The sequence below is a fragment of the Pseudomonas sp. S5D5 genome (assembly GCF_003013355.1).
Classification (GTDB): Bacteria; Pseudomonadota; Gammaproteobacteria; order Pseudomonadales; family Pseudomonadaceae; genus Aquipseudomonas; species Aquipseudomonas aylmerensis.
In genome coordinates, this window is record NZ_PTEO01000001.1 from 5,343,867 (window position 1) to 6,266,612 (window position 922,746).

Annotated in this window: 829 protein-coding genes, 11 tRNA genes, 3 rRNA genes, 1 other RNA gene, 4 pseudogenes and 1 riboswitch (1 of these 849 cut by a window edge); of the genes and pseudogenes, 392 read left to right on the forward strand and 456 right to left on the reverse strand. The window is 61.6% G+C overall.

Annotation, left to right across the window (positions count from 1 at the left end; genetic code table 11):
- Positions 1-73 precede the first annotated feature (73 nt).
- A complete protein-coding gene (locus C9990_RS24400) occupies positions 74-1,549 on the forward strand; it encodes an inorganic phosphate transporter (RefSeq protein ID WP_065902928.1) in 1,476 nt (491 codons plus the stop codon).
- An 856-nt stretch (positions 1,550-2,405) separates the two neighbouring features.
- Here the strand turns inward: C9990_RS24400 and ccoM are convergent.
- A complete protein-coding gene (gene ccoM / locus C9990_RS32940) occupies positions 2,406-2,522 on the reverse strand; it encodes a cytochrome c oxidase subunit CcoM (protein WP_276145525.1) in 117 nt (38 codons plus the stop codon).
- Between the two features lie 143 nt (positions 2,523-2,665).
- On the reverse strand, positions 2,666-2,860 hold the full coding sequence (locus tag C9990_RS24410; RefSeq protein ID WP_106804916.1) for a hypothetical protein: 195 nt from the start codon (positions 2,858-2,860) through the stop codon (positions 2,666-2,668).
- Between the two features lie 100 nt (positions 2,861-2,960).
- Between C9990_RS24410 and C9990_RS24415 the strand changes: the two genes are divergently transcribed.
- The 3 genes from C9990_RS24415 to C9990_RS24425 all read left to right on the forward strand — a co-directional run bounded on the left by C9990_RS24415 (position 2,961) and on the right by C9990_RS24425 (position 5,566).
- Positions 2,961-3,827, forward strand: coding sequence for a LysR substrate-binding domain-containing protein (locus C9990_RS24415; RefSeq protein WP_106804917.1), 867 nt, complete (start codon positions 2,961-2,963; stop codon positions 3,825-3,827).
- A gap of 90 nt (positions 3,828-3,917) precedes the next feature.
- A complete protein-coding gene (locus C9990_RS24420; protein ID WP_106804918.1) occupies positions 3,918-4,388 on the forward strand; it encodes a RidA family protein in 471 nt (156 codons plus the stop codon).
- Positions 4,385-5,566: an aminotransferase class V-fold PLP-dependent enzyme gene (locus C9990_RS24425; protein ID WP_106804919.1), complete on the forward strand. Its 1,182-nt coding sequence runs from the start codon at positions 4,385-4,387 to the stop codon at positions 5,564-5,566. The genes C9990_RS24420 and C9990_RS24425 overlap by 4 nt, the downstream gene beginning before the upstream one ends.
- On the opposite strand, the gene C9990_RS24430 is transcribed toward C9990_RS24425, so the two are convergent.
- Entirely contained in the window at positions 5,563-5,904 is a 342-nt protein-coding gene (locus C9990_RS24430) for an aspartate-semialdehyde dehydrogenase (protein ID WP_065902935.1), read from the reverse strand. The genes C9990_RS24425 and C9990_RS24430 overlap by 4 nt on opposite strands.
- A gap of 219 nt (positions 5,905-6,123) precedes the next feature.
- Here C9990_RS24430 and rapA point away from each other — a divergent pair, with 219 nt between their 5' ends.
- Positions 6,124-8,970, forward strand: a complete 2,847-nt coding sequence (gene rapA, locus C9990_RS24435) for an RNA polymerase-associated protein RapA (protein WP_065902937.1) — start codon at positions 6,124-6,126, stop codon at positions 8,968-8,970.
- Positions 8,971-9,135: 165 nt separating this feature from the next.
- Here the strand turns inward: rapA and C9990_RS24440 are convergent, their stop codons facing one another.
- Positions 9,136-10,482, reverse strand: a complete 1,347-nt coding sequence (locus tag C9990_RS24440) for an MFS transporter (RefSeq protein WP_065902939.1) — start codon at positions 10,480-10,482, stop codon at positions 9,136-9,138.
- 250 nt (positions 10,483-10,732) lie between these two features.
- On the opposite strand from C9990_RS24440, the gene C9990_RS24450 reads away from it, so the two are divergent.
- The 3 genes from C9990_RS24450 (at position 10,733) to C9990_RS24460 (ending at position 15,882) form a co-directional block, all read left to right on the forward strand.
- A complete protein-coding gene (locus C9990_RS24450) occupies positions 10,733-11,098 on the forward strand; it encodes a YkgJ family cysteine cluster protein (protein ID WP_065902941.1) in 366 nt (121 codons plus the stop codon).
- Between the two features lie 138 nt (positions 11,099-11,236).
- Positions 11,237-13,501 carry a bifunctional diguanylate cyclase/phosphodiesterase gene (locus tag C9990_RS24455; protein ID WP_106804921.1) on the forward strand — a complete coding sequence of 755 codons (2,265 nt, stop codon included), beginning with the start codon at positions 11,237-11,239 and terminating at the stop codon, positions 13,499-13,501.
- Between the two features lie 203 nt (positions 13,502-13,704).
- The gene (locus C9990_RS24460; RefSeq protein ID WP_106804922.1) at positions 13,705-15,882 is read left to right on the forward strand and encodes a hypothetical protein; all 2,178 of its coding nucleotides are present in this window, start codon (positions 13,705-13,707) and stop codon (positions 15,880-15,882) included.
- 36 nt (positions 15,883-15,918) lie between these two features.
- Here C9990_RS24460 and C9990_RS24465 read toward each other — a convergent pair whose 3' ends face one another.
- Both C9990_RS24465 and C9990_RS24470 read right to left on the reverse strand, forming a co-directional pair.
- Positions 15,919-17,010, reverse strand: coding sequence for a hypothetical protein (locus C9990_RS24465; protein WP_106804923.1), 1,092 nt, complete (start codon positions 17,008-17,010; stop codon positions 15,919-15,921).
- Between the two features lie 242 nt (positions 17,011-17,252).
- Positions 17,253-17,573, reverse strand: coding sequence for a DUF2288 domain-containing protein (locus C9990_RS24470; RefSeq protein ID WP_106804924.1), 321 nt, complete (start codon positions 17,571-17,573; stop codon positions 17,253-17,255).
- A 341-nt stretch (positions 17,574-17,914) separates the two neighbouring features.
- On the opposite strand from C9990_RS24470, the gene C9990_RS24475 reads away from it, so the two are divergent.
- The 9 genes from C9990_RS24475 to C9990_RS24515 all read left to right on the forward strand — a co-directional run bounded on the left by C9990_RS24475 (position 17,915) and on the right by C9990_RS24515 (position 25,632).
- Positions 17,915-19,042: a branched-chain amino acid ABC transporter substrate-binding protein gene (locus C9990_RS24475; protein WP_106804925.1), complete on the forward strand. Its 1,128-nt coding sequence runs from the start codon at positions 17,915-17,917 to the stop codon at positions 19,040-19,042.
- Positions 19,043-19,270: 228 nt separating this feature from the next.
- Positions 19,271-20,194 carry a high-affinity branched-chain amino acid ABC transporter permease LivH gene (gene livH, locus C9990_RS24480; RefSeq protein ID WP_017735932.1) on the forward strand — a complete coding sequence of 308 codons (924 nt, stop codon included), beginning with the start codon at positions 19,271-19,273 and terminating at the stop codon, positions 20,192-20,194.
- The gene (locus C9990_RS24485) at positions 20,191-21,444 is read left to right on the forward strand and encodes a high-affinity branched-chain amino acid ABC transporter permease LivM (protein WP_065902953.1); all 1,254 of its coding nucleotides are present in this window, start codon (positions 20,191-20,193) and stop codon (positions 21,442-21,444) included. Before livH ends, C9990_RS24485 begins: the two co-directional genes overlap by 4 nt.
- On the forward strand, positions 21,441-22,208 hold the full coding sequence (gene livG, locus C9990_RS24490; protein ID WP_012722652.1) for a high-affinity branched-chain amino acid ABC transporter ATP-binding protein LivG: 768 nt from the start codon (positions 21,441-21,443) through the stop codon (positions 22,206-22,208). Before C9990_RS24485 ends, livG begins: the two co-directional genes overlap by 4 nt.
- Position 22,209: 1 nt before the next feature.
- Positions 22,210-22,911: an ABC transporter ATP-binding protein gene (locus tag C9990_RS24495; RefSeq protein WP_010212366.1), complete on the forward strand. Its 702-nt coding sequence runs from the start codon at positions 22,210-22,212 to the stop codon at positions 22,909-22,911.
- A 258-nt stretch (positions 22,912-23,169) separates the two neighbouring features.
- A complete protein-coding gene (locus C9990_RS24500; RefSeq protein ID WP_065902955.1) occupies positions 23,170-23,475 on the forward strand; it encodes a DUF2282 domain-containing protein in 306 nt (101 codons plus the stop codon).
- Between the two features lie 23 nt (positions 23,476-23,498).
- Complete coding sequence (locus C9990_RS24505) at positions 23,499-24,377, forward strand: DUF692 domain-containing protein (RefSeq protein WP_106804926.1); 879 nt, start codon at positions 23,499-23,501, stop codon at positions 24,375-24,377.
- Positions 24,374-25,150 (forward strand): DNA-binding domain-containing protein, encoded by a 777-nt coding sequence (locus C9990_RS24510; RefSeq protein ID WP_106804927.1) that lies wholly within the window; start codon positions 24,374-24,376, stop codon positions 25,148-25,150. Before C9990_RS24505 ends, C9990_RS24510 begins: the two co-directional genes overlap by 4 nt.
- Positions 25,147-25,632, forward strand: a complete 486-nt coding sequence (locus C9990_RS24515) for a DoxX family protein (protein WP_106804928.1) — start codon at positions 25,147-25,149, stop codon at positions 25,630-25,632. Before C9990_RS24510 ends, C9990_RS24515 begins: the two co-directional genes overlap by 4 nt.
- Here C9990_RS24515 and C9990_RS24520 read toward each other — a convergent pair.
- On the reverse strand, positions 25,629-26,537 hold the full coding sequence (locus C9990_RS24520; RefSeq protein ID WP_065902966.1) for a LysR family transcriptional regulator: 909 nt from the start codon (positions 26,535-26,537) through the stop codon (positions 25,629-25,631). The two genes, C9990_RS24515 and C9990_RS24520, sit on opposite strands and share 4 nt — an antisense overlap.
- Before the next feature lie 103 nt (positions 26,538-26,640).
- On the opposite strand from C9990_RS24520, the gene C9990_RS24525 reads away from it, so the two are divergent.
- On the forward strand, positions 26,641-27,240 hold the full coding sequence (locus tag C9990_RS24525; RefSeq protein ID WP_065902968.1) for a short chain dehydrogenase: 600 nt from the start codon (positions 26,641-26,643) through the stop codon (positions 27,238-27,240).
- On the opposite strand, the gene C9990_RS24530 is transcribed toward C9990_RS24525, so the two are convergent.
- Entirely contained in the window at positions 27,225-27,605 is a 381-nt protein-coding gene (locus C9990_RS24530) for a hypothetical protein (protein ID WP_177410352.1), read from the reverse strand. The genes C9990_RS24525 and C9990_RS24530 overlap by 16 nt on opposite strands.
- Before the next feature lie 181 nt (positions 27,606-27,786).
- Between C9990_RS24530 and C9990_RS24535 the strand changes: the two genes are divergently transcribed.
- Both C9990_RS24535 and C9990_RS24540 read left to right on the forward strand, forming a co-directional pair.
- Positions 27,787-28,458, forward strand: a complete 672-nt coding sequence (locus C9990_RS24535; protein ID WP_065902972.1) for a COG3650 family protein — start codon at positions 27,787-27,789, stop codon at positions 28,456-28,458.
- Between the two features lie 106 nt (positions 28,459-28,564).
- Entirely contained in the window at positions 28,565-30,178 is a 1,614-nt protein-coding gene (locus tag C9990_RS24540) for an NAD(P)/FAD-dependent oxidoreductase (RefSeq protein ID WP_106804930.1), read from the forward strand.
- Positions 30,179-30,252: 74 nt separating this feature from the next.
- On the opposite strand, the gene C9990_RS24545 is transcribed toward C9990_RS24540, so the two are convergent.
- Positions 30,253-31,347: a PLP-dependent cysteine synthase family protein gene (locus C9990_RS24545; RefSeq protein ID WP_106804931.1), complete on the reverse strand. Its 1,095-nt coding sequence runs from the start codon at positions 31,345-31,347 to the stop codon at positions 30,253-30,255.
- A gap of 215 nt (positions 31,348-31,562) precedes the next feature.
- Between C9990_RS24545 and nhaA the strand changes: the two genes are divergently transcribed.
- Positions 31,563-32,738 (forward strand): Na+/H+ antiporter NhaA, encoded by a 1,176-nt coding sequence (nhaA, locus tag C9990_RS24550; RefSeq protein ID WP_065902978.1) that lies wholly within the window; start codon positions 31,563-31,565, stop codon positions 32,736-32,738.
- Positions 32,739-32,815: 77 nt separating this feature from the next.
- Here the strand turns inward: nhaA and C9990_RS24555 are convergent, their stop codons facing one another.
- From C9990_RS24555 to dinG, 6 genes are all read right to left on the reverse strand, one after another.
- Entirely contained in the window at positions 32,816-33,280 is a 465-nt protein-coding gene (locus C9990_RS24555) for a glycine zipper 2TM domain-containing protein (RefSeq protein ID WP_003189251.1), read from the reverse strand.
- A 265-nt stretch (positions 33,281-33,545) separates the two neighbouring features.
- On the reverse strand, positions 33,546-34,193 hold the full coding sequence (gene pdxH / locus C9990_RS24560; protein WP_106804932.1) for a pyridoxamine 5'-phosphate oxidase: 648 nt from the start codon (positions 34,191-34,193) through the stop codon (positions 33,546-33,548).
- 27 nt (positions 34,194-34,220) lie between these two features.
- The gene (locus C9990_RS24565; RefSeq protein WP_106804933.1) at positions 34,221-35,375 is read right to left on the reverse strand and encodes an OmpA family protein; all 1,155 of its coding nucleotides are present in this window, start codon (positions 35,373-35,375) and stop codon (positions 34,221-34,223) included.
- A gap of 144 nt (positions 35,376-35,519) precedes the next feature.
- Complete coding sequence (locus C9990_RS24570; RefSeq protein ID WP_106805713.1) at positions 35,520-36,665, reverse strand: serine hydrolase domain-containing protein; 1,146 nt, start codon at positions 36,663-36,665, stop codon at positions 35,520-35,522.
- A gap of 82 nt (positions 36,666-36,747) precedes the next feature.
- Positions 36,748-39,045, reverse strand: coding sequence for a beta-galactosidase (locus tag C9990_RS24575; RefSeq protein WP_106804934.1), 2,298 nt, complete (start codon positions 39,043-39,045; stop codon positions 36,748-36,750).
- A gap of 98 nt (positions 39,046-39,143) precedes the next feature.
- The gene (gene dinG / locus C9990_RS24580) at positions 39,144-41,288 is read right to left on the reverse strand and encodes an ATP-dependent DNA helicase DinG (RefSeq protein ID WP_065902986.1); all 2,145 of its coding nucleotides are present in this window, start codon (positions 41,286-41,288) and stop codon (positions 39,144-39,146) included.
- Between the two features lie 99 nt (positions 41,289-41,387).
- On the opposite strand from dinG, the gene C9990_RS24585 reads away from it, so the two are divergent.
- Positions 41,388-41,852 (forward strand): CopD family protein, encoded by a 465-nt coding sequence (locus C9990_RS24585; protein WP_106804935.1) that lies wholly within the window; start codon positions 41,388-41,390, stop codon positions 41,850-41,852.
- 160 nt (positions 41,853-42,012) lie between these two features.
- On the opposite strand, the gene C9990_RS24590 is transcribed toward C9990_RS24585, so the two are convergent.
- On the reverse strand, positions 42,013-42,771 hold the full coding sequence (locus C9990_RS24590) for a collagen-like triple helix repeat-containing protein (protein ID WP_065902993.1): 759 nt from the start codon (positions 42,769-42,771) through the stop codon (positions 42,013-42,015).
- A gap of 155 nt (positions 42,772-42,926) precedes the next feature.
- Entirely contained in the window at positions 42,927-43,622 is a 696-nt protein-coding gene (locus tag C9990_RS24595; RefSeq protein ID WP_065902995.1) for an OmpA family protein, read from the reverse strand.
- 191 nt (positions 43,623-43,813) lie between these two features.
- On the opposite strand from C9990_RS24595, the gene C9990_RS24600 reads away from it, so the two are divergent.
- From C9990_RS24600 to C9990_RS24615, 4 genes are all read left to right on the forward strand, one after another.
- Complete coding sequence (locus C9990_RS24600) at positions 43,814-44,311, forward strand: DUF6231 family protein (RefSeq protein ID WP_065902997.1); 498 nt, start codon at positions 43,814-43,816, stop codon at positions 44,309-44,311.
- Between the two features lie 4 nt (positions 44,312-44,315).
- Positions 44,316-44,786 carry a YchJ family protein gene (locus C9990_RS24605; RefSeq protein WP_065902999.1) on the forward strand — a complete coding sequence of 157 codons (471 nt, stop codon included), beginning with the start codon at positions 44,316-44,318 and terminating at the stop codon, positions 44,784-44,786.
- A 118-nt stretch (positions 44,787-44,904) separates the two neighbouring features.
- Positions 44,905-45,387 carry an LEA type 2 family protein gene (locus tag C9990_RS24610; protein WP_065903001.1) on the forward strand — a complete coding sequence of 161 codons (483 nt, stop codon included), beginning with the start codon at positions 44,905-44,907 and terminating at the stop codon, positions 45,385-45,387.
- Positions 45,384-45,593 carry an SEC-C metal-binding domain-containing protein gene (locus C9990_RS24615; protein ID WP_065890089.1) on the forward strand — a complete coding sequence of 70 codons (210 nt, stop codon included), beginning with the start codon at positions 45,384-45,386 and terminating at the stop codon, positions 45,591-45,593. The genes C9990_RS24610 and C9990_RS24615 overlap by 4 nt, the downstream gene beginning before the upstream one ends.
- Positions 45,594-45,685: 92 nt before the next feature.
- Here the strand turns inward: C9990_RS24615 and C9990_RS24620 are convergent, their stop codons facing one another.
- Both C9990_RS24620 and C9990_RS24625 read right to left on the reverse strand, forming a co-directional pair.
- Positions 45,686-47,071, reverse strand: a complete 1,386-nt coding sequence (locus C9990_RS24620; RefSeq protein ID WP_106804936.1) for an ATP-binding protein — start codon at positions 47,069-47,071, stop codon at positions 45,686-45,688.
- Complete coding sequence (locus C9990_RS24625; RefSeq protein ID WP_106804937.1) at positions 47,068-47,778, reverse strand: response regulator; 711 nt, start codon at positions 47,776-47,778, stop codon at positions 47,068-47,070. The genes C9990_RS24620 and C9990_RS24625 overlap by 4 nt, the downstream gene beginning before the upstream one ends.
- A gap of 197 nt (positions 47,779-47,975) precedes the next feature.
- Here C9990_RS24625 and C9990_RS24630 point away from each other — a divergent pair, with 197 nt between their 5' ends.
- The 15 genes from C9990_RS24630 to pdeM all read left to right on the forward strand — a co-directional run bounded on the left by C9990_RS24630 (position 47,976) and on the right by pdeM (position 67,489).
- Positions 47,976-50,357: a TonB-dependent siderophore receptor gene (locus C9990_RS24630; RefSeq protein WP_106804938.1), complete on the forward strand. Its 2,382-nt coding sequence runs from the start codon at positions 47,976-47,978 to the stop codon at positions 50,355-50,357.
- A 25-nt stretch (positions 50,358-50,382) separates the two neighbouring features.
- Positions 50,383-51,510 carry an ABC transporter substrate-binding protein gene (locus C9990_RS24635; RefSeq protein WP_106804939.1) on the forward strand — a complete coding sequence of 376 codons (1,128 nt, stop codon included), beginning with the start codon at positions 50,383-50,385 and terminating at the stop codon, positions 51,508-51,510.
- Between the two features lie 131 nt (positions 51,511-51,641).
- Complete coding sequence (locus tag C9990_RS24640) at positions 51,642-52,700, forward strand: iron ABC transporter permease (RefSeq protein WP_106804940.1); 1,059 nt, start codon at positions 51,642-51,644, stop codon at positions 52,698-52,700.
- Complete coding sequence (locus C9990_RS24645) at positions 52,697-53,482, forward strand: ABC transporter ATP-binding protein (protein WP_106804941.1); 786 nt, start codon at positions 52,697-52,699, stop codon at positions 53,480-53,482. The genes C9990_RS24640 and C9990_RS24645 overlap by 4 nt, the downstream gene beginning before the upstream one ends.
- A gap of 93 nt (positions 53,483-53,575) precedes the next feature.
- A complete protein-coding gene (locus C9990_RS24650) occupies positions 53,576-54,220 on the forward strand; it encodes a glutathione S-transferase N-terminal domain-containing protein (protein ID WP_106804942.1) in 645 nt (214 codons plus the stop codon).
- 224 nt (positions 54,221-54,444) lie between these two features.
- Positions 54,445-56,886 carry a penicillin acylase family protein gene (locus C9990_RS24655; RefSeq protein ID WP_106804943.1) on the forward strand — a complete coding sequence of 814 codons (2,442 nt, stop codon included), beginning with the start codon at positions 54,445-54,447 and terminating at the stop codon, positions 56,884-56,886.
- A 180-nt stretch (positions 56,887-57,066) separates the two neighbouring features.
- Positions 57,067-58,071 (forward strand): ligase-associated DNA damage response exonuclease, encoded by a 1,005-nt coding sequence (locus C9990_RS24660; protein WP_106804944.1) that lies wholly within the window; start codon positions 57,067-57,069, stop codon positions 58,069-58,071.
- Positions 58,068-59,708 carry an ATP-dependent DNA ligase gene (locus C9990_RS24665; RefSeq protein ID WP_106804945.1) on the forward strand — a complete coding sequence of 547 codons (1,641 nt, stop codon included), beginning with the start codon at positions 58,068-58,070 and terminating at the stop codon, positions 59,706-59,708. Before C9990_RS24660 ends, C9990_RS24665 begins: the two co-directional genes overlap by 4 nt.
- A 315-nt stretch (positions 59,709-60,023) precedes the next feature.
- Positions 60,024-60,803, forward strand: coding sequence for a transporter substrate-binding domain-containing protein (locus C9990_RS24670; RefSeq protein ID WP_065903021.1), 780 nt, complete (start codon positions 60,024-60,026; stop codon positions 60,801-60,803).
- Positions 60,804-60,863: 60 nt separating this feature from the next.
- Positions 60,864-61,592, forward strand: coding sequence for an ABC transporter permease (locus C9990_RS24675; RefSeq protein ID WP_065903023.1), 729 nt, complete (start codon positions 60,864-60,866; stop codon positions 61,590-61,592).
- Complete coding sequence (locus tag C9990_RS24680) at positions 61,589-62,299, forward strand: ABC transporter permease (RefSeq protein WP_065903025.1); 711 nt, start codon at positions 61,589-61,591, stop codon at positions 62,297-62,299. The genes C9990_RS24675 and C9990_RS24680 overlap by 4 nt, the downstream gene beginning before the upstream one ends.
- Positions 62,300-62,308: 9 nt before the next feature.
- Positions 62,309-63,427 carry a succinylglutamate desuccinylase/aspartoacylase family protein gene (locus C9990_RS24685; RefSeq protein ID WP_106804946.1) on the forward strand — a complete coding sequence of 373 codons (1,119 nt, stop codon included), beginning with the start codon at positions 62,309-62,311 and terminating at the stop codon, positions 63,425-63,427.
- A 13-nt stretch (positions 63,428-63,440) separates the two neighbouring features.
- Positions 63,441-64,205, forward strand: coding sequence for an ABC transporter ATP-binding protein (locus tag C9990_RS24690; protein WP_065903037.1), 765 nt, complete (start codon positions 63,441-63,443; stop codon positions 64,203-64,205).
- Between the two features lie 153 nt (positions 64,206-64,358).
- Positions 64,359-66,839: a ligase-associated DNA damage response DEXH box helicase gene (locus tag C9990_RS24695; protein WP_106804947.1), complete on the forward strand. Its 2,481-nt coding sequence runs from the start codon at positions 64,359-64,361 to the stop codon at positions 66,837-66,839.
- Positions 66,839-67,489 carry a ligase-associated DNA damage response endonuclease PdeM gene (gene pdeM / locus C9990_RS24700; RefSeq protein WP_106804948.1) on the forward strand — a complete coding sequence of 217 codons (651 nt, stop codon included), beginning with the start codon at positions 66,839-66,841 and terminating at the stop codon, positions 67,487-67,489. The genes C9990_RS24695 and pdeM overlap by 1 nt, the downstream gene beginning before the upstream one ends.
- A 15-nt stretch (positions 67,490-67,504) precedes the next feature.
- Here pdeM and C9990_RS24705 read toward each other — a convergent pair whose 3' ends face one another.
- Positions 67,505-67,702, reverse strand: a complete 198-nt coding sequence (locus tag C9990_RS24705; RefSeq protein ID WP_010212420.1) for a hypothetical protein — start codon at positions 67,700-67,702, stop codon at positions 67,505-67,507.
- A gap of 108 nt (positions 67,703-67,810) precedes the next feature.
- Entirely contained in the window at positions 67,811-68,377 is a 567-nt protein-coding gene (dcd, locus tag C9990_RS24710) for a dCTP deaminase (RefSeq protein WP_065903042.1), read from the reverse strand.
- A 389-nt stretch (positions 68,378-68,766) separates the two neighbouring features.
- Between dcd and C9990_RS24715 the strand changes: the two genes are divergently transcribed.
- Positions 68,767-68,976 carry a cold-shock protein gene (locus tag C9990_RS24715; RefSeq protein ID WP_002554837.1) on the forward strand — a complete coding sequence of 70 codons (210 nt, stop codon included), beginning with the start codon at positions 68,767-68,769 and terminating at the stop codon, positions 68,974-68,976.
- 197 nt (positions 68,977-69,173) lie between these two features.
- Here C9990_RS24715 and rpoS read toward each other — a convergent pair whose 3' ends face one another.
- The 8 genes from rpoS to C9990_RS24755 all read right to left on the reverse strand — a co-directional run bounded on the left by rpoS (position 69,174) and on the right by C9990_RS24755 (position 76,373).
- Positions 69,174-70,178: an RNA polymerase sigma factor RpoS gene (gene rpoS / locus C9990_RS24720; protein ID WP_025855149.1), complete on the reverse strand. Its 1,005-nt coding sequence runs from the start codon at positions 70,176-70,178 to the stop codon at positions 69,174-69,176.
- A 106-nt stretch (positions 70,179-70,284) separates the two neighbouring features.
- Complete coding sequence (locus C9990_RS24725; protein ID WP_106804949.1) at positions 70,285-71,121, reverse strand: peptidoglycan DD-metalloendopeptidase family protein; 837 nt, start codon at positions 71,119-71,121, stop codon at positions 70,285-70,287.
- A 208-nt stretch (positions 71,122-71,329) separates the two neighbouring features.
- Positions 71,330-71,965, reverse strand: coding sequence for a protein-L-isoaspartate(D-aspartate) O-methyltransferase (locus C9990_RS24730; protein WP_177343936.1), 636 nt, complete (start codon positions 71,963-71,965; stop codon positions 71,330-71,332).
- 41 nt (positions 71,966-72,006) lie between these two features.
- Complete coding sequence (surE, locus tag C9990_RS24735; protein WP_065903045.1) at positions 72,007-72,756, reverse strand: 5'/3'-nucleotidase SurE; 750 nt, start codon at positions 72,754-72,756, stop codon at positions 72,007-72,009.
- On the reverse strand, positions 72,744-73,802 hold the full coding sequence (truD, locus tag C9990_RS24740; protein WP_106804950.1) for a tRNA pseudouridine(13) synthase TruD: 1,059 nt from the start codon (positions 73,800-73,802) through the stop codon (positions 72,744-72,746). Before truD ends, surE begins: the two co-directional genes overlap by 13 nt.
- A complete protein-coding gene (gene ispF / locus C9990_RS24745; RefSeq protein WP_012722614.1) occupies positions 73,799-74,272 on the reverse strand; it encodes a 2-C-methyl-D-erythritol 2,4-cyclodiphosphate synthase in 474 nt (157 codons plus the stop codon). The genes truD and ispF overlap by 4 nt, the downstream gene beginning before the upstream one ends.
- A 54-nt stretch (positions 74,273-74,326) precedes the next feature.
- Positions 74,327-75,172 carry an S-formylglutathione hydrolase gene (fghA, locus tag C9990_RS24750; protein WP_106804951.1) on the reverse strand — a complete coding sequence of 282 codons (846 nt, stop codon included), beginning with the start codon at positions 75,170-75,172 and terminating at the stop codon, positions 74,327-74,329.
- Positions 75,173-75,260: 88 nt separating this feature from the next.
- Complete coding sequence (locus C9990_RS24755) at positions 75,261-76,373, reverse strand: S-(hydroxymethyl)glutathione dehydrogenase/class III alcohol dehydrogenase (RefSeq protein ID WP_010212435.1); 1,113 nt, start codon at positions 76,371-76,373, stop codon at positions 75,261-75,263.
- Positions 76,374-76,482: 109 nt separating this feature from the next.
- Here C9990_RS24755 and C9990_RS24760 point away from each other — a divergent pair, with 109 nt between their 5' ends.
- A complete protein-coding gene (locus C9990_RS24760) occupies positions 76,483-77,379 on the forward strand; it encodes a LysR substrate-binding domain-containing protein (RefSeq protein WP_106804952.1) in 897 nt (298 codons plus the stop codon).
- Between the two features lie 57 nt (positions 77,380-77,436).
- On the opposite strand, the gene ispD is transcribed toward C9990_RS24760, so the two are convergent.
- The 23 genes from ispD to rpsB form a co-directional block, all read right to left on the reverse strand.
- Positions 77,437-78,144: a 2-C-methyl-D-erythritol 4-phosphate cytidylyltransferase gene (gene ispD, locus C9990_RS24765; protein WP_106804953.1), complete on the reverse strand. Its 708-nt coding sequence runs from the start codon at positions 78,142-78,144 to the stop codon at positions 77,437-77,439.
- Positions 78,141-78,419, reverse strand: coding sequence for a cell division protein FtsB (ftsB, locus tag C9990_RS24770; RefSeq protein ID WP_003172294.1), 279 nt, complete (start codon positions 78,417-78,419; stop codon positions 78,141-78,143). The genes ispD and ftsB overlap by 4 nt, the downstream gene beginning before the upstream one ends.
- Before the next feature lie 171 nt (positions 78,420-78,590).
- Positions 78,591-79,880: a phosphopyruvate hydratase gene (eno, locus tag C9990_RS24775; RefSeq protein WP_065903054.1), complete on the reverse strand. Its 1,290-nt coding sequence runs from the start codon at positions 79,878-79,880 to the stop codon at positions 78,591-78,593.
- A gap of 163 nt (positions 79,881-80,043) precedes the next feature.
- Positions 80,044-80,889, reverse strand: coding sequence for a 3-deoxy-8-phosphooctulonate synthase (kdsA, locus tag C9990_RS24780; protein WP_106804954.1), 846 nt, complete (start codon positions 80,887-80,889; stop codon positions 80,044-80,046).
- Positions 80,890-80,894: 5 nt separating this feature from the next.
- Positions 80,895-82,526, reverse strand: coding sequence for a CTP synthase (locus tag C9990_RS24785; RefSeq protein ID WP_065903062.1), 1,632 nt, complete (start codon positions 82,524-82,526; stop codon positions 80,895-80,897).
- Positions 82,527-82,799: 273 nt separating this feature from the next.
- Positions 82,800-84,119 (reverse strand): tRNA lysidine(34) synthetase TilS, encoded by a 1,320-nt coding sequence (gene tilS, locus C9990_RS24790; RefSeq protein ID WP_106804955.1) that lies wholly within the window; start codon positions 84,117-84,119, stop codon positions 82,800-82,802.
- Positions 84,120-84,311: 192 nt separating this feature from the next.
- On the reverse strand, positions 84,312-85,259 hold the full coding sequence (locus tag C9990_RS24795) for an acetyl-CoA carboxylase carboxyltransferase subunit alpha (protein ID WP_003172288.1): 948 nt from the start codon (positions 85,257-85,259) through the stop codon (positions 84,312-84,314).
- Positions 85,260-85,388: 129 nt separating this feature from the next.
- Complete coding sequence (gene dnaE / locus C9990_RS24800; RefSeq protein ID WP_065903070.1) at positions 85,389-88,910, reverse strand: DNA polymerase III subunit alpha; 3,522 nt, start codon at positions 88,908-88,910, stop codon at positions 85,389-85,391.
- A 76-nt stretch (positions 88,911-88,986) separates the two neighbouring features.
- Positions 88,987-89,619: a ribonuclease HII gene (rnhB, locus tag C9990_RS24805; protein ID WP_065903072.1), complete on the reverse strand. Its 633-nt coding sequence runs from the start codon at positions 89,617-89,619 to the stop codon at positions 88,987-88,989.
- On the reverse strand, positions 89,616-90,755 hold the full coding sequence (gene lpxB, locus C9990_RS24810; protein WP_065903073.1) for a lipid-A-disaccharide synthase: 1,140 nt from the start codon (positions 90,753-90,755) through the stop codon (positions 89,616-89,618). Before lpxB ends, rnhB begins: the two co-directional genes overlap by 4 nt.
- 2 nt (positions 90,756-90,757) lie before the next feature.
- Positions 90,758-91,534: an acyl-ACP--UDP-N-acetylglucosamine O-acyltransferase gene (gene lpxA, locus C9990_RS24815; RefSeq protein ID WP_065903075.1), complete on the reverse strand. Its 777-nt coding sequence runs from the start codon at positions 91,532-91,534 to the stop codon at positions 90,758-90,760.
- Entirely contained in the window at positions 91,531-91,971 is a 441-nt protein-coding gene (fabZ, locus tag C9990_RS24820) for a 3-hydroxyacyl-ACP dehydratase FabZ (protein ID WP_003172281.1), read from the reverse strand. The genes lpxA and fabZ overlap by 4 nt, the downstream gene beginning before the upstream one ends.
- A 111-nt stretch (positions 91,972-92,082) precedes the next feature.
- Positions 92,083-93,138 (reverse strand): UDP-3-O-(3-hydroxymyristoyl)glucosamine N-acyltransferase, encoded by a 1,056-nt coding sequence (gene lpxD, locus C9990_RS24825; protein ID WP_106804956.1) that lies wholly within the window; start codon positions 93,136-93,138, stop codon positions 92,083-92,085.
- A 3-nt stretch (positions 93,139-93,141) separates the two neighbouring features.
- The gene (locus tag C9990_RS24830; RefSeq protein WP_003172279.1) at positions 93,142-93,645 is read right to left on the reverse strand and encodes an OmpH family outer membrane protein; all 504 of its coding nucleotides are present in this window, start codon (positions 93,643-93,645) and stop codon (positions 93,142-93,144) included.
- A 45-nt stretch (positions 93,646-93,690) separates the two neighbouring features.
- The gene (bamA, locus tag C9990_RS24835) at positions 93,691-96,078 is read right to left on the reverse strand and encodes an outer membrane protein assembly factor BamA (RefSeq protein ID WP_065903080.1); all 2,388 of its coding nucleotides are present in this window, start codon (positions 96,076-96,078) and stop codon (positions 93,691-93,693) included.
- Positions 96,079-96,152: 74 nt separating this feature from the next.
- Positions 96,153-97,505: a sigma E protease regulator RseP gene (gene rseP / locus C9990_RS24840; RefSeq protein WP_106804957.1), complete on the reverse strand. Its 1,353-nt coding sequence runs from the start codon at positions 97,503-97,505 to the stop codon at positions 96,153-96,155.
- Positions 97,506-97,558: 53 nt separating this feature from the next.
- Positions 97,559-98,749, reverse strand: a complete 1,191-nt coding sequence (gene ispC, locus C9990_RS24845; RefSeq protein ID WP_106804958.1) for a 1-deoxy-D-xylulose-5-phosphate reductoisomerase — start codon at positions 98,747-98,749, stop codon at positions 97,559-97,561.
- Positions 98,746-99,552 carry a phosphatidate cytidylyltransferase gene (locus tag C9990_RS24850; protein ID WP_065903083.1) on the reverse strand — a complete coding sequence of 269 codons (807 nt, stop codon included), beginning with the start codon at positions 99,550-99,552 and terminating at the stop codon, positions 98,746-98,748. Before C9990_RS24850 ends, ispC begins: the two co-directional genes overlap by 4 nt.
- Positions 99,552-100,307 carry a polyprenyl diphosphate synthase gene (gene uppS / locus C9990_RS24855; protein WP_016974405.1) on the reverse strand — a complete coding sequence of 252 codons (756 nt, stop codon included), beginning with the start codon at positions 100,305-100,307 and terminating at the stop codon, positions 99,552-99,554. Before uppS ends, C9990_RS24850 begins: the two co-directional genes overlap by 1 nt.
- A 17-nt stretch (positions 100,308-100,324) precedes the next feature.
- Entirely contained in the window at positions 100,325-100,882 is a 558-nt protein-coding gene (frr, locus tag C9990_RS24860) for a ribosome recycling factor (RefSeq protein ID WP_016974404.1), read from the reverse strand.
- On the reverse strand, positions 100,879-101,622 hold the full coding sequence (pyrH, locus tag C9990_RS24865; RefSeq protein WP_003189161.1) for a UMP kinase: 744 nt from the start codon (positions 101,620-101,622) through the stop codon (positions 100,879-100,881). Before pyrH ends, frr begins: the two co-directional genes overlap by 4 nt.
- A 212-nt stretch (positions 101,623-101,834) precedes the next feature.
- Positions 101,835-102,698 (reverse strand): translation elongation factor Ts, encoded by an 864-nt coding sequence (gene tsf / locus C9990_RS24870; RefSeq protein WP_025855127.1) that lies wholly within the window; start codon positions 102,696-102,698, stop codon positions 101,835-101,837.
- 203 nt (positions 102,699-102,901) lie between these two features.
- Positions 102,902-103,639 carry a 30S ribosomal protein S2 gene (rpsB, locus tag C9990_RS24875; RefSeq protein WP_003189158.1) on the reverse strand — a complete coding sequence of 246 codons (738 nt, stop codon included), beginning with the start codon at positions 103,637-103,639 and terminating at the stop codon, positions 102,902-102,904.
- Between the two features lie 387 nt (positions 103,640-104,026).
- Between rpsB and map the strand changes: the two genes are divergently transcribed.
- The 4 genes from map to C9990_RS24895 all read left to right on the forward strand — a co-directional run bounded on the left by map (position 104,027) and on the right by C9990_RS24895 (position 109,813).
- Positions 104,027-104,809, forward strand: coding sequence for a type I methionyl aminopeptidase (gene map / locus C9990_RS24880; protein ID WP_065903086.1), 783 nt, complete (start codon positions 104,027-104,029; stop codon positions 104,807-104,809).
- Positions 104,810-104,875: 66 nt separating this feature from the next.
- On the forward strand, positions 104,876-107,578 hold the full coding sequence (locus C9990_RS24885) for a [protein-PII] uridylyltransferase (RefSeq protein WP_106804959.1): 2,703 nt from the start codon (positions 104,876-104,878) through the stop codon (positions 107,576-107,578).
- 143 nt (positions 107,579-107,721) lie between these two features.
- A complete protein-coding gene (gene dapC / locus C9990_RS24890; protein WP_106804960.1) occupies positions 107,722-108,921 on the forward strand; it encodes a succinyldiaminopimelate transaminase in 1,200 nt (399 codons plus the stop codon).
- A 127-nt stretch (positions 108,922-109,048) separates the two neighbouring features.
- A complete protein-coding gene (locus tag C9990_RS24895; protein ID WP_157955099.1) occupies positions 109,049-109,813 on the forward strand; it encodes a M12 family metallopeptidase in 765 nt (254 codons plus the stop codon).
- Positions 109,814-109,857: 44 nt separating this feature from the next.
- On the opposite strand, the gene C9990_RS24900 is transcribed toward C9990_RS24895, so the two are convergent.
- Positions 109,858-111,501 carry a Na+/H+ antiporter gene (locus C9990_RS24900; protein ID WP_106804962.1) on the reverse strand — a complete coding sequence of 548 codons (1,644 nt, stop codon included), beginning with the start codon at positions 111,499-111,501 and terminating at the stop codon, positions 109,858-109,860.
- A 267-nt stretch (positions 111,502-111,768) separates the two neighbouring features.
- Here C9990_RS24900 and C9990_RS24905 point away from each other — a divergent pair, with 267 nt between their 5' ends.
- From C9990_RS24905 to C9990_RS24920, 4 genes are all read left to right on the forward strand, one after another.
- Complete coding sequence (locus C9990_RS24905) at positions 111,769-112,077, forward strand: arsenate reductase (protein ID WP_229999207.1); 309 nt, start codon at positions 111,769-111,771, stop codon at positions 112,075-112,077.
- Between the two features lie 32 nt (positions 112,078-112,109).
- Entirely contained in the window at positions 112,110-113,144 is a 1,035-nt protein-coding gene (gene dapD / locus C9990_RS24910) for a 2,3,4,5-tetrahydropyridine-2,6-dicarboxylate N-succinyltransferase (RefSeq protein WP_106804963.1), read from the forward strand.
- A gap of 69 nt (positions 113,145-113,213) precedes the next feature.
- Positions 113,214-114,419, forward strand: a complete 1,206-nt coding sequence (locus C9990_RS24915) for an aminotransferase class V-fold PLP-dependent enzyme (RefSeq protein ID WP_106804964.1) — start codon at positions 113,214-113,216, stop codon at positions 114,417-114,419.
- Positions 114,416-114,829, forward strand: coding sequence for a SufE family protein (locus C9990_RS24920; protein WP_106804965.1), 414 nt, complete (start codon positions 114,416-114,418; stop codon positions 114,827-114,829). The genes C9990_RS24915 and C9990_RS24920 overlap by 4 nt, the downstream gene beginning before the upstream one ends.
- 247 nt (positions 114,830-115,076) lie before the next feature.
- Here the strand turns inward: C9990_RS24920 and tcdA are convergent, their stop codons facing one another.
- Positions 115,077-115,892, reverse strand: coding sequence for a tRNA cyclic N6-threonylcarbamoyladenosine(37) synthase TcdA (gene tcdA, locus C9990_RS24925; RefSeq protein ID WP_106804966.1), 816 nt, complete (start codon positions 115,890-115,892; stop codon positions 115,077-115,079).
- 211 nt (positions 115,893-116,103) lie between these two features.
- On the opposite strand from tcdA, the gene C9990_RS24930 reads away from it, so the two are divergent.
- The 4 genes from C9990_RS24930 (at position 116,104) to C9990_RS24945 (ending at position 121,335) form a co-directional block, all read left to right on the forward strand.
- A complete protein-coding gene (locus C9990_RS24930; protein ID WP_106804967.1) occupies positions 116,104-118,695 on the forward strand; it encodes a glycosyltransferase in 2,592 nt (863 codons plus the stop codon).
- A 253-nt stretch (positions 118,696-118,948) separates the two neighbouring features.
- A complete protein-coding gene (gene dapE, locus C9990_RS24935; RefSeq protein ID WP_106804968.1) occupies positions 118,949-120,100 on the forward strand; it encodes a succinyl-diaminopimelate desuccinylase in 1,152 nt (383 codons plus the stop codon).
- Positions 120,100-120,909 (forward strand): putative RNA methyltransferase, encoded by an 810-nt coding sequence (locus tag C9990_RS24940; RefSeq protein WP_065903114.1) that lies wholly within the window; start codon positions 120,100-120,102, stop codon positions 120,907-120,909. The genes dapE and C9990_RS24940 overlap by 1 nt, the downstream gene beginning before the upstream one ends.
- Before the next feature lie 48 nt (positions 120,910-120,957).
- Complete coding sequence (locus C9990_RS24945) at positions 120,958-121,335, forward strand: hypothetical protein (protein WP_106804969.1); 378 nt, start codon at positions 120,958-120,960, stop codon at positions 121,333-121,335.
- Positions 121,336-121,507: 172 nt separating this feature from the next.
- On the opposite strand, the gene C9990_RS24955 is transcribed toward C9990_RS24945, so the two are convergent.
- Positions 121,508-121,717, reverse strand: a complete 210-nt coding sequence (locus C9990_RS24955) for a cold-shock protein (RefSeq protein WP_003219353.1) — start codon at positions 121,715-121,717, stop codon at positions 121,508-121,510.
- 181 nt (positions 121,718-121,898) lie between these two features.
- On the opposite strand from C9990_RS24955, the gene plsB reads away from it, so the two are divergent.
- From plsB to C9990_RS24970, 3 genes are read left to right on the forward strand one after another with little or no spacing between them, the layout of a single operon-like run.
- Positions 121,899-124,403 (forward strand): glycerol-3-phosphate 1-O-acyltransferase PlsB, encoded by a 2,505-nt coding sequence (plsB, locus tag C9990_RS24960; RefSeq protein ID WP_065903120.1) that lies wholly within the window; start codon positions 121,899-121,901, stop codon positions 124,401-124,403.
- Positions 124,404-124,454: 51 nt separating this feature from the next.
- The gene (locus C9990_RS24965) at positions 124,455-124,856 is read left to right on the forward strand and encodes a YbaY family lipoprotein (protein WP_106804971.1); all 402 of its coding nucleotides are present in this window, start codon (positions 124,455-124,457) and stop codon (positions 124,854-124,856) included.
- A 40-nt stretch (positions 124,857-124,896) separates the two neighbouring features.
- Complete coding sequence (locus C9990_RS24970) at positions 124,897-125,586, forward strand: DUF4197 domain-containing protein (protein WP_065903339.1); 690 nt, start codon at positions 124,897-124,899, stop codon at positions 125,584-125,586.
- 79 nt (positions 125,587-125,665) lie between these two features.
- Here C9990_RS24970 and C9990_RS24975 read toward each other — a convergent pair whose 3' ends face one another.
- From C9990_RS24975 to C9990_RS24985, 3 genes are all read right to left on the reverse strand, one after another.
- On the reverse strand, positions 125,666-126,259 hold the full coding sequence (locus C9990_RS24975; protein WP_065903126.1) for a LysE family translocator: 594 nt from the start codon (positions 126,257-126,259) through the stop codon (positions 125,666-125,668).
- Between the two features lie 549 nt (positions 126,260-126,808).
- Positions 126,809-129,874, reverse strand: a complete 3,066-nt coding sequence (locus tag C9990_RS24980; RefSeq protein WP_065903128.1) for an efflux RND transporter permease subunit — start codon at positions 129,872-129,874, stop codon at positions 126,809-126,811.
- A gap of 6 nt (positions 129,875-129,880) precedes the next feature.
- Complete coding sequence (locus C9990_RS24985; protein WP_065903129.1) at positions 129,881-130,981, reverse strand: efflux RND transporter periplasmic adaptor subunit; 1,101 nt, start codon at positions 130,979-130,981, stop codon at positions 129,881-129,883.
- 93 nt (positions 130,982-131,074) lie between these two features.
- On the opposite strand from C9990_RS24985, the gene C9990_RS24990 reads away from it, so the two are divergent.
- The gene (locus tag C9990_RS24990) at positions 131,075-131,710 is read left to right on the forward strand and encodes a TetR/AcrR family transcriptional regulator (protein ID WP_106804972.1); all 636 of its coding nucleotides are present in this window, start codon (positions 131,075-131,077) and stop codon (positions 131,708-131,710) included.
- A 70-nt stretch (positions 131,711-131,780) separates the two neighbouring features.
- Here the strand turns inward: C9990_RS24990 and C9990_RS24995 are convergent, their stop codons facing one another.
- Positions 131,781-132,563 carry a class I SAM-dependent methyltransferase gene (locus C9990_RS24995; RefSeq protein ID WP_065903133.1) on the reverse strand — a complete coding sequence of 261 codons (783 nt, stop codon included), beginning with the start codon at positions 132,561-132,563 and terminating at the stop codon, positions 131,781-131,783.
- Between the two features lie 96 nt (positions 132,564-132,659).
- Between C9990_RS24995 and C9990_RS25000 the strand changes: the two genes are divergently transcribed.
- A complete protein-coding gene (locus C9990_RS25000; RefSeq protein ID WP_106804973.1) occupies positions 132,660-133,280 on the forward strand; it encodes an energy transducer TonB in 621 nt (206 codons plus the stop codon).
- 2 nt (positions 133,281-133,282) lie between these two features.
- On the opposite strand, the gene C9990_RS25005 is transcribed toward C9990_RS25000, so the two are convergent.
- The 7 genes from C9990_RS25005 to ppc form a co-directional block, all read right to left on the reverse strand.
- On the reverse strand, positions 133,283-133,957 hold the full coding sequence (locus tag C9990_RS25005; protein WP_371920709.1) for an extensin family protein: 675 nt from the start codon (positions 133,955-133,957) through the stop codon (positions 133,283-133,285).
- A 27-nt stretch (positions 133,958-133,984) separates the two neighbouring features.
- Positions 133,985-134,812 (reverse strand): isocitrate lyase/phosphoenolpyruvate mutase family protein, encoded by an 828-nt coding sequence (locus tag C9990_RS25010; protein WP_065903145.1) that lies wholly within the window; start codon positions 134,810-134,812, stop codon positions 133,985-133,987.
- 27 nt (positions 134,813-134,839) lie between these two features.
- Positions 134,840-135,700 (reverse strand): DUF72 domain-containing protein, encoded by an 861-nt coding sequence (locus C9990_RS25015; protein ID WP_065903147.1) that lies wholly within the window; start codon positions 135,698-135,700, stop codon positions 134,840-134,842.
- Positions 135,700-136,002, reverse strand: coding sequence for a hypothetical protein (locus C9990_RS25020; RefSeq protein ID WP_065903149.1), 303 nt, complete (start codon positions 136,000-136,002; stop codon positions 135,700-135,702). The genes C9990_RS25015 and C9990_RS25020 overlap by 1 nt, the downstream gene beginning before the upstream one ends.
- Before the next feature lie 160 nt (positions 136,003-136,162).
- Positions 136,163-136,849, reverse strand: coding sequence for a tRNA (adenosine(37)-N6)-threonylcarbamoyltransferase complex dimerization subunit type 1 TsaB (gene tsaB, locus C9990_RS25025; RefSeq protein ID WP_106804975.1), 687 nt, complete (start codon positions 136,847-136,849; stop codon positions 136,163-136,165).
- 89 nt (positions 136,850-136,938) lie between these two features.
- Positions 136,939-137,586 (reverse strand): adenylate kinase, encoded by a 648-nt coding sequence (adk, locus tag C9990_RS25030; protein WP_065903153.1) that lies wholly within the window; start codon positions 137,584-137,586, stop codon positions 136,939-136,941.
- A gap of 279 nt (positions 137,587-137,865) precedes the next feature.
- The gene (gene ppc / locus C9990_RS25035) at positions 137,866-140,511 is read right to left on the reverse strand and encodes a phosphoenolpyruvate carboxylase (protein ID WP_106804976.1); all 2,646 of its coding nucleotides are present in this window, start codon (positions 140,509-140,511) and stop codon (positions 137,866-137,868) included.
- Between the two features lie 185 nt (positions 140,512-140,696).
- On the opposite strand from ppc, the gene C9990_RS25040 reads away from it, so the two are divergent.
- The 3 genes from C9990_RS25040 to C9990_RS25050 all read left to right on the forward strand — a co-directional run bounded on the left by C9990_RS25040 (position 140,697) and on the right by C9990_RS25050 (position 142,582).
- Positions 140,697-141,041, forward strand: coding sequence for a pilin assembly protein (locus C9990_RS25040; RefSeq protein WP_065903159.1), 345 nt, complete (start codon positions 140,697-140,699; stop codon positions 141,039-141,041).
- A gap of 289 nt (positions 141,042-141,330) precedes the next feature.
- Positions 141,331-141,741 carry a DUF4398 domain-containing protein gene (locus tag C9990_RS25045; RefSeq protein ID WP_177343934.1) on the forward strand — a complete coding sequence of 137 codons (411 nt, stop codon included), beginning with the start codon at positions 141,331-141,333 and terminating at the stop codon, positions 141,739-141,741.
- Positions 141,742-141,796: 55 nt separating this feature from the next.
- Complete coding sequence (locus C9990_RS25050) at positions 141,797-142,582, forward strand: OmpA family protein (protein ID WP_065903166.1); 786 nt, start codon at positions 141,797-141,799, stop codon at positions 142,580-142,582.
- Positions 142,583-142,963: 381 nt separating this feature from the next.
- On the opposite strand, the gene C9990_RS25055 is transcribed toward C9990_RS25050, so the two are convergent.
- The 16 genes from C9990_RS25055 to C9990_RS25130 form a co-directional block, all read right to left on the reverse strand.
- A complete protein-coding gene (locus C9990_RS25055; RefSeq protein ID WP_065903169.1) occupies positions 142,964-143,311 on the reverse strand; it encodes a hypothetical protein in 348 nt (115 codons plus the stop codon).
- A 170-nt stretch (positions 143,312-143,481) separates the two neighbouring features.
- Positions 143,482-143,808, reverse strand: a complete 327-nt coding sequence (locus tag C9990_RS25060; RefSeq protein WP_064054946.1) for a hypothetical protein — start codon at positions 143,806-143,808, stop codon at positions 143,482-143,484.
- Positions 143,805-144,710: an alpha/beta hydrolase gene (locus tag C9990_RS25065; RefSeq protein ID WP_106804977.1), complete on the reverse strand. Its 906-nt coding sequence runs from the start codon at positions 144,708-144,710 to the stop codon at positions 143,805-143,807. The genes C9990_RS25060 and C9990_RS25065 overlap by 4 nt, the downstream gene beginning before the upstream one ends.
- A 138-nt stretch (positions 144,711-144,848) precedes the next feature.
- Positions 144,849-146,126, reverse strand: coding sequence for a flavohemoglobin expression-modulating QEGLA motif protein (locus C9990_RS25070; protein ID WP_065903174.1), 1,278 nt, complete (start codon positions 146,124-146,126; stop codon positions 144,849-144,851).
- A gap of 20 nt (positions 146,127-146,146) precedes the next feature.
- On the reverse strand, positions 146,147-146,695 hold the full coding sequence (locus tag C9990_RS25075; protein WP_106804978.1) for a hypothetical protein: 549 nt from the start codon (positions 146,693-146,695) through the stop codon (positions 146,147-146,149).
- 123 nt (positions 146,696-146,818) lie between these two features.
- Positions 146,819-147,535, reverse strand: coding sequence for a TetR/AcrR family transcriptional regulator (locus tag C9990_RS25080; RefSeq protein ID WP_065903180.1), 717 nt, complete (start codon positions 147,533-147,535; stop codon positions 146,819-146,821).
- A gap of 152 nt (positions 147,536-147,687) precedes the next feature.
- Entirely contained in the window at positions 147,688-149,187 is a 1,500-nt protein-coding gene (gene lysS, locus C9990_RS25085) for a lysine--tRNA ligase (RefSeq protein ID WP_106804979.1), read from the reverse strand.
- Positions 149,188-149,280: 93 nt separating this feature from the next.
- A protein-coding gene (gene prfB, locus C9990_RS25090; protein WP_098465888.1) for a peptide chain release factor 2 occupies positions 149,281-150,376 on the reverse strand; the annotation gives its coding sequence in 2 pieces (ribosomal slippage) (positions 149,281-150,303 and positions 150,305-150,376; 1,095 coding nt in all).
- A gap of 264 nt (positions 150,377-150,640) precedes the next feature.
- A complete protein-coding gene (locus C9990_RS25095) occupies positions 150,641-151,642 on the reverse strand; it encodes a PleD family two-component system response regulator (protein ID WP_065903189.1) in 1,002 nt (333 codons plus the stop codon).
- A gap of 51 nt (positions 151,643-151,693) precedes the next feature.
- A complete protein-coding gene (locus tag C9990_RS25100; protein WP_106804980.1) occupies positions 151,694-152,704 on the reverse strand; it encodes a chemotaxis response regulator protein-glutamate methylesterase in 1,011 nt (336 codons plus the stop codon).
- A complete protein-coding gene (locus tag C9990_RS25105) occupies positions 152,701-154,986 on the reverse strand; it encodes a hybrid sensor histidine kinase/response regulator (RefSeq protein WP_106804981.1) in 2,286 nt (761 codons plus the stop codon). Before C9990_RS25105 ends, C9990_RS25100 begins: the two co-directional genes overlap by 4 nt.
- On the reverse strand, positions 154,983-155,684 hold the full coding sequence (locus tag C9990_RS25110; RefSeq protein WP_106804982.1) for a chemotaxis protein CheW: 702 nt from the start codon (positions 155,682-155,684) through the stop codon (positions 154,983-154,985). The genes C9990_RS25105 and C9990_RS25110 overlap by 4 nt, the downstream gene beginning before the upstream one ends.
- Entirely contained in the window at positions 155,681-156,943 is a 1,263-nt protein-coding gene (locus C9990_RS25115; RefSeq protein ID WP_065903205.1) for a protein-glutamate O-methyltransferase CheR, read from the reverse strand. Before C9990_RS25115 ends, C9990_RS25110 begins: the two co-directional genes overlap by 4 nt.
- A complete protein-coding gene (locus C9990_RS25120) occupies positions 156,940-157,452 on the reverse strand; it encodes a chemotaxis protein CheW (RefSeq protein WP_065903208.1) in 513 nt (170 codons plus the stop codon). Before C9990_RS25120 ends, C9990_RS25115 begins: the two co-directional genes overlap by 4 nt.
- Positions 157,452-159,074: a methyl-accepting chemotaxis protein gene (locus C9990_RS25125; RefSeq protein WP_065903210.1), complete on the reverse strand. Its 1,623-nt coding sequence runs from the start codon at positions 159,072-159,074 to the stop codon at positions 157,452-157,454. The genes C9990_RS25120 and C9990_RS25125 overlap by 1 nt, the downstream gene beginning before the upstream one ends.
- A gap of 211 nt (positions 159,075-159,285) precedes the next feature.
- Entirely contained in the window at positions 159,286-159,993 is a 708-nt protein-coding gene (locus C9990_RS25130) for a tellurite resistance TerB family protein (protein WP_106804983.1), read from the reverse strand.
- A 168-nt stretch (positions 159,994-160,161) separates the two neighbouring features.
- On the opposite strand from C9990_RS25130, the gene C9990_RS25135 reads away from it, so the two are divergent.
- The 9 genes from C9990_RS25135 (at position 160,162) to C9990_RS25175 (ending at position 172,553) form a co-directional block, all read left to right on the forward strand.
- Complete coding sequence (locus C9990_RS25135; protein ID WP_065903213.1) at positions 160,162-161,073, forward strand: LysR family transcriptional regulator; 912 nt, start codon at positions 160,162-160,164, stop codon at positions 161,071-161,073.
- Between the two features lie 132 nt (positions 161,074-161,205).
- Positions 161,206-162,663, forward strand: coding sequence for a gamma-aminobutyraldehyde dehydrogenase (locus C9990_RS25140; RefSeq protein WP_177410353.1), 1,458 nt, complete (start codon positions 161,206-161,208; stop codon positions 162,661-162,663).
- A 206-nt stretch (positions 162,664-162,869) separates the two neighbouring features.
- Positions 162,870-164,021, forward strand: a complete 1,152-nt coding sequence (gene ydcS, locus C9990_RS25145; RefSeq protein WP_065903220.1) for a putative ABC transporter substrate-binding protein YdcS — start codon at positions 162,870-162,872, stop codon at positions 164,019-164,021.
- A gap of 207 nt (positions 164,022-164,228) precedes the next feature.
- Positions 164,229-165,263: an ABC transporter ATP-binding protein gene (locus C9990_RS25150; RefSeq protein WP_106804985.1), complete on the forward strand. Its 1,035-nt coding sequence runs from the start codon at positions 164,229-164,231 to the stop codon at positions 165,261-165,263.
- A 1-nt stretch (position 165,264) separates the two neighbouring features.
- The gene (locus C9990_RS25155) at positions 165,265-166,194 is read left to right on the forward strand and encodes an ABC transporter permease (RefSeq protein WP_106804986.1); all 930 of its coding nucleotides are present in this window, start codon (positions 165,265-165,267) and stop codon (positions 166,192-166,194) included.
- Entirely contained in the window at positions 166,184-166,993 is an 810-nt protein-coding gene (locus C9990_RS25160; protein WP_065903232.1) for an ABC transporter permease, read from the forward strand. The genes C9990_RS25155 and C9990_RS25160 overlap by 11 nt, the downstream gene beginning before the upstream one ends.
- Positions 166,994-167,152: 159 nt before the next feature.
- Positions 167,153-168,577 carry a gamma-aminobutyraldehyde dehydrogenase gene (locus tag C9990_RS25165; RefSeq protein ID WP_065903235.1) on the forward strand — a complete coding sequence of 475 codons (1,425 nt, stop codon included), beginning with the start codon at positions 167,153-167,155 and terminating at the stop codon, positions 168,575-168,577.
- Positions 168,578-168,696: 119 nt separating this feature from the next.
- Positions 168,697-170,559, forward strand: coding sequence for an FAD/NAD(P)-binding protein (locus tag C9990_RS25170; protein ID WP_106804987.1), 1,863 nt, complete (start codon positions 168,697-168,699; stop codon positions 170,557-170,559).
- A gap of 368 nt (positions 170,560-170,927) precedes the next feature.
- On the forward strand, positions 170,928-172,553 hold the full coding sequence (locus tag C9990_RS25175; protein WP_106804988.1) for a glucan biosynthesis protein D: 1,626 nt from the start codon (positions 170,928-170,930) through the stop codon (positions 172,551-172,553).
- A 52-nt stretch (positions 172,554-172,605) separates the two neighbouring features.
- On the opposite strand, the gene C9990_RS25180 is transcribed toward C9990_RS25175, so the two are convergent.
- The 3 genes from C9990_RS25180 to C9990_RS25190 form a co-directional block, all read right to left on the reverse strand.
- The gene (locus C9990_RS25180; RefSeq protein ID WP_106804989.1) at positions 172,606-172,791 is read right to left on the reverse strand and encodes a hypothetical protein; all 186 of its coding nucleotides are present in this window, start codon (positions 172,789-172,791) and stop codon (positions 172,606-172,608) included.
- A 272-nt stretch (positions 172,792-173,063) separates the two neighbouring features.
- Positions 173,064-174,170 (reverse strand): NADH:flavin oxidoreductase/NADH oxidase, encoded by a 1,107-nt coding sequence (locus tag C9990_RS25185; RefSeq protein WP_106804990.1) that lies wholly within the window; start codon positions 174,168-174,170, stop codon positions 173,064-173,066.
- Between the two features lie 210 nt (positions 174,171-174,380).
- The gene (locus C9990_RS25190) at positions 174,381-176,282 is read right to left on the reverse strand and encodes a potassium transporter Kup (RefSeq protein ID WP_065903251.1); all 1,902 of its coding nucleotides are present in this window, start codon (positions 176,280-176,282) and stop codon (positions 174,381-174,383) included.
- Between the two features lie 409 nt (positions 176,283-176,691).
- Here C9990_RS25190 and C9990_RS25195 point away from each other — a divergent pair, with 409 nt between their 5' ends.
- The 7 genes from C9990_RS25195 (at position 176,692) to tsaA (ending at position 181,619) form a co-directional block, all read left to right on the forward strand.
- Positions 176,692-177,015 carry a type II toxin-antitoxin system RelE/ParE family toxin gene (locus C9990_RS25195; RefSeq protein WP_106804991.1) on the forward strand — a complete coding sequence of 108 codons (324 nt, stop codon included), beginning with the start codon at positions 176,692-176,694 and terminating at the stop codon, positions 177,013-177,015.
- Positions 177,012-177,347 carry an addiction module antidote protein gene (locus C9990_RS25200; protein ID WP_106804992.1) on the forward strand — a complete coding sequence of 112 codons (336 nt, stop codon included), beginning with the start codon at positions 177,012-177,014 and terminating at the stop codon, positions 177,345-177,347. The genes C9990_RS25195 and C9990_RS25200 overlap by 4 nt, the downstream gene beginning before the upstream one ends.
- A gap of 180 nt (positions 177,348-177,527) precedes the next feature.
- Positions 177,528-178,868: a 30S ribosomal protein S12 methylthiotransferase RimO gene (rimO, locus tag C9990_RS25205; protein ID WP_003231334.1), complete on the forward strand. Its 1,341-nt coding sequence runs from the start codon at positions 177,528-177,530 to the stop codon at positions 178,866-178,868.
- A gap of 103 nt (positions 178,869-178,971) precedes the next feature.
- Complete coding sequence (locus C9990_RS25210) at positions 178,972-179,442, forward strand: GNAT family N-acetyltransferase (RefSeq protein ID WP_106804993.1); 471 nt, start codon at positions 178,972-178,974, stop codon at positions 179,440-179,442.
- A 183-nt stretch (positions 179,443-179,625) separates the two neighbouring features.
- Complete coding sequence (locus tag C9990_RS25215) at positions 179,626-180,336, forward strand: rRNA pseudouridine synthase (protein ID WP_106804994.1); 711 nt, start codon at positions 179,626-179,628, stop codon at positions 180,334-180,336.
- Between the two features lie 68 nt (positions 180,337-180,404).
- Positions 180,405-180,866, forward strand: a complete 462-nt coding sequence (locus tag C9990_RS25220) for a DUF1456 family protein (protein ID WP_043048901.1) — start codon at positions 180,405-180,407, stop codon at positions 180,864-180,866.
- A gap of 57 nt (positions 180,867-180,923) precedes the next feature.
- Positions 180,924-181,619: a tRNA (N6-threonylcarbamoyladenosine(37)-N6)-methyltransferase TrmO gene (tsaA, locus tag C9990_RS25225; protein WP_106804995.1), complete on the forward strand. Its 696-nt coding sequence runs from the start codon at positions 180,924-180,926 to the stop codon at positions 181,617-181,619.
- Between the two features lie 81 nt (positions 181,620-181,700).
- Here tsaA and fpr read toward each other — a convergent pair whose 3' ends face one another.
- Positions 181,701-182,480: a ferredoxin-NADP reductase gene (gene fpr, locus C9990_RS25230; protein ID WP_003189055.1), complete on the reverse strand. Its 780-nt coding sequence runs from the start codon at positions 182,478-182,480 to the stop codon at positions 181,701-181,703.
- 124 nt (positions 182,481-182,604) lie between these two features.
- On the opposite strand from fpr, the gene C9990_RS25235 reads away from it, so the two are divergent.
- Positions 182,605-183,531 carry a LysR family transcriptional regulator gene (locus C9990_RS25235; RefSeq protein ID WP_177410354.1) on the forward strand — a complete coding sequence of 309 codons (927 nt, stop codon included), beginning with the start codon at positions 182,605-182,607 and terminating at the stop codon, positions 183,529-183,531.
- A gap of 3 nt (positions 183,532-183,534) precedes the next feature.
- On the opposite strand, the gene C9990_RS25240 is transcribed toward C9990_RS25235, so the two are convergent.
- The 3 genes from C9990_RS25240 to C9990_RS25250 form a co-directional block, all read right to left on the reverse strand.
- Entirely contained in the window at positions 183,535-183,897 is a 363-nt protein-coding gene (locus tag C9990_RS25240; protein ID WP_017137081.1) for a diacylglycerol kinase, read from the reverse strand.
- A 75-nt stretch (positions 183,898-183,972) separates the two neighbouring features.
- A complete protein-coding gene (gene erdR, locus C9990_RS25245) occupies positions 183,973-184,623 on the reverse strand; it encodes a response regulator transcription factor ErdR (protein WP_065903269.1) in 651 nt (216 codons plus the stop codon).
- 252 nt (positions 184,624-184,875) lie between these two features.
- Positions 184,876-185,595, reverse strand: coding sequence for a tRNA-uridine aminocarboxypropyltransferase (locus C9990_RS25250; RefSeq protein ID WP_106804997.1), 720 nt, complete (start codon positions 185,593-185,595; stop codon positions 184,876-184,878).
- 178 nt (positions 185,596-185,773) lie between these two features.
- Between C9990_RS25250 and C9990_RS25255 the strand changes: the two genes are divergently transcribed.
- Together C9990_RS25255 and C9990_RS25260 are read left to right on the forward strand one after the other, a co-directional pair.
- Complete coding sequence (locus tag C9990_RS25255; protein WP_065903274.1) at positions 185,774-186,214, forward strand: PA3611 family quorum-sensing-regulated virulence factor; 441 nt, start codon at positions 185,774-185,776, stop codon at positions 186,212-186,214.
- A 377-nt stretch (positions 186,215-186,591) separates the two neighbouring features.
- A complete protein-coding gene (locus tag C9990_RS25260) occupies positions 186,592-187,704 on the forward strand; it encodes a TIGR00730 family Rossman fold protein (RefSeq protein WP_106804998.1) in 1,113 nt (370 codons plus the stop codon).
- Positions 187,705-187,969: 265 nt separating this feature from the next.
- Here C9990_RS25260 and recX read toward each other — a convergent pair whose 3' ends face one another.
- From recX to C9990_RS25375, 24 genes are all read right to left on the reverse strand, one after another.
- A complete protein-coding gene (gene recX / locus C9990_RS25265) occupies positions 187,970-188,437 on the reverse strand; it encodes a recombination regulator RecX (RefSeq protein ID WP_065903279.1) in 468 nt (155 codons plus the stop codon).
- Positions 188,438-188,445: 8 nt separating this feature from the next.
- Positions 188,446-189,504 (reverse strand): recombinase RecA, encoded by a 1,059-nt coding sequence (gene recA, locus C9990_RS25270; protein WP_010170065.1) that lies wholly within the window; start codon positions 189,502-189,504, stop codon positions 188,446-188,448.
- A gap of 83 nt (positions 189,505-189,587) precedes the next feature.
- Positions 189,588-190,088 (reverse strand): CinA family protein, encoded by a 501-nt coding sequence (locus C9990_RS25275; RefSeq protein WP_065903282.1) that lies wholly within the window; start codon positions 190,086-190,088, stop codon positions 189,588-189,590.
- 81 nt (positions 190,089-190,169) lie between these two features.
- The gene (locus C9990_RS25280; RefSeq protein WP_106804999.1) at positions 190,170-190,640 is read right to left on the reverse strand and encodes a lysis system i-spanin subunit Rz; all 471 of its coding nucleotides are present in this window, start codon (positions 190,638-190,640) and stop codon (positions 190,170-190,172) included.
- Complete coding sequence (locus C9990_RS25285) at positions 190,628-191,185, reverse strand: glycoside hydrolase family 19 protein (RefSeq protein WP_106805714.1); 558 nt, start codon at positions 191,183-191,185, stop codon at positions 190,628-190,630. Before C9990_RS25285 ends, C9990_RS25280 begins: the two co-directional genes overlap by 13 nt.
- Before the next feature lie 21 nt (positions 191,186-191,206).
- The gene (locus tag C9990_RS25290; protein ID WP_065903292.1) at positions 191,207-192,217 is read right to left on the reverse strand and encodes a contractile injection system protein, VgrG/Pvc8 family; all 1,011 of its coding nucleotides are present in this window, start codon (positions 192,215-192,217) and stop codon (positions 191,207-191,209) included.
- A gap of 9 nt (positions 192,218-192,226) precedes the next feature.
- The gene (locus C9990_RS25295; RefSeq protein WP_065903295.1) at positions 192,227-192,439 is read right to left on the reverse strand and encodes a tail protein X; all 213 of its coding nucleotides are present in this window, start codon (positions 192,437-192,439) and stop codon (positions 192,227-192,229) included.
- On the reverse strand, positions 192,432-192,815 hold the full coding sequence (locus C9990_RS25300) for a phage tail protein (RefSeq protein WP_106805000.1): 384 nt from the start codon (positions 192,813-192,815) through the stop codon (positions 192,432-192,434). The genes C9990_RS25295 and C9990_RS25300 overlap by 8 nt, the downstream gene beginning before the upstream one ends.
- Positions 192,815-193,966 (reverse strand): hypothetical protein, encoded by a 1,152-nt coding sequence (locus C9990_RS25305; protein ID WP_106805001.1) that lies wholly within the window; start codon positions 193,964-193,966, stop codon positions 192,815-192,817. The genes C9990_RS25300 and C9990_RS25305 overlap by 1 nt, the downstream gene beginning before the upstream one ends.
- Before the next feature lie 6 nt (positions 193,967-193,972).
- Entirely contained in the window at positions 193,973-194,098 is a 126-nt protein-coding gene (locus tag C9990_RS32860; RefSeq protein ID WP_034102430.1) for a hypothetical protein, read from the reverse strand.
- Entirely contained in the window at positions 194,095-194,667 is a 573-nt protein-coding gene (locus C9990_RS25310; RefSeq protein ID WP_106805002.1) for a phage tail assembly protein, read from the reverse strand. The genes C9990_RS32860 and C9990_RS25310 overlap by 4 nt, the downstream gene beginning before the upstream one ends.
- 182 nt (positions 194,668-194,849) lie before the next feature.
- Positions 194,850-195,356: a phage major tail tube protein gene (locus tag C9990_RS25315; RefSeq protein WP_106805003.1), complete on the reverse strand. Its 507-nt coding sequence runs from the start codon at positions 195,354-195,356 to the stop codon at positions 194,850-194,852.
- Positions 195,356-196,522 carry a phage tail protein gene (locus C9990_RS25320; protein ID WP_065903306.1) on the reverse strand — a complete coding sequence of 389 codons (1,167 nt, stop codon included), beginning with the start codon at positions 196,520-196,522 and terminating at the stop codon, positions 195,356-195,358. The genes C9990_RS25315 and C9990_RS25320 overlap by 1 nt, the downstream gene beginning before the upstream one ends.
- Positions 196,523-196,524: 2 nt before the next feature.
- Positions 196,525-196,725, reverse strand: a complete 201-nt coding sequence (locus tag C9990_RS25325) for a hypothetical protein (RefSeq protein WP_106805004.1) — start codon at positions 196,723-196,725, stop codon at positions 196,525-196,527.
- A gap of 59 nt (positions 196,726-196,784) precedes the next feature.
- On the reverse strand, positions 196,785-197,213 hold the full coding sequence (locus tag C9990_RS25330; protein WP_106805005.1) for a phage tail assembly chaperone: 429 nt from the start codon (positions 197,211-197,213) through the stop codon (positions 196,785-196,787).
- A gap of 2 nt (positions 197,214-197,215) precedes the next feature.
- A complete protein-coding gene (locus C9990_RS25335; RefSeq protein WP_177410355.1) occupies positions 197,216-199,228 on the reverse strand; it encodes a phage tail protein in 2,013 nt (670 codons plus the stop codon).
- Positions 199,229-199,858 carry a phage tail protein I gene (locus tag C9990_RS25340; RefSeq protein WP_106805006.1) on the reverse strand — a complete coding sequence of 210 codons (630 nt, stop codon included), beginning with the start codon at positions 199,856-199,858 and terminating at the stop codon, positions 199,229-199,231.
- Positions 199,855-200,850: a baseplate J/gp47 family protein gene (locus tag C9990_RS25345; protein ID WP_106805007.1), complete on the reverse strand. Its 996-nt coding sequence runs from the start codon at positions 200,848-200,850 to the stop codon at positions 199,855-199,857. Before C9990_RS25345 ends, C9990_RS25340 begins: the two co-directional genes overlap by 4 nt.
- Entirely contained in the window at positions 200,847-201,179 is a 333-nt protein-coding gene (locus tag C9990_RS25350; RefSeq protein ID WP_106805008.1) for a phage baseplate protein, read from the reverse strand. The genes C9990_RS25345 and C9990_RS25350 overlap by 4 nt, the downstream gene beginning before the upstream one ends.
- A gap of 9 nt (positions 201,180-201,188) precedes the next feature.
- Complete coding sequence (locus C9990_RS25355) at positions 201,189-201,800, reverse strand: phage baseplate assembly protein V (protein ID WP_106805009.1); 612 nt, start codon at positions 201,798-201,800, stop codon at positions 201,189-201,191.
- A gap of 3 nt (positions 201,801-201,803) precedes the next feature.
- Positions 201,804-202,319, reverse strand: coding sequence for a hypothetical protein (locus tag C9990_RS25360; protein WP_065903322.1), 516 nt, complete (start codon positions 202,317-202,319; stop codon positions 201,804-201,806).
- A gap of 21 nt (positions 202,320-202,340) precedes the next feature.
- Positions 202,341-202,685: a phage holin family protein gene (locus tag C9990_RS25365; RefSeq protein WP_021492472.1), complete on the reverse strand. Its 345-nt coding sequence runs from the start codon at positions 202,683-202,685 to the stop codon at positions 202,341-202,343.
- Between the two features lie 601 nt (positions 202,686-203,286).
- Complete coding sequence (locus tag C9990_RS25370; protein ID WP_177343939.1) at positions 203,287-204,030, reverse strand: XRE family transcriptional regulator; 744 nt, start codon at positions 204,028-204,030, stop codon at positions 203,287-203,289.
- Between the two features lie 150 nt (positions 204,031-204,180).
- Positions 204,181-204,741: a recombinase family protein gene (locus tag C9990_RS25375; protein ID WP_106805010.1), complete on the reverse strand. Its 561-nt coding sequence runs from the start codon at positions 204,739-204,741 to the stop codon at positions 204,181-204,183.
- 311 nt (positions 204,742-205,052) lie between these two features.
- On the opposite strand from C9990_RS25375, the gene C9990_RS25380 reads away from it, so the two are divergent.
- From C9990_RS25380 to fdxA, 4 genes are all read left to right on the forward strand, one after another.
- Positions 205,053-206,120, forward strand: a complete 1,068-nt coding sequence (locus C9990_RS25380) for a fatty acid desaturase (RefSeq protein ID WP_106805716.1) — start codon at positions 205,053-205,055, stop codon at positions 206,118-206,120.
- 57 nt (positions 206,121-206,177) lie between these two features.
- Positions 206,178-207,323, forward strand: a complete 1,146-nt coding sequence (locus C9990_RS25385; protein ID WP_106805011.1) for a serine hydrolase domain-containing protein — start codon at positions 206,178-206,180, stop codon at positions 207,321-207,323.
- A gap of 211 nt (positions 207,324-207,534) precedes the next feature.
- Positions 207,535-210,126 (forward strand): DNA mismatch repair protein MutS, encoded by a 2,592-nt coding sequence (gene mutS, locus C9990_RS25390; RefSeq protein ID WP_065906753.1) that lies wholly within the window; start codon positions 207,535-207,537, stop codon positions 210,124-210,126.
- A gap of 142 nt (positions 210,127-210,268) precedes the next feature.
- On the forward strand, positions 210,269-210,592 hold the full coding sequence (fdxA, locus tag C9990_RS25395; RefSeq protein ID WP_003208688.1) for a ferredoxin FdxA: 324 nt from the start codon (positions 210,269-210,271) through the stop codon (positions 210,590-210,592).
- Between the two features lie 498 nt (positions 210,593-211,090).
- On the opposite strand, the gene apbC is transcribed toward fdxA, so the two are convergent.
- The gene (apbC, locus tag C9990_RS25405) at positions 211,091-212,185 is read right to left on the reverse strand and encodes an iron-sulfur cluster carrier protein ApbC (RefSeq protein ID WP_065906755.1); all 1,095 of its coding nucleotides are present in this window, start codon (positions 212,183-212,185) and stop codon (positions 211,091-211,093) included.
- Positions 212,186-212,357: 172 nt separating this feature from the next.
- Between apbC and metG the strand changes: the two genes are divergently transcribed.
- From metG to C9990_RS25425, 4 genes are all read left to right on the forward strand, one after another.
- Positions 212,358-214,409: a methionine--tRNA ligase gene (gene metG / locus C9990_RS25410; protein WP_106805013.1), complete on the forward strand. Its 2,052-nt coding sequence runs from the start codon at positions 212,358-212,360 to the stop codon at positions 214,407-214,409.
- Between the two features lie 440 nt (positions 214,410-214,849).
- Positions 214,850-216,013 (forward strand): electron transport complex subunit RsxB, encoded by a 1,164-nt coding sequence (gene rsxB, locus C9990_RS25415; RefSeq protein WP_106805014.1) that lies wholly within the window; start codon positions 214,850-214,852, stop codon positions 216,011-216,013.
- 128 nt (positions 216,014-216,141) lie between these two features.
- A complete protein-coding gene (gene nth / locus C9990_RS25420) occupies positions 216,142-216,780 on the forward strand; it encodes an endonuclease III (RefSeq protein ID WP_065906761.1) in 639 nt (212 codons plus the stop codon).
- Positions 216,781-216,887: 107 nt separating this feature from the next.
- Positions 216,888-217,070: a PA3496 family putative envelope integrity protein gene (locus tag C9990_RS25425; protein WP_028619066.1), complete on the forward strand. Its 183-nt coding sequence runs from the start codon at positions 216,888-216,890 to the stop codon at positions 217,068-217,070.
- A gap of 73 nt (positions 217,071-217,143) precedes the next feature.
- On the opposite strand, the gene C9990_RS25430 is transcribed toward C9990_RS25425, so the two are convergent.
- The 3 genes from C9990_RS25430 to C9990_RS25440 all read right to left on the reverse strand — a co-directional run bounded on the left by C9990_RS25430 (position 217,144) and on the right by C9990_RS25440 (position 220,658).
- Positions 217,144-217,776 carry a response regulator transcription factor gene (locus C9990_RS25430; protein WP_017844627.1) on the reverse strand — a complete coding sequence of 211 codons (633 nt, stop codon included), beginning with the start codon at positions 217,774-217,776 and terminating at the stop codon, positions 217,144-217,146.
- 614 nt (positions 217,777-218,390) lie between these two features.
- On the reverse strand, positions 218,391-219,608 hold the full coding sequence (locus C9990_RS25435) for an argininosuccinate synthase (protein WP_007938916.1): 1,218 nt from the start codon (positions 219,606-219,608) through the stop codon (positions 218,391-218,393).
- 141 nt (positions 219,609-219,749) lie between these two features.
- Positions 219,750-220,658 carry an OmpA family protein gene (locus C9990_RS25440; protein ID WP_065906763.1) on the reverse strand — a complete coding sequence of 303 codons (909 nt, stop codon included), beginning with the start codon at positions 220,656-220,658 and terminating at the stop codon, positions 219,750-219,752.
- Between the two features lie 156 nt (positions 220,659-220,814).
- Between C9990_RS25440 and pyrC the strand changes: the two genes are divergently transcribed.
- Positions 220,815-221,861 carry a dihydroorotase gene (pyrC, locus tag C9990_RS25445; RefSeq protein ID WP_106805015.1) on the forward strand — a complete coding sequence of 349 codons (1,047 nt, stop codon included), beginning with the start codon at positions 220,815-220,817 and terminating at the stop codon, positions 221,859-221,861.
- Positions 221,858-222,529, forward strand: coding sequence for a ribonuclease T (gene rnt, locus C9990_RS25450; protein ID WP_010564138.1), 672 nt, complete (start codon positions 221,858-221,860; stop codon positions 222,527-222,529). Before pyrC ends, rnt begins: the two co-directional genes overlap by 4 nt.
- A 1,483-nt stretch (positions 222,530-224,012) precedes the next feature.
- Here the strand turns inward: rnt and C9990_RS25455 are convergent.
- Positions 224,013-224,615: a peroxiredoxin gene (locus C9990_RS25455; protein WP_003172097.1), complete on the reverse strand. Its 603-nt coding sequence runs from the start codon at positions 224,613-224,615 to the stop codon at positions 224,013-224,015.
- 244 nt (positions 224,616-224,859) lie between these two features.
- Here C9990_RS25455 and C9990_RS25460 point away from each other — a divergent pair, with 244 nt between their 5' ends.
- Entirely contained in the window at positions 224,860-225,078 is a 219-nt protein-coding gene (locus tag C9990_RS25460) for a bacterioferritin-associated ferredoxin (protein WP_106805016.1), read from the forward strand.
- Positions 225,079-225,279: 201 nt separating this feature from the next.
- Positions 225,280-225,750 (forward strand): bacterioferritin, encoded by a 471-nt coding sequence (gene bfr, locus C9990_RS25465; protein ID WP_012722487.1) that lies wholly within the window; start codon positions 225,280-225,282, stop codon positions 225,748-225,750.
- Positions 225,751-225,827: 77 nt separating this feature from the next.
- Here the strand turns inward: bfr and grxD are convergent, their stop codons facing one another.
- Together grxD and C9990_RS25475 are read right to left on the reverse strand one after the other, a co-directional pair.
- Positions 225,828-226,166: a Grx4 family monothiol glutaredoxin gene (gene grxD / locus C9990_RS25470; RefSeq protein ID WP_065906770.1), complete on the reverse strand. Its 339-nt coding sequence runs from the start codon at positions 226,164-226,166 to the stop codon at positions 225,828-225,830.
- Between the two features lie 86 nt (positions 226,167-226,252).
- Positions 226,253-228,361, reverse strand: a complete 2,109-nt coding sequence (locus C9990_RS25475) for a molybdopterin oxidoreductase family protein (RefSeq protein WP_106805017.1) — start codon at positions 228,359-228,361, stop codon at positions 226,253-226,255.
- 433 nt (positions 228,362-228,794) lie between these two features.
- Between C9990_RS25475 and argF the strand changes: the two genes are divergently transcribed.
- A complete protein-coding gene (gene argF, locus C9990_RS25480) occupies positions 228,795-229,715 on the forward strand; it encodes an ornithine carbamoyltransferase (protein ID WP_065906772.1) in 921 nt (306 codons plus the stop codon).
- The gene (locus C9990_RS25485) at positions 229,712-230,821 is read left to right on the forward strand and encodes an ABC transporter ATP-binding protein (RefSeq protein WP_106805018.1); all 1,110 of its coding nucleotides are present in this window, start codon (positions 229,712-229,714) and stop codon (positions 230,819-230,821) included. The genes argF and C9990_RS25485 overlap by 4 nt, the downstream gene beginning before the upstream one ends.
- Before the next feature lie 563 nt (positions 230,822-231,384).
- Here C9990_RS25485 and ybaK read toward each other — a convergent pair.
- Entirely contained in the window at positions 231,385-231,855 is a 471-nt protein-coding gene (ybaK, locus tag C9990_RS25490; RefSeq protein ID WP_065906777.1) for a Cys-tRNA(Pro) deacylase, read from the reverse strand.
- A gap of 326 nt (positions 231,856-232,181) precedes the next feature.
- On the opposite strand from ybaK, the gene C9990_RS25495 reads away from it, so the two are divergent.
- From C9990_RS25495 to glpD, 4 genes are all read left to right on the forward strand, one after another.
- Positions 232,182-233,036 carry an MIP/aquaporin family protein gene (locus tag C9990_RS25495; protein ID WP_106805019.1) on the forward strand — a complete coding sequence of 285 codons (855 nt, stop codon included), beginning with the start codon at positions 232,182-232,184 and terminating at the stop codon, positions 233,034-233,036.
- A gap of 76 nt (positions 233,037-233,112) precedes the next feature.
- Positions 233,113-234,618, forward strand: a complete 1,506-nt coding sequence (gene glpK, locus C9990_RS25500; RefSeq protein WP_065906783.1) for a glycerol kinase GlpK — start codon at positions 233,113-233,115, stop codon at positions 234,616-234,618.
- Between the two features lie 95 nt (positions 234,619-234,713).
- Positions 234,714-235,469 (forward strand): DeoR/GlpR family transcriptional regulator, encoded by a 756-nt coding sequence (locus C9990_RS25505; RefSeq protein ID WP_010212755.1) that lies wholly within the window; start codon positions 234,714-234,716, stop codon positions 235,467-235,469.
- A 412-nt stretch (positions 235,470-235,881) separates the two neighbouring features.
- The gene (gene glpD / locus C9990_RS25510; protein WP_106805020.1) at positions 235,882-237,417 is read left to right on the forward strand and encodes a glycerol-3-phosphate dehydrogenase; all 1,536 of its coding nucleotides are present in this window, start codon (positions 235,882-235,884) and stop codon (positions 237,415-237,417) included.
- 48 nt (positions 237,418-237,465) lie between these two features.
- Here glpD and C9990_RS25515 read toward each other — a convergent pair whose 3' ends face one another.
- Positions 237,466-238,179: a tetratricopeptide repeat protein gene (locus C9990_RS25515; RefSeq protein WP_106805021.1), complete on the reverse strand. Its 714-nt coding sequence runs from the start codon at positions 238,177-238,179 to the stop codon at positions 237,466-237,468.
- A gap of 125 nt (positions 238,180-238,304) precedes the next feature.
- On the opposite strand from C9990_RS25515, the gene C9990_RS25520 reads away from it, so the two are divergent.
- The 8 genes from C9990_RS25520 to C9990_RS25555 all read left to right on the forward strand — a co-directional run bounded on the left by C9990_RS25520 (position 238,305) and on the right by C9990_RS25555 (position 248,029).
- Positions 238,305-240,623 (forward strand): TonB-dependent siderophore receptor, encoded by a 2,319-nt coding sequence (locus C9990_RS25520; RefSeq protein ID WP_106805022.1) that lies wholly within the window; start codon positions 238,305-238,307, stop codon positions 240,621-240,623.
- A 380-nt stretch (positions 240,624-241,003) separates the two neighbouring features.
- Positions 241,004-241,930: a glutamate/aspartate ABC transporter substrate-binding protein gene (locus C9990_RS25525; RefSeq protein ID WP_065906791.1), complete on the forward strand. Its 927-nt coding sequence runs from the start codon at positions 241,004-241,006 to the stop codon at positions 241,928-241,930.
- Between the two features lie 193 nt (positions 241,931-242,123).
- The gene (locus tag C9990_RS25530) at positions 242,124-242,870 is read left to right on the forward strand and encodes an amino acid ABC transporter permease (RefSeq protein ID WP_106805023.1); all 747 of its coding nucleotides are present in this window, start codon (positions 242,124-242,126) and stop codon (positions 242,868-242,870) included.
- On the forward strand, positions 242,870-243,541 hold the full coding sequence (locus C9990_RS25535) for an amino acid ABC transporter permease (RefSeq protein ID WP_065906795.1): 672 nt from the start codon (positions 242,870-242,872) through the stop codon (positions 243,539-243,541). Before C9990_RS25530 ends, C9990_RS25535 begins: the two co-directional genes overlap by 1 nt.
- On the forward strand, positions 243,538-244,272 hold the full coding sequence (locus C9990_RS25540; RefSeq protein WP_007916729.1) for an amino acid ABC transporter ATP-binding protein: 735 nt from the start codon (positions 243,538-243,540) through the stop codon (positions 244,270-244,272). The genes C9990_RS25535 and C9990_RS25540 overlap by 4 nt, the downstream gene beginning before the upstream one ends.
- A gap of 172 nt (positions 244,273-244,444) precedes the next feature.
- Positions 244,445-246,346 (forward strand): sensor histidine kinase, encoded by a 1,902-nt coding sequence (locus C9990_RS25545; protein WP_065906797.1) that lies wholly within the window; start codon positions 244,445-244,447, stop codon positions 246,344-246,346.
- On the forward strand, positions 246,343-247,680 hold the full coding sequence (locus C9990_RS25550) for a sigma-54 dependent transcriptional regulator (RefSeq protein WP_106805024.1): 1,338 nt from the start codon (positions 246,343-246,345) through the stop codon (positions 247,678-247,680). Before C9990_RS25545 ends, C9990_RS25550 begins: the two co-directional genes overlap by 4 nt.
- Positions 247,681-247,690: 10 nt before the next feature.
- Positions 247,691-248,029: a GlpM family protein gene (locus tag C9990_RS25555; protein WP_065906802.1), complete on the forward strand. Its 339-nt coding sequence runs from the start codon at positions 247,691-247,693 to the stop codon at positions 248,027-248,029.
- Between the two features lie 588 nt (positions 248,030-248,617).
- Here the strand turns inward: C9990_RS25555 and C9990_RS25560 are convergent.
- The 6 genes and pseudogenes from C9990_RS25560 to C9990_RS25585 form a co-directional block, all read right to left on the reverse strand.
- Complete coding sequence (locus tag C9990_RS25560) at positions 248,618-250,015, reverse strand: sigma-54 dependent transcriptional regulator (RefSeq protein WP_065906804.1); 1,398 nt, start codon at positions 250,013-250,015, stop codon at positions 248,618-248,620.
- Positions 250,005-251,774 (reverse strand): HAMP domain-containing sensor histidine kinase, encoded by a 1,770-nt coding sequence (locus C9990_RS25565; protein WP_106805025.1) that lies wholly within the window; start codon positions 251,772-251,774, stop codon positions 250,005-250,007. The genes C9990_RS25560 and C9990_RS25565 overlap by 11 nt, the downstream gene beginning before the upstream one ends.
- The gene (locus C9990_RS25570; RefSeq protein ID WP_106805026.1) at positions 251,774-252,898 is read right to left on the reverse strand and encodes a GNAT family N-acetyltransferase; all 1,125 of its coding nucleotides are present in this window, start codon (positions 252,896-252,898) and stop codon (positions 251,774-251,776) included. Before C9990_RS25570 ends, C9990_RS25565 begins: the two co-directional genes overlap by 1 nt.
- 418 nt (positions 252,899-253,316) lie before the next feature.
- A pseudogene (locus tag C9990_RS25575) lies at positions 253,317-254,171 on the reverse strand (alpha/beta hydrolase); the annotation flags it as partial.
- Positions 254,168-255,562 carry an aspartate aminotransferase family protein gene (locus C9990_RS25580; RefSeq protein ID WP_106805027.1) on the reverse strand — a complete coding sequence of 465 codons (1,395 nt, stop codon included), beginning with the start codon at positions 255,560-255,562 and terminating at the stop codon, positions 254,168-254,170. The gene C9990_RS25580 and the pseudogene C9990_RS25575, both read right to left, overlap by 4 nt.
- Positions 255,555-256,265 (reverse strand): MtnX-like HAD-IB family phosphatase, encoded by a 711-nt coding sequence (locus C9990_RS25585; RefSeq protein WP_065906809.1) that lies wholly within the window; start codon positions 256,263-256,265, stop codon positions 255,555-255,557. Before C9990_RS25585 ends, C9990_RS25580 begins: the two co-directional genes overlap by 8 nt.
- A 239-nt stretch (positions 256,266-256,504) precedes the next feature.
- Between C9990_RS25585 and C9990_RS25590 the strand changes: the two genes are divergently transcribed.
- Positions 256,505-257,275, forward strand: coding sequence for a MipA/OmpV family protein (locus C9990_RS25590; RefSeq protein WP_106805028.1), 771 nt, complete (start codon positions 256,505-256,507; stop codon positions 257,273-257,275).
- Between the two features lie 107 nt (positions 257,276-257,382).
- On the opposite strand, the gene C9990_RS25595 is transcribed toward C9990_RS25590, so the two are convergent.
- Both C9990_RS25595 and C9990_RS25600 read right to left on the reverse strand, forming a co-directional pair.
- Entirely contained in the window at positions 257,383-258,036 is a 654-nt protein-coding gene (locus tag C9990_RS25595) for a DsbA family oxidoreductase (RefSeq protein ID WP_065906813.1), read from the reverse strand.
- 52 nt (positions 258,037-258,088) lie between these two features.
- Entirely contained in the window at positions 258,089-259,108 is a 1,020-nt protein-coding gene (locus C9990_RS25600) for an alpha/beta fold hydrolase (RefSeq protein WP_065906816.1), read from the reverse strand.
- A 182-nt stretch (positions 259,109-259,290) separates the two neighbouring features.
- On the opposite strand from C9990_RS25600, the gene metR reads away from it, so the two are divergent.
- Entirely contained in the window at positions 259,291-260,208 is a 918-nt protein-coding gene (gene metR, locus C9990_RS25605; RefSeq protein WP_065906818.1) for a transcriptional regulator MetR, read from the forward strand.
- A gap of 14 nt (positions 260,209-260,222) precedes the next feature.
- Here the strand turns inward: metR and C9990_RS25610 are convergent, their stop codons facing one another.
- The 5 genes from C9990_RS25610 to C9990_RS25630 form a co-directional block, all read right to left on the reverse strand.
- Positions 260,223-260,636, reverse strand: coding sequence for an NUDIX domain-containing protein (locus C9990_RS25610; protein ID WP_065906820.1), 414 nt, complete (start codon positions 260,634-260,636; stop codon positions 260,223-260,225).
- A gap of 96 nt (positions 260,637-260,732) precedes the next feature.
- Positions 260,733-262,082 (reverse strand): HD domain-containing phosphohydrolase, encoded by a 1,350-nt coding sequence (locus C9990_RS25615; protein ID WP_106805029.1) that lies wholly within the window; start codon positions 262,080-262,082, stop codon positions 260,733-260,735.
- A gap of 172 nt (positions 262,083-262,254) precedes the next feature.
- Positions 262,255-262,527 (reverse strand): type B 50S ribosomal protein L31, encoded by a 273-nt coding sequence (locus tag C9990_RS25620; protein WP_025858669.1) that lies wholly within the window; start codon positions 262,525-262,527, stop codon positions 262,255-262,257.
- Between the two features lie 100 nt (positions 262,528-262,627).
- Positions 262,628-263,953: an APC family permease gene (locus C9990_RS25625; protein WP_065906826.1), complete on the reverse strand. Its 1,326-nt coding sequence runs from the start codon at positions 263,951-263,953 to the stop codon at positions 262,628-262,630.
- A gap of 267 nt (positions 263,954-264,220) precedes the next feature.
- On the reverse strand, positions 264,221-265,042 hold the full coding sequence (locus tag C9990_RS25630) for a carbon-nitrogen hydrolase family protein (protein WP_106805030.1): 822 nt from the start codon (positions 265,040-265,042) through the stop codon (positions 264,221-264,223).
- A 93-nt stretch (positions 265,043-265,135) separates the two neighbouring features.
- On the opposite strand from C9990_RS25630, the gene C9990_RS25635 reads away from it, so the two are divergent.
- Entirely contained in the window at positions 265,136-265,900 is a 765-nt protein-coding gene (locus C9990_RS25635) for a LuxR C-terminal-related transcriptional regulator (RefSeq protein WP_106805031.1), read from the forward strand.
- Here C9990_RS25635 and C9990_RS25640 read toward each other — a convergent pair.
- Positions 265,872-266,453: a hypothetical protein gene (locus tag C9990_RS25640; protein WP_106805032.1), complete on the reverse strand. Its 582-nt coding sequence runs from the start codon at positions 266,451-266,453 to the stop codon at positions 265,872-265,874. The genes C9990_RS25635 and C9990_RS25640 overlap by 29 nt on opposite strands.
- A gap of 178 nt (positions 266,454-266,631) precedes the next feature.
- Between C9990_RS25640 and C9990_RS25645 the strand changes: the two genes are divergently transcribed.
- From C9990_RS25645 to C9990_RS25655, 3 genes are all read left to right on the forward strand, one after another.
- Complete coding sequence (locus C9990_RS25645; protein WP_106805033.1) at positions 266,632-268,251, forward strand: FMN-binding glutamate synthase family protein; 1,620 nt, start codon at positions 266,632-266,634, stop codon at positions 268,249-268,251.
- A gap of 67 nt (positions 268,252-268,318) precedes the next feature.
- Positions 268,319-268,615, forward strand: coding sequence for a cupin domain-containing protein (locus C9990_RS25650; RefSeq protein WP_106805034.1), 297 nt, complete (start codon positions 268,319-268,321; stop codon positions 268,613-268,615).
- Between the two features lie 132 nt (positions 268,616-268,747).
- Complete coding sequence (locus C9990_RS25655) at positions 268,748-269,887, forward strand: OpgC family protein (RefSeq protein WP_106805035.1); 1,140 nt, start codon at positions 268,748-268,750, stop codon at positions 269,885-269,887.
- Between the two features lie 81 nt (positions 269,888-269,968).
- On the opposite strand, the gene C9990_RS25660 is transcribed toward C9990_RS25655, so the two are convergent.
- Both C9990_RS25660 and C9990_RS25665 read right to left on the reverse strand, forming a co-directional pair.
- Positions 269,969-271,387, reverse strand: a complete 1,419-nt coding sequence (locus C9990_RS25660) for an amino acid permease (protein WP_106805036.1) — start codon at positions 271,385-271,387, stop codon at positions 269,969-269,971.
- Positions 271,388-271,645: 258 nt separating this feature from the next.
- Complete coding sequence (locus C9990_RS25665; protein ID WP_106805037.1) at positions 271,646-276,217, reverse strand: hypothetical protein; 4,572 nt, start codon at positions 276,215-276,217, stop codon at positions 271,646-271,648.
- A gap of 180 nt (positions 276,218-276,397) precedes the next feature.
- Here C9990_RS25665 and C9990_RS25670 point away from each other — a divergent pair, with 180 nt between their 5' ends.
- Both C9990_RS25670 and C9990_RS25675 read left to right on the forward strand, forming a co-directional pair.
- Positions 276,398-279,529, forward strand: a complete 3,132-nt coding sequence (locus tag C9990_RS25670) for a transglycosylase domain-containing protein (RefSeq protein ID WP_106805038.1) — start codon at positions 276,398-276,400, stop codon at positions 279,527-279,529.
- Between the two features lie 118 nt (positions 279,530-279,647).
- Positions 279,648-284,672, forward strand: a complete 5,025-nt coding sequence (locus C9990_RS25675; RefSeq protein WP_106805039.1) for an NEL-type E3 ubiquitin ligase domain-containing protein — start codon at positions 279,648-279,650, stop codon at positions 284,670-284,672.
- Here C9990_RS25675 and C9990_RS25680 read toward each other — a convergent pair.
- The 6 genes from C9990_RS25680 to C9990_RS25705 all read right to left on the reverse strand — a co-directional run bounded on the left by C9990_RS25680 (position 284,662) and on the right by C9990_RS25705 (position 291,083).
- The gene (locus C9990_RS25680; RefSeq protein ID WP_106805040.1) at positions 284,662-285,402 is read right to left on the reverse strand and encodes a pilus assembly protein; all 741 of its coding nucleotides are present in this window, start codon (positions 285,400-285,402) and stop codon (positions 284,662-284,664) included. The genes C9990_RS25675 and C9990_RS25680 overlap by 11 nt on opposite strands.
- A 20-nt stretch (positions 285,403-285,422) precedes the next feature.
- The gene (locus C9990_RS25685) at positions 285,423-285,896 is read right to left on the reverse strand and encodes a CS1 type fimbrial major subunit (RefSeq protein ID WP_106805041.1); all 474 of its coding nucleotides are present in this window, start codon (positions 285,894-285,896) and stop codon (positions 285,423-285,425) included.
- A 56-nt stretch (positions 285,897-285,952) separates the two neighbouring features.
- Positions 285,953-286,693: a pilus assembly protein gene (locus tag C9990_RS25690; protein ID WP_106805042.1), complete on the reverse strand. Its 741-nt coding sequence runs from the start codon at positions 286,691-286,693 to the stop codon at positions 285,953-285,955.
- Between the two features lie 15 nt (positions 286,694-286,708).
- The gene (locus tag C9990_RS25695) at positions 286,709-287,932 is read right to left on the reverse strand and encodes a hypothetical protein (RefSeq protein WP_106805043.1); all 1,224 of its coding nucleotides are present in this window, start codon (positions 287,930-287,932) and stop codon (positions 286,709-286,711) included.
- A gap of 26 nt (positions 287,933-287,958) precedes the next feature.
- Positions 287,959-290,484, reverse strand: a complete 2,526-nt coding sequence (locus C9990_RS25700) for a CS1-pili formation C-terminal domain-containing protein (RefSeq protein ID WP_106805044.1) — start codon at positions 290,482-290,484, stop codon at positions 287,959-287,961.
- A 107-nt stretch (positions 290,485-290,591) separates the two neighbouring features.
- Positions 290,592-291,083, reverse strand: coding sequence for a CS1 type fimbrial major subunit (locus C9990_RS25705; RefSeq protein ID WP_106805045.1), 492 nt, complete (start codon positions 291,081-291,083; stop codon positions 290,592-290,594).
- Between the two features lie 521 nt (positions 291,084-291,604).
- On the opposite strand from C9990_RS25705, the gene C9990_RS25710 reads away from it, so the two are divergent.
- Together C9990_RS25710 and C9990_RS25715 are read left to right on the forward strand one after the other, a co-directional pair.
- The gene (locus C9990_RS25710) at positions 291,605-292,153 is read left to right on the forward strand and encodes a PadR family transcriptional regulator (protein WP_106805046.1); all 549 of its coding nucleotides are present in this window, start codon (positions 291,605-291,607) and stop codon (positions 292,151-292,153) included.
- Positions 292,150-292,917, forward strand: a complete 768-nt coding sequence (locus tag C9990_RS25715; protein WP_106805047.1) for a siderophore-interacting protein — start codon at positions 292,150-292,152, stop codon at positions 292,915-292,917. Before C9990_RS25710 ends, C9990_RS25715 begins: the two co-directional genes overlap by 4 nt.
- Positions 292,918-292,936: 19 nt before the next feature.
- Here C9990_RS25715 and C9990_RS25720 read toward each other — a convergent pair whose 3' ends face one another.
- From C9990_RS25720 to C9990_RS25770, 11 genes are all read right to left on the reverse strand, one after another.
- On the reverse strand, positions 292,937-293,893 hold the full coding sequence (locus C9990_RS25720) for a fimbrial protein (protein WP_106805048.1): 957 nt from the start codon (positions 293,891-293,893) through the stop codon (positions 292,937-292,939).
- A gap of 128 nt (positions 293,894-294,021) precedes the next feature.
- Positions 294,022-294,570: a fimbrial protein gene (locus C9990_RS25725; protein WP_106805049.1), complete on the reverse strand. Its 549-nt coding sequence runs from the start codon at positions 294,568-294,570 to the stop codon at positions 294,022-294,024.
- An 11-nt stretch (positions 294,571-294,581) separates the two neighbouring features.
- Positions 294,582-295,061, reverse strand: a complete 480-nt coding sequence (locus C9990_RS25730) for a fimbrial protein (protein WP_106805050.1) — start codon at positions 295,059-295,061, stop codon at positions 294,582-294,584.
- A 13-nt stretch (positions 295,062-295,074) separates the two neighbouring features.
- A complete protein-coding gene (locus C9990_RS25735; protein ID WP_106805717.1) occupies positions 295,075-295,569 on the reverse strand; it encodes a fimbrial protein in 495 nt (164 codons plus the stop codon).
- Between the two features lie 10 nt (positions 295,570-295,579).
- Complete coding sequence (locus C9990_RS25740; protein WP_106805051.1) at positions 295,580-296,161, reverse strand: fimbrial protein; 582 nt, start codon at positions 296,159-296,161, stop codon at positions 295,580-295,582.
- A 21-nt stretch (positions 296,162-296,182) separates the two neighbouring features.
- Positions 296,183-296,944: a fimbria/pilus periplasmic chaperone gene (locus tag C9990_RS25745; protein WP_065906875.1), complete on the reverse strand. Its 762-nt coding sequence runs from the start codon at positions 296,942-296,944 to the stop codon at positions 296,183-296,185.
- Positions 296,941-299,544, reverse strand: coding sequence for an outer membrane usher protein (locus tag C9990_RS25750; protein WP_157955100.1), 2,604 nt, complete (start codon positions 299,542-299,544; stop codon positions 296,941-296,943). Before C9990_RS25750 ends, C9990_RS25745 begins: the two co-directional genes overlap by 4 nt.
- Before the next feature lie 19 nt (positions 299,545-299,563).
- On the reverse strand, positions 299,564-300,124 hold the full coding sequence (locus tag C9990_RS25755) for a fimbrial protein (protein ID WP_065906878.1): 561 nt from the start codon (positions 300,122-300,124) through the stop codon (positions 299,564-299,566).
- A gap of 50 nt (positions 300,125-300,174) precedes the next feature.
- Positions 300,175-300,684 (reverse strand): fimbrial protein, encoded by a 510-nt coding sequence (locus tag C9990_RS25760; RefSeq protein ID WP_065906879.1) that lies wholly within the window; start codon positions 300,682-300,684, stop codon positions 300,175-300,177.
- Positions 300,685-301,122: 438 nt separating this feature from the next.
- Positions 301,123-301,746: a Pr6Pr family membrane protein gene (locus C9990_RS25765; RefSeq protein ID WP_106805053.1), complete on the reverse strand. Its 624-nt coding sequence runs from the start codon at positions 301,744-301,746 to the stop codon at positions 301,123-301,125.
- 4 nt (positions 301,747-301,750) lie between these two features.
- The gene (locus C9990_RS25770; RefSeq protein ID WP_012722427.1) at positions 301,751-301,984 is read right to left on the reverse strand and encodes a VF530 family DNA-binding protein; all 234 of its coding nucleotides are present in this window, start codon (positions 301,982-301,984) and stop codon (positions 301,751-301,753) included.
- Between the two features lie 212 nt (positions 301,985-302,196).
- On the opposite strand from C9990_RS25770, the gene C9990_RS25775 reads away from it, so the two are divergent.
- The 3 genes from C9990_RS25775 (at position 302,197) to C9990_RS25785 (ending at position 307,844) form a co-directional block, all read left to right on the forward strand.
- On the forward strand, positions 302,197-304,215 hold the full coding sequence (locus C9990_RS25775; RefSeq protein ID WP_106805054.1) for a TonB-dependent receptor: 2,019 nt from the start codon (positions 302,197-302,199) through the stop codon (positions 304,213-304,215).
- A gap of 400 nt (positions 304,216-304,615) precedes the next feature.
- Entirely contained in the window at positions 304,616-307,033 is a 2,418-nt protein-coding gene (locus C9990_RS25780; protein WP_065906886.1) for a glucose/quinate/shikimate family membrane-bound PQQ-dependent dehydrogenase, read from the forward strand.
- 166 nt (positions 307,034-307,199) lie between these two features.
- On the forward strand, positions 307,200-307,844 hold the full coding sequence (locus tag C9990_RS25785; RefSeq protein ID WP_106805055.1) for a hypothetical protein: 645 nt from the start codon (positions 307,200-307,202) through the stop codon (positions 307,842-307,844).
- Here C9990_RS25785 and C9990_RS25790 read toward each other — a convergent pair.
- From C9990_RS25790 to C9990_RS25830, 9 genes are all read right to left on the reverse strand, one after another.
- Entirely contained in the window at positions 307,841-310,183 is a 2,343-nt protein-coding gene (locus C9990_RS25790) for a bifunctional diguanylate cyclase/phosphodiesterase (RefSeq protein WP_106805056.1), read from the reverse strand. The genes C9990_RS25785 and C9990_RS25790 overlap by 4 nt on opposite strands.
- A gap of 208 nt (positions 310,184-310,391) precedes the next feature.
- Entirely contained in the window at positions 310,392-311,564 is a 1,173-nt protein-coding gene (locus C9990_RS25795; RefSeq protein WP_106805057.1) for a PotD/PotF family extracellular solute-binding protein, read from the reverse strand.
- Positions 311,561-312,535, reverse strand: coding sequence for a GTP-binding protein (locus tag C9990_RS25800; RefSeq protein WP_106805058.1), 975 nt, complete (start codon positions 312,533-312,535; stop codon positions 311,561-311,563). The genes C9990_RS25795 and C9990_RS25800 overlap by 4 nt, the downstream gene beginning before the upstream one ends.
- Before the next feature lie 12 nt (positions 312,536-312,547).
- Positions 312,548-312,850 carry a hypothetical protein gene (locus C9990_RS25805; protein ID WP_106805059.1) on the reverse strand — a complete coding sequence of 101 codons (303 nt, stop codon included), beginning with the start codon at positions 312,848-312,850 and terminating at the stop codon, positions 312,548-312,550.
- A gap of 13 nt (positions 312,851-312,863) precedes the next feature.
- Positions 312,864-313,613, reverse strand: a complete 750-nt coding sequence (locus C9990_RS25810; RefSeq protein WP_106805060.1) for an SDR family NAD(P)-dependent oxidoreductase — start codon at positions 313,611-313,613, stop codon at positions 312,864-312,866.
- A 156-nt stretch (positions 313,614-313,769) separates the two neighbouring features.
- Positions 313,770-314,531, reverse strand: coding sequence for an SDR family NAD(P)-dependent oxidoreductase (locus tag C9990_RS25815; RefSeq protein WP_106805061.1), 762 nt, complete (start codon positions 314,529-314,531; stop codon positions 313,770-313,772).
- 10 nt (positions 314,532-314,541) lie between these two features.
- On the reverse strand, positions 314,542-315,882 hold the full coding sequence (locus C9990_RS25820) for an MFS transporter (RefSeq protein ID WP_065906903.1): 1,341 nt from the start codon (positions 315,880-315,882) through the stop codon (positions 314,542-314,544).
- 61 nt (positions 315,883-315,943) lie between these two features.
- Entirely contained in the window at positions 315,944-316,822 is an 879-nt protein-coding gene (locus tag C9990_RS25825) for a polysaccharide deacetylase (RefSeq protein WP_065906905.1), read from the reverse strand.
- 11 nt (positions 316,823-316,833) lie between these two features.
- On the reverse strand, positions 316,834-318,165 hold the full coding sequence (locus C9990_RS25830) for an amidase (RefSeq protein WP_106805062.1): 1,332 nt from the start codon (positions 318,163-318,165) through the stop codon (positions 316,834-316,836).
- A 336-nt stretch (positions 318,166-318,501) separates the two neighbouring features.
- Between C9990_RS25830 and C9990_RS25835 the strand changes: the two genes are divergently transcribed.
- From C9990_RS25835 to cmoB, 6 genes are all read left to right on the forward strand, one after another.
- On the forward strand, positions 318,502-319,491 hold the full coding sequence (locus C9990_RS25835) for a GntR family transcriptional regulator (RefSeq protein ID WP_065906913.1): 990 nt from the start codon (positions 318,502-318,504) through the stop codon (positions 319,489-319,491).
- Positions 319,492-319,626: 135 nt separating this feature from the next.
- Positions 319,627-322,050, forward strand: coding sequence for an endopeptidase La (gene lon, locus C9990_RS25840; protein WP_065906917.1), 2,424 nt, complete (start codon positions 319,627-319,629; stop codon positions 322,048-322,050).
- Positions 322,051-322,303: 253 nt separating this feature from the next.
- The gene (locus tag C9990_RS25845; RefSeq protein WP_106805063.1) at positions 322,304-322,693 is read left to right on the forward strand and encodes a protease inhibitor I42 family protein; all 390 of its coding nucleotides are present in this window, start codon (positions 322,304-322,306) and stop codon (positions 322,691-322,693) included.
- 1 nt (position 322,694) lies between these two features.
- Positions 322,695-323,351: a lysoplasmalogenase gene (locus tag C9990_RS25850; RefSeq protein ID WP_106805064.1), complete on the forward strand. Its 657-nt coding sequence runs from the start codon at positions 322,695-322,697 to the stop codon at positions 323,349-323,351.
- Between the two features lie 36 nt (positions 323,352-323,387).
- Positions 323,388-324,131: a carboxy-S-adenosyl-L-methionine synthase CmoA gene (gene cmoA, locus C9990_RS25855; protein ID WP_065906921.1), complete on the forward strand. Its 744-nt coding sequence runs from the start codon at positions 323,388-323,390 to the stop codon at positions 324,129-324,131.
- Positions 324,128-325,084 carry a tRNA 5-methoxyuridine(34)/uridine 5-oxyacetic acid(34) synthase CmoB gene (gene cmoB, locus C9990_RS25860; protein WP_065906922.1) on the forward strand — a complete coding sequence of 319 codons (957 nt, stop codon included), beginning with the start codon at positions 324,128-324,130 and terminating at the stop codon, positions 325,082-325,084. Before cmoA ends, cmoB begins: the two co-directional genes overlap by 4 nt.
- Positions 325,085-325,222: 138 nt before the next feature.
- On the opposite strand, the gene tadA is transcribed toward cmoB, so the two are convergent.
- The 10 genes from tadA to lptF form a co-directional block, all read right to left on the reverse strand.
- Positions 325,223-325,720, reverse strand: coding sequence for a tRNA adenosine(34) deaminase TadA (gene tadA, locus C9990_RS25865; RefSeq protein WP_106805065.1), 498 nt, complete (start codon positions 325,718-325,720; stop codon positions 325,223-325,225).
- Positions 325,720-327,102, reverse strand: a complete 1,383-nt coding sequence (locus C9990_RS25870) for a multicopper oxidase family protein (protein WP_106805718.1) — start codon at positions 327,100-327,102, stop codon at positions 325,720-325,722. The genes tadA and C9990_RS25870 overlap by 1 nt, the downstream gene beginning before the upstream one ends.
- A 539-nt stretch (positions 327,103-327,641) precedes the next feature.
- Entirely contained in the window at positions 327,642-328,385 is a 744-nt protein-coding gene (gene pdxJ, locus C9990_RS25880; RefSeq protein ID WP_065906925.1) for a pyridoxine 5'-phosphate synthase, read from the reverse strand.
- A gap of 51 nt (positions 328,386-328,436) precedes the next feature.
- Positions 328,437-329,126: a DNA repair protein RecO gene (gene recO / locus C9990_RS25885; protein WP_106805066.1), complete on the reverse strand. Its 690-nt coding sequence runs from the start codon at positions 329,124-329,126 to the stop codon at positions 328,437-328,439.
- A gap of 164 nt (positions 329,127-329,290) precedes the next feature.
- A complete protein-coding gene (gene era / locus C9990_RS25890; RefSeq protein WP_016978271.1) occupies positions 329,291-330,193 on the reverse strand; it encodes a GTPase Era in 903 nt (300 codons plus the stop codon).
- Complete coding sequence (rnc, locus tag C9990_RS25895; RefSeq protein ID WP_016978270.1) at positions 330,186-330,875, reverse strand: ribonuclease III; 690 nt, start codon at positions 330,873-330,875, stop codon at positions 330,186-330,188. Before rnc ends, era begins: the two co-directional genes overlap by 8 nt.
- A 150-nt stretch (positions 330,876-331,025) precedes the next feature.
- A complete protein-coding gene (lepB, locus tag C9990_RS25900) occupies positions 331,026-331,880 on the reverse strand; it encodes a signal peptidase I (protein ID WP_065906928.1) in 855 nt (284 codons plus the stop codon).
- Between the two features lie 5 nt (positions 331,881-331,885).
- Positions 331,886-333,685, reverse strand: coding sequence for a translation elongation factor 4 (lepA, locus tag C9990_RS25905; protein ID WP_028618986.1), 1,800 nt, complete (start codon positions 333,683-333,685; stop codon positions 331,886-331,888).
- A 151-nt stretch (positions 333,686-333,836) separates the two neighbouring features.
- A complete protein-coding gene (gene lptG, locus C9990_RS25910) occupies positions 333,837-334,916 on the reverse strand; it encodes an LPS export ABC transporter permease LptG (RefSeq protein WP_065906929.1) in 1,080 nt (359 codons plus the stop codon).
- Complete coding sequence (gene lptF, locus C9990_RS25915; protein WP_016978267.1) at positions 334,909-336,027, reverse strand: LPS export ABC transporter permease LptF; 1,119 nt, start codon at positions 336,025-336,027, stop codon at positions 334,909-334,911. The genes lptG and lptF overlap by 8 nt, the downstream gene beginning before the upstream one ends.
- Before the next feature lie 283 nt (positions 336,028-336,310).
- Between lptF and C9990_RS25920 the strand changes: the two genes are divergently transcribed.
- The 5 genes from C9990_RS25920 (at position 336,311) to rlmF (ending at position 342,972) form a co-directional block, all read left to right on the forward strand.
- On the forward strand, positions 336,311-337,801 hold the full coding sequence (locus C9990_RS25920) for a leucyl aminopeptidase (RefSeq protein WP_106805067.1): 1,491 nt from the start codon (positions 336,311-336,313) through the stop codon (positions 337,799-337,801).
- Between the two features lie 124 nt (positions 337,802-337,925).
- On the forward strand, positions 337,926-338,354 hold the full coding sequence (locus C9990_RS25925) for a DNA polymerase III subunit chi (RefSeq protein ID WP_106805068.1): 429 nt from the start codon (positions 337,926-337,928) through the stop codon (positions 338,352-338,354).
- A gap of 7 nt (positions 338,355-338,361) precedes the next feature.
- Complete coding sequence (locus C9990_RS25930) at positions 338,362-338,760, forward strand: DNA polymerase III subunit chi (protein ID WP_065906933.1); 399 nt, start codon at positions 338,362-338,364, stop codon at positions 338,758-338,760.
- A gap of 130 nt (positions 338,761-338,890) precedes the next feature.
- Positions 338,891-341,737, forward strand: coding sequence for a valine--tRNA ligase (locus C9990_RS25935; protein ID WP_106805069.1), 2,847 nt, complete (start codon positions 338,891-338,893; stop codon positions 341,735-341,737).
- Between the two features lie 218 nt (positions 341,738-341,955).
- Complete coding sequence (gene rlmF / locus C9990_RS25940; RefSeq protein ID WP_065906937.1) at positions 341,956-342,972, forward strand: 23S rRNA (adenine(1618)-N(6))-methyltransferase RlmF; 1,017 nt, start codon at positions 341,956-341,958, stop codon at positions 342,970-342,972.
- A gap of 73 nt (positions 342,973-343,045) precedes the next feature.
- Here the strand turns inward: rlmF and C9990_RS25945 are convergent, their stop codons facing one another.
- On the reverse strand, positions 343,046-343,327 hold the full coding sequence (locus tag C9990_RS25945; protein WP_003188840.1) for an HU family DNA-binding protein: 282 nt from the start codon (positions 343,325-343,327) through the stop codon (positions 343,046-343,048).
- A gap of 397 nt (positions 343,328-343,724) precedes the next feature.
- Between C9990_RS25945 and yejK the strand changes: the two genes are divergently transcribed.
- Both yejK and C9990_RS25955 read left to right on the forward strand, forming a co-directional pair.
- Positions 343,725-344,729 carry a nucleoid-associated protein YejK gene (gene yejK, locus C9990_RS25950; protein WP_010212893.1) on the forward strand — a complete coding sequence of 335 codons (1,005 nt, stop codon included), beginning with the start codon at positions 343,725-343,727 and terminating at the stop codon, positions 344,727-344,729.
- Positions 344,729-345,082, forward strand: a complete 354-nt coding sequence (locus C9990_RS25955; protein WP_106805070.1) for a glutaredoxin family protein — start codon at positions 344,729-344,731, stop codon at positions 345,080-345,082. Before yejK ends, C9990_RS25955 begins: the two co-directional genes overlap by 1 nt.
- Here the strand turns inward: C9990_RS25955 and C9990_RS25960 are convergent, their stop codons facing one another.
- The 5 genes from C9990_RS25960 to C9990_RS25980 are packed head-to-tail and all read right to left on the reverse strand — an operon-like array spanning position 345,083 to position 348,844.
- Positions 345,083-346,060: a FecR family protein gene (locus tag C9990_RS25960; protein ID WP_106805071.1), complete on the reverse strand. Its 978-nt coding sequence runs from the start codon at positions 346,058-346,060 to the stop codon at positions 345,083-345,085.
- Entirely contained in the window at positions 346,057-346,635 is a 579-nt protein-coding gene (locus tag C9990_RS25965) for an RNA polymerase sigma factor (RefSeq protein ID WP_106805072.1), read from the reverse strand. The genes C9990_RS25960 and C9990_RS25965 overlap by 4 nt, the downstream gene beginning before the upstream one ends.
- A gap of 9 nt (positions 346,636-346,644) precedes the next feature.
- Positions 346,645-346,971: a DUF3325 domain-containing protein gene (locus C9990_RS25970; RefSeq protein ID WP_065906947.1), complete on the reverse strand. Its 327-nt coding sequence runs from the start codon at positions 346,969-346,971 to the stop codon at positions 346,645-346,647.
- On the reverse strand, positions 346,971-348,545 hold the full coding sequence (locus C9990_RS25975) for a PepSY domain-containing protein (RefSeq protein ID WP_106805073.1): 1,575 nt from the start codon (positions 348,543-348,545) through the stop codon (positions 346,971-346,973). The genes C9990_RS25970 and C9990_RS25975 overlap by 1 nt, the downstream gene beginning before the upstream one ends.
- On the reverse strand, positions 348,542-348,844 hold the full coding sequence (locus C9990_RS25980) for a DUF3649 domain-containing protein (RefSeq protein WP_065906949.1): 303 nt from the start codon (positions 348,842-348,844) through the stop codon (positions 348,542-348,544). Before C9990_RS25980 ends, C9990_RS25975 begins: the two co-directional genes overlap by 4 nt.
- Positions 348,845-349,014: 170 nt before the next feature.
- On the opposite strand from C9990_RS25980, the gene C9990_RS25985 reads away from it, so the two are divergent.
- The 3 genes from C9990_RS25985 to fecA all read left to right on the forward strand — a co-directional run bounded on the left by C9990_RS25985 (position 349,015) and on the right by fecA (position 352,869).
- Positions 349,015-349,503 carry a sigma-70 family RNA polymerase sigma factor gene (locus tag C9990_RS25985; RefSeq protein WP_065906950.1) on the forward strand — a complete coding sequence of 163 codons (489 nt, stop codon included), beginning with the start codon at positions 349,015-349,017 and terminating at the stop codon, positions 349,501-349,503.
- Complete coding sequence (locus C9990_RS25990; RefSeq protein WP_106805074.1) at positions 349,500-350,441, forward strand: FecR domain-containing protein; 942 nt, start codon at positions 349,500-349,502, stop codon at positions 350,439-350,441. The genes C9990_RS25985 and C9990_RS25990 overlap by 4 nt, the downstream gene beginning before the upstream one ends.
- 91 nt (positions 350,442-350,532) lie before the next feature.
- On the forward strand, positions 350,533-352,869 hold the full coding sequence (fecA, locus tag C9990_RS25995) for a TonB-dependent Fe(3+) dicitrate receptor FecA (RefSeq protein WP_106805075.1): 2,337 nt from the start codon (positions 350,533-350,535) through the stop codon (positions 352,867-352,869).
- A 148-nt stretch (positions 352,870-353,017) separates the two neighbouring features.
- On the opposite strand, the gene C9990_RS26000 is transcribed toward fecA, so the two are convergent.
- Positions 353,018-353,929 carry a LysR family transcriptional regulator gene (locus C9990_RS26000; protein WP_106805076.1) on the reverse strand — a complete coding sequence of 304 codons (912 nt, stop codon included), beginning with the start codon at positions 353,927-353,929 and terminating at the stop codon, positions 353,018-353,020.
- A 104-nt stretch (positions 353,930-354,033) separates the two neighbouring features.
- Between C9990_RS26000 and C9990_RS26005 the strand changes: the two genes are divergently transcribed.
- The gene (locus C9990_RS26005; RefSeq protein ID WP_106805077.1) at positions 354,034-355,545 is read left to right on the forward strand and encodes an MFS transporter; all 1,512 of its coding nucleotides are present in this window, start codon (positions 354,034-354,036) and stop codon (positions 355,543-355,545) included.
- Positions 355,546-355,604: 59 nt separating this feature from the next.
- Here the strand turns inward: C9990_RS26005 and C9990_RS26010 are convergent, their stop codons facing one another.
- Complete coding sequence (locus tag C9990_RS26010) at positions 355,605-356,015, reverse strand: HPF/RaiA family ribosome-associated protein (RefSeq protein ID WP_065906958.1); 411 nt, start codon at positions 356,013-356,015, stop codon at positions 355,605-355,607.
- 212 nt (positions 356,016-356,227) lie between these two features.
- The gene (locus tag C9990_RS26015) at positions 356,228-357,175 is read right to left on the reverse strand and encodes a LysR substrate-binding domain-containing protein (protein ID WP_065906960.1); all 948 of its coding nucleotides are present in this window, start codon (positions 357,173-357,175) and stop codon (positions 356,228-356,230) included.
- Between the two features lie 137 nt (positions 357,176-357,312).
- Between C9990_RS26015 and C9990_RS26020 the strand changes: the two genes are divergently transcribed.
- The 3 genes from C9990_RS26020 to C9990_RS26030 all read left to right on the forward strand — a co-directional run bounded on the left by C9990_RS26020 (position 357,313) and on the right by C9990_RS26030 (position 360,659).
- The gene (locus C9990_RS26020) at positions 357,313-358,689 is read left to right on the forward strand and encodes an L-serine ammonia-lyase (RefSeq protein ID WP_106805078.1); all 1,377 of its coding nucleotides are present in this window, start codon (positions 357,313-357,315) and stop codon (positions 358,687-358,689) included.
- Between the two features lie 60 nt (positions 358,690-358,749).
- Positions 358,750-360,042: a serine/threonine transporter gene (locus tag C9990_RS26025; protein ID WP_106805079.1), complete on the forward strand. Its 1,293-nt coding sequence runs from the start codon at positions 358,750-358,752 to the stop codon at positions 360,040-360,042.
- 299 nt (positions 360,043-360,341) lie between these two features.
- Positions 360,342-360,659, forward strand: coding sequence for a DUF3509 domain-containing protein (locus tag C9990_RS26030; RefSeq protein WP_065906965.1), 318 nt, complete (start codon positions 360,342-360,344; stop codon positions 360,657-360,659).
- On the opposite strand, the gene C9990_RS26035 is transcribed toward C9990_RS26030, so the two are convergent.
- On the reverse strand, positions 360,656-361,144 hold the full coding sequence (locus C9990_RS26035) for a phosphate-starvation-inducible protein PsiE (protein WP_065906966.1): 489 nt from the start codon (positions 361,142-361,144) through the stop codon (positions 360,656-360,658). The genes C9990_RS26030 and C9990_RS26035 overlap by 4 nt on opposite strands.
- A gap of 248 nt (positions 361,145-361,392) precedes the next feature.
- Here C9990_RS26035 and C9990_RS26040 point away from each other — a divergent pair, with 248 nt between their 5' ends.
- A complete protein-coding gene (locus tag C9990_RS26040; RefSeq protein WP_012722374.1) occupies positions 361,393-361,653 on the forward strand; it encodes a YebG family protein in 261 nt (86 codons plus the stop codon).
- A gap of 55 nt (positions 361,654-361,708) precedes the next feature.
- Here C9990_RS26040 and C9990_RS26045 read toward each other — a convergent pair whose 3' ends face one another.
- On the reverse strand, positions 361,709-362,728 hold the full coding sequence (locus C9990_RS26045; protein WP_065906967.1) for a Glu/Leu/Phe/Val dehydrogenase dimerization domain-containing protein: 1,020 nt from the start codon (positions 362,726-362,728) through the stop codon (positions 361,709-361,711).
- Positions 362,729-362,916: 188 nt separating this feature from the next.
- On the opposite strand from C9990_RS26045, the gene C9990_RS26050 reads away from it, so the two are divergent.
- Positions 362,917-363,720, forward strand: coding sequence for a SirB1 family protein (locus C9990_RS26050; protein ID WP_106805080.1), 804 nt, complete (start codon positions 362,917-362,919; stop codon positions 363,718-363,720).
- Positions 363,721-364,263: 543 nt separating this feature from the next.
- Here the strand turns inward: C9990_RS26050 and C9990_RS26055 are convergent.
- The 4 genes from C9990_RS26055 to hmgA all read right to left on the reverse strand — a co-directional run bounded on the left by C9990_RS26055 (position 364,264) and on the right by hmgA (position 369,018).
- A complete protein-coding gene (locus tag C9990_RS26055; RefSeq protein WP_106805081.1) occupies positions 364,264-365,625 on the reverse strand; it encodes an aromatic acid/H+ symport family MFS transporter in 1,362 nt (453 codons plus the stop codon).
- Positions 365,626-365,787: 162 nt separating this feature from the next.
- Positions 365,788-366,432 (reverse strand): maleylacetoacetate isomerase, encoded by a 645-nt coding sequence (gene maiA / locus C9990_RS26060; RefSeq protein WP_106805082.1) that lies wholly within the window; start codon positions 366,430-366,432, stop codon positions 365,788-365,790.
- A 12-nt stretch (positions 366,433-366,444) separates the two neighbouring features.
- Positions 366,445-367,731, reverse strand: a complete 1,287-nt coding sequence (fahA, locus tag C9990_RS26065) for a fumarylacetoacetase (RefSeq protein WP_106805083.1) — start codon at positions 367,729-367,731, stop codon at positions 366,445-366,447.
- Positions 367,732-367,734: 3 nt separating this feature from the next.
- Complete coding sequence (gene hmgA / locus C9990_RS26070; protein WP_106805084.1) at positions 367,735-369,018, reverse strand: homogentisate 1,2-dioxygenase; 1,284 nt, start codon at positions 369,016-369,018, stop codon at positions 367,735-367,737.
- A 119-nt stretch (positions 369,019-369,137) separates the two neighbouring features.
- On the opposite strand from hmgA, the gene C9990_RS26075 reads away from it, so the two are divergent.
- A complete protein-coding gene (locus tag C9990_RS26075; protein ID WP_106805085.1) occupies positions 369,138-369,917 on the forward strand; it encodes an IclR family transcriptional regulator in 780 nt (259 codons plus the stop codon).
- Between the two features lie 6 nt (positions 369,918-369,923).
- Here C9990_RS26075 and dacB read toward each other — a convergent pair whose 3' ends face one another.
- From dacB to C9990_RS26110, 7 genes are all read right to left on the reverse strand, one after another.
- Positions 369,924-371,381, reverse strand: a complete 1,458-nt coding sequence (dacB, locus tag C9990_RS26080) for a D-alanyl-D-alanine carboxypeptidase/D-alanyl-D-alanine-endopeptidase (protein ID WP_106805086.1) — start codon at positions 371,379-371,381, stop codon at positions 369,924-369,926.
- Positions 371,382-372,042: 661 nt separating this feature from the next.
- Complete coding sequence (locus C9990_RS26085; protein WP_106805087.1) at positions 372,043-374,469, reverse strand: TonB-dependent receptor; 2,427 nt, start codon at positions 374,467-374,469, stop codon at positions 372,043-372,045.
- A gap of 139 nt (positions 374,470-374,608) precedes the next feature.
- The gene (locus tag C9990_RS26090; protein WP_065906986.1) at positions 374,609-375,544 is read right to left on the reverse strand and encodes a glutathione S-transferase family protein; all 936 of its coding nucleotides are present in this window, start codon (positions 375,542-375,544) and stop codon (positions 374,609-374,611) included.
- A gap of 75 nt (positions 375,545-375,619) precedes the next feature.
- The gene (locus tag C9990_RS26095) at positions 375,620-375,895 is read right to left on the reverse strand and encodes a GIY-YIG nuclease family protein (RefSeq protein WP_065906988.1); all 276 of its coding nucleotides are present in this window, start codon (positions 375,893-375,895) and stop codon (positions 375,620-375,622) included.
- A gap of 36 nt (positions 375,896-375,931) precedes the next feature.
- On the reverse strand, positions 375,932-376,402 hold the full coding sequence (locus tag C9990_RS26100; RefSeq protein ID WP_065906989.1) for a nuclear transport factor 2 family protein: 471 nt from the start codon (positions 376,400-376,402) through the stop codon (positions 375,932-375,934).
- Positions 376,403-376,497: 95 nt separating this feature from the next.
- The gene (locus tag C9990_RS26105; protein WP_065906994.1) at positions 376,498-377,133 is read right to left on the reverse strand and encodes a response regulator transcription factor; all 636 of its coding nucleotides are present in this window, start codon (positions 377,131-377,133) and stop codon (positions 376,498-376,500) included.
- 206 nt (positions 377,134-377,339) lie between these two features.
- Positions 377,340-377,723 carry a hypothetical protein gene (locus tag C9990_RS26110; protein ID WP_177410356.1) on the reverse strand — a complete coding sequence of 128 codons (384 nt, stop codon included), beginning with the start codon at positions 377,721-377,723 and terminating at the stop codon, positions 377,340-377,342.
- A gap of 439 nt (positions 377,724-378,162) precedes the next feature.
- Between C9990_RS26110 and C9990_RS26115 the strand changes: the two genes are divergently transcribed.
- From C9990_RS26115 to C9990_RS26150, 8 genes are all read left to right on the forward strand, one after another.
- On the forward strand, positions 378,163-378,783 hold the full coding sequence (locus tag C9990_RS26115; protein ID WP_065906998.1) for a DUF1120 domain-containing protein: 621 nt from the start codon (positions 378,163-378,165) through the stop codon (positions 378,781-378,783).
- A 32-nt stretch (positions 378,784-378,815) separates the two neighbouring features.
- Positions 378,816-379,436, forward strand: coding sequence for a DUF1120 domain-containing protein (locus C9990_RS26120; protein ID WP_065907000.1), 621 nt, complete (start codon positions 378,816-378,818; stop codon positions 379,434-379,436).
- A gap of 38 nt (positions 379,437-379,474) precedes the next feature.
- A complete protein-coding gene (locus tag C9990_RS26125) occupies positions 379,475-380,095 on the forward strand; it encodes a DUF1120 domain-containing protein (RefSeq protein ID WP_106805088.1) in 621 nt (206 codons plus the stop codon).
- An 89-nt stretch (positions 380,096-380,184) separates the two neighbouring features.
- Complete coding sequence (locus C9990_RS26130) at positions 380,185-380,811, forward strand: DUF1120 domain-containing protein (protein WP_106805089.1); 627 nt, start codon at positions 380,185-380,187, stop codon at positions 380,809-380,811.
- Between the two features lie 33 nt (positions 380,812-380,844).
- On the forward strand, positions 380,845-381,546 hold the full coding sequence (locus C9990_RS26135; RefSeq protein ID WP_106805090.1) for a fimbria/pilus chaperone family protein: 702 nt from the start codon (positions 380,845-380,847) through the stop codon (positions 381,544-381,546).
- Positions 381,547-381,651: 105 nt separating this feature from the next.
- Positions 381,652-384,072, forward strand: a complete 2,421-nt coding sequence (locus tag C9990_RS26140) for a fimbria/pilus outer membrane usher protein (protein ID WP_106805091.1) — start codon at positions 381,652-381,654, stop codon at positions 384,070-384,072.
- Between the two features lie 11 nt (positions 384,073-384,083).
- Complete coding sequence (locus C9990_RS26145) at positions 384,084-385,226, forward strand: DUF1120 domain-containing protein (protein WP_106805092.1); 1,143 nt, start codon at positions 384,084-384,086, stop codon at positions 385,224-385,226.
- Between the two features lie 17 nt (positions 385,227-385,243).
- A complete protein-coding gene (locus C9990_RS26150; RefSeq protein ID WP_106805093.1) occupies positions 385,244-385,894 on the forward strand; it encodes a DUF1120 domain-containing protein in 651 nt (216 codons plus the stop codon).
- On the opposite strand, the gene C9990_RS26155 is transcribed toward C9990_RS26150, so the two are convergent.
- Both C9990_RS26155 and C9990_RS26160 read right to left on the reverse strand, forming a co-directional pair.
- Positions 385,891-387,156 (reverse strand): CynX/NimT family MFS transporter, encoded by a 1,266-nt coding sequence (locus C9990_RS26155; RefSeq protein ID WP_106805094.1) that lies wholly within the window; start codon positions 387,154-387,156, stop codon positions 385,891-385,893. The genes C9990_RS26150 and C9990_RS26155 overlap by 4 nt on opposite strands.
- Positions 387,146-387,805: a FadR/GntR family transcriptional regulator gene (locus tag C9990_RS26160; RefSeq protein WP_106805095.1), complete on the reverse strand. Its 660-nt coding sequence runs from the start codon at positions 387,803-387,805 to the stop codon at positions 387,146-387,148. The genes C9990_RS26155 and C9990_RS26160 overlap by 11 nt, the downstream gene beginning before the upstream one ends.
- A gap of 159 nt (positions 387,806-387,964) precedes the next feature.
- On the opposite strand from C9990_RS26160, the gene C9990_RS26165 reads away from it, so the two are divergent.
- Both C9990_RS26165 and C9990_RS26170 read left to right on the forward strand, forming a co-directional pair.
- A complete protein-coding gene (locus C9990_RS26165) occupies positions 387,965-388,276 on the forward strand; it encodes a type II toxin-antitoxin system MqsR family toxin (RefSeq protein ID WP_106805096.1) in 312 nt (103 codons plus the stop codon).
- Positions 388,273-388,764, forward strand: a complete 492-nt coding sequence (locus tag C9990_RS26170; protein ID WP_106805097.1) for a type II toxin-antitoxin system MqsA family antitoxin — start codon at positions 388,273-388,275, stop codon at positions 388,762-388,764. The genes C9990_RS26165 and C9990_RS26170 overlap by 4 nt, the downstream gene beginning before the upstream one ends.
- A gap of 57 nt (positions 388,765-388,821) precedes the next feature.
- On the opposite strand, the gene C9990_RS26175 is transcribed toward C9990_RS26170, so the two are convergent.
- The 4 genes from C9990_RS26175 to C9990_RS26190 all read right to left on the reverse strand — a co-directional run bounded on the left by C9990_RS26175 (position 388,822) and on the right by C9990_RS26190 (position 392,991).
- A complete protein-coding gene (locus C9990_RS26175) occupies positions 388,822-389,586 on the reverse strand; it encodes an amino acid ABC transporter ATP-binding protein (RefSeq protein WP_003171943.1) in 765 nt (254 codons plus the stop codon).
- Between the two features lie 11 nt (positions 389,587-389,597).
- Positions 389,598-390,695, reverse strand: coding sequence for an amino acid ABC transporter permease (locus tag C9990_RS26180; RefSeq protein ID WP_065907019.1), 1,098 nt, complete (start codon positions 390,693-390,695; stop codon positions 389,598-389,600).
- A gap of 10 nt (positions 390,696-390,705) precedes the next feature.
- Positions 390,706-391,887, reverse strand: a complete 1,182-nt coding sequence (locus tag C9990_RS26185) for an amino acid ABC transporter permease (protein WP_065907020.1) — start codon at positions 391,885-391,887, stop codon at positions 390,706-390,708.
- Between the two features lie 72 nt (positions 391,888-391,959).
- Positions 391,960-392,991: an amino acid ABC transporter substrate-binding protein gene (locus C9990_RS26190; protein WP_016974565.1), complete on the reverse strand. Its 1,032-nt coding sequence runs from the start codon at positions 392,989-392,991 to the stop codon at positions 391,960-391,962.
- Between the two features lie 345 nt (positions 392,992-393,336).
- Here C9990_RS26190 and C9990_RS26195 point away from each other — a divergent pair, with 345 nt between their 5' ends.
- Positions 393,337-393,993: an alpha/beta hydrolase gene (locus tag C9990_RS26195; RefSeq protein WP_106805098.1), complete on the forward strand. Its 657-nt coding sequence runs from the start codon at positions 393,337-393,339 to the stop codon at positions 393,991-393,993.
- 95 nt (positions 393,994-394,088) lie between these two features.
- Positions 394,089-395,558 (forward strand): ATP-dependent RNA helicase RhlB, encoded by a 1,470-nt coding sequence (gene rhlB / locus C9990_RS26200; protein ID WP_083221457.1) that lies wholly within the window; start codon positions 394,089-394,091, stop codon positions 395,556-395,558.
- Positions 395,559-395,827: 269 nt separating this feature from the next.
- On the opposite strand, the gene moaE is transcribed toward rhlB, so the two are convergent.
- From moaE to C9990_RS26225, 5 genes are all read right to left on the reverse strand, one after another.
- Positions 395,828-396,280, reverse strand: a complete 453-nt coding sequence (gene moaE / locus C9990_RS26205; protein ID WP_106805099.1) for a molybdopterin synthase catalytic subunit MoaE — start codon at positions 396,278-396,280, stop codon at positions 395,828-395,830.
- 2 nt (positions 396,281-396,282) lie between these two features.
- Complete coding sequence (gene moaD, locus C9990_RS26210; protein WP_106805100.1) at positions 396,283-396,525, reverse strand: molybdopterin converting factor subunit 1; 243 nt, start codon at positions 396,523-396,525, stop codon at positions 396,283-396,285.
- Positions 396,522-396,995, reverse strand: coding sequence for a cyclic pyranopterin monophosphate synthase MoaC (gene moaC / locus C9990_RS26215; protein ID WP_065907039.1), 474 nt, complete (start codon positions 396,993-396,995; stop codon positions 396,522-396,524). Before moaC ends, moaD begins: the two co-directional genes overlap by 4 nt.
- Positions 396,996-397,160: 165 nt before the next feature.
- Positions 397,161-398,555, reverse strand: coding sequence for a PhoH family protein (locus C9990_RS26220; RefSeq protein ID WP_017135209.1), 1,395 nt, complete (start codon positions 398,553-398,555; stop codon positions 397,161-397,163).
- A gap of 348 nt (positions 398,556-398,903) precedes the next feature.
- Positions 398,904-400,028, reverse strand: a complete 1,125-nt coding sequence (locus C9990_RS26225; RefSeq protein ID WP_106805101.1) for a polysaccharide deacetylase family protein — start codon at positions 400,026-400,028, stop codon at positions 398,904-398,906.
- A 152-nt stretch (positions 400,029-400,180) separates the two neighbouring features.
- On the opposite strand from C9990_RS26225, the gene yaaA reads away from it, so the two are divergent.
- The 15 genes from yaaA to C9990_RS26310 all read left to right on the forward strand — a co-directional run bounded on the left by yaaA (position 400,181) and on the right by C9990_RS26310 (position 419,900).
- Positions 400,181-400,960 (forward strand): peroxide stress protein YaaA, encoded by a 780-nt coding sequence (yaaA, locus tag C9990_RS26230; RefSeq protein ID WP_106805102.1) that lies wholly within the window; start codon positions 400,181-400,183, stop codon positions 400,958-400,960.
- A gap of 890 nt (positions 400,961-401,850) precedes the next feature.
- Positions 401,851-403,167, forward strand: coding sequence for a nucleotide sugar dehydrogenase (locus C9990_RS26235; protein ID WP_065907093.1), 1,317 nt, complete (start codon positions 401,851-401,853; stop codon positions 403,165-403,167).
- A 105-nt stretch (positions 403,168-403,272) separates the two neighbouring features.
- Entirely contained in the window at positions 403,273-404,754 is a 1,482-nt protein-coding gene (alg8, locus tag C9990_RS26240; RefSeq protein ID WP_162946061.1) for a mannuronan synthase, read from the forward strand.
- A 38-nt stretch (positions 404,755-404,792) separates the two neighbouring features.
- Entirely contained in the window at positions 404,793-405,959 is a 1,167-nt protein-coding gene (locus tag C9990_RS26250) for an alginate biosynthesis protein Alg44 (protein WP_065907047.1), read from the forward strand.
- Positions 405,960-406,049: 90 nt separating this feature from the next.
- Positions 406,050-407,474: an alginate biosynthesis TPR repeat lipoprotein AlgK gene (algK, locus tag C9990_RS26255; protein WP_371920687.1), complete on the forward strand. Its 1,425-nt coding sequence runs from the start codon at positions 406,050-406,052 to the stop codon at positions 407,472-407,474.
- Entirely contained in the window at positions 407,471-408,958 is a 1,488-nt protein-coding gene (locus C9990_RS26260; protein ID WP_065907050.1) for an alginate export family protein, read from the forward strand. The genes algK and C9990_RS26260 overlap by 4 nt, the downstream gene beginning before the upstream one ends.
- The gene (gene algG, locus C9990_RS26265; RefSeq protein WP_106805103.1) at positions 408,958-410,532 is read left to right on the forward strand and encodes a mannuronan 5-epimerase AlgG; all 1,575 of its coding nucleotides are present in this window, start codon (positions 408,958-408,960) and stop codon (positions 410,530-410,532) included. Before C9990_RS26260 ends, algG begins: the two co-directional genes overlap by 1 nt.
- A gap of 11 nt (positions 410,533-410,543) precedes the next feature.
- Positions 410,544-411,992: an alginate O-acetyltransferase gene (locus C9990_RS26270; protein ID WP_065907096.1), complete on the forward strand. Its 1,449-nt coding sequence runs from the start codon at positions 410,544-410,546 to the stop codon at positions 411,990-411,992.
- 8 nt (positions 411,993-412,000) lie between these two features.
- Entirely contained in the window at positions 412,001-413,110 is a 1,110-nt protein-coding gene (locus tag C9990_RS26275) for a mannuronate-specific alginate lyase (protein WP_083221459.1), read from the forward strand.
- Positions 413,111-413,301: 191 nt separating this feature from the next.
- Positions 413,302-414,834 carry an MBOAT family protein gene (locus tag C9990_RS26280; protein ID WP_065907070.1) on the forward strand — a complete coding sequence of 511 codons (1,533 nt, stop codon included), beginning with the start codon at positions 413,302-413,304 and terminating at the stop codon, positions 414,832-414,834.
- A gap of 11 nt (positions 414,835-414,845) precedes the next feature.
- The gene (locus C9990_RS26285) at positions 414,846-416,030 is read left to right on the forward strand and encodes an alginate O-acetyltransferase (protein ID WP_106805104.1); all 1,185 of its coding nucleotides are present in this window, start codon (positions 414,846-414,848) and stop codon (positions 416,028-416,030) included.
- 16 nt (positions 416,031-416,046) lie between these two features.
- Positions 416,047-416,703, forward strand: coding sequence for an alginate O-acetyltransferase AlgF (locus C9990_RS26290; RefSeq protein ID WP_065907075.1), 657 nt, complete (start codon positions 416,047-416,049; stop codon positions 416,701-416,703).
- A gap of 209 nt (positions 416,704-416,912) precedes the next feature.
- Positions 416,913-418,364, forward strand: coding sequence for a mannose-1-phosphate guanylyltransferase/mannose-6-phosphate isomerase (locus C9990_RS26300; RefSeq protein WP_065907077.1), 1,452 nt, complete (start codon positions 416,913-416,915; stop codon positions 418,362-418,364).
- A gap of 244 nt (positions 418,365-418,608) precedes the next feature.
- Positions 418,609-419,073, forward strand: coding sequence for a multidrug transporter (locus C9990_RS26305; protein ID WP_106805106.1), 465 nt, complete (start codon positions 418,609-418,611; stop codon positions 419,071-419,073).
- Positions 419,074-419,087: 14 nt separating this feature from the next.
- Complete coding sequence (locus tag C9990_RS26310; RefSeq protein ID WP_106805107.1) at positions 419,088-419,900, forward strand: SDR family oxidoreductase; 813 nt, start codon at positions 419,088-419,090, stop codon at positions 419,898-419,900.
- Here the strand turns inward: C9990_RS26310 and C9990_RS26315 are convergent.
- Complete coding sequence (locus C9990_RS26315) at positions 419,897-420,754, reverse strand: LysR family transcriptional regulator (protein ID WP_106805108.1); 858 nt, start codon at positions 420,752-420,754, stop codon at positions 419,897-419,899. The genes C9990_RS26310 and C9990_RS26315 overlap by 4 nt on opposite strands.
- Before the next feature lie 111 nt (positions 420,755-420,865).
- Here C9990_RS26315 and C9990_RS26320 point away from each other — a divergent pair, with 111 nt between their 5' ends.
- Both C9990_RS26320 and C9990_RS26325 read left to right on the forward strand, forming a co-directional pair.
- Positions 420,866-422,053 carry an MFS transporter gene (locus C9990_RS26320; RefSeq protein ID WP_106805109.1) on the forward strand — a complete coding sequence of 396 codons (1,188 nt, stop codon included), beginning with the start codon at positions 420,866-420,868 and terminating at the stop codon, positions 422,051-422,053.
- Positions 422,046-422,453 carry a DUF4440 domain-containing protein gene (locus C9990_RS26325; protein ID WP_106805110.1) on the forward strand — a complete coding sequence of 136 codons (408 nt, stop codon included), beginning with the start codon at positions 422,046-422,048 and terminating at the stop codon, positions 422,451-422,453. Before C9990_RS26320 ends, C9990_RS26325 begins: the two co-directional genes overlap by 8 nt.
- A gap of 626 nt (positions 422,454-423,079) precedes the next feature.
- Here the strand turns inward: C9990_RS26325 and C9990_RS26335 are convergent.
- Genes C9990_RS26335 through C9990_RS26350 form a run of 4 tightly spaced genes read right to left on the reverse strand, consistent with a single transcriptional unit; the run spans position 423,080 to position 427,840 of the window.
- Entirely contained in the window at positions 423,080-423,940 is an 861-nt protein-coding gene (locus tag C9990_RS26335; protein WP_106805111.1) for an HlyD family secretion protein, read from the reverse strand.
- A 10-nt stretch (positions 423,941-423,950) separates the two neighbouring features.
- Positions 423,951-424,151, reverse strand: coding sequence for a DUF1656 domain-containing protein (locus C9990_RS26340; RefSeq protein ID WP_106805112.1), 201 nt, complete (start codon positions 424,149-424,151; stop codon positions 423,951-423,953).
- Positions 424,141-426,318 (reverse strand): FUSC family protein, encoded by a 2,178-nt coding sequence (locus C9990_RS26345; RefSeq protein WP_106805113.1) that lies wholly within the window; start codon positions 426,316-426,318, stop codon positions 424,141-424,143. The genes C9990_RS26340 and C9990_RS26345 overlap by 11 nt, the downstream gene beginning before the upstream one ends.
- Before the next feature lie 10 nt (positions 426,319-426,328).
- On the reverse strand, positions 426,329-427,840 hold the full coding sequence (locus tag C9990_RS26350; RefSeq protein ID WP_106805114.1) for an efflux transporter outer membrane subunit: 1,512 nt from the start codon (positions 427,838-427,840) through the stop codon (positions 426,329-426,331).
- A gap of 230 nt (positions 427,841-428,070) precedes the next feature.
- On the opposite strand from C9990_RS26350, the gene C9990_RS26355 reads away from it, so the two are divergent.
- The 6 genes from C9990_RS26355 (at position 428,071) to C9990_RS26385 (ending at position 434,984) form a co-directional block, all read left to right on the forward strand.
- Positions 428,071-430,266: a hypothetical protein gene (locus C9990_RS26355; RefSeq protein WP_157955101.1), complete on the forward strand. Its 2,196-nt coding sequence runs from the start codon at positions 428,071-428,073 to the stop codon at positions 430,264-430,266.
- 97 nt (positions 430,267-430,363) lie between these two features.
- Positions 430,364-431,332 (forward strand): LysR family transcriptional regulator, encoded by a 969-nt coding sequence (locus tag C9990_RS26360; protein ID WP_065900869.1) that lies wholly within the window; start codon positions 430,364-430,366, stop codon positions 431,330-431,332.
- Between the two features lie 196 nt (positions 431,333-431,528).
- Positions 431,529-432,503 carry a D-glycerate dehydrogenase gene (locus tag C9990_RS26365; RefSeq protein ID WP_106805116.1) on the forward strand — a complete coding sequence of 325 codons (975 nt, stop codon included), beginning with the start codon at positions 431,529-431,531 and terminating at the stop codon, positions 432,501-432,503.
- A gap of 239 nt (positions 432,504-432,742) precedes the next feature.
- On the forward strand, positions 432,743-433,645 hold the full coding sequence (locus C9990_RS26375) for a chemotaxis protein CheV (protein WP_106805117.1): 903 nt from the start codon (positions 432,743-432,745) through the stop codon (positions 433,643-433,645).
- 3 nt (positions 433,646-433,648) lie between these two features.
- Positions 433,649-434,131: an N-acetyltransferase gene (locus C9990_RS26380; protein WP_106805118.1), complete on the forward strand. Its 483-nt coding sequence runs from the start codon at positions 433,649-433,651 to the stop codon at positions 434,129-434,131.
- A gap of 109 nt (positions 434,132-434,240) precedes the next feature.
- On the forward strand, positions 434,241-434,984 hold the full coding sequence (locus C9990_RS26385; protein WP_106805119.1) for a YkgJ family cysteine cluster protein: 744 nt from the start codon (positions 434,241-434,243) through the stop codon (positions 434,982-434,984).
- 67 nt (positions 434,985-435,051) lie between these two features.
- Here C9990_RS26385 and C9990_RS26390 read toward each other — a convergent pair whose 3' ends face one another.
- From C9990_RS26390 to C9990_RS26400, 4 genes and pseudogenes are all read right to left on the reverse strand, one after another.
- Positions 435,052-436,098: a methyl-accepting chemotaxis protein gene (locus C9990_RS26390; RefSeq protein WP_371920710.1), complete on the reverse strand. Its 1,047-nt coding sequence runs from the start codon at positions 436,096-436,098 to the stop codon at positions 435,052-435,054.
- A 246-nt stretch (positions 436,099-436,344) separates the two neighbouring features.
- Positions 436,345-436,626, reverse strand: a pseudogene (locus C9990_RS33175) (PAS domain-containing protein); the annotation flags it as partial.
- A 107-nt stretch (positions 436,627-436,733) separates the two neighbouring features.
- Positions 436,734-437,504: a transporter substrate-binding domain-containing protein gene (locus tag C9990_RS26395; RefSeq protein ID WP_106805121.1), complete on the reverse strand. Its 771-nt coding sequence runs from the start codon at positions 437,502-437,504 to the stop codon at positions 436,734-436,736.
- Between the two features lie 170 nt (positions 437,505-437,674).
- Positions 437,675-437,908 (reverse strand): hypothetical protein, encoded by a 234-nt coding sequence (locus C9990_RS26400; RefSeq protein WP_065900852.1) that lies wholly within the window; start codon positions 437,906-437,908, stop codon positions 437,675-437,677.
- Positions 437,909-438,122: 214 nt separating this feature from the next.
- Here C9990_RS26400 and C9990_RS26405 point away from each other — a divergent pair, with 214 nt between their 5' ends.
- The 6 genes from C9990_RS26405 (at position 438,123) to C9990_RS26430 (ending at position 447,714) form a co-directional block, all read left to right on the forward strand.
- Entirely contained in the window at positions 438,123-439,289 is a 1,167-nt protein-coding gene (locus tag C9990_RS26405) for an efflux RND transporter periplasmic adaptor subunit (RefSeq protein WP_065900850.1), read from the forward strand.
- On the forward strand, positions 439,286-442,381 hold the full coding sequence (locus tag C9990_RS26410; RefSeq protein WP_106805122.1) for a multidrug efflux RND transporter permease subunit: 3,096 nt from the start codon (positions 439,286-439,288) through the stop codon (positions 442,379-442,381). The genes C9990_RS26405 and C9990_RS26410 overlap by 4 nt, the downstream gene beginning before the upstream one ends.
- A 31-nt stretch (positions 442,382-442,412) precedes the next feature.
- On the forward strand, positions 442,413-443,090 hold the full coding sequence (locus C9990_RS26415; RefSeq protein ID WP_106805123.1) for a heavy metal response regulator transcription factor: 678 nt from the start codon (positions 442,413-442,415) through the stop codon (positions 443,088-443,090).
- Positions 443,080-444,444 (forward strand): heavy metal sensor histidine kinase, encoded by a 1,365-nt coding sequence (locus C9990_RS26420; RefSeq protein WP_106805124.1) that lies wholly within the window; start codon positions 443,080-443,082, stop codon positions 444,442-444,444. Before C9990_RS26415 ends, C9990_RS26420 begins: the two co-directional genes overlap by 11 nt.
- A 269-nt stretch (positions 444,445-444,713) precedes the next feature.
- On the forward strand, positions 444,714-446,036 hold the full coding sequence (locus C9990_RS26425) for an OprD family porin (protein WP_065900840.1): 1,323 nt from the start codon (positions 444,714-444,716) through the stop codon (positions 446,034-446,036).
- A 187-nt stretch (positions 446,037-446,223) separates the two neighbouring features.
- A complete protein-coding gene (locus C9990_RS26430) occupies positions 446,224-447,714 on the forward strand; it encodes a diguanylate cyclase (protein WP_106805125.1) in 1,491 nt (496 codons plus the stop codon).
- 116 nt (positions 447,715-447,830) lie between these two features.
- On the opposite strand, the gene lpxC is transcribed toward C9990_RS26430, so the two are convergent.
- The 18 genes from lpxC to rsmI form a co-directional block, all read right to left on the reverse strand.
- Positions 447,831-448,742 (reverse strand): UDP-3-O-acyl-N-acetylglucosamine deacetylase, encoded by a 912-nt coding sequence (gene lpxC / locus C9990_RS26435; RefSeq protein ID WP_065900836.1) that lies wholly within the window; start codon positions 448,740-448,742, stop codon positions 447,831-447,833.
- A gap of 112 nt (positions 448,743-448,854) precedes the next feature.
- The gene (gene ftsZ / locus C9990_RS26440) at positions 448,855-450,051 is read right to left on the reverse strand and encodes a cell division protein FtsZ (protein ID WP_065900833.1); all 1,197 of its coding nucleotides are present in this window, start codon (positions 450,049-450,051) and stop codon (positions 448,855-448,857) included.
- A 135-nt stretch (positions 450,052-450,186) separates the two neighbouring features.
- Positions 450,187-451,449: a cell division protein FtsA gene (gene ftsA, locus C9990_RS26445; protein WP_025855584.1), complete on the reverse strand. Its 1,263-nt coding sequence runs from the start codon at positions 451,447-451,449 to the stop codon at positions 450,187-450,189.
- Positions 451,450-451,464: 15 nt separating this feature from the next.
- Positions 451,465-452,334: a cell division protein FtsQ/DivIB gene (locus tag C9990_RS26450; RefSeq protein ID WP_003171882.1), complete on the reverse strand. Its 870-nt coding sequence runs from the start codon at positions 452,332-452,334 to the stop codon at positions 451,465-451,467.
- A gap of 4 nt (positions 452,335-452,338) precedes the next feature.
- On the reverse strand, positions 452,339-453,295 hold the full coding sequence (locus tag C9990_RS26455) for a D-alanine--D-alanine ligase (RefSeq protein WP_106805126.1): 957 nt from the start codon (positions 453,293-453,295) through the stop codon (positions 452,339-452,341).
- Complete coding sequence (gene murC, locus C9990_RS26460; protein ID WP_106805127.1) at positions 453,292-454,737, reverse strand: UDP-N-acetylmuramate--L-alanine ligase; 1,446 nt, start codon at positions 454,735-454,737, stop codon at positions 453,292-453,294. The genes C9990_RS26455 and murC overlap by 4 nt, the downstream gene beginning before the upstream one ends.
- On the reverse strand, positions 454,730-455,800 hold the full coding sequence (gene murG, locus C9990_RS26465) for an undecaprenyldiphospho-muramoylpentapeptide beta-N-acetylglucosaminyltransferase (protein ID WP_106805128.1): 1,071 nt from the start codon (positions 455,798-455,800) through the stop codon (positions 454,730-454,732). Before murG ends, murC begins: the two co-directional genes overlap by 8 nt.
- Positions 455,790-457,007, reverse strand: coding sequence for a putative lipid II flippase FtsW (ftsW, locus tag C9990_RS26470; protein ID WP_065900821.1), 1,218 nt, complete (start codon positions 457,005-457,007; stop codon positions 455,790-455,792). The genes murG and ftsW overlap by 11 nt, the downstream gene beginning before the upstream one ends.
- Positions 457,004-458,350, reverse strand: a complete 1,347-nt coding sequence (murD, locus tag C9990_RS26475) for a UDP-N-acetylmuramoyl-L-alanine--D-glutamate ligase (RefSeq protein ID WP_106805129.1) — start codon at positions 458,348-458,350, stop codon at positions 457,004-457,006. The genes ftsW and murD overlap by 4 nt, the downstream gene beginning before the upstream one ends.
- A gap of 6 nt (positions 458,351-458,356) precedes the next feature.
- Positions 458,357-459,439: a phospho-N-acetylmuramoyl-pentapeptide-transferase gene (gene mraY / locus C9990_RS26480; protein WP_003171875.1), complete on the reverse strand. Its 1,083-nt coding sequence runs from the start codon at positions 459,437-459,439 to the stop codon at positions 458,357-458,359.
- Positions 459,439-460,809 (reverse strand): UDP-N-acetylmuramoyl-tripeptide--D-alanyl-D-alanine ligase, encoded by a 1,371-nt coding sequence (murF, locus tag C9990_RS26485; RefSeq protein WP_106805130.1) that lies wholly within the window; start codon positions 460,807-460,809, stop codon positions 459,439-459,441. Before murF ends, mraY begins: the two co-directional genes overlap by 1 nt.
- Entirely contained in the window at positions 460,802-462,265 is a 1,464-nt protein-coding gene (locus C9990_RS26490; protein ID WP_106805131.1) for a UDP-N-acetylmuramoyl-L-alanyl-D-glutamate--2,6-diaminopimelate ligase, read from the reverse strand. Before C9990_RS26490 ends, murF begins: the two co-directional genes overlap by 8 nt.
- Positions 462,265-464,007: a penicillin-binding protein 2 gene (locus tag C9990_RS26495; RefSeq protein ID WP_162946142.1), complete on the reverse strand. Its 1,743-nt coding sequence runs from the start codon at positions 464,005-464,007 to the stop codon at positions 462,265-462,267. Before C9990_RS26495 ends, C9990_RS26490 begins: the two co-directional genes overlap by 1 nt.
- Positions 464,007-464,300, reverse strand: a complete 294-nt coding sequence (gene ftsL / locus C9990_RS26500) for a cell division protein FtsL (RefSeq protein WP_003188663.1) — start codon at positions 464,298-464,300, stop codon at positions 464,007-464,009. Before ftsL ends, C9990_RS26495 begins: the two co-directional genes overlap by 1 nt.
- Positions 464,297-465,244 carry a 16S rRNA (cytosine(1402)-N(4))-methyltransferase RsmH gene (rsmH, locus tag C9990_RS26505; protein WP_065900808.1) on the reverse strand — a complete coding sequence of 316 codons (948 nt, stop codon included), beginning with the start codon at positions 465,242-465,244 and terminating at the stop codon, positions 464,297-464,299. Before rsmH ends, ftsL begins: the two co-directional genes overlap by 4 nt.
- Positions 465,241-465,696, reverse strand: a complete 456-nt coding sequence (gene mraZ / locus C9990_RS26510; RefSeq protein ID WP_003171868.1) for a division/cell wall cluster transcriptional repressor MraZ — start codon at positions 465,694-465,696, stop codon at positions 465,241-465,243. The genes rsmH and mraZ overlap by 4 nt, the downstream gene beginning before the upstream one ends.
- A 354-nt stretch (positions 465,697-466,050) precedes the next feature.
- An RNA gene (gene rnpB / locus C9990_RS26515) (RNase P RNA component class A) lies at positions 466,051-466,404 on the reverse strand.
- Positions 466,405-466,499: 95 nt separating this feature from the next.
- Complete coding sequence (rsmI, locus tag C9990_RS26520) at positions 466,500-467,372, reverse strand: 16S rRNA (cytidine(1402)-2'-O)-methyltransferase (RefSeq protein ID WP_106805133.1); 873 nt, start codon at positions 467,370-467,372, stop codon at positions 466,500-466,502.
- A 209-nt stretch (positions 467,373-467,581) separates the two neighbouring features.
- Between rsmI and C9990_RS26525 the strand changes: the two genes are divergently transcribed.
- From C9990_RS26525 to C9990_RS26540, 4 genes are all read left to right on the forward strand, one after another.
- Positions 467,582-469,393 (forward strand): penicillin-binding protein activator, encoded by a 1,812-nt coding sequence (locus C9990_RS26525; RefSeq protein ID WP_065900804.1) that lies wholly within the window; start codon positions 467,582-467,584, stop codon positions 469,391-469,393.
- On the forward strand, positions 469,393-469,764 hold the full coding sequence (locus C9990_RS26530; RefSeq protein WP_065900802.1) for a YraN family protein: 372 nt from the start codon (positions 469,393-469,395) through the stop codon (positions 469,762-469,764). Before C9990_RS26525 ends, C9990_RS26530 begins: the two co-directional genes overlap by 1 nt.
- Before the next feature lie 92 nt (positions 469,765-469,856).
- Entirely contained in the window at positions 469,857-470,450 is a 594-nt protein-coding gene (locus tag C9990_RS26535) for a phosphoheptose isomerase (RefSeq protein ID WP_007972584.1), read from the forward strand.
- Complete coding sequence (locus C9990_RS26540; RefSeq protein ID WP_065900799.1) at positions 470,447-471,028, forward strand: BON domain-containing protein; 582 nt, start codon at positions 470,447-470,449, stop codon at positions 471,026-471,028. Before C9990_RS26535 ends, C9990_RS26540 begins: the two co-directional genes overlap by 4 nt.
- Positions 471,029-471,096: 68 nt before the next feature.
- Here the strand turns inward: C9990_RS26540 and C9990_RS26545 are convergent, their stop codons facing one another.
- The 7 genes from C9990_RS26545 to C9990_RS26575 all read right to left on the reverse strand — a co-directional run bounded on the left by C9990_RS26545 (position 471,097) and on the right by C9990_RS26575 (position 481,914).
- The gene (locus C9990_RS26545; protein ID WP_065900796.1) at positions 471,097-471,870 is read right to left on the reverse strand and encodes an OmpA family protein; all 774 of its coding nucleotides are present in this window, start codon (positions 471,868-471,870) and stop codon (positions 471,097-471,099) included.
- Between the two features lie 234 nt (positions 471,871-472,104).
- Positions 472,105-472,749, reverse strand: a complete 645-nt coding sequence (locus C9990_RS26550) for an MBL fold metallo-hydrolase (protein WP_065900793.1) — start codon at positions 472,747-472,749, stop codon at positions 472,105-472,107.
- Positions 472,750-472,898: 149 nt separating this feature from the next.
- Positions 472,899-475,628: a LuxR C-terminal-related transcriptional regulator gene (locus C9990_RS26555; protein ID WP_106805134.1), complete on the reverse strand. Its 2,730-nt coding sequence runs from the start codon at positions 475,626-475,628 to the stop codon at positions 472,899-472,901.
- Positions 475,629-475,880: 252 nt separating this feature from the next.
- Positions 475,881-477,245, reverse strand: coding sequence for a DUF1329 domain-containing protein (locus C9990_RS26560; protein WP_106805135.1), 1,365 nt, complete (start codon positions 477,243-477,245; stop codon positions 475,881-475,883).
- Between the two features lie 29 nt (positions 477,246-477,274).
- Complete coding sequence (locus C9990_RS26565) at positions 477,275-479,137, reverse strand: DUF1302 domain-containing protein (protein ID WP_106805136.1); 1,863 nt, start codon at positions 479,135-479,137, stop codon at positions 477,275-477,277.
- 330 nt (positions 479,138-479,467) lie between these two features.
- Positions 479,468-481,150, reverse strand: a complete 1,683-nt coding sequence (locus tag C9990_RS26570; RefSeq protein WP_065900780.1) for a fatty acid--CoA ligase — start codon at positions 481,148-481,150, stop codon at positions 479,468-479,470.
- Positions 481,151-481,281: 131 nt separating this feature from the next.
- Positions 481,282-481,914: a LysE family translocator gene (locus tag C9990_RS26575; protein ID WP_025855566.1), complete on the reverse strand. Its 633-nt coding sequence runs from the start codon at positions 481,912-481,914 to the stop codon at positions 481,282-481,284.
- Between the two features lie 84 nt (positions 481,915-481,998).
- Here C9990_RS26575 and C9990_RS26580 point away from each other — a divergent pair, with 84 nt between their 5' ends.
- The 3 genes from C9990_RS26580 to C9990_RS26590 all read left to right on the forward strand — a co-directional run bounded on the left by C9990_RS26580 (position 481,999) and on the right by C9990_RS26590 (position 484,838).
- Positions 481,999-482,964 carry a 2-hydroxyacid dehydrogenase gene (locus tag C9990_RS26580; RefSeq protein WP_065900777.1) on the forward strand — a complete coding sequence of 322 codons (966 nt, stop codon included), beginning with the start codon at positions 481,999-482,001 and terminating at the stop codon, positions 482,962-482,964.
- Between the two features lie 30 nt (positions 482,965-482,994).
- Positions 482,995-483,993: a class I SAM-dependent methyltransferase gene (locus tag C9990_RS26585; protein WP_106805137.1), complete on the forward strand. Its 999-nt coding sequence runs from the start codon at positions 482,995-482,997 to the stop codon at positions 483,991-483,993.
- Between the two features lie 51 nt (positions 483,994-484,044).
- Positions 484,045-484,164: riboswitch (yybP-ykoY riboswitch) on the forward strand.
- A gap of 89 nt (positions 484,165-484,253) precedes the next feature.
- On the forward strand, positions 484,254-484,838 hold the full coding sequence (locus C9990_RS26590) for a TMEM165/GDT1 family protein (RefSeq protein ID WP_004372026.1): 585 nt from the start codon (positions 484,254-484,256) through the stop codon (positions 484,836-484,838).
- A gap of 57 nt (positions 484,839-484,895) precedes the next feature.
- Here the strand turns inward: C9990_RS26590 and C9990_RS26595 are convergent, their stop codons facing one another.
- The 4 genes from C9990_RS26595 to C9990_RS26610 form a co-directional block, all read right to left on the reverse strand.
- The gene (locus C9990_RS26595) at positions 484,896-485,714 is read right to left on the reverse strand and encodes a M48 family metallopeptidase (RefSeq protein ID WP_106805138.1); all 819 of its coding nucleotides are present in this window, start codon (positions 485,712-485,714) and stop codon (positions 484,896-484,898) included.
- A 276-nt stretch (positions 485,715-485,990) separates the two neighbouring features.
- On the reverse strand, positions 485,991-486,611 hold the full coding sequence (locus tag C9990_RS26600) for an SOS response-associated peptidase (protein WP_065900768.1): 621 nt from the start codon (positions 486,609-486,611) through the stop codon (positions 485,991-485,993).
- A gap of 36 nt (positions 486,612-486,647) precedes the next feature.
- The gene (locus tag C9990_RS26605; RefSeq protein ID WP_064450739.1) at positions 486,648-486,908 is read right to left on the reverse strand and encodes a putative signal transducing protein; all 261 of its coding nucleotides are present in this window, start codon (positions 486,906-486,908) and stop codon (positions 486,648-486,650) included.
- Positions 486,909-486,919: 11 nt separating this feature from the next.
- On the reverse strand, positions 486,920-487,102 hold the full coding sequence (locus tag C9990_RS26610; RefSeq protein WP_106805139.1) for a CPXCG motif-containing cysteine-rich protein: 183 nt from the start codon (positions 487,100-487,102) through the stop codon (positions 486,920-486,922).
- A 133-nt stretch (positions 487,103-487,235) separates the two neighbouring features.
- Between C9990_RS26610 and C9990_RS26615 the strand changes: the two genes are divergently transcribed.
- On the forward strand, positions 487,236-488,399 hold the full coding sequence (locus C9990_RS26615; RefSeq protein ID WP_177343919.1) for a 1-acyl-sn-glycerol-3-phosphate acyltransferase: 1,164 nt from the start codon (positions 487,236-487,238) through the stop codon (positions 488,397-488,399).
- A gap of 157 nt (positions 488,400-488,556) precedes the next feature.
- On the opposite strand, the gene C9990_RS26620 is transcribed toward C9990_RS26615, so the two are convergent.
- Entirely contained in the window at positions 488,557-488,814 is a 258-nt protein-coding gene (locus C9990_RS26620; protein WP_065900763.1) for a hypothetical protein, read from the reverse strand.
- Between the two features lie 184 nt (positions 488,815-488,998).
- Here C9990_RS26620 and C9990_RS26625 point away from each other — a divergent pair, with 184 nt between their 5' ends.
- Entirely contained in the window at positions 488,999-489,208 is a 210-nt protein-coding gene (locus tag C9990_RS26625) for a hypothetical protein (RefSeq protein WP_065900761.1), read from the forward strand.
- Positions 489,209-489,265: 57 nt separating this feature from the next.
- On the opposite strand, the gene C9990_RS26630 is transcribed toward C9990_RS26625, so the two are convergent.
- Positions 489,266-489,850 carry a YajG family lipoprotein gene (locus C9990_RS26630; protein WP_065900759.1) on the reverse strand — a complete coding sequence of 195 codons (585 nt, stop codon included), beginning with the start codon at positions 489,848-489,850 and terminating at the stop codon, positions 489,266-489,268.
- Between the two features lie 194 nt (positions 489,851-490,044).
- On the opposite strand from C9990_RS26630, the gene C9990_RS26635 reads away from it, so the two are divergent.
- Positions 490,045-490,278, forward strand: a complete 234-nt coding sequence (locus C9990_RS26635; RefSeq protein ID WP_065900757.1) for a hypothetical protein — start codon at positions 490,045-490,047, stop codon at positions 490,276-490,278.
- 8 nt (positions 490,279-490,286) lie between these two features.
- Here C9990_RS26635 and C9990_RS32360 read toward each other — a convergent pair whose 3' ends face one another.
- A complete protein-coding gene (locus C9990_RS32360; RefSeq protein WP_157955102.1) occupies positions 490,287-490,610 on the reverse strand; it encodes a hypothetical protein in 324 nt (107 codons plus the stop codon).
- A 395-nt stretch (positions 490,611-491,005) separates the two neighbouring features.
- On the opposite strand from C9990_RS32360, the gene mqo reads away from it, so the two are divergent.
- Positions 491,006-492,514, forward strand: a complete 1,509-nt coding sequence (gene mqo, locus C9990_RS26645) for a malate dehydrogenase (quinone) (protein WP_065900751.1) — start codon at positions 491,006-491,008, stop codon at positions 492,512-492,514.
- A 69-nt stretch (positions 492,515-492,583) separates the two neighbouring features.
- Here mqo and C9990_RS26650 read toward each other — a convergent pair whose 3' ends face one another.
- The 4 genes from C9990_RS26650 to C9990_RS26665 form a co-directional block, all read right to left on the reverse strand.
- Positions 492,584-492,871: a PA4642 family protein gene (locus C9990_RS26650; RefSeq protein WP_065900748.1), complete on the reverse strand. Its 288-nt coding sequence runs from the start codon at positions 492,869-492,871 to the stop codon at positions 492,584-492,586.
- Between the two features lie 186 nt (positions 492,872-493,057).
- A complete protein-coding gene (locus C9990_RS26655; RefSeq protein ID WP_065900746.1) occupies positions 493,058-493,546 on the reverse strand; it encodes a hypothetical protein in 489 nt (162 codons plus the stop codon).
- A gap of 35 nt (positions 493,547-493,581) precedes the next feature.
- Complete coding sequence (locus tag C9990_RS26660) at positions 493,582-494,049, reverse strand: WbuC family cupin fold metalloprotein (protein WP_106805141.1); 468 nt, start codon at positions 494,047-494,049, stop codon at positions 493,582-493,584.
- 3 nt (positions 494,050-494,052) lie between these two features.
- The gene (locus tag C9990_RS26665; RefSeq protein ID WP_025856323.1) at positions 494,053-494,610 is read right to left on the reverse strand and encodes a hypoxanthine-guanine phosphoribosyltransferase; all 558 of its coding nucleotides are present in this window, start codon (positions 494,608-494,610) and stop codon (positions 494,053-494,055) included.
- Between the two features lie 164 nt (positions 494,611-494,774).
- Between C9990_RS26665 and upp the strand changes: the two genes are divergently transcribed.
- Both upp and C9990_RS26675 read left to right on the forward strand, forming a co-directional pair.
- Positions 494,775-495,413, forward strand: a complete 639-nt coding sequence (gene upp, locus C9990_RS26670) for a uracil phosphoribosyltransferase (RefSeq protein WP_024073483.1) — start codon at positions 494,775-494,777, stop codon at positions 495,411-495,413.
- Between the two features lie 2 nt (positions 495,414-495,415).
- Positions 495,416-496,690: a uracil-xanthine permease family protein gene (locus C9990_RS26675; protein WP_106805142.1), complete on the forward strand. Its 1,275-nt coding sequence runs from the start codon at positions 495,416-495,418 to the stop codon at positions 496,688-496,690.
- 129 nt (positions 496,691-496,819) lie between these two features.
- On the opposite strand, the gene hisC is transcribed toward C9990_RS26675, so the two are convergent.
- The 10 genes from hisC to C9990_RS26725 all read right to left on the reverse strand — a co-directional run bounded on the left by hisC (position 496,820) and on the right by C9990_RS26725 (position 504,875).
- On the reverse strand, positions 496,820-497,872 hold the full coding sequence (gene hisC, locus C9990_RS26680; protein WP_065900742.1) for a histidinol-phosphate transaminase: 1,053 nt from the start codon (positions 497,870-497,872) through the stop codon (positions 496,820-496,822).
- Between the two features lie 3 nt (positions 497,873-497,875).
- The gene (hisD, locus tag C9990_RS26685) at positions 497,876-499,201 is read right to left on the reverse strand and encodes a histidinol dehydrogenase (RefSeq protein WP_065900740.1); all 1,326 of its coding nucleotides are present in this window, start codon (positions 499,199-499,201) and stop codon (positions 497,876-497,878) included.
- Between the two features lie 128 nt (positions 499,202-499,329).
- A complete protein-coding gene (gene hisG, locus C9990_RS26690) occupies positions 499,330-499,965 on the reverse strand; it encodes an ATP phosphoribosyltransferase (RefSeq protein ID WP_003188599.1) in 636 nt (211 codons plus the stop codon).
- Between the two features lie 232 nt (positions 499,966-500,197).
- The gene (gene murA, locus C9990_RS26695; RefSeq protein ID WP_065900737.1) at positions 500,198-501,463 is read right to left on the reverse strand and encodes a UDP-N-acetylglucosamine 1-carboxyvinyltransferase; all 1,266 of its coding nucleotides are present in this window, start codon (positions 501,461-501,463) and stop codon (positions 500,198-500,200) included.
- Between the two features lie 23 nt (positions 501,464-501,486).
- The gene (locus tag C9990_RS26700) at positions 501,487-501,726 is read right to left on the reverse strand and encodes a BolA family protein (RefSeq protein ID WP_017845972.1); all 240 of its coding nucleotides are present in this window, start codon (positions 501,724-501,726) and stop codon (positions 501,487-501,489) included.
- A 114-nt stretch (positions 501,727-501,840) separates the two neighbouring features.
- Entirely contained in the window at positions 501,841-502,146 is a 306-nt protein-coding gene (locus C9990_RS26705; protein WP_106805143.1) for a lipid asymmetry maintenance protein MlaB, read from the reverse strand.
- Positions 502,143-502,790 carry a phospholipid-binding protein MlaC gene (locus tag C9990_RS26710; protein WP_065900730.1) on the reverse strand — a complete coding sequence of 216 codons (648 nt, stop codon included), beginning with the start codon at positions 502,788-502,790 and terminating at the stop codon, positions 502,143-502,145. Before C9990_RS26710 ends, C9990_RS26705 begins: the two co-directional genes overlap by 4 nt.
- An 11-nt stretch (positions 502,791-502,801) precedes the next feature.
- Entirely contained in the window at positions 502,802-503,269 is a 468-nt protein-coding gene (gene mlaD / locus C9990_RS26715; protein ID WP_003171814.1) for an outer membrane lipid asymmetry maintenance protein MlaD, read from the reverse strand.
- Complete coding sequence (mlaE, locus tag C9990_RS26720) at positions 503,269-504,066, reverse strand: lipid asymmetry maintenance ABC transporter permease subunit MlaE (RefSeq protein ID WP_060754952.1); 798 nt, start codon at positions 504,064-504,066, stop codon at positions 503,269-503,271. Before mlaE ends, mlaD begins: the two co-directional genes overlap by 1 nt.
- On the reverse strand, positions 504,066-504,875 hold the full coding sequence (locus C9990_RS26725) for an ATP-binding cassette domain-containing protein (RefSeq protein WP_065900728.1): 810 nt from the start codon (positions 504,873-504,875) through the stop codon (positions 504,066-504,068). Before C9990_RS26725 ends, mlaE begins: the two co-directional genes overlap by 1 nt.
- A gap of 311 nt (positions 504,876-505,186) precedes the next feature.
- On the opposite strand from C9990_RS26725, the gene C9990_RS26730 reads away from it, so the two are divergent.
- The 10 genes from C9990_RS26730 (at position 505,187) to C9990_RS26775 (ending at position 512,251) form a co-directional block, all read left to right on the forward strand.
- Positions 505,187-506,161 (forward strand): KpsF/GutQ family sugar-phosphate isomerase, encoded by a 975-nt coding sequence (locus tag C9990_RS26730; protein WP_065900727.1) that lies wholly within the window; start codon positions 505,187-505,189, stop codon positions 506,159-506,161.
- Entirely contained in the window at positions 506,162-506,686 is a 525-nt protein-coding gene (locus tag C9990_RS26735) for an HAD family hydrolase (protein WP_034118123.1), read from the forward strand.
- An 8-nt stretch (positions 506,687-506,694) separates the two neighbouring features.
- Positions 506,695-507,267, forward strand: coding sequence for an LPS export ABC transporter periplasmic protein LptC (lptC, locus tag C9990_RS26740; protein WP_065900725.1), 573 nt, complete (start codon positions 506,695-506,697; stop codon positions 507,265-507,267).
- The gene (lptA, locus tag C9990_RS26745; RefSeq protein WP_106805144.1) at positions 507,254-507,829 is read left to right on the forward strand and encodes a lipopolysaccharide transport periplasmic protein LptA; all 576 of its coding nucleotides are present in this window, start codon (positions 507,254-507,256) and stop codon (positions 507,827-507,829) included. Before lptC ends, lptA begins: the two co-directional genes overlap by 14 nt.
- Positions 507,829-508,554: an LPS export ABC transporter ATP-binding protein gene (gene lptB, locus C9990_RS26750; protein WP_016974288.1), complete on the forward strand. Its 726-nt coding sequence runs from the start codon at positions 507,829-507,831 to the stop codon at positions 508,552-508,554. The genes lptA and lptB overlap by 1 nt, the downstream gene beginning before the upstream one ends.
- Positions 508,555-508,752: 198 nt before the next feature.
- Positions 508,753-510,246 (forward strand): RNA polymerase factor sigma-54, encoded by a 1,494-nt coding sequence (locus C9990_RS26755; protein ID WP_065900722.1) that lies wholly within the window; start codon positions 508,753-508,755, stop codon positions 510,244-510,246.
- A gap of 75 nt (positions 510,247-510,321) precedes the next feature.
- Positions 510,322-510,627, forward strand: a complete 306-nt coding sequence (gene hpf, locus C9990_RS26760) for a ribosome hibernation-promoting factor, HPF/YfiA family (protein WP_003171804.1) — start codon at positions 510,322-510,324, stop codon at positions 510,625-510,627.
- A 10-nt stretch (positions 510,628-510,637) separates the two neighbouring features.
- On the forward strand, positions 510,638-511,102 hold the full coding sequence (ptsN, locus tag C9990_RS26765) for a PTS IIA-like nitrogen regulatory protein PtsN (RefSeq protein WP_106805145.1): 465 nt from the start codon (positions 510,638-510,640) through the stop codon (positions 511,100-511,102).
- 2 nt (positions 511,103-511,104) lie between these two features.
- A complete protein-coding gene (gene rapZ, locus C9990_RS26770) occupies positions 511,105-511,962 on the forward strand; it encodes an RNase adapter RapZ (RefSeq protein ID WP_025856309.1) in 858 nt (285 codons plus the stop codon).
- Positions 511,963-511,978: 16 nt separating this feature from the next.
- The gene (locus tag C9990_RS26775) at positions 511,979-512,251 is read left to right on the forward strand and encodes an HPr family phosphocarrier protein (RefSeq protein ID WP_016974292.1); all 273 of its coding nucleotides are present in this window, start codon (positions 511,979-511,981) and stop codon (positions 512,249-512,251) included.
- 87 nt (positions 512,252-512,338) lie between these two features.
- Here the strand turns inward: C9990_RS26775 and C9990_RS26780 are convergent, their stop codons facing one another.
- From C9990_RS26780 to pmbA, 6 genes are all read right to left on the reverse strand, one after another.
- On the reverse strand, positions 512,339-513,232 hold the full coding sequence (locus C9990_RS26780; RefSeq protein ID WP_065900716.1) for a ZIP family metal transporter: 894 nt from the start codon (positions 513,230-513,232) through the stop codon (positions 512,339-512,341).
- A gap of 34 nt (positions 513,233-513,266) precedes the next feature.
- Positions 513,267-513,878: a superoxide dismutase gene (locus C9990_RS26785; RefSeq protein WP_065900714.1), complete on the reverse strand. Its 612-nt coding sequence runs from the start codon at positions 513,876-513,878 to the stop codon at positions 513,267-513,269.
- A 1-nt stretch (position 513,879) separates the two neighbouring features.
- The gene (locus C9990_RS26790; protein WP_065900711.1) at positions 513,880-514,323 is read right to left on the reverse strand and encodes a hypothetical protein; all 444 of its coding nucleotides are present in this window, start codon (positions 514,321-514,323) and stop codon (positions 513,880-513,882) included.
- 27 nt (positions 514,324-514,350) lie between these two features.
- Positions 514,351-515,727 carry a lyase family protein gene (locus C9990_RS26795; RefSeq protein ID WP_106805146.1) on the reverse strand — a complete coding sequence of 459 codons (1,377 nt, stop codon included), beginning with the start codon at positions 515,725-515,727 and terminating at the stop codon, positions 514,351-514,353.
- Entirely contained in the window at positions 515,720-516,115 is a 396-nt protein-coding gene (locus C9990_RS26800) for a FagA protein (protein WP_065900706.1), read from the reverse strand. The genes C9990_RS26795 and C9990_RS26800 overlap by 8 nt, the downstream gene beginning before the upstream one ends.
- A gap of 145 nt (positions 516,116-516,260) precedes the next feature.
- On the reverse strand, positions 516,261-517,607 hold the full coding sequence (gene pmbA / locus C9990_RS26805; protein ID WP_065900704.1) for a metalloprotease PmbA: 1,347 nt from the start codon (positions 517,605-517,607) through the stop codon (positions 516,261-516,263).
- 108 nt (positions 517,608-517,715) lie between these two features.
- On the opposite strand from pmbA, the gene yjgA reads away from it, so the two are divergent.
- On the forward strand, positions 517,716-518,237 hold the full coding sequence (gene yjgA, locus C9990_RS26810; RefSeq protein ID WP_065900703.1) for a ribosome biogenesis factor YjgA: 522 nt from the start codon (positions 517,716-517,718) through the stop codon (positions 518,235-518,237).
- A gap of 45 nt (positions 518,238-518,282) precedes the next feature.
- Here yjgA and tldD read toward each other — a convergent pair whose 3' ends face one another.
- From tldD to mreB, 8 genes are all read right to left on the reverse strand, one after another.
- Complete coding sequence (gene tldD, locus C9990_RS26815) at positions 518,283-519,725, reverse strand: metalloprotease TldD (RefSeq protein ID WP_065900701.1); 1,443 nt, start codon at positions 519,723-519,725, stop codon at positions 518,283-518,285.
- A 16-nt stretch (positions 519,726-519,741) separates the two neighbouring features.
- Complete coding sequence (locus C9990_RS26820) at positions 519,742-520,590, reverse strand: carbon-nitrogen hydrolase family protein (protein WP_106805147.1); 849 nt, start codon at positions 520,588-520,590, stop codon at positions 519,742-519,744.
- Positions 520,591-520,638: 48 nt separating this feature from the next.
- Positions 520,639-524,454 carry a YhdP family protein gene (locus C9990_RS26825; RefSeq protein WP_106805148.1) on the reverse strand — a complete coding sequence of 1,272 codons (3,816 nt, stop codon included), beginning with the start codon at positions 524,452-524,454 and terminating at the stop codon, positions 520,639-520,641.
- A gap of 76 nt (positions 524,455-524,530) precedes the next feature.
- Positions 524,531-525,988, reverse strand: coding sequence for a ribonuclease G (rng, locus tag C9990_RS26830; RefSeq protein WP_010213134.1), 1,458 nt, complete (start codon positions 525,986-525,988; stop codon positions 524,531-524,533).
- A 71-nt stretch (positions 525,989-526,059) separates the two neighbouring features.
- Positions 526,060-526,656 carry a nucleoside triphosphate pyrophosphatase gene (locus tag C9990_RS26835; RefSeq protein ID WP_106805149.1) on the reverse strand — a complete coding sequence of 199 codons (597 nt, stop codon included), beginning with the start codon at positions 526,654-526,656 and terminating at the stop codon, positions 526,060-526,062.
- A 51-nt stretch (positions 526,657-526,707) separates the two neighbouring features.
- On the reverse strand, positions 526,708-527,196 hold the full coding sequence (gene mreD / locus C9990_RS26840) for a rod shape-determining protein MreD (RefSeq protein ID WP_003171788.1): 489 nt from the start codon (positions 527,194-527,196) through the stop codon (positions 526,708-526,710).
- Complete coding sequence (gene mreC / locus C9990_RS26845) at positions 527,197-528,339, reverse strand: rod shape-determining protein MreC (RefSeq protein WP_106805150.1); 1,143 nt, start codon at positions 528,337-528,339, stop codon at positions 527,197-527,199.
- A 140-nt stretch (positions 528,340-528,479) separates the two neighbouring features.
- Complete coding sequence (mreB, locus tag C9990_RS26850) at positions 528,480-529,517, reverse strand: rod shape-determining protein MreB (RefSeq protein WP_002555108.1); 1,038 nt, start codon at positions 529,515-529,517, stop codon at positions 528,480-528,482.
- Between the two features lie 210 nt (positions 529,518-529,727).
- Between mreB and gatC the strand changes: the two genes are divergently transcribed.
- From gatC to C9990_RS26880, 6 genes are all read left to right on the forward strand, one after another.
- Entirely contained in the window at positions 529,728-530,015 is a 288-nt protein-coding gene (gene gatC / locus C9990_RS26855; RefSeq protein ID WP_065900690.1) for an Asp-tRNA(Asn)/Glu-tRNA(Gln) amidotransferase subunit GatC, read from the forward strand.
- 16 nt (positions 530,016-530,031) lie between these two features.
- Positions 530,032-531,483 carry an Asp-tRNA(Asn)/Glu-tRNA(Gln) amidotransferase subunit GatA gene (gatA, locus tag C9990_RS26860; protein ID WP_065900689.1) on the forward strand — a complete coding sequence of 484 codons (1,452 nt, stop codon included), beginning with the start codon at positions 530,032-530,034 and terminating at the stop codon, positions 531,481-531,483.
- 10 nt (positions 531,484-531,493) lie between these two features.
- Complete coding sequence (gatB, locus tag C9990_RS26865) at positions 531,494-532,939, forward strand: Asp-tRNA(Asn)/Glu-tRNA(Gln) amidotransferase subunit GatB (RefSeq protein WP_106805151.1); 1,446 nt, start codon at positions 531,494-531,496, stop codon at positions 532,937-532,939.
- A gap of 144 nt (positions 532,940-533,083) precedes the next feature.
- A complete protein-coding gene (locus tag C9990_RS26870; protein WP_106805152.1) occupies positions 533,084-533,455 on the forward strand; it encodes a septal ring lytic transglycosylase RlpA family protein in 372 nt (123 codons plus the stop codon).
- A gap of 58 nt (positions 533,456-533,513) precedes the next feature.
- On the forward strand, positions 533,514-534,560 hold the full coding sequence (locus C9990_RS26875) for a calcium/sodium antiporter (protein ID WP_177343924.1): 1,047 nt from the start codon (positions 533,514-533,516) through the stop codon (positions 534,558-534,560).
- Complete coding sequence (locus C9990_RS26880) at positions 534,557-534,940, forward strand: carboxymuconolactone decarboxylase family protein (protein WP_065900684.1); 384 nt, start codon at positions 534,557-534,559, stop codon at positions 534,938-534,940. Before C9990_RS26875 ends, C9990_RS26880 begins: the two co-directional genes overlap by 4 nt.
- Before the next feature lie 797 nt (positions 534,941-535,737).
- Here the strand turns inward: C9990_RS26880 and C9990_RS26890 are convergent.
- From C9990_RS26890 to kdgD, 5 genes are all read right to left on the reverse strand, one after another.
- The gene (locus C9990_RS26890; protein WP_021491890.1) at positions 535,738-536,679 is read right to left on the reverse strand and encodes an AEC family transporter; all 942 of its coding nucleotides are present in this window, start codon (positions 536,677-536,679) and stop codon (positions 535,738-535,740) included.
- Positions 536,680-536,866: 187 nt separating this feature from the next.
- The gene (gene garD / locus C9990_RS26895) at positions 536,867-538,420 is read right to left on the reverse strand and encodes a galactarate dehydratase (protein ID WP_106805154.1); all 1,554 of its coding nucleotides are present in this window, start codon (positions 538,418-538,420) and stop codon (positions 536,867-536,869) included.
- 11 nt (positions 538,421-538,431) lie between these two features.
- Positions 538,432-539,796, reverse strand: coding sequence for an MFS transporter (locus C9990_RS26900; RefSeq protein WP_065900680.1), 1,365 nt, complete (start codon positions 539,794-539,796; stop codon positions 538,432-538,434).
- 183 nt (positions 539,797-539,979) lie between these two features.
- Complete coding sequence (locus C9990_RS26905; protein WP_065900678.1) at positions 539,980-541,425, reverse strand: aldehyde dehydrogenase family protein; 1,446 nt, start codon at positions 541,423-541,425, stop codon at positions 539,980-539,982.
- Between the two features lie 54 nt (positions 541,426-541,479).
- Positions 541,480-542,391, reverse strand: a complete 912-nt coding sequence (gene kdgD / locus C9990_RS26910; protein ID WP_034102171.1) for a 5-dehydro-4-deoxyglucarate dehydratase — start codon at positions 542,389-542,391, stop codon at positions 541,480-541,482.
- Between the two features lie 245 nt (positions 542,392-542,636).
- Here kdgD and C9990_RS26915 point away from each other — a divergent pair, with 245 nt between their 5' ends.
- Complete coding sequence (locus tag C9990_RS26915) at positions 542,637-543,794, forward strand: phospholipase (RefSeq protein WP_106805155.1); 1,158 nt, start codon at positions 542,637-542,639, stop codon at positions 543,792-543,794.
- 128 nt (positions 543,795-543,922) lie between these two features.
- Here the strand turns inward: C9990_RS26915 and C9990_RS26920 are convergent, their stop codons facing one another.
- The 8 genes from C9990_RS26920 to rplM form a co-directional block, all read right to left on the reverse strand.
- The gene (locus C9990_RS26920; RefSeq protein WP_025856285.1) at positions 543,923-544,672 is read right to left on the reverse strand and encodes a FadR/GntR family transcriptional regulator; all 750 of its coding nucleotides are present in this window, start codon (positions 544,670-544,672) and stop codon (positions 543,923-543,925) included.
- Positions 544,673-544,830: 158 nt separating this feature from the next.
- Complete coding sequence (locus C9990_RS26925; RefSeq protein ID WP_065900671.1) at positions 544,831-545,250, reverse strand: ClpXP protease specificity-enhancing factor; 420 nt, start codon at positions 545,248-545,250, stop codon at positions 544,831-544,833.
- Positions 545,251-545,267: 17 nt separating this feature from the next.
- Positions 545,268-545,885 (reverse strand): glutathione S-transferase N-terminal domain-containing protein, encoded by a 618-nt coding sequence (locus tag C9990_RS26930; RefSeq protein ID WP_010213164.1) that lies wholly within the window; start codon positions 545,883-545,885, stop codon positions 545,268-545,270.
- 146 nt (positions 545,886-546,031) lie between these two features.
- A complete protein-coding gene (locus tag C9990_RS26935) occupies positions 546,032-546,811 on the reverse strand; it encodes a cytochrome c1 (protein ID WP_065900669.1) in 780 nt (259 codons plus the stop codon).
- Positions 546,811-548,022, reverse strand: coding sequence for a cytochrome bc complex cytochrome b subunit (locus C9990_RS26940; protein ID WP_065900667.1), 1,212 nt, complete (start codon positions 548,020-548,022; stop codon positions 546,811-546,813). Before C9990_RS26940 ends, C9990_RS26935 begins: the two co-directional genes overlap by 1 nt.
- On the reverse strand, positions 548,022-548,618 hold the full coding sequence (gene petA / locus C9990_RS26945; protein WP_065900662.1) for a ubiquinol-cytochrome c reductase iron-sulfur subunit: 597 nt from the start codon (positions 548,616-548,618) through the stop codon (positions 548,022-548,024). Before petA ends, C9990_RS26940 begins: the two co-directional genes overlap by 1 nt.
- A 266-nt stretch (positions 548,619-548,884) precedes the next feature.
- Positions 548,885-549,277, reverse strand: coding sequence for a 30S ribosomal protein S9 (gene rpsI, locus C9990_RS26950; RefSeq protein WP_002555064.1), 393 nt, complete (start codon positions 549,275-549,277; stop codon positions 548,885-548,887).
- Positions 549,278-549,291: 14 nt separating this feature from the next.
- The gene (gene rplM, locus C9990_RS26955; protein WP_003171742.1) at positions 549,292-549,720 is read right to left on the reverse strand and encodes a 50S ribosomal protein L13; all 429 of its coding nucleotides are present in this window, start codon (positions 549,718-549,720) and stop codon (positions 549,292-549,294) included.
- A gap of 248 nt (positions 549,721-549,968) precedes the next feature.
- Here rplM and C9990_RS26960 point away from each other — a divergent pair, with 248 nt between their 5' ends.
- Positions 549,969-551,009 (forward strand): NADP(H)-dependent aldo-keto reductase, encoded by a 1,041-nt coding sequence (locus C9990_RS26960; RefSeq protein ID WP_106805156.1) that lies wholly within the window; start codon positions 549,969-549,971, stop codon positions 551,007-551,009.
- Between the two features lie 183 nt (positions 551,010-551,192).
- Here C9990_RS26960 and C9990_RS26970 read toward each other — a convergent pair whose 3' ends face one another.
- Positions 551,193-552,329 carry an acyl-CoA dehydrogenase family protein gene (locus tag C9990_RS26970; RefSeq protein WP_106805158.1) on the reverse strand — a complete coding sequence of 379 codons (1,137 nt, stop codon included), beginning with the start codon at positions 552,327-552,329 and terminating at the stop codon, positions 551,193-551,195.
- Between the two features lie 220 nt (positions 552,330-552,549).
- Here C9990_RS26970 and C9990_RS26975 point away from each other — a divergent pair, with 220 nt between their 5' ends.
- Positions 552,550-553,470: a GlxA family transcriptional regulator gene (locus C9990_RS26975; RefSeq protein ID WP_177343923.1), complete on the forward strand. Its 921-nt coding sequence runs from the start codon at positions 552,550-552,552 to the stop codon at positions 553,468-553,470.
- Positions 553,471-553,846: 376 nt separating this feature from the next.
- Here the strand turns inward: C9990_RS26975 and zapE are convergent, their stop codons facing one another.
- From zapE to C9990_RS26995, 3 genes are all read right to left on the reverse strand, one after another.
- Entirely contained in the window at positions 553,847-554,941 is a 1,095-nt protein-coding gene (gene zapE / locus C9990_RS26985; RefSeq protein ID WP_065900657.1) for a cell division protein ZapE, read from the reverse strand.
- Positions 554,942-555,020: 79 nt separating this feature from the next.
- Entirely contained in the window at positions 555,021-556,376 is a 1,356-nt protein-coding gene (locus C9990_RS26990; RefSeq protein ID WP_065900653.1) for a tryptophan--tRNA ligase, read from the reverse strand.
- A gap of 24 nt (positions 556,377-556,400) precedes the next feature.
- The gene (locus C9990_RS26995) at positions 556,401-557,030 is read right to left on the reverse strand and encodes an alpha/beta hydrolase (RefSeq protein WP_065900651.1); all 630 of its coding nucleotides are present in this window, start codon (positions 557,028-557,030) and stop codon (positions 556,401-556,403) included.
- 147 nt (positions 557,031-557,177) lie between these two features.
- Between C9990_RS26995 and C9990_RS27000 the strand changes: the two genes are divergently transcribed.
- On the forward strand, positions 557,178-557,615 hold the full coding sequence (locus C9990_RS27000; RefSeq protein WP_017138275.1) for a YhcB family protein: 438 nt from the start codon (positions 557,178-557,180) through the stop codon (positions 557,613-557,615).
- A gap of 784 nt (positions 557,616-558,399) precedes the next feature.
- Here the strand turns inward: C9990_RS27000 and C9990_RS27005 are convergent.
- From C9990_RS27005 to C9990_RS27015, 3 genes are all read right to left on the reverse strand, one after another.
- Positions 558,400-560,124 carry an ABC transporter ATP-binding protein/permease gene (locus tag C9990_RS27005; protein WP_106805160.1) on the reverse strand — a complete coding sequence of 575 codons (1,725 nt, stop codon included), beginning with the start codon at positions 560,122-560,124 and terminating at the stop codon, positions 558,400-558,402.
- Between the two features lie 101 nt (positions 560,125-560,225).
- Complete coding sequence (locus tag C9990_RS27010; RefSeq protein ID WP_003171731.1) at positions 560,226-560,786, reverse strand: response regulator transcription factor; 561 nt, start codon at positions 560,784-560,786, stop codon at positions 560,226-560,228.
- On the reverse strand, positions 560,779-562,041 hold the full coding sequence (locus C9990_RS27015) for an ATP-binding protein (RefSeq protein ID WP_065900649.1): 1,263 nt from the start codon (positions 562,039-562,041) through the stop codon (positions 560,779-560,781). The genes C9990_RS27010 and C9990_RS27015 overlap by 8 nt, the downstream gene beginning before the upstream one ends.
- 249 nt (positions 562,042-562,290) lie before the next feature.
- Between C9990_RS27015 and C9990_RS27020 the strand changes: the two genes are divergently transcribed.
- The 10 genes from C9990_RS27020 to C9990_RS27065 all read left to right on the forward strand — a co-directional run bounded on the left by C9990_RS27020 (position 562,291) and on the right by C9990_RS27065 (position 575,718).
- Positions 562,291-563,004 (forward strand): SIMPL domain-containing protein, encoded by a 714-nt coding sequence (locus tag C9990_RS27020; RefSeq protein ID WP_106805161.1) that lies wholly within the window; start codon positions 562,291-562,293, stop codon positions 563,002-563,004.
- Between the two features lie 90 nt (positions 563,005-563,094).
- Positions 563,095-564,696, forward strand: a complete 1,602-nt coding sequence (locus C9990_RS27025) for an ABC transporter substrate-binding protein (protein ID WP_106805162.1) — start codon at positions 563,095-563,097, stop codon at positions 564,694-564,696.
- A gap of 258 nt (positions 564,697-564,954) precedes the next feature.
- Positions 564,955-566,583 carry an ABC transporter substrate-binding protein gene (locus C9990_RS27030; RefSeq protein WP_065900641.1) on the forward strand — a complete coding sequence of 543 codons (1,629 nt, stop codon included), beginning with the start codon at positions 564,955-564,957 and terminating at the stop codon, positions 566,581-566,583.
- Positions 566,584-566,888: 305 nt separating this feature from the next.
- Entirely contained in the window at positions 566,889-568,493 is a 1,605-nt protein-coding gene (locus tag C9990_RS27035; protein ID WP_065900636.1) for an ABC transporter substrate-binding protein, read from the forward strand.
- Positions 568,494-568,664: 171 nt separating this feature from the next.
- The gene (locus C9990_RS27040; RefSeq protein WP_106805163.1) at positions 568,665-570,080 is read left to right on the forward strand and encodes an OprD family outer membrane porin; all 1,416 of its coding nucleotides are present in this window, start codon (positions 568,665-568,667) and stop codon (positions 570,078-570,080) included.
- An 80-nt stretch (positions 570,081-570,160) separates the two neighbouring features.
- A complete protein-coding gene (locus tag C9990_RS27045; protein ID WP_106805164.1) occupies positions 570,161-571,759 on the forward strand; it encodes an ABC transporter substrate-binding protein in 1,599 nt (532 codons plus the stop codon).
- Between the two features lie 76 nt (positions 571,760-571,835).
- Positions 571,836-572,846 carry an ABC transporter permease subunit gene (locus tag C9990_RS27050; protein WP_017739471.1) on the forward strand — a complete coding sequence of 337 codons (1,011 nt, stop codon included), beginning with the start codon at positions 571,836-571,838 and terminating at the stop codon, positions 572,844-572,846.
- Between the two features lie 10 nt (positions 572,847-572,856).
- Positions 572,857-573,768, forward strand: a complete 912-nt coding sequence (locus C9990_RS27055) for an ABC transporter permease subunit (protein ID WP_027604858.1) — start codon at positions 572,857-572,859, stop codon at positions 573,766-573,768.
- A 10-nt stretch (positions 573,769-573,778) separates the two neighbouring features.
- The gene (locus C9990_RS27060) at positions 573,779-574,747 is read left to right on the forward strand and encodes an ABC transporter ATP-binding protein (RefSeq protein WP_106805165.1); all 969 of its coding nucleotides are present in this window, start codon (positions 573,779-573,781) and stop codon (positions 574,745-574,747) included.
- On the forward strand, positions 574,747-575,718 hold the full coding sequence (locus tag C9990_RS27065) for a peptide ABC transporter ATP-binding protein (protein WP_106805166.1): 972 nt from the start codon (positions 574,747-574,749) through the stop codon (positions 575,716-575,718). Before C9990_RS27060 ends, C9990_RS27065 begins: the two co-directional genes overlap by 1 nt.
- 129 nt (positions 575,719-575,847) lie before the next feature.
- Here C9990_RS27065 and C9990_RS27070 read toward each other — a convergent pair whose 3' ends face one another.
- From C9990_RS27070 to C9990_RS27080, 3 genes are all read right to left on the reverse strand, one after another.
- Positions 575,848-576,114, reverse strand: a complete 267-nt coding sequence (locus C9990_RS27070) for a hypothetical protein (protein ID WP_065900632.1) — start codon at positions 576,112-576,114, stop codon at positions 575,848-575,850.
- A gap of 97 nt (positions 576,115-576,211) precedes the next feature.
- Entirely contained in the window at positions 576,212-576,469 is a 258-nt protein-coding gene (locus tag C9990_RS27075; RefSeq protein ID WP_065900630.1) for a hypothetical protein, read from the reverse strand.
- 677 nt (positions 576,470-577,146) lie between these two features.
- Positions 577,147-578,730, reverse strand: a complete 1,584-nt coding sequence (locus tag C9990_RS27080; RefSeq protein WP_065900628.1) for a peptide chain release factor 3 — start codon at positions 578,728-578,730, stop codon at positions 577,147-577,149.
- A gap of 295 nt (positions 578,731-579,025) precedes the next feature.
- On the opposite strand from C9990_RS27080, the gene C9990_RS27085 reads away from it, so the two are divergent.
- From C9990_RS27085 to C9990_RS27105, 5 genes are all read left to right on the forward strand, one after another.
- Positions 579,026-579,778 (forward strand): ABC transporter permease, encoded by a 753-nt coding sequence (locus tag C9990_RS27085; RefSeq protein WP_257235904.1) that lies wholly within the window; start codon positions 579,026-579,028, stop codon positions 579,776-579,778.
- 20 nt (positions 579,779-579,798) lie between these two features.
- A complete protein-coding gene (locus tag C9990_RS27090; protein WP_065900624.1) occupies positions 579,799-580,692 on the forward strand; it encodes a glycine betaine ABC transporter substrate-binding protein in 894 nt (297 codons plus the stop codon).
- Positions 580,693-580,703: 11 nt separating this feature from the next.
- Positions 580,704-581,357, forward strand: a complete 654-nt coding sequence (locus C9990_RS27095; RefSeq protein ID WP_065900622.1) for an ABC transporter permease — start codon at positions 580,704-580,706, stop codon at positions 581,355-581,357.
- A complete protein-coding gene (locus C9990_RS27100; protein ID WP_106805168.1) occupies positions 581,354-582,511 on the forward strand; it encodes a betaine/proline/choline family ABC transporter ATP-binding protein in 1,158 nt (385 codons plus the stop codon). Before C9990_RS27095 ends, C9990_RS27100 begins: the two co-directional genes overlap by 4 nt.
- Before the next feature lie 511 nt (positions 582,512-583,022).
- Positions 583,023-584,186: a type III PLP-dependent enzyme gene (locus tag C9990_RS27105; RefSeq protein WP_025856258.1), complete on the forward strand. Its 1,164-nt coding sequence runs from the start codon at positions 583,023-583,025 to the stop codon at positions 584,184-584,186.
- Between the two features lie 88 nt (positions 584,187-584,274).
- Here the strand turns inward: C9990_RS27105 and C9990_RS27110 are convergent, their stop codons facing one another.
- Positions 584,275-585,027, reverse strand: coding sequence for a tetratricopeptide repeat protein (locus C9990_RS27110; protein ID WP_106805169.1), 753 nt, complete (start codon positions 585,025-585,027; stop codon positions 584,275-584,277).
- 1 nt (position 585,028) lies between these two features.
- Complete coding sequence (locus C9990_RS27115; RefSeq protein ID WP_106805170.1) at positions 585,029-585,709, reverse strand: Fe2+-dependent dioxygenase; 681 nt, start codon at positions 585,707-585,709, stop codon at positions 585,029-585,031.
- 205 nt (positions 585,710-585,914) lie between these two features.
- On the opposite strand from C9990_RS27115, the gene C9990_RS27120 reads away from it, so the two are divergent.
- Positions 585,915-588,224, forward strand: a complete 2,310-nt coding sequence (locus tag C9990_RS27120; RefSeq protein ID WP_106805171.1) for a TonB-dependent siderophore receptor — start codon at positions 585,915-585,917, stop codon at positions 588,222-588,224.
- A 136-nt stretch (positions 588,225-588,360) separates the two neighbouring features.
- Positions 588,361-590,886, forward strand: coding sequence for a sulfite reductase flavoprotein subunit alpha (locus tag C9990_RS27125; protein ID WP_106805172.1), 2,526 nt, complete (start codon positions 588,361-588,363; stop codon positions 590,884-590,886).
- A 54-nt stretch (positions 590,887-590,940) separates the two neighbouring features.
- Here C9990_RS27125 and C9990_RS27130 read toward each other — a convergent pair whose 3' ends face one another.
- From C9990_RS27130 to ptsP, 4 genes are all read right to left on the reverse strand, one after another.
- Positions 590,941-592,482 (reverse strand): alkaline phosphatase, encoded by a 1,542-nt coding sequence (locus C9990_RS27130; protein ID WP_106805173.1) that lies wholly within the window; start codon positions 592,480-592,482, stop codon positions 590,941-590,943.
- A 100-nt stretch (positions 592,483-592,582) separates the two neighbouring features.
- Positions 592,583-594,295 (reverse strand): PTS fructose-like transporter subunit IIB, encoded by a 1,713-nt coding sequence (locus C9990_RS27135; RefSeq protein WP_106805174.1) that lies wholly within the window; start codon positions 594,293-594,295, stop codon positions 592,583-592,585.
- A gap of 11 nt (positions 594,296-594,306) precedes the next feature.
- Positions 594,307-595,227, reverse strand: a complete 921-nt coding sequence (gene pfkB / locus C9990_RS27140; RefSeq protein WP_106805175.1) for a 1-phosphofructokinase — start codon at positions 595,225-595,227, stop codon at positions 594,307-594,309.
- Complete coding sequence (gene ptsP, locus C9990_RS27145; protein WP_106805176.1) at positions 595,228-598,086, reverse strand: phosphoenolpyruvate--protein phosphotransferase; 2,859 nt, start codon at positions 598,084-598,086, stop codon at positions 595,228-595,230.
- A gap of 294 nt (positions 598,087-598,380) precedes the next feature.
- Here ptsP and cra point away from each other — a divergent pair, with 294 nt between their 5' ends.
- Positions 598,381-599,376: a catabolite repressor/activator gene (gene cra / locus C9990_RS27150; protein ID WP_065900599.1), complete on the forward strand. Its 996-nt coding sequence runs from the start codon at positions 598,381-598,383 to the stop codon at positions 599,374-599,376.
- A gap of 2 nt (positions 599,377-599,378) precedes the next feature.
- Positions 599,379-600,155: a TatD family hydrolase gene (locus C9990_RS27155; protein ID WP_106805177.1), complete on the forward strand. Its 777-nt coding sequence runs from the start codon at positions 599,379-599,381 to the stop codon at positions 600,153-600,155.
- On the opposite strand, the gene C9990_RS27160 is transcribed toward C9990_RS27155, so the two are convergent.
- The 6 genes and pseudogenes from C9990_RS27160 to C9990_RS27180 all read right to left on the reverse strand — a co-directional run bounded on the left by C9990_RS27160 (position 600,102) and on the right by C9990_RS27180 (position 606,509).
- A complete protein-coding gene (locus tag C9990_RS27160) occupies positions 600,102-600,533 on the reverse strand; it encodes a hypothetical protein (RefSeq protein ID WP_065900596.1) in 432 nt (143 codons plus the stop codon). The two genes, C9990_RS27155 and C9990_RS27160, sit on opposite strands and share 54 nt — an antisense overlap.
- Positions 600,534-600,658: 125 nt before the next feature.
- Positions 600,659-601,372, reverse strand: a complete 714-nt coding sequence (locus tag C9990_RS33180; protein ID WP_371920711.1) for a methyl-accepting chemotaxis protein — start codon at positions 601,370-601,372, stop codon at positions 600,659-600,661.
- A gap of 144 nt (positions 601,373-601,516) precedes the next feature.
- A pseudogene (locus C9990_RS33185) lies at positions 601,517-602,656 on the reverse strand (HAMP domain-containing protein); the annotation flags it as partial.
- 244 nt (positions 602,657-602,900) lie between these two features.
- Complete coding sequence (gene ampE / locus C9990_RS27170; protein WP_106805179.1) at positions 602,901-603,737, reverse strand: regulatory signaling modulator protein AmpE; 837 nt, start codon at positions 603,735-603,737, stop codon at positions 602,901-602,903.
- On the reverse strand, positions 603,734-604,297 hold the full coding sequence (gene ampD / locus C9990_RS27175) for a 1,6-anhydro-N-acetylmuramyl-L-alanine amidase AmpD (protein ID WP_106805180.1): 564 nt from the start codon (positions 604,295-604,297) through the stop codon (positions 603,734-603,736). Before ampD ends, ampE begins: the two co-directional genes overlap by 4 nt.
- Before the next feature lie 61 nt (positions 604,298-604,358).
- Positions 604,359-606,509: a DUF1631 domain-containing protein gene (locus tag C9990_RS27180; protein ID WP_106805181.1), complete on the reverse strand. Its 2,151-nt coding sequence runs from the start codon at positions 606,507-606,509 to the stop codon at positions 604,359-604,361.
- A gap of 246 nt (positions 606,510-606,755) precedes the next feature.
- Between C9990_RS27180 and nadC the strand changes: the two genes are divergently transcribed.
- Positions 606,756-607,604, forward strand: a complete 849-nt coding sequence (nadC, locus tag C9990_RS27185; RefSeq protein ID WP_065900584.1) for a carboxylating nicotinate-nucleotide diphosphorylase — start codon at positions 606,756-606,758, stop codon at positions 607,602-607,604.
- Positions 607,605-607,647: 43 nt separating this feature from the next.
- Here nadC and C9990_RS27190 read toward each other — a convergent pair whose 3' ends face one another.
- The 4 genes from C9990_RS27190 to C9990_RS27205 form a co-directional block, all read right to left on the reverse strand.
- Positions 607,648-607,953 carry a DUF6388 family protein gene (locus tag C9990_RS27190; RefSeq protein WP_065900582.1) on the reverse strand — a complete coding sequence of 102 codons (306 nt, stop codon included), beginning with the start codon at positions 607,951-607,953 and terminating at the stop codon, positions 607,648-607,650.
- A gap of 170 nt (positions 607,954-608,123) precedes the next feature.
- Positions 608,124-608,196, reverse strand: a tRNA-Thr gene (locus C9990_RS27195).
- A 48-nt stretch (positions 608,197-608,244) separates the two neighbouring features.
- Positions 608,245-609,645, reverse strand: a complete 1,401-nt coding sequence (locus C9990_RS27200; protein WP_106805182.1) for an O-antigen ligase — start codon at positions 609,643-609,645, stop codon at positions 608,245-608,247.
- A 35-nt stretch (positions 609,646-609,680) separates the two neighbouring features.
- Positions 609,681-610,094 carry a pilin gene (locus C9990_RS27205; RefSeq protein ID WP_106805183.1) on the reverse strand — a complete coding sequence of 138 codons (414 nt, stop codon included), beginning with the start codon at positions 610,092-610,094 and terminating at the stop codon, positions 609,681-609,683.
- 202 nt (positions 610,095-610,296) lie between these two features.
- Between C9990_RS27205 and C9990_RS27210 the strand changes: the two genes are divergently transcribed.
- From C9990_RS27210 to yacG, 4 genes are read left to right on the forward strand one after another with little or no spacing between them, the layout of a single operon-like run.
- A complete protein-coding gene (locus C9990_RS27210; protein ID WP_106805184.1) occupies positions 610,297-611,505 on the forward strand; it encodes a type II secretion system F family protein in 1,209 nt (402 codons plus the stop codon).
- On the forward strand, positions 611,502-612,368 hold the full coding sequence (locus C9990_RS27215) for an A24 family peptidase (RefSeq protein WP_106805185.1): 867 nt from the start codon (positions 611,502-611,504) through the stop codon (positions 612,366-612,368). Before C9990_RS27210 ends, C9990_RS27215 begins: the two co-directional genes overlap by 4 nt.
- On the forward strand, positions 612,365-612,988 hold the full coding sequence (gene coaE, locus C9990_RS27220) for a dephospho-CoA kinase (protein WP_106805186.1): 624 nt from the start codon (positions 612,365-612,367) through the stop codon (positions 612,986-612,988). Before C9990_RS27215 ends, coaE begins: the two co-directional genes overlap by 4 nt.
- Positions 612,985-613,185: a DNA gyrase inhibitor YacG gene (yacG, locus tag C9990_RS27225; protein WP_003188437.1), complete on the forward strand. Its 201-nt coding sequence runs from the start codon at positions 612,985-612,987 to the stop codon at positions 613,183-613,185. The genes coaE and yacG overlap by 4 nt, the downstream gene beginning before the upstream one ends.
- On the opposite strand, the gene C9990_RS27230 is transcribed toward yacG, so the two are convergent.
- From C9990_RS27230 to C9990_RS27240, 3 genes are all read right to left on the reverse strand, one after another.
- Positions 613,182-613,397, reverse strand: coding sequence for a hypothetical protein (locus C9990_RS27230; protein WP_003171680.1), 216 nt, complete (start codon positions 613,395-613,397; stop codon positions 613,182-613,184). The two genes, yacG and C9990_RS27230, sit on opposite strands and share 4 nt — an antisense overlap.
- A 64-nt stretch (positions 613,398-613,461) precedes the next feature.
- Complete coding sequence (locus tag C9990_RS27235; RefSeq protein ID WP_106805187.1) at positions 613,462-614,151, reverse strand: energy-coupling factor ABC transporter permease; 690 nt, start codon at positions 614,149-614,151, stop codon at positions 613,462-613,464.
- Positions 614,148-614,615 (reverse strand): FAD/FMN-containing dehydrogenase, encoded by a 468-nt coding sequence (locus C9990_RS27240; protein ID WP_106805188.1) that lies wholly within the window; start codon positions 614,613-614,615, stop codon positions 614,148-614,150. Before C9990_RS27240 ends, C9990_RS27235 begins: the two co-directional genes overlap by 4 nt.
- 102 nt (positions 614,616-614,717) lie before the next feature.
- Here C9990_RS27240 and C9990_RS27245 point away from each other — a divergent pair, with 102 nt between their 5' ends.
- From C9990_RS27245 to C9990_RS27255, 3 genes are all read left to right on the forward strand, one after another.
- Positions 614,718-615,347: a DUF1780 domain-containing protein gene (locus C9990_RS27245; RefSeq protein ID WP_010213242.1), complete on the forward strand. Its 630-nt coding sequence runs from the start codon at positions 614,718-614,720 to the stop codon at positions 615,345-615,347.
- An 89-nt stretch (positions 615,348-615,436) separates the two neighbouring features.
- Positions 615,437-615,610 (forward strand): DUF3094 family protein, encoded by a 174-nt coding sequence (locus C9990_RS27250; RefSeq protein WP_016976295.1) that lies wholly within the window; start codon positions 615,437-615,439, stop codon positions 615,608-615,610.
- Positions 615,611-615,670: 60 nt separating this feature from the next.
- On the forward strand, positions 615,671-616,969 hold the full coding sequence (locus C9990_RS27255) for an NAD(P)/FAD-dependent oxidoreductase (protein WP_065900570.1): 1,299 nt from the start codon (positions 615,671-615,673) through the stop codon (positions 616,967-616,969).
- A 552-nt stretch (positions 616,970-617,521) separates the two neighbouring features.
- Here C9990_RS27255 and C9990_RS27260 read toward each other — a convergent pair.
- The 7 genes from C9990_RS27260 to rluD form a co-directional block, all read right to left on the reverse strand.
- A tRNA-Pro gene (locus C9990_RS27260) sits at positions 617,522-617,598 on the reverse strand.
- A gap of 94 nt (positions 617,599-617,692) precedes the next feature.
- Positions 617,693-617,768 (reverse strand) — tRNA-Lys (locus tag C9990_RS27265).
- 5 nt (positions 617,769-617,773) lie between these two features.
- A tRNA-Pro gene (locus C9990_RS27270) sits at positions 617,774-617,850 on the reverse strand.
- 9 nt (positions 617,851-617,859) lie between these two features.
- Positions 617,860-617,935: transfer RNA gene (locus tag C9990_RS27275), tRNA-Asn, on the reverse strand.
- Positions 617,936-618,237: 302 nt separating this feature from the next.
- Positions 618,238-620,802 (reverse strand): ATP-dependent chaperone ClpB, encoded by a 2,565-nt coding sequence (clpB, locus tag C9990_RS27280; protein ID WP_065900568.1) that lies wholly within the window; start codon positions 620,800-620,802, stop codon positions 618,238-618,240.
- Between the two features lie 170 nt (positions 620,803-620,972).
- Positions 620,973-621,698 (reverse strand): peptidoglycan editing factor PgeF, encoded by a 726-nt coding sequence (pgeF, locus tag C9990_RS27285; RefSeq protein WP_065900566.1) that lies wholly within the window; start codon positions 621,696-621,698, stop codon positions 620,973-620,975.
- Positions 621,695-622,657, reverse strand: a complete 963-nt coding sequence (gene rluD, locus C9990_RS27290) for a 23S rRNA pseudouridine(1911/1915/1917) synthase RluD (protein WP_010213248.1) — start codon at positions 622,655-622,657, stop codon at positions 621,695-621,697. Before rluD ends, pgeF (C9990_RS27285) begins: the two co-directional genes overlap by 4 nt.
- Before the next feature lie 149 nt (positions 622,658-622,806).
- Here rluD and C9990_RS27295 point away from each other — a divergent pair, with 149 nt between their 5' ends.
- Together C9990_RS27295 and C9990_RS27300 are read left to right on the forward strand one after the other, a co-directional pair.
- On the forward strand, positions 622,807-623,832 hold the full coding sequence (locus tag C9990_RS27295; protein ID WP_065900564.1) for an outer membrane protein assembly factor BamD: 1,026 nt from the start codon (positions 622,807-622,809) through the stop codon (positions 623,830-623,832).
- Between the two features lie 126 nt (positions 623,833-623,958).
- On the forward strand, positions 623,959-624,192 hold the full coding sequence (locus C9990_RS27300; protein ID WP_065900562.1) for a PP0621 family protein: 234 nt from the start codon (positions 623,959-623,961) through the stop codon (positions 624,190-624,192).
- Here the strand turns inward: C9990_RS27300 and thiO are convergent.
- From thiO to pilV, 5 genes are all read right to left on the reverse strand, one after another.
- Positions 624,179-625,288 carry a glycine oxidase ThiO gene (gene thiO / locus C9990_RS27305; RefSeq protein ID WP_106805189.1) on the reverse strand — a complete coding sequence of 370 codons (1,110 nt, stop codon included), beginning with the start codon at positions 625,286-625,288 and terminating at the stop codon, positions 624,179-624,181. The genes C9990_RS27300 and thiO overlap by 14 nt on opposite strands.
- 62 nt (positions 625,289-625,350) lie before the next feature.
- Positions 625,351-625,752, reverse strand: a complete 402-nt coding sequence (locus C9990_RS27310) for a type IV pilin protein (RefSeq protein ID WP_106805190.1) — start codon at positions 625,750-625,752, stop codon at positions 625,351-625,353.
- An 11-nt stretch (positions 625,753-625,763) separates the two neighbouring features.
- The gene (locus C9990_RS27315; RefSeq protein ID WP_256595138.1) at positions 625,764-626,279 is read right to left on the reverse strand and encodes a PilX N-terminal domain-containing pilus assembly protein; all 516 of its coding nucleotides are present in this window, start codon (positions 626,277-626,279) and stop codon (positions 625,764-625,766) included.
- 7 nt (positions 626,280-626,286) lie between these two features.
- Positions 626,287-626,988: a PilW family protein gene (locus C9990_RS27320; protein ID WP_065900556.1), complete on the reverse strand. Its 702-nt coding sequence runs from the start codon at positions 626,986-626,988 to the stop codon at positions 626,287-626,289.
- Positions 626,985-627,458 (reverse strand): type IV pilus modification protein PilV, encoded by a 474-nt coding sequence (gene pilV, locus C9990_RS27325; RefSeq protein WP_106805191.1) that lies wholly within the window; start codon positions 627,456-627,458, stop codon positions 626,985-626,987. Before pilV ends, C9990_RS27320 begins: the two co-directional genes overlap by 4 nt.
- A gap of 204 nt (positions 627,459-627,662) precedes the next feature.
- Between pilV and C9990_RS27330 the strand changes: the two genes are divergently transcribed.
- A complete protein-coding gene (locus tag C9990_RS27330; RefSeq protein ID WP_106805192.1) occupies positions 627,663-628,244 on the forward strand; it encodes a GspH/FimT family pseudopilin in 582 nt (193 codons plus the stop codon).
- On the opposite strand, the gene ispH is transcribed toward C9990_RS27330, so the two are convergent.
- The 6 genes from ispH to murJ all read right to left on the reverse strand — a co-directional run bounded on the left by ispH (position 628,198) and on the right by murJ (position 635,656).
- The gene (ispH, locus tag C9990_RS27335) at positions 628,198-629,145 is read right to left on the reverse strand and encodes a 4-hydroxy-3-methylbut-2-enyl diphosphate reductase (protein ID WP_065900550.1); all 948 of its coding nucleotides are present in this window, start codon (positions 629,143-629,145) and stop codon (positions 628,198-628,200) included. The two genes, C9990_RS27330 and ispH, sit on opposite strands and share 47 nt — an antisense overlap.
- 121 nt (positions 629,146-629,266) lie before the next feature.
- Positions 629,267-629,704 (reverse strand): FKBP-type peptidyl-prolyl cis-trans isomerase, encoded by a 438-nt coding sequence (gene fkpB / locus C9990_RS27340; protein WP_173390393.1) that lies wholly within the window; start codon positions 629,702-629,704, stop codon positions 629,267-629,269.
- Positions 629,705-629,711: 7 nt separating this feature from the next.
- Positions 629,712-630,221: a signal peptidase II gene (lspA, locus tag C9990_RS27345; protein ID WP_065900545.1), complete on the reverse strand. Its 510-nt coding sequence runs from the start codon at positions 630,219-630,221 to the stop codon at positions 629,712-629,714.
- On the reverse strand, positions 630,214-633,045 hold the full coding sequence (gene ileS / locus C9990_RS27350; protein WP_065900543.1) for an isoleucine--tRNA ligase: 2,832 nt from the start codon (positions 633,043-633,045) through the stop codon (positions 630,214-630,216). The genes lspA and ileS overlap by 8 nt, the downstream gene beginning before the upstream one ends.
- 14 nt (positions 633,046-633,059) lie before the next feature.
- Positions 633,060-633,998, reverse strand: a complete 939-nt coding sequence (gene ribF / locus C9990_RS27355) for a bifunctional riboflavin kinase/FAD synthetase (RefSeq protein ID WP_065900541.1) — start codon at positions 633,996-633,998, stop codon at positions 633,060-633,062.
- A gap of 119 nt (positions 633,999-634,117) precedes the next feature.
- The gene (gene murJ / locus C9990_RS27360; RefSeq protein ID WP_065900539.1) at positions 634,118-635,656 is read right to left on the reverse strand and encodes a murein biosynthesis integral membrane protein MurJ; all 1,539 of its coding nucleotides are present in this window, start codon (positions 635,654-635,656) and stop codon (positions 634,118-634,120) included.
- A 253-nt stretch (positions 635,657-635,909) separates the two neighbouring features.
- On the opposite strand from murJ, the gene rpsT reads away from it, so the two are divergent.
- Entirely contained in the window at positions 635,910-636,188 is a 279-nt protein-coding gene (rpsT, locus tag C9990_RS27365) for a 30S ribosomal protein S20 (RefSeq protein WP_016976313.1), read from the forward strand.
- A gap of 346 nt (positions 636,189-636,534) precedes the next feature.
- On the opposite strand, the gene C9990_RS27370 is transcribed toward rpsT, so the two are convergent.
- Complete coding sequence (locus tag C9990_RS27370) at positions 636,535-637,020, reverse strand: peptidylprolyl isomerase (protein ID WP_027606858.1); 486 nt, start codon at positions 637,018-637,020, stop codon at positions 636,535-636,537.
- On the opposite strand from C9990_RS27370, the gene C9990_RS27375 reads away from it, so the two are divergent.
- The 3 genes from C9990_RS27375 to C9990_RS27385 all read left to right on the forward strand — a co-directional run bounded on the left by C9990_RS27375 (position 637,019) and on the right by C9990_RS27385 (position 640,388).
- Positions 637,019-637,309 (forward strand): DUF3565 domain-containing protein, encoded by a 291-nt coding sequence (locus C9990_RS27375; RefSeq protein WP_106805194.1) that lies wholly within the window; start codon positions 637,019-637,021, stop codon positions 637,307-637,309. The two genes, C9990_RS27370 and C9990_RS27375, sit on opposite strands and share 2 nt — an antisense overlap.
- Before the next feature lie 79 nt (positions 637,310-637,388).
- Positions 637,389-639,488, forward strand: coding sequence for a phosphate acetyltransferase (gene pta / locus C9990_RS27380; protein WP_065900536.1), 2,100 nt, complete (start codon positions 637,389-637,391; stop codon positions 639,486-639,488).
- Positions 639,489-640,388, forward strand: coding sequence for an acyltransferase (locus tag C9990_RS27385; protein ID WP_065900534.1), 900 nt, complete (start codon positions 639,489-639,491; stop codon positions 640,386-640,388).
- A gap of 174 nt (positions 640,389-640,562) precedes the next feature.
- Here the strand turns inward: C9990_RS27385 and cysN are convergent, their stop codons facing one another.
- The 4 genes from cysN to C9990_RS27405 form a co-directional block, all read right to left on the reverse strand.
- Positions 640,563-642,461 carry a sulfate adenylyltransferase subunit CysN gene (gene cysN, locus C9990_RS27390; RefSeq protein WP_065900532.1) on the reverse strand — a complete coding sequence of 633 codons (1,899 nt, stop codon included), beginning with the start codon at positions 642,459-642,461 and terminating at the stop codon, positions 640,563-640,565.
- Positions 642,462-642,514: 53 nt separating this feature from the next.
- A complete protein-coding gene (locus tag C9990_RS27395) occupies positions 642,515-642,856 on the reverse strand; it encodes a four helix bundle protein (RefSeq protein WP_065900530.1) in 342 nt (113 codons plus the stop codon).
- Between the two features lie 104 nt (positions 642,857-642,960).
- Positions 642,961-643,878 (reverse strand): sulfate adenylyltransferase subunit CysD, encoded by a 918-nt coding sequence (gene cysD / locus C9990_RS27400; protein ID WP_005784641.1) that lies wholly within the window; start codon positions 643,876-643,878, stop codon positions 642,961-642,963.
- Positions 643,879-644,133: 255 nt separating this feature from the next.
- Entirely contained in the window at positions 644,134-644,892 is a 759-nt protein-coding gene (locus C9990_RS27405) for a Nif3-like dinuclear metal center hexameric protein (RefSeq protein WP_065900529.1), read from the reverse strand.
- A 102-nt stretch (positions 644,893-644,994) separates the two neighbouring features.
- On the opposite strand from C9990_RS27405, the gene algW reads away from it, so the two are divergent.
- The gene (gene algW / locus C9990_RS27410; protein WP_065900528.1) at positions 644,995-646,149 is read left to right on the forward strand and encodes a Do family serine endopeptidase AlgW; all 1,155 of its coding nucleotides are present in this window, start codon (positions 644,995-644,997) and stop codon (positions 646,147-646,149) included.
- A 112-nt stretch (positions 646,150-646,261) separates the two neighbouring features.
- On the forward strand, positions 646,262-648,358 hold the full coding sequence (locus tag C9990_RS27415; RefSeq protein ID WP_106805195.1) for a TonB-dependent siderophore receptor: 2,097 nt from the start codon (positions 646,262-646,264) through the stop codon (positions 648,356-648,358).
- Positions 648,359-648,419: 61 nt separating this feature from the next.
- Here C9990_RS27415 and hemH read toward each other — a convergent pair whose 3' ends face one another.
- Together hemH and C9990_RS27425 are read right to left on the reverse strand one after the other, a co-directional pair.
- Positions 648,420-649,445 (reverse strand): ferrochelatase, encoded by a 1,026-nt coding sequence (gene hemH / locus C9990_RS27420; RefSeq protein WP_065900526.1) that lies wholly within the window; start codon positions 649,443-649,445, stop codon positions 648,420-648,422.
- Between the two features lie 14 nt (positions 649,446-649,459).
- The gene (locus tag C9990_RS27425) at positions 649,460-650,359 is read right to left on the reverse strand and encodes a TIGR01777 family oxidoreductase (protein WP_106805196.1); all 900 of its coding nucleotides are present in this window, start codon (positions 650,357-650,359) and stop codon (positions 649,460-649,462) included.
- Between the two features lie 211 nt (positions 650,360-650,570).
- On the opposite strand from C9990_RS27425, the gene C9990_RS27430 reads away from it, so the two are divergent.
- The 12 genes from C9990_RS27430 to C9990_RS27485 all read left to right on the forward strand — a co-directional run bounded on the left by C9990_RS27430 (position 650,571) and on the right by C9990_RS27485 (position 660,564).
- On the forward strand, positions 650,571-651,557 hold the full coding sequence (locus C9990_RS27430) for an NAD(P)/FAD-dependent oxidoreductase (protein ID WP_106805197.1): 987 nt from the start codon (positions 650,571-650,573) through the stop codon (positions 651,555-651,557).
- Positions 651,554-651,769, forward strand: a complete 216-nt coding sequence (locus C9990_RS27435; protein ID WP_065900523.1) for a TIGR02450 family Trp-rich protein — start codon at positions 651,554-651,556, stop codon at positions 651,767-651,769. Before C9990_RS27430 ends, C9990_RS27435 begins: the two co-directional genes overlap by 4 nt.
- Positions 651,770-651,882: 113 nt before the next feature.
- Entirely contained in the window at positions 651,883-652,842 is a 960-nt protein-coding gene (locus tag C9990_RS27440; protein ID WP_106805198.1) for a DUF523 and DUF1722 domain-containing protein, read from the forward strand.
- Positions 652,843-652,845: 3 nt separating this feature from the next.
- A complete protein-coding gene (locus tag C9990_RS27445) occupies positions 652,846-653,775 on the forward strand; it encodes a MerR family transcriptional regulator (protein ID WP_065900520.1) in 930 nt (309 codons plus the stop codon).
- Positions 653,776-655,218 carry a deoxyribodipyrimidine photo-lyase gene (gene phrB, locus C9990_RS27450; protein WP_106805199.1) on the forward strand — a complete coding sequence of 481 codons (1,443 nt, stop codon included), beginning with the start codon at positions 653,776-653,778 and terminating at the stop codon, positions 655,216-655,218.
- The gene (locus C9990_RS27455; RefSeq protein ID WP_065900516.1) at positions 655,211-655,633 is read left to right on the forward strand and encodes a nuclear transport factor 2 family protein; all 423 of its coding nucleotides are present in this window, start codon (positions 655,211-655,213) and stop codon (positions 655,631-655,633) included. The genes phrB and C9990_RS27455 overlap by 8 nt, the downstream gene beginning before the upstream one ends.
- Positions 655,630-656,412 (forward strand): SDR family oxidoreductase, encoded by a 783-nt coding sequence (locus C9990_RS27460; RefSeq protein WP_065900514.1) that lies wholly within the window; start codon positions 655,630-655,632, stop codon positions 656,410-656,412. The genes C9990_RS27455 and C9990_RS27460 overlap by 4 nt, the downstream gene beginning before the upstream one ends.
- Complete coding sequence (locus tag C9990_RS27465) at positions 656,409-657,656, forward strand: NAD(P)/FAD-dependent oxidoreductase (protein ID WP_106805200.1); 1,248 nt, start codon at positions 656,409-656,411, stop codon at positions 657,654-657,656. The genes C9990_RS27460 and C9990_RS27465 overlap by 4 nt, the downstream gene beginning before the upstream one ends.
- Entirely contained in the window at positions 657,653-658,462 is an 810-nt protein-coding gene (locus tag C9990_RS27470) for a DUF1365 domain-containing protein (protein WP_065900510.1), read from the forward strand. The genes C9990_RS27465 and C9990_RS27470 overlap by 4 nt, the downstream gene beginning before the upstream one ends.
- A complete protein-coding gene (locus C9990_RS27475; RefSeq protein ID WP_065900509.1) occupies positions 658,449-659,720 on the forward strand; it encodes a cyclopropane-fatty-acyl-phospholipid synthase family protein in 1,272 nt (423 codons plus the stop codon). The genes C9990_RS27470 and C9990_RS27475 overlap by 14 nt, the downstream gene beginning before the upstream one ends.
- Positions 659,713-660,204, forward strand: a complete 492-nt coding sequence (locus C9990_RS27480; protein ID WP_106805201.1) for a DUF2878 domain-containing protein — start codon at positions 659,713-659,715, stop codon at positions 660,202-660,204. Before C9990_RS27475 ends, C9990_RS27480 begins: the two co-directional genes overlap by 8 nt.
- Positions 660,205-660,258: 54 nt before the next feature.
- Positions 660,259-660,564 (forward strand): YkgJ family cysteine cluster protein, encoded by a 306-nt coding sequence (locus C9990_RS27485; protein ID WP_065900507.1) that lies wholly within the window; start codon positions 660,259-660,261, stop codon positions 660,562-660,564.
- 52 nt (positions 660,565-660,616) lie between these two features.
- Here C9990_RS27485 and C9990_RS27490 read toward each other — a convergent pair whose 3' ends face one another.
- The 6 genes from C9990_RS27490 to hemA all read right to left on the reverse strand — a co-directional run bounded on the left by C9990_RS27490 (position 660,617) and on the right by hemA (position 665,982).
- Positions 660,617-661,135: an acyloxyacyl hydrolase gene (locus tag C9990_RS27490; protein ID WP_065900506.1), complete on the reverse strand. Its 519-nt coding sequence runs from the start codon at positions 661,133-661,135 to the stop codon at positions 660,617-660,619.
- A 111-nt stretch (positions 661,136-661,246) separates the two neighbouring features.
- Positions 661,247-662,041, reverse strand: a complete 795-nt coding sequence (gene murI, locus C9990_RS27495; RefSeq protein ID WP_065900504.1) for a glutamate racemase — start codon at positions 662,039-662,041, stop codon at positions 661,247-661,249.
- Positions 662,034-662,789, reverse strand: coding sequence for a molybdopterin-synthase adenylyltransferase MoeB (moeB, locus tag C9990_RS27500; protein WP_065900502.1), 756 nt, complete (start codon positions 662,787-662,789; stop codon positions 662,034-662,036). The genes murI and moeB overlap by 8 nt, the downstream gene beginning before the upstream one ends.
- Positions 662,783-663,613: a peptide chain release factor N(5)-glutamine methyltransferase gene (gene prmC, locus C9990_RS27505; RefSeq protein WP_106805202.1), complete on the reverse strand. Its 831-nt coding sequence runs from the start codon at positions 663,611-663,613 to the stop codon at positions 662,783-662,785. Before prmC ends, moeB begins: the two co-directional genes overlap by 7 nt.
- Complete coding sequence (gene prfA / locus C9990_RS27510; RefSeq protein WP_106805203.1) at positions 663,614-664,696, reverse strand: peptide chain release factor 1; 1,083 nt, start codon at positions 664,694-664,696, stop codon at positions 663,614-663,616. It abuts the gene before it with no gap.
- A complete protein-coding gene (hemA, locus tag C9990_RS27515) occupies positions 664,693-665,982 on the reverse strand; it encodes a glutamyl-tRNA reductase (RefSeq protein WP_065900498.1) in 1,290 nt (429 codons plus the stop codon). Before hemA ends, prfA begins: the two co-directional genes overlap by 4 nt.
- A 182-nt stretch (positions 665,983-666,164) precedes the next feature.
- Between hemA and C9990_RS27520 the strand changes: the two genes are divergently transcribed.
- The 18 genes from C9990_RS27520 (at position 666,165) to C9990_RS27605 (ending at position 680,627) form a co-directional block, all read left to right on the forward strand.
- Positions 666,165-667,889, forward strand: coding sequence for a tetratricopeptide repeat protein (locus tag C9990_RS27520; protein ID WP_065900496.1), 1,725 nt, complete (start codon positions 666,165-666,167; stop codon positions 667,887-667,889).
- A 4-nt stretch (positions 667,890-667,893) separates the two neighbouring features.
- Positions 667,894-668,511 (forward strand): lipoprotein insertase outer membrane protein LolB, encoded by a 618-nt coding sequence (gene lolB / locus C9990_RS27525; protein ID WP_065900494.1) that lies wholly within the window; start codon positions 667,894-667,896, stop codon positions 668,509-668,511.
- 1 nt (position 668,512) lies between these two features.
- Positions 668,513-669,361, forward strand: coding sequence for a 4-(cytidine 5'-diphospho)-2-C-methyl-D-erythritol kinase (ispE, locus tag C9990_RS27530; RefSeq protein WP_106805204.1), 849 nt, complete (start codon positions 668,513-668,515; stop codon positions 669,359-669,361).
- A gap of 37 nt (positions 669,362-669,398) precedes the next feature.
- A tRNA-Gln gene (locus C9990_RS27535) sits at positions 669,399-669,473 on the forward strand.
- Between the two features lie 46 nt (positions 669,474-669,519).
- Entirely contained in the window at positions 669,520-670,461 is a 942-nt protein-coding gene (locus C9990_RS27540; protein ID WP_003208392.1) for a ribose-phosphate pyrophosphokinase, read from the forward strand.
- 139 nt (positions 670,462-670,600) lie between these two features.
- Positions 670,601-671,200 (forward strand): 50S ribosomal protein L25/general stress protein Ctc, encoded by a 600-nt coding sequence (locus tag C9990_RS27545; RefSeq protein WP_065900493.1) that lies wholly within the window; start codon positions 670,601-670,603, stop codon positions 671,198-671,200.
- A 167-nt stretch (positions 671,201-671,367) separates the two neighbouring features.
- A complete protein-coding gene (gene pth / locus C9990_RS27550; protein WP_010213318.1) occupies positions 671,368-671,952 on the forward strand; it encodes an aminoacyl-tRNA hydrolase in 585 nt (194 codons plus the stop codon).
- 21 nt (positions 671,953-671,973) lie between these two features.
- Positions 671,974-673,074, forward strand: a complete 1,101-nt coding sequence (ychF, locus tag C9990_RS27555) for a redox-regulated ATPase YchF (RefSeq protein ID WP_106805205.1) — start codon at positions 671,974-671,976, stop codon at positions 673,072-673,074.
- Between the two features lie 307 nt (positions 673,075-673,381).
- The gene (locus C9990_RS27560; RefSeq protein WP_106805206.1) at positions 673,382-674,305 is read left to right on the forward strand and encodes a sigma 54-interacting transcriptional regulator; all 924 of its coding nucleotides are present in this window, start codon (positions 673,382-673,384) and stop codon (positions 674,303-674,305) included.
- A 234-nt stretch (positions 674,306-674,539) separates the two neighbouring features.
- A complete protein-coding gene (locus C9990_RS32365) occupies positions 674,540-674,740 on the forward strand; it encodes a hypothetical protein (protein WP_157955103.1) in 201 nt (66 codons plus the stop codon).
- Between the two features lie 108 nt (positions 674,741-674,848).
- Complete coding sequence (locus C9990_RS27565) at positions 674,849-675,232, forward strand: type III secretion protein (protein WP_120447587.1); 384 nt, start codon at positions 674,849-674,851, stop codon at positions 675,230-675,232.
- A gap of 5 nt (positions 675,233-675,237) precedes the next feature.
- Complete coding sequence (gene sctJ / locus C9990_RS27570) at positions 675,238-676,038, forward strand: type III secretion system inner membrane ring lipoprotein SctJ (RefSeq protein WP_106805721.1); 801 nt, start codon at positions 675,238-675,240, stop codon at positions 676,036-676,038.
- Positions 676,028-676,633 carry a type III secretion protein gene (locus tag C9990_RS27575; protein ID WP_106805208.1) on the forward strand — a complete coding sequence of 202 codons (606 nt, stop codon included), beginning with the start codon at positions 676,028-676,030 and terminating at the stop codon, positions 676,631-676,633. Before sctJ ends, C9990_RS27575 begins: the two co-directional genes overlap by 11 nt.
- On the forward strand, positions 676,572-677,204 hold the full coding sequence (gene sctL / locus C9990_RS27580; protein ID WP_207200620.1) for a type III secretion system stator protein SctL: 633 nt from the start codon (positions 676,572-676,574) through the stop codon (positions 677,202-677,204). The genes C9990_RS27575 and sctL overlap by 62 nt, the downstream gene beginning before the upstream one ends.
- Positions 677,205-677,510: 306 nt before the next feature.
- Complete coding sequence (locus tag C9990_RS27590; protein WP_106805211.1) at positions 677,511-677,906, forward strand: type III secretion protein; 396 nt, start codon at positions 677,511-677,513, stop codon at positions 677,904-677,906.
- Positions 677,907-677,920: 14 nt separating this feature from the next.
- Positions 677,921-680,065, forward strand: a complete 2,145-nt coding sequence (gene sctC / locus C9990_RS27595) for a type III secretion system outer membrane ring subunit SctC (protein ID WP_106805212.1) — start codon at positions 677,921-677,923, stop codon at positions 680,063-680,065.
- On the forward strand, positions 680,062-680,265 hold the full coding sequence (hrpT, locus tag C9990_RS32865) for an HrpT family type III secretion system protein (protein ID WP_106805213.1): 204 nt from the start codon (positions 680,062-680,064) through the stop codon (positions 680,263-680,265). The genes sctC and hrpT overlap by 4 nt, the downstream gene beginning before the upstream one ends.
- Before the next feature lie 11 nt (positions 680,266-680,276).
- Complete coding sequence (locus C9990_RS27605; RefSeq protein WP_065900478.1) at positions 680,277-680,627, forward strand: transcriptional regulator; 351 nt, start codon at positions 680,277-680,279, stop codon at positions 680,625-680,627.
- On the opposite strand, the gene sctU is transcribed toward C9990_RS27605, so the two are convergent.
- From sctU to C9990_RS27660, 11 genes are read right to left on the reverse strand one after another with little or no spacing between them, the layout of a single operon-like run.
- Positions 680,628-681,725, reverse strand: coding sequence for a type III secretion system export apparatus subunit SctU (gene sctU, locus C9990_RS27610; protein ID WP_106805214.1), 1,098 nt, complete (start codon positions 681,723-681,725; stop codon positions 680,628-680,630).
- The gene (gene sctT, locus C9990_RS27615) at positions 681,722-682,510 is read right to left on the reverse strand and encodes a type III secretion system export apparatus subunit SctT (RefSeq protein WP_106805215.1); all 789 of its coding nucleotides are present in this window, start codon (positions 682,508-682,510) and stop codon (positions 681,722-681,724) included. The genes sctU and sctT overlap by 4 nt, the downstream gene beginning before the upstream one ends.
- Positions 682,511-682,520: 10 nt before the next feature.
- Positions 682,521-682,784, reverse strand: a complete 264-nt coding sequence (sctS, locus tag C9990_RS27620) for a type III secretion system export apparatus subunit SctS (RefSeq protein WP_065900472.1) — start codon at positions 682,782-682,784, stop codon at positions 682,521-682,523.
- Positions 682,785-682,791: 7 nt separating this feature from the next.
- Positions 682,792-683,445 (reverse strand): type III secretion system export apparatus subunit SctR, encoded by a 654-nt coding sequence (sctR, locus tag C9990_RS27625; RefSeq protein ID WP_106805216.1) that lies wholly within the window; start codon positions 683,443-683,445, stop codon positions 682,792-682,794.
- The gene (locus C9990_RS27630) at positions 683,442-684,455 is read right to left on the reverse strand and encodes a FliM/FliN family flagellar motor switch protein (protein ID WP_106805217.1); all 1,014 of its coding nucleotides are present in this window, start codon (positions 684,453-684,455) and stop codon (positions 683,442-683,444) included. Before C9990_RS27630 ends, sctR begins: the two co-directional genes overlap by 4 nt.
- Positions 684,449-684,910, reverse strand: a complete 462-nt coding sequence (locus C9990_RS27635) for a type III secretion system HrpP C-terminal domain-containing protein (RefSeq protein ID WP_106805218.1) — start codon at positions 684,908-684,910, stop codon at positions 684,449-684,451. Before C9990_RS27635 ends, C9990_RS27630 begins: the two co-directional genes overlap by 7 nt.
- Positions 684,907-685,335 carry a YscO family type III secretion system apparatus protein gene (locus C9990_RS27640; RefSeq protein ID WP_065900464.1) on the reverse strand — a complete coding sequence of 143 codons (429 nt, stop codon included), beginning with the start codon at positions 685,333-685,335 and terminating at the stop codon, positions 684,907-684,909. Before C9990_RS27640 ends, C9990_RS27635 begins: the two co-directional genes overlap by 4 nt.
- Positions 685,322-686,680, reverse strand: coding sequence for a FliI/YscN family ATPase (locus tag C9990_RS27645; protein WP_106805219.1), 1,359 nt, complete (start codon positions 686,678-686,680; stop codon positions 685,322-685,324). The genes C9990_RS27640 and C9990_RS27645 overlap by 14 nt, the downstream gene beginning before the upstream one ends.
- Positions 686,677-687,576 carry an FHA domain-containing protein gene (locus tag C9990_RS27650; RefSeq protein ID WP_106805722.1) on the reverse strand — a complete coding sequence of 300 codons (900 nt, stop codon included), beginning with the start codon at positions 687,574-687,576 and terminating at the stop codon, positions 686,677-686,679. The genes C9990_RS27645 and C9990_RS27650 overlap by 4 nt, the downstream gene beginning before the upstream one ends.
- A 34-nt stretch (positions 687,577-687,610) precedes the next feature.
- On the reverse strand, positions 687,611-689,704 hold the full coding sequence (gene sctV, locus C9990_RS27655; RefSeq protein WP_106805220.1) for a type III secretion system export apparatus subunit SctV: 2,094 nt from the start codon (positions 689,702-689,704) through the stop codon (positions 687,611-687,613).
- Complete coding sequence (locus C9990_RS27660; protein WP_177410383.1) at positions 689,701-690,765, reverse strand: TyeA family type III secretion system gatekeeper subunit; 1,065 nt, start codon at positions 690,763-690,765, stop codon at positions 689,701-689,703. Before C9990_RS27660 ends, sctV begins: the two co-directional genes overlap by 4 nt.
- Positions 690,766-691,036: 271 nt before the next feature.
- On the opposite strand from C9990_RS27660, the gene C9990_RS27665 reads away from it, so the two are divergent.
- Positions 691,037-691,588, forward strand: coding sequence for an RNA polymerase sigma factor (locus C9990_RS27665; protein WP_065900458.1), 552 nt, complete (start codon positions 691,037-691,039; stop codon positions 691,586-691,588).
- A 43-nt stretch (positions 691,589-691,631) separates the two neighbouring features.
- Here the strand turns inward: C9990_RS27665 and C9990_RS27670 are convergent, their stop codons facing one another.
- Positions 691,632-692,828 carry an MFS transporter gene (locus tag C9990_RS27670; protein ID WP_065900456.1) on the reverse strand — a complete coding sequence of 399 codons (1,197 nt, stop codon included), beginning with the start codon at positions 692,826-692,828 and terminating at the stop codon, positions 691,632-691,634.
- A gap of 271 nt (positions 692,829-693,099) precedes the next feature.
- Here C9990_RS27670 and C9990_RS27675 point away from each other — a divergent pair.
- The 3 genes from C9990_RS27675 (at position 693,100) to C9990_RS27685 (ending at position 696,215) form a co-directional block, all read left to right on the forward strand.
- A tRNA-Met gene (locus tag C9990_RS27675) sits at positions 693,100-693,176 on the forward strand.
- Positions 693,177-693,393: 217 nt separating this feature from the next.
- A complete protein-coding gene (locus C9990_RS27680) occupies positions 693,394-694,746 on the forward strand; it encodes a PBS lyase (protein ID WP_177410358.1) in 1,353 nt (450 codons plus the stop codon).
- Positions 694,747-695,162: 416 nt separating this feature from the next.
- Entirely contained in the window at positions 695,163-696,215 is a 1,053-nt protein-coding gene (locus tag C9990_RS27685; RefSeq protein WP_106805222.1) for a DUF1176 domain-containing protein, read from the forward strand.
- A 75-nt stretch (positions 696,216-696,290) separates the two neighbouring features.
- Here C9990_RS27685 and C9990_RS27690 read toward each other — a convergent pair whose 3' ends face one another.
- The 3 genes from C9990_RS27690 to C9990_RS27700 are packed head-to-tail and all read right to left on the reverse strand — an operon-like array spanning position 696,291 to position 698,848.
- A complete protein-coding gene (locus C9990_RS27690) occupies positions 696,291-696,947 on the reverse strand; it encodes a hypothetical protein (protein ID WP_106805223.1) in 657 nt (218 codons plus the stop codon).
- Positions 696,944-698,416 (reverse strand): M48 family metallopeptidase, encoded by a 1,473-nt coding sequence (locus tag C9990_RS27695; protein WP_256595139.1) that lies wholly within the window; start codon positions 698,414-698,416, stop codon positions 696,944-696,946. Before C9990_RS27695 ends, C9990_RS27690 begins: the two co-directional genes overlap by 4 nt.
- Before the next feature lie 3 nt (positions 698,417-698,419).
- The gene (locus C9990_RS27700; RefSeq protein ID WP_106805225.1) at positions 698,420-698,848 is read right to left on the reverse strand and encodes a hypothetical protein; all 429 of its coding nucleotides are present in this window, start codon (positions 698,846-698,848) and stop codon (positions 698,420-698,422) included.
- A 160-nt stretch (positions 698,849-699,008) separates the two neighbouring features.
- Here C9990_RS27700 and C9990_RS27705 point away from each other — a divergent pair, with 160 nt between their 5' ends.
- The 3 genes from C9990_RS27705 to C9990_RS27715 all read left to right on the forward strand — a co-directional run bounded on the left by C9990_RS27705 (position 699,009) and on the right by C9990_RS27715 (position 701,923).
- The gene (locus C9990_RS27705) at positions 699,009-699,956 is read left to right on the forward strand and encodes a helix-turn-helix transcriptional regulator (protein WP_106805226.1); all 948 of its coding nucleotides are present in this window, start codon (positions 699,009-699,011) and stop codon (positions 699,954-699,956) included.
- A gap of 257 nt (positions 699,957-700,213) precedes the next feature.
- Complete coding sequence (locus C9990_RS27710; RefSeq protein WP_106805227.1) at positions 700,214-701,047, forward strand: EamA family transporter; 834 nt, start codon at positions 700,214-700,216, stop codon at positions 701,045-701,047.
- 96 nt (positions 701,048-701,143) lie between these two features.
- Positions 701,144-701,923 carry a PhzF family phenazine biosynthesis protein gene (locus tag C9990_RS27715; protein WP_106805228.1) on the forward strand — a complete coding sequence of 260 codons (780 nt, stop codon included), beginning with the start codon at positions 701,144-701,146 and terminating at the stop codon, positions 701,921-701,923.
- Positions 701,924-701,975: 52 nt separating this feature from the next.
- Here C9990_RS27715 and C9990_RS27720 read toward each other — a convergent pair whose 3' ends face one another.
- On the reverse strand, positions 701,976-706,313 hold the full coding sequence (locus tag C9990_RS27720; protein WP_106805229.1) for an AvrE-family type 3 secretion system effector: 4,338 nt from the start codon (positions 706,311-706,313) through the stop codon (positions 701,976-701,978).
- Between the two features lie 236 nt (positions 706,314-706,549).
- Between C9990_RS27720 and ggt the strand changes: the two genes are divergently transcribed.
- Entirely contained in the window at positions 706,550-708,379 is a 1,830-nt protein-coding gene (ggt, locus tag C9990_RS27725; RefSeq protein WP_106805230.1) for a gamma-glutamyltransferase, read from the forward strand.
- A gap of 22 nt (positions 708,380-708,401) precedes the next feature.
- Positions 708,402-709,124, forward strand: coding sequence for a peptidoglycan editing factor PgeF (gene pgeF / locus C9990_RS27730; protein ID WP_106805231.1), 723 nt, complete (start codon positions 708,402-708,404; stop codon positions 709,122-709,124).
- A 21-nt stretch (positions 709,125-709,145) separates the two neighbouring features.
- Here the strand turns inward: pgeF (C9990_RS27730) and ddlA are convergent, their stop codons facing one another.
- Positions 709,146-710,240, reverse strand: a complete 1,095-nt coding sequence (gene ddlA, locus C9990_RS27735) for a D-alanine--D-alanine ligase (RefSeq protein ID WP_106805232.1) — start codon at positions 710,238-710,240, stop codon at positions 709,146-709,148.
- Between the two features lie 44 nt (positions 710,241-710,284).
- Entirely contained in the window at positions 710,285-710,923 is a 639-nt protein-coding gene (locus tag C9990_RS27740; protein ID WP_106805233.1) for a LysE family transporter, read from the reverse strand.
- A 139-nt stretch (positions 710,924-711,062) separates the two neighbouring features.
- Between C9990_RS27740 and C9990_RS27745 the strand changes: the two genes are divergently transcribed.
- Entirely contained in the window at positions 711,063-711,872 is an 810-nt protein-coding gene (locus C9990_RS27745) for an AraC family transcriptional regulator (RefSeq protein ID WP_106805234.1), read from the forward strand.
- A 37-nt stretch (positions 711,873-711,909) separates the two neighbouring features.
- Here C9990_RS27745 and C9990_RS27750 read toward each other — a convergent pair whose 3' ends face one another.
- Positions 711,910-713,268, reverse strand: coding sequence for an MFS transporter (locus C9990_RS27750; protein ID WP_106805235.1), 1,359 nt, complete (start codon positions 713,266-713,268; stop codon positions 711,910-711,912).
- Between the two features lie 122 nt (positions 713,269-713,390).
- Here C9990_RS27750 and C9990_RS27755 point away from each other — a divergent pair, with 122 nt between their 5' ends.
- Positions 713,391-714,275 carry a LysR family transcriptional regulator gene (locus C9990_RS27755; RefSeq protein WP_106805236.1) on the forward strand — a complete coding sequence of 295 codons (885 nt, stop codon included), beginning with the start codon at positions 713,391-713,393 and terminating at the stop codon, positions 714,273-714,275.
- Between the two features lie 40 nt (positions 714,276-714,315).
- Here the strand turns inward: C9990_RS27755 and C9990_RS27760 are convergent, their stop codons facing one another.
- The 4 genes and pseudogenes from C9990_RS27760 to C9990_RS27770 all read right to left on the reverse strand — a co-directional run bounded on the left by C9990_RS27760 (position 714,316) and on the right by C9990_RS27770 (position 716,707).
- Complete coding sequence (locus C9990_RS27760; RefSeq protein WP_106805237.1) at positions 714,316-714,894, reverse strand: flavin reductase family protein; 579 nt, start codon at positions 714,892-714,894, stop codon at positions 714,316-714,318.
- Positions 714,895-714,953: 59 nt separating this feature from the next.
- Positions 714,954-715,385 carry a methyl-accepting chemotaxis protein gene (locus C9990_RS33190; RefSeq protein WP_371920712.1) on the reverse strand — a complete coding sequence of 144 codons (432 nt, stop codon included), beginning with the start codon at positions 715,383-715,385 and terminating at the stop codon, positions 714,954-714,956.
- A 108-nt stretch (positions 715,386-715,493) separates the two neighbouring features.
- Positions 715,494-716,375 (reverse strand): annotated as a pseudogene (locus C9990_RS33195) (PAS domain-containing protein); the annotation flags it as partial.
- Complete coding sequence (locus C9990_RS27770) at positions 716,375-716,707, reverse strand: DUF2790 domain-containing protein (RefSeq protein WP_065900430.1); 333 nt, start codon at positions 716,705-716,707, stop codon at positions 716,375-716,377. The gene C9990_RS27770 and the pseudogene C9990_RS33195, both read right to left, overlap by 1 nt.
- Before the next feature lie 225 nt (positions 716,708-716,932).
- Here C9990_RS27770 and C9990_RS27775 point away from each other — a divergent pair, with 225 nt between their 5' ends.
- The 3 genes from C9990_RS27775 (at position 716,933) to C9990_RS27785 (ending at position 720,701) form a co-directional block, all read left to right on the forward strand.
- On the forward strand, positions 716,933-718,252 hold the full coding sequence (locus C9990_RS27775; protein WP_106805724.1) for an OprD family porin: 1,320 nt from the start codon (positions 716,933-716,935) through the stop codon (positions 718,250-718,252).
- 341 nt (positions 718,253-718,593) lie between these two features.
- Entirely contained in the window at positions 718,594-719,268 is a 675-nt protein-coding gene (locus tag C9990_RS27780; RefSeq protein WP_065900428.1) for a heavy metal response regulator transcription factor, read from the forward strand.
- Positions 719,265-720,701, forward strand: a complete 1,437-nt coding sequence (locus C9990_RS27785) for a heavy metal sensor histidine kinase (protein ID WP_106805238.1) — start codon at positions 719,265-719,267, stop codon at positions 720,699-720,701. Before C9990_RS27780 ends, C9990_RS27785 begins: the two co-directional genes overlap by 4 nt.
- On the opposite strand, the gene C9990_RS27790 is transcribed toward C9990_RS27785, so the two are convergent.
- From C9990_RS27790 to C9990_RS27805, 4 genes are all read right to left on the reverse strand, one after another.
- Positions 720,616-723,771, reverse strand: a complete 3,156-nt coding sequence (locus C9990_RS27790; protein ID WP_106805239.1) for a CusA/CzcA family heavy metal efflux RND transporter — start codon at positions 723,769-723,771, stop codon at positions 720,616-720,618. The genes C9990_RS27785 and C9990_RS27790 overlap by 86 nt on opposite strands.
- An 18-nt stretch (positions 723,772-723,789) precedes the next feature.
- Positions 723,790-724,896 carry an efflux RND transporter periplasmic adaptor subunit gene (locus tag C9990_RS27795; RefSeq protein WP_106805240.1) on the reverse strand — a complete coding sequence of 369 codons (1,107 nt, stop codon included), beginning with the start codon at positions 724,894-724,896 and terminating at the stop codon, positions 723,790-723,792.
- Positions 724,897-724,914: 18 nt separating this feature from the next.
- Entirely contained in the window at positions 724,915-726,135 is a 1,221-nt protein-coding gene (locus C9990_RS27800) for a TolC family protein (protein WP_106805241.1), read from the reverse strand.
- 110 nt (positions 726,136-726,245) lie between these two features.
- Positions 726,246-727,151 (reverse strand): cation diffusion facilitator family transporter, encoded by a 906-nt coding sequence (locus C9990_RS27805; RefSeq protein ID WP_106805242.1) that lies wholly within the window; start codon positions 727,149-727,151, stop codon positions 726,246-726,248.
- A 253-nt stretch (positions 727,152-727,404) separates the two neighbouring features.
- Between C9990_RS27805 and C9990_RS27810 the strand changes: the two genes are divergently transcribed.
- A complete protein-coding gene (locus C9990_RS27810) occupies positions 727,405-728,775 on the forward strand; it encodes a gluconate:H+ symporter (RefSeq protein ID WP_106805243.1) in 1,371 nt (456 codons plus the stop codon).
- A 3-nt stretch (positions 728,776-728,778) separates the two neighbouring features.
- Here C9990_RS27810 and C9990_RS27815 read toward each other — a convergent pair whose 3' ends face one another.
- Positions 728,779-730,068, reverse strand: a complete 1,290-nt coding sequence (locus tag C9990_RS27815) for an MFS transporter (RefSeq protein WP_065900419.1) — start codon at positions 730,066-730,068, stop codon at positions 728,779-728,781.
- A gap of 185 nt (positions 730,069-730,253) precedes the next feature.
- Between C9990_RS27815 and C9990_RS27820 the strand changes: the two genes are divergently transcribed.
- The 4 genes from C9990_RS27820 (at position 730,254) to C9990_RS27835 (ending at position 735,561) form a co-directional block, all read left to right on the forward strand.
- Positions 730,254-731,672: a short-chain fatty acid transporter gene (locus C9990_RS27820; protein ID WP_065900417.1), complete on the forward strand. Its 1,419-nt coding sequence runs from the start codon at positions 730,254-730,256 to the stop codon at positions 731,670-731,672.
- A 225-nt stretch (positions 731,673-731,897) separates the two neighbouring features.
- Positions 731,898-733,598, forward strand: a complete 1,701-nt coding sequence (gene acpA / locus C9990_RS27825; protein ID WP_106805244.1) for an acid phosphatase — start codon at positions 731,898-731,900, stop codon at positions 733,596-733,598.
- 122 nt (positions 733,599-733,720) lie between these two features.
- Positions 733,721-734,890 (forward strand): hypothetical protein, encoded by a 1,170-nt coding sequence (locus C9990_RS27830; RefSeq protein WP_106805245.1) that lies wholly within the window; start codon positions 733,721-733,723, stop codon positions 734,888-734,890.
- Positions 734,891-735,036: 146 nt separating this feature from the next.
- The gene (locus tag C9990_RS27835; RefSeq protein ID WP_065900411.1) at positions 735,037-735,561 is read left to right on the forward strand and encodes an SET domain-containing protein-lysine N-methyltransferase; all 525 of its coding nucleotides are present in this window, start codon (positions 735,037-735,039) and stop codon (positions 735,559-735,561) included.
- On the opposite strand, the gene can is transcribed toward C9990_RS27835, so the two are convergent.
- Positions 735,558-736,202: a carbonate dehydratase gene (can, locus tag C9990_RS27840; RefSeq protein WP_025856499.1), complete on the reverse strand. Its 645-nt coding sequence runs from the start codon at positions 736,200-736,202 to the stop codon at positions 735,558-735,560. The two genes, C9990_RS27835 and can, sit on opposite strands and share 4 nt — an antisense overlap.
- 153 nt (positions 736,203-736,355) lie before the next feature.
- Between can and C9990_RS27845 the strand changes: the two genes are divergently transcribed.
- Positions 736,356-736,760 carry a serine kinase/phosphatase gene (locus C9990_RS27845; protein WP_106805246.1) on the forward strand — a complete coding sequence of 135 codons (405 nt, stop codon included), beginning with the start codon at positions 736,356-736,358 and terminating at the stop codon, positions 736,758-736,760.
- Positions 736,761-736,841: 81 nt separating this feature from the next.
- Here C9990_RS27845 and rimI read toward each other — a convergent pair whose 3' ends face one another.
- Positions 736,842-737,294, reverse strand: a complete 453-nt coding sequence (rimI, locus tag C9990_RS27850; RefSeq protein ID WP_003188286.1) for a ribosomal protein S18-alanine N-acetyltransferase — start codon at positions 737,292-737,294, stop codon at positions 736,842-736,844.
- On the reverse strand, positions 737,287-738,030 hold the full coding sequence (locus C9990_RS27855) for an energy transducer TonB (RefSeq protein ID WP_106805247.1): 744 nt from the start codon (positions 738,028-738,030) through the stop codon (positions 737,287-737,289). The genes rimI and C9990_RS27855 overlap by 8 nt, the downstream gene beginning before the upstream one ends.
- Positions 738,031-738,217: 187 nt before the next feature.
- On the opposite strand from C9990_RS27855, the gene mksB reads away from it, so the two are divergent.
- The 3 genes from mksB to mksF are packed head-to-tail and all read left to right on the forward strand — an operon-like array spanning position 738,218 to position 743,044.
- Positions 738,218-739,510, forward strand: coding sequence for an Mks condensin complex protein MksB (gene mksB, locus C9990_RS27860; RefSeq protein WP_065900405.1), 1,293 nt, complete (start codon positions 738,218-738,220; stop codon positions 739,508-739,510).
- Positions 739,500-740,207 (forward strand): Mks condensin complex protein MksE, encoded by a 708-nt coding sequence (gene mksE / locus C9990_RS27865; RefSeq protein WP_012722059.1) that lies wholly within the window; start codon positions 739,500-739,502, stop codon positions 740,205-740,207. Before mksB ends, mksE begins: the two co-directional genes overlap by 11 nt.
- Entirely contained in the window at positions 740,204-743,044 is a 2,841-nt protein-coding gene (gene mksF / locus C9990_RS27870) for an Mks condensin complex protein MksF (RefSeq protein ID WP_106805248.1), read from the forward strand. The genes mksE and mksF overlap by 4 nt, the downstream gene beginning before the upstream one ends.
- Positions 743,045-743,215: 171 nt before the next feature.
- Here the strand turns inward: mksF and C9990_RS27875 are convergent, their stop codons facing one another.
- The 10 genes from C9990_RS27875 to C9990_RS27925 form a co-directional block, all read right to left on the reverse strand.
- Positions 743,216-745,519 (reverse strand): PqiB family protein, encoded by a 2,304-nt coding sequence (locus tag C9990_RS27875; RefSeq protein ID WP_106805249.1) that lies wholly within the window; start codon positions 745,517-745,519, stop codon positions 743,216-743,218.
- Entirely contained in the window at positions 745,512-746,135 is a 624-nt protein-coding gene (locus tag C9990_RS27880) for a paraquat-inducible protein A (RefSeq protein ID WP_065900398.1), read from the reverse strand. Before C9990_RS27880 ends, C9990_RS27875 begins: the two co-directional genes overlap by 8 nt.
- Positions 746,122-746,781 carry a paraquat-inducible protein A gene (locus tag C9990_RS27885; RefSeq protein ID WP_065900397.1) on the reverse strand — a complete coding sequence of 220 codons (660 nt, stop codon included), beginning with the start codon at positions 746,779-746,781 and terminating at the stop codon, positions 746,122-746,124. The genes C9990_RS27880 and C9990_RS27885 overlap by 14 nt, the downstream gene beginning before the upstream one ends.
- Positions 746,782-747,017: 236 nt before the next feature.
- Positions 747,018-747,133 (reverse strand): 5S ribosomal RNA (gene rrf / locus C9990_RS27890).
- Positions 747,134-747,304: 171 nt separating this feature from the next.
- Positions 747,305-750,196: ribosomal RNA gene (locus tag C9990_RS27895) — 23S ribosomal RNA — on the reverse strand.
- Between the two features lie 249 nt (positions 750,197-750,445).
- Positions 750,446-750,521 (reverse strand) — tRNA-Ala (locus C9990_RS27900).
- Positions 750,522-750,551: 30 nt separating this feature from the next.
- Positions 750,552-750,628: transfer RNA gene (locus C9990_RS27905), tRNA-Ile, on the reverse strand.
- Between the two features lie 82 nt (positions 750,629-750,710).
- Positions 750,711-752,247 (reverse strand): 16S ribosomal RNA (locus tag C9990_RS27910).
- Together the 16S, 23S and 5S rRNA genes with 2 tRNA genes alongside form the textbook arrangement of a ribosomal RNA operon.
- Before the next feature lie 629 nt (positions 752,248-752,876).
- Complete coding sequence (locus C9990_RS27920) at positions 752,877-754,370, reverse strand: CoA-acylating methylmalonate-semialdehyde dehydrogenase (protein WP_106805250.1); 1,494 nt, start codon at positions 754,368-754,370, stop codon at positions 752,877-752,879.
- A gap of 39 nt (positions 754,371-754,409) precedes the next feature.
- Positions 754,410-755,759 (reverse strand): aspartate aminotransferase family protein, encoded by a 1,350-nt coding sequence (locus tag C9990_RS27925; RefSeq protein ID WP_065900385.1) that lies wholly within the window; start codon positions 755,757-755,759, stop codon positions 754,410-754,412.
- 125 nt (positions 755,760-755,884) lie between these two features.
- Between C9990_RS27925 and C9990_RS27930 the strand changes: the two genes are divergently transcribed.
- The 6 genes from C9990_RS27930 (at position 755,885) to C9990_RS27955 (ending at position 761,910) form a co-directional block, all read left to right on the forward strand.
- Positions 755,885-756,805: a LysR family transcriptional regulator gene (locus C9990_RS27930; RefSeq protein WP_065900383.1), complete on the forward strand. Its 921-nt coding sequence runs from the start codon at positions 755,885-755,887 to the stop codon at positions 756,803-756,805.
- Positions 756,806-756,892: 87 nt separating this feature from the next.
- A complete protein-coding gene (locus tag C9990_RS27935; protein ID WP_065900381.1) occupies positions 756,893-758,287 on the forward strand; it encodes a uracil-xanthine permease family protein in 1,395 nt (464 codons plus the stop codon).
- An 87-nt stretch (positions 758,288-758,374) separates the two neighbouring features.
- Positions 758,375-759,034, forward strand: coding sequence for a TetR/AcrR family transcriptional regulator (locus C9990_RS27940; protein ID WP_065900379.1), 660 nt, complete (start codon positions 758,375-758,377; stop codon positions 759,032-759,034).
- Between the two features lie 11 nt (positions 759,035-759,045).
- Complete coding sequence (locus C9990_RS27945; protein ID WP_106805251.1) at positions 759,046-759,627, forward strand: YigZ family protein; 582 nt, start codon at positions 759,046-759,048, stop codon at positions 759,625-759,627.
- A gap of 56 nt (positions 759,628-759,683) precedes the next feature.
- Positions 759,684-760,370 carry an SDR family oxidoreductase gene (locus C9990_RS27950; RefSeq protein WP_106805252.1) on the forward strand — a complete coding sequence of 229 codons (687 nt, stop codon included), beginning with the start codon at positions 759,684-759,686 and terminating at the stop codon, positions 760,368-760,370.
- Between the two features lie 181 nt (positions 760,371-760,551).
- The gene (locus C9990_RS27955) at positions 760,552-761,910 is read left to right on the forward strand and encodes an 8-oxoguanine deaminase (protein WP_065900375.1); all 1,359 of its coding nucleotides are present in this window, start codon (positions 760,552-760,554) and stop codon (positions 761,908-761,910) included.
- Positions 761,911-762,049: 139 nt separating this feature from the next.
- Here the strand turns inward: C9990_RS27955 and C9990_RS27960 are convergent, their stop codons facing one another.
- Positions 762,050-763,141, reverse strand: a complete 1,092-nt coding sequence (locus tag C9990_RS27960) for a calcium:proton antiporter (protein WP_106805253.1) — start codon at positions 763,139-763,141, stop codon at positions 762,050-762,052.
- Positions 763,142-763,334: 193 nt separating this feature from the next.
- Between C9990_RS27960 and C9990_RS27965 the strand changes: the two genes are divergently transcribed.
- On the forward strand, positions 763,335-764,288 hold the full coding sequence (locus C9990_RS27965) for an adenosine deaminase (RefSeq protein WP_106805254.1): 954 nt from the start codon (positions 763,335-763,337) through the stop codon (positions 764,286-764,288).
- 107 nt (positions 764,289-764,395) lie between these two features.
- On the opposite strand, the gene C9990_RS27970 is transcribed toward C9990_RS27965, so the two are convergent.
- Together C9990_RS27970 and C9990_RS27975 are read right to left on the reverse strand one after the other, a co-directional pair.
- Positions 764,396-765,091 (reverse strand): helix-turn-helix transcriptional regulator, encoded by a 696-nt coding sequence (locus C9990_RS27970; protein WP_106805255.1) that lies wholly within the window; start codon positions 765,089-765,091, stop codon positions 764,396-764,398.
- 134 nt (positions 765,092-765,225) lie between these two features.
- On the reverse strand, positions 765,226-766,155 hold the full coding sequence (locus C9990_RS27975; RefSeq protein WP_065900369.1) for a LysR family transcriptional regulator: 930 nt from the start codon (positions 766,153-766,155) through the stop codon (positions 765,226-765,228).
- Between the two features lie 116 nt (positions 766,156-766,271).
- On the opposite strand from C9990_RS27975, the gene C9990_RS27980 reads away from it, so the two are divergent.
- From C9990_RS27980 to C9990_RS27990, 3 genes are all read left to right on the forward strand, one after another.
- Positions 766,272-766,565 (forward strand): putative quinol monooxygenase, encoded by a 294-nt coding sequence (locus tag C9990_RS27980; RefSeq protein WP_065900367.1) that lies wholly within the window; start codon positions 766,272-766,274, stop codon positions 766,563-766,565.
- 25 nt (positions 766,566-766,590) lie between these two features.
- On the forward strand, positions 766,591-767,604 hold the full coding sequence (locus C9990_RS27985; RefSeq protein ID WP_065900365.1) for a zinc-binding alcohol dehydrogenase family protein: 1,014 nt from the start codon (positions 766,591-766,593) through the stop codon (positions 767,602-767,604).
- Positions 767,605-767,749: 145 nt separating this feature from the next.
- Positions 767,750-767,932, forward strand: coding sequence for a hypothetical protein (locus C9990_RS27990; protein WP_027607955.1), 183 nt, complete (start codon positions 767,750-767,752; stop codon positions 767,930-767,932).
- Between the two features lie 8 nt (positions 767,933-767,940).
- On the opposite strand, the gene C9990_RS27995 is transcribed toward C9990_RS27990, so the two are convergent.
- Together C9990_RS27995 and C9990_RS28000 are read right to left on the reverse strand one after the other, a co-directional pair.
- Entirely contained in the window at positions 767,941-769,134 is a 1,194-nt protein-coding gene (locus C9990_RS27995) for a multidrug effflux MFS transporter (RefSeq protein ID WP_065900361.1), read from the reverse strand.
- A gap of 85 nt (positions 769,135-769,219) precedes the next feature.
- Positions 769,220-769,417, reverse strand: coding sequence for a heavy-metal-associated domain-containing protein (locus C9990_RS28000; protein WP_106805256.1), 198 nt, complete (start codon positions 769,415-769,417; stop codon positions 769,220-769,222).
- 147 nt (positions 769,418-769,564) lie between these two features.
- On the opposite strand from C9990_RS28000, the gene C9990_RS28005 reads away from it, so the two are divergent.
- The 3 genes from C9990_RS28005 to cueR all read left to right on the forward strand — a co-directional run bounded on the left by C9990_RS28005 (position 769,565) and on the right by cueR (position 772,611).
- Complete coding sequence (locus C9990_RS28005; RefSeq protein WP_106805257.1) at positions 769,565-769,945, forward strand: hypothetical protein; 381 nt, start codon at positions 769,565-769,567, stop codon at positions 769,943-769,945.
- A 66-nt stretch (positions 769,946-770,011) separates the two neighbouring features.
- Positions 770,012-772,213: a cation-translocating P-type ATPase gene (locus C9990_RS28010; RefSeq protein ID WP_106805258.1), complete on the forward strand. Its 2,202-nt coding sequence runs from the start codon at positions 770,012-770,014 to the stop codon at positions 772,211-772,213.
- Positions 772,210-772,611: a Cu(I)-responsive transcriptional regulator gene (cueR, locus tag C9990_RS28015; RefSeq protein WP_065900353.1), complete on the forward strand. Its 402-nt coding sequence runs from the start codon at positions 772,210-772,212 to the stop codon at positions 772,609-772,611. The genes C9990_RS28010 and cueR overlap by 4 nt, the downstream gene beginning before the upstream one ends.
- A gap of 150 nt (positions 772,612-772,761) precedes the next feature.
- Here cueR and C9990_RS28020 read toward each other — a convergent pair whose 3' ends face one another.
- A complete protein-coding gene (locus C9990_RS28020; protein ID WP_065900351.1) occupies positions 772,762-773,661 on the reverse strand; it encodes a PA4780 family RIO1-like protein kinase in 900 nt (299 codons plus the stop codon).
- Between the two features lie 134 nt (positions 773,662-773,795).
- On the reverse strand, positions 773,796-775,073 hold the full coding sequence (locus tag C9990_RS28025; RefSeq protein WP_106805259.1) for an acetyl-CoA C-acetyltransferase: 1,278 nt from the start codon (positions 775,071-775,073) through the stop codon (positions 773,796-773,798).
- 119 nt (positions 775,074-775,192) lie between these two features.
- On the opposite strand from C9990_RS28025, the gene C9990_RS28030 reads away from it, so the two are divergent.
- From C9990_RS28030 to C9990_RS28045, 4 genes are all read left to right on the forward strand, one after another.
- Entirely contained in the window at positions 775,193-776,545 is a 1,353-nt protein-coding gene (locus C9990_RS28030) for a 3-oxoacyl-ACP reductase (protein ID WP_106805260.1), read from the forward strand.
- Positions 776,546-776,547: 2 nt separating this feature from the next.
- Positions 776,548-777,396: a MaoC family dehydratase gene (locus C9990_RS28035; RefSeq protein ID WP_106805261.1), complete on the forward strand. Its 849-nt coding sequence runs from the start codon at positions 776,548-776,550 to the stop codon at positions 777,394-777,396.
- 301 nt (positions 777,397-777,697) lie between these two features.
- A complete protein-coding gene (locus tag C9990_RS28040; protein ID WP_106805262.1) occupies positions 777,698-779,233 on the forward strand; it encodes a collagen-like triple helix repeat-containing protein in 1,536 nt (511 codons plus the stop codon).
- A gap of 187 nt (positions 779,234-779,420) precedes the next feature.
- Positions 779,421-781,103, forward strand: coding sequence for a ShlB/FhaC/HecB family hemolysin secretion/activation protein (locus C9990_RS28045; RefSeq protein ID WP_106805263.1), 1,683 nt, complete (start codon positions 779,421-779,423; stop codon positions 781,101-781,103).
- 83 nt (positions 781,104-781,186) lie between these two features.
- On the opposite strand, the gene C9990_RS28050 is transcribed toward C9990_RS28045, so the two are convergent.
- Positions 781,187-781,594, reverse strand: a complete 408-nt coding sequence (locus C9990_RS28050; RefSeq protein ID WP_106805264.1) for a response regulator — start codon at positions 781,592-781,594, stop codon at positions 781,187-781,189.
- A 45-nt stretch (positions 781,595-781,639) separates the two neighbouring features.
- The gene (locus C9990_RS28055) at positions 781,640-781,837 is read right to left on the reverse strand and encodes a Flp family type IVb pilin (protein WP_065900340.1); all 198 of its coding nucleotides are present in this window, start codon (positions 781,835-781,837) and stop codon (positions 781,640-781,642) included.
- A gap of 331 nt (positions 781,838-782,168) precedes the next feature.
- Here C9990_RS28055 and cpaB point away from each other — a divergent pair, with 331 nt between their 5' ends.
- The 8 genes from cpaB to C9990_RS28095 are packed head-to-tail and all read left to right on the forward strand — an operon-like array spanning position 782,169 to position 789,587.
- On the forward strand, positions 782,169-783,110 hold the full coding sequence (cpaB, locus tag C9990_RS28060; protein ID WP_106805265.1) for a Flp pilus assembly protein CpaB: 942 nt from the start codon (positions 782,169-782,171) through the stop codon (positions 783,108-783,110).
- A 19-nt stretch (positions 783,111-783,129) separates the two neighbouring features.
- The gene (locus C9990_RS28065; protein ID WP_106805266.1) at positions 783,130-784,359 is read left to right on the forward strand and encodes a type II and III secretion system protein family protein; all 1,230 of its coding nucleotides are present in this window, start codon (positions 783,130-783,132) and stop codon (positions 784,357-784,359) included.
- Positions 784,356-785,549 carry a pilus assembly protein gene (locus tag C9990_RS28070; RefSeq protein ID WP_065900335.1) on the forward strand — a complete coding sequence of 398 codons (1,194 nt, stop codon included), beginning with the start codon at positions 784,356-784,358 and terminating at the stop codon, positions 785,547-785,549. Before C9990_RS28065 ends, C9990_RS28070 begins: the two co-directional genes overlap by 4 nt.
- Positions 785,546-786,817, forward strand: coding sequence for a CpaF family protein (locus C9990_RS28075; protein ID WP_065900334.1), 1,272 nt, complete (start codon positions 785,546-785,548; stop codon positions 786,815-786,817). Before C9990_RS28070 ends, C9990_RS28075 begins: the two co-directional genes overlap by 4 nt.
- Positions 786,818-786,827: 10 nt before the next feature.
- Positions 786,828-787,709, forward strand: coding sequence for a type II secretion system F family protein (locus C9990_RS28080; protein ID WP_106805267.1), 882 nt, complete (start codon positions 786,828-786,830; stop codon positions 787,707-787,709).
- Between the two features lies 1 nt (position 787,710).
- Positions 787,711-788,598: a type II secretion system F family protein gene (locus C9990_RS28085; protein WP_065900332.1), complete on the forward strand. Its 888-nt coding sequence runs from the start codon at positions 787,711-787,713 to the stop codon at positions 788,596-788,598.
- Between the two features lie 10 nt (positions 788,599-788,608).
- Positions 788,609-789,319, forward strand: a complete 711-nt coding sequence (locus C9990_RS28090) for a tetratricopeptide repeat protein (RefSeq protein WP_106805268.1) — start codon at positions 788,609-788,611, stop codon at positions 789,317-789,319.
- A gap of 10 nt (positions 789,320-789,329) precedes the next feature.
- The gene (locus C9990_RS28095; RefSeq protein ID WP_065900329.1) at positions 789,330-789,587 is read left to right on the forward strand and encodes a DUF3613 domain-containing protein; all 258 of its coding nucleotides are present in this window, start codon (positions 789,330-789,332) and stop codon (positions 789,585-789,587) included.
- Between the two features lie 11 nt (positions 789,588-789,598).
- Here C9990_RS28095 and C9990_RS28100 read toward each other — a convergent pair whose 3' ends face one another.
- Together C9990_RS28100 and C9990_RS28105 are read right to left on the reverse strand one after the other, a co-directional pair.
- Positions 789,599-790,384: a response regulator transcription factor gene (locus C9990_RS28100; RefSeq protein ID WP_106805269.1), complete on the reverse strand. Its 786-nt coding sequence runs from the start codon at positions 790,382-790,384 to the stop codon at positions 789,599-789,601.
- A gap of 126 nt (positions 790,385-790,510) precedes the next feature.
- Entirely contained in the window at positions 790,511-790,960 is a 450-nt protein-coding gene (locus tag C9990_RS28105) for a prepilin peptidase (RefSeq protein WP_065900324.1), read from the reverse strand.
- Positions 790,961-791,032: 72 nt separating this feature from the next.
- On the opposite strand from C9990_RS28105, the gene C9990_RS28110 reads away from it, so the two are divergent.
- Together C9990_RS28110 and C9990_RS28115 are read left to right on the forward strand one after the other, a co-directional pair.
- Entirely contained in the window at positions 791,033-791,476 is a 444-nt protein-coding gene (locus C9990_RS28110) for a TadE/TadG family type IV pilus assembly protein (RefSeq protein ID WP_065900321.1), read from the forward strand.
- Positions 791,473-794,202, forward strand: a complete 2,730-nt coding sequence (locus C9990_RS28115; protein WP_106805270.1) for a PAS domain-containing sensor histidine kinase — start codon at positions 791,473-791,475, stop codon at positions 794,200-794,202. Before C9990_RS28110 ends, C9990_RS28115 begins: the two co-directional genes overlap by 4 nt.
- Here the strand turns inward: C9990_RS28115 and C9990_RS28120 are convergent.
- The 6 genes from C9990_RS28120 to pbpC all read right to left on the reverse strand — a co-directional run bounded on the left by C9990_RS28120 (position 794,199) and on the right by pbpC (position 801,049).
- Positions 794,199-796,148, reverse strand: a complete 1,950-nt coding sequence (locus C9990_RS28120) for a pilus assembly protein TadG-related protein (RefSeq protein WP_106805271.1) — start codon at positions 796,146-796,148, stop codon at positions 794,199-794,201. The two genes, C9990_RS28115 and C9990_RS28120, sit on opposite strands and share 4 nt — an antisense overlap.
- Positions 796,149-796,311: 163 nt before the next feature.
- A complete protein-coding gene (locus C9990_RS28125; protein ID WP_065900307.1) occupies positions 796,312-796,869 on the reverse strand; it encodes a DUF4136 domain-containing protein in 558 nt (185 codons plus the stop codon).
- Positions 796,870-796,914: 45 nt separating this feature from the next.
- A complete protein-coding gene (locus tag C9990_RS28130) occupies positions 796,915-797,517 on the reverse strand; it encodes a DUF4136 domain-containing protein (protein ID WP_065900305.1) in 603 nt (200 codons plus the stop codon).
- Positions 797,518-797,541: 24 nt separating this feature from the next.
- Positions 797,542-798,291, reverse strand: coding sequence for a methyltransferase domain-containing protein (locus C9990_RS28135; RefSeq protein ID WP_106805272.1), 750 nt, complete (start codon positions 798,289-798,291; stop codon positions 797,542-797,544).
- Entirely contained in the window at positions 798,284-798,592 is a 309-nt protein-coding gene (locus C9990_RS28140; protein ID WP_016972502.1) for a MazG-like family protein, read from the reverse strand. The genes C9990_RS28135 and C9990_RS28140 overlap by 8 nt, the downstream gene beginning before the upstream one ends.
- Before the next feature lie 141 nt (positions 798,593-798,733).
- Positions 798,734-801,049 carry a peptidoglycan glycosyltransferase PbpC gene (gene pbpC / locus C9990_RS28145; protein ID WP_106805273.1) on the reverse strand — a complete coding sequence of 772 codons (2,316 nt, stop codon included), beginning with the start codon at positions 801,047-801,049 and terminating at the stop codon, positions 798,734-798,736.
- 234 nt (positions 801,050-801,283) lie between these two features.
- Here pbpC and C9990_RS28150 point away from each other — a divergent pair, with 234 nt between their 5' ends.
- The gene (locus tag C9990_RS28150; protein WP_065900299.1) at positions 801,284-801,577 is read left to right on the forward strand and encodes a hypothetical protein; all 294 of its coding nucleotides are present in this window, start codon (positions 801,284-801,286) and stop codon (positions 801,575-801,577) included.
- A gap of 137 nt (positions 801,578-801,714) precedes the next feature.
- Here C9990_RS28150 and C9990_RS28155 read toward each other — a convergent pair whose 3' ends face one another.
- Positions 801,715-806,616: an alpha-2-macroglobulin gene (locus tag C9990_RS28155; protein ID WP_106805274.1), complete on the reverse strand. Its 4,902-nt coding sequence runs from the start codon at positions 806,614-806,616 to the stop codon at positions 801,715-801,717.
- A 225-nt stretch (positions 806,617-806,841) separates the two neighbouring features.
- On the opposite strand from C9990_RS28155, the gene C9990_RS28160 reads away from it, so the two are divergent.
- Entirely contained in the window at positions 806,842-808,179 is a 1,338-nt protein-coding gene (locus tag C9990_RS28160) for an MATE family efflux transporter (RefSeq protein WP_065900295.1), read from the forward strand.
- Here C9990_RS28160 and C9990_RS28165 read toward each other — a convergent pair.
- From C9990_RS28165 to C9990_RS28185, 5 genes are all read right to left on the reverse strand, one after another.
- Positions 808,124-809,017, reverse strand: a complete 894-nt coding sequence (locus C9990_RS28165; RefSeq protein WP_106805275.1) for an alpha/beta hydrolase — start codon at positions 809,015-809,017, stop codon at positions 808,124-808,126. The two genes, C9990_RS28160 and C9990_RS28165, sit on opposite strands and share 56 nt — an antisense overlap.
- A gap of 154 nt (positions 809,018-809,171) precedes the next feature.
- A complete protein-coding gene (gene speA, locus C9990_RS28170) occupies positions 809,172-811,085 on the reverse strand; it encodes an arginine decarboxylase (RefSeq protein ID WP_065900291.1) in 1,914 nt (637 codons plus the stop codon).
- 211 nt (positions 811,086-811,296) lie between these two features.
- A complete protein-coding gene (locus tag C9990_RS28175; RefSeq protein ID WP_005784408.1) occupies positions 811,297-811,668 on the reverse strand; it encodes a translation initiation factor Sui1 in 372 nt (123 codons plus the stop codon).
- Positions 811,669-811,943: 275 nt separating this feature from the next.
- Positions 811,944-812,480: an NUDIX hydrolase gene (locus tag C9990_RS28180; protein ID WP_106805276.1), complete on the reverse strand. Its 537-nt coding sequence runs from the start codon at positions 812,478-812,480 to the stop codon at positions 811,944-811,946.
- A 2-nt stretch (positions 812,481-812,482) separates the two neighbouring features.
- Positions 812,483-813,460: a DUF2333 family protein gene (locus C9990_RS28185; RefSeq protein ID WP_371322043.1), complete on the reverse strand. Its 978-nt coding sequence runs from the start codon at positions 813,458-813,460 to the stop codon at positions 812,483-812,485.
- A gap of 387 nt (positions 813,461-813,847) precedes the next feature.
- On the opposite strand from C9990_RS28185, the gene C9990_RS28190 reads away from it, so the two are divergent.
- The 13 genes from C9990_RS28190 to C9990_RS28250 all read left to right on the forward strand — a co-directional run bounded on the left by C9990_RS28190 (position 813,848) and on the right by C9990_RS28250 (position 830,888).
- Entirely contained in the window at positions 813,848-815,518 is a 1,671-nt protein-coding gene (locus C9990_RS28190; protein WP_065900285.1) for a PleD family two-component system response regulator, read from the forward strand.
- Between the two features lie 971 nt (positions 815,519-816,489).
- Positions 816,490-817,533 (forward strand): methyl-accepting chemotaxis protein, encoded by a 1,044-nt coding sequence (locus C9990_RS33200; protein WP_371920713.1) that lies wholly within the window; start codon positions 816,490-816,492, stop codon positions 817,531-817,533.
- A gap of 262 nt (positions 817,534-817,795) precedes the next feature.
- Positions 817,796-818,251, forward strand: a complete 456-nt coding sequence (aroQ, locus tag C9990_RS28200) for a type II 3-dehydroquinate dehydratase (RefSeq protein ID WP_012721999.1) — start codon at positions 817,796-817,798, stop codon at positions 818,249-818,251.
- A 24-nt stretch (positions 818,252-818,275) separates the two neighbouring features.
- Positions 818,276-818,740, forward strand: coding sequence for an acetyl-CoA carboxylase biotin carboxyl carrier protein (gene accB / locus C9990_RS28205; RefSeq protein ID WP_065900279.1), 465 nt, complete (start codon positions 818,276-818,278; stop codon positions 818,738-818,740).
- 17 nt (positions 818,741-818,757) lie between these two features.
- Positions 818,758-820,119: an acetyl-CoA carboxylase biotin carboxylase subunit gene (gene accC, locus C9990_RS28210; RefSeq protein ID WP_065900276.1), complete on the forward strand. Its 1,362-nt coding sequence runs from the start codon at positions 818,758-818,760 to the stop codon at positions 820,117-820,119.
- 293 nt (positions 820,120-820,412) lie between these two features.
- Positions 820,413-821,291, forward strand: coding sequence for a 50S ribosomal protein L11 methyltransferase (gene prmA, locus C9990_RS28215; protein WP_106805278.1), 879 nt, complete (start codon positions 820,413-820,415; stop codon positions 821,289-821,291).
- 30 nt (positions 821,292-821,321) lie between these two features.
- On the forward strand, positions 821,322-822,548 hold the full coding sequence (locus tag C9990_RS28220; RefSeq protein WP_065900273.1) for a DUF3426 domain-containing protein: 1,227 nt from the start codon (positions 821,322-821,324) through the stop codon (positions 822,546-822,548).
- A 185-nt stretch (positions 822,549-822,733) separates the two neighbouring features.
- Positions 822,734-823,747: a tRNA dihydrouridine synthase DusB gene (dusB, locus tag C9990_RS28225; RefSeq protein ID WP_016976994.1), complete on the forward strand. Its 1,014-nt coding sequence runs from the start codon at positions 822,734-822,736 to the stop codon at positions 823,745-823,747.
- Positions 823,744-824,064 carry a DNA-binding transcriptional regulator Fis gene (gene fis, locus C9990_RS28230; RefSeq protein WP_002555375.1) on the forward strand — a complete coding sequence of 107 codons (321 nt, stop codon included), beginning with the start codon at positions 823,744-823,746 and terminating at the stop codon, positions 824,062-824,064. Before dusB ends, fis begins: the two co-directional genes overlap by 4 nt.
- 82 nt (positions 824,065-824,146) lie before the next feature.
- Positions 824,147-825,754, forward strand: a complete 1,608-nt coding sequence (purH, locus tag C9990_RS28235) for a bifunctional phosphoribosylaminoimidazolecarboxamide formyltransferase/IMP cyclohydrolase (protein ID WP_065900272.1) — start codon at positions 824,147-824,149, stop codon at positions 825,752-825,754.
- Positions 825,755-825,931: 177 nt separating this feature from the next.
- A complete protein-coding gene (gene purD / locus C9990_RS28240; protein ID WP_065900269.1) occupies positions 825,932-827,224 on the forward strand; it encodes a phosphoribosylamine--glycine ligase in 1,293 nt (430 codons plus the stop codon).
- Positions 827,225-827,325: 101 nt separating this feature from the next.
- Complete coding sequence (locus C9990_RS28245; RefSeq protein ID WP_065900267.1) at positions 827,326-830,097, forward strand: hybrid sensor histidine kinase/response regulator; 2,772 nt, start codon at positions 827,326-827,328, stop codon at positions 830,095-830,097.
- A 194-nt stretch (positions 830,098-830,291) separates the two neighbouring features.
- Positions 830,292-830,888, forward strand: coding sequence for a MarC family protein (locus tag C9990_RS28250; RefSeq protein ID WP_003217330.1), 597 nt, complete (start codon positions 830,292-830,294; stop codon positions 830,886-830,888).
- On the opposite strand, the gene C9990_RS28255 is transcribed toward C9990_RS28250, so the two are convergent.
- The 5 genes from C9990_RS28255 to cobG all read right to left on the reverse strand — a co-directional run bounded on the left by C9990_RS28255 (position 830,885) and on the right by cobG (position 836,233).
- Positions 830,885-831,664 (reverse strand): hypothetical protein, encoded by a 780-nt coding sequence (locus tag C9990_RS28255; protein WP_065900265.1) that lies wholly within the window; start codon positions 831,662-831,664, stop codon positions 830,885-830,887. The genes C9990_RS28250 and C9990_RS28255 overlap by 4 nt on opposite strands.
- Before the next feature lie 235 nt (positions 831,665-831,899).
- Entirely contained in the window at positions 831,900-833,537 is a 1,638-nt protein-coding gene (gene cobJ, locus C9990_RS28260) for a precorrin-3B C(17)-methyltransferase (protein WP_106805279.1), read from the reverse strand.
- Complete coding sequence (locus tag C9990_RS28265; protein ID WP_065900262.1) at positions 833,537-834,268, reverse strand: precorrin-2 C(20)-methyltransferase; 732 nt, start codon at positions 834,266-834,268, stop codon at positions 833,537-833,539. The genes cobJ and C9990_RS28265 overlap by 1 nt, the downstream gene beginning before the upstream one ends.
- Positions 834,268-834,894: a precorrin-8X methylmutase gene (locus tag C9990_RS28270; RefSeq protein WP_016972527.1), complete on the reverse strand. Its 627-nt coding sequence runs from the start codon at positions 834,892-834,894 to the stop codon at positions 834,268-834,270. The genes C9990_RS28265 and C9990_RS28270 overlap by 1 nt, the downstream gene beginning before the upstream one ends.
- On the reverse strand, positions 834,887-836,233 hold the full coding sequence (gene cobG / locus C9990_RS28275) for a precorrin-3B synthase (RefSeq protein WP_106805280.1): 1,347 nt from the start codon (positions 836,231-836,233) through the stop codon (positions 834,887-834,889). Before cobG ends, C9990_RS28270 begins: the two co-directional genes overlap by 8 nt.
- Positions 836,234-836,271: 38 nt before the next feature.
- Here cobG and cbiE point away from each other — a divergent pair, with 38 nt between their 5' ends.
- Entirely contained in the window at positions 836,272-837,477 is a 1,206-nt protein-coding gene (gene cbiE / locus C9990_RS28280; RefSeq protein ID WP_106805281.1) for a precorrin-6y C5,15-methyltransferase (decarboxylating) subunit CbiE, read from the forward strand.
- Positions 837,474-838,193 (forward strand): cobalt-precorrin-6A reductase, encoded by a 720-nt coding sequence (locus tag C9990_RS28285; RefSeq protein WP_106805282.1) that lies wholly within the window; start codon positions 837,474-837,476, stop codon positions 838,191-838,193. Before cbiE ends, C9990_RS28285 begins: the two co-directional genes overlap by 4 nt.
- Positions 838,194-838,287: 94 nt before the next feature.
- Here C9990_RS28285 and C9990_RS28290 read toward each other — a convergent pair whose 3' ends face one another.
- Entirely contained in the window at positions 838,288-838,539 is a 252-nt protein-coding gene (locus tag C9990_RS28290) for a DUF6124 family protein (RefSeq protein WP_065900255.1), read from the reverse strand.
- A gap of 448 nt (positions 838,540-838,987) precedes the next feature.
- Between C9990_RS28290 and C9990_RS32370 the strand changes: the two genes are divergently transcribed.
- The 21 genes from C9990_RS32370 (at position 838,988) to ureC (ending at position 861,091) form a co-directional block, all read left to right on the forward strand.
- Entirely contained in the window at positions 838,988-839,344 is a 357-nt protein-coding gene (locus C9990_RS32370) for a DNA-binding protein (protein ID WP_157955104.1), read from the forward strand.
- A 276-nt stretch (positions 839,345-839,620) separates the two neighbouring features.
- Positions 839,621-840,016, forward strand: coding sequence for a DUF2946 domain-containing protein (locus C9990_RS28310; protein WP_065900253.1), 396 nt, complete (start codon positions 839,621-839,623; stop codon positions 840,014-840,016).
- A gap of 47 nt (positions 840,017-840,063) precedes the next feature.
- Complete coding sequence (locus tag C9990_RS28315) at positions 840,064-840,546, forward strand: copper chaperone PCu(A)C (protein ID WP_106805286.1); 483 nt, start codon at positions 840,064-840,066, stop codon at positions 840,544-840,546.
- Between the two features lie 11 nt (positions 840,547-840,557).
- Complete coding sequence (locus C9990_RS28320; RefSeq protein ID WP_106805287.1) at positions 840,558-840,947, forward strand: DUF2946 domain-containing protein; 390 nt, start codon at positions 840,558-840,560, stop codon at positions 840,945-840,947.
- A gap of 93 nt (positions 840,948-841,040) precedes the next feature.
- Positions 841,041-843,101 (forward strand): TonB-dependent copper receptor, encoded by a 2,061-nt coding sequence (locus C9990_RS28325; protein WP_106805288.1) that lies wholly within the window; start codon positions 841,041-841,043, stop codon positions 843,099-843,101.
- An 85-nt stretch (positions 843,102-843,186) separates the two neighbouring features.
- Positions 843,187-844,569, forward strand: a complete 1,383-nt coding sequence (locus tag C9990_RS28330; RefSeq protein WP_106805289.1) for a PepSY domain-containing protein — start codon at positions 843,187-843,189, stop codon at positions 844,567-844,569.
- A gap of 152 nt (positions 844,570-844,721) precedes the next feature.
- On the forward strand, positions 844,722-846,830 hold the full coding sequence (locus tag C9990_RS28335) for a TonB-dependent siderophore receptor (protein ID WP_106805290.1): 2,109 nt from the start codon (positions 844,722-844,724) through the stop codon (positions 846,828-846,830).
- 128 nt (positions 846,831-846,958) lie between these two features.
- Positions 846,959-847,747, forward strand: coding sequence for an ABC transporter ATP-binding protein (locus C9990_RS28340; RefSeq protein ID WP_065900242.1), 789 nt, complete (start codon positions 846,959-846,961; stop codon positions 847,745-847,747).
- Entirely contained in the window at positions 847,744-848,691 is a 948-nt protein-coding gene (locus tag C9990_RS28345; RefSeq protein WP_106805291.1) for an ABC transporter substrate-binding protein, read from the forward strand. The genes C9990_RS28340 and C9990_RS28345 overlap by 4 nt, the downstream gene beginning before the upstream one ends.
- A complete protein-coding gene (locus C9990_RS28350) occupies positions 848,688-849,698 on the forward strand; it encodes an iron ABC transporter permease (protein ID WP_106805292.1) in 1,011 nt (336 codons plus the stop codon). Before C9990_RS28345 ends, C9990_RS28350 begins: the two co-directional genes overlap by 4 nt.
- Before the next feature lie 286 nt (positions 849,699-849,984).
- Positions 849,985-851,250, forward strand: coding sequence for an urea ABC transporter substrate-binding protein (gene urtA / locus C9990_RS28355; RefSeq protein ID WP_065900237.1), 1,266 nt, complete (start codon positions 849,985-849,987; stop codon positions 851,248-851,250).
- A 135-nt stretch (positions 851,251-851,385) separates the two neighbouring features.
- Complete coding sequence (urtB, locus tag C9990_RS28360; RefSeq protein WP_065900236.1) at positions 851,386-852,888, forward strand: urea ABC transporter permease subunit UrtB; 1,503 nt, start codon at positions 851,386-851,388, stop codon at positions 852,886-852,888.
- Positions 852,888-853,955: an urea ABC transporter permease subunit UrtC gene (gene urtC, locus C9990_RS28365; protein ID WP_106805293.1), complete on the forward strand. Its 1,068-nt coding sequence runs from the start codon at positions 852,888-852,890 to the stop codon at positions 853,953-853,955. The genes urtB and urtC overlap by 1 nt, the downstream gene beginning before the upstream one ends.
- Positions 853,952-854,785: an urea ABC transporter ATP-binding protein UrtD gene (gene urtD / locus C9990_RS28370; RefSeq protein ID WP_177410359.1), complete on the forward strand. Its 834-nt coding sequence runs from the start codon at positions 853,952-853,954 to the stop codon at positions 854,783-854,785. The genes urtC and urtD overlap by 4 nt, the downstream gene beginning before the upstream one ends.
- 1,143 nt (positions 854,786-855,928) lie before the next feature.
- Entirely contained in the window at positions 855,929-856,627 is a 699-nt protein-coding gene (gene urtE, locus C9990_RS28375; protein WP_106805295.1) for an urea ABC transporter ATP-binding subunit UrtE, read from the forward strand.
- Positions 856,628-856,658: 31 nt separating this feature from the next.
- Positions 856,659-857,498, forward strand: a complete 840-nt coding sequence (locus C9990_RS28380; protein ID WP_106805296.1) for an urease accessory protein UreD — start codon at positions 856,659-856,661, stop codon at positions 857,496-857,498.
- Between the two features lie 146 nt (positions 857,499-857,644).
- Positions 857,645-857,947, forward strand: a complete 303-nt coding sequence (gene ureA / locus C9990_RS28385; protein WP_003171437.1) for an urease subunit gamma — start codon at positions 857,645-857,647, stop codon at positions 857,945-857,947.
- A gap of 10 nt (positions 857,948-857,957) precedes the next feature.
- The gene (locus C9990_RS28390) at positions 857,958-858,479 is read left to right on the forward strand and encodes a GNAT family N-acetyltransferase (RefSeq protein ID WP_065900222.1); all 522 of its coding nucleotides are present in this window, start codon (positions 857,958-857,960) and stop codon (positions 858,477-858,479) included.
- Between the two features lie 5 nt (positions 858,480-858,484).
- Positions 858,485-859,018, forward strand: coding sequence for a GNAT family N-acetyltransferase (locus C9990_RS28395; protein ID WP_106805297.1), 534 nt, complete (start codon positions 858,485-858,487; stop codon positions 859,016-859,018).
- A complete protein-coding gene (locus C9990_RS28400) occupies positions 859,015-859,320 on the forward strand; it encodes an urease subunit beta (RefSeq protein ID WP_065900216.1) in 306 nt (101 codons plus the stop codon). The genes C9990_RS28395 and C9990_RS28400 overlap by 4 nt, the downstream gene beginning before the upstream one ends.
- A 70-nt stretch (positions 859,321-859,390) precedes the next feature.
- Positions 859,391-861,091: an urease subunit alpha gene (gene ureC, locus C9990_RS28405; protein ID WP_106805298.1), complete on the forward strand. Its 1,701-nt coding sequence runs from the start codon at positions 859,391-859,393 to the stop codon at positions 861,089-861,091.
- 87 nt (positions 861,092-861,178) lie between these two features.
- Here ureC and C9990_RS28410 read toward each other — a convergent pair whose 3' ends face one another.
- Complete coding sequence (locus C9990_RS28410; protein ID WP_106805299.1) at positions 861,179-862,117, reverse strand: DnaJ C-terminal domain-containing protein; 939 nt, start codon at positions 862,115-862,117, stop codon at positions 861,179-861,181.
- A gap of 238 nt (positions 862,118-862,355) precedes the next feature.
- On the opposite strand from C9990_RS28410, the gene C9990_RS28415 reads away from it, so the two are divergent.
- A complete protein-coding gene (locus tag C9990_RS28415) occupies positions 862,356-863,624 on the forward strand; it encodes an Hsp70 family protein (RefSeq protein ID WP_106805300.1) in 1,269 nt (422 codons plus the stop codon).
- A gap of 101 nt (positions 863,625-863,725) precedes the next feature.
- Complete coding sequence (locus tag C9990_RS32375) at positions 863,726-863,923, forward strand: hypothetical protein (protein ID WP_120447513.1); 198 nt, start codon at positions 863,726-863,728, stop codon at positions 863,921-863,923.
- 116 nt (positions 863,924-864,039) lie between these two features.
- On the opposite strand, the gene C9990_RS28425 is transcribed toward C9990_RS32375, so the two are convergent.
- From C9990_RS28425 to C9990_RS28440, 4 genes are all read right to left on the reverse strand, one after another.
- Positions 864,040-864,618 (reverse strand): hypothetical protein, encoded by a 579-nt coding sequence (locus C9990_RS28425; RefSeq protein WP_065900197.1) that lies wholly within the window; start codon positions 864,616-864,618, stop codon positions 864,040-864,042.
- A 43-nt stretch (positions 864,619-864,661) separates the two neighbouring features.
- Positions 864,662-865,675, reverse strand: a complete 1,014-nt coding sequence (locus C9990_RS28430) for an AI-2E family transporter (RefSeq protein ID WP_065900195.1) — start codon at positions 865,673-865,675, stop codon at positions 864,662-864,664.
- Between the two features lie 177 nt (positions 865,676-865,852).
- Positions 865,853-866,155, reverse strand: coding sequence for a PsiF family protein (locus C9990_RS28435; RefSeq protein WP_065900193.1), 303 nt, complete (start codon positions 866,153-866,155; stop codon positions 865,853-865,855).
- Between the two features lie 71 nt (positions 866,156-866,226).
- The gene (locus C9990_RS28440; protein ID WP_106805302.1) at positions 866,227-867,015 is read right to left on the reverse strand and encodes a helix-turn-helix transcriptional regulator; all 789 of its coding nucleotides are present in this window, start codon (positions 867,013-867,015) and stop codon (positions 866,227-866,229) included.
- 98 nt (positions 867,016-867,113) lie between these two features.
- On the opposite strand from C9990_RS28440, the gene C9990_RS28445 reads away from it, so the two are divergent.
- Positions 867,114-868,001, forward strand: coding sequence for a DMT family transporter (locus tag C9990_RS28445; protein WP_106805303.1), 888 nt, complete (start codon positions 867,114-867,116; stop codon positions 867,999-868,001).
- Between the two features lie 96 nt (positions 868,002-868,097).
- Here C9990_RS28445 and C9990_RS28450 read toward each other — a convergent pair whose 3' ends face one another.
- The gene (locus C9990_RS28450) at positions 868,098-868,988 is read right to left on the reverse strand and encodes a triacylglycerol lipase (RefSeq protein ID WP_106805304.1); all 891 of its coding nucleotides are present in this window, start codon (positions 868,986-868,988) and stop codon (positions 868,098-868,100) included.
- 200 nt (positions 868,989-869,188) lie between these two features.
- Here C9990_RS28450 and C9990_RS28455 point away from each other — a divergent pair, with 200 nt between their 5' ends.
- Positions 869,189-869,719: a bacterioferritin gene (locus C9990_RS28455; RefSeq protein ID WP_034105637.1), complete on the forward strand. Its 531-nt coding sequence runs from the start codon at positions 869,189-869,191 to the stop codon at positions 869,717-869,719.
- A gap of 111 nt (positions 869,720-869,830) precedes the next feature.
- Here C9990_RS28455 and C9990_RS28460 read toward each other — a convergent pair whose 3' ends face one another.
- Positions 869,831-871,900 carry an AsmA family protein gene (locus C9990_RS28460; RefSeq protein ID WP_065900188.1) on the reverse strand — a complete coding sequence of 690 codons (2,070 nt, stop codon included), beginning with the start codon at positions 871,898-871,900 and terminating at the stop codon, positions 869,831-869,833.
- 347 nt (positions 871,901-872,247) lie between these two features.
- On the opposite strand from C9990_RS28460, the gene C9990_RS28465 reads away from it, so the two are divergent.
- On the forward strand, positions 872,248-872,619 hold the full coding sequence (locus C9990_RS28465; protein WP_065900187.1) for a hypothetical protein: 372 nt from the start codon (positions 872,248-872,250) through the stop codon (positions 872,617-872,619).
- Positions 872,620-872,772: 153 nt separating this feature from the next.
- A complete protein-coding gene (locus C9990_RS28470; RefSeq protein WP_065900186.1) occupies positions 872,773-873,405 on the forward strand; it encodes a TetR family transcriptional regulator in 633 nt (210 codons plus the stop codon).
- A gap of 5 nt (positions 873,406-873,410) precedes the next feature.
- Here the strand turns inward: C9990_RS28470 and C9990_RS28475 are convergent, their stop codons facing one another.
- Positions 873,411-873,908 carry a C40 family peptidase gene (locus tag C9990_RS28475; protein WP_065900184.1) on the reverse strand — a complete coding sequence of 166 codons (498 nt, stop codon included), beginning with the start codon at positions 873,906-873,908 and terminating at the stop codon, positions 873,411-873,413.
- Between the two features lie 276 nt (positions 873,909-874,184).
- Between C9990_RS28475 and ureE the strand changes: the two genes are divergently transcribed.
- The 5 genes from ureE (at position 874,185) to C9990_RS28500 (ending at position 877,874) form a co-directional block, all read left to right on the forward strand.
- The gene (gene ureE / locus C9990_RS28480; protein WP_106805305.1) at positions 874,185-874,685 is read left to right on the forward strand and encodes an urease accessory protein UreE; all 501 of its coding nucleotides are present in this window, start codon (positions 874,185-874,187) and stop codon (positions 874,683-874,685) included.
- On the forward strand, positions 874,682-875,356 hold the full coding sequence (locus tag C9990_RS28485) for an urease accessory protein UreF (protein WP_106805306.1): 675 nt from the start codon (positions 874,682-874,684) through the stop codon (positions 875,354-875,356). The genes ureE and C9990_RS28485 overlap by 4 nt, the downstream gene beginning before the upstream one ends.
- A gap of 23 nt (positions 875,357-875,379) precedes the next feature.
- Positions 875,380-875,994 (forward strand): urease accessory protein UreG, encoded by a 615-nt coding sequence (gene ureG / locus C9990_RS28490; protein WP_065900180.1) that lies wholly within the window; start codon positions 875,380-875,382, stop codon positions 875,992-875,994.
- A gap of 22 nt (positions 875,995-876,016) precedes the next feature.
- Complete coding sequence (locus C9990_RS28495; RefSeq protein ID WP_106805307.1) at positions 876,017-876,589, forward strand: HupE/UreJ family protein; 573 nt, start codon at positions 876,017-876,019, stop codon at positions 876,587-876,589.
- Between the two features lie 175 nt (positions 876,590-876,764).
- On the forward strand, positions 876,765-877,874 hold the full coding sequence (locus tag C9990_RS28500; RefSeq protein WP_106805308.1) for an AGE family epimerase/isomerase: 1,110 nt from the start codon (positions 876,765-876,767) through the stop codon (positions 877,872-877,874).
- 120 nt (positions 877,875-877,994) lie between these two features.
- Here C9990_RS28500 and C9990_RS28505 read toward each other — a convergent pair whose 3' ends face one another.
- The 9 genes from C9990_RS28505 to C9990_RS28555 all read right to left on the reverse strand — a co-directional run bounded on the left by C9990_RS28505 (position 877,995) and on the right by C9990_RS28555 (position 889,112).
- Complete coding sequence (locus C9990_RS28505) at positions 877,995-878,900, reverse strand: cation diffusion facilitator family transporter (RefSeq protein ID WP_065900175.1); 906 nt, start codon at positions 878,898-878,900, stop codon at positions 877,995-877,997.
- A gap of 173 nt (positions 878,901-879,073) precedes the next feature.
- Positions 879,074-879,838 carry an SDR family oxidoreductase gene (locus C9990_RS28510; protein WP_065900173.1) on the reverse strand — a complete coding sequence of 255 codons (765 nt, stop codon included), beginning with the start codon at positions 879,836-879,838 and terminating at the stop codon, positions 879,074-879,076.
- Positions 879,839-880,661: 823 nt separating this feature from the next.
- A complete protein-coding gene (locus C9990_RS28525; protein ID WP_065900171.1) occupies positions 880,662-881,378 on the reverse strand; it encodes an ABC transporter ATP-binding protein in 717 nt (238 codons plus the stop codon).
- Positions 881,375-882,250, reverse strand: coding sequence for an ABC transporter ATP-binding protein (locus C9990_RS28530; protein ID WP_065900169.1), 876 nt, complete (start codon positions 882,248-882,250; stop codon positions 881,375-881,377). Before C9990_RS28530 ends, C9990_RS28525 begins: the two co-directional genes overlap by 4 nt.
- On the reverse strand, positions 882,247-883,524 hold the full coding sequence (livM, locus tag C9990_RS28535) for a high-affinity branched-chain amino acid ABC transporter permease LivM (protein ID WP_065900168.1): 1,278 nt from the start codon (positions 883,522-883,524) through the stop codon (positions 882,247-882,249). Before livM ends, C9990_RS28530 begins: the two co-directional genes overlap by 4 nt.
- Before the next feature lie 2 nt (positions 883,525-883,526).
- Complete coding sequence (locus tag C9990_RS28540) at positions 883,527-884,441, reverse strand: branched-chain amino acid ABC transporter permease (RefSeq protein ID WP_003236186.1); 915 nt, start codon at positions 884,439-884,441, stop codon at positions 883,527-883,529.
- Between the two features lie 208 nt (positions 884,442-884,649).
- Positions 884,650-885,786 (reverse strand): branched-chain amino acid ABC transporter substrate-binding protein, encoded by a 1,137-nt coding sequence (locus tag C9990_RS28545; RefSeq protein ID WP_065900167.1) that lies wholly within the window; start codon positions 885,784-885,786, stop codon positions 884,650-884,652.
- A gap of 374 nt (positions 885,787-886,160) precedes the next feature.
- Positions 886,161-887,444: an FAD-binding oxidoreductase gene (locus tag C9990_RS28550; RefSeq protein ID WP_106805310.1), complete on the reverse strand. Its 1,284-nt coding sequence runs from the start codon at positions 887,442-887,444 to the stop codon at positions 886,161-886,163.
- 177 nt (positions 887,445-887,621) lie between these two features.
- Positions 887,622-889,112: an aldehyde dehydrogenase family protein gene (locus C9990_RS28555; RefSeq protein ID WP_106805311.1), complete on the reverse strand. Its 1,491-nt coding sequence runs from the start codon at positions 889,110-889,112 to the stop codon at positions 887,622-887,624.
- A 154-nt stretch (positions 889,113-889,266) separates the two neighbouring features.
- Between C9990_RS28555 and C9990_RS28560 the strand changes: the two genes are divergently transcribed.
- The 3 genes from C9990_RS28560 to nadE all read left to right on the forward strand — a co-directional run bounded on the left by C9990_RS28560 (position 889,267) and on the right by nadE (position 892,435).
- Complete coding sequence (locus C9990_RS28560) at positions 889,267-890,163, forward strand: LysR family transcriptional regulator (protein ID WP_065900161.1); 897 nt, start codon at positions 889,267-889,269, stop codon at positions 890,161-890,163.
- A 226-nt stretch (positions 890,164-890,389) separates the two neighbouring features.
- Positions 890,390-891,604, forward strand: coding sequence for a nicotinate phosphoribosyltransferase (gene pncB / locus C9990_RS28565; RefSeq protein ID WP_065900159.1), 1,215 nt, complete (start codon positions 890,390-890,392; stop codon positions 891,602-891,604).
- A 3-nt stretch (positions 891,605-891,607) separates the two neighbouring features.
- Positions 891,608-892,435, forward strand: coding sequence for an ammonia-dependent NAD(+) synthetase (gene nadE / locus C9990_RS28570; RefSeq protein WP_065900157.1), 828 nt, complete (start codon positions 891,608-891,610; stop codon positions 892,433-892,435).
- Positions 892,436-892,650: 215 nt separating this feature from the next.
- On the opposite strand, the gene azu is transcribed toward nadE, so the two are convergent.
- On the reverse strand, positions 892,651-893,097 hold the full coding sequence (azu, locus tag C9990_RS28575; protein ID WP_106805725.1) for an azurin: 447 nt from the start codon (positions 893,095-893,097) through the stop codon (positions 892,651-892,653).
- Between the two features lie 332 nt (positions 893,098-893,429).
- On the opposite strand from azu, the gene C9990_RS28580 reads away from it, so the two are divergent.
- A complete protein-coding gene (locus tag C9990_RS28580) occupies positions 893,430-893,612 on the forward strand; it encodes a hypothetical protein (protein ID WP_065900153.1) in 183 nt (60 codons plus the stop codon).
- Between the two features lie 219 nt (positions 893,613-893,831).
- Here C9990_RS28580 and C9990_RS28590 read toward each other — a convergent pair whose 3' ends face one another.
- The 13 genes from C9990_RS28590 to rnr all read right to left on the reverse strand — a co-directional run bounded on the left by C9990_RS28590 (position 893,832) and on the right by rnr (position 912,204).
- Positions 893,832-894,722, reverse strand: coding sequence for a transglutaminase family protein (locus tag C9990_RS28590; RefSeq protein ID WP_065900151.1), 891 nt, complete (start codon positions 894,720-894,722; stop codon positions 893,832-893,834).
- Positions 894,722-897,208, reverse strand: a complete 2,487-nt coding sequence (locus C9990_RS28595; RefSeq protein WP_106805312.1) for a circularly permuted type 2 ATP-grasp protein — start codon at positions 897,206-897,208, stop codon at positions 894,722-894,724. Before C9990_RS28595 ends, C9990_RS28590 begins: the two co-directional genes overlap by 1 nt.
- A 161-nt stretch (positions 897,209-897,369) precedes the next feature.
- A complete protein-coding gene (locus C9990_RS28600; RefSeq protein ID WP_106805313.1) occupies positions 897,370-900,660 on the reverse strand; it encodes a DUF2126 domain-containing protein in 3,291 nt (1,096 codons plus the stop codon).
- A 187-nt stretch (positions 900,661-900,847) separates the two neighbouring features.
- Positions 900,848-901,297 carry a hypothetical protein gene (locus tag C9990_RS28605; protein WP_065900143.1) on the reverse strand — a complete coding sequence of 150 codons (450 nt, stop codon included), beginning with the start codon at positions 901,295-901,297 and terminating at the stop codon, positions 900,848-900,850.
- Positions 901,294-902,214 (reverse strand): NAD synthetase, encoded by a 921-nt coding sequence (locus tag C9990_RS28610; RefSeq protein WP_065900142.1) that lies wholly within the window; start codon positions 902,212-902,214, stop codon positions 901,294-901,296. Before C9990_RS28610 ends, C9990_RS28605 begins: the two co-directional genes overlap by 4 nt.
- 220 nt (positions 902,215-902,434) lie before the next feature.
- A complete protein-coding gene (locus C9990_RS28615; RefSeq protein WP_065900141.1) occupies positions 902,435-904,738 on the reverse strand; it encodes a YgiQ family radical SAM protein in 2,304 nt (767 codons plus the stop codon).
- Positions 904,739-904,926: 188 nt separating this feature from the next.
- Positions 904,927-906,324, reverse strand: a complete 1,398-nt coding sequence (dnaB, locus tag C9990_RS28620) for a replicative DNA helicase (protein ID WP_065900140.1) — start codon at positions 906,322-906,324, stop codon at positions 904,927-904,929.
- A gap of 110 nt (positions 906,325-906,434) precedes the next feature.
- A complete protein-coding gene (gene rplI / locus C9990_RS28625; protein ID WP_003171376.1) occupies positions 906,435-906,881 on the reverse strand; it encodes a 50S ribosomal protein L9 in 447 nt (148 codons plus the stop codon).
- Positions 906,882-906,899: 18 nt separating this feature from the next.
- Entirely contained in the window at positions 906,900-907,793 is an 894-nt protein-coding gene (locus C9990_RS28630; protein ID WP_065900138.1) for a hypothetical protein, read from the reverse strand.
- A gap of 36 nt (positions 907,794-907,829) precedes the next feature.
- On the reverse strand, positions 907,830-908,060 hold the full coding sequence (gene rpsR / locus C9990_RS28635) for a 30S ribosomal protein S18 (RefSeq protein WP_002551829.1): 231 nt from the start codon (positions 908,058-908,060) through the stop codon (positions 907,830-907,832).
- 28 nt (positions 908,061-908,088) lie between these two features.
- Complete coding sequence (gene rpsF, locus C9990_RS28640) at positions 908,089-908,511, reverse strand: 30S ribosomal protein S6 (protein ID WP_003236224.1); 423 nt, start codon at positions 908,509-908,511, stop codon at positions 908,089-908,091.
- 307 nt (positions 908,512-908,818) lie between these two features.
- Positions 908,819-909,574 (reverse strand): 23S rRNA (guanosine(2251)-2'-O)-methyltransferase RlmB, encoded by a 756-nt coding sequence (gene rlmB / locus C9990_RS28645; RefSeq protein ID WP_065900136.1) that lies wholly within the window; start codon positions 909,572-909,574, stop codon positions 908,819-908,821.
- On the reverse strand, positions 909,571-912,204 hold the full coding sequence (gene rnr, locus C9990_RS28650; protein ID WP_065900134.1) for a ribonuclease R: 2,634 nt from the start codon (positions 912,202-912,204) through the stop codon (positions 909,571-909,573). The genes rlmB and rnr overlap by 4 nt, the downstream gene beginning before the upstream one ends.
- Positions 912,205-912,429: 225 nt before the next feature.
- Between rnr and C9990_RS28655 the strand changes: the two genes are divergently transcribed.
- The 4 genes from C9990_RS28655 to C9990_RS28670 all read left to right on the forward strand — a co-directional run bounded on the left by C9990_RS28655 (position 912,430) and on the right by C9990_RS28670 (position 915,507).
- Positions 912,430-912,516 (forward strand) — tRNA-Leu (locus C9990_RS28655).
- Positions 912,517-912,669: 153 nt separating this feature from the next.
- Positions 912,670-912,756: transfer RNA gene (locus C9990_RS28660), tRNA-Leu, on the forward strand.
- 160 nt (positions 912,757-912,916) lie between these two features.
- A complete protein-coding gene (locus tag C9990_RS28665) occupies positions 912,917-913,942 on the forward strand; it encodes an iron ABC transporter substrate-binding protein (RefSeq protein WP_106805314.1) in 1,026 nt (341 codons plus the stop codon).
- Positions 913,942-915,507, forward strand: coding sequence for an iron ABC transporter permease (locus tag C9990_RS28670; RefSeq protein WP_106805315.1), 1,566 nt, complete (start codon positions 913,942-913,944; stop codon positions 915,505-915,507). The genes C9990_RS28665 and C9990_RS28670 overlap by 1 nt, the downstream gene beginning before the upstream one ends.
- 108 nt (positions 915,508-915,615) lie before the next feature.
- Here C9990_RS28670 and C9990_RS28675 read toward each other — a convergent pair whose 3' ends face one another.
- From C9990_RS28675 to hflX, 6 genes are all read right to left on the reverse strand, one after another.
- Entirely contained in the window at positions 915,616-917,550 is a 1,935-nt protein-coding gene (locus tag C9990_RS28675) for a methyl-accepting chemotaxis protein (protein ID WP_106805316.1), read from the reverse strand.
- 140 nt (positions 917,551-917,690) lie between these two features.
- A complete protein-coding gene (locus C9990_RS28680) occupies positions 917,691-918,980 on the reverse strand; it encodes an adenylosuccinate synthase (RefSeq protein WP_106805317.1) in 1,290 nt (429 codons plus the stop codon).
- A 54-nt stretch (positions 918,981-919,034) separates the two neighbouring features.
- Positions 919,035-920,222: an ATP phosphoribosyltransferase regulatory subunit gene (locus C9990_RS28685; protein WP_106805318.1), complete on the reverse strand. Its 1,188-nt coding sequence runs from the start codon at positions 920,220-920,222 to the stop codon at positions 919,035-919,037.
- Between the two features lie 303 nt (positions 920,223-920,525).
- Entirely contained in the window at positions 920,526-921,392 is an 867-nt protein-coding gene (hflC, locus tag C9990_RS28690) for a protease modulator HflC (protein ID WP_065900122.1), read from the reverse strand.
- A complete protein-coding gene (gene hflK, locus C9990_RS28695) occupies positions 921,392-922,567 on the reverse strand; it encodes an FtsH protease activity modulator HflK (RefSeq protein WP_028615515.1) in 1,176 nt (391 codons plus the stop codon). The genes hflC and hflK overlap by 1 nt, the downstream gene beginning before the upstream one ends.
- Positions 922,568-922,663: 96 nt before the next feature.
- Positions 922,664-922,746, reverse strand: the 3' end of a protein-coding gene (gene hflX / locus C9990_RS28700; protein ID WP_065900120.1) for a ribosome rescue GTPase HflX. The gene runs 1,219 nt beyond the window's last position; only the last 83 of its 1,302 coding nucleotides appear in the window; its start codon lies off the right edge, out of view — the gene reads right to left on this strand; it ends in the stop codon at positions 922,664-922,666.

Consider the following 922,746-nt stretch of genomic DNA (forward strand, 5'->3'; position numbering starts at 1 on the left):
AGCAGCTAGTGCATCGATTACTGAGGTTTTCTGGCATAATCGCGCCCCCTTACGACCGGGTCAGAAAACCTTCATGATCGATTTATTCAGCGGACTGGATGCTTGGGTTCTAGTGAGCCTGTTGCTCGCCCTGGCCTTTGTCCTCGCCTTCGAGTTCATCAATGGCTTTCATGACACCGCTAACGCGGTGGCCACAGTCATCTATACCAAAGCCATGCCGCCGCACCTGGCCGTGTTCTTCTCCGGGGTGTTCAACTTCCTCGGCGTGTTGCTCGGTGGTGTCGGTGTCGCCTACGCCATCGTGCACTTGCTGCCGGTGGAGTTGCTGATCAATGTGAACACCGGCCACGGCCTGGCAATGGTCTTCTCTTTATTGGCGGCGGCGATCACCTGGAACCTGGGCACCTGGTACTTCGGGATCCCCGCTTCCAGCTCCCACACCCTGATCGGCTCGATCCTCGGTGTCGGCCTGGCCAACGCGCTGATCAACGACATCCCCTTGGCTGACGGTGTGAACTGGCAGAAAGCGATCGATATCGGCGCATCCCTGGTGTTCTCGCCGATGGCCGGTTTCCTCGTTGCCGCCCTGGTGCTGATCGCGCTGAAGTGGTGGCGCCCGCTGTCGAAGATGCACAAGACCCCGGACCAGCGTCGCAAGCTCGACGACAAGAAACACCCGCCGTTCTGGAACCGCCTGGTGCTGGTGATTTCCGCCATGGCCGTAAGCTTCGTGCACGGTTCCAACGATGGCCAGAAAGGCATCGGCCTGATCATGCTGGTGCTGATCGGCATCGTGCCGGCGCAATTCGTTCTCGACCTCGGTAGCACCACTTACCAGATCGAACGTACCCGCGACGCGACGGTGCATTTGAGTCAGTTCTACCAGCGCAATCAAGACACCCTCGGCGAGTTCCTGGCCCTGGGCAAAAGCGTGCAGAACGACCTGCCTGGCAAGTTCCAGTGCAATCCGCAGCAGACCGAGCCGACCATCAACGCGCTGGTCAACACCTTGAAAGGTGTCTCCGATTACCATTCGTTGACTGCCGATCACCGCATTGAAGTACGCCGGTATTTGCTCTGCCTGGACGACACCGCGAAGAAAGTCGGCAAGCTGCCGAATCTGTCGGCACGTGACAAGGCCGACCTCGACAAGCTGCGCAAAGACCTGACCGCTACCACCGAATACGCACCCTTCTGGGTGATCCTCGCAGTCGCACTGGCCCTGGGCCTGGGCACCATGGTGGGTTGGAAGCGTGTGGTACTGACCATCGGCGAGAAGATCGGCAAGCAGGGCATGACCTATGCCCAGGGCATGTCGGCGCAGATCACCACCGCCAGCATGATTGGCCTGGCCAACATCTTCAGCCTGCCGGTATCGACCACCCACGTGCTGTCGTCGGGCGTGGCCGGGACCATGGTCGCGAACAAGAGCGGCCTGCAAGGCGGCACCGTGAAGACCATCCTGATGGCTTGGGTGTTGACCTTGCCGGCGACCGTGGGCCTGTCGGCCGGGTTGTTCTGGTTGGCTTCCAAGGCGCTGGGTAGCTGATAGGCTGCCCTCGGGAAAAAAGGCGCGATCCTTGATTGGGATCGCGCCTTTTTTTTCTTGTGATAAAGCGCCTTGGATCAAGATCTACAACACGGTGCCCCAACCGCCGACCCGAATAGTGCGGAGGAACACGCTCAACTGTGGGAGCTGGCTTGCCTGCGAAGGCATCGGCTGGGTCTCACGGGAAGACCGAGTTGCCTGCATCGCAGGCAAGCCAGCTCCCACACAAAAGCGCGCACGCTTTGAGCCTACTCACACAGCAACCAAAAAAGCCGACCCAAGTGGTGCAGGGGAACACGCTCAACTGTGGGAGCTGGCTTGCCTGCGAAGGCATCGGCTGAGGCTCACTGGAAGACCGAGTTGTTTGCATCGCAGGCAAGCCAGCTCCCACACAAAAGCGCGCACGCTTTGGGCCTACTCACACAGCAACCCAAAAGCCGACCGCAGTGGTGCGAGAGAACACGTTCAACTGTGGGAGCTGGCTTGCCTGCGAAGGCATCGGCTGGGTCTCACGGGAAGACCGAGTTGTCTGCATCGCAGGCAAGCCAGCTCCCACACAAAAGCGCGCACGCTTTGGGCCTACTCACGCAGCAACCCAAAAGCCGACCGCAGTGGTGCAGGGGAACACGCTCAACTGTGGGAGCTGGCTTGCCTGCGAAGGCATCGACTGGGTCTCACTGGAAGACCGAGTTGCCTGCATCGCAGGCAAGCCAGCCCCCACACAAAAGCAAATCTGCAATAAGCGCGGGGTCCATTTCAGCCATTCCCGCAATAGTGGACATGCCAAAAAACAAACAAAAAAAGGGCGACCGAAGTCGCCCAAAATGCCTTGCGTGCTCATGTAATCCAGAAAGACTTACGGTTCTTTACGCTTATTAGCGTCCTTCCAGATAAAAATCCCGAACCCTACAAAAAACAGCACCATGAGGCTGACAGTCAGCACCCCGGCAAATACTACATTATCGATAAACATGACCGGCCTCCTGCACTTGCCCTGTTGCGATAGGGCTAAGTTAATGGAGAAGGCGGATTGGAAAATTGACGAGGATCAATGTCGCCCGCGACGGGGCGTAAAGAAGGGCAATAACTGACCTGCATCAACGGATGCAGGTTGTTTCAACGCTTTTTCGGTTTGTTCTTCGGTTTTTTCTTGGCTTTTCCCAGCGGCATGGCCTGCTCAAACGCTTGGCGCACTTCATTCAGGCGCTTGTCATTGAGGTCATGCACACGCTTGGCACGTTCGGCGTTCAGGTCGATCAGCTTGTCGTCTTCACTCATGGCTTGGCTTACGTCGTGGCGGGAATCGCTCAATAATGCGGGCTCCAGCGCCTCACGGCAATTGAGCGGGCGACAAAATGCAGGCCTTCGCCCAAAATCGGCACTTCCCATCCACCCCAGGAGATGCGCTCACGTGGCACTGCACAAGGACCTTCCCCCGCTGCTGGCCCTGCGCGCCTTTGAAGCCGTGGCGCGGCACTTGAGTTTTATCAAGGCGGCAAGCGAGTTGTCGGTGACCCAGAGTGCACTCAGCCATCAGGTGCAAAAGTTGGAACAGCACTTGGGCAAACCGTTGTTTATCCGTCGCACCCGCGCGATCGATCTGACCACTGACGGCCAACAGTACTACGACGAAATCCGCCCGGCCCTCGACGCCATCGCCGCCGCGACCCGCACCCAAAAAACAGCGCCCAGCACCACCGTGCTGCGTGTCGGCCTGCTCGCCTCCTTTGCCACGCTGTGGCTGGCACCGCGCCTGGCCGGGTTTCTCAACCGCTACCCGCATATCCAGGTGGAGCTGTTACCGGCGATTCAACTGGCGGACGTGGCCGGCGCCGAGGTCGACCTGGCGATTCGCTATGGCAAAGGCGACTGGCCCGACGTGCAGGCGACGCGGCTGATGCCGGAAGTCATCTCCCCGGTGTGCAGCCCGACATTCAAAGCGATGCATGACAGTCCACTGCTGATGGCCACCTCGCACCGCCCCTTCGAATGGACAGATTGGTCAGCGCACTACCACGTCGACCTCGACCGCCACCCGCGCGTGATGCTGCATGACTACAACATCGTGGTCGAAGCAGCAGTGGCCGGCCAAGGCATCGCCATGGGCCGTCATCGCCTGATCCAGCGCAGGCTCCAGGACGGCAGCCTGGTCGAAGCCTTCGACTGGCCGCCGTATCACAGCGACATCGGCTACTGGCTGATCGCGCCGCCCGGCCCGGCCGGTGACGCCGCCGCATGCTTCAGCGAATGGCTGCTGGAAACCTGCCGCGACGCGTGAGTTTTTTCGATACGTCGGGTGAGATCTATCCGTTTGTCGCCGCCCTCCTCGGCCAACATGCTGGCACCTCTTAACCCAGGAGGATGGATCATGAGCGACTCCCTGCGCCAACGCGTGCAAGCCCTCGGCCTGACGCTGCCGACCCCGAGCCAACCGGCGGCCAACTACATCAACTATGTGATCAGCCAGAACCAACTGTTCGTCTCCGGGCAAATCCCGATGGTCGATGGCAAGCCCGCCTACGTCGGCCGCCTGGGCGAATCCCTCAGCGATGAAGAAGGCGCCCAGGCAGCCGAGCTGGCAGCGCTGGGCCTGCTGGGACAATTGAGCCATGCGCTGGATGATGACCTGTCGCGCCTGGTGCGCATTTTGCGCTTGGGTGTATTCATTGCCAGCAGCGGCGATTTCCAGCGCCAGAGCGGGGTTGCCAACGGCGCCTCGAACCTGCTGGTCAATGCCCTCGGCGAAAAAGGTCGGCATGTGCGCACCGCCGTTGGCGTTTCCAGCCTGCCGGCCGGCGTGGCCGTGGAGGTTGACGCGATTTTCGAGCTGCAACCGTGAGCCCGCTCGACGTCCAGCAATTGCGCGACAGCACGCCCGGCTGCCAGTCGGGCATCGTGCATTTCAATCACGCCGGTGCCTCGCTGCCAAGCCAGGCGACCCTCGACGCGATTATCGATCAACTGCACCGCGAAGCCCGTGATGGCCCCATGGAAGCCGGCGAGCATGGCGCCGTGCTGGTGGAAAAAGCCCGCCGCGCCGCCGCGCAATTGCTCAACGCACCCGCCGCGTCGATCGCCTTCGCCAGCAGCGGCTCGGCCGCCTGGAGCCTGGCGTTCCAGGCACTGGGCCCGTGGCAACCGGGTGATCGCATCCTGGTCGGCCGCCATGAATGGGGGGGCAACCTCGCCAGCATGGACCTGGCGGTGCAGGCCGGCGCGCGCGTGGAAGTCATCCCTTGCGATGCCTCCGGCGCGGTCTGCCCGCTGGCGCTGGAGTCGATGATCGACGCGCACGTCAAGCTGATCGACCTGACCTGGCTGCCGGCCAACGGTGGCCTGATCAACCCCGCCGAGGCCATCGGCGCCGTGGCCCGACGTCATGGCATTGCCTATTTCATCGACGCCGGCCAAGCCGTCGGCCAGGTGCCGGTGGATGTACAGGCGCTGCAGTGCGATGTGCTCAAGTCCGCCGGGCGCAAGCACCTGCGCGGGCCGCGTGGCACCGCGCTGCTGTATGTGCGCCCGGACTTTTTGCCGCACCTGAATCCGGCCCAGCGCGATGTGTTTTCGGCGCCATGGAGCGCAGACGGTTTCGACCTGCGCAACGACGCCCGGCGCTTTGAAACCAGCGAAGTGTCGTTTGCCTTGTTGGCGGGGCTGGGCAACGCGTTGCAGGAGATGAATCGATTGGGGCTTGAGCAAGTGTGGGAACGGATCGCACACACCAGTGAGCGAATCCGCCAGGCCTTGCGTCAGATGCCGGGTATTACCCTGCATGACCTGGGCACTGCGCAATCAGGGCTGATCGCCTTTAACCTGGACGGCTGGGACGCTTTCGAACTCAAGCGCCGCCTGGCCTTGAAGCGCATCAATATCGGTGCCAATGGCGTGGCCTACACGCCGTTGGACATGCAGGCGCGCGGTCTGGCCAGCGTCGCGCGGATCTCCGTCAGCCCGCTCAACAACGACGATGACATCGCGCAGTTGATGGCGGCATTGCAGGCATTGCGCGACTAGACCTCGACGTCCACCCACAAGCCCTGGCGCGGCGCATCTTCGATCAGCGGCGCCACCGGCACGGTGTTGTCGGCATTGAGCAGGTCGCCGGGAATCGCCAGGTGCTGCTCCGGGTCTTCGTCGGCTTCGCGCCGGCGTTTTTGCTGCTCCTGCTGGCGGCGTTGCTCTTCACGCAGCAGAAAGGTCGACTGCTCGGCATCGCCCTTTTTCAGGTCGATCGTGCTTTCGTTGGAGCCCGCTTGTACTGGCACCACGGGCGGGATATCCGGCTTCTGGCGTACCGGGTCGAGTTGCGAAGTGACCGGCACAACGCTGACGGGCAGCATGGGTGGCAGCATAATAGTTATTCTCCTGATCAACAGGCTGTCGGCGGGCCGCGTGGCGACTTGAGAACGCACTCGCCAAGCTGTGACCCAGTCGACACTCGCAAGTGCCTGCCACCCGTCGATTCGGCTTCCGGACGCTGCCGCAAACGGAGTAGTTTTTGTCAGAGTCCTTGGGCGTGGGGCCTTGTTCCGTTAAGATAGTCGGCTTTTTCACGGCGGGAGTCAGGCAGCATGGCGCAGCAGTATCAACCGGGGCAACGCTGGATTAGTGACAGCGAAGCAGAGCTGGGGTTAGGCACCGTTCTGGCACAGGACGGCCGCTTGTTGACCGTGCTCTATCCGGCCACTGGCGACACCCGCCAGTATGCGCTACGGAATGCGCCCCTCACTCGCGTGAGGTTCTCGCCGGGGGACTCCATCACCCATTTCGAAGGCTGGAAAATGACCGTGCAGGAAGTCGACGACGTCGATGGCCTGCTGGTGTATCACGGCCTCAATGGGCAGAACGAGCAGGTCACCCTGCCGGAAACCCAACTCTCCAACTTCATCCAGTTCCGCCTGGCCAGCGACCGTCTGTTCGCCGGGCAGATCGACCCGCTGGCCTGGTTCTCGCTGCGTTACCACACCCTGGAACACACCAGCCGCCAACTGCAGTCTTCGCTGTGGGGCCTGGGCGGCGTGCGTGCGCAACCAATTGCGCACCAACTGCACATCGCCCGTGAAGTCGCTGACCGTATCGCGCCACGGGTATTGCTGGCGGACGAAGTGGGCCTGGGCAAGACCATCGAAGCCGGCCTGGTGATCCATCGCCAATTGCTCTCGGGTCGCGCCAACCGTGTGTTGATCCTGGTGCCGGAAAACCTCCAGCACCAGTGGCTGGTGGAGATGCGCCGCCGCTTCAACCTGCAGGTTGCGCTGTTCGACGAAGAACGTTTCATCGAGAGCGATGCCACCAACCCGTTTGAAGACACCCAGTTGGCGCTGGTCGCCCTGGAGTGGCTGGTGGACGACGAGAAGGCCCAGGACGCGCTGTTCGCAGCCGGTTGGGACCTGCTGGTCGTCGACGAAGCCCACCATCTGGTGTGGCATGAAGACAAGGCCAGCGCCGAGTACGCGCTGGTCGAGCAACTGGCCGAGGTCATCCCGGGCGTGCTGTTGCTCACCGCGACCCCGGAACAGCTGGGCCAGGACAGCCACTTCGCGCGTCTGCGCCTGCTCGACCCGAACCGCTTCCACGACCTGCAGGCCTTCCGCGCCGAAAGCGAGAACTATCGCCCGGTGGCCGAAGCCGTGCAGGAGCTGCTGGATAAAGGCCGCCTGTCGCCTGCCGCGCACCAGACCATCCAGGGTTTCCTCGGTAACGAAGGTGAAGCGCTGCTGACCGCCGTCAACGATGGCGACACCGAAGCCAGCGCGCGCCTGGTGCGCGAGCTGCTCGACCGCCATGGCACCGGCCGCGTGCTGTTTCGCAACACCCGCGCCGCCGTGCAAGGCTTCCCGGAGCGCAAGCTGCACGCCTACCCGCTGCCGAACCCGGACGAATACCTCGAATTGCCGCTGGGCGAGCACGCCGAGCTGTACCCGGAAGTCAGCTTCCAGTCGCAGCCGGACATCGAAGAAGAAAACCGCTGGTGGCGCTTCGACCCACGGGTCGAGTGGCTGATCGACCAGCTGAAAATGCTCAAGCGCACCAAGGTCCTGGTGATCTGCGCCCACGCCGAAACCGCGATGGACCTGGAAGACGCGCTGCGCGTGCGCTCCGGCATCCCGGCCACGGTGTTCCACGAGGGCATGAACATCCTCGAGCGTGACCGTGCCGCCGCCTACTTCGCTGATGAAGAGTTCGGTGCACAAGTGCTGATCTGCTCGGAAATCGGCAGTGAAGGTCGCAACTTCCAGTTCTCCCACCACCTGGTGCTGTTCGACCTGCCTTCGCACCCCGACCTGCTGGAACAGCGGATCGGCCGTCTGGACCGGATCGGCCAGAAACATGTGATCGAACTGCACGTGCCCTACCTGGAAACCAGCCCGCAAGAGCGCCTGTTCCAGTGGTACAACGAAGCGCTGAACGCCTTCCTCAACACCTGCCCGACCGGCAACGCCTTGCAGCACCAGTTTGGCCCGCGCCTGCTGCCGCTGCTGGAAAACGCCGACGATGGCGAATGGCAGGCCCTGATCGACGAGGCCCGTGCCGAGCGCGAGCGCCTGGAGCAGGAACTGCACACCGGTCGCGACCGTTTGCTGGAGCTCAACTCCGGCGGTGCGGGTGAAGGCGATGCGCTGGTCGAGGCCATCCTCGAACAAGACGACCAGTTCGCCCTGCCGATCTACATGGAAACCCTGTTCGACGCGTTCGGCATCGACAGCGAAGACCATTCGGAAAACGCGCTGATCCTCAAGCCCAGCGAAAAAATGCTCGACGCCAGCTTCCCCCTGGGCGACGACGAAGGCGTGACCATCACCTACGACCGCAACCAGGCGCTGTCGCGCGAAGACATGCAGTTCATCACCTGGGAACACCCGATGGTGCAGGGCGGCATGGACCTGGTGCTGTCCGGCTCGATGGGCAACACCGCCGTGGCGCTGATCAAGAACAAGGCGCTCAAGCCTGGCACCGTATTGCTGGAGCTGCTCTACGTCAGCGAAGTGGTTGCCCCGCGCTCGCTGCAACTGGGCCGCTACCTGCCGCCGGCCGCCCTGCGCTGCCTGCTGGATGCCAACGGCAACGACCTGTCCAGCCGCGTGTCGTTTGAAACCCTGAACGACCAGCTGGAGAGCGTGCCACGGGCCAGCGCCAACAAGTTTATCCAGGCCCAGCGCGACCAGCTGACGCCACGGATCAACGCCGGTGAAGAGAAGATCACCCCACGCCACGCCGAACGTGTGGCCGAAGCCAAGCGCCGCCTGGCTGCAGACACTGACGAAGAGCTGTCGCGCCTGACGGCGCTGCAAGCGGTCAACCCGACCGTACGCGACAGCGAACTGGTGGCCCTGCGCCAACAACGCGAGCAAGGCCTGGCCATGCTCGACAAGGCGGCGCTGCGACTGGAAGCGATCCGGGTGTTGGTGGCGGGTTGATGACCGCCCTGCTCCGCTGAAAAAAGGCCCGCGCAATGCGGGCCTTTTTTATTCACTTGGAGCAAATCGGAGCCTGTAATTGCCTCTTCGCGAGCAAGCCGGCTCCCACAGTTGGAATGTTTCAACTGGGGGAGCGGGCTTGCTCGCGAAGGGGTCACCTCGGTCTCAAGCCGTCGCCGCCGAAGCCGGCACCTCCACCGCCCCCAACCCATCTTTCATCCGCTGGGCATCACGCACAAAACTGCGCGAGGCCTGGAACAGAAACAGCATGGTCAGGAACAGCGCCACCGGGATCAGGTACATGGCGTCATGCAAGCCCACGGCTTTATACGCTTCGGTCATCTGCGCAGCCCCATCGGCATACATCGCCGAATGGGCAAAGTGATCGGACAGACCGCCCACCACAATTGGCCCCATGCCACCGCCCAGCAGGTACAACCCGGCAAAGAACAACGCCATCGCCGTCGCCCGCAGGCGCGGCTCGACCACGTCCTGGATCGCCGTGTACACGCAGGTGTAGAAGTTATAGGCAAACAACCAGCCGACACTGAACAGCGCCACGAACACGCCGATCTCGATCCGCCCCGCGTGCAAGGCCCAGGCAGTGGTGACGGTGGAGATGATCAGGCTGAACGCGGCAAACAACAGACGGCCATTGGCGACGCGCTGATGAATCTTGTCGGCAATCCAGCCACCCAGGGTCAGGCCGATCAAACCGGTGATACCGACGATCACCCCGGTGGCGACCGCCGCTTCCTGCAACGGCATCAGGAAATAGCGTTGCAGCATCGGCACCAGAAACGAGTTGCAGGCATAGGTGGCGAAGTTGAAGCACAGCCCGGCCAGCACCAGCCAGAGGAAAGTCGGTACCGCCAGCACGCGGCGAATCGGGCGGTCGACGCGCTCTTGGGAGACCTGCACGGTTTCGGCCGCGCCGCGCTTGGGCTCCTTGATATAGAACATGAACACCGCAAGGATCAGACCCGGCACCGCGGCAATAAAGAACGGCGCGCGCCAGCTGTCGAACGCCTTGACCATCGCGCCAATGGTGAAGAACGCCAGCAACAGCCCCAACGGCAGGCCGAGCATGAAAATCCCCATGGCCCGCGCGCGGCGGTGTGCCGGGAACAGGTCGCCAATCAACGAGTTGGCCGCTGGCGCATAGCTGGCTTCGCCGATACCAATGCCCATGCGCACCAGCAGGAACGTCCAGAAGCTGCCAACCATGCCGTTGACCGCCGTCAGCCCGCTCCAGGCGAACAGGCCCCAGCCCATCAGTTTGCTGCGCGAGCCGGTGTCGGCGAGTCGCCCGAGCGGCAGGCCGGCAATGGCGTAGACGATGGTGAAGGCGGTGCCGATGATGCCGAGCTGGAAGTCGCTCAGGTGCCATTCCATACGGATCGGCTCGATGATGATCGCCGGAATGGTACGGTCGAAGAAATTGAACAGGTTGGCCAGGAACAGCAGGAACAGAATGCGCCAGGCATTCGCCGCTTGGGTCGAGTTCTGCATGGGTCCGTCTCTTTTATTGTTATGAGAGCTGCGATGCCCGATGCATCCTGCCCGGTACCTGCAACATAGTCAGACGGACAAGGCTTGTCTGTAATGATTCGTAAAGCTGATAGGGCATGATTTCACCCGGCGCCACGGGACTTGGCCTACAAAAATATAAGTGATTACCCCCCTTCCCAACGGCCTTGGCACGGATAGAATGGCGAGCCTTCCGTAGCATCCCCCTTACTCTCTTTTATCGAAGACGCCCATGTCCGAAGCCAGTCCGTGTCTGAATTGCGGTGCCTGCTGTTCACACTTCCGCGTGTCTTTCTTTTGGGGAGAGTGCGCCTCGTCGGGGGGCACCGTACCCGATGAGCTGGTGGTGCAAATCAACCCCACCCGCGTGGCGATGATCGGTACCGACCAGAAGCCCGCGCGCTGCTGCAGCCTGGAAGGAGAAGTGGGCAAAGGCACCAGCTGCTCAATTTATGCACAGCGCTCGAGTGTGTGCCGCGAGTTCGATTCCTCCTGGAGCCAGGGCGTGCAGAACGTCGATTGCGACGCCGCCCGCGCCGCGTTCGGCCTGGCGCCGCTGCCAGCCCCGTTCGAGCTGGACCTGCCCATCAGCGCTTAGCATTAAACGCTATGGAGAGCATGCCAAAATGGTTGAGAGCAAAGTGCCATTAGCGCTGACGAATCCCGCGAGGCTTCTATACTCGACCTCATAGGTCATCGCCTCAGGCAGTGACGTGACTCTATGACGGGACATGCTATGGAATGGCTGGGTCTGCATTTTTTTACCGACCTCCCAGAAAGCGGGCACTTATTACTCAATTGCAGTCATAACCCGTTTCTGGTGCTGCTGGCCTATCTGGTCGCTTGTGCGGCCGGGTTCGGCACGCTGGACATGGCTGAGCGTGTCGGCCATGTCGAGGACCCCACCGCAAGGCGCCATTGGCGCTGGCTCGGCGCCGGTTGCCTGGCCGGCGGGATCTGGTCGACCCACTTCATCAGCATGCTGGCCTTCCAGGCGCCCATCGCCATCCATTACGAATTGATCATGACGTTCGCCTCGCTGCTGATCGCCCTGGTTGCCTCGTTGTTCGCCATGCAGACCCTCAGTCATGCCCATCTGCGCCTGCATCAGTACCTGCTGGCATCGGTGTGGATGGGCCTGGGTATCGCGCTGATGCACTACGTCGGCATGTCAGCCATGCGCTCCCAGGCCCAGGCGTATTTCGAGTCGGGGTTGTTCCTGGCCTCGATCGCGATTGCCATCGGCGCCAGCTTCGCCGCGCTGTTGCTGTCGAGCTACCTGCGCAACGGCGCCGGCGTGTTTCACCAATTGCTCAAATATGCCGCCAGCCTGGTGCTGGGCGCCGGGATCATCAGCATGCACTTTACCGGCATGGCCGCCTTGCGCTTGATGGTGCCTGCCGGGGCGGACCTGTCGTTGCCGCTGGACAACAACCCGATCCAGCTCGGTTTGTCGGTGGCCGTGATCACCCTGCTGGTGATCGGCAGCAGCATCAGCGCCGCCCTCGCCGACAAGAAGCTGCAGCACAAGGAACGTGACCTGCGCCGGGTCAACGCGCTGCTCAGCGAACTCGACCAGGCCCGCGCCTCGCTGCAGCAAGTGGCCCACTACGATGCACTCACCAGCCTGCTGAATCGCCGTGGCTTCAACCAGATTTTTGCGGAGAAACTCGCGGAAAAAACCGCTTCCCAGGGGATGATGGCGGTGATCTTCCTCGATATCGACCATTTCAAGCGCATCAATGACAGCCTCGGGCATGACGCCGGCGACCAGCTGCTCACGGTGCTCGCCGGGCACATCAAGGGCTCGGTGCGCAGCCACGCCGACGTGGTCGCGCGTTTTGGCGGCGATGAGTTCTGCATCCTCATCAGCATCCACAACCGCGACGAGGCACGGCACCTGGCCCAGCGCATCATGCAGAAGATGAAAGAACCCATCGAACTGGCCGGACGGCGCATGGTGATGACCACCAGCATCGGCATCAGCCTGTTTCCCGATGACGGCCTGACCTGCGAAGAGTTGCTGAAGACCGCAGACCTGGCGCTGTACCAGTCCAAGGACACCGGGCGTAACAGCCTGAACTTCTTCAGCTCCAACCTGAAAACCCGCGCCTTCCTCGAATTGCAACTGGAGGAAGAACTGCGCGGCGCCCTGCGCACCCGCAACCAATTGGTGTTGTTCTACCAACCGATCTTCGACATGAAGCTGGGCAAAGTCACGCGCCTCGAGGCCCTGGTACGCTGGCAACACCCGCAGCACGGCTTGCTGGCCCCGGATCGGTTTATCGGCATCGCCGAGAACAACGGGCTGATTGCCGAATTGGACCACTGGGTACTGCGCCAGGCCTGTCATGACCTGAGCCTGTTGTCCGACAGGGGATACACCGAGCTGACCATGTCCGTGAACTGTTCCGCGTTGAACCTGGCCCGCGACGAACTGGCGGACGAGATCGAAGACGCGCTGCGTTTCAGCGGCATCGCCGCCAATCGCCTGGAACTGGAAGTCACCGAAAACGCGTTGATGGGCAACATCAGCAGCACCCTGGCACTGCTGCGGCAGATCCGCGCGCTGGGGGTGTCGCTGGCCATCGACGACTTCGGCACCGGCTACTCATCGCTTGCCTACCTCAAGCGCCTGCCGCTCAACACCTTGAAGATCGACCGCTCGTTCATCCAGGACATTCCCAAGTCCACCGCCGATATCGAGATCGTCCAGGCGATTGTCGGCATGGCCCACACCCTGCACCTGCAGGTGGTGACCGAAGGTGTGGAAACCCAGGCCCAGTTCGAGCTGTTGCTAAAGCATGGCTGTGATTTCGTCCAGGGCTACCTGTTGAGCCCGGCGGTGCCTGCCAGCGACATCATCGGCGTGATCCAGGGCATCGACATCCGTAACCCGCTCTACCCTTACAGCGTGGCAGGCACCCAGGAAAAACCGTCAGCGAAAGAGCCTTCCACCGGGCGCCCAGGGTCGACTTCCATCGTCAGGCCAATTCGCTGACGCCTAAACTTTGGCATTTCGCCATCATTTGCCTAAAGAACGCCGACAAACGGCCGATTCATCAGAGTCCGGCCAGGTTTTGCCTGAGTATACAGAGTCAAACCCGATCGTTCCGGACAAGGACGCACTGTAAAGTCGCGAACTCCCATTCCGTGATGGCCCTTTGATTCTTTCCAGCCATCCGCCCAGGCACTTGGCGCACAATGACTTCTAAAAATAACTCTGCCACCGTGGTATCCGACGTGTTGCTCCCAGCTCCTGCGGACAAGCCCTCAGGTTCAAAGTCATTGAGCACCGCGCGCCCGCTGGCCACTCAGCAATACCTGTACTTCACCGAGACCAATACCGACCGCATCCTCGATAACCTCGACGGCCTGCGCGATATGGTGTTCCCACGCCCGCCCCACCTGGAAGGCGACGGCGAACAGCGCAGCGAGCAGGAATTCCCCTCGGTGTGCCTGATCGGCCTGGGCCGTTGCGGTTCGAACATCGCGCTCGACGTGGCGGAGTTGGTGTACAACGCCCGCAAGTTCTACCTCAACGAATTCAGTACCGAAGACAAGACGCTGGACAAGGGCTACAGCCCGGCCCAGTGGATCCGCAACAACCTGCGCCTGGGCAGCGGCAAGGCCAGCAAGCCGGTGTTCCTGGTCGAGCCGCTGGTGATGCTGGGCGATCTGGACAAGGACATCGCCGGGCGCATCCGCTTCTCTCGCAAAGGCGAAAAAAGCGGCTTTTTGCGCGACTACAGCAAGATGAAAATCATGGACCTGTCGGAAGTCCATGCCGGTGGCGCCGGTAACGCGCCGATCCTCGGCCAGTACCTGGCCAAGATCATCCTCAACAAGGATACCCAGCGTTTTTCCAGCCCCGACTGGAAGATGATCCACTCGTATTTGATCGACTCCTGCGGCATCAAGGCCAACCAGTCGCGCCTGTACTTCTCGATCTTCAGTGCCGGCGGCGGTACGGGTTCGGGCATGGCCTCGGAATTCGGCCTGGCCCAGCAGCACTCGTACATGAACAAGACGTTCGACACCAAGCCCGCCGACGAGCACGACAGCAAGAGCGGCCACGCCTTTGTGTTCGAGCCGATCTTCACCAGCGGCATCTGCGTACTGCCGAATATTTCCGATCACCGCAGCGAAATGTCCGAGGCGCTGCACATCAACGCCGGGCGCCTGCTGTGCAAGTACCTGTCGGAAGAATGGGATTTCTCATACAACTTCGCCAATGAAGACAGCAGCGAAGCCAGCGTGAAGGGCCGCATCCGCCCCTGGAACGCAATGATGCTGATCTCCAACGACATCATGCGTTACGCCGAAGAAAGCGATGACGGCAATATCCAGAACATTGACGTCAATGCCATGGAAAAACACGCCAACCAATACATCTCGCAGCAGATCTTCAACATTCTGACGGCCCAGGCGGTCACCACTGACTACGATCAGAACTACTTCCGTCGCGCCGGCATCGACATCGGCGAAACCATTCGCCTGGATGCCAACGACCTGTTCATGAGCCTGGCCGGCCCGGTGGCGATTGCCTACGCAGAGTCCGTGGTCCCGGAAACCCCGGCGCCGAGCAACGACAAATTCAAGGTGTTCGAAAAAGAGCCCCAGCGCCTGAACATCGACGACCTGTTCTTCCGCTCCATCGACCTGCCGCATTTCAACAAGGTCACCCAGGCCATCGAAGGCATCAGCCTGCTGCCGATCGAGTCCAAACGCTACAAAGCGTCCCTGGAGCAATACAAGAACTCCGGCTACGACGCGGCCGCGCTGCATGACCTGCACTTCTTCAAGAACTGCTCGTCGGTGGTCTCGATCGTGTCCCTGCCCAAGGACTACAAACTGTCCTACATGGACCTGAACCGGCTCAAGACTCACCTCAACAGCCTGTTCCCCAACACCACGCTCAAGCGCTACGCCCTGGTGATCGGTGCATCGGCGAACCTGTCGCTGACCACCCTGATCGCGAAAAGCCCGTGCCTGTCGGATGACTTCCTCACGCTGATCGTGGCCTTTATCAAACGCTGCTTTGCGCGCAACCCGTACCGTTTCGACGACACACTGGACAACTCGATCCTGGACTTCATCATCCACGAGGACTTCGACGAAGACCGTATCGACGAGTTGCTCAACGAGTTCGAAAACCCGGCGAAGATCCTCGATACCAACTGGTACGCGATCAAGCCGATGTATGAGAAGAAGTACCGCGAGTTGATCAACGACAAAGACAAGTTTGTGTCGATCAATGACATTCGCCTGTCGCGCGATTGCGTGAAGAAGGCAATCAAATACCTGCGCGAGATCTACCGTCACCGCATCGGCAAGACCAAGGTTATTTCGCTGAACAACCACACCGGCAAGACTGCCTGAACCGCTGCGACGGTGCCGCAGGGCGCCGTCGCGACATCAGCCGGCCGCGCGCTGGCGCAGGAAGGTGAGGATGACTTGCTCGTCTGCGCGCTTCAGCGGCCGGGGCAACTGCTTGGGCCAGCCGGCACCGTCGGTGCCGAAGACCTTCTGCTGTTCTTCCACGTCCCAGCCACGAATTTCCTTGAAGGCCGACTCCCACCAGCCGTGTCGACACACGTCGTAGTACGGGTGCTTGGGCGCCGAGCTGCCGTAGAGCAAGTCGCGACCGACCCGCTTCAGGTGTTTGCGCTGATTGCGCAGTTTCCATTTGATCCGCAGCCGCTGCCAAGGGGATGGCACGGGCTTGACCTGCGGCACATCCAGGCAACGCGCTACCAGCTCAGGGCCGAACGCTTCGCCATAGAGACTGAAAAAGTGCGCCTGCATGGCGTGGAAGAAGCGCTTGTCGGCGAAGTAGTGATGGACGAACTTGTTCGCCTCGCGCACCGTCTTGTCGCGCATCGCGAAGGAAATCGCGATCTGCTCGATGGTGTGGATATCGAACGAGCCCTGGGTCCACTCATCGATCCAGCGAATCGCGGCCTCGAGCAGCGGCGTGTCACTGGCGCGTACGCCGCACAGGCCACTGTTATAGAGCTTGAAACTATTGCCGGCGCAAATGCCATGCGCCTGCAGGTGCTCACCCAACTTGAGGTAGTCGGGGCGCTGGCACACGTAGCTCCAGTCGTATTCGAAGCCATCCATCACATACTGGTCGGGCGCGATGAGTTCGAAGACGCGATGGGGGGATTTGAGGAACAGCGTGTCGGTGTCGACGAACAGGGTCTTGTCCGCCAGCTTCAATCCCTGGGCAATCGCACAGGCCTTGCGGCGGTGGATGTAACCGTTGCTTCCCTGCCATTGGGCGAGGGTCTGCTCATCGAGGTGAACGGTTTCGACCGGCCAGCCGGCGAAATCCTGCGGGCGATCGGTCATGACCCGGATGCACAGCGACTCGCCCTGCTTGAGCTGCGCCAGCGCGGTGAGGATGCTGAATTTCGCTTCGCGCCGGTAAACATCCTGATTACCGTAAATGAGGTAAAGCAGTTGCTGCGACGTTTTCTCTAGAGGGGGCAGCGCTGAAGGCATAACGGGCTCCGGATGACAGGCGGCGAACTTTACCGGAATTCGTTGCTTCCTACGCTACGATCTGACAGCCACCCGCTTTATATACACACCGAGAAACAATTCCCGGAGCCATCCAGTGCCTGGAGAACTGTTCCCATGACGTGCGCGTCACCTTGGGCTGTGACCTTTCTTCACGGCAAGATGCCATCACCGCCCTGGCGGTTACTCCGCTACACACTTTTGCAGCGAAACAACACGCACCATTAAGGTGCTGACTTCGCCTGCAATGCCCTTTCCTGGATCAGTATCCAAGGCGAAACCACCACCGCCCACAAGCCTGGATCGCGCTCCACCAGGTCCAATGCCCGCGTCGCAGACACTTCGCCCAAGCTGCCCGAGGCCAGCCAGGCAGCGACTTTGTCACGGTTATCTTCGGCCATGCCCTCGGCGGCCTCGATCAAATCCAGGCCGGCGTCGACCCACAATAGGGCACCCTTGGCAAAGAACGGTTCAAGCTCCTTCCAGGAAATTTCGGCGGTTTCACCGAGCAGCTTGGCATAGAGGGTGCTAGGTTCTTGCGTCATGGGAATTCACCTGAATAAAAAATCGGCGCAATCATAACGTCGCAGGTCAGGCAGAAAAACCCAGTTGCAAATGAGGCATCGATTGAAAGTGTCAGGAAAGCCAAGGATTGCCCGAGACTCTGGCATCACCCCGCCGCAATTCTGTCTTTTTCTTTCATTTAAGCGACATACCCGGGTTTTGCCCCCAGCAGCCAGCTTTTCAAGCGATCAACCGGCGCTCTACACTGTACCGGTACAGTTGCCAGGGCACTGCCGGGGGGATATCCGAGATATCTGATCCGGTTCTACAGCTCACAAGGCCGCTAGAACTATAAAAAATACAACAGTAAGAGTGGAGCACTATGATTAAGGCTACTAAGCAGATTTCCAAACTGTTTGCCGCTATGGTCCTGGCTGGGGTTGCCGGCCATTCGTTCGCAGCTGACACCATCAAGATTGGTATCGCCGGCCCTAAAACCGGTCCTGTGACGCAATACGGTGACATGCAATTCATGGGTGCCAAGCAAGCCATCGCCGACATCAACGCCAAGGGCGGCGTCGACGGCAAGTTGCTCGAAGCCAAGGAATACGACGACGCTTGCGATCCTAAACAAGCCGTTGCCGTCGCCAACAAAGTGGTCAACGACGGCGTCAAGTTCGTAGTCGGTCACCTCTGCTCCAGCTCCACTCAGCCAGCGTCCGATATTTATGAAGACGAAGGCGTGATCATGATTACCCCGGCGGCCACCAGCCCGGAAATCACCGCCCGTGGCTACAAGCTGATCTTCCGCACCATCGGCCTGGACAGCGCCCAGGGCCCTGCAGCCGGTAACTACATCGCCGATCACGTGAAGCCAAAAATCGTGGCTGTCCTGCACGACAAACAGCAATACGGTGAAGGCATCGCCACCGCCGTCAAGCAGACTCTCGAGAAGAAAGGCACCAAGGTTGCCGTCTTCGAAGGCCTGAACGCCGGTGACAAAGACTTCTCCTCGATCATCCAGAAGCTCAAGCAAGCCAACGTCGACTTCGTCTACTACGGCGGCTACCACCCAGAGCTGGGCCTGATCCTGCGCCAAGCCAAGGAAAAAGGCCTGAACGCCAAGTTCATGGGCCCAGAAGGCGTCGGCAACGACTCCATCTCGCAGATCGCCCAAGGCGCTTCGGAAGGCCTGCTGGTGACCCTGCCGAAATCCTTCGACACCGATCCGGCCAACAAGGCCATTGTTGAAGAGTTCGCCAAGAACAAACAGGACCCAACCGGTCCATTCGTATTCCCGGCCTACTCGGCCGTTGAAGTGATCGCCGGCGGTATTGCCGCTGCGAAGAGCGAAGACACCGCCAAAGTGGCAGCCGCCATCCACGCGGGTACCTTCAAGACACCTACTGGCGAGCTGAGCTTCGACGCCAAGGGCGACCTGAAGGACTTCAAGTTCGTGGTCTACGAATGGCACTTCGGCAAACCAAAAACCGAAGTTTCCCCTCAGTAAGCCAGGCGTTACTGGTCAACAAGCCCACTGTGAGAGCAGTGGGCTTTGTTTTACGAGGTTTATGGGCCTGTCACCCGCGATCCGGGCGCTGGCTCACCTGAAAATCTTAAAACCGTCACCAGCGGTTCGCTGGCAAACGCTTTGTGCAAATGTGCTCATAGAACACAGCACAGGGCCGGAACATGACTCCACCAGTGAAATGCGTATCGGGTTTTTAGGAGCGCTGTAATGCCTGAGATCTATCATTTTTTCCAACAGCTGGTTAATGGCCTGACCATTGGCAGCACCTATGCCTTGATAGCCATTGGCTACACAATGGTTTACGGCATCATTGGAATGATCAACTTCGCCCATGGCGAGGTGTACATGATTGGTTCCTACGTGGCCTTCATCGCCCTTGCCGGGCTGGCCATGATGGGTATCCACTCACTGCCGCTGTTGATGACCGCCGCGTTCATCGCGTCGATCGTCGTGACCAGTGCCTATGGCTACAGTATCGAGCGGGTTGCCTACCGTCCCTTGCGTGGCAGCAACCGTCTGATCCCGCTGATTTCCGCTATCGGCATGTCGATTTTCCTGCAGAACACCGTATTGCTGTCCCAGGACTCCAAGGATAAATCCATCCCTAACCTGATCCCGGGGAGCATCTCCTTCGGTCCGGGTGGCGCGGAAGAAGTCCTGATTTCCTACATGCAGATCCTGGTCTTCGTCGTCACCCTGGTGGCCATGCTGGGCCTGACCCTGTTCATCTCCCGCTCCCGTCTGGGGCGCGCCTGCCGGGCCTGCGCCGAAGACATCAAGATGGCCAACCTGCTGGGCATCAACACCAACAACATCATTGCCCTGACCTTCGTCATCGGTGCCGCACTCGCGGCAGTGGCTGCCGTGCTGCTGAGCATGCAGTACGGCGTGATCAACCCCAACGCCGGTTTCCTGGTAGGCCTCAAGGCCTTTACCGCGGCGGTATTGGGCGGCATCGGCAGCATTCCGGGCGCCATGCTCGGCGGGCTGGTGCTGGGTGTGGCCGAGGCCTTTGGCGCCGATATCTTCGGCGACCAGTACAAGGACGTCGTGGCGTTCGGCCTGTTGGTTCTGGTGCTGTTGTTCCGTCCGACCGGCATCCTGGGCCGTCCGGAGGTTGAGAAAGTATGAGCAGATATCTTAAATCGGCGTTTTTCAGCGCCTTGCTGGTGTGGGCCGTGGCCTTCCCGGTACTCGGCCTCAAGCTGAGCATTGTCGGCATCAACCTCGAAGTGCATGGCACCGGCCCCGTGACCCTGACCATCATTGCCCTGTGCTCGGTGCTGATGTTCCTGCGCGTGCTGTTCACCCAGCAGGTCGGCGCCCTGTTCAAGCGCGACCGTGGCCCACTGGTTTCGCCCAAGGTCAGTCAATTCCTGACCCTGCCGCGCACCCAGCGCTACATCATCATTGCCTTGATCATCGCTGCGCTGATCTGGCCGTTCTTCGGCTCGCGCGGTGCGGTCGACATCGCGACCCTGATCCTGATCTACGTGTTGCTGGGCCTGGGCCTGAACATCGTGGTGGGCCTCGCCGGCCTGCTCGACCTGGGTTATGTGGGCTTCTACGCCGTGGGTGCCTACACCTACGCGCTGCTCTCGCATTACCTGGGGTGGAGTTTCTGGATCTGCCTGCCCCTGGCGGGTATGGCCGCGGCCACGTTCGGCTTCCTGCTGGGCTTCCCGGTCCTGCGCCTGCGCGGTGACTACCTGGCCATCGTGACCCTGGGCTTCGGTGAAATCATCCGTCTGTTCCTGCGTAACCTGACCGATATCACGGGCGGCCCCAACGGCATCAGCAGCATCCCCAAGCCAACGTTCTTCGGGCTGTCGTTCGACCGCACCGCAGCCGAAGGCATGCAGACCTTCCACGAGTACTTCGGGATCGACTACAACCCGGTGAGCAAAGTGGTGTTCCTGTACCTGGTGGCGCTGTTGCTGGCATTGGCCGCCCTGTTCGTGATCAACCGCCTGCTGCGCATGCCGATCGGTCGCGCGTGGGAAGCGCTGCGCGAAGATGAAATCGCCTGCCGGGCCCTGGGCCTGAACCCGACCATCATCAAGCTTTCCGCGTTCACCCTGGGCGCCGCGTTCGCCGGTTTTGCCGGCAGCTTCTTTGCCGCGCGCCAAGGCCTGGTGACCCCGGAGTCGTTCACCTTCATCGAGTCGGCGATCATCCTCGCCATCGTGGTGCTGGGTGGCATGGGCTCGCAACTGGGCGTGATTCTGGCGGCGATCGTGATGATCCTGCTGCCGGAAATGATGCGTGAGTTCAGCGAATACCGCATGTTGATGTTCGGCGCCATGATGGTGCTGATGATGATCTGGCGACCTCAAGGCCTGCTGCCCATGCAACGTCCACACATGGAGCTGCGCAAATGAGCCGCGAGATCCTGAAAGTCGAAAACTTGAGCATGCGCTTCGGCGGCTTGCTGGCGGTCAACGGCGTGGCCCTGACCGTGAAAGAGAAACAAGTGGTGGCGCTGATCGGCCCGAACGGCGCCGGCAAGACCACGGTGTTCAACTGCCTCACCGGTTTCTACAAGCCGAGCGGCGGCAGCATCCTGCTGGACGGCCAGCCGATCCAGGGCCTGGCCGGTCACGAGATCGCCCGCAAGGGCGTGGTGCGGACCTTCCAGAACGTGCGGCTGTTCAAGGACATGACGGCGGTCGAGAACCTGCTGATCGCCCAGCACCGTCACCTGAACACCAACTTCTTCGCCGGCCTGTTCAAGACCCCGGCGTTTCGCAAGAGCGAGCGCGAGGCCATGGAGTACGCCGAGTACTGGCTGGACAAGGTCAACCTGACCGAGTTCGCCAACCGCCCGGCGGGCACCCTCGCCTACGGTCAGCAACGTCGCCTGGAAATCGCCCGCTGCATGATGACCCGCCCGCGGATCCTGATGCTCGACGAACCGGCGGCCGGCCTCAACCCCAAGGAAACCGAAGACCTCAAGGCGCTGATCGGCGTGTTGCGTGAGGAAAACAACGCCACGGTGCTGTTGATCGAACACGACATGAAACTGGTCATGAGCATTTCCGACCACATCGTGGTGATCAACCAGGGCACGCCGCTGGCCGACGGGACGCCGGAGCAGATCCGCGACAATCCTGAAGTGATCAAAGCCTATCTGGGGGAAGCGTAAAATGCTGCAATTCGAAAACGTTTCCACTTTCTACGGCAAGATCCAGGCCCTGCACAGCGTCAACGTGGAAGTGCGCCAAGGGGAAATCGTCACGCTGATCGGCGCCAACGGCGCCGGCAAATCGACCTTGCTGATGACCCTGTGCGGTTCGCCGCAGGCCCACAGCGGCAGCATCCGCTACATGGGTGAAGAGCTGGTGGGCCAGCAGTCGTCGCAGATCATGCGCAAGAGCATTGCGGTCGTGCCGGAAGGCCGCCGTGTGTTCTCGCGCCTGACCGTCGAGGAGAACCTGGCCATGGGCGGGTTCTTCACCGACAAGGGCGATTACCAGGAGCAGATGGACAAGGTGCTGCACCTGTTTCCACGGCTCAAGGAGCGCTTCAGCCAGCGCGGCGGCACCATGTCCGGCGGCGAGCAGCAAATGCTCGCCATCGGCCGTGCGCTGATGAGCAAACCCAAGCTGCTGCTGCTCGACGAGCCTTCCCTGGGCCTGGCGCCGATCATCATCCAGCAGATCTTCGACATCATCGAACAGCTGCGCAAGGACGGTGTGACGGTGTTCCTGGTGGAGCAGAACGCCAACCAGGCGCTGAAGATCGCCGACCGTGCCTACGTGCTGGAGAACGGCCGGGTGGTGATGCAAGGCACCGGCGAGCAACTGCTCACCGATCCAAAGGTGCGTGAGGCGTACCTAGGCGGTTAAGAGAAGGTTGCGGTAGCAACCGGATCAAAAATGTGGGAGCGGGCTTGCCCGCGAATACGCTGGACCAGCCAAGTATCTAATGGCTGACACAGCGCATTCGTGGACAAGCCCGCTCCCACATTTGCTTTGTGTGGTGCCTGAATGTTGCCAAGCCTGAAATTATTTTTGCTGGGTTTGTAACGAATTCCCCCCCAACATCTCTAGTGGTACAAGCAGGCACTCAAGCCCGCCAACTCAACCCACTGCTGGAGATTCAACATGACCACCACTACCCGCTCGCTGTCCGCCGCTACCCTCGTCCTGGCCCTGGGTTCTGCCTTGAGCCTGTCCGCCCTGAGCACCACTGCCCACGCCGCCGACGACATGCAGAAATGCTTCGGTGTCGCCGAAGCCGGCAAGAACGATTGCGCCGCAGGCGCTGGCACATCCTGCGCCGGCACCTCGAAAGTCAAAGACCAGGCCAACGCCTGGAAACTGGTACCGGCCGGCACCTGCGCCAAAACCCCAAGCTCCACCTCGCCGACCGGTTTCGGCCAGGAAGCTGCCTTCACCGCCAAGTCCTGAAACCCTGGTCAGCCTGAGTACTGATGATGACGCTTTCATCCCTGCAAACGCCCTCGCCGGCTCAGGCGCCCGGCCTCCCCTGTCGGGCCGGGCTGGGGCTGAAGACCGAGCACTTCGCGCACGTGCTCGAGACTTCGCCCGACCTCGGTTTTTTTGAAGTACACGCCGAAAACTACATGGTGGCCGGCGGCCCGTTTCACCACTACCTGGGGTTGATCCGCGCGCAGTACCCGCTGTCGCTGCACGGCGTGGGCCTGTCCATCGGCGGTGAAAGCCCGCTCAACCGGGACCACCTGGCACGCTTGGCGGCCCTGATCGAACGCTATCAACCCCACTCATTTTCCGAACACCTGGCCTGGTCGAGCCACGGCCCGGTGTTTCTCAACGACCTGCTGCCGCTGGCCTACGATGCCGCCACCCTGAACCGGGTGTGCGCACACGTCGGCCAGGTCCAGGACACGCTCAAGCGGCCGATGCTGCTGGAGAACCCGTCGACGTACCTGCAGTTCGAGCGTTCCACCCTGGACGAGACCGACTTCATCAGCGAGGTCATCCGGCGCACCGGTTGTGGCCTGCTGCTCGACGTGAACAACGTCTACGTGTCGTGCATCAACCATCAACGTGACCCGCAGGCCTATCTCGACGCCCTGCCGCTGCACGCGGTGGGTGAGATTCATCTAGCCGGCTTTGCCGAAGACACTGACAGCCTGGGCGACCGCCTGCTGATTGATGACCACGGCGCGCCCATCGACAACGCCGTGTGGCAGTTGTACGAACAGGTACTGGCACGCATCGGCCCGGTGGCGACGCTGATCGAGCGAGACAACCAGGTACCGGCCTTCAGCGTGCTCTTGGCCGAAGCCGAGCACGCCGAACGGCACTTGTCGCAGGTACGCCCATGAGCCTTCACGACGCATTTGCCAGGGCCCTGCTGGCGCCCGACCAGGCTTGCCCCGACGGACTCTTCAGCAGCAATGGCGCCGACCCGGCCAGCCGCTTTGCGGTGTATCGCAACAATGTACACAGCGCGTTGATCAACGCCTTGGCGACAGCCTACCCGGTGACCTTGCAGCTGGTGGGAGATGAGTTCTTTCGCGCCATGGCCGGGCTCTACGTGCAAGCGTCGCCCCCCACCAGCCCATTGATCAGTGAGTACGGCAGCACGCTGGCCGAGTTCATCCAGGCGTTGGAACCCGCCGCCAGCGTGCCGTACCTCGCTGACGTGGCACGCCTTGAGCGTCTGCGCGTGTGCGCCTATCACGCTGCGGATACACCTGTGCTGGAGCAGCCGGCCATTCTCCATGCGCTGCAAGGCCAGACAGACCTGGGGCAACTGCGCCTGCAATTGCACCCGTCCCTCGCCACCCTGAATTCCGCCTATGCGGTGGTGGCAGTGTGGGCCGCGCACCAGACCGAGGACGCCATGGCCACCCTGAACCCCTGGCACGCCCAAGGCGCGCTGGTGTTGCGCCAGGGCCTGGCGGTCAAGGTGTTCGCCATCGACAGCGGCTCAGTCGCCTTTATCGACAGCCTCAAGCACGGCGCAGCGCTGGAAATGGCCGTGACCGACGCCCTCGAAGCCTCGGCCGAATTCGACCTGCACCACTGCCTGACCCTGCTGATCAGCCACGACGTCATCACTCATTTGCACCTGGAACCGAAGGTATCGCCATGAACACATCCCCATCGTGCCTGGTAAAGCGGGCCATCGTGCTTTTCGAAAAAATCCCCTACAGCCTGATCGCCTTTCTCGCACGCTTCTCGATTGCCGCGGTGTTCTGGAAGTCCGGGCAGACCAAGGTCGAAGGCTTTGCGATTGACCTGGTCAGCGGCACCTTCCAGCTGGGCGCACCGAAACTGGCGGCCTCGACCTTGCCGCTGTTTCGCAGCGAATACCACGTGCCGCTGCTGTCACCGGAAGTGGCGGCGCACCTGGCAGCGTTTGCCGAGCATTTTTTCCCGGTGTTGATCCTGGTCGGGTTCGCCACGCGCTTCTCGGCCCTGGCCCTGATCGGCATGACCCTGGTGATTCAGCTGTTTGTATACCCCGATGCCTACCCGACCCACGGCACCTGGATTGCCTTATTGCTGCTGTTGGTCGCCAAGGGACCGGGTTGCCTGTCCATCGATCACCTGATTGCACGCCGCTACCGTTAAAGCCGGTCCAGGGCCTCGCCGCTGCGCTTGAACCAGTCCACCAGGTAGTCGGCCAGTACCTGGGTGCGGCGCGGCAGCCCGCCCTGGTAAGGATGGACCAGGTACATCGGCAGGCTCCGCGTCTGATAATCGCGCAGCAGCCAGCGTAACCGGCCGTCAGCCAGTTCCGCCGGCAAGACGTAGGACGGCAGGCGAGCGATACCGGCCCCCACCAGGGCGGCCTTTTTCAGCAGGTTGTAATGGTTGGAGGCGAAGGTGCCACTGACCCGCACCCGCAGCAATTCGTGTTGCTGGTGGTACAGCCATTCCTCCCGCCCGCTGTAGTGGCTGTTGAGCAGGCAGCGGTGTGCGGCCAGGTCTGCCGGGGTCTGGGGTTCGCCATATTGCTCAAGGTAAGCCGGGCTGGCACACGTCATCTCGTGCCAGGCCAGCAACGGCTTGGCCACCAGGCGCTCGTGTTCAATCGCCCCCGAGCGCACCCCCAGGTCAAAGCCGTCCCGCGCCAGGTCCCGGTAGCTGTTATTGAGCTCCAGCTCGATCTGCACCTGCGGATATTGCTTGGAAAACTCCAGCAACAAGCCATCGAAGAAGGTTTCGCCCAGCGACACCGGCACCGTCATGCGCACCGGCCCGGCCAGGTCGTCCTTGAGCCGTGCCAACGCCTGACGAGCGCGATCCACTTGCACCACCAACGCCTGGGCCTGGGGTAACAAGGCCGCACCGGCAGCGGTCAGGCTGAGCTTGCGCGTGGTGCGGTGCAGCAGCACCACGGCGTACTGCGCCTCCAACTGGCTGATGCGCTTGGACAATTGCCCCTTGCTGCAGCCCAACTGCTCGGCCGCCACGGTAAAACTGCCCGCCTCGATCAGTACGGCGAAGGCCGCCAGGTCATCCATCTCGCTCATGGATTGTTTCCATTTGAAAACCAAAGGTTGCCTATTAGCGCGTTTATCCAGCAGAAAAGCCACACTAGACTGAACCTTCACTTACCCCTGGAGGAACAGCACCATGAAAATCCTTTTGATTGGCGCCAGCGGCACCGTCGGCTCTGCGGTCAAGGCAGAACTGGCCCAGCGTCACGACGTGATCAGCATCGGTCGCAGCAGCGGCGACTTCCAGGTGGACATCAGCGACAGCGCCTCGATCCGCCGGCTGTTCGAACAAACCGGCAAGTTCGATGCACTGGTCTGCGCGGCAGGCAGCGTGAACTTCGTGCCGCTGGGTGACATGCACGACAGCGACTTCGAACTCGGCCTGCGGGACAAGCTGATGGGCCAGGTCAACCTGCTGCTGATCGGGCGTGAGTACGCCAACGATGGCGCCTCGTTCACCTTCACCAGCGGCATTCTGAACCGCGACCCGATCCGTACCGGTGCCTCGGCGGCACTGGTCAACGGCGCGCTGGATGCGTTCGTCAAAGCCGCCGCAATCGAATTGCCACGTGGCCTGCGCATCAACTCCGTCAGCCCGACGGTCCTGCTGGAAGCCATGGACAGCTACGCACCGTACTTCCGTGGCTACAAGCCGGCGGCCGGCGCCGACGTGGCATTGGCCTACGCCAAAAGCGTGGAAGGCTTGCAGACCGGTCAGACCTACATCGTCGGTTGAGACGCGACAGCCTCACGGGAGAATTGAGAGATCCATTCATTCACCAGCGCGCGCGGGGCAAACATCACGAACTCCCCGCCCAGTTGGCCTTGAACCCTGGACGTATTCAGCCGGTAGCCGTCCACATAGAGTGTCAGGTACCGCTGATACGTCAGCAGCGTAATGGACTGGGTCCTCGCCCTGGCCTCTGGACTCAACGTGACACTGACTTCAGCGCGAGACGGGTCTGGGTCTTCAGATCTTTTCAGCGTCACCGAGATCTTCGTGAAGTCGATGGCCGACCAGTAGACGAGCCGGGCGGGCTCGTCTGCACAGGCCGCACTCGCCCAGAGCAGGAGAACGCACAGGCTCCATTTGATGTTCATGGCAATCTCCGACCCAAAGATCTCGACTTTCTCACGACGTATCTGCCCTAACTATAGGAAACATCCCCCTTTGCACCGCCTGATTTCCCAACGCGTGGAGAACAGGTATTCAAACTGTGTCCCGTACTTGTGATGCAGCGCCAGCCTGCGTAACGTGACGGCACTTGTCTGGAGACCCGATATGCGCGCCGCCCGTACCCTCGCCCTGTTTGCCTTGCTCCCCCTGTTCGCCGCCTGCCAGATGTTCGAAAGCGAGCCGGCCAAGCCGTCTCTCGCCGGGATGACCCGCATGCAGGGTGAACTCACCGCAGTGGGTGGCAAGCTGCTGTTCCAGCCGTGCAACGATAAACGCAACTACGTGGTCAACGACACCGGCGGCACCAGCATCCTGCAGGAGGCCGCCTCCCTGGCCGGCCAGCAGGGCGCGTTGTTTGCCGACCTGCGCGGCAAGTTTTCCGGGGTCGCCAGCGGCACCCAGGGTTCGGTAGACCTGCAACAGCTCTACCGTGTGGAACGCTCGACCTCGGCCTGCGACGATCCGGACTTCAAGCGCATGATCCTGCGGGCCAACGGCCACAAACCGGCCTGGGCGATGAATGTCACGGCCAAGGGCATGGTGCTGGAACGCGAAGGCCAGCCACCACTGGCGGTGCCATACGTCGAAGAGCAGATGGGCGACGGCCGTTTCAACCTGATGACCGAAGCCAATAACCAGCACATCGAACTGTGGGTGGCCCCGCAGCGTTGCATCGACAGCGTCAGCGGCAGCTTGCAGCACATGACTGCCGAGTTACGTGTCAACGGCCAGGTACAGCGTGGTTGCGCGTCGTTCGGCGGCTCGCGGGACGACTGATTCGGCCCTGCGCTGTTTTAACATGTCGGAAAACCGCCATTGGGGCTTATAATCGCCGGTTTGCAAAACAGCCGGCCTCTCTGCCCGCCGCCTACCGGATCCCGTCATGTTACGAATCACCGAACTCAAGCTGCCCATCGACCATCCCGAAGAAGACCTGCGGCCTGCCATCGTGCAGCGCCTGGGCATCGCCAGTGATGACCTGCTCGATTTCACCCTGTTCAAGCGCAGCTACGACGCCCGCAAGAAGTCGTCGGAGCTGTGCTTCATCTACACCATCGACCTGAACGTGAAAGGCGAAGCCGCGCTGCTGCTCAAGTTCGCCGACGACCGCAACGTCAACCCCGCGCCGGACGTGAGCTATAAAGTCGTCGGCCAGGCGCCGGAAGGCCTGGTCGAGCGCCCAATCGTGGTCGGTTTCGGCCCGTGCGGGATCTTCGCCGGGCTGTTGCTCGCGCAGATGGGCTTCAAGCCGATCATCCTCGAACGCGGCAAGGAAGTGCGCCAGCGCACCAAGGACACCTGGGGCCTGTGGCGTAAAAGCGTGCTCAACCCCGAGTCCAATGTGCAATTCGGCGAGGGCGGCGCCGGGACCTTTTCCGACGGCAAGCTCTACAGCCAGATCAAGGACCCGAAATTCCACGGCCGCAAAGTCCTGCACGAGTTCGTCAAGGCCGGCGCGCCGGAAGAAATCCTCTACGTCAGCAAGCCGCACATCGGTACATTCCGCCTGACCGGCGTGGTGGAAAACATGCGCGAGCAGATCATCGCCCTCGGCGGTGAAGTGCGCTTCGAGCAGCGCGTCACCGACGTGCTGATCGAGGACGGCCAACTGAACGGCGTGGTCATCGACGGTGGCGAGCAGATCCTTTCCAGGCACGTGATCCTGGCCTTGGGCCATAGCGCCCGCGACACCTTCCGCATGCTGCATGGCCGTGGCGTATACATGGAAGCCAAGCCGTTCTCGGTGGGTTTCCGTATCGAACACCCGCAGTCGCTGATCGATGCCGCGCGCCTGGGCAAATACGCCGGGCACCCGAAACTCGGCGCCGCCGACTACAAACTGGTGCACCACGCCAAGAACGGGCGCTCGGTCTACAGCTTCTGCATGTGCCCGGGCGGCACCGTGGTGGCAGCAACCTCCGAGCCGAACCGCGTGGTCACCAACGGCATGAGCCAGTACTCGCGTAACGAGCGCAACGCCAACTCCGGCATCGTGGTCGGCATCACCCCTGAGGTGGACTACCCCGGCGGCCCGTTGGCCGGTATCGAGCTGCAGGAACGCCTGGAATCTCACGCCTACATCCTCGGCGGCAGCAACTACGAAGCACCGGCGCAGTTGGTAGGTGATTTCATTGCCGGCAAGCCGTCGACCGCCCTTGGCAGTGTGGAACCGTCCTACAAACCGGGCGTGGCCCTCGGGGACCTGGCCCTGGCCTTGCCGGACTTTGCCATCGAGGCGATCCGCGAAGCGCTGCCGGCGTTCGAGAAGCAGATCAAGGGCTACTCGCTGCACGATGCGGTGTTGACGGGTATCGAGACTCGCACCTCGTCGCCGCTGCGGATTACCCGTGATGAATCGATGCAGAGCCTGAACGTGAAAGGCCTGTTCCCGGCGGGTGAAGGCGCGGGCTATGCCGGCGGGATTCTATCGGCCGGTGTTGACGGGATTCGGATTGCCGAGGCATTGGCGCGGGATATGTTGGGCCTCGAAGCCTGACACATTCCCCTGTAGGAGCCCGGCTGGTCGATTCGGCGCAGCGCCTCGAATCGGCAAGCCGGGCTCCTGCAAGGTTAAATGTTGGCGCGCTGGATGCTGTCCGGCAACGCCTCGCCGCGCTCCACGCTGGCCGCCACGGCCGCGATCAAACCGTCCAGGGCATAGTCCTGCCCCGCCAGCCACGCCTGATCGTAATAGGTGGTTGCATACCGCTCGCCGCCATCGCACAAAATCGCCACGATCGACCCCGACTCCCCCGCAGCCTTCATCTGCTGCGCCGCCACCAGCGCGCCAATCAGGTTGGTCCCGCTGGAACCCCCGACCCGCCGCCCCAACCGCTCGGCCAGGTAATGCATGGCCGCCAGTGACAGCGCATCCGGGACCTTGACCATCGCATCAATGACCTTGGGCAAAAACGACGCCTCGACGCGTGGCCGGCCAATGCCTTCGATGCGCGAACCGCAGTCCAGGCGCAGGCTGGCGTCGCCGCTCTGGTAGAAATCGAAAAACACCGAGCGCTCGGCATCCGCACACAACACGCGGGTGCAGTGCTGGCGGTAGCGCACATACCGTCCGAGGGTGGCAGTGGTGCCGCCAGTGCCGGGGCTGGAGATCAACCAGCTTGGCTCAGGATGCTGCTCGAAGCGCATCTGCTGGAAAATCGACTCGGCGATGTTGTTGTTCGCGCGCCAATCGGTGGCGCGTTCGGCGTAAGTGAACTGGTCCATGAAGTGCCCGCCGCTTTCCTGCGCCAGGCGCTCGGATTCGGCGTAGATCTGCGTCGGATCCTGGACCAGATGGCTCTTGCCGCCATAGAAGGCAATCTGCGCGATCTTTTCCTGGGAGGTGGTGGCCGGCATCACCGCAATGAACGGCAAGCCGAGCAGGCGCGCGAAGTAGGCCTCGGAGATCGCCGTCGAACCGCTGGACGCCTCGATCACCGGCGCGCCGGGCTTGAGCCAGCCATTGCACAGTGCGTACAGGAACAGCGAACGCGCGAGGCGATGTTTCAGGCTGCCGGTGGGATGGCTGGACTCATCCTTGAAGTACAACTCGATACCCGGCAAGCCTGGCAGCGGCAAAGGAATCAGGTGCGTGTCGGCGCTGCGCTGGAAGTCTGCTTCAATGATACGAATGGCTTCGCGGGCCCAAGGACGGTGGTCGCTCATGGCGGGGCTCTCTAAGGGTTTCAGCGCTAACTTTAAGGGTTTTCCTACACTGCACACAGATACAGTGAAGACTCAATTGGACACACAATTGCTAGGCTCAGGCGCAATGCCGCTCGAGTCCGCCCCTTATAACAAATAAGAATATAACTTTTGTTTTAACAACTAACGGTACGGGTTAGGGTACCCACCTATTGAACCTCATTGGAGAGCATCCCTTGCCTCTGCGTAGCACTTTCACGCGTTTCTTCCAGCTGGAAGCCGCCAGCGGTCTGTTATTGATCGCCGCTGCGGCCCTGGCCCTGATTATCAACAATTCGCCCTTGTCACACCTGTACGCGGCGTTTCTCGACGTGCCGGTGGTGGCGCAGATCGGCGCGCTGAAAATCGCCAAGCCAGCCCTGCTGTGGATCAACGATGGCCTGATGGCCTTGTTCTTCCTGCTGATCGGCCTGGAGGTCAAGCGCGAGCTGCTTGATGGTCACCTGTCCAAGCCATCGCAAGTGGTACTGCCCGGTGCAGCCGCCATCGGCGGCATGGTCGTGCCAGCGCTGATCTACTGGGCGATCAACAAGGACTACCCCGCCGCACTCTCCGGCTGGGCGATTCCGATGGCCACCGACATCGCCTTCGCCCTGGGCGTCCTGGCGCTGCTGGGCAAACGCGTGCCAGTGTCGTTGAAGCTGTTCCTGATGACCCTGGCGATCATCGATGACCTGGGCGCGATCATTGTCATTGCCGTGTTCTACTCTGCCGACCTGTCGGGTGCCGCCCTGGCAGGTGCGGGCGCCTGCCTGATCGCCCTGATCGCGATGAACCGCCTGGGCGTGATCAAGCTCGGGCCGTACCTGATCATTGGCCTGATCCTGTGGGTCTGCGTTCTCAAGAGCGGTGTACATGCGACCCTGGCCGGCGTGACCCTGGCGTTCTGCATCCCGATGCGCACCAAGAACGCCGAAGCCTCGCCACTGATGACCCTGGAACACGCCCTGCACCCCTGGGTGGCCTACGGCATCCTGCCGCTGTTCGCCTTCGCCAATGCGGGTGTTTCGCTGACCGGCGTCAGCCTCGAAAGCTTCACCCACCATGTGCCGATGGGCATCGCCGCCGGCCTGTTGATCGGCAAAACCGTCGGGGTGTTCGGCCTCACCTGGCTGGCCATCAAGACCGGCCTCGCCGCCCTGCCCAGCGGCGCGAATTGGGGCCAGGTGTTCGGCGTGGCAATCCTGTGCGGCATCGGCTTCACCATGAGCCTGTTCGTCGGTTCCCTGGCGTTTGTACCGGGGGCCAGCGAGTTCGCCGGCGAGGACCGCATGGGGATTCTGACCGGGTCGATCCTGGCGGCATGCATCGGCTACGCGGTAACGGCGATGGCGAGCCGCAAGAAAGCCTGAGCTGGCTGAACCCTCACCCATGAAAAAACCCCAACCGGTTACCCGGTTGGGGTTTTTCTTTGCCTGCCGATTACCGCTTAGCGGGTAACGCGGCTGGTGCCATCAACGGTCATGATGCGCACGCGGTCGCCGATGCGGAAGATTTCATTCTCCTGCACGGCCTGCACGTAGGCGCGCATGCTGCCATCGTCTTCACGAACAGTGATTTCCACACCTTGGGTGCGGGTCAGGCCTTCTTCGGTAGCCGAGCCCAGCAGGCCACCGGCAACGGCGCCGATCACGGCAGTCACGATGCTGCCACGGCCGCCACCGATGGCGCTGCCGCCTACGCCGCCGATGACTGCGCCAGCAGCGCCGCCGATTGGGGTCTTGGTACCTTCGATTTTCACCGGACGCAGGGATTCGATGGTGCCCATGCGCACGGTCTGCACACGACGTGCTTCGTCACGGGAGTACGAGTCGCCGGTCAGACTCGAGGCGCAGCCACCCAACAGCAACGACAGGGTGGTAAAGCAGGCAACCAGTAAAACGGACTTACGCATAGCATCAACTCCAAAGGACAGGTATTCATTAGACGCTGCGGCTTGGCGCCTGTCACGGCAAGCCCCGCAGAAAATTGCTTTCATTCAGCCTGAGTACAGACAGCCAGTAACAGAAAACTCGACGAACGGTAGCTTGGCCTTTGTGCCAAGAGATGTATCGACTGTTCCATCATTGTAGCCGCGCAGCCGCACGCAACCCAAACCTCCTGATATAGAGACGTGAGCGCGGCGGACAACATTCAGGCGAAGTGACGAAAGGTGAGGTTCAGGGCGCGAGGCGCTCGCGGACCCAGTCGGCCCCTTGCAGGCGGTAGTTCAGGCGATCATGCAGGCGGCTCGCGCGGCCTTGCCAGAACTCGATGCGCTCGGGCAGCAGGCGGTAACCGCCCCAATGCTCGGGACAGTCGGGCTGGGTGTCACTGAAGCGCTGCTCGGTGGCCTTCAGCAGGTCCTGCAGTTCTTCGCGATCACGGATGACCTGGCTCTGTGGAGACGCCCAGGCTCCCAGGCGGCTGCCCAATGGGCGCACCTGGTAGTAAGCGTCCGATTCCTCAGGCGTGACCTTGACCACCCGCCCTTCGATGCGCACCTGGCGCTCGAGGGTCGGCCAGAAGAAGGTCATGGCCGCGAAGGGCCGCGCCGCGAGCTGTTCACCCTTGGCGCTCTGATAGTTGGTGAAGAAGGTAAAGCCCTGCGCATCCAGGCCCTTGAGCAACAGGATGCGGCAATGTGGGCGACCGTCCTGATCAACCGTGGCCAACGTCATGGCATTGGCCTCCACCGGCGGTTGCTCGGTGTTTACCGCATCGCCAAACCACTGGTGGAACAACGCAAACGGTTCGCTCGGGGCCTGGGCCTCGCTCAAACCGTCCCGTGTGTAGTCACGGCGCATATCGGCCAGTGCCTGGGTCATGCAGCTTTATCCTTCTGGTTCAACGGATCAGTTTTTCGCCTGGTCGTTCGCGGCCGGAGTAGCGGCCTTGGCCTTGGCTGGCGCCGGCTTCTTGGCAGCGGGCTTGGCCGGGGCCTTTTTGGCGGCGGGCTTGGCAGCGGCTTTCTTGGCGACAGGCGCTTTTTTCGCCGCAGCCTTGGCGGCCGGAGCCGGTGCTGGAACATCCTGCACGGCGACCATCTCAGCGACAGGCGGCGTTTTGCCCGACTGGTATTTGCTCAGCAAGGCCAACATCGTTGTACGCTGAGTGAACATGATTTCCATGCGACGGTTCAGCGCACGCCCCTGGGTGCTGTCGTTGGCGGCACGCGGCATAAGGTCGCCCATGCCACGCAGCATCAGGCGGTCCTGCTTGAGGCCACTGAGGCTGAAGATCGAGGCGATCGATTGCGCGCGTTCCTTGGTCAACGCCTGGCTGGCCGGAGCAGTGCCGGTGGCATCCACATGGCCGAGTACCAGTACGGCGGTTTTCGGATCCGCTTCAACTGCCTTGGCGACGCGCGTGAACGGGCCCAGGGTGACCGGCAGCAACATGGCCGGGCGCTTAGGGTTGTAGGAGCCGTCTACCGGGGCGATCACCACCAGTACATTGTCACGACGTTCCAATTGCAGGTTGCTGTCCTTGATGGCCGCGCGCAGGCGTGGCTCATAGTCGTCCAGCCAGGCCTGGGTGATTTTCGGGTCAGGCATCGGCACGTTGGTCACGTCGACCTTGGCCAATGGCTTGGGTTTGCTTTCGAACGGCCACCACCAGTGGGTCTCGGTGTCGGTCTTGGCAACGGTCGGTGCAGGTTCTGCAGCCTTAAGATCGGCTTTCAGGTCAGCCTTGGCATCAGCGGCTTTCTCATCGGCGCTCTTGGAAGAGAACGGCCACCAGCTGGAACCGGTGTCAGCCTTGACAACCGGCGCAGGTGCAGCGGCTGGCGCCGGGGCAGCAGCGGCGGCTACCGGTGCGGCAGGCTTGGCGCCGGCAGCAGGCTTGGCATCCGGCTTGGCGTCGGTTTGGGCGACTGCATCCTTGGTAGCGGCTTTATCCGATCCAAATGACCACCAATGCCCGCCTTCGGCATCATTTTGTGGAGTTTGTGCGCAACCGGTAATGGTGAGGCAAAGCGCCAGTGCCAAGGACTTGTTCGATAACATGAGATATCCACAAAATGAGAAAAGAAACGGGGGTCTGGATGACCCGTTAAACAGACGCTTACAGAACATTAAAGTTACAACATTTCGTTCAGCGTCTTTCTTATAGTTGCCTTTGTAACAAAAAAACGTGAAACAGCAAGGGGTTTACAGACAACCGGCCAATATTCCGACCAACTTCTGTGCCCGTGGGTCCATTAGTACGTAAGGCCCCAGTGTATTAGTCACGAAACCGAACGCTACATCATGTTCCGGATCGGCAAAACCCACCGAACCACCGGCGCCAGGGTGCCCGAAAGCACGCGGGCCAAGGCCGAAGGTGGCATTGGGCAGCTGCGGTTGATCCAACATACAACCCAGGCCAAAACGGGTTTGTGTCAATAATGTTTTATCCGGCCCGATACTGTGTTCGCGGGTCAATTGTTCGAGCATGTCGGCTTCGAGCAAACTACCGTCCAACAAACCGCTATAGAAACCCGCCAGGCTGCGTGCATTACCGTGGCCATTTGCCGCCGGCTGCTGCATGCGTCGCCATTCCGGTTTATTAGTACTGGTCAGAATAGACGGTGGGTTGGCAAATGCCCGCGTAGTCATGGCGGTCGGTTCCCGCATCATTACTTGCAATAAGCGTTGTGCAGCTTCATCACCCATATTGCCTTTGCTGCGCGCTATATGGGCGACGCGATAAAACTCTTCATCGGCCAGGCCGACATGAAAGTCCAGTCCCAGCGGCCGCGCCACCCGGGCCACGATGGACTCACCGGGCCCACGCCCGTCGGCGCGGCGCAGCAGTTCACCCACCAGCCAACCATAGGTGATCGCCTCGTAGCCATGGCCTTGGCCTGGGGTCCACCACGGCGCTTCGGCCGCCAGGGTGTCGACCATCAGTTGCCAGTCGTACAGGGCTTCGGTGGGCAGCATCTCGCGGATCGCCGGCAAGCCCGCCTGGTGGCAGAGCAGTTGGCGCAGGGTGATGGCTTCCTTGCCAGCAGCGGCAAATTCCGGCCAGTAGTTGGCGACGGGCGCATCCAGTTGCAGTTTGCCTTCGGCGACCAATTGCAGGGCCGTGACGGCGGTGAAGGTCTTGGTGCAGGAGAACAGGTTGACGATAGTGTCGCTGTGCCAGGCCTCGGCTCCATCCTTGTCGGCGGTACCGGCCCACAGGTCGACGACGGTTTCGCCGCCGATCTGGATGCACAGCCCGGCACCACGCTCCTGCGGGTCATCGAACAAGGCGGCGAACGCTTCACGTACCGCTTCAAACTGGAGTTCGTAATGACCCTGAATCTGCACCTGAGCGCCCTCGAAAAACACCGTGGAAAGTGGCCGACATTGTTCCAGCCCTTGTGGCTTTTGTGAACCCGTCAGCCCTCAATCAATGCCCATTTCCAGAGTGCCCGCCCGCATGCCCGGCGCCCTGCCCCGCGCCTTTGCCTTCATGCCCACCGCGCCCGCCTTCGCTCTCACGCACGGCGTTGGCGGCCTTGGCTTTTTCCGCTTCCTTGCCCAGTTGGTCGATCGCCGCGAGGTTGCTTTTGCGCACACTGTCGACGAAGCCCTGGAACGGGACATCGGTGATGCCGACCAGGCCGAAGTGACCGTTTTCACCGTCCAGCAAGCGACCGGTCACCGGTTGGTCCAGGTACTGGAACCAGTGCACACCGACAATCGATGGCTCAGCCATGGCCTGCTTGAGGAAGGTGCTATACGCCGCGCCGCGATCTTCTTCGCGGGCCAATTGCGTCACGCCACCCCAGAACGGGCCGCGGTCGGCCGAGCCGAAGTTGAATTCGGTGATCAGCACCGGCTTGTCCAGGGCACGCAGGGCGGCAAAGTCATAACCGTCCTGGGGCTTGAGGGTATACATGTTGAAGCTCAGCACGTCGCAATACTGCGCGCAGGACGCCACGGCCTCCGGCGTGCTCACCGCAAAACGGCCGCCCAGTAACAGCTGGTTGGGCGCGTGCCACTTCAGCGAATCGGAGATGGTCTTGAAGTAGGCATCGGCGAAGGTTTTTTGGAAGTACTTGAAGTCAGCTTCGATTTCCGGGTGCTCGGGGCTCGGCATCGGCGGTTCGAAGCCCGGGTCTTCCATCAGCTCCCAGCCCGCCAGGTGGATGCCCCAGGCTTTCGACAGGCCTTCTTCATTCCGGTACTTGTCGCGCAGTTGCTTGAGGAACGCGCGCTTGGCCGGTACGTCGGTGGTCATGCGCAGCGTGCCGTAGGCCAGGGCGTAGCGCGATTTCGGGTCATCACCGGGGCCTGCCCAGGCCAGTTCGTTGTCGGCAAAGAAGCCAATGAGCCAAGGGTCATCGCGGTGGTCGCGGGCCGCGATGGCCACGGCGCGCTCGGTGGCCATGGCGAAACGCGGGTCGAACGGGTCAGGCATGCCGCCCCACCAGTCAGTACCGGTGCTGATGCTGGCGTAATCGCCGACGATCGACAGTGGCAAGGTGTACGGCACGCGGTCGGCAGTGGCCAGGTCCGGCTCGCTCCAGTTGCCCACGGTATTGAAACCCCAGGCTTGCAGGCGGTCGAGGGTGTGGCTGACCCAGCGTTTCTGGTCGAAGCCATCGGTGTCATAGGTGCGCTGCAGGTTCGCGCCATAGAAGTCGTACCAGCGCCCGACGTTGAAGCCCCGGCCCTGATCGGCGCCGTTGCCGCCACGGTTGTCACCACGGCCGTAGTACTTGTCGAAGGGCTCGCCGGCCTTGGGCAGCGCGGCAAACATCCATTCACGCCCGGCCACGTAGGTCTGGTTGTTGTCCGCCGCCACGGTATTCACGCCCAGGGAGTAGAACGGGTGGCCTTCCGGCGTCACCAGGTACCAGCGACCGTCGCGTTTTTCGGTGCGGAAGAAGCCGCTGGCGTCGAACGCCGGGCCTTTGTTCCAGCCGCCATACTGATCCAGCGAGGATTTATCCCGCTCGGCCAGCCAGCCCTTGAGCTGTTGCTGCTCCTTGGCGGCGGCCGCCTTGAGTTGCTCGTCGCTGCTGACTTTTTCCGGCCAACGCGCACGGGTGGACTGGCCATAGGCATCGACGAGTTCGCTGTAGGCTGCTTTCAACACCGGCTCGCTGTCCTGCACGCCGAAGCGCTCCAGCAGGATGCTCTGCGCGGCGACAGGCTTGATCATCGACAGGGTCACCGAGACCACCTGGCTACGGTCGATTGCCCCAGCGCTGGCGGCGAGCAGCACGCGCTGGCCGTCCACGGTGATCGGCATCGGCGGGCCGGCCTTCATGCCCTGGCTCAGCGGGGAATTGGCTTGCAGCGGCACCAGCAGGGTCTGCACCGGGCCGGCCGGCAGGTCGATGCGGCTGACCAGGGTCTTGCCGTCGGCGCTCTGCACCTTGACGTAGAGCGTCAGCGCCCAGTCCATCGCGCTCTGGATGCGCAGGCTCATGGCGCCGGACTGTGACCAGTCCCACACACCGGTCTGCGGGCTGAGCACCAGGCTCGGCTCGGCAGCCGGGTTGAAGGTGATGCGGCGCAGCACCTCGCCTTCGGGGGTTTGTTCGGCATTGTATTGCGGCAGGCTGGCGTCCTGAGTCGCCACCTTGACCACATCGGCAGGCCGGACGAAGTTGAACAATGTCTGTTGCCCGGCAGGCGCGGCCATCAAGGGCGCGGCGAACAGCAGGGCAAAAAGGGCGGGCAGCGTGCGAATCATACGAACAAGGTTCTCCCAAACGGCCGATGAATGGCCTGATGACGTAAAGCGTTGGCAGTGAGATAGACCACGAAGTGGGCGAATTCGCCCACAGTGGCTTAAGAAATTTCGCGCCTGAACGGCGGCAAGGCATTCAGGATAGCCTTGCCATAGCGCTGGGTAACCAGGCGGCGGTCAAGCAAGGTGATGGTGCCCCGGTCTTCTTCGGTGCGCAGCAAGCGACCGCAGGCCTGCACCAGTTTCAGGGACGCATCCGGCACCGAGATTTCCATGAACGGGTTACCGCCGCGCGCCTCGATCCATTCGGCCAATGCCGCCTCGACCGGATCATCCGGCACCGAGAACGGGATCTTGGCGATCACCACGTGTTCGCAGTAGGCACCGGGCAAGTCCACGCCTTCGGCGAAGCTTGCCAGGCCGAACAGCACGCTGGAATCGCCGCCATCGACGCGCGCCTTGTGCTTGTTGAGGGTTTCCTGCTTGGACAGGTTGCCCTGGATAAACACCTGCTTGCGCCAGTCGCGGTCGAGGCCGTCGAACACGTCCTGCATCTGTTTACGTGACGAAAACAGCACCAGCGTGCCGCGCGAGCCTTCCACCAGTTCCGGCAGGTCGCGGATGATCGCAGCCGTGTGCGCCGCCGCATCCCGAGGGTCGGCCTTGAGGTCGGGCACGCGCAACACGCCGGCGTCGGCGTGATGGAACGGGCTCGGCACCACGGCCGTGACGGCTTTTTTCGGCAGGCCGGCACGCATGCGGAAGCGGTCGAAAGTGCCCAGGGCGGTCAGCGTCGCCGACGTCACCAGGCAGCCGTAGGCCACGTTCCAGAGGTTGCGGCGCAGCATTTCGGCCGCGAGGATCGGGCTCGCGTTGACCTCGATGTCGAACAGCGCGCCGCTTTCCGACAGGGTCAGCCAGCGGGCCATCGGCGGGTTGTCTTCCGGGTCTTCGACGGTAAACGCGGTCCACAACTCCCAGTTGCCCTGGGAGCGCGACAACAGGCTGCCGAACAGCGGGTACCACTCCTCGGCCTGGTTGCTGGCGATGCCGATGTTGACCTCGCCATCCATGCCCTCCTTGAGCAGGTCGGTCAGGCGAGTAAACAGGTCGGTCAGGCGCGAGAAGCCTTTTTTCAGCTCGATGCCCATTTCGCGCATGTGCTCGGGGATCAGCCCGCCGACAAAACGGTGGCGTGGACGCTCGCGCCCCTCCACGTCTTCACCGGGCTTGAAGTCAGCGACCTGCTCGCAGGCGCTGAACATGAATTGCTGCTGGGTCTTGATCTCGCGCGCCAGCTCCGGCACTTGTTCGATCAACTTGCCCAGGTCGCCGGGCAGCGGGTGCTGGGCGAGCAATTTGGTCAGGTTCTTGGCGGTGGTTTCCAGCCAGTCGGCGGTGGAGCGCAGGCGCGTGTAATGGGCGAAGTGGCCGATGGCCTTGTCCGGCAGGTGATGGCCTTCGTCGAATACATAGAGGGTATCGCGCGGGTCCGGCAGCACGGCGCCGCCGCCCAGGGCCAGGTCGGCCAGGACCATGTCGTGGTTGGTGACGATCACGTCGACCTTGCCCATGCCTTCGCGGGCCTTATAGAAGGCGCATTGGCCGAAGTTGGGGCAATGGCGGTTGGTGCACTGGCTGTGGTCGGTGGTCAGGCGCGCCCAGTCGGAGTCTTCCAGGGCGGTGGGCCAGCTGTCGCGGTCGCCGTCCCATTTATTCCCGGCCAGTTTCTCGATCATGCTGGTGAACAGCTTCTGGCTGGCTTCATCGACTTCGATCTTGAAGCCTTCTTCTTCGAACAGCTGCGCCGTGGCGGTTTGCGCATGGCCTTCCTGCAGCAGCACATCGAGTTTGGACAGGCACATGTAGCGCCCACGGCCCTTGGCCAGGGCGAACGTAAAGTTCAGGCCGCTGTTGCGCATCAGGTCGGGCAGGTCTTTGTAGACGATCTGCTCCTGCAGGGCGACAGTCGCAGTGGCGATCACCAGGCGCTTGCCGGCGGCCTTGGCGGTGGGGATCGCGGCCAGGCTGTAGGCTACGGTCTTGCCGGTACCGGTGCCGGCCTCGACGGCCACGACGGCGGGCTCACCTTCGCGGCGGCCTTCGTCGTCGACGTCGATATCCCCGAGGACCTTGGCCACTTCGGCGATCATCAGGCGTTGGCCGTAGCGCGGTTTCAAGCTCTTGGCTTCGAGAAAACGCGAATAGGCGCCCTGGATCGTGGTTTTGAGTTCAGTGCTGATCATGGATAGTCGGGCGCAAAAAACGCTGGATAAATTTTCAGTGGTTCGGATCGGCCGCTATCATACCCCGCTAATTAATCCCGCGCAGAACGGAGTACCACAATGACCGCGTTTAGCCTCGCTTACACCCTGCATGTATTGGCCGCCCTGGTATGGGTCGGCGGTATGTTTTTCGCCTGGATGATCCTGCGCCCCGCCGCCGTGGCGGCACTTGAGGGCCCCGCACGGCTCAAGTTGTGGGCAAATGTGTTTCAACGTTTTTTCGTGTGGGTGTGGGTGGCGGTGCTGGTTTTGCCGATCAGCGGCATCGGCCTGTTGCAACTGCGCTTCAGTGGCTTTGAAACCGCGCCGCGCTACGTGCAGGTGATGATGGGGTTGTACCTGGTGATGACGGCGCTGTTTATCCGTATCCAGGCGTTGAAATTCCCGGAATTGCGCAAGGCAGTGGCGGCTGAAGACTGGCCGGCAGGCGCGGCCGCGCTGGGGCAGATCCGCAAATTGGTCGGGATCAACTTGATCGTGGGGCTGGTAGTGGTGGCAATCGCGTCGGCCCGGCCGATGTTCTGAGGCCGGCCAAGCCCCCTGTGGCGAGCGGGCTTGTCCCGCGTTGGGCTGCGAAGCGGCCCCTCCAGGAATCGGTGCGTTGTTTCAGGCAAACCGAGGTGTTTGGGTTTGGGGCCGCTGCGCAGCCCAACGCGGGACAAGCCCGCTCGCCACATTAGAGGTATTACAGACGCTGTACGGTCACAGTGCCCGCAGGCCCTGCTGGCCCCGGTTGCCCTTCCAGCCCTGGGCGGCCCTTCTCGCCGCCGTCGGCGCGGTACACCAGGCAGCCCTTGGACTCGCCACCTTTGCCAGGCTTGCCCGCCGTGCCAGCCAGACCGCCGGCACCGCCGTCGACCCAGACCTTGATCTGTTGGGCCGGGAAGTCCTGCGGCAACTCGACCCGCACCTGCGCGCCCGCAGCGCCCGGCAAACCGTCGCCGCCATTGTCACCGTTGGCGCCACGCCCGGCCGAACCCCAGGTGCAACCCGGGTCCACGCCGTTGGCACCATCAAGCCCGGCATACCCTTGGGCGCCCGCGCCGCCACGGGCATCCACCGACAGCTCTTCAGCCACCAGTGAATTGATCCGCAAGGTCAGGTCACGCCCGGCCTTGGCCGGTTTTTCATGGGTGCCTGGCGCGCCCCGCGAAGTGATCTGGCTGCCGTGGTCCAACTGCGCATGGCGCACCTGCAGTTGCAGCACGGTGCCGCCGGGGACAATCGCAATCCGCGCATCGCGGCCCAGGTGCAGCTCATCCACCGTGACCTGGCTGATGGTGGCCGGGATCAGCAAGGTGCCGTAGTCCGCTACCTCCAGACGCTCCAGTTGCAACACGCTGGTGCTGTTGGGCAGGCGCATCAACGAATTGGTCTCAACACTGACGCTCTGGGCCAGGGCGACGGGGCTGACCAACGCGGCCAACAGTAAAACCTTACGCATCATGGGGCTCCTGACTGATTTCGAATTTTTCTTTGGACGCACAGTAACGACTTCTACAGGCGATTTGCCAGTGAAGCATCAAAAAACTTGTGCAGGGATAGGTGCAGGCGAGGCGCGCGGCAATGCCCCTGTGGATCCCACAGGGGCAAGGTTTGTCAGCGGTTGATCTGGATTTCCGTACGACGGTTCAAGGCACGACCTTCAGCGGTTTTGTTGTCGGCAACCGGATGGCTTTCGCCCGCCCCCGTCACAGACACAAAGGCACTGCGCGGCACGCCGGCGCCGATCAGGTAATCGGTGACCGAGTGAGCACGTTTTTCCGAGAGTTTCTGGTTGTAGGCATCCTTGCCGACGCTGTCGGTATGCCCGCTGACCCGCAGTTGAGCACTCGGGGCTTCCTGTTTCAGGCGCGTGGCAATGGTGTCGAGCTTGGTTTTATCGGCAGCGGTCAGCCTGGCCGAGTCGAACTCGAAGTGCACATCGCGAATCACGATAGTTTCTTCCTTGACCACCACCACTTCCTCAACCACCGCAGCCGGCGGCACCGGTGGGCAGCCATTGGCATCGACCTGCACGCCTTTTGGCGTGTGCGGGCACTTGTCACGGCTGTCCGGCACACCATCGCCGTCCTCGTCGCCATCACCGTGCACCCAGCAATAGGCGCCGGCCATGCCGCCGACCAGCAAGGCGCCATAGCCTGCATAGGCCGAGCTTTCCGTCGCGCCGATCGCCGCGCCGGTCACACCGCCAACGGCAGCGCAGGTCGGCCAATCGGTTTTTTGCAAGCCTGCGCAACCTGTCAATAACCCGGTGAGCAGAACCAAGGGTAGAGCTGTCCGCATGATGCTCATCTGACTTTCTCCTGAGGGGATCGGCGGGGGCCGATGGGTGGAGTAAAGACCGCTCTTTTCAACTGCGCCACTACGCCACGCCCCCGTATTTGTTAGGGATCGTCGTTCTCGCCGGACTTTTCGCAGCCGCCCGCTCTAGGCCCGCACGCTCAGCCGCGCTAGTCTCTAGCGTCTTGATGTGAGGATCTCTGATGACCGCTGGCATTTCTTCCCGTACGCCCCAGCAAGCCTTGGCTGCCTTGCTGGATCTGCACCAGCCCAAACGCCTGCTGTTATTGGGCGCCAGTCAGTTTCCGGCGCTGGACGCGTTTCAGGCCGCGCACCCGGATACCCAGGTGTCCGTGGCAGCCCCCGGCGCCCTGCCGGCGGAACTTGCGGCGCAGCGTTTTGACCTGGCGCTGGTGGTCGACTGCCTGGAGCACCTGTCAAAACCGCAAGGCCTGACCCTGCTCGGTGGCATTCGCAACCTCAACGCCAGCCGCATTGCCGTGCTGGTGGACCTGGGCGCATGCGACTGGAAAGACACCGACTTCTTCTCCCTGGCCCTGCAGGCGGGCGAGCGTTTCCAGCGCGATGAACAGGTTCTGACGCTGTTTACCTACGATCTGCTTGACTATAAACAGGTGCCGGACTGGCTCAACGCCCGCTTCTGGGCCAACCCGGAAAACTTCGGAAAGTATTGGTGGTAACCCGATGAGTACATCCATTTGCCCCTGCGGCAGTGGCAACCTGCTGGATGCCTGCTGCGGCCATTATCACGCCGGGCACCCGGCCCCGTGCGCCAGCGCCCTGATGCGTTCGCGCTACAGCGCCTATGTGCTGGGCCTGGTGGACTACCTGGTGGCCACCACCCTGCCCGCGCAACAGGCCGGCCTCGACCGCGACGCGATCGCCGCCTGGAGCGCCCAGAGCACCTGGCTCGGCCTGGAAGTCGAAAACTCGGAGGTATTCGGCGGCCAGCCTGAACATGCCTTTGTGACCTTTACCGCGCGTTGGCACGACAGCACCGGCGAACATAGCCACCGCGAGCAGTCTTCTTTCGTACAGAATGAGGGGCGCTGGTACTTCATCGACCCGACAGTGGAAGTGAAGGCCGGACGCAACGATGCCTGCCTGTGCGGCAGTGGACAGAAATTCAAGAAGTGTTGTTCCAGCTACCTTTGACCTGCAAGCGCGAGCTTGCTCGCGAAAACCCCGGGGGCACCTTTGTGTGTCAGGCTTAGCGCGTCATCGTTGACAACCTTCGCGAGCAAGCTCGCTCCTACACAGGATGGATAACGCCATGCTTCGGATGTACAGCTTGATGCTGGCGTTGACCCTCGGCCTCACCGGCTGCGCGTCCTGGTTCGAAGACGATGCGCCGCCGCCCCACGTCTCGCTGGTGAAAGTCGAAGTGGTGCGGGCCAAGTTGCTCGAGCAGAAATTCAAGCTGTACTTTCGCGTGGACAACCGCGACGACGCCGACCTGACGGTGCGCGGCCTGATCTACAAGGTCAGCCTCGGCGATTTTGTGCTGACCGAAGGTGAGTCCAACGAATGGCTGACCGTGCCGCCCCGGGGCCACGCGTTTTTCAAGGTGTCGGTGCGCACCAACCTCTGGCCGCAGATCCGCGATGTCGTGCAGATGCTGAAAAATCCCGACAAACCCGTGCCTTATCGCCTGGAGGGTGAGCTGAAAACCGGATTATTCATCGGTTATGACGTGCAGGTGAACCACAATGGCGAGATAATCCCCGGCGATTTTATTCCGGAGCGACATCGATGACTCAGCAACCCCATGTCCATGGTCCTGACTGCAACCACGATCATGATCATCACGATCACCACGATCACGACCACGGTCATGTCCACGGCCCGAACTGCGGCCACGCTCACCAGGAGCCGGTGCGCAACGCGTTGAAGGACGTCGGCCGCAACGATCCTTGCCCGTGCGGCAGCGAGAAAAAATTCAAGAAGTGCCACGGGGCTTGATGCCCTGACCCTGCAGGAACCGACTTGCCGGCGATGGCGTCCCCAACATCGCTGTCGCCGACAAGCCGGCTCCTTCAGGTTGAGTTAGCACGTCAGGGTTTGTGTTGAAACTGCAACACCACCTCAAGCCCCCCGCCGTCCCGATTGCTCAAGCTCAACCGTCCCTCGTGCGCCCGGGCAATGGTGTGCGCAATGCTCAACCCCAGCCCATACCCGCCCGTCTCGGCATTGCGTGAACCCTCCACGCGGTAGAACGGCTCCATCACCTGCTCCAATTGTTCCTGGGGAATCCCCGGCCCTCGGTCGCTGATGATGATCTTCAAACTGTCCGCCTGGTCCTCGACCCGCACCACCACGTCGCGACCATAACGCACCGCGTTTTCCAGCAGGTTCTGCACGCAGCGCTTGAGGCTGCGCGCGTACCCCGGCAACGGTTGCCTGGCACGGCCTTCGATGCGCACGCTTTCGCCCACATCCTGCAAGTCCGCCTGCAAGCTTTGCAGCAAGGCATTGATGTCGATGTTCTGCCGTGTCTCGTTGATTTCACCGCTGCTGACAAAATCCAGGGTGCTGGAGACCATGTGCTCCATTTCTTCCAGGTCGCTGCGAAAACGCTCCTGGGTGCGAGGGTCGTCGAGCATCTCGGTACGCAGGCGCAGGCGTGTGATCGGTGAACGCAAGTCGTGGGAAATCGCCGCAAGAAAACGCGTGCGCTCGGCGATGTTGGCAATCAGCCGTTGCTGCATCGCGTTGAAGGCCTGGGCGGCGCGGCGCACTTCGGTGGGGCCATCCTCCGACAGCGGCGGACGCTGGATATCACGGCCCAGGGCTTCGGCGGCCTTGGCCAGCGCATTGAGCGGACGGATGGCCAGGCGCACCGCCACCAGGGCAATCACCACCAGCACCAACACGCGCAACAAATAGATGCGCATCACGTAGTCGAACAGCAGGTCCAGCGGCGAGGTACTGGTCCAGCCCTGCTCTTCACTGGCATCCACCTGCAACCAGCGCCCATCGGGCAGACGCAGATCGATCAAGAATTGCCCCACCACCGGTTGGGAGCTGAGCAGTGTCGAGAGCCCGGCGCTTTGCCCTTCGCCATCCACCAGGGAAAGGCGCAACAGCACCAGGGTCTGGGCGTAGCCGGTCTTCTGCGACAACACCTTTTTGATCAAGCGCTCGGTGGGCCGGTCGGCATCGTTGAGGGTGCTGGGGGTGCTGCTGGCCTGATCGCTCAGGGTCAGGCGGAAGTTCGGCGTATCGAGCATTTTGATCAGCAGGTCCGCCTGCTGCGGATCGCTGTGCACCAGCCGCACCACATCCGCCAGTCGAGTGGCGATCAGCCGCGCAGGGATTTCCAGCACCTGGCCATGCCGCCGGTCGTACCAGATGCTGCTGGTCAGGGCCTGGGCCGCGAGCATGCCGCTGACCAGGATCAGCACCAGCCGCCCGAACAGCGAGCGCGGCAGCAGTCTCACGATTCCAGCACCACGTCATCGGCGGTGAGCATGTAACCCTCGTTGCGCACGGTCTTGATCAGCCCCGCCGGCAGTTGCGAGCGCAGGCGGCTGACGCACACGTCGATGGAGCGGTCGAACGGCGTGCTGTCCTTGTCGAACACGTGGTTGAGCAAAAAGTCGCGGCTCAACGGACGGTTGGGGTGCTGCAGCAGCAGGCGCAACACGCGGTAATCCGAGTTGCCCAGGCTCACCACCACGCCTTGCGGCGACAGCAACTGTCGCGCCCGCGTGTCGAGCTGCCAGCCGGCGAAGCGAATGCTCGGCGCCTCGTCCAGGCGCGCGCGATCCGGAAAACTCTGCACGCGTCGCAGCACGACCTTGATCCGTACCAGCAACTCACGCGGGTCGAACGGCTTGGGCAGGTAGTCATCGGCGCCGATCTCCAGGCCGACGATGCGGTCGATCAACGAGCCCTTGGCCGTGAGCATCACCACCGGCGTGTTGGAGCTGACCCGCAGTTCGCGGCACAGGCTCAGGCCGTCTTCACCCGGCAGCATCAGGTCGAGCACGATCAGGTCAATCACGTTCAGCGCCAGGCGGCGGCGCATTTCCTTGCCGTCGGCGGCGGTGGATACCTGGAAACCGGCATCGCTCAGGTAGTCGCAGAGTAGTTGGCGGATTTGCGGGTCGTCATCAACGATCAGCAGGTGGTCTTGCTTGGCCATGGGCAGTCGATCCGAAAACTCAAAACGCAGGAGATAGCCGAAAGTTCAGCCAGCAGTGCAGGCAAATGTAATGGAATGTTGTAGGAAACCATAATCACGCATCAGCGATACAAAGCCCCGGTATGGCAGGCGGAATCGCTCTTTAGACTACCGAACCTAAATGAGAGTAATTGTAATTTAGACTCGGATCACTGCCTATGTCATTGCCCACCCCTCACCGTCACACGTTGCACAGTACCCTGGCGCCGATGTTCGGTTTCCTCGCGGCTGGCGGCGTCGCCCCGACCGCCTTGGCCGATACGACAGCCGCCACGACCAATGGCTCGGTGCTGAGCCTGCCGGAAATCAAGGTCGACGGTGAAGCCACCTCCACCTTCAAAGTGGACCGGGTGACCTCGGCAAAAATCAGCCAGCCGCTGCTGGACGCGCCGCAAAGCGTGACCATCGTGCCGCAGCAGGTGCTCAAGGAGCAGAACGCGCAGACCCTGCAGGAAGTGTTGCGCAACGTACCGGGCATTACCTTCATGTCTGGCGAGGGCAACCTGGGCTGGGGCGATCTGTTCTCGATCCGGGGCTTTTCTTCGGAGCAGAGCCTGACCGTCGACGGCGTGCGCGATGCCGGCATGTCGACCCGTACCGACACCTTCAACCTGCAACAGGCCGAAGTGTTCAAGGGCACCGGCTCCATCGAGTCCGGGGTTTCTGCGGTGGGCGGCAGTGTCAACCTGGTCAGCAAGGAAGCGCACCTGGGCGATGCCAACAAGGTCTCGGCCGGGATTGGCACCGACAGCTATCGCCGGCTCACGGCCGACCTGAACAAGCAACTGAACGACACCACCGCCGTACGCATCAACCTGATGAAACACTACAACCAGGTGGCCGAGCGCGACGACGTGGACTACGACCGATGGGGCATCGCCACCTCGTTCGGCTTCGGCCTGGGCACCGACACGCGCCTGTTCATCGACACCTTCTACCAGAAAGACACCAACACCCCGGACGGCGGCGTGCCGATCCAGCGGGGCACCGACGGCGACCGCATGCCCGGCGTGAAACGCTCGAACTGGTACGGCGACTCCAGCCTCTACACCCAGCAAAACAAAACCACCTCGCTGACTGCCCGCCTGGAGCACGACTTCGACTGGAATGAAGCCAACCTGCGCAACCAGACTCGCTGGGAACGCAGCGACAACTTCGCCGTGCTTTCCCCGGCGCGCTTTTTTGCCGCCGACGCGAATGGCAACAAAACCTGCACCGGCGCCCGTTGTGCGACTTTGGGCTACACCGGTGTAGGCCCGATCAGCCAAGTGCCAGGTAGCACGGTGAATGCCTACACCGACTACGTGAACAACAGCAACACCGCCTACGGCATCCTGCGCGGCAGCGACTTTGGCTTGTCCAAGCGCTACACCATCCTGGATAACCAGACCGACTTCAGCTTCAAGTTCAACACAGCAAGCCTGCAACACGCGGTGGTCTCGGGCCTCGAGTTCTACCACGAGACCTACGGCGGGCTGAAGCGCAACGCCGAAGTGCCGGCAGGCAACCTGTTCTTCGACATGAGCGAGCCCAGCCACAGCTTCGCCAGCACCTACGTGACCAAGGGTGAAGGCGACCCGCGCTCGGTGATCGACAACGCCGGTATTTACCTGGGTGACACCGTCACCCTCAACGAGCAGTGGCAGGTACTGGGCTCGCTGCGCTACGACAACTGGCGGGCGCAAACCAGCCAACGCGGCCAATCGACCATCAGCAGCACCGACGGTGCGGTGAGCGGCCGGGTCGGCGCGGTGTACAAGCCGTTGCCCAACGGCAGCGTCTATGTGTCCTACAGCGAAGCAGCGCAACCCTCGGCGTTGGGCGCATCCACCAACAACCAGATCTACGGCGCGGCCAGCACCAGCAACTACAGCCCGGCCAAGTCCAAGACCTACGAGTTGGGCACCAAGTGGGACATTGCCCACGACATGCTGAACGTCACCGCCGCGATTTTCCGCACCGAACTCGACAACGCCTGGGAATACCAGGACGGCGAATCCGCCCCGGTACGCGCCCTGCCCGCCAAGCGCGTGGACGGCGTGGAACTCGGCCTGCAAGGCAATATCACCTCGCGCTGGACCGCCTACACCGGTTTCTCGGCGCTCAAGAGTACCCAGACCAAAGGCATCAACAAGGGCGCCGAAGCCAAGAACGTCCCTGACCTGACCGCCAACCTGTGGACCACCTATGCCGTCACCGACGCCCTGAGCCTGAGCTACGGCGAGCAATACGTCGGTCGGCGCCGCTACACCGACAACAAATACGTCGGCGGCTTGAACAACAACAGCAGCTACGCCAATGGCCCCTCCGGCGTAAATGCGATCTACACCCGCGACCATGAAAAAGCCCCTGGCTACTGGCTCAGCAGCCTGGCCGCGCAATACAAGGTGAACAGGGACACCACGGTCAACCTCAACCTCAACAACGTGTTCAACACGTTCTATTACAGCCAGGTCGGCGCCTCCCTCGATGGCTTCCAGCTTTACGGCATCCCAGGTGCCGGGCGCACCCTCACCGCCAGCGTCGATTATGAATTCTGATCCTCTCTCACCAGGAGCCTCTGCCATGCGCAAACCCCTTCACTTGCTCAAGCTCGGCGTGCTGTTCGGCGCCTTGGTCCTCGGCCATGCCGAAACCGCCGCCGCCCACGAAGTCACCGACGTGCTCGGTCGCAAGGTCGAGGTAAAAGACGACGTCAAACGCGTGGTACTGGGTGAAGGCCGCCTGATTTCGGCGTTTGCCCTGCTCGACAAGGACGCGCCGTTCCAGCGCATCGTCGGCTGGCAGAACGATCTGAAGCTGCTGGACCAACACACCTATAACGCCTACGTGGCGAAATTTCCGACGGTCAAAGACATTCCGTTGATCGGGCAGGCGTCGGAACAAAGTGTCAGCGCTGAAGAAATTCTCTCGCTGAAACCGGACCTGGCGGTGTTCAGCATCTCCGGGCACGGCCCGACCGAACACAGCCCGGTCGCCGATGTATTGGCCAAGGCCGGAATCCCGGTGCTGTTCGTCGACTTTCGCATCAACCCGGTGCAAGGCACCCATACCAGCATGAGCGCGCTGGGCCAGGCGTTGGGGCGTGAAGCCCAGGCCAAGGCATTCCTCGCGTTCTATGACCAGCACATCAAGGTGATCAGCGACGCCGTCGCCACCTTGCCGGCCGGCCCGCGCCCGAGCGTGTTCCTCGAACTGCTGGCCGGCGCCTGGCAGGCACCGGGGCACACCACCGGCAAAAGCGGCATGGGTGAAGTGATCAAGCTGGTCGGCGGACGCAACATCGCTGCCGATGTCGTGCCCGGCGCGCTGGGTGATATCAGCGTTGAATATGCGCTGAAGGCTGATCCGGATGTGTACGTGGCCACCGGCAACCACAAACCCGGCCTGATCCTGGGCGCAGGCGTTACCCAGGACGAGGCGCGTGAAGCGTTTGAGCGCGTGTTGGCGCGGCCGGAATTCGCCAATCTTCGCGCGATCCGCGAAGGCAATTCCCACGGCCTGTGGCATGACTTCTACAACTCGCCCTACAACCTGCTGGCGATTGAAGCGCTGGCCAAGTGGGTACACCCGCAACTGTTCGCCACGCTGGACCCGCAGGCGACGATGGCGCAGATCAACCAGCAGTTCCTGGGGATGCCGCTGCAGGGTGCCTATTGGATCAACAGCAAGCCTGCTGTCGAAACGCGGTAAAAACTGTGGGAGCGGGCTTGCTCGCGAAGGCGGTGTATCAGTCGACCTATTCAGTGACTGACACCGCGCATTCGCGAGCAAGCCCGCTCCCACATTTGGATTTTCATCGTCTTCAAAATTGTGTGAACGCCATGACCACTCAAACCCTCGACCTCGCCAGCGCCACCCACGGCTACCGTCGCCTGCTGGCGCGGCGTGCCTGGCTGCTGGCCTTGCTCGGCACCGCGCTGGCCTGCGCGATTCTGGTCGACCTGGCCAGCGGCCCGTCGGGCATGGGCCTGCTGGCGTTACTCGACGGCATCCTGCATCCCTCGCACCTGAGCGCCACCGACCAGGTGATCATCTGGAACGTGCGCCTGCCCTACGCGCTGATGGCGGTGCTGGTGGGCTGCGCGTTGTCGCTGGCCGGGGCCGAGATGCAGGCGATCCTCAACAACCCGCTGGCCAGCCCGTTTACCTTGGGCGTGTCGTCGGCGGCGGCGTTGGGCGCATCGCTGGTGATTGTGTTCCCGGTGACCACGCTGTGGGTCTCGGCCAACACCGCGATTTCGATCTCGGCGTTTATCTTCGCCGCCGCCTCGGTGTTTTTGCTGCAGGCCATGTCACGCCTGCGCGGCGCCGGCGTGGAAAGCCTGGTGTTGTTCGGCATCGCGCTGGTGTTCAGTTGCAACGCGGTGGTGGCCTTGCTGCAACTGGTGGCCACCGAAGACGTGCTGCAACAGCTGGTGTTCTGGACCCTCGGCAGCGTGACCCGGGCCAATTGGGACAAGCTTGGCATCCTGGCGCTGGTGGTCGCGGTGGTGCTGCCGTTTTCCTTCACCGCCGCACCGCGCCTGACCCTATTGCGCATGGGCGAGGACCGCGCGCAGAGCTTTGGCGTGGACGTGAAGCGCCTGCGGTTTTTCTCGTTGCTGCGCATCAGCCTGTTGTCGGCCACCGCCGTGGCCTTTGTAGGCACCATCGGATTTATCGGCCTGGTAGGTCCGCATATCGCGCGGATCCTGGTGGGTGAGGATCAACGCTTCCTGTTGCCGGCCAGTGCCCTGACCGGTGCGTTGCTGCTGTCGCTGTCGTCGATTGCCAGCAAGCTGATCATGCCCGGGGTGATTGTGCCGGTGGGCATTGTCACCGCCTTGGTCGGCGTGCCGATTTTCGTGGTGCTGGTGTTCAAGCGGGGGAGGCAGTTATGAGTGCGGGCTTATCGGTACACAACGCCAATGTGAGCTACGGGCGCCGGCAGATCGTGCACGACCTGAGCTTGCCGACCTTGCCCCACGGCAGCCTGACCGCCTTGATCGGTCCCAACGGCGCGGGTAAATCCACCTTGCTGCGTGCCGTGGCCGGGCTGGAAAAGATGCAAGGCGTTGTGCGATTGGGCGACCTCGACCTGTCGGCCATGTCCGTTGCCGAACGCGCGCGACGGGTGACCTACATGCCGCAGAACCTGCCGCCCGGCCTGAGCCTCAGCGTGATGGAAAGCGTGATCGCCGCGCTGCGCGTGGCCCATGTGGAGGGTGTTCCACTCTCCAGCGAGGCCTGCCTGCGCGAAGCCTTCGAGGCGCTGCAGCGCATTGGCATCGCGCACTTGGCCGACCAGTTACTCAGCACGTTGTCGGGTGGCCAGCGCCAATTGGTCAGTCTTGCCCAACTGATCGCGCGTCGCCCCCAGGTGATGCTGCTGGACGAACCCACCAGCGCCCTCGACCTCAACTACCAGTTGAAAGTCATGGAGTGCGTGCGCGGGCTGGTGCGCGAGCACCAACTGATCGCCGTGGTGGTGCTGCACGACATCAACCTTGCCGCACGCTTTGCCGACCATATCGCCGTGCTGCGCCAGGGCCGGCTGTATGCCAGCGGCACGGCAGATGAGGTGCTCGACCCGGCGCTGTTTGCCAAGGTGTATGGCGTGCAGGTGCGCATCGAACGCTGCTCGCAGCAGTCGCTGCAAGTGTTGGTGGACGGCGCTGTGTAAAACGCTTCTAAGGTTAGACGCAAATGTTTGATTGAATTATTGCCCTTTGGTCTTCACCTATAGCTGCAGGCATTCGCTCATTTGGAGAGCTTCATGATCGACCTGTACTACTGGACTACCCCCAACGGTCACAAAGTATCGCTGTTCCTGGAAGAAGCCGGCCTGCCCTATAAGGTGCACCCGATCAATATCGGCCAGGGCGACCAGTTCAAGCCGGACTTCCTGAAGATCGCTCCCAACAACCGCATCCCGGCCATCGTCGATCAGAATCCGACCGACGGCGGTGCGCCGATTTCGCTGTTTGAATCCGGCGCAATCCTGTTGTACCTCGCGGAAAAAACCGGCCAGTTCATTCCACAAGACCTGCGTGGTCGCCAGGAAGCGCTGCAATGGTTGTTCTGGCAAATGGGTGGATTGGGGCCGATGGCGGGCCAGAACCACCATTTCAGCCAGTTCGCCCCAGAGAAGATTCCCTACGCGATCAAGCGCTATGTGGACGAAACCGCGCGCCTGTACGGTGTGCTCGACCGGCGCCTGGCCGACCGCGCGTTCGTGGCCGGTGAGGACTACAGCATTGCCGACATGGCGATCTATCCATGGATCGTTTCCCACAAGTGGCAGAGCCAACGCCTGGAAGACTTCCCACATGTGCTGCGCTGGTTCAACAGCATCAAGGAGCGGCCAGCGACCGTGCGCGCGTATGAACTGGTACAGAAAGTGAACCCGCCCAAGGCCTGACCTGAAGCAGCACGCGATCAAATCCGGGCGCTGGACGGCCTGCGATAGCCTCACTTGGTGTGACTGACGCACCTGGGTGCTGGCATCGCAGGCAGGCCAACGCCCACATTGATCGCTGTCCGAATCAAGTTCTCACGCTTAACCCAAAACTCCCGCTTGCGTCGTTTCGCCGCGCTCACTAACGTAGCGCCTTTACTGACGCTACCCCCCGCAGGAGCTTTGCCATGGCCTCGCCAGCCCTCTCACATTTTCTTCCCCGGTTCGGCGTTGCCGCGGCAGTGGCCAGTGCATTAAGCCTGGCCGGTTGCCAGCTCCAGAGCACCCAGGACACCCTGCCGCCAGTTGCCGGCGTGCAGCCGATCAAAGGCCTGGCACAGAATGTATCGGTACGCCGCAATGCCCAGGGCATGCCGCTGATCGAAAGCAACACCTTCCACGACGCGCTGTTCAGCCTCGGTTATGTGCACGCCAGTGACCGCATCACCCAGATGGTCACCCTGCGCCTGCTGGCCCAGGGCCGCCTGGCAGAAATGTCCGGCCCTGAGGTGCTGGATGTCGACCGTTTCATGCGTGCGGTCAACCTCAAGAAAAGCGCCGGCGAGCTGTATAACGCCTCCTCGCCGCGCCTCAAGCGCTTCTTCGAAGTGTATGCGCGCGGCGTCAACGCCTACCTGTTCCGCTACCGCGACAAGCTGCCGCCGGACCTGGCCCAGACCGGCTACAAGCCCGAGTACTGGAAGCCGGAAGATTCGGCGCTGCTGTTCTGCCTGCTGAATTTCAGCGAGTCGGCCAACCTGCAGGAAGAACTTGCCTCCCTGGTGCTGGCGCAAAAAGTTGGCGTCGACAAGCTCGCCTGGCTGACGCCGAGCACGCCGGATGAGCCGATTCCGCTGGCCGAAGCCGAGAAACTCAAAGGCGTGAACCTTAGCCAGATCACTGGCCTGGCCGGGCTGGACACGGCCAGCCAGCAACTGAGCAGCCTCAACGCGCTGGCCGTCACTACCTCGAGCAACTGGGCGATTGGCCCGCAACGCAGCCGCAGCGGCAAAAGCCTGCTGGCCAGCGACCTCGCCGCCCAGCCCCAGGCTCCGTCGCCGTGGAGCTACGTGCAGATTCGTGCGCCCAAATACCAGGCGGTCGGTGCTTCGATTGCCGGCTTGCCGACCCTGTTGTCCGGCTTCAACGGCAAAGTCGCGTGGAGCATGAGCACGGTCAAGGGCGACACCCAGGACCTGTTCCTGGAGAAGGTCAAGCGCCAAGGCAACGCGTTGTACTACGAGAACAACGGAAAATGGCTACCGGCTGGCGTGCGCAACGAAACCTACTTCGCCAAAGGCCAGCGCCCACTGCGCGAAGTCGTGTACGAAACCCGTCACGGCGCCCTTCTTAACAGCAGCCAGGCCCTGACCAGCGGCTTGGGGCTGGCCCTGCAAACGGCCGACTTCAAGGATGACAAAAGCCTGGATGCGTTCTTCGATTTGTCCCGGGCGCAAAACGTCGCCAAGGCGTCGGACGCCACCCGCGAAATCCGCGCGATTGCCTTGAACATGATCTTCGCCGACGCCACCAATATCGGCTGGCAAGTCACCGGGCGTTTCCCCAACCGTCGCGAAGGCGAAGGCCTGCTGCCCTCGCCGGGCTGGGACACCCGCTTTGACTGGGACGGCTACGCCGATGCGATGCTGCACCCCTACGACCAGGACCCGGCCCAAGGCTGGATCGGCACCGCCAACCAGCGCACCGCGCCGCGCGGCTACGGCATGCAACTGTCCAACTCGTGGGACGCGCCGGAGCGCAGCGAGCGCCTGGCGCAATTGGCCAATGCCGGCAAGCACGACAGCCGCAGCATGATCGCCATGCAGTACGACCAGACCACCCTGTTCGCCGCCAAGCTCAAGACCATGTTCCAGGCACCGGGCATGGCCCAGCCGCTGAAACAGGCGATTGCAGCATTGCCGGCCGCCGAACAGGCCAAGGCGCGCGAGGCGCTGAGTCGCCTGATGGCGTTTGATGGCCGACTCGTGGCAACGTCCGCCGACGCCGCGCTCTACGAGCTGTTCCTGCAGGAAAGCACCAAGCAGATCTTCCTCGACGAACTGGGCCCGGAAAACAGCGCCAGCTGGAAGGCCTTCGTCAGCAACGCCAGCCTGTCCTATGCCGCCCAGGCCGACCATCTGCTGGGCCGTGAAGACAGCCCGTTCTGGGACGACGTGCGCACGCCGCAAAAAGAAGACAAACCCGCAATCCTTGCGCGCAGCCTGGCCGCCGCGATCACCGCCGGCGACAGCCAACTCGGTGCCGACCACAAGGCCTGGCAGTGGGGCAAGCTGCACAGCACCACCTGGAAAAACAGCACTGGCCAGGTGATTCGCGGCCCGCTGGCGTCCGGTGGCGACCACAACACCTTGAACCCGGCACCGTATGCCTGGGGCCAGGACTTCAACACCACCCAGGTGCCGGCGCTGCGCATGATCGTCGATTTCGGCCAGGTGGAACCGATGATGGGCCAGGGGGGCATCGGCCAGTCCGGCAACCCCGCCAGCCCGAACTACGCCAACGGCATTGACCCGGCGCTCAAGGCGCAATACCTGAGCTTCCCGATGCAGCCGCAGAACTTCGAGAAGGTGTATGGCAAGGCGCGGTTGACCCTGACGCCGGGCAAATAACCCACCTCTTTGTAGGCGCCGGCTTGCCGGCGATGGTGCACTGTCAGCCGGCGTTCCAGCCGTCTGACACAGCGCTATCGCCGGCAAGCTGGCGCCGACAATGGACCACCTGCATTCAGATAGAACTTCTCGCCCCGCCCCTGCCTCCTACCTGATAAGCCCATTGCCCCCGGCACGCCCATGGACCTTGTCATCGCCCGCCCCGAAGGCCTGTACTGCCCCGCCGGAGATTTCTACATCGACCCCTGGCGCCCGGTGGAACGTTCGGTCATCACCCACGCCCACGGCGACCACGCCCGCACCGGCAACCAGCACTACCTTGCCGCCGCCCCCGGTGAAGGCATCTTGCGCTCGCGCCTGGGCCAGGACATCAACCTGCAGACCCTCGCCTATGGCGAACAACTCGTCCACCACGGCGTGACCCTGAGCTTCCACCCTGCCGGGCATGTACTCGGTTCGGCCCAGGTGCGCCTGGAATACCAGGGTGAAGTCTGGGTTGCCTCCGGCGACTATAAAGTCGAACCTGACGGCACCTGCGCGCCGTTCGAGCCCGTGCGTTGCCATACCTTTATCACCGAGTCGACCTTCGGCCTGCCGATCTACCGCTGGCAACCCCAGGCGCAGATCTTTGCCGGGATCAACGCCTGGTGGCAGGCCAATATTGCCGTCGGCAAGGCCAGCGTGTTGTTCTGTTACTCGTTCGGCAAGGCCCAGCGCATCCTGCATGGCATCGACGCCAGCATCGGCCCGATCCTCAGCCATGGCGCGGTCGAACCGCTGAACCGGGTGTACCGCGAAGCGGGTATCTATATCCCGGAAACCCTTTACGCCGGCGACTTCAAAAAAACCGACCCGCTGCTGCGCCAGGCCCTGATCATCGCCCCGCCTTCCGCCGGCGGCAGCAGTTGGATCAAGCGCTTCGGCGACTACAGCGACGCCTTCGCCAGTGGCTGGATGCGCCTGCGCGGCACACGGCGGCGGCGCGGGGTCGACCGTGGCTTTGTGCTGTCCGACCACGCCGACTGGCCGGGGCTGTTATGGGCCATCGAACAGACCGGCGCCGAACGGGTGATGGTGACCCACGGTTCGGTCGGCGTACTGGTGCGCCACCTGCGGGAAAAAGGCCTGGATGCCCAAGGCTTCACCACCGAATACGGGGATGACGAAGAAGAGGCCACGGCATGAAAGCCTTCGCGCAGCTCTACGCTAACCTTGACGCCACCACATCCAGCAATGCCAAGCTCGCGGCATTGCAAGCCTACTTCCTGCAAGCCCCGGCAGAAGATGCGGCATGGGCGGTGTATTTTTTGTCCGGCGGGCGCCCTCGCCAGTTGGTGCCGACGCGCCTGCTGCGGGACATGGCCACCGAGGCGGCGGGCATCGAGCCGTGGCTGTTCGAGGAAAGCTACCAGTCGGTCGGCGACCTGGCCGAGACCATTTCCCTGCTATTACCGGAATCTACCTACACCTCGCAGGATGGCCTGGCGGTGTGGCTGGAAGAAAAGCTCCTGCCGCTGCGCGGCCTGGCACCTCAGGATCTGGCCGAGCGCATGCCGGCGTTATGGGCGCAACTGGATCAACCGAGCCTGATGGTGTGCATCAAGTTGATCACCGGCAGCTTTCGCGTCGGCGTGTCCAAATTGCTGGTCACCCGTGCACTCGCCGCAATGGCCGACCTCGACAGCAAGCGGGTCGCGCAGCGGTTGGTGGGTTATACCGACCTGTCCAACCGGCCGACGGCCGAAGGCTACCTCAAACTGATCGCCGCCGAATCAGACGACGAACATGCGCAACGCGGCGGACAGCCCTATCCGTTTTTTCTCGCCCATGGCTTGTCGCAACCGGTGGAGCAATTCGACGCATTGCTCGGTTCCCCCGCCGATTGGCAGGTGGAATGGAAGTGGGATGGCATTCGCGCGCAACTGGTCAAGCGCGACGGCCGCCTGTGGGTGTGGTCGCGTGGCGAAGAATTGGTCACCGAGCGTTTCCCCGAACTGCACAGCCTGACCAGTGGCCTGCCCGATGGTACGGTGATCGACGGCGAAATCGTGGTGTGGAAGGACGCAGTGCAGCCCTTCGCCCTGCTGCAACAGCGAATTGGCCGCAAGACCCTGAGCAAAAAGGTGCTCGACGATGCACCGGTCGCCGTTCTCGCCTATGACCTGCTGGAATACCAGGGCGCCGACTGGCGCAACCAGCCCCAGGCCGAACGTCGCGCTCAACTCGAGCGGGTAATCGCCCAGTGCAACCAACCCGTGCTGATTCCATCGCCCCTGCTCACGGGCGCGACCTGGCAGGATCTTGCACAACAACGCGAAGCCTCCCGTCAGCTGGGCGTGGAAGGCATGATGCTCAAGGAACGCAAAGGCCTTTACGGTGTGGGTCGCACCAAGGACATGGGCCTGTGGTGGAAGTGGAAAGTCGACCCGTTCAGCGTCGACGCCGTGTTGATCTACGCCCAGCGCGGCCATGGTCGGCGCGCCAGCCTCTATAGCGACTACACCTTCGCCGTGTGGGACGGCCCGCCCGGCAGCGAGCGCACGCTCGTGCCCTTCGCCAAGGCCTATTCAGGGCTGACCGACGAAGAGATGCGCAAGGTCGACGCGATTGTGCGCAAGACCACCGTAGAGAAATTCGGACCGGTCAGCAGTGTCACGCCGAGCATGGTGTTCGAGCTGGGGTTCGAGGGCATTGCCCTGTCCAAGCGGCACAAAAGTGGGATCGCAGTGCGGTTTCCGAGGATGTTGCGGTGGCGGCAGGACAAGGCGGTGGATGAGGCTGACAACCTGGCCACGCTGCAAGACCTGCTGACCGGATGCTAAAACCCCACAAATCCCTGTAGGAGCTGGCTTGCCTGCGATGGCGGCGGATCAGTGACAGATGAATAAGCTGATCCGCCGCCATCGCCGGCAAGCCAGCTCCCAGGTTTTCGATCTGCATCAGCCCCAAATGGGTGCACTGTTTTTTGCGTGCCCATTTTCGGGCATCTCCTACACTGAGATCTCCCTCTTCCCACCTTTTAAAACGACCATTCGGAACTATGGTGCAGAAATTGCTACTTGTGTTGCGTCTGACACCGTTCAGTAACAGTCCTAAACGCGCCACAAGCGCTTATCTTGGTTTCCAGGGATTACATAATGAAAAAAGCATTGCTGACCCTTTCTGCACTGGCTCTGTGCATGGCCGCTGGTACTGCGTTGGCCAAGGAATACAAGGAACTGCGTTTTGGTGTCGATCCGTCCTACGCGCCATTCGAATCCAAGGCCGCCGACGGCAGCCTGGTGGGCTTCGATATCGACCTGGGCAATGCGATCTGCGCCGAGCTGAAAGTGAAGTGCAAGTGGGTCGAAAGTGACTTCGACGGCATGATTCCAGGCCTGAACGCCAACAAATTCGACGGCGTGATTTCGTCGATGACCGTGACCGAAGCCCGTGAGAAGGCGATCGACTTCTCCAGCGAGCTGTTCTCCGGCCCGACCTCCCTGGTGTTCAAAAAAGGCGCGAACTACTCCACGCCTGAGTCCCTCAAGGGCAAATCGGTGGGCTACGAGCAAGGCACTATCCAGGAAGCCTACGCCAAGGCCGTGCTGGACAAAGCCGGTGTGACCACCAAGGCCTACGCCAACCAGGACCAGGTGTACGCCGACCTGACCTCCGGCCGTCTGGATGCGTCCGTGCAGGACATGCTGCAAGCCGAACTGGGCTTCTTGAAGTCGCCGGCCGGCGCTGACTACGAAGTCAGCAAGGCTATCGACGACCCTTTGCTGCCGTCGAAAACTGCGGTCGGTATCAAAAAAGGTAACAAAGACCTCAAGGCCTTGCTCGATAAAGGTATCAAAGCGTTACACGATGATGGCACCTACGCCACCATCCAGAAGAAACACTTCGGCGATCTGAACCTCTACAGCGGTAAATAACACCCTGGCGCCCACCGGTTTGCGGTGGGCGCTTTTTTATCGCCATTAGGTCCTGAATTCATGTTTGAAGATCTTTTGCAAACCCTGGGGCTGGGCGCCTTCAGTTTGAAGGGGTTCGGTCCGCTGTTGCTCCAAGGGACGTGGATGACCGTAAAACTCTCGGTCGCCTCCCTGGCTGTCAGTGTCCTGCTCGGCCTGATTGGGGCCAGCGCGAAACTGTCCAGCGTCAGCTTGATCCGTATTCCCGCCCAGCTCTACACCACCTTGATTCGCGGCGTACCTGACCTGGTACTGATGCTGCTGATTTTCTACAGCCTGCAAATCTGGCTGACCGGTTTGACCGACTTCATGGAATGGGACTACATCGAGATCGACCCATTCAGCGCCGGGGTGATCACCCTGGGCTTCATCTACGGTGCCTACTTCACCGAGACATTTCGCGGTGCGATCCTCGCGGTCCCGCGTGGCCAGTTGGAAGCTGCAACCGCCTACGGGCTGAGTCGCGGGCAGCGGTTTCGCTTCGTGACCTTTCCGCAGATGATGCGTTTTGCCCTGCCGGGCATCGGCAATAACTGGATGGTCATGCTCAAGGCCACGGCGCTGGTATCGATCATTGGTCTCGCGGACCTGGTCAAGGCCGCCCAGGATGCCGGCAAGAGCACCTATCAACTGTTTTACTTCCTGGTCATCGCGGCGTTTATCTACCTGCTGATCACCAGTGCATCCAATTTCGTCCTGCGTCGGCTTGAACGCCGCTACTCCGCTGGGTCCCGGGAGGCCGTGCGATGATCGAACTCCTGCAGCAATACTGGCGCCCCTTCCTGTACAGCGACGGCCAGCACATCACCGGGCTGGCAATGACCATGTGGCTGCTCAGCGCCTCGCTGGTGATTGGTTTCCTGGTCTCGATCCCGCTGTCCATCGCCCGCGTCTCGCGCAATCGCCTGGTGCGTTGGCCGGTGCAGTTCTACACCTACCTGTTTCGTGGCACGCCGCTCTATATCCAGTTGCTGATCTGCTACACCGGCATCTACAGCATCGCCGCGGTGCGCGCGCAGCCGGTGCTGGACGCATTTTTTCGCGATGCGATGAACTGCACGATCCTGGCCTTTGCCCTCAACACCTGCGCCTACACCACCGAGATTTTCGCCGGTTCGATCCGCAGCATGGCCCACGGCGAAGTCGAGGCCGCCAAGGCCTATGGCCTCAGCGGCTGGAAGTTGTATGCGTATGTGATCATGCCCTCGGCCCTGCGCCGCTCGTTGCCGTACTACAGCAATGAAGTGATCCTGATGCTGCACTCGACCACCGTGGCGTTTACCGCGACAGTGCCCGACATTCTCAAGGTCGCACGGGACGCCAACTCGGCGACCTACATGACCTTCCAATCCTTCGGCATCGCCGCGCTGATCTATCTGACAGTGACCTTTGCCCTGGTCGGCCTGTTTCGTCTGGCGGAGCGCCGCTGGCTGGCCTTCCTCGGGCCGAGTCATTAAGGAGCCTTCATGCGTCATCAGGTTCATGAACTGATCGCGCCGGTGCCTGGCACGGCGCGGCAGATTCACAGTTTCCACTTCGGCCCGGAACAGGCTGAAGGCAAGATCTACATCCAGTCGTCGCTGCATGCCGATGAAATGCCCGGCATGCTGGTGGCCTGGCACCTCAAGCTGCGCCTGGCGCAACTGGAGGCCGCCGGGCGCCTGCGCAGCGAAATCGTGCTGGTGCCGATCGCCAACCCGGTGGGCCTGGAACAGGTGTTGATGGATATTCCGCTGGGCCGCTACGAGCTCGAAAGCGGGCAGAACTTCAATCGCTTGTTTGTCGACCTCAGTGACGCGGTGGGTAACCAGGTCGAGGCATTGCTCGGGGATGATCCGCGACACAACGTCGAACTGATCCGTACCGCGCTGTCCAACGCCCTCGCCGCGCAAACCGCCGAGACCCAGCTGCACTCCCAGCGCCTGGTGCTGCAACGCCTGGCCTGCGACGCCGACATGGTGCTCGACCTGCATTGCGATTTCGAAGCCGTGGCGCACCTGTACACCACGCCCGAGGCGTGGCCGCAGGTCGAGCCGCTGGCGCGCTATCTCGGCTCGGAAGCCAACTTGCTCGCCACCGATTCCGGCGGCCAATCCTTCGATGAGTGTTTCACCCTGGTGTGGTGGCAATTGCAGCAGCGATTCGGCGAGCGCTTCCCGATCCCCATGGGCAGCTTTTCCGTCACCGTCGAGCTGCGTGGCCAGGGCGACGTCAACCATGGGCTGGCCAGCCTCGATTGCCAGGCGATCATCGATTACCTGATCCACTTCGGCGCGATCGAGGGCGAACCCGCCCCGCTGCCGGCGCTGCCCTACCCCGCCACGCCGCTGGCAGGCGTCGAACCGGTGGCGACACCGGTCGGCGGCCTGCTGGTGTTCAGCGCCCTGCCGGGGGAATACCTGGAGGCCGGGCAACTGATCGCCGACGTCATCGACCCCATTACCGACCGCGTAACGCCTGTGCACTGCCAGAAGGCCGGCCTGCTTTACGCCCGTTCGCTACGCCGCATGGCCACTGCCGGGATGGTCATCGGCCATGTCGCCGGCTCAGAGGCCTACCGTAGCGGCTATCTACTTTCGCCTTGAGGATGCACGCCCCATGTACAAATTGACCGTTGAAGGCCTGCATAAAAGCTATGGCGACAATGAAGTGCTCAAAGGTGTCTCGCTCAAGGCCAAGACCGGTGACGTGATCAGCCTGATCGGCGCCAGCGGCTCGGGCAAGAGCACCTTTTTGCGCTGCATCAACTTCCTGGAAACCCCCAACGACGGCGCCATGACCCTCGACGGCCAGCCGATCCGCATGGTCAGCGACCGCCATGGCATGCGCGTGGCTGACGATGCCGAACTGCAGCGCCTGCGCACACGCCTGGCGATGGTGTTCCAGCACTTCAACCTGTGGAGCCACATGAGCGTGCTGGAAAACATCACCATGGCCCCGCGCCGGGTGCTGGGTTGCAGCAAGAAGGACGCCGAAGACCGTGCCCGTCGCTACCTCGACAAGGTCGGCCTGCCGGCACGCGTGGCCGATCAATACCCGGCCTTTCTCTCCGGTGGGCAGCAGCAACGGGTGGCCATCGCCCGCGCCCTGGCCATGGAGCCGGAAGTGATGCTGTTTGACGAGCCTACTTCAGCCCTCGACCCGGAGCTGGTGGGCGAGGTATTGAAGGTGATCCAGGGCCTGGCCGAGGAAGGCCGCACCATGATCATGGTGACCCATGAGATGAGCTTCGCGCGCAAGGTGTCGAGCCAGGTGCTGTTCCTGCACAAGGGCCTGGTGGAAGAGCAAGGTGCGCCGGCGGATGTGCTGGGCAACCCGAAAAGCGAGCGGCTGCAGCAATTTCTCAGCGGCAACCTGAAGTAAACGTGTAGGAACCGCCTGGCGATAGCGCCTTGAGCCCTGCGGCGATCTTTGCGCCACCCTCGCCGCGGTGCGACGCGCCTGCAAGGATTGCGTTAAACCTTTGATGCTCGGTGAAGGTCTGTGGAATAGGCCTTCCAGAGTGTCAGCCGTCGCATGGCAAAACCCCACGACTTCGCCAAAACATGGTTCGCCGCCAAGGGCTGGAAACCGTTCGCCTTCCAGAAAGCGGTGTGGGCTGCCGTCAAGGCAGGCCAGTCCGGCTTGCTGCATGCCAGCACTGGTGCGGGCAAAACCTATGCGCTGTGGTTTGCCGCCCTCAATCGCTTCGCCATCACTCGCCCGCCGGCCAGCGGCAAACGCAAAGCGCCCGCAGAGCCACTGACGGTGCTGTGGATCACGCCAATGCGGGCGTTGGCCGCCGATACCGCCCGCGCACTCGAAGCACCGCTCGAGGCCTTGCAGATTCCCTGGAGCATCGGCCTGCGCACCGGCGACACCAGCAGCAGCGAGCGTGCACGCCAGACACGCCGACAGCCCACCGCACTGGTCACCACTCCAGAAAGCCTGACCCTGATGCTCGCCCGCGCGGACAGCGAAGTGAGCCTGGCGCACCTGCGCATGGTGGTGGTGGATGAATGGCATGAGCTGATCGGCAACAAGCGCGGCGTGCAACTGCAGCTGGCGTTGGCACGGCTGCGGCGTTGGCATCCCGAGCTGATGGTATGGGGGATTTCGGCAACGCTGGGTAATCAGGCTCACGCCTTGGAGGTATTGGTCCCACAAGGTGGCGGGATCAACGTGCAGGGGCAGACAGCCAAGCAGCTGTTGGTCGACACCTTATTGCCGCCCATCGCGGAACGCTTCCCCTGGGCCGGGCATATCGGCTTGAAAATGTTGCCGCAGGTAGTGGCCGAAGTGGAAACCAGCAGCAGTTGCCTGGTATTCACCAATACCCGCGCGCAATCGGAAATCTGGTACCAGGCGTTGCTCGAGGCGCGCCCGGACTGGGCGGGCTTGATTGCCCTTCACCATGGCTCACTGTCCCGGGAGACGCGTGACTGGGTCGAGCGCGCACTCAAGGACGGGCAGCTCAAGGCCGTAGTGTGCACCTCGAGCCTGGACCTGGGGGTGGATTTCCTGCCGGTGGAACGAGTCCTGCAAATTGGCTCGGCCAAAGGCGTGGCGCGGCTGATGCAACGCGCCGGGCGCTCGGGCCACGCGCCGGGGCGGCCATCGCGGGTGACGCTGGTGCCGACCCACAGCCTGGAACTGGTGGAAGCTGCCGCCGCCCAGGATGCCATTGCGCAGCGGCACATCGAAGCGCGGGAATCGCCGCACAAGCCGTTGGATGTACTCGTACAGCACTTGGTGAGCATGGCGCTGGGCGGTGGCTTCACCCCCGATGCACTGCTGGCGGAAGTGCGCGGTGCCTGGGCCTATCGCGACCTGACCGAGGCCGACTGGACCTGGGCCCTGGGCTTTGTGCGCCATGGCGGGCTGTCGCTGACCGCCTACCCGGACTACCGCCGCGTGGAGCCCGACGAACACGGCATCTGGCGCGTCCCCGACGCCAGGCTCGCGCGCCGGCATCGCATGAGCGTGGGCACCATTGTCAGCGACGCCAGCATCCAGCTGAAATTCTGGAGCAAGGGCGGCGGCGGCAAAAACCTCGGCAGTGTCGAAGAAGGCTTCATCGCGCGCCTCAAGCCGGGTGATGGGTTCCTGTTTGCCGGACGCTTGCTGGAGCTGGTCCGGGTGGAAAACATGACCGCCTATGTACGTCGCAGCAGCGCCAAAAAAGCCGCAGTGCCGCGCTGGAATGGCGGGCGCATGCCGCTTTCCAATGAGTTGGCGCAAGCCGTGGTGGAACGCTTCGACGCTGCGGCGCGCGGGCACTACGACGGGCCGGAAATGCGCGCGGTGCAACCCTTGTTGCAGACGCAGTTGCGCTGGTCCGGCCTGCCGACGCACGACGGGTTGTTGGCCGAAGCCCTGAAATCACGCGAGGGGTGGCACCTGTTTCTCTACCCGTTTGCCGGGCGCCAGGTGCACTTGGGCCTGGCGAGCCTGTTGGCATGGCGGGTCAGCCAACGCCAACCCGTGACCTTTTCGATTGCAGTGAATGATTACGGCTTGGAGCTGCTGAGCGCGACACCGGTGGAGTGGCCTGCCCTGCTGAATGAGGCATTGCTGAGCCCGGCAGACTTGCTGGCCGACGTCGTGGCCAGCCTGAACGCCGGCGAACTCGCCCTGCGCCGCTTTCGCGAGATTGCGCGGATCGCCGGACTGGTGTTTGCCGGATACCCCGGCGCGCCGAAAAGTACACGCCAGGTACAGGCGTCCAGCGGCCTGTTCTTCGAGGTATTCAAGCAATATGACCCGCAGAACCTGTTGCTGACCCAGGCCGGGGAAGAAGTCCTGCGTGATGAGTTGGATATTCGTCGGCTGGAACAGACACTGCGGCGTCTGTCGGCGCTGCAACTGGACTTGCACGTGATAGAACGGCCGACACCGCTGGCCTTTCCGCTGTTGGTGGAACGGATGCGTGAAAGCATGAGTTCGGAAAAACTCTCCGAGCGCATCGCGCGGATGGTCAAGGACCTGGAGAAAGTCGCGGATAATGGGAAGGCTTGATGTATTACACCGTGCAATTGGAAGGTGAAACGTTATGGCTGCTGGCGGACAAGGCCGTGTATTGGCCTGCGCATCAGTGTTTGCTGATCGCCGATGCGCATTTCGGCAAGGCCTCGGCCTACCGCAGCCTCGGGCAACCGGTGCCACAGGGGACTACCACCGAGAACCTGCAACGACTGGATCGGCTGTTATCGGCCTTCACCTGCGCGCGCGTGATCTTCCTGGGCGACTTCCTGCACGGCCCTGGCTCGCATGCCAGTGGCACGCTGGGCGCCTTGCGGGCGTGGCGTGAACGCCATACAGGGCTGCACCTGACCTTGATTCGCGGCAATCACGACAAGCGCGCAGGCGACCCGCCGGCGGACTTGGACATCGAGGTGGTCGCGGAGCCGCTGCTGATGGGGCCATTCGCGCTGCAACACGAACCGGATGCGCATGCCAGCCACCATGTACTCGCGGGCCATGTGCACCCGGTGTATCACTTGCGCGGCAAAGGCCGGCAACGCTTGCGCCTGCCGTGCTTCCAGCTGGGTAGCCGCGTCAGCCTGTTGCCGGCGTTCGGGGCGTTTACGGGGGGTTATGCGGTGGAGCAGGACAATGACCACCGGATCTTTGTGATCGGTGATCACGAGGTATGGCCAGTGCGTTGACCGGCCTCCCAGTTATCAGGCGACAGGCGCAGGCGGTGGCTCGTCCGGGAGGGTCGGTTCACCGGGCTCGGTCGGCTGGGGGTAATCCGGCTCGGGTTGGCCGGGGATGCCGCCTGCGTAGGCGGGATCGGCCATCAGGGACCAGGCCAAAACACCAATCTGGTTGGGTTCAAGCCGGGCAAGTTCGGCGCTGATTCGCGGGTCGATCTTCATAAAAGTACTCCTCAAGCGTGGCCCGGCGCGTCTTGCACGCGCCGAGGCAGTACACCCAATAGAGTCACTTTCCGCAGACTAATTCCCTTGGCGTGTAGGACCTTTCGATCAAGCGCGCGGCAAGGTCACGCCACGCTGGCCCTGGTACTTGCCGCCACGGTCCTTGTAGGACACTTCACAGGCCTCATCGGACTGCAGGAACAGCATCTGCGCCACGCCTTCGTTGGCGTAGATCTTCGCTGGCAGCGTGGTGGTGTTGGAGAACTCCAGGGTCACGTGACCTTCCCACTCAGGCTCGAGCGGCGTCACGTTGACGATAATGCCGCAGCGAGCGTAGGTGCTCTTGCCCAGGCAGATGGTCAGCACGTCGCGCGGAATGCGGAAAAACTCCACGGTACGCGCCAGGGCGAAGGAGTTTGGCGGGATGATGCACACGTCGCTCTTCACGTCGACGAAGCTTTTTTCGTCGAAGTTTTTCGGATCGACGGTCGCCGAATTGATATTGGTGAACACCTTGAATTCATCGGCGCAACGCACATCGTAGCCGTAGCTGGAAACCCCGTAGGAAATCAGGCGTTCAGCGCCTTCGCCACGCATCTGGCGCTCTACGAAGGGCTCGATCATGCCGTGCTCTTGCGCCATGCGGCGAATCCACTTGTCCGATTTGATGCTCATGGCGGGTGTCCTGAATAGCGAGGTGGAAAAATTCTGTGGGGCATCTTACCGGGGCCAGCGTTGGGGTTCAAAGGGCGTGGGGGATTTGTTGATGAATGCGCACGCTCCTGTAAGTCGCGGCCAGCGGGGCCGGGACCCGGGTTGCAGGCGCTGGTGGCGGTAAATACCACCGCCAGTCACGAAAATAGAGAAACCTTCGGAAATACCATTGGCACGTCCCGGAAAAAGGGTTAAGGTGGCGCCACTGTGCTGCTTGTGTCACTGAGAATCTCTACACGATATGTTGAATTTCGATCCAACCATCTCCAAGAATTTTTCCTGCTCTTTGCACTCAGTCTCGGCCAGGGCTTTTCCTGAGTCGCAGTTAACTTTGTCCAAGGAGATACACCATGTCTAATCGCCAAACTGGTACCGTTAAGTGGTTCAACGATGAAAAAGGCTTCGGCTTCATCACTCCACAATCCGGTGACGACCTGTTCGTTCACTTCAAAGCTATCCAATCCGACGGCTTCAAAAGCCTGAAAGAAGGCCAACAGGTTTCTTTCATCGCTACCCGCGGTCAGAAAGGCATGCAAGCTGAAGAAGTTCAAGTTATCTAACTTGTACTGACTTAGTCGAAAAAACCCCGCCCTCAAAAGCGGGGTTTTTTTATGCCTTCAATTTGGTGCTGTGATTCCGCGCACAAAGCAATGTGGGAGCGGGCTTGCTCGCGAAAGCGCTGGATCAGTCAGCACATCTACCTACTGATACTGCGCATTCGCGAGCAAGCCCGCTCCCACATTTCGTCCTGCGTCGCCTATTGGAACAACGACTCACTCGACAAGCCATTCTTCTCCAGGATCTCACGCAAGCGCTTGAGCCCTTCTACCTGGATCTGCCGCACCCGCTCACGGGTCAGGCCGATCTCCAGGCCTACATCCTCCAGGGTGCTGCTCTCGTGGCCACGCAGGCCGAAGCGGCGGATCACCACCTCACGCTGCTTGTCCGTGAGCTCCGACAACCACTGGTCAATGCTTTGGGACAGATCATCGTCCTGCAACAGCTCGCAAGGATCTGTAGGACGATCATCCGTCAGGGTGTCCAGCAGGGTTTTATCCGAATCCGGACCCAGCGAGACGTCGACCGAAGACACCCGCTCGTTAAGGCCCAGCATGCGCTTGACCTCCCCTACCGGTTTTTCCAGCAGGTTGGCGATTTCTTCGGGCGAGGGTTCATGATCGAGTTTTTGTGTCAGCTCACGCGCCGCCCGCAGGTAGACGTTGAGCTCCTTGACCACATGGATTGGCAGCCGGATCGTGCGGGTCTGATTCATGATCGCCCGTTCGATGGTCTGGCGAATCCACCAGGTGGCATAGGTTGAGAAGCGGAAGCCCCGCTCAGGGTCGAACTTCTCCACCGCCCGGATCAAGCCCAGGTTGCCTTCCTCGATCAGGTCCAACAGCGACAGCCCACGATTGACGTAGCGTCGAGCGATTTTCACCACCAGTCGCAGGTTGCTTTCAATCATGCGCTTGCGCCCAGCCGGATCGCCCTTTTGCGACAAGCGCGCAAAATGGACTTCTTCTTCGGGGGTCAGCAGGGGGGAAAAGCCGATTTCATTGAGGTACAGCTGGGTCGCGTCGAGCGCCCGGGTGTAGTCAATGTATTTGTGTTGCTTTAACGCGGTGGAGTTCTTGGATTTGGTACGAACTGAAGGTACAGCAGGTCCCTCATTCGACATCGATTCCGTAGCGATACCGGTCTCCATAAGGAGAACCTCATCGTCGATGTCAAACTCCGGCGCTTCTTTACTGAGAGCCATTGTTATAGTCCTTTGGTGAGTTCGACCTCAAGCTCAAGCGACGCCTTTATCCTTGGCAACGCTGGAGCCTGTTCCTTCTACGTGAGGGAACAGGCTGTGCAACACATCAACGACGGGGTAGGAATTGCAGCGGATCTACGGGCTTCCCCTGACGGCGAATCTCAAAGTGCAGTTTCACCCGGTCTGTACCAGTTGACCCCATTTCGGCAATTGTCTGTCCGACTTTGACCTGCTGCCCCTCCCGAACCAACAGCCTGCGGTTGTGACCGTAGGCACTGACGTAGGTATCGCTGTGTTTGATGATGACCAGCTCGCCGTAGCCCCGTAAACCACTCCCGGCGTACACCACTGTCCCATCAGACGCAGCTAAAACAGGCTGTCCCAAATCTCCGGCGATATCAATGCCTTTATTCAAACTACCGTTTGAAGAGAATTTTCCAATCAATACCCCGTTTGAAGGCCACCCCCAACCGGTCGGTGCAGGCCCTGCCGGCGGCAGCGGCGCGGGTGCCGGCTTGCTCGCAACCGTAGGCGCGACGGTGCCTGCAGGCCGGGTGATGATGGTGGTCTTGCTCGAAGACGACGGCGAAGATCCGCTGTTTGTCACCACTGCCGTAGGCGTTGAACCGGTGCGCCCATCGAAGCGAATGGTCTGACCCGGATGTATCGTATACGGCACAGGAATATTGTTGCGAGCTGCAAGAGCCTTGTAGTCCCAGCCATAACGGAAGGCAATCGAGAACAGTGTGTCGCCTTTGCGAACCACGTACTGGCCAGTGGTGACCGTCGGCTTTTGCGGCACTGCGCTATTACGGTCAACCACCCGCGCGCCGCTGCTTGGCGAGCTGGAGCACGCCGCCAACAGGGAACTCAAGACAAGGCCAAGCACCAGTCGCTGAAAGCTTGTTTTACTCATACGCTGCGCAAGACCTGTGAGACTCACCCGCCGCTCCCTTTGTGGTGGCTGAACATGAACGCCTGTATCAGGCTTGAAATATGACGCAAGTATAACTGGGCATTGGCTTTTTACCGGCACACGACTGAAACGAAAAATTCATCCTGTTGAATGCCGCCGCTCATCTTGTTGACTCGATGAACCCCGCCGTAAGACACATCCTCACCAGCAGAATTCACTGCCCATGAACAAATGATCAGGCCAGCGGGCCGTTCAGCAACGGTACGAATCGCACGGCCCCCAGCACATGCCGGGAAAAGCCGTCGTCCTCACGGATAATGAGCATCAATTGTTGCACTTCGCCGGAACCCACCGGGATCACCAGGCGGCCGCCCGGCGCGAGTTGGTCGAGCAACGCTTGCGGCACATCCGTGGCCACGGCGGTGACGATGATGCCGTTATACGGCGCCAGCGCCGGCCAGCCTTCCCAGCCATCACCCCAGCGGAACACCACGTTGCGCAGGTTCAGCTCCACCAGGCGTTCCTTGGCGCGGTCCTGCAGCACCTTGATGCGCTCCACCGAGAACACCCGCTCCACCAGTTGCGCCAGTACCGCGGTCTGGTAGCCGGAGCCGGTGCCGATTTCCAGCACCTTGTCCAACGGCCCGGCGGCCAGCAGCAGCTCGCTCATGCGAGCCACCATATAAGGCTGGGAGATGGTCTGGTTATGACCGATCGGCAATGCCGTGTCTTCATAGGCACGGTGGGCCAGGGCCTCGTCGACAAACAGATGCCGAGGCGTGCGCCGGATCACTTCCAGTACCTGGGCGTTGGACAAGCCTTCCTCGTACAGGCGCTGGATCAAACGCTCGCGGGTGCGCTGGGACGTCATCCCGATGCCACGGCGCAGCAGGTCGTCTTGTTCACGAGCCATCAGCGCAGGCCCTCCAGCCATCCATCGAGACCACTGAAGGCATCACTGAAGGTGCGATCAAGTTGCAACGGGGTAATCGAAACATAACCTTGCATCACCGCATGAAAGTCCGTGCCTGGGCCGCCATCTTCAGCGTCGCCCGCAGCGGCGATCCAGTAGCCTTCCTTGCCACGCGGGTCGACCACCTTCAATGGCGCTGCCGCACGGGCGCGATGGCCCAGGCGCGTCAGCTGGATGCCGCGAATATGGTCGAGGGGCAAGTTGGGAATATTGACGTTGAGCACCGTGCGTGGCGGCAGGTCGAGGGAACCATGGGCCTCCACCAGCTTGCGCGCGAAATAGGCGGCAGTGGGCAGGTTGTCCAATTGGCGCGAGGCAAACGAAAAAGCGAACGCGGTACGCCCCAGGAAACGCCCTTCAAGGGCCGCCGCCACGGTACCGGAATACAGCACGTCATCGCCCAGGTTCGCCCCGAGGTTGATGCCCGACACCACCAGGTCCGGTTCCTGGTCCAGCAGGCTGTTGATCGCCAGGTGCACGCAGTCGGTAGGGGTACCGTTGACGCTGATAAAGCCATTGGCCAGGACCTGCGGGTGCAGCGGACGGTCGAGCGTCAGCGAGCTGCTGGCGCCGCTTTTGTCCTGGTCGGGGGCGACCACCACACACTCGGCATAATCCTGCAGCGCAGCATAGAGCGCGGCAAGCCCGGGTGCGGTGGCACCGTCATCGTTTGATATCAGAATACGCATGGGTTGTCCGTCTGCCCCACCGGCACCAGATCAACAAGCTCGCGCACCAAGACAGTGGCGAAGCATCCGGCCGGCAGGACGAATTCCAATTGCAGAATGTCCAGCGAGGGATAATGCCACGTCAACCCGCCAATGGGCAGTCGCAGAATGCGACGTTCCTGGCTCATGCCGGCTTTCACCAGCCAATCGCGCAGGTCAGCTTCTTCGGCGGCAATCGCCTGTTCCAACGCGTGGGTGGCACCCGCCGCCGGTGAGTCGCCCTCGCCCCACTGTGGACCGGTGGGGTGCAGGTCCAGAATCGCCAGGCGCGGGTCGCTGCATTCCGCCTCCCCCGCCGGAAAAAAGCTGCGACTGTCGGTGAACGCCAGCAGGTCGCCGACCTGGGCCTTCTGCCACGAACCATCGGCCACACGGGCTGCCAGGACTTTGTTGAATAGGTAGCTGCGCGCGGTAGACAGCAAGCGCGAACGCACATTGCGCTGTTCCGGCAAGGCCTTGCGCGCCGCCCATTCGCGGGCGTCGGCGACGTTGCCGCCATTGTGGCCAAAGCGCTGCGCGCCGAAGTAGTTCGGAATGCCGTGTTGGGCAATCAGTTGCAACCGCGCGTCGATGGCGGCGGTGTCAGCGTCCAACTGGGTCAGGCGCAAGGTGAAACCGTTGGCCGAATGCGCGCCCCGCTGCAGCTTGCGTTTATGCCGACCGGTCTTGAGGATCTTGAGGGTGTCGTTTTCGGCGCCGCTCATGTCCGGGTCGGCCTTGCCCGGCAGTTGCACGCTGAACCATTGGCGGGTCAACGCCTGGCGGTCCTTGAGCCCGGCATAGCTGACGGTGCGCAACGGCACGCCAGCGGCCTTGGCAATCCGCCGCGCAGCTTCTTCGGTATTCAGACCGCGCTTTTCCACCCACAGCCACAGGTGCTCGCCCTCGCCGCTCAGCGGGATGTCCAGCACCTCGTCCACCTGGAAATCTTCCGCCGTGGCCTTGAGGACCGCGCTGCCCAAGGCCTCGCCGTAGGCCCGTGGGCCCAGCAGTTGCAGGTCATTCATGCGCGCAGCAACAAGGCGACGGAGTGCACCGCGATGCCCTCTTCACGACCGGTAAACCCGAGCTTTTCGGTGGTGGTGGCTTTCACGTTGACTTGATCCAATTCAATTTGCAGGTCTGCGGCAATCAGCGCGCGCATCGATTCGATATGCGGGGCCATTTTCGGCGCCTGGGCCACGATCGTGTTGTCGACGTTGCCGACCTTCCAGCCCTTGGCGTGGATCAGGCCGACCACATGGCGCAGCAACACGCGGCTGTCCGCCCCCTTGAAGGTGGGGTCGGTGTCCGGAAAGTGCTTGCCGATATCGCCCAACGCCGCTGCGCCGAGCAAGGCATCGCTCAAGGCATGCAGGACAACGTCGCCGTCGGAATGAGCCAGCAACCCATGGTGGTGTGCAATGCGCACGCCGCCCAGGGTGATGAAATCGCCTTCAGCGAAACGGTGCACATCGTAGCCGTGGCCAATACGCATAAAAAAACGCCCCGATTTAATTCAGGGCGTGATTCTACCTACTTTTGCCTCACATTAACCGAGCAAAGCACGACCATGATGTCGCAAATGGTCTTCGATGAAGCTGGCGATAAAGAAGTAGCTGTGGTCATAGCCGGGCTGCAGGCGCAGTTCCAGCGGATGGTTGGCGGCCTTGGCCGCTTGCTGCAAGGCTTCCGGCTTGAGTTGCACGGCAAGGAAGTCGTCGCGGTCGCCCTGGTCTACCAGCAGCGGCAGCTTCTGCGAGGCTTCGCTGATCAGCACGCAAGCATCCCATTCACGCCATTTCGAGCGCTCTTCGCCCAGGTAACGGGAGAAGGCTTTCTGGCCCCAGGGGCAATCCATCGGGTTGTTGATCGGCGAAAATGCCGACACCGACAGGTAACGCCCGGGGTTGCGCAAGGCACACACCAGCGCACCATGGCCGCCCATGGAGTGCCCGCTGATCCCGCGTTTATCCGATGCGGGGAAATGGGCCTCGACCAGTGCCGGCAATTCCTGCACCACGTAGTCATGCATCCGATAGTGCTTGGCCCAGGGTTGCTGGGTGGCATTCAGATAGAAACCCGCGCCCAGGCCAAAATCCCAGGCGTTATCCGGGTCACCTGGTACACCGGGGCCACGGGGACTGGTGTCCGGCGCCACGATGATCAACCCCAGCTCGGCGGCCATGCGCTGGGCGCCGGCCTTCTGCATGAAGTTTTCGTCGGTGCAGGTCAGCCCGGACAGCCAGTACAGCACCGGCAACTTGCCGCCCTGCTCCGCTTGCGGCGGCAGGTAGACGGCGAAAGTCATGTCGCAATCGAGCACATCGGAATGATGCTTGTAGCGTTTATGCCAGCCACCAAAACTCTTCTGGCATGAGATGTTTTCCAGGGTCATGAGAATGCTCCCAGCTGCAAGCGGCAAGCAATCAGCTGCAAGTAAGGCGTGCTCACTTTCAGCTTGTCGCTTGCAGCTTGCCGCTGCTTCAGAAATGGATGACGGTACGAATGCTCTTGCCTTCGTGCATCAGGTCAAACGCCTTGTTGATGTCTTCCAGGCCCATGGTGTGGGTGATGAAGGTATCCAGCGGGATTTCGCCGGTCTGGGCCATTTCCACATAGCTTGGCAATTCGCTGCGGCCGCGCACGCCACCGAAGGCCGAACCGCGCCAGACGCGCCCGGTCACCAGTTGGAAGGGGCGCGTGGCGATTTCCTGGCCAGCACCGGCAACGCCGATGATCACCGACTCGCCCCAGCCTTTGTGGCAGCACTCGAGGGCGGCGCGCATCAGTTGCACATTGCCGATGCACTCGAAGGAAAAGTCCACGCCGCCGTCAGTCAAATCGACAATCACGTCCTGGATCGGGCGATCGTAGTCTTTCGGGTTGATGCAGTCGGTGGCACCCAGTTGCTTGGCGATTTCGAACTTGGCCGGGTTGATATCGATGGCAATGATACGACCCGCCTTGGCCTTCACCGCGCCGATCACCGCCGACAGGCCGATCCCGCCGAGACCGAAGATGGCCACGGTGTCGCCCGGCTTGACCTTGGCGGTGTTGATCACTGCACCAATACCCGTGGTGACGCCACAGCCGAGCAGGCAGACTTTTTCCAATGGGGCTTCTTTAGGAATTTTTGCCACGGAAATTTCCGGCAGCACGGTGTACTCGGAGAATGTCGAGGTACCCATGTAGTGGAAAATCGGCTGGCCCTTGTAGGAAAAGCGCGTGGTGCCATCAGGCATCAAGCCTTTGCCCTGAGTGGAGCGAATGGCCTGGCACAGGTTGGTCTTGCCCGACAGGCAAAATTTGCACTTGCCGCATTCCGGGGTGTACAGCGGGATCACGTGATCGCCGACGGCCACCGAAGTCACGCCCTCGCCGATCGCTTCAACGACCGCACCGCCTTCATGGCCCAGAATCGACGGGAAGATACCTTCCGGGTCGGCGCCCGACAGGGTGTAGGCATCGGTATGGCACACACCGGACGCAACCACCCGCAACAGCACCTCGCCCGCCTTGGGCATGGCCACATCCACTTCAACGATCTCAAGGGGCTTCTTGGCTTCGAAGGCTACGGCGGCACGGGACTTGATCATCCGGGATTCTCCATCGGGTTAAAAACTGAGACGGTGAGTGTAAAACATGGCTCCCTGATTAATAATCCAGGCGAAAGCAAAACTTTATTGCTGTACAGGGATAATCGTCATGCTGGAAAACCGCTGGGAAGGCATCGATGAGTTCGTCGCCGTCGCCGAGTGCAGCCAATTCACTGCAGCAGCCGAGCGGCTGGGCGTGTCGTCGTCGCATATCAGCCGGCAAGTGGCACGCCTGGAAGAACGCCTGCAGACGCGTTTGCTCTATCGCAGCACGCGCAAAGTGACGCTGACCGAAGCCGGCCAGACTTTCCTGCAACATTGCCAACGCCTGCAGGATGGCCGCGAGGAAGCGCTGCGCGCCGTGGGCGACCTGACCAGCGAGCCCAAGGGCATGTTGCGCATGACCTGCGCCGTGGCCTACGGCGAGCGCTTTATCGTGCCGTTGGTGACGCGGTTCATGGCGCTGTATCCGCAGTTGCGGGTAGATATCGAATTGACCAATCGCCAGCTCGACCTGGTGCACGAGGGCCTGGACCTGGCGATTCGCCTGGGACGCTTGCAGGATTCACGCATGGTCGCCAGCCGCCTCGCTCCCCGGCGCATGTACCTGTGCGCGTCACCGTCCTACCTCGCCCGGTATGGTCGGCCACATAGTTTGTCGGAATTGAGCCGGCACAACTGCCTGATCGGCAGCTCGGATATCTGGCAACTGGCCCAGGACGGGCGCGAATTTTCCCAGCGGGTGCAGGGCAATTGGCGCTGCAACAGTGGGCAAGCGGTGTTGGACGCGGTCTTGCAAGGCGTCGGCTTGTGCCAGCTGCCGGACTATTACGTCCTGGAGCACTTGCACAGCGGCGCGCTAGTGTCACTGCTGGAGGCGCATCAGCCGCCGAATACGGCAGTGTGGGCGCTGTATCCGCAGCAACGGCACTTGTCGCCGAAGGTAAGGAAATTAGTGGATTTCTTGAAGGAAGGGTTGGCTGAGCGGCCGGAGTACAGCCGGTAATGCTGGGCTGTTGGTGCCGGCCTCTTCGCAGGCAAGCCAGCTCGCACATATCGCCGACTAGCGCCGATTCGCCCACTGCAAGCGCAACCACTCCAGATCTTCCGGCCGGGTCACTTTGATATTGTCCGAGCGTCCTTCGATCAGCCGGGGGGCCTGACCGGCCCACTCCATGGCCGACGCTTCGTCGGTGATCACCGCATCCGCCACCAGGCTGTCAGCCAGCGCACGGTGCAAAGCACCGAGGCGGAACATCTGCGGGGTGTACGCTTGCCAGATCAGGCTGCGATCCACGGTTTCCTGCACACGGCCGTGTTTGTCGACGCGCTTGAGGGTGTCGCGGGCCGGCACGGCGAGCAGGCCACCCACCGGGTCGTCCGCCAGTTCCGCCAGGAGTTTGTCGAGATCATCGCGGCTCAGGTTGGGTCGCGCCGCATCGTGCACCAATACCCAATCGTCGTCGCCGGCGCCCAGCGCATTCAGATGCAGCAGTGCATTGAGCACCGACCCCGAGCGCTCCGAACCGCCGTCCGCACGCTGGATGCGCGGGTCAGTGGCACACGCCAGGCTGGGCCAATAGGGATCATCAACAGCAAGACTGACCACCAGGCCCTTGAGCGTAGGGTGGTCAAGGAAACAGCCGAGGCTGTGTTCGAGAATAGTGCGCCCGCCCAGTTGCAGATATTGCTTGGGACGGTCCGCGGCCATACGGGCACCGATGCCCGCGGCAGGTATCACGGCCCAGAAGGCCGGCAAACGGTGACTCATTGGGCCAACTGGTAGAGGGTTTCGCCCTCCTTGACCATGCCCAGCTCATGACGCGCGCGCTCTTCCACGGTCTCGGTGCCTTTTTTCAACTCAAGCACTTCGGCATCGAGGACGCGGTTACGCTCCAGCAGACGCTCGTTCTCGGCATGCTGGTCGGCAATTTGCTGCGTCAGGTCTTTTACCTGCGCAAAGCTGCCATTACCCACCCATAGGCGGTACTGCAGGCCAGCCAGCAACAAGAGCAAGACGAGGAACAACCAATTGGGACTGCGCATCGAATATCGGGTATCCAGTGAAAAAAGACCGCCATGCAAAACTTTTGCAGCAACTGATAGCACGAAGCCTGGAAGAACCAGGCTTGTGCTAGATAGTCATCAGATTAGCGTCGAAATGCACACTGTCGTGATTTTTCCGACGCAATCCGCGGACTTTTTACCATTTAACAATCAGCCGCGAAACTCGCTGCGACCGTTGTATTTGGCTTTGCCGCCCAGTTGCTCTTCGATACGCAGCAATTGGTTGTACTTGGAAACGCGGTCGGAACGGCACAGGGAACCGGTCTTGATCTGGCCCGCCGAGGTGCCCACGGCCAGGTCGGCAATGGTCGAGTCTTCGGTTTCGCCGGAGCGGTGGGAGATCACGGCGGTGTAGCCCGCAGCCTTGGCCATCTGGATGGCTTCCAGGGTTTCGGTCAGGGTGCCGATCTGGTTGAACTTGATCAGGATCGAGTTGGCGATCTTTTTATCGATGCCTTCTTTCAGGATCTTGGTGTTGGTCACGAACAGGTCGTCGCCCACCAGTTGGATTTTCTCGCCGATCTTGTCGGTGAGGACTTTCCAGCCAGCCCAGTCGGACTCATCCAGGCCGTCTTCGATCGAGATGATCGGGTAGCGCTCGGTCAGGCCCTTGAGGTAGTCGGCAAAACCTTCGGAGGTGAACACGTGGCCTTCGCCGGACAGGTTGTATTTACCGTCCTCGTAGAACTCGCTGGCCGCGCAGTCCAGGGCCAGGGTCACGTCGGTGCCCAATGTGTAGCCAGCGTTGGCCACCGCTTCGGAGATCACTTTCAGTGCATCTTCGTTGGACGCCAGGTTCGGCGCGAAACCACCTTCGTCACCCACAGCAGTGCTGAGGCCACGGGCCTTCAGTACAGCCTTCAGGTGATGGAAAATCTCGGTGCCCATGCGCAGGCCTTCGGAGAACGACTTGGCGCCCACCGGCTGCACCATGAATTCCTGGATGTCGACGTTGTTATCGGCGTGTTCGCCGCCGTTGATGATGTTCATCATCGGGACCGGCATCGAGTAGACACCCGGCGTGCCGTTCAGGTTGGCGATGTGGGCGTACAGCGGCAGGTCCTGGTCCTGGGCCGCGGCCTTGGCAGCTGCCAGGGACACCGCGAGGATGGCGTTGGCGCCCAGGCTACCTTTGTTTTCAGTGCCGTCGAGCTTGATCATCGCGTGGTCCAGGGCTTTCTGGTCCAGCGGGTCCTTGCCCAGCAACAGGTCACGGATCGGGCCGTTGATGTTGGCTACGGCCTTGAGTACACCCTTGCCCAGGTAACGGCTCTTGTCGCCATCACGCAGTTCCAGCGCTTCGCGCGAACCGGTGGAAGCACCGGACGGCGCGCAGGCGCTGCCGATGATGCCGTTATCGAGAAGCACGTCGGCTTCGACGGTGGGGTTGCCACGGGAGTCGAGAACTTCACGACCTTTGATGTCGACGATTTTTGCCATTGTTGTAAACACTCCAAAGTTGACGAAAACGCTCTATACCGCTCGATTTAACTTGTGGTGCACATTGCAGGAGCCGGCTTGCCGGCGATGCGGTCCGTTGCATCGCCGCAAGGCTCGAGGGCGCCATCGCCGGCAAGCCGGCTCCTGCACAGGGATCGTGATCTTACGCGGTTTCGACGACAGGAAAACTCTTGACCAGTTCGTCCATCTGCTTGAGCTGGGCCAGGAACGGCTCCAGCTTGTCCAGGCGCAGGGCGCAGGGGCCGTCGCACTTGGCGTTGTCCGGGTCCGGGTGGGCTTCCAGGAACAGGCCCGCCAGGGACTGGCTGATGCCCGCCTTGGCCAGGTCCAATACCTGGGCACGACGCCCGCCAGCGGAATCGGCGCGGCCACCCGGCATCTGCAGCGCGTGGGTCACGTCGAAGAACACCGGGTATTCGAACTGTTTCATGATGCCGAAACCGAGCATGTCCACCACGAGGTTGTTGTAGCCGAAGCTCGAACCACGCTCGCAGAGGATCAACTGGTCGTTACCCGCTTCCACGCACTTGTTCAGGATGTGTTTCATCTCCTGGGGTGCGAGGAACTGGGCTTTCTTGATATTGATCACCGCGCCGGTCTTGGCCATGGCGACCACGAGGTCGGTCTGGCGCGACAGGAAGGCCGGCAACTGGATGATGTCGCACACCTCGGCGACCACGGCAGCCTGCTCAGGCTCGTGGACGTCGGTGATGATCGGCACGCCGAAGGCTTGCTTGATGTCCTGGAAGATCCGCATGCCTTCTTCAAGGCCCGGGCCGCGATAGGAGGTCACGGACGAACGGTTGGCCTTGTCGAAGCTGGCCTTGAACACATACGGGATCCCCAGTTTCTGGGTAACGCGTACGTACTCTTCACAGACCTGCATCGCCATGTCGCGGCTTTCCAGCACGTTCATGCCGCCGAACAGCACCATGGGCTTGTCGTTGGCAATCTCGATATCGCCTACGCGAATGATCTTCTGGGCCATCAGGGTTACGCCTTCTTCTGATGTTGCGTCAGTGCTGCTTTGACGAAACCGCTGAACAACGGGTGACCGTCGCGCGGCGTCGAGGTGAACTCAGGGTGGAACTGGCAAGCCACGAACCACGGATGATCCGGTGCCTCGACCACTTCAACCAGCGCGCCATCACCGGAGCGACCGGAGATCTTCAGGCCGGCTTCTTTGATTTGCGGCAGCAGGTTGTTGTTCACTTCGTAGCGGTGACGGTGACGCTCGACGATCACGTCCTTGCCGTAGCAATCGTGGACCAGCGAGCCCGGCTCCAGCAGGCAGTCTTGCGCGCCAAGGCGCATGGTGCCGCCCAGGTCGGAGGCTTCGGTGCGGGTCTCGACGGCACCGGTGGCATCTTCCCACTCGGTGATCAGGCCCACGACCGGGTGGCCGCTCTTGCTGTCGAACTCGGTGGAGTTGGCGTCTTTCCAGCCCAGCACGTTACGGGCGAACTCGATGACGGCCACTTGCATGCCGAGGCAGATACCCAGGTACGGCACTTTGTTCTCACGGGCGTACTGCACGGCGGTGATCTTGCCTTCCACGCCACGCAGGCCGAAACCGCCCGGTACGAGGATCGCGTCAACCCCTTCGAGCAGCGCGGTACCCTGGTTCTCGATGTCTTCGGAATCGATGTAGCGCAGGTTGACCTTGGTCCGGTTGCTGATACCGGCGTGGCTCATCGCTTCGATCAGCGACTTGTACGCGTCCAGCAGTTCCATGTACTTGCCGACCATGGCGATGGTGACTTCATGCTCAGGGTTGAGCTTGGCGTCGACCACAGCTTCCCACTCGGACAGGTCGGCACCGCCGCACTGCAGGCCGAAACGCTCGACCACAAAATCATCCAGGCCTTGCGAGTGCAGGATGCCCGGGATCTTGTAGATAGTGTCGGCGTCTTCCAGGGCAATTACCGCACGCTCTTCAACGTTGGTGAACTGCGCGATCTTGCGACGCGAGGAGATGTCGATCGGGTGATCGGAGCGGCACACCAGCACGTCCGGCTGCAGGCCGATGGAACGCAGTTCCTTGACCGAGTGCTGGGTGGGCTTGGTTTTGGTTTCGCCGGCGGTGGCGATGTACGGCACCAGTGTCAGGTGCATCAGCATCGCGCGCTTGGCGCCGACTTCGAAACGCAACTGGCGGATGGCTTCGAGGAACGGTTGGGACTCGATGTCACCCACGGTGCCACCGATCTCGACCATCGCCACGTCGGCATCGCCTGCACCCTTGATGATGCGGCGCTTGATTTCGTCGGTGATGTGCGGGATCACCTGGATGGTTGCACCCAGGTAGTCACCACGGCGCTCCTTGCGCAGCACGTGCTCGTAGACACGGCCGGTGGTGAAGTTGTTGTTCTGGGTCATGGTCGTGCGGATGAACCGCTCGTAGTGGCCCAGGTCCAGGTCAGTCTCGGCGCCGTCGTGGGTGACGAACACTTCACCGTGCTGGAACGGGCTCATGGTGCCCGGGTCGACGTTGATGTACGGGTCCAGCTTGAGCATGGTGACCTTAAGTCCCCGCGCCTCCAGGATGGCCGCCAATGAAGCGGAGGCAATGCCTTTCCCCAATGAAGAAACAACACCGCCCGTGACGAATATGTAGCGCGTCATGAAAAACCCTAGAAGTCTGCGTTAAAGCGGTCCGAGCCGCCGGGGAAAGCGAAGGAAGGCCGAAGCCCCCGATCACCTGCATTAATCACAGTGCACCTTTCAAAAAAACCGCCGCGTTGTGACAGACCAGCAATGAAACACCGGTACGTTGATCGCTACACATTTTTTGGAATCGCCCAGCAAAGACTGCTTGGTAATCGGCAACTGCTGCGATTCAGGCGAATCCACAGAAGTTGTATCAAGAAGGGAGCGTAGTCTACCGGAAAGGCTCTATCAGCTCAAACCTTGATCGCAAGTCTGTGGCACCCAATGCAATTGCCAGCGTTCGCGCGTTGCTGGCCAGAGTCCCGCAAGGCTGGGCACACCCAGCAATTGCTCGCCCTGATAGAGCAGCGGCAATCTGCCACGGACGAAACCCGGCAGCCCACTTTCATTAAGCAGGCGCTTCAAGTCACGCCGGCCTCGACCTGGCACTTCGACGATTTCACCGCCCTGGCGATAACGGACAACCAAAGGGCCTGCAGGCGCATTGCCGGTCACACTCAGCCGACCATTGCCGGGTAACTCTAGTGGGTATTGCGGATCAGGCCAGCTCACCGATGCGTCGGAAAACTCCGACCAAACGGCAGGCAGCCACCAGAGGCGCCCACGGCAACGGTGCAGCTCACCGTCAGCCAGGCACCACACAGGCTGTGCGTCGTCCTTGGCATCCCGCAGGGAAAGCCAGCTGGCCCAATGGTCGCTGTCGGGCAAGCGCGTAAGCGGAGTCAGCCAATGCCGCAGGGCGTTGCGCTGACGAGCGTCGGACAGTTCACACAGCGGCGCAAGCGCCAGCGACGGTAACGGCAGCCAGGCAAAGGGGGACGGCTGATCGGCGGTGTGCAGATCCATGTATGCCAGCTCATCGAGCAGGCCCTGGGCTTCACTCAGGTGCTCGGCCGTGCGCGCAAGGCTGGCTACGGCCTGAGGCCAGCGCTGCGCAAGCACCGGCAACACACGATGACGAAGGTAGTTGCGAGAGAAGCGTGGATCGGCGTTGGACGGGTCTTCGATCCACCTGAGCTGATGCACGCGGGCGTAGGCTTCCAGCTCTTCACGCGAAACATGCAGCAATGGCCGCACCAGATAGCCACCTGCCAATGGCCGCTGTACCGGCATTGCCGCCAACCCGCGCACCCCGGCGCCACGCAACAAGCGAAACAGCAGGGTTTCAGCCTGATCGTCACGATGCTGGCCGGTGAGCATCACCTGCCCTGCCCCCGTCACCTCGGTAAACGCCTGGTAACGCGCGTCTCGGGCGGCGCGCTCCAGGCTGGCACCGGGTTGCACCTGCACGCGCATCACACGCAGGGGCACGCCCAGGCTGTCGCATACTGACTGGCAGTGAACAGGCCACGCGTCGGCGGCAGCTTGCAGGCCATGGTGGACATGGATCGCGCTCAGTGGCGGGAGGTGGTCAGTGTTGGCCAGCGTGGCCAGGAGGTGCAGCAGGACGGTGGAATCAAGGCCACCCGAGAATGCGACGTGCCAGGCCGGGGCATTGCGCCACGGGGCAAGGGCTTGCAGGAGTTGGGCGGGTAGAGTTGGTTTCATCACACATTACCGCCGCCAATCTGGAATACGTCCGCCAAGCATACACAAAGCAAATGTGGGAGCGGGCTTGCGTGGGAACCGGGCTTGCCCGCGATGCAGGCAACTCGGGTCATCAGTGACACCGAGTTGATGCTATCGCAGGCAAGCCAGCTCCCACACAAGCCAGCCCCCACATTGAGTACCGTGTCGTGCTTAGAGGCCGTAGCTCATCAAGCGCTCGTAGCGACGGGCCAGCAGCGCTTCGTTATCCAGCTTCTTGAGCATCGCCAGTTGCGAGCCCAGTTCGGCACGGATGGTCGCGGCAGCCGCGGCCGGGTCACGGTGGGCACCGCCCAAAGGCTCGGCGATGACTTTGTCCACGATACCCAGGCCTTTGAGGCGATCGGCGGTGATGCCCATGGCTTCAGCAGCGTCCGGCGCCTTTTCGGCGGTTTTCCACAGGATCGAGGCGCAACCTTCCGGCGAGATCACCGCGTAGGTCGAGTATTGCAGCATGTTCAGCTGATCGCAGACGCCAATGGCCAGTGCACCGCCGGAACCACCTTCACCGATCACGGTGGCGATGATCGGGGTTTTCAGACGGGACATCACTCGCAGGTTCCAGGCGATCGCTTCGCTCTGGTTGCGCTCTTCAGCGTCGATACCTGGGTATGCACCCGGAGTGTCGATGAAGGTCAGGATCGGCATCTTGAAACGTTCGGCCATTTCCATCAGGCGGCACGCCTTGCGGTAGCCTTCCGGACGCGGCATGCCGAAGTTGCGACGGACTTTCTCGCGCACTTCACGGCCTTTCTGGTGACCGATCACCATCACCGGCTGGTCGTCCAGGCGGGCAATACCGCCAACGATGGCCGCGTCGTCGGAGAAGTGGCGGTCGCCGTGCAGCTCGTCGAACTCGGTGAAGATGTGCTGGATGTAGTCCAGGGTGTATGGACGGCGCGGGTGGCGAGCCAGGCGCGCGATCTGCCAGCTGGTCAACTTGCCGAAGATGTCTTCGGTGAGCGTGCTGCTCTTGTCTTGCAGGCGAGCGATCTCATCGCCGATGTTCAGCGAATTGTCATTGCCGACCAGGCGCAGTTCTTCAATCTTGGCTTGCAGGTCAGCGATCGGCTGTTCGAAATCAAGAAAATTCGGGTTCATAAGCGTCCGTCTTGGGTCGACGGCCAGGGAGTGCCTGGCCAGCCGGTTGTCTATTCGCGCCCTACCTTAAGGGAGAGGCGCGTTTAGGTCGAGATTAAATGTTTAGTCGTGATCAGACATATCTGACCGTCAACGGTATTGGAGGAAGACGTTGTCTCGCCCGAACTGGTCACGCAATGCTTGAATCAAGCCATCAGCGGGATCAATTCGCCAGGTCTCACCAAACTGCAGCATCGCCTTGGCGTCATTGCCGGTGTACTCCATGGTCACCGGGCACGCACCACGGTGGCGCTTGAGCAGGTCGCCCAACCAGCGTAGCTGATCGCCCTTGAGTGCCTCGGTTTTCACCTTCAGGCGCAGGCTTTCGGCCAGATTGGTACGCGCATCCTCCATGCTCATCACCCGCTTGATCCGCAGGCGCAGGCCGCCGGAGAAGTCGTCGTTGCTGACCTCCCCTTCCACGACCACCATGGCATCGGTCTGCAGCAGCGACTGCGCGGAATGGAAGGCGTCGGCAAACAGCGACGCCTCGATCCGGCCCGAGCGGTCGTCAAGGGTGATAAAGCCCATCTTGTCGCCCTTTTTGTTTTTCATCACGCGCAGGGCGATGATCATGCCGGCGACGGTCTGGGTGTCCCGCGCCGGCTTCAGGTCGATGATGCGTTGGCGGGCGAAACGGCGAATCTCGCCCTCGTACTCGTCAATCGGGTGACCGGTGAGGTACAGGCCCAAGGTGTCTTTCTCACCCTTGAGGCGCTCCTTGAGGGTCAGCTCCTTGGCCTTGCGATGGTTGCCGTAGACATCCGCATCTTCCTCGACGAACAGCCCGCCAAACAGGTCGGCGTGACCGCTGTCGTGGGTGCGAGCAGTCTGTTCGGCGGCCTTGATCGCTTCTTCCATGGCGGTGAGCAGCACGGCGCGGTTGCGGTCGATGTTCGCCTGGTAGGCCTTCGGCTCGTCATGGAAGTACGGGCCGAGGCGGTCCAGCGCACCGCTGCGGATCAAGCCGTCGAGGGTGCGCTTGTTGATGCGTTTGAGGTCCACCCGTGCGCAGAAGTCGAACAGGTCCTTGAACGGGCCGTCCTGGCGGGCTTCGGTGATGGCTTCCACCGGACCTTCGCCGACGCCCTTGATCGCGCCGAGACCATAGATGATGCGGCCTTCGTCGTTCACCGTGAACTTGAATTCCGAGGCATTCACGTCCGGCGCGTCGAGGCGCAGCTTCATGGTGCGCACTTCCTCGATCAAGGTCACGACCTTGTCGGTGTTGTGCATATCCGCCGAGAGTACCGCAGCCATGAACGGCGCCGGGTAGTGGGCTTTCAGCCAGGCGGTCTGGTACGAGACCAGGCCGTACGCGGCGGAGTGGGATTTGTTGAAACCGTAACCGGCGAATTTTTCCACCAGGTCGAAGATGTTACCGGCGAGGTCAGCGTCGATATTGTTGGTGGCGCAACCTTCAATGAAACCGCCGCGCTGCTTGGCCATTTCCTCGGGTTTTTTCTTACCCATGGCTCGACGCAGCATGTCCGCGCCACCGAGGGTGTAACCGGCCATGACCTGGGCAATCTGCATCACCTGTTCTTGATACAGGATGATGCCGTAGGTTGGTGCCAATACGGGCTTGAGGCCTTCGTACTGGTAGTCGGAGTGCGGGTACGCCAGCTCGGCACGCCCGTGCTTACGGTTGATGAAGTCATCCACCATGCCCGATTGCAACGGGCCCGGACGGAACAGGGCCACCAGTGCGATCAAGTCTTCCAGGCAGTCGGGCTTGAGCTTTTTGATCAGCTCTTTCATGCCGCGCGATTCAAGCTGGAACACCGCTGTGGTTTCAGCTTTTTGCAACAGCGTGTACGTCGGTTTGTCGTCCAGCGGGATAAAGGCAATATCCAGCGGTTCTTCACCGACCTTGGCGCGGTCGCGGTTGATGGTCTTGAGCGCCCAGTCGATGATCGTCAGGGTCCGCAGGCCGAGGAAGTCGAACTTCACCAGGCCGGCAGCCTCGACGTCATCCTTGTCGAACTGGGTCACCAGGCCATCGCCTTCTTCGTCGCAATAGATCGGCGAAAAGTCGGTCAGCTTGGTCGGCGCGATAACCACACCACCGGCGTGTTTACCGACGTTACGCACGACACCTTCAAGCTTGCGCGCCATGTCCCAGATTTCGGCGGCTTCTTCATCGACCTTGATGAAGTCGCGCAGGATTTCTTCCTGCTCGTAAGCCTTCTCCAGGGTCATGCCGACTTCGAACGGAATCATTTTCGACAGGCGGTCTGCCAGGCCGTAGGACTTGCCCTGCACCCGCGCCACGTCGCGGATTACCGCCTTGGCCGCCATCGAACCGAAGGTAATGATCTGGCTCACGGCGTTGCGGCCGTACTTCTCGGCCACGTATTCGATCACGCGGTCGCGACCGTCCATGCAGAAGTCGACGTCGAAGTCGGGCATGGAGACCCGTTCCGGGTTGAGGAAGCGCTCGAACAGCAGGTCATATTCCAGCGGGTCGAGGTCGGTGATCTTCTGCACATAGGCCACCAGCGAGCCAGCACCTGACCCCCGGCCCGGACCGACCGGTACGCCGTTGTTCTTGGCCCACTGGATGAAGTCCATCACGATCAGGAAGTAACCGGGGAACCCCATCTGGATGATGATATCCAGCTCGAAATTCAGCCGATCGACGTAGACCTGCCGCTTGGCCTCATAGTCTTCGGTGGTGTCCTTAGGCAGCAGGACGCTGAGGCGCTCCTCCAGGCCGTCAAACGACACCTTGCGAAAGTATTCATCGATGGTCATGCCATCGGGAATCGGGAAGTTGGGCAGGAAGTGCTTGCCCAGCTTCACTTCGATATTGCAGCGCTTGGCGATTTCGACGGAGTTTTCCAGGGCCTCGGGCAGGTCACTGAACAGCTCGGCCATTTCATCCGCGCTTTTGAGGTACTGCTCTTCGCTGTAGTTCTTGGAGCGGCGCGGGTCATCCAGGGCCCGGCCTTCGCCGATGCACACGCGGGTTTCGTGGGCCTCGAAATCTTCTTTCTTGATGAAGCGCACATCGTTGGTCGCCACCAGCGGCGCGCCCAGCTTGTCGGCGAGGGCCACGGCGGCGTGCAGATGCTCTTCATCGTTGGGGCGGTTGGTGCGCTGCACTTCCAGATAGAAGCGCCCCGGAAAGACCTGCATCCACTCACTCGCCAACACCTCGGCTTCGTGCGGGTTGCCGCCCAACAGTGCGATGCCGATCTCGCCTTCTTTGGCGGCCGACAGCATGATCAGGCCTTCGCTGGCCTCGGCGACCCACTCGCGTTCGATGATGATCGAGCCGTTGCGCTGGCCATCGATAAAACCACGGGAAATCAATTCGGTGAGGTTGCGATAACCGACGCCGTTCATCGCCAACAGGCTGATGCGGCTCAGGGGGTTATCGGGGTCCTTGTTGGACAGCCACAGGTCGGCGCCGCAGATCGGCTTGATCCCGGCGCCCATGGCGTTCTTGTAGAACTTGACCAGGGAACACATGTTGTTCTGATCGGTCACCGCGACCGCAGGCATATTCATGCCCACCAGGGTTTTGACCAGCGGTTTGATCCGTACCAGGCCGTCGACCAGGGAGTATTCAGTGTGCAGGCGTAGATGAACGAATGAAGCCGGCATAGTGATCCTGTCTTGATACATGAAAACAACAAGGCCCGGATTGTACCGGGCCTTGGCAAAAACATCAGCCTCGCGACTAAACCTCGCTGAGGCTCTCGCGCAGCTCGTAGGCCTGGCGCACCGGGGCGAACGAGCGGCGGTGGATCGGGGTAGGACCCAGGCGTGCCAGGGCTTCCAGATGAACGGGCGTCGGATAGCCCTTGTGCCCACCGATGCCGTAGCCGGGATAGATCAATTCAAACGCAGCCATTTCACGGTCGCGACTGACTTTGGCCAGGATCGAAGCGGCGGCAATGGCCGGCACCTTGCTATCGCCCTTGACCACCGCCTCGGACGGCATGGCCAGCTTGGGGCAACGGTTGCCGTCGATCATCGCCATTTTCGGCGTGATGTGCAGGCCTTCCACCGCCCGCTGCATGGCCAGCATGGTGGCGTGGAGGATATTCAGTTCGTCGATTTCTTCGACTTCGGCCCGGGCGATATGCCAGCTCAGGGCTTTTTCACAGATCTCGTCGTAGAGCTTTTCACGGCGTGCTTCGGTGAGTTTCTTCGAGTCGTTGAGGCCCAGGATCGGGCGGTTCGGGTCGAGGATCACCGCCGCCGTCACCACCGCGCCGCACAGCGGGCCGCGTCCTACTTCGTCAACGCCGGCCACGAGTGCGTGGGCTTCGGCAACCAGGCTGAAATCCAGGCCCATTTGCGTGCTCATAAAGCTTCCTGTTTGTGGCCGATCAAGCTCAACACGGCGTCAGCCGCCTGGTTCGAGGCATCCCGGCGCAGGGTGCGGTGGATGTCGTCGAAACCACGGGTCTGTTCTTCGCCGCCGTCGATCAAGGGTAGTAGAGTTTGCGCGAGGGCCTCGGGCGTTGCATCGTCCTGCAACAACTCCGGCACCAGCAGGCGCTGGGCCAGCAGGTTGGGCAAGGAGATGTAAGGGCTCTTGACCATGCGCTTGAGAATCCAGAACGTCAGCGGCGCAAGGCGGTAGGCCACAACCATCGGGCGCTTGTACAGCAAGGCTTCCAGTGTCGCGGTGCCCGAGGCGATCAACACCGCGTCGCAGGCCGCGAGAGCCAGGTGCGACTGACCGTCGAGCAAGGTCAATGGCAGGTTACGACCTTCCAGCAAGGTTTCGATCTGCGCGCGACGCTGCGGGCTGGCGCACGGCAGCACGAAACGCACGCCCGGCTTCAAGGCCTGCAGGCGCTCGGCGGCATCAAAAAACACCGAGGCCAAACGGCCGACTTCGCCGCCACGGCTGCCCGGCATCAGCGCCACCAGCGGGCCGTCGGGCAGGCCCAGCTCGGCACGCGCAGCCGCGCGGTCAGCCTGCAAGGGAATGGTGTCCGCCAGGGTATGCCCGACAAACCTCACCGGCACCCCCTTCTCTTCGTAGAACCTGGCCTCGAACGGCAGCAGGGTCAACATCAGGTCACAGCCTTCACGGATTTTCAGCACACGCTTCTGCCGCCACGCCCAAACGGATGGGCTGACGTAGTGCACGGTCTTGATCCCGGCCTGGCGCAACTTGAGTTCGATGTTGAGGGTGAAATCCGGTGCGTCGATGCCGATGAAGACGTCAGGCTTTTCTTCGATCAGCGTCTGGATCAGCAGCTTGCGGCGGGCCAACAGCTCGCGCAGGCGACCCAGCACCTCAACCAGCCCCATGACCGACAGACGCTCCATGGGGAAGTAGGACGTGAGCCCTTCAGCCTGCATCAGCGGGCCGCCGACGCCGATGAACTCCACCGCTGGATGCTGGGCCTTGAGCGCCCGCATCAGACCTGCGCCCAAAATGTCGCCGGAGGCTTCTCCGGCCACCAGCGCGATACGCAGAGTGGCCATGATCAGCGGGTGATGCCGCGAGTCGACGCCTGGATCGAGTCGCGAAACACCGCGACTTCCGGGAACAACGCTGCCGACTCGGCCAGTTGGATCAACGCCTGGTCCACCGTCAGCCCCTGACGATAAACCACCTTGTAGGCACGGCGCAGGGCGTGGATCGCCTCTTCGCTGAAACCCCGACGGCGCATGCCTTCGAAGTTCATGCTGCGGGCTTCGGCCGGGTTGCCGAATACCGTGACAAACGCCGGTACATCCTTGCCGATTGCGGTACCCATGCCGGAAAAGCTGTGGGCGCCGATATGGCAGTACTGATGCACCAGGGTAAAGCCGGACAGGATGGCCCAGTCGTCAACGTGCACATGGCCAGCCAAGGCGGTGTTGTTGACCAGGATGCAGTGGTTGCCGATCACGCTGTCATGGCCGATATGGGCATAGGCCATGACCAGGTTGTGATCACCCAGCGTGGTCTCGGCACGATCCTGCACAGTGCCACGGTGAATGGTCACGCCTTCACGGATGATGTTGTGATCACCGATTACCAGGCGTGTCTCTTCACCCTTGTACTTCATGTCCGGGGTGTCTTCGCCTACCGAGGAGAACTGGTAGATGCGGTTGTGTTTGCCAATGCGGGTCGGACCCTTGAGGATCACGTGCGGCCCGATGACAGTCCCCTCGCCGATTTCCACACCTGCGCCGATGATCGACCAGGGGCCGACCTCAACGTCGGCGGCCAGCACGGCCGACGGATCGATGATTGCGCGAGGGTCAATCAAACTCATAGTTTGCGTTCCGCACAGATGATCTCAGCGGAGCACACCGGCTTGCCATCCACCGAAGCCTGGCATTCGAACTTCCAGATCTGGCGCTTGCAGCTGATGAACTTGGCTTCCAGGATCAACTGGTCACCCGGGGTAACCGGGTTGCGGAAACGCAACTTGTCGGAGCCCACGAAATAGTAAAGCGTGCCATCGGCAGGCTTGAGGTCGAGCATTTTGAAACCAAGGATACCGGCAGCCTGGGCCATCGCTTCGATGATCAACACGCCCGGCATGATGGGATGCGCAGGAAAGTGACCATTGAAGAACGGTTCGTTGATGCTGACATTCTTGTAGGCACGAATGCGCTTTTCCTCAACATTGAGGTCCACTACGCGGTCCACCAGCAGGAACGGGTAACGGTGAGGCAGGTATTCGCGAATCTCGTTGATGTCCATCATTTCGGGGGGAAGCCTGTAATAAAGATTGGGGGCGGGCGAACTAAAAGCACGCCCCGCTAGCAAATCAAGGAGGCAGTCTAGCGGCTGTGCACACTTGATATGGAAATGGTATCAGCCTTCTGATGAAGCATTACCGCCAGGGGTCACGTCTCCAACACGCTTTTCCAGCTGTTTGAGGCGTCGAGCCATGTCGTCGAGCTGCCTCAACCGTGCTGCACTCTTGCGCCATTCAGCTGCAGGCTGCATGGCGGTACCGGAAGAATAGGCACCCGGCTCGGTAATCGAGTGGGTCACCATGGTCATGCCGGTGATGAATACGTTGTCGCAAACTTCAATATGCCCCACCAACCCTACGCCACCGGCGAGCATGCAATGCTTGCCGATTTTGGTGCTGCCGGAGATGCCTACACACGCCGCCATGGCGGTGTGATCGCCAATCTGGACGTTGTGGGCGATCTGGATCTGGTTATCGAGCTTCACGCCGTTACCGATCACGGTATCGGCCAGGGCCCCGCGATCAACAGCGGTGTTGACACCGATTTCCACGTCGTCGCCGATCAATACGCCGCCGACCTGGGCAATCTTGTTCCAGACACCTTTGGAATTGGCAAAGCCAAAACCTTCACCGCCGATCACGGCACCCGACTGGATGACCACACGCTCGCCGATACGCACATCGTGGTACAGGGTCACGCGGGGTGCCAGCCAGCCATCGGCACCGATTTCGCAGCGTGCGCCGATGAAGCAATGTGCACCGACAGTCACACCCGCCGCAATGCGTGCACCGCTCTCGATCACCGCAAACGCGCCGACGCTGGCCGCAGGGTCAACCTGCGCATCATCGGCGATGACCGCCGAAGGATGAATACCGGCGCCAGCCTTGGGTTTCGGGTCGAACAGGTGCGATACCCGTGCATAAGCCAGGTACGGGTCGGCCACCACCAGCGCATCCCCGGCAAACCCTTCGGCGTCAGCGGCTTTGAGCAACACGGCTGCAGCCTGGCTATCGACGAGGTATTTACGGTATTGGGGATTTGCGAGGAAGCTCAACTGAGCTGGGCCAGCCTCCTGCAAGGTGGCTAGCCCAGTGATTTCTTTCTCCTTGGAGCCACGCAAGGTGGCTCCCAGGAACTCGGCCAACTCGCCGAGCTTGATAGTCGCGGTCATGGCTTACTTCAGCTGGTTCATGCGCTCGATCACCTGACGGGTGATGTCGTATTGAGGCTTGACGTCGATGACAGCGCCACGCTCGAACACCAGGTCAAAGGCACCTTTCTTGATGACTTCTTCCACAGCGCTGTCCAGTTTCGGCTTCAGCTGCTTGAGCATTTCGCGGTCGGCAACTGCCTTGGCTTCGTTCAGCTCCTTGGACTGGAACTGGTAGTCACGGGCCTTTTGCTTGAATTCAAGCTCCAGGCGCTCGCGCTCGCCCTGCTGCATCTTGTCGCCACCGGCTACTAGGCGATCCTGGATGCCCTTGGCACTGCTTTCCAGAGTCTTGAGCTTGGTCAGTTGCGGACCGAATTTCTTCTCGGCATCCACGGCGTACTTCTTGGCCGCATCGGATTCCAACAGAGCCATCTGATAGTTCAGGACGGCGATTTTCATTTCGGCGAAGGCCGGGGTGGTTACCAGCACGGTGGCCAGCAGAACCAATTGAGTCAACTTACGCACGATGTACTCCTACAGAATCCGTTGTCGTTATCTTGGGTCAGACGCTTAGAACGTCTGGCCGAGGGAGAATTGGAAAATCTGGGTTTCAGCGTTATCCGGTTTCTTGATCGGCATGGCCAGAGCAAAGCTCAATGGGCCAAGCGCAGTCACCCAGGTCACACCCACACCCACGGAGCTTGCCAGGTTGCTGAGGCTCACGTCGTTGCATTGGGTTTCGGACTTCACGCCGCTCGGGTTACGGATCTGCTCGCACTTGGAGTCGAACACGTTACCCACGTCCCAGAAGACCGAAGTACGCAGCGAACGCTGATCCTTCACGAATGGCAGTGGGAACAGAATCTCCGCACCACCCTGAATCAAAACGTTACCACCGAACGGCAGCGGGTCGTTGTCCGAATCCGCCACAGTGCCTTGGTTACCGGTTACACCCACACCACGGCTTGGCGTACCACGAGGACCCAGGGTGCTGTCCTTGAAGCCACGTACCGAGTTGAAACCACCAGCATAGTAGTTCTCATAGAACGGCAAGCCATTGGTCGAACCATAACCATCGCCATAGCCCAGCTCAGTGTGCAGGCGCATGGTGTAGTTATCGCTCAACGGCTGGAACAATTGGCCGCGGTAGTCGAGTTTGAAGAACGACAGGTCGCTGCCCGGCGTCGTGGTTTCCAGGGTCAGGCTCTGGGAGTGACCACGGGTTGCCAGCACACCTTTGTTCAGGGTCGACTCGGACCAGCCGGCGGACGCCTTGAAGTTCAGGAACTTGTCACCTTCGCGACGGGTAAAGTCGAAGATCTCGTCCACGGTGTACACACCGGTCTTGATCTCATCCTGTTGCGCGGTCAGGCCAAAGGTCAGGCGCGACGTTTCGCTGATCGGGTAGCCAATGTTGGCGCCCACACCCAGGCTGTCGATCGCATAGCTTGCTACGTCAACGTCGAGGTCTTTGTAGTCGGTGGTGCGGTAGAAGGCGTTGTAGCCCAGGCTCACACCGTCGGCAGTCCAGTAGGGGTCGACATAACCGAAGTTATAGCGGCTCTGGTATTCGCTACGGGTCAGGCCGATGGAAACCTTGTTACCGGTACCGAGGAAGTTGTTCTGGGTGATCGAACCACCGAGGATCAGGCCGGCGCTCTGCGCGAAACCAACGCTGGCGGTGATGGAACCCGACGCCTGTTCTTCCACGGCGTAGTTCACGTCAACCTGGTCATCCACGCCCGGTACGGCCGGGGTCTCGACGTTGACTTCCTTGAAGAAGCCCAGGCGCTCAAGACGGGTCTTGGACTGGTCGATCAGGTAAGTCGACGCCCAGCCACCTTCCATCTGACGCATTTCACGACGCAGCACTTCGTCCGCAGACTTGGTGTTGCCACGGAAATTGATGCGGTTCACATAGGCACGCTTGCCCGGGTCGACAACGAAGGTGATATCCACGGTGTGGTCATCATCGTGCGGGGTCGGCACGCCGTTGACGTTGGCGAAGGTATAGCCTTCGTTACCGAGGCGGCGGGTGATCAGTTCGGAGGTGGTGGTCATCAGCTTGCGCGAGAACACCTGGTCCTTCTGCACCAGCAACAGCGCCTTGACCTGGTCTTCAGGGACTTTCAGGTCGCCGCTGAGCTTGACGTCACGAACCTTGTACTTCTCGCCTTCGTTGACGTTGACGGTGATGTAGACGTGCTTCTTGTCCGGGGTGATAGACACCTGGGTCGAAGCGATATCCATGTTGATATAGCCACGGTCCAGGTAGTAGGAGCGCAGACGCTCCAGGTCACCGGAGAGTTTTTCACGTGCGTACTTGTCATCGTTCTTGAAGAACGACAACCAGTTGGTGGTCTTGAGTTCGAACAGGTCGATCAGGTCGTCATCAGCGAACTTGGTATTGCCCACCACGTTGATGTGCTGAATCGCCGCCACGGTACCTTCGTTGATGTTGACCTTGAGGCCGACACGGTTACGAGGTTGCGGGACCACTTCGGTTTCCACGGTCGCGGAGTAGCGGCCCTGGGCAACGTACTGGCGTTGCAGCTCGTTACGCACACCCTCAAGGGTGGCGCGCTGGAAGATCTCGCCCTCGGCCAGGCCGGATTGCTTGAGGCCCTTCATCAGGTCTTCAGTGGAGATCGCTTTGTTGCCTTCGATCTCGATACTGGCGACGGAAGGTCGCTCGACGACAGTGATGACCAGGACGTTGCCTTCGCGACCCAGTTGGATGTCTTGAAAGAAACCGGTTTTGAACAGCGCACGAGTGGATTCCACCAGGCGACGGTCATCAGCCTGTTCCCCAACGTTCAACGGCAAGGCACCAAAGACGCTACCCGCGGAAACCCGCTGGAGGCCGTTGACGCGAATATCGGAGATGGTGAAGGACTCGGCGTGAACTTCGGCGATCATCAATACGGTGAGAACCGCAGTTAGCAGCAGACGTTTCATGAAGTCCTTTCTTATTCCAACTGGCAATAAACAAACTGCCGCAAAATGCGGCAGATTCGCAATTCAGCGAAGCGTTACAGACGACCCAGATCGTTGACCAAGGCTAACAACATCACCCCGACCACCAAACTGATACCGATCTGTATCCCCCAACCCTGCACCCGATCCGACAAGGGACGACCACGCGCCCACTCGACCAGATAAAACAACAGATGCCCCCCATCCAATACTGGAATGGGCAGCAAATTCAGAACACCCAAGCTAATACTCAGATAAGCCAGGAAATTCAGGAAATCCGCGACACCCGACTGGGCAGAAGCGCCCGCCACTTTAGCAATGGTTATCGGTCCACTCAAGTTTTTTACCGAGAGCTCGCCGAACAACATTTTCTTGAGGGATTCGAGGGTCAGCACACTCATGGTCCAGGTGCGTCGAGCGCCCTCGCCAATTGCTGCCAACGGCCCGAAACTGACCTCGCGCACCATCGATGGCGGCCACTCTACACCTTTCACCCCGGCACCCAGGTAACCCCCGGCCGCCTTGGCTTCCCCGCGCACCGCCAGGGTGACAGGGATGTCGATTTGAGCACCGTCGCGCTCAACTTTCAGCACAATTTTGGTATCAGGCCGTACACGAACCAGGTCGACCACTTGCTGCCAGTCGCCCAATGACTGGCCATCAAGGGCCAACAGGCGATCACCGGTTTTCAACCCGGCGGCCTGGGCCGGGCCTTTCGGGTCCAGCTCGGCGAGCACCGGCGGCAGCGCCGGGCGCCACGGACGGATACCCAGGGATTTGATCGGATCAGGCTCGTCAGCCCCCTTCAGCCAATGGTCAAGGGCCAGCGTACGCGGGGTTTCGGTAGTGGAATCCTGCTCGCGCACCACCACATTGACGGTACCGCTCTCACCCAGGCGACGAACCAATTGCAAATTGACCGCGCCCCACCCCGTGGTGGGCTCGCCATCAATGGATACAATTTCTTGCCCTGCGACCAGGCCGGCCTTGGCCGCCATGCTATCGGCCTCGACCGCGCCGATGACCGGGCGCACCTGCTGGCTGCCGAGCATGGCCAGCACCCAGAAGAACACCATCGCCAGCAGGAAGTTGGCGATCGGTCCCGCGGCAACAATTGCAATACGCTGACGAACGGTCTTGCGGTTAAAGGACTGGTCCAGTTGATCAGCCGGCACTTCACCTTCGCGCTCATCAAGCATCTTGACGTAGCCACCCAAGGGGATGGCCGCAATCACAAACTCGGTGCCGCGACGGTCATGCCAGCGCAACAGCGGCATGCCGAAACCGACGGAAAAGCGCAATACCTTGACGCCGCAACGACGTGCCACCCAGAAGTGGCCGAATTCGTGGAAGGTAACCAGCACACCCAGAGCAACCAGGGTGCCGACAATCATGTAAAGCGCACTCATCTAATTTCTCCGCATTCCAATCCAGTGCCTGAAGGCTCAAACACGCCCTCAAACTAACGCGCGTTGCGGTCCAGCCATTGTTGAGCCAGGGCACGAGCCTTGGCATCAGCCTCGAACACCGCTCCCAGATCATTCACTGCCACGACAGGCTCAAGCGCCAGGACGTCCTCGATGATACTCGCGATCTGCGGAAAGCGGATGCGCCGTTCGAGAAACGCCGCCACGGCCACTTCATTGGCAGCATTGAGCATCGCCGGTGCGCTGTTACCCGCTTGCGCCGCATGTCGCGCCAGGCGCAGGCAAGGAAAGCGTTGCTCGTCCGGCGCCTCGAAATCCAGCCGCGCAATTGCAAACAGGTCCAATGGCGCCACGCCGGAATCAATCCGCTCCGGCCAGGCCAGGGCGTTGGCGATGGGCGTGCGCATGTCGGGGTTACCCAACTGCGCCAACACCGAACCATCCACATAGTCGACCAGGGAATGAATCACACTTTGCGGGTGGATCACCACCTCGACTTGCTCGGGGCGTGCATCGAACAGCCAGCAGGCCTCGATCAACTCCAGCCCCTTGTTCATCATGCTTGCCGAATCCACGGAGATCTTGCGCCCCATGGACCAGTTCGGATGAGCGCAGGCCTGGTCCGGAGACACATGCTCCAGCTCAGCCAACGGAGTTTGACGGAAAGGACCACCAGAGGCCGTCAGCAGAATCCGACGCACGCCGACCTGGCTCAGGCCTCGGGCAAAGTCACCCGGCATGCACTGGAAGATGGCGTTGTGCTCACTGTCGAGGGGCAGCAACACCGCGCCGCTCTTGCGCACCGCTTGCATAAAGAGCGCACCGGACATCACCAGCGCTTCTTTATTGGCCAACAGGATCTTCTTGCCAGCATCGACCGCAGCGAGGGTTGGACGCAAGCCAGCTGCCCCGACGATGGCGGCGACAACGGTATCCACCTCGGCATCCGCCGACACCTGGCACAGCCCCTCCTCGCCCACCAACACCTGGGTAGCCAGCCCGGCAGCCCGCAGATCATCCTGCAGCCCGCGCGCCAACGCGGCCTCAGGCACGACGGCGAAACGCGGTGCGTGGCGCACACACAGGGCGAGCAATTCGCTCAAACGGGAGAACCCGGTCAGCGCGAAGACCTGATAGCGATCCGGGTGGCGGGCGATCACGTCCAGGGTGCTCAGCCCTACCGAGCCCGTAGCCCCCAGCACGGTTACCTGTTGCAGGCGGCTCACGAGGCAGTCATCCACAGCAGTACGGCGAAAATCGGGATGGCCGCCGTCAGGCTGTCGATACGATCCAGCACGCCGCCGTGACCCGGCAGCAGGTTGCTGCTGTCCTTGATCCCGGCCTGGCGCTTGAACATGCTTTCGGTCAGGTCACCGACCACCGAGATAAAGACGACGATGGCGGTGCCCAGCAGCGCCAGGAAGATCTCCTTCACCGACCAGTCACGCACCACACCCACCACCAGCGTGATCAGCAGGGTCAATGCCAGGCCGCCGTACACGCCCTCCCAGCTCTTGCCCGGGCTGACCGCCGGCGCCAGCTTGCGCTTGCCGAACGCACGACCCGAGAAGTAGGCGCCGATATCCGCGCCCCAGACAAGCACCATCACCGCCATGATCAGCCAGTTGCCCATCGGCGAATGCTTGATCAGTACCAGCCCTTGCCAGGCCGGTAGCAGGATCAACAGGCCAATGACCAGCTTGCAGGCCACACTGGACCAATGACTGCTGGTGCGCGGATAGGTCAGCACCAGGAACGTCGCCAGCGCCCACCACAAGACCGCCGCCCCCAGCACCCAGGGCGCGACGTCCGGCAGGATGTACATGAGAAACAGCAACAGCGCCACGATTGCGGCGTACACCACACGTGGCAACTGTGCACTGAAGCCCGCCAGGCGCGCCCATTCCCAGGCGCCCAGGGTTACGACCAAGCCAATAAACAGCGCAAAGCCGGAACCATCGAGCAGGAAAAACCCACACAAGGCGATCGGCAACAGGATCAGTGCTGTGATGATTCGTTGTTTAAGCATTAAACCCGGGCTCCAGCTTCGATCTGCTCGCTCGTTTTACCGAAGCGACGCTGACGGGAAGCGAAATCGGCCAGCGCATTACGCATGGCATCGTGTTTGAAGTCCGGCCAGAACAGGTCGGAGAAGTACAGCTCGGTATAGGCCAGCTGCCACAGCAGGAAGTTGCTGATGCGGTGCTCGCCACCGGTGCGGATGCACAAGTCCGGCAACGGCAGGTCGCCGGTCACCAGGCAGGTCTGCAGCAGTTCGGGCGTGATGTCGTCCGGACGCAGATGACCGGCTTGCACTTCGCGGGCCAGTCGCTGCGCGGCCTGGGCGATATCCCACTGGCCACCGTAGTTGGCTGCGATCTGCAGCACAAAACGGTTGGCCCCGGCGGTAATGGCCTCGGCTTCGCGCATGGCGGCCTGCAGTTCCGGGTGGAAACGCGAGCGATCGCCAATGATGCGCAGGCTGATGTTGTTGTCGTTGAGGCGCTTGGCCTCGCGACGCAGAGCCTTGAAGAACAGGTCCATCAAGGCACTGACTTCTTCGGCCGGGCGCTGCCAGTTCTCGCTGGAGAAGGCAAACAGGGTCAAGACTTCGACCTTGGCCTCGGCACACACCTCAATCACAGCCCGTACCGCATCGACACCCGCTTTATGCCCGGCAACACCCGGCATAAAGCGTTTCTTCGCCCAGCGATTATTCCCATCCATGATGATCGCGACATGGCGCGGCACCACAGAGGGTACAGTCTGCTTGGTCTTTTCCATGAAGGCGTCCTGACCCCTTATACGGCCATCAGGTCCTTTTCTTTCTCTTCCGTGGCCTTGGTGATCTGGGCCTCGGCGTCCTTGGTCAGCTTGTCGATATCGGCGACGGCGCGACGCTCTTCGTCTTCGCTGATTTCCTTGTCCTTGACCAGCTTCTTCAGGTCACCCAGGGCATCACGACGGATGTTGCGCACGGCAACACGAGCATCTTCCGCGGCGCTACGCGCCTGCTTGGTGAAGCCCTTGCGGGTTTCTTCGGTCAGGGCAGGCATGGAGATCAGCAGCAACTCGCCCAGGTTGGTCGGGTTGAGGTTCAGCCCAGCGCTCTGGATTGCCTTGTCGACGGCAGCGAGCATGTTGCGCTCGAACGCCACGACCTGCAGGGTGCGCGAGTCTTTCACAGTGACGTTGGCCACGCCGCTCAGCGGGGTGTCAGCGCCGTAGTAAGGCACCATCACGCTACCCAGGATGCTTGGGTGAGCCTTGCCGGTACGAATCTGGCCAAAAGCATGGCTCAGAGACTCCAGGGATTTCTGCATACGCGCTTGGGCGTCTTTCTTGATTTCGTTGATCATTGTTGGCCTTCCTCGATCAGAGTCCCTTCCGCGCCGCCGTGTACGATGTTCAGCAGGGCGCCGGGCTTGTTCATGTTAAATACGCGCAGCGGCATCTTGTGGTCGCGGCACAGGCAAATAGCCGTCAGGTCCATCACACCCAGCTTGCGATCCAGCACTTCATCGTAGGTCAGATGATCGAACTTCTCGGCATGCGGGTCTTTGAATGGGTCTGCGGTGTAGACGCCGTCCACCTTGGTGGCCTTGAGCACTACGTCGGCATCGATCTCGATGGCGCGCAGGCAGGCAGCCGAGTCCGTGGTGAAGAACGGGTTGCCTGTACCCGCAGCGAAGATCACCACTTCTTTGGAGTTCAGGTGGCGCATGGCTTTGCGGCGATCATAGTGATCGGTCACGCCAACCATGGAAATAGCCGACATCACGATAGCCGAGATATTGGCACGCTCCAGGGCGTCACGCATCGCCAGGGCGTTCATCACAGTGGCCAGCATGCCCATGTGGTCGCCGGTTACCCGATCCATGCCGGCCGCACTCAGTGCCGCGCCGCGGAACAGGTTGCCGCCGCCAATCACCAGGCCGACCTGCACGCCGATACCGACCAGTTGGCCGACTTCCAGCGCCATGCGATCGAGCACCTTGGGATCGATCCCGAACTCTTCCGAGCCCATCAGGGCCTCGCCGCTAAGCTTGAGTAGAATGCGTTTATAGCGAGCCTGATAACCACTGCCCTGCTGAGCCATTGCGAATCTCTCCTGCGGCGTATTTTTTAAAAAATTCTTGGCGAGCCGTTTACGGCTTGCGTTCACTCTAGCTGGACGCTGTCACAGCGCCATCGGAACACGGCTTTGTAAGCCAGTTCCGAGGGTAAGCCAAATAAAATCGGCCTGCCCATTTGAAAAGAGGCTGCGCGCGTGAGCGGGCAGCCTCTTTTGGGCGACAGTTGAAAACTGTCTTATTGCTTGGCGGCAGCCAGCTGGGCAGCAACTTCTTCAGCGAAGTTGTCGACCGGCTTCTCGATGCCTTCGCCTACTTTGAAGTAAGTGAAGGAAACGATTTCAGCACCGGCTTTCTTGGCCAGTTCGCCGACCTTGATTTCAGGGTTCTTGACGAACGCCTGCTCAACCAGGCTTGCTTCAGCCAGGAACTTGCTGATACGGCCCTTGACCATGTTCTCAACAATGTTTTCTGGCTTGCCTTTGATTTTTTCTTCGTTCAGCTGCAGGAACACAGCTTTTTCACGCTCGATCGCTTCGGCAGAAACTTCCGAAGGCAGCAGGAACTCAGGGTTGCTGGCAGCAACGTGCATAGCGATGTCTTTGGCCAGCTCAACGTCGCCGCCTTTCAGAACAACCGCTACACCGATTTTGTTGCCGTGCAGGTAACCACCGACAACATCACCTTCAACGCGAGCCAGGCGACGGATGTTGACGTTTTCGCCAACCTTGCCGACCAGTACCAGGCGAGCAGCTTCTTGAGCTTCGATCAGAGGCTCAACGGTAGTCAGCTTGTCAGCGAATGCTTTTTCAACGCTGGCAGCAACGAATGCCTTGAAGTCATCCTGCAGAGCCAGGAAGTCGGTCTGCGAGTTCACTTCCAGCAGGACTGCGGATTTACCGTCTTCCTTCAGGGCGATGGCGCCTTCAGCAGCAACGTTACCGGCTTTCTTGGCGGCCTTGATGGCGCCCGAAGCACGCATGTCGTCGATGGCTTTTTCGATGTCGCCGCCGGCCTTGGTCAAGGCCTTTTTGCAATCCATCATGCCTTCGCCGGTACGCTCACGCAGTTCTTTAACCAACGCTGCAGTAATCTCTGCCATTTCAAAATCCTCTTGGATAGGTTTTCAACCATTCCACCCGATCAAACGGGCGATCAATTCTTCCCGAATCTCCGTTGTAGGCCGCTGCACGTTACAGTCGCTAGGTTGCGCTGCCACAAGTGGGCGCCCACAAATGGTTTTCGAGGTGGCAAAAAGGGGGCCAAGCCCCCTTTTTGCTTACTGAGTCAACGCCAGGGCGTCAATTACTCAGCGGCTGCTACCGGAGCTTCTTCAACGAACTGCTCGGTACCGCCAGCAACGTGGTTGCGACCACGGATTACAGCATCAGCCATCGAACCCATGTACAGCTGGATAGCGCGGATTGCGTCATCGTTGCCTGGGATGATGTAGTCAACGCCTTCCGGGCTGCTGTTGGTATCGACTACGCCGATAACCGGGATGCCCAGCTTGTTGGCTTCGGTGATCGCGATGCGCTCGTGATCAACGTCGATAACGAACAGTGCGTCAGGCAGACCGCCCATGTCCTTGATACCACCCAGGGAACGATCGAGCTTTTCCAGGTCACGGGAGCGCATCAGCGCTTCTTTCTTGGTCAGCTTGGCGAAAGTACCGTCTTCGGCTTGCACTTCAAGGTCACGCAGACGCTTGATGGAAGCACGGATGGTTTTGAAGTTGGTCAGCATGCCGCCCAACCAGCGGTGATCGACGTACGGCGAACCGCAACGTGCTGCTTCTTCAGCAACGATCTTGCCAGCGGAACGCTTGGTGCCGACGAACAGAATCTTGTTTTTGCCCTGGGCCAGGCGCTCTACGAAAGTCAGAGCTTCGTTGAACATTGGCAGGGTTTTTTCAAGGTTGATAATGTGGATCTTGTTACGCGCGCCGAAAATGTACTTACCCATTTTCGGGTTCCAGTAACGGGTCTGGTGACCGAAGTGCACACCGGCCTTCAGCATATCGCGCATGTTGACTTGGGACATGATAGTTCCTTAATAAGTCGGGTTTGGCCTCCACGTATCCCAATGACCAACCAGCGGCAGCAAGGCCTCCGGCACCCAGGTCATCGTGTCGACACGTGTGTGGATTTAAGCTTTGCGGGGTATCCCCGGAAAGCGGCGCATTTTATACCACACGAAGGGCGAAAACGAAACCCGCAATCACATTTGCCGTGCGCGGCATTGGCGTAACCCTTTGAATAGAGCGAATTTAGCCCCATCTGATAGAGAGAAGCGATCATCAGAGGGTCATGATTTGACGCCATCGTCTGTTAGAATCGCGTTTTTTGGGGCTTGTGCGAGTTCTGCAACCTTTTGTCGCACACCCGTAAACCGTATTGATTTCAGCGCGTCGCGCTAGAGAGAGCCTGTATGACCGTTAGTTTGAAATCCGCCGAAGACATCGCCGGCATGCGCATCGCTGGCAAACTGGCTGCCGACGTGCTGGAAATGATTGCCGAGCACGTCAAGCCAGGCGTCACCACCGAAACGCTCAACCAGATCTGCCACGACTATATAGTCGACGTGCAAAAGGCCATCCCTGCGCCGCTGAACTACAAGGGCTTCCCCAAGTCGATCTGCACCTCGGTCAACCACGTGGTCTGCCACGGGATCCCGGGTGACAAGCCATTGAAGGAAGGCGACACCCTGAACATCGACGTCACCGTGATCAAGGATGGCTACTTCGGCGACACCAGCCGTATGTTCCACGTCGGCACCGTGCCGGTCTGGGCCGAGCGCCTGTCCCAGGTCACCCAGGAATGCATGTACAAGGCCATCGAAATCGTCAAGCCTGGCTGCCGCCTGGGCGACATCGGTGAAGTGATCCAGAAGCATGCTGAAAAGAACGGCTTCTCGGTGGTGCGCGAATTCTGCGGGCACGGCATCGGCACAGTGTTCCACGAGGAGCCGCAGATCCTGCACTACGGCCGTGCCGGCACCGGCATGGAACTCAAGGCGGGCATGACCTTCACTATCGAGCCGATGATCAACCAGGGTAAGGCCGACACCAAGGTGCTGGGCGACGGCTGGACCGCCATCACCAAGGACCGCAAGCTCTCGGCCCAGTGGGAACACACCCTGCTGGTCACCGAGACCGGCTACGAGATCTTCACCCTGCGCGCCGACGACACGATCCCTCGCGTTTCGGCGTAAGGCAGCAGCCTTGGTTTTCCCCCATTGTGTTGTGACTGACTGTTAGATAGAAAGGAAAGCCGATCGATGCCCCAGGTGGATCCCGAACTCTTCGACCGTGGCCAGTTCCAGGCCGAACTGGCCCTGAAGGCGAGCCCTATCGCCGCTTTCAAGAAAGCTATCCGCCAGGCCCGCGAGGTGCTCGACGAGCGCTTTCGCAGCGGCCGGGACATCCGTCGGCTGATCGAGGACCGCGCCTGGTTCGTCGATAACATCCTGCAAAAGGCCTGGGAACAGTTCAGCTGGAGCGAAGACGCCGACATCGCCCTGGTGGCGGTCGGCGGCTACGGTCGCGGCGAGTTGCACCCCTACTCCGACATCGACCTGCTGATCCTGCTGGACAGCGCCGATCATGAGATCTTTCGCGATTCCATCGAGCGATTTCTGACGCTGCTGTGGGACATCGGCCTGGAAGTCGGCCAGAGCGTGCGCTCGGTGGACGAGTGCGCCGAAGAGGCCCGCGCCGACCTGACGGTGATCACCAACCTGATGGAAAGCCGCACCATCGCCGGCCCCGAGCGCCTGCGCCAGCGCATGCTCGAAGTCACCAGTACCGCACACATGTGGCCGAGCAAGGACTTCTTCCTGGCCAAGCGTGCCGAGCAGAAGGCCCGCCACCACAAGTACAACGACACCGAATACAACCTGGAACCCAACGTCAAAGGCTCGCCGGGCGGACTGCGGGATATCCAGACGATTTTGTGGGTTGCCCGTCGCCAGTACGGCACCCTGAACCTGCGCGCCCTCGCGGGCGAAGGGTTCCTGGTCGAGAGCGAAAACGCCCTGTTGGCTTCGTCCCAGGAGTTTCTCTGGAAAGTGCGCTACGCCCTGCACATGCTCGCCGGGCGCGCCGAAGACCGCCTGCTGTTCGACCACCAGCGCTCCATCGCGACCCTGTTGGGGTTCGAAGGCGAGGACGCCAAGACCAGCATCGAAAGCTTCATGCAGCAGTATTACCGGGTGGTCATGAGCATTGCCCAACTCAGCGACCTGATCATCCAGCACTTCGAAGAAGTGATCCTGGCCCCTGAAGACGAAGCGCCGCCGCAGCCGATCAACTCGCGCTTCCAACTGCATGACGGCTATATCGAGGCGCGCAACGACAACGTGTTCCGCCGCACCCCGTTCGCCATGCTGGAAATCTTCGTGCTGATGGCCCAACAGCCGGAAATCAAAGGTGTGCGCGCCGACACCATTCGCCTGCTGCGAGAAAACCGTCACCTGATCGACGACGATTTTCGCCACGACATTCGCAACACCAGCCTGTTCATCGAGCTGTTCAAGTGCAAGATCGGCATCCACCGCAACCTGCGTCGGATGAACCGCTACGGCATTCTCGGGCGCTATCTGCCGGAATTCGGCTTTATCGTCGGGCAGATGCAGCACGACCTGTTCCACATCTATACGGTGGACGCCCACACCCTCAACCTGATCAAGCACCTGCGTAAGTTGCAGTACACCCAGGTGTCAGAGAAATTCCCGCTGGCCAGTAAGCTAATGGCCAAGCTGCCCAAGCCGGAGCTGATCTACCTGGCCGGCCTGTACCACGACATCGGCAAAGGCCGGCATGGCGACCACTCGGAAATCGGTGCAGTGGATGCCGAGGCCTTCTGCCAGCGCCACCAGTTGCCGCTGTGGGACAGCCGCCTGATCGTCTGGCTGGTGCAGAACCACCTGGTGATGTCGACCACCGCCCAGCGCAAGGACTTGTCCGACCCGCAGGTGATCCATGATTTCGCGCAGATCGTCGGTGATGAAACCCGCCTCGATTACCTGTATGTGCTGACCGTCTCCGACATCAACGCCACCAACCCGACGCTGTGGAACTCCTGGCGCGCCAGCCTGTTGCGCCAGCTGTACACCGAGACCAAGCGCGCCCTGCGTCGCGGCCTGGAAAACCCGGTTGACCGCGAGGAGCAGATCCGCCGCACGCAAAGCGCAGCCCTGGATATCCTGGTGCGCGGCGGCAACGACCCGGACGACGTCGAACAGCTGTGGTCGCAGCTGGGAGACGATTATTTCCTGCGCCATACCGCCGGCGATGTCGCCTGGCACACTGACGCGATCCTGCAGCAGCCTGCCGATGGCGGCCCGCTGGTGCTGATCAAGGAAACCACCCAGCGCGAATTCGAAGGCGGCACGCAGATTTTCATCTACGCCCCCGACCAGCACGATTTCTTCGCCGTGACCGTGGCGGCGATGGACCAGCTCAACCTGAACATCCATGACGCCCGGGTCATCACCTCCAGCAGCCAGTTCACCCTCGACACCTATATCGTGCTCGACACCGACGGCGACTCGATTGGCGACAACCCGGTGCGCGTGAAAAAGATCCGCGAAGGCCTGACCGAAGCGCTGCGCAACCCGGATGACTACCCGACCATCATCCAGCGCCGCGTACCGCGCCAGCTCAAGCACTTTGCGTTCGCGCCCCAGGTCACCATTTCCAACGACGCCCAGCGCCCGGTGACGGTGCTGGAACTCAGCGCCCCGGACCGGCCAGGCCTGCTGGCGCGTATCGGCGGGATTTTCCTGGAGTTCGACCTGTCGTTGCAGAACGCCAAGATTGCGACCCTCGGCGAGCGCGTGGAAGACGTGTTCTTTATTACCGATGCCGATAACCAGCCACTGTCCGACCCTGAACTGTGCCGCCGCTTGCAGGAGGCCATCGTCCAGCAGTTGAGCGTGACCCAGGAGCCCGGCGTCGAGCTGTCGCGCCTGACCATTTGATTATTTAACGTTGTAAACACGATCCCTGTGGGAGCTGGCTTGCCTGCGATACGGGCCTCTCGGTGTATCAGCTACACCGACGCGATGCCATCGCAGGCACGCCAGCTCCCACAGGGTCCGTGCCCACCGTGATTGAGGCCCTTATGAACAACGCCCTGAACCAGCTGCAGCCCTACCCGTTCGAGAAATTGCGCGCCCTGCTCGGCAGTGTCACGCCGAACCCGGACAAACGCCCGATCGCGCTGTCCATCGGCGAACCCAAGCACACGTCGCCGGCATTCGTCGCCGAAGCGCTGAGCAACAACCTCGACCAAATGGCGGTCTACCCCACCACCCTGGGCATCCCGGCCCTGCGCGAGGCCATCGGCGCCTGGTGCGAACGCCGCTTCAATGTGCCCAAGGGCTGGCTCGATCCGGCGCGTAACATCCTGCCGGTCAATGGCACCCGTGAGGCCTTGTTCGCTTTCACCCAGACCGTGGTCAACCGCGGCGACGACGCGCTGGTCGTCAGCCCGAACCCGTTCTACCAGATCTACGAAGGCGCCGCGTTCCTGGCAGGGGCCAAGCCGCACTACCTGCCGTGCCTGGACGAAAATGGCTTCAACCCGGATTTCGATGCGGTCTCGCCCGATATCTGGAAACGCTGCCAGATCCTCTTCCTGTGCTCCCCAGGCAACCCGACCGGCGCCCTGATCCCGGTCGACACACTGAAAAAACTGATCGCCCTGGCCGACGAATACGACTTCGTGATCGCCGCCGACGAGTGCTACAGCGAGCTGTACTTCGACGAACAGACCCCGCCGCCAGGCCTGCTCAGCGCCTGCGTGGCGCTGGGTCGCAAGGACTTCAAGCGTTGCGTGGTGTTCCACAGCCTCTCCAAGCGCTCCAACCTGCCAGGCCTGCGCTCGGGCTTCGTGGCCGGCGATGCCGAAATCCTCAAGGGTTTCCTGCTGTACCGCACTTACCACGGCTGCGCCATGCCCGTGCAAACCCAACTGGCGAGCATCGCCGCCTGGCAGGACGAAGCCCACGTGCAGGCCAACCGCGACCTGTATCGCGAGAAGTTCGACGCCGTGCTGGCAATCCTCAAGCCGGTGCTGGACGTACAGGCCCCGGACGGCGGGTTCTACCTGTGGCCGAATGTGAATGGCGACGATGCCGCCTTCTGCCGCGACCTGTTCGTGGAAGAACACGTGACCGTGGTGCCGGGTTCGTACCTGTCGCGGGAAGTCGACGGTTTCAACCCCGGCGCCGGGCGTGTGCGCCTGGCACTGGTCGCGCCATTGGCAGAGTGTGTGGAGGCGGCTGAGCGGATTCGCGACTTTATCCAGCGTCGCCGCTAACTCCTGGAGCCGCCCCTACACACTGGGGGCGGCCTCTGCAGATGCAATCTGCAACCGATCACATGGGAACTGCGCTCCATAAAGAATCCACCAAGGCCTACCTGACATCAGCTAAGCGGTGGACCTCATGACACTCAACATACTCCCCTCGCCTGCTTACACACACTCCGCGCACGCGCCTCTCGCCGCCCCAGTCGAAAGTCCACCCCTCCCATTGACCCGGAACAAACGTGGTGTAGCAAGCCCGAATAAAACATGGCCTCAGCATTCAGTCCTGAACATCTCATTATTGAACATGACGCAAGAACAAAAGAACTTAACAAAACAGAACATTAATAAATGGGCGCCTCACACCAATCTTTATTTCAAGTTCATTGATACGCCCAACGGGGACATACGAATTACTGCCAACAATGACACCAGCGCAGCGTGGTCAAATGTTGGCACCGACGCAAGAAATACACCACCCGTCGAACCCACCATGAGCATTGGCTTTGCGAATTCGCCAGTTGCTGTTGGAGTCAAGATTCAGCATGAGTTCGGCCACGTCCTGGGGTTGAGGCACGAACATAAGCATCCCGACCGAACGTTGGAGTTGAACAAAGAGAATATTTACAAAGACTACGAGTCGAGAAACAAGACCAGACGCCAAGCCAACCATGACATCGTTCATACATTCCAGCGTGAAGAAGTTAAAACCTCTGGCTATGACAGAAATTCCATCATGCACTACAGGTTTTCCGCCTCGACACTAAAAGATGGAAACCCCCTCGTCGGCAATACACAGCTGTCTGAAGGAGATAAGCATTTTATGCAGTCGCTTTATCCATTGAACAATTCACTGCTGGGCAAACTCCTTAACACGGCCATGAGGGTGATAATCAGGGCTTGAGTATCCTCGCGCTTCTTTATTCAAGCCCAGGTCCATCACAACGTTCATTTAACCTGACCCAGGTTCGCCTCGCTCATATCCAGATCCGCCAACACTTCGCGCAATACGTCATCACCAATCTGGTGATGACGGCTCAGGCTGTACAGCTCCAACCGCTGCGCACGCAGGGCTTTGAGGCGCAGTTTGCGCTCAAGCTGATCCATCTGCTGCGCCAGCGCCTGGGCTTCTGCCGAGTCGTTGAACACCTCCAGTTGATGACGATATTCCGACATCAGCCGCGCCTTCAGCTCGGTCGCCAGTGCGGCCTGGGCGGCGTCCGGGGTGCCGCTTTCGGCGGGTTCCTCTGTCTCCAGGGCATGAATTGCGGCCACCGCAGTCTTTTTCCAGGCCTCGCGTACCTCGTTGTGGCGCTTTTCATCCGGGCTTTTTTCGATGCCGCGCAGCAGCAGCGGCAAAGCGATACAGGCGGCAATCAGCGACAGCAGGATCACGCCGGCCGCGATGAAGATCAGCAGGTCGCGCTCGGGAAAATCCTGGCCCGGCGCCAGCAACAATGGCACCGACATGACGCCGGCCAGGGTCACCGCACCGCGCACACCGCCGACGGTCAACAGCCAGCAGGAGCGCGCAGTGGGCACCAGGGTCAACTCACTTTTCCCACGCAGGCGGCGGAGCAAGCCTGACAGGCGCCAGATGCTTTGCACCCAGATAAAGCGCAACACCACCAGCACCAGGAAAATCGCGATCACGTCCAGGCAGCGATACAACAAGGTCGGCCAGAGCGTCGGCTCATGGCTGACCACGGCCTTGATGATGTCCGGCAATTGCAGGCCCAACAGCAGGAAGATCAAGCCATTGAAGGCAAACTCCAGCAGCGACCAGACGCTGCGGTTGAGCAGGCGCGTGCTGGTTTGGCGCGGCAGCAGGTCGAGCCAGCTTTGCATCATGCCCGCGGCGACCGCCGACAGGATGCCCGAGGCGCCAAGGCGTTCAGCCAACACGTAGGCGGCAAACGGCAGCAGCAACATGAACACCACGTGGGTCGCCGGGTCGTCCCAGCCCCGCGCGATCATCCAGGCGCGCAGGCGGCCGACCAGCCAGCTCAGCGCCACCCCGACTGCAAGGCCACCCACCGCGACCAACACAAAGGTCAGGCTGGCATCGGCCAACGAGAACACGCCGGTCAACGCCGCTGCCAGGGCAAACTTGAAGGTCACCAGGCCCGAGGCATCATTCATCAACGCCTCGCCCTGGAGCATATGCATCAGGGGGGTCGGCAAACGGTTCTGGGCAATCGCCGACACCGCCACGGCATCCGTCGGCGACAGCACGGCGGACAGGGCGAAGGCCACCGGCAACGGGATCGTCGGCAATAGCCAATGGATGAAGTAGCCGGCACCGACCACAGTGAACAGCACCAGCCCCACGGCCAGCGTCAGGATCGGCCCGCGCAGGCGCCACAACTCGCGCTTGGGCATGCGCCAGCCATCGGAGAACAGCAGCGGCGGCAGGAACAGAAACAGGAACAGCTCCGGGTCCAGCGCCACATGCAACCCCAGCGTGGGCCATGCCAGCAAGGCGCCGGCGGCAATCTGTACGAGGGGCAATGGCAATGGAATGATGCGCCCGACCAGGCGCGAAACGCTGACCAGCATCAGCAGGATAAGAACGGTGTAGGCGGTTTGCATAACGCGGGTTTCCCGGACAATCGACTTGCAACGACACCTATCAGGCAACAACTGGCCGTTGAAGTGCCATATTACCGGGCTATGTTACTCGCCTATGCTGCGCGCTGGCCTTTGCACAAAAGTCGCACGGTGCTGACGAGAGGCACCCAAACCCGCTGGCCGTGGCATAATCCGTGACCTTTCAGTTTCATTTGTCCAAAGGGGGGCAATTCCTTGACCGTTTCAAGCAAAACGTTGCACCTTTTCGGCATCAAAGCCTGCGACACCATGAAAAAGGCGCGCACGTGGCTCGATGAGCACGGCGTCAGTTATGAGTTCCATGACTACAAAACGGCCGGTATTGACCGCGAACACTTGACCCAATGGTGCAACGAGCACGGTTGGCAGGTGGTTTTGAACCGTGCGGGCACCACCTTTCGCAAACTCGAAGACGAACGCAAAGCCGATCTCGATCAGTCGAAAGCTATTGAACTGATGCTCGCACAACCCTCGATGATCAAGCGCCCGGTGCTTGATCTCGGTGACAGAACCCTGATTGGCTTCAAGCCAGATAGTTATTCGGCGGCCCTCAAGTAGGCCAGCCCTTCCATTTTTGTAGAGGTAACAGCATGTCCAATTCCCTGTTCAGCCTGGGCTTCGGCGTCGGCACTCAGAACCGCCAAGGTGCTTGGCTGGAAGTGTTTTACGCACAACCCTTGCTCAACCCATCGGCTGAAATCGTTGCCGCCATCGCGCCAATCCTCGGCTACAGCGAAGGCAACCAGGCGATCACCTTCACCGTGACCCAAGCCCTGCAACTGGCTGACGCGCTGAAAAGCGTCGACGCTGCCCAGGCCGCGCTGCTGAGCCGCCTGGCAGAAAGCCACAACCCGCTGGTTGCCACCCTGCTGGCCGAAGACGCCGCACTGACCTCCACACCTGAGGCCTACCTCAAGCTGCACCTGCTCTCGCATCGCCTGGTCAAGCCGCATGGCCTGAGCCTGGCCGGTGTGTTCCCGCAGCTGCCAAACGTAGCGTGGACCAGCCAGGGCGCCATCGACATCAACGAACTGGCCGAACGCCAACTGGAAGCGCGCCTGCGTGGCGAACTGCTGGAAGTGTTCTCGGTGGACAAGTTCCCGAAAATGACCGACTACGTGGTACCGGCCGGCGTGCGTATCGCTGACGCCGCGCGTATCCGCCTGGGCGCCTACGTGGGCGAAGGCACCACGGTGATGCACGAAGGTTTCGTCAACTTCAACGCTGGCACCGAAGGCCCGGGCATGATCGAAGGCCGTGTTTCGGCGGGCGTGTTCGTCGGCAAGGGCTCGGACCTGGGCGGCGGTTGCTCCACCATGGGCACCCTGTCGGGCGGCGGCAACATTGTGATCAAGGTCGGCGAAGGCTGCCTGATCGGCGCCAACGCCGGTATCGGCATCCCGTTGGGTGACCGCAACACCGTGGAATCGGGCCTGTACGTCACCGCCGGGACCAAGGTCGCGCTGCTTGATGAGCAGAACCAACTGGTCAAGGTGGTCAAGGCTCGCGAGCTGGCCGGCCAGCCGGACCTGCTGTTCCGCCGCAACTCCGAGACCGGTGCCGTGGAGTGCAAAACCCACAAATCGGCCATCGAACTGAACGAAGCGCTGCACGCTCACAACTAAGCAGCCACTCGATGCCACTAGCGGGCCGCGCCTTCGGGTTGCGGCTCGCTTATACGAGTCTTGATCACCATGCTTGTGCCCTCCCCCTGGCGCGCCGATTTTCCGGCCATCGCCACCCTGCAACGGCAAGACCAGACCTACCTGGACAACGCCGCCACCACACAAAAGCCCCAAGCCCTGTTGGATGCCATCAGCCATTACTACGCCAATGGCGCAGCCAATGTGCACCGTGCCCAACATTTGCCGGGTGCCCATGCGACCCAGGCCTTCGAGGACAGTCGCAGCAAGGTTGCGCAGTGGTTGAACGCAGGTGACAGCGGGCAAATCGTGTTTACCCATGGCGCTACCTCAGCGCTGAACCTCTTGGCATATGGCCTCGAGCACTTATTCAATGCGGGCGATGAGCTGGTCATCAGCGCCCTGGAACATCACGCCAACCTGCTGCCCTGGCAGCAACTGGCCAAACGTCGCGCGCTCACGCTGGTGGTGTTGCCGCTGGGCGTTGACGGCGTAATCGACCTGCATGCCGCTGCCGAGTTGATCGGCCCACGTACACGCCTGCTGGCGGTGAGCCAGCTGTCCAACGTGCTCGGTACCTGGCAGCCGCTGGAGCCCTTGCTGGCCCTGGCCAAGGCCCATGGCGCGCTGACGGTGGTCGATGGCGCGCAAGGCATCGTCCACGGTCGCCACGATGTGCAGGCCCTGGGCTGCGACTTTTATGTATTTTCCAGCCACAAACTCTACGGCCCGGACGGCGTCGGTGTGCTGTTTGGCCGCAATGAAGCCCTGCATCACCTGCGCCACTGGCAGTTCGGCGGCGAGATGGTGCAGCAGGCCGATTATCACAGCGCCAGCTTTCGCCCCGCGCCGCTGGGCTTCGAGGCCGGAACGCCGCCGATTGCCAGTGTGATCGGCCTGGGTGCCAGCCTGGATTACCTGAGCTCACTGGACGAGCAGGCAGTGACCGCCCATGAAGCGGCACTGCATGACTACCTGCTGCGCGGGCTGCAGGCACGCAATGGCGTGCGTGTGCTGGGTGCGCCGCAGGTGGCGCTGGTGAGTTTCGTGGTCGAGGGCGTGCACAACGCCGACCTTGCGCACCTGCTGACCGAGCAAGGCATTGCCGTTCGCGCCGGCCATCATTGCGCGATGCCGCTGCTCAAGGCACTGCATTTGTCCGGGGCCATTCGCGTGTCCCTGGCGCTGTACAACGACTCCGATGACCTGGAACGCTTCTTTGAAGCGCTCGACCAGGCGTTGGACATGCTGCGATGAGCCTGCCGTTGGATGCGGTAGCCGCGCTGGAAGCGTTCCAGGCGGTCGGCAGTTGGGAGCAGCGCGCGCGGATGCTGATGCAATGGGGCGAGCGCCTGCCGCCATTGGCGGATGAGGACAAGGTCGACGCCAACCTGGTGCAGGGCTGTGAAAGCCTGGTGTGGTTGGTGGGACGTTTAGAGGATGGCCACTGGCAGTTTGCTGCCGGCAGCGATGCGCGGATGATTCGTGGGTTGGTGGCGTTGCTGCTGGCACGGGTCAATGGGTTGTCGGCCGCCGAATTGCAGGCCGTCGACTTGCCTGATTGGTTCGCACAGCTGGGCCTGTCACGGCAGCTGTCGCCGTCGCGCAGCAATGGCCTGAATGCCGTCTTGCAACGCATGCGCGAGTTAAGCAGTACACAAAACTAAACGTGGGCTGGCTTGCCTGCGAAAGCAGTGTGTCAGGCACCTGATGCATCAATTGACACACTGCCTTCGCGGGCAACCCAGCTCCCACAGGAATTGAGGTGTGGCTCAGGCAACCGGGCAGATGCAGATCAAATGTGGGAGCTGGCTTGCCGGCGATGCAGGCACCTCGGTCTATCAGTCAGACCGCGGTGAGGCTATCGCAGGCAAGCCAGCTCCTACCTTTTAAGCACGTACTGGGCAGTGAGATTCACTCAGGCTTGACCCGCTCCGACGGCCTGCGCACGCCGGCCACGATCTTGTCCACGGCCTTGGTCGCCGCCACCATGCCAAACGTGGCCGTGACCATCATCACCGCGCCAAACCCACCCGCGCAGTCCAGTTTCACCCCATCCCCGACAAAACTCTTCTGCAAGCAGATGCTGCCGTCCGGCTTGGGATAGCGCAGCTGCTCAGTGGAAAACACGCACGGCACGCTGTAATGGCGGGTCACGGTGCGGGAAAAGCCGTAATCGCGGCGCAAGGTGGAACGCACTTTCGAGGCCAGCGGGTCGTTGAAGGTACGGTTCAGGTCACAGACCTGGATCAACGTCGGGTCGATCTGCCCGCCCGCGCCGCCGGTGGTGATGATCTGGATCTTGCGGCGCTTGCACCAGGCGATCAGCGCGGCCTTGGCGTTGACGGCGTCGATGCAGTCGATCACGCAATCGATGGTCGGCGTGATGTATTCGGCCATGGTGTCGCGGGTCACGAAGTCGGCCACCGCGTGCACCGTGCAATCCGGATTGATGCCGCGCAGGCGCTCGGCCATCACTTCGACCTTGGGCTTGCCCACGGTGCTGTCCAGGGCGTGCAACTGGCGGTTGCTGTTGCTGACGCAGACATCGTCCAGGTCAAACAGCGAAATCTCGCCCACCCCGCAGCGGGCCATGGCTTCAGCCGCCCAGGAGCCCACGCCGCCAACGCCGACGATTGCCACATGGGCCGCTTTCAAGCGTTCCAGGCCTTCAATGCCATACAAGCGGGCGACGCCTGCAAACCGCGGATCTTCTGTACTCATGACCATTACCCCAAAAACCGGCGCGCATTATGGGCTACGCAGCGGCAAGTTTTAAGCTACAAGTTACAAGTAAAGAACTTAGGTGGTCTTTCGCTGACTAACGTCCGGCTTTTCTCTGTCTGCTATACGCTCAGGGAAGCGCCGGTGTAGGATGCGCGCCGTTCGGCGTAGGCCGACACCTCTTTTCGTTCCACACCCTTTGGAACCCGAAATAGCCATGTCATCGCGTAAATTTGGACTCAACCTGGTGGTGGTGCTGGCAATTGCCGCGCTGTTCACCGGCTTCTGGGCGCTGATCAACCGCCCGGTCACCACCCCTAACTGGCCCGAGCAGATCTCCGGTTTTTCCTACTCGCCGTTCCAGCAAGGCCAGTACCCGCAGAAAGACCAGTACCCGACCGACGACCAGATGCGCCAGGATCTGGCGATCATGAGCAAGCTGACGGACAACATCCGTACCTACTCGGTCGACGGTACGCTGGGGGATATCCCCAAGCTCGCCGAAGAGTTCGGCCTGCGCGTGACGCTGGGGATCTGGATCAGCCCGGACCTGGAGCGCAACGAGCGTGAAATCCAGCGCGCCATCGAGATCGCCAACAGCTCGCGCAGCGTTGTGCGGGTAGTCGTCGGTAACGAAGCGTTGTTCCGTGAAGAAATCACCCCCGAAGCGCTGATCGTGCTGCTGGACCGCGTGCGCGCCGCCGTGAAAGTGCCGGTGACCACCTCCGAGCAATGGCACATCTGGGAACATAACCCGCAACTGGCCAAGCACGTCGACTTGATCGCCGCGCACATCCTGCCGTACTGGGAACATATTCCGGTCGACCAGGCGGGCCAGTTCGTACTCGACCGTGCCAGGGACCTGAAGAAGACCTTCCCGAAAAAGCCGTTGCTGCTGTCGGAGGTTGGCTGGCCGAGCAACGGGCGCATGCGCGGTGGTGCTGACGCCTCGCCGGCGGACCAGGCAATTTACCTGCGCAAGCTGGTCAATACGCTGAACCGCCAGGGCTACAACTACTTCGTGATCGAGGCCTTCGACCAGCCGTGGAAAGCCAGCGATGAAGGTTCGGTAGGCGCCTACTGGGGCGTGTACAACGCCGCGCGCCAACAGAAATTCAACTTCGAAGGCCCGGTGGTCGCCATCCCGCAGTGGCGCGTGCTGGCCATCGGTTCGGTGGTGCTTGCGCTGCTGTCCCTGACCCTGCTGATGATCGACGGCTCGGCCTTGCGCCAGCGTGGCCGCACCTTCCTGACCTTTATCGCGTTCCTGTGCGGGTCGGTGCTGGTGTGGATCGGCTACGACTACAGCCAGCAATACAGCACTTGGTTCAGCCTGACGGTCGGATTCCTGTTGGCGCTCGGTGCGCTGGGCGTATTCATCGTGTTGCTGACCGAAGCCCACGAATTGGCCGAAGCGGTCTGGACTCACAAGCGCCGGCGTGAATTCCTGCCGGTTGAAGGGGATTCGGACTACCGCCCGAAAGTGTCGATCCACGTGCCGTGCTACAACGAGCCACCAGAGATGGTCAAACAGACCCTCGACGCCCTGGCCGCGCTCGATTACCCGGACTACGAAGTCCTGATCATCGACAACAACACCAAGGACCCGGCGGTGTGGGAGCCGGTGCGTGACTACTGCGCAACCCTGGGCCCGCGCTTCAAGTTCTTCCACGTCGCGCCCCTGGCCGGTTTCAAGGGCGGCGCGCTGAACTACCTGATCCCGCACACCGCTAAAGATGCCGAAGTGATCGCGGTGATCGACTCGGACTACTGCGTGTCGCAGAACTGGCTCAAGCACATGGTGCCGCACTTCGCCGACCCGAAAATCGCGGTCGTGCAATCGCCGCAGGACTACCGCGACCAGAACGAAAGCACCTTCAAGAAGCTCTGCTACGCCGAATACAAAGGCTTCTTCCATATCGGTATGGTCACCCGCAACGACCGTGACGCGATCATCCAGCACGGCACCATGACCATGACCCGCCGCTCGGTGCTCGAGGAACTCGGCTGGGCCGACTGGTGCATCTGTGAAGATGCCGAACTCGGTCTGCGCGTGTTCGAGAAAGGCCTGTCGGCGGCGTACTACCACGACAGCTACGGCAAGGGCCTGATGCCGGATACCTTTATCGACTTCAAGAAACAGCGTTTCCGCTGGGCCTACGGTGCGATTCAGATCATCAAGCGGCACACCGCCAGCCTGTTGCGCGGCAAGGACACCGAGCTGACCCGCGGCCAGCGCTATCACTTCCTCGCAGGCTGGCTGCCGTGGGTGGCGGATGGCATGAACATCTTCTTCACCGTCGGCGCGCTGTTGTGGTCGGCGGCGATGATCATCGTGCCAACCCGGGTCGACCCGCCGCTGCTGATTTTCGCGATCCCGCCGTTGGCGCTGTTCGTGTTCAAGGTCGGCAAGATCATCTTCCTCTACCGCCGTGCGGTGGGCGTGAACTTGAAAGATGCGTTCTGCGCGGCCCTCGCCGGGCTGGCGTTGTCCCATACCATCGCCAAAGCGGTGCTGTACGGCTTCTTCACCACCAGCATTCCGTTCTTTCGTACACCGAAAAACGCGGATAACCACGGCTTCTGGGTAGCGATTTCCGAAGCCCGCGAAGAAATGTTCATCATGCTGCTGTTGTGGGGCGCGGCGCTGGGGATCTACCTGGTGCAGGGCCTGCCGAGCAATGACATGCGCTTCTGGGTGGTCATGCTGCTGGTGCAGTCGCTGCCCTATGTAGCGGCGTTGATCATGGCGTTCCTCTCGTCGTTGCCCAAACCGGCACCGACGGTTGAGCCGGCAACGGCGGAGTAAAAACTCGCGCAATGCACTAAACGGCGGCCTCTGGCCGCCGTTTTGCTATAAGATAACGGCCGTTTTGTGAGACTTGGCCTGGCCCAATTCCCTGTGGGAGCTGGCTTGCCTGCGATGCAGACGCCGCGGTCTGCCAGGCACACCGCAGCGATGCTATCGCAGGCAAGCCAGCTCCCACATTGGAAGGGTGCCGATCCAGGCTCTGAATCCCACCTACGTCCTGCGCCCACGACACGCTTTCCGGAGTTTCCCCATGACGGCCCATGCCGACCTTTCGCCGACCCTTCAACTTGCCATCGACTTGATCCGTCGCCCCTCGGTGACGCCGATCGACGCCGACTGCCAGAAGCTGATGATGCAGCGCCTGGGCGACGCCGGTTTTGCATTGGAGCCGATGCGCATCGAGGACGTGGACAACTTTTGGGCCACCCATGGCAAGCATGATGGCCCGGTGCTGTGCTTCGCCGGCCACACCGACGTGGTGCCGACCGGCCCGGTACAGGCCTGGCAGAACGACCCGTTCGACGCGCTGATCGACGACAACGGCATGCTCTGCGGGCGTGGCGCGGCGGACATGAAAGGCAGCCTGGCCGCCATGCTGGTGGCCTCCGAGCGTTTTGTCGCTGACTACCCGGACCACAAGGGCTCGGTCGCCTTCCTGATCACCAGCGATGAAGAAGGCCCGGCGCACCACGGCACCAAGGCCGTGATCGAACGCCTGGCCGCGCGCAAGGAGCGCCTGGACTGGTGCATCGTCGGCGAACCGTCGAGCACCGCGCTGGTGGGCGACGTGGTCAAGAATGGCCGTCGTGGCTCTCTCGGTGCCACCCTCACCGTGCGTGGCGTGCAGGGCCACGTGGCCTATCCGCACCTGGCGAAGAACCCGATCCACCTGGCGGCCCCGGCGCTGGCGGAACTCGCCGCCGAGCATTGGGACGATGGCAACGCCTTCTTCCCGCCGACCAGCTTCCAGATTTCCAACCTCAATTCCGGCACCGGCGCGACCAACGTGATCCCTGGCGACCTGACGGCGGTGTTCAACTTCCGTTTCTCCACCGAATCCACGGTAGAAGGCCTGCAGCAACGCGTCGCGGCCATTCTCGACAAGCATGACCTGGACTGGCACGTGGAATGGGCGCTGTCGGGCCTGCCGTTCCTGACCGAACCGGGCGCGTTGCTGGATGCCGTATCGGCCAGCATCAAGGCGATCACCGGTCGTGAAACCAAGGCCTCCACCAGTGGCGGCACGTCCGATGGGCGCTTCATTGCGACCCTCGGCACCCAGGTGGTCGAGTTGGGCCCGGTGAACGCGACGATCCACCAGGTCAACGAACGCATCCTGGCCAGCGATCTCGATGTGCTGACCGAAATCTACTACCAGACCCTGATCAAGTTGCTCGCCTGATGCTTGCCTGCCCCATTTGCAGCGCACCGCTCAACGCGGTGGACAACGGCGTGGCGTGCCCGGCCGGGCACCGTTTCGACCGTGCCCGCCAGGGTTACCTGAACCTGTTGCCGGTGCAGCACAAGAACAGCCGCGACCCGGGCGATAACCTCGCGATGGTCGAGGCGCGCCGCGACTTCCTCAACGCCGGGCACTACGCCCCGGTGGCCAAGCGCCTGGCCGAACTGGCTCGCGAACGTGCACCGCAGCGCTGGGTGGACATCGGCTGCGGCGAGGGTTACTACACCGCGCAAATCGCCGATGCCCTGCCCCATGCCGACGGCTATGCCCTGGATATCTCCAAGGAAGCGGTCAAGCGCGCCTGCAAGCGCAACCCGGCACTGACCTGGTTGATTGCCAGCATGGCCCGCGTGCCCTTGGCCGATGCCAGTTGCCAGTTTATCGCCAGCGTATTCAGCCCTCTGGACTGGCAGGAGGCCAAACGCCTGCTCAGCCCAGGCGGCGGCTTGATGAAGGTCGGCCCTACCGCCGGCCACCTGATGGAGTTGCGCGAGCGTTTGTACGACGAAGTACGCGAGTACACCGACGACAAGCACCTGGCCCTGGTGCCGGAAGGCATGAGCCTGGCGCACACTGAAACGCTGTCGTTCACCCTGAGCCTGGCCGAGCCCAAGGACCGCGCCAACCTGCTGGCCATGACGCCCCACGGCTGGCGTGCGAGTGCCGAGCGCCGAGCCGAGGTGATCGAGGCGGTCGAGCCGCTGCAGGTCACGGTGTCGATGCGCTACGATTATTTCGTGCTTCAATAACCGACTTTTCCGCGAATGGATTTTCGAATCCCGCAACGAGGAACATCCATGCGCCAACCTGATATCGAGATTTACCTGAAGGACGCTGACGTCGACCACAAGGCCATCGCCGCCTGGCTGGGCGCCGCCCTGGGCCCTTGCACCGACTGGGTCCAGAAGGGCCAGACCTACAAGTGCACGGCCGGCAGCGTGCCGGTTACCTGGCTGCCGAAAGCCGTGGGCAAGTGGAACAGCCTGTACCTGGAAAGTGACCAGACCCCGTGGGAAGACGACATCGCCTGCGCCCGCGCCGCGTTTGCCGCGCTGAACGTCGAAGTGCGTTGCGCACCGGGTACATGGGTAGAAGAAGAAGGTGAGGAAAGTGCCGACACCTGGATTCGCATCAGCGCGGACGGTGAAGAGCAGATCACCTGGAAAACCGCATAAAGTCAGGCTAACAAGGCCTCAATGTGCAAACCCAATCAAATGTGGGAGCTGGCTTGCCTGCGATGGGCCCACCTCGGTCATTCAGCCAAACCGCGACGATGCTATCGCGGGCAAGCCCGGCTCCCACATTCGACCGGGTTCCCACATTTAAAGGTGTGTTGTGCCTATCGGGTTACAGCCCCACCACATCCTCCGCCTGCAACCCCTTCTCGCCGGTCACCACGGCGTACTCCACCTGCTGGCCCTCGGCCAACGAACGGTGGCCTTCACCGCGAATGGCGCGGTAGTGCACAAACACGTCCTTGCCGTCTTCACGCTGGATAAAGCCGTAGCCTTTTGCATCGTTGAACCACTTCACATTACCGGTTTCGCGCGTTGCCATCTGTTTTGCTCCCACATGCTTTTTTATTGTTGAGTCGCTCACTGGAACTGCCGAGTATATGACAGGCTCAAAAACGATCAACTCAAGTTTACATCGCTGCTTTTTTGCCGATTTTCGGCGAATACGGCACACTACTCGCCCGAGCGCCTGCTCGGTTTTTTCCACTTGAAGCAGCTCGCCTATGACCCGCTCCCCGTTCCGCCGTCTGGTGTTTGGCACCTTGCGCCGACTGTTGTACCTCTGGGTTCGCTCGGAGACGATCAACCAGTCGTCCCTTACCCTTAACCTGGACCGCAGCCGGCCGGTGTTCTACGTCCTGCAATCGCCCTCCCTCAGCGAACTGGCCGTGGTCGATGCCGAGTGCACCAAGGCCGGCCTGCCGCGCCCGGTGCTGCCGGTGTCAGTGGGGCCGCTGATGGAGCCCGCCGCATTCTTCTACCTCACGCCGGAACCAGACTGGCTCGGCCGCCAGGACAAGCGCGGTGCGCCGCCGACCCTGACCCGCCTGGTCAACACCCTGACCGAGCACGCCGAAGAGAATGCACAAATCATTCCGGTCAGCGTGTTCTGGGGGCAGTCCCCCGAGAGCGAGTCCAGCCCATGGAAGCTGCTGTTCGCCGACAGCTGGGCGGTCACCGGGCGTCTACGCCGGCTGTTGAGCATCCTGATCCTCGGTCGCAAGACCCGTGTGCAATTCTCTGCGCCTATCAACCTGCGTGAATTGATCGAGCACAATAAAGGGCACGAACGCACCGTGCGCATGGCCCAGCGCATCCTGCGTGTGCACTTTCGTAACCTGAAGACTGCGGTGATCGGCCCCGACCTGTCCCACCGCCGCAACCTGGTGAAGGGCCTGGTGAACATGCCGCTGGTACGCCAGGCCATTGCCGACGAGGCCGAGCGCGAAAAGATCAGCCCGGAAAAAGCCAAGGCCCAGGCCCTGCGCTACGGCAACGAGATCGCCTCGGACTACACCTACACCGCGATCCGCTTCCTCGAAGTGGTGCTGAGCTGGTTCTGGAACAAGATCTACGACGGCATCAAGGTCAATAACATCGAAGGTGTGCAAAAGGTTGCCCAGGGCTACGAGGTGATCTACGTGCCCTGCCACCGCAGCCATATCGACTACCTGCTGCTCTCGTACCTGCTGTTCAAGAACGGCCTGACGCCGCCGCATATCGCCGCCGGGATCAACCTCAACATGCCGGTGATCGGCAGCCTGTTGCGCCGTGGCGGTGCGTTTTTCATGCGCCGCACCTTCAAGGGCAACCCGCTGTACACCTCGGTGTTCAACGAATACCTGCACACCCTGTTCACCAAAGGCTTCCCGGTGGAGTACTTCGTCGAGGGCGGGCGCTCGCGCACCGGGCGCATGCTGCAGCCGAAGACCGGGATGCTGGCGATCACCCTGCGCAGCTTCCTGCGCTCTTCGCGCATGCCCATCGTGTTCGTGCCGGTGTACATCGGCTACGAGCGCGTGCTCGAAGGCCGCACCTACCTCGGCGAGCTGCGGGGCGCGAGCAAGAAGAAAGAGTCGATCTTCGATATTTTCAAAGTGGTCGGCGCACTCAAGCAGCGCTTCGGCCAGGTGGCGGTCAACTTTGGCGAGCCGATCAAGCTGGCGGAATTTCTCGACGCCGAACAACCGGATTGGCGCGCCCAGGAACTGGGACCGACCTACAAGCCGGCCTGGCTCAACGAAACCACCAACCGCCTCGGCGAGCAGGTGGCCCGCCATCTTAACGAAGCGGCAGCCGTGAACCCGGTGAACCTGGTAGCCCTGGCGCTGCTGTCCACCACGCGCCTGGCCCTGGATGAACAGGCCATGGCCCGCCAGCTCGACCTGTACCTGGCGCTGCTGCGCCGCGTGCCGTATTCGCCGCACACCACCCTGCCCGAAGGCGATGGCCTGGCGCTGATCAAGCACGTCAAGGACATGGACCTGCTGTCGGAACAGAGCGACGCCCTCGGCAAGATTCTGTACCTGGACGAGCAGAACGCCGTCCTGATGACCTACTACCGCAACAACGTGCTGCACATCTTCGCCCTGCCGGCGCTGCTGGCGAGCTTCTTCCAGAGCAGTTCGCGGATGAGCCGCGAGCAGATCCTGCGCTACACCCACGCACTCTACCCGTACCTGCAATCGGAACTGTTTATCCGCTGGTCGCTGGAAGAACTGGACAGTGTGATCGACCAATGGCTGGAGGCGTTTGTCGAACAGGGCCTGCTGCGTTTCGAGAACAACGTGTACCTGCGCCCGGCGCCAAGTTCGCGGCACTTCGTGCTGCTGACACTGCTGTCCAAGAGCATCGCCCAGACCCTGCAACGCTTCTACATGGCGATTTCGCTGTTGCTCAACAGCGGCCAGAACAGCATCAGCGCCGAAGAGCTGGAAGACCTCTGCACGATCATGGCCCAGCGCCTGTCGATCCTGCATGGCCTCAACGCCCCGGAATTCTTCGACAAGAGCCTTTTCCGACATTTCATCCAGACCTTGCTGGAGCAAGATGTGCTGCGCCGCGACGAGGCCGGCAAGTTGAGCTACCACGACCTGCTCGGTGAACTCGCCGAAGGCGCCGCCAAACGCGTGTTGCCGGCGGACATTCGCCTGTCGATCCGCCAGGTGGCCTTGCATCGTGTGGACGGTGCGGCTGAGGCGCCTGTCGAAACCGAAGAAAGCCGCTAGATTGAATAAGGCGTCGGTTAGATGCCGGCGCCGTTGAAAAGGAGCTGTACCATGAAAAAGATCATCCTCCTGGGCCTCACCGCCCTGCTCGGAGCCTGCCAATCCATGAGCCCGACCCCCAAGGCCAACCTCGATGGCGAAGTGTTCTACCTGCAGCGCATTGCCCTGCCGCCCGCCGCCACCTTGAGCGTCAGCCTGCAGGACGTGTCCCTGGCGGACGCGCCCGCGGTGGTCCTGGCCGAGCAGAAAGGCCCGGTCAAAGGCCAGGTGCCGCTGCCGTTTCACCTCAGCTACGACCCGGCCCAGGTCAAGCCGGGCCACAGTTATGCGGTGAGTGCTCGCATCGAACTGGATGGCAAGCTACTGTTTATCACCACCGAACGGCACGCTGTGCAGCTCAACGGCCAGGATCCACAGCCGCTGCGCCTGCGGGTTGATGCGGTCGCTCAGTGAATTCATCGAACACTTGATTTACGCACATAAGGAAGCGCCCATGCTCCGTAATTCCCTTCGCCTCACTGCCCTGTGCGCCGGCCTGCTGTTCGGCGCCAACGCCATGGCCTTGAACCTTGGCAGCCTGTCCCAGGGCGACGCCACCGGCGGTCTCAAGGACGCACTGACCCAGGGCGCACAGATCGCCGTGAAACAACTGGGCGTGCCCGGCGGTTTCAGCAACAACCCTGAAGTGAAGATCGGTCTGCCAGGCAAGCTCGGCAAAGTCGCCGACAAGTTGAAAATGTTCGGCATGGGCGACCAGGTCACCCAGCTGGAAACCAGCATGAACAAGGCCGCCGAAACCGCCGTGACCCAGGCCCAGCCGATCCTGGTCAATGCCGTGAAAAACATGAGCGTGACCGACGCCAAGGGCATTCTCACCGGCGGCCAGGACTCGGCCACTCAGTACCTGAACAAAAGCAGCCGCGAAGAAATCCGCGCCAAGTTCCTGCCGATCGTCAAGGCCGCCACCGACAAGGTCGGCGTGGCCCAGCAGTACAACGCCCTGGCCGGCAAGGCCGCAGCCTTTGGCGCTGTGGATGCCAAGAGCGCCAACGTCGAAAACTACGTGACCGAGCAGGCACTGGACGGTTTGTTCAAGATGATTGCGCAGCAGGAAGAGACGATTCGCAAGAACCCGGCCGCTGCGGCGACCAGCCTGGCGAAGAAGGTGTTTGGCGCGTTGTAATTCCAGATCGCCCGTTGGGTGCCCCCCTCACAACGCCAGGGTCGTTCATCACGATGCCTGGCGTTTTTATGTCACCGGCTCAATAAAAGAGCGAGTCAGCCAGTCGCCCTATCATGAGCGTGGCAAAACAGCAGATGGCCACAGAGGTCGCACGATTGATCTTCAAGGGCGTCAGCCAGGTCTTGCGGATACCCTCGAATTGACCGCCGAGCATGATCCAGGCCGACCCCACGGGTATCACTACCAGCGCCAGCGTAGTCATGAAGAGCGCGTAGTCCGCCAGCGCGGTAAAGGTGTGCGCTGGAGCGATGAAGGAAACGATCAACAGGCCCTTGGGATTCATCACTGTCAGCCAGAAGAAATAAAGCCCGGAGAATCGATCCTTGCCTGGGGTGATGGTTTCGCCCTTGCGTTGCCATAGCTGGTAGGAAACGTACAGCAAGTAACAGGCCGCGGCCATTTGCGTAGCCTTCAATGCCCAAGGCGAATACGCGGCCAGATAAACCAGTGCAACGCCCCACAGGGAGACTTGCAGCACGTAGGCCAAGCACTCGACGAAGGCCAGTTTCCACGACGTCCGAAAACCAAGCAGCATGCCCGCGCGCAGCAGCAGGGTGTTTGTCGGCCCGGGCACAGCCAGAAGCAGCACCAGCGCCGAAACGGTACCCAGCATGAAATTATCCTAAGTCGGTCATGATCGATGGTCTTTGCGCCGATGGCTGTTACGGCTGCCAACCTGGCGAACAAAGTGTTGGGGGCGTTGTATCACAGAGGCGGTTATTTATCGTGAAAAAAGCAAACGCCCCGTGGTGTTCGGGGCTCTTGCAATTGCAGAGTGCGAAAAGACGCACGCAGACAATCAAAGCATTCAGCGGCTGATGAGGGTGTTTGTGTTGTGGTTGTTATTCTGGATCGAGATACCGCTCATGGATTGCGCAGGCCAGTTAACCGATTTTTTTTCCATATTCGATACCCTTTCCTCCAGATCCCGCTTACTTCGATGTGAGTCACAACCGTGGCTCATTGGCGGTAGCTGGCCACCCAACATTTGACCCACCATCATATACAAATTGCCAATCATCTGATTTCCGCCTCTATGAATGTCATGGAAACTTTATCTTCGCGATCAAACCGACCGAATAAAGTACCTGCCTGACAGGTAACCTTGTGTGGCACGCGTGAGAAAAAGGTTCCGAATCAGCGCGCCAAGTCAGTCTCAGGCCTACACGACATCCTTCCTCACCCGGAACCACGCCGCATACAGCGCCGGCAAGAACAGCAACGTCAACGCCGTCGCCACAATCAGCCCGCCCATGATCGCCACGGCCATCGGCCCGAAGAACACACTGCGTGACAGCGGGATCATCGCCAGTACCGCCGCCAGGGCCGTGAGCACAATCGGGCGGAAACGTCGCACGGTGGCTTCGATGATCGCCTGCCACGGCGCCAGCCCGGCCTTGATGTCCTGTTCGATCTGGTCCACCAGGATCACCGAGTTACGCATGATCATCCCCGATAACGCGATGGTGCCCAGCATGGCCACGAACCCGAAGGGCTGGCGGAATACCAGCAGGAACAGCGTCACACCGATCAATCCCAGAGGCGCTGTAAGAAACACCATCGCCGTGCGTGAGAAACTGCGCAGCTGCAGCATCAGCAAGGTCAGCACCACCACGATGAACAGCGGCACGCCAGCCTTCACCGAGTTCTGCCCGCGAGTAGAGTCTTCAACGGTACCGCCGACTTCCAGCAAGTAGCCATCCGGCAGTTCGGCGCGCACCTCTTCAAGGGTCGGCAGGATCTGCTGGACCAGCGTCGCCGGCTGTTCCTTGCCGTAGATATCAGCGCGCACGGTCACCGTCGGCAGACGGTTGCGGTGCCAGATTATGCCCTCCTCAAAGCCGTACTCAAGGGTCGCAATCTGCGACAGCGCCACGCTTTTGCCGTTGTCGGTCGGCACGGCCAGGCTCGGCAGCAGCGACAACTCGGTGCGCTCATGCACGGTGCCGCGCAGGAGGATTTCGATCAACTCGTTGTCTTCGCGGAACTGGCTGACGCTGGAACCGGTGAGTGAACTCTGGAGGAATTTCGACAGGTTGGCGGTGCTCACCCCGAGGGCGCGGGCGCGGTCCTGGTCGATATTGAGGTAGACGATTTTGCTCGGTTCTTCCCAGTCCAGGTGCACATTGACCACGTGGGTATTTTCGCGCACCTTGGCCGCCACTTTGCGTGCGAGGGCGCGGACTTCTTCGATATGTTCACCGGTCACGCGAAACTGCACCGGGTAGCCCACAGGCGGGCCGTTTTCCAGGCGCGTGACACGTGAGCGCAGCTCGGGGAATTGTTCGTTGAGGGTTTCGATCAGCCAGGTGCGCAGGCTTTCGCGCTCCTCGATGGTCTTGGCCAGCACCACGAACTGCGCAAAGCTGGCCGCCGGCAGCTGCTGGTCCAACGGCAGATAGAAACGCGGCGAGCCGGTACCGACGTAGGCCACATAGTTATCGATGCCGGCATGTTCCTTGAGCAGGGCTTCCAGGCGCTTGACCTGATCGGCGGTGTTGCTCAGGGAGGTGCCTTCGGCCAGTTTCAAGTCGACCATCAGCTCCAGACGGCCCGAGGCCGGGAAGAACTGCTGCGGGACAAAACGGAACAGTGCCACCGAGCCGATAAACAGCAGCAGCGTCAGGACGATCACGGTTTTGCGCCGGCGCACGCACCACTCCACCAAACGTCTTACGCGCTGATAGAACGGCGTGCCGTAGGGATCAGGACCATCGGCGCCGTGTTTGGCTGCGTGAATTTTCGCCAGGTCCGGCAGGAGCTTTTCCCCCAGATACGGCACGAACACCACCGCAGCGACCCACGAGGCCAGCAACGCAATAGTCACCACCTGGAAGATCGAACGGGTGTATTCACCGGTACTCGACTGTGCGGTGGCGATGGGCAAAAAGCCCGCCGCCGTGATCAACGTGCCGGTGAGCATCGGGAACGCCGTGCTGGTCCAGGCGAAACTCGCGGCTTTAAGACGGTCGTAGCCCTGCTCCATCTTGATCGCCATCATCTCCACGGCGATGATCGCATCGTCCACCAGCAAACCCAGGGCCAATACCAGCGCACCGAGGGAGATCTTGTGCAGGCCGATGCCAAGGTAGTACATGCTGGCAAAGGTCATCGCCAGCACCAACGGAATCGCCAGCGCCACGACCATGCCGGTGCGAATGCCGAGGGAGAAGAAACTCACCAGCAAAACAATCGCCAGGGCCTCAGCCAGGACCTGGACGAATTCGCCGACACTGGTTTTCACCGCTGCCGGTTGGTCCGACACCTTGCGCAGTTGCATGCCGGCAGGAAGGTTCTTCTGCAAGCGTGCGAATTCGCCTTCCAGGGCCTTGCCCAACACCAGGATGTCGCCACCATCGCGCATGGCCACGGCCAGGCCAATGGCGTCTTCGCCCATGTAGCGCATGCGCGGTGCCGGTGGGTCGTTGAAGCCGCGGTGAATGTCGGCCACATCGCCGATGCGGAAGGTGCGATCACCCACCCGAATCGGGAAAGCGCGGATCTCGTCCACCGTCTTGAAGTTGCCCGACACCCGCAGTTGCACACGCTCGCTCGGTGTTTCAAAGAACCCGGCGGTGGACACCGCGTTCTGTTCCTGCAGCGCCTGCTGCACCGCCGCCAATGGCAGGCCGAGGGTGGCGAGCTTGAGGTTGGATAACTCGATCCAGATCTTTTCGTCCTGCAGGCCCAGCAGCTCGACCTTGCCCACATCCGGCACGCGCTGCAGCTGAATCTGGATACGGTCGGCGTAGTCCTTGAGCACGGCGTAGTCAAAACCATCGCCGGTCAGCGCGTAGATGTTGCCAAAGGTGGTGCCGAATTCATCATTGAAAAACGGTCCCTGGATATCCGGCGGCAGGGTCTGGCGAATATCGCTGATCTTCTTGCGTACCTGGTACCACAGCTCGGGAATCTGCGCCGAGTGCATGGAGTCGCGGGCCATGAAGGTGACCTGGGATTCGCCGGGACGCGAGAACGAGACAATGCGCTCGTAGTCGCCGGTCTCCATGAGTTTCTTCTCGATACGCTCGGTCACCTGGCGTGAAACTTCCTGGGCAGTGGCACCGGGCCAGTTGGTCTTGATCACCATGGCCTTGAAGGTAAACGGTGGGTCTTCGCTTTGTCCCAGCTTGGTGTAGGACAAGGTGCCGACCACCGCCAGCAAGATCATCAGGAACAGTACGATCTGGCGATTACGCAGCGCCCATTCGGAAAGATTGAAACCCATCGGGGACTACTCCTTGGCCGCCAGATTCACCACACGGTTGGAGCGATCCACCGGGCGCACTTGCTGGCCCTCGTGGAGCACATGCACACCGGCGGCTATCACCCAATCAGAAGGGCTCAAGCCTTCCAGCACCGGGACGGTCTTTTCACCGAAGGCGCCGATGCGCACGGGGGTGCGCTTGAGGGTATTGTCCGGCTGTACACGCCAGACGTAGGACTCACCGTTCTCCGCACTGAGGGCAGACAGCGGTACCGACAACGGAATTACGCCGTCGGCCTGTATGAAGACGCGGGCACTCTGACCCAACTCGGCCGGGACTTTGCCACCGGTAAAGGCGACGCGGGCAGCAAAGGTGCGCGACTTGGGATCGGCAGCCGGTGACAGCTCACGAATGCGCCCGGCGAAACGCTGGTCCGGCTGGCTCCACAGTTCGACCGACACCGGCTGGCCAATCTTGAAGCGGCCGAACCCTTGCTCCGGCAAGCTGATCAGCACTTCGCGCTCGCCATCGGTGGCCAGGGTGAACACCGTCTGCCCGGCGGACACCACCTGGCCGACTTCTACCGCACGCTTGGCGACCACACCATCCTGGGGCGCACGCAGCACGGCGTACCCGGCCTGGTTGCTGGACACGTCGAATTCGGCCTTGATTTGCTTGAGGCGCGCTTCACCGGATCGGTAAAGGTTTTCGGAATTATCGTACTGGGAGCGGCTGACCATCTGCCGGTCCATCAGGGTCTTGTAGCGATCCCGCTCGGCGCGCACCAGGCTCAGGTTGGCCTCGGCAGCGGCCACCTGGGCGCGGGTGGCCTCCAGTTGCAGGCGCACGTCCTGTGGGTCGAGTTCCGCCAGCGGCTGGTTGGCCTTGACGCGCTCGCCCTCCTCCACCAGTCGTTTGCTGACTTTGCCGCCGATGCGAAAGGCCAGGTCCGGCTCGTAGCGGGCACGCACTTCACCCGGGTAGCTGTCGGTCGCCTGCGCCGATGGCTGCGGCTGCACCACCATGGCTGGGCGGAGGGTGGTCTGGGCCGCTTCTTCATGGCCGCAGGCGGCCAACAGGAAGACCAGGCTGACAGGCAACGCAAGGGGCAGGAAAGTACTGCGCATGCTGAAGGACCTTTCGCAAATGGAGCTAGGAATAATTATACTGGCCGGTATGTTATTAATACCAAACTCACCAGTCCAGTATTAAAGGTGAAAATGTCCGACAATCGTGTAAACACCAATAGCCCCGGGCGTCCCAAGGACATGGCAAAACGCCAGGCTATCCTCTCGGCAGCGAAGACCCTGTTCTTGAGCAATGGCTACGCCAGCACCAGCATGGATGCCGTGGCGCTTGAAGCCGGCGTGTCGAAGCTGACCGTCTACAGCCACTTCACCGACAAGGAAACCTTGTTCACCGCTGCCGTGGTGGCCACGTGCGAAGAACAATTGCCGGTGATGTATTTCGAACTGCCTGAAGGGCTGCCGGTGGAGACGGTGTTGCTGAATATCGCGCGGGGGTTCCATCGGCTGATCAACAGCGAGGAATCGGTGAACCTGCATCGCCTGATGATGACCACCGGCAATCAGGACGTGAAACTCTCACAGATCTTCTTCGAGGCCGGGCCCATGCGCATGCTGCAAGGCATGGAGCGACTGCTGAGCAGGATCGACCAGAGCGGCGCCCTGGCCATCGACAAACCCTTCAGGGCAGCCGAACACTTCTTCTGCCTGCTCAAGGGCACGGCGAATTTCTGCCTGTTGTATGGCTGCGGCGGACACTTGAGCGAAGCAGACGCTGAAGCGCATGTGCAGGAGGTGGTGGGGTTGTTTATGCGCGCTTACCGGGCCTGAAGCGCTGTGCTGTCTTGACCGGCCCTATCGCTGGCCTGCCAGCGATAGGGCCCTCCAGATCAATGAAGGCTTAAGGCTTGAGCGCCTTCTTGGGGTAGATGTCATACCGGCTGGACTTGCCATCCAGCGCATGGCTCGGCTTGGGCCCGTCGATGCACGGCGCCTTGCGTGGACGCTTGACCACCACGCGGTGGCTGGCCAAGGCCAGGGCGGCAGCGAGCAACGCCGGGGCGTCCGGATCATCGCCGACCAGTGGACGGAACAAGCGCATTTCCTTCTTCACCAGGGCGGTTTTCTCACGATGGGGAAACATCGGGTCGAGGTAGATCACCTGGGGCGGCTCGCCTTGCCAGTTGAGCATCACGTCGATGGAATTACCCTTGAGCAAGGTCATGCGCGCCACGATTGGCGCCACGTCAAAATCCTGCGCAGCGCGCGCCAGGCCGTCTTCGAGCAAGGCGCCGATCAACGGCTGGCGCTCGATCAGGCTCATCTCGCAGCCGAGGCTGGCCAGCACGAACGCGTCCTTGCCCAGCCCGGCCGTGGCATCCAGCACGCGCGGACGCACGCCCTGGGCGATGCCCACCGCCTTGGCAATCATCTGGCCGCTGCCGCCGCCGTATAACCGGCGGTGAGCAGCACCGCCTTCCACGAAGTCCACGCGCACTGGCCCCGGTGCGTCAGGGCCTAGCTGTTGCAGCTGCAGGCCCTGCTCGCCAACCTGCAGGGAAAAGTCCGCCTCGTCCAGCTGCAACGGCAAGCCAAGCAGCGCAGCCCACTGCGCGGCGCGGTCCTTGAAACCTTCGGCCAAGGCCTCGACCTGGATGCGGCTGGCCGCGGGTTGTTCGCTCATCAATCACTACGCTCAAAAATATTAAGGATCGGCAAAAGTCGGCCGATAAAAACAACAGTCAGGTATTTTGCCAGAGCTGAGCGTCGACCGAGAAAAATGTCAGACATTCTTCCCCTAACCATCGGTGTACTGCCGACCCATAACCACTACGGCCTGCGCAATACTCAAGCGCTGGCCGGGGTGAGTCATGTGTGGCAGGACTTCTTCGCCCGCGCGCTGGCCGAGCAGCTCGGTGAGACGCCGGACGCGCTCGCCGCCAAGGCGCCTGAGCCGCTGGACCCGGCGGTCGAGCCCAGCGAAGGTGCCGACCTGTTGTCGCAGATTCTGACCCAGCGTGAATGCGAGGTGAAAGACACCGAAATCGCCCCGCCTGAGCCGCTGTTCCTGCCGATTGCCGAATTTGAAACCGAGTTGCTGCCACCGCCGGCAACCCCGTTCCCACCGGAGGAAATCGTCGCCCAGCAACGCCAGCAGAATTTCGAGAGCGGCTGGGTCCGCCCGATCGTGCTGACCGCCGGCCAGCCACTGCCCGAACCGGGCCCGGCGCCTGAGCCACGGCCACTGCACTTGCCGATTGCCGAGTTCGAACTGGACCTGTTGCCGCCGGCCGCCACGCCGTACCCCGAAGAGGAGTTGGTGGCGCAGCAAAAAGCCCTGGATTTCGATTACTACTGGGCTCGCCCACTGATCACCCACAACCTGCGCTTGGCCGCGTAAACCTAGCGACACACCCACCAGCGCCCCATGTCCAGATGGAAATGGTTGCGGTGCGCGGCGTTGTAGTCCGGGCTCAACACCACATTGAAATCGTTGCAGGCGCCCTCGCGCACCTGGCGCAAAAAGCGCGCAGCGTCGCCCTCTCCCGGCCAATCCTTGAGCACACTGATGCTGCGCCCGTCTGCCAGGCGAAAGCCGGCGATATCCACGGCATTCGCCGACGCATGCTGGCTGAGTCGCCCTTCGGCACGGTTATACATGTTGCGGCAAGCGAAGCTGCCCAAGTGATCGACCCGCGTCACCGCCTGGCCAAACACCGCCTGGGCCGCCGGTTGCAGGCTGTGGCGCTCGAACAGTGCAAACGCCACGGCCAACGGGCAACTGGCGAGAAAGCTGCTGCTCAGGCCCACGTCGGCACCTTGCACGCGCAGCACATTGCGCAGTGGGCACGCCGCATCGGCCGGTGTATCCGCTTGATGGCTGACGCGCAGGCCGGACGTTTTCAGTACCTGGTCGCACAGCGCGGGATCATCCTGCAACCGCCCGAGCTTGAACCGCGTCAGCAGGTTCGGGGCGGCACGCACATCCAACGGCGCCCAGGGGTTCCACTCCGCCGGTAAAGGCACCCAGCCGCGCCAGACACCCAGCACCGCTGCGCCGGCCAATAACAGCAGCATCCCCACCACGGTAAAAAAACGCACGGGTCAGTCCTTGAAGAATTGCGTCGCCTGGCTGTAGGGCATCGAGCGTTCAGTGAAGGTAAACGTGCCCGACGAATAGACTTCCTGCGCGGCCCGGTAGAACTCGCCATACGCCGCCAACGCCATGGCCGAGCCCACGCTGATGCGCTTGACGCCCATTTCGCTCAATTGCGCCACGCTCAGTTTCAACCCACCGGACATCAGCACATTCACAGGCTTGGGCGCGACGGCCTTGACCACCGCCAGCACGTCCTCGGCACTGCGCAGGCCGGGCGCATACAGCACATCGGCACCGGCTTCGGCGTAGGCCTGCAGCCGGCGGATGGTGTCAGGCAAATCCAGGCGACCATGCAGGAGGTTTTCCGCACGGGCGGTAAGCATGAACGGGAATGGCAGGCTGCGTGCAGCGGCGACTGCAGCTTCCACACGCTCTACGGACAGATCAAAGGGATAGATCGGGTCGACGGCAATGCCGGTGGCATCTTCGATGGAGCCACCGACGATCCCGCTGGCAGCCGCACGCAGAATGGTCTGGGCGCAGCCGTCGGGCGTGTCGCTGAAGCCGTTTTCCAGGTCGGCCGCCACCGGCAGCGTGGTCGCCCGGGCGATCACACCGGCATTGGCGAGTGTGTCTTCCAGCGACAGTGCCCCTTCGGCATCCGGCCGCCCCAGGCTGAAGGCATACCCTGCGCTGGTAGTGGCCAGGGCTTCAAAGCCGAGGCTGGCGAGCATGATCGCCGAGCCAGCATCCCACGGGTTGGGCATCACAAACGCGCGGTCGCGCTCATGCAAGGCCTTGAAAGTTTCGGCGCGAAGGGTTTGGGCATCCATGACTGACTCCTGGCGGAAAAAGGAGCCCTAGAGTAACCCCAGTTGCTCCGCTGCGGGTTCTCGATGCAAGGTCGGCAACGCCGGCAGGCCGGGCAAACGCGCCATCAGCTTGGCGTGAAAGCGCAGGGCCAATTGCGCGGCCAGGCGGTTGTCCGAGGTGTGCAGGAACACGTAGGGGGTGCGGCCTTCTTCAATCCAGCCGGCGATTTTTTCCACCCACGGGATCAGGAATGGGTCATTGGCCTCAAGCTCCGGATGACCAATAAAACGCACCTGGGGAAACTGGGTCAGTGCCGCAGGCCGTGTTGGCACCTTGGGCTTTTTCGATTGGGCATGCAGCACGGCGGCTGAGGTGGAGGTGCAACTGAATAATGCACGCGGGTCGAGACAGATGCGTTCGACCCCGCGGTCGCGCAGCAGACGGTTGAGCATGCGCTCGGCATCGCCCTTGGCGAAGAACTCCGGGTGCCGCACTTCGACCGCCAGCGGCCGCTCCAGCGCATCGATAAAACCCGCCAGCTCGCCCAGCCGTTGCGGCGAAAAGCTGGCCGAGAGTTGCAGCCACAGCGGCGAGACGCGCTCACCCAGCGGACTCATCAGCCCGACGAAGCTTTCCGCCGCCGGCAACTGCTCACGCAGGTCGCCGCCGTGGCTGATGTCACCGGGAAATTTAGCAGTGAAGCGAAAATCCTCCGGCATGATTTCAGCCCAGCGCTGCACAGTGGCGGCCGAGGGGCGGGCATAAAAGGTGGTATTGCCTTCAACGGCGTTGAAGACCTGGGAATATAGCGCGAGGTAGTCGCTGGAACGGGCATCGACGGGGTACAGGTACTCGCGCCAGGCGTTTTCGCTCCAGGACGGGCAACCGATGAAATAAGGCAGGCGCATCAGATGTGGATGTCGAGGCCCAGCACTTCCATATCCCATTCGACAAAACCGGCGGTGGTCAGGTAGCTGGCCAGGGCGGTGGCGACGCTTTTGCTCATGGAGCGAGGGAAGACCATGTCTTGCTGACGGGCCGGAAGGCCGCTGGTGCGGGCACCTGCAGGGCCTTGCTGGCTGGATGATGCTTCAGACTGGACTTCGATGAAGTCCGGCGAATCCTCGACGGACTCGTCTACCGTGACGTTCGCCTTACGTGGCTTGCGCTTGATGGGGTAGGACTGTGAGGAAAAGCCGTCTATACGCATCGATGCGAACTCGGTATCGGTGATGGCATTTTAGTGGCGCAATCCGTAGCGCGCAAATGCTCTGGTGATAACTAGAACACATAATTTGTAAAAGGTTTAAAAACGCCGGCAAATTCTGACGATTGGCGACTTTAGTCCCAAATTGCCAGCATTTTTGACGTCAAATTATCCCGCGCTCAGCCTTGGTTTGCGCGACCTTATCGCGCAGGTACACCGGGGCCGCCTGGTCGGCAGGAATCGCCTCGCCCCGCTCGAATGCAAAGCGTGCCAGCGTCAGCAGGTCTTCGGCATGGGGCAACAGTGTGGCGTCCTGGCCCACCAGCGGCACCGCGATACGCTCGCCATACCCCCAGCCGGTGCCAGCGCCGAACCAGTCGCCACTGGCGTCACTTGGCAATGCCGCTGACTCCGGCGGCTGCACGTCCTCCACGCCGACCAGGCGCATTTCGCCAGCGGTTTCGCGGTAGCAGCCCCAATAGACTTCATCCATGCGCGCATCAATCGCCGCCGCCACCTGCCGTGCGCCGTGCTCGCGCAAGGCACGCTGCGCCAGCACCGCCAGGTTGGAGACCGGCAACACCGGGCGCTCGAGCGCAAACGCCAGGCCCTGGACCACACCGATGGCGATCCGCACGCCTGTAAACGCACCCGGACCACGGCCGAAGGCGATGGCATCCACGGCAGCCAGGGTCGTGCCGGCGTCTTCGAGCAGTTGCTTGATCATCGGCAACAGCTTCTGCGCGTGCAGGCGTGGGATCACCTCGTAGTGGCTCGTTACTTTGCCATCGTGCAGCAAGGCAACGGAGCAAGCTTCAGTCGCGGTGTCCAGGGCCAGCAGGGTGCTCATCGGTGTAGGTGTCCAAGTCGAAAAAAAGTGCGCCAGTATAAACAACAACGGCCCGCAAGCGGGCCGTTACTGTGAAGCCGAGCGATTGATCAGCTCAGGGCTTGCAGCACCTTGGCGGTGATCGCTTCCACGGAGCCGACGCCAGGGATGTGGCTGTACTTCGGCTTGCCTTGGGCAGCAGACAGCTTCTGGTAGAAATCCACCAGCGGCTTGGTCTGGGAATGGTAGACCGACAGGCGATGACGCACGGTTTCTTCGGTGTCGTCCTTGCGCTGCACCAGGTCTTCGCCGGTGATATCGTCCTTGCCTTCAACCTTTGGCGGGTTGTAGACGGTGTGGTACACGCGGCCCGAGGCCTCGTGAACGCGACGACCGGCGATACGCTGGACGATTTCTTCGTCTTCAACGGCGATTTCGACCACGGCATCCAGCTCGACACCAGCCGTCACCAAGGCTTCAGCCTGGGGAATGGTGCGTGGGAAACCGTCGAACAGGAAACCCTTGGCGCAATCTGGTTGCGCGATACGGTCCTGGACCAGGGCGATGATCAGGTCATCGGACACCAGGCCGCCGGCATCCATGATGCCCTTGGCTTTGACGCCCAGCTCGGTGCCTGCTTTTACCGCAGCGCGCAGCATGTCACCGGTGGAGATTTGTGGAATGCCGAATTTTTCAGTGATGAACTTTGCCTGAGTACCTTTACCGGCCCCGGGAGCTCCCAGCAGAATGACGCGCATCGATGTGCTCCTCAATTTTTTATAGAGATGACGCTCGGATTCGCCGCGTGGGGCCAATCTCGTAAAAATAGGATTCGGGCCGCACAAACGGCCAAAGGCTGATCAAGATACACAGCAGACCCTAAGCACACAAGCCGCCGAAAGTCGCAAGAACCCGCGCCATACATGCACCATAGGTGGGGTGTGCCTGAGTGCAACCCGGCCGTGCAAACGCCAACCGCCCATTTTCTGGCGGCTGGCGTACTTCATCTGCAAGCCTTTGAGAACACGCGTAAAACCTCAACCGGTGTTGCGTAAACCGGCGGCGATACCGGCCACAGACACCAGCAGCGCCTGTTCCAGAGGGCTGTCCTGCGCCGCTTCCTGCTGGCGCGAGCGCGCCAGCAACTCAGCCTGCAGCAGGTGCAGGGGGTCAAGGTAGGTGTTGCGCAGGCGGATGAACTCCAGGGTGTCGGGGCTATGGGCCAACAGTTGCGACTGGCCGGTCAGGCCAAGCACCACCGTGCACGCCTGCGACAATAGGTCGCGTAAGTGCGCGCCCAATGGCAACAGGTCCGGCTGCACCAGGCGCTCGTCATACAGCCGCGCAATGTCGGCATCCGCCTTGGCCAGGACCATTTCGAGCATGTCGATGCGGGTCCGGAAGAACGGCCACTGCTCACGCATCTGCCCGAGCAGTTCGCCTTCGCCACGTTCCAGCGCCTTGCTCAACGCAGCTTCCCAGCCGAGCCATGCCGGCAGCATCAGGCGGGTCTGGGTCCAGCCGAAGATCCACGGGATGGCGCGCAGGCTTTCGATGCCACCGGCACGACGCTTGGCCGGACGACTGCCGAGGGGCAAGCGACCGAGCTCCTGCTCCGGTGTGGATTGGCGGAAATACTCGACGAATTGCGGATTTTCCCGCACCACCGCGCGGTAAGCGCTGACACCGTCCGCCGCCAATTCGTCCATCAAATGGCGCCAGGCCGGTTCCGGCGGAGGCGGCGGCAACAGCGTCGCTTCCAACACCGCTGCCAGGTAAAGATTGAGGTTCTGCTCGGCAATGTCCGGCAGGCCGAATTTGAAACGGATCATTTCGCCTTGTTCAGTGGTGCGGAAACGCCCCGCCACCGAACCCGGCGGCTGCGACAGGATCGCCGCGTGAGCCGGGCCGCCACCGCGCCCGACCGTGCCGCCACGGCCATGGAACAACAGCAGTTCCACCTGTTGCTCGCGGCAGATATCCACCAGGCGTTCCTGCGCCCGGTACTGCGCCCAGGCTGCGGCGGTGGTGCCGGCGTCCTTGGCCGAGTCCGAATAGCCGATCATCACTTCCTGCGGGCCCTGTAAACGGGCGCGGTAGCCCGGCAGTTGCAGCAGGCGTTCCATCACCGGCCCGGCGTTATCCAGGTCAGCCAGGGTTTCGAACAACGGCACCACGCGCATCGGCCGCTGCACGCCCGACTCTTTCAGCAACAGTTGCACCGCGAGTACGTCCGACGCGGCGCCGGCCATGGAGATGACGTAGGAACCCAGCGATGCTGCCGGCGCGGCGGCGATTTCCTTGCAGGTATTCAACACCTCGGCCGTGTCCGCCGACGGTTTGAAATACCCCGGCAGCAGCGGGCGGCGATTGCTTAGCTCCTTGGTCAGGAAACTGATGCGTGCCTCTTCGTCCCAGTCTTCATAACGACCGAGGCCGAGGTAATCGGTGATTTCCGTCATGGCCGCCGAATGCCGGCTGGAGTCCTGGCGCACGTCCAGGCGCACCAGGAACAGACCAAAAGTCACCGCGCGGCGCAGGCAGTCGAGCAGCGGACCATCGGCGATCACGCCCATGCCGCATTCGTGCAGCGACTCGTAGCACAGCTCCAGCGGGTCGAGCAGGTCACGGTTGTTTTGCAACACTTCGGCCGGCGCCGGGGTGCTGGTCGTCAATGAGGCATGCGCCCAACTGCGCGTGGCGCGCAGGCGTTCGCGCAATTGCTTGAGCAGCGCACGGTACGGTTCGACGCTGTCACCGACCTTGGCCTGCAACGCCGCGCTGGCGTGCTGCATCGACAATTCGGACGCCAGATGATCGATATCGCGCAGGTACAGATCGGCCGCCATCCAGCGCGCCAGCAGCAGTACTTCGCGGGTGACCGGCGCGGTGACATTCGGGTTGCCGTCGCGGTCGCCCCCCATCCACGATGCAAACCGAATCGGCGCCGCCTCCAGGGGCAAATGCAGGCCGGTAGCGGCATGCAAGGCCTGGTCAGCCTTGCGCAGATAATTCGGGATGGCATGCCACAGAGAATGCTCGATCACCGCAAAGCCCCACTTGGCCTCGTCCACCGGCGTGGGACGAGTGCGGCGGATTTCTTCGGTGTGCCAGGCTTCGGCGATCAAGCGCTGCAGGCGCTGGCGGATCTGCTCGCGCTCGGCGGTGGTGAGGTCGCGGTGATCCTGCAATGCCAGCTGCGCGGCAATCGCATCGTATTTCTGGATCAGGGTGCGGCGCGCCACTTCGGTCGGGTGGGCGGTAAGGACCAGCTCGATCTCCAGGCGCCCCAACTGGCGGGCCAGGGACTCGTTGCTGTGGCCTTCGCTTTGCAGGCGCGCCAGCAACTCCGGCAGCACCCGGGATTCGAACGGTGCTGGTTGCGATTCATCACGCCGGTGAATCAGCTGGTACTGCTCGGCAATATTGGCCAGGTTGAGAAACTGGTTGAAGGCCCGCGCCACGGGCAGCAGTTCGTCTTCCTTCAACTGATTGAGGCTGGCGCTCAGTTCATCGCCCGCGGCTTTCTCCGCGGCCGCGCCACGCCGGTCGGCCTTGGCGCCCTTGCGGATCTGCTCGATCTTGTCGAGAAAATCATCGCCGTACTGCTCTCGAATGGTGTTGCCCAACAGCTCACCCAAGAGGTGAACATCCTCACGCAAGCGTGCATCGATATCACTCATCAGCCAATCTCCAGCCAGAAATCCGGGACGCGCAGGTTTTCCAGAGTGCCGCCAGCATCGGTTTATGACAAGACTTTAAACCTTGTGACTTGCAGCTAGTCTCAACTGTGAGTCGCCTGTGTTTATCCACGCACGCGGCTGGACACTCATCACCGCCCGCCATCGCGGGCTTTATTGAGGTTGCCATGAAAATCCGAGAACTGGCCCAGCATTGGGAAGAGAACGCCAAGGGTCGCTTGACCAAGACCGAGTACGCCATCCATCTGGATGTGGAGTCCGCCGCAAGGCTGGCGGCCATCGCGGAAATGTACCCCAAGCGCCATACCGAAGAACTGCTCGGCGAGCTGATCGGCGCCGCCCTCGAAGAGCTGGAAGCCAGCTTTCCCTATATCAAGGGACAACAGGTGGTTGCCACCGATGAAGAGGGCGACCCGCTCTACGAAGACGTCGGCCCTACCCCACGTTTCCTGACGCTGTCGCGACGTTATCTGCACGATATGTCGAGCAGTTCGGACGAGCAGAAACACTGACCCCACCCCGTTCTTCCCCTTGTAATCCGGGCCCTTCACGGGCCCGACCTACCTCCGCGCGCGGCAAAAGTTCCAAGTTTTTCAGGCTGACCATTCAGTCAGTTATTTTTTTAGGCAAATCGCCATCTCTTCTGAACTTTTGAAAAAAGCCTCCGGTCACAGCCAGTAAGCCATCACTTGGAACGGCCGTTTGAAAGGGCTTTTCGTGCTTTACCGCCGGGCCCCGCACCGCTGACCAGTGACATGGATTTTGATGTTTTTCAGGAGTTACCCAATGGAGTTGAAGACGATGAAGACCAGCACTGCCAAATCCTCGTTTAACCATCTGCGCGGGCTCAAGTTGGCCGCGCTGGCAATCGGCACCAGCTTCGTTTTGGCTGGCTGCGCCGGCAACCCGCCGACCGAGCAGTACGCAGTTACCCAATCGGCGGTGAACAGCGCTGTCAGCGCCGGCGGCACCGAGTACGCAGCCGTAGAAATGAAGTCGGCCCAGGACAAGCTCAAGCAAGCCGAGATTGCCATGCACGACAAGAACTACGACGAAGCCCGTCGCCTGGCTGAACAAGCCGAGTGGGACGCTCGCGTCGCTGAGCGTAAAGCCCAGGCCGCCAAAGCCGAACAGGCTGTGAAGGACTCCCAGAAAGCTGTTCAGGAGCTGCGTCAGGAAGGCATGCGCCCGGCTGTTATCAAGCAGCAATAAGCCGCCGCCCCTGATTGCAATGCACCCGATATCGAATTGAAAGGACGACACGACTATGCGTAAACAATTGATGATCCCTGCCCTGCTGGCGATGAGCGTTGCCTTGGCGGCGTGCTCCACCCCGCCGAACGCGAACCTGGAAAATGCACGGACCAACTTCTCGGCCCTGCAAGCCAACCCGAATGCCACCAAGGTAGCGGCGCTGGAAACCAAGGACGCCCAGGACTGGCTGGACAAGGCTGACAAGGCCTACCGCGACAAGGAAGACCAGAAGAAAGTCGACCAGCTGGCCTACCTGACCAACCAGCGCGTTGAAGTGGCGAAAGACACCATCGTGCTGCGCGAATCCGAAGCCAAGCTGAAAAACGCCGGCGACGAACGTGCTCGCGCCCTGCTGCAAGCCCGTGACGCGCAGATCAAGCAACTGCAGGACAGCCTGAATGCCAAGCAGACCGATCGCGGTACGCTGGTCACTTTCGGTGACGTGCTGTTTGCCACCAACAAGTCCGACCTGAAATCCAGCGGCCTGGTGAACATCACCAAGCTGGCGCAGTTCCTGCGCGACAACCCGGACCGCAAAGTGATCGTCGAAGGCTACACCGACAGCACCGGTTCCGACTCGTACAACCAGAGCCTGTCCGAGCGTCGTGCAGCTTCCGTGCAGCGTGCACTGGCTCAGCAAGGCGTGGACATCTCGCGCATCGTGACCCAGGGCTATGGCAAGGAATACCCGGTTGCCGATAACAGCAGCGTATCGGGCCGTGCCATGAACCGCCGCGTCGAAGTGACCATCTCCAACGACAACCAGCCAGTCAAACCACGTTCGTCCGTAGCGAACTGATGGCCTGATGCTGGATAAAAAAACCCACCTTACGGTGGGTTTTTTTATGGATTGCCAAACTGGATAGGACGGTGTGTGTCCTCGTCCGGCATCTTCATCTTCTGGTCCTGTTTCTGGTCCTGCGCGGTCCGCCGCTCAAGATCTACATGGCACCGGCTCATATTCAGCAGGTTGCGAAATGCCTGACTTTCAGGATTTGCCGGATGTACGGGAGGTACAGGATTTGCAATTATCGCCACTTTCTCGGCCCTGATCTGAGTAAGTTACACCGCTTTGTGTGGCGCCTTACGCGATATGGTTCCAAAAAATCTTGGCTCAGCATTATCGTTCGGTCGTTGACCAAATCCCGCCCATGGCGGGCGGGCTTTGCAGAGATGGCAATCAGCCGCCGACTTTGCTGGAACCCTGGTAGTCGGGCGACTGGATTTGGCCGCCGCCCTGTGAGCCACCTTGACTGTCTTGTGAGCCCTGGCCATTTTGTGCACCTTCACCGCCCTGAGCACCTTGAGCCTTTTCTGCAAGCAGTTTCTTCAGTAGCTTCTCCAGCTCTTCAATGCTACCCCCGCCCCCAGCTCCACCGCTTCCCTGGCTGCCCTGGGAACCTTGTGACTGTTGCTTGATTTTGTTTTGTACGTCCTGAATCTGCTGATCAAGGCTTTGCTGGGGACCTTGGCCACCACCAATGCCTGACAAGCCCGTTGAACCCGATACACCGTTGATACCTGACATAAATGCAAACTCCAGACTCATTAATTAAAAAAGGACTGATCAGTCGCTCCGATCAGTCCTTAGTCTGTGGCGGGTAAATAAAGATGGTTCCGGTCAGCTACGGGTCGCACATGCAGCAAGGGACTAATCGCCAGGTTCAATGGCGTTTTCCCACGGGGCGATGTGCCAGCTCACTGCTGCAGTTGCGGGGTTTCCTGACCCAGGCAACGTACCGCCTGCTTCTTGTTATTAACCAGCACGCCACTCAAGCCTTTTTGCTCGGTGTCGAACATCACCAGCACGCCGTCGACGCACTGCGCCACCTGCGCGGCCGGGGTCAGCGAGATCTTGTAGTCTTCGCCGGGCACGGTCTTGAGCAGGGTGAAATCGCTGAGCAGCAGCGCATCTTCCGGCTTGGCGAAGTGCAGGTAGCCGTAGTACCACAGGCAGCCGACAGTACCGATGATGGTGCCGATGCCGGTGAGGATCAGCGGGATCATGTTGCGTTCTTCGCTCATTGCGGGCTCTCTGATGAATCAACTTTAGAATCGGGATAATTCGGGATTTCGCCCAGGCGACGCAGGCCGTTGAAGTGCTGCGGGTCATCCAGGTAACGCAGCATCACGGTTTGCCAGGTCTTGTCGGCAAAGGTCTGCACGTGGCCACCGCGCGTCAACTGCAACACCCGAGGCGGCGGCGCGGCCTGGTACAGGCGGATGCCGTTGGCCACCGGCACAATCGGGTCATCCAGGCTGTGGAACAGCAGCTTGGGCACACCGGTCAGTTGCGGCATGGCGCGGATCGCACTGTCGCCATCCGGCACCAGCCAGGACAACGGCACCTGAAACGGCCATGTTAACCAGGAGGTGCTCAGGGCGAATTGTCCTACGTCACGATAACTGGCGGGCACGCCGTCCAGCACCAGGGCCTTGAGCTGCGCCTGTCGCTCCGGGTGGGCTGCCAGGTAATGCACCGCCAGCGCGCCGCCGAGGCTTTGACCGAGGACGATCAGCGGCTGGCCCCGGGTCTCGGGGGCCTGGTCGAGCCAGCTGAAGGCAGCGTCCACGTCCTGATAGACCGCCGGCAATGACGGCTTGCCCTGCGACAGCCCATAACCGCGATAGTCCAGCAGCAGCACCTGGTAGCCCTGCTCCGGCAACCACCAACTGCCACCCAGGTGCCAGGCCAGGTTGCCGCCGTTACCGTGCAGGTGCAGCACTGTGCCCTTGAGCGGCACGCCGGGCTTGGCCGGCAGCCACCAGGCATGCAGCTTGACCCCGTCAGCGGTGGTGACTGTGACATCGCGGTAATCCAGGTGGGCTTTTTCCGGCGTGAACGGCAGGCCGGGCTCGGGATAGAACAGCAGTGAGCTGCAGCCGTTCAATGTGAGTAGCAGGCATAGAATGCCGAGGATTCTCATCCGTTGAAGCCTCGTGAGTAGTTAAACAACACATCTGAATAACGCCGAAACGCTGCAGGAGCCGGCTGGCCGGCGATGCAGGCAACGCGGTCTCCTGCAGCCATCGCCGGCAAGCCGCCAACTACAGCTAGATCGGTGTTAAAGGATATTCGAGTAATCCGCCTCGATCCGGTCCAGGCTCAAGTGGTTGAGGAAGTTGGAGAAGCACATCCACGCCGCCAGCGCATTCATGTCGCGAAACTGCTCGGGCAGGTACTTGGGCGGCACCACCAGGCCCTCGTCCACCAGCTGGCGCAGGGTGCGCATATCTTCCAGCGTGGTCTTGCCGCAGAACAGCAGCGGTACTTGTTCCAGCTTGCCCTTGCGCACGGCCAGCTGGATGTAGTTGTAGACCATGATAAAGCCTTTCAGGTAGGACAAGTCCTTGGTGAAAGGCAGACCGGTCGGAACCGAGCCACGGAATACGCGACTGGCGTTGCCGTAGCTTTCGGCCATCTCAAAACCCTGCTCGCGGAAGAACTCGAACACCTGCAGGAAGTCGGCGCCCTCTTCCACCATGTGGATGGCGCGGGTGCGATTGGTGAGCTTGCGCAGGCGGCTCGGGTAGGAGGCGAAGGTGATGATCTCCATCAATATCGCCAGGCCTTCCTGGGTCACGGTGGACGACGGCGGGCCCTTGGACAGAAAGGTGCAGATTGGCTGGTTCTGGCCATTGAGCGTGGTGCCGACGTGCACCAGGCCTTCATGCACTTCCAGCGCACGCACGTCGCGCTCGTTGAACATCGCGTCAGCGCGGATCTTGATGTAGTCGGCGCCCGCCGCTGCATCGGCGACGATACCGTCGGACTCGAACACGCGGATGGTCTCTTCGGCCTCGCCAAACACCCGGTTCAGGCGGGTTTGCAGCAGCGCCACGGCGTCCTTGGCGGTGAGGGTCTTGGCTTCGTCCTTGAGGTCGCCACGCCCGTCGATGTTGTTCAGGTAGTCGGAGAGCATCAGGCCCAGGTCCGCCAGGGTCGGGTCGCCGGCGTGAAAGGCATCGGAGGCGGCGCCGTACAGCTCCTGGGAGATCAGGCCGAAGTCCTCGGTGCCACGGGCCTCGAGCATGCGCACCACCATGCGGTACTCCTTGCACATGCGGCGCATGATCTGCCCCACCGGGCTGAACTGGCCGAGGCGGCGCGTGATGTCACGCTCAATGTTCTGGAACTCCAGCTTCACCGCGCTGGAATCGAATGACAGCGGCCGGTTGAGGTAATAGTCGCGGTCCACGGCGGGCAGTTCCTTGCCCTTGGCCTTGAGAAATCCCTGGCGAATGTTTTCGTCCCATTTCACCGCGTCGAGGACGCGAATCGGTGTTTGCGCCAGCACAATGCGATCAGACAAGGTGCGTATCGTCTGCTGGTAATCGTCCACCGCTACTTCCTCTTTAAACGTTATTTGCCCGCGCGCTGGTAGCGCACGGCTTCAACGAACACATCGGCATTGGCCGGGTCATCCAGGTAGGCAAACACCTGGTCCATGGGGCTGTCCACCCGCACGCCGGCGCCTTCGACGGTCTCCACGGTGCTGCCGTGCAAGGCGCGCTGGCCGATCGCCTGATGGATCTGCTCGAGGTCGAGGTTGTAGACCACCAATTCGTGTTTTTCATCGAACTCGAATCCCGCGAGGATGTAATTGCCACCCAGCTTGGCCGGCAACCGCGCCGACAGGTACCAGCGACTGCCATGCCGCGACACTGTAAACAGGTACTCATCGCGCTGGCCCGGCTTGGCTGTAGGGTAGCTCACGGCTTTATAACGGTGCTCGCCGGCGCGGGTGATGTGCAGGTTGAGCGGTTCGCCCCAGGCATTCTTGCTCGTCCATTGGCCGAGCAGTTCCTCCGGCGCGGCTTCCCGGGCCGGCAGCGGGTCCTTGAAGGTCACCAGGCAACCGCTGAGCAACAGGAACGACAGAGCGATGACCGCGACACGCCAGGCTTTCATTGCATACTCCATAAAGTGTGGGAGCTGGCTCGCCTGCGATACAGGCCCCGCGGTGCTTCAGATAAACCGCGGTGATGCTATCGCAGCGGTGCGACGATTCGACAAGCCAGCGCCCACATGAGGCTAGACCGAGGCCAGGACCAAATGCATGTAGCGCTTGAGAATCTCAAGCATCTCGTCAGCGGTCAGAGGCTCTGCGCCGCCCAGCAGGCCCTGATATTCCATCCGACTGATTATCGCCGTCAACACTTTGGCATCCTGTTGCGGCTCGCGGGAGCCCAATACCTGGAAAAACTGCCCCGTGCCCTGCAACAGGATCTGCTGGTGGGAGCGCACCAGCTCCGCCAGGCGCGGGTTGAGCAAGGCTTCCTGGCGAAAGGCCTGCTCGGCCATCAGGTGTTCACGGCGATTGCTGAGTTGGCGCATGACGTAGTCGGCAGTCAGTCGCGCAATGTCATCGGCCAGCTGTGAGCGCGACGCCGGGCTGCCATCGCCATAGGCGACCATCTCGCGCAGCAGGCCTTCGTTGCGCACCCACAACTTGCCCATGAAGGCAGCGCTGCGCTCCACGTATTGGGCGAAGGTATCGGTGAGCAGGTCATCGATATCCTTGAAGTAGTAGGTGGTTGCCGACAACGGCACCCCCGCCTCCGCCGCCACCGCCCGGTGGCGCACGGCCCGCACGCCGTCGCGCACCACAATGCGCATGGCCGCATCGAGAATGTCTTGCCTGCGTTGCTCGCTGCCCCGACGGCTGGCCTTGCGGCCCTGGTACTGGACGCTTTCAGCCACGGCAGCGGCAATGCCGGCGGCGCCTTCTTGAGCGGTTACGCGGTTCACGACTGATCTTCCTTATTAGAGTGACGCGGAGCGTCACGGTGTGCATTCCCACGCAGGGCACGGGAACGATCCCCTGGCGCTGTTTGCTTGACGCTTGTTAATGCCGCATAAAAAAGCCGCCTTATAAAAGGCGGCTTCGGATTTCGCTACGCTTACGCTTGTGGCCGCATGTGCGGGAACAAGATCACGTCGCGGATCGACGGCGAGTTGGTCAACAACATCACCAGGCGGTCGATGCCGATGCCTTCGCCCGCGGTCGGCGGCATGCCGTATTCCAGGGCGCGCACGAAGTCAGCGTCGTAGTGCATGGCTTCGTCATCGCCGGCGTCCTTGTCGGCCACCTGGGCCATGAAGCGCTCGGCCTGGTCTTCCGCGTCGTTAAGCTCGGAGTAGGCGTTGGCGATTTCGCGACCACCGATGAACAGCTCGAAACGGTCGGTGACGTTCGGGTTGTCGTCGTTGCGACGAGCCAGCGGCGACACTTCGAACGGGTACTGGGTAATGAAGTGCGGCTGTTCCAGCTTGTGCTCCACCAGTTCTTCGAAAATCATCACCTGCAGCTTGCCCAAGCCTTCGAAACCCAGCACCTTGGCGCCGGCTTTCTTGGCGATGGCACGGGCCTTGTCGATGTCGGTCAGGTCGTCAGCGGTCAGCTCCGGGTTGTACTTGAGGATCGAGTCGAACACCGACAGGCGCACGAACGGCTCGCCGAAGTGGAACACCTTGTCGCCATACGGCACGTCGGTGCTGCCCAGGACCAGCTGCGCCAGCTCGCGGAACAGTTCTTCGGTCAGGTCCATGTTGTCTTCGTAGTCGGCGTACGCCTGGTAGAACTCCAACATGGTGAATTCAGGGTTGTGACGCGTCGAAACACCTTCGTTACGGAAGTTGCGGTTGATCTCGAACACCTTTTCAAAGCCGCCAACCACCAGGCGCTTGAGGTACAGCTCCGGCGCGATACGCAGGAACATTTCCATGTCCAGCGCATTGTGGTGGGTTTCGAACGGCTTGGCTGCGGCACCACCCGGGATGGTTTGCAGCATCGGGGTTTCGACTTCGAGGAAGTCACGCTTCATCAGGAAGCTGCGGATGTGCGCAATGACTTGCGAACGCACGCGGAAAGTCTGGCGCACGTCTTCGTTGACGATCAGGTCGACGTAGCGCTGGCGGTAACGCTGTTCGGTGTCGGTCAGGCCGTGGTGCTTGTCCGGCAGCGGGCGCAGGGATTTGGTCAGCAGGCGCACGTTGGTCATTTCGACATACAGGTCGCCCTTGCCGGAACGCGCCAGGGTGCCTTCGGCGGCGATGATGTCGCCCATGTCCCAGGTCTTCACCGAGGCCAGGGTTTCTTCGGACAGGGTTTTACGGTTGACGTAGACCTGGATGCGACCGGTCATGTCCTGGATCACCATGAACGAGCCACGGTTGAGCATGATGCGACCTGCCACCTTGACCGGAATCGCAGCCTCAGCCAGCTCTTCCTTGGTCTTGTCCGCGTACTGTTTCTGCAAGGCATCGCAGTAGTTGTCGCGGCGGAAGTCGTTGGGGAAGGCATTGCCCTTGGCGCGCTCGGCAGCAAGCTTTTCCTTGCGCAGGGCGATCAGGGAGTTTTCTTCCTGTTGCAGGGCCTGGTCGAGTTGTTGGTCGCTCATGTCTTTAAATATTCCATCTGGTTCGTTGTCCCCGGCCTGCGGCCGGGGATCGCCGGCAAGCCGGCTCCTACAGGGATCGCGGTATGGAGCCTGTTACAGGCCTGATTTCAGGCTGGCTTCCAGGTATTCGTCGATATCGCCGTCGAGCACCTTGTCGCAGTCGCTGCGTTCGATGTTAGTGCGCAGATCCTTGATCCGCGAGGCATCGAGCACATACGAACGGATCTGGTGGCCCCAGCCGATATCCGACTTGGTGTCTTCCAGCGCCTGGGACGCGGCGTTGCGCTTCTGCATTTCCTGCTCGTACAACTTGGCCCGCAGCATTTTCATGGCGGTGTCCTTGTTCGCGTGCTGGGAACGTTCGTTCTGGCAGCTGACCACGGTGTTGGTCGGTACGTGGGTAATACGCACGGCCGAGTCGGTGGTGTTTACGTGCTGGCCACCGGCACCGGAGGAACGGTAGGTATCGATCCGCAGGTCGGCCGGGTTGATCTCGATTTCCACCTTGTCGTCGATCTCTGGCGAGACGAACACCGCAGAGAACGAGGTGTGGCGACGGTTGCCGGAGTCGAACGGGCTCTTGCGCACCAGGCGGTGCACGCCGATCTCGGTCCGCAACCAGCCAAAGGCGTATTCACCCTTGATGTGCACGGTCGCGCCTTTGATGCCGGCGACTTCACCGGCCGACAGCTCCATGATGGTGGCGTCGAAACCGCGTTTGTCAGCCCAGCGCAGGTACATGCGCAACAGGATGTTGGCCCAGTCCTGGGCTTCGGTGCCGCCGGAGCCGGCCTGGATGTCCAGGTAGGCGTTGTTCGGGTCCATTTCATGGCTGAACATGCGGCGGAATTCAAGCTTGGCGAGGTTTTCCTCGAGACGGGCCAGCTCGGCGACGACATCGCCCACTGCGCCTTCGTCGTTTTCTTCGACGGCCATGTCCAGCAGGTCACGGCAATCGGCCAGACCGGTGTTCAACTCGTCAAGGGTATCGACGATCTGCGCCAGCGCAGCGCGCTCGCGGCCCAGTTCCTGGGCGTATTCAGGTTTGTTCCAGACACTCGGATCTTCAAGCTCGCGATTGACTTCGGTCAGACGCTCATGCTTTTGATCGTAGTCAAAGATACCCCCGAATAGTTTCGGAGCGCTCGGACAGGTCCTTGATGGTGTTAAGGATCGGGTTGATTTCCATGGCGGGCAGCACTCGTTGGCGAACTTTTGAAAGCCGACGAGTATAACGATAAACGGGGGGGAGCGGCAGCCCGCTGGGCGAAAAGGGCTCTTGCCCCACCACTCGGCACCTCGCCTGGGCTCGGTGTGCCCGAAAGCCGACCTGAGGGGTTGGATCAAAAGCGGATACGTGTAGGCGCTGGCCGAACGCAGGCTTGAATCCGTGGCTAACCCGGCAGGACGCCGGGTTAGCCGTTACCGCAGCAACGCATATGTTCACACAACCCTACTCGATCCCCACCTGATTCCGCCCATTATGCTTGGCCGTGTACAACCCCTTGTCCGCCGCCAGGATCAGTTGCCGGCAATCGGTCCCCTGCGCCGGCGTAAGGGTCGACAGGCCGATACTGATGGTCAGGCTCGAACCTTCAGTCGGGGCAATGTGCGGGATTTTCAGCGCGGCCACCGCCATGCGCAGCTTTTCGGCCACCAGTCGCGCACCACCCGGCGAGGTATTGGGCAGCACCAGCGCAAACTCTTCACCGCCATAACGTGCCGGCAAGTCCGACGGCCGGCTGCTGGCTTCGCGGATCGACGCGGCGACTTTGCGCAAGGCCTCATCGCCCTCGACGTGACCGAAGCTGTCGTTGTAGGTCTTGAAGAAATCCACATCGATCATCAGCAACGACAACTGGGTCTGGTCGCGCATGGCACGGCGCCACTCCAGCTCCAGGTACTCGTCGAAGTGCCGGCGGTTGGACAGCCCGGTGAGGCCATCGGAGTTCATCAGCCGTTGCAGCACCAGGTTGGTGTCGAGCAATTGTTGCTGGCTGACCCGCAGCGCACGGTAGGCCGCATCCCGCTGCAACAGGGTCATGTAGGAGCGCGAGTGGTAGCGAATGCGCGCCACCAACTCGATATTGTCCGGGAGCTTGACCAGGTAATCGTTGGCGCCGGCCGAGAACGCCGCGCTCTTGATCAGCGGGTCTTCCTTGGTGGAAAGCACGATGATCGGAATGTTCTGCGTGGCCGGGTGGTTGCGGTATTCGCGCACCAGGGTCAGGCCGTCGAGGCCGGGCATCACCAGGTCCTGCAGGATCACCGTCGGCTTGATGCGGATCGCCTGGGCAATGGCCTGGTGCGGGTCGGCGCAGAAGTGGAAGTCGATGTTTTCTTCATGGGCCAGGCCACGCCGCACGGCTTCGCCGATCATGGCCTGGTCGTCGACCAGCAACACCATGGCGGCATTTTCGTCGGTCTTGATGTCGTCGATCTGTAAATCATTCATCTGCAGTCACCTGAATTACTACCTGCAAGCCAGCACCGCGGGAGGTAGGGCTCATTTCGAAAATACCTCCAGCAATCGGGGCGCAATTCTGTCCAGTGGGCGAATTTCAACAGCAGCGTCAATCGCCGCCGCCGCTTTGGGCATGCCATACACCGCCGAGCTCTGCTGATCCTGGGCGATGGTCAGATATCCTTGTTCTCGCAGTAACTTGAGGCCCTGGGCCCCGTCGCGGCCCATGCCTGTCAGCAGTACGCCGACGGCATCGCCATTCCAGTGGCTGGCCACGCTTTCGAAAAACACGTCGATCGAAGGCCGATAAATCTCGTTAACCGGGTCTGCGGTATAGGCTAGCGTGCCGTTGCGCAATAAACGAATGTGGTGGTTGGTCCCGGCCAGCAGCACCACGCCGGGTTGCGGCGGCTCCCCCTCACGAGCCAGGCGCACCGGCAGGCTGGAGGCGCTGCTCAGCCACTCGGCCATGCCGGCGGCGAAGACCTGGTCCACATGCTGCACCAGCACAATGGCGGCGGGAAAGTCGCGGGGCAAGCCCTTGAGCAGGATTTCCAGGGCAGCCGGGCCACCCGCCGACGAGCCGATGGCAACCAGGCTCTGGCGTTTGCCGGTGCTGCGCGCAGGTGTGGTTTCGGCGCGCACACGGCTGCCGCGCTGGCCAATCAACCAGCCGATATTGAGGATCTTGCGCAACAGCGGCGCCGCCGCATCCTTGGGGTTGCCGACGCCCAGGGGCGGCGTATCCACGACGTCCAGGGCGCCATGGCCCATGGCTTCGAACACCCGGCTGACGTTGGCCTGGCGGTCGACCGTGACGATCACGATGGCGCACGGGGTCTCGGCCATGATCTGCCGCGTCGCCTCGACACCGTCCATGACCGGCATGATCAGGTCCATCAGGATCAGGTCCGGGGTCAGTTCGGCGCAGCGCTGCACCGCTTCCAGGCCATTGCCGGCGACCCACACCACTTCGTGCGCGGGCTCGAAACTCAAGGCGCGGCGCAAGGCCTCCACCGCCAGGGGCATATCATTGACGATCGCAATCCTCATGCCCGCGCGCCTCCAATCAGCTCCACCACGGCGTCCAACAAGGCATCGTCATGGAAACTGGCTTTGGCTAAATAATAGTCGGCGCCGGCGTCCAGTCCACGACGCCGGTCTTCTTCACGGTCCTTGTAGGACACCACCATCACCGGCAACGATTGCAGGCGACTGTCACGGCGCAAGAGTGTGACCAATTCAATACCGTCCATGCGAGGCATATCAATATCAGTGATCAACAGGTCAAAGTCTTCGGAGCGCAACGCGTTCCAACCGTCCATGCCATCGACCGCCACGGCCACTTCATAACCACGATTAAGTAACAATTTGCGTTGCAGCTCACGCACGGTGAGCGAATCGTCCACCACCAGCACGCGTTTGCGCGGTGCTTCGGTGGCCTGCTGGCTGCGCCGGGCAATGCGTTCCAGGCGGCCAGTGTTGAGCAGCTTGTCGACCGAGCGCAGCATGTCTTCGACGTCGACGATCAATACCACCGAGCCGTCGTCCAGCAAGGCGCCGGCGGAAATATCCTGGACCTTGCCCAGGCGGTCATCGAGCGGTAACACCACCAGGGTGCGCTCGCCGATGAAGCGTTCCACGGCGATTCCGTACACGGCATCACGTTCGCGGATCACCACCACTTTCAAGGTTTCGTCATTATTCTGCCCCGCCGGGCGCTGCAACAACTGGCTGGCGGCCACCAGGCCGACATGCCGGCCCTCGTGCCAGAAATGCTGGCGGCCTTCCAGTTGCACGATGTCGTCGGGCGCCAGGTCGCACATGCGTTCTATATGGGCCAGCGGGAACGCGTAGGCTTCTTCGCCGACTTCCACCACCAGGCTGCGCACCACCGACAGGGTCAGCGGCACCTCCAGATGGAAACGACTGCCCTGCCCCGCCGTCTGCTCCAGCACCACCGCACCGCGCAATTGGCGGACCATATGCTGCACCGCATCCAGGCCGACACCCCGCCCGGACACTTCGGTGACCTTGTCGCGCAGGCTGAACCCCGGCAGGAACAGGAACGTCAGCAGCTCCTCTTCGCTCAGGCGCTGGGCAGTTTCCAGCGGCGACAGGTGCCGGTCGACGATGGTGCCGCGCAGGCGCTCCAGGTCAACGCCGTTACCGTCATCGCTCAACTCCAGCACCAGCAGGCCGGCCTGGTGAGACGCGCGCAAGCGGATCAGGCCCTCGGCCGGCTTGCCCGCCAGCAGGCGCTGCTCGGGCATTTCGATGCCGTGGTCGACGGCATTGCGCAGCAAATGGGTGAGCGGCGCTTCGAGCTTCTCCAGCACGTCGCGATCAACCTGGGTCTTTTCGCCCTCGATCTCCAGGCGCACCTGCTTGCCCAGGCTGCGGCCGAGGTCGCGGACCATGCGCACCTGCCCGGCCAATACGTCGGCAAACGGACGCATGCGGCACGCCAGCGCGGTGTCGTAGAGCACCTGGGCGCGCTGCCCGGCCTGCCAGCCGAACTCGTCCAGCTCGGCATGTTTTTCTGCCAGCAGCGCCTGGGCTTCGCTCAATAGCCGACGGGTATCGGCCAGGGCTTCCTGGGCTTCGAGGTTCAAGTCCACGGTCTTGAGCTGGCCGTCCAGCGTATCCAGGGCCCGCGCGCTCTGGCTTTGAATGCGTTTGAGGCGCTGCAGGCTGGCGAGGTATGGCTTGAGCCGCTGGGTTTCGACCAGGGACTTGCTCGACAGGTCGAGCAGGCTGTTCAAGCGCTCGGCGGTCACGCGCAACACGCGTTCGCCGCCTTCGGTCATGCGTTTGTTCTGGCGCGCAGGCTCGCTGGTGACGGGTGGCGCGGGCTCGGGCTCCGGCGGCAGCTCCTCGACGATGGGCGCCGGGGCCGACTCAGGCGGCGGCGGGGCTGACGGGGCGACCTTGGCGCTCAGTTGCGACGGATCGAGCAGGCGCTCCATCAGCGCCACATACGCCTCGATATCCGCCGGCCCGACGTCATTGCCCGGCGTGGCGATGCGCATCAACAGGTCGGTGCCTTGCAGCAACGCATCAATGTGCTCGGGTTGCAGATACAGGCGACCTTCCTGGGCGCTGACCAGGCAATCCTCCATGACATGCGACACGCTGACCCCGGCGTCCACCCCGACAATCCGCGCCGCGCCCTTGAGCGAGTGCGCGGCACGCATGCAGGCTTCGAGCTGGTCGGCCTGGGTCGGGTTGCGTTCCAGGGCCAGCAGGCCCGCGCTCAATACCTGGGTCTGCGCATCGGCTTCCAGGCTGAACAGCTCCAGCAGCGAGGCATCGCGCATCTGGTCGGGGGTCATGTGAGGCTCCGGGTCACGGCGGACAACAATTGCGCCTCGTCCAGCCAACGCAGGCTGCGGCCTTTCCACTGCAACACACCTTGGGTGAAGCGGCCACTGGCCTGGCTGCCGGGCGCTGACGCGGCCTTCAAGGTGCGCTCATCGATGGCATGGATGCCGTCGACTTCGTCCACCGGCACCACCACCGGGCCATCTTGCGCGGCAATGATCAGCATGCGCGGCATGATCCGGCCACCGCTGGCGCCACTGCCGGTGTTGTCCAGGCCCAGCAGTTCCACCAGCGACAGGCACGCCACCAGCGCGCCGCGTACGTTGGCCACGCCGAGCAAGGCACGGGAACGCTGGTGCGGCAGGGAGTGGATCGGTTGCAACGTGGCCACTTCCACCAGGCAACGGGTGGCGATGCCCAGCCACTCTTCGCCCAGGCGGAATATCAGCAGCGAGCGCGTGACCACCTCGGCGCCATGCTCGACCACTGCCTGTGGCCGACGGTCGTCCTGCTGCAAGGCATAGCGATCCAACAGGCGCGTGGCGGCTGCCGAGTACACCGAGCAATTGCGGCAATGGATGTGGTCCGCCAGCAGCGGGCAGGATTTGTCACCATGGATGCCGATGCGGTTCCAGCAATCGTCGATGGCTTGCGTGTCAGCCAGGGTCAGGTCCAGGCCGGTGGTGTCGAGCGCGTCGGGGCTACTCATGGTTTGTGCTCACTGTCAGCTCGCTCGCTACGCGCGGCCCGCGCCTGCAGGCGGCGGGCTCCCGCGCTGTCGCCCTGGGACTCCAGCAAGGCGGCCAGGTGCATCAAGGCCTGCGAATGCTGGGGCTCCAGGTACAAGGCTTTTCGATAATAGCCCTGGGCTTCCAGGGCACTGCCGGCCACATCGCTGAGCAGCCCCAGCCAGTAAAACACCTGGGCGGCCGGCGGGTGGTGATTCAAATACTCTTCACACGCGGCCCGCGCCTCCAGGCTCTTGCCTTCGTTGGCGAGGGTGGCGATGCGGCTGAGCAAGGCGGCGGCATCGGACGGCGCGGCCTTGATCGGTATGACCTGCGCAGTGGCGACAGTACTGAACGGGCGCGGCCTGACCGGAAGCGGCGCCGCGCTGCGCTGCGGGATGGGTGCTGGCAGCGGCACGAACACCGGCGCAGGCTGCTGCGGCTCAGCCTGCCGACTGAAGGCAAACGACTGCGCCGCACCGATCGAACGCATGCCATGGCGCCCCAGCAGGCTGCCCTCGGCGGGGCCGATAAACAGTACGCCGTCAACGTGGGTGAGGCCCTTGAGTACATCGAACACTTGTTTCTGGGTCGCCTGGTCGAAGTAGATCAGCAGGTTGCGGCAGAACACGAAGTCGTAGCTGGCCTCATTGGCGAGCAACGCCGGGTCGAGCAGGTTGCCGACTTGCAGGCGCACTTGCTCACGCACCCGCTCGGCGATGTGGAACCCGTCGCCGTGTTCCACGAAGTGGCGGTCGCGAAAGGCAATGTCGCCCCCGCGAAACGAGTTCTTGCCGTACACCCCGCGCCGGGCACGCTCCACCGACAGCGGGCTGACATCCATGCCCTGCACCTTGAACTGATGCGGTGCGAGGCCCGCGTCCAGCAGCGCCATGGCAATCGAATAGGGTTCTTCGCCAGTGGAACACGGCAGGCTGAGGATACGCAGCGCGCGCATCTGCTTGATCTCGACCAGGCGCGCCTTGGCCAGGCGGGCCAGGGTCACGAAGGATTCGGGGTAACGGAAAAACCAGGTTTCGGGGACGATCACCGCTTCGATCAGCGCCTGCTGCTCGTCATGGGAGCTTTGCAGGTGCTGCCAGTACTCGCCCGCCGTCTGCGCCTGCAAGGCCTGGCTGCGCTGGCGCACGGCACGCTCGATGATGGCTTCGCCCACGGAGGCGACATCGAGACCGATGCGCTCCTTGAGGAAGGCAAAGAAGCGCGGATCGTTGCTCATAGGCTCAGCTCGGCGGAGAACAGCAACGCACGCACCGGCTCGGTGAGCAATTCATTCACGCCGATCCACTGCATCAAGCCCGCGGCGTCTTCACGCACCAGTCCCAGGTACGGCGCCTCGCGGTTGTCCAGGCCATAGGGCTTGAACTCGCTGAGGTCACACCGCAGGGTGTCGGTGGCCTGTTCCAGGATCAACCCCAGCCAACGGGCTGCAACCCAGGGTTCGGGCTGGTAGTTGACGAGCACCAGCCGCGTGCTGGTCCGCGCCTGGGCCGGCTGACCAAACGTCAGCGCACTGAGGTCGATGACCGGCACCAACGCACCGCGATGGGCAAAGATGCCCGCCACCCACAGCGGCGCATGGGCGATGGGTTTGAGAGGCAGGCGCGGCAGCACCTCGGCCACTTCGGTGGCCCTTAATGCAAAGCGCTCGTCGCCGATGTGAAACACCAGGAACAAAGCCTTTTTCGCTGCCGGGACGGCGCCGCGTTTAGCCGCGAGGTCGCTCATCAGACTTTGAAACGCGACACGCCGCTGCGCAGGCCCACCGCCACCTGGCTCAGCTCATCAATGGCAAAGCTGGCCTGGCGCAGGGATTCCACAGTCTGGCTGCTGGCATCGCCCAGTTGCACCAGGGCGTGATTGATCTGCTCGGCACCGGTGGCCTGGGCCTGCATGCCTTCGTTGACCATCAATACCCGCGGCGCCAGCGCCTGCACCTGATGGATGATCTGCGACAGCTGCTCGCCCACTTGCTGTACTTCGAACATGCCCCGGCGCACTTCCTCGGAGAACTTGTCCATGCCCATCACCCCCGCCGACACCGCCGACTGGATCTCGCGCACCATCTGCTCGATGTCATAGGTGGCCACGGCCGTCTGGTCCGCCAGGCGGCGCACTTCGGTGGCCACCACGGCAAAACCGCGCCCGTACTCGCCAGCTTTCTCCGCCTCGATGGCGGCGTTGAGCGACAGCAGGTTGGTCTGGTCGGCAACCTTGACGATGGTGACCACCACCTGGTTGATGTTGCCGGCCTTCTCATTGAGGATCGCCAGCTTGGCGTTGACCAGGTCGGCGGCGCCCATTACCGAATGCATGGTTTCTTCCATGCGCGCCAGGCCCTGCTGGCCGGAGCCTGCGGCCACCGAGGCCTGGTCGGCGGCGGTGGAGACTTCAGTCATGGTGCGCACCAGGTCCTTGGACGTCGCGGCGATTTCCCGGGAAGTCGCGCCGATCTCGGTGGTGGTGGCCGCGGTTTCAGTCGCGGTCGCCTGCTGTTGCTTGGACGTCGCGGCAATCTCGGTCACCGAGGTGGTGACCTGCACCGACGAGCGCTGGGCCTGGGACACCAGGGCCGTCAGCTCGGTCATCATGTCGTTGAAGCCGGTTTCGACTGCGCCGAATTCATCCTTGCGCTCCAGGTTCAGGCGCTTGCTCAGGTCGCCGGTACGCATGGTTTCGAGGATGTCGACGATGCGCTGCATCGGCGCCATGATCGCGCGCATCAGCAGCAGGCCACACAGGCCGGCCGCGAGGATGGCGATGATCAGCGAAACGGCCATGCTGATCTTGGCCGACAGCACCGACTCGTCGATGGCCGCCGTGGCACGGTCGGACACGTTCTTGTTTTCCGTGATGATGTCATTGAGCTTCATGCGACCTTCGGTCCAGATCGGCGTCAATTGCTCCTCGAGCAATTGGTTGGCCCCCGGCAGGTCATTGGCTTGCACGCGCTCCAGCACCTGCGCCAGGACTTTGTTGTAGTTGATGTGCGCCGCCTTGAAGTTATCGAACTCCATGCGGTCAGCCTGGCCATGAATGGTTTTTTCGTAGTTGGCCATCTGCAGTTCAATACGCGTCTCGAAGGACTTGTAGTCGTTCTTGTCGGTATTGGTGAAGGTTTTATCCTCGCGCAGGCCAATGATGTCGATGGTCTGCAAATAGCTGTCGACCCAGGCGCTGCGGATCATCGAGCTGAGGTACACCCCGGGCACCGCGTCGTCGCGGACCGCTTCCTGGCTGGCTTCGATCTTCAGCAACCGTGAGTAGGACACCACGACCATCAGCAGCATGATCGCGATAATGACCGCAAAGCTCGCCAAAATCCGTTGGCGCAAGGTCCAGTTCTTCACAGTAATTCCTCGAAGGGCCATTCAAATGGAGGGGAGTATAGCTGAGCAGAAGCCCTCATTAATCAACGGGTTTTGCTGTAGTGATCACAGAATGCAAATGTGGGAGAGGGCCTGCTCGCGAAGGCGCAGGGTCAGTCAATAGATTCGATGACTGACCAGCGCATTCGCGAGCAGGCCCACTCCCACAGTTTGATCGCTTCAGGGCAGGGGTTTATTGCGCCAGCCGCACCTGTTTTTCCAGCTCGATCTTCAAGCCAGGCTCCAGCTTGAGTTGCCGCGCCAGCTCATCGAGGTAGGCCTTCTCCATGAAATTCTCCTCATCCACCAGCATCACGCTGGCGATGTACATCTCCGCGGCCATTTCCGGGGTGCTGGCGGCGCGGGCCACATCGGCCGGGTCCAGGGGTTTGTTCAGTTCGGCGTGCAGCCAGCTGTGCAACTCGCGGTCATCGTCCAGCTTGGTGAATTCACCTTCGATCAGCGCGCGCTCGCGCTCATCCACATGCCCGTCCGCCTTGGCGGCGGCTACCAGGGCCTTGAGGATGCCCTGGCTGTGTTGCTCGACTTGGGCCGGTGGCAAACGGTCGATGGTTTGCGGTTCGCCTTGAGGTGCGCTGGCCTGGTTTGCCTGCCAGTTGCCATAGGCTTTATAGGCAATGACGCCCAACGCGGCGAGCCCGCCGTAGGTCAGGGCCTTGCCGCCGAACTTGCGGGCTTTCTTGTTCCCCAGCAGCAGGCCCATGGCCCCGGCCGCCAGGGCGCCGCCACCGGCACCGCCGAGCAGACTGCCAAGGCCACCACCGCCCAGCAGTCCGCCAAGGGCGCCTTTGTCGTCCGGCTTGCGCTGGTCGCCGGCCTTGTTCTGCAACATGTCCTGGCCAGACTTGAGCAGTTGATCGAGCAATCCACGGGTATTCATTCGCAGCCTCCAGACACTTGGGTTCGTAGGACCAATAGGCTCCCAGCGTAAAACTAAGTGCCAAAAAGCCCCGATCTAGAGTGCTTCCAGATGTAACGCCACTGCCGTTCGCTTAAATCGATATACACTCGAATAAATCTATAAAAACACCCCACTGGTAATTCCAGCATGATGACCTTGCGTCAAATCCGGCATTTCATCGCCGTGGCCGAGACGGGCTCGATCTCCGCCGCCGCGCAAACCGCGTTCATTTCCCAGTCGACCCTGACCCTGGCCATCCAGCAACTGGAGCAGGAAATCGGCGTCAACCTGTTCAACCGCCACGCCAAGGGCATGACCCTGACCCACCAGGGCCATCAGTTCCTGCGCCAGGCGCACCTGATCCTTGCCACCGTCGACAACGCCAAGCGCAGTCTGCAGCAGAGCACCGACCAGGTTGCCGGCCAGTTGATCATCGGCGTGACCAGCCTGGTTGCCGGTTATTACCTTGCCGACCTGCTGACCCGTTTCCAGCGCGCCTATCCGAATGTGGAAATCCGCGTGATGGAGGATGAACGCCCGTACATCGAGCATTTGCTGGTCAGCGGCGAGATCGACGTGGGGGTGCTGATCCTGTCCAACCTCGAAGACCGCCACGCCCTGCAGACCGAAGTCCTCACCCACTCGCCTCATCGCCTGTGGCTGCCGGCGCAGCACCCGTTGCTGGAGCACGACAGCATCAACCTGGCCGATGTGGCGCGCGAGCCATTGATTCAGCTGAATGTCGACGAAATGGGCCACAACGCCCAACGCCTGTGGACTGCAGCCGCGCTGCAACCACGCGTGACCTTGCGCACCGCTTCCACCGAAGCAGTGCGCAGCCTGGTGGCTGCCGGCCTTGGGGTGTCGATCCAGCCGGACATGACCTACCGGCCCTGGTCCCTGGAAGGCGACATTATTGAAGCGCGGCCAATTGCAGACCTCAGCCAGACCCTCGACGTGGGCCTGGCCTGGCGCCGTGGCACCGCGCGCCCGGCGCTGGTGGACCCGTTCCTGACCGTGGCCCGCGAACAGCCGCATCCGCGCAAGCCATCTATTTAATCGAATGCTGCATTCAGTATTTAGTATTTGTTGACCTCGCGCCCGACCTCTACTCTCAGCTCATCCATAAGAGAAGGTCAGGCGCCTTGTAAGAGAACGCCCATGGCCACACAAGAAAAGAGATCGCGAAAAATGTCCGGCGCGCCCACCCCGCTGCTCACTGCGTTGCTGATCGACGGCGAACTGGTCCAGGGCCAGGGTTTTGTCGAGCCGATCCTCAACCCGGCCACCGGTGAAGTCCTCACCCAGATCGCCGAAGCCAGCACCGAACAGGTCGAAAGCGCCATCCTCGCCGCGCACCGCGCGTTTGCCGGCTGGTCGCGGACCACGCCGCAGCAACGCTCGATCATCCTGCTGGGCATTGCCGACGCCATCGAAAAACAAGCCGACTACCTCGCTCGCCTCGAATCACTCAATTGCGGCAAGCCCTTGCACCTGGCGCGCCAGGATGACTTGAGCGCCACCGTCGATGTGTTTCGCTTCTTCGCCGGGGCCGTGCGCTGCCAGACCGGCCAGCTCAGCGGCGAATACCTGCCGGGCTACACCAGCATGGTGCGCCGTGACCCAATTGGCGTGGTCGCCTCTATTGCACCGTGGAACTACCCGCTGATGATGGCCGCGTGGAAGATCGCCCCCGCCCTGGCCGCCGGTAATACGCTGGTGTTCAAGCCGTCGGAACATACGCCGCTGTCGATCCTGGCCCTCGCCCCCGTCCTTAAAGAACTGCTGCCGCGCGGGGTCATCAACATTCTGTGTGGCGGCGGCGAAGGCGTCGGCAGCCATTTGGTCAGCCACCCCAAGGTGCGCATGGTGTCGCTGACCGGCGATATCGTCACCGGGCAGAAAATTCTGCAAGCCGCGTCGAAAACCCTGAAACGCACGCACCTGGAACTGGGCGGCAAGGCCCCGGTGATCGTCTGCAACGACGCCGACCTGCAAGCCGTGGTCGAAGGCGTGCGTGCCTACGGCTATTACAACGCCGGGCAGGACTGCACCGCGGCCTGCCGCATCTACGCCCAGGCCGGTATCCACGACAAATTGGTCGCCGAGCTTGGCGCGGCCGTCAGCAGCCTGCTCTTTGCCGGCAAGCGTGATGCCGACAACGAACTCGGCCCGCTGATCAGCACGCGCCAGCGTGACCGCGTCGCCAGTTTTGTCGAGCGCGCCCTCGGCCAGCCGCATATCGAGCGGGTCACGGGTGCCGCCGTGCATTCCGGTGCCGGCTTCTATTACCAGCCGACACTCCTCGCCGGTTGCAAACAAAACGATGAGATCGTGCAGCGCGAAGTCTTCGGCCCGGTGGTCACCGTGACCCGCTTCGATGAGCTGGAACAGGCGGTGGACTGGGCCAACGACTCCGAATACGGCCTGGCCTCGTCGGTATGGACGCAGAACCTGGACAAAGCCATGCAGGTGGCGGCGCGCCTGCAATACGGCTGCACTTGGATCAACAGCCATTTCATGCTGGTCAGCGAAATGCCCCACGGCGGCTTGAAGCGCTCGGGGTATGGGAAAGATCTGTCCAGCGATTCGCTTCAGGACTACAGCGTGGTGCGGCACATCATGGCTAGACATGGACATCAGCTATAAGCGGCAAGCTGCAAGCTGCAAGCTGCAAGTAAAAGCGGATCTGCTTTTGCTTTTGCTTGCGGCTTGCAGCTTGCAGCTTGCAGCTTGCAGCTTGCGACTTGTGGCTTGTGGCTTGCGGCTCAGCCCCAAGAGCTACGCTAAAACAATAATCAACCCGTATACCTGTTTTTACTGCCCCGACCATAATTAAAGAAGAGGGAATCCCCATGTCCGCGCACAAGACCGCACTGCTCAGTGCCCTGACCACCGCGCTGCTGGCCAGCGCCAGCCTTCAGGCCGCCGAACCGCTGAAAGCGGTGGGGGCAGGTGAAGGCCAATTGGATATCGTCGCCTGGCCCGGCTATATCGAACGTGGCGAAAGCGACAAGGCCTACGACTGGGTCACCGGTTTCGAGAAGGAAACCGGTTGCAAGGTCAACGTGAAAACCGCCGCCACCTCTGACGAAATGGTCAGCCTGATGGCCAAGGGCGGTTATGACCTGGTCACCGCATCCGGCGATGCCTCGTTGCGGTTGATCGTCGGCAAGCGTGTGCAGCCGATCAACACGGCGTTGATCCCCAACTGGAAAAACCTCGACCCGCGCCTCAAGGATGCGCCGTGGTATGTGGTCGGCCAGCAAACCTACGGCACCCCGTACCAGTGGGGCCCGAACGTGCTGATGTACAACACCAACGTGTTCAAGACCGCGCCCACCAGCTGGAACGTGGTGTTCGATGCGCAGAACCTGCCTGACGGCAAGCCGAACAAAGGCCGCGTGCAAGCCTACGACGGTCCGATCTACATCGCCGATGCGGCGCTGTATCTCAAGTCGACCAAGCCGGAGCTGGGCATTCAGAGCCCTTACGAACTGACCGAAACCCAGTACAAGGCCGTGCTTGAACTGCTGCGCGCCCAGCAGCCGTTGATCCACCGCTACTGGCACGACACCACTGTGCAGATGAGCGACTTCAAGAACGAAGGCGTAGTGGCCTCCAGCGCCTGGCCGTATCAGGTCAACGGCCTGGTCAACGAGAAACAGCCGATCGCCTCGACCATTCCCAAGGAAGGCGCCACCGGCTGGGCCGACACCACCATGCTGCACACCGAGGCCAAGCACCCCAACTGCGCCTACAAATGGATGGACTGGTCGCTGCAGCCGAAGGTCCAGGGCGATGTCGCGGCCTGGTTCGGCTCGCTGCCGGCGGTGCCTGCGGCGTGTAAAGAGAGCGAGCTGCTCGGCGCCGAAGGCTGCAAGACCAACGGGTTCGACCAGTTCGAAAAGATCGCTTTCTGGAAAACCCCGCAGGCTGAAGGCGGCAAGTTCGTGCCGTACAGCCGCTGGACCCAGGATTACATCGCGATCATGGGTGGGCGCTAAGCACTCCCAGGCGACACCGGCCCCATGTGGGAGCGGGCTTGCTCGCGAAAGCGGACTTTCAGTTGATTCATCGGTGACTGACACACCGCATTCGCGAGCAAGCCCGCTCCCACATTTCGACCGAGTCGCCCTCAACACCGCGTTAATTTTTTCAGAAGTCCAGGCCGGGCCGCTGCGACGACCCGCGCCTTTTTGGAGCACCGCACCATGACGCTTGCAGTCCAATTCACCCACGTTTCCCGTCAGTTCGGCGAAGTGAAAGCCGTTGACCGGGTTTCCATCGATATCCAGGACGGCGAGTTCTTTTCCATGCTCGGCCCTTCCGGCTCAGGCAAGACCACGTGCCTGCGCCTGATCGCCGGGTTCGAGCAGCCGAGCGCAGGCTCGATCCGTATTCATGGCGAGGAAGCCGCCGGCTTGCCGCCGTATCAGCGTGACGTCAACACCGTGTTCCAGGATTACGCGCTGTTCCCGCATATGAATGTGCGCGACAACGTCGCCTACGGCCTCAAGGTCAAGGGCGTCGGCAAGGCCGAGCGCCTCAACCGCGCCGAAGAAGCCCTGGGCATGGTCGCCCTCGGCGGCTACGGCGACCGCAAGCCAGTGCAGCTCTCCGGCGGCCAGCGCCAACGGGTGGCACTGGCCCGCGCACTGGTCAATCGCCCGCGTGTGCTGCTGCTCGATGAGCCGCTCGGCGCCCTCGACCTCAAGCTGCGCGAGCAGATGCAAAGCGAGTTGAAGAAGCTGCAACGCCAACTCGGCATCACCTTTATCTTCGTGACGCACGATCAGACCGAAGCGCTGTCGATGTCCGACCGGGTGGCGGTGTTCAACAAGGGCCGCATCGAACAGGTCGACACCCCGCGCAACCTGTACATGAAGCCGGCCACGTCGTTCGTCGCCGAATTCGTTGGCACCTCCAATGTGCTTCGCGGCGAGCTGGCCCAACGCCTCAGCGGCACCCCGCAACCGTTCTCGATCCGCCCGGAACACGTGCGCTTTGCCGAAGGCCCGCTGGGTGCCGGTGAGGTCGAAATCAGCGGCCTGCTGCACGATATCCAGTACCAGGGCAGCGCCACCCGCTATGAACTGAAACTGGAAAACGGCCAGGCGCTGAACATCAGCCAGGCGAACAACCAATGGCTGGATACCAGCAGCGGCCACCAGGTCGGCCAGACCGTCACCGCGCGCTGGGCGCGGGAAGCCATGACCCCGCTGACCGACATCGCAGGCGAGGTGTGAGATGACTTCGGCCCTTTCCCAACCGCCGATGCGCAGGTTTTCCAACCTGCTGTACCGCAAGCCCAACCTGTACCTGGCAATGTTGCTGGTACCGCCGCTGATCTGGTTCGGCGCGATCTACCTGGGCTCACTGCTGACCCTGCTGTGGCAAGGTTTCTATACCTTCGACGACTTCACCATGGCGGTCACGCCGGACCTGACCCTGGCCAACTTCGCCGCCCTGTTCCAGCCGTCGAACTTCGACATCATCGTGCGCACCCTGAGCATGGCGATCGTGGTGTCGATCGCCAGCGCCATCGTCGCCTTCCCGATCGCCTACTACATGGCGCGCTACACCACGGGCAAGACCAAGGCGTTCTTCTATATCGCGGTGATGATGCCGATGTGGGCCAGCTATATCGTCAAGGCGTATGCCTGGACCTTGCTGCTGGCCAAGGGCGGCGTCGCACAGTGGTTCGTGCAGCACCTGGGGCTGGAACCGCTGCTGCAGTTCGTACTGGGCATTCCCGGCGTGGGCGGCAGCACCTTGAGCACCTCGCACCTGGGGCGCTTCATGGTGTTCGTGTACATCTGGCTGCCGTTCATGATCCTGCCGATCCAGGCCTCGCTGGAACGCTTGCCGCCGTCCCTGCTGCAAGCCTCGGCGGATCTCGGGGCCAAGCCGCGCCAAACCTTCATGCAGGTGATTTTGCCGCTGTCGGTGCCGGGCATTGCCGCCGGCTCGATCTTCACGTTCTCGCTGACCCTGGGCGATTTCATCGTGCCGCAACTGGTGGGCCCGCCGGGCTACTTCGTCGGCGGCATGGTGTACGCCCAGCAAGGTGCCATCGGCAACATGCCCATGGCCGCCGCGTTCACCCTGGTACCGATCGTGCTGATTGCGGTTTACCTGTCCATTGTCAAACGCCTGGGGGCCTTCGATGCACTCTGAAAAAGCTTCGTGGAGCCTGAAAATAGCGGCTTGGGGCGGGTTGGTTTTCCTGCACTTCCCGATCCTGATCATCTTCCTCTACGCCTTCAACACCGAAGAAGCCGCGTTCAGCTTTCCGCCCCAGGGCTTTACCCTGAAGTGGTTCAGCGTGGCCTTCGCCCGGCCCGACGTGCTCGAAGCGATCAAGCTGTCGCTGCAGATCGCGGCCATCGCCACGTTGATCGCCATGGTGCTCGGCACCCTGGCCTCGGCGGCGCTGTATCGCCGCGAATTCTTCGGCAAGCAAGGCGTGTCGCTGATGCTGATCCTGCCGATTGCGCTACCGGGGATCATCACCGGTATCGCACTGCTGGCGACGTTCAAGACGCTGGGCATCGAGCCCGGGATGTTCACCATCATCGTCGGCCACGCGACCTTCTGCGTGGTGATCGTCTACAACAACGTGATCGCGCGCCTGCGGCGTACTTCCCACAGCCTCATCGAAGCCTCGATGGACCTGGGTGCCGACGGCTGGCAGACCTTCCGCTACATCATCATGCCCAACCTCGGCTCGGCGCTGCTGGCCGGCGGCATGCTCGCGTTTGCGCTGTCGTTCGACGAAATCATCGTCACCACCTTCACCGCCGGCCACGAGCGCACCTTGCCGCTGTGGCTGCTCAACCAGCTCAGCCGGCCACGGGATGTGCCGGTGACCAACGTGGTCGCGATGCTGGTGATGCTGGTGACGATGTTCCCGATTCTCGGTGCCTACTACCTGACGCGCGGCGGTGAAAGCGTGGCCGGGAGTGGCGGTAAATAACTGACAACCCATTGCTACTGTTGAAACACGGTCAATGTGGCAGCTGGCTTGCCTGCGATAGCGGTATCAACTGAACCACCGCAATCGCAGGCAAGCCAGCTCCCACAGTCGCACCGGTTTCTCCAGAGATAGAACTGTCGCTTTGAGGAGGAATCAACCATGCAAACCAAACTGTTGATCAACGGCCACCTGGTCGAAGGCGAAGGCCCAGCCCAAGCCGTATTCAACCCGGCACTCGGCCGCGTGCTGGTGGAAATCAAGGAAGCCAGCGAAGCCCAGGTCGACGCCGCCGTGCGCGCCGCCGATGCCGCCTTCGAAGGCTGGTCGCAGACCGCACCCAAAGACCGCTCCTTGCTGCTGCTCAAACTGGCGGACGTGATCGAGGCCCACGGTGAAGAGCTGGCCAAGCTGGAATCGGACAACTGCGGCAAGCCCTACAGCGCAGCACTGAACGATGAGATCCCGGCGATTGCCGACGTGTTCCGCTTCTTTGCCGGTGCCAGCCGTTGCATGAGCGGGTCGGCTGGCGGCGAATACCTGCCCGGTCACACCTCGATGATCCGTCGCGACCCGGTGGGCGTCATCGCTTCCATCGCGCCGTGGAACTACCCGCTGATGATGGTCGCCTGGAAAATCGCCCCTGCCCTGGCTGCCGGTAATACCGTGGTGCTCAAGCCGTCGGAACAAACCCCGCTGACGGCGTTGCGCATGGTCGAACTGGCCGCCGATATTTTCCCGGCCGGTGTCCTCAACCTGGTGTTCGGGCGTGGTCCGACCGTGGGCAGCCCGTTGGTGAACCACCCGAAAGTGCGCATGGTGTCGCTGACCGGCTCCATCGCCACCGGCGCAAATATCATCTCCAGCACCGCCGACAGCGTGAAGCGCATGCACATGGAGCTGGGCGGCAAGGCCCCGGTGATCATCTTCAACGATGCCGATATCGACGCGGCCGTCGAAGGCATTCGCACCTTCGGCTTCTACAACGCCGGCCAGGACTGCACCGCGGCGTGCCGCATCTATGCCCAGGCGGATATCTACGATGCGTTTGTCGAGAAGCTCGGCGCGGCAGTCGCCAGCATCCAGTACGGCCTGCAGGATGACCCGGCCACCGAGCTCGGCCCGCTGATCACCGCGCAGCACCGCGACCGCGTCGCCGGCTTTGTCGAACGCGCCGTGGCCCAGCCGCACATCCGCCTGGTGACCGGCGGCAAGGCGGTGGAAGGCAATGGTTTCTTCTTTGAACCGACGGTGCTGGCCGATGCACAGCAGGACGACGAAATCGTGCGCCGCGAGGTGTTCGGGCCGGTGGTGTCGGTGACTAAATTCACCGATGAAGCGCAGGTGCTCGGCTGGGCCAACGATTCGGACTACGGCCTGGCGTCATCCGTATGGACCGCCGATGTCGGACGCGCCCATCGCCTGGCCGCGCGTTTGCAATATGGCTGCACCTGGGTCAACACCCACTTCATGCTCGTCAGTGAAATGCCCCACGGCGGTCAGAAACTGTCCGGGTATGGCAAGGACATGTCCATGTATGGGCTGGAGGACTACACCACCGTACGCCATGTGATGTTCAAGCACTGACGCTTTACCCCTGTGTGCGGGCTTGCCCGCGATGGCGGCGTACCTGTGCCGACGCTATCGCGGGCAAGCCCGCTCCCACAGGGGACCTCCTCATAACAATAAATAATTCGTAGGTTCCCATGGACATTACCCGCCGCGACTTCCTCAACGGCGTCGCCATCACTATTGCCGCCGGCATGACCCCGCTGCAAATCCTCCAGGCCGCGCCCGACGGCCGCTACTACCCGCCCGCCCTCACCGGCCTGCGCGGCAGTCATGTCGGCTCGTTCGAAGTGGCGCACCAGATGGGCTGGGAAAAGAAGGTCTTCGACACCGACAAACTGCCGATCACCGAGGACTATGACCTGGTGGTGGTCGGGGGCGGCCTGAGTGGTCTGTCGGCGGCGTGGTTCTACCGCGAGAAGCACCCCAAGGCGAAGATCCTGATCCTGGAAAACCACGACGACTTCGGCGGCCATGCCAAGCGCAATGAATTCCAGGCCGGTGGCCGCATGATCATCGGCTACGGCGGCAGCGAGGCGTTCCAGTCGCCCAACCACCTCTACAGCAAGCAAGTGAATGGCCTGCTGAAAAAACTCGGGGTGAACATCAAGCGCTTCGAGACCGCCTTCGACCGCCAGTTCTACCCGGGCCTGGGGTTGTCGCGCGGGGTGTTCTTCGACAAGGAGAACTTTGGCGAAGACAAACTGGTGACCGGCGACCCGACGCCGATGGTCGCCGACGACATCGCGCCCGACCAATTGCATGCGCGCTCCATCAGCGACTTCATCAATGACTTCCCGCTGCCGCCCGCCGACCGTCAGGCGTTGATCGAGCTGCACACGGCGCCCAAGGATTACCTGCCGGGCAAGACGGCCGAGCAAAAGGCCGACTACCTGGCGGTCACCAGTTACCGCGATTTCCTGCTGAAGAACGTCGGGTTATCGGAGGGCGCGGTGAAGTACTTCCAGAGCCGCACCAATGACTTCATGGCCTTGAGCATCGATGCCGTGGCATCGTCCGACGCCTATAACGTGGGATTCCCAGGTTTCGGCGGCATGAACCTGGCACCAATCAGCGAAGAAGCCGCCGCCGAAATGGAAGAGCCCTACATCTACCACTTCCCGGATGGCAACGCGTCACTCGCACGCCTGCTGGTGCGCAGCCTGGTCCCCGGCGTGGCACCCGGGCACACCATGGACGATATCGTGCTGGCAGCGTTTGACTACGCCAAGCTCGATCAACCCAAGGCGCCGGTACGGGTGCGCTTGAACAGCACGGCGGTCAGCGTGCGCAACGTGGGCGACAGCGTGCATATCGGCTACAGCCGTGGCGGACAACTCACACAGGTGCGTGGCAAACGCTGCATCCTGGCCTGCTACAACATGATGATCCCGTACCTGCTCAAGGACCTGCCGGCCCCCCAGGCCCACGCCTTGAGCCAGAACGTGAAATTCCCGCTGGTGTACACCAAGGTGGTGATCCGCAACTGGCAATCGTTCCAGAAACTTGGCGTGCATGAGATTTACGCGGCCACCCAACCGTACAGCCGCATCAAACTGGACTACCCGGTGAGCATGGGCGGCTACGACCACCCGCGCGACCCGACGCAGCCGATTGGCTTGCACATGGTCTACGTGCCCATCAACCCCAACAGCGGCATGAACGCCCGCGACCAGGCGCGCGCCGGGCGTGGCAAGTTGTATGCGCAGACCTTCGAGCAATTGGAAACGCAATTGCGTGACCAACTGCAACGCATGCTCGGCCCGGGTGGGTTCAACCACAAGACCGATATCCTCGGGATCACGGTGAATCGCTGGTCCCATGGCTATGCATACTTTTCCAACAGCTTGTTCGACAACGCCGGCGAGAGCGAAGCGCTGATGAACCTGGCGCGCAAGCCACTGGGGCACGTGAGCATCGCCAACTCGGATGCGGCGTGGAGTGCGTACGCCCATGCGGCGATTGATGAGGCGTACCGAGCGGTCGGCGAGGTGAGTTGAAGGCCACGTGTGGCGAAGGCTTCCTGTGGTAAGCGGGGCGTGGCCCGCGTTGGGCTGCGCAGCAGCCCCTTCGAGGCAGCGGTGCTCTTTGAGACACACCGGATGTCGGGTATTGGGGCTGCTTTGCAGCCCAACGCGGGGCAAGCCCGCTCGCCACAGGGGGACTGTCTGCTCCTGAGAAATACCTTGTTTCATATGCAACGCCATCACGCCGCTATCAATCATTTTTCCTACGTCATCGAACCGCTTAAGCTATCCGGCGTCTGTTTATTGTCCGTTGCGTTTGGCCGAAGGCATGTCCGAACCGTACTTTCTGATCCAGCACGTGCCAGGAACGGCGCGGGATTTGCTCACGACAGGTTGTCTCTATGCACCGCAGGAATTTGCTCAAAGCGTCCATGGCCATTGCGGCTTACACCGGTTTGTCGGCCAGCGGCCTGCTCGCCGCGCAGGCTTGGGCCGGGAATCGCGCCGCCGATGGCAAGGCCGTGGCGTTTGATTTTGAAACGCTCAAGGCCCAGGCCAAGCAGCTCGCCGGGACCGCGTATAAAGACACCAAACAGGTACTCCCGCCCACCCTGGCGACCATGACCCCGCAGAATTTCAACGCGATCGGGTACGACGGCAACCATTCGTTGTGGAAGGAATTGAACGGCCAACTGGACGTGCAGTTCTTCCACGTCGGCATGGGGTTCAAGACGCCGGTGCGCATGCACAGCGTCGACCCCAAGACCCGTGAAGCCCGCGAAGTGCATTTCCGCCCTTCATTGTTCAACTATGAAAAAACCACCGTCGACACCAAGCAGTTGACCGGCGACCTGGGCTTCTCCGGCTTCAAGCTGTTCAAGGCACCGGAACTGGATCGCCACGACGTGCTGTCGTTTCTCGGCGCCAGCTACTTCCGCGCGGTGGATTCCACCGGCCAGTACGGCCTTTCCGCACGGGGCCTGGCGATTGATACCTACGCGAAGAAGCGCGAAGAGTTCCCCGACTTCACGCAGTTCTGGTTCGAGACCCCGGACAAGAACGCCACCCGCTTTGTGGTCTACGCCCTGCTCGACTCGCCGAGCGCCACCGGAGCCTATCGCTTCGATATCGACTGCCAGGCCAACCAGGTGGTGATGGCGATCGACGCCAACATCAATGCGCGCACCGCCATCGAACAACTGGGCATCGCGCCGATGACCAGTATGTTCAGTTGCGGCACCCACGAACGCCGCATGTGCGACACCATCCACCCGCAAATCCACGACTCGGATCGCCTGGCGATGTGGCGTGGCAATGGCGAGTGGATTTGCCGCCCGCTGAACAACCCGGCCAAGCTGCAGTTCAACGCATTCGCCGACACCGACCCGAAAGGCTTCGGCCTGGTGCAGACCGACCATGAGTTCGCCAGCTACCAGGACACTGTGGACTGGTACAGCAAGCGCCCAAGCCTGTGGGTAGAACCGACTACCGCCTGGGGCGAAGGCTCGATCGACCTGCTGGAGATCCCTACCACCGGCGAGACCCTGGACAACATCGTGGCCTTCTGGACCCCGAAAAAACCGGTGGCGCCTGGCGATTCGCTCAACTATGGCTACAAGCTCTACTGGAGCGCGTTGCCACCGGTGAGCACGCCGCTGGCGCAGGTCGACGCGACCCGTTCGGGCATGGGCGGCTTCACTGAAGGTTGGGCACCGGGCGAGCATTACCCAGAGGTGTGGGCGCGTCGGTTTGCCGTGGACTTCAAGGGCGGCGGCCTCGATCGCCTGCCGGCCGGCACCGGGATCGAGCCGGTGGTGACCTGCTCCCACGGCGAAGTGAAAGACTTCAGCGTGCTGGTGCTCGACAACATCAAGGGCTATCGGATCCTGTTCGACTGGTACCCGACCAGCGACAGCGTCGAGCCGGTGGAACTGCGCCTGTTCATCCGCACCCAGGACCGCACCTTGAGTGAAACCTGGCTGTATCAGTACTTCCCGCCGGCACCCGAGGCGCGTAAATACACGTGATGCCACCTGTGGGAGCGAGGTTGCTCGCTCCCACAGGACTCAAATGCCCGCCTCAGAACCGCGACACACTCTTCATTGCCCCAATCAGATACCGCATCGCCACCTGGTCACTCTCGTTCAGGGCGCGATACTGCGCGAGTAATTCAGCCTCGTCCGAACTCAACCTGCAGCCACGCATGAACACCCTGCGGGCCAGAAAAGACACCACTGCACCCGCAACACCATAGGACTTGGCCATGGACTGTTTCTCCTGATATCGATCAAATACTCCTGGCGCCCATCACCTGCATCCCCTTAAGCACAAGGCCTGCGCGGACAAACGGACTGACTCCCTGGGCCAGAAATCAGACTTACCCTAAGCGTAGAAACAATCTGGTCACGTGTGGGATTTTTTTAGAGCTTTCACTTAAAAAATCTCTTGAGTAACAATCACCTACGGACTTTTCCCACAGCATCATGCAAAAAAAACCCACCGATTCAGGGTGGGTTTCGAGTGCGGCGCGAGGCGGATCAATCCCTCAAGTCAGACTCATGAATCGGCTGGTCTCGGTGGGTCGCCCGTTGATACTGCGCCGGCCAGATCGCCTTGCGCCCGCCGAGGTCATCATCGGCATGCAGCGGCCAGTACGGGTCCCGCAGCAGTTCACGGGCCAGGAAGATAATATCGGCCTGGCAGGTGCGCAGGATGTGCTCAGCCTGTGCCGGTTCGGTGATCATGCCCACCGTGCCGGTGGCGATGCCCGACTCTTTGCGTACCCGTTCGGCGAAGCGCGTCTGGTAGCCAGGCCCCGTCGGAATCTCGGCATTGGCGGCGGTGCCACCAGAGGACACGTCGATCAGGTCCACACCCAAATCCTTCAAGCGGCGCGCCAATTCCACGGTTTCATCAGGGTTCCAGCCATCTTCCACCCAGTCGGTGGCCGACACCCGCACAAACAGCGGCAGGTCCTGAGGCCAGGCCGCACGCACGGCTTCGGTGACTTGCAGCACCAGGCGGATGCGGTTTTCAAAAGAGCCGCCGTATTGGTCCTGGCGTTGATTGCTGATCGGCGAGAGAAATTGATGCAGCAGGTAACCGTGAGCCGCATGGATTTCCACCACTTCAAACCCGGCCGTGAGCGCGCGCTTGGCGGCGGCGACAAAGTCGGCGATCACCTGTTGGATCTGCCCTTCGTCCAACTGCCGGGGCTGCGTGTGATTGGGGTCAAAGGCAATCGGCGACGGCCCCACCGGCACCCACCCGCCGTCCTCCGGCTTGACGCTGCCATGCTTGCCGATCCATGGCCGATGAGTACTGGCCTTGCGCCCGGCATGGGCCAGCTGGATCCCAGCCACGGCGCCTTGGGCTGCGATAAACCGCGTGATGCGTTGCAGCGGTTCGATCTGTTCGTCGTTCCACAGGCCCAGGTCTTCGGCAGTGATACGGCCATCGGCGGTCACCGCGGTGGCCTCGGTGAAGATCAGCCCGGCGCCGCCGACTGCGCGACTGCCAAGGTGGACCAGGTGCCAGTCATTGGCCAGGCCATCGACGCTGGAGTATTGGCACATCGGCGACACGGCGATGCGGTTGAGCAGGGTCAATTGGCGCAGGGTATAGGGTTCGAGCAGCTGACTCATGGCGCACCTCTTCTGGGCTTTTTGGGCTCTTTTAACTGAGCAGGCTTGCTCGCGAAAGACTCACCGGCGCCGCGTGTATTCAGGATCAACGCGTTTTAATTGACGTTTTTCGCGAGCAAGCTTGCTCCTACAGCCTAGTCGACAACGTTGGATTGCACAGGGTTCAGAACGAAAGCGGGAGCCGATTGCCGGCTCCCGTCGTGCACAGGCTTACATCTCGACCTGGGTGCCCAGTTCGATCACGCGGTTGACCGGGAGCTTGAAGAACCGCAGGTTGCCGTTGGCATTCTTCAACATGAACGCGAACAGCGCTTCACGCCAACGGGCCATGCCCTTGATGCGCGAGGCGATCACCGTTTCACGGCTGAGGAAATAGGTGGTGCGCATCGGGCTGAAATCCAGCTCGTCGAGGTGGCACAGCTTCAGCGCTTCAGGCACGTCCGGCTCATCGGTAAAGCCAAAGTGCAGGATCACCCGGAAGAACCCCTCGCCGTAGGCATCCACCTCGAAGCGCCGGGCGGCCGGTACGCGTGGAATATCCTCGTAGACCACCGTCAGCAGCACCACTTGCTCGTGCAGCACCTGGTTGTGTAGCAGGTTGTGCAACAGCGCATGGGGCACGGCGTCCGGGCGCGCGGTGAGGAACACCGCCGTACCCTGCACGCGATGCGGCGGTTGCACACGGATGCTGCTGATAAAGATCGGCAACGGCAGGCCGCCTTCGTCGAGGCGCTCGACCAGCAACTGCTTGCCGCGCTTCCACGTGGTCATCAGCACAAAGAGCACGATCCCCGCCAAGACCGGGAAGGCGCCGCCCTGGATGATCTTCGGCACGTTGGCGGCGAAGTACAGCCCGTCGACCAGCAGGCAGCAGACCAATACCGGCACGGCCAGGATCGGTGGCCATTTCCACAGCAGCAGCATCACCGCCGACACCAGGATCGTGGTCATCAGCATGGTACCGGTCACGGCTACACCGTAGGCCGACGCCAGTGCGTTGGAGGACTCGAAGCCCAGCACCAGCAGGATCACGCCGACCATCAGCGACCAATTCACCGCGCCGATGTAGATCTGGCCCTGCTCGGCACTGGACGTGTGTTGGATGTGCATGCGCGGGATATAACCCAACTGGATCGCCTGGCGCGTCAACGAGAACGCACCGGAAATCACCGCCTGCGACGCAATCACCGTGGCCAGGGTCGACAGCACCACCAGCGGGATCAGCGCCCAACTCGGCGCCAGCAAGTAGAACGGGTTGCGCGCAGCTTCCGGATCGCCGAGCAGCATCGCGCCCTGGCCGAAATAATTGAGCACCAACGCCGGCAGCACCAGGATGAACCAGGCGCGGGCGATGGGCTTGCGGCCGAAGTGCCCCATGTCTGCGTACAGCGCCTCGGCACCGGTCAAAGCCAGCACCACCGCCCCCAGGATCGCCACGCCAATGCCGGGGTGAGCCTCGAAGAAACGCACGCCCCACATCGGGTTCAAGGCGTTGAGCACTTCAGGGTGCAGGGTGATGCCATACACACCAAGACCACCCAGCACCAGGAACCAGGTCACCATCACCGGTCCGAACAGCTTGCCGATGCGGTCGGTGCCGTGTTTCTGGATCAGAAACAACGCCACCAACACGACCAGCGCGATGGGCACGACCCATTTATCCAGGCCATCGAATGCCAGTTCCAGGCCTTCAATGGCCGACAAGACCGAAATCGCCGGGGTGATCATGCTGTCGCCGTAGAACAGCGCAGCCCCGCACAAGCCACAGACCACGAGGAAATTGCGCAGCTTCTTGCGCTCCCCCGCCGCCCGGCGCGCCAGCGCGGTCAGCGCCATGATGCCGCCCTCGCCCTGGTTGTCCGCACGCAGTACAAACAGCATGTACTTGATCGACACCACCCAGATCAGCGACCAGAAGATCAGCGCCAGGATCCCCAGCACCCCGTCATGGTTGACCTGAACCCCATACCCCCCATTGAACACCTCTTTAAGGGTGTAGAGCGGGCTGGTGCCGATATCGCCATAAACCACCCCGACCGCTGCCACCAGCATGCCAATCGGCTTGGCGTTTGAATGCTCGGCACCTGCTGCCTGACTACTCGCGTGACCCATCAACCACTCCTGCCCTTTGACCTGAGGTCTTTTATAAACAACGCGCCTAAGCTGACCCTAGCATGCGCTGTTTTACTTCTCGTAACAGACGTTTTATTGACCCAGGGGTTCTACCCATGTGCAACGGCGCGAAGCATAGCGCAGCACTCGTCGCATTTCCCTGCTCAAGTGATAGGGGTGGCGTTTTCTGCCGTCATTAAAAGAGATCAAGGCATTTTGGGGCCTATTTGCCTGCATTGAGCGCATCACGGCCGACCGTATATTTTGGGCCCGGCTTAGTAATGCTGCCTTTAGCGGTGCAAGCGGGGTTTCCTTGACCGGCTTACCTGATCCATCAATCGTGCCCCTGCGGCGCGCAGTCGATACAAAAACTCAATCATCGACCTGTCTCTTTTAAGGTACATTCCTTATGTACGAAGGGAAACACGTTCTGTCAGTCAACGGCGTAGACATCTACCAAGCTTGGCTGGACACCGTGCAAGACACCCGTTCAAAGGCAAGAATCACCACCAGAGTGGACCGAGCATCACTTGGTCACTTTGGCGTAGCGGAGCCGGTGGGTGATGGGGTCTTTGAGATGAAGCTCGACTTCGGACCTGGGTTTCGCGTGTATTACGCAATCGTGGATCGAAAAATTGTTTTCCTGTTGGGTGGTGGCTCAAAGGCCAGACAGCAGAACGACATCGATCAGGCCAAGGCTCTCTGGAAATCCTACAAGGAGCAGCAAAAATGACCATTCGTACTCGTTCTCATGAAGAGAGTGTTCTTGAAATGCTCCGAGACGACGAAGCATTTGCCCTGGAATATCTGTCCGTCGCACTTGAGGAAATCGATGAAGCGGGGGGTGAGGACGCGTTTCTTGTCGCTATTCGTCGAGTGGCGGAAGCTCGTGGCGGAATGCTCAGCTTGTCGCAGAACACCGGGCTCAATAGAGCTAATCTCTACAGATCCATCGCCGTCGGCGGCGACCCAAAACTTTCCACCCTGCTGAAAGTGCTCCAGGCGTTGGGGGTGGGCATGTCCAAAGTCGTCGCGCACCGCACGGAGCAGGACGTGCGGGCTTGAGAGCGTGGAAGGGCTCTGCGAATTACCCAACGCAGCACTCGTCGCATTTCCCTGCATAAAGCTGGTCAAGTGCGTTGCCCGTCGCTAGAATTGCGCACTTTTTGATCAGAGGCACACCAAGTGCCCGTCCGCAGCCCTGTCGTGCCCGACTGGCGGCGTCATTCAATACCGAGGTTAGACATGTCCACCACCATCGCAAAGGCCAACCCCAAGGTTGGCTTTGTTTCCCTGGGTTGCCCGAAGGCTCTGGTCGACTCCGAACGCATCCTGACCCAACTGCGCATGGAAGGTTATGACGTGGTGTCCACTTATCAGGACGCCGACGTGGTGGTGGTCAACACCTGCGGCTTCATCGACTCGGCCAAGGCGGAGTCGCTGGAAGTGATCGGCGAGGCCATCAAGGAAAACGGCAAGGTCATCGTGACCGGCTGCATGGGCGTGGAAGAAGGCAATATCCGCAACGTGCACCCAAGCGTGTTGGCCGTGACCGGCCCGCAGCAGTACGAGCAGGTGGTCAACGCCGTGCACGAAGTCGTGCCGCCGCGCCAGGACCACAACCCGCTGATCGACCTGGTGCCGCCGCAGGGCATCAAGCTGACCCCGCGCCACTATGCGTACCTGAAGATTTCCGAAGGCTGCAACCACAGCTGCAGCTTCTGCATTATCCCCTCGATGCGCGGCAAGCTGGTCAGCCGCCCGGTCGGTGATGTACTGGACGAGGCCCAGCGCCTGGTCAAATCCGGCGTGAAAGAGCTGCTGGTGATCTCCCAGGACACCAGCGCCTACGGCGTCGACGTGAAATACCGCACCGGCTTCTGGAACGGCGCGCCGGTGAAAACCCGCATGACCGAACTCTGCGAAGCCCTCAGCAGCCTCGGTGTGTGGGTGCGCCTGCACTACGTTTACCCGTATCCGCACGTGGACGAGCTGATCCCGTTGATGGCCGCCGGCAAGATCCTGCCGTACCTGGACATCCCGTTCCAGCACGCCAGCCCGAAAGTCCTGAAAGCCATGAAACGCCCGGCTTTCGAAGACAAGACCCTGGCGCGCATCAAGAACTGGCGCGAGATCTGCCCGGAGCTGATCATTCGCTCGACCTTTATCGTCGGCTTCCCCGGCGAAACCGAAGAAGACTTCCAGTACCTGCTGGACTGGCTGACCGAGGCCCAACTGGACCGCGTCGGCTGTTTCCAGTACTCGCCGGTGGAAGGCGCTCCGGCCAACCTGCTGGACCTGGCCGTGGTGCCGGACGACGTCAAGCAGGACCGTTGGGAGCGGTTCATGGCGCACCAGCAGGCCATCAGCTCGGCGCGCCTGCAACTGCGCATCGGCAAGGAAATCGAAGTGCTGATCGACGAAGTCGACGAGCAAGGCGCGGTCGGCCGCTGCTTCTTCGATGCCCCGGAGATCGACGGTAACGTGTTTATCGACGATGCCAGCGGTTTGAAGCCGGGTGACAAGGTCTGGTGCACCGTGACGGACGCCGACGAATACGACCTGTGGGCCGAGAAGCGTGACTGACGTGTAATATTTTGAAAAAGCCCTGCCTCTGGACAAGATGCGGGGCTTTTTTAGGTCTATCGTTTTGCCCATCAGCGCACATCAAGGCAAAGGGGCAGCGGGCATGCGTCAGCATTCGGTTATCCACACACCTAAAATCAGCGATTACGCCGAATTGGCACGCATCTGGGAGGCATCGGTGCGGGCCACCCACGATTTTCTGCCAGACAGTTACATCGAGTTGCTGAAAAACCTGGTGCTGACCCGCTACCTGGACGCGGTGATGCTGATTTGCACCAAGGACTCGCGCCAACGCATCACCGGGTTTGCCGGCGTCGCTGCGGGCAAGGTCGAGATGCTGTTCATCGACCCGCAACACCGGGGCCAGGGCCTCGGCCGCCAACTGCTGCGCTACGCGATCGAGCGCATGAATGCCGACGAACTGGACGTGAACGAGCAAAATCCGCAGGCCCTGGGGTTTTACTTCAAGCAGGGGTTCGAGGTGATCGGACGCACGGAGCATGATGGTCTTGGGCAGCCGTATCCGTTGCTGCACATGCGCTTGCGCCAGCAGCAACAGCTACGCAGTGGCTGACACAGCGCAGAACACCTGTGGGAGCTGGCTTGCCTGCGATGCAGACAACTCGGTTTATCGGGTGTACCGAGGCGACGCCATCGCAGGCAAGCTCCGACAAAAAGCAGCAGCACTGAAATGGGGCCGGGATTAACCGGCGCCAGGCAGGTACAATAACCGCCCCCTTTTGTTACGGCCCTTGTCATGACTGACCCCATACGCCTCTCCAAACGCCTCATCGAACTGGTCGGTTGCTCCCGTCGGGAGGCTGAGCTGTTTATCGAAGGCGGCTGGGTCTCGGTGGACGGCGAAGTGATCGACGAGCCGCAGTTCAAGGTCACCACGCAGAACGTCGAGCTGGACCCCGAAGCCAAGGCCACTGCGCCGGAGCCGGTGACCATCCTGCTGCACGCGCCTGCCGGCGTGGATGCCGAGACGGCATTGGCGTCTATCAGCGCCGAGACCTTGTCCGAAGAGCATCGCTTCGGCAAACGCCCGCTCAAGGGCCATTTCCTGCGCCTGAGCGCCAGCGCCGACCTGCAAGCCAAGGCCAGCGGGCTGCTGGTCTTCACCCAGGACTGGAAGATCCTGCGCAAGTTGACCGCCGATGCCGCCAAGATCGAGCAGGAATACGTGGTCGAGGTCGAAGGCGACATGGTTGCGCACGGCCTCAACCGCCTGAACCACGGCCTGACCTACAAAGGCAAAGAGCTGCCTGCCGTGAAAGCCAGCTGGCAGAACGAAAACCGCCTGCGCTTTGCCATGAAAAACCCGCAACCGGGCGTGATCGCCCTGTTCTGCGAAGCCGTTGGCCTGAAAGTCGTCGCCGTCCGCCGCATCCGCATCGGCGGCGTGTCCATCGGCAAAGTGCCGGTTGGCCAATGGCGTTATATGTCCGGCAAAGAGAAGTTCTAAGCCGCGCACCTTTTCTCGATACCGCCTCACCCGGCGGTGTCCACCGTTGAAAACCAGGATTGCCCACCATGATTCACAATGACGTACTGCGCAGCGTGCGCTACATGCTCGATATCAGCGATAACAAGATGGTCGAGATCATCAAACTCGGCGGCATGGACGTGACCAAGGAAGACCTGCTGACCTACCTCAAGAAAGATGAGGAAGAAGGCTTTGTGTTCTGCCCGGATGAAGTCATGGCCCATTTCCTCGACGGCCTGGTGATTTTCAAGCGCGGCAAGGACGAAAGCCGTCCGCCGCAGCCGATCGAGACCCCGGTGACCAACAACATCATCCTCAAGAAGCTGCGCGTGGCCTTCGAGCTGAAGGAAGACGACATGCACGCCATCCTCAAGGCCGCCGAGTTCCCGGTGTCCAAGCCGGAGCTGAGCGCGCTGTTTCGCAAGTTCGGCCACACCAACTACCGCCCGTGCGGCGACCAGTTGCTGCGCAACTTCCTCAAGGGGCTGACGCTGCGCGTCAGAGCTTAAATCAGCTACAAGCTTCAAGCTCCAAGAGCTTGAAGCTTGCCACTTGAGGCTTCAAAAATGAGTTACAGCGTCTCGCCCATCGGCTTTGTCCGCTCCTGTTTCAAGGAGAAGTTCGCCATCCCGCGCCAGCCGCAACTGGCGCCTGCCGCACGGGGCGTGCTGGAATTGGTCGCGCCATTCGACCAGGGTGAGGCGGTGCAGGGCCTGGAGCAGGTCAGCCATGTGTGGCTGTTGTTCCTGTTTCACCAGGCACTGGAAGACAAGCCGCGCCTCAAGGTGCGCCCGCCGCGCCTGGGCGGCAACACGTCCATGGGCGTATTTGCCACCCGCGCGACGCATCGGCCCAACGGCATTGGTCAATCGGTGGTCAAGCTGGACAGGGTCGAACCGGGCAAGCTGTGGATTTCCGGGCTCGATTTGCTCGATGGCACGCCGGTATTGGATATCAAGCCGTATGTACCCTATGCCGACATCGTCGACACGGCCACCAACCACATCGCCAGCAGCGCGCCGCAGCTGATTACGGTGCAGTGGCTGAAGACCGCTTTGCATCAGGCACAAGGCCACGCCCAGCGCCTTGACGAGCCGTTGGTGGCGCTGATCGAGCAGTGCCTGGCCCAGGATCCGCGGCCGGCGTATCAAACCCCGGGGCCGGAGCGTGAATATGGCGCGCAGTTCTGGGATGTGGATGTGCGCTGGCACTATCCCGAGGCCGGGATGATTTGCGTGCTGGAAGTGGTTGCGGCCCAATAAACCGCAGACATGAAAAAGCCCGCGCTGCCTTCAGGCAACGCGGGCTTTTCTTTTTACTGTAGGAGCCGGCTCCTGCAGGGGTTACTTCTCGACGAAGGCGCGTTCGATCAAGTAGTCGCCCGGCTCACGCATGCGTGGCGAAACCTTCAGGCCGAAGCTGTTCAGCACTTCGCTGGTCTCGTCCAACATGCTCGGGCTGCCGCACAGCATGGCGCGGTCGTCCTCGGGGTTGATCGGTGGCAGGCCGATGTCGCTGAACAGCTTGCCGCTGCGCATCAGGTCGGTCAGGCGGCCTTCGTTCTCGAACGGCTCGCGGGTAACGGTCGGGTAGTAGATCAGCTTGTCACGCAGCGCTTCGCCGAAGAATTCGTTCTGCGGCAGGTGTTCGGTGATGAACTCGCGGTAGGCGACTTCATTGACGTAACGCACGCCGTGGCACAGGATCACTTTTTCGAAACGCTCGTAGGTTTCCGGGTCCTGGATCACGCTCATAAACGGCGCCAGGCCAGTACCGGTGCTGAGCAGGTACAGGTGTTTGCCCGGCTTCAAATCGTCAAGCACCAGGGTGCCTGTCGGTTTTTTGCTGATGATGATCTCGTCGCCTTCCTTCAAGTGCTGCAATTGGGAAGTCAGCGGGCCATCGGGCACCTTGATGCTGAAGAACTCCAGATGCTCTTCCCAGTTCGGGCTGGCAATCGAGTAAGCGCGCATGAGCGGGCGGCCGTTGGGCTGTTGCAGGCCGATCATCACGAACTGACCGTTCTCGAAGCGCAGGCCCGGATCGCGGGTGCACTTGAAGCTGAACAGAGTGTCGTTCCAGTGATGAACACTGAGGACACGCTCGTGGTTCATGTTGCTCATGTACGGGGGACTCCTGGAAATGGGTCTGCGCCAAATGATAGGTGCGCAATTGCACAGCATTCTAATGGCGGCGACAATATCTGTTAACTGGATTATTAAGATAAGGGTTATCGGTTATATCGATATGCGATTTACTCTCCGTCAACTGCAAGTCTTCGTCGCCGTCGCCCAGCAGGAAAGCGTCTCGCGCGCTGCTGGCCTTCTGGCCTTATCGCAATCCGCCGCCAGCACCTCGATCACCGAGCTGGAGCGCCAATCCAGCTGCCAATTATTCGACCGCGCCGGTAAGCGCCTGAGTCTCAACGCCTTGGGTCACCAGCTGTTACCCCAGGCGGTGGCGCTGCTGGACCAGGCCAAGGAGATCGAGGACCTGCTCAACGGCAAGTCCGGCTTCGGCTCGCTGGCGGTGGGCGCCACCCTGACCATCGGCAATTACCTGGCCACGTTGCTGATCGGCAGCTTCATGCAACAGCACCCCGAGAGCCAGGTGAAGCTGCATGTGCAGAACACTGCACATATCGTGCACCAGGTGGCGCACTACGAAATTGACCTGGGTCTAATCGAAGGCGACTGCAGCCACCCGGACATCGAAGTACAAACCTGGGTAGAAGATGAGCTGGTGGTGTTTTGCGCGCCGCTGCATCACCTGGCCAAGCGCGGTGTGGCGAGCATGGACGAGCTGACCCACGAAGCCTGGATCCTGCGCGAACAAGGCTCAGGTACGCGCCTGACGTTCGACCAGGCCATGCGCCATCACCGCAGCGCGCTGAATATCCGCCTGGAGCTGGAGCATACCGAGGCGATCAAGCGGGCGGTGGAGTCGGGATTGGGGATTGGCTGCATCTCTCGCCTGGCGCTGCGCGATGCATTCCGCCGTGGCAGCCTGGTACCGGTGGAAACCCCGGACCTGGACCTGGCCCGGCAGTTCTACTTCATCTGGCATAAACAGAAGTACCAGACCTCGGCGATGCGCGAATTCCTCGAGCTTTGCCGCGCCTTCACCGCCGGGGTTCAGCGCAGCGACGAGATCGTGCTGCCGAGCATTGCCTGAGGGTTAGATCAGGATCACGGCCCACACCAGCGTGATCATGGTCAGCGCTACAAATTGCGCGGCGCTGCCCATGTCCTTGGCGTTTTTCGACAGCGGGTGGCGGTCCAGCGAAATACGGTCGATGGCCGCCTCGACCGCCGAATTGAGCAATTCGACGATCAGCGCCAGCAGGCACACCGCGATCAGCAACGCCCGCTCCACCCGGCTGACGTGCAGGAAAAAGCTCAGCGGGATCAGGATAACGTTGAGCAGCACCAACTGACGGAAGGCCGCCTCGCCAGTGAACGCCGCGCGCAGGCCATCCAGGGAGTAACCCCCTGCATTGAAGATACGTTTGATACCGGTTTGACCCTTGAAAGGCGACATAGACGTAGGCAACTGAACCAAAGAAGTGGGGAAACTAGATCACGCCAAGTCAAAAAAGCGTGAATCGCTGACAGCTTAGTGCTGCGAAATTGACTCAAGTTGTTGCAAGAGCAGCGCCGCCTGGGTGCGTGTACGCACTCCCAACTTGCGGAAGATCGCCGTCACATGGGCCTTGATCGTCGCTTCGGACACGCTCAGCTCGAAGGCAATCTGCTTGTTCAACAAGCCTTCGCAGACCATGGTCAGCACGCGGAACTGCTGGGGTGTGAGGCTGGCCAGGCCATCGCGGGCGGCCTTGGCTTCGTCGGACACGTTGATTTCTTCAAACGCCTGTGGCGGCCAGGACACATCGCCATCCAATACGGTGCGTACTGCTTTCTGGATATCTTCCATCGAGCTGGACTTGGGAATGAAACCGCTGGCGCCAAACTCCTTGGAGCGCACCACCACATCGGCTTCTTCCTGGGCCGAAACCATCACCACGGGAATCTGCGGGTATTGCCCGCGCAGCAGCACCAGCCCGGAGAAACCGTAGGCACCCGGCATGTTCAGGTCGAGCAGCACCAGGTCCCAGTCGGATTTTTCGGTGAGGCGGGCTTCCAGTTCGGCAATGCTGGCCACTTCGACCAAGCGTACGTCAGGGCCCAGGCCCAGGGTGACGGCTTGATGCAGCGCACTGCGAAACAGCGGGTGGTCATCGGCTATCAGGATTTCGTATGTGGCCATTGATTAAATGATCCTGTTTTTTATGGCAGCCCTGATGGGTTCAGGGTTCACCAAGACACAAGGCGACAGCCAGGCAGCCGACGCCACAGGGTACGTTCAACGTCAAAAGCACTTGGAACGACGTCGAAAATTCACGGTTGCACCCCAATCGGCGCCCAGCATGCCCAGCGCAGCCTGGGGGGTCAAGCACTACGCCCGCGGGCATTTTAGCGGGGCGCGGGTTTACGGTGCCATCATGCAAACGTCGTCTGGTTATACCGCAGGTATATAAGGTGCCAGACGAGTATGGACGATGTCGGTCGGGTCCAGGGGCAGCTGGAACTTGGCGGCCAGGTAATGGCTGCTGAAGACGTCGAGGTAGGCGTCCAGCACTTCGCTGGCGGCGCCATCGTCGGCCAACTCAAGGCACAAGGCCGCGACTTCGGCGGTGCAGAAATGGTCATCGCGCTTGGAGCGACGCAGTTTGTAGCGCGAGAGCTGCTCGGGCGCCAGGCTCAATACCGGCAAATGCTCCAGGTACGGGCTTTTGCGGAACATCTTGCGCGCTTCGCTCCACGTGCCATCCAGCAGGATGAACAACGGGCGCTTGCCCTCCTCCACCGCCACTGCGCTGACGACGCGCTCAGGCGCGACAAATTCGCCGGGGAATACGATATAGGGTTGCCACTGCGGGTCAGCCAGCAAGGTGAGCAACTCCGGGTCGACTTCAGTGCGCGACCAGGCAAACGCCGTGGTGTCGTCGATCACATCGGCAATCAGCCAGCCGGTGTTGCTGGGCTTCATCGGCTCGACATCATGCATCAACAGGCACATCGCCGACCTGGCCGCGACCTTGGGTCGCCAGGCGCACAGGCAATACTCGGGGATCACGCGGCAGCCGGGGCAGCGTTCGGCCCGCGAGCCACGGTTCAGAAACGGCCTGACGGCCCGCGCCAGGCGCTGGGTACGCAGGCGGGAAACGGCGTGGCTCATTGGGTGGGCCGTAAAGAGGGGTAGATCGACACGGAAAAACTCGTGGAAGACTGAAGTGGCGGCAGTTTACCAGCGATACGCCTGGCTGTAGTGGCAACGGCTCACCTATAATTGCGCGCCACTGAACGCACAGCGCAGTGGCTGGTCTATGCACCAGTAACCGAATCAGGAGAGTTTCATGCTGCGTTCCATGCTGCGTCTTGCCGCCCCTTCCATCGCCCTTGCGCTGGTATTGCCCGTCGGCGCCCAGGCGGCCTCGCTGCTGGAGGCCCAAATGAACCGGAAGCTGCAAAGCGTCGCGGCCGAAAGCAACAAGGACCTGCCCCGGGAAATCGACGAAAAAACCCTGGAAGTGGCCTACACCGTTGAAGGTATGCAGCTGATCGATCACTTGAGCGTGTTGCCCGACCGCGCCGAACAGATGCGTGCCAACCCCAAGGCGGTGTATTTCCAACTGGGCCAGAGCGTGTGCCTGAACAAAGGCTACCGCGAGCTGATGGCCAAGGGCGCGGTAATGCGCTACGAAATCACCGAGAACAAGACCAACCGTCCTGTGGCATCGGTGAAGTTCGTGGAAGCGGACTGCCCGGCACCGGCTGCCGCCAAGAAGAAAAAGTAACCCTTGCCTGCCCCCAGCGCGCTGCTTTTCGGTGGCGCGCACTCCCCCCGCGTCAACTCCCTTTACACGGCTAAACTTGCTGATGAGTGACCAATAAGCGGTTGCCAGCCAAGGGTTTTTCGGCCCATGATCAAGCTATCCCAACCGCCCGTCCACAACGGTTTCCACGCCGTTCTGTAACATTTTCAGGGCAAAAGAGGGTTGCCCTCCTGCGACTTGCAGTGCAAAGGTTTTTAAATCACAAGGAACATACAGAGCCCGTTTGCTGCCTAGCGAACACGTGCAATGCATTGGGTATGCAGCGACACATGCAGTGTCGTGGCCCCCGGACGAATATCTCGCCGATGGCCCGGTCTCTGTGAAGAAGGAGAAGTTGAATGCCTTACGAACCGAATGACCGCCTGCTCCGTCATTTTGAAGAAAACGGGACCGACCTTACACAACAGGTCGAAGCACAACTCCAACTGGTCGCTCCCAACAGCCCGAACATTCCCCTGTATCGCGACATGATCCTGACCGTGCTGCGCATGGCCCAGGATGACCGCAACCGCTGGAACGCCAAGATAACCTTGCAAGCCATCCGCGAGCTGGACCATGCCTTCCGTGTACTGGAACAGTTCAAGGGCCGGCGCAAGGTCACGGTGTTTGGCTCGGCCCGTACCCCGGTGGAAAGCCCGCTGTACGCGCTGGCCCGGGAAGTGGGCGCGGCCCTGGCACGCTCGGACCTGATGGTGATCACGGGCGGCGGCGGCGGCATCATGGCGGCAGCCCATGAAGGTGCCGGCCTGGAACACAGCTTGGGCTTCAATATCACCCTGCCGTTTGAACAGCATGCCAACCCGACTATCGATGGCACCGAGAACCTGCTGTCGTTCCACTTCTTCTTTACCCGCAAGCTGTTCTTCGTCAAGGAAGCCGATGCGTTGGTGTTGTGCCCGGGTGGTTTCGGCACCCTGGATGAAGCCCTGGAAGTACTGACCCTGATCCAGACCGGTAAGAGCCCACTGGTGCCCGTGGTATTGCTGGATGCACCCGGAGGCGGCTTTTGGCAGGGCGCCCTGGACTTCATCCGCAGCCAGCTGGAAGCCAATCGCTATATCCTGCCGACTGACCTCAAGCTGGTGCGGCTGGTCTACAGCGCCGAAGAGGCGGTGGAAGAGATCAATCAGTTTTATGCCAACTTCCACTCCACACGCTGGCTGAAACGCGAGTTTGTGGTGCGCATGAATCACCCGCTCAGTGATCGAGCGTTGGCCCATTTGCAAAGCGAGTTTGCCAGCCTGCGATTGAGTGGGGATTTCCAGCAACTTGCCTACACGGGCGAGGAGCATGACGAGCCAAGGTTCAGCCATCTGACGCGGTTGGTGTTCAACTTCAATGGCCGCGATCAGGGCCGCTTGAGAGAGTTGGTGGATTACATCAACTTGCCGGAGAACTGGGCACAGGCTCAGGGGAAGGCGCAGCAGCGGTTGGCGCCGGAGCCGGCTTGATTTTTTGAAGGAACGACAAAAGGCCCACTATTTTCATAGTGGGCCTTTTTGGAGGGATCATTTTGGGCGGGTGGAGGGGATTGGGGCTGCTTCGCAGCCCAACGCGGGGCAAGCCCGCTCGCCACAGAAGCCCGATTGCCATAGACGCCCTTTTGCCACAGACGCCCGTTTGCCATAGAAGTCGGTGTACCACAGAGGCCCGTTTGCTACAGAAACTCGTTTGCCACGGGAGACGGGGTATCAGAGCAGGCGAGGCACCAAGGTGTCAGTCGTCCATGGCCTTACCGCTGAGCAAGCGGCTGATCATGTCCATCGAAAACCCGCGATAACTGAGGAAGCGCCCTTGCTTCGCGCGCTCTTTGGCATCGATGGGAAGATGGCCCGAGAACTTGCGACGCCAAGTGTCTTCCAGTTGCGACTGCCAACTGATCCCGCACTCTCGCAGGGCCAGGTCAATATCCGCGCGTTGCAGGCCTCGCTGGCTCAGTTCCTCACGAATGCGCGCCGGGCCGTAGCCCGAGCGGGCTCGGTAGGATACAAAGCTTTCAAGGTAACGGGACTCGGAAAGCAGCCCCTCTTCCGTCAACCGGTCGAGGGCGGTTTCAATCATCTCAGGCTCCGCACCGCGCTGACGCAGCTTACGCGTCAGCTCGACTCGACCATGCTCGCGACGAGCGAGCAGGTCCATCGCAGTGCGCCGAACGGCGACGAGTGTATCCAGTACAACTGTCATCGTTTGCTTCAGATGTCAGTGTCGACTTCTTCTACTTCCTCAACCGGCTCACGGTTGGCGGCAGCTTTCACGTCTGGCGCTGCAGTCAGCAGCTTGTCGCGAATCTGCTTCTCAAGCGTGGCGGCGATATCCGGGTTGTCCGCCAGGAACTTGGCCGAGTTGGCCTTGCCTTGGCCGATCTTGCTGCCGTTATAGGCATACCAGGCACCGGACTTCTCGACGAAGCCGTGCAGCACGCCCAGGTCGATCATCTCGCCGTTCAGGTAGATACCCTTGCCGTAGAGAATCTGGAACTCGGCCTGACGGAAAGGCGGGGCCACTTTGTTCTTCACGACTTTAACGCGGGTTTCGCTACCCACCACCTCGTCACCTTCTTTCACCGCGCCAGTACGACGGATGTCCAGACGGACCGAAGCGTAGAACTTCAACGCGTTACCACCGGTGGTGGTTTCCGGGCTGCCGAACATCACGCCGATCTTCATACGGATCTGGTTGATGAAGATCACCAAGCAGTTGGCGTTCTTGATGTTACCGGTGATTTTACGCAGCGCCTGGGACATCAGGCGGGCTTGCAGGCCCACGTGCATGTCGCCCATTTCGCCTTCGATCTCAGCCTTCGGCACCAGGGCAGCCACGGAGTCGACCACGATCACGTCGATGGCGTTGGAGCGCACCAGCATGTCGGTGATTTCCAGGGCTTGCTCACCGGTGTCCGGCTGGGAAACCAACAGGTCGTCAACGTTGACGCCCAGCTTGCCGGCGTATTCAGGATCCAGGGCGTGCTCGGCGTCGACGAACGCGCAGGTCGCGCCCATTTTTTGCGCCTGGGCAATCACCGACAGGGTCAGGGTGGTTTTACCGGAAGATTCAGGACCGTAGATTTCAACGATACGGCCTTTTGGCAGGCCGCCAATGCCGAGCGCGATGTCCAGACCCAGAGAGCCAGTGGAAATAGCCGGGATCGCCTGACGGTCGTGATCGCCCATACGCATTACGGCACCCTTGCCGAATTGACGTTCGATCTGACCCAGGGCCGCAGCCAAGGCTTTCTTCTTGTTGTCGTCCATTAAAGTCCTCACGTAATCAATAAGGCCTGACGGCCAACACCTGTATAAGTAGACAGTATTGTTCCACAAAGATCAGAGATCGCCTACCCCTGATTGTCTATTTCTGCTGCAGCTCGTCGCATCAAGCCTTCAAGGGCGGCCTTTACCGTCTGTCGGCGGACTTCGTCGCGACTGCCAGGGAAGTGCGCAAGCTCGGCCGTAACCTCGTCACCCACGCCAAACGCGAGCCACACCGTGCCCACCGGTTTGTCCGGCGAACCGCCATCCGGCCCGGCCACTCCACTCACCGCCACGGCGAACCGCGCCAGGCTTTTTTCCTGAGCGCCGCGCACCATCGCTTCGACCACTTCCTGGCTGACCGCACCGACCTTGGGAAATAACGCCTCGGGCACATTCAACTGACGGGTTTTCTGACGGTTGGAATAGGTGACATACCCTGCCTCGAACCACGCCGAACTGCCGGGAATCCGCGTGATCGCCTCGGCGATACCGCCACCGGTGCAGGATTCGGCCGTGGTGACGTGCGCATTGAGTACCTGCAAGCGGCGACCCAGTTCAGCGGCAAGTTGAGTGATTTCCTTCACGGTCATCTCCAGAAGTGGGTGGGGGTTTGCCTACCCTACAGGAGCAAATCGCGCATGCAAGCGACAGACTGGATCAAGAGATTAGCGGGCGATGGCGCGCACATACGCCTGGCAGGCGCGCAAGGCAATCAGGGCGTTATCACCGTCGTCGGTGATGCCGATAATTCGCTGAGCATGCGCCGGGTCAAGTCGGGCTCGCGCGGCTGCATGAACCACGCCGCCGGCGGTGGCGGTGGCTGGCACTGGACAGCCACTGGAGGCGTCGAGAAGGACTGACAACCGCACATCAGCAGTGGCCAGGCGATCACGCAGAGCTGCCTGATGACGTTGGGCATCGCTCAATTCCCGGGCATGTTGTTGGTCACTGGCACTGAGCTGTTGCTCCAGGGCCAGCCGTTTGTCCTGTTCAGCCTGCTGTTGCTGCAAGATTGCCTGAACCTGCAGTGCCGACAAGCGTTCAATCTGCACCCCGTACCGCCACGCCTGCACCTGCCAGACAATAGCCACCAGCAGGCAGACACCGATCAGGCGGCACACGCCTAAGACACGCATAACACCGCCTTGGCGCGCGCCCACAGGCGCAAACGGTCCTCCAGCCCATTGAGCCCACCGTTGATACGCCGTGTGATGGTGGTGAACTGATCGTGATCCGCCAGCTCGTTCAGGCCGTTGCTCTGCCAGAACCAGGCGGCCGATTCGACCGCCCATTGCGGCTGCTCCAACAATGTCGGTTCCCGCAACAGACGATCGTCGCCGAACAGGGCCTGGCTACAGGCCAGGTAGTTGCGGCGGCCGGTGATCTGGATCAGCCCCCGCCCCCGGTACTGTTGGCCGTCACCATCCGCTTCGGGCGTGTTGCCCAGGCGCACGGCCAATGCACCGGTATCGTACTTGCTCAAATACGCGTCACTGCCCAGTTCGCGCATGTAGTGCAATTCGCCGGACTCGTGGCCGATCTGGGCTAGAAAGGCGGCAGCGCGCTGCACACTGTTGATCTGGTACCGGATAAAGGCGGCATTGAAATCCGCTAAAAAAATGCCCGCTACACGGCGGGCTCCAGGCATGATTTGGATCAATTGGGGCTGAGTTATCACCACCACGTTCACCTTCAAAGGTCCTTATGTAGACAAACCACCGGCCGTGATCGTGCTGCGATAGCCCTTTACCGGGTCCCCCGCATTGATCACCTTGGTTATCGACCACTGGCCTTGCATATACGCCGGCCAGGTTTCATCCAGGCGCAGCAGCCCTTCGGCAGCCACCAACGGGTTACCAGGGCAATCAATCACCATCTCCAGCCCCTCTCGCCCGACGCGACGCAGTTCACCTTCAGCGACCGCACGCGCTTCCTCTTCGTTCTGGCAACGTTGGCGCAGGGTCTTGAAAGGCGCGACCCCGACCTCGACCACGTGCTGTTTGCCACCGGCAACATCCCACCAGGTGACACGGCTGCCCATGTATTTGGAGCGGGTTTTATCGTTGAGCGTGGCGGTTATGAAGGCCTGGTCACCGGGACGGTTATCCTGGGTCACGGACAACTTCACCTCCGGCAATTGTTTAAGGGACACCGATTTGGCTTGCCCCGCTTCGGCCAGCACATACAACTCGTTGAACGGCTTCGTCACCGCGTGGTAGCGACTGGCCAGTCGCGTGATAAACGCCATGTCGCTTTCATTGGATTGGTCGATATGAGCAATCGCAATACCCTCAAGCGACGGCGCCACACGCGGCGAAAAACCATGCCGGCCGACCAATTGCCGAAACAGTGCCCCCAGGGTCGTAGGCCCGTAACTGGCGGAGCGCCGCTGACGGTAGCCGCGCGGGTCGCCCACGCTGAAAGGTGCGGCCGTCGCGACGATCATCAGGCGCATGGGAAACAGGACGGGGGTACGTTGGGTAATCACGAACTCGCCCTTCTCTACCAGTCCCGACTCTGAGTAACCGACGCGCATGCCGATCTTGCCGCTCAAGCTCGGCAGACCTTCAAGGTCTTCGATATTGAGCGTCAGCTCCAGCCGGTCAGACTCGATACCCGCCGCGTCGGTGTGACTCCAGCTCATGATCCGTTGATTAAGCAATGCCGCATTGGCGCCGTAAAACTCCACGATCGGCGTAAATCCCTGAGCCATAAAACCTCCTCAATCCCACGCCAGGACAGGCCGCAACGCAGCCGGCCGTGATTGCATCTCCGGCACGATTACCCACACGCCCGCCGGTAGCACCGGGCCGTACTCGGCAAGATCCGGGTTCAAGCGCCACAGGGTTTCTTCAGCCACATCGTCGCAACGCCCCAACTCACGATAGAGCAGCAGATTGACCGAATCACCGGCGATACTTCGCACTCTACGCATTGACGAATTCCTCCAGTTCAAGGGTCCAAGTCATGACCATGGCGGTGCCGTCATCAATCACATTGCTCTGGTTTTCCTGCACCGAATTGATACGCCACAGGCCCCAGTTGCGGCCGATCCCATCCACCAGAGGCAAAGGCGCCCGCTTGTTTTGCAGCGCGCGCAGTTCATCCAGTCGCTGCATGCCGATGCCGTACATGGCGGCGCCGGTAAACGTGAGTTTTTCCAGCTTCTGTCCGCTTTGCCGCGACTGCGGCTTGCTGGCGATAATCGCCAGGTCGCTCCAGCCGCCGTCGCTGCCACGGGACAACGTGGAGTAGGCAAACCCTCGGGAAAGACCAAAGATAAAGTCGCCCAGTACCATTTGCTGTCGCATCAATCACCTCCTGGGTCGGTCAGTGCCGCGTTGCGCCGGATCCCCAGCGAGTCGGTGAGCATTGGCACGCATTGAAATTGCAGGGCCTGGATCACTTGATTGGCCACTTGCTGGGCGTCTGCCGGGTTGACACCGGTGATCTGGATACTCGGGGCAATCGAAACTTGAACGTTGTCGGCGCGAGCGCTGTTGAGCTCCTTGCTGACCGCGTTCGGCGGCGGCAGGCGGTCACTCGAACCGAACAGTTTTTCACCCAGCCAGGCGCCTGCCTCACTGCCCAATAAGCCACCCAGGGCCCCGCCGACCACGGTGCCTGCGCCGGGGAAGACCAGAGTGCCAATTGCCGCGCCGGCAGAAGCGCCCGCCCAGGCACCGCCGGCCGTACTCAGGCCGGTGCCGATGGCTTTGGCGTCGCCGTTGCGTACGCCCTGAATCACGTCCAGGGTGGCTTCGGCGGTTCTCAATGGCGCCAGCCGTCGAATGCCGGTGGATCCAAGCGTGGCAAAGGCATCGTTCAGGGCACCCGAAGATAGGTTTAGCCGCGATAACGTTGGTGCTGCAACGCTTGACCCGGCAAAGGATTGAAAGCTTTGCGTGGTCGCACCCGGTTGAATGCCTGGTGGCGAAGCAACCAAGGCCTGGCGTTTTTTTCCGAACGGGTTCGTTAGGCCTGAACCACGCCAACCCCGATTTTTGATACTTTTGGCGCCCTTAGTGATTAGGTCAAAGGTCAAATCAATCGTTTTTTCAGCAGCTTTGCTTTTCAACGCGTCCCACAACTCGCCTCCAACCGCCTTGGCCGCGCTCGCAAGATCACCATCAGCGGGCTTCTTGGGCTCATCTTTCAATACGCTCGTGGCAACATCAGCCGCTTTGGGCACCAGAGAGTCGCCATTGATGGACAACGTGCTGTTGAGCATCTCCAGCGTCTCGCGCAGTCGCACTTGCTCCTGGGTCAAGGCGTTGATGTCCACGCTGAGGGTGACCAACGCGGAGCGCAGTTCGAACGGCAGCTGCGAGGCCGCCTCCAGGCTTACAGGTGCCGCAGCACTTGTGGAAAACGGTGCCAGCACATTGCCTAGATCGGCCTCGCCGAACATCCAGCGAAAGTCCTCCTGGGCTAGCCTGAGCCCATATTTAGTCTCTTGCATCCCGCTCTACTCCTGTTTAACGCCAAGGCGAGTCATCGCGATGTCGTAGCGGCGCAATGCTTTTGCGGCATCCCAATCCAGGATCTCCGCTTCATTTACCGAGTAAACCAGCGGCACCACATCGAGGATCACTTCGATGTCGCGTTGCGAAAGAAGGCCGCCGGTTGATTTAAAAAATGGTCGATGCGCTCCTGCAATTCGGTCCAGTCGGGCACGGTCAGGCAGGCGAGATCGGGGATCATCAAGCCGCTGCAATGCGCGGTGATGAATTCGGCGCGCTCCTTGTTGGTGGCGAGTTTCTTCATCACCTTGGTGGCGCGCAGGGCGGGCATTTCCAGGACCAGTTCAGTCAGGGTGCGGCCCGCTGCGTCGAGGGGCAGCAACAGCTGGACGGGCTGGTCGTGGGGCGATTCCGTTTGTTCGCCAAGGAAGAATGACGCCGGACGAGTCGACATCTCGTGTACGTATTGGGCGATGGTCACGTAGTCCGGTCGCTTGAGTTGGTCGAGCTCTTTTTCCGACAGGCCGGTGGCGAGTTTCGCCAGTTCGAAGAACTGGTCATCCTCGTCATCACCGGCCCGGGCCAGCGCGTCTTTTTGCGCGGCGTAGTACAGCGGTTTGAGTTGAACCTGCTGGATCGTCGCGCCGGTATCGGCGGTGATCGGGGACAGCAGGACATGCAGCGGTGGCATCCAGGCCATGGGGCAATTCCTTGTTTATGCGATGTTGAAAGCAGCGCAAATCTAAAGCTGCGCGCGGTCAATGTGGGAGCTGGCTTGCCTGCGATGGCAACAGCTCGGTGCACCAGGCACACCGAGCCGCCTGCATCGCGGGCAAGCCCGGCGCCCACATTGGCTGTGTCCACTTCAGGTCACGGTAGCCCTTACGGCATCAATACAGCGCGGCGCGCGTCGCCGAGGATGTCGACGCCGTTGAGCACGAACTTCTGGGTGCGCACGTCGATGTCGATCACCGAAATACCGTTTTCCAAGCGGTTGTAAGTGCGGCAGGACAGCTCCAGGGTGGTGGTGGCCTTTTCGCCCATTTTCAGCTTGGCCTCGGTCAGGGATTTCAGCTTGCCGCCGACTGTGTGGTAAGTGAAATAGGTCTTGCCGTCCTGGTCCTGGCCGGCTTCGCGCACGTTCAGCAGGATGTCATCACCCAGGCGCACGCCCAGCGCCAACATGACTTCCGGGCCGGCGCCTTGCAGCACCAGGGTTGCGCCGAGCACTTTGCCGCTCTTGGCCATTTCTTCGGCGATGAAGCGCCCGCCGGACATGGACTCCATTTCGAACTCGATCTTCGGCGGGGAGAACTCCTCCACCGTCGCGGACAACGGCAGGCCTTGAAGGGTGGCCGCAATGGCCTGTCTGACTCGATTGGTAAACATTAGAGAACGTCCTCCAGGAACTGCTCGATGATTTCATCGCGGGCATTGAGTTGATAAATCATGTGTTCGTTCGGCGCGTAGCGGCCGTAGTCGATGACGATGTACCAGGTGCCGTTCTTGTACTTTTCGACACTGTTCAATTCCGGGTGCAGGTACACGCTGCCGCCGGGGATGGTTTCGTCGGCGACCAGGGTTTGCAGCCAGTCGTTGATGCGCTTGACCTCCTGGTCCATGAAAGACTTGGTGAGGTTCTTGGCCATGGCTTTCTGGCCGGCCTTGACCAGCTTGCGGCTGATCGCATCTTCAAGGCCCACGTAGCTGATGAACTTGCCGGTGATCGAGCGGTTGCCCAGCAGCGAGAAGCCGCCAAGGATGGTGCGCGCGTAGTAGCTCACGCCGTAGCGGTTGAGCAGGTCGCCCTCGGTGGAGGTGTCGAGGATGTTGTACTCGACCACGCGGGACACGTCCTCGGCAAACGTCACCTGATTGCCCGGGCTTTCCCACTGCTTGACCTTCGCCAACGCGGCGATAGCCAGGGACGAGGGGGCGAGAAACACGTTTTTCTTCGCCGCCTTGGAGTACACCGACGGCATGTTGTGCACCAGCAGGCACCGGTCGAAACCGAGGTCGGCACCGCCCAGTTCGCCGCTGTAGGTCACCTGGTCAGCCACTGCTGCGTCCTTGCCATCCAGCACCACGCGGGCCTTGATGCGCTTGCCGAACGCGGCAAACTCGCCGGCCACGGCCTTGGTGCCAGTGAAGCCCGGGGCACCGATGATGGTCAGGTCTTCCGGCACATTCGCCAGTGCCGCCAGGCCCAACTTGCGACCGGTGATCGGCTCGTCACCGCCAATCACGTTGTTGAGGGTGTCGGCCGGTGTCGCGCCCTCCTCCACGATCACCACGTACACCGGTACCTTCACCACTTTGAGGATCTGGTAGACGGCGTGAAACAGCGTGCCCGACTCAGCACCGGTGGGGTCCAGCAGCGCCTGGGTGGTGAAGCTGTTGATGCGCAACGGCGCGTTCTTGGGGATCGACGCATGCGCATTCGGCGCAGTGCCGACCAGGCCGATCACGTTGTCGCCAAGGCCACCCATGGCCTCGGGGGATTCAGTGGCATTGACGGTGATGCCGTTGTGCTCGAAGTTCAAAACCTCAGCCATGATTAGTCAGCCTTCTTGGTGGTGGCCTTTTTGGCCGGGATGGTTTGCTGCGCAGCAAGGACGCTGGTGAGTTCCAGGCGGCCGGCGGTGCGCAGGGCGGATGCTTCGACGTCCAGCAGTTCCAGCTGCTCGCCGGCGGTGGACCAATGGCCGGCGCCGGTGGGGAAAGGGATGAGGACGGTGTAGGTTTGGCGGTTTGCCATGTGGGGTAATCTCCAGGCGAAAAAAAACCGCGGAGGGCGGTTTGGGGGGCAGTTGAGGTTTAATCGGTGTGTTCGGCGAGCCAGTCCGGGGGGGCCGGACGCTTTTGCAACGTGGGAAAATCCGCAGACTGCGGCCAGTCACGCAGCAACTGCAGGTAGTTCAGCAACGCCGTGAAAGGCTCTGCTTCCAGCGTCGTTGGGATGCCCAATTCCAGCTGATCGCGATGCCGATCGCGCAGACCGGTCGCGGTCACCAACTGCCGGTCTCGCCACGCACGCTCTTTAGCGGCCATTTGCTCGATGCTCAGCCCTGGTGGATCAATGGCGACCGGGGCACCCAGCTCATCTGCAGCAATGATTTTTCCGGCAGCGTTTTGAGCGCGAAGCTCAGCGTGGCGCGCATGGGTGATTTCCTGGCAGGCCCTATCAGATGGCTGCATGCCGGGCAGATAAAATCCGCCCGTTTCTGCGCAATAAAAAATGCTCATGGTTATTTTCCGATTCCGATAACGAACATGTCGCGGTTGTTGGCTACTGCCGTGCCGATGTCTTGCCGGTCCAGGATGACCGTGGTTTTAGTCAGACTTCGATACTGTGCGGAGATACCGTCGTCGACACGGGCAAGTGACGAGTGCACCGCGCCGGAAATGGCATAACACGCATCGGGCCAGGCAAGTGGCCAGGTCAGTGTGGTGAACTGGTCAGCCGCCAGGGAGGCGCGGCCGTATTGAATCAGCAAGCCGCCGAGCCACGTTGGAAACAGGACGTATCCACTGGCTGCGGTGAAGTTCATTGCAAAGCCGAAGCGCATTTTTTTCGGGGTGACGATTGTGGCGTCATCGACCCCAGCGTCGGCTTGGGGTTGGGTGGCTGTCTTTGCCGTGCCTTGATTGGTTTCGGTTGCCTGTGAAGCGAGTACCGAAACGTCGATGGTTCCTTGATTGACCGGTGCGTTCCAGGCCTTGATGCACCACATGACTGCCAGGTTGCGAGGGCGGGTGACGCCGAAATTATTACCCTCGGCAGCCATCGTGCCCCCACTACCCGCAACGCCTCCATATGCGGCACCTGGGTAGTCAGAAGGGTTGGCGATGTCCAACCCGAACGATGTTCGGGCATTCGATTCAGGCGTGACACTTGCGTTATATAGACCGGTAACAGTGACTGTTGTGATCGTCGAATCTACCGTTTGCAGGCTGCCTTTTTGTGCAGTCCCAATATCTCGACCTGCGTCGATCCCACGCCCATGATCCCAGCCACGCAGGAATTCCCCACGCGATTCAGGCAGCCGAAAGAAGCCTGCTGCTTCGCTACCGGTATTGAACGTGGTGCCAAGATACCTGGCCAGGTCCGGATAGGCGGCGATGCTTTGCACACTGCCGTCCAGTTCCAGATACCCCGGTGGTACAGCTGCTTTGGGGAAAGGAACAATCGAGCCGACTGGAACAGCAGACTTAAGTGCATCGAGTTCACTGACCAGCGCGGCAATGTCGATATTTCCCTGATTGATGGGGGCGTTCCAGGCTTTGATGCACCACATCACCGCGAGGTTGCGTGGGCGGGTTTCTGCACCTAACCGAGGTTCGCCGTTTACGCCATCGCTAACAGGAGAACCCGAAGCGTTAGGATTTATGATCCCGCTACCGGTCGCTAGAGCGGAACCGCCCGGGCCGAAAGCTGAATATGCTGTAGAACCCTTAGGCGGTGCATGAACGTGACCCTGCATCTGATCAAGCTGACTTACGCCAATTGCACGCCCAGCATCAACCCCCCGCCCATGATCCCAACCCCGCAAAAACTCCCCACGCGACTCTGGCAGTCGAAAATTCCCGGCGCCCTCATCCCCCTTATTGAACGCCGTACCCAGAAACTTCGCCAAATCGGGATAGGCCGAGGCACTCTTCACGCTGCCATCAATTTCCAGGAATCCCACCGGGACCTTGTCGACTGGAAACGCAACCATGGACCCCACCGGCAGCGCCGAGGACTGAGCAATCATCGCCTCAATCTCGGCCTTGGAATACGTCCCCTGCTTCAGATAATCCATCACCCAAGCCCGAGTCGCCTTCACCACCGTGTCATCAATCAACAACGTCACAATCGCCGCGTTACTCGTCTCGAAGATCGAGCGAATATAAAACTCCTTCCCCGAGCCCGAAGTCGCCAACACCGGCTTATACGACTCTGGATACTTGACGATGGCATACAAGATTCCGGTGTCCGTCCACAGCCCGGCTTCGCGCACATACCAGCCGCCGACATCCGATGGAATGGTGACTTCGGCCATCAGCCAGTTGGCGTTTTTCTCGTCCTGGAACAGCGCATTCAGCGGTCCGCGCCAGACTTCGCGTTTCAGCGCTTTTGCGCTGGCATCGGGGTTGTAGACGGCGCCGTTGCCGTCGCCGACGGAAATCTGCGCCAGTTTGATCGGCACGCCAGCCGCCTTGCAGGCGGTTTCGTAGGCGATCCCCGCATTCGTGAGCAGGGTGTAATAGTCAGCCATTTAGTGCTCCTGTGGATAAAGGGTGGTGGTTTCGACGCTGTACAGACCGGCCGCCATAAAGGCGCGGCCCGCGGCCTCGACGCCAGCCAGCACGCTTGGGTAGATCGTGGTGAGTTCGCCGCACAGCGTGGCGGCGCCAATGACATGGCGACCGAAAGCACTCAGGCCCACCGAGATCGACAGGATGTCGCGCTCGCTTTTGGCGTCGGCCAAGCGGCGGTCGAGTCGGGCATCGATGGTTTCGCTGTAGGGCAAATCGGTCCAGGCGCGTACGGCAAAGCTGTAGGGCACACCCGGTGGTTTCTGTTCGTACCAGGCGCGCACTTCGGGGCTCAGTTGCAAGCCCTTGGCCGCATTTTCCAGGGCCTGGCGGGTACCGGCCTGTCGCGCGGTGGGCCAGGCAAGTTTGACGGTCAGGCGCTTCTCCGCCTCGGGGGCCGTGGTGCTCCATTCGTTCACCGCGCGGTCCGCTGCCAGGTAGGGCAAGAACGCCGAAGGCGTGTGATCCGGGTCCATCAACTGTGGGAAAGGCGGCGTGACCCGCTCCAGCAAATAGCCGAACCCCAGGTCCAGAGCTTTCTCAAGCGGTGAGCTGTTGGCGGGCAACAAGCTCGCTTTGGGTTCAGTCATAGCGTGCGCACCTCCACCTCGACGCCCGTGCAGTACGGGGCCTGGAATGCCGTGCTGATAATCGGCTGCAGCGGTTCGAGGATTTGCAGCTGCGCGGCGCCGGCACTGTGGATGGCGTAGTCGATCCAACTTGGGTCGACGCGCCCTTCCAGGCGATGGCAGGAGTCGGCATAGGTTTGCAGCAGCTGTTGTGCAGCCACTTGGGTCAGGCCCGAATCCGGACCGGCATTGATCTTGGCCACCACGCGAATCTTGTAGTGTTGAATCTGTGCACCTTGGACCGTGACGAGGTCAGTTTCCGGCCGTACATCGGGCCGTGCGAAATGTCGACGCACACCGTCAAGCAAATCGGCAGAAGCACTGCCATCACCCTCCCTGGACAGCACAGTGACCATCACTTCACCGGGCGCGGTGCGTCGTGCGTTTCCGTCCTTGACCTGGGCCGCATAACCGTCCGGATCAAAGGTGTAGCTGACGGTCACCACGCCAGGGGTGGCGCTTTGCACCTTCACCGCCGGCCGCTCGCCGAGGGTAAACACCTCACGGCGATACTGCATGCGCGAGCCTGCTGCCGGCGCATGGGGCGCCAGGTAATAGCGCAGGCGGGCATCATCATCGCTTTCCAGGGTCGGCGGCACGGGCGGGAACGCGGCGGGATCGCCTGGATCGAGCACCTGGCGCTCAAGGCCCATGTCCGCCAGGCGTGCATCCAGGTTACTGCCGGTCGCCCACCACGCCAGCATCTGCTTGATGCGGGCGTTGTACTTGCGTTCGTGGGTTTGCAAGCGCACGCAAAACGCTTCCAGGGCCAGGGTCAGCAGTTCGCTTTCATTGTCGAGGCTGACCTTGAGCTTAGCCGCGCTTTGCGGTGCTCGGGTGGCGACATAGTCGACGACAAACGCCTTGAACTCGGCGAGCAACGGCTCGAACGCGTCGACCGTGATAATCGCCGGTTCCGCCAATTGGTTCTGGCCTGGGATCAACATGCTCATGTCACGACCTCAAAAGTCTGTTGGCGGTTTTTCCAGGTGCCGGCAAAACGCAGCAGCAGGCCGGCGCCCTGGCGAGTGGCGACGATGACCTGGGGTTGGAAGTCGGCGATGCCGTTCTGAGGGTTGAAAAAGGCTTGGGCGGCATGGCTTTGGGCGAGGAGCAAGAGGTCATCGCCGAGGTTCTGGCCGAGCAGTTGCGGGACCATCGAGCCGTACAACGGGCGCTTCTGGCGTGTCCCTACGGGGGTGGTCAGCGCTCGGGTGGCGCGCTGTACAAATTGCAGCCAGTCATCCACGGCTGCCCCGGTGTTCCTGTCGATTCCGATCATGGCAAATCCTTATGCGCTGCTGATCACGCGACCCTGGTGATCCACCACCGGGCCGCTCAAATGCACACCGGTGGCATCCAGCAATAAGCCGGTGGCGCCGAGTTGCAGGGTGATGCTCTGGGCATTCATGCTCAGGCTCGCGGCGCCGACCTTGAGGTCGACCTGCTCGCGGGAGCCGCTGAATGTGGTGGGGCCGTTGACCCAATTGAAAATGTGGCTGGCGTCGTCATAGTCGCTTTGGGTGCCGTCCTGATAACGACGGCGCGTCAGCGACGCCACAGCGGACACGGGCGGAAACAGACCACTGTTGAGGCCGAACAAAGCCACAGACTGCGTCCCCCCTTCCCCGCCGCCGTAGTTGAGCAGCAGGCACTGCTCGCCCACTGAAGGGATGCGGGTTTCGGTTTGCGCCCCAGCGCTCGGATTGAAAAACTGGATCGCCGGGCTGAGTAGGTCCCCGTGGCTGACCTTGCAGGTACCACTGGCGGCATCAACCTCCTGGCACACGCCAATCCGGCAGAAACTTTCTGCGCGTCGATACAGGTCTTCCAGCTGGGCTTCCATTTCCGCCAGGCGTTCGACGATCGGCCCCAGTTGCATGCGTAGCAATGCATCGAACATGGACTACTCCTGCAGGGGTCGATATTGATCTGGATCGTCGATGTCCGAAACTTCCCAGGTGCGGGCAAACAGCGGTTTGCCTGTGGGATCCTCGAGCAGTAACGGGCCGAGATAGAGGGTTTGGGTGAAGGAAACGATCCAGGTGTCGTAGTCCGTTTCGGTCCCGGTCAATCCGAAAGGCGCCGCGACGATAGCCGTCGGCAGGTCACACTGGTCGGGCGGCAGGCCCCAGCGGTTATCCAGGGCCAGGTCCATCAATTGGCTGGCCAGGTCGCAGGCTTCAAAGGCTGCCGCCCCGCTGGCGACCGTGGCCCTGAGTGAGACCGACAAGGCATGCGCCTTGCGCCCTTCAAGGGAGCGAACGGCGGGTCCGTTGCGCTCGACGCTGATCAGCACGCCGGTTTTATCCGCGACGCCGGTAAAGTCCTGATAATTGCCTACAGGCAAGTGTGGGAAGGCGCTCTTCAGCGCCGCTCCAATCGCCACGGGCAACTGGGAAGGTTTTTCGATAAGGCTCATGTGGTTGCATCCTTGCTGCGGTTACTGCTGGTCCGGGCGCGAGGTCGGGGTCTCGTCGACCCCGATGCGCTTGGCTGCCCAGCGTTCATAAAGGCCAATGGCGACATCCGCGCCGGCCATGGCGGTCAGGCAACCAATGGCGCCGGCAGTCCAGATCGACATGCCGGCGGCGTAGCAGAGCATCAGTGCCGAGACCCCGCAGACCATGCATGCACCGGACCGCAAGGCCAGGCGTCGTACCAGTGACCAACCGCGCGCGCCCTCCTTGTCGGCGCGCCACATTTCACCGGACACCCCGCCGATCAGGGCCAGTACGATCACCAGCCAGATAGGCATTTCCGCTAACGCTTGCTGCTCGTTTGTCATGTCACGCCTCCTGGCTGAGCACTACCGGCGCAGGGCCGGCTCTTGGGTAAATCCATTTATGGGTAGGCATTCCAAAAAGCCCGGTTGCCCAGGCTTTTCAGTAATGCGGTCCAACATCGATCTTTCGGCGCTACTGGCGCGGTACGGATCTTTCCTCAATGTTTTTCCGACCACGATCCCTGTCTGCCGGATAACTGCTTCTGGTGCTTTACGCTGCACACCCGGGTCAGTTGCCAACCCTCTGAACCGTTATCAGGCCGGTTCATCGCTGCCTTTTTTGTTGAAGCGGTATGACTAAAGAGCGTCGGCATCCTTGCCGGTGTTGCCTGGCCTCCCTGCCATCGCTCTGATGGCGTCCTTGCCGATGTTGCGTGCCTTCCTTGTCTTCCTTGGCAGCATCCTTGCCGCCTCCACCAGGCCTTGTTGGCTGGCTTGAGATGGAGAATATGCATGTATGCATATACAGTCAATGCACAAATGCATTTATTTTTAGCCGTGAAATGCACGAATGCATTTCAGGCCTTGCAACGCTAGGCTTTGCCGATTTTCTGCAGGCGAAAAAAAACCCGCTAATGAGCGGGCTTTGTCTTACGCAAGAAGGCTAACGGGCGTACATGCCCCACCAGAACACATGACCGAGGATGCTGATCTGCTCATCCTGGATATCCTGGAAGCTGTAGTCTTCATCCGGGTGTTCATCGCGATTAAAACTGCGCAGACGAATCCCGGAAGGCAGGCGGTAGAGCTGTTTCACCCGCAGTTGGCCATTGTGATTGATGGCATACAAGTCACCATCGACGATGTCACCAATGCCACTCTTGCCCGCATTCACCCCCACCGTGGCGCCATCACGCAGTACCGGCAGCATACTGTTGCCGCGCACCGTCACACACTTGGCCTGGTCGAACTGCACACCGTTGTGTCGCAGACTGCGTTTTCCAAAACGCAGGCTGGCCTTTTCGCTTTCCTCGATGACGAATCTTCCTGATCCAGCAGCCAATTCAACCTCGCGCAGAAAGGGGATCGACACCTCGTCGTCATTCACGGGGGTGTCGTCGTCCCACAGGCTTATGTCCTTGAGTTCCGAATGCATCGGGTCGCGCCCGTCCTCGCGCAAAGCGCCCACCGCCGCGCGCCCGCGCAACTGGTCGGTGCTCACGCGAAAGTACTCGGCGATGCGGGAGATGTGTTTATCCGACGGATCAACGATCTTGCCGCTGAGGATCCGGGACAGTGTGGATTGAGGCACGCCGGTACGCCGGTGAAGCTCCGTGGGGGAGATCCGGTCGCGATCCAGCAGTTCTCTTAAGACGATAGAAACGTTGCGTTTTTGCATAACGCGGATAGTGACGGGAGTTTTGAGGGTTGGCAAATGCTAATTTGCATAATATATGCAATCAGAAAATCCAGCCCACGCCTTGCATCGGCCCTGGAGCCTACGCAATCGGCGACTTCAAATCCGGGCAAGCCTTCGGCGATTCCTCCGCAGGCGCGCCTATGTCGATCTCAAGTATCGATAAAGCGTCTGGCGACTGATATCAAAATCACGCGCCAATTTGGATTTGCTTTCACCGGCGCCGGCTCGGTCAATTAAATTGACAACCTGATTGTCAGACAGTTTCTTCTTGCGACCTCTGTAGACTCCGCGACGCTTTGCACTGGCGATACCGGCGGCCTGTTTTTCCCTCATCGCCGTGCGCTCGAACTCTGCAACCAACTCCATTACCGCAATAATGGTCTCCACCACTTCAAGACAGTCATGCCGAAAGATCAGGCTTTCGTTGGAAAACTCCAGCGTTACCTGCTTATCAATCAGTCGCCGAATGATGACGCACAGCTGCTCGGTACTGGAAGTGAGCGTTGCCATGCTGTCCACTACCACAGTATCTCCGCACTGAAGGTAGCGAATCAGCCCTTCAAGGCCTGCACGATTCGCGGCATTGTCTTCAGGCTCATCGTAAAACACTGCGTCAAATACATCGTGGCTGTTTGTCTCTACGCTGCCGTCAGATTGTTGCAGAGAGTGCCGGAAATACTTGATGCGATGTAATCTCATGATGCCTCCTTGGCAGTACTTGTACAATGTCCTTTAATACTTGTACAAACTGTAACTAAATCCTTTAGTTTTAAAACTTTACACAAAGAACTGTATAGCTAACCCACCTAAAATACACAGTTGCAAAGACTTTAACTTACCTTATCATTTTGAGACCTGGAATAAGCCTAACAACTTTTCAACACACCGTCGATTTCGTTGCGCGTGAATTCGCCAGGGAATTTTAATGCCGACCGCTTTATTGCCCAGCGTATTGACTTGACCGGCTTGACAAGGCTGGTTACTCCCCGATGCAAGCAGAGGATGAATGGATGAAGATCTTGGAAGGAGCCATCGAAATTGATCGACCGAATACCGATCAGGAAAAGATCGAGACGGTAACCCGGAGCATTACCCAGCACGGAAACCACCTGCGCCAGCGTTACCCTATCCTGCAGTATCAAAATGCATTGGGGGCAAGCGTGATGGTGTTTTCCCTGGCAGGGATGGTCATCACGGGAGGTCTCTACATAAAGGGTTTTATTCCCGGATGGGCGTGCATTTTGATCAATGCGCTGCTGACGTCATTTATTCATGAAATCGAGCATGACTTGATTCATCGCCTCTATTTCAGAAAGCAACCCTTCGCTCACAACGCCATGATGTTTTTGTGCTGGCTGGCCCGGCCGGGCATGCCCAGTCCATGGCTAAGGCGCACACTGCACTTTCATCACCATAAAGAGTCCGGCACTGAGTCGGATGTCGAAGCATGGATTACGACCAGTGGCAGCCCGTGGGGAATACTGCGTTTATTGAAACTGGTCGATGGGTTTTTATTTGGTTTTCTAAATGCGGTGTTCGCGCCGGGATGGCGGCAAAAGGTAAAATTGTTAGGCAAGATTATTCGACTCAACACGCCGTTTGGGCTGTTGTATTGGGGTTGCTGGTATGTATTCCTGGGCTATCACCTCTACGCCGGGGTGGGGTCACTTATGGGTGAAGCGATTCACAGTTCTGCGGCGACCCTGGCGTTTATGGATATCGTCAACAGCATCGTCGTAATCCTTATTGCGCCCAACCTGCTACGGCAGTTCTGTTTGTTCTTTATAAGTTCAAACATGCACTATTATGGCGATGTAGCCCCGCGTAATCCATTACAACAAACCCAGGTAATGAACCCGTGGTGGTTGTGGCCGTTTCAACTGTTCTGCTTCAACTTCGGCAGCACGCACAGCATTCACCACTTCGTGGTGAGAGACCCGTTCTATCTTCGCCAGATGACAGCGCCTTATGCTCATAAAGTCATGGCGCAGGCAGGCGTCAGGTTCAATGACTTCGGCACATACAAACGGGCCAACCGTTTTTCCAAAGAGCACTCTCAAACTCGCTCGCGAGGGTGAGTTCGTCGCATTGCGCACGTTTCAAAGGCATCACTGCACCTACAAGGAGTCCGGGGTATGAAAGCGCAAGGGATATGTGCAAGGCAGTTTGAAGCGGTCAAGCAGGCCTTCGAGGAGATGTTTGATGATCCGCAGGAGCGTGGCGCCGGGCTGTGCGTACAGGTTGGTGCAGAAGTGGTGGTCGACCTGTGGGCCGGCATGGCGGACCAGGCGGGCGTGAAGCCTTGGGCGCGCGATACGCTGGCCAATACCTTTTGCGTTATCAAACCCTATGTCGCGGTGGCCGTTCTGATGTTGGTCGAGCGCGGCAAGTTGGAGCTGGACGCACCTGTGGCCCGTTACTGGCCTGAGTTCGCCCAGAACGGCAAAGCCGAAGTCACCTTGCGTCAAGTGATGAACCACACTGCGGGACTGCCGGCGCTGCGAGCCCCCGACCATAACGCCATGATGTACGACTGGGAGCATATGGTGCAGGTATTGGCGGCCGAACCGCTTTGGTGGGAGCCGGGAACAGACTTGGGCTACGGCACAACCACCTTTGGCTGGATTCTCGGTGAGTTGATTCGTCGGGTGGACGGACGAGATCCCTGTGTCTTTATCCACGAGGAGATTCTGGCCCCCCATGACCTCGATGTTCACCTTGGCGTGGACGAACAACACTTTCATCGTATCGCGCGATTCGACAGTGCCTCGGGGCGGGTCGGTGATCCTTACTCACAAGCGTTGCGCACGGTGCTGAAAAACCAACCTGCGCATATCGCAACATTGGCCTTCACCAATCCCGGCATGGTACCCAGGCGAACCAGTGACCCGCGCTGGTGGGCCTATCAGCAACCGGCTGTGTGCGCGCACGCTACGGCGCGGGGTTTATCCGGCTTCTACAGTGCATTGATGGCGGGCAACTATATCGGTCACGAACTGCTCAGTGAATTCACGCAAGAGCACAGTCATGGCATGGATCGGGTATGGATGCGCCCCATGCGTTATGGATTAGGCTGCATGCTGGAGCAACAACGCGACCCGACGGCTTCTCACGCCATGGGCCCGGGCACCTTTGGCCATATCGGGCTGGGCGGACCGATAAGTTTCGCCGATCCCGAAAAGCAAGTGAGCTTTGGTTTTGTCACCACTACCTCGGGCAGCCATTCGATGATTGATCCTCGGCCCAGGCGGTTGTCGTCTCTGGTGTATGCGGCGATTTGATGTGGCCGCTTGGAGCAAGCTCCCTCGCCACAGTGACGGTGTTCTTTATTAAGTGATGGGTATAGGGGGCCGCAGCGCCTTTGCGTTTTCCCTAGCCGTTTGCATCCTGCGAAGGGCCGACCTCGCGTGTTAACCTTGCGCCCATCGCAAAAAATGCTGGGCCAAGCGCCCCCTTTGCCCCATCACTTTCAACGAATTTGCCTACGACCCAATGAGTAAAAACACGTCCGATCTGTCCTCCCACACCCCAATGATGCAGCAGTACTGGCGCCTGAAAAACCAGCACCCTGATCAGTTGATGTTCTATCGCATGGGCGACTTCTACGAGATCTTCTACGAAGACGCGAAGAAGGCTGCCAAGTTGCTGGACATTACCCTGACCGCGCGTGGGCAGTCGGCGGGGCAGTCGATTCCGATGTGCGGGATTCCTTACCACTCGTTGGAAGGCTACCTGGTCAAGCTGGTGAAGCTGGGCGAGTCGGTGGTGATCTGTGAGCAGATCGGCGATCCCGCGACGAGTAAAGGCCCGGTCGAACGCCAGGTGGTGCGCATTATCACGCCGGGCACGGTGAGTGATGAGGCGCTGCTGGATGAGCGTCGCGACAACCTGATCGCGGCGGTATTGGGCGACGAGCGTCTGTTCGGCCTGTCGGTACTGGACATCACCAGCGGCAACTTCAGCGTGCTGGAGATCAAGGGTTGGGAGAACCTGCTGGCGGAGCTGGAACGCATCAATCCGGTGGAATTGTTGATCCCGGATGATTGGCCAAAGGACCTGCCGGCGGAAAAACGCCGTGGGACAAAACGCCGTGCGCCGTGGGATTTCGAGCGGGATTCTGCGCTGAAAAGTCTGTGCCAGCAGTTCTCGGTGCAGGACCTCAAGGGCTTCGGTTGCGAAACCTTGACCCTGGCCATCGGCGCTGCCGGTTGCCTGCTCAGTTATGCCAAGGAAACCCAGCGCACCGCCCTGCCGCACTTACGCAGCCTGCGTCATGAGCGTCTGGACGATACCGTGGTGCTCGATGGCGCGAGCCGTCGCAACCTGGAACTGGACACCAACCTGTCAGGCGGGCGTGATAACACCCTGCAGTCGGTAGTCGACCGTTGCCAGACCGCCATGGGCAGCCGCTTGCTGACCCGTTGGCTGAACCGTCCGCTGCGCGATTTGAGCGTGCTACAAGCTCGCCAGACCTCTATTACCTGCCTGCTCGACCGCTATCGCTTTGAAAAACTGCAGCCACAGCTGAAGGAAATTGGCGATATCGAACGCATCCTGGCACGGATCGGCCTGCGCAACGCGCGGCCGCGTGACCTGGCGCGCCTGCGCGATGCACTCGGCGCCCTGCCGCAGTTGCAAGCGGCGATGACCGAATTGGACACGCCGCACCTGCAGCAACTGGCCGTCACCGCCGGCACCTACCCGGAACTGGCGGCGTTGCTGGAAAAGGCGATCATCGACAACCCGCCGGCAATCATCCGTGACGGCGGCGTATTGAAGACCGGTTACGACAGCGAGCTGGACGAACTCCAGGCCCTGAGCGAAAACGCCGGGCAATTCCTGATCGACCTGGAAGCCCGCGAAAAGGCCCGCACTGGCCTGGCCAACCTTAAAGTCGGCTACAACCGCGTGCATGGCTACTTTATCGAGTTGCCAAGCAAGCAGGCCGAGTCGGCGCCGATCGACTACCAGCGCCGCCAGACCCTCAAAGGTGCCGAGCGCTTTATCACCCCTGAGCTGAAAGAATTCGAAGACAAGGCACTTTCGGCCAAGAGCCGCGCCCTGGCTCGGGAAAAGATGCTCTATGAAAACCTGCTTGAAGACCTGATCAGCCAACTGGCGCCGCTGCAGGACACGGCAGCCGCCCTGGCGGAACTGGACGTACTGAGCAACCTCGCCGAACGCGCGCTGAACCTCGACCTGAACTGCCCGCGTTTTGTCAGCGAGCCCTGCATGCGCATCGTGCAAGGTCGCCACCCGGTTGTAGAGCAGGTATTGACCACGCCATTCGTCGCCAACGACCTGTCGCTGGATGACGATACCCGCATGCTGGTGATCACGGGGCCGAACATGGGCGGTAAATCCACCTACATGCGTCAGACCGCTTTGATCGTGCTGCTCGCACACATCGGCAGCTTTGTGCCGGCGGCCAGTTGCGAATTGTCGCTGGTGGATCGCATCTTCACGCGGATTGGCTCCAGCGATGACCTGGCCGGTGGCCGTTCGACCTTTATGGTGGAAATGAGCGAGACCGCCAACATCCTGCACAACGCCACCGAACGCAGCCTGGTGCTGATGGACGAAGTGGGTCGCGGCACGAGCACCTTCGACGGCCTGTCCCTGGCCTGGGCTGCAGCCGAGCGTTTGGCGCATTTGCGCGCCTATACGCTGTTTGCCACGCACTATTTCGAGCTGACCGTGCTGCCGGAAAACGAGCCGCTGGTGGCCAACGTGCACCTCAATGCCACCGAGCACAACGAGCGCATCGTGTTCCTGCACCACGTGCTGCCTGGGCCGGCGAGCCAGAGTTACGGCCTGGCCGTGGCGCAACTGGCCGGTGTCCCCACGGAGGTGATCACCCGTGCCCGCGAGCACCTGAGCCGCCTGGAAGAAACCGCACTGCCCCACGAGCTTCCCGTGGCAAGCCCGGCCAAAGCCAGCAAAAAAGCCAGCGCGCCCCACCAGAGCGATCTGTTTGCCAGCCTGCCCCACCCAGTGCTGGACGAGTTGGCTAAACTTGACCTGGATGACTTGACGCCGCGAAAAGCGCTCGAAATGTTATATGCACTTAAGACTCGGATATAACGCAGACGCTTGCAAGCTGGTAGACTCTCGCGCGGTTTGGGATGCTGCGGGCTTTTAGCCTGGTCCGCAGACTATCGCTCCCGAACCTCGCGAGCCCTGCCACAAAGGGTTTCGCTGCCGCCGCCTGAGGAGAAAATTAGAAATGACCTTCGTCGTCACCGACAACTGCATCAAGTGCAAGTACACCGACTGCGTAGAAGTGTGTCCGGTGGACTGCTTCTACGAAGGCCCGAACTTCCTGGTCATCCACCCGGACGAGTGCATTGACTGCGCCCTGTGTGAACCTGAATGCCCGGCCGTCGCCATTTTCTCCGAGGACGAAGTCCCGGCAGAGATGCAGGAATTTATTCAGTTGAACGTCGAGCTGGCGGAAATCTGGCCGAATATCACCGAACGTAAAGACCCGATGCCGGATGCGGCAGAGTGGGATGGCAAGAAAGGTAAGATTGCAGACCTCGAACGCTGATAGCGTCGCCGCCCTCTAAAAAGGCCCCTTGCGGGCCTTTTTGCGTTTCTGGATGACGGGATTCACTTTCCTGCAGGCAAAAAAAAGGGGCGGTATGACCCGCCCACATTTTTTCCCTAGTCCCTGTATTCCTTTTCATCGTCCTGATGAATCGCATCCTGCGACGTTCCCTCAAACCATCGTTCCTTGATGGCTGTGTCAATCCGTGGACACAGGGCTGATGTTAGAGAGTTCCCTGGGAAGTTCAACGGGATGCAACGAGCCGACTGACAGATGCCAACGCTAATGCCCACATAAATAGTTGTTATATTTCAACAAGATAGAAAAGCCTTTCGAGCACTCGAGACCTCTACCCCCCAGGAAAAAACCCAAACACTTACGAAAAAGTAAGTGAATGCTTACAAGCGCAATTGCGAAAAAGTGTCATTGGAGACCTTGGGGTGATTTGCAGGCAAGAAAAAGCCCCGACACCGTCGAGGCTTTTTCCTTTCAATCCGCTCAGTCGTCGCTGACCGTTATCGTCGGCATTGCCGGCGCCGCCGCTTCCTGAAGGACGATCCGCGCGCCTACATGGCGGGCCAGTTCCTGGTAGATCATGGCGATCTGGCCGTCCGGCTCGGCGGCCACGGTCGGTTTGCCGCCGTCGGCCTGCTCACGAATGACCATCGACAGCGGCAACGAGGCCAGCAGCTCGACGCCGTACTGGGTGGCCAGTTTCTCGCCACCGCCCTCGCCGAACAAATGCTCGGCGTGCCCGCAGTTGGAACAGATATGTACCGCCATGTTTTCCACGACGCCCAGCACCGGGATGTTGACCTTGCGGAACATCTCCACGCCTTTTTTCGCGTCGAGCAACGCCAGGTCCTGAGGCGTGGTGACGATCACCGAGCCGGCCACCGGGACTTTCTGCGCCAGGGTCAGCTGGATATCACCGGTGCCTGGTGGCATATCGATCACCAGGTAATCCAGATCGCCCCAGGCGGTCTGCGTGACCAACTGCAGCAGCGCGCCGGAGACCATCGGCCCACGCCAGACCATCGGCGTGTTGTCATCGGTGAGGAAGGCCATGGACATCACTTCGACGCCCAGCGACTCGATCGGCACAAACCACTTTTGATCCTTGACCTTCGGCCGCGTGCCTTCGGCAATGCCGAACATCACGCCCTGGCTCGGGCCGTAGATATCCGCGTCGAGGATGCCCACGCGCGCGCCTTCGCGGGCCAGCGCCAGGGCCAGGTTGGCGGCGGTGGTGGATTTGCCCACGCCGCCCTTGCCGGATGCCACCGCCACCACGTTCTTGACGTTGGCCAGGCCCGGGATCTGTGCCTGGGCCTTGTGCGGGGCGATCACGCATTGGATGTCGACCTTGGCCGAACTCACGCCGTCGAGGCCTTCAATGGCCATTTGCAGCATCTGCGCCCAGCCGCTCTTGAACAGCCCGGCGGCATAGCCCAGCTCCATCTGGACGGACACCTGGCCCCCCTGGACCTCGATGGCGCGTACACAGCCGGCACTGACCGGGTCCTGGTTCAAATAGGGGTCGGTGTACTGGCGAAGAACGGCTTCCACCGCTGCGCGATTGACGGCGCTCATGGGCAACTCCCGAAAAAAGACTGACTGAAACAGGCGGCTATCCTAACCGTTCCAGCGTCGTTGCGGCATGCTTTCGCCGGCAAGGAAGATTCTGAAACAGCAGCACGGGGTGAAATAAATTTCCCGGCGCTTTATAGTGGCCGACCTCCGTTTCATCAAGTAGCCGAGCCCCATGTCCGAGCCACGCAAGATCCTCGTCACCAGCGCCCTGCCCTATGCCAATGGTTCAATCCATCTTGGCCATATGCTTGAGTACATCCAGACCGATATGTGGGTGCGCTTCCAGAAGCATCGCGGCAATCAATGCATTTATGTCTGCGCGGACGACGCCCACGGTTCGGCCATCATGCTGCGCGCCGAAAAGGAAGGGATCACCCCGGAACAACTGATCGCCAATGTGCAGGCTGAACACAGCGCCGACTTTGCCGAGTTCCTGGTTGATTTCGACAACTTTCACTCGACCCACTCCGAAGAAAACCGCGAGCTGTCGAGCCAGATCTACCTGCGCTTGAAAGATGCCGGGCACATTGCCACGCGCTCGATCACGCAGTATTTCGACCCGGAAAAGAAAATGTTCCTGGCTGACCGCTTCATCAAGGGCACTTGCCCGAAATGCGGCACTGAAGACCAGTACGGCGACAACTGCGAGAAATGCGGTGCCACCTACGCACCCACCGACTTGAAGGATCCGAAGTCGGCCATCTCCGGCGCCACCCCGGTGCTCAAGGACTCCCAGCACTTCTTCTTCAAGCTCCCGGATTTCCAGCAGATGCTGCAAACCTGGACCCGCAGCGGCACCCTGCAGGACGCCGTGGCGAACAAGATCGCCGAATGGCTGGATGCCGGCCTGCAACAGTGGGACATCTCCCGCGATGCGCCGTACTTCGGCTTCGAGATCCCCGGTGAGCCGGGTAAGTATTTCTACGTGTGGCTGGACGCGCCGATCGGCTACATGGCCAGCTTCAAGAATCTCTGCGACCGTACGCCGGAGCTGGACTTCGACGCGTTCTGGAAGAAGGATTCCAAGGCCGAGCTGTACCACTTCATCGGCAAGGACATCGTCAATTTCCATGCGCTGTTCTGGCCGGCGATGCTCGAAGGTTCGGGCTACCGCAAGCCAACCGGCATCGCCGTGCACGGCTACCTGACCGTCAACGGCCAGAAGATGTCCAAGTCCCGTGGCACCTTTATCAAGGCGCGCACCTACCTGGACCACCTGTCGCCGGAATACCTGCGTTACTACTACGCCTCCAAGCTGGGCCGTGGCGTCGACGACCTGGACCTGAACCTGGAAGACTTCGTACAGAAGGTCAACTCGGACCTCGTGGGCAAAGTCGTCAACATCGCCAGCCGTTGCGCCGGTTTTATCCACAAGGGCAACGCCGGTCTGCTGGTGGCCGAGAACGCCGCGCCGGAACTGACCGAAGCGTTCCTGGCGGCTGCGCCCAGCATCGCCGACGCCTACGAGGCGCGCGACTTTGCCCGCGCCATGCGCGAAATCATGGGCCTGGCCGACCGCGCCAACGCCTGGATTGCCGACAAGGCGCCGTGGTCGCTGAACAAGCAGGAAGGCAAGCAGGCTGAAGTCCAGGCGATCTGCGCCACAGGCGTCAACCTGTTCCGCCAGTTGGTGATCTTCCTCAAGCCGGTCCTGCCATTGCTGGCCGCCGACGCCGAGGCGTTCCTCAATGTCGCACCACTGACCTGGAACGACCACGCCACCTTGCTCAGCAACCATCAGTTGAACGAGTTCAAGCCGCTGATGACCCGTATCGACCCGGTCAAGGTGCAGGCCATGACCGACGCGTCCAAGGAAGACCTGGTCGCCAGCCAGACCGACACCGGCGAATCGGCTCCGGCCGGCAACGGCGAACTGGCCAAGGACCCGCTCTCCCCGGAGATCGATTTCGACGCCTTTGCCGCTGTGGACCTGCGTGTTGCCCTGATCGTCAAGGCCGAAGCCGTGGAAGGGGCCGACAAGCTGCTGCGCCTGACCCTGGATATCGGTGACGAGCGACGCAACGTGTTCTCCGGGATCAAGAGCGCTTATCCAGACCCGTCGAAGCTCGATGGTCGCCTGACCATGATGATCGCCAACCTCAAGCCACGGAAAATGAAGTTCGGCATCTCTGAAGGCATGGTGATGGCAGCCGGCCCTGGCGGCGAAGAGATCTACCTGCTGAGCCCTGACAGCGGCGCCAAGCCAGGCCAGCGTATCAAGTAAGCGTCTAGGTCTTTAGTGAGCGGGCCTGGTGTGGTTGGCCAGGCTTGTTGTAGTGAGCTGGGCTTGTTGTAGTGAGCGGGTCTTGTTATGGCGAGCTGGGCTTGTTGTGGCGAGCGGGCTTGCCCCGCGTTGGGGCGCGTAGCGGCCCTGAACCAGGCACCCGGTTCTGTCTGTAGGAATGCGGCGGCCCTGATGGGGCTGCTTCGCAGCCCAACGCGGGGCAAGCCCGCTCACCACAACAGCCCTCCATAAGCTTTAAGCCACAAGCTTCAAGCTTCAAGCTTCAAGCTTCAAGCTTCAAGCTTCAAGCTACGAGCCACGAGCCACGAGCCACGAGCCAGCTTGTAGCTTATAGCTTGTAGCTTGCGGCTTGCGGCTTGTAGCTTGTGGCTTGTATCTAAACGCTCTGTTTGTCCAACCGGCATGCCAATGATTACTCCATGAATCTGATTCAACGTATCGACGCGCTGCTGCCGCAGACCCAATGCGGCAAGTGCGGGCACCCGGGTTGCAAGCCTTACGCCGAGGGCATCGCGCGTGGTGAGGCGATCAACAAATGTCCGCCCGGTGGGCAAGAAACCATCGCCGGCCTGGCGCTCTTGCTGCGTGTGCCAGCGCTGGAGCTGGACACCAGCCGTGGCGAAGCCCCGGCCCAGGTTGCCTACATCCGCGAGGCCGAATGCATCGGCTGCACCAAATGCATCCAGGCCTGCCCGGTGGACGCGATTGTCGGCGCAGCCAAGTTGATGCACACCGTTATCGTCGATGAGTGCACCGGTTGCGACTTGTGTGTCGCGCCCTGCCCTGTCGATTGCATTGAGATGCGCCCAACGGCCAACGTGTTGCCGATTGTGGGCGGCTTGGCGACCAATGAGTCCCAGCGTCATGCACGCGGCCTGAAACGCGATCGCGCGCGGCGGCGCTTTGAACAGCGCAACGCACGCCTGCAACGGGAAGAAGCCTTCAAGCTCGCTGAACGCCTGGCACGGGCCAAGCGCGCCGCGCCAGAGGTCCCTGCACCGCCCGATGCCGCTCAGGCAGCACAAGACGCCGCGATCAAGAAGGCCAAGATCACGCTCGCCATGAGCCGCGCGCAACTGCACAAATCCTTGAAGGCATTCGGCCACCCGCCGACCTTTGAGCAGCAGTCGCAATTGATCGTCCTGCAGCAGCAGTTCGAAGCGGCGGAGCAGGCGCTGGCGGCCCTGGAGGTCACCGAGCGAGCGGCGCCGCCAGCGCAAAAAGACCCTGCGCTCAAACGCGCAAAAATCCAATTGGCGATGCGCCGCGCCGAATTGAAAAAAGCTCAGGACCTGAACGCTGACGAGCAGCAGCTGGCGACCTTGAGCGCTGCGCTGTCCAGCGCCGAGCAAGCTTTGCATGACGCCGAGAGTGACAGTGAGCAGCCCCGGCCCGATTTACAGCGCGTGGAAAAACGTCCGATCGACGCCCAACTGCGGCAGCTGAAAACGGCGTTGGCCTATGCTCGAGCCGATGTCGCCAAGCTACAACGCCAACCAGGCGTCAGTGCGGATCAACTCAAAGCCGCACAACACGCGCTGGAGCAAGCGCAGCAGCGGGTGGACACTCACGTCGGCGCTTGACCCACTGCAGGCGACGCTGCCGTGCGCCGTGGCGATGGTTTATCCTGCTCGGGTCATCGCCCGCGAGCCCCAAGCCTGGATCCACTTTTCATACTGATGTCGACCGTTTGCAAGGAACCCACCGCCCCATGAACGCCGCAAAACGCCTGGAAATTTTCCGCAGGCTTCACGAAGACAATCCGGAACCCAAGACCGAGCTGGCCTACACCACGCCGTTCGAGTTGCTGATTGCGGTGATCCTCTCGGCCCAATCCACGGACGTTGGCGTCAACAAGGCAACGGCGAAGCTGTATCCGGTGGCGAATACACCCGAGGCGATCTACGCCCTGGGAGTGGAAGGGTTATCGGAATACATCAAGACGATTGGCCTGTACAACAGCAAGGCCAAGAACGTGATCGAAACCTGCCGCCTGCTAGTCGAACTGCACGGCAGCGAAGTGCCGCAAACCCGCGAAGCCCTTGAAGCGCTGCCGGGAGTGGGCCGTAAGACCGCCAACGTGGTGCTCAACACCGCGTTCCGACAACTGACCATGGCCGTGGACACGCATATATTTCGGGTCAGCAATCGCACCGGAATTGCCCGTGGCAAGAATGTGGTGGAAGTCGAAAAGCAGTTGATGAAATTTGTTCCCAAGCCCTATCTGCTCGACTCCCATCACTGGCTGATCCTGCATGGGCGCTACGTTTGCCAAGCGCGCAAGCCTCGCTGCGGCAGCTGTCGGATCGAAGACCTGTGCGAATACAAGGAAAAAACCTCCGACGATTGAGCAATCATTGATTTTCTCGATCAGTCGATTGAAAAAATCTTTTTTACCCGCTCATGGAATATCGTTATAAGGAGCGCCAACGGCAGTCTTAGCCCGGAGTTAACCTTATGAGCACTGGCAAAGAACAACTGGAAGTGGAAGACGACCTCGTTGAGTCGGATGACGATGGGGCAGAAGCACCTGTGGCAGAGGTGGCCAAGACCAATCTGAGCAAACGCCGCACCATCGACAATCTTCTGGAAGAGCGACGCTTGCAAAAACAGTTGGCCGACTACGACTTCGACCTCTGATAGAGCCTGTAACGGCCGGAAGCCTCCTTTACGGAGGCTTTTTTGTGCCGGCACACCTGGATTGACAGCGGCCCTATACCAGACCGTTGCGTTGGGCCAACTCGATCAGGTCTACCAGCGACCGTGCATTGAGTTTGAGCAGCAAGCGTGTCTTGTAGGTGCTGACGGTCTTGTTGCTGAGGAACATGCCGTCGGCGATCTCCTTGTTGGTTTTGCCTCGGGCCAACTGTTGCAACACCATCATCTCGCGACCGGAAAGGCGCTCGACCATGTCAGCCTCGCTGGCGTTGCCCATGGTGGAGCGCACCGAGTTCAGCGCCTGGTTGGGGAAATAGCTGTAGCCCGAGAGCACCGCTTTTATGGCACTCAGCAACTCGGTCAGATCCTGCTGCTTGCACACATAGCCGGCAGCCCCCGCCTGCATGCAGCGCATCGAGAAATGGCCGGGGGCCTGCGACGTCAGCACCAGCACCTTGAACGGTGTGGCCTGCTTGGTGGACGACAGTCGGCAAATGACTTCCAGGCCGTCGAGCTTGGGAATTCCAATATCCAGTATGACAATGTCCGGCATATGCTCGCGCGCAAGTTGCAACGCATCGACACCGTTATCGGTCTCGGCAACGACCTCATAACCATGACGCTCCATTAGCATACGCACAGCAAGACGAATGACGGGATGATCATCCACGATCAGCACTTTATTCATGAGAAAGTCCAATTTCGCTGTTCGAATTATTCAGAGCAAACACAATAGCCTAGTCGTTTCCTAGTTGGCATAGCATTCACCCCCAAGTTAGAGCAACCAGAGACCCAACCCACAACCACTTCGGAATTAACCTACAAAAAAACGCCAACTCGGATGTGTCGAGATTTATGTGGCCTTTCAGACCTTTCCTGGGTCGCACATATTTTGAATGAAATATCCAACCAATAAGGGGGTTGGGGTAAACGCGGCGCACGCAACCTTCAGGAAATATCCCTTGCTTGGGGCGTAGGCATACGCGGGCCGGCGAAAAGCGGCCGACGCTCTCAGTTCCATTTGACATATCCATTTACACTCAAAATCTCCTACAGAACTTTCATAAACGCTTAGTCAAAACACACTTACATGTGTGAATTTTCTGTAAGACATAGTTCCTAGTCAGATGTAAATAATTCGTCCCCCAAGAAAATCGACAACAAATGTTCAGGATTGAAACTTTTAACCCTTATCAGCTCGGCAACTTTAAACATTTATAAACATGAGACTGTGTTGCTTAATCGACAGGCAAAAAAAATGGCCCCTTGATAAAGGGGCCATTCTCACAACGCGTCTGACACTCAGAACAACTTGCGACCCTTGTTGGCCGCAATGCGCATGCGCAGTGCGTTCAACTTGATGAAGCCCGCAGCGTCCGCCTGGTTGTAGGCGCCGCCATCTTCTTCGAAGGTGGCGATATTGGCATCGAACAGCGACTCATCGGACTTGCGCCCGGTGACGATCACGTTGCCTTTGTACAGCTTCAGGCGCACCACACCATTCACGTGGGCCTGGGAAGCGTCGATCATCTGCTGCAGCATCAGACGCTCTGGGCTCCACCAGTAGCCGGTGTAGATCAGGCTGGCGTACTTGGGCATCAGCTCGTCTTTGAGGTGAGCCACTTCGCGGTCCAGGGTGATCGACTCGATGGCGCGGTGGGCGCGCAGCATGATGGTGCCGCCTGGGGTTTCGTAGCAGCCACGGGACTTCATGCCCACGTAGCGGTTCTCGACGATGTCGAGACGGCCGATACCGTGTTCACCACCAATACGGTTCAAGGTCGCCAGCACGGTGGCCGGGGTCATTTCGACGCCGTCCAGTGCGACGATGTCGCCGTTGCGGTAGGTCAGTTCCAGGTATTGCGGCTTGTCGGGTGCGTTCTCCGGGGAGACGGTCCAACGCCACATGTCTTCTTCGTGCTCGGTCCAGGTGTCTTCCAGCACGCCGCCTTCATAGGAGATGTGCAGCAGGTTGGCATCCATCGAGTACGGGGACTTCTTCTTGCCGTGACGCTCGATCGGGATCGCATGCTTTTCAGCGTAATCCATCAGCTTTTCACGCGACAGCAGGTCCCACTCACGCCAAGGGGCAATCACTTTGACGCCTGGCTTGAGGGCGTAGGCGCCCAATTCGAAGCGCACCTGGTCGTTGCCCTTCCCGGTAGCACCATGGGAAATGGCGTCGGCGCCGGTTTCGTTGGCGATTTCAATCAGGCGCTTGGCGATCAGCGGACGTGCGATGGAAGTACCCAGCAGGTACTCGCCTTCGTAGACGGTGTTGGCGCGAAACATCGGGAAGACGAAATCGCGGACGAATTCTTCGCGCAGGTCGTCAATGTAGATCTCTTTCACGCCCATGGCTTGCGCCTTGGCACGTGCAGGTTCGACCTCTTCGCCCTGACCCAGGTCAGCGGTGAAGGTCACCACTTCACAGTTATAAGTATCCTGCAGCCACTTGAGGATCACCGAAGTGTCCAGGCCGCCGGAATACGCGAGAACGACCTTGTTTACGTCGGCCATGCCATCACTCCACGGGGTTGTACGGAAAGCCGTCGATTCTACCGACCAAAACCGTGAATTTACAGAGGCGCGACAGCAAATGAAGATAAAGCGACAGATTATGTCGAGTGAGCGACCGATGGTCGCATCACAGGGACGGGCTTATGACGTGTGTGCCGGGTTGCTCGGCGCAGTAGCCTGGGGCGCCGGTTTCTCGGGAGCGGCCACGCGCTCCAGCTGAATATTCACGCGGCGGTTGCGCGCCCGGTTGGCCGCATTGGTGTTGGGTGCCAAGGGATAGCTTTCGCCGTGGAAACGCATGGTGATCTGCGACTCCTGGATACCATTGGCCTTGAAGTAATCCATCACCGCCAACGCGCGGCGGCGCGAGACATCGCGGTTGGTGAGGCGATTGCCACTGTTGTCCGAATGCCCGTTCAACTCGATATGGTTGACGGTGGGGTCGGCCTTCATGAACGCAAGAATCACCGACAGTTTTTTCTTCGCGGCCGCATCCAGTTCGATGCCGCCACCGGGAAAACCGACCTCGGTCTGCTTGACCTGATCGTAATTCATCGGCAGCAACTTGGTGGTACACAACTGATAGTCGTTGTAGGCCTTGTTGAATTTCACCGGCAACAGGCGAATTTCCGAATAGCCGCCTTCGCGCCCGTAATGCCGCACGGTCGGGCTGCGTCCTTCCAGCAAACCGGTGAACAAGCGCCCGGCCTGCGCCTGAGAGCTGTTGAACAGTACATCGCCACTGCCTGCCCGCACCGCGCCGAGGTTGATATCGCCCCGGCCCGGTTGCCAAGGGGCAGCCGCCGCCAACAACGTGGCCGAGCCCGCGCCCAGCGCGCCGCTGTAGGCTTTCAGACGAAATGTTGCCTGCTCGCCGGCCCGGCGCACGAACTCACCCGAGCCAAAATCAGTGATTGGCTGGGTCAGGCGGCACTCGAACTGATCGCCTTCCACCTTCCACTCAATATTCTCCAGACGTGTCTGGAACGTGAGGGCCATCGCAGGCAGGCTGGCGAACACACTGAGCAGGGCTAGATAATGCTGGCGCACGGGAGGCTCCACTGGTTTCTACAACACTTCAAAGCGTCATACATCGTTAAGGCATACCTAGGGCTATCGGTTGCATCCGGCAAAACTTGATAGCGAGTGCCTGCAAGAGTCTTTTCCGGTAGCATTCCCACCAGATTGACCCGCCTGGAATCCCCAATGTCCGACCGCCTGACCCTGCTGCGTCCCGACGACTGGCATATTCATCTTCGCGATGGTGCTGCGTTGCCTCAAACCGTGGCCGATGTAGCGCGCACGTTTGGCCGCGCCATCATCATGCCCAACCTGGTACCTCCGGTGCGCAACGCCGCTGAAGCCGACGCCTATCGCCAGCGTATCCTCGCTGCGCGGCCGGCCGGCAGCCGCTTTGAACCGTTGATGGTGCTCTACCTCACCGACCGCACCCAGCCTGAAGAGATTCGCCAGGCCAAGGCCAGCGGTTTCGTGCACGCCGCCAAGCTGTATCCGGCGGGCGCGACCACCAACTCCGATTCCGGCGTGACCAGTATCGACAAGATCCTGCCGGCCATCGAAGCCATGGCGGAAGTCGGCATGCCGCTGCTGATCCACGGCGAAGTGACCCGTGGTGATGTCGACGTGTTCGATCGCGAGAAGATCTTCATCGACGAGCACATGCGCCGCGTGGTCGAGCTGTTCCCGACCCTGAAGGTGGTGTTCGAACACATCACCACGGCCGATGCGGTGCAGTTCGTCACCGAGGCTTCGGCCAACGTGGGTGCGACCATCACTGCGCACCACCTGCTCTACAACCGCAACCACATGCTGGTGGGCGGGATTCGGCCGCATTTCTATTGCCTGCCGATTCTCAAGCGCAACACCCATCAGGTCGCCCTGCTGGATGCCGCGACCAGCGGTAATCCGAAGTTCTTCCTCGGCACCGACTCCGCGCCCCATGCCCAACACGCCAAGGAAGCCGCGTGTGGCTGTGCCGGCTGCTACACCGCGTATGCCGCCATCGAGTTGTATGCCGAAGCGTTTGAACAACGCAACGCCCTGGACAAGCTCGAAGGTTTCGCCAGCCTCAACGGCCCGCGTTTCTACGGCCTGCCGGCGAACACCGACCGCATTACCCTGGTCCGTGAAGACTGGACCGCCCCTGCCAGCCTGCCGTTTGGCGAGCTGACTGTTATCCCGCTGCGCGCCGGTGAAACACTGCGCTGGCGCCTGCTGGAGGAAAGCAAGTGAGTGAAGACCATTACGATGACGAACACGAGCACAGTGGTGGCGGTTCCCGTCACCCGATGGCCGAGCGGTTTCGCGGCTATCTGCCGGTTGTCATCGACGTAGAGACCGGTGGTTTCAATTGCGCCACCGACGCCTTGCTGGAAATCGCCGCCACCACCATCGGCATGGATGAACAGGGTTTTGTGTTCCCGGAGCACACCCACTTCTTTCGCGTCGAGCCGTTCGAAGGCGCCAATATCGAAGCAGCAGCCCTGGAATTCACCGGGATCAAGCTCGATCACCCACTGCGTATGGCGGTGAGTGAAGAAGCGGCGCTGACCGATATTTTCCGCGGCGTGCGCAAGGCGTTGAAGGCTAATGGCTGCAAACGCGCAATCCTGGTAGGCCACAACAGCAGCTTCGACCTGGGTTTCCTGAATGCTGCCGTGGCGCGCCTCGATATGAAGCGCAACCCGTTCCACCCCTTCTCCAGCTTCGACACCGCCACCCTCGCAGGCCTGGCGTATGGCCAGACCGTACTGGCGAAAGCCTGCCAGGCAGCCGGTATCGACTTTGACGGACGCGAAGCCCACTCGGCGCGCTACGACACCGAGAAGACGGCCGAGCTTTTCTGCGGCATCGTCAACCGTTGGAAGCAGATGGGCGGTTGGGAAGACTTCAACGACTGACGGCGCGGTTGTGGCGCCCTGCTTGCCCTGATGTGGCAAGCCGGTTTGCCCTGATGTAGCAATGTGGCTGCGCTGTTGTGGTGAGCAGGCTTGCCCTGCGTTGGGCTGCGCAGCAGCCCCATTGGCACCCACAGGGTTTATCAGGTAAACCGCGGTGTCTGGTTTTGGGGCCGCTGCGCAGCCCAACGCAGGGCAAGCCTGCTCGCCACGAGAGGCCTGCTCACCACGAGAGGCTTGTTCCCCACACGAAGCCTATTCAATACAAGAAACTTGTTCCCCACGTGGCGCCTACTCACCACAGCCTGCTTGCCCTGATGCGGCAATGTGGCTGCGCTGTTGTGGTGAGCAGGCTTGCCCTGCGTTGGGCTGCGCAGCAGCCCCATTGGCACACACAGGGTTTGTCAGGTAAACCGCAGCGTCTGGTTTTGGGGCCGCTGCGCAGCCCAACGCAGGGCAAGCCTGCTCGCCACAAGAAGCATGCTCACCACGAGAGGCTTGTTTCCCACAAGAAGCCTATTCAATACAAGAAGCTTGTTCCGCACGGGGAGCCTACTCACTACAGCCTGCTTGCCTTGATGCGGCAATTTGGCTGCTCTGTTGTGGTGAGCAGGCTTGTCCTGCGTTGGGCTGCGTAGCAGACCCATTGGCACCCACAGGGTTTATCAGGTAAACCGCAGTGTCTGGTTTTGGGGCCGCTGCGCAGCCCAACGCAGGACAAGCCTGCTCGCCACAAGAGGCCTGCTCACCACGAGAGGCTTGTTCCCCACACGAAGCCTATTCACTAGAAGAAGCTTGTTCCCCACGGGGAGCCTACTCACCACAGCCTGCTTGCCTTGATGCGGCAATGTGGCTGCTGTGTTGTGGTGAGCAGGCTTGCCCTGCGTTGGGCTGCGTAGCAGACCCATTGGCACCCACAGGGTTTATCAGGTAACCCGCAGTGTCTGGTTTTGGGGCCGCTGCGCAGCCCAACGCAGGGCAAGCCTGCTCGCCACAAGAAGCCTGCTCACCACGAAAGGCTTGTTCCCCACAAGAAGCCTATTCAATACAAGAAGCTTGTTCCTCCACGTGGAGCCGCCTCACCACGGCCTGCTTACCCTACTGTGGCCATCGGGTTGCTGTGTTGTGGTGAGCAGGCTTGCCCTGCGTTGGGCTGCGCAGCAGCCCCATTGGCAACCACAGGGTTTATCAGGTAAACCGCAGTGTCTGGTTTTGGGGTCGCTGCGCGGCCCAACGCAGGGCAAGCCTGCTCACCACAAGAAGCCTGCTCACCACACGAGGCTTGTGCACCACATGAAGCCTACTCACCACAGCCTGCTTGCCTTGATGCGGTCATCTGGTTGCTGTGTTGTGGTGAGCACGCTTGCCACAAGAGGCCTCCTGACCACAAGCAGCGCACTCGCGACTCAAAGCCAGTCACACGGCTGAATCCCGCGCATAAAAAAACCGGCCTTCTCAGGCCGGTTTTTTTTACCGTAAAACTGGCTTACAGCTTGCCAGCGTTCTCGGTCAGGTAAGCCGCAACGCCTTCTGGCGAAGCGTTCATGCCTTTGTCGCCTTTTTTCCAGTTGGCAGGGCAGACTTCGCCGTGCTCTTCGTGGAATTGCAGAGCGTCGACCAGGCGGATCAGCTCTTCCATGTTACGACCCAGCGGCAGGTCGTTGATGATCTGGGAACGTACAACGCCCTTGTCGTCGATCAGGAACGCGCCACGGAAAGCCACGCCGCCTTCGGACTCGACGTCGTAGGCCTTGGCGATGTCGTGCTTCATGTCGGCAGCCATGGTGTATTTGACTTTGCCGATGCCGCCATCATTGATGGCAGTGTTGCGCCAGGCGTTGTGGGTGAAATGGGAGTCGATGGAAACGGCAACCACTTCTACGTTGCGCGCCTTGAAATCGTCCATGCGGTGGTCCAGAGCGATCAGCTCCGAAGGGCAGACGAAGGTGAAGTCCAGCGGGTAGAAGAATACCAGGCCGTATTTGCCTTTGATGGCTTCAGACAGTTTGAAGCTGTCAACGATTTCGCCATTGCCGAGGACGGCAGGTACGTCGAAATCCGGGGCTTGTTTGCCGACGAGTACGCTCATTGGTTATCTCCTGATAGTAGGGTGACGATTGAAGTAAAAGGACCGGCCTCAAGTCTGCCGCATTCAAGCGACAGGCCCGTGACACAGTCACGCTTCGTGAAGACCGAGCATCATACACTGAAAAAACCGTTCGTCAGTGCGTGCGCAATGCCTGCGAATACCCTACGAATCTACTTTGACAATCATTCTCGTTAACATTAAGATCCATCGCACTTAAGCCTTAAACCCGCGACGGTTCTCCCTTATGTATGTGTGCCTGTGTACTGGCGTCACCGACGGACAAATCCGCGAAGCAATCTACGAAGGTTGCTGCAGCTACAAGGAAGTACGTGAAACCACCGGCGTTGCCAGCCAGTGCGGAAAATGTGCTTGCCTCGCCAAGCAAGTGGTACGGGAAACCCTGACGCAGCTGCAGACAGCCCGGGCCGCGCTCCCCTACACAGCAGAATTTACACACGCCTGAATACGCGTGTTTTAAAGAACCGGACTTAGTGTCCGGTTTTTTTATGCCTGCAATTCAATTAGTTAGCGTCAAGACGCGGAACACAAACATTCTTATTCCGATTAATTTTCATTTATTATTCAATAACTTAGGTTTGACACTAGGGATTTCGCCGCTCAAACTCCGCCTTATACACAGCTATTACAGGGCAGGACCCCAGTCATGAAAGGCGACATCTCAGTCATCCAGCAACTCAACAAAATCCTTGCCAATGAACTGGTCGCGATCAATCAGTACTTTCTGCATGCGCGCATGTATGACGATTGGGGCCTGGAAAAGCTCGGCAAGCGTGAATACAAAGAATCCATCAAAGCCATGAAGGACGCTGATGCGCTGATCAAGCGCATCCTGTTCCTGGAAGGCCTGCCGAACGTGCAGGACCTGGGCAAGCTCAACATCGGCGAGCACACCCAGGAAATGATCAGCAGCGACCTGGGCTTTGAACGCAAGAGCCACAGCGACCTCAAGGCCGCCATTGCGCACTGTGAGACCAAGGGTGACTTCGGCAGCCGTGAACTGCTGGAAGATATCCTGGAAGACCAGGAAGAACATATCGACTGGCTGGAGACCCAACTGGGCCTGATCGACAAAGTCAGCCTGGAGAACTACCTGCAATCGCAGATGGGTGAATAAGCCCTAGGCGACAGGTACAAAAAAGCCCCGCTCTCTTATGAGAAGCGGGGCTTTTTATTGACCGATGATTTCCAGAATCAAGCGTCAGTCTTGGCTGCAGCGTTTGCAGCGGCTTCTTTGATCAGCGCCTGCAGCGAACCATCAGCGGCCATTTCGACGATAATGTCGCTACCGCCGACCAGCTCACCGGCAACCCACAGTTGTGGGAAAGTAGGCCAGTTGGCGTACTTCGGCAGGTTGGCGCGGATTTCAGGGTTTTGCAGGATATCCACGTAAGCGAACTTCTCGCCGCACGCCATGATGGCCTGGGAAGCCTTCGCGGAGAAACCGCACTGAGGAGCGTTCGGAGCGCCCTTCATGTAAAGCAGAATGGTGTTGTTGGCAATCTGCTCTTTGATCGTTTCGATGATATCCATGGAACACCTCGGTTGGAACTTTGCGACTCACAGGTCGGCACGGTGGCGCATTGTAACGCAAAATCCCAGCGTGGTGCTCGGGCTCCTTAAGCGGCTGCAACCTGCACCGGCACCCCGTTCAACGCGGCGTTGCCGGACAATTCGTCCAATTGCCGTTCGTCAGTCAAGTCGTTCGCGCTCGCACCCGGCTGGCTGCTGGCGATGGTCATATGCACGCCGGGGCGGCCATGGCCCCAGCCGTGAGGCAGGCTGACCACGCCGGGCATCATGTCCAGGCTGGCCACCACCTCGACCTCGATCATGCCGATGCGCGAACTCACACGCACCCGCTGGCCATCACTCAACTGCCGACGGCTCAGGTCGTCCGGATGCATCAGCAACTGGTGCCGAGGCTTGCCCTTCACCAGCCGGTGATAGTTGTGCATCCAGGAATTGTTGCTGCGCACATGGCGCCGACCGATCAGCAACAATTCGTCAGCCACCGGCACCGGCTGCGCGGCAAAACGCGCCAGGTCCGCGAGGATCACCGCCGGCGCCGCGCAGACCTTGCCATCAGCGGTTTTCAGACGCGCGGCGAGGTTGGGCTTGAGCGGGCCCAGGTCCAGGCCATGGGGATGCTCGGCGAGCATCGCCACCGACAACTTGTACCCGGACGCATCACCATAGGTCCCGGCCCGCAGCCCGAAATCGATCATCTGCGCTGGCGGCATGGTGGGCTTGAGCGCAGCGCCTGTGTGCGCCGCAAACGCTTGAGCCAGCCCGACAAAAATCTCCCAGTCATGCAGCGCGCCCGCAGGCTTGGGCAGGATTGCGCGGTTGAAGCGGGTGACGTTACGCACCGCAAACATGTTGAAGGTGGTGTCGTAATGATCGTTTTCCAGCGCCGAGGTGGACGGCAGGATCAGGTCGGCATAACGCGTGGTCTCGTTGATATACAGGTCGATACTGACCATGAACTCCAGGCCATCCAGGGCCTGTTCGAGCTGACGACCATTGGGCGTCGACAACACGGGGTTGCCGGCCACGGTCACCAGCGCGCGGATTTGTCCTTCACCTTCAGTGAGCATTTCCTCGGCGAGGGCCGACACCGGCAACTCGCCACCGTACTCCGGTCGTCCGGAGACCCGGCTCTGCCAGCGATTGAAATGCCCGCCGCCGGTGGACGCGACCAAGTCCACCGCCGGCGTGGTGCACAAGGCGCCGCCGACGCGGTCCAGGTTGCCGGTCACCAGGTTGATCAACTGCACCAGCCAATGGCACAGCGTGCCAAACGCCTGGGTCGAGACACCCATGCGCCCGTAGCACACCGCCGTGTCGGCGCCTGCAAAGTCCCGCGCCAACTTGCGAATCTGTTCGGCTGGCACCGCACACTGACCGCTCATGGCCTCAGCGGTAAAGCCGGCGATGGCCTGGCGCACCTCCTCCAGGCCTTCAACCGGCAGATGGCTGGCGCGGGTCAGGTTTTCGGTAAACAGCGTGTTGAGCACCCCGAACAACAACGCGGCATCCCCTCCCGGGCGCACGAACAGGTGCTGGTCAGCCATTGCCGCTGTCTCGCTGCGCCGAGGATCGACCACCACCACTTTGCCGCCCCGCGCCTGGATGGCCTTGAGGCGCTTCTCCACATCGGGGACGGTCATGATGCTGCCATTCGACGCCAGCGGGTTGCCGCCCAGGATCAGCATGAAGTCGGTGTGGTCGATGTCCGGGATCGGCAACAACAGCCCGTGTCCGTACATCAAGTGACTGGTGAGGTGATGGGGCAACTGGTCCACCGAGGTTGCGGAAAACCGGTTGCGTGTCTTCAGTTGGCCAAGGAAGTAGTTGCTGTGGGTCATCAGCCCGTAGTTATGCACGCTGGGGTTGCCCTGATACACCGCCACCGCGTTTTGCCCGTGACGCGTCTGAATGCCCGCCAGCCGTTCGGCTACAAGCGCAAAGGCTTCTTCCCACGAGATCGACTGCCATTCGCTGCCCACGCGCCGCATCGGCTGGTGCAGGCGGTCCGGATCATTCTGGATATCCTGCAGCGCAACGGCCTTGGGGCAGATATGCCCGCGGCTGAACGTATCCAGCGCGTCGCCCTTGATCGAGGTGATCGCCAGGCTGCCGTCGTCGGCCTGGGTGGTTTCCAGGGTCAGGCCGCAGATGGCTTCGCACAGGTGGCAGGCACGGTGATGGAGAGTCTTGGTCATGGCCAGTCTCTTTATTGGGGATGGCTGCACTATGGGCCGCGCCAGGCACAGGGACCAGTAACGTTCGCCCCGTGAATCGGCCGGCATCAGGCCCGGGCATGGGTATACGTGAGCAAATGTTTCAGAAACTTCCCACATAGCCGCCAAAACCGACGCAGCTTGGCCTGGGCGCGTCCCCGCGCATTGCAAAAGGCTGCGGCGCCAGTGTACAAATGGCCCGCTGCTGTCAGGAAATCGTCTTCAAACGCGCTCCGGCGCCCTGCTTGAACACCCTTAAAAACCGTAGCCCTATTGGTAAGACGCGACATTTAATTATAAGATCGCGCCTTCCCCTATTTCGTCGCCCCGTGCGGCTTTCGCCGCAGGTCTCGCCCGTTGTCACAATAAACAAGGCTTTGAGTATCTGCGGTCTGTTGCAAAAAGGTAGTTAATGATGAGCGCAAGGCACTTTCTCTCCCTGATGGATTGCACGCCCGAAGAGCTGGTCAGCGTGATCCGTCGAGGCATTGAGCTTAAAGACCTGCGTAACCGCGGCGTACTGTTCGAGCCTTTGAAAAACCGCGTGCTCGGAATGATTTTCGAGAAGTCGTCGACCCGCACCCGCTTGTCTTTCGAAGCCGGCATGATCCAGCTGGGTGGCCAGGCCATCTTCCTGTCGCCGCGCGACACCCAACTGGGCCGTGGCGAGCCGATCAGCGATTGCGCCATCGTCATGTCGCGCATGCTTGATGCGGTGATGATCCGTACCTTTGCCCACAGCACCTTGACCGAATTCGCTGCCAACTCGCGCGTGCCGGTGATCAATGGCCTGTCCGATGATCTGCACCCGTGCCAGTTACTGGCCGACATGCAAACCTTCCTCGAACATCGCGGCTCGATCCAGGGCAAGACCGTGGCCTGGATCGGCGACGGCAATAACATGTGCAACAGCTATATAGAAGCGGCGATCCAATTCGATTTCCAGCTGCGCATTGCCTGCCCGGAAGGCTACGAGCCTGACGCACGTTTCCTCGAACAGGCCGGCGACCGCGTGACCGTGGTGCGTGACCCGCGCGACGCGGTGATCGGCGCCCACCTGGTGAGCACCGACGTCTGGACCTCGATGGGTCAGGAAGACGAAACCGCCAAGCGCCTGGCGCTGTTTGCGCCCTTCCAGGTTACCCGTGCCCTGCTCGACCAGGCTGCGCCAGATGTGCTGTTCATGCACTGCCTGCCGGCCCACCGTGGCGAGGAAATCAGCCTCGACCTGCTCGACGACCCGCGCTCCGTGGCCTGGGACCAGGCAGAAAACCGCCTGCACGCACAGAAGGCCTTGCTCGAGTTCCTCGTCGAGCCGGCGTACCACCACGCATGAGCCAGCCATTACTGCTGAACCTGCGCAATCTGGCATGCGGCTATCAAGATCAACGTGTGGTGCAGAACCTCAACCTGCACCTCAACGCCGGCGACATCGGTTGCCTGCTCGGCTCCTCGGGCTGCGGCAAAACCACTACCCTGCGGGCGATCGCCGGGTTCGAGCCGGTGCATGAAGGTGAAATCAGCCTGGCCGGCGAAGTGATTTCCAGTGCCGGCTTCACCTTGGCCCCGGAGAAACGTCGCATCGGCATGGTGTTCCAGGACTACGCGCTGTTTCCGCACCTCAGCGTGGCGGACAACATCGCCTTCGGCATTCGCAAGCACCCGCAAAAAGACCGCGTGGTCGCCGAACTGCTGGAACTGGTGAACCTGAAGAACCTCGGCAAACGCTTCCCCCACGAGCTTTCCGGCGGCCAGCAACAACGGGTGGCCCTGGCCCGCGCCCTGGCGCCGGAACCGCAGCTGTTGTTGCTCGATGAACCCTTCTCCAACCTCGATGGCGAATTGCGGCGCAAGCTGAGCCACGAAGTTCGCGACATCCTCAAGGCACGCGGCACCAGTGCGATTCTGGTCACCCATGACCAGGAAGAAGCCTTCGCGGTGAGTGATCAGGTGGGCGTGTTCAAAGAGGGTCGGCTGGAGCAGTGGGACACGCCCTATAACCTCTACCACGAGCCGCAGACGCCGTATGTCGCCAGCTTTATTGGCCAGGGCTATTTCATCCGTGGCCAGCTCAGTTCGCCGGAATCGGTCAGCACCGAACTGGGCGACCTGCGGGGCAATCGTGCCTATACCTGGCCTACCGGTGGCGCAGTGGACGTGCTGCTGCGTCCGGACGACATCGTCTATGCGCCGGACAGCGCACTGAAAGCGCGGATCGTCGGCAAGACCTTCCTGGGCGCCTCAACCCTGTACCGCCTGCAATTGCCAACGGGCGCGCAGCTGGAGTCGATCTTCCCCAGCCATGCGGATCACCAGGTTGGCGCGGATGTGGGTATCCGTGTCGCGGCAGAACACCTGGTGTTGTTCCAGGCCTCGGGCAGCACTGCCGCGCAGATTCCGCATGCCGAATCCGGTGTACGGCGTTACAGCACGGCGAACTGACGCAATCCTATCGAAATGTGGGAGCGGGCTTGCTCGCGAATGCGCTACATCAGTCACTGCATCTTTGACTGTCACACCGCTTTCGCGGGCAAGCCCGCTCCCACATTGGATCTGCATTGGCCTGAGATCAGGCCCGGCCTATCGGCGCGAACTTGGCCTGGGGTGTGTTCGACAAATCACTCCGACCCAGCATGCGCCCTTCCAGCCCAACGAACTGACAAAACCCTATCGAAATGTGGGAGCGGGCTTGCTCGCGAACGCGCTACATCAGTCACTGCATCTTTGACTGTCACACCGCTTTCGTGGGCAAGCCCGCTCCCACATTGGATCTGCACCGGCCTGAGATCAGGCCCGGCCTATCGGCGCGAACTTGGCCTGGGGTGTGTTCGACAAATCACTCCGACCCAGCATGCGCCCTTCCAGCCCAACGAACTGACAAAACCCTATCGAAATGTGGGAGCGGGCTTGCTCGCGAATGCGCTACATCAGTCACTGCATCTTTGACTGTCACACCGCTTTCGTGGGCAAGCCCGCTCCCACATTGGATCTGCACCGGCCTGAGATCAGGCCCGGCCTATCGGCGCGAACTTGGCCTGGGTGTGTTCGGCCAGCACCGCTGCGGGCAGTTCGACCTCCAATCCCCTTCTCCCTGCACTCACATGAATCGTCGCAAATTGCTGCGCCGTCATATCGATAAAGGTGCGCAGGCGCTTTTTCTGGCCCAGCGGGCTGATACCTCCGAGCAAATAACCGGTGGAGCGTTGCGCCGCAGCCGGGTCGGCCATTTCGGCTTTCTTGACCCCCGCCGCCTGGGCGAGCGCTTTCAAATCCAGACTTCCGACGACCGGCACCACCGCGACCAACAGTTCGCCCTTCTCACTGCTGGCGAGCAAGGTCTTGAACACCTGCGCCGGGTCCAAGCCCAATTTTTCCGCGGCCTCCAGGCCATAGGAGGCGGACTTCGGATCGTGCTCATAACTGTGGATGCGATGTTCGGCACGAACTTTTTTCAACAAATCCAATGCAGGTGTCATGACCTCTCCGGGCGTGGCAGACAGAGCACCAATTCTAAGCCAAGCCCGTGCGAAACGCTCTAGTGCGCGCGCTCGTGACCTATCGCTTCAGAGGGCGCCTCATGATCATTCACCAGACCAATAGTTTGAAAGTGACCGACCGTTCACTTTCGACCTTTGACAGCCGTGATTCTTGTCTATATTTTTTCGTTTCCGAATACTGTAGGAATACACCTACGTGTTTCGAGCAGTAAGCCGTGGCGGAGATGGGGATCCCCACCACGGTGAAAATCGCGCATGACCCGTTGAGGTCAAACGCCAGACAAGAACAACAATTGAGGTTTTCCATGACAACTGCTCTTCAACAGCCTTCACTTTCGAGCCAATGCATGGCCGAGTTCCTGGGGACTGCGCTGCTGATCTTCTTCGGTACGGGATGTGTCGCTGCGCTCAAGGTCGCGGGTGCCAGCTTTGGCTTGTGGGAAATCAGCATCATCTGGGGGGTCGGCGTCAGCATGGCGATCTACCTGAGCGCCGGTATTTCCGGGGCCCACCTCAACCCGGCGGTCAGTATCGCCCTGTGCATCTTCGCCGATTTCGAAAAACGTAAACTGCCCTTCTACATCCTGGCCCAGATCGCCGGCGCCTTCTGCTCGGCAGCCCTGGTGTACACCCTCTACAGCAATCTGTTTTTCGATTACGAACAAACCCACCACATGGTGCGCGGCTCACAAGCCAGCCTGGAGTTGGCCTCGGTGTTCTCCACGTATCCCCATGCGCTGCTGAGCACTGCCCAAGCGTTCCTGGTGGAAGTGGTCATTACCGCGATCCTGATGGGCGTGATCATGGCCCTCACCGATGACAACAACGGTCTGCCACGCGGCCCGCTGGCACCGCTGCTCATCGGCTTGCTGATTGCCGTGATTGGCAGCGCCATGGGCCCGCTGACCGGCTTTGCGATGAACCCGGCGCGGGATTTCGGGCCCAAGCTGATGACCTTTTTCGCCGGCTGGGGTGAAATGGCCTTTACCGGTGGCCGTGATATTCCTTACTTCCTGGTTCCGATTTTCGCGCCGATTGTCGGCGCATGCCTCGGTGCTGCGGCCTATCGCGGGCTGATTGCCCGTCATCTGCCGAGCGCCGTACCTGCTATAGCTGAAACACCTGACACGGCTGTCAACGGCAAGACCCGTATTTCCTGAAAGCGCCAGCCTGGGCCCCTGCCCTTCGCGGTCCAGGCTGATTTCTGACTTCCTTATTTCGTCCAAGGCAATTGACATGACCGATATCGAGAATAAGAACTACATCATTGCCCTTGATCAGGGCACCACCAGTTCGCGCGCGATCATCTTCGACCGCGACGCCAACGTGGTCTGCACCGCCCAGCGTGAATTCACTCAGCATTACCCGCAAGCCGGCTGGGTCGAACACGACCCGATGGAAATTTTCGCCACCCAGAGCGCGGTGATGGTCGAGGCCCTGGCACAAGCCGGCCTGCACCATGACCAGGTCGCCGCCATCGGTATCACCAACCAGCGTGAAACCACCGTGGTGTGGGACAAGATCACCGGCCGACCGATCTACAACGCCATCGTCTGGCAGTGCCGCCGCAGCACCGAGATCTGCCAGCAGCTCAAGCGCGACGGCCACGAGCAATACATCAATGACACCACTGGCCTGGTGACCGACCCGTACTTCTCCGGCACCAAGCTCAAGTGGATCCTCGACAACGTCGAAGGCAGCCGCGAGCGGGCGCGCAACGGCGAACTGCTGTTCGGCACCATCGACAGCTGGCTGATCTGGAAATTTACCGGCGGCAAAACCCACGTCACCGACTACACCAACGCCTCGCGCACCATGCTCTTCAACATCCACACCCTGGAGTGGGATGCGAAGATGCTGGAGATTCTCGACGTGCCGCGCGAAATGCTGCCGGAAGTGAAATCCTCCTCGGAAATCTACGGCCGCACCAAAAGCGGCATCGCCATCGGCGGTATCGCCGGTGACCAGCAGGCTGCGCTGTTCGGCCAGATGTGCGTCGAAGCCGGACAGGCCAAGAATACCTATGGCACCGGCTGCTTCCTGCTGATGAACACCGGCGACAAGGCGGTGAAGTCCAAGCACGGCATGCTCACCACCATCGCCTGCGGCCCGCGTGGCGAAGTGGCTTACGCCCTCGAAGGCGCGGTGTTCAACGGCGGCTCCACCGTGCAATGGCTGCGTGATGAGCTGAAGATCATCGCCGACGCCACCGACACCGAATACTTCGCCGGCAAGGTCAAAGACAGCAACGGCGTGTACCTGGTCCCGGCGTTCACTGGTCTGGGCGCTCCGTACTGGGACCCGTATGCCCGTGGCGCGCTGTTCGGGCTGACCCGGGGCGTACGCGTGGATCACATTATTCGTGCAGCCCTGGAGTCGATTGCCTACCAGACCCGCGACGTACTGGACGCCATGCAGCAAGACTCCGGTGAACGCCTCAAGGCCCTGCGCGTGGACGGCGGCGCGGTCGCCAACAACTTCCTGATGCAATTCCAGGCCGACATCCTCGGTACTCAGGTCGAGCGCCCGCAAATGCGCGAGACCACGGCGCTTGGCGCGGCGTATCTGGCCGGCCTGGCCTGCGGGTTCTGGGGCAGCCTTGACGAACTGCGCGGCAAGGCAGTGATCGAGCGCGAATTCGAACCGCAATTGGACGAAGTCGCCAAAGAGAAGCTGTATGCCGGCTGGCAGAAAGCAGTCAGCCGCACCCGCGACTGGGAACCCCACGAAGGCGCTGAATAAGCCAAGCGCCGGACGGCGATAGGGTTGTAACTGGCAGGGAGCGGATTCCTGCGTCATCATGGGCCACTTTTGTATGGCAGCCCAAAGGACGCCCCATGAATCTGCCTCCCCGCCAGCAACAAATCCTCGAACTGGTCCGCGAACGCGGCTATGTCAGTATCGAGGAAATGGCGCAGCTGTTCGTTGTCACCCCGCAAACCATCCGCCGCGATATCAACCAGCTGGCGGACGCCAATCTGTTGCGCCGCTACCATGGCGGCGCAGCCTATGACTCCAGCGTCGAAAACACCGCGTACGCCATGCGGGCCGACCAGATGCGCGACGAGAAACAGCGCATCGGCGAAGCCATCGCGGCGCAAATCCCCGATCATGCCTCGCTGTTCATCAATATCGGCACCACCACCGAATCCATCGCCCGCGCGTTGCTCAACCACAATCACCTGAAAATCATCACCAACAACCTCAACGTCGCCACCATGCTCAGCGCCAAGGACGACTTCGACGTGCTGTTGACCGGCGGCAACGTGCGCCGTGACGGCGGTGTGGTAGGCCAGGCCAGTGTGGATTTCATCAACCAGTTCAAGGTCGACTTTGCCCTGGTGGGTATCAGCGGCATCGACGAAGACGGCAGCCTGCTCGACTTCGACTATCAGGAAGTACGGGTTTCCCAGGCGATCATCGCCAATGCGCGCCAAGTGATCCTGGCGGCGGACTCAAGCAAATTCGGGCGCAATGCCATGATTCGGCTGGGGCCGATCAGCCTGGTGGACTGCCTGGTAACCGACCAGCAGCCGGTGCCCGCGCTGGTGCAGCTGTTGAATCAGCATAAGGTTCGCCTCGAAGTCGTGTGACCCTTCGATCTCTGTGGCGCCTGCACCGACGCCTTCGCGGGCAAGCCCGCTCCCACATTTGACTGCGTAATTCCTGGCGAAATGCGATCAACCTGTGGGAGCCCGGCTTGCCGGCGATAGCGCCCTTGAGATCGTCTTCGCGGGCAAGCCCGCTCCCACATTTGACTGCGTAATTCCTGACGAAATGCGATCACCTGTGGGAGCCCGGCTTGCCGGCGATAGCGCCCTTGAGATCGCCATCGCCTGCAAACCGGGCTTCCACAGGTTTATGTTCACAAATTTTCCTTTTCCCGCCCTTCGATGAGTTTTTTCAATCGAAGTCGGGTGGCTGTGCGCGCGTTTATCAGCTACCATTTTCGCAAATGAACATTAATGTTCGAATTCCAATACGAAAAGATCGCGAGGCCAGCCGATGAACCCTTCTACCTTGCCTGCTGCACCGCTTGCCGAAGTCTATGACGTCGCCGTGATCGGCGGCGGGATCAATGGCGTCGGCATTGCAGCAGACGCAGCCGGGCGCGGTTTGTCGGTATTCCTTTGCGAAAAGGACGACCTCGCCAGCCACACCTCCTCCGCCAGCAGCAAGCTGATCCACGGCGGCCTGCGCTACCTCGAACATTACGAATTCCGCCTGGTGCGCGAAGCCCTGGCCGAACGTGAAGTGCTGCTGGCCAAGGCCCCGCACATCGTCAAGCAAATGCGCTTTGTCCTGCCGCATCGGCCGCACCTGCGTCCGGCGTGGATGATCCGCGCGGGCCTGTTCCTCTATGACCACCTGGGCAAGCGCGAGAAGCTGGCCGGCTCCAGAAGCCTCAAGTTCGGCGCCGACAGCCCGCTGAAAAGCGAAATCACCAAAGGCTTCGAATATTCCGACTGCTGGGTCGACGACGCCCGCCTGGTGGTGCTCAACGCCATGGCCGCCCGTGAAAAAGGCGCGCATATCCACACCCAGACGCGCTGCGTCAGCGCGCACCGCAGCAACGGCATGTGGGAAATGAACATGGAACGCGCCGACGGCAGCCTGTTCTCGATCCGCGCCCGCGCCCTGGTGAACGCGGCCGGCCCGTGGGTTGCCAAGTTCATCAAGGAAGACTTGAAGCTGGACTCGCCCTACGGCATCCGCCTGATCCAGGGCAGCCACTTGATCGTGCCGAAACTGTATGAAGGCGCCCACGCGCACATCCTGCAGAACGAAGACCAGCGCATTGTCTTCACCATTCCGTACCTGAATCACCTGACCATCATCGGCACCACCGACCGCGAATACACCGGCGACCCGGCGAAAGTGGCGATCACCGAAGGCGAAACCGACTACATGCTCAAGGTGGTCAACGCGCACTTCAAGAAGCAACTGAGCCGCGACGACATCGTCCACACCTACTCCGGTGTGCGCCCGCTGTGCAACGACGAGTCGGATAACCCCTCAGCGATCACCCGTGACTACACCCTGTCGCTGTCCGGCGGCACGGGCGAAGCACCGATCCTGTCGGTGTTCGGTGGCAAGCTGACCACCTACCGCAAACTTGCGGAGTCGGCGATGGCACAATTGGCGCCGTACTTCACGCAGATGCGCCCGAGCTGGACCGCCACCGCGAGCCTGCCCGGCGGCGAGCACATGACCACGCCGGAAGCTCTGGCCGAGGCCATTCGCGCGAAGTTCGACTGGGTGCCAAGCGAGATAGCGCGCCGCTGGTCCACCACTTATGGCAGCCGGACCTGGCGCTTGCTCGAAGGCGTGCAATCGCTGGCCGATCTTGGTGACCACCTGGGTGGCGGCCTGTACACCCGCGAAGTGGATTATCTGTGCGCTGAAGAATGGGTGACCCAACCTGAGGACGTGCTGTGGCGTCGCACCAAGCTGGGCCTGTTCACCACCGCGCAGGAACAGGACAACGTGCAACGTTACCTGTCCAAGGTCGAGCAGAACCGCAAGATCGAAGCGGCCTGATCAACCGCTGGTAAAAAAGCCCCTGTGCCGTAAGGTCCAGGGGCTTTTTCATGCCTGGAGGGCCTGGCGCTGGTAACGCAGCCCCATGTCCCGAATACCGGGCAAGGCCGACCCGAGCAGCACCGGGTAAGCCGCCAGCAGGAAGCCCGGCGTGGCGCCCGCCAGCGCGCGCTCAAGCCAGACACAGGCCTGCGCCTCGTCGCCGGCGTCTGCCAACTCCGCCGCGTGATTGTATTGCCCACGGAAATCGCCGGCCTCGGCCGCGCGCCGGTACCACTGGCGTGCCAGCGGCACATCCCTGGGCACCACGACGCCCTCATGGTGGAAACGCCCGAGCAGGTTCATCGACTTGGCGTGCCCTTGGGCAGCCGCCTGCTGGAACAATTGGAACGCCGCGCCGAGGTCTTGCTCGACACCGCGGCCACGGGTCAGCAGTTGGCCGTAGTTGTACAGCCCCCAATCCAGGCCCAGATCGGCCGCCTGCCGGTAATGCCGTGCGGCCTGTTCCAGGTTGATCGCGTCGCCCCAGCCATGCTCCAGGCAACGGCCGATCATATTGATTGCCATCGGATGCCCCTGGCGCGCAGCGATCCGAAACCAACTGAGCGCCAAGGCCTGGTCCAGCTGGATGCCACGCCCCTCCAGCAGCAACTGGCCCAAGGTGGCCTGCGCGTCGGCATCCCCCAATTGTGCGGCGTGCATCACCCACCGTGCGTAGGCCCGGGGGTTACCGGCCAAATCAGAAGGCTCGGTGCTGTGCATTTGCGTCTCCCCACGGTGGATAAAACTTACAAAACTTTCATGAAACATTACGTAACAATCTATTACATTTGAGATTGGTTATCAAACACGACCACCTCTCAATCCTACTAACAAGAGACCATTCAATGACGACCGGCACCCGTTCCGCCCCCCTCTCCACGCGGCATTTGCTCGCATCGGCAGTGGGTTTGGCAGTGGCTGCGCAGGGAGGCTTCAGTTATGCGGGGGATGCCGCACCAGACGACAACACCGGGCCGATCCAGCTCGGCGCGACCAGCATCGAAGGCCAGGCGCAAAGTGCCTACAACCCGGTAGCACCGTCTTCACCCAAGTACACCGAAGCGCTGCGCGACACGCCGCAGACCATCACGGTGGTGCCCAAGGAAGTCATTCACGATCAAAACCTGCTGACCCTGCGCGACGTGCTCAGCACCGTGCCGGGCATCACATTCGGTGCCGGTGAAGGCGGCAGCGGCTATGGCGACAGCATCAACCTGCGCGGTTTTTCCGCCAGCGGCGATATCTACGTGGACGGCGTGCGCGACAGTGCGCAATACAGCCGCACCGACCCGTTCAACCTGGAGCAAGTCGAAGTCGTCAGCGGCGCCAGCTCGGTGTACTCGGGTTCGGGCGCTGTCGGCGGCACCATCAACCTGGTCACCAAGGCCCCGGAACTGCGCGACAAAACCACGATCAGCGCCGGCATCGGCACAGACAGCTACAAGCGCCTCACCCTGGACAGCAACCAGACACTTAATGACACGACGGCATTCCGCTTGAACCTGATGGCCCATGGTAACGACGTGCCTGGCCGCGATTATGAAGATTACTCGCGTTGGGGCATTGCCCCCTCGATCGCCTTCGGCCTCGGTACGCCGACGCGCGTGACCGTCAGTTATGAACATCAGAAAGATGACAACACGCCGCAATACGGCATCCCCATCTACAACGGCAAGCCGATGCCGGGCGTGGGCTGGAGCGACTATTACGGTTACCACAACATCAACGACCAGAACATCACCTCGGACGCGTTCAGCCTCAAGCTCGAACATGACTTCAACGATGCCGTGTCGGTCCGCAACTTCACCCGCGTCGAGCGCGTACGCCAGGAGCTGCGCGCCTCCGGCCCCGAAGGTGCGCAGGCCGGTTGCCTGGCCAGCGGCACCCAGATTACCGGTGCCCCCTGCCCCGCAGGCCTGAGCCCGGGCTTTTTCCAGCCAGCCGGTGGCTCATTGGGTAACGAGCGCAACACCCAGAACAAAATGTTCACCAACCAGACTGACGTGACCAGCCACTTCAGCACCGGCTTCATCGACCACACGCTGGTGACCGGCATCGCCATCAGCCGCGAGGAATACCAGGCCGATACCGGCAAGTGGCTGACGAACAGCAACGGCAGCACGATCGTGCCGCCGCCGGTCAGCTACAGCGATCCGAACTCCGACTGGACCGGCCCGGTCAACTTCACCCGCGCGGCCCACGTCGACGGAGCACTGAACAACCGCGCCGCCTATGCCTTCGATACGCTCAAGCTCAACCCGCAATGGGAAATCAATGGCGGCCTGCGTTACGAGCACAACGCCGGCAGTTCGGTGAGCAACGCCTATTCCAGCACCGGCGTGGAAACGCCCGGCGTGCGCTACGGCCAGGCAGACGACCTGACGTCCTACCGCCTGGCGCTGGTCTACAAGCCGGTGGAAAACGGCAGCTTCTATGTCGCCTATGGCAACAGCAAGACGCCGTCGCAAGCCAGCGTCAACGGTGGCTGCTACACCCCGGCCAAGACTTCCAGCACGGCCACCAACAACTGCAACGTCGCCCCGGAAACCGCGGTCAGTTATGAGATCGGCACCAAGTGGGACTTCCTCGACAATGCCTTGTCGGTCACCGGCGCGATCTTTCGCAATGACCGCACCAACTACAAAGTCGCCGATAACGACCCGAGCAACCTGAGCGGCACGCAAACCCTCGACGGCAAGGCGCGTGCCGATGGCGTGGCACTCGGCCTGAGCGGCGCGCTGACGGATCGCTGGAAGGTCTTCGCCAACTACACCTACCTCAACACCCGTGTACTGCGCAGCGCCAGCGACTACACCCTGGCAACCACCGGTATCGATGTGCAGAAAGGTGAACCGCTGACCTTCACCCCCAAACATGCGGCCAGCCTCTGGACGGTGTACGACCTGCCATACGACTTCCAGGTGGGTTACGGCATCACGGCGCAGACCAAGCAGTACCTGGTCAGCGCGGCCGGGGCACCGACTGCGCCTGGCTATGCGGTGCAGCGTGCGATGCTGGGTTACAAGGTCAACAAGCAGCTCAACCTGCAGTTGAACGTCAACAACCTGTTCGACAAGGAGTACCTGACCCGCATCCGCAACAACGGTTGGGCGGTGCCTGGCGATGGGCGTGCGGCGGTGGTCTCGGCCGACTACACCTTCTGACAGCAGAACCTGCCGTCGATAGCCCTGTGAGGGCTGGCGCGCCTGCGATGCAGACACCGGGCAGATCAATAAGCCCGGTCGATGCCCTCGCAGGCGTGCTCGTTCCTACAGAAAATACCGACCCGCTGGCATTCGGTTTTCCGAACGGCATACCCCCAACCATTCGGTTTGCCGGACCCAAGCCTTGAAAATACATAGTCACACAAAGTTAATACGCTTATAAATCAGCCGCTTAGCCTTTTAATTCGGGTATGGCACGACTCATGCTCTACACTTCCTGACGATTACCTGGGACGCCTTAGGAGCCGTCACGGGCATTCGCTGTACAAGAGAGCCGTTTAGCCGGCTTCATAAAAAAAACAAATGTCGAGGAAGTATTGATGCGCATCGTTCCCCATATCTTGGGCGCAGCTATCGCTGCTGCTCTGATCAGCACTCCAGTTTTCGCCGCCGAACTCACCGGCACACTGAAGAAAATCAACGACTCCGGCACCATCACTCTCGCTCACCGCGACAGCTCCATTCCGTTTTCCTACATCGCGGATGGTTCGGGCAAACCAGTGGGCTACTCCCACGACATTCAGCTGGCCATCGTTGAAGCCCTGAAAAAAGACCTGAACAAACCCGACCTGAAGACCAAGTACAACCTGGTCACCTCGCAAACCCGTATCCCGCTGATCCAGAACGGCACCGCGGATATCGAGTGCGGCTCCACCACCAATAACGCCGAACGCGCCCAGCAAGTCGACTTCACCGTCAACATCTTCGAAATCGGCACCCGCCTGTTGGTCAAGAAAGACAAGGATGGCAAGCCGTCCTACAGCGACTTTGCCGACCTGAAAGGCAAAAACGTCGTGACCACCGCTGGCACCACGTCCGAGCGCATCATCAAGGCGATGAACGCCGACAAGCAGATGGGCATGAACGTCATCTCCGCCAAGGACCACGGCGAGTCCTTCCAGATGCTGGAAAGCGGCCGCGCCGTTGCCTTCATGATGGACGACGCCCTGCTGGCCGGCGAAGAAGCCAAGGCCAAGAAGCCGGATGACTGGGTCATCACCGGTACTCCACAGTCGTTTGAAGCCTACGCGTGCATGGTTCGTAAAGACGATCCAGCGTTCAAGAAGGCTGTCGATGACGCCATCACCGGCCTGTACAAATCCGGCGAAATCAACAAGATCTACAGCAAGTGGTTCGAGAGCCCGATTCCACCTAAAGGCCTGAACCTGAACTTCCCGATGAGCGACAAGGTTAAGGATCTGATCGCTAACCCAAGCGACAAGCCAGCGCCTGACGTAAAAATCTGATTTCTGACTAACCTTATCTCCTGAGGGAGCAAACCTCCCTCAGGCGTCTGTTACTACCTGCTGGCTTTATTTTGGAACACTCGACCTGGCGGTTTTCGAGCCGATCGTGTGTGCCTGGCGTTCAACGTCAGGTGGGAAAGGATCTTCCCCAAGCGGGTGCTTGTACATCGATCGATCTCGAGGGGAGACCCTAATGAATTACAACTGGGACTGGGGCGTGTTCTTCAAGTCCACTGGCGTTGGCAGCGAGACTTATCTCGACTGGTACATCGCCGGCCTGGGCTGGACCATCGCCATCGCTGTCGTGGCATGGATTATCGCCTTGTTGCTGGGCTCCGTTCTGGGGGTCATGCGCACCGTGCCAAACCGCATCGTATCGGGCATCGCGACCTGCTACGTGGAACTGTTTCGTAACGTACCGCTGCTGGTCCAGCTGTTCATCTGGTATTTCCTGATACCCGACCTGCTGCCGCAGAACCTGCAAGACTGGTACAAACAAGACCTGAACCCGACCACCTCGGCCTACCTGAGCGTTGTCGTATGCCTGGGCCTGTTCACCGCCGCCCGGGTGTGCGAGCAAGTGCGTACCGGCATCCAGGCGCTGCCACGTGGGCAGGAATCCGCCGCGCGCGCCATGGGCTTCAAGCTGCCGCAGATCTACTGGAACGTGCTGCTGCCCCAGGCCTACCGCATCATTATTCCGCCGCTTACCTCGGAATTCCTCAACGTGTTCAAGAACTCCTCCGTGGCGTCCTTGATCGGCTTGATGGAACTGCTGGCGCAAACCAAACAGACCGCCGAGTTCTCGGCCAACCTGTTTGAAGCCTTCACCCTGGCCACGCTGATCTACTTCACCCTGAACATGAGCCTGATGCTGCTCATGCGCCTGGTCGAGAAGAAAGTCGCGGTGCCCGGCCTGATCTCCGTGGGGGGTAAATAATGGACTTCGATTTCAGCGGCATCATCCCCGCCATCCCGGGCCTGTGGAACGGCATGGTCATGACCCTGCAGTTGATGGTCATGGGCGTGGTCGGCGGCATCGTCCTGGGTACGATCCTCGCGCTGATGCGCCTGTCGTCCAGCAAACTGCTGTCGCGCCTGGCCGGCGCCTATGTGAACTACTTCCGTTCGATCCCGCTGCTGCTGGTGATCACCTGGTTCTACCTGGCAGTGCCGTTCGTGCTGCGCTGGATCACCGGCGAAGACACCCCGATCGGCGCATTCACCTCCTGTGTCGTGGCCTTCATGATGTTCGAAGCCGCGTACTTCTGTGAGATCGTGCGGGCCGGCGTGCAGTCGATCCCCAAGGGCCAGATGGCGGCAGCACAGGCAATGGGCATGAGCTATGGCCAGACCATGCGCCTGATCATCCTGCCCCAGGCGTTCCGCAAGATGACCCCGCTGCTGCTGCAGCAGTCGATCATCCTGTTCCAGGACACCTCGCTGGTCTACACCGTGGGCCTGGTGGACTTCCTCAACTCCGCCCGTTCCAACGGCGACATCATTGGCCGCTCCAATGAGTTCCTGATCTTCGCCGGTGTCGTCTACTTCATCATCAGCTTTTCCGCCTCGCTGCTGGTCAAGCGTCTGCAAAAAAGGTTTGCCGTATGATCTCTATCAAGAACATCAACAAGTGGTATGGCGACTTCCAGGTGCTGACCGATTGCAGCACCGAGGTTAAAAAAGGCGAAGTGATCGTGGTGTGCGGGCCGTCGGGCTCGGGCAAATCCACCCTGATCAAGTGCGTCAACGCGCTGGAACCGTTCCAGAAGGGCGACATCGTGGTCGACGGCACCTCCATCGCCGACCCGAAGACCAACCTGCCAAAACTGCGTTCGCGCGTGGGCATGGTGTTCCAGCACTTCGAACTGTTCCCGCACCTGACCATCACCGAAAACCTGACCATCGCGCAGATCAAGGTGCTGGGCCGCAGCAAGGAAGAAGCCACCAAGAAAGGCCTGCAATTGCTCGAGCGCGTCGGCCTGTCGGCACACGCCCACAAGCACCCTGGCCAGCTTTCCGGCGGCCAGCAGCAACGTGTAGCGATTGCCCGCGCCCTGGCCATGGACCCGATCGTCATGCTGTTCGACGAACCGACCTCGGCACTGGACCCGGAAATGGTCAACGAAGTGCTCGACGTAATGGTGCAACTGGCCCACGAAGGCATGACCATGATGTGCGTGACCCACGAAATGGGCTTCGCCCGCAAAGTGGCCGACCGCGTGATCTTCATGGACGCCGGCAAGATCATCGAAGACTGCCCGAAAGAAGAGTTCTTCGGCGACATCAGCGCCCGCTCCGAACGCGCGCAGCACTTCCTTGAGAAAATCCTGCAGCACTAAGCATTACAGCGCTTCCACTGTAGAAACCGGATCTATTGTGGGAGCGGGCTTGCTCGCGAATGCGGTCTTTCAGTCACTGAAGCATCCACTGACAGATCGCATTCGCGAGCAAGCCCGCTCCCACATTGGCCCCCGCAGGCTGGCAAGCGCTGGTTGACCCAAGGCATCTGTGATGAAATGCGACCCCAACCAATTTCGCGCCGCACCGCCATCACTTGCCGTGAAACCTCGTCTGATTCGCCAACTGTTCCTGCCGCCGTTGATCATCGCCCTGATGATCGGCCTGGGTTATATCGGCTTCTGGGTCAGTGAGCACTACGGCATCCGCACCCTCAGCGACAACGGCGAACGCCAGTTGGAGCTGCATGCGCGCACCGTCGAAAGCGAACTCAGCAAATACACCTACCTGCCCAGCCTGCTGGAGCTGGAGTCCAGCGTCTCCAAGCTGCTCGCCGACCCCAACCAGGAGACCCGGCAGACAGTCAACGATTACCTCGAAGGCCTGAACCGACGCAGTCGCAGTCGGGCCATCTACGTGATGGACACCACCGGCCGCGTGCTGGCCACCAGTAACTGGCGCGATGCCGACAGTTACCAGGGTGAAGACCTGTCCTTCCGTGCCTATTTCCAGAATGCCGTGCGCGGTCAGCCCGGGCGCTTTTATGGCATCGGCAGCACCAACGGCGAACCCGGCTACTACCTGGCCCATGGCCTGGAAGAACACGGCAAGATCATCGGCGTCGCCGTGGTCAAGGTGCGCCTCGAAGCCTTGGAAGAGCGCTGGCAGCGCGCGCGCCTCGAAGCTTTCGTGAGCGACGAAAACGGCATCATCATCCTTTCCAGCGACCCGGCCCGCCGCCTCAAGGCCGTGCGCCCGCTCAGCGATGACACCAAGGAACGCCTGGCCCACAGCCTGCAATATTACTGGGCGACGCTGAACGAGCTGGAGCCGCTGGCCCGCGAGCGTATCAACGAAGGCACCGAGAAACTGACCTTCCCCGCCAACAGCGAAGTGGTGAACGACGAGCATGAGGTCAGCTACCTCGCGCAAACCCGTCCGCTCAACGACACGCCGTGGAATTTCACCCTGCTCACCCCGCTCAACGACCTGCGCCGCGCGGCGATCAACCAGGGCATCCTGGTGGCCGTGGCCTTTGGCCTGGTGGCCTTCCTGCTGATTGCCTGGAACGAGCGGCGCAAGGTCATCGCCACTCGCCTGGCCGCGCGCGAAGCGCTGCAGGAAGCCAACAGCCAGCTGGAACGCCGGATTGCCGAGCGCACCGCCGACTTGCGCGCCAGCAATGAACGGCTCAAGAGCCAGATCCGCGAACGCCGCCAGGCCGAAGAGACCCTGCGCCGCGCCCAGGATGAACTGGTGCAGGCCGGCAAGCTCGCCGCCATCGGCCAGATGTCCACCAGCATCGCCCACGAACTGAACCAGCCGCTGGCCGCGCTGCGCACATTGTCCGGCAACACCGTGCGCTTCCTCGAACGCGGCGCGCTGGACACCGCCAGCGCCAACCTCAAGACCATCAACGAACTGATCGACCGCATGGGCCGCATTACTGCCAGCCTGCGCTCCTTTGCACGGCGCGGCGACGACCAGGGCGAAGCCAGCCTGGGCAAGGCGGTCGACGCGGCGTTCCAGGTCATGGGCGCACGCCTGGACAACCTGTCGCTGACCCTGCACCGCGACTTCGCGCCGGCCCAGTTGCAGATCGACCAGACACGCCTGGAACAGATCCTGGTCAACCTGATCGGCAATGCCCTCGACGCCATGCAAGCGCAACCGGCCCCCGAACTGTGGCTGGAAGGCAGCGCCGCCGACGGTAAATACCGCCTGCTGGTACGTGACAACGGCCACGGCATCGACGCCGAGGCCCGCAAGCATTTATTCGAACCGTTCTTCACCACCAAGCCCGGCGAGCAAGGCCTGGGCCTGGGCCTGACCCTGTCCGCCAGCCTCGCGGCGGCCACCGGCGGCAACCTCGCCGTCGAACACCCGGCCAGTGGTGGTACTGCCTTTGTCCTGTGCCTGCCGCTGGTGGGCGCTCAACATGTTGAGTCGACATGAATACAGATCCGAAAGACCTCACCGTCCTGATCGTCGAAGACGACCCGCATGTGCTGCTCGGCTGCCAGCAGGCCCTGGCGCTGGAAGATATTCCCAGCGTCGGCGTGGGCAGCGCCGAAGAGGCGTTGAAGCGCATCGGCGAGAACTTCGCCGGCATTGTCATCAGCGATATTCGCCTGCCGGGCATCGACGGCCTGGAGCTGCTCACGCGCCTCAAGGCCCTGGATAAAAGCCTGCCGGTAGTGTTGATCACCGGGCATGGCGACATCTCCATGGCGGTGGGCGCGATGCGCAACGGCGCCTATGACTTCATGGAAAAACCCTTCTCCCCCGAGCGCCTGGTCGACGTCGCCCGCCGCGCCCTGGAGCAACGCGGGCTGGCACGCGAAGTCTGGTCGCTGCGCCGCCAGTTGGCCGAGCGCGACTCGCTGGAAGGCCGCATCATCGGCCGTTCACCGGCCATGCAGAACCTGCGCGAGCTGATCGCCAACGTCGCCGACACGTCGGCCAACGTGTTGATCGAAGGCGAGACCGGCACCGGCAAGGAGCTGGTGGCGCGCTGCCTGCATGATTTCAGCCGACGCCACGACCACCAGTTTGTCGCACTGAACTGCGGCGGCCTGCCGGAGAACCTCTTCGAAAGCGAGATCTTCGGCCACGAGGCCAACGCCTTCACCGGTGCCGGCAAGCGCCGTATCGGCAAGATCGAGCACGCCCATGAAGGCACGCTGTTCCTTGATGAAGTGGAAAGCATGCCGATCAACCTGCAGATCAAATTGCTGCGGGTCTTGCAGGAGCGCACCCTCGAACGCCTGGGCTCGAACCAGAGCGTGGCCGTGGATTGCCGCGTGATCGCCGCCACCAAGTCCGACCTGGATGAACTGAGCCGCGCCAATCAGTTCCGCAGCGACCTGTATTACCGCCTCAACGTGGTGACCCTGGAGTTGCCGCCCCTGCGCGAACGCCGTGAAGACATCCTGCAACTGTTCGAGCACTTCCTGCAGCAGTCGTCCCTGCGCTTTGATCGCGCGGCACCGGAGCTGGACAACCAGACCGTCTCGAGCCTGATGAGCCATGACTGGCCCGGCAACGTGCGCGAACTGCGCAACGTCGCCGAACGCTTCGCCCTCGGCCTGCCCGCCTTCAAGAAGAGCGGCGCGAGCAGCGGCAGCCATGGCCTGGCCTTCACCGAAGCAGTGGAAGCCTTTGAACGCAACCTGCTCAACGATGCCCTGCAACGCAGCGGCGGCAACCTGACCCAGGCCAGCCAGGAATTGGGGATGGCCAAGACCACCCTGTTCGACAAGGTCAAGAAATATGGCTTGAGCCACTAAGGAGCGCGTTGTGGATCTGGTATTGAAGGCCGCCCTCGGCGCGGCAGTGGTATTGATATTGGCTGCATTGGCCAAGACCAAAAACTATTACATCGCCGGGTTGGTGCCGCTGTTTCCGACCTTTGCGCTGATCGCCCACTACATCGTCGGCAAGGGCCGTTCGCTGGACGACTTGAAGACCACGATCCTGTTCGGGATGTGGTCGATCATTCCGTACTTTGTGTACCTGGCGACGTTGTATCTGATGGTCGATCGGATGCGCCTGGAAGCATCACTCGCCGTGGCGGCGGTGGCGTGGCTGATGGCGGCGACAATATTGGTCAGCATCTGGGTGCGCATTCACGCCTGACCCAACCCGATCCAAATGTGGGAGCTGGCTTGCCTGCGATAGCGGTGTACCCGCCAACTCAGCTGACACAGACATACCGCCATCGCAGGCAAGCCAGCTCCCACATCTGGATCGGTGGCTACAGAAAGATCAGCGCACGATCTTGTCGACCTGGATGCCCAGCTTTTTCAGGCGGTACCAGAAGCTGCGCTCGGATATCCCGATTCCGCCGCCGCGCTTTCACGCCTGACCCAACCCGCTCAAAACTGTAGGAGCCGGCTTGCCTGCGATAGCGGTCTACCCGCCAACTCAGCTGGCACAGACATACCGCCATCGCAGGCAAACCAGCTCCCACATCTGGATCGGTGGCTACAGAGAGATCAGCGCACGATCTTGTCGACCTGGATGCCCAGCTTTTTCAGGCGGTACCAGAAGCTGCGCTCGGATATCCCGATTCCGCCGCCGCGCATTCACGCCTGACTCAACCCGATCAAAATGTGGGAGCTGGCTTGCCTGCGATAGCGGTCTACCCGCCAACTCATCTGACACAGACATAACGCCATCGCAGGCATGCCAGCTCCAACATCTGGATCGGTGGCTACAGAGAGATCAGCGCACGATCTTGTCGACCTGGATGCCCAGCTTTTTCAGGCGGTACCAGAAGCTGCGCTCGGATATCCCGATCTTCGCCGCCGCTGCGGCCTGCACGCCGTTGCTTTCGTTCAGCGCCGCCAGAATGTAGGTTTTCTCGACTTCGGCCAGGGCCGCATCCAGGTCAGCAGGCACGCCTGGTGTGTCACCCAGCAGCGCGGTGACGCCGCCTTCGCCAGGCCGGGAAGCAAACAGGTACGCCGGCAGGTCGATATCCTCGATCACCGGCGAGGCCGCCACGATGGTCGCGCGCTCCACACAGTTTTGCAGTTCGCGAATATTCCCCGGCCAGTGATAGGCGGCCATGGCCTGCAGCGCCTCCGGGCTGAAGCCGGTGATGCGTTTACCCGCGGTGGCACTCAGGGTCTGGGCGAAGTGGCGGGCCAGCGGCACGATATCTTCGGCGCGCTCGCGCAGCGCCGGCAGCGGAATCGGGAAGACATTGAGGCGGTAATACAGGTCTTCGCGAAACTCTTTATTGGCCACCGCATCGAGGAGGTTCTTGTTGGTGGCGGCAATCACCCGCACGTCCACCTTGCGCTCGCGCGGGTCGCCCACCGGTTCGATCACCCGCTCCTGCAACGCCCGCAGAATCTTGGCCTGCAGCGCCAGCGGCATGTCGCCCACTTCATCGAGAAACAGCGTGCCCTTGTCGGCCTGCTGGAAGCGTCCGACCCGGTCAGTCACGGCGCCGGTAAAGGCGCCCTTGCGATGACCGAACATCTCGCTTTCCAGCAAGCCCTCGGGAATGGCGGCGCAGTTGACCGCCACGAACGGTTTATCGGCGCGGCTGCCGTGCTTGTGGATGGCGCGGGCGACCATTTCCTTGCCGGTGCCACTTTCACCGGTCAGCAGCACGGTGGCAGCGCTGTCGCGCACCGAATCCACCGCCTGCAGCACTTTGCGAAACGCCGGGCTGTCGCCGACCAGGCTGTCGAATTGCGCGTGCTCGTCCAGCTCGGCGCGCATGCGCGCGTTGTCGCGCATGATCTCGCGAAACTGCAGGGCCTTGGCCACGGTGATGTCCAGCTCGTCGATATCGAACGGCTTGGCGATGTAGTCATAGGCGCCGTTGCGCATCGACTGCACGGCGTTTTTCACCGTGCTGTAGGCGGTCATCACAATCACCGGCACCTGGGGGTAGCGCACCTTGATCTCCGCCAACAGGGCCGGCCCGTCCATGCCCGGCATGCGCCAGTCGCTGATCACCAGGTCGATGTCTTCCTGCTCCAGCACCTTGAGCGCGTGCAGGCCATTACCGGCAATGAACACCTGCACGTGGTTCTGGCCCAGGGCCGAGGCCAGCAGGTCGCAGAGCTTGGGTTCGTCGTCGACTACCAGAATGTTATGCGTCATGACTGTCCTCGTCGTCTTCGCCAATCGCCGGAATGTACAGGCTGAAGGTGGCGCCGGCATCTTTCTCACTGGCGCATTCGATGCTGCCGTCGTGACTTTCCATGATCGAATAGACTTTTGCCAGGCCCAGGCCAGTGCCCGAGGCCTTGGTGGTGACAAACGGCGTGAAGATGCGCTCGATCATCTCCGCCGGGATCCCCTGGCCGGTGTCGCCGATGCTGATCAGGGTATTGTCGCCCACGCTGCGAATGCCCAGGGTCAGGCGGCCGCCTTCGGGCATGGCATCGATGGCGTTGAGAATCAGGTTGAGGCAGGCCTGCTTGAGCTGCTTGGCGTCCGCGTAGATCGTCGCCCCCGGCGCCTGGTCGTCGATCTGTGCATCAATGTTATGCGTGGCCAGTTCCGGCGAGCAGAAGCCCAGGATCTCCTCCACCAGCGGCCGAGCCGGCTGCAGTACACGCAGTGGCGGGTTGGGCTTGGCGAAATCGAGGAACTCGGTGATCAGGTCATTGATGCGGCTGACTTCGCTGATCACGTACTCCAGGTGGCGCTTATCGGATTCGGCCAGGTCGGCGCGGCGGTGCAGCAACTGGGTGGCGGTCTTGATGATACCCAGCGGGTTGCGGATCTCGTGGGCCAGGCCCATGGCGACTTCGCCCAGGGCGTGCAGGCGATCACGGCGGCGCAACTGGGCCTCGAGGTGATGCAACTCGCCGAGGCGCTCGGTCATGTGGTTGAAGGTGCTGCTCAACTGCGCCAGTTCGTCGCCACCGCTGACCAGCACCCGGTGCTCGTAGTTGCCCGAAATCACCGCGTCCACGCCCTGGGACAAATCCCGCAGCGGCTTGGTCAGGCGCCGCGACACCAACACCCCGGCCGCCAGCGACAGCGCCGAGCTGAGCAGGAAAATCAGCACGAACAGGTTGCTCTGGTTCACCAGCCCGACCAGGCTGGTGTGGCGCAGCAGGCCGCTGAAGATCACGCCTTGCAGGTCGCCGGCATCGTTGAAGATCGGCCAGTACAGACCGCTGTAGTTATTGGTGAACTGCTCGCTGGGCTGCTTGGTGCTGCGCATCGCGGCTTCGACATTTTTCGGGATGCGCGAAGGGTGATCCTCGAAACGCTGGGTCGAGAAGATCTCCGAGAAACCGTCGGGGTTGGCCAGGTACAAGCGCAAATCCAGCGAATGCACATCGGCCACGCTGGTCAGGAAGCTGCTGTCCAGGTAAGTGGCCACGAGCAGCAGGTAGTCGACACCCTCCTGGGTGGTTTCGAAGGTCGACACCACCAGGCCGGTGCTCACCCCCGCCACCTTGACCGTCTGCAGCACCGCGTTGCTGGTCAGGTCGATCTGTTTGACGACGTCGTCGGCCGCCGTGCTGAACACCACTTTGTGGTCACTGACGCGAATCAGCGCGACCACGTCGATATCGGTGGCATCGGCGATGTCGGCGGTGAGCCGGTCGTGCTTGGCCGCCTGCTTGTTCGACGGCGGGCTGGTGTAGCGCAGGAACAGTTTGGCCATGCGCGCGTTGTCATGAAGGATGTCGCCGATTTCGTCCTTGACGATCTTGGTCGACTCCTGCAGCCAGATCCGCACGTTGCTGTCGAAAATCTGCGACAGCGTGGTCGCCGCCAGTTCGGCCGCGATCATGGTGGGAATGACGCTGACCAGCCAAAACGCCAGCACCAGCTTGCGCTGGACGCTCCAACGCGAAATGGCAAAGGGGCGGGCTTTCTGGCGGGTCTTGGTGATCATCAGGTTTCGCTTATCGCAGCAGCCATGGCAGGGTCGGAACGATCCGGTCGGAGGTACATCTTTACAAGTTTGAGCAGGCCGTTGACCAGCCGATTACGATGACGGAAAAACAGGTTGTTGCCGCGGAATTCGCACCCCAGGCGCAGCTTACTGGCATAGCCCTCCTGGCCGCATTCATACACGGGGATATTGTGCTGAATACAATAGTCGACATTGGTCAGCCAACACCTGAAGTACAGGTTGTACTCACGGCTGAACTCACGGTCATGCCCGAAAAACTTGTCGACCAAGCGATGCTGATCCACCAGCATCAGGTTGAACGCCACCAGGCGCTCGTCCACCCAATAAAGTGCACAGACCGCGCGTTTTTCAAGCCGTTCAAGGATACCGGTGAAGTAACTCGCCGGCAGGCGTTCGAACTGTAAATCCGCGCGGCTGAGCGTGTCTTCATACAGGCGCATCACCTGCGGCAACACGTCGTCTATGTTGTGCCGCCATTCCACCCGTGGCCCCGGCGCACGCAGTTTACGGCGCAGGTCCTTGCGGGTCGATTTGCACAGCGAGCCCAGGTAGGCGTCCACCGAACCGTAAGGCACCGTCAGCCAGCCGCTGGGCAGGCTCGGCATGCTCTGAAACCCGGCAACACGGCAACTGGCGGCCCACTGCGTATCGTGGGTGGGCACATCCTTGACCGCCACCAGACCGATGCCGAATGCGTTGGCGTCCTGGCGCGCGGCCTTGAGTACGTGCGTGATCATCAGCGGGCGCCGCGCCTCGGGCACACTACTGGCAATGCCCGCATCACAGCGCTCGGCCACCGGAGAGCCGATGGCATACAACGGCAACTGCAAAACACCCGGCCACAGTCGCTCCAGGCGCTCGGTAAAGCGCTTGCCGGTGCCCGACACCGTGGTGTCGAGTCGATACTGCGTGATGAACGCGGGCGCAACCGCCACCAGCGACCCGCTGTCGTAGACCGCCAGGTAACGCCATTTGAAATCATCAATGGCCGCGTTTTCCACGGCCACGTAAAAGTCCCAATCCTCCAGGGCACCGGGAAAACAGTCGTTCCAGGCACTGCGCTGGATGGCCCGGATGGTCGAGAAGGCTTGGGCGGTGATCACGGATTTCCCTTTTTCTATTTCTTGAGCGAGCCGGCCTGTGGTCATGATCGGGCGTGGTGTGGCAGCAATCCTCTTGTGGCAACCGCTCTATTGTGGCGAGCGGGCTTGCCCCGCGTTGGGCGGCGAAGCCGCCCCAAACCCAGCCACTCCAGTCCTAACGGGAAGCATGCAGTGTCAGCGAGGGGGCGGCTTCGCCGCCCAACGCGGGGCAAGCCCGCTCGCCACGAGAAGCAGGTTCACCGTGGAAAGCATGTTCAGCATGAGCAGCAGGTTCAGCCTGGAAAACAGGTTCAGCATGAGCAGCAGGTTCAGCCTGGAAAACAGGTTGAGCATAAGCAGCAGGTTCAGCCTGCAAACCAGCTCCAGCATGCGAAGCTGCCTCACCCTGGAACACAGCTTCAGCCGCAGAAGCTCGTTGCCCCTGTGAAACCCGCTCACCACTGATGCGCGCATGCTGCTCGACAAACTCGGCACTCAACTCGATCACCCGGCGGTATTGCAGGTCGACGGTGATCATGTGATAGCAGTTGTCCAGCAGGATCTTGGTCACCGGCCCGCCGAGGTGGCGTTCCACGTAATCGGCGTTCCAGCGACTGGTGATGTCGTCCTCGATGGAGTGCAGCACCAGCGCCGGTACCTTGACCTCGGGCATGCGTTTCTTGACCACGGCGTTCATCCGATGCAACTCGCGCACCGTGATGCCTTCCATGGTCAGCAGACCGGCTTCGCTGCTCTCCCCTTCCTTCATCTGGCGCTCGACGATCGCCCGCAGGCGTTCGTTCTTGATGCCATACGGCGGCTTCTCTTCGAAGCGGCAGATGTGCACGCCGAACGGAATCTTCATCAGCAATGGCGTCAGAAACGCCAGCTTGTGAATGCTCCAGCCGTCGTACTTCAAGGTGGTGGAATACATCAACAGCCCGGCGACTTGCCCAGGGTGCTCGGCAGCCACGTACATCGACATCACCGCGCCCATGGACAAGCCACCGACAAAGACTTGCGCGTGGCGTTGCCTGACCTGGACGAAGGTCTTGCGCACGCCTTCGTACCAGTCCAGCCAGCCGGTGGCCTGCAGGTCGCTGTTATCGCCGCAGTGCCCGGCCAGGGTGGGCACGTAGACCGTGCAGTTACCCGCCTTGGCCAGGCCCTTGGCGACCTGGCGCAATTCCGTCGGGGTGCCGGTCAGGCCGTGGATCAACAGGATCCCGACCGGACCTTCACCGAGAACGAAGCCGGCATCACCTTCACCGAGGTCGATCCCGAGGCTGTTCACCGTTTGGTCGCCCGCACCAGCAGTTGCTCGAGGAGCTTGAGGCCCAGGTCGATTTCCGAGTAGCTGATTTCCAGCGACGGTGCCAGGGTGATCACGTTTTTGTAGTAGCCGCCCACGTCGAGGATCAGGCCGAGTTTCTGGCCATCAACGACCATGTCGCCCTTCATGCCTTCTTCGACCATGTAGTCCAGGGTCGCCTTGTCCGGGGTGAAACCATCCGGGCCGCAGATTTCGCAGCGCAGGGCCAGGCCCAGGCCGTCGACGTCGCCGATGATCGGGAAACGTTTCTGCAGGTCCTGCAGGCCTTCCAGGAAGTATTTGCCCTTGGCCATGACCATCGCGCCGTAGTCGACTTCGTTGGTCATCTTGAACATTTCCAGGCCGACCGCCGTACCCAGTGGATTGGAGGCGAAGGTGGAGTGGGTCGAACCTGGCGGGAAGATCTTCGGGTTGATCAACTCTTCACGGGCCCAGATGCCGCCCAGTGGGTTGAGGCCGTTGGTCAGCGCCTTGCCGAACACGATCACGTCCGGTTGCACGTCGAAGTGCTCGATCGACCACAGCTTGCCGGTACGGTAGAAGCCCATCTGGATTTCGTCGGACACCATCAGGATGCCGTGCTGGTCGAGCACTTGCTTGAGTTCGCGGTAGAAGTTCATCGGCGGGATTACGTAACCGCCGGTGCCCTGGATCGGCTCGACGTAGAACGCGGCGTATTCACTCTGGCCGACTTTCGGGTCCCACACGCCGTTGTATTCGGTCTCGAACAGACGGGCGAATTGCTGCACACAGTGGCTGCCGTACTCTTCCTTGGTCATGCCTTTAGGGCCGCGGAAGTGGTACGGGAACGGGATGAACTGCGCACGCTCGCCGAAGTGCCCGTAGCGGCGACGGTAGCGGTAGCTGGAAGTGATCGACGACGCACCGAGGGTACGGCCGTGGTAGCCGCCTTCGAAGGCGAACATCAGGCTCTTGCCGTTGGTGGCGTTGCGCACCACTTTCAGCGAGTCTTCGATCGACTGCGAACCGCCGACGTTGAAGTGCACGCGACCGTCGAGGCCGAATTTTTTCTTGGCATCGACGGCGATCATTTCCGACAGCTCGATCTTGCCTTTGTGCAGGTACTGGCTGGCGATTTGCGGCAGGGTATCGATCTGCTGCTTCAACGCGTTGTTCAGGCGCGGGTTGGCGTAGCCGAAGTTGACGGCCGAGTACCACATTTGCAGGTCGAGGTAGGCCTGGTCTTCGGTGTCCCACACATAGGAGCCTTCGCAACGGCTGAAAATACGCGGCGGCTCGATGTAGTGGACGGTGTCACCGTAGGAGCAATACTTGGCTTCTTTATCCAGAAGGACCTGGTCTTCGGCGGTAGCGATACGGATATCAGACATGGTGGAAGAGTTCCTGATTTTCGGTAGACAGTTCGCCAGCAAAAGCGCTGGCGTTGGCGGCGATGCCCTGCGGCAGTTGCGCCAGCAATGCAGGCACTTCGGCAAAGGTGTCGAAGCGCGCGTGAGGAATGTTGTTGGCCACGCAGTAGTCGGCGAGGCTGCCTTTGGCGAACACGAAGTCGGCGGTGGAGGCCACGCACATGTCGGACTTGCCGTCGCCGATCACCAGCACGCGCTTGTTGCGCGGGGTGGACTTGCACTTGCAGTTGCCGGAAGCGGCACGGCAGGCATCGCTGGCATACGGGAAGTCGATGCGCCAGCTGTTCTGGTCGACCTGGCGCAGGCGGTTGGCGAGGATCGGCAGCAAGGTCACGTAGTTGCGCGACAGGATGCGCGCGATACCTTGTTCGATGCCGTCGCTGACCACTTCGATGGTCGCGCCCAGGCCCATGACGTGATCGACGAAATCCGGGAAGTCCGGATCGATCTCGACACTGTCGAAGTACGCCAGCAGTTCAGTCGGGGTCGCCTTGATCAGTGCCAGTTGGCGGCTCAGGCATTCGCGGGAACCGATATGCCCATCCAGCCATTCCTGTTCGATGGTTTCCCACTCGGGGCCGGCGAAGCGTTGGAGGACGTTGTCGATGACATCGGTGGGGGTGATGGTCCCGTCGAAGTCACACACGATATGCCAGTGGATCATTGCCTTTCCTTGAGTTGGAGGGCTTGAAGAAGAGCGCTCTGTGCGCTTGCCACTGGAGTAGAGCAGGGAGCGTGCCAACTGGCGAAAACCCAGCGGGGCTGGGCTTTGCGTGGATTTGTCGGGAGATATGTGTCGCGCAAGCTACAATTTTTGTAGCTCGCTACAAACAAGATGAGTGCTTGCGCCAGGGATGCCCTTCGCGCGTGAATGCGCGTATGTCCAGATAAGGAAACCGCTGCATGTTCAAGGTGACTTCTGCTGTATTTGCCGGCCTGTTGGGGCTGTGGGGCTTTTCCAGCACGGCATTGGCCCAAGGCATTACCGGCGAGATCGGCGCGGGCGTCAGCTATCAACCCCACGACCCGACGGGCAGTCGCTACGAAACCCGGCCCATTCCCTACTTCGACCTGGACTGGGGCCCGGTCAGCCTGGGCACCGACGATGGCCTGACCTGGAGCGCGCTGGACACCCACGGCTTCACCGCCGGCCCGTACATCAATTACCTGCCGGGGCGTACCGCCAACGGCTCACTGCGCGGTCTGCGCAATGTCTCGGACATGGCCGAGGTGGGCGGTTTCATCCAATACGCGCCGGCCGACTTCTGGCGCGTGTACGCCCAGATGGGCCAGGCCGTCGGCGGCGGACGTGATCAAAGCGGCGTGCTGGGCAAGATCGGCGGCGAACTCGGCTACCCGCTCGGCGGCGGGATCATTGGCAGCACCGGCTTGCTGGCGCACTTTGCCGACGCCCGCCAGACCCAGACCTTTTTCGGCGTCGACGACAAGGAATCCGCGGCCTCGGGCATTCGCGCCTACAACGCGAGTGCCGGCTTCCAGAACCTGACGCTGACCCAGAGTTTCGAATTCCCCCTGGCGGACAACTGGTCACTGCTGACCAGCGCCAGTTGGGTCCACCTGGTGGGTTCGGCGGCCAACAGCACCATCGTCAAGGACACCGGGGATGTGAACCAGGGCCAGGTGCAGACCGCGATCAGCTACAAGTTTGACTGAAGAACCCGCGCGCCCTGCAGGCGCTGGCTTGCCAGCGATGCCGGCACCTCGGTCTATCCGGTAGACCGCGCAGACCATCGCAGGCAAGCCAGCCCCCACCCACAGGCTTAGCCCTTCGCCTCGCGGATGATCTGGCGAATCGCGCCGACGAAGGCATCGGCCGGCTGGCCACCGCTGACCGCATACTGATCGTTGAACACGATGGTCGGCACCGAGGTCACGCCCCGGGATATCCACAACTGCTCTTGCTCGCGGACATCGGCGGCGTATTCGTCGGAGGCGAGAATCTCGGCCGCCCGCTTGATATCCAGCCCGACGCTTTCAGCAATGATTGCCAGCGTGGCGTGATCGGAGGGGTCCTGCTGGTCGGTGAAATACGCCTTGAACAGCGCTTCCTTGAGGTTGTACTGCAAGCCTTCCAGCCCGGCCCAGTGCAACAGGCGGTGCGCATCGAACGTGTTGTAGATGCGGCTCTGTCCATCGGTACGAAAGGCAAAGCCCAACGCCGCGCCCAAGTCGCGGATACGCGCACGGTTGGCCTGGGATTCTTCGGCAGTGGAGCCGTACTTTTCAGTGATGTGCTCGACGATGTTCTGACCGATGGCCGGCATGTTCGGGTTCAGTTCGAACGGCTGGAAATGAATCTCGGCCTGCACCTCGGCGCCAAGCTGGTCGAGGGCTTCGGTCAGGCCACGCAGGCCGATGATGCACCAGGGGCAGGACACGTCGCTGACGAAATCGATTTTCAGGGGAGTACTCATGGTAGGCAACCTCGCTGGCAATGCGCCGCAAAAATTGCACGATACACCAATGTCACAACACCTTCGAAGGCTCGCCCAGGTCAATCTGCGCCCAATGGGCGGCATCTTCGCGATGGGCTTGCAGGTACGGCAGCACTGCCGCCAGCAGCGGCGCCTTGAAGGCTTCCTGGAACCGATGGGCCAGGCCTGGAATCAGTTTCAGCTGGCTGCCCTGGATATGCGCCGCCAAATGCACGCCGTGCATCACCGGCAATAACGGGTCGGCCGTGCCGTGGACCACCAGGGTGGGCACGCGCAACTGGTTGAGCAACGGTACCCGGCTTGGCTCGGCGAGGATCGCCATGATCTGGCGCTTCACGCCGTCGGGGTTGAAGGCGCGGTCGTAGGACAGCGCCGCCTGCTGCAGCAACACCTGGCGATCATCTTTCACCGACGGGCTGCCCAGGGCTGCCAACAAATCCGCCTGCTGTTCCAGCGCGACTTCACGGTTTGGTGCGCTGCGCCGCGACAGCAATTGCACCAACGCCGCACTCGGCGCCGGCAGGCCTTCGGCGCCGGAGCTGGTCATGATCAGCGTGAGGCTTTCGACCCGCTGCGGCGCCATGGCCGCCAGGTGCTGGGCGATCATGCCGCCCATGCTCGCGCCCAGCACATGGAATTGGCGGACCTGCAACGCGTCCATCAGGCCCAGGGCGTCGTCGGCCATGTCAGTCAGCGTGTAGGGCGCCGCCACCGGGAGGCCGAGCTTGTAGCGCAGCACTTCGAAGGTCAGGTTGGCGCTGGCAGGTGCCTGTCGCCAAGTGGACAGGCCGACATCCCGGTTGTCGTAGCGGATCACCCGAAAGCCCTGTTCGCACAACGCCACGACCACTTCATCCGGCCAGTGGATCAACTGCCCGCCCAGGCCCATGACCAGCAGCAACGCGGGATCGGACGCCCGCCCGATGCTCTGGTAGGCGATGCTGACCGTTTCCAGGTCGACCGTTTGGGTCGGGACATTGACATCACATCGAGACGCCGCAAAAGACGGCAGGCCGAACATAAAAGCGGCCAATAAAAGCAACACGCGCATGGAAAACACCGAAACACAGAACCCCAGTAGAGCGCGAGTCTGATGAAGTTTGTTCGAGCGCGCTGCCACAGTTGCGTGACAGTTTGATGAAGAGTGCCCAGTGGTCATGGTCGACACGGCCCGCAACATGAGACAAACTCACGCCATTCCAATTCTTCACAAATTGTCTTCATGGAGAGCCCGTGCTCGAAATCCGCCACCTCAAGACCCTGCACGCCCTGCGCGAAGCCGACAGCCTGGTAGAAGCCGCCGAGCGCCTGCACCTGACGCAGTCGGCGCTGTCCCACCAGTTCAAGGAGTTGGAGGAACGCCTGGGCATGCCGTTGTTCGTGCGCAAGACCAAGCCGCTGCGCTTCACCAGCGCCGGCCTGCGTCTGCTGCAACTGGCCGATGCGACCCTGCCGCTGCTGCGCGGCGCCGAGCGTGACATCGCACGATTGGCCGGCGGTACCGCCGGGCGTTTGCACATGGCGATCGAGTGCCACAGCTGCTTCCAATGGCTGATGCCGACCATCGACCAGTTCCGCGATGCCTGGCCGGAAGTCGAGCTGGACCTGGCCTCGGGCTTCGCCTTTGCGCCGCTGCCAGCCCTGGCCCGTGGCGACCTGGACCTGGTGGTGACGTCCGATCCACTGGAATTGCCGGGCATCACCTACGTGCCGTTGTTCACCTACGAAGCCATGCTCGCGGTGGCCAATCAACACCCACTGGCGCACAAGTCCTACATCGTGCCCGAAGACCTGCTGACCGAAACCCTGATCACCTACCCGGTGGAGCGCGACCGCCTGGACATTTTCACGCGCTTCCTCGAGCCGGCCGATGTGGAGCCGGCCCAGGTGCGCACCTCGGAGCTGACGGTGATGATGATGCAACTGGTCGCCAGCGGTCGCGGCGTGTGCGGCATGCCCCATTGGGCGCTGCATGAATACAGCTCACGGGGTTACGTGAAGGCCAAGCGCCTGGGCGAGAAAGGCCTGTTTGCCACGCTGTATGCGGGCATCCGCGCGGACATGCTGGACGCGCCGTATATGCGCGACTTCCTGCTGACGGCCAAGGACACCTCGTTTTCCACCCTGGATGGCGTCAGCGCGGTGCGCTGACGCGCAAGGGGCGATCAGGCCGGGGTGGTCAGCGACGCGCGATAGAACGGCAGGATCAGATCACGGGTCAACGGCGCCAATAGCAAGCCACCATCGCCGGCGGGGTCGATCCAGCGCACCTCTTCAATCTCGGCGGCAGGGGTGACCGGGACGTCGATCTGCACCTGGAACAACTCGGCTTCCACGGTGAAACCCGGCTCGTTGACGGCAGGTGCCGAAAACTGGCCGAGGTAGGTCGCAGCGCCGGGCTCGATACGCAGGTTCAGCTCCTCAAACAGCTCACGCGCCAGCGCCTCGACAGGTTGCTCGCCGGCGTCGATCTTGCCGCCAGGTTGCATGAACGCCTGGGTGCCGCGCTTGCGCACCAGCAGGGTCTGGCCGTCACTGCCGATCAAAAGGGCGGCGGCGATGCGGATGGTCGAGGTCATGGATAAGTCGTCCTTGAAGGCAAAGGGCGCAAGGATCACATGATCGACACGAACGCCGCAATCAATCCGAAAGCTGGCTTGCCTGCGCCTATCCGCTCAAGGGTGTTGAGCCGCGATCTCGGTGTGCTCTTTGATAAACACGCTGTAGCGCGCACCCTCCATGGTTTCGAACGCGATCAACTTGTCCACCAGCGGCAGGTTCAGCACCTTGCCGGCATTGAGCAGCAGCATGCCGTTGTCGGCATTCAGATTGCGCGCCAGCACCATGCCCTCCTCCAGCTCGCGGGTGCCGAGCACTTTGACGTTGGGGTCGCCCAAGGTCACGTCATTCAAGTAGGTCGCGCAGACCTGCACAAAGTCTTCCACCAACAGCGGGTCATACAGCCGCCCGGCGTATTTGCGGATGTACAGCAGCGCTTCATCGCTGTTCATCTGCCGCTCGAGGATCAGACCCTTTTGCAGCTCGATAAAATCCACTGCCAACTTCAACAGCCGCGACCCGGCGGGAATCGCTTCGCCCTTGAGGTGATCGGGGAAGCCACTGCCGTCCCAGCGCTCCTGATGATGGCGGATCAGGCGTGCGGCATCTTTCATCGGCTCCAGGGTCATCAGCAGTGATTCGCTCTGGGCCGGGTAGGCGCGATACCGTTCGCGGTCGCTGCTGTGCAGCAAGTCCGAGGGCGAGGCCATCATGCTGTCGCTCCAGCTCAACTTGCCGATGTTGTAGAGCGCGGCGGCCATGGTCAGGTCGCGATTGCTGGCGCAGTCCTCGCCATGGGCCACGCACCAGGTGCGTACCAGTTCGATGATCTGCCGGTTGGTCTGCTTCGCGCGCGGCAGGCGCAGGTTGGCCAGCAGCGAGAACACCTCGGCGCCGGTGGCATAGCTGTGCTTGAGTTCTTCGTAGGCCAGGTCAAGCATGTCGGCGGTTTGCTGCAGCTCGCTGGTGCGCGAGGCCACGCGTTTTTCCAGGGTCGTGTTGAGCTGCTTGAGTGCGTCGTTCTGCTGCTGGATCAGTTGCTCCAGCCGCGCACGCTCGCGCTCCGAATGCTGATGCGCCAGGGATTGGCGCAGCGCCAGCAACAACTCTTCATCCTTCCAGGGTTTGCTCAGGTAGCGGTAGATCTCGCCTTCGTTGATGGCCTTGATGATCAGGGTCAGGTCGGTCTCGCTGGTCAGCAGGATGCGCACCGTATGGGGATAGTGCTGGTGGATATGTGCCAGCAATGACGCGCCGTCCATGTCGGGCAGGCGCGCAGCGCTCATCACCAGGTCGACGGGTTGGCTGGCGAGGATGGCCAGGGCATCGGCCGCGCAAGTGGCGCTGTGCAGTTCGAAGGGCTCCAGCCGCAGCAGGTGCGTCAGGCTGTACAGCACCTGCGGATGGGCATCGATCAGCAGCACGACGGCGCGTTCGGTATCGGTGAAAGCCACTGACTCTCCCATGGCACACCTCGGATCGTCGGTTGGGTTTCCTTGTTGTTGTGGTTCACGGCCTCCTTGGCGATTACTGAGGAGTTTAGTTGGTTTTCGCTAAAGTAATGGCCTTACGATATCAACCCACAAAAAAAAGCCGCTCCATTCTCTGGAGCGGCCTTCGAGGTGAAACGCGGATCCCTCACGCCTCGGTTTTTTTCGGGCTGGAGCCAAACGAAGCGAAACGCTTGTTGAACCCGGCAATACGGCCTTCGGCCTGGGTCTTGCGCTGTTGGCCGGTGTAGATCGGGTGCGAGGCGCTGGACACGTCCAGCGGGATGTAAGGGTAGGTGTTGCCGTCGCTGTGTTTATGCGTGCGGTCGCTGTCGGCGGTGGAGCCGATCAGGAAGAACACATCGGCGGCGGTGTCATGGAACAACACGGTACGGTAGTCGGGATGGATACCAGCTTTCATAAGGCCTCCGGGGCGTCTGGGTGCATTTGATGTGTTATACAGTAACACAAATCATGCACCCAAACGAGAACCGATTGCAATAAGAACAGGCCGTACGCTTCTATGCGGCCTCCTGGAAGTCCATTTCCGGCGGCTGTCGGGAGAAGCCGCGCGTGAGGAAACCCAGGTAAACCAGGCCGATCGCCAACCACACCAGGCCCAGGTAGATCGCCAGGTGGTCGAGGCTGATCATCAGCCACAGGTCCGCCAGCAAGCCAATGGTCGGGAACACCAGGAACAGGATCAACTCACGGACACCACGCTGCTGGGCGCCGATCCAGTAGTGAAAGATCACCGACAGGTTCACCAGGCTGAACGCCAGGAACGCGCCGAAGTTGATGAACGATGTGGAGGTGGTCACGTCCAGCTTCAACGCCAGCAGCGCCACCGCTGCACACAGCAGGATACTGTTGACCGGCGTGCCGAACCGCGCATGCAAGGTGCCGAAGAACGACTTGGGCAATACACCGTCGCGGCCCATCGCAAACAGCAGGCGCGAGCCACTGGCCTGGGCCGACAGCCCCGAGGCGAACTGGCCGACGATCAGGCCGATCAGGAAGATCGACACGAACAGGTCGCCGCCGATGTTGCGCGCGATTTCATACGCCGCCGAATCGACATTGGCGAATTCGAAGGACGGATGGGCGATCTGCACGAAATAGGACACCGCCACGAAAATCAGCCCGCCGATCAACGTGATCAACATGATCGCCCGCGGGATGGTGCGGCGAGGGTCGCGGGTTTCTTCGGTGAGGGTGCTGACCGCGTCAAAACCCAGGAACGAATAGCAGGCGATGGCGGCGCCGCTCATGATCAGCGGCATCTGCATCTGGCCGTTGAAGAACGGGGCGACGGTCCACAAGGGCTTGCTCGCATCACCGCCGATGTAGTGGATGCACAGCGCGACAAACGCGATCAGCACCAGAAACTGCACCAGCATCAGCAACGCGTTGATGCCATTCGCCAGCTTGAGGCCAATGATGTTGATGACGCTGGTGATGCCGATAAACGCCAGCACCCAGACCCATTGCGGCACCGCAGGGAACGCCGAGTTGAGGTACGCCGCGCCGATCAGCCAGATGGCCATGGGCAGGAACAGGTAGTCGAGCAGCACCGCCCAGCCGGCGATAAAGCCCAGCTTGGGGCTGATCGCCTTGCGCACGTAGCTGTAGGCGGAACCGGCCACCGGGAACGCCGAGGCCATGCGCCCGTAGCTCATGGCGGTAAAGAACATTGCCACCAGCGCTGCCAGGTAGGCGGCAGGGACCATGCCGGCGGTGGATTGCGCGAGGATGCCGAAGGTGCCGAGCACAATGATCGGCGTCATATAGGCGATGCCAAACAGCACCACCGACCCTAACGACAGGGTGCGTTGCAAACGAGCCATGAGCGATTCTCCGCTGATTTATTAGATTTATGGCAGAACTGAAGTCGGTGAAGCGGACGTCTTTTTTCTTATGGTCAAACCGATTTACAAGGCCAAGCCAATTGATAGGCCCAGCCGTTTTATTGTGGCGAGCGGGCTTGCCCCGCGTTGGGCTGCGCAGCAGCCCCCATTGCGCTCAGCGCATTTCTCCAGGCAACCCGCGGTGGCAGGTTTTGGGGACGCTCCGCATCCAGACGCAGGGCAAGCCCGCTCGCCACAGGAGCTCCATCAGTTTCCAGGGATCAGCAGCTCGCGCGTGCCGTCAGGGTGCTCAATCACCTCACCGGGCAATTTCAAGCGTTGGTCATCCAGGTAGCGGTAGTCCTTGCGCGCCGCCGCCAGCTGGTCGAGGTCCAGCTCGACGGTAAATTGCCCGGCCTCGCGCCCGGCTTCGAACAGCAAGGTGCCGAACGGGTCCACCAGGGCGCTGCCGCCGGCGAACAGCAGGCCGCCATCGCCCTCTTCCACGCGGTTGACCATCAGCGCAAACGCCTGGTTTTCCTGGGCCCGGGCCATGATCGCGGTGCGGTGCGTGGGGCCGTACGGGTCCATGTTGCCGTTGGTGACGATCAGCAATTCAGCACCCAGCTGCGCATTCGCGCGGGCGCTTTCCGGGAACTCGATGTCGTAGCAGATCAGCAGGCCCACGCGCACGCCGTTCCACAAGCAAGTGGCGTAGCGATCGCCCGGGGTGAACACGCCACGGTCGGAGGCCCACAGGTGGGTCTTGCGATAACGCAGCGCAATGCCTTCGGGGGTGATCAGCAAGGTGGTGTTATAGAATTGGCCGCCGTCGCTCTCGGCCATGCCGATCACCACCGCGATATTGCGCGCCTGGGCGGCCTGGATAATCGCCTGCACAGTAGGGCCATCCACCGGCTCGGCGATGGCGGCGACGGTCTCGGCTGTCGGGAAGCCCATGAGGTGGGTTTCCGGGAATACGATCAGCTGCGTGTCGCTTGCACTTGCAGCAATCGCCGCCACCGCGCGCTCAAGGTTGTAAGCTGTGCCGTTATCGCGGCCTGCCAACTGGGCAAATTCGACCTTCATGGGACATCCTGTGGTTTTATCTGTGGCGCAGTATGCGCAGCCGCACACGCCGGGGAAATCACGCCGCCGGGGTAACCCTATGGGGGTAGACGAATGACCGTTTCGCTGCAAGACATCGCCTGGCACCGTTCAGTCGGGCAAATGATAGACGCCCTCGACCAGGCCAACTTCTGGACCCAACTGGTGCGCCTGCTCGACCAGTACGTGCCGTTCGACAGTTGGGTGGTGTTGCTGTTCAGCAGCGAGCACCGCCCGCTGGTGTTCGCCGAATGCCCAGGCGCCGACGGCACCCCGGACCATTTGTTCCAGGATTATCTCAACGGCCTCTACCTGCTCGACCCTTTCTATATCGCCAGCCGCGAGCACTCGCACACCGGCCTGTTACGCCTGGCTGAAGTGGCGCCGGAGCATTTCGAACTCACCGAGTACTACCAGCGTTACTTCCGCCTCAATGTGGTGGCCGATGAAATTCAGTTCAATTGCCACCTGCCGGACGGGCGCACGCTGTGCCTCTCCCTGGGCTCGAAGCAGCGTTTCGACCCGCAGCAGATTGCCCTGCTGTCGCTGATCCAGCCCTGGGTGCTGAGCCTGCTGCGCCAGCGCCTGCCCTTTGAACTCAACCAGGTCAGCACCCCACAGCCGCCGATCCAGAATGACGACTGGGGCGCCCAACTCACCGCCCGCGAGCTGGACGTGGGCCGCCTGATGCTCAGCGGCTGCTCCAGCAAGGAGATCGCGCGCAAGCTGGAAATCTCGGTGGAAACCGTGAAAGTCCATAAGAAGCACATGTACAGCAAGCTGGGGATCAAATCCCAGTCGGAGCTGTTCTCTATTTTCCTGCAAGCGCAGCGGAACTAGCCGCGACGCCCCTCACGGAGTGGGACAGCGCCAGCGTCGACTTGACCGAGTCGGGCGTGGATTCGTTATGGGCCACCGCTTGCGAGTAGCCATCGGCAACCGCCATCCAATCGCCCCTCGCAGCCCCCAGAGCCGCCGTGGCCAGGCCCGTCTGCAGGGTTTTATCAACACCGTTTATCATCCCCGCCAACGCGCCGCTCAAGCTGCCGTCGGACTTTTCCACCCCATGGAGCATGTTGCTCAAGCCGGGAATAAACCAGGTGTTGCGAGCAACGTCGCCCGCCGCCTTTTGTAGCCCAGTGCGCTCGGCGCCTCCCGGCATTTGCGCTGATGCGGCCAGTGGATGGTGGCCCGATGAAGACGAGAATTGCTGGTCGAGCCTGGACCTGACCAAGGGGTTGTCATTGCGCAAGCCAGACGGAAATTGGCGATGGGTCGGTGTGATGAACGGCTCACGCCCGGAAGCCACTTGAGGCGCAGCAGGACGCGCCTCCGGCGCCTGGGTCAGGCGTGTCAGGAGATCCACCGCAGTCAGGGCAGTATTGATATTCATGGTCGGCTCACTTTGGGAGAGGTTGAGGAACGTGTGTTTAAGTGGCTCGGGGCAACCGATGAGTTCCGCGCGCCAACCCCTCTGAAATGGGCCTCTGCGCGCTCAAACCTTGTCCGCGGTTTCGCAACAGGCGCAGAATGGGTGATCGACCTTCAGAGTTGAACCAAGGAAAAACCGTATGAGCCTGTCCTTGTTAAGCCGTTACGCGTTCTTTGCTGCCTGTGTCATTTTCACCCTCGCCAGCCTCCCTTTTATCGAACATGAATGGCTGTGGCCCATCACCCTGGTCACCGGTGTACTGAGCCTGATCGGTCTGTTCGACCTGCTGCAAAGCCCCCACGCGGTACGCCGCAACTACCCGATCCTGGGCAATATCCGTTACCTGGTGGAAGCCATCCGCCCGGAAATCCGTCAGTACCTGCTCGAGTCCGACAGCGACGCCCTGCCCTTCTCGCGGGCCCAACGTTCGCTGGTGTATTCGCGCGCCAAGAACGAAACCGCCGACAAACCCTTCGGCACGCTGATCGACGTGTACCAATCGGGCTTCGAATTCATCGGCCACTCCATGCGCCCCGCGCCGCTGAGCGACCCCAGCGCATTTCGCGTGATGGTTGGCGGCCCGCAGTGCACGCAGCCGTACTCGGCCTCGGTGTTCAATATCTCGGCGATGAGCTTTGGCTCGTTGAGCGCCAACGCCATCCGCGCGCTGAACCAGGGCGCCAAGCTCGGCAACTTTGCCCACGACACCGGCGAAGGCAGCATCAGCCCTTATCACCGCGAAAACGGCGGCGACCTGACCTGGGAACTGGGCAGCGGCTATTTCGGCTGCCGCACCAGCGACGGGCGCTTCGACCCCGAGCGCTTCGCCGTGCAGGCACAGAACCCGCAAGTGCGCATGATCGAAATCAAGATGAGCCAGGGTGCCAAGCCGGGCCACGGCGGGATTCTGCCCAAGCACAAAGTCACCCAGGAAATCGCCGATACCCGCGGCATCCTGATGGGCGAAGACTGCATCTCGCCGTCACGTCACAGTGCCTTCTCCACCCCGGTCGAAATGATGCAGTTCATCGCGCAGTTGCGTGAACTGTCCGGCGGCAAACCGGTGGGCTTCAAATTCTGCCTGGGTCACCCGTGGGAGTTCATGGGCATCGCCAAGGCCATGCTCGAAACCGGCATCCTCCCGGACTTTATCGTGGTCGACGGCAAGGAAGGCGGCACCGGTGCCGCGCCGGTAGAGTTCACCGACCATATCGGCGTGCCGCTGCGTGAAGGCCTGCTGTTCGTGCACAACACCCTGGTGGGCCTGAACCTGCGTGACAAGATCAAGCTCGGCGCCAGCGGCAAGATCGTCAGCGCCTTCGATATCGCCAGCGTCCTGGCCATCGGTGCCGACTGGGCCAACTCGGCGCGTGGCTTCATGTTTGCCATAGGTTGCATCCAGTCGCAAAGCTGCCACACCAACAAATGCCCCACCGGCGTCGCGACCCAGGACCCGCTGCGCCAGCGCGCCCTGGTGGTACCGGACAAGGCCCAGCGCGTGTTCAACTTCCATCGCAACACGCTTAAAGCCTTGGCTGAAATGCTCGCGGCAGCCGGCCTGGATCATCCCTCGCAGCTCTCGGCCAAACACCTGGTGCGGCGCATGTCGGCCACCGAAATCAAGCTGTTCTCGCAGTTGCATGTGTTCCTCAAGCCTGGCGAATTGCTCACCGGCGAAGTCAACGGCGAGTTTTATTCGCGCATGTGGCAGATGGCGCGGGCGGACAGTTTCGAGCCCAACGAAGTGGCCGCCGCCTGACCGCTAGACACACCCCCTCCCCGCTGAACCGGACCACCGACGGCATCGTTGAAACAAGGAGATTCACATGCCGTTACTGGACTTTTCCGCCATCGCCGCACAGCTGCCCGATACCTGGAAATCCACGCGCCTGGGCCAGGTCGGCCCGGCGCGGATCAAGGTGTTGCGCATGGATGAGCGCGCGTACGAGGAGGAAACCCACGACTACAACGAAGGGCTGCTGGTGGTGAGCGGCCAGTTACGCCTGCGCATCGGCGCAGAAGAAATCCGTGTGCAAGCCGGCCAGATGTACCTCGTGCCCGCCGGCACCGCCCACGCTGTACTCGCCGGTAGCCAGGGCACGCTGGTGATCATTGATGTCTAGAGACATTCAGTAATACCCAACCTTTGCAATTGCGTATAAATACCGCCAACCTGCGCCCGCCCGACGTGCGGCGTACGACGATGTGCGCGTTCGCCTGTCATTACTAAACCTATTGTTCAAGAGCCCGCTGCCATGCTGAACGGACGCGACCCACGCATCGATTTTTTTCGGGGCCTGGCGTTGATCTTCATCTTCTGGGATCACGTCCCCCACAACCCCCTCGGCCAGATCACCCTGCGCAACGTCGGCTTCAGCGATGCCGCGGAAGTGTTCGTGTTCCTCGCCGGCTACGCCGCGGTGCTCGCCTACGGCAAGATCCTGCAACGCGACGGCTACTGGATGGCCTCGCTGAAAATCCTGCGCCGCACCTGGGTGTTGTATGTGGTGCATATCTTTTTGCTGGCGATGCTGATGGGCATCGTGTTCTTCGCCAACAGCCACGTGGAAACCCGTGACCTGGTCGAGGAGATGGGCCTGACGCACTTCATCACTCACCCGCAGCAGGCCCTTACCGATGAACTGCTGCTGCGTTTCAAACCCAACCTGATGGACCCGCTGCCGCTGTATATCGTGCTGCTCGCCGGATTGCCACTGGTGCTGCCTTTGCTGTTGCGCAAGACCTGGCTGGTGGTGGGCGCGTCGGCGACGGTCTACCTGCTGGCGCCATGGATGGGCTGGAACCTGCGGGCGATTGCCGACGGCGTGTGGTACTTCAACCCGGTGACCTGGCAGTTTCTGTTTATCCTGGGTGGCGCGGCCGCGCTCCATGCCGGACGGGCGCGTGCGCCTGAACCCCGTCTGCTGCTGCGCCAACCGCTGTTCGTCACGGCGGCGCTCTACACCGTGGCTGCCGCAGTGCTGACGCTATCCTGGCGCTGGCCCGAGGTGCACGACGCGCTGATGCCCGCGTGGCTCAGCGATGTGATCTACCCCATCAGCAAGACCGACCTGTCGCCGCTGCGCCTGCTGCACTTCCTGGCCCTGGCCTACGTCACCGCCAAGCTGCTGCCCGGTCGCGGCTGGACGCAGAATTGGTGGGCGCAGCAAAGCTGCCGCATGGGTCGCTATTCCCTGGAAGTCTTCTGCCTCGGCGTGTTGCTGGCGCCTCTGGCGGACATGCTCAACGCCATCGCTGACGACGCCTGGACCATGCAGATTTTCAGTGCGCTGCTGGGGCTGGCACTGATGGCGGGGCTGGCGGCATGGCTGGAGTTCAACAAGCGTTTGAACCTGGCCCAGGGCACTGCACTGCCAAGCACGTCAGTTGGCTGAGGGCACGTAGCTGACCTTGCCGCACACTTGAACCCTAGCTGGCCTGCCTGTGGTGACCACCGGCGGGCCAGGTCCAAGGGGTCACGCCGAACGCTGTGAACCCACGCCGACCTGGGTCGGTTGCAGCTTGAACACGTAGAACAACACCGTCAGCAGCACCAGGAATACCGGCCCTACATACAGCGCCACGCGGGTGTCCGGGAAGTACGCCATCAGGCCTACCACCAGCACCAGGAACGCCAGCGCGAGATAGGAACTGACCGGGTACAGCCACATGCGGTACTTGAGGGCTTTCTGTTCGGCCGGGCTCAGGCTTTTGCGGAACTTGAGCTGGGCCAACAGGATCATCAGCCAGGTCCAGATCGCCCCGAAGGTGGCAATCGACGTCACCCAGACGAAGACTTTTTCCGGCACCAGGTAGTTGAGCAACACGCCGAGCAACAAGGCAAAGATCGACAACAGCAGCGCCTTGCGCGGCACACCATTGCTCGAGGTCTTGGCGAAGGTGGCCGGCGCCTGGCCGTTCTGCGCAAGGCTGTAGAGCATGCGCCCGGTGCTGAAGATGCCGCCGTTGCACGACGACAGCGCCGCGGTGATCACCACGAAGTTGATGATGCCGGCGGCGGTCTTGATACCCAGGCGCTCGAAGGTCATCACGAACGGGCTGCCCTGGGTGCCGATTTCATTCCACGGGTAGATCGACAGGATCACGAACAACGCACCGACGTAGAACAGCAGAATACGCCAGAACACCGAGCCGATGGCGCTGGGGATGGTCTTCTGCGGGTTCTTCGCTTCACCGGCGGTGAGGCCGATCATCTCTACGCCCAGGTAGGCAAACATCACCATTTGCAGCGACATCAGCACGCCCTGGATGCCATTGGGCATGAAGCCGCCGTGGGCCCACAGGTTGGAAATCCCCAGTGCCACGCCGTCGTTGCCAAAACCGAACGCGATGATGCCGACGCCACCGATCACCATCGCAATGATGGTGACGATCTTGATCAGCGCGAACCAGAATTCGAACTCACCGAAGGCTTTCACCGCGATCAGGTTGATGGTGCCCATGCTGATCAGGGCCGCCAGGGCCCAGATCCAGCGTGGCGTATCGGGGAACCAAACGCCCATGTACACCGCCACGGCAGTGATCTCGGCCACACAGGTCACCAGCCACAGGAACCAGTAGTTCCAGCCGGTCAGGAAGCCCGCCAACGGCCCGAGGTAATCCTGGGCATAGCGGCTGAAGGAGCCGGCCACCGGGTTGTGCACGGCCATTTCGCCGAGGGCGCGCATGATCACCAGGATGGCCAGGCCACCGATGATGTAGGACAGCATGATGGCCGGTCCGGCCATTTCGATGGCCTTGGCCGAGCCCAGGAACAGGCCGACACCGATACAGGCGCCGAGGGCCATCAGGCGGATATGCCGCTCGCCCAGTTCGCGTTTGAGCGGGCCGCCCGAAGCGGTCTCGCCATGGGGCAGGTGGTTGCCGACTGGCATAGGGATACAACCTCGTCTTGTTATTGGATATGAGCCTCTGAGTCCGGTACGTCACGACGGGTCTGCCATGGCGTACCGTTTCCGCTTGGCCTTTTGGGTCAATCGGTCTGGCCGGGCCAGATCAGGGGGGTGCAGTATAAAAAGCTCAACCCAGTGATTTTCACTCTATAAACGGCAATATTCAGAGGGAATTCCCGTATAAATCCTATTGCGCGGTTGGAGTATCGCACAGCAATGGTGCGCCATTTCAAGCCCGGCCTATCCACCAGGCGTCCACAGCGGTGCGTCGAAGAACAACTTGCGTGCCATCCGCCGGTTGATTTCGCCGCGATGGATATCCAGGCTTAGGCTGACACGCCCGCCCTGCCCGGCCTGAATACTGGCAAATGCCTGCGCCTGGGCCTGTGCCTGAGTCTGCTTGCCCATTCGATGCTGCGCAGATGTCTTGAGGTGCGCGGCATTGAAGTGATCGTCCGGGCTGGTCTGGCGCTCATAGTGAAAGTGCGCGTAACAAAAGGCCTCGCGCGTATGCACATCGATCACCACATAGGTTTGCAGCCAATCATTGGAGCTGCCGGCCACCGCGACTCGCCCGCCTTGCCGGAATATGCTCGCCTCATGATGACTGACCAGCACATCCACGCCGGACTGGGTGGGCAGGCGTGCCTTGATAGTACTCAGTCGAGCGCGCAACCCCTGCTCGGATAAACGGCTGGCGGCGGCTCGCAGGGCATCGACCTCGGTCCTGGCGCGCGCCCGTTGGGTGGCGGCCAGGCGCGCTGGCTCGCTGTACTGCAGGTGCCGATGAAGGGTCTCGGCACACTGGCGCAACTTATCGGCACGCTGCTCCAGGATATCCTGCAGCGACTGCGGCTCGTTGGCCGTGCGCGCCATCCTCAAGACCTCGCCGATGGCTTTTTCCACCTCAGCCCGCAATGCCTGGCCCTGCTCAATCAGGCTATTGAGACCGGACATTGAACCTGCACGCGTGGCAGCCGGTTTCTTGACCGGCTCCCAGACCCCATCGGCGGCATGGGTAAACGAGGCGATTACGGTGTTCTGTGCATCCACCACCTCTGCCACCTCCGCCGGCTCTTCGCCAGTCGTTATCTTTAGCTGAGCCACATACAACTCCTGATTGCGCGTGCGGATGATGTTTTTGCGCGGCGCGCGAGGTGTCAGCTGTGTGCGTGGCGCAGGGGTCGCAGGCGCCAGGGCGGTGGACAACTCGCGGTCTGCCTCTGCGTGCAACTGGCTGAACAACTGCTGCAACTTGTCCAGGTAAACCAGGTGGAATTTATCCGGCGCCATCGCGCGCCAGAATTCGATGCGGTCATCGGTCTGGGCATAAACACGGTTGAAGCTCTCCAGCAACTCGATGCGCAGTTCAGTGCTATGGGGCGCCAACTCCTCCAGCTGCGCCTGGGATCCACTGGCCCAGCGTGCGCGCTGAATGGTGTCGTCCAAGCCTTGAAAAAAATCCTCATCCAGCCTCGGCCCTTCGGTATTGAGCGCCACCGCCCACAACGCCGTCACCTGCAGCGACTGCAATTCCAACACCGACGGACTTGTCGGCAAGCCCAGCTGCAAGGCCCGGGCCTTGTCCTGTCCGAACTTGGGAACACGCTCCAATTCCTTCAGGAAGGCAAACTCCTGGGTGCGCCAGCGGATCGCGTTCTCGTTGCTGTCCGCCAATTGCCGCAGCCCGTCGATCAGGGTCTGATGCGCCTGCAGATTGATGTCCAATGCGGCCTCTTCCTCACTCAGCGACTGCACGCGGTCCAGCAGCGGCTCCAGGCGAGTATTGATCGCGAGGGTCGTTGAGCGCGCCTCTACCAGCAACTGCTGCAGGCCGAGGATCACGCCTTCAAGCGACGTCGACAGTTCACGTTCATAACCGGCTCGGGGCTTGAGTGCCTGCAGGTCCTTGAGGCACTGCAGCTCCAGCAGCGAAGCGTCGAGTTTGTTCTGCAGCTCCTGGGTGTAGCGGCTGGCCGCCGTGGCCCGTTGCTGTGCGGTGACGCTGGCGGCGTCGCTGGTCTTGAGGGTGTAAGCCACCACCATGGCGCGGTTCGCGGTCTCGCGGCGCACGCCGTACTGGCGGTACTCCTGCTCAAGCTGCTGGCGGCGCGATTCGCTGTCCACGCCAACGCGCGGATAATCGGGCTGCCCCCCCAGCAGGCGCAGGCGCAGGTCCACCTCCCAGCCGCCAGTGTCGAGCAACTTGAGCCAAGGCCCGTTCTCGCGGCCATCGGCACTGATGACTCGCACACTGTTGTCGGTGACCCTGGCCCGGTACACGTGACCCCGCACCAGCACCTGCCATTGCGGCGGTTGCGCGGCGGCATTGAACAACACCCCGTCGAGGCGCCCGCCCACCTGCGCGCCGGGCAACCGCGCCGGCCAGGGCCGGGCGAAGGCCTTGAGGCTCAGCCGCTCGAGCCGCGCCTGCATCGCCGGTGCAAGGGTGTCACGGGCATTGCTCCAGCCACCGGCGGCGCGCAACGGCACCTCCAGCGGACCGCGAACCAACGTGGTCGGCGCGGGCCGCGGCGTCGGCTCGAACGCCGGATGCTGCAGGTCAAGGCTGGCAGGCACCTCGTGAGGTGACGCCCGATGCGCGAGGATCAGCACCAGGTTGGTCAGCAGGTCCATCACTCCCTTGGCCTGAGAGGCAGGGTCAGTCGCACTGATGGCCGGCACATCCTGGTGAACACTGTCCATCACCTGCAGCATCCATCCCACCAGCGCCACCGGCCCCCGGAGAAACGGCAACAGGCTATTGAAGAGCAACCAGCCGCCTTCCTTGAACGTCATCCAGCGCTGCTCGGCGTTGGAGACTGATTCGCGCTCTGCCAGGCTGACCAGCGCCTGCACCGTGGAGGCGAACACCCCAGGCAATGGGTCAGCGTCCAGCAGCTGTTTGCTCAGGTGCACCGGCGCAGGACGATCGGGCACAGTGAACTCATCACCCGCCAGGAAATGCTGCACATGGGGCTCCTGGAATCCGCCGTTGGCGTACACCGCCTGACGCCTCGGCGGCAGCCACGCCAGCACCGTGTCCTGCAACGGGCCTGGCGCACCGATCGCATCGAACAGCGCCTGGGCGGATGCAAACTCACGCAGGCTGGGGCTGAACAATGGCTGGTAGAGCAGGTGCGGCCCATCTTCCGAATGCCGTGGGCCAATGACATACAGATTGAGCACCGTGTCCGGCGCTGAGGTCGGCGAGGCCTTGAATGCCAACGGCCATAACGCCGCCTCCGGCTGCTGCAGCAGCGCGGCCTGCACCAGGCGATAACCGGCGTCGGTCAGGCCGTTCTCGCCCTGGAGCTTCATCTGCAACGCCAGCAGCGGCAGTTGCGCACGCAGCTGTTGGGTGAACAACGTTTCACGGCGCAGGCGTTCGGCCGAATCGTCCACCAGCTTTTGGCGCAGCAGCGCCGGGTACGCCTGGCCGATATCCACCTCGGTGACACAGCCCGTGAGCAGGGTGGCCGTCATCCAGTCGGGCGCGGCGACGCCCTTGAGTTTGATCGCCGATGGCAAGTGGGGGAACCCGCCGAGGTTCTCCAGCGCCAGGTCCGTGAGCGTCAAGGTCAGCGGGTGCACCTCGCCCGTGGCAAAGCCGCCCGGGGTCATGGCCGCCGTCACGATGTGGTAAGTCAGTTCGATGTCGTCCGGCTCGATGCCGTGGGTGCGGCGCTCCTTGCGCAGGCAGCCCTTGAGGGCCTCGGCAGCAAAGATGCGGATCGGCGCAATGCCGTCCAGGAAACCCTGCCCGCCCGCCACTACCATCGCCTGCAACGCGCCGGCGTAGGCCAGGCTGTCGGCCGCCGAGGCGTGGATCAGCCACAGCGGCAACTGGTCCTGCACGCGCAGTTGAAACGGGGTCAGCACCGACTCGAACCAGCGCGAAGGGTCGGTGATGTAATCGAGCATGGCCTGGAACTGTGCGGGCGTGCGCGGCACCGTGCGGTCGATCGCCAAGGTGTCCGCACGCTGGCGCTCGGCATAGCTGGCGGCCAGCGCATCGAAGGGGTCGCCCCAGGGGGCCTGCACAAACCACTCAAGGGCCTGGCCGGCCAGGCGGGCGTTCAGGTAGTCGGGGATCCGCGTGTCGATATCGTCCACACGCTCGAGCAGGTGAAGCCCGGTCGCAGGGCTGAACAGCCACGTGCCGAGGATCAACAGCGGCAGCATTTGCGCCGGCTGCGCAGTGCCTCGGGGCCGCACGTACACGGTGTGCACCGGCAAGGTTGCGTCGTGCAGGCTCCACTGGTGATCGGGACGACTGGCACGCATCGCCGCGCGTGGGAACGCGTCGCCAAATTGCTGCGCATTCATGCCCGGTGGTTTCGGGCTGTCATAGAGCAACGCCAGGCAATCATCCGACAAATAAGCCCAGCGCGTGGTGTTCACCGGCACCGTGCCCCGCCACCAGTCCTGCAGCTGTTCAAGCCAGGCGTCGAGCAGGCTGGGACCGAGCTGGTTGATCACTTGCTCGACGTCCGCCAGTGGCGGGCCCCCGCGCACATGGATCTCGCGTTGGTGCAGGAACACCTGGTGATAATCCTCGACATAGCGCAGCGGCTCGGCGCCGGCCAGGCACACCAGCACCTCATCGGCCAGCGGGCTGTAATGATATTGATCGTCTTGCACCGGGGTACCGATGCTCACCCCTTCGGCGCGCAGATGGAGGCTGGGGAAACGTTGATTCAGCGTGGCTTGCAGTTGCTTGAGGGCGACCTCCCGCAGTGTCGGGGGCTGGGAAAACAGACTGATGATCTGCTCGATATGGGGGCGACGCGGCGAATGTGTTGCAGACATGGCAGTGGACTTCCTTGTGACGGACGCTGAAGTGGGTCCGATAAGCCCGAACGGTAGGGAAGTACCACGACGGTCGGTGGTAACCGGATGCCCCCACGCAGACAAATTCTTCGACGGCGCCAATCAGCGTCTAAGCTTCATTCAAGTCCGATCAATCTGCCGGGATGGGATCAATCGACTATGGGCGCTTTATGGCAAACCGATTCAACCCAGGCTGCGGTTCCCACCGACAGCGCGGATGAACAGCCATTGCCACGACGCCCGCGCAGACCTGCGTACCGCTGGCGCCTGGTGTGGCTGCTGCTGGTGATCGGCCTGATCGCCGCAGGGTTTGCCGCCCAGCGCGAGATGCGCACCGCGCACTGGCAGGCGCGCGAACTCAGCCGGCTGGCGGGCACTCTCGGCTACACGCTGCAAGCCGGTGCGAGCGATGCCATCGTGTATCCCGGTGACGGCCCCTTCGACAAGCGCCTGGGCTACAGCGACCTCGATCAATTCCTGCCGCGCCTGCTCAAGCGCAATTATCAGGTGCAGAGCCAGGTGCGCTTTTCCGCGCCACTCATGACGTATGTCGGGCGCGGCCTGTTCGTGCCCTATGCCGAAAAGATCCAGGCGGGCCTGTCGATCAATGACTGCCGGGCCGAGCCGCTGTACCAGTTCACCTACCCGCAGCAGGCGTACCAGCAGTTCAGCGCGATCCCGCCAGTGGTGGTCAACAGCCTGCTGTTCATCGAGAACCGCGACCTGCTCGACCCGGCACAGCCCCAGGCCAACCCGGCGGTGGACTGGCCGCGCTTCGCCAAGGCGGCATGGTCACAAGTGGCCAGGCTGCTGCACTTGCCCGGGCAGAGCGCCGGCGGCAGTACCCTGGCCACGCAACTGGAAAAGTACCGCCACTCCCCCGACGGCCTGACCCTGTCCGGCGGCGAGAAACTGCGCCAGATGTTTTCCGCCAGCGTGCGCGCCTATCAGGCCGGCCCGCAAACCTTGCAGGCCCGGCAGAATATCGTGCGCGATTACCTCAATAGCGTGCCGCTGTCGGCCGTGCCCGGTCATGGTGAAGTGCATGGCATGGCCGAAGGTTTGCGGGTGTGGTACGGCGCCGACTTTGACAAAACCAACGCCCTGCTCGCCGAACCCGGCACGCAACACCTCGCGCAAAAAGGCATGGCACTGCGCGAAGTGTTGTCGTTGATGATTGCCCAACGCCGGCCTTCGCATTACTTGTCCAAGGGCCGCGACGAATTGACGAGCCTGACCGACAGCCATATCCGCCTGCTGGAGCAGAACGGCGTGGTCGAGCCGGCCCTGGCCAAGGCCGCGCTGGCGAGCAAGATCAGCTACCGCGACTGGCTGCAGCAACCGACGCTGCAACCGATTGAAACCAACAAAGGCATCAGCGTCGCGCGCAGTCGCCTGGCCGCCCTGCTCAACCGTCCGCTGTACGACCTTGACCGCCTCGACCTGTCCGCCACCAGCACCCTGCAAAATGACCTGCAGACCCAGGCCACCGCCTACCTCAAGCACCTGGCCGACCCCGCCTTCGCCGGCCAGCTCGGCCTGCTCGGCCCGCGTCTGTTGACGCCCGCCAGCACCGCCCAGGTGCGCTACAGCTTCACGCTGTATGAGATGACCGGTGACGGCGCCCGCGTGCGGGTGCAGACCGACAACACCGACCAGCCCTTCGATATCAACGAGAGCAGCAAGCTGGAACTCGGTTCCACGGCCAAGCTGCGCGTGCTCACCACCTACCTGCAAATCATCAGCGAGCTGCACGACCGTTACGCCGGCCAGACGCCTGCGGCCTTGAAGAAAGTCGACATCGACGAACAGGATCGCCTGTCGCGCTGGGCAGTGGACTACCTGGCGCAAAACAGCGACCAGAGCCTGCCGAAGATGCTCGATGCGGCGCTTGACCGGCAGTATTCCGCCAGCCCCGGCGAGAGCTTTTTTACCGGTGGCGGGATGCATCACTTTCACAACTTTCGCAACGAAGACAACGGCCGCAGCCCGAGCTTGCGCGACGCCCTGCGCGAGTCGATCAACCTGCCGTTCATTCGCCTGATGCGCGACCTGGTGCGCTACAGCACCTATCACGGCGCCAACAACAGTGCCGAGCTGCTCAAGGACGACAGCGATCCACGTCGCCAGGAATACCTGGCCCAGTTCGCCGACCGCGAAGGCACCACCTTCCTGCTGCGCTTCTGGAAAAAGTACCGCAACAAGGACACCCAGGCCCGGCTCGACACCTTCCTGGACGGCATGCGCCCAACCGCCATGCGCCTGGCCGCCGTGCACCGTTACCTGCTGCCGCAGGCCAGCCAGGACAGTTTCAACCGCTTTGTCCGGGCGCACCTGAACACGCAAAAAGCCTCGGAAAAACTCACCGACGAACGCCTGGCCAAGCTCTATAAAGATTACGGCCCTGGCGCCTACGACCTGCCGGACCAAGGCTATATCGCCAAGGTCCACCCGCTGGACTTGTGGTTGCTCGGCTACCTGTTGAACCATCCCGACGCCACCTTCACCCAGGCCGTCGCCGCCAGCGAGCATGAGCGCCAGGAAGTCTACGGCTGGCTGTTCAAGAGCCGGCACAAAAGCGCCCGCGACAGCCGTATCCGCACCATGCTGGAGATCGAAGCGTTCCTGGATATTCATCAGCGCTGGCAGGCGGTCGGCTACCCGTTCGACCATCTGGTGCCGTCCCTGGCCACCGCCATCGGCAGCTCGGGCGACCGCCCGGCGGCGCTGGCGGAACTGGTCGGCACCATCCTCAACGACGGCATACGCGAGCCGACGCTGCGCATCGACAGCCTGCACTTTGCCGCCGACACGCCGTATGAAACCCGGCTGGTGAACAACCCCGACAAAGGCAAGCGGGTGATGCCCAGCGAAGTTGCCACCGCATTGCGTGGGGCGTTGTCGCAGGTGGTGGATGCGGGTACGGCGAAACGCGTGTCGGGCAGTTTCAAACTGGCCGACGGCACACCGCTGGCCATGGGCGGCAAGACTGGCACCGGCGACAACCGTATCGAGGCGATCGGCGCCGGTGGACGCATCCTCAGCTCCAAGGCGATCAACCGCACGGCGACCTTTGTGTTCTACATCGGCGACCGGCATTTCGGCACCCTCACCGCCTTCGTCCCCGGCAGCGGCGCGCAGAATTTCACCTTTACCTCGGCGTTGCCGGTGCAGGTGCTCAAGGGCATGGCACCGGTGCTGATGCCTTACCTGCAACCGGGCAGCCATACCTTGTGCACCCCCGCCACGATGGCGGTCACCGAAGGCGGTAGCCGGCTGTTTTCGAGGTGACATTTGTTGAACGGAAGGCGCGGTTATCCGGCCTGTCCGACCCAGTATTCAAACTTATTCTCGGCCCCTGGCCTCAATAGACTGAAGCGCTTTCATGGCTCTTTTCAGGATCTGTTGCATGGTCGTCATTTCCCCTGTCCCGTTCAATACAGCGTTTCAAGGTCGGCACTATCCGCTGCTCAAGCATGCCTTGCCGCCCTGGCTCAAAAGCACCTCCCTGGCACGCCTGCACGCCTTGCGCGCCGTCGGGCTCAAGGATCCCGCGCCGTACCCCCACGCCACGCCGGACCAGCACGCCGGCCTCAAGCAGGCGATTGCCGACCACTGGGACACCCTCAACACCCTCGACCAGCGGCTGCAGAAGCTCAATGACGTATATGCCTACGCCGAACGGGTGCTGGGCAGCGCCTTGCTGGCGGACTACGGCCCGATCGATGTGAGAAATACCTTCCTGCGCGTGTATGTCAAAGCCACCAGCGCCTGGTGGGTGCATGACTTCAAGCAAGCCGTGACCAGCCGCACGGTGTCCCTGCTGGACGCGGCGCTGCACAACTTTGCCGCCTCAGAACGTTTCGTCGACTATGCCTTCCTGTCCGCCGCCGATGCCCGTGGCCAGCAACGCAGCTTGACGTTCAAGCACAAGGCCAATGGCACCGCCCTCACTGCCGAGCGCTTCAAGCAACTGTGTCGTGGCCTGGACATCGGCCGCCATTACCGCGAGCACCTGAAGATCGTCATGGGGGTCTACACCCCCACGGTCGCCCGCGACCTGCGCCGGCAAGTGATCGACCAGCACAAAGCCGGGTTGAAAGCCGCCGCCCACCTGGCGCTGGTCAAGGGCGATATTGCCCAGGATGCCTGCACCGCCGTGCTGGGGCTGATCAATGGAAACTCGACACTGCGCCTCGACGGCCAGACCCTGGCCGCCCATACCCTGGACATGATGAACAGCCGGCTCACCGGCATCCTGCTGTTCTGCGCGACGCCGCCCTCGGCAGCGCGGGTGATCGCCTATGTGCCGGACGACCCAGAGCACCCGCTCAAGCAATACCCGACGCCGATGGCCTTCATGACGCAAGTGACCCGCCAGTTGCGGGATGCCGAGCACTACCAGGTGTTCTTCAGCCGGTTTGTCGACCATGACCAGCGCGGCTTTTTTTTCGCCAACCTCAACACCCGCCTGAGCCGGGTGCAGTGGCGCATCAAAGCGCCCACCGACAGCCAGCCCACCTGGCAAGACACACCGCTGGACAACCCCCACCTGCAATTTCATGTGCAGCCCATCGCGGCTGACCACCCCAACCGCGCTGGCAACGGCGGCGCAGATGACCTGTGGCACTACCGCTACCGGGTGCACCTGAACAAGGTGCTCAACGATGCCCAGGACATCGCCGTTTCCACCCTTCGCGCCGATACCCTGGCGCGCCAGGCCTGGTGGGACAACCTGGGGAAAATCCTCGGCGACCTCTTCAACGCCGCCCTGCAGGTACTCACGCCGTTTGTGCCGGGGTTGGGCGAAGTGATGCTCGCCTACACCGCCTACCAGATCACCGACGAGGTGTTCGAAGGTGTGGTCGATTGGGCCCAGGGCCGAGGCGCAGAGGCGGCGGATCATCTGCTCGGGGTGGCGCAGGACTTTGTCCAGTTCGGCCTGTTCGCCGCCGGTACCACCTTGGCCGCGCCACTGCGCCTGAAACTCTCGGCGTTCGTCGAAGGGCTCCAGCCGGTGCAGAGTGCAGACGGTCGTCAACGCCTGTGGAACCCTGACCTTGCGCCCTATGTCGACGACCAGGGCACACTCGATCCCGCGCAACGGCTGATACACGAAGGCGCGCAGTATCGGGTGCAACACGCGCGCATCGTCCACCCACGCCGCCCGCAAGCGTATCGACCACAGCTGTATCGCCGGGCCAACGGGATTGTCGTGCATGAAGCCGACCAGCCGCAGACCTGGGACAGCCGCACGTTGATGCGCCGCCTCGGGCCCAGGGTCGCGGCCTTCAGCGATGAGCAACTGGAACGCATCCGCCTCACCAGTGGCTGCGATGACGACGTGCTACGCGGCGCGTATCTGCAGGACCAGCCGCTGCCACCGCTGCTCGCCGACACGCTCAACCGCTTCGAGGCCTACGCCAGCGCGCAGTCGGCCAGTGATCAGATCCGCACGGGCATGCCGCTGGACCCGGCTGCCGCCTGGTTCGAGCAAACCGTTACCGAACTCGAGGGCTGGCCACAGGACAAGGCCCTGGAAGTGTTCCTCAGCCCCAGCCTGAGCGGCGACTCCCACCGCTATGGCCGGCTCGACGCCGCCCCGGCGGACACTCTCAAGATGAGTGTGGCGCAGGTGATGTCCGGGCAGTTGCCGGAGCGGGTGCTGGGGTTTCTCGATGAAGCCCAGGCGCGCCTGCTGCTCGGCGCCCAGGTGCCCAAGGCTGGGCAAGTGCAGCACTTGCGCGAGCTGTTGGCCACCTACGTCACCCGCCAGGCCCCCGAGATCGGCCAGTACGCCCACCATGTGCGTGAGCTGTCCGATGAGCCGGGCATCCGCCTGCTGCGCGAGCATTTCCCGCAGATGGACTCCAGCGTCGCACGCGCTCTGCTCGACAGTGCTGATGCCGCCGAGCGCAGCCTGATGCTGGACCACCGGCGCCTGCCGCTGCGCTTGGAAAATCTGGCGCGCGAACTGAATTTCGCCGCCGGCACCAGCCACGCCTATGAAAGTTTCTACTTCCCCTGGCGCCAGACCGCCGACAGCGAACGCATGCTGCTCAATACCCTGAAGCGGCACAGCGACTTCTTCGCCGACCTGCACCTGCAGATTCGCCAGCACACCGCCGACGGTCCGCTGCGCTGCGAGGCCGGCCCCGTCAACGCCGGCACCCGGCGCATCCTGGTCAGGAAGGACACCCTGGGCTATGAGGTCCGCGACGGCGCCCACCGCAAGCTGCACGGCCCCGACACCCTGTACGAAGCCCTGTTGCACGCCGCGCCCGCCGATAGCCGCCAGGCGGTCGGGCTTTCACCCGGCCAAGGCGAGGGCCTGCGTCACTGGCTGCTGACCACCCTGGAACCGCTGGCCGAACGCCGCAGCGCGCTGGCCCAACCCCCCGTGCGCAGCCAGGCTGACGAGGAGACACTGAAGCTGCTCGGCTCCCCCGCGCCTGCGCGCACACCGAAGCTGGTCGTCATGAGTGAGCAGGTGGTGATCCTGAACGCCTTGAAAACCGTGTTTACGCACCAGAGCGAGGCGCACATCCTGGCCTTTATGGAAAAAGTCGGCAGCGAGCACCTCAGCCCCCGCGTCAACCAACTGATCGTCGACCATTACCGCCTGGACGCTGACCTGGCGCACTGGTCGCGCCAGCCAGGCAACCATCCGCCGGACAGGGAGCTTGAGTTGCGCCTGTTCATTCGCGGCAAACTCCTTGAATGCTGGCAGGATCAGATCCGCGCCTATACCGAACCCTCCGGCACGCGCCTGGATCTGAGCGGCATAACGCTGCCCGATACCCTGCCACCGCTGCGCGCCGACTTCAGCCATGTCACCCGGCTGAACCTGATCCACAGTCAGTTCAACGCGGACCATGGTGAGTTCCTGCAACACTTCCCGCAGCTGTCCACCCTGTATCTGGCGGATAACCCGCTGTCCCGCCTGCCGGAAGCGATCCGCGACCTGCGCCACCTGGAAAACCTCGACCTGGCCTGGTGCCCGCTGGCGTTGCAGGCGGTGGATGTCACCCGCCTGAAAAACCTGCGCTACCTGCGGCGCCTGAAGCTCAACAACACCCGCAGCCACAGGGCCCCGGATATCGGGCGCATGCGCGACCTGGTTCACCTGGATCTCAGCCACAGCCCTGTCGCGCAGTGGCCCGATGGGCTGTTCGAGGTGCCCCGGTCCTCGCGGTTTGTCCTCAACCTGCAGGGCACCGCCATCACCCACGTGCCCGAGGTGGCCCTGGGCAGTGCCGAGGCCCGGCTTGTCGCCGCGACCTACCTCAATCGCGCCGCACTCGACGCCCTGCAGCGTGAACGGTTCAAGGCCTACCGCGCGTCAGTCGGGCTGGATCCCGAGCGCACCTATGAACCCCAGGGCGACAGCACGCCGTGGCTGGACTACCTGTCACCGCAAGGCCAGGACGACGCCCGCAAAGTCTGGGATGCGCTGGAGCACGAACACGGCTCCCAGGGATTGTTCGAGGTGATCAAGGCCCTGGAAATACCGGAGCGGTTCCAGACAGATGAAGATCAGCAACGCTACCGCGCCAACCACCGCACCCTGACCCGGCAGGTCTGGACCCTGCTGCAGGCGGCCGCCGTCGACACCCCGCTGCGCAATCGGCTGTTCGAGATCGCCAGTTTCCCCGGCAATTGCCCGGATGCCGGCACGCAGATCTTCAACGAAATGGGGGTCGAGGTGCTGCTCTACCAGATCGAGCACCAGGCGCCGACGCCAGAGGCCCATGAGCGGCAACTGGTCACCCTGGTCAAGGGCCGTGCGCGCCTGCAACAGCTCAACGAGGTGATCCGGGCCGACGTTCAACAGCGCCTGGCGCCGGTCGCCCAAGGAGGCCAGGGCTTGCGGTTTCTCACCGAGGTCGTCGACGGCGTGGCCGGCCAGGTGGATGAAGTGGAAATCTACCTGGCTTACCAGACCGCCCTCGCCGAGCGCCTGGACCTGCCGTGGATCGCCGAGCACATGCTCTACCGCAGCATCGCCGGGGTCAGCGACGCACAGATCGACGCGGCGTATGCCAAAGTACTTGAGCTTGGCGAGGGCGACGGCCTGGTCAACCGCATGCTGCTCGACGCGCACTGGTGCGAGTGGCTGCAACGTCGCTATGCCGGCCAATATGCCGAACAGCAGCAGTGGCTCAAGGCGCAACACAACCGCTTGTTCGACCTGCTGGAGTTGGGCGAACAGTGGCCGCAGACACCCGACACCGCAGCGCTGCAAACACAGGTCGATGCCCTGGCCAGTGAGCTGGGCATGAGCGGACTGAACCCCGCCGACCCGGCGGCATTCCAGGCCGCCTGCGAAAAACGCGAGGAAGAACTGGGCGACATCGCCCAGGCGTGGATGCGTGACCGCACCCGCGCAGCGCTGATGGCGGCGCGCACCTTACGCAATCGCCCTAGCCGCTGATCTCGATGACACTCTCGGTGGTGCCTTCCACCAGGAAGAACCGATAGATCCTCCCGGCCTGTTTTTCAAAGCTGAAGACCCGGCCGGGGAAGATATGGTTCTTGGTGGTGGGCGCGCAAACGGTGCGGTCATTCACCGCACAATCCTTGAACTCATCCACCACTACCACGGTGTTGCCGGCATTGCGCAAGGTGTAGGTGCGGCCGCCGTTCTCGACACGGGTATCGAAGCGGCTGTCCGTGGGCCGCACAAAGAACACCGTGCCGTAGCCCGCCATTACCTGCACGCCGCCCGCCAGGGTATTTTCGTAGGCCTGGCGGTCTTCATCGTTCAGCCCGAAGCCGTCATCTTTATCGGGTGCCACCGGCAGGTAGCGCACGCGGAAATAGCGCTCGCGATCGCGCTCGCCAATGAACACCAGGCGCGTGCTCTGCATGCCGTCCGCCGGCACGATCAGGCGCGCCGGGCTGGCGATCAGGCCATTGCGCACGCTGCCGTCGGCCTCGACCCGAAGCGGCACTTCCTCATAGCTGCCGTCCGGTTTGTAGAGCATCTCGCTGACGTTGACCTTGACGAAGGCGGTCTGGGTGCCGCCGTTGAAGATGCGCTTCAGGTAGGTACTTTTATCGCCGCGCAAATAGTCGTAGAAATCACCGACATTGATGTTCGGCCCGGCGTGGGCGTTCAGGGAACACAGCAGCAAACCCAGGGTTGCACATAAAGACTTCATCACCACTCCTCGAAAAACCATCACGGCCGTACCGCATCGAACAGCAACTCGACGCTGCCGTAGTACTCACCCGGGGTAAACCCCTCCGCCGGCTCGACCGCCGAGATATCCAGCAGCACCCGCTTGCCCTGGCTGGCCTCGGCCTGCGGCACCACCAGGGTGTCAGCCAGGCCCAGCACCTGGCCGTTGAAGGTCACGCTCAAGTCGATGTAGGTACGCCCGCCGTTGAACAGCATCGGCAGCGCGCCCAGCCGTGCGTTGATGCCGCCCGCCGAACTCTTCACGTCAAAGTGTTCGCGCACCGGTCGCAGGCGTCCCGGCACCGGGTCCCAGACCATCTGTTGCTCACGTTCGAAGAAGCCGGGGTTGATCGGCAGTACATAAAAATCCTGGGTGGGGATGGTCACCGACACGTCAAACACGTGCTCTTCACGGATCGCCAGGGCTTGGGTACTGAGCAACGCGAGCACCATCAGCAGCAGCGCCGCCGACATGACCTTGCACCTTCTGCACGCACGGTATGCGCGTGCCTGGGCTATTTCACTGACCATCAGCCTTTGACCTCATAGGGTGTTTTCTCGCTGCCCTCGATCAGGGTAAAGCGATAGGTACGCCCGGCCTGCCTGGTAAAACCGAAGGCACGACCCGGCAAAATGTGATGCTTGGTCACCGGTCGGCAGTCCTGGCTATCGCCGCTGGCGCAGTCCTTGAACTCATCGACCACCACCACACTGTTACCGTCGTTATGCAGCCCGTACTCAACGGGTTGCTCATCGACACGGGTGGCAAACCGCGTGACCTTGGGCCGCACGAAAAACACCGTGCCGAACCCGGCCAGCACCGTGACCCCGGCCGACAGGCGAGTCTTGTAGGCGTCACGCTCCTCCTCCGACACGGCGAATTCGTCGTCCTGCTCGGGCATCACCGGCACAAAACGCACGCGAAAGTAGCGCTCTTTTTCCCGCTCGCCGAGGTACAGCAAGCGCGTGCCCTGCACGCCATTGGCCGGCACGATCAGGCGTGACGGCGTGGCCATCAGGCCATCGCGGACACCGGTCTGGACATCGCTCTTGAGCTCGACTTCCGCGGAACCGCCGTCGCTGTCGTAGAGGATTTCCATCACCGCGACCTTGATGAAGGCCGTGCTGTCACCACTGTTGAACACCCGTTTCAGGTAGGTACTTTTATCGGCGTCCAGGTAGTCATAAAACACCCCGACATTGATATTCGGAGCCGCCGGTACCGACTGCGGCAACCAGCACAGCGCACACAGCGCCAACACATGTTTCATTGTCATGAGCCTCATCTAGAGATCCGAATCCCAAATCACCGAAACCTGGCCCGCATACGTGCTGCCGCCGCGCTCGACCATCTGGTCGGCGTATGGCTTCTGGACCTCGAAGTGCAAGGTGCCGGGTCGCCGGCTGACATAAAACCCTGGCTGGAACTGCTCGGTACCGGCGCCGCTCAATAACAGCGGCTGACGAATCACGGCGCCGCCGTCTTCACGGTTCAGGCCATGGGGCAGGCTGACGCTGACATCCACCGGCACTTCGTGGCCATCGGTGGTGTTGCGCAGGGCGCAGGTGTCCCCGATGACACGCTCGCAGGCCATCTGCATCTTGAAACGCGATGAAGCGGAGATGTGGAAGGTCTGGTCACGGAACAGCCGTGCGGGTTTGCGGCCCTGGCTGAGCCAGGCTTGCCAGCCACCCTGGGGCACCAGCTCGATTCGGTTGCCACCGGGCGGCACGTCGACCTTCAGGTCGTGCTCCACGCTCAAGGTGAAGTTGAGAGTGAGGGCGTTTTTCGAGGGCATCATGACGTCACCGAAATCGTAATCGCCGCCCGGGCCCATGCTGTAGGTGATGCTGCCGGTGTACAGCCCACTGGACATGCCCAACGGGTTGGGCGTGCGCAGTTCGTAGGCGTACTCCATGGTGTTGACGCTCATCCTGAGCAGATCCTCGGACGGTTTCCGGCTGCAAGGGCCAGCACCTTCAGGCGTCAGCCAGAAGTACGAAGCAGACGCGGTACCTGCTGCAAGGTGGTTGGTGCTTTGGCAAGGTGAAGGCGCAGACCGCCACTGCGTAGACCAGCCGACCCCTGGCTGCGCCCACCCCGACACGCCAGGCGGTCGAGGGATCGACCAAAACCCGCCGATGCCGGCGATCCGCACTTGAACGATCTCGGTTTCCTGGGTGGCGGTATGCGTTACGGTCAAATCACGCCAATCGGACGGCACCTTGACCATGAAGCCCTGGCGCTCCTGCTCATGATTGGCAATGATCGGCGCATTGCTGGCGATCCTGAGGTTCACATCCCGCAGGCTGAAAATCCCCATCGCCTTGCAGCGCGCTGCAATGTGGTAACCGCAGATCGAACTGATCGGCGTGGTGTTCTCGAACTTGTTCACCATAGGGTTGCTGGGGTCCGGCCGGAAGCGCGCAGTGATGTCCTCGTCAGCCAACGTCGCGAAGGAACACAGCAGCATCGCCGTGCCCGTGGTGCGTAAAAGGAAGCTGTTCATAACCTTGGGTTTTCTCGTCATCATGCTCAACCGGCAATCTGTTCAGTGGCGGTGGACTCGGCCAACGTGTCCGGCGTGCAGCGCAAATCACCGATCATCAGCAGGTTGTTTTCACTGCGGGCCTTGGAAGGGTCGAGCCGGAACTGGCAGAGCAACTGGTTATTGCGGCGCACTTCCAGGGTCGGTGAACTGGCGTTCATTTCCAGCGAGAAGAACCCGTCGACCTCGCTCACCCCACGGGTGGCGTGATTGATGACGTGCAGGCCCTTGAGCGGTTTGCCCTGGGGATCGACCAGGCGGCCGAGCACGGTGACGGTTTGCATCACGCTGATCTTGCGGTACTCCACCCCGCCCTTGTTCAGGTGGTAGCGCGTGCGCGGCGGCTGGATCGAGGCCGACGGCGCATGGTTGCCGTCGAAGTCGAAACTCACCGAGCTGCCCTTGTAGGCAGTGATCGGGATGAAGTTGCGACCGGGACGCAAGGCCGTGCTGCCGCCACTCAGGTCGTCGGCACGCAGGGCGATGTCGTCGACATCGGTCTCCACGTCCACGATCAGCCCGGAGCCGTTGCCGTGGTACTGGCTGGTCATCACCATCTTTTGCTGGCCGACGGCGAACGTGCTGTCCAGGTTCAGGCCGCCACTCAAGTCGTCGTTGAACGAGGAGCGCTGCAGGTAGCCGTCACCGTTGACATACTCGTTTTCAAAACTGGCCATGCCGGACAAACCGATGCCGTAGGTGTCGGTGGTTGTCGTGGCGGACACGCTTTGCAGCAGGTGGTCCTGCAGGTCCTTGCGGTACGTCAGCGAAGCGTTGTTGTCCCGGGTGCCGTCGCGAGAAGTCCGCGTGCCGATGCTGGCGGACCATTGCTCGCCCGGCGCGCCGAGGGCCAGGCTGATGCTCAGGTCGACCCCGCGATTGCGCTGCTCGCCCGTGGCGAAGCTGGCAGGCCGGTCAAACACCGACACGCGCCAGTTGGCGTCGTTGCCGAACAGGTGGGTACGTTCGGTCCAACCCAGGTCCAGGCCGACACCTTCGTTGTTGCCCTCGCTGTAGAACAGCCGGGCATTGATGGAGCGCAGGTTGCTCAGGCGGTGGTTGACCGAAATCGACGAATTGCTGGTCTGCCCGATGAACACGTCGCGCTGACGAATGCGCGTGCCGTCGGGCAGGGTTTCGTAGGTGTTGCGGGTGTCGAGCCAGCTGCGCGTGTGGTTGAACACCACGCTGCCCAGGCCGTAGTTGTACAGGCCATTGAAGTCGAGGCCGGTGCCGTATTTTTCCGTCCAGTAGACGTTGGCATACAGGCTGGCCTGGTCGGCAAGGGTCCAGTCGAACGAGGTGCCGTACTGCATGTTGTCCTTGACCTGGCGCCCGGACACCCCCAGCACCACACGCGGATGCGCCAGGTAGTTGAGGGAGACGCCGGCAGTCGGGTTGCCGCTGCTCTGCTCGTCGAAGTTGCTCAGCAGCTTGCTTTCCTGGCCGGCGAACAGGTTGTAGCGCCAGCGCTCGTCGTGGTTGCGCCAGTTGTTGGGTTTGTACACCAACTCCTGGGTGGTGCTGGTGATCTGGCCGTCTTCCACCAGGCGCACTTCCACTTCATAGATGCCGCCGGGCAGGGGCCGCGTGTCGAGGCTGTGCAAGCCGCTGCCGACCGGCTGCGTGTTGATCAGCAGGCCATTGCGATAAATCTCCACCGACGCCTGACGGCTGGCGGTGACGTAGATCGGGTACACCGCAGGCTTGGCGTTGCTGATCACCAGGCTGTCGGAACTGCCGTACATCACGCCGACGGCGGTGTCGGGGCTGGCACCAAAGGTGCGCAGTTGGCGCGTCAGGCCTTCGGCATTGGGCGTGAAGTAACCCAGGCGCAGGAAGTTGCCTTCCAGCTCACGCTGGGTGTAGAGCGCGTACACCGCGTGGTTGAGGTCATCGTCATCGGGGCCGCCAAGGCGCGAGAACTGCATGTTCAGCGTCTGGCTCCACAGGCCCAGGCTACTGCTGGCGTCGACGCCGAAGCGCCCGCCGAGGTCCTGGCCTTCGCCGCCGCTGAGGTTCAACTGGTTGCGCACGATCAGGCCGGTGCTGCCGCCGGTGGGCAGGAAGTAATAACGCTGCTCCTGGGCATCACGCTCGGCGTTTTCGGTGAGCAGGGACACCGTGGAGTTTTCCAGGTTGTAGTGCACAGCCATGAGCCCCGAGGGGCAGTTGCTGGCGCAGGCACCGAGCGCCACACCCTGCTTCAGGTAATCGGCCCAGTGGTCGCGCTCTTCATCCTTGATGACGCTGCCGTCGTGGTCGGTAAAGTCGAGCAGGGTCAGGCGGTCGTCACGGGTCAGGACAATCATTGCCTCGGAGACAAACTCCTGGTCCAGTTCAACCCTGACGGCCAGGGGGACATCAAAAAAGTGCTCTTCAAAGTCCGCCGGCAATCCCTTGGCCTGGGAAAGCAAACTACGCGGTGTTGTGCCTTCGGCGGTACCTGCCGCCAACGCGCCCGCACAAAACAACAAGGCAAGCGCTGCCGCGATGGAAGTCATCGGGAACATGAACGGAATACTCTGATTTCGGACTTCAAACGCAAAACCGGTCGACCGACAGCGACTGCCTGTCGACCGGTATCGCTACCCAACAATAAGCCGGTGCTGATCAGGCCTTACTGTGTGACGCGTGGCACGTGGTCGAAGACGATGGTGTAGTTGGTGGTGAACAGCCCGGATACGCCATCTGCAGGTTTGGCGGCAGCCACGACCAGGTCAGCCTGGGTGCCTGGGGTGGTGCTTGTGTCATCGGCCACTTCCAGTGGCGCGCCGGTCAGGACTACACCGTTGAAGGTGTTGGTCAGTGCGATCGCGGAGGTGCCGTTGGTCAACGAAGCGGGACCGCCTTCGATGTAGGCGTGGATCGAACCGTCAGTGTTTTTCAGGTCGTAGGTGGCGCGCAGCGAACTCAGTTCACCGGTGACGGGGTTGTAGTTCATGGTTTCGTCGCGACCGAAGTTGGGATCACGTGGCAGCACATGGAACTGCTTGGTAGGAATCGTCGCCTTGATGTTGATGACGCTGCTGGCCTCACCGGCAGCGAAAGCGCTGGAGGAGCCGATCGCCAAAGCAACGAGAGGCAGGACGAAAGCGGTCTTTTTAAGCATTTTTAGTACCTGTGGTGACATCAAATGTTAGTTGAGAAAACTGTTTTCTCGCCCCGCCGAAACCCAATAATCCGGTCTTGCGAAGCAGGCAAATAGTCCCTCGAAACGCCACTTGATGATGCCGGCCCTTTCGCGCTGACCCGTAATTAAACACGACACGCAAATACAGAAAAAAACCATAGAATTCAAAAAGATGAATATTAACTGTCATCTTGTTATTACACGCAAACATGGACGGTACTACTTATATAAATCCGCACTCTGTAGGACATCAGCTACACACCAGAGCGGCTCTGGTTATTCCCCGCCATTAGAGCAATAACTCCACTGAACCAGCTGATGGTGTCTTCATAAAATGGTCATTTAGCCGCGCTGATTCGCTGATAAGGCCAGGCCCTGTTCGGAGGCGGCGGCCACCTTGCGCAGCCGCGTTTTCCTGTCGCTACCGTTCGTCAGACGGTTTTGCGCTTTACGTAAGATATATCTTAAGTTGTATCTAAATCAGACAGGAGAACACGACAGTGAGAGACCCTCATCACCACCGAGACCACGGTGACGACCGCGATGGCTTCGAAAAACGCCCTGGCCGCGAACGCGGTGGGCGCGGCCCGCGCGTCTTTGCGCCGGGCGACCTGAAATTGCTGCTGCCGGCGTTGATCGCCGAACAGCCGTGCCACGGCTACGACCTGATCCGCCGCATTGAAACCCTCTTCGACGGCGCCTACAGCCCCAGCCCCGGAGTGATCTACCCCACGCTGACCTTCCTGGAAGAAAGCGAGTTGATCGCCGGCGACGCCGAAGGCGGAAAAAAACGCTACACAATCACCGACGCCGGTCGTCTCTTCTTAAGCGAACAGACGGTGGCCCTCGACGGCATTCGCCTGCGCATGGAAGTGAGCAAACGCTCGCTGCGCGGCCATGACCGTCCACCGGAAATCCACGAGGCGGTGCACAACCTGCGCCACGCCTTGCATTCGCACCACGGGCGCTGGAGCCCGGAAGAAATCGTTCGTGTCGCGGCGCTGCTCAACAGCACCGCCCAAGCCATTGCCGACGGGAAAGCTCAATGAATACTCAAGCCATCCACCGCGTGACCCACGAGATCAAACGCCGCCGCCTGCAGGTATTGCGCGTGGTCGACATCACCCCGCGCATGCGCCGCATCACCCTCGGCGGGCCGGAACTGGCCGGGTTTATCAGCCTGGGCAGCGACGATCACATCAAGTTGCTGTTCCCGCAGAACGCTGCCGAACAGGCCGCGCTGGAAAGCCCGACCTTCAGCATCAAGGGCGAAGGCCCGCAGCCAGCGATGCGCGACTACACGCCGCGCCGCTATGACCTGGACATCGGTGAACTGGACATCGACTTCGTATTGCACGGCGATGGCCCCGCCTCCACCTGGGCCGACCAGGCCAAGGTCGGCCAGCACCTGTACATCGGCGGGCCACGCGGCTCGATGATCGTGCCGGACATCTTCGACAGCTACCTGCTGATCGGCGACGAAACCGCGTTGCCGGCCATCGGCCGCCGCCTGGAAGAACTGCCGGCGGGGCGCAAGGTGCTGGCGGTGATCGAGATCGCCGATGCGGCGGAACAACAAGCGCTGCAAAGCGCCGCCGATGTGGAGGTGATCTGGGTGGTGCGCGGTCAGGACGACCTGCTCGACCGCGTGAAAAACCTCACGCTGCCGAGTGGCTCGCTGTACTGCTTTGTCGCCACCGAAACCAAGCTGTCGCGCCAGGTACGCCGGGTGCTGCTGGACACCCATAAGGTCAATGAGGAGTTCCTCAAGGCCGTGGGCTACTGGCGTGCGGACGGCAGCGAAGAGGAGTAAGCCTCACGCCAGGGGTGTGTCATGGCACCCCCATTACGAGTACTCCGCTGCCGCTGATGGCTCCGGCGGCAGGCAGGGAGCCTGCTCGCCGGACCAGGGAAAATGTCACATCGTCGCCCCCCGCACTGTTGGTAATTTGGGTCAGGAATGAACCGTTGACATGAACTGCACCTGCGCCACGAACAAGGGCCGTCCCCACGTCCGGGTTGGTCATTCGCAGCAGACGTGTGTCGAACGAAGAGGCGGTGCCTTTGTAAGTGATCGTGATCGGTGTGCTGATCCCGCCGTCCGGGCATGAATAAGTGAGCCGGCGGTTGCTGCGGATGGTCGTGGTCAGCGGATCGGTACCGATTGCTCTCTGGTGAACATTGCCGAAGTTGATCTCGATCGGGTTGTTATTGTTGATCGTGCAGGTAGACGGGGAAATGGTGAAGGTGTTGGCGGCCGTATAAGTGACGGTGAGTTGCGGCCGGGTGGCGTCGTAATTGTTCGAACTGGTGAGGCGCAATAGCCCGAGGTTGTCCCCTATTCGCACGTCGATCGGCGTAGCCGGGTAGTTACGCAACAGAATGTAGGGGGTGATATTGATCGGGTAAGCAGCCATATTGTTCGGAATAGTGGCTATCCGAATTCCCGACGGGACAGGGGTGTTATAGAACGCGCCGTTAATCCGCAATCCCGTCCCTTGAGTGCTGAACTTGGGGCCGGGAGACCAGGGGGCGCCTGCGACGCTGCCAGTGGTCCAGTAGTCTTCGCGCGAAGATGGACCTCCATCAGGGGTAAATCGACATTCCAGCCTTGCCCCTTCCATAAAAACCCGCGTGCGGTCTGCGCTCAGGGTGACCGTGACCGGCACAACCAGGTTGGGATTACCATTGACCCAGGGTCCGCCATTCACTCGGCAATCAACCGCCTGCGCGGTCGTACCGACACCCAGCAAGACGAGAGTCACGATGGCTACATGCAGTCGTTTCATTTGTTATATCTCGTGGCTTCCCTCCCCTGGCACCGCGCAGCGAATATCGGCCTGCGGTCTGGTGCCGTCCAGAAGAGAGTTGAAGTTCGTCCGAGGCCGTGGCGGCCTATGAGTTACGATTCACAGCGCTACGGGTAGTCCAGCGTAAACGTCGAGGTCACCCTGTAGGCTCCGTGCCCTATGGTCTGCTCCCTGAGGGCATCCGGCTCCCCCTGCACGTAGGCCTTGAGCTCAATGACATTGCTGCCATTGGCCAAAACCTGTTCGTCGCTGACTTTGTTCACGGGCAATGGCTTGTTACTCAGCGTCTCCAGACCGAGCCCGATACCCGAGGCACCATTGCCGCTATCCAGCGCGAACAACCCGGGCAGCGTCCGGTTTTCCACACCACCGAAAGTGATGGTCACCGTGTTGCCGATGGTGGTGTCGCAGTCTTCCAGATGCAGCTTGAAGCCTTTGCCCACAGAGCGCGTGTTGATGTAGAGGTGCTTGCTGGTCAGGTCCCAGAGCTCCAGGGTGATTGCCTCGTCGCCAGGCCTGATGTTGCAGGCCTGTTCAACCAGGTTGCCCTTGAAATTCAGGTTGTCCGTCGCAGACGCCTCGGGTATCAGGCTGAAGACTGGCACCCAGGCCAGCACGGCGCACAGCCACCTGGGATGAACACTCTCATGTCCCATGGATTCAACTCCTACTGGTATTCGGCCAACAGCGTGGCCACCGCTGTGAACCGTGCGGGGGCCAGCGTTGCACCCGGCTGTTTGACCGGCACGACTTCCAACATCGGCGGGGACGACACGGTTATATCCAGTGGCGTATTGAGTCGAAACGGCAGGTTATTCTGGAATATCCGAATGCCCAGGCCTGTCGCACTGGTTTGCACAGCCGAGCCGTCGAACGTCGTGGGTGTGCCGTTGACACTCAACTTCAGCACCCACGGGAGCGTGGCGCTACCACAGCTGATGATGTAGCCGAGCGCTCGACGGTATCTCACGCCATCGACTCGCTTGACGCCGACATCGCCGAAATCGACTTCGATCGTGTTCCCCGCATTGATCGTGCAGGGCGGTGGCTCGTTGAGCGTCCCGCTGAACGTCAAGTTGGCCGAAGCATTGCTGCTCAGGCCGATCAAACACAAGGCGAGCAAGGCTCGCTGCTGCCCGCATGTCATTGCGCATTCCTTATCATTGGTAATCGACCACAAGCGTGGCGGCGGCATCAAATGCGCCCCCGAGCAGGACGCTGCCCGCGCGCTTGACCGGTACTGCCTGCACGACGGGGAAGTTGGGATAGGTAAAATTCACGGCCGCATTCAGCGGCCAATCCGCACCGTTGATGAACAGTTTCACCCCAAGATTCGGGTTGCGGGTCGAGAGTACGCGAGCATCAAACGAGGCCCCCGTGCCCCTGAGTTCAAGTCTCATGGCGTTGCTGAAAGGGGCATCACAGGTGACGGTATAAGGCACGTTGCGACGGTAGTTGACACCGTCCACCCGTGACGTCAGAAGGTCATTGCCAAAGGGCACATTGAGCGTACTCGCGCCGTTAATGATGCACGGCGGAGGTGCGATGATGACCGCGCGGATGATCAGGTTGGTGTCGGCCTGCACACCCTGGCTGGCGACCCACAGCAGGCCTGCCCCAATAAGAATGGCCCGCGGGCCGACTGCCTTGGTCATTACATTGGCCTCACTCATAACTGAGCCTGAAATCCACTACGGCGCGGAAGGCCCCACTGGTCAACGGCGCGGAGGTGCGCGTGGGTTGAACATTCCAGGTCTGGAGACTGCCGCCCTCGGTCAAAAACAACGGTTCGCCCCTGGAGCCCAGTTGCACGTCCCGACCCAGGGCGTCGGTCAACCGCAGCCCCATCCCGGTGATGCCTTGCACTTTGACCAGCCGTGGATCATCGGCATCGGCAGGCGCGAGAAATGTGACCGACAACACCGGTTGATGGGAACTCCATGCCAGGTTCCCGGTACGCTCGCTGCGGATGCTGCCGGCGGTGCGCTGGCAATCCTGGAAGCGCAGCTGAAATGCCCTTGATGGCGCCTGGTCGCCAGGTCGTAGCAGCAGGCTGGCCGACACGGCGCCCAGGTCAATCGTTTGATGGCGCGACGTCATCTCCAGGCTGCAAGGCGATTCATGCATGGACCCGTTAACGTTCAACCGCCCACGTTGGCCATCGATGCCTTCGTCATCCTCGGCGCCTACCCGCGCCGCCAGGACCCATAACACGCAACCCAAGACTTTCACGGTGTGCGACTTCATGACGTTCTCCCGCAGCAGGCGCTACTCATTAGGCGATGAGACCTGCGCGTTCACGGTGCAGGTTTCGCCACTGCAGGTGAACGCCAGGAGCGGGCGTCCACCGTAATCGTTGACGTAGGCCAAATACGGGGCCTGGCCAAGTGCCGTGGCCGTTGGCCCCAAGGCCAGCGCCCCCTTGGGCGGGATCATCACCGGTTCAAAGCCCGCCACGGTTTTGCCGTCTTTGCTGCTGCGCGCGTCCACCAGGGACACGTAGTAAGGCGTGGGGTTATTCACCTGGTATCGGTCGCCCTGCCGGGTCAGGGTGAGCTTTTCCTGCCAGGGGTTGGACAAGTCCTGCTGGCTGGGCATGATGGCTTGGGGGCGATAGAACAATTTGATGCGGGTCTGCAGCGCAATTTGCAGTGTGTTGGATTTGTCGCTGCGCGGCGGAATTTCCCGCAGGTTGAAGTAGTAAACGGTCTCGCGATCCTGGGGCAACGATTTGACCGCCGGCAACGCCTGAACTTTCACCTGGCTTTGCTTACCGGGCTCCAAGCGTTGAACCGGCGGTAGCACGATCAAGGGCGAGGTGATTTTGTTGCCCTGCTCATCCTCGATCCACCCTTGGGCCAGGTACGGCAACTGGGTGTTGTTATTGGTGATGTTCACGCTGGTGGCATCCTTGCCACCCTCAAAGATCACACGGGTGCGATCCAGGCCAACCGCAGCGTTGGCGGCCGGGTTCAGGCCTGTAGCCAAGAGTGCGAAGAGCAGGAATCTAGAGCGCGTATTGAGCATCATGAGGCGGGGTTCTCCGTATCGGTACGCTTGCCGGTCAGCGATGCTGGCTCGGGTGAGGATTGATCAGTGGCTACACTCTGGCAGCGCAGTTGCAGGGCATCGCTCAAGCTGTCGGCTGGCAAAACCACAGGGAGCGTGAGCAGGCATTGCTCGAGGCCACTCCAACTGACAATCATCTGCTCGCCGGCCTGGATGCCACTCAGGTAAACAGCACCGCCGTCGTTCACAATCCCGGTGTCCTGCTGTTTTAGGTTCTTCACCGTCGCGCCGAAGGGCGGTGAACTGCCATCCGGCAGGCGCAGCACGGCCATGGCTTTTTCACCGGCAATCACGTCCAGCGATCGATAACCGATGGCCCCTTCGGTGAGTGTCAGTTGCGTCACCGACTGCGTGGCTTCGACGTTGCTCGGCAAGCTCTCCAGGTCGACACTGGCGGCCGTGCGCTGGTAGCTGCTGATATCGGAGATCACCGCCTTGCCGAAGATGTTGGTGCGGGTCGACACGCCGTAGCCCCGCACAGGCACGTCGGGTACCCCGCCGGAATCGATCATCAGACGGGTTCCGCCAACGGCATTGGTTCGGTGCAGGGCTGCACCGTAGGGCGTGAGTGTGCCGCCACCGCGAACAGACGCACTGAGGGTCCTGCCATTGCCTTGTTGTGTGCTGGCGCTGAGATCGATGTCAGCCTGGTCGCCAATATGGCTCAGGTAACCGCTGGTAGAGTTGTCACTTGCACTGAGCTGATAGCTATTGCGCTCGTCGAGGCGGTCACTGTAACGCGTGGCATAGCTCTCTTTGCCCGAGGTCCTGCTGCCATCCAGCGACAGTGTGCCGCTGCGCCCCAATGGCAGGCTGACCGTCAGCGCCATTCCGTTATCCTTGTAGGCGTATTCCTGACTGCGGTACATATTCAGGGACAGGCTCATGTTCCTGACTGTCCCCAGATTAAAGTAACGCGACATGGACAGGTTCCAGCGCTGAGTGTCCGGGCGCCCCCAATACGTCTGTTTGTTGTAACTGGCGTAGACGGTCGCCCCAAGGTCACGAAACTGTTTATTGAGCGTCACCGTATACAGTGACTTGCTGTCGCCAATCGGTTTCCAGCCCTCGATGATCTCTACGTTCTCGATCCCGCCGAGCTCGCCGTTCAACCCGTAATGGCTGGCGTCCAGGTACTCACTCATGCTCAAGTAGTTTTTCTCGGAAAACCGGTAGCCGGCAAACGTCACCTGGCTGTCGTACTGCTCGAAGTGCTTGGAGTATTGAAGGCGGTAGGATTTGCCCGAGAGCGCCTGATTCCACACGCTGGCGTGGGACTGGGTGACATCCAGCGATACGGCGCCGAACGCCAACAGGTCACGACCGGCACCGACAGACAACGCACGGTAGTTGTTATCGGTGATAGCACCGCCGAACAGCGACCAGCCATTGCTGACGCCCCAGGAGAACTCACCGGTACCGAAAAAATTGCCATTGGCGCCGTATTGAAGATCGGAGGGCCGCCCCAACGCCAGCTTGTAACGAACCTGGCCAGGACGCGTCAGGTAGGGAATGCCTGCCGTATCGATCTGGAAGGTGTGGACCGAACCATCCTGCTCTTCCACCCGTACATCCAGGGTGCCGCTGACGGCGTCATTGAGGTCCTGGATACGATACGGGCCTGCAGCGACCAGCGTTTCATACAGCACGCGGCCCTTCTGGCTGATAACAACCCGGGCGTTTGTCTTGGCGACGCCCACCACTTCCGGGGCATAACCGCGCAAGTTGGGTGGCAGCTGGCTTGCATCCGAAACGAGTGCGGCACCGGTATAGCGGAAGCTGTCAAACAGGTCCGAGTACAGATAGTCCTCTCCCACCGTCAGGCGCGCCTTCAGCGCAGGCACTGCGCGATACGCGTAGTAACGACTCCACTCCAGTTGTTGTGGATCGCCGTACCCACTGTCGAGGCCCTTTTCGACACGCCCCTGCCAGTCCGCCCTCAGGCGCCAGGCGCCGGCATTCGCCCCCACGGTGCCGTTACCCGTCAAGTTGTTACGGGTGCCGTCATTCTTCTGGTAGCGGGACTGCACCGTCATGTTGTAATCGATCAGCAGCCCCGGCACGCCCTCATCCCAGCGGGAAGGCGGATCCCAATTGATGGCGCTGTATTCAAGGTAGGCCTGGGGCACGCTGATGTTCAGCGTGGAGGTGGCCAGATCGCCACTGACCTCCATGCCCGGCAAGCTTTCTATATCCAGGCAGTCATGGCCTTTCCACCACTTGAGTTCGGCAGCGCTCGACACTTTCAGGCCCAGCAGGTCCACAAGCGCCGGCGACAGACAGGCCTGGCTGCCTTTGGGATCATTATCGGGTGGATAGAACGCCACCGATTGCTCGGCCATCGCCTGATTATTGATCTGCACCACCATCGAGTAAGTGCCAGGCAGAATAAAACCGCTGCGGGCAAACCGAGACAAGTCAATATTGGTCCGATCACTTAGATCGAGGACGTCTGTATTGAACTCAATATCCCCGCTCGCCATAGCCGTGCTCGGTAATAATATCAACCCACTAAAAAAGTTTGAGCGCAGCGTATTCTTGACCTTCGCCGTATTCAACATGCAAGCAACCCATCAAAGTTCAGAAATATTCCAACTTGAATCGCACGGTGGCGCGGTGTGCTCCGGCCACTATGGGCAATCCGTTGCCAACAAAATGAAGCGTGAAGTGCAGCGTCATGTCGCCTTCCGCCAAGGGGTGCGGTGTCATCGGCTGACCGGGAATACTTAATTGGCCAACCGAATCTTGGATATTGAGAGCAACACCTTGCGAGCCACCCAATACAGCAAAAGAGCGACCCTCCCTGTCGGAGGGACCGTCAAATGTCACCCGCAGGTGCTGCCAGTCGGGCAGCGTTACCCCGGGGCGTAACGGATCGGTGCGACTCAATGTGCAATTGACCAGGCGCAGCTGGAAGGATTGGTCGCCGCCCCTGGCGCGTCGTAAAAACCGGCCGATAGGCTCAGGGTCCATATCGATGGTTTGATCGACGCTGACCAACTCCAACCCGCAGGCCGAGTCAACGACCTCTCCTCCCAGCGTGACGAGCCCATCCCCGTGCGCAAGCTCCTGGGCAACCCCCCAAGGGCTGGCGAACATCGCCAAAGAAGAGGTGATAGCGAGACTTACGAATGTTTTCACCTGTGCCTCCACCCGCCTCCCCCGCCACGCTGGGTGGCGGGGGAAAAAGCTTACTGATAAGCCAAGGTGAAATTGGTCACCGCGCTGAAATCACCCGGCAACACGTCGCCCGTAGCAGCGCCTTGCACATAGGCGCCGAACTCCAGCGTGTTATCACCGGTGGCAATGATCTGCGGCGTGGTAGGCACACCCAATCGAACGGGTTGACTGCCATGGGTCATCATGATGCCGACGTTGCCCGCGCTACCGACGGTGCCCAGCGCACCCGGCACCACGCCGGATGGCGCCCCGGTGAAGGTCGTGGTCACCGTGTTATCGGTGAGGCCGGCCAGGTCGCAACCTTCGAGTTCAATCAGCAAGCGCCGTGGCTCGGACTTCCCACCCGCCTGCAACTGATGCTTGGCAATCGCGCCAAGGGGAATGGTTTGATCGACGGAGTCAGGCTTGATGGAGCAGGCGCCGGAATGCACCGACCCCAAAAAGGTGACCGTTCCATCCGCCGCCTGGGCAACAGACACAGACCCTACCAACAACCCGATGGATAACAGCACAGTGTTCATTTTGGCTTTCATGTCTAGAGGCTCACAGAGTAATAAACGTCATTAAGTCATTCCGACGCCTGAGCGCGCAGAACGCCCTACCTTTTTCCAATTACTTGTATTGCAACTCAACTCGCTTGATGAGCCCGAGTGATTATCCATTGCAAACTTTAAAAGGAAAGTCGGCCCGTTCATTTAATGACGTAGCCTGACGACGCCAAGACTTATAAGAAAATTATGGCAATTTGCCAAAACTTTGTATTCATCTGTAAGACGTGGATGACGTGAAGTTTATGAGTGCCGAGTTATCGGTAACTATAACTGTAAGAACCGAACTACATCACCTGGAAAGTCAACGCTTTCATGTAGAAAGATTAACTAATGAGTTGAAGCGTTCGAGAAGAGGCACGCAACCGCTCGACGAGACGGTGCTCGCCGGGTAGGTAAGGAAAGAATCAATCAGGAGCGGGGCTTGATGCGCTTATCCAGCCCCACCACGGCCAGTGCAACCAGCACAAAGCCCGCCAGAATCCCCCCGGCATTCACGAACACTTGTGGATAACCGAGGGTGCCGACATCGATGAACGGGTACTGATACTGCCCGAGCAAATCCCCGCGCAGCAGCGCATAGCCGAAGTACACCAGCGGGTAGATCACCCACAGGCCGATGTGTTTCAGGCGCAGATGCCCCTTGGGCACATACCGCCACCAGTACACGACGAACAACACCGGCATGACGTCGTGCAGCAGCTCATCGGCGATAAATTGAAAGCCCTCGGGCTGCCACAAATGCCGCAGCAACAGGCTGTAGGCGAGGCCCACCACCACGATGCTCACTGCGATGCCACTGCTGACCGCGGGCGCGAGAAACCACCGCTTCGCCGGCGAGTCGCGCTTGACCCACGCATAGCTCAACACCACCGCCGCCAGGGTGTTGGTCAGCACGGTGAAGAAACTGAAAAAGTTGATCAGCCCGCCCAGCAGACTGGCGCCGGCGTCCCAGCGCGAAGAGAAGATCAGGTATTGCTGAATCGCCAACCCGACCCATCCGGCCAGCGCCGCTGCTGCCACATACCGCTTCATGAGGTCAGTCCAGCGGGCGTTTGGTGCGCATCAGCTTGACGTACAAGCCTTCGACTTTTTCCCGCGCCCACGGCGTCTTGCGCAGGAAGGTCAGGCTCGACTTGATGCTCGGGTCGCTCTTGAAGCAGCGGATATCAATGCGCTCGGCCAGGCCTTCCCATTCGTAATGTTCCACCAGGGTGGTGAGGACGTGCTGCAGGGTCACGCCGTGGAGTGGGTCGTTGCTTGTCGCGGTCATGCCGGGCCTTTTGCAATAAGAGGAAATACAGCCGCGCACCTTAGCCGACGGGGCGTACCGGTGGAAGCACTGCATTGAATATAGCCCTTGGGAGAAAGTTCCCCTTTTCAGCGAAAAAAGAGATGTTATATTGTAACGATACTTATCAAAAGTAAGCCGTTCGATACCGTCTGCAGCCTTCTCTTTTTTGCCGTTTTGCCAAGGAATGTCCGATGTCCCTCTCCTCCCTGTGGCGCTTGACCCCGCTTGCCGCCGCCCTGTTGATCTGCTCCGAAGCCCACGCCCTGGAACTGCAACCCCAAGTCATCACCGGCAACCCGCTGGGCAGCGAGCAACTCGCCTCGCCGACCACCGTGCTGGAAGGCGATGACCTGACCCTGCAGCAAAAAGGCAGCCTCGGCGAAACCCTGAACAAGCAGCCCGGCGTGTCGTCTTCGTACTTCGGGCCGGGCGCCAGCCGGCCGATCATCCGTGGCCAGGACGGTGACCGCATCCGCATCCTGCGCAACGGCGTGGGCGCGCTGGATGCCTCGTCGCTGTCCTACGACCACGCGGTGCCACTGGACCCGGTCAACGTCGACCGCATCGAAATCGTGCGCGGCCCGGCAGCGCTGCTGTACGGCGGCAGCGCCATCGGCGGCGTGGTCAACACCTTCGACAACCGCATTCCCACCGAAGCCATCGAAGGCATCCACGGTGCCGGTGAATTGCGCTACGGCGGCGCCGACACCACGCGCAGCAGCGCCGGCAAGCTGGAAGCCGGCAACGGCACCTTCGCCTTGCACCTGGATGCGAATGCGCGGGAATTCAACGACCTGAAAATCCCCGGCCAGGCACGCAGTCGCCACGCCCCGGAAAACGATGACGCCCCCGGCAAGAACGGCCGCCTGGGCAACAGCGACGGACGCCAGGACGGCGGCGCGGTGGGCGGTTCCTACACCTGGGATGACGGTTACGCCGGGCTGTCCTACAGCAGCTACGACGCCAACTACGGCTCCCCCGCCGAGCAGGACGTGCGCATCCGCATGAAGCAGGATCACTACGCGTTCGCCTCCGAAGTCCGCAACCTGCAAGGCCCGTTCACCTCGGTGAAAGTCGACGCGGGCTACACCGACTACGAGCACCGTGAAATCGAAGGCGGCGAGACCGGCACGATCTTCAAGAACAAGGGTTATGAGGCGCGGGTTGAAGCCCGTCACCAGCCACTTGGCCCGCTCGACGGGGTGGTTGGCGCACAGGTCACCCGCAACGAGTTCTCCGCCCTCGGTGAAGAAGCGTTCGTGCCGCAGACCGACACCACGGCCGGCGCGCTGTTTATCCTCGAAGAAATGCAGGCCACCGAGCGCCTGAAACTCAGCCTCGGCGGTCGCCTGGAACACACCAGCGTCGAGCCGGACGCCAAGGGCAACGAGCGCTTTGCCGGCGCCGACAAAAGCAATGACTTCACCGCCGGCAGCCTGTCGTCGGGTGCGGTGTACACCCTCACGCCGATCTGGTCGGTGGCCGCGACCCTCGGCTATACCGAGCGCGCGCCGACGTTCTACGAGCTGTACGCCAACGGTGCGCATGTCGCCACCGGTACCTATGAGCTGGGCAACGCCAACCTGAAGAAAGAAAAAGCCGTGTCCAGCGACCTGGCCCTGCGTTTCGACAACGGCACCCACAAGGGCAGCTTCGGCGTGTTCTACAGCCACTTCTCCAATTACATCGGCTTGCTGGGCACCGGTCGTACGCTGAACGATGAAGGTGAAGAAGACGCCGGCGGTATCCCTGAGTACGAATATTCCGGCGTACGTGCGCGATTTGCCGGCTTTGAAGCCCAGGACCACTGGAAACTCGGTGAAAGCGCCTACGGCAAGTTCGCCCTGGAGCTGTCGGGCGACTACACCCGCGCCACCAACCTCGACACCGGCGAAGCCTTGCCGCGCATTGCGCCGCTGCGCTTGAACAGCGGCCTGCTGTGGGAACTCGACCGATGGCAGGCACGTATCGATGTGGAACACGCCGCCGGCCAGGGCCGGGTGCCGGATAACGAGAGCGGCACCGACGGCTACACCACGCTGGGCGCGAGCGCAGGCTATCGCTTCAACGTCGGCGGCAGCCAATGGCTGGCGTTTGTGAACGGCGAAAACCTCACCAACCAGACCGTGCGCTACGCCAGCTCGATCCTGCGTGACATCGCGCCGGCACCGGGCAGAAGCGTGCAGTTGGGTATCCGCACCACCTTCTAACCCACGCCTGTAGGCGCCGACTCGCCGGCGATGGCGGCCTCACGGGCCCATCGCCGGCAAGCCGGCGCCTGCACTTTTTGCAGCGACGTTCTGTCACTGTTACCAAATCGGAAATGATGCATCTTGCGATTTGTGCTTTCGCTTGGTGCACCAGCACTTTATCCTTGCCGCAACAAACTGAAACGTTTCACTCCCGCGGTCGATCTCATTTTGCCGAATTGCCCTCTCCTCGAAGACAGCGCTGTCTTGCATCGACCTGTGCCTAAAGGTCTATCGCCCGCCTGTGGATAACCGCCTGTCCCCAGAAAAACCGAATTAACGCTGAACCAAGCCCGCGCCGAATCGTCATCTACAGTGAAGCACGGGGTTACATAATTCCAACGTAACGGAGAAACACACTATGAGCACTGATGGTGCTTCAAGCCCAAGCCGCCTGCTGCCCAGGCTGCTGGGGATCTTGCTGCTGATCATGGGGCTGGCCTTGCTGGCCGGCGGCGTCAAGCTGAGCATGCTCGGCGGGTCGCTGTACTACCTGCTGGCCGGTATCGGCATCGCCCTGACCGGCGTGTTGCTGCTGGCTACCCGCCGCGCCGCGCTGGGCTTGTACGCACTGGTGTTGTTCGCCAGTACCGTATGGGCCTTGTGGGAAGTCGGCCTGGACTGGTGGCAGTTGGTGCCGCGCCTGGCACTGCTGTTTGCCCTGGGCATCGTCCTGCTGCTCCCGTGGTTTCGCCGTCCGTTGCTGCGTGGCCAGCCTGCCCCGCTGGGCACCGGCGCGCTGAGCGTGGCCGTGGTCCTGGCCGGTGCTGCCGCCCTCGCCAGCCAATTCACCAACCCGGGTGAGATGGTCAAGACCGGCCAACTGGACCGCGACGCGGTACCTGGCATGGCCAGTTCTGCGCCGGCCCAGGCCGATGGCGACTGGAACTCCTACGGCCGTTCGGCCCATGGTGATCGCTACTCGCCGCTGGCGCAGATCACCCCGGAGAACGCGCACAAGCTGGTCCCGGCGTGGACCTTCCGCACCGGCGATATTCCTGGTGCTGGCGATCCGGGTGAAACCACCGCGGAAAACACCCCGCTGAAAGTCAACGGCATGCTCTACGTGTGCACGCCGCACAGCCAGGTGATCGCGCTGGACCCGGACACCGGCAAGGAAATCTGGCGTTTCGACCCGAAGATCAGCACCGAAGGTGCCGAGAACTTCAAGGGCTGGGCGCACATGACCTGCCGTGGCGTGTCGTATCACGATGACGCTGTCTACGCTTCCGAGCAGAGCCCTACCGGCAGCGCCAGCCCGGCCGCCGCGCCGAATGCCTGCCCGAAACGCATCTTCGTACCGACCGCCGACACCCGTCTGATCGCCCTGAACGCCGACACCGGCAAGATGTGCGAAGACTTCGGCGACAAAGGCCAGGTCGACCTGCGTGCCAATATCGGCAGCTTCGCCCCCGGCGGTTACTACTCCACCTCGCCACCGGCCGTGACCAAGAACCTCGTGGTGATCGGCGGTCACGTGACCGACAACGTCTCCACCGACGAGCCTAGCGGCGTGATCCGCGCGTTCGACGTGCACACCGGCAAGCTGGTGTGGAACTGGGACAGCGGCAACCCGGACGACACTACCCCGTTGGCCGAAGGCAAGACCTACACCCGCAACTCGCCGAACATGTGGTCCATGTTCAGCGTGGATGAAAAACTCGGCATGCTCTACCTGCCGATGGGCAACCAGATGCCCGACCAATACGGCGGCGACCGTACCGAAGACTCGGAAAAATACAGCGCCGGCCTGACCGCCCTGGACATCGACAGCGGCCACGTGAAGTGGACCTTCCAGTTCACCCACCACGACCTGTGGGACATGGACGTGGGCGGCCAGCCTTCGCTGATCGACATCAAGACCGAAGCCGGCGTGAAGCAGGCAGTAATGGCGTCGACCAAGCAAGGCAGCATCTACGTGCTCGACCGTGCTACCGGCCAGCCGGTGGTGCCGATCCACGAAGTCGCCGTGCCGCAAGGCGCTGTTGCTGGCGACCACACCTCGCCGACCCAACCGAAGTCCGAGCTGAACTTCATGCCACCGCCCCTCAAGGAGCGTGACATGTGGGGCGTGACGCCGTTCGACCAGCTGCTGTGCCGCATCGATTTCAAATCGATGCGCTACGACGGCCCGTTCACGCCGCCTTCGCTGCAAGGCTCGATCGTTTACCCAGGCAACTTCGGCGTGTTCGACTGGGGTGGCATTTCCGTCGACCCGGTACGCCAGATCGCCTTTGTGAACCCAAGCTACATGGCGTTCAAGTCCAAGCTGATCCCGGCGGCCGATATCGCCAAGCAAGGTCCGCGCGTGAGTGAAACCGAAGGCGTGCAGCCGAACAAAGGCGCGCCGTACGGCGTGATCCTCGAAGCACTGCTGTCGCCCCTGGGCCTGCCGTGCCAGGCACCAGCATGGGGTTATGTGGCGGCGGTCGACCTCACCAACCACCAAACCATCTGGATGCACAAAAACGGTACCGTGCGTGACAGCTCGCCGGTTCCAATCCCCCTGACCATGGGCGTACCAAGCCTGGGCGGCACCTTCACCACCGCCGGTGGCGTAGCGTTCCTCAGCGGTACCCTCGACCAGTACCTGCGTGCCTATGACGTGAAAAACGGCAAGCAGCTGTGGGAAGGCCGCCTGCCTGCAGGCGCGCAGACCACACCGATGACCTACACCGGCAAGGACGGCAAGCAATACGTGCTGGTCATGGCTGGCGGTCACGGTTCGCTGGGCACCAAGCAGGGTGACTACGTGATGGCGTTCAAACTGCCGGATTAAGCAACACCGGCGGTACAAAAAAGGCGGCTACCGGATAGGTAGCCGCTTTTTTTTGCAGACATTTCCCACTTCAAGAAACATCTGCATCTAACCAGTGCATTTTCCTACACCGATTTTGTTCACTCCTCTCCACTCAGTCTGAACACAATTCGGTGAGTAGCACCCAATGCCTTTTTTCGCTCTATTCAATCGCCCCACGCACTCCGCGCAAGCCGCAGCCCAACTGCACAGTCAGAGCCCCAGTGCGCACCCCACGCAACCCGCCAATCACCCGTCGGTCATTGGCACCGGCTCCAGGGGCCAGGTGGAAAAGCATCAGGATCGGGCAATCAAGTCGTTATTCAAACCCGACCCGACAGCCCTCAAGCACGAGATGAACATGTGGAATGCCTATCTCCACGCAACCGGTAAGCCAGGCGAGGCCTACATGGAGAGAGGCCACCTGAATATGCCGTACATAGAGGGCGGACTACCCACGGACCAGGAGGTTAAAGATGCCGTCGATAACTTGTTCAAACTGGGCTTCATGATCGGTGACCCCAAGGCGCAGAACTTCAAGAAAACACCCGATGAGGAAGTCGTGCCGGTGGACTTCGGGCAAGTGTTCAAGCCAGACCGTATCAGCGACATTGACCCCAGGGTGATGAGTGACATCGTTCACGATTACGCCAAAGGTGGTTTCAAGACCATTCCAGAAGGACTGAAAGCTGACTATCGCAGTGCGATTACGGACATGGCCAAGTTGCAAGGCAACCATAACCCCCTCAGGCGCATGAATGTCCGAGAACTGAGGCGGGCTGAGTTGATCTAGCCTCCAACCGGAGTGCGCTCGCGGCGCATCCACATCTCGAAGGCCATGGCGTTGAGGGGACGGCTGATCAGGTAGCCCTGGGCCGTGTCGCAATTCCACAGTTTGAGCAGCTTGAGACTGGGCTCGAACTCGACCCCTTCGGCCACCACCTTGAGCCCCAGGTTGTGGCTCATCTCGATGGTGGAACGGACGATCACGCCGTCGCCGCTGGTGCTGTCGAGGTTGCGCACGAAGGACTGGTCGATCTTCAACTCCTGCACCGGTAGCCGTTGCAGCTGGGCCAGCGAGGAATAGCCGGTGCCGAAGTCATCCACCGAGAGGCTGATACCGCAACCACGCAATTGCTCCAGCACGCTCAGAGCCTGCTGCGGGTTGTGCATGATCGCGCTTTCGGTGATCTCGAAAAGCAGCTGCTGGGCCGACACGCCGTAGTGCATCAGCAAGGTGGTGACGCGGATCGCCAAGTCATCATCGGCCAGATCATCCACCGAGATATTCACCGACAATTGAATATGCAGCCCACGCTGCGCCCACTCGCCGATCTGGCGGATGGCTTCTTCGATCACCCATTGCGTGAGGCCGCCCATGCTGCCGGTGCGCTCGGCCAGGGGGATGAATTCGGCGGGCGAGACCAGCCCCAGGCTCGGATGCTGCCAGCGCAGCAGGGCTTCGGCCTGGCGCACATAGCCGTGCTTGAGGTCGAGTTTGGGCTGGTAGCACAGGTACAACTCGCCTTCGACGGCGGCCCGGCGCAGGTCGCGGATCAAGGTGATCTGGCGCTGGTGGGCGAGATCGCGGTCCTGCTGGTAGATCTGCAGGTAGCCCGGCAGCGCCGCCGCATCATGGCGAGCGATGGCGGCGCGGCTGATCAGCTCTTCGACCTGCTGGCCGTCGGCAGGGTAGGCAGCGATACCGATGCTGACTTCGTGGCGCAGTTCGTCATTGCCGATGCGCTGGGGTTCGGTGAGCAACGCGTAGAGGCGGTCGGCGCGGGCCACGGCGCGGTCGATCTCGGTATTCTCCAGCAACAGCAGGAACTCGCTGCCGGTGATGCGTGCTGCCGTGTCGCTGGCCAACAGGCTCATGGACAGGCAGCGGCTGGCTTCGCGGAGCATCTCCTCGACGCCCTCGGGACCGAAGCCTTCGTTGATCACCCGATAGTTCTCGATGCCCAGGTACAACAACACCACCGGCCGCCGCGCGCTGATCGCGCTGCCTAGGCGCTCCATGGCCAAGGCCCGATTGGGCAGGCCGGTGAGCGGATCATGCAGGGCGTTATGCGCCAGTTGCCGTTCGCGCACGGCGATCCCGCTTTGCATGGCGTTGAAGGCGCGCGCCAGCAGGCCGAACTCGTCATGGCCGCGCACCCGCACCGGCGTGCGGTAATCGCCGGCACCGATCCGCCCCGCCGCCTCGACCAGCGCATTCAACGGGCGCGACACGCGACGCGCGAGGAACAGCGCGCCAGCCAACGACACCAGCAGCACCGCCAGGGCAATCCCGAGGAACTGCCGGTCCAGCGGCGCGAAGGATTCCAGCGCATGGTCCAGCGGGCTTTGCAGCAGGACCCGCACTTCATTGCCGTCACCGGTATTGGCCAGCGGCAGCACCTGGCTGAGCACGCGCTGGCCGTAGAACAGGTGGATTTGCGGCTCGGGGTCGATAGGCGCTTCGCGCAGCAAGCTGAAAGTGGAGGCCTGGTACGCATCGGGCTGGGTGCTGAACAGCGGGCCCGGCCTGCCCTCCTGCACACTGAGGAACGACACCTCCAGGTTGCTCATGGACCGCAGCTCATTGGCGAACAGCCTGTCCATGGGAAAACCCATCACCACCCGTGCGATGGGCAACGGGTCGAGTACTTCCTCCTGCACCAGCAGGTACGGCCGGCCGTCCATGGCCACGATCAACATCTGCAGGCCGCTGCGCCGCGCAAGGCGCAGGGCGTTGTTATAGGGGAACACCTGGCCGCGCGACAGGACGGGCAAGGTGCTGACCATGACCTTGCCATCCAGGCCCAGCACAAACACTTCGCTGGAACGAATACCGGTGCCATGACGCCGCAGGGCGGCGAGGATCGGCACGGTCTGGCCCTCGGCCACGGCTTGTTTGAACGGGCCGTCGACGGTCAGCCAGTCAAGGCCGTATTGCAGGCGACGGCCGCGCAGGTCCAGCAGGCGTTCGAACACCTGGCTGCCGGTCTTGAGTTGGACTTGCGCCTGGTTTTCCACGGCGCGGGACGTCGCGGTCTTGACCGCGAAATAAGTGGCTGCGACGACCACCAGCAGCAACAGCGCCAACACCCCCGCAATGCGGGTTTGAAAGGTGTGGCGCCAGCTCATTGCAGTGCCCTCTGGCTGCCTTCGCCGTTCTCTGCCACTCGGTCCCTTTGTCATATGCTTTCCTGGCAACTGCTGACTGGCGTCAAAAAAATATCCATTTTGCATGAATATTTGGTTTGAGCAGATTAGCTGGGGAAAAGCATAAGCGCACTCAATAAATACGGGGATTTCACAGTCATTTTATTGGCGACACGCGCTTGACCGGCGCTCAGCCGCGCGCCCGCATAAAGTCTCCCCACCGCCGCACCAGGTAGTTGTGCTCATCCATGACCGAGTTCCACACCGCGATATGCCCCATGCGTTGCTCGTAGGAGCCGCCATCGCGCACCTCGCCGATATCAATCAGCGGCAAGCCGTCGCTGCCCAGCAACTCCTCCCGCGCAGGCTTGCCGGCATACCAGTAATCCCATTCGGCGCTGCTCAGGTGATCACGTGTGCGCGCCGGGTTGCCGATGTAGTAACCCTGGCGCGCCATCACCGCACCGGGCCAGCCGGACAGCCACCAATTGAGATAGGCATACGCCGCATCCAGCACCGGCCCTTGGGCATGGCGCGACAACGACAAGCCGCCGAACCAGGCACGATAGCCTTCGCGCGGCACCGCCAGGCGGTATTTCACCCCGGCGCGGTGCAGGCGCATCAAGGTCGGTGACCACAGGCTCTGGATATCGATGCTCGGGCTGAGCATCAATTGCGCCGCCTCCTCGTCATCGGACCAGAACGCCGCAAAGTGCCCTTCCTTCTGTTTGCGCACCAGAATGTCGGCCAGCACATCGATCTCTTCGATGCTCATGTTGCCGATGTCCTTGAAGTTGGCCAGCCCCGCGCCCTGCACCGCCAGCGCGGCGTCCAGCGCGCCGATGGCGGCGTCACTCTGCAGCGCCGTGCGTGCGCGCCACGCCGGATCGAGCAACCAGCCCCAGCTTTCATTGCCGTGGCAAAAACCCTCGGGCAAGCGTTCGGGGCGGTAGGCAAAACTGTCGGCGTTGTGGGTCAGCGGCAACATGCTGATGCGCTCGGTGACGGTGCTGCCGAGGCTGCCATCGTGCTGCACGAACAGACGTTCGCTGGGCACGCTGCCGCTGCCCAGGCGGTCGTTCGGCGACAGGCGCCCGCGCTTGGGCAAGTCGTTGATCTCGTGCCATAGCGCCAGGCGTCGCGTGTCGATGGGCTGGATCGCGCGGGCCGGCCACACGAAGTCGACGTTGTGAAACCACTGGTCGTAGAGGTCGTAGCTGTCAGGTTGCATCACCGCGATACGCTGGGCCTGTTCGACGTCGTGCACCTGATACACCAGGCGGATGCCCAGCTCCTGTTCGGCGCGCACGCGCAGGCATTCGAGCAGGGTCACCGAGGTGCCGAGAACGCGCAATGTGATCATGCGGCGAACCGTCGCGAGAACACGTCGAAGGAGCGCCGCAGCAGCGCGGGGTCGAGCCCGCGCAGGATAAACACCAGGCGCGACTGGCGGTCGCTGCCCGGCCATGCGGGCAAGTGCACCGGGGCGTGCAGGCAATGCTGCACGCCATGAATGACGATGGGGGCGTTACTGGCGTTCACGTTGAGCAGCCCTTTGACGCGGAGGATTCGTTCGCCGTGGCATCTTAACAGCATCGACAACCACACCCCGAAACCCACCCAGTCCAGCGGTTGGTCGAAGGTCAGGCTGCACACCTGCGCGGCGCCGTGGGTGACGTTGGTGGCTTGATGCAGTTGCCAGCGGCTGACTTCCACGGCGGGCTCGGCGCTGCGCAGGCCTTCGCCGAGCAGCAGTTGATCGCCGCTGAGAATGTCCTGTGTATCGAGGATCGGCGTACCGGCATTCAGCCCCTGCAGGTGCGCACGCAGCGCCGCGCAATCAGGCACCAGGTCGGTCTTGCTCAGCAACAGTCGATCCGCCGCCGCGACCTGGGCCAGCCATTCCGGGTGCAGGCGTTCCTGCAGCGCGGCGTGACTGGCGTCGACCAGGGTGATCACCAGGCCGATATGAAAACGCCCGCGCAATTGCACGTCGTTGTTCAAGGTCGCGAGGATCGGCGCCGGATCGGCCAGGCCGGTGGTTTCCAGGATCACCCGCTTGAACGCAGGAATCTCACCACGCTCGCGGCGTTGCAACAGGCCAAGCAGCGCGTCTTTCAGTTCGCCGCGGATCGAGCAGCAAATACAGCCGCTGGGCAGCAACACGGTATTGGGCGCCACTTCTTCCACCAGCAAATGGTCGATGCCGACGTCGCCGAATTCATTGATCAGCAACGCGGTATCGCCGAGGCTTTCGTGCTGCAGCAGGCGCTTGAGCAAGGTGGTCTTGCCACTGCCGAGGAAGCCGGTGATCACATTTAGAGCCATGCTCATTTTCTTCTTACCTCATGACGCCTGCAGGTCCAGGTGATCGAGCAAGTGCGGATCGAGCGGGTCCAGCGGGCGGCCGAGCATGGTTTCAGCGGCCTGCCAGAGTTGATCCAGGCCGCTCGCCAACGCCTGTTTGCCGGTGGCGCCCAGCAGCAGGTACGACGCGCCCTGGAAGTCTTCGACCTTGAGCCGGAACACCGCCAGCACCTGATTGATGGCGGCGATACGGCGCAGGCGTTCGCGGCGCCTGGGCAGTTCGTCGCCCAGGGGGTCGCTCCAGTGCAGGTCTTCGCCGAGCAGTCCGCAGAGTCCGCACATGCCTACACCCCGCTCATGGCATGACATCGCCGGAATTGGGGCCCAGGGTCTGGCCGACAAACAGGTTGCCACCCGGCTCGCTGGCCAGCAGCACGGCGGTGGGCGCGACTTCATCCGCCAGGCCGAAGCGGCCCAGGGGCAGTTCGGCGGCCTTGGCGCGTTTCCAGTCGGCACTGATGCCGCCCACCAGCGGCGTTTCGATAGGGCCCGGCGCGATGGCGTTGACCAGCACATTGTCCTTGGCCACTTCCAGCGCGAGGGACTTGGTAAAGCCGATCACCCCGGCCTTGGCGGCGGCGTAGTGGGTCAGCTCCGCGCCGCCCTTGATACCCAGTTGCGAGGCGACGTTGATGATCCGCCCCCAGCGCTGCGCGAGCATGTGCGGCAGGGCGCGCTGGCTGGCGATGAACACGCTGGTGAGGTCGACACGCAGCATGTCATTCCACATTTCGAGGGAGAGGTCGACGCAGCGCGCCTGGGTGAGCATGCCGGCATTGTTGACCAGGATATCGATGCCGCCGAAATGCTCGACGCAGCGGTCGACACTGGCCTGGGCGCCTTCGACCGTGCCGACATCGGCCAGGCACTCGACCACTTCGGCGCCAAGGTTGCGGCAGGTGATCGCGGTTTCAGCCAGGCTGGCAGCGTTGCGGTCGGACAGCAGCAGGCGTGCGCCTTCGACGGCATAGGCGCGCGCGATGGCGGCCCCGATGCCGCTGCCGGCGCCGGTGATGACGGCGCGGCGGTGAGTGAGTTGGGGCATGGTGAACTCCTTGAATAATCGAGATGCGAACGCGGTTAAATGTGGCAGTGGCTTGCTCGCGAAAGTGGTGTGTCAGTCGATGCATGCAGAACTGTTGCGCCGCATTCTTGAGCAAGCCCGCTCCCGCATTTGATGTGCATCAGGCTTGAATCCGCATCAGTCCGGCCAGCGCACGGTCAGGCCACCGTCGATGACGATGCTCTGCCCGGTCAAATAACTCGATGCCTCACTGGTCAGGAACTGCACCAGCGATGCCACTTCATCCGCCCGCCCTACCCGGCCCAGGGGGATTGCGCGCGCCGCTTTCGCCAAGCCTTCCGGCCCCAGCGAATTTTTCGCATCCAGCGACTGCGGCGTCTCGATCAACCCGGGAATCACCGCGTTGCAGCGAATGCCCTTGGGCGCCAACTCCACCGCCAGCGACCGGCACAGACCCGGCACACCGGCCTTGGCCGCCGCGTAGTGACTGTGCTCCTGCCAGCCATACACGCCGCCGGCAATCGACGAAATCGCCACCAGCGCGCCGCCCTCGTGCATATGCCGGGTCGCCGCGCGGAAGGTGCGCATCACCCCCGTCAGGTCGACATTGAGCATTTCGTCCCACAGCGTATCGGTCATCTCCAGCAACGGCGCGCGGCGCAGCAGACCCGCGTTGGCCACTGCGTAATCGAGGCGGCCAAAATGTTGCACGGCCTGCTCGGCCAGGGCGTCCACCGAGGCGCTGGCGCCCACGTCCAGTGGCAGCATCAGGCACTCGCCGCCGGCCGCTTCCACCAGGGCCACAGTGGTGTGCGGGTCATGGGGATCGGCGGGATAATACCCGCCGACCACCGCCACGCCGTTGCGCGCATAGGCCACGGAGAGGGCTTGGCCGATGCCGCTGGCGGCACCGGTAATCAAGGCAACTTTACGGCTCATCAAACACTCCTTACTGAACGGTTTCCGGACGCACGTGGCGTGCGGCAAACATCAGGGCGCCGGACAAAAAGCACGGCAGTGCACCGAACCACAGCGCGGCGGTCTGCCAGTCGCTGCCGGCGGACAACACCTGGGTCGCGCCAAAACCTGCGACCACCGCGCCGATCGGGCCCATGGCATGAATGATCGCGCCACCGGTGGCGCGGATGCTGGTGGGGAAACTTTCGCTGATGAAGAACAGCGCTGCCGAGTACGGCCCGATCAGGAAGAACAGGCCCAGGCTGTACAGCCCGACGACCATCGCCATGTTGCTCGGGCCAAACAGCATGCCGGCGAACGACAGCCCGCCGAGCATCCAGCCCAGGCCGATCACGTTGCGGCGGCCGATCTTGTCGCCCATCCAACCGTGGCTGAGGTAACCGCAGTAACCCACCAGGTTCGACAGTACGAGGATGATCAGCGAGTTCTCGAACGAGATGTGGTGCACGCTGACGATCACCGAAGTCCCCAGCACGCTGAACACCTGGATCGCCGCCCAGTTGAGCAGCAGCGCGGCGCCGATCACCAGCGTGGCGCGGCGTGCCGGGCCACGGAAGGCCGCCTTGAGGCCGGCCTTGCTGTGTTCGTCGTAATCCACGCCGTAGGTCGCGGCGACGTTCTGCGCGTCCTTCACCGCGCCGCTTTTACGCAGCTCGCTGATGCGTTGGTGGATCTGGAACTGCGGGCTCTCCTTGAGCTTACGCGCCATGATCGCGATCACGATCGCCGGGATCGCGGCGAAGATGAAGCAGCCCTGCCAGCCAATGACCGGCAGCAACAGCGCGGTCAACCCGGCGGCGATCAACGCACCGACCGGCCAGCCGCCCTGCACCAGGCTGTAGATGAAGCCGCGGCGCTTGGTCAGGCGCGGGTCTTCGGAAGCGCCATACAGCTCGCTCAAGTAGGTCGCGTTGACGGTTTCCTCGGCATAGCCCAGGCCGCCCAGCGACCGGATCAGAATCAGCGGCGACTTGCCCCATGCCCCACCAATCGCGGTGAGTGCCGAGCAGAGTGCCGAACCGGCCACGGTGAAGATGATGCCTTTGCGCCGACCCAACTTATCCACGACCGGGCCAATGGCAAACGCGACCACCGCCGTGCCCACCGCCACCCAGGTCGCGATTTCAGCTTGCTCCACTTCACCCCAGCCAAAGTGCCGGCCGATCTCCGGCAGCAACGTGCCGAACAGGATGAAGTCATACACCGCAAACACCCAGGCGAAAAACGCGATCCAGGTGGCGAAGCGCACTTCCTGGGACGTCAGTTGCCGGGGTTTCCAGCCAGTCAGGTCAAGCTTGTTGTAGATGGACATGGGGCGCGCCTCAAGGATTTGACCGGCAGGCGCCGGCAAGCCGGCTCCTGCAGGGTGGGGTTCAGGTACGGGGTTGGCGGCGAATGAAGTCGTCGGCGATTTCGTCGAAGGTGACGAAGCGCACGCCGGCATGGCTCTGGATGTGCTCGATCAGGCGCTCCAGCATCAACAGCACTTGCGGGCGGCCGGACACGTCGGGGTGGATGGTCATGGTGAACACCGCGTGTTCGTGCTCGCGGTAGACCCAGTCGAACTGGTCGCGCCACATTTCCTCGAGGTGACGCGGGTTGACGAAGCCGTGGCTGTTCGGGGCTTTCTTGATGAACATCATCGGCGGCAGGTCATCGAGGTACCAGTTGGCCGGGATCTCCACCAGGTCGGTTTCTTCGCCGCGCACCAGGGGTTTCATCCAGGTATCGGGGTGCTGGCTGTAGTCGATCTTGGTCCAGGTGTCGCCCTTGCGCACGTAGTAGGGATGGAAGTCGTTGTGCATCAGGCTGTGGTCGTACTTGATGCCTTTTTTCAGCAACAGCTCGTTGGTCACCTTGCTGAATTCCCACCACGGCGCGACGTAGCCGGTGGGACGCTTGCCGGTGACCTGGGTGATCAGCTCGATGGACTTGTCGAGGACGATTTCTTCCTGCTCGGCGGTCATCGCGATCGGGTTTTCGTGGCTGTAGCCGTGCACGCCGATTTCGTGGCCGGCGTCGGCCACGGCCTTCATCTGCTCGGGGAAGGTTTCCATCGAGTGGCCGGGGATAAACCAGGTGGTGCGCAGGCCGTAGCGTTCGAACAGTTTGAGCAGGCGCGGCGCGCCGACTTCCCCGGCGAACAGGCCGCGGGAGATGTCATCGGGCGAGTCTTCGCCGCCGTAGGAACCGAGCCAGCCGGCGACGGCGTCGACGTCGACGCCAAATGCACAGAGGATGTCTTTAGCCATGGTGTGTCTCCTTAAAAAGTCAGGGCGGTTTCGACCGACAAAGCGGCCCGCAGCAGGCGTGCGTCTTCGCCGCTGGGGGCGCTGAGCAGCAGGCCGGTGGGTAAACCCAGGGCGTCGCGGCCGCTGGGCAGGCTCACGCCGGGCATGTCGAGCAAACTGCCGGGCATGGTCAGGCGCAGGGTGGCGAGGTTGGTGCTGACAAACAGCGCGTCGTCGGCTTCCAGCGGTGCCAGGGCCGGGGCGACATGCGCAACGGTGGGGGTGATCAGCACGGCGCCGTCGAGGTCGTCGATCAGTTGCTGTTGCAGGCGGCGGCGGGCCTCGGTGAGGGCGATCAGTTGGCTGGCCGGCAACGCGCGCGCGGCTTCGAGGCGGCGGCGTACGCGGGGGTCGAGTTGCTCGGCGTCGGCGCTGTCGAGCAACGCCTGGTGCAGGGCGAAGGCTTCGAAGGCGCCGAGCCAGCCTTGGTGCTTGATCAGCTCCAGCGTGGCCTGGAACGTTGGCGAGGGGCGCAACTCGACCCGCGCACCGGCGGCCTTGAGTTGGTCCACCGCGCGCAGCAGGTTGTTGTGCACGGCGGGTTCAATGCCTTCCAGGGCGCCTTGCTCCAGCACAAAGTGCTGGCCCTTGAGGCTTCGCGCGACATGGGTTTGCCGGCGGCCGTGGAGCAGGTCGTCGATGGCCAGCGCATCGCGCACGCTGCGGGTCAGCGGACCAAGGCTGTCGAGGGTGTGAGCCAGGGGAAACACGCCGTCGCGGCTGTAGCGTCGGCTGCTGCTGCGGTAGCCCACCAGGCCATTGAATGCCGAGGGGATGCGGATCGAACCGGCGGTGTCGGTGCCCATCGCGATGGGCACAATGTCGGCGGCGACGGCCACCGCCGAACCAGACGATGAGCCACCCGGGATACGTGGCTGGTCAGTGCCGTGCGGGTTGTGCGGGGTGCCGAAGTGCGGATTGAGGCCGAGCCCGGAATAGGCCAGCTCGCTGAGGTTGGTCTTGCCGACGCTGACCATCCCCGCGCGGCACAGCAGCCCTACACTGGGCGCATCGAGCAAGGCGGCAGGCGCATTGCGTCGGTAGGCGGCACCGGCAGTGGTGACGCTGCCGGCCACGTCATAGAGGTCCTTCCAGGCCACGGGCACGCCATCCAACCCACTCAATGGCTGGCCGGCCCGCCAGCGCGCGGCGGCGGCTTCGGCTTCACGGCGGGCGCGCTCGGTGGTCAGGCTGATAAATACCGCCGGGGCCTGGCTGGCCTTGTCGAGTGCCTGCTCGAGGGCTTGCACCGGGTCGTTGCGACCGCTGGCGAAATCCTCGGCCATCGAAGTGGCGTCTGACATCAAGATGACCCTCACAAAACGTACATATTAATAAAATGTACATTTTACAAAGGCAGGTTTCGTGCCAGTCTGTGAACGCGCGCAACCCGCAGATCAGATGTTCGCGTCAGGATCCACGGGATAGATGCTCCTGGGTCTGAAAAAAAAAGCGTGCAAGACATCCAGCGCAGGGTTTAAAAGAAATAATGTATCTTTTATGAATAAGTACATTTTGGTGCAGAAAAGTAACATTCCCGCTGTCCAGGCCCCAAAAAAGTGCCACCGATGTGGCGCAGAGTGACAGGCGCATCTATGAGAGAATCCCCGGCCACCGTCCTACATCCTCTTGAGAAAGCAATGAAAGCAGTGTCCGCCTCGGCCTCCCGTTACGCGATGATTCATCAGCTGTTGCGTGATGCGATCGTCAACGGCACCGCGCGCCACGGGCTGGTCCTGCTGGAGGCACCGCTGGCCGAGCTGTTCGGCACCAGCCGCGTGCCGGTGCGCAAGGCCCTGGACCTGCTGCACGCCGAAGGGCTGATTTGCCGCTTCAACGGCCGCGGCTACCTGATCAATCCCGAAGGCCTGGCCATGGAGCCGCTGCGCTTGCCGCTGAGCCATGCGCACCTGGGCCTGAATGGCGAAGATGAGCTGGTGGATACCCGACCGCTGGGCGAGCGGATCGTCGAGGAGATCGGCGCGGCGCTGTCCACCTGCATCGCCTTCGGCCACTACCGCCTGGACGAGCAGGCCGCCGCCGACCACTACGGCGTCAGCCGCGCGGTGGTGCGCGAAGCATTGATGCGCCTGCGCGATCGAGGCCTGGTGGAAAAAGAGCCGTACTCGCAGTGGCTGGCGGGGCCGCTGACCGCGCGGGAAGTCACCGAAGACTACGAACTGCGTGCCTGCCTGGAGCCCGAAGCCCTGCGCCAGAGCGCACCGAACCTGGACCGCGAGCTGCTCGAAGCCATGTTGCAACGCGTGCTGGACGCCCAGGACAGCCCCCATTGCAGCCTGGAAGCCATCGAACAGATCGAAGAGGATTTGCACCAGCGCTGCCTGGCCGGCCTGCAGAATCGCAAGATCGCCGCGTTGATACGCCAGGGCCAGAGCCCGATGATCATCAGCCGGATTTTCTACCGTTTGCTGGGGATCGGCGCCGATCCAGCCATGCTTGCCGAACATCGCCTGATTCTGGAGTTGTTGCTGCACGGCGCCGTCGATGCGGCCGCGTTGAATCTGCGCGAGCACCTGCAACGGGCCCGGCAGCGCATGTTGCAGCGGTTGAAAGTGCTGTCGGTGCTGCCGGAACAACCACTGCCCGCCTATCTCCACAAAATCAGCTGAGCCCTGCAGGAGCCGGCTTGCTGGCGCCTACGGGTTTCGAAAATATCATGCAATATGTTGCTATCTCACGCCCGCCATTGAAACCACCACTGCCCTGCCCCATCTAACCTGCATACTTCCTTATGCAGGTGCCCCATGAGCGACCAGCAAGAATTCCCGGACATCGACCTCAACGATTACGCCGATCCCGAAAACGCTGAACACGCAGCTTCATCCAATACCGGCCTTGCCCTGCCTGGGCAAAACCTGCCGGACAAGGTCTACATCATTCCGATCCACAATCGGCCGTTCTTCCCGGCGCAAGTGCTGCCGGTGATCGTCAATGAAGAACCGTGGGCGGAAACCCTGGAGCTGGTGAGCAAATCCGATCACCACTCGCTTGCCCTGTTTTTCATGGACACGCCGCCCGAAGATCCCCGGCATTTCGACACCTCCAGCCTGCCGCTGTACGGCACCCTGGTGAAGGTGCACCACGCCAGCCGCGAGAACGGCAAACTGCAATTCGTCGCCCAGGGCCTGACCCGCGTGCGGATTCGCACCTGGCTCAAGCACCACCGCCCACCGTACCTGGTGGAAGTCGAATACCCGCACCAGCCCAGCGAGCCGACCGACGAGGTCAAGGCCTACGGCATGGCGCTGATCAATGCGATCAAGGAACTGCTGCCGCTCAACCCGCTGTACAGCGAAGAGCTGAAGAACTACCTCAACCGCTTCAGCCCCAACGACCCGTCGCCGCTGACCGACTTCGCTGCCGCGCTCACCTCGGCCACCGGCAACGAGCTGCAGGAAGTGCTGGACTGCGTACCCATGCTCAAGCGCATGGAAAAAGTCCTGCCGATGCTGCGCAAGGAAGTCGAAGTCGCGCGCCTGCAAAAAGAACTCTCCGCCGAAGTGAACCGCAAGATCGGCGAGCACCAGCGCGAGTTCTTCCTCAAGGAACAGCTCAAGGTCATCCAGCAGGAGCTGGGCTTGACCAAGGACGACCGCAGCGCGGACGTCGAGCAGTTCGAGCAACGCCTGGAGGGCAAAGTGTTGCCGGCCCAGGCGAAAAAACGCATTGATGAAGAACTCAACAAACTGTCGATCCTGGAAACCGGCTCGCCGGAGTACGCGGTCACCCGCAACTACCTCGACTGGGCCACTTCGGTGCCGTGGGGGGTGTATGGCGAGGACAAGCTCGACCTCAAGCACGCGCGCAAGGTGCTGGATAAACACCATGCGGGGCTGGACGACATCAAGAGCCGCATCCTCGAGTTCCTCGCGGTGGGCGCTTATAAAGGCGAAGTCGCCGGTTCCATCGTGCTGCTGGTGGGCCCGCCGGGCGTGGGCAAGACCAGCGTCGGCAAATCCATCGCCGAGTCACTGGGCCGGCCGTTCTACCGTTTCAGTGTCGGCGGCATGCGCGACGAGGCCGAGATCAAGGGCCATCGCCGCACCTACATTGGCGCCCTGCCGGGCAAGCTGGTGCAGGCGCTCAAAGATGTGGAAGTGATGAACCCGGTGATCATGCTCGACGAGATCGACAAGATGGGCCAGAGCTTCCAGGGCGACCCGGCGTCGGCATTGCTGGAAACCCTCGACCCTGAGCAGAACGTCGAATTCCTCGACCACTACCTGGACCTGCGCCTGGACCTGTCCAAGGTGCTGTTCGTGTGCACCGCCAACACCCTGGATTCCATCCCCGGCCCGCTGCTGGACCGGATGGAAGTGATTCGCCTGTCCGGCTATATCACTGAAGAAAAAGTCGCCATCGCCAAGCGTCACCTGTGGCCCAAGCAGCTGGAGAAAGCCGGCGTGTCGAAAAACAGCCTGAGCATCAGCGACGGCGCCCTGCGCGCGTTGATCGACGGCTACGCGCGCGAAGCCGGTGTGCGCCAGCTGGAGAAACAGCTGGGCAAACTGGTGCGCAAAGCCGTGGTCAAGCTGCTGGATGAGCCCGACTCGGTGATCAAGATCGGCAACAAGGACCTGGAAAGCTCCCTGGGCATTCCCGTGTTCCGCAACGAGCAAGTGCTGTCCGGCACCGGGGTAATCACCGGCCTGGCCTGGACCAGCATGGGCGGCGCCACGCTGCCGATCGAGGCGACGCGCATCCACACGCTCAACCGTGGTTTCAAGCTCACCGGGCAGTTGGGTGAGGTGATGAAGGAGTCTGCCGAAATCGCCTACAGCTACATCAGCTCCAACCTGAAGTCGTTTGGCGGTGATCCGAAGTTCTTCGACGAGGCCTTCGTGCACCTGCACGTGCCGGAAGGCGCCACGCCCAAAGACGGTCCGAGCGCCGGGGTGACCATGGCCAGCGCGCTGCTGTCGCTGGCGCGCAACCAGCCGCCGAAAAAAGGCGTGGCCATGACCGGTGAATTGACGCTGACCGGGCATGTCCTGCCGATTGGCGGGGTGCGCGAGAAGGTGATTGCGGCGCGACGCCAGAAGATTCACGAGCTGATCCTGCCGGAGCCAAACCGTGGCAGCTTCGAGGAGTTGCCGGACTACCTGAAGGAAGGCATGACCGTGCACTTTGCCAAGCGCTTTGCCGACGTGGCGAAGGTGCTCTTCTGATCGCTCACTAGCCCGAGTGCCCCGAGTGCCCCCCCCTGTGGTGAGCAGGCTTGCCCTGCGTTGGGCTGCGTAGCAACCCCTCTTAAATAGACCCCATTCTTTCCGAAAGAATGGGGTCGTCAGTTCTGGGTCTGCTCCGCAGCCCAACGCAGGGCAAGCCTGCTCTCCACCAAGCGCACTCTGCGGTCCTCTTGTCACACCTTGTCTCATCTTCGGTTATGCTCGCCCTTCGTCGCTAATCAACGGAGCCTCCATGACCGCTGCCCGCCTGCTGCTTCCCCTGAGCCTTGCCCTGCTGGCCGCCTGCGCCAGTGCCCCCAAGCAAAACGTCACCGTGGAAGATCAGGGCGCCTGCCCGCTCCAGCTCAAGTCCGGGCAGAATCTGATCCTGACCCTGCCCAGCAATCCCACCACCGGTTACCGCTGGGCCATTCAGGATTCGGCCGGCGGCGTATTGCGCGCGCTGAGCCCCGAGGTCTACAGCAGCTCGGAATCCGGCGTTATTGGTGGCGGCGGCCAGTCCACCTGGCGCTTCCAGGCCTTTGCGGCCGGCCAGGGACGTTTGCGCCTGACCTCCCAGCAACCCTGGGAGCCGGAAGCCGAACCCGCCGAAACCTTCGACTGCGCCATTACGGTGAACTGATATGCCATGGCTGATTCTTGCGTTGATGGGCGCCGGCACCTTTATCTACGGCCTGACCACCCACGCCACCTTGTTGTGCCTGTTGGTCAAACCGCTGCCGGTACTCGCGCTGCTGGGCTGGCTGCATGACGCGCCGCCCACCGACTATCGACGCTGGATCAGCCTGGGGCTGATTTTCTCGCTGGTCGGCGATGTGCTGCTGGCGTGGCCGGGCGACTTGTTCATCTTCGGCCTCGGCGCGTTCCTGTTCGCGCACCTGGCGTATCTGAAAGCCTACTTCAGCGATTGCCGCCGCTTGGCGCTGCTGCCATTGGTATTGGCGCTGGGCGTGGGCGCGATCCTGCTGAGCATCCTGATTTCCCACGGCCTGGGTGACCTGATGATTCCGGTGGTGGTGTACGCAATGGTGATCAGCGCCATGCTCTGGCGCGCGTTGGCACGGCTGGGCAGCGGCGTGCCGAAACGCTCGGCGCTGCTGGCGGCGGCCGGTGCCGTGTCGTTTGTGTTTTCCGACACGCTGATCGGCATCAATCGGTTTGTACTGTCGTTCGAGGCAGCGCCGTATCTGTTGATCGTCACTTACTGGCTTGGCCAGTGGGGTATCACGGCCTCGGCTTTCCATCAGACAACCCGCGCATCCGAGGGCCAAGTTGGCTAAAATGCCGGCCTTTCCCCCATCGTCGCCGGAACAGCCGTGAGCAAAGAACCCGATCGCCTATTCGCCCAGCCCCTGCCCCAGGTGCCGGACTTCGCCTTTAACGAGGACGTGGTGCGGGTGTTCCCGGACATGATCAAGCGCTCGGTGCCGGGTTACCCGACCATCGTCGAGAACCTCGGCGTGCTCGCGGCGCAGTTCGCCCAGCCCAACAGCGTGCTGTATGACCTGGGGTCATCCCTTGGCGCGGTCACCCAAGCGTTGCGCCGCCATGTGCGCACCGACGGTTGTCGGGTGATCGCTGTGGATAACTCGGCGGCCATGGTCGAGCGCTGCCGCGAATACCTGAATGGCCAGGACTCGATGTTCCAGGAGCTGTTGCCGGTCGAAGTGGTGGAGGGCGATATCCTCGCGCTGCAATTTGCACCGGCCTCGGTGGTGGCGCTGAACTTCACCCTGCAATTTATCGCCCCCGAGGAGCGCCTGGCGCTGCTCGGCCGCATCCGCCAGTCGCTGTTGCCGGGCGGTGCATTGATCCTGTCGGAAAAGCTGCGCTTCAACGACCTTGAAGAACATGCGCTGCTCACCGACCTGCATATCGCGTTCAAACGCGCCAACGGCTACAGCGAACTGGAAATCGCCCAGAAGCGCAGCGCCATCGAAAACGTCATGAAGCCCGACAGCCTCGAAGAACACCGCGAACGCCTGCTGGCGGCCGGGTTCTCGAAAGTCGTGCCGTGGTTCCAGTGTCTTAACTTTGCCTCGTTGATAGCCTTGCCATGATTGATCTGTCTCCCCTCGCCCGCCATCTGGTCGGCACTCCCCTGGCCGTGTGGGCCCAGGGCCTGCAAGCGCAACTCGATAGCAAGATGGAAAAAGGTCATGGCGACCTCGAGCGCTGGCAGAGTGCGTTGGATGCGTTGCCTGCCATCCAGCCCAGCGAAGTGGATTTGCTCAACGGCCTGACCCTGGACACCGACTGCGACGACGCCACTCGCGCGCAAATGCACACCGCGCTGATGGGCCTGAGCCCGTGGCGCAAGGGGCCGTTCCACCTGTTCGGCGTGCATGTGGACACCGAGTGGCGTTCGGACTGGAAATGGTCGCGCGTGGCGCCGCACCTGGACCTCAAGGGCAAGCGCATCCTCGACGTCGGCTGCGGCAACGGCTACTACATGTGGCGCATGCTCGGCGCCGGCGCCGACAGCGTGATTGGCGTGGACCCCAACTGGCTGTTCTTCTGTCAGTTCCAGGCCGTGCAGCGCTATTTGTCTGCGCCGAATGCCTGGCACCTGCCATTCCCGTTCGAAGACCTGCCGCCCAATCTGGAAGGCTTCGACACCGTGTTTTCCATGGGTGTGTTCTACCACCGTCGCTCGCCGATCGAGCATTTGCTGGCGCTGAAGGACACCCTGGTCAAGGGCGGCGAACTGGTGCTGGAAACCTTGGTGGTCGAAGGCGACCAGCAGCAAGTGCTGGTGCCGGAGGACCGCTACGCGCAGATGCGCAACGTATGGTTCCTGCCGTCGGTGCCGGCGCTGATGCTGTGGCTGCGCCGCGCCGGCTTCAGTGAGGTGCGTTGTGTGGACGTGAGCGTGACGACGGTCGAGGAACAACGCGGGACGGAGTGGATGAAGTATCAGTCGCTGAGCGACTTCCTCGATCCGCAGGATCACAGCAAGACGATCGAAGGGCTGCCGGCGCCGATGCGCGCCGTCATCATCGCCAAGAAATAAACCCCATCGCCCTGGATAAATGCAGATCAAAAGGTGGGAGCGGGCTTGCTCGCGAAAGCACTGGTTCAGCTATGCAGAGGGTGGCTGACCCATCGCTTTCGCGAGCAAGCCCGCTCCCACATTGGTTTTCAGTGTTGTTTAAACCGCTGGTTTTGCGCGGCGCGCCTTGAAGAATTCGCTCAAGACAGTCCCACACTCCTCAGCCAGCACCCCGCCTTCAAACAGCACGCGGTGATTGAGAAAGCCCTGGGTAAAGAACTGCCCCTGGCTTTGCACGATACCGGCCTTGGGTTCCAGCGCGCCGTACACTACCCGCGCCACCCGCGAATGCACGATCAGGCCGGCGCACATGCTGCACGGTTCGAGGGTCACATACAGCGTGCTGCCGACCAGGCGATAGTTGCTGATCGCTTGCGCGGCGGCGCGGATCGCGACCATTTCGGCATGGGCACTGGGGTCGTTGCCACTGATCGGGCAGTTGAAGCCGCGACCGATGATTTCGCCGTCCTGCACCAGCACTGCGCCCACCGGCACCTCGCCCAGCGCAGCACCTTGGGCCGCCAGGGCCAGGGCCTCGCGCATGAAGTCCTGGTCGCGGCTGCGGTCGATGATCGCCGTGGGACGAAACTGGCGCATCACGCCACCTCGATGGCGGCCATCAGGCCGGTTTCCATATGGTCGATCACGTGGCAGTGGAACATCCACACCCCCGGGTTATCCGCCACCAACGCCACGCGCGCGCGCTCGTTCTTGCCCAACAGGTAAGTGTCGGTGAAGTACGGGATCACCTTGTGGCGGTTCGAGGCGATCACCTTGAAGCTCATGCCATGCAGGTGGATCGGGTGCTGATACTGGGTCATGTTCTTCAATTCGAAAATGTAGCTCTTGCCCTTTTCCAGCTTGGCAATCGGGCGGTCGGCACAGGTCTTGTCGGTGATGTCCCAGGCCTTGCCGTTGATCTGCCACAGGCTCGGCGGCTTACCGTTGTCGACGTCGACGGAAACCGAGCCGACCCATTCGAAATTGAAGTTGAGTTTCTCGGCGTTGGCCAGGTCCGGCTCGGCAATCGGGTTGGCTGGCAAAGCGGGCGGCCACTCGGTGGGAGCGTCGTTGTTGGCGACCGAACGGAAAGTGCCGAGGCGCACCGGGCCGTTGCGGATCGACAGCTCTTCACCCGCCGCTGGCGCCTTGATCGCCAGGCAGATGCGCATGCCCGGGCCCAGCCAGTATTCCTTGCCCAACGGCCGCGGTTCGACCGGGTTGCCGTCCAGCGCATAGATCTGCGCTTCAACCTCGGGAATATTGAGCCGATACGTCAGGGTGTTGTCGAGGTTGAGCAGGCGCACGCGGGTGATCTGCCCGGCCGGCAAATCGATCACCGCCTGGGACACGCCATTGATCGTCGACAGGCGCCCGGCGGTCCCGCCACGCGCCGCTTCACGCGGGATGCTGAAGGCAACAAAGGCGCCCTCTTCGTCCACGTGCCAGCTTTTCAGGCTGAGGGTGCGTTCGTGTTTGAAACCGGTGGGCTCGCGCTCTTCGATGATCAGCGGACCGACCAGGCCACGGCCGAGTTCTTCGCTGCTGTTGACGTGGGGGTGATACCAGTAGCTGCCGGCGTCGGGTACGCGGAATTTGTAGTCGAAGTATTCACCGGGCAGTACCGGCAGTTGCGAGACGTAGGGCACGCCGTCCATTTCCAGCGGCAGGCGGATGCCGTGCCAGTGAATGGTGGTGGCGACCGGCAGGTGGTTGATAAAGCGCACGCGCAGCCATTCACCCTGGCGCACGCGCAACTCGGTGCCCGGCGCCGACGGGCCGAACGCCCAGGCTTCGGTCTTGTGTCCTGGCACCAACTCCACGTCGAGCGGCGCGGCGATCAGTTCGTAATCGTGGCCCGCTTCGGCCTCGGCGACTTTCCCCAGCCAGTAGCGATAGGCGCCACCGGCACCGACGCCCACAACGGCCAGGCCTGCAAGACCACCCAGGATTTGTCGACGGGAAAAGGATCGGGACACAACAACCTCACGAATCTGCCGCAGGCCAGAGGCCCGCAAAAGGCAGATACGATACACCTGCATCGGCTAAACAGTAAGGCTTCGCATTGCCGCAGTTGCTGATTTCATTGGGTCGCTTGGCGAGTACGCTGTGTAACAAAGAGCTTGTCATGCCGAGCAGGCTTTTTGTAACAAGGAGCCTGTCGGGCCGAGCACGCCTTTTGTAACAAGGAGCCTGTCGGGCCAAGCACGCCTTTTGTAACAAGGAGCCTGTCGGGCCGAGCACGCCTTTTGTAACAAGGAGCCTGTCGGGCCAAGCACGCCTTTTGTAACAAGGAGCTTGTCGGGTCGAGCACGCTTTTTGTAACAAGGAGCCTGTCGGGCCGAACACGCCTTGTGTGGCGAGCGGGCTTGCCCCGCGTTGGGCTGCGCAGCAGCCCCAGTTCAATCGCCGCCAAGTGTCAGGGAGACCGGAATCGCAGGTTTCAGGGCCGCCTCGCAGCCCAACGCCGGGCAAGCCCGCTCACCACAGGAAGCACGACTGAGCTTGAGCTGCGGTATCAGGCCTTGGCAGCAGCCAGAATCAGCGCCTTCATCTCGGCCACGGCACCTTTGAAGCCGACAAACAGCGCATGCGCCACCAGCGCATGGCCGATGTTCAGCTCGTTGATGCCCTTGATCGCAGCCACGGCCTCGACGTTGTGGTAGTGCAGGCCGTGGCCGGCGTTGACGATCAGGCCTTCATTCAACCCGCAATTGACCCCGTCGATGATGCGTTGCAGTTCGTCGGCGACTTCGGTCGGCGTGGTGGCATCGGCATAACGGCCGGTGTGCAGCTCGATGGCCGGCGCGCCGACGCGGCGCGACGCTTCGATCTGGCGCTCATCGGCGTCGATGAACAGCGAGACTTCGCTGCCGATCTTCGACAGACGCTCCACCGCGGCCTTGATCCGCGCTTCCTGGCCGGCGACGTCGAGGCCGCCTTCGGTGGTCAGTTCCTGGCGGGTTTCGGGCACCAGGCAGATGTGCGCCGGACGGATGCGCTCGGCGAACGCCATCATCTCTTCGGTGACGCCCATTTCGAAGTTCATGCGGGTTTGCAGCACGTCCTTGAGCAGCAGCACGTCGCGCTCCTGGATGTGGCGGCGGTCTTCGCGCAGGTGCACGGTGATGCCGTCGGCGCCCGCTTCTTCGGCGTCCAGCGCGGCCTTGACCGGGTCAGGGTAACGGGTGCCCCGGGCCTGGCGCAGGGTGGCGACGTGGTCGATGTTGACGCCAAGAAGAATGCGATTGCTGGTGGTCACGGAAGCGCTCCTGAAAAGGGAAAGAATCGGTGCACAGCATACACGGGGATGTCAGGGCTTTCGAAACAACTCGCGACTGACCAGCGGCCGTCCGCCCAAGTGCACGGCCAGTGCCTGGCGCATCAGGCGCTTGGCGGCGGACAAGGCGCCGGGGGCGGTCCAGTCGGCTTCGCTCATGGCCAGCAGCTCAGTGCCCTGGAACAGCCCCGGCTGCAGCAGGTACACGCGCTCCAGGCCAGCATCGACCTGGAGGCGGTACATGCCGTCGGCGGCGATGGGCTCGCCGTGCAGGTCGTTGGCCAGTTCGAAGCCGTAGCCGAGGTCATCCAGCAGGCGCCACTCGAAGGCGCGCAACAACGGCTCCAGTGGGCGCCCTTCGGCGAGGGCCAGCAAGGTGGCAGCGTAGTGATCGAAGACCGCGGGGTGCGGGTCTTCAGCGGGCAGCAGGCGGATCAGCAGTTCATTCAGGTAGAGGCCGCTGAACAGCGCCTCGCCATTGAGCCAGGCGCTGGTGCCGACGCTTTCCATGCGGCCGACGTTCTTCAGCTCGCCCTTGCCGCGAAACTCCACGTCCAGCGCCACGAAGGGCCGCGCCAATGTACCCGCCTTGCCCCGCGCGCTGCGCAACACTGCGCGCAGGCGACCTTGGGGCGTGAGGAAATCCACCAGCGCGCTGGTCTCGCGGTAGGCGCGGCTGTGCAGGACGTAGGCGAGTTGACTGGGAGGTGGGGATTGGGACATTGGGTTCTCGCTGACAAGCACGGTCTTGAAAACTGCGACTATCCAATGTGGGAGCGGGCTTGCTCGCGAAGGCGGAGTGTCAGTCGATACATTCATCGCTGATAGACCGTATTCGCGAGCAAGCCCGCTCGCACATTTTGACTTGCGGCGTTACCGAAGGCCGTTTACAGGTCGCCGTAGCCCAGCGAACGCAGTGCGCGCTCGTCATCGGACCAGCCACCCTTCACCTTCACCCACAGGTTGAGCATGATCTTGGAATCGAACAGCAATTCCATGTCCTTGCGCGCTTCAGTGCCAATGCGCTTGATGCGCTCGCCCTTGTCGCCAATGATGATTTTCTTCTGGCCGTCACGCTCGACGAGGATCAGCGCATGGATATGCAGGGTCTTGCCCTGCTGCTTGAACTCTTCGATCTCGACGGTGATCTGGTACGGCAGCTCGGCGCCCATCTGGCGCATGATTTTCTCGCGCACCAGTTCGGCGGCGAGGAAACGGCTGCTGCGGTCGGTGATCTGGTCTTCCGGGAAGAAGTGCTCGTTCTCCGGCAGGTGCTCGGCGATCACGCGTTCCAGGGCATCGAGGTTGTGCCCGTGCTGGGCCGAGATCGGGATGATCTGCGCGTTCGGCAGTTGTTCCTGCAGCCAGCTCAGGTGCGGCATCAGCTCGGCTTTGTCTTCGATGCGGTCGGTCTTGTTCAGCGCCACGATCAACGGGCCGGTGACGTACTGCACACGCTCGAGGACCATCTGGTCTTCGTCGGTCCACTTGGTACGGTCGACCACGAAGATCACCACGTCGACGTCTTTCAACGCCGCCGAAGCGGTCTTGTTCATGTAGCGGTTGAGAGCTTTCTCGCCGCCTTTGTGCATGCCCGGGGTGTCGACGTAGACCGCTTGCACGTTGCCTTCGGTCTTGATGCCCAGCATGTTGTGGCGGGTAGTCTGCGGCTTGCGCGAGGTGATCGCGAGCTTCTGGCCGAGGATGTGGTTCAGCAGCGTGGACTTGCCCACGTTGGGGCGGCCGACGATGGCAACATAGCCACAGCGTGTTGCGGTTGAATCAGTCATGGCCATTCTCCACGCCCAGGGCAATCAGTGCTGCAGCGGCCGCTACCTGTTCGGCAATACGACGGCTCACACCCTGACCTCGGCTTTTTTCATTCAGTAAGGTGATTTCACATTCCACGAAGAACACGCGGCAATGCGGTTCACCCTGGATATCCACCACTTCGTAGCGTGGCAGTTCGCACCCGCGCGACTGGAGGAATTCCTGCAGGCGGGTCTTGGGATCTTTGTTGGTGTCGACGAGCGTGAGGCTTTCGATCTCGGAGGTCAGCCACGCGGTGACGCGCTCCTTGGCCGCTTCCATGCCGGCATCGAGGTAGATCGCGCCGATCAGCGCTTCGAGGGCATCGGCGAGGATCGATTCACGCCGGAAACCGCCACTCTTCAACTCGCCGGACCCCAGGCGCAGGTACTCGCCCAGGCCGAAGCCACGGGCCAGCACCGCCAGGGTCTCGCCCTTCACCAGGCGCGCACGCAGGCGCGACAGCTGGCCTTCACGGGCTTGTGGGAAGCGCTCGAACAGGGCTTCACCGGCGACGAAATTGAGGATGGCATCACCGAGGAATTCCAGGCGTTCGTTATTACGCCCGGCAAAGCTGCGGTGTGTAAGGGCAAGGACCATCAATTCCTGGTCCTTGAAGGTGTAGCCGAGCTGACGCTCGAGACGACTTAAAGAAACGCTCACGGTTTACCCATATCTGTTTGGTGGCACCGGCGGCCATCGACGATTGACGCAGTGTTCAAATTCAAATCCTGGTTGGTGCTGCATGAGGCGGGACCGATTTGTCCCAACCCCAGAAAAGCATTCGGCGCTGTGTTCACAGCGCCGCCTGTATTACTTGATCAGCCCGACCCGCGAGAAGTTCGGCAGGTGGCTGAGCTTGGGTTCCGGCCAGCTCATCCAGACCGCGAAGGCCTTGCCGACGATATTCTGGTCGGGAACCATGCCCAGCAGGTCCTTGGGAATGGTGGGATCATCCCAGTAGCGGCTGTCATTGGAGTTGTCACGGTTGTCGCCCATCATGAAATAGTGCCCGGCCGGCACTTTCCACTCACCATCAGGCTGGGCACGGTAGCGGCTCATTTCCTTGCGGATTTCGTGCTCTACCGCACCGAGTTTTTCTTCGTACAGCTCAGCGCTGCCCAGGCTGTTCGGTTCGGAACCGATCAACTTCTCGGCCACCGATTCGCCGTTGATGAGCAGGCGCTTGTCGCTGGTGTAGCGAATCACGTCGCCCGGCAGGCCCACTACACGCTTGATGTAGTTGACGTTCGGATCGCTCGGATAGCGGAACACCATCACGTCGCCGCGCTGCGGGTCACCGATCTCGATGACCTTCTTGTCGATCACCGGCAGGCGGATCCCGTAGGAAAACTTGTTGACCAGGATGAAGTCGCCGACATCCAGGGTGGGTTTCATCGACCCCGAAGGGATCTGAAACGGTTCCACCAGGAACGAACGCAGCACCAGCACGATGAACAACACCGGGAAGAACGACTTGCCGTATTCAACCAGCAAAGGCTCTTTGTTCAGCTTCTCGATGACCACGCCATCGGGCTGGCTGACGCTGCCCTGATAGGACGCGATAGCCGCCCGCCGACGCGGGGCGAAGAACACCAGATCGAGCAACGCCAAGAGACCGCAAACGGCAACGGCGATGACCAGCAACAGCGGGAAATTTAGCGACATAGGACCTAACTATCCAACCTGAGCACCGCAAGGAAGGCTTCTTGTGGAACTTCCACGTTACCTACTTGCTTCATGCGTTTTTTACCGGCCTTTTGCTTCTCAAGCAGCTTGCGCTTACGGCTTACGTCACCGCCGTAGCATTTGGCCAGTACGTTCTTTCTGAGAGCCTTGACGGAGGTCCGCGCAATGATCTGCCCGCCGATGGCGGCCTGGATCGCGACGTCGAACATCTGGCGCGGAATCAGTTCTTTCATCTTCTCGGTCAACTGGCGACCTTTGTAGTGCGCGTTGTCCTTGTGCACGATCAGTGCAAGGGCATCTACCTTGTCGCCGTTGATCAACACATCCAGTTTCACCAGATTAGCCGATTGGTAACGATCGAAATGGTAGTCCAGCGAAGCGTAGCCGCGACTGGTGGATTTGAGGCGGTCGAAGAAGTCCAGGACCACTTCGTTCATCGGCATGTCGTAGGTCACTTGCACCTGGGTACCGAGGAACAGCATGTCGCGTTGTACGCCACGCTTTTCGATACACAGGGTGATGACGTTGCCCAGGTGCTCCTGCGGAACCAGGATATTGGCCCGCACGATAGGCTCGCGCATGTCTTCGATTGCCGACAGATCCGGGAGCTTGGACGGGTTGTCGACGTAAATCGTTTCACCGGTTTTCAGCAACAGCTCAAAAATAACCGTCGGTGCGGTGGTGATCAGGTCCAGGTCGTATTCGCGCTCGAGGCGCTCCTGGATGATTTCCATGTGCAGCATGCCCAGGAACCCGCAGCGGAAGCCGAAGCCCAGGGCGTCGGAGCTTTCCGGGGTGTACTGCAACGACGAGTCGTTGAGGGTCAGCTTCTGCAGGGCTTCGCGGAAATCCTCGAAGTCATCGGAGCTGACCGGGAACAGGCCGGCGTAGACCTGTGGCTGAATGCGCTTGAAGCCCGGCAGCACATCGACGTCCGGCGTCGAGCTGAGCGTCAGCGTGTCACCTACCGGCGCGCCGTGGATGTCCTTGATACCGGCGATGATGAAGCCCACTTCACCGGCTTTCAGATCAACGGTCGCAGTGTGCTTGGGGTTGAACACACCCACGCTGTCCACCAGGTGGATCTTGCCGGTGGACTTGACCAGGATCTTGTCGCCCTTCTTCACGCGGCCATGGCGCACGCGGACCAGGGACACAACGCCCAGGTAGTTGTCGAACCAGGAGTCGATGATCAACGCTTGCAGCGGATCTTCGTAGTTGCCGGTCGGCGCGGGAATGGTCTGCACCAGGCGCTCGAGCACTTCGTCGACACCCAGGCCGGTCTTGGCGCTGCAGGTGACGGCGTCGGTGGCGTCGATGCCGATGATCTTCTCGATCTCTTCCTTGACGCGCTCGGGCTCGGCCTGCGGCAGGTCGATCTTGTTCAGCACGGGCATGACTTCCAGGCCCTGCTCGATCGCGGTATAGCAGTTGGCAACCGACTGCGCTTCAACGCCCTGGCCGGCGTCGACCACCAGCAAGGCACCTTCACAGGCCGCCAGGGAACGGCTGACTTCATAGGTGAAGTCGACGTGGCCCGGGGTGTCAATGAAGTTCAGCTGGTAGGTGATGCCATCTTTGGCCTTGTAATACAGAGTAACGCTGTGGGCCTTGATGGTGATCCCGCGCTCGCGTTCGAGGTCCATGGAGTCCAGGACCTGGGCTTCCATTTCACGCTCGGCAAGGCCGCCGCACATCTGGATGAATCGATCGGCCAGCGTCGACTTGCCATGGTCAATGTGGGCGATGATGGAGAAATTGCGGATATGACTCAAATCACTCACGGATCAACACTCAAAAAGGCTGCAGGCAGATTGCCCGCTGAAAAATAGCCGGGAATTGTACCTGATGCTCAGGCCAGGCGTCATCTTTGCTGACCAGAACAAAAATGCCCCGATCTCGCGAGCGGGGCATTTTTTGTTCATAAGCGCAGCATCAACCGGCGCGGCGCAACAGCCAGAACCCAGCCAGGGCGCAGATACCGGTCGGCACCAGCACCGCAAACAACGGAGAGAACCCGAACACCAGGCTCGACGGACCCAGCAGGTCCTGGGCAATCCGGAAGGTGAAGCCGACCAGCACGCCGGTAAACACGCGCTGGCCGAGGGTGACCGAACGCAGCGGGCCGAAGATGAACGAAATCGCCATCAGTACCAGCGCGGCGGTGACCACCGGCTGCAGCACCTTGACCCAAAACGCCAGCCAGTAGCGGCCGTTGTTCAGGCCCTGGTCCTTGAGATAGTGGATGTAACCCCACAGGCCTGAGATCGGCAGGCTTTCGGGGACCATCACCACGGTGTTGAGCAATTGCGGCTTGAGGGCGATATCCCACTCCTCGCTTGGCACATTGATCACTTCGGTGCTGGCCTTGGTGCCTTGGCCGATATTGCGGAAATAAGTCGTGGTGACGTCGCTCAGTTGCCACTTTTCATCGCCGTACTGCGCACGTTTGGCGAAGCTGGACGCCAGCAAGTGACGTTCCTTGTCGAACGTGTAGCGCGTGACCCCGATCAACAGGCCGCCCGGCTGCACGGCGTTGATGTGGATGAACTCATCACCCTGGCGGTGCCACAGGCCATGCTTGGAGCTTTGCGCATCGCCCGAGCCCTGGGCCAGGGCGCGGTTGGCCTGGGCCGTGGTTTCAGCCGGTGGCGCGACGTATTCGCCGATCAGCACACTGCACAGCATCAGCAGCAGCATGGGCTTCATCACCGCCCAGACGATACGGCCGATGGACACCCCAGCGGCCCGCATGATGGTCAGTTCGCTGTTGCTGGCCAGGCTGCCCAGGCCGATCAGGCAGCCGATCAGCGCGGCCATCGGCATCATGTCGTAGAGGCGACGCGGTGCGGTGAGGGCGACATAGCTCAGCACGTCCCACACGGTATAGGTGTCGCTGACGTTGCCGACTTCATCGATGAAGGCGAACAACGAGGCCAGGCCCAGGATGATGCCCAATACCGCCAGGATGGCGATCAGTACGCTGCTACCAATGTAGCGATCGAGCTTAGCCACGAGCCAACTCCTTCTGGCCACGACGGCTCATCATTTTCAAGCGTATAGGTTCCCAATACAGCAGCCCCAGGCCGATCACCAGGAAGATACCGTGTACCCACCACAGGCCCAGGGTCGGCGACAGCTTGCCTTTCTCCAGGGAGCCACGGGCGGAAATCAGGATAGTCAGGTAAGCCATGTACAGCAGGATCGCCGGCAACAGCTTGAGGAAACGGCCCTGGCGCGGGTTGACGCGCGACAGCGGCACGGCCATCAAGGTCACGATGAACACCAGCAGCGGCAGGGAAATCCGCCATTGCAGCTCGGCGATCGAGCGCAGCTCCTTGCTGCCGAACAGGTCGGTGGTGGGGATGGCGTCGCGGTCAGTGACTTCGTCGCTGATGTCCGGACGAGCCAGCATCACGCCATAGGTGTCGTACTTAATCGCGCGATAATCCGCCATGCCCGGGCTGCCATCGTAGCGATAGCCATTTTCCAGGATCAGGTAGCGGCTGCCGTCCGGACGGACTTCCTGGCGGCCGGAATCGGCTACCAGCACGGAAATGCCGCGGTCTTTCTTATCCTGGCCCAAGCGCTTCTCAGAGATGAAGACACCGCCCAGGTTGGCGCGGTCGTCGGTCAGGGTTTCGGTGTAGGTCACCCGTGAACCGTCGTTCAGGGCCTGGAAACGGCCGGGCTCGAGGGTGTCGAACTCGGTCATCGCGTCCTGCTTGTTCAGCACCAACTGGAACTGCATGGCGCCTTGCGGGGCCAGGCTCAGGCTCAACCAGGCCACGATCAGCGCGACCCCGGCGGCCGGGATCATGGTCATGCCCAACAGGCGCTGCTGACTCATGCCGGTGGCGGAGAGCACGGTCATTTCGCTTTCAAGGTACAGGCGGCCGTAGGCCAGCAGGATCCCGAGGAACAGGCCCAACGGCAGGATCAGCTGCAGGAACCCCGGCAGGCGAAAGCCCATGATCAGGAACAGCGAGCCTGGGTCCAGGGCGCCGGAGGCAGCCTGGGCCAGGTATTTGACGAAACGACCACTCATGATGATGACCAGCAACACCGCACTCACGGCACTCAGGGTCAACAGGACTTCGCGGGACAGATAACGGAAGACGATCAAACCAGACACTCCAGGGTTGTCAGGCTAAGGCGGCCAAACAAGCAGCATACCGAGTCAGCCCGTTTACAGCGGGCCGGCTAAAAAGATGGCGCATTATCCTGTGATTGACCGCGCCTGTCACTGCGCAACCTCATGCGCATGCACAAAGCACGTGGCAAGGGTTGTCAGGCTCCGCCGGCGAGGTTCAAACTGCGGCCTTTGTCGCGGGCGGCTTACACCGCCGCCCAGCCTTAAAGCCGGCGTACAGACGCACGGCTCTCAGACCTTTATAAGGGACCCGAAAATGGAATTGGTTGTAAAAAGCGTTAGCCCCGAAACGTTGAAAACCGCCACCCTCGTGGTCGCCATCGGCGAAGGCCGCAAGCTCGGCGTCGCCGCCAAGCAACTCGACGAACTCAGCGGCGGTGCGATCAGCGCCGTGCTCAAGCGCGGCGACCTGGCCGGCAAAGTCGGCCAGAGCCTGCTGCTGCAAAGCCTGCCCAACCTCAAGGCCGACCGCGTATTGCTGGTGGGCGTGGGCAAGGACACCGAGCTCGGCGACCGTCCATTCCGCAAGATCATCAGCAGCATCCTCAGCACCCTCAAGGGCCTGGGCGGCAGCGACGCGGCACTGGCACTCGACGAAATCGTCGTCAAGGGCCGTGACAGCTACGGCAAGACCCGCCTGCTGGCCGAGACTCTTGTAGACGGCGGTTACATCTTCGACCAGTTCAAGAGCCAGAAAGCCGAACCGCGCGCCCTGAAGAAAATCACCCTGCTGACCATCAAGGCTGCCCAGGCTGAAGTCGAGCGCGCCGTGACCCATGCCCAGGCCATCGCCAACGGCATGTCGTTCACCCGCGACCTGGGCAACCTGCCGCCGAACATCTGCCACCCGACCTACCTGGGCGAACAGGCCAAGGCGCTGGGCAAAGAGTTCAAGGGCCTCAAGGTCGAAGTGCTGGACGAGAAAAAGATCAAGGAACTGGGCATGGGCTCGTTCTATGCCGTGGGCCAGGGCAGCGACCAGCCGCCACGCCTGATCGTGATGCAATACAACGGCGGCAAGAAGTCCGAGAAGCCTTACGCCCTGGTGGGTAAAGGCATCACCTTCGACACCGGCGGCATCAGCCTCAAGCCGGGCCTGGGCATGGACGAGATGAAGTACGACATGGGCGGCGCCGCCAGCGTGTTCGGCACCCTGCGCGCCGTGCTCGAGCTGAAGCTGCCGATCAACCTGGTGTGCATCCTGGCCTGCGCCGAGAACATGCCGAGCGGCGGCGCGACCCGTCCGGGCGACATCGTCACCACCCTGAGCGGCCAGACCGTCGAAATCCTCAACACCGACGCCGAAGGCCGCCTGGTGCTGTGCGACGCACTGACCTACGCCGAGCGCTTCAAGCCACAGGCCGTGATCGACATCGCGACCCTGACCGGCGCCTGCGTGGTTGCCCTGGGCGCCCACACTTCGGGCCTGCTGGGCAACAACGACGAGCTGATCGAGCAACTGCTCAGCGCCGGCAAGGCTGCCGACGACCGTGCCTGGCAATTGCCGCTGTTCGATGAGTACCAGGAGCAACTGGACAGCCCGTTCGCCGACATCGCCAACATCGGCGGCCCGAAAGCCGGCACCATCACCGCGGCCTGCTTCCTGTCGCGCTTCGCCAAGAACTTCAACTGGGCACACCTGGACATCGCCGGCACCGCCTGGACCAGCGGCGGCAAGGACAAGGGCGCCACCGGCCGTCCGGTGCCCCTGCTGACCCAGTACCTGCTGGATCGCGCCAAGGCCTAAACGCAACCCCTGCGCAGGAGCCGGCTTGCCGGCGATGGCTGCCTTGAAATCGCCACCAGACTCAAGGGCCTCATCGCCGGCAAGCCGGCTCCTGCAAGGGGTATGCGCATGCCCAGGAACTGTAATGACCCAAGTCGACTTCTATATATTGCCCAGCGCCGATCCCTCCGCGCGCCTGGACTTTGCCTGCAAACTCACCGAAAAAGCCTGGCGCATGGGCCACCGCATCTACCTGCATTGCAGCGACGCGACCCAACGCGATGAACTCGACGCCCGCCTCTGGCGCTTCAAGGGTGAAAGCTTCGTGCCCCACGGCCCCGCCGAATCCGAACCCGAAGGCTTGATCGTCCTGGGCCTGGGCGACAGCTGTGGCGATCACCATGACCTGCTGGTCAACCTGGACCTGAAAGTCCCGCCCTTTGCCAAGGCATTCGCCCGCGTGGCGGAAGTGGTGGTCGAAGATCCGGCTATTCGTCAGGCCGCGCGGGAGAGTTTCCGCTTCTACCGCGAACAGGGCTATCCTTTGCAAGATCACCGGCTACAACGACTTTGAGCACATGATGGACACTCCAAACCCTATAAAAAAAGACGACCACCTGCTGGACGACCTCGAGTCGATCCGTCAGTTGCTGGGTGATGATGACTTGCAACCGCCGCTGCTGACCGAATCGGTCAATGGCGAGGTACAGATTCCGCTGTTGTTCGACATGGTCGGTGGCAAACCTGCCGCACCTGAGCCGGTTGCTGCGCCTGTCGCACCAGCCGCCCCCGTTGCAGAGCCTGTCGCCGAGAAGTCCCCGGACGCGTTGTTGCTGCACCTGGACAACGAACTGCGCGCCGCCGCGCAATTGATCATGCAAGACGTGATCGACGACTTTGCCCCGCATATCGAGACCGAGATCAAGCGCCGGCTGGATGCGCGCATGGAGCGGCTGATCGCCGCGGCCACAAGCAACTAGCTTCAAGCCTCCAGCTGCAAGTCAGAGCACCGCGATCAACTTGCAGCTTGTCGCTTGTAGCTTGCAGCTGCTCCCCCCCGCTATACTTGTCGGCTTTCCTGAATTAATGCCAACTAGGGTCCCGCCGCGCATGGATAAGACCTACCAACCGCACGCTATTGAAACTTCCTGGTACCAGACCTGGGAGTCCGAGAATTATTTCGCTCCGCAAGGCGCGGGCGATTCCTACACCATCATGATTCCGCCACCGAACGTCACTGGCAGCCTGCACATGGGCCATGGCTTCAACAATGCGATCATGGATGCGTTGATCCGTTTCCGCCGCATGCAGGGCCGCAATACCCTGTGGCAGCCCGGCACCGACCACGCCGGCATCGCCACCCAGATGCTGGTGGAACGCCAAATCGAAGCCACCGGCCAGAACCGTCACGACCTCGGTCGCGAGAAATTCCTCGAGAAGATCTGGGAATGGAAAGACCAGTCCGGCGGCAACATCAGCCGTCAGATCCGTCGCCTGGGTTCGTCCGTCGACTGGAGCCGTGAGCGCTTCACCATGGACGATGGCCTGTCGGAAGCCGTGAAAGAAGCCTTCGTGCGCCTGCATGAAGACGGCCTGATCTACCGCGGCAAGCGCCTGGTCAACTGGGACACCAAGTTGCACACGGCGATTTCCGACCTCGAAGTGGAAAACCACGACGAGAAAGGCTTCCTGTGGAACCTCAAGTACCCGCTGGCCGATGGCGCCAAGACCGCCGAAGGCAACGACTACCTGATCGTCGCCACCACCCGTCCGGAAACCATGCTCGGCGACGCCGCCGTGGCCGTTAACCCGAACGATGAGCGCTACCAGGCACTGATCGGCAAGTTCGTCGAGCTGCCGCTGGTCGGCCGCCGCATCCCGATCATCGCGGATGATTACTGCGACCCGGAATTCGGCACCGGCTGCGTGAAAATCACCCCGGCCCACGATTTCAACGACTACGAAGTCGGCAAGCGTCACAACCTGCCGCTGCTGAACATCTTCGACAAGAACGCCGCTGTCCTGCCGGCCTGCCAGGTGTTCAACCTCGACGGCACGCTGAACGACAGCATCGACGGCAAGATCCCGGCCGAATACGCCGGCCTCGACCGCTTTGAAGCACGCAAGCAGATCGTTGCAGCCTTTGACGCCGCCGGCCTGCTGGTCAGCGTTGACGACCACGGCCTGAAAGTCCCGAAAGGCGACCGCTCCGGTACCGTGATCGAGCCGTGGCTGACTGACCAGTGGTACGTGTCGACCAAGCCGTTGGCTGAGCCGGCCATTGCTGCCGTGGAAGACGGCCGTATCCAGTTCGTGCCCAAGCAGTACGAAAACATGTACTTCTCGTGGATGCGCGACATCCAGGATTGGTGCATCAGCCGTCAGCTGTGGTGGGGCCACCGCATCCCGGCCTGGTACGACGAGTCGGGCAAGGTCTATGTCGGCCGCGACGAAGCCGAAGTGCGTGCCAAGCACAACCTGGGGGCTGACGTTGCGCTGCAACAGGACAACGACGTCCTGGACACCTGGTTCAGCTCGGGCCTGTGGACCTTCTCGACCCTGGGCTGGCCGCAGCAGACCGAATTCCTGAAAAAATTCCACTCCACCGACGTGCTGGTCACCGGCTTCGACATCATTTTCTTCTGGGTTGCCCGGATGATCATGCTCACCATGCACCTGGTGAAGAACGAGGACGGCACGCCGCAGGTACCGTTCAAGACCGTGTACGTGCACGGCCTGGTGCGTGATGGCCAGGGCCAGAAGATGTCCAAGTCCAAGGGCAACGTCCTGGACCCGCTGGACATCATCGACGGCATCGACCTGGAAACCCTGGTGCAGAAACGCACCTCGGGCCTGATGCAGCCGAAACTGGCGAAGAAGATCGAGAAGCAGACCCGCGACGAATTCGCCGACGGCATCGCCAGCTACGGCACCGATGCCCTGCGCTTCACCTTCTGCTCGCTGGCGTCCACCGGTCGCGACATCAAGTTCGACATGGGCCGCGTCGAAGGCTATCGCAACTTCTGCAACAAGATCTGGAACGCCGCGCGCTACGTGCTGGACAAGGGCGAAGACTGTGGCCAGAACGGCGAAGCCTATGAGCTGAGCCTGGCTGACCGCTGGATCATCTCGCAGCTGCAGCGCACTGAAGCCGAAGTAACCCGCCAACTCGACCAGTTCCGTTTCGACCTGGCCGCACAAGCCTTGTACGAGTTCATCTGGAACCAGTATTGCGACTGGTACCTGGAACTGTCCAAGCCAGTGCTGTGGGACGAAAACGCGCCGGTCGAACGCCAGCGCGGCACCCGTCGCACCCTGGTACGCGTATTGGAAGTGGCGCTGCGCCTGGCGCACCCGTTCATGCCGTTCATCACCGAAGAAATCTGGCAGCGCATCGCGCCGCTGGCCGGCATCGACGGCAAGACCATCATGCTGCAGCCTTGGCCGGTGGCCAATGAAGCACGCATCGATGAAGCCGCCGAAAGCGACATCGAGTGGCTCAAGACCCTGATGCTCGGCACGCGCAACATCCGCGCCGAAATGAACATCGGGCCGGGCAAGCCACTGGCCGTGTTCGTCAAGAACGCCAGCGCCGAAGACCAGCGTCGTCTCACCGAGAACGACGCTCTGCTCAAGAAGCTGGCGAAGCTGGAGTCGATCACTGTGTTGGCCGACGGCGCCGAAGCACCACTGTCCGCCACCGCGCTGGTGGGCGACATGGAAGTGCTGGTGCCGATGGCCGGCCTGATCGACAAAGGTGCGGAACTCGCACGTCTCGACAAGGAAATCCTGCGCCTGCAAGGCGAAGTGCAGCGGGTGGGCGGCAAGCTGTCCAACGCGGCATTCGTCGACAAGGCGCCGGCCGAAGTGATCGAGAAGGAACGCGCCAAGCTGGCCGAGGCTGAACAGGCCCTGGGCAAGCTGGCGGAGCAACATGCGCGGATTTCCAGCCTGTAAGGGTGCGAACCGTGTGAAAAAAAGGGACCTTCGGGTCCCTTTTTTTTGCCTTGAAAACCCGACAAATGTAGGCGCTGGCCTGCCGGCGATAGCATCACCTGGGTGTGGCGGATGGACCGAGTCGCCAGCATCGCAGGCAAGCCAGCGCCCAGATTTGAACGAGTTGGCCTCAGGATGTGTGACAATGCCCACCACTTTGAGCCAACACCAGAATCAACATGACCGCCCCCAGCACGCCAAAACCTCCGCGCAAGAAGCCTAAAACCGCCACCCCGGCCAAGCCCGTGGTACCGCGCAAAGAGGCCACCCTGCACCCGCGCAACCGCCACACAGGCCGTTACGACTTCCCGGCGCTGATCAAGACCACGCCGGAACTGGCGCAATTCGTGATCATCAACCCGTACGGCAAGGAAAGTATCGACTTCGCCAGCCCGGACGCGGTGCGGGTGTTCAACCGCGCGCTGCTGAAAAGCTTCTATGGCATCCAGCACTGGGACATCCCGGCCGATTACCTGTGCCCACCGGTGCCGGGACGTGCCGATTACGTGCACTTCCTCGCCGACCTGCTGGCCAGCGGCAATGACGGCAAGATCCCGCGCGGTTCGATCGTCAAGGTGCTGGACATCGGCATGGGCGCCAACTGCGTCTACCCGCTGATTGGCTACATGGAGTACCGCTGGAACTTCCTCGGTTCGGAGGTCGACCCTACCGCCGTGGCCGCCGCCAAGGCCATCGTGCAGTCCAACGACCTGAGCAAGGTCATCCAGCTGCGCCAGCAAACCAACCCCAAGCAGATCCTGCTGAACCTGCTGGAGCCGGGTGAGCGCTTTGACCTGACCATGTGCAACCCGCCGTTCCACGCGTCCATGGACGAAGCCACCAAGGGCAGCGAGCGCAAGTGGCGCGCCCTGGGCAAGGCGGACCCCAAGCGCAAGTTGCCGGTACTGAACTTCGGCGGCCAATCGGCGGAGTTGTGGTGTGAAGGCGGCGAGGCGCGGTTTGTGACGCAGCTGATTGCCGAGAGTGCGCATTTTGCCCACAAGGTGTTGTGGTTCAGCACACTGGTGTCAAAAGCGTCGAACTTGCCCGCGATCGAGACAGCCTTGAAAAAAGCCGGCGTGCTGGAAAGCCAGGTGGTGGAAATGTCCCAGGGGCAGAAGCAAAGCCGCTTCGTGGCCTGGACCTTCCAGACCAAGAACGAACAGCAGATCTGGCGCCAGCGCTGGGTTCGCTAGGACCGGCAACAAATCGCAGGCAACAAAAAACCGTGCCCGGATCGCTCCGGAGCACGGTTTTTTTTGCTGCGTCTTACTTGTTAACAGCGTCGGTCAGGCCTTTGGCCACAACCAGCTTGATAACTTTCTTGGCAGCGATTTCGATGGCAGCGCCAGTCGAAGGGTTACGGCCAGTACGGGCAGGACGCTCGGTCACTTTCAGTTTGCCAACGCCTGGCAGAGTGATTTCGCCGCCGTTTTCCAGCTGGTCAGCAACAACTTGGCTCAGTTGGTCCAGCAGAGCGCGCACGGTAGTTTTCGGTGCGTCTACTGCTTCAGCCAGGTCAGCGATCAGTTGGTCTTTAGTAATAGCCATTGTGGTGTTCCTTCCCTATCAAATTCATATGGATTGCAGAGTGCAGTGTCAGCCGTCGAGCCTGGCCGTCATGGCCTGGCACCCCCGGCTATAACCACGGAGATCGGGGTTATAGATGCTTGAAACGGGGATTGGTTCGACCTGACAGATGCTGAATGCACGCTTATCGCCGAGACTTGGCGTAAGACGGGGCAAAACTAGCACAGAGACGGGGAAATATCCGCTTCTACCTACCCATTTGGTCAGCTTTATCGCTCTAAACCGTGAAAAAAAGGCATATGCCCCGTCGGAGAGCCTGCAAAATGCCCTTCGACAGGTGTCTTGGCCAATGGGTGCGGTACACTGGGCGACTTTTCGGGGAGGCCAACCGCTCCCCGCTCAACCAGCCGAGAAGCCTATGCCGATCCGTCATTGCATCGTCCACCTGATCGACAAAAAACCCGACGGCACACCCGCAGTTCTCCACGCCCGCGACTCCGAACTCGCCGAGTCGGCCGCCATCGAGAACATGCTTGCCGACCTCAACGAGAGCTACAACGCCAAACAAGGCAAGGCCTGGGGTTTCTTCCATGCCGAGTCCGGCGCGCACCCGTTCAGCGGCTGGTTGAAGGAATATTTCGACGGTGGCCAGGATTTCACCACCTTCAGCCGCACCGCTGTCGAGCACCTGCAAAAACTGATGGAGGAGTCCAACCTGTCCACCGGCGGCCACGTGCTGTTTGCCCACTACCAGCAAGGCATGACCGATTACCTGGCCATCGCCCTGTTGCACCACAGTGAAGGCGTGGCGGTGACCGACGAGCTGGACGTGACCCCCTCGCGCCACCTCGACCTGGGCCAGTTGCACCTGGCGGCGCGCATCAACGTCTCCGAGTGGCAGAACAACAAGCAGTCCAAGCAGTACATCTCGTTTATCAAAGGCAAGAACGGCAAGAAGGTCTCGGAGTACTTCCGCGACTTCATCGGCTGCCAGGAAGGTGTCGACGGCCCAGGTGAGACGCGCACCCTGCTCAAGGCCTTCAGCGACTTCGTCGAAAGCGAAGACTTGCCGGACGAGTCCGCCCGCGAGAAAACCAAGACCCTGGTCGATTACGCCAGCAGCCAGGCCAAGCTCGGCGAGCCGATGGGCCTTGAAGAATTATCGGGTTTGATCGATGAAGATCGGCCAAAGGCGTTCTACGACCATATCCGCAACAAGGACTACGGCCTGTCGCCGGAAATCCCGGCGGATAAGCGCACTCTCAACCAGTTCCGCCGTTTCACCGGACGCGCCGAGGGCCTGTCCATCAGCTTTGAAGCGCACCTGCTGGGCGACAAGATCGAGTACGACGAAGCCGCTGGCACCTTGATCATCAAGGGCCTGCCGACGCAACTGACTGATCAGCTCAAGCGCCGTAACTGATGCTCGGCGGGGTTTTCAAGAAAGTCCTGCTGGTGTTGCTGGTGGTCGTGGTGATCCAGAACTGGGGCAAGATCGAGCGGGTGTTCAACCCTTCGCAGGTGGCGCCCGAACACCTGCGTGAGTCAGCGCAGGTGGTGCTGTACACCACCGAGTGGTGCGGCTACTGCAAGCAGATTCGCCGCTTCCTCGACCAGAAAGCCATTCCCTACCAGGCGTTTGATATCGAAAAGGACGCCCAGGCCCGCAAGGCGTATGAGGCGCTGGGCGGCGGCGGAATTCCGTTTGTGGCGGTGAACGGCACGCTGATCCGCGAATACAGCCCCGAGAAAATCCTGGCGGCGCTGACTCAGTAATCAGCGCACCACGATCATCCGGCCCAGCAGATGGTGTTGTTCAAACCCCAGCACCGCCTGCAAGGCATTCAATACGGCTTGCGGGTCCTTGCTCGGGAAGCTGCCGCTGACGCGCTTGGCGCCCATCTCTTCGTTGAGCAACAGGATGCGGCCTGGGTAGTAACGGCCCAGATCCTTGAGCACGTCCGCCAACGGCGCCTTGTAATAGTTGAGCCAGCCGTCGCGCCACGCCAGGCGTGACTCGCTGTCGACCGCATGCAGGGGCTCTGCGATGCCATCGGCGTAGGCCACTTGCTGGCCTGCCGTGAGTATTTGCTGCTGGCCCTGCTTCGACGGCGTCACCCCAACCCGCCCCGACAACACCGTCACCTGGGCCCCCGCCGGTTGCAGGCGCACTTCAAACTGCGTGCCCAACACCCGCGCCTCGCCACTGCCCGCCCCCACGACAAACGACTGGCCGGTGTGGGCCACGCGGAAAAATCCTGCGCCTCGACGTAGCTGGATATGCCGCTCGCCGTGGCTGAAATCCACGGCGATGGCGCTGTCGGCATCCAGGGTTACCTGGGATTGATCAGCCAGGGTGACGGTTTTCACCTCGCCTGGCGCGGTCACGTAGTCCGCGCCGAAGTCATCGACCCAGCGCGAAGGCTGCCAGCCAGCGCCCATCGACACCATCACCAGCAAGCACGCGGCCATGGCCAGGGCGCCGGACCAGCGCAGCACTCGCGAACGCGTCGGAGCGTTCATCGCATTCAGGTAGCCTTGCAGCGCCAGGGCGTCTTCGTCCGCCAGCTTGCGCGCTGGCACTTCGCTCAGTTCCCACAGGACCTGGGCCTGGGAATAGGCCTCGACGTGCGCGGGGTCGGCGCGCAGCCAGCGGCTGAACGTGGCCTGGTCGCCGCTGCTGGGCTGATCATGCAGCAGGCTCAGCCAGGCGAGAGCGGCCTGTTCCTGGTCGGGCGTGGGGCTGGCGTTCACGGTGCTTTCCCTGGCGTGCGTGGGGGTGAGGGTTCGCGAAGGCTGGCCTTGCAGGCTTCGAGGGCACGCATCATATGTTTTTCCACGGCACTTTGGGACAGGCCCATCGCCTTGGCGATCTGTGCGTATTTGCGGCCATGGATGCGGTTGAGCAGGAAGATCTGTCGGGTGCGCTCCGGCAAACTGCGCAGCGCGGCCTCGACATGGCGCAGGTCATTGCCCGCTTCCAGTGCAGCCTGCGGCTCGCAGCCCTGGTTATCCTGCTGTTCGGGCAACCAGCCCTCGCTGCTGCGCACCCGCGCGCCTTCGCTGCGCAAGTGGTCGATGGCGATGTTGCCGGCGCAGCGCAACAAGTAGGTGCTGAGTTCTTCGACCTGCACCAGCGGCCGGCGCCAGAAACGCAGGAACAAGTCCTGCACCAGGTCGGCCGCCGTCGCACGGCAACCGACGCGGCGGCTGACCAGGGCTTCCATCTGCGAACGCTGGGACAGGAACACTTGCAGAAAATGCGCACGCCCGCCCGCCGTTTCAACGTGCTGGCTGTCCTGGGATTCGGGCGGCGTGCTGATCATCATGGCTGGGGCTCAGAGGGTGGCAAAGGCCGCGACGGGGCTGGCCAGCAGTCCGACACCCGCCAGGATCAAGGCCAGCCTTGGCCGATACGGCAACAACAGCACCAGCAGGAGTGCGCTGAGCATCAACACGGCGCACCACTCCACCAGACCCTGGCCCCAACCGGCGATGCTCACGGCCGGCCAGATCGACACACTCAACAGCAACCAGCCGATCACCCGCAGCCCCATACGCCGACGCGCCGAAGGCTTGCTGTGGAGCAATTCGCCATGATGACGGTCGGTGGACAGGCACAAGGCAGTGAAACCGGCGTAGCACATCAACAGGGCGAGCAGCATCAGTTCGCCTCGCGCTTGAGGGTCATCGGGCGCGCACGTTCGGCCTTGGCCACGGGCGCGGTGCGGTGTTGCATCTTCCAGGCAGCCCAGGTCAGGAACACGCCGCTGGCCAGGCAAGTCAGGTCGAAACCGGCCATGGCCCAGTCGCCGGTGACCAGGGACACCCCCAGGTGGCTGGACGTGGTCAGTGCGTTGAGCACAGGGATGGCGACAAACAGCAGCGCACCAACGCTCAGCTGCTCGACCCAACCCTGGCGGCCGCGACGCAGGATCGCGTGCAACAGACTCAAGCCCCAGGCGATGAAGAAGGTTTGTACTTCCCAGTCGGAGCGTTCGGCGAAGCTCACCGGCAACAGGCGATTGGCCCAGAAAAATGCCGCGATCGCGATCATCAGCCCGGACATGCTGGCCATGTTCAGTACTTCGACCAGGCGCAATTCAAACGGCATGACCGAGGCCTTTGCATGCTTGAGCTGGCGCTTGCCCAGCCAGATCACCAGCCCCGTGCCGATCATCGCCGTGCCCGCCAGGCCGCAGATGAAGTACAACCAGCGCAGCACCGGGCCGGCGAAATGGCCCATGTGCAGGCCGTAGAAACTGCCGCCGATCACCGCCGGCAGCGACTGCTCGCCGCTCACCCGCAGCAGCTCGCCGGTGCTGCCGTTGAACGACACGGTGCTGCCGAAATCATGGACCACGCGGTCGGAGCCGGCGCGGAACACATTCACCGACGCGTTGACATCACCCGGGTTATTCACCGCCAACCGCCCGACATGACCGCCCGCCCACTGCGCCCGCGCTTGCTCGTACATCGGCACCAGCGGCAGCAATTCGGCGGGCTGGCCCAGCGCGGGCGCATTGTTGGAGGCCGGGAACACCTCATTGAAAAAGGCACGGGTGTCATTGCCATAGGAGGCCAGGATCGGCGCCGGCATGACCAGGCTCATGAAAATCACCAGGCTGCTGTAGGTGATCATCAAGTGGAACGGCAGCACCAGCACCCCGACCGCATTGTGCCCGTCGAGCCAGGAGCGCTGGCCTTTGCGGGGGCGGAAGGTGAAGAAGTCCTTGAAGATTTTCTTGTGGGTGATGATGCCGGTGATCAACGCGACAAACATCACCATCGCGGCAATCGTCGACAACCAGCGCCCCCAGGGATGAGGCATCTGCAGCTGGAAATGGAAACGATAGAAGAACTCGCCGCCCATGCTTTCGCGGGCCTGCACCGCCTGGCCGCTGATCGGGTCGAGGGTTTTCTGGATGAAGTTGCCACGCTTGCCGGGGTCGACCTTGTCTTGCCACATCACCGACAGGCCGGGGTCACGGCTGTCGGGCAAAGTGATGAACCAGCGCGCGGCGGACGGCGCCACCTGCTGCAGGTAGGTTTGCGCGACGCTCAGGCTGCGCGCATCGTCCAGCGGATGGGCCTGCACTTCAGGCTGCATCCAGTGGCTGATCTCATCCTTGAAATACGACAGGGTGCCGGTCAGGAAGATCGCGAACAGCAACCAGCCAAAGATCAAGCCGGCCCAGGTGTGCAGCCAGGCCATGGCCTGGCGAAATCCCTCTTTCATGTGCGTGTCATCCAGAACCCCACACCCGCCAGGGTGGCAAACGCCGCACTCGGCAACATCACGCCGAACCAGGCGCGCGCGGCACTGCGACAGGCGAAACACCAGAGCACCGCCAGCAGATAGAACACAAATGAACTCATCATCCCGGTGATCACCGCATCGGCGCGGCTGGTGGGCATCCACAGCGCCAGGCAGATACTGGCGAGCGAAGCCATCAGGTAGCCGCCGACCACGGCAGCCAGTACGCGGGAGGTCACGGCAAGACGATAAGAGACAGGCAGCGAGGTTTTGCTTTTCATGCGGGAGGCGCCAGGTTCATCAGCGCGCAATATTAATGATAAATATTCTCATAAGCAAAAAAGAACGGATGAATCACCTGCCCAGGCCGATTGCCGAAGCCGTTCTTGCGCCCTACAATGCGAACAATTCTTGTTCTCTAAAGTGCATGGGTGCTTGTGGAGTGTCTTCGTTGAGCCCGTCCCACACCGTCGAAGTGTTGTACCACGACCATCACCACTGGCTCACCGGCTGGTTGCGACGCAAGCTCGGCTGCCCGGAAAGTGCCGCCGACCTGGCACACGACACGTTCATCCGCGTGCTGACCGCCCGGGAAGCCCCCACGCTGATCGAACCGCGCGCATTCCTCACCACCGTCGCCAAGCGCGTGCTGTTCAATTTCTACCGCCGCCAGGACCTCGAGCGCGCCTACCTCGATGCTTTGGCGCAAATGCCTGAGCACGTGGCGCCGTCGGAAGAAGAACGCGCGATCATCCTGCAGACCCTGATTGAACTGGACCAGTTGCTCGACGGCCTGCCCGTGCAGGTCAAGCGTGCATTCCTGCTGGCGCAGCTCGACGGCCTCACCTACGCACAAATCGGCGCGGAGCTGGGCATCTCCATTGCCACCGTCAAGCGCCACCTGAATAAAGCAGCGATGCGCTGCTACTTCGCCCTATGAACTTCTCGACCCAGGTTGCCGAACAAGCCGTGCACTGGCTGATGGAAATGCAGCAAGGCGCACTCAACCCGCGCCAGCAGGCTGCCTGGCAGCATTGGCTGAATGCCCACAGCGAACACCAGCGCGCGTGGGACCATATCCAGCGCGTCAACCAGCGCCTGCGCGGCATGCCCTCGCCATTGGCGCACGCAGCGTTGAACGCGCCGACGTCCACCAGCCGACGCCAGGCACTGAAGTTGCTGTTGATCCTGGGGGCGGGCTCGGCGGCGGCCTGGAGTCTGCGCCAGCAACATATCCTGCCACCGCTGACGGCCGATTACCGCAGCCCCGTAGGCCAGCGGCGCAAGGTGCAATTGGCCGATGGCAGTCAGTTGCAGCTCAATACCGGCAGCGCGGTGGATGTACATTTCGATGGCCAGCAACGGCTGATCCGCCTGCTCGAAGGCGAGATCCTGCTGACGGGCATCGCCGGCGCGACACCGCTGCACGTGCTGACCGGCCAGGGCCTGCTCAGCAGCCAGGCAGCGCGCCTGAATGTGCGCCAGTTCAACGACCACACCCAACTGGCGGTCTTCAGCGGGCGCGTCGAGGTGATGCCCAATCACTACAGCGGCCTGCCGCTGACGGTCGAGGCCGCACGCCAGGTCAACTTTACCCGCAAGGGTTGGGACACCCCGCGCGCCACCGACGCCAACAGCGGTGCCTGGGCCGATGGCATGCTGATGGCCGCGCACATGCGCCTGGAGGACTTCCTCGCCGAGCTGGGCCGCTACCGCCGTGGCCAGGTCAACTGTGACCCGCAAGTCGCCAATTTGCTGATTTCCGGCAGCTACCCGCTGGACGACAGCGAGCGCATTCTCGACCTGCTCGAAATCAGCCTGCCGGTGAAAGTGCGGCGCTTTACCCGCTATTGGGTGACCGTGCAGGCACGCGCCTGAAATTATTTTCAATCCCAGTGAGCCGTTTTCCACACCTCGCGTGACAGAGAAGGAAAGCCACCTTGATCCTTCCTTCTCAGGACCGCTCGTCATGCCCCAGCAACCCACCCTTCTCGCCCGCACCCTGCGCCAACTCCTGCTCGGCGCCAGCCTCGGCCTGACCGTGCTGCCACCGGTACTGGCCGCTGACGCCAAGCCCTACCACATCGCCCCGGCGTCGCTGGAAGCGGCACTGAACCAGTTTGGTCGCGAAGCCGGCGTGCTGATTTCCTTCGGTTCCGAAGTCACGGCGGGCATGCAGAGTCGTGGGTTGTCGGGCAATTACGGCGCCGCTGACGGCCTGCAGAAACTCCTCGAAGGCACCGGCCTGCAAGCGCGTGCCGAAGGCGACAATGCCTACAGCCTGCAACCGGCCAACGCCCCGGCCAGCATTGAACTGGGCACCTCCAGCGTGGTGGGCGACTGGCTCGGCGATGCAGCGCAAACCAACGTATTCGAACACCCCGGCGCCCGCGACGTGATCCGTCGCGAAGAATTCGAACGTCAGGGCGCGACCCAGGCCCGTGATGTGCTCAACCGTATTCCCGGCGTCAACGCTCCGGAAAACAACGGCACCGGCAGCCATGACATGGCGCTGAACTTCGGCATTCGTGGCCTCAACCCGCGCCTGGCCTCACGTTCGACCGTGCTGATGGACGGCATCCCGGTGCCATTCGCGCCGTATGGCCAGCCGCAACTGTCGTTTGCACCGATCAGCATGGGCAACATGGACGCGGTGGACGTGGTGCGCGGCGGCGGCGCTGTGCGCTATGGCCCGCAGAACGTCGGCGGCGTGGTCAACTTCGTGACCCGCGCGATTCCCGACGCGCCAACCGTCAAAGGCGGCCTGCAGACTGAAACCAGCCCGTCCTCCAGCCACGACGGGTTCAAGACCACCGGCAATTTGCTCGCCGGCGGCACCGCCGACAACGGCCTCGGCGGCGCGATCCTCTACTCCGGGACCCGTGGCGGCGACTGGCGCGAAAACAGCAATACGCGCATTGATGACCTGATTCTCAAAGGCAAATACCAGCTCGACGACGCCAACAGCTTCAACGCCATGGCGCAATACTACGAAGGCCAGGCCGATATGCCTGGGGGGTTGAACGTCAAGGACTACAAGGCCGACCCATACCAATCCACCCGTCCCTACGACAAGTTCTGGGGCCGGCGCACCATGTTCAACGCCGGCTACCGCTACCAGGAAGATCGCCGCGAATTCACCGCCAACACTTTCTTCACCACCACCTTGCGCAACGGCTACCTGGACCAGGGCAACTTCCTCTCGCTGTCGCCACGCGAATACTGGGTGCGCGGCCTCGAAACGCGCTTCGCCCAAGGCTTCGACCTCGGCCCGACCAGCCACGAAGTGGGCATCGGCTACCGCTACATCAACGAAGCCGGCCACGAATTGCGCTACCGCACACCGATCGCCGCCAACCAGCAGATCCCCACCACCGACAGCCGCAACGACCGCGACACCCGCGGCAGCACCGAGGCCAATGCACTGTTCCTCGATGACCGGATTGATATCGGCAAGTGGACCATCACCCCGGGCGTGCGCTACGAAATGATCAAGTCCGAGCAGACCGACCACATCAACAACCTGAACTACAAAGGTGACTACAACACCGCACTGCCGGCGTTGAACGTGCTCTATCACCTCACCGACAGCTGGAACCTCTACGCCAACACCGAAGGTTCGTTCGGCAGCGTGCAATACAGCCAGATGGCCAAGCGCGTGCCCAAGGGCGAAGTGCAACCGGAAAAGGCCCGCACCTGGGAACTCGGTACCCGCTACGACGACGGCACCTTGCGTGCAGAGATCGGCGCGTTCCTGATCAACTTCGACAACCAGTATGAAAGCAACCAGACCGATGACTCGGTGATCGCCCGTGGCGAAACCCGCCACCAGGGCATCGAGACCAGCGTCAACTACGCACTCGACGGCCTGAGCCCGGCGCTGGCGGGGTTTGATGTGTACGCCACCTATGCCTATGTCGACGCCACCATCCGCGAAGACGGCCCGAACAAAGGCAACCGCGTGCCCTTCTCGTCCAAGCACAAAGGCACCCTCGGCGTGGGCTACACCGAAGGCCGCTGGAAGCTCAACCTGGACAGCAGCTTCCAGAGCAGCCAGTTCGCCGACAACGCCAACACCGAGGCCGAAAGCGCCAACGGTGCCACCGGTCGCATCCCCGGCTACATGCTGTTCAGCAGCCGCGCGGCGTATGACTTCGGCCCGCAACTATCGGACTTGAACGTGGCCGTCGGGGTGAAAAACATCTTCAACACCCAGTATTTCACCCGTTCGTTCGACGACAACAACAAGGGCAAGTATGTCGGCGAGCCGCGTACGGTATACGTGCAGACGTCTATCGCGTTCTGACTGCCGTGAGAGAGCAAAGCCCCACGCGGGCTTCCCGTGGCAAGCAGGCTTACTGTGGAGAGCAGGCTTAATGTGGCAAGCACGCTTCCTGTGGCGAGCGGGCTTGCCCCGCGTTGGGTTGCGAAGCAACCCCAAAAAGCCCCGACACCTAACTCCCCGCCAAACAACTAGGCGTCGCAGCAACCAAGGCATCAATGGCACAACGCGTCTTGGCCGGCATATGCGCCGCCGTCGGCCAAATCACATGGATCGGCGCAGGCTGGTCGCGATAGCTCGGCAAAACCGCCTCCAGTTGCCCACGCAAAACGTAGTGGGCAATCAACCAACTCGGCAACCAGGCCAGGCCCACGCCCGCGATCGCGGCATCGGCCACGGCCTGGAGGTCGTCCATCATCAACGGCGAGGCCACCCGCGCACGGTGCGCGCGCCCTTGCGCATCCTTCAACTCCCATTCCAAGCGTGGAGCACTGCAGCGGTAGGCAATACCGCGATGCCCCGCCAAATCCTCGATGCACTCGATCCGGCCGCTGCGCTGCAAATACGCAGATGACGCCGCCAGGCCGATGGCCTGTTCGCCCAGGCGGCGAGCACTCAAGCGATCAGTGTCGGGCAGCGGGCCAATACGCACCGCCAGGTCAAAACCCTCCTGGGCCACATCGATCAGCCGATCCGAGAACGAAATCTCGATCTCCAGCTCAGCAAACCGGTCCATCAACCGCCACAGCGCAGGTGCGGCATAGTGGTGCCCGAACGCCAGCGGCAGGCTCGCGCGCAGGCGTCCGCGTGGCTGCTGCCGACCGCTCTCCAGCACCGACTCGGCGGCCTCCAGCTCCGCCAGCGCGCGCAGGCAATGCTCGTAATAAGCTTGGCCGTCCTCGGTCAGCCGCTGGCGGCGCGTGGAACGCTGCAGCAAACACGTGCCCAGGCGCGCCTCCAATCGCGCCAGCCCTTTGCCGACCGCAGAGCGCGTGAGGTTAAGCCGCTCTGCGGCTTCGGTCAGGTTGCCGCTTTCGACGATCTGTAGAAACAGCTCGACGCCATCAAAACGCGGAGTGGCCATGATTCGATTGTCGCTCTTGATTCCCTGATAAGAAGAAAACTTATCACGAATAAAGAAACAGATTCCCCTGAAAATGACCCGATTGCCATCGACAGGAGAATCCCATGCCACCCGCCGCTACGTTATCCGCCGCCACGCCCGCGCTTACCGCCAGGAACGGCCTGGCCCTCACCGCCGTGTGCCTCGTCGCCCTCATGTTCGGCCTGGAGATTTCCAGTGTGCCCGTCATCCTCCCGACGCTTGAACGAGAGCTGGGCACCGGCTTTCAGGATGCTCAATGGATCATGAATGCCTACACCCTGGCCTGCACCAGTGTACTGATGGCGGCGGGCACGCTGGCCGACCGCTTCGGGCGGCGGCGCATGCTGGTGCTATGTCTATGGGTGTTCGGCCTGGCATCGCTGGCCTGTGGATTGGCCGATCATGCGCCGACACTGATCGCGGCACGTTTCGTACAAGGCGTGGGCGCCGGGGCGATGATGATCTGCCAGTTCGCGATTCTTTCGCACCTGTTCCGCGAGCCGGCGGCACGGGCGCGGGCGTTTGCGATATGGGGCGTGATTGCCGGCATCGGCCTGGGTTTCGGGCCGATGGTGGGCGCGTTGATCCTGGCGATCGCGGATTGGCGCTGGGTCTTCCTCGTGCATGTGCCGCTGACGTTGTTCACCCTGGCGCTGCTGCACATCAGCGTGCAGGAATCTCGCGATCCGGCGGCCCATCGCCTGGACATCGCCGGCATGCTCACGTTGACGCTGTCGGTCTTCGCGCTGGTGTACTTCATTACCCAGGGCACCGAGCAAGGCTTCGGCACGGCGCCCATGCTCGGCTGGGCCGGGTTGGCGATCGGCGGGTTACTACTGTTCATCGTGGTCGAGCGCCGCAGTGCGCAGCCGATGTTCGATTTCTCGGTGTTTCGAATCCAGCGTTTCAACGGCGCGCTGATGGGCTCCATCGGCATGAACTTCAGCTTCTGGCCGTTCATGATCTACCTGCCGCTCTACTTCCAGGCCGGCCTCGGCTACGACACCTTGACCACCGGCGGCGCCCTGCTCGCCTACACCTTGCCCACCTTGCTGGTACCGCCGCTCGCCGAGCGCCTGGCGCTGCGCTACGGTGCCGAGCGCATTATCCCGCTGGGGTTGGGCCTGATGGGTGCAGGCTTCCTGGCCATGGCCACCGCGAATGGAACCGGGCATCCGAGTCTCTCCTGGATGCTGGCCAGTTGTGTGATCGCCGGCGTGGGCCTGGCGTTGACCAACTCACCGACCACCAACACCACCACTGGCGCGGTCTCGGCTGATCGCGCGGGCATGGCCTCGGGCATCGACCTGAGTGCACGCCTGATTACCCTGGCACTCAACATCGCGTTGATGGGACTGGTGCTGTTGTTGGGGATCAGCCATTACCTGGCCGAAGTATTGCCCGCCACCACGGCCTCCCAGTGGCCGGCCCTCAGCCAGGAGATTGCGGCAGGCAAACTGGAAGTGCCCGGGCTGGCAATCTCCCAGGCACAGGCGGGGCTGCGCCAAGGGGCGGGATGGGCGATGCTTTTTGCCGGCTTGGGGGCTGGTGTCCTGGCGCTGCTGAGTGGGTATTTCTTCCGACGCGGCCGCTAAACGAAAACGGGCCTGCATGTGCAGGCCCGTTTCAGTCGGAGGGTAAAAACCTTCAGCGATCAGCTGTTAAACACGGCACGTTCTTTTTCCAGAAACTCCTGTTCAAGCTCATCTTCATTCACTTTGGTGTCCGACAGACTTTTCCCGGCAGCGCGGGGCTTGCCTTGCAGTTTGCCGAATAAATGTTCCAACGCATGGTCCAGCTTGGTCGCAGCGCCGTCGATCGCCTGCTCCAAGGTATCGGCCTTGTGCAGCACCGACAGCGGTTGATGGCCTTTTGGCCGCGCTTCCAGGCGGCAACTCAGATCGTGGGGACCGGGCTTGTCGCCGTTCTCATCCCGCAGGTAGACCTCGACACGGGTCAGGTCTTCTTCATAACGTTCGAGCGTGCTTTCAATGGTATTACGTACCCACTCCTCCAGTCGGATGCTGCTTTCAATATGGTTATCGCTATTGACTTGGATTTGCATAGTTCTTCCCTTATTTCAGCTAGCTCGCGAGAGGTCACAACTGCAACACCGGTGTGGTGAAACCATGACCTCTTGATTACACAATTGAGCAGTCAGCAGAACAATTCAACCCCTTTGCAAAGATAAATCACACATTACAAATTAACTCTGACTACGAGCAAAAACGCTGGTAGGGTGGGGAGTTAGTTACATCTTCTTACGCCCGACAATCCTCACAATTGCCCCTCTCCCAACGGGTGCAAGCTGCGAAAAATCCCTGCTTCCTCCACCAGCCAGTCATGCACTGCCCGCACGCCCGGATGGCTCAGCGCGCCCGGTGCATACAGCAGCACGTAGCGTTTATGGTTGGGCACGGCCAGGCCGAACGGCACGATCAAGGTGCCGCGCTCCAACTCATCGTTGAGCAAGGTGCGCCGCGCGATGGCCACGCCCATGCCGGCGATGGCGGCCTCGATGGTCAGGTGATTGCGGTTGAACGTGTGCCCGCGCCGTACGTCGGCGTGGTGATAGCCGATGGCATTCAGGTAAAACTCCCACTCGGCGTACTCATAACTCCCACGCCACGCGGTAATGTCATGCAGCAATGGGAAATGCACCAGGTCAGCCGGCCCATGCAACGGCGGACGGCCGCGCAGCAGGCTGGGGGCGCACACCGGGAAAATCTGTTCATCCAGCAAGGCTGTGGATAACAGGCCGGGGTAGCTGCCGTCGTTCAGGTCGATCGCCAGGTCGAAGTCGCCCTCGTGCAGCGCAATGCTGCTGTCTTCGGCAACCATGCGCAGCTGGATATCCGGGAACCGCTGCTGCAGGCGGGGCAAGCGCGGCGTCAGCCATTTGCCGAGAAACGAGGGGATCGAACGCAGGCGCAAGGTGCCGCTGATCATCCCCGCATCCAGGCGCTGCAACTCGGCATCAATGCTGCCGTAGGCCTCCCCCACAGTGGTCGCCAGCCGTTGACCTTCTGCGCTCAACTCCACACCGCGCGCGCGCCGATGGAACAGGCGGAAACCCAGGCGCTCTTCCAACTGGCGAATCTGCTGGCTAACCGCCCCCGGCGTGATGTGCAGTTCCTCGGCGCAACGAGTGAACGACAAATGCCGCGCCGCGCAGGAAAAAACGTGCAACCAGACATACGTCTGGCCATGAAGGGGCCGGGTCATAGGGTTTAGTCCTGCTAAAGGGTGTCTTAGGATAATTCGTTGGTCAGTGCCGTTCCAGAGGCTCAGTATCGCGCCAATTGCGCTCGTCCTACAAAACATGGCAGCGATTCCTACTCCATTGCTTGTAAGGCTTTAGCATGGCTATCAGTGTTTTCGATCTATTCAAGGTGGGCATCGGCCCGTCCAGTTCCCATACCGTCGGCCCGATGCGCGCTGCGGCGACGTTTGCCCAGGCCCTCATCGACCAACAGCTACTCAGCGAAACCCGTCGCGTCGAAGTGCGCTTGTACGGCTCGCTGTCGGCGACCGGCGTGGGCCACGCCACCGACCGCGCCTGCGTGATGGGGCTGATGGGCGAATGGCCAGACCAGATCGACCCCACCTCGATCAACGCCCGTATCCAGCAACTGCGCGAGAGCGGCCGGCTGCTGCTCGCCGGCCAGCAGGACATTGCCTTCAACTGGCACGGCGACCTGTTGCTGCTCGACGAAAGCCTGCCCTACCACCCCAACGCCATGTCCCTGCATGCCTACGGCGACAATGGCTTGCTGAGCGAGCAAACCTATTACTCGGTGGGCGGCGGTTTCATCATCGAAGCCGCTGAAGCGGCTTCGGGCATTGCGCCGACCAGTGACGTGGAATTGCCCTACGACTTTTCCAGCGCTGTCGAACTGCTGGCCCTGTGCAACCAGCACGGGCTGCGGGTTTCGGAACTGATGATGGCCAACGAGCGCGCGTGGCGCAGTGACGAGGAGATCCGCAGCGGACTGCTGCATATCTGGTCGGTGATGCGCGAATGCGTCGAGCAGGGTCTGCGCGATGAAGGCATCCTGCCCGGCGGCCTGGACGTGCCGCGCCGCGCTGCGAAATTGCACCGCAGCCTGCTGGAAATCGGTAAACCGAATGTGATCACTTCGACCTTGTCGGCGATGGAATGGGTCAACCTGTTCGCCCTCGCCGTCAACGAAGAAAACGCCGCCGGCGGGCGCATGGTTACCGCGCCGACCAATGGCGCGGCCGGCATCATCCCGGCGGTGCTGCATTACTACATGAAGTTCAACCCCGACGCGTCTGACGACGACGTAGTCAATTTCTTCCTGGCCGCGGCCGCCGTCGGCATCCTCTGCAAGAAAAACGCCTCGATCTCCGGCGCCGAAGTCGGCTGCCAGGGCGAGGTCGGCTCCGCCTGTGCCATGGCCGCCGCCGGCTTGGCCGATGTGCTGGGCGCCACGCCCGAGCAACTGGAAAACGCCGCCGAAATTGGCCTGGAGCACAACCTCGGCCTGACCTGCGACCCGGTCGGTGGCCTGGTACAGGTGCCGTGCATCGAGCGCAACGCCATCGCGGCAGTCAAGGCGATCAATGCCACGCAGATGGCCCTGCGCGGGGACGGCAAACACTTCATTTCCCTCGACCGGGTGATCCGCACCATGCGCGATACCGGCGCCGATATGCATGACAAATACAAAGAAACTTCACGGGGCGGCCTGGCCGTGAACTGGGTGGAGTGCTGAGGAGCATTCCCTGACCGCCCCAACGTGAGCCCGCGCAAAAATAATAACGAGGCAATAACGATGACCGATGTACGTACACCTGCTGCCGAAAATCCCGCTGTAGACCTGACGACCCCCGTTGCAAAAGGCTGGAACAAACACGACACCACCTGGATGCTTGGCCTCTACGGCACCGCCATCGGCGCGGGCACCCTGTTCCTGCCGATCAATGCCGGCGTCGGTGGTTTCTGGCCGCTGATCGTGCTGGCACTGCTGGCCTTCCCGATGACCTTCTTCGCCCACCGTGGGCTGACGCGCTTTGTGCTGTCGGGCAAATCCGGTGACATCACCGAAGTCGTCGAAGAGCATTTCGGCGTGGGTGCGGGCAAGCTGATCACCCTGCTGTATTTCTTCGCGATCTTCCCGATCCTGCTGGTGTACAGCGTGGCGCTGACCAACACCCTCGGCAGCTTCATGGAACATCAACTGCACATGGCGCCGCCGCCCCGGGCGATCCTGTCGCTGGTGCTGATCCTCGGCCTGATGGCCATCGTGCGCTGCGGCCAGGGTGTGATCGTCAAGGCCATGAGCGTGCTGGTCTACCCGTTCGTCGCCGCCCTGCTGTTGCTGGCCGTGAGCCTGATCCCCAACTGGAACGGTGCATTCTTCGCCTCCGCCGGCGACGGCATGCCGCTGCCGATATTCTTCAAGACCCTGTGGCTGGCAATCCCGGTGATGGTGTTTTCGTTCAACCATTCGCCGATCATCTCCGCCTTTGCCGTCGACCAGAAACGCGTGTACGGCGCGCAGGCCGAGCGCAAGAGCAGCGGCATCCTGGCCACCGCCCACGGCATGATGGTGCTGACCGTGATGTTCTTCTGCTTCAGTTGCGTGCTGGCGCTGTCGCCGGCTGACCTGGCGGCGGCCAAGGCCCAGAACATCTCGATCCTGTCGTACCTGGCCAACCACTTCCAGACGCCAGTGATTGCCTATGCCGCGCCGTTGATCGCGCTGGTAGCGATTACCAAATCCTTCCTGGGCCACTACATCGGCGCCAGCGAAGGCTTCCAGGGGTTGATCGTCAAATCCCTGCGCGGGCGCAACCGTTCGATGTCGTCCAAAGGCCTGGAGCGCTGCACCGCGCTGTTCATGGTGCTGACCTGCTGGGCCGTGGCGACGTTCAACCCGAGCATCCTCGGCATGATCGAGACGCTGGGCGGGCCGATCATCGCGTGCCTGCTGTTCCTGATGCCGATGTACGCGATCCGCCGCGTGCCATCCCTGCGCCAGTACTCGGGCCAACTGTCGAACGTGTTTGTGGTGGTGATCGGGTTGATTGCGCTGTCTGCGATCGTTTTCTCGGTACTGCCCTGAAATAGCCCACAGACCTGAAGATCAACCCAAGATAAATGTGGGAGCGGGCTTGCTCGTGAATGCACTCCTTCATCTGAGTATTTATTAGCTGAAAGAGCGCATTCGCGGGCAAGCCCGCTCCCACATTCAGACCCCATGGGCTGGGAAGTCGCTGTACGGCACGCCCCTTGCTGTACAGCTCATGAGGCAAACGGAATTTGTACACCCTCAGCGACGGAGTGGCCGGTGGTCAGGCAATGCGAACTAATCCAGACACCGGTCGTCAATGACTGCATGTTCTTATCAGGCGGTAACGCACCATGGACAATCCTTTTCAGATCATCACCGACACTTTCACCCCCCAATACCGCGTCAACCTGAGCATCCAGCGGCTGGATGGCAGCATCATGCTCACCCTCTCGGATGACACCGGCGTCGTCGCCAAGCGCATGATCAGCGCCGAACAGCGCAACGACCCGCAACGCCTCAAACGCCTGGTGCAAAGCATCCAATTCGGAATTGCCATCGAGCAGGGCCACAGCGCCATGGAAATCCTGGCGGTGATGACCGACGGCGACAGCCACAAACTGTTGCAGCGGCCACCGACCCGCGCCCTGCCCTTCAGCGTCGGGCTTTAAAGCTCGCCCTTCTCGGTTTCCAGGCTCGTCTCGCCCTTGCGACGCGGGCCTTCGACCTTCACCGACGGGAAGGCCGACGAGGCATAGCGCACCACCAGAATCGCGAACGCCAACAGCAGAATCCCACCGCACAGGTAGATGATGCCGATATCGGGCGGGTTGTGGTGCGACACGTTGGAGATCAGCAGGCGCGTCAGCGCGGTAATCGCCACGTAGATCAGGAACCGCACCGGCATGTGGTTGGTCTTGAAGTAGATCCCGACCATCGCCCCCAATTCCAGGTAGATGAACAACAGCAAGATGTCATCGATCTTGATGTGCCCGGTTTCCAGCATCCCCAGAAACTCCATCACCGCTGCCCAGGCGGTCACTGCACCAATGGCGAACAGCGCCAGGTAGTGGAACGACTCGACAAACAGATTGCCCAGGGACTCAGCCAGACCATGGACGTTCTGGCGCAGCTTTTCGGCCCAGTTGATTTTCACGATGATGCTTCCTTAGGTCGACTCGACCGGATAATGCGGGTTGGACGTGACGGTTGTTCTGCATGCAGAAAAAAGGCCAGAGGCAGGTATAAGATGATGGCGGGGTGACATGAGGCACGCTCAACCTGTATTTACGGGCTAGATTAAAAAACTGCTACCCAAACCCCGTGGTTTGGCTTACCCTTTTCGCTGTATATAAATACAGTAGTCGCAAAAGACAACTATCGTGAAGGCATGTGAGGTGGTGAATGGCCGTCGAAGTGGTATACCGCAGCAGCCGAGATCTGGAGCGTTTGTTCATGGATAAAGCCGAAGCTGACCGTCATGACAAGATGCTTGAACTCGCTGAGTTGCTGGCAGAAGTGTTGCAAAAAGCCGTGCCGTCGCTGAGCGAGCAGCAGGTTGAAGAAGCCGGGATCTACATGGCGAAGAACCGCGATGTATTTGCCAAGGCGTTCAAGAGCCAACCGGACGCGCTGTCCGAATTGCTCAACGCGCCGGCGGAATAAAGCCCGAATTGAACAGGCCCTGAATCATGGATTCAGGGCCTTTTTAATACCCGGCCTATTTGTACAGCAGGCGCTCGGCCAGCTCATCCGCGACCCGTGCAGGCGAGCGTTTTTCGGCCTGGGCGTGGGCGAAGATTTCGGTAAGGCGCGTGCCGATGTTGGACAGGTGCGCGGTGATGGTCGGCAACTCGGCGCCGCCGTGCTTGAGAGCGACGTAGATCAAGCCGCCGGAGTTGATCACGTAGTCCGGGGCGTAGAGGATGCCGCGCCCTTCCAGTTGGTCGGCCACTTGCAGGTTGGTGAGTTGCGCACTGGCGGAACCGGCCACGGCGGCGCAGCGCAGTTGGCCAACGCTGTGCCGATTGAACACCGCCCCCACACCGCACGGCGCAAGGATGTCGCAGGGCGTGCTGAGCAAGGCGTCATTGGCGATAGGATGCGCACCCAATTGCTCCATGGCCAGTTGCACCTTGCCATGGTCGATGTCGCTGACCAGCAGTTCGGCGCCGGCGGCGTGCAACTGTTCGGCCAGGGCATAACCCACATTGCCCAGGCCCTGCACCGCTACGCGCAGGCCTTCGAGGTTGTCGCTGCCCAGGCGGGCCATGGCGGTGGTGCGAATGCCGGTGAATACACCCATGGCGGCATGCGGAGCCGGGTCGCCTGCCGCCGTGGTGCTGGTGACGAAGCGCGTGTGTTGGGCGATGCAATCCATGTCGGCGACTGACGTGCCACTGTCGATCGAGGTGATGAAGCGGCCGTCGAGTTTTTCGATGCAACGGCCAAAGGCTTCAAACAAGGCGGCGCGGCTTTCCACGTGCACGGGGCGGATGATGACCGCCGTCCCGCCGCCCACCGCCAGCCCGGCCAGGGCAGCCTTGTAGCTCATGCCCTGGGCCAGGCGCGCGGCATCGGCCACGGCGCTTTCGTCGTCGGGGTAGGCAAGGTAGCGACAGCCGCCCAAGGCAGGGCCCAGGCGGCTGTTGTGAATGGCGATGACCGCCTTCAACCCCGTCACCGGGTCGATGCTCAGGTGCAGCGATTCAAGGCGGGTGCTGTGCATGAGAGCAAACATCGTCGAGCTCCCGAATCACTCTTTGTAGTCGCCAAGTATAGGCGTGCGGCAGAAAACTGCCGAAGTACGCTGGAATAAGCCGCCCGGATTTACGGGGCTTGCGACATAAGCACGGAGGATATTTTCTAAGCCACTGGACGAAAATTCCCAGCAAGGCTAAAACGGGAGGGCATCCGCCGGAGAATGCAATGAACCCCCGCAAAGCCTTTTTCGCCTGCCTGGAACGTTCACCCCCTGCGCTGTTTGAAGCCGCGCTGTGGATTGCTGCCGAGCATGACCCGGCGGTGCAGCCGTTGGTGATCCTGCAGGAGCTGGGGTTGCTGCAACAACAGGTGAGCCTGGGCATGCCAATGTTGCCGGCCGATGAACTGGGTCAACCACTGCTGCGGCGAATGAATGACCTCGGATTCGCCCAGGATGACTTCACCCCCCTGCGCCCCGCCGCCGCCCTGCTGGACAAGGTCCTGCAGCGCAAGCGCGGACAGCCGCTGGCCATGGGGTTGATTGCGATGGAGCTGGCACGACGCCTGGACATCCCCATGGTCGGGGTCAACTTTCCGGGCCACTTCCTGCTGCGCGTGCCCGGCGCCGATCACCTGCTCGACCCTTGCGGCGGTCGGCGCCTGTACCCCAATGATTGCCGCGAACTGTTGCAACGCCAATACGGCCCCAACCTCAAGTTGCAGGCCGACCATCTGCACACCGCCGGACCGCGCTCGATCCTGCAGCGCCTGTCGCGCAACCTGCGCCAGCTGCACCTTTCCAATGACAACCCGTTGTCCGCCCTGATCGACGCCGAGCGCGTGCTGGAACTGGGCAATGCGAGTGCCGCCGACTACCTCGCCCGTGCCAGCCTGTATCAGCGCCTGGACTGCCCGAACGCCGAGCGCTTTGACTTGGAACACGCACTGCTGCTCAGTGAAGATCCGATCCAGCGCCTGCGCCTGACGGAGCGCCTGGGACACTTGCCGCCGAATACAGTGGTGCATTGACGCTGCCGGATCCGTTGGTGGTGAGCTCTGGCAGTGACTGTGGCTGTATCAATGACTGTGGTGAGCGGGCTTGCCCCGCGTTGGGCTGCGCAGCAGCCCCATCAAAAACCCATGCGGAGTGTCAGATATACCCCAGCGTCAGGTTTTAGGGCGGCTTCGCCGCCCAACGCGGGGCAAGCCCGCTCACCACAACAAGCCCGCTCGCCACAATAAGCATGCTCACCACGGCAGGCCCTCTCACCAAAGTGACTGGCGCCTGATTCAAGGGGATTTGGGCAGATGACTAACGTGGCGAGCGGGCTTGTTGTGGCGAGCGGGCTTGCCCCGCGTTGGGCTGCGCAGCAGCCCCATCAAAAACCCATGCGGAGGGTCAGATATACCGCAGCGTCAGGTTTTAGGGCGGCTTCGCCGCCCAACGCGGGGCAAGCCCGCTCGCCACAATAAACATGCTCACCACAATAAGCCCGCTCGCCACAACAAGCCCCCCACAACAAGCATGCTCACCACGACAGGCCCGCTCGCCACAGTGACTCGCGCCTGGCCTCAAGGGGTCTTGAGAATATCGCCCGGCACCGGGCGTTCCGCCGACCCCACACCCGGCGAGCGCACCTGGATAATCAGCAATGCGGCAATCACCGCCGGAATCGCGCAGAAGAAAAAAATCTGCTGCACCGGAATCTGCATCGCCAGCAGCATGCTGCCAAACAGCGGCCCGAGGATCGAGCCAAACCGCCCCACGCCCAATGCCCAGCCGGTACCCGTGGCGCGTACGTGCGCCGGGTAGAAGTTGCTGGCGAAGGCATTCAGGGTCAGTTGCCCACCGATGATGCAGAACCCGGCCGCGAAAACGCAGGCCACCAGGTAGCGCGGATTGTCGTGGTTCAAGCCCAGCAGCACAGTGCACACGGCTGCTGCCGCGAGCACGCCGGACAACAGCCGGACCTTGCTCTTCAACCGGTCGGCAAACCACGCCATGCCAATCGCACCCAAGGTGCCGGCAAACAGGAACATCGAGGTCACCAGGTTGGCTTGCTTGAGGGCCAGGCCGCTTTCCAGCAGCAGCGACGGCAACCAACTGATCATGAAGTACAGCAGGATCAGGCTGACGAAAAAGGTCGCCCAGATCAGCACAGTCGGACGCGCGTAGCCATTGCGAAACAACTCTACCACCGTCAGCTTACTGCCTTGCTCTTGAGCGTTTTCCGCCGCGCTTGCCGGCGGGGCTTGCCAGCCGGGCAGCATGCGCGCGGTGACCTTCTGCAGCCGCGCATACGGCGGCGCATCACGCAGCAGGCGCGGCAGTGATTCCGGCAGCAGCCACACCAGGAAAGGAAACAGCAGCAATGGCGTGACACCGCCCGCCAGGAATACCGCCTGCCAGCCATATCCCTCGATAAATCCCGCCGCCACAAACCCGCCTGCGGCGCCGCCGAACGAGAAACCGCACGCCGCCAGGGTCACCATCAGGGTGCGCAGGCGCGGCGGCGAATATTCCGACATCAAGGCCATGGCGCTGGGCATCGCCCCGCCCATGCCAATGCCGCAGATAAACCGCGCGGCCATCAGCGTCGTCAACGAGTTGGCGAACACCATCAGCACTGTGAGGCTGGCGTAGATCAGGACGCAGCCAAGCAGGATGCGCCGCACACCAAACCGATCCGCCAGGGGCGTCACCAGCAGCGAGCCGAGGGTCAAGCCCAACAGGTTGGCGCTGAACACCGGGCCGAAGGCGGCTTTTTCCAGGCCCCAATCCTTGGCCAGCGCAGGCACTACATAGCCCAGCACCTGGGCGTCGTAGCCATCGGTCACCAGCAGCAGCGCCAGCAACAGGAGGATCAACCACTGATAGCGCGACACCGGACGGGCGTCGAGTGCCGCGCGAAAGCTGGCAATCTGATTGTGCATCGCAAGGTACCTGTATTGTTTTTATATTCTGGACACGCTGGAGACCCCATGTGGGAGCGGGCTTGCTCGCGAAAGCCGAGTGTCAGTCGTCGACTCTGTGACTGATACAGCGCTTTCGCGAGCAAGCCCGCTCTCACATTTGATCGGTGCAAGCCTTCAGATTCACGGGGTGGCAGGGGTATCCGGCTGATTTGCGGGGTGAGCCTGAAGGAACGCCGGATGCCCAGCCGCCAACGCCACTACCCGCCCGATACGCGGGTACGCCGTCAACGCCACCTTGAAGCGCTCCGCCGCATACACCTGCGGCAGTAGAAACGCATCCGCCAGCCCCGGCTGCGCGCCAAAGCAATAACCCTCGTCGCCAATCAACTGCTCCACCGCGCCCAGGCCCTGGCTGATCCAGTGCCCGATCCATTCCAGCAACTGCGCCTCGTCATGTCCCCACTGGCGCAGCAGGTTCTGGGTGCTGGAGTTGTGCAGCGGGTGAATGTCACAGGCAATGATCGAGGCGACCGCGCGCTCGTGCGCACGGGTGGCCAGGTCTTCGGACAACAGCGGCACCTGTGGATAACGTTCGTCTAGGTACTCGATGATCGCCTGGGACTGGATCAACAACTCGCCGTCATCCGTGCGCAAGGCCGGCACGCGGCCCTGCGGGTTGATGGCCAGGTACTCCGGCTGGCGATTGGCGCCGCCCGCCGGCACCAGTAGATTCACTGGCAGCGCAGTGAAATCCAGGCCCTTGAGCGCCAGGGCGATGCGCACCCGGTACGACGCGGTGGAGCGGTAGTAGGTATAGAGTTCCATCGCCCTGCCCTCCTAGCGCGCGGCGACCACGGTGCCGCGGCATTCGCCGAAGCCAATCGAGGCATGGCCTTCGCGACTGCAACGCGCACGCAGGATGATTTCGTCGCCGTCTTCGAGGAACTTGCGCACCTCGCCGGAGGGCAATTGGATCGGTTTTTTGCCACCTTCGGTCATCTCCAGCAGGCTGCCAAATTGCCCGGCCTGCGGTCCCGACAAGGTGCCCGAACCAAACAGGTCACCGGCCTGCAACTGACAGCCGTTGACGCTGTGGTGCGCAACCAACTGCGCCACGGTCCAGTACATATGCAGGCTGTTGCTCAGGGCCAGGCGGTGGGCCGGCAGGTTCTGCTCGCGCATCGACGCGGTGGTGAGCAGCACTTCCAGTTCGATATCGAGGGCCCCGCCCGCCTGGTCGCGCTGATCCAGCAGGTACGGCAGCGGTTGCGGATCGCCTTCGGGACGCGCCGGTTGCGCCTTGCGGAACGGCGCCAGCGCTTCGGCCGTCACCACCCAGGGCGAGATCGTGGTGATAAAGCTTTTCGACAGGAACGGCCCCAACGGCTGGTATTCCCAGGCCTGGATATCCCGCGCCGACCAATCATTGAGCAGGCAGAAACCGGCGATGTGCTCGGCCGCATCGCCAATTGCAATCGAGTCGCCCATGGCATTGCCCTGGCCGATCCAGATGCCCAGTTCCAACTCATAGTCCAGGCGTGCGCAGGGGCCGAAGCTGGGTTCGGTCTGCCCGGCCGGCAGGGTCTGGCCTTTGGGACGACGGACTTCGGCGCCCGAGGTGCGAATGGTCGAGGCGCGTCCGTGATAACCAATCGGCACGTACTTGTAGTTCGGCAGCAGCGGGTTATCCGGGCGGAATAGCTTGCCGACGTTCTGCGCATGCTCGATGCCGACGTAGAAGTCGGTGTAGTCGTGGATCTTGGCTGGCAGGTGCATCTGGCAATCAGCGGCGCGATGCAACACCTGCGCTTCACGGGTTTGCAGTTTGCTGCCCTCCGCGAGCAGTTCCAGCAGCCGTTCGCGCAACGCCACGCGCGGGCCTCGGCCGAGTTCGAAAAAGGCGTTCAGCTGGCCGCCGGCGGTGGCTTCAACTGCACGCAGGGCTTCACCGGCGAACTCGTCCACGGCCGCGTGCAGGTCGAGGATCGCGTCGCCGATCGCCACACCACTGCGCGGTGCCGAGCCGTTGATACTGAACACGCCCAGCGGCAGGTTCTGCAGGGGAAAATCGCGATGACCGTTGGCGGAGGCTACCCAGCTGCGGGTGAGGGTTGGTTGCGTCATGGGTTATCTCCGATTCGGGTTGAAGGTGGCAGGCAACGAGGCCCAGCACGCGTCGTAGGAAGGTTGCAGCTGCGGGCATTGCAGCGCGAATTGCGTGGGCCGCAGTACTTGGCTGGTCTCGAACATGAAGGCCATGGTGTTGTCGATCTTGTGCGGCGCCAGGTCCACATTGATGGCCTTGGTGCAGGTCTCACCGTCCGGGCCGTGGGCACTCATGCAGCTGTGCAGCGAGGCGCCGCCGGGCAGGAAACCTTCGGCCTTGGCATCGTAGGCGCCCTGGATCAGGCCCATGTATTCGTTCATCAGGTTGCGGTGGAACCACGGCGGACGGAAGGTGTTCTCGGCCACCATCCAGCGCGGCGGGAAGATCACGAAGTCGAGGTTGGCCAGCCCGTGGGTGCTGGTGGGCGAGGTCAATACGGTGAAGATCGACGGGTCCGGGTGATCGAAACTCACCGTGCCGATGGTGTTGAAACGGCGCAGGTCGTACTTGTACGGCACGTTGTTGCCGTGCCAGGCCACCACGTTCAGCGGCGAGTGGTCGAGCTCGCAGGCCCACAGTTCACCGAGGAATTTCTGCACCAGCGTGGTCGGCTGCTTCCGGTCTTCGTAGTGGGCGACGGGGCTGAGGAAGTCGCGTGGGTTGGCCAGGCCGTTGCTGCCGATGGGCCCCAGGTCCGGCAGGCGCAGCGGTGCGCCGTGGTTTTCGGCGACGTAGCCGCGCGCTTGCGCATCCAGCAGTTCGACGCGGAATTTAAGGCCGCGCGGCAGCACCACGATTTCCAGCGGCTCGACGTCCAGCACACCGAGTTCGGTGGCGATGCGCAGGCGCCCCTGCTCGGGAACGAGCAACAACTCGCCATCGGCGTTGAAGAACACGCGGTCCATCGAGCGGTTGGCGCGGTAGTGGTAGATGCTGATACCTGAAGGCTTTTCCGAGCCGGCGTTGGCGACCATGCCGACCAGCCCGTCGATAAAGTCCGTCGGCTCACTCGGACTATCCAACGGGTTCCAGCGCAGGCGATTGGGCGTCACCGCGCCCAGTGGTCCACCGGCCAATTGCCGCTCCAGCTTGGCGAACGCCGGGTGATTGGCCGACGGCTGGATGCGATACAGCCAGGTGCGGCGGGCTTCGCTGCGCGCCATGGTGAAGGCAGTGCCGGAGAAGAGTTCGGTGTACAGCCCGTAGGGCGCTTTTTGCGGGGAGTTCTGGCCGACCGGCAATGCGCCGGGCAGGGCTTCGCTGGCGAATTCATTGCCGAAGCCCGAGAGGTATTCGAGGTTCATGGATCATCCTCTGACGGAAGTTGTTTTTATCGTAATCCAGTTACGCATAACGTAATTTGATCACTGTCGACCGTCAAGCTATAAAGACGCCCATTCATCTCTCGGATTCTCGCCCCTCCATGGAAAAGCCCCGCGACACCGGTAAACAGAAAGTCCGCTCGGCCGAAGTGGGCACCGATATCCTCAAGGCCCTGGCCGAATTGTCGCCGGCCACCTCGCTGTCACGCCTGGCCGATCATGTGCAAATGCCGGCGAGCAAGGTGCACCGTTACCTGCAGGCGCTGATCGCCTCGGGGTTTGCCGAACAGAACACCGCCACCAACCACTACGGTCTCGGCCGCGAGGCGCTGCGTGTCGGCCTGGCCGCGCTGGGCAGCATGGATGTGCTGAAAGTCGGCGCGATGCCGCTGGCGGAACTGCGCGATGAATTGAATGAAACCTGCTTTTTGGCGGTGTGGGGCAATCAAGGCGCGACCGTCGTGCACATCGAGCCGGCGGTGCGCGCCATCACTGTGGTGACGCAGTTGGGGTCGGTGTTGCCGTTGCTCAGTTCGTCGACCGGGCTGGTATTCAGCGCCTTCCTGCCTTCGCGGGAAACCGTGGAGTTGCGTGAGCGTGAGGTCCAGGCCGGCATCGCCCATGCCCTCGCGGACGATCAGGCCTATGCGCGCACCTGCGAGCAGATCCGCCAGCGCGGCCTGCACTTTGTGCACGGCCTGCTGATGCCGGGGGTGGATGCGTTGTCGGCGCCGGTGTTCAACGCGGTCGGGCAAGTGGCGGCGGTGATGACCGTGGTCGGCCCCACCTCACTGTTTCACGCCGATGAAGATGGCCCGGCGGCCCAGCACTTGCTGGCCGCCACTCGGGCCGTGAGTTGGCGCATGGGCTATCAGCCCTGAGTCAACTCACTCGTGCCATTGGCTCAAGGCCAGCGCCACGCGGTTTTCCACAGCGCGAATAGGCGCGGCGTCACTCACGTAGTTATTGCTGATCATCGAGAACACCAGGCGCCGCCCCTTGGCGTCGGTGATGTAGCCACTCAGCGATGACACGCCGGCCATCGAGCCGGTCTTGGCGTGCAGGTTGTTTTCGGCAGCGCTGCCACGCAGGCGATAACGCAGGCTGCCACCGGTCATGCGGTCGGCATTCCCGGCAATCGGCAAGGCGTTGTACCAGGCCTCGAACCACGGCTGTCTGGACGTGGCCAGCAGCAGGTCGGTGAGGGTCTGCGACGACACCAGGTTGCGTCGCGACAAGCCCGAGCCGTCCACCTGGCTCAGCGTTGCCGGGTCCAGCCCCTGGCGCTGCAGAAAGCCCGCCACCGCCGCCACGCCCGCCGCTGCCGTGCCGGCATTGGCGGTCTTGCGGCCCATGGCCTTGAGCAAGGCTTCGGACATGTTGTTGTTCGAGAGTTTGAGCAACGGCGTGATCAGGTCCTGCAGCGGTGCCGATTGATGCTCCGCCAGCACAGTGGCCGTCGCAGGGCTGCTCGCACCGATCACACGCCGCCCCAGCACCTGGATGCCCTGCTGCGCCAGCGCCTGTTCGAACAGATTGGCCACCAGTTGCGTCGGCTCCCACACACTCACCCACTGCCGGCTCTGCTTACCCGGCGCCAACGCGCCGCTGAGTTGCAGCAGGTTGGTGCCGTGCTGGCGAGTGATCGCGTAGCTGTTGCCCGCTCCGCTCACCGCACGATTACTGAGTTGCACATAATCGGTGGCCGGGCTCACCACGACACTCACCGGTTGCCCGACTGCCACCGGCGCGCGGGCGGTAACGAGCAAAGTACCCGCATCAAAATCGCTGTTGGGCGACACCGTCAGCGCCGAAATCTGTGCGCCGTAGTAGGTGCTTTCGTCATCCTGGGCCCAGTCCACGCCGAGGCGCTCGGCGTCGAACCAGGTGTCGTCGAACACCAAATCGCCCTGCACCTGGCGCACGCCCTGGCTCGCCAGTTGGGCGGCCAGGGCCTGGTAGTCGGCGAACTGCGTGGTCGGGTCGCCCAGGCCACGCAGGTACAGGTTGCCGCTGAGGCGCTCGCCTTGGCGGGTGCCGTTGCTCAAGAGCTGGGTGGAAAAGCGGTACTGCGGGCCGAGCACATCCATCGCCGCCGCAGTGGTCAGCAGCTTGAGGTTGGAGGCCGGGATCAACCGCGTGCGCGGGTTGTGCTGATAGAGGGTGGTGCCACTGCGGGCGTCGCGCACCATCACTGAGACGGTGGCGCCGTTGAGGGCCGGGTCGGCCAGCAGGTGGTCCAGGGTCGCTGGGGTGGAGGTCGGCGAAACACTCGCGCAACCTCCCAGTAAAAAGCTCAAGCCGACCCACAGCGTGCCAGTGTGTAACCATCGTCCAAAGTGCATCAGTATCGTGTTCCGCAAAGCGTCAGGTGGCGGCAACGCTAACAGCTCAAGGTGTTTGTGGCGAGCGGGCTTGCCCCCGCGTTGGGCGGCGAAGCGGACCCAATAAAGCCACTGCGTTTTTTTCGGGGGTATCGCGGTGCCTGGATTTGGGGCTGCTGCGCAGCCCAACGCGGGACAAGCCCGCTCACCACAGGAAGCATGTCGGCCCCAAAAAAGGCTTGCTTGTCACAGGCAGCATGCTGGCCCCCAAAAAGCTTGCTTGTCACAGGCAGCATGCTGGCCCCCAAAAAGCTTGCTTGTACAGGAAGCATGCTGGCCCCAAAAAGCTTGCTTGTCACAGGAAGCATGCTGGCCCCCAAAAGGCTTGCTTGTCCCAGGAAGCACACTGGCCCCCAAAAAGCTTGCTTGTAACAGGAAGCACACTGGCCCCCAAAAAGCTTGCTTGTCACAGGCAGCATGCTGGCCCAAAAAGCTTGCTTGTCACAGGAAGCACACTGGCCCCCAAAAAGCTTGCTTGTCACAGGAAGCATGCTGGCCCCCAAAAACCTTGCTTGTCACAGGAAGCATGCTGGCCCCCAAAAACCTTGCTTGTCACAGGCAGCATGCCGGCCCCGGAAAGTTTGCTTGCCACAGGCAGCCCGCTCTCCACAACGGTGGATCTTTAGAACTCCAGCGTGCTCGAGACCGATACCTGTCGCGCATCGCCAAGGGATACAAACACCCGGCTGGCCGCCGAGGTGTAGTAGGTGCGGTCGAACAGGTTCTTCACGTTGAGCTGGAACTTGACCTTCTGCCCTTCGATCTTGGTGTCGTAGGTGGCGAACGCGTCCGCCACGGTGTAGCCGGGCAAGGTGAAATCGTTGGCGGCGTCGCCTGCGCGGGCGCCGACATACCGTGCGCCGGTGCCGACGCGCAGTTGGTCACCGCCAAAAACGTTGCCGAAGTCATAGGCCAGCGCCAGCGAGCCGGTGTGCTTGGCCACGTTCTGCAGGCGGTTGCCTTCCAGGGTCGGGTCTTTGTCTTTCACGTCTTCGGCGTCGGTGTAGGCATAGCTGCCGATCACGCTCCATTGGTCGGTCAACTGGCCAGTGGCGTCCAGTTCCAGGCCACGCGAGCGCACCTGGCCGGCGATGCTGTAGATGGTGTTCGCGCCCGAACCCACCGACACCAACACGTTACGCTTGTCGATGTTGAACAACGCCGCGCTGGCAGTGATGCGTCCGGGGATGTCGAGCTTGGCGCCCAGCTCCCAGGATTTGGACTGCTCCGGCGTCAGGTCACCGGTCAGTTTGCTGCCATCGGCCAAAGGGGCAATGGTGGAGTTGGGCTTGAAGGATTCGGTGTAGCTGCCGTAGAACGACAGTTCATCGGTGTAGCGGTACACCAGGCCGGCACGTGGCACCCAGGCCTGGCCATTGCCGTTGGTGTTGACGCTGAATGGCACGCCCTTGCCCGCGTACTGGTCGTACATCTGGTAGCGCGCACCCGCGACGAAGATCCACTGGTCGGTCAGGTGAACGGAGTCCTGGAAGAACAGCGAGTCGCTGCGCAGCAGGTCGGTCTGCGCACTGTCCTTGGCGCTGACGGCGGTGCCTTCCACATCCCTGCCGTAGACCGGATTGACGTAGCTGAAGACGCTGCGCTGCGCCTGGCGAATCAGGTCGGCGCGGTAGATCTTGCGGTACTCGTCGTCCAGGCCGAACACCAGGTCGTGCTGCATGCCGCCCAGGTTGACCTTGCCTTCCAGGCTCGCCGTGGCGAAGCGGTCGGTGGTCAGGGCGCCGCGGGTGCCGTCCATGCTGCGCGTCAGGGTGCCGTTGGCGTTGACGGACACCGTGCGCACCTGGCTGGCGTCATAGGTTTCACGGTTCCAGCTGTAGCCGAAGTGGGCTTTCCAGTCGTCATTGAGTTCGTGATCGACTTCAAAACGGTACAGGTCGGAACGGCCTTCCATGTTGTTGAACGGCTCGTCCAGGCGACGGGTCGACGGGATATCCAACGGGTGGTTGGTCTTGGGGTCGATGGCGGTGCCCCGGTCAAATGGCGAGAGAAACTCGCGATGCTCGTAGGCGAATACCACTTGGGTGGTGTCGCCATACCAGGCCAGCGACGGCGCCACCAACGATTCGCGGCGGGTGCCGAAGTTGCGCCAGTAATCCTCGTCTTCATGGTCGACGATCAGGCGGTAGGCAAGGCCCGAATCGCCAATCGGCCCGGTGGTGTCGAGGTTGCCGCCGCTGCCGTTCTTGCCGTCGCCAAAGGTCGAGCCGCGTACGGTCAGCGACGTGGCCTGGGTCAATTGCGGCTTCTTGCTGACGATATTGACCACGCCGCCCGGGTCCTGGATGCCGTACAGCAGCGAGGACGGGCCCTTGAGCACTTCGACGCGTTCGGCCGTGGAGTTCAGCGCTCGGCCCTGCACCACCGGCATGCCGTCCTGCATGATCGAGCCGTTACGGTTGTCGCCAAAGCCGCGCAGCATCACCGCGTCCTGGGTGCTGGCCAACGTGTTGGCCTGGGTGATGCCGCTGATATTGGCGAGGGCATCATCCAGGTTGCGCGGGGTCTGGTCACGCAGCACCTGGGCCGGCACCACGTTGACGGTTTGCGGGGTTTCCAGCAGCAGGCCGTGGGAGCGCATCACCGAACTGGTGGGCGGCGGCTGGTAGCTGGTGCTGTCCTGGGACGGGTTCTGGCCAACGCCACTGATGGTGGTGGCCCCGAGGTTGACCGCACCGTCGGTGGGCAGCGGTTCCAGGGCCAGCGTGCGAGCGTCGATCTGGCGGAAGGTGAAGCCCGAGTTGCCCAGCAGGCGTTGCAGGGCCTGGGTTGCGCTCATTTGCCCGCTGACCGCCGGGGCGCTGAGGCCGTAAGGCGCTTCATCGGTGTAGATCACGCTGATCCCGGTAACCCGGCTGAAATCGCTCAGGGCCTGGGGCAGCGGTTTGGCGGCCAGGGCAAAATTGAACTGGGCGCTTTGCTGTTCCTGGGCCTGCGCCACGCACAGGGGCAGCAACGCCAGCCCCGACACCGCCAATACCGAGGCTCCCAGCCACTGTTTAACCAAACCGCCCGCCGTCGACTTCATGCTGTGAGAACCCGTGTAGAAAACGCTGTTAATGCGAATAGATCGCAGTTTCAAGCACTACACGGATGGGCTGACGATTTACCTCACCTGATTTTGAAAATAATTCAAAAAAAACCGCTGGCCCTGTGCAGGAATGCGCCTACAACGCCTGAATACGGAACCCCAAGCGTGGGAAATGCACGTGCACGGTGCCGGCGCGTTCATCAATGCGGCGCAGGATCAGTTCCTCGCGGCCCGCGAACAGCAGTTCACCCGCGACCGGGTCAGTGCCGTAGTCAGTGGCGCAAATACTCACTTGCTGACCAGGCTTGAAGCCGTTCAGGTCCTCGAAGATCTCGTCAGGCAACACCGCAGGCGTCGCGTTGCGCGCCACGTCCAGGGCTTGCTCGGCGCTCATTTGGGTCGCCGTGCCATGGCCGAAGCTCAGCACCCGGTCCAGCCACGCAGCGACAGCGGGATAAGCGTCCACCAGAGGCGCGGTCACCGAAGACCCCTTGAGGAACCACAACGGATGCGCCAGCGCAAAGTCGGCAATCGACGGCTCGCCGAACAGGAAATCCCCCGACTGATGCTGCAATTGCTGATCAATGCGCGCGACGATCACCGGCCATTGGTGCTTGGCCTGGTCCAGCTGCACACGGGCGGCCGTGCCGCCGCTGAACAATTTGCTGCGGTCGGCCACCAGCACCTGGATCATTTCCGGCGGCACTTTGGCAAATTTGACCGCAAGGGATTCTGGCTGGAACACCAGCGCCACCGCGTGCGAAAACACCAACGAATCGGCCCAGGCGGCAAAGGCTTGGGTGACCAGTTCCTGGCCTTGGGGGAACAGCGCCGGCGCGGCTTTTTCCTGCTCCAGGCGGCGGGCGATCAGGGCAGTGTCGCAGTAGATATCGGCGCCGACTTGCAGCACCGGCGTCTTGCGATAGCCACCGGTGAGGGCCGTCAGGTCAGGCTTGGGCATCACCGGTGAGATATGCACCGAGCGCCAGGACAAGCCCTTGAAACCCAGCAACAGGCGGGCTTTTTCAGCAAAGGGAGATTGCGGGTAGTGGTGAAGGATCAACTCAGACATGCCAGGCTCCGCTCGATAGGTGAGCCGCTAGCTTAGCCTGCAACCACGCGCGTGGGGATCATGGGAACCCATCAGTCAAATCAATGAGCCGCTCGCCGCCAGGCATTCCTTGGCGCTTTTTTTCAGTTTTTTGATCAAGCGTTCCTGGCGCAGAGCCTCGCCCTTGCTCGCACATTGCTCGGTGTACACCAAAGCCACTGCCGGGCTCGACAGGAAGAAACGCGCGCCCTTGCCGCTCTGGTGCGAGGCAAAACGGCGCACCGGGTCATTGCTGATGCCGCAGTACAGCGCGCCGTTGGCGGCGCGCACCAGGTAGACGAACCAGGGTTTGGGGGCAGGAAGATCAGTCACAGGTCGAGTCGGCAATCCAGAGGTGCGCCAAGCTTATCAACGACTGGCCTGAAATGCCTTCAGGCCTTTGAGCGCCTGGGCGCGCACGGCGTTTTTCAGCGCTGGCGACCAGCCCAGCAGCAGGCCCTTGAGGCCCAGGGCCTGGCGCGACCAGCGCCACAGGTCGAAGTGGTCGTGGTGCTCGCAGATCTTGCCCTCGCGAAACACAAAGCGTGCGCCGATATCGTTGACCACCGTGTTGCCGGTGGCGCTGAACAGGTAGGTAGCCACCCAATGCGCACTGCCGCTGGTCTCATCGCTGCGCACATGGTCGAAAGTCAGGGAAAAATCCTTGGCCCGGGTGGTGAGCATGCGCCACATGTCGCCGGCATCACGGCCGCGCAGTTCACCGAAGGCCGGGTCGCTGAACAGCACGTCCTCGGTGTAGCAGGCCGCCATGGCCTCGGCATCCAGCCGCTGGAAGGCGCTGTAGAACTCGGTGATCAGGGCGTTGTGTGCATCGCTCATGGGCAGGTTCCAAACCAGGGTTGTAAGCCGATCAAGATAGTCTGCGCCTGGGCAAAACTCTATCGGCATTTACGCCGGGAATGGCCCGCCCCCCGCTACGGCACCATGCCGCAACTGCGCGCATAGGCGAACAGGTCGACGTCGGTGGAAATGCACAACCGGCTCATGGCGGTACTTTTCTGTTTGCTGATCGTCGAAATGCTGCGATTGACCCGCGCGGCAATCTGCGTGACGGTCATGCCGCTGGCGAGCATCCTCACCACTTCACGTTCCTTGCTGGACAACTGCGGCTGTTGCAGTTGGTCGCCGGTGCCGGCCTCCAACAGTTGCGCCTTCAGGCACTCACTGGCAAACGTCTCGCCCTGGATCACCGTCCTGATCGCGATCGGCAACTCCCTGGCTGACGCGCTCTTGGCGACAATCGCGCGCGCACCGTGGGCAAACGAAGCCCGCAGCGTTGCGACGTTGGCAAACATGGTCACCAGGATCACCGGCAAAGTCGGATACTGGCGTCGCAACAGGCCGAGCAATCCGTAACCGTCGGCCTGCTGGCCGCCCGGCATGGCGAAGTCCGTCACCAGCACATCGCAGGCCACCGTGCTCAACAACTTGAGCAACTCATCGGGCCCATCGGCTTCGCCGACCACTTTGCACCGGCCGCCCGCTTCAATCACCACCCGTTGCCCGATACGCACAATCGGATGGTCGTCGGCAATAATTACACGAAGCATAAATACCCACGAATGATGGCAATTGGAATTTTGGCAAAATACCTCTGTGCGCGAGCCTCAACAACCACTCGGCGCGCGGTGTTTTTAACCGCGCCCAGTAATTGATAGCCGACAACCTTATACCTACAAAATAAACAGAAATTACCTACATACAAGGCCTTCAGCACAACCGAAAAACCTCCTACAAAGTTCTCTATTCCGAGGGTTCATAGTCGACTCAAGTAAGCGATATAGACCCGCAGGTTGCGCTGGAACGCTTGCAACTGCAGCGCATTCGCCGCCACCCCAAAGGCCTGTACCCGCGCGATCAGGTGCTCGCTGCCACGCTCCAGGTCGACCCCGCCGACAAACGCCAGGCTGCCCACCAACCGGTGCAGGCGCTCCACTACCAAAGGGGCATTGGCGCTGATCCGCGCCTGATCCAGCAAGGCATCGTCCTTGCGAGCTTCATTCATCAGGCTGACCAGCACCCGGCTTACCATTTCATCACTGCCGAAAATCTCGACCAGGCGGGCACGGGTTGGCCACGTGATGCCCTGCGAGTTGTCCGGCGGCTCTGCCACCCACGGTGGCGAGGGTGAAGGTGCCAACTTCAGGACAGGTACTTGATCGGAAAATACCCTTGTCACCAGGGTCACCTCATTGTGCTTACCGTGATTGTCCAGCCCATGAGTTCATCAACACCCCAAGGCTCTCACACGACTGTTTACAAGCGACCATGAATAGCCTTTTAGAGATAAAAATGACGATACAACAACTACGAAAAATTCAACTTTCTTACATAACAAGCACATAAGTTCTCACGTTCTCATGCCCAAATACTTGTTACTTCGATTGTCGTAATAGTTGTATTTCCCCGACCCCAGAGCCCGGCTAAATTGCCGCCACCCCGCAAAGAGGGAACGGGCTCGCGGTCATCGGCGATCCCATCCAAATACAACCTGCCGCCTTGCTCGCCGCCTGCCCAGACAGGCCGGTCGACGCTGCGCGCGCTTTATATCAGCCAGCCCTGTAGTGGAACGTATTGAAATGAGCAAGTCCCTGACGCTGTCGAGCATCGCCCTTTTACTCGCCTGTACTACACCCGCTTTTGCCGCCAGCAACGTCGACCTGACCGTCAAAGGCCTGATCACCCCGAATGCCTGCACACCGACGCTCTCGGGCGGCGGTATGGTGGATCACGGAAAAATAGCTTCCAAGGACCTGGTCCAGAACAATCCGACGTCATTGCCCCGAGTGACCCTGCAGTTGAGCATCACTTGCGATGCAAGCATCCCCTTCGCCATCAAACCCATCGATAACCGCAGCGGCACCTCGACCGGCAGCAGTGATTTCGGCCTCGGCCTGATCAATGGCAACAAGCGACTGGGCCGGTTCTACCTGACCCCCTTGAACATGCTCGCCGACGGTGTGAGTGCCCAGCCGATTGCCTCCGTCGATGGCGGTCGCACCTGGTACAGCGAGCGCAACTGGGAACTGCAAACCCTGTGGGGCGCCGGGGCAGTGGACGACGCAACCACACTGCTGCCGATCAAGAGCCTGGTGCTGGACCTGGAAGTCGGCGCCAGCATCGCCCGTGCAGACCAGTTCGATTTCAGTGACGAGGCGCCCATCGACGGCTCCGCAACCCTGGAAGTGATGTACCTGTAACCCCAACCCCGTCCACACGGAAGGTTCCAACCATGCACGTTCCCCCTGCAATCCCATTGGCAGTGTTGTTGCTCGCGGCCTCGCCATGGGCACTGGCCGCCAGCTCCACCGACCTCGCCGTCAAAGGCACCATTACCCCCAGCGCCTGTGCGCCGCTGATCTCCGGCGGTGGCACGATCGACTTCGGAAAAATGGCCGCCAAGGATCTCGAGGCCGAGCAGTACACCTCGCTGCCCCACCAAACCATGCAGTTGAGTGTGCGCTGTGAGGCGCCGACCTTCTTCACCCTGAGCACCATCGACAACCGCGCCGGTTCCTCGGCCAACCACGCCAACTGGCATGGCCTGGGCATGACATCGGACGGTGAAAAAGTCGGCGGCGCCGCCTTCCATCTATATGCCCCAGTGGCGGACGGCGTCGCTGCACGCGCCATTACGTCTGTCGATGGCGGCGTTACATGGCTGCCCACCAGCATGCTCACCCACACCATGCTGACGGCAATCGCCAGGGGCAACCAACTGGTGCCGATTGCGGTGCAGGACTTCGATGCCGAAATCCGCCTGTACACCCACATCGCCCCCGCCAACGGCCTGACCCTGACCGACGAAGTCCCCGTCGACGGGCACGCGACGGTCCAGGTCAACTACCTGTAATGCCTCACACAGACTCAATCGAAAGGAATTCGACTCTCATGAAGCCCCTGTTTACCGCCCTCGCCACCAGCCTGATGCTGCTCGGCTCCGCTGCCACTTACGCCGCGTCCACCGTCGACCTGACCGTCAAGGGCCTGATCGTACCGAGTGCCTGCACCCCCGTCCTGTCCAGCGGTGGGGTGATCGACCACGGCAAGATTTCCGCCAAGGACCTGCGCACGGACAACCCGACGCACATCGGGACGCACACCCTGACCATGGCCGTGAGCTGCGACAGCGCAATCCTCTTTGCACTGCATTCGGTCGACAACCGGGCCGGCTCGTCGATTACTCCCAGCAACTACGGCCTGGGCCTGATCAACGGCACCCAGAAGCTCGGCTGGTTTTATCTGACACTCGACAACCCGGTTGCCGACGGTACTGCGGTGCAGTCGATTGCATCCTTCAACGGCCAGGATAATTGGTACCGCGAAAAATTCTGGGATCCAGGCCTGTACATGTCGGTGGCCAGCATGGATGACGCCACTCAACCGGTGCCGGTCAAGGATTTGTCGCTGGAGTTGATGGTTGAAACCTCCATCGCACGCACCGACGGCCTGGACCTGAGCAACGAGGTGACCCTCGACGGTTCGGCCACCCTGGAAGTGAAGTACCTGTAACCCCTGGGCGCCCATGCCTGGCAACACCTCGCAGGCATGGGCGTTGTTGTTGTACCGCCCGTATTCAACTCGACCCGTGGCGCCCACCGATGAACACGCACTCTCGCTTCCTGGCTGTATTGCTCTGGTTGACGACCGCTCCTGCGGCCTTCGCCGCCTCCTTTGTCGACCTCACCGTGACCGGCCGGGTGACGCCGGACGCCTGCCACGTCACGCTATCGGACGATGGTACGGTCGACCACGGGAAAATCCCCTCGCACACCTTGAACCCGAGCGAATTCACCGTGCTGCCCACTCGGTTGCTGGAGCTGAGCGTGCAGTGCAGCAGGCCCATGCTGTTTGCCCTGGTGGGGCTCGACAACCGCGCCGAGTCGTCACTCGACCCCGGGGCTTTCTACGGCCTGGGCAGGAACCTGCATGCGCCGGCCGAGCGCCTGGGGTCGGTGGCCTTGTCTTACCGCAACCCGATGGGCGACGCCCAGGCCATGCAGGCCCTGGCGTCCAGTGACAACGGCGAAACCTGGTCGCCGCAAGCCACTGCCAGTCCCAGAGCCTATGTGGGATTTGCGCCGCCGGGTGATCGCCAACCCGACTTCATCGGCCAGCTCAGCACCCAGTTGCGCATCGACACCTCCATCAACTTCGCCCAGTACCTGACCCTGAATCAGGAGGTGCCGCTCGACGGCGCCATCGTGCTGGATCTGCGCTACCTCTGACCTCTTCATGTTGCCCCAATGGAAAACCCCGTCATGCTGACGACATCATTCAAACCCACTACCGGCCTGCTTGCCCTGACCCTGTTGTTTGGCGCAGGTGCGCAGGCCGACGGGATGATCCCCGACACTTCGGTGGTCATCGTCTACGAAGCCGAAGGCGAGGCGGCCGTGTCGGTCACCAACACCGACAGCCAACTCGCCCTGCTGCACGTCACCCTGGAAGACATTCCCGAAGACAAAGAGCCGCTGCTGGTGGTCACCCCGCCGTTGTCGCGGGTGGAAGCCTCCAAATCGCAACTGGTACGGTTCATCCTGCAAAGCCATCAACCGCTGCTGACCCAACGGCTCAAGCGCGCGATCTTCGAGGGCATGCCCCAGGGCCGCCCCGCGACCGAAGCCGGGCACGCCCGGGTGGGTGTGACGGTGCGCCAGAACCTGCCGGTGATCATTCATCCCAAAGGCCTGGCGCTGAATCGCACCCCCTGGACCCACCTGACCTGGTCACAGCACGGCAGCACCTTGCAGGTGCGCAACGACAGCCCGTACGTGGTGCGCCTGGCCCAGGAGTTGCGGCTGCTGCCCGGTGACGGCAAGGCCATGCTGCCGCGCACCTACGTGTTGCCGGGAGAAACCCTGAGCGTGCCTGCCACGGGCGGCCCGGCGAGCAAAGTCCGGCTGCAACCGGCCACTGTGTACGGCTTTGCCGTGGCTGCCTACGAAGCCCCCCTCACCTGACCAACACTTCAGGCGCCCGACGCCTGCATAACGAAGTGGCGGCTCGAAGACCGTCACCAGGGCGCGCAGACGCCCATCATTTGAGTGCCTTTCGTGAAAACAGTATTGAGCTACCGTGACGGCGATGCCGTGCCCGACATACCCGCCCGCAGCGCCTTCCCGGCGCTGCTGCTGGCGTGTGCCCTGCTGCCCGCTGAAGCCTGGGCCGAAACGCGTGCCGGCTTCGATGCGACCACCCTGCACCAACGCGGCATCGACCCGCAGTTGGCCAGCCTGCTGCTGGACGCTCCACGTTTTGCGGCTGGCCGGCATGCGGTGAGCCTGCGCGTCAACGGCCAGCCCCGTGGGCGTGTCGAGGTGGGTTTCGATCAACAGGGCCGATTGTGCTTTGACCAGGCCGTGCTGGACGCCGCCAACCTGATAGTGCCCGGCGACAATGGCCCCTGCCATGACCTGCTCGCGCAGTACCCACAAAGCCTGGTGGAGCCGGACCCGGCCAACCTCAGCGTGTCGCTGGTAGTCCCGACCGAAGCCTTGCGGCCACTGCAACAGGACGTCTCGGGCTATCAGACGGGGGGCGTTGCCGGCCTGTTCAATTACGACCTGACGGGGTTCTATAACCGCTTCGGCGACAACGACAGCCGGTTTGGCTCGGCCAATACCGAGGTTGGCTTCAACGCCGGCGACTGGATCGTGCGCAGCCGCCAGGTGCAGACCTGGCAGGACGGTCGGTCGCGCAGCACCCATCTCGAGGCGTATGCCCAGCGTACCTTTGCCAGCCAACAGGCAGTGCTGCAGGCCGGGCAGATCAACCTCTATAACCCGGTGTTGGCCGGTGCGCAGATCACCGGGGTGCAGGTCCTGACCGAACAGGCGCTTCAAGAACAAGGCCAGGGCGCAACCATCGAGGGTATCGCCAACAGTCCGGCCCAGGTCGAGGTGCGGCAGAACGGCGCGTTGATTCACTCCACCGTAGTCCCGGCCGGGCCGTTTTCCCTGACCGATGTGCGGCGCCTGAATGCTCGCTCGGACGTTGAAGTCACGGTCAAGGAAAGCAGCGGCGGCGAGCGCCGCTTCACCGTACCCGCCGCCATGCTCGGCCTGGGTTTGCCAGCGCCGGGGTACTCGGTGGCAGCGGGCCGTGTGCGCAATATCGGCGATGCCCAGGGTGACGATCCGTGGGTGGCCAGCGCTGGCTGGACCGGCGCCGTCCACCCGCAACTGTCCCTGGGCAGCGGCGTGCTGGCGTCCAGCGAATACCGGGCGGCGGGCGTGAGCCTGGGCTGGCTGCCATGGCTGGACAGTCAGGTGCAACTGGCCACCCAGGTCGCCGATACCCAGGCACGGCACAACGTGCGTGGGGTACAGACCGACCTGGCATGGTCCCAGCGCCTGAATGATCAATGGTCATTCAGCGTGGCCAACTCGTGGCGCACGCCCGGCTACCGCGAACTGGAAGAAGCCACCTACGAACCAGAAACCACCCAGCAACGGCGCTCGCGTTATCGCGATCAACAAAGCGCCAACGTCGGTTGGTCGCACCCGTGGCTGGGGGCGTTCAGTGCCGGGGTGTCGCGCTCCAGCAGCTTTGATGGCGACAGCAGCAGCCGAGGCCTGGTGTCGTGGGGCACCAGCGTCGGCGGCGTGTCGTTGTCGGCGAGCGCCGAATGGCAGATGGGCGGGCGCCAGCAACAGGACAACGCGGTGTATCTGAATGCCAGCCTGCCCCTGGGCGAAAGCCGCCGCGTGCGCGCCTGGGTGCGCAATTCCGGAGGCGAACACCGCACCGGCCTGGGGCTGAACGAACAGATCGATGATCAATTGAGCTATCGCGTCAGCGCCGAACACGACACCCGCGACCAGCAGGTGGAAACCACTCTCGGCGTCTCGGCCCTGCCCCGCTACAGCCAACTCGACGTCAGCTACAGCCGCTCCGATGCCGAGCGCTCGAGTTATCAAGGCAGTGCCCGCGGTGGCGTGGTGGTGCACGGCGATGGCGTGACCTTCTCGCCCTACCCGGTACGCGACACCTTCGCCGTGGTCTCGGTGGGCGATACGGCCGGGGTCAAGCTGAGCACCCCCAGCGGCCCGGTATGGACCGACTGGCAGGGCCAGGCAGTGGTGCCCCAGGTCAGCGCCTATGGCCGCAGCCCGGTGGAGGTGCAGACCCGCTCACTGCCGCGCAATGCCGATATCAATAACGGCCTGGCAATGATCTCGGCCGGGCGCGGCGCGGTGGACCGGGTCGACTTCGGCGTGACCCTGACCCGTCGCGTGTTGCTCACCGCGCGCACCGAACAGGGCGCGCTGCTGCCCCGAGGTGCCTCCGTCAGCACCGCGGGCGGCGAGTTCGTGACCCTGGTGCAGGACGGCGGCCAGGTGTTCCTGCCCAATGTGCTGGAGCACACCGGTTTGTGGGTCAGCGGGCCAGGAATGACGCGCTGTCGGCTGCAGTTCGAGTTGCCGGCCAAGGGCGATCCCCAGGTGTATTTCGAAAACGCGCCAGCGCGCTGCAACCCTTCATGAGGACGATCACCATGCTTTTTTTTCGCGCCCTGCGCCGGCTGACGGCGGTCGTGCTGACCGTCGGCTTCGCCGGCCACGCCATGGCCAATGACAACTGCCAGTTGAACATCAGCGAAGCGGTGCTGGACCTCGGCCTGATGAGTCGCCTGGCGCAAAACGACAGCGACCCTCAACGCCTGCTTGGCGAGCGTCGCCTGAGCTTGAACCTTACCTGCCCGCAACCGGCGGACATGAGTGTGTTTTATCGGGCCCTGGCGGCGAACGCACACCGCCTGCAGTTTACCGAACATGGCACCTACGCCCTGCAGATCAGCGACGGCGTGCTGGACGGCCAGGCGGTTGAGCTGGGCTTGCTGCCGGCTGCCGGGCAGCCGCCGGCGGTCGTCGGCACGGCATTGAACTGGCGTCCCGGCCATGGTGTGGCGCCGGTGCAAGGCGCCAGCGTGGTGCAGGGCAAGCACTTCGCCGTGCAACTGAGCCTCAGCGCCTGGGCCGACATTGCCGCCACCCGTGTGCGCGAGGCAACCACCTGGGAAGCGTCCGGCACGTTCGATGCCTTGCAGAGCGGCCGCTCCCGGGCACTGACCCTGCGCGCCCACTTCGCGCCCACCGCGTGTACACCCCAACTGTCCAATGGCGGATTGGTGGATTACGGCACGCTGCTGGCGAAGGACTTGAATGCCAGCAATGAAACCCCGCTGCCGACCCGCACCTTGCAGCTCTCGGTGAGTTGCGACGCCGCCACACCCTTCGCGCTGAAGATGCATGACAACCGCAACGGCTCGGCCACCGGCGGGATCGACGAAACCGCCTACGGCCTGGACCTGGACAACAGCCAGAACAAGATTGGGCGCTTCTACCTCAACATCGATCCGGCCGAATTCACCGCCGACGCACTCGGCTCCCTGTATCGCACGGACTCCACCAGTGGCGGCGCAGCCTGGAGCAGTTCGAGTGCGCGGCAGATCCCCATGGCCGCCAACAGCCTGATGGGGTTTACCGACAGTGTCGGCAGCACCCGTGGCCCGGTGCCGATCCAGCAACTGGCCGGCACCGTGCGCATCAAGGCCTACCTGGCCCCGACCCAGTCACTGGACCTGCGCAGCGTGGTCTACATCAACGGTTCGGGCACCCTTGAAATCATCTACCTCTGACCTATGGAGTTCGCCTCATGAAGACCTGTTCCCTTGCCCTTTGCGCGCTGGTTTTGCTGGGCGGCGCCCCACACACGCTGGCGGCCTCCAGCGTCGACCTGAGTGTCAATGGCGTGATCACCCCCACCGCCTGCACGCCGTTGCTGTCGAGCAACGGGGTGATCGACTACGGCAAGATTTCCCAGCAGGACCTCAACGTCGACAAGGGCACGCGCCTGCCGGTCAAACAGTTGCACGTCAGCATCGGCTGCAACGCGGCGAGCCGTTTTGCCCTGCGCATGCGCGACAACCGTGACGGCACGGCCACCGTCAACAGTGAGATTTACTATGGGCTGGGGCTGGACAACAGTGGTAATCGCATCGGCCTGTATTCGATGAATTTCGACCCTCGCCAGACGCAGGTGGACAGCACTGCAATCGCCTATGGCACCGAATCCACCACCGGCGGCGTGGCGTGGCGCAGCGCCAACCTCAACCCGATCGACATCGGCGCCAACAGTTACCTGGGCTTCACCGATACCCAAGGCAGCACCGCCGGCCCCTCGGCGATCCAGGCGTTGACCAGCACCGTCAAGATCGAAGCGGTGATCAATGCCAGGCAAAACCTGGACCTGAGCAGCGACACCTTGCTCGATGGCTCGGCCACCCTCGAAGTGGTGTACCTCTAGACTTTTTCGCTGCTGACCTGCACATACAGCGCACGCCCGGCACCCAGCCCGGCGATGATCGCGCCCACGCCAATCACCGCGAAAATCCAGCCGATGGCCGACCAGCCGCCCGTCCAGTCATGCACCAGGCCCACCGCGAACGGGCCCACGGACGCCAGGGTGTAGCCGATGCCCTGGGCCATGCTCGACAGGTTGGCCGCCACGTGGGAGTCGCGCGAACGCAGCACGATCAGGGTCAACGCCAGGCTGAAAGTGCCGCCCTGGCCGAGCCCGAGCAGAATCGCCCAGCCCCACAGACCATCGAGTGGCGCATACAGGCAGCCGAACAGGCCACCGAGGGTCAACAGCATCACCACCACAATCGCCAGGCGCTGGTCTTTGCCACGGGTGGCGAGCCAGGGCGCGGCGAGGGAGCTGACCAATTGCACGATGATCGAGCCGGACAGCGCCAGGCCGGCTTCGGTCGCGCTCAGGCCACGGCCGATCAGGATCGACGGCAGCCAGCCGAACACGATGTACGCCAGGGACGATTGCAGGCCCATGTACAAGGTCACCTGCCAGGCCAGCGGATCACGCAGCAGCCCTCTCACGCGATAAGCCACCTGGTGCGCGCCGTGCTTCTGGCCGACCTGTGGCAGCCAGAACAATGCGGCCACCAGCGCCGGCAGAATCCAGAACCCCAGGCCGATGGTCCAGCGGTCGCCGAAGTAATGACTCAAGGGCACCGTGGAACCCGCCGCCAGCGCCGCGCCCAGGCACAGCGCCATGGTGTACACGCCGGTCATGGCGCCGGCCTGCCTGGCGAAATCACGCTTGACGATGCCGGGCAGCAATACGCCGATGATGCCGATGCTTGCGCCGGCAATCAGGCTGCCGGCGAACAGCCCGACTTCACCGAATGAACTGCGCAGGATGATGCCCGCAGCCAGGGTCAGCAGAATCCCCAGCACCACTCGCTCGGCGCCGAAACGGCGGGCCAGGATCGGCGCCGTGGGCGCAAACAGACCCAGGCACAACACCGGCAATGTGGTCAGCAGACCGGCCTTGGCCGCCGACAACCCGAGGCTGCTGGACACGTCGGCGAGCAGCGGCGACATGCTCGACAGCGCCGGGCGCAGGTTCAGGGCCACCAGGATCAGGCCGAGCAGCAACAGCCACGGGCGGCTCACCGCGGGCGCGCTGGTTTGCACCACTTCGTCGTCGGCTTCGGCGTCGATCAACAGCTCTTCGAGTTCACGGGTAGGTCGGGTTTCAAGGTTCATTGATCAACTGCCGGCAGAGGGATTTGGCGCGTTCCGGGTCCTGGTGTTCGACGGCGTCGAGCAGGGCGATGTGCAGGTCGAACACCGCCTGGCGACGCGGCGAGATGTTCAGGGTCTGGCGCAACTGCGCACCGACGATGGCGGAAAAGTACTGATACAGCTCACTCAACGCCGGGTTGTGCGCGGCGTCGACCAGGCGCTTGTGAAACACCAGGTCGGCGCTGATGTAGGCCTCCAGGTCGCCGTGGTACAGCACAGCGCTTTGTTGCAGGGCCTCACGCAAACCGTGCAGATCGTCCTCGGTCCGGCGCAGCGCGGCCAGGCCGATCGCCTCCACTTCGAGAATCTGCCGGGTTTCCTGCGCCTGCTCCAGGGTGCAATGCGACAACGCGCGCATCGCGCCCAGCGGGTCGGTCATCGAGCGCAGGTAACTGCCGTCGCCCTGGCGGATCTCGATCAATCCTGAAAACGCCAGCACGCGCATGGCCTCGCGCACGGTATTGCGGCTGATCCCCAGCTCGGCCGACAACTCCGGCTCGGTAGGCAGGCGCTCGCCAATGGCCCAGGTGCCTTGGGTAATGCGCTGGCGCAACTGTTCCAAGGCCTGGTCGACCAGCGAGCGTTTGATCAGCGGAGCGATGTCTGTCATGGGTTTTGCACTTTCGTCCAATCATAGGATGAATTTTCCCACAGCCTATTCGGACTTGCCTACAAAGGCAACGCACTAGGGTTCTGAGGCAGGTAAAGGAGCAGTATTTTCGATTAGTAAAATTACCCTCAGAGGGTAATTATGGAACTCAGGTGTCTTATGGAAAAGTACACACCTCATTACGATCTGGCCTTGATAAAAGCTGAAGTCATCAGGTTGGGTTGTCGAGCCTTCACCGCCAGTGCACGGGAGAGCGCCAGGCAAATGGAATTAAACCTCAGCCAGATGCAGCACGCAGTCTGTGCCCTTGAGCAGCGAATGTTATACAAATCAATGACGACCTATGCAGACCATCGAGTGTGGCAGGACGCCTATCTGATCAAGGCTCATGCTACGCAGATTTATATCAAAGTGACTTGCCGCCCTGGCGGTGGGGCTCCCGTAATCTCCTTCAAGGAGAAAATCCTATGAACACCCAACACTGCGTGAGCTGCGGAACGCATGACGCAATGCAGCACTTCAAAGGCCGCACCTTTACGCTCAACACACGCGGCATGATCCGGAATATCCCCGATATCGCGGGCTGGGAATGCCAGGTGTGCAAGGAAATCGAATTCGATGACAACGACGACAGCGCACAGCGCTATTCCGACGCCAGTGACCAGCTGTTGATGGATGCCAGAAAAATCATCGCTGCCGAGATGAAGCGAATCCGCCACAAATTGCACCTGACACAGAAGGACGCGGTGAGGCTCTTGACCGTCCGCGGGCACAACGCATTTTCCCGTTATGAGAAAGCTGAAATTTTTCCACCCGAGCCGCTGCTTATTCTTATGCGTCTGCTCGATAAGCACCCGCACCTGCTGGCCGAGATTCAGGCGCTCAATGGCGCAGATGACCTCAACCGCCTGCTTATTGCCAAAGATGAGCAACAACTGGCCACTCAAGCGTCTGCGTAAAAACAGCAGGCAAAAATAAACCCGGCACCAGGCCGGGTTTATCCTTTCACACTTCGATCAATGCAGAATCTGGCTCAAGAACAACTTGGTCCGGTCATTCTGCGGGTTGTCGAAGAAGTCGTTCGGCGCTGCCTGCTCGACGATTTCGCCTTTGTCCATGAAGATCACACGGTTGGCCACGGTGCGCGCAAAGCCCATCTCGTGGGTCACGCACAACATGGTCATGCCGTCTTCGGCCAGGCCGATCATGGTGTCCAGCACCTCTTTGACCATTTCCGGATCGAGGGCCGAGGTCGGTTCGTCGAACAGCATGATTTTCGGCTTCATGCACAAGGCACGGGCGATGGCCACGCGCTGTTGCTGGCCGCCGGACAGTTGCCCCGGGAACTTGTGCGCCTGCTCCGGAATACGCACGCGCTCCAGGTAGTGCATGGCAATTTCCTCGGCCTTGCGCTTGGGCATCTTGCGCACCCACATCGGCGCCAGCGTGCAGTTCTGCAGGATGGTCAGGTGCGGGAACAGGTTGAAGTGCTGGAACACCATGCCGACTTCGCGGCGGATCGCTTCGATCTGCTTGAGGTCGTTGGTCAGCTCCACGCCATCGACCACGATGCGGCCCTGCTGGTGTTCTTCCAGGCGGTTGAGGCAACGGATGGTGGTGGACTTGCCCGAACCCGACGGGCCACACAGCACGATACGCTCGCCCTGCTTGACGTTGAGGTTGATGTCTTTCAACACGTGGAATTGGCCGTACCACTTGTTGACGCCCTGCATCTGGATAATGCCTTCAGGGCTCACAGGCTGTTTGATCGCTTCGCTCATAACAACAACTCCTAACGCTTGTGGCCTGTGTCGAGCTTGTGTTCCAAATGAATGGAATAGCGCGACATACCAAAACAGAAAATCCAGAACACCAGGGCAGCAAACACATAGCCTTCAGTGGCCATGCCCAGCCATTTCGGGTCGGCAGCGGCTTGCTTGACGCTGTTGAGCAGGTCGAACAGGCCGATGATGATCACCAGGCTCGTGTCCTTGAACAGCGCAATAAACGTGTTGACGATGCCCGGGATCACCAGCTTCAGGGCTTGCGGCAAAATCACCAGGCCCATGCTGCGCCAGTAGCCCAGGCCCATCGCCGCGGCCGCTTCGTATTGACCCTTGGGAATCGCCTGCAAGCCCCCGCGCACCACCTCGGCAACATAGGCCGACTGGAACAGGATCACGCCGATCAACGCGCGCAGCAGCTTGTCGATGCCCATGCCTTCCGGCAGGAACAACGGCAGCATCACCGACGACATGAACAGCACGGTGATCAACGGCACGCCCCGCCAGAACTCGATGAAGGTCACGCAGACCACTCGAATCGCCGGCATGTTCGAACGCCGCCCCAGCGCCAGCAGGATGCCCAGCGGCAAGGCGCCAGCGATACCGACGGTGGCGATGACCAGGGTCAGCATCAGGCCGCCCCATTGACTGGTGGCTACGTTGGTCAGGCCGAAGATCCCGCCGTGCAGCAGGAAGTAGGCGATGATCGGGTACAACACCAGGAAGCTCAGGCCGTAGATCGCCTTGCGCTGGAAACGCGAGATGAACAACGGCGCCACGCCAACGATGGCCAGCCACACGGTAAGGTCCACGCGCCAGCGCAGGTCGCCGGGGTAGTAGCCGTACATGAACTGCCCGAAGCGCTGTTGGATGAACACCCAGCAGGCGCCCTCCTTGGTGCAATCGGCGCGGGTCGTGCCGACCCAGTTGGCGTCGAGAATCGCCCAGTGCAGGATCGGCGGCACCACCAGGTAGACCAGGTAGAACGCCAGCAATGTCAGCAGGGTGTTGAGCCAACTGGAGAACAGGTTGGCGCGCATCCATGCCACCGGGCCGAAGACTTTGCTCGGCGGCGGCATATCCGGTTTGAAAGTATGCGTACTCATGGGCGTTTCCTCACCGCTCGATCAGCGCAATGCGCTTGTTGTACCAGTTCATCAGCAGGGAAATGCTGATGCTGATCGCCAGGTACACGCTCATGGTGATGGCAATGACTTCGATGGCCTGGCCGGTCTGGTTGAGCACCGTGCCGGCAAACAGCGAAACCATTTCCGGGTAGCCGATACCGGCGGCCAACGACGAGTTTTTCGCCAGGTTCAGGTATTGGCTGGTTAACGGCGGAATGATCACCCGCAGGGCCTGCGGGATGATGACCTTGCGCAGCGTCGGCCCGGGGCGCAGGCCCAGGGAGCGCGCGGCTTCCGTCTGGCCGTGGCTGACGGACTTGATGCCCGAGCGCACGATCTCGGCGATAAACGCTGCCGTGTACACGGTAAGCGCCAGGGTCAGGGCCAGCAGCTCAGGAATCAGGACCCAGCCACCGACGAAGTTGAACCCTTGCAGCTTGGGCATTTCCCAGTGCAGCGGCGCGCCGAAGATCAAGGCACACAACGCCGGGATCACGATGAACAGCGCCAGGCCGGCCCAGAATTTATGGAACGGTACGCCGGTCGCCTCAAAGCGCTTGTTGGCCCAACGGGCCATCAGCACGATCGCCACGATGGCCACGACGATGCTCGCCACAAACGGCCAGAAGCCGTCGGCGGCCAGTGCTGCCGGCATGTTCAGGCCACGGCTGCTGACAAAGAAGGTGTCGCCGAAGTTATGGCTGTTGCGCGGCCCCGGCATGGTCAGGAACACCGCGAAATACCAGAACAGGATCTGCAGCAACGGCGGAATGTTGCGGAACACTTCCACATACACGGTCGCCAGCTTGTTGATCATCCAGTTCGGCGACAGCCGTGCCACGCCGATGATGAAACCGAGCAACGTCGCCAGGATCACGCCGATGAAGGTCACCAGCAAGGTATTGAGCAAGCCGATCACAAAGACCCGGGCATAGCTGTCCGATTCGGTGTAGTCGATCAGGTGCTGCGCGATGCCGAAGCCGGCACTGCGCTCAAGAAAGTCGAAACCCGAGGTGATGCCCCGGTGCTGAAGGTTGGTCTGGGTGTTGTTGAAGAGGTACCAGCCCAGCGAGACCACCGCCACAATCGTGATGATCTGGAAGAGCCACGCACGCACTTTGGGATCGCTGAAGCTGAGCTTCTGCTTTGGTGCGCCGATTTGATTTTGCATGAAGTGCCCCGGAAATAATGGAACAGAACATCACCCGGCGGTTGGCCCACCGGGTGACAGAACCATCAGCGATCAGCGCACAGGGGGTGCGTATTGAATGCCACCGTTGTTCCACAGCGCGTTCAGGCCACGGTCGATTTCCAGCGGGGTGCTCTTGCCCAGGTTGCGCTCGAACATTTCACCGTAGTTACCGACTTGCTTGACGATCTGCACGACCCAGTCTTTCTTCACTTTCAGGTCTTTGCCGTACTCGCCATCAGCACCCAGCAGACGGGCGACGTCCGGGTTCTTGGTGGACTTGGCTTCAGCCTCGACGTTTTTAGAAGTGATGCCGGCTTCTTCAGCGTTGAGCATGGCGTAGCCCACCCAGCGCACGATGGCCAGCCACTCGTCGTCGCCGTTACGCACGACCGGGCCCAATGGCTCCTTGGAAATGGTTTCCGGCAGAACCACGTAGTCCTTCGGCGAAGCCAGCTTGCTGCGCTGGGCGAACAGTTGGGACTTGTCGGAGGTCAGCACGTCGCAACGACCGGATTCCAGCGACTTGGCGCTTTCATCGGAGGTGTCGAAGGTGATCGGGGTGTACTTGAGGTTGTTGGCGCGGAAGTAGTCGGAAACGTTCAGCTCAGTGGTGGTACCGGCCTGGATGCAGATGGTTGCACCGTCCAGTTCCTTGGCACTTTTCACGCCCAGCTTGTTGTTTACCAGGAAGCCGATGCCATCGTAGTAAGTGATGAAGCCTGGGAATTTCAAGCCCATGCCCGCATCGCGAGAGCTGGTCATGGTGGTGTTACGCGAGAGGATGTCGACTTCGCCAGACTGCAGCGCGGTGAAACGCTCCTTGGCATTCAACTGGCTGAACTTGACCTTGGTCGCGTCGCCGAACACGGCAGCGGCCACGGCGCGGCAAACGTCAGCATCGATCCCCAGGATCTTGCCGCTGGCATCCGGTACCGAGAAACCCGGCAGACCGTCACTCACGCCACATTGCACAAAGCCTTTCTTCTGCACGGCGTCCAGGGTGGCGCCTGCTTGGGCGAAACCGCTGACACCCAGTACAGCCGCCGCGCAAACGATGGCCAGGGTGGATTTCAATACCTTCATTCAAACCTCCAGTTGCTCTTGTTGTGTCGGAGCTCGAACCTCAGCGCACCCTTATGAGGCGATATTGACCCGTGTTGGCTTTTTTTGGGGTCAAGCAGCATGAGACTGTCGCAGTAATTCCAGTTGCTATCCCACGAGCGGCAGTCACTGATAGTGTTACCGTCCTGAGATAGTTCTGACATCGACCTACACATAGCAAGGCGCGTACCAGAGTGATGGCTGAGTCGTTTCAGCCCATGGTCAATAGGAAAAGATTCAACCTTGCGACATTCTCTTAACAGATCAACTCACTGCGCACCGTTCCGACGCACCCAATCGGAGCGCACGCACATTAATGGAGCAGACATGACCGAACCCTTGATTCTTCAGCCCGCCAAGCCCGCAGACGCCTGCGTAATCTGGTTGCATGGCCTGGGTGCCGATCGCTACGACTTTATGCCGGTAGCCGAAGCCCTGCAGGAAAGCCTGCTGACCACGCGCTTCGTCTTGCCCCAGGCGCCGACACGCCCGGTGACCATCAACGGCGGCTACGAGATGCCGAGCTGGTACGACATCAAGGCCATGAGCCCGGCCCGTTCGATCAGCCTGGAAGAGCTGGAAGTGTCGGCCAACATGGTCACGGATCTGATCGAAGCGCAGAAGAGAACCGGAATAGACGCCTCTCGGATTTTCCTCGCCGGTTTTTCCCAAGGTGGCGCCGTGGTTTTCCACACGGCGTTTATAAATTGGCAGGGGCCCTTGGGCGGCGTCATCGCCCTCTCCACCTACGCGCCGACTTTCGGCGACGAGCTGGAATTGTCTGCCAGCCAGCAACGCATTCCCGCCCTGTGCCTGCATGGCCAGTACGACGACGTGGTGCAGAACGCCATGGGCCGCAGCGCCTTCGAGCATTTGAAGAGCCGTGGTGTCACCGTGACATGGCAGGAATACCCAATGGGCCACGAAGTGTTACCTCAAGAGATACACGACATCGGTGCCTGGCTGGCCGCTCGCCTGGGCTGAAACCAGCGTTTATGTAGCCGTATGACAGACGCACTACGCCGCGCCCGATTCTTGCATTACACTGGCCGGCGTATATTCCTTAACCAATTAATGAGATCACCGTGCTCAAAGCACTCAAGAAGATGTTCGGCAAAAGCGAGGCTGAGCCGCTCGCGCCTGTTCCCAGTGCTCCTGTCCCGACTGCCGGCAGCCGCAATGACGGTAAACAGCCCGGCCGGACCGCACCTGTCGCCCAGCCGAAGAAGCCGACGGTGACGCCACCTGAACCGGCAGCACCGGTCGAGGCCGCTATTGCGCCAGTCGCGCCAAAGCCGCGGCGCGAACGCGCACCCAAACCGGCGGTCATCCCCTGGAAACTCGAAGACTTCGTGGTCGAGCCACAGGAAGGCAAGACCCGCTTCCACGACTTCAAACTGGCCCCGGAACTGATGCACGCCATCCAGGACCTGGGTTTCCCGTACTGCACACCGATCCAGGCGCAGGTGCTGGGCTTTACCCTCGCGGGCAAAGACGCCATCGGCCGTGCCCAGACCGGCACCGGCAAGACCGCCGCGTTCCTGATCTCGATCATCACCCAGTTGCTTCAGACGCCGCCGCCCAAGGAACGCTACATGGGTGAGCCGCGCGCGCTGATCATCGCGCCGACCCGCGAGCTGGTGGTGCAGATCGCCAAGGACGCTGCCGACCTGACCAAGTACACCGGCCTCAACGTCATGACGTTTGTCGGCGGCATGGATTTCGACAAGCAACTCAAGCACCTCGAAGCACGGCATTGCGACATTCTGGTGGCCACGCCTGGCCGCCTGCTGGACTTCAACCAGCGCGGCGACGTGCACCTGGACATGGTCGAAGTGATGGTGCTGGACGAAGCCGACCGCATGCTCGACATGGGGTTCATCCCACAAGTGCGTCAGATCATTCGCCAGACTCCGCCGAAAAGCGAACGCCAGACCCTGCTGTTCTCCGCCACCTTCACCGAAGACGTGATGAACCTCGCCAAGCAATGGACCACCGACCCGTCCATCGTCGAGATCGAAGCGGAAAACGTGGCCAGCGAGAACGTCGAACAGCACATCTATGCCGTGGCCGGCGCCGACAAGTACAAGCTGCTCTACAACCTGGTCAACGACAACGGTTGGGAGCGCGTGATGGTGTTCGCCAACCGCAAGGACGAAGTGCGCCGCATCGAAGAGCGCCTGGTGCGCGATGGCGTCAACGCCGCGCAACTGTCCGGCGATGTGCCGCAACACAAGCGCATCAAGACCCTGGAAGGCTTTCGCGAAGGCAAGATCCGCGTGCTGGTGGCCACCGACGTGGCCGGGCGTGGTATCCACATCGACGGCATCAGCCACGTGATCAACTTCACCCTGCCGGAAGTGCCGGATGACTACGTGCACCGTATCGGCCGCACCGGTCGCGCAGGCGCTGCGGGGGTGTCGATCAGCTTTGCCGGCGAGGACGACTCGTATCAGTTGCCGTCGATCGAGGCCTTGCTGGGCCGCAAGATCAGCTGCGAGACGCCGCCGACGCACTTGCTGCGCGCCGTTGAGCGCAAACGCCCTTAAACCTGCACCACCGTTGTAGGCGCTGGCTTGCCAGCGCCTGCACACGCCGCGTACCCAAGACTAGCCTCGATACAATTCCCCCAGGATGGGTTGCCGAATTCTCGAGGCCTCGTCTCTGAATGACTGGTAATAGTCGAAACTGCTGGCCGGCATATCCAGCACGCTGCTGCTCGTATCATACGACTGGCTTTGGGTCGACTCACCAGCCCCCGCATTGAACGCGGGCGGGCCCGCATCGGACGAGAATTCAGTAAAGTGCACTCATGCACTTACACCTTCCAGCGATTCGCCGCCTTATGATCACTGTCCCGCCCTTCCACCCACCGCGGCCCTTCGCTGGTATTTTCCTTCTTCCAGAACGGTGCGCGGGTCTTGAGGTAGTCCATCACAAACGCACAGGCATCAAACGCCGCCTGGCGATGGGCACTGGCAGCCGCGACGAACACGATGGGCTCGCCAGGCTCCAGGGCGCCGATGCGGTGCAGCACTTCCAGCTTGAGCAGCGGCCAGCGCTGCTCAGCCTCGACGGCGATCTTGGCCAGGGCTTTTTCGGTCATGCCGGGATAGTGCTCGAGGAACATCCCCGCCACATCGAGGCCATCGTTGAAATCGCGCACATAGCCGACAAAGCTCACCACTGCGCCGACGCCGACATTGGCGGCGTGCATGCCGTTGACTTCGGCGCCGGGGTCAAAGGGCTGGGCCTGCACACGAATGGCCATGCTCAGCCTCCGGTCACGGGCGGGAAGAACGCCACTTCGTCGCCGGCCTGCAACGGCTCGTCGAGGGTGCACAGTTCCTGGTTGCGCGCGCACATCAGGCTGGTTTCGTTCAACACCGTGAATTCGGGATCGCCCGCCAATGCCTGGCGCACAGCCTCGACGGTGGCGAAATCGCCTTCCATCTTCAGGGAGTCCAAACCGATCACCTCGCTGTAGCGCGCAAAAAACAGTACGTTGATGCTCATGCCTGGTCCGCCTTGAAATGCCCGCTTTTACCGCCGAGCTTTTCCAGCAGGCGGATGCTTTCGATGGTCATGCCGCGGTCCACCGCCTTGCACATGTCGTAGATCGTCAGTGCTGCGACGCTGGCGGCGGTGAGGGCTTCCATCTCCACGCCGGTCTGGCCTGAGAGTTTGCAGCGCGCGAGGATATGCACCACGTCCACGCCCTCGGCGCTGAGCTCGACCTTGACGCCGGTGAGCATCAGCGGGTGGCACAGGGGGATCAGGTCACTGGTTTTTTTCGCCGCCTGGATCCCGGCGATGCGGGCCACGGCAAACACGTCGCCCTTGGGATGGGCGCCGTCGACAATCATTTTCAGGGTCTCGGGCAGCATGCGCACCCGCGCTTCAGCCACCGCCTCGCGGAACGTCACGGCTTTGTCGGTGACGTCGACCATATGGGCGCGACCTTGGGAATCGAGATGAGTCAGCACAGCGGTACTCCTGATCAGGAGCGTCGATTGTAAACCCAACGCAGATCAAAAGGTGGGAGCTGGCTTTTGTGGGAGTCGGGCTTGCCCGCGATGCAGGCACCTCGGTATGTCAGTTACACCGAGGTGATGCTATCGCAGGCAAGCCAGCTCCCACATTGACCGTGGTTACAGGTGGGATTCGGCGTATTCGGCCAGAATCGAACGTGGGACACCCTGCAGGGCGATGTGCACGCCGTTCGGGAAGTCCTTGAAGCGTTCCGTCAGGTAAGTCAGCCCGGAGCTGGTCGCGGACAGGTAAGGGGTGTCGATCTGTGCCAGGTTGCCCAGGCACACCACTTTGGAACCGGCGCCGGCACGGGTGATGATGGTTTTCATCTGGTGCGGGGTGAGGTTCTGGCATTCATCGATCAAAATCAGGCTTTGCTGGAAGCTGCGACCTCGGATGTAGTTGAGGGATTTGAACTGCAACGGCACTTTGCTGAGGATGTAGTCGACGCTGCCATGGGTGTTTTCGTCATCCATGTGCAAGGCTTCGAGGTTGTCGGTGATCGCCCCCAGCCACGGCTCCATTTTTTCCGCCTCGGTGCCGGGCAGGAAACCGATTTCCTGGTCCAGGCCCTGCACGCTGCGGGTGGCGATGATGCGGCGATAGCGCTTGGTCACCATGGTCTGCTCGATGGCGGCAGCCAGGGCGAGGATGGTTTTCCCCGAACCCGCGGCGCCGGTCAGGTTGACCAGGTGGATGTCCGGGTCGAGCAGCGCATACAGCGCCAGGCTCTGGTAGATATCACGCGGTTTCAGGCCCCAGGCTTCCTGGTGCAACAGGGGTTCCTGATGCAGGTCGAGGATCAGCAGCTTGTCGACCTGGATTTCTTTGATCCAGCCCACGAAGCCCTGTTCGTCGATGATGAACTCGTTGATGTGCACGGCCGGCAGGTTGTCGATCAACTGTACCTGGTGCCAGGTGCGGCCATGGTCCTGACGGGTTTCAACTTTGCTGACCAGGTCCCAGAAGGAACCCGTCACAGTGTGATACCCACGGGAGAGCATCGACACGTCGTCGACCAGTTGGTCGGTGCTGTAGTCCTCGGCAGCGATCCCACACGCTCGTGCCTTGAGGCGCATATTGATGTCTTTGGTCACCAGCACCAGGCGCAGGTCCTTGTCGCGTGCGTGCAGGTCGATCAATTGGTTGATGATTTTGTTGTCGTTCAGATTTTCCGGCAGCAGGCTGTTGGGCTCGCTGCGCTTGCTCATCAGAATCGACAGCAAGCCCTTGGGCCCGCTTTTGCCGCGCTGGATCGGCACACCGACTTCAACGTCGTCAGGTGACGCTTCGCCCAGGGTCTTGTCGATCAGGCGGATGGCCTGGCGGCATTCGGCAGCCACGCTGTGGTGCCCGCTTTTGAGTTTGTCGAGCTCCTCAAGCACGATCATCGGGATGGCGACGTGGTGTTCTTCGAAGTTAAGCAGTGCGTTCGGATCGTGGATCAGTACGTTGGTATCAAGCACATAAAGGATTGGCTGGTCGGAAGAAGGGTTACGTCCATGATCATCCATACTCGGTCACCTTTGTGGGAGCCAGTCGACGCAATACCGCAACAGTGCTGCGCCTCGATTCGACCACCGACTGCACCTGAGTGACGTCAAGTGCAGTGCCCACATGAGGAGTCTTGGAAGACGCCACCTGTGTTGCAGGTTTCGGCGATCTGACTTCGTAATACCGCAAAACCCATGACAGGAAAAAGCACTTTGACGCATTTTTGAAGTTTATTTTTCAGGATGACGAATAGCACTAGCCGAGTGCCATGGACCCCGTTAAAGTCGGAAGTCCGCCTGCATCGAAATGTCGCACGAAATCACCCCGAAAATGCCGCATCCCCAACAGGGCCGGGCACTTCGGTCTTTTCAGCGAAACGCCTCCCGGCAGTCCTGCCAACCCAATCCGCTTTGCCCCGTCGCCTGCAATAATATCGGCAACGCCACCCGCGCCTTGTCCTGGGTGTCGTGAAACACAATCACCCCTTTGCGCCACAGCAACATCAACGTCAGCACCCGTTGCGCCGACTCATCGGCCTTGAGCTTGCCCGGCTCGTCCTGGGAATCGATATCCCACAACGCCACTTGCAGGCCCTGGGCCTGGAAGAACCCCTGGCTGTCCGCGCGACGCTGACCGTAGGGCGGCCGAAACAGCGGCAGGTAGTTTTCCGGCATCAGGTTCTGCGCGAGCGAGGCACTGCGGGTAATGGAGCCCTGCCAGTCGACCCAATGGCTATGGGAGCGATACTGCCAGCCTTGGGTGCCGACGCACTGGCCCTGGTACAGCGCCTGCACATCGGCCACCGAGCTGCGCTCGACGCGCGTCTGCAGGCTGCTGCCGAGGACGAAGAAGGTCGCGTTCATCTTCTGCTTGCGCAGGTAATCAGTGAGCAAGTCGGTGTTGCCGCTGACCGGTGCCGGACCGCCATCGAAGGTCAGCAGGAACAGCCGGTCGTTGAACTCGTCGCCATTGCGCTCGTGATCGCCAAAGCGCGCGATTTCGCTGCTGATCTGCGGAAACAGCGCGGCCTTGCGCAGCAGCTCGTCCAGGTAGCGTTCGTGGAACGCGTGGCTGGGGCCGGCCCAGCCTATATAGAAGGAGTTTTCGCTGACCTCGAACTTGCCGGCCTGCTCGCGCAGGTCGTCCATGTTTTCCACCAGGTAGCAGAACGAGGCATCTTCCTCGCAGCTTTGCTGGGCGAACGTGTAGTTCTCCAGCAGGCGCTGCCAGAGCTGGCGACGCAAGTCGTCGATGGACGCCATGTTGATGATCTTCAAGCCCAGGCGTTGCTTGAGCGCGGCTTCATCCTGATTCTCGCTGGCGAGCAGGCTGTGGGCGAACATCAGGATTTCCGCGCGCGAGGCCACGTCGAACAGCGCCGGGCTGCCGAGCTTTTCGGGCCAGGTGCCACGGTCCAGGCTGGCGACATCCACCGGCGCCGCCTGGGCGGTCAGGCAGAGCAGGCAAGCTGATAATAAAAGCGCAATTCGCACCTAGGGTCTCCCTCTCCAGAGTCGTCGGGCACTATAGCCGATACACCCCATCCCACGCTGGCTCCCGCAGTTTTGGTGTCTATTGCCTTGATAGGTGGAGTCAAAACGCCCCAGCCCCTAGAATCCCCTCCACGATTACAGGAGCCAACTTCATGCTGATGGTGATTTCCCCCGCCAAAACCCTCGATTTCGAGTCAAAGCCGGTAACCCCGCGCTTCACCCAGCCGCAATACCTTGACCACTCCCAGGAGTTGATCGAGCAATTGCGCGACCTGAGCCCGGCGCAAATCAGCGAGTTGATGCACGTATCCGACAAGATCGGCGGCCTCAACGCCGCGCGCTTTGGCAGTTGGACTCCCGCTTTCACGCCGGACAATGCCAAGCAGGCGCTGCTGGCATTCAAGGGCGATGTCTACACCGGCCTGAACGCCGAGACCTTCAGCGATGCCGATTTCTCCTACGCCCAGGACCACCTGCGCATGCTCTCGGGCCTCTACGGCCTGCTGCGCCCGCTGGACCTGATGATGCCGTACCGCCTGGAGATGGGCACCAAACTGGCCAACGCCCGTGGCAAGGACCTGTACGCCTTCTGGGGCACCCGCATCAGCGAATGGCTCAACGAAGCCCTGGCCGAACAAGGTGACGACGTGCTGCTCAACCTGGCCTCCAACGAGTACTTCTCGGCGGTCAAGCGCACAGCCCTGAACGCGCGCATCATCAATACCGAGTTCAAGGACCTGAAGAACGGCCAGTACAAGATCATCAGCTTCTACGCCAAGAAGGCCCGGGGCATGATGAGCCGCTTCGTCATCGAGGAGCGCATCAACGACCCGGCCAAGCTCAAGCAATTCGACGTGCAGGGTTATCGCTTCAATGCAGAGCAGTCCAAGCCGGATAACCTGGTGTTTTTGCGCGATCACGCACCGGAATAAGGCCCGGGCAAGCACTCTTGTTTGAATGTGGGAGCTGGCTTGCCTGCGATAGCGATGTATCAGTTGCAGATTTGCCAACTGACCCGACGCTATCGCAGGCAAGCCAGCTCCCACATTTTTGATCACATTCCTCCAAGCATTTCGTCATTATTTTGACGTCAAAAAATATCTTGACGCATCTCTAACAATTCTTTCACTCGACATTTCCAATTTTTTTTCGTAGTGGCACCACTTTTTTCAAACCGTGGTGGCACAAAACTATCTCTGCGCGCCAACTCCCTACAACTACTGGCCCAAATAGCAAGTGCTATCACTGTACTACCAGTGCCATCTTTTCTAATATTTCAAGAAATTTCGGGAAACAGGATGAGCGGCCCGGAACTTCACCTTAAAGCGCCGCTCATACCACCGGTAACGAAATTCTCTGTTTCTGTAAGAGATGACTTACATAACGATCCACGGAAGTAGCAAAGTTGCCCCATCAACTTTGACTCACGGGTCACATCATCAACTGATATGAGTTGAGGGCGGCGATAAGGATGAATTGCTAACCCCTATAGGCCAAGGCAGCGCTTACCCAAATGTGTCGGTGCCAACGCTCAAGCCATTGATATTAAAGGGCTAACCGCCTCTATCAAGGCTCTACGGCGCCGGCGTCAGGCCCTTCCACCCGGAAGCCTGGCTGCATTTTAGGGCAAGCCCCAATAACAAGGCCAAGTTGCGCACACCTTGAGTGCAATAGTTAGTCACTCACTATTTAACCTGCCTGTACGCGGTAAGTCGGCGTCTATTCGCCCAACTTCCGTGTGAACAGTGACGTTTGCAAACATGAACTCCGGCCATCTATTGGCATGATTAACACCGTCTTCAATGACAAAGAGGTAAATGCGATGCGCATCAGCATATTTGGTCTAGGTTACGTTGGCGCAGTCTGTGCCGGTTGCCTGTCTGCACGTGGCCACGAAGTGGTCGGCGTAGACATCTCCAAGGAAAAGATCGACCTGATCAACGCAGGCAAATCGCCCATCGTTGAACCGGGTCTGGGCGAACTGTTGAGCCAAGGCATCGCAAACGGTCGACTGCGTGGCACGACCAACTTCGCCGAAGCCATCCGTGATACCGACCTGTCGATGATTTGTGTCGGCACGCCGAGCAAGAAGAACGGCGACCTGGAACTCAACTACATCGAATCGGTATGCCGCGAGATCGGTTTTGTCCTGCGTGACAAGACCACCCGCCACACCATCGTAGTGCGCAGCACCGTGTTGCCAGGCACTGTCGCCAATGTAGTGATCCCGATCCTCGAAGACTGCTCCGGCAAGAAAGCCGGCGTCGACTTCGGCGTCGCGGTCAACCCGGAATTCCTGCGTGAATCCACCGCCATCGCCGACTACGACCTGCCGCCGATGACCGTTATCGGTGAGTTCGACAAAGCCTCCGGCGATGTCCTGCAGTCGCTGTACGAAGAACTCGACGCCCCGATCATCCGCAAGGACATCGCCGTTGCCGAGATGATCAAGTACACCTGCAACGTATGGCACGCGACCAAGGTCACCTTCGCCAACGAGATCGGCAACATCGCCAAGGCGGTCGGCGTCGACGGTCGCGAAGTGATGGAAGTGGTCTGCCAGGACAAGACCCTCAACCTGTCCCAGTACTACATGCGCCCAGGCTTCGCGTTCGGCGGCTCGTGCCTGCCCAAGGACGTGCGTGCCCTGACCTACCGCGCAGGTTCCCTGGACGTGGAAGCACCGCTGCTCAACTCGCTGATGCGCAGCAACGAGTCCCAGGTGCAGAACGCCTTCGACATCGTCGCCGGCCACGACAAACGCAAAGTCGCGCTGCTGGGCCTGAGCTTCAAGGCCGGCACCGATGACCTGCGCGAAAGCCCGCTGGTCGAGCTGGCCGAGATGCTGATCGGCAAAGGTTTCGACCTGAGCATCTACGACAGCAACGTCGAGTACGCCCGTGTCCACGGCGCGAACAAAGACTACATCGAAGGCAAGATCCCGCACGTGTCGTCCCTGCTCAACTCGGACTTCGACGACGTGATCAACAACTCCGACGTGATCATCCTGGGCAACCGCGATGAGAAGTTCCGTGCCCTGGCGCATAACGCCCCGCACGGCAAGCAAGTGGTCGACCTGGTGGGCTTCATGTCCGCAGCCACCAGCGTCAGCGGCCGCACCGAAGGCATTTGCTGGTAACGGAAGAGCAGCGGCAGGTTTCGAGCCGCAAGCTGCAAGTAAAAGCACCGCCCTTGCAGCTTGCGGCTTGCAACCAGCCGCTTTCACCACCTTCGGATGACGCTTATGTCCAAGTTAAAACACGTACTGCTCCAATCCGCCGGCTGGCTGTTCTTTCTGAGCCTGCTGATGGGACTCGCCCTGCTTTTGCCGGCGAGTACGTTCGACTCCGAGTCGAAGAATTTTATTTTCCTGATTGGCGCCGTCGGTATCTGGCGCTACTCGATGGGTGCTACGCATTTCTTTCGCGGCATGCTGTTTTTGTACGTGGTCTACCCGCACCTGCGCCGCAAAGTGCGCAAGTTGGGCAAGGCCGCCGACCCGTCCCATGTGTTCCTGATGGTCACCAGCTTCCGGATCGATGCGCTGACCACCGCGCAGGTCTACAGCTCGGTGATTCGCGAGGCCATCGAATGTGGCTTCCCGACCACCGTGGTCTGCTCGCTGGTGGAAATGTCCGATGAGCTGCTGGTCAAGAGCCTGTGGGAACGCATGAACCCGCCAGACCACGTGAAGCTCGACTTCGTGCGCATCGCCGGTACCGGCAAGCGTGACGGCCTGGCCTTCGGTTTTCGCGCCATCTCCCGCCACCTGCCGGATGACCGCGCCGTGGTCGCCGTGATCGATGGCGACACCGTGCTCGCCGAAGGCGTGGTCCGCAAGACCGTCCCGTGGTTCCAGCTGTTCGGCAATGTCGGCGGGCTGACCACCAACGAGTTCTGCGAAGTACGCGGCGGCTACATCATGAGCGAGTGGCACAAGCTGCGCTTCGCCCAACGCCACATCAACATGTGCTCGATGGCCCTGTCCAAGCGCGTGCTGACCATGACCGGGCGTATGTCGGTGTTCCGTGCCAGCGTGGTCACCGACCCGGGCTTTATCGCCGACGTGGAAAGCGACTCGCTGCAACACTGGCGCCTGGGCCGCTTCAAGTTCCTGACCGGCGATGACAAGTCCAGCTGGTTCAGCCTGATGCGCCTTGGCTACGACACCTTCTACGTGCCGGACGCCGCGATCAACACCGTGGAACACCCGCCGGAAAAGAGTTTTATCAAGGCCAGCCGCAAGCTGATGTTCCGCTGGTACGGCAACAACCTGCGCCAGAACTCCCGTGCCCTGGGCCTGGGTGTGCGCCGGCTGGGCCTGTTCACCAGCATCGTGTTGTTCGACCAGCGCGTGTCGATGTGGACCTCCCTGCTCGGCCTGACCGTGGCAATCATCGCCACCTTCAAGTACGGCGGCGCGTTCATCCTCGCCTACCTGCTGTGGATCGGCATCACCCGCCTGATCCTGACCCTGCTGCTGTCGTGCTCCGGCCACAAGATCGGCCCGGCCTACCCCGTGATTCTCTATTACAACCAGATCATGGGCGCGCTGGTGAAGATCTACGTGTTCTTCCGCCTTGATCAACAGTCCTGGACCCGCCAGGACACCAAACTGACCCGCGATTTGGCCAGCTTTCAACGTTGGTTCAACACCTGGTCGTCTCGGACCATGACCTTCTCCGCCGGCAGCATTTTCGTCGCCGTGTTGCTGATGATGGTCTGACCCTGCCAAGCCTGAATTAACCAAGGAATTACACCGTCATGAACAGCCAAGTAAACGCCAACGTTGTCCACGAGTCCGAAGCCCAGCGCCAACATGCCCGGGTCAAAATCCCGGCCAAGCTGCGCTTCTTCAACACCGACCGCACCCAGACCGAAGCACGGGTGATCGACCTCTCCGCCGGCGGCCTGGCGTTCACCGCCACCCAGCCGTTGACCGTGGGTGAAGTGCACAAGGGCCGCCTGCAGTTCGTCATCGACAACCTTGGCCTGGCCATGGACGTGGAACTGCAAATTCGCTCCTACGACCGCCAGACAGGTCGCACCGGTTGCCAGTTCCAGAACCTCGACGCTCAGGACATCTCGACCCTGCGCCACCTGATCACCTCGCACCTGTCCGGTGACATCGTGACCATGGGCGACGTGCTGGCGACCCTGCAGCGCGACAACTTCACCAAGGCGCGCAAGGTCAAGGACGGCGGCAGCAACATGAGCGCCTTCGGCCGCCTGCGTGCCGTGACCTTCAGCCTGGCGATCTTCCTGGTCGGCCTCGCTGCGTTCGGTTTTGTCTTCAAATCGGTGTACGGCATGTACTTCGTCAGCCACGCCCAGGCTGGCATCGTCAGCGTACCGGGCATGAACGTGACCATGCCGCGCGACGGCACCGTGCAAAGCCTGCTCAAGGGTGATGCGGTCGCTGCCAAAGGCGCGCCACTGGCGACCTTCAGCACCAGCATGCTCGACGTGCTCAAGGGCCACCTGGACGAAGACCAGCTGCAACCGGCCAAAGTCGAAGAGCTGTTCGGCAAGCAAATGACCGGCACCCTGACCTCCCCATGCGATTGCGTAGTGGCGCAGCAACTGGTCGCCGACGGTCAGTACGCCAGCAAAGGCGACGTGATCTTCCAACTGGTGCCACGCGGCAGCCTGGCCAATGTCGAAGCGCGCTTCACCTATCGCCAGTTCGCCGACGTGCGCCCCGGCACTCCAGTGAGCTTCCAGGTCGCCGACGAAGAACAGGTCCGCACCGGCACCATCGTCAGCAGCACCAGCCTGAACAGCGCCGACCTGTCTTCCGACATCCGCGTGCAGATCAAGCCTGATGCGCCGCTGGACAGCACCTACGCCGGCCGCCCGGTGGAAGTGACCAGCGACCGTGGCCCATCGCTGAACTGGCTGATCGACAAAGCCATGGCCAACGGTCTGTAAGCAGAGGACATGCCTGTGATGACTCTCTCAAAAACACCGCAGTCCCTGTGGGAGCGGGCTTGCTCGCGAAAGCAGTGTGTCAGCCAACACATGCATCAACTGACAGGGCCCCTTCGCGAGCAAGCCCGCTCCCACATGGGAACTGCGGCGTTGCTGGCTGTTGCGGTCAGCCTCGCCGGTTGCGCCGGCCTGCCCGACCAGCGCCTGGCCAACGAAGCGCTGAAACGTGGCGACACCGTCACTGCCCAGCAGAACTACCAGCAGCTCGCGGACCTGGGCTACAGCGAGGCCCAGGTGGGCCTGGCCGATATCCAGGTGACCACCCGTGACCCCGAGCAGATCCGTCAGGCCGAAGCCACTTATCGCGCGGCTGCCGATACGTCGCCACGTGCCCAGGCGCGCCTGGGTCGCCTGCTGGTTGCCAAGCCAGGTGTCACCGAGGCCGAGCAGCACGAAGCCGAAGGCCTGCTGAAAAAAGCCTTTGCCAATGGCGAAGGCAACACCCTGATCCCACTGGCGATGCTGTACCTGCAATACCCGCACAGCTTCCCCAACGTGAATGCGCAGCAGCAGATCAGCAAGTGGCAGGCCGCCGGTTACCCGGAAGCCGGGCTGGCCCAAGTGCTGCTGTATCGCACCCAGGACACCTACGACCAGCACCTGGATGACGTCGAGCGCATCTGCAAGGCCGCGCTGAACACCACCGACATCTGCTACGTCGAACTGGCCACGGTCTATCAGAAGAAAGCCGAGCCGGAAAAGCAGGCCCAATTGCTCAAGCAGATGGAAGCCGGCTACAGCCGTGGCACCGTCACCGCACAACGCGTCGACAGCGTGGCCCGCGTATTGGGCGATGCCTCGCTGGGCAAGACCGACGAAAAGACCGCCCAGGCCCTGCTGGAAAAAATCGCCCCTGGCTACCCGGCTTCCTGGGTCAGCCTGGCGCAGTTGCTCTACGACTTCCCTGAACTGGGCGACGTCGACCAGATGATGAAGTACCTGGACAACGGCCGCGCCGCCGACCAGCCGCGCGCCGAGCTGTTGCTGGGCAAGCTCTACTACGAAGGCAAATGGGTGCCGGCCGACGCCAAGGCCGCTGAAGCCCACTTCGAAAAAGCCGTGGGCAAGGAAGTGGCCGCCGATTACTACCTCGGCCAGATCTATCGCCGTGGCTACCTGGGCAAGGTCTACCCGCAAAAAGCCCTCGACCACTTGCTGACCGCTGCGCGCAACGGCCAGAACAGCGCCGACTTCGCCATCGCCCAATTGTTTTCCCAAGGCAAGGGCACCAAGCCCGACCCATTGAACGCCTATGTCTTCAGCCAGTTGGCTAAAGCCCAGGACACGCCAGAGGCCACTGACCTGGCCACGCAGCTCGAAGCCCCGCTCACGCCTGAGCAACGCGCCGAAGGCCAACGCCTGGTGCAACAGGAGCTGGCCGCGCGCGGCACCCTGGCCCAGAGCACGCTGCAACTGCACGCCCTGCAAGAAGAAGACGGCGAGGAATCCCTATGAAGCTCAACCCATTCGTCAAGGCCGGCATCGGCCTGACCTTCGCCCTGCTGTGGTCGTGCCCGACCCTGGCCGCGCTGACCGAAGCCAAGAACTTCGGCCTGGAAGTCAAAGCCACCGCCCAGTCCGAAGATGACCGCGACCTCGGCACCCAGAAAGGCGGCGACGTCAACGGCATCGGCCTCGACCTGCGCCCGTGGATCTACGGTGAAAGCGGCGCGTGGAGCGCCTACGCGATGGGCCAGGCCGTGGTGTCCAGCGACATTATCGAGACCGACACCCTGCAACAGTCGGCGGATGACGAAAACCAGCAAACCACCAACAACGACCGCAAGGCCAAGAAAAACTACCTGGCCATGCGCGAGTTCTGGGTCGGCTACAGCGGTTTCACGCCCTACCCTGGCGAGATCCTCAAGTTCGGTCGCCAACGCCTGCGCAATGACGACGGCCAATGGCGCGACACCAACATCGAAGCGCTGAACTGGACCTTCGACACTACCCTGCTCAAGGCCAACGTCGGCGTCGCTGAACGTTTCAGCGAATACCGCACCGACCTCAAGGAGCTGTCGCCCAAGGACAAGGATCGCCAGCACCTCTACGCCGACGCCGCCTACCAGTGGACGCCCGGCCAGTGGATCGGCCTGCGCGCCCACCACACCCATGACGACGGCAAGCTCGACTACCCGGAACCGGGCGTGGCCACCGACTCGCTGGACAAGCGCGAGAACGGCGACCTGACCTGGCTCGGCATCGAGGCCAACAGCGACGCCTACAACTGGCGCAACACCAACACCGTCAACTACTGGGCGAGCATCACCGGCATGCAGGGCGACCGCGACACGGTCAACGCCTTGAACGCCGACGGCACCCGCCCCACCAACGCCAAGCGCAGCGACGACGTGAATGGCTGGGCCACCGACCTGGGTATCCGCCTGCGTCTGGACCCGCAGTGGCAAGTGGGTGCGGCCTACTCCCGCGCCAGCGCCGAATACGAGCAGAACGGCCTGCAGAGCAACCGTTCGAACTGGACCGGCACCCAGTCCCGCGTGCACCGCTTCGGCGAAGCGTTTCGCGGCGAGATGAACAACATGCAGTCCATGAGCCTGTTCGGTTCCTGGCAGCTGCGCGAGGACTACGACGCCAGCCTGGTGTACCACAAGTTCTGGCGCGTCGACGGCAACAAGCCGGTCGGCAGCAACGGCATCGATGCCGTGCAGAACAACACCGATGACGTCACCGGCGCGATCCTGTCCAGCACGTCCCTGCCGCTTGAAGACGGCAAGAAGGACCTGGGCCAGGAGATGGACCTGGTCGTCACCAAGTACTTCAAGAAAGGCCTGCTGCCGGCCGCGCTCAGCCAGTCGATCGACGAACCGTCGGCCCTGGTGCGCTTTCGTGCAGGCGTGTTCAAGCCGGGCGACGCCTACGGCAGCCAGGTTGACTCGTACATGCATCGCGCCTTTGTCGACGTGATCTGGAAGTTCTGATGGGAGCCTGCGCAATGAAACCTCAACGCTTGCTGGTTGCCGCGATGCTGATGGCCAGTGCCACAGCCTTCGCCGATACCGCGCAGCAGGTCAAGGCGCCGACCATCGCCAAAGAACTGCAACAGGCCAAGACCTACACCATTTCCAGCCCGCCGACCGCGCCGCTGGAACTGGCCAAGCCTGCCCTGCCGGACCTGTCGGGCTACACCGCCGCAGCGATGGAAAAGAAAATCGTCAGGACCAAGCCGGGCAAGATCAGCATCCGCCGGATGATGCAGGAAGACGCCCTCAAGGACTTTATCGGCGGCGACAACAAGATGGCCGAATGGGTGGTGCGCCAGCACGGCATTCCCCAGGCGATCTTTGTCGACGACGGCTACATGAACCTCAAGGACCTGCTCGGCAAAGTGCCCAAGCAGTACCTCAGCGAAACCTCGCCGGGTGTGTTCCTGGCCAAGCTGCCGATCGTGGTCGGGCGCAAGGGCATCCTCGAAATCGACAAGCAGACCAAAGAGCTGCGCCTGTCCCAGGAAGCCGGTTCGTTCCTGATCAACGACGGCCAGCTGTTTGTGCGCGACACCAGGATCACCGGCTGGAAAGAAAAGGCCAACGGCCCGGCGCTGTTCCAGTCGCCCAAGGAATTCCGCCCGTTCCTGCTGGCCTGGGGCGGCACCGAGACCTACGTCGCCAACACCAAGATGGCCAGTTTCGGCTACGCCAACAGTAAGTCGTACGGGGTGAGTATTTCCCAGTACACGCCGAACATGGCCAAGGTGCTCAAGCGTCCCGAGCCGACCGGCTGGATCATCGATTCCGAGTTCTCGGACATGTGGTACGGCTTCTACTGCTACGAGACCACGGGCTTCGTGATCAAGGGCAACACCTACAAAGACAACATCGTCTACGGCATTGACCCGCACGACCGTTCCCACGGCCTGATCATCGCGGACAACACCGTGTACGGCACCAAGAAGAAGCACGGCATCATCATTTCCCGCGAAGTGAACGACAGCTTCATCTTCAACAACCGCAGCTACGACAACAAGCTCTCGGGCCTGGTGATCGACCGTAACAGCGTCAACAACCTGATCGCCGACAACGAGATCTACCGCAACCACACCGACGGCATCACCCTCTATGAGAGCGGCGACAACCTGTTGTGGGGCAATAAGGTGATCAGCAACCGTCGCCACGGCATCCGCGTGCGTAACAGCGTGAACATCCGGCTGTACGAAAACACCTCGATGGCCAACGGCCTGACCGGCCTCTACGGCCACATCAAGGATTTGACCGACACCGACCGCGATATCGCCCTCGACCCGTTCGACGCCAAGGTCTCGCTGATCGTGGTCGGCGGTGAGCTGGCAGGTAACGGAAGCGGACCGCTGTCGATCGACTCGCCGCTGAGTGTCGAGTTGTACCGCGTGTCGATGCTGGCGCCGACCAAATCCAGCGGCATCAGCTTCTCCGGCGTGCTGGGCGATCGCCAGGAAGAGATTCTCGACCTGCTGGTGCGCCAGCAGAAAGCCGTGCTGATCGACCCTGTCGAACGCCAGACCGAATTGCAGGACTGAGGATGACCCTTATGCACCCACACATGATCAAACTGCTGAGCCTCTCGGGTCTGACCCTCGGCCTGCTCGCGGCCAGCCAGGGCGTACGCGCCGACGAAATCAAGGCGCCGACCTTCACCGCCGAGCCGTGCTGCAGCCTGTGCCCGGCCGCCCACGACGCGAAGAACTACACCACGCGCTACCAGCAGAACTTCACCACCCTGGTACAGGCCCAGGGCGACTGGCTGTTCCGCACCCAGGAAGACCTGCGCACCGAATTCGACACCAGCCCCGCCGGCTACAAGCGCATGCAGCAACTGCACGATGCGTTCAAGGCCAAGGGCGTGGAACTGGTGGTGGTCTACCAGCCGACCCGTGGCCTGGTGAACCGCAACAAGCTCAACCCCGAAGAGAAAGCCAAGTTCGATTTCGACAAGGCCCTGAGCAACTACAAGACCATGCTCGGCCGCTTCGCCAAGATGGGCTATGTGGTGCCGGACCTGTCGCCGTTGACCAACGAGCAACTGCCGGATGAATTGCCGGCGCACGATTTCTACTTCCGTGGCGACCAGCACTGGACCCCTTACGGCGCCCAGCGCACGGCGAAAATCGTCGGCGCCAAAGTCCGTGCGATGCCTGAGTTCGCGGATATTCCCAAGCGTGAGTTCGAGACCAAGCGCTCCGGGCGCATGGGCAAGACCGGCACCCTGCACAACATGGCCGGGCAACTGTGTGGCACCAGCTACGCGATCCAGTACATGGACCAGTTCACCACCGAACCCAAGGGCGAGGCCGGTGACGGCGACCTGTTCAGCGACTCCGGCAACCCGCAGATCACCCTGGTGGGCACCAGCCACAGCGGCAAGAACTACAACTTCGCCGGCTTCCTCGAACAGGAAATCGGCGCCGACATCCTCAACGTCGCCTTCCCCGGCGGTGGCCTGGAAGGCTCGATGATCCAGTACCTGGGCAGCGATGAATTCCAGAAGACGCCGCCGAAAATCCTCATCTGGGAATTCTCGCCGCTTTACCGCCTCGACCAGGAGACCATCTACCGCCAGATGATGTCGCTGCTCGACAACGGTTGCGAAGGCAAGACCGCACAGATGACCGCGAGCACTACCCTGAAGCCCGGCAAGAACGAATTGCTGGTTAACAGTTCGAACAAAGACCTGCGCAACGCCAACCATCAGGTTGATATCCGCTTCGCCGACCCGTCGGTGAAAACCCTGCAAGCCACCCTCTGGTACATGAACGGGCGCCACGAGGACATCAAGATCGAGAAACCCGAAACATCCGATACAGACGGGCGTTTCGCCTTTGAACTGCGCACCGATGAAGACTGGGCCTCGCAGAACTTGCTGGCCGTGGAAGTGCAGGGCCCCGAAGCGGGCGCTGCCGCGCAGAAAGTCGAAGCGAAAATTTGCACACGCAACGTATTCCCAGCCGGTGGTCAGCAGACCGCCTCAACTGGGCAATGAGGTTACTTATGCAGAAGTTATTGATTCCAACGCTGCTGGGCCTGGCAATGTTCGCCGGCTCAGTCAACGCCGCCGCGCCACTGCGTCCGCCCCAGGGCTATTTCGCCCCGGTGGAAGCGTTCAAGACCGGCGATTTCAAGAATGACTGCGACGCCATGCCGGCGCCGTACACCGGCTCGCTGCAATTTCGCAGCAAGTACGAAGGTTCGGACAAGGCCCGTTCCACCCTGAATGTGCAATCCGAAAAAGCCTTTCGCGACAGCACGGCCGACATCACCAAGCTGGAAAAAGACACCAGCAAGCGCGTGATGCAATTCATGCGCGACGGGCGTCCGGAGCAGCTGGAGTGCACACTCAACTGGCTGACCAGCTGGGCCAAGGCCGACGCGTTGATGTCCAAGGATTTCAACCACACCGGCAAGTCGATGCGCAAATGGGCGCTGGGCAGCATGGCTTCGGCCTATGTGCGCCTGAAGTTCTCCGACTCGCACCCGCTGGCCAACCACCAGCAGGAATCGCAACTGATCGAAGCCTGGTTCAACAAACTGGCCGACCAGGTGGTGAGCGACTGGGACAACCTGCCGCTGGAAAAAACCAACAACCACTCCTACTGGGCCGCCTGGTCGGTGATGGCGACTTCCGTCGCCGTGAACCGTCGCGACCTGTTTGATTGGGCGGTGAAGGAATACAAGGTCGGCGCCAACCAGGTCGACGACCAGGGCTTCCTGCCCAACGAGTTGAAGCGTCAGCAACGTGCCCTGTCGTACCACAACTACGCGCTGCCGCCGCTGTCGATGATCGCCAGTTTTGCCCTGGTCAACGGTGTCGATCTGCGCCAGGAAAACAACGGCGCGCTGAAACGCCTGGGCGACAAGGTGCTGGCCGGCGTGAAAGACCCGGAAATCTTCGAACAGAAGAACGGCAAGGAACAGGACATGAAGGACCTCAAGGAGGACATGAAATTTGCCTGGCTTGAGCCCTTCTGCACCCTCTACACCTGCGCCCCGGATGTGCTCGAACGCAAGCATGGCATGCAGCCGTTCAAGACTTTCCGCCTCGGCGGCGACCTGACCAAGGTCTACGACCCGACGCATGAAAAAGGCAACAAAGGCAGCTAGCGGCTGATGATCGTTCCCACGCTCCGCGTGGGAATGCAGCCAGGGACGCTCCGCGTCCCAAAAGCGGACGCTGAGCGTCCAGTGAGGCATTCCCACGCAGAGCGTGGGAACGATCACAGCCTCCCGCGAAATCGCGGGGGGTTTGGGGGGGCTCTGGCCCTTGACTGTTGGTTAAACATGGAGAGATCGGGATGGTTTTCTCGTCCAATGTGTTCCTGTTTCTGTTCTTGCCGATCTTTCTCGGCTTGTATTACTTGAGCGGGCAACGCTATCGCAACCTGCTGCTGCTGATTGCCAGCTACGTGTTCTACGCCTGGTGGCGAGTGGACTTCCTGGCGCTGTTCGCCGCCGTCACGCTGTGGAATTACTGGATCGGCCTCAAGGTCGGTGCCGCCGGCGTGCGCACCAAGCCGGCCCAACGCTGGCTGCTGCTGGGCGTGGCGGTCGACCTGTGCATCCTCGGCTACTTCAAGTACGCCAACTTCGGCGTCGACAGCATCAACCTGATGATGAAGTCTGCAGGCCTTGAGCCCTTCATCCTCACCCATGTGCTGCTGCCGATCGGTATCTCGTTCTATATCTTCGAGTCCATCAGCTACATCATCGACGTGTACCGCGGTGATACCCCAGCGACCCGCAACCTCATCGACTTTGCGGCGTTCGTGGCGATCTTCCCGCACTTGATTGCCGGCCCCGTGTTGCGTTTTCGCGACCTGGCCGACCAGTTCAACAACCGCACCCACACCCTCGACAAGTTCTCCGAGGGCTGCACGCGGTTCATGCAGGGTTTCATCAAGAAGGTTTTCATCGCCGACACCCTGGCGGTGGTCGCCGACCATTGCTTCGCCCTGCAAAACCCCACCACCGGCGACGCGTGGCTCGGCGCGCTGGCCTATACCGCGCAGCTGTACTTCGACTTCTCCGGCTACAGCGACATGGCTATCGGCCTGGGCTTGATGATGGGTTTCCGCTTCATGGAAAACTTCAAGCAGCCGTACATCAGCCAGTCGATCACCGAGTTCTGGCGCCGCTGGCACATCAGCCTTTCCACCTGGCTGCGTGACTACCTGTACATCACCCTGGGCGGCAACCGCAAAGGCACGCTGACCACCTACCGCAACCTGTTCCTGACCATGCTGCTCGGTGGCCTGTGGCACGGTGCGAACATCACCTACATCGTGTGGGGCGCCTGGCACGGCATGTGGCTGGCAATCGAAAAAGCCATCGGCCTCAACACCTCGCCGCGCAGCTTCAACCCGGTGCGCTGGGCCTTCACCTTCCTGCTGGTGGTGATGGGCTGGGTGATCTTCCGCGCCGAAAACCTGCACGTCGCCGGCCGTATGTACGGCGCGATGTTCAGCTTTGGCGAATGGTCGCTGTCGGAACTCAACCGCGCCAACCTCACCGGCCTGCAAGTGGCAACCCTGGTGGTGGCGTACGTGACCCTGGCGTTCTTCGGCCTGCGCGATTTCTACACCAACCGCCCCGCCGAAAAAACCAAGCCGGCCGACCCGAGCCTGATCAAGGCCGTGCCGGGCGATAACCCGGGCAGCATCCACGAGCCAGGCTTCACCGTCGGCCAGGACGCCGCCGTGCAACCGGCCTACTGGACCGCTGACTGGCCACGCTACGCAATGCGCGCGGCAGTGCTGCTGCTGTTCGTGGCGTCGATTCTCAAACTGTCGGCGCAGAGTTTCTCGCCGTTCCTTTACTTCCAATTCTGAGGGAGCCGACCATGACCCGTTCATTCCGCGTCCTCTATATCGGCCTGTTCCTGGTGGTGTTGCTCGCCCTGGGCGCCTGGTCGATGCGCAGCTTCTTCGGCTTCAGCACCAATGCCGATGCGACCGTGCTCAACGGTCGCTGGACCAAGGCCGTCGAGACCCATTACGACGACCAGTTCCCGATCAAGCGCTTGGGCACCAACCTCTGGGCCGCGCTGGACTACAAGCTGTTCAATGAAGGCCGCCCTGGCGTCGTGCTGGGCCGCGATCACTGGTTGTACAGCGACGAGGAGTTCAATCCGGCCGTCAATGAAGACCAGAACCTGGAGGGCAATTACGCGCTGGTCGAAGGCGTGCGCCAGAAACTCAAGGCCCAAGGCATTCAACTGGTGATGGCAATCGTGCCGGCCAAAGTGCGCCTGTACCCGGAACACCTGGGTGAGGTGAAGCCTGCGAGCATCCACGCCAACCTGTACCAGGACTTCCACGCGCGTGTCGCCGCCGACAAGATCATCGCCCCCGACCTGCTCGGCCCGCTGCAACAGGCCAAGCTGGGCGGCAAGCAGGTGTTCCTGCGCACCGACACCCACTGGACCCCGGACGGTGCCGAAATCGCTGCCAAGCAACTGGCCAAGGTGATTGCCGACAAGGCGCCACTGAACGGCGAGCCGCAGCGTTTTGTCACCGAAGCCGAGAAGACCGAGCCGCACAAAGGCGACCTGCGTCTGTTCCTGCCGCTGGACCCGCTGTTTGAAAACCTGATGCCGCCTAAAGAGCCGCTGGAAAAACGCGTCACGCACCTGGCTGAAACCAAAGGCGACGACGCGCTGTTCACCGACAGCGAAACCCCGGTTGCACTGGTCGGCACCAGCTACAGCGCCAACCCCAACTGGAACTTCGTCGGCGCGCTCAAGCAAGCCCTGGGCAGCGACGTCATCAACTACTCCGAAGACGGTCACGGCCCGATCCTGCCGATGCTCAGCTACCTCAAGAGCGACGACTTCAAGAACAGCCCGCCGCAGGTGCTGATCTGGGAGTTCCCTGAACGATATCTGCCCGTCAACAACGAAATCGGTGATGCCGACCCGCAGTGGGTTGCGCAGCTTAAACAAGCCGGTTCGCGCCAACAGAACATGGCACTGAACACCCCAGTTAAACACTCAAAATCCGAGACGCCCGACCGGGCGCAAAACTGAAAGAGAGGTAACTCACATGACTTTCACTACTACTCCGCGTCGTCTCGCCAAGACCCTGGCCCTGGTTGCCGGCATGAGCGTTGTATCGATGTCTGCCTTCGCCGGTGGCGACGCCGCCCTGTACGGCCCAACCGCGCCAAAAGGCTCGAGCTTCGTGCGGGTCTACAACGCCAGCAACCAGGAAGTCAGCGCCACCGTCGGCGCGACCAACCTGAGCGACGTTGCGCCCTTGGCCAGCAGTGACTTCAGCTTCATGCCCGGCGGTGACTACAGCGCCAAGGTCGGCAGCCAGACCGTGCCGGTCAAGCTCGCCCCGGACCACTACTACACCCTGGTCAACAACAGCAGCGGCCAGCCGCAGTTGATCGAGGAACCGCCGTTCAAGAACAAGCAGAAATCCCTGGTGCGCGTGCAGAACCTCAGCGACAAGGCCCTGACCCTGAAGACCGCCGACGGCAAGACCGACGTGGTCAAGTCGGTGGCCGCCAAAGGCCGCGGCGAGCGCGAAATCAACCCGGTGAAGGTGAGCCTGGCGCTGTATGACGGCGACAAGAAAGTCGGCGACGTGAAGCCAGTGGCCCTGGAACGTGGTGAGGCAGCGGTGCTGTACGTCACCGGTTCCGGTTCGAGCCTGTCGCCAGTCTGGGTGAAACGCCCAGTGTCGACCCGCTGATCAGATTTTCGACCGGGCCCCGTTCCCCTGTGGGAGCGGGCTTGCCTGCGATGGCATCACCTCGGTGTCACTGACACACCGAGTCGTCTGCATCGCGGGCAAGCCCGGCTCCCACAGGGGCCGAGGAGCCCAGTCGGACCGAGACAAAAACAAGAGTGAAACGACAAACCTTCGTAGCTCTGACCCAAATCGATTCAAGGAGAAACAGCATGATCCCAGTAATCCTTTCCGGTGGTAGCGGCTCACGTCTTTGGCCGCTTTCCCGTAAACAGTTCCCGAAACAATTCCTGGCCCTGACCGGCGAGCACACGCTGTTCCAGCAAACCCTGGAACGCCTGGTGTTCGAAGGCATGGACAGCCCGATCGTGGTCTGCAACAAGGACCACCGTTTCATCGTCAACGAGCAACTGAGCACGCGCAAGCTCGAATGCCAGCGCATCCTGATGGAGCCGTTCGGTCGCAACACGGCGCCGGCCGTGGCCCTCACCGCGATGATGCTGGTGAATGAAGGTCGCGACGAATTGATGCTGGTGCTGCCGGCCGACCACGTGATCGACGACCAGAAAGCCCTGCAACGCGCCCTGGCCCTGGCCACCGTGGCGGCCGAGCGTGGCGAGATGGTGCTGTTCGGCGTGCCGGCAACCCGTCCGGAAACCGGCTACGGCTACATCAAGTCGACCAACGATTCGCTGCTGCCCGAAGGCGTGAGCCGCGTCGAGCAGTTCGTGGAAAAACCCAATGAAAAACGCGCCGTCGAGTTCGTCAAGAGCGGCGGGTACTTCTGGAACAGCGGCATGTTCCTGTTCCGCGCCAGCCGCTTCCTCGAAGAGCTGAAAAAGCACGATCCGGACATCTACGACACCTGCCTGCTGACCCTGGAACGCAGTGAGCAGACCGCTGACACCGTGACCTTCGACGAAGCCACCTTCGCCTGCTGCCCGGACAATTCCATCGACTACGCCGTGATGGAAAAAACCCAGCGCGCCTGCGTGGTGCCGCTGAGCGCCGGTTGGAGCGACGTCGGTTGCTGGGCGTCGCTGTGGGCGGTCAACGATAAAGACGTCAACGGCAACGTCAGCAAGGGCGACGTGGTGATCCAGGACAGCCGCAACTGCATGATCCACGGCAACGGCAAGCTGGTATCGGTGATCGGCCTGGACAACATCGTGGTGGTGGAAACCAAGGACGCGATGATGATTGCCCACAAGGACAAGGTCCAGGGCGTCAAGCAGATGGTCTCGACCCTCAACGACCAGGGCCGCAGCGAAACCCAGAACCACTGCGAAGTCTATCGCCCGTGGGGCTCCTACGACTCGGTGGACATGGGCGGGCGCTTCCAGGTCAAGCACATCTCGGTCAAGCCGGGCGCGTGCCTGTCGCTGCAGATGCACCACCACCGCGCCGAACACTGGATCGTGGTCAGCGGCACCGCCGAAGTCACCTGTGACGAGAACGTGTTCCTGCTCTGCGAAAACCAGTCCACCTACATCCCGATCGCCTCGGTGCACCGCCTGCGCAACCCGGGCAAGATCCCGTTGGAGATCATCGAAGTGCAATCGGGCAGCTACCTGGGCGAAGACGATATCGAGCGGTTCGAAGATATCTACGGTCGCTCGACCCCGGTTGAACGTGGCGTGTCGGTGAAAACTATCGCGCAGTAAAACAGTCGTACAAGAAGCCCTCGCCCAGCCCATTGCGTCCCCTATCCGCAGTGGGTTGGGTGGGGGCTTTTTTTTGGAGACTTGCACTGGCTGTTAGGGCCCCATCGGGGGCAAGCCCCCTCCCACCTTTGATCTGCGAATAGCTTGCCCCCGGTGAAGCCGGAACGCCCACCACAGCACTCAAGGTAGCCAATCCCACCTACGCTTAAGTTAGGATGCTCGTTCCCTATTCGAGGTGGTCTCCATGTTCTTCGGCGTTCTCCTGATCATCACCTGGCTGATCCTCCTGCTGCGCTACCCGGCCAAGGCCCTTCCGGTTTCCCTTGCTGCCTTGGCAGGCCTGGGTTGCGTGGCCGTCTGGGTGGTCTGGCTGGACAATCGCGAAGCCTCGCAACTGGCGCGCCTGGAACTGCGCATCAGCTATGCCCCGCAGGAATGCCCGGCGGACCGCCCATTGAAACTGACCCTGAACAACGGCAACGACGTGCCTCTCACCGAACTGCGCTGGCGCGTCGCGGCCTATGCGCCAGGCGACTCGGTCAACCTGGCCGACAACGTCTATGCTGCCCCTCGCTATCGCGGCCCCGGCGAATTGCAGGCGGGCGCCACCTGGGAAGACTGCCTGCCCACCCCGCCGCTGCGCCCTGGTTACCGCCCGCAAACCCTGGAATTTCGTGCCGAGCACCTGCAAGGCAGTTTCTCGGACTGACAAAGGACTGATCCATGCCCAACGTACTCATCACCGGCTGCTCCAGCGGCATCGGCCGCGCCCTGGCCGAGGCCTTCAAGGCGGCGGGCTTCGACGTATTGACCAGCGCCCGCCGCGAAGACGACGTGATCGCCCTCAACGACGCCGGCTTCCATGCCGTGCTGCTGGACGTGAACGACGCGGGTGCCCTGCAAACCCTGGCCACGCATCTGGGCGAACTGGATGTGCTGATCAACAACGCCGGCTACGGCGCCATGGGGCCATTGCTCGATGGCGGCACTGAAGCGATGCAGCGCCAGTTCGAGACCAATGTATTTTCCATCGTTGGCGTGACCCAGGCGCTGTTCCCGGCCCTGCGCAAGCGCAAAGGCCTGGTGGTGAATATCGGCAGCGTTTCCGGCGTACTGGTCACACCGTTTGCCGGTGCCTACTGCGCCTCCAAGGCGGCAGTGCATGCCTTGAGCGATGCACTGCGCATGGAGCTGGCGCCGTTTGGTATCCGCGTAATGGAAGTGCAGCCCGGCGCCATCGATACCCGCTTTGCGAAGAACGCCGGGGCCCAGGCCGAACTGTTGATCAATGAGCAGTCACCGTGGTGGCCGTTGCGCGAGGGTATTCGTGCTCGCAGCCAGGCCTCCCAGGACAAGCCGACACCCGCCAGCCACTTCGCCAGCCAGGTGCTGAGCGCGGTGCAACAAGCAACACCGCCACGCTTGCTGCGCGCGGGCAATGGCAGTCGAGCGCTGCCGTTGATGGCGGCGTTGTTGCCCAAGGGGCTGCTCGAGAAGGTCTTGAAAAAGCGCTTTGGCTTGAGCGGGACGCTTTAACCCTTCATGAAATCAATAAACGCCCGCACTTTCAGCGGCAGGTGACGGGTATCCGGGTACAGCGCAAACACGCCTTGTGGGGCGAAGCGATGGTCCGCCAATAGCCGCACCAGGCGTCCCGACTCAAGGTCATCCTGCACCAGCCATTGCGGCAGTACTGCCACGCCAAGGCCACGCACGGCAAAGGCCAGCAGTACGGCCGCGCTGTCGGCCACCAGGGCTGCGGGCCCGGCACGGTATGGATGCTCGCCGCCAGCGGGGTCGGTCACGCTCAGTTCCGTCAAGCGGCCGTGGCCCAGTTTGGGCGCAAGTGCCAACTGATCCAGGGTTTGCACGCCGGCAAACTCGGGCGCCGCCACCGCGAACACGTCGAACGTGGACAACTGCACCGCGCGATGATTGGAATCGAGTAGACGTCCCAACCGAATCGCCACGTCAAAGCGCTCGGAGATCAGATCCGCGTGGGTGGAGGATGTGGATAAGTGCAGGTTGAGGTCCGGGTGCAGGCGACGAAAACGCTCCACCGCAGGGGCGACCACGGCCAGCGCATATTCCACGGTGGTGGTGATGCGCAGGGTGCCCTTGAGTTGGGCCTGTTCGGAGCGCGCCTCTTCCACGGCCAACTGCGCCTCTTCGAGCACGCGTGTGCAGCGCAGGTAAAAACGCTCGCCGGCATCGGTCAGCGCCAGTTGGCGGGTGCTGCGCGTCAGCAGGGTGACCCCCAGTTCCGCTTCCAGGCGCTTGAGATTGAAGCTCACTACGGCGCGGGTCTGGCCCAGCAGATCGGCCGCTGCAGTGAGCGACCCGGCCTCGACCACGGCCTTGAACGTGTCGAATCGGTCCAGGCTGACCATCAATTGCCCCTCGTTTGTCAAAATATTTTTGACAAACTAGCAGCCAAACCGGCGTATCCCAAACGTTGCGTGCAGCCTACCCTGCGCGCTTCACTCGCCGGATCGCGCTCAATGACCTACCGCTCGAAAATCGCCTGGATCTTTCTACTGGGTTTCGCCCTCGACCTGCTGAACATGTTTGTCGCCACCGTCGCCTACCCGGATATCGGCCGCGAGCTGCAGGCGTCGGTGACGCAACTGGCCTGGGTCAGCAACGCCTACCTACTCGGGCTGACCCTGATCATTCCCTTGAGTGTGTGGCTCGCGGCGCTCATGGGCGAGCGCGGCCTGATCGTGGTGAGCCTGCTGATATTTGCCGGTGCCTCGGTGCTGGTGGGCCAGGCGGACTCGATTGAAACGCTGATTGGCTGGCGTGCCCTGCAAGGGCTCGGAGGCGGCTTGCTGATCCCTGTGGGCCAGGCCATGGCGTACCGTCACTACCGCGCGGCAGAGCGCAGCCAACTGACCGCCCGCGTGATGTCGGTGGCCCTGCTGGTGCCCGCCCTGTCCCCGGCGTTGGGCGGGCTGATCGTCGACAACGTGTCCTGGCGCTGGATCTTCTACGCCAACCTGCCGCTGGCGTTGATCACTCTGCTGCTGGCGAGGCTGTGGATAAAACCCGACGTGCCCGCCAGCGTGCGTCCTACCTTGGAGGTGGGCAGCATATTCAAACAGATCGCCAGCCCGATGCTGCGCACCGCGATGTTGGTCTACCTGTGCATTCCCGGCGTCTTTATCGGCACCAGCCTGATCGCCATTCTCTACCTGCGCGGCCTGGGTTACGACGCCACACACACCGGCGCCCTGATGTTGCCGTGGGCACTGGCCTCGGCGCTGGCCATTTGGCTGAGCAAAAAACTGTTCAATCGCTGCGGCCCCAAACCCTTGCTGCTGGTGGGCATGCTGCTGCAATGCGCCGGCATCCTGCTGCTCAACGAGCCAGGGCTGATCGTTCTCGCCTACGCCTTGATGGGCCTGGGCGGCAGCCTGTGCAGCAGCACCGCACAGACCCTGGCATTCCTGGATATCCCCGCCGAGCGCATGGGCCATGCCAGCGCGTTGTGGAATATCAATCGGCAAATAAGCTTCTGCCTCGGTGCGGCTGCCCTCAGTGCACTGTTGTCGGCCTTGGATTCCTTCGCCATAACCTTCACGATGGCAGCCGCATTAACCCTGTTGCCTCTCTTTGCAGTGCTGCGCCTGGATGCCTCCACAGTACGGACACTGCTTCACCCTGCCCGCGAGCCCCGTCATGATTGATTACAGCGATTTTTTTGAGGAAGTGATCCAGACCCACGTCGAGATCGAGCAATGGTTTGCCGGCGTCGCACCCGAAGGCACCCTGCAGAATCTGCTCGCGCGCTTCTCCCCCGAGTTCAGCATGATCGCCCCCGCCACGGGCGCACGGGTCAATGCAGCCGGGGTCAACGCGCTGTTCACCCGCCTGGGCGGCATGCGCCCGGGGTTGAAAATCACCTTGAGTGAAATGACCGGCATCGACCGTCACGCACGCGGCGCCACCGTGACGTATCGCGAACATCAGATCGACGCCAGCGGCACGCAGACCGACCGCCGTGCCACCGTGGTGTTCGAGAAACAGGCGAGTGGCGCGCTGTTGTGGCGCCATTTGCATGAAACCTATGTAGCGCTAGCGCAATGAAATAACTGATCGAGCGGATCCTGCAAAAAAACAGCGAACAGCCTGACTGGTGACGGTGCTGCGTGAGTGTGTGCCGTTGCGATATCAGGCCCAAGCGCATGATAGGTGGGAGCGGGCTTGCTCGCGAAGGCGCTGGATCAGCCAGCATATTTGTTGACTGACACACCGTATTCGCGGGCAAGCCCGCTCCCACAGGGAGAGAGGCGTTGTCCATGCTTGCGGTGCAAGGCCCGCCTATTCCAGCCACGCCGCCAAACCCCAGGCTTCACCGCGATCAAAAAGGTGGGAGCGGGCTTGCCCGCGAAGGCGCTGGATCAGCCAGCATATTCGTTGACTGACACACCGTATTCGCGGGCAAGCCCGCTCCCACAGAGAGAGAGGCGTTGTCCATGTCTGCGGTGCAAGCCTTGACTATTCCAGTCATGCCGCCAAACCCCAGGTTTCACCGCGATCAAAAAGGTGGGAGCGGGCTTGCCCGCGAAAGCGCTGGATCAGCCCGCATATTCGTTGACTGACACACCGTATTCGCGGGCAAGCCCGCTCCCACAGGGAGAGAGGCGCTGTCCATGCCTGCGGTGCAAGGCCCGCCTATTCCAGCCACGCCGCCAAACCCCAGGCTTCACCTTTTAGTCTTGTGTTTGGTTGACGATCACCGTGCAGGTGATGCCCGCCGCCAGCAGCACGCCCTCCGGCACTTCATCGATGTGAATCCGCACCGGCACGCGCTGGGCCAGGCGCACCCAGTTGAACGTCGGGTTCACGTCAGCGATCAACTCGCGGCTCTCGGGGTTGTCACGGTCGTAGATGCCGCGCGAGATGCTTTCCACGTGGCCCTTCAAGGTCTCGCCGCTCATCAGTTGCATGTCGGCTCTATCGCCGACTTTCACATGCGGCAATTTGGTTTCTTCAAAGAAGCCATAGACCCAGAACGAGTTCATATCGACCACGGCCATCTTGGCTTCACCGATGCGCGCGTAGTCGCCACGGTGCACGTTGAGGTTGGTGACGTAGCCGTCCACCGCCGCTACCACTTGCGTGCGCTTGAGGTTGAGTTCGGCGGCTTCCAGCTGCGCCAGCGCGTGCTGGTAATCGGCGAGGGCCGAGTCGGCGATGTTGCTGGCGTCGTCGCGGTTTTCCTTGGAGATCACCAGGGCGTCGAGGTCGGCGCGGCGGTGGGCATTGACCTTGCGCATCTCCCAGGTGGCTTTGCGCGAGGCAACCAGGGACTGCGCCTGCTTGACCGCGATGCGGTAGTGCTCGGGGTCGATCTGCATCAGCAGGTCGCCCTTCTTGACCAACTGGTTGTCACGCACCGGCACGTCGACCACCTCGCCCGTCACGTCGGCGGCGACGTTGATGATGTCGGCGCGCACGCGACCATCGCGGGTCCACGGCGTTTGCATGTAATGCACCCACAGCGTGCGGCCAATCCAGATTGCCAGAGCCAGTACCAGCAAGGTCGCGAGCAGGCTGAAAAACTTTTTCATCGGGGCATTCTCAACGGTAGACGGTCAGCGCCAATGCGCCGAACAAGCAAACGAACAGGCTCAGGCGCAGCAACGCCGGGTGCCAGAAAAAACGGTACAGGTCGTACCCGGCCAGGAAGCGGTCCAAGGCCCAGGCCAGGACGGCCGCGATCAGAAACATCAGGGTCATGGTCGGCATGTAGAGGCCGTGGAACGCGATTTCACGGGGCATGCGGGGCTCCTTTGAGGGCCGCCAGTGGCGATTGCGGGTCGAGCAGCGAAGTGCGGATAAAGTGCAGGTAGCTTTTCACCCGGCGCAGGGCCGACGTATCGAAGTGCGGGGCGAAGGGTTCGTCGGTGGCCTGCACGCGGCTGATCGCGTGGTCGACGGCGATCAGCCCGCGCTCCAGGTTGCTCGCGCTGGGCTGCAGGAACAGCCGCACCAGCGAGCGGCCCATCACGCGGATCGCCTGGCGCCACGGCTGAGACTCGGCATACGCCGGGTGCACCGGCAGGATCGCCTGTTCCTTGCGCAGCTCGATGATCGCGTGGCCGACCTCCAGCACCACAAACATCCAGCGCAACAGGTCGCGTTGCACTTGCGGCTGGCCGACGGCGAGGCCGTAGGCCTGGTGCAGCAGGTCACGGGTGCGACTTTCAAAACTCGAGGCCAGGCCCTTGAGCTTGCCGCTGATCGCGTACACCACTTGCTCGCGCAGGTCCTGCTCCAGGCGGCGCCACAGCCAGCGGCTGTTGGGCGGCAGGATGATCGCCCCCGCCGCCGCGCACACCAGCATGCCGATGACCATCGCGATGTAGTCGTTGATAAAGGTGTAGGGGTTGTAGACCGTGAGGTTATCCGGCACCGAACCGGTGCTGAAGAAGATCAACAGGCCCACACCGACCCCGGCGTATTGCGGGCGTGAGGCGAGAAACGCACCGAAGATGATGACCGGGGCGAGCATCACGCACAGCAGCGGGAAGCCGTCGATCCAGGGGAACACGAAGAACATTTCGACAAAGCCCACCAACGCGCCGATCAAGGTGCCGCAGGCCATCTGGAACGCCATGCGCTTGGGGTTCGGCGTGGCGGCGGACAAACCGACGGTGGCCGCCGCGATCAGGGTCATGGTCGCGCCGCTGGGCCAGGCGGTCGCCACCCAGTAGCTGCCCAGCACGATCAGGATGAATGAGGCGCGAATCCCCGAAGCGGCGCAGGCCAGCCAGTTGGTCTTGGGGATGAAGGTTTCGTCCCACTGCTCGCGCGCATGGCTGTGATCGGCCAGGGAGGCGTGGGTTTGCGCATAGTTGTGCAGGTCGTCGACGAAACGGTACAGCAGCTCGTAGGCGGTGTGGAAATCCAGCTGCTCGGCTTCGCTCGGGTTGCCCTCCTGGAACGCCGCGCGCAGGCTGCGCACCGTGGCGGGCAAGCCGTCCTTGTAGGCACTCAGTTGATTGACCAGGCGTGCGGCATCGGGGCTGGTGAGGGCACGACCGGAAAAGCCGTCGAGCAGTTCGGCCAGGTCCTGCAGGCCGGGCTTGATCGCCGCCACCACGTGATCGGCCGCGTCGGTGCGCAGGCGTTCAAGCAACTGGTGCAACGCATTGAAGCGCGTGGTGATGCTCATGAACTCGCTGTTGAGGCGACTGAGGCGACCGTTGCGCCGACGCATGTGCGGGTCTTCAAACACGGTGATGCTGCGCAGCCCTTCCAGGCCCACGGCTTCGGCGATAAAGCGCACGTTGCTGGCCTCGAACCCTTCGCGCTGGCTGCGCCCCCGCAGGCCATCAGTGACAAACAGCGCGAACACGCCAAAGCGCTGGTACAGGGCGTTACGCATCGCGGCGCTGCTGGTTTGCGGCAGGATCGCGGCGCTGACCAGCGTCGAGCACAGAATCCCCAGGGAGATTTCCAGCACGCGCCAGACCGCCGCCATAAAGGCCCCGTCGGGATGGGCCAGGGCCGGCAGGCCAACCATCGCCGCGGTGTAGCCGGCCAGCACAAACCCATAGGCGCGAAAGTTACGGTTGCGGGTCGCACCGGCGGTGCAAATGCCGACCCAGATCGCCAGCGCGCCAAGAAACAACTCGGTGTTCTGCGCAAACAAGGCAATCAAAAAGACCATCACCGCCGAGCCCGCCAGGGTGCCGAGGAAGCGGTAAAAACTCTTGGCGAACACCTGGCCGCTCTGCGGTTGCATCACGATGAACACGGTGATCATTGCCGTGCGCGGTTGCGGCAGTTCCAGGCGCATGGCCAGCCATAACGTCAGGAACGCGGCGATCAGCACCTTGAAGATATACACCCAGGTCACGCCATCACTGCGTGCCCAGTCGAAAAAGCCACGGCGCCACTCAAGGGCATGCAGCCAGCGCAGCGGTGCAGGCAAGGGAGTCATTCAATCCTACTCAGTGATCAAACACGGCGAGTGCCGCCGGGGTCTTGCTCGGGAGGGTCTTGGCGTCGTCGGGCACATCGTTGCCGGCACCGAGGCCGCCGCCCAGGGCTGTCACCAGTTCGGCGTGCGCGCTCAGGCGGGCGGCCTGCACCTGTTGCTCGACCTGCTGCTGACGGAACAGCAGGGTCTGGGCATTCAGCACATTGAGGTAATCGGTGAGCCCGCGCTGGTAGGCGATCATCGCGATGTCATAGGTTTTCTGCGCCGAGGCCACCGACTGCGCGGCGAAGCCCGCTTGCTTGTCCATGGACTCGCGGCGGATCAACTGGTCACTGATGCCCTTGAGCGCGGTGACCAGGGTCTGGTTGTACTTCGCCACGGCGATGTCGTAACCGGCGCTGGCCTCGCCCAACTCGCCACGCAAACGGCCGCCGTCGAAGATCGGCAAGGTGATCGCCGGGCCGACGTTGTAGTTGAATTTCTTGCCGGCCAGGAACTCCAGCATGCCGCCGCCGGTGGCCATGTAGCCAAGGCTGCCGACCAGGTCGACGTTGGGGTAGAAGCCGGCATGCGCCACATCAATGCCACGCGCCTGCGCCGCGACCTGCCAGCGGCTGGCGACCACGTCCGGGCGCTGGCCGAGCAGTTGTGCAGGCAAGGAAGACGGCAGTTTCAGCGGCGCGGCCAGGAACAAGGTCGGGCGCTGCAATTGCGCGCCCGCGCCCGGCCCCTTGCCGGCCAATGCCGCCAACTGGTTGCGGCTCAGGGCGATTTCCTCGTCCAGGGCGTCCAATTGGCGATGGGTTTCCGGCAACGGGGTTTCGGCCTGGCTCACGTCGAAGTGCGTGCCGATCCCGGCGTTCAGGCGTTTGTTGGCCAGGTCGAGGATCTGCTGTTGCTGGGCCAGGGTCGCCGCGACGATATCGCGGTTGGCGTAATGCAACGACAGCTGGATATAGGCGCGCACCACGTTGTTCTGCAATTCGAGCTGGGCCTGGCGGGCTTCGGCAGCGCTCATGTGCGCCAGGTCGACGGCACGCTCGGAGGCATTGCTTTCACGGCCCCACAGGTCGAGCGCGTAGCTCAGGCCCAGGGACGAGTTGTTGTCCCAGGTGGTCTGGCCACTCAACTCGCCCGGGCCATAGAACTGATCCTTCGGCCAATTGTGGCGCTTGAGGGTGGTGTCACTGTTGATCTGCAGCGACTCGGCCGACTCGGCAATCCCGGCCATGGCCCGCGCCTCGCGCACTCGCGCGGCGGCGATGGCCATACTCGGGCTGTTGTGAGTGGCGAGTGCCACCCAGCGGTTGAGTTGCGGGTCGCCAAAGGCCTGCCACCATTGCGCGGTGGGCCAGTGGGCGTCCTGGGCGGCCTGCTGGATCGCCTCGTCGGTGGCCAGGTGATTGGCGTCGAGCGCCTGGCCCTGTGGGGCGATTCCTCCGGTTCCGATGCAGCCGCTGATTGCTAACGATAAGGCCCAAACACTGAGAGTCTTCAGCTCTCTGCTGATGCGACGCGGCACTGCTGCGAATTCCTGAGGTGGTGATGCGGGGAGAGGTGGCGCAATTCTAGGGGGCGGCATGGGGAACGATAAGCGGGTATTCCTGTGAATCTTTGTTACCGTTCAGGCGATAATCCGCGCCGGCTCAAGGCAAGTTGGGATGTTTATCCCGACGCCAGGCTATTCCCCTACAGCGTGCCGAAGTGCCCACCAGCAGAATGACGAGCATCCCACCCTTCTGGAGTGCCCGAATGCTTTCAGCCCCCAGCACGCGCGTCCGCATAGCGCCGACACCCGCACCCGCCTCCGCTGACGCCCTGCGCAGGCAACTGCACCTCTCGCCCGAGCCTTTGCAGCCGGGCATGTTCCCTTTGCAACGGGACGTGCGCTGGATCGCCGACCTGGTCCTGGACAAGCTGGTCCCGCTCGCGGGCGATCATCGCGATCAAGCGCAGATAGAAGCGCTTCACCACAAATTGTCCAGCAGCCCGTCGAGGCTGGAGGTGTCGGTAGAGGAGTTACCGGACTACTACGCGTTTTTCAAAAAAGCCGAGCAGGTGCTGGGCCAACATCGCTCCAGCCAGCGTCCGGACGTCGAAGCCGACTATGCCTTGTGTCGCGCGCTGAAATGGCAGTTTCGCGCAGCGGTCAGCAATGACCGACACCTGCACCTGACGCAGAAGTTGTTGCCGGCGCTTGCCTACGTGCGCAACGGCGGCGAGCGCAGCAACCACCGTCATATCGGCTACAACTTTGTGTTGGACCCCACGCTGCAGAACCGGGCCGGGCCACAACTGGCAGCCGACTCGCGCCTGGAAATCACCGCTGACCAACGCGTCAAAAGCACGCGCACCCTCAGCCTGCAGGCCCATCTGAAGTCATCGATCGCAAACCAGTTCCAGACCCACAGCCAGCTCGGCGTAGGCTATGTATCGTCTCGCGAATACGCAAATCTGGAAGCGTACGCCGATGCCCGCAGCCATTCGGTTCGCACTTCCCTGAGCGAGAGCATCCGGCGAACCGTTCAAAACCTGCCCAGCCTGGTGCGTGATAGCCATAACCTGCAGAAACACCTCGCCTGCTCAGCACTGAGCCAACCCTATGTCCGGGATACCCTGGCCAGCGCCGGCCTTGTCGATGTTGAGTTGCCCAGCATGAGAAGCACCTCCCAGCCGGTTATCACCGAAAGAGGCCTCCTCCTGAATGCGCGGAACAAGGTCACGGTGGATGTCTTCAGCGCCCTGAAGCTCAATACCACGATAAAGCCAACCCTGCAGCGTACCCAGCGCCAGATCACCCTGGATATCCTGAGCCTGCACGAAACAGCGCCTGAGATGGCACGACTGCGCCTGGCCTCGTCCAAGCACTACAACGACGACCCTGCGGCGTTGTTGAATGCCATGCAACGCCACATCGCCGACACCAGCCAACACTTCACCCAGCAGGCCTGCACATCCGTGCCGGCGTCCGCGTTGAACGCGGCCCGGCACGCCCGCCACAAACAGGCCCAATCCCTGCTGGAGCGCTATGTGCTGCTCAAGACCCACTCGCGCCTGACTCCGCAGCAGGATGCTGAGATACGCAGCCTGATCCAGCGCAACCCGGCACTGCTTCGCCCCGACGAATTAAAAGTCCACACGCTGACAGCCGAGACCCGAATAGTGAGCTTCAGCGCCGCAGTAACGGCCTCGGCGCAGGCCGGGGCAGGCAAAGGGGTGGCGATTGAAGCCAGCCACCGCAAGCTTGATGACCCCCATCTGAGCGGTGATTACCTGACAATCGACATCGCCCCGATAGATTCGCGGCAGGTCGTGAAGAAAACCTTGCTTCGCGTACTGGGCGCGATTGGCGAGCAAACGTTCGACTGGGAAAACCTGGTCCGCTCGATCAGCGAATCGGTGCTCGATCCCGCGAGGCCGTCGTCCACTCAAGTACTGGTGAAAATAAAGCACGGCCAACCGGTGCTGCTGCATACCCGCCATACGCTGAATAAGAGCCGTGACCTGAAGCTCCCGGCGCCGGTCGAGCAGTTCTTCGGCGTAGCGGCGCAGTCACTGCGTACCCGGCAAACCCTGCACAAAGAACAGCTGGGCAGCGACTCGCTTGATCATCTGCTGCCCATCGCCCGTCGCTACCTGGAAACCCCTGATCAGCAGCCGGGCTGGGACGCTTACGTCGCGCGACACGCCGACGACTTTAACGCGTTGTTCGATACCCTTGGCCGACAGGCGCACGGTACGCCGCTGACCGCCGAGATTGACGCGCTCAAACGCCTCAGCCCGGCACTCAGCCGCGCCGCCGAAACCCTGGTACAACACGCGCACACCGCCCTTGAAGCGCCTACCGGCGAAAACCGCGCCAGCACGCAGGAGGCCTTCAATCACTTGCTGCGCGAGTATCTGCCGCACTACCAGGCCAAAGTCAGTGAGGCCTGGACCTTGTCCTGATCCTTCGTCACCGTGCTCCGGGGAGAGCAGCGCCCAGCGGATACACACCTGTGCGCAACTTCATGTCACAATTTGGCATCTCCCTTGAGAACACTCCATGGACACTTTGCAAAACATGCGCGCCTTCAGTTGCGTGGCCGAAGCCGGCAGCTTCACCGCCGCCGCCGTGCAACTGGACACCACCACCGCCAACGTTTCGCGCGCGGTCTCCAACCTTGAGGCCCATCTGCAAACCCGCTTGCTCAACCGCACCACCCGCCGCATCGCGCTGACCGAAGCCGGCAAACGCTATTTGCTGCGCTGCGAGCAGATCCTCGCCTACGTCGAGGAAGCCGAGGCCGAAGCCAGCGACGCCCACGCGCGCCCCGCCGGGCAGTTGAAAGTGCACACCATGACCGGCATCGGCCAGCACTTCGTGATTGATGCGATTGCCCGCTACCGCCGCACCCACCCGGACGTGACTTTCGACCTGACCCTGGCCAACCGCGTGCCGGACCTGCTCGACGAGGGCTACGACGTGTCCATCGTGCTGGCCAGCGAGCTGCCGGATTCGGGCTTCGTCTCGCAACGCCTGGGCATCACCTACAGCATCGCCTGCGCCTCGCCCGATTACGTCAAGGCCAAGGGCTGCGCGCAACGGCCCCAGGATTTGCTCAATCACGCCTGCCTGCGCCTCGTCAGCCCGGTGATCCAGCTGGATAAATGGACCTTCAACGGCCCCGAAGGCCAGGAGAGCGTGGCGATCAACACCTCGCCCTTCCTGGTGAACTCGGCCGATGCGATGAAAACCGCGATCACCAGCGGCATGGGCGTCGGGCTGTTGCCGGTGTACGCGGCCATCGAAGGCCTGCGCAACGGCACACTGGTGCGGGTCATGCCCAACTACCGCTCCCAGGAGCTGAACCTGTACGCCATCTACCCGTCGCGCCAATACCTGGACGCGAAGATCAAGACCTGGGTCGAATACCTGCGCGGCTCGCTGCCGGAGATCCTGGCGGCGCACCAGGCGGAACTGGTGGCGTATGAATTGAGCGGCAGCCTGAGTGGCGCGCGCCTGACGAACTGATTTCCACCTGTCGATCTAAATCAAAGGTGGGAGCGGGCTTGCTCGCGAATACGATAGTCCAGCCACAGATGTAGTGACTGACACTGCGCATTCGCGAGCAAGCCCGCTCCCACATTGGTTTGGCGGTGTCCTGACAATCACCCGCAAGAATGTTAGCTTGCTTGGCATTCTTCCGTAGTCGATGAGCCCGCCTGCAATGAAAAAGACTGTCCTCGCCTTCAGCCGTGTCACCCCGCAAATGATCGAACGCCTGCAACAGGATTTCGAGGTGATCGCGCCCAACCCCAAGCTGGGCGACATCAACGCTCAATTCAATGAAGCCCTGCCCCACGCCCACGGCCTGATCGGCGTGGGCCGCAAGCTGGGACGCGAGCAATTGCAAGGCGCGAGCAAGCTGGAGGTGGTGTCCAGCGTCTCGGTGGGCTACGACAACTACGACGTGCCGTACTTCAACGAGCGCGGGATCATGCTCACCAACACCCCTGACGTACTCACCGAAAGCACCGCCGACCTGGCCTTCGCCCTGCTGATGAGCAGCGCGCGCCGGGTCGCCGAGCTGGACGCCTGGACCAAGGCCGGCGAGTGGAAAGCCAGTGTCGGCGCGCCGTTGTTCGGCTGCGATGTGCATGGCAAGACGCTGGGCATCGTCGGCATGGGCAACATCGGCGCGGCCGTGGCCCGTCGCGGGCACTTGGGCTTCAACATGCCGATCCTGTACAGCGGCAACAGCCGCAAGCCGGCGCTGGAGCAGGCACTGGGCGCGCAATTTCGCAGCCTGGACGAGCTGCTGGCCGAGGCGGACTTCGTGTGCCTGGTGGTGCCATTGAGCGACAAGACCCGCCACCTGATCAGCACCCGCGAGCTGGGGCTGATGAAATCCAGCGCGATCCTGATCAATATTTCCCGTGGCCCGGTGGTCGACGAACCGGCGCTGATCGAGGCCCTGCAAACCCAGCGTATCCGCGGCGCCGGGCTGGATGTGTACGAGCAGGAGCCGCTGGCCGCGTCGCCGCTGTTCCAACTGAGCAACGCCGTGACCCTGCCGCACATCGGCTCGGCCACCCATGAAACCCGCGAAGCCATGGCCAATCGCGCCCTCGACAACCTGCGCAGCGCCCTGCTCGGCCAGCGTCCCCAGGACCTGGTGAACCCGCAGGTCTGGAAAGGCTGACTCATCCCCCCGGTGAAATGGGGACTTGTGTAGGAGCCAGCTTGTGTAAGAGCTGGCTTGTGTGGGAGCTGGCTTGCCTGCGATAGCATCACCCCGGTTTCACAGAAAGACCGAAGCGCTGCTATCGCAGGCAAGCCAGCTCCTACAGACCCATCCCGACACAAAATCCGGTTAAAGCCTGGCCTCCCCAAGTCGATAACTCTCTATAGATCGTCATCCCTGATCCACAGAAGGTTTTTATGTCCACCACCAAAGCCCGCGCAGACTCTCTCTCGCTTCTGCTCTTTACCTTGCGCAGCGGCAAGCTGATGGCGATCAACCTGCTGAAAGTCAGTGAAATCATCCCCTGCCCGCCGCTGACCAAGCTGCCGGAGTCGCACCCCCACGTCAAAGGCATCGCCACCCTGCGCGGCAACTCGCTGGCGGTCATCGACCTGAGCCGTGCCCTGGGTGAAATGCCCCTGCAGGACCCGGACGGTGGCTGCCTGATCGTCACCGATGTAAGCCGATCCAAGCAGGGCCTGCATGTGCAGGCGGTGAGCAAGATCGTGCACTGCCTGACTACCGACATCCGCCCGCCGCCCTACGGCTCCGGTGGTAACCGCGCGTTCATCACCGGGGTCACCCAGGTCGAAGGCGGCCTCGTGCAGGTGCTCGACATCGAAAAAGTCATCCACGGCATCGCACCGGCCCCGATTGAAGCGGCGCCCACCGACCTGACCATGGAAGAAGCCGAAGTACTCGGCAACGCGCGCATCCTGGTGGTCGACGACAGCCAGGTGGCCCTGCAGCAATCCGTACACACCCTGCGCAACCTCGGCCTCACCTGCCACACCGCGCGCAGTGCCAAGGAAGCCATCGATGTGCTGCTGGAGCTGCAAGGCACGGTCGAGCAGATCAATGTGGTGGTGTCCGACATCGAGATGTCGGAAATGGACGGCTATGCCCTCACCCGCACCCTGCGCGAAACCCCGGATTTCAAAGACCTCTATGTGCTGCTGCACACCTCGCTCGACAGCGCGATGAACAGCGAAAAAGCGCGCCTGGCCGGTGCCGACGCGGTACTGACCAAATTTTCGTCGCCCGAGCTGACCAAGTGCCTGGTGGTGGCGGCCCAGACCGTGGCGCAAAAAGGCCTGTAACGCGTGAGCACGTATTACCAGTTGCTGCGTCGCGACCTCACCGGCAGCCTGCCGGCCCCGCAGTGGCCGGCGGGTACGCAGCTGGACCACTACCGCGATGAGCTGGCCCCGGCGATTCATGCGGTATTGCGCATGACCCAGGAGCAAGGCGGCGGCCGCGTGCCGCCGTTGGAAACCTGGCAGCAGCAGTTCATCACCGATGCCGAATTCGACCCCACGCTGTGCCTGGTGGCCAGCAACGCAGAAGGCATTCTCGGCGTGGCCCAGTGCTGGACCAGCGCCTTTATCAAGAACCTTTCCATACACCCTTGCGCCCAGGGCCAGGGGCTGGGCCGCGCCTTGTTGCTGCAGGCCTTCCAGGTGTTCAAGCAACGCGGCGAACCCTGCGTCGACCTCAAGGTGCTGGAGAGCAACCAGCGCGCCCGACAGTTGTACGCAAGCGCAGGCATGTTCTTTGTACTGCGCGATGCAGTCGCCGAGGACTGACAGGCACTGGCGCATAACTTGCTTCCAGAGACACCGAACGGTGCATAGAGGTCAAAACCCGTCACCGTTCATGCGTGCCCTCTGACCTTGCCTGGTGACAGATCCGCCCATGAACACCCATTTTTCCTGCGTTGGCTGCGGCAAATGCTGCACCGACCATCACGTCCCCCTGACCCTCGCCGAAGCCCGTATGTGGGCGGCGGACGGCGGCAACGTCATCGTTCTGGTAGAGGGTTTCCTGGGCAATGGCCTGGGCTTGCCACAGCAGCAACGCGAACATGCCGAGCGGCGTTCAGTGGTGGTGCCCAGCGGCAACACCGAGGCGTTTGTAGCCATCACCTTTGCCGCCTATAACGCCGGCCGCTGCCGGAATCTTGACGAAGACAACCTGTGCCGCATCTATGAACGCCGTCCGTTGGTGTGCCGGATCTATCCGATGGAGATCAACCCGCATATCCCACTGAACCCCGCCGCCAAGGACTGCCCGCCGGAATCCTGGGAACAGGGCCCGGCGCTGATCATCGGCGGCGAGTTGGCCGACCCGGCGCTGGCGGACCTGATCCTGCGCTCGCGCCAGGCCGACCGTGACGATGTGCAGACCAAGGAGGCGGTGTGCGCCTTGCTGGGTATTCGCACCACGGCGCTCAAGGGGGATGGCTTCACCGCCTACCTGCCGGACATGAACGCGTTTGCCCAGGCGATCGAGCTGGCGGTGGATCAGCCATCCGTGGCCAACGAGTGGGTGTTCCATGTGTCAGGCATGGACATCGCCGAGCAACTGCTGGATGCCGGCGCGCAGATTGCGACTGAAGTGCCGGCCAACTACGCGTTTATTCCGCTGCGCGCAGCGTAGGGCTTGCGGGCCGCTTCGCGGGCAAGCCCATGCCCACAGGTGACTGCATTTCAACGTGGGCACCCGGTTAGCGCCGTCCACTCCAGAACTCCCGCGCCAACTGGCGCAAATCCTCCGCCAGGGCCGCCACGTCACCGGAGCTGAGCTGGCTCTGCTGGCCGGCGCTGACCGTGGCTTCACCGGCATCGCGGATGCCGAGGATATTGCGATTGATGTCCTCGCTCACCGCGCTCTGCTCTTCCACGGCGGTCGCGATCTGCTGGCTCATGGTGGTGATCTGCATGACCCGCTGGCTGATGCCATCCAGCGCAGCCGCCGCGCGTTGCGCCTGCTCGACGCTGGCGTGCACATGTTCGCTGCTCTGCGCCATGGCCTGCACTGCGTCGCGCGCGCCGCCCTGCAGGGTGCTGATCATGCGCTGGATTTCATCGGTCGATTGCTGCGTGCGCTGGGCCAGGCCACGCACTTCGTCGGCCACCACGGCAAAACCACGGCCCTGCTCACCGGCCCGCGCGGCTTCGATGGCCGCATTCAGGGCCAGCAGGTTGGTCTGCTCGGCAATCGTGCGGATCACCTCCAGCACGCCGCTGATTTCGCCGCTGTGGCTTTCCAGTTGGTGGATGACGTCTGTGGCCCGCGCCAACTCCTGGGACAAGCGCATCACCGCGTCACGGCTTTCATCCACGCGTTGATGGCCTTCAAGGGTTTCGTTGCCAGCCTGGTCGGCCGCCCTGGACGCCTGCTGGGCATGGCTGGCCATTTGCGCCACGCTGGCGGCCATCTGGTGAATGGCCGTCGCTATCTGATCGGTCTGGGTCTGTTGGCCCTGGGTGCTGGCCTGGCTGCTGTCCAGATGCCGCACCAGTTGCGCCGCGTGCCCCGCCAGGCGCTGGGAGGCATCGCCGATGCGCCCGACCACCGCGCCCACCTGGGCTTCGAGCATCTGCAGGGCAAACTCGATCTGCCCGCATTCATCACGGCGCCCGGTGTAGATCGCCTGGCTCAGGGGGTTATCGGCAATCTGGCGGGCGCGCTGGCTCAACTGGGCCAGGGGCCGCACGATCAGTCTCACCCCGGCCGCGCCGACTGCACATCCCGCCACCAGGCCCAGCAGTTGCCAGACTGGCGCGTAAGCCGCCAGGCCTACGCCGAGCACCCACGCCACGGCGCAGCTGGCAGCCGCCCAGCCCGACAGCTTCAGTTGGAGACCAACCGCCGGCCACGCGCGCGCCTTGCCCGCCCGCAGTCGCGCATACGCCCGTTCTGCCGCCGCCACCCTGGACGCATCCGGCTTGGTGCGCACCGATTGGTACTCCACCGTCGCCCCGTCGCGGGTCACCGGCGTCGCATACGCGCTGACCCAATAATGGTCGCCATTCTTGCAGCGGTTCTTCACCATGCCCATCCACGACCGGCCGCGTTTCAAGGTCTGCCACATATGGGCAAAGGCCTCGGACGGCATGTCAGGATGGCGCAGGACGTTGTGGGCCATCCCCAGCAACTCGTCACGGTGGTAGCCGCTGATGTCGATGAAATCCTGGTTGGCGTAGGTAATCGCGCTGGTCAGGTCAGTGGTCGAGAGGATGTTGGCGTCGGGGGCAAAGTCCACATTCCGACCGGTGACCGGCAGATTGATCTTCATGGAGAAGCGCGCTCGTGATTATTGGAGGAGTCGGCAGGGCGTCGACTCTAAGCGCACCCATGGGGCAAATACTGATCCAGCTCATGTTCTGCGCAATTAATTAGCCATCACGGAGTTTCCAGGCGGTAGGGCGCGAGGATTCGCCGGTACTCACCGTTTTGCATCAACTCTTCGAGGGCGCGATTGAGGTCATTGAGCAACGCCGTATCGGTCTTGCGCACCGCAATCGCCACGCCGTCGCCCAACAGCGCGGCCGAAACAGGCGGGCCGAGGAAGTCGAAGTCCTGGCCATCATCGGTGTCGAGCAGGGCCTGGCGGATTTCCACGGTGCCCTGCAGGGTCGCATCGATATCACCGGCCACCAGGCTGCGCACCAGTTCATCGTTGAGCCAGAAGCTCTTGATGATCACGCCCCTGGGCGCCCACTTCGAGCGCACAAAGGCTTCACGATTGCTGCCGAGCAAAACGCCGACGCGCTTGCCCTTGAGCGACTTGACGCGCGGCAGCAGGCCAGAGGTCCGGCGGGCGACCAGCCGTGTCGTGAAGGGATAGAGGGTGTCGGTGAAGCCCGCCCGACGGCGGCGCAGCGACGTCGGGGCCATGCCCATGATTGCATCGAATTGCCGGGCCTCAAGGGCAGGAAAGTCTTCGACGACCACCTGGTCAACCCAGGTACAGCGCACATTCAGTTGCTGGCAGAGGGCATTGCCCAGGTCGATATTCAGGCCGACCAACTGACCTTGCGCATCACGGCTCTGGAAGGGGGGGAATTGCGCGGCAACCGCGAAGCGGATTTCCTGCCGAGGGGGATCATCAGCGGCGACGGCTTCAGCCGCGCACAACAGGACAAGCATTACACATATGTGTATCAGGGCCACGGGAAGCGTCCTTTTCCGGAAAGACCAGCCTCGACACACTCCGTCCCGGGAAATACCGACGGGGCGGAGCAGAGGCTGTGGAAGCTTTCAAGAAATGGTTGCTGCCCCACAAGCAGAAACATCCGCGAAAGCTGTAGGCAGCTTCCGCCAAATGTTGCAGCTAGTTAATCTTAACGTTTACCCATGGAGCGACGCGTTCCCGGCGGGGCCATGCCTGGGGACTTGGTGTGGCCGTTCTTGGCGCCGTTCTTGTACCAGGGCTGGGCGGCTTGCTTGGCCCCGGCCAGTTCACCCGGCTTGAACGGAAACTTGAACGCCGGGATCTCGGCTTTTTCAACGCCTTCGGCGCTGGCCGGATCGACCAGGTCGGTCGCTTCAACAGGGGGTTGTGTCGGGGAAGTCATGGAAGCTCCGGAACGTGCAAAAAATGACGCGAGGCCGGCTTGCGGGCCACGCTGGCGCGCAGTATACCTGCCCGCCTCGGATCTTTAACCACCGCCTGTACGAATGGTCTGCGCTTACTGACAGCGCTGTCAGTTAGCAGTCACCTTGCTGACCGGGTTCGCAGGCTATAAAGGCCCTTAGTCTCCCACTCCTTTGCCCTGGCGCCTCACCTCCATGCAAATACAACGAAAAACCGCCCTGATCGTGGGTGTCCTCGTAGTGCTGGCCGTTGCCGCCTGGGCCCTGACACGCCCGGCCAAGACCAGACTGGCAGCGCCGACTGCGATTCCGGTGCGGGTGGTGAGCGTGGTGCAGCAGGATATTCCACGGTTTGTCAGCGGGATTGGCTCGGTGTTGTCGTTGCACAGTGTGGTGATCCGCCCGCAAGTGGACGGCATTCTCACCAAATTGCTGGTCAAGGAAGGCCAACTGGTCAAGGCCGGGGACTTGCTTGCAACCATCGATGACCGCTCGATCCGCGCCAGCCTGGAGCAAGCCAAGGCACAGCTGGGCGAGAGCCAGGCGCAGTTGCAAGTGGCGCAGGTCAACCTCAAGCGCTACAAGGAGTTGAGCGTCGACGACGGCGTCTCCAAGCAAACCTATGATCAGCAGCAAGCACTGGTCAACCAGCTCAAGGCCACCGCCCAAGGCAACCAGGCCGCCATCGATTCGGCCCAGGTACAGCTTTCCTACACCCAGATTCGCTCGCCGGTCACTGGCCGCGTGGGTATTCGTACCGTGGACGAAGGCAACTTCCTGCGCATGAGCGACACCCAGGGCCTGTTCACAGTGACCCAGATCGACCCGATTGCCGTCGAGTTCTCCCTGCCGCAACAAATGCTGCCGACCCTTCAAGGCTTGATCGCGGCACCGACCAGGGCCAGCGTCGACGCCTACATGGGCGCCGACACCGACGGCCAGACCGGCGACCTGCTGGGTGAAGGCCACTTGAGCCTGATCGACAACCAGATCAGCTCGACCACCGGCACCCTGCGTGCCAAGGCCGAGTTCAACAACGCCTCGCAGCGCCTGTGGCCGGGGCAACTGGTCACGATCAAGATCCAGACCGCCCTCGACAAAAACGCCCTGGTGGTACCGCCGACGGTGGTGCAACGCGGCCTGGATTCGCACTTCGTGTACCGGGTCAACGGGGACAAGGTCGACGTGGTGCCGGTGCAGGTGACGTACCAGGACAGCGACGTGAACATCATCAAGGGGGTGCAGGCCGGCGATGTACTGGTCAGTGACGGCCAGTCGCGGCTCAAGGCCGGCGCCCAGGTGGAGGTGCTCAAGGAGCCACCGCAAGTGATCCAGACCGTCGACGCCAAGGTGCAGCCATGAGTGGCAGCCGTTCGCCGTCGGCCTGGTGCGTCGACCACCCGGTCGCCACCCTGCTGCTGACCTTCGCCCTGGTGCTGCTCGGGATGATTGCCTTCCCGCGCCTGGCCATCGCCCCACTGCCGGAAGCGGAATTTCCGACGATCCAGGTGACCGCCACCCTGCCCGGCGCCAGCCCGGACACCATGGCCTCTTCCGTGGCCACGCCCCTGGAGGTGCAATTCAGTGCCATCCCCGGCATGACCCAGATGACCTCCAGCAGCGCCTTGGGCTCAAGCCTGCTGACCCTGCAATTCACCCTGAACAAGAGCATCGACACGGCTGCGCAGGAAGTCCAGGCGGCGATCAACACCGCGTCCGGCAAGTTGCCCAGCGACATGCCGAGCCTGCCGACCTGGAAGAAGGTCAACCCGGCGGACAGCCCGGTGCTGATCCTCAGCGTCAGCTCCAACAGCATGCCCAGCACCGAGCTGAGTGACTACGTGGAAACCCTGCTGGCCCGGCAGATCAGCCAGATCGATGGCGTCGGTCAGATCAACATCACCGGCCAGCAACGTCCGGCGATTCGTGTACAGGCCTCCCCCGACAAACTCGCGGCCATCGGCCTGACCCTGGCCGATATCCGCCTGGCCATCCAGCAATCGAGCCTCAACCTGGCCAAGGGTGCGATCTACGGCGAGAACAGCGTGTCGACCCTGTCGACCAATGACCAGTTGTTCCACCCTAATGACTACGCGCAATTGATTGTGTCCTACAAGGACGGTGCACCGGTTCAGTTGCGCGATATCGCCAAAGTCATCAACGGTTCGGAAAACGCCTACGTGCAGGCCTGGTCCGGCGATACCCCCGGCGTCAACCTGGTGATTTCGCGCCAACCCGGCGCCAACATTGTCGAGACCGTGGACCGCATCCAGTCCGAACTGCCGCGCCTGCAAGCCATGCTGCCGGCGTCGGTGCAGGTCAGTGTGCTGACCGACCGCACCAAGACCATTCGCGCGTCCCTGCATGAAGTCGAAGTGACCCTGCTGATTGCCATCCTGCTGGTGGTGGCGGTGATGGCGCTGTTCCTGCGCCAGTTGTCGGCGACGCTGATTGTGTCCAGCGTGCTCGGCGTGTCGCTGGTCGCCAGTTTTGCGTTGATGTACCTGATGGGCTTCAGCCTGAACAACCTGACCCTGGTGGCGATCGTGATCGCCGTGGGGTTTGTGGTGGACGATGCGATCGTGGTGGTGGAAAACATTCACCGCCACCTCGAAGCGGGGCTCGACAAGCGCGAGGCGGCGATCAAGGGCGCCGGCGAGATCGGCTTCACCGTGGTCTCCATCAGTTTCTCGCTGGTGGCCGCGTTTATTCCGCTGCTGTTCATGGGCGGCGTGGTCGGGCGGCTGTTCAAGGAGTTCGCGCTGACGGCTACCTCGACCATCCTGATTTCGGTGGTGGTGTCGCTGACCCTGGCGCCGACCCTGGCCGCGCTGTTCATGCGCGCGCCCACCCATCATGCCCACGACAAACCCGGTTTCAGCGAACGCCTGCTCGCGGGCTATGCGCGCAACCTGCGCCGGGCCCTCGCGCACCAGCGCACCATGGCAGCGATTTTCATCGTGACCCTGGCCCTCGCCGTGGTCGGCTACGTGTTTATCCCCAAGGGTTTCTTCCCGGTACAAGACACCGGTTTTGTGCTCGGCACCAGCGAGGCAGCGGCGGACGTGTCGTACCCGGACATGGTCGCCAAGCACAAGGCCCTGGCCGAGATCGTCAAGGACGACCCGGCAGTGGAGGCGTTCTCCCATTCGGTGGGTGTGACCGGCAGCAACCAGACTATCGCCAACGGCCGCTTCTGGATTGCCCTGAAAGACCGCGGCGACCGCGATGTCTCCGCCAGCCAGTTCATCGACCGCATCCGGCCGAAACTGGCCAAGGTGCCGGGCATCGTGCTGTACCTGCGCGCCGGCCAGGACATCAACCTCAGTTCCGGTCCCAGCCGCGCCCAGTATCAGTACGTGCTCAAGAGCAACGACGGCTCGACGCTCAACACCTGGACCCAGCGCCTGACGGAGAAACTGCGCGCCAACCCGGCCTTTCGTGACCTCTCCAACGACCTGCAACTGGGCGGCAGCATTACCCACATCAGCATCGACCGTCAGGCCGCCGCACGTTTCGGCCTGACCGCCACCGACGTCGACCAGGCGCTGTATGACGCGTTCGGCCAGCGCCAGATCAACGAATTCCAGACCGAGATCAACCAGTACCAGGTGGTGCTGGAACTCGACACCAAGCAACGCGGCAAGGCCGAGAGCCTGAATTATTTCTACCTGCGCTCACCGCTGACCAACGAGATGGTGCCGCTGTCGGCACTGGCCAAGGTCGACCCGCCAACCGTCGGGCCGTTGTCCATCAGCCATGACGGCATGTTCCCGGCCGCCAACCTGTCGTTCAACCTCGCGCCCGGCGTGGCGTTGGGCGACGCGGTGATCATGCTCAACCAGGCAAAGAATGAAATCGGCATGCCGACCACCATCATCGGCAACTTCCAGGGCGCGGCGCAGGCGTTCCAGAGCTCGCTGGCCAGCCAGCCGTGGCTGATCCTCGCGGCGCTGGTGGCGGTCTACATCATCCTCGGCGTGCTGTATGAAAGTTTTGTCCACCCGCTGACGATCATTTCCACCCTGCCCTCGGCAGGCCTGGGTGCGCTGATCATGCTGTCGCTGATGGGCCAGGACTTTTCGATCATGGCGCTGATCGGCCTGGTGCTGCTGATCGGGATCGTGAAGAAAAACGGCATCCTGATGATCGACTTTGCCCTGGAGGCCCAGCGCGTCAGGGGCCTGTCGCCGGAGGATGCGATCTACGAAGCCTGTGTCACGCGGTTCCGGCCGATCATCATGACCACCCTCGCCGCCCTGCTCGGCGCGGTGCCGTTGATGCTCGGCGCCGGCCCAGGCGCGGAAATGCGCCAGCCGCTGGGCATTGCGGTGGTCGGCGGGCTGCTGGTGAGCCAGGCGCTGACGTTGTTCACTACACCGGTCATATACTTGTACCTCGAGAAGTTTTTCCACCGGCCCAAACCAACGCCCGCGTTGGCGACCACACAATGAGGCTGAGGCCCCGCCCTGGAGCAAAAGGCTCATGCGCGTCCTGATTATTGAAGACGAAGAAAAAACCGCGGACTACCTGCACCGCGGCTTGACAGAACAAGGCTACACCGTCGATGTGGCCCGCGAAGGCGTCGAGGGGTTGCACCTGGCGCTGGAGAACGACTACGCGGTGATCGTGCTCGACGTGATGCTGCCCAGCCTCGATGGCTTTGGCGTGCTGCGTGCCTTGCGGGCGCGCAAGCAGACCCCGGTGATCATGCTCACCGCCCGTGAACGCGTGGAAGATCGCATTCGCGGCCTGCGCGAAGGGGCCGATGATTACCTCGGCAAGCCGTTCTCGTTCCTCGAACTGGTGGCGCGCCTGCAGGCGTTGACCCGCCGCAGCGGCGGCCACGAACCGGTGCAGGTCACGGTCGCCGACCTGTGGATCGACCTGATCAGCCGCAAGGCCAGCCGCAACGGCCTGCGCCTGGACCTGACCGCCAAGGAGTTCTCGCTGCTCAGCGTACTCGCGCGGCGCCAGGGCGAAATCCTGTCCAAGACCGCCATCGCGGAGATGGTCTGGGACATCAATTTCGACAGCGACGCCAACGTGGTCGAAGTCGCGATCAAGCGCCTGCGCGCCAAGCTCGATGGGCCGTTCGACACCAAACTGCTGCACACCATTCGCGGCATGGGTTATGTGCTGGAGAACCGCAGTGTCGGCTAACTCCATCGCCCTGCGCCTGAGCGGCATGTTCACCCTGGTGGCGCTGCTGATCTTCCTGTTGATCGGCGGCGCGTTGTACCAGCAGGTCGACCGCGGCCTGGGCTTGTTGCCGGGGGCGGAGTTGGACGCGCGCTACAGCGTGCTCGAATCCTCGGTGAACCGCTTTGGCACGCCGGACCACTGGGTGAAGATCCAGGCCAAGCTCAAGCTGTTGGGCGAGGAAGACAAGCGCATCCGCTTCTGGGTGGTCAGCAGCGACCCGGCCTATGAATACGGCAACCCCGACGCGCAGATTCGCGCCTTTGCCGCCGGGCCAACGGGCAAGCGCGACCTGCGCCTGCCGGGGCGTGAATACCCGTTCAAGGTGTTGGTCAGCCAATTTGCGGCCAAGGATCAGCGCCCGCCGCTGCGCTTCATGATCGCCATAGATACAGAGAACTTTCGGGCTACCCAGCACCAGTTGCTGATGGCCCTGATCGGTCTCGCATTCGTCGGGGTGGTGATGGCTTCGCTGCTGGGCTTTTGGGTCTCGCGTATCGGCCTCAAGCCGTTGATCACGCTGTCGGATGAGGCGCAGAAACTCGCGCCGCCGAAACTTTCCGGGCGCCTGCAGCTGTCGCCGCTGCCGCCGGAACTGAGCCAGTTCGTCAACTCGTTCAACTCAACGCTCGACCGAGTGGAGCAGGCCTACTCACGCCTGGAGTCGTTCAACGCCGACGTGGCCCATGAACTGCGCTCACCGCTGACCAACCTGATCGGCCAGACCCAGGTCGCCCTGACGCGCGGGCGTTCGGCCGAGCATTATTTCGAAGTGCTGCAATCCAACCTCGAAGAACTCGAGCGCCTGCGTTCGATCATCAACGACATGCTGTTCCTCGCCAGCGCCGACCAGGGCAGCAAGGCCACCAAGCTGATCGAAAGCTCCCTGGCCGACGAAGTGGCGACTACCCTCGACTACCTGGACTTCATCCTCGAAGACGCCCAGGTGCAGGTGCGCGTGCGCGGCGACGCCCTGGTGCAGATCGAAAAAGCCCACCTGCGCCGCGCGCTGATCAACCTGCTGAGCAATGCGGTGCAACACACGGCGCCGGGGCAGGTTATCGAGGTGACCATCGAGGTGCAGGGGCATCAGGTGGCGATCGGGGTGACCAACCCTGGCGATGAGATTGCCAGCGAACACCTGCCCCGGCTGTTCGAACGCTTTTATCGGGTGGATGCGTCACGCAGCAACAGTGGGGCGAATCATGGGTTGGGGTTGGCCATCGTCAAGGCCATCGCGTTGATGCACGGCGGCGATGTGTTTGTGCGCAGTGCCGGCGGCGGCAATACCTTTGGCATTACCCTGCCAGTCTGACGGCCGAACTGTTGCGATTTGGGCAACAGTCATTATCTTGTTACACTCTGTATCCCACCGCTCACCTGCGTTAATTTGACGCATCGATGAGCGCGACGGCATAGACAGCTGACCCGCTTACCCGAATTTCCCTCGACTTATTTCCAGGGCTCTACACTGGGAATCTGTCTTAAAGCCGCTGACTTCAGCGGCTTTTTTTTGCGGTAAAAAAAGGCCAGGCACACCCCCACGACATTGGCCGTTTTCGATTGACCAAAGGAGCTCCACCGGTGAAGAACTCGCTGACGTTCACCCCGTTATTCCTCGCGATTGCAGCAACGATCGTCCCCCTTGCCCACGCGGCAGACACCACCCCCACCGACGGTTTCGTCGAAGGCTCGCACCTCAACATCAACACCCGCAACTACTACATGAACCGCGACCGTCGCGATATCCACACCGATGACAGCAAAGAATGGGGCCAGGGTTTTATCGGCACCTTCGAATCCGGCTACACCCAGGGCACCGTCGGCTTCGGCCTGGACGCCCACGCCATGCTCGGCCTCAAGCTCGATGGCGGAGGCGGCACCGATGGCTCCAGCATCCTTCCGTACGGCAGTGGCAACGGCAAGGCGCCGGGCTCGTTCTCCACCGCAGGTGGCACCCTGAAAATGCGCGCCTTCGACACCGAGTTGAAGGCCGGCGACCTGTTCCTGAACAACCCGGTGATCGCCGGCGGCATGACCCGCATGCTGCCGCAGACCTTCCGTGGCGTGAGCCTGACCAACCACAGCGTCGACGGCTGGATGTTCGAGGGCGGCCAGGCCAGCTTTACCAAGCTCTACAACCAGAGCGGCCACCGGCGCATTGGCACCAGCTATGGCGCGCTGCCCAACAACACGGACAGCCAGCACATGAATTGGGCCGGTGTGTCGTTCAGCGGCATCGACGGGCTGACCAGCAACCTCTACGCCTCCGAACTCAAGGACGTGTGGCACCAGTACTACTACGACCTCGACTACACCTATGTGGTCAACGAAATGGTCAGCCTCAACCCCGGCCTGCACTACTACCACACCCAGGACACCGGGCAGGCGCTGCTGGGCAACATCGACAACAACACCTACAGCCTGCACTTCACCGTCGACGTCGGCCATCACAGCGTCACTGCCGCGTACCAGCGGGTCAACGGCAATACCCCGTTCGACTACATTGCCCAGGGCGACAGCGTGTACCTGGACAACTCCCAGCAATACTCCGACTTCAACGGCCCCAATGAGCGTTCGTGGAAACTCAAGTACGCCTATAACTTCGGCGGCCTGGGCCTGCCCGGCCTGACCTCGGCCGTGTCCTACATCAGCGGCAAGACCGACCTCACCACAGTCGACCCGCAAAGCCGTGGCTACAGCGCCTGGTACAGCGCCGACGGCAAGGACGCCAAGCACTGGGAACGCGATATCGACCTCAAATACGTCGTGCAGGGCGGCAAGGCCAAAGACCTGGCGGTGCGCCTGCAGTGGGCGGTCAATCGCGGCAGCAACGGCTACTCGGCGGTGGACCGCGATGTGGATGAATACCGCGTGATCATCGACTACCCGATCAACGTGTTCTGACACGCACCCTGTCGCCCAGGCAAAACCAGGATGGGCGCGGATTCGCTCGCAAATGCGGTGGAGCAGCCAACCCAGCCGTTACTGACGCATCGCATTGGCGAGCAAGTCCCCTCGCACCGTTTTGCCGGGCGCCATATTCCAGAGTTGCTACTACGCTATTGGCATCCTCGAAGCAGAAGTACGCCCGATGAGCCCAAGCCTCGCCCGCCCTACCCGCCGCCCGGAACGCTTGCTGATACTGGGCAGCACCCTCACGGTCCTGATGATCGTCGCGGTGGTGACCGCGTTATTGATTCGTGAACACGCCAATACCTTGCAGAGCGCCAAACGCACGGCCAACAACATCACACAGTTGATCGACGCCGATGTGTTGCGCAACGTCGAACTCTACGACATGTCCATCAAGGGCCTGATCACCGCCACTGAACGCAATGACTTGCTGGACGTTTCCGCGAGCATCCGGCACCTGGTGCTGTTCGACCGCTCCGCCGCCGCACCCTACAAGGGCGATATCCTGCTGCTCGACCCAGAGGGCGAGGTGCTTGCCGACTCCTCGTTGCTGACCCCCAAGACCGGCAACTTCGCCGATCGTGACTATTTCCAGGTACACCGCACCAACCCGGATGTGGGCCTGTATATCAGCCGTCCGTTCCTGGCCCGCTGCGTGTGCGATGACCAGTGGCGCATTGCATTCAGTCGGCGCGTTTCGTCGGCAGACGGGCGCTTCCTCGGCGTAGCAGTGGCCTCCATGCGCCTGTCGTACTTTCACCAACTGTTCAGCAGCCTGAATATCGGCAGTGACAGCACCATCAACCTGATCAATCACCAGGGCATCCTGCTGGCGCAGGAACCCATGCTGGAACTGGATATGGTGGGCAAGGACCTGAGCCAACGCCCGAACGTGGCGCGCATGCTGCGCGAGCGCGATGGCAGTTTCAGCAGCATCTCCAGCGTCGATAACCAGCCGCGGCTGTACAGTTTTTCGACTGTGGGCAACTTGCCGCTGATCGTCGTGGTGGCGCTGTCCAGTGACGAGATTTTCGCTCCCTGGCGCCGCGCGGCGTGGCTGGTCAGCATCGCGACGGGCATTTTGTGCATGGGCCTGCTGTGGCTGACCTGGATGCTCTGCAGTGAACTGCGCCGGCGCCATCACGCCGAGCAGGTGCTGTCAGAACTGGCAGCCACCGACCCGCTCACCGGCCTGGCCAACCGTCGCATTCTCGACCAGCGCCTGCGCCTGGAGTGGGATCGCGCCCAACGCTCGACTGAGCCGTTGACGCTGCTGATGATTGATGTGGACCACTTCAAGGCCTTCAATGACCGCCATGGCCATCACGGCGGCGACGCGGCATTGCGCACGGTCGCCCAGGTGATCGGCGACAACATCCGCCGCCCGGCCGACCTTGCCGCGCGGTATGGCGGCGAAGAGTTCGCGGTAATCCTGCCCCATACCGATGCCAAGGGCGCCTGGGTCATTGCCGAGCACATCCGCAGCAGCGTCGAACATTTGCCCCGGGTGAACGGTGCCGACCGGCCGATTACGGTGAGCATCGGCATGAGCACCTGGGACAAACGCAGCCGTATGACTCTTGAGGCGTTGCTGCTCAAGGCTGACCAGGCGTTGTATGAGGCCAAGCACAGCGGGCGCAACCGGATCGTGGATGCTGGACAGATCTAGGGGGGGAGCAGGTTTGCTGGGATGAGGGCGCTTGCATACTCCACTTCAAACCCATCAAGCATAAAAAAAGGCCACCCGAAGGCAGCCTTTCAAAACTAAAGAAAGAGAGTTGTTACTTACACCGCCGCGACGGGACGCATGTAAGAGATCGGTGCGGTGCTGGCATCTTCGAAGGTCACGACTTCCCAAGCGTCTGTCTGCTCAATCAACTTGCGCAGCAGCTGGTTGTTAAGGGCGTGGCCCGACTTGAAGCCTTTGAACTCGCCTATCAGGCTATTGCCCAGCAGGTAGAGGTCACCGATTGCATCGAGGATCTTGTGCTTCACGAATTCGTCTTCATAGCGAAGGCCGTCTTCGTTCAGTACACCATCCGCGTCGACCACAATGGCGTTTTCAACGCTGCCGCCGAGTGCGAGGTTGTGCTTGCGCAGGTACTCGATGTCACTCATGAAACCAAAGGTACGGGCGCGGCTGACTTCTTTTACGAACGAAGTGCTGGAAAAATCCACGCTTGCACTCTGGGTGCGGTCACGGAATACCGGGTGATCGAAATCGATCTCAAAGCTCACTTTAAAGCCTTCGAACGGGACGAAGGTGGCGCGCTTGTCGCCGTCTTCTACTGTCACTTCCCGCAGAATGCGAATGAACTTCTTGGCTGCGTCCTGTTCTTCCAGGCCGGCAGATTGAATCAAGAATACGAAGGGTCCAGCGCTGCCATCCATGATCGGGACTTCGGACGCGGAGAGCTCGACGTAGGCGTTATCGATGCCCAGGCCAGCCATGGCCGAGAGCAAGTGCTCCACCGTGTCCACTTTGACGTCACCGTTGACCAATGTGGTCGACATAGTGGTTTCGCCAACGTTTTCCGCGCGAGCAGGAATCTGCACCGCAGGGTCCAGGTCGGCACGCACAAACACGATGCCGGTGTCGACAGGTGCAGGCTTGAGGGTCAGGTATACCTTCTCCCCGGAGTGCAGACCTACACCTGTGGCACGAATAATATTCTTCAGAGTGCGTTGTTTAATCATGGCTTGGACCGCTTCAGCGCAAATTGCGAACTGGTATCAACAAAGGCTGGCGATAATAGCAGACCAGACCTTTGCTGAACACCAATCACCTTCATAGCCCTGATACATTCCATTAATCGGCCTGACGACGCAGGAATGCCGGGATGTCCAGGTAGTCCAGATCATCTTGCGGATTCGGGCTACGAGACGCCGCAGCACCGGCCTGGGCCTGGTTGCGCATCACGGTCGGACGATCCAGGTCACGGTAGTTGACCGACGGCAGTTCCTGACGCGCAGGTGCTGGAGCGGCAGCTTGCTGGCTGGCCTGGCTGTTGTGGAGCGTGTTGTCGATGACCTTCACAGGCTTCTCGATTTTCGCGCCCAGGCCGGTAGCAACCACGGTCACGTGCAGTTCGTCGCGCATGTCCGGATCGATCACGGTACCGACCTTGACCATCGCGTGCTCGGAAGCGAAGGCTTCGATGATGCTACCCACGTCGGAGTACTCACCCAGGGACAGGTCAGGACCGGCGGTGATGTTCACCAGGATGCCGCGTGCGCCTTGCAGGTTCACGTCTTCCAGCAACGGGTTGCGAATGGCCGCTTCGGTGGCCTCGCGTGCACGGTTCGGACCGCTGGCGCAGCCAGTGCCCATCATCGCCATGCCCATTTCGCTCATGACAGTACGTACGTCGGCAAAGTCGACGTTGATCATGCCTGGACGCTTGATGATGTCGGAGATACCGCGAACGGCACCGGCCAGTACATCGTCAGCCTTGGCGAACGCGGACAGCAGGCTTGCGTCCTTGCCCAGGATGGTCAGCAGCTTCTCGTTGGGGATGGTGATCAACGAGTCGACGCTTTCAGACAGCAGACGGATGCCTTCGTCGGCGATCTGCATGCGCTTGCGGCCTTCGAACGGGAACGGACGGGTCACGACGGCAACCGTCAGGATCCCCATTTCCTTGGCCACTTCAGCAATGATAGGTGCCGCACCGGTACCGGTACCGCCGCCCATGCCGGTGGTGATGAACACCATGTTGGTGCCTTGCAGCACTTCAGCGATACGCTCGCGGTCTTCGAGTGCGGCTTGACGGCCGACTTCCGGGTTGGCGCCAGCGCCGAGGCCCTTGGTCACGGCAGTGCCCAGTTGCAGGATGGTCCGCGCGCCGATGCTTTTCAGCGCCTGGGCATCAGTGTTGGCGCAGATGAACTCAACGCCTTCAATGTTGCTCTTGACCATATGGTTGACAGCGTTGCCGCCGCCACCGCCGACACCGATCACTTTGATGACCGGGCTTGCGGGGATGTTGTCTACGAGTTCGAACATGTTCCCTCTCCTTTCATTTCTCTAGTTTTTTCGCCTACGCCTACTGCTGCAGGAGTTCCAAGCTTCAAGCCATAAGCTGCAAGCTCGGAACGCCATACTCTTGAAGCTTGCGGCTTGGCGCTCGCCGCAGCTTCTTTAGAAGTTGCCCTTGACCCATGCCTGCAGACGCTCGAACAACGGCGCTTTCGCCTCGTCGTCACTGCGGTAGCTGTCACGGTTGCTCGGGCCCGACAGGGAAATGCCATCGGTCTGCTTCTGCAGCCCGTACAACAGCAAGCCCACGCCAGTCGAATAAATCGGGTTGCGCACCACGTCGCCCAGGCCTTTCACGCCATGGGGAACGCCCAGGCGCACCGGCATGTGGAAGATTTCCTCGGCCAGTTCGACCGCGCCTTCCATCTTCGAGGTGCCACCGGTCAGCACAATGCCGGCCGGGATCAAATCTTCGTAGCCGCTGCGGCGCAGTTCAGCCTGGATCAGGGTGAACAGCTCGTCGTAGCGCGGCTCGACCACTTCGGCCAGGGCCTGGCGCGACAGCTCGCGCGGTGGACGGTCGCCCACGCTTGGCACCTTGATGGTCTCACCGGCACCGGCCAGCTTGGCCAGGGCGCAGGCGTAGCGGATCTTGATTTCTTCGGCGTACTGGGTCGGCGTACGCAGCGCCATGGCGATGTCGTTGGTGACCTGGTCGCCCGCAATCGGGATCACGGCGGTGTGACGGATCGCACCCTCGGTGAAGATCGCGATGTCGGTGGTGCCGCCGCCGATGTCCACCAGGCAGACGCCCAGTTCTTTTTCGTCGTCGGTCAGTACCGAGTAGGCCGACGCCAGTTGCTCAAGAATGATGTCGTCGATTTCCAGGCCGCAGCGACGCACGCATTTTTCAATGTTCTGTGCGGCGTTGACGGCGCAGGTCACCACGTGGACCTTGGCTTCCAGGCGCACGCCCGACATGCCCAGGGGTTCGCGCACGCCTTCCTGGTTATCGATCACGTAGTCCTGCGGCAGGGTGTGCAGGACGCGCTGGTCAGCCGGGATTGCCACGGCCTGGGCAGCGTCGAGCACACGCTCGAGGTCAGCCGAGCTGACTTCGCGATCGCGGATCGCCACGATGCCGTGGGAGTTCAGGCTGCGGATGTGATTGCCGGCTACGCCGACGAACGCCGAGTGGATCCGGCAACCGGCCATCAGCTGCGCTTCTTCAATCGCGCGCTGGATCGATTGCACGGTGGACTCGATGTTCACCACCACGCCCTTTTTCAGGCCCCGGGACGGATGCGTGCCAATACCGACGATTTCGATCGTGCCGTCTTCCCCGACCTCGCCCACCAGCGCCACCACCTTGGAGGTGCCGATATCGAGACCGACGATCATTTTGCCGCTTTGCACGTTTGCCATGGGTCCTGCCTCTTCTTAATTCTTCGCGACAGCGGGTTGCGCTGCCGTGGGCGCAGCCGGTTCACGCCAGCCGACGGCAAGGCCGTTGGCGTAACGCAGGTCGACGCTCGCAATGTTCGTAATCTGTTCTTTCAAGGTCTTGTCATAGATGGCAATGAAGCGGCGCATCTTTTCCACCAAGCGGTCGCGTCCCAGCAACAACTGGATGCCCGGGCCGGAACTGCCTGCCCCGGTTGTCAAAAACCAGCTGCCCCGCTCACGCAATTCCAGGCGTGCAATGGAGAAGCCCAGTGGCCGCAGCATCTGGCTCAAGGCCTGGTACTGCTGCATCACTTGCTGCTGCGCCCGCTGCGGCCCGAACAGCTGCGGCAGGTGCTCGTAGTTGGCCAGCTCACGCGGGGTGAACGCCTGGCCCTGGTTGTTCAACAGCGCCTCGTCGCCCCAGCGGGCCACCGGCAGTTGTTCTTCCAGGCGGATCGTCACCTGGTCCGGCCAGACACGGCGGACCTCGGCGTGGGCGATCCACGGCATCTGCTCCAGCTCCGAGCGCATACCGGCCAGGTCGATGGTGAAGAAGCTCGCCGCCAGGTACGGCCCGATACGCTGCTGCACCGCTTGCTGGCTGATGTAGCTCAAGTCGCCCTGCACGCTGATCTTGGTGATGGGACGATCGGCATACGGCAATAGACGCTGCGCGCCCTCGTAAGTGCCAAAGCCCAGGACCACCAGCAGCACCGGCCAGAACAGCGCCTTGAGGAAACCAAAATTGGCTTTCGGCAGGCGCGCCGACATCGGCTCTTTAGCCACCATTCGGCTGGCACCCCGGGGCACCGGCTTGCGGCTCGGTGCTTGTGGGGGCTGATGACGAAGCGATGCGCCTTTCATGTCCTTAGCCTCGTGGCTCAATGCTTGCGGCAAGAATCGCCAGCACCAACTGCTGGAAATCCAGACCGGCTGCGCGAGCGGCCATAGGTACCAGGCTGTGATCGGTCATACCCGGTGCGGTGTTGACTTCCAGGAACCAGAAATTCCCTTGCTCATCCTGCATCACGTCTGCCCGCGCCCAACCGGCGATACCCAGCGCCTCACAGGCTTTCGCCGTGAGGTCCATCAATTGTTTTTCCTTGGTTGCGTCGAGGCCACAGGGGATCCGGTACTGGGTATCGGAAGCCACGTACTTGGCGTCGTAGTCGTAAAAGGTGTGGGGCGTGCCCAATGCGATAGGCGGCAATACCTGGCCACGCAGGGTGGCGATGGTGTACTCGGGACCCTGGATCCACTGTTCCACCAACACTTGCGAATCGTAGGTACTTGCCGCTTTCCATGCGTCGATCAATTCGGCGGCCGAGTTCACTTTGGCCATGCCGATACTGGAGCCTTCATGGGCTGGTTTGACGATCAAAGGCAGGCCCAGTTCCTTGGCCGCAGAAATACAATCGTCTTCGCTGCACAGCACACTGTGGCGCGGGGTTGGAATACCCAGGCTGTGCCACACCTGCTTGGTGCGCAACTTGTCCATCGCCAGTGCCGAGGCGAGGATGCCGCTGCCGGTGTAAGGGATGCCGGCGCACTCCAGCAGGCCCTGCATGCTGCCGTCTTCGCCGCCACGACCGTGCAGGATGATGAACGCACGGTCGATCTTCTCGGCCTGCAGGCGTGCGAGAAAGTCTTCGCCCACGTCGATACCGAACGCATTCACGCCGGCGCTTTGCAGGGCTTCAAGCACGGCATTGCCGGACTTGAGCGAGACTTCACGCTCGGCGCTCTTGCCGCCGAACAGCACCGCCACGCGGCCGAAGTCGGCGGGCGCGAGGGTGGAAAACAGGGCGTCGTAGTTGGTGGTCATTTCGACTTCCCCTGTACGGCCGCGAACAATGGGCTCGCAAGCAATTTAGGGGCAAGGCCGCCGATATCCCCGGCACCCTGGCACAGCAGGATGTCACCGGCGCGCAACAGCGGCTTGACGATCGGCGCCAGGTCCACGCCACGCTCGATGTAGATCGGGTCCAACTGGCCGCGCTGGCGGATGCTGTTGCACAGCTTGCGGCTGTCGGCGCCCGGGATCGGCTCTTCACCGGCCGGGTAGACTTCCATCAGCAGCAGCACGTTGGCATCGGCCAATACATTTACAAAGTCGTCGTACAGGTCGCGGGTGCGGCTGTAGCGGTGCGGCTGGTAGACCATCACCAGGCGGCGCTCCGGCCAGCCGCCGCGCACGGCCTTGATCACGGCGGCGACTTCGGTCGGGTGGTGACCGTAGTCGTCCACCAGCATCACGTCGCCGCCTTCTACCGGCAACTGGCCGTAGACCTGGAAGCGCCGGCCGACACCGGCAAAGCGCGACAGGCCTTCGACGATGGCTTCATCGCTGACGCCTTCATCGGAGGCGATGCAGATGGTCGCCAGGGAATTCAGGACGTTGTGGTTGCCCGGCATGTTCACCGAGACATCCAGCGGCTCGCGGTCAGGGCGCAGCACGGTGAAGAAGGTCTGCATGCCTTCCTGGCGCACATTGATCGCACGCACGTCAGCGTCTTCGCTGAAGCCGTAGGTCACGGTCGGACGCTTGACCAAGGGCAGGATTTCGCGCATCACCGGGTCGTCCAGGCACACCACCGCCAGACCGTAGAACGGCAGGTTGTGCAGGAACTCGACGAAGGTTTTCTTCAACTTGTTGAAGTCGCCATCGTAGGTGGCCATGTGGTCTTCGTCGATGTTGGTGACAACAGCGACCAGCGGCTGCAGGTGCAGGAAGCTGGCGTCGCTTTCATCGGCTTCGGCGATCAGGTAGCGGCTGGTGCCGAGCTGGGCATTGGTACCCGCTGCATTCAGGCGGCCACCGATCACGAAGGTCGGGTCCAGACCACCGGCGGCGAACACCGAGGCGATCAGGCTGGTGGTGGTGGTTTTGCCATGGGTACCGGCGACGGCGATGCCGTGGCGGTAGCGCATCAGCTCGGCGAGCATCTCGGCGCGTGGCACCACCGGGATACGGCGCTCAAGGGCAGTGGCCACTTCCGGGTTGGAGGTGTTCACGGCGCTGGAAACCACCAGTACGTCGGCCTCGGCGGCGTTCTCGGCACGGTGACCGATATAGATCTGCGCGCCAAAGGACTTCAGGCGATCCGTGACCGGCGACTCTTTCAAGTCGGAGCCGGACACCTGGTAACCCAGGTTCAGCAATACCTCGGCAATCCCGCACATGCCCACGCCGCCGATACCGACGAAGTGGATACGACGGATGCGACGCATCTCGGGTTGTGGCATGGCTTTCTGATTCTCAACCATGGGCCACCTCCAGGCAGATATCGACCACGGTGCGGGTTGCGTCAGGTTTGGCCAGGCGGCTTGCAGTGCTCGCCATGCTGTTGAGTCGTTCCGGTTGCATCAAAACCTCGGTCAGGCATGCGGCCAAATCGGCGGCGCCAGTCGTTCTTTGCGGCAGCAGGAAGGCAGCGCCCTCCCCGGCCAAATATTCGGCGTTGCGGGTCTGGTGATCGTCGATTGCATGGGGCAAAGGCACCAGCAAGGACGGCAGACCGGCGGCGGCCAGTTCACTGACGGTCAGCGCACCAGCGCGACAGACCACCAGGTCGGCCCAGCCATAGGCATGGGCCATGTCTTTGATGAAGGGCTGCACATTCGCCTCGACACCGGCCTCGCGATAGCGCGTGGCGGTGACTTCATCGTGGTTCTTGCCGGCCTGGTGGAAGATCTCCGGGCGCAGGTCCACAGGCAGTTGCGCGAGTGCTTCGGGCAGTAATTTGTTCAGCGGTTCAGCCCCCAGGCTTCCGCCCAGGATCAGCAGGTGCGCCTTGCGCCCGACCAGGGGCTCGCGGGCGATATCCATGAACAATTCGGTGCGCACCGGGTTGCCGGTGGTGCGGCGCTTGTCCGCGGCGCTGAAGGTGTTGGGGAATGCCTCGCAGACCCGCGCCGCCAGGGGCACCAGCAAACGGTTGGCGGTACCGGCGACGGCGTTCTGTTCATGCACGATCACCGGCACACCGGCGAGCTTCGCCGCGACACCACCAGGACCGGTCACATAACCGCCGAAACCGAGCACACACACCGGCTTCAATTCGCGAATGACCTTGCGCGCCTGCCACACCGCCTTGAGCAACACGAACGGCGCCTTGAGCAGGGACAGCTTGCCCTTGCCACGCAGCCCGGTGACGTTGATCAAGTGCAGCGGCAAGCCGGCATTCGGTACCAGTTCGTTTTCGATGCCGCGTGGTGTTCCCAGCCAGTGCACGGTGTAGCCACGGTTCTGGAACTCCCGCGCGCAGGCCAGGGCCGGGAACACATGGCCCCCGGTGCCGCCCGCCATGATCAGCACGTTAGCGCCCATGGGATGGCTCCTCGGCAAAATCGCTTTCGCTGAATTCCATCTCTTCGCTGCCCAGGTGGGTTCGACTCTCCCACTCGATGCGCAGCAACAGGCCCAGGCACGCGCAGCAGATCACCAACGAACTGCCGCCGTAACTGAGGAACGGCAAGGTCAGGCCCTTGGTCGGCAGCAGGCCGACGTTCACGCCGATGTTGATCAGGAACTGGCCGATCCACAGGAACGACAAGCCGTACGCCACATAAGCGGCGAAATACTGTTTGGCCTTCTCGGCCCACAAGCCGATGTACATGCCGCGTACACACACGAACACGAACAGCGCGACGGTGCACAGCGAGCCGACCACGCCGAGCTCTTCGGCGAGTACCGAGAACACGAAGTCGGTGTGCGCTTCCGGCAGGTAGAACTGCTTCTGCACGCTGTTGCCCAGGCCCACGCCCAGCCACTCGCCGCGACCGAAGGCGATCAGCGCCTGGGTCAGCTGGTAGCCGGAGCCGAATTGATCGGACCACGGGTCGGTAAAGGTAATCAGGCGCGCCATCCGGTAGGGTTGCGCCTGCACCAGGATGGTCACGGCAGCCACGGCCAGCAGCACCATCAGGGTGAAGCGGAACAGGCCCACGCCGCCGAGGAACAGCATCGCCGCCGCCGCGCCCATCATCACCACGGTGGCCCCGAAGTCGGGTTCCATCAGCAACAGGCCGGCCATTGGCAGCAGCACGATGAACGGCTTGAAGAAGCCCATCCAGCTTTCGCGCACTTCTTTCTGGCGCCGCACCAGGTAGCCGGCGAGGTAGATCACCACGAACACCTTGGCGATTTCCGAGGGTTGCACGTTGAAGGCGCCGAAGCCGATCCAGCGCATCGAACCGTTCACCTCGCGGCCGATGCCGGGCAGGATCACCATGATCAGCAAGCCGAACGCCCCGATCAGCATCAGCCAGCCCAGGCGTTGCCAGGTGGCGATGGGGATCATCATGGTCACGATGCACGCGCCGAGGCCGATCACCAGGTACACCAGGTGACGAATCATCATGTACAGGGTGTTGCCCGACTGCACGGCAGCCACTTCGGAAGACGCCGAAGTGATCATCACCAGGCCCAGGCCGAGCAGCGCCAAGCAACCGGCAAGCATCGGGAAATCCAGGTCGATACCGCGCCCGGTAATGATCGGCGACGGATAGGGCTTGATGATATTGCGCAAATTCATGCCAAGGCCTCCACGGCGCGAGCGAACAGCAGGCCGCGCTCTTCGTAGTTCTTGAACATGTCGAAACTGGCGCACGCCGGCGACAGCAACACGGCGTCACCCGGCTGGGCCAGGGCCTTGCAGTGGGCGATGGCGTCGTCCAGCGAAGTCGCGCGCACTTGCGGCACGGCATCGCCCAGGGCAGCGGCGATCAGGTCGGCATCGCGGCCCATCAGCACCACGGCGCGGCAATGCTCGGCCACCGGGCCTTTGAGGTCCTTGAAGTCGGCGCCCTTGCCGTCGCCACCGGCAATCAGCACCAGCTTGCCTTCGATATCGGCGCCGAGGCCTTCGATGGCTGCCAGGGCCGCACCGACGTTGGTGGCCTTGGAATCGTTGTAGTAGCTGACGCCATCCAGATCGCGTACCCACTGGCAGCGATGCTCGAGGCCGCCAAAGCTGCGCAGGCTCGCCAGCATCGCGTCGAATGGCAAGCCGACGGCATGCCCGAGCGCCAATGCCGCGAGGGCGTTGGATTGGTTATGCGCGCCGCGGATTTTCAGCTCGCGCACCGGCATCAGGTTCTGGAATTCGAAGGCCAGGTATTTCTCGCCGTTCTCTTCACGAATGCCGAATGCCTTGAAATCAGGTTTGCTCAGGCCGAAGGTCCAGCAGGGCAGGCCCTCGCCCATCAGCGGACGGCTCAGGGCATCCTGGCGATTGACCACCACTTGCCGGGCGCCACGGAAGATCCGGTGCTTGGCCAGGTGATAGGCCGGCAGCCCGCTGTAGCGGTCCATGTGGTCTTCACTCACGTTAAGGACGGTGGCCACTTCGGCGCCGAGGTCGTGGGTGGTTTCCAGCTGGAAGCTCGACAGTTCCATCACGTACAGCTCGACGTCGTCGCTGAGCAAATCGAGTGCCGGGGTGCCGAGGTTGCCACCGACGGCGACGCGCTTGCCGGCCGCAGCCGCCATCTCGCCGACCAGGGTGGTCACGGTGCTCTTGGCGTTGGAACCGCTGATGGCCACGATCGGCGCCTTCGCGTTACGCGCGAACAGGTCGATGTCGCCGGACAGCTTCACGCCACGCGCCGCTGCAGCTTGCAGGGCCGGTGTCGCCAGGGCCAGGCCAGGGCTCACGTAGAGCTCATCGGCGCGGCACAGAAACTCGACATCCAGCTCGCCACAACGCACTTCCACGTGCGGGTAGTCACGGCGCAGCGTGACCAGCTCCGGTGGATTTTCCCGCGTATCGGCCACGGCAAACGACGTGCCCCGGTTCGCCAGGAAGCGAACCAGGGACATGCCGCTCTTGCCGAGGCCGACAACGATGCGGAAGTGGTCTGAAGCGATCAGGGACACTCGTTTCTACCTCAGTTTCAGGGTGGCAAGGCCGACCAGTACCAGAATCACGGTGATGATCCAGAAGCGGACAATCACGCGTGGCTCGGGCCAGCCCTTGAGTTCAAAGTGGTGGTGAATCGGCGCCATGCGGAACACGCGGCGCCCGGTCAATTTGAAGGAGGCCACCTGGATGACCACCGACAGGGTTTCCATCACGAACACACCGCCCATGATGAACAGCACGATTTCCTGGCGAACGATCACCGCGATGGTGCCCAGGGCCGCGCCCAGCGCCAGTGCGCCGACGTCGCCCATGAAGACTTGTGCGGGGTAGGTGTTGAACCACAGGAACCCCAGGCCCGCACCGATCAGTGCGCCGCAGAACACGATCAGCTCACCCGCGCCCGGTACGTACGGGATCAGCAGGTATTCGGCGAATTTCACGTTGCCCGACAGGTAGCAGAAGATGCCGAGTGCGCCGCCGACCATCACCGTTGGCATGATCGCCAGGCCGTCGAGGCCGTCGGTGAGGTTGACCGCGTTGCTGGAGCCGACGATCACGAAATAGGTCAGCACCACGAAGCCGATGCCCAGTGGAATGCTGGCGTCCTTGAGCATCGGGATGATCAAGGTGGTTTCGACTGCGCTTGGCGCCGTGGTGTAGAGGAAGATCGCTGCGGCAAGACCGAATACCGACTGCCAGAAATACTTCCAGCGGCTAGGCAGCCCCTTGGAGTTTTTCTCGATGACTTTGCGGTAGTCATCCACCCAGCCGATGGCGCCGAACAGCAGGGTCACCAGCAGCACTACCCACACGTAGCGGTTGTGCAGGTCGGCCCACAGCAAGGTGCTGATACCGATGGACGACAGGATCAACGCACCGCCCATGGTCGGGGTGCCGGATTTGGACAGGTGCGACTGCGGGCCGTCATTGCGAACCGATTGACCAATTTGCAGGTTCTGCAGGGTGCGAATCATCCACGGCCCCAGAAACAGCGACAAAGACAGCGCAGTCAGCACACCCAGGATCCCGCGCAGGGTCAGGTACTGAAAGACCGCGAAGCCTTTGTGGAACTGTTGCAGATACTCAGCCAGCAGCAGCAGCATTAATGTTTCTCCGTACTTGAGCCACACAAGGCCGCGACGACGTTTTCCATCACCGCGCTGCGCGATCCCTTGATCAAAATGGTTGTGTGTTTGTCTTGTTCAGCGGCACCCAGGGCCTGGATCAACTCGGCCTGGGTCGCGAAATGCCGCGCACCTGGCCCGAAGGCATTGACGGCGTGTGCCATGTTCGGCCCCACGGCGTAGAGGGCGTCGACTTTGCCGGCGGCATAGGCGCCGACTTCGCGATGGCCTTGCTCCGCCCAGTCGCCCAGCTCACCGATATCGCCCAGCACCAGCACCTTGCGCCCGGCAAAGCCTTTGAGCAGGTCAACAGCGGCATTGATGGAGGATGGGTTGGCGTTGTAGGTGTCATCAATCACGCGCATGCCATTGGTTGCCAGCTGCGCGACAGTGCGGCCCTTGACCGGCTGCACAGCACCCAGCCCGGTGGCAATACCGAACAACGACACGCCCAGGGCGGATGCTGCAGCGGCAGCCGCCAAGGCGTTGGCGACGTTATGGTTGCCGAGCAGATTCAGTTGCACATGCTCGCTGCCTTGCGGGGTATGCAAGGTGAAGGACGGGCAACCACGGGCATCGACGCTGATGTTGGAAGCGTGGAAATCCGCCGCGGCGTTGAGCACGGAAAACGTCAGGACCTTGCGACCGGCGGCGCGTACACGCCAGGTGTCGAAGGCCTTGTCGTCCAGGTTCAATACCGCCGTCCCGGAGGCATCGAGGCCTTCGAGGATTTCACCTTTGGCTTCGACGATTTTTTCCGGGCCGCCGAACTCGCCGACATGGGCGGTACCGGCGTTGCTGATGATTGCCACGTGGGGCTTGGTCAGCGCCACGGTGTAGGCGATTTCGCCGACGCGCGATGCGCCCAGCTCGATCACCGCCGCAGTGTGTTCCGGGGCCAGTTCGAGCAGGGTCAGCGGTGCGCCAAAATCATTGTTGAGGTTGCCACGGGTGGCGAGCACCGGTCCGCGCGTGCGCAGGATGCCGGCGAGCAGCTCCTTGACAGTGGTCTTGCCGCTGGAGCCGGTGACGGCCGCCACAGGCTGGGTGAATGCGGCACGGTTCAGCGCGCCCAATTGACCCAAGGCCAGGCGCGTATCGGCAACCAGCAATTGCGGGAGTGTCGAGTCCGCCACTTCGCGCTGCACCAAGGCACCCACGGCGCCTTTGGCGGCGACGTCATTCAGGTAGTCGTGGCCGTCGAAACGCGGGCCGGCCAAGGCGACAAACAGTTGCCCCGGCTTGATGTTGCGGCTGTCGATACTGACGCCGTCGAAGCTGCTATCGCTCGACAGTACACGGGCCGACAGGGCCTGGGTCAGTTCGCTGAATTTCATCGCCTTAAGCATGGGCGACCTCCCAGGCCGTCAAGGCGTGATCAGCCTCGACCAGATCGGAGAAGGCATGGCGTTCGCCATTGATTTCCTGGTAGTCCTCGTGACCTTTACCGGCCAGCACTACCACGTCATCAGCGCTGGCGCTGGCGATCAATTGGGCAATGGCTGCGCCGCGACCGGCAACGAAGGCGGCCTTGGACGGATCTTTGAAACCAACGCGGATATCGTCGAAAATCTGGCTCGGGTCTTCGCTGCGCGGGTTGTCGTCGGTGACCAGCACACCATCGGCCAGGCGCTCGACGATCTCGGCCATCAACGGACGCTTGCCGCGATCGCGATCACCGCCACAGCCGAACAGGCAGAGCAATTTGCCCTTGGCGTGCGGACGCAGGGCCACCAGGACTTTTTCCAGGGCATCCGGCGTGTGCGCGTAGTCGACCACCACCAACGGCTGCTTGCCGCCACCCAGGCGCTGCATGCGGCCGACCGGACCTTCCAGCTTCGGCAGCACGCGCAGGATTTCGTCCAGCGCGTAATCCAGGCCGAGCAACGCGCCGACGGCGGCGAGGACGTTGCTCAAGTTGAACCGACCGAGCAGGCTGCTGCGCAGATGGTGTTCGCCTTGTGGCGTCACCAGCGTGGCGCGCACGCCTTCGTCATTGAACTGGGCGTCGCGGCAATACAGGTAGGCGCTGGCATCTTCCAGGCTGTAGCTGATCAGGCGCGACTCACGGTCTTCAGCCGCCAGCTGCCGACCGAATTCGTCGTCCAGGTTCACTACCCGGCACTTAAGGTCATTCCAGGCAAACAGCTTGGCCTTCTCGGCGGCGTAGGCTTGCATGGTGCCGTGGTAGTCCAAGTGATCGCGGGACAGGTTGGTCATCACCGCCACATCGAAGGCCAACGCGGCAACACGCCCCTGGTGCAGCCCATGGGACGAAACCTCCATGGCAACCGCCTTGGCGCCGGCCTTCTTCAGGTCGGCCAGGGTCGCCTGCACGGCAATCGGGTTCGGCGTGGTGTGCAGGCCGCTTTGCAGCGCGCCGTAGAAACCGGTGCCCAACGTACCGACGATGCCGCAATGCTGGCCCAACAGGTCCAGCGCTTGCGCGACAAGCTGGGTCACGCTGGTCTTGCCATTGGTGCCGGTCACGCCGACCAGGTTCAAGTGACGGCTCGGGTCACCATAAAAGCGCCCTGCAATGTCCGACAGCTGCGCAGCCAGGCCTTTGACCGGAATCAACGGCACGTCAGTGATCGGCAGCACGGTGGCGCCTTCGACTTCATAGGCCACGGCAGCCGCGCCGCGCTGCAGGGCATCGGCGATATGCGCACGACCATCGTACTTGCCGCCAGGCACCGCCAGGAACAGGTCTCCGGCGCGCACATTACGGCTGTCCAGGCTCAGCTCGCGGATCAACAGATCGCGACCGGCATGGGCAAAAATCTTGTTCAGGCTAAGAGACATCAGCCGCGCCCTCCATTGGCTTTTGCAGCAGCGGCCGGTGGTCCGGCGTTCGCTTGTTGGGTCGGCGGCAGATTGTCCGGCGTGATGTTCATCAGGCGCAGGGTGCCGGACATCACTTTGCTGAACACCGGTGCCGAGACCAGGCCACCGAAGTAACCGGCTTTGCTCGGTTCATCGATGACCACGACGATGGCGTAGCGTGGATCGCTCATCGGGCCGAAGCCTGCGAACAACGAACGGTAGGAGTTTTCGGCGTAGCCCTTGGTGCCCACCGAGGTCTTACGCGCAGTACCCGACTTGCCGGCCACGTGATACGCCGGCACCTGGGCACGGAACACGCCGCGGGGTGCTTCGATCACTTGTTGCAGCATGCCTTGCATGGTCTTAGCGACGTTTTCCGGGATCACCTGGGTGGCTTTCGGTGCCTCGTCGACATGGATCAGGCTCAACGGAACCATGCGGCCGTTGTTGGCCAATACAGAGAAAGCGTGCGCCAACTGAATCGCCGTCACCGACAGGCCGTAGCCGTAGGAAAGCGTGGCCGTCTCGGCCTTTTTCCAGTCGCGGTAGTTGGGCAGGTTGCCGACACGCTCGCCTGGGAAGTCCAGGCCGGTAGGCTGGCCGAGACCGATTTTCTGTGCCAGGTGGTAGATGGTCTCGCCGCCGATATCGAAGGCGACCTTACTCATGCCCACGTTACTGGAGTTGATCAGGATACCTGTCAAATCCAGCACCGGACCTTCGGTACGGGATACGTCACGAATGGTGTATTTGCCCAACTGCAAGGTACCCGGATACACCTCGACCTTGTCGCTGGGTTTCCAGCGCCCGGTTTCCAGGGCAGCACTCATGGAGATGGCTTTCATGGTCGAACCCGGCTCGAACACGTCGATCATGGCGCGGTTACGCATCATCGCCGGTTGCAGGTTGCGACGGTTGTTCGGGTTGTAGGTCGGCTGGTTGACCATGGCCAGGATCTCGCCGGTCTTCACGTCCATGATCACCAGGCTGCCGGCCTTGGCGCCGTTCTCGATGATCGCGTTACGCAGCTCGCGGTTGGCCAGGTATTGCAGGCGCAGGTCAATGGACAACGCCAAGGGCTTACCGGCCTTGGCGTTTTTGGTGACCTGGACATCCTTGATCAGTCTGCCGCGCCGATCCTTGATGACTTGTCGTTTGCCGGGAACCCCGGCCAGCCATTCATCGTAGGCCAGTTCCACGCCTTCGCGGCCGTGGTCATCGATATCGGTGAAGCCCACCATATGCGCGGTGGTTTCACCGGCCGGGTAGAAACGACGGAATTCCTCGATGCCATACACACCGGGGACTTTAAGGTCGAGCACCTGCTGGCCCTGCTCGGGAGTCAGGCCGCGAACCAGGTAGATGAATTCTTTGTTGGCCTGGGCTTCCAGGCGTTCAGCCAAGGCTTTCGGGTCCTGGCCGAGGGCGGCAGCGAGTGCCGGCCAGCGGTCCTTGGCCACCTGCAGCTCTTTGGCGTTGGCCCACAGGGTCGTCACCGGCGTACTGACGGCCAGGGGCTCACCGTTACGGTCGGTGATCAGGCCGCGGTGCGCAGGAATAGGAATATGACGCAGGCTGCGGGCATCGCCCTGGCCGATCAGGAAGTCGCGGTCGACTACTTGCAGGTCGATGATCCGCCAGGCGATCGCCCCCACCATCAGTGCCAGCAAGCCGAGTACCAGGCGGAAGCGCCAAGGGTAGAGTGCGCCTTCGAGTTTCATCATGGCGCCACCATCCGAACTTCAGCCGCGCCCGGGATGTGCATCTTCAGCTGTTCGGTGGCCAGCACTTCGATACGGCTGTGGGCGGTCCAGGTGCTTTGTTCCAGGATCAACCGACCCCATTCCGCCTGGGCCTTATCGCGCACGCTCAACTCCCCGTAGAGGGTGTTGAGCAACTGGCGGTTCCAGTGGGCGCTGTAAGACACCGCAATCGCGGACACCAGCACGCCGACAAACAGCAGCAACATAAAGAAGCTGCCGCCCGGGAGGGGCTTGGCGAAAAGCTTGCTCACCGCAACTTCTCCGCAACACGCATGACGGCACTGCGGGCACGCGGGTTGGCCTTGAGTTCGGCTTCGGAAGCGAACTGCGCTTTGCCATGGATTTTGATTTTCGGCACAAAGGCTTCGAAACGCACCGGCAGGTTGCGCGGCAGGTTATCGGACTCGCCCTTGACCAGGCGACGCATGAACAGTTTGACGATGCGGTCTTCCAGGGAGTGGAAGCTGATCACCACCAGGCGACCGCCCACTTCCAGCGCCTCGAGGGCTGCCTCGAGGCCAGCCTCCAGGTCGCCCAATTCGTTGTTGACGTGAATGCGCAGGCCCTGGAACGCGCGAGTTGCCGGGTTCTTGCCCTTTTCCCACGCGGGGTTGGCGACTTTCAGCACCTCGGCCAGATCGGCAGTGCGCTCGAACGGCTGGATTTCACGGCGCTCGACCACGGCACGCGCCATGCGACCGGCGAAGCGTTCTTCACCGTATTCCTTGAAGACACGGGCGATTTCTTCCACCGGTGCGGTGGCGATGAACTGTGCGGCACTGACACCCCGGGTGGGGTCCATGCGCATGTCGAGCGGACCGTCGTTCATGAAACTGAAACCGCGCTCCGGGTCGTCAAGCTGTGGCGAGGACACGCCCAGGTCGAGCAAAACCCCGGCCACCTTGCCCGCCATGCCGCGCTCGGCCACTTCGGCACCCAGCTCGGCAAAGCTGCGCTGCACAACGACAAAGCGGCCGTCTTCGGCCGCTAGCGCTTGCCCGGTGGCAATCGCTTGAGGGTCTTTGTCGAACCCGAGGAGCTTACCGTCAGATCCGAGCTGGCTGAGTATCAAGCGGCTATGCCCGCCCCTGCCGAAGGTGCCATCCAGATAGCAGCCATCCGCGCGTACGGCGAGAGCCTCAACGGCTTCGTCAAGCAGTACGGTGATGTGGTTAAAGCCGCTATCAATAGTCACAGGATCAAATCACGCAGTTCATCAGGCATCGCGCCCGGTTGTTGAATAGCAGCCAGGTCAGCTGCAGAAACAGCATCCCAGGCATCTTCGTCCCACAATTGGAACTTGTTCAGTTGGCCGACCAGCATTGCGCGCTTATCGAGCTTGGCGTACTCGCGCAAACGCGGGGGCACCAGGAAACGACCACTGCCATCGAGTTCGAGGTCGACGGCATTACCAATCAGCAATCGCTGCAGACGGCGGTTTTCTTCACGCAATGAAGGCAAGGCGCGCAACTTGGTTTCAATCAACTCCCACTCATCGAGGGGGTAAACGCACAAACAAGGGTCAACGGCATCGATGGTGATGATTAACTGTCCGGAACTTCGCGAAATGAGCTCGTCACGATACCGGCTCGGCATGGCGAGACGGCCTTTTGCATCGAGACTGATAGCGTTAGCTCCGCGAAACACAGATGCGTTTCTCCAAATTTTAGCGTTTTACGTTCAAAAAACCCACTTTGTGCCACTTTCCGCCACTTGCGCACACTATAGGAATGCGCCTACCACACCGTCAAGGCGCGGATTCAAGGAAAAGCCTTACAGAACGGAGATTTAGGAGCGTAAAAGGAGGAGAAACCAGAGTTCGGCGATGTTTTGGGCCCAGCAAGCGCAGTTAGCTCAAAGAGCTATGGCTTAAAGTTAAAGTGATTTATTAAGAGTAAGATTTTTTTGGTATTACGAAGATGCATCTGCCAATGATTCGGCAGGGAGGGATTCTTGCGTTATTACCGGGTTTCTGCCCGAGATTCGGACAAAAGGAAAAAGGTGGAGAGTCGATCTGTAAGCCGGGTTCTGTCTTGAACAGTCATTCGTCTACGATGGCCATCACTGGACATCTTTAGCAACCTACCCGGTCCCAGCGCGGGCCACGCCTTGGGACCCTATTTGGTCTTGCTCCAAGTGGGGTTTACCTAGCCACGAACTGTTGCCAGACGTGCGGTGCGCTCTTACCGCACCTTTTCACCCTTACCGGCACCGAAGTGCTTAGGCGGTTATTTTCTGTGGCACTTTCCGTAGGCTCACGCCTCCCAGGCATTACCTGGCACTTCGCCCTATGGAGCCCGGACTTTCCTCCCCCCCCTAATTTTCATAGAGGGCAGCGACTGTCCAATCGACTCTCCGCCGCGCAGGTTAACGGCACGGCGGCTTGAGGACAAGTATTAAAGTGCAGCATTGCCATCACGTTCAGACGGAATACAGGATTAGCTGCGGAACTATTCGGTTTTCTGTTTATCCAGCGCAACTTGATACAACAGGTTCTTGCGCACCCCGGTAATTTCCGCCGCCAGGGCTGCCGCGCGCTTGAGTGGCATTTCCTTGAGCAACAAATCGAGGATGCGCATCGCCTCACTGCCCACGGCGTCGTCCGCTTCCGGCGCAGTCCAGCCTGCCACCAACACCACGCACTCGCCGCGCTGCTGGTTACTGTCACCCTCGACAAAGGCGCGCAGCTCTTCAAGCGGCAGCCCCTTGAGGGTTTCGAAGGTCTTGGTCAGCTCACGGGCAAGCAGCGCCAGGCGCTCGCCGCCGAACACCAGCTCCATGTCCTGCAGGCATTCGAGAATCCGATGAGGGGCTTCGTAGAAGATCAGGGTGCGCGGCTCTTCCTTCAAGGCCTGAAGACGCGCACGCCGTCCCACCGCCTTGGCGGGCAGGAAACCCTCGAAAATAAAGCGGTCCGACGGCAACCCCGCCGCGGATAATGCAGCGATCAGCGCGCACGCTCCCGGAACAGGCACTACATTGATACCAGCGGCCCGCGCCTGGCGGACCAAGTGATAGCCCGGGTCGGAAATCAGCGGTGTACCCGCATCGGAGATCAGCGCCACATCGTCGCCGGCCAGCAAACGCACGATAAAACGGCTGCCTTCCTCGCGCTCGTTGTGCTCGTGGCAGGCGGCCAATGGCGTGCTGATACCAAAATGCTGCATCAAGCGCTGGGAGTGCCGTGTGTCTTCGGCCGCGATCAATTTAACCTCGCGCAACACTTTCAGCGCCCGGGCACTGATGTCGTCCAGGTTGCCAATGGGCGTCGCCACGACAAAAAGCGAGCCTGCAGTGGAATTCAAAGGACCTGGAGCAGTCAAAACGCACACCTCGATGGTTGGCAAAAGCCATATTGTAGCGCGTAGGCGCTTTGAAAAAATGCCATCAAGGCCGATGCCTTTTCAGCCGTCGACGCCCGACAGCAACATTTGCACCACCTAAATCGACGGTTTCACGCCAGTAACATCGCGCCTGGGCCAGTGCTTGGGTACAATTCCACGCTAATTTGATCGGTATCAGGAACACTTACATGATCGCTTGCCTGCGGCTGCTCTCCGCCCTCTGCCTCGCTGCCTTGCTGGCCGCTTGCGCCAGCTCGCCCTCGTCCAGCCTTGGCGACCTTCCACGGACCCCGGACGCCAGTATCGAGCAACTGCTCGAACAGGCCACTACCGCCAAGACGCCAGAAAAGGCCGCATTACTGCGCCTGAGTGCGGCTGACATGGCCTATAAGCAGAACAATCCTGGCCGCTCGGCGCAGATCCTTGCGCAGGTGCCACTGGACGTCCTCAAGCCAGCGGCGCAAGTCTTTGCCAGCACCCTGGCCGCTGAGCTGGCGATGGCTCGCAACCAGCCCAAGGCGGCGTTGACGGCCCTGAACCATCCAAGCCTGCAAAGCCTGAAGGACCTGCCGGCCGAACAGCAGATCCGCACCGGCAGCGTGCATGCCCGCGCTTATGAAGCCGATGGCCAGACGTTGGCCGCCGCCCGCGAACGCGTGGCCATGGCCCCGCTGCTGACCGGCGACGCCGCCCGCAGCAACCATGAAGCCATCTGGACGTTGATCGCCGCACTGCCGGCCGAACAGCTGCAAGCCAGCGGCAACCCGGTGCTCGACGGCTGGATCACCCTGGCCCAGTCGGTCAAGGGCGCCGGTACGTTGGAACAGCAGCAAGCAGCCATCGACACCTGGCGCGCGCAGAACCCGGGTCACCCGGCGGCCGTGCAGCTGCCGACGCCGCTGACCAAGCTCAAGGAGCTGGCCAGCCAGCCCTTGAACAAGATCGCCCTGCTGCTGCCACAGGACGGCCCGCTGGCCGGTGTCGGCAAGGCGTTGCGTGAAGGTTTCATGGCCGCGCACTACCAGGCTGAACAAGCCGGGCAGAAGCCGCCTGTCATCGAGTTCTATGACAGCTCGCGCCTCACTTCCCTCGACGACTTCTACGCCAAGGCCCAGGCTGCCGGCGTGCAACTGGTGGTCGGCCCGCTGGAGAAGCCACTGGTCAAACAGCTGAGCGCACGCCCGCAATTGCCGATCACTACCCTGGCGCTGAACTACAGCGAGACCGATCAGAGCCCGGCGCAACTGTTCCAGTTCGGCCTCGCGGCTGAAGACGAAGCTCGCGAAGTGTCGCGCCGCGCCCGCGCCGACGGCCTGCATCGCGCTGCCGCCATGGTGCCGCGTGGCGAATGGGGCGAGCGTGTCTACAAGGCCTTCCGCCAGGATTGGGAAGCCAACGGCGGCACCGTCGTCGGTGTCGAGTATGTCGACCAGCCTGTCGCCCTCGCCCAGCAAATTGCCGACCTGTTCCAGCTGCGTAAAAGCGAAGGCCGCGCCAAGAGCCTGCAAAGCACGGTGGGCACCGACGTAGCAGCACAGCCGTCGCGTCGCCAGGACATTGAGTTCATCTTCCTGGCCGTGACCCCGCAACTGGCCCAGCAGATCAAGCCGACCCTGAACTTCCAATATGCCGGTGACGTGCCGGTGTACGCGACCTCCCACGTGTTCAGCGCCAGCGGTGACAAGAACCAGTACCTGGACATGACCAACGTGATGTTCTGCGAAACCCCTTGGCTGCTGAACACCACCGACCCACTGCGCAACCAGGTTGCCGCGCAATGGCCACAAGCCAATGGCAGCCTCGGCCGCCTGTATGCGATGGGTGTCGATGCCTACCGCCTGGCACCGCGCCTGGGTCAGCTCAAGGCGCTCCCGGATACCCGCGTTGACGGCCTTTCGGGCAGCCTGGGCATCAACGCCAACCAGCGCGTTGACCGCCAGATGCCGTGGGCCAAGTTCGTCGGTGGCGATATCCAGCGCCTGCCGGACACCCCGCGCTGATGCCCGAGCGGTCCCGCGCGCAAAGCGGCAAGGATGCCGAACTTCAAGCTCTGAAACATCTGCAACAACAGGGTCTGCGCCTTCTGGCGCAGAACTGGTTATGTAAACGCGGCGAGCTTGATCTGGTCATGCTTGACGGCGATACAGTAGTATTCGTCGAAGTCCGCTACAGAAAACACGCACAATGGGGTGGCGCGCTCGCCAGTATTGACGGGCGCAAGCGTCAGAAGCTGATACTCGCCGCGCAGTTTTTCCTGCAGAAAGAGCATCGCTGGGCCGATTCCCCCTGCCGTTTCGATGTGGTTGCCATAGAAAGCACACCGTCGGGTTCTGCTGATCTGAGATGGCTCAAGAGTGCCTTCGACAGCTGATTCACCGGACATCTTCACCACACACTTTTGCTCTTTGCTTTGCGGGCTGCACATTCCTGTGCCAAACAGCCGCGCTACTTAAGGTCACACAGATGGACATGCAATCCCGAATTCGCCAGCTTTTCCAGGCCAGCATCGACACCAAGCAACAGGCGATGGAAGTACTTGCACCGCACATCGAGCAAGCCAGTCAGGTCATGGTCAACGCCTTGCTCAACGAGGGCAAAATGCTTTCGTGCGGCAATGGCGGTTCAGCCGGCGATGCCCAGCATTTCTCGTCCGAACTGCTCAACCGCTTCGAGCGTGAACGCCCGAGCCTGCCGGCCATCGCCCTGACGACCGATTCGTCGACGATCACTTCGATCGCCAACGACTACAGCTACAACGAAATCTTCTCCAAGCAGATCCGCGCCCTGGGCCAACCGGGCGATGTGCTGCTGGCGATTTCCACCAGCGGCAACTCGGCGAATATTATTCAAGCGATCCAGGCCGCACATGATCGCGAAATGATTGTAGTAGCATTGACCGGACGCGATGGCGGCGGCATGGCCTCGCTGCTGCTGCCTGAAGACGTGGAAATTCGCGTCCCGGCCAATGTCACCGCACGTATTCAGGAAGTCCACCTGCTGGCGATCCACTGCCTGTGCGATCTGATCGACAGCCAACTGTTCGGGAGTGAAGAATGACCGTTAAACGTCTCAGCCTATTGGCTATTGCGCTGTGCCTCGGCATCAGCGGTTGCAGCACGGCCATCACCGCGACACGAGACACCCCCATTCAGGATGACAAGGGTACCCGCACCTTCGGCAGCAAGATTGATGACTCGCTGATCGAAACCAAGGTCGAAGTGAACGTCGCCAAGGCCGCCACGGACCTGGGCAACGGCGCCTCGCGCATCGTCGTCACCAGCTTCAACGGTGTGGTGCTGCTTGCCGGCCAGACCCCGCGCGCCGACCTCAAGGCCCAGGCCGAACAAGCGGCGTCGGCCGTGCAGCGGGTCAAGAAGGTCCACAACGAATTGCAGGTCATGGAACCGATCACCCTGCTGGCCATCAGCAATGACGCCCTGCTGACCACCAAGATCAAGGCGCAGATGCTCACCGACAATGCGATCCCCGGTTCGCGCATCAAGGTCGTCACCGACAACGGTATCGTCTACCTGATGGGCCTGCTGACCCAGGCCGAAGCCACTCGCGCAGCCAACCTGGTGCAAGGCGTGTCCGGCGTGCAAAAAATCGTGAAGGTGTTCGAGTACATCGACTGATGTAACCGACAGCCACAAAAAAGGGCGCCGTGCATTGACTGCACGGCGCCCTTTTTATTGGCGAAAGTTTACTGGTACTGCGAGTACGGGTTGCCCTGGAACTGGTTGTTCTGCTGCGGCGCTTGTTGCTGGGCACCTGGCTGACCGTATTGCTGGCCAGGGATCGGGCCGAGGTTCACTTCGACGCGACGGTTCTGGGCACGACCGTTGACGTCAGCGTTGCTGGCAATCGGGTTATCCGGGCCGGCACCGCGGGCACTCAGGTTGGTCGGGCTGACGCCTTGCGAGGTCAGGTAGTTGGCCACGCTCTGCGCACGACGCTGGGACAGATCCATGTTCAGCTGGCGGCTGCCGGTGCTGTCGGTGTAGCCAACGATCTGAATGGTGTTCTGGTTGAACTGCTTGAGCGAGTTGGCCAGGTTGTTCAGCGGCTGGTAAAAGCTGCTGGAGATCGCATCCGAGTTGGTGGCGAAGGTGATGTTGCCCGGCATGATCAGCTTGATCTGGTCACCCTGGCGCTGAACTTCAACCCCGGTGTTGGCCATGCTCTCGCGCAGTTTCTTTTCCTGCTGGTCGGCGTAGTAGCCGTAGCCTGCAGCGCCGATACCGGCGATGGCGCCACCGATCAGCGCGCCCTTGCCACGGTTGTTATGGTCGATGGCCGCACCTGCCAATGCGCCTGCCAGGGCGCCCAGGCCACCGTACTTGGCGGTCTTGCTGATACCGCCGGATTCATTGCTCGCCTGTCCCTGGCTGCTGCCGTCATAAGGATTAGGTGAAGCGCAGCCGGATAACAGGGCTACGACAGTAGCGACAACAAGCAGACGACGCGAAGTGAACATGAGGGGAGCTCCTACTTTTGCATTCTGTGGTGCAAAGGACATTGGCAATGGACCTGTGCCGAGTTTGGAACACGACAGACGGTAAAAATTCCGCGACCACGTGCGGGCCTGTAACAAAACATTGGCCACCATCGCCGCTACAGAAACCGTAGCAGACGGTTCCTGAATGCGACCTGTGTTTTTTGCTACAACGTTTGCCCGCTAAAGGTCAGCCCTGCCCTTGGGATTAGTCCTTCACGCCCTAACAAACGGGTTCTCGCGCATCTCATCCCCCAGGCGCGTATCCGGTCCATGCCCCGTCACCACCGTCGCACCTTCGTCGAGTGTGTAGAGCCGCTGCTTGATCGAACGCACGATCGTCGCCTGGTCACCGCCCCACAAGTCCGTGCGGCCTACTCCGCGCCGAAACAGCGTGTCGCCGGCAATCAGCAGCTTGGCTTCCGCAAACCAGAAACTCATCGACCCCGGCGTGTGCCCCGGCGTATGCAGTGCCACACCGCAACCGCAGGCCAGCTCTTCGTCATCGGCCAGCCAGCGGTCCGGCGCGGGCACCGGGGTGTAGGGCACACCAAACATCTGGCATTGCATTTCCAGGTTGTCCCAGAGGAATTGGTCCTCCTTGTGCAGATGCAGGGTGGCGCCGGTTTTCTCTTTCAACTGGCCCGATGCCAGGAAGTGATCGAGATGAGCGTGAGTGTGGATGATGCTCACCACTTTCAGGCCCAGCGCATCGAGACGTGCCAGGATCAATTCGTGGTTGCCGCCCGGGTCGACCACGATGGCCTTTTTAGTGACGGGATCGCCGATGATGGTGCAGTTGCACTGCAACGGGCCGACGGGAAAGGTTTCGCGGATGAGTGTCGGCTTGGGGGTGTTCATGGGAGGGCCTCTGGTGCAAGTGCAAGGTAATGTTCTGATTGCACTATTAAAACAGACTGCGGCGGCTGCGCAGCCGAACGCGAGCATGCTCGCTCGCCACAGAACGCTTGCTCACCCTGACAGGCTCGGTCGGCAGGAAGCTGGATTCTTTACCCAATCAGCCGCAATTCCTGCGCCCGCGCCACCGCCTGGGTGCGCCGCTCTACCCCGAGCTTGCTGTTGATATGGCTCGCGTGGGTCTTGACCGTGTGCAGGGAGATGAACAATCGGTTGCTGATTTCCTGGTTCGAACAGCCCTGGGCGATCAATTGCAGGACCGCCAGCTCGCGGGCGCTCAAGGTTTCGTGGTTGGGTGACGCCTCGACCACAATGACCGCCGGCAACCGGGCCAGGAGGCTCTGATTGAGCAACCCGTGGGGATCCTTGCCGAGTTGCTCGCGCATCCAGTCCGGGTGGTTTTCCAGCAGCCGCTGGAACGGTTGCAGCGCGCCGCCCGCGCCCGCCTCGAGCGCCTGTGCCACTACCGGTCGAGCCTTGGCCTCGTCGCCGTTCTCGAGCAACAACTGCGCCTGTTGAGTCAGGGCCATCAGCGCAATCATCTGGCGCCCGCTGTTGTGGGCCTGCTGCGCCAACGCTTCAAGCCGTTGCAGCGCCGCCTCGGGCTGATGGCGAGTGGCATCCAGTGCAGCCTGTTGCAGCCCGATATGTTGCGGCAAATGGGGATGAAACTCCGGCGCCGCGGCGGCGTGTTCACCGTTGTAGGTTTGCCCCAGGCGCGTCAGCCAGGCGTCAGCCAGGTCGGTGCGGCCCTGGGCCAGCCAGAGTTCGCATTTGATCAGGGTAATCATCGCCAGGTAGTAGATCGGCGGCACGTCCCAGATGTGCATCAGGCGTTCGGCTTCGGCGAGTTCGGCGAAGGCCTTGGGGAAATCCGCGCGGCGCCCTTCGAAACTGGCGATCACACAATGTCCGATCAGCACACTGATGTCGCGGCACGCACGGGCCTCGGCGAGACCGGCACGCAGGCGAGCCAGGCCGGCCTCGGGCTCGAACCGCACCAGCAACAGATAACCTTCATAGAGCGATAACCGCGCGCGCACCGCGTAAAGCCGCTGTGGAGCCAGCCCGTGCAGGCGCTGCAGGCCTTGGCGAACCTCATCCAAAGACCGCAGGATTTCACCGCGCGCCTGCAGTACCCGCGCGCGGTCGTAATGCGCCAGCGCCTCGAACAGCGGGTTGCCGACGCGCTGCGCCAGCTCCAGCGACTCGCGATTCAAGCCGCGCGCGCGCCACAGATCGGCGTCGACGATGGCCAGGTTCGAAAGGGTCGACAGGCACATCAGCCGTTGGCCATAACGGCGTTGCGGCAGGCTTTCCAAGGCTTCGCTGCAATAACGCTGGGTCAGCTCGCGATCACCGCGCCCACGCGCGATGATCCCGCTCAGCGCCAGCCATTGGGCCAGCATCGATTTCTGCGCAGTTGCCGACGGTGCCGGCAGGAAACGGCTGAGGTAGCTCGACAACTCTTCCGCCGCGTCCAACTGGCAGGCCAGGCCCAAGGCCCAGCTGTAGAGCACGATCAAGCGCGGCGTACTGATCAACAGGCGGTCGGGCAAGTCCATTTTCCAGCGCAGCAGCATGCCGACATTCTGCTCGGCCAGCAGCTGCTCCTCGGACAGGTTCTGCACCAGGTTGGCGGCCACGTCCAGATGCCCGGCGCGCAGCGCCTGCTCTACCGCCTCGTCGATCAAACCCTGGGCGTTGAACCAACGGCAGGCACGCAGGTGCAGGCTGGCGGCAGGCAACACATTGCTGCTGGCACGGCGGGTGCGCAGCAGGTCGGAGAACAGATGGTGATACCGGAACCAATGGCCCTGCTCATCCAGCGGCACCAGGAACACCTGGTGGGATTGCAGGTACCGCAGGATTTCGGCGCTGTCGTGGGCTTCGCGCACCGCGTCGCACAGCTCGCTGCAAAAGCGCTCTTGGGGGGCGGTGTCGAACAGGAACGCCTGCACTTCGGCCGGCAGGCAGTCGATCACTTCCTCCAACAGGTAATCGCGAATCAGCCCTTCACCGCCATGCAGGCTTTGCGGCAAGGCGCCTTCACTGCCGGCTTCGGACGCAGCCAGCAACCAGAACCGCAGGCCGGCAACCCAGCCCTCGCTGCGGCGGATCAGGTTGTCGAGGGCCTCGCCGCGCAATGAACTGCTGTGGTGGTCCAGCACGGCCAGGGATTCGGCATGGGTCAGGCGCAAGTCCTGTTCATGCAACTCGAGCAAGTGCCGCGACAGGCGCAGGCGCGCCAAATGCCAATCCGGCCGCTGGCGACTGGTGACCAGCACCACCAGCCCATCAGGCAAATGATTGAGGAAAAATTGCAGGCAGCGGTCGAGCACCGGGCCCTGGGCCAGATGGTAGTCATCCAGCACCAGCAACAGCGGCGCACGGCTGGACAGGTGTACGGTCAGTTCATCGAGCAGGCCATCGAGCCACTCTTCAAAGGCGAAAGGTTGGTGACGCTGGCGCATCTTCAGCAGGCCCAGGGATTGGGCGCCAAGTTGCGGGAAGAATTGCTGCAAGCCATCGAGCAGGCGCTCGAGGAAACGCCCGGGGTCATTGTCGCGCGGGCTCAGGCCCAACCACAGGCTTTGCCAGTGAGCAGGCAAGCCCTGGCAGAACTCCACCGCCAACGAACTCTTGCCGAACCCCGCCGGCGCGCTGACCAAGAGCAGGCGACCTTCCAGCCCAGCAGCCAGGCGTTCGCACAAACGCGGTCGCAGCACGTAGCCGTCAGGCAGCGGTGGCCTGTAGAAACGACCTTCCAGGGTCGGGATTACCGCGCTGGCAGGCCCTTGGATTCGGGACAGATCAGTCATCGCCGGGCTCTTGTAGAAGGCTGTTGTCGGCATTGCAGATGTCCGCAGACTAGCGGTAAAAGCGGCAGGTTTGTAGATCTTTGCAACAAATGACTGAAAAGAACTGCGACAAAAAATCTCACCACAAAAAAGCAGGAGCTGGCTTGCCGGCGATGCAGGCGCCTCGGTCTGTCAGTTGCACCGAGGGGATGCTATCGCTGGCAAGCCAGCTCCTACACGGGGCCGGCTTCCCTATCGAGGGATTGCTTGGGCTTAGCGAACACCATCCTGGCGCAGGGCTGCGGGGGTGAAGTCGCTGGTGGTGGCGGTGAAACCGAAGTCATAGGCCTGCTTCTCTTCGTTCTTCATGCCCAGGGCCAGGTAGCGGCCGGACTGCAGGTCGTAGAGGGTTTCCAGGGCGTACCACGGCACTTGCTTGTCGTAGTAGTTCTCGGCATGCGCTTCGGCGACGCGCCACAGTTGGCCACGACCGTCGTAGTGGTCGATGACCGCGGCTTGCCAGGTGTCTTCGTCGATGAAGAAGTCACGCTTGGCATAGATGTGGCGCTGGCCTTCCTTCAGGGTCGCAACCACGTGCCACACGCGGCGCAGCTCGTAGCGTGCCAGGTCCTGGTTGATGTGGCCGGCCTTGATGATGTCGGCGTACTTGAGCTTCGGATCGTCGATCTTGTAGCTGTTGGAGGCGATGTAGATTTCCTTCTTGCCTTCCAGTTTCCAGTCGTAGCGATCCGGCGCACCGTTGTACATGTCGAGGTTGTCGGAGGTACGCAGGCCGTCGGCGGCGGTACCCGGGCCGTCATAGGACACTTGCGGCGCCCGGCGCACACGGCGCTGGCCAGCGTTGTAGACCCACGCCGAGCGCGGCTCCTTCACCTGGTCCAGGGTCTCGTGCACCAGCAGTACACCACCGGCCAGACGTGCCGGCGCGGTCACTTGCTGCTTGAAGTAGAACAACACGTTGCCCGGATTCTTCGGATCGAAATCCTTCATCTTGTCGCGGAACACGAACTGGTCTTTGAAGTACACCAGGCTGAACGAGCCGTTGGTTTGCGGCGTGGCCTGGGTCACCAGGCGGGTCACGCTGCCGCCGCGATAGCGGGTGATGTGGTTCCAGATGACTTCCACGCCGCTTTTCGGGATTGGGAACGGAATCGCGGTTTCGAAGTTTTCCAGGCCGTTGCCGCCGGACACCAGGTTGGTGGTGGTGGCGTTCTTCTTGATGGCGGAGAACACATCAGCCGGCACGGTGGCGCCGCGATGAGTCGGGTAGACCGGCATCTTGAAGGTGTCCGGATAACGCTTGAACATCGCGTATTGGCCCGGCGCCAGCTTGTCTTTGTATTGCTCGACGTTCGCCGCGGTGATGGTGAACTGCGGCTGTTCGCTGGCGTAAGGGTTGGCCAGGAAACCACGCGCGTCGACAGCGCCGGCGTTGGTCGGCAATGGCGTCCATTTCGGAATGGTGCCTGCCGCGTTACCGGCCATCTCGGCCCCCATCGGCGTCAGGGTCGTACCCAGCTTGGCCGCTTCATCCGCCGAGACCGCCGCCATGACGTTGCTCGCCAGGATCGACAGCCCAAGCACACCCACGTGCAACAGACTTTTAGTTATTTTCATGTTCTGGTTCTTCCTAGAAATGCATTCGCTTAGAAGTTGGCGCCGACACTGAGTGCGATGAAGTCACGATCATCCACGGTGGAATACTTGCCGCCGAAGAAGTTGGTGTAGGCCAAGCTCGCGGTGTAGGTATTCTGGTATTCGGCATCCAGTCCAAGGCTTACGGCTTTACGGCCTTCTTCAAAGTTACCGCCAGGGCCAGGTGAGTAACCGCTGACGTCATGGGACCAGGCCACGTTCGGCTTGAGGTTCACACCGGCGAACACATCCGGGTACTCCCAGATGGCACGGCCACGGTAGCCCCAGGAGTTGGCGGTGGTGAAGCCGTCGTTGTTGCAGTTGGTGGTCAGGTTGCTGCGGTCGGTGCCTGGGCCTGCACCGTCGAAGGTGCTGGAGTTGAGTGCGGTGCACATGGAACCGCGGCCCGGACCAAATACCGGGTCACGTCCGTAACGAGCTTTTGAGCTGCTTTCCAGACCGCCCACGTGAGTCAGGCCGACCTCGCCCACCAGCGTCAAGCGGCTGGCGCCCATGACCTGATCAAAGAAGTGAGTGAAGGTTGTCTGGATCTGGGTAATTTCCTTGCGGTTGTACCCATTCAGGTCCTGCCCCGCCACACCCTTGAGGGGTGATGCATTAGTGAACCCCGCCAGAGGCGTGACGCCTGCATAGAGGATGTCGGTGGTGTTGAGTTGCACCGGCGCATTCGGACGGTAACTTACTTCACCGCTCCACGCCGTGCCTGTCGGCAATGTTGTAGAGAAACTCAGGCCATACAGGCGGATATCTTCTGGGTATTCGATAAAATAGCTGGAGTTACCCGCAACAATGAGTGGGCGCAACCTGGCTACCGGGAATGCATTGGCTGCCGCATAGGTAGCGGCCGGCGCACCTTTGGCACTGAAGATCGGTGCCCGGCTGTGGTAGTTCATGAAGAAGGCGCCGAATTCGGTGTCCAGCGGCTCGAAGTTATAGTGCATGGCCACGCCAAACTGGCCGCCATCGCGTGCATCCCGGTCGCCATCACGCCTTACCAGCACACCCTCCTCGTTGATGTTGAGGCCATAAGGGGCCAGAGGTCCCAGAGCCCCCCCTGCCGCGAGTACCGAACGCTTGCTGAGCAGGCGAAGGTTGTCATCGCAACCGCCGGTAATCACGTCTGCTTGCGAGAAGAACGTCCCGCAGTTGTCGGTCACCGTCTTTTCCCAATCCAACTGGTAAAAAGCTTCCGCCGACAAGTTATCGGTCAGCGTCTGCGACACGTAGAACATGTTGACCGGAATCAGACCTTCTTTGATTTCGGCGCCTGGACGACGGAAAGCAGCGACGTCAATCGGGTTGACGGAGTTGATACCGCCGCCGATGAAAGTACTTTCGCCCCAACTCACTACCTGCTTGCCGAAACGTACCGAGCCCGGCTCATCGGCAATCGAGTAGTTGTGATAAATGAACGCGTCGAGAATCTGCCCACCTGAAGACCTGGCGCCTTGCGGACGGCCTTTATCACTGATGTTCTTGAAGTCCAGGTCATCGTCCTTGAGCTTGAAGTCATACCAGTACTTTCCACGTACAAACACACCGGTATCGCCATACTTCAACTCAAGGTCATGGATGCCCTTGAAGATCTTCGAGAAGGAGTCGCCCTTGTCGAAGTTCAAATGCCCATCATCGGAGGTTTGCGACAACCCCTTGCCACCGTTGTTGACGCCGATCAGATCGCGGTTGCGCTCAGATGTAGACCAACTGGCCCCCACGGAAAGAGACGAGTCAAAACTCCCTTCGATTTCACCGATATTGAAACTGACGCCGAATGCGGGCCCGGCGAGCGTAGAGGCGAGACTGACGGCCAGGGGCAACTTCGCCCGGCGCCAGAACTGGTTTACTGAGGTCATCGACGCTACTCCATGTGCATTATTGTTATGGCAGTGAGTTCTTTCTGTGATGCGTGTAACGGCCGGAATACAACGATTCCAATGCCGCTCGGCAACCGGGCCCCCATGGCCCGAAGCGGAACATCCGTGAAAAACTCTGGAAGGGACTATAGCCAGCAGGGGGTAGCGCTTGATCCCTCTAAAGTGTGATTTGCATCACCAACCCGTCTGCCACAACCCTTTCGCCATGTCGGCGAGGGCCGACGCGGCAAGGATGGCTGAAAATTGGCAAATCACAAGTGAAGGCGCGAGATAGAGCATTGCCGTGCCTTTTGGGCACGGCCAAGCGGCTCAGAGGGTGGACAGGAACGTACTGTTGTTCGCCTGCCATTCAATGATGTCGATGCGGATACGTTTTTTGTCGAGTTTGCCGACACTGGTCTTGGGAATTTCCGTAACAACGGCGATCTGGTTCGGAATCGCCCACTTGCTCAAATGGCCCAGTTCCACGAACGGCTTGAGGTGTTCCTTGAGTTCACGGGCCCCTATCACATGGCCATCACGCACCACCAGCAACGCAAACGGGCGCTCGCCCCACTGCGGGTCGGCGATGCCCACCACCGCTACTTCGCGTACCGCCGGGTGCCGGCTGACCAGGTCTTCGAGGGCCAGGGAAGAGATCCACTCGCCCCCAGTCTTGATCACGTCCTTGATGCGGTCGCGGATATCGATCACGCCGAAGGCATCCAGCGTGGCCACGTCGCCCGTGTGCATCCAGCCACCCGCCCACAGCTCGGCGCCCTTCTGCGGCTCGTTGAAATAGCCTTCCGAGAGCCACGGCGCGCGCAGTACCAACTCGCCCTGGGACTCGCCATCGGCCGGCAGGAAATTCCCGTCGCCGTCGATGATCGCCGCCTCCACCAACGGCCCGGGTACGCCGGCCTTGATGCGATACGTGGTGCGCTCGTCCTCGGTGCCCGCCATCAGCTCTTCGTTGAGGTGGGCGCAGGACACCAGCGGGCCGGTCTCGGACATGCCGTACGCAGCGGTCAACTGAATCCCGCGTGCCTTGGACGCTTCATACAGCGAACGGTTGAGGGCGCTGCCGCCGATGACGATTTTCCAGCCAGCAAAATCCACCCCCTGGGCAGCCTTGGCGTTGAGCAGCATCTGCAGGATGGTCGGCACGCAGTGGGAGAAAGTGACCTTTTCCTTGCGCCACAACTCCACCAGGTATTCAGGGTCGTAGCGGCCGGGATAGACCTGTTTCAGGCCGAGCATGGTCGCCACGTACGGCAAGCCCCAGGCATGCACGTGGAACATCGGCGTGATCGGCATGTACACATCGTTGGTGCCGAGCAGGCGCACGCTGTCGACGCTGCCCATGATGGTCGCCACGCCAATCGTGTGCAGCACCAACTGGCGATGGGTGAAGTACACGCCTTTAGGGTTACCGGTGGTACCGGTGGTATAGAAGGTAGTGGCGACGGAATTTTCGTCGAAATCCTGGAAATCGTACTTCGGGCTGGCGGCCGCCAGCAGGGTTTCGTACTCGCCGACCAGGTGGGGCAGTTCGGCGGTTTTCGCGTCGCCGTCGGTGAGCAATAAGGTTTTGTCGACGGTGGTGAGCTGCGAGGCGATGGCCTGGTAGAGCCCCACGAACTCGCTGTTGACCAGCACGAAGCGGTCCTCGGCGTGGTTCATGGTGTAGAGAATCTGTTCCGGCGACAGCCGCACATTGATGGTGTGGATCACCGCGCCGATCATCGGGATGGCGAACATGCACTCCAGGTAACGGTGGCTGTCCCAGTCCATCACCGCCACGGTGTCGCCGGCCTTGACCCCGGCCTCGGTCAATACATTGGCCAGGCGGGCAACCCGTTCGGTCAGGGTCGGGTAGGTGTAGCGCAGTTTGTCGCGGTAGACGATCTCCCGGGTCTTCTCGTAACGGGTACCGGACATCAACAGGCGCTTGATCAACAGCGGGTACTGGTAAGCGCCTTCGGCGGGCGGGATAACACGGGTCTGCAACATAAGAATCCCTTTAATGACTGCACGGTCTTGGCTTGTAGGCCTGCACTTTAGAGACCTTATGTTTCAGCCAAATCAGCCAAAGGAATGATTTGCAGACCCCAATGAATGCTAGCTTTGCGCCAGCATTCGGCTTATTTCATGCTGGTGAATGCCAGCTTCACCCCAATCGCAATCAACACCGCGCCCATGGTCCGATCGAACCAGTGCCCCATCCGCGCAAAACCTGCGCGCACGCGCTGCTGGCTGAACAGCATGGCCACCAGGCAGAACCACAGCGCCGTCGCCACCGCCAGGTACACACCGTAACCGGCCTGGATCGCCAGCGGCGTGTGCGGGTTGATGACGACGGTGAACAGCGAGAGGAAGAACAGCGTAGCCTTGGGGTTCAAGCCATTGGTCACGAAACCTGCGGTAAACGCGCCGCGCGGGGTGCGCTCACCGGCTTCACGGTGCAACTCGCCCTCGGCGGCAGGCTTGGCCGGCTGCGCGCGCAGGGCCTTGAAACCGATGTACAACAGGTAGGCCGCCGCCGCCCACTTGAGCGCGTTGAACAGCACGATGGACTGGGACACGATCAAACCGATACCGAGCAGCGAATACCCCACGTGCAGGAAAATCGCCGAGCCCACCCCCAGCGCGGTCCAGGTGCCGGCGCGACGGCCGTGGGTAACACTTTCGCGCACCACCACGGCGAAATCCGGGCCAGGGCTGGCCACCGCCAACAAGTGAATCAAGGCCACGGTCAAAAACTCGGCGACGTACATACTCACTCCATTAAGTAACTGATTATTTCATCTGATAGGCTCGGCAGATTACGCCTTCGAACTCAGTCGCAAAAGGTACAGTTGATGACGAACAATCGCCGCGCCGTCTTCCTTGATCACCCGTCCCTGGACCTGGGGGACCTTGACCTCAGCGAGTTGCGCAACACCTTCAGCGAGTTGCAGCTGTTCACCGACACCACGCCCCAGAACGTGGTCGAGCGCCTGCAGGGCGCTGACGTGGTGATCAGCAACAAAATCGCGCTGAGCACCGAAACCCTGGCGGCGTGCCCACAACTCAAGCTGATCCTGGTGTCGGCCACCGGCACCAACAACGTCGACCTTGAGGCCGCCCGCGCGCATGGCATCACCGTGAGTAACTGCCAGGGCTACGGCACGCCGTCGGTGGCACAGCACACGATCATGTTGCTGCTCAATCTGGCGACGCGCTTGAAGGACTATCAGCGAGACGTGGCCGCCGGCAAATGGCAGCAAGCCAAACAGTTCTGCCTGCTGGACTACCCGATTGTCGAACTGGAAGGCAAAACCCTCGGCCTGCTGGGCCATGGCGAGCTGGGTAGCGCGGTCGCACGCCTGGCCGAAGCCTTTGGCATGCGCGTGCTGCTCGGCGCGATCCCGGGCCGCCCTGCCCGTGCCGACCGCGTGCCGCTGGATGAATTACTGGCGCAGGTCGACGCGCTGACCCTGCACTGCCCGCTCAACGAGCACACCCGCGACTTTATCGGCGCCCGCGAACTGGCACTGCTCAAGCCTGGCGCGTTCATCGTCAACACCGCGCGCGGTGGCTTGATCAACGAGCAGGCCCTGGCAGACGCGTTGCGCAGCGGTCACCTGGGTGGCGCGGCGACCGACGTATTGAGCGTGGAACCGCCGGTCAACGGTAACCCGTTGCTGGCCGGTGATATCCCTCGGCTGATTGTCACCCCGCACAATGCCTGGGGCAGTCGCGAGGCGCGCCAGCGCATCGTCGGGCAACTGACGGAAAACGCCCGGGGCTTTTTCAGCGGCGCCCCGCTGCGCGTTGTGAGTTGATAAACTGCGCCCCTTTTCAAGGAGCAGACCATGGATCCGCGCAGTGAAGTACTGCTTCGTCAGGCCGAACTTTTTCAAGGCAACCTGCTGCTGGTAGGTTTGCCTGCCGACGACCTGCTGGGTCGCCTGCCCAACGCCCACGGCTGGAGTTGGCATGCCGGCGACCAGGCAGCGCTCGACGCGCGCTTCCCCGCGCGCAGCCAGTTCGGCGTGACGGTGCCCGAGCATACGTTTGATGCGGCGGTGATCTTCCTGCCCAAGTCCAAGGACCTCACCGACTACCTGCTCAACGCCGTGGCCGCGCGACTGCCCGGCGCCGAGCTGTTTCTGGTCGGCGAGAAAAAAGGTGGCATCGAAAGCGCCGCCAAACAGCTGATCCCCTTTGGCAAACCGCGCAAGCTCGACAACGCGCGCCATTGCCAGCTGTGGCAGGTTACGGTGGCCAACGCGCCGCAGGCGGTCGACCTGCAAAGCCTCGCGCAGGTCTTCGACGTCCCGCTGGCCGAAGGGCCGCTCAAGGTCGTGAGCCTGCCCGGCGTGTTCAGCCACGGTCGCCTGGACCGCGGTACCGAGCTGTTGCTGGAGCATCTGGATAAGTTGCCGAGCGGCCATTTGCTCGACTTCGGTTGCGGCGCCGGCGTGCTCGGGGCTGCGGTAAAACGTCGCTATCCGCACAACACCGTGACGATGCTGGATGTAGATGCCTTTGCCGCCGCCAGCAGCCGTCTGACCCTGGCCGCCAATGGCCTGGAAGCCGAGGTGTTGACCGGTGACGGCATCGATGCCGCGCCGATGGGTTTGAACGCGATTCTGAGCAATCCGCCGTTCCATGTCGGTGTGCATACCGATTATTTCGCCACCGAGAACCTGCTGCGAAAAGCTGCCAAACATCTGGCAAAAGGCGGCGAACTGCGCTTGGTCGCGAATAGCTTCCTGAAGTACCAGCCGCTGATCGAGGAGCATCTGGGCGTGTGTGCGATCAAGGCCGAAGGCAACGGTTTTCGCATTTATCGTGCCAAGCGCGGCTAATGGCAATTTGAAAAAGAAGGCTTGCCGAATGGGTTTTGCCTAGGCAGAATCCGCTCCGTCCTAGGGGAGTAGTCTCCCACGAGCGCCACGCTCGTCCGGCATACGTCAACATACTTGGTCAGCAGACCATGGCGTATGCGACCCAGGAGTCCGCACAGACGGACCGGGGTTTGACAAGACCTATGACACGCACACCTTACCCGGGGCGGGAAGGCTGTACGTGTCATAGCCGTGTCGACCCGCCCCTGGAAACTTACCTGATGCTGGATTCACTACTCGTTCCTACCGCAATCGTTGCCTTGGCCGAAATCGGCGACAAGACGCAACTGCTCGCGCTCATTCTCGCCGCTCGCTTTCGCAAGCCCTGGCCGATCATCGCCGGCATCGTCGCCGCGACCCTGGCCAACCATGCGGCCGCCGGTGCCGTGGGGGCCTGGTTTGGCAGTTTCTTCTCGGATGCAGTGTTGCACTGGATACTCGCGGCGAGCTTCTGCGCCACGGCGTTGTGGACCCTGGTACCGGACAAACTCGACGATGACGAAGCCAGCACCACGCGCAAGTTCGGGCCATTCCTGACCACGCTGATCGCGTTTTTCCTCGCAGAAATCGGTGACAAGACGCAGATCGCCACGGTGATGCTGGCGGCGCAGTACCCGGAGCTGTGGCTGGTGATTATCGGCACCACCCTGGGCATGTTGATTGCCAACGTACCGGTGGTTCTGGCGGGGAATTTTGCGGCAGAGAAACTGCCGCTGACCTTGATTCGCCGACTGGCCGCCACGGCGTTTTTCATCCTGGCGATCGTGGCGGTGTACAAGGCCATGCAAAGCAGCGGCTGGATCTAGCACACCACCTGCAGGAGTCCGGCGCAAGCCGGACTCCTGCAAGGGTTCAGCGCTTAATCAAGATTTCTTGGCTTGCTGGTACAGCGGCATCACCTTCGGAATTGCCGCCTGCAACGAGGCGATCCGGCTGTCGGACGCTGGGTGAGTACTCATGAACTCCGGTGGCGCGCCTTCGGAAGCCTTGGCCATTTTGTTCCACAGCGTGATGGCGGCGTTCGGGTTGTAGCCAGCACGCGCCGCCAGCTCCAGGCCGATCAGGTCCGCTTCGTTTTCATTGCTGCGGCTGTTGGGCAAGGTCATGCCGTAGTTGGCCACCGTGTCCGCGAGTGCCAGGCTGTCCTGGCCCAGGCCGAACAACGCGCCGGCGCCCTGCTTCGCCATCTCGATCCCGTAGGCCTTGGACATGGCTTCGCGGCCATGTTCACGCAAGGCGTGGGCGATTTCATGACCCATCACCGCGGCCAGTTCGTCATCGGTGAGCTTGAGGTTATCGATCAACGCGCTGTACACGAAAATCTTGCCGCCAGGCCCGCAGTTGGCGTTCATCTCATCACTTTTGATCAGGTTCACTTCCCACTTCCACTGCGCCGCATCGGGGCGGAACGTGGGCGCCTGGGCGATCAAGCGGTTGGCGATCGCCTGCACGCGCTTGGCGTTGGCGCTGGTATTGTCCACCAGGCCTTTGCCACTGGCTTCGCCCAGGGTCTGCTGGTAGGACTGGGCATACATCTGGTCGACTTCCTGGCTCGACAGCATGCTGAACATGTATTGCTTGCGCTCTACCCCAACGGCGCCGCCGCTGGTGGTATTGACCGACTGGCACCCGGCCAGCGACACCGCTGCCGCCAACACACTTACCGCCAATGATTTCTTCATAAACGCTCTCCCTGAAAACATGGCGCGTATCGTAGGCGCTCGCGTGTATCGACGCCAGATACAACAGACGCTTAACCACTCATTTTCGGATACATCCCACACGCCCATACTGCGGCGGCGCCAGCAAATCCATCCGTTCAAGGTTGAGCTTTCGGCGGTCTCGAGGGCCCTGTCGCAGGCAAGCCAGCGCCCACATCGGAGTGTATTCACAGTTCCAAATGTGGGAGCTGGCTTGCCTGCGATGAGGCCCGCACCTACACCTCCATAAACCCAGACTCAGGCCGGGGTCAGGCACTCCGGCCCGTTGAGCTTGGGATCGTTGACCATATTGGCCAGGACCCGCTCGCGCAACGCGACGGGCTCACTGGCCAGCAGGCCTTGCAGCACATGCAGCGGGGTCTCCGGATCCAGCCAGGCGGCCTGCCCGGCAGCGTCCAGGATCAATGGTCGTCGCTGACTCTGCGCGGCTTGCGTCACTACCGCCGTGCTCAGCCACACCTGCTCCTGCACCGGGTAGGCCTCCCAGATCGCGGCAAAAAACAACGTGGAGCCCTCGCCCGGCGTCAACCAATAGGGGCGTTTGCGCTGGGTACCGCGCCATTCGTAGAAACCATTGGCGGGGAGCAGGCAACGGCGCTGGCGAAACGCTTCGCGAAACATCGGTTGTTCGGCCAGGGTTTCGGCGCGGGCATGAGCCGGCGTGCGGGACAGGTCCGTCAGCCATGGCGGCGTCAGGCCCCAGCGGGCGCGAGCCAGGGTGCGCTGGCCTTCGCTCTGGCGCTGGATCAGCACCGAATCGTTCGGGGAGATGTTCCACTGGGCCTGCTGGTCCGCCGGAAAGCCCGGCAAGGCAGCAAAGGTGGGGTTCCAGCGAAACAGGGCATAACGTCCACACATGGGGCAACACGACTCTTGGGTAAACCGACCGACAGCCTAACAGACCAGCACGTCGGGGAAGCTGTCGGGTTCATCGCCGGGTAACGGCTGCGCGCCGATGTAGGCGGTAATCAGCTCGCGGGCGTAGGCCGCCTGGTCGTTGTCCACCTCCAGCCCCAGCAGGCCGAAGATCGGCAGCTCGCCGGTGCCGCCGAGCAAATGGCGGCCCACCAGGTGCGCTTCGATACCTTCGCTGGCGAGCATCTGTTGCAACAGCTCGCCTTCCATCAGGTTTTCCGGTTCGTAGATTCGCTGCATGGGCGCCCCCGCTATTCATTTTCGCTACGGGTTTCAAGCATCCATTCTTCATCATGGACCTGAAGAACGAAGGTGATTGGCCGGCAGCACACCTGGCAGTCTTCTATATAGATCTGATCGCCGCCCGATAAATCCACCGTTGTCTCGACCACTTCACCACAATAAGGACAATCGTACGTCGCGGTTTCCAGCATCGCAGCCTCCAAGGTGACTTGTGCGTATAATCGCCGGTCTATTTACAGGGTTATCGTTCGGCCGAGCCCATTACTCCGGCCGCCCCCTGGTATTTCCTCTACTTACCCTAGCCGTTTCTAACAAGAGAGCATGATGGGCGAATTCGATACCATCCGACCTTACAACGACAGCGAAGTCCCGGCAGTGCTGGCCCGACTGTTCAGTGACAAGGCCTTTCTGGACATCCTGACCCACTTCCGCTTCCCGCGCTTTGCCGGCGCCCTGGGCTGGCTGCTCAAGCCGATGATCGCCCGCAAATTGCGCCGTGAGTTTGCCGGCGTCACTACCGTGGCCACGCTGCAGGACAAAGTCGAGTACTACGTCGATCACACCATCGACCGGGCGACCGACGGCGTGACCTATACCGGCGTCGAGCAGCTCAAGTCCGGCATCGCCTACCTGTTCCTGGCCAACCACCGCGATATCGTGATGGACCCGGCTTTCGTCAACTACGCCGTGTACCACGCCGGCCTGCCGACGCCGCGCATCGCCATCGGCGACAACCTGCTGCAAAAGCCGTTTGTCAGCGACCTGATGCGCTTGAACAAGAGTTTTATCGTGCACCGCTCGATCACCGGGCGAAAGGAGAAGATGGCGGCGTATAACCTGCTGTCGGCCTACATCAACCATTCGATCCGCAACGACTGCCAGTCCATCTGGATCGCCCAGGCCGAAGGCCGCGCCAAGGATGGGGATGATCGCACCGAGTCGGCGATCCTCAAGATGTTCCACGTCAGTCGCAAGGACGAGCCGTTTGCCGAGGTCATCCAGTCGCTGAACCTGACGCCGGTGTCCATCAGCTACGAGTACGACCCATGCGACGCGGCCAAGGCCCGCGAGCTGTATATCCGCGCCACCACCGGCACCTACACCAAGGCGCCGGGCGAAGATGACGTGAGCATTGCCTTGGGTATCACCGGCTACAAGGGCCGGGTGCACATCAACTTCGCGCCGCCGATCACCGAGCGTTTCGAAGACACCAAGCTGCTGGCGGTGGAAATGGACCGGCAGATTCTCGGCGGTTACCGGCTGTTCCCGGTGCACTACCTGGCGTATCAGCAATGGAGCGACGCCGACCCGCAATTGCAGGTGCCGACGGCGGCCGAGGTGTTCCCGGCGGACGAACTGGCCAAGGCCAAGGCTGAATGGGAGCGGCGCCTGAACGAATGCCCGGCCGAGCACCGGCCGTTCCTGGTGGTGCAATATGCAACACCGGTGCGCAATCAATATCGGGTCAAGGCGGGAATTCCACTGTAACCGCTGTACGAACCTGCTTGTGTAGAAGCGGGCTTGTATAGGAGCCGTGCATGCCCGCGATGCAGACACCTCGGTGTATCAGTCACACTGAGGTGATGCTATCGCAGGCAAGCCAGCTCCCACACAAGCCCGCTCCCACATTTGTTCAGCGGTTTTTTCAGAGGTGGGTGCTCAGCCACGAGATGGCCAGTGCCAACCCCAGGCAGGCGAACCCGACGCGGTAAGCCAGTCGATGCGCCCGTTCGGTGCGCACATCCAGAAACAACATCGGTTGGTCGATCGCGCGGTCTTCGCTTTGCGCGGCCAGGTCGGCCATCGCGCGCTGTTCGCGCAGTCGGGTAAAAAACAACAGGGCCGCCCCAGGGCAGGCCACCAATAAAGCCACAGCATTGATCAATAGTGCGGGCAGCGCCATCGCAAACCTCAGGAATACAGTGTCTTGGTATCAATTCAGATACAAACCTGAACGATATTGGCCTCCGGCGCCTGAAAATGCTCCCTCCCCCATTGACGGCTAATGTATCCAGTAATTTACAGCGTCACCTGAACGTCACCTTAACAGGCCACTCTGTTGCCCTTCGAACGTTCGGGAGCTTGTCATGCTGCACGCGCAAAACCAGGATCGGTTGTATCTGATCGCCCCCAGCGATGAGCAAGAGGCGCTGATCGGCGGCCTGGCGTTCAACGTCCAGGACCGCCATTGGCTGGTGTATTGCGCCCTGGGCGGGCATCAGCATGCGGACCTGCCGGAGGCCGATGGGTTGACGGGGGTGAGCCTGCTGGATTTCTGTATCGACACCGCCGCATGAAACTGAAGGCGAAAAAAAGCCGGGCTCAGCGCTGAGCCCGGCTTTTTTAGTAAGCGGTTATTGCGAGCTGAGCAATGAACCGATGCTTGGATCCTTGAACAGGCGAGTCAAGGCATCACTCAGCACGTCGCTGACCAGCTTGGTGTTGGTTTCCTGGTTCGGCGCCATGCCGAAACGCTGGTTGAGCGAAGCGCCGTAGCGGCCGCTGTAGCGACGCGTGCCGGCAGTGACGTCGGACTTGAACGTCGCGCCAATCGAGGCTTCAGTCACGTACAGGCCTTCCTTGGGCGACTGGTACTTCAGCTCGGCCAGGGTAATGGTCAGTTGAGGCGCGCCCGGCGAGTTGGCCGGGGTGAAACCCAGCAAACGCACGGCAGCTTCGGCCTGGGCCTGCAGCTTGGGCAACACGTCCTGGCCGTTCACCGACACCAGGGCGGTTTCAGGGTACAGGCCACCACGGGAACCCAGGGTTGGCGACGGACGACCATCCACGACCCGCACCGACACCGGCTGGCCATGGCCCACCGGAGCCAGTTGCGTGGTGATTTTCGGCTCAGGGCTCAGTTGTTGCGGGCTGTTGGCGCAGCCAACCAGGGTCAAGCTGGTCACAGTGATCAAACCGAACAACAGGCGTTGCAACATGCTCTTCTCTCCAGAAATCAGGTACCGACAGGCCGGCAGTATAGCGGGGCGCCACTGCGCGGAACTAGCGCCAGTTACAACCTGTGACCTGTAGCCGAGATCGCGGTTCGTTGTAACCCAGATGTCACAGCCGTTACATGGGCTCGTCATCCCACGCGGGCATGCTTGGCCCCAATCTCAGGAGGTTGATCGCCATGCATTTTCTCTGGTCTCTGTTTACCCGCAAACCCGCCCTTCGCCAGTTCGCCCTGCTCGATGTGCAAGGTCGCTGCCAGGCCTTTAAAGAGTGCCACCAGCCTCCGGTCGGCGAAGGCTGGGTAGAAATCGAAGAGATTCGCCTGAGCTGGATGCACCACCCATTGCCGGCCAGCGCACGCGTCAGCCCACGCCCTGCGCGGTCGCCCCGCCACCAGCCGTTGGCCGCCTGACCGAAGTCCTAATAAAAGTCATAAAACACGCCCATTTCCTTGGCGTTCTTCGCTACAATCTCCCCCCGATTATAAGGACGTCTCCTGATCGGGCCTCGCAGCATCGTTAATGCCTCGGCATTAACCTCAAGAATCGCCCACAGAGAGCCGCCCACACAGATCGAGTGAAGCTGGCGCGCTTGCTGTTTTCTTTGCAAACCACCCCTCTTTACCGAATCTGCCAGAGCTGCCATTGCGCTCGGCCACTTGAGTTGTTTGCCCGTCTTGCCGCGTCTCGGCAAAGGTTGTGCGGGCCAGGTGCCAGGCTGGGGCAGCCCTTTTTTGAGGTTCACGTCTTCAAAAGAGCGTGAAAAAAACGGGTTTTCACAACTTCACAAGAGTGTGGCGAGCAAATGAATAGTTTGGCGTTTGTACAAGCACCATCAGCGTCTGGAACAGCCCAACCACACAGGACCGAGTACTCCTCAACAACCGGAGCTTGAGCCTGTCCGCTACGGATTGGTTGCACGAATCGCACGCTTTGACCATAAGTCGAATTGCCACAGGCGCCCATGAATGCGTTCATAGGCAGATTAGCCGGCAGGAAGCGTGCGCTGAAATTGCAAAGAATTGCGAATCGGACATGGCGATCCTGGCCATGGGTAACCTGGGGCAACACGTGAACCGCCCCGTCACTCCTGGCAGCCATGCCGTCAATTTGGTGCTGCAGATTTTGGAGACGCGTTAAATGGCGCATAACGAAGCAGTCGACGTAGTACTGGTAGGGGCCGGCATCATGAGTGCCACCCTGGCCGTATTGCTCAAAGAGCTCGACCCCGGCCTCAAGCTGGAAGTCGTTGAGCTGATGGATTCGGGTGCCGCGGAGAGTTCCAACCCGTGGAACAACGCCGGTACCGGCCACGCCGGCCTGTGTGAGCTGAACTACACGCCGCAGGCCGCCGATGGCTCCATCGACATCAAGAAAGCCGTGCACATCAACACCCAGTTCGAGGTCTCGAAGCAGTTCTGGGCGTACCTGACCAAAAAGGGCACCTTTGGCTCGTCCAAGTCCTTTATCAGCCCAGTCCCGCACCTGAGCTTCGTGCAGGGCGAAAAAGGCGTGTCGTTCCTCAAGAAGCGCTTTGAATCCCTCAGCCAGCACCACGCGTTCTCGGACATGCACTACACCGAAGACCGCAATGAGATGGCCGAGTGGATGCCGTTGATGATGCCGGGCCGCCCGCTCGACGAAAAAATCGCTGCCACCCGCGTGATGAACGGCACCGACGTCAACTTCGGCGCCCTGACCAACCAGCTGCTCAGCCACCTGACCAGTTCGCCGGATGCACAGGTCAAGTACAGCAAGCGCGTGACCGGCCTCAAGCGCAACGGCGCCGGCTGGACCGTGAGCATCAAGGACGTCAACAGCGGCAACAGCCGCGAGGTGGACGCCAAGTTCGTGTTCCTCGGCGCCGGTGGTGCGGCTCTGCCGTTGCTGCAAGCCTCGGGCATCGAAGAAAGCAAAGGTTTTGGCGGTTTCCCGGTCAGTGGCCAGTGGCTGCGTTGCGACAACCCGGAAGTGGTCAAGCACCACCAGGCCAAGGTCTACAGCCAGGCCGCCGTGGGTTCGCCGCCGATGTCCGTGCCGCACCTGGACACCCGCGTGGTCGATGGCAAGAAGTCCCTGCTGTTCGGGCCATACGCCGGGTTCACCACCAAGTTCCTCAAGCACGGCTCGTTCCTCGACCTGCCTCTGTCGATCCGTGCCGGCAACATCGGCCCGATGCTCGCCGTGGCCCGCGACAACATGGACCTGACCAAGTACCTGGTCAGCGAAGTGCGCCAGTCCATGGAGCAGCGCCTGGAATCCCTGCGCCGCTTCTACCCTGAAGCGAAAGCCGAGGACTGGCGCCTGGAAGTGGCCGGCCAACGGGTGCAGATCATCAAGAAAGACCCGAAGAAAGGCGGCGTGCTGCAATTTGGCACCGAGCTGGTGGCGGCCAAGGACGGTTCCTTGGCGGCACTGCTGGGCGCCTCCCCTGGCGCTTCGGTGACCGTGTCGATCATGCTGGAACTGATCGAGCGCTGCTTCCCACAAAAAGCTGCAGGCGAGTGGGCAACCAAGCTGCACGAGATCTTCCCGGCTCGCGAAAAGGTCCTGGAGACCGATGCCGAGCTGTATCGCAAGATCAACGCGCAGAACAACATCAGCCTGGAACTGGTTGAGCAAAGCAACGAAGCCGAAAGCTACGCTTAAGGCCGTGCTGCAATAAAAAACGCCCCGCTCTCGGCCTGAGAACGGGGCGTTTTTTTATGGCTGGGATAATCAGCTGCGCGCGTTATCGATCAGCTCGATGTACTCGGCGGCGTTGCGCTGGTCCTTGATCAGGTCGACAAAGGTCTGGCCATGCTCGTCCTTGCCGTCCAGATCCAGGCCAGCTTCCTTGAAAAAGCCCAGGAACCGTTCGAAATCGTCGATACGCAGGCCACGGTAAGCCTTGATCAGTTTGTGCAGGGACGGTGAAGTCGCATCGACCGGCTCGAAGTCCAGGAACAACTTGATCTGATCGTCGCCGATCTCGTCACCAATCACCTGTTTCTTATCTTTACGCATTACCGACTCCAGCCTGCAGACATTTTCACGGGAAACGCAGTTTACCTGCGGGGCACACGCTGCGGAAGCAACACACGTTCAATGTGGGAGCTGGCTTGCCTGCGATGGTGTCGCCGCGGTTTTACTGACAGGTCGAGTTGGCTGCATCGCAGGCAAGCCAGCTCCCACATGTGTTCTGCAGCGCTGTCACTGCCTGGAACGAACGACACCGGTGTGCAAGTCCGCCCAGATATGCCCATTGGCATAACTGAGGAATTGCACATACACCGTGTCATTGCGCAGCAGGTCGACGATCACGCGGTACTGGGCCACCGGGTAGGACAAGGTCAAGGTTTTGCTCTTGTCGTCGTATGCCGGCTTTTTCAGGCTTTTGCTTTCGGCGTCGAAGTTGAGCACCACCTGTGCGATGGTCGCGCCCTTGTTCAGGGGCTTGCCCTTGAGGCGGATCATCAGCGGCGAAGTCACCGGGATCGGTTGCTGGTTGGATTGACGCTGGTTGCCGACCACCACCGCGTATTCAGTGACTTGCAGCAACTGCTGCTGGTCGGGCGTCTCGGCGCGCAGGGTAAGGTCGTCCGACGGCAGGAACTGACTGTGCATCGGCGCAGGCGCGGCGGCCAGGGGCAAACTGAGGGTCAGCGCCAGGGCGGCGCAGGTGCGTATCAACAGGCTCATGGGCCGCTCCATGGGAGATGGCCCAGCACTGTAGCTCAATCGAACTGGGCAAGCATCCAGCGCTGATACTCGACCACGTCGGCATCGCCCTCGCGGGGCGCCCAACTGGCTAATTCGCCCTCGCCCACCGGCCGATAAGGCCCGGCTTTGCACTCGAACATCACTGTATCCGGTACCAGCACCACCAAGCCGTGAAACACCCCAGGCGGCAGGTCGACACCGGCACACGCGCTGCCCGCCTGCATCACACGCTTGGCAATAACTTCACCGGTGTCGCTGAACACCAGCAGGCCCAGGCTGCCCTGGAGCACCAGCAGGGTTTCCGCCTTGTCGGCGCTCAGGTGCCGATGCGGCGGCACATAGGTGTCGGGCTGCAGGCCCACGGCCAGGCGATGGCAGGGCTCATCCATCTGATGGAAGTTGTGATGGTGCCGGCCACGCGGGCTGGCGGCCGCTTTCTCGGTCAATTCGGCGAACAGCGTCTGATCCAGAAAGCGGGTCATCAATCACATCCCCTTGACGGCGAAAATCCCGTTGGCATTGCGCCAGTAGCCTTTGTAGTCCATGCCGTAACCGAAGATGTAACGGTCGATGCACGGCAGGCCGACGTAATCGGCTTTCAGGTCCGGGCGGGCCTTGCGGTCATGGTCTTTGTCGATCAGCACGGCGGTGTGCACCTTGCGTGCGCCGGCGTGTTTGCAGAAGTCGATGATCGCGCCCAGGGTGTGACCTTCGTCGAGGATGTCGTCGATGATCAGCACGTCACGGTCGATGAACGAGACTTCCGGCTTGGCTTTCCAGAACAGGTCACCGCCGCTGGTTTCGTTGCGATAGCGCGTGGCGTGCAGGTAGGACGCTTCCAGCGGGAACTGCAGGTGAGTGAGCAGTTTGCCGGCGAAGATCAGCCCGCCGTTCATCACGCAGAAGACCACCGGGTTGGTGTCGGCCATCTCGCGGGTGATGTGTGCGCCGACCTTGGCGATCGCTTCTTCGACTTGCGCTTCGGTGTACAGGCAGTCAGCCTCGCGCATGATTTGACGGATATGCTCGAGATCAGCGGACATGGCGCTCTCCAAGGGGGTGCTGTGGCAAGAAAAGCGGGCAAAGGTACGCATGTGAGGCGCAACGTTCAAGCCTTTATGGACTAACGTACTTGATGTCTATAGGACAACACCCTCGGATAGATTAATCTAGGCCGGTTTTTTTGCCCGCCGCCGGAGCCTTTCCCATGCCCACTCGCGAGATCCGCCACCCGCTGATCCGACACAAACTCGGCCTTATGCGCCGTGCCGACATTAGCACGAAGAATTTCCGTGAGCTTGCTCAGGAAGTCGGAGCGCTGCTCACTTACGAAGCCACCAAGGATTTGCCCCTGGAAAGCTACGAGATCCCCGGTTGGGCCGGTCCCGTCCAGGTGGAGAAAATCGCCGGTAAGAAAATTACCGTGGTGCCGATCCTGCGCGCCGGTATCGGCATGCTCGAAGGCGTGCTCAGCCTGATCCCGGGCGCCAAGGTCAGCGCCGTCGGAGTGGCTCGCAACGAAGAAACCTTGCAGGCCCACACGTACCTGGAAAAACTCGTTCCGGAAATCAACGAACGCCTGGCCATGATCATCGACCCGATGCTCGCCACCGGCAGCTCCATGGTTGCCACCATCGACTTGCTGAAAAAGGCCGGTTGCAAGGACATCCGCGCCATGGTGCTGGTGGCCGCTCCCGAAGGCATCGCTGCCGTCGAGAAAGCGCACCCGGACGTGCAGATCTACACCGCCTCCATCGATGAGCGCCTGAACGAGCACGGCTACATCATCCCAGGCCTGGGCGATGCCGGTGACAAGATCTTCGGCACCAAGCAGAAGGACGCGTGAGCATGCAGGATGAATTCAACGACCCGCTTTGGCGCCAGATCCTGTCCGGCGCACAGATGCTCTTCGTAGCATTTGGCGCGCTGGTGTTGATGCCGCTGATCACAGGTCTTGATCCAAACGTCGCACTGTTTACCGCAGGCCTGGGCACGTTGCTGTTCCAGGTGGTCACAGGGCGTCAGGTGCCGGTATTCCTGGCATCGAGCTTCGCGTTTATCACGCCGATCATTCTCGCCAAGGGCCAGTTCGGCCTTGCGGCGACCATGGGCGGGGTGATGGCGGCCGGTTTCGTTTATACCTTCCTCGGCCTCGCCGTGAAGATCAAGGGCACCGGTTTCATCGACCGGCTGCTGCCGCCCGTGGTGATCGGGCCGGTGATCATCTCCATCGGCCTGGCCATGGCGCCGATCGCCGCCAACATGGCGATGGGCAAGGCCGGTGACGGCGCCGAGCTGATCCATTACCAGACGGCGATGATGATCTCGATGCCGGCGCTGCTGACCACCTTGATCGTGGCGGTGTTCGGCAAAGGCATTTTCCGCCTGGTGCCGATCATCTCCGGCGTGCTGGTGGGGTTTGCCATGTCGTTCTACTTTGGCGTGGTCGACACGGCAAAAATCGCTGCTGCCCCTTGGTTTGCCCTGCCCCACTTCACCGCGCCGGAGTTCAACTGGCAGGCGATCCTGTTCATCGTACCGGTAGCCCTGGCCCCGGCGATCGAACATATCGGCGGTGTGATTGCAGTGGGCAGCGTGACCGGTCGCGACTACCTGAAGAAGCCCGGCCTGCACCGCACCCTGCTGGGTGACGGGATTGCCACCACAGCCGCCGGCCTGTTTGGCGGCCCGCCGAACACCACGTACGCCGAAGTGACCGGCGCGGTGATGCTGACCAAGAACTACAACCCGAAAATCATGACCTGGGCGGCGGTCTTTGCCATCAGCCTGGCGTTTATCGGCAAGTTCGGCGCACTGCTGCAAAGCATCCCGGTGCCGGTGATGGGCGGGATCCTGTGCCTGCTGTTCGGCTCGATCGCCGCGGTGGGGATGAACACCTTGATCCGCCACAAGATCGACGTGGGTGAGGCGCGCAATCTGGTGATTGTGTCGGTGACCCTGGTGTTCGGGATTGGCGGGGTGCTGGTCGGTACCGGCACCGGCCCGGATGATTTCGGCCTCAAGGGCATTGCCCTATGTGCGGTGGTAGCGATTGGCTTGAACCTGCTGCTGCCGGGCAACGATGGCTGGAAGAACAAGAAGCCAGACGAACCATTGCTCTAACTAACACCGCAAAACCAAATGTGGGAGCGGGCTTGCTCGCGAAAGCGCAGTGTCAGTCGACAGCTATGTGACTGATACAACGCCTTCGCGAGCAAGCCCGCTCCCACATTTTTTGAGCCTCAGTGTGGCTTAGAGCTCGCCCAACGCATCAATCAGCGCCTGGTTCTGCTCCGGCGTACCGATGCTGATCCGCAGGAACTGGGCAATCCGCTCCTGCTTGAAGTGCCGCACGATCACGCCCTGCTCACGCACCTTGGCGGCAAGACCCGCCGCGTCGTGCCGTGGGTGACGCGCAAAGATGAAGTTGGCTGCCGACGGCAACACCTCAAAACCCTTCTCCTCCAATTGAGCGACTAGCTTGTTACGGCTATCGACAACCAATCGGCAGGTCGCCTCGAAGTACTCACGGTCCTCGAACGCCGCCGCCGCGCCGACAATCGCCAGGCGATCCAGCGGATAGGAGTTGAAGCTGTTCTTGACCCGCTCCAGCGCTTCGATCAGGTCCGGGTGGCCCACGGCCAGGCCCACGCGCAAACCGGCGAGTGAGCGCGATTTGGACAGGGTCTGCGTCACCAGCAGGTTCGGGTAGCGGTCCACCAGGCTGATGGCGGTTTCGCCGCCGAAGTCGATATAGGCTTCATCGACCACCACCACCGAGTCCGGGCTGGCCTTGAGGATCTGCTCCACCGCGTCCAGCGCCAGCACGCAACCGGTCGGCGCGTTCGGGTTGGGGAAGATGATCCCGCCGTTGGGCCTGGCGTAGTCCGACACGCGGATCTGGAACTGCTCGTCCAGCGGCACCGGGGCGGACTTGATGCCATAAAGGCCGCAGTAGACCGGATAGAAGCTGTAGCTGATATCCGGGAACAGCAGCGGCAGATCGTGCTGGAACAGGCCATGGAAGATGTGCGCCAGGACTTCGTCGGAACCGTTGCCAAGGAACACCTTGCCGGCGTCGATCCCGTAATACTTGGCCACCGCCTGCTTGAGCAGGTCGCTGTTGGGGTCCGGGTACAGGCGCAGGTTGTCGTTCAACTCGGCCTGCATCGCCGCGAGCGCCTTGGGCGACGGGCCGTAGGGGTTTTCGTTGGTGTTGAGCTTGACCAGCTTGGTCAGCTTGGGCTGTTCGCCAGGCACGTAAGGCACCAGGTCCTTGACGAAGGGGCTCCAGAATTTGCTCATGTCTCAGTTCCCCTGCTTGTCTTCAAGGATGCGATATTCGGCGCTGCGAGCATGCGCGCTGAGGGATTCACCACGGGCCAGCACCGACGCGGTCTTGCCCAACTCGGAAGCGCCTTGTGGCGAGCAGAAGATGATCGACGAACGCTTCTGGAAGTCATACACCCCAAGCGGCGACGAGAAACGCGCGGTGCCCGAGGTCGGCAACACGTGGTTGGGGCCCGCGCAGTAGTCGCCCAGGGCTTCGCTGGTGTGGCGGCCCATGAAGATCGCACCGGCATGACGAATCGATGGCAGCCAGGTTTGTGGGTCGGCAACCGACAGCTCCAGGTGCTCCGGCGCAATGCGGTTGGCGACTTCGATAGCCTGTTCCATGTCACGCACCAGGATCAGCGCGCCACGGCCATTGATCGACTTCTCGATGATCTCGGCGCGCTCCATGGTCGGCAGCAATTTATTGATGCTGGCGGCTACCTTGTCGAGGAATTCGGCGTCGGGGCTGACCAGGATCGCCTGGGCGTCTTCGTCGTGCTCGGCCTGGGAGAACAGGTCCATGGCAATCCAGTCCGGATCGGTCTGGCCATCACACACCACGAGGATTTCCGACGGGCCAGCGATCATGTCGATACCGACCTGGCCAAACACGTGGCGCTTGGCCGTGGCAACGTAGATGTTGCCCGGACCGACCACCTTGTCGACCTTCGGCACGCTCTCGGTGCCGTAGGCCAGGGCGGCAACAGCCTGCGCGCCGCCGATGGTGAAGACGCGGTCGACCCCGGCGATGCAGGCCGCAGCCAGCACCAGCTCGTTGATTTCGCCGCGCGGGGTCGGTACCACCATGACCACTTCGGTCACGCCCGCCACTTTGGCCGGGATCGCGTTCATCAGCACCGACGACGGGTACGACGCCTTGCCGCCCGGCACGTACAGGCCAGCACGGTCCAGTGGCGTGACCTTCTGGCCCAGCACAGTACCGTCAGCTTCGGTGTAGCTCCAGGAATCCTGCTTCTGCTTTTCGTGGTAGCTGCGCACCCGCGCTGCGGCGACTTCCAGGGCTTCGCGCTGCGGCGCAGTGATGCGCGTCAGGGCCAGTTCGAGGCGTTCGCGCGGCAGGATCAGGTCGGCCATGGACTTCACGTCCAAGCCGTCGAACTGGCGGGTGAAGTCCACCAACGCCGCGTCACCCCGTTCGCGCACGGCCTTGATGATGTCGAGCACACGCTGGTTGACCGAATCGTCGGACACGCTTTCCCAGCTCAGCAGATGATCCAGATGATGGGCGAAATCCGGGTCGGCAGCGTTGAGTCGGGCAATTGCAGTGGACGTGGTCATAGCGAGGGCCTCAATAGAATTGGCAAAAACTCAGGCGCCCTAAACTAGCAGTCGTTTCCGCTTGGGCACCTGAGAATTCTGGCTATGAGGCGGATAGACGGGCGCAGCCTTCCGGCTACGCGGGTGAGTCAACCGCGGTGTCGAGACTCCACTGCCTTGCGCAGGGTGTCGATCAACGCCTGGATACGGGCGTGCTGCATTTTCATCGAGGCTTTGTTGACGATCAGGCGAGAGCTGATGTCGGCAATGAAATCCTGCGGCTCCAAACCGTTGGCGCGCAGGGTGTTGCCGGTGTCGACCACGTCGATGATCTTGTCGGCGAGGCCAATCAGCGGCGCCAGCTCCATCGAGCCGTAGAGCTTGATGATATCGACCTGGCGGCCTTGCTCGGCGTAGTAACGCTTGGCGACGTTGACGAACTTGGTGGCCACTCGCAGGCGCCCCTTGGGCTCGACGTCACCGACACGGCCGGCCGTCATCAGCTTGCACAGGGCAATGCGCAGGTCCAGCGGCTCGTACAGGCCCTGGCCACCGTATTCCATCAGCACGTCTTTGCCGGCGACACCCAGGTCGGCCGCGCCATGTTCAACGTAGGTCGGCACGTCGGTAGCCCGCACGATCAACAGGCGCACGTCGTCCTGGGTCGTTGGGATGATCAGCTTGCGGCTCTTGTCCGGATTCTCGGTCGGCACGATGCCCGCTTCAGCCAGAAGCGGCAAAGTGTCGTCAAGGATGCGGCCCTTGGACAGTGCGATGGTCAACATGGGAAACGTCAGTCCTTCATCAGGCTATTGCGGTCCGGTCACAAACGGCGCCAGACACAGATCGAGGCCATTACAGCCTCGATTTGAAACAAACCATTTAACAACAAACACCTTCCCGTGGCGAGGACGCTTGCTCGCGCCGGGGCGCGAAGCGGCCCTGGAAATGGGACTGCCGCGCAGTCCAGCGGGAGCAAGCTCCCTCTCCACAGTGAAGGTGTTTGCAGTGCCGGGACTAGCCCGGTACGCGGCGGATTTTCGCGCCGAGCATCTGCAGTTTTTCTTCGATGCACTCGTAACCACGGTCGATGTGGTAGATGCGGTCGATCAACGTGTCACCTTCGGCGATCAGCGCCGAGATCACCAGGCTGGCCGAAGCGCGCAGGTCGGTCGCCATCACTGGCGCGCCCTTGAGCTTCTCGGTGCCGGTAACGATAGCGGTGTTGCCTTCGACCTGGATCTTCGCACCCATGCGGTGCAGTTCGTACACGTGCATGAAGCGGTTTTCGAAGATGGTCTCGATCACGGCACCGGTACCTTCGGCAATCGCGTTCAGGGAGATGAACTGCGCCTGCATGTCGGTCGGGAACGCCGGGTACGGAGCGGTACGCACGTTCACGGCTTTTGGCCGCTTGCCATGCATGTTCAGCTCGATCCAGTCGGCACCGGTAGTGATTTCAGCACCGGCTTCCTTGAGTTTTTCCAGCACGGCTTCAAGGATGGTCGGATCAGTGTCCTTGACCTTGACGCGACCACCGGTGACGGCAGCGGCAACCAGGTAGGTACCGGTCTCGATGCGGTCCGGCATCACCTTGTAGGTGGCCGAATGCAGGCGCTTGACGCCTTCGATGGTGATGGTGTCGGTGCCGGCGCCGGTGATGTTGGCACCCATGGCGATCAGGAAGTTGGCCAGGTCGACCACTTCCGGCTCGCGCGCGGCGTTCTGCAGGACGCTGCGACCGTTGGCCAGGGCAGCCGCCATCATGATGTTCTCGGTACCGGTCACGCTGACGGTATCGAAGAAGAAATTGGCACCGCGCAAGCCGCCTTCCGGCGCCTTGGCCTTGATGTAGCCGCCTTCGACGTCGATGGTTGCACCCATGGCCTCGAGACCACGGATGTGCAGGTCAACCGGACGCGAGCCAATCGCGCAACCGCCAGGCAGGGCTACCTCAGCTTCGCCGAAACGGGCAACCATCGGGCCCAGCACCAGGATCGAAGCACGCATGGTTTTCACCAGTTCGTACGGAGCGATCAGGGTCTTGATGGTGCGCGGGTCGATTTCGACGGCCAGTTTCTCGTCGATCACCGGCTCAATGCCCATGCGACCGAACAGCTCGATCATGGTGGTGATGTCATGCAGGTGCGGCAGGTTGGCCACGGTCACCGGGCCATCGCACAGCAGGGTCGCTGCCAGGATCGGCAAGGCGGAGTTTTTCGCACCGGAGATGCGGATCTCGCCATCAAGGCGGGCACCGCCGGTAATAATCAATTTATCCATAAGAATCTCGACGCCTTGGGGGCTCAGGTGCGCTCGGCCCAGGCCGCGCGGCTGAAAAATTTCATAGTGACCGCGTGGATGCTGCCATCGGTGATCCACGGGTTCAAATGGGCATAGACCTGCTGTTGACGCTTGACCGGGCTCAATGCCGCCAGTTCATCGCTAATCACGTTCAGCTGGAAGTTGCAGCCTTCGCCTTCAACTTCTACGTTCGTTTCCGGCAGCTTTCCTTCAAGGAAGCTTTTAACTTCTAGGGCCTGCATGCTCAACCTCTATCGGCGCCCAGTGCGCACGGGTCGCACATCATACAAAAAAGCCCCGCGCCTGCGAACCCCGCATAGCAGGACTCTGACGGGGGGCTTCTTTAATAATGTGTATTAAGGATGCGCCAACAGTTCGGTCAAACCGGAAACTTCGGCAATTTCACGCATGTCTTCGGGCAATGCACGGATGCTGACCGGCTTTTTGGCCGCCTCTGCATCGCGCATGAAGCACAGCAGCAACGACAAACCGACACTGCTGGACTTGGTCACCGCCGAACAATCCAGCACCAGCGCAGGCGCGGTGCTGGTCTTGATCAGCGCCTGGCCCTGCTTGCGCAGGTCAGGCCCGGTGCGGTAATCCAGCACGCCGCTGATGAACAGCTCGCCAGCGTCGCCGAGACGAACAGCCGACTCGGTCATTGCGCGGGCTTCCCGGCGGCTTTGTCGGTCTCTTCCTTGGCCTTGGCGACTTCACCGGCCCAACCATTGATGGTTTTGTCCAGGTCGTTGCCATTGCGCTGCATCGCGTCAGCGAACTGGTCACGGAACAGCTTGCCGATGTTGATACCGTTGATGATCACGTTGCGCAGTTTCCACTCGCCGTTGACCTTCTCCAGTGTGTACTGCACAGGATAGACCGCGCCGTTGTTGCCCTTGACGGTCATGCCAACGCTGGTGCGATCGCCCGACTCATCCTTGGCTGGATCAACGGTGATGCCCTGGTTGTTGTACTCAAGCAGTGCATTGCCGTAGAACTGGAACAGGCCTTTCTTGAAGTTTTCCTGGAACGTCTGCATCTGCGCAGGCGTCGCCTTGCGCGAATACTTGACGGTCATGATGCTGCGCGAAATACCTTCGGCGTCGACAACCGGGCCGACGATGGTGTTGAGCGCGTCGTAGAACTTGCTGGGATCCTGCTTGTACTGCTCTTTATGGGCAGTCAGGTCGGCCAGCATCTTGTTGGTCGTGTCCTGCACCAGATCGTGCGCAGAACCCGCTGCGTTAGCCATCAACGGCAGCGCCGCCAGCAGTACCAGGAGGCCACGTCGCAAGGTAGAGATCATGTACAGATTCCTCATTTGGCGTCTTTATTGACCGTATTGAGCAGGAATTTACCGATCAGGTCTTCAAGTACCAACGACGACTGTGTGTCGTGGATTGTCGAGCCATCCTTGAGCAAGGCTGTTTCCCCGCCCACGCTGACACCGATGTACTTCTCGCCCAGCAGACCCGCAGTGAGGATAGATGCAGTGGAGTCGGTCGGCAGATTATCTACCTTCTTGTCCAGTTGCATCGTCACTCGACCGGTGAAGCTGTCGCGATCCAGATCGATTGCCGTGACCTTGCCGATGGTGACACCGGCCATGGTCACTTTAGCTCTGACAGTCAAACCGGCGATATTGTCGAAGTACGCGTAAAGTTTATAAGTGTCGGCGGTGGGGCTCGCCGAAAGACCACTGACTCGCAGGGCCAGCAACAATAAAGCCAGGATGCCAGCCAGCAAGAAAAGGCCGACACCGATTTCCACAGTGCGGTTTTGCATCAGAAATCTCCAAACATCAAGGCGGTCAAAATGAAGTCAAGGCCCAGTACCGCCAGCGAGGCGTACACAACGGTCTTGGTGGTGGCGCGACTGATCCCTTCTGAAGTGGGCTCACAGTCGTAGCCTTGGAATACGGCGATCCAGGTCACTACAAAGGCGAAGACGATGCTTTTTATGATGCCGTTGAGCACGTCGCCGCTGAAGGTCACGCTGTTCTGCATGTTGGCCCAGTAGGAACCGTCATAGACGCCCAGCCAGTCCACCGCCACCCATGAACCGCCCCAGATACCCACCACGCTGAAGATCATCGCCAGCAATGGCAGGGAAATGAAGCCGGCCCACAGGCGCGGGGCAACAATGTACTTGAGCGGGTCCACGCCGATCATTTCCAGGCTGGACAACTGCTCGGTGGACTTCATGTTGCCGATTTCAGCCGTCAGCGCCGAACCCGCACGCCCCGCGAACAGCAGCGCGGTGACCACCGGCCCGAGTTCACGCAGCAACGTCAGGGCAACCATCTGCCCTACCGCCTGCTCCGAACCGTAGCTGGAGAGGATATTGAAGCCCTGCAGCGCCAGCACCATGCCGATGAACACACCGGAGACCACGATGATCACCAGGGACATGACGCCCACGGCATGCAGTTGCTTGACCAGCAGGCCAAAGCCGCCACCGATGCCGCCGCGGCCGAGCAAGGCGTGGAACAGGAAAATCGTCGAGCGGCCCAGGACTTCGACAATGTCGATGCCGGAGCGACCGAAAAGGCGGACCTTTTCGATAAGAGATGTCTTGCGCATCAGCGCTTCCCCAGAAGATCTGAGCGGTAATCCGCTGCCGGAAAGTGAAAAGGCACCGGGCCATCGGGATCGCCAGTCATGAATTGGCGAATGCGTGGATTGTCTGCGTTCATCAGTTCTTCTGGCGTGCCCTGGCCCAGTACCTGGCCATCGCCAACTACATAGAGGTAATCGGCAATGCTCGCGGTTTCTGCAAGGTCGTGGGACACCACGATGCTGGTGATGCCGAGGGCGTCGTTGAGCAGGCGAATCAGGCGTACCAGCACCCCCATCGCAATCGGGTCCTGGCCGACGAAGGGCTCGTCGTACATGAGGATCTGCGGATCGAGGGCAATCGCGCGCGCCAGGGCGACCCGGCGCTTCATGCCGCCGGACAGCTCGTCGGGCATCAAGTCGATGGCACCGCGAAGGCCGACGGCCTGCAGCTTCAGCAACACGATGTCACGAATCATTTCGTCAGACAGCTGCGTATGCACCCGCAGCGGAAAGGCCACGTTCTCGAACACATCGAGGTCGGTGAACAGCGCGCCGCTCTGGAACAGCACACCCATGTGCTTGCGCGCATCGAACAGATCGCTGCGCGACAGCGTCGGCAGATTCTGGCCGTTGACCCACACTTCGCCGGCGCTGGGACGCAATTGCATGCCCATCAGGCGCAACAGGGTGGTCTTGCCGCAACCGGAAGGCCCCATGATGCCCGTGACCTTGCCGCGGGGAATGCGAATATCGACGTTCTCAAAGATGCTGCGCGTCCCGCGCTTGAAGGTCAGTCCCTTCAGCTCGACCGCGTAGGCGTTATCGGCACTCATCTAAACTCCTTGGGATGCAGCCTCTCACTCAGACACCACGCTTGCGACAAACGTTTGCAACGATTGCGCAATTGATAGCCACATGGGCTGGGCGGACCGAACTGGCGGCGAACTATATCACTGCTGGTACAACGCGCCCAAGGCCGGAACTGCGCTTGTTCAGATTGGGGACAGCGAAAAAACGTTGCCGGCTGTGTTACTGAAGAAGGAATCTCAGGCATCAGGTGAATAAAGCCTGACGAACTTGCGTGAGGGAATCGATCATTACCGTTATAATCGCCGACTTTTCGTCAGGCTATACGATTTCAGACATGAGCCAATCCAGCGACCTTATTCAATCCGCACAACGCACCATCCGCCTAGAGCTTGAAGCCGTGGAAGGCTTGCTGGCGCATATCGACGCGGATTTCGTACGCGCTTGCGAGATGATTCTGGCCAGCAAAGGCCGCGTTGTCGTGGTCGGCATGGGCAAATCGGGTCACGTCGGCAACAAGATCGCCGCGACCCTGGCCAGCACCGGGACCACCGCATTTTTCGTGCACCCGGCCGAAGCCAGCCACGGCGACATGGGCATGATCACCAAGGATGACATCATCCTGGCACTGTCCAACTCCGGCACCACCAACGAAATCGTGACCCTGCTGCCGCTGATCAAGCGCCTCGGCATCCAGATGATCAGCATCACCGGCAACCCGGAGTCGACGCTGGCCAAGGCCGCCGAAGTGAACCTCAATGTTCACGTGGCCCATGAAGCCTGCCCGCTGAACCTGGCGCCGACCTCCTCCACCACCGCTGCCCTGGTGATGGGCGATGCGCTCGCCGTGGCATTGCTGGAAGCACGCGGTTTTACCGCGGAAGACTTCGCATTTTCCCACCCAGGCGGCGCCCTGGGCCGGCGCCTGCTGCTCAAAGTGGAAAACGTCATGCATTCGGGCGATGAATTGCCCCACGTCCCGCGCGGCACTCTGCTCAAGGACGCGCTGATGGAAATGACCCGCAAGGGCCTGGGCATGACGGTCATCCTGGAAGCCGACGGGCGCCTGGCCGGGGTCTTCACCGACGGCGACCTGCGCCGCACCCTGGACCGCACCATCGACATCCATACGGCGACCATCGATGCCGTGATGACGCCCCATGGCAAGACCGCGCGCCCGGACATGCTGGCCGCCGAAGCCCTGAAGATCATGGAAGACCACAAGATTGGCGCACTGGTGGTGGTCAATGCCGACGACCGCCCGATCGGCGCCCTGAACATGCACGACTTGCTGCGTGCAGGAGTGATGTAAATGACCAGCGACCTGTTGCAACGCGGCAAAAACATCAAGCTGGCGATTTTCGACGTTGACGGCGTGCTGACCGATGGCCGCCTGTACTTCCTCGAAGACGGCAGCGAATTCAAGACGTTCAACACCCTCGACGGCCAAGGCATCAAGATGCTGATGGCAGCGGGCGTGCAAACCGCGATTATCAGCGGCAGAAAGACTCCCGTTGTGGAACGTCGCGCACAAAACCTGGGGATTCCTCACCTGTATCAGGGCCGCGAGGATAAACTGGTGGTCCTGGACGAGCTTCTTGGCCAACTCAACCTAAGCTATGAGCAGGTCGCCTACTTGGGCGATGACCTGCCTGACCTGCCGGTCATTCGCCGAGTGGGCCTGGGCATGGCCGTCGCCAATGCGGCGGCCTTTGTCCGCGAGCACGCCCATGGCATCACCACCGCGCGTGGTGGCGAAGGTGCTGCCCGCGAGTTCTGCGAGCTGATCCTGCGTGCCCAGGGCAGCCTTGAAGCGGCCCACGCCGCCTACTTATAGAGCGTTTTATGCTGAGTAAAAAGATTCGCAACTTCCTGCTATTCGGGGTCATCGCCGCGCTGTTCCTGGCGGTGGGCTACTGGAATATCAGCCCGGAGCGCTTTCTCGACCAGCCTGCTGCGCAGGTCGACGAAGGGGCTATCGACTACTACGCCATCAATGCCAAGAGCGTGCAGTTCCTGCCCGATGGCAAGGTGCAGTACGAGATGACGTCGGACAAGGTCGAGCATTTGAAGGCCACCGAAGTGACCCTGCTGACCAACCCGGACATGAACATCTACCGTGGCACCGAGTTTCCATGGCACGTCACCAGCAAGCGTGGCGAGGTCAACCCGGACGGCACCCAGGTAGAACTGATCGACTCGGTACGTGTTGCACGCACCGATGCGAAAAACCGCGACACCGTGATTACCAGCAGTCGCATGACCGTATTCCCGCAGAAGCAATATGCGCAGACCGAGCAAGACGTTAGAATCGACGGCGCTGGCGGTGTATCGACTGGCAAGGGAATGAAAGCGTATTTGAAAGAAAGCAGGATACACCTGCTATCGAACGTAAGAGGACAGTATGAGGCTCGTTAAAACTCTCCCTATTTTGCTCGGTCTGGGCGCAGCACTGGGAAGCGTGAGCGCCTGGGCTCTGCCGAACGATAGCCAGCAACCGATCCACATCTCGGCCGACGATGCGCAGCTGGATGACAAGCAAGGCGTCGCCACCTACACCGGCGGCGTGATCATCACCCAAGGCTCGATGAAGATCACCGGCAACACGGTGACCCTGACTCGCACCCAATCCGGCGACATCGACGTGGTGACGTCAGTGGGCAACCTGGCTTACTTCGAACAGAAGCAGTCCGCGACCGATACCGGCCCGATGAAAGGCTATGGCAAGACCATCCAGTATCACGCCCAGCAGAATCGCATCGTGCTGATCGACCAGGCCAAGGTGCTCAGCCCCGACGGCAACTCCACGGAAGGTGAAAAGATCACCTATGACACCGTGAAGCAGGTCGCCAACGCCGGCCGCGCCACGGGCAGCAAGCTCAGCGCACCGCGTCCACGCATCGACATGGTTATCCAGCCGAAGAAGAAAGACGGCGCTGCCCAGCCTGCGCCTAAACCCGATGCGAAGAAGGCGAACTAATGGCAACCCTGAAAGCCCAGCATCTGGCCAAGGCTTATAAAAGCCGCCAGGTCGTGCGCGACGTCAGCCTGTCGATCGACAGCGGCCAGATCGTCGGCTTGCTCGGCCCCAACGGCGCCGGCAAGACCACCTGCTTCTACATGATCGTCGGCCTGGTCCAGGCGGACCAGGGTCGCGTCCTGATCGACGACCTCGATGTCAGCCACCAGCCGATGCACGGCCGCGCCCGCGCGGGCATCGGCTATCTTCCGCAAGAAGCGTCGATCTTCCGCAAGCTGTCGGTCTCCGACAACATCATGGCGATCCTCGAGACCCGCAAGGAACTCGACCGTGACGGCCGTCGCAAGGAGCTGGAAAGCCTGCTGCAGGAATTCCATATCAACCACATCCGCGACAACCTCGGCATGAGCCTGTCCGGTGGTGAGCGTCGCCGCGTGGAAATCGCCCGGGCGCTGGCCACTGCACCCAAGTTCATCCTGCTGGACGAACCATTTGCCGGTGTCGACCCGATCTCGGTGGGTGATATCAAGCAGATCATCCACCACCTCAAGGCCAAGGGCATTGGCGTGTTGATCACTGACCACAACGTCCGTGAGACCCTCGATATCTGCGAAACCGCGTATATCGTCAACGATGGCCAGCTGATCGCCGAAGGCGACTCCGCCACTATCCTGGCCAACGAACTGGTCAAGGAAGTGTACCTGGGTCACGAGTTCCGCCTGTAAGCCTGCCTGTTTGAAAAAGGCGGTGGCAGGCCGTTCGCCAAGGTGCGCGGGAGTCAATGAAAACCTCCGGATTTTTATTGTTACCGCGCTCTAGGCAAAGCCCCCGATATCAGGCATATAATTTGCTTATGTTTGGCGCTCACGCGCCCTGTCGTGGATGGCGCATTGCGCCGGCGAATAAGGTGTTAAGCCCCTGCCATGAAACCATCGCTAGTCCTGAGAATGGGCCAGCAGCTGACGATGACACCGCAGCTGCAACAGGCCATCCGCCTGCTCCAATTGTCGACCCTGGACCTGCAACAGGAAATCCAGGAGGCCCTGGAGTCCAATCCGATGCTCGAACGCCAGGAAGAAGGCGACGACTTCGATAATGCAGACCCGCTGGCCGACAACATCGAGCAAAAACCCAATTCCGACGTGCAGGAACCCTCCTACCAGGAAACCGCCCCAACGGTGGATAACCTTGAGGAAGGCGACTGGAACGAACGCATCCCCAACGAACTTCCCGTGGACACCGCCTGGGAAGACGTCTACCAGACCAGCGCCAGCAGCCTGCCCAGCAACGACGATGACGAATGGGACTTCACCACGCGCACCTCAGCCGGCGAGAGCCTGCAGAGCCATCTGCTGTGGCAACTGAACCTGGCGCCGATGTCGGACACCGATCGCCTGATCGCCGTGACCCTGATCGACTGCATCAATAACCAGGGTTATCTGGACGAAACGCTCGAAGAGATCCTCGAAGCCTTCGATCCGGAGCTGGATATCGAGCTGGACGAGATTGAAGCCGTCCTGCACCGCATCCAGCAGTTCGAGCCCGCCGGCATTGGCGCGCGCACCCTCAGTGAATGCCTGTTGCTGCAACTGCGCCAACTGCCAGCCAAGACCCCTTGGCTGGTCGAGGCCCAGCGCCTGGTGACCGACTATATCGACCTGCTCGGCAGCCGCGACTACAGCCAGCTGATGCGCCGCATGAAGCTCAAGGAAGACGATCTGCGCCAGGTCATCGAACTGGTGCAGAGCCTCAACCCGCGTCCGGGCTCGCAGATCGAGTCCAGCGAAGCCGAATACGTGGTGCCTGACGTGATCGTGCGCAAGGACAACGAGCGCTGGCTGGTGGAGCTGAACCAGGAATCCGTGCCACGCCTGCGGGTCAACCCGCAATATGCCGGTTTTGTGCGCCGCGCCGACACCAGCGCCGACAACACCTTCATGCGCAACCAATTGCAGGAAGCGCGCTGGTTCATCAAGAGCCTGCAAAGCCGCAACGAAACCCTGATGAAAGTCGCCACCCAGATCGTCGAGCATCAGCGCGGCTTCCTGGAATATGGCGACGAAGCAATGAAACCGCTGGTCCTGCACGACATCGCCGAGGCGGTGGGCATGCACGAATCGACGATCTCGCGGGTGACCACGCAAAAATTCATGCATACCCCACGCGGTATATATGAGCTGAAATACTTTTTCTCCAGCCATGTCAGCACCTCTGAAGGCGGCGAATGCTCGTCCACGGCGATTCGCGCGATCATCAAAAAACTGGTTGCCGCGGAAAATCAGAAAAAGCCGTTGAGTGACAGCAAGATCGCTGGTTTACTGGAGGCACAAGGCATTCAGGTCGCCCGTCGAACCGTCGCCAAGTACCGCGAATCCCTTGGGATCGCGCCTTCCAGCGAGCGAAAGCGTTTGATGTGACGGGCGGGCCAAAGCGTTCCAGTGGCAGGCACCCCGGCCTGCCGCTTTATGCACTGGCAACGAAGGAGAAGCTGTATGCAAGTCAACATCAGTGGACACCAGCTGGAAGTCACCAAGCCCCTGCGTGAGTACACCGAGAGCAAGTTGAACAAACTTGCGGGGCATTTTGACAAGATCACCAACGTGCAGGTCATCATGGAGGTCGATAAGCTCAAGCAGAAAATCGAGGCCACCCTGCACGTACCGAATGCCAAGCTCGTCGCCAATGCGGAACATGAGGACATGTACGCGGCGATCGACTCGCTCTACGACAAGCTGGACCGCCAACTCATAAAGCATAAGGAAAAGAATCTGCACCTGATGCAAGGTACAGGTCGTTAACTCTCCCCCCATGATCCGACTTGAAACCATCCTGACCCCCGGCCGTTCCCTCGTGAACGTGCCGGGCGGCAGCAAAAAGAAAGCCCTCGAAGAAATTGCCAAACTGATCCATGGCCAAGTGCCTGAATTGGATGAGCAAGTTGTCTATGAGTCGCTGATCGCCCGTGAAAAACTGGGTTCGACCGGTTTTGGTAACGGCATCGCCATTCCACACTGCCGCCTGCAAGGCTGTGAAACACCTGTCAGCGCCTTGCTGCACATGGAAAAACCTATCGATTTCGACGCCATCGACGGCGCCCCGGTCGACCTGCTGTTTGTACTGCTGGTCCCACAGGCTGCCACCGATGCGCACCTGGAGCTGCTTCGGCAGATCGCCAGCATGCTCGACCGCAAGGAAGTACGCGACAAACTGCGCAGCGCTCCCACCAGTGAGGCGCTCTATCAGGTTGTCCTGGATGAACAAAACGGGCAGTAATCATGCGTTTGATCATCGTCAGCGGCCGCTCCGGCTCGGGTAAAAGCACCGCCCTCAATGTTCTTGAGGACAACGGTTTCTATTGCATCGACAACCTGCCCGCCGGCCTGCTGCCGGAATTGGCGGAACGTGCGTTGATCCACACCGAACTGGCGCAACCCCTGGTCGCTGTTTCGATTGACGCCCGCAACCTGCCCAGCCACCTTGAGCGCTTTCCGCAATTGCTCGAGGAAGTGCGCGCCAAACACATTCATTGCGATGTGCTGTATCTGGACGCCGACGAAGAGACGCTGCTCAAGCGCTTCTCCGAAACCCGCCGACGCCACCCGCTCAGCAGCCCTCATCGCTCGCTGGCTGAAGCCATCGAAGATGAGACCACGTTGCTGGGGCCGATCATCGACCTCGCCGACCTCAAGATCAACACCACCAGCCTCAACCTGTACCAGCTGCGCGATGCCATCAAGCTGCGCCTGCTGAATCAGCCGGAGCCTGGCACCGCATTTCTCGTGGAGTCTTTTGGCTTCAAGCGGGGCATGCCGGTGGACGCCGACCTGGTGTTCGATGTGCGTTGCCTGCCCAACCCCTATTGGAAACCGGAACTGCGTGATCAGTCCGGGCTGGATCAGCCGGTGGCCGATTACCTGGCAGCGCAGCCGGATGTGGAGGAGATGTTCCAGGACATCTCCAGCTACCTGCTCAAATGGCTGCCGCGCTTTGCCGCGAGCAACCGCGCCTATGTCACCATCGCCATCGGCTGCACCGGCGGCCACCACCGTTCCGTCTACCTGACCGAGCGCCTGGGCCAGGTGCTGCAACAAACCCTCAAGAACGTCCAGGTTCGCCACCGCGACCTTAGCTGAAAGGAACACCCCCGCGATGCCCGCTCTGGAAATTGAAATCATCAACAAGCTGGGCCTGCACGCCCGCGCCTCGGCCAAATTCGTCGGTGTTGCCGGGCAGTTTCCCTGTCAGATCCGCGCCGGGCGCACCCCGGAATCCATGGTCGACGGCAAGAGCATCATGGCCATGATGATGCTGGCTGCCGGCAAGGGCACCAAGATTCATCTGAAGACCGAAGGTGAGCAGGAAGACGAAGCAATGGCCGCACTGGTGGCATTGATCAATAACTTCTTCGACGAAGGCGAATAACCTCCCGTAGGAGCCCGGCTCGCCGGCGATAGCGTCCTTCAAGACCGCGACCGAGCGCCGGCGAGCCGACGCCTAACCGGGAGCGGTTTACCCCAGGGCTGTATCCATCACCATCATCAAGCAGAACCCGATACACAATCCCAGGCTGGCGAGCTTCTCATGACCATTGCGCCGCGACTCCGGGATCACTTCGTGGGTCACCACCAACAGCATCGCGCCAGCAGCCAGGGCCAGGCCCAACGGTAACAGCACCTCGGCCAGGCTCACCAGCCATGCGCAAAGCACTGCAAAAACCGGCTCCACCAAGCCTGACGCGGCTCCGATCAGGAAGGCCTTGACCCGCGACATCCCGGCCCCGGCCAATACCAACGCAATCACCAGCCCTTCGGGCACGTCCTGCAAGGCAATGCCCATGGCCAAGCTGTCGGCGTCCGGCATGCCGCCACCGGCGGAAACGCCCACCGCCATGCCTTCCGGGATGTTGTGGGCAATAATGGCAAACACGAACAGCCAGATGCGCGGCGGGATAACCGGGTTGTCCGGCGTGCCCACCAACATTTCCGGGCTTGCGCCGGAGACCTTGCGGTCAACCAGATACAACCCGAATGCACCCAGCATGATGCCGAAGCTGATCAAGCCACTGGCGCCCCAGGGCGAGAGCCCGAGGCCTTCAGCCGCGGCAATGCCCGGCACGATCAGCGAAAACGCCGTCGCCGCCAGCATTACCCCGGCGCCAAAGCCCAGCAATGTATCGCTCAACGCCACCGGCATGCGCCGAATCACCAACACCGGCACCGCGCCGAGTGCCGTGCCGAGTGCACAGATTGACCCGCCCTGCAGGGCGCGCAAGATACGCGGCTCCAGGTCCAGCCAGGCCAGCCCATGGGCCACCAACAATGCAGTACCTGCCAATAGCAGCAGCGAGCCAAACGCATAACGAAACATTCGTCCGCTGCTGATCGCCAGTGTTTGCGTGCCCATAGTCGGCCTTAGATCGGGTTATGAAGGGTGAAGATCAGGCCAGGGCGGCCTGATAGCGCGCGGCAACTTCCGGCCAGTTGATAACACTGTAGAAGGCATTGATGTATTCCGGGCGACGGTTCTGGTACAGCAGGTAGTAAGCGTGTTCCCAGACGTCCAGGCCCAGGATCGGCGTATTGCCGTTCATCAGCGGGCTGTCCTGGTTACCACTGCTTTCCACCACCAGGGTCTTTTGCGGTGTCACGCTCAACCAGGCCCAGCCACTGCCGAAACGCGTCAACGCGGCTTTGGTGAACGCCTCCTTGAAGCTGTCGAAACCGCCCAGTTGCTCGTCGATGGCCTTGCCCAGCGCGCCTTCTGGCTTGCCGCCGCCCTTGGGCGACATCACCGCCCAGAACAACGAGTGGTTGGCGTGGCCACCGCCTTGGTTGATGACCGCCGCACGCAGTTTTTCCGGCAGTTGTTGCACGCTGGAGACCAGTTTCTCTACCGGCCAGCCGGCGAACTCAGTGCCCTCGACCGCAGCATTGAGGTTATTGATGTAGGTCTGGTGGTGCTTGGTGTAGTGAATCTCCATGGTTTGCGCATCGATATGCGGTTCCAGGGCATCGTAGGCGTAAGGTAGGGCAGGCAAGGTGTAGGACATTTCAATGTGCTCCGTAATAAGGACTGTTGCGAGTCGACGCATCCGAGGGCGCCGCCGTGCTGCCCAGCAGCCGATGAGTACGCGGGTACTCGCCGTGGTCGCTGATGAAATTCAACAGCTCGACGTAGGTCTTGCTGCTCTGGCGCAGGGCCGCTTCACGCAATTGCGGGCTCAGGCGCGGGTCCTGCATGGTCTGCAAGAGGCGCTGATGGATCGCGCAAAGATATTCGGCGCTCTCCTCCGGCTGGTTCAGGCGCAGGTGCAGGTCCGCCAGGTTGTGATGGGAAATGACGCAAGCCGCCACCGCTTCGTCGGCATCCGCCCAGCGCTCGAACAACACCTGAGCCAGGGCCAGGGCCTGTAGATAGGCCTCGCGAGCGTCTACCAGCTCGCCCTGCATAAAGCAGCGATTGGCCCGTTCGATCGTGCGTTTCCAATGCTCCATGGTGAGCCTCCAAAGCAGTGTCGGTGATTACACGCCGCCGGCCGTGAGCTTTTCCGGGTCCAGCAGGACCTCCAGTTGGCTGCGCGGCAAGTCGGTGTGCTCGAGGGCGACATCAATCACCGGGCGGCCTTGCTGATAGGCCTTCTTGGCGATTTCAGCGGCCTTTTGGTAACCAATGATCGGGTTGAGTGCGGTGACCAGGATCGGGTTGCGCGAGAGCGCTTCCTTGAGCTTGGCTTCGTTGACCTTGAAGCTGGCGATGGCCTTGTCCGCCAACAGGCGACTGGAATTCGCCAGCAGTTCCAGGCTGCCGAGCAGGTTCTGCGCGATGATCGGCAACATCACATTCAGCTCGAAATTGCCCGACTGGCCGGCGATGGTGATCACACTGTCGTTGCCGATCACCTGCGCGGCGACCATCGCAGTCGCTTCCGGGATCACCGGATTGACCTTGCCGGGCATGATCGACGAGCCAGGCTGCAGGCCCTCCAGTTCGATTTCTCCGAGGCCGGCGAGCGGGCCGGAGTTCATCCAGCGCAGGTCATTGGCGATTTTCATCAGCGAGACGGCAACGGCTTTCAACTGGCCCGAGACGGCGACGGCGGTGTCCTGGGAGCCAATCAACGCGAACAGGTTCTTGCCCGGGGTGAACTTCACGCCGGTCAGGCTGCTCAGTTGCTGGCTGAAGCGCGCAGCAAATTCCGGGTGCGCATTGATCCCCGTGCCCACCGCCGTACCACCCTGGGCCAGGGCCTGCAGGCTGGGCAGCAGGTCCTGCAAATGACCGATATTGGCCTTGAGCTGCTGCGCCCAACCGTTGAGCACCTGGCTCATGCGCACGGGCATGGCGTCCATCAGGTGAGTACGGCCGGTCTTGATGAACGGATGGACTTCTTCGGCCTTCTGCTCGATCACCTGTACCAGGTGCAGCAGTGCCGGCAGCGTTTGCTCGTGCAGCACCAGCGCGGCGCTGACGTGGATCGTGGTCGGGATGATGTCGTTGCTGCTTTGCCCGCAGTTGACGTGATCATTGGGATTGACCGCTTCGCCGAGCAAACGGCTGGCGAGAGTCGCGATCACTTCGTTGGCGTTCATGTTGGAGCTGGTGCCGGAACCGGTCTGGAAGATGTCCACCGGGAAGTGCTGCATGAAATCGCCTTCGAGCAAGCCCTGGGCGGCATCGACGATGGCCTTGCCCTGCCCTTCGCTGATTTGCTTGAGGTCGACGTTGACCTTGGCGGCCGCGGTCTTGGCCAGGATCAGGGCGCGGATGAACTGCGCCGGCATGCGCTGATGGCTGATCGGAAAGTTGTTCACCGCGCGCTGGGTTTGCGCACCGTACAAGGCCTCGGCCGGCACCTGCAGTTCGCCCATGCTGTCGCGTTCGATACGGGTGTTACTCATCGTTAGATCCTTGCACCAGGTCGGAGTGAGAAATAGACGGCAGCAATTCGCAGGTCGCCAATTGCCAGGCAAAGGTCTGCCAGCGCTTGAGGCGGCAGGCACAGCGGGAGAGTTTTTCCAGGTCGCGCAGCGGGCGCCAGGCTTGGTCCAGGCACAGGGATCGCCAGTGCCAGGGCAAGGCGATATCGCTGGCGGTGTCGATCAGCAGCCGGAATGACGTTTCAGCGATCGTCCACGGATGGGTGGCCGTGCAACACGCCAGGTATCGTCCTTCGTTGAGGTAATGTTCGATCAGGCGAGGTTCATTCGGATCCAGGCCACAGCGAATCTGACGACTCATCCAGCGCCAGCTCTCCAGGTACGGATCCTCATGCAGGACAGAACTCATGATCCACACTCATTCGGTAATGATATTTATTATTAAATGATATTGAGAATCAACGCAATGGCGACTGAGTAATCCACCTGTCAGGCAGGCATAAAAAAAGCGCGCTATCCGTGGGATAACGCGCTTTGGTTGAACCTCGCTACGGTCAGCTGCCGGCGACGGTCATCCGTTCGATCAATACCGAACCCGTGCGAATGTTGCTGCGCAGTTCCAGGTCATTGCCGACCGCCACGATCTGCTTGAACATGTCGCGCATATTGCCGGCAATGGTGACTTCCTGGACGGCAAATTGAATCTCGCCGTTTTCAACCCAGAACCCCGCCGCACCGCGCGAATAATCCCCAGTGACCATGTTCAGGCCCTGGCCCATTAACTCGGTCACCAGCAGGCCACGGCCCATGCGCCGCAACAACGCCGCTTGGTCTTCGTCGCCGTGGGTGACAAACAGGTTGTGTACGCCACCGGAGTTTGCAGTGCTCGGCAGGCCGAGCTTGCGGCCCGAGTAGGTGCCCAACACGTAGGACACCAATTCACCTTTCTCGACGAACGGCTTGGCATAAGTCGCCAGGCCATCGCCGTCGAACGCCGAACTGCCCATGGCCCGCATCAGGTGCGGACGTTCGTCGATGGTCAGCCACTCCGGAAACAGCTGCTGGCCGATCGCACCTTCCAGGAACGATGATTTACGGTACAGGTTGCCACCGGAAATCGCCCCCAGGAAACTGCCGAACAAGCCGCCGGCCAACTCCGCGGAAAACAGCACTGGCACTTCGCACGTCGGCACCGGGCGCGCGCCCAGGCGGCTCGCGGCACGTTGTGCAGCGCGCTGGCCAATACTGGCAGGGTCCGCCAACAAATCGCCCTGGCGGTTCACGTCGTACCAGTAGTCACGCTGCATCTGGCCATTGGCCTCGGCGATCATCACGCAGCTCAAGCTGTGTCGAGTGGATGCATAACCGCCGATAAAACCATGGCTGTTGCCATACACGCGACAGCCCTGATGGGTGCTCAACGTGGTGCCATCAGCGTTCTTGATGCGGGCATCAGCGTCGAACGCCGCCGCCTCACAGGTCAGTGCCTGCTCGATGGCTTGCTCGGGCGTGATGTCCCAGGCGTGGAACAGATCGAAGTCCTTCAGGTCCTTGGCCATCAGCGCTTTGTCGGCCAGGCCCGAGCTTTCATCCTCGGAGGTGTGCTTGGCGATTGCCAAGGCGGCGGCCACGGTTTCGCGAATCGCCTCCGGGCCACTCGCCGAGGTGCTGGCCGAACCTTTGCGCTGGCCCACGTACAAGGTGATGCCAAAGCCCTGGTCACGGTTGAATTCTACGGTTTCGACTTCCCGCTGGCGTACCGACGTCGACAGCCCCTGCTCCAGCGACACCGCAACTTCACAGGCGCTGGCCCCCTGGCGCTTGGCCTCGGCAAGGATCTGCTCGACTTGTTCCTGCAGTGCCGGTAACGCTTGCGGACCGACGCTTTGGGCTGCACTCATGGTTTTCTCCACTCAAATTCTGCTTTCGGTTAAGGCCATCGAGCGACCGGGCCGGACAAGCGGCCCCCGACTGGTTATCATGGCGGCGTTTCTTTGCGGACTGCCACCATGGTTGATTCTTACGACGACTCCCTCGATGGGGAGAAAAGCAAATCCCAGGTCAAACGTGAGCTGCATGCTCTGGTTGACCTCGGCGAGCGCCTTACAACCCTCAAGCCGGACTTGATTGCAAAACTGCCACTGACCGACGAAATGCGCCGGGCCCTGGCGGATGCGCCCAAGCACACCGCGAATATCGCGCGTAAACGGCACATCTCGTTTATCGGCAAACTGATGCGCGACCAGGACACTGACGCCATTCTGACCTTGCTCGATCAACTCGATGCCTCCACTCGCCAGTACAACGAACGTTTCCATAACCTGGAACGTTGGCGTGACCGCCTGATTTCGGGCGATGACGCTGTACTGGAGAAGTTTGTAGTGGATTATCCGGACGCGGACCGCCAGCAACTGCGCTCCCTGATTCGTCAGGCCCAGCACGAACTGGCGCAAAACAAGGCTCCGGCCACCAGCCGTAAAATCTTCAAGTACATCCGTGAGCTGGACGAGACTCAACGCGGCCTGCGCTGATCCTCTTCCCCGGGTGGCGACCTTCGCCACCCGGCGCTCCACGGCTTACGACCCCGTGCCACCCACGGTGATCGCATCAATCTTCAACGTTGGCTGGCCGACACCCACCGGCACCGACTGCCCATCTTTCCCGCACGTGCCCACGCCGCTGTCCAGCGCCAGGTCGTTGCCGACCATCGACACCTTGCTCATGGCTTCCGGGCCGTTGCCAATCAACGTTGCCCCCTTGACCGGCGCGGTAATCTTGCCGTCTTCGATCAGGTACGCCTCGCTGGTGGAGAACACGAACTTGCCACTGGTGATATCCACCTGGCCGCCACCGAGGTTGGCGCAGTAGATACCGCGTTTCACCGAGGCGATGATTTCCGCCGGATCGCTTTCGCCACCGAGCATGTACGTGTTGGTCATGCGCGGCATTGGCAGGTGCGCATAGGACTCGCGACGGCCGTTACCGGTGCGCGCCACGCCCATCAGGCGGGCGTTGAGCTTGTCTTGCATGTAGCCCTTGAGCACGCCGTTTTCGATCAGGGTGGTGCACTCGGTCGGAGTGCCTTCGTCGTCGACACTCAGCGAGCCACGGCGACCGGCCAGGGTGCCGTCATCGACGATCGTGCACAGCTTGGACGCGACCATCTCGCCCATGCGCCCGCTGTAGGCGGAGCTGCCCTTGCGGTTGAAGTCGCCTTCCAGGCCATGGCCGACCGCTTCGTGCAGCAACACGCCGGACCAGCCCGATCCCAGCACCACCGGCAACGTGCCAGCCGGCGCCGGAATCGCCTCCAGATTAACCAGCGCCTGGCGCAGCGCCTCACGGGCATACCCCATGGCGCGGTCATCGGTGAGGAAATATCGATAGTCGGTACGCCCGCCGCCGCCATGGCCGCCGCGCTCGCGACGGCCGTTCTGCTCGACGATCACACTGACATTGAACCGCACCAGCGGGCGCACATCCGCCGCCAGGCCGCCGTCGGTGGAGGCCACCAGGATGCGCTCCCACACACCGGCCATGCTCACGGTGACTTGCTGGATACGCGGGTCGAGGGCGCGGGTGGCCGCATCGATACGCTTGAGCAAATCGACTTTTTCCGCGCGGCTGATCACTTCCAGGGGGTTATCCGGCGCATACAATTGCGCCACATCCTGGGTGCTGAACGCCTGCACCGTGCCGTTCTGGCCGGCGCGGGAAATCGAACGCGCAGCACGCGCGGCCAGGCCGAGGGCCTCCAGGGTGATTGCGTTGCTGTAGGCGAAGCCGGTTTTCTCACCGGACTGCGCACGCACGCCCACGCCTTGGTCGAGGTTGAAACTGCCTTCCTTGACGATGCCATCTTCCAGCGCCCAGGACTCGGAAATCTGCCCTTGGAAATACAGGTCGGCGGCGTCGATGCCGGGTCCGGCCAGATCGCCGAGCACGGTTTGCAGACTTTCGATGGTCACGCCACCGGGTGCCAGGAGGTGTTCACTGACTGAGGACAACAACTCGCTCATAGGTTTGGCCTTAAATTCATCGTTCTGAAGCAGGTCGCTGCGCGCCCTGCGAGAAAAAGCGCCGATGGTTGACCACCGGCATGCGCGCCCGTATCGACGCCTGTTCACTGCTGTCGCGTGCGGCCAGCAACACCGCTTCGCCTTGATCCTGTTGTGTCAGCACACGCCCCCACGGGTCGACGATCGCCGCGTGGCCGTAAGTTTCCCGAGGGCCCGGATGCACGCCCCCCTGGGCTGCCGCCAGCAAGTAGCACTGGGTCTCGATGGCGCGTGCGCGAATCAGCACGTCCCAGTGCGCGGCGCCGGTCACTGCGGTAAAGGCCGAGGGCGCCGTAATCAATTCAGCCCCTGCCGCACGCAACTCGCTGTACAACTCCGGAAAGCGCAGGTCGTAGCACACGGTCAGGCCCAACCGGCCCACCGGCGTATCCGCCACCACCACGTTGCCACCGAAAGCATAGTCGTCGGATTCGCGATAACGACCCCGGGCATCCGCCACATCCACATCGAACAGGTGCAACTTGTCGTAGCGGGCAACGATCTCGCCCTGATCATCGATCAGCAGCGAGCAGGCATTGACCTTGGCATCCGGATGGTCCCTGGGCGGCAACGGTACAGTGCCGGCCACTATCCATAAGGTGAGGTCGCGGGCGGTCTGTTTCAACCATGGCAGGATCGGGCCTTCACCCAATGCCTCGGCGCGACCGATAGCGGCCACGTCGCGGCGGCCCATGGCGGCAAAGTTTTCCGGCAATACCGCCAGCTTCGCACCGCCTGCCGCCGCTTGCTCCAGCAAACGCCGGGCCTGGGCGAGATTGGCCAGCACATCACTCTGGCTGACCATTTGAATTACCGCAAAGGACATGGGCCGCTACTCCATAGAAGGCATGCGGCCATGCTACTCCACAGGCTCTCAGTTTGGTTTTTCAAATGGCTTGTCGAAGGTGATTTTTGGATCCTTCCACGGGCCTTCCACCTTGTATTGCACGCTGGCAAAGCGCGCCACACGGTCGCCGATCAGCTTGTCGATCAGGAACAACGCGCCGCCAATGGCCGGCGCCCCCACGATCAGCGCAGCAATCGGCAGGTTATTGGTGACGGGCAGAGTCACCAGCAACTTGGCGTCGACTCGATCGGCCACCAGGTCCAGGGTGCCGTTGAGCTCCAGGTTGGTCGACGGCCCGGTCATGGTGATGGGCTCACGGGTCACGAACACGCCATTACTGGCGGCCAACAAGCCTTTGACCCGGTCATAACTCAGGCCTTTGCCGAGCAGGTCGGAGAAGTCCAGGCGCAAACGGCGGCCGATGGAGTTGAAGTTAAGCAGGCCAAACACCCGCAGCGCCTGGGCGCCGCCTTCCACTTCAACGAACTGGCCGCTGCGGAAAGCCGCGTCCAGGCTGCCGGAGAAACGCTTCGGCCCGACATAAGCCGGCGAACCGGGCCAGCGACCGTCCACATCCAGGTGAAAGTCCTTGCTGGTGACCGTCGGCGCGTAGCCCCAGCCCTTGAGCACATCGCCGATGTTCTTGCCATCCAGGCGGCCCTTGTACCAGCTGCCGCTGGCTCCCGGCGCACCTTCCCAGCCACCGGCGCCCTTGAGCTGCATGCCCTTGAGCCCCAGGTCCAGGTTGTTGAAGGCCAGGCCCTTGGCGGTCGGACGGATTTTCAGTGACCACGCCCCGACAAGGTCGGGCCCTTGGAACAGTTGATCAATCGCGATATCCAGGGCCGGAATGTCCTTGGGGTCGACGTCAGCCAATGGGTCCGGGGCGTTCTCGTCGGCCTGCACCGTCGGGTCCACCGCCGGCAGTTTCACGTATTGCAGGTTGACCGCAATCGGTGCGCCCTTGGCGTCCGGCAGGTTCACCGTGCCTTTGGCTTGCTGGCTGTCGAGCTGCAGGCCCCAGGCGGCAGGCTTGCGGTCCAGTTGCAGGCTGACCTGATCAAACTGGGTGCCAAAGCCGGTCAGTTTGCCCACCTTGAAGTCTGCGCCGCTGAGCAATTGCTTGGCGCTGCCGCCCGGGTCCTTGCCCGCATAGCGGTCGACCAGTTTTTTCCACGGGTCGATATCCAACTCGGAGAGCACACCGCGAATCCGCAGGCCCTTGCCTGCGGGCAGCACCGCATCGCCATCGCCGAGGAACAACTCGCCGCGCCCGTCATTGAATTTTTCCGGCGGCGCGGCAAAGGTAAAGTTCGCCAACTCGCCATAGTCAAACCAGTAGCGCCGCTCGGCACCCTGCAAGGTCATGCGGAACGTGCTGTCGCGGCCCTGGCTGGCCGGCATGCCGAACGGGGCCGGCAGGTCCACCGCCACGCCCTTGAGGTTGGAACTGACCATCAACTGGCTGTCGGCGCCGTCCAGGTTGACCTGCAGCTGGTACGGGATATCCCCGGATACCGGCAATGGCTGGCTGATTTTCAGCCAATCGGTCAGCCGCTTGACCGTGACCTGCCCCTTGGCCGTCACACGGGTGCTGATACTACCCGGCTTGCCATCGGCGAAAATCTGCGCGGTGATCGGCCGGTCAAACGCCTGCGCCGTGATGTTCTGGCCGCTCAGGCCCTTGGCACTGTCAAAACGGAAATCGCCCTTGAGCTGGGTCAGGTCCAGGGTCGGCTCAGCCAATTGCAGGCGCGCCTTGTCGGTCTGGAAATCCACCACGATCTTGGGCTCGGTGCCCTTGGCCAATGGAATGTCCAGGTCGAGCTTGCCTTTCAGGTCGCCCTCGCCTTTCCAGCCGGCAAAGGTCGATGCCGTGCCGATCGGAGCTTCCTGCAGGATCTTCAGGCCATCGCCAAGCCCGCCGGCAAATTCGCCGGTGAGCAACAGGTGGCTGTCCTTGCCCTCAGGCGCGTGCGGAATATTGACGTAGACGTCCTTGACCTTGGTGTCGAGCAGTTGGCCCTTGCTGGCCAGGATGCGCACCCCGCTCTCTTCGACGAACACTTCGCCCTTGACCTTGCTCACATGCGGCCAGCCAGGCTGGAACGCCAGCTCGGCGTCGTGCACCTTGAAGAACAGGCTGATGTTGCGTGAAGCCGGCAATGCGTCGTGGTTCAGCGAACCCTGGTACTGGAAGAAACCCTGGTCGACCGCGCCCTTGAGAATCGCCGTGCGCAGCCATTCGTCCAGGGCCGGGCTCAGCACCGCGGGCAAATACTTGGGGGTGAAACGCCCATCGCCGTCGACCATGCCGACCCGCAGGTCCATGTAGTCTTCCTGGGTATGGTCGAAATGCAGGCGAATCAGGAAATCCGCCGCGATCTTGCCCTCCTCACCCAGCACCTTGATATACGGGGCGATCAGGGTGAAACCCTGCTTGTCGAGTTTCCAGGTCAGGCGTGCATTGGCCTGGAGGTACTGCCAGGGCTTGGCGAAAATCGGGTCGAGGTGCAGGGAAAAGTCCTTGCTGTCCATGCGCAGCTCGCCATGGCCCAAGTCGCCACTGATGCTGCCGGACACGTTGCGCGCAGCCGGCGCGCCGAAGTACGCATCAAAACCCACACGTTCGAGATTGGCGGCGAAGCTGACCTTCTGGTCGGTGCTGTCCTGGGGACGGAAATCCACCAGCACATTACGCAGCAAGCCGGTGGCCTTGAGGTGTTCGATAGTCTTGGCGAAGCCTTCGGGCAGCGGCGCCAGGGCATTCAACAGTGGGGTGATCGGCGTGAGGTCCAGGCGGTCAGCCTGCAGCTTCCAGACCTCCTGCGCCGTGTCGGTGGGCAGGCTTTGCTGCAGCTGCAGCCGCGACTCCCAGCGGGTGTCCCCCAGGTTCATGGCCAGCGAGTCGACCAACACCTTGAGACCGCTCTCGCCGCGCTGCACGTACGCTGTCAGCGCGAGGTTTTCGATATGCACGGGCTTGCGGTCGGCGTAGCTGCCCTTCACCTGTGGCGAGTTAAGGCGCACCACCGCGCTCTGCACGGTGCGCTGGCCCCAGCTCAACCAGAATTCGCCGCCGGCCTTGAATTGGGTGAGCTTCCACTGCTGGGTCAGCCGGGCCGGAATCCACTTGGCCCAGTCGCTTTGCGGCAGGCTCAGGTAGGCATCGACGGCACCGTCTTTCCACTGGCTCGCGCGAATGCGACTGCGCAGGCTCATGGCCAGCGGCTGGCCGTCGGGCAGTGTCAGGCGGGCATCCAGGCGCTGGCGGGTGGCCCCCGCGTGCAGGCTCAGGCCCACGTACGTCAGGGTCAGCGGTGCCTGGCCGTACGGCTGCAACGTGACCTGGCTGTCGAGCAAAGACACGCGCTTGACCCTTTGCATGCGCGTGAGCACCTGCTCCGGGTCCAACGGCTGGTCATCCTGCACCGGCAAGCCTTGCAAGGCCCAATGGCCGTCCTTGTCTTCCTTGACGCTCAATTGCAGACCACTGACTTCCAGATGGGCAATGCGCACTTCGCGCGCCATCAGGCTGGCCCAGAGGTCCGGCACCACTTCGACCTGGTCCAGGCGCAAGGCACTGCTGCCCTCGCCGACCATCACGTCATGGGCCAGCAGCACCGGCGCAAAGCCGCTCCAACGCCCTTCGAGGCTGCCGATCTGCAGCGGCATGTCCACCGCGGCCTGGGCCTTGGCTTCAATTTCTGCGCGGTATTCAGCCACCAACGGGGTCAATTCACGACCCAGGCTCACGTACACCGCCGCCAACACCAGCAGCAAAGCGCACAGGCCCAGGCCCCAACGGGTCAAAGCGGCAAAAAAGCGTATCAGACGCTCCATGTCAGGCGACCCTCAAGGCAGTAGACGGACAGCAGATCAAGGTCTGCAGGTCTCGTAAAAAGAAAACGATTGGGGATCAGAGCAGCACCACGTCGTATTGTTCCTGGGAATACATGGTTTCAACCTGGAAGCGGATCGTGCGCCCGATAAAACCTTCCAGTTCTGCCACGTTGCCGGACTCCTCGTCGAGCAACCGGTCGACCACTTTCTGGTTGGCGAGCACTCTATAGCCTTCGGCCTGGTAGGCACGCGCCTCCCGTAGGATTTCGCGGAAAATCTCGTAGCAAACCGTTTCCGGGGTCTTCAACTTGCCGCGCCCCTGGCAGCTGCTGCACGGCTCGCACAGCACTTGCTCCAGGCTTTCGCGCGTGCGTTTGCGGGTCATCTGCACCAGGCCCAGCTCGGTAATGCCGATGATGTTGGTCTTGGCGTGATCGCGCTCCAGCTGTTTCTCCAGGGTGCGCAACACCTGGCGCTGGTGCTCTTCGTCTTCCATGTCGATGAAGTCGATGATGATGATGCCGCCCAGGTTGCGCAGGCGCAGTTGACGGGCAATCGCGGTGGCCGCTTCGAGGTTGGTCTTGAAGATGGTTTCTTCTAGGTTGCGGTGACCGACAAACGCCCCGGTGTTGACGTCGATGGTGGTCATGGCTTCCGCCGGGTCCACCACCAGGTAACCGCCCGATTTGAGCGGGACCTTGCGTTCCAGGGCTTTCTGGATTTCGTCTTCGACGCCATACAGGTCAAAGATCGGCCGCTCGCCCGGGTAATGCTCCAGGCGGTCGGCAATTTCCGGCATCAATTCGGCAACAAATTGCGTGGTTCGCTGGAAGGTTTCCCGCGAGTCGATGCGAATTTTCTCGATCTTCGGGCTGACCAGGTCGCGCAAGGTCCGCAGGGCCAGACCGAGGTCTTCGTAGATAACGCTCGGCGCACCGATGGTCTTGATCTGCGCGCCGATCTGGTCCCACAGGCGCCGCAGGTAGCGGATATCCATGAGGATTTCATCGGCACCGGCGCCTTCGGCAGCCGTGCGTAGGATAAAACCGCCGGCCTCCTTGATACCTTCGGCCGCCACACAGTCGCTGACCACCTTTTTCAGGCGCTCGCGCTCGGCTTCGTCTTCGATCTTCAGCGAAATGCCGACATGCGCGGTGCGCGGCATGTACACCAGGTAGCGCGACGGGATCGACAGCTGGGTTGTCAGCCGTGCGCCCTTGGAGCCGATGGGGTCCTTGGTGACTTGCACCACCAGGCTCTGCCCTTCGTGCACCAGGGCGCTGATGCTTTCGACTGCCGGGCCCTCGCGCAGGGAAATTTCCGAGGCGTGGATAAACGCAGCACGGTCCAGGCCGATGTCGACGAATGCGGCCTGCATCCCCGGCAGTACTCGCACCACCTTGCCTTTGTAGATATTGCCGACGATCCCGCGCTTCTGGGTGCGCTCGACGTGCACTTCTTGCAGAACACCGTTCTCTACCACCGCCACGCGCGATTCCATCGGCGTGATATTGATCAGAATCTCTTCACTCATGGCTGGGTCTCGTTCAGGCATTTTCACAATAGTGACCGATCGCTTAAGGCTGGGCGCGCAATTAAAGGCGTTCAGCGCGCGGTAAGGTGTTGCCAACAGGGTATGCCGAATTCGGCGAGCAGTTGCGCGGTTTCGCACACCGGCAGGCCCACCACGGCGGAATAACTACCATTGAGACCGGCAACGAACACCGAACCCAGGCCCTGGATAGCATAGCCGCCCGCTTTGTCCTGGGGTTCGCCACTGTGCCAGTAGGTCGTAGCCTCTTCGACAGAAATCCCGCGAAACCGTACGCGACTGCTAACACAGTGGGTTTCGCAGCGTTGGCCGTCAGTCAGGGCAATGGCGGTCAGCACTTCATGCTCACGCCCCGCCAGGGCCATCAGCATCGCCAGCGCGTCGGCCTGGTCTACCGGCTTGCCGAGGATCTTGCCGTCCACAATCACGGCGGTGTCGGCGCCCAGCACACAAGCGTCGGCGGTGTGTTCAAGCGCAGCAAAACCCGCCGCTGCCTTGCCGCGAGCAAGACGCTCGACGTAGGCAACGGCGGCTTCGTTGGTAAGAGGGGTTTCATCAATGGCGGCGCTGACCACGGTGAAAGGCACACCGATCTGGGTCAGCAGTTCACGCCGCCGCGGGGAGCCCGAGGCCAGGTAAAGCGAATTCATTGCAGACTCTCCCTGTAGAGTTCGATAACCAGGCAGAGCCTCGCAATCCATTCAATTGATTTTATAGCGACGACGTAACCCACGCAGGCCGAAACTGATCCACGGCCACAACAAGGCGCTGACCAGGGCCGGCAGCACCAGTGCCAGGGTTGGCTGGCGATTGCCGGTCAGGGCGCTCAGCCAGAGTTGCACCAGTTGCGCCAGGCCGAAGATCACCAGGATCACCAGGCATTGCTGCCACATGGGAAACATGCGCAGGCGTTGCTGCAACGACAGCACAAGGAAAGTGATCAGCGTCAGGATCAATGCGTTCTGGCCCAGCAAGGTGCCATACAGCACATCTTCCGCCAAGCCCAGAAACATGGCCGTGACCATGCCGACTTTGTGCGGCAGGTTCAGCGACCAGAAAGCCAGCAACAACGCCAGCCAGAGCGGACGCAGGATTTCCATGAATTGCGGCAGTGGCGAAACACTGAGCAACAAGCCGATGGCGAACGTCAGCCAGACGATCCAGCCATTGCGCGAATGAGTACCGGCCATTTATTCCTCCCTCTGCCGTGTGGTCGCCGGAGCGGTGGTCGCTGGGCGGGCGGCCGGTGCCGTCACGGGCGGCTTGGTCGCCGGTGCAGCAGCTGGCGCTGACGCAGGGGGTTTGGTCGCCGCCGGTTTAACCGGATGCGTGGTATGCGTCGCAGGCTTCACGGCGGTCGCCACAGGCGCTGCAGCTGGGGCCACCGCGGGCGTAACCGGTGCAGCAGCGGCAGGCTTGGGCACGGTCGCAGGAATGATGGGCGTGGTGCCATTCTTCTTGTCTTCCGCTTCCTGGGCCTGGGCAGCTTCGTTGGCGCGCTCTTCCGGGGTACGGTTGTCACTGAACACCAGCAGCAGGTAGCGGCTGCGGTTCAAGGCGGCAGTCGGCACCGCGCGCACAATGGCGAAGGGCTGGCCGGAATCGTGGATCACTTCCTTGACCGTCGCTACCGGGTAACCCGCCGGGAAGCGCTGGCCCAGGCCGGAGCTGACCAGCAGGTCGCCTTCCTTGATGTCGGCCGTATCGGCGACGTGGCGCAATTCCAGGCGTTCCGGGTTGCCGGTACCGCTGGCAATGGCGCGCAGGCCGTTACGGTTGACCTGCACGGGAATGCTGTGGGTCGTGTCCGTCAGCAACAGCACCCGCGAGGTGTAGGGCATCAACTCGACCACCTGCCCCATCAGGCCACGCGCATCGAGCACCGGCTGACCGAGCACCACGCCATCGCGCTCACCCTTGTTGATGATGATGCGGTGGGTAAAGGGGTTGGGGTCCATGCCGATCAACTCGGCCACTTCGACCTTTTCGTTGACCAGTGCGGAAGAATTGAGCAACTCGCGCAGCCGAACGTTCTGCTCGGTGAGGGCCGCGAGCTTTTGCATGCGCCCCTGCAACAGCAGGTTTTCGGTCTTGAGTTTTTCGTTCTCGGCGACCAGCTCGGTGCGGCTGCCGAATTGGCTGGCCACGCCCTGGTACAGACGTTGCGGCAGGTCGGTGATCCAGTATGTCTGCATCAACACCAGCGACATCTGGCTACGCACAGGCTTGAGCAGTGCAAAGCGGGCATCGACCACCATCAACGCGACCGAAAGCACGACCAGCACCAGCAGGCGCACGCCCAATGAGGGGCCTTTGGCGAAAAGCGGTTTAATAAGCCGCTCCTCCCAGGCAAATGTTCTCTTTATTCATACGGCATCTAACCGGCCTGGATGCAGATTGAAGAAGATAAACGCCAACAGGCAGCACTGCAAAGTGCTGCCTGCGGGCGAAACATGGGCAAACCAGCAAACTCTTATTCGCTGGAGAGCAGGTCCATGGTGTGTTTATCCATCATTTCCAGTGCACGGCCACCGCCACGGGCGACGCAGGTCAGCGGGTCTTCGGCAACGATCACCGGCAGGCCGGTTTCCTGGGCCAGCAGCTTGTCGAGGTCGCGCAGCAAGGCGCCACCACCGGTCAGCACCAGGCCACGCTCGGCGATGTCGGAAGCCAGTTCCGGCGGCGATTGCTCCAGGGCGCTCTTCACAGCCTGAACGATGGTGGCCAGGGACTCTTGCAGAGCTTCCAGCACTTCATTGGAGTTCAGGGTGAAGGCACGTGGAACGCCTTCGGCCAGGTTGCGACCGCGAACATCGACTTCGCGAACTTCGCCGCCCGGGTAAGCGGTACCGATTTCCTGCTTGATGCGCTCGGCGGTGGATTCGCCGATCAGGCTGCCGTAGTTGCGACGCACGTAGGTGATGATCGCTTCGTCGAAGCGGTCGCCGCCAACCCGTACGGATTCGGCATACACCACACCGTTCAGGGAGATCAGGGCGATTTCAGTGGTACCGCCACCGATATCCACCACCATCGAACCGCGGGCTTCTTCAACCGGCAGGCCGGCACCGATCGCAGCAGCCATTGGCTCTTCGATCAGGAATACTTCGCGGGCACCGGCACCGAGCGCCGATTCACGGATGGCACGGCGCTCCACCTGGGTGGACTTGCATGGAACGCAGATCAGCACACGAGGGCTGGGCTGCAGGAAACTGTTTTCGTGAACCTTGTTGATGAAATACTGCAGCATCTTCTCGCAGACACTGAAGTCGGCGATCACGCCGTCTTTCATCGGACGAATGGCAGCAATATTGCCTGGTGTACGGCCGAGCATGCGCTTGGCCTCGGTGCCAACGGCAACGACACTTTTCTGATTACCATGGGTCCGAATGGCCACAACCGATGGCTCATTCAGGACGATACCGCGCTCGCGCACGTAAATAAGGGTGTTGGCAGTGCCCAGGTCAATGGAAAGATCGCTGGAAAACATGCCACGCAGTTTCTTGAACATGGGAAAGGGACCCTAGGCAACGCGTGGGTAAAAAAGTGCGGCAAACTCTAACAACGACAGGGATTTTGGGCAAGGCGCCAATGTGCTAAATTGGCCGACTTTCTGTGCACCAACCCCCACAATCGCGGCCGTAAGACCGTAGAAATGCGGTAGTGTTCCGACAATCTAACACACGGACAGCCTCCGTTCTGTTTTCCACTGGAGATTCCCATGGCGCTTGAACGCTCCGACGTGGAAAAAATCGCTCATCTGGCCTCGCTTGGCCTGAATGAAGCCGATCTTCCACAGACCACCGCAGCCCTGAACAGCATTCTCGGGCTGGTTGACCAAATGCAGGCCGTGGACACCGACGGCATCGAGCCCCTGGCTCACCCGCTGGAAGCCAGCCAGCGCCTGCGCGCAGACGTCGTGACCGAGAGTAATAATCGCGAGGCCTACCAGTCCATCGCGCCAGCGGTCGAAAACGGCCTGTACCTGGTTCCGAAAGTCATCGACTAAAGGGAAAGAGCCTGCAATGCATCACATGACTCTGGCCGAGATCGCCCGCGGTCTCGCCGATAAAAAGTTTTCTTCCGAAGAGCTGACCAAGACCCTGCTGGCGCGCATCGCCGAGCACGATCCAAAGGTCAACAGCTTCATCAGCCTCACCGAGGAACTGGCGCTGAGCCAGGCCAAGGCCGCCGACGCACGTCGCGCCAACGGTGAGAATGGTGCCCTGCTGGGCGCGCCGATCGCCCACAAGGACTTGTTCTGCACCCAGGGCATTCGCACCAGCTGCGGCTCGAAGATGCTCGACAACTTCAAGGCGCCCTACGACGCCACCGTGGTGTCCAAGCTGGCTGCCGCCGGGGCCGTGACCCTGGGCAAGACCAACATGGACGAATTCGCCATGGGCTCGGCCAACGAGTCGAGCTACTACGGCGCGGTGAAAAACCCGTGGAACCTGGAGCACGTGCCCGGCGGTTCGTCCGGTGGTTCGGCTGCGGCCGTGGCGGCTCGCTTCCTGCCGGCTGCCACCGCCACCGATACCGGCGGCTCGATCCGCCAGCCGGCGGCCTTCACCAACCTCACCGGCCTGAAACCGACCTACGGTCGTGTTTCCCGCTGGGGCATGATCGCCTACGCATCCAGCCTCGATCAGGGCGGCCCCCTGGCTCGCACCGCCGAAGACTGCGCGATTTTGTTACAAGGCATGGCAGGCTTCGATAAACAGGACTCCACCAGCATCGATGAGCCGGTGCCGGACTACAGCGCCAGCCTCAATACCTCGCTCAAGGGCCTGCGCATCGGCGTGCCGAAGGAATACTTCAGCGCAGGCCTCGACCCGCGTATCGCCGAATTGGTGCACAACAGCGTCAAGGAGCTGGAAAAGCTCGGCGCCGTGATCAAGGAAATCAGCCTGCCGAACAACCAGCACGCGATTCCTGCGTACTACGTGATCGCGCCCGCTGAAGCCTCCTCCAACCTGTCGCGCTTCGACGGCGTGCGTTTTGGCTATCGCTGCGAAAACCCGAAAGACCTTACCGACCTGTACAAACGCTCGCGCGGCGAAGGCTTCGGTGTCGAAGTACAACGCCGGATCATGGTCGGTGCCTACGCGCTGTCGGCCGGTTACTACGACGCGTACTACCTCAAGGCGCAAAAAATCCGTCGCCTGATCAAGAACGACTTCATGGCGGCCTTTGAAGAAGTCGACGTCATCCTCGGCCCAACCACGCCCAACCCGGCCTGGAAGATCGGCGCCAAGACCGGCGACCCGATCGCCGAATACCTGGAAGACCTGTACACCATCACCGCCAACCTCGCGGGCCTGCCGGGCTTGTCCATGCCCGCCGGTTTCGTCGATGGCCTGCCGGTCGGCGTGCAACTGCTCGCCCCGTATTTCCAGGAAGGCCGCCTGCTCAATGTGGCGCACCAGTACCAGTTGCACACCGACTGGCACACCCGCACCCCTACCGGCTTCTGAGGAGAACACTATGCAATGGGAAGTTGTGATCGGGCTGGAGATTCATACCCAGCTCGCCACCCAATCGAAGATTTTCTCCGGTAGCGCCACCACGTTCGGCTCCGAGCCCAATACCCAGGCCAGCCTGGTCGACCTGGGCATGCCCGGTGTCCTGCCGGTGCTGAACCAGGAAGCGGTGCGCATGGCGGTGATGTTCGGCCTGGCGATCGACGCCGAGATCGGCCAGCACAACGTGTTCGCGCGCAAGAACTACTTCTACCCGGACCTGCCCAAGGGCTACCAGATCAGCCAGATGGAATTGCCGATCGTCGGCAAGGGCCACCTGGACATCCCGCTGGAAGACGGCACCATCAAGCGTGTCGGCGTAACCCGCGCGCACCTGGAAGAAGACGCCGGCAAGAGCCTGCACGAAGAATTCCCGGGTGCCACCGGTATCGACCTGAACCGCGCCGGCACGCCGTTGCTGGAGATCGTGTCCGAGCCGGACATGCGCAGCGCCAAGGAAGCCGTGGCCTACGTCAAGACCATCCACGCGCTGGTGCGCTACCTGGGCATCTGCGACGGCAACATGGCCGAAGGTTCGCTGCGCTGTGACTGCAACGTGTCGATCCGGCCCAAGGGCCAGGTCGAGTTCGGCACCCGTTGCGAGATCAAAAACGTCAACTCGTTCCGTTTCATCGAGAAGGCGATCAACAGCGAAGTGCGTCGCCAGATCGAGCTGATCGAAGACGGCGGCAAGGTCATCCAGCAGACCCGCCTGTACGACCCGAACAAAGACGAAACCCGCGCCATGCGCAGCAAGGAGGAAGCCAACGACTATCGTTACTTCCCCGATCCGGACCTGTTGCCGGTCGTCCTTGAAGACTCGTTCCTCAACGACATCCGCGCCACGTTGCCGGAATTGCCACAGCAGAAACGCGAGCGCTTCCAGGAGCAGTTCGGCCTGTCGGTCTACGATGCCAGCGTCCTGGCTTCCAGCCGTGAACAAGCCAACTACTTCGAGAAAGTCGTGAGCATCGCCGGTGACGCCAAGTTGGCGGCCAACTGGGTGATGGTTGAGCTGGGCAGCCTGCTGAACAAGCAAGGCCTGGAAATCGACGAAGCGCCGGTGTCCGCCGAGCAATTGGGCGGCATGCTGCTGCGCATCAAGGACAACACCATCTCCGGCAAAATCGCCAAGACCGTGTTCGAAGCGATGGCCAGCGGTGAAGGCAGCGCCGACGAAATCATCGAGAAGCGTGGCCTCAAGCAAGTCACCGACAGCGGCGCGATCTCGGCCGTGCTGGATGAAATGCTGGCCGCCAACGCCGAGCAGGTCGAGCAGTACCGTGCGGCAGACGAAGCCAAGCGCGGCAAGATGTTCGGCTTCTTTGTCGGCCAGGCCATGAAAGCCTCCAAGGGCAAGGCCAACCCGCAACAGGTGAACGAATTGCTGAAGAGCAAGCTCGAAGGCTGACACGTGCAGGACCCGGCTTCTGTGGGAGCCGGGCTCGCCCGCGATGCAGGCGCCTCGGAGCATCAGTTACACCGGGGTGAAGCCATCGCAGGCAAGCCAGCTCCCACGCAAGCCAACTCCAACATTTGTAATGGGACTCCTTGCATGAAGCGTCTACTCGGCCTGCTGGCCCTGTTCTCCCTACTGGCCGGTTGCGCCAGCGGCATCATCAACCCCAACGGCTACGACGAAACCGGCACCGCCTCCTATTACGGCGCCAAACACCATGGCAACAAGACCGCCAGCGGTGAACCCTTCAACCAGAACGCCCTGACCGCGGCCCATCGGCAACTGCCCTTCGGCACCCAGGTCAAGGTGACTAATCTGGACAACGACAAATCCGTCGTGGTCCGCATCAACGATCGCGGCCCGCATACGCGTGGGCGCTTGATCGACCTTTCACGCAAGGCTGCCGAACAACTGGGCATGCTCGGCAGTGGCACTGCGCGCGTGCGCGTGCAAGCCATGAGCAACTGAAGGCGCAGCCGTGGCCATTTTCGGATTGACCGCCCTCTCGCCCTGGAGCCTGCTCGAACTGGTCAGCGGCCTGCTGCTGCTGATCGTTGGCGCCGAGGTCCTGGTGCGCGCCGCCGTGCGCCTGGCCGCGAGCTTGAAAGTGCGACCGCTGATCATCGGCTTGAGCATCGTCGCCTTTGGCAGCAGTGCGCCACAGATGACCGTCAGCCTGCAGGCCACCCTGGCCGGCAACACCGATATCGCCGTGGGCAGCGTGATCGGCAGCAGTATCTTCAACATCCTGGTGACCCTCGGCCTGTCGGCGCTGATCATCCCCCTGCGCGTCTCACGCCAACTGGTGCGCGTGGATATCCCGGTGATGATCCTCGCCGGGCTGCTGGTATTCACCCTGGCGGCCAATGAAGAACTGACACCCGTCGACGGCTTGTGGTTGCTGTTGGCGCTGGTCGCCTACCTGGGCGTGCTGCACTACCAGACGCGCCATTCCCGCCGCCCGCGCACCCTCGACACCGTGGCCCGCGCGCCGTGGCTCAGCAGCGTTCTGCTGATGCTCGCAGGCCTGCTGGTGCTGGTCCTGGCCGGGCACTTGCTGCTGGGCGCGGCGGTGGATGTGGCAGCGGACCTGGGCCTCTCGGAACGCATCATCGGCCTCACGCTGATCGGCGTCGGTACCTCGCTGCCCTGCCTCGCCACCTCACTGATCGCCGCCCTGCGGGGGCAGCGGGAAATTGCCGTGGGCAACGTGATCGGCAGCAACCTGTTCAACCTGCTGGGCGTGCTGGGGATCACCGCCCTGCTCGCGCCCTCGCCGCTGTCGGTGTCGCCCAATGCATTGGATTTCGACCTGCCGGTGATGCTCGGTGTAGTGGTGCTGTGCCTGCCGGTGTTCTACACCGGTTATCGAGTGACCCGCGCCGAAGGCCTGGTGCTGCTGGGCCTGTACCTGGCGTACGGGCTGCACGTGATGTCGTTCACCACCGGCATGCCCCTCGCCAACAAGCTTGAACAACTGATGTTGTATTACGTCCTGCCAGTGCTGGTGGCTTTCCTGTTGTTCAGCACGCTGCGAGCCTGGCGCCGCCAACACAAGAGGGATTCGCAATGACCGATCAGAAAAAGCCCGGGGTTGAGATGCGTCGCCAGGTGATGGGCGATGTGTTCGTCGACCGTGCCCTGGGCAACGCCACCGAGTTCACCCAACCGCTGCAGGATTTCGTCAACGAGCATGCCTGGGGCAGCGTATGGAACCGCGAAGGCCTGCCGCTGAAGACCCGCAGCCTGATCACCCTCGCCGCCCTGACCGCGCTCAAGTGCCCGCAGGAACTCAAGGGCCACGTGCGTGGCGCGCTGAATAATGGCTGTACCGTTGAGGAGATTCGCGAAGCACTGCTGCACTGCGCGGTGTACGCCGGCGTCCCGGCGGCGATTGATGCGTTCCGCGCGGCGCAGGAAGTGATTGAGGCGTATCAGGCCGATCAGCCGTGACGGCGAGCTAGCTTTCGCAGGCAAGCCAGCTCCCACATTTGATCTCCATATGCCCAGGTGCCTGAGCCATACCTCAACTCCTGTGGGAGCGGGCTTGCTCGCGAAGGCGGCGTGTCAGTTGATGCATCGTTGCCTGACCCACCGCCTTCGCAGGCAATCCAGCTCCCACATTTGATCTCCATATGCCCGAGTGCCTGAGCCATACCTCAATTCCTGTGGGAGCGGGCTTGCTCGCGAAGGCAGTGTGTCAGCTGATGCATTCGTTGCCTGACCCACCGCTTTCGCAGGCAAGCCAGCTCCCACATTTGATCTCCATATACCCGACCGCCTGAGCCATACCTAAATTCCTGTGGGAGCGGGCTTGCTCGCGAAGGCAGTGTGTCAGTTGATGCATCAGGTGCCTGATACGCCGCTTTCGCAGGCAAGCCAGCTCCCACATTTGATCTCCATATGCCCGGGTGCCTGAGCCATACCTCAATTCCTGTGGGAGCGGGCTTGCTCGCGAAAGCGGCGTGTCAGTTGATGCATCGTTGCCTGACCCACCGCCTTCGCAGGCAAGCCAGCTCCCACATTTGATCTCCATATGCCCGGGGGCCTGAGCCATACCTCAATTCCTGTGGGAGCGGGCTTGCTCGCGAAAGCAGTGTGTCAGTTGATGCATTCGTTGCCTGACCCACCGCATTCGCAGGCAAGCCAGCTCCCACATTTGATCTCCATATGCCCGGGGGCCTGAGCCATACCTCAATTCCTGTGGGAGCTGGCTTGCCTGCGATTGGCCCTCAAGAGCCCTGCAACCTTCAGATCCAACCCCCCGCCTGCAACACGAAAATCCCGATATTGGTGGTCACCGCCGCCATCAGCGTGGTGATCACGATAATCGCCGCCGCCAGCTCATGATTGCCCTCGGCCGCCCGGGCCATGACAAAGCTGGCCGCTGCGGTCGGCGCGCCGAAGTACAGGAACAAGATCCCCAACTCCGGCCCGCGAAAGCCTAGCAGCCATGCCCCCAGCGTCGCCACCACGGGCAAGCCGATCATCTTCACCAGACTCGCACTCAGTGCCATGCTGCCGCTTTTGCGCAGAGCCGCCAGCGACAGCGTGCCACCGATGCAGATCAGCGCCAGGGGCAGGGTCATGTCCGCCAGGTACTGGCCCGACGACTCCAGCCAACCCGGCAGGCCAATCTGGAACACCGCGAACGGCGTGGCGGCGATCACGCTGATGATCAGCGGGTTGGCCACCACACTCTTGCAGATGCTCCACGGGTCGGACTTGATCACCGGGCTGTACACCGCCAGCACGATGGTCGACAGGGTGTTGTAGAACAGGATCACCAGCGCCGCGAGAATCGCACCGAGGGAGATACCGTAGTCGCCGTACATGCTGGCGGCCAGCGCCAGGCCGATCACACCGTTATTGCCGCGAAACGCGCCCTGGGTGTAGATGCCACGGTCTTCACGCGGGCAGCGAAAAATCGCCCAGCCCCAGGCGAGGGCAAAGCTCAACAGCGTGGCGACAGCGAAGTAGATCAGCAGGCCCGGCTTGAGCGCCGAGTGCAGGTCGGCATGCAGGATGCCAAGAAACAGCAGCGCCGGCATGGTGACGTTGAACACCAGGGACGAGGCCGTGTGGATAAAGTTGTCGTTGATCCAGTTGACGCGCTTGAGCAACACCCCCAGAAACAGCATGGCAAACACCGGCGCGGTGATGGTGAGGGTGGTGAGGAAAATTGCCAGCATGCCGGGGAGAACCTTGGTGAGCGTCGTCAGGTGGCTAATGATAAGCCAGTACGAACCGGTTCGTCTGGTTGACACTCGCTCAATGTGAGAGCTGGCTTGCCTGCGATGGCGGTGTGTCAGGCGTTACATCGGTTACTGATACACCGCTATCGCAGGCGAGCCAGCGCCTACAAGGTCCGCGCCAGTCTCAGGTAATCGGCGCGGGGTTGAACAAGGTGATGTCGTTATGCAGCTTATGCTGCTCGGCCCACGTCTGCTTCTTGCCGCTGGCCACATCCAGGTAGAAATGGAACAACTCCCAGCCCAGCTCCTCGATGGTCGCGCGCCCGGTGGCGATGCGCCCGGCGTCGATATCGATGAGGTCCGGCCAGCGCTGTGCCAGCTCCGTACGTGTGGAAACCTTCACCACCGGCGCCATCGCCAGCCCATACGGCGTGCCGCGCCCGGTGGTAAACACGTGCAGGTTCATGCCCGCCGCCAGTTGCAAGGTGCCACAGACAAAGTCGCTGGCCGGTGTCGCGCAGAAGATCAGGCCCTTGCTCTTGAAGCGTTCGCCCGGACCCAGCACGCCGTTGATCGCGCTGCTGCCGGACTTGACGATAGACCCCAGGGACTTCTCGACAATATTCGACAACCCGCCCTTCTTGTTACCCGGCGTGGTGTTGGCGCTGCGATCTGCCTCGCCCTTGGCCAGGTAGCGGTCGTACCAGTCCATTTCCCGCACCAATTCCTCAGCGACTTGCCGGGTCTGCGCGCGGGAGGTCAGCAGGTAGATCGCGTCGCGCACTTCGGTGACTTCGGAAAACATCACCGTCGCCCCGGCCCGCAACAACAGGTCCGACGCATACCCCAGCGCGGGGTTGGCGGTGATGCCGGAAAACGCATCACTGCCACCGCACTGCATGCCCAGGATCAACTCGGATGCCGGCACGGTTTCGCGGCGGCGCTGGTCGAGCTTTTTCAAACGGGTTTCGGCCAACGCCATGATCTGCTCGATCATCTCGGTAAAGCCGTGGCTGGAATCCTGCAATCGATACAGCCACGGCTCACTCAGGTCGACGGAGCTGTCGTTGTCGTGCATCACCTGCCCGGCCTGCAATTTCTCGCAGCCCAGGCTGATCACCAGGGCTTCGCCGCCCAGGTTCGGGTTGCGCGCCAGATTGCGCACCGTGCGGATCGGGATGTAGGCATCCGTCGCGGTGATGGCCACGCCACAGCCATAGCTGTGGGTCAGCGCGACCACGTCATCCACGTGCGGGTACTTGGGCAGCAATTCGTCCTTGATGCGCTTGACCGCATGGTCCAGCACACCGGTCACGCATTGCACCGTGGTGGTGATGCCGAGGATATTGCGCGTGCCCACGGTGCCGTCGGCATTGCGGTAGCCCTCGAAGGTAAAGCCTTCGAGGGGAGCCTGGGTTTCGGGCACATCGGTGGACAGCGGCAGGCTGTCCAGCGGCGGCGCGGTCGGCATGCGCAGTTGATCTTCCTGGACCCAACTGCCGCGCGGAATCGGCGCCAGGGCGTATCCGATGGTCTGGCCGTAGCGAATAATCTGACCGCCCTCGGGAATATCTTCCAGGGTCACCTTGTGGCTCTGGGGGATGAAATCCACGGTCACCAGGCCGTCCGGGAACTCGGTCCCGGCCGGTACGCCCTGGTCATTGACCACGATCACCACATTGTCGCGCTCGTGCAAACGAATCGAGCGCGGCGAGTCGGCATGTTCAATCAACTGCATTACATCGCCCCTCAGGAATGCGCTTCGGTAAGGTTAGTCAACTCAGGCCCTTTGCTTGGCGGCTCCTTGAGTACCACACGTTTGATCGGACCCACGATCACCAGGTAGCTGAACACCGCCAGCAGCGCGTTGGCGCCCACAAACACCAGTGCCCACTTGAACGAGCCGGTGGTGCTGATGATGTAGCCGATCACGATCGGCGTGCTGATCGACGCCAGGTTGCCAAACATGTTGAACAAGCCGCCACTGAGCCCGGCGATTTGTTTCGGCGAAGTGTCGGACACCACCGCCCAACCCAGTGCGCCAACGCCTTTGCCGAAGAAGGCCAGGGCCATGAAGCCCACCACCATCCATTCGATGTCCACGTAGTTGCACGCCACGATGCTGGAAGACACCAGCAACCCGCCAATGATCGGCGCCTTGCGCGCGAAGGTCAGCGAGTGGCCCTTGCGCAACAGGTAGTCGGAAATCACCCCGCCCAGTACCCCGCCGATAAAGCCGCAGATCGCCGGCAGCGAAGCAATGAAACCAGCCTTGAGAATGGTCATGCCACGGTCCTGCACCAGGTACACCGGGAACCAGGTCAGGAAGAAATAGGTGATGCCGTTGATGCAGTACTGGCCCAGGTACACGCCGAGCATCATGCGGTTGGTCAGCAGTTGGCGGATGTAATCCCACTTCGGACCGTCAGTTTTCTTACCCTTGACCTTGTCCTGGTCCATATCGACCATCGCGCCGTTGGCGGCGATGTGATTGAACTCGGCCTCGTTGATCATCGGGTGCTGGCGTGGGCTGTGGATAACTTTGAGCCAGATCAGCGAGAACACAATGCCGATCCCGCCCATCACGATAAACACGTGCTGCCAGCCGAAGCTGTAGACGATCCAGCCCATCAACGGCGCGAACAGCACCGTGGCGAAGTATTGCGCCGAGTTGAAGATCGCCGAAGCCGTGCCGCGCTCGGCAGTGGGGAACCAGGCCGCCACGATTCGCGCGTTGCCGGGAAAGGACGGCGCTTCGGCCAGGCCCACCAGGAAGCGCAGCATGAACAGCGCAACCACTGCGGTGGAGACGCCGAACTCACCGACATAGCCTTGCAGCACGGTGAACAGTGACCAGGTGAAGATGCTCAGGGCATAGACTTTTTTCGAGCCGAACCGATCCAGCAGCCAGCCGCCGGGGATTTGCCCGGCCACGTAGGCCCAACCGAATGCGGAGAAGATATAACCGAGGGTGACCGCGTCGATGCCGAGGTCTTTTTGCAGGCTGGAGCCGGCGATAGCGATGGTGGCCCGGTCGGCGTAGTTGATCGTGGTCACCAGGAACAGCATGAGCAGGATCAAATAGCGGACGTGGGTCGGCTTGGTCGCTTGCATGTAGAAGTACTCCCACTAATTATTTTTTTTGCGGGTAATGGTCTATTTGTCGGTGGGGACCGCTTTCATGTGGGAGCCGGGCTTGCCCGCGATACAGGCACCTCGGTGTGTCAGGCACACACCGGTGATGCTATCGCAGGCAAATCAGCTCCCACACAAAGCAGGCGCCACGGGTGTCGCGTATTACGAACCGATGTAGCTGGTTTTCACCACGGTGTAGAACTCTTGCGCATAGCGACCCTGCTCGCGCGAACCATAGGAGGAACCTTTGCGGCCACCGAACGGCACGTGGTAATCCACGCCGGCGGTCGGCAGGTTGACCATCACCATCCCGGCCTGGGAGTGGCGCTTGAAGTGATTGGCGTACTTCAACGACGTCGTGGCAATGCCCGCCGACAAGCCGAACTCGGTGTCGTTGGCCATGGCCAGCGCCGCCTCATAGTCCGCCACGCGCACCACGTTGGCCACTGGGCCGAAGATTTCTTCACGGCTGATGCGCATGGCGGCTTCGCTGTCGGCAAACAGCGTCGGCGCCAGGAAGTAGCCTTCGGTGTCACAGGTGACCAGGCCGCCACCGCTGACCAGCCGCGCGCCTTCGCTCTGGCCGATGTCGATGTACTTGAGGTCCTGGTCCAACTGGGCCTGGGACACGACCGGGCCGATATCGGTGCCGCTTTTGAGAGCGTGGCCGACCTTGATCGACTTCATGCGCTCGGCCATGGCCGCGACGAACTGGTCGTGAATCCCGGCGGTCACGATCAAGCGGCTCGAGGCCGTGCAACGCTGGCCGGTGGAGTAGAACGCACTCTGCACCGACAGCTCGACCGCCTGCTTGAGGTCGGCGTCGTCGAGGATGATCTGCGGGTTCTTGCCGCCCATTTCCAACTGCACTTTGGCCTGGCGCGACACGCAGCTGACGGCGATCTGGCGACCTACGCCGACTGAACCGGTGAAGCTGATGCCATCGACTTTCGGGCTGTTGACCAGCACGTCGCCGACCACGCGGCCGCTGCCCATCACCAGGTTGAACACACCGGCGGGGAAGCCTGCGCGAGAGATGATTTCGGCCAGGGCCCAGGCGCAGCCCGGTACCAGTTCAGCCGGCTTGATCACCACACAGTTGCCGTAGGCCAGGGCCGGAGCGATTTTCCAGGCGGGGATCGCAATCGGGAAGTTCCACGGGGTGATCAGACCGACCACGCCCAGGGCTTCACGGGTGACTTCGACATTGACACCCGGGCGTACCGACGGCACGTAGTCACCGGACAGGCGCAGGCATTCACCGGCGAAGAATTTGAAGATGTTACCGGCGCGAGTCACTTCGCCAATGGCTTCGGGCAGGGTCTTGCCCTCTTCCCGGGCCAGCAAGGTGCCGAGTTCTTCACGGCGAGCGAGGATTTCGCTGCCGACTTTATCCAGCGCGTCGTGACGCGCCTGGATCCCGGAAGTGGACCAGGCCGGGAATGCGGCGCGGGCGGCGTCGATGGCAGCATTGACTTGGGCTACGTCAGCCTTGGCGTATTCGCCAATGACATCAGACAACTCCGACGGGTTGAGGTTAACGCAGTAGTCGGCACCGGCCACCCACTGGCCATTGATGTAGTTTTCATAACGCTGAGCTTGGGACACAAATCTTCTCCTGACGCAAAAGGCCGCTGATTACTCAGCGGCCTTGTAGATAAGTTATTGCGCGCCTTGCTTGTCGATCAGCGCGGCCAGGGCTTCGTATTCTTCCGGCAGCAGATCGGTCAGCGGCGTGCGCACCGGGCCGGCGTCGTAGCCAGCGATTTTCGCACCGGCCTTGACGATGCTCACTGCATAGCCCGCCTTGCGGTTGCGGATGTCCAGGTACGGCAGGAAGAAGTCGTCGATGATCTTGGCGACGGTGGCGTGATCGTCCTTGGCAATGGCGTGGTAGAAATCCATCGCGGTCTTCGGAATGAAGTTGAACACCGCCGAGGAGTACACCGGCACGCCCAGGGCCTTGTAGGCAGCGGCGTAAACCTCTGCAGTCGGCAGGCCGCCCAGGTAGCTGAAACGGTCACCGAGACGACGGCGAATCGACACCATCAATTCAATGTCGCCCAGGCCGTCTTTGTAGCCGATCAGGTTCGGGCAGCGCTCGGCCAGGCGTTCCAGCAAAGGCGCAGTCAGGCGGCAGACGTTGCGGTTGTAGACCACCACGCCGATTTTGACCGACTTGCACACTGCTTCGACGTGGGCGGCAACCCCGTCCTGGCTGGCTTCGGTCAGGTAGTGCGGCAGCAGCAGCAAGCCTTTGGCGCCAAGGCGCTCGGCTTCCTGGGCGTACTCGATGGCCTGGCGAGTCGAACCGCCCACACCCGCGAGGATCGGCACGCTGGTGGCGCAGGTATCAACGGCGGTCTTGACCACCTGGGAATATTCGCTGGCGGCGAGGGAGAAAAACTCACCGGTACCACCGGCGGCGAACAAGGCAGTGGCGCCGTACGGGGCCAGCCATTCCAGACGCTTGATATAGCCCGCCTGGTGGAAGTCACCCTGGGCGTTGAAATCGGTCACCGGGAAAGACAGCAGACCGTGGGAGAGGATGGACTTCAGTTCTTGTGGATTCATTATTCGAACACCCTGGGCGAAAACTTTCGATGGAAAGGTTGTTGTTGGTTTTGATGATGTCGTACGTCATCGTACAACTATAAATAATTTCGTCAACTGCAATTCATCGCCATGGTGCACGTGCGGGTGGGCGACACCTAATGCAGAGGCGTTCTTGACGTAGGAATTTATTCCTCTATGCTCGAGATAACTGTATATGCATACAGTTATTACGGAAGATTCCTACGACATAGCAAGGAGCTAACATGTCAGGTCCAGAACTCGCAGCACCCGAAAAGAACCCTCCTACCCTGCGCTTCGAAGGGGGTGAACACACCGCCATCGGCGACGACACCCTGTTGCGCTTTGCCAAGGACGCCCCGGCGATTCCTGCGCGACAGGTCGAGTTGCACCTGCCCAACGGGCTGGCCCTCACCTACGGCCAAGTGATCGCCCTGGGCGGCGACTTTTATGGCATTCCCGGCCAACCCATCAGTGACGGCGCCTCCCCCGCCGAGCGCATCCAGCGCTTTACCGCCGCGTTCAACTCCCTGGCCGTGTTGCCCGCTTCACGCGAGGAAGCGCACAAGATCCTCGCGGTCATGCAAAAGGAAATCAACGCGGTCAACCAGGCGATCAAGGACGGCAAGCAAGCCCATGAAGCCTATGACGCGCTGGGTGATACGTTGTCCGAGGAATGGAACCGCATCACCGGCGGCGGCAGCGCGGTGTCGGCGCTGATTCCCCTGGGGCGCTATTTGAAACTGGCGGCGGACAATGCCGACCACTTCGGCGAATGGGCGCTCTCGGCGTACCTGGCAGGCCATACGGCCGCGCTGCAGCAAGCCGTCGTGGCGCATCAGACCGGCACCGACCAGGCGCTGGAACTGGCGTATGCGATGAACAGTTTTGCCGATCACTTCCTGACCGACCTGTTTTCCGCCGGGCACCTGCGTGTGCCGCGCAAACAGCTGGCCGCCGTGGTCACGCCGGGGGAGTTGGGTTCGCTGATCAGCCGCTTCATGCACGATGAAGACAGCAAGTTCGGCTTCAAGGTACGCAACGCCTTGGGGGACCAATGGCACGCCTATGGGGACAAGCGCTACTTCGACGCCATCGACGCGGACAATCGGCTGCAGGTCAAACGCGCGGTACAGGCCTCGGCCGATGAGATCTTCGCGACCTTTATCAGCGGCGTGGCGCCCTCCCCGGCCACCTTCAAGGCGCCGCTGCATGTGCCGGACCTGAATGCCGCGCAGAACCCGGCGAACAACTTCTCGCCGCTGTTCAAGGTGGAGGGAGACAAGGTGCTGCGGCGCAAGGATGTGAATGACCTGAACGACAGGCACTGGACCAATGATTGGTGGGGATGGAGTACGTACCTGCTGCTCAAGGACTACAAGCCCAACCAGCCCGCAAGCTAAGGACACGCATTGCTCCAGACAATGGAGATCAACTGTGCGAGCTGGCTTGCCTGCGATGGCGGAGTGTCAGTCAAACCTCACTGGCTGATACTCCGCTGGCGCCGGCAAGCCTGCACCTACAGGCCCCTTCAGCCGCGCTGCGCTTCTGCCTCTTCGTGGGCATGGCGCAGCCGCTCACGGCTATTGGTCAGGTGCAAGCGCATGGCCGCCCGCGCCGCGTCCGAATCCTGGCGAGCAATCGCCTCATAAATCTCTTCGTGCTCGCGGCTCAGGCGACTCATGTAGTGCTGCTGGTCATCGTGGGCCAGGCGCGCCGAATTCAGGCGGGTACGCGGAATGATGCTGGTGCCCAGGTGGGTCATGATGTCGGTGAAATAGCGGTTGCCGGTGGACAACGCGATTTCCAGGTGGAAGGCGAAGTCTGAGGCGACCGCATCGCCAGCGTGCGCGGCGCTTTCATTCAGGGCGTCGAGGGCGGCGCGCATGGCTGCCAGTTGCTCGTCGCTGCGGCGCAATGCGGCCAGGCCAGCGGATTCGACTTCCAGGCTGATACGCAACTCGAGAATCGCCAGCACATCACGCAGGGTCACCACCGTGGCCGGGTCGATGCGAAAGCCGCTCGGGCTTGGCGTATCGAGCACGAAGGTGCCGATGCCATGCCGGGTTTCCACCTGCCCCGCCGCCTGCAAGCGCGAGATGGCCTCGCGCACCACGGTACGGCTGACACCATGGGCGTCCATGATGGCCGATTCGGTGGGCAGCTTGTCACCGCGCTTGAGCTGGCCGTCACGGATCTGCTCGGACAACACCGTGACCAATTCCTGGGCAAGGCTGCGACGCTTGCGGGGAAGACGAGGGGCGGTGTTGGCGTTTTCCATGATGGATCATCTTTCTCGGTGAACTTGAGCACGCATCATAGCCCATGGCGGTTGTACGATCACCGTCCTGTCACGACTTTCATCCATATCCTGCGCGCAAAAAAATGCCCCGACACAGGTCGAGGCATTTTCCCAGCTAATCCGAAGATGAAAGCCGCTTACTTCACCACTTTCAGGCTCGGCCGACCGCTTGGACGCGGTGGCTCGGCATCCGGTGGCGGCACATCATCACCGTCTTCGCTTTCGATCGCTTCGTCATCCTCGAAAGGCGACTCCAGATCGAACACCATGCCTTGGCCATTTTCCCGGGCATAGATCCCGAGGATGGCGCCAATCGGCACGAACAGCGTGTGCGGCACACCGCCGAAACGCCCTTCGAAACTGACCGCTTCATTGTCCATGTGCAGGTGGCGCACGGCACTCGGTGATACGTTCAGCACAATCTGTCCATCACTGGCAAAACCCTGCGGTACCTGAACCGCAGGAAATTCGGAATTGACCAGCATGTGCGGGGTGCAATCATTGTCCACAATCCACTCATAGAGCGCGCGGACCAGGTAGGGTCGACTGGAGTTCATCAGCGGCTCCTTAAGCCTTAGCGCATATCGCGTTCGACACCAGACAGACTCGCCTGGAAAGCCTCACGCGCAAACTGGCGCTCCATGTAATCAAGCAACGGCTTGGCCGGCCGTGGCAGTTCAATGCCCAGGATCGGCAAGCGCCAGAGTATGGGTAATAGGCAGCAATCCACCAGGCTTTGTTCCTCGCTGAGGAAAAAAGGTTTGTCGGCGAACAGCGGCGAAACACCGGTCAGGCTCTCACGCAATTCCTTGCGTGCCTGCACCCGAGCGGCTTCTTTGCTACGTGTATCCAGGATCACATCCACCAGCCCGCACCAGTCACGCTGGATCCGATGGATCAGCAGGCGGCTGTTGGCACGCGCTACCGGGTACACCGGCAGCAAAGGCGGATGAGGGTAACGCTCATCCAGATATTCCATCACCACAGTCGACTCCCACAACGCCAGGTCACGATCGACCAGGGTGGGCAAGCTGCCGTAAGGGTTCACTTCGATCAGTTTCGGCGGCTGACGGCCCGCCTCCACACTGATGATCTCGGCGCTGACACCCTTCTCTGCGAGCACGATACGTACTCGGTGGGAATAGTGGTCGGCGGGGTCGGAGTAACAGGCCAACCGGTTGGTCACGCCCATGGCGGTCCTCCTCGCTTGTTGAAATTATCGAAAGCTCAAAAACGAGCGCGCCCAGGGAGCATCTCTGTAGTGGGAGTTACCCGATCACTACGTGTTCAGAGATGCCGCTGGGCGCGCAAGATTAACAGCAATTGCTTACGGTTGGATCAATGCACATCCTTCCAGTATTCGCGTTTGAGCAGATAGGCGAATACGAAGAAGAAGGCCAGGTACAACAATACATAGGTACCAATGCGCTGGTGCTGCAGTTTGACCGGGTTGGCCGAGTAGGCCAGGAAGGTCACGAGATTCTTGACCTTCTCGTCGAACTGCTCGTCAGTCAGTGCACCGGGGGTGTCTATCTTCAGTTGATCGCACGCCTCATGCGTCAGCGGCGTGCCGGTCAACGGATCGTATTGCTTCTTGCCGTCTTCAACGACCTGGACCTGCTTGCATCCTACCACTTGCTTGCCTTGCAGGCTGACCAGAACGTTAGGCATACCGACGTTCGGGAATACCCGGTTGTTCACGCCCCAAGGGCGCGTCGGGTCTTCATAGAACGATTTCAGGTAGCCGTAGAGCCAGTCGGTGCCACGAACGCGCGCCACCAGGGTCAGGTCAGGCGGTGCAGCACCGAACCAGGCCTTGGCGTCTGCAGGCTGCATGCCGATGTTCATGTGGTCGCCGATCTTGGCGCCGGTGAACACCAGTTTTTCCAGCATCACTTCGTGGGGTATCCCCAAGTCATCGGCAACACGCTCATAGCGCTGGAACTTGGCGCTGTGGCAGCCCATGCAATAGTTGGCAAACGTACGGGCGCCGTCTTGCATGGCGGCTTTGTCCGAGACGTCGATATCGACCGATTCCAGCTCCGGACCGCCGTGCTCGGCAGCGAAGGACAGTAGCGGCAGGGCCGCAAGCATCAATGCAACGAATAACTTTTTCATCAGCCAGTCACCCTTTCCGGAACCGGTTTGGTCTTCTCGAGCCGGGTGTAGAACGGCATCAGAATGAAGTAGGCGAAGTAGAGGAAGGTGCAGACCTGCGACAGCAACGTCAGCTGCGGTGTCGGCGCCTTGACGCCCGTCCAGCCCAGCAGCACGAAGCAGATGCAGAACACCCACAGCCAGATCTTGCTCAGCCAGCCCTTGTAGCGCATGGACTTGACCGGACTACGGTCGAGCCAGGGCAGCACGAACAACAGCGCGATCGAAGCCCCCATGGCAACCACACCCATGAGCTTGTCGGGGATCGCCCGCAAAATGGCGTAGAACGGCGTGAAGTACCAGACCGGTGCAATGTGCTCCGGCGTCTTGAACGCGTTGGCCTGTTCGAAGTTGGGTTTTTCGAGGAAATACCCGCCCATTTCCGGGAAGAAGAACACGATCGAGCAGAAGATGAAGAGGAACACCACCACACCGACGATATCTTTCACGGTGTAGTACGGGTGGAAGGGAATGCCGTCCAGCGGTACGCCGTTTTCGTCTTTATGCTTCTTGATGTCCACGCCGTCCGGGTTGTTCGAACCCACTTCGTGCAGCGCCAGGATGTGCAGCACGACCAGGCCGAGAATCACGATCGGCAGGGCCACGACGTGCAAGGCGAAGAAGCGGTTCAAGGTGATGCCGGAGATCAGGTAGTCACCCCGGATCCACTGCGTCAGGTCGTTGCCGATCACCGGGATCGCACCGAACAGCGAGATGATCACCTGGGCGCCCCAGTACGACATCTGGCCCCATGGCAGCAGGTAGCCCATGAAGGCCTCGGCCATCAGCGCCAGGTAGATCAGCATGCCGAAGACCCACACCAGCTCACGAGGCTTCTGGTACGAACCGTAGAGCAGGCCACGGAACATGTGCAGGTAGACCACGATGAAGAACGCCGACGCGCCAGTGGAGTGCAGCAGGCGCAGGATCGAGCCGTACTCGACGTCGCGCATGATGCCTTCAACGGAAGCGAAGGCTTCTTCGGCTGACGGCGTGTAGCTCATCGTCAGCCAGACCCCGGTGACCAACTGGTTGACCAGCACCAGCAGGGCCAGGGAGCCGAAGAAGTAGAAGAAGTTGAAGTTTTTCGGAGCGTAATATTTGCTGAGATGGTCTTCCCACATCTTGGTGGCAGGAAAACGCGCATCCACCCAATCCATGAACTTGCTCATCAGGCTTTCTCCCCCTCGTCGACGCCAATGACAATGATGCTGTCAGTCTCGTAGTGATGTGGCGGAACTGGCAGGTTCAGTGGTGCGGGTTGTGACTTGTAGACGCGGCCAGCGAGGTCATAGTGAGAACCGTGGCAGGGGCAGAAATAGCCGCCGACCCAGTCCTTGCCCAGATCCGCAGGCGCCACTTCCGGGCGGAAGGTGGGGGAGCAACCCAAGTGGGTGCAGATACCGATCAGCAGCAGAATCTCAGGCTTGATCGAACGCATTTCCTTATCGACGTAGGCGGGCTGGTCGGAATTCTTCGAATCGGGATCAGACAAGCGATCTTCGATTTTCTTCAGATTCCCCAGGATCTCCTCAGTACGACGAACAATGAAGACCGGCTGACCGCGCCACTCAGCAATCATCTGCTGGCCTGGGTCGATCTTGCTGACATTCACTTTCACCGGTGCACCTGCGGCTTTCGCCTTGGCACTGGGAAACCATGACCCCACGAACGGGACCGCAGCCCCCACCGCTCCTGCAGCACCCACCACGGATGTGGCTGCTACCAAGAAGCGACGCCGGCCTGCATTCACGCCGTCATTGCTCATTCAGTCCTCTCCCATCAGCTTTTTGGCCTGTTAAATCAGGCGTCTACTAAGTGTTGAATCTTTACTTATAAAAATTTTGCCGAATGGTAATGAAAAGCCCCACGTATGACAAGGGAATTGCCCGGGCCTCCGCCTCCAGGCCTTGTAGTATAGGGGGTCTACGGATGTGGCAAGTTGTCACGCGCAAATTTGTGCATAAATCGCAGGCAATAAAAAACGCCCAGCTCCGTGAGGAGGCTGGGCGTTTTTGTGGAACGTAAAGCGAATTAACGCTTCGAGTACTGCGGACGCTTACGCGCTTTACGCAGACCGACTTTCTTACGTTCAACTTCACGGGCATCGCGAGTTACGAAGCCAGCTTTGCGCAGAGCGCCACGCAGGGTTTCGTCGTACTGCATCAGAGCGCGAGTGATACCGTGGCGGATTGCGCCAGCTTGACCACTTACACCGCCACCGATAACGGTGACGTAGATGTCGAACTTTTCAACGGTCTCGGTCAGTTCCAGCGGCTGACGAACTACCATGCGGGCAGTTTCGCGGCCGAAGAAGTTGTCCAGGGAGCGGTTGTTGATCGAGATGTTACCAGTGCCCGGACGCAGGAAAACGCGTGCGGTTGCGGTTTTGCGACGGCCAGTGCCGTAATTTTGAGTCGCCGACATAATGAACTATTCCGTTAAAACTTCAGTTCTTGGGGCTGCTGAGCAGCATGAGGGTGTACAGCGCCCGCATAGACTTTCAGCTTGCGAAACATATCGCGACCCAGTGGGCCCTTAGGCAGCATGCCTTTGACCGCGATTTCGATCGGGGCTTCAGGCTTCTTGGAAATCAGGCCTTCAAAGTTGGAAGACTTGATACCGCCTGGGAAACCGGAGTGACGGTAGTACATTTTGTCTTGCGCTTTGTTGCCGGTAACACGAACCTGCTCAGCGTTGATGATCACGATGTAGTCACCGGTGTCAACGTGAGGGGTGTACTCAGGCTTGTGCTTGCCACGCAGACGGCTGGCGACTTCAGTGGCCAGACGACCCAGGGTCTGACCAGCGGCGTCGACGACAAACCAGTCGCGCTGAACTGTTTCCGGTTTTGCAGTAAAAGTTGTCATTCTTTAATAGCCTCAGGGGCCGCCCTGTAAATTAGACGGCGGATCTTACTGAATAGTGCGTACTTTGACAAGTCAAAGGCAGCCGGATACAGACGCTATCGGGGGCTCGGGTCGGCGCGTCCGTTCAACGGCAAGATTCTTCGGCAGGCGGCGCATCACTTCCACTGCAGAAAGAGGTGGGCAATTATGCAGATTGCGAAAAAAAATTCAACCTGCTTTTATGATTGTTTTCCCCGAAGGAGTACCCGATGGATTATCGACAGCTGGGCCGCACCGATCTGAACGTGAGCGCGATCGCCTTGGGCACCATGACCTGGGGTGAGCAGAACAGCGAGGCAGAGGCCTTCGCTCAGATCGAACGGGCCAAGGCCGCGGGGATCAACTTCCTCGACACGGCGGAAATGTACCCGGTACCGCCCAAGGCCGACACCTATGCCACCACCGAGCGTTATATCGGTAATTACTTCAAGAGCCGCGGCGACCGTGCCGACTGGGTGCTCGCCAGCAAGATCGCCGGCCCCGGCAACACCATCGACTACATTCGCGACGGCCACCTGCGCCACAACCGCAAGCACATCGTCGACGCCCTCGACGCCAGCCTCAAGCGCCTGCAGACCGACTGGATCGACCTTTACCAGCTGCACTGGCCGGAGCGCAGCACCAACTTCTTCGGCCAACTGAGCTACAAGCACAAGGACGAGGACGACCTCACCCCGCTGGAGGAAACCCTCGAAGCGCTGGACGAGCAAGTGAAGGCCGGCAAGATCCGCCACATCGGCCTGTCCAATGAAACGCCATGGGGCACCATGAAATTCCTCGCCCTGGCCGAAGCCCGTGGCTGGACCCGCGCGGTGTCGATCCAGAACCCCTACAACCTGCTCAACCGCAGCTTTGAAGTGGGTCTGGCGGAAGTCGCGATCCGCGAACAGTGCGGCCTGCTCGCCTACTCGCCCCTGGCGTTCGGCATGCTCAGCGGCAAATACGAAAACGGCGCACGCCCGGCCAAGGCGCGCCTGACGGAATACAGCCGCTTCAGCCGCTACTTCAACCCGCAGTCGGAAGCGGCGTGCAGCCGCTACGTGGCACTGGCGCGCGAGCATGGCCTGGACCCGGCGCAGATGGCCCTGGCGTTTGTGACACAGCAGCCATTCGTGACCAGCAACATCATTGGCGCGACAAGTCTGGAGCAACTGGACAGCAACATTGCCAGTGCCGACCTGAAGCTGTCGAAGGAAGTGCTGGAAGGGATCGAGGCGATTCAGAAGGATCATCCGAACCCTGCCCCTTGATTAATTAACCAGCCCGACACCGCCCCCGTGGCGAGCGGGCTTGCCCCGCGTTGGGCTGCGCAGTAGCCCCAAAACCTCATCCCTCAATCCTTCTGAAGGAAAAAGGGGATGGGCGGGATCAGGGCTGCTACGCACCCCAACGCGGGGCAAGCCCGCTCGCCACAACAGCCCAGCGTTCCGTTGTCAAAGCGCCCGCGCAATAATCTCCTTCATGATCTCATTGGTCCCCGCGTAAATCCGCTGCACCCGCGCATCTGCCCAGGCCCGGGCAATCGGGTATTCCCACATGAAACCGTAGCCGCCGTGCAACTGCACGCATTCGTCGAGCACCTTGCATTGCAGGTCCGTGGCCCAGTACTTGGCCATCGCGGCGGTGGGCACGTCCAGCTTGCCTTCCAGGTGCAGCGCCATGCACTTATCGACGAACACGCGGCCGATCTGAATCTCGGTAGCCATCTCCGCCAACTTGAACCGCGTGTTCTGGAAGTCGGCGATGACCTTGCCGAACGCCTTGCGCTCACGGGTGTATTCCAGTGTCCACTGCAACGCCGCCTCGGCGGACGACAGCGCGCCAATTGCCACGGTCAGGCGCTCCTGGGGCAACTCCTGCATCAGGTACGCGAAGCCCATGCCCGCTTGCCCGAGCAGATTCTCCTTGGGCACGCGCACATCCTGGAAGAACAGCTCCGAGGTGTCCTGGGCCTTCATGCCGACCTTCTCCAGGCGCTTGCCCTTGTCGAAGCCCGGCGTGTCGGCTTCCACCAGGAACAGGCTGGTGCCCTTGGCGCCGGCCTTGGGATCGGTCTTGGCGACCACGATCACCAGCTCGGCAAGAAAGCCATTGGTGATAAAGGTCTTGGAGCCATTGATCACATACTCATCGCCATCCAGCACGGCCGTGGTCTTGACGCCTTGCAGGTCGGAGCCGGCACCGGGCTCAGTCATGGCAATGGCGGTGACCATTTCGCCGGAGATCAATTTAGGCAGGTACTTGTGCTTCAGCGCCTCACTGCCGTAATGCAGGATGTACGGCGCGACAATGTCCGAATGCAGGGAAAACCCGATGCCGGTGAGCCCGAGCCGGCTGATCTCCTCGATCACCACCGCGCTGTAGAGAAAATCCGCCCCCAGGCCGCCGTACTCCTCCGGCAGATGGGAGCACAGCATCCCCGCCTCCCCCGCCTTGCTCCACAGGGCACGGTCGATGTAGCCCTGTTTCTCCCATTGCCCGTGGAACGGTGCGGCGTCTTTTTCAAGGAAGGTGCGCACGCTCTCGCGAAAGAGTTCGTGCTCCGGGCTGAACAAGGTTCTGGGGATCATGGGTCACCTGCTGGGATTGTCGGACAAGAACGAGCCCACAGAGCCTATGCCGCGAAGGCATCACAGGACACTGGACACATGCGACAAAAAATAAGACGATCCAGCCGTCTGGTGACCACTTTCCCCTATAAGAATAAATGAAATTATGTCTAACCAAATCTCCACGCCGTTGCGGCGCGTCAGCATTTTGGCCATTGATCGGGTATTCGCTTCAACCCTCATGCAAGCCAAGGATTTCTTCCACCTCGCCAGCCTGCGGTATGGCAAACAGCAAGGCCTGGGCCTGACCCCGGCATTCGAAACGCGCCTGGTCAGCCCCGACGGGCAATCGGTGCGCAGCTTCAGTGATGTGATCATGCCGGTGGACGGCGGCCTCGAAGACGCCGACATCATTGTGTTGCCGGCCTTCTGGGATGATTTCGACGCCCTGTGCACGCGTTACCCGCAAGTGCTGCCCTGGCTGCGCGAACAACACGCCCGTGGCGCCGTCCTCTGCGGCGAAGCAACCGGGGTGTTCTGGCTGGCCGAAGCCGGCCTGCTCGATGGCAAGGAGGCGACCACCTATTGGCGTTTCTTCAATGCCTTCGGCGAACGCTTCCCCAAAGTCCAGCTCAACCAGGACAAGCACCTCACCGACGCCGACAACCTGTACTGCGCCGGCGGCACCACCTCGGCGTGCGATCTTTATATCTACCTGATCGAGCGCTTCTGCGGCGCCAACATCGCCCAGGCCGTGGCCCGCGATATTCTCTACGAAGTGCAGCGCAGTTACTCGCCTGGGCGCATCGGGTTTGGGGGGCAGAAGCTGCACCAGGACGTGATCATCCTGCAGATCCAGCACTGGCTCGAAGAGCATTTCGCCGACAAGTTCCGCTTCGAAGACGTCGCCCGAGAACACGGCATGAGCATCCGCAACTTCATGCGCCGCTTCCAGACCGCCACCGGTGACAAGCCCCTGCATTACCTGCAGAGGCTGCGCATCGAAACCGCCAAGGGCCTGCTCTCGGCCAGCCGCAAGAGCATCAAGACCATCAGTTATGAGGTGGGTTACGACGATGCAAGTTTCTTTGCGCGGCTGTTCAGGCAGCACACGGAGCTGTCGCCCAACCAGTACCGCCAGCAGTTCCAGCAAGCCGCATAACCAAGGCTAAACGCGGTAGAAATTGTGGGAGCGGGCTTGCTCGCGAATGCGGAGTGCCAGTCGAAACATTCGTCACTGATACACCGCAATCGCGGGCAAGCCCGGCTCCCACATTTGATCTGCGCTGTGCTGGAGATCACGCATAAAAAAGGACTGCATCCAGCAATTCCAGAAAAGCCGCATAACCGAGGCTGTACGCAACCCCATGTGGGAGCTGGCTTGCCTGCGATAGCGGTATATCAGTGAGTGTATCTGTCGCTGACCCGCCGCCATCGCGAGCGAGCCCGGCTCCCACATTTGATCTGCGCTGTACTGGAGATCTCCCATAAAAAAAGGCCCGCATCGCTGCAGGCCTTTTTAATTTCGAGCACATCGACTACGGCTTGTGGCCGCGTGACAGGAACTCGTGGGACTGCATTTCCAGCAAGCGGCTCAGCGTGCGCTGGAACTCGAAGTTCAAGCGGCCGCCGGTATACAGGTCCTTGAGCTCGACTTCAGCCGAGATGATCAACTTGACGTTGCGGTCATAGAACTCGTCGACCATGTTGATGAAACGGCGCGCGATGTCGTCGGTGGTGACGCCCATCTGCTCGACGCCGCTCAAGATCACCGCGTGGAAGATCTTGCCCAGTTCGATGTAGTCGTTCTGGCTGCGCGGGCCGTCGCACAGTTGACGGAACTCGAACCAGGCCACGTCATCGCAGGTGCGCAACGCGATGATTTCGCGGTTCTCGATCATCAACTTGTCGTTTTCCACCGCCTTCGTGCATTCCGGCGTCAGCGCGCGGAAGCTTTTCTTCAGGCTGTCATGCGCCGCTTCGTTCAGCGGGAAGTGGAACAACTCCGCTTGCTCGAGGTGACGCAGGCGGTAGTCGACGCCGCTGTCGACGTTGACGATCTCGGTGTTCTGCTTGATCAGCGCGATGGCCGGCAGGAAGCGCGCACGCTGCAGGCCGTCCTTGTACAAGCCGTCGGGCACGATGTTGGAGGTGGCGACCAGGGTCACGCCGTTCTTGAACAGCTCTTCCATCAGGGTGCCGAGGATCATGGCATCGGTGATGTCGGAGACGAAGAACTCATCGAAGCAGATCACCCGCGCTTCTTCGGAGAAGCGCTTGGCGATGATGGTCAGCGGGTTCTTCTCGCCCGGCAGGGTCTTCATCTCTTCGTGCACACGCTTCATGAAGCGGTGGAAGTGCGTGCGGACCTTTTCCTTGAACGGCAGCGCCTCGAAGAACGTGTCGACCAGGTATGTCTTGCCCCGGCCGACGCCACCCCAGAAATACAGGCCCTTGACCGGCACGTGGTCTTTCTTGCCAAACAGCTTGCTGAACATCCCTGGTTTGCTCTGCGAGGCCGCGACCAGGTCGTCGTACAGGCGCTGCAAATGACGCACAGCATTTTCCTGGGCGGCGTCGTGGAAGAACTCAGGGCGTTTCAGATCAGCTTGATATCGTTCTAGGGGCGTCATAATTTCGTTAGCAAGGCAACAAAAACGGGCCGTCACTGTAACGACGGCCCTGGATAATGGCAATCAACCCTTGGTCGGGTTAATCCTCGATTGGGGTCAACGCAACGCGCAGCGCTTCAACGGCGGCATCGCGCGCCGTGCTGTCGGCGAACTCGGCGCTGTCAGCGACGGCGGCGCCGTCCAGCCATACGCTGAAGCTCAGGGCCTCGGTGCGTACGTCCAGCGCGGTGCCACTTTGCAGTTGCTTGGTCACGGCGCCCGCCGCCTTGCCATCGGCAAAGTTGCGCGACAGCAGCAATTGCTCGCCATCGGCGGCCAACAGGCGGAAGCGGAAACTGCCGTCGTCTTCACGAAAGCTCACGAAGCGCGCGGCTTTCGCGGCTTTTTTCTTGGTGGCGACCGGCGCGGCCGCCTGGTTGACGAACGAGCGCAGGCCAACCGCTTCGCGCAACTGGGCGAGGAACGGCGCAGCGACGGCACGGGCTTTCTTGGCGCCGACCAGCAGCAGGTCTTCCATGTCCGAAGGGCGCGACATCAGCTGGTGGTAACGCTCACGCGGCTCGGCCAGTTGGCTGTCCAGCAGCTGGAACAGACGGTTCTTCGCCTCGCCCCAACCCAGCCCTTGCAGCAGCTCGGCGCGGAACTCTTCTTCCTGGGCCTTGGTTGCAAAGGCCTGGTACAGGGTGAACAGGTGCGAGTTGTCCGGGTCCTTGGCTTCGCCCGGCGCGCGGGAGTCAGTGACGATCCGCGAGATCGCGTCCTTCATGTCCTTGGCGCTGGTGAACAGCGGGATGGTGTTGTCGTAGCTTTTCGACATCTTGCGGCCATCCAGGCCCGGCAAGGTGGCGACGCTTTCTTCGATCAACGCCTCGGGCATGGTGAAGAATTCCTGACCGTTGCCGAACAGGTGGTTGAAGCGCTGGCCGATGTCGCGGGCCATTTCCACGTGCTGGATCTGGTCGCGGCCAACCGGCACCTTGTGCGCGTTGAACATCAGGATGTCCGCCGCCATCAGCACCGGATAGCTGTACAGGCCCATGCTGATGCCCGCATCCGGGTCTTCGCCGGCTTCGACGTTCTTGTCCACCGAGGCCTTGTAGGCATGGGCGCGGTTAAGCAGGCCCTTGGCGGCCACGCAGGTGAGCAGCCAGGTCAGCTCGGGAATTTCCGGGATGTCGGACTGGCGATAGAACGTCACCCGGTTCACATCCAGGCCACCGGCCAGCCAGGTCGCGGCGATTTCCATGCGCGAGCGCTGGATGCGCTGCGGGTCATCGCACTTGATCAGGGCGTGGTAGTCGGCCAGGAAGTAGAAAGAGTCGGCATTGGCGTCCTGGCTGGCGAGAATCGCCGGGCGGATCGCACCGGCGTAGTTGCCCAGGTGCGGCGTGCCGGTGGTGGTGATGCCGGTGAGGATACGGGTACGAGTCGTCATGGGTAATCGCTTATCAGACTGCTATCAATTCGAGAGACGCGGCAGCACCAGATCCTTGAGATCGGTCAGCTTGCCGTGAAAAAAGTGTCCGCATTCTGCCACTTTCAGCAGCTCATGGGGGCGTTTCAGGGCGGCGGACCAGTCGTAGACGACTTGCGGGTCGACCACTTCGTCGGTTTCCGGCTGGATCAGGGTCAATGGGCAGCCCTGGGGCAGCACGTCGGTATCGCGCAGGCGCATCACCGCCGCGGCGACCATGAACAGGTGCGCGAGCTTTTCGCCCTTGGCTTCCAGGCGACCGCCCAGGCTGGCGGCCACGTAGCCACCGAAGGAAAAACCCAGCAGCGTGATCGGGAGGTCGGGGTGCTTTTCCCGTAGCCAGGTGGCGGCCGCTTCGGCATCGTCCACTTCACCGGTGGCCATGTCGTGGGTGCCGGCACTCGCGCCGACGCCACGATAATTGAAACGCAAAGTAATCAAACCGGCATCGCGGGCGGTGCGTTGCAGGGTCGATACAACTTTATTGAGCATGGTCCCGCCTTGCACCGGGTTAGGGTGGCAGATCAGCGCCAGGCCACGTGGCTCGGGGTGATCAAGGTACAGGGCTTCCAGTTGGCCTACCGGGCCATCGATCAAAACGGGGGTTTCACGCATGAGCAAGGAATGAACTCCGTGACCTCTCAAAGGGTCGACTCGTCTAGCTAAAAGTCTGTGCATGGCATCATTGCGAGCTTAATCGCGGTATACAGCGCAGGTCCGAGCCGTTAACGTAAAGCAAAGCCGTTTATAGAGGAAGGACTCGTGGAACACTCGCTCTTAGTTTGGTTGTTGCCGACTCTTGCCCTGGTTGCCGGTGTCGCCATTGGTTTCCTGGTTGCTCGCTTGCTGCCGAATGCCGCGCCTAACCGCACGCAGCGTCAGCTGGATGACATCCAGGAACGTTTTGACAGTTATCAGAACGAGGTTGTTACCCACTTCAACAGCACCGCGACCCTGGTCAAGAAGCTCACCCAGAGCTACCAGGAAGTACAGGATCACCTCGCCGATGGCGCCAACCGCCTGGCCCTCGACGACATCACCCGCCAGCGCCTGCTGGCCGCGCTGCATTCCGATGCACCGCAAGCTCCACGCGAGCGCCTGACCCCACCCCGGGAAAACCAGGAGCCGCCACGGGACTACGCGCCAAAAACGCCAAACGCCCCGGGCATGCTGGATGAGCATTACGGCTTGAAGAAGTAAGTCATTTTCAAGCACTGAAAAAGCCCGGCTGATCGATGATCAGCCGGGCTTTTTTGTGGGCGCCAATCCATCAGGCAACCCCGCTCAACTGTGGGAGCTGGCTTGCTGGCGATGGCGGTGGGTCATTCAGCATTTGTGTCACTGACACACCGCATTCGCGGGCAAGCCCGCTCCCACATTTAGATTGAGCCCAGGCTCGGGAGAGGTGTTGCTGCTGCGGCAACCCGCTCTTGATCTACATATGCTGCCCTTGGGAGCCAAATCCATCAGCCAACCCCGCTCAACTGTGGGAGCTGGCTTGCCGGCGATGGCGGTGGGTCATTCGGCATCTGTGTCACTGACACACCGCATTCGCGGGCAAGCCCGCTCCCACATTTAGATTGAGCCCAGGCTCGGGAGCGGCGTTGCTGCTGCGGCAACCCGCTCTTGATCTACATATGCTGCCCTCGGGGCCCAAATCCATCAGCCAACCGCGCTCAACTGTGGGAGCTGGCTTGCCGGCGATGGCGGTGGGTCATTCAGCATCTGTGTCACTGACACACCGCATTCGCGGGCAAGCCCGCTCCCACATTTAGATTGAGCCCAGGCTCGGGAGAGGCGTTGCTGCTGCGGCAACCCGCTCTTGATCTACATATGCTGCCCTTGGGAGCCAAATCCATCAGGCAACCCCGTCCAACTGTGGGAGCTGGCTTGCCGGCGATGGCGGTGGGTCATTCAGCATCTGTGTCACTGACACACCGCATTCGCGGGCAAGCCCGCTCCCACATTTAGATTGAGCCCAGCCTCAGGCTACGGGTTGCTCTTGCAGCAACCCGCTCTCGATCCGCACGTGCCGTCCATGGAAGCGCTTGAGGCTGCTGCGATGGCCGACGCTGACAATGCTCAACCCCGGCAGCTCGTCGATCAATGCCTGATACAGGCTCGCCTCATCCTCTTCATCCATCGCCGAAGTGGCTTCGTCCATGTACAGCCATTGCGGTGCAAACAGCAACGCGCGCGCGAAGGCCAGGCGCTGCTGCTCGCCCGGCGAGAGCATGCGCTGCCAGTGGTTGGCCTCGTCCAGGCGTGCGATCAGATGCGGCAGGCGGCAGGTTTCCAGCACCTGTGCATAACGTTCTGCCGGATAGACGCTGTCGTCCTGTGGATAACTCAACACGGCCTTCAAGGTGCCGATCGGCAGATAAGGTTTCTGCGGCAGGAACAAATAACGCGCCGCCGGCAGGCGAATACTGCCGTGCCCCGCCGGCCACAGATGGCCCATCGCGCGCAGCAGGGTACTTTTGCCACTGCCGGAACGCCCGCTGAGCATCAGGCGCTGGCCAGGCTCCACGGTCATGTCGGCGGCGGTGAGCAAGTGGCGGCCATCGGCCAGGTCCATGCCGAGGTCCTGCACCACCAGGCGCTCGCCTTCCGCGCGCACATCAATCGCCGGCGCACGCTGCTCGTTATCACGCATGGCCTGGTGGAAGCTCAGCAGACGATCACTCGTGGCGCGCCACGACGCCAGCTCCGAATACGCACTGATGAACCAGCTGAAGTTCTCTTGCACATTGCCGAACGCCGAGTTGATTTGCATCAGCTCGCCCAGCTCGATCTTGCCGGTGAAATAACGCGGCGCGGCGACGATAAAGGGGAAGATGATCGCGATCTGGCTGTAGCCAGCGGTGAAGAAGGTCAGGCGCTTGGACACTTTCATGATGTCCCAGAAGTTGTGCCAGACCTTGGCGAAGCGGGCGCTCAAGCGCTGGTTCTCATTCGGCTCGCCGTTGTACAGGGCGATGCTCTCGGCGTTCTCGCGCACACGCACCATGGAGAAACGCAGGTCCGCTTCGAAGCGTTGTTGTTGGTTGCTCAGGCCGATCAAGCGACGGCCGATGAGGTGCGTGAGCCAACTGCCGACCGCGGCATAAAGCAGTGCACACCAGAACATGTAGCCAGGGATGGTGATGCCAAACACTTCGATGCTGCCCGACACGCCCCACAGGATGATCGAGAACGACACCAGGCTGACCACGTTGCGTAACAGCCCCAGGCCCAGGCTCAAGGTGCTTGAAGTGAAGTTGTTGAGGTCTTCGGAAATCCGCTGGTCCGGGTTATCGGTGTAACCGCCCTGCTCCAGCTGGTAATAGTTCTTGTGGCCCAGCCAGCGCGCGAAGTGCTGCTCGGTGAGCCAGGCCCGCCAGCGGATGGTCAGCATCTGGGTCAGGTACAAGCGGTACACCGCGCCGAGTATCGCCACGGCGGCGATCCCGCCGAAGTAGCCGATCAACTGCCAGAAGGCCGCCGTGTCCTTCTTCTCCAAGGCGTTGTAGAAGTCTTTGTACCAGTGGTTGATCCAGACCGAAATTGCCACGCTGAACAACGACAGGCCAATCACCGCCGCCAGCAGCAGCCAGGCCTTGCCCTTCTCTTCACTGCGCCAATACGGCGTGATCATCGCCCAGGTTCGGCGGAAGAATTGCCCACGCACCGCGTCATTGACCGCGGAATACTCAGCGTTCTGATTCATCGTTCAGGCTCGGTAGGGTAAAGAGTGACAGGCGTTTGAACCGATCATAGACGATCGGTTCAGGGCTCCGTGCGGCCTGAAGCAGATTGTTCAGACTTCGTTCAGCGCCGTACCGGGCGCTTCTGCAACTTGCGCTGCAAGGTGCGGCGGTGCATGCCGAGGGCGCGGGCAGTGGCGGAGATGTTGCCTTCGTGCTCGGTCAGCACGCGCTGGATGTGTTCCCACTGCAGGCGGTCAACCGACATCGGGTTTTCCGGCACCAGGGTGTCGAGGTCGGCGTGCTCGGAGAGCAAGGCGGCCAACACGTCGTCGGCGTCCGCCGGTTTGCACAGGTAGTTACAGGCGCCGCGCTTGATGGCCTCGACAGCGGTGGCGATGCTGGAGTAACCGGTAAGGATCACCACGCGCATTTCCGGGTCGAGTTCCAGCAGCTTGGGCAGCAGCACCAGGCCGGAGTCGCCGTCCATTTTCAGGTCGAGCGCGGCATAGTCCGGCAGGTCGGCCTGGGCGATGGTCAGGCCCTCCTCGGCCGAACCTGCGGTGCTCACGCGAAAGCCGCGACGGCTCATGGCGCGCGCCATCACGCGGGTAAAGGTGGCGTCGTCATCTACCAGCAGCAGGTGCGGCAGTTCTTCGCCTTCGACTTGGATCTCGTCACTCATCGATATCTCCTCGTGCGACACGGGGCAGGCGCAGCTCGGTGAGCGTGCCACCTTCCTCATGACTATAGAGCTTCACTGAGCCGCCCGCGCGGGTCACGCTGGCCTTGCTCAAAAACAGGCCGAGGCCGAAGCCTTTGCCCTTGGTGGTAAAGAAGGGTTTGCCGATCTGCTCGGCAATGGCCAGCGGCACGCCCGCGCCGTGGTCGCGAATACTGATGGTGACGTTTTCGGCGTCCCAGTCCAGTTGCACGCCCAGGCCTTCGGGGCAGGCGTCGGCGGCATTGTTCAGCAGGTTCAGCAGCGCTTGGGTCAAGTCTGGCGGCGGCGCCATGCGTGGCACTGTGCCCTGCCCCAGCAGGTTGAAACGGTAACTGGCCTCGGGACGCATCAGGTGCCAGCGGTTCAGGGCTTCGTCGAGCCACTGGGTCACATCCTGCATCTCCACCGCCAGGCGGCGATTGGCCTCGGCGGCGCGCACCAGTTGCTGCAGAGTCTGCTTGCACTGCTTGACCTGTTCCTGCAGCACGCTCAAATCGTCCTGCAGGGCCGGGTCGTGATGGTCCTGGGTCATTTCCTTGAGCAGCACGCTCATGGTCGCCAGCGGTGTGCCCAATTCATGGGCGGCGCCGGCAGCCTGGGTGGCGACCGCGAGCAGTTGTTGGTCGCGCAGGCCTTCTTCACGACGAATGGCGCGCAATTCTTCCTGGCGGCGCAACTCTTCGGCCATGCGCGCGGCGAAGAAGGTGATCACGGCGGCGGAGAGCGCAAAACTCAGCCACATCCCGTAGATCTGCAGGTTTTCGCGGGCGATGGGGAAGGTTTGCAGCGGATAGAAGCGCGCCAGCAACAGGGTGTACAGGGTCAGGGCGATACCCGACAGCACCACCGAGTAGCGCCACGGCAAGGTCACGGCGGCGATGGTCAGTGGCACCAGGTAATAAGACACGAACGGGTTGGTGGAACCGCCGGAGAAATACAGCAACACACTGTGGATAAACAGGTCGCAGGCCAATTGCAGGGCGTATTCCAGCTCGGTCACCGGCCACGTGGTGCGCAACCGGATCGCGGTGAACACGCACAGCACGATGGAGAAACCGAGGGTCACGGCCAGTTGCAGCCACGGCAGCGGCAACAGGTCGAACCAATAGGCGAGCCCGACGGAGCCGGCCTGTGCGGCCAGTACCAGGGTGCGGATGAACGTCAGGCGCCAGAGGTTCTGGCGGGTGGCGGAAGTCAGTTTTACGGCGGCGAGCATGAGCTCTCCCGGTGAGCGCTGCAGGCGGATCGGCACGAGTATAAACGAAGCGGCGCCTCGGACATTGGGTGTGTGGCTCTTTGACGCAGGGCGCCGCCGCTTCACGTGGCACGCTTCAAACAGCAGGAATCCGCGTGCCTTTTAGCTTGTAGCTCGCAGCTTGAAACTTTTTTTTCTAATTCGTAAACCCGAAGAACCCGATGCCACCGTCTACAGTCATACCCGATACGAACACCCTAAGGAGCTTCCATGTCTCGTTTCACTCGCAGTGCAGCCATTTTCACCCTCAGCGCCAGCGCCCTGGCCAGCCTCCCGGCCCTGGCTGCCGATGAACTGCATTACAACCAGATTTCCCTGCGTGCCGAAGTCAGCCAGGAAGTGGCCCGCGACAAGATGATCGTCACCCTCTACACCGAGTCCCAGAACACTGACCCGGCCAAGCTCGCCGCCGAAATCACCACCACCCTGAACAAGGCCCTGGGCGAGGCGCGCGAAGTCAAAGGCGTGACCTTGCGCCAGGGCAGCCGCAACAGCTACCCGATCTACGACAACAAGAACCAGAAGATCACCGGCTGGCGTGAGCGCGCCGAACTGCGCCTGGAAAGCGCGGACTTCCCGGCACTGTCCAAACTCACCGGCGAGTTGCTCAACACCCTGAAAATGGAAAACATGGACTTCGCCATCGCCGACGCCACGCGCAAGGCCAGCGAAGACGCGCTGCTCAAGGACGCGGTTGCCGCCTTCAAGGCCCGCGCACAACTGGCCACCGACGCGCTGGGCGGCAAGGGTTACAAGATCGTCAACTTGAACTTCAACACCAATGGCTACCCACAACCTTATGCCCGTGGCGGGATGATGATGAAGGCGGCCATGGCCGATTCGGCACCGACGCCTGAAGTGGAAGCGGGCACCAGCCAGGTCAACATGAGCGCCGATGGCGTGATCGAAGTGCAGATGCAGTGACCCCTACCTGAGAAACCTGAACGGCGTTACCCTCGGTAGCGCCGTTTTCGTTTGGGCAGCTTATATATGCCTGCCACTTCAGGGGTCTCCATGGAAAGAATTGCTTTCAAACCGCTCCTCCTTGCCGCAGGCCTGCTGGCCTTTATGCCGATGGCCCACGCGGCCAGCACCCTGGTCTATTGCTCCGAAGCCAGCCCCGCCGGCTTCGATCCCAGCCAGTACACCAGCGGCACCGATTTCGATGCCTCTGCCGAAACTGTGTTCAACCGTTTGACCCAGTTCAAGCGTGGCGGCACCGAAGTCGAACCTGGCCTGGCGACGAGCTGGGATGTCTCCAAAGACGGCCTGACCTACACCTTCCACCTGCGCGATGGCGTCAAGTTCCACACCACCGATTTCTTCACCCCTACCCGCGACTTCAATGCGGATGACGTGCTGTTTACCTTCAATCGCCTGCTCGATGCCGACAGTCCGTTTCGCAAGGCCTACCCCTCCGAGTCGCCCTATTTCACCGACATGGGGTTGAACACCACGATCAAAAACGTCGAAAAACTCGACGAACACACCGTGCGCTTCAACCTCAACAATGTGGATGCCTCGTTCGTGCAGAACCTGGCGATGAGTTTTGCTTCGGTGCAGTCCGCCGAATATGCCGCCCAACTGCTGAAACAAGGCAAAGCCGAAGACATCAACCAGAAGCCCGTGGGCACCGGGCCGTTCGTGTTCAAGCGCTACCAGAAAGACTCGCAGATTCGCTACGTGGCGAATAAACAGTACTGGAAGCCCGAGGATGTGAAGCTCGACAACCTGGTGTTCGCCATCACCCCGGACGCCGCCTCGCGCCTGCAGAAGCTCAAGGCCGGTGAGTGCCAGGTCAGCGGTTACCCGCGCCCTGCCGACATCGACGTGATGAAACAGGACCCCAACCTGCGCGTGCTGCAGCAAGCCGGTTTCAACCTGGGCTTCCTGGCCTACAACGTGACCCACCCGCCGCTGGACCAGCTCAAGGTGCGCCAGGCCCTGGACATGGCCATCGACAAGCCGGCGATCATCAAGGCCGTGTACCAGAGCGCCGGGCAATTGGCGCAGAACGCGTTGCCTCCGGCGCAGTGGTCTTATGACCCGAACATCAAGGATGCGCCCTACGATCCGACCAAGGCGCGGGCGCTACTAAAAGAAGCAGGGGTTGCACCGGGTACGACCATCAACTTGTGGGCGATGACGGTCCAGCGTGCCTCCAATCCGAATGCGCGCATGTCGGCGCAGATGATCCAGCAGGATTGGGAAAAGGTCGGCATCAAGGCCAATATCGTCAGCTATGAGTGGGGCGAATACATCAAGCGCGCCAAAAATGGCGAGCACGACGCGATGATTTATGGCTGGACGGGCGACAATGGTGACCCGGATAACTGGCTCGGCGTGCTCTACAGTTGTGCTGCGGTCAAGGGCAGCAACTACGCAAAATGGTGTAACCCGGCGTACGACAAACTGGTCCAGGAAGCGAAGGTCAGCAGCGACCGCGAGCAGCGCATCAAGTGGTATCAACAGGCGCAAAAAATACTTAAGGAACAAGTACCTATAACGCCTATTGCGAATTCGACGGTTTTCCAACCGCTGCGCAAGGAAGTGCGCGACTTCAAGATCAGCCCGTTCGGCCTGACGCCGTTCTACGGCGTGAGTCTAGATAAGTAACAGCAGCGCCCCAACCGAGTGCGCTAGACGCCTCGGCTGGGCTTTTTTGGTGCGCCTGTTGCACCGAAAAAACCCTCGAAATAGACGCAATTGTGTAGAAACTTTCATAATTGCGACATTCCTGTACGTTCGTACCACTGTTTCAGCCTCGCAACGGTTCAGCATCTTGCAATGGGTATGGCGCCTGCATAAGTATCCGCAGGCCGACTCACGAGGTCGCCCTCACCACCAAAAATGACAACAAATCATGAGGCCAACATGCTTAAACACGCAGTCCTTCCGTTATTAGTGAGCGCTGGCCTTATGGCCGCGGCCCCTTTCGCCCATGCGGCGACTAACCTGGTGTTCTGCTCCGAAGGGAGCCCGGCTGGTTTCGATCCAGGCCAGTACACCACCGGAACAGACTTCGATGCTTCGGCCGAAACCATGTTCAACCGCCTGACCCAGTTCGAACGCGGCGGCACCGCTGTGATTCCTGGGCTCGCCACCAGCTGGGACGTGTCCCCGGATGGCCTGACGTACACCTTCCACCTGCGCGACGGCGTCAAGTTCCACACCACCCCGTACTTCAAGCCGACCCGTACCTTCAATGCCGATGACGTGCTGTTCACGTTCAACCGCATGATCAACAAGGACGACCCGTTCCGCAAAGCCTACCCCACCGAGTTCCCGTACTTCACGGACATGGGGATGGACACCAACATCAAGAACATCGAGAAAGTCGATGACCACACCGTCAAGTTCACCCTTGGCACCGTGGACGCCGCTTTCATCCAGAACCTGGCCATGAGCTTCGCCTCGGTCCAGTCCGCCGAGTACGCAGCCCAACTGCTGAAGAACGGCACGCCGCAAGACATCAACCAGAAGCCGATCGGCACCGGTCCGTTCGTGTTCAAGAGCTACCAGAAAGACTCGAACATTCGCTACACCGGCAACAAGGACTACTGGAACCCTGCCGATGTGAAGATCGATAACCTGATCTTCGCCATCACCACCGACCCGTCGGTGCGTATCCAGAAGCTCAAGAAAAACGAATGCCAGATCACCTTGTTCCCGCGTCCGGCCGACCTCAAGGCGCTGGGCGAAGACAAGGACCTGAAACTGCCGCACCAGGCCGGTTTCAACCTGGGCTACATCGCCTACAACGTCATGGACAAGGTCAAGGGCAGCGACCAGCCGAACCCACTGGCAGACCTGCGCGTGCGCCAGGCGCTGGACATGTCGGTGAACAAGCAGCAGATCATCGACTCCGTGTACCAGGGCGCGGGCCAACTGGCCGTCAACGCCATGCCGCCAACCCAGTGGTCGTATGACACCACCATCAAGGATGCCAAGTACGACCCTGAGAAAGCCAAGGCGCTGCTCAAGGAAGCGGGCATCAAGGAAGGTACCGAGATCGTGCTGTGGGCCATGCCGGTCCAGCGTCCGTACAACCCGAACGCCAAGCTGATGGCTGAAATGCTGCAGAACGACTGGAAGAAGATCGGTCTGAACGTAAAAATCACCAGCTATGAGTGGGGCGAGTACATCAAGCGCTCCAAAGGCGGCGAGAACCAGGCCATGATCATTGGCTGGAGCGGTGACAATGGTGACCCGGACAACTGGCTGAACGTGCTGTTCGGCTGCGACTCGCTGGCCGGTAACAACTTCTCCAAATGGTGCGACAAGAAATTCGATGGCATCGTGAAAGAAGCCAAGGCTACCTCGGATGTCGCCAAACGCACCGAGCTGTACAAGCAGGCGCAACATATCCTCAAAGATGCAGTCCCGATGACACCTATCGCGCACTCGACGGTGTATCAACCCATGCGCACCACCGTGCAGGACTTCAAGATCAGCCCGTTTGGCTTGAACTCCTTCTACGGCGTGAGCGTAAGCGGCAAGTAAGGATCACTGACGGCGACGTTTCATAACGTCGCCGTTATTGCATCCGCCTGGACCGTAGGAAACAGACCACGTTCGCAGTCGTTGCCTCCTACAGCAACGCACTGCGATACGCAGCTCTTTTGCCTACAAGGTCAGTCCGATTTTGCGCATTTACTGCGAAGTCCGCGACCCATAACGTCGTAGGACAGCAGAGGCTGCAATCTGGGAAAGGCACTTGCTGTGTGTGGGATCAGTGATGTCTCCCTGGCCGCAAGGCCTGGGTGATTGCTCGCTGATGACAACTACAAACAAGGATCGGGATCGTCATGCGCCATACCACCGTTCTATCCGCAATTTTCGGCACCAGCCTGCTGGCTGTCGCCACGCTGGGCCAGGCCGCCGACAAGAAGAGCCTGGTGTTCTGCTCCGAAGGCAGCCCGGCAGGGTTTGACACTGCGCAATACACCACCGCCACCGACAACGATGCGGCCGAGCCGCTGTACAACCGCCTGGTTGAATTTGAAAAGGGCGCGACTAATGTCGTACCTGGGCTGGCGACCAAGTGGGATATTTCCGAAGACGGCTTGACCTACACCTTCCACCTGCGTGAAGGGGTGAAATTCCACAGCAACAAGGAATTCAAGCCGACGCGCGATTTCAACGCGGACGACGTGCTGTTCACCTTCAACCGCATGCTTGACCCCGACCATCCGTTTCGCAAGGCCTACCCCACCGAGTTTCCGTACTTCAACGGGATGAGCCTGAACAAGAACATCGCCAAGGTCGAGAAAACCGGCCCGTACACCGTGGTGATGACGCTGAACACGGTCGATGCTGCCTTCGTGCAAAACATCGCCATGAGCTTCGCCTCGATCCTGTCGGCCGAATACGCCGACCAGTTGCTCAAGGCCGGCAAACCCAGCGACATCAACCAGAAGCCGATCGGCACCGGACCGTTCGTGTTCCAGCGCTACCAGAAAGATTCGCAGATCCGTTATGCCGGCAACAAACAGTACTGGGACCCGAGCAAGGTCAAGCTCGATCAGTTGATCTTCGCCATCAACACCGACGCCTCGGTGCGCGTGCAGAAGCTCAAGGCCGGCGAATGCCAGGTCACCCTGCACCCGCGTCCGGCGGATGTGGAGGCCCTCAAGGCCGACCCGAACCTGCAACTGCTGACCAAGCCTGGCTTCAACCTCGGCTATATCGCCTACAACGTGCGCCATAAGCCGTTCGACCAGCTCGAAGTGCGCCAGGCGCTGGACATGGCGGTAAACAAGCAGAGCATCCTGAATGCCGTGTACCAGGGCGCGGGCCAATTGGCGGTCAACGCCATGCCGCCGACGCAGTGGTCCTACGACGACACCATCAAGGACGCCGCCTACAACCCGGAAAAGGCCAAGGAACTGCTCAAGGCTGCCGGTGTGAAGGAAGGCACCGAAATCACCCTGTGGGCGATGCCGGTGCAACGGCCGTACAACCCCAACGCCAAGCTGATGGCCGAGATGCTGCAAAGCGACTGGGCCAAGATCGGCCTCAAGGTCAAGATCGTCAGCTACGAATGGGGCGAATACATCAAGCGCACCAAGAACGGTGAGCACGATATCAGCCTGATCGGCTGGACCGGCGACAACGGTGACCCGGACAACTGGCTGGGCACCCTCTACAGCTGCGACGCCATCGGCGGGAACAACTACTCCATGTGGTGTGACCCGGCGTACGACAAGCTGATCAAGCAAGCCAAGGTCGTCACCGACCGAGAACAAAGGACTGTTCTGTACAAACAGGCGCAGCAACTGCTCAAGCAGCAGGTGCCGATCACGCCGGTCGCCCACTCGACGGTCAACCAGCCGTTAAGCGCCAAAGTCGAAGATTTCAAAGTGAGCCCGTTCGGCCGCAACGTGTTCTCGGGCGTCAGTATCAACCCATAAAAAAATAACCGGATGCAGGGGAGCGAAACTCGCTCTCCGGCAAACGTGCAGCCTTTTGTTGGGAATTTTCCTACGGCAAACGTTTGCAATAGCTTGAACGAGTTACACACCCAATAGCCGGATCACCAAAAAAGACCGGCATAAAAAAGAGAACCAAAGGAGCTTCAACCCATGAAACTGAGCAGCAAAGCGCTTCTGGCCCTGGCCATCAGCAGCATCACGGCTACCGCCTTCGCTGAAACCCAAAGCCAGGATTTCGTACCTACCACGTTGGCCGGCACCAGCGCCCAAAGCGAGGCCAAAGGCTTTATCGACGGTCAAAGCCTGGGCGGTACAACCCGTAACTGGTACTCCAACGAAATGAAATTTCGTGGCCAGAAGTTCGGTTATTACAAAAGTGAAGCCGATAAAGCCAATGATGTAAGCACCAGGGTTTCTCGCCGCTACAACTGGGCCCAAGGCACCATCCTCAACTACACCTCGGGCTTCACCCAAGGCACAGTTGGCGTGAGTACCGAAGTCGCCGCTTACAACTACATTGCGCTCGACCGTGACCAAAAAGACATCGCAGGCGGTTCCAACCGTACCCTGGCTCACTCCTTCGGTGACGCTGTAGGCCAGTGGAGCAAGCTGGGCTTGGCTAACGTCAAGTTCCGCGTGTCCAACACCACCTTGACCGCCGGTCGCCAGAACTTCAGCAGCGGAATCATCGACACCATCGGCAACCGTGCCCTGCCTTCGAGCTTCGAAGGTGTGAGTTTCAACAGCGAAGAGTTCAGCAACCTGTCGTTCCAGGGTGGCATCTTCGATCGCGTTTCGCCGCGTACCGAACAAAGCCTGTCGAAATTCCGTTCCGAGTACGGCAACGGCCAAGAGACCGACAAGGTCAAGACCCTGGGTTTCAACTACCAGCCGTTCAAGAGCCTGAAAACCAGCGTTTTCGCGGCTAACGTCGAAGACTTCTGGAACCAGTACTACTTCGGTGCCACCCACGAATTGGGTGATGCACAGACCCTGGCACTGACCACCGGCCTGAACTACTACAAAACCACCGACACCGGCAGCAAGAAGATGGGCAAGATCGACAACGACACTTACTCGTTGTCCCTGGGGCTGACCCACCAGGCCCACAGCCTGACCTTCTCGTACCAGGAAGTTAATGGTGACGAGTACTTCGACTACCTGCACGAAACCAACGGCATCTACCTGGCCAACTCCCTGACTTCTGACTTCAACAGCCCGAACGAGAAGTCTTTCCAGGTCGCCTACGCCATCAACATGGCCGAATACGGCGTGCCAGGCCTGAAGTTCAACGTCTACTCGGCACGCGGCTGGGGCATCGACGGCACTCACTACAACGGCACCGCCTACGGTACTGCCGGTGAGAGCCGCAGCGACCTGCGCCTGATGGACGGCGAGAAACACCAGGAATACGGCGTTGGCACGTCCTACGCGATTCAGAGCGGCCCACTCAAGGCCACCACCATCCGTGGCACCTACGTGACTCACCGCGCCAGCGCACAACAGGCTGACGGCAACATCAAAGAGTTCCGCCTGGTCACCACCATCCCGTTCAACATTCTTTAATTAGCACCAGGTAAACGGCGGGCTCAGGACGAGCCTGCCGTCTACGCTTGTCTGGTCCCATCGATTGCAGAGGGCTCTGAATGAAAATGCTCCCGCTACAAGCCGCCATTGCCGCTGCGCTGTTGAGCGTGGCGATCGGCGTTTCGGCCAAACCGCTGGTAGTCTGCACCGAAGCCAGCCCGGAAGGCTTCGACCCGGTCCTGTACACCACGGCCGTCACCGCTGATGCCGCCGCTGAAACCCTGTTCAACCGCCTGGTGGACTTCAAGCCCGGCACCACCGAAGTGATCCCCGCGCTGGCCAAAGACCTGCCGCAGATCAGCGCCGATGGCCTGACCTACACCTTTCACCTGCGTGACGACATCAAGTTCCACACCACCGACTACTTCAAACCCACGCGCAACATGAACGCCGACGACGTGCTCTGGAGCTTCCAGCGCCAGCTGGACCCGAATCACCCGTGGCATAACAAGTCCCTCGTGGGCTACCCGTACTTCGAAAGCATGGGCTTCAAGGAACTGCTCAAGAGCGTGGAAAAGACCGACGATCACACCGTCGTCTTCACCCTGACCCGCCCTGAGGCACCGTTCCTGGCCGACCTGGGCATGGCATTCTCTTCAATCCACTCGAAGGAATACGCCGACCAGTTGCTGAAATCCGGCAAGACCGAAGACCTCAACGCCAAGCCCATCGGCACGGGTCCGTTCGTCTTCAACCGTTATCAGAAAGACGCCCAGGCACGATTCAAGGCCAACCCGGACTACTTCCGCGGCAAACCAGCAGTCGACCCGCTGATCCTGGCGATCACCACCGATAACAACGTGCGCCTGCAGAAGCTCAAGGCCAACGAATGCCAGATCGCGCTGTTCCCCAAGCCGGATGACATTCCAAGCATCAAGCAAGACCCGAACCTGAAAGTCGACGAACTGGCGGCGATGACCACCAGTTACACCGCGCTGAACACCACTCACAAATACATGAGCGATGCGCGGGTACGTCACGCGATCAACATCGCGTTCGACAAGACCGGCTATACCGAAGCCCTGTTCGGCAAAGGCAATGCGGTGGTAGGTACCGGCCCTTATCCGCCGACCTTGCTGGGTTTCAGCGACAAACTGAAGAACCCGCCCCGCGACCTGGACAAGGCCCGCGCCCTGCTCAAGGAAGCCGGCGTACCGGAAGGCACCGAGTTCACCCTGTTCACCCGTAACGGCGGCGGCCCGACCAACCCCAACCCGATGCTCGGCGCCCAGCGCATGCAGGCGGATCTGGCGCAGATTGGCCTGAAGATCAACATCAAAGTCATGGAATGGGGCGAGATGCTCAAGCGCGCCAAGAACGGCGAGCACGACATGGTTTCGGCTGGCTGGGTCGGTGACAACGGCGACCCGGACAATTTCCTGACCCCAAACCTGAGTTGCGATGCTGCGAAAAACGGCGAAAACTACGCCCGCTGGTGTAACAAAGAGTTTCAAGACTTGATCGACAAGGCACGCGCCATCGCTGAACCCGGCCAGCGCGCTGCACTCTATGAACAAGCACAGGACGTTTTCGAGAAGGACCAACCATGGCTTCCCATGGCTTACCCGAAACTGTTCACCGCCATGCGCAAGAACGTGGAAGGCTTCACCCAAAGCCCTCTGGGGACAAATAACTTCGCCACCACCCAGGTGAAGTAAATAAGAAAAACGCTCGGCGCCTTCGCTATTGAAGGCGTCGAACCTGCCTAACCGGCTGATTGAGGTACACAACAAGATGTTTAGTTTTATTGCCCGCCGACTGGGGTTACTGATCCCCACGTTTTTCGGCATCACGTTGCTGACGTTTGCGTTAATTCGCATGATCCCTGGCGACCCCGTAGAAGTCATGATGGGCGAACGCCGCGTCGATCCCGAGATGCACGCACAGGCAATGGAACGCCTTGGCCTTAACAAGCCGTTGTATGCGCAATACCTGGACTATGTCGGCAAGCTCGCCCAGGGCGACCTTGGCGAATCGCTGCGCACCCGCACCAGCGTGTGGACCGAGTTCACCGCGCTTTTCCCGGCGACCCTGGAACTGTCCATGGCCGCCCTGTTGTTCGCCGGCATCCTGGGCCTGTTGGCCGGGGTGATCGCGGCACTCAAGCGAGGATCCCTGTTCGACCATGGGGTGATGGGCATCTCCCTCGCGGGATATTCGATGCCGATCTTCTGGTGGGGCCTGATCCTGATCATGTTCTTCTCGGTGAGCCTGGGCTGGACCCCGGTATCCGGGCGTATCGACCTGCTCTACGACATCGAGCCGCGCACCGGCTTCATGCTGATCGACACCCTGCTGGCTGACGAGCCGGACGCGTTTTTCGACGCCCTGCACCACCTGATCCTGCCGGCCATCGTGCTGGGCACCATCCCGCTGGCGGTGATTGCGCGGATGACCCGTTCGTCGATGCTCGAAGTGCTGCGCGAAGACTACATCCGCACCGCCAAGGCCAAAGGCCTGTCGCCGGCGCGCGTGGTGTTCGTGCACGGCCTGCGTAACGCGCTGATCCCGGTACTGACCGTGGTCGGCCTGCAAGTCGGCACCCTGCTGGCCGGTGCGGTCCTGACCGAAACCATCTTCTCGTGGCCCGGCATCGGCAAATGGCTGATCGAAGCCATTGGCGCGCGGGACTACCCGGTGGTGCAGAACGGCATCCTGTTGATCGCCTGCCTGGTGATCCTGGTGAACTTCGTGGTGGATATCCTCTACGGCTTCGCCAACCCACGCATCCGTCACCAGCGCTGAGATCATGACCATGACCACACCTACTCAAGTGTCAGCAGTCGATCAGAGCCTGCTGTACCCGTCCCCGTACAAAGAATTCTGGCAAGCCTTTTCCAAGAACAAAGGCGCGGTTGCCGGCCTGCTGTTCATGTTGCTGATCGTGTTCTGCGCGATCTTCGCCCCCTGGGTGGCCCCGCATAACCCCAGCGAGCAATACCGTGACTTCCTGCTGACCCCGCCATCGTGGCTGGAAGGCGGGCAGATCCAGTTCCTGCTCGGTACCGATGAACTGGGCCGTGACCTGCTCTCGCGCCTGATCCAGGGCTCGCGCCTGTCCTTGCTGATCGGCCTGTCGTCGGTGGTGATGTCGCTGATCCCGGGGATCCTGCTGGGGCTGTTCGCCGGGTTCTTCCCGCGCTTGCTCGGCCCGACCATCATGCGCCTGATGGACATCATGCTGGCCCTGCCGTCGCTGCTGCTGGCGGTTGCCATCGTCGCGATCCTCGGCCCTGGCCTGATCAACACCGTGATCGCGATCGCCATCGTATCGCTGCCGTCCTACGTCCGCCTGACCCGCGCTGCGGTGATGGGCGAGCTGAACCGTGACTACGTGACCGCCGCCCGCCTCGCCGGTGCCGGCCTGCCGCGCCTGATGTTCATCACCGTGCTGCCCAACTGCATGGCACCGCTGATCGTCCAGGCCACCCTGAGTTTCTCTTCGGCGATCCTCGATGCCGCAGCCCTGGGTTTCCTCGGCCTTGGCGTCCAACCGCCAACCCCTGAGTGGGGCACCATGCTGGCTTCGGCCCGTGACTACATCGAACGCGCCTGGTGGGTGGTGAGCTTGCCTGGTTTGACCATTTTGCTCAGCGTGCTGGCAATCAACTTGATGGGTGACGGCCTGCGCGACGCGCTGGACCCGAAACTCAAGAACGCCGCCTGAGGAGATTCCCATGTCACTGTTAGAAATCAAGAATCTCAACGTACGCTTCGGCGACAAGACCGCCGTACCGGTGGTCGATGGCCTCGACATCTCCGTCGACAAAGGCGAAGTACTGGCAATCGTTGGCGAGTCGGGCTCGGGTAAATCCGTGACCATGATGGCGCTGATGGGCCTGATCGAGCACCCCGGCATCGTCACCGCCGACGCGCTGAACTTCGACGGCAAGGACATGCTCAAGCTGAGCAACCGCCAGCGCCGCCAGATCGTCGGCAAGGACCTGGCAATGGTGTTCCAGGACCCGATGACCGCGCTGAACCCCAGCTACACCGTGGGTTTCCAGATTGAAGAAGTACTGCGCCTGCACCTGAAGATGTCCGGCAAGCAAGCGCGCAGGCGGGCCATCGAACTGCTCGAAAAGGTAGAAATCCCAGGCGCTGCCAGCCGTATGGATGCCTACCCGCACCAACTGTCCGGCGGGATGAGCCAGCGTGTGGCCATCGCGATGGCAATTGCCGGCGAGCCGAAACTGCTGATCGCGGATGAGCCGACCACCGCCTTGGACGTCACCATTCAAGCGCAGATCATGGACCTGCTGCTGGCCCTGCAGAAAGAGCAGAACATGGGCCTGGTGCTGATCACCCACGACCTCGCGGTCGTGGCCGAAACCGCCCAGCGCGTGTGCGTGATGTACGCCGGCCAGGCCGTGGAAGTCGGCCAGGTGCCGCAACTGTTCGACATTCCGGCGCATCCGTACAGCGAAGCGCTGCTCAAGGCGATCCCCGAGCACAGCCTCGGCGCCACGCGCCTGGCCACGCTGCCGGGTATCGTGCCCGGCCGCTACGACCGTCCGCAGGGTTGCCTGCTGTCGCCACGCTGCCCGTATGTGCAGGAAAGCTGCCGCCAGACCCGCCCGGGCCTGGACCCTAAATCCAACAGCCTTGCACGCTGCTTCTACCCCTTGAACCAGGAGGTGGCGTAATGGCCGTCGTTCTTACCGCCCGCGACCTGACCCGTCACTACGAAGTGTCCCGTGGCCTGTTCAAGGGCCACGCCACCGTGCGTGCCCTCAATGGCGTGTCCTTCGAGCTGGAAGCCGGCAAGACCCTCGCCGTGGTCGGCGAGTCGGGTTGCGGCAAGTCCACGCTGGCCCGTGCACTCACGCTGATTGAAGAGCCGTCGTCGGGCTCGTTGAAAATCGCCGGCCAGGAAGTCGCCGGTGCCGACAGAGCCCAGCGCAAGCAATTGCGCAAAGACGTGCAGATGGTGTTCCAGAGCCCGTACGCCTCGCTGAACCCTCGGCAGAAAGTCGGTGATCAACTCGGCGAGCCGTTGTTGATCAACACCAACCTGTCCGCTGCCGAACGCCGCGAGAAAGTGCAGGCGATGATGAAGCAGGTGGGCCTGCGCCCCGAGCATTACCAGCGCTACCCGCACATGTTCTCCGGTGGCCAGCGCCAGCGCATCGCCCTGGCCCGGGCGATGATGCTGCAGCCCAAGGTGCTGGTGGCGGACGAGCCGACCTCGGCACTCGACGTGTCGATCCAGGCCCAAGTGCTCAACCTGTTCATGGACCTGCAGCAGGAGTTCAACACTGCCTACGTGTTCATCTCCCACAACCTGGCGGTGGTGCAGCATGTGGCCGACGACGTGATGGTGATGTACCTCGGTCGCCCGGTGGAAGTGGGCCCCAAGGAAGATATCTACGCCCGCCCCTTGCACCCCTACACCCAGGCGCTGCTGTCGGCGACCCCGACGATTCACCCGGACCCGAACAAGCCGAAGATCAAGATCGTCGGCGAGCTGCCCAACCCGCTGAACCCGCCGCCGGGCTGCGCGTTCCATAAACGCTGCCCGTATGCGACCGCGCGATGCAGCACCGAAGAGCCGCAATTGCGGGCGCTGGATAACCGTCAGGTGGCCTGCCACTACGCGGAGCAATTCGTCGCCTGAGATCATCCGTGCCCTGCACGGGAATGATAAAGGCCCTGGGGGATTAGCCCAGGGCCTTGCAGAAGTTGTACCGCCCCACCTGTCGGATTGCGCATCAGTCCGGCAGGCGGGGCTTTTTTTTACCTCGACTTACGTATCGCTGTCACCGTCAGCATCGGCGTCATCGTCGTCTGGTGGAGCTTGCTGGTCGTCATCATCCTTGGAGCCGCCCTGGCCTTCATCACCCGGCTCGGACTCGCTCTTGGCCAGCTGCAAGCCACCCGCCTGCGCCGTCTTCGCCGCTACAAACCCTGGGGCCTGGCTCTGCACGGCCGTACTGGCCCACGCAGAGGACGCGCCCAGCGACAACATCACCAGCACTTTCAGCAGCAGCACTAAACGTTGAAAAATACTCATGGTCGATTTCCGTCCAGTCAGTGAATCACGTGCGCCGGCGTTCGACCGTCGCTGTGAATTAAGCTAGTTCCGATCCTGGGTTTGCGCCACTCGCGCTTCAGGTATCACCGTCGTCATAGGTTTCACTGTCTTCCCCTTCGTTGTAGGGGTTTTCTGCATCCTCCTTGGGCGCCGGCTGGGCCTGTGGCTGCCATCCGCCCGAGTTGACCTCGTTCTGCTTTTTCTTGGTCACCGGTCCGGTGTCCTTCCACTGGGGCGTGCCCGCATCCGCCAGCGTCGAGGTGTACGCCAAGGTAGTGGACACGCCCAAGGCTCCCAGCAGCACCAGTTGGATGGCGCGTTGAGTTATACGCAAGGTCCTCTCCTGATCCGTCGGTGAGTGGGTGAAGTAGTTCAAACGCTAGACTGAATGTGGGCTTCTCGCCAATCGCCCTGACAGATGAAAATCAACGGCGGGCACCCGACTCAGCCCCCCACCCTGTAGGTGCTGAGCCAGGCACAGGAATCAGGCCTTCACAAATAAGTGTGGGAGCTGGCTTGCCTGCGAAAGCGCTGGGTCAGCCAGCCTATTTATCACTGACATATCGCTTTCGCGAGCAAGCCCGCTCCCACATTGGAACTGCGCCAGGCACAGAAATCAGGCCCTACACAAATAAGTGTGGGAGCTGGCTTGCCTGCGAAAGCGTTGGGTCAGCCAGCCTATTTATCACTGACACACCGCTTTCGCGAGCAAGCCCGCTCCCACATTGGAGCTGCGCCAGGCACAGGAATCAGGCCCTCACAAATAAGTGTGGGAGCTGGCTTGCCTGCGAAAGCATTGGGTCAGACAACCTGGCTATTACTGACACACCGCTTTCGCGGGCAAGCCCGCTCCCACATTGGAGCTGCGCCAGGCACAGGATTCAGGCCCACACAAATAAGTGTGGGAGCTGCGCCAGGCACAGGATTCAGGCTTCCCACCTTTAGCTTTATGCCACCCACAAAAAAGGGCAAAGCCATGACAGCTTCGCCCTTCCCTTTACCACTCAGACCTTAATGATGCTCACGGGTCGCGCGGAATTTCACGTCCGGCCAGCGCTCTTCCATCAGCGCCAGGTTGACCCGGGTCGGGGCCAGGTAGGTCAGGTGGCCGCCGCCATCGACCGCGAGGTTTTCCACGGCCTTGTTGGAGAATTCCTCCAGCTTCTTCTTGTCGCTGCAATCGATCCAGCGCGCGGAGTACACGGTGATCGGCTCGTAGGAGCATTCGACCTTGTATTCCTCTTTCAGGCGGCTGGCGACCACGTCGAACTGCAGCACACCGACGGCGCCAAGAATGATGTCGTTGCTGCGCTCGGGGAAGAACACCTGGGTGGCGCCCTCTTCCGCCAGTTGCTGCAGACCTTGGCGCAGTTGCTTGGATTTCAGCGGGTCACGCAGGCGAACGCGGCGGAACAGTTCCGGGGCGAAGTGCGGGATACCGGTGAAGCCCAGGGTTTCGCCTTCGGTGAAGGTGTCGCCGATCTGGATGGTGCCGTGGTTGTGCAGGCCGATGATGTCGCCGGCGTAGGCTTCTTCGAGCTGTTCACGCTCGGAGGAGAAGAACGTCAGCGCGTCGCCGATGCGCACGTCCTTGCCGGTGCGCACGTGGCGCATCTTCATGCCTTTTTCGTATTTGCCGGAGCAGATGCGCATAAAGGCGATGCGGTCGCGGTGCTTGGGGTCCATGTTCGCCTGGATCTTGAACACGAAGCCGGAGAATTTCTCTTCCACAGGCTCCACTGTGCGCTCGTTGGCCACACGGGCCAAGGGACGCGGCGCCCAGTCGACAACAGCGTCGAGCACGTGGTCGACACCGAAGTTGCCCAGGGCGGTCCCGAAGAACACCGGGGTCAGCTGGCCGTCGAGGAATTCCTGCTGGTTGAACTCATGGCAGGCACCCTGCACCAGTTCCAGCTGGTCGACAAAGCGGTCGTACTCGTCACCCAGGTGGGCGCGGGCTTCGTCGGAATCAAGTTTCTCGATGATCTTGGTTTCGGTGCGCTCGTGACCGTGACCGGCGGTGTAGACAATGATGTAGTCGTCAGCCAGGTGGTACACGCCCTTGAAGTCGCGGTAGCAACCGATCGGCCAGGTGATCGGCGCGGCCTTGATCTTGAGGACCGCTTCGATTTCATCGAGCAGTTCGATCGGGTCGCGGATATCGCGGTCGAGTTTGTTGATGAAGCTGACAATCGGCGTGTCCCGCAGACGGCACACGTCCATCAGCGCGATGGTGCGTGGCTCGACGCCTTTACCGCCGTCGAGGACCATCAGGGCCGAGTCCACCGCGGTCAAAGTGCGGTAGGTGTCTTCGGAAAAGTCTTCGTGGCCCGGGGTGTCGAGCAGGTTGACCATGTGGTCGCGATACGGGAACTGCATGACCGACGTGGTAATGGAAATACCACGCTGCTTTTCCATTTCCATCCAGTCGGATGTCGCATGGCGGTCGGATTTGCGCGACTTCACCGTGCCGGCCACAGCGATTGCCTTGCCCATCAGCAGGAGCTTCTCGGTGATGGTGGTTTTACCGGCATCGGGGTGGGAAATAATGGCGAAAGTGCGGCGTTTCGCGACTTCGGCGGCCTGGTGGGTCATGGGAAATCGCCTGGCAGGTGAGTCAAAAAAGGGCGGCGAGTATAGCGCAAACCCAGGGTCACGGACCACCGTTCACCCCATTGGGGGTGGCTAAATGCTGCCAAGTGTGGAACCTTTTAAAAGGTAGAGACGTCCACTCCCCTGCTGCCGCACTCGTAACAGGGGCTGAAAAATCAGCAAGTTAGCCTGACGAGGCTGCGCTCATGGCTCGAATACATACCGCATTGCCGGTATCGACGAGCTGCTTTTCGCGACCCTATTCGCCGACAGCCAGGAATGGCATTGCCGCTCGGAAATGTGGTCGCCGACAAAAGAAAAAAGGAGTCCGCCTGTGGCTATTCGCTATGGCAAAGGGCTGATAGGAGGAGCGGTTGTCGTCGCTCTCCTGGCCCTGCTGGTCCACTGGATCGGCATCAACACGATCGAACTGTACCGCGACGATTTGTTGTTTTACCTGCAAGCTCATCTGATCCTCGTTCTTGTCTCCATGCTGGCCGCCCTGATTGTGGGCATCCCCGCCGGTATCCTGCTCAGTCGACCGACTATGGTCGGGCGCGCAGAACGCTTCATGCAGATCTTCAACATCGGCAACACCGTCCCTCCCCTGGCCGTACTGGCCATCGCCCTCGGCGTCCTCGGCATCGGCAGTGGCCCGGCTATCTTCGCGCTGTTCCTCGCCTCCCTGTTGCCCATCGTGCGCAATACCTACGAAGGCCTGAAAAACGTTCAAGGCTCGCTGAAAGAAGCCGCCACCGGCATCGGCATGACGCCGCGCCAGGTGCTGTTTCGCGTGGAATTGCCCAACGCCGTGCCGATCATCATCGGCGGTGTGCGCGTGGCCCTGGCGATCAACGTCGGTACCGCGCCGCTGGCCTTCCTGATTGGCGCCAACAGCCTGGGCAGCCTGATTTTCCCCGGCATCGCCCTGAACAACCAGCCGCAATTGCTGCTTGGCGCCGCGTGCACCGCGTTGCTGGCATTGCTGCTCGACGGTCTGGTGACCATGGCCAGCCGCCTCTGGCTGGAACGCGGGTTGCGTCCGTCTTAAGGCTTGGCAAAGGAAATCACATGAAAAGACTGACCCTGATATTGAGCTGCGTCCTGCTGTTTGCAGGCATTGCGCAGGCTGCCGAAAAACCGGTGATCCGCATCGGCGCCCGGGTGTTCACTGAACAGACCCTGCTCGCCGAAATCACGTCCCAGTACCTGCGCACCAAGGGCTACGACGCCCGCGTGACCGGCGGCCTGGGCAGCAACCTGGCACGCAGTGCCCAGGAAAGCGGGCAACTGGATCTGATCTGGGAATACACCGGCGTGTCACTGGTGGCCTACAACCACGTCGACGAGAAACTCGACAGCGAACAGTCCTACGCCCGGGTGAAAGAACTCGACGCGAAAAAAGGCCTGGTCTGGCTCTCGCCGTCGAAATTCAGCAACACCTACGCATTGGCACTCCCCGAGAACGTGGCCAAGGAATTCCCGCAGATCAACAGCATCAGCGACCTCACCCAAGCCCTTGCGGAAAAAACCAAAGGCACGCGCCTGGTCGCCCTGGACACCGAGTTCGCCAACCGTTCCGACGGCATGGCGGGCATGGTCAAGCTGTATGACATGAACCTCACGCGCAAAAACACCCGGCAGATGGACGCCGGCCTGGTCTACACCGCCCTGCGTAATGGCCAGGTGTTTGCCGGTTTGGTCTACACCACCGACGGTCGCCTGAACGCCTTCAAATTGAAGCTGCTGGAAGACGACAAGCACTACTTCCCGGACTACACCGCCGCGCCGGTGGTGCGTCAGGTTTATCTCGACGCTCACCCTGAGTTGGCCGCCGACCTCAAGCCGCTGGCCGCCCTGTTCGACGATGCAACCATGCGCGAGCTGAACGCGCGGGTCGACGTCGAGCATGAAAGCCCGTCCGCCGTGGCTGCCGATTTCCTGCGCCAGCACCCACTCAACTAAGAGGAGAAGACATGGAATTCCTGAACGCCTTTTCCCATCTTGATTGGGCACAAGTCCTGCACCTGACCTGGCAGCACATTACCCTCGTGGGGATCGCCGTACTGCTGGCGATCTTTATCGGCGTGCCCCTGGGCATCCTGATGACCCGCTTCCCGACCCTGGCCGGCCCGCTGCAAGCCAGCGCCACGGTGCTGCTGACCGTGCCGTCCATCGCCCTGTTCGGCCTGCTGCTGCCGTTCTACTCCAAATTCGGCCAGGGCCTGGGGCCGATGCCGGCGATCACCGCCGTGTTCCTCTACTCCCTGCTGCCGATCATGCGTAACACCTACCTGGCCCTGACCGGCGTTGAACCGGGCATTCGCGAGGCCGCACGCGGCATCGGCATGACCTTCGGCCAGCGCCTGCGCATGGTCGAGTTGCCCATCGCCGTGCCGGTGATCCTTGCCGGTGTGCGCACCGCCGTGGTGATGAATATCGGCGTGATGACCATTGCCGCCACCATCGGCGCCGGTGGCCTGGGTGTACTTATTCTGGCTTCCATCAGCCGCAGCGACATGTCGATGCTGATCGTCGGCGCCGTGCTGGTCAGTCTCCTGGCCATCTTCGCCGACCTGCTTCTGCAATGGCTGCAACGCTCGCTGACTCCAAAAGGACTGCTCAAATGATCGAACTTCAAAACCTGACCAAGACTTTTCAAAGCAACGGCAAGACTGTTTCCGCCGTCAACGACGTAAGCCTGACCGTCAACGAAGGCGAGATTTGCGTATTCCTCGGCCCCTCGGGCTGCGGCAAGAGCACCACGTTGAAAATGATCAACCGCCTGATCAAGCCCACTTCGGGCAAGATCCTGATCAACGGCGAAGACACTACCGACCTTGATGAAGTGACCCTGCGCCGCAACATCGGCTACGTGATCCAGCAGATCGGCCTGTTTCCCAACATGACCATCGAAGAAAATATCGTGGTAGTGCCCAAGCTGCTCGGCTGGGACAAGCAGAAATGCCATGACCGCGCCCGCGAGTTGATGAGCATGATCAAGCTGGAACCCAAGCAGTACCTGCACCGCTACCCGCGCGAGCTGTCGGGCGGCCAGCAACAGCGGATCGGCGTGATTCGCGCTTTGGCGGCCGATGCGCCGCTGCTGCTGATGGATGAGCCGTTCGGCGCGGTTGACCCGATCAACCGCGAGATGATCCAGAACGAGTTTTTCGAGATGCAGCGCGCGCTGAACAAGACCGTGATCATGGTCAGCCATGACATCGACGAAGCCATCAAGCTGGGCGACAAGATCGCCATCTTCCGCGCCGGCAAGCTGCTGCAGATCGATCACCCGGACACCCTGCTGGCGCATCCGGCCGACGAGTTCGTCAGCAACTTCGTGGGCCAGGACAGCACCCTCAAGCGCCTGCTGCTGGTGAAGGCCGAAGACGCCGCCGACAACGCCCCGTCGGTGAGCCCGGAAACCCCGGTGGCCGAGGCCCTGGAGTTGATGGACGAACATGACCGCCGCTACATGGTGGTCACCTGCGCCGAGAACAAGGCGCTGGGTTATGTACGACGTCGCGACCTGCACCGTCAGACCGGCACCTGCGGCCAGTACCTGCGCGAGTTCAACGCCACCGCGGCGTACGACGAGCATTTGCGCATCCTGTTGTCGCGCATGTATGAATTCAACCGTTCGTGGCTGCCGGTGATGGATGCGGAGCGGGTATTCCTCGGCGAGGTGACCCAGGAGTCGATTGCCGAGTACCTGAGTTCCGGTAAGTCGCGTGGCGGCAAGACCAGCATCGTCTCCCCAGCGGAAACTGCGCAGGCCTGATAAACCTGCCTGTGTGGCGAGGGGGCTTGTCCCCCGTTGGGCTGCGTAGCAGCCCCAATGAACTCCGCGCGTTTTTTCAGACCAAACGCGGTGGCAGGATTTGGGGCCGCTCCGCAGCCCAACGGGGGACAAGCCCCCTCGCCACAAAAGCCCTCGCCGACCAGCCGTTTTCCTTGCAAATTGCCCCTCCCGGGGAACATCAATCCGTCACACCTGTCGGTTACATAAGTAGCTGCACGCCATCGCGCGACGAACGCGTGCAAAAACGCGACATTTTTAGTTGATCTATGGCCCCTCACGTCCTAAAGTTCGCGCCGAACGTCCATGCTGGAAACGATCCATCCGGCTCAAGTACTGACGACGAGACAGCAAGGCCAAGGGAAGCGGTTATTCCCATGGCCTTTTTGCTTTCGGCGACATGCCTTGGGAAGTAGGCGAACCAAAGTGGGGATACGGAGGACGTTCATTTGCACCCATTGATCAATACAGTTTGCCCTTAGGAGTTCCCAGCATGTCGATCAACGTCGAAGATTATTTCGCGCGCGCCACTTTTGACAAAATGAAGGCGTTCGCCGACAAGCAAGAAACCCCGTTCGTGGTCATCGACACCGCGATGATCAGCCAGGCCTACGATGACCTGCGCGCCGGTTTCGAATTCGCCAAGGTGTACTACGCCGTCAAGGCCAACCCGGCCGTCGAGATCATCGACCTGTTGAAAGACAAAGGGTCGAGCTTCGACATCGCCTCGATCTACGAGCTGGACAAGGTACTCGGCCGCGGCGTCAGCCCGGACCGGATCAGCTACGGCAACACCATCAAGAAATCCAAGGACATCCGCTACTTCTACGAGAAGGGCGTGCGCCTGTTCTCCACCGACTCCGAAGCCGACCTGCGCAACATCGCCAAGGCCGCGCCGGGCTCGAAAGTCTATGTGCGCATCCTCACCGAAGGCTCGACCACCGCAGACTGGCCTCTGTCGCGCAAATTCGGCTGCCAGACCGACATGGCCATGGACCTGCTGATCCTTGCCCGTGACCTCGGCCTGGTGCCTTACGGCATCTCCTTCCACGTCGGCTCGCAACAGCGTGACATCAGCGTGTGGGACGCGGCGATCGCCAAGGTCAAAGTGATCTTCGAGCGCCTGAAGGAAGAAGACGGCATCCACCTCAAGCTGATCAACATGGGTGGCGGCTTCCCGGCCAACTACATCACCCGTACCAACAGCCTGGAAACCTACGCCGAAGAGATCATTCGCTTCCTCAAGGAAGATTTCGGCGATGACCTGCCGGAAATCATCCTGGAGCCGGGCCGTTCGTTGATCGCCAACGCCGGTATCCTGGTCAGTGAAGTGGTACTGGTGGCACGCAAATCGCGCACCGCCGTCGAGCGCTGGGTGTACACCGATGTGGGCAAATTCTCCGGCCTGATCGAAACCATGGACGAAGCCATCAAGTTTCCGATCTGGACCGAGAAGAAAGGTGAGATGGAAGAAGTGGTCATCGCCGGTCCTACCTGCGACAGCGCCGATATCATGTACGAAAACTACAAGTACGGCCTGCCGCTGAACCTGGCGATCGGTGACCGCCTGTACTGGCTGTCGACCGGTGCCTACACCACCAGCTACAGCGCGGTTGAGTTCAATGGCTTCCCGCCGCTGAAGTCGTTCTACGTCTGATCATCCCGTCCGGGAACGATCACCCTCTGTAGGAGCCGGCTTGCCGGCGATAGCGATCTTCAAGACGCCATCGCCGGCACGCCGGCTCCTACGGGTTCAGGTGTGTGGCGCGCTCTTTGTAAGCCTCGGCCATCGCCCGGATCTGCGGGTCATTCGCCGCCGCCAGCGCCTTGTGCGCCGTGCGCAGGAACTTCAGGTTGCCACCGGCCAGCGCCTTGCGCAGCCACTCCAGCGCCGCCTCGATCTGGCCTCCGTCGGCCAACACCGCTGCATAACTGAACTGCCCACGAAAATCCCCGGCTTCGGCTGAGCGGCGATACCACGTCACGGCCGTCTCCAGATCCCTGGGGCAACACCGGCCGTCTTCCAGATAGCGCCCCAACAGGTTCATCGACTTGGCATGCCCCTGCTCCGCCGCCTGGCGGTATAACGCCAGTGCCTGCGGTTGGTCTTCAGCGACGCCTCGCCCGGTCGCCAACAGATTGGCATAGTTGTACTGCGCCCAATCCAGTCCGGCCTCGGCTGCCACGCGGTATTCACGCGCCGCGGCGGCCTCATCCACCGCGCAGCCCCAGCCATGCTCCAGGCAGCGACCGGTCATATTGCGCGCCATCAAGTGGCCGCCCTTCGCCGCAATCTGGAACCAGCGCAGCGCCAAGGCTTCATCGCGGGCAATGCCACGGCCTTCCAGCAGGATTTGCCCGAGCAGGGCCTGGGCATCCACCACGCCCTCTTTCGCCGCCATCAGGATCGCCTGGGCCGCGCGCACCGGGGAGTCATCGAGCATGCTCTGCAACTGCTCGACGTTGAGCACTTCTTCACGACGCAACAAAAAGCCCATGTCAGACCTCGACCCAGCGGCGCAGCAGGTTGTGATACGTGCCGGTGAGCTGGATCAGGGCCGGATGGTCAGGCACATCGCGGGTCAGTTGCTGGATCGCGCCGTCCATCTCGAACAGCAGGGTGCGCTGGCTGTCTTCGCGCACCAGGCTCTGCGTCCAGAAAAACGAGGCATAGCGCGCACCACGGCTCACGGCGTTGACTTTGTGCAGGCTGGAGCCGGGGTACAGCACCATGTCGCCGGCCGGCAACTTCACGCGCTGCAGGCCGAAGGTGTCCTGGATCTCCAGTTCGCCGCCGTCGTATTCCTCCGGGTCGCTGAAGAACAGCGTCGACGACAGGTCGGTGCGCACCCGCTCGTGACTGCCCCGGGCCTGGCGCACGGCATTGTCGATATGGAAGTCGAAGCTGCCACCCGCGGTGTAGCAGTTGAACAACGGCGGGAAAACTTTGCGCGGTAACGCCGCTGACATAAACAGCGGATTTTTCCACAAGCGCTCAAGCATCGCCGCACCGATTTCCTTGGCCAATGGATGGCCTTCGGGCAATTGCAGGTTGTGCTTGGCCTTGGCGGATTGGTGCCCGGCGGTGATTTTTCCGTCGGCCCACTCGGTGTTTTCCAGGGCTTGGCGAATGCGCTGCACTTCCTCACGAGAGAACAGGCCGGGAATGTGCAGCAGCATGGGCAGTACCTGATATCGAAGAGACATCAATGATATTGATTCTTATCCACGCTGTAAAACATGCCAGACGAACGACTTCGTAAAAACCGTAAGCAAAAAGTGTAAAGAATGTAAATTCAGTGCGAATAGCAATGTATCGCAATTGATAGAAAGTCTTGTTGACCCTATATTCCGCGGCCTCACATCCTTGGGGAAAGGACACGTCATGTCGCGCACCACTACAAAAATACCTGCCAGTTCACCACGCATGCTGGCTTCGGCCATCGGCGTCGCCCTCAGCGCCGGCTCTGTTGCCCATCTGGCGCAGGCGGCCGAAGACACTGAACAAAAAGGCCAGCGCAACAGCATCTCCCTGGGCGCCACCAGCATTACCGGGGAAGAGCAGGACACCACGTCCTACCAGGTCGAAAAAGCCTCTTCGCAGAAATACACCGCCCCGCTGGTGGACACGCCGCGCTCGGTCACCGTGGTGCCGCAACAAGTGCTCAAGGACACCGCCGCCACTTCGTTGCAGGATGCCTTGCGCACCGTCCCGGGGATCACCTTCGGCGCCGGCGAAGGCGGCAACCCCCAGGGCGACCGCCCATTCATCCGCGGTTTCGACGCCCAGGGCGACACCTACCTGGACGGCGTGCGCGACACCGGCGGCCAGAGCCGTGAGATCTTCGACATTGAATCCATTGAAGTCAGCAAAGGCCCGAACTCCTCGTTCGGCGGCCGTGGCTCGGCCGGTGGCAGCCTCAACCTGGTGAGCAAGACCCCACAAGCGCGGGACTTCACCAACGGCGGCTTCACCTATGGTTCCGACCAGACTCGCCGCTATGTGCTCGACGTCAACCGCCAGTTCCTCGACGACAGCGCCGCGTTCCGCCTGAACCTGATGAGCCACGAGCAAAACGTGGCCGGTCGCGATGCGATCAACTATGACCGCTGGGGCGTGGCGCCGTCGCTGACCTTCGGCCTGGGCACGCCGACCCGCGTCAACCTCAGCTACTACCACATGGAAAGCGACGACCTGCCGGATTCGGGCATTCCGTATGGCTACGGCTCCTCGACGGCCACCGCCCACGTGCATGACAAACCCAACGATGGTGGCGACAGCACGAACTTCTATGGCTTGAAGGACCGTGATTTCCGCAAGACCCGCGCCGATATCAGCACGATCTCCATCGAGCACGACCTGAGCGACACCATGACGCTGAAAAACACCCTGCGTCATGGCAGCACCGGCCAGGACTACATCCTGACGCAACCGGACGACAGCAAATTCAACGTCAACCGGTTCGGCACCGTGTGGCGTCGCCCCAACTCACGCGTCTCCACCACGGAGACCACCACCAACCAGACCGACCTGTTCGGCAGCTTCCAGGCCCTGGGCTTCAAGCATTCCTACTCCACCGGCCTGGAATTCACCGGCGAAGAAACCCGCGCCAGCAGCTACACCGTGCGCACCGCCAACGGTGCCGTCGCAGCCAACCCAAGCGGCGGCTGCCTGCCGAGCCAGATCGGCAGCAGCGGCGGCAACTGCACCTCGCTGGGCAATCCCAACCCGGACGACGCGTGGACCGGCAGCGTCGCGCGCAACTACTTCGGCACCAACACCAAGGCCACCAGCCGTGGCGCGTATGTCTTCGACACGATCGAGCTGGACCCGAAATGGCTGCTGAACGTCGGCCTGCGCTACGACACCTTCGACACTGTGGCCAATACCGACTCCGCCACCGGCCGCACCAAACTCAAGCAAGACAGCCAGTTCTTCAACTGGCAGGCCGGCCTGGTCTGGAAGCCGGTGGAGAACGCCAGCATCTATGCCTCCTATGCCACCTCGGCAACCCCTGCCGGTGGCCTGGTCGGTGAAGGCTCGGACGGCAACCCGCTGTCCGCCGGCGCCGCGACCAGCGACCTGCAACCTGAGGAAACCGTCAACTACGAGCTGGGCACCAAGTGGGACCTGTTCCACGATCGCCTGTCCCTGACGGCGGCGGTGTTCCGTACCGAGAAGAAAAACACCCGCATCCTGGTGGACTCCCTCACCTACGAAAACGCCGGCGAGTCCCGCGTGGATGGCGTGGAGTTGTCGGCCAGCGGCAAGATCACCGATCACTGGCAGGTGTTCGCGGGCTACAGCTACCTGGACAGCGAACTGGTCAACGCCGGCCTCAACGGTCGAAACGGCGTGGTCAGCACGGGCTCAAGCAAAGGCAACCAGATGCCGAACACGCCGAAGAACACGTTCAGCCTGTGGACCACTTACGACATCACCTCCAAGCTCACCGTCGGCGGCGGCGCGTTCTATGTCGACGAAGTCTATGGCGATGCCGGCAACCTCGTTTATGTACCGTCCTATACCCGCTATGACGCCATGGCCAGCTACAAGCTGACCAAGAACGTCGACCTGCAGTTGAACGTGCAGAACCTCACCGACAAGGTGTATTACGACAAGGCCTTCTCCACCCATTTCGCCAACCAGGCGGCCGGGCGTACTGCGTTGTTGACCACCAGCTTCCACTTCTAAACGCGCTCGACGCGCAACCAGGAGCCCCACGCATCGGATGCGTGGGGCTTTTGCGTGTAAAACAGAATGTTTCTCGACAACTCACGGCATAATGCGCGCCGTGGCATTTACAGACAGATGAGCGAGGCGGTCCGACGTGTTGAAGAAAACCCTGTTCCAGTTGCACTGGTTCTTCGGCATTACTGCCGGGCTGGTGCTGGCCTTGATGGGGATCACCGGGGCTGCGGTCTCGTTTCAGGATGAAATACTGCGGGCGCTCAACCCGACGGTGCTCAGCGTGCAAAAACGCGAGGCCGGGGTACTGCCGCCCGCCGAATTGGTGCGCAAGCTCGAAGCCACCGAAGGCAAGACCGTGTCGATGCTGTGGGTCGAAAGCGAAAGCGGCAATGCCGCGCGCGTGTTCTTCACCCCGCCGCCCGGCGAGCGCCGTGGCCAGATGCGCTACTTCGATCCCTACACCGGTGACTATATGGGCGACGCTGTCGGCCAGGATGTCTTCGGCTTCATCCTGCAACTGCACCGCTTCCTGGTCATGGGTGAAACCGGCCGGCAGATTACCGGTGCGTGCACGCTGATCCTGGTGTTCTTCTGCCTCTCCGGCCTGTATCTGCGCTGGCCACGCCAGGTGGCAAGCTGGCGTGCCTGGCTGACCCTGGACTGGCGCAAAAAAGGTCGCAGCTTCAACTGGGACCTGCATTCGGTGTTCGGCACCTGGTGCCTGCTGGCCTACCTGTTGTCGGCGCTGACCGGCCTGTCGTGGTCCTACGACTGGTACAGCCAGGGCCTGACCAAGCTGCTGTCCGATGCCCCGCAAAATGAGCGGGTGCGCAAACGTGGCCCGGCGCCCGAAGGCCCTTTGCCGGTGGCCAACTACGACGCGATCTGGAGCAGCATCTACAGCAATGCCGGTCCCGGCCTCAGCGCCTACAACATCCGCATGCCCGCCGTCGCGGGGCAGCCGGCCACCGTCTACTACCTGTTGAAAGACTCGCCCCATGACCGAGCGCTGAACCAGATCAACCTGGACCCGGCCACCGGCGAGGTCAAATCCCACGACCAGTACGCGAGCAAGAGCCTCAAGTCGCAGCTGCTGACCAGTATTTACGCGCTGCACACCGGCAGTTACTTCGGCCTGGCGGGGCGTATCATCCTCACCATCAGCTCACTGCTGATGCCGTTGTTCTTCATCACCGGCTGGCTCCTGTACCTGGACCGCCGGCGTAAAAAACGCCAGGTGCGCCATGCACGCAAAGGCCTCGGCGCCAACCACAGCGATGCCCCGGCCTGGTTGATCGGCTTTGCCAGCCAGAGCGGCTTTGCCGAGCAGTTGGCCTGGCAGACGGCCGGGCAATTGCAGGCTGCCGGCTTGCCGGTGAAGGTGCAGCCCTTGGGCAGTGTCAGCCAGGACGACCTGCGCCAGTCGCAGAATGCGTTGTTTGTAGTCAGCACCTTCGGTGACGGCGAAGCGCCCGACAGCGCGCGGGGTTTCGAGCGCAGCGTGCTCGGCCAGGACATGTCCCTCAAGGGCCTGAACTACTCGGTATTGGCCCTGGGTGACCGACAGTACGAACACTTCTGCGGCTTTGCCCGCCGCCTGCATTTCTGGCTGACCAACCAGGGCGGCAACCCATTGTTCGCCCCGGTCGAAGTGGACAGCGGCGACAGCGCCGCGCTGCTCAACTGGCAACAACAACTGGGTCAGCTGACAGGGCACGCACCGGCCGCCGCCTGGCCGACCGCCCAATACGAAAACTGGACGCTGAGCCAGCGCACCCTGCTCAACCGCGACAGCAGCGGCTCGGATGTCTACCTGCTCGGCCTCACCAGCACGTCGCCACAGCGCTGGGAGGCCGGCGATCTGGTCGAAGTCCTGCCGCGCAACTGCCCATGGGCCATCGAGCACTTCCTCGAAGGACTGGGCCTGGCCGGCAGCGACGGCGTACTGATCGACGGCCTGGCGCAAACCCTCAACCAGGCCCTGGCCACACGCCAATTGCCGGACAACCGCGCGCACCTGGTGGGCCTGCATGCCCAGGCACTGGTGAATGCACTGGCGCCGCTGGGTATGCGCGAATACTCCATCGCCTCGATCGCCAGCGACGGCGTGCTGGAACTCATCGTGCGCCAGGAGCGCCACCCGGATGGCGGCCTGGGCGTCGGCTCGGGTTGGCTCACCGAGCATGCGGCCATCGGTGCCGCAATCAGCCTGCGCCTGCGCCGCAACAGTGGCTTCCACCTGCCGGACGCGCCCGTGCCGTTGATCCTGCTGGGCAATGGCACGGGCCTCGCTGGCCTGCGCAGTTTGCTCAAGGCGCGCATTGCCGATGGCCAGCAGCGCAACTGGCTGTTGTTCGGCGAACGCAATATCAAGCATGACTTCCTGTGCCAGGACGAGCTGCAAGGCTGGCTCGCCAGCGGTGACCTGGCGTTGCTGGACCTGGCGTTTTCACGCGACCAGGAGGAAAAAATCTACGTGCAGGATCGCCTGCGTGAATCGGCCGAGGTACTGCGCAGGTGGCTGGCAGAAGGCGCGGCGATTTATGTGTGCGGGAGCCTGCAGGGGATGGCGACCGGGGTGGATCAGGCGTTGGTGGACATACTCGGCAGTGACGCGGTGGAGCGCTTGATCGAACAAGGCCGCTATCGCCGCGACGTCTACTGATGATCAACTGTGGGCGCTGGCTTGCCTGCTCCCACAGTTTTGAGCGCAGGCCAATCAGGCGGGCTGCAGCTTTTGCTCGAACACCGAGACGCCATCCAGGTCACGCAGGATCACGGTCAACTCCGCAGTCTGCCCATCGATCTGCACCTCGCCAAAAAACTGGAAACCCGCAAACGGCGACGTGTTCTGCGCCGGTGGGGCCTTCTCGAACACCACTTCGGGGCCAAAGGTCTTGTCCAGCGGATTAGGCCCGAAGCTCCCCGCATTCAACGGCCCGGCGACAAACTCCCAGAACGGCTCGAAATCCTGGAACGCCGCGCGATCCGGGTGATAGTGATGCGCCGCGCAGTAATGCACGTCTGCCGTCAGCCATACATGGTTGCGCACCTGCTGTGCACGCAGGAACCCGAGCAGCTCGGCGATTTCCAGCTCGCGGCCCTGGGCCGGGCCCGGGTCATTGTTGGCGATGGCTTCCCAACGCGGCACGCCGGGGCTGACTTCGCCGTCGGGCACGCCGAGGCCGATGGGCATGTCGGCGGCGATGACCTTCCACTGCGCCTGGGAAGCCTTGAGTTCGCGCTTGAGCCAGTCCAGTTGCTCGCGGCCGAGGAAGGGCTTTTCCGCGCCCAGGTTGTCGTCGTTGGGGCCGCGATAGCTGCGCATATCGAGCACGAACACATCCAGTAGCGGACCATAGCTGAGCTTGCGATAAATGCGCCCGCCACCGTCGGCGGCTTGCCGGCGCATCGGCGAATATTCCAGCCAGGCCTGACGCGCGCGGCCGACCAGGGTGTTGATGTCCTTGGTCTGGTAGCGCTCGTCGAGTTGCTTGCTCGGCGACCAGTTGTTCACCACTTCATGGTCGTCCCACTGCCAGATCTGCGGCACTTCGGCATTGAAGCGGCGCACGTTTTCATCCAGCAGGTTGTAGCGGTAATTGCCGCGATATTCATCCAGGGTTTCGGCGACTTTGCTCTTGGCCTCGGTGGTGATATTGCGCCAGATGCGCCCGCCTTCGGTGACCAGTTGCGCGGGCACCGGGCCGTCAGCGTAGATGGTGTCGCCGCTGTGGATAAAAAAATCCGGCAGGCGCAGGCGCATGGCTTCGTAGATGCGCATGCCGCCGATGTCCGGGTTGATGCCAAAGCCTTGGCCCACGGTGTCGCCGCTCCACACAAACCGGATGTCACGGCGCTGTTGCGGCACGCTGCGCAGGTGGCCGAACCAGGGCTCGCTGGCCACGCCGGTCTGGGCGTCTTCGAAGTGCACGCGATAGAAGATCGCTTGGTCGACGGGGAGCCCGGTGAGTTCGACGCGGGCGGTAAAGTCGGTGCGGCTGTCGGCCAGCGGCGAGACGAATTTGCGCGGGTTGCTGAACACGCTGCGGGTGTCCCACTCCACCACCATCTTCGCCGGGCGGTCGCTGCGGCTCCAGATCATCGCGCGATCGCCCAGCAGGTCGCCGGACTGCACGCCATCGGTGAGTTGCGGGCGATCTTTCACCGAAGCGATCACCGCCGGGGCCAGGCCCGGCAGCAACAGGCCGGCGCCGACGGCTTGCATCACGCGGCGACGGCCGAGGTCGAAGTGGCTCATGCAGGTGCCCTCTTGAGTATCAAAAGGGAAACTTAACCACGCCGGGATGAAAGCCAGATGACACCCCACTGCAGGCGCCGGCAAGCCGGCCCCTACAGGGTCAGGCAGGGGCGACGGCCAGCTCCACCGCTTCCGGGCGCTTGATCAGCGCGTACACCAACCCGGTCAGCAGGCTACCCGCGACAATCGCCAGCAAGTACAGCAACGCATGGTTCATCGCATTCGGGATCACCAGCACAAACAGGCCGCCATGGGGCGCCGCCAGTTTGCAGCCGAAGTACATCGACAGCGCGCCGGTCAACGCGCCGCCGGCGATGCTGGCCGGGATCACGCGCAGCGGGTCCTTGGCGGCAAACGGGATCGCACCTTCGGAGATAAAGCACAGGCCCAGGATCATCGCGGCCTTGCCGGCCTCGCGTTCGGTCTGGGCGAACTTGCGCCGCGCCAGGAACGTGGCGATGCCCATGCCGATCGGCGGCACCATGCCGGCGGCCATGGTCGCGGCCATCGGTGCGCCACTCTGCGCGGCCAACAGGCCGACGGAAAACGCATACGCGGCCTTGTTGATCGGCCCGCCGAGATCCACGCACATCATGCCGCCCAGCAGGATGCCCAGCAGCACCGCATTGGTGGTGCCCATGGTGCTGAGAAAATCCGTCAGCCCGGTGAGCATGCGCGCCACCGGCGGGCCGACCAGGTAGATCATCGCCAGGCCGGTGAACAGGCTCGCCAGCAACGGGATGATCAGGATCGGCTTGAGCGCCTCCAGGCTCTGCGGCAACTTCACCGCGCGGGTGATCAGCTTGACGCAATAGCCGGCGAGGAAACCGGCGAAGATCCCGCCGATAAACCCGGCGCCCAGCGTCCCCGCGAGCAGGCCGCCGATCATGCCGGGCGCAATGCCCGGACGGTCGGCAATCGAGTAGGCGATATAGCCCGCCAGCAACGGCACCATCAGCATGAAGGCGCGGTCGCCGACGGTTTTCAGCGCCGCCGCCAAGGTGCCTTCCTGTTCGAACGCGTGGATGCCGAACACGAATGACAAGGCGATCAGCAAGCCGCCCGCCACCACCATCGGCAACATGAACGACACGCCAGTGAGCAGGTGTTTGTAGACGCCGGTTTTTTCCGGCTTCTTGGTCGCCGCACCGCCGGCCGCGCTTTCCACCGCGCCTTCGGCCAAGGCTTTGTTGAGGGTCGCTTCGGACTGCTTGAGCGCAATGCCGGTGCCACAGCGGTAAATCTTCTTGCCGGCGAAGCGCTCGGTGGCGACTTCAATGTCGGCCGCCAGCAACACCACATCGGCGTCGGCGATGGCCTGCGGGCTCAACGGCGTGCGGGCGCCGACTGAGCCTTGGGTCTCGACCTGCAAGTCATACCCCAGGCGCTTGGCCGTTTGCTGCAAGGCCTCGGCAGCCATGAAGGTGTGGGCCACGCCGGTGGGGCAAGCCGTGACGGCAACGATGCGCGGGACGTTTTTCGCGGCGACGGGGGTCGTCGCGACATACACCTGCGCCTCTTGCGCACCACGGCGCAAGACCGCCTCGACATCCGCCAGCGCCTGGGCCGGGGTGCTCTGGAACACGCGCTTGCCGACAAACCGCTGCATGTCCACCGCGGTGCTGCTGACCAGCAACACCCATTCGGCCGCGTCGAGCGTCGCCTGGGACAGCTGGCGCTCCGGACGTTGCACGTCGACCACTTCGACGCTGGTGCTCCAGCCTTGACGCTGCGCGGCTGCGTCCAACAAGCGGGCGCACAGCACACTGGTGACCATGCCGTTCGGGCAGGCAGTAACAATGGCTAACTTCATCACAATCCCTCTTATTGTTCTGTCAGCGTGCGGACGTCGACGCCGTTTTGCAGGCGCGCCAACTGCGCGTCATCGCTGATGCCGAAACCGATCTGCGTCACCGCCATCGCGGCAATCGCCGTCGCGCGGCGCAGGGTGTGCTCCGGTGTATCGCCACTGAGCAGACCGTGAAGCATCCCGGCCAGCAGCGAGTCACCGGCGCCGACCGTACTGGCGACCGTCACCTTGGGCGGCGTGGCATGCAGGGCCCCCTGCGGGCTGTACCAGGTCACGCCTGCGGCGCCGTCGGAGACAACCACGTGTTCCACCCCTTGCTGATGCAGTTGGTGGATGACGTCAGTGGAATGTCCCAGGGCATCGGCCAGCTCTTCGGTATTGGGCTTGACCAGCCATGGGCTGGCCTTCAGACCGGCGCGCAGGGCCTCGCCGCTGGTGTCCAGGGCGACTTTCAAACCCAGGTCCTTGAGTTGCGCCAGCAAGTCCTGGAACCACTGCGCACTGACGCCGCGCGGCAAGCTGCCAGCCACCACCACGGCATCGAACTCGGGGCCGATCACCGCGAGCAGCTTGAGCAAGGCGTGTTGTGCCTGCTCGCTCACCAGCGGCCCCGGCGCGTTGATGTCGGTGACCCGACCGTCCTGTTCGGCAATCTTGATATTGCTGCGGGTTTCGCCCGGCACGCGAATGAACGCGTCGCCGAACCCTCGGCTGGCGATCAGCGCCTCGAACGCCTCGGGGTTGGCCGCACCGAGAAAGCCGCCCACGCTCACCTGATGGCCGAGGTCGGCCAGCACCTGCGCCACATTCACGCCCTTGCCGGCCGCGTGGGTCAGCAGGGTTTCGCTGCGGTTGACTTCACCCGGCTCCAGGCGCCCCAGGCGTACCGTCAGGTCCAACGCCGGGTTCAGCGTCAGGGTCAGAATCATTGCCATCTACACGGCCTCCACAAGGGCACGCACTTCGGCGGGCGAACCCACCGCGAGTGCTTTTTGCGCCAGGCCCTGGGCCTCGCTCAGACTGAATTCACGCACGCGCGCCTTCACTTCAGGAATGCTGCGGGCCGACACGCTCAACTCATCCACCCCCAGGCCGACCAACACCGGCACTGCCAGCGGGTCTGCCGCCAGCTCACCGCACACGCCCACCCATTTGCCCTGGGCATGGGCGGCGCGCACGGTGATGTCGATCAGTTGCAGCACGGCCGGATGCAGGCCGTCGGCCTGGGCCGACAGGGTCGGGTGGCCGCGGTCGATGGCCAGGGTGTACTGGGTCAGGTCATTGGTGCCGACGCTGAAGAAATCCACTTCCTTGGCCAGCACCGGCGCGAGCAATGCCGCAGATGGCACCTCGATCATGATCCCCAGTTGCAGGTCGACCACCGGGATTTCCAGGCGCAGGCGCTCGGTCATGTCGCGGGCCGCGCGCCATTCATCCACGCTGCCGACCATGGGGAACATGATGCGCAACGGGCGGTTGTCCGCCGAGCGCAGCAGCGCGCGCAATTGCGCCTCCATGATCTGCGGACGTTGCAAGGTCAGGCGAATGCCACGCACGCCCAGGAAGGGGTTTTCTTCCTCGGCGATCGGCCAATACGGCAGCGGTTTGTCGCCGCCCACATCGAGGGTGCGCACCACCAGCGGGCGACCGCCCAGGCCGTCGAGCACGCGGCGGTATTCGGCTTCCTGGGTGGCTTCATCCGGCGCTTGCGGATGGGCCATGAAAATCAGTTCGGTGCGCAGCAAGCCAATGCCTTCGGCGCCCTGCTCCACCGCGCTGGCCACACCGGCGCTTTCGCCAATATTGGCGAACACTTCCACCGCGTGGCCGTCACGGGTCAAGGCTGGCTCATGACGCTGGGCCGAGGCGGCTTGCAGGCGTTGTTCGCGGGTATCGCGTTCGACGGTGGCCCGTTGCAGGGTGGCGGCATCGGGGTCGACATGCAGGCGGCCGCGCTGGCCATCCAGCAACAACGCGGTGCCGGCAGCCAGCAGCAACACCGTCGGACCGGCGCCCACCAGCGCGGGAATCCCCAGGGCGCGGGCGACGATGGCGCTGTGGGCCGTGGCGCCGCCACGCGCGGTGAGGATGCCGGCGACGCGCGCCGGGTCCAGCCGCGCGACGTCCGAGGGGCCCACTTCGTCCATCACCAGGATGTAGGGTTCGCTCGGCTCCTGGGCGGTTTCGACGCCGCACAGTTGCGCCAGCACACGGCGACCGATGTCGCGCAAATCGGCCGCGCGCTCGGCAAGCAAGGCGTCCTGCAACGACTCCTGCTGTCTGGCGGCAGCTTCGATCACGCTCATCCAAGCCGCTTCGGCGCTCTCGCCTTGCTTGAGGCGCGTGTCGACTTCGTCGGTGAGTTCCGGGTCGTCGAGCATTTCCTGGTGGGTGATGAAAATTTCGCGGATAGCCTTGGCCTGGCTGCGTTCGATCAGGCCCTGGATATCGCCGCGCACGTCGGCCAATGCGGCCTGCAGGCGCTGGCGCTCGATGGCCGAGGACTCGCCGCGCAACGGGTAGTCGAACACCTGCTGAACCTGGACATGCGCCGGACCAATCGCGATGCCGGGGGCGGCGGCGATGGCCTGGAGCTGGCTGCCGGCCAGCGGTGCGCTGAGCACCGGTGCGCTATCCGGAGCGGAAGGCTGGGCGCTCACGGTCGGCAGCGGCTCGACTTCTTCGCCGAGGCCGGCTTCAACAGCAGCCAACAGCGCGGGCAGCGCGTCACCGGCAATCGCCGGTTCAGCGACAAACTCCAGCACCTGGCCACGTCGGGCGCCGAGGCTGAGCAACTTGCTCAGGCTCTTTACCGACACAGCGCCTACCGGGCCGTCGACAATGCGCAGGCGGATATCGCCGTCAAAACTTTTCGCCAACTGCGCGAGGATCTTCGCCGGCCGCGCGTGCAGGCCATGGGCATTGGCGAGGGTGACGCGCACGCTGGGCCAGTCCGGCGGCAGTTCGCCACCCAACACTTCGAGCACCGCGCGGCTGCTGGTGGCGCGGCCCAACTCCTGGCCGCGCCCTTCGATCAGCAATGCACACAGGCGTTCCAGCAGGGCCTGGTGCGCTTCGCCCAGGCTGGCCAGGCAGAACAGGCCGTTGAGCGGCTGGCCAAGGTAGCGCATGGGTTTGTCCGGGGTGACAAACGCCAGGCCCGGGCGCTTGACGGTCTGCTCGCTGTGCAACCACCACAGGCCATCGCCCAGGGGCAGCGCATCGACCTGTTGCAAGACGGCGGCGAAACCATTGCTCACACAATCGGCCTGACGCAACAGCCGGGCGCCGCGCCATACCAGTTCTTCAAAATCATCGGCGGACACGCCCAGGCTGATCATCTGCGCGTCCAGCGCCAGCTCCTGTGGCGCACCCTGCAACAGTTTCAGCAGCGCTTCGGCACTGCCGGCACGCCGCAGCGCCTGGCCCAGGTCGGTTTCACCGAGGGCACGGGTAAGCAGTTGCAACAGGCGCAGGTGTTCATCGGACTTGGCCGCAATGCCGATCGCCAGGTAGACGATCTGGCCGTCGCCCCAGTCCACCCCTTCGGGGAACTGCAGCAGGCGCACGCCGGTGGAGAACACCTGGTCGCGGGTTTCGGGGGTGCCGTGGGGGATGGCAATACCTTGGCCGAGAAAGGTCGAGCCTTGGGCTTCACGGGCTTGCAAGCCACTGAGATACCCCTCGGCGACCAGGCCATCGGCCACCAGTTTGTCAGCGAGCAGGTGCAGGGCGGCAGATTTATCCACAGCCATCTGGCCCATGGAAATCTGCTCTACAGTGAGCTCAAGCATGCCGTTCTCCTAGTTAGTGCGGGGGCCGCACTAGGTATTGTTTTGAATAAAACAGTGTAAGGGCGTTTCGGGATAACTGACTGAGCAGTCAATTGGCAGTAGGTACTCAGTCGCGAACGTCGTAAAAATACGCTGGCTGAAACGTTTAATCTAGAATTTATGGCAGATTACGCGTTAATTGCGCATCCTTGAAGGACCACTCGGCACTTGCGCTGAGACATTGGTCGCGTGCCGTAATCAGTTACGATTGGACAAAATGTCGGGGCAAGCTCCAAAAAACAAGGAAATCCCGGTTTGAAACTCAGTGATATCGCGCGTCTCGCCGGTGTGTCCGTGACCACCGCCAGCTATGTCATCAATGGCAAGGCTGAACAGCAACGGATCAGCAACGCCACCGTCGAACGGGTGCGTGCCGTGGTCGAAGCCCATGGCTTCACCCCCAACCCCCAGGCCGCCGGGCTGCGCAGCCGGCACACGCGTACCTTGGGGTTTATCCTGCCGGATCTGGAAAACCCCAGTTACGCGCGCATCGCCAAGCTGCTGGAGCAAGGCGCACGGGCACGTGGCTATCAGTTGCTGATCGCCAGTTCCGATGACGAGGCCGACAGCGAGCGCCAACTGCTGCAGCTGTTCCGCGCGCGCCGTTGTGACGCGCTGTTCGTCGCCAGCTGCCTGCCCGCCAGCGATGACAGTTACCGCGAGTTGCAAGCCAAGGGCTTGCCGGTGATCGCCATCGACCGGGTAATGGAGCCCGGGCAGTTCTGCTCGGTGGTCAGCGACGACCGCCAGGCCTGCCAGCAATTGACCAGCAGCCTGCTGCAGCCGCTGCCCAAGCAGATCGTGCTGATCGGCGCGCGTCCCGAGCTGAGCATCAGCCAGGAGCGCGCGGCAGGTTTCCATGAGGCGCTGCAAGGCTTCAAGGGCGAGGTATTGGTCGAACACGGCGAAGCCTTCAGCCGTGACTGTGGCCGACAACTGATGGAGCAATTACTGCAACGCCTGGGGCATTTGCCTGACGCGCTGGTGACCACGTCCTACGTGCTGCTGCAAGGCGTGTTCGATGCGCTGCATGACTTCCCGTTGAAGTCGCGGCCCCTGAGCCTCGGCACCTTTGGTGACACCCAACTGCTGGACTTCCTGCCGTTGCCGGTCAACGCCATGGCCCAGCAGCATCAACTGATCGCCGACACCGCCCTGCGCCTGGCCCTGGCCGCCATCGAAGACGAGCAGTACCAACCCGGCGTGCACGCCATCGGCCGCACGTTCAAGCAGCGTATTCACGAGGCTTGAGCGTGGAGCTGATCGACACCCACACCCACCTGGACTTTCCGGACTTCGACAGCGATCGCCGCGAAGTCCTCGCCCACAGCCGCGCGCTGGGCGTTCGGCGCATGGTGGTGTTGGGCGTGTATCAGCAGAATTGGCAGCGACTGTGGGACCTGGTGCAAGCAGACGAAAGCCTGTTCGCCGCCTTCGGCCTGCACCCGGTGTACCTCGATGATCATCGACCTGCCGACCTGACCGAGCTGGGCGACTGGCTGACCCGCCTGCAGGGCCATCGGCAACTGTGCGCCGTGGGCGAGATCGGCCTGGATTATTTCCTCGAAACCCTGGACCGCGAACGCCAGCAACACCTGTTTGAAGCCCAGCTCAAGCTCGCCGTGGACTGCCAACTGCCGGCATTGCTGCATGTACGCCGCAGTCACGCGGCGGTGATCGCCACCCTCAAGCGCATCCGCCTGCCACGGGGCGGCATCATCCATGCCTTTGCCGGTAGCCGGGAAGAAGCCCGCGAGTACATCAAGCTCGGCTTCAAACTGGGACTGGGCGGCGCCGCTACCTGGCCCCAGGCCTTGCGTATGCACAAGGTACTGGCGCAATTGCCGTTGGACGCGGTGGTGCTGGAAACCGACTCACCGGACATGGCGCCCGCCATGTACCCTGGCCAACGCAATAGCCCGCAGCATTTGCCGGCGATCTGCACCGACCTGGCCGCGCGCATGGGGACCACGCCCTTATTGCTGGCTGAGGCGAGCACACGCAATGCGTGCGAGGTGTTCAACTGGTAGTGCCGGCATGACTGCTTGCAGGTCCAGGGTGATCCGCTGCCGCGAACGGGCATAACGCAATGCCAGGAAGTGCACCAGCAGCACCACCAATGACACGTTGAGCTGGCCGATCACACTGATCAATCCCACCCACTCCGCCACCAGTGCCACGATCAGCACCACACACGTCAGGACCGCCATGCTCGGGTGCACCAGCGCCCAGTGGTCGAGCGCCTTGAACTGACGCAGTTGCCGCGGACAGCTCAGCTGCAACACCCGATGACAATACGGGCAATCGAAGGGCTCTTCGATGGCGATGGCATTCAACTGCCAAGGCTTGAGCTCAAACGTGATGTCGCAATGGGCGCAGTGCCCTTTGATGCCGATTGCCGTGGCCATCGCCGTGCTCCCCAGTACCTTGAGTGTGTGAAACAAATTCTCACCCATTCACACAGCCACAGAAGAGCGAGCGGCGAATCAAGACACGAACTACGTCATAAGTAGACAATTCCTACTCTTGCGCCTTACACACGAAACGCCCCGATCAGTTGCTTCAATTCGATCACCTGCATCGACAGCTGCCGGCTCGCCGCTTCGGTCTGATGTGCGCCCTCGGCCGCATGCTCGCCGGCACGATTGATTTCGACGATGTTCTGGTCGATATCGTGGGCGACGGCGGTCTGCTGCTCCACCGCGGCGGCAATCTGTTGGTTCTGATCGACGATCATGCCCACGGCCCCGAGGATATTTTCCAGGGCCTGCTGGACTTTTTCCGACTGCCCTACCGTGCCATTCGCCATTTCATGGCTGGTGCCCATGGCCTTCACCGCAGCTGCCACCCCGCTGTGCAAACGACTGATCATCTGCTCGATTTCTTCGGTGGAATGCTGGGTGCGCCGGGCCAACGTGCGCACTTCATCGGCCACCACCGCAAACCCGCGCCCCTGCTCACCCGCCCGCGCCGCCTCGATGGCAGCATTGAGCGCGAGCAGGTTGGTTTGCTCGGCGATGCTCTTGATCACTTCCAACACGCTGCTGATCGACTGGCTGTCGGTGGCCAGCTGGTTGATGACCCGCACCGACTCATCGATCTCCGAGGCGAGCCGGGCGATGCTGCCCTGCTGGGATTGCACCAGGCCACGGCCGCTGACAGTTTCATCATTGACACTGTGGGCACTGCTGACCGCCGCCGCCGCACTGCGCGCGACTTCCTGGGCAGTAGACGACATCTGGTTCATGGCCGTTGCGACCTGCTCGATCTGAGTGCGCTGGCCGGAGACCGCCTGGTTGCTCTGCGCCGAGACCGCTTCCACCTGGCCGGCCTGCAGTTCAACCTGGCTGACGGTGTGACCGACGCGCTCGATCAAGTCATGGATTTTTGCCACGGTGCCGTTGAACACCTGGCCCAGGTCGCCCAATTCATCGCGGCTGTGGGCGACAAAAGTGACGGTCATATCACCGGCGGCGACCTTGTCCATCATCGCCCCCAAACGCCGCAACGTGGTACGCGTGGAGGCGTAGAAGCCTGCATACAAGTAAAAGATCAGCAGGAACACCGCGCTGAGGGCCGACACCAGCACCACCATGTGTGTGCGGTTCTGCGCCAGGCGCTGCTCCAGTTGCTGGCCGATGAAGCTCAGGGTCGCTTCATCCAATTGATACGTCTGCGCCATCAGTTGGGTGACGTTGTCGTAGAACGCCTGCCAGGGCGCGTCGAGAGTCTCGGCCATCACCACCTGTTCTTCAAACAGCTCGCTGCCTTGCTTGAGACTGGCGGTGCTGGCCTTGGCCAAACTGTCGAGCGCGGTGTGCGCGGTCTTGCTGGAACCCAACGCGTCCTGCAACTTCAAGCCGTATTCGGCCTGGAGCTTTTCCAACTGCTGCAACAACTCGTCAAAGCGCGTGCTGGAGGATGAATTGAGGAACCCCTGGCCCAGCGAATACGCGCCCATCGCCCGGCCCTCCCCCAGGGTTTGCGTGACCTGCGGGGTCACGCTGGTGATGAGTTCGCTGAGTTGGCGCAAATCGCTCTGGGGGTCGCGGCTCAAGCCGGATTGGCTGGCGATGATCTGGCTGAGCATCTGCGCCTTGTTGAGCAATTTGCCGATCAACGCACTTTTACTCAGCAGCGAGGTTTCCTGTTGCTGGGCCTTGAAGGCCGCGACCAGCTCGTCGCGCTTGGCGTCAAAGACGGCGATTTGCTCAGGGTCGGTGGCCATCGCGCTGAGGCCTTGCAGGCGGGTCAGCACGCTTTGCTCCAGGGCAGTGATCTTGCCCTCCAGGTCACCAGCTTTGCCGGCCTGCCCCAGGGTCGCGTTGATCTGCACCTGGTTGTTGAGGGTTTCCAGGTCGCGGCGCAGCGCCAGGCTGCTGCCGAGTAGATCCAGGCTTTGCAGTTCGATACGCGTGCCTTGGAACTCGCGCCAGGAATCACGTACCAGGTAATAGTTGGTTGCCAGCATCGGCAGCAGGAACAGCACGCTGATCAGGCTGAACTTCATGCCGAAACTCAGACGGTTCATCAGCGCGACGGCGGGATAGAGCAAGCTCTTCACAGGTGAACTCCCTTTCTATTATTTTTATTTGAGGCGCAGGGCGGCGGCAGAAAGCCACTATTTGGCGCTCTGTCTGTATAGCTCAATTTGAAAGGGAGTTTTGTAACGTAAAGTTAACGAGATAGGCGCCGGCTTGCCGGCGATCGACGCAACTCGGGTGATGTAACCACCAAAGTGCTCGTATCGCCAGCGAACCGGGGGTCTGTAAGGATCAGGGCAACACGGTCCAGATAGCGAACCCGGCATACCACAGCACCGCCGCGCGCAGCAGCAGCTCCCACAGGCGGTCCAGGCTGTTGATGCCATCGGCACCGACCACTGGCGGCGGGATTTCGGCGGCAACCAGGCCCACCTTTTCCACCAGTTGGGCGGCGCTGATATCCCAGTTCAACAGCTCGTGCAGCATCACGCGGCTGACCGCGACGAAATTGCCTACCAGGGCGAAGCTGGCTGCCAGCAGGCGAACCGGCAACCAGTCAAACGCATGCCGCAATTGCCCGGCACGCTCGGCCACCAGCGGGTTCTTGCTGTATTCGCTGGCCAGCGCCAGCAGGCGATACGCCAGGGCGGCCACCGGTCCCAGCAGGAAGTACCAGAAAATCACCGCGAAAAAGCTTTGGTAGGCCTGCCACAGCAGATGCCCCTGGACGCGTTCGAGCAGCTGTTCGCCGCTGTCGGCACTCAGGCTCAGGTCGCGTTCGGCCACGTGCTCTGCGGCTTGCAGGTCGCCGCGCCGCCAGGCATCGCGAAACGGGCCCAGCCCGGCCAGTAGATCGCCACGCCCCAGGCTGTAGATCACCACCACCAGGTGCACCGGCAGTGCCAACAACCCGTAGGCCACCGGCTCCAGCACCAGAAGCAACAGCGCCAGCAACGCCACCGGCAGCAACACCATCACGGTCAGAATCAGCCAGGGCTGCTTGCCCATGCGCGGGCTGGATTCCAGCTTGGCCAGCTCGCGCAACCAGCCGCCATCGCGCTGCACACGCCGGCGCAGGGCCGAGAATTTCTCGATCCAGACCGCCAGCACCAACACCAGAAAACTCATTGTGCGTGTCCTCCATCCAGCAGGGCGCTGCGAAAGCGCGTCCAATCAAAAGCGGGGCCGGGATCGGTCTTGCGTCCCGGCGCGATATCGCTGTGGCCACAAATCCGCTGCGGCGTGATCCCGGGGTAGGCCGCCAGCAACTGGCGGGCCAGGTCGATCAGCGACACATACTGGGCGTCGGTGAACGGTAGGTCATCGGTGCCTTCCAGCTCGATTCCCAGGGAAAAATCATTGCACGTCTCTCGCCCTTCGAAGCACGAGACCCCGGCATGCCAGGCGCGGTCGATGCAGGACACAAACTGCGTCACCGCGCCGTCGCGCTCAATCAGAAAATGCGCGGACACCCGTAGGTCAGCAATCCCTTCAAAGTAGGGATGTTCCGTGACATCCAGGCGGTTCTGGAAAAACTCCTGCACCTTGCCGGTAGCGAACTGCGCGGGCGGCAGGCTGATGTTATGCACCACCAACAGTGAGATTTCGCCTGCGGGGCGCTCGTTGAAGTTGGGCGAAGGGCAATGACGAATACCCTTGCACCAACCGCTGGCGGAGTCCAACTGCATACCGGTTCCTTGAACGAGACAAAGTGTTACCAGTATGCCGCGTTCGCCCCTGTGGTTGCGATCACTTGCCGCGATTGAGTTGTCGCAGCTTGCCCACCACCGCCGCCAGCGCACGCTCGAACAAGGGCCCATCGTCGAGCATATGTAGCGTGCCAGCCTTGAATGCCACCGCCAGTTGGCCGGCGCTTTGCTCCAGGACCTTGAGCCCCGTGCGACTGACAAAGATGTAGCGATTGGCCGGCGCCATGATCATCGTGAGCTTGCATCGCAGGCTGCTGGCAGTCCCGCGTTGGAACTCCACCCACTGCCCCATCCGCAACTGCCGAGCCTGGAGCAGGTCAGGATCGTTGTCCGGCAGCTCTTCATCGGCCTCATGCGGGACCGCCCCAAGTACAAAGGGCTCACTCACCTCGATCAGCTCATCGAGGTCGTCAGTCGCCTGCCTATGCAGGGCCTGCAGCCGCACAAAAAAATCACGCGTGCTGAATGGGTCGAACGCAGCGCTGGTCAATCCGTCACGCAACGCCTTGAGCAACCCCGGCAACTGTTCCAGCAAGTGGCGCCCGGCTTCGGTGTCTTGCTGCAGGCTGACACTCCAGATCAGTTCGTCGAGGGTGCGCAGCCCCGCTTGCCATTGCACCGACTGCTCACCGTGCTTGAGGCTGGCCAGCAACAGCACCTGGCTCCAGGCCTGCTGGAGGAACTGCACCACCGTGCGTGGCAGGACCTTACCCAGCAGCCGCCGGTTGAGCACATCGGCCACTCGCTGACGGGCCGCCTCGGTGCGTACGCGAGCTTCTTCGGCCTCGCGGGTGTGCTGTTCGAGCAATTCGCTGCGGTGCCGCTCATCGGCGGTGAACGCACTGAACTCGGTCAACAATCCGGAAAAAATCGCCGGGTCTTCGACATAGTCGTTGAGCAGGCGCTGCACCACTTGTTCGATACGCAGGTACAGGTGGTCGCGCTGATAGTCATCACACGGGCTCCAGCCCATGGCCGCCGCCGCGACTTCATTGAGCAGGCGCCGCGCGGGGTGGTTGGCGCGGGTGAAAAAGCTCTTGTCCAACACCGCGACTTTGAGCATCGGGATCTGCAATCGGCCGATCAAGGCCTTGAAGGCATCGGGCACCGTGCGGTCATTGAGGATGAACTCGAACAACAGCGCGACCAGGTTGATCACGTCTTCGTCTGCATCCTCCACCACCCGCGACTTGCCACTCTTGACGCTGACACGGGTGAGCAGTTGTTCAAGCTGGTTGCGCAGGTCGAAGTCGTCTTCAAGCTCCGGCTCCGGCACATACTGCTGCAAATGGGACAGCAGCCTGAGCAGGTCACGGGTGGCGATTGGCTGGGGCTCGGCGCTGGCTTCGAGGGTGGGGGCCACGCTGCCGCGCACAGCTTTGAGCAGCTCCTGCAGGACGGCGAACGCTTGCTGGCCGCTGTCATCGACAGGCTGCTCGGCGCCCGCCTGCGCATCCGGGCTGGGTTGTTCACGGGCGGCACGCCCACCGGGGCGGCGCGAGGGGGCGGCCTTGAGTTCCGGCAACACCCCCGTCGCAACCAACAATTGGTTGGCTTCGCCGTACAACTGGTCGGCATCGCTGAGCACGTATTTTTCGAAGAGCTTGAGCATGATCAGCTTGACGCGAATTTCCACGCCGAGGCTGCGCCCCGCCCGCAGGAAAAACTCGCAGAGCAGCGCCGGACCGAGCGGGTTCTCCCGATCGTCCAGGCGATTGCCGAGCAATGCACTCAAACGGGCGGTCAGTTGCCCCAGCGCCAGGCCGTCGCGGTGATGCACCCGACCCAGCATGGCCTCCAGCGCCACGGCTTTTTCCAGTTGATCCCTGGAGGTACCGGGTGCAGCGTCGTAGGACATCACCGGCACCCATTTCAACGCCCCCCGCCCCGCGTCGCCCAGGTTGGCAAAGGCTTCGAACAGGCGCTCCATGAACACGCGCTCGAAATTCTTGCGCTTGAGGCGCAGGTCGCGCATGGCTTCGAAGAAAATATGGTGATCGACGTTGTTACGGGCCTTGTCGGCCATTTCGAACAACGTGTCGTCGGCGTTATCGAACAGTTCCTGCAGCCCCTGCTGCAGCTGTTGCGCTGCCTTGTCGCGAACCTGCAGCAACACCACCGGCAACCGGGCGAGCGGAGATGGCGTGGCGTGTGCCTTGTTGATTGGCACCACCTTTCCGTCATTGTGCATCCTGGCCTCCTGAAACGGCGGTATTGAGTGGGGCAAAGATCGGCTACAGGCCCGCGTGGGCACACTGGATGGCCGGTGATTACCATGACGTCAAAGCTATGACGCCAATTGAAAGGCGCGAGATTATCTTGCAAATGAGGGGGGTTGCGCCAGCAAACTCTGCGACGGCGCGGTAAATGAGCAGCGAGTGTGGGTTCGGACGCGCACTGCCCCTATAATCGGGGCACTTTGTTTGTGGAGCCTGTTATGCCGAATCTCCGTCTTGCCGACCTCACCGCCGAAATCGAAGCCAACGTGCGCCGCGCACTGCTGGAAGACATCGGCAGCGGCGACATCACCGCACAGTTGATCCCGGCCGAACGGCTGGCCACGGCCGCCATCATTACCCGCGACAACGCAGTCATTTCCGGTACGGCCTGGGTCGATGCAGTGTTCCGCCAGCTGGACCCACGCGTCGCCGTGCATTGGCAGGTGGCCGACGGTGAGCGCGTCAGCCCCAATCAGGTGCTGTTCCGCCTTGAAGGACCGGCACGCTCGCTGCTCAGCGGCGAACGCTGTGCGCTGAATTTCCTGCAATTGCTCTCCGGGGTCGCTACCCGCGCGCAGTACCTGGCGGATTTTGTCGCGAGCACTCAGGTCAAGCTGTTGGACACCCGCAAAACCCTACCGGGCCTGCGCCTGGCGCAGAAGTACGCGGTGACCTGCGGCGGCTGCCACAATCACCGTATCGGTTTGTACGACGCGTTCCTGATCAAGGAAAACCATATTGCCGCCTGTGGTGGCATCGCCCAAGCCATCACCGCCGCGCACAAGATCGCCCCCGGCAAACCGGTGGAAATCGAAGTGGAAAGCCTGCAGGAACTGCGCGAAGCGCTGGCGGCGGGCGCCGATATCATCATGCTCGATGAGCTGAGCCTGGAAGACATGCGTGAAGCCGTGCGCCTGAATGGCGGCAAGGCCAAGCTGGAGGCCAGCGGCGGGATCAATGAAAGCACGCTGCTGCCTATCGCCGAGACCGGGGTGGACTACATCTCCATCGGCGCGATGACCAAGGATGTAAAAGCGGTGGATCTGTCGATGCGTCTCAGCATCTGAGGAAAATCTGCAGGAGCCGGGTTGCCGGCTCCTGCAGGCTGATTCAAACAACCAGGCCGTTCATCTCGCAATATTCTTCCCAGTCGACGCCCAGTACCTCGGACGCCTCTTTGTGCAAGGCGAGCCTGGCGGCTTCGAATTCTTCCGGTGTCGACGTGTAATAGAGGGTCAGCTCCCAGGGCTGGTAGCCCCGGCTCTCGGCCTCGTCCTCGAATGCCCACTGAATCTGGTCGCGCTGATCATCGGCGCTCAGGTCCTTGATCTCTTCTTTAAGCTGCGGCGATTCCTCGAGGTATTTTTCGAGGGCTGCTTGATGCCGAACTTCCTGGGTCATTTCAGTTGTGGTCATGTTGTTCTCTTAGATCGAGGAATGGGGATGCATCTGGGTCATCAAGGTTGCGCAGATACAAAAGAGCGGGCGCAAATGCCAGCTCGTCTGGCCTTCAGAACCATTCTGGGATCATCTGAAAACAGTGTTGCCTTTGAGACAGTGTTGCCTTTGAAACAGTAGTGCCCTTTTGCCCGAGACAGGAATCGAACCTGCGACCTTCGCGTTACGAGTGCGCTGCTCTACCGGCTGAGCTACACGGGCGGTGGGCTAAAGCTAGCACCGCATCGGGCGTCCGGCAACTTGCGGCCCTCAACGGGCAATCACGCCCTGGGTCCAGAAGCGGGGTTGCAGCAAATTGCCATGGCTCTCCAGGTACTGCTGCTGGGCTTGGGTGATGTGCGGAATGTCGCGCGCTGCGATGAAGATCAACAGACCAACGGCCAATACACTCAGGGCTTTCCATGCCCCCCGCAACCATGGCACCGTTGCGAAGGCCGGCAACCGCCACTCATGCAGTGCCAGCAGCCAGCCCACGACCAGCGCCAACCACACCTGGGAGACGGGCATCACAATCACGCCGTCGACCATGGACTGCACCAACGCGCCAACCAATGCCGCAAACAGGCATAGCCTCAGCAGGTCCGCACGTTCGGCGGACAGCGCGCGCTCACGCAGCACAGCCAACGTGGCCCAGCCACCTCGCCACGCCAAGGCCGCAACGCACACGGCGGATGGCACTCCCCATTCACTGGCCCATTGCAGGATAGCCTGGTGGGGGTGAGCGGCAATCTTGTTGGCAATATCGGCAAAATGCATCGGCCCGAAGCCCAGCCAGGGCCGCTCGACGAGCATATGCCACGCCTGCCACCAGATCGGACCACGCCCCGACAGCGTGGTGGTAAGGCGATCACGTGCAGCATTGGCAATCTCGATCCCCAGGTAATCCGCCAACACCGTGAACAGCAGCCAGTACAGCAACAAGCCGCATGACACCGCGGCCAATTGCCAGCCGAGCCAGCGTCGCCCCCACGGCCCCAACATCGCCAGTACCGCCCCGGCCACGCCGAGGCCAAGCCATGTACCGCGCGTGCCGCCGCTGATCGCGATCAACCACCAGACACACAGCAACGCAAATATCAGGCCTCGCTGGGTTCGAGAGGCCTTGGGCAGTAACAGGGGGAGCGCCAGCAGCGGCAAGGTAAAGGTCTGGAACTGGCCGTAAAAGCGCTTGTTGGAAAAGCTCGACAGCAACAGGTCAGGGTCCAGCGTCAGCGCACCACTGCTGAAGGCCACCGTGACGGCGTACAGGTATTGGATGGATTTGATCAGGCACAGCAGCACCACGACCATGACCAGCAAACGGTCCAGAGGCTCACCTTCGCGGCGACGCAGCACGGCAAACGCCACGGTGATCGCCGCGCAACCGACAAACAACGCCACTTCGGTAAACGCCCAGAGCGGCTGTCGGGCCAGCGCCGAGGACACCAGCCCCAGCACGATGATCAGCGCAAGCCCGAGGGCCGTGAACCGATCCACCAACCGCTCCTGCGAAGTCACCGACAGCCCATACAGCACCGCGCAGACGGCAATGGCAATCTGCAATGTCCGCTGTAGATCATGCCCACTGAAGGGCACGCATATCCCCACAACCAGCAAACACACCGTCACTACCAGGAAAATACTGCCGCGCTGCTGTACAGATAACGACATCGGCCACCTCTACGTCCATGTGGATGGTTTAGCAGTCAGGCACCGTCGGCGCCGCAACCTTTGGCTGCATATTTGGCATCAGCGGTCGTACTGCACTTCCAGCCCGTGGTGGCATTGCGCGTGAGGTTGATGCTCTTGCCCAGCACCGGTGCCGGTGCGTCGAGTATTTCGCAGCTGATGGAACCGGCCCCCGTGGCAACGTCGCCGGAGACGTCGATCTTGCAGTTGGCCGTGGGGCTGGTGCCGCCGATCAATGCCAGGGTGGGCACGGTCCCTTGATTGAGGGTGTCTTCGTACCCGGCTTTCAACGCCGTGATTTCAGTCAGGCCGGCAGTGAATTTAGCCTTGGCCTGGTGGGTGGTGTACATCGGCAGGCCGATGGTGGCCAAAATGCCGATGATTGCCACGACGATCAGTAACTCGATCAGGGTAAAACCTTTCTGACGCATCACATTCACTCTCCAGAATAAAACTCATGACAAGGCGCGTCCTGCGCCCCGTATTTTGCAGCGGCGCCAGTGTACTCATCCGCAAGCGGTCAATCGCGCACAAGACGCACATTCTGACATTTTATCGGTGGTTCCCCGCCAGCCCGAATCCGTCACCTGACTAAGCTATAAATCTTCGACGACTTGTGTGCGGAACCGTGACATGAACAACGCCTCGACGATTTACGCCTGGGAAGGCATCAACCGCAAAGGACGCAAGGTCTGCGGGCATGCCACGGCGCACAACCCGGCCCTGGTAAAGGCGCAGCTGCGCCAGCAAGGCATCAGCCCCGGTCGCGTGCGCGAACGATCGCATTGGCTGCCGAGCTTCACCCCGCCCGTTAAACCGGCGGACATCACCTTGTTCACGCGCCAACTGGCCACGCTGCTCAAAGCCGGGATCGCACTGCTGCAGGCCTTCGACATCATCAGCGAAGGCTTCGACAACCCCTCGGTGCGCGAGCGGGTGCAGCGCCTGAAGCAGGAGGTCGCCGCCGGTACCAACCTGAGTGAAGCGTTGCGCAAACAACCGCGCTATTTCGATGAGCTGTACTGCAACCTGGTGGCTGCCGGTGAACAAGCGGGGGCACTTGAGACCTTGCTGGAGCGCGTGGCGGTCCACCGGGAAAAGAGCGAACGGCTCAAAGCCAGAATCAAAAAGGCCATGACCTATCCGATCGCAGTGCTGGTCGTCGCGAGCGTCGTCACCGGCGTGCTATTGATCCACGTGGTGCCGCAATTCCAGACGTTGTTTGCCGGGGTCGACGGCAAGCTGCCGGATTTCACCCTCCACGTGATCGCGCTGTCCGAGTTCCTGCAACGCGCCTGGTGGATCGTGGCGCTGGGCATGGGGTCTGTCGCCATGGGGTTGCGTCACACCTATCGCGCTTCAGTAGAGGTTCGTCGCTGGCTGGACGCCGGTTTGTTGAAAACGCCCCTGGCAGGCAAACTGCTGCAGAAATCGGCAGTAGCCCGCTTCGCCCGTACGCTCTCCACGACGTTTGCTGCCGGCGTTCCGCTGGTGCAGGCGCTGGGGTCGGTGGCCGGCGCTGCTGGTTCAGAACCGTTCAAACAGGCAATCGAGCTTATGCGACACGATGTATCCACCGGTATGCAATTGAATCAATCCATGGCCGCCAGCGGGCTGTTTCCCGGCATGGCGATCCAGATGACGGCGATCGGCGAAGAGTCGGGCACCCTGGACCGCATGCTGGAAAAAGTCGCCAGCCATTACGAGGCCGCAGTGGACGACCAGGTCGATAACCTCACGAGTTTGATGGAACCGCTGATCATGGTGGTATTGGGCGGGATTGTCGGGGCACTGGTCGTCGCCATGTACCTGCCGGTTTTCCAATTGGGGAGCGCATTTTGAGCCTGCTGCTGAGCGAGCACGCCTGGGTCTTTGTGTCGATGGCCTTGGTGCTGGGGGTGGTCGTCGGCAGTTTTCTCAACGTACTGGTGTGGCGCCTGCCAAAAATGCTCGAACGGGAATGGCGAGCCCAGGCCCATGAAGTGCTCGGCTTGCCCGCCGAACCTGCCGGGCCGACCTACAACCTGATGCTGCCCCACTCATGCTGCCCCCACTGCAATCACCCGATCCGCCCCTGGGAAAACATTCCCCTGCTCAGTTATCTGTTGCTCAAGGGTCGCTGTGCTCACTGCCGGGGAGCGATCAGTGCGCGCTACCCACTCACCGAACTGGCGAGCGGGTTGCTCTGCGCGCTGGTGGCCTGGCATTTCGGTTTCGGTTGGCAAGCCGCAGCGCTGATGCTGTTGAGCTGTGGGTTATTGGCGATGAGCCTGATCGATGCCGACCACCAACTGCTGCCGGATGTGCTGGTATTGCCGCTGCTGTGGCTGGGGCTGATCGTCAATAGCTTCGGGCTGTTCACCACGTTGCCCGATGCCCTGTGGGGCGCCGTGATCGGCTACCTGAGCCTGTGGAGCGTGTTCTGGCTGTTCAAGCTGGCCACCGGCAAGGACGGCATGGGCCACGGCGACTTCAAGTTGCTCGCCCTGCTCGGGGCCTGGGGCGGCTGGCAGATCCTGCCGATGACACTGCTGATGTCATCGCTGGTGGGGGTATTTTGTGGCTTGATCCTGATGCGAATGCGCAAGGCCCAGGCGTCGACACCCATGCCATTTGGTCCGTATCTGGCGATTGCCGGCTGGATTGCATTGCTCTGGGGTGGTCAAATAACCGACTTCTATTTGCAGTCTGTCGGTTTCAGATGACCAATTCTGTTGCAACACCCTGGATTCTTGGCCTGACTGGCGGTATCGGCAGTGGCAAGAGCGCAGCTGCCCAGCACTTTGTCGACCTGGGCATCGACCTGGTGGACGCCGATCACGCCGCGCGCTGGGTGGTCGAACCTGGGCGGCCGGCACTGGCAAGCATCGCCGAGCATTTTGGCGACGGCGTGCTGCAACCTGACGGCCAACTGGATCGCGCCGCACTGCGCAAGCTGATCTTTGAAGTACCTGAAGAGCGACGCTGGCTCGAAGCCTTGCTGCATCCGCTGATTGGCGAAGAGATTCGCAGCCACCTGGCGCGCGCGCAGTCACCCTACGCGATTCTGGTGTCGCCGCTGCTGATCGAATCCGGCCAGTACAGCATGACCCAGCGCATCCTGGTGATCGACGTGCCGCAATCGCTGCAGATTCAGCGTACCCTGCAGCGCGATGGCATCAGCGAACAGCAGGTGCAGGCGATCCTCAAGGCCCAGTCCAGCCGCGAAGACCGCCTGAACCATGCCGATGACGTACTGGTCAATGACCAGGACCTGGCCTGGCTGCACAGCGAGGTCGAGCGACTGCACCACTTTTACCTTACTTTGCGTGGAGGCCGATCATGAGCCAACCCTTGACCGTCGATTGCCCAACCTGCGGCGCCCCCGTGGAATGGAAAGCGACCAACCTCAACCGGCCGTTCTGCTCGGACCGCTGCAAACTCATCGACCTCGGCGCGTGGGCCGCTGAGGAACACAAGATCCCGGTAGCTCCGGACGCTGAGGACGAGCTGTTCTCCGAGGACCTGCCGCCGCGCCATTAAGGGCGCATGAAGGCATATTCCTGCTGGTCGTCGAGATTCTCTGCAAGGTATTGCAGCTCGTCGGCCAGGTCTTCGAAACTGCGTACCCCCTTGCTCTGCTGCACCACCGCGCTGAGCATGGCGCGCAGGGTCAAGCCCGGATCGAAACCGATTTCCTGTGCCGCGTCCTGGCTTCTGCGCAACTCCTGCCGTGCCCATTCGTACACACTCATGTCCGTGCTCCTGGAAAATTTTGCAGAGCATGGGCCTGCGCGACCCCGCGGGATTTGATCTGGATCAACGCCGCGAATCGTCATCCTTCCAGGGCGCCGACAGGTAGCGCGTGCGATTGAACGTCTCCAACCACTCCGGGCAAAACACCACCAGGGCGCTGATGACCATGCCGTTGATAAAGGCCTCGGGGAAGATGATCAGCCACAGGTAGCCGATGAAATCTTCCAGCCATTCCGGCATGGCAAAACGCCCGTCCAGCCACAGCAGGCCCAATGCGGCCAGCAGGCAGAGCAACGCCGACAACGCCGCAGCGAAGAAACCGGAACAGAAGATGTACACGAAGGGATTGCGCGGTTGCGCCCGCTCCACCAGCAGTGCGCAGCCTTCAGTGACCAGCACCGGCAACACAATCAGCAGCATGCCGTTGACGCCGAGGGCTGCGAGATCCTGGCGCCCCAGTGCCATCAGGCCCAGCTGGGCGGCAAACCCACCGACAATGGCTAACGGCCAATCCAGCAACAGGGTCACAGCAGTCATGCCGATAAAGTGGTAGGAAACCCCGGTATCGAAATCACGCCGTACCAGCCACAGCATGAACAGCGCGAACACCGTGCCGAACAGCAAATGCTGGCGCCGCCGGTCGGCAAACAACTCGACCCACGGCGCGCGCAGGATCGCCCACAGCAACACCGGCGCGTACAACAACCAACCGATGCCGAGCGTCGTCGGTGCCAGCACGGCGGCGCTGATCACGGCTTCACCTGCTCCAGGGCCTGGCGCAGTTCGGTGGCGGAGCTGTATTCGCGTTGCTCAATCAATTGGCCTTTATCCAGCTGCAGCCACAGCACTTTATCCACGGCGCCCGGGTAGCGCGGGGCGATGCGCGCGTCCCGATCGAGCATGACCCGGTAGTTGTAGGCCTGCATGGCGGGTACCGCGAACAACTTGGCGATCAGCCGGGGCATGCGCTGAATGTCCGCGACAAACACCGCATGCCGTGCTTCCAGGTAACCTTTGGGCTGGCCTTGCAGCGCTGCGTCCACCTGCTTGGCGGCGTCCATGCTGCGCGCGACCAGCAGAATCTGCGCCTGATCATTCAGGGTGTAGGCCTGGTCAAATTGATCCAGCAGGGTCCACGGCGCCAGGCGCTCACCCACCTCGACGGCCTGGGCGCACAAGGGCAGCAGGGCAAGCAACAGCAGCAGAAAAAACTTCACAGCGGACTCCTCATCCTCGGCATAGCGGTCGAGTAGCCAGTCTACACCGACCTTTTGCAGCGGGACTTCCTGCGGTCATCATTTGGACGCTAAGCTGCAAGCATGGATGACTCAGATTATTTGCGCCTGCTCACCGTAGCGGCCGAACAAGCCAATGCGTTCCTGTCCAATGCCCGCAAATGGGAGCGTGAGCGTTGGGTCTGCCAGCGCCTGTTGCAAGGCTTGAATGTGCCTTATCGGGCCGAGGAGTTTCACGCCGCCGGGCAGGAACCGCCGGACGTGCTGTTTCGCGATGCCAGTTTCGAAGTGTTTTTCGTATTGGATGAGGGACGGCGCCTGAACGACGAATGGCGCGACGAATTGCTGCGCCGGCGCAGTGCGTTTTCCCTCAGCCAACTGGTGCGGCGCGAAGCCAAGCCTCGGCGTATTCCCGCCCACGAATTCCTGCTGCGCCTGGCGCCGACCCTGCGCAAGAAGGCCCATAACTACAAGGAGCGCGGGATGGACCTGGGCGAGTTGGACATCGTCGCCTTCACCAGCCTCAAGCGCGAAGTGCTGGACCTCAACAGCCACTTCCCGCCGCCTACCGAATACCTGCGCCAGGGCTGGCGCTCGCTGTCGCTGGTTGGGCCGACATTTGCGCGGGTATTGTTCGCGCATCCGGATGCACCGGATTTCTTGCGCAACAACCTGGGGCGCAGCATAGTGTTCGACGTGGGCATCAGCCTGTGAAGCGGGCACAGGCTACGCTTGTGGCGAGACCGCCCACTTCCCGACTGTAACGTGGCACCCTTTTGCAACGTCTACCTGACGAGGCCTTTATGACCAGCCGCCTGAACCCCGATGACCAACAGCATGTCGAAGAGTACCTGCAACTCTCCCAGAACCGAGTCGAGCGCAAGCCTTTCCGGCCGTGGCTGCTCCTTGGTGTGGTGCTGGTGGTGGTGATCGGGCTCGGGTTGCTGAGCCGCCTTTTGAGTTACCTGACGCTATGAGCTGCCTGGCGCTCGCGGGGGTAACTGCTCCGATTTCTTTTAGCCTTGCGAGATATCCCCATGACCCATCGTATTATTATCGTCGGCGGCGGCGCCGGCGGCCTGGAGTTGGCTACCCGCCTGGGTAAGACTCTGGGCAAGCGCGGCACCGCCAGCATCACGCTGGTAGACGCCAACCTGACCCATATCTGGAAGCCGTTGCTGCACGAAGTGGCTGCCGGCTCGCTGAACTCTTCGGAAGACGAACTCAATTACGTCGCCCAGGCCAAATGGAACCACTTCGAGTTCCAACTGGGGCGCATGAGCGGACTCGACCGTGAGCAGAAAAAAATCCAGCTGGCCGCCACCCTCGATGAAGAGGGCCGTGAGCTGGTGCCCGCGCGCGTGCTGGGCTATGACAGCCTGGTGATTGCGGTCGGTAGCACCACCAACGATTTCGGTACCGAAGGCGCCGCACAGCACTGTCTGTTCCTCGACACCCGCAAGCAGGCCGAGCGCTTCCATCAGCAATTGCTCAACCACTACCTGCGCGCCCATGCCGGGCAGACCGATACCATTGAACAGATCAGCGTCGCCATCGTCGGCGCCGGTGCCACCGGCGTGGAACTGGCCGCCGAGCTGCATAACGCCGCCCACGAACTGGCAGCGTACGGCCTGGACCGGATCAAGCCGGAAAACATGCACATCACCCTGATCGAAGCCGGCCCACGGGTATTGCCCGCGCTGCCGGAGCGCATTGGCGGGCCTGTGCATAAAACCCTGGAGAAACTTGGGGTGACCGTGCTGACCAACTCGGCCGTCAGCGAAGTGACGGCCGACGCGCTGATCACCAGCAGCGGCCAGGTGATTCCTGCCAGCCTCAAGGTGTGGGCAGCCGGTATTCGCGCGCCTGGCTTCCTCAAGGATATCGATGGCCTGGAAACCAACCGCATTAATCAGCTGCAAGTGCTGCCGACGCTGCAGACCACACGCGACGAAAATATCTTCGCCTTTGGCGATTGCGCCGCCTGCCCGCAACCGGGCACTGATCGCAATGTACCGCCACGCGCCCAGGCGGCTCACCAGCAGGCCTCGTTGCTGGCCAAGTCGCTGAAGCTGCGGATTGAGGGCAAGGACCTGCCGTCCTACAAGTACACCGACTACGGCTCGCTGATCTCGCTGTCGCGGTTCTCGGCGGTAGGTAACCTGATGGGCAACCTCACCGGCAGCGTGATGCTCGAAGGCTGGCTGGCGCGGATGTTCTATGTGTCGCTGTACCGCATGCACCAGATGGCGCTGTATGGCTTCTTCCGTACGGCGATGCTGATGCTGGGCAGCAAGATCGGACGCGGGACCGAGCCGCGCCTCAAGCTGCACTGATACCTCACAACCTTGTGGGCGCTGGCTTGCTGGCGATGGTGGTGGGTCAGTCGACTAAGCCGTCGCTGGTACAACGCTTTCGCGGGCAAGCCCGCTCCCACATGGGAACTGCGCTGGCTGATTCCTTGTAGGCGCTGGCTTGCCGGCGATGGTGGTGGGTCAGCCGACTGAGCCGTCGCTGGTACAACGCTTTCGCGGGCAAGCCCGCTCCCACATGGGAACTGCGCTGGCTGACTCCTTGTAGGCGCTGGCTTGCCGGCGATGGTGGTGGGTCAGTCGACTGAGCCGTCGCTGGTACAACGCTTTCGCGGGCAAGCCCGCTCCCACATGGGAGTTGCGCTGGCTGACTCCTTGTAGGCGCTGGCTTGCCAGCGATGGTGGTGGGTCAGTCGACGAAGGCGTCGCTGGTACAACGCTTTCGCGGGCAAGCCCGCTCCCACAGGGGAATTGCGCTGGCTGCCCGTTCCCACATTGGAATTGTGCTGGCGCCTACAGAGGTTGAATTTCGGGCAAAAAAAATCCCCGTATCTTTCGATACGGGGATTTTTAATATGGTCGGGGTAAGGGGATTCGAACTCCTGACATCCTGCTCCCAAAGCAGGCGCGCTACCGGACTGCGCTATACCCCGGTAAAAAAAAGGCGACCTTTCAGTCGCCTTCTTCGATCAGCGCTTTTGGCCTCTGATCTTAAGATTCGATTCCAGTGTTAACTGGTCTCAAAAATGGTGGGTCGTGTGGGATTCGAACCTACGACCAATTGGTTAAAAGCCAACTGCTCTACCAACTGAGCTAACGACCCAAATATGGTCGGGGTAGGGGGATTCGAACTCCCGACATCCTGCTCCCAAAGCAGGCGCGCTACCGGACTGCGCTATACCCCGGTTTGAAATTGGCTCCGTGACCAGGACTCGAACCTGGGACCCAATGATTAACAGTCATTTGCTCTACCGACTGAGCTATCACGGAACTACATATTTCAAAGTACAACTTTTGCTGCGGTGTAACCTTCTCTTCGACCCGTCCGTATCGCTACGTTCATGTCTCTGAGGCGCGCTATTCTACAATCTTAAAAACCCCTGTCAACCCTTTAAATTGCTTTTAAGACAATGATTTGCGCTTCTTTCTGATTTCTTCTTGGGGAGAAGAAACCCGTGGGCTGACGTTGCTGCGGGGCGCACTTTACAAGCCTTTGCCTTACAGTTCAACGCCCTATCGAAAAAAAAGGCCCCGCAATGCGGGGCCTCCTCTTATCGCCATACAGGCCGGGCTCAGTGGAAGACGATTTCGTCGTTTTCCACCGTCGCCGTGACGCTGGTGCCTGGCATGAAGCTGCCCGACAGGATCAACTGCGCCAGCGGGTTTTCGATCCAGCGCTGGATCGCACGCTTCAACGGCCGTGCGCCATACACCGGGTCGTAACCGACCGCGATCAGTTTGTCCAACGCCTCGCGGCTCAGCTCCAGCGACAGCTCGCGCTCGGCCAGGCGACCACGCAGGCGACCCAACTGGATCTCGGTAATGCCCGCGATCTGATCCCGCGCCAAAGGCTCGAAGATCACCACTTCATCGACCCGGTTGATAAATTCCGGACGGAAGTGCGTGGTCAGTGCGTCCATCACCGCAGCACGCTGCGCTTCGCGATCCCCCACCAGCTCCTGGATCTGCGCCGAGCCCAGGTTGGAGGTCATGACGATCACCGTATTGCGGAAGTCCACGGTACGCCCGTGGCTGTCCGTCAGACGGCCATCTTCCAGCACCTGCAGCAGGATGTTGAACACATCCGGGTGGGCCTTCTCGACCTCGTCCAGCAGGATCACCGAGTAAGGCTTGCGCCGCACGGCTTCGGTCAGGTAACCGCCCTCCTCGTAGCCCACATAGCCTGGTGGCGCACCGATCAAGCGGGCCACCGAATGTTTCTCCATGAATTCGGACATATCGATCCGCACCATGGCCTCTTCGGTATCAAAGAGGAACTCGGCCAAGGCCTTGCACAGCTCGGTCTTGCCCACGCCGGTCGGGCCGAGGAACATGAACGAGCCGCTTGGGCGGTTCGGGTCGGACAAGCCGGCCCGGGAACGCCGCACAGCGTTGGACACCGCGACCACCGCCTCTTCCTGGCCGATGACGCGTTGGTGCAACAGGTGCTCCATCTTCAGCAACTTGTCGCGCTCGCCTTCGAGCATCTTCGACACCGGGATGCCGGTCCACTTGGAGACAACCTCGGCGATTTCCTCCTCGGTCACCTTGCTGCGCAGCAGCTGGTTCTCGCTGTGGCCATGCTGGTCGACCATCTGCAGGCTGCGTTCCAGGTCCGGGATTACCCCGTACTGCAACTCGGCCATGCGGTTCAGGTCGCCTTTACGGCGCGCCGCTTCCAACTCCTGACGCGACTGCTCGATCTTTTGCTGGATCTGGGCGGAGCCCTGTACTTCGGCCTTTTCCGAGGTCCAGATTTCTTCGAGATCCGAATATTCGCGCTCGAGGCGGACGATTTCTTCCTGGAGTTTTTCCAGGCGTTTCTTCGCCGCATCGTCCTCTTCTTTCTTCAGGGCCTGGGATTCGACTTTCAGTTGAATCAGGCGCCGATCCAGACGGTCGAGCACTTCCGGCTTGGAGTCGATCTCCATGCGGATGCGGCTGGCCGCTTCGTCGATCAGGTCGATGGCCTTGTCCGGCAACTGCCGGTCAGTGATATAGCGATGGCTCAATTTGGCCGCCGCAATGATCGCGCCGTCGGTAATCGCCACCTTATGGTGGACCTCATAGCGTTCTTTCAGGCCACGCAGGATCGCGATGGTGTCTTCTTCGCTCGGTTCTTCCACCAGCACTTTCTGGAAACGCCGCTCCAGGGCTGCGTCTTTCTCGATGTACTGGCGGTACTCGTTGAGCGTCGTGGCACCCACGCAATGCAACTCACCCCGCGCCAATGCGGGCTTGAGCATGTTGCCTGCGTCCATCGAGCCTTCGCCTTTACCGGCGCCGACCATGGTGTGCAGTTCGTCGATAAACAGAATGATCTGCCCTTCCTGCTTCGACAACTCGTTCAACAGGGATTTGAGGCGCTCTTCGAATTCACCACGGAACTTGGCACCGGCGATCAGCGAGCCCATGTCCAGGGACAACAGGCGCTTGCCTTTGAGGCCGTCCGGCACTTCACCGTTGATGATGCGCTGGGCCAGGCCTTCGGCAATCGCGGTTTTACCCACGCCAGGCTCGCCGATCAGCACCGGGTTGTTCTTGGTGCGACGCTGCAGGACCTGGATGGTGCGACGAATCTCATCGTCACGGCCGATCACCGGATCCAGCTTGCCTTCTTCGGCGCGCTTGGTCAGGTCGACGGTGTACTTGTCCAGGGCCTGGCGCGACTCCTCATGGTTGGGGTCGTTGACCGCCTCGCCGCCGCGCAGGTTGTTGATGGCGTTTTCCAGGGCTTTCTTGCTCACACCCTGGCCCAGCAACAATTTGCCAAGCTTGCTGTTGTCGTCCATGGCGGCGAGCAATACCAGCTCGCTGGAAATGAACTGGTCACCTTTCTGCTGGGCCAGGCGATCGGCCTGGTTGAGCAGACGTGCCAGGTCCTGCGACATGTTCACGTCGCCGGTAGGGTTTTGGATTTTCGGCAGTTGGTCGAGCTCTTTGCTCAACTCCTTGCGCAGGCTGTTGACGTCAAAGCCCACCTGCATCAGCAAGGGCTTGATAGAACCACCTTGCTGATCCAGAAGCGCCTGCATCAAGTGCGCAGGCTCGATGGCCGGGTGGTCGAGGCCCACCGCCAACGATTGAGAGTCCGATAAGGCCAACTGCAACTTGCTGGTTAAACGATCTATACGCATTAGTCACCTTCCTTTTGAGCAGGCCGGAGCTATGTGCGAGCGAGCTTGCTCGCGATAAACACATCCTGAATGAAGAAACCTGCCAGATACCCCTATAGATGGGGTGGATTCTGGAAGATTCAAGCGACCGACGGTTGATATGGATCAGCGTTGACCCAGATCAACAGAGTCTAGCGTTCAAGCCAGATAAGGGAGGCAAAACGACCGGTGCGGGGGCTGCGCCGGTAAGAAAAGAAGCGCGGGTCGGTGACGGTGCAGAAGCCGCCCCCATAAACCGCGGTGATGCCACGTGCCGCCAGGCGCAGGCGGGCCAACTGGTAGATATCGGCCATGAACTTGCCGGGATTGCGGCTCGGCACAAAGGCTTCGGCGGCAACCGGCAGTTGCTGCATAAAGGCCTCACGCACTTCCGGGCCGACTTCAAAGGCCTGTGGACCGATGGCCGGGCCCAGCCACACCAACACCTCACCGGCATCGGTATCCAGGCTTTCGAAGGCGGCTTCGAGCACACCCGCTGCCAGGCCACGCCAGCCGGCATGAGCTGCTGCGACACGCGTGCCGGCACGGTTGCAGAATAATGCGGGCAGGCAATCGGCGGTCATGGATGTGCAGGCGATGCCGGGCGTACTGCTCCAACTGCCATCGGCTTCGACGGTCACTCCAGGATTCGCCTCGACCACCTTCACCCCATGGACCTGACGCAGCCAGGCGGGCTGGATATCAAAGGCATCAGTGAGACGACGACGGTTTTCGAGCACAGCCTCCAGGCTGTCCTCGACATGATCGCCCAGGTTGAGACTGTCGAACGGCGCCAGGCTGACGCCGCCCGCACGGGTAGTGACGCAGGCCTTGACCTGAGCCGGCGCGGGCCAGTCAGGAATCAGCCAGTCACTCATCCGATAAACGCCTCGCGATCCTGCTTGAGCAGCGACAGCAACCAGACCAGATCGTCTGGAAGAGGCGATTCCCAGCTCATCCGCTTACCGCTCGTCGGATGATCCAGCTCCAGGAAACGTGCATGCAGTGCCTGGCGCGGGAAGTTTTTCAGCGAATCAACCATGGTCGCACTGGCCGCCGGCGGAATGCGGAAGCGGCCACCGTAGGCCGGGTCGCCGACCAACGGGAAGTTGATGTGGGCCATGTGCACACGAATCTGGTGGGTACGCCCGGTTTCCAGCTTGACCCGCACATGGGTGTGGGACCGGAAACGCTCCAGCACACGGTAGTGGCTGACGGCCTGCTTGCCACCTTCCATTACCGCCATACGCTGGCGCTGCTGGCCGTGGCGACCGATTGGGGCGTTGATCTTGCCACCCGCCACCACCACGCCGATCACGATGCACTCGTAGATCCGGCTGACACTGCGGCTCTGCAATTGCGTCACCAGCTGTGTCTGCGCCTGGATGGTCTTGGCCACCACCATCAGTCCGGTGGTGTCCTTGTCCAGGCGGTGCACGATGCCACAACGCGGGACATTGATGATGTCCGGCACGTGGTGCAACAAGGCATTGAGCAAGGTGCCATCAGCGTGCCCGGCCGCCGGGTGAACCACCAGGCCTGCGGGTTTATTGATGACCAGGATGTCGTCGTCTTCATAGACGATATCCAGCTCGATGTCCTGGGCGACCCATTCTCCCTGGGCTTCCTGCTCGGCAGTCAGCTCAAGAATCGCACCGCCATGCACTATGTCTCGCGGGCGGATAACCGCTCCATCCACAGTCAGGCGGCCGTCTTTGATCCAGGCGGAAAGGCGCGAGCGCGAGTGCTCAGCGAATAATTGTGCGGCGACTTGATCGAGGCGTTGGCCGCCCAATTCGGACGGCACCTCTGCGCGAAGTTCAATTTTATCGGACATGCTCAGACTAGGCGTGGCACAGCCTTTGGTTTCGGCTGCGCGCTTGTGGTTAAATACGGCGTCTTTTGCCCCGAGGCTTTCAACGGGGCGCTCATCATAACAGGACGGCCCCGCCCAAGACAGCGGCCGTCATAGGGACGCAAGCCGCCATGCAAGTGAAACACCTGCTGCTGATCGCCATCCTCGCCATGACTGCTGCTTGCTCGTCAACAAAGGAAGTCGTCGACGAAAACCTGAGCGAAGTCGAGTTGTACCAACTGGCTCAGAAAGACTTGGACAATAATAGCTACACCAGCGCCACAGCGAAGCTGAAGGCACTGGAGTCGCGCTATCCGTTCGGGCGCTACGCCGACCAGGCCCAGCTCGAGCTGATCTACGCCAACTACAAGAACGCCGAGCCGGAAGCTGCCAAGTCCGCCGCCGAGCGTTTCATCCGCCTGCACCCGCAGCACCCGAACGTCGACTACGCCTACTACATGAAGGGCCTGACCTCGTTCGACCAGGACGTCGGCCTGCTGGCGCGCTTCCTGCCGCTGGACATGACCAAGCGTGACCCGGGCGCTGCCCGCGACTCCTACAACGAGTTCGCCCAGCTGACCAGCCGCTTCCCCAACAGCCGCTACGCGCCGGACGCCAAGCAGCGCATGATCTACCTGCGCAACCTGCTGGCTTCCTACGAGATTCACGTAGCTCACTACTACCTGACCCGTCAGGCTTATGTAGCGGCAGCCAACCGTGGTCGTTATGTCGTGGAAAACTTCCAGGAAACGCCTTCGGTCGGTGATGGCCTGGCAGTGATGACCGAGGCTTACCAGCGCCTGCACCTGGACGAACTGGCCAGCACCAGCCTGGAAACCCTCAAGCTCAACTACCCTGACCACCCAAGCCTGAAGGACGGCCAGTTCGTGCCTCAGGTTGCCGAAGCCGACAACCGTTCGTGGCTGAGCAAGTACACGCTGGGCCTGATCGAGTCCCGTCCGCCGCTGCCGCCGGGCGAAACCCGCGCCAACCAGGACGTGATCAAGCAGTACCAGGACGCCAAGGACGCGATCCCTTCGGACCTCAAGCCACACGACGAGAACGGCGACGTGATCGAAGAGCAAGAGCCGCAGGCCCTGGGCAACAACCAGGACCGCTCGTGGTTCAGCTACATGACCTTCGGTGTGTTCGACTGATTCAGTCGACGCAACGCAAAAGGGAGCCCCACGGGGCTCCCTTTTTTATGCGCCAGCATTATTGCGCTGTGCGCCTGTCGCGTCCTTGGCTAAACTGGCGCATTACTTATCGAGAAACTGCCCATCATGGTTCGTCTACTGTTCTGGATTGCCGTCATTGCTGCCGCGGTATGGTTCTGGCGCAAATTCAAAAGCCCGACCGCCAGACAGCAACGCCCCGGCGAACCGGGCGCAGCCCTGATGGTGCGCTGCGCACATTGCGGCGTGCACCTGCCGCAGGATCGCGCCCTCAGCTCACGCCAGGAGTGGTATTGCACCCAGGCGCATCTGGAACAGGGGCCGAAGTCTATCCAGCGTTGAGGCGACCAGCGGGCGCGTAGGGCGCTGGATCAATGATCGGCGCTCGCTCCAGCAACAAATCCGCAAACAGCTGGCAGGACGCCGGCGCCAGCACCAGGCCATTGCGGTAATGCCCGCAGTTGAGCCATAGCCCATTAAAGCCCGGCACCTGGCCGATATACGGAATACCTTCCGGAGAGCCGGGGCGTAAACCGGCCCAGTGCCCCACCACTTCGGCATCTGCCAAGGCTGGAATCAGCTCCACCGCCGACGCCTTCAAGCTTTCCAGCGCGGTGTCGGTAGGCGTCTTGTCGAAGCCTTCATGCTCCAGGGTGCTGCCGATCAGGATGTGCCCATCGCGCCGGGGAATCGCATAGCGCCCCTTGGCCAGGACCATGCTCGAGAGGAAATCCGAGGCGCATTTGTACAGAATCATCTGTCCCTTGACCGGCTCCACCGGCAGCGCCAACCCCAGCGTACCGAGCAGCTGACCACTCCACGCCCCCGCCGCCAGCACGACCTGATCGCCATGGATCGGGCCATCCGCGGTATTCACGCCCACGACATCACCATCCTCGAGGATAAAACCGGCCACCTCGCATTGCTCGTGAATCGTCACACCCGGCAACGCCAACAGCGCCGCCTTGAGCGATTTGACCAGCCGCGGGTTGCGTACATTGGCCACGTTGGCCATGTGGATCGCCCGGGCATAGCCGCCGCCCAGTACCGGGACGGCATCGTGGGCAGCGGACACATCCACTTTGCTCAACGGCCGGCCTTCACGTGCCGCCCAGGCCAGGGCCTCGGCTTCATCATCCAGATCGAGCCAGTACAACCCGGTGGTGTGCACCTCCGGGTCAACGCCCGTGGCTGCAAACAGACGATCGGCCAGCTGTGGATAAAAATCCTGGGACCAATGGGCCAGCGCAGTGACCGCCGGGCTGTAGCGCCATGGGTACAAGGGCGAAACAATGCCACCGCCGGCCCAGGAAGACTCCTGCCCCACGCCCGCACGCTCCAGCAGCACCACCGCCAGCCCTTGCGTCGCCAGGTTGTACGCCGTCAACAAGCCGATAACACCGCCACCGACAATCACCACTTGCTGTTGCTTAGCCATCATTTGATCCAGCCGATAAATAGGAACAAGCGCACCCGGCGCCCAATCATCCAGCACTCTCATCATTGCCCCCAGCATGTCTTGCGCGACATGGCGGGTGCGGCGCCAGGGTTGGCCCGCGCACCGCTGCTGGTCAGGCTGAAGTCACCACAGGGATCGCCGGCCATTCCAGAGTCGACGGCAGGCGTAGCCACCAGGCGGTAATCCTGAGGGTTCAATGCTGCGGTGATTCTATAGCGATCATTGCCCGTACTGACGCCGCTTGCGTCAATAAAAGTACCGTTCCTCGCATAAAAGCGCTCCAGGTACTGAGCCTGCTCGGTCAACAGCGCGACGATCTCGGCGCGATAGACTTTTTTCACATGACCGGCGTACCCGGGATAAGCGATACCGGCCAGAAGCGCGATGATCGCCACGGCGATCAGTAACTCGATCAGGGTAAACCCCTGGCTATCCATGTCCATCCCTCTACTCCTTATTGAAGTTGTCGCCAGGCCACTCGCCGAAACCACGACCGCCCGCCCTCCTCTACCCGCACATACACACTCTCCAGCACCGTACGCGATTGGCCACTGAGCCCGACCGCGGTCACTCGGTACAAGGTGGCCGGGGTTTGCGCCGGCAAATGCGCCACCCCCACGCCAGTCCCCAGGGCTTGCACACCGTAGAGACCACCTTTCAGGCCGGCCCAATTCACGCCCGACACCGGATTCACGCCAGCACCTGTCACCGAGAACGCCTCACCGGGTGGCGCACAGGCGACGAACGATTGGCACGGCGGCAACCCCGCGAACTCCCGCTGCACCCTTGACTCTCCCAGCCTCAAGCCACTTTCAGCCGTCTGAAGTGACTGGTTGCGATGCCAGAGGCTCGCGGCAATCTTTTGCTGAGTCACAGCCATTTGCATCGATGACAAACCGACCAGCGACAACAGCAGCAGAAACACCAGGCTGATCAACAGCACCATGCCGCCTTGACGAAAAAACAGCATGTCCGCCCTACCCCACACGGTTTCGCAGCGCCGCCGCGACGCTGTAGGTTTGATCCTTGACCCGGCCGGTCGGGTCTTGCAGCGTCATCAGGATGCGCACGCTGCGTATCAAGGCAGCGTCGACCGGGCTGTCGTCGTAGCGCGCCACCGTCAATGAGTCCAACCTGTCGGCCATGCCAAAACTGATTTCGAAACGCTGCACGTTATCCACCAGCACCGCCTTGGCCGGCGCAGCAGGCGTGCTGACCTTCAACTGCCCCGCCTCAAAGGTGTAGGTAAGCTGGCGTAGCGCAAAAGAGATTTGCCCAGGCGTTGGCGCAGGTGCGCTGGCGGAGTAGGCATGGGCAGTGCCGGTGCAGTCGGACAGCACTGTCCAGTCGGGCTTGCCACCGGCGATATCAGCGGTGATCAACGTCAGCGACTTTGAGGCGCCCACGGCACTCCAGGCGACAGGCCGATCAAAGGCCGGCGGGGCATTCTCGATAAACGCTGTCGCCAGGCAGCCAAACATGCCGGCCTGGCGAATGTCCTGGATCAACTTGCCCAGGGCAAACCGCGCATCATCCTGCAGCAACATCGCCGCCTGCTGACTGGCAGAGGTCGTTCGCGAGCTGATCGCCACCTGACTCACGCCGAGGATCAGCACCAGCCCGACGGCCAGGGCCAACAGTAATTCCACCAGGCTGAAACCGCGTGCGTCCCTCCTCACTGTGCGGCCTCCATGCGACTGGTCAGGGTGAAGGTTTCGCGCGCACCCGGGGTATGCGTGCCGCGTTGATCGTTCCAACTGATGCTGACAGTCACCTCATTGGCGCCGATCACCACCGAACCCGTCGCGCTCTCCCCGGCGAAACCGCGAATATTCGCCTCGAAGTCATGCAGATCCAGATCGCGCACGCTGGCGTTTGCGGTACTGGCCGGCACACTCGCCCCAGCGCGCCAAGCGTAATCGGCACCGGCATTGGCGCGAATTCGGTCGAGCATGTCGTAGGCGATGAAACTGGCCTGGCTGGTCATCCGTGAACTGTCGGTGTACTTGAGCGCGTTCAATTGGATCACTGCCGCACCCAGCAGGCCGACGGCGAGAATCAGCACCGCCATCAGCACCTCGACCAATGTAGTGCCGCCCTGGCGCCTGGGCGCCGCATTAAAAAAGCAGGTAGTCGGACAGGCAAGCATTACCGTCGTCATCCGTGTCGAAGGCCAAGGAAAGCAGGAAAATCCTGCTGTGCGGCCCAAGACTAGCGTCGGTTTTCAGCCCGCGCTGCTGCGGGAACAAAGGGAAATACTTTGGACATGAAGGCCATCATCCGTTACCGCCGACGTGGCGCTATACCTACGGCAGCACCCCAACACTGAATCGGGTCCACGGAGGGACAGCACATGCGACAACGAGGTTTTACCCTGATCGAACTGCTGCTCGGGCTGATCGTGAGCAGCATCCTGGCGCACCTGGCGGTGCCCAATTTCAAGCACCTGCTGGCGTCCCAGCAACGACAAAGTGCCGCACAATCGCTGGCGAGCGCGCTGCGCTTTGCACGCACGCAAGCCATTGCACGCAACCAGGCGATGGTGATTCACGCACGCGAAGACGACTGGAGCCAGGGTTGGCGGGTGATAGTGGATGTGAGTGGACGCGGCCATCTGGACGACGACAACCCGGTGCTGCTGGAGCGCCAGGACAGCGGGCAAGTAGCGATCGTGGGCAATGGGCCGGTCAAGAGCCAGGTTCGCTTCAGCGGGTTGGGTGAACCGGTATTTTCAGGTGGGGGATTCCGCGCCGGTACCGTGCACGTGTGCGCCACGGACGAGGCTCAGAGCCTGCACCAGATAGTGCTGGCCCCCAGCGGGCGCATCAGCCTGCGCAGCGACAGGGCCGAGCAGGCGTTGTGCCGGAGCTACTCCGGCACCCTGGCAGTCAGAGCAGCGAGCGAACCCGCAGCTCCTTGGGCATGGAGAAAGTGATGTTTTCTTCACGACCGGCCAATTCATCCGCGCCGGTAGCGCCCCAGGCATGCAACTGCTGGATAACTCCGCGCACCAGCACTTCCGGGGCGGAAGCGCCCGCAGTAATACCAATTCGCTCGACGCCATCGAACCAGCTGCGCTGCATGTCCTCGGCACCGTCGATCAGGTACGCCGGTGTCGCCATGCGCTCAGCCAACTCGCGCAGGCGGTTGGAGTTGGAGCTGTTAGGGCTGCCGACCACCAGCACGACGTCGCACTCATTGGCCAGTTGCTTAACGGCATCCTGGCGGTTCTGGGTGGCGTAGCAGATGTCGTCCTTGCGTGGCCCGCCAATGGCCGGGAAGCGGCTGCGCAACGCGTCGATCACGCGGCTGGTATCGTCCATGGACAAGGTGGTCTGGGTCACGAAGGCCAAACGCTCGGGGTTGCGCACCTGCAGGTTGGCGACGTCTTTCTCGTCTTCCACCAGGTAGATGGCGCCGCCGTTGCTGGCGTCGTACTGCCCCATGGTGCCTTCGACTTCAGGGTGCCCGGCGTGGCCGATGAGGATGCATTCACGGCCGTCACGGCTGTAGCGCGCGACCTCGATATGCACCTTGGTGACCAGTGGGCAGGTGGCATCGAATACTTTCAGGCCACGGCCTGCCGCTTCGGTACGCACCGCCTGGGAAACACCGTGGGCGCTGAAGATGACGATAACGTCGTCCGGCACCTGGTCCAGCTCTTCGACGAAGATGGCACCGCGCGCGCGCAGGTCTTCGACCACGAATTTGTTGTGGACGACTTCATGGCGCACGTAAATCGGCGGCCCGAAGACTTCCAGGGCGCGATTGACGATTTCGATCGCCCGGTCCACGCCGGCGCAGAAGCCACGCGGGTTGGCGAGTTTGATTTGCATGCTGTGCCTCGTGTCTTTGTAGGAGCTGGCTTGCCTGCGATGCAGTCGACTCGGTGTATATGGCAAACCGAGTGGATGCAATCGCAGGCAAACCAGCTCCTACAGGAACCGGTTTTGTCGGTCAGATTGCTTTAACGTCGATGATTTCAACGTCGAACGTCAAGGTTTTACCGGCCAACGGGTGGTTGAAGTCGATGGTCACTTGCGCGTCATCGAAGGTTTTGACCACACCTGGCAGCTCGGTATTCGCCGCGTCGTTGAAGATCACCAGCAGGCCTTCCGACAGGTCCATGTCCTGGAACTGCGAACGCGGGATGATCTGCACGTTTTGCGGGTTGGGCTGGCCAAAAGCGTTTTCCGGCAGGATCTGCAGGGTGCGCTTGTCGCCGGCCTTGAAACCGAACAGGGCTGCTTCAAAACCCGGCAGCAGGTTGCCGTCGCCGACCTTGAAGGTCGCCGGGGCTTTGTCGAACGTACTGTCGACCGTGTCGCCATTCTCCAGGCGCAGTGCGAAATGCAAAGTGACTTCCGTGTTCTGGCCGATGCGTTGCTCAGCCAATACCTGATCAGTCATTGACGGTCTCTCCGGTTTTCTTGCTCTTGAACATATCCAACGCCAGCATGATTGCACCGACGGTGATGGCGCTGTCGGCGAAGTTGAATGCCGGGAAATACCAGCGGTTCTGCCAATGCACCAGAATGAAGTCGATCACATGGCCCAGGGCAATGCGGTCGTACAGGTTGCCGAGTGCGCCACCCAGCACCAGCGCCAGGGCGATGGCGAGCCAGGTGTCATCGCGGCCAAGGCGTTTGAGCCAGACCACCAGCACCGCACTGACCACCACGGCGATCAGGGCGAACAGCCAGCGCTGCCAACCGCCACTGTCAGCCAGGAAGCTGAAAGCGGCGCCGGTGTTGTAGGCCAAGGTCCAGCTGAAGTAATCCGGGATCACCACGATCTGCTGGAACATCTCCAACGAGCCTTCGAAATGAGCCTTGCTGACCTGGTCGATGACCAGGACCAGCACGCTCAGTACGAGCCAGCCCAGACGTCCGAAACGACTGGCGTTAGGCATAGTGGCGAACCTCGCCAGTACCGCTGATGTTATCCACGCAACGGCCGCAGATTTCCGGATGCTCAGGGTTCACGCCGACATCTTCACGGCAGTGCCAGCAACGGGCGCACTTGGGGAAGGCCGACTTGACGACTTTGAGCTTGAGGCCCGGCACTTCAGTGGCCACGGCATCGGCCGGCGCCTGGGCAAAAGGTGCCAGGCTCGCGGTCGAGGTGATCAGCACGAAGCGCAGCTCGTTGCTCAGCTTGGCCAGGTCAGCGGTCAGGCCTTCCTCGGCAAACAGGGTGACTTCGGCTTGCAGGTTGCCACCGACGGCCTTGGCCGCACGCTGCACTTCCAGCTCCTTGTTCACCGCAACCTTCACGGCCATCACGCCTTCCCAGTACTCACGGCCCAGTTCGAAGTCGGCCGGCAGTTCGGTCAGGCCTTCGTACCAGGTGTTGAGCATCACCGATTCGTTACGCTCGCCCGGCAGGTATTCCCACAGTTCGTCGGCGGTGAAGGCCAGGATCGGTGCGATCCAGCGCACCAGCGCTTCGGAGATGTGATACAGCGCGGTCTGCGCCGAACGGCGTGCCTTGCTGTTGGCGCCGGTGGTGTACTGGCGGTCCTTGATGATGTCGAGGTAGAAACCACCCAGCTCCTGCACGCAGAAGTTGTGGATCTTCGAGTAGACGTTCCAGAAGCGATACTCGCCGTAGTGTTCCTGCAACTCGCGTTGCAGCAACAGGGTACGGTCCACGGCCCAACGGTCCAGGGCGAGCATGTCCTCGGCCGGCAGGATGTCGGTGGCCGGGTTGAAACCGGTCAGGTTCGACAGCAGGAAGCGTGCGGTATTACGGATCCGGCGGTAGGCATCGGCGCTACGCTGCAGGATCTGGTCCGACACGGCGATTTCGCCCGAGTAGTCGGTCGACGCGACCCACAGGCGCATGATGTCGGCGCCCAGGGTGTCGTTGATCTTTTTCGGCTCGATCACGTTCTTCAGCGACTTGGACATCTTGCGACCCGTCTCGTCGACGGTGAAGCCGTGGGTCAGCAATTCGCGATACGGTGCGTGGTTGTCGATGGCACAACCCGTCAGCAACGAGGAGTGGAACCAGCCACGGTGTTGGTCCGAGCCTTCCAGGTACAGGTCGGCGCGCGGGCCGCTCGCGTGGCCCATCGGGTGCGAGCCGCGCAGCACGTGCCAGTGGGTGGTACCCGAATCGAACCAGACGTCGAGGGTGTCGCTGATCTTGTCGTACAGCGGCGCTTCGTCGCCCAGCAGTTCGGCAGCGTCCAGCTTGAACCAGGCTTCAATGCCTTCCTGTTCAACGCGCTGGGCCACTTCTTCCATCAGTTCGACGGTACGCGGATGCAGCTCGCCGCTTTCCTTGTTGAGGAAAAACGGGATCGGCACGCCCCAGTTACGCTGGCGGGAGATGCACCAGTCCGGGCGGTTGGCGATCATCGAGTGCAGGCGCGCCTGGCCCCAGGCCGGGACGAACTTGGTGTCTTCGATGGCTTTGAGCGAACGGACACGCAGGGTGTCGCCGCTGGTCGGCTCTTTGTCCATGCCGATAAACCACTGCGCGGTGGCGCGGTAGATCAGCGGGGTCTTGTGGCGCCAGCAGTGCATGTAGCTGTGCTTGATGGTGTCGGTCTGCATCAGCGCACCGACTTCGCGCAGCTTGTCGATGATCGGCTGGTCGGCCTTGAAGATGAACTGGCCGCCGAAGAACTCGAGCGAAGGCACGTAGACGCCGTTGCTTTGCACCGGGTTGATGATGTCGTCGTTGACCAGGCCGTATTTCTTGCAGATGACAAAGTCGTCCACGCCATACGCTGGCGAGCAGTGAACAATGCCAGTACCCGAACCCAGTTCGACGTAGTCAGCCAGGTACACCGGCGACAGGCGGTCATAGAACGGGTGACGGAAATTGATCAGCTCCAGCGCGGAGCCTGTGGTGGTGGCGATCACCGCACCTTGCAGCTCATAACGCGCCAGGCAGGCCTCGACCATTTCTTCGGCCAGCACCAGCAGGCGATCACCGACGTCCACCAGGGCGTAGGTGAATTCCGGGTGCACGTTCAGCGCCTGGTTGGCCGGGATGGTCCACGGCGTGGTGGTCCAGATCACGATCGCTGCGGGCTTGCTCAGGCTTGCCAGGCCAAAGGCCTCGGCCAGCTTGGCGTCGTCGGCAATCGGGAAGGCCACGTCGATGGTCGAGGACTTCTTGTCTTCGTACTCGACTTCCGCTTCAGCCAGGGCCGAGCCGCAGTCGAAACACCAGTTCACCGGCTTGAGGCCCTTGAACACGAAACCGCCCTTGACGATTTCGGCCAAGGCACGGATTTCACCGGCCTCGTTCTTGAAGTTCATGGTCTTGTACGGGTTGTCCCACTCGCCGAGCACGCCCAGGCGGATGAATTCGGACTTCTGCCCTTCGATCTGCTCGGTGGCGTAGGCACGGCACAGTTCGCGGGTTTTATCCGCGCCCAGGTTCTTGCCGTAGGTCACTTCGACTTTGTGTTCGATCGGCAGGCCGTGGCAGTCCCAGCCAGGGACATACGGCGCGTCGAAACCGGAAAGGGTTTTCGAGCGCAGGATCATGTCCTTGAGAATCTTGTTCAGCGCATGACCGATGTGAATCGTGCCGTTGGCATAAGGAGGGCCGTCGTGCAGGACGAACTTCGGACGATCCTTGCCAATTTCGCGCAACTTTCCGTACAGGCCAATACTGTCCCAGCGCTGCAGGATCTGCGGTTCGCGCTGTGGCAGGCCGGCCTTCATTGGGAAGGCGGTGTCCGGAAGGTTTAGCGTGGCTTTATAGTCGGTCATTTAAGGCTCTTCGGTTAGCGATGGGCGCTAGGTGCGGCTAGTGCACGGGCGGCGGCGACATCCGCATTGATCGCCGTTTTCAACGCCTCAAGCGAGGCGAAACGCTGCTCTTCACGCAGCTTCTGGTGGAAAACCACCGTCAAACGCCGGTCATACAAATCACCGGCAAAATCCAAAAGATGAACTTCCAGGTGGGCCTTGCCATCACCTGCAACCGTGGGCCTGACGCCTATGTTGGCGACTCCTGGCCACGATTGGCCATCGATGTCGACGCTGACCAGGTAAACCCCGGTCAGCGGCACACGACGGCGCTTGAGTTGCACGTTGGCGGTTGGCGTGCCCAATTGGCGCGCCAGCTTCTGGCCGTGCAGTACCCGTCCGGCAATGCGGAACGGGCGACCGAGCAAACGCTCGGCCAGGGCGAAGTCGGCAGCGGCCAGGGCATTACGCACCTGGGTGCTGCTCACGCGCAGGCCGTCCAACTCGACGGTTTGCGCGGCTTCGACGGTGAAACCCTGGGTGATACCGGCGTGTTGCAGGAAATCGAAATCGCCGACGCGGTCGCAGCCAAAACGGAAGTCGTCACCGACCTCCAGGTGCTGCACGCCCAGGCCATCGACAAGGATCCGGTCGACGAACTCGGCAGCGCTGAGGCTCTGCAAACGCTGGTTGAAGGCCAGGCACAGGACGCGGTCCACGCCTTCTTCGGCCAGCAATTGCAGTTTGTCCCGCAGGCGGGCCAGACGGGCCGGCGCCGTTTCGGGGGTAAAATATTCCCGCGGCTGTGGCTCAAAAATCACCACGCAGCTGGGCACGCCCAACTCGACCGCACGCTCGCGCAGCCTGGCCAGGATAGCCTGGTGGCCACGGTGAACACCGTCAAAGTTGCCAATAGTGGCGACGCAGCCCCGATGCTGGGGGCGCAGGTTGTGGAGACCTCGAACCAGCTGCATAACGCGCTTCTTGCTCATAAAGTGGTCGATTATAACCACACCCGGCCCCGGACGACAGGCAACAGCGCAGGCCAAATGGATCGAATCGATAAAACAACCGTTTTATCGCGGCAAACGCTCTATCCGAGGGACTTGCGATTGAAATCCCGCAGGCGGAAGCCCTGCAGCAGCAACATCCCGAAGTACACCACCACGCCCGCCACCACCAGAACGCCCAGGCGCATGAAGCGCTCCAGCATATGGCCTTCGTCCCAGGCCGGCATAAAGTGCATCAGCCCGAGCAACACCGCCGACATTGCCGCCACTGCCACCAGCAACTTGAGGGCAAACATGCCCCAGCCAGGCTGTGGTTGGAACATCTGCTGCTTTCGCAGCTGGTAAAACAGCAGGCCCGCATTGATGCAGGCGCCGGCGCTGATCGCCAGGGCGAGGCCGGCGTGGGCCAGCGGGCCGATAAACACCAGGTTGAGCAGTTGCGTGACGACCAGCGTGAAAATCGCGATCTTCACCGGCGTGCGGATGTTCTGCTGGGCATAGAAGCCCGGCGCCAGCACCTTGATCACAATGATCCCGAGCAGCCCGACGGAGTAGGCAATCAGCGCACGCTGGGTCATCAAGGCGTCATGGGCATCGAACTGACCGTACTGGAACAACGACACGGTGAGCGGCTCGGCCAGGATCCCCAGCGCCAGGGAGCACGGCAGCACCAGCACAAAGCACAGGCGCAGGCCCCAATCGAGGATCCGCGAGTATTCCTGACGGTCCTTGCTCGCATAGGTGCGCGCCAGCGTGGGCAGCAGGATCGTGCCAAGGGCCACGCCAAGTACGCCGGACGGCAGCTCCATCAGGCGGTCGGCGTAGTACATCCAGGATACCGAGCCCGAGACCAGCAGCGAGGCAAATGCGGTGTTGATGATCAAGGAGATCTGGCTGACCGACACGCCGAGGATCGCCGGCAGCATGTTGCGCATCACCCGCCATACACCGGTGTCCTTGAGGTTCAGGCGCGGCAAGACGAGCATGCCGATTTTTTTCAGATGTGGCAGCTGGTAGAGCAATTGCGCCAGGCCACCCGCCAGTACGGCCCACCCGAGGGCCATCACCGGTGGATCGAAGTACGGCGTGAGGAACAGCGCGAAGATGATCATGCTGACGTTGAGCAACGTCGGTACAAAGGCCGGCACCGAGAAGCGGTTCCAGGTATTGAGGATCGCTCCGGCCAGGGACGACAACGAGATCAGCAATATATAAGGAAAGGTCACGCGCAGCAGATCGGTGGTCAGCGCGAATTTTTCCGGGGTGTTGGCGAAGCCCGGCGCGGTAGCCCAGATCACCCAGGGCGCGGCGAGCATGCCGGCGATCGTCACCAGCATCAGCACCAGGGTCAGCAGGCCCGAGACGTAGGCAATAAAGGTACGGGTCGCCTCCTCGCCCTGCTGGGTCTTGTATTCGGCCAGGATCGGCACGAACGCCTGGGAAAACGCACCTTCGGCGAAGATACGCCGCAGCAGGTTCGGCAACTTGAAGGCAATAAAGAAGGCATCCGTGGCCATGCTGGCGCCAAAAATGCGCGCCAGCAGGGTGTCACGCACAAACCCCAATACCCGGGAGATCATCGTGATAGAGCTGACGGCAGCCAACGATTTGAGCAGATTCATTGAAAGAGTTTGCGCCTATAGATAAAGAGCAGGCGAACTGTGCGCCTACTTATGCGATACTGCGCGCCTGCAACAGCACAGAGCCAAAGCTCGCGAGTTTACAGGTCAAGCGCCGGAAATAAATCACCCGCCTCTTCAGATCGACCACTCAGCAGTTCGCATCAGCCGCCCTTGACAACCCATCAAGTCATCGGCATGATTCGCGGCCTATTTTGTTTGCTATTTCCTAAAAAGTCTTTCGAGGAGCTCGACGGTGGCCAACACACCTTCCGCCAAAAAACGTGCAAAACAGGCTGAGAAGCGTCGCAGCCACAACGCCAGCCTGCGTTCCATGGTTCGTACCTACATCAAGAATGTAGTTAAGGCCATCGACACCAAAGACGCTGAAAAAGCCCAAGCTGCTTACGTTCTGGCCGTGCCAGTTATCGACCGTATGGCCGATAAAGGCATCATCCACAAGAACAAGGCCGCTCGCCATAAGAGCCGCCTGAATGGCCACATCAAGGCTCTGAGCGTCGCTGCTGCAGCCTAAGTGGTAACAACTGCAACGCAACCCCGGTTGCGAAACAGTTAAGAAATGCCCCGAACCGAAAGGTCCGGGGCATTTTTGTTTGTGCGGGCTTTTTGTGGTGAGCGGGCTTGCCCCGCGTTGGGCTGCGTAGCGGCCCCAAAACCAGAGGACGCGGTCCCACTGGAGGAATGCGGTGATCTTGATGGGGCCGCTACGCAGCCCAACGCGGGGCAAGCCCGCTCACCACAAAAGCCTGGTGCATAAAGAGCCCGCTGGAACAAGCAGCTGTGCTCAGCTGGATTTTCAGGCACAAAAAAAACGCCCCGAACCAGTCGGGGCGTTTTGCTACCTATTGATCAAACATCAATCAATGGTGGTGACCGCCTTCACCGTGGACGTGGCCGTGAGCCACTTCTTCCTGGGAGGCGTCGCGGATGGCAACGATCTTCACTTGGAAGTTCAGGCGCTGGCCAGCCAGAGGGTGGTTGCCGTCGACGGTTACGTCGTCGCCGTCCAGGTCACGGATGGTGACGATCTGCATTTGGCCGTCCGGCGCGGAAGCGTGGAACTGCATGCCCACTTCCAACTCATCCACACCTTCGAACATGCTGCGGCTCAGGGTGCTGACCAGTTCGGCGGAGTATTCGCCGTAGGCATCTTCAGGTTCTACGGCAACGGTCAGTTCATCACCGACGCTCTTGCCTTCCAGCGCCTTTTCCAGGCCCGGGATGATGTTACCTGCGCCTTGCAGGTAGACCAGCGGCGCGCCGCCGGCGGAGCTGTCGATGACCTCACCAGCGTCGTTGGTCAGGGTATAGTCGATGGAGACAGCCTTGTTAGCGGCGATCGTCATGGGGCGAGACCTTTTGCATAAGAATGAAGAACGGACAAGTCTAAACAAGGATTTGCCCGAAAGCGAACAGAACCCGGACGGACGGGACCGATCAACGGTCGCGACGATCACCGGATTCCACCAGGATGATGACCAGCACTGGGTTGCCGAGCTGTCTTGTGGCCATACCCAGCACCTGCGCCACCAACCGCCCTGGCAGTCCCGCGCCTGGGTGCTGGACCCCGCGCAACGCCTGGAAAAAATAGGCCAGCCCTTTGCCTGCGGCTGGTGTGCGCAAGTGCGCGAATAACGATAACCTTGGCGCCTGATTCCCGGTAGGCACTCACGCATAGAGCGCCACCGAAGCCATGCACCTCCAGAGAATTCGCATGCAGACTTTTTTTATCGCGCCCACCGATTTTGGTGTGGGTCTGACCTCCATCAGCCTTGGGCTGGTGCGTACCCTTGAGCGGGCCGGGCTGAAAGTCGGTTTCTTCAAGCCGATTGCCCAGCCGCACCCCGGCGACACCGGGCCCGAACGCTCCACCGAACTGATCGCCCGCACCCACGGCTTGAAGCCGCCGCAACCGCTGGGCCTGGCCCACGTCGAGCGCATGCTCGGCGACGGCCAACTCGACGAACTGCTCGAAGAGATCATCACCCTGTATCAACAGGCCGCCGTCGGTAAGGACGTGCTGATCGTCGAAGGCATGGTGCCGACCCGCAGCGCCAGCTATGCCGCGCGGGTCAACCTGCACCTGGCAAAGAGCCTGGACGCGGAAGTGATCCTGGTATCGGCCCCGGAAAACGAAGTGCTCACCGAACTCTCCGGCCGCGTGGAACTGCAGGCCCAGCTGTTCGGCGGCCCGAAAGACCCGAAAGTGCTGGGTGTGATCCTCAACAAAGTGCGCACCGATGAAAGCATGGAGGCCTTTTCAGCACGCCTGAAAGAGCATTCGCCGTTGTTGCGCAGCGGCGATTTCCGCCTGCTCGGCTGCATCCCCTACCAACCCGAACTCAACGCGCCGCGTACCCGCGACGTCGCCGACCTGATGGGCGCGCAGATCCTCAATGCCGGTGATTACGAAACCCGGCGCATGACCAAGATCATCATCTGCGCGCGCACCATGCGCAACACCGTGGAGCTGCTCAAGCCGGGCGTGCTGGTGGTAACGCCGGGCGACCGCGACGACATCATCCTTGCCGTGAGCCTGGCCGCGATCAACGGCGTGCCGCTGGCCGGCCTGCTGCTGACCAGCGACACCCTGCCCGACCCGCGCATCATGGAGCTGTGCCGCGGCGCGTTCCAGGCTGGGCTGCCGGTGCTGTCGGTGAGCACCGGTTCCTACGACACGGCCAACCAGCTCAACAGCCTGAACAAGGAAATCCCCATCGATGACCGCGAGCGCGCGGAGATCATCACCGATTTCGTCGCCAGCCATCTCGATGCGCGCTGGCTGCACCAGCGCTGCGGCACGCCACGGGAAATGCGCCTGTCGCCGGCGGTGTTCCGCTACCAGTTGATCCAGCGTGCCCAGGCCGCGAACAAGCGCATCGTCTTGCCCGAAGGCAGCGAACCACTGACCGTTCAGGCTGCGGCCATCTGCCAGGCGCGTGGCATCGCACGCTGCGTGCTGCTGGCCAAGCCGGCGGATGTGGAAGCTGTCGCCCGCGCCCAGGGCATCGAATTGCCCGAAGGCCTGGAGATTCTCGACCCGGACCTGATTCGTCAACGCTACGTCGAGCCGATGGTTGCCCTGCGCAAGAGCAAGAGCCTCAACGCGCCGATGGCCGAGCAGCAGTTGGAAGACACCGTGGTGATCGCCACCATGATGCTTGCATTGGATGAGGTCGACGGCCTGGTTTCCGGGGTTATCCACTCCACGGCCAACACCATCCGCCCCGCCCTGCAGCTGATCAAGACCGCACCGGGTTGCACGCTGGTGTCGTCGGTATTCTTCATGCTGTTCCCCGAGCAGGTGCTGGTGTACGGCGACTGCGTGATGAACCCGCACCCCAGCGCCGCCGAACTGGCGGAAATCGCCCTGCAAAGCGCCGATTCGGCCGCCGCCTTTGGCATTACTCCGCGCGTGGCGATGATCAGCTACTCCAGCGGCGACTCGGCGAGCGGTGAGGAAGTGGAGAAGGTCCGCGAAGCCACCCTTCTCGCCCATGAACAGCAAAGCTCGCTGCTGATCGACGGCCCGTTGCAGTACGACGCCGCCGCCAACGAAAACGTCGCCCGCCAACTGGCGCCCGACAGCCTGGTCGCCGGCAAGGCCACCGTGTTCGTGTTCCCGGACCTCAACACCGGCAACACCACCCACAAGGCCGTGCAACGCAGCGCCGATTGCGTCAGCCTGGGGCCGATGCTCCAGGGCCTGCGCAAACCGGTCAACGACCTGCCTCGCGGCGCCCAGGTCGACGACATCGTGTACACCATCGCGCTGACTGCGATCCAAGCCGCCAACCGACCTATGGATATCTAAATGCTGGATTTTCTACCTGCCGCCGTACGCGGGGTGATCGCGTCCCTGCTGTTGGCGCTGAACACGATCCTGCTGTGTTCGTTCCTGTTTATCGTGGCGCTGTTCAAGGCGCTGCCGTTTGCCAAGCGCTTCAGCGAATGGCTGATGAACCAGACCCACGAGGCCTGGATCAGCAACAACAACGCCTGGATGACCCTGGTGCGACGCACCCGCTGGCACATCAAAGGCCTTGAGGGCCTGGACTATCAGCACTCGTACCTGGTGACGAGCAACCACCAGAGCTGGGTCGACATCATGGTGCTGCAATACGTGCTCAATCGACGGATTCGCCCGCTGAAGTTCTTCCTCAAGCAGGAGCTGATCTGGGTGCCGGTGATCGGCCTCGCCTGGTGGGCGCTGGGCTTCCCGTTCATGAAGCGCTACACCAAGGCGTACCTGGAAAAGCACCCGGAGAAGAAAGGCAAAGACCTGGAAACCACCCGCAAGACCTGTGCGAAGTTTCGCGACAACCCGGTGGGCATTTTCAACTTCGCTGAAGGCACGCGCTTTACCCCCGGCAAGCATGCGCAGCAGAAATCGCCGTTCCGCTACCTGCTCAAGCCCAAGGCTGGTGGTATCGCGTTTGTGCTGGATGCGATGGGTGAGCAGCTGAAGTCACTGGTCAACGTGACCATTCACTACCCTGCCGGGCGCCCTGGGTATTGGGATTTGCTCTGCGGGAACGTGAAAGAGGTGGTCGTGCAGTTCGAAGAAGTGCAGATTCCGGCTGAGTTTATCGGCAAGAATTATGAGCAGGATGGGGAGTATCGGTTGGCGTTTCAGGGCTGGATCAACCGGTTGTGGGAAGAGAAGGACCAGTTGTTGGAGAAACTGCACACAGAATTCCCAGGCAAAAGATGATCAACCTGTGGGAGCTGGCTTGCCTGCGATAGCGGTGGGTCAATTACTGATATATCAACTGACAGTCAGCAATCGCAGGCAAGCCAGCTCCCACATTGATTGAGCCTGATCTTGAGGATGTAAAAAAGCCCGTCACCGAGTCATCGGTGGCGGGCTTTTTTGTGGCAGCGAGGTTTAGATCGCGCCGCGCTGACGCAACAGTTCCAGCACTTGCTTGACGCTGTCTTCCAGCGACAGGGCCTGGGTGTCGATCACCAGGTCGGCATTCAACGGCACGTCGTACGGGAAAGACTCGCCAGGGATGTTATCCCCACCCGCGGCGTACAGGCCTTGCGGATCACGCTCGGCGCACACCAGCGGCGAGGCTTGCACATAGACCGTGAGCAGGCGGTCGGCGCCAATCAGCGCCTTGGCCTGTTCGCGACCCTCGGCATCCGGTGCAACGAAGGCGGCCAGGGTCAGCAGGCCAGCCTCGTTGAACTGACGCGCCACATGCGCGGCACGCCGCCAGTTTTCGGTACGCCCGGCACGGTCCTGCGGCAGACCTTTGTTCAGGTCGTGACGCAGGTTCTGGCCATCGAGTACGAACACCGCACGCCCCATGTCGAAGAGCTTGCGCTCAACCGCATAGGCCAGGGTGCTTTTGCCGGCGCCCGACAAGCCGCTGAACAACACGGTGGCCGGTTGCTGGCCGAAACGCAACGCGCGCTCCTCGGTGGCCACATGCGCGAGACTGCCGTGCTGCGCAGCGCCGCCATGGTTGACCGGCGGCGCGATGATCATGCCCGCGGCCACAGTGCCGTTGGTCAATCGGTCGATGACGATAAACGCACCGGTGGTGCGATTGCTGTCATAGCCGTCCAACGCAATGGCGGCGTCGAGGCTGACCTTGACCCGGCCGATCTCGTTCAGCTGCAGCGAACTTGCCGGGCCTTCGGCCAGGGTGTTCACGTCCACGCGGTGCACGATGCTGGTGATGGAACCCGGCACGTAGCTGGTGGCGCGCTTGATGTCGTATTTCTTGCCCGGCAGCATCGGCTCTTCGGCCATCCACACCAGCATGGCGTCGAAGGCGTCAGTCACTTGCGGCACGTTGTCGGCATGCACCAGCAAGTCGCCACGGGAGATGTCGATCTCGTCTTCCATGGTCAGGGTCACGGCCTGGCCAGGCCCCGCATGCTCCAGCTCACCTTCGAAGGTGACGATGGATTTGACCCGACTGCTCTTGCCCGACGGCAGCACCACGACTTCGTCGCCCTTGTGCACGACGCCGCTGGCCAGGGTGCCGGCGAAACCACGGAAGTTCAGGTTCGGACGGTTGACGTACTGCACCGGGAACCGCAGATCGGTGTAGTTGCGGTCGTTGGCGATCTCGACGGTTTCGAGAATCTCCATCAGCGATTGGCCGGTGTACCACGGCGAACGCTCGCTCTTGTTCACCACGTTGTCGCCCTTGAGCGCCGACATTGGCACGAAGGCCAAGGTGCTCGGCTTGAAGGCGATACCGTCGGCGAACTTCAGGTAATCGGCCTTGATCTGCTCGAATACGCTTTGGTCGAAGCCATTGATGTCCATCTTGTTGACGGCCACCACGATGTGTTTGATCCCCAGCAACGAGGCGATGAAGCTGTGGCGACGGGTCTGGGTCTGCACGCCGTAGCGGGCGTCGATCAGGATGATCGCCAGGTCACAGGTGGACGCACCGGTGGCCATGTTGCGGGTGTACTGCTCATGGCCGGGGGTGTCGGCGATGATGAATTTGCGCTTGGCGGTGGAGAAGTAGCGGTAGGCAACATCAATGGTGATGCCCTGCTCACGCTCGGCCTGCAGACCGTCGACCAGCAACGCCAGGTCGATGTCATCGCCCGTGGTGCCGGACTTCTTCGAATCGCGGGTGATGGCTTCCAGATGATCTTCGTAGATCATCTTGGAGTCGTGCAGCAGGCGCCCGATCAGGGTGCTCTTGCCGTCGTCGACGTTGCCACAGGTCAGGAAGCGCAACATTTCCTTGCGCTCGTGCTGGCCCAGGTAGGCGAGGATGTCCTCGCTGATCAAATCAGATTGATGGCTCATTGCATTCAAGCTCCAAGCTGTAAGCTTCAAGCGGCAAGCTTGTCGGCGTACAGCTAGTCAGAAATTTTGTTGATCAGGCCGCAGAGCATTTTTGAAAGCTCGCGAGTTTCTGTAATCCAGTTTTCAGCCAGCGGGCGGGCGATGTAGGCAATGTCACAACCGATGAAGATCTGAGTTCGTAGCTCCCCACAAGAAGCCTTTGCAATCCAAAGAAAATAAGCTTTCTCCTTGGCGCTACGACGTTCCATGCCTTCAGCAATATTGGAAGGCACCGAAAGTGCAGACCGGGTGATTTGATCTTTGAAGCCAAAATCCCCGCACTCCGCAAACTCGCTATAGATCTGCACCGCTAGACACTTGCTTCTTTGCCAGACAACCAGTTTCTCGAAGTCCATCACGAGTCACTCAGTAGCGGCTCGCAACAACCGGCTGCAAGCACCAAGCTGCAAAATTACGCATACCGCCTTTAACTTGCAGCTTGCCGCTTGTAACTCGAAGCTTAAAAGTACCCTTGACGTTTTTTATCTTCCATCGAGCCTGCGCCATCGTGGTCGATGACACGGCCCTGGCGCTCGGAAGTTCGCGTCAGGAGCATTTCCTGAATGATGTCGGTCAGCGTCTCGGCTTCGGACTCCACCGCGCCCGTCAACGGGTAGCAGCCAAGGGTACGGAAACGTACTTTCTTTTTGACGATTCGGGCTTTGTCTTCGTCGGACAAGTGCTCGAGGATGCGGTCGTCGTCGATCATGATCAACGTGCCATTCTTCTCGATCACTTCGCGCTCGGCGGCGAAGTACAGCGGCACGATCGGGATGCCTTCCAGGTAGATGTACTGCCAGATATCCAGCTCGGTCCAGTTGGACAGCGGGAACACACGGATCGACTCGCCCTTGTTGACGTTGCCGTTGTAGACGTTCCACAGCTCCGGGCGCTGGTTCTTCGGGTCCCAGCGGTGCTTGCTGTCGCGGAATGAGTACACGCGCTCTTTGGCGCGGGATTTCTCTTCATCGCGACGGGCACCGCCGAAGGCGGCGTCGAAACCATGTTTGTCCAGGGCCTGCTTGAGGCCTTCGGTCTTCATGATATCGGTGTGCTTGGCGCTGCCGTGGGTGAACGGGTTGATGCCCTGCGCCACACCATCCGGGTTGACGTGGGTGATCAGGTCCAGGCCCAGCTCCTCGACCATTTTGTCGCGGAACTTGTACATTTCCTGGAATTTCCAGCGGGTGTCGACGTGCATCACCGGGAACGGCAGCTTGCCCGGGAAGAAGGCCTTGCGTGCCAGGTGCAGCATCACGGCGGAGTCTTTACCGATCGAGTAGAGCATCACCGGGTTGTCGAACTCGGCGGCGACCTCGCGGATGATGTGGATGCTTTCCGCCTCCAGCTGTTTCAGATGCGTCAGTTTGTCGACCATGGTTACTCACGGAAAAACGATCTTATGGACGGCCAGCGGGCCGTGTTCGAGCGGGGCATGCTAGCACAGCACCTTCTTCTATTCAGGGAGCCAGCTAGATCGAAACGGTATATGAATATGCCTCGTGGTTTGGGGTGCAACGCGTTCAGGTGTGGGAGCTGGCTTGCCGGCGATGGCTTCAACTCGGTGTGCCGGATGTCCCGAGTTGCCTGCGTCGCAGGCAAGCCAGTTCCCACAGGGGTTCAGTTGCATGGCTCAGATCGGGTTGGGGCAGTCGATGAACAAATGCTCCAGGGCAAAACGCCGCGCCAGGTAATCGCCCAGTGCCTGCACGCCGTAGCGTTCGGTGGCGTGATGGCCGGCGGCGATAAAGCTGATGTCGTTTTCGCGGGCGCTGTGGAAGGTCTGCTCCGACGCCTCGCCACTCAGGAACAGGTCGACGCCGGCGGCAATCGCGTCGTCGATATAGCCCTGGCCCCCGCCGGTGCACCAGCCGACGCGGCGGATCATCTCGCTGCCTTCGATCAGCAAGGGCTCGCGGCCCATGACGTCCTGCACCCGGCGTGCGAAGTCGCGCGGTGACAGCGGCTCGGAGAGCGAACCGACCAGGCCGACGATCTTCGGGTTACTCGGGTCCAGCGGGCCTTCGACCGTGATATCCAGTTGGCGGGCGAGCTGCACGTTGTTGCCGACATCAGGGTGCAGGTCCAGCGGCAGGTGGTAGGCCAGCAGACTGATGTCGTGCTTGAGCAGCGTTTTCAGGCGGCGTTGCTTCATGCCGGTGATGCAGGGGTTTTCGCCCTTCCAGAAATAACCGTGGTGCACCAGGACCAGGTCGGCCTGCGCTTCGACGGCTGCATCCAGCAGCGCCTGGCTGGCGGTCACGCCGCTGACGATGCGCATCACCTGCGGGCGCCCCTCGACCTGCAGGCCATTGGGGCAATAATCGGCAATTTTTGCACTGCCGAGGTAGCGGTCCGCTTCCTCGACGAGGGTGGTAAGGGGGACGGCCATAAAAGACTCCTAAATATCCCGTTCCGAGGCGCTCGCAGCCTCGTATAATGCGCGACATTATGGGCGCTCTCCCGCCCCCTGCAACCTGTCAGGACTTACTTGATGCTCAAGGCACTGCGTTTTTTTGGATGGCCATTGTTGGCTGGCGTGCTGATCGCGATGCTGATTATTCAGCGTTTCCCCCAGTTGGTGGGCTTACCCAGCCTTGATGTGAACCTGCAGCAGGCGCCGCAAACCAGCGCGGTGGTGCAAGGCCCGGTGACCTATGCGGACGCTGTCGTTATCGCGGCGCCAGCGGTGGTCAACCTGTACACCACGAAAGTCATCAACAAACCCGCTCATCCATTATTCGAAGACCCGCAATTTCGCCGCTATTTCGGCGACAACGGCCCCAAGCAGCGGCGCATGGAATCCAGCCTTGGCTCCGGCGTGATCATGAGCCCCGAGGGCTACATCCTCACCAACAACCACGTGACCACCGGCGCCGACCAGATCGTGGTCGCCCTGCGCGATGGCCGCGAGACCCTGGCCCGCGTGGTCGGCAGCGACCCCGAAACCGACCTCGCGGTGCTGAAGATCGACCTCAAGAGCCTGCCTTCAATCACCCTCGGTCGCTCCGACGGCCTGCGCGTCGGTGACGTCGCACTGGCCATCGGCAACCCGTTCGGGGTGGGCCAGACGGTGACCATGGGCATCATCAGCGCCACCGGGCGTAACCAGTTGGGCCTCAACAGCTACGAAGACTTCATCCAGACCGACGCGGCGATCAACCCGGGCAACTCGGGCGGCGCACTGGTGGATGCCAATGGCAACCTGACCGGTATCAACACGGCGATTTTCTCCAAGTCCGGCGGCTCCCAGGGCATCGGTTTTGCGATCCCGGTGAAACTGGCGATGGAAGTGATGAAGTCGATCATCGAGCACGGCCAGGTAATTCGCGGCTGGCTGGGGATCGAAGTACAACCGTTGACCAAGGAGCTGGCCGAGTCCTTTGGCTTGACCGGGCGCCCGGGCATCGTGGTCGCCGGGATTTTCCGCGACGGCCCGGCGCAGAAAGCCGGCCTGCAACTGGGCGATGTGATCCTCAGCATCAACGGCGAACCGGCCGGTGATGGGCGCAAATCGATGAACCAGGTGGCGCGGATCAAGCCGACCGACAAGGTGGCAATTCAGGTAATGCGCAACGGCAAAGAGATCAAGCTGCTGGCAGAAATCGGCTTGCGCCCACCGCCTGCACCGGTCAAAGAAGAGGAATAAGACGCCTCGTCAGGTACCCGTTTGCGGGTACCTGTAAGCTCATATTTCAAAGCGAAGGCATTCTCATTAGGCATGTTATATTGTTTCAATATCGCTATTGGAACGCTCTATCATGCCGTCTCGAAGAATTGCCCCCATGGCTGGCCTGGCCCTGGGCTTGTTGCTTGACCCCGCCTACGCCGAAGACAACACCCTGGAACTCGACACCATCAGCGTCACCACCGACGCCTATGAATCCGCCACCGGCCCGGTCAAGGGCTACCGTGCAACGCGTTCGGCCAGTGCGACAAAAACCGACACAGCCCTGCACGACATCCCACAATCGATCAGCGTGATTCCCGCAACGGTGCTCAAGGACCTGGGCAGCACCCAGGTAGAACGCGCCCTTGAGTTTGCCGGTGGCGTGTCCAAGCAAAACAACTTCGGCGGCCTCACCCTCTACGAATACAGCGTGCGCGGCTTCACCACGTCGGAGTTTTACCAGGACGGTTTCAGCGCCAACCGTGGCTACCCGAGCACGCCGGACACCGCCAATATCGAACGCATCGAAGTACTCAAGGGCCCCGCCGCGAGCCTCTACGGCCGTGGCGATCCCGGCGGCACCGTGAACATCGTCACCAAGAAGCCCCAGCCCGATGCCTTCACCACCGTGCAAACCAGCGCGGGCAGCTGGGATCGCTATCGCACCGCCGTCGACCTCAACACCCCGCTGGACAGCGAGGGCAACCTGCTCTCGCGAGTCAACCTGGCCGTGGAAGACAACCACAGCTTTCGCGAGCATGTGCAGAGCAAGCGGGTCTTTGTTGCCCCCTCATTCAGTTGGCAACTGGACCCGGACACGCATCTACTGGTGGAAAGCGAATTGGTGCGCCACAGCTCCACCTTCGACCGCGGCATCGTCGACGCCAGCGGCGTGTCCCGCGCCACCTTCCTGGGTGAACCCAACGACGGCGATATCGACAACCATAACAACCGTCTCCAGGCCAGCCTTGAGCATCATCTCAACGACGCCTGGAAACTGCGCCTGGCCAGCCACTACAAACAGGGCAGCCTGTGGGGCGACGCCTCGGAAAACCGCGCACTGAACGCCGACGGCCACACCATCGACCGCCGCTACCGTGAACGCTCCATGGGCTGGCACGACAGCATTACCCAGTTGGAGCTGCGCGGCCTGTTCGACATCGGCAGTTGGCAGCACGAGTTGCTGGTTGGCACCGAATACGAGGACTATCGCAAGAAAGAACGCGTCACGGCGATTGGCGGGAGCCGCTACACCCTCGATATCTACAACCCGGTCTACGGCCAGCCCAAACCCAACGGCGCGCGCTCCGGCACTGACTTCTTCGAACAGACCCAAAGCCATGCGCTGAACCTGCAAGACCAGGTCATCTTCACCGACCGCCTGCGCGGCATGGTCGGTGCGCGCTTCGAGCATTTCGAGCAGAGCATCGACGACTTCACCCGCAACCACGCCAGGAGCCAGCAAACCCACGATGCCTTGACCCAGCGTGCCGGCCTGCTCTATCAGCTCACGCCGCAAGTCGGGGTGTTCGCCAATGCCTCTACGTCGTTCAAGCCCAACAGCGGCCTGGGCGCCGACGGGAAATCCTTCACGCCGGAAGAAGGCGTGGGCTATGAAGTGGGGGTCAAGAGCGAGCTGTTCGACGACCGTCTCAGCGCCACCCTGGCCGCGTTCCATATCGAGAAGGAAAATGTACTCACCCTGGACCCCGCCACCAACCTCAACCGCGCCGTGGGCAAGGCGCGCAGCCAAGGCCTTGACCTGCAACTGAGCGGGCAAGTGAGCGATGCCGTGCGAGTGATCGGCGCGTTTGCCTACATCGACGCCGAGGTGACCAAAGGCGATAAAACCCTTCCCGCCGGCAGCCGGATCCTCGGCGTGGCCAAGCGCAGCGGCAGTCTGCTGGGCGTGTATGAGTTCCAGGACGGCGCGTTGCGCGGCTCAGACCTGGGGGCGGCGTTCACTTATGTAGGTGACCGCTCGGGTGAGGCAGGGACGCGTTTCGAACTACCGGCTTATCACACCGTCGACCTGTTGGCCCATTACAAGGCCACGGACAACCTCACCGTGGGGCTGAACCTCAACAACCTGTTTGATGAGAATTACTACGAGCGGTCCTACAGCAGCTACTGGATCAGCCCCGGCGAGCCGCGCAATTTCACGGTCAGCCTGACGCTCAACCTGTAACACCCTCTAACTGCAGGCGCCGGCAAGCCAGCGCCTACAGTTAGATCGGTATAAGGCCTGGTTACAGCGCCGTTGGGGCTCTCTCACACAAGGTATTGAGCGCCTTCGCCCACTGTGGATCATCATTCAGGCACGGCACCAGCACCAGCTCCTCGCCCCCGGCCTCGCGGAACTGCTCCAGGCCGCGATCGCCGATTTCTTCCAGGGTCTCGATGCAGTCGGCGACAAACGCCGGGCACATCACCAGCAGCTTTTTCACACCTTGCTGTGCCAACGCCTCCAGGCGCGCTTCGGTGTAGGGTTCGATCCATTTGGCGCGGCCCAGGCGCGATTGGAACGCCACCGACCATTTATCTTCCGGCAAGCCCAGGCGCGCGGCAAAGTCACGGGCGACGCTGAAGCATTGCGCGCGATAGCAGGTCTTGAGCACCTCGGCGGAGGCGTTCTTGCAGCAGTCGGCATCCTTGAAGCAATGCTGGCCGGTGGGGTCGAGTTTGGTCAGGTGGCGCTCAGGCAAGCCGTGGAAACTCAGCAGCAGGTGGTCGTAATCCTGTTCCACATAAGGCCGCGCGCTCGCTACCAGGGCGTCGAGATATTCGGGCTGGTCGTAGAACGGTTGCAGGATCGAGAACTGCACATCGAGTTTTTTATCGCGCACTACGCGCCTGGCTTCCTCGATGACTGTGGTTACGGTGCTGTCGGCGAACTGCGGGTACAACGGCGCGAGGGTGACTTTCTGAATGCCCTGTGCGGCGAGGCGGGTCAACACGCTTTCAATCGACGGTTCGCCGTAGCGCATCGCCAACTCAACCGGGCCCTGGGTCCATTGCGCAGTCATCTGCTGTTGCAGGCGGCGGCTGAGCACCACCAGCGGCGAGCCCTCGTCCCACCAGATGGAGGCATAGGCGTGAGCCGATTGCTCGGGCCGCTTGATCAGGATCAGCGACACCAGCAGACGCCGCACCGGCCACGGCAGGTCGATCACGTAAGGGTCCATCAGGAACTGATTGAGGTAGCTGCGCACATCGGCCACCGAAGTGGACGCCGGTGAGCCCAGGTTGACCAGTAACAACGCGTGATCCGTCATGCAACATCCTATCTCTAGAGGCGGCTGGACACGTCATCCAAAGCCGCGCGCAATTCAGTGAACTGGAAAGTGAAACCGGCCGCCAGCAACCGCTCTGGCAAGGCCTTTTGCCCGCCCAGCAACAGGCCGGACAACTCGCCCAGCCCTACCTTCAACGCAAAGGCCGGCATCGGCATGAACGCCGGGCGGTGCAACACCTGGCCCAACGTCTTGGCGAACTCACGGTTGCGTACCGGATGTGGCGCGCAGGCATTATACGGACCGCTGGCGTCAGGCTTGTGCAGAAGAAAATCAATCAGGGCGATTTGATCCTTGATATGGACCCATGGCATCCACTGCCGACCGGTGCCGATCGGCCCGCCCAGCGCGAGTTTGAACGGCAGCAACAGCCGCGACAAAAAGCCGCCCTCTGCGGCCAGCACCAGGCCGGTACGCACCAGCACCACACGCAGGCCCAACGCTTCTGCGCGCAGGGCAGTTTCCTCCCAGGCAATACACAACTGGCTGGGGAAATCGTCCTGCACCGGGCCGCTGGCTTCGGTGAGTTCACGCTCGCCGCCGTCGCCATACCAGCCCACCGCCGAACCGGAGATCAACACCGAGGGTTTCTGTGCCAGGCCTTCCAGCCAGGCCAGCAGGGTTTCGGTAAGGCCGATACGGCTGCTCCACAACAGCGCCTTGCGCTTATGGGTCCAGGGACGGTCTGCAATAGCCGCGCCCGCCAGGTTGACCACCGCATCCACCGGGCCGATCACCTCTTGCAGGCGCCCCACACCCAGGACCTGGTCGCCACACAAACGGGCCACCTGTTCCGGATCACGACTCCACACGGTCAAGCGGTGACCCTGGGCAAGCCAGTGTCGGCAAAGTTGGCGGCCAATCAAACCAGTACCGCCGGTCAGCAAAATGTGCATGGGATCTTCCTCATGTAACGTTTGCCGCCCATCGCTAGTCTATTTTATAAGCAGGGACCATTTGTAATCGGGCGTAACGCAGGTTCAAGCCTCAGCTTTAACCATAGGTCACGCCGTAAGAACAGGTAAGCCAAAACTTATACCAAAAAACAATATTGTACAGCTATTGGTGTCGGCGTAGTCTGTACCCAACGGTAAAATGAGGCCTCCCATGACTGTTCCCATCGCGATCATTGGCACCGGCATCGCCGGTCTCTCCGCCGCCCGAGCGTTAAGAGACGCTGGGCACGTTGTACAACTCTTCGATAAAAGCCGCGGCAGTGGTGGCCGCATGTCCAGCAAGCGCAGCGACGCCGGCGCGCTGGACATGGGTGCGCAATACTTCACCGCCCGCGACCGCCGCTTCGTCAACGAAGTGCAGCGCTGGCAAAGCAACGGCTGGGCCGAGCAATGGAAGCCCCAGCTGTACAACTTCAAGTCCGGCCAACTCACCCCGTCTCCCGATGAACAAATCCGCTGGGTCGGCACACCGCGCATGAGCGCGATCACCCGCGCCCTGCTCGATGACCTGCCGGTGGAGTTCGGTTGCCGCATCACCGAAGTGTTCATGGGCAAACAGCACTGGAACCTGCTGGACGCCGACGGCGAAAACCACGGCCCGTTCAGCCACGTGATCATCGCCACACCCGCCCCGCAAGCCACCGCGCTGCTGGCCGCCGCGCCCAAGCTGGCAAGTGCCGCCGCCGGCGTGAAGATGGACCCGACCTGGGCCATCGCCCTGGCGTTCGACAAGCCCCTGGATACGCCCATGCAAGGCTGCTTCGTGCAAGACAGCCCTCTCGACTGGCTGGCGCGCAACCGCAGCAAACCCGGACGCGACACCACCCTCGACACCTGGGTGCTGCACGCTACCAGCGCCTGGAGCAGGGCCCACCTGGACCTGCCCAAGGAAGCCGTGATCGAACACTTGCATGGGGCCTTCGCCGAATTGCTGCACAGCGCCATGCCCGCCCCGTCGTTCAGCCTCGCACATCGCTGGCTGTACGCGCGACCGTCCAGCGCCCATGAGTTCGGCGTGCTGGCCGACGCCGACCTGGGCCTGTACGTGTGTGGCGACTGGTGCCTGTCGGGCCGCGTCGAGGGTGCCTGGCTCAGTGGCCAGGAGGCCGCGCGACGCTTGATCGAGCACCTGCAATGAACCGCATCAACCCCGCCAAATTGCTGCTGTCGAAGTGGACAGCAGCGCACCCCCGCAACAAGGAAAAACACTTTTTGGTCACCGAGCTGATCCGTGACGAAGAAGGCACCGTGCTGGAAATCGACCTGCAAGCCGTCATGACGCGGCGCACCGAAAGGCTGGCGTGGCAAAGCCTGCAGAACGCCGAGGACTGGCAGATCGGCTGGAAATAACCTCCGCGAAAAATACTTGTACAAAATATTTGACTTGTACAGCATCAAACCTATCATGAGATTTAGTTGTACAAGTTTTTAGTCTTGTACAGGAATCTTGTAGAGGTTTGGCCATGTCCCACTCCGGTAAGCCAAAGATCGCGATCAGCGCCTGCCTGCTTGGCGAAAACGTGCGCTTCAACGGCGGGCATAAACAATCCCCTCTCTGCAGCCAGACGCTCAGCGACTATTTCGAGTTCGTACCGCTGTGCCCAGAAGTCGCGATTGGCCTGGGCATCCCCCGCGAACCGATTCGCCTGGTGGGCGATCCGGCGCACCCGCAAGCCGTGGGCACCGTGCATCGCGAGCTGAATGTGACCCAACCGCTGGATGACTACGGCCAGCAGATGGCCGCCGCGCATACCGACCTGTGCGGTTACATCTTCATGCAGAAGTCACCGTCCTGTGGCCTGGAGCGAGTCAAGGTCTACCGCGACAACGGCACGCCGGTGGATGGCGGCGGGCGCGGCATCTACGCCCAGGCGTTTTGCTCGCGCCACCCCAACCTGCCGGTGGAAGAGGATGGTCGGCTGAACGACCCGGTGCTGCGGGAAAACTTCATGACCCGCGTCTTTGTCTACGCCAGCTGGCAACAACTGCTCGCCGAAGGGCTCAGCCGTCATCGCCTGCTGGCCTTCCATTCGCGCTACAAATACTTGTTGATGGCCCACAGCCCGGCGCACTACAAAAGCCTCGGCCACCTGCTGGGCAGCATGACCCGGAGCACCGACCTCGACACCTTGGCCACCGGCTACTTCAGCGAACTGATGAGCGGCCTGCGCAAGTGCGCCACTCGGGGGACCCACACCAATGTGCTGCAACACATCAGCGGCTACCTCAAGCAAGCCATCAGCGCCGACGACAAACAGGAAATGCAGACCGTCATCGGCCAGTACCACCAGGGGATCGTGCCACTGGTGGTGCCGCTGACCTTGCTCAAGCATCACTTTCGCCAACACCCGGACCGCTACATCGCGCAGCAGGCGTACCTGCAACCGCACCCGGAAAATCTCAGCCTGCGTAATGCGATCTAACCTATGAAAGCCGCCCTGCAAGACGAAACCGGCGACGACATCGCCCAAGCCCTCGAAGACGGCTGGCTGCCGATTCGCGAAGTGGCGCGCCAGACCGGCGTCAACGCCGTGACCCTGCGCGCCTGGGAGCGCCGCTATGGCCTGATCGTGCCCCAGCGCACGCCCAAGGGCCATCGGCTGTTCAGCGCCGATCACGTGCAACGCATCCACACCATCCTGACCTGGCTCAATCGCGGCGTGCCGGTCAGCCAGGTCAAAGGCCTGATCGACTCTGCCCAAGCCCTTCCAGAGACTGTCGAGAATGAGTGGCACGGGTTGCGCCAGAACCTGTTGAATGCCATCAGCGAATTGATCGAACGCCGGGTCGACGACGTCTTCAACCAGGCCATGGCGCTGTACCCGCCGCGCACGTTGTGCGAGCAATTGTTGCTGCCGCTGCTGCAGGACCTGGAGCAGCGCTGGCAAGGCCAGTTCGGCGCGCAGATGGAGCGGGTGTTTTTCCTGTCCTGGCTGCGCAGCAAATTCGGCGCACGCATCTATCACAACAACCGCCAGTTGCAGGGCCCGCCGCTGCTGCTGATCAATCAGTCCGACCTGCCACTGGAGCCGCACCTGTGGCTCAGCGCCTGGCTGGCCAGCAGTGCCGATTGCCCGGTGGAAGTCTTCGATTGGCCACTGCCCGCCGGCGAATTGGCCCTGGCCGTGGAGCACCTGCAACCGCGCGCGGTGCTGCTGTATTCGAGCAAGGCCCTCCACTTGTCGGCACTCGCAAAACTATTGAGCGGCGTCAGTGGCCCAAAGTTGATCGTCGGACCAACGGTATGCATCCACCAGGCCGAGTTAGCCGTATTAACCCGTGACACCCCTGAATTGTTCGTGGCCGAAGACCCCTTGTCGGCCCACCAGATACTGATCCAGCGTGGACTTCTTTAAATGCATTTGATCTGGCTGCGCACCGACCTGCGCCTACACGACAACACCGCCCTCGCCGCCGCCTGCCAGCGCGGCCCGGTTGCAGCCGTGTACCTCATCACGCCGGAGCAATGGCTGGCCCACGATGATGCGCCGTGCAAAGTCGACTTCTGGCTGCGCAACCTGCAGCACTTGAGCCAGGCCCTGGGCAAGCTGAATATCCCCCTGCTGATCCGCCACGCCGCCACCTGGGATCAGGTGCCCGCCGCGCTGGGCAAGCTGTGCCGGGAGTTGTCGGTGCAGTCGGTGCACGTCAACGAGGAATACGGCATCCATGAAAGCCGTCGCGATGCGGCAGTGGCCAAGGCGCTGGACGCCGATGGCGTCAGCTTTCACAGCTACCTGGACCAGCTGTTTTTCCAACCCGGCAGCGTGCTGACCAAGACCGGCACGTACTTCCAGGTGTTCAGCCAGTTCCGCAAGGTCTGCTACACCCGCTTACACAGCGCCCTGCCGCGCCTGGTCGCGACGCCGAAGGCCCAAGCGCCTGTCCCGTTGAAAAGTGATCCGATCCCCGAGCAGGTCGACGGGTTTGCACCACCCAGCGAGACCTTGCGCGCCCTCTGGCCCGCCGGCGAAGAGGAAGCCCGCCGCCGCCTCGACGCCTTCGCCGACCAGCAGATCAGTTACTACAAGGACGAGCGCGACTTCCCGGCCAAGCCCGGCACCAGCCAGCTGTCCGCCTACCTCGCGGCGGGCGTGGTGTCGCCGCGCCAGTGCCTGCACGCCGCGTTGCAAACCAACCAGGGCGAATTCGAAAGCGGCGATATCGGCGCCATCACCTGGATCAACGAGTTGCTCTGGCGCGAGTTCTACAAACACATCCTGGTCGGCTATCCAAGGGTGTCTCGCCATCGCGCCTTCCGCCCCGAGACCGAGGCGGTCGCCTGGCGTGACGCGCCCAAGGACCTCGCGGCCTGGCAACAAGCCCGCACCGGGCTGCCGATCATCGACGCAGCCATGCGCCAACTACTGGAGACCGGCTGGATGCACAACCGCCTGCGCATGGTGGTCGCGATGTTCCTGACCAAGAACCTGCTGATCGACTGGCGTGAAGGCGAGCGCTTCTTCATGCGCCACCTGATCGACGGCGACCTGGCGGCCAACAACGGCGGCTGGCAGTGGAGTTCCTCTACCGGCACCGATTCGGCCCCGTACTTCCGGATTTTCAGCCCACTGAGCCAATCGGAAAAATTCGACAGCGAAGGCGTGTTTATCAAGCATTGGCTGCCGGAACTGGTCGCGCTGAATAAAAAGGAAGTGCACAACCCCGAGGCAGTCGGCGGCCTGTTCGGCGTGGCGGATTACCCGCGCGCCATCGTCGACCTGAAAAAGTCCCGCGAACGCGCCCTGGCAGCCTTCCGCAGCCTGCCTTCACGCCAGGAGGTCGCCGAACATGAGTGATTTCCTGCGCCGCTTCGCCCAGGCTTTTTCCACCCTCGACAAACACAACCTGCACCTGCTCGACAGCCTGTACAGTCAGGACATCGCCTTTACCGATCCACTGCATGAGGTGCAGGGATTGCCCGCGATGCACCGCTACTTCGCCGAGTTGTACAGCAACGTCAGCCAGCTGCGCTTCGACTTCCACGGGTTCGACCAGGTGGCCGAAGGCGAAGGCTACCTGCGCTGGAAAATGAGCTTTACCCACCCGCGCCTGGCCAACGGCAAGGTCATCCGCGTGGAGGGCTGTTCGCACCTGATGTGGCGTGAAAAGGTCTACCGCCATCGCGATTACTTCGATGCCGGCGCCCTGCTCTACGAACACCTTCCCGTACTGGGCAGCGTCGTCAACTGGCTGAAAAGGAGAATGGGATGAACGCACTGCCGCCCCGTCGTTATTGGCTGACCGGCGCCAGCAGTGGCATCGGTGCCTCGCTGGCCGTGGAGCTGCTCAACAGCGGCGCCCATGTGGCACTGAGTTCGCGCAGCAAAGGCCCGCTGCAGGCCCTCGCCCAACGTTTTCCCGGACAAGTGCTGGTGGTGCCTGGCGACCTGACCAACAGCCAGACTGTGCGCGAGATCGGTGAGCAGATCGCCGCGGCCTGGGGTTCGCTCGACACGGTGATCCTGAATGCGGGCACCTGTGAATACGTGGACGCCCGGCAATTCGACGCCTCGATTGTCGAACATGTGGTGCGCACCAATTTGCTCGCCAGCAGTTATTGCATCGAAGCCGCGCTGCCGTTGCTGCGTGCCGGGCGCACCCCGCATCTGGTCGGCGTCGCCAGTGCCGTGACCTACCTGCCGATGCCGCGTGCCGAGGCCTACGGTGCGTCCAAAGCCGGGCTGCGCTACCTGTTCGAATCGCTGCGCATCAGCCTGTCGCCGGAAAACATCGACGTCACGGTGATCAGCCCAGGCTTCGTCGACACCCCGCTGACTGAGCGCAACGATTTCCCGATGCCCCTGAGCTGGTCCGCCGACAAAGCCGCGCGGCACATCTTCGCCAAGTTGGAAAAACGCCCACTCGAGATTGCCTTCCCGGCGCTGTTTATCGCCACCCTGTGGCCGCTGTCGAAACTGCCCAACCGTGCCCAGTTGATCATCGGCAAGCGCATGCTGCGCAGCCCGCCGCCGCAGAAGGACGACCTGTGAAGATCGCCATTATCGGCAGCGGCATCGCCGGGCTGACCAGCGCCTACCTGCTCAGCCGTCGCCACGACATCACGCTGTTCGAAGCGGGCGACCGCATCGGCGGGCATACCCACACGGTCAATGTGACGGTCGAGGGTAAAAGCTACGCGGTGGACACCGGTTTCATCGTATTCAACGACTGGACCTATCCCAATTTCATCCGCCTGCTGGGGCAGGTCGGGGTGGCGTTCAAACCCACCGAGATGAGTTTTTCGGTGTGCGACGAGAACGCCGGGTTCGAGTACAACGGCAACAACCTCAACAGCCTGTTCGCCCAACGCCGCAATATCCTGTCGCCAGGTTTCTGGGGCATGTTGCGCGATATCCTGCGCTTCAATCGCCAGGCGCCGCTGGACCTGCAGGAGCAGCGCATCAGCGCCGAAATGACCCTGGGTGACTACCTTGAGGCCGGCGGGTATGGCCCGCGCTTTATCCGGCACTACATCGTGCCGATGGGCGCGGCGATCTGGTCGATGTCCCTGCAGGACATGCTGGGGTTCCCGCTGCAGTTCTTTGTGCGCTTCTTCAAGAACCACGGCCTGCTCTCGGTGAACAACCGCCCGCAATGGTGTGTGATCGAAGGCGGATCCAGCCGCTATATCGAGCCGCTGACCCGCAGCTTTCGCGAACAGGTGCGTCTCAATTGCCCCGTGCACCTGGTCGAACGCGACGCCGAGGGTGTGGTTATCCACAGCGCGGCCGGCACCGAAGCCTTTGACAAGGTGGTGTTCGCCTGCCACAGCGACCAGGCACTGGCGTTGCTCGGCGACCCGAGCCAGGCCGAGCAGGAGATCCTCGGCGCCCTGCCCTATGCCGACAACGATGTCGTGCTGCATACCGACACCCGCCTGCTGCCCGACCGCAAGCTGGCCTGGGCCAGCTGGAATTATCGACTGACCGGCAACACGCAGGCCCAGGCGGCCGTCACCTACGACATGAACATCCTGCAAGGCATCGACAGCGCCACCACGTTTTGCGTCAGCCTCAACCAGACGCCAATGATCAACCCGCTGAAGATCCTCGCCCGCTATACCTACGCCCACCCGCAATACAGCCTCGCGGCGGTGGCGGCCCAAGGTCGTTGGGAAGAACTCTGCGGTACGCGCAACACCTTTTACTGTGGCGCCTACTGGGCCAATGGTTTCCATGAAGACGGCGTGGTCAGCGCCCTGCGCGTGGCGCAAGCCTTCGGGGAGGCCCTGTGAACAGCGCCCTGTACAGCGGCTGGATCGCCCATCGCCGGTTTGCGCCCAAGGCTCACGCCTTTCGCTACCGCATCGGGCTGCTGTACCTGGACTTGAGCGAAGAAGAGCAAGTGCTCGGGCTCTCGCCGCTGGCCGGCGCGAGTCGCCTGGCACCCTTCGGTTTTCGCCAGCAGGATTACCTGCGTGAATTGACGCGCCACGGCATGAGCTTGACCGCCGCCGTGCGCCAGGAAGTCGGCAAGGCGCTGGGGCGTACACCCCAGGGCGTAATCTGCCTACTGACCCAGGCCCGCAGTTGGGGCCTGGCTTTTAATCCGGTGAGTTTCTTCTACTGCTTCGAGGCCGACGGACGTCTGGCCGCGATCCTGTGCGAAGTGACCAACACCCCTTGGCGCGAGCGCTATCACTACGTGCTGCCGGCCCAGGCCCTTGGCGCGGATGAGCACCAGCATTTCGCCGTGGCCAAGGCGTTTCATGTGTCGCCGTTCTTGCCGCGCGACCTGGAGTACCGCATGAGCTTCAGCCCGCCCGCCGCCAAGCTCGGCGTGCACATGGCCGATTGGCAAGGCGAGCTGAAAGTCTTCGATGCCACGCTGAGCCTGCACAAGGAAACACTCACCCGCGCCAGCTTGCACCGCTACCTGTGGCGCTTTCCGTGGATGACCGCCAAGACCTGCCTCGCCATCTACTGGCAGGCCTTGCGCCTGTTGCTCAAACGCACACCGATTTTTTCCCATCAGGCCGCCGATGGCGCCTCTCGCACCGCAGTCGGGTATACCAAGGATCGCCGCCATGAAATCCCCTAGCTTATCGGTCAAGACCAACCGCCTGAACGTCAACGGCCTGACCAGTGCGCTGCTGCGCAAAGGTGTGCTGCGCCAACTCAGCCAACTGCGCCATGGCCAGTTGGTGGTGATCGAGGATGGCGAGCGCCAAGTGTTCGGCGCACGCGAAGCGCACCTGCTGGGCGAGATCCAGATTCTCGACCCGGCGGTGTGGGGCCTGGTGGCGGCCAACGGTTCCATCGGCGCCGGCGAGGCGTTTATCCACGGCTACTGGAGCAGCCCGGACCTCACCGCAGTGGTGCGCGTGATGGTCAGCAACCTCGATGTGCTCGACGCGATGGAAGGTGGCCTGGCGCGCCTCGCACGGCCGTTCACCCAAGGCCTGCACTGGCTCAACCGCAACACGCGCAAGGGCTCGCAGAAAAACATCGCGGCCCACTACGACCTGGGCAATGACCTGTTCGAAGAATTCCTCGACCCGACCATGATGTACTCGGCCGCGCAGTTCCTGACCGCCGACGACAGCCTGGAACAGGCGCAACTGAACAAGCTTGAGCGTATCTGCCAGAAGCTCGCCCTCAAACCCACCGACCACTTGCTGGAAATCGGCACTGGCTGGGGCAGCATGGCGCTGTATGCAGCGCAGCATTACGGCTGCAAGGTCACCACCACGACCTTGTCCAAGGAGCAGTTCGCCTACACCGAAAAACGCATCGCGGCCCTCGGCCTGCAAGACCAGGTCACGCTGCTGCTGCAGGACTACCGCGACCTGACCGGCCAGTACGACAAGCTGGTGTCCATCGAGATGATCGAAGCGGTGGGCCATCGTTTCCTGCCGACCTACTTCAAGCAATGCGCGCACCTGCTCAAGAGCGACGGCTTGATGTTGCTGCAGGCCATTACCATCCGTGAGCAACGTTTCGAGCAGGCCAAGAACAGCGTCGACTTTATCCAGCGCTATATCTTCCCCGGTGGCGCCCTGCCCTGCGTGCAGAACATGCTGCAGATCGTCAGCCGCGACACCGATATGAACCTGCTGCACATGGAGGATTTCGGTCTGCATTACGCGCGAACCCTGCGCCTGTGGCATGAGAACTTTCGCCGCGCCCAGGGTCGCCTGACGGAGCTGGGCTACGACGAATACTTCCTGCGCTTGTGGGAGTTTTACCTGTGCTACTGCGAGGGCGGCTTCATGGAGCGCACCATCGGCACCGCGCAACTGCTGCTGGCCAAGCCGTCGGCCATCAACCCACCGCTGCTTGGGCGCTTCAGTGCTTAAGACCGTGGCCAATGCCGTGCTCTTCCAGTGCGGCTGGTTTGCCTGTGTACTGGGTGGGGACAGCCTTTGGCTGCTGGTGGGGCTGGCGGTACTGGCCCTCCATCTGCTGTGGATAAGTGCCTGGTCCCGCGAAGGCCAGGCGATTCTCGCCGTGACCCTGCTGGGGACAGTCATCGATACGTCGCTGCGCACCTTCGGCGTGTTTCACTTCGGCGCGCCCGGGCCGTTGATTCCCTTCTGGTTGATTTTGCTGTGGGCGCTGCTGGCCACGACCTTGCGCCATTGCCTGGCCTGGAGCGCCCAGCCCTGGTGGCGTGCCAGCCTGCTGGGCGCGCTGGGTGGGCCGCTGTCGTATTACGCAGGCAGCCAGTTGGCCGGGGTCAGTTTTGGCTACGGCACTGCCGCCACCCTGATCGGCCTCGCCCTGCTCTGGGCCGTGATATTTCCGGTGTTGCACTGGATTGCCGGGCAACTGGCGCACTGACGTCCGTCAGAGCAGTCATACGCGCATCGTCGCCTTGCCTTACACTGCACGCCTATGACCAACATCCCCCATACCCAAATCACCGAACCCGCCGTTACCTGCTCGACGTGCGCGGCCTGCTGCTGCCAGCTGGAAGTGCTGCTGATCACGGACACAGGCGTGCCGGAGCGCTATATCGATACGGACGATTGGGGCGGCGAAGTCATGCTGCGCCTGGACGATGGCTGGTGCGCGGCGCTGGATCGGGACACGATGATGTGCACGATCTACGAGCGGCGGCCGCTGATTTGCAGGGAATTCGAGATGGGCGCGCCGGAATGCCTGACCGAGCGCGAAGGCATTGCAACAGCGTATCGCTGATTGAACTACATCCTGCAGGAGCCGGCGTGCCGGCTCCTGCAGGAATGTGTGTTTAGAGCGGCATGGTGTAGTGCAGCGAGTAGCTCTCTACGCCGTCGTTGTTGCTGCTGATCCCGGCATTGGAGTAGTGAGTGGCGCGAATGCCCACTTCATGCCCACCGGTAAAGCGCAGGCCGAAACCCAGGCGGTCTTCGAACTGGAAGGCCTGGCCGATGTTGTTGTCTTCCAGGCGCGTGCGGGAGAACACCGCCACACCGATCCCCGCCTCGATATAAGGCTTCACCGACTGTCCGGCGAATTCATACACAAACACCGGAGAGAACGACAGGCTGCTCGCGCCTGCACGGTCGTCGCCTTCCCAATAGGTGTAGGCACCGCTCCAGTAGCCGGTCAGGCGACCGACATCACTTTGCATCCAACTCTTGTCCCAATCCGACGTCAGCCCCAATCGATAAGTGAGCGTCGAATCACTGGTGGCCCCCAGGCCAAACTCAAGTCCAGCGGCCTGCGCCGAAAAAGAGTGTCCCACCACAGCGGCCGCAATCGCAGCCAAACAGAACAAGCGCTTCATAAGAAACATCCTTTCCGAACGAAGTTATATGGTTTTGTACAGGCAATCCCGCTATAGAAGCCTACGCAGTGTCAGAAGTTCAGCCTGGAATCACGATATTTCACGAATTTTTCACGCGCTGAAGCTTCGCACATCTCCGGGATGTTTCCATAGTGTCGGTAGGATATTTCTGAAATGACACACATCGCCACTGGTCCAGAACTGTGCGGGCTGAGGATTGCCGCTGGCGAGCAGGTCGCGCTCGCCGAGCAGACGCTTCAGCTGGCGAGCCACGGCGGCGCCGGTGTCGATCAGAATGATGCTGGGCGGCAGCATCTGCGCCAGCAGCGGCTTGAGGAAGGGGTAGTGGGTACAACCGAGGATGATGGTGTCGCAGCCGACGCTGAGCAGCGGGTCGACATAACCCTGCAACAGTTGGCGCAACACCGGGCTGTTCAGGTCGCCGGTCTCGATCAGTTCCACCAGGCCGGGGCAAGGCTGGGTGACCACGCGTACATCGGTGGCGAATCGATCCAGTAGCGCGGCGAACTTGGCGCTTTGCAAGGTACCGGTGGTAGCGAGCACACCGACTACACCGCTGCGGGTCGCGGCGGCAGCAGGTTTGACGGCAGGCTCCATCCCCACCAGCGGCCACTCGGGATAGTCCACGCGCAAATCCGCGACCGCCGCGACCGTGGCGGTGTTGCAGGCAATCACGAACGCCTTGGCGCCCCGCTCACGGAAAAACTCGGCGACGGCCCGGGAGCGCTGAAGAATGAATCCCGGGGTTTTCTCGCCGTACGGGATATGCCCGCAGTCCGCCACGTACAGCAGCGATTCATGGGGCAGCAGCTGCTGGATTTCATCCAGTACCGACAAGCCGCCGACACCGGAATCGAACACACCGATCGGCGCGCCCTTAACCATGCCGCGGCCCGCAGACGCTGCAGCCAGGGTCGCGCTTGACGCGCAACTCGCGAAAACGCGTGGTCAGCGCGTCGATCAGTAGCAGGCGGCCCACCAGCGGCTCGCCAAAACCGGCCAGCAGCTTCAAGGCTTCCAGCGCCTGCAGGCTGCCGACCACGCCGACCAGCGGACCGACCACGCCGGCTTCGCTGCAGGTGAGTTCGCTGTCGCTGCCGTGCCCATATAAACAGTGGTAGCACGGGCTGTCGGCGCGGCGCGGGTCGAACACCGACAACTGGCCCTCAAGGCGAATCGCCGCGCCACTGACCAGCGGCTTGGTCGCCGCCACGCAAGCGGCGTTGACTGCCTCGCGGGTGGAAAAGTTGTCACTGCAATCGAGCACCACGTCCACCGCCGCCACGGCTGCAGCCAAGGAATCGGCATCCAGCGCACTGCGATGGGCAACCAGGCTGATTTCGGGGTTTATCGCGCCCAGGCGACGCAGGGCCGAGTCGACCTTGGTCTGCCCGACGCTGTCGGTATCATGAATGATCTGGCGTTGCAGATTGGTCAGGTCGACGCTGTCGAAATCCGCCAGGTGCAATTCGCCCACCCCGGCGGCGGCCAGGTAAAGCGCCACCGGCGCGCCCAGGCCACCGAGGCCGACGATCAGGGCGCGGCTGTTTTTGAGGCGCAACTGGCCTTCGATGTCGACATGTTGCAACAGAATCTGTCGGCTATAGCGCAACAGCTCCTGATCGGTCAGCACGGCCGGCGTCCCAGGGTAATGCGTTCGTGGCCGCCAAGGTCGATGCGGCTGGCCACCGCCTCGAAGCCCTGGCTGGACAACAGGTCACGCACGGCCGCGGCCTGGTCGTAACCGTGTTCCAGCACCAACCAGCCACCGGCATTCAGATGGGCCGGGGCCTCGCGGATGATCAAGCGCAAGTCGTCCAGGCCGTCATGGCCCGCCACCAGCGCACTCGCCGGCTCAAAGCGCACGTCGCCCGCCACCAGGTGCGGATCGTTGTCGGCGATGTACGGCGGGTTACTGATGATCAGGTCGTAGGCATGACCTTGCAGGGCACTGAACCAATGGCTGTTCAGCACCGTGGCATTGTTGAGGTGCAGGCGCTGGCGATTGCGCTCGGCCAGGGCCACGGCCTCCAGCACTCGGTCGACAGCGGTGACCTGCCAGGCGGGGCGCTCGCTGGCCAGGGCCAGGGCGATGGCGCCGCTGCCGGTGCCCAGGTCGAGGACCTTGGCCGGCGTGGCCGGCAACAATTCCAGCGCCGCCTCCACCAGCATCTCGGTTTCCGGACGCGGGATCAGCGTGTGAGGCGCGACCTCCAGGTCAAGTTTCCAGAAGCCTTGCTGGCCGAGGATATAGGCCACCGGTTCACCGCCACGACGGCGCTGCAGGTAGTCGGCGAACGTCAGTGCGGCCTCGCTGCTGACAATTTTTTCCGGCCAGGTGTGCAGGTAACTGCGCGACTTGCCCAGGGCAGCGGCCAGCAACAATTCGGCATCCAGGCGCGCGGTAGGCGAGTCGGGAAGATCGGCGGCGCGCAGCAGGCTGGCGATGATGGTCATTTATTCACCTATCGCGGCCAATTGATCGGCCTGGTATTCGGCGAGCAACGGCTCGATCACCGCATCCACGCCGCCGGCGAGAATCTCGTCCAGGGAGTAAAGGGTGAGGTTGACCCGGTGGTCGGTGACCCGGCCCTGGGCGAAGTTGTAGGTGCGGATGCGTTCGGAACGGTCGCCCGAGCCCACCAGCAACTTACGCTCGTTGGCAATCGCGTTGGCGGCGGCGCTGGTCTGCTGGTCATTGAGTTTGGCCGACAGCCAGGACATGGCGCGTGCACGGTTCTTGTGCTGGGAACGCTCCTCCTGGCACTCGACCACGATGCCCGACGGCAAGTGAGTGATACGAATCGCCGAGTCAGTCTTGTTGACGTGCTGGCCACCGGCGCCCGACGAGCGGTAGGTGTCGACCCGCAGGTCCGCCGGGTTGATCTCGATCGCTTCCTGTTCGTCCGGCTCGGGCAACACGGCCACGGTGCATGCGGAGGTATGGATGCGACCTTGGGATTCAGTCGCCGGGACCCGCTGCACGCGGTGCGCGCCGGACTCGAACTTGAGCTTGCCGTAGACGTTGTCGCCTTCGACCCGCGCGATGACTTCTTTATAGCCGCCGTGTTCGCCTTCGTTCTCGGACAGGATCTCGACCCGCCAGCCACGACGCTCGGCGTAGCGCGAGTACATGCGGAACAGGTCGCCGGAGAAGATCGCCGCCTCATCGCCGCCGGTACCAGCGCGGATCTCGAGGAACACATTACGCCCGTCGTTGGGGTCCTTGGGCAGCAACATGCGCTGCAGGTCACCTTCCAGCTCGGCAAGTTTTTCCTTGGCTTCGCGGACTTCTTCGACGGCCATTTCACGCATATCCGGATCGCTGTCCTTGAGCAGCGCCTGGGCGCCCTCGAGGTCGGCCTGCACTTTAGTCAAGTGTTTGTAGGTGGCCACGATAGGCTCAACTTCGGCGTATTCCTTGGAATAGGCGCGGAACTTGGCCTGATCGGAAATGACCTCGCCGTCGCCGAGCAAAGCGGTCAGTTCTTCGAAACGGTCCTGGAGCACGTCCAGTTTATTGAGCAGTGACGCTTTCATTGCGGTTTTTTATCCGAAGAGCTGTCTGACGCGCCCTCACCGAGGGCAAAGAGTTCCTGGGCCATGGCCAACGCATCGAGGCGGCCTTCGGCAGTCAATTTTTTAAGCTGTACGCTGGGTGCATGGAGCAACTTGTTGGTCAGGCCGCGCGCCAGTTGCATCAGCACCTCTTCGGCGCTGCTGCCATTGGCGAGCAGGCGCTGGGCCTTGATCAACTCCTCATCGCGCAGGCGCTCGCCTTGCTGACGATACGCCTTGAGCACGTCCACCGCCGCGAGTTCACGCAGGCGCACCATGAAATCTTCGGCGCCGGTGCTGACCATCTCCTCGGCGGCCTGGGCTGCGCCCTGTCGGCTCTTGAGGTTTTCGGCGACCACTTCGTGCAGATCGTCGACGCTGTAGAGGTAAACGTCGTCCAACTCGCCGACTTCGGGCTCGATATCGCGGGGAACGGCGATATCGACCATGAAGATCGGCTTGTGCTTGCGCAGCTTCAGCGCACTTTCCACCGCACCCTTGCCCAGGATCGGCAACTGGCTGGCGGTAGAGCTGATGACGATATCGCTGCGCACCAGCTCGGCCGGGATATCCGACAGCAGCACCGCGTGGGCACCGAACTGTTCGGCAAGGATGCTCGCGCGCTCCAGGGTACGGTTGGCAACGACGATGCGCTTCACACCCAGGTCGTGCAGATGGCGGGCGACCAGGGTGATGGTCTCGCCGGCGCCGATCAGCAAGGCCTGGCTGCGCTGCAAATCACTGAAAATCTGTTTGGCCAGGCTGACGGCGGCGAACGCCACGGACACCGGGTTTTCGCCGATGGCGGTGTCGGTGCGCACCTGCTTGGCAGAATTGAAGGTGGCCTGGAACAGGCGGCCCAGCAGCGGGCCGACAGTGCCGGCCTCACGCGCCACGGCGTAGGCGGACTTCATCTGGCCGAGAATCTGCGGTTCGCCCAGCACCAGCGAATCAAGGCCGGACGCCACGCGCATCATGTGACGAACTGCCGCATCATCTTCATGCACATACGCACTGGCGCGCAGGTCGTCGAGGCTCAAATGGTGGTAATCGGCCAGCCAGCGCAGTACCACATCCGCTGAAAGATGTTCCTGCTCTATATAAAGCTCGCTGCGATTGCAGGTCGAAAGGATTGCAGCTTCGCGGCTGTCGGTGAGCCGGCAGAGCTGCTGCAAGGCCTCAACCAACTGCTCGGGCGTAAACGCCACGCGCTCGCGCACGTCTACGGAGGCAGTCTTGTGGTTAATACCGAGTGCGAGGAAGGCCATTCAATATCGCTGATGATGTCGGGAAGCCGACAATTGTCCTACTTCGAAAGATTCAGAACAACCACCGTCGTCTATTGTCCTAATGCCTTGTGTCTATAAAGGCATCCATTGAGACTCGGTTATGTTTGGCCGAAGGCTTGTGTCATGATGATCCGACCGCAGGTTAGTCGTCCTCTTCCTATATGAATAGATCTTCCGCGTTGCTCCTTGCTTTTGTCTTCCTCAGCGGCTGCCAGGCCATGGCACCCGTGTCGCCGGACGGTACGCCGCCGGTAGAAGACAGCACCCCCGCCCCTGAAAAGCCCAAGGTTTATTCCTCATTCAGTGAAGAAACGGTGTTCAGCCTGCTGAGCGCGGAGCTGGCCGGGCAACGCAATCGTTTCGACATTGCGCTGGATAACTACGTGACCCAGGCGATCAACACGCAGGATCCGGGCATTTCCGAGCGAGCGTTTCGCATCGCCGAGTACCTGGGCGCCGATCAGGCTGCGCTGGACACGTCGCTGATCTGGGCGAAAAACGCGCCGGACGACCTGGAGGCGCAGCGTGCCGCCGCCATCCAACTGGCGCGCGCGGGCCGCTATGACGACTCCATGGTCTATATGGAGAAGGTCCTGCAGGGCAAGGGCGACACCCACTTCGACTTCCTTGCGCTGTCGGCTGCCGACACCGACCAGGACACGCGCAATGGCCTGATGAAGAGTTTCGACCGCCTGCTGCAAAAACACCCGAAGAACAGCCAGCTGATTTTCGGCAAGGCCTTGCTGCTGCAGCAGGACGATGAAGCCGAAGCCGCGCTGAAGCTGCTGGAGCAGAACCCGCCGGAAGACGGCGAGATCGCGCCGATCCTGTTGCGCGCGCGCCTGCTGCAGAACCTCAATCGCGGCAAGGAAGCGATTCCGCTGCTGGAAAAAAGCATCAAGAAGTATCCGGAAGACAAGCGCCTGCGCCTGACCTACGCGCGCACACTGGTGGAGCAGGACCGGATGGAGGACGCCAAAGTGCAGTTCGCCAACCTGGTCCAGCAGTACCCGGACGACGACGAACTGCGCTACTCCCTGGCACTGGTGTGCCTGGAAGCCAAGGCCTGGGACGAGGCCAAGGGCTACCTGGAGGACTTGATCGCCCGGGAAAGCCATGTGGACTCGGCGCACCTGAACCTCGGCCGTATTGCCGAGGAGCGCAACGATCCACAGGCTGCGCTGCTCGAATACGCCCAGGTCGGTCCGGGTAATGACTATTTGCCGGCGCAGTTGCGCCAGGCCGACATCCTGATGAGCAACGGGCGCACCGACGAGGCGGAAAAACGCCTGGCCGCCGCCCGCGACGCCGAACCCGACTATGCGATCCAGCTCTACCTGATCCAGGCCGAGACCTTGTCCGCCAACAATCAGGGCGAGCGCGCCTGGAAGGTGCTGCAACAAGCCTTGTTGCAATTTCCTGACGATTTGAACCTGCTGTACACGCGCGCCATGCAGGCGGAAAAACGCAATGACCTGGTGCAGATGGAAAAAGACCTGCGCCTGATCATCAAGCGCGATCCGGACAACGCCATGGCCCTGAATGCCCTGGGCTACACCTTGTCCGACCGCACCACGCGCTACGACGAAGCCAAGGTCCTGATCGAACAAGCCCACAAACTCAACCCGGAAGACCCGGCGGTGCTCGACAGCCTCGGCTGGGTGAATTACCGCCTGGGCAACCTGGACGAAGCCGAACGCTTGCTGCGCCAGGCGCTGGAGCGCTTCCCCGACCAGGAAGTCGCCGCGCACCTGGGCGAAGTGCTGTGGGCCAATGGCAAGCAGCGCGAAGCCCGGCAAGTCTGGGAGAAATTCCTCAAGGAACAACCCGAAAGCCCCATCCTGCGCGGCACCATCAAGCGCCTGACCGGATCCGAGACCCTTTAAGCTTATGTTCTTGCGCCACGTTATTGTTTTCAGCTTCATCGCCTTGCTCGCCGGTTGCGCGGGCATCGGCAGCCGAGAATCCGTTGAGGGCCAGGGCAACCCGGCGCAATGGAAACAACACAAGGACCAACTCAGCAGCATCGACGGCTGGCAAATCGACGGCAAGGTCGGGGTTCGCGCGCCGAAAGACTCCGGCAGCGGCACCCTGTTCTGGCTGCAACGCCAGGACTACTACGACATTCGCCTGTCCGGTCCGCTGGGTCGGGGCGCTGCCCGCCTGACCGGCCGACCTGGGCAGGTCAGCCTTGAAGTGGCCAACCAGGGCCGCTATGAAGCGACCTCACCGGAAGAATTGCTGGAACAGCAGATGGGCTGGAAGCTGCCGGTATCCCATCTAGTGTGGTGGGTGCGCGGCTTGCCCGCGCCCGACAGCAAAAGTCGCCTGAGCCTCAACGGCGACAGCCGCCTGGCCTCGCTGGAGCAGGATGGCTGGCAGGTCGAATACCTGAGCTACGTGCAGCAGAACGGCTATTGGCTGCCCGAGCGCATCAAGCTGCACGGCACCGATCTTGACGTCACGCTGGTGATCAAGGAATGGCAGCCGCGCAAGCTGGGGCAATGACGTGACCGAACGCCTGACCCTGCCCTCCCCGGCCAAACTCAATCTGATGCTGCACATTCTTGGGCGTCGCGAAGACGGCTACCACGAACTGCAGACACTGTTTCAATTTCTCGACTACGGCGATGAACTGACCTTCGCCGTACGCGACGATGGCGTGATCCAGCTGCACACCGAATTCGAAGGCGTGCCCCACGACAGCAACTTGATCGTGAAGGCGGCAAAAAAACTTCAGGAACAATCCGGCTGCACGCTGGGCATCGATATCTGGATCGATAAAATTCTGCCCATGGGCGGCGGGATCGGTGGCGGCAGCTCGAATGCCGCGACCACGCTGCTGGGTCTGAACCACTTGTGGCAGCTCGGCTGGGACCACGATCGCCTGGCTGCGCTGGGCCTGACGCTGGGGGCCGACGTGCCGGTTTTCGTACGTGGACACGCGGCTTTTGCCGAGGGCGTGGGCGAGAAACTCAGCCCCGAATACCCCGAAGAGCCGTGGTATGTCGTGCTTGTTCCGCAAGTATCTGTAAGTACAGCAGAAATTTTTTCAGATCCACTGTTGACACGTAACTCTCCTCCCATTAAAGTGCGCCCCGTTCCCAAGGGAAACAGTCGAAATGACTGCTTACCGGTTGTAGCAAGGCGTTATCCAGAGGTACGTAACGCTTTGAATTTGTTAGGTAAATTTACCGAAGCAAAATTAACCGGCACTGGAAGTTGTGTGTTTGGGGGCTTCCCAAGCAAAGCTGAAGCTGATAAAGTCTCGGCCCTTCTTACAGAGACCCTTACAGGGTTTGTAGCAAAGGGAAGCAACGTTTCGATGTTGCATCGCAAGCTGCAAAGTCTGCTCTAAAAGGAACCGAGTACTGGGTACTCGTTGCAACAGATACAGGGGCGTCGCCAAGCGGTAAGGCAGCAGGTTTTGATCCTGCCATGCGTTGGTTCGAATCCAGCCGCCCCTGCCATTTTCCTATACTCATCCAGGTTACCCTCAGCCTCTAGGTACTGCGCGTGTCCAAGATGATGGTCTTTACGGGGAACGCTAACCCCGATCTGGCTCGACGTGTCGTACGTCAGCTGCATATCCCTCTCGGTGACATCTCTGTCGGTAAATTCTCCGACGGCGAAATTACTGCCGAGATCAATGAAAACGTCCGCGGTAAAGACGTCTTCATTATTCAGCCGACTTGCGCTCCGACCAACGATAACCTGATGGAACTCGTCGTGATGGCTGATGCCTTCCGCCGCTCCTCAGCGACTCGAATCACAGCTGTAATCCCTTACTTTGGTTATGCCCGTCAGGATCGCCGTCCGCGTTCCGCACGTGTGGCAATCAGCGCGAAAGTCGTAGCTGACATGCTGACCGTGGTAGGCATCGACCGTGTTCTCACGGTTGACCTGCACGCTGACCAAATCCAGGGGTTCTTCGATATTCCGGTAGATAACATCTACGGCTCCCCCGTCCTGGTGGATGACATCGAAGACCAGCGCTTTGAAAACCTGATGATCGTGTCCCCGGACATTGGCGGCGTCGTGCGTGCACGGGCTGTTGCCAAATCCCTGGGCGTGGATCTCGGGATCATCGACAAACGCCGCGAGAAAGCCAATCACTCTGAAGTGATGCATATCATCGGTGATGTCGAAGGGCGTACCTGTATTCTGGTTGATGACATGGTCGACACCGCCGGCACCCTGTGCCACGCGGCCAAAGCCTTGAAAGAGCACGGTGCAGCTAAAGTCTTCGCCTACTGCACACACCCTGTGCTGTCGGGCCGAGCGATCGAGAACATCGAGAATTCCATGCTGGACGAACTGGTGGTGACTAACACCATCCCGTTGTCCGCTGCAGCTCAAGCCTGTTCGCGTATCCGTCAACTGGATATCGCACCGGTAGTTGCCGAGGCGGTTCGCCGTATCAGCAACGAAGAATCGATCAGCGCGATGTTCCGTTAAGGGTCAAACCTTTCGGAGCACCTCACTGACGAAAAGCGCCCCGCCCCAGCATACTGTTGGGGCGGGGCTTTTTTGCCCATATCGCCTTTAGCGCTGGTCGCAAACGCTGGGGCGAATGTGGTTATTTTGGAGATACAACATGAACGATTTTACTCTGAATGCTGAAGTGCGTTCCGACCTGGGGAAAGGTGCGAGCCGCCGCCTGCGTCGTCTCGCAAGCCTGGTTCCAGCTGTAGTTTACGGTGGCGACAAAGCCCCTGAATCCATCAGCATGCTGGCCAAGGAAATCGCCAAACTGCTCGAAAACGATGCTGCCTACAGCCACGTTATCGAACTGAACGTTGGTGGCACCAAGCAAAACGTCATCATCAAGGCTCTGCAACGTCACCCGGCCAAAGGCCACGTGCTGCACGCTGACTTTGTACGCGTTGTTGCCGGTCAGAAACTGACCGCCATCGTTCCAGTGCACTTCGTTGGCGAAGCTGCTCCGATCAAGAAAGGCGGCGAAATCTCGCACGTTACTTCGGAAATCGAAGTGTCCTGCCTGCCGAAAGACCTGCCTGAGTTCATCGAAGTCGACCTGGCTAACGCTGAAATCGGCGACATCATCCACCTGTCCGACCTCAAGGCCCCTAAAGGCGTTGAGTTTGTTGCACTGGCTCACGGTGATGACAAAGCTGTTGCAAACGTACACGCTCCACGCGTTGCACCAGAAGCTGAAGAAGGCGCTGCAGAGTAATTCACTCTGTATTGCCGGAGCTTGAGGAAACATCGCGGACCGAAACGTAGCGAGAAAGCGGGCGATAACGCGGCGTTTACTCTTGAGTAAATGATCTCTTGTCGTCCACTTTCGCCGCACGCAGGTGTAGCGATGTTATCCACAACTCCAAAGGAAGGGCCCCTGTCGTGACTGCCATTAAACTGATCGTTGGCCTGGGAAATCCAGGCGCCGAATACGAACAGACCCGGCATAACGCGGGGGCCCTTTTTGTTGAGCGTATCGCCCATGCCCAAGGTGTGAACCTGGTGGCCGATCGCAAATATTTTGGCCTGACCGGGCGCTTCTCGCATCAGGGTCAGGATGTTCGTCTGCTGATTCCCACCACCTACATGAACCGCAGCGGCCAGGCTGTCGCGGCGCTTGCGGGTTTCTTCCGGATAAAACCCGAAGAGATCCTGGTGGCCCATGACGAACTGGACCTGCCACCCGGCGTTGCCAAGCTCAAGCTTGGCGGCGGGCATGGCGGGCACAACGGCTTGCGCGACATCATTGCGCAATTGGGCAATCAGAATAATTTCTACCGCCTGCGGCTCGGCATTGGCCACCCAGGCGTCGCCAGTATGGTTTCAAATTTCGTCCTGGGTCGTGCGCCACGCGCCGAACAGGAAAAACTCGATGCCAGCATCGACTTTGCCCTCGGCGTGCTGCCGGATATCTTCGCCGGTGAATGGAACCGTGCGATGAAAAACCTGCACAGCCAGAAGGCCTGACTCTTACCGAGGGGAAACACCATGGGATTCAATTGCGGCATCGTCGGCCTGCCCAACGTCGGCAAATCCACCCTGTTCAACGCCTTGACCAAGTCCGGTATTGCGGCGGAGAACTTCCCCTTCTGCACCATCGAACCCAACAGCGGCATCGTGCCGATGCCGGATCCGCGTCTGGAAGCACTGGCGGCCATCGTCAATCCCAAGCGCATCCTGCCGACCACCATGGAATTCGTCGACATCGCGGGCCTGGTTGCCGGCGCGTCGAAAGGTGAAGGCCTGGGCAACAAGTTTTTGGCCAACATCCGTGAAACCGATGCCATCGCCCACGTGGTCCGCTGCTTTGAAGACGAGAACGTGATTCACGTCTCCAACAGCGTCGACCCGAAACGCGACATCGAGATCATCGACCTGGAACTGATCTTCGCCGACCTCGACAGCTGCGAGAAGCAATTGCAGAAAGTCGCACGTAACGCCAAGGGCGGCGACAAGGATGCAGTGGTCCAGAAGGGCCTGCTGGAGCAGTTGATCGCGCACTTCACCCTGGGCAAGCCGGCACGCAGCCTGATGAAGACCATGGGCGCTGACGAGAAGGCCGTGATCAAGGGCTTCCACCTGCTGACCACCAAGCCTGTGATGTACATCGCCAACGTCGCTGAAGACGGCTTCGAGAACAACCCGCTGCTCGACGTGGTGAAGGCCATTGCCGACGAAGAAGGCGCGATCGTGGTGCCGGTGTGCAACAAGATCGAAGCAGAAATCGCCGAACTCGATGACGGCGAAGAGAAGGACATGTTCCTCGAGGCCCTGGGCCTGACCGAACCTGGCCTGAATCGCGTAATCCGCGCGGGCTACGAGATGCTCAACCTGCAGACCTACTTCACCGCCGGCGTGGAAGAAGTCCGCGCGTGGACCGTCAAGGTCGGCGCCACCGCGCCACAAGCCGCAGGTGTGATCCACACCGACTTCGAGAAAGGTTTCATCCGCGCTGAGGTGATCGCCTACAACGACTTCATCCAGTACAAAGGTGAGGCGGGTACCAAGGAAGCCGGTAAGTGGCGCTTGGAAGGTAAGGATTACATTGTGAAAGATGGCGATGTGATGCACTTCCGCTTTAACGTGTAGGTTTACCTGTAGTTTAAACAGTAAAAAAGCCGATGCTTCGCATCGGCTTTTTTGTGGGCGCACATTTATATATCGCATCAACTAGTGATTCAGCCAAAACCCAGATAACTTCAGACTTTTCCCACCCAATCGTTCGCGCCTAGCAAAAACATCAAATATCAAGATTAGAATCCAACTTATCTTACACAGCCCTGGCCAATAACGACTCCAAGAGCACGTGACAACAGTTATAAAATTCTATCTACTGCAGTGAGCCTGTGACAGTGTCCTTGCAATGAAGCAATAGCGATTATGGAGTTATCATTCGATGTCGGCGTTTGACCACATGGAAAATGAGACGGAGTTATACCTGAATGACGATCCAGATATTAAAAGCATGTTGGGTAGCACTGCTACGTTTAACATCGATATCTTGTTGCTGGGGGAGACCGGCACTGGCAAAGATACGTTAGCTCAGCGCATTCATCATCTATCCGGCCGACGAGGTAACTTTATTGCCGTAAACTGCGCAGCTATCCCTGAAAGCCTCGCCGAAAGCCAATTGTTCGGCGTCAACAGCGGCGCTTATACCGGAGCAATACAATCACGCGCTGGTTTCGTCGAGGCCGCCCACTTGGGCACGCTGTATCTGGATGAGATCGACAGCATGCCACTAAGCTTGCAAGCCAAACTGCTGCGCGTGCTAGAGTCACGCGGTGTGGAGCGCTTGGGTTCGACCCGTTTTATCCCAGTGGACATGCGTGTGATAGCGTCAGCCCAGCATTCGTTGCACGACATGGTCGAGCAAGCCACTTTTAGGCGCGATCTGTACTTTCGCCTGAATGTTGTCAACATTCAGTTACCTACCTTGCGGGATCGACGCGACTGCATCATTTCGTTATTTCTGGAGATGATCCAGAAAGAAGCAGCACATTTCAAACTTCCTGCCCCTCCTCCACCCGAGAGTCTGCTGCAGCAGCTGTTTGTTCACACTTGGCCGGGCAACGTTCGCGAACTACGTTCGACCGCGAAGCGATTTGTATTAGGACTGCCAGTGCTCTCAACTCCGTCCTCCTCCCACTTGGGCAAAAAAACAAGCCTGAAGTCAAGTTTGCAACAAATTGAAAAAACGCTGATTGAGGAGTCTTTGCGCCGCCATGACTACTGTGTAACCCCAGTGGCTATCGAATTAGGTGTTTCCAGGCGTACGCTGTACCACAGGATCAAACATCTGGAAATTTCACTGGAATGAGGCCAATGCCTTTCGTTTTCGTACTAAAACGTCACGTCTTTTTAGTCATAAACATCCTTGCAAGGCCTGGTCTATTAACGCATGGGCAGGACAAAGATAAGCCTGTCGACATACATAACTGGAAACATTTAACCACCACGCACCGGGAACGCATCCGTCACGATAACCACACAGATAGCACCTAAGCAAATATATGCTGGGTCAAATAAACTCAATTTTACGCTTGGAGCTTATATGTCTTTTTCAGTCGGTCAAAACTATCGCGGTGCCCCTTATCCACTCGCTGGTCTCAATCCCAATATGGCCGATAGCCCCGAAGAAGTAGAGGCTAAACAGATTTCAAATAAGCAGAAAAGAGACACATTAGATAACGCTTGGCTAGGTGCCCAGATGAAGAACGTTAACGAACAGGTACGAAACTCCAAAGGTAATTAATCAGTTGATCTACCGGTTGCCTCTTGTGCCTGATGACCTTGAGGCAATCATCTTGCCTGCCTGAAGGTCACTTCATCTGTTCTCATAGAAAGTTACCATGAGTCATCAATGAGCCCACATGCCATGCGTATAAAAGAAACTCAGCTTTCAGATCAGTCCGACAGCGGCGCCGTTACCTACGCAGCACCTGAGCATTCCTTCTCAAGTAGGGATGCCAGTTTTTTTTCATCGATGCTCGAACGCTCAAACCATACAAAGGCAGTGTCTTCAGGGTCTAACGTCCCCCAGCTTTTTGTTGAGGCGTCCAATCAGCTCAGCGCCTCAATGAACCGTTTTTCCAAACTCGTCCGCGCGCCAAAGAAAGAGCTCGACTTTGAAGCCTACAAAACATACTCCCGCGATTTATTTAACGCACAACTTACTCCCCACCTGTTGACAAAATGCCTCGCCAAGGCGACCCAAGGCGTCGACAAGATATGTAACTTGCAGTAATGAAAATGCCCCCCCTTTTCTCTGCCGTCATCTTCATTGTTATTGCATCCCTATTGGGCGGATGCAGCGACCGTGTGGAACTTCATCGCCAACTCTCCGAACAGGAGGCCAATGAAGTCGTAGCCGAATTGGCTGATAAAAATATTCGCGCCACAAAATTTCCGGCTAAGGACGGTGTTGTCATCACGGTTAATACCGTTGATATCGGGCGAGCCGTACGAACACTGGAAGCCGTAGGTCTACCCAGAGTTGCTCGGACCACGCTAGGGGATACCTTTCGCAAGGAAGGCGTAATTTCAACGCCATTGGAAGAACGCGCGCGCTATATCTATGCCTTGTCCCAAGAGCTTGAGGCCACTTTGTCCAACATTGACGGCGTCATTGTCGCACGCGTGCACGTGGTGTTACCGGAACGCGTCGCGCCGGGCGAGCCAGTACAACCGGCATCTGCATCGGTATTCATCAAGCACGACCCACGGTTGGACCCCGATAACATCCGAGCACGGATTCGCAGAATGGTAGCGAGCAGTATCCCTGGCATGTCTATGGCAGTGGACAACCTGCAAAAACTCTCGGTGATATTCGTGCCAGCGACTATTTACCAGGAGCAGCAGCGACTGGTGTATTTCGGCCCTTTCCTGGTGCCTAGCGATAATCTTGGGTTCTGGCGAACCAGCGTAATGGTTTTACTGCTCAGCGTGATCGTCCTCCCGATCGCCTTATTGCTGCTGCACAAACGGCGTCAGAGTCGCCATCAAGAAACGGGGTCAACGGGCAAATCAACGGTTTCTGTTCATGACGCCTAGACTCGATCATCAGCTTCATGAACACCTGCCGTGGGCGCGATGGTGGGTATTTCCCTGGGAGTCTGCCCACGAAGACTGGAAGGGCGAAGATTACCCGGTGATTGAAACGCTGCTTCGCAGTGGACAGTCAGCACCAGACAAACTACTGGGTTATGCAGCCTGTTTGCCTGCTAAGCCGCACCCCACAGTGATCCGCCTGGCCTTGGCCTCTAGGGAACAACTGAACCTAATGCTGGCATTGGTTCACGGCACCTTCAATCCCCAGGACTCAGACCTCTTGACCGACATTCATCATCAATGGTGCATGCGTCTTTCCAAGGCGCTGCCCCCCGTGATACTGCCGCCGGGTTCTGACCCGATACAACTGCTCCATAGCTGGGTTGAAGCCGCGACCTGGCAGCGCCTTAGATTGCGATTCCCGCGTAAATGTGTGGTTGAGGTTGAAACAACAAACCTTCCGCACGGAATCACAGGTAACCGACTCGACACACTCTGGCAGGCCGTCGTATGGCGCGCTACTACATTGGCGAGTAATGACATGCCCACACCTAGCACGAGTGAGGAGTTCAACAGTGTTATGCCGTTACAACATTAAGTTATCCGGGCTCTCGCCTAGCGCGCCACGTAGCATAATACCCCGGGAAGAGCTTGCAAACTGGAAGCATGCAAATCAACTTTTGCGTGACGCAAACATTCAAGCTGAAGAGTTGATCAGATTGACAGAGCAGAAATGTGAGGCGTTGCTGGAGAAGGCCTCGATTGATATCTGGCAACGCGCCGATGCTCAGCTCAAACAGTGGGAACGTAGTAGGCAAACGATGTGCGACACCGTGGAGCATTACGCCACCCAGATCACCAACCAGGCGATTCGCAGCCTACTTGACGAGATAGTAGCCCCACAACGAGTGGCAGCCCTCGTTAAGCAATTGCTGAAGAGCCAAGTTGAGGAAATCAGCGCGACACTGATGTGCCACCCACATGACCTTAAAGAGGTAACGCACGCTTTAGCCCACTATGGGAGCACGTTCTGGAAGCTTATAGCCGACAGCTCAATCGACGCCCAAACACTTGTATTGAAGACAGATGAAGGCGATTTCCGAATCAGCTGGAACGACATGCGCAATGCTCTTTATGAACAGGTTAGGGATCGTCGGATCGATGTCTGACCTCGCTTTTCTCTAGCCCTATTAATGCTGCCTATTTAGTAATGACTTCGCAATTCCTTCGACGGCCATCAGCCATAAAGGTAGACCATGGACTTCTATAAGGCCTTCACTTCAGAAGTTATAAGCAATCGGAAAAAAGCTGATAACGAATTTACCTCTTTTTACAGGGAGGCGACGCCAGACAATTGGGACAGTGAGCTTTTTTTCAAACTCACACTTAACCACCAGATGGCCAATTCCCTTGATCAGGATCACGCCAAAATTGTCAATCAGTCGCTCAAAACCACCATTGACCATTTCAATTAAATGAAAGATTTAATTCATGACTGGCTGAGTAATAAAAAAGAAGAACATCTGACATTATTTGAAGAGGAGGATGAAGTCACCTTGATATATCAGAAAACCGTTTTGTTGCTTGCCGCCCAACTGACGTCAACACGAGCTGACGGCGTGGTTCTACAGTATTGGGCGCGTCTGGGCGCCGCTAGCCTCGCGCATTTCCAGGGTGCACTCGCTCAGAAACCAGACACTGGTGCGCTTTGGCTTACTCAGATTCTGAAAGGCAAACTGAGTGAGGCGGATGTGCTCGACTGTCTGGCGGACTTACTCAATCAACGCGATGCCTGGCGAGCTATCTTCGCACGTCTTCGCCGTCCCTCCCTGAGCGCCAGGCCCATCCCGTTACGTTCACAGCTGTACTAACCAGAGTACTCCCCATGAATAACAAGACCCGCGAGCGCAGGAGTCTGCGTTTTGATTCGCCCGTTGTTTTATCCAAACGTATCCGTTGGGGCGGCATCGGCCTGCTTTGCTCGCTATTGATCCCGCTAAGCAGCGCGTTAGCTGCCGTTCCCCAAGAATGGAAAAACACCGCCTACGCCTACGAGGCCGAACACAAACCCCTGCGCGATGTACTCGAAGACTTCGCCCAGACCTTTGGCACCCAACTGCAAATCGAGGGGCTGCTGGAAGGCAACGTCAATGGCAAGATCCGCGCGAATACCCCGCAGTCGATGCTGGACAGGCTATCCGTTGAGCATCGTTTTCAGTGGTACCTCTACAACAACACTCTGTTCGTCAGCACCCTCGACCAGCAGGAATCCGCGCGCCTTGAAGTTTCTTCTGAAACCATTTCAGACCTCAAGCAAGCGCTCACCGATATCGGCTTGCTCGACAGCCGATTCGGCTGGGGTGAGTTGCCCGAAGATGGCGTGGTGCTCGTCTCCGGTCCTCGGCGCTACATTGAGCAGATCAAGCAGTTCAGCAGTCAACGCCGCTCTCCGGATGAAAAACAGAGCGTGCTGAGTTACCCGCTGAAGTTCGCGAATGCGGCGGACCGTCATGTCGATTATCGCGGCGAGAAGCTTGCTGTCCCGGGCGTTGCCAGCATTCTGCGCGGGCTGCTGGAACCGCGGTCCACCTCGGCGCCCTCGTCGCTCTCGGCACTGAGCCAACGTCCCACGTCACCACCCGCACCGCTCACACCCAACATTCCCCGCTTGGGTAATCCGTTGCTGGGCCAGATGCTCGGGGCCAACGCCAACCCGGCGCAAATGGACCTCGGTCCCACGCTCACCTCACGCGCACCGACCTCCAACAGCCGGATTCGCGTCGAGGCCGATATACGCAATAACGCCGTGCTGATCTATGACCTGCCGGAACGCCAGGCCATGTATCGCGAGCTGATCACTCAACTCGATGTGGCGCGCAAGCTGGTGGAAATCGACGCGATCATTCTCGATATCGAGCGCACGCAGTTGCGTGAGTTCGGGGTGAACTGGGGTTTCCAGAACAGCCGCTTCCGCGATGGTGCCAACGTGTCGCCGGGCACCTCGTCGCAACTGACGATTGAAAATCGCGATCGCTTCTATGCCGACATACGCGCATTGGAAGCCAAGGGGCTGGCAACCATGGTCTCCAACCCTTCGGTGCTCACCCTGGAAAACCAGCCGGCGGTCATCGACTTCAACCGCACGCAATACCTGACGCCCGGTAGAGAGAACGCCACCATTTTGCCGGTCACCGTGGGCACCAGCTTCCAGGTCGTACCCCGCGTCATCACCAGCCGTGGCGGCCATCAGATCCACTTGGTGGTAGATATCGAAGACGGCAATTTCGACGAGACCAATCCCCTCCCCGGCAACCTGGATGTCCGTCGCGGCAAAGTCAGCACCCAGGCGGTGATGGCGGAAAAGCGTTCGCTGGTGGTCGGCGGGTTCCACGTGACTGAAAGCACTGACAAGCAAAACAAAGTCCCGCTGCTGGGGGATATCCCGCTGCTGGGCAAGGCACTGTTTTCCTCGACCGAACGGCAGAACAATCGACGTGAACGCCTGTTCATCCTGACCCCGAGGGTCATCGGCGACCAGGCCGACCCCTCGCGCTACTTGCCCCAGGCCGACCAGGTTGATTTGCAGGCCGCGCTCACACCGCTGGCCAGGCGGTATGCCCCTCACCAGCCGGTGATCAAGCGCAGCGACATCATCAGCACCCTGGCGCACCTGGTCAGTGGCGAAGTCCCCAAGGCCTTCAAGGCTGCACCGATGCCGTTGGGGCTGAACACCTTATGCAGTACACGGGATTTGCTCGCGCTGAACACCGAGCGCAGCCAGTGGTATGCGGGTCCTGAGTACAACGTGGCCGTCGTGGTGCTGCGCAATCAGTTCAAGCGCAATGTGCGTATCGACGAAAAGGAATGCAGCAACTCGCAGACCCTGGCCGTCAGCGTCTGGCCGCGCGCCTGGCTCAAGCCTGGCGAAGAAGCCGAGGTATTTATCGCGATGCGCCCCGTCGTAAAGGATGAACACCTCAGTGTGCCCCGCCCCTCCTTGATCACTCCCGCTCAAAAGGCTACGCCATGAAACACCGCTTACTCTGCGTCACCCTGATCAGCACTGCGCTGCTCGTCGCCGGCTGCACCCCCACCTGCAAGGGCGACTCGTGCTCTCGCCCGCAATCGAGCCAAAACAAAATGGTGATCTGGTGGCCGGCGCAAATGCGCGTCGAGCCTGGTCCTGCCGGGGAACGGGCGGACTATCAAACGATCTCGCTCGAACGATGAGCCTCCCGGAAATGCCCGACGCACAACGCCAGGTGTTTCTGCAGAATCTGGTGAGCGGCACTGCCGCTCACCTGTCACTCGCGCCTGGAATCAAGGTGTGCAAACAGCAAGCCGGCCAGCAGCCGGGGCTGGCGTTGCATGTCGCTCGCGAAGTGCTGCAACCGGGGCAACTGCAATGGGTACTGGAGCGGCGCTTTGAGCATGCGACGTTGTACGATGGCTGTTTCATCTACCTCGACGCCCAGCACGCCCTGGTGATCTGGCACGCACTGCCTGCTGTGCCTGGTACGCTCGACAAGGTCCTCAGTCGGATGTTGTCGCTGGCCAACCTGAGCGCCCTGGACACACCTTCCAATCGCTGATCAGCGGCGCTCAAGCTCCGGCAATTCCAGGGTCTCGCGCTTGGCTTCATCGTCCAGTTCGCGCAAGGTGCGATAGATCAGCGCCACGGCCTGCAGGGTTTCACGAGGAATGCTTGCGCCCAGCTGTTTCGTATAGAGCATGCGAGCCAGCCACACACACTGGATCACCGGCACGTCGGCGGCCTTGGCTCGTACGATCAACGCGCGGGCCTCGGCGTCGGTGCCTTTGCTGATCAGCAGCGGCAGCGGCGTCTTACCGGGCCGGTAGTACAGGGCGACAGCAAAGTGCGTCGGGTTGACCACCAGCATATCGGCCTCCTCCAGCTTGGGCAGCTTGACCTTCGGCTCCTCCTGGGCCAGTTGGTGCGCCAACGCGCGGCGCTGGCCTTTCACATGGGGGTCGCCTTCCATGTCCTTGTACTCCTTGACGACTTCCACCTGGGTCATGCGCATGCGCTTGGCAAAGAAGTGCTTCTGCAAACTCAGGTCGATCAGCGCCAGCACCAGTAACAGTCCGAGACAGGCGTGCAGCAAGTGACGAAACAGGGCTATCAGCGCCAGCAGGTAACTTTGCAGATCGCTGTTCGCCAGGTTGATCAACACCCCTAACGAAGGCCAGACCACCAGGTACACAATCAGGCCGATAAGAAATGCCTTGGTGATGCTCATCAGCAGATTCATCACCGACTGGGCTGAGAACATCTGCTTGACCTGGCTGACCGGGTTGAGCCGATTGAAATCGAGCTGCAGGGTTTCCGGCGCGAACAGCAAACCGAATTGCATCCAGCTGCTGATCAGCTTCGTGGCAATCACCACGCCAACCATCAACAGGGAGAACGAGAAAAACATGACCAGCCCATCAACCAGCACTTCTTCCAGCGCTCGTGCGAACGGCTGGTTGAAACGCGACATCGGCAACACCATCATTTGCTGGAAGCGTTGCAGGCTGGTCTCGGCGGTGAACAAGGCGATCTCACTGATGGCCGTGAGCGCCAGTAACTTGGGGACGTCCTGACTTTGCGCGACCTGGCCTTTTTTGCGTTGGTCGCGCAGCTTCTTGGCTGAAGCCGGGTGCTTCTTTTCGCCTGAATCACTCATGGCACCGCGGCCTTGAATAACAGCCCGAGTGAATGTTTAAGGTCGCCCAACTCGAGCATGCGCCCGACAATCAGGTCCTGCAGCAGCGCAAAGTACAGCAGCACAATGCCAATACCGGCCAGGCTCTTGACCGGCGGCGCCAGCGTACTCACCTGCAATTGCTGGCTGTAAACCCCCAGCAGCGCAATACCGAACTCCAGCAACAGCAGCACCGCGATGAAGGGCGCGGCGTACAACATCATGTGCGTGAAGGTATCGCCAAGCAGGCCGACGAACACACTCATGCCATTCGGCGCGGGGAGTGGAAACCATACGGTGGGCGGCCAGATCAGGTAGCTGTCCCAGATCACCTGGGTCAAGGCGCCCAACCCCAGGCTGACCATCAGCAGGAAAATCGCCAGTTGCTTGAACAAGTGCCCGATCGGCGTTGCATCCGGCCCCAGTGAAGGGTTGAGTTGGCCACCGGCCAAGGCGCCGCGCTGGTTATCCAGCAACGCCCCCACCGCCTCGAACATCCAGAACGGCATCGCCAGCAACAGCCCCAACAACACACCCAGCGCCACTTCCTTGAGCACCAGGGCACCGAGCATCAGCGCCGAGTAATCCTGGCCCTCCAACGCCGCATGGATACCCGGTGCGGGCATCAGTGCCATGACCATCACCAGGGTGTGCCGGAGCATGCCGCGTATATGTTGAAAACAAAACGCCGCCACCAGAATGCCGCAGGGATAGATACGCGCCATGCCGATCACCAGGCTGGGCAGGAACTCAAGATAGAACAGCACAGGCAAACCCTCAGTTCAGGGCCGAACGGCCGATCATGTCGAAGGTCAGGTTGATCAACTGGATCAACTCCACACCGATCCAGCGTCCCGTCATGATCAACGTGATGCCCACCGCTACCAGCTTGACGCCAAAGGGCAGCGTCTGGTCCTGTATCTGCATCAGCGCCTGCACCAGGGAAGTCAGCACCCCCACCACCACCGCCACGATCAACGGTGGCGCGGACAGCACCACCACCAGCAACATGCCCTGCTTGAACAGCACGATAGGTTCCATAAGCCACTCAGAGATAGGAAAGGAACAGACTGTCGAGCAACCGTGACCAACCGGACACCAGCACGAACAAGAGCAATTTGAGCGGCAGGGAAATGGTCATCGGCGAGACCATTTGCATGCCCAGCGCCAGCAGCAGGTTGGACACAATCAGGTCGATGACGATGAAGGGGATGTAGATCAGGAAACCGATCTCGAACCCCGCCTGCAGTTGCGACAATACGAACGCCGGGACCAGCAGGATCAGGTCCTCGCGCTCCACCTCCTGGGCCATTTTTGGCGGCCACAGGCGTGCGGTGTTTTCCAACAGATGCGTCAGCACGTCCGGGTCCACGTTGCGCAGCATGAAGGCCCGCAACGGCTTGATAGCCTCTCCACCGGTCTGCAGTACCGTTTGCACATTGCTCATGTCCAACGGCGACGCCTTGACGCTTTCGGCGATTTCGTACCCAACCGGCGCCATGATAAATAGCGTCGCTGCCAAGGCGATGCCATTGATGGCCATGCTCGGTGGTACCTGCTGCACACCGATGGCGTTTCGGGTAATCATCAGCACGATCACAATCTTCAAGAACGATGTGCAGATGACCAGCAACATCGGCATCAACGTCAATGCCCCAAGAAACAGCGCAAGAACGAGGGGATCGAGCCCCTGGAGTATCATTGGCCGAACAACACACGGGATAACTGCAACCCCAGGCGCCCGTCGACTTCCACCAACTGCCCCTCGCCAATAGGCCGATCACCGTAGTAAAGACCGGCCATGCCAGGCGCGTAGCCGCTGATGCCCAATACCGAGCCGGGCCCCAGGTTTCGCAGCTCGCCCAGCGTCAGGTTCAACGTCCCGCAGCGCACATTCAGCGCCATGCTCAGCTCATCGAATGGCTCATGGCCGAAGACATCCACCACCGGCTCGTCTTCCTCATACCCCGAGTAATGGGGCGCTGCAAACTCTTCGTCCACGGACGTGTCCTCAATAGAAGTAAGGGTCAGACACAAGGGCCCGCAAGCATCATCGATGCACCCATGCAGCCTCTGTTTTCCAACCTGTATGTAGCCGTTGCCCTGGGCTTGAAAAAAACCCTGCTCAAGCAGCAGCACATCACCGGTACGCAGGCCACGCGCCTGGGCTATCGGCAATTGCAAACGCCCAAGGGTCACCGCGAGTGCCAGTTGGAACGTTGCCGGCATGGGTGCGGCAGTGGCGCGCCACGGTCCCGCCTCGCATAACGCCAGGAAGCTCTCGGGCGCCAGCCACATATAGCTCGCGACCCGTGCGGCCCCCAGGGTTACGCTGAGTCGGCAACCAAAGCCCTTGGGGCGATCGGTCTCCAGTAATCGCATGTAGCCCAATAACGCGCTCACCTGCGGGCTCAGGTGATGCTGGAACAGTGCCCAGAACCACGAATCCGGATCGTTGCCGGAGGGCGCCAATGTCACTGGGCACTCCCCCAGCAAGCTGAGCAGCGGCCCCGCTTCCGCAAGCGCCAGCACGCCACACACGGTTTCAAAGCACACCGCCTTGGCCCCTGCGGACGCGCGCCCCGGCTCCAGCCGCAGCTCACCGTCCTGGCCGGCAACCTGGAACGCCAGGCACAAGCCGCGCCCCAGTCGATGGCGTGCGGCAACGGTATCGCTCTTGATCAAAGGTAAGGTCAGCAGCGGCACTAGCATGCGCACCCGGCGTCAGGCACAAGCAGATTGACCGGCCGCCCCAGCGCGCCGGAAAACCGCTCCTCACACTGTTGTCGCACACCACTGAGCCAGCGGGCCGTGGCGTCATGCTCCGCTTCCAGCTCGATGGTCCAGGCACTCTGCTCACGGTGCACGCTGGCCTTGATCCGCCCCAGCCGGGGCAGGTACAACACGGCCTGCAGTGGCCATTGGGCCCCGGCCTGTATGCGCGGTGCCAGTTGTTCGGCGAGGGCCTCGATCATGGCGACACTGGCCGGTGTCTTGATTCCCGCCAGGGACGCTCCCGACCCGGTGCCTTCATCGTTATCGGTAAACAACTGAGCGAACAGTCGACCCTGCTCCCACTCCACCGCACCGGTGGCCCGTGGCTCACGTTCCTCACGCGCGTCACGTGGACGTGGCCGCTCGCTGGGTTTATTTGAAACCTGGTTCATATCGGCTCCTGAGCCAGTAAAAGAGACAACTCCTGAAGTTTCTCCACTTGCCGCAGGCATTCGGTGACCTGTTTCTGTGCCGTGCCGACACGGCTTTGCTTGTCGTCCTGCTGGCCCCGCAACGCCTCCAACTGGCCCATTTCTCGCCGGGTACTGGCCGATAACGAGCGCTCCTGCGCGCCCCAGGATTTCAGGGCCTTGAGCGTCATCACTTGGCCTTGATGCCGACTGAGCAACTCGGCACTTTGCCGGGCCTCCTCCAGTCGCGTGTGCTCAAGCGCATCCTGGGCCTGTTGGATATGCGCAAGCAGAGCCTGCTGGGCGCGCTTGGCTTCGCGCAGTGCCCGCTCGGCCCGATCGGCGCGATGCCGACGCAGGCGCCGCAACGTCTCGACGTCCGCTTGCAACACATCAGAATGGGACATGGGTGGTCAGCTCCTTGAGTTGCTCCAGCGTCACCATCATCGGCGTGGGCTCGCGCAGATCCTGACGCAGGAACCCATCGACCGCCTGACGGCTGTCCACCGCCAGGTCGGTAAGGGCATCACTGCCGGGTTGGTACTCACCCAGCTTGAGCATCAGTTCGATCTGTTGATAAGCCGACAACAAACGGCGCAAACCGGTACCGGCCTGGATGTCTCCAGGTGTCGCCACGTTGCTTAAAATCCGCGAAAGGCTCGCCAGCACATCCACTGCCGGGTAATGCCCGCGCTCGGCCAATTTGCGTGACAGCACGATATGGCCGTCGAGCAGCGAGCGCACTTCATCGGCCACCGGATCGTTCATGGAGTCCTGCTCGATCAGCACCGTATAGATCGCTGTGATCACGCCGTCACGCGTCAAACCGGCGCGCTCTACCAGCCGTGGCAGCAGGCTGTACACCGAGGGTGGCAAACCGCCGCGCCCCAAGGGTTCGCCAGCAGCCAGGCCGATTTCGCGCTGGGCCCTGGCAAAACGGGTCAGCGAGTCAATCAGCAGCAATACCCGCTGCCCCTTGCGCCGGAACCCTTCGGCCAATGCGGTGGCCGTGAAGGCTGCGCGGGCGCGCTCCATGCTGGAGCGATCGGAGGTGGCACACACCAGCACCGCTTTGGCGCGCAGTTGATCATCCAGTTCGTGGTCGAGAAACTCACGCAGCTCGCGACCCCGCTCGCCGATCAGGCCGAATACGATGACATCGCACTCCACGTTACGGGCGATTTCGGCCAGCAAAGTGGTCTTGCCGCACCCCGCACCGGCGAACAGGCCTACACGCTGACCTTCGCCAAGCGTCAGCAAGCCATCGATCGAACGCACCCCGGTCGCCAGTGCGCGGTGGATCCTCGGCCGCTCGGTGGGCAACGGCGCTTCACACAACACGGCACTGGTGTCCGGCAGGTCAGACTCGACAAACGCACTGGGGCCCTCCCCCGCAATCGGTCGACCGAACCCATCCAGCACCTGCCCCAGCAGGGCATCGCTGACCTGCACCCGATGCGATACCCCCAGGCGCTCCACGCTGGCGCCCACCTTCACGCCTTCAAGGTTGCCCAAGGCGCTGAGTACCGCGTCCTGGTTATCGAAGCCGATGATCTCGGCCAGCATGAATTCCCCCGGGTTTTTCTCCACCTGGCACAAGTCACCGATACGCGCCTGGGGCAGCCGGCACTGCAGCAGCATGCCGTTGACGCGCTGGATTCGCCCGCGCACCGTCACCGGTGCAAAGTTGCTCAGTGATTGCGCCTGGCGCTGCTGCCAAACGTCGAGCCGCGCTTGCAACTCCGTACTCACCAGCGCACCTCGTAACGCTGCACACCATCGAAGACCACCTTGCTGTTGTCGATCAGCACCAGTCGCAACCCTTCCACTTCATCACCGACAAACAGCCGGCTGCCCTCGTCCAGGACCACATGGCCATTGGGCCCTCCGACGATCTGCACAATCCTGAACGGCAGCGCCGAGTCACGTGCCCGCACACGGCTGATCACCGGCACCGCGCTGTCGAACTGCTCACCAAAACGGGCGAGCATGCGCGCCACCAGTTCCACATCGTCCTGGGAGACATCCCCATTGAGCGCGACCTGGCCATTGATCACTTGCAAGCTGACTCGCTGGCCCAACTCACGCTCGCTGAGCATCTTCAGCAGCTGCTGGCGCACTTCAAACGGCGATGCCAATTCGTGTTTCTGAACCACCGGCGGCATCAAGGACGCCTGTGCATCGTGCTCCCCGGTGGGGAGCATGCTCATCACCGCGATGATCACCGCCACGACCAGCACCAGGCTGATCAAGCGCTTTTGCTGCGAATGGGATATGGACGACAACTTCAGCGCCGGCATGGGTTCAGTGGCGGGCGGCGGTGGCGCTTGCACGGGGGCTGCAGCCTGCGGCCAGGGCTGATCGGCCAAGGTGACACACAAGCGCACGCCTCCGACCGAAAACGGAACACCCGGCACCAGGCTCGCAATCTGTGCCAGTACCTGTCCTTCGGCGCTCTGCAACAGCCCGGCCTCGGCCTGCACCGACCACTGGGCATCGATAAGCCGCAGTCGCGCATGCAGCTCGACCACCTCGGGATCATTGAGTACCAGGTCAGCGTCCAGATGGGCACCGATGCTCCACTGCTCCCCAAACAGCGGCAACGCAGCACCCTGGCGCTGTCCATCAAGCACGCGTAATTCAAACATCACCGCCCCCTCCACGCTGGCCAACGCCAAAGACTCATGCCACTGCACCACGCATGAGTTCGTCCTGGCCCAGGTCGATACGTCCGAGCACTTTGACTTTGGAGGTGCTGCTCAACTCGGCAAACGACAGCACCGGAACATGGTTGAATTCTTCCAGCAGCAGAGTGCGCAAAGGGCTGCGCAGGTCCTGCGCAACCAGCATCACACTCTTGCTTTTTGCCCTTATCGCAAAGGCCTGATTGAGCAGGTTGATCAACGCCGCGCTGTATTCGTCCTCAAGGGCGAAGAACACGCCGGTCTGGGTTTGGCGAAGTGCCTCGCGCAGGATGTTTTCCGAATGCGGCGACAGCAGCCAGGCATGCAGACCGTCGGCCTCTCGGTACTGATGGAAGATCTGCGCCTTGAGGGCGATGCGCGCATAGTCGGCCAGGGCTTCCGGTTCACGCTCATGCTGGCCGTACTCGATCAGTGACTCGACAATCAGCCGCACAGCCCGCAGTGGTACGCCTTCGCCGGCCAGGCGTTGCAACACCGCCGAGAAGCGCGACAGCGGCATGATGCGCTGCAGCTCCTGCACCAGCTCCGGCTGGTTATGCTCCAGCCAGCCGAGGATCGACTTGCTCTCCTGGATCCCCAGGAACTGCGGCCCGCTGAGCATCATGGCTTTTTTCATGCGCTCGAGGATCAGCTCCGTCGACGTGAAGCGCTCCAATTGCGGGTCATCCAGCAACGGATCATCGGGCGCCAGCCAGACCCAGCCCTGTTCATCGCGATCGACCAGCCCCGGTATCCCATCAGCCGGCTCAACCGTCAGCGCCTGGCTGTCGACCGCCAGGCGACTGACGACCGAAGCCTTGACCATCGGCACTTCATGCACACAAAACCGCATTTCATCGTTGGCCAGGGTGTCATCGAGTTCGACTTCGAACGGCGGCAACGTCAGGCCGATGTTGGCGACCAGTGAATTTCGAGACTGGCGGATGCCATGGATAAGCTCGGTGACTTCGCGCGTCCCGCGCAGCGCCGCGGGAAATTGCAGCAGGTAGGGGCGCGAAGGATCGAACCCGCGAAGATCCTCCTGGCCATTTTCTTCGGGACGAACCGCGGGAGCCGCCTCAGCGGCGGGCGTAGCCTCTTGCTGACGCTTGCGCATCAGGTAATAACCCAGGCCGCCGGTGATCAGCGCAATGAAGATAAATACCCCGGTCGGCATACCGGGGACAATTGCAAACGCGAGCATGCCCACCGACGCAATCATCCAACTCTTGGGCTCACTGGTCATTTGCCGGGCGATTTCGGCGCCCATGTTACTCACCCCCCTGCGTGCATCCGGTGCCACGCGGGTAATGATCATGCCGGCGGTCAGGGAGATCAGCAGCGCCGGGATCTGTGCAATCAGTCCATCGCCGATGGTCAACACCGAGTACAGAGCCATCGAATCAGCGGCACTCAAGCCGTGCTGGAACATACCCGTGGAGAAGCCGCCCAACAGGTTGACGACCACGATGATCAAACCGGCGACGGCGTCACCCTTGACGAACTTCATGGCGCCATCCATGGCTCCGAACAGTTGGCTCTCGCGGGATAGCTGCTCACGCTTGTCGCGTGCCTGCGCTCCGTCGATCAGGCCCGCGCGCAGGTCACTGTCGATCGACATCTGCTTGCCGGGCATTGCATCCAGGCTGAACCGCGCCGCAACCTCGGCGACCCGCTCCGAGCCCTTGGTAATCACGAGGAAGTTGACCAAAGTCAGGATCAGAAAGATCACCATCCCCACCGCCAGGTTGCCCCCCACCACGAAATTGCCGAAGGCCTCGACGATGTCTCCGGCGTCCTGTTCCAACAGGATCAGGCGCGTGGTCGCAATCGACAGCGCCAGGCGAAACATGGTGGTCAACAGCAGGATCGACGGAAACGAGGAGAACGCCAGGGGCCCCGGCAGGTACAGCGCCAATACGATCAACAGGCAGGAAATGCAGATATTCAGCGCGATCAGAATGTCCACCAGCCAGGTAGGCAGCGGCACGATAAAGATGAAGACGATGGCCAGGACCACGACGGCGCCCAGCACTTCGGCGCGCTGGGCAACTTTAAGCAATACACGGTTGATGGCCAGCAGCACGGTCACGCCAGGGACCTCGGCACCACGGTAAATCGTGTGCGCCCGCGCAGGTGCAGGTCCAACTCGTCCATCACGGCCACGAGTCGCTGCAGCGTGTCCTGGCGTACTTGCCTGTCAGGCCACAAGGCCAGGGGTAACTGCTTGAACAGCGGATGAAGCGCGTGAAGGGCGACCAGTTGACGCAAGGCCGGACCACCGCCCAGGTCATGGCCCAAGGTCAGGAGTTCAGTGGAGTCGATGCCGCTGCCGGCGTAAGTCAGCATGCGCTGCAACAGCTCCACCGGGTCATGCGCGATGGCCAGGCGCTCGATCAATGCCCGACAACCCGCCCACACGCCATTCAACTGCCCGCAGCTGTTCAGACTCAGCAACAAGGTGCGCAACAGCGGCAGCGGCCTCGACGACACCAATGCCGCAATATCATCCGCCAAGGCCTTGCGCATCGCCTGGAGGCCAACATGAAACCGCTCGCCACCGTAGAGCCTGAGCAGTTCCTTCATCATCAAGGTCGGGGATTGCCGCACGACCACGCTGGCGTAGTAGAGCATGCGCAGCTCCTGACGCGCCTGCGGATCGAGACCGGCCACCTGCAATGACAAGGCGGTGTTCAGGCCCGCCTGGATTTCGCCTTTGAACCCGACCTCCAGCCTGGCAATGGCCTCGCGCGCCAGGGCCGCCTCGGTCGGGCGCGATTCAGCGTCCGCCTGGGCCGCCACATGCTTGAGGACCACGAACGCGCGTGCAGGGTCTCCGCCCGTGAGCGCGAGCAGCTTGCTCACCGCAGGCTGTTGTTGCAATTGCAGCCTGAGGCGACGCGAAATGGCTGCCAGGGTCGCCTGGGCCGGATGCCCCAGTTGTTCGTAAAGCTGAATGATCTGTTGGGCCGGGGGCACACGCGTGCCTATCTTCCGCTCGCCCAACAAGCGCTGATTGACTTCCACTTCCTGACTGAACAGATACGCGAGTTCATCCACCCCTTTGTCGGGCACCGGCACGGAGGTCTTACTGATGACGGGCGACTCAAGGCGCGGGATGGCGTGCACATCGCTTTTGGAATTGACGTCTATGGGCATAGTGTTCAGACCGGCACAGGAAGAGTGTTTCCCTGTGTGGCGAAACAGATGCATACGGTTCCATTGCATTCCACATCAACGCGCACTTGAAAAGACTTGCACAAAGCCTCGTCGAGAAGTGCAAGAACTTGCTCAAAATCGACTCAATTCAAGATATTTCTACATATAAATCAATGCTTTATTAGGTTTTTCATGATTGGCACAGGCAGTGCTAATGGGTTCCTGTCGACATCCTTTCGACTGCGTCTACCCAAAGGAAAACATCATGAATATCCCTATTGATGCTTTAGCTCATCTCGTTGGCAGCTCGCCTCAATTCATGCTCCACCTGACCGACGACCAGCAAAAAAAACTCCGGCGTTTCATTCACAAGCGTGTGCTCAATCCGGAAGATGCGGACGACCTTCTGCAATTGACCTACCTTGAGGCCTGGCGCAATCGCGAACGGTTCAGCGGCACGGCAACCCTCAGCACCTGGATGTGCGGCATCGCGCAGAACCTGATCCGCAATCACTTTCGGCGCATGTATGCCAAGCCTGTGCATTGCGAATTCGATGAGTCGCTGTGGCATGGCCAGGAAGAAAACAACAGTCTGGATTGGGAGTTCGAGGTCAACCGCCGCCTGGAAAATACCCTGAGCGCGATTGACCACCTGCCGCCCGAAATGCGTAAAACGCTGTACGCCTCGCTGGAAACCGACGGCAGCTACCAGGACACTGCCGACGTGCTGGACATTCCGATCGGTACCGTTCGCTCACGCCTGTCGCGGGCACGCGAACAACTCAAACGCGTCACCCGCAATTCGACCTACCCGTAGCACAAGCCTGGTGTTGGGCGGCAGGGATATCTGCCCAACGCCCTCAGGACTTGCGGGTACGCGGCAGGAAGATCGCCAGCAGCCCGAACAACGGCAAGAACGAGCACAGCGTGTACACGTACTCGATACCATGAATGTCTGCCAAGTGCCCGAGCAGCGCCGCGCCGATCCCACCGAAGCCGAACATCAGCCCGAAGAACACCCCCGCAATCATCCCCACATTGCCCGGCACCAACTCCTGCGCATAGACCACGATGGCCGAGAATGCCGAGGCCAGCACGAAGCCGATGATCACACTGAGCACGCTGGTCCAGAACAAGTCCACGTGAGGCATCAACAAGGTAAAGGGCGCCGCGCCAAGGATCGAAAACCAGATCACCGCCTTACGGCCGATCTTGTCGCCAATCGGCCCGCCAAAGAACGTCCCCGCCGCCACTGCACCGAGAAACAGGAACAGATGCAACTGCGAGCTGGCGACCGACAGGTCGAACTTTTCGATCAGGTAAAAGGTGAAGTAACTGGTGATGCTGGCCATGTAGAAATACTTGGAAAACACCAGCAGGCCCAGCACCACCAACGCGCTCATGACGCGCTTTTTCGACAGGCCATGAGTGGCCGCCTGGCCGGCCTTGAGCTTGAACAGATTGAGGTGGTTGCGGTACCAACGGCTGATGGCATACAGCACCACCAGCGCAAAAATTGCGAACAGGCCGAACCACGCCACATTGCCTTGCCCGAAAGGAATGATGATCGCTGCCGCCAGCAACGGGCCGAATGCAGAACCGGCATTCCCGCCAACCTGGAACGTCGACTGCGCCAGGCCATAGCGCCCGCCCGAAGCCAACCGCGCCACACGGGAGGCTTCCGGGTGAAAGGTCGAGGAGCCGATACCGATCAGGCCGGCCGCCAGCAATATCAGCGGGAAACTGCCCACCTGGGACATCATCAGAATGCCCACCAGAGTGCAGATCATCCCGCATGGCAATAGAAACGGCTGCGGATGCCGGTCGGTGTAATAGCCCACCCACGGTTGCAACAACGATGCGGTGAGCTGGAAGGTCAGGGTAATCAGCCCGACCTGGGTGAATGTCAGGCCGTAGCTGGCCTTGAGCATCGGATAAATAGACGGCAGCACCGACTGGATCAGGTCGTTGATCAAATGGGCCAGCGCCACCGCGCCGATGATGCGCATCACCAGCGGGCTGGTCTGTCCGGTGGTCGTGGGGGTGTTCAAAGCCATGGGAAGGTTTCCGTACCGCAGGGGGAAGTGCACAGGTGCAGGTGCGACAATGTGCCACTTTTGCCGGTGGGAAGGCTATCCCGTTAGCACGCTAACGACTGCGCGACCCCTGACAGTCGTCAGCGCGAAGGATGCACTGCACGCCACCGCGAATTGGCGCACCACTCGTCGCCAGATCCGCCCATTCAGGTTAAACAGTTGAAAGCGTAGATAAAAATTCAAAATAAACGCTTGACGCATTGTCGTTCTACGCGAATAATGCGCGCCACTTGGCTACATAGCTCAGTTGGTTAGAGCATAGCATTCATAATGCTGGGGTCCGGGGTTCAAGTCCCTGTGTAGCCACCAAGTACCGGTTTACAGATGTCTACATGAGTCTCTAAACCACCTCAAGAAGCCCGCCTCGTGCGGGCTTTCTTGTGTCTGGCTATCTCTCCTTGCATCCCCCCTATACCATCCCCCGGTGTATCCCCCACAAATAATTAAACCGAGGGGACAAGTCCACCACCTCGTACGGTTACCATCTGTCAAAACGCCCGCGTAAGCGTATAGAAAAGGTTGAAGCATGACCTCCATAGAGAAGTGGCTAGATAGACTGAGGAACAAACCAGTACCTGCTTCCTCATGGTCTGAACATCGACGCAACGAAGCCTTGGAACTACTCAAAAATGCCAAGAGCAAAGAGACCTGGGTAGAACTCAGCACCCACTACAACGGTTTCATTCGAGAAGTCGCAGTCAGGGAATTGTGCAGCCACCCGTCTCCGGAAGCGTTAGTGGCTTTGATAAATCGGCTGAATGATTGGGTTCCGCAGATTCGGGATTTGGCGTTAGTCGGCATGAATCACTATCTGTCGACCTCCCAGACTCAAGCGTTGTTATTTGCGCTGGAGCCTCTTATGGCGCTGGCTGCGCGGCAGAGAGCCGATCATGGCCCCACGTTAAAATCCGTACGCGATGTACTACAGTCGCCCGAAATCCAAGATGAGGTCTACGCAAATTTCCTTACCCGGCAAGGAAAAGCTGCGCGGTATATGTTTGCGCTTTTGCTGGAAAAAAATACCGCTCCAGAAGCCCTTCTCCGTAGCGCCCTGGCTCATCGTGAGCTGACCGTAAGGCTAGCAGCCGTGCCTGCATGCCAGGAGCTGCGAGTTGCGCAAGCTTCGCCATTGCTGCTTGAAGCCTTGTCGCAGCCAGGAGCCAAAGTGCGGGTCTGCGTACTACGCGCGCTGCTCCCATTGCTCGACAATCCAAGGCAGCTTTTACGCCAGGCCTTGCTGGATGCATCGCCCTCGATCCGTAGCCTGGCACGCTTTGAGGCACCCCGTAATAACATCGACACACTGGCGGTGCTATCAGAACGGGTGAACCAGGATCTGCCCACAGGGAAACGTGATTGGCTCGGTGTTCTTGGCCTGGCAGCAGAGCTTAACGCCGACCTCGACGAACGATGGCTGACACAAGCGCTACGTTCCAGTTATTCCACCGTACGGCATGCGGCTGTGCGCCTGCTCGGGGATGACCAATTGCCCGAACTGTTTGAGGCGCTTGATGATCCGTCGGACAAAGTGTTTCGCGCTGCGGTGACGGCGCTAGACAAACAACCATGGAGTTCCGTGAGTGCGGGAGTGGGCGCAAAGTTAGATCAAGACTGGCATGAACTGTCGACAGCCCGCCGCCAAGCGATACTTCAATTAAAGCCGAGATGGCAACAGGTGGCATATCTGTTGGAACGGCTCGACACAGAGCCCGTTGTGAACGTTTTCTGGCTTCGTCAAATTGAGCAATGGTGCGATCGTCAATATCAGATTGTCGACCCGGTAACGCCGAAAATTGAGCGAGGATTGCTGGTGAAAAAGCTTCAGGGCTTGGCCGCAGGAGGCCTCATCCGCAGCGATATTGTTGCCCGCATAGTTTGATGACTGGGGTGTAAACGGCGTATTACCGCTTAACTCGTGACTTGATACCCACCTGGTTGCCATCTATCACAGTGATCTCCGTCACAGAGTCGCCCGGCGCCCGCCAATCTTGATAGTTGTTAACAGGGTTATCGGGTGGCCAACCTCTCAAGGAACTGCTTTTGGCCGGCAGCGCTCATTGTCGAACGGCAGCCAAAAGCCATCGCTCACCCTCTAAGAGATCCCGGTCGCGATGCGAGCACAGCTTCTGCAACCGGAACCGTCGGGACAGAGCGTCGCAGCGTGCCTATCCGCTGGCTGGAAGACCGTGCCGATTGTTCCAGGCGATATTTCTGTTGTGTGTAACGGCCATGCAATAGGTATTCGCGAAGAACCCTGCCCTAATAGAGTTTTTCCAGTCTACAGGCACCTGTTTGATGACCCGACTCCCTCTCATATTCCTGATGGCTGCTGCAGTTACCAGTGCGAACGCCGCCGATGATGTCCCTTTGGAGCGTTCTATCAAGGACTGGGTTATCGGCTGTGATAACACGCGTACCTGCACGGCTATCGGTGCCGTCCCGGAGCGCGACGATATCGGCATCTCGACGTTCAGCCTGCGTGTAACGCGTGAAGCCGGCCCGCAGGGCAACTTGCGGGTAGGCGTGTTCAGCTACAACGCCACCCGTGGTCAACCCACACTCGATGGCAAACCGCTGAAAAATCGATTCGAGCCTGGCGAACGCAAAGAAGGTGAGGTATCTGAGGTGTTTGCTCTGACCGGATCAAATGCCGACGCCTTGATTGCAGAGTTGCGCAACGGGCGGGAGTTGATTTTGCCCATTGAGGGCGGTACCTCCGTCGCCTCGCTAAACGGGATGAGCGCGGCGCTTTTGCTGATCGACTCGGTTCAGGGGCGGGTTGGCACACAGGACGCACTGATTTCCAAGGGACAGGCGCCCGCCAGCAGCGTGCCGCAAGCACTTGCTGCACCGCCGGGGCCGAGTTGGCATGCACCCGTTGCGCTTACCCCGGACAGGGCAAAAGAGGTCGCGGATGCAGTGGTGGCTGCCACGCGCAAGGAGTGGCAGGAGGATCTGAATGAAGGCGTTGCGCCAAAAGCAAACGCCTATGCCTTGAGTGCAGATCAAGCGCTGGTGATCATCGAGACCGGCTGTGGGGCATACAACTGTTTCTACAATATCTACCAGGCGCCCCTGGACCACCCTGAGCAGGCGCGCCCAGCGCGGGTCGCCGAAGTGCCAAATCTGTCGGAAAGAGAGCCCAACGGCCTCGTCGATTTTGATCCGGCCACGGGTGAACTGAGCAGCCAGGCAATGGCGATGGGCATGGGCGGTTGTGGTACTTCGCTGCGCTGGCGCTACGACGGTAACGGTTTCACGCTGACGCATGCGGCTGAAATGAACACCTGCATGGGGCTGGAGCAGATTTATTGGCCTGTGCTGTGGCGTACCGAGGCAAGCCGCTGAAACTGTCGAATACATCAATGTGTGTGGCGAGGAAGCGAGCTCCCTCGTCACACACAGGTGTAGCCCCTTCCCCCTTCAGGAAGCCTTCAACGCCCGCAACTCACCTTCTACACGCGCCGCGTTGCAGTAGGTGTCCAGCATCTCCAGCACTTGTTCGCCAGTGAGGACTTTACCGTTCAGTTGCAGGCCGAACAGCGTCAGGCATATCTGTGGCTCCCGGGAGCGCTTGATCTTGACGTGAGGCATCAGTGGGCCCGCGGCGTTTTTGCAGGCGGGCAGCGGGGCGCCCTCGCGCAATGTCAGCGTGATCCATAGCTTTACTCGGCCCTGCTTGATGTGGATATCGCCGATATCCAGCAGATCGATGTCTGCATCAAGGTTGCGAAACCATAAGTGGCTATGGGTCAGGCGCATCAGGATTTCTTCGCCGGCCCGACGGTGCAGCCACACCCCGCTGAGCAAGACCAACGCCACGATTGCAAAAATGCCTCCCATAAACGCGTTTTTGCCATCCCACGCACTCCCGCCAGCCATCACGAAAGCAAACACTGAAAAGAGCAACAGGGTGCGGCGCACCTTGCGTGGGTACGCCAGTTCGGTGACTGCGGGAACCTCGGCCAACCACTCCTCGCGTTCCTGGATGGCTGCCTGCACCTGATCGCCAGTGTGCTGATTAAAATCCTCAGTGAGGGATTGGGCCAGGCTGGCCAGTGGATCATCAGGGTGGTTCATACCGGTACTCCATTCTTGTTGGCATCTTCAGCCGACTGCGGATCATGAGTGAGTTGACTGAACCACTGCCGGTCGTGCGCGGTGGGCGTCCGTGTTGCCTGGGCCAGCAACTGGTCGTCGAGAACCACACCCAGTTGCTGCAGGCGCACGGCAGTGGGGGGATGGGTATCGAACGGATGAGCGATCGCGTGATCCATCACCGCCTCGCTCAAGATCACCGGAGCCTGGCGAAGGTGTTCTGCTAACGCCTGGATCAAGTTGCTGTGGGTACGCTGGCCAAGCAGTTTGTTGACTTCGGCATCAAGGGCGATGACGCGCAGCAGCGCCTGGCAAAAGAGTCGCTCACCGGCAATTTGCGCGCCGACCTTATCCGCCACCAGTTCTTGCGCACGGCTCCAGTGGTGCACGGCAATCTGGAAGTGATGCAAAAAGCGCCACGTCATCCAGATCGCCGGACGTTCGATCCAGGACGGCATGTCATCCACCGCACTGATGTTCAGGAAATGCATGTACATCAGGCTGAACCGCGCCCCAGCTTCACTGCCACGCTCAGTGTCGCGGCTGCTGAAGTGGCCAAGCTCATGGCCGATAATCGAGGCTGCTTCTTCCTGGCTCAAGGTCGACAGGAAAGTCAGCGGCAGATACATCGTACGGCCCGTCAACAGTTGCCCAGAGGGTTGCAGGGCCACCTGGACGCTGGTGACGAAAAACGATTGGTCGACCCCAATCACGATGTGGTCTGGCACAGGCGCGCGGGTGACGGCTGCCAGTTTTTCGATCCATGCCCATAAGGCCGGGGCGCTGGCCCGGCTGATTGAACGCCCCAGAAACCCGGATTGCGGCGTTTCCATATCCTGCCATTGCCGACGCAGGCGCCCGATCAATAGCACGCCCAGGTACAGCATCACCAGCAAGGGCACAACGACCAGCAGTATCACCATGCCGCTGTTCTGGCGGTTGCTCCAGCCCCAGCTGACTTCATACAGCAGGGCCATTGCCAACGACCCCACAATCAACCCGGTGTAGACCACCAGCCACCGTCCCAGCGCACGCCAACTCAGGACCAGGCGATCATAAAGAAAGTCCCGCGAGCGCAGCGCGCGCCAGGCATCCAGGCGCAGTTTCACCCAGGTAGCGGAGCCTGCCAGCACGGCCGCGACTGCCAGCCAGTAACCAAGAAACGCCAAGACCTGGCGCATGTGCACCGAACCCTGGTCAGCATCGGCCCGACTGACCTCACGCTGCAGGTAGTCGCGCAGGCTGTCGTCCGAGAGCGCCGGCGTTGTGCGCCATTGTTGCGGCAGTTTCTGCCTCAATTCATCGCTCGGGCTGGCGAGCCATTGGCGCATCACTTGCGCTTCTTCCAGCGTGCTGTCGGCCCGCCAGCTTTGAATGCTGCTCCAACCCATCAGTACCAGCGGCAGCAACAACATCGCCAGGCCCCATGACCATCGTCTCAACAGACTCATTGCTCAGTTCGCCTGGAGATAGTCAGTGAGAAACGCTTGCGCATTGCCCTGACTCGCCAGGGCTTCGTTATAGGCGACGGCCAGCGCTTTTGCTTCGCCTGGCAAGTACAGTTCTCCCCAGCCATTTTGCAGAATCAGTACGACGAACTTCTGACCGTCTACCGTGGTGTAATAGCGCGTGTCCTTGCTGGTCTTCTCGACAGACATCTTTTGAATTTTCAGATTCCAGTCGTGGTCAGCCCCTTCCACCTGCACCAGTGCCTGATTTTCTTCACGCGCCCCGATACGCAGTGTCCAGACTTTCACCCCGGCCTCACCCGAATACGCAGCGACCTTATCTGCTACGTCTGGGCGATCTTGAGCGAAGGTATTGCCCGTCATGACGGCCAATACCATGCTTAGCACGGCAGCCCATTTGCGAAAAATCAGCATACTCAGATTCCTTGAATTTCATGGCCAACCATTGAAATTCACCCTCAGCGATCTGCCAACCGTGCAGGCCGTTGCGCACAACTATAAGGCTGCGGTTCACAACGACACCTGACGGGGTACAATGCGGCGGACATGCAAGGAAGTGATCAAGCCCTTCTCGATGAAACGCCAGAATCCTTATCTTGATACGCACTTTTCTTTCGATCACCCGGGCGCTCTGGATCAAGCCGGCGTATTCGACGACAGCGCTCGTCAGGTTGTTGGCTCTGCCGTCGGCCACTACCGGGCACGAACAGTGCGGGCAGATCTGCAGTATTTCGACTGTGATTTGCAGTTCCCCGAGCCGCTGACTATCCACAAGATATTGCCCGACAGTGTGTGCATCGTGCATGTGCTCGGCGGACAGTGGCAGCATCGGGTCGACGGTGTGCTCAATGAATACACCACTGGTACAGTCCATGCGCTGGGGCTGAGTGAAAGTATGGAGACCGTCGATCAACTGCCCGCTGGCAGTCATGCGCGTATGGCCGGACTGCGTATCGCCGGCGATTATTTGCGCGAGCTGTCCGAGGAAGACTCATCACTCCAGCCCTTACTCAGTCTACTTAACGACGGCATTCAGTTTTCGGCGCTTCGCGGCTGTCCTGCGTTGGGGCGTTTGCTGGAGCGCATTTACTACTCTCCGTACCGCGGGGCTCTGGAGCGCCTCAATCAGGAAAGCCTGAGTCTGGCAGCACTGATAGAGTTGGCCACGCACCTTGCTCCCCATTCGGCCAAGCCGCTGCCTGCCGTGCGCGGTCAATCAGACCTGGCTCATGAGGCGCGTTTTCAACTTGATGCAAACCTCATTGACCCTCCCGGTACTCAAGCGCTGGCCCGGAGCCTGGGGGTGGGGGAAACCACGTTGCGCAGGGCGTTCAGTCAAATCTACGGCCAGTCGATGCTGGATTATGTGCGTCAGCAACGCATGGAACTTGCTCGCGACTTGCTTCGCCAGCGCAGGTGGCAGGTGGCGCAAATTGCCTACCGTCTGGGCTATGCCAATCCCGCAAACTTCAACCATGCATACAAGGCCTACTTTGGTCACCCACCAGGCGCCGAACGCTAGAAAAAAGCAACAGGATCTGATGGGGTTCCCAGAGTTTCGCAGTGGTTTCCACTGGCAACCTGGCCAGACCCAGACCAAACTCACGACTCGGGGTCAAATGGCCGGCGCGCACGATCCGCGCCAGCATTGAGTGTTGAATTCAACTCACCGTGTAGCCACCCAGTACTAAAAACGGCTTACCGAAAGGTGACCTACTGACAAGCAAACGGGAGAGCCCACATGGCGATGGCAATGCTTGATAACACAAGCCGCAACTCATGAGCCTCGACGTCTTCGCGATCATCATGCTCGGCGCGGCGCTCCACGCCACCTGGAATGCGGTGGTCAAAGGCGGCACAGACAAACTGATGACCACCTGCATGATCGCGTCCGTCGCGTCGTTGATTGCGTTGGCTGTCGTCCCCTTCCTGGCGCTGCCGGCGAAGGAGAGTTGGCCGTTCATTGGTGCCTCGGTGGTTTTGCAGGTGGTGTATTTCGTACTGGTCGCCTCGACTTATCGCATCGCCGACATGAGCCAGACCTACCCGATCATGCGTGGCACCGCGCCGCTGCTGGTGGCCGTGGTCAGCGTGTTGGTGTTGGCCGAGCCATTATCGGCGTCTGCCTGGCTCGGGATTGCGGTGATTTCCCTTGGCATCTTGAGCATGGCTGCCGGCCCTTCGGCCGGGCAGAGAAAAGGCCTGATCCTGGCACTGATCAACGCCGGCGTGATCGCCGGCTACACGCTCATCGATGGCTGGGGTGTGCGTCAGTCCGGTGCGCCAGCGGCCTACACACTGTGGATTTTCCTGCTCACCGGCCTCCCGCTTGCCGCCTGGGCGTTAGTCACCCGGCGGGTGGAGTTTTGCCGCTACGTCCTGCGCAATGGGCGACTCGGCCTTGTCGGCGGAGCCGGCACGCTGGCGTCCTACGGGCTGGCTCTGTGGGCGATGACGCAAGCCCCCATCGCCACTGTATCGGCGCTGCGGGAAACCTCGATCCTGTTTGGCGTGGTGATCTCGGCGTGGGTGCTCAAGGAACATCTCACGCGAGTGCGCATCGTCGCCGCGTGCATCATTGCCGCCGGCGCAATGGTCTTGCGCCTGGGCTGAACGGGTGCATGCGCGCAAAAAAACTGCGCATCTGTATTTTGACGCTCTCCTGAGCCACTGTTAGTGTCCAGCCTCCCCACACACGGAGTGCCCCGGATGAAACTGGATATCTACCAAGTCGACGCCTTCAGCCAGCACGTCTTCGGCGGCAACCCGGCGGCCGTCTGCCCGCTCACCGAATGGCTGCCCGATGAGCAACTGCACAACATCGCCGCCGAAAACAACCTGTCCGAGACGGCGTTCTTCGTGCCCCGGGGCGAGTTCTACGAGTTGCGCTGGCTGACCCCGGAAGTCGAAGTCGACCTCTGCGGTCATGCCACGTTGGCGGCGGCGTGGGTGCTGATCCATCAATTGGGGAATGCGCCTGACGTGCTGCGCTTTGCCACCCGCAGCGGCGAGCTTCGGGTAACGCGCAATGGCGACGAACTGGCGATGGACTTCCCGGCCAAGCAGCCGCAGCGCTGCGAACCGCCCAGCGGGATGTTGAGTGCATTGGGGATCGAGAACGCGCAAGTATTCGGCACCGATGACTACCTCGTCGTGGTCGACGATGAGGCCCAGGTCGCCGCGCTCACACCAGACTTCGCACGCCTCAAGGGCCTGCCCAAACGCGGCATCGCGGTGACGGCCCGAAGCACCCGGTTTGACTTTGTCTCGCGCTGGTTCGGCCCGAACGTGGGCATCAATGAAGACCCGGTCACCGGCTCCGCGCACACCTCGCTGGCGCCGCTCTGGGCCGAGCGCCTGGGCAAACAGCAACTCACCGCCGAACAGGGTGGCAAGCGTCGCGGCCAATTGCGTTGCGAGCTCAAGGGTGACCGAGTGATTATTTCCGGCAAGGCCGCGCTGTATATGCAGGGCACTCTTTACCTGTAGAAAAGCACGGGGCATGGCGCAAGCCGGCATTGCTTGAGGGCTTGCGCCTCGTTTACCTCACGGCCTGCGGCGTCCTGATGCGCTGGCTGGCCAAATCAAGGGTCAGATCGTGTCGGGGCAAGCGGCTCAACGTATCGTTGAGGTTCATCTTCAAGGGTTTATCCGGATTCACGCCGTACTCCAGATCGACGTTGACGTGTTTTTGCGTGTGGCTGAGCGCAGCGCTGCTGGAAAAGCTGAGGTTCGTCATCGCCGGTAGCGACATGCTATGGGATTGGGTGGCGGTGTAGCTCATGCTCATACTTTTTACGCGTAGGTTGTTGCGGTCATTGAGTGCGTGCTTGATCAACGCCTCGGTGCCTTTACCCGCAAGGTGGCTGTGCTCGATCGCGCGCAGCACCTGCGGCTTCAGCTCCATGCCGAGTCGCACTGAAGTGCCCTCCCCATGCTGCAGCTGATCGAGCACCTGGGCAAAGTGCGGGTCGTCCCTGGCCCACTGTTCGATGGCCGTTTTGTTGGCCGGCGCGACATCATCCAACCAGGCATGCTGCCCGTTGTCCCGCAAGCCCACACGTGTGACGGAAGACTCCACCGATACCAGCTGGCGAAGCCCGCTTTTCATCAGGTCCCGTTGGGTCATTAATTTATCCAACGACTGGCCAATCGCGTGGTAGGCGTCCGCCTTGGTCGCCAGGGGCGGATGAGTCGCCAGAAACCCCTGCAAGCTGGCCAACTGTTCATCCGTCGTGGCCCCCGGCCGTTCCGTAGCGGCCAAGTCCTGTCTGAATTGCGGCGAATACAGCGAAAGGCTGCGTCGCAGGTCATTGATCTGCGATTGAGTCACCGCGTGTGGCGGCTTGAAAGAGAAACTGAATGCCTGTGATTGGCTCCGATCAAATTTCACCATGACCGATATTTCCGGCAACGCAAAAACGGCAGCAGCTGGCCCGCCAGTTTCAACCCTGCCCAACGCCAGCGCATTCAAAGGCGCAACGTTGGCACCCACGCCACCCTGCCTCAGCCATTGTGCGCTGCGTCCCTCGGCGTGACTGGTGCCCGCCGCCGTGCGCGTAGTGGACTGACTCTTGTCCGCATGCGCAAGATTGAGGTTCGCCAGCCCGCCGATACCTGCGCGTATCACTGAGTCCAGCTCGGCAATATTCTCCTGGGGGTTGTAGAGCACACGCAGCTGCGCGAGTCCATCCAGGTTAACGTCACCACTCAGCTTGGAGCTGTGCCCGGCAGCGTGCTGCTCTCCCAGCGCCAGCAAATCTTGGAGACCACCCGATGGGTGGGTGAGGATCGACATCAACTTGCCGAAGTCCGCCTCCTTCACGTCAAAACTGATGCTCGAACCGGTGTTTTTCGCAACCGCTGCCGTCAATTCCCCCGCGACTCTCAAACCCGGCCCGTACGCTTGGGTGCCCCGCCCCACCGTCACCCCTGAAGCCACCGAAGCGGCCAACCGCCGTGTGTCGTCCATCGAGATCTCGACCCTGGCGCCTTTATCCGTGCGACTGATGCTGACGCCGTTGGTATGGGACTTGGAGGCGCCCAGGAAAAATTCCACGGGGGCGACGGGTTTTATCCCCGTCACCATCAAGCCCAGGCTTTTGCCCTGGGTGCGGCTGGAGCCAAGGGTTTGACCACTCTCCAGTCGTTGCACTTGCTGCGTCAGTGCGTCCTTGAGGGAAGCATCGACGGGCAATCCGAGCAGCGTCGAGAGGTGCCAATGCAAGGCGGATCCCGGTGTACCCAGGTCCTTGGCCAATAATTTGAAGTTGTCGTAGAGGGTCTCTGCCTGCGCGTAACTGACGACGTTCTGACGTGACAATTGATGCAACGGGCTCTGGTCAAAATCCTTGATTACCGCGCTCACGGAGCCTTCTATGCGCTTCAGGGCGCTTGGGCTGTATCCGGAAACGCTATCGAGTTCCTCCGCCAGATCAGTCAGTTTCCTCAGCGTGTTGACGTGATGAATCAGGTCGCCTTCGACGAGGGCGCCAGGGTGAGTGAGGTCTCGCTTACGCTCCGGTTTCCACTGGGGCAACGTCAAGTCTTGCCCCTCGAGATTGGCCAGTAGCGCAGCGGTGGTTTTTTCCGATGAGGGTGAGACCCGTATGAACGCCTGATGCAGTTGATGCAGCGTCGATTCCGGGTTGACCACTGTCCGGCTCAGTGTGGGCCGCGAGTCAAACGCCAGCCCATGCACATCGCCTAAAAGGCGTGCGCTGGCCTGGCTGCTCGCTTCCACACGGGCCAACGCCTGGCTGATCTGGTTGGCCAACGCCTGGCGCGGGCCGGGTACGCTGAGCGCAACGAGGCGCGCGCTCAGGTCAGCTGCAACCGGCTTGCTCTTCGACAGGGGCTTGAGCCGCTCGTGCAGTTGCTTATCGTCAGCGTAGACGGCCTCCAGCCCGCGACGGCCGCTGATACGGTGCTGAATATCCTTGCCTGTCTGGCTGAGGGACTCCAAAGGGTGAAAGTGCGCCTTGATCCCTTGAAAAAAACTGCGCTTGTGCGAAATCCCCTCACGGGTTTGCCCCATCACATGACTGCTGGCCGTCAATGCCCCGCCTGGAAACTGCGCGCGCATTTGAGCACTCGCCAATGTATCGCCCAGCAACGGTACCGCTGCCACCGGTAGCAACGGCCCCCCCTTCATTGACTCTGGGCCCGAGCGATCCAATCGATGGAACTGCTTATCCCAGCCGGCAACCAAGTGTTTGTCAGCCCCCATCCGCAAGGATTCCAAGGGGCGGCCCTCGGGCAGTTCAACCCTGGCCCAGCGATGCGGGCCCCTGGCGCTGCCTTGCCAAACCTCGCGATCAACCCTGAACAACTCGTCACCCTGGCTGTGTGCGTAGAGATGCCCTTCGTGATCCAGCGCCAGTGCTTTTATCGCAAGCGGCGGTGACAGCCGTAATGGGGTGACGACACCCTCCTGATGAACCTGGAGTTCGCTGTCTTGATTGGCCGTTACGAAATGACGGCCATCAGCGACTGCAAAGTGGGCGATGGGTCTCTGACTTTTTCCAGCGAGTACCTCATCAAGTGACACGTGAGGACGGGGCTTGGGAAGAGCGGCCAAGTCGTGGCTGGCGCCCTCGAAAACCGGATCACGCACTTTCTGGATCGCCACAGCTTTCAGTTGCCCCTCTTGCAGCACATAGGCACGGCCATCCAGGCCACGCTCCAGACGCTCGACGCCCGGCTGCCGGGCGTTATCCCATTGCTGTGCACCCGCGTTCCAGCTCAACAGCCGGCCTGAATCAAGTGCGACCTTGCCCCGCAGCCCGAGATCGATCGAGGCCGCGAGTGCCTGCTGGCTGGGCAAGGGCAGACCTTTCTCGATGCCCTTGACCAACACGTCACTGAGGTTCCAGTGCGGGCGCAATGCGCTTGATTCATTCAAGGGCGAACTATGCAGTTGCTCGCGCGCATCGCGAACCTGGGCATTGAGTTGCCCTGCATCATCATGAAAGAAACCTTCGACTCTGACACTGCCCTTCAGCGCCTGCTCCAGTGCTTCGACCGATTGACGCGCCATCGGCAGCACGCCGCCCCTGTCCTGACGCACATCTGCGCGCAGCAGTTCGCCGTCAGGCGTCGCGCCATACAGGGTACTACCGGCCAGCCCGATTCGCGCGAGCGGCACAGGCACGCCGGCCTCATCGAACGGACGCACAGCCGGCGCGCCGGTGCCCTGAATGTGCAGGGCAGAGACGCCTTGGACCTGGCTCAATACCACCGAACCCTGGCGCTGCGCACTGCTGTCCAGAGATCCCTGGGGTGTCTTCAGCAACTGCCCTTCCCGGGTCAAACCAATGCGGCTGTATGCACGTGCATCGGCGTCGGGCAGCCAGGACAGCGTGATCGGTTCAAAGCGATAAAGACGCTCGTTATCCAGGCGAAACTGCTTGCCCTCGACAGTCGTGTGGATCCCGCTGACGCTTGCCAGATGCGCTCGGCCGGGGTTACTCAAGGACGCTACCGAGCCTGCACCGCCGGCCGGATCGGCAAGACTGCTCTTGAACACCGCTGCGACAGCCGGCGTGGACTGAATATGAAACAGGTACTGTCGCTCATCTTTGAAACGCACCGTATTGCCGCGCTCAGCAGAGTAGCCATCGGCGGTATAGCGTTTGCCTGGCGCGTTGAGATGACGGGCGACATCGCGGCCTGTGGCTGTACTGTCAGCCTGGAGTTGCCCGCCTTTGATGCTGACGTCGAACACCATCGAGGCCGGGTTCAGCGTTTGATAATGACCCCCCTGCATTTCCGGCAGTGAGGTCGGGCTCGGGCCTGGCGGCGCTTCTCCAATCGACCTTACTGAGCGCTCGACAACGCTCTGGTGCAGCCTGAGCAGACCGTCTAACCCACGATGCATAACGAGCGCCTCAAGCGGATGAGTGACGACTACCTAGTGGACACCTTCAACCATTGGTTCCAACGACAGCAGCACCCTCATGAGGAACACATTCAACTCCCGTGCAGGCCGAGATAAAGACATCCGGTGACACACCGGCAACGAGCGGGCTCTTCAGAATTTTCAGTCAATCCAGCACGCCTCCAACTCACCGCTGCGGTAAAGTCCCCCCACAGGAAAACCAGATCATTCTCAAAATGAACGGAGTTCAGCGCGTGTTTTTGATTTCCCGCCGTCAACTGTCAGTGATTGCCGCCGCCCTCGTCCTGGCGGCCTGTCACACCCCCGTCAGCGAGCAACCGCCGGCACCGGAGTTGGGCTCGGGCTACCGCACCGACCTCACCCCCCAACACGCCGAACGCCATATGGCGGCAGCCGCCAACCCGCTGGCGGCGCAAGCCGGGCGGGAGATGTTGCGCCAGGGTGGTTCGGCCATCGATGCGGCCATTGCGATGCAGGCAGTGCTGACGCTGGTGGAGCCGCAGTCCTCTGGTATTGGCGGCGGGGCGTTCATCATGGTGTGGGACGGAGACAAGGTGCACGCGTATGACGGTCGTGAAACGGCACCGGCCGGGGCGACCGAGCGGCTGTTCCTGAAAGCGGACGGTACGCCGATGACCTTCACCGCGGCGCAAATCGGCGGGCGCTCGGTGGGCACGCCGGGGGTACTGCGGGCACTGGAGATGGCGCACAAAAAGACCGGGCACCTGCCGTGGGCCAAGCTGTTCGAGCCGGCGATCCGCTTGTCGGAACAGGGCTTCGCGATTTCCCCGCGCTTGCACGCGTTGATCGCGGCCGACCGTCATATCCCCCGGTCGCCGGAAATGGCCGCGTACTTTCTGAATGCCGATGGCACGCCCAAGGCCACCGGTACGCTGTTGAAAAACCCGGCGCTGGCCAACGTCTTCAAGCGCATCGCCAAGGAGGGCCCGGACGCGCTGTACCACGGGCCGATTGCCGATGAGATCGCGCGCAAGGTCCAGGGCAATCGCAATGCCGGCAGCCTGTCGGTGGCAGACCTTGAGGGCTATACCGCCAAGGAGCGCACGCCCCTGTGCAGCGACTACAAACAGTGGACCGTGTGTGGCATGCCACCACCGTCATCGGGCGGGATCGCCATCGCGCAAATCCTCGGTACATTGCAGGCACTCGAAGCCCGCGATCCGGGCCTGGCCATCGCACCCATGACGCCGGTGAAAAGCACCTCGCCCGCAGGCCTCGAGCCAACGCCCGAAGCCGTGCACCTGATTGCCGAGGCGGGTCGCCTGGCCTTCGCAGACCGTGGTTTGTACGTCGCCGACGCCGACTTTGTACCGGTGCCGGTGGCCGGTCTTGTCGCACCGGACTACCTGGCCAAACGCGCAGCATTGATCGGCGAACGCAGCATGGGCATCGCCAAACCCGGCACGCCTGCCGGCATCCAGGTCGCCTACGCGCCGGACCGCTCGCCGCTGCGCATCTCCACGTCGCAAGTGGTGGCGGTGGATGACCTGGGTGGCGCCGTGTCGATGACGACCACCGTCGAGGCGGCGTTCGGTTCGCATCTGATGGTCCAGGGCTTTTTGCTCAACAACCAGATGACCGATTTCTCGTTTATCCCCGAAGAACACGGCCAGCCGGTGGCCAACCGTGTCGAGCCGGGCAAACGCCCACGCTCGGCCATGGCCCCGACGCTGGTATTTGATCGCAAGAGCGGCGAGTTGCTGGCCGCCGTCGGCTCGCCCGGCGGCTCACAGATCATTGAGTACGTGAGTAAATCCCTGGTGGCGATGCTCGACTGGAAACTCGACCCGCAGGCGGCCATCAGCCTGCCGAATTTCGGCAGTCGCAATGGCGCCACCGAACTCGAACAAGGACTGTTCAGCCCGGCGTTGAAACAAGCGCTGAAGGACAAGGGCCATGCATTGAGCGAGATCGACATGACCAGCGGCATCCAGGCCATCGTTCGCACGCGCGACGCCCAGGGTAAGGTGTCGCTGAGCGGCGGCGCCGACCCTCGGCGCGAAGGCGAAGCGGTCGGCGACTGATTTATTGAGCGGAGAACAGCCCTTGCAACAGGCAAACAATCTCGGCGCCATTGCCGGCGTCGACCACGGTTTCTGTGCGATCAATGACCCGGCGCGCCCGGACGAGGTGTTCATCTGCAAGCAGGTGCACAGCGCCTCGGTGATTGAGTGGCAGCCGGGCCAGGTGGCCAATACCATCGAGGCTGACGCTGTGTTTACCCACACGCACCAGCCCATCGCGGTGATCACCGCCGACTGCCTGCCCATTCTGTTCGCCTCCAAAGACGCTCAGCAGGTAGCGGCAGTGCATGGCGGCTGGAAAGGCCTGCAACGCGGGATTATCGCCAACGCGGTGCAGCGCTTTGCCGCCGAGGGGATCGCGGCCGATCAACTGCAGGTGGCAATCGGGCCGTCGATCAAGCCGTGTTGTTATGAGGTGAGCGAAGGGTTTATCGCCCAGTTCCAGGCGGAGCAAGGACACCTGTGGCAGCACCGCCAGGCACCGTGGAGCAGCGTGCAACCGGCACCGCGGCAGACACCCGAAATTGCCCCGCCCGCCGCAAGGCAAGGCGACAGCGCTTGGTTTGACTTGAGCAGGTATGCGCTGATGTTGCTGCAGGCGGCGGGGGTCGAGCGCGAGCAGATCGAGGTCAGCGAGGTGTGCACTTACTGCACGTCGCCGACGTTTGCCAGCTACCGCAGAAGGACACATCACCCGGAGGAGGCGAAGACCTTGATCTATTCGTGGATCGCGCGCCGCCCCTGACCACCTGATAGCCCGCGGCGCTCAACGATTGATCTTCAGCCCCTTGCGCGCTGCATGCCGCTCCAGCGCCAGCTCGATCAAGCGGCTCACCAACTCGCTGTAGCTCATCCCCGCCGCCTGCCACAGCTTGGGGTACATGCTGATGCGGGTGAAACCCGGCAGCGAGTTGATTTCGTTGATCAGCACCTCACCGTCTTCAGTGAGGAACACGTCGACGCGGGCCAACCCGGCGCACCCCAACACTTCGAAGGCGTCGATGGCCAGGCGGCGGATACGCTCGCTGGCGTCGTGGCTGATGTCCGCCGGCACCACCACTTGAGCGGCCTGGGCGTCGATGTATTTGCTGTCGTAGGAATAGAAACCGTTGCTCACCACAATCTCGCCGCAGCCGCTGGCGATGGGGTTGTCGTTGCCGAGCACGGCGCATTCGATCTCGCGCCCCTGGACGGCCGACTCCACCAGGACTTTCTCGTCAAACCCCAACGCCAGCTCGACGGCGGCGTGGTACTCGGCTTCATTGCCGACCTTGCTCACGCCCACCGAGGAACCCTGGTTGGCAGGCTTGACGAACATCGGCAGGCCGAGCTTGCGCACGGCGGCATCAAATGCGGTGTGCGCGGCGTTGCGACGGGTCAGGGTAATGAACGGGGTGACGGCAATGCCGGCGTCGCGCAGCAGGCGCTTGCTGATGTCCTTGTCCATGCACACCGCCGAGCCGAGCACGTCGGACCCAACAAAAGGCAGGTCGGCCATGCGCAGCAGGCCTTGCAGGCAACCGTCTTCGCCGAGAGTGCCGTGGACGATGGGGAAGATCACATCAATGTGTTCGAGCAGGCTGCTGCCGGAGGTTTCCACCACTTGCTGGCTGGCCTTGCCGGGCACCACCGCCAGTTCGCGGTTGGACTGGTTGAGCGCGATGAGGGCCGGGTTTTCCTGGTTGATCAGGAAGTTCGAGGTGTCGTTGAGGTGCCAGTGGCCGGCCTTGTCGATGCCGATCAGGACCGGCTCGAAACGCGTGCGGTCAAGCGCATCGACGATGTTGCGCGCCGACTGCAACGAGACCTCGTGCTCGGCCGAACGCCCCCCGAAAATAATACCTACGCGCACCTTGCTCATGAACCGGCCTCACTGTTGAAAGTAAGGCTTCTTACCACGGGCGGTCAGCGATTCGCTACCAGATGTGCACCGAACACCACGTAGCAACCGCCGGCAAAACGATCCAGCCATTTGCGCGAACGGCTGTAGAGGTTGGCCATGCGCTCGCTGGAAAACACCAGGGCCACGCTGCTGTACCAGCTGAATGACAACGTGGCCATGGTGATCACCGCCAGGGTCAACAGCATCGGCGAGGGCGAAGGCGGCATGGTCGACGCGAAGATGGTGGCGACGAACAGCGCGGCCTTGGGGTTGGACAGGTTGCCCAGCAGGCCCAGGCGCCAGGCGGAAAACAGCGAGCGCCGGGGTTCATCTGCCAGCAGGTTGTGGCCCATGGCCGGTGCCGAGCGCTTGAACAGCTTCAGCCCCAGGTAGATCAGGTAGCAGCCGCCGATGATCTTGAACGCCAGGTACAGCATCGGCGCAGCGGTGAACAATGACTTGATGCCCAGGCCACCCGCCAGGCCCCACATGATCGTGCCGGTAGCGACACCCGCCGATGCCACCACGCCATGACGACGCGAACAGCTGGCGGCCAACTGTGCGGTGTTGAAGAAGTTGGGGCCGGGCGTCACCACCGCCACGGTCCACAGCAGGGCCAGCGAGACCAGCGGCGCCACATAGGCGGGGTCGAAAAAATCCATCGGGGCAGCTCCATCGGTGCAAGGCACGAGCCAGGATCATAGGCCTCGCCCGGCACCTGCACAATCGTACAAGACCCCGGCAGACAAGGAATGCAGACTGGGTTAACGTGTTTCCATCCCTTTTTTGTGACAAGCCACCATGGGCAAACCGACTCCTATCCTCGACTGGCTCCACCGCGCGCCGCACGCCAGCGGCCTGGACCGTATCGAGGCGTACTTTGCCGGCTTCGCCTTCGACCCGCATCGCCATGACACCTACGCCATCGGGCGCACGCTGTTCGGTGTACAGAGCTTTCATTACCGCGGCGGCATGACCCACAGCATGCCTGGCACGACCATGGTGATTCACCCCGATGAAACCCACGACGGGCGCGCCGGCAGCGAGGAAGGCTTCAAATATCGGATGATCTATGTGGAGCCGGCGCTGATCCAGCATATCATCGGCGGCAAGCCGTTGCCGTTCATTCCTGGCGGATTGTCCAGCGACCCATGGCTGCACCGTGCCAGTGAAGTGCTGCTGCAAAGCCTGGATTGCCCGATCGACCCGCTGCAGGAACAGGACGCGATGTTCGACCTGGCGCAGGCCCTGAGCAATGCCTCAGGCGCGATTGCCAGTCGCAAGACGTTCGATTACGTGGCCGCCGAGCGCGCGCGGGAATTTATCCACAGCGCGCTGGGCCGCAGCATCACCCTGGATGAAATCGCCGAGCACGCCGGTCGGGACCGCTGGGCGTTATCGCGGGATTTTCGCCTGTTGTTCGCCACCAGCCCGTATCGCTACCTGACCATGCGCCGCCTGGATCTGGTGCGCAGCCTGTTGGCCCAGGGCCAGTCACTGGTGGACGCGGCGTTGACCGCCGGGTTCACCGACCAGAGCCATATGACCCGACAATTTCGCAGCACTTACGGCATGCCGCCCTCGCGCTGGGTGAAGATGCTCGGGCGCTGAGGGCCTGGCCTGGAATACACCCACGCCTACCGTTGATCTAGGTGGTTTCCAGCAACGCGTCCGGCTTCGGTGCGCGCGCTCTGAGCCCCAGCGCCAGCAGCGCCCCGGCCAAGGCAATCGTCGCACTCCAGCCCATCGCCGCTTCGATCCCCGCCGCCTGGCTCGACCCGGCATTTGCCACTGACACCAGCACCGCCAGGCCCAGCGCCCCACCGATCTGCTGGCTGGTAGATGCCATTCCCGCCGCCACGCCTTGCTCGCCTGGCCGGATGCCCAGCCCCGCAGCGACCCACATCGCGGTCCAGGTCATGCCCTGGCCGATGCTCAGGATGAAAATCCCCGGCAGCAGCGACCAGAACCCTACCCCTGTCGGCAACGCCCAGCACACCAGCGCAATCCCCACGGCACCGGCCAGTTGCCCGCAGACCAGCGTGTTGCGTAACCCCAACCGGGCGAGCGAACGCTCCGCCAGCCAGATCCCGAACGTGCACACCAGGGTCGCGGGTAAAAACGCCAACCCTGCCTGCAGCACGCTGTAGTCGTAGACCTGCTGGTAATACAGCGCGAGAAAGTAGTACTGCACGCCAAAGCTGCTCATGAACACCGCCGTCAGCACCATCGCCATGCGCAACTCGCGATAGGCAAACAAACGCAGCGGCATCAGTGGGTCGCGGCCGCGATGTTCAATCCAGGCGAACAGGCCGAGCAGCGCCAACGCCAAGCCCAGGCAACCCAGCGTGGACGGTGCCGTCCAGCCCCATTCAGGCCCCTGCACCAGCGAAAACACCAGCAAGGTGCCGCCAACGGTCACGGTCAACGCGCCGCTCACATCAAAGTTGCGCCCGCGCGCACGCTCGCCATCGGCGGGGATCCAGTAGCGCGCCGCCCAGGCGCAACCGCCCGCCAGCGGCACGTTGACCAAAAATACCGCCTCCCACCCCCAGGCCTGAGTCAGCACGCCACCCAGCAGCGCGCCGAGCGCCAGGCCTGCCGCCGACGCCGCACTCCACACGGCAAACGCGCGGTTGCGCGCCGGCCCTTCGGCATAGTGGGTGTTGATCAGGGCCAAGGTCGCCGGAAACAACAACGCCCCGCCCACCCCCTGCACGGCCCGCGCCAGCACCAGCAACACGGCGCTGCCACCGAGCACCGCAGCCAGGGAGGCCAGCGCATATAACGACTGGCCGACCCGATACAGACGGCGCTTGCCAAGCAAATCCGTGGCGCGCCCGCCGAGTAGCAGGAAACCGCCAAACGCCACGCTGTAGGCACTCACCACCCACTGCAATTGCGCGGCGGAGAAGTTCAGATGCGCGCCAATCTGCGGCAGCGCCACGAACACGATGGTCGCATCCAGCGCAATAATCAGTTGCGCCGTGGCCAGCAGCATCAGCATCCAGCCTGAGGGTCGAGAGGGAGACATCACAGCGTCCTGTCCGAAAATGAGAAGCCGCCAGTGTCTTTTATGCGAAACAGATGATAAATAGCGCAATCACTCTTTCAGTAATGACTTTAATCATGGATCTGAACGCTGTTCGCCTGTTGGTCCGCGTGGCCGAAACCCGCAGTTTCACGCGTGCGGCCGCAGACCTGGGACTGACCCAGTCGGGCCTGTCTCGCGCCATTTCGCGCCTCGAACAGGAACTGGGCGTACGCCTGCTGCAACGCAACACCCGCAGCGTCAGCCTGACGCCCGACGGGCAGATGCTCTATGAGCGCAGCGCGCCGCTGTTGGCAGAATTAGCCGAGGCCGAAAAGCTGATGCTCGACCGCCGCAGCACCCCTTCCGGCCTGTTGAAGATCAGCACGCCCTCGCTGTTCGGGCGCAAGGTGGTCATGCCGGTGATCGGCGAGCTGACCTTGCGTTACCCCGCGTTGCGCATCGAAGCAGTGATGACCGACCGCCTGGTGGACATCGTCGATGAAGGCTTCGACGCGCTCCTGCGCACCGGCGAGATCCAGGACCAACGCCTGATCGCCCGCCCGCTGGCGCCGCTGCGCTGGATCACGGTCGCCTCGCCGGCTTACCTGGCGCGCTTCGGTACACCGCAGAGCGTCGACGAACTCAAGGACCACAACTGCCTGACCGTGCGCAATCTGCGCAACGGGCGCATGGTCGATTGGCAGTTCATGCTCGATGGCAAGGTGCAGGACGTGAGTGTCGAAGGGCGGCTGATCTTTGATATCGGTGATGCACTGGTCGACGGCGCTGTCGGCGGCTTCGGCATCGCCCAGGTCATGGACTTTGCCGTGCGCGACGACTTGGCCGCCGGGCGCCTGGTGCCGCTGCTGGAAAACTTCGCTGGCCGCCGCCGGGCGATCTCGCTGGTTTACCCGCCGTCCCGACAGTACTCGCCAAAACTGATGGCGTTTGCCGAAGCCCTCGGCCAGGCGCAATGGTAACCCTGCAGGCGCAGACACGCCGGCGCCTGCGGGGGCTGTCTCAAGGCAAGGTTTTACCGTCAATCGGCGCGCCGATGGTGAGGAAATGCCCGCCCGCCACATGGTGCAAGGTGCGCAGCGAATCATGCCCTTCGAAGTGCCAGCGGCCGTCGCTGAACACGCGCTCGTCGGCATAAGCCGCCACCACTTCACCCAGGAACAGGTCGTAGGCCTGCTGGTTGTGCGGTTCGGGCAGCAGGCGGCATTCCAGCCAGGCCACACAGCCTTCCAGCAATGGCGCTTCTGTGTGTTCACCGCTGAAGGTGTGCAGGCCGTAGGCGGCAAATTTGTCCGTCTCAGAGCCGGTGGTGTTGCCGACGGTCTGGACCAGATCGACCTGGGCCACGCAAGGCACCTGCAGCACGAAAGTGCCGGCGCCTTCCAGCAGTTGGCGGGTCCAGGTGGCTTTGTCCAATACAACCGCGACTTTCGGCGGTTCGAAATCCAGCGGCATCGCCCAGGCGGCGGCCATGATATTGCGCTGGCCGTTGTGGGCCGCGCTGACCAGCACGGTAGGCCCATGGTTGAGCAGGCGGTAGGCCTTGGACAGCGGAACGGGGCGGCGGTGAGTAGGGCTCATGGAGGATCGGCTCTTCAAGCGGAAAAAACCTACGATACCTCAAGCACAAGCCCCACGGCTCAGCTCGACAACTGGTTTGCGAATTGTCCCACTGCACTGACCACTTTTTGCGCACCGTCCTGGATTTCGACGATGACCGTGCCCGCCTCCGCCGCGAGGGCCAGGCCCTGCTCGGCTTGCAGACGGCCATCAGTCATCAGGGTTACCGCATCGCGGGCCATGTCCTGGTTCTGCCGCACCACGCCGACAATCTCCTCGGTGGCTTTGCTGGTACGTGACGCCAGCTGGCGCACCTCATCGGCCACCACCGCGAAACCACGCCCTTGTTCACCGGCGCGCGCCGCTTCAATGGCGGCGTTCAGCGCCAGCAAGTTGGTCTGCTCGGCGATGCCGCTGATGGTCTTGACGATGGTGCCGATCACTTGGGACTGGGCGTTGAGCGCCTCGATGCCCTCGCCGGCCTGTTGCATGTGCTTGGCCAGATCGCGCATCACGTCCACCGCCTGGGTCACCACCGTAGTACCGCGCTGGGCACTGCTGTCGGTGTGCAACGACGTGCTGTAGGCAATGTTCGCTGCCTCAGCGACGGCCTGCTCCTGATTGACCTGGTCGGTGATCACCGTGGCGAACTTGACCACTTTGTACAGCCGGTCGTTGGCATCCAGCACCGGGTTGTAGGTGGCTTCCAGCCAAACGGTGCGGCCATGGCTGTCCACACGCTTGAAGCGCGCCGCGACGAACTCGCCGGCGTTCAAGCGCTTCCAGAAGTGTTGGTATTCGGCGCTGTTGTACTCTTCCGGCGCGCAGAACATACGGTGATGTTTGCCCTGGATCTGCGCCAGGCTGTAACCCATGCCGCCGAGAAAACGATCGTTGGCAGTGAGCACGTGCCCGCCCAGGTCGAACTCGATCACGGCGGTGGACCGCACCAACGCGGTGATCAGGTTTTCATGCTCGCGAGAGGCCTCGATCGTGCGGGTGAGGTCGCTGGAGTAGATCGAAAAATGCTTGATGCGCCCTTCCGAACTGCGCACCGGCTGCAAGATCGAGCGCAGCCACGCCTCCTGGCCATTGCCGCGCATCAGGCGCACGGTGCCGGCGAAATGCTCACCGCGCACCAGGGCGTTCTTGAAGCGGCGATGGAATTCATCATTGCGCACATGATCGGGCACCAGGTCTTCGATCGGGCGACCGAGAATGTTGCTCGACGCGTACACCAGTTCCTGCAGGAAGTTGGCGTTGGCCCACTCCACCCGGCCTTCGGCGTCCAGCGTCAGGCACAGCATTTCGCTTTCCAGGCTCTCCTTGACCTGTTGCAAGCTGGACAATTCTTCGCGAAGAGCCGACAGCTCCTGCTTCAAACGGGTGTTGAACATGGGGCACCGATGGTCATTTGGGGAGAGTGATCTGACCTGCATCGGCGCTGGCGGCGTTTTCTGAAGCGCTTTTTTGCGTGGGCCCCACTGTTTTTTTGGATCCATCAACTGCCGTTATTTCGGCACACACCCATCACTTGATATTCCAGGGTATTGAGATTGCCGCGGGAGTCTTCATAGGTCATGCGCGAGGGCACGGGATTGCACGCGCGGATCGGCGGCGTCACGTTGATCACCTTGGCAATGTCCAGTTTCATGCCGTAGCGATACGCCTGCACCTCGGGCGCCGGCTTGCCGTTTTTCACCGCGTAGTCGGCCATGGCTTTTTCATTGCGCTCCATCATCAACGCAAAAGTGCGATCACCGCCGCCTTCGGCCAATGCGCCCAGTGACAGGCTTGCGGTAAATACACCCAGGGCGATTGCATAAAAGTTCATCACAGGTTCCTCGACTGAAAGTTCAGTGCCGAGACTAACCAGCGAACCCTGACGCGATGTTCACCAGAACATTACTTATTTGTTAGGTGGCCACCAGTTTCCAGAATTGTAATGTTGCCGCCACCCAGTCGTTATCCACGGTTTGCAACTATCAGCCCGGGCCAGATCAATAAGAACGCCCGCCTCCATAAGAAGCTGATCACTGCCAATACCGAGGAGCGAAACATGCGGATCCGTTATTACACCCTTCCCCTGTCACTGGTCGCCACGTTGCCGCTGGCCGCCGTGGCAGTAGAAGAAAAACCCGAAGGGTTTATCGAAGGCAGCAGCGTGAACGTGCTGGCGCGCAATTTCTATTTCAATCGCGATGACCGCAAGGGCCAGTCCAGCCCCACCGGCAACGGTTACTCCGAAGCCTGGGCCCAGGGGTTCATCGGTAAATTCGAATCCGGGTTCACCCAAGGCACGGTGGGGTTTGGCCTGGATGCGTTTGCCATGGTCGGCCTGAAGCTCGACTCGGGCACCGGCCGCAGCGGTGGCAAAGGCTCGTTCGGCGTGCTGCCGGTGGACAGCGACAACCATCCCGAAGACAGCTACAGCAAGGTCGGCGGCGCGGCGAAATTGCGCGTGCTGGACACGGTGATCAAGGCCGGCGACGTATTCCCGCTGAACCCGGTGGTGGCCTATGGCGATTCGCGCCTGCTGCCGGAAAGCTTTCGTGGCGTGACCGTGCAAAACACCAGCCTGGAAGGCCTGAGCCTGCAGGGCGGGCGTTTGAGCGGCATGAGCCAGCCCAGCGAAAGCGGCATGGATAAAGGCTTTGCAACGTTTTATGCAGGCAAGGTCGACTCGCCCTGGATCAGCTATTTCGGCGGCGACTACAGCCTCAACCAGCACCTCAGCTTCAGCCTCTACAGCAGCCGCCTGAAAGACGCCTGGGACCAGTATTACGCGGGCAGCGCCGCCAGCTACCCACTGACCGACGACGTCTCGCTGTTCGGCGACGTCAACCTTTACAAGGCGGTGGATGAAGGCAAAAAGCTGCTTGGCGAATTCGACAACACCATCTGGAGCGCCAGGCTCGGCGTCAAGGTTGGCGCCCACAGCCTGGCCGTGTCGCACCAGCGCAACAACGGTGATGACGACTTCGATTACCTGCGCCAGTCGGATTCGATCTTCCTCAACAACTCGATCCAGTACAGCGACTTCAACTCCCCCAAGGAGCGCTCGTGGATGCTGCGCTACGACTTGGACATGCAGCCCTTCGGCATTCCCGGCCTGTCGTTCATGACCCGCTACGGCAAGGGCACCGGCGCCGACTACAGCGACGCCAACGCGGTGTACATGCGCCGCGACGCGGCCGGCAATCCACTCACCGACCAGCGTCGCTGGGAGCGGGATGTCGAGGCCAAGTACGTGGTGCAAAGTGGCACGCTGAAGGACTTGTCGCTGCGCCTGCGCCAGGCCACGGTGCGCTCCAGTGCGTTCGAATCCGACCTGGAGGAAGTTCGCCTGATTGCCGAATACCCGCTGGTGGCGCTGTGAGTCGTTACAGTCGTTCGCGGTTAACTAACATCTGTTCACAAATAGCCAGGTATCAGAACTGTAATATTGGGCCCACCTTCCCGTTAAGTTGAACTTCTTATAGTGGACTCAACGCGTCATACACCGAGCACATTCATCTCTGAAGCTTTTGTGTAGCTCCTTTGGAAAGAGATGGATTTTTAACGCCCCGGTCGGGGCGTTTTTTTTGCGCACGCCCTTATGCGGCCGATGGTCGCAGTTGACCCTGAAGCGACTTCACGGTTGAGAATTTCCCCCTACCCCGAACACGTCATTCCATAAGGACATGGACCTCCCCTCTCGTAAAAAAAGGTAAACCCCCCATGCGTATCCTTGTGGTTGAGGACGAGCAGAAAACCGCTGACTACTTGCAACAGGGCCTGACCGAAAGTGGCTATGTCGTCGATTGCGCCGCCAGCGGCATCGATGGCCTGCACCTGGCCAGGCAGCACACTTATGAACTGGTGATACTCGACGTGAACCTGCCCAACACCGACGGTTGGGAGGTGCTGGAACAGCTGCGCCGCGACGGCAATCAACGCGTGATGATGCTGACGGCACGCGGCCGGCTGGCCGACAAGATCAAGGGCCTGGACATGGGCGCCGATGATTACCTGGTCAAGCCCTTCGAGTTTCCCGAACTGCTGGCCCGTGTGCGCACGTTGCTGCGGCGCAGCGAGCACATCCCGCTGCCGGACGTGCTGCGTGTCGCGGACCTGGAGCTGGACCCGCGCCGCCATCGCGCCTATCGCGGCAACCGGCGGATCGACCTGACCACCAAGGAGTTCGCCTTGCTGCACGTGTTGATGCGCCAGGCCGGCGAAGTGATGACTCGCACGCAGATCATCTCCCTGGTGTGGGACATGAACTTCGACTGCGACACCAACGTGGTGGAAGTCTCCATCAGTCGCCTGCGCGGCAAGGTCGATGACCAGAGCGAGGTCAAACTGATCCACACCATTCGCGGCGTCGGCTACGTGCTGGAGGCACGCCCATGAGGACCAGCAGCCTGTCGATGCGCCTGGGCCTGACGGTCAGCCTGATGGGCGCCGGCCTGGTCGTGCTGTTGGCGACCCTGGCTTACCTGGCGCTGACCCACGAGCTGGACAAGCTCGCGCGCAAGGGCCTGGAAAACAAACTGGAGCAACTGGAACACAGCCTCGGCCAGGACCTCAAGCCGCACGATATTGCCGCCCGCCCCCATTCGCTGCTCGACCTGGTGATGGGCCACGACAACATCTACCTGACCATCATCGGCGGCGCCCCCGATGCACCGGTGCTGCTCAGCGTCGGTGCCAAGCCCCAGCAACCGCTGTTGCTCGACGTGGCCGCCGGCAAGACCCTGGCCTACCTCAATTGGGTGGATGGGCGCGGCAATCGCATCCTCAGTGCCACGCGGCTGATGCCGTTGCGCAGCGGCGAAAATGTGCGCGTGCTGCTGTCGCTGGACCGCTCCGATGATGAGGCCCTGCTCAGTGCCTACCTGCGCTCCACGGTGATCGCGCTGCCGATGCTGCTGCTCCTGATCGGCATGGGCGCCTGGTGGCTGGTGCAACGTGGGCTCGCGCCGCTGCAGCAGTTCAGCCGCGTGGCAGCCAAGGTCAGTACCCAGGACCTGACACACCGTTTGTCGCTGGACAACCTGCCCAAGGAGTTGGGCGAGCTGGCCGAAGGCATCAACTTCATGCTGCATCGCCTCGACGCCGGTGTGCAGCAGCTGTCGCAATTCTCCGATGACCTCGCCCACGAACTGCGCGCGCCACTGACCAACCTGATGGGCAAGGCCCAGGTGACCCTGTCCCGCGAGCGTCCCGGCGAGGCCTACAAGGCCGGGCTGGAATCCTGCGCCGAGGAAATGGAACGCCTGTCGCGCATCGTCTCCGACATGCTGTTTCTCGCCCAGGTCAGCCACCCCGCTGCACGGGCGGGTTTCGACGCGGTGTCGCTGGGTGCCGAAGCGCAGCGGGTCATGGCGCTGTTCGCCCTGAGCGCCGAAGACAAACACGTGAGCCTGAGCCTGCGCGGCGACGCCTGGATCAAGGGCGATCGCCTGATGATCCAGCGGGCGATTTCCAACCTGCTGTCCAACGCGATTCGCCATACGCCCGAGGGCTCCACGGTGTTGCTGCTGGTGGAAAGCTACGACCACAGCGTCTCGCTGTCGGTGGGCAACCCCGGCCGTGGCATCGAAGCTCACCACCTGCCACACCTGTTCGAACGCTTTTACCGCGCCGACAGCAGCCGTACCCGCGCCGAGGGCGGCACCGGGCTGGGGCTGGCCATCGTGCAGTCGATCATGCGCCTGCATCAGGGGCACGCCGACGTCAGCAGCCAGCCCGGGCGCTTTACGCGCTTCGACCTGGTGTTTCCTCTTCCTTGCGATGCGCCCACTGGTACAGCGCCGGCAGCACCAGCAAGGTCAGTAGCGTAGAAGAGATAATCCCGCCGATCACCACCGTCGCCAACGGGCGCTGCACTTCGGCGCCGGTGCCGGTGGCCAGGGCCATGGGGATGAACCCGAGGGAGGCCACCAGCGCAGTCATCAACACCGGGCGCAAACGGGTCAACGCGCCTTCGTGGATCGCCACCGACAACGAACGCCCCTCCTCGCGCAGGTTGCGGATGAAGGCAATCATCACCAACCCATTGAGCACCGCCACGCCGGACAAGGCAATAAAGCCCACCCCCGCCGAGATCGACAGCGGAATATCCCGCAGCCACAGCGCCATGATCCCACCGGTCAAGGCGAACGGAATCCCGGTGAACACCAGCAGCCCGTCCTTGAGGTTGTTGAACATCATGAACAGCAACCCGAACACCAGCAGCAGGGCGACCGGCACCACGATGCGCAAGCGCTCGGAGGCTTCCTTCAACTGCTCGAACTGGCCACCCCAGGTGGTCCAGTAACCCGCCGGCACTTTCACCTGCGCGCTGATCGCCGTTTCGGCCTCTGCCACGAACGAGCCAATATCACGCCCACGCACGTTGGCGCTGACGATCACCAGGCGCTTGCCATTTTCGCGGCTGATCTGGTTCGGGCCGAGGACCAGGTCCAGGCTGGCAACCTGGGACAAGGCGATAAACCCCAACTGCCCGGCCGCGTTACCCGCCAGCGCCGGCACCGGAATCAACAGCCGCGACAGGCCGTCGATATCGGTGCGCAGTGCGTCGGACAAACGCACGACCATGTCAAAACGTCGGTCACCTTCGTACAACGTACCGGCCTGGCGCCCTCCCACGGCAACCGCAATGGTGTCCTGCACGTCGCCGACATTCAGGCCAAAGCGCGCGGCCTTGTCACGGTCGATATTGATGGTCAGCACCGGTAGGCCGGAGGTCTGTTCCACCTTCACCTCCGAGGCGCCCCCGAGCTTTTGCAGGGTCTCGGCGATTTCCCCGGCCGTCGCGTTCAACACCGCCATGTCATCGCCGAAGACCTTCACCGCCACGTCGCTGCGCACCCCGGATATCAGCTCGTTGAAACGCAGCTGGATCGGTTGCGACAGTTCATACGCACTGCCCGGCACAATCGCACTGGCGCGCTGGATATCGGCGATCAGGGTTTCGCGGGACTTGTTCGGGTCCGGCCATTGGTCCTTCGGCTTGAGCATCACATAGCTGTCGGAAATGTTCGGCGGCATCGGGTCCGAGGCAATTTCGGCGGTGCCGGTACGCGCAAATACCCGCAGGATTTCCGGCACCTGGGCCATCAGGGTTTTTTCCAGTTGCTGCTGCATCTGCACCGATTGCGTCAGGCTGGTGCCGGGCACGCGCAAGGCCTGCTGGGCAAAGTCGCCTTCGCTGAGGCTGGGGATAAATTCGCTGCCCATGCGGCTGGCTACCCAGCCCGAGGCGAGGATGGTCACCACGGCCAGGCCGAACACCAGCGGACGACGCCCCATCACCCAATCCAGGACTGGCGCATACGCCCGGCGCGCGGTGCGCATCACCAGGTTTTCTTCCTCCTTGACCTTGCCGGTGACGAACAGGGCAATCGCGGCCGGCACAAAGGTTACCGACAGAATCATCGCACCCAGCAAGGCAATCACCACGGTGAAGGCCATGGGGTGGAACATCTTCCCGGCCACACCGGTGAGGGCGAAGATCGGCAGGTACACGACCATGATGATCAGTTGCCCGAAGATCAATGCGCGGCGGGCCTCCTTGGCAGCGGCAAACACTTCATGCAGGCGCTCGCTGCGGGTCAGCAGGCGGCCGTGACGCTGCTGCGCATGGGCCAGGCGGCGGATGGCGTTTTCGACGATCACCACCGCGCCGTCGACAATAATGCCGAAGTCCAGCGCACCGAGGCTCATCAGGTTGGCGCTGACCCGGTTGGTGAACATCCCGGTAAAGGTGAACAGCATCGCCAGGGGAATCACCATCGCGGTGATCAGCGCCGCACGGATATTGCCCAGAAACAGGAACAACACCGCCACCACCAGCAGCGCACCTTCGAAGAGGTTTTTCTTGACGGTGGCGATGGCTTTTTCGACCAGGTCGGTGCGGTCATACACGGTGACGGCCACCACCCCTGCGGGCAGCGAGCGATTGATGCTCTCGAGTTTTTTCGCCACCGCCTGGGACACGCTGCGACTGTTTTCGCCGATCAACATGAACACCGTGCCCAGCACCACTTCACGGCCGTTTTCGGTGGCCGCGCCGGTGCGCAATTCACGGCCGATCTCGACCTGGGCGACATTGCGCACGCGGATCGGCGTGCCCTCCACGCTCGTGATGACGATGTTGGCGATGTCGTCGATGGACGCCACTTGTCCCGGCGCCCGGATCAACAACTGCTCGCCGCTGCGCTCGATATAACCGGCGCCGACGTTGGCATTGTTGCGTTCAAGCGCCGTGACCAGGTCGCTCAAGGTCAGGTTGTAGGCCGCCAGGCGCTTGGGGTCGGGGGCGATCTGGTATTCCTTGGCAAAGCCGCCGATGGTGTTGATCTCGGCCACACCGGGCACGTTGCGCAGTTGCGGCTTGATGATCCAGTCCTGGATCACCCGCAGGTCCGTCGGCGTGTACGGCGTGCCGTCTTCCTTGAGTGCGCCGTCTTTGGCCTCGACGGTCCACAGGAAAATTTCGCCGAGGCCGGTGGAGATCGGCCCCATCGCGGTCTCGATGCCGGCCGGCAATTGTTCGCGGGCGGTTTGCAGGCGCTCATTGACCAACTGGCGGGCGAAGAACAGGTCGGTGCCGTCCTTGAAAATCACCGTCACCTGCGACAGGCCCGAGCGCGACAGCGAGCGGGTCTGCTGCATGCCGGGCAACCCGGCCATGGCGGTCTCGATGGGAAAGGTGATGCGCTGCTCGGTTTCCAGCGGCGAAAAACCCGCCGCCGCCGAGTTGATCTGCACCTGCACGTTGGTGATGTCGGGCACCGCGTCGATCGGCAGTTTCTGATAGCTGGCGATGCCGACACCGGCCATCAACAGCACCGCCAGCAGCACGATGATGCGCTGCTCGATGGCGAATTGGATAAGGCGCTCAAACATGAGAAATCACTCGCGGGATCAATGGGCGTGCTCGGCCGAGCCCTTGCCCAGTTCGGACTTGAGGATGAAGCTGCCAACCGTGGCCACTTGCGCCCCGGCATCGAGGCCTTGACGCACTTCGACGTAGCCGTTTTCACTCAGGCCGAGTTCGAGATGACGCGTGATAAAACCGTCCGGGGTACGCACGAATACCGACGGTTTGTCCTCGACGGTCTGGATCGCCGTATGCGGCACGGTGACCTTGGCCTGGTAGGTGTCGGTGGCCAGTTGCACCGTCACGAACAGCCCTGGGCGCCAGGCGTCGTCGGGGTTGGGCACCGTCACACGCACGGTGGCGGTGCGCGTCTGCTCGCCGAGTAAATTGCCGACATAAGCCACGCTGCCGAGTACCTCGGTGCCCATTTCGGTGGAGCTGACTTTCACCGGTTTGCCGAGCCGGACCTTGTTCAGATCCTTGGGAAACACGCCGAAGGTGACCCACACCTGGGACAGGTCCGAGAGGGTGAACGCGTTGCTGGTTTCGCTGACTACCTCGCCGACACCCAGGTGTTTTTCCACCACCACACCGGCGAAAGGCGCCCGCAATTCATAGCGGTTGCCGCCCACCAGCACGGCGCTGCCGCTGAGGGCCGTCATCTTCTGGCGGGCATTGTTCAGGGCGATTTCGGCCTCTTGCAGGGTCTGGCGCGCCAGCAGGTAGTCCTGCCCGGCGGAAATCTTGTCCTGCCACAATTGCCGCTCGCGCTGGAAGGTCGTGCGCGCCAGTTCGACCCGCCGCTCACTGGCGGCCAGCTCACTGCGCTGATCGGAAATCTGCTGGCTGGCGATCACCGCCAGCAGCTCGCCTTTCTTCACCGATTGCCCGAGATTGACCCGCACCGACTCCACCACCCCGGCCGCACGCGGCACGATATGCGAGGTGCGGTCCTCGTCGAAGCGCACCTCTCCCGGCAGCGTCAGCAACGTGCTGATCTGTCGGGGCTGGGCCTGGGCGAGCTGAATGCCGGCTGCTTCGATTTGCTGCTCGGTGAGTTCAAGTTTGCCTTCCTCTTCCTCGGCGCCGGCCACGCCAGACAGCATCAGGCCCAGGGCGACGGCAAGCGCCACGCCGTGTCGTTTGTTCATAAGCCACTCCAGAAAAAATCAAAACCGGGCGAGGTCGCCGTAAATCCGTTCGATACGCACCCAGGCCTCGGTGGCCTGGGCGGTTGCCGTGAGGTATTGGGTGCGGGCCGCAATCAGCGTGCGCTGGGCGTCCAGCACCTCGAGGAAGTTGAACTTGCCCATTTCAAAGCCCCGCGTGGCACTGTCCACCGCGCTTTGCGCAGCCGGCAGGATCTGCTGGTTGAACGCGCGCACTTCGGTATTGGCGGTGTGCCACAGGTCCAGGGCCTGGCGGATTTCGGTGCGCAAGCGCAGTTCGGCGGCGTTACGCAGGTCGCGGGCCTGGTCGGCGCGGCGGCTGGCAGCGAGGACATTGCCCTGGTTGCGATTGAACAGCGGGATCGGCATCGACACGCCCACCAGGTTGACCCGCTCGCGCACGCTGGCGTCGTACTGGCTGCCGATGGACACATCCAGGTCGGGAATACGCTGGGCTTTTTCCAGGCCCACGCTGGCTTCGTTCTGCAGGATCTGCAGTTCGGCCAGGCGCAACTCGGCGGTCTGTTCCAGGCGTGCGAGCAATTGATTCGCGGAGGGTAATGAAGGGGTGGACTGAGGCTGTGTGGCGAGGGCCTGGAAGTCGGTCGACGCGCTGCCGGTACTCGCGGCCAGACGGCGGTAGGCGTCGGTGAGGCCCATCTGCGCGCGGTTGAGTTCGAGGCGGATCTCTGACAGCTGCACCTGGGCGCGCGTGGCCTCCACCGGCGACGACTTGCCAGCGCTGACGCGGCCGTTGGCGACCACCAGGCCGCGCTCGGCCAATGCCATGGAACGTTGCGCCAGGTCGAGGCGTTCCTGGGCGCGAAGGGCGCCGTAATAGCTGTCGATCACCTCGGCGCGCAGCGTGTTGCGCCGCTGCTCCAGGGTCAGCGCTGCGGCGTCCTGGGCGCGCGTGGCCACGTCAATGCGCGCACCGCGCTTGCCGCCCAACTCGAGGGTCTGGCTCAGTTTGATCGTGGTGGTGCGCGTATCGCGCCGCGTGTCTTCGGCATCCCAGGACGCCACCGGGTTGGGGATCAAGCCCGCCTGCTGGCGACCGCCTTCGGCGATGTCGATGTCCCACTGCGCGGCGGCAAGGTCAGGGTTATTGGCGAAGGCGGTTTGCAGGGCTGCGTCGAGGGTGAGGGTCTGCGCCTGGGCCACCGCAGCGACGCCCCACAACGCCACCGCCCCCAACAGTGTTCTAACAGAAATTGCCATAACGAAAGTTCCACGCCCATGAAGTCGCTGAGGTTTCCCAGCGGGGGGCAATGTAGCTTTCGGTACTTATCAGGGCGGTGGGCAGAACATTACAAATCCGTTAGCCAGGATCAGGCGTGCACCTCGTCATGTTCGTCATGCGCAAAACCGTCGCCTTCGACTTGGACGGTAGCGTGGGAAATATCGAATTGTTCATGCAGCATTTCCGTCACCTGGCTGAGGATCTTGTGCTCAGTGTCCAGCGCCGAATCGGTCACCAGATGTGTGCTCAGCACGTTTTTGCCGCTGGTCAGTGCCCAGATGTGCAGGTCATGCACATCCTTGACCCCGGGAATGGCGCGAATGGCCTGCTCCACCTGGTCGATATCGATACCGTCCGGCACGCCTTGCAGCAGTACGTTCATGCTTTCCTTGAGCAAGCTCCAGGTGCGCGGCAGTACCCAGAAGCCGATGGCTGCCGCCACCAGCGAGTCGACCCAACCCCAGCCCGTCAACATGATCACCACCGCCGCGATCATCACACCGATGGAGCCGAGCATGTCGCTCCAGACTTCCAGATAGGCGCCCTTGACGTTCAAGCTCTCGCCGCTGGCAGCGCTGAGCAGGCGCATGGCGATCAGGTTGACGATCAGCCCCAGCACCGCAATCACCAGCATGCCGGTGGACTGGATTTGCGCAGGCGCCTGTAGGCGTTGATAGGCCTCATACAGAATGTAAAACGCCACGGCGAAAAGCAGCAGTGCATTGAAAGCGGCTGCCAGGATTTCAAACCGCGCATACCCAAAGGTGCGCTTGCGGTCGGCGGCGCGCTTGGCGACCTGAATGGCCACCAGGGAAATCGCCAGGGCCAGGGCGTCGGTCATCATGTGGGCGGCGTCGGACAGCAGCGCCAGGCTACCGGTGACAAAGGCGCCGATGACTTCGGCAATCATGAAGCTGGTGGTCAGCCCCAGGGCGAACCATAACTTGCGCTCGTGGCCCGCGCGGACTTGGGCGTGGCTGTGTCCTGCACTCATGAGCAACCCTCGTGATGTTGTTGGCGGCAGGCGCTGGCGTGCCGGCTCCCACAGGTGTGTGATTGAGCATAGAGCTATAGGCCCGACTCATTGCCATAGGTTGCACAATTGTCATCAACGGGCCATTGGCACGTTACTGTCGAGCGCACCAAAATCGCACAGGCACGCTCTGGAACCGTTGTATCAGGTATGCTTTTCGTGCAGGAAACAAAAAGAAACAATTTCCCCAACCTGTTCGATAAGGAGTCCCGTTTTGGAGTTATCGACTGCCGCGTGGATGGTTCACGACACCCGCCTTATGTTCTGCGTCCTGTTGGCCATCGCCAGCATCATCGTGCTGATCAGCGCGACCAAGTTGCCACCATTTCTGTCGATCCTGATCGGCACCTTTATCGCCGGGGTCGGTGCCGGACTGCCGCCGGAAGAAGTGGCCAAGGCCTTCAGCAAAGGCGCCGGGGCGATCCTCGGTGAAGCCGGGATCATCATTGCCCTGGGCTCGATGCTCGGCGCACTGATGGCGGAATCCGGCGCCGCCGACCGCATCGCCACCACCCTGCTGGGGTTGGGCAAGGGCAAGTCGCTGCCATGGGTGATGGCGCTGGTGGCGATGGTGATCGGGCTGCCGCTGTTCTTCGAAGTGGGCCTGGTGATGATGGTGCCGATCATCTTTGTGATGGCCAAGCGTTCGAACCAGCCGCTGCTGAAAATCGCCATCCCGGCGCTGGCGGGCATGACCACCCTGCACGCCTTGATGCCACCGCACCCCGGGCCGCTGATTGCAGTGAGCGCGTTGCACGCCGACCTCGGCCTGACCATGCTGCTGGGCTTCTGCCTGGCGGTGCCGGCGGTGATCCTCGCCGGCCCGCTCTACGGCAACTGGCTGTCCAAGCGCCTGCACGTGGATGAGCCGGCCGACATCGGCGCGCTGTTCAGTGCACCGCCCAAGGCGCCGCGCCAGCCGAGTTTTGGCGTGTCGCTGTTGATCATCCTGTTGCCGGTGATTCTGATGCTCGGCAGCACCTTGGCCAAAGTCGCCCTGCCGGCGGAAAGCACGGTGGGCCTGACCCTGAAATTCCTTGGTGAACCGCTGATCGCCCTCGGCCTCGCGGTGATAGCCGCCGTGATCTGCCTGGGCTGGGCCGCCGGCATGCCGCGCGCCGAAGTCGGCAACACCCTGCGCAAGGCCCTCGCGCCCATCGCCGTGTTGCTGCTGACCATCGGCGCCGGCGGCGGCCTCAAGCAAACCCTGCTCGACGCCGGCGTCAGCCAGACCATCAGCAAAGTCGCCGAAGGCGCCCACATGCCGTATCTGTTGCTGGCCTGGTTGATTGCCGTGGCGTTGCGCCAGGCCACCGGCTCGGCGACGGTCGCCACGACCACCACGGCCGGTATCCTCGCGCCGATGATGGCCGGGTTGGCCGCCACCCAGAGTTCATTGGTGGCACTGGCGATTGGCGCCGGCTCGGTGTTCTTCTGCCACGTCAACGACGCCGGGTTCTGGATGGTGCGTGAGTACTTTGGCCTGCAGTTGAAGCAGACGATCTGGGTGTGGTCGGTGTTGCAGACGATTGTTTCAGTCGTCGGCCTGATCGGTACCCTGCTGCTCTGGCACTTTTTGACCTGAGTTTCAGCCAACCAGGGTGTGGCGCTTGCCAAACAGCGCCACACTTCCCACCCCCACCGCGCCCATCACCACGCAATACCCCACGCAAATCCACGGGCTGGTCGGCATCAGCGCAATCAGCAGCAGCGGCGTAGTGCTCGCCCACAGTGCATAGGCGATGTTGTAGGTGAAGGAAATTCCCGACACCCGCACCGGCGCCGGAAACAGCCCGACCATCACCGACGGCACCGCGCCCACCACCCCGCAACTCAAGCCCGCCACGGCGTAGGCCGCGCCGAGCCACACGCCCCCGTTGATCAGGCTGGCGTAGAGCAGCGCGACCCCCAGCGGCAGCAACACGCTGTAGACCCGCACCGCGCGCCAGGCGCCGATGCGGTCCACCAGCAGGCCGGCGAGGATGCAGCCGATGTTCAGGAAGACGATGCCCAGTGCGCTCAAGGCGAAGGTGTGGCTGGGGCTCATGCCGAAGGTTTTCTGCATCATGGTCGGGGTGATGACCACCAGCACGACCACCGCCGAGGTGAGCACGCAGGTGAGGACCATCGCCGGCAGCAGCACGGCGCGATGGTCGCGCAATACCGTGCGCAGCGGCAGTTCGGCAGCCGCGTGGCGACGGGCCTGCATTTCGAGGAATACCGGGGTTTCACTCAGCCAGCGGCGCAGCCACACGCCGATCACGCCGAACACACCGCCGAGCAGGAAGGGAAAACGCCAGGCGTAGTCGAGGATTTCGGCCGGGGTGAAGACTTGCGCCAGCAGCGTCGCGGTCAGCGCACCGAGCAGGTAGCCAAAGGTCAGGCCGGCCTGCAGGAAGCCCAGGGCGTAGCCGCGATGGTGCGGCGGCGCGTGCTCGGCGACGAACGTCCAGGCGCTGGGGACTTCACCGCCGACCGCGGCACCTTGCAGCACCCGCAGCACGAGCAGGATCAGCGGCGCGAAATAACCGATTTGCGCGTAGGTGGGCATGATCCCGATCAGCAGGCAGGGCAACGCCATCATCAGGATGCTCAGGCTGAACACGCGCTTGCGCCCCAGGTGATCGGCAAAGTGCGCCATCAGGATGCCGCCCAGCGGGCGTGCCAGGTAGCCGGTGACGAAGATCCCGAAGCTTTGCAGCAGGCGCAGCCACTCGGGCATTTCCGGCGGGAAAAACAGCTGGCTCAGGGTCAGCGCGAAGAATACGAAGATGATGAAGTCGTAGATTTCCAGCGCGCCACCGAGGGCGGCCAGGCCCAGGGTTTTGTAGTCGGAGCGGGAAAAACGCTGCGCCTGTGGAGAAAAGGTGGCAGTCATGTGATGGCTCGGCAGACAAACAAAATGGCGTGCAGGTTATGAGCTGGGCCGGATGATGGCAATCGCGGCAGATATATTTGTTTTCCTCATGGATCGATGAAGATAACTGCATTCCCATATGAATGGCCGTAGCGGAACATGCCGTAAAACTGCCAACACCATAATAAATACAAGAGGAAAGACTCGTGGCCGATGCTATCGAAGAAAGCCGCTATGCCCGATTTGCCCTGCGTTGTTCCAATTTCGCCGAACGCTGGTTCCCCGACTCCTGGGTGTTCGCCGCCCTCGCCGTGATCATCGTCGCCGTGGCGACCCTGGGCATGGGCGCCGCGCCGACCGAGGCCGCCAAGGCCTTTGGTGATGGGTTCTGGAGCCTGATTCCGTTCACCATGCAGATGGCCTTCGTGGTGATCGGCGGTTACGTGGTTGCCAGCTCGCCGCCGGCGGTCAAGCTGATCGACCGCCTGGCGCGCATCCCGAAGAACGGCCGCTCCGCCGTGGCCTGGGTGGCGTTGATTTCGATGGTGGCGTCGCTGCTCAACTGGGGCCTGTCCCTGGTGTTCGGCGGTTTGCTGGTGCGCGCACTGGCGCGTCGTACGGACTTGCGCATGGACTACCGCGCAGCCGGTGCGGCGGCCTATCTGGGCCTGGGCGCGGTGTGGGCGCTGGGGCTGTCGTCGTCGGCCGCACAACTGCAGGCCAACCCGGCCAGCTTGCCGCCGTCGATCCTGTCGATCACCGGGATGATCCCGTTCACCGAGACCATCTTCCTGTGGCAATCCGGCGTGCTGCTGCTGGCGCTGATCGTGGTCTCGCTGATCATCGCCTACGCCACCGCCCCGGGCCCGAACAGCGCGCGTGACGCCAAGGCCTGCGGCGTCGACCCGGCCTTCAACCTGCCCAAGCCGCAGCCTCCCACTCGCCCGGGCGAATGGCTGGAACACAGCCCACTCCTGACCATCCTGCTGGCGCTGCTGGCGGCCGGTTGGCTGTTCCATGAGTTCTCGACCAAACCGGCGATCAGTGCGATCTCAGGGCTGAACACCTACAACTTCCTGTTCATCATGGTCGGCGCCCTGCTGCACTGGCGCCCGCGCAGCTTCCTCGACGCAGTGGCCCGCGCCGTGCCGACCACCACTGGGGTGCTGATCCAATTCCCGCTGTACGGCTCGATCGCCGCCCTGATGACGGTGGTCAAGGGCGGCGACGGCCAGACCCTGGCGCACCATATCTCGACCTTCTTCACCTCCATCGCCTCCCATGACACCTACGCCCTGCTGATGGGCGTGTACTCGGCGGTGCTGGGCTTCTTCATCCCGTCGGGCGGCGGCAAGTGGATCATCGAAGCGCCCTACGTGATGCAAGTGGCCAATGACTTGCAATACCACCTCGGCTGGTCGGTGCAGATCTACAACGCGGCCGAGGCGCTGCCGAACCTGATCAACCCGTTCTACATGCTGCCGCTGCTCGGGGTATTGGGGCTGAAAGCGCGAGACTTGATCGGCTTTTCGTTCGTGCAACTGCTGGTACACACGCCGCTGGTGTTGTTCCTGCTATGGGCGCTCGGGACGACACTGAAATATCTCCCCCCCGTCATGCCGTAGGTCACAGCTACAAGCTTCAAGCTTCAAGCCTCAAGCCGCAAGCCGCAAGCCTCACGCTGGTAGCTTGTAGCTTGTAGCTTGTAGCTTGTAGCTTGTAGCTTGTAGCTTGTAGCTTGCAGCTTGCAGCTTGTAGCTTGTAGCTTGCAGCTGCCTTAATTCCGTCACATTGCGTTGCTACCGTCCTGCGAAATATCTTGCAACAATCTCCAGCAAGGACTCCCCGCAATGAGTGACGAGCACGAAGACCGCCCTGCCCCCGATTCAGCAGCCCAACCGCCGGTAGACACCAGCCGCCGGCGCTTCCTAGGGGGCGCGGCGGTATTGGGGGTCGGCGCGACCTTGAGTGCTTGTGGCAATACCGGCGAAGCCCCGGGCAAGCCGGTGACGCGGCCACTGACCCCGCAGGAGTTGGATAAGGCGTTGCGCGACCAGGTGAAAACCGTGGTGGTGATCTACGCCGAGAACCGCAGCTTCAACAACCTGTTTGCAGATTTCCCCGGCCTGGAGAAGCCGCTGTCGGCCCTTTCCGCCGCCCAATACCAGCAGCGCGATCGCGATGGCAACCTGTTGACCACCCTGCCCCCGGCTTGGGGCGGCGTGCTGCAAGTCGGCCCGCAAAGCGTGGATGGGGTGACTTATCCCAACGAGGTGCAGTTCCAGGAAAACCTGCCCAACGCGCCGTTCGCCCTCAAGGGTCCGAACGCCGAGGACCTGCCCCTGAGCCTGGTCACCCGCGACTTGTGGCACGTGTTCTACCAGAACCAGATGCAGATCAACGGCGGCAAGAATGACGGTTTCGTCGCCTGGGGCGATTCCGGCGGCCTGGTGATGGGCCATTACGCGCAGAGCCGCTATTCCCTGCGCCTGTGGGACGTGGCCAAGGAGTTCGTGCTCTGCGATAACTTCTTCCAGGGCGCGTTCGGCGGCTCGTTCCTCAACCACCAATACCTGATCAGCGCCACTGCGCCGTTTTATCCAAATGCCGCGCAGTCGGTGGCCAAGGCGCAGATTGCCACGCTGCAAAGCGAGGATCCCACCGACCCGCGCCTCAAGCCGCTGGACAAGTCCCCGGCCAGCGCCATGACCGGCCCGCCGCAGTTCGGCCCAAGTGCGCTGACGCCGGATGGCTACGGCGTGAACACCTTGGCTCCGCCCTACTGGCCGACCTGGATCCGCGACCCGGAAAACCCGGACTATTCCAAACCCGACCTGCCCAACGTGCTGGTGCCGCAAACCCACGAGCACATCGGCGACAAGCTGTCGAAAAAGAACATCGACTGGGCCTGGTACGCCGGCGCCTGGCAGGCCACGCTGGAGCAGTTCAAGGATTCGGGCGGCATTCCGAAAATCCCCAATTTCCAGTACCACCACCAGCCGTTCAACTACTTCAAGCAGCAAGGCCCCGAGCACCGCGCAGAGCGTGACAAGCGTCTGCGTGACGGCGGCTTGGGCGATGAGTCCAGCACCAACAAGTTCTTCGCCGACGCCCAGGCGGGCAAGCTGCCGGCCGCGAGTTTCTACAAGCCCCAGGGCAACCTGAATATGCACGCCGGCTATGCCGACGTGGCCTCTGGCGACCGGCATATCGCCCGTGCGTTGAAGGTGCTGCAGGAAAGCCCACAGTGGAAAAACATGGTGGTGGTGGTGACGGTCGATGAAAACGGCGGCTGGTGGGACCACGTGGCGCCGCCCAAGGGCGACCGCTGGGGCCCGGGCACGCGGATTCCGGCACTGGTGGTCTCGCCCTTTGCACGCAAAGGCACGGTCGACCATACGGTCTACGACACCGCGTCGATCCTGCGGCTGATTACGCGGGTTTTCCAGTTGGAGACGCTCGACGGTCTCAAGCAACGCGATGACGCGATGATCGCCCGCGGCCAGAAACCCATGGGTGACCTGAGCAATGCGTTGCAGTTCAACGTGTAGGTGTCTTATCCAATAGCGACACGCCTGGCGATTTAGCACGCGTTTTCCTGGTCAGCCGCTACTGTTTGAAGGGTGGCGCTTTCATCCCGCGCAGACGGGCCTTCGCTGACAAGGAATCAAACATGTTTAAACCGACCAGGCTGTCCTGCACCCTGGCCGCACTGCTGGCGAGTGCGGTCGTACAGGCTGATATCGAGGTACCACTGGGCAGCACGCAACGCGTCACCCAGTTGTTCGCCTTCCCCAACAATTGCAACGTGATCTGCTTTCGGCCATGGACACTGGAGCAGACCGTGGAGCATTACCTGAACCAGAGCCTGCAGCGTGACGGTTACAGTCGCGCCAAGGTCAGTGTGAAGACCCATGACGGCCAGCTCTCGGCCACCTTCAGCGGTGTGCCCGACGACTATGGCAAGCCACTCACCGCGCTGCTCGACACCGCCGACCTCGCCTACCAGGGCGCCAGCAAGCTCAACAGCGACGGCAAGTGGGCCTACAACTGGTACCTGTTCCTGCCGCTGGGCATGGCCCTGGAAAAACGCAAGAGCATCGAGTTGCTGCATTTCCCTCCGGATTACTCGCTGACCCAGGCCCAGGACTACCTGGAATCGGCCACCTCCGACCGCTGGGCCACGTTGCTCACCGACAATGGCGTGCCGGCCGGCGAAACCCCGGCCTACCAGACCATCATCGATATCGCGCCCATTGCAGCCCCGTCCACGGCGGGCAAGGACCTGGAAAACGTCTATGGCTACTTCACCGACTACCAGACGCGCATGGTCCGGGAGCTGAGCCTGCCGGCCAACGGCTCGTTACCGATGGTGGCGTTCGGTTCGCCGGTGCGCGCCTGGATCAAGCAACAATACGGGCCGTCCGTGGCGGTACTGGGCCTTGTGCAGATCAGCCCGGCCGCAGGCAAGAGTGTCTCGGTACTGGGCGCCAATCACCCGAGTTACATCTGGTATGCGGCGGACCCCGCCAGCTATGACGGCAATGAACAGAAAGCCGATGAAGCCGGCCTGACGGTGATGGGCCAGGACCTGAGCGCAGCCTGCTGGCAGGCCGGGATGGGCCAGAAACCGGCGAGTGATCCCAATGTGCTGCTCAAGGCCTGCATGAACACGTGGCAGGTCACGCGTAAGGAGCAGACCTGCGAGCTGTTCTATACCTCGGTGCGCAACCTGTCGCCGGAAAAGGCGAATGCCAAATGCGCCACGCCCGCGATCAAAGCCCAGCTCAGGCAGCTGAAGAATGCCGCCCCCGCCCCGGAAATCAGCGTCCCCGCCCTATAAAGCGCACAAAAAAAATCCGCTGGCTACTGTCAGGTTTGACAGTAGCCAGCGGATCGATCTTCGGCGAATCTTGTGCCGCCCCCATCTGCTGCAAGACTGGTAGTCAGCCACCATCCGCAGGTCCATGCAGCCCACCAAGGAGAGTCATGAAAACTCAGGCCATGGATAAGGCTAAAACGGCTGCAAATGACTGCCTGTACCCCTTCAAGACACTGCTCGTTGAGCAAGGCTATCCGTCGTACCGGCATTTCCAAGTCATGCAGGGTAGCGACAGTACCGGCAGCGGGGTCAAGGCACGCATCGCGTTTGACGGGCGCATGCGAATTGCCCAGGTCTCCGGCTACGCCGTGAGCGAGCGGCGCCCGCACACGTTGCAACTGTCGCCGCGCATCCATTTATACGACTGCTGGTTCTGCGGGCTGCTCAGGCACTCGTGCAATCCGAATGTGTTTTTCGACACCACCTACCTGGAACTCTGGACCGTACAGCCCATAGGCGCCGGCACCCCGTTGACCCTGGATTACGCCAGCACCGAGGATGCGTTGTTCCGACAGTTCAAGTGCCATTGCGGCGAACTGAACTGCCGGGGCTGGATCACCGGTCGCGACGAACCCCTGAATGCCGAGGGCCAGCAGTTCATGGTGCAGTGGCGCGAGCGCAAACGGCCTTAAGCTTCGCCCAAGGGGCGCAGTCGATACTGCGGCGGCAGTTGCTCGAAACCACTGATGGTGGTGTTCAGGCTCTTCCAGCGGCCGTCCTTGATGCCATAGATGCAGCCATGGATCGACAGGCTCTGCCCACGGTGCCAGGCATTTTGCACAATGCTGGTGTGGCCGACGTTGGCGACTTGCTGGATCACGTTGAGCTCGCACAGACGGTCGACGCGCTCCTCTTCGGTGGGTAACTGCGCCAGCACGTCACGGTTTTCGTAGTAGAGGTCGCGAATGGTGCGCAACCAGCCATCGATCAGGCCGAACTGGCGGTCCTGCATCGAGGCGCGCACGCCGCCGCAGCCATAGTGGCCAGTGACGAGGATGTGTTTGACCTTGAGTACGTCAACGGCGTACTGGATCACCGACAGGCAATTGAGGTCGGTGTGCAGCACCACGTTGGCCACGTTGCGGTGCACGAACAGATCGCCCGGCAGCATGCCGACGATCTCGTTGGCCGGTACGCGGGCGTCGGAGCAGCCGATCCACAGGTATTCCGGGGTCTGCTGGCGGGCGAGCTTGGCGAAGAATTCGGGATCTTCCTGTTTGATCGCATCCGCCCAGCGTTCATTGTTATCAAGCAGGTCTTGTAGTTCGTTCATCAGGGAAAGCCTCAGGAATGATGCGCAGCTTTGACAGACGACCGCTCGTCCGGGTCACGCCGCCGCGAAAGAATACCGATTGCCAATTAGCTTGAATCTTTAGCGAACGACGCCTGTCCACACACTATAAGCCCCACAGCATGAGGATTGGCCATGACTGAATCACGACGTCCCTACGGCGCTACGCAGCCGGAACCGATTGATGACAACGAAGACCGCATGGGCGAGATGCGCGAGCTGGACTTTGACCAGGAAGAGCCGACGGCGGAGATCGGCGAGGAAATCCCCCGCCGTGAGCGTGAGCACCTGATGCCCGACGAACGGGTGCGCGAGGCCGGGTTGACCGGGGCTTCAACCGATGATCATGAGTCGACGGATGATGATATGAGCCCGGAAACGCTGATCCATGAAGACGGCGCGCGGGATGCCCAGGAAGCCGGCGAAGGTGAGCAGGCGGATTGGGACCTGAGCATCGTCGATGAAGACGAGATTGGCGGCGGCAATGGCCTGGATGAGGCTGAGCTGGCGGATATCGACCCGGTAGACGGCAACCGCTGATACCCCGTCAACCTGTAGGAGCCCGGCTTGCGGGCGAGTGCGTCGTTGAGATCGCCATCGCCGGCAAGCCGGGCTCCTGCATCAATCGACCAGGGTGCAGGCCATCACGACCGCATCCTCACGGCCACCCACGGCGGGGTAATAGTCCCGCCGACGGCCGATTTCATTGAAGCCGTAGCGTTCATACAGGCGAAACGCGCCGGTATTGCTGTCGCGCACTTCCAGGAAACATTCGCGGGCATTGGCGGCATAGGCGCGGGACATCAGGTGTTCCAGCAGCGCCAGGCCGAGGCCACGCCCCTGGTTTTCCGGCTTGACGGTGATGTTCAGCAAATGCGCCTCATCGAGGATGATCTGCACCACCCCGTGGCCCACTTGCTGCTCGCCTTCGAACATCAGCCAGATCTGGTACTTGCCCAGCCCGTCGAGAAAGATCCCGCGGGTCCAGGGATGGCTGAACGCCGCGTATTCGATTTTCAGCACGGCGTCGAGGTCAGCCTCGGTCATCGGGCGGAAGGATAAAGCCTCACTCATCGGTTGTTTTCCAGCGCGCCATCAGCCGGCGCATGGCTTGCCAGACATCAGCCTTACGCTGTGGCTCTTCCATTAATAATTCCAGGCCCGGCAGGGCCCACACCGAGCCTAGGCCTTCGACCTGCAGCTCGCGGTACCAGGACTCGGCATTCGCTTCGCCGGCAAATCGTACGGCGGGCAGGCCGATCAGCCACAGGCACACGCAGGGTTCATCCTCCAGGCGCGCCGAGACAAAGCCCTGGACAAAATCCCGCGCGGCTTCCGGGCCCTGGTCCATGGTGCCGCGTACCAACAGCGGCCAGCGCACCGGATCGCCGACGATCTGCGGACTGTCGGGCAGGCCGGCGGCGCGCAGCATGTCCTTGAGCAGCATGTAGGCAGGATCGCGCGTCTGGAAACGCTCGCCGGTGGGCAATTCCACCAGCAGCAGGCAACGCCCGGCGCGCAGCAATTGCAGGGCAAAACGCGGCGGCGGCACCACCGCAGCCTTGACCACCGGCGCGGCTTCTTCGGCCACCACCGGCTTGGCCACCGTTGACGGGCGAGGCACTTCGATCTTGGCCCGCTCGACCGCCGCACGCGCCTCGGGAGCGGGCTTGACCACCGCGACCGGCGCGGCAGCCTCCTCGCCGGAGGCTTCCAAGGCCTCATAGGGCTCGAACGCCTCCAGCAGCTCGGGCCGCGACGGCGCGGCAAACGGCAGTTCGGTGCGGGGCAGCCAATTGACCACCTGCATGGCGGTCAAGTAAGCGCGACGTCGGGACTCGATAAGCACAGCTCGGCCACTTGTGGATAAGTTAAGAGCGGGGATTCTACCGCTGTTCGGTAACAATCGCCCACTGCGCACTGACCGGCTGTGGATAAATCCCGCGTCCGATGCAGTACAATCGCGACTTTTAATCGCCAACCAGCCGGCCATTCCCATGATCGAACCCAAGCGCGTCCTGCGCGCCCTCGCCGAACACTGGGCCTTACTCGAGCCACTGTGCGAACACTTCGACCAAGGCACCCTGAGCCTCGGCGAGCTGCGCGCGCAACTGGCCGCCCAACAACTGGACAGCACGCCCCAGGACATCACCAGCCTGCTGGACGTGTGGATTCGCCTGGATATCCTGGTGCCTGTCGCCAAGAGCCCGAACCGTTTCGAGCTCAACGCCCAGATCCATGACTTCCTCGCCTATCTTCGCAAGGAGCACCGGCTTGGCCTGTGCCTGGAAATCGAAGCCTACCTGCGCCACCTCGAGCGCCTGGCCGGTTACATCCAGGACGCCTTCGATATCCGTGATGGCCATGATCTGGCCCGCCAACTGCGCCTGCTGGATATGCGCGTGCGCGACGTGCTGAAAAAACTCGCCAACGACGAACAGGCCCTCGCCGCCGTAGCCGACCGCGCCAAGACCAGCGACCGGCAGATCCCGTTGCGCCAGCGCTACGCCGAAGTACTGGCGACCTGGGATGAATACGTCGAACCGATGATCCAGCTGGTGAACGCCGACGGCGCCTTCGAACAAGGCGTGCGCAAGGTCGAGAACGTGCTGCTGCGCATGCTCACCGAGCAGCAGCGCCTCGGCCATCTGGTGGACGACGACATGCTGCTGCGCACCCACGCGCGCATCCTCGAAATGCAGACCAGCGCCCAGCTGACCTTGCGCCATGCCCGCGAGCTGCTGCTGCCGCTGCGCGAAGAAGCGCGCCGGCACAACGCCGTGACCCGTGGCGCGGCGCTGGCCTTGTCGGCCATCCGCCGCAAGGGCCTGGACGCCGTGCCGCAGGCGGCGATGCCAATGTTTACCCGGCCGCAAAGCACCTTCCTCGGCAGCGCCAGCCAGGTCGAGGCCTATGTGTATGCCCTGGCGAATTTCGAGCCGAAACCGGCGCGTTTCCCCAAGGCGCACAAATCCCACAAGGGCGACGCCCAGCGTGCACCGCGCACGGTCAAGGAAATGCTCGAGCGCTGCGAAGACGCGCTGCCGATGCCAGACCTGATGACCTGGCTGCTGGAGCAGGAACCGGACGGCGCCACCGACGAATTGCTGTACTGGTTCTCACGCCTGTCCCGCGAAAAACGCTTCAAGCGCGAACGCCTCGAACGCCGCGATTACCACACGCACGAGCACCAGGTCAGCCTGCGCTCATTCGCCCTGCTCCCGGCCACGCCTGACGCCGCCGAGAACTCTGCGAGCACCGCTAATGTAAGGACTTCGCATGCATCTTGATCTATCCGAACTGTCCCAGCTGGCGCCGATCTTTCGCGAGCTGTTCAAGGGTTACCACGTCAGCCGCCGCGACCCGGAACTGTACGCGCAACTGTCGAACTTCCAGGACCAGTACCGCACGCTGTTCAAGGCCCTGGGCTTTGAGCTGGTGTGTGACACCCGTGGTTTCTACTACTTCGTGCCGGATTCGGCGATTGCCAGCGCACAGGTCAACAAGACTGCCCAGCGCCTGGCGTTGTTCACCTTCATCATCGTCGAGCACCTGGCCGACCAGGGCCGTGACCCGATCGCCGTGCTCGACGGTGGCAGCCTCGGCCGCGATGAGCTGCCATCGCTGCTGGAGAAGTACCGCGACCTGTTTATCCAGGCCGAAGTGCAGACCCAGGAAGAACTCGAAGAAAAAATCATGCGCCGCATGACCCAGCTGGGTTTTGCCAGCGAAGACAACGGTATCTATCGCTTCCTGCCGCCGATGCACCGCTTCCTCGATGTGTGCCTGTCGGTGCAACAGGACCGCGACCTCGCCGCCAGCGTGCACAGCGTGTTGCCGCTGCCGGCACCGGTGATCATCGACGAAGACAGCGATGAAAAACTGCTGAAGACCGATGACCCGCTGGACCTCAGCGACTTCGCCGACGAAAGCGAAGAAGACGCCCTGGCCCGCGCCATTGCCGAAGAACAGGAGACCGATGCATGAGCAAGGAACGCTACGGCATCCGCCGCTTTGCCCTATTGAACACCGCCGGCTACAGCTTGGGCCTGTTCCCGCTGGAAGAGCCGCTGTCGGTGTATGGCGCGAACAACCTGGGTAAATCCGCCTCGATCAACGCCCTGCAGTTCCCGATCCTGGCGCGCATGTCGGACATGAGTTTCGGCAAGTATACCCTGGAACAATCGCGGCGCTTTTACTTCGCCACCGACACCAGCTACATCCTCGTGGAAGTGTCGCTGCCCCACGGCCCTCATGTGATCGGCGTGGTCGGGCGCGGTCCGGGCGGCGGTTTCGGTCACCAGTTCTTTGCCTATGCCGGCAAGCTCGACCTGGCGCATTACCAGAAGAACGATACCTGCCTGCGCCAGAAAGAGCTGTTCACCAACCTTGAGCGCGAAGGCCTGAAAGCCTACGAACTCAAGCCGGATGAACTGCGCCGTTTGCTGGTCGGCGGTCATACGTCGATCCCGCTGGACCTGACCTTGATCCCGCTGCGCTCCACCAGCGAGCAGAGCCTGAAGACCTTCCGCGCGCTGTTTATCAACCTGCTGCACATGCGTGAAATCACCGCGGCCAAGCTCAAGCAGCTGTTCCTCGATGCATTCGAACACAGCTTGCGTTCGGGCAGCGTGGACTACATCGCAGCGTGCGAAGAAGCCTTCCGCGACGTGCGACGCATGGAACAGGACTACCACTCGCTGGTGGCCGCCGGCCCGCTGGTCGAGGCGCTCGCCAATGGCGTGAAACAGCGCGACATCCTGCGCGGCAAGCTGCATCGGCTGTCGCCGCTGCTGGACTCGCTGCTGGGCACCTGGTCGGACTACGCCAGTGCACGCAAGGAAGAGCTGACGATCCAGGCCGAACACTACCGCAACGAGCAGGATGCGCTGCAGAACGACCAGCGTGGCGGCACCCAGGAGCTGATGCGCCTGGAGCGCGAGATCAGCGGCATCCAGCGCTGGCTGGGTGAGCTGTCGGTGCTCAAGCATCGCTTCGCCCTGGTGGATGACGTCAAGGTGCTCGAGCAGCAACTGCTGGCGGCCAAGGATGCTCACGACGAACTGGCGGGCGCCCTGGCGCAGTCGCGGCAGTTCAGCGCCGAAGACCTCGACGAGCGCTTGCGCGACCTGGAAAAACGCCTGAAGTCGGTCAAGCAGCAGCTCGATCATGCGGACAACAACAGCTACGCCAAACTGCGCGAAGAATTCTCACAGCAGGATGTCGAGCGCCTGATGCGCCTGTTCAACAGCTCGTTGTTCAGCCTGCCATTGGGTGAGCATGGCATCACGCTGGACGAGGACGGGCAGTGGGTCAAATCCCTGGAGCTGATCCTCGATGGCTTCAAGGGCGAGCGCTTCGAAGTGCCGGGCCTGTCCATCGACATCTCGCACATCGAGCCACCGGCCTTGCAGGCCCTGGCGGATCGCGCGGCATTGCGCGACCAGAAAGAGCGCCTGGAAAAAGAACTCAAGCAACTCAAGACCCAGCAGGCCGTAGCCTCTGACCGCGCCGCGAGCAAGACTCAGACCGAGGCGCTGTATCAGCAGGTGCTGGACGCGCAGAAGGCGCTGGAAGACTTCCGCCGCGCGCAAACCCTGAGCGCCGAAGAAGACGAGAAACTGGAAAGCCTGGCGCAGATGGAAGCCGCGCAGGATGAGCTCAAGCGCTCCAGTGATGCCTTCACCGAGCGTGTCCAGCAATTGTCGGCCAAGCTGCAACTGGTCGGCCGGCAGATCGGTGATATGGAAGCCAAGCAACGCACCCTCGACGACGCACTGCGCCGCCGCCAGCTGTTGCCAGCAGACCTGCCATTCGGCACGCCGTTCATGGACCCGGTCGACGACTCCATGGACAACCTGCTGCCGCTGCTCAATGACTATCAGGACAGCTGGCAAGGCCTGCTGCGCGCTGATGGCCAGATCGAAGCGCTGTACGCCCAGGTGCGCCTCAAGGGCGTGGCCAAGTTCGACAGCGAGGATGACGTCGAGCGTCGCCTGCAACTGCTGATCAACGCCTATGCCCACCGCACCGACGAAGCCCTGACCCTGGGCAAGGCCCGCCGTGCGGCGGTGACCGACATCGCGCGGACCCTGCGCAATATCCGCAGTGACTACGACAGCCTGGAACACCAGCTGGCGCTGTTCAACCGCGAGATCAACAAGCGCCAGGTGTCCAACCTGCAAAGCTTCCGCATCGTGCTGGCGCCGAACAAGGAAGCCCTCAAGCATATCGACCAGATCATCCACAGTGCCGGTCAGTATGAAGAAGGCGAGACCCTGTCGGTGTTCGACCTCAGCCAGAGCGCCGAGCAGGACAACAAGAACGAAGAGGCCAAGGAGTACCTGGCCCGCCTGGTGGCCGCCAACCATAACCAGCTGGGCCTCAAGGACCTGTTCGAACTGGCGTTCGAGATCACCAAGGTGCATGGCCAGCCGGTGATCCACACCGACATCGACGGCGCGGCATCCAACGGCACCACCATGACCATCAAGGCGCTGACCAACATGTACTTGTTGCTGCACTTGATGGACCGTGACCAGGCCGGGCGCGTGCGCTTGCCGTACTACCTCGACGAGGCCGCGGATATCGATGAAAAGAACCAGGCGGCGCTGCTCGAAACCAGTCTGCAATTGGGCTTTGTGCCGATCCTTGCCAGTGTGAAACCGCAAGTGTCTGCGCAAGTGGCGATCGACCTGGAAGGCGGCAGCGGGCCGAATGGGATCTACATTGATGAGGCGGACTGGAAGTACATCCGTCGTCACGATGTGGTGAAGGCGACGGTGAATGTGCAGGCGGACGAGCCGGAGCTGGATGAAGTCTGATCGGCTGCAGTGAAATGCAAAAAGGCCGCGATCTTATGGATCGCGGCCTTTTTTTGGTGTTGCTGAGGGCCTCATCGCGGGCAAGCCCGGCTCCCACATTCGAGCGCATTCCTACAGGAAAACCCGGTCAACTGTGGGAGCCGGGCTTGCCCGCGATAGCCTCGCCACGGTTTACTTGCCGAGCGGAATTTTAGGCGCCCAAGTCAGCCATTCCTCTTCGAACTTGTCGAACAGCGGAAAGGTTTGCTGCGGCCGTGCAGCGTTGCCCATGCGCTCACCGTCTGGCGTGGCGAAAGCGATACCGCCGGAGACCAGGGTCTCCAACGACTCGGTGCGTACCGTTGCGCCTTTGAACAGGCCGAAATCGAGACCGAAACCGCTGGTGTTCCAGAAGCGGCTGCCACCGCGTACCAGCGGCGCGTACTTCGGCTCGATCAGGATGTGAATCAGCACGCGGTCGGCGGTCTGGCCCAACTCGTAGCCGGTGACTTTGCCCACGGTGACTTCGCGGTAAGTCACCGGTACGCCTTCCTTCAACGAACCACGCCGTGCGGCACTGAGTGTCAGGCTCAGGCCTGCCTCTTGGTGGGCCGCTTCAGGCGGCTGATCCAGCGCGACAAAGCTCTTCTGTGGACCGGCATTTTTCGCCGCTGGCTGCACCTCGATGTACTGCCCGGTAACCAGGGTTTCCAGGTTGGAGGTTTTCATCAGGCCCAGCTCAGGCTTTACCACCCAGAACTGGCTGCCGACACGCGCGATGCGATCCGCCACTTGGGTGATGCGCGCGCTGAGCAGCACCGACTGCATATCGGCGCTCAGGTCGACGCTCTCGATCTTGCCGACATCCAGGCCTTTGAAACGCACCGGCGTGCCAGGACGCATGCCGTCGGCGCGGTCGACCTTGATGGTCACCAGGGTGCCGCGTTGATTGGCGGCCTCGCGATCGGCAAAGAGACGGAAGCGCGGGATGCGCTTTTTCAGCGGCACATTGGGTTCCGGGGTTTCGAAGGCGATACCGCCGGCCATCAAGCTGGCCAGGGATTCACTTTTCACCTGGATGCCGCCAGTGAGCCCGCCGGTCAGGGTGACGCCGCTGGCATTCCAGAAACGCGTCGAGCCGTTGACCAGGTTTTCGTATTCCTTCTCGATATGAACGCCGATCACCAGTTGTTTGTTCTTGCGCGAGAACTGATAGCTCTGCACCGAACCGACCTTGACCTGTTTATAGAGAATCGGGCTACCGACATCCAGGGAGCCGAGGTTGTCAGTGAACAGCACCATGTGCAGGCCTGGAGAGCGCAGGTCCAGCGGCGGTGCCTTGGCCCGCGCAACGAATTCGCGTTGCGGCGCGCTGCCTTTGTCACCAGGGCGAATGGCGATGTAGTTACCCTTGACCAGGGCTTCCAGCCCGGTGATGCCCGCCAGGGAGATGGAGGGTTTGACCACCCAGAACTGGGTGTCCTGCACCAGGTAGTCTTCGGCCAATGGGTCGAGCGTCAACTCGGCATTGGCGCTGGACAGGTCAGGGTCGATCTTCAAGGTTTTCAGGCTGCCGACCTGGATGCCTTTGTACATGACGGGCGTACGGCCAGCCTGCAGGCCTTCGAAGTCGGTGAGCTTGACCTTGACCTTGATGCCAGCAGCGGCGGCGTCGAAGTCTTCATACAAGCGGAACGGCAGGCTCGGATCCGTCGGCGGGCTGTCCTTGCGGTTCTCCGGCGTGGCGAAGGCAATCCCGCCGGCGACGATACTGGAGAGCGATTCACTGCGTACTTTCACGCCGGAAAGATTGGCGTCGATGCTGATGCCGCTGGCGTTCCAGAAACGTGTGTGTTTGCGCACCAGGCTCGCGTAGGTCGGCTCGATGTAGACCTTGATCTCTACGGTGCTCTGGTCCTCGGAAAGCAGGTAGCTTTTGACCTGGCCAACCTGGATCTGTTTGTAGAACACTGGACTGCCACGGTTCAGCGAGCCGAGGCGATCGGCCTTGATGGTCAGGTGCAGGCCGGGCTTGGCGTCTGACAACGGCGGCTCTTCGGAGAGCGCCTTGAATTTGCGCGTGGGCTCACCATCACCCGGGCTGGCGGCGATGTAATTACCCGACACCAAGGTTTCCAGGCCGGTAATACCGGCGAGGCTGACACTCGGCTTGACCAGCCAGAAGCGCGTATTGGTCTTGAGATATTGGTCGACGTCCTTGTTCATCTCGATGGTGGCAATCACCCCACGGTTACTGCCCTCGTCGTCCAGGGCCAAGGTCTTGACCTTGCCCACGGACATACCTTTGTAGACCACTTCCGTTTTGTTGGCCTGGATACCTTCGCCACTTTCAAAGCGCACCTGGATCTCGATGCCCTGTTGGGAATAGGCGCGCCACCCCAACCAACCGCCGATGATCAGGGCAATCAGGGGTAACACCCAAATGGCCGACCAGTTGGAGGCCGGGCGGGTTTTAGCTTTAGGCAAATCACTCATGGTCGTCGTCCGACTCCGTGTTATCCCAAATCAGTCGGGGATCGAAAGTTACTGCGGCAAGCATCGTCAAGATCACCACACTGGCGAACGCCGCGGCGCCGAGGTTTGCCTCGACACTGGCAAGTCGCCCAAAGTTTACAACCGCCACCAGGATGGCGATCACGAAGATATCCAGCATGGACCAACGTCCAATGAATTCGATGAAGCGGTACATCACAATGCGCTGTTGCGCGGATAGCGGTTGGTGGCGCTGTACAGAGAACAGTAGCAGGCCAATGCCTACCAGCTTGAACGTGGGCACCAGGATACTGGCGATAAATACCACCGCCGCGATGGGAAACATACCGTGCTGCACCAACTGGATCACACCGGCCATGATGGTACTGGGATCACCCTGGCCGAGGGAATTGATGGTCATGATAGGCAGCAGGTTGGCGGGGATATACAAAATGGCCGCCGTGATCAACAACGCCCAGGTGCGGGTGAGGCTGTTTGGACGCCGGGCATGGATCAGCGCACCGCAGCGAGTGCAGGTTTGCTCATCGGTGTCCGCTGCCTGTTTGTTCAATTCGTGGCATTCGGTACAAATCAGAATGCCTGCATCAATCGCCCGCATGATCATCCTCTCCTGACAACGCTTGCCAGATCTGGTGGGGCGACATCACCACCTCAAGCAGTACCTGAACCATTAATAGACTGACAAAACACACGAGCCCCAAGCCGACCGTGATAGAGGCCATGTCGGCGAGCTTTACGATCGCCACCAGTACGCCCATCAGGTAGACCTCCAGCATCCCCCAGTCTTTGAGGTGGTGGTAAATGCGGTACAGCAACAGCCCATAGCTGCGGCCCACCTTCCAACGAATGCTGAGCAGGACTGCGAGCTGGCAGAGCAGCTTGAGCAAGGGAATCCCCATGCTGCACAGGAACACAACGGCGGCGACGCCTTGCATGCCGGTATCAAACAAGCCGACCACGCCACTCCACACGGTGTCTTCCGAGGACTGCCCGAGTAGATTGAGCTGCATGATGGGCAAAAAGTTCGCGGGGATGTACAGCAACAGCGCCGCGAGCACCAAGGCGAGACTTCGCTCAACGACATTGTGGCGGTGAGCGTACAGCTCGTAACCGCAACGCGGGCATTGGGCTTTTTCGCCAAGGGCAAGCTTGGGTTTGCGCATCAGCAAGTCGCACTCATGGCATGCCACCAGGTCGTCCAGTGGTAAATCCGACACCTCAGGGGCATCAACCGGATCGGGCATAGATAGGGCTCTGACTCTAAAAAAGGTTAGGTGCCTATTCTAGTGGTCTGGTTCAGAAATAACTGTGCAAATTTGTCGGGGCTTAGGGCCCCACATGGACATACCGGATAGGGGGAGTCGGGGGGGGGGTTAGGACGGCTTGAGCTGATGGCGGGGGCTGCGGCCACCCACTTACTTTTCGACCGCCCAAAACAAAACCCCTGTCTGCGTTAGCAAACAGGGGTTCTGGAATTTAATCTTGACGATGACCTACTCTCACATGGGGAAACCCCACACTACCATCGGCGATGCATCGTTTCACTGCTGAGTTCGGGATGGGATCAGGTGGTTCCAATGCTCTATGGTCGTCAAGAAATTCGGGTACTGAGTCGTGACCATGTGGTCTCGACTTCAGCAAATTGGGTATGTGATAGCTTTCGGTGTTTTGTGAACGTCGAACTTTCGGTTCATTTCGTCTTCACACACCGCAATCTGGTGCTCTTTTGCCTTTCAGCTCGAAGCAAGCAAATTGCTTGGGTGTTATATGGTCAAGCCTCACGGGCAATTAGTATTGGTTAGCTCAACGCCTCACAGCGCTTACACACCCAACCTATCAACGTCGTAGTCTTCGACGGCCCTTCAGGGAACTCAAGGTTCCAGTGAGATCTCATCTTGAGGCTAGTTTCCCGCTTAGATGCTTTCAGCGGTTATCTATTCCGAACATAGCTACCCGGCAATGCCACTGGCGTGACAACCGGAACACCAGAGGTTCGTCCACTCCGGTCCTCTCGTACTAGGAGCAGCCCCTCTCAAATCTCAAACGTCCACGGCAGATAGGGACCGAACTGTCTCACGACGTTCTAAACCCAGCTCGCGTACCACTTTAAATGGCGAACAGCCATACCCTTGGGACCGGCTTCAGCCCCAGGATGTGATGAGCCGACATCGAGGTGCCAAACACCGCCGTCGATATGAACTCTTGGGCGGTATCAGCCTGTTATCCCCGGAGTACCTTTTATCCGTTGAGCGATGGCCCTTCCATACAGAACCACCGGATCACTAAGACCTACTTTCGTACCTGCTCGACGTGTCTGTCTCGCAGTCAAGCGCGCTTTTGCCTTTATACTCTACGACCGATTTCCGACCGGTCTGAGCGCACCTTCGTACTCCTCCGTTACTCTTTAGGAGGAGACCGCCCCAGTCAAACTACCCACCATACACTGTCCTCGATCCGGATAACGGACCTGAGTTAGAACCTCAAAGTTGCCAGGGTGGTATTTCAAGGATGGCTCCACGCAGACTGGCGTCCACGCTTCAAAGCCTCCCACCTATCCTACACAAGCAAATTCAAAGTCCAGTGCAAAGCTATAGTAAAGGTTCACGGGGTCTTTCCGTCTAGCCGCGGATACACTGCATCTTCACAGCGATTTCAATTTCACTGAGTCTCGGGTGGAGACAGCGCCGCCATCGTTACGCCATTCGTGCAGGTCGGAACTTACCCGACAAGGAATTTCGCTACCTTAGGACCGTTATAGTTACGGCCGCCGTTTACCGGGGCTTCGATCAAGAGCTTCGCGTTAGCTAACCCCATCAATTAACCTTCCGGCACCGGGCAGGCGTCACACCCTATACGTCCACTTTCGTGTTTGCAGAGTGCTGTGTTTTTAATAAACAGTCGCAGCGGCCTGGTATCTTCGACCGGCATGAGCTTACGGAGCAAGTCCTTCACCCTCACCGGCGCACCTTCTCCCGAAGTTACGGTGCCATTTTGCCTAGTTCCTTCACCCGAGTTCTCTCAAGCGCCTTGGTATTCTCTACCCAACCACCTGTGTCGGTTTGGGGTACGGTTCCTGGTTACCTGAAGCTTAGAAGCTTTTCTTGGAAGCATGGCATCAACCACTTCGTTAACTAAAAGTTAACTCGTCATCAGCTCTCGGCCTTAAGATCCCGGATTTACCTAAGATCTCAGCCTACCACCTTAAACTTGGACAACCAACGCCAAGCTGGCCTAGCCTTCTCCGTCCCTCCATCGCAATAACCAGAAGTACAGGAATATTAACCTGTTTTCCATCGACTACGCTTTTCAGCCTCGCCTTAGGGACCGACTAACCCTGCGTCGATTAACGTTGCGCAGGAAACCTTGGTCTTTCGGCGTGGGTGTTTTTCACACCCATTGTCGTTACTCATGTCAGCATTCGCACTTCTGATACCTCCAGCAAGCTTCTCAACTCACCTTCACAGGCTTACAGAACGCTCCTCTACCGCATCACTTACGTGATACCCGTAGCTTCGGTGTATGGTTTGAGCCCCGTTACATCTTCCGCGCAGGCCGACTCGACTAGTGAGCTATTACGCTTTCTTTAAAGGGTGGCTGCTTCTAAGCCAACCTCCTAGCTGTCTAAGCCTTCCCACATCGTTTCCCACTTAACCATAACTTTGGGACCTTAGCTGACGGTCTGGGTTGTTTCCCTTTTCACGACGGACGTTAGCACCCGCCGTGTGTCTCCCATGCTCGGCACTTGTAGGTATTCGGAGTTTGCATCGGTTTGGTAAGTCGGGATGACCCCCTAGCCGAAACAGTGCTCTACCCCCTACAGTGATACATGAGGCGCTACCTAAATAGCTTTCGAGGAGAACCAGCTATCTCCGAGCTTGATTAGCCTTTCACTCCGATCCACAGGTCATCCGCTAACTTTTCAACGGTAGTCGGTTCGGTCCTCCAGTTAGTGTTACCCAACCTTCAACCTGCCCATGGATAGATCGCCCGGTTTCGGGTCTATTCCCAGCGACTAGACGCCCTATTAAGACTCGCTTTCGCTACGCCTCCCCTATTCGGTTAAGCTCGCCACTGAAAATAAGTCGCTGACCCATTATACAAAAGGTACGCAGTCACAGAACAAAGTCTGCTCCCACTGCTTGTACGCATACGGTTTCAGGATCTATTTCACTCCCCTCTCCGGGGTTCTTTTCGCCTTTCCCTCACGGTACTAGTTCACTATCGGTCAGTCAGTAGTATTTAGCCTTGGAGGATGGTCCCCCCATATTCAGACAAAGTTTCTCGTGCTCCGTCCTACTCGATTTCATGACTAAGAGATTTTCGCGTACAGGGCTATCACCCACTATGGCCGCACTTTCCAGAGCGTTCCGCTAATCTCAAAGCCACTTAAGGGCTAGTCCCCGTTCGCTCGCCACTACTAAGGGAATCTCGGTTGATTTCTTTTCCTCAGGGTACTTAGATGTTTCAGTTCCCCTGGTTCGCCTCTTGCACCTATGTATTCAGTACAAGATAACCATCTTATGATGGCTGGGTTCCCCCATTCAGACATCTCCGGATCAAAGTCTGTTTGCCGACTCCCCGAAGCTTTTCGCAGGCTACCACGTCTTTCATCGCCTCTGACTGCCAAGGCATCCACCGTATGCGCTTCTTCACTTGACCATATAACCCCAAGCAATCTGGTTATACTGTGAAGACGACATTCGCCGAAAATTCGAATTTCTCAACTAAGAGAACTCACAAATTTTACCTTAGCCTGATCCGTTACCAGTGAAAGTAACGTTCAGTCTATCTTTCTATCACATACCCAAATTTTTAAAGAACGATCTAATCAAAGACTAGAAATCAACATTCACCATCAACCTGATGGAATGCTCATTTCTAAGCTTTCAAAACTTTCAGAAGCAGTAGTGGTGGAGCCAAACGGGATCGAACCGTTGACCTCCTGCGTGCAAGGCAGGCGCTCTCCCAGCTGAGCTATGGCCCCGTATTTCTACAGGCGTTTCCCACACAAAATTGGTGGGTCTGGGCAGATTCGAACTGCCGACCTCACCCTTATCAGGGGTGCGCTCTAACCAACTGAGCTACAGACCCAATTTCGGGCTGCTTCTTATCGTCTTCTTCAATGAATCAAGCAATTCGTGTGGGAACTTATGGAGCAGCTGATGTCGTCGATTAAGGAGGTGATCCAGCCGCAGGTTCCCCTACGGCTACCTTGTTACGACTTCACCCCAGTCATGAATCACACCGTGGTAACCGTCCCCCCGAAGGTTAGACTAGCTACTTCTGGTGCAACCCACTCCCATGGTGTGACGGGCGGTGTGTACAAGGCCCGGGAACGTATTCACCGCGACATTCTGATTCGCGATTACTAGCGATTCCGACTTCACGCAGTCGAGTTGCAGACTGCGATCCGGACTACGATCGGTTTTATGGGATTAGCTCCACCTCGCGGCTTGGCAACCCTCTGTACCGACCATTGTAGCACGTGTGTAGCCCAGGCCGTAAGGGCCATGATGACTTGACGTCATCCCCACCTTCCTCCGGTTTGTCACCGGCAGTCTCCTTAGAGTGCCCACCATTACGTGCTGGTAACTAAGGACAAGGGTTGCGCTCGTTACGGGACTTAACCCAACATCTCACGACACGAGCTGACGACAGCCATGCAGCACCTGTCTCAATGTTCCCGAAGGCACCAATCTATCTCTAGAAAGTTCATTGGATGTCAAGGCCTGGTAAGGTTCTTCGCGTTGCTTCGAATTAAACCACATGCTCCACCGCTTGTGCGGGCCCCCGTCAATTCATTTGAGTTTTAACCTTGCGGCCGTACTCCCCAGGCGGTCAACTTAATGCGTTAGCTGCGCCACTAAGAGCTCAAGGCTCCCAACGGCTAGTTGACATCGTTTACGGCGTGGACTACCAGGGTATCTAATCCTGTTTGCTCCCCACGCTTTCGCACCTCAGTGTCAGTATCAGTCCAGGTGGTCGCCTTCGCCACTGGTGTTCCTTCCTATATCTACGCATTTCACCGCTACACAGGAAATTCCACCACCCTCTACCATACTCTAGTCAGTCAGTTTTGAATGCAGTTCCCAGGTTGAGCCCGGGGATTTCACATCCAACTTAACAAACCACCTACGCGCGCTTTACGCCCAGTAATTCCGATTAACGCTTGCACCCTCTGTATTACCGCGGCTGCTGGCACAGAGTTAGCCGGTGCTTATTCTGTCGGTAACGTCAAAACAGTTACGTATTAGGCAACTGCCCTTCCTCCCAACTTAAAGTGCTTTACAATCCGAAGACCTTCTTCACACACGCGGCATGGCTGGATCAGGCTTTCGCCCATTGTCCAATATTCCCCACTGCTGCCTCCCGTAGGAGTCTGGACCGTGTCTCAGTTCCAGTGTGACTGATCATCCTCTCAGACCAGTTACGGATCGTCGCCTTGGTGAGCCATTACCCCACCAACTAGCTAATCCGACCTAGGCTCATCTGATAGCGCAAGGCCCGAAGGTCCCCTGCTTTCTCCCGTAGGACGTATGCGGTATTAGCGTCCGTTTCCGAACGTTATCCCCCACTACCAGGCAGATTCCTAGGCATTACTCACCCGTCCGCCGCTCTCAAGAGAAGCAAGCTTCTCTCTACCGCTCGACTTGCATGTGTTAGGCCTGCCGCCAGCGTTCAATCTGAGCCATGATCAAACTCTTCAGTTCAAACATCTTTGGGTTTTTAAGAAACCCTAAACTTGGCTCAGCAATCGTTGGTTACATCTTTGATTTCTCGCGGAGTAACTTGTGATGCTGATAATCTTGTTGACTATCAGTCTGACTCCACAAGCACCCACACGAATTGCTTGATTCAGTTGTTAAAGAGCGATTGGTTAAGATCTTTCGTCTCAACCGAGGCGCGCATTCTACAGCAGCCTCATTTGCTGTCAAGTGATTATTTTCAGAAGTTTTCGAAGATTTCTTCAACAACTTCAACCACTTGCGCTTCCGATCTCTCGTTAGCGGGAGGCGAATTCTACAGCGTTACACGCTGCTGTCAACACCTCTTTTTCTCCGCTTTCGACCGAGAGGATCGAAACGTTAATAGAGCCAAACAACACTGCCCTACCAACTCCTTCTGGGCTTCGATGAACTGAAGCAAGTCGCTGTCGAATCTCGCGTAACTCTTTGTTTGCCAAGGAGTTTTCCGTTTCGACTGCGCCGGAAGTGGGGCGAATTATAGACTTCCAGAATCTGCCGTCAACACCTTTTTTCACATTTCTGTCATATCGGTCAAAAAGCCCCCAAAAACGCGAAAGCCGGCCCCAAGGGGCCGGCTTTCTACTTACCCAGCCTTACAGGCTAGGGAAGGCAAACTGCGACGCTTCATGACTGGCGCGCTGCGGCCAACGCTGGGTAATCGCCTTGCGACGGGTATAGAAGCGCACGCCATCCGGCCCATAGGCATGCAAGTCGCCAAACAGCGAACGCTTCCAGCCACCAAAGCTGTGATACGCGACCGGCACCGGCAATGGAACGTTCACACCGACCATGCCCACTTCAATCTCGTCACAGAACAGCCGGGCCGCTTCACCGTCACGGGTGAAGATGCACGTGCCATTACCGTATTCGTGATCGTTGATCAGTTGCATCGCCGCTTCCAGGCTGCTCACCCGGACCACGCACAGCACCGGCCCGAAGATCTCTTCCTTATAGATACGCATCTCAGGCGTCACGCGGTCGAACAGGCTACCGCCCAGGAAGAAGCCCTCTTCATGCCCGGCAACACTCAAACCACGCCCGTCGACCACCAGCTCAGCGCCCGACGCCACGCCGTCTTCTATATAGCCACTGACTTTATCCCGTGCCTGCCCCGTCACCAACGGCCCCATATCCAGGCCGCAGGATGTGCCCGCACCAATCTTCAGCGCCTTGACCTGCGGTACCAGCTTGGCGATCAACGCATCCGCCACCTGATCACCCACGCACACCGCCACCGAGATCGCCATGCAACGCTCGCCACAGGAACCATAGGCCGCGCCCATCAACGCGCTGACCGCGTTATCCAGGTCCGCATCCGGCATCAACACCGCATGGTTCTTCGCGCCGCCCAGGGCTTGGACGCGCTTGCCGCGTTTGGTTGCCTCGGCATAGATGTATTCGGCAATCGGCGTCGAACCAACAAAGCTCAGCGCCTTGACTTCTGGGGCCTCGATCAACGCATCCACCGCGCCCTTGTCGCCGTGCACCACGCTCAGCACGCCCTTGGGCAAACCGGCTTCCTGCAGCAGTTGTGCAATCAATAGCGTCGAACTCGGGTCGCGCTCGGACGGCTTGAGGATGAAACAGTTACCGCAGACGATCGCCAGTGGGTACATCCACAGCGGCACCATCGCCGGGAAGTTGAACGGGGTGATGCCAGCCACCACACCCAACGGCTGGAAGTCCGACCACGCATCAATGTTCGGCCCGACGTTGCGGCTGTACTCACCCTTGAGAATTTCCGGCGCCGAGCACGCGTACTCAACGTTCTCGATTCCGCGCTTGAGCTCACCGGCAGCATCTTCCAGCGTCTTGCCGTGCTCTTCACTGATCAACTGCGAGATGCGTGCTTCGTTCTGCGCCAGCAATTGCTTGAACCGGAACATCACCTGGGCGCGCTTGGCCGGCGGGGTATTACGCCAGGCTGGAAACGCTGCCTTGGCCGAGTCGATCGCCTGTTGAATGGTTTCACGGCTGGCCAACGGCACCTGGTGAATGACCTGGCCGGTGGATGGGTTGTAGACGTCGGCGCTTCGACCGCTGTCGTTGACCAACTCACCGTTGATCAAATGCTGGATAAGGCTCATGCAGGGCTCCTGAAAAGTTGTTCTATATAGAAGGAGAAATCAGTCGATCTTGTTCAGCACTTCGCCGACCGCATCGAACAGACGATCCAGGTCCTGCGGCTTGCTGTTGAAGGTTGGCCCGAACTGCAGGGTGTCACCGCCAAAGCGCACGTAGAAACCGGCCTTCCACAACGCCATGCCGGCCTCGAATGGACGCACGATCGCATCACCGTCACGCGGGGCAATCTGGATCGCACCGGCCAGGCCATAGTTACGAATGTCGATCACGTTCTTGCTGCCCTTCAAGCCGTGCAGCGCATTCTCAAAGTGCGGGGCGACTTCGGCTACGCTCTGCACCAGGTTTTCCTTCTGCAGCAGGTCCAATGCCGCAAGGCCGGCAGCGCAGGCTACCGGGTGCGCCGAGTAGGTGTAGCCGTGAGGGAATTCCACCGCGTACTCAGGCGTCGCCTGGTTCATGAAGGTCTGATAGATCTCGCTGCTGGCAATCACCGCGCCCATCGGGATCGCGCCGTTGGTGACTTGCTTGGCGATGCACATCAGGTCCGGGGTCACACCGAAGCTGTCGGCGCCGAACATCGAGCCGGTACGGCCGAAACCGGTGATCACTTCGTCGAACACCAAGAGGATGTTGTGCTGGTCGCAAATCTCACGCAGACGCTTGAGGTAGCCCTGTGGCGGTACCAGCACGCCGGCGGAACCGGCCATCGGCTCGACAAACACGGCGGCGATGTTCGACGCGTCATGCAATTCGATCAGTTTGAGCAGCTCATCGGCCAAGGCAATCCCGCCCTGCTCAGGCATACCACGCGAGAACGCATTGCTCGCCAGCAAGGTGTGCGGCAGATGGTCAACATCCATCAAGCCCTGGCCAAACAGTTTACGGTTGCCGTTGACGCCGCCCAGGCTGGTACCGGCGATGTTCACCCCGTGGTAACCACGGGCGCGGCCGATCATCTTGGTCTTGGTGGCCTGGCCCTTCAGGCGCCAGTAGGCACGCACCATCTTCACCGCCGTGTCGGCGCACTCGGAACCGGAGTCGGTGAAGAACACGTGGTTGAGGTTGCCCGGGGTCAGATCGGTGATCTTTTCTGCCAGCTGGAAAGACAACGGGTGACCGTATTGGAAGCCCGGGGAGTAGTCCAAGGTGCCCAACTGCTTGGCGACGGCCTCCTGGATTTCCTTGCGAGTGTGCCCGGCGCCACAGGTCCACAGGCCCGACAGCGAATCGTAGACCTTGCGGCCCTTGTCATCCGTCAGCCAACTGCCTTCGGCGGCGACGATCAGCCGTGGGTCACGCTGGAAGTTACGGTTGGCCGTGTAGGGCATCCAGTGCGCATCCAACTTCAGTTGGCTGGCCAGGGACGAAGGGGCGTTTTCGGGCATGTTCATCAGCAAAACCTCGCAGGGCAAAAGGCAGCGTCGGGATTGAAAAGCGTTGTTGCAGCTAAATTGCCACGGGGATAAAGTCGGTGAAATCCAACTCTTCTAACCTTCAGTCAGGCCTTTACTAAACTATGAGCAGCCGTCGACCCGATCCTCTGGCCCAAGTCAGCGACTTCGATATTCGCCTGCTGCGCATCTTTCGCAGCGTGGTCGAGTGCGGCGGCTTTTCGGCGGCGGAGACCGTACTCGGCATCGGCCGCTCCGCGATCAGCCAGCAGATGAGCGATCTGGAGCAGCGGCTCGGATTAAGACTCTGTCAGCGTGGCCGCGCCGGTTTTTCCCTTACCGAAGAGGGCCGCGAGGTCTACCAATCGGCGCTGCAGCTATTAAGTGCCCTGGAAAGCTTTCGCACCGAGGTCAACGGCCTGCACCAGCATCTGCGCGGTGAGTTGATCATCGGCCTGACCGACAACCTGGTCACCCTGCCCCACATGCGCATCACGCACGCGTTGGCGCAGTTGAAGGAACGCGGTCCGGACGTGCAGATCCAGATCCGCATGATCGCGCCCAATGAAGTGGAACAAGGGGTACTCGACGGCCGCCTGCACGTCGGCGTGGTGCCCCAGGCCAGCGCCCTCTCCGGCCTCGAATACCAGCCGTTGTACAGCGAACGCTCGCTGCTCTACTGCGCCGTCGGCCACCCGCTGTTCTATGCCGATGACAAGCAACTCGACGACGCGCGCATCGACACCCAGGACGCCATCGCCCCCACCTTCCGCCTGCCCGCCGAGATCCAGGCCCATTACCAGGCGCTCAACTGCACCGCCAGCGCCTCCGACCGCGAGGGCATGGCGTTCCTGATTCTGACCGGTCGCTACATCGGCTACCTGCCCGACCACTACGCCAGCCTGTGGGTGCAACAAGGCCGACTGCGCGCGCTGAAACCGACTACACGTTTTTACGATTTGAGCCTCGCATCGGTCACGCGCAAGGGACGTCGCCCTCATTTGGTGCTGGAAAGTTTCCTGGAAAGCCTGGCAGCAACGCGCTAACTCGGGGCCTGCGCAAAAAGCTGAGCAGTTGGACAGTTTTTTGCAAGGGTACGAGGACCTTGAACCGTCCGCCTCGAGTTGCCCGCCATGCCACCAGAATCCACCAGCCCCAGTGACCTGATCTACGGCCTGAATGACCGACCGAAACCGCTGCCCTCCCTGCTGGCCGCCTTGCAACATGTGTTGGCCGCCTTCGTCGGCATCATCACCCCGCCGCTGATCATCGGGTCCACGCTGGGCCTTACCGCCCACTTGCCCTACCTGATCAGCATGGCTTTGATGGTGTCCGGCGTAGGAACCTTCATCCAGGCCCGCAGGCCATTCGGCATTGGCGCCGGGATGATCTGCCTGCAGGGCACCAGCTTTGCGTTTCTCGGCGCAGTGTTGTCCGCAGGGTTCCTGGTCAAGCAACGTGGCGGCAGCCCGGAAGACATCCTGGCGATGATCTTCGGTGTGTGCTTTTTCGGCGCGGCGGTACAGATCGTGTTGAGTCGTTTCATCGGCCAGTTGCGCCGGGTCATCACCCCGTTGGTCACCGGGATTGTCATCACGCTGATCGGCATCAGCCTGATCAAGGTCGGCATCACGGATTTGGGCGGCGGCTTCAATGCCCCGGACTTCGGCGCCCCGACCAACCTGGCGCTGGGCCTGTTCGTGGTGCTGACGATCATCCTGCTCAATCGCTCCAACACGCCGTGGGTGCGCCTCTCGGCCATCATTATCGGGTTGGCCCTCGGCAGCCTGGCGGCATGGTTCAGTGGCAAGCTGGTGCCACACGCCCTGCCCGATTTGCCTCTGGTCAGCCTGCCGATACCGTTTCGCTTCGGCTTCAACTTCGACTGGAGCGCATTCCTGCCAATCGCGCTGATTTATCTGATCAGCAGTATCGAAACCGTGGGCGACCTCACGGCCAACTGCATGATCGCCCGTCAACCCATCAGCGGCCCTGCTTATATAAGCCGGCTTAAAGGCGGCGTGCTCGGCGATGGCGTCAGCTGCATGATCGCCGCCACCTTCAGCGCCTTCCCCAACACCACCTTTGCGCAGAACAACGGCGTGATCCAACTCACCGGCGTGGCCAGCCGTTACGTCGGGCTGTACATCGGCGTGGTGCTGTTCGCCCTGGGCCTGTTCCCGTTGATTGGCGCGGTGCTGCAGCAGATCCCCAAGCCGGTGCTGGGCGGTGCGACCCTGGTGATGTTCGGCAGCGTGGCCGCCGCCGGCGTGCGCATCCTGGCCCAGGCGCCGCTGGACCGGCGCAGCATGCTGATCATCGCCACTTCATTCGGCGTCGGCCTGGGCATTGCCGCCCAACCCAACCTGCTGCACTTGATGCCCGTCCTGGTGCAGAACCTGTTCGACTCGGCCATCACCAGCGGCGGGCTGACGGCGATTGTGTTGTGCCTATTACTGCCGGAAACCAAAGCGACCTCGGTTGCCGCAAACCGCGCGTCGGAAAGCGACAGCCTTGAACCGCTTTGACGGTTTTATTGCATCGGGACTTGTCTGAGGCTTGAGGGTGGGTTATCTGTGCACACGTCGCCATCATCGATCAGCACGGAAACCTCCATGAGCCTCGAAGTTCCTGCCCACAGCAACCCCGCCGGTAAACCCGCCAGCCGCATTCGGCAAAAGAACGAACAAGCGATTCTCCAGGCTGCTGAAGATGAGTTCGCGCGCCATGGCTACAAAGGCACCAGCATGAATACGATTGCCGCGAGCGCCGGGCTGCCCAAGGCCAACCTGCATTACTACTTCACCAATAAACTGGGCCTGTATATCGCGGTGCTCAGCAATATCCTGGAGTTGTGGGACAGCACCTTCAACGCCCTGACCGCCGATGACGACCCGGCTGTAGCCCTCACCCGCTACATTCGCACCAAGATGGAATTCTCGCGACGCCAACCCCAGGCCTCGCGGATCTTCGCGATGGAGATCATCAGCGGCGGCGAATGCCTGACCGAATATTTCAGCCAGGACTACCGCGCCTGGTTCAGCGGCCGGGCGGCGGTGTTCCAGGCCTGGATGGATGCCGGCAAGATGGACCCGGTCGACCCGGTACACCTGATCTTCCTGTTGTGGGGCAGCACCCAGCATTACGCCGACTTCGCCACCCAGATCTGCCGTGTCACCGGGCGCACCAAGCTGACCAAGCAAGACATGGAAGACGCCGGGACCAACCTGATCCACATCATTCTCAAAGGCTGTGGCGTCAAGCCGGCCCCCTGAAGACGCGACTTATGCCTTTCACGCTTACCGGCCTTTGCGAGTTTCGCGAAGAAATTCGCAAAAGCCGCTTTATCACCCTCGCCGCACCGATCACCAGCCCGCAGGACGCCCAGGCGTTTTTCGAGCAACACAGCGACTTGAACGCCACGCACAACTGCTGGGCCTGGAAGCTCGCCGATCAATACCGCAGCAATGACGACGGTGAACCTGGCGGCACCGCTGGGCGGCCGATCCTTGCGGCCATCGAGGCACAAGGATTCGATCAGGTCGCCGTGCTGGTGATCCGCTGGTACGGCGGCATCCAACTGGGTACCGGCGGCCTCGCGCGCGCCTATGGCGGCGGCGCGAATAAATGCCTGCAGGCCGCCGAGCGCATCGAGCTGATCAGCCGCGTGCCGCTGAGTTGCGCCTGCAGCTTCTCCGAACTGAACCTGGTCAAGCTGCGCGTCGCCGAACTCGGCGGGCTCGTCGTCGAGGAAAACTTCACCGCCAACGGCGTGGAGCTGCAACTGGCCCTGGGCGAAACCCAGATCGACACCCTGCAAACCCAGCTCGCCGACTTGAGCCGAGGACGTATCCTGCTGCAACGCTGAAACTGCTACTGTTGTGCACTGAGTTCCCTGAACCGCGATTTCAAAGGAAGCCCTTCATGTCTACGCCAAAAACCGCACTGATCATCGGCGCCTCGCGCGGGCTGGGCCTTGGCCTGGTCAAGCAATTGCTCAAGGATGGCTGGGACGTGACCGCCACCGTGCGTGATCCGAACAAGGCCGATGCCCTCAAAGCCGTCGGCCCGGTGCAGATCGAGAAGCTCGACATGGACGATCAACAAGCCGTGATCGCCCTGAACCAGCGCCTCAAGGACCGCACCTTCGACCTGCTGTTCGTCAACGCCGGCGTCAAGGGCCCCGCCAATCAGGAACCTGGTCATGCCACCCTGGCGGAAGTCGGCCAGCTGTTCTTCACCAACGCCGTGGCGCCGATCAACCTGGCCCAGCGCTTTGTCGGGCAGATCCGCAAGGACAGCGGTGTGCTGGCGTTCATGAGTTCGGTGCTGGGCAGCGTGACCATCCCCGATGGCTCGGACCTGGCGCTGTACAAGGCGAGCAAGGCCGCGCTCAACTCGATGACCAACAGCTTTATCACGCAACTCGGTGACCACAAGCTCACCGTGCTGTCGCTTCATCCGGGCTGGGTGAAGACCGACATGGGCGGCGAAAACGCGCATATCGATGTCGACACCAGCGTGCGCGGCCTGGTGGACCAGGTGAACGCCTACACCGGCAAGGGCGGCCATCACTTCATCGACTACAAGGGCGACACCATCGCCTGGTAACGCCACTCCACTGTGGGAACGCTTGCCGGCGATGGTCTCAAAAGCAGCGCGTTCCTACAGATAGACCCGAACATAGACTACAAGTAGACTCTGCATCTCGCCCTCACCGGCGACCCTGGATCAGCAGACAGGGCAACACTGAGCTGGCAAACCTGAACCCATCATTCAGAGGAGCCGGCCAATGCCTGCGACCCGTATCTGGTTAAAAAACCCCCTCGCTATTTTCACTGCCAACGGCCTCGACGCCCGTGGCGGCCTGGTGCTGCAAGACGGTGTAATCACCGAGCTGCTTCCCCTGGGCCAAGCCCCCGCACAACCCTGCGCGCAGGTGTTCGACGCGCGCGAACACGTGATCCTCCCGGGGCTGATCAACACCCACCACCATTTCTATCAGACCCTGACCCGCGCCTGGGCGCCGGTGGTCAACCAGCCGTTGTTTCCCTGGTTGAAAACCCTGTACCCGGTATGGGCACGGCTGACCCCGGAAAAACTCGCGCTGGCCACTAAAGTTGCACTCGCCGAGCTGCTGCTCTCGGGCTGCACCACGGCGGCCGATCACCACTACCTGTTCCCCGACGGCCTGGAAAATGCCATCGATGTACAGGTGCAAAGCGTGCGCGAACTGGGCATGCGCGCCATGCTCACCCGCGGTTCCATGAGCCTGGGCGAAGCCGACGGCGGCCTGCCGCCGCAGCAGACGGTGCAACAAGGCCAAGTGATCCTTGACGACAGCCAACGCCTGATCCGCGAATACCACCAGCGGGGCGACGGCGCGCAGATCCAGATTGCCCTGGCGCCCTGCTCGCCGTTTTCCGTCACGCCGGAAATCATGCGCGCCAGCGCCGAGCTGGCCGACCAACTCGATGTGCGCCTGCACACCCACTTGGCGGAAACCCTCGATGAAGAAGACTTCTGCCTGCAGCGTTTCGGCCTGCGCACGGTGGACTACCTCGACAGTGTCGGCTGGCTCGGCCCGCGCACCTGGCTGGCCCATGGCATTCACTTCAACCCGGATGAAATCGCGCGCCTGGGAGCGGCCGGTACCGGCATCTGCCACTGCCCGAGTTCGAACATGCGCCTGGCGTCGGGCATCTGTCCGACCCTGGACCTGCTCGCCGCCGGCGCGCCTATCGGCCTGGGCGTGGACGGCTCGGCCTCCAATGATGCCTCGAACATGATTCTCGAGACCCGCCAGGCCCTGTACATCCAGCGCCTGCGTTATGGCGCCGAGAAGATCACGCCAGAAGGCGTACTGGGCTGGGCGACCAAGGGTTCGGCGCAGCTGCTGGGGCGCACGGATATCGGCGAGCTGGCCGTTGGCAAACAGGCCGACCTGGCGCTGTTCAAGCTCGATGAGCTGCGCTTCTCCGGCAGCCACGACCCGATTTCCGCCCTGCTGCTGTGTGGTGCGGACCGTGCGGACCGGGTGATGATCGGCGGCCAGTGGCGTGTGATCGACGGGCAGGTTGAAGGCCTGGACCTCAAAGGCTTGATTGCCGATCACAGCCAGGCGGCGCGTGAACTGATCAACCCAATTTAACGGAAGAAACGCCATCAACATGTGGGAGCGGGCTTGCTCGCGAATGCAGTAGATCAGTCAGCTTATGCATCGACTGACACACTGCCTTCGCGAGCAAGCCCGCTCCCACACTGGTTTCCAGGGTGCTCTGTAGAGCCGTTTACAAACCCAGCAACGACAGCATGATAAACGTCGCAAACAGCACAAAGTGGGTCATCCCTTCGATAGCGTTGGTTTCGCCATCGTTGAGGTTGATCGCGCTGACAATCAGCGTGATAAACACCATCACCGTCTGCACCGGCGTCATCGCCATCTGGAACGGCTGGCCGGTGTAGAGCGCCATGGCCTCCATGACCGGCACCGTCAGGATCACCGTCGACAAGGATGCACCCAACGCGATGTTGACCACCGATTGCATGCGGTTGGCCAGGGCGGCGCGCAAGGCCGTCAGGATTTCCGGTGCCGCTGAAATCGCCGCGACCACAATCGCAGTGATGACCGGCGGTGCTCCCGTACCTTCCAGGCCCAGGTCGAGCGTCTTGGACATCACTTCGGCCAGTGCGCCAATCACAATCACGCCAAACACCAGGGTGCCGATGGAGAACGCCAGGTTCACCGGCGGCGCCTGATCCTCTTCCGGCAGTTTCTTGCGACGCTTTTCCGGGTAGCTGTAGCTGAAGAAATAACTGTGCGGCCCTACCTGCATTCTCAGGAACAGGGTGTAGAGCACCACCATCGCACCGATGGTGAAGGCCGAGTAGATTTTCCAGTCGGCCTCGGGGATAAATTCCGGCACCACCATCGACACGCCCATGGCGGTGAGGATCATCACGCTGTAGGTGCGTGCCGAATCATCGTTGTAGGACTGTTCGCCATGCTTGATGCCGCCCATCAACGCCGCCAGGCCGAGGATGCCGTTGATATCGAGCATCACTGCCGAATAGATGGTGTCGCGCACCAGGGTTGGCGACGGCTCATTGCTCATCATGATCGCCAGGATCACCACTTCCACCAGTACGGCGGCGAGGGTCAGGATCATCGTGCCGTAGGGGTCGCCGACCTTTTCCGCCAACTGCTCGGCATGGTGCGCCACGCGCATCGAGGCCACCACGATAAACGCAATCAGCACCACGCCGGCCAGCAGCGCGACCATCTGCCCGCTGTGCAGCATCCAGTGCTCCAACGGGTAGGCGGCGATGGCGGCAATCAGCGCCAGCAACATGAATTTTTCTTGCTTGAGGGATGTGAGCATTCCGGGCCTTTTAGGACGGCAAATCAGTCATTGATGGGGTACAGACTGCGTCACGCCGCTAACGTTTCGTTACACCTTAGTTCACGCGGCCCTTGCGCGAACCCACCAAAACTCTTCTGCCGGTCAGGTTTTGCCGATTATTTCAGCCATGACCTGTAGAATGCCGCCATTGCACCTGATGAGAATTATAGAAATGTACGATTGGCTCAACGCCCTGCCCAAGGCTGAATTGCACCTGCACCTGGAAGGCTCGCTGGAGCCTGAGCTGCTGTTCGCCCTGGCCGAGCGCAACAAGATCGCGCTGCCGTGGAACGACGTTGAAACCCTGCGCAAGGCCTACGCCTTCAACAACCTGCAAGAGTTTCTCGACCTGTATTACAAGGGCGCCGACGTGCTGCGCACCTCCCAGGATTTCTATGACCTGACCTGGGCCTACCTGCTGCGCTGCAAAGAACAGAACGTGATCCATACCGAACCGTTCTTCGACCCGCAGACCCATACCGACCGTGGCATCCCGTTCGAAGTGGTGCTCAACGGTATCGCCGCGGCCCTCAAAGATGGCGAGCAGCAACTGGGGATCACCAGCGGCTTGATCCTCAGCTTCCTGCGCCACCTGAGCGAAGCCGAGGCCGAGAAAACCCTCGACCAGGCGCTGCCGTTCCGTGACGCGTTCGTGGCCGTGGGCCTGGACAGTTCGGAAATGGGCCACCCGCCGAGCAAGTTCCAGCGCGTGTTCGACCGTGCTCGCCACGAAGGCTTCCTCACGGTTGCCCACGCCGGCGAAGAAGGCCCGCCCGAGTACATCTGGGAAGCCATCGACCTGCTGAAAATCCAGCGTATCGACCATGGCGTGCGCGCCATCGAAGACGAACGCCTGATGCAGCGCATCATCGACGAGCAGATCCCGCTGACCGTATGCCCGCTGTCCAACACCAAACTGTGCGTGTTCGACGACATGGCGCAGCACAACATCCTCGACATGCTCGAGCGTGGCGTGAAGGTGACGGTGAACTCGGATGATCCGGCGTACTTCGGCGGCTATGTCACCGAGAACTTCCACGCGCTGTACACCTCGCTGGGCATGACCCAGGACCAGGCCAAACGCCTGGCGCAGAACAGCCTGGACGCGCGACTGGTAAAAACCTGACGATGCCGGACGCGGGCTTGCTGGCGAAGGCGGCAGATCAGTCAAACACCGAGTGACTGACACGCCGCCTTTGCGAGCAAGCCCGCTCCAACGGCGACCTCTTCACCTCAAGCCTGCTCCGGCGCCGCGAGCCGAGTGATTTCCGCCAGCCCGGTCTCGCTGACCAGCAAGGCGCGGGACTCGTTGACCGCGCGAATCCAGCCCGACTGCACAAACAGTTGTAGCAACCCCGCACCCAACGCCCCTCCCAGGTGCGGTTGATGCTGGCTCCAGTCAAAACAATCGCACGCCAGCGGTGACGCCAGCGCCGGCGTGAAAATACCCAGCCTCGCCAAGCGCTGCGCACCCTTGAACGTGACGTCGGTGCGCTGCTCAGCGCGCTCGATCCACCCTGCGTCGATCATCCGTTGATACACCCCCGCCGCCAGCTCGCCGCCCAGGTGACCATGGCATAACCGTGCGTGGCGCAGCGACGCAGGCGCCATCAAGGCCGGCGGCGACGACTCGGGGGCAGAACGCACGGCACTGGCCATGGTCGTCGTGGCCAGGGCATCGATGGCGCTGCTGACGTCCGCTGCCGCCATGCGAAACAGCCGCTGGCCGCGTCGAGCTTCGACCCGCAGCAGGCCGCTGCCGGTCAGCCGTGCCAGGTGTGCCGTGGCGGACGCCGGTGACAGCTCGGCGAGGGAGGCCAGTTCGGCGCAAGACTTGGCCGAGCCGTCCATCAATGCCCATAGCATGGCGGTACGCTTGGGCTCGGCGAGCAAGCTGGCGATCTGACTGATGCAAGGTGCCTGTTCCATCTATCCACTCCCTGTTGAATCATTTATCTGCTGCGGTTGGTGCCGAAGTATAGGTGCGCAAACCCGCGGTTCCTCGACGTCCGACAGCACGTATAGGGACAGGCTCTGAGTGAAATTTCCTGCTTTGATGGAGGCTACTGCGAAGCGCGCGGGCGCTCTGGCCTTTGCGCGGTCAATGTCGCACAGCGAGCCACAAGCATTTCCCGCAGCAGGTTGATGGGTTTACTCAACTGCGCACGGTGCGCGCACAGCAGATTCAGTGGCGTTCGCTCGCCGCGCAGCTCCGGCAGGATCAATCGCAAGCGCCCGGCCAGCACATCGGTGCTCACATCCAGCCATGACTTGTAGGCAATGCCCACGCCAGCCACCGCCCAGCGTCGCACCACGTCGGCGTCGTCGCTGAAGCGATCACCCGAGACCGTCAGGCTGACTTCGCGCTTGCCGTCGTGGAAACTCCAATGGTCGTGGACCCGGCTGCCGAGCATGTACAACAGGCAGTTGTGCTGGGCCAATTGTTCCAGGTGCCGGGGCTCCCCGTGGCGTGCGAGGTAGCTGGGCGCGGCACACAGCACTCGGACATTCTCGGGAGCCACGGGCAGCGCAATCAGGCTTGAGTCTTCCGGCTCGCCATAACGCAGGGCGATATCCACCGGCTGGCGGAACAGGTCGGCGATTCGATCACCCAACAATAAACGTACGGTGAGTTGCGGGTGTTCACGCTGGAACTCATCCAGCCACGGCAGCAGCTGGTTGCGGCCGAAATCCGACGGCGCTGACAGTTGCAGCACGCCGCTGACATGGTCCTGGCCGCTGGCCAACAGGCGCCGCCCCTCATCCAGCGCGCCCAACGCGGCGCGCGCGTATTCGAGGAAACCCTCGCCTTCGGCAGTCAGGCGCAGGCTGCGCGTGGACCGGGCCAGCAGGCGCGTGCCCAGTTGCTCTTCAATCCGCTTGAGTGCCGCGCTGGCCACGGCGGGCGACAGGTCCATGACCCGCGCTGCAGCCGAAAGGCTGCCCAGGTCGGCTGCGCGAACAAACAACTGCAAATCGTCAAAACGCAGCATGCATCCCATCCATTATCAAAATTTCGTTGAAACAGACTGCTGTTTTAGCCGCTTTTATCTTCACGGGAAATAGCCAATCATCTGTACATCCCGTTCATCACGTGTCTGGAGTTGCCATGTCCACTGCCTTTAACGTCATTGCCACGCTGATCGCCAAGCCCGGCCAACAGGCCACCCTGGAAACCCTGCTGCGCGGCCTGCTGGAACCCACCCGCCTGGAAGCCGGTTGCGAGCAATACGACCTGCACCAGGACCTGCAACACCCCGAGACCTTCTACATGCTCGAACGCTGGGCCGATGACGCCGCACTGGCCGACCACGACCAGAGCGCACACATCCAGAGTTTTCGCGCCAAGGCCGCCGATGTGATCGAACACTTCGAACTCAAGCGCCTGAAATTTCTCGCCTGATCACTGCCCTTTTTCCGGAGCCATCATGAAAGCCATTGCCTACTACGCATCCCTGCCGATTAACGATCCCAGCGCCCTGCAAGACATCGAACTGCCAGCACCGGTCGCCGGTCCACGCGACCTGCTGGTGGAAGTCAAAGCCATCTCGGTCAACCCGGTGGACACCAAGGTCCGCCAGAACGTCGCCCCGGAAAACGGCGACGCCAAGGTGTTGGGCTGGGATGTGGCCGGTGTGGTCAAGGCCGTCGGCAGCGAAGTGACACTGTTCAAGGCCGGCGACAAGGTGTTCTACGCCGGCTCCCTGGTACGCCCAGGTGGCAACAGCGAGTTGCACACTGTGGACGAGCGCATCGTCGGCCATATGCCCAAGAGCCTGGGTTTTGCCGAGGCCGCCGCGCTGCCCCTGACCGCCATCACCGCCTGGGAACTGCTGTTCGAACGCCTGCAGGTACGTGAGAGTAAAGAGGACGAGGGCCAGAGCCTGCTGATCGTCGGCGCGGCCGGTGGCGTGGGTTCGATCCTGACCCAGTTGGCCAGCCAACTGACAGCACTGAAAGTCATCGGCACCGCCTCGCGCCCGGAAACCCAGGCCTGGGCCAAGGACCTCGGCGCCGACCTGGTGATCGACCACAGCCAACCGCTGAGCGAAGCGCTGAAAGCCGCCGGCCACCCGCAAGTGACCCACGTTGCCAGCCTGACCCAGACCGACCATCACCTCGAACAACTGGTGGAAGCCCTGCAACCCCAGGGCAAGCTGGCACTGATTGACGATCCCAAGGCGCTGGACGTGAGCACACTCAAGCGCAAGAGCCTGTCGCTGCACTGGGAGTTCATGTACACGCGCTCGATGTTCGAGACCCCGGACATGATCGAGCAGCACAACCTGCTCAACCGCGTGGCCGAGCTGATCGACGCCGGTACCTTGAAAACCACTGTGGGCGAGCACTTCGGCGTGATCAACGCCGAGAACCTGCGCCGCGCCCATGCGCTGCTGGAGAGCGGCAAGGCCAAGGGCAAGATCGTGCTGGAAGGCTTCTAAAAACGGTCTGTCAGCGTCGTCCCTTATTCCTGTAGGTAAGGGACGACGCCGCTAGTCAGAGAGTTGATCTTTGTCATATTTGTGAGCGTATTCGGGTTTATATTGGCCGCCTTTGCCACGATTCTTTTACGTGAGGAAGTCAGCAATGAAAATCCTGATAAAAGCGTTAGCAAAATCCCCAGGCAATAAATGGCAAGTTCGTCTCGACGGCGACGCGTTTACATTTCGCAGTGAAGCCGAGGCCCGAGCCTTTGCCGACACCCTGCAAGCCCGTATCCAGGCGCCCCACCGCTTCCCGCTCAGCCAGCAACGTTCCGCCGCTGGCTGACCCGCATTTCAGGCCTGCGCCTGCAGGGCCCTCGCCCGTTGCAGGCGCTGGGTCGACATCGCAATCGTCACCGCCAATACACCGCACAAGCTGATGACCATGGCCATCGGCATCGCCGTGCCGTCATGCAACACGCCGACCAGCGACGCGGCGCCCGCCGCCACGCCAAACTGGATGCAGCCGAGCAACGCCGAAGCACTGCCCGCCCGGGCACCCTGCCCGGCCATGGCGCAGGCCGAGGTGTTGGGCAAAATGCAGCCCAGGCTCGCGATGCAGATAAACAGCGGCACCAGCAGCGGCCACAGCGCGTCGGTGCGCAAGGCTGCGATACCCAGCAGCGTCAACGCGGCCAGCATGTAAAGCCAGACCGTGCGCGACAGCAAAAACGCGGGGCCGCGCTTGGCCAGCAGGCGTGCGTTCACCTGGGCCATCAGGATAAAGCCGGCGGCGTTGGAGCCGAAGACCCAGCCGTAATGCTCGGCGGGCACGCCATAGAGCTTGATAAACACGAAAGGCGAACCGGCGATGTAGGCAAACATCCCGGCAATCGAGATGCCGCCGGTCAGCGCATAGCCGAGGTAGACCCGGTCTGACAGCAGCGAACCGTAGCGACGCAGCGATCCAGACAAAGGCTGGCGTGGTTGATGGGCCGGGAACGTCTCGGGCAACCCCACGGCCACGGCGACGGCGGCCATTACGCTGAAGATCGACAGCGCCAGGAAAATCGACTGCCAGCCCCACAAGCCGACCATCAGCCCACCGGCCAGCGGCGCGAGGATCGGCGCCAGGCCGGTGACCAGCATCAGTTGGGAAAACACTTTGGCCGAGCCCACCGCATCACATTTGTCGCTGACCACCGCGCGGGAAATCACCATGCCGGCGCAACCGCCGAGGGCCTGCACGAAGCGCGCGCCGATCAGCCATTCCAATGACGGCGCAAAGGCGCAGGCGAAGGAGGCCAGGGTAAACAGGGTCACGCCGCTGAGCAGCGGGCCGCGCCGACCAAAGCGGTCCGCCAGCGGACCGTAGATCAATTGGCCGATGGCCAGGCCGCCGAAATACACCGCCAGGGTCAGCTGGATGTGTTTTTCGTCGGTCGCGAACGCGGTGGCCATGGCTGGAAAGCCCGGCAGATAGAAATCGATCGCCAGCGGCGCGAAGGCGCTCAAGGCACCCAGAATCAGGATTATACGGAGGTTCATCAGGCACCCAAGTGTGTCGGCAGCCCGACAGTCTAGCCGCGCTTGGGTGCATTTAACACGATAGCTCGCTAACTATTTGAGCGGGTCAGGCGAGCTTGGCGCTGTAGCCTTCTTCACTGATCAGGCTGATCACCTGCTCGGCAGACAGACGGCTTTCCACCCCCACTTCCTTCGCCGCCAGGTCGACCTTCACGCTCGCGGCCGGGTCCTCGTTCTGCACCGCCTGGGTGACGGCCCGAACGCAGTGGCCGCAGGTCATTCCTTCAACGCTGAATACTTGCATGACATGACTCCTTTGATGAGGTTGAACCCAGTCTCGACCTTGCCACGATGGCAAGGTCAAGTTCCAGGATGATCTGCCGGGCTGGTATTCGGCGGCGACGTCGGCCAAGCTTCACTCATCTTTGATTCAATCCACGGAGCATTCGCCATGCGCTGGTCGTTTTTTGGCCTTGTCGGCCTGATGAGCTTGTCTGCCGTTGCGCCCACGGCCAGTGCCGCAGAAGACTATGCGGTGCTGATCATTTCCCGCGAACGCCTGGAAGTGCCGACCAATTGCGAAATCGGCCTATATATCCAGGACCAGCTGGCAGGCCGGCTGTTCCAGGAGCAATCCACCTCGTTCAACTTGCCCGCCGGCAACGTGTCGTTACGCCTGAAGCTGTTGCCGGGCCAGTCCCCTGGCTGCCTGCCGGGCATGCTCGCGCCACCGGCGCAGAACATCACGCTGAAGGTCGGCGACGTACGCAAATTGCGCATCGCGCAGGGCCCGGACGGTATGTACCTCAAGCCTGCCGCACTGGAATATTAAAGGCGCTTGACCTTCCCCACAGGTCAAGGTTGATCCTAGGGGCAACTTCTCCTGGAGGACTGCCCCATGAATGGATCCACCACCTTTGACCTGCCCATCGGCGGCATGACCTGCGCCAGCTGCGCCGGGCGTGTCGAACGCGCGCTGGGCAAAGTGCCGGGGGTGCAAAGCGTCAGCGTCAACCTGGCCAACGAACGCGCGCATGTTGAAGTGCTCGGCCAGATGGACCCGAACGTGTTGATCGCCGCCGTCGACAAGGCCGGCTACAGCGCCAGCCTGCCCCAGAGCGAAGCCGCCACCGAGGTCGACCAGGCCCGGCGCCTGCACCGCGAGCGCTGGGCATTGCTGCTGGCGATCCTGCTGGCGCTGCCGTTGGTGCTGCCGATGCTGGTGGAGCCTTTCGGCCTGCACTGGATGCTGCCGGCCTGGGTGCAGTTCGCGCTGGCGACGCCGGTGCAGTTCATCTTCGGTGCGCGCTTTTATATCGCCGCCTGGAAAGCCGTGCGCGCCGGTGCCGGGAATATGGACTTGCTGGTGGCCATCGGCACCAGCGCCGGCTACGGCCTGAGCATTTATGAGTGGCTCACCGCACCGGCCGGCAGCATGCCCCATTTGTACTTCGAGGCCTCGGCCGTGGTGATTGCCCTGGTGGTGCTCGGCAAATACCTGGAAAGCCGCGCCAAACGCCAGACCGCCAGCGCCATCCGCGCCCTCGAAGCGCTGCGCCCGGAGCGCGCGATTCGCGTGGTCGATGGCCGCGAGGAAGATGTCGCGATCAACGCGTTGAAGCGCGGCGACCTGGTGCTGGTCAAGCCCGGCGAACGCTTCCCGGTGGACGGTGAAGTGGTCGACGGCCAAAGCCACGCCGACGAAGCGCTGATCAGTGGCGAGAGCCTGCCGGTGCCAAAGCAGCCGGGCGACTCGGTCACCGGCGGCGCCATTAACGGCGAAGGCCGCCTGCTGGTGCGCACCCTCGCCTTGGGTGCGGAAAGCGTGCTGGCACGCATCATCCGCCTGGTGGAAGACGCCCAGGCCGCCAAGGCCCCGATCCAGAAGCTGGTGGATAAAGTCAGCCAAGTGTTCGTGCCGGCGGTGCTGGTGCTGGCGTTGATCACGCTGGTGGGCTGGTGGCTGTACGGCGCCTCCCTGGAGACGGCAATCATCAACGCGGTCGCGGTGCTGGTGATCGCCTGCCCATGCGCCCTGGGCCTGGCCACACCGACGGCGATCATGGCCGGCACCGGCGTCGCCGCGCGCTACGGCATCCTGATCAAGGACGCCGAAGCCCTGGAGCGTGCGCACGCCGTGAGCGCCGTGGTGTTCGACAAGACCGGCACCCTCACCTCCGGCACGCCAAGAATTGCGCACCTGGCGGCGGTGGATGGCGACGAAGCATCATTGCTGCAGCACGCCGGTGCCTTGCAGCGCGGCAGTGAACATCCGCTGGCCAAGGCGGTGCTGGATGCCTGCCGCGAACGAGGGCTGGATGTCGCCGATGTGAGCGCCAGCCAAGCCCTGACCGGGCGCGGCATTGCCGGCACCCTGGCGGGCCGGCAACTGGCGCTGGGTAACCGTCGGCTGTTGGAAGAAAGCGGTTTGAACGCCGGTGAACTGTCCGGCTCCGCCAGCGCCTGGGAAGCCGAAGGCCGGACCTTGTCCTGGCTGATCGAGCAAGGCCCGCAACCGCGTGTGCTCGGGCTGTTTGCCTTTGGCGATACGCTCAAGCCGGGGGCGCTTGCGGCCGTGCAGCAACTCAAGGCGCAGCAGATCAGCAGTCATCTGCTCACCGGTGACAATCGCGGCAGCGCCCAAGTAGTTGCGCAGGCGCTGGGCATCGAGGATGTACACGCTGAAGTGCTGCCCGCCGAAAAAGCCGCCACCGTCGCCGAGTTGAAAAAAACCGGCGTGGTGGCGATGGTCGGCGACGGCATCAACGATGCCCCGGCCCTGGCGGCTGCCGACATTGGCATCGCCATGGGCGGCGGCACCGACGTGGCGATGCATGCGGCGGGTATCACCTTGATGCGCGGCGACCCGCGCCTGGTGCCTGCCGCCCTGGAGATCAGCCGCAAGACCTACGCAAAGATCCGCCAGAACCTGTTCTGGGCCTTTGTGTATAACTTGATCGGCATTCCGCTGGCGGCGTTCGGCCTGCTCAACCCGGTGCTCGCGGGCGCGGCCATGGCCTTGTCCAGCGTCAGCGTGGTCAGCAATGCCTTACTGTTGAAAACCTGGAAACCCAAGGACCCGGAGGATCAACGCCCATGAACATCGGCCAAGCCGCCCGCCAGAGCGGGCTGAGCGCCAAGATGATTCGCTACTACGAATCCATCGGTCTGTTGAAAGCCGCCCACCGCACCGACAGCGGCTACCGCGTCTACAGCGGCGACGATTTGCACACACTGGCGTTTATCAAACGCTCACGGGACCTGGGGTTTTCCCTGGAGGAAGTTGGCAAGTTGCTGGCCCTGTGGCAAGACCGCCAACGCGCGAGCGCGGACGTGAAAGCCCTGGCGCGCCAGCACATCGATGAGCTCAATCAGAAAATTCTGGAGTTGGGGCAACTGCGCGACACGCTGCAGGACCTGGTAGAACATTGCCAGGGCGATCATCGGCCGGATTGTCCGATTCTCAAGGAGTTGGCTTCGGGCAGTTGCTGCGCCTGACTGAGCTTTACTCGCCCCAGACAGAACAAAATGTGGGCGGGAGCCGGGCTTGCCCGCGATGCAGGCACCTCGGTATGTCAGTCACACCGAGGTGATGCGAGCGCCGGCAAGCCAGCGCCTGCACCAGCCTGCTCCCACAGTTTTGCGGGATCACTGCAGCCAAGGCGGCGGCGGTGGCTCGTCAGGTACTTTGCTCGGTGGCGCATCGTCCGCTGCGCGAATCGCCTGGCGACGCTCTTCATCCAGGCGCGCCGCTTCGATCTCGCGGATCACTCCGCCGACATCCGCCAGCTCTTCCGGTTCGTCGAACTCGCCGGTCAACACGCTGGCCGGGTGCAAGGTGCCGGCTTCGTACAGCGCCCACATCTCCTTGGCGTACTTGGTCTTCTTCAGTTCCGGGGCAAAACGGCCGAAGTAGGACGCCATGTTGCCCACGTCACGCTCCAGCATGCTGAACGCGTGGTTGTTGCCCGCCGCATCCACCGCCTGAGGCAGGTCGATGATCACCGGCCCGGTTGGCGTGAGCAGTACGTTGAACTCGGACAGGTCACCGTGCACCAGGCCGGTACACAGCATCAGCACGATCTGGGAGATCAGGAAGGCGTGGTATTCGCGCGCCTGGTCCGGCTCCAGCACCACGTCGTTCAGACGCGGTGCTGCATCGCCGTACTCGTCGGCTACCAGCTCCATCAACAGCACGCCTTCAAGGAAGTCGTACGGCTGGGGCACGCGAACGCCCGCACCGGCCAGGCGGAACAACGCCGCCACTTCAGCGTTCTGCCAGGCATCTTCGGTTTCTTTCTTGCCGAACTTGGAGCCCTTGGCCATGGCCCGGGCCTGCCGGCTGTTACGGACCTTACGGCCTTCCTGGTATTCGGACGCCTGACGAAAACTTCGTTTGTTCGCCTCCTTGTAAACCTTGGCGCAACGCAATTCATTGCCGCAGCGCACCACATAAACAGCTGCTTCTTTACCACTCATGAGTGGGCGCAGCACTTCGTCGACCAGACCGTCTTCGATCAGGGGTTCAATGCGTTTAGGAGTCTTCATCAGCTTTTATTGTGGGTCCTTTATTACCAAATACGCGTATGGCACTCGTTATACGGCAATCGGCTCGCCGGTGGGAGAGGCTACCGACCTCTGACCCGTCAAGAATGCATCCAATATGCCAATTTTTATCGCAATCAGCGTTCGATGATCGCCGTGACCCCTTGCCCGCCTGCCGCACAGATCGAAATCAGCCCCCTGCCCTTGCCCGCCGCGTCGAGCAACTTGGCCAGATTGGCGACAATGCGCCCGCCCGTGGCGGCAAACGGGTGGCCGGCTGCCAGGGAGCTGCCCTTGACGTTCAGGCGGCTGCGGTCGATGGCGCCCAACGGTGCATCCAGCCCGAGGCGGGTCTTGCAGTAGTCCGCGTCCTCCCAGGCCTTGAGCGTGCACAACACTTGGGCAGCGAAGGCTTCGTGGATCTCGTAGTAATCGAAGTCCTGCAGCGTCAGGCCATTCCTCGCCAGCAGGCGCGGTACCGCGTAGACCGGCGCCATCAACAAGCCTTCGGCGCCGTTGACGAAATCTACCGCAGCCGCCTCGCCATCGCGCAAATACGCGAGGATCGGCAAGCCGCGCTCCTGGGCCCAGGCCTCACTGCCCAGCAGCACCAGGGACGCACCGTCGGTGAGCGGCGTGGAGTTGCCAGCGGTGAGCGTGCCCTTTTCGCTGCGCTCGAAGGCAGGCTTGAGGGCGGCGAGTTTTTCCAGGGTCAGGTCGGGGCGCAGGTTGTTGTCGCGGGTCAGGCCGAGAAACGGCGTCAGCAAGTCGTTGTGCCAGCCTTCGGCGTAGGCGGCGGCCATTTTCTGGTGACTTTCCAGCGCCAGTTGGTCTTGCTCGGCGCGTGGGATCTGCCATGTCTGCGCCATCAACTCGCAATGCTGGCCCATGGACAAACCGGTGCGCGGTTCGCCATTGCGCGGCAGTTCGGGCTTGAGGTGATGAGGACGAAGTTGTAACAGGAGTTTTAATTTGTCCGCCATGGACTTGCTGCGATTGGCCTGCAGCAGGAGCTTGCGCAGCCCTTCATTCACGCCGATCGGGGCGTCGGACGTGGTGTCGACCCCGCCGGCAATCCCACATTCGATCTGGCCCAGGGCGATCTTGTTGGCCACCAGCAATGCGGCCTCAAGGCCGGTGCCACAGGCCTGTTGAATGTCGTAGGCCGGGGTTTGCGGCGACAGGCGCGAGCCGAGCACGCATTCGCGGGTGAGGTTGAAGTCGCGCGAATGCTTGAGCACCGCACCGGCAGCCACTTCGCCCATGCGCAGGCCGTGCAGGTTGTAGCGCTCGATCAGGCCCTCCAGGGCCGCAGTCAGCATCGCCTGGTTGCTCGCCGTGGCATACGGGCCATTGGAACGGGCGAAAGGAATGCGGTTACCGCCAATGATCGCTACACGGCGCAATTGAGTCATGAAAAGCTCCCTCGGTCTGTTATGGGCTGGCTGCTGTGGGTTGGATAACAGAGCCTAGTCGAACGACTGCTACCCTGGGATGGTCAACCCTTTGAACCCCAGTCTTCGGAGAGCGTTCCATGTCTGACCGTTATATCGACTTCGCCAACTCAAGCCTCGGCCATCGCCTGGTCGCTGCCATTGGCCTGCCGTCACCGGTACGCCTCGAACGCTGGCAAGCCGGGCGCCTGCGCCCGGTAGAAGGGGCATTGTTGCTCGGCGGTGGCGCACTGGCGGCCAAGGTGCTGCCGTTTGCCAATAAACTCACCGACGCGATCTACAGCTACGGCACCGACGCCTCGACCGCCCCGGCGTGGATTCCCGGCCACGGGCCCAAACTCAAGGCGGTGGTGTTCGACGCCAGCGACTTGCAGCACACCGACCAGCTCAAGCAACTGCGTGAGTTTTTCCAGCCGCTGCTGAAAAACCTGGATCACAGTGCGCACCTGGTGATCCTCGGTCGCGCGCCGGAAAGCCTCGGCGATCCGTTTGCCGCCAGCGCCCAGCGCGCCCTCGAAGGCTTCAGCCGCTCACTGGCCAAAGAGTTGCGCAACGGTGGCGTGCTGCAATTGCTCTACGTTGGCGAGGGCGCCGAAGACCAGCTGGAAGGCGCGCTGCGGTTTTTCCTGTCGCCCAAGAGCGCCTACATTTCCGGCCAGGTTATCCGCCTGCAGGCCTGTGCCACGCCGGTCGAGGACTGGACGCGCCCACTCGCCGGGCGCAAGGCGCTGGTCACCGGTGCCGCCCGTGGCATTGGTGCGTCCATCGCCGAAACCCTGGCCCGCGACGGGGCCGAGGTGATCCTGCTGGACGTGCCCCAGGCCAAGACCGATCTCGAAGCCCTGGCCGCGCGCCTGGGTGCACGTTCCGTGCTGCTGGATATCTGCGCCGAAGACGCCGCCAGCCAGTTGATCGAACACCTGCCCGACGGCCTCGACATCCTGGTGCACAACGCCGGGATCACCCGCGACAAGACCCTGGCCAACATGACCCCGGAATACTGGGACGCGGTGCTGGCGGTCAACCTCAATGCCCCGCAAGTGCTGACCAAGGCGCTGCTCGACAGCGGCACCCTGCATGACAACGCGCGCGTGGTGCTGCTCGCGTCCATCAGTGGGATCGCCGGCAATCGCGGGCAAACCAATTATGCCGCGAGCAAGGCCGGGTTGATCGGCCTGGCCCAGGCGTGGGCGCCGTTGCTCAAAGAACGGGGGATCAGTATCAACGCCGTGGCCCCAGGCTTTATTGAGACCCAGATGACCGCGCATATTCCGTTCGCCCTGCGTGAGGCCGGGCGCCGCATGAGTTCGCTCGGCCAGGGCGGCTTGCCACAAGACGTCGCCGAAGCCGTCGCCTGGCTTGGCCAGCCGGGCTCCGGAGCGGTCAGCGGGCAAGCGCTGCGGGTGTGTGGGCAAAGTCTATTGGGAGCGTGAGCATGCAATGGCAGACAGTGGGCAGTCCCCCGTTTCTCGCGCCGCTGTACTGGCGCGCCGCGCTCAAGCGCAAGATCACCGGCACTGCGTTGCCCGAGCAGGGCTTGCGCTGCCGGGTCAGTGTCAATCCCAAAGCGGTCGCGGCGTATCGCAAGGTCTGCGGGTTTGCCGACAGCGCAGTGCTGCCGGCGACTTATCCGCACATCCTCGCGTTCGGCTTGCAGATGCAGTTGCTCACGGCCAAATCGTTTCCGTTTCCGCTGCTGGGGTTGATTCACCTGAGCAATCGCATCCGTATTCATCGTCCGCTCGGCGGTGTCAGCGACCTGTTCATTGGTGTGCATGCGCAAAACCTCAAGCCGCATGCGAAGGGCGCAACGTTTGACCTGGTGACCACCGTCGAGGACTCCCTCGGCCTGCTGTGGGAGGCCGAGAGTCGCATGCTCTGTCGCGGCGTGAAACTGGAAGGCGCAGCGAGCGACGAGGCGCAATCGCCCCCCACCCAGGTCAGCGAAGTGAGACGCTGGAGAGCCCCGGCCGATATCGGCCGCCGGTATGCGCGGGTGTCCGGCGACTACAACCCGATCCATCTCAGCGCGCTCACGGCCAAGCTGTTCGGCTTCCCCCAGGCCATCGCCCACGGACTGTGGAACAAGGCGCGCACCCTGGCGGCCTTGGGTGAACACCTGCCGGCCGCGAACATCGAGATAAACGTCGAGTTCAAGAAGCCGGTACGCCTGCCCAGTGAGGTCACCTTATGGGCCAGTGCGGCCGGGTCCAGCGGGGAGTTAGTGTTGAAAGGCGCGGGTGACATTGAACACATGGTGGGCAAATGGCAGCCGATCGCCTGAACAACCACTGATTAATTGTATATATACATCCTGGGTTATAGCGGACTTTCTCAAGTCCGCTTTTTTATTCAACTCTTTGATTTTTAATACATATATATCTTGATACATCCACCCCTTATACCCTTGGTATTAGTCGCTTAACCGGTACATCCGCGCCGTATATAAATCGTTAATACCAAGTAGAGCATTGTGAGAAAGAGCGCCCGGGCTTGTTATAGCCACACGGACAAACGCATCGCTATCCCTAGAAATAGCGAGCGTTTGAGACAACCAAGGTTGTACAGGTGCAAGGAACTCAATCATGAAAGCTCAAGTAGTGTTTTGGAAAGCAAGTACCGCGCTGGCCCTGGCAGTAGCAATGACGCTCGGCGGCTGCAGCAGCGGTGGTGGTGGGCATCACAGTGGCGGCTCCGCTTCCTCACCGGACGCATCCACTGGCGGTGGCGGTACCGGCGGCGGGGGTACTGGTGGTGGCGGCACAGGAGGTGGCGGTACCGGCACCACCAGCACCCTGGTCACGGCTAACGTGGCCGATACCCTCGGCGATACCGTAACCGGCCTCGGCGGCACTGTCGGCAGCCTCGGTACCACACTCGGCAGCCTGCCGATCGTGGGGGCTACCGCAGGTGGCCTGGTGACCTCTGTCGGCACGGCAGTCGGCAGTATCGGCACGGGCGTGTCGGATGGCCTGGGCACTCTGGGTACCGATAGCAATGCACTGGGCAAAACCGTGGCCGGCGTGGCCAACGGAGTCGCCGATCTCGGCACCGGTGTCTCCACGACCGGTCAAAATGTGGCGACACTGCTGGGGCAAGTGCCCGTGGTCAGCGGTGCCGCCCCCGTAGTCGGCAACGTAGTGGGCAAGGTCGGCAACGCCGTAACCATGCTCGGCGACACACTCAGCACGGCGAGCACCACCGGCCCACTGGGCTCGGTCACCAACACCGTCGGCGCGAAAGTACTGGTGCCCGTGGTGTCCCTGGTGGAAAAAACCACCGGCAAAGTCGGCACCACCACAGGCCTGGATACGCCTGTCGGCGGCCTGCTGCAAAAAGTCGGCGATACCGTTGACGGCCTGGGCGATAAAGTCGCCGATGCCGGCGGCACCGGCAACCCTGTCACTGGCGCTGTGGGCAATGTGCTCAATGGCGTAGGCACCGTGGTCGGTAAAGCCAGCGGCTATGTCGACCCGGCTGACGACAGCAGTGGCGGCAGTGGCGGCGGCACGGGTGGTGGCAGTGGCGGTGGCACCGGGCAACTGGGCCTGGCGGAACTCATCGGTGGTGTGATCGCAGGCGCCGGCAGCGGCCTGGATGCAGGCAGCAGCAATGGCGTGGTCAGCGCGACCGGCGTTACTGGCGTCAAAGCGGGCGGCACCGTGGCATCGCTGGGTACCCTGCTGGGTGGCAGCGGCACACCGAACACCGCGGCAGGCGCACCGGTTGCCGCCCTCACCAATCAGGTCGGCGGCGCCCTGAACCCTATCACCAGCGGCGTTACCAGCCTGACCCAAACCGTCGGCAACGCCACCGGCCTGGGTGCTCCCGTCAACGGCCTGGTGACCAATGTCGGCGGCGCCGTCAGCAGCCTGGGCGGCAAAATCAGCGGCACTAACGCCAACCCGGTCACCAACGCCTTGGGCGGTACCGTGAGCGCAGTAGGCGGCACCGTGGCCTCGATCGGCGGCCTGGTGACCGGCGGCACCAACACCGGCGGTGGTTTGCTCGGCGGTGGCCTGAACCTGGGAGCCGGCGCATCCGCCTCCGCAGGTGCAGGTGCCAGTGCAAATGGGGGTCTGCTGGGCGGCCTGATCGGTGGCCTTACCGGCAAAAAATAGAATTGCACCTGGCCGATTAGACGGCCTCACCTACAGCGCCTACGCTTGGTTGAGACGAGAGACCCCAATAAGTCTCTCGTCTTTTTTTATGGGTCAATGATCGATCCCTGAAAACACCCGAACCGCGCCCCCAGAGCCCGGCGGGACCCTGCAATACGCTGCTGCAGTTTTGACCATGGAGTGTCCTATGCGCGCCTTGACGCCGTTGTTATTGCTCACCCTCAGTGCTTACGCCCACGCCGATACCCTACCCAGCTTCCTCAATAGCAACGACACCATTCGCAACCTGCCCGTGCCCAACCTGCCCGCCGATGCGTATCGACCGGTGACCCCGCAGACCCAGTTGCCCACCCCCGCGGCCACCGCCGCGCAACCCCTGCTGATGGACACCAAGGTGACCATTCGCAAACTGCAGATCGACGGCGGCACGGTCTACCCGCTGAAGGAAGTCGCCCAGGCCTTCGAACCCTTGATCGGCCATGAAACCAACCTGGCGCAATTGATCGAAGCCACCCGCAGCATCACCCGCCGCTACCAGGAAGACGGCTATTTGCTGTCCTACGCCTTCCTGCCGGAACAACGCTTTGAAGGCGGCCTTGTGCACGTGGTGCTGGTCGAGGGTTATATCCGCGATTACGACCTGCAGGGCGACATCGGCTCGGTGTCGGCCTACGTCGACAAACTCGCGGAAAAACTCAAGGCCGAACGCCCGCTCACCCGCAAGACCTTCGAGCGCTACACCACGCTGATGAGCGCCATCCCCGGGGTGACCCTGCAGGCGCAGGTGCCGCCGCCCGGCACCACTGATGGCGGAACCCATATGCAAATCACCGCCAGCCGCAAACCGTTCACCACCAGCATGAGCCTGAACGAGGCCAGCCGTGGCGGTACGCAAGCGCTGCTGACGGCCACCAGCAATTCGTGGACATCCATGGGGGAACAACTGAGCCTCAGCGGGCTGTTCCCACCGGGCGACGACAAGGAGCATTACTACCGCGCCGCCTACAGCCAGTTCATCAATGCCGAGGGCACGCAGTTGGTGTTGTCGGGCGAGCGCTACCGCGCCGACCCGCGCACCAGCCTGCAATTGGGCGACGGCTTCGAACTCAAGCCACATCAGGAAATCGACCGCTACTCCATCGGCTTCAGCCACCCCGTGATCGCCTCGCCCAACGAGTCCCTGAGCCTCGGCGCCCGCTACTACGCGGTCGACCAGACCACCCGCTACAAACTCGAAGGTTTCCCCCAGCGCCTGGAGCTGCAAACCGACCTGCGCGCCTTGGCGTTCGAAGGTGATTGGCGCAAGGCCGATACCACGCAACTGCGCATCCTCAGCGCTGGCCTGTACCAAGGCATCAACGGCATGGGCGCCAAGACCCGCAGTGACTTCGGCGGCCTCAAGCCGGACCTCGATTTCTTCCGCCTGCGCCTGTCCGGCGTGCAGAGCAACAAGCTCTTCGATAACTGGCAAGGCGTGCTGTCCGGCGCGCTCTACTGGAGCGATGACACCCTGCCCGACAGCGAGCGCGCCACCTTCGGTGGGCAGAACTTCGCCCGTGGCTACCCCGATGACCAGGGCTCGGGCGACAAGGGGTGGGGCGTGGCGTATGAGGTCAACTACAGCTACAACCGCGCCGGCGAATGGGTGCGCATCCTGCAGCCTTATGTGGTGTTCGACCGCGCCAAGACCTGGTTCAACGACCTGCCGATCAAGGGCAACAACATGTCATCGGCCGCCATCGGCCTGCGCTTCGGTGACGCCAAGTACTACAATATCTCCCTGGAAGCGGCCAAGCCGATGTCGGAAGTGGCGTTCGACAACTTTGATCGGCGTCCGCGCTACACGTTGAGCTTCAGTTACCAACTCTGAACCTCGCACTGCGCCCACCTGCCGGGTGGGCGCGACTCGCCGCGCGGGCGATCTCACGGACGCCAGCGCCGGCAAAGCGGCCGCTACTCAGTGGGTTTCTTTGCGATAGGGAACAGGTTGTTCAAGGTGTCGATCAACCGCACCAGGTAGATCGGCTTGCGGAACAGGTCGAGCACTTGCAGACGCAGCATGTCGCTGACGTCGTCCATCTCGGCATGGCCCGACATGACAATCACCGGCAGGTGCGAGCGTGAGGTGTGTTCGCGCAGACGCTTGATCAAGGAAATGCCACTTTCCTCGGGCATGCGCAGGTCAGTGATGACCAGGGCAATGTCAGGGTGGAGTGTCAATTCTTGCAGGGCGAAGGTGACAGAGTTGGCGGTAAAACAGACAAATCCCTCGTTACCGAGGGACTCGGCAAGTTCGATCAAGGCGTCTTCTTCATCGTCCACCAATAAGATTTGTTGGCGACCCGAAGAAGATGCGCTCATGACCGTACCTGCCCGTGGATTAAGGGGGTGGCTTTACACTTTAACTCAGGTCACGGTGGTCATCTTGTTGGCAATACCGTTGAACACCGAGGCGATCTTGGTGCCCAGCCCCGAGCCTGCACCGACAATAACAATCGCCACCAGCGCCACGATAATGGCGTATTCAATACCTGACGCGCCCTCTTTGCGTTTGAAGAATAGTTGTGTCTGAACATAGAACTTCAACATCAGGTCAAGGAACATAAGACTTCTCCCTAAGAACGCCACTGAAAGCCGAAGGGCTCTAGATCCAGATAATCACGGCGTGCCACTAGAGCATTGTCAACAAACCCCAGGCTCACAACTGTAATAACGCATTAATCAGAAAGTATTAGTCACAACGTTGGCGCCATAAACCCGCTGTTCAAAAGGCAACGCCTTGGCATGCAGATAAATTTTCTGTCAGGTAATGGCATTTCGTCCTAGCTGAGCTACCTTCAAATAGCCAAATCGTTAGTTGTTCATCACAGCCAGGTTGCGAATTAACTCGATTGGATTAACGAGTGTGTAATGCAACGGGAAAGGGAGAGCCGTCATGAACAGTCGTATCAGCATGGTCCTGGCCGGCTTGTTGCTGATCGGGGCATTGATTGCAGGGTACTGGGGGCTGGTACTGAGTCGCTCGCCGGAGCCCGTCACGGCACCCACCGCACCTGTCGTTTCCGTGGAAAAAACCGTCGCTGCCGTCGAAGACCAGAACCGCACTCCCGTCGTGGTATTGGTGCATGACGTCCCTGCTTTCGTACCACTGACCGCTGCTGACCTGGCCGTGGAAAAACTGCGCACCGTACCCGCCGGCAGCCTGACGCAACTGGACCAGGCGATCGGACGCAAACCGCTGCGCATGCTGGCTGCGGGCACCTGGCTCAACGAAGAAAGCTTCAACGCCGGCGGCCCGCTGGCCCGCATGATTCGCCCAGATGAGCGGGCGCTGGCCGTCGCGGTGGATGAAGTCATCGGCGTCGCCGGCCAGTTGAGCCCAGGCGACTACGTGGACGTGCTGCTGTTCCTGCGCCAGGACAACGGCAATACCGAGCCGTCAGCCCAAATCGTCCTGCCGGCCATGCGCCTGCTCAGCGTCGGCGATCAAATGGGCCTGGCCAATGACGGCACGCCTGCGGTACCGCCACCGGCCACGCCTGAAGAGCGCGCCCAGGCCGCGCAACGCCGTGCCGGTGCCCGCACCGTAGTGCTGGCTGTACCGGAAGCCTTATTGAGTCGCCTGATGCTCGCGGCCCAGGCCGGCACCCTGCGCCTGGCCGTGCGCAGCGCCGACGAACAGCTGCTCAGTCGCTACTGGGCCGGCGAAAGCGACGCACCGGACAAACTGGAAAGTGCCAACCGCGACCTCTATCAATTCACCCAGCTGGCTCTGATCGGCCCGCCCAAGCGGGTAGCCACAGTCGCCGGCGAGCCCGGCGCACGTCGTGGCATTGAAGTGATTCGCGGTGCCCAAGCAGCCCCACAAACCCCGTGATTGAGCAAGGATGCCTTGAATGAGCCATCGCTACACTGCCATGTTCACGCACCTCGCCTGGACCCTGATGCTGTCGAGCCTGCCGGCGGGCATGGCCTTCGCGGCGCCGGGTAATTGCAGCGCCCTGGGCCAGTTGCCCGCCGTGGTCGAGGTGGGAGAAGGCCTGCAACAGGAACTGCAATCGCCGGTGGCAATAACCCGCCTGGCGATTGGCGACCCGAAGATCGCCGATGTGCGCGTCAACGGCGACCGTAACTTCCTGCTGACCGGCGTCGGTGTCGGCGCGACCAGCCTGATGGTGTGGACCGCCTGCGCCAGCGCGCCGCGCCAGAGCATGGTGTTCGTCAAGGGCAAGGCCACTTCGGCGCTGACCAGCTTGTCGCTGTCGCCTTCCGAGGACCCGCTGCTGCCCAGCCAGGTGCAGACCGACATTCGCTTTGTCGAGGTCAGCCGTACAAAGCTCAAGGAAGCCAGTACCTCATTGTTCGGCCAAGGTGGCAATTTCCTGTTCGGCAGCCCGGGCAATGGCACGATCCCCGCCACCACCGCCAACAGCTTTCGCGGGCAGGCGGTGAATAATGGCTTTTTCAACATCGGCTTCGGTGGCGGGCGGATCTCGGCGATGATCAACGCCCTCGAACAGAGCGGCTTCGCCTATACCCTGTCGCGTCCCAGCCTGGTAGCCCTGAGCGGGCAGAGCGCAACCTTCCTGGCCGGCGGCGAAGTGCCCATTCCGGTGCCCAGCAGCGGCAGCGACAGTATCTCCATCGAGTACAAGGAGTTCGGCATCCGCCTGACCCTGACCCCCACGGTGATCGACCGCAATCGCATCACCCTCAAGGTCGCGCCGGAGGTCAGCGAGCTCGACTACAGCAACGCCGTGCAGATCCAGGGGATCCAGGTGCCCGCCCTGACCGTGCGTCGAACCGACACCAGCGTGTCCCTGGCCGATGGCGAAAGCTTCGTGATCAGCGGCCTGATCAGCAGCACCAACCGCTCCACCATCAGCAAGTTTCCAGGCCTGGGTGACATCCCGATCCTCGGCGCGTTTTTCCGCGATTCCAACATCAGCCGCGAAGAAAAAGAGCTGCTGATGATCGTCACGCCGCACCTGGTCCAGCCGCTGGCCGCGAATGCGCAACTGCCTTCCCTGCCCGGCGAGAAACTGCGCACCTACGACCCGAACTGGTACCGCCTGTTCTTCCTGGAAAACGGCAACTTCGATCGTCGCAGTGGACTTTCCCAATGAGCGATAGCCTGAGCCAGACATTTCTGGCAATTACCCGCAACACCACCGACCTGGAATGGCTCCAGGGCGCACTCGCGCCCCTTGGCCAAGTGGTCAGTGCCGGCGGTGGCAGCCTGGATGAGTTGCTCGCGCTGGTCGACGTGACCTTCGCCAACCTGGTGTTCGTCGGCCTCGACCGTGAAAACGTGGTGGCCCAAAGTGCGCTGATCGAAGGGGCGCTGGAGGCCAAGCCGATGCTCGCGGTGGTCGCCCTCGGCGATGGCATGGACAACCAATTGGTACTCAATGCCATGCGGGCCGGCGCACGGGATTTCGTCGCCTATGGCTCGCGCTCCAGTGAAGTCGCAGGCCTGGTGCGGCGCCTGAGCAAGCGCCTGCCGCCGGTGACTTCCAGTGCGCAGTTGGGCGGCCTGACCGTGCTGTTTGGCACCCAGAGCAACGCCGATGGGGCGATGCTGGCGACACACCTGGCGCTGGTGGTGCAAAAAAGCGGGCAGCAAACCCTGCTGCTCGACCTGGGCCTGCCACGCAGTGACAGCCTGGCGCTGCTGGGGCTGGAAAGCACGTTCAACTTTGGCGATGCATTGCGGCACCTGCGCCGTCTCGATACCACCTTGATCAACAGCGCCTTCACCACAGCCCTGGATGGCCTGCGCATCCTGGCCTATGCCACCGGTGACGAACCGCTCAAACTGACCAGCGCCGCCGAGCTGTACATGCTGCTCAGCGCGTTGCGCCAACACTTCCAGCACATCGTCGTGAACATTACCGGGCAACCGGACAGCGAGGCGCTGCGTACCTTTGTCAGCCACTGCGACAAACTGCTGTGGTGCACCGACCAGAGCGTACTCGACTGTCGGCGCAACCTGGCGGTGCTCAACCGCTGGCGCGACAAAGGCATGAAACTCGAGCACGCCAAGCTGGTGGTCGACCGCTATATCAAATCCTGTGCACCCGACACCGAGGCCCTGGAAAAAAGCTTCGGCCTTGAGTGCATCGCCGTCCTGCCGCTGAGCGCCGAACTGCGCCTGAACGTCAAGAACCAGGGCCAGACCCTGTTCGCCCTGGCCCCACGCGAACCCCTGACCCAAGCCGTGCGGACCTTGGGCGAACGCCTGGCGAAACGCTCCGAGGGTCTGGAAAAACCCTCGATGCGCTGGTTTGAACGCTTCCTGGGGTCGGGACGATGACCAGCGAAAAACTCTTCGGCGGCCCGGCCCGCAGCGTCAGCGGCAACAGCGACCATGATGGCCTGAAGCTGGTGCTGCACCGCTACATCATTGACGCCATCGAGGAGTCAGGCAAAAACCTGCTCGAAGGCACGCGCCAGTCGCTGGCGCAGTTTGTCACCGACAAAGTCTCCGAATACATCACGCGCATGCGCCTGGCGATCTCGCGTTATGAAATGGAACGCCTGGCCGAAGAAATCGTCGACGAACTCACCGGTTTCGGCCCGCTGGAAGTGCTGCTGCGCGATCCCTCGGTAACCGAGATTCTGGTCAACGGGCCACACCGGGTGTTTATCGAGCGCGACGGCCTGCTGCATCAGAGCGACCTGCGCTTTATTGACGATCACCACGTCGAGCGCGTGATGCAGCGGATTCTCGCGCCGCTGGGACGGCGCCTGGACGAGTCCTCGCCGATGGTGGATGCGCGCCTGCCGGACGGCAGCCGGGTCAACGCGATCATCCCGCCGATTGCCTTGGACGGGCCGTGCCTGTCGATTCGAAAGTTTCGCAAGGACATGCTCAAGAGCAGCGACCTGGTCGCCATGCAGACCATCGACCAGAGCATTTTCGAGTTCTTTCAGGAGGCCGTCGGCAAACGTTGCAACATTCTCATCAGCGGCGGTACCGGCACCGGCAAGACCACACTGCTGAATATCCTCAGCCAGTTGATCAACCCGCACGAGCGCCTGGTGACCATCGAGGACGTCGCCGAGCTGCAACTGGGCCATCCCCATGTGGTGCGCCTGGAAACCCGGCCGCCAAACGCCGAAGGCCATGGTGAAGTGCGGTCCAGCGACCTGATCCGCAACGCCCTGCGGATGCGCCCTGACCGCATCATCCTCGGCGAAATCCGAGGCGTGGAAGTGCTCGATGTGATGACGGCGATGAACACCGGCCACGACGGTTCCATGAGCACCGTACACGCCAACAATGCCCAGGATGCCCTGCTGCGCCTGGAAACCCTGGTGGGCCTGACCGGCCGGGTGATCGCGGAAAAAACCCTGCGCCAGATGATCTGCGCCGCCCTGGACGTGGTGATTCAACTGACACGCATGCCCGATGGCCGCCGCTGCGTAAGCGAAGTCGTCGAGGTGGTGGGCGTGCGCGACGACGTGTACGTCACCAATACCCTGTTCAGGCTGGACCGGCGCACCGGCTTCGGTTTCCTGCGCGAAGCCATCAACCCGGCCGGTGACAAACTGCGCCGCGAATCGGCCTTGCCGTTATAGGGGGCGCCTGATGACCGGACCTATGTTGCTGCTTTTTTGCCTGCTGCTGATCGGGCTGTCGCTCTGGCAGTTTCAGCACGGCCTGCGCAAGGCCCAGACTGACCGCGTGCTGGAGCGCCTCGGTGACGGCCAACCCGAGGCCCGCGAAGAACCCACTCGCTGGTCCGGCCTTGAGCGCATGTTTCTGCGCGCGGGGCTGGGCAAGCCGACTGATCGCCTGGGCCTGTGGCTCAGCGCTTGGATCGTCGGCGCGTTGTTCGGCTACCTGATCGCCGACGGGCTGGGCCTGGCGGTGATGGTGCTGGGCCCGCCCCTTCTGTTGCGCGTCTACATCAGCTGGCGTTACCAGCGGCGGGTGCAACGCATGGTCGAACAGTTGCCACAGTTGCTGGACCACAGCGTACGCAGCCTGAAATCCGGCAGGACCCTGGCCGACGCCGTATTGGGCGGTATCGAGAATATTGATAACCCGCTCAAGGAGGCCATGGGCCGTGTGCAGCGCAACGTGCGCATGGGCGTGAGCCTGCCGGACTCCGCGAGTGACTTTGCCGAATTCTACGAACAGGACGAATTTCGCCTGTTTGCCCTGGGCCTGAAGGTCAACCATCGCTACGGCGGCAACGCCAGCGAACTGCTGGAAAACCTGATCAAGATGATTCGCGAGCGTGAACAGGGAGCCCGCCAACTCAAAGCCATGACCGGTGAAACGCGCATGACCGCGTACCTGCTGGGTGGCTTGCCCGTTTTGCTGGTGAGTTACTTCATGCTGGTCAACCCTGGCTACCTGTTGACCATGTGGAACGACGACACCGGGCGCACCCTGCTGTTCGTCGCCCTCGCGATGGACCTGACAGGCACCTTCGCCATGTGGCGCATGCTGAGGAGTGTCTGAGATGGTGCTTCTGGCTGGCGCCTTGATGTTCCTTGCCGCCCTGGTGCTGGTGGGTGGCCAGGTCCTTGAGCATCGCCGGCGCGATCGCCGCGTCTCCGAACGGTTGCAGGGGCGGACCGGCAGCGATGACAAAATCGGCGCGTTCATGCGCCAACTCGGCGGCAGCAGCCTGGCCCAGCGCTCGGTCAGCCTGGACAATGAAACCCAGGTGCTGCTCAACCGGGTCGGTTGGCGTAAAGCCAGCCAGCGCTCGCTGTTTGCAGCCTTCCAGGTCGGCGTGCCGATTGTATTAATGGGCCTGACCTTCCTCGGCCAGGAGCTGTTTTTCCCGCAGGCCGCCCCTGTGTGGATTGCCCCCGCGGTTGCCCTGGGCATCGGCTACCTGCTGCCCAAGCGTGTACTCGCCGCGGCCGCCAAATACCGCCAGCAGCGGATCGCCAGAGAGATCGCCACCTTCATTCCACTGCTGCGCATCCTGTTCGAATCGGGCATGGCGGTTGAACAGTCTCTGCGCGTGCTGGGTAACGACGCGCAGCGCTTACTGCCGAGCCTCACCCACGAGCTGCGCCTGATCCTGGCCCGGGTCGATTCCGGCCTGGAGCTGGGCGAAGAACTGGGTAAGACCGCCCGCCTGCTTGAAGTGGACGAGTTCACCGACACCTGCATCATCCTTCAACAATTGATCCAGCAAGGCGGCGGCGCGATGAAATCGCTGCTGGCGCTCAAGCAGTTGCTGGATGACCGCCGGCTGACCCGCCTGCAGGAATACATTTCGAAGATGTCGGCAAAAATGTCGGTGGTGATGATGGTGTTTCTGTTTCCAGCCTTGCTGATCGTGCTCGGCGGCCCCGCCTTTATCGGCATCGCCCGCGCCTTGAGCCACTTTTGAGGAAACCCTGATGAAAGTACTGATCGCCGGCCTGGCCCTGTTGATGCTCGGTGGATGCGCCACCAACGGTCAATCGCCCTGGGCGGCGTTGACCACACCCGGCAGTTGCAGCAAGCCCAGCGCCGACCAGGAACTGGCGTTGAACCTGTCCGATGACCTCGCCAACGAAGGCAAGCTGCACGCCAGCCTGGCCAACCTGCAGAACCTGCCGGACACCTTGCCCCAGGTGCGCCAGCGCAAGGCGCGTAACTACCGTTTGTTGGGCCGCAGCGAGGCTGAGCCGCTGTACCGCAGCCTGCTCGGCACCTGCATGACGGCCGAGGGCGAGCACGGCCTGGGACAACTGGCCGCCGCCAAGGGTGACAACGGCCAGGCGATGGCCCACCTGCAAAGGGCTGCACGCCTGGCACCTACCGACGAAAAAATCCGCAATGACCTGGGGGTGGTGTACCTCAACCAATTGCGCCTGGAAGACGCGCGCTTCGAGTTCATGACGGCCATCGAACTCAAGCAGGGCGAACCGTTGGCGGCCGTGAACCTGGTGACCCTGCTGATCTATCAGGATGACTGGGGGCAAGCGGCAAAAGTGGTCAGCCAGTTGGGCCTGAGCCCCGAACAGGTCACCGAGGCCCAGGCTCGCGCGGTGAAACTCAAGGAGTCCAGCGCGGCAGCACGCAACGTCGCGGCAGTCAGTGATGCGCTGCCGGTGATCATCAAATAAGGAGTCGACGATGAAAGCCTATTACCTGGTTTACCTGGCGTTGCTGCCGCTGAGCGCAGTGGCCATTCCACCCGGCCCTTCGTCTCCACAGCAGGCAGAGACGGAGAACTGGATGGCGCTGCAGATCAATGGCCGAGCCGCCTCGCCGACACCGCAAAAGACCACGCCCACCGAAAGGGAGCAGGCCATGCAGCGTTGGCTCGACAGCAACAAGCATCCGATTCCGGAGTTCTTCGAAGCGTCATCCAAAGGCGGGAAGAGTCAATAACGCTGCGCGCGTCAGTGGGCCGTCACCCGCTGGCGCATTGCCGAATTGTTCGGCGACAACGCCAATGCCAGTTGGGTGCGGTTATGCATATGGGTCAGGCGCAAGACCTGGGACACATACAGCTTGACCGTGTTTTCGGTGATGCCCAGCTCGCAGGCAATCTGATAGTTGGTCTGGCCCTTGCCCACCAGCCGCGCCACGTCCAGCTGACGGGGCGAGAGCTGATTGAAGATGGTCGGGATTTCCACCGGCCCGGCCTCTTCGGCTGACTCGCCATCGTCGGGCAGCCCTGCATTCGGGCTGCGACGTACTTTGTCGAGGTCCTGGTACAAGTCATTGATCGACTCGGAAAGGTACTGCAGCTTCTGGTTCAGGTGCCCCAGTTGCAGCTCTTTTTGCCGCTCCTCCAACGCCGCTTCCTGGCGTTGCAGGCCTTCGAGCAATTCATCGAGGTTGATCGGCTTCTGGTAGTAATCGGAGATGCCCGCGCGCAGGGCCTTGATCACGTCCTGCTTGTCGGCACGCCCGGTGAGCATGATCGCTTCGAACGCGCGCTGCTTGCCGGCGACCTTTTGCATGGCCTGGACCAGCTCGATGCCATCCATGTCGGGCATGTGCAGATCACACAGCACCAGGCCGATCTCGGCGTCTTCGCTGAAACGCTTCAAGGCGTGGCGGCTGGACTCACACGGGACACAACGATAACCACTGTTTTCGAGAAATTCGCAGAGCTCTTCCACGATCAGCGGCTGATCGTCGACCACGAGCACTTTTACTGCCGATGTGAGCTTGTTCACGCGCTACTCCATGCCTGGCAAGCCAATAGATTGACCTATCCCTTTCGACGAAGAATCCTATACATCTACTCAATAAACGTAGACCTACTTTATGACTATGTACATAGCGATAGAGGCGTTGTGCGACTAATGGATCCAAAATAAATACAGTGCAAAACCTGTCAATAAAAACGGCGCAAAAGGCTGTTTTGTTGACGCCTCCACACCCGGTTTCGCATGGCCCGCGCTAACCCATTGATGGATAAGCAGCCACGCGCCCAGGACGGGTGCAGCGCCGATCAGCGACCACAACAAAGGGTCCACGGTGGTGGCCATTCCCAACGCGGCCAACAGCTTTACATCGCCCGCGCCAAAGCGTCCCAGCACATAGCCCGGCAGTCCCAGCAGCAGCGCCAGGGCAAACGCCCAGCCACCCTCCTTCGCCGGCGCACCCAGCCAGGTGACACCCGTCCAGCTCAAATAAAGTAAGGCCAGCAGCCCAACCCCCAAGGTCAACCCATTGGCGATCTGTCGCTGACGCATATCCTGCACCGCACAGAGCCCCAGCCAGAGCACTATCACCACGCCATGAATCACCTAAAAAACATCCCTTTTTGCTGATTGATTCTATGCTGATATCAGGTAGTAGCCGTCAGGGTAGACGCAGTCATGAAAACAGGCCTCCCCAGAAAGCAAAAAGGTGCTGCGGCGATCGAGTTCGCCCTGGTCTTCGGGATCTTCTTTGCCGTGTTTTATGGGTTGGTCAGCTATAGCCTGCCGCTGTTATTGATGCAGTCGTTCAACCAGGCCGCAGCCGAGGCGGTGCGCCAGGCCATGTCGATAGACCCGGTCGCGGCCGGAACCGCCTACCCCACGCAGGTCACCCAACGCGCGAAAGATACCGTCGCCGCGCAATTGAGCTGGATCCCCGCAAGCTTCCAGTTCCAGCCCTCCTTCGTCAGTGCCACCTACACCGGCACCACGCTGACCGTCGCGATCACCTACCCCAGTGCCAACCTCAACTCGGTATTCCCGGCCCTGGTGATCCCCGGCATAGGCAACGTACCGAGCCTGCCGACCAACCTGACGGCCAGTTCGAGTATCCAGTTTTGACCGCGGGGGATAACCTTTTCGGGCGCCTGTCGGGCCGCACCCGCCCGCAGGTTCTCGAGCCGCAAGCGGTGCCGGCTGCCGGGCTGCATGTGCGACTGGATGACCAAGGCCGTGTCGTCAGCCTCAGCGGCACGCTGCGTCAGCAATTGGCCGCGCAGAGCGTGGCCGAAGCCCGGCCATTATTGCGAGACCTGCTGTGTGCCGGCAGCGCGCTGAGCGTCGAAGGCCACCCCGCCGACTGGCAACGTCAAAGCCTCGACCTGGATTTCCAGGGCATCGGGCAGGTGCTGCACACCCGCGGCTGGGTCGAGCCAGAGAGTGACGGCTGGATCCTGCGCTTGCTCGACATCGGTGACTTGCTGACCGGCAGGCAACAGGCCGGGCAGCGCGAGCAGAACCACCAACTGGCTGGCCGCATGAGCGAGCAGTTGCGCGTCTGCAGCCTGGGTCGCTTGCCTGACGTGGTCACCGAGCAGCTGCGCAACCTGGCACAGCATTGGCGAATCCCCTGTGTTGCCCTGGCAGTGCCGGATGACGACGAGCGGGGTTGGCGGATCTACAGCCAATACACTGCCCATGACGCACCGGCCTTGTGGCAAACCGGCCAGTACCTCGGCACCGGCCTGGACGGCGTCAACGGCAACGTATCGCTGCGCCTGGCCGAGGCACGCAATGATCACCCGCGCCTGCTCAGCCTCTTCGGCCATGCCGACGGGTTGCTGGTGCCGTATCGCGACGCCGAGGGCGTTGCCGCCTGGCTGCTGTGCGGTTGCTACATCGGCGAGCCACAGACCCGCGAACGCGAGTGGCTGGACCTTGCCGCCGCCCTCGCCGCGCCGTTGCTCAGCCGCCTGCGCGAACAGCGCGCGCACCAACAACTGGAACGCATGGAAGCCCTGCAAGGCCTGCTCGGCACCGGTTGGTGGGAACTGCTGCCCGCCACCGAGGAAATCCAACTCGCCCCGAGCCTGTTGCGCAGCCTCGGCCAGGAAGACGGCGCGACGCGCCAGGCGCTGGGCCTGTGGCTGGAGCTGATTCATCCCGCCGATCGCCAGGAACTCAACAGCCGCCTGCAGGATTTACAGGCCCTGGGCAAACCCCTGCTGACCAGCGTCCGCCTGCAACGCACCGACGCCGACCAGCCGCTCTGGTATCGCGTGCAGGGCCAGGTACTGGGCGCGGGCGACAGTCGGCGCTGGATCGGCTTCATGCTCGACATCAGCGACATCAAGAACCAGCAACTGCAAGCCGCCGCCGCCCATGCGCGCCTGGACAACCTGATCGCGAGTTCTCCGGCGGTGATCTACGTACAACGCTACGTCGGCGGCGCGTTGCACCCGGCCTTCTTCAGCGACAGCCTGCTGCCCGTGCTGGGCTGGACCCTGGACGATTGCAGCCATGACAGCCTGGCCGCACTGATCCACCCCGAAGACCGCGACCTGTACTTTGATCGCACCCGCCAACTGCTGCGCGAAGGCAATGTGCGCAGTCGCTACCGGGTGCGTGACAAGCAGGGTGCCTATCATTGGCTGCTCGACGAGGCCAAGTTGCTGCGCGATGACCTGGGCCTGCCGGTAGAAGCTGTCGGGCTGTGGCTCGACGTGACCGAGGCGACCCTGGCCGCCGAGCAGATCAAGCAGAGCGAAGAACGCTATCGCATCCTGGTGGAAGACTCGCCGGCGATGATCTGCCGCTATCGCCCGGACTTGACCCTGACCTTCGGCAACACGCCACTGGCCAACTACCTGGAGTGCCGGCCAGAGCAACTGCCGGGGCTTCACCTCGGTGATTGGTTGTCGGACGAACAGCGCCAGGCATTTATCCAGCGCATCCGCCAACTGACCCCGGAATTCCCGGTGAGCACCGCCGAAATCAGCCTGCAACTGCCGGGTCGTGAACATGCCTGGTGGGTGTGGTCCGACCGTGGTGTATTCGATGAGCAAGGCATATTGGTGGAAGTGCAGGCCGTTGGCCGCGATAACACTGAGGTACGTCGCTCCCAGCAACAACTGACCCAGAGCGCGAAGATGGCCACCCTCGGGGAAATGGCCACGGGCCTGGCCCACGAGATCAACCAGCCGCTGAATGTGATGCGCATGGCCATCGTCAATGTGCTCAAGCGCCTGGGCAACGGCGACGCGCAGATCGACTACCTGACGGAAAAGCTCCAGCGCATCGACGCCCAGGTCCAACGCGCGGCGCGTGTGGTGGACCATATGCGCGTGTTTGGCCGCCGCTCGGAAATCGAACAGCAGCCCTTCGACCCCTCCCAGGCCGTGGAGGGCACGCTGTCGCTGCTCGGCGAAGGGCTGCGCGGCAAGGGCGTGGACCTGCGCGTCACCCCGGCGGACTTCAGCGTGCAGGTCAAAGGCTACGCCGACCAGCTTGAGCAGGTGCTGATCAACCTGATGGTCAACGCCCGTGATGCGCTGCTGGGCAAACGTGAAAACAACCCGCAGTTCCGCCCGTGGATCGCCGTGCACTGCGAGCACGACAGCCGGCACGTACGCATTTGGGTCGAGGACAACGGCGGCGGCATCGACCCACGCTTGCTGGAGCGGATTTTCGAGCCGTTTTTTACCACCAAGCCCATTGGCGTCGGCACCGGGTTGGGGTTGTCGGTGAGCTATGGGATTGTGGAAAACATGGGCGGACGGCTGAGCGTCACCAATGGCGAGCAAGGCGCGCGGTTTTGTGTGGAACTGCCGGTTGTTCAGCCAGGTTAGATCACCAGGTAGGCGCGGCCCATGTGGCAGGTGAGGTTGGCGCCGACTTCGGCGTTGCCCAGGCTGATGCCGAGGGCCGAGAGCAGCGTGTTGACGATGGGGTCGAGGACTGGTGCCAACACGGTCTGGACCAGGCTGATCACCGAACTGACGATGCTCGCCAGGGCAGTGGTGACCGTGCCGTTCGCCGCGCCGGGCGTGCTGCCACTGGGTGGCACATAGGTAACCTGCAAGCCGCTCAAGGTCGCCCCCAGGCTATTGATGATATTGGTGGTGCCGGGGGCGTTTTGGTAAGTCGGCGTCGCGTTCATTTCGGCCACCGGTAAAAACACCATCGAGTTGGTTTGCGCAGCCACCGTGGACAGCGCCATTAAATTCAGGCCCCCGCCTACACCGGCGGTACGCGGGCCGCAGAGCAGGGTCAGGACCACGCAATAGCGCTCGCCAAAATCGATCAGCCTGATGGGTTGCACGCTGACCGGTGCCTTTGAGGAAAACGCCGCAACCGGGTCAACATAGCCCACACCCAGGGTCGCGAGTGAGGTGGTGGTCTTCACCGTCAACGACTTGGTAGCCGGCGTGGTGCAGGTGAAGTCCGTCACGTAGCTTTGCGCGCTGGCCGCCTCGATGTAGATGGACAAGGACTGAGTGATATCGACGTCAGTGACATTACACGCCACCAGGCACAACACGCCCCCGACCACTGCCGGTAGATTCAGATTCAGCAGCCCGCCGACAACCTTGGATACCGGTGTCGTCAGCCCGCTCAGAATCGAGGAAACCCCGGAGACCACCTTGAGTATCGGCGCCTGCACAACCACCAATGTCCTGACTTGCGCGGTGCGCACAAAAATCTGATTGGTGGGGGGGGTGTTGGCCAGCCCGGCCTTCGCCAGCAAGGGATTGCCAATCGCCGACATTTGCGGAGGCTGGATCACTTGGGTCTGAATCGAGACGCTCCCCACGACGGGAATGTTCACCTGCGTAGCCACGCTGACGGCGGTCTTGCTATTGGACAGTTGCGCTACCGTCTCCAGCAGTTGAAACAGCTGCACGCTGGAATTCAACGCGGCCGCCGGCGTACCGGTCGCCACATTCAGCAGGCTGCCGACTGTCAGCACCTTGCTATTGGGGGCGATGGCCTTGATTGATAGCACGTCGTTGACGACCGCCTGGACCGCCGAGCCATTCTGCTGCAGCACCATCACCGCGGCATTGATCAGGTCGGTGGCGGACACGGCGGTGTTCAGCAACGTGGTGTAGTCACCCGCTGTCACGCCCAGGTTGATCGCCAACTGGTTGAGGTAACTCAACAGGTTCACATTGGTTTGAAGGATGCCATTCCAGCCGGCTGCGGTGATCGACAAGCTGCCACCCAGCAGATTGCCGATGACCAGGTTCAATAGCGGTGACTTCGTGGAATCCACCGACACCAGGCTGCTGCGGATCGTCAGCTGTGCCACCGGCGGTGCATACGCGGCCACGGCGGTCGCGCTCAAGGTCATCTGGGTGGACACCGGCACGCCGCTGAACATGTTCCAGAGACCACTGGCGATGCTGGTCACCACGCTGCGCGTGGCGATCACCCGCACGGCATCGTTTTTTGTGGGGTCTGCGCTAAACACGCGGACATTGCTGGCATTGGTCACCAGCGAGCCGCAGGTAACTGCCAAGCCACGACTGGTGTCGCCCGCAACCACGGTGAAACCATTGCGGGTGGCGTTCTGCACCGCATAGTCATTGGCGGTAGTCGAGGGCGTGCACAGGCCGCCACGGCCGGCGGCTTCCAGGGCAGCAGTGTCGGCGATGGACTGCAGCCGGCGCTTTTCCATATACAAGCGACCGCTGTCCACTGCCAGCAGCATGAACACCAGGGCTACCGCCAGGGTACCCGCCGCCATCAAGCCAATTGCACCACGCTGCCGGGAACCAAGTCGGGGAGACATCAGGCACTCCTTAGCGCTTACTCTCCGTAGTTGGTGTGAAGTGTAGACAAGGCTTGGAGGGTGCGCTGGCCCGGCGCCACCCGGGTGACTAACGGGAATTCACCGGCTGCAGCAGGCCTCATGCGGGAGCAAGCCTGCTCCCACATGAGGTAGGTGGTGGTTTTTAGTGAGGGGGATAGCTGGAGAGGACGCGATTGACCGTCGTACGGATGGCTTTGTCGCGATCCTGCGGGTTTGGGGAAGTGGCCATCATTTGCTCGTCACTGCCGCGCCACACCAGCTTGCCGTCCTTGCCGTCGAGCAGGTCGATCTGGATGGTGGCGACTTTGTAAGTCACGTTGCGGGTTTCGTTGTACATCGGCCCGCCCCAGTAGCCATTCCAGGGGCCACCCCAGGCGCCGCCGTAGTTGGTGGTGACTTGCTGCTGGCGGTCCTCGACGATGAGATAGGCCTGCACGCTCAAGTCAGCCTTGGTGCCTGCCGCAGCCGGGCGCAGGCCACGCTGGTCGAGTTGCTCACCCACCGCCTGGCGAATGCGTTGCTCGGTAAGGTCGCTCTTGATCCGTGGATCATCCGGGCGGTATTGCAGCGCCGGGTCTTTCCAGGCCCAACTGCGGTAGGCCCCGAAGTCCCGGCTGGCATCAAAATCGTGGTTGACCTGGGTATTCTGGCAACCGCCCAGCAGCACAACAAACGCGAGCGTAGCGATACGACGAAACATGGTTGTTCTCCAAAGAGCGACCTGCACTTGAAATGAGAATAGCTGTTAACTCGGAGGATAGGCCGTCATTGCCTTCTGCACCGCCTGGCGCAAGGCATCCCCGCGCTCACTGAGGCTTCCCTGGCTGCCCGTCTCCGCGCTGGCACTCCACACCGGCTGGCCCGTGCGGGCATCGAACAGATTGACGCGAACCACCACCACCTGCACTTCATAGGTGCGCACGATCGGCACGGAGTTGTACATGCCATAACCATTGCCATAGCGGTTGTAGCCGCCGTAACCATAACCGTAGTCATCCTGGACTTGCTTGAGGCGCTTCTCCAGGCGCACATCGGCGCTCACGAACAGGTCAGCCGGACGGCTGTCGTGCAAGGGCCGCAGGCCGCGCTGGTCAAGGGCACCGCTGACCGCCTCGGCAATTTGCGCCGAATCCGCCCAGGCTGTGCCGGCCGGCAGTTGGCCGTTGCGCCAGGCCCAATTGCGGTAGGCGCCATAGTCACGCACCGGCGCCGGGTAGGCGCTGGCATCGAAGGTGTTGGCTGCCTGCGCGGGGGCGGGCGGGATCGGCGCTGAAGCAGCCACATAAGGGTTGGGACTGGAACAGGCGCCCAGCCCAAGGGACAACAGGATCAAACAGAGACGACGCATTTCGACCTCCGCAGACTGGGCCGCTTATACCGGACGGCAGATCCAGTGCAAATAACGCCCAAGTCCGGCAAAGCTTGGGTGACGACGGTGAGCGAGTTCCATCTCTACAAGGTCCTGTAAATCCGCGCGGGCCTGGAATTCCACCGGCATATAGTCGTGGAAAACCCGCACGCCACTCTGGCTTTCGACCTGCCAAAGCCCCTCGAGTTGCGCCGCCAACTCACGTGGGTCCAGCGGTTGTTGCGGGGTCAGGCTCTGCTTTTCGCCGGCCAGGTCATTCTTGCGCATTTTGCGGAAGTGGCCCTTGAGCAGATTGCGATAAATCAGCGCATCACGGTTGTAGAACGCCAGCGACAGCCAGCCGCCAGGCACCGTGAGCTGGTGCAGCACCGGCAGGATGGCGTGGGGTTCGGCCAACCACTCCAGCACGGCATGGCACAGCACCAGGTCGTAGGGTTCGGTCAGTTGGCCCAGCAGGTCTTGCCAGGGCGCATGGATGAAGGTCGCCGTTTGTCCGGCCTCGGTAAACCGTTGGCGTGCGCCCTCGAGCATCGGCTCGGCGGGTTCGGCCAGGGTCACCTGATGACCGCGCTCGGCCAGCCACAGCGACATGTGCCCAAGGCCCGCGCCGATATCCAGCACACGCAGCGGGCGGCCAGGCAGCGCTTCGGCCAGGTCGGCCTGGAGTACCGCCAGGCGAATCGCGCCTTTGGCGCCGCCGTAGATCTTTTCGGCGAAGCGCGTGGCCAACTGGTCGAAATGGCGGTCACTCATGGGCGAACCGCCGTTCACTGTCGGCCAGCTTGGCGCGCACCACCTCGTTCATGTCCAGGCCCAGCTCACTGCACAGCAACAACAGGTACAGCACGATATCGCCGACTTCCTGCCCGGCGTGGGCGAGTGTGTCGGCAGGCAACTGGCGGGACTGGTCTTCGGTCAGCCATTGGAAGATTTCGACCAGTTCGGCCATTTCCACGCTGGCGGCCATGGCCAGGTTTTTCGGGCTGTGGAACTGCTTCCAGTCGTTGGTATCGCGGATGCGGTGCAGGCGTTCGGTGAGGTGTTCGAGGTTCATGCGGGGGCTCCTGAAGGTGGATAGCTTCGGGGGGAATGGCTTTGAAGGCAAGTGAACCTTTGGGGCGCTATCACCGGCAAGCCGGCTCCTACGGTTTGGAATACATTCCCCTGTAGGAGCCGGCTTACCGGCGATGGCGGTTCAGTCGACGACGCTGAATTCGAGCCGGGCGGTCTGTCCGGCTTCGTCGAGAACGCTGAGCTGGTAGCGGCCCAGGTGCTCGAAGCTGGCATTGATAAATTCCTGGTTGGCGCTGTCACCCAACGGTGCGCCATTGAGGAACCACCAGCGCCGGCCACTGCCGCCCAGGGCGGAGAGTTTCAGGCGCAGGGCTTGTTGGCTGGCGGCCGGCAGGCGCAATTGGTCACCTTCGCGCACGCCGACGATGGACAGCGGCGACGAAGCGGCCAAGGCCGGCGGCGGGCAATCAGGGTCGGCCGGCGGAATCCGCGCTTCACGACGCTCCGCCCTGGGTAGCCAGGGTTCCAGCGGCGCCGGCCACAAGGCAATGTTTTTCGCCACCGCGCCAGGGCAATGGGCATCCACTCGCAGGCCCTTGGCATTGACCCAGACGCTTTCCATCAAGCCTACGCTCAACGGTTGATCCAACGCCTGCAAGGTCGGCGGCGTGGTGTTGTCCAGCGTCCAGGCAAACCGCTGGCGACGGCAATTAGGGTCGCTGCGGCTCATGGGCTGGCCCAGTGGCCAACAGATCGCGGCCACGCCGACATTGGCCGGCACCGGTTTGACCGCTGCGCTGATACCGCGCTGGCTGTCGCGGTTGGTCAGTACATCGTGCACCTGCAGCATCAACGGCGCCGCCGACGCGAGGCCGAACTGCCCCGGCACCGGCGTGCCGTCCGGGCGGCCGATCCACACGCCGATCAAATAGCGCGGCCCGACACCAATCGCCCAGGCATCGCGAAAACCGTAGCTGGTGCCGGTTTTCCAGGCCAATACCGGGCGCTGTACCAGTTCGGCGCGCGGGTCACGGTCGGGCCGTGCCTGGCCGCTGAGGATGCGGCGGATGATCCAGGCGGATCCTGGCGACAACATTGGCCGCTCTCTCAGCGTATCGTCCGGCTGTAAACGGAGAGTGGCGCTCTTGCCATCCCGGGCGAAGGCACTGTAGCCGCTGACCAGGTCTTCGAGGCGGCTGCCCGCGCCGCCCAGGATCAACGCCAGGTTGGGCTCGGCCAACGCCGGCAAGGCCAAGGGCACACCGCCGATACGCATCTGCGCGGCAAAGCGCTTGGGCCCGTAGGCTTCCAACAACTGCACCGCGGGCAAATTCAGCGAGCTGGACAGCGCCGTGCTCGCCGGCACCGCGCCGGTAAACCCCATGGAGAAGTTGCCCGGCCGGTAATCGCCGTAACGTCGGGGCACGTCCTGCAACAGCGATTCGGAATGAATCAGCCCGTCGTCCAAGGCCATGCCATACAGGAAGGGTTTCAACGTGGAGCCTGGCGAGCGCAGCGCGCTGATCATGTCCACATGGCCGAAGCGCTTGGTGTCGTTGATATCCACTGAGCCCAGGTAGGCGCGCACGGCCATGGTTTCCTCTTCCACCACCAGGATGGCGGCGGAGGTGTGTTCCGGCAGGCGCGCGCGCCAGCCCAGCAGCAGGTCTTCGAGCCGGCGTTGCAGGGTGGCATCCAGGGTGGTGCGGATCAGCGGCGGGCTGTCCGGACGGTTCAGGCGCCGAGCGAGCAAGGGCGCCAGGCTCGGTTCCAGGCGCGGGGCGAGCAGCAACGGTTCTTCGAGAGCTTCGTCCACCGCCGGCTGCGGCCATACCTGGAATTCGGCGAGGCGACGCAGCACCTTGTCGCGGGCTTCCTGGGCGCGCTGCGGGTGACGGTCGGGACGCAAGCGGCTGGGTGCCTGGGGCAACACCGCGAGCAGGGCGGCTTCGGCATGCGTCAGTTGCGCCGGCGATTTACCCAGGTACGCCCAACTGGCGGCGGCCACGCCCTGCAACGTGCCGCCAAACGGCGCGCGGTTCAGGTACAGGTTGAGGATCTGTTCCTTGGACAGGTGCCACTCCAACTGCGCCGTGCGCCACAACTGACGCAGCTTGCCGTGGAAAGTCCGCGAGTGGGGGTCGAGCAGGCGCGCGACCTGCATCGACAAGGTGCTGCCGCCGGACACCACGCGCGCGCCCGTCAGGTTCTGCCACGTCGCCCGCACCAGCGCCAACGGGTTCACCCCGGGGTGCTGATAAAACCAGCGGTCTTCGTAGGTGAGCAATGCGTCCAGGTAATACGGCGACACTTCGGCGGTCTGCACCGGGTAGCGCCATACACCATTGGCATCGGCAAACCGCCACAACGGCGTGCCATCCTCAGCCAGCACCACCCGCGCCAGGTCATCCTCGGGCAGCGGCAACGGCCAGATCCGATCCGCCAGCCACAGCAGCGCCACCAGCAACACCACGGCGCCCAAGCCCCAACGCAACACCCGTAGGAGCCGGCTTGCCGGCGATAGCGGTGATTCAGTGGGTAAATGCGTCACAGGCCCACCGCTCTCGCAGCAATGCAGCGACCCGACAAGCCAGCCCCCATACTGAAATGCGTACACCAAAAACAAAGGAAACCCATTATTAAACCTGCAAACCTCTATGCTTCACGGAACTAGCCTGTCGCAATAACAACCAACGCACAGATACGCCCACCTTCTTATCAGGACACACACATGCAGGTAGAAAGCTTCTTCGAATGGTTGGGCCAGGCGCTCGGCTCCGTCATCCGCTTTATCGTCGACGGGCTCAGCGGGTTGTTCGGCGCCTTGACCCACGCGGGCGGCAACTTTATCGAAGGCCTGTCGCGCACGCTGGGCATGGACACGTCGATCATCAGCATCCTCACCCTGATCGTCGGCCTGCTCTTCCTGTACTCAGCCGTACGCGCCTTCATGCGCGCCTCGATCATCTTCGGCATCATTTGGCTGATGCTCGGCCTGTGGCTCCTCAGTTGGGTCGTCCACTGAGCCAAAAACACCCAAAAACCCTTGTGGGAGCGGGCTTGCTCGCGAAGACGCTGGGTCAGTACCCAATACGCTGACTGACCCTACGCCTTCGCGAGCAAGCCCGCTCCCACATTGAGTGCGCATTCAGGTTCCGACCTTCAACGCCCCTTGATCACCAGATCCGCCGGCGTCTCCCCCACCGCCTGCCAGTTCGGCCGGTACATCGACTCCACCTGCGGCGGCGGCACCCGGTAAGTCCCCGGCGTCACTGCCCGTGCCAGGTACAGCAGGTGCGTGGTGCCATACCCGTCGAGGTTCATCGCCGCCACATAGCGGTCATCCCTGAATTCCTGGTGCTTGAGCGATGCATTCTGCATCGACTCACGCCACTCCTTGACCTGGCTGCTGGCGTTTTCCAGGCTCGCCGCGCTTTGCGCCAGGTTCTGGTTTTCCAGCTCCAGGCCCGCGGGCAGCAAGTCCACCACCAACGCGTCCGGCACCCGTTGCTTGGCGCTCACCGCCAGGTGCACCAGCACCAGGTCACCGCTGTTCAGCGTACGCAGGTTCAGCGGCTGACCATTCATGCCGAGGTATTCGCGGCGGATGCTCAGGTTGTCGCCACCGGCTGCCGGTGGCACTTGTGGATAACCCGACAGCGTCAGTTGCTGGTAAACCGGCGTGTCACCCTGATTGCTCAAGGTCAGGTCGCTGGACAGCTGCTTGCCGTCCAGCGCCAGGGTCGACTGCTGGTTATTCAACGCCTGCACACCGCCACTGCCGGTAAGCGATACCTGCCAGTTCGCCTCGGGCTGCGCGAACCCAAGACGCCCGGCCAGGAACAGCGAGTTACGTTCCTGGGTCGACAGGTAAGGGCTGGCCGCCAACTGATCCGACAGTGTGAACAGGCGCTCCTCACGCTTGCCCTTGGCCAGGTCATTCTCTTCCAGCAAGGCCAGGATCATCGCCTGGTCGCGCAGCGGGCTGCCGTAATCGGCCAGCCACTCATTGGCACTGCGCTGGGTTGCCAGCCCCGCCTGCAGCGCCTGGTCGGCGCGCGGCTGATCGCCCATCTTCTGCAGGGCGATGGACAGCTGCACCAGCGGCAGCCCCGAACGTGCTTCGCTGCGTCGTTCGAAAATACTCCGCAGCGCGCCCAAGGGTGCCTGCTGACTGCGCGCCAAGACCATGCCGGCATAGGCCTGCACGGCGAAACGCGTGTGGTCGGCGTTGTCGCTGTAATCGACTTCGATCAGGTTACGTTCCTGCACATACCGCAGCAGGCGTTCGCTGGCCTTCTTCAAGGCCTCGGGCGGTACTGCAAAGCCCTGGTCACGGGCGCGCAGCAGGAAGTCGGTGACATACGCGGTCAGCCAATACTCCTCCTCACCATCGGCGCCCCACAGCCCAAAGCTGCCGTTGTAGCGCTGCATGCCCAGCAGGCGCTCGATGCCCAGCTCGATCTTGCGTTTGCGCGCGGCATCCGGCTCGCCTTTCACCCCCAGGCGCTTGAGCAAAGCGTCGTCGGCGTAGAGCGAGGGGTACAAGCCACTCGCGGTCTGCTCCAGGCATCCATAGGGGTAGGCCTTGAGCGCACTGATCTGCGCACCCAGGTTCAACGGCGGTCGGCTCGACAGACTCAGCAACGCCTCGCGTCCCGACGCATCGAACTGCTCCAGCGTGCCAGCGGGCAGGCTCCACGGCTCGCTTTTGAGCACCGCGCGATAGTGCTTGAGCAGTGCCGGATACGCCGGGCGCACGCCCAGGGTCCATTCGCGGCTGAACGGCGGCAGGTTTTCGCCGGGCAGGTCCAGGCCATTCACGGTCACCTTGACCTTGCCCTGGCCCAGGCCGCCCCAGGCTTTGACCGGGATGCGCAGCGTGGTGCGCTGGCCCTGCTTGAGCTCGACGGATTGCGCGCCGCTGTTGACCAGCTCCAATTGCCCTTCGGCAGTCAGTTGTACATCCAGCTTCTGCGCTTTGCCCGACAGGTTGGACAGGTCCAGCGCCAGCGTGGTCTGGTCACCTCCGGCGAGAAAGCGCGGAGCCGACAGTTCGGCAATCAGCGGTGCGGCAATCACCGTCTTGCCCTCGGCCATGCCGTAGCGGTCATCGCTCCAGGCCTGGGCCATCAGGCGCAACTCGCCGTTGAAGTCGGGGATATTGACGCTGACTTCGCCCTCGCCTTGCTCATTCAGGGTCACCGGTGCGCTTTGCAGCGCAACGATAGTGACGCTGGTATCCGGACGCTTGCCGCCCTTGGCCAGCGCCGCGTCACCACCGAAGGCCAGGCTGGCCAGGCGGCCCTGTCCGGCTTCGATCAACTGGCCGTAGATGTCGAACTGGTCGACACCATAGGCCTTGCGACCGAACAGGCTGGAGTACGGGTCCGGTGTCGGGTATTCGGTGATATTGAGGATGCCCACGTCCACCGCGGCCACCAGCACGTGCACCTGCTTGGGCACGCTGCCGTCCGCATTCTTCGCGGCAATCTTTACCGTCAGCGGTTGTTTGGGACGCATTTTTTCCGGCGCGGTCAGGGTCACGCCGAGCTTGCGCTGGGTGCGGTCCAACGGCAGGTGCAGCAGGCCCACCGCGCGTTTAGGGGTGATATTGGCTTTGCGCTCGCCGGGGCGAATCACCAGCGCGCTCACATACAGATCATGGCGTGACCATTTCGGGTCGAGCTTCACCGCGAAGCTTTTGCCTTCGGCCGGCACGTCGATTTCCTGCCACCACAGCGGCCCTTCGGCGGACTCCACCAGCAGGTAGCCTTTACCGGCAGCCGGCGGCGTGACCGTGACGTTGGCGGTATCGCCGTCGCCATACGCAGGCTTGTCCAACGCCAGCTTGACCTGGTCGGGCCGTACGGCGCCGCCCTCGGTATTGTCCTGGGCCTGGTAACCGGCCCAGAAACGCAGGCTGCTGACCAGGCCGGTCTGCGGGTCTTCGACCTCCACGCGATATGGGCCCCACTCCACCTGGAAGCTGACCTTGGCAGTGTCGCCGGCCTTGATGTTCAGGGTCTGTTCGTCGAGGTTGAGGAATTTTTCGTTGTAGTGATAGCTCCAGCCATCGCTGTCGGAGTAGTTCCAGTAGTAGTCACGACGCTCGCGCACCAGGCGCACCTTGAGGTTTTGCGCGGCGAGTTTCTGCCCGTCCTGATTGGCCACCAGCACTTCGAATTCCGCCGGGCCGTCGCCGTTGGTTTCCTTGCCGTCAAACAACCCGCGCAGGCCCGGCAGCTGTTCGGCCGGCCAGATCGGCTGCACCAGGCGCCGGGTGATCGGGCGCCCGCCCGACTCTTGCAGGCTGGCTTGCACGATCAATTGCAGCGGCGACTTGGCGTCGGCCCATTTGCTTTCCAGGGTGAGGTCTTCCTGGCCTTTGGCGTCGAGGATGCTTTCGTCCAACTCGAAATCCTGGCTCAGCTCTTCCTCGGTGACCGAACCGAACTGGTAGCCCGGCAGTGCCTTGACCGCTTCACGCAGCGGGCGCACATAGACCTGGCCGCTGACCCGGTTGCCCGACGCCGGCGCGCCGTAGAGGTAGCGACCATTGACGTGAATGACCGGGTTATCCGCCGGGCTCAGGGCCGAGTCGCTGCCCTTGAGTTCCAGGGCCAGGCGCTCGGGCAGGAAGTCTTCGACAAGGAACTCATACAGCTGCGGCTTGCCGTCACCCAGGTCGAATACCAATTGCCAGCGCCCGGTCGGCGCTTCGCCCGCCAGTTGCAGTTGATATTGATACAGGCCGGACGCATCGGCATCCCACACGAACTTGCGGCTCACCTGCTCATCCGGGCGACGCACTTCGACGCTCACCGGCTGCGGCTTGACCGCGTTGCCATCCTTGTCGCGCAGCAGGGCGTTGAGCAGCACGGTTTCGCCAGGGCGATACAAATCGCGCGGGCCGAACACAAAGAACTGCAACGGGTGGGACGGCTGGCCGCCGATGTCGAACTCGGCCAGATCCAGCGCGGCGCTGTCGAGGCGCAGCAGGCTGGTCTGTTCGCCTTGCTTGGCGAGCAGCACCTGGGCTTTTTTCGGCAGTGGCAACTCGGCGTGACCACCCTTCTCGGTCTTGCCCTGGCCCAGCACCCGGCCATTGGCATCCAGCACTTCGAGGTCGACGCCGTCCAGGGCCTTGCCGCCTTCGAGCGCCTGGGTGAACACATCCAGGCGGTTGGCATAGCGGTGCACCGACAGGCCGATATCACTCAAGGTGAACAACGTGGCCGGCTGCGAATAGTTGTAGGTGCCCGAGGCGCGCATTACCGCCAGGTACACGCCCGGCTGCTGCAATGGCTTGAGGCCGGCGATCGGCAACAACAGGGTTTCGCGGGTATTGCGCGCAGGGTTCAGGTCGAAACGCCCGCCGTAGACCAGGTCGGCCATAGGTAGCAGTTCGCGCGATTCATACCCTTGCAGGCTGGAGTTGCGGCCCCACTGCGCGAGAAACGATGGCAGCGATTCAGGCTTGATCCGGAAGAATTCGACGTCGATCTTGTCGACGTTCAGCGCGATCACCGGCAAGCCTTCAGCCAGACGCGTCGGCAGCAAGGTGCCACGGCTGGCGAAGCCGACGGTGGCTTGCAGATCACGGGTTTCCAGGCGCGCGCTGTATTCGGCAGCAAGTGTGTTGTCGTTGACCGCCTTGACCCCGGCATCGACCGTGAGCACCAGTTTGCGCTGCGGCTCCAGGTGGCGCAGGCGCAGCTCCATCAGGTTATCGGAGAGTTCCCAGGCACCATCGACCTTGCCGGACTTGGCATCGACCAGATGCAGTTTGTCGGCGAATTTCTGTTCGGGATCCAGTGGAATCGAAAAGCTCACCGACAGGGTGCTGGCGCCATCCAGCTGCACCTCGGAGACATCCACCACACTCAACTCACGCCCGGCATAGCGCTGCTTCAATGCCGCCACATCCACCGCCGCCTTGGCCGGCTTCGGTGCGGTACTCGTCGCCGCTGCTGGAGCGGCCGGGGCTGCCGGTTTATCGGAAGAGTCGCAAGCGCTCAGCAGGGCCAGCGCACAGGCCAGGAACAGTCCTTTGTTAAGCATGGGGCACTCGTAGTGAGAGGGATCCGAGGGGTGAACTATATATCAGCGCCAGCCAAGCCGATGTGGCGCTGGTCACATTGACCGACGGAGGGCAGTTTGGTTCTCGAACGGCTCAAGCCCAGCCAAATCCCACAACCAACACTGACCCCCTGTGGGAGCCCGCTTGCCGGCGCCGACATTCGTTCTGCGGACAGTTACAATGCCGCTCCCCTCGTAGGAGCCTCCATGAATTCCCTGCTCACCGACTGGCGCCACCGCCCCACTCACCGCCGCGTCTGGGCCCTGGCCGCGCCGATGATCCTGTCGAACATTTCGGTGCCGCTGGTGGCACTGGTCGACAGCATGGTGATCGGCCACCTGCCGCACGCCCACCAACTCGGCGCGGTGGCTGTCGGTGCCAGCCTCTACACCTTTCTGGCCTGGGCCATGGGTTTCCTGCGCATGGGTTCCACCGGATTCGCCGCCCAGGCCGCCGGGCGTAATGATGGAGCGGCGCTGCGGCAAATCCTGCTGCAGGGTTTACTGCTGGCACTGGGGTTGGCGATGCTGCTGGGAACCGTCGGCATCCCCCTGAGCCATCTGGCGCTGGAGTGGATGCAACCGTCGCCCGAACTCAACCAACTGACTCGCGATTTCTTCCACACCCGCCTGTTTGGCCTGCCCGCCGCGCTGGCCAGTTACGCGCTGGTCGGCTGGTTCCTCGGCACGCAAAACGCCCGCGCGCCGCTGGCGATCCTGCTGACCACCAACTTGGTGAATATCGCCTTGAACCTGTGGTTCGTACTCGGCCTGGATTGGGGCGTAGTCGGCTCCGCGCGCGCCTCGGTCATTGCAGAATGGACCGGCGCCCTGCTCGGCCTGGTCCTGACGCAAAAAGCCCTGCGCGCCTACCCAGGGCACATCGCCTGGGCTGCGCTAAAGGTGTGGCAAAGCTGGCGGCCGCTGCTGGCGGTCAACCGCGATATTTTTATCCGCAGCCTGGCGCTGCAATCGGTGTTTTTCATGATCACTGTGCAAGGTGCACGCCTGGGTGACGCCACCGTGGCCGCCAACGCACTGCTGCTCAACGGCCTGCTGCTGACCGCGCATGCCCTCGACGGCCTGGCCCACGCAGTCGAAGCGCTGTGCGGCCACGCCATCGGCGCGCATGATCGCCAGGCCCTGCGCCGTTCATTGGTGGTCGCCTGCGGTTGGTCGCTGATCGCCAGCGTCGGCTTCGCCCTGCTGTTCACGTTCGCCGGGCACCTGTTTATCGCGATGCAGACCGACATCCCCAGCGTGCGCGAAACGGCTGACATCTACCTGCCATACCTGGCGGTGCTGCCATTGATTGCGGTGTGGAGTTACCTGCTGGACGGCCTTTTCATCGGCGCCACGCGTGCGCGCGAAATGCGCAATGGGATGCTGCTGACCGTGCTGATCCTGCTGCCGTTCGCCTGGCTGTTGCAGGGCTACGGCAACCACGGCCTGTGGATAAGTTTCCTGCTGTTCATGGCATTGCGCAGCCTCACGTTGTGGGCGATTGCCTGGCGCCTGAATCGGCAGAATCAGTGGCTTGGATGAAATCCACGACCCGATCCAGCACCGGTGCCAGCCAGCGCAACGGTTTGGAGATGGCCGCCACCAGCGTCTGGTGGTTGGTCTTGCCGAAGTAGAACTCCTCCACCGGCACACCGGCCGCCCGTAACGCGTTAGCCAGCCCGCCGGTGTTGCGCGTGGGGTTGACCAGTGTGTCGGACGAAGAGGCGATCAACAGGCTCGGCGGCGCGCCGGCACTGACATGGTTGATCGGCTGGGAGTCCGGGGGTGAGTGGGGGAAGAAAAACACCGGCTTCACGTCGGGGTTTTCAATCGGCAAAAAGTCATACGGCCCGGCCAGACCGATCCAACCCTTGAGCATCGACGGCGACAGGTTCGCTTCGTTGAGCCAGCGCGCATCCAGCGCCAGCATCGCGGCGTTGTAGGCGCCGGAACTGTGGCCCATCACATACAGCTTGTGGGGATCGCCGCCGTATTCGGCGCTGTGCTGATACGTCCAGGCGACCGCTTGGGCACCGTCCTGAAGAAACAGTGGGTAACGCACTTGCGGGTAAAGCCGATAATCGGCGATCACCACCACAATGCCGCGCGAGGCCAGGGCTTCGCCGACAAAACCGTAATCATCCTTGGAGCCACTGTTCCAGCTGCCGCCATAGAAAAACACCACCACGGGGGCGTTCGGCGAAGCATTGGCCGGGCGGTAGATATCGAGTTTCTGGCGGGGATCATCGCCGTAGGCGACTGAGGAGGTTTTGGTGAAGGTGCTGGAGGGCGTGAGTGCGTTGAGCACCTTGATGGGCGAGCAGGCTGCGAGGAAGGCAGCGAATGCCAGGGTGAAGGCTTGCAGCCATTTGCTCGACATCTTCCAGACCTCACATAGAAGGTACTACCTGATGAAGATCCAAATGTGGGAGCTGGCTTGCCTGCGATAGCGGAGTGTCAGACCCCACATTGCACACTGACACACCGCCATCGCGGGCAAGCCCGGCTCCTACATTTGAGCCGGGTCACTTCAGTTACGAAGACAGGTACGAAGACCGCGTCAGGCCCAGGCGCAGCGCGTCCAGGAACTGCGTACGCTCATTGGCGCTGATCTTCGCGCTGGCGCACTTGTCACGGTAGTGAGTCATCAACTCCTCCGGCGACAAGTGCACGTAGCGCAGCATGTCTTCGATGGTGTCATGGGTCTCGATACCGGCGCTGTACACCGAACCATCCTCGCGCTGGTAGATGTTCACCGAGTCGGTGTCACCGAACAGGTTGTGCATGTCGCCGAGGATTTCCTGGTAGGCACCCACCAGGAAGATACCCAGCAGGTAGTCCTCGCCTTCGTTCAAGGCGTGCACCGGCAGGCTGGTCTCGATGCTCTGCTCGTCGACGTACTGCTTGATCTTGCCGTCGGAGTCGCAGGTCAAATCCTGCAGGACCGCGCGGCGCAGCGGCTCTTCGTCGAGACGGTGCAGCGGCAGGATCGGCAGTACCTGGCCGATGGCCCAAGTGTCCGGCAGGCTCTGGAACACCGAGAAGTTGCAGATGTACTTGTCGGCCAGCTTGTCGTTGAGTTCGTCCAGCACCTGGCGGTGCGAGCGCTGGCGGGCTTTCAACGAGTTGTGCAGGCGGCGGCAGACGGCGAAGTAGCACTGCTCGGCCAGGGCTTTTTCCGCCAGGGTCAGCTTGCCATCGGCGTACTGGGTGGCCACGTCGCTCATGTAGTGGGTGGCACGCCAGTAGGTCTCGGTGACCATCTCGATGTCGGTCGGGCCCAGCAGGTCCACCAGCCACTGCACGGTTTCCGGCAGGCTTTCCTTGTTTTCGATCTCCGGCACGTCGTCGTTATGCTTCTCGACGTCAGTGACCTGCACCACCAGCATGGCGTGGTGGGCAGTCAGGGAGCGGCCGCTTTCGGAGAAGATGTGCGGGTGCGGCAGGCTCTGCGCATCGCAGAATTCCTTGAGCATGCCCACGACCACGCCGGCGTAGTCGTCCATGTCGTAGTTGATCGAGCTGGCGTTACGCGAGTGGGTACCGTCGTAGTCCACGCCCAGGCCGCCGCCGACGTCGATGTGGTCCACCGGCAGGCCGAGGTTGCGCAGCTCGCCGTAGTAACGAATGGCTTCCTTGAACCCGTGCTGGTAGTCGGCCAGGTTGGCGATCTGCGAACCCATGTGGAAGTGCAGCAGGCGGATGCCCTGGTCCAGGCCGGCAGCGCGGAAGCGCTCGACCACGGACAGCAGCTGCGCCGCCGACAGGCCGAATTTGGATTTCTCGCCACCGGTGTCCGCCCACTTGCTCGACGCCAGGGACGACAAGCGCACGCGCAGGCCGACCTGCGGCTTGACCTTGAGGCTGGCAGCCTCTTCGATCACCAGCTCAACTTCGGATTCTTTCTCGATCACGATAAACACGTTGTGGCCGAGCTTCTGGCCCATCAGCGCCAGGCGGATGAACTCACGGTCCTTGTAACCGTTGCAGACGATGGTGCCGCCCTTCGGCGCCAGGGCCAGCACGGCCAGCAGCTCGGGCTTGGAGCCGGCTTCGAGGCCAATGGACACGTTCTGGGTTGCGATGATGTTCTCGATCACCGCCTCCTGCTGGTTCACCTTGATCGGGTACAGCGCGGTGTATTGACTCTGGTATTCCAGGCGCTCGATGTTGGCATCGAAGGCACCGGTCAGCTGGCGCACGCGGTCTTGCAGGATGTCGGGGAAACGCACCAGCAACGGCAAGGACAGGCCGCTTTTACGCAGCTCGTCGACTTGCTCGTACAGGTCGACGGGCGTGCTGTTCGGGCCGTTCGGACGAACTTCAACGCGACCGGCATCATTGATCGCGAAATACCCGGCCCCCCAATGGCGGATCCCGTAAACACTGCGGCTGTCCGCAACTGTCCATTGGCTGCCATCGTCTTTGCGTGTGCGTCGTACGGACATCGAAGTCCCCTATAAATGAAGTCGAAGGCGCCGCCTCTCTCTGAGGCTGGCGCAGTCTAAAGAATGAAAATGACGATTTGCCTGTAAGGAAGGTAGACCCCACTCGCAGGACAGAGTTTAGACACCGGTCAGGAACAGGCTCTGTGAAACCCATGGAGACGACAGTTCGCGTTCAGCGAACCGGCGGTCGGGGTGGGTTTCACAGAGGCTGCTAGCCGCCGGATTTCTTCGCCTTGTAACCCAGCTTGATCAGCTCGGCCAACAGCAACTCGACGTGGTCGCCCTGGATCTCGATGACGCCGTCTTTGAGCGCGCCACCGGTGCCACAGCGCTTTTTCAGCGTCGTGGCCAGCTCCTTCAGGGCATCTTCGGCCAGGGGCACGCCGGTGATGGTCGTCACCGTCTTGCCGCCACGGCCCTTGCTCTCGCGTCGCACGCGGGCAATGCCATCGCCTTCAGGGATCAGGGTCTGTTTGCAGGTACACGAATCCACGGGCTGACGACAGTCCGGGCAGTGTCGACCTGCGTCGGTGGAAAATACCAGGCCACCAAGGGCGGCGAAGGATGCGGCTTTTTTGGCCACCGGCAATCCTCTTGGGAGGACAAAGACTGATCGATCAGAATGACCGACCGCGAAGCCCCACTCAGGCAGGGGCAGCGCTACCGTACCGCCCTGTTTCAACCCCCACCTGTGGCAGCCGGTTTGCCAGCGATGGCGTCCTAAAGATAGCCATCGCCGGCAAGCCGGCACCTACAGTGATACCCGGGTGAAACAATCGTAGTACGGGTGAAAAGTCGCGCAGTGTAACGGCAAAACCGCGACTTGCTAAGGGCCAAATGGCGCCAATTTATGCAACTTTAGCGACGCGAGGCCAGATAGCGGCGCAAGCCCTCCTGGGCGTCCGGACAGTAGGGCTTTTGCTCGGCCTCCTGCAGGACCGTTTCAATCGGTAAAAAGCGTGCTTCCATGACTTCTTCGGGCTGCAGGCTGAGCGGCCCGTCCCACGTCGCCGAGTAGGATTTGCACCAGAGCCGGCTGTCGCCATCTTCGAAATAGAAGTGGTCATGTTCGACCAACTCTACCCCGCCGACGCCCAGCTCTTCTTCCAACTCACGGGCGGCCGACACCGCATACGACTCGCCTGCCGCGACCATGCCGCCGGCTGCCGTGTCCCAGAAACCGGGATACAACGCCTTGCTCAGGGTGCGCCGATGCACGCACAGCTCGCCCTTGGAATTGAACAGGAAGATAAATGTGCACCGGCCAATCAGGCCGCGCTGGCGCAGGTCGGACCGCACCAGGTGGCCGAGCAGGTTGTCCTGCTCGTCGACCCAGCAGATCAGTTCGGCATCGGAGGCCGCACGGTGCGCGGCCTCGTTTTGAGCAGCGTCCATCATCAACCCTGGTTGAGCAGCTGACGCAAGTCGATCACCGCCGCGTTGGCCCGGGAAATGTAGTTGGCCATGACCAGCGAATGGTTGGCCAACACGCCGAAGCCGCTGCCGTTGAGGATCATCGGACTCCAGACAGGCTCTTGCGAGGCCTCCAGTTCACGAATGATCTGGCGCACGCTGACGGTGGCGTTTTTCTTGGCCAGGACGTCGGCGAAATCGACTTCGATAGCACGCAGCAAGTGGGACAGGGCCCACGCCTGGCCACGCGCCTCGTAGAACACGTTGTCGATCTGCATCCACGGGGTTTCGACCACTTCTTCGTCGACCTGTGGCACTTCACCCGGCGCCAGCGCTTCGGTTTTCAGTGCAGTGTTCAACTTGACCCGGCCGACGCTGGCCGACAGGCGTTGCGACAGCGAGCCCAGGCGGGTAGCGACATCGCCCAGCCAGTTGTTCAGGTTGTCGGCTCGCGCATAGAACAGCGCGCCTTTCTGGTTAGGGTCCGACAGGCGCGCCTCGTAGCGGCTCAGGGAATTGATGCCTTCCTGGTATTCCGACTCACTGGATGGCAGCACCCAGCTCTTGTTGTCGAAGTTGAAGCGCGGCTCGGCCTTGGCCAAGTCAGCGTCTTCCGCCGATTGCGACTGGGAACGGGCGAAGTCTTTACGCAGGGCTCGGGTCAGGTCACGGACCTGCACCAGCACGCCGTATTCCCAGCTGGGCATGTTGTCCATCCACAGCCCCGGCGGAAAGCGGTCGTTGGAAATGTAGCCACCCGGCTTGTTCAGCAGGGTGCCGACCACAGTCTTGAGGGTTTCGACGGTGGTGAAGCCCACCACCATCTGCTTGCCGTCTTTTTCAGCGGCAATCTGCGCATTTTGCTGGACCGGGAACAGCGCCGGCTCTTCGCTCCAGTACCAACCCAGGGCACCGGTGACCAACAGGTACAGGCCGAGCACGCTCAGCACGGCGCGGCTCATCAGCACCGTGCGAAAATAGCTGCGGTTGGCCGACTTGGGCTCAGGGGCGGGGCCTTTGGCACTGCCTGCACGGTTTTTCCAGTCCAGCATGGCGATATCCTTTCAATCACTTGAGTTCATGCACTTCAATGGTCCGGGTGCGTTCAAACACTCCGACCACAACCCTACCCCATCGTGCCCGCCGGTGCGGTGCTTTTAATCAAACGGGGGACGAGGAAGGTTCGACTATAAAGGATGCAGGTTTTTTACGCTGCGCGACCATCGGGTCAATAACTGAATACCCGGGACACGCAGTTAATTGACATATGACACTCATCCCATGGAAAAGAGGTGCTAGCATAGAGCCATCAGTCGACCTCAGCATGCACCCTAACTAGTAGTCAGGATATGACCGAGCCAGAAGACCCCAGCCGTGAGCGTCTCAAGCAGCACTTTGCCCAGCGGGTAATTCATCAGGCACGTCAAATTCTTGAGATCTGGCAGCGCCTGCAACGCAGCGAATGGTCGGGCGCCGACCTGTCCGAACTCAGCGAAGCCAACCTGCGCCTGCTGCGCTTTGCCGAGCGTTTCGAACAGCCGGAACACAGCCAGCTCGCCGTGCACATCGGCGAATCCCTCAAGGCAGTGGACGAAAACCGTGGCCGCCTGAGCAGCCACCTGATCACCGAACTCAACCGCCTGATGCAGCGCCTGTCCCGCACCGGACTGCGCCAGGGCGACCAGCTCGAGCAAACGTTCCTGCCGCCGATGCGCAAGCCGATCTACGTGATGCTCGCCGATCACGACCGCGCCGAACGCCTGGCCAAGCAACTGGAATTCTTCGGCATGAGCGCGCAGTCGCTGGACAGCGTGGCAGCCTTTCGCGCCGCCATGGCCGAGCGCCTGCCCTCGGCGATCGTGATGGACGTGGACTTCTGCGGCGCCGGCCTGGGCCTCAAGCTCGCCGCCGAAGCCCAGGAAGGCCTGGAGCAAAAGCTGCCGCTGCTGTTTTTCAGCCTGCATGAAACCGACACCCCGACCCGCCTGGCCGCCGTGCGCGCCGGGGGCCAGGAGTTCCTCACCGGAACACTGGAGGCGTCCAGCCTGCTGGAAAAAATCGAAGTGCTCACCTGCGTCGCCCAGTACGAACCCTATAAAGTGCTGATCATCGATGACTCGCGGGCCCAGGCACTGCACACCGAGCGGCTGCTCAACAGTGCCGGCATCGTCACGCGCACCCTGATCGAGCCGATCCAGGCCATGGCCGAGCTGGCGGATTTCCAGCCCGACCTGATCATCCTCGACATGTACATGCCCGCCTGCACCGGTACCGAACTGGCCAAGGTGATTCGCCACAACGACCGCTACGTCAGCGTGCCGATCATCTACCTGTCAGCCGAAGACGACCTCGACAAGCAACTGGACGCCATGAGCGAAGGCGGCGACGACTTCCTCACCAAGCCGATCAAGCCGCGCCACCTGATCACCACCGTGCGCAACCGCGCCGCCCGTGCGCGCAACCTCAAGGCGCGGATGGTGCGCGACAGCCTGACCGGCCTGTACAACCACACTCACATCCTGCAATTGCTCGAAGACTGCAGCTTCCGTGCGCGCCGCGAGAACAAGCCGCTGAGCTTTGCCATGCTCGACATCGACCACTTCAAGCGGGTCAATGACAGCCACGGGCATCCCATGGGCGACCGCGTGATCAAGAGCCTGGCGCTGTTTCTCAAACAGCGCCTGCGCAAGACCGACTATATCGGGCGCTATGGCGGTGAAGAGTTCGCCATCGTGATGCCCGACACCGACCTGGAGTCGGCCTGCAGGGTGCTGGATGAAATTCGCGGGCGCTTTGCCGAAATCCACTACCCGGCCCAGCCGCAGGATTTGTGGTGCACCTTCAGTGCCGGGCTGGTGGAGCTGTGCGACGGTTCCGACAGCCTGATGATGGCCGCCCAGGCCGACGAGGCGCTGTACCGCGCCAAGGACGCCGGGCGCAACCGCGTACAAGCGGCGCGAACGTCAAAGCAAAGTGCCATCTTTTCACCGGAATCGACCGATTCCGTCATAACCCTGTAACGCAAACGCAATAACTTCAGGCACTTACCTTTTGCTGTCGGTTGAAACCCCGCATGCGCCTGAAGCTGCTGACCAATCTCAATACCCTCCTCTTGGTGGCTGTGTGCCTGGCCCTCGGGGCCACGCTCTGGTGGTCGCAACGCGCGCTGGAGCGTCCCTATCTGTTGATGGAGCGCTACCTGGGCCTGTCGCAGACCTTTCAGAATCAGGCCGCGCGCAATATCGACGACTACCTGGCCAGCGGCGATGCGCTGCGCCTGAGCAGCGCCAGCCAGAGCCTGGAAAACCTGCTGCAGCACCTGGATGAACTGCCCGCCGACCTCGCGCAGAACCTGCGCCCCAGCCTGGTGGACCTGGATACCTTCAGCAAGACTGACCTGCTGGCTGCCGGCAAGCTGGCCGGCGACCCGCAAGCGCTGTTACTGCAAGCCGAACGCGAACTGGGCGCAAACCTGGAGCAACTGGGTCAATACGCCCTGAGCGTCAATTCGCCGCAAGCCGCGCGTTACCTGCCGCCGTTGCTGGCCGCGTCCCAGCACTTGGGCAAACTGTCCCTGGCCCGCGACAAGCTGGTGAGCAGCGGGCGCGCGGAACTGGCCGATGATGTGGAGCGTGAAGTCGGCAATATCCGCAGCCAGGCCGACCTGCTGGAGCCGTTGCCATTGCTCGGCGTCAAGGCCAGCGCCGACTCCAGCGCCGACGACTTTTCTGCCTTGATGGGCCTGGAAAACACCGAGAAGACCGAGACCCAGGACACCGGCGTCGACCTCAAGCGCGAACTCAACAGCCTGCTCACCCGCTACCCCGGCGAACTCAAGCGCACCCGCGAACAGATCCAGCAACGCACCGACCTGGCCGCAAGCACCCACCTGAAAATCGCCGCCGTACAGCAGGCCATTGCCGGCCTGGAACCGGTGGTGCGCGCGCAACATGCCCAGATCCAGGGCGAAGTGCGCCTGATGCAAGGCGTGATGATCGGCCTGATCCTGCTGATTGCCCTGCTGATCGATACCCTGCAACGGCGCCTGGCACGGGTGCTGACCAACCTGGCGCCGGCCCTGTCGACCTGGGCCGAAGGTGACTTCAGCCAGCCGATTGCCTTGGGCAAGACCAACCGCGAGCTGCACGATATCGAAGCCTCCCTCAACCGCTTGCGCGCGTATCTGGTCGATCTGGTGGGCACCATTCGCGGGAATGCCGAAGAGGTCGCCGGCAGCAGCCGTGCCCTCGCCGAGTTGAGCAGCGGCCTGCACGACGGCGCTGAACGCCAGGCCGGGGACACCGCGCAGATCCGCGATTCGCTCGGCGAGCTGGAGGCAACCATCCAGCAAGTCGCCGGGGATGCCAGCCAGGCGGCCGGGGCCAGCCGCAGTGCGGGCCAGGCGGTGGAGCAAGGCCAGCGCGTGATCGGCCTGAGCCTGACCGGGCTGCACGCGCTGGTGGGTGAAGTGCAGCAGAACGCGCAGATGATCGAAAAACTCGCCGAAGAATCCGCCACCATCGGCGGCGTACTCACGGTGATCCGCTCGATTGCCGACCAGACCAACCTGCTGGCGCTCAACGCCGCCATCGAGGCCGCCCGAGCCGGTGAAGCCGGGCGCGGGTTTGCGGTGGTCGCCGACGAAGTGCGCTCCCTGGCCCAGCGCACCGCCGGCGCCACCGCTGAAATCCAGGGCCTGATCGCCGGCCTGCAAAGCGCCGCCCACCAATCGGTGCAAGGCATGCGCGCCCAGGTCGAACACGCCGAAGCCACCGCCCAGCAGGCCCAGGCGGCAGATGGTGCGCTGGATGAAATCGTCGGCGCGATCCAGACCATTGCCGACACCGCCGTGCGCATCGCCGATGTGACCGCGCAGCAGAGTGGCGCCGTCAGTGAGATTCGCGACAACAGCGAGCGGATCCACCAGTTGGGCGAGGACAATCTGCTGCGCATCGGCCAGGGCCGCAGCCAGGGCGAACACCTGCTGGTGCTGGGCGGGCAGCTCAACACGGCGGTCCAGGCGTTTCGCGTCTGACCGGACTCAACGTGGGTTGCGACCCAATGTGGCAGCTGGCTTGCCTGCGATGGCGGTGAACCAGGCGACATCTCCCTGTGCTGACACACCGCTATTGCAGGCAAGCCAGCTCCCACACTGACCGAACTCGCCCTCACAGTCACAAATTTCGCGCTATCCTCGGTAATCGTGCTGGCTACTGCATAGAACTGGACAGTCACAAAGGCTTTGCGGCATAGTCGCCGGGTTCTGCCGTACCCACATCAATAACAAGGAACAGCCGATGGCGACCTTACTGGTTCTTCACGGACCCAACCTGAACCTGCTCGGCACCCGCGAACCGGGCGTCTACGGGGCAGTCACCCTGGACCAGATCAACCTCGACCTGGAACGACGGGCGCGTGAAGCCGGCCACCATTTGCTCTACCTGCAAAGCAATGCCGAGTACGAATTGATTGATCGTATCCATGCCGCGCGCGGCGAAGGCGTGGACTTTATTCTGATCAATCCCGCCGCTTTTACGCATACAAGCGTTGCATTACGTGACGCGCTGCTGGCGGTGAGCATCCCATTCATCGAAGTGCACTTGTCGAACGTGCACAAACGCGAACCTTTCCGCCATCACTCCTACTTCTCCGACGTAGCGGTAGGAGTGATCTGCGGCCTTGGCGCCAGCGGTTACCGACTGGCCCTGGAGGCCGCCCTGGAACAGCTTGAACAACCGGCCAAGCGCCCCTGACCGACCCTTGGGAGTTGATGATTCATGGATATCCGTAAAGTTAAGAAACTGATCGAACTGCTGGAAGAATCCGGTATCGACGAGCTGGAAATCAAGGAAGGCGAAGAGTCCGTACGGATCAGCCGTCACAGCAAGACCCCGGCCCAGCAGTTCTACGCGCCACAAATGCAAGCGCCGGCTCCGGCCGCTGCTGCTCCGGCCGCCGCACCTGCCGCCGCCGCTGCACCAGCAGCACCTGCTGCGCCAGTACTGAACGGCTTCGTGGTCAAGTCGCCAATGGTCGGTACTTTCTACCGCACCCCGGCACCGACCTCGCCAGCCTTCGTTGAAGTCGGCGCAACCGTGAAAGTGGGCGACACCATCTGCATCGTCGAAGCGATGAAAATGATGAACCACATCACCGCTGAAAAAGCCGGCGTCATCGAATCCATCCTGGTAGAAAACGGTCAGCCGGTTGAGTACGACCAGCCGCTGTTCACCATCGTTTGAACCGCGGAGCGCCTTCGATGTTGAAACCTGCGAAGAAACTGCAAAAAGTCCTGATCGCCAACCGCGGCGAGATCGCGCTGCGTATCCTGCGCGCCTGTAAGGAAGAGGGCATCAAGACCGTCGCTGTTTACTCGACGGCCGATACCGAATTGATGCACGTGAAACTGGCGGACGAAAGCATCTGCATCGGCCCGCCACTGGCCACGAACTCGTACCTGAAAGTCTCGAACATCATCGCCGCGGCAGAAGTGACCGGCGCTGACGGCATCCACCCGGGCTACGGCTTCCTCGCGGAAAACGCCGATTTCGCCGAACAGGTGGAAAAATCCGGGTTTGCCTTCATCGGCCCGAAAGCCGAAACCATTCGCCTGATGGGCGACAAGGTCTCGGCCAAGGACGCGATGATCGCTGCTGGCGTGCCAACCGTTCCAGGTTCCGACGGCCCACTGCCTGAAGACGAGGCCACCGCCCTGCGCATTGGTCGCGAAGTCGGTTACCCGGTGATCATCAAGGCCGCCGGTGGCGGTGGTGGTCGCGGCATGCGCGTGGTGCACAAGGAAGAAGACCTGATCGAAGCCGCCAAGCAGACCCGCTCCGAAGCGGGCGCCTGGTTCGGCAACCCGATGGTCTACCTGGAGAAGTACCTGACCAACCCACGTCACGTGGAAGTGCAGGTATTGTCCGACGGCCAGGGCCACGCCATCCACCTGGGCGACCGCGATTGCTCGCTGCAGCGCCGTCACCAGAAGGTACTGGAAGAAGCTCCGGCACCGGGCCTGGATGAAAAAGCTCGCCAGGAAGTACTGGCTCGCTGCGTCAAGGCGTGCATCGACATCAACTACCGTGGCGCCGGTACCTTCGAGTTCCTCTACGAGAACGGTCGTTTCTACTTCATCGAGATGAACACTCGCGTGCAGGTAGAGCACCCGGTTTCGGAGATGGTCACCGGTATCGACATCGTCAAGGAGATGCTCAGCATCGCCGCCGGCAACCCGCTGTCCTTTACCCAGGACGACGTGAAGATGCATGGCCACTCCCTGGAGTGCCGCATCAACGCCGAAGACCCGAAGACCTTTATCCCAAGCCCTGGCCTGGTCAAGCATTTCCACGCGCCCGGCGGCAACGGCGTCCGTGTGGATTCGCACCTGTACAGCGGCTACAAGGTTCCGTCCAACTACGACTCGCTGATCGGCAAGCTGATCACCTGGGGCGCGACCCGCGACGAGGCCATGGCCCGTATGCGTAACGCCCTGGACGAAATCGTGGTCGACGGCATCAAGACCAACATCCCGCTGCACCGGGAACTGGTCCGTGATGAAGGCTTCTGCGAAGGTGGTGTGAACATTCACTACCTGGAACACAAGCTGGCCAACCAGTAAGTGCTCCACCCAACAAAGCCGCCTTCGGGCGGCTTTGTTGTTTGTGAGCCCTGTGAAATTGGCTCCTGTGGCGAGGGGGCTTGTCCCCCGTTGGGCTGCGCAGCAGCCCCGAAACCTGATCTTGCGATTGACTTGGAGAAATCCGGCGACCTCATGGGGCTGCTACGCAGCCCAACGGGGGACAAGCCCCCTCGCCACAACAAGCTCCCTCGCCACAGGTCATGCTCTCGCGTAAACTTGCGCGCTTTCGCGACCCAGCAGTCGCACATTCATTTTATTCAAAGGTGCCCGCCATGCCTTGGCTGCAAGTCCGTCTCGCCATCAGCCCAGAACAAGCCGAAACCTACGAAGACGCTTTCCTCGAAGTGGGCGCCGTCTCGGTCACCTTCATGGACGCCGAAGACCAGCCGATCTTCGAACCCGAACTCAATACCACCCCGCTGTGGTCCCACACCCATCTGCTGGCCCTGTTCGAAGACGGCACCGATGCCGCCGCGGTGCTGGCCCATATGGAACTGCTCACCGGCGGCCCGCTGCCCGAGCACCACAGCGAAGTCATCGAAGACCAGGACTGGGAACGCAGCTGGATGGATAACTTCCAGCCGATGCGGTTCGGCCAGCGCCTGTGGATCGTGCCGAGCTGGCACGCCGCGCCGGAGCCGGACGCAGTCAACCTGCTGCTTGATCCGGGCCTGGCCTTCGGCACCGGCACCCACCCCACCACCGCGCTGTGCCTGGAATGGCTGGACGGCCAGGACCTGACCGACAGCCACGTGCTGGACTTCGGCTGCGGCTCGGGGATCCTGGCGATTGCCGCCCTGCTGCTGGGCGCCAAGGAAGCCGTCGGCACCGACATCGACGTGCAGGCCCTGGAAGCTTCGCGCGACAACGCCGGGCGCAACCACATTCCCGAAGATAAATTCCCACTCTATCTGCCCGAGCAATTGCCCCAGGTGCAGGCCGACGTGCTGGTGGCGAACATCCTCGCCGGCCCGCTGGTTTCCCTGGCGCCGCAGCTGTCGAGCCTGGTCAAGCCGGGCGGCCGCCTGGCGCTGTCGGGCATCCTTGCCGAGCAGGGTGAAGACGTGGCCGCTGCCTACGCCAAGGATTTCGAGCTGGATCCGATCGCCAACCGTGATGGCTGGGTACGCATCAGCGGTCGTCGGCGCTAGAATGAGCGCTTGCCTGAATCGGATGGCCGCATGACCGACAGTTTCGTCACCCAGTGCCCGCATTGCCAAGCACGCTTTCGCGTTAACCACGCTCAATTGAGCGTGGCCCGCGGCGTGGTGCGCTGCGGCTCGTGCCTGCAGGTATTCAATGCGGCACGCCAGCTGCTGGAGCAGCGCGCCCAGCAGACGCCGGCACCGGAACCGGTCGAGCCAGCCGCAGAGGCCCCGCGGGCGATCAGCCAGAAACAGTGGACCGCCGAAGAACTGGACCTGGACAACCTCGACCTCGACGTGGAGCTGGCCAAGCTGGAACGCCGCGAGATTCAGCACACCCAGCCCTCGGGCGCGGAGCGTCGCCAGGGCGGTTCCGACCGTCGGCAAAAGGAAGAGGCCCTCAGCGCCAGCCGCGATACGGTCAAGGCCGAGGAAGAAAAGTGGGCGGCCAGCCTGTTCAGCGAACCACCGGAAGAACGCGTCCAGGTCGTCGAAGCCCCTGAACCGACCAAGACACCTGCGACCCGCCAGCGCACCGAACCGTCGATGTCGTTCCACACCGACGATATCGACGACGAACCGCCGCTGCGCTCGACGCTCGAGGATGACGAACTCGATCCCCCCGTCACGCCCGTTATCGAGGCGGTCGAGGAACCGGAACCCGAAGAACGCCCGCAACCTCGACGTAAACGCCCTCGCCCGTCCACCGGCGTTCACGACGATGTCCTGCAGGACCTCGAAGACGACCCGCTGCACCTCTACGCGCAAAAACGTGCGTCGGGCTGGGGCCGCCGCCTGCTCTGGCTGTTGCTGGTGCTGATCGCCGCCGCCGGCCTCGCCGGCCAATACATCGCCTACCAATTCGACGACCTGGCCCGCCAGGACGCCTACCGCCCATGGTTCCAGCAACTGTGCCCCACCCTGGGCTGCACGGTGCCGTCACGGGTCGATATCGCCCACATCAAGAGCAGCAACCTGGTGGTACGCAGCCACCCGGAATTCGCCGGGGCGCTGGTGGTGGATGCAATCATCTATAACCGCGCGACCTTCTCCCAGCCCTTCCCGCTGCTGGAGCTGCGTTTTGCCGATTTGAACGGCAGCCTGATCGCCAGTCGTCGGTTCAAGCCCGCCGAATACCTCAGCGGTGAGTTGGCCGGCGTGAGCGAAATGCCATCACAGACGCCGATCCATATCTCCCTGGATATCCTCGATCCGGGCAATAAAGCCGTGAATTACAGCCTGAGCTTTCATTCGCCCGAGTGAATCGGTTCATGCACCGAGGCTTGACGGCAGATTCTTGACTAAGCGCCGGGCAACCAAACCGGCGGCGATAAAGAAATTGCTGTTCAGATTTTATCCAATTCAGCCTTTATCCAGTCATCGAGAGCGGGTATCATGCCAACCCTTTTTCGAACTCTAATGATCCGGCCCCACAACAGGGAAGTCCTATGTCGGCGGTACGCATCGGCCCATACACATTGCAGAACGGCTTGATCCTCGCTCCTATGGCGGGCGTCACCGACCAGCCCTTTCGTCAGCTGTGCAAGCGTTTGGGCGCGGGTCTAGTAGTCTCGGAAATGGTCACCAGCGACATGAGCTTGTGGAACACCCGCAAATCGCGGATGCGCATGATCCACGAAGGTGATCCCGAGCCCCGCTCGGTACAGATCGCCGGCGGTGATGCGCAGATGCTGGCGGATGCGGCCCGGGCCAACGTGGAGTTGGGCGCACAGATCATTGATATCAACATGGGCTGCCCGGCCAAGAAGGTCTGCAACAAGGCCGCCGGTTCCGCCTTGTTGAAGGATGAGCAGTTGGTCGCCGAGATCCTGCAGGCCGTTGTCGCCGCAGTGGATGTGCCGGTCACCCTGAAGATCCGTACCGGCTGGGACCGGGACAACAAGAATGGCCTGACGGTGGCGAAGATCGCCGAACAGGCGGGCATTACAGCGCTGGCGGTGCATGGGCGCACCCGCGCCGATCTGTACACCGGTGAAGCCGAGTACGACACCATTGCCGCGATCAAGCAGGCGGTGTCGATGCCGGTCTTTGCCAATGGCGATATCGACTCAGCCGAGAAAGCCCGGCGCGTGCTGCACGCTACCGGTGCCGATGGCCTGTTGATTGGCCGGGCCGCCCAGGGGCGGCCGTGGATTTTTCGTGAGATCGAGCATTTTCTGCGTACCGGCGAAGTCTTGCCGGCACCGGAGTTGATCGAGGTGGAACGTATTCTGCTAGAGCATCTGGCCGCCCTGCACGCCTTCTATGGAGACGTGATGGGAGTACGCATTGCTCGCAAGCATGTCGGCTGGTATCTCGCAACCTTGCCGGGCGCCAGGGAGTTTCGCGCCCACTTCAATCGTTTGGATGATACGGAAGCACAGTGCGCCAACGTTCGTGAGTTCTTCAGCGAGCGTTACAAGAGCCTGGGGACAGGGGACGGAGAGGGGGTGGCCGCATGACGATGATGACCGAGACTTTAGTGAGTGGAACAACACCCGTGAGCGACAACGTCAATTTGAAACAGCACCTCAACACGCCGAGCGAAGAAGGCCAGACCCTTCGCGGGAGTGTCGAGAAGGCGCTGCACAATTATTTCGCCCACCTTGAGGGCGCTTCCGTCACGGACGTGTACAACCTGGTGCTCTCCGAAGTCGAGGCGCCCTTGCTCGAAAGCGTGATGAACTACGTCAAGGGCAACCAGACCAAAGCCAGTGAGCTGCTGGGCCTCAACCGTGGCACCTTGCGCAAAAAGCTCAAACAATACGATTTGCTGTAAGCATTCAATCAAACCAGAAAGGCGCCCGCGTAAAAACGGTCGCCTTTTTTGCTGACTTCCTTTGCTTTTGATGGAAATTGAAATGACCGACCAGACTACCCGCCTGCCGATCCGCCGCGCCTTGATCAGTGTCTCCGACAAGACCGGGATCCTCGAATTTGCCCGGGAGCTGGAAGCCCTTGGCGTGGAAATCCTCTCCACGGGCGGGACCTTCAAACTGCTGCAGGACAACGGCGTGGCCGCAGTAGAAGTGGCGGACTACACCGGTTTCGCAGAAATGATGGACGGTCGGGTCAAGACCCTGCACCCGAAAATCCACGGCGGTATCCTCGGCCGTCGCGGTACCGACGACGCCATCATGAGCGAGCACGGCATCAAGCCGATCGATCTGGTAGCCGTTAACCTGTACCCGTTCGAAGCCACCATCAACAAGCCAGGCTGCGACCTGCCGACCGCCATCGAAAACATCGATATCGGCGGCCCGACCATGGTTCGCTCGGCAGCCAAGAACCACAAAGACGTGGCCATCGTGGTCAACGCCAGCGACTACGCCCAGGTGCTCGAAAGCCTGAAAGCCGGCGGCCTGACCTACGCCCAGCGCTTCGACCTGATGCTCAAGGCGTTCGAACACACTGCCGCCTACGACGGCATGATCGCCAACTACATGGGCACCGTGAACCAGGCGGCTGAAACCCTCAGCACCGAAGGCCGTAGCCAGTTCCCGCGCACTTTCAACAGCCAGTTCATCAAGGCCCAGGAAATGCGCTACGGCGAGAACCCGCACCAGAGCGCGGCGTTCTACGTGGAGGCCAAGCCGGCCGAAGTGGGCATCGCCACCGCAACCCAGCTGCAGGGCAAGGAGCTGTCCTACAACAACGTGGCCGACACCGACGCCGCGCTGGAGTGCGTGAAGAGCTTCGTCAAGCCGGCCTGCGTAATCGTCAAGCACGCCAACCCGTGCGGCGTGGCCGTGAGCCCGGACGCTGAAGGCGGCATCCGCCAGGCGTACGAACTGGCCTACGCGACCGACACCGAATCCGCATTCGGCGGCATCATCGCGTTCAACCGCGAACTGGACGCCGAGACCGCTAAAGCCATCGTCGAGCGTCAGTTCGTCGAAGTGATCATCGCCCCTTCCGTCAGCGAAGAAGCCCGCGCCATCGTGGCAGCCAAGGCCAACGTGCGCCTGCTGGCCTGCGGCGAGTGGTCGGCTGAACGTGCCGCTGCCTGGGACTACAAGCGCGTCAACGGCGGCTTGCTGGTACAGAGCCGCGACATCGGCATGATCGGCAGCCAGGACCTGAAAGTGGTGACCAAGCGCGCACCGACCGAGCAAGAGATCAACGACCTGATCTTCGCCTGGAAAGTGGCCAAGTACGTTAAATCCAACGCCATCGTCTATGCCAAGAACCGCCAGACCATCGGTGTCGGCGCTGGCCAGATGAGCCGCGTCAACTCGGCGCGTATCGCCGCGATCAAGGCCGAACACGCCGGTTTGCAGGTGGTCGGTTCGGTGATGGCATCCGACGCGTTCTTCCCGTTCCGCGATGGCCTGGACAACGCCGCGAAAGCCGGTGTGACCGCCGTGATCCAACCGGGCGGTTCGATGCGTGACGCCGAAGTCATCGCGGCGGCAGACGAAGCCGGCATCGCCATGGTCTTCACTGGCATGCGCCACTTCCGTCACTGATCCACTGCCGTGAAGCGGCAAGGTTCAAGCTGCAAGCAGCACGTAAAAGCACAGCTGCCTCGCTTTTGCTGCTGGTTGTAGCCTCTAAAATTCATAGCTGCAGGCTGCCTTCAGAGCGATACAGATTGCTCTCAACGTGCAGCTTGCAGATTGTAACTTCCTTCGAAGGAGTCTGACTTGAACGTCCTCATCATTGGCAGCGGTGGCCGTGAACACGCCCTGGCCTGGAAAGTTGCCCAGGACCCTCGCGTCCAGAAAGTATTCGTCGCCCCCGGCAACGCCGGCACCGCCATCGAAGCCAAGTGCGAGAACGTCGCTATCGACGTGCTGGCGCTCGAGCAATTGGCGGATTTCGCTGAAAAGAACGTCTCCCTGACCATCGTCGGTCCGGAAGTGCCGTTGGTGGCTGGCGTCGTCGACCTGTTCCGCAGCCGTGGCCTGGATTGCTTCGGCCCTACCGCCGGCGCGGCCCAACTGGAAGGTTCCAAGGCGTTCACCAAGGATTTCCTGGCACGCCACAAGATCCCGACCGCCGACTACCAGAACTTCACCGAGATCGAGCCGGCCCTGGCTTACTTGCGTGAAAAAGGTGCGCCGATCGTGATCAAGGCCGACGGCCTGGCCGCTGGCAAAGGCGTGATCGTCGCCATGACCCTGCAGGAAGCCGAAGACGCCGTGCGCGACATGCTCGCCGGCAACGCCTTTGGTGACGCGGGTTCGCGCGTGGTCATCGAGGAATTCCTCGACGGCGAAGAAGCCAGCTTTATCGTGATGGTCGACGGCAAGAACGTGCTGCCGATGGCCACCAGCCAGGACCACAAACGCGTCGGCAACGGCGACAGCGGCCCGAACACGGGCGGCATGGGTGCCTACTCCCCTGCCCCGGTGGTTACCGCCGACGTGCACAAGCGCGTCATGGACCTGGTGATCTGGCCCACCGTGCGCGGCATGGCCGATGAAGGCAATGTGTACACCGGTTTCCTCTACGCCGGCCTGATGATCGACAAAGCCGGCAACCCGAAAGTCATCGAGTTCAACTGCCGCTTCGGTGATCCGGAAACCCAACCGGTGATGCTGCGCCTGCAATCGAGCCTGGTGCTGCTGGTCGAAGCCGCATTGGCCCAGGCCCTGGACAAGGTCGAAGCGCAATGGGATCCACGCCCGAGCGTCGGCATTGTGCTGGCAGCCGGTGGCTACCCTGCCGACTACGCCAAGGGTGATGTGATTGAAGGCCTGGACGCTGCTGCTACGCTGGAAGGCAAAGTGTTCCACGCGGGCACCGCGCTCAAGGATGGCAAGGTTGTTACCGCGGGTGGCCGCGTGTTGTGCGCCACCGCGATGGGTGCCAGTGTCGACGCCGCGCAGCAACAGGCGTACAAGCTGGCCGCAAAAATCGACTGGAAAGGCTGCTTCTACCGCACTGATATCGGCTATCGCGCCATCGCGCGGGAACGCGGCGAGCACTCGTAAGTCGCTATCCGTTCGGTTAGGTAAGGGCCTCTGGCCCTTGCCGTACTCATGCCACCCCGCGCATAGTTAACCCGTGCATCAACCTACGAAGGGATTTCGCCGTGCGCTGGCTCAGGATCGCCATAGGTTTCACTGTCAGCCTGCTGACACTGCTCTGCTTGTTCCCGGCCCAGGCCGCCGCGCAAGGCAGTGGCTGGGCAGTATTGCTTGATGAACAGGCCGATCTGCAGCTGAGCGACATCCGCTCTTCACGCTACACCAATCAATTCAGCCCCATTGAACTGGACCGCATTACCGCCGCGGAACCGGACGGTGCACTGTGGGTACGTTTCAAGCTGCAACCCGGCAAGCACGAGCAAGTGCTGCGGGTATTCGCGCCCGACCTGTCGCACCTGAGCCTCTACGTGCTGGACGGCGACACACTGGTCGAACAACAAAGCACCGGCACGCGCCAGCCCCAGGCGGAACGCCCGCTGCCCAGCAGTGACTTCATGCTGCCGATGCCCCAGAGCCAGAAGCCTCTGGAGGTGTATCTGCGCCTGGTCTCCGAACACGAACTGCGCCCCTATATCACCCTGGAACCGGCCGTGCTCGCCGCCGCCGACCAGACCCAAACGCTGATCTACGGCCTGCTGTTCGGCTGCCTGCTGATGCTGATCCTGCACAACCTCACGCGCTTCGCCTACCACCGCTCGCGCAGCAGCCTGTGGCTGGCGGCGTGCGAAGTGCTGTTGATGCTCAGCCTGGCGCTGCTGCTCAACCTGGTAGGCCCGTGGCTGCCGAACTGGCATGCGATCCAGACCCCGGGCGCCTACCTCGCGCTGCTGCTGACCGCGCCGTGCGGGTTGATGTTTGCCTACCGTTTCTTCATGCCGCTCGGCCCGCATCCGCTGAACAAACTGTTGATGGCCGACATTCTGTTTATCGTGCTGTGCGGCCTGCTGCTGTTGTTCGTCAACACCCTGCCGCTGAACATCATCACCTACGCCCTGGTGGCCCTGGCCGGCTTGAGCATGCTGTTTGTCTCGGCCTGCCACTGGCAGAAAGGCTACCGCCCCGCACGTTTGTTCGTGGCGGCGATGGTGGTGTTCAACATCGGTACGCTGATCATCCTCCCGGCCTTGCTGGGCCTGACCATGGTCTCGCCGCAAGGCCTGATCGTCACACTGCTGGCATTTATCTGCGTCAGTGGCCTGTTGATGAGCCTGGCCCTGGGCGAACGCCAGCGTGCGATTGTCGAGGCGCGTTTCAGCCTCAGCCGCGACCTGGCCGCCAGCAACGCAGAGATCGCGGCCAAGGCCGAGTTCCTGGCGAAAATCAGCCACGAAATCCGCACTCCCATGAACGGCGTGCTGGGCATGACCGAGCTGCTGCTGGGCACGCCGCTGTCGGTGAAACAGCGCGACTACGTGCAAACCATCCACAGCGCCGGCAATGAACTGCTCACGTTGATCAACGAGATCCTCGATATCTCCAAGCTCGAATCCGGACAGATCGAACTGGACGACGTGCAATTCGACCTCAACGCGCTGATCGAAGATTGCCTGAGTATCTTCCGCGCCAAGGCCGAGCAGCAGAACGTCGAGTTGATCAGTTTCATCCAGCCCCAGGTACCGCGCGTGATCAGCGGCGACCCGACGCGCCTGCGCCAGGCGATGCTGAGCCTGCTGGAAAACGCCCTGCAGAAAACCGATGAAGGCGAAGTGCTGATCGTGGTCGCCCTGGATGACCGCAGCACCAAGCCGCGCCTGCGCATTGCCGTCCAGGACAGCGGCCTGCCAATGGAAGCCGCCGAGCGCGACGCCCTGCTGCACAGCGAACTGCACAGCAAGAACTTCCTCTCGGCCACGCGCCTGAGCGGCCACCTGGGCCTGGTGATTGCGCGCCAGCTGATCCTGTTGATGAACGGCGAGTTCGGCATCAAGAGCGGCGCCCAGCAAGGCAGCACCCTGTGGCTGACCTTGCCGCTGGACCCGGAACGCCTCGAACACCCGACCTCCGACCTCGATGGCCCGCTCAAGGGCGCGCGCGTGCTGGTGGTGGACGACAACGACACCTGCCGCAAAGTGCTGGTGCAGCAATGCACCGCCTGGGGCCTGAATGTCAGCGCCGTGCCGTCGGGCAAGGAAGCCCTGGCGCTGCTGCGTACCAAGGCACACCTGCGTGATTACTTCGACGTGGTGCTGCTCGACCAGAACATGCCCGGCATGACCGGCATGCAACTGGCGGCGAAGATCAAGGAAGACCCGAGTCTGAACCACGACATTCTGTTGATCATGCTCACCGGCATCAGCAATGCGCCGAGCAAGATCATCGCGCGCAACTGCGGGATCAAGCGCATTCTCGCCAAGCCCGTGGCGGGCTATACGCTCAAGACCACCCTGGCCGACGAATTGACTCAACGCAGCAAGGGCAACGTCCCGGCGCGCGCGCTGCCCATCGCGCCAGCGCCCGTCACCGTGCCCAGCGACTTCCGCATCCTGGTGGCCGAAGACAACAGCATTTCCACCAAAGTGATCCGTGGCATGCTCGGCAAGCTCAACCTCAACCCGGACACCGCCAGCAACGGCGAGGAAGCACTGGAGGCGATGAAGGCCCAGCGTTACGACCTGGTATTGATGGACTGCGAGATGCCGATCCTCGATGGTTTCTCCGCGACCCAGCAGCTGCGCGCGTGGGAAGTCAGCCACCAGCGCATTCGCACACCGGTGGTGGCGCTCACCGCGCATATCCTCTCGGAGCACAAAGAACGTGCACGCCAGGCCGGAATGGACGGCCACATGGCCAAGCCGGTGGAGCTCTCGCAATTGCGCGAGCTGGTGGAGTTCTGGGTCGCGCAGCGTCAACAGCGGCCAGAGCACGCGCCTACCTGACCCCTGCATGGCGCAGATCAGAATGTGTGCGGGCTTGCTCGCGAACGCGCTGTATCAGTCAAACATGTATTGGCTGACACGCCGCTTTCGCGAGCAAGCCCGCTCCCACATTGGAGTGTTGTCGCATCACAGATAGCGCTCAGCCACAGGCCTGATAAACTCCCGCTCGCCCTCCTTCGTTGCGAGCTCCCACCATGCTCCACGTGTTGTTCAGCGTTTACCTGAAGATGCTGGTGCTCTACAGCCCGTTCTTCGTGCTGTCCTGCTTTATCAGCCTGACCCGTGGCTACTCCAGCAAGGAGCGCCGGCGCCTGGCCTGGAAAGTGGCTCTCGCTACCCTGGTATCGAGCGTGTTGCTCTACCTGTTCGGCCGGGTGATTTTCAGCGTGTTCGGCATCACCGTGGATGCGTTTCGCATCGGCGCCGGCAGTGTGCTGTTCATTTCCGCCTTGGGCATGGCCCAGGGCAAGTCCGCAGTGCAGACCGACAACGTGCAGCAGGATGTGACGATCGTACCGCTGACCATCCCCCTCACCGTCGGCCCCGGCACCATCGGCGCGCTGTTGGTGATGGGCGTCAGCCAGCCACACTGGGATGACAAGATCACCGCCATCCTCAGCATTGCCCTGGCCAGCCTCACGGTGGGCGTGGTGCTGTACCTGTCCAACCGGATCGAACGCATTCTCGGTGACCAGGGCTTGCAGATTGTCAGTCGGTTGATGGGGTTGTTCGTGTGCGCCTTGGCCGCGCAAATCATCTTCACCGGCGTACGCGGTTACCTGGTGCCCTAGATCCGGTATTGGGCAATTGCCAGCTGCACCTTGTCGCCGGCGCTTTCGCGCATCAACTGGATGGTTTTTTCGTTGACCACCGAGGTATTCAGCACCAGGCAGGTTTGCCCGCTGAAAGCCTCGGACGACGTACTGTCCCACTCCAGAAACGGCAGGCCCACCTGCTTGCTTACGCCACGGCTGCTGTAGGTCACCAGCACCATCATCACCTCGCCGTCGTTTTCGGCGCAGGACGCCACGCCGAAATCACCGCCCTGATGCAGCGTAGTGTTGCGCTTGAACAGCTCGAAGGAAGCGGGGTGTTGCTTCATGGCCTCTAATGCATCGGCCGCCAACTTGGGCAGCGACGCCAGCAGTGGCCCGGCCAATGAGGTCGAGGCGAGCATGGCGGCGATCAGGTTCAGCACTGCCAATTGCACGGTCAGGCCCTTGCCGGAACTTGAGACCCGCTCGAAGCTGCTGCGCACCGGCAACCAGCCCAGGCTGATCATGACCTTGATGAATTCGTCGTACCAGGCCTCGGTACCCCGGTGCATTTTCAACACATCGCTGACGTAGCTGCTGGCCAGCAGATAGCTTTTACGGATGTACTCCCGGTTGATCCCGGACAGGCCCTCGGCAAACGAAATCACACTGTTGTTGACCACGGCCGCATTGCATGGATTATTCGGGTCGAGGGGCACGGCAGGCGGCTTGCCAGGTGCCCCCGGCAACTTGTAGGCGGCAATCAACTTGCGCCTTTTGCTGCTGTTGATCCTTGCGTGATGTCGCTCCATTTTCAGTTCTCCACAAGCCCCCACATGGGGCATGTGTTCACACTAATCCAGCGGCTGCGCGGCTTGCCAGACGACAAACATCGCTTGCAAGGGCACCGCGCAAAACGCAGCCCAGCAATTACTGGGCATGCGTGCCAGCCTTCGGGTTTTCATCGATAAAAAAAGAAAAAGCCCCGAGTCACCGCAGGTAATTCCCTGGGTCACTCGGAGCTTTCTGGCAGCCGTCGAGGCGTTTTCAGCCGACGGGTTTTTCGCCGTACCAGCGCGGCGTGTAAACCCAATCACCGCCACCGGCACGGGGGAAGGTGCAGGTAGTGGACGAGCCGATCAGCACCATGGTGCGCATGTCCACCTGCTCCGGCGTGAGCTGGCCCAGGGTCGTGGTGCGCAGGGTCTGGCCGGGGCGACCGATGTCACGGCCCAGCACCACCGGCGTTTCGGGGGTGCGGTGCAGCGCAACGATTTCCAGGGCGCGCCCCAACTGCCACGGCCGCGAACGCGAGATCGGGTTGTAGAACGCCAGGGCCAGGTCGGCCTGGGACGCGAGGTCCAGGCGCTTTTCGATGATCGACCAGGGCTTGAGGTTGTCCGACAGCGACATCACGCAGAAGTCATGCCCCAACGGCGCACCCGCCTGGGCGGCGGTCGCCAGGGAGGCCGAAACGCCGGGCAGGATCTGCAGGTCAACCTGGTGCCACGCGGGGTCGCTGGACTCGTGCAACGCCTCGATCACCGCCGCCGCCATGGCGAACACACCCGGGTCGCCGGACGATACAACCACCACCGAACGGCCAAGGGCAGCCAGTTCGAAGGCGTGGCGGGCGCGCTGCATTTCTTCACGGTTGTCGGTGCAATGCTGCACCTGATCGTCACGGAACGGCCCGGCCATGCGCACATAGGTTTCATAGCCAAGCACATCGGTGCAGCGCGCAAGTTCGGCCTTCACCGCCGGCACCATCAACTCGGCGGCGCCAGGGCCGAGGCCGATGACAGCAAGGCGGCCACGCACACGACCGACCTGCGACACGTCCAGCGGCTGTTCGGCGACGCTGATAGCGATATCCGCGTCTTGCTCCACGACGGCAAAGCGCAGCGGCACGGCCAATTGCGCCGCCGCTTCGTGCAACGACACGTCGGCCATCTGCGTCTCGCTGGCCAACAGGCAGGCCAGCGATTGCACGGCGATACCCGCTTCGTGCAGCGCGCTGCGCACACGTGCCGCCAACTGCGGACCCGGTTTGCAGGTGACGCACACGGTCTTCGGATAGATCAGCAATTCATGGGCAGCCGGCACGCGCTCGGCACTGCCGACGTGAATCGCCAGGCGCGCCTGCTGATCCTGTGGCAGGTTGGCCTCATCCAGCCAGGGCGCCGCCCCCTCAATGCGCACGCTTGCGCCGGCCAGCAGGTCGGACACAAAGCGCTTGCCGAGGTCCAGGTCAGCCAACTCATAACCCGCAGGCGGGTTGAGCAGGCAGGTGCCGAAACGCAGCTCGCCACTGGTGGTGATGGCCGCGGACACCTCCAACGCACTGGCAATTTCACGGGCCATGACATTCACGCCGCCCAGGCCACCGAGCAGCGGCACTACGGCGCTGCCGTCTTCGGCTACCGCCAGCACGGCGGGCTCTTCACCTTTTTCCAGCAGCAGTGGCGCCAGGGTCCGGATCACGATACCGGCCGCGCACAGCGCGATCAGCGGCGTGCCTTGCTGGTACAACTGGCGCAGGGTCGCGCCGAATTCGCTGTAGGCCTGGTCCGCGCCTTCAACCCGTCCGGCCAGGCCGTGGATCAATGCGCCCGGGTAAACCTGCTGGATCCTGCGCGCGGTGGCCAGGCTGCCCTGGCCCAAAATGACAATCGCCGGATTCATCAACCTTGCCACCGTTCACCGGGCACGATGATCAGCGAGAAGTACGGCGAAGACATCGGCTCTACCTGATCCAGTGGCACGATTTTCTGGTTGGCCATGGTCGCGCGCTCCACATACAGCGCGCGCTCGGCCAGGCCGAGTTCTTCGAGCACCTGGCGCACCTTGGGGAAGTTGCGACCCAGCTTCATGATCACCGCCGCGTCGGCATCTGCCAGGCGGCGCTTGAGGTCATCATGGGGCAACACGCCCGAGAGCACCGACAGGCTCTGGTTGCGATACACCAGCGGGGCGCCGAGTACCGAGGCACCGCCGAGCATCGAGCACACGCCGGGAATGACCTGGGCCTCATACCGCTCGGCCAGGCGGTCGTGCAGGTACATGTAGGAGCCGTAGAAGAACGGGTCGCCTTCGCAGATCACCGCCACGTCGCGGCCGGCGTCCAGGTGCGCGGCCACGTCGAGGCTGGCAGCGTCGTAGAAGTCGCTGATGACTTGCTCGTACGACAGCGGCGCCGGGAGTATCTCGGTGGTCACCGGGTACACCAGCGGCATCAGGGTCTGCTGCGCGACCAGGTGGTCTTCGATGATGCCGAAGGCGTTGCCCTTCTTGCCTTTGGCCACGAAGTACGCCACCACCGGTGATTCACGCAGCAGGCGCAGGGCCTTGAGGGTGATCAACTCGGGGTCACCGGGGCCCACGCCCAGGCCAATCAAACGTCCGCGTACCGGCATTACTCGACCTCCGTGGCCAAGGCGTTCACCGCAGCGGCGGCCATCGCACTACCGCCCAGGCGGCCTTGCATGATCACGAACGGCACGCCACGGCTGTCGGCGGCCAGCATCGCCTTGGACTCGGCAGCGCCGACAAAACCAACCGGGAAACCAAGGATCAACGCCGGCTTCGGTGCGCCGGCGTCGAGCATTTCCAGCAGGTAGAACAAGGCGGTCGGCGCGTTGCCGATCACCACCACGCTGCCTTCCAGGTGCGGACGCCACAGTTCCAGCGCAGCCGCAGAGCGCGTGTTGCCCAGCTCGCGCGCCAACTCGGGCACGCTGTCGTCGCGCAGGGTGCAGATCACGGCATTGTTGGCCGGCAGCCGCGCGCGGGTCACGCCTTCGGAGACCATCCGCGCATCACACAGAATCGGTGCACCGGCGGCCAGTGCATCGCGGCCGGCCTTGCCCGCGCCTTCAGAGAACTGCAGGCCATCGATAGCCTCGACCATGCCGCATGCATGAATCACGCGCACCGCGAGTTTCTCCAGATCAGCCGGGATACGGTCCAATTTGGCTTCCGCGCGAATAATGGCGAAGGAGTTGCGATAGATCTCCTGACCGTCGCGGATGTAATCAATCATCGGTGTTGCTCCGTGGGCGAGCGCGCAGCAGGGCGCCCGCCGCTTCAATAGAAAGAGTGCGCGCGTGCAGCCGGCCGAAACCGGCGTGGGCTGCATCGCGAAAATACAGGTCGTAGTGGCCGGGGCTCACCGCCAGCAAGGTGACCGGCGCCGTGTGCGCGGCGGCGCAGGAACGTGGGCAACCGGACAGGTGCACGTCATGGCCGGGTTGCAAGGCGGCGAGTTGCACCGCGTGGGCCTTGGTGTCGGCCAAGGCCTTGCCGCAGCCGCTGGAGCCGGTGCAGGCAATCATGTGCGCCAGCGGTTGGTCGACCGAGCAGAGGAAACCCAGCTGCGCCAGGCGTTCGGTCACCGCGTGGGGCTTTTCGATGTTGGGCAACAGCACGCCCTGCCAAGGAGTGAAACGCAGGGTGGCGTCGCCGTACTCACTGGCGAGTTGTGCGGCGCCCTTGAGCATCGCCGCATTCAGGCGCCCCAAGGGGGCGATGGCAGCGACGTAGAACTGGTTTTTCTGCGTCTGTGGATAAGTGCCGAGATGCAGCAAGGCACCACTGGGCGGGCGCCTGAAGCCGTCGACTGGCAGCAGCGGCAGCTCCAGACGGCTCATTAAGTTATCCACAGGCAGATGGCGCATGCGCGTCTGTTCTGGCGTGGCGAGGTCCAGAAACGCATCCAGCACGGCCACCACCAGTGCATGGCCTTGCGCCAGAGGCACGGCCGCCAGCGGCGCATCCAGCCCCGGACAGCCTGCCAGGCCGAACGCCAGGAGCGTCTCGCCCTTGCGTACGAACGCCGACAGCCACAGGTCATGATGATGCTCGAGCATCGCCAGGGCCTCCCCGCCATCCAGCTGCACGGCGAACTTGGCCGACAACTCATGAAAACGCGGATGGCTTTGCAGGGTGGCCAGGATCTGGTCTGCCAATGGGCGCGTGTCGAACAGCATCTGCGGGTCGATACCCGCGCTGGGGCTGAGCATCAGGTTGCGCACATCGTCGCCGGCGGCATTGCTGGGCCCCAGGCCCGCGGCGAGCAGCAGGGCGATCAAGGCTTGCTGCTCGGCGCCGATCCCACGAATCTGCAGGTTGGCGCGGTTGGTGGCCTCGATCACCCCGCCGGCATAGGCGTGGGCCGCGTCTGCCACAGCGTTGGCCTGGGCCGCCGTGATCGAACCGCCGGCCAGTTTGATCCGGCAAATGCCGCCGTCCAGCGCCTGGACGATACGCAGCAACCCCGGACAAGCCGAGGGGCGCAAGGTATTCAGAGCAGGCGTTGGGTTCACGGGGCTACCGGTTAACGGGTCAAGGCGCGGTATTATGCCTGCTTTGTCCGGCGGCATGAAAAGCCTGCCCGTCGGATGTCGTTCAAGGAATTCATATGTCGCCCTGGCTGACGGTTGTAGGCATCGGTGAAGACGGCTTCAAGGGGCTGGGCAGGAATGCCCGGCATGCCCTGTTGCGCGCCACCCGGATTATAGGCGGCCAACGCCAGCTGGACCTGTTGCCGGTGTGTATTCGCGGCGAGCGGCAGCTGTGGCCGAGCCCGTTCTCCCTGGAGCCGGTGCTGGCACGACGTGGCGAACCGGTGTGCGTGCTGGCCAGCGGCGACCCGATGTTCTACGGCGTGGGCGCCAGTTTGGCGCGGCAGGTGGCGGCTGCCGAACTGCTGGTTTTGCCGGCGCCTTCATCGGTGTCCCTGGCGGCGGCGCGGTTGGGCTGGCCGTTGCAGGAGGTGGTGACGCTGTCCGTGGTCGCCCGGCCCTTGGCGGCGCTGAATGCGCATCTGGCGACCGGCGTGCGGTTGCTGGTGTTGAGCAATGACGGCAACAGTCCTGCATTGATTGCCGCGTCGTTGGCTGAATCCGGGTTCGGGCCCAGCCGGTTGAGCGTGTTTGAACATCTGGGCGGCGTGGATGAAAGGCGCATTGACGGGCTGGCTGGGGATTGGCAACACGCTCGCGTCGCCGATTTGAACCTGGTCGCCATCGATTGCCTGGCTTCCAGCGAAACACCACGCCTGTCACGCCTGGCGGGCCTGCCCGACTCAGCCTTCCAACACGATGGCCAACTGACCAAGCGCGATGTGCGCGCCATGACCCTCGCCCGCCTCGCGCCGATGCCCGGTGAGCTGCTCTGGGATGTGGGCGCGGGCAGCGGCTCCATCGGCATCGAATGGATGCGCGCGCACCCGAGCTGCCGTGCGCTGGCGATTGAAGCCGATGCAGGCCGCCAGGGCCTGATCGAACACAACCGCGACGCCCTCGGCGTGCCCGGCCTGCAACTGATCCGCGGCACCGCGCCGCAAGCGCTCAACGGCCTCGAAGCACCGGACGCGATCTTTATCGGCGGCGGCGTCACCCGCGACGGCGTGCTCGACATCTGCTGGCAACACCTGCGTCCTGGCGGTCGGCTGGTGGCCAACGCCGTGACCCTGCAGAGCGAAATGACCCTGATGAACTGGCGCGCGGAGCACGGCGGCGAACTGACCCGCATCCACGTGGCCCAGGCCCAGCCGTTGGGGGCGTTTGATACGTGGCGCCAGGCGCTGCCGATTACCTTGCTGGAAGTGGTCAAGCCGCGATGAAACGCATCTTGCTGTTGGGCGGCGTGACCGAAGCGCTGGCTATCGCACGGACTTTGGGGCCGGAGCATGTCTACAGTTTGGCCGGGGTTGGGCGCGTGCCCACTGACCTGACCTGCCACGTGCGTGTTGGCGGTTACGGCGGCGCTGGGGGCTTGGCCCAGTTTGTCCGGGATGAAGGCATCAGCCTGATCCTCGATGCAACCCACCCCTATGCGGCGCAGATCAGCCGCAATGCCGCCGAGGCCGCGCAGATCAGCGGCATCCCCTGCTGGGCGCTGCGACGCCCGGCGTGGCAGCCGCAGCAGGGGGATAACTGGCGTGAGGTCGCTGACTGGGCCGAGCTGATCGACGCTTTGAAACCCTTCAAGCGGCCGCTGTTCACGCTGGGTCGCGAGCCGCTGCAGCACCTCGATGAAATCCCTGCCGACCAATTCTGGACGCTACGCGCGCTCGACGTGTACCCGGGGAATGAACGTTGCGAAGTGATCGGCGCACGTGGGCCGTTTCTGCTCGAAGACGAACGCGCGTTGTTTGCACGGCGCGGGATTGATGTGTTGATCAGCAAGAACAGCGGTAGCACCGCCACCGAGCCGAAACTGGAAGTGGCGCGCGAGCGTGGCGTGCCGGTCTTGGTGTTGAAACGGCCGGTGTTGGTTGCGGTGGACCGGGAGTTCACCCGCGTAGACGCGGTTTTACAGGCACTGCATTCACTGTAGGCGCTGGCTTGCCAGCGATGACGCCCGAAAACCCGCCGCCGACCTCGATGGCCTCATCGCCGGCAAGCCGGCTCCTACAGATTGCAGCGGGCCTTCAGTTGATCGTGGCTGTCGCCTGTCCGACACCATCGTGCACACGGTCAGCGAGCAATTGCGCCAGCTCGATCAACTGCGCAACGCCAAGCAATTCCTCGCGCGGTGCGCCTTCCAGGTTGAAGGCAATGTCGCAACTCAGTGCATTGGCTGAAGCGAGTGTTTCGCTGAGATTGACCAAAAGGTCTTCAGTGCTGATTCCATCGGCCACGGTGAATAGCCGGATGGGAGGATTGGGGGTGGGTTTGATCATTGTGGAACTCCTAAGGAAATGGAGCTGCCACTGATCGCCGCGACGCGATAGGGGGTGGCAGCTGTACGCAGGTTCGCGGACCGGTCCTCAGGAAACCCGGCATACCCGAAGGTATCCCGCGTACAGCCGCCATAGCGCCGCACAGTAGACGATAAAAAAGCGCCAACTGAAAGCAGACGATGACGCTCAGTGTCCAATAGGAATCCGGGCCGCGACGCCCGTCCGCTGAGTTTTCAGCGGTGTCCGGAGACTAGAGATTGAGTGTCCTAGGGACAACCTCAAAGACCTGTCGGACGTTTCTGTGGAACGGCCTCATATTCAGACTGCGTAACGGGCTTAGGAGAATTTACCTACATACGCATCGGAACCCACTGACTACCTGAAAGCGGAATTTTTTGGCGATCATCCTCAACAGCTTGTCCACCGTCGTAAACATGAGGTTCAGCACATGAATAACAAACGGCGTGCGCAGCACCTGGCTCCACCTGCTGAAAGCGGGATTATTCAAGACATAATCGCGAATCCCGAGATCGCGCACGCGCTAAGTCTTGAGGCCGATGACCTAAAGTTGGATGAACCCGACATCGCAATACGATTAATCCAATGGCAGGAAAGAGCCCAATACCTAGCTGACAGAAAGACAACGTTCACCGACTTCGACGTCGCCGACCATCTTCACACACGAGAAGATATGGATGCTTTCCTCGAAGCCTGCATCGAAGAAGACCCAGGCGATGGCTCATTAATCAAACTGGCGCGAGACCGCGTTGCTCGCGCAACCCGTAGGCTCAACACAAAGCAATAGCCAAACACATTCCAACCTGTGGGAGCTGGCTTGCCTGCGATAGCATCACCTCGCTCCAGCTGCTGGACCGAGTCGTCTGCATCGCAGGCAAGCCAGCTCCCACAGGGTTCAGCGTCATGCAGGATTTCGCGCTTGGTCTGAAAAATTGGCAATCTGTGGTTCCGGTCTATCCTCAAGCTAGTCACTGCGACACCAAACCACACCGCCCCTTTTTACTTATCCCCCCCGATCAGGCTAAATACCCCCCTGATCGTTTAACCCTACGGATTGTCCGCCATGGCCCGTCAACGCTTTGCAATTGCCTGGATCGCCTGCCTTGCAGTGCTGTTCAATGCCTTTGCCATGCCGATGGCCAGTGCCATGCAACAATCCCAGGACCCGGTGCAGCAGTTGCTGTGGGGCAGTTTCTGTTCGTCCAACGGCGCCAGCCTGAAGACGATTGCCCTGGGCAAGCTGGAGATTCCGGCGCCGCAGCAGGACGATCACTCCACCATGCAGCATTGCTGGTGTTGCTCGGGCTCGGCGCCGTGGGTGGCGTTGCCGGGGCATGTGCCGCAGTTGTATGTCACGCGGTTCGAGGCGGTGCAGAGCCTGCCGCCGCCGGTATTGCGTAACCCTACCCCGCGCCAGCAATGGCCAAGCCTCAACCCCCGCGCCTCTCCGACGGTCTGATTTTCTTCGCAAGTGAACTGCGTTTAGAACCGTTCTGGAGAACTGCCATGCTCAAATCTTCCCTGCTTCTGGCTGCGTTGCTGCTGCCGGTGTGCGTTGCTGCCAATGCCGATGACTACAAGGCCGGCGACCTGTTGGTCAGCGATCCCTGGTCCCAGGAGTTGCCGCCGAATGCGCCGACCGTCGCGGCGTATTTCGTGATTCATAACACCGGCGAGACACCGGACCGCCTGCTCAGCGTCGACACGCCCGTGGCGGAAAAAGCCGAGTTGCACGAGCACGTGATGCAGGGCGATTTGATGAAGATGCAGCAAGTGACCAGCGTCGCGGTGCCGGCCAAGGGCGACCTGACCTTCGCGCCGATGGCGTATCACGTGATGCTGCTGGGCCTCAAGGACCGCAGCCTGCTGGCCGATGGCAAACAGTTCCCGCTGACCCTGACCTTCGAAAAAGCCGGCAAGGTCGAAGTCGAAGTGTCGGTGCAAAAAGTGCCGCCGACTGCCCCCAACGAGCATAAGCACGCCCAGTAGGCAGACACTCGATGGGCGCCCCTCGCGCCAGGTTGTCCCCCCGCCACCGCGTGATGCGCGGCAGTTGGATCAGCCTGTTCGCCATGCTGATGATCTTTATCGGTCCGCTGATTTCCCAGGCGATGCCGATGGACCATCACGTCGGCATGTCCATGGACATGCCGAGCTGCCATGGCGAGCCGCAACCGAAAAAAACCGCCGACGAACACCACGTCCTCTGGGAAAAATGCGGCTATTGCAGCCTGCTGTTCAGTTGCCCCGCGCTGCCGGGCAGCGTGTCCTACCTCAGCCTCGGTAACCCACCGCCGGCCAACGCCCTCACCCCCACCCCACGCCTGGGTCATGCCCGGCAGAGCATCTTCCCCGGCGCCCGCAGCCGCGCGCCGCCCATCGTCTCGTAGGCACCGAGCACCGTTACTTCACCCCGGCCGACTTTAGACAGACAGCCGCAGGCTGCTGGCCGTGTTGTTTACGATTGATTGATGGAATTTGTCATGTCCAGGTTTTCTGCTGACACCCGTATGGGATGTACCCCTGTGCTCGCCGTTTTATGCGGCGCACTCCTGGCGCCACAGGCCCAGGCCGACGAGCATGAACTGAGCCCCACCGTGATCACCGCGATTGCGCCCAGCTCGCCGCTGACCGTGGTCACCAACCCCAAGGACCCTCGCCAGCCGGTGCCCGCCAGCGACGGCGGCGACTACCTCAAGACCATCCCCGGCTTCGCCCTGGTGCGCAACGGCGGCACCAATGGCGACCCGGTGCTGCGCGGCATGTTCGGCTCGCGCCTGAATATCCTCACCAACGGCAGCATGATGCTCGGCGCCTGCCCGGGTCGGATGGATGCGCCGACCTCCTACATTTCGCCGGAAACCTACGACAAACTCACCGTGATCAAGGGCCCGCAAACCGTGCTGTGGGGCCCCGGCGCATCAGCCGGCACCGTGTTGTTCGAGCGCGAGCCGGAGCAGTTCGGCGCGCTCGGTACACGCCTCAACGCGAGTGTACTGGCCGGCTCCAACGGGCGCTTCGACAAAGTCATTGATGCGGCGGCCGGCGGGCCCCTCGGCTATGTGCGGGTGATCGGCAACCAGGCGCATGCCGACGACTACAAGGACGGCAATCACGACACCGTCGCCTCGCGCTACGACAAGTGGAATGGCGACGTAGCGGTCGGCTTCACCCCGGACGCCGACACCCTGCTGGAACTCACCGCCGGTCGCGGCGATGGCGAAGCGCGCTACGCCGGACGCGGCATGGACGGTTCGCAATTCCTGCGCGAAAGCCTGGGGCTGCGCTTCGAGAAGTCCAACATCGGCGCCGTGCTGGACAAGGTCGAGGCCCAGGTCTACTACAACTATGCCGACCATGTGATGGACAACTACAGCCTGCGCGTGCCCTCGGGCACCGGGATGATGGCCGGGCCCATGGCCGCCAACGTCGACCGCCGCACCCTCGGTGCGCGGGTCAAGGCCACCTGGCGCTGGGCCGATGTGCAACTGATCGGCGGCCTGGATGCGCAGACCAACGAGCATCGCCAGCGCAGCAGCATGGGTATCGATACCTACAAGGATTTGCCCAAGGTCAAGGACGCCAACTTCCACAACTACGGCGCATTCGGCGAACTGACCTGGTACGCCGCCGACCGCGACCGCCTGATCACCGGGGCGCGCCTGGACCGCGCCTCAGCCAAGGATTTCCGGCAAACCCTCGATGCGGGCATGATGCCCAGCCCCAACCCGACCGCCGACAAATCCCGCGCCGACACTTTGCCGTCAGGTTTCGTGCGCTTTGAACACGACCTGGCAGACAGCCCGACCACCGTCTACGCAGGCCTGGGCCATGCCGAGCGCTTTGCCGATTACTGGGAACTGTTTTCCCCGGACAACGGCCCGGCCGGTTCAGTCAACGCCTTCGACAGCATAAAGCCGGAGAAGACCACCCAACTCGACGTCGGCGCCCAATACAAAACCGCCGACCTCGAAGCCTGGGCCTCGGGATACATCGGCCAGGTCCGCGATTTCATCTTGTTCGACTACCAGCCAGGAATGATGGGCATCACCTCCCAGGCACGCAATGTGGACGCGCGGATCATGGGCGGTGAACTCGGCGCGGCCTACAAGCTGACTCGCCAGTGGAAGGCCGACGCGACCCTGGCCTACGCCTGGGGCAAGAACAGCAGCGACGGCAAGGCCCTGCCGCAAATGCCGCCCCTGGATGCGCGCCTGGGCCTCACTTACAGCGAGGATGACTGGAGCGCCGGTGCCCTGTGGCGCGTGGTTGCGGCGCAGAACCGTATCGACCGGAACAAGGGCAATGTGGTCGGCAAGGACTTCGACAAGAGCGCAGGTTTCGGCGTGTTCTCGCTGAACGCCGCGTACCGCATCAATAAAAACTTCAAGGTCAGTACCGGCGTCGACAACCTGTTTGGCAAGGCCTACGCCGAGCATCTGAACCTGGCGGGCAACGCCGGCTTCGGCTACCCCGCCAACGACCCGCAAGCCATCAAGGAACCGGGGCGCACGCTCTGGACCAAGGTGGACATGAGCTTCTGACGCACACCCTGCAGGAGCCGGCCTGCCGGCGCCTGCAGGTCCTGCGTTTACACCCAATAAATAACGAGCCTGTGCGGAGCACCTGATGACCACTCAAAAGATATCCTTCTACAACCTGGCCTGGCGCTGGCATTTCTATGCCGGCCTGTTTGTCGCCCCCTTCATGGTGTTGCTGGCGCTGACCGGCATCATCTACCTGTTCAAACCCCAGCTCGACCCGCTGATGTACGGCGACCTGCTCAAGGTCCAGAGCGCCGAGCACGCGTTGAGCGCAGACGAGCAACTGCAACGCGCCCAGGCCGCTTTCCCCCAGGGCAAGATCAGCAAGTACCTGCCCCCGGCCGACGCCACCAGCAGCGCACAATTCGTGATGCGCGACGGTGGGCGTGAAGTCACGGTGTTCGTCGATCCCTATCGCGGCACCGTGCTAGGCGAACAGGATGCAAAAAACAACCTGCAAGCCATCGCCCGCGCGCTGCATGGCGAGTTGATGATCGGCACCGTCGGTGATCGCCTGGTGGAACTCGCTGCCGGCTGGGGCGTGATGCTGGTGGTGTCGGGCCTGTACCTGTGGTGGCCGCGTGGCAAGTCATCGGCCGGGGTGCTGTGGCCGCGTTTCAATAGCCGTGGCCGCGTGTTCTGGCGTGACCTGCATGCAGTCGCGGGCTTCTGGGGCGCGGCGTTTTTGCTGGTGATGCTGCTCAGCGGCATGACCTGGACCGGCTTCTGGGGCAAGCAATACGCCGACCTGTGGAACACGTTCCCGGCAGCCATGTGGAACAACGTGCCGCAGTCCGACCAGCAGGCGCGGGTGCTCAACACCGCCAGCCAGCAGACCGTGCCCTGGGCCATGGAAAACACGCCGATGCCGATGTCCGGCGACCATGCCGAACACATGAATCACGCCGGCCAGCACTCAGGCCCTGCCGCGCCGACCCTGCGCCTGCAACAGGTGGTTGACCTCGCCAACGCGCGCCAGGTCGAGCCCGGCTACAGCATTACTTTTCCTACTACCGCCGAGGGTGTGTTCACCGTCGCGGTATTCGCCAACGACCCGCGCAACGACGCCACCCTGCATGTGGACCAGTACACCGGCAAGGTCCTGGCCGATGTGCGCTGGGACCACTACAACGGCGTGGCGCGGGCCACCGAAACCGGGGTGATGCTGCACGAAGGCAAGATGTTCGGCTGGATCAACCAATTGGTGGTCCTGCTGATCTGCCTGATGATCCTGCTCAGCGCCGTGAGCGGCGTGGTGATCTGGTGGAAGCGCAGGCCCGCGGGCGGCCTGGGGGTTCCGCCGTTACGCCATGACCTGCCGAAGTGGAAAACCGCGATGGTCATCATGCTCGGGCTGGCGATTGTTTTCCCGTTGGTGGGCGCGTCGTTGATCGTCGTGTGGGTGCTGGATCGCCTGGTGCTGTCGCGGCTGTTCGCCCCACATGAATCCGCCTCAGGTTCGGCATGAATTAGGCGAGATGCCCAACTTAGAGGCGTTATGTAGTCTTACGCGGGCTTTCGCCCACGACGCAGAAAGTGTTAACTTATAACACTTACTGCATACCCCGGCTCGCCGTCCCCTACGGCGAGCACCGCCTCGAAGAAGCGATTTTCCGTCTGATGAACAAGTACCTTGCGTCCGGCCTGTGCCTGCTCGCCCTGCACACCAGCGCCCAGGCCCTGACCCTGCCCGCCAGCCCCGTCACCGCGCCTGCGGTGGATGACGAACGCGTCGACCTGAACACGCCGACCACCGCCGGCTCCCGCCTGAACCTCACGGCCCTGCAAACCCCGGGCAGCGTCGAGAGCCAGACCGGCACGCAGATCCGCGAACGCGGCGACGCCAGCGTGCAGGACGCGATTTCCCGCGCCACCGGCATCAGCCGCACCGGCTCGCCGGGCGACGGCGGCACGTCGCTCTCGGCCCGTGGCTTTACCGGCCAGGGTTCGGTGATGCAGCTGTATGACGGCAACCGCATGTACATGGGCATGGGGACCTCGACCTTCCCGGTGGACACCTGGTCGGTGGAGCGCGTGGACGTTTTGCGCGGCCCGGCTTCGGTGCTGTACGGCGAAGGTGCCACCGGTGCGGTGGTCAACACCGTGCCGAAAAAGCCCTTCAGCGGCGAGATCGAAAACCATATCCGCCTCGGCTACGGCTCCTACGATCGCCAGCAGGAAGCCCTGGACAGCGGCGGCTCGCTGACCGACACCCTGAGCTACCGTTTGAACCTCAATCGCCTGCGCAGCAACGGTTTCATCGATCGTGGCGACTCGAGCAGCGACTTCGTCAGCGGTGCGCTGCGCTGGCAGGCGGCAGACAACCTGAGCTTTACCCTGGCCAGCGACTACGGCGACCAGCGCCCGCAAAACTACTTCGGCACCCCGCTGATCAACGGCCAATTGCACAAGGGCCTGCGCGACAAGAACTACAACGTCAGCAACGACATCCAGCACTACAACGACCAGTGGACGCGCCTGACCAGCGAATGGCAGATCAACGACCATGTCAGCGCCACCAACGAGCTGTACTACCTGAAGAACCAGCGTCGCTGGCAGAACGCCGAGAACTACAACTTCACCGACGGCCAACTCACCCGCAGCGGCAACTTCGGCATCAAGCACAACCAGGAACAGGTCGGTGATCGCCAGACCTTCACCTTCAAGCACACCCTGTTCGGCCTCGACAGCCAGACCGTGACCGGCGTGGAGTACAACCGCATCCGCTTCCGCCTGGCCAGCAACACCCCGTTTGAAGACACCTTCAACGGTGGCCAACCTATCGACGTGAACCACCCGGCGCCTGGACAGTTCGCCAGTAACTCCCCGTTCAAACCGGTGTTCGCCACCACCACCAAGACCGTCGCCGGCTTCGCTGAAAACCGCCTGCAACTCACCGATCAACTGTCGCTGGTCACCGGCATCCGCCGTGACTACGCGCACATTGATCGCGATGATTTGCGCGACGGCAGCCAGAACGACAAGACTCTCACCGGCAACAATTGGAAGGCCGGCCTGGTGTATGCGATCACCCCGGACACGTCGGTCTACGGCCAGTACGCCACCAGCACCGACGGCGTCGGCGGCTTGATTTCCCTGAGCAAGCGCCAGCAGCAGTTCGACCTGTCGACGGCCAAGCAAAGCGAGATCGGCATCAAGCAAACCTTCTGGGACCAACGCGGTGAATGGACGCTGGCCGCCTACCATATCGTCAAGAAAAAACTGCTCACCGACGTGCCGGGCGACCCGGACCAACAGCAGCAAGTCGGCCAGCAATCGTCCAATGGCCTGGAAGCCAGCCTCGACCTGCAACTGCCGAACGCTTGGCAACTGCAAGCCAATGCCGCCTTCGTGCGGGCGCAGTACGACGACTTCAAGCAGGACGTCGACGGCGTACAGGTATCGCGCGACGGCAACCGCCCGGTGGACGTACCGCGCCGCACCGCCAACCTGTGGCTGAGCAAGGCCGTGACCGACGATATCCGCGCCGGCGCCGGTGTGCGCTATGTCGATGCGCGGTATGCCGACATGGCCAACCAGAACGAGTTGCCGAGCTACACCGTGGTCGACGCCAGCGTCTCGTGGAAAGCACTGCGCAACACCACCCTGGGCCTGCAGTTGAACAACCTGTTCGACCGCACCTACGCCGTCAGCCAGTACAACGACGGCCAACAGTGGATCCTCGGTGAACCGCGCTCGTTCTTCGTCACGGCGGACTACACCTTTTAGCGAAACCCTATGTGGGAGCTGGCTTGCCTGCGAGGGTGGCGGTTCAGGCAGTGCATCTGGACCAGACAAACTGCTATAGCCGGCAAGCCAGCCCCCACCGTTCAATTGTGTTGATCCAGAGAGTAACGATGACTTCACTCACCCTCGCCCAGCTTGGCTGGACCCCACCGGGTCACGACCGCTGCCATCACCGGTTCCAACTGCGTGACGCCAGCCTGCAGGTCGGTGCGGGGGAATTTGTCGGGCTGATCGGGCCCAACGGCAGCGGCAAGACCAGCCTGTTGCGCTGCGCCTACCGGTTCACCCAACCGGAACACGGTGAAGTGCGGCTCGACCATCGGAACGTGTGGAAGCAAAGCGCCAAGTGGTGCGCGCAACGTATTGCCGTGGTGTTGCAGGAGTTTCCGGATGCCTTCGGCCTGCGCGTGGATGAAGTGGTCGCCATGGGCCGCACACCCCACAAGGGTTTGTTTGACAGCGACACGCCGCAGGACCAGCAACTGGTGCAACAGGCGCTGGCGTCGGTGGGCATGCAGGGCTTTGACGACCACGCGTTCGGCACGCTGTCGGGCGGTGAAAAACAGCGCGTCATCCTGGCCCGTGCATTGGCCCAGCAACCGCAACTGCTGATCCTCGACGAGCCGACCAACCACCTCGACCCGCGCTACCAGCTTGAGCTTTTAAGGCTGGTCAAACGCCTGAACATCGGCACCCTGGCCAGCATCCACGACCTTAACCTGGCCGCCGCCTTTTGCGACCGCCTCTATGTGATCGACCACGGGCGCATTGTCGCCAGTGGCACGCCCCACCAAGTACTCACCGCCGAGTTGCTGCGCGACGTGTTCGGCGTCGAGGCGCTGATCGACACCCATCCCTTGTCCGGCTACCCCCGAATCACCTGGATAACTCAACCATGATCCTGCGCTCCCTGCTGTCTCTCGCCCTGCTGCTCGGCACGGCTCAAGCGTTCGCCGAAGCGACCCATTACCCGGTGACCATCAAGAGTTGCAACCGCGACGTGACCTTCCAGGAAGCGCCGCAGCATGCGGTGAGCCACGACATCAACATGACCCAGATGATGCTCGCCCTGGGCCTCAAGCCACGCATGGCCGGCTACAGCGGTGTGACAGGATGGAAGTCGGTCAGCGCGCAAATGGCCCAGACCCTCGATGGCCTGCCGGAGCTGGCTAGCAAGTATCCCTCGGTGGAAACCCTGCTCAACGCCAATGTGGATTTCTTCTTCGCCGGCTGGGACTACGGCATGCGCGTGGGCGGCGACCTCACGCCGCAAACCCTGCAGCCCTTGGGCATCAACGTGTATGAGCTGACCGAGTCGTGCGCTTTTGTCATGAAGCGCCCGGCCGCGACCCTGGACGACACCTACAATGACCTGCGCAACCTGGGCAAGATCTTCGACGTGCAGGACCGAGCCAACGCCCTGATCGCCCAGATGCAGGCGCAGGTCGCCGAGGTGCGCAAGGACCTGCCCGCCGACACACCCCGCGTGTTCCTCTATGACAGCGGCGAAGACCGCGCCATGACCTCCGGCCGCCTGGGCATGCCCCAGGCACTGATCGAGGCTGCCGGCGGGCGCAATATCCTCGACGACGTCGACGCCAGCTGGACGCGCATCAACTGGGAGACCGTGGTCGAGCGCAACCCGCAGGTCATCGTGATCGTCGACTACAGCGAAGTCACCGCCGACCAGAAGCAGGCCTTCCTGCTCAATAACCCGGCACTGCAGGCGGTGGATGCGATCAAGAACCAGCGTTTTATCGTGATCCCTTACGTGCAGGCCACGCCCGGCATCGATAACGTGCTGGCCGTCGAAACCCTGGCCAAGGGGTTCCACGGCGAATGATCACCCGTCGCTACGCCTTGCTGCTCGCCACCCTCGGGGCGGTGTTGCTGGTGTCCTGCGTGCTCTCCCTGGGTTTCGGCCCGGCGCGGGTGCCGGTGGACGTGGTGTGGCGCGTCTTGTTGTACAAGGCCTTCGGACTCGGCGAGGTCAACTGGCCGGTCGGGCAGGAGCACATCGTCTGGCTGATCCGGGTGCCGCGCATGTTGCTCGGGGCGCTGGTGGGCGCCGGCCTGGCGTTGATCGGCGCGGTATTGCAGGCCGTCACCCGCAACCCGCTGGCGGATCCGCACCTGCTGGGCGTCACCTCCGGCGCCACGCTCGGCGCGGTGATCGTGGTGCTGCATGTCGGCGAAATCATCGGCCTGCTGACCTTGCCCATCGCCGCATTTATCGGTGCGTTGGTGAGCATGCTGGTGGTGCTGGCCGTGGCCAGTCGCAATGGCCGGCTGGAGAGTGATCGCCTGTTGCTGTGCGGTGTGGCGGTGTCGTTCGTGATGATGGCGACGGCCAACCTGCTGCTGTTCATGGGCGACCATCGCGCCGCGTCGGCGGTGATGTTCTGGATGCTCGGCGGCCTCGGCCTGGCGCGTTGGGAACTGCTGATGGTGCCTGCCGCCGTGGTGGTGCTGGGGCTGATGCTGCTGGTGGGCATGGCGCGGCCGCTGAATGCGCTGATGGCCGGCGAACAGACCGCCGTGACCCTTGGCCTGAACGCCCGCAACGTGCGTCTGCGGGTATTCCTGATCGCCTCATTGATGACCGGCGTGCTGGTGTCGGTGAGCGGCTCCATCGGTTTTGTCGGGCTGATGGTGCCGCACATCGCCCGGCGCCTGGTAGGCGCCGAGCACCGCCGGTTGCTGCCGGTCTGCGCCTTGCTGGGCAGCCTGTTCCTGGTGTGGGTGGATGTGGCCGCGCGCACCCTGATCGCTCCGCAAGACCTGCCTATCGGCATTGCCACGGCGGCGATCGGCGGGCTGTTCTTTATAGGCCTGATGCGCAAGCGCTAGGCCTCAAGACGCAGCCCTGTCGCGACAGCGGCCTGCAACTCATCGCGGTCAGCCTCAAGAGGGGCGCCGCTTGGTTATCAAGGCGCCTTTGCCTCCCGGCACTCTTTAGGCGCATCACCTGCACCGCCACCGCCTGGTCGCTCGTTTTTGGTGCGCACAACCCTCCAGCTGCAGGTATGCCCCCGCAAAACCGGGCGGTGCGTCATCGGGCACAGCCTTTGCTAGTACCGTTTTAACGTTCATATCTGGCCCTCAGAAAAAATCCAACGTTTACGGAGATCGCACCATGAAGCGTCGCAGCTTGATCAAGGCTTTCACCCTGTCGGCATCCATTGCCGCCATGGGCCTGACCTGGACCGTGCAGGCCGCCGAGACCATCAAGGTCGGCATCCTGCATTCGCTGTCCGGGACCATGGCCATCTCCGAAACGTCGCTCAAGGACATGGCGCTGATGACCATCGACGAGATCAACGCCAAGGGCGGGGTGAACGGCAAGATGCTTGAGCCGGTGGTCGTCGACCCCGCCTCCAACTGGCCGCTGTTCGCCGAGAAAGGCCGTCAGCTGCTGACCCAGGACAAGGTCGCCGTGGTGTTCGGCTGCTGGACCTCGGTGTCGCGCAAATCGGTGTTGCCGGTGTTCGAAGAGCTCAATGGCCTGCTGTTCTACCCGGTGCAATATGAGGGTGAGGAGATGTCGCCCAACGTGTTCTACACCGGTGCAGCGCCGAACCAGCAAGCGATCCCGGCGGTGGAATACCTGATGAGCGAAGAAGGCGGCAGCGCCAAGCGTTTCTTCCTGCTCGGCACCGATTACGTGTACCCACGCACCACCAACAAGATCCTGCGCTCGTTCCTGCATTCCAAAGGTGTAGCGGACAAAGACATCGAAGAGGTCTACACCCCGTTCGGCCACGCCGACTACCAGACCATCGTCGCCAACATCAAGAAGTTCTCCGCCGGCGGCAAGACGGCGGTGATCTCCACCGTGAATGGCGACTCCAACGTGCCTTTCTACAAAGAACTGGCCAACCAGGGCCTGAAGGCCACCGACGTACCGGTGGTGGCGTTCTCGGTGGGTGAAGAAGAGCTGCGCGGCATCGACACCAAGCCGCTGGTGGGCAACCTCGCGGCCTGGAACTACTTCCAGTCGGTGGAGAACCCGGTGAACACCAAATTCGTCGCCGACTGGAAGGCCTACGCCAAGAAACACAACCTGCCGGGCGCGGACAAAGCCGTGACCAACGACCCGATGGAAGCCACCTACGTGGGCATCCATATGTGGGCGCAGGCCGTCGAGAAAGCCAAGTCCACCGATGTCGACAAAGTGCGTGAAGCGCTGGCCGGCCAGACCTTCGCCGCGCCGTCGGGCTTCACCCTGACCATGGACAAGACCAATCACCACCTGCACAAGCCGGTGATGATCGGCGAGATCCAGGCGGACGGGCAGTTCTCGGTGGTCTGGCAGACCCAGGAGCCGATCCGCGCGCAACCGTGGAGCCCGTACATTCCTGGCAATGACAAAAAGCCGGATTACGCCGTCAAGAGCAACTAAGCCCGACTCGGTCTAAATGTGGGAGCGGGCTTGCTCGCGAAAGCGCTGGATCAGCTCCGGATGCGTCGACTGACACAGTGCATTCGCGAGCAAGCCCGCTCCCACACTGTCCGCGCATGATCAGGACACTTTGGTATGCCCACTGCCCTTTACCGCTTCATCCTCGCCGCCCTGCTGTTGCTGCCGCTGGCCGCACACGCAGGCGATGCCGAAGACTTCCTGGCCGCCAACCCGACCCAGCAAGCCAAGCTGCTGCAGGACTGGGCTGCCCAGCCAAATCCAGCCCGCATCGAACTGGTCGACGCCCTGCAACAAGGCCAACTCACGGTCAACGGTGAAACCAGGACCGTACGCCTGAACAACCGCCTGCGCGGTTTGATCGACAACGTGCAAGCCAGCCAGCAACTGCTCGCCGCCGACCCTAAGGTGCGCCTGGCCGCAGCACAAACCCTGCAAAAAACCGCTGTGCCTGCGCAGCTCAAATTCCTCGACCAGCAAGTCGCCGCCGAGACCAATGAGGACGTCCACACCGCCCTCAGCCTGGCGCTGGCCAACCTGCAACTGGTCGACACCGACCCGCTGGTGCGCCTCGCTGCGGTGCGTCTGCTCGGCAGCACCGGCGATCCGCTGGCGCGCACCCGTCTCGAAGCACTGCTGGCGCCGGGCGTGGAAACCGACGCCGCCGTGCACACCGCTGCCGAAACCAGCCTGGCCCAGGTCAAACGCAAACTGATGCTTGGCGAGATCCTCGGCCAGGCCTTCAGCGGCATGTCCCTGGGGTCGATCCTGCTCCTCGCGGCCCTGGGCCTGGCGATCACGTTCGGCCTGCTCGGTGTGATCAACATGGCCCACGGCGAGATGCTGATGCTCGGCGCCTACTCGACCTATGTGGTGCAATTGCTGATGCAGCGCTACGTGCCCGCGGCCATCGAGTTCTACCCGTTGATCGCCTTGCCGGTGGCGTTCTTCGTCACCGCCGCGATCGGCATGGCGCTGGAGCGTACGGTGATTCGCCATCTGTACGGCCGGCCGCTGGAAACCCTGCTCGCCACCTGGGGCATCAGCCTGATGCTGATCCAGTTGGTGCGCCTGGTGTTTGGCGCGCAGAACGTCGAAGTCTCCAATCCCGCGTGGCTGTCCGGCGGGATCCAGGTGCTGCCCAACCTGGTGCTGCCGTACAACCGCATCGTGATCATCGCCTTCGCGCTGTTTGTGGTGGTGCTGACCTGGCTGCTGCTGAACAAGACGCGCCTGGGCCTCAACGTGCGCGCCGTCACCCAGAACCGCAACATGGCTGCCTGCTGTGGCGTGCCCACCGGACGCGTGGACATGCTCGCGTTTGGCCTTGGCTCCGGCATCGCCGGCCTGGGCGGCGTGGCGCTGAGCCAGATCGGCAACGTCGGCCCGGACCTGGGCCAGAGCTACATCATCGACTCGTTCCTGGTGGTGGTACTCGGCGGCGTCGGCCAGTTGGCCGGTAGCGTGATGGCGGCCTTCGGCCTGGGGATCGCCAACAAGATTCTCGAACCGCAGATCGGTGCCGTGCTCGGCAAGATCCTGATCCTCGCGCTGATCATTCTGTTTATCCAGAAACGCCCGCAGGGACTCTTCGCACTGAAAGGACGGGTGATCGACTGATGAACCAGCCATTGATGCTCACGGCCACGCAAAAGGCCGGCCCCACCGTCACGATTGCAGTGGGCGCGCTGATCCTTGTGGTACTGCTCGCGCTGCCGCTGCTGTCGTTGTTGCCGCCGGACAGTGCGCTGCATGTGTCCGCCTACACCCTGACACTGGTCGGCAAGATCCTCTGCTATGCCATCGTCGCGCTCGCGCTGGACCTGGTGTGGGGCTACGCGGGGATGCTCTCGCTCGGCCACGGCCTGTTCTTCGCCCTCGGCGGTTATGCGATGGGCATGTACCTGATGCGCCAGGCCAGCGGCGATGAGTTGCCGGCGTTCATGACCTTCCTGTCGTGGACCGAACTGCCCTGGTATTGGGTTGGCACCGAGCACTTCCTGTGGGCCCTGTGCCTGGTGGTACTGGCGCCGGGCGTGCTGGCGCTGGTGTTCGGTTTCTTCGCCTTCCGCTCGCGGATCAAGGGTGTGTATTTCTCGATCATGACCCAGGCCCTGACCTTCGCCGGGATGCTGTTGTTCTTTCGCAACGAGACGGGCTTTGGCGGCAACAACGGCTTCACCAATTTTCGCAGCATTCTCGGTTTCGGCATCACCGAACCGGGCACGCGCGCGGTGTTGTTCGTGGCCACGGTCCTGCTGCTGGTGGCGAGCCTGCTCATCGGCTGGCGGCTGGCGCGCAGCAAGTTCGGCCGGGTACTGACCGCCCTGCGTGACGCCGAGAACCGCCTGATGTTCTGCGGCTACGACCCGCGCGGCTTCAAGCTGTTCGTGTGGGTGCTGAGCGCGGTGTTGTGCGGTTTGGCCGGGGCGTTGTATGTGCCGCAAGTGGGCATCATCAACCCCAGCGAAATGTCGCCGACCAACTCCATCGAAGCCGCCGTGTGGGTGGCCCTGGGCGGGCGCGGCACGCTGATCGGGCCGTTGCTCGGCGCCGGCGTGGTCAATGGCATGAAGAGCTGGTTCACCGTGGCCTTCCCGGAGTACTGGCTGTTCTTCCTCGGCGCGCTGTTCATCATCGTCACCCTGTACCTGCCCAAGGGCGTGATCGGGCTGCTGAAAAAATGAGGAACGTCATGCTCGAACCTATTCTCGATGCGGGCAGCGGCCGCGATGCCATCGGCCTTGGCCAGGCCGCCGGCACCGGCCTGAACACCCGCCACGGCACGATCCTGACCCTGGAAGACATCAGCGTCAGCTTCGACGGTTTCAAGGCCCTCAACGCCTTGAACCTGTACATCGGTGTCGGTGAATTGCGCTGCATCATCGGCCCCAACGGCGCCGGCAAGACCACGCTGATGGACGTGATCACCGGCAAGACCCGTCCCAGCCACGGCAAGGCCTGGTTCGGCGAGACCCTGGACCTGACCAGCATGAGCGAAGTGCAGATTGCCCAGGCCGGCATTGGCCGCAAGTTCCAGAAACCCACGGTGTTCGAAGCCCTCAGCGTGTTTGAAAATCTCGAGCTGGCGCAGAAGACCGACAAGTCGGTATGGGCCAGCCTGCGCGCGCGCCTGAGTGGCGAGCAGAAAGACCGTATCGATGAAGTGCTCGACACTATTCACCTGACCGCGTCAGTGGATCGCCCGGCGGGTTTGCTGTCCCACGGGCAAAAGCAGTTCCTGGAAATCGGCATGCTGCTGATGCAGGACCCGCAGCTGTTGCTGCTCGACGAACCGGTGGCGGGTATGACCGACGCCGAAACTGAATTCACCGCCGAACTGTTCAAACGCCTGGCGGGCAAGCACTCGTTGATGGTGGTGGAGCACGACATGGGCTTCGTCGGTTCGATTGCCGACCACGTGACCGTGTTGCACCAGGGCAGCGTGCTGGCGGAAGGATCGCTGGAACAAGTGCAGGAAAATGAACGGGTGATCGAGGTGTACCTGGGCCGCTGAAAAATCGGCGGCAGACACACTGTTGTAGTGAGCAGGCTTGCCCTGCGTTGGGTTGCGAAGCGGCCCCAATAAGAGCGCCGCGTTACGCCAGGCACACTGCATCGCCTGGGTTTAGGGCTGCTGCGCAGCCCAACGCAGGGCAAGCCTGCTCACCACAGAAGCCAGGTACCTGAGCGCCAGGCTCCTGCGCACCAGGTACATGCACGCTAGGCAGCTGCACGATTTGAGGAGTTTTGAACATGCTGCACGTCGACAAGCTGCACCCGTACTCCGGCGGTATGCACACCAACACCTTTGTGGTGAGCAGGCTTGCCCTGCGTTGGGCTGCGAAGCGGCCCCAATAAGAGCGCCGCGTTTCGCCAGGCACACTGCATCGCCTGGGTTTGGGGCTGCTAAGCAGCCCAACGCAGGGCAAGCCTGCTCACCACAGAAGCCAGGTACCTGAACGCCAGGCACCTGCGCACTAGGTACATGCACGCCAGGCACTTGCGCACTAGGTACATGCACGCCAGGCACTTGCCACCAGGCTCCTGCATGCCAGGTACCTGCACGATTTGAGGAGTTTTGAACATGCTGCACGTCGACAAGCTGCACCCGTACTACGGCGGTATGCACACCAACACCTTTGTGGTGAGCAGGCTTGCCCTGCGTTGGGCTGCGAAGCGGCCCCAATAAGAGCGCCGCGTTACGCCAGGCACACTGCATCGCCTGGGTTTGGGGCTGCTAAGCAGCCCAACGCAGGGCAAGCCTGCTCACCACAGAAGCCAGGTACCTGAACGCCAGGCACCTGCGCACTAGGTACATGCACGCCAGGCACTTGCCACCAGGCTCCTGCATGCCAGGTACCTGCACGATTTGAGGAGTTTTGAACATGCTGCACGTCGACAAGCTGCACCCGTACTACGGCGGTATGCACACCAACACCTTTGTGGTGAGCAGGCTTGCCCTGCGTTGGGCTGCGAAGCGGCCCCAATAAGAGCGCCGCGTTACGCCAGGCACACTGCATCGCCTGGGTTTAGGGCTGCTGCGCAGCCCAACGCAGGGCAAGCCTGCTCACCACAGATGCCAGGTACCTGCACGCCAGGCACTTGCCACCAGGCTCCTGCATGCCAGGCACCTGCACGATTTGAGGAGATTTTGAACATGCTGCAAGTCGACAAGCTGCATCAGTATTACGGCGGTAGCCACATCCTGCGCGGTCTCTCCTTTGATGTGAAGATCGGCGAGGTCACCTGCCTGCTCGGCCGTAACGGCGTGGGCAAGACCACCTTGCTCAAATGCCTGATGGGCCTGCTGCCGGCCAAGGAGGGCGCGGTGAATTGGGAAGGCAAACCCATCACCGGGTTCAAGCCGCACCAGCGTGTGCACGCCGGGATCGCCTACGTGCCGCAGGGTCGGGAGATTTTCGGGCGGCTGACGGTGGAAGAAAACCTGCTGATGGGCTTGTCGCGGTTTCCCGGTGCCGAGGCCAAGGAAGTGCCGGCCTTTATCTACGAACTGTTCCCGGTGTTGCTGGAAATGAAGCACCGGCGCGGCGGTGACCTGTCCGGCGGCCAGCAGCAACAGTTGGCGATTGGCCGCGCCCTGGCCAGCCGTCCGCGCCTGCTGATCCTCGATGAACCCACCGAAGGCATCCAGCCGTCGGTGATCAAGGAGATCGGTGCAGTGATCAAGAAACTGGCCGCACGCGGCGATATGGCCATCCTGCTGGTGGAGCAGTTCTACGACTTTGCCGCCGAGCTGGCCGACCAGTACCTGGTGATGTCGCGGGGTGAAATCGTCCAGCAGGGCCGTGGCGAAAATATGGAGCGTGAAGGTGTACGCGGCCTGGTTACCATCTAATCTGTAGCGTCCTGATGATAAGCACTCAACCATGAACCTGCCCGTCTCCCCCGCCCTGTTCACCCCCAGCTGGCACGCCGAGCTGGAACTCGGCTACGCACGTTTCGGCGACACCACGCGCCCGGTAATGCGCCGCCACCTCGGCCCGCTGCGGGTGCAGAAGCACCTGTATGCCGAAGGTCCCGAGGTGTGCCAGCACATCATCGTGCACCCGCCCGGCGGAATTGCCGGTGGTGATCGCCTGGACATCAGCGCGCATGTCGGCACAGGCGCCTGGGCCCAATTGACCAGCCCCGGCGCGGCCAAGTGGTACCGCGCCAGCGGCCCGGCGTTTCAGCAACTGGACTTGACCGTGGAAGCCGGCGCGACCCTGGAGTGGCTGCCCCAGGAAACCATCGTGTTCAGCGCCGCCCAGGCCGAGCTCACCACGCGCATCCAACTGCACGGCGATGCGCGGCTGTTCTACTGGGACGTCATTGCCCTCGGTCGCCCGGCCAGTGGTGAGCGTTTCGACCTCGGCCACTTCCAATCGCACTTGGATATCCGCCGCGACGGCCAGTTGCTCTGGCATGAGCGCCAGCGCATTGTGGGCGCCGACGGTTTGCTCGACTCGCCCATCGGCCTCGACGGCCAACCGGTGTTCGCCACGCTGTTGCTGACCGCCGAGATCGAACCGCAACTACTCGAACAGTGCCGCGCCCTGCCCCACGCCGTGCGCGGCGACCTGACCCAACTGCCCGGTTTGCTGGTCGCCCGCTGCCTGGCCAGTGAAGCGCTGTTGGCGCGGGGCTGGTTGATTGATTTATGGAAACTGTTACGCCCGGCGGTGCTGGGCCGTGAAGCCGTTTCACCGAGAATCTGGAGCACATGAAGATTCGCACTGCAGGAGCCGGCTTGCCGGCGATCGCGGTGGCTCAGTCACGAAGGTTTCGCCTGATAGTCCGCCATCGCTGGCAAGCCAGCGTCCACAGGGATCTACGGTGTTTTTATGAATAACGTTTTGAAGGACCTTGAACCATGGATCTGACCCCACGGGAAAAAGACAAGCTGCTGATCTTTACCGCCGGCCTGGTGGCCGAGCGCCGCCTGGCGCGCGGGGTGAAGCTCAACTACCCGGAAACCATCGCGTATATTTCCGCCGCCCTGATGGAAGGCGCCCGCGATGGCCGCACCGTGGCCGACCTGATGCATTACGGCACCACCCTGCTGAGCCGTGAGCAAGTGATGGAAGGCATCCCGGAAATGATCCCGGATATCCAGGTGGAAGCCACGTTCCCGGACGGCACCAAGCTGGTCACCGTCCACCAACCGATTGCTTGAGGGACCGAGCATGTCCATCTCCCTGCGTGACGCCGTGCACGCCGACCTGCCGGCGATTCGCGATATCTACAACGACGCGGTGCTCAACACCACGGCGATCTGGAACGAACAACCGGTGGACCTCGGCAACCGCCAGGCCTGGTTCAGTTCGCGCCAGGCCCAGGCCTATCCGATCCTGGTCGCGGTGGAAAATGATGAAGTGATCGGCTACGCCTCGTTCGGTGACTGGCGTCCCTTCGAAGGCTTTCGCTACAGCGTCGAACACTCGGTGTATGTGCGCAACGACCAGCGTGGCAAAGGCCTTGGCCCCCTGCTGATGCAAGCCCTGATCGAACGCGCGCGCGCCTGTGGCAAACACGTGATGGTCGCCGCCATCGAAAGCGGCAACCAGGCCTCGATCCGCCTGCATGAACGCCTGGGTTTCATCACCACCGGGCAGATGCCCCAGGTGGGCATCAAGTTCGGCCGCTGGCTGGACCTGACCTTTATGCAACTGACATTGAATCCGGGCGCGCAACCGCCCAAGGAGTGAGATCGATGAGCGCGACCCAACTGCGTCGAGTCAATGCTGAAAGTTTTGCCCACTACCGCCAGGGCTTGGTGGAGCTGCTGCTCGACGCAGTCAAGCACGGCGCGTCGGTGGGTTTCATGGCCGACTTCGATGAAGCCCAGGCCCGCGACTATTTGCAAGGCGTGCGCGCCAGCATCGAAGACACCAGCCTGCTGCTGTGGGTGGTGGTGCGCGACGAACAGGTGATCGCCAGCGTGCAATTGGCGCTGTGCCTGAAAGCCAACGGCCTGAACCGCGCCGAGGTGCAAAAACTGCTGGTGCACAGCAGCGCGCGACGCCATGGCCTGGGCCAACAGTTGATGAACACCCTGGAACTCGCCGCGCGCCAGCACAAGCGCGGCCTGTTGTACCTGGACACCGAAGCCGGCTCGGGCGCCGAGGCCTTCTACCAGTCGCTGCGCTACACCAAGATCGGCGAACTGCCCGACTACTGCCAAAGCCCGGACGGGCGCTACACCCCGACCGCCATCTACTTCAAGACCTTGGGGCAACCTGCATGATTCCTGGCGAATATCAGATCCAGCCTGGCGAGATCGAACTCAATGTCGGCCGCCGCACCGTCACCCTGAGCGTGGCCAACAGCGGCGACCGCCCGATCCAGGTGGGCTCGCATTACCACTTTTTCGAGACCAACGACGCACTGACCTTCGACCGCGCATTGAGTCGCGGCATGCGCCTGAATATTCCAGCGGGCACGGCGGTGCGGTTCGAGCCTGGGCAAAGCCGTGAAATCGAACTGGTCGATTTGAGCGGCGGACGCCGGGTATTTGGTTTTGCCGGGCGGATCATGGGCGACCTCTAGGCCCCATCGCCGGGAAGCCGGCGAAAGCGAGCGCGCGATCCCACATTCACTTAATTCCCAAGGCAATCACATGAAGATTTCCAGACAAGCCTACGCCGACATGTACGGCCCCACCGTCGGCGACAAGGTCCGCCTGGCCGACACCGAGCTGTTCGTCGAAGTGGAGCAGGACTTCACCGTCTACGGCGAAGAAGTGAAATTCGGCGGCGGCAAAGTGATCCGCGATGGCCAGGGCCAGAGCCAACTGCTCGCCCACGAGGTCGTCGATACCCTGATCACCAACGCGCTGATCATCGACCACTGGGGCATCGTCAAGGCCGATGTGGGCCTCAAGAATGGCCGCATCCATGCCATCGGCAAGGCCGGCAACCCGGATATCCAACCCGGTGTGACCATGGCCATCGGTGCCAGCACCGAAGTGATCGCTGGCGAAGGCATGATCCTCACTGCCGGCGGCATCGACTCCCATGTGCATTTCATCTGCCCGCAGCAGATCGAAGAAGCGCTGACCAGCGGCGTCACCACCATGATCGGCGGCGGCACCGGCCCGGCCACCGGCACCAACGCCACCACCTGCACTTCGGGTCCGTGGCACCTGGCGCGCATGCTGCAGGCCAGCGACTCGTTCCCGATGAACATCGGCTTGACCGGCAAGGGCAACGCCAGCCTGCCGGAGCCGCTGATCGAACAGGTCAAGGCCGGCGCCATCGGCTTGAAGCTGCATGAAGACTGGGGCACCACGCCCGCCAGCATCGACAACTGCCTGAGCGTCGCCGACCAGTACGACGTGCAAGTGGCGATCCACAGCGACACCCTCAACGAGTCGGGCTTCGTCGAAACCACCCTGGCCGCGCTGAAGGGCCGCACCATCCACACCTATCACACCGAGGGTGCCGGTGGCGGCCATGCGCCGGACATCATCAAGGCCTGCGGCTTTGCCAACGTGCTGCCCAGTTCCACCAACCCGACGCGGCCGTTCACGCGCAATACCATCGACGAACACCTGGACATGTTGATGGTCTGCCATCACCTGGACCCGAGCATTGCCGAAGACGTGGCCTTCGCCGAAAGCCGCATCCGCCGCGAAACCATCGCCGCCGAAGACATCCTGCACGACCTCGGCGCCTTCTCGATGATCAGCTCCGACAGCCAGGCCATGGGCCGTGTCGGCGAGGTCATCACGCGCACCTGGCAGACCGCCGACAAGATGAAAAAACAGCGCGGCGCCCTGCCCGGCGACGGTCCGGGCAACGATAACTTCCGCGCCAAGCGCTACATCGCCAAATACACCATCAACCCGGCGATCACCCATGGCATCAGCCATATCGTCGGCTCCATCGAAGTCGGCAAATGGGCTGACCTGGTGCTGTGGCGCCCGGCGTTCTTCGGCATCAAGCCGACCCTGATCCTCAAGGGTGGTGCGATTGCCTCCAGCCTGATGGGCGACGCCAACGCCTCGATCCCGACCCCGCAACCGGTGCACTACCGCCCGATGTTCGCCAGTTTTGGCAGCTCGTTGCACGCCACCAGCCTGACCTTTATCAGCCAGGCAGCGATGGACGCAGGCCTGCCGGAAGCGCTGGGCCTGAAGAAACAGATTGGGGTTGTGAAGGGCTGTCGCGACGTGCAGAAAACCGACCTGATCCACAACGATTACCTGCCGGATATCGAGGTGGACCCGCAGACCTACCAGGTCAAGGCCGATGGGGTGTTGCTGTGGTGCGAGCCGGCGGACGTGTTGCCGATGGCGCAGCGGTATTTCCTGTTCTGACCCCCGAATCGTGCAGGAGCCCGGCTTGCCGGCGATAGCAGTCTCTAGAACGCTATCGTCGGCAAGCCGGGCTCCTGCAAGGGCGCGTCAGAAATTGGCGCGAGGATCGAAGGCAGCTTTCTGCGCCAACGCCTGCCACAACGCTTTCACCTCGTCATCGCCTGCCGGTGGCATCACCGCCTTGAGCTGCACGTAAAGGAAGCCGCGCTGCCCGGCCTTGTTCAGCAAGCCATGGCCCTTGGCGCGCATGCGCTGGCCGTTCTGGCTGCCGGCCGGCACCTTGAGGTTGATCTTGCCGGTCAGGGTCGGCACCGCCACTTCCGTGCCCAACGCCAATTCCCATGGCGCCAGGGGCAGGTTGATGACCAGGTTCTCGCCATCCACCTCGAACTTGGGGTGCGGCGCAAACTTGATGATCAGGTACAGGTCGCCATTCGGCCCGCCGCCGATTCCCGGTGCGCCCTGGCCCTTGAGGCGAATGCGCTCGCCGTCGGTCACGCCGGCAGGGATCTTCACGTTCAGGCTCTTGGTGGTGTTGCTGACATGCCGGCCCGAGGCGTCGTATTGCGGCACCTGGAAGCTGATCTGCTTGGACTCGGTCGACAGCGTCTCCTCGAGGAACACCGACAGCTGCATCTCCACGTCCTGGCCTTTACGCCCGGCAGGACGGCGCTGGCCGCCTCCGAAGGCATCGCCACGCGAGCCGAAGATCGAACTGAAGAAGTCCGAGAAGTCGCCCGCGTCCTGGCCGCCACCAAAGCCGCCACGGCTCTGCCAGCCCGGTGGCCCCTGGAATGGCTGGCCATGTTGGCCGTATTTGCGCAGTTCGTCGTATTCCGCGCGCTTATCCGCGCTTTTAAGCGCTTCATAGGCTTCGGACGCGTCCTTGAACTTGGCTTCGGCGTCTTTTTCCTTGCTGACATCCGGGTGGTATTTGCGTGCGAGCTTGCGATAGGCGGCCTTGATTTCCTTGTCATCGGCGCTCGGCTCGACACCCAGAATCTTGTAGTAGTCTTTGAAATCCATCGGCGGTTCACCATCCTTAATCGAGATCGCACAGCCCGGGGCACAACGTGCGCTGCATTGCACCTGTTGAGTGCTGTGGCCTGGGGGTGCGTCAAAGTGTTATCGGCGCTAGCCGTATGCACAAGATGTGGGGGCGAAACGCGCACTTTCAAGCACCATTTAACGGATAGTCGGCCTACGCATTCCTTTGCGACTGGCATACACTGCGCGGCCGTTTTTCAACCGGAACCCGATAGACATGAAAAACCCATCCCCAGCCCGTGCCTGCGGCATCGACTTTGGCACGTCCAACTCCACCGTCGGCTGGATCCGCCCCGGCGAGGAGACGCTTATCGCGCTGGAGGACGACAAGATCACGTTGCCGTCGGTGGTGTTCTTCAACTTCGAGGAGCGCCGCCCGGTCTACGGTCGCCTGGCCCTGCACGAGTACCTGGAAAACTACGAAGGCCGGCTGATGCGCTCGCTCAAGAGCCTGCTGGGTTCCAAGCTGATCAAGCACGACACCAGCGTATTGGGCACGGCCATGCCGTTCACCGACCTGCTGGCGCTGTTTATCGGCCAACTCAAGAGCCGTGCCGAGACCACCGCCGGCCGCGAGTTCGAGGAAGTGGTGCTGGGACGTCCGGTGTTCTTCGTCGATGACGACCCGATGGCCGACCAGGAAGCCGAAAACACTCTGGTGGATGTAGCGCGCAAGATCGGCTTCAAGGACATCTCGTTCCAGTACGAACCGATTGCCGCGGCCTTCGACTACGAGTCGACCATCGAGAAGGAAGAGCTGGTGCTGATCGTCGACATCGGCGGCGGTACCTCCGACTTCTCGCTGGTGCGCCTGTCACCGGACCGCCGTCACAACGACAACCGCCACGACGACATCCTCGCCACCGGCGGTGTGCACATCGGCGGGACCGACTTCGACAAGCAACTGTCGCTGGCCGGCATGATGCCGCTGTTCGGCTACGGCAGCCGCATGAAAAGCGGCGCCTACATGCCCACCAGCCACCACATGAACCTGGCGACCTGGCACACCATCAACTCGGTGTACTCGCAGAAATCCCAGCTGGCCCTGGGCAGCATGCGCTACGACATCGAAGACACCGGCGGCATTGACCGCCTGTTCAAGCTGATCGAACAGCGCGCCGGCCACTGGCTGGCGATGGAAGTGGAAGAAACCAAGATCCAGCTGACCCACGAAGACAGCCGCCACGTACTGCTCGACCGGGTTGAACCTGGCTTGAGCGTGGACCTGAGCCGCAGCCTGTTCGAGTCGGCCATCGACGGCCTGCTGGAGCGCGTGCGCAACAGCGTCACGCAATTGCTGGCCGACGCCTCGGTGGACGTTGCCCAAGTGGACACGGTGTTCTTCACCGGCGGTTCGAGCGGCATCCCGGCCCTGCGCCACAGCATCTCGGCAATGCTGCCGAATGCACGGCACGTGGAAGGCAACATCTTCGGCAGCATCGGCAGCGGCCTGGCGATCGAGGCAAGCAAACGCTACGGCAGTTGAGCGAGACGCTGGCCAGAGGAGGCTTGAGGCAACCAGAGCCTCTTGTGGCCTGCAGGGCTTGATGAGCCAAACAAAGTCTCCTGTGACCTGCAGGGTTTGATATGGCTGATGAGCTTGTTGTGGCTGATGGGCTTGATGTGGCTGTTGAGCTTATTGTGGTTGCCGGGCTTGATGTAGCTGATGAGCTTATTGTGGCTGCCGGGCTTGATGTGGCTGATGAGCTTATTGTGGCTGCCGGGCTTCTTGTGGCGAGCGGGCTTGCCCCGCGTTGGGCTGCGAAGCAGCCCCATCAAGGATGAATGCGCTGTTTCAGGTATGCCTGGGATGATGGTTTTGGGGCTGCTTCGCAGCCCAACGCGGGGCAAGCCCGCTCACCACAAAAAAGCCCACTCATCGCAGGAGACGCCAACCCGCCCTAGCGGAAATAAATCGACCACAGCCCCAGAAACGTCAGCCCCCAGACCACCACCCCCGGCACGATCACCAGGTAGTTCCATGGGCTGAAACGATCATTGCTCTCGCCGTCGGGATCCCCCGCGGCAAAATTGATCAGGCCTTGGGACTGCTGCAGGATGTAGGCACAGATCGGAATCGCCAGCATCGTCAGGTTCTTATACGCAGACCACGCCTCGATCCGCGCCGCCGCCGCGTCGAACATATTGGCGCCCACCGTCAGCACCACGAAAACCGTCGCCCACTGTTCAAAATCGAAGTCGAACTTGCGGCCGCTCTCGACTACGCGCCGGTAGGCCAGGCGATAGAGCTTGTGGATAAAGAAAATAAAAAAGAACGCGCGCGCCACTGGCAACATATCGGCCTGGTTGGCCTGCTTGTACAAGCTCCAGTTTTTATACGCCCAGACATAGGTGTAAAGCCCAAAACTGAGCAGGCTCAGGATCAGCAATTTCTTTTTGGAAATGACGTAAAACTCGGCTGACGGCCGCGCTGTGTCGGTCAGCTCCGCCGTTGGCGGAGCGTAGAGATTGTCGCTCACTGCATGTTTCCCCTTAAGTCCCTTTAACGTTCTCGTGACTGCATCAAACCATGCCAGCGAGCTTCAACTCGCTCTTCAAATACGCGTAGTAGATCGGCCCCGCCACCACGCCCGGCAAGCCAAACGCGGCTTCAAACACCAGCATCGCCAGGAGCAACTCCCACGATTTGGCACTGATCTGCCCGCCGACAATGCGCGCGTTGAGGAAATACTCGACCTTGTGGATCACGATCAGGTAGCCCAGCGCCGCCACCGCCACCCAGATCGACAACGACAGCGCGACGATAGTGATCAGCGTGTTGGACATCAGGTTGCCGATCACCGGCAGCAGGCCGAGCAGGAAGGTCAGCACGATCAGGGTCTTGGTCAGCGGGAGGTGAATGCCACACAGCGGCAGCACCACGGCCAGGAAGATCGCGGTAAAGGCCGTGTTCAGCGCGGCGATTTTGATCTGGGCGAAGACGATGTTGCGAAAGGCCTGGACCAGCAAGTGCAGGCGGTCGAACAGCGCAGCGGCGAGCGGCTTGCGCTTGGTAAGGTCGGGCACGCGCTGCAGCGCGATGATCGCGCCGAGCACCATGCCGATCAGCAGGGTGACGAACATGTGCGCGGCGTCTTTGCCGACCAACTGCAGTTCGCTCAGGTGTTTGCTCAGCCAATCACCGATGGCCACGCGGAACTCGGCGGCGCTGGCGGGCAAGTAGGCGTCGAGGAAAGGCGGCAGCTGGCCGCGCGCGCGGTCGACCACGCCCATGAACTTGTCGAGGGACGCCCCGGGATTTTCTGCTTCGTGGAGCAGGAAGCTGATGGCGCCGGCGAAGATCAGGGTCAGCACGCTGACGATCAAGGTGCCGAGCAAGGCCACGGCCAACCAGCGCGCGCGCCGGCCTTCGATCAGCCGCTGCAACTGCGGGGTAAGCATGTTGACCAGTTCATACACCAGCAGGCCGGCCAACAGGCTGGGCAGCAGCTTCAGCGGCAGGACCAGCAATAATCCACCGAAAATGATGACGCAACTGACCAGCAACAACACGTGACGCTGAGAAAACGTTGGCATACAGCCTCAAAACGAACGGCGTTAAAGGATGTTGTAGGAGCCGGCTTGCCGGCGAAAAACGCAAGGGCACCGCGTTTAGTCTGGATAAACGCGTGAGCGTTCCCGCTTTTTCGCTGGCAAGCCAGCACCTACAGGGGGCTGTGTGCGAGTGTCGCAGCCTTCTATGGCCTGGGGCTATTATTTCTTCAGGCAGGTGCTCATAAAGGTTTTGCGCGCGTCGCCGGTCAAGGCTTTGGTCTTGGCGTCGGCATTGCAGTCTTTCATCTTCTGCTGCTGGGGCGTCAGGGTCTTGGCGTCGTTGGCAGCGGGAGCCGCCTTGAGACATGTACTCATAAAGGCTTTGCGTTCATCGCCTTTGAGCGCCTTGGTGGTGGCGTCGGCATTGCAGGTGGTCATTTTATTTTGCTGGGCAGTGGCGGCAAACCCTTGGGAACACAGCAGCAGGCCCATCATCAACAGCGGAATACGCAGCATCTTCATGGAGTTTTCTCCCTGTTACCGTGCCGGGGGGCACGGCCTACCGAGGAGTGTAGTCAAAGCCTGTTACATCTTCACCGGCCGCGGATATTTGTCCGCCGGTACTGCTCCGGCGTGCAGCCGGCATGGCGCTGGAACATGGCGATGAAGGCCGAGGCGGTGCTGTAGCCCAGGTCGAAGGCGACGTGTTGCACGCTGCGCTCGCTGTCGAGGGCTTCGATGGCGGCGAGGTAACGCAGGCGCTGGCGCCATTCGCCGAAACTCATGCCCAACTCACGCACAAATTGCCGCGCCAGGGTGCGCTCGCTGACGTGCACCTGCTCGGCCCAGTGCGCCAGGGGACGATTGTCGCCGGGGTCGGCCTGCATGCCTTCGAGTACGCCGAGCAGCCCGGGGTGACGCGCGTAGGGCAGGAAGCAATCGTGAATCGGCGCCTGCCTGAGTTGGTCCACCACCACGTCAGCCAGACGGCGGTCGGCGTCGCTCTGAGGGTTATTCACATCACGCTGGGCAAAATCCTTGAGGATTGCCTTGAGAATGTCGCTGATCGCCAAGGTGCAGGGGTGCTTCGGCAGTTGCTCGCACAGCTCCGGGGCCAGGCCCACCGAGTGGTAGATGATCGCGTGGGCGTTGTAGGAGCTGTGCTCGGTCTGCGGCGGCACCCAGACCGCATACTGCGGCGGCGACATGAAGCGGCTGCCGGCCACTTCCATGCGCATTACCCCACTCGCCGAATAATCCAGCGAACCCCACAAGTGCTGGTGCGGCGTGCACTCGGTATCCGGGGCAAAATCGGAGTAGCGAAAGTACACCGGGCTGGGGAGCCGGGCGAAATCGGCGAGGCGGACGATGTGTCTGGGCATATTGTCTGGATACAGGCGCAGGTTGTCTGGATCGCAGTATAGGCTGCGATCCAGACAAGGGGATAATCCTGCCTCATCAACACACCTGGTTTCTTTCGATGCAATACGCGTATCCGCTGCTGGCTATCTTTATCTGGGCCGGCAACACCGTGGTCAACAAGTTGGCCGTGGGCTCGATCTTCCCTGCAGAAATCGGCTTTTATCGCTGGTTGCTCGCAGCGCTGCTGTTTACCCCGTTCATGCTCAAGCCGGTGATTGCCAACTGGTCGATGATCCGCCCGAACCTGGGCAAGGTTTTCATCCTCGGCGTGCTGGGCATGGCCGTGTACCAGAGCCTGGCCTATTACGCCGCCACGCTGACCAGCGCCACCAACATGGGCATCATCCTCTCGCTGATGCCGTTGATGGCATTGACCGCCGCCATCATCAGCCTCGGCCAGCGCCTGACCTTCGGCGCCCTCACCGGTGCCGTGCTGTCATTTGCCGGCGTGGTCGTGGTGGTCTCGGCCGGCAGCCTCGGCGCGCTGCTGCAGCACGGCGTGAACCTCGGCGACGGCATGATGCTGGTGGCCACCCTGGCCTATGCGGTCTACAGCACCCTGCTGAAAAAATGGCAGCTGCGCCTGCCGCCGTTGGTGCTTCTCTATCTGCAGGTGCTGGTGGCGGTGGTGGTGCTGTTTCCGCTGTTCCTGTTTTCGGCGAAAGCGGGCCTGGGCTGGGCGAACATCCCGCTGGTGCTGTACGCGTGCTTGCTGGCGTCGATGCTCGCGCCGTTGGCGTGGATGCATTCGGTCAAGACCCTGGGGCCAAGCCGCACCACATTGTTTTTCAATCTGCTGCCGCTGATCACCGCGCTGATTGCAGCCGTGGTGTTGAAGGAGGAGTTGGCGCTGTATCACCTGGTGGGTGGCTTGCTGACGTTGGGCGGGGTGATCTTGTCGGAGCGTTGGACCACGCCGGTGCGCCGCGAGGCCAGCGCGGCCTGAGCCCTCGCTATCGCGGGCAAGCCCGCTCCCACAGTGAACCGCGTTGCTTGGTGGGTGCTGGCTTGGCGGCGATGAACGATTACGCGATTGGGCCGGCTAAACCCCGTCGGCTTTCAATCGCTGCGCATGCTCGACGAACAAGCGGATCGGCTCCGCGCCCTTGCCCACCAGCCCCATGGACTGGTTGACGATGTCGAAGTGGTCCAACGCATAGTCATCGCCGATCACCCGTCCCAAATGCGAACTGTAGCGTCCGACCATGCCGTCACACTGACCCTTTTCCCGCACAAAACTGCGCGCGAACAAACGGCAACTGCGGTTCGTGCCGTCCAGCAGGTTGCGCCCGCGATCGGTCTTGCCCGGCTGTAAAGTGCCGGACCACGAGTAATAGCGCACGCCATTGACCACCTCGGCGCCGTGCCCACCCCAGGTATCGGGCAACCCCTGGGGATACTGGCGATTGAACAGGGCCACGCCGGCGCTGGTCAGGGAATGGTGCGAGGCCTGCAGATCAGCCTTGAAGCGCGGCCCGCGATAGCCGGTTTCCAGCACGCCCATCACCCAGGCAACCAGATGGAACAGCGCGCTCATGATCCGCCCTTTCACACTCTCGGCCGGGTAATGAAGGTGGATATGGTCCGCCAGTTCCGAACCCTGATTGGGCCCGGCCACCGACGTCACCGACGCCACCCAGTCAGGGCGCTTGGCCGCCGCATAGCGGGCGGTAAGCGCGCCCTGGCTATGGCCGATCAGGTTGACCTTGTCGGCACCGGTGTCACGGCGAATCTGTTCGATTTGCGTCAGCAGTTGCTCACCCCGCACCTCGCTGGAATCCAGCGGCGCCACCTGCACGGCAAACACCTGCGCGCCACCGGCCCGCAGCGCCGGGACGATGCCGTACCAATAGGGAAACAACCCCACTCGCACGAAGCCGAGCATGCCGGGTACCAGCACCAGGGGATAACGCGTGGTGAGCGGTTGGGGCATGACGCTGACATCCTGGTCGTTAGGGCGATTGAACCATCCTAGACCAAATGACATGACCGCCCCATGAACAGGCGATGGTTTGCAAATGCTCGACGCCGTTGAAATCCGATAAAACTTTTTGCGTCACACAGGACTCACAACTTGGAGCGATCACGCCGGTAGAGCGTGGCGTAAAACCGGATTAGCACCAGGAGATTGAGATGACTGAAGCAAACTTGACTGACGTTGCGACCCTGCGCAGCCGCGCCCGCCAGAACGTCGAAAACGGTGCCGTGACCGAGGGTTACGACGCCGACCGCGAAGAGATCATTCGCCTGCTCAACGCCTCGTTGGCCACAGAACTGGTGTGCGTGCTGCGCTACAAGCGCCACTACTTCATGGCCAGCGGCGTCAAGGCCCAGATCGCCGCCGAGGAATTCCTCGAACACGCGACCCAGGAAGCCGAACACGCCGACAAACTTGCCGAACGTATCGTGCAACTGGGTGGCGAACCGGAGTTCAACCCGGACCTGCTGTCGAAGAACTCCCATGCCCAATACGTGGCGGGTAACAGCTTGAAGGAAATGGTCTACGAAGACCTGGTGGCCGAGCGGATCGCGGTGGACAGCTACCGTGAAATCATCCAGTACATCGGCGACAAGGACCCGACCACCCGCCGTCTGTTTGAAGAGATCCTGGCTCAGGAAGAAGAGCACGCAGACGACATGGCTGACATCCTCGAAAGCCTGTAACCCCCGCAACACCCTGTAGGAGCCGGCTTGCCGGCGATGATGGCCTCAAGCTCTCTACCGAGAACCAAGGCCTCATCGCCGGCAAGCCGGCTCCTGTTTTTTTGTGTCGGATCAGCCTTTCACGGTCTTCGGCGCCTTGCCTTCCTTCATCTGCTGCAGCAACGGTGCGCATTGGTTCGGCTCATCGCCGCTGGGGGCGACCAGCGCCAGCAACCCGGCAGCCGGGCCGGCGATCACGCCCAGGGCGACCATGCCCGCACCACGCAGCGCCAATGGGATGGCTTTCACCCCGGCATTCGGCTTGATGAACGGGCCGTTGACGTACAGCGGGGAACGCAGGGAGAACAGGCGGAAGCCCTTGGATTCCGGCGTGATGGTGAGGTCGAGCTGCTCGGTGGCCATGTTCGCCGTGCCATCGATGTAGATGATGGCGTTCTCGGTATCGAACACAAACAGCCGCGTGGTCGCCAGGCCAGTCTTGATGCCGAAGTCCGCCGCCGCGCAATTGATCTTCACTTCCTTGTCGCCAAACAGGCGGCCCACCACGTAGTTGCCGACGTTGAGCCCGGCGATTTCCATCAGGCTGCGGCTGATGGCGCCATCGTTGATGAGCATTTTCAGGTCACCGTTGGAGGTGCCCAGCAGCGCCGCCACAGAGTTGCCGCGCCCGGAAATATCCGCGTCGCCGTTGAGTTCACCAAAGCTGGTTTTCATCGGCTCGAAGGTCGGGAACAGCTGCTTGAGCTTGAAGTTGCGCGCAGTGAGCCGGGCACGGCCCTCCATGGGCGTGGTGCGACCATTCAAACGGATCTGCGCGTCCAGCTTGCCGCCGGCCACGCCGAAACGCAGGGGTTCCAGGCTCAGTTCGCCGTCGTTGAGGATCAGGTGGGTATAGAGGTCGGTGAACGGCAGATCGGCACTGTGCACGATGCGCTTGCCGGTGAATTCCACATCGGCATCCATGTCGCGCCAGCGCTCGGTGCGGAACTCTTCCACCGGCAGCACTTTGGTCGCCGGTTGTTTGCTTTCGCCGCCCCGGGCCTTTTGCTTGGCGTTGGAGTCGGCGCCGATCAGGGGCGCGAGGTCGGTCATCAGCAATTGATTGGACACCAGCGCGCCGCTGAGCTTGGGCCGTGGCTGGCTGGCGACGTAGCCGAGGTTGCCGTGGATGTCACTGTCACCGATCTTGCCGTTGAAGTTTTCGTACCGGAAAGACGCACCCGTCGGCTCGTGCAGTTTGGCGATCAAGTGCCCGTCAGTGGCGTAGGCCGGCGAGTCCGGCAGGGTCACGCCCGTCAGCGGGTACAGGTTGCCCAGGCTGGTGCCGGAGAGTTTCAGGCGCAGGTCGAGGGCGCCGAGGTTCAGCGGGTCGGTCAGGGTGCCGGCCAGCGCGATGCTGGTGTCGGCGATCTTGACCTGGGCCTGCAGCGGGAATGGCTTGGCCGCGTCCTGCAGGGCCAGCAGGCCACCGATTTTGCCGCTGCCGTCGAGTTTCTGGCCATGGTACTGGCCTTTGACCTTGAGCCCGAACGCGTAGTCCTGCGGTGCCGAGCCTTTTTCCAGGGCCTTCTTGGCATCGGCGTCGCCGACGATTTCGCCAAACGGAATCGGCTTGCCCAAGGGGTCGATGATCACGTCGAGCTGAGTCTTGAGAGTCTGGTCGTCGAGGGTGACGTGGCCCTTGTCGAAGCCGATGGCGCCAATGTCCACCACCCAACTGGAGGGTTCGGCGTTAGGGTCCTTGGGGTCGAACTTGAATGTCCAGTTGGCGCGGCCGTCGGCCAGGCGCTGCAACTGGGCACTCGGCTCGGTGAGGTCGATGCGCGGGATCACCACGCGCTGCACCAGCAGCGCCAGCGGCGAAATACGCAGCTCGACCTTCTTCAACGTGACCATTTGCGGCTGTTTCGACCAATCGGGATTGCCCAGGGTCAGGTCTTCGGCAATCACGTGGGGCCATGGCACCCAGGCACGCCAGCCGCCTTCGTCGGGCTCACGCGCCCACACCACGGCCAGGTTGCCATTGATGGCAAACGGGCGATGCAACTCTTCGGAAACCTTGGCATTGAGGGGCGGCTTGATGCGGTTCCAGTCAAAAAACACCAGGACCAGCACCAGGATGGCGATTAACAGAACGAAGCTGGCGCAGCTCCAGGCGACGATTTTACGAGTGCGCGTCATTGCACAGGACTCCTCAACACGAATAGCTGAACTACAGCTCATAAGGCTACGACTGGCAAACCGCGCGGGGGTTTAACTCGATCGCGGATTTAGTCGCAAAAAGCCATTTTCCTGATCGACCAGACAGATTCGATCATCAACGGGCGCACCATTGTTACCCATGTTCGTGTCGAAAATACCCACCTCGGTGCAAAAGCGCGTGCTTGAGAGGCCCGTTCTAGAGCGGCTCTGGCGAACAATCAATTCTGTTGATTATTACCATTGTGTTTATGAACTTTTATATCGACTTATCAAGAGTAGCATTAGCCTTGTACCCACTTTATCGCCCTCCCAAGGAGCAACCCATCATGAAACGCCAAGTACTCGCTACCGTCCTGCTGTCTGTCCTTGCTTCCAGTGCCTTTGCCCTGCCAGCAGCCGAACAGGCAACTCCACAGAACAAAGCCCAAGCCGTTCAATCCAGCCAGACCCTGGCTCGCAGCGGTTCGCAAGAAGAAGAGAATCGTGACTACGCCAAAGGCGGCGTGGCTGAAAACGGTTCGGAACAGGCCAACAAACGCGCCTACACCGAAGGTGTTGCTGAAGGTGGCCGTGATCGCCTGGAACAGAAAGGCCTGGTCGAAGGTGGTTCTGAACAAGCCAACAAACGCGCTTACACTGAAGGCGTTGCCGAAGGCGGCTCGGACCGTCTGCAAGAACTGCATCAAGCTCAGAGCTAACCCCGTGGTGGCCCTGAAAAAAGCCCGATCAGCCGATCGGGCTTTTGACTTTTCATAGCACCTGTCACCCCGCCTGCCCAGTCAAGTTCGACGCCAGCGAAGCTGTTTTGCTAGAGTGCAGCGCTGTACTTGTCGACAAAAGCCCGCCCGCCAATGCTGCCCCGCGCCGAACAAAAGCAACAGACCCGCCTCGCCCTGATGGACGCAGCCCGCCATCTGATGGAGTGTGGCCGTGGGTTTGGCAGCTTGAGCCTGCGTGAAGTGGCGAAGACGGCCGGCATCGTGCCTACCGGTTTCTATCGTCATTTTGCCGACATGGACCAGCTCGGACTGGTATTGGTCAGTGAAGTGGGCCAGACCTTTCGCGCCACGATTCGCCTGGTGCGCCACAACGAATTCGTGATGGGCGGCATTATTGATGCCTCCGTGCGGATCTTTCTCGACGTGGTCTCGGCCAACCGTTCGCAATTCCTGTTCCTGGCCCGCGAGCAATACGGCGGCTGCCTTGCCGTGCGCCAGGCCATCGGCGCCTTGCGCGAAGACATCACCCGCGACCTGGCGGCCGACCTGACGCTGATGCCCAAGCTGCAACACCTGGATGCCGAAGGCCTGCACGTGATGGCCGACCTCATCGTCAAAAGTGTATTCGCCACCCTCCCCGACATCATCGACCCGCCCGCCCAGGCGCTGCCTGCCCACCTCACGCCCCAGGCGAAAATCACCCAGCAATTGCGCTTTATCTTTATCGGCCTGAAGCATTGGCAGGGCCTGGGCAGCACCGAATAAGCGCCTTACCCCGCCGGGTGAAAACGCTTCGCGGTGGTGTAGTGCTTGTTCCAGTACGAATTGCTCAGCGAATCGATACGCACGTTTTTGCCGGCGCGCGGCGAATGAATGAACTTGCCGTCACCGATGTACAGCCCCACATGGCTGACCTGGCCGCGCCCATTACCTTTGAAAAATACCGCGTCGCCAGGCTTGAGTGCATGGCGCTTGATGGTCGCCGCCGTTGATCGATGCATTGCCAGCGTAGTGCGCGGAATCTGGATATTGGCTTCGGTCTTGAACAGGTACACCAGGAAGCTGCTGCAATCGAAGCCCTGCTCCGCCGAGGCACCGCCCCATTTGTAAGGCGTGCCGAGCAATTGGTGGGCACGGTCAACCACATCCTCAATGGACGCTTCTTTAAAGGACGCCGTGAACAAAGGGCGTGGTTGTAGATTGGCCGACGCAGACGAAATGGCGAGAGACAGACTGACAATCACTAAACAAAAAAATGACTTGAACATGATGAACGTCGCATTGGGATAAACACGGCGCACAGCCTAAAGAAACAGTGCGTAACGTTTTGAACGCCGAATCCGCATCACTTGTAGGAATAGTCCTAAAACGCCCATGACAGGTGCGCCCTACTGCCGCGCGCACCACTTTGGTTCACCGCTAGAAACTTCCTACGCCCTCTTTAGTAGCACTACTACACTGCCTACAAGCAATTCCTACCCTTCACCGGGGTTGGCAAGCCCCTTGCTCTAGCACTCTCATCGCTCATTGCCGGAAGCTTCCTGATGCTGGTGATCCACCGCCGAATCGCCCCCCAAGCCCTCTGGGCCGCCGAGCTGCTGCTGAATTTCGAAGCACGCAGCAAAAGCCGCCTGCGCTGTTTCAGTGCCGACGGTGAAGATGTCGGCCTGTTCCTGGAGCGTGGCCAGCCGCCGCTGCACGATGGCGAATGCCTGCAGGCCGAAGACGGACGCGTCGTACGCGTCGTTGCACGACCTGAACAACTGCTTCACGTCACCTGCAGCAGCGCCTTCGAACTGACCCGCGCCGCCTATCACCTGGGCAACCGGCATGTGGCGCTGCAAGTGGGGGACGGTTGGTTGCGCCTGCTCGATGACTACGTGCTCAAGGCCATGCTGGAGCAACTGGGCGCCCACGCCGAGACCATCGAGGCACCCTTCCAACCGGAGCACGGTGCCTACGGCGGTGGCCACCATCATTCGCGGCATGGCGATGAAGATTTCAACTACCCGCCCAAGTTGCACCAGTTCGGCGTGCGCCCATGAACCCAGCCTGGGCGCTGCTGCGTCTGGCCAGTCCGCAATTGCCGATTGGTGGCTACAGCTATTCCCAGGGCCTGGAAATGGCCGTGGAGAACGGTCGCGTCAACGACGCGGCCAGTGCGCGGCGCTGGATCAGCGACCAACTGCTGCTCAACCTCGCACGCTTTGAAGCGCCCCTCTTGCTCGCCCATTGCCGCGCCGCTGCCGAACTCGATTGGCCGCGGCTGACCCAATTGTGCGAAGAGCACCGCGCCAGCCGTGAAACCCGCGAGCTGTATCAGGAGAGCCGGCAGATGGGCTACTCCTTGCAGCAACTGCTCAATGGCCTGCCGGAACTCGACCAAACCGCCGAGGATTTCCTCACCCGCCAGCCAGAGCCGCACCTGGCCCTGGGCTGGGCGCTGGCGGCGCGGGCCTGGACTATCAGCCCTGACGATGCCCTCGCCGCCTGGCTCTGGAGCTGGCTGGAAAACCAACTGGCCGTATTGATGAAAACCCTGCCGCTCGGCCAGCAGGCCGCGCAGCGCTTGACCAGCGAGCTGCTGCCGCTGCTGCAACAGGCCCAGCAGGACGCCAGCCATATCGCCCCCAACCATTTCGGCAGCGCCGCCTTCGGCCTGTCCCTGGCGTGCATGGCCCATGAGCGCCAGTACAGCCGACTGTTCCGTTCCTGAGGCCTTTTACTGTGGAGAAGCACATGAACACACAACCCCTGCGCGTCGGTATCGGCGGCCCGGTGGGCTCCGGCAAAACGGCCCTGACCCTGGCCCTGTGCCTTGCGCTGCGCGACCGCTACAACCTGGCCGTCGTCACCAACGACATCTACACCCGCGAAGACGCCGACTTCCTGGTGCGCAACCAGGCGCTGGCGCCGGAGCGCATCATCGGCGTGGAAACCGGTGGCTGCCCGCACACGGCGATCCGTGAAGACGCCTCGATCAACCTGGAGGCGGTGGACCAGCTCAACCGCCGCTTCCCCGGCCTGGACCTGATCCTCGTGGAGTCCGGTGGCGACAACCTCTCGGCCACCTTCAGCCCGGAACTGTCGGACCTGACCATCTACGTGATCGATGTGTCCGCCGGCGACAAGCTGCCGCGCAAAGGCGGGCCTGGCATTTGCAAATCTGACCTGCTGGTGATCAACAAGATCGACCTCGCGCCGATGGTCGGCGCCTCGCTGGAATTGATGAACAGCGACACCCAGCGCATGCGCAACGGTAAACCCTTTGTGTTCAGCAACCAGAAAACCGGCGTCGGCCTGGCCGACATCGTCGCCTTCATCGAACGCCAGGGCCTGCTGACCGCCGCCTGATCAACCCACAAGGAACCTGTCCATGAGCCTCAACAAACTCCTCGCAGCTGCCGCCCTGCTGCTCGCCCCAGCCCTGGCCTTCGCTCACCCGGGCCACGGCGACAACGGCCTGGTGGCCGGTATCAGCCATCCCCTCAGCGGCATCGACCACTTGCTGGCGATGGTTGCGGTCGGCCTGTGGGCGGCCCAACAAAAAGGCGCCGCGCGCTGGGCCCTGCCGTGCACCTTTGTCGGCACCATGCTGATCGGCGGCGTGCTGGGCTTTGAAGGGCTGGAGCTGCCGGCCCTGGAAAGCGGGATTGCCGCTTCGGTGCTGGCCCTGGGCCTGGCGGTGGCGCTGGCGGTGCGTCCGCCGCTGTTCGTGGCCGTGGCTGCCACGGCGTTGTTTGCGCTGTTCCACGGCGTGGCCCATGGCCTGGAGTTGCCGGACATGTCCAGCCCTTGGGCCTATGCCGCAGGCTTTGTCGGCGCAACGGCAGTGTTGCACGCGGCCGGGTATGCGGTAGTGCGCTTCCTGCCGGCAGCGGCGGCGCCGTTGGTGCGGATTGCCGGCGCGGCTTCGGCGGCGACTGGGGTGTGGTTGTTGGCGGGCTGAGTGTTGTCGCGCCGATAAGGGCCACATCGCAGGCAAGCCAGCCGCCCACATTTGACCGGTTTCACACACCCAAATGTGGGAGCGGGCTTGCCCGCGATAGCGCCAGCGCAAACACCATAGATCCCAAGCCTGCTACCATGCGCGGCAAACACCCCTGCCGTGACGACGCCAGCCAATGCCCAGCGCTTCCCACCCCTCCTTGAACACCGTGCTCTCGCACTTCCACAGCCTGATCGTGCCGCTCTGGCAAGGCCCTGGCTGGAACGCCGAGTTGGCATTGCCCTATGAGGCGCTGGACGCCGATCACCGCCCCTTGCCCCCGCAACGCTACCGCGCCATGGCCTGCGCCCGGCAGTTGTACCTGTTTGCCAGCCTGATCGGCGAGCCCGGCGCGGCCTTCGCCGAAGAGCGCGCAGCGGCGTTGTTCCGTTCGCTGCAACGGCATTTCCACGACGCCGAGCACGGCGGCTGGTTCTACAGCATCGACCCCGCCGGCCAGCCGTTGGACAAACGCAAAGACCTCTACACCCACGCGTTCATCATCTTTGCCTGTGCGCACTACTGGGCCAAGGTGCGTGAGCCACTGGTGGAGTCGGTGCTCGACGCAGCCCTGGAAGTGGTCGCCAGTCGGTTCGCCAGCGGCGACGGCCTCTACGAAGCCGTGCTGGAGCGCAACTGGTCATCCCTCAAGTCCGGCCCACTGCAAAACCCGCTGATGCACCTCGCCGAAGGCTTTCTTGCCACGCTGGCCGTGCGTGAAGACCCGATCACGCAAGACGCCCTGCTGGACTTGGCCAACGCGATGCAGAAGCGCTTCATTGCCCCCGAGCACGGCGTGATGCTGGAAAAGCCGCTGGGCGCTGTGGATAACTGGTTTGAGCCCGGCCACCAGTTCGAATGGTTCTTTTTGCTGGAGTCATCGCCAGTGCTGCGCGGCACGCCGCTGCATGCGTCGTTGACGCGCGCATTTGCCTACGCCGAACAGAAGGGTGTGGATAACAGCAGTGGCGCGGTCAGCGGCATGCTGGCCCTGGACGGTAGCGTGCGTGATGGCACCCAGCGTATCTGGGCACAGGCCGAATACCTGCGGGCACTGACCTTGCGGCCGAACAGTGAAGCCGTGCTGCAGCGTCAATTGCAGGCGCTGCAGCAAAGATTCCTGCATGCCAAAGGCTGGAACGAATGCCTGGATGCCCATGGCGAGGTCAGCCGGCGGGATATGCCGTCTACCACGCCTTATCATTTGGCGACCTGCTATCAGGGGTTGGTCCAGCATTTGGGCTGACCTCATGGGCCCTTTCGCGAGCAAGCCCGCTCCCACATTTGATCGCATTCCAAAGGCAGGACGCGGTTAATTGTGGGAGCGGGCTTGCTCGCGAAAGCCTCACCTCGGTCTACCTGACTATCACGCAATCCACTTGCGATCCCCGGTAAAACTGATCGTCAGCCAACGCGCCGCATCCGGCTTGCCCAGCCCTGTGGATATCTCTTCACGCAGCGCATCCAGCGTGGCGACATTGTCCACCGGGTAATCCGCCGGCAATACCACATGAATCTCGATAAACCGTGCGCGTCCGTGCTTTTGCACGTAGGACACGTAGTCGTCGAAACCATGCCGGGCCTGGGCCGCGTCCATCACTTCACGCACTTTGTCGTCCAGATGATCCGGCGCAATGCCCAGCACCTCGCGCAATGCCGGGCGCAAAATCTTCAGCGCCGGCGCCAGCATGCTCAGGGCCAGCAGGATCAGGATCAACGGGTCGACATACACCGCCCATTCGCCATAGCCCTGGGACTTGAGCAGCAGTGCAGCCAGGAAGCTGATCAGCAAACCCACCGACAGCATCGCGTCCACCAGCCAACTGATGTTGTCGAACTGGATCAGTGACGATTTGAGCGTACGGTTGCGGTAGCGCACGTAGAAGAAATAAGCGAACTCGACAACGGTAAACACCGCTGCGTAGATGATCACCAGGCCCAACTCGATCTCGCGCCCGCCATTGATGATGCCGAACACACCGTTGAGAAACGCGTAGATGGCGATCAGCAACAGGAAACTGCCTTCGATCAGCAGCACCATGGGTTCCAGGTGCCAATAGCCGAACTGGAAGCGTTCGTTGCTTTTCTTGGCGATCAGCTTGGCCGTGATCAGCATCAACACCTTGATGGCAGTGGCGATCAGCGAGAAAAAGCCGTCGAATAGAATGGATTGGGCGCCAGATACCACACCCGTGACAATCCCGGCGATCGCCACGGCGAACATCAGGATGGTCGATTGTTTGAGCAGTGCCTGCTCACCTCGGTTACTCACATTTCCTCCTGTCAAAACCTATAAACCGCACACTGCGGAGGGGTTTTCAGGGGTGGAGTGTACCTTATGTCGTGTTTTGGCCGATTTGCCGTCATCGTCGGCAAGCCAGCTCCTACAGAGGACCACCTGCAGGAGCCGGTTTGCCGGCGATGCCGACGATTCGAATCAATGCCTTACTTGGCGCCTCGCTCGATAGCAAACCCAGCCCAGGTCTGGCTCACCGGCATCAGCTCCAGGCGGTTGATGTTGACGTGCGCAGGCGTGTTCAGCACCCAGAAGATGGTGTCGGCAATGTCCTGCGGCTGGATCGGCTCGGCACCGGCATAGGTGGCGTCATAGCGCGCCTGGTCGCCGCCGAAGCGCACCAGCGAGAACTCGCTTTCGCACAGGCCTGGCTCGATGTTGGTCACGCGCACGCCGGTACCTTGCAGGTCGCAACGCAGGTTCAGCGAGAACTGCTTCACGAACGCCTTGGAGCCGCCATACACGTGGCTGCCCGGGTACGGGTAGCTGCCGGCGATGGAGCCCAGGTTGATGATCCCGGCGCCACGGCCATGGGCGATCAGGCGCGGCAGCAGCAGGCTGGTGGTGGTCAGCAGGCCCTTGATGTTGGTGTCGACCATGGTTTCCCAATCGTCGAGGCTGCACTTGGGCGCAGGATCGGTGCCCACGGCCAGGCCGGCGTTGTTGATCAGTCCACGCAGGGTGGCGAACGACGCTGGCAGATTGGCGATCGCGTCTTCCATGCCCTTGCGGTCACGGACGTCCACCACCAGGCCATGCACTTCGGTCTGCTTGGAAAGCTCTTCGACCAACGCATTCAAGCGGTCGGCACGACGACCGGTGAGCACCAGTTTCCAGCCGGCTTCGGCAAAACGACGGGCACAGGCCTCGCCAAAACCTGAGGTTGCGCCAGTAATAAACAGCGTGTTGGACATGGTGTTCTCCTTGCGGTGATCGGGGAAAAAAGTTGCCAGCAGAATGCCCGTACGCCGCGGTGGCGGCAACCGCTATGCACTCACCTTGATGTACAGCTGATCATTTTTTGACCATTACGAGCAACGCCTTATAAACCGTGGCCTGCAGCCATATGCGCGCAGGTTATCCACAACTGCGCCCACAGTCTTTGGGGGCAAGTGCAAAACACCCGAAGCCGCTGTGTACAAGGCCTGCAGGCGGTTTTAGAAAGTTTTTTGCTTGACCTTGGCCGGGGCGTATGTAGGCCCATGACCCCGCAGAAAATCCAGACGATGGCTCCAGGCCAGTCATTCCGGCCTCTGCGGCAGTCTTTCCAGAGTTTAGTCACAGACTTATCCACAGGCCGGAGGGACATATTTCGGTCATATACCTGTGTCTTTAAACAGGTTGACAAAGGCCTCGCCCGGTCAGCAAAAAGCCGCTGGTCAAAAAACAACCGCCATGCTGCAAGCCACGTAAATAAAGGCCTTCAGCGAGCTACACCCACGTTACCCACAGCCGGTTCCACAGCGGATGGGGACAAGTCAAAACTGTGACAAAACAGGGATTTGCGGCGGCTATATGTCGCGCTTTCAGAGGAGGCCAGATTTGTTTTCCACAATTTGGCGGGGAGCCTGTGGACACCCCAAAAACAAATGTGGGAACCGGCTTTATGTGGGAGCCGGGCTTGCCCGCGATAGCTTCACCTCGATTTGCCTGACAGACCGAGGTGTTCGCATCGCAGGCAAGCCAGCTCCCACATAAAGCCGGTTCCCACATGGGCTATTGCATCAAGCTTTTAGATCAGTGCCCACCCAGGTAGGCGTTGCGCACCTCTTCATTCACCAGCAATTCCTTACCGGTGCCGGTCAGGCGAATCTCGCCGTTGACCATCACATACGCACGGTCCGACAGGCGCAACGCATGGTTGGCGTTCTGCTCCACCAGGAAGATGGTCATCCCGGTGGAAGCCAGCTCGCGCAGCGTGGCGAAGATTTGCTTCACCACAATCGGCGCCAGGCCCAGGCTCGGTTCATCCAGCAGCAACAGCTTGGGCCGGCTCATCAGCGCGCGGGCGATGGCGAGCATTTGCTGCTCACCACCGGACATGGTCATCGCGCGCTGGTTGCGCCGCTCCTTGAGCCGTGGGAACAGCTCGAACATGCGCTGCATGTCCTCCGTGGCAAACTTGTCGCCAATCGGGATGGTGCCCATCAGCAGGTTTTCCTCGACGGTCATGTCGGGGAACACCCGCCGCCCTTCCGGCGACTGCGCAATGCCGTTGGAAGCGATGTAGTGGGACGACTTGTGGGTAATGTCGACGCCGTTGTAGATGATCTGCCCCGACTCGGCCCGAGGCTGGCCGAAGATCGACATCAGCAGCGTGGATTTACCCGCGCCGTTGGAACCGATCAGGCTGACGGTTTCGCCTTCATTGATGTGCAGCGAGACTTTTTTCAGGGCCTGGATCGGGCCGTAGAACACGTCCAGGTCCTTCATTTCGAGGATAGGTGTACTCATACCAGCTCCTCTTCGTCTGCGCCCAGGTAGGCGGCAATCACTTTCGGGTCGTTGCGGATCGCATCCGGCCCACCCTCGGCAATCACGTTGCCGTGGTCCAGCACCACGATGTGGTCGGAAATACTCATCACCATGCCCATGTCGTGTTCGATCAGCACCACCGTGAGGTCGTGTTCGTCGCGCAGCAGGCGAATCATCGCGCTGAGGGCTTCGGTTTCCTGCGGGTTGAGGCCCGCTGCCGGTTCGTCCAGGCAGATGATCTGCGGCCGGGTGCACATGGCCCGGGCGATTTCCAGGCGGCGCTGCTGGCCGTAGGAAAGCTCGCCAGCCAGGCGGTTGGCGCAGTCCACCAGGTCGACCACCTCGAGCCAGTAGAAGGCATGGTCGAGCGCATCGCTCTCGGCCTTGCGATAGCCCTTGGTGTTGAGGATGCCCGCGAGCATGTTGCGGTTGACCCACATGTGCTGGGCGACCAGCAGGTTTTCCAGCACCGACATTTCCTTGAACAGGCGAATGTTCTGGAAGGTACGGGCCAGGCCGGCACGGTTGACCAGGTGGGTGCCGCCGAACATCTTGTAGAACACCCGGCTGAAGAAGCTTTTCGGCGATACGAAGTCGACCGCCTTGAAACGCTCACCCAGCAACTGGATCACGTTGGTCTGCTTGCCGCGAATGTTCAGTTCGATCTTGCCGCCGCTGGCTTTGTAGAAGCCGGTGAGGCAGTTGAACACGGTGGTCTTGCCCGCGCCGTTAGGGCCGATCAGGGCGAAGATCGAGTTGCGTTCGACCTTGAGGCTCACGTCGCTCAAGGCCTTGATGCCACCGAAGTGCATCATCAGGTGTTCCACGGAGAGGACGACTTCCTTGCTCATGGCGCTACCCCCTTGCGTGGCGTCACACCGGTGCGGCTGATCCGGATCAGGCCGCGCGGTCGCCAGATCATCATCACCACCATCAACACGCCAAACAGCAGCACGCGGTATTCGCTGAAGCTGCGCAGCAGTTCAGGCGCGACGGTCAAGACGAACGCCGCAATCACCACGCCGACCGTCGAGCCCATGCCGCCCAACACCACGATGGCGAGGATCAGCGCCGACTCGAAGAAGGTGAACGAGGACGGGTTGACGAAGCCCTGGTAACTGGCAAAGAACACCCCGGCCAGACCGGCGGTGGAAGCGCCGATGGTGAACGCCGAGAGTTTGACCAGCACGTGGTTCAGGCCCATGGAGCGGCAGGCGATCTCATCTTCGCGCAAGGCTTCCCAGGCGCGGCCGACCGGCATGCGGGTCAGGCGATGCTTGATGTACAACACGGCCAGCACCACCAGGAACAGCACGATATAGATGAACAGGAATTTGATATTGGGGTTGTAGTCGATGCCGAAGAATTCGTGGAATGGAATCCCACCGTCCTTCGCCTTGCGCCCGAACTCCAGGCCCAGGAAGGTCGGCGACGGCACCGGCATACCGTTCGGGCCACCGGTGAACGACAGCCAGTTGTTGAGCACCAGGCGGATGATTTCACCGAAGCCCAGGGTCACGATGGCGAGATAATCGCCGTGCATTCGCAACACCGGGAACCCGAGTATGCACCCCGCCAGCGCCGCACAGATGGCCGCCAGCGGCAGCACCGTCCAGAAGCCCAGGCCGAGGTATTGATAACCCAGCGCCAGGCCGTACGCGCCAATGGCGTAGAACGCCACGTAACCGAGGTCGAGCAGGCCGGCCAGGCCGACCACGATGTTCAGGCCCAGGCCGAGCAACACGTAGATCAGGCCGAGGATCACCACGGTCAGCAGGTACTTGTTGGCGAAGATCGGGAACACGATGGCGATCACGATCAGCACCGGGATGATCCAGCGCAACCGCGACTTGTAGTCCGGTGGCAGCACGTGCACGCCGGAGCCACTGCTTTCGAAGCCCTGCAGGATCTTCAGGCCCTTGGGGGTTTGCAGGAACAGGCTCATGGCAAAGCGGCCGACCATCACGATGGCGACCAGCAGGGCCACGCGGGCCGGTTCCAGGTTGAAGCTGTAGCCGTCGAGGACCACGCCGACGATCGGACCGAACACGATCAACGAAATCAGCCCGGCAAGGACCGTATCGACCACACTTTTCTTGATATCGATGGGTTTGGCAGCAGACATGTTTACACCTTCGCCACGAGTGGGCGACCAAGCAGGCCCTGGGGACGGAAAATCAGAATCACCACCAGCAGGGAGAAACTGAACACGTCTTTGTAGTCAGAGTTGATCAACCCCGAGAACAGCGACTCGGAAATACCCAGGATGATCCCGCCCAGCATCGCCCCAGGCAGGGAGCCGATGCCGCCGAGTACCGCTGCGGTAAACGCCTTGATGCCGATGATGAAGCCGGCATAGAAGTCGAACGTGCCGTAGTTGAGGGTGATCAGCACACCGGCCAGGGCCGCCATGGCGGCACCGATGACAAACACATAGGAGATCACGCGGTCGGTGTTGATGCCCAGGATCGAGGCCATCTTGCGGTCTTGCTGGGTGGCGCGGCACATGCGGCCGAGCTTGGTGTACTTGATGATATAGGTGAGCAGCGCCATGCCGGCAAACGCCGCCACGAGGATGAAGACCTTGGTGTACGTGAGCTGGACGAACCCGCTGCCGATGTCGACACGCCAGGCCCCGGCCAGCAGGGTGGGAATACCTTGTTGCTTGGCACCCTGGGCGATCTGCGCGTAGTTCTGCAGGATCAGGGAGATCCCGATGGCGCTGATCAGCGGAGCCAGTCGGGTGGAGTTGCGCAGCGGTTTGTAGGCGACACGCTCGATGACCCAACCGTACACGCCGGTGACGACCACGGTGAAGATCAAGGTGCCGAGAATGAGCAGCGGGAAGGATTCGATGCCGAAGTAAGCCAGCAGTGCCAGACTGATCGCCGCGAGGTAAGCGGAAATCATATAAACCTCGCCATGGGCGAAGTTGATCATGCCAATGATGCCATAGACCATTGTGTAGCCGATGGCGATCAGGCCATAGACCGACCCGAGGGTCAGGCCGTTGACCAGTTGCTGCAGGAAAATACCATCCATAACGCAATCTCACGCGGTGAGAGACTGCACACCCGCCAGTTGCCGGTGTGCGGCTCTTCTTGGAGGAAAAAACAGATATCCATCACAGCACCATTCCCTGTGGGAGCGGGCTTGCTCGCGAAGGCGGCGGGTCAGTCAACACATCGACTGCTGACAGATCGCTTTCGCGAGCAAGCCCGCTCCCACAGCGGATCTGTGGTGCCCAGCCTTACTTCTGTTTTTCCAGCTGATGGTATTTACCGTCTTTGTCCCACTGGTAAACCACGTAGTCGGAGACTTTCAGGTCACCCTTCGCGTCCCAGGCTTTTTCACCCATCACGGTTTTCACCGGGTGCGCCTTGAGCCACTTGGCGGCGTCTTCGCCCTTGTTGGACTTGGCACCATTGAAGCCAGCGGCCAGGGCCTGGATCGAGGCGTAGGCGTACAGGGTGTAGCCTTCTGGCTCGGTGCCGTTTTTGCGGAACTCTTCCACCACGGCCTTGCTGTCCGGCAGCAGGCGCGGGTCGGCGCCGAAGGTCATGTAGACGCCATCCACGTACTGCTTGCCACCAGCGGTCGCGACCAGTTCGTCGGTGACCACGCCGTCATCGGACATGAACTTCACGTCCTTGAGGCCGGCTTCACGGATCTGGCGAACCAGAGGGCCGGCTTCCGGGTGCAGGCCGCCGAAGTACACGACGTCAGCACCGGTGGAACGGATCTTGGTGACCAGGGCGCTGAAGTCTTTCTCGCCACGGGTCAGGCCTTCTTCCAGCACCGGCTTGACGCCGCGCTTGGTCAACTGTGCCGCAGTAGCGTCGGCCAGGCCTTTGCCGTAGGTGTCCTTGTCGTTGATAACCGCGACTTTCTTGCCCTTGAGCACGTCGACGATGTAGTCGCCAGCAACGATGCCTTGCTGGTCGTCACGCCCGCACATACGGAACATGGCGCCCAGGCCGCGTTCGGTCACTTGTGGGTTGGTGGAGCCTGGGGTGATCGCGATGATGCCCGCCTCGTCATACACCTCGGACGCCGGGATGGTGTTGGACGAGCAGAAGTGCCCGACCACGCCGATGACTTTGTCCTGGTCTGCCAGGCGGTTGGCCACGGCTACGGCTTGCTTGGGTTCGCAGGCGTCGTCGCCGGCGACCAGCACGATTTTCTCACCGTTGATGCCACCGGCCTTGTTGACCACATCGGCTGCCGCCTGGGCACCCTTCATGTACTGCTCACCGAAAGCGGCGTTGGCGCCCGTCATCGGCCCCGCCACGCCAATCTTCACATCAGCTTGAACAAACGTAGAAACACCCAGTGCCGCTGCAACGGCGAGGGCCAGAAAACCTTTCTTGTAAAACGTCTGGGACATGAGTGGTGCTCCGATATTTTTGATTTTTGGCACGACAACTTGCATTCAAACCTTTCACTGAAAGCCCAGAGCAAGGCGCGTGCCATTACGTTTTTATTCTTCAAAAAGACACGGTGTCATTGGGATTGCTGGCGTTTCGACTCCTTTTGCCAGGACGTGCAACCCTCTAGCGTCAAGAGGTGCAACCGGTGGATCGAAAAAGTACAACCTTGGCAGGTCGCACCTGCAACCAGACGGATAAACGACAGTTCCTGCACCTGTAACAACGTGCGTAACGGAACTGCACATTTACAGTGCGTGATTGCTACGACTTGCACCAATACAGATTAGTAGCCGGCTAAGAAAATGCAGGCTTCTGAGCAGTATTTCGCTGATCAGATCACGATCCTCAGGCATTGCCCGGCGTGATACAGCGAGAATCCGGCTTCATACAGGCAACTGCGCAGGCCCACTCCGGCCAGCGGTTGCATGGGCGCGAACGGAATCGGCAAGGCCTGGGGATTCTGGTGACACAGGTAATCGGCAAACGCCTTGCCGACCACACTGCCGGTGGTCACGCCGCGCCCGTTATAGCCCGTTACTGCCACGAGGCCAGGGGCCGGTTCGAACAGGCGCATCAGGTGATCCGGGGTGAAGGCGATGCAGCCGGTCCAGGTGTACTCCCACTGCACCGATTTGAGGTACGGGAAGTAATGCTGCTGCACCCGATCGGCCCACGCCTTGAGGAACCAGGCCGGTTTCTGGTTCCCGTTGCCCAGGCTGCCGAGCAACAGGCGGCCATCGGCATCGCGGCGGATGCTGCTCAATACCTGGCGCGTGTCCCAGGAACCCTGGCCGCCGGGCAGGATTTGCTTGGCGGCGTCGTCGGTGAGGGGCGCCGAGGCCACCTGGTAGTAATAACCGGGGAAAAAGTTGCGGCGCAGTTCGGTCCATTCGCCTTCGGTGTAGGCGTTGGATGCGATCACCACCTGTGCAGCCTGCACCGCACCGTTGGCGGTCTGCACCGACCAATGCGCGCCTTGGCGTTCAAGTTGGGTGACGGGGGAATGGTCGAACAGTTGTCCGCCCAAACCCGCCGCCGCAGTGGCCAGGCCACTGGTGTAGGCCATCGGGTTGAGGGTGCCGGCGCGTCTATCCAGCAGGGCGGCGGCGATCTTCTGGGTGCCGGTGGCTTGCTTGCAGGCCTGGCCTGTGAGTAATTCGACCGGCGCCCCACGGCGCTTCCACTGCTCTTCGCGACTGCGCAGATCCGCCTCGCCCCGGGCGTTGTGCGCCATGTGCAAGGTGCCTTCGCGGCGCAATTGGCAATCGATGTTGTATTTGTCGATCAGGCTGAACACCAGCGACGGCGCGGCGCCCAACATGCGGTTGAGCTGGCTGCCCACCGCCTCGCCGAAACCGGCTTCGATCTCGTCCGGTGGAATCCACATGCCGGCATTCACCAGCCCGACGTTGCGCCCCGAACCGCCGTGGCCGGTGCGATGGGCCTCGAGTACGGCGACACTTTTGCCTTGTTCCAGCAAGTGAATGGCGGCCGACAAACCGGTGATCCCGGCGCCGATCACGCACACATCCACCTTGACCTCGCCCGCCAGCGCCGCACGCTCCGGCCGGCCGGGGGTGAGGTGTTCCCACAAACATGTTTCGCGCAATGCCATTGCCAGACTCCGATGAGACCTAACAAACATCTAAATTCAGTTTCGACTTGGTAATCCAATCAACTGTGGGAGCGGGCTTGCTCGCGAAAGCGGTGGATCAGTCAACAGATATACAGCTGATCCACCGCATTCGCGAGCAAGCCCGCTCCCACATTTTTTCCGCGTTCCGACAGGTATTTAGTCGAAAGTAATGCCTTGGGCCAGCGGCAATTCCAGCGAGTAGTTCACGGTATTGGTCTGGCGACGCATATACCCGCGCCACGCATCCGAACCCGACTCACGGCCGCCGCCGGTCTCTTTCTCACCGCCAAACGCACCGCCGATTTCCGCACCACTCGGGCCGATGTTGACGTTGGCGATCCCGCAGTCACTGCCCACCGCCGACATGAACTGCTCGGCTTCACGCACGTCGGTAGTGAAGATGCACGACGACAAGCCTTGCGGCACGGCGTTGTTCAGGCGCAGGGCTTCGGCGAAGTCGGTGTAGCCGATCACGTACAGAATCGGCGCGAAGGTTTCGGTGCACACCACGTCGCTTTGCTCGGGCATTTCCACAATCGCCGGCGACACGTAGTAGGCGTTGGGGAAGGTGTCTTCCAGCTGGCGCTTGCCGCCGAATACCTTGCCGCCTTCGCTCAGGGCTTGTTCCAGGGCGTCCTGCATATTGTCGAAGCCGTGCTTGTCGATCAGCGGACCGATCAGGTTGCCTTCCAGCGGGTGGCCGATGCGCACCTTGGAATAGGCGGCCTTGAGGCGGGTGACGATTTCGTCCTTGACCGACTCGTGGGCAATCAGACGACGCAAGGTGGTGCAGCGCTGGCCGGCGGTGCCCACCGCACTGAACAGGATGGCGCGTACGGCCATGTCCAGGTCGGCGCTCGGGCCGAGGATCATCGCGTTGTTGCCGCCCAGTTCGAGGATGCTGCGCGCGAAACGCGCGGCGACTTTCGGGGCGACTTCCCGGCCCATGCGCGTGCTGCCGGTGGCGCTGATCAGGGCCACGCGCGGGTCGTCCACCAGCGCGGCGCCAGCGTCGCGGCCACCGATGATGACTTGGCTGAGGTATTGCGGGGCGTCAGTGAATTTTTTCAGCACCCGCTCGAACAGCGCCTGGCAGGCCAGGGCGGTGAGCGGGGTCTTTTCCGAAGGTTTCCAGATCACCGCGTTGCCGCACACCAGCGCCAGGGTGGTGTTCCACGCCCACACCGCCACCGGGAAGTTGAAGGCGCTGATCACGCCGACCACGCCCAGCGGGTGCCAGGTCTCACGCATGTGATGGCCGGGGCGCTCGGAGGCGATGGTCAAGCCATACAGCTGGCGGGACAGGCCGACGGCGAAGTCGCAGATGTCGATCATTTCCTGCACTTCGCCCAGGCCTTCCTGGGTGATCTTGCCGGCTTCCCACGAGACGAGTTCGCCAAGGTCGGCCTTGTATTCGCGCAGCACGTCACCGAACTGGCGCACCAGCTCACCACGACGCGGTGCCGGCACTTTGCGCCAGGCCTCGAATGCATGCTCGGCGCGACTGACCTGCTGCTCCACCTCGGCGGCGCCCTCCCAGTGCACACTGCCGATACGGCTGCCATCAATCGGCGAATGCACGGGTTGTTTACCCGCCTGGTACAGCGCCGGGTTTACCCCGAGACGATCAAGCAATGCAGCAACCATGGGTCACTCCTTCAATCTGCAGACAGAAAAATTGCGCCGCGGCCCACACGGCGATCCTGAGCTTATTTGTAGCTGGCCCAAGACTTGCCAACAAACGACGATTAGGCGAGATATCATTCCGTTTATTCATGCAAAGAATAAAAAGAGGCGTGCCGTGCTGAACAAAAGACATTTGCCCTCGATCACCGCCCTGCAGTGTTTCGAAGCCGCCACCCGCCACCTGAGCTTCACCCGCGCCGCCGAGGAGCTGAACCTCACGCAAAGCGCGGTGAGCAAACAAGTGGCGCAGCTCGAAGAACTGCTGCAGCACCTGCTGTTTCGCCGCGTGCGCCGCCGCTTGCAGATGACCCCGGCGGGCGACCTGTACCTGGTGGAAGTGCGCAAGATCCTCACGCAGGTGGAGATGTCCACGCACTACCTGCGCTCCTACGGCGGCGAGACCGAAGTGCTGCGCGTGTCCACGCCATACACCTTCGGCGCCCGCTGGCTGGTGCCGCGCCTCAAGGGCTGGCGCCTGCGTCACCCGCAGATCCACCTGGACCTGTGCAACGAACAGGAGCCGGACGAGTTGCTGCAAGGCAAGGCCGACATGGCCTTCTACTTCGGCCAGGGCTCACGCCCTGGCACCGAGAGCCTGAAGCTGTTCAGCGAAGAACTGGTACCGGTGTGCGCGCCGGAGAGCCTGCCCGCGCAGCCGTTCACCGACCCGACGCAACTCAGCGAGCTGGTGTTGCTGCAGAACGCCTCGCGGCCCCAGGGCTGGCATGACTGGTTCGCCAGCCAAGGTTTCCACACCGAGCACAGCTACCACGGGCCGCGTTTCGACACGTTCTATATGTGCATCCGCGCCGCGCAGGTGGGCTGTGGCGTGGCCCTGCTGCCGCGTTTTCTGGTGGAGGAGGAGTTGGCCGAGGGCAAGCTGGTGATTCCTTGGCCGCATGCGATGCCGAGCCAGGATGCGTATTACCTGGCCTATCCGGAGCATTCGGCGGAGGTGCCCAAGGTGCGCGAGTTTGTGAAGTGGATGATGGAGCAAGTTGAACCTGTTTGAGCCCCGTCGCCTGACATGCCGCCTTCGCGAGCAAGCCCGCTCCCACATTTAAAATGCATTCCAAATGTGGGAGCGGGCTTGCTCGCGAAGGCGCCAGTGGCCACAACAAAGATCCCAAGATGAAAAAACGCTGGCAAAACCCCACAGGTCTATGCGCCACTAGCCCCCTTCCTTAATTGTGCGTAAAGGTCGGCGCCGATCGCCGACCCGTCTGGAGATTCCCGTTATGAGCGAGAGTGTGTTTGCCGATCGCATCGTGCAGAACCTGCTCGACACCGACTTCTACAAGCTGACCATGATGCAGGCGGTGCTGCACAACTACCCGAACGTGGAAGTTGAATGGGAATTTCGTTGCCGTAACAGCGAAGACTTGCGCCCATACCTGGCGGAGATCCGCTACCAGATCGAGCGCCTTGCCGAGTTGAGCTTGAGCCCGGACCAACTGGGCTTCCTGGAGCGCATCAGCTTCATGAAGCCGGACTTCCTGCGCTTCCTCGGGCTGTTCCGCTTCAACCTGCGCTACGTACAGACCGGCATCGAGAATGGCGAGCTGTTTATCCGCCTGCGCGGTCCGTGGCTGCATGTGATCCTGTTTGAAGTGCCGATGCTGGCCATCGTCAGCGAAGTGCGCAACCGCTACCGCTACCAGACCGTGATCCTCGAACAGGCCCGCGAGCAGTTGTACCGCAAGTTCGACTGGCTGACCGCCAACGCCAGCAGCGACGAGCTGTCTGAGTTGCAAGTGGCCGACTTCGGCACGCGCCGGCGCTTTTCGTACCGGGTCCAGGAAGAAGTGGTCAGCGTGCTCAAGCATGACTTCCCCGGGCGTTTTGTCGGCACCAGCAACGTGCACCTGGCCCGCGAGTTCGACATGAAGCCGCTTGGCACCATGGCCCATGAATGGATCATGGCCCACCAGCAACTGGGCCCGCGCCTGATCGACAGCCAGATCGCCGCCCTCGACTGCTGGGTCCGCGAATACCGTGGCCTGCTGGGCATCGCCTTGACCGATTGCATCACCACCGACGCGTTCCTCGGCGACTTCGACTTGTACTTCGCCAAGCTCTTCGACGGCCTGCGCCACGACTCCGGTGACCCGGTACAGTGGGCGGAAAAAGCCATCGCCCACTACCACAAGCTCGGCATCGAGCCGATGAGCAAGACCCTGGTGTTCTCCGACAGCCTGTCGTTGCCCAAGGCGCTGGAGATTTTCCGTGCGCTGCGCGGTCGGATCAATGTGAGCTTCGGCATCGGCACTAACCTGACCTGTGACATTCCAGGGGTGGAACCGATGAGCATCGTGCTTAAAATGACCGCCTGCAATGGCCAGCCCGTCGCGAAAATCTCCGATGAAGCGGGCAAGACCCACTGCACCGATCCGAATTTCGTCGCCTATTTGCGTCACGTTTTCAAAGTACCTGCCCTTTCCAGCAAGGAGTGAATCATGCAAGCCGTACAGCGTGAGATTGCGCAGCAGCTCAAGGTCCAAGCACCGTTCAAAGACCAGGCGGCCCTTGAAGCCGAAGTTGCGAGGCGTGTGGCATTTATCCAGGACTGCCTGCGCAATTCCGGGCTCAAGACATTGGTGCTGGGCATCAGCGGCGGCGTCGACTCCCTGACCGCCGGCCTGTTGGCCCAACGCGCGATGCAGGAGCTGCGCACCCGCACCGGGGATGAAGCCTACCGGTTTATCGCGGTGCGCCTGCCCTATGAAACCCAGTTCGATGAAATCGACGCCCAGGCATCGGTGGACTTTATCGAGCCGGACGAGCGCCACACCGTCAACATCGGCCCGGCGGTGAAGTCGCTGGCCAATGAAGTCGCGGCATTCGAAGGCAAGGCCGCGGTGTCCCGCGATTTCGTGCTGGGCAATACCAAGGCGCGCATGCGCATGGTGGCGCAGTACACCATCGCCGGCGCGGCCGGTGGCCTGGTGATCGGCACCGACCATGCGGCGGAAGCCGTGATGGGCTTTTTCACCAAGTTTGGTGACGGCGCCTGCGACCTCGCCCCCCTGAGTGGCCTGGTGAAAAACCAGGTCCGCGCGATTGCGCGGCACTTTGGTGCGCCGGAGTCGCTGGTCGAGAAAATCCCGACTGCCGACCTCGAAGACCTGTCACCAGGCAAGCCTGACGAAGCCTCCCATGGGGTGACCTACGCCGAGATCGATGCGTTCCTGCACGGCGAGCCGGTGCGTGAGGAAGCGTTCAAGATCATCTGCGACACCTACCGCAAGACCGAGCACAAGCGGGTCATGCCGTTCGCGCCGTGAACACTGTGGTGAATGGGCCGTTGTGGCGAGCGGGCTTGCCCCGCGTTGGGCCGCGCAGCGGCCCCAGTGAGTTGAACGCGGTCATTCACACAAGCCATGTGGCAGTTTTTGGGGCCGCTTCGCAGCCCAACGCGGGGCAAGCCCGCTCGCCACAGGTTTTCGCCGCCTACAAAAAAAGCGCCTGAAAAGGCGCTTTTTTTTCGACCGGAGTCGGCTTACTTCACGACAACAGTGCCTTTCATCATCGAGATGTGGCCTGGGAACGAGCAGAAGAACGCGTAATCCGTACCGGCGGCCAGTTTCGACACATCGAAGGTCACGGAATCTTTCTCGCCAGCACCGATGATCTTGGTGTGGGCGATGATGCGGGTGTCGCCATCTTTCAGGTAGTTCTTGTCGATGCCGGCAGCCATGCCGTCGCTGGCGACGCCAGGCATGTCGGCGGCGGAGCTCAGCACCCAGTTGTGGCCCATGACGTTTTTCGGCAGGTTGCCGGAGTGAGTCAGCTCGACGGTGAATGTCTTGCAGCTTTTGTCGATTTCAATGGCCTTGGTGTTGAAGGACATTTGATCAGTGGAGTCGACGGTGACCTTGCACTCTGCAGCAAGCAACTGGCTGCTCGCCAGAGTCAGCAGGGAAACAGCAACGAGTTTGGCAAACATGTGAATCTCCAAGGCAGGGTTAAAAAACGCGTATTGCGACAAGGGTGCCTCATGCAGGCGTAAATTCTTATGATCTGAATCAACAGATTGTATACAACTTTAGGCTATCAGACTTATCAACACAATCTACCAGCTAAAGTAGCGACACCTGCCTATGATCGGCCCATCACCCTTTGGAGTCCGAACCATGCGCCTCAATCACCTGTTCAACGGCCTGCTGGCCGCGTACGCCTGCGGTAAGTGAAGGCCAAGCGCCCCTTGAAGCTGCTACCATGACGGCCCAAGGCAGCTGCGCGCCGCCCACCCTCACCTTCGACCCTAGAGGATCGCCCATGGCCAAACCTAATTACTCCTTCGCCAAACGTCAGAGAGACTTGGCCAAGGAGCAGAAGAAAGAGGAAAAGCTGCAACGCAAGAAAGCCGCTGCAGATGAAGAAGCCGGCGCACTGAACCCGGATGCCGAAGGCGAAGTAGCGACTGACGACACCGAGACACCGAAAGACCCGGCTGAATAATTGATCTTTTGCGCCAGGTCGCAAGCGGGCTTGTCGTGGCTATCGGACTTGCCGTGACAAGCGGGCTTGTTGTGGCGAGCGGGCTTGCCCCGCGTTGGGCTGCGAAGCGGCCCCAATATATCCCCCGCTAGTTCAGACAGACCGCAGTTTCAGGCTTCAGGGCTGCTGCGCAGCCCAACGCGGGGCAAGCCCGCCCGCCACAAATAAGAAGCCCGATCCTCACTCCAGCGGCATCACCGTCACCCGCACTTCCGGGTCATGGCTGCCTCCCCCCAGGATCACCCCGCGCAACGGCGATACATCGGAAAAGTCCCGGCCCCAGGCCAAGGTGATGTGTTCCAGTGCCGGCTGTACATTGTTCGTCGGATCAAAATCCACCCACCCTGCGACCGGGCAATACACCGAAACCCACGCATGTGACGCATCGGCGCCGATCAGTCGTGGCTGGCCGGGCGGTGGCTGGGTCAACAGGTAGCCGCTGATATACCGCGCCGCCAGGCCTCGCGAGCGCAGGCACGCGAGCATCAGGTGGGCGAAGTCCTGGCACACGCCGCGCCGGCGCTCCAGCACTTCCACCAGCGGCGTGGCGACCTGGGTGGCTTCGGCATCGAAGGTGAATTCGCTGAAGATCTTTTCCATCAAGGCCTGCACGCCCAACAGCAACGGCTTGCCGGGAGGGAAGCAGCTCTCGGAAAACTCGACGAAGGTTTTCTTCAGGTGCACATAGGGCGATTCGAAGCGATAGCGGCACGCTTCGACCAGCTGTGGCGACAGCGGCTGGCTGCTGTAGGTCAGGCTGTCACGGGTCTGGTCCCAAGGCGGTGACTGCTGGAAATCCAGCGTCGGCCGCGCCAGCACTTCGACGGTGAGCCCGGCATTCACCAGCAATTCATCATGGGGCCGCTCGAACGCCAGCCGTGTGATCGGGTTGCCGAACACGTCCAGCTCATCGCGACGCGAAGACGGCGGCGGGCTGATCTCCAACTGCTGCGCGCTGCAGCGCTGCCAGGCACAGGGTCGCGGCCACAGGTGCGCCAGCTGCTGGGCCAGGGACACCGGGCTGTCGTAGTGGTAGTGGGTATCGTGGAAAATCTGGTAGCGCGCACTCATCACACCGACACCGTTTGCTGACTGACATCATCCACATGGGCAAAGTGGCGCAACGCCAGGCGGTCCGACACTTGCCCGCTTTCATCGGCGACCGCCTGCAACAGGTCGGCCAGCCCCTCCAGCGCGGCGCGCACGCTGGACTCGCCAAACAGCGGGTTTTCCAGGCAGCCCAGGTCGAAACGCGCGAGGCGCTCGACCAACGGCGCCAGGCCGGTTTCGCGCGGCACACCGAAGTCGTCGTTGAGGCGACGCAAGGTGCGGCTCACCAGTTTCAGCTGGAACAGCACGGCGTGGGGGTTCTGCTCATCCAGCAGCAACAAGTCCAGCACCGGGATCAGTTGCGGCACCGCCAGGTAGCGCGAACGATAGGTGATGCTGCTGTTGCCCAACTCCAGCAACCACTCCAGCCCCGCCTGGTCGAACACCGCCACGCCGCGCAGGAATGCCGCCAGGCTGCTGCTGAGAAATTGCAGGCGCTCGATGCGCCGGCCCATCATCAAAAAGCGCCAGCCTTCATCGCGGGTCATGTCGTCCAGCGCAAAGCCGGACAGCGCCGCCAGGGACATCACCAGGCGGTTGAGAAAATCCAGCAATTCGCCAAAATCCGGGCTTTCGCTTTCCAGCTCCAAGGCTTCGCGCTGCAGTTCGACCAAGGCCTGCCAGTTCTCGCGGGACAACTTGCCGCGCACCTGCGACGCCGCCCACTGCAGGCGCTGCAGGTTGGCACGCAGGCTCGACGGCCAGTCATCGCCGAGCAACGCCGCGAGCAGGCGCTCGGGCAACTCGCCTTCCTCCGGCAACAAACGCAAGTTCTCGCCCAGCTCGACCGCGGCCTGCAGCGCCAGCGGATCGTCGCCATCGACGTAGCGCGCCAGCACAATGCGCAGCCAGCGCGCACTGTCATCGCAGCGCTCGCAATAACGCCCGAACCAGAACAGGTTTTCCACCACCCGTGACGGCAGATACGGGTCGCGGCGCACCAGATCATGCGCGCCAATCGCCCGTTGCGCGCGCCAGTGCTCGCCACCGGCAGCCCGTTCACCGAGGACCCAGGTGTCCTTGCTGGCACCACCGCGTTGCATCGACACCACCTCGGCATCGGCTTCGGCCGCCACGCGGGTCAGGCCGCCGGGCAGCACGCGGTAACCATCCTCGCTGGCCACTGCATACACACGCATGCCGATGGCGCGGTGCTGCAGGTGATCATCCACGGTGTGCCACACCGGCGCCTGGGACAGCTGCGCCAACTCCTGGGCGACATACGCGTAAGGCCGCGCGCGCATGCGTTCGGCGAGGGCCTGGCGCTGCTCGTCATTCAAGTCGCGGCCAAATACCGGGGTGAAGCTTTGCGACGGAAACGCCGGCTTGATCAGCAGCTCCGGCAATTTCTCCAGGGCTTCGGCCAGCACCGGCGCTTCACCGCACCACCAGGTGGCGATGGACGGCAGGATCAGCTCTTCGCCAAACAGGAACTGGTTGATCTTCGGCAGGAAACCGAGCAACCCCGGCGACTCCAGCACGCCGCTGCCCAGGGCATTGGCCACCAGCACATTGCCCTGGCGCACGGCGTCGAGCAGGCCGGGCACGCCGAGCGCCGAGTCGGTACGCAGCTCCAGCGGGTCGCAGAAGTCGTCATCCAGGCGCCGCATGATGGCGTGCACCCGGCGCAGGCCGCTGAGGGTCTTGAGGAAGACGGTGCTGTCGCGCACGGTGAGGTCGCCGCCCTCCACCAGCGGGTAGCCGAGCTGGCGCGCGAGGTAGAGGTGTTCGAAATAGCTCTCGTTGAAACGCCCGGGTGTGAGCAGCACGATCAGCGGCGGCTGGTCATCGCCGGGCGCCTGGCGGGCCAGGGTTTCCTGCAGCGTACGGAAGAAACCGGTGAGGTGCTGCACCTGCAGGTCGCGGTACAGGTCCGGGAACGCCCGCGACACGATGGTACGGTTTTCCAGGGCATAGCCGGCCCCCGACGGTGCTTGCGTGCGGTCGGCCGTCACCCACCAACGGCCATCCGGGGTGCGCGCCAGATCCACCGCATACAGGTGCAGGAACGCCCCGTCCGGCGGCTGGATACCCTGGCACGGCCACAGGAAGTTGTTGTGCCCGAACACCAGCTCAGCGGGCAGCAAGCCCTTGGTGATCAAGCGTTGCGGCCCATACAGGTCAGCCAGCACCGCATTGAGCAGGCGCGCCCGCTGGGCGATACCCGCTGCCAGCTGCTGCCACTCATCGGCAGCCAGTACGTGCGGCAACAGGTCCAATTCCCACGGACGGTCAGCGCCCTTGGGGTCGGCGTAGACGTTGTAGGTCACGCCATTTTCCTGGATCTGCCGGGTCAGCAGCGCCTGGCGCTGGGCCAGTTGCGCGGGAGTGCTGCGCTGCAGGTGATCGAGCAGGCGCTGCCAATGGGCACGCACCGCGCCGCTGTCGTCGAGCAGTTCGTGATAAGTGCCCGCAGTCAGCGGGTAACGGTCGAGCAAGTCGGGCATGGAACGCTCGGCAGAGGCAAGGGAAGTCAGATTAACTCAAATTTACTGCGATCCAATGTGGGAGCTGGCTTGCCTGCGACAGCGATTTTCCAGTCATCTTATTGGCTGGCTGATACACCGCTATCGCAGGCAAGCCAGCTCCCACATTTTTCGAACCGCGTTCAGTCATTTTTATTGGGGAAACGCCGTAAATCCAGGGTCATCGGTAGCTCATCGTTGATGATCATCGTCGGTACCTGCAGCTTCCCAGGCGTATGCCCCAACCTGAAAAACCGCGCCATCCGCCGGCTCTCGGCTTCATTGGCATTCACCGGCAGGCTGTCGTAGTTGCGCCCGCCCGGATGGGCCACGTGGTACTGGCAGCCGCCCAGGGAGCGCTGCATCCAGGTGTCGAGCAGATCGAATACCAACGGCGCATGCACCGCGATGGTCGGTTGCAGACAGTTGGCCGGTTGCCAGGCGCGGTAACGCACGCCGGCAACGAACTCGCCGACGCGCCCGGTGGGTTGCAGCGGCACCGGGATGCCATTGCAGGTCAGCAGATAACGCTGCGGCGGCAAGCCGCTCAACTTCACCTGCAAGCGCTCCAGCGATGAATCGACATAGCGCACCGTGCCGCCCACCGCGCCCTCTTCACCGAGTACATGCCAGGGTTCCAGGGCCTGGCGCAGTTCCAGTTCGATGCCGCTGACTGCGTAGTCGCCGACCTTGGGAAAACGGAATTCCAGGTGCGCGGCAAACCATTCGGCGCGCAGTGGGTAACCGGCGGCATTGAGTTCGACGATCACATCGGCAAAGTCCTGCTCGATAACGTGCGGCAGCAGGAAACGGTCGTGCAGTTCGGTGCCCCAGCGCGCCAGTTTTGGCGGTGCATAGGGCTCACGCCAGAAGCGCGCGACCAACGCGCGCAGCAACAGCTGCTGGGTCAAGCTCATGCGCGCGTGGGGCGGCATTTCAAAGGCGCGCAATTCCAGCAGGCCCAGGCGGCCGGTAGCGCCATCCGGTGAGTAGAGTTTGTCGATGCAGAACTCGGCGCGGTGGGTGTTGCCAGTCACGTCGATCAGCAGGTTGCGCAGCAAGCGGTCCACCAACCACGGCGGACACTCCTCGCCCGGTTCGGGCATTTGCGCGAAGGCGATTTCCAGCTCGTACAGCGCATCGTTGCGTGCTTCGTCGACCCGTGGCGCCTGGGAAGTCGGGCCGATGAACAGCCCGGAAAACAGGTATGAAAGCGAAGGATGGTTATGCCAGTAGCTGATCAAACTGCGCAGCAAATCCGGCCTGCGCAGGAACGGTGAATCCTTGGGCGTGGCGCCGCCGAGTACAAAGTGGTTACCGCCGCCGGTGCCAGTGTGACGGCCGTCGATCATGAATTTCTCGGTGGTCAACCGGGTTTGCCGAGCCTCTTCGTAGAGGAATTCGGTGCGCTCCACCAGCTCGTCCCAGGTGGCGGACGGCTGCACGTTGACCTCGATCACACCAGGGTCCGGCGTGACGCGGAAGTTGCTCAGGCGCGTATCCGCCGGCGGCTCGTAGCCTTCGAGCAGCACCGGGCAAAGCAGCTCTTCGGCGGTGGCTTCGATGGCGGCCACCAGCTCCAGGTAATCCTCCACGCGCTCCAGCGGCGGCATAAACAGGTACAGGCGCCCTTCCCTGGCCTCGGCGCACAGGGCGGTACGGGTCAGCCAGTCGGCGGACTCGTCTACCTTCGGCACGCGCTCGTCGCTCGGCGCGGGTTCACCGTGGCTCTGCAGTTGCGCGGTTGTCGGCAGCCCCGGCTGATCCTGGTTCGGGTCGGTGGGATGCACAAAGGGATATTCCGCCGCCGTCACCCACGGTTGCGAGGCCAAGGGCAGGCGATAGCCCAGCGGCGAATCGCCCGGCACCAGACGGCAATGGTTATCGCGCAAGTACCAGCGCCCGCTCTGCCAGCGATCATTGGCGGCGGTGCGCGCCAGCGGCAGCACCTGGCCGATGACTTTATCCAGGCCCTGGCTGAACACTTTGCGCAGGCGTTCGCGCTCAAGGTCATCACTCAGGCGCGGGTCTTGGGCGGTGACGTTTTGCGGCAGCGCGCCTTCGCGCCACAGGTAATAGAAATTGTCTTCGAAGGCCGGGAACACGAAACGCGCCGGCAGCTTCAGACGCTCGGCGACGCTGGCCAGAAAACGCCCGGCCAGCGCGCCATCGGCGCCGTAGTCCTGTTGCTCATCGGCGATCAGCGCGCTGTTGTGCCAGATCGGCACGCCGTCGCGGCGCCAGTAACAATTGAGCGACCAACGCGGCAGTTGCTCGCCGGGGTACCACTTGCCCTGGCCGAAGTGCACCAGGCCTTTGGGCGCGTAGTGCTTGCGCATGCGCTGGAACAGCTCGGCGGACAGCCGTCGCTTGTCCGGCCCGAGGGCGGCGGTGTTCCACTCGGCGCCGTCGGGGTCGTCGATGGAGACGAAAGTCGGCTCGCCACCCATGGTCAGGCGCACGTCATCCTTGAGCAGGTCGCCGTCAATCTGCCGGCCCAGGGCCTGGATCGCCAGCCATTGCTCTTCGGTGTAGGGCTTGGTGACGCGTGGCGCTTCCCAAATGCGTTCAACCGACATCTCGTGGGTAAATTCGCACTCGCAGGGTTCCACCAACCCACTGATTGGCGCGGCAGATGATGGATCGGGACTGCAAGCGAGCGGGATATGCCCTTCACCGGCGAACAGCCCGGAGGTGGCATCCAGGCCAATCCAGCCGGCACCGGGCAGATACACCTCGCACCAGGCGTGCAGGTCAGTGAAGTCCACCTCCGTGCCGGACGGGCCGTCGAGGGCTTTGACGTCGGCGGTGAGCTGGATCAGATAGCCGGACACAAACCGCGCCGCCAAGCCCAGGTTGCGCAACAATTGCACCAGCAGCCAGGCCGAATCGCGGCAGGAACCGGAGGCGTTTTCCAGGGTAAATTCCGGGGTCTGCACGCCCGGTTCCATGCGGATCAGGTAACCGATATCGGCCGCCAGGCGCTGGTTGAGGCCGACCAGGAAATCCACGGCCGGCAGCGGCGTACGGTCGATGCCGGCAAGGTAGGCGGCAAATCTCGGCGTCAGCGGCAGGGTTTCCAGGTACGGCGCCAGCTCGCGCTGCTCATCGGCGGCGTAGGTGAACGGGATTTTTTCGGCGTAGGGCTCGAGAAAAAAGTCGAATGGGTTGAACACCGCCATCTCGGCGACCAGGTCGACTTCGATGCGCAACTCGTCGGTCTTTTCCGGAAACACCAGGCGCGCCAGGTAATTGCCCTGGGGGTCCTGCTGCCAATTGATGAAGTGCTGCTCGGGCAGCACTTTCAGCGCGTAGGACAAAATCCGCGTGCGGCTATGAGCCGCCGGGCGCAAACGCACGATCTGTGGGCCGAGTTCGACAGCGCGGTCATAGCGGTAATGCGTAACGTGGTGCAACGCGACATGAATCGACACGGCGGCCTCCTGCGAGCCAGGGCATGGACACAACGCGCGCAAGACTTATGCCAGAGCGGCGGTCATTGCGCTTTATCGTGGGACCCGGTGCAGTACAGCACCAAAACGGCGCCGTGGCTGCGGTAATGGTGCGAGGGTTGCACATTTATGTGGCGGTCATGTGAGCGGGGGTGGTGAATCTACCCAGTCAGCGAGCTTTTTGGCGGGCGCTGATGGCTTCGCGCAGGAGGCGAACTTCGACCAGTTTCTGGCGCATTTCACGGTGACGCTTGCTGTTGAACAGCAATAGCCCAAGCAATGGGAACACGAGGCTCAAGGCATACATCAGCGCATTCGGTTGATCATTGAGGGTTGGCAGTACACTCAGAAAGCACACCCCCAAAAGCACCACGACCGGCCACGTCCATTGGGGATGCCCGCGGGCGATCATGAAATTGCAGTGCACGATGATTAGCGTGAGCGCGATACCCACCAGGAAGGCGTACTTGGCGTTATCTGCCATGGACAGGCTGGGCATATAGCTGTCGAAGAACACCGGAACCGTAAACACGAGGGTGAAAATCGAGGCAAATATCGCCCCCATGAAGACCGGGAAATACGTCGACAGAAAACTGCGAATGCTGGGCAGTTCGTTCATTGCTCGGCCTCCTCATACAGCCCTACGGCAATTGTGCGTACGTTCCCCGACACTGCGCTGCCGGTAAAACCAATGACTGCGCCCAAGGCATCCTTGATCTGCGTGACTGTTGCATGTTTGACCTCGGTGGGCGTGAACCGCTTAGGCAACTCTCCCGACAACTGCTTCAGCTTGATCATCTTGGACGTCAGGCGTGGATCGTTGATGCTCAACAGTTCTTTGGTCAACTTGGCGCGCTCCTGTCGATTCAGGCCCCTGAGCACCTCCCTCACACTTTTTCCGGTGGCGGCCTTATTCAGCCGCACCAGCTTGACCGTTGCCAGCGCCGATGAACCGACCCCGACCAACGACGCCGCATCCAGGGCAATCATGGTGTATTGGTACCACTCCTCACTGTCGAGCTGATCATTGCGCGCGGGGTTACGGATCTCATTGACCGTGCGATAGCCGCTGGCAAAACACTGCACGGAACTGGCTGCCGCAGCCGTGTAGCCGAGCGCCACGACCACCGAACTGGCGCCTGCCGAAAACGGGACCGCGACGGAACCACTGAGCACCACAATCCAACCGATGACCGCGCCGGCACACGACAGCGTGGTATTGACCGCTTCGCCCACCAGCCGGGACTCCCGCGGGTTGTCTTGCACCTGTTGGGCGAATTGCGTTGGCGCGATGTACTTCTGTGCCTCACGCAGGATCAACCGCTTGGGTGCGATGCTGCAGATAGGCTGGAATTCGCGCAGAGTGACGACGTTGAACTCGGCATCGATATACACAACACCGGCACCGACAATGGCGGGGTCGGCATCGATGGCAGCGAACAGGCGCGGCAGGTTGATCTGGCTTTCGATGCGCTGGCGCGCCATGAATTGGGAGCGGTTGGAGTCCATGCCAATGTTGAGCAGGGGGTTGCTCATGGGTGTTCTTCCTTGAAATGAAGGGTGCCTGAACTGACGCCTTCGCGAGCAAGCCCGCTCCCACATTCGAGCGCATTCTCATGCTGGAACTCGGACAAATGTGGGAGCGGGCTTGCTCGCGAAGGCGATTCAATGGGCGCCACCTTAACAAACAGGTACGCCAGCGAATAGAAAGCAAAACGCCAGCACGAGGCTGGCGTTTTGCATATTCAGGTTGCGATCAGCGCGGCACGACCGGTTTGCGCGCAGGCTTGCCGCCCTTGCCCTTGGCCGCATCCGCGCGCTCCTTGGCTGCCTGCTTGTTGCGCGCCTGGGCGGCGGCCTTGGCTTGCTCGCGCTTGTCCCACGGGTTGCTGCCGTCGCTGCCACGCGGTGGCAGGCCGGTGTGCTGGGTGAGGATCCGGGTGGTGGTTTCCTTGGCGACCTTGTGGCTGCCGGCCGGCGTCGAGTTCTTGCGACGCGCACTCTGGTAGCTGTCGGTGCTCGGCTGATGCAGCGGGATCAGTTGGTCCTTGCCCGGGCCGATCAAATCGGCACGGCCCATGCGGGTCAGCGCTTCACGCAACATCGGCCAGCCTTTCGGGTCGTGGTAGCGCAAGAAGGCCTTGTGCAGGCGGCGCTGCTCTTCGCTCTTGACGATGGTTACCGCGTCGCTCTTGTAGGTGACCTTGCGCAGCGGGTTCTTGCCCGAGTGGTACATCGCGGTGGCGGTGGCCATCGGCGACGGGTAGAACGCCTGCACCTGGTCGGCGCGGAAGCCGTTGCCCTTGAGCCACAGGGCCAGGTTCATCATGTCTTCATCGGTGGTGCCCGGGTGGGCGGCGATGAAGTACGGGATCAGGTACTGCTCCTTGCCCGCTTCCTTGGTGTACTTCTCGAACATGCGCTTGAACTTGTCATAGCTGCCAATGCCCGGCTTCATCATCTGGTTGAGCGGACCTTCCTCGGTGTGTTCCGGGGCGATCTTGAGGTAACCACCGACGTGGTGGGTGACCAGCTCCTTGACGTACTCCGGCGACTCGACCGCGAGGTCGTAGCGCAGGCCGGAAGCGATCAAAATCTTCTTCACCCCCGGCAACGCACGGGCGCTGCGGTACAGCTGGATCAAGGAGGAGTGGTCGGTGTTCAGGTTCGGGCAGATACCCGGGAACACACACGACGGCTTGCGGCACGCGGATTCGATTTCCGGGCTCTTGCAGGCGATGCGGTACATGTTCGCGGTCGGGCCGCCGAGGTCGGAGATCACGCCGGTGAAGCCCGGCACTTTGTCGCGGATCTCTTCGATTTCGCGGATGATCGACTCTTCGGAACGGTTCTGGATGATGCGACCTTCGTGCTCGGTGATCGAGCAGAAGGTGCAGCCGCCGAAGCAGCCACGCATGATGTTCACCGAGAAACGGATCATGTCGTAGGCCGGGATCTTTTCCTTGCCGTACACCGGGTGCGGAACGCGGGCGTAAGGCATGCCAAACACGTAGTCCATTTCTTCGGTGGTCATCGGAATCGGCGGCGGGTTGAACCACACGTCCACTTCACCGTGCTTCTGCACCAGCGCGCGGGCGTTGCCCGGGTTGGTTTCCAAGTGCAGCACGCGGTTGGCGTGTGCATACAGCACCGCGTCGCCACGGACCTTTTCCACCGATGGCAGGCGGATCACGGTCTTGTCGCGGGTCATCTTCGGGCTGGCCAGGATCTGCACGACCTTGGCTTCTTCCGGATCGTCCTGCGGGCCTTTTTCCTGCTCGATGGCGCAGGCCTGGGTGTCCTGGGTGTTCACGTACGGGTTGATGATCTTGTCGATCTTGCCCGGACGGTCGATCCGCGTGGAGTCCACTTCGTACCAGCCTGCCGGCGTATCACGACGAATGAACGCGGTGCCGCGCACGTCGGTGATGTCTTCGATCTTGTGACCCCACGACAGGCGCTGGGCCACTTCGACGATAGCGCGCTCGGCGTTGCCGTACAGCAGGATATCGGCGGTGGCGTCGATCAGGATCGAGTTGCGCACACGGTCCTGCCAGTAGTCGTAGTGGGCGATGCGGCGCAGGGAGGCTTCGATGCCACCGAGCACGATCGGCACGTTCTTGTAGGCTTCCTTGCAACGCTGGCTGTACACCAAGCTCGCGCGGTCCGGGCGTTTGCCGGCCATGCCGCCAGGGGTGTAGGCGTCGTCGGAACGGATTTTCTTGTCGGCGGTGTAGCGGTTGATCATCGAGTCCATGTTGCCGGCCGCGACGCCGAAGAACAGGTTCGGCTCGCCAAGCTTCATGAAGTCGTCTTTGGACTGCCAGTTCGGCTGGGCAATGATCCCGACGCGAAAGCCCTGGGACTCCAGCAGCCGGCCGATGATGGCCATGCCGAACGATGGGTGGTCCACGTACGCATCACCGGTGACGATGATGATGTCGCAGGAATCCCAGCCAAGCTGATCCATCTCCTCCCTGCTCATTGGCAGGAATGGCGCAGGACCGAAACATTCGGCCCAGTACTTGGGATAGTCAAATAACGGCTTGGCTGTTTGCATGACGGTGACCGGTGTTGAGATGAAAAATCGCGGGCGCGGAATATAGCACAAATTTTGACCAATTCCGACGGCAACAGTCGGAATTGTGCTGAAGCCATCGCCGGCAGGCCCGCTCCCACACTGATTAGTGAATACATCCAGAGTGGCTGCTGGCGTGCCGGCGATGAGGCCCTTGAAGGCGCTGGGGCTTACTCGTCGTCGTCGAAGTTGTAACTGCCTGGAGCCAGGTTCTCGAAACGCGTGTACTTGCCGATGAACGCCAGGCGGATAAAGCCGATCGGCCCGTTCCGCTGCTTGCCGATAATGATCTCGGCAATGCCCTTGTGCTCGGTTTCGGGGTGGTACACCTCGTCGCGGTACACGAACATGATGACGTCGGCGTCCTGCTCGATCGCTCCGGATTCACGCAAGTCGGAGTTCACCGGGCGCTTGTTGGGACGTTGTTCCAGGGAACGGTTGAGCTGGGACAGCGCCACCACCGGGCAGTTGAATTCCTTGGCCAGGGCCTTCAGGGACCGCGAGATTTCGGAAATCTCGTTGGTCCGGTTGTCGCCGCTGGAGCCCGGGATCTGCATCAACTGCAGGTAGTCGATCATGATCAGGGCGATGTCGCCGTGCTCGCGCACCAGGCGGCGGGTACGTGCGCGCATCTCGGACGGGCTGATACCGGCAGTGTCATCGATGAACAACTTGCGGTCGTTGAGCAGGTTGACCGCCGAGGTCAGGCGCGGCCAATCGTCGTCTTCCAGGCGACCGGCACGCACCTTGGTCTGGTCGATACGGCCGAGCGAGGAAAGCATACGCATGACCAGCGATTCGCCTGGCATCTCGAGGGAGTACACCAGCACCGTCTTGTCGCTGCGCAACACCGCGTTTTCCACCAGGTTCATCGCAAAGGTGGTTTTACCCATGGATGGACGGCCGGCGACGATGATCAAGTCAGCCGGCTGCAGGCCGCTGGTTTTCTCGTCGAGGTCGGTGTAGCCGGTGGAGATACCGGTGATCGCGTTGTCGGTGTTGAACAACGTGTCGATACGGTCGATGGCCTTGGTCAACAGCTCGTTGACGCCTACCGGGCCGCCGGTCTTGGGACGCGCTTCGGCGATCTGGAAGATCTGGCGCTCGGCTTCGTCGAGAATCTCGGCGGCGGTACGGCCTTCGGGGTTGAAGGCACTGTCGGCGATCTCGGTGCTGATGCCGATCAGTTGGCGCAGCGTGGCGCGCTCGCGGACGATCTGCGCATACGCCTTGATGTTGGCGACGGACGGCGTGTTTTTCGCCAACTCGCCGAGATAACCCAGGCCGCCGACCTGGGAGGTCTGGCCTTCCTTGTCCAGCTGTTCGGCCAGGGTCACCACGTCGATCGGCGAGTTCTGGTCGGCCAGCTTGGCAATGGCACGGAAGATCAGGCGATGGTCATGCCGATAGAAATCACCGTCCGAGACTTGATCCAGCACGCGTTCCCAGGCGTTGTTGTCCAGCATCAGGCCACCGAGCACAGCCTGTTCGGCCTCGATGGAATGCGGCGGCACCTTCAGGGCAGCGGTTTGCAGATCGTATTGCTCAGGAGCTGAAATATCGTTCATGGCCACTTGGAATTAGGGGTTTGTAGAAAAACAAAAGGCACGACCTGTAAACAGGATCGTGCCCGATGTTAACCGCCTGGCACGCGAGGTGCCAGTCAGTTAGGTGCTGCTTAAGCTGCTACCACGACAACGCGTACGGTGGCTTCAACTTCAGCGTGCAGGTGCACGGCTACGTCGAATTCGCCTACGTTGCGGATGGTGCCGTTCGGCAGACGAACTTCGCTCTTCTGCACTTCAACGCCGGAGGCGGTCAGTGCATCAGCGATGTCGTGGGTGCCGATCGAACCGAACAGCTTGCCTTCGTCACCGGCGGTGGCAGTGATAGTCACTTCCAGCTCAGCCAGTTGGGCAGCGCGAGTTTCGGCCGATGCTTTTTTGTCTGCTGCGGCTTTTTCCAGCTCAGCACGACGCTCTTCAAACGCAGCCAGGTTGGCAGCGGTTGCAGCGGTGGCTTTGCCGTATGGCAGCAGGTAGTTACGACCGTAGCCGGCCTTAACGTTCACTTTGTCGCCCAGGTTGCCCAGGTTGGCGACTTTTTCCAGAAGGATCAGTTGCATGTGAAAATCCTCTAACTTTTAACCTTCACCGTTCGCGTTATCGGCGTCTTTCGACGCGAGACGACCGCGAAAATCAATCAGGCCGTCGACAATGGCCAAGACCACGAGTAACGGATAGATCAGCTGCATGAACAGCAACAGCGTGACGTACAACCCCACCAGCCAGAACTTGGCCAGGCGCTTTCGCGCAACCAGCCCGTGAATCAGGGCCAGTCCGGCAAACACCAGCGGTACGCTGCAAATCGGCGCCAGCAAGGCCATCTGTGGACCGAAGTTCGGTCCGACAACCATGCACGCCAGCAGCAACATCGCCGGCCCCGCAGGGATTCTGATACTGCGAAATTCGCGACCAAAACCACCCGGGTTGTACAACAACGCCTGCCAATAACGCCCAAGAATCAGGCTCAGCACGCTGACGATCTGCAACAGTGCCGCTATCAGGCCGGTCAGGACCGGTGCAATCAGTGCCGCAAGGCGCGCTCGCTCATCTACCGTCAACTGCTGGTAGAGATCCCCGAGGGCCAGCGGCAGGATCTTGACGATCTCCTGCGCCAGCGCCTCGATATGCGGGCGGAAAGCCGCGCCAAGCATTACTGAGTACACCAACCCCAATGCCACGCTGACCAGCAGCGTGCGGACCCAGGACTCGCTTGCGCGTAAAACCAACGCAAGGCTCGATGACCCCAGCAGTACCAGAAGCACGCGTGGATCGTCGAATTGCAGCCACCAGACCAAGGCCGGCAGCAGTCCCAGGGCAAGAACGCCAAGGGCGTCCTTCAAACCGCGCCGCAGGAGCACAAGGCAACCTGCGGCAGCACCCAACCAATAAAGCAACGGCAATGCCGCACATCCAGCCACTACCAGAGTGGCCTGCACACGACCGCGCATGATGAACTCAGCTAAGGCGCGCATGCATTCAATCCCTTACTACTTGTCGACTGCCCGGTCTCAGCGGCCGTGGCTGTCGGTGTAGGCCAGCAGGGCCAGGAAGCGGGCGCGCTTGATAGCGGTGGCCAGCTGACGCTGATAACGTGCTTTGGTACCGGTGATACGGCTTGGAACGATTTTGCCGGTCTCGGATACGTAGGCTTTCAGAGTGTTGAGATCTTTGTAATCGATCTCTTTCACGTCTTCAGCGGTGAAGCGGCAGAATTTACGACGACGGAAGAAACGTGCCATTTGATAGGCTCCTTAAAAGGTCCGTGGATTACTCGTCAGCGTTATCGCTGTTGTCGCTGTCATCACTGTCAGCGCTATCAGCGCCTTCGTGCTCAGGACGGTCGCGACGCTCACGGCGCTCACTGCGGTTTTCTTCAGCCTTGAGCATCTCGGATTGGCCGGTAACGGCTTCTTCGCGACGGATGACCAGGTTACGGATCACTGCATCGTTGTAGCGGAAGTTGTCTTCCAGCTCGGCCAGGGCCTTGCCAGTGCACTCAACGTTCAGCATCACGTAGTGAGCCTTGTGAACATTGTTGATTGCGTAGGCCAGTTGACGACGGCCCCAATCTTCCAGACGGTGGATTTTGCCGCCGTCTTCTTCGATCAGCTTGGTGTAACGCTCAACCATGCCGCCGACTTGCTCGCTTTGATCCGGGTGGACCAAAAAGATGATTTCGTAATGACGCATGAATGCTCCTTACGGGTTGTAGCCTGCCGCTCAAAAACGGTCAGACAAGGAGTGAATGACACTTATGGATCTTGCCGCAGGGAGGCACATCGGTGCCTGCCAGGAAGGCAAGGGGCGCAATTGTAGAGAAGGGGGAGAAAGGGTGCAAGGTGATTGGTGATTATTTGAACAGCGCCCATACACCACTAAAACAAATGTGGGAGGTGGCTTGCTCCCGAAAGCGGTGTGCCAGTCACCCAATGCACTGGCTGATACACCGTATTCGGGAGCAAGCCCCCTCCCACATTTTGACCTGCGCCAGACTTGGTTATTTCTTGGCTTTAGCCTTGGCGCCGCGCTGGCGCTGGGCTTCGAACAGGCAGACGCCCGTTGCGACCGATACGTTGAGACTGCTGACGCTGCCGGCCATCGGCAGGTGCACCAGGTAATCGCAATGCTCACGGGTCAGGCGACGCATGCCTTTGCCTTCGGCGCCCATGATCAGGATGGTCGGGCCGGTGAGGTCCTGGTCATAGATGCTGACCTCGGCCTCTCCCGCCGTGCCCACGACCCACAAGCCGCGCTGCTGGAGTTTCTCCAGGGTACGCGCCAGGTTGGTCACGGCTACCAGCGGAATCACTTCCGCCGCGCCACAGGCGACTTTACGTACAACCGGCGTCAAGGTCGCCGACTTGTCCTTGGGCACGATCACTGCCAGCGCGCCGGCGGCATCCGCCGAACGCAGGCAGGCACCGAGGTTGTGCGGGTCGGTCACGCCGTCCAGCACCAGCAGCAGCGGCGCACCTTCGGTACGGTCGAGCAGCTCGTCAAGCATGGCTTCGCCCCAGACCTGGCTCGGGCTCACGTCCGCGACCACGCCCTGGTGGACACCTTCCACCCACACATCCATTTCACGCCGCTCGGCCTGGCCGATCGCGACCTTATTGGCAGTGGCCAGCTCGACCAGCGCTTGCACGCGCGGCTCGCTGCGACCTTCGGCCAACCAGACTTGCTTGACGCGCTTGGGATGGTGACGCAGCAATGCTTCTACGGCGTGTACGCCGTAGATTTTTTCCAGACTCATGACTTGGCCTTAGGTTTGCGCGACCCGCCGCTTTTCGCGGGGGCCGAACCCGCTTTTGGCGGGCCTTTACGGTGTTTACTCGGCTTGCTCGACGGCTTTTCCGCCCCGTGGGACTTTCCCCCAGACGCCGCTTTACCACCGCTTTTGGCTTCGTTGAGCAACTGCTGCTTCAACTCACGGCTCTTGCGCAGTTCGGCGTTTTTCGCCGCTGCGTCACTTGGGCGGTAGGCTTCGGGGGCCTTGTCCTTGGCAGACGAACGACGACCCGCCTTGGCCGGCGCAGGCTCGGTGGCCGCCGCTTTCGCAGGAGCCCCCTTGCCCTTGGCGGCCGGGGCTGCGGTGTCGCTGCCACGTTTTTTCCGGCCAGTCGGTTCGGCCGGTTTGTCAGGCATGCCGAAGTCGATCTTGCGCTCGTCGAGATCGACGCGCATGACCTGCACTTCCACCGTGTCGCCCAAGCGGAAGCTGCGACCGGTGCGCTCGCCCGCCAGGCGGTGATGCACAGGATCGAAGTGGTAGTAGTCGCCCGGCAACGCGGTGACGTGCACCAGGCCCTCGACGTAGATGTCGGTCAGCTCGACGAACAGGCCAAAGCCGGTCACGGCAGTGATCACACCCGGGAACGACTCGCCCACGCGGTCTTTCATGAACTCGCACTTGAGCCAGTTCACCACGTCGCGGGTGGCTTCGTCGGCGCGGCGCTCGCTCATGGAGCACTGCTCGCCCAACTGTTCCAGGGCCGCTTCGTCGTACGGATAGATCCGCGCCTTCGGAATGGTCATGGCACCGGCGCGCTTGACGTGCGGGGTGTTCTGCTTGGAGTGGATCACGCTGCGGATCGCCCGGTGCGTGAGCAAGTCCGGGTAACGGCGGATCGGCGAAGTAAAGTGGGTGTACGCCTCGTAATTCAGGCCGAAGTGGCCCTGATTATCGGCGCTGTACACCGCCTGGCTCAGGGAGCGCAGCATCACGGTCTGGATCACGTGGTAATCCGGACGGTCCTTGATGCTCGCAAGCAGAGCCTGGTAGTCCTTCGGCGTCGGGCCGTCCTTGCCTTTGTGCAGGGACAGGCCGAGTTCGCCGAGGAACGCGCGCAGTTTTTCCAGGCGCTCCGGCGGCGGACCGTCGTGCACACGGTACAACGCAGGGATTTCGTGCTTTTTCAGGAATTCAGCAGTGGCCACGTTGGCCGCCAGCATGCATTCCTCGATCAGCTTGTGCGCGTCGTTGCGGGTGGTCGGGGTGATCGCGGCGATCTTGCGCTCGGAACCGAAGACAATCCGGGTTTCCTGGGTTTCAAAATCGATCGCGCCACGCACATGACGTGCGCCCAGCAACACCTTGTACAACGCATACAGCTGCTTGAGGTGCGGCACGACGCCGGCGTATTCAGTACGCAGGGCCTTGGCTTCGCTGGTCTTCGGCGTTTCCAGGATGGTGCTGACCTTGTTGTAGGTCAGGCGCGCCTGGGAGTGGATCACCGCTTCGTAGAACTGGTAATCGGTCATTTCGCCGGTTTTCGAGATAGTCATCTCGCACACCATGGCCAAACGGTCGACTTTCGGATTCAGCGAGCACAGGCCGTTGGACAATTCTTCCGGCAGCATCGGGATCACGCGCTCGGGGAAGTACACCGAGTTGCCGCGCACCTGGGCTTCGTTGTCCAGTGCCGAGCCGATTTTCACGTAGCTGGAAACGTCGGCGATCGCCACGTACAACTTCCAACCGCCGGAGAACAGGCGCAACTTGCCAGGCTTGGCTTCGCAGTAGACCGCGTCGTCGAAGTCGCGGGCGTCTTCGCCGTCGATGGTGACGAACGGCAGATGGCGCAAGTCGATACGCTTCTCTTTGTCCTTCTCTTCCACTTCGGGCTTGAGCTTGCGGGCTTCTTTCACGACGGCTTCAGGCCATACGTGAGGGATGTCGTAGGTGCGCAGCGCGACATCGATTTCCATGCCCGGCGCCATGTAGTTGCCGACCACTTCGATCACGTCGCCCTGCGGCTGGAAGCGCGGGGTTGGCCAGTGGGTGATTTTCACCTCGACGAACTGGCCGATCTTGGCGTTGGCGTTGCGGCCCGGGGTGATCAGCACTTCCTGCTGCACCTTGGGGTTATCCGGCACCACAAAGCCGATACCGCCTTCTTCGAAGTAGCGGCCGACGATGGTCTCGTGACCACGGGACACCACTTCGACGATCACGCCTTCACGGCGACCGCGACGGTCGAGGCCGGAAACGCGCGCCAGGGCACGGTCGCCATCAAACACCAGGCGCATCTGCGCCGGGCTCATGAACAGGTCGTCACTGCCATCATCCGGGATCAGGAAGCCGAAGCCGTCACGGTGGCCGGCAATGCGGCCAAGGATCAGGTCGAGCTTGTCCACGGGCGCATAGGTGCCACGGCGGGTGTAGATCAGTTGAGCGTCGCGCTCCATGGCGCGCAGGCGGCGGCGCAGGGCTTCGAGCTGGTCTTCGGTGGTCAGACCGAATTCTTCGACCAACTGCTCGCGGCTAGCAGGCGAACCCCGATCGGCGAGATGCGCCAGGATCAGTTCGCGGCTAGGAATAGGGTTTTCATATTTTTCCGCTTCACGAGCGGCCTCGGGATCGAGGGACTGCCAATCGGCCATTAGAGAGTTTTCACCTTGTCTATATGCGGGTTAGTTTGGCATACGCGTATTGAAACGGGAAATTTCAGGCATCAACAAGCGTTTTAAAGGCCTTTGCAGCCCTCGGAACGCACCTTGCACGACCACTGGCGAAATTTTCCAGGTTTTTTTGATAGCAGGGCTTTACAGCCAAAATAGCGCTGCGTATAGTGCGCGCCATCGACGACGGCAACGTTGTCAGATAATGCCCAGGTGGTGAAATTGGTAGACACGCCAGCTTCAGGTGCTGGTGATCGCAAGGTCGTGGAAGTTCGAGTCTTCTCCTGGGCACCAAATTCAGATCAAACCCGCGAAAGCGGGTTTTTTCGTTTCAGGCCTTTGATTTTTAACGTGAATCCCGATTTATATTTTTGATATCAGGGGTTTACAGATCAAAAAGCCCTCCGTATAGTTCGCTCCATCAACAGCGCAAGCGTTGTTGATAATGCCCAGGTGGTGAAATTGGTAGACACGCCAGCTTCAGGTGCTGGTGATCGCAAGGTCGTGGAAGTTCGAGTCTTCTCCTGGGCACCAAATTCAGATCAAACCCGCGAAAGCGGGTTTTTTCGTTTCCGGGGTTTGAAAACATCAGCCTGGAAACTTTCCCACCCGATTTACCCTCCCGTCCGCACCTGAGAAACTTTATCGTTTATCCTTGCAATGATTTGTTGCACTCAAGTGAGGAAAACCCCGGATGATGATCCGCGATACCCGTCTCAAGACATCCCTTCTGCGTGGCCTGACCATCACTCTGCTCGGCCTGACCCTGCTCTCGCCCAGTGCCTATTCCGCCGACAAGGTTTCCCTGACCTTGTACAACGGCCAACACAAAGAAGTCGGCGATGAACTCGCCAAGGCCTTTGAAGCCAAGACCGGCATCCACGTCAATGTGCGCAAAGGCAGCAGCAACCAGCTGGCCAGCCAGGTCGTGGAAGAAGGCGAGCGCTCCCCTGCCGACGTGATCTACACCGAAGAGTCACCGCCCCTCAACAAGCTCGGCGAGCAAGGCCTGCTGGCGAAGATCGATGCCAGCACGCTCGCGGTGTTGCCCAAGGACTACGTCGGCAGCAACGGCGACTGGATGGGCGTGACCGCGCGCACCCGCGTCGTGGCGTTCAACCCCAAACTGATCGCCGAAAAAGACCTGCCCAAGTCGGTACTGGATTTCGCCGGTCCCGAGTGGCAAGGCAAGGTCGGCTTCGTGCCCACCAGCGGCGCGTTCCAGGAACAGGCCGTGGCGATCATCAAGCTGCACGGCCGCGAAGCCGCCGAAGAATGGCTGACCGGCCTGCGCGCCTTCGGCAAGGTGTACAGCAACAACATGGTCGCCCTCAAAGCCGTGGAAAATGGCGAAGTGGCTACCGTGCTGGTAAACAACTATTACTGGTTTGCCCTGAAGAAGGAAAAAACCAACCTGGATTCCCAGTTGCATTACTTCACCAATGGCGATGCCGGCGGCCTGATCACCGTGTCTTCGGCAGCAGCACTGAAATCCAGCAAACACCCCCAGGAAGCACAGCATCTGCTGGCGTTCATGGCCAGTGAAGAAGGCCAGCGTGTGATTACCAACACCTCGGCCGAATACCCACTGCGCAAGGGCATGGAATCCAACCGTGGCCTCAAGCCCTTCAGCGAGCTGCAACCGCCGAAAGTCACGCCTGCCGACCTGGGTAACGCCGAAGAGGCCCTGGACCTGGAACGTGACGTTGGCTTGAACTGATGAACCCATCGCTACCCGCCCCCGCCCTGCGCGGGGGTTTCACCCCGCGACGCAAGCGTCCCTCGATCTGGTTGTTGCTCCCCGTCCTGCTCCTGGTGGGCCTGAGCCTGCTGCCGCTGGTGTATGTCGGGCTGAAGGCCTGGCAGGCGGGCTGGGCGGAGGCGGTGCACCTGCTGTGGCGGCCTTACGTGTTTGGACTGCTGCGCAACACCTTGGCGCTGATGGTCGGGGTGACGGTCGCGTGCGCCGTGATCGGCCTGTCCCTGGCGTGGCTGCTGGAGCGCAGCAACCTGCCGGGACGGCGCATCTGGGGCGTGATCCTGTGCCTGCCGTTTGCGGTACCGGCGTTTGTCAGCAGCTTTACCTGGGTGTCGCTGAGCGCCCAATTCGAAGGGCTCGGCGGGGCGATCCTGGTGATGAGCCTGTCCAAATACCCGCTGGTGTTCTTGCCGGTGGCGGCCACCCTGCGCAATCTTGACCCCTCGCTGGAAGAGTCGGCCCGCACCCTGGGGCTCAACCGCTGGGGCATATTCTTCCGGGTGACATTGCCGCTGCTGTGGCCATCGCTGCTGGCCGGGGCCCTGTTGATTGCCCTGCACATGCTGGTGGAATTCGGTGCGCTGTCGATCATCGGATTGCAGACGTTCACCACCGCGATCTACCAACAGTTCGAACTGGAATTCAGCAATGCGAATGCCGCGATGCTCTCGGCGGTGCTGCTGGTGATGTGCCTGACGCTCCTGTGGCTGGAGTTGCGCGTGCGCGGCAAGGGCCGGCACGTGCGTATCGGCCAGGGCGCGGCGCGGCACGCGGAGCAGGTCCGACTGGGTAAATGGGCGCCACTGGGCCAAGTGTATTGCTTGCTGCTGGCGATCATCGGCAGCGGCATTCCCCTGGGCATGCTCGGGTATTGGCTGGCAGTTGGTTCGTCGGCGGCGTTTCCAGCGGCCGAAATTGGCGAGGCGCTGCTGTCTTCCCTGGCACTCTCGCTGGGCGGCGCTGCGCTGTGCCTGGTACTGGCAGTGCCAGTGGGGCTGCTGGTGGTGCGCTACAAAGGCCAACTGGCGCTCTGGGCCGAACGCCTGCCGTACCTGCTGCACGCCCTGCCCGGCCTGGTGATTGCACTGACGCTGGTGTATTTCGCCCTGCATTACGTGCCGGCGCTGTACCAGACCTCGGCGTTGCTGTTGATTGCTTATGCGCTGCTGTTTCTGCCGCTGGCGCAGGCGCCGATCCGTACCGCCCTGAACAAGGCGGCGCCGCAGCTGGAAGAAGCCGCACGTACGCTGGGCGCGTCGTCGTTCAGCGCGTTTTGCCGAGTGACCTTGCCGATTATTTTCCCGGCATTGGGCGCGGCGTTTGCGCTGGTGTTCCTGGATGCGATGAAGGAATTGACGGCGACGCTGCTGCTCAGCCCGACCGGGCTGAACACCTTGGCCACGGCGGTGTGGGCGCATACCTCGAATGTGGAATTCGCGGCGGCGGCGCCATATGCCGCGTTGTTGATCCTGGTGTCGGGGTTGCCGGTGTATCTGCTGACGACGCGGATGTACTTGAGCCGCTGAAGCCGCCATCGCAGGCAAGCCAGCTCCCACACTTGACCGTATTCCAATGTTGTAACGCGGTCGAGTGTGGGAGCTGGCTTGCCTGCGATGAGGCCGAAACAGGCGACATCAAGCCCGGAACTGCCCCAGGCTCGCCTTCAACTGTGCAGCCAACCCATCCAGCACCTTACCGCTGGCGGTGGTCTCTACCACCGCCTGCGCCGCACGTTCGGCCTGGGCATGGATCACCTCGACCCGCCCACGCACCGCATGCGCGCCCTGCGCTTGATGCTCGGCCGCGCGCGTGGCGAGGCCGATGGCAGCGTGCACCTGCTCGACCGAGGCCTGCACCGTTTGCTGCAGGCGCACGCTATCGCGCAGCACCAATAAGCCTTCGTTGGCCTGGCGTCCGGCCTTGCCGATGGTTTCCACCGCCTCGCGCGCGCCCTGCTGCAGGGCCGCGATATGCGCCTGAATGTCGCCAGTAGAGCTTTGAGTCTTGCTGGCCAGCGCACGCACTTCGTCCGCCACCACTGCAAAACCACGCCCGGTCTCGCCGGCGCGCGCCGCTTCAATGGCCGCGTTAAGCGCCAACAGGTTGGTCTGTTCGGCAATACCATGGATCACCGTTAACACCACTTCGATCTGCTCGCTTTGCTGCGCCAGGCGCTCAATCACCTGCGAACCGGCTTGCACCTGCCCGGCCAGCGCTTCGATCAGGCTGCCGACTTCGGCCGAGGTGCGCGAGTTCTCATCGGTCGCCTGGCGAATATCCACCACCTGCTGCAACGCGGCCTGCATCGCATGGCTTTCGGCCTGGGCCTCGTCGGCCATTTGCGACAGCGCGCGCAGGCTTTCGGCGACTTCGTCACGCTGCAGCCCGGCGGCGGCATCGGCACCCGCATTGCGCAAGGTCATGGCGCCGATTTCCACACCGGTACGCTGCGCCACGTCACCAGCCTCACGCACGATGGGCTGCAACTTATCCACAAAGCGATTGACCGCCGAGGCCATGTCGCCGATTTCGTCCTTGCTGCTGATCTGCACACGCTTGGTCAGGTCGCCCTCGCCTGCCGCAAGGTCATCCATGGCCGCAATCAACAGCTTCAGGCGATTGACCACGCGCCGCCCAAGCACGATCGCGATCAGCAGCAATACGCCGAAGCCAACCACCGCGAGCCCCATGCCGATGCGCCAGCGCAAGGTGCCGGCAGCCTCCTGGACAGCGCTGGAGGTGTTGGCCGTCATCTGGGTCGCAGTGGCTTGCGCCGACTGCAACCGCGCGCCCATGGCGGCCGCGCTATCGGCAGCGGCGCCCTTGAGGCTGTCGCCCACCAACTGGTCACCGCTGGCAATCAGTGCAGCAAAACGCTTGTCCAGCGCGGCCAGGTCAGCCTCGACCGAGGCAGTCGAAACCCCCATGCGGACCTTGCCGATCTCGACGCCATTAGGGCTGATGGACGCCTCGACGTAATACACCGACGGATCGGTCTTGGCCGCATTCAACACTTTGTCCAACGCACGTTCGCCCTTGCCCTTTTCCAGTAGCGCCTGGTTGATCGGGTTTTCACGATTGAGGTAACGGGTCAGGTGCTCGCCAGCCGCATCGTCATACACCACAAACAACACGTTGGGATTGCGCTGGGCACGGCGGGCAAACTCCGACAGCGTCGGCACGTCGCTGTCCCACATGGCGCGCGGCGCCACCGAGGCGAGCAGTTGAGCCATATCGTTAGCGGAGTCCTGCAGGTCTTTTTCCAGGGTCGCACGCAGTTGCTGCTGCTCTTCCTGCAGACGCGTGGACAACCCGGCGGTAAGGCGCTGGCGAGTACTGGACGACAAGCTGTCGAGGCTGGAAGTCACCTCTTTGCCAGCCTGGGCCAATTCGCCGGACAGTTTCTGGCTGTCGATACCCAGGCGATTGCCCAAATCAGCTTCCAGCGCCGTGACTGTGCTCCGGGTCAGAGCGACCGCCACCAGCACTTGCACCAAAAGAGCGATACCTAGGGTAACGAACACCGGCCGCAACAGACGGCTTTGTAACAATGAGAGAACGGCAGACATCTGGGAATCCCTCCACCACGGGTGCCATTAATTTGATAGCACCGCGAAAGAGAGAACCAAAGCAAGGGTCGTGCCGTTTGCCCGGCAGAAACGACAAAGGGCTCCCGAAGGAGCCCTTTGCTTTTTACATCAACAGCTTATTACGCGAACGGGTGACGCAGAACGATGGTTTCGTTGCGGTCCGGGCCCGTCGAAATAATGTCGATCGGAGCACCGATCAGCGTTTCAACGCGCTTGATGTACGCGCGCGCATTGGCTGGCAGCTCTTCCAGGGTCTTGGCGCCCACGGTCGATTCGGTCCAGCCCGGCACTTCTTCGTACACAGGCTGCAGGCCCACGTAGCTGTCAGCGTCAGTCGGGGCAACGTCGCTGCCTTCCGCATCTTTGTAACCGATGCAGATGTTGATGGTTTCCAGACCGTCGAGTACGTCCAGCTTGGTCAGGCAGATGCCCGAGATGCTGTTCACATCGATAGCGCGACGCAGGATAACGGCGTCGAACCAACCACAACGACGGGCACGACCGGTAGTTGCGCCGAACTCGTGACCTTGCTTGGCCAGGTGTGCACCGACTTCGTCGAACAGCTCAGTCGGGAATGGACCCGAACCTACGCGCGTGGTGTAAGCCTTGGTGATGCCCAGGATGTAGTCCAGGAACATCGGGCCAACGCCCGAACCGGTCGCAACGCCACCCGCAGTGGTGTTGGAACTGGTCACGTACGGGTAGGTACCGTGGTCAATGTCCAGCAACGAACCTTGGGCGCCTTCGAACATGATGTCTTTGCCAGCGCGACGCAGGTCATGCAGCTCGGCAGTCACATCCAGCATCAGCGGCTTGAGCAGCTCGGCGTATTCCTTGCACTCAGCCAGGGTCTTTTCAAATTCGATGGCTGGCTCTTTGTAGTAACCGACCAGCATGAAGTTGTGGTAGTCCACCAACTCACGCAGCTTGTCTTCAAAGCGCGGCATGTTGAGCAGGTCGCCCACACGCAGGCCACGACGTGCAACCTTGTCTTCGTACGCCGGGCCGATGCCGCGACCGGTAGTACCGATCTTCAGCTCGCCACGGGCCTTTTCACGGGCCTGGTCCAGCGCAACGTGGAAGGACAGGATCAGCGGGCAGGACGGGCTGATACGCAGGCGCTCACGCACCGGTACGCCTTTCTCTTCCAGCTTGGTGATCTCGCGCAGCAGGGCGTCAGGTGCGACCACCACGCCGTTACCGATCAGGCACTGCACGCCTTCGCGCAGTACACCCGACGGGATCAGGTGCAAGACGGTTTTTTCGCCATCGATGACCAGGGTGTGGCCAGCGTTGTGGCCACCTTGGTAGCGCACTACGGCGGCAGCATGTTCGGTCAGCAGATCAACGATCTTGCCTTTGCCCTCATCACCCCATTGGGTGCCCAGGACTACGACATTCTTACCCATAACACTTGTCCTCATTCGCGCAAACTTGGTGCCGGCGATGGCCGGCAGGAAAACTCAAGAAGCCAGTGGCGATACTTGCCAAAGCCCGTTCTGCAGAATCAATTGCCGGTCGCAGTCCGCTTCACGGGCGGCGGCCAATGGCTGCCCAGGCAAGGCCTGGACAACACGCTGACCCTCACTGCGCAACTGGCAAACCTGCTGCCAGAGTGCTGCGTCCGTACTGTCGGGCATCCAGATGCCACCAGACGGCAGCTCGACCTCAGCACGCCCCAGGGTCACCAGGGTTTTCAAATCGGTGGAAAAGCCGGTGGCCGGACGCGCACGACCGAAGTCGGCGCCGATATCGTCGTAACGACCACCCTGGGCGATGGCTTGGCCAACACCCGGTACAAACACCGCGAACACCACGCCCGTGTGGTAGTGGTAGCCACGCAACTCACCCAGGTCGAAATACAGCGGCAACTCGGGGAAGCGCGCCGACAACTGCTCGGCGATCGCGAACACATCATCCAGGGCAGCCAATACCGGTGCCGGCGCATTAGCCAGGCGCTCACGCGCCGCCGCCAGCACTTCACGGCCGCCGCACAGGTTGACCAGCGCGCGCAGCATGCCAGCCAAATCCGCAGGCACGCCTTCGGTCAGGGCGATGACTTCATCGATGGCCTTGCGTTGCAGGGCATCGAACAACTGTTGCTCCACTTCACCGGACAAGCCGGCCGCACGGGCCAGGCCACGGTAGATACCGACGTGACCGAGATCCATGTGGACATCCGGCACATCGGCCAGTTGCAGCATGGCCAGCATCAGGCTGATCACTTCGACGTCGCTGCTCGGGCTGGCATCGCCGTACAACTCGGCGCCCAACTGGATCGGGCTGCGCGAAGACGACAAGGCGCGCGGTTGAGCATGCAGCACGCTACCGGCGTAGCACAGGCGACTCGGACCTTCGCGACGCAGGGTGTGCGCATCGATGCGCGCCACTTGCGGCGTGATGTCGGCACGGAAACCCATTTGCCGACCCGACTGCGGGTCGATGACCTTGAAGGTGCGCAGATCCAGGTCCTGGCCCGCGCCGGTCAGCAGGGATTCCAGGTACTCGATATGGGGGGTCACGACGAACTCGTAACCCCAGCTCTGGAACAGATCCAACACCTGGCGACGCGCTACTTCAATGCGCGCAGCTTCTGGTGGCAGTACTTCTTCGATGCCATCTGGCAGCAGCCAGCGGTCTACCGTTGCCATTACGCCATTCCCCTATGATCCGGGCGGCCAGCCCTCGGCCGAGCCTTGAGTGAAGCAGAAAATACCCGGCCCCTGCATAAACAACGCGCAAGAACGACGTGACGAACGGCCTGCAAACGGCCTCGTCGGGCACTTTCCTCGAAAAACTGTGGCGTCTGCGCGGCCAAACAACAATCAAACATGCAGACGCAAAAAAGCCGGGAATTTCCCGGCTGCCGCATCATACACCCGTTTTCTGAAAGGATCACCCCGCCAGGCGTTTTAGCCGCCCGACGGAGTCACCCCTACAGAATCACCGGCTGGTTACTTGGACTTTTCCAGGTAGCGGAAGAAGTCGCTGCTTGGGTCCAGCACCATGACGTCGGTTTTGTTCGCGAAGCTTTCACGGTAGGCGCGCAGGCTACGGTAGAACGCGTAGAACTCCTGGTCCTGGCCGTAGGCCTTGGCGTAGATCGCCGCGGCTTGAGCATCACCATCACCACGCGCCTCTTCAGACTCGCGGTAGGCTTCGGCCAGCAGTACACGGCGCTGACGGTCGGCATCCGCACGGATACCCTCAGCCAGCTCGTTACCCTTGGCGCGATGCTCACGTGCTTCACGCTCACGCTCGGTGCTCATACGCTCGAACACGCTGCGGTTCACTTCCTTCGGCAGGTCGATGGCCTTGACCCGCACATCGATCACTTCGATGCCCAGCTCTTTTTCCGCCATCGCGTTCAACGAACGCGTGATGTCAGCCATCAGCGCATCACGTTCACCGGATACCACCTCGTGCAGGGTGCGCTTACCAAACTGGTCACGCAGGCCCGATTCCAGACGACGCGACAAACGCTCGTCGGCAATCTGCTTGAGGCCGGAGGTCGCGGTGTAGAAGCGCTCGGCATCCTTGACGCGCCACTTGGCGTAGGCGTCAACCATCACAGCTTTCTTTTCCAGGGTCAGGAAGCGTTGTGTCGGTGCATCCAGGGTCATCAGGCGGCCGTCGAACTTGCGCACCTGGTTGACGTAGGGGACTTTCACATGCAGGCCCGGCTGGACATCCGCCTGGACCACGCGACCGAATTGCAGCAACACCGCGCGCTCGGTCTGAGACACGATATAGAAGCAGTTCCAGGCAGCGATGACCACGACGACGCCCACAATCAGGGCGGTCAGCGATTTATTGCTCATCAACGACTCTCCCTGGTACGTGTTTGCTGTTGCAGCAAGTCAGCGGCCGCACGGGCGCTCGCTTCGTTGGCAGCGGCATTGGAACCGGTGGACGGTGCGCTGGTGCTGCTACGACCACCTTCGATCATCTTGTCCAGCGGCAGGTACAGCAGGTTGTTCTGCCCACCTTTGCTGCCGGTCACGAGCACCTTGCTGGTGTTGCTGAAGACTTCCTGCATGGTGTCCAGGTACAGACGCTCGCGGGTCACTTCGGGGGCCTTGCGATACTCGGCGACCAGCTTGGTAAAGCGATCCGCCTCACCCTTGGCACGCGAGACCACTTCGTCGCGGTAACCGTTGGCATCCTCGAGGATACGCTGGGCCTGACCACGGGCTTCCGGCACGACGCCGTTGGCGTAGGTTTCAGCCTGGTTGCGCGAACGCTGCTCGTCTTCACGGGCGCGGATCACATCGTCGAAGGCTTCCTGCACTTCACGCGGTGCTGCTGCGCTCTGTACGTTCACCTGGGTGACAGTGATACCGGTGCGATATGTGTCGAGGAAGCGTTGCAGACGCTCCTTGATTTCGCTGGCCATCAATTCACGACCTTCGGTCAGCACCTGGTCCATCGCGGTGGAACCCACCACATGGCGCAGGGCACTTTCGGTCGCGTGTTGCAGGCTGATTTCCGGCTGATCAACGTTCAGCACGAAGTCCTGCAGGTTGCTGATCTTGTACTGCACGGTCAGCGGCACTTCGACGATGTTCTCGTCTTCGGTCAGCATCTGGCCCTGCTTGGTGTAGGCACGCTCACGCGTGACGTTCTCCATGTACTTCTTGTCGATCGGCGGGAAGTAGATGTTCAGGCCAGGGCCGACTGTCTCGTAGTACTTGCCGAAGCGCAGCACCACGGCCTGCTCCTGCTCGTCCACCACGTACACGGCGCTGTACAGCCATACGGCCGCCAGCACGACAAGACCCAGGCCCAGCAGGCCATAGCCACCGCCCTTGCTTGTGCGACCGCCGTCGTCACCACCACGTTTTTTTCCACCACCGAACAACCCATTCAGGCTTTCCTGCAGCTTTCGGAAGGCCTCGTCGAGATCTGGTGGCCCCTTGCGGTCGCCATTATTGCGGCGCTTACCACCCCAAGGATCCTGATTATTCGAGTTGCCACCCGGCTCATTCCAAGCCATAGCGCTCTCCATCTGATAAAGCAAAGACGCACCCACGGCGCGCCGACCAATGCTACAGAATGCCTGCTACTGCGGCACAACCGCTTTCGGAGGCTTTTATTGCAAAGTGTGTTGTTCGATGAACTCTGTCGGTACAACACCTTCCCGACTGACCAGCCGGTTCAGCTCCGAGCGCGGCA

Bases quoted from the DNA above. Each gene is read 5' to 3' on its own strand.
- C9990_RS24485 (WP_065902953.1), top strand. From the start codon at position 20,191: ATGAGCAGATATCTTAAATCGGCGTTTTTCAGCGCCTTGCTGGTGTGG.
- bfr (WP_012722487.1), top strand. From the start codon at position 225,280: ATGAAAGGCGACATCTCAGTCATCCAGCAACTCAACAAAATCCTTGCC.
- C9990_RS25495 (WP_106805019.1), top strand. From the start codon at position 232,182: ATGACAACTGCTCTTCAACAGCCTTCACTTTCGAGCCAATGCATGGCC.
- C9990_RS25000 (WP_106804973.1), top strand. From the start codon at position 132,660: ATGTCAGACATTCTTCCCCTAACCATCGGTGTACTGCCGACCCATAAC.
- C9990_RS26290 (WP_065907075.1), top strand. From the start codon at position 416,047: ATGACTTTCACTACTACTCCGCGTCGTCTCGCCAAGACCCTGGCCCTG.
- rpsR (WP_002551829.1), bottom strand. From the start codon at position 908,060: ATGGCACGTTTCTTCCGTCGTCGTAAATTCTGCCGCTTCACCGCTGAA.
- C9990_RS24465 (WP_106804923.1), bottom strand. From the start codon at position 17,010: ATGCCTTCAGCGCTGCCCCCTCTAGAGAAAACGTCGCAGCAACTGCTT.
- C9990_RS26545 (WP_065900796.1), bottom strand. From the start codon at position 471,870: ATGTTCACTTCGCGTCGTCTGCTTGTTGTCGCTACTGTCGTAGCCCTG.
- mksB (WP_065900405.1), top strand. From the start codon at position 738,218: ATGATCGAACCCAAGCGCGTCCTGCGCGCCCTCGCCGAACACTGGGCC.
- recX (WP_065903279.1), bottom strand. From the start codon at position 188,437: ATGACAGTTGTACTGGATACACTCGTCGCCGTTCGGCGCACTGCGATG.
- C9990_RS26125 (WP_106805088.1), top strand. From the start codon at position 379,475: ATGAAGCCCCTGTTTACCGCCCTCGCCACCAGCCTGATGCTGCTCGGC.
- C9990_RS26540 (WP_065900799.1), top strand. From the start codon at position 470,447: ATGACCGTTAAACGTCTCAGCCTATTGGCTATTGCGCTGTGCCTCGGC.
- ftsW (WP_065900821.1), bottom strand. From the start codon at position 457,007: ATGAATTTGCGCAATATCATCAAGCCCTATCCGTCGCCGATCATTACC.
- C9990_RS28330 (WP_106805289.1), top strand. From the start codon at position 843,187: ATGACCACTCAAAAGATATCCTTCTACAACCTGGCCTGGCGCTGGCAT.
- C9990_RS27705 (WP_106805226.1), top strand. From the start codon at position 699,009: ATGAAACGCCAGAATCCTTATCTTGATACGCACTTTTCTTTCGATCAC.
- hflK (WP_028615515.1), bottom strand. From the start codon at position 922,567: ATGGCTTGGAATGAGCCGGGTGGCAACTCGAATAATCAGGATCCTTGG.
- C9990_RS25930 (WP_065906933.1), top strand. From the start codon at position 338,362: ATGGACACTCCAAACCCTATAAAAAAAGACGACCACCTGCTGGACGAC.
- zapE (WP_065900657.1), bottom strand. From the start codon at position 554,941: ATGACGCCCCTAGAACGATATCAAGCTGATCTGAAACGCCCTGAGTTC.
- C9990_RS25625 (WP_065906826.1), bottom strand. From the start codon at position 263,953: ATGGCTCGTTTGCAACGCACCCTGTCGTTAGGGTCGGTGGTGCTGTTT.
- tcdA (WP_106804966.1), bottom strand. From the start codon at position 115,892: ATGGTCATGAGTACAGAAGATCCGCGGTTTGCAGGCGTCGCCCGCTTG.
- C9990_RS27835 (WP_065900411.1), top strand. From the start codon at position 735,037: ATGAAAACTCAGGCCATGGATAAGGCTAAAACGGCTGCAAATGACTGC.
- C9990_RS24555 (WP_003189251.1), bottom strand. From the start codon at position 33,280: ATGCGTAAGTCCGTTTTACTGGTTGCCTGCTTTACCACCCTGTCGTTG.
- C9990_RS24930 (WP_106804967.1), top strand. From the start codon at position 116,104: ATGTCATCGCGTAAATTTGGACTCAACCTGGTGGTGGTGCTGGCAATT.
- C9990_RS24900 (WP_106804962.1), bottom strand. From the start codon at position 111,501: ATGCAAACCGCCTACACCGTTCTTATCCTGCTGATGCTGGTCAGCGTT.
- C9990_RS25005 (WP_371920709.1), bottom strand. From the start codon at position 133,957: ATGCTGCTGTTATTGGCCGGCGCAGCGGTGCTGGGTGTCTGGCGCGGC.
- C9990_RS26970 (WP_106805158.1), bottom strand. From the start codon at position 552,329: ATGATCCCCAGAACCTTGTTCAGCCCGGAGCACGAACTCTTTCGCGAG.
- hemH (WP_065900526.1), bottom strand. From the start codon at position 649,445: ATGACGGATCACGCGTTGTTACTGGTCAACCTGGGCTCACCGGCGTCC.
- C9990_RS28090 (WP_106805268.1), top strand. From the start codon at position 788,609: ATGAAAGTACTGATCGCCGGCCTGGCCCTGTTGATGCTCGGTGGATGC.
- C9990_RS27770 (WP_065900430.1), bottom strand. From the start codon at position 716,707: ATGAACTTTTATGCAATCGCCCTGGGTGTATTTACCGCAAGCCTGTCA.
- C9990_RS28140 (WP_016972502.1), bottom strand. From the start codon at position 798,592: ATGAACCTCGAACACCTCACCGAACGCCTGCACCGCATCCGCGATACC.
- C9990_RS27635 (WP_106805218.1), bottom strand. From the start codon at position 684,910: ATGAACCAGGTTTCAAATAAACCCAGCGAGCGGCCACGTCCACGTGAC.
- C9990_RS28255 (WP_065900265.1), bottom strand. From the start codon at position 831,664: ATGGAGCGACATCACGCAAGGATCAACAGCAGCAAAAGGCGCAAGTTG.
- C9990_RS24850 (WP_065903083.1), bottom strand. From the start codon at position 99,552: ATGCTTAAACAACGAATCATCACAGCACTGATCCTGTTGCCGATCGCC.
- C9990_RS25700 (WP_106805044.1), bottom strand. From the start codon at position 290,484: ATGTTCCCGATGACTTCCATCGCGGCAGCGCTTGCCTTGTTGTTTTGT.
- C9990_RS28150 (WP_065900299.1), top strand. From the start codon at position 801,284: ATGCAGGTAGAAAGCTTCTTCGAATGGTTGGGCCAGGCGCTCGGCTCC.
- mraY (WP_003171875.1), bottom strand. From the start codon at position 459,439: ATGCTGCTGCTGCTGGCTGAGTATCTGCAACAGTTCCACAAAGGCTTC.
- C9990_RS25675 (WP_106805039.1), top strand. From the start codon at position 279,648: ATGGTCGTCATTTCCCCTGTCCCGTTCAATACAGCGTTTCAAGGTCGG.
- C9990_RS27090 (WP_065900624.1), top strand. From the start codon at position 579,799: ATGAAAAGACTGACCCTGATATTGAGCTGCGTCCTGCTGTTTGCAGGC.
- C9990_RS26820 (WP_106805147.1), bottom strand. From the start codon at position 520,590: ATGTCCTTTGCGGTAATTCAAATGGTCAGCCAGAGTGATGTGCTGGCC.
- dnaE (WP_065903070.1), bottom strand. From the start codon at position 88,910: ATGCCGGCTTCATTCGTTCATCTACGCCTGCACACTGAATACTCCCTG.
- C9990_RS24540 (WP_106804930.1), top strand. From the start codon at position 28,565: ATGTTACGAATCACCGAACTCAAGCTGCCCATCGACCATCCCGAAGAA.
- mreD (WP_003171788.1), bottom strand. From the start codon at position 527,196: ATGGCCGGTACTCATTCGCGCAATGGCTGGATCGTCTGGCTGACGTTC.
- C9990_RS27440 (WP_106805198.1), top strand. From the start codon at position 651,883: ATGTCCCACTCCGGTAAGCCAAAGATCGCGATCAGCGCCTGCCTGCTT.
- C9990_RS25485 (WP_106805018.1), top strand. From the start codon at position 229,712: ATGAGCCAGCCATTACTGCTGAACCTGCGCAATCTGGCATGCGGCTAT.
- C9990_RS27965 (WP_106805254.1), top strand. From the start codon at position 763,335: ATGTACGATTGGCTCAACGCCCTGCCCAAGGCTGAATTGCACCTGCAC.
- kdsA (WP_106804954.1), bottom strand. From the start codon at position 80,889: ATGGCCCAGAAGATCATTCGCGTAGGCGATATCGAGATTGCCAACGAC.
- C9990_RS24400 (WP_065902928.1), top strand. From the start codon at position 74: ATGATCGATTTATTCAGCGGACTGGATGCTTGGGTTCTAGTGAGCCTG.
- C9990_RS25200 (WP_106804992.1), top strand. From the start codon at position 177,012: ATGACCATTCGTACTCGTTCTCATGAAGAGAGTGTTCTTGAAATGCTC.
- C9990_RS26615 (WP_177343919.1), top strand. From the start codon at position 487,236: ATGGGCGAATTCGATACCATCCGACCTTACAACGACAGCGAAGTCCCG.
- coaE (WP_106805186.1), top strand. From the start codon at position 612,365: ATGACCAATTCTGTTGCAACACCCTGGATTCTTGGCCTGACTGGCGGT.
- C9990_RS28525 (WP_065900171.1), bottom strand. From the start codon at position 881,378: ATGAGTACACCTATCCTCGAAATGAAGGACCTGGACGTGTTCTACGGC.
- C9990_RS25175 (WP_106804988.1), top strand. From the start codon at position 170,928: ATGCACCGCAGGAATTTGCTCAAAGCGTCCATGGCCATTGCGGCTTAC.
- C9990_RS26825 (WP_106805148.1), bottom strand. From the start codon at position 524,454: ATGGAGCGTCTGATACGCTTTTTTGCCGCTTTGACCCGTTGGGGCCTG.
- C9990_RS27880 (WP_065900398.1), bottom strand. From the start codon at position 746,135: ATGCGGGCGATTGATGCAGGCATTCTGATTTGTACCGAATGCCACGAA.
- C9990_RS28495 (WP_106805307.1), top strand. From the start codon at position 876,017: ATGAGCCTCAACAAACTCCTCGCAGCTGCCGCCCTGCTGCTCGCCCCA.
- C9990_RS28310 (WP_065900253.1), top strand. From the start codon at position 839,621: ATGGCCCGTCAACGCTTTGCAATTGCCTGGATCGCCTGCCTTGCAGTG.
- C9990_RS28430 (WP_065900195.1), bottom strand. From the start codon at position 865,675: ATGCCAACGTTTTCTCAGCGTCACGTGTTGTTGCTGGTCAGTTGCGTC.
- urtC (WP_106805293.1), top strand. From the start codon at position 852,888: ATGAACCAGCCATTGATGCTCACGGCCACGCAAAAGGCCGGCCCCACC.
- C9990_RS25585 (WP_065906809.1), bottom strand. From the start codon at position 256,265: ATGATCCACTGGCATATCGTGTGTGACTTCGACGGGACCATCACCCCC.
- C9990_RS27030 (WP_065900641.1), top strand. From the start codon at position 564,955: ATGCTTAAACACGCAGTCCTTCCGTTATTAGTGAGCGCTGGCCTTATG.
- C9990_RS25115 (WP_065903205.1), bottom strand. From the start codon at position 156,943: ATGAGCAACGATCCGCGCTTCTTTGCCTTCCTCAAGGAGCGCATCGGT.
- accC (WP_065900276.1), top strand. From the start codon at position 818,758: ATGTTGAAACCTGCGAAGAAACTGCAAAAAGTCCTGATCGCCAACCGC.
- ureE (WP_106805305.1), top strand. From the start codon at position 874,185: ATGCTGGTGATCCACCGCCGAATCGCCCCCCAAGCCCTCTGGGCCGCC.
- C9990_RS28450 (WP_106805304.1), bottom strand. From the start codon at position 868,988: ATGCCCCAACCGCTCACCACGCGTTATCCCCTGGTGCTGGTACCCGGC.
- C9990_RS26010 (WP_065906958.1), bottom strand. From the start codon at position 356,015: ATGCAAATCCAAGTCAATAGCGATAACCATATTGAAAGCAGCATCCGA.
- C9990_RS25795 (WP_106805057.1), bottom strand. From the start codon at position 311,564: ATGATCACATTGCGCGTTCTCGGCACCTCGGTGACCCTGCTCGAATGC.
- C9990_RS28165 (WP_106805275.1), bottom strand. From the start codon at position 809,017: ATGTCGAGCAAATGGCTGCAAGCCTTCACCCTGGCATTCGCTGCCTTC.
- dapE (WP_106804968.1), top strand. From the start codon at position 118,949: ATGACGGCCCATGCCGACCTTTCGCCGACCCTTCAACTTGCCATCGAC.
- dapC (WP_106804960.1), top strand. From the start codon at position 107,722: ATGAACAACGCCCTGAACCAGCTGCAGCCCTACCCGTTCGAGAAATTG.
- C9990_RS27085 (WP_257235904.1), top strand. From the start codon at position 579,026: ATGTGGTCGCCGACAAAAGAAAAAAGGAGTCCGCCTGTGGCTATTCGC.
- C9990_RS25525 (WP_065906791.1), top strand. From the start codon at position 241,004: ATGCGCATCGTTCCCCATATCTTGGGCGCAGCTATCGCTGCTGCTCTG.
- C9990_RS24760 (WP_106804952.1), top strand. From the start codon at position 76,483: ATGCTGGAAAACCGCTGGGAAGGCATCGATGAGTTCGTCGCCGTCGCC.
- C9990_RS27205 (WP_106805183.1), bottom strand. From the start codon at position 610,094: ATGCGTCAGAAAGGTTTTACCCTGATCGAGTTACTGATCGTCGTGGCA.
- C9990_RS28605 (WP_065900143.1), bottom strand. From the start codon at position 901,297: ATGAACGAACTGCCCAGCATTCGCAGTTTTCTGTCGACGTATTTCCCG.
- C9990_RS27180 (WP_106805181.1), bottom strand. From the start codon at position 606,509: ATGCACAATGACGGAAAGGTGGTGCCAATCAACAAGGCACACGCCACG.
- murG (WP_106805128.1), bottom strand. From the start codon at position 455,800: ATGGGCGCTAACGTGCTGATCATGGCGGGCGGCACCGGGGGCCATGTG.
- C9990_RS26315 (WP_106805108.1), bottom strand. From the start codon at position 420,754: ATGGTCAGCCTGGACCGATTCGACACGTTCAAGGCCGTGGTCGAGGCC.
- murF (WP_106805130.1), bottom strand. From the start codon at position 460,809: ATGCTTAAGGCGATGAAATTCAGCGAACTGACCCAGGCCCTGTCGGCC.
- C9990_RS25365 (WP_021492472.1), bottom strand. From the start codon at position 202,685: ATGACAAACGAGCAGCAAGCGTTAGCGGAAATGCCTATCTGGCTGGTG.
- C9990_RS27080 (WP_065900628.1), bottom strand. From the start codon at position 578,730: ATGACCCACCAGGCCGCCGAAGTCGCGAAACGCCGCACTTTCGCCATT.
- algW (WP_065900528.1), top strand. From the start codon at position 644,995: ATGCTCAAGGCACTGCGTTTTTTTGGATGGCCATTGTTGGCTGGCGTG.
- C9990_RS24575 (WP_106804934.1), bottom strand. From the start codon at position 39,045: ATGATTCGCACGCTGCCCGCCCTTTTTGCCCTGCTGTTCGCCGCGCCC.
- mlaD (WP_003171814.1), bottom strand. From the start codon at position 503,269: ATGCAAAACCGCACTGTGGAAATCGGTGTCGGCCTTTTCTTGCTGGCT.
- C9990_RS27720 (WP_106805229.1), bottom strand. From the start codon at position 706,313: ATGCATCGTGGGTTAGACGGTCTGCTCAGGCTGCACCAGAGCGTTGTC.
- C9990_RS25730 (WP_106805050.1), bottom strand. From the start codon at position 295,061: ATGACATGCGGGCAGCAGCGAGCCTTGCTCGCCTTGTGTTTGATCGGC.
- C9990_RS27485 (WP_065900507.1), top strand. From the start codon at position 660,259: ATGACCAACATCCCCCATACCCAAATCACCGAACCCGCCGTTACCTGC.
- ydcS (WP_065903220.1), top strand. From the start codon at position 162,870: ATGTCCGCGCACAAGACCGCACTGCTCAGTGCCCTGACCACCGCGCTG.
- C9990_RS28220 (WP_065900273.1), top strand. From the start codon at position 821,322: ATGACCGACAGTTTCGTCACCCAGTGCCCGCATTGCCAAGCACGCTTT.
- moaE (WP_106805099.1), bottom strand. From the start codon at position 396,280: ATGGCCATTCGTGTGCAGGCCCAGCCCTTTGACCCCGGCGCCGAAGTC.
- nth (WP_065906761.1), top strand. From the start codon at position 216,142: ATGAACGCCGCAAAACGCCTGGAAATTTTCCGCAGGCTTCACGAAGAC.
- rpoS (WP_025855149.1), bottom strand. From the start codon at position 70,178: ATGGCTCTCAGTAAAGAAGCGCCGGAGTTTGACATCGACGATGAGGTT.
- C9990_RS26585 (WP_106805137.1), top strand. From the start codon at position 482,995: ATGGATCCGCGCAGTGAAGTACTGCTTCGTCAGGCCGAACTTTTTCAA.
- C9990_RS26635 (WP_065900757.1), top strand. From the start codon at position 490,045: ATGCATTTTCTCTGGTCTCTGTTTACCCGCAAACCCGCCCTTCGCCAG.
- C9990_RS26405 (WP_065900850.1), top strand. From the start codon at position 438,123: ATGCAAATACAACGAAAAACCGCCCTGATCGTGGGTGTCCTCGTAGTG.
- tsaA (WP_106804995.1), top strand. From the start codon at position 180,924: ATGAGTTACAGCGTCTCGCCCATCGGCTTTGTCCGCTCCTGTTTCAAG.
- C9990_RS25565 (WP_106805025.1), bottom strand. From the start codon at position 251,774: ATGATCACCAAGACCCGCCAGAAAGCCCGCCCCTTTGCCATTTCGCGT.
- C9990_RS24640 (WP_106804940.1), top strand. From the start codon at position 51,642: ATGACCACTCAAACCCTCGACCTCGCCAGCGCCACCCACGGCTACCGT.
- C9990_RS26535 (WP_007972584.1), top strand. From the start codon at position 469,857: ATGGACATGCAATCCCGAATTCGCCAGCTTTTCCAGGCCAGCATCGAC.
- C9990_RS25580 (WP_106805027.1), bottom strand. From the start codon at position 255,562: ATGTCTGATATCCGTATCGCTACCGCCGAAGACCAGGTCCTTCTGGAT.
- C9990_RS24525 (WP_065902968.1), top strand. From the start codon at position 26,641: ATGAAAATCCTTTTGATTGGCGCCAGCGGCACCGTCGGCTCTGCGGTC.
- ileS (WP_065900543.1), bottom strand. From the start codon at position 633,045: ATGACCGACTATAAAGCCACGCTAAACCTTCCGGACACCGCCTTCCCA.
- C9990_RS27295 (WP_065900564.1), top strand. From the start codon at position 622,807: ATGCAAGTGAAACACCTGCTGCTGATCGCCATCCTCGCCATGACTGCT.
- C9990_RS25165 (WP_065903235.1), top strand. From the start codon at position 167,153: ATGCAAACCAAACTGTTGATCAACGGCCACCTGGTCGAAGGCGAAGGC.
- cobG (WP_106805280.1), bottom strand. From the start codon at position 836,233: ATGCCGCCGGACAAAGCAGGCATAATACCGCGCCTTGACCCGTTAACC.
- C9990_RS26660 (WP_106805141.1), bottom strand. From the start codon at position 494,049: ATGACCCGCTTTCTGGATCAGACGCTGTTCGCCGAATTGACCGAGAAA.
- cpaB (WP_106805265.1), top strand. From the start codon at position 782,169: ATGAACAGTCGTATCAGCATGGTCCTGGCCGGCTTGTTGCTGATCGGG.
- C9990_RS25295 (WP_065903295.1), bottom strand. From the start codon at position 192,439: ATGCGTAGAGTGCGAAGTATCGCCGGTGATTCGGTCAATCTGCTGCTC.
- C9990_RS26040 (WP_012722374.1), top strand. From the start codon at position 361,393: ATGGCCGTCGAAGTGGTATACCGCAGCAGCCGAGATCTGGAGCGTTTG.
- C9990_RS26025 (WP_106805079.1), top strand. From the start codon at position 358,750: ATGACCGATGTACGTACACCTGCTGCCGAAAATCCCGCTGTAGACCTG.
- C9990_RS27095 (WP_065900622.1), top strand. From the start codon at position 580,704: ATGGAATTCCTGAACGCCTTTTCCCATCTTGATTGGGCACAAGTCCTG.
- C9990_RS28595 (WP_106805312.1), bottom strand. From the start codon at position 897,208: ATGCCCGACTTGCTCGACCGTTACCCGCTGACTGCGGGCACTTATCAC.
- C9990_RS27565 (WP_120447587.1), top strand. From the start codon at position 674,849: ATGAGCCCACATGCCATGCGTATAAAAGAAACTCAGCTTTCAGATCAG.
- C9990_RS26130 (WP_106805089.1), top strand. From the start codon at position 380,185: ATGAACACGCACTCTCGCTTCCTGGCTGTATTGCTCTGGTTGACGACC.
- lolB (WP_065900494.1), top strand. From the start codon at position 667,894: ATGTTCTTGCGCCACGTTATTGTTTTCAGCTTCATCGCCTTGCTCGCC.
- C9990_RS24595 (WP_065902995.1), bottom strand. From the start codon at position 43,622: ATGAGCATCATGCGGACAGCTCTACCCTTGGTTCTGCTCACCGGGTTA.
- C9990_RS27395 (WP_065900530.1), bottom strand. From the start codon at position 642,856: ATGGACTTCGAGAAACTGGTTGTCTGGCAAAGAAGCAAGTGTCTAGCG.
- C9990_RS28095 (WP_065900329.1), top strand. From the start codon at position 789,330: ATGAAAGCCTATTACCTGGTTTACCTGGCGTTGCTGCCGCTGAGCGCA.
- C9990_RS25380 (WP_106805716.1), top strand. From the start codon at position 205,053: ATGAAGATCTTGGAAGGAGCCATCGAAATTGATCGACCGAATACCGAT.
- C9990_RS28475 (WP_065900184.1), bottom strand. From the start codon at position 873,908: ATGTTCAAGTCATTTTTTTGTTTAGTGATTGTCAGTCTGTCTCTCGCC.
- C9990_RS24970 (WP_065903339.1), top strand. From the start codon at position 124,897: ATGCTCCGTAATTCCCTTCGCCTCACTGCCCTGTGCGCCGGCCTGCTG.
- ggt (WP_106805230.1), top strand. From the start codon at position 706,550: ATGAACGGAGTTCAGCGCGTGTTTTTGATTTCCCGCCGTCAACTGTCA.
- map (WP_065903086.1), top strand. From the start codon at position 104,027: ATGACCGTTAGTTTGAAATCCGCCGAAGACATCGCCGGCATGCGCATC.
- C9990_RS25695 (WP_106805043.1), bottom strand. From the start codon at position 287,932: ATGAACAGCTTCCTTTTACGCACCACGGGCACGGCGATGCTGCTGTGT.
- C9990_RS24905 (WP_229999207.1), top strand. From the start codon at position 111,769: ATGAAAAAGGCGCGCACGTGGCTCGATGAGCACGGCGTCAGTTATGAG.
- C9990_RS26610 (WP_106805139.1), bottom strand. From the start codon at position 487,102: ATGCTGGAAACCGCGACGTACGATTGTCCTTATTGTGGTGAAGTGGTC.
- C9990_RS27445 (WP_065900520.1), top strand. From the start codon at position 652,846: ATGAAAGCCGCCCTGCAAGACGAAACCGGCGACGACATCGCCCAAGCC.
- C9990_RS28590 (WP_065900151.1), bottom strand. From the start codon at position 894,722: ATGAGTGCGCGCTACCAGATTTTCCACGATACCCACTACCACTACGAC.
- C9990_RS24565 (WP_106804933.1), bottom strand. From the start codon at position 35,375: ATGTTATCGAACAAGTCCTTGGCACTGGCGCTTTGCCTCACCATTACC.
- C9990_RS28380 (WP_106805296.1), top strand. From the start codon at position 856,659: ATGAACCTGCCCGTCTCCCCCGCCCTGTTCACCCCCAGCTGGCACGCC.
- C9990_RS24470 (WP_106804924.1), bottom strand. From the start codon at position 17,573: ATGACGCAAGAACCTAGCACCCTCTATGCCAAGCTGCTCGGTGAAACC.
- C9990_RS25375 (WP_106805010.1), bottom strand. From the start codon at position 204,741: ATGAGATTACATCGCATCAAGTATTTCCGGCACTCTCTGCAACAATCT.
- C9990_RS26900 (WP_065900680.1), bottom strand. From the start codon at position 539,796: ATGCAAGCGACCAAGCCGACCCACGTCCGCTATTTGATCCTGCTCATG.
- C9990_RS28340 (WP_065900242.1), top strand. From the start codon at position 846,959: ATGACTTCACTCACCCTCGCCCAGCTTGGCTGGACCCCACCGGGTCAC.
- C9990_RS24990 (WP_106804972.1), top strand. From the start codon at position 131,075: ATGTCCGACAATCGTGTAAACACCAATAGCCCCGGGCGTCCCAAGGAC.
- murJ (WP_065900539.1), bottom strand. From the start codon at position 635,656: ATGAATCTGCTCAAATCGTTGGCTGCCGTCAGCTCTATCACGATGATC.
- rseP (WP_106804957.1), bottom strand. From the start codon at position 97,505: ATGAGTGCGCTTTACATGATTGTCGGCACCCTGGTTGCTCTGGGTGTG.
- C9990_RS32370 (WP_157955104.1), top strand. From the start codon at position 838,988: ATGAATAACAAACGGCGTGCGCAGCACCTGGCTCCACCTGCTGAAAGC.
- acpA (WP_106805244.1), top strand. From the start codon at position 731,898: ATGAGTGACGAGCACGAAGACCGCCCTGCCCCCGATTCAGCAGCCCAA.
- C9990_RS25130 (WP_106804983.1), bottom strand. From the start codon at position 159,993: ATGAATACCCGTGGATTGCTCGATCAACTGCTCAAGTCTGGCCAGGAC.
- C9990_RS26880 (WP_065900684.1), top strand. From the start codon at position 534,557: ATGACCGATCAGAAAAAGCCCGGGGTTGAGATGCGTCGCCAGGTGATG.
- C9990_RS25745 (WP_065906875.1), bottom strand. From the start codon at position 296,944: ATGATGCTCAATACGCGCTCTAGATTCCTGCTCTTCGCACTCTTGGCT.
- C9990_RS24685 (WP_106804946.1), top strand. From the start codon at position 62,309: ATGCGTCATCAGGTTCATGAACTGATCGCGCCGGTGCCTGGCACGGCG.
- can (WP_025856499.1), bottom strand. From the start codon at position 736,202: ATGAACGAACTACAAGACCTGCTTGATAACAATGAACGCTGGGCGGAT.
- C9990_RS26835 (WP_106805149.1), bottom strand. From the start codon at position 526,656: ATGAATTCGCTTTACCTGGCCTCGGGCTCCCCGCGGCGGCGTGAACTG.
- C9990_RS27370 (WP_027606858.1), bottom strand. From the start codon at position 637,020: ATGACGATCGCCGCTAACAAGGCTGTCTCCATCGACTATACCCTGACC.
- C9990_RS27985 (WP_065900365.1), top strand. From the start codon at position 766,591: ATGAAAGCCATTGCCTACTACGCATCCCTGCCGATTAACGATCCCAGC.
- urtB (WP_065900236.1), top strand. From the start codon at position 851,386: ATGCCCACTGCCCTTTACCGCTTCATCCTCGCCGCCCTGCTGTTGCTG.
- C9990_RS26995 (WP_065900651.1), bottom strand. From the start codon at position 557,030: ATGCGTGAAACCCCCGTTTTGATCGATGGCCCGGTAGGCCAACTGGAA.
- C9990_RS27650 (WP_106805722.1), bottom strand. From the start codon at position 687,576: ATGTTTGAATTACGCGTGCTTGATGGACAGCGCCAGGGTGCTGCGTTG.
- C9990_RS25810 (WP_106805060.1), bottom strand. From the start codon at position 313,613: ATGCCCCAACTCACTCACCGCCGCGCCGTCATCACCGGCGCCGGCAGC.
- pncB (WP_065900159.1), top strand. From the start codon at position 890,390: ATGAGCGAGAGTGTGTTTGCCGATCGCATCGTGCAGAACCTGCTCGAC.
- C9990_RS26165 (WP_106805096.1), top strand. From the start codon at position 387,965: ATGGAAAAGTACACACCTCATTACGATCTGGCCTTGATAAAAGCTGAA.
- C9990_RS24955 (WP_003219353.1), bottom strand. From the start codon at position 121,717: ATGGCAACGCGCGAAACCGGTAATGTGAAGTGGTTCAACGATGCAAAA.
- kdgD (WP_034102171.1), bottom strand. From the start codon at position 542,391: ATGAATCCACAAGAACTGAAGTCCATCCTCTCCCACGGTCTGCTGTCT.
- C9990_RS28435 (WP_065900193.1), bottom strand. From the start codon at position 866,155: ATGAAGATGCTGCGTATTCCGCTGTTGATGATGGGCCTGCTGCTGTGT.
- C9990_RS26260 (WP_065907050.1), top strand. From the start codon at position 407,471: ATGAAGCTCAACCCATTCGTCAAGGCCGGCATCGGCCTGACCTTCGCC.
- C9990_RS25970 (WP_065906947.1), bottom strand. From the start codon at position 346,971: ATGCTGCTCGCCCTGTTGATGTGCTACGCCGGTTTCACTGCCTTGTGC.
- C9990_RS26795 (WP_106805146.1), bottom strand. From the start codon at position 515,727: ATGAGTAACACCCGTATCGAACGCGACAGCATGGGCGAACTGCAGGTG.
- C9990_RS28055 (WP_065900340.1), bottom strand. From the start codon at position 781,837: ATGTTCCTTGACCTGATGTTGAAGTTCTATGTTCAGACACAACTATTC.
- rsxB (WP_106805014.1), top strand. From the start codon at position 214,850: ATGAATCTGATTCAACGTATCGACGCGCTGCTGCCGCAGACCCAATGC.
- C9990_RS25255 (WP_065903274.1), top strand. From the start codon at position 185,774: ATGCTGCGTTCCATGCTGCGTCTTGCCGCCCCTTCCATCGCCCTTGCG.
- C9990_RS25550 (WP_106805024.1), top strand. From the start codon at position 246,343: ATGAATACAGATCCGAAAGACCTCACCGTCCTGATCGTCGAAGACGAC.
- C9990_RS33190 (WP_371920712.1), bottom strand. From the start codon at position 715,385: ATGCGCGATCTGGCCAAGCACATGCAACAGGCCGGCGAGGGCATCGAG.
- rplM (WP_003171742.1), bottom strand. From the start codon at position 549,720: ATGACAACTTTTACTGCAAAACCGGAAACAGTTCAGCGCGACTGGTTT.
- C9990_RS25650 (WP_106805034.1), top strand. From the start codon at position 268,319: ATGCCGTTACTGGACTTTTCCGCCATCGCCGCACAGCTGCCCGATACC.
- C9990_RS26490 (WP_106805131.1), bottom strand. From the start codon at position 462,265: ATGTCTCTTAGCCTGAACAAGATTTTTGCCCATGCCGGTCGCGATCTG.
- C9990_RS25120 (WP_065903208.1), bottom strand. From the start codon at position 157,452: ATGAGCGACCTCGCGGCTAAACGCGGCGCCGTCCCGGCAGCGAAAAAG.
- C9990_RS27995 (WP_065900361.1), bottom strand. From the start codon at position 769,134: ATGAACCTCCGTATAATCCTGATTCTGGGTGCCTTGAGCGCCTTCGCG.
- grxD (WP_065906770.1), bottom strand. From the start codon at position 226,166: ATGGATATCATCGAAACGATCAAAGAGCAGATTGCCAACAACACCATT.
- C9990_RS26920 (WP_025856285.1), bottom strand. From the start codon at position 544,672: ATGGAAAACGCCAACACCGCCCCTCGTCTTCCCCGCAAGCGTCGCAGC.
- C9990_RS28670 (WP_106805315.1), top strand. From the start codon at position 913,942: ATGAACCCATCGCTACCCGCCCCCGCCCTGCGCGGGGGTTTCACCCCG.
- mksE (WP_012722059.1), top strand. From the start codon at position 739,500: ATGCATCTTGATCTATCCGAACTGTCCCAGCTGGCGCCGATCTTTCGC.
- C9990_RS27475 (WP_065900509.1), top strand. From the start codon at position 658,449: ATGAAATCCCCTAGCTTATCGGTCAAGACCAACCGCCTGAACGTCAAC.
- C9990_RS24440 (WP_065902939.1), bottom strand. From the start codon at position 10,482: ATGCAGAACTCGACCCAAGCGGCGAATGCCTGGCGCATTCTGTTCCTG.
- C9990_RS25590 (WP_106805028.1), top strand. From the start codon at position 256,505: ATGTTCAAGGTGACTTCTGCTGTATTTGCCGGCCTGTTGGGGCTGTGG.
- C9990_RS24590 (WP_065902993.1), bottom strand. From the start codon at position 42,771: ATGCGTAAGGTTTTACTGTTGGCCGCGTTGGTCAGCCCCGTCGCCCTG.
- C9990_RS33200 (WP_371920713.1), top strand. From the start codon at position 816,490: ATGATCGGCCTGATCCTGCTGATTGCCCTGCTGATCGATACCCTGCAA.
- prfA (WP_106805203.1), bottom strand. From the start codon at position 664,696: ATGAAAGCGTCACTGCTCAATAAACTGGACGTGCTCCAGGACCGTTTC.
- C9990_RS26270 (WP_065907096.1), top strand. From the start codon at position 410,544: ATGCACCCACACATGATCAAACTGCTGAGCCTCTCGGGTCTGACCCTC.
- C9990_RS25360 (WP_065903322.1), bottom strand. From the start codon at position 202,319: ATGAGCCTTATCGAAAAACCTTCCCAGTTGCCCGTGGCGATTGGAGCG.
- C9990_RS28110 (WP_065900321.1), top strand. From the start codon at position 791,033: ATGAAAACAGGCCTCCCCAGAAAGCAAAAAGGTGCTGCGGCGATCGAG.
- C9990_RS25825 (WP_065906905.1), bottom strand. From the start codon at position 316,822: ATGGCTAAAGACATCCTCTGTGCATTTGGCGTCGACGTCGACGCCGTC.
- C9990_RS27945 (WP_106805251.1), top strand. From the start codon at position 759,046: ATGCCTTTCACGCTTACCGGCCTTTGCGAGTTTCGCGAAGAAATTCGC.
- C9990_RS27490 (WP_065900506.1), bottom strand. From the start codon at position 661,135: ATGAAGCGCTTGTTCTGTTTGGCTGCGATTGCGGCCGCTGTGGTGGGA.
- C9990_RS27135 (WP_106805174.1), bottom strand. From the start codon at position 594,295: ATGAAGTTAGCCATTGTTACTGCCTGCCCGAACGGCATGGTCACCAGT.
- C9990_RS25300 (WP_106805000.1), bottom strand. From the start codon at position 192,815: ATGCGACAGCAAATGGTACTGGGCGACTTTATCTTTGGTCTTTCCCGA.
- C9990_RS25705 (WP_106805045.1), bottom strand. From the start codon at position 291,083: ATGCTTAAAAAGACCGCTTTCGTCCTGCCTCTCGTTGCTTTGGCGATC.
- nadC (WP_065900584.1), top strand. From the start codon at position 606,756: ATGCCGAATCTCCGTCTTGCCGACCTCACCGCCGAAATCGAAGCCAAC.
- ampE (WP_106805179.1), bottom strand. From the start codon at position 603,737: ATGAGTTTTCTGGTGTTGGTGCTGGCGGTCTGGATCGAGAAATTCTCG.
- rlmF (WP_065906937.1), top strand. From the start codon at position 341,956: ATGACCGCCCCCAGCACGCCAAAACCTCCGCGCAAGAAGCCTAAAACC.
- nadE (WP_065900157.1), top strand. From the start codon at position 891,608: ATGCAAGCCGTACAGCGTGAGATTGCGCAGCAGCTCAAGGTCCAAGCA.
- C9990_RS28050 (WP_106805264.1), bottom strand. From the start codon at position 781,594: ATGAGCGCATCTTCTTCGGGTCGCCAACAAATCTTATTGGTGGACGAT.
- C9990_RS25775 (WP_106805054.1), top strand. From the start codon at position 302,197: ATGTCCCTCTCCTCCCTGTGGCGCTTGACCCCGCTTGCCGCCGCCCTG.
- C9990_RS25040 (WP_065903159.1), top strand. From the start codon at position 140,697: ATGAAAATCCGAGAACTGGCCCAGCATTGGGAAGAGAACGCCAAGGGT.
- C9990_RS27875 (WP_106805249.1), bottom strand. From the start codon at position 745,519: ATGAGTGATTTGCCTAAAGCTAAAACCCGCCCGGCCTCCAACTGGTCG.
- fghA (WP_106804951.1), bottom strand. From the start codon at position 75,172: ATGACCCTGGAAAACATCTCATGCCAGAAGAGTTTTGGTGGCTGGCAT.
- C9990_RS25805 (WP_106805059.1), bottom strand. From the start codon at position 312,850: ATGTGCGGACTCTGCGGACTGCTCGGCGAAGACCTGCACTGGAGCGAC.
- murA (WP_065900737.1), bottom strand. From the start codon at position 501,463: ATGGATAAATTGATTATTACCGGCGGTGCCCGCCTTGATGGCGAGATC.
- C9990_RS28460 (WP_065900188.1), bottom strand. From the start codon at position 871,900: ATGACGCGCACTCGTAAAATCGTCGCCTGGAGCTGCGCCAGCTTCGTT.
- sctS (WP_065900472.1), bottom strand. From the start codon at position 682,784: ATGGAACCTATCGTGCTGTTCAAGCAGGGCATGTTGCTGGTGGTGGTG.
- ispF (WP_012722614.1), bottom strand. From the start codon at position 74,272: ATGCGTATTGGCCACGGCTACGATGTGCACCGTTTCGCTGAAGGCGAT.
- C9990_RS25215 (WP_106804994.1), top strand. From the start codon at position 179,626: ATGACTGACCCCATACGCCTCTCCAAACGCCTCATCGAACTGGTCGGT.
- recA (WP_010170065.1), bottom strand. From the start codon at position 189,504: ATGGACGACAACAAGAAGAAAGCCTTGGCTGCGGCCCTGGGTCAGATC.
- C9990_RS26775 (WP_016974292.1), top strand. From the start codon at position 511,979: ATGCCCGCTCTGGAAATTGAAATCATCAACAAGCTGGGCCTGCACGCC.
- C9990_RS24585 (WP_106804935.1), top strand. From the start codon at position 41,388: ATGACCGCGTTTAGCCTCGCTTACACCCTGCATGTATTGGCCGCCCTG.
- C9990_RS26410 (WP_106805122.1), top strand. From the start codon at position 439,286: ATGAGTGGCAGCCGTTCGCCGTCGGCCTGGTGCGTCGACCACCCGGTC.
- C9990_RS27430 (WP_106805197.1), top strand. From the start codon at position 650,571: ATGACTGTTCCCATCGCGATCATTGGCACCGGCATCGCCGGTCTCTCC.
- C9990_RS27925 (WP_065900385.1), bottom strand. From the start codon at position 755,759: ATGAACATGCCCGAAAACGCCCCTTCGTCCCTGGCCAGCCAACTGAAG.
- C9990_RS27020 (WP_106805161.1), top strand. From the start codon at position 562,291: ATGTCTCGTTTCACTCGCAGTGCAGCCATTTTCACCCTCAGCGCCAGC.
- rapZ (WP_025856309.1), top strand. From the start codon at position 511,105: ATGCGTTTGATCATCGTCAGCGGCCGCTCCGGCTCGGGTAAAAGCACC.
- C9990_RS28345 (WP_106805291.1), top strand. From the start codon at position 847,744: ATGATCCTGCGCTCCCTGCTGTCTCTCGCCCTGCTGCTCGGCACGGCT.
- C9990_RS25715 (WP_106805047.1), top strand. From the start codon at position 292,150: ATGAATACTCAAGCCATCCACCGCGTGACCCACGAGATCAAACGCCGC.
- C9990_RS25685 (WP_106805041.1), bottom strand. From the start codon at position 285,896: ATGTCGGCGGCGCTGCTGCTGATGGTGCTCGCGTTGCTCAGTACCCAA.
- C9990_RS25195 (WP_106804991.1), top strand. From the start codon at position 176,692: ATGTACGAAGGGAAACACGTTCTGTCAGTCAACGGCGTAGACATCTAC.
- phrB (WP_106805199.1), top strand. From the start codon at position 653,776: ATGCATTTGATCTGGCTGCGCACCGACCTGCGCCTACACGACAACACC.
- C9990_RS24600 (WP_065902997.1), top strand. From the start codon at position 43,814: ATGACCGCTGGCATTTCTTCCCGTACGCCCCAGCAAGCCTTGGCTGCC.
- C9990_RS24625 (WP_106804937.1), bottom strand. From the start codon at position 47,778: ATGGCCAAGCAAGACCACCTGCTGATCGTTGATGACGACCCGCAAATC.
- murI (WP_065900504.1), bottom strand. From the start codon at position 662,041: ATGGTTAAGGGCGCGCCGATCGGTGTGTTCGATTCCGGTGTCGGCGGC.
- C9990_RS25630 (WP_106805030.1), bottom strand. From the start codon at position 265,042: ATGAAGGTCGAATTTGCCCAGTTGGCAGGCCGCGATAACGGCACAGCT.
- C9990_RS27300 (WP_065900562.1), top strand. From the start codon at position 623,959: ATGGTTCGTCTACTGTTCTGGATTGCCGTCATTGCTGCCGCGGTATGG.
- C9990_RS26400 (WP_065900852.1), bottom strand. From the start codon at position 437,908: ATGACTTCCCCGACACAACCCCCTGTTGAAGCGACCGACCTGGTCGAT.
- prmA (WP_106805278.1), top strand. From the start codon at position 820,413: ATGCCTTGGCTGCAAGTCCGTCTCGCCATCAGCCCAGAACAAGCCGAA.
- speA (WP_065900291.1), bottom strand. From the start codon at position 811,085: ATGTCCGTACGACGCACACGCAAAGACGATGGCAGCCAATGGACAGTT.
- azu (WP_106805725.1), bottom strand. From the start codon at position 893,097: ATGTTTGCCAAACTCGTTGCTGTTTCCCTGCTGACTCTGGCGAGCAGC.
- rapA (WP_065902937.1), top strand. From the start codon at position 6,124: ATGGCGCAGCAGTATCAACCGGGGCAACGCTGGATTAGTGACAGCGAA.
- C9990_RS25045 (WP_177343934.1), top strand. From the start codon at position 141,331: ATGAAGACCAGCACTGCCAAATCCTCGTTTAACCATCTGCGCGGGCTC.
- upp (WP_024073483.1), top strand. From the start codon at position 494,775: ATGCCCACTCGCGAGATCCGCCACCCGCTGATCCGACACAAACTCGGC.
- C9990_RS25290 (WP_065903292.1), bottom strand. From the start codon at position 192,217: ATGGCTCAGGGATTTACGCCGATCGTGGAGTTTTACGGCGCCAATGCG.
- C9990_RS27800 (WP_106805241.1), bottom strand. From the start codon at position 726,135: ATGGCAATTTCTGTTAGAACACTGTTGGGGGCGGTGGCGTTGTGGGGC.
- hemA (WP_065900498.1), bottom strand. From the start codon at position 665,982: ATGGCCTTCCTCGCACTCGGTATTAACCACAAGACTGCCTCCGTAGAC.
- pilV (WP_106805191.1), bottom strand. From the start codon at position 627,458: ATGCTTGCCTGTCCGACTACCTGCTTTTTTAATGCGGCGCCCAGGCGC.
- C9990_RS26665 (WP_025856323.1), bottom strand. From the start codon at position 494,610: ATGTCCGCTGATCTCGAGCATATCCGTCAAATCATGCGCGAGGCTGAC.
- C9990_RS27460 (WP_065900514.1), top strand. From the start codon at position 655,630: ATGAACGCACTGCCGCCCCGTCGTTATTGGCTGACCGGCGCCAGCAGT.
- C9990_RS27755 (WP_106805236.1), top strand. From the start codon at position 713,391: ATGGATCTGAACGCTGTTCGCCTGTTGGTCCGCGTGGCCGAAACCCGC.
- C9990_RS28080 (WP_106805267.1), top strand. From the start codon at position 786,828: ATGACCGGACCTATGTTGCTGCTTTTTTGCCTGCTGCTGATCGGGCTG.
- C9990_RS27700 (WP_106805225.1), bottom strand. From the start codon at position 698,848: ATGCTGATTTTTCGCAAATGGGCTGCCGTGCTAAGCATGGTATTGGCC.
- C9990_RS25185 (WP_106804990.1), bottom strand. From the start codon at position 174,170: ATGAGTCAGCTGCTCGAACCCTATACCCTGCGCCAATTGACCCTGCTC.
- C9990_RS27330 (WP_106805192.1), top strand. From the start codon at position 627,663: ATGCGACAACGAGGTTTTACCCTGATCGAACTGCTGCTCGGGCTGATC.
- pta (WP_065900536.1), top strand. From the start codon at position 637,389: ATGCAGACTTTTTTTATCGCGCCCACCGATTTTGGTGTGGGTCTGACC.
- C9990_RS26340 (WP_106805112.1), bottom strand. From the start codon at position 424,151: ATGCCCCGTGAAATCGCGTTCCACGGCCTCTACATGCCGACCATGACC.
- C9990_RS28530 (WP_065900169.1), bottom strand. From the start codon at position 882,250: ATGAGCAAGGAAGTCGTCCTCTCCGTGGAACACCTGATGATGCACTTC.
- C9990_RS28485 (WP_106805306.1), top strand. From the start codon at position 874,682: ATGAACCCAGCCTGGGCGCTGCTGCGTCTGGCCAGTCCGCAATTGCCG.
- C9990_RS27375 (WP_106805194.1), top strand. From the start codon at position 637,019: ATGGGGCGAGACCTTTTGCATAAGAATGAAGAACGGACAAGTCTAAAC.
- C9990_RS26930 (WP_010213164.1), bottom strand. From the start codon at position 545,885: ATGGGCGTGACCAACCGGTTGGCCTGTTACTCCGACCCCGCCGACCAC.
- C9990_RS26105 (WP_065906994.1), bottom strand. From the start codon at position 377,133: ATGCTTCGTGTAATTATTGCCGACGACCATCCGATTGTGCGTATCGGG.
- C9990_RS24505 (WP_106804926.1), top strand. From the start codon at position 23,499: ATGATGACGCTTTCATCCCTGCAAACGCCCTCGCCGGCTCAGGCGCCC.
- C9990_RS28410 (WP_106805299.1), bottom strand. From the start codon at position 862,117: ATGGATTTCAAAGACTACTACAAGATTCTGGGTGTCGAGCCGAGCGCC.
- hisD (WP_065900740.1), bottom strand. From the start codon at position 499,201: ATGACCACGTCCACTGCAATTGCCCGACTCAACGCTGCCGACCCGGAT.
- adk (WP_065903153.1), bottom strand. From the start codon at position 137,586: ATGCGCGTCATTCTGCTGGGAGCTCCCGGGGCCGGTAAAGGTACTCAG.
- ureA (WP_003171437.1), top strand. From the start codon at position 857,645: ATGGATCTGACCCCACGGGAAAAAGACAAGCTGCTGATCTTTACCGCC.
- C9990_RS25750 (WP_157955100.1), bottom strand. From the start codon at position 299,544: ATGTTGAATACGGCGAAGGTCAAGAATACGCTGCGCTCAAACTTTTTT.
- C9990_RS27690 (WP_106805223.1), bottom strand. From the start codon at position 696,947: ATGAACCACCCTGATGATCCACTGGCCAGCCTGGCCCAATCCCTCACT.
- C9990_RS25135 (WP_065903213.1), top strand. From the start codon at position 160,162: ATGATGACCTTGCGTCAAATCCGGCATTTCATCGCCGTGGCCGAGACG.
- C9990_RS27885 (WP_065900397.1), bottom strand. From the start codon at position 746,781: ATGCCCGATCCGGTTGATGCCCCTGAGGTGTCGGATTTACCACTGGAC.
- pyrH (WP_003189161.1), bottom strand. From the start codon at position 101,622: ATGGCTCAGCAGGGCAGTGGTTATCAGGCTCGCTATAAACGCATTCTA.
- C9990_RS25670 (WP_106805038.1), top strand. From the start codon at position 276,398: ATGGGCGCTTTATGGCAAACCGATTCAACCCAGGCTGCGGTTCCCACC.
- dusB (WP_016976994.1), top strand. From the start codon at position 822,734: ATGTCGGCGGTACGCATCGGCCCATACACATTGCAGAACGGCTTGATC.
- C9990_RS24695 (WP_106804947.1), top strand. From the start codon at position 64,359: ATGGCAAAACCCCACGACTTCGCCAAAACATGGTTCGCCGCCAAGGGC.
- C9990_RS25615 (WP_106805029.1), bottom strand. From the start codon at position 262,082: ATGGGAGAGTCAGTGGCTTTCACCGATACCGAACGCGCCGTCGTGCTG.
- C9990_RS25665 (WP_106805037.1), bottom strand. From the start codon at position 276,217: ATGTCTGCAACACATTCGCCGCGTCGCCCCCATATCGAGCAGATCATC.
- C9990_RS27055 (WP_027604858.1), top strand. From the start codon at position 572,857: ATGACCACACCTACTCAAGTGTCAGCAGTCGATCAGAGCCTGCTGTAC.
- C9990_RS26355 (WP_157955101.1), top strand. From the start codon at position 428,071: ATGCTTTCAGCCCCCAGCACGCGCGTCCGCATAGCGCCGACACCCGCA.
- C9990_RS27255 (WP_065900570.1), top strand. From the start codon at position 615,671: ATGACCCATCGTATTATTATCGTCGGCGGCGGCGCCGGCGGCCTGGAG.
- rluD (WP_010213248.1), bottom strand. From the start codon at position 622,657: ATGTCCGATAAAATTGAACTTCGCGCAGAGGTGCCGTCCGAATTGGGC.
- C9990_RS27115 (WP_106805170.1), bottom strand. From the start codon at position 585,709: ATGCTGCTGCACATTCCCGGCCTGTTCTCTCGTGAGGAAGTGCAGCGC.
- C9990_RS25835 (WP_065906913.1), top strand. From the start codon at position 318,502: ATGAAAGCAGTGTCCGCCTCGGCCTCCCGTTACGCGATGATTCATCAG.
- C9990_RS27750 (WP_106805235.1), bottom strand. From the start codon at position 713,268: ATGCTGATGCTGCTGGCCACGGCGCAACTGATTATTGCGCTGGATGCG.
- yaaA (WP_106805102.1), top strand. From the start codon at position 400,181: ATGCTGATGGTGATTTCCCCCGCCAAAACCCTCGATTTCGAGTCAAAG.
- C9990_RS28580 (WP_065900153.1), top strand. From the start codon at position 893,430: ATGGCCAAACCTAATTACTCCTTCGCCAAACGTCAGAGAGACTTGGCC.
- rpsF (WP_003236224.1), bottom strand. From the start codon at position 908,511: ATGCGTCATTACGAAATCATCTTTTTGGTCCACCCGGATCAAAGCGAG.
- eno (WP_065903054.1), bottom strand. From the start codon at position 79,880: ATGGCAAAAATCGTCGACATCAAAGGTCGTGAAGTTCTCGACTCCCGT.
- C9990_RS25660 (WP_106805036.1), bottom strand. From the start codon at position 271,387: ATGCCAGTCGGCAACCACCTGCCCCATGGCGAGACCGCTTCGGGCGGC.
- mreB (WP_002555108.1), bottom strand. From the start codon at position 529,517: ATGTTCAAGAAACTGCGTGGCATGTTTTCCAGCGATCTTTCCATTGAC.
- C9990_RS27250 (WP_016976295.1), top strand. From the start codon at position 615,437: ATGACCAGCCGCCTGAACCCCGATGACCAACAGCATGTCGAAGAGTAC.
- petA (WP_065900662.1), bottom strand. From the start codon at position 548,618: ATGAGCAATGACGGCGTGAATGCAGGCCGGCGTCGCTTCTTGGTAGCA.
- C9990_RS24920 (WP_106804965.1), top strand. From the start codon at position 114,416: ATGAGCCTGCCGTTGGATGCGGTAGCCGCGCTGGAAGCGTTCCAGGCG.
- sctC (WP_106805212.1), top strand. From the start codon at position 677,921: ATGAATAACAAGACCCGCGAGCGCAGGAGTCTGCGTTTTGATTCGCCC.
- C9990_RS28685 (WP_106805318.1), bottom strand. From the start codon at position 920,222: ATGGCAACGGTAGACCGCTGGCTGCTGCCAGATGGCATCGAAGAAGTA.
- C9990_RS25965 (WP_106805072.1), bottom strand. From the start codon at position 346,635: ATGATGATCAGCACGCCGCCCGAATCCCAGGACAGCCAGCACGTTGAA.
- C9990_RS26755 (WP_065900722.1), top strand. From the start codon at position 508,753: ATGAAACCATCGCTAGTCCTGAGAATGGGCCAGCAGCTGACGATGACA.
- hpf (WP_003171804.1), top strand. From the start codon at position 510,322: ATGCAAGTCAACATCAGTGGACACCAGCTGGAAGTCACCAAGCCCCTG.
- C9990_RS27630 (WP_106805217.1), bottom strand. From the start codon at position 684,455: ATGCTAGTGCCGCTGCTGACCTTACCTTTGATCAAGAGCGATACCGTT.
- C9990_RS26915 (WP_106805155.1), top strand. From the start codon at position 542,637: ATGTCAGGTCCAGAACTCGCAGCACCCGAAAAGAACCCTCCTACCCTG.
- C9990_RS25105 (WP_106804981.1), bottom strand. From the start codon at position 154,986: ATGACCCCCGACCAGATGCGCGATGCCTCGCTGCTGGAGCTGTTCAGC.
- C9990_RS25060 (WP_064054946.1), bottom strand. From the start codon at position 143,808: ATGAGCGAAGAACGCAACATGATCCCGCTGATCCTCACCGGCATCGGC.
- C9990_RS26285 (WP_106805104.1), top strand. From the start codon at position 414,846: ATGACCCGTTCATTCCGCGTCCTCTATATCGGCCTGTTCCTGGTGGTG.
- C9990_RS25315 (WP_106805003.1), bottom strand. From the start codon at position 195,356: ATGTTTACCAATCGAGTCAGACAGGCCATTGCGGCCACCCTTCAAGGC.
- lpxB (WP_065903073.1), bottom strand. From the start codon at position 90,755: ATGGCCACTCTGCGTATCGCGCTGGTGGCCGGAGAAGCCTCCGGCGAC.
- ispH (WP_065900550.1), bottom strand. From the start codon at position 629,145: ATGCAAATCAAACTCGCCAACCCGCGTGGCTTCTGCGCCGGCGTGGAC.
- C9990_RS26020 (WP_106805078.1), top strand. From the start codon at position 357,313: ATGGCTATCAGTGTTTTCGATCTATTCAAGGTGGGCATCGGCCCGTCC.
- C9990_RS26725 (WP_065900728.1), bottom strand. From the start codon at position 504,875: ATGAGTGCCGATAACGCCTACGCGGTCGAGCTGAAGGGACTGACCTTC.
- C9990_RS28075 (WP_065900334.1), top strand. From the start codon at position 785,546: ATGACCAGCGAAAAACTCTTCGGCGGCCCGGCCCGCAGCGTCAGCGGC.
- C9990_RS26005 (WP_106805077.1), top strand. From the start codon at position 354,034: ATGCCACCCGCCGCTACGTTATCCGCCGCCACGCCCGCGCTTACCGCC.
- C9990_RS27830 (WP_106805245.1), top strand. From the start codon at position 733,721: ATGTTTAAACCGACCAGGCTGTCCTGCACCCTGGCCGCACTGCTGGCG.
- C9990_RS28400 (WP_065900216.1), top strand. From the start codon at position 859,015: ATGATTCCTGGCGAATATCAGATCCAGCCTGGCGAGATCGAACTCAAT.
- cysN (WP_065900532.1), bottom strand. From the start codon at position 642,461: ATGAGCCATCAATCTGATTTGATCAGCGAGGACATCCTCGCCTACCTG.
- C9990_RS24515 (WP_106804928.1), top strand. From the start codon at position 25,147: ATGAACACATCCCCATCGTGCCTGGTAAAGCGGGCCATCGTGCTTTTC.
- C9990_RS27545 (WP_065900493.1), top strand. From the start codon at position 670,601: ATGAACGATTTTACTCTGAATGCTGAAGTGCGTTCCGACCTGGGGAAA.
- C9990_RS28610 (WP_065900142.1), bottom strand. From the start codon at position 902,214: ATGAGCAACCCCCTGCTCAACATTGGCATGGACTCCAACCGCTCCCAA.
- C9990_RS25925 (WP_106805068.1), top strand. From the start codon at position 337,926: ATGACCCAAGTCGACTTCTATATATTGCCCAGCGCCGATCCCTCCGCG.
- C9990_RS25140 (WP_177410353.1), top strand. From the start codon at position 161,206: ATGTCCGGCGCGCCCACCCCGCTGCTCACTGCGTTGCTGATCGACGGC.
- C9990_RS25975 (WP_106805073.1), bottom strand. From the start codon at position 348,545: ATGAAAGAGGGATTTCGCCAGGCCATGGCCTGGCTGCACACCTGGGCC.
- C9990_RS28455 (WP_034105637.1), top strand. From the start codon at position 869,189: ATGACTGAAGCAAACTTGACTGACGTTGCGACCCTGCGCAGCCGCGCC.
- C9990_RS26190 (WP_016974565.1), bottom strand. From the start codon at position 392,991: ATGAAGGTATTGAAATCCACCCTGGCCATCGTTTGCGCGGCGGCTGTA.
- C9990_RS27520 (WP_065900496.1), top strand. From the start codon at position 666,165: ATGAATAGATCTTCCGCGTTGCTCCTTGCTTTTGTCTTCCTCAGCGGC.
- C9990_RS28085 (WP_065900332.1), top strand. From the start codon at position 787,711: ATGGTGCTTCTGGCTGGCGCCTTGATGTTCCTTGCCGCCCTGGTGCTG.
- C9990_RS25600 (WP_065906816.1), bottom strand. From the start codon at position 259,108: ATGCGCGTGTTGCTTTTATTGGCCGCTTTTATGTTCGGCCTGCCGTCT.
- rplI (WP_003171376.1), bottom strand. From the start codon at position 906,881: ATGCAACTGATCCTTCTGGAAAAAGTCGCCAACCTGGGCAACCTGGGC.
- C9990_RS27575 (WP_106805208.1), top strand. From the start codon at position 676,028: ATGACGCCTAGACTCGATCATCAGCTTCATGAACACCTGCCGTGGGCG.
- C9990_RS25990 (WP_106805074.1), top strand. From the start codon at position 349,500: ATGAACTTCTCGACCCAGGTTGCCGAACAAGCCGTGCACTGGCTGATG.
- dcd (WP_065903042.1), bottom strand. From the start codon at position 68,377: ATGAGCATCAAATCGGACAAGTGGATTCGCCGCATGGCGCAAGAGCAC.
- C9990_RS28555 (WP_106805311.1), bottom strand. From the start codon at position 889,112: ATGGTTGCTGCATTGCTTGATCGTCTCGGGGTAAACCCGGCGCTGTAC.
- C9990_RS25280 (WP_106804999.1), bottom strand. From the start codon at position 190,640: ATGCGTGTCTTAGGCGTGTGCCGCCTGATCGGTGTCTGCCTGCTGGTG.
- C9990_RS27230 (WP_003171680.1), bottom strand. From the start codon at position 613,397: ATGAGTGTGTACGAATGGGCACGGCAGGAGTTGCGCAGAAGCCAGGAC.
- C9990_RS28615 (WP_065900141.1), bottom strand. From the start codon at position 904,738: ATGCAAACAGCCAAGCCGTTATTTGACTATCCCAAGTACTGGGCCGAA.
- C9990_RS26175 (WP_003171943.1), bottom strand. From the start codon at position 389,586: ATGAGCGAAGCGATCAAACAGCCTGTGAGCCCTGAAGGCATTATCCAG.
- moaD (WP_106805100.1), bottom strand. From the start codon at position 396,525: ATGAGCATCAACGTACTGTTTTTTGCGCGCTACAGCGAGGTGATCGGT.
- C9990_RS27790 (WP_106805239.1), bottom strand. From the start codon at position 723,771: ATGTTTGAGCGCCTTATCCAATTCGCCATCGAGCAGCGCATCATCGTG.
- C9990_RS25725 (WP_106805049.1), bottom strand. From the start codon at position 294,570: ATGGGACATGAGAGTGTTCATCCCAGGTGGCTGTGCGCCGTGCTGGCC.
- gatA (WP_065900689.1), top strand. From the start codon at position 530,032: ATGCATCACATGACTCTGGCCGAGATCGCCCGCGGTCTCGCCGATAAA.
- yacG (WP_003188437.1), top strand. From the start codon at position 612,985: ATGAGCCAACCCTTGACCGTCGATTGCCCAACCTGCGGCGCCCCCGTG.
- alg8 (WP_162946061.1), top strand. From the start codon at position 403,273: ATGTCCAAGTTAAAACACGTACTGCTCCAATCCGCCGGCTGGCTGTTC.
- C9990_RS25610 (WP_065906820.1), bottom strand. From the start codon at position 260,636: ATGACCTCGACCATCCGCATCGCCGCCGCCCTTTTGATCGGCAGTGAC.
- lpxD (WP_106804956.1), bottom strand. From the start codon at position 93,138: ATGACCGCGACTATCAAGCTCGGCGAGTTGGCCGAGTTCCTGGGAGCC.
- C9990_RS27785 (WP_106805238.1), top strand. From the start codon at position 719,265: ATGAGGACCAGCAGCCTGTCGATGCGCCTGGGCCTGACGGTCAGCCTG.
- C9990_RS27210 (WP_106805184.1), top strand. From the start codon at position 610,297: ATGAACAACGCCTCGACGATTTACGCCTGGGAAGGCATCAACCGCAAA.
- C9990_RS27060 (WP_106805165.1), top strand. From the start codon at position 573,779: ATGTCACTGTTAGAAATCAAGAATCTCAACGTACGCTTCGGCGACAAG.
- C9990_RS25430 (WP_017844627.1), bottom strand. From the start codon at position 217,776: ATGAATAAAGTGCTGATCGTGGATGATCATCCCGTCATTCGTCTTGCT.
- C9990_RS24730 (WP_177343936.1), bottom strand. From the start codon at position 71,965: ATGACGTCCCAGCGCACCCGCGAGCGTTTGATCCAGCGCCTGTACGAG.
- metG (WP_106805013.1), top strand. From the start codon at position 212,358: ATGTCCGAGCCACGCAAGATCCTCGTCACCAGCGCCCTGCCCTATGCC.
- C9990_RS25240 (WP_017137081.1), bottom strand. From the start codon at position 183,897: ATGTCGCCTTTCAAGGGTCAAACCGGTATCAAACGTATCTTCAATGCA.
- C9990_RS28120 (WP_106805271.1), bottom strand. From the start codon at position 796,148: ATGTCTCCCCGACTTGGTTCCCGGCAGCGTGGTGCAATTGGCTTGATG.
- rnr (WP_065900134.1), bottom strand. From the start codon at position 912,204: ATGGCCGATTGGCAGTCCCTCGATCCCGAGGCCGCTCGTGAAGCGGAA.
- C9990_RS27200 (WP_106805182.1), bottom strand. From the start codon at position 609,645: ATGTCGTTATCTGTACAGCAGCGCGGCAGTATTTTCCTGGTAGTGACG.
- C9990_RS28465 (WP_065900187.1), top strand. From the start codon at position 872,248: ATGAAACGCCAAGTACTCGCTACCGTCCTGCTGTCTGTCCTTGCTTCC.
- mqo (WP_065900751.1), top strand. From the start codon at position 491,006: ATGGCGCATAACGAAGCAGTCGACGTAGTACTGGTAGGGGCCGGCATC.
- C9990_RS28135 (WP_106805272.1), bottom strand. From the start codon at position 798,291: ATGAGTGACCGCCATTTCGACCAGTTGGCCACGCGCTTCGCCGAAAAG.
- C9990_RS28290 (WP_065900255.1), bottom strand. From the start codon at position 838,539: ATGATCAAACCCACCCCCAATCCTCCCATCCGGCTATTCACCGTGGCC.
- C9990_RS28320 (WP_106805287.1), top strand. From the start codon at position 840,558: ATGGGCGCCCCTCGCGCCAGGTTGTCCCCCCGCCACCGCGTGATGCGC.
- C9990_RS27670 (WP_065900456.1), bottom strand. From the start codon at position 692,828: ATGGCTTTGAACACCCCCACGACCACCGGACAGACCAGCCCGCTGGTG.
- C9990_RS27640 (WP_065900464.1), bottom strand. From the start codon at position 685,335: ATGTCCCATTCTGATGTGTTGCAAGCGGACGTCGAGACGTTGCGGCGC.
- C9990_RS24535 (WP_065902972.1), top strand. From the start codon at position 27,787: ATGCGCGCCGCCCGTACCCTCGCCCTGTTTGCCTTGCTCCCCCTGTTC.
- C9990_RS27560 (WP_106805206.1), top strand. From the start codon at position 673,382: ATGTCGGCGTTTGACCACATGGAAAATGAGACGGAGTTATACCTGAAT.
- C9990_RS25735 (WP_106805717.1), bottom strand. From the start codon at position 295,569: ATGACCAAGGCAGTCGGCCCGCGGGCCATTCTTATTGGGGCAGGCCTG.
- ptsN (WP_106805145.1), top strand. From the start codon at position 510,638: ATGATCCGACTTGAAACCATCCTGACCCCCGGCCGTTCCCTCGTGAAC.
- C9990_RS26155 (WP_106805094.1), bottom strand. From the start codon at position 387,156: ATGAACCTTGAAACCCGACCTACCCGTGAACTCGAAGAGCTGTTGATC.
- C9990_RS26630 (WP_065900759.1), bottom strand. From the start codon at position 489,850: ATGTTGCAACGCCTGTTGTTCGGTTTGATCACTGTGACCAGCTTGACC.
- hisG (WP_003188599.1), bottom strand. From the start codon at position 499,965: ATGTTGACCATCGCACTGTCCAAGGGCCGCATCCTTGACGACACTTTG.
- C9990_RS26030 (WP_065906965.1), top strand. From the start codon at position 360,342: ATGGACAATCCTTTTCAGATCATCACCGACACTTTCACCCCCCAATAC.
- C9990_RS26525 (WP_065900804.1), top strand. From the start codon at position 467,582: ATGATCGCTTGCCTGCGGCTGCTCTCCGCCCTCTGCCTCGCTGCCTTG.
- C9990_RS24690 (WP_065903037.1), top strand. From the start codon at position 63,441: ATGTACAAATTGACCGTTGAAGGCCTGCATAAAAGCTATGGCGACAAT.
- clpB (WP_065900568.1), bottom strand. From the start codon at position 620,802: ATGCGTATAGATCGTTTAACCAGCAAGTTGCAGTTGGCCTTATCGGAC.
- C9990_RS27070 (WP_065900632.1), bottom strand. From the start codon at position 576,114: ATGAGTATTTTTCAACGTTTAGTGCTGCTGCTGAAAGTGCTGGTGATG.
- C9990_RS28185 (WP_371322043.1), bottom strand. From the start codon at position 813,460: ATGAGCCGCGCCGTGCTGAGCGTGCTCGGCCTGTACCTGTTGGTCACC.
- C9990_RS27045 (WP_106805164.1), top strand. From the start codon at position 570,161: ATGAAAATGCTCCCGCTACAAGCCGCCATTGCCGCTGCGCTGTTGAGC.
- C9990_RS24655 (WP_106804943.1), top strand. From the start codon at position 54,445: ATGGCCTCGCCAGCCCTCTCACATTTTCTTCCCCGGTTCGGCGTTGCC.
- C9990_RS25050 (WP_065903166.1), top strand. From the start codon at position 141,797: ATGCGTAAACAATTGATGATCCCTGCCCTGCTGGCGATGAGCGTTGCC.
- C9990_RS24715 (WP_002554837.1), top strand. From the start codon at position 68,767: ATGTCTAATCGCCAAACTGGTACCGTTAAGTGGTTCAACGATGAAAAA.
- C9990_RS24965 (WP_106804971.1), top strand. From the start codon at position 124,455: ATGAAAAAGATCATCCTCCTGGGCCTCACCGCCCTGCTCGGAGCCTGC.
- C9990_RS25340 (WP_106805006.1), bottom strand. From the start codon at position 199,858: ATGACTGAACCCAAAGCGAGCTTGTTGCCCGCCAACAGCTCACCGCTT.
- C9990_RS27935 (WP_065900381.1), top strand. From the start codon at position 756,893: ATGCCACCAGAATCCACCAGCCCCAGTGACCTGATCTACGGCCTGAAT.
- C9990_RS28065 (WP_106805266.1), top strand. From the start codon at position 783,130: ATGAGCCATCGCTACACTGCCATGTTCACGCACCTCGCCTGGACCCTG.
- C9990_RS28630 (WP_065900138.1), bottom strand. From the start codon at position 907,793: ATGCGCGCCTTAGCTGAGTTCATCATGCGCGGTCGTGTGCAGGCCACT.
- C9990_RS25095 (WP_065903189.1), bottom strand. From the start codon at position 151,642: ATGAATGATTTACAGATCGACGACATCAAGACCGACGAAAATGCCGCC.
- C9990_RS26700 (WP_017845972.1), bottom strand. From the start codon at position 501,726: ATGCAGGCCCTAGAAGTTAAAAGCTTCCTTGAAGGAAAGCTGCCGGAA.
- sctJ (WP_106805721.1), top strand. From the start codon at position 675,238: ATGCCCCCCCTTTTCTCTGCCGTCATCTTCATTGTTATTGCATCCCTA.
- C9990_RS26575 (WP_025855566.1), bottom strand. From the start codon at position 481,914: ATGTACGTCGCCGAGTTTTTGACCGTGGCCTTGATTCACTTGTTGGCG.
- dapD (WP_106804963.1), top strand. From the start codon at position 112,110: ATGTCCAATTCCCTGTTCAGCCTGGGCTTCGGCGTCGGCACTCAGAAC.
- pgeF (WP_065900566.1), bottom strand. From the start codon at position 621,698: ATGAGTGACTGGCTGATTCCTGACTGGCCCGCGCCGGCTCAGGTCAAG.
- C9990_RS28335 (WP_106805290.1), top strand. From the start codon at position 844,722: ATGAACAAGTACCTTGCGTCCGGCCTGTGCCTGCTCGCCCTGCACACC.
- C9990_RS27930 (WP_065900383.1), top strand. From the start codon at position 755,885: ATGAGCAGCCGTCGACCCGATCCTCTGGCCCAAGTCAGCGACTTCGAT.
- pdxH (WP_106804932.1), bottom strand. From the start codon at position 34,193: ATGACCCAGGCACTGGCCGATATGCGCCGTGACTACACACGGGACGGT.
- bamA (WP_065903080.1), bottom strand. From the start codon at position 96,078: ATGAAACGTCTGCTGCTAACTGCGGTTCTCACCGTATTGATGATCGCC.
- C9990_RS26000 (WP_106805076.1), bottom strand. From the start codon at position 353,929: ATGGCCACTCCGCGTTTTGATGGCGTCGAGCTGTTTCTACAGATCGTC.
- C9990_RS27805 (WP_106805242.1), bottom strand. From the start codon at position 727,151: ATGAGTGCAGGACACAGCCACGCCCAAGTCCGCGCGGGCCACGAGCGC.
- C9990_RS26415 (WP_106805123.1), top strand. From the start codon at position 442,413: ATGCGCGTCCTGATTATTGAAGACGAAGAAAAAACCGCGGACTACCTG.
- hmgA (WP_106805084.1), bottom strand. From the start codon at position 369,018: ATGAACCTCGAATACCTCTCGGGCTTCGGCAATGAATTCGCCAGCGAA.
- C9990_RS33180 (WP_371920711.1), bottom strand. From the start codon at position 601,372: ATGAACCAGATGTCGTCTACTGCCCAGGAAGTCGCGCGCAGTGCGGCG.
- cobJ (WP_106805279.1), bottom strand. From the start codon at position 833,537: ATGAATCCGGCGATTGTCATTTTGGGCCAGGGCAGCCTGGCCACCGCG.
- C9990_RS24755 (WP_010212435.1), bottom strand. From the start codon at position 76,373: ATGATCAAGTCCCGTGCCGCCGTAGCCTTCGAAGCCAAGAAGCCCCTT.
- C9990_RS26325 (WP_106805110.1), top strand. From the start codon at position 422,046: ATGATTGATTACAGCGATTTTTTTGAGGAAGTGATCCAGACCCACGTC.
- ftsB (WP_003172294.1), bottom strand. From the start codon at position 78,419: ATGCGCAGTCCCAATTGGTTGTTCCTCGTCTTGCTCTTGTTGCTGGCT.
- hrpT (WP_106805213.1), top strand. From the start codon at position 680,062: ATGAAACACCGCTTACTCTGCGTCACCCTGATCAGCACTGCGCTGCTC.
- C9990_RS26940 (WP_065900667.1), bottom strand. From the start codon at position 548,022: ATGAGCAAGTTCATGGATTGGGTGGATGCGCGTTTTCCTGCCACCAAG.
- C9990_RS25545 (WP_065906797.1), top strand. From the start codon at position 244,445: ATGAAATGCGACCCCAACCAATTTCGCGCCGCACCGCCATCACTTGCC.
- C9990_RS26975 (WP_177343923.1), top strand. From the start codon at position 552,550: ATGCAAGCCAAGGATTTCTTCCACCTCGCCAGCCTGCGGTATGGCAAA.
- C9990_RS25740 (WP_106805051.1), bottom strand. From the start codon at position 296,161: ATGAAGTCGCACACCGTGAAAGTCTTGGGTTGCGTGTTATGGGTCCTG.
- C9990_RS28415 (WP_106805300.1), top strand. From the start codon at position 862,356: ATGAAAAACCCATCCCCAGCCCGTGCCTGCGGCATCGACTTTGGCACG.
- ureG (WP_065900180.1), top strand. From the start codon at position 875,380: ATGAACACACAACCCCTGCGCGTCGGTATCGGCGGCCCGGTGGGCTCC.
- C9990_RS26300 (WP_065907077.1), top strand. From the start codon at position 416,913: ATGATCCCAGTAATCCTTTCCGGTGGTAGCGGCTCACGTCTTTGGCCG.
- C9990_RS25320 (WP_065903306.1), bottom strand. From the start codon at position 196,522: ATGGCTGAGGTTTTGAACTTCGAGCACAACGGCATCACCGTCAATGCC.
- C9990_RS25055 (WP_065903169.1), bottom strand. From the start codon at position 143,311: ATGTCAGGTATCAACGGTGTATCGGGTTCAACGGGCTTGTCAGGCATT.
- C9990_RS27425 (WP_106805196.1), bottom strand. From the start codon at position 650,359: ATGCACATTTTGCTGACCGGCGGTACTGGTTTGATTGGCCGCCAACTT.
- C9990_RS27780 (WP_065900428.1), top strand. From the start codon at position 718,594: ATGCGTATCCTTGTGGTTGAGGACGAGCAGAAAACCGCTGACTACTTG.
- algK (WP_371920687.1), top strand. From the start codon at position 406,050: ATGCATCAACTGACAGGGCCCCTTCGCGAGCAAGCCCGCTCCCACATG.
- rpsB (WP_003189158.1), bottom strand. From the start codon at position 103,639: ATGTCCCAAGTCAACATGCGCGATATGCTGAAGGCCGGTGTGCACTTC.
- maiA (WP_106805082.1), bottom strand. From the start codon at position 366,432: ATGGAACTCTATACCTACTACCGCTCCACCGCGTCGTACCGGGTGCGC.
- C9990_RS28045 (WP_106805263.1), top strand. From the start codon at position 779,421: ATGCGCGCCTTGACGCCGTTGTTATTGCTCACCCTCAGTGCTTACGCC.
- C9990_RS27605 (WP_065900478.1), top strand. From the start codon at position 680,277: ATGCCCGACGCACAACGCCAGGTGTTTCTGCAGAATCTGGTGAGCGGC.
- C9990_RS27955 (WP_065900375.1), top strand. From the start codon at position 760,552: ATGCCTGCGACCCGTATCTGGTTAAAAAACCCCCTCGCTATTTTCACT.
- C9990_RS25920 (WP_106805067.1), top strand. From the start codon at position 336,311: ATGGAATTGGTTGTAAAAAGCGTTAGCCCCGAAACGTTGAAAACCGCC.
- C9990_RS27855 (WP_106805247.1), bottom strand. From the start codon at position 738,030: ATGCAGGTGGTCAATTGGCTGCCCCGCACCGAACTGCCGTTTGCCGCG.
- C9990_RS27435 (WP_065900523.1), top strand. From the start codon at position 651,554: ATGAACCGCATCAACCCCGCCAAATTGCTGCTGTCGAAGTGGACAGCA.
- C9990_RS25455 (WP_003172097.1), bottom strand. From the start codon at position 224,615: ATGAGCGTACTCGTCGGCAAACAAGCCCCGGATTTCGACGTACCTGCC.
- C9990_RS28665 (WP_106805314.1), top strand. From the start codon at position 912,917: ATGATGATCCGCGATACCCGTCTCAAGACATCCCTTCTGCGTGGCCTG.
- C9990_RS25425 (WP_028619066.1), top strand. From the start codon at position 216,888: ATGAGCACTGGCAAAGAACAACTGGAAGTGGAAGACGACCTCGTTGAG.
- C9990_RS25325 (WP_106805004.1), bottom strand. From the start codon at position 196,725: ATGGCAAACCGCCAAACCTACACCGTCCTCATCCCTTTCCCCACCGGC.
- C9990_RS25770 (WP_012722427.1), bottom strand. From the start codon at position 301,984: ATGACCGCGACAAGCAACGACCCACTCCACGGCGTGACCCTGCAGCAC.
- C9990_RS28390 (WP_065900222.1), top strand. From the start codon at position 857,958: ATGTCCATCTCCCTGCGTGACGCCGTGCACGCCGACCTGCCGGCGATT.
- C9990_RS24945 (WP_106804969.1), top strand. From the start codon at position 120,958: ATGCGCCAACCTGATATCGAGATTTACCTGAAGGACGCTGACGTCGAC.
- C9990_RS26160 (WP_106805095.1), bottom strand. From the start codon at position 387,805: ATGACAGACATCGCTCCGCTGATCAAACGCTCGCTGGTCGACCAGGCC.
- C9990_RS25620 (WP_025858669.1), bottom strand. From the start codon at position 262,527: ATGAAAGCTGGTATCCATCCCGACTACCGTACCGTGTTGTTCCATGAC.
- C9990_RS27035 (WP_065900636.1), top strand. From the start codon at position 566,889: ATGCGCCATACCACCGTTCTATCCGCAATTTTCGGCACCAGCCTGCTG.
- C9990_RS25645 (WP_106805033.1), top strand. From the start codon at position 266,632: ATGAGCCTGTCCTTGTTAAGCCGTTACGCGTTCTTTGCTGCCTGTGTC.
- C9990_RS25310 (WP_106805002.1), bottom strand. From the start codon at position 194,667: ATGGCCTGGATGCCACCGCTGCATGTCCTGCTGTCCCCGATCACCGCC.
- rlmB (WP_065900136.1), bottom strand. From the start codon at position 909,574: ATGAGTCTGGAAAAAATCTACGGCGTACACGCCGTAGAAGCATTGCTG.
- C9990_RS24985 (WP_065903129.1), bottom strand. From the start codon at position 130,981: ATGCGCAGTACTTTCCTGCCCCTTGCGTTGCCTGTCAGCCTGGTCTTC.
- fdxA (WP_003208688.1), top strand. From the start codon at position 210,269: ATGACCTTCGTCGTCACCGACAACTGCATCAAGTGCAAGTACACCGAC.
- C9990_RS24915 (WP_106804964.1), top strand. From the start codon at position 113,214: ATGCTTGTGCCCTCCCCCTGGCGCGCCGATTTTCCGGCCATCGCCACC.
- C9990_RS25355 (WP_106805009.1), bottom strand. From the start codon at position 201,800: ATGTTCGATGCATTGCTACGCATGCAACTGGGGCCGATCGTCGAACGC.
- C9990_RS26120 (WP_065907000.1), top strand. From the start codon at position 378,816: ATGCACGTTCCCCCTGCAATCCCATTGGCAGTGTTGTTGCTCGCGGCC.
- C9990_RS25260 (WP_106804998.1), top strand. From the start codon at position 186,592: ATGCCTTACGAACCGAATGACCGCCTGCTCCGTCATTTTGAAGAAAAC.
- livH (WP_017735932.1), top strand. From the start codon at position 19,271: ATGCCTGAGATCTATCATTTTTTCCAACAGCTGGTTAATGGCCTGACC.
- C9990_RS25160 (WP_065903232.1), top strand. From the start codon at position 166,184: ATGCACTCTGAAAAAGCTTCGTGGAGCCTGAAAATAGCGGCTTGGGGC.
- gatC (WP_065900690.1), top strand. From the start codon at position 529,728: ATGGCGCTTGAACGCTCCGACGTGGAAAAAATCGCTCATCTGGCCTCG.
- C9990_RS26870 (WP_106805152.1), top strand. From the start codon at position 533,084: ATGAAGCGTCTACTCGGCCTGCTGGCCCTGTTCTCCCTACTGGCCGGT.
- C9990_RS25150 (WP_106804985.1), top strand. From the start codon at position 164,229: ATGACGCTTGCAGTCCAATTCACCCACGTTTCCCGTCAGTTCGGCGAA.
- ddlA (WP_106805232.1), bottom strand. From the start codon at position 710,240: ATGAGCAAGGTGCGCGTAGGTATTATTTTCGGGGGGCGTTCGGCCGAG.
- era (WP_016978271.1), bottom strand. From the start codon at position 330,193: ATGACTGATTCAACCGCAACACGCTGTGGCTATGTTGCCATCGTCGGC.
- urtA (WP_065900237.1), top strand. From the start codon at position 849,985: ATGAAGCGTCGCAGCTTGATCAAGGCTTTCACCCTGTCGGCATCCATT.
- murC (WP_106805127.1), bottom strand. From the start codon at position 454,737: ATGGTTGAGAATCAGAAAGCCATGCCACAACCCGAGATGCGTCGCATC.
- livM (WP_065900168.1), bottom strand. From the start codon at position 883,524: ATGTCTGCTGCCAAACCCATCGATATCAAGAAAAGTGTGGTCGATACG.
- C9990_RS24680 (WP_065903025.1), top strand. From the start codon at position 61,589: ATGATCGAACTCCTGCAGCAATACTGGCGCCCCTTCCTGTACAGCGAC.
- ribF (WP_065900541.1), bottom strand. From the start codon at position 633,998: ATGCAGCTGGTTCGAGGTCTCCACAACCTGCGCCCCCAGCATCGGGGC.
- C9990_RS28510 (WP_065900173.1), bottom strand. From the start codon at position 879,838: ATGTCCAACACGCTGTTTATTACTGGCGCAACCTCAGGTTTTGGCGAG.
- mksF (WP_106805248.1), top strand. From the start codon at position 740,204: ATGAGCAAGGAACGCTACGGCATCCGCCGCTTTGCCCTATTGAACACC.
- C9990_RS26925 (WP_065900671.1), bottom strand. From the start codon at position 545,250: ATGAACTCCAGTCGACCCTACCTGGTCCGCGCGCTCTATGAGTGGATT.
- C9990_RS24665 (WP_106804945.1), top strand. From the start codon at position 58,068: ATGAAAGCCTTCGCGCAGCTCTACGCTAACCTTGACGCCACCACATCC.
- C9990_RS27960 (WP_106805253.1), bottom strand. From the start codon at position 763,141: ATGCTCACATCCCTCAAGCAAGAAAAATTCATGTTGCTGGCGCTGATT.
- C9990_RS27385 (WP_065900534.1), top strand. From the start codon at position 639,489: ATGCTGGATTTTCTACCTGCCGCCGTACGCGGGGTGATCGCGTCCCTG.
- C9990_RS27130 (WP_106805173.1), bottom strand. From the start codon at position 592,482: ATGAGCCACTTCGACCTCGGCCGTCGCCGCGTGATGCAAGCCGTCGGC.
- C9990_RS28005 (WP_106805257.1), top strand. From the start codon at position 769,565: ATGCGCTGGTCGTTTTTTGGCCTTGTCGGCCTGATGAGCTTGTCTGCC.
- C9990_RS24545 (WP_106804931.1), bottom strand. From the start codon at position 31,347: ATGAGCGACCACCGTCCTTGGGCCCGCGAAGCCATTCGTATCATTGAA.
- dacB (WP_106805086.1), bottom strand. From the start codon at position 371,381: ATGCACTTTGGACGATGGTTACACACTGGCACGCTGTGGGTCGGCTTG.
- surE (WP_065903045.1), bottom strand. From the start codon at position 72,756: ATGCGTATTCTGATATCAAACGATGACGGTGCCACCGCACCCGGGCTT.
- C9990_RS28030 (WP_106805260.1), top strand. From the start codon at position 775,193: ATGTCTGACCGTTATATCGACTTCGCCAACTCAAGCCTCGGCCATCGC.
- tsf (WP_025855127.1), bottom strand. From the start codon at position 102,698: ATGGCAGAGATTACTGCAGCGTTGGTTAAAGAACTGCGTGAGCGTACC.
- C9990_RS26235 (WP_065907093.1), top strand. From the start codon at position 401,851: ATGCGCATCAGCATATTTGGTCTAGGTTACGTTGGCGCAGTCTGTGCC.
- rng (WP_010213134.1), bottom strand. From the start codon at position 525,988: ATGAGTGAAGAGATTCTGATCAATATCACGCCGATGGAATCGCGCGTG.
- apbC (WP_065906755.1), bottom strand. From the start codon at position 212,185: ATGAGCGCCGTCAATCGCGCAGCGGTGGAAGCCGTTCTTCGCCAGTAC.
- C9990_RS25980 (WP_065906949.1), bottom strand. From the start codon at position 348,844: ATGAAAAGCAAAACCTCGCTGCCTGTCTCTTATCGTCTTGCCGTGACC.
- C9990_RS27040 (WP_106805163.1), top strand. From the start codon at position 568,665: ATGAAACTGAGCAGCAAAGCGCTTCTGGCCCTGGCCATCAGCAGCATC.
- C9990_RS28025 (WP_106805259.1), bottom strand. From the start codon at position 775,073: ATGACTCAATTGCGCCGTGTAGCGATCATTGGCGGTAACCGCATTCCT.
- lepB (WP_065906928.1), bottom strand. From the start codon at position 331,880: ATGTCGCTAAATTTCCCGCTGTTGCTGGTCATCGCCGTTGCCGTTTGC.
- truD (WP_106804950.1), bottom strand. From the start codon at position 73,802: ATGAATGACCTGCAACTGCTGGGCCCACGGGCCTACGGCGAGGCCTTG.
- C9990_RS27710 (WP_106805227.1), top strand. From the start codon at position 700,214: ATGAGCCTCGACGTCTTCGCGATCATCATGCTCGGCGCGGCGCTCCAC.
- C9990_RS26185 (WP_065907020.1), bottom strand. From the start codon at position 391,887: ATGCAAAATCAAATCGGCGCACCAAAGCAGAAGCTCAGCTTCAGCGAT.
- C9990_RS25110 (WP_106804982.1), bottom strand. From the start codon at position 155,684: ATGAGTAGCCCCGACGCGCTCGACACCACCGGCCTGGACCTGACCCTG.
- argF (WP_065906772.1), top strand. From the start codon at position 228,795: ATGAGCGCAAGGCACTTTCTCTCCCTGATGGATTGCACGCCCGAAGAG.
- C9990_RS24500 (WP_065902955.1), top strand. From the start codon at position 23,170: ATGACCACCACTACCCGCTCGCTGTCCGCCGCTACCCTCGTCCTGGCC.
- rimO (WP_003231334.1), top strand. From the start codon at position 177,528: ATGTCCACCACCATCGCAAAGGCCAACCCCAAGGTTGGCTTTGTTTCC.
- prmC (WP_106805202.1), bottom strand. From the start codon at position 663,613: ATGACCATCATCGCCAGCCTGCTGCGCGCCGCCGATCTTCCCGACTCG.
- C9990_RS26150 (WP_106805093.1), top strand. From the start codon at position 385,244: ATGAAGACCTGTTCCCTTGCCCTTTGCGCGCTGGTTTTGCTGGGCGGC.
- C9990_RS24795 (WP_003172288.1), bottom strand. From the start codon at position 85,259: ATGAACCCGAATTTTCTTGATTTCGAACAGCCGATCGCTGACCTGCAA.
- C9990_RS26310 (WP_106805107.1), top strand. From the start codon at position 419,088: ATGCCCAACGTACTCATCACCGGCTGCTCCAGCGGCATCGGCCGCGCC.
- C9990_RS26275 (WP_083221459.1), top strand. From the start codon at position 412,001: ATGCAGAAGTTATTGATTCCAACGCTGCTGGGCCTGGCAATGTTCGCC.
- ptsP (WP_106805176.1), bottom strand. From the start codon at position 598,086: ATGCTTGAGCTCACTGTAGAGCAGATTTCCATGGGCCAGATGGCTGTG.
- C9990_RS24455 (WP_106804921.1), top strand. From the start codon at position 11,237: ATGGAATGGCTGGGTCTGCATTTTTTTACCGACCTCCCAGAAAGCGGG.
- C9990_RS25850 (WP_106805064.1), top strand. From the start codon at position 322,695: ATGCCATGGCTGATTCTTGCGTTGATGGGCGCCGGCACCTTTATCTAC.
- C9990_RS24475 (WP_106804925.1), top strand. From the start codon at position 17,915: ATGATTAAGGCTACTAAGCAGATTTCCAAACTGTTTGCCGCTATGGTC.
- C9990_RS27120 (WP_106805171.1), top strand. From the start codon at position 585,915: ATGTCGCGCACCACTACAAAAATACCTGCCAGTTCACCACGCATGCTG.
- C9990_RS24785 (WP_065903062.1), bottom strand. From the start codon at position 82,526: ATGACGCGCTACATATTCGTCACGGGCGGTGTTGTTTCTTCATTGGGG.
- gatB (WP_106805151.1), top strand. From the start codon at position 531,494: ATGCAATGGGAAGTTGTGATCGGGCTGGAGATTCATACCCAGCTCGCC.
- cbiE (WP_106805281.1), top strand. From the start codon at position 836,272: ATGTCGCCCTGGCTGACGGTTGTAGGCATCGGTGAAGACGGCTTCAAG.
- C9990_RS26055 (WP_106805081.1), bottom strand. From the start codon at position 365,625: ATGCACAATCAGATTGCCAGCTTTCGCGCGGCACTCGACGCCCGTCCG.
- dnaB (WP_065900140.1), bottom strand. From the start codon at position 906,324: ATGAACGATATTTCAGCTCCTGAGCAATACGATCTGCAAACCGCTGCC.
- C9990_RS26785 (WP_065900714.1), bottom strand. From the start codon at position 513,878: ATGTCCTACACCTTGCCTGCCCTACCTTACGCCTACGATGCCCTGGAA.
- C9990_RS26790 (WP_065900711.1), bottom strand. From the start codon at position 514,323: ATGGAGCATTGGAAACGCACGATCGAACGGGCCAATCGCTGCTTTATG.
- C9990_RS25460 (WP_106805016.1), top strand. From the start codon at position 224,860: ATGTATGTGTGCCTGTGTACTGGCGTCACCGACGGACAAATCCGCGAA.
- C9990_RS26280 (WP_065907070.1), top strand. From the start codon at position 413,302: ATGGTTTTCTCGTCCAATGTGTTCCTGTTTCTGTTCTTGCCGATCTTT.
- C9990_RS25235 (WP_177410354.1), top strand. From the start codon at position 182,605: ATGCGATTTACTCTCCGTCAACTGCAAGTCTTCGTCGCCGTCGCCCAG.
- fis (WP_002555375.1), top strand. From the start codon at position 823,744: ATGACGATGATGACCGAGACTTTAGTGAGTGGAACAACACCCGTGAGC.
- thiO (WP_106805189.1), bottom strand. From the start codon at position 625,288: ATGGCTAAGCAACAGCAAGTGGTGATTGTCGGTGGCGGTGTTATCGGC.
- C9990_RS26050 (WP_106805080.1), top strand. From the start codon at position 362,917: ATGAACCCCCGCAAAGCCTTTTTCGCCTGCCTGGAACGTTCACCCCCT.
- C9990_RS24460 (WP_106804922.1), top strand. From the start codon at position 13,705: ATGACTTCTAAAAATAACTCTGCCACCGTGGTATCCGACGTGTTGCTC.
- C9990_RS28180 (WP_106805276.1), bottom strand. From the start codon at position 812,480: ATGGACGCTGCTCAAAACGAGGCCGCGCACCGTGCGGCCTCCGATGCC.
- C9990_RS26335 (WP_106805111.1), bottom strand. From the start codon at position 423,940: ATGAAAAAGTTTTTCAGCCTGCTCGCGACCTTGCTGGTACTGGCTCTG.
- sctU (WP_106805214.1), bottom strand. From the start codon at position 681,725: ATGAGTGATTCAGGCGAAAAGAAGCACCCGGCTTCAGCCAAGAAGCTG.
- C9990_RS32365 (WP_157955103.1), top strand. From the start codon at position 674,540: ATGTCTTTTTCAGTCGGTCAAAACTATCGCGGTGCCCCTTATCCACTC.
- sctL (WP_207200620.1), top strand. From the start codon at position 676,572: ATGACATGCCCACACCTAGCACGAGTGAGGAGTTCAACAGTGTTATGC.
- C9990_RS27005 (WP_106805160.1), bottom strand. From the start codon at position 560,124: ATGAATCAGAACGCTGAGTATTCCGCGGTCAATGACGCGGTGCGTGGG.
- C9990_RS28395 (WP_106805297.1), top strand. From the start codon at position 858,485: ATGAGCGCGACCCAACTGCGTCGAGTCAATGCTGAAAGTTTTGCCCAC.
- C9990_RS25345 (WP_106805007.1), bottom strand. From the start codon at position 200,850: ATGAGCATGTTGATCCCAGGCCAGAACCAATTGGCGGAACCGGCGATT.
- ccoM (WP_276145525.1), bottom strand. From the start codon at position 2,522: ATGTTTATCGATAATGTAGTATTTGCCGGGGTGCTGACTGTCAGCCTC.
- C9990_RS25680 (WP_106805040.1), bottom strand. From the start codon at position 285,402: ATGAAGTCTTTATGTGCAACCCTGGGTTTGCTGCTGTGTTCCCTGAAC.
- C9990_RS25075 (WP_106804978.1), bottom strand. From the start codon at position 146,695: ATGAAAGCCTGGCGTGTCGCGGTCATCGCTCTGTCGTTCCTGTTGCTC.
- C9990_RS27310 (WP_106805190.1), bottom strand. From the start codon at position 625,752: ATGGACATGGATAGCCAGGGGTTTACCCTGATCGAGTTACTGATCGCC.
- C9990_RS24980 (WP_065903128.1), bottom strand. From the start codon at position 129,874: ATGGGTTTCAATCTTTCCGAATGGGCGCTGCGTAATCGCCAGATCGTA.
- C9990_RS28020 (WP_065900351.1), bottom strand. From the start codon at position 773,661: ATGAAGACTCCTAAACGCATTGAACCCCTGATCGAAGACGGTCTGGTC.
- C9990_RS24670 (WP_065903021.1), top strand. From the start codon at position 60,024: ATGAAAAAAGCATTGCTGACCCTTTCTGCACTGGCTCTGTGCATGGCC.
- cysD (WP_005784641.1), bottom strand. From the start codon at position 643,878: ATGGTCGACAAACTGACGCATCTGAAACAGCTGGAGGCGGAAAGCATC.
- C9990_RS24705 (WP_010212420.1), bottom strand. From the start codon at position 67,702: ATGAAGATCGACCCGCGAATCAGCGCCGAACTTGCCCGGCTTGAACCC.
- C9990_RS27190 (WP_065900582.1), bottom strand. From the start codon at position 607,953: ATGACCACAACTGAAATGACCCAGGAAGTTCGGCATCAAGCAGCCCTC.
- urtD (WP_177410359.1), top strand. From the start codon at position 853,952: ATGAGGAACGTCATGCTCGAACCTATTCTCGATGCGGGCAGCGGCCGC.
- C9990_RS25845 (WP_106805063.1), top strand. From the start codon at position 322,304: ATGACCGCTGCCCGCCTGCTGCTTCCCCTGAGCCTTGCCCTGCTGGCC.
- pfkB (WP_106805175.1), bottom strand. From the start codon at position 595,227: ATGGCAATGATTCTGACCCTGACGCTGAACCCGGCGTTGGACCTGACG.
- rimI (WP_003188286.1), bottom strand. From the start codon at position 737,294: ATGAGTGAGGCTTTATCCTTCCGCCCGATGACCGAGGCTGACCTCGAC.
- C9990_RS24420 (WP_106804918.1), top strand. From the start codon at position 3,918: ATGAGCGACTCCCTGCGCCAACGCGTGCAAGCCCTCGGCCTGACGCTG.
- C9990_RS27980 (WP_065900367.1), top strand. From the start codon at position 766,272: ATGTCCACTGCCTTTAACGTCATTGCCACGCTGATCGCCAAGCCCGGC.
- C9990_RS26100 (WP_065906989.1), bottom strand. From the start codon at position 376,402: ATGAGCGATGCACACAACGCCCTGATCACCGAGTTCTACAGCGCCTTC.
- hisC (WP_065900742.1), bottom strand. From the start codon at position 497,872: ATGAGCAAATTCTGGAGCCCCTTCGTCAAGGACCTGGTGCCTTACGTG.
- C9990_RS26170 (WP_106805097.1), top strand. From the start codon at position 388,273: ATGAACACCCAACACTGCGTGAGCTGCGGAACGCATGACGCAATGCAG.
- C9990_RS26710 (WP_065900730.1), bottom strand. From the start codon at position 502,790: ATGATCTCTACCTTGCGACGTGGCCTCCTGGTACTGCTGGCGGCGCTG.
- C9990_RS28285 (WP_106805282.1), top strand. From the start codon at position 837,474: ATGAAACGCATCTTGCTGTTGGGCGGCGTGACCGAAGCGCTGGCTATC.
- cmoB (WP_065906922.1), top strand. From the start codon at position 324,128: ATGATTGATCTGTCTCCCCTCGCCCGCCATCTGGTCGGCACTCCCCTG.
- C9990_RS25945 (WP_003188840.1), bottom strand. From the start codon at position 343,327: ATGGCTATTACTAAAGACCAACTGATCGCTGACCTGGCTGAAGCAGTA.
- C9990_RS27950 (WP_106805252.1), top strand. From the start codon at position 759,684: ATGTCTACGCCAAAAACCGCACTGATCATCGGCGCCTCGCGCGGGCTG.
- rpsI (WP_002555064.1), bottom strand. From the start codon at position 549,277: ATGTCGGCGACTCAAAATTACGGCACTGGCCGTCGCAAAACCGCAACC.
- C9990_RS26580 (WP_065900777.1), top strand. From the start codon at position 481,999: ATGACGAACAATCGCCGCGCCGTCTTCCTTGATCACCCGTCCCTGGAC.
- ispD (WP_106804953.1), bottom strand. From the start codon at position 78,144: ATGAGTCACCGTTTGCCGGCCTTCTGGGCCGTGATACCTGCCGCGGGC.
- C9990_RS27010 (WP_003171731.1), bottom strand. From the start codon at position 560,786: ATGAGTGACGAGATCCAAGTCGAAGGCGAAGAACTGCCGCACCTGCTG.
- C9990_RS24650 (WP_106804942.1), top strand. From the start codon at position 53,576: ATGATCGACCTGTACTACTGGACTACCCCCAACGGTCACAAAGTATCG.
- lpxC (WP_065900836.1), bottom strand. From the start codon at position 448,742: ATGATTAAACAACGCACTCTGAAGAATATTATTCGTGCCACAGGTGTA.
- C9990_RS26780 (WP_065900716.1), bottom strand. From the start codon at position 513,232: ATGGGCACGCAAACACTGGCGATCAGCAGCGGACGAATGTTTCGTTAT.
- C9990_RS28325 (WP_106805288.1), top strand. From the start codon at position 841,041: ATGTCCAGGTTTTCTGCTGACACCCGTATGGGATGTACCCCTGTGCTC.
- C9990_RS27715 (WP_106805228.1), top strand. From the start codon at position 701,144: ATGAAACTGGATATCTACCAAGTCGACGCCTTCAGCCAGCACGTCTTC.
- C9990_RS27815 (WP_065900419.1), bottom strand. From the start codon at position 730,068: ATGACTGCCACCTTTTCTCCACAGGCGCAGCGTTTTTCCCGCTCCGAC.
- C9990_RS27245 (WP_010213242.1), top strand. From the start codon at position 614,718: ATGGATGACTCAGATTATTTGCGCCTGCTCACCGTAGCGGCCGAACAA.
- C9990_RS25180 (WP_106804989.1), bottom strand. From the start codon at position 172,791: ATGGCCAAGTCCTATGGTGTTGCGGGTGCAGTGGTGTCTTTTCTGGCC.
- C9990_RS25190 (WP_065903251.1), bottom strand. From the start codon at position 176,282: ATGGGTCACGCGAGTAGTCAGGCAGCAGGTGCCGAGCATTCAAACGCC.
- C9990_RS24940 (WP_065903114.1), top strand. From the start codon at position 120,100: ATGCTTGCCTGCCCCATTTGCAGCGCACCGCTCAACGCGGTGGACAAC.
- C9990_RS27160 (WP_065900596.1), bottom strand. From the start codon at position 600,533: ATGGCCACGGCAATCGGCATCAAAGGGCACTGCGCCCATTGCGACATC.
- C9990_RS24520 (WP_065902966.1), bottom strand. From the start codon at position 26,537: ATGAGCGAGATGGATGACCTGGCGGCCTTCGCCGTACTGATCGAGGCG.
- C9990_RS25780 (WP_065906886.1), top strand. From the start codon at position 304,616: ATGAGCACTGATGGTGCTTCAAGCCCAAGCCGCCTGCTGCCCAGGCTG.
- C9990_RS26345 (WP_106805113.1), bottom strand. From the start codon at position 426,318: ATGACTCCCTTGCCTGCACCGCTGCGCTGGCTGCATGCCCTTGAGTGG.
- C9990_RS26075 (WP_106805085.1), top strand. From the start codon at position 369,138: ATGGAAAAGCCCCGCGACACCGGTAAACAGAAAGTCCGCTCGGCCGAA.
- C9990_RS25210 (WP_106804993.1), top strand. From the start codon at position 178,972: ATGCGTCAGCATTCGGTTATCCACACACCTAAAATCAGCGATTACGCC.
- C9990_RS27760 (WP_106805237.1), bottom strand. From the start codon at position 714,894: ATGAGCCCTACTCACCGCCGCCCCGTTCCGCTGTCCAAGGCCTACCGC.
- glpD (WP_106805020.1), top strand. From the start codon at position 235,882: ATGAACCCTTCTACCTTGCCTGCTGCACCGCTTGCCGAAGTCTATGAC.
- C9990_RS28500 (WP_106805308.1), top strand. From the start codon at position 876,765: ATGCCCAGCGCTTCCCACCCCTCCTTGAACACCGTGCTCTCGCACTTC.
- C9990_RS28680 (WP_106805317.1), bottom strand. From the start codon at position 918,980: ATGGGTAAGAATGTCGTAGTCCTGGGCACCCAATGGGGTGATGAGGGC.
- C9990_RS26430 (WP_106805125.1), top strand. From the start codon at position 446,224: ATGAGCCCAAGCCTCGCCCGCCCTACCCGCCGCCCGGAACGCTTGCTG.
- C9990_RS27590 (WP_106805211.1), top strand. From the start codon at position 677,511: ATGAAAGATTTAATTCATGACTGGCTGAGTAATAAAAAAGAAGAACAT.
- C9990_RS27405 (WP_065900529.1), bottom strand. From the start codon at position 644,892: ATGGCCGTCCCCCTTACCACCCTCGTCGAGGAAGCGGACCGCTACCTC.
- tilS (WP_106804955.1), bottom strand. From the start codon at position 84,119: ATGAAACCAACTCTACCCGCCCAACTCCTGCAAGCCCTTGCCCCGTGG.
- C9990_RS25655 (WP_106805035.1), top strand. From the start codon at position 268,748: ATGCTGAACGGACGCGACCCACGCATCGATTTTTTTCGGGGCCTGGCG.
- pyrC (WP_106805015.1), top strand. From the start codon at position 220,815: ATGTCCGACCGCCTGACCCTGCTGCGTCCCGACGACTGGCATATTCAT.
- C9990_RS27685 (WP_106805222.1), top strand. From the start codon at position 695,163: ATGACCCGACTCCCTCTCATATTCCTGATGGCTGCTGCAGTTACCAGT.
- C9990_RS26320 (WP_106805109.1), top strand. From the start codon at position 420,866: ATGACCTACCGCTCGAAAATCGCCTGGATCTTTCTACTGGGTTTCGCC.
- erdR (WP_065903269.1), bottom strand. From the start codon at position 184,623: ATGGCCACATACGAAATCCTGATAGCCGATGACCACCCGCTGTTTCGC.
- C9990_RS26600 (WP_065900768.1), bottom strand. From the start codon at position 486,611: ATGTGTGGACGTTATGCCCTGTTTCGCTGGAACCCCACCTTTGCTGCC.
- C9990_RS26455 (WP_106805126.1), bottom strand. From the start codon at position 453,295: ATGACCACCAACTACGACGCCCTGTTTTCCACCCTCGCGCCCGCCGAC.
- C9990_RS26650 (WP_065900748.1), bottom strand. From the start codon at position 492,871: ATGCGTAAAGATAAGAAACAGGTGATTGGTGACGAGATCGGCGACGAT.
- C9990_RS24630 (WP_106804938.1), top strand. From the start codon at position 47,976: ATGTCATTGCCCACCCCTCACCGTCACACGTTGCACAGTACCCTGGCG.
- garD (WP_106805154.1), bottom strand. From the start codon at position 538,420: ATGCAGTTGATTGAACATGCCGACTCGCCGCGCTCGATTCGTTTGCAC.
- C9990_RS25760 (WP_065906879.1), bottom strand. From the start codon at position 300,684: ATGAACACTGTGCTGTTATCCATCGGGTTGTTGGTAGGGTCTGTGTCT.
- C9990_RS26675 (WP_106805142.1), top strand. From the start codon at position 495,416: ATGCAGGATGAATTCAACGACCCGCTTTGGCGCCAGATCCTGTCCGGC.
- ftsZ (WP_065900833.1), bottom strand. From the start codon at position 450,051: ATGTTCGAACTCGTAGACAACATCCCCGCAAGCCCGGTCATCAAAGTG.
- C9990_RS25520 (WP_106805022.1), top strand. From the start codon at position 238,305: ATGACGACCGGCACCCGTTCCGCCCCCCTCTCCACGCGGCATTTGCTC.
- C9990_RS27015 (WP_065900649.1), bottom strand. From the start codon at position 562,041: ATGCTCGCCGCCGTAAAACTGACTTCCGCCACCCGCCAGAACCTCTGG.
- C9990_RS25595 (WP_065906813.1), bottom strand. From the start codon at position 258,036: ATGAGTACTCCCCTGAAAATCGATTTCGTCAGCGACGTGTCCTGCCCC.
- C9990_RS26570 (WP_065900780.1), bottom strand. From the start codon at position 481,150: ATGTTGCAGACCCGTGTTATCCCGCCCGCCGAAGGCGCTTACCAGTAC.
- C9990_RS27745 (WP_106805234.1), top strand. From the start codon at position 711,063: ATGGGCAAACCGACTCCTATCCTCGACTGGCTCCACCGCGCGCCGCAC.
- C9990_RS26730 (WP_065900727.1), top strand. From the start codon at position 505,187: ATGAGCCAATCCAGCGACCTTATTCAATCCGCACAACGCACCATCCGC.
- C9990_RS25015 (WP_065903147.1), bottom strand. From the start codon at position 135,700: ATGCGCCTGCCTTATTTCATCGGTTGCCCGTCCTGGAGCGAAAACGCC.
- aroQ (WP_012721999.1), top strand. From the start codon at position 817,796: ATGGCGACCTTACTGGTTCTTCACGGACCCAACCTGAACCTGCTCGGC.
- C9990_RS25305 (WP_106805001.1), bottom strand. From the start codon at position 193,966: ATGCAAGAGACTAAATATGGGCTCAGGCTAGCCCAGGAGGACTTTCGC.
- pmbA (WP_065900704.1), bottom strand. From the start codon at position 517,607: ATGAGTGCAGCCCAAAGCGTCGGTCCGCAAGCGTTACCGGCACTGCAG.
- C9990_RS28035 (WP_106805261.1), top strand. From the start codon at position 776,548: ATGCAATGGCAGACAGTGGGCAGTCCCCCGTTTCTCGCGCCGCTGTAC.
- C9990_RS26960 (WP_106805156.1), top strand. From the start codon at position 549,969: ATGGATTATCGACAGCTGGGCCGCACCGATCTGAACGTGAGCGCGATC.
- C9990_RS28265 (WP_065900262.1), bottom strand. From the start codon at position 834,268: ATGCCGGTACGCGGACGTTTGATTGGCCTGGGCGTGGGCCCCGGTGAC.
- C9990_RS26135 (WP_106805090.1), top strand. From the start codon at position 380,845: ATGCTGACGACATCATTCAAACCCACTACCGGCCTGCTTGCCCTGACC.
- C9990_RS28250 (WP_003217330.1), top strand. From the start codon at position 830,292: ATGCTCCACGTGTTGTTCAGCGTTTACCTGAAGATGCTGGTGCTCTAC.
- C9990_RS25155 (WP_106804986.1), top strand. From the start codon at position 165,265: ATGACTTCGGCCCTTTCCCAACCGCCGATGCGCAGGTTTTCCAACCTG.
- C9990_RS24975 (WP_065903126.1), bottom strand. From the start codon at position 126,259: ATGCTGGGTACCGTTTCGGCGCTGGTGCTGCTTCTGGCTGTGCCCGGG.
- C9990_RS27315 (WP_256595138.1), bottom strand. From the start codon at position 626,279: ATGCTGTTTTTTCGTCAAGGCGGCATGGTGCTGTTGATCAGCCTGGTG.
- C9990_RS27695 (WP_256595139.1), bottom strand. From the start codon at position 698,416: ATGAGTCTGTTGAGACGATGGTCATGGGGCCTGGCGATGTTGTTGCTG.
- C9990_RS25010 (WP_065903145.1), bottom strand. From the start codon at position 134,812: ATGGATGCCCAAACCCTTCGCGCCGAAACTTTCAAGGCCTTGCATGAG.
- C9990_RS24615 (WP_065890089.1), top strand. From the start codon at position 45,384: ATGACTCAGCAACCCCATGTCCATGGTCCTGACTGCAACCACGATCAT.
- C9990_RS26620 (WP_065900763.1), bottom strand. From the start codon at position 488,814: ATGGCGCTGCCCGCACTATTGATCAATGCTGTGGCTTTATTGGTGGCC.
- C9990_RS26890 (WP_021491890.1), bottom strand. From the start codon at position 536,679: ATGCTGGCAATTTTCCTCACCACCCTCACCATCACCGCGCCGGTGTTT.
- C9990_RS25385 (WP_106805011.1), top strand. From the start codon at position 206,178: ATGAAAGCGCAAGGGATATGTGCAAGGCAGTTTGAAGCGGTCAAGCAG.
- C9990_RS25785 (WP_106805055.1), top strand. From the start codon at position 307,200: ATGCCTTTTTTCGCTCTATTCAATCGCCCCACGCACTCCGCGCAAGCC.
- C9990_RS26935 (WP_065900669.1), bottom strand. From the start codon at position 546,811: ATGAAAAAGTTATTCGTTGCATTGATGCTTGCGGCCCTGCCGCTACTG.
- C9990_RS25020 (WP_065903149.1), bottom strand. From the start codon at position 136,002: ATGCGTATAGACGGCTTTTCCTCACAGTCCTACCCCATCAAGCGCAAG.
- algG (WP_106805103.1), top strand. From the start codon at position 408,958: ATGGGAGCCTGCGCAATGAAACCTCAACGCTTGCTGGTTGCCGCGATG.
- fecA (WP_106805075.1), top strand. From the start codon at position 350,533: ATGCCCCAGCAACCCACCCTTCTCGCCCGCACCCTGCGCCAACTCCTG.
- yejK (WP_010212893.1), top strand. From the start codon at position 343,725: ATGCCGATCCGTCATTGCATCGTCCACCTGATCGACAAAAAACCCGAC.
- C9990_RS26590 (WP_004372026.1), top strand. From the start codon at position 484,254: ATGCTGGATTCACTACTCGTTCCTACCGCAATCGTTGCCTTGGCCGAA.
- lspA (WP_065900545.1), bottom strand. From the start codon at position 630,221: ATGCCTAACGCCAGTCGTTTCGGACGTCTGGGCTGGCTCGTACTGAGC.
- ybaK (WP_065906777.1), bottom strand. From the start codon at position 231,855: ATGACACCTGCATTGGATTTGTTGAAAAAAGTTCGTGCCGAACATCGC.
- C9990_RS25530 (WP_106805023.1), top strand. From the start codon at position 242,124: ATGAATTACAACTGGGACTGGGGCGTGTTCTTCAAGTCCACTGGCGTT.
- C9990_RS24450 (WP_065902941.1), top strand. From the start codon at position 10,733: ATGTCCGAAGCCAGTCCGTGTCTGAATTGCGGTGCCTGCTGTTCACAC.
- C9990_RS28130 (WP_065900305.1), bottom strand. From the start codon at position 797,517: ATGCGTCGTCTCTGTTTGATCCTGTTGTCCCTTGGGCTGGGCGCCTGT.
- C9990_RS27025 (WP_106805162.1), top strand. From the start codon at position 563,095: ATGGAAAGAATTGCTTTCAAACCGCTCCTCCTTGCCGCAGGCCTGCTG.
- C9990_RS26085 (WP_106805087.1), bottom strand. From the start codon at position 374,469: ATGAAGTCGACGGCGGGCGGTTTGGTTAAACAGTGGCTGGGAGCCTCG.
- C9990_RS25475 (WP_106805017.1), bottom strand. From the start codon at position 228,361: ATGACCAAGACTCTCCATCACCGTGCCTGCCACCTGTGCGAAGCCATC.
- C9990_RS24605 (WP_065902999.1), top strand. From the start codon at position 44,316: ATGAGTACATCCATTTGCCCCTGCGGCAGTGGCAACCTGCTGGATGCC.
- ampD (WP_106805180.1), bottom strand. From the start codon at position 604,297: ATGCAGTTGGACTCCGCCAGCGGTTGGTGCAAGGGTATTCGTCATTGC.
- C9990_RS28350 (WP_106805292.1), top strand. From the start codon at position 848,688: ATGATCACCCGTCGCTACGCCTTGCTGCTCGCCACCCTCGGGGCGGTG.
- C9990_RS26180 (WP_065907019.1), bottom strand. From the start codon at position 390,695: ATGAGTACGCATACTTTCAAACCGGATATGCCGCCGCCGAGCAAAGTC.
- C9990_RS24510 (WP_106804927.1), top strand. From the start codon at position 24,374: ATGAGCCTTCACGACGCATTTGCCAGGGCCCTGCTGGCGCCCGACCAG.
- C9990_RS28470 (WP_065900186.1), top strand. From the start codon at position 872,773: ATGCTGCCCCGCGCCGAACAAAAGCAACAGACCCGCCTCGCCCTGATG.
- fpr (WP_003189055.1), bottom strand. From the start codon at position 182,480: ATGAGCAACATGAACCACGAGCGTGTCCTCAGTGTTCATCACTGGAAC.
- C9990_RS26145 (WP_106805092.1), top strand. From the start codon at position 384,084: ATGCTTTTTTTTCGCGCCCTGCGCCGGCTGACGGCGGTCGTGCTGACC.
- C9990_RS26375 (WP_106805117.1), top strand. From the start codon at position 432,743: ATGTCCACCACCAAAGCCCGCGCAGACTCTCTCTCGCTTCTGCTCTTT.
- C9990_RS26305 (WP_106805106.1), top strand. From the start codon at position 418,609: ATGTTCTTCGGCGTTCTCCTGATCATCACCTGGCTGATCCTCCTGCTG.
- mutS (WP_065906753.1), top strand. From the start codon at position 207,535: ATGAGTAAAAACACGTCCGATCTGTCCTCCCACACCCCAATGATGCAG.
- C9990_RS28190 (WP_065900285.1), top strand. From the start codon at position 813,848: ATGACCGAGCCAGAAGACCCCAGCCGTGAGCGTCTCAAGCAGCACTTT.
- C9990_RS25830 (WP_106805062.1), bottom strand. From the start codon at position 318,165: ATGTCAGACGCCACTTCGATGGCCGAGGATTTCGCCAGCGGTCGCAAC.
- dinG (WP_065902986.1), bottom strand. From the start codon at position 41,288: ATGATCAGCACTGAACTCAAAACCACGATCCAGGGCGCCTATTCGCGT.
- C9990_RS26360 (WP_065900869.1), top strand. From the start codon at position 430,364: ATGGACACTTTGCAAAACATGCGCGCCTTCAGTTGCGTGGCCGAAGCC.
- C9990_RS26550 (WP_065900793.1), bottom strand. From the start codon at position 472,749: ATGAACACCCCCAAGCCGACACTCATCCGCGAAACCTTTCCCGTCGGC.
- rnhB (WP_065903072.1), bottom strand. From the start codon at position 89,619: ATGAGCACGCAAATGGGCCTGGATTTCAGCCTGGTTGCCGAAGCCCAC.
- C9990_RS24660 (WP_106804944.1), top strand. From the start codon at position 57,067: ATGGACCTTGTCATCGCCCGCCCCGAAGGCCTGTACTGCCCCGCCGGA.
- lptB (WP_016974288.1), top strand. From the start codon at position 507,829: ATGGCAACCCTGAAAGCCCAGCATCTGGCCAAGGCTTATAAAAGCCGC.
- mlaE (WP_060754952.1), bottom strand. From the start codon at position 504,066: ATGCGCAAGACATCTCTTATCGAAAAGGTCCGCCTTTTCGGTCGCTCC.
- C9990_RS26385 (WP_106805119.1), top strand. From the start codon at position 434,241: ATGAACACCCATTTTTCCTGCGTTGGCTGCGGCAAATGCTGCACCGAC.
- ftsA (WP_025855584.1), bottom strand. From the start codon at position 451,449: ATGGCAAACGTGCAAAGCGGCAAAATGATCGTCGGTCTCGATATCGGC.
- C9990_RS26705 (WP_106805143.1), bottom strand. From the start codon at position 502,146: ATGACCGAGTCGGCTGTTCGTCTCGGCGACGCTGGCGAGCTGTTCATC.
- C9990_RS25820 (WP_065906903.1), bottom strand. From the start codon at position 315,882: ATGTCCATCTACAACAAGCTTGACCTGACTGGCTGGAAACCCCGGCAA.
- C9990_RS26560 (WP_106805135.1), bottom strand. From the start codon at position 477,245: ATGAAAATAACTAAAAGTCTGTTGCACGTGGGTGTGCTTGGGCTGTCG.
- C9990_RS26220 (WP_017135209.1), bottom strand. From the start codon at position 398,555: ATGGATGATCATGGACGTAACCCTTCTTCCGACCAGCCAATCCTTTAT.
- C9990_RS24995 (WP_065903133.1), bottom strand. From the start codon at position 132,563: ATGAGCGAACAACCCGCGGCCAGCCGCATCCAGGTCGAGGCCTTGGCC.
- C9990_RS28070 (WP_065900335.1), top strand. From the start codon at position 784,356: ATGAGCGATAGCCTGAGCCAGACATTTCTGGCAATTACCCGCAACACC.
- C9990_RS32375 (WP_120447513.1), top strand. From the start codon at position 863,726: ATGGCTGATGAGCTTGTTGTGGCTGATGGGCTTGATGTGGCTGTTGAG.
- C9990_RS25330 (WP_106805005.1), bottom strand. From the start codon at position 197,213: ATGAGCATTTTTTATTGCGCAGAAACGGGCGGATTTTATCTGCCCGGC.
- lon (WP_065906917.1), top strand. From the start codon at position 319,627: ATGAGCGACCAGCAAGAATTCCCGGACATCGACCTCAACGATTACGCC.
- C9990_RS25335 (WP_177410355.1), bottom strand. From the start codon at position 199,228: ATGGCTGACTATTACACCCTGCTCACGAATGCGGGGATCGCCTACGAA.
- ureC (WP_106805298.1), top strand. From the start codon at position 859,391: ATGAAGATTTCCAGACAAGCCTACGCCGACATGTACGGCCCCACCGTC.
- C9990_RS24645 (WP_106804941.1), top strand. From the start codon at position 52,697: ATGAGTGCGGGCTTATCGGTACACAACGCCAATGTGAGCTACGGGCGC.
- C9990_RS28440 (WP_106805302.1), bottom strand. From the start codon at position 867,015: ATGCCCAGACACATCGTCCGCCTCGCCGATTTCGCCCGGCTCCCCAGC.
- C9990_RS24610 (WP_065903001.1), top strand. From the start codon at position 44,905: ATGCTTCGGATGTACAGCTTGATGCTGGCGTTGACCCTCGGCCTCACC.
- C9990_RS26990 (WP_065900653.1), bottom strand. From the start codon at position 556,376: ATGACGACTCGTACCCGTATCCTCACCGGCATCACCACCACCGGCACG.
- C9990_RS27740 (WP_106805233.1), bottom strand. From the start codon at position 710,923: ATGGATTTTTTCGACCCCGCCTATGTGGCGCCGCTGGTCTCGCTGGCC.
- C9990_RS26045 (WP_065906967.1), bottom strand. From the start codon at position 362,728: ATGTTTGCTCTCATGCACAGCACCCGCCTTGAATCGCTGCACCTGAGC.
- C9990_RS25935 (WP_106805069.1), top strand. From the start codon at position 338,891: ATGGATAAGACCTACCAACCGCACGCTATTGAAACTTCCTGGTACCAG.
- C9990_RS28160 (WP_065900295.1), top strand. From the start codon at position 806,842: ATGAATTCCCTGCTCACCGACTGGCGCCACCGCCCCACTCACCGCCGC.
- C9990_RS28270 (WP_016972527.1), bottom strand. From the start codon at position 834,894: ATGATTGATTACATCCGCGACGGTCAGGAGATCTATCGCAACTCCTTC.
- C9990_RS25065 (WP_106804977.1), bottom strand. From the start codon at position 144,710: ATGAGAATCCTCGGCATTCTATGCCTGCTACTCACATTGAACGGCTGC.
- fabZ (WP_003172281.1), bottom strand. From the start codon at position 91,971: ATGATGGACATCAACGAGATTCGCGAATACCTGCCTCACCGTTACCCG.
- cueR (WP_065900353.1), top strand. From the start codon at position 772,210: ATGAACATCGGCCAAGCCGCCCGCCAGAGCGGGCTGAGCGCCAAGATG.
- livG (WP_012722652.1), top strand. From the start codon at position 21,441: ATGAGCCGCGAGATCCTGAAAGTCGAAAACTTGAGCATGCGCTTCGGC.
- C9990_RS25435 (WP_007938916.1), bottom strand. From the start codon at position 219,608: ATGGCCGACGTAAACAAGGTCGTTCTCGCGTATTCCGGCGGCCTGGAC.
- hflC (WP_065900122.1), bottom strand. From the start codon at position 921,392: ATGAGCAATAAATCGCTGACCGCCCTGATTGTGGGCGTCGTCGTGGTC.
- C9990_RS25640 (WP_106805032.1), bottom strand. From the start codon at position 266,453: ATGAATATCAATACTGCCCTGACTGCGGTGGATCTCCTGACACGCCTG.
- C9990_RS26595 (WP_106805138.1), bottom strand. From the start codon at position 485,714: ATGAAGAAATCATTGGCGGTAAGTGTGTTGGCGGCAGCGGTGTCGCTG.
- C9990_RS26250 (WP_065907047.1), top strand. From the start codon at position 404,793: ATGAACAGCCAAGTAAACGCCAACGTTGTCCACGAGTCCGAAGCCCAG.
- C9990_RS26625 (WP_065900761.1), top strand. From the start codon at position 488,999: ATGCTGCACGCGCAAAACCAGGATCGGTTGTATCTGATCGCCCCCAGC.
- ppc (WP_106804976.1), bottom strand. From the start codon at position 140,511: ATGAGTGATATCGATGCACGCTTGCGTGAGGATGTTCACCTCTTGGGT.
- C9990_RS28040 (WP_106805262.1), top strand. From the start codon at position 777,698: ATGAAAGCTCAAGTAGTGTTTTGGAAAGCAAGTACCGCGCTGGCCCTG.
- C9990_RS26800 (WP_065900706.1), bottom strand. From the start codon at position 516,115: ATGAGTTCTGTCCTGCATGAGGATCCGTACCTGGAGAGCTGGCGCTGG.
- C9990_RS24635 (WP_106804939.1), top strand. From the start codon at position 50,383: ATGCGCAAACCCCTTCACTTGCTCAAGCTCGGCGTGCTGTTCGGCGCC.
- C9990_RS27110 (WP_106805169.1), bottom strand. From the start codon at position 585,027: ATGGGCTTTTTGTTGCGTCGTGAAGAAGTGCTCAACGTCGAGCAGTTG.
- plsB (WP_065903120.1), top strand. From the start codon at position 121,899: ATGACCCGCTCCCCGTTCCGCCGTCTGGTGTTTGGCACCTTGCGCCGA.
- purH (WP_065900272.1), top strand. From the start codon at position 824,147: ATGACCGACCAGACTACCCGCCTGCCGATCCGCCGCGCCTTGATCAGT.
- glpK (WP_065906783.1), top strand. From the start codon at position 233,113: ATGACCGATATCGAGAATAAGAACTACATCATTGCCCTTGATCAGGGC.
- C9990_RS26365 (WP_106805116.1), top strand. From the start codon at position 431,529: ATGAAAAAGACTGTCCTCGCCTTCAGCCGTGTCACCCCGCAAATGATC.
- C9990_RS25955 (WP_106805070.1), top strand. From the start codon at position 344,729: ATGCTCGGCGGGGTTTTCAAGAAAGTCCTGCTGGTGTTGCTGGTGGTC.
- C9990_RS25765 (WP_106805053.1), bottom strand. From the start codon at position 301,746: ATGAAGCGGTATGTGGCAGCAGCGGCGCTGGCCGGATGGGTCGGGTTG.
- C9990_RS28550 (WP_106805310.1), bottom strand. From the start codon at position 887,444: ATGGCATTGCGCGAAACATGTTTGTGGGAACACCTCACCCCCGGCCGG.
- urtE (WP_106805295.1), top strand. From the start codon at position 855,929: ATGCTGCAAGTCGACAAGCTGCATCAGTATTACGGCGGTAGCCACATC.
- C9990_RS28010 (WP_106805258.1), top strand. From the start codon at position 770,012: ATGAATGGATCCACCACCTTTGACCTGCCCATCGGCGGCATGACCTGC.
- lptA (WP_106805144.1), top strand. From the start codon at position 507,254: ATGAGGCTCGTTAAAACTCTCCCTATTTTGCTCGGTCTGGGCGCAGCA.
- C9990_RS26015 (WP_065906960.1), bottom strand. From the start codon at position 357,175: ATGACCCGGCCCCTTCATGGCCAGACGTATGTCTGGTTGCACGTTTTT.
- C9990_RS25790 (WP_106805056.1), bottom strand. From the start codon at position 310,183: ATGAGCTGGCGCCACACCTTTCAAACCCGCATTGCGGGGGTGTTGGCG.
- C9990_RS28315 (WP_106805286.1), top strand. From the start codon at position 840,064: ATGCTCAAATCTTCCCTGCTTCTGGCTGCGTTGCTGCTGCCGGTGTGC.
- C9990_RS25635 (WP_106805031.1), top strand. From the start codon at position 265,136: ATGACCGTTTCGCTGCAAGACATCGCCTGGCACCGTTCAGTCGGGCAA.
- recO (WP_106805066.1), bottom strand. From the start codon at position 329,126: ATGTCCCAATCCCCACCTCCCAGTCAACTCGCCTACGTCCTGCACAGC.
- uppS (WP_016974405.1), bottom strand. From the start codon at position 100,307: ATGGAAAAGACCAAGCAGACTGTACCCTCTGTGGTGCCGCGCCATGTC.
- C9990_RS27100 (WP_106805168.1), top strand. From the start codon at position 581,354: ATGATCGAACTTCAAAACCTGACCAAGACTTTTCAAAGCAACGGCAAG.
- tadA (WP_106805065.1), bottom strand. From the start codon at position 325,720: ATGCGCCAGTTTCGTCCCACGGCGATCATCGACCGCAGCCGCGACCAG.
- C9990_RS28000 (WP_106805256.1), bottom strand. From the start codon at position 769,417: ATGCAAGTATTCAGCGTTGAAGGAATGACCTGCGGCCACTGCGTTCGG.
- C9990_RS27050 (WP_017739471.1), top strand. From the start codon at position 571,836: ATGTTTAGTTTTATTGCCCGCCGACTGGGGTTACTGATCCCCACGTTT.
- pdeM (WP_106804948.1), top strand. From the start codon at position 66,839: ATGTATTACACCGTGCAATTGGAAGGTGAAACGTTATGGCTGCTGGCG.
- C9990_RS24530 (WP_177410352.1), bottom strand. From the start codon at position 27,605: ATGAACATCAAATGGAGCCTGTGCGTTCTCCTGCTCTGGGCGAGTGCG.
- C9990_RS26655 (WP_065900746.1), bottom strand. From the start codon at position 493,546: ATGAGCCTGTTGATACGCACCTGCGCCGCCCTGGCGCTGACCCTCAGT.
- tldD (WP_065900701.1), bottom strand. From the start codon at position 519,725: ATGAGCGAGTTGTTGTCCTCAGTCAGTGAACACCTCCTGGCACCCGGT.
- C9990_RS26605 (WP_064450739.1), bottom strand. From the start codon at position 486,908: ATGCAGCGAATCTACGAACCGGAAAACCTGATGGAAGGCGAGCTGTTG.
- ychF (WP_106805205.1), top strand. From the start codon at position 671,974: ATGGGATTCAATTGCGGCATCGTCGGCCTGCCCAACGTCGGCAAATCC.
- C9990_RS28155 (WP_106805274.1), bottom strand. From the start codon at position 806,616: ATGCTTAACAAAGGACTGTTCCTGGCCTGTGCGCTGGCCCTGCTGAGC.
- C9990_RS27775 (WP_106805724.1), top strand. From the start codon at position 716,933: ATGCGGATCCGTTATTACACCCTTCCCCTGTCACTGGTCGCCACGTTG.
- lysS (WP_106804979.1), bottom strand. From the start codon at position 149,187: ATGAGCGACCAACAACTCGACCAGGCCCTGCAACAGGAAGAAAACTCC.
- C9990_RS25690 (WP_106805042.1), bottom strand. From the start codon at position 286,693: ATGAAACATGTGTTGGCGCTGTGTGCGCTGTGCTGGTTGCCGCAGTCG.
- C9990_RS28545 (WP_065900167.1), bottom strand. From the start codon at position 885,786: ATGTCCCAGACGTTTTACAAGAAAGGTTTTCTGGCCCTCGCCGTTGCA.
- C9990_RS27065 (WP_106805166.1), top strand. From the start codon at position 574,747: ATGGCCGTCGTTCTTACCGCCCGCGACCTGACCCGTCACTACGAAGTG.
- C9990_RS27105 (WP_025856258.1), top strand. From the start codon at position 583,023: ATGTCGATCAACGTCGAAGATTATTTCGCGCGCGCCACTTTTGACAAA.
- C9990_RS26195 (WP_106805098.1), top strand. From the start codon at position 393,337: ATGACCGAACCCTTGATTCTTCAGCCCGCCAAGCCCGCAGACGCCTGC.
- C9990_RS27990 (WP_027607955.1), top strand. From the start codon at position 767,750: ATGAAAATCCTGATAAAAGCGTTAGCAAAATCCCCAGGCAATAAATGG.
- C9990_RS28445 (WP_106805303.1), top strand. From the start codon at position 867,114: ATGCAATACGCGTATCCGCTGCTGGCTATCTTTATCTGGGCCGGCAAC.
- C9990_RS24675 (WP_065903023.1), top strand. From the start codon at position 60,864: ATGTTTGAAGATCTTTTGCAAACCCTGGGGCTGGGCGCCTTCAGTTTG.
- C9990_RS25350 (WP_106805008.1), bottom strand. From the start codon at position 201,179: ATGATCGGAATCGACAGGAACACCGGGGCAGCCGTGGATGACTGGCTG.
- C9990_RS28125 (WP_065900307.1), bottom strand. From the start codon at position 796,869: ATGTTTCGTCGTATCGCTACGCTCGCGTTTGTTGTGCTGCTGGGCGGT.
- C9990_RS25560 (WP_065906804.1), bottom strand. From the start codon at position 250,015: ATGACGCATAACATTCTGGTAGTCGACGACGAACCCAAGCTCTGCGAC.
- C9990_RS27795 (WP_106805240.1), bottom strand. From the start codon at position 724,896: ATGAACAAACGACACGGCGTGGCGCTTGCCGTCGCCCTGGGCCTGATG.
- tsaB (WP_106804975.1), bottom strand. From the start codon at position 136,849: ATGAGCACCCTGCTGGCCCTGGACACCGCGACTGAAGCTTGCTCCGTT.
- C9990_RS26090 (WP_065906986.1), bottom strand. From the start codon at position 375,544: ATGTCTGAGTTGATCCTTCACCACTACCCGCAATCTCCCTTTGCTGAA.
- C9990_RS27920 (WP_106805250.1), bottom strand. From the start codon at position 754,370: ATGAGCCTTATCCAGCATTTGATCAACGGTGAGTTGGTCAACGACAGC.
- C9990_RS25720 (WP_106805048.1), bottom strand. From the start codon at position 293,893: ATGAAACGACTGCATGTAGCCATCGTGACTCTCGTCTTGCTGGGTGTC.
- C9990_RS25800 (WP_106805058.1), bottom strand. From the start codon at position 312,535: ATGAGCATGGCTCTAAATGTGATCACCGGCTTCCTCGGCAGTGGCAAG.
- accB (WP_065900279.1), top strand. From the start codon at position 818,276: ATGGATATCCGTAAAGTTAAGAAACTGATCGAACTGCTGGAAGAATCC.
- frr (WP_016974404.1), bottom strand. From the start codon at position 100,882: ATGATCAACGAAATCAAGAAAGACGCCCAAGCGCGTATGCAGAAATCC.
- C9990_RS25515 (WP_106805021.1), bottom strand. From the start codon at position 238,179: ATGCACAGCACCGAGCCTTCTGATTTGGCCGGTAACCCCCGGGCCTAC.
- C9990_RS28540 (WP_003236186.1), bottom strand. From the start codon at position 884,441: ATGGATGGTATTTTCCTGCAGCAACTGGTCAACGGCCTGACCCTCGGG.
- C9990_RS27940 (WP_065900379.1), top strand. From the start codon at position 758,375: ATGAGCCTCGAAGTTCCTGCCCACAGCAACCCCGCCGGTAAACCCGCC.
- yjgA (WP_065900703.1), top strand. From the start codon at position 517,716: ATGGTTGATTCTTACGACGACTCCCTCGATGGGGAGAAAAGCAAATCC.
- sctR (WP_106805216.1), bottom strand. From the start codon at position 683,445: ATGATACTCCAGGGGCTCGATCCCCTCGTTCTTGCGCTGTTTCTTGGG.
- C9990_RS25505 (WP_010212755.1), top strand. From the start codon at position 234,714: ATGAATCTGCCTCCCCGCCAGCAACAAATCCTCGAACTGGTCCGCGAA.
- C9990_RS25540 (WP_007916729.1), top strand. From the start codon at position 243,538: ATGATCTCTATCAAGAACATCAACAAGTGGTATGGCGACTTCCAGGTG.
- C9990_RS26735 (WP_034118123.1), top strand. From the start codon at position 506,162: ATGACCAGCGACCTGTTGCAACGCGGCAAAAACATCAAGCTGGCGATT.
- fahA (WP_106805083.1), bottom strand. From the start codon at position 367,731: ATGACGCAACCAACCCTCACCCGCAGCTGGGTAGCCTCCGCCAACGGT.
- C9990_RS26450 (WP_003171882.1), bottom strand. From the start codon at position 452,334: ATGAAAGGCGCATCGCTTCGTCATCAGCCCCCACAAGCACCGAGCCGC.
- C9990_RS24430 (WP_065902935.1), bottom strand. From the start codon at position 5,904: ATGCTGCCACCCATGCTGCCCGTCAGCGTTGTGCCGGTCACTTCGCAA.
- C9990_RS24495 (WP_010212366.1), top strand. From the start codon at position 22,210: ATGCTGCAATTCGAAAACGTTTCCACTTTCTACGGCAAGATCCAGGCC.
- C9990_RS26115 (WP_065906998.1), top strand. From the start codon at position 378,163: ATGAGCAAGTCCCTGACGCTGTCGAGCATCGCCCTTTTACTCGCCTGT.
- C9990_RS27680 (WP_177410358.1), top strand. From the start codon at position 693,394: ATGACCTCCATAGAGAAGTGGCTAGATAGACTGAGGAACAAACCAGTA.
- C9990_RS26495 (WP_162946142.1), bottom strand. From the start codon at position 464,007: ATGAAACTCGAAGGCGCACTCTACCCTTGGCGCTTCCGCCTGGTACTC.
- C9990_RS24895 (WP_157955099.1), top strand. From the start codon at position 109,049: ATGACACTCAACATACTCCCCTCGCCTGCTTACACACACTCCGCGCAC.
- C9990_RS27665 (WP_065900458.1), top strand. From the start codon at position 691,037: ATGAATATCCCTATTGATGCTTTAGCTCATCTCGTTGGCAGCTCGCCT.
- C9990_RS27845 (WP_106805246.1), top strand. From the start codon at position 736,356: ATGACTGAATCACGACGTCCCTACGGCGCTACGCAGCCGGAACCGATT.
- C9990_RS25250 (WP_106804997.1), bottom strand. From the start codon at position 185,595: ATGAGCCACGCCGTTTCCCGCCTGCGTACCCAGCGCCTGGCGCGGGCC.
- lptC (WP_065900725.1), top strand. From the start codon at position 506,695: ATGCTGAGTAAAAAGATTCGCAACTTCCTGCTATTCGGGGTCATCGCC.
- C9990_RS28675 (WP_106805316.1), bottom strand. From the start codon at position 917,550: ATGTCTGCCGTTCTCTCATTGTTACAAAGCCGTCTGTTGCGGCCGGTG.
- C9990_RS26555 (WP_106805134.1), bottom strand. From the start codon at position 475,628: ATGACTGATCTGTCCCGAATCCAAGGGCCTGCCAGCGCGGTAATCCCG.
- C9990_RS27455 (WP_065900516.1), top strand. From the start codon at position 655,211: ATGAGTGATTTCCTGCGCCGCTTCGCCCAGGCTTTTTCCACCCTCGAC.
- C9990_RS27975 (WP_065900369.1), bottom strand. From the start codon at position 766,155: ATGCTGCGTTTTGACGATTTGCAGTTGTTTGTTCGCGCAGCCGACCTG.
- C9990_RS26530 (WP_065900802.1), top strand. From the start codon at position 469,393: ATGCCCGAGCGGTCCCGCGCGCAAAGCGGCAAGGATGCCGAACTTCAA.
- C9990_RS26565 (WP_106805136.1), bottom strand. From the start codon at position 479,137: ATGACCTCAGTAAACCAGTTCTGGCGCCGGGCGAAGTTGCCCCTGGCC.
- C9990_RS27415 (WP_106805195.1), top strand. From the start codon at position 646,262: ATGCCGTCTCGAAGAATTGCCCCCATGGCTGGCCTGGCCCTGGGCTTG.
- C9990_RS25100 (WP_106804980.1), bottom strand. From the start codon at position 152,704: ATGAGGATTGCGATCGTCAATGATATGCCCCTGGCGGTGGAGGCCTTG.
- lpxA (WP_065903075.1), bottom strand. From the start codon at position 91,534: ATGAGTTTGATTGACCCTCGCGCAATCATCGATCCGTCGGCCGTGCTG.
- C9990_RS25220 (WP_043048901.1), top strand. From the start codon at position 180,405: ATGATTCACAATGACGTACTGCGCAGCGTGCGCTACATGCTCGATATC.
- C9990_RS25535 (WP_065906795.1), top strand. From the start codon at position 242,870: ATGGACTTCGATTTCAGCGGCATCATCCCCGCCATCCCGGGCCTGTGG.
- C9990_RS25170 (WP_106804987.1), top strand. From the start codon at position 168,697: ATGGACATTACCCGCCGCGACTTCCTCAACGGCGTCGCCATCACTATT.
- C9990_RS27970 (WP_106805255.1), bottom strand. From the start codon at position 765,091: ATGGAACAGGCACCTTGCATCAGTCAGATCGCCAGCTTGCTCGCCGAG.
- C9990_RS24885 (WP_106804959.1), top strand. From the start codon at position 104,876: ATGCCCCAGGTGGATCCCGAACTCTTCGACCGTGGCCAGTTCCAGGCC.
- C9990_RS25815 (WP_106805061.1), bottom strand. From the start codon at position 314,531: ATGAGCCGTAAAGTTGCCTTGATTACCGGTGCCGCCAGCGGCATCGGC.